Consider the following 903273-nt stretch of genomic DNA (forward strand, 5'->3'; position numbering starts at 1 on the left):
CGTTGCCGCGGCGGCGATTGCCTGGAGCACGGCGCCGTTCTTCACGCGACTGCTGCCGTTTGATCCCTGGACCATCCTGTTCTGGCGCGGCCTGTTCGGCGGCAGCCTGATCTCCGTGCTTCTCGTCCTGATGCAGGGGCCGGGCGCGTTGCGGCAATTGGTGGTGCCGGGACGCGGCGGCTTGCTGGTGGCGTCATTGTCCGCGCTCGGCATGATCTCGTTCATTCCCGCGCTTCAGATGACCAATGTCATGAATGTCGCGGTGCTGATCGCGACCCAGCCGTTTGTGGCGGCGGCGCTGGCATGGCTGTGGCTTGGCGAAGCCGCGGCATGGCGCACCCTGATCGCGAGCCTCGTCGCCTTGACCGGTGTCGTCATCACTGTCGGCGGCATCAGGGCCGGGGCTGATATCGGCGGCGTCGCCCTGAGCTGCCTGATGGTGCTTGCGATCTCGGCCATGACAGTCGTCGTTCGGCGCCACAGGGAGACCTCGATGGTCGCGGCGGCAGCGCTGTCGAACTTCATCGGCAGCCTCGTCAGCCTGCCGTTCGCCCAAGACATCGCCCATGTCGGCGGCAACAGCCTTGCGATCCTCGCAATGTTCGGCTGCCTCCAGGTCGCGCTCGGCCTGACCTTCTACATGCTCGGCTCGCGCCTGCTGCCGTCAGGGCAGGCCTCCCTGATCGCGACGCTGGAGACGCCGCTGATGGCGTTCTGGATCTGGGTGGGATTTGGCGAGGTGCCCGCCGTGCATGCGCTGATTGGCGGGGCGCTGGTGATTGGGGCGGTGATCGCCGATATCGCGTGGGATGCGCGATCGCGTGAACCGTCTTGAACCACGCTTTTCTCGGAAATCGGGTGGCAATCTTCATCGCCCCATTCTAGGCGGTGGGGCCGATCGCCTATGTGAGACGCCATGCCCCCGAACGATAACCGGATCGACGCGCGAGACTGGTCCCTACTTGCCGTCCTCTCGATCCTCTGGGGCGGCTCGTTCTTCTTCAATGGTGCGGCGTTGCGGGAATTGCCGCCGCTGACTCTCGTATTCCTGCGCGTAGTTCTCGGCGCGGCCATTCTGCTGCCGCTGCTGCGCATGCAAGGGATCCGCTTTCCCAAGGGCGTCGCCGGCTGGAAGCCGTTCTTCGCGATTGGGCTGCTCAACAACGTCATTCCGTTCTCACTGATCGTGATCGGCCAGACATTTATTCCGAGCGGACTCGCTTCCATCCTGAACGCCACCACGCCATTGTTCACCGTCCTGGTGATGGCGGCGGCCAAGGAGGAGGCGTTGCAGGCGCGGCGGGTGGCCGGCGTGGCGCTGGGCCTCGCCGGTGTGATCATCCTGCGCGGGTGGGGCATCGAGACGCGGACCGGGCAGGGGCTCGGCATTCTGCTCTGCCTCGGTGGCGCCCTCAGCTATGGTTTCGCGGCGCTGGCGGCGCGGCGGCTGCTGAAGGACTCGCCGCCGCTTGGGACGGCGGCGTTTCAGCTGATGGCCTCCACAGTGATGATGGCGATCGTTGCTGGCGCGATGGAGCAGCCGTGGCGTCTGCCGATGCCGGGCTTTGCGACCTGGCTGGCTGTGCTTGGTTTGGCCAGCCTTTCGACCGCGCTCGCCTATATCGTCTTCTTTCAGATCATACGCCGCTCTGGCGCCACCAATGTCATGCTGGTGACGCTGCTCATTCCCGTCACGGCGATCCTGCTGGGATGGCTCGTGCTGGGCGAGCCGATCTCCATGCGCGAGATCGCAGGTGCGACCGTCATCGGCAGTGCATTGCTCGTGATCGATGGACGGGCGGTGAGGATGCTGCAGCGCATCGCATAAGTTCCTGTCTTTCGCGTTTCACCTTGCGGAAAATGCTGCCGCTTGCCAGCGGCAGGCCTGCTTGCGACACTCCCTTACAATAAGAACGACAAAACATAGGGGAGAAAACGATGCCGGGTCGTCGCGCAAACCTTGCTGCCCTCGCCATGCTTGCTGCCGGCGTGCTCGTCACGACACCGGTCTTGGCACAGACCTTGGCACAAAAGAAATACGATCCCGGCGCCAGCGACACCGAAATCAAGATCGGCAACATCATGCCCTATAGCGGACCGGCGTCGTCCTATGGCGTGATCGGCAAGACCGAGGCCGCGTTCTTCAGGATGATCAACGATCAGGGTGGCATCAACGGCCGCAAGATCAACTTCATCAGCTATGACGATGCCTACTCGCCGCCGAAGGCGATCGAGCAGGCGCGCAAGCTGGTCGAGAGCGACGAGGTGCTGTTGATCTTCCAGGCGCTCGGCACGCCCTCGAACTCCGCGATCATGAAATACATGAACGCCAAGAGGGTGCCGCAGCTGTTCGTCGCCTCCGGCGGCACCAAGTTCGGGGACCCGAAGAACTTTCCCTGGACCATGGGCTTTCAGCCCAACTACCAGAGCGAGGGGCGGATCTACGCGAAGTACATTCGCGACAATTTCCCGAACGGCAAGATCGCGGTGTTCTGGCAGAACGACGACGCCGGCAAGGACCAGTTCAAGGGCCTGAAGGATGGGCTCGGCGACAAAGCCAACATGATCATCGCTGACAAATCCTACGAGGTCAGCGATCCCTCGATCGACTCGCAGATCGTCGCCTTGCATGATTCTGGCGCCGACATCTTCTTCTCATGGGCCGCGCCGAAGGGCTCGGCGCAGGCGATCCGGAAGGTCGGTGAGCTCGGCTGGAAGCCGAAGTTTTTCCTTGCCAACACCGCGACGTCGGTGGCCTCGGTGCTGAAACCCGCCGGGCTCGATTATTCCAAGGACATCATTTCGACCGTCTATCTGAAGGACCCCACCGATCCGACCTGGGACAAGGATCCTGCAGTGGTGAAATGGCGCGAATTCATGGACAAATATTATCCCGACGGCGACAAGGCCAACGCCAACAATGTCTATGGCTACGTGCAGGCTGAGGCGATGGTGCAGGTCCTGAAGCAGTGCGGCGACAACCTCACGCGCGACAACGTCATGAAGCAGGCGGCGAATTTGAAGAACTTCCACACCGACCTGATGCTGCCCGGTATCATGGTCAACACCTCACCGGACGATTATTTCCCGATTGAGCAGATGCAGCTGATGCGCTTCAACGGACAGGCCTGGGAGCTGTTCGGCGACGTCATCACCGGCGAGGTCGGCCACGAGCGCGGCCAGTAACTAGTCAGGGGTGGCGTTTCGGCGGTCATGCTTATCGCGCCGCGACCAGGCGTTCCGGGGCCACATATTGCCCAAGGAAATCGCGGGCCTGGGTCTGGTAGCCGAAGCGCTCGGCAAGCTCGGAGCGGCGCGCCCGGATTCGGCCGCGACATTCCTCCTGCCGCGCCAGCACGCGGGTGACGGAGGCCACAATCGAGTCGGTCGCGAACGGATCGAAATAATCCGCGAGCTCGCCGGCGACCTCGCGGAACACGGCGATGTCGGAGCACAGCACAGGCGTGTTCGCAGCCAGCGCCTCGATGATCGGCACGCCAAAACCTTCGGCGAAACTCGGCATGATCAGGCCATGCGCGTCCGCGATCAAAGCGGCCTTCTCGTGCTCGTCGACATAGCCGGCGAAACGAATGTTTGATGGAAGATTGCGCATCTTGCTGATCTGGCCGGCTAGGCCGATCACCACCAGATCGGCTTGGGGGATGTTGCGGAACGCGCGAATGACTGTGGCGACATTCTTGCGCGGCTCGTTCGACACGATGACGACAAAGCTCGGCCGCCCCGGACGCCCCGACGGGGCTGGGAGGTGCAGGACATCCGGGGCGTCGAACCGGGTGCGGGGATACACGACCCGCGCCGGCAGGTGCGCAAATTGCGGTAACAGGTCCCTGAACCGCATCATGCTATAGTTTGAGACGAAGGCGAGCTCGTCGGCCTGACGCAGGCTGGTGAGCAGCCGCGACAGGAACAGCCGCGTTGCGACGTCGCTGAGCTTGAGATCGGTGAGCGGCAAGAGATCGTGCACGACGCAGATCACCTTGGCATCCGGCCTGCGCCTCACCGACACCCGTGTCGGCGTGTCGATGACGATGACGTCATAGTCGCGCGCGTCGATCCGCGGCGGCGGCAGCAACAAGAAGGCCGAGGAGTCCTGATAGCTGTAGAATCCGGGCTCGAGCTGGAAGTCGCGGAACAGTTCGAGGTGGCGCAGGTCCGGCGGGATGTATTCGAGAGCTGCGGTCTTGTTCTCGATCAGCCGCGCGTGCAGGCGGCGCAGGCCGATCGCACGCAGGAAGCAGACGATATAGTCCCACGACACCGACATGGTGGCCTTGTGGCGCAGCCAGTCGAGCGTACGCCGCAGGCCGTTGCGCGCCAGCGGCTCGGCCATGTTGATCTCGTCGAGGAAACGATAGAGGGCGAGCAGCTCGATATTGCGCGACTGCGTCGGGAACAGTTTTGTGCGCCGCTCGCGCTGGCGCAGCTTGCGGTAACGCCGCGTGGTCTCGACCAGCAGGGTGAGCTCATGGCCCTCGGCGGCGAGCGAGCGCATCAATTCGCGGGTGAAATGGAAGATGCCGCGCTTGTGGTTGGGCTCGCCGAGCGCCTCGGAGACGACAAGGATGTTCTGCTTCATGCGCGTTTCTCGCGGAGCTCGAAAGACAGGGACGACGGCGGCTCGACCGCGACGGTCGAGGCGATGCGGCCGTGGTCGAGATTGATGATACTGGTGCAGGTGCGGCGCAGCAGCGGCTGGTCGTGCGAGGCGATGATGACGATCGCGGCCTGCGAGACCAGGTTCTGCAATCGCCGCTCGGCCTTCTCGGCAAAATGCTCGTCGACCACGCTCAGCCATTCGTCGAGCAGGAGGATGTCGGCCGGAAAGGCGGTCGCGGTCGCGAACAGCACGCGCATCAGCATGCCCGAAGAGAACATCCGCAACGGCAGCCGCTGCATGCGCTCTTCGAGCTCGGTGAACGCCCAGATCTCGTCGATCACGGCGCGGGTCGGCTTGCGGCCGCCGATCCGCAGCAACAGGGCGATGTTGTCCTCGGCGATGAAGTCGAGGTTCACGCCGGCATTGAGGCCGAGCAGGGGCACGACATTGCCCTTGATCGCGACACGGCCGCTGCTCGGCGGGTAGACCCCGGCGATCAGCCGCAGCAGCGTCGACTTGCCGGAGCCGTTGGGACCGGCAAGCCCGATGCGCGCGCCGGCCTCGGCTTCGATGCTGACATTGTCGACCGCGCGGATGATCCGCATCTCGCCCTTCTCGCGGATGAGGTGGCCGAGCAGACGCCGCTTCAGCGAGAAGTCGTAGGCGCCGTAGAGGGGATAATCGAGACAGACATGACGCAGGTTGATCGAGGCCATCGGTCAGATCCAGAACGCGGCTTTGCGCAACTGGACCAGCGTCAGCACGCTCGCACAGAGCAGCAGCGCTAGCGCCACCAGGACATAGATGACGCTGGTCGCATCGACATGGCCGCCTACAAGCGGCTCGCGCCACACCGCGAACAGATGGGTCAGCGGGTTGAGCCGCATCACGGTCGAGCGGTGATTGACGATGTCCGAAGACCAGATCACGGGCGAGGCGAGGAAGGCGAGCATCAGCGTCGATTCGATGATCGGCTTGAGGTCGCGATACCGCGTCGCCAGCGCACCGAGGACGAGGCTCAGGCCGAAGGTGCAGATCACGAACAGCGACAGGCCCGGGAGCGCTGCGAGCGCGCCGGAGAGATCGTGCGGCGTGAGCAGCAGCCAGAGCAGGAGAGGGACGCAGGCATTGTGCAGGGCGAACAGCCCCTGGCGGAACGTGCATTGCAGGAGGAAGATCACCGGCGGCAGCGCCCGGTCGCGGATCAGGCTCGCGGAGTTCTGCAGCGCCGTGGTCGCATCCAGCACCACACTGTTGAGGAAGGTCCAGGCCGTCATCGACAGCGCCAGCATCGGCAGCCGCGCCAGCATACCGGCGTTCGACATCTGGCCGATCACCGAGCCGAGCACCGCGACCACGATCGCCATCTGCAGCGACATCCAGAACGGACCGAGCAGCGAGCGCACATAACGGTGGCGCATGTCGGACCAGGCCAGCGCTGCGGCAATTCGCAAGCTGTCGAACCAGCCCGTTGGCTGCGGCGCCTCGGCGACGGGCGCGGCCTCATTGGAGGGCGCGGTGACGGCCGCGCGGTAGACGGATTCCATGCCTTCCCTGAAGGCGCTGGCGGAATAGCGGCTCACGGCGCGGGTCCGGGCCGAAAGCCCCATGCGGCGGCGGCGCTCGGGATCGCTGATCAGGGCGTCGATGGCTTCGCCGAGCTTCTCAGCGTCGCCCGGCGGCACGGTGATCGCCTCCACGCCGTGGCGGGCGACACGCGGCACCGCCGTGTCGAGCGCGGTGTTCACCACGGGGCGGCCGGCGGCCATGGCCTCGAGCTGGGAGAGGCCGAAGGTCTCGGCATTGGTGATGGATGGCATCACGAAGACGTCGGCGAGGCACATCAGCTTGATGCGCTCGCAATCGCTGACGGAGCCGATCAGGCGAACGCGGTCGCCGAGGCCAAGCTCGGCGATCAGCTGCTCGAGCCGGGGCCGCTCGGCGCCTTCGCCGATGATCCAGACCTCGAATGTGCGGTTGACGGCGGCGCGGATCAGCACGTCGTACCCCTTGTAGGGCACGAGCCGGCCGCAGGCGAGCACGAGGCGGCCGCGATCGTTGACGTGGTGTGGCTCGATCTTCGGCCAGTCATAAACACTGGTGTCGATGCCGAACGGCACAACATGGCATTTGTCTTCGAATTCCCGCAGCAGCGGGGCCTCGTCGACCAGGACGCGGTCGGAGACGATGATCGCCTTGGCACGGCGCAGCGTCCGCCGCATCAGAGGCTCGATGAACCAGCGCAGGCCCGCATGGGTGACGATGTCGGCGTGCCAGTGCACCACCAGCGGCCGGTTGCGGCCAAAGCCGAGGGCGAAGACGAGGTCGGCGAGCGGGAAGGGCGCATGCAGCGCCAGCAGATCGTGCTCGGCGATCTTCTGCCACAGCCGCCAGGGATAGGCGGGCGCGGCCGGAAGCGACATCACATTGCCGAACGAGCGGACGCGCTCGACCGGCACGTCGTTGACGATGATCTCGCGCCGGTCGGCTGATTGCGAGCAGGTCAGCACGGCGGAGGCGAAGACGTCCTTCAGGCTGGCGCAGATGTCACGGATCACCGTGAGCGTGCCGCCGAACAGGTCGGGATAGTAGATCTTGAAGATGTGCAGCACCGACGGGCGGCGCGGGGGAGAGCTGGTGTGATGCATGATGGTATCAGCTCGCGAGCAGCGCTGCGACGAACGGTGCGGCCAGCACCGAGATGAAGATCACGCCGCGCAACAGCGCCGGCAGCATCGGCGCGATGGTGTCGTGACGGCCGTGGTCGAGCATTGGAACGGCACGCGGTGCACTGGAAATACGGGCCAAGCGGTCGGCCATGGTCGATGTCCCTTCAAATCGCGCCCTCAGTGCCGTCTCGTATATGTGGGAAAATTTACCACGTCAATCGTGAAGGAGAAAAAAGTGGGATTGTGTCCCACGCCGCAGATGGCTACAATTTAGACATGAATGCCAAGTCCGGGCCCAAAGCGGCGGCGCCAGAGCCGAATGCCGCAGCAAAGCTGCACGCGCCGTTGGCGCGGCTGCTGCGCCCGCTCGTGCGGCTCTGTATCCGCAGCGGCATGACCTTTCCGGCCCTGGCGCAGCTGCTTCGCGAGCTCTTCGTCAACGTCGCCGAGTATGATTTCGCGCTCGATGGCAAAGAGCAGACCGACAGCCGCGTCAGCCTGCTCACCGGCATCCACCGCAAGGAGGTGGCGCGGCTGCGTGGCGCAGGCGCACCCGTGCACGAGACGCCGGCGGCGCTGTCGCTGACGAGCGCGGTGATCGCGCGCTGGCTCGCCGCGCCTGAATTCACCGACGCGAGAGGCGAGCCGCTGGCATTGCCGCGCACCGCCGAGGGCGATGCGCCGTCATTCGAGCAACTCGTCGCCTCCGTCACCAAGGACGTGCGCCCGCGCGCGGTGCTCGACGAATGGGTCGACCGCCAGCTCGTCACCATCAACGCGGCCGACGAGATCGAGCTGGTGGAGGCGGCGTTCGTCCCGAGTGGCGCGGACGACAGCAAATGGCACTATCTCGGCCGCAATCTGCACGACCATATCGCGGCCGCCGCCGAGAACGTGTCGGGGCCGGCGCCGCGCTTCCTCGAACGCGCGGTGCATTACAACAACATCTCGCCGAAACTTGCGAGGCGCCTCGAGGCGCGCTCGCGCGAGCTCGCGATGGATGCGCTGAAGACCGCCAACCGCGAGGCCAATCGGGCGCTCGCCAAGGACAAGGGCGGCGACGCGCGCTGGAATTTCGGCATCTACATCTACAGCGAAGACACCGATGAAGAGGGCGAGGCCAAGGACGTCAACAAGGACGTCAGCAAGGAGAGCGGCAAGGACACCGGCAAGGAGGGCAGCTCCTGATGAGCCGGCCGCCGCTGATCTCCCGCCGACTGCTGCTGACCGGATTCTGGCTCGCCGGAACAGCGATGGCGCGCGCGCAGGTCAAGCGCGGCACCGACCAGGGCATCGGTGGAACCGGCATCACGCGCGGTGACGATCATGGCATCGGCGGCACCGGCATCGTCGGCGTGATCCAGCGTTTCGGCAGCATCTACGTCAATGGCGAGCGCGTCACCTATGCGAGCGACGTGCCGGTGCGTATCGATGGCGAGGCGGCGAGCCCGAAGGCGCTGCGCATCGGCCAGCTCGCCCGCGTGGTCGCGACGCGGCAGGCTGACGGCACACTCGTCACCCGCAACATCGCGATCGCGAGCGAGGTCTCCGGGCCGATCGAGCAGGTGAAGGGCAATGAGCTGACGGTGTTGGGTCAGAAGATCGTAGCTGGCAGCAAGGAGAGCAAGCTCCGTGCCGGCATGCAGGTCGCCGTCTATGGCCTGCGCCGGACCGACGGTGTGATCGTTGCAAGCCTGGTCGAGCCCAGGAAGGGCGCAACTGAGCGCGTCACCGGTCTGGTCGAGCGCGGACCCGACGGGCTGCATATTGGCGGGTTGAAGCTGAGCGGCGTCGATCCCTTGCTGGTCGGCCAGCGCGTCCAGATCGAGGGCAGCGCGAGCCAGGGCGCGATGCAGGCCGCGCGCACGCGCATCGACGATTTCTCGGATCTCGTCGGCGCGAGCCGGCTCTCGATCGAGGCCTATGTGCAGCGTGCGGGCTCGAGCCTGCAGCTCGGCTCCGGCTTGGTGGCCCGTGACAGCTCGCGCTTCGGGCCGGCCGCGGGCGAAGCGCGCATGGTGGTCAATGGCGTGTTCGATCGCTCGCGTGGCTTGCAGATCGAGTCGACGCAAGCGATTGGCCAGGGACCGGGGACGCCTCAGCCTGGCGGCGGCAATCCCGGCCGGTCGCCTGGCGGTTCGATCATGCATCCGGATCGCGGTACCCCGAGCCCGGGCAACAGTCCGCCGGGCGGACCTGCCGCGCCTGGATCGAATCCCGGTGGCAATCCCGGCTCCGCGCCAACAGGACCGAGCGGCCCGTCAGGCCCCGGCGGTATGGGCTCGCCCGGTGGGCCGATGGGCCCCGGTGGCGGAATGGGTGGGGGCGGCTTTGGTGGTCCCGGAGGCGGGATGGGCGGCGGCCGGCGCTAGGAAGTCAGAACAAGAGGGCGCTAACGCGCTCTTGAGAGAAAGGAGCGCAGCCTGTCGTGACGGGGATCATCAAGGACCTCGGCCGGTGGACCGCGTTCGACGATCTGGCCCTTGTTCAGAAACCAGACGGTGTCCGCGACTTCGCGCGCAAAACCGATCTCGTGCGTGACGACAACCATCGTCATGCCATTCTGCGCCAGCGTCCTCATCACCCGCAGCACCTCGTTGACCATTTCCGGATCGAGCGCGCTGGTCGGCTCGTCGAACAGCATGACATCCGGATCCATCGCGAGTGCGCGCGCGATCGCGACGCGTTGCCGCTGCCCGCCGGAGAGGCGCGACGGCAAGGCGTCGGCCTTGTCGGCCAGCCCGACACGGTCGAGCTCGGTCATGGCGCGGTCTCTGGCCGCAGCCTTGCGCATCTTTCGGAGACGCTCCAGCCCCAGCGTGATGTTGCCGACGGCGGTAAGATGCGGAAACAGGTTGAACGCCTGGAACACGAAGCCGACGCGCTGGCGCAAACGGTTGATATCGACGCCACGCCCGGCGACGTCCACTCCCTCGAACAGCACTTGTCCGCCTTGAATGGCTTCCAGGCGTGTCACCGTACGAATGAGTGTCGATTTGCCGGAGCCCGATGAGCCGAGCAGCGTGACGACCTCGCCACGTTTCACTTCGCCCGTCACGCCGGCCAGCACCTGGTGCTGGCCAAACCATTTCTCCACAGCCTCGAAGCGGATCATGGCTGCCCTCACGCCGGCTGAACGCCGAGCCCACCGCGCTCGGCCGCCAGCCGGCGTTCCAGCCAGCGCGCCGCCGATGTCAGGGTGAAGCAAAGCGTGAAATAGGTCAGCGCCAGCAAGCCATACACCTCGAACGGTTGCGTCATGAGCTGGTTGTTCACCTGGCTCGCCGCAAAGGTTACCTCGTTGGCGCTGATGACGTAGCCGAGCGAGGTCTCCTTGATCGTGGAGACGAACTGGCTGACCAGGCTTGGCATCATGTTGTGCAGGACTTGCGGCAGGATGACCTTGAAGGTTGTCGGAAAGTAGCCGAGGCCAAGGGCCTTTGCCGCCTCGGCCTGGCCTTTCGGCAGGCCTTCAATCCCGGCCCGGATGATCTCCGACAGATAGCTCGCCTCGTAGACGACAAGTGCGAAGAGCAGCGTCTCGACGCCTCCGACCGTATGTCCGATCAACAGCGGCAGCGCGAAATAGGTCCAGAAGATGAACATGATCAGCGGCAGGCCGCGCACGACGTAAACCACGGCGGTGGCCGGTGCGCGAAGCCAGCGACGCGCACTGAGACGCGCCAGCGCCAGCGCAATCGCGACAGGAAAGCTGAGAGATAAACCAGCCAGGGCGAGGAACAGCGTCATGGCGAGGCCACCGACGGGGCCATGCGGATATTGCCCGATCAGGAACAGAAGCCAGTTGTCCTCGAGGATCTCCAGCATCAGCGGATCTCGAGTTTCAGGCGCCGGTCGGCGAAGCTGCCGAGCGCCATGATGGCGAAGGAGATCGCAAGATAAAGGATGGTTGCGACGGCAAACGCCTCGAACGTCTTGAACGTGTAGCTGTCGACCTCACGCGTGCGATAGGTCAGCTCGCCGACGCCGATCGCCATGGCGAGGCTGGTGTTCTTGAACAGAAGCAGGGTCTGGTTGATCAGCGGCGGGATCACGATGCGCAGGGCCTGCGGCAGGATCACGTAGCTCATCGCCTGGAGGTAGTTGAACCCGATCGAGCGCGCCGCCTCGTATTGCGTCTTCGGGATCGAGCGAATTCCGCTGCGCAAATCCTCAGTGATATAGGCCGCGCTGGCGAGGCCCAGCGCCACCATCGCGAGAAGAAACTCGCTGTGGTGGCTATTGACCCACATGCGGATGGCGCGAGGCAACAGTTGCGGGACGCCGAAATACCAGACCAGGATCTGAACCAGCAGCGGAACGTTGCGATGATATTCGACGTAACCCGCGACCAGCCATTCGAGCGGCCTGAACGGAAGCATGCGGACCAGCGTCAGGATGATCCCGATCGTCATCCCGAGCAGCCACGCCGCCACAGTCAGCGCGATCGTCGTCGCCAGTCCCCAGATGAACCAGTCCAGATATTGGCCGGTCAGGACTGCGGCCGGGTCGAAGACATAGCCCATCGTAAGATCATGCACTCCGGATGTTCAGTTTCGCGCTCGATGCGAGGGGATCAGCCCTTGATCTCCTCGATCTTGAAATCCCGCTTCATGTCATAGACCGTTCCCGGCCCGAACCACTTGGCAAAAATCTTGCCGGCTTCTCCTGATGCATCCAGATCGGCCAGCACTTTGTTGACCTGATCCTTGAAAGCCGCTTCGCCCTTGCGGACGCCGAGGCCCCACGGTTCGACGAAGACCGATTTCTCGATGATCGACATCGGCGCGGAGGCCTGCGCCTGTTTGCGGAGCTTCACCAGGATCAGCTCAGAGGCGCAAAATCCGTCGACTTTTCCCTGAACGACCGCAAGGAAGGCCGAGGACGAATCCTGAAAAGTCACCGTTTCTGCCGTCGGTATGACGCGCCTGACGCCTTGTTCCGAAGACGATCCCTTGAGGGCGCTGACCCGCTTGCCGGACAGCTGCTCGAGCGTCGCGATGCCGGAATCGGCAGACACCAGCACCTTCTGCTCGCTGACAAAATACGAGTAGCTGTAGTCGATCTGTAGTGCGCGTTCCTTCGACCAGCCGAGATTGGCAGCGAGGATGTCGACCCGGCCCTGTATCAACTCGGGGATACGGGCCTCGACGGCCATCGGCTTGATCTCGAGCACAACACCGAGCGACTCCGCGACCTTGCGGCAGATGTCGATGTCGTATCCGACGATTTCACGTGTCTTCGGATCCTGGAAGCTGAACGGCTCGGCCGTGCCGAGCGTTCCGCAGACCAGCTTGCCGCGGGCCTTCACATCGGCAAGCTCGTCGGCCCTTGCCACGCTGGCGACCCCGGTAAGGAACAGGAGTCCGGCGGCGGCGACCTGGAACAATCTCATGGCTCTTCCCTTCATCCGTCTGCGGTTAGCGCAAGGCCGCACAGGCTCGTGCCAGCCGCGTGCAGGCTTCTTCGATCTTCGGCAATGATGTCGCGATGGACATGCGCAGATAAGATGACATGCCGTATGCCGTTCCATCGATCACTGCGACGCCTGCGGCGTCGAGAAAGTGCATGACGACGTCCAGATCCGTCTTCAGGACCTTGCCCTCGGGCGTGGTCTTCCCGATCAGGCCGGCGCAAGACGGAAACACATAGAAGGCGCCATCGGGCGGAAGGCAAGAGAGGCCGGGGATATCGTTCAGCATGGCGACCGCACGATCGCGGCGAAGGCGATACATCTCGCGGGCCTCGGTGACGAAACCCTGATCGCCTTCGAGTGCTGCCGTCGCCGCCGCTTGGCTGATCGCGGACGTGCAGGATGTCGACTGCGACTGGATCGTGTTCATGGCGGCGATGAGCTCGGCGGGCCCCGCGCCGTAGCCAAGCCGGAAGCCAGTCATGGCATAGGTCTTGGAGACGCCGTTGACCAGCAGAGTACGCACCCTCAGCCGAGGTTCGGCGGCAACGATGCATGGCGTTGCCCCGCCATCGAAGCGGATGTGCTCGTAGATGTCGTCGGTCATGACCGCGACATGAGGGTGCCGCAGCAGCACATCGGCGAGCGCCCTGATCTCGGCCGCGGAATAGAACGCGCCGGTGGGATTGCACGGGGAGTTCAGAATGAGCCAGCGCGTCCTTGGCGTGATCGCTTTCTCCAGAGCTTCGGCCGACAGCTTGAATCGCGCGTTCTCGCCGCAGCTCACGATCACTGGCGTGCCGTCGCAGGCTTCGACCATGTCGGGATATGAGACCCAATAGGGCGCGGGGATGATCACCTCATCGCCGGCTCCGAGGGTGGCGGCAAGTGCATTGTAGATGACCTGCTTGGCGCCGCCGCCGACCGAGATCTCGTTCATGGCATAGCGAACGCCGTTCTCGCGGGCGAGCTTCGCGATGATCGCCTTGCGCAGTGCCGGCGTTCCGTTCACCGGTGTGTAGCGCGTCTCTCCCGCTTCGAGCGCGGCCGCAGCCGCTTCGCGGATATGCTTCGGCGTATCGAGATCAGGCTCGCCGGCGGTGAGATCGATGACGTCGCGTCCCTCGGCCTGGAGCTGGCGGACCCGTTCCCGCGCGACCATGCTCGGCGACGGCTTGATCCGTTGAACCCTCGGGGCGAGGGCGATGGCACCAGCGCTGCTCATGACGCTGCTCCTTGGGCCGGAGCGCTTCCGGTACCCATGTAGGAATTGTCGAGGCGGCCCTCTCTGATGGCTGCGAGTGCGCCGGCTTCGCGCGCCTCCTGTTGCCTGACCCGGTCGAGCAGCTCCGCGGCAACGGATCGGTCGAAGGCCACGACACCATCCTCATCGCCGAGAATGACGTCGCCCGGCATCACCACCATGCCGTCGATCGAGACCGGCACGTTGATCTCTCCGGGACCTGATTTGTAGGGACCGCGATGCGTGACGCCACGCGCGAAGCAGGGAAAGCCAGCCTCGGCGAACGCGGCGACGTCGCGGACGGCGCCGTCGATGACGAAGCCGGCGACACCCATTGCCTTGGCGCGCGTCATGATGATCTCGCCGACCAGGGCCTGGTTGAGATCGCCGCCGCCATCGACGACGAGCACGTCGCCTGGCCGGAGCAGTTCATAGGCCTTGTGCAGCATGAAATTGTCGCCGGCACGAGTCTTGACGGTGATCGCGGTGCCGATCAGGCGGGCATTGCCATGGAACGGGCGGAGCATGCGCGTGCCGTGCAGCCGGTTCATGTTGTCAGATACGATCGCGACCTGCGCCGCGGCAAAGTCAGTGATGATTGCAGGCGGGACAGGGGGCGGTGAGGGAAGCAGTCGATGGCCGGGCAGGAGCATGGGCAAAACCGATGGGGCTGTGCGCTGGAGCGCGGATTTCGCTTGAAGCCTGCCCTCTGAACGACTTGAAGAAAAGTGAATATTTTTCTATGTAACGGATCGCTTTTTTCGATTTATGGGATCGAAGCCATGGTGAGCCTGACGCTGAAGCAGGTCGAAGCCTTCTACTGGATTGCCGAATTGGGCGGCGTGGTTGACGCCGCGGAGCGGCTGAACCTGGCGCAATCGACTATCTCCAAGCGCATCGCCGAATTGGAGGCAACGGTCGGGAGCACGCTGTTCGATCGCAACAGTCGAACGATCAGCCTGACGCGTAGCGGTGAAAATTTGATCGAGCTCGCCGCGGAGCTGTTGGAGCTCGAGGCGCGAATGCGCCAGGTCGCCGCAGGGCCGCTGGCTTTCAGTGGTGCGTTCCGGTTTGGCGTCACGGAGCTCGTGGCGCTGACCTGGCTTCCGAAACTGATTGTGGCCATGAAGGAGGCCTATCCGGCGGTCATTCCGGAGCCTGAAGTGGAGTCGAGTGTCGTGCTGCTGGACAAGCTCGCCGATCGTCGCCTGGATCTCGTGATTGGTCTTGATCCGCCAGCGAGTGCCGACTTCAACGCACTGCCGCTCGACAGCGTTACACTGCAATGGATGTCGGCGCCCGGCGTCGGTCCCAAAGCCGACGAGGCGGCGCTGGAGGAGATCGCCCGCTTCCCGATCCTCACCCAAGGGGAAGGATCAGGCTTGCAGAAGCTCGTTCTGGATTGGCTGGGCGCGAGCGGCATCAAGCTCAATCGCGTTGTCAAGTGCAACAGCCTGAGTGTCCTCTCGGCGCTGGCCGTGGCCGGGCTCGGCATCACCTTTCTCACCGAGCAGTATTTCCGGCATGAGATCGAGATCGGCTTGCTGCGCACGATCAGGACGTCGCCGGCCATCCCGCAGATCAGGTATTTTGCCGTGACGCGCGCGGACGCCGTCGATCCGCTGGCCGGGCAGATCGCGCGGATTGCGCGTGAGTGCTGTGATTTCTCGCTTCGTGGCTTGTCGGCGCGGCGCGTCCGAGAGGATTAGCCCGCGCTGAGGCGCACGCCGGCGCGCAGGAATTTCTGCGGGTCGACGGCTTCGCCATCGATGCGGGTTTCGTAGTGCAGATGCGGGCCGGTCGAACGGCCGGTCGAGCCGACGAGGCCGATGACCTGGCCGATCTTCACGATCTCGCCGACCTTGACGTTGATCTCGGAAAGATGGCCGTAGCGGGTCGACAGCCCGTTGCCGTGATCGACCTCGACCATGCGGCCGTAACCGCCGGACCAGCCGGCCGAGACCACCTTGCCGTTGGCGGTGACGCGCGCGGGATCGCCGGTCGCGGCACGGAAATCGAGGCCGGTATGCATCGCGGGCCGGCCGAGGAAGGGATCGCTGCGCACGCCGAAACCGGACGTGAATTCGACCTCGCCGACGACAGGCTTGCGATAGGGCACCTGCGCAAGCGTGCGGTTAAGCCGGTCCATGTCGGCGCGGGTGACGTTGATACGATAGAGCTGCTTCTCGAACGGGCCTGCGTTCGCGGTCAGCTTCACCGGCACGAACGGGCCGCCCATCGCGGCGCGCGGCACGGCGGCCTCGAGACTGGCGATGTTCAGACCGAGGTCGCTGACCACGCCGCGCATCCGTCGCATCCGCGAATCCATGCCTTCCTCGACGGCGCTGAGCGCCGCAACCTGGCGGCGCTCGACCTGATCGAGCGAGTTCGTCAGCCGGACCAGGACATTGTCAAAGCCCTGGTTCTTGGCGAATTGATTGACCGGCGGGGCGATCACGGCCGGCGCACGCGATTCGAGCCTTGCTTCGCGGTCAGGCGGCGCCACGAAGATCACGGTGTCGCTGATCGGCGACGGTTTGGGCGTCGTCGTCTGGTTCGCGTCACCACGCTGCGGCGTCGAGCGGGGAATCGATCCGGTGACATCAGGCATGGCGCCCAGCGCCGTCGCCCGGGACTCCAGCGCCGTCTGGCGCTTCATGATCTGATCGAGCTTCTGGTCGAACTGTTCCTGGTCGAGCAATTGCCGGCTGGTGGTGCGGTCGACCTTGGCGCGCAGCTCGGCGATGCGGTCCTCATAGGCGTATTGCATCTCGGCCTGACGGGCGATCAGCCGGGTCAGGACGTCGTCGCGGAAGGCGAAATAGGTGGCGGTCGCCGCCGACCACAGGCCCAGCAGAACGACGGTGCCGACCACGATCCAGAACACGACGGGCCCCAGGCGAACCTGCTTGCCGTGATGCACGATCGTGTAAGCGTCGTCGGCGTCGGGCAGGGGAATCGCAACGGCCGTTGCAGCAGCGGCAGGACGGCGATGGAAGGCGCGTCCGTGGTCGTGGGAATGATGATGGGGGTGCTGCGAATATTGGGCAGAACTTTTCGACATCGGCACTCCCGCGCCGGTCGGAACGGTTCCTTGCGGCCTAATTGCCGCAGCAATCTGGGCCGGTCATGGTTAATTTTCCGGAAACGGGAACGCTCGAATTTAACGGGCTGGTTAAAGACTTCTTGCCGCTGCCAGCACCTCGTCGGCATGGCCGTCGACCCGGACGTTGCGCCAGATCTTCGTCACCTTGCCATCGGCCCCGATCAGCACCGTAGTGCGAAGAATCCCGAGGAAGCTCCTGCCATACATGGATTTTTCGCCCCACGCGCCATACGCCTCCAGCATCTCGTGCGCTTCATCCGAGATCAGGGGGATGCCGAGGCTGTGCTTGTCGCGGAACTTCTCCTGGGCCTTGAGCGGATCGGCCGAGATGCCGAGCACGGCGGTGCCTGCCGCGGCAAAGGCGTCCTTGAGCCGGGTGAAGTCGATCGCCTCGCGGGTACAGCCCGGCGTGTCGGCGCGGGGGTAGAAGAACAGGACGAGCTTCTGGCCGGCATAGTCCGACAGGGTGACGACGTTGCCGCCGTCGCGGGGCAGGCGGAAGGCCGGCGCCTTCTGGCCCTCGGTCAGGGACTTTGCCGAAACGGCGGACGCCGACGCGGCGGGCTTAGAGGCCTTTTCAGAAGATTTTAACCGTTTCGATGCGGCCTTATGCGATGCTGCCTTCGCGCCTGCTTTGCTTGATTTGCTTGCCGATGCCGGCTGTGTTTTCGCGCCACGTGTTTGAGTCGATGCCGGTGTTTTCTGGGGCTTCTTTTTAGCGGTCGGACTGCCGGAGGGCGTTTTGGACGATTTCTTTCGGGATTTCTTGGACATACGCCTTCCTTTCGTCGCTTTCGGCGGGTCAACCAAAGCGGTATTGCAGCTCTCGTCCGGCGTGCCGGATTCGCGCCCTCGGCTGGGCAATTTTGGCGGCGACGGAGTATGGTTACAAGGAATTCCACGCACCACCCCACTGCTCGTTGAACGCGCTCCCGGGGCGAAATGACGAACAGCAGGAACATTCGAGGTATGGCGGCAATGCCGGGGCGGGGAGCGTCGATTCCCGTCGACGGCTGCAGTCCCGGCGGCGCTCAATCGTACGACGGGCGCCTGTATCGAGAGGCAATGGCTAGGAATACGTCGCCCCAGGATCACAATCGGGACTTCGATCGGCACGGCGGCCATCACGAGCAGCCGGAATGGGACGAGGCCGACTGGGATCAAGATCAGGAAGAGGAGGCGGGTCATCGCGCACGCCGCCTGTTGTCGCGTTCCAGCGCGCGCATCCCGGTCGGTGACGGTTTCTCATTGTTTCGGCGGGTGCTGCCGAGTGGCCGGTGGCTCCGCCGGATGGGCGTCGTCCTCGGCGCATTGATCGTCATCTTCGTCGGCTGTTTTGGCGCGTTGTGGTGGCGGCTTGGCGCCGGACCCATCAATCTCGACATGGCGACGCCCTGGCTCGCCGCAGCGATCGAGGACAATATCGGCCACGGCAATACCGTGGAGGTCGGCGGCACCCAGATCGAGCGCGCCGGGCGGGTCCGGATTGCCGTGCGCATCCGCGACATCATCGTCCGCGATCACGACCATGCCATCGTCGCCAGCGCGCCGAAGGCCGAGGTGCGGCTGTCGGGGGCGGCACTTCTCACCGGGCATCTGCGCGCCGAAAGCCTCAACCTCGTCGACGCCGAGCTCGCGATCCGGATCGCGCCCGACGGGACCGTCACGGTGTCCGCCGGCGACACGGCGAAGCCGCTCGCAACCGGCGTCGCGTCCAAGAAGGAAGCGGGCCTGCCGCCGACATTCCCACGTGACGGCGTTCCGCCGCCGCCGTTCGGGACGGCGCCTGCAACCCCCGATGCGTCCCAGGCCGCACCTCTGCCCGCCGCGCAGAGTGGAATTCTTCAGGGCCTCGACTGGCTCGACAGCCTGAGCTTGACCGGCCTCGACGGCCAGAACCTCAACGAGATCGGTCTCAAGAACGGCAATCTGATCGTCGACGATCAGCAGCGCGGCAGCAAATGGACGTTTGAGAACATCACGCTCAGCCTGCGCCGGCCGACCCAGGGCGGCGTCGCTCTGAGCTTTGGCGAAGAGGGCGCGCGCCCGTGGTCGCTGCGCGCCACGATCGGGCCGAGCGAGAATGGTGTGCGCTCGATCGATATCCGCGCCGACAAGGTGTCGACCGCCAACATTCTGCTGGCGCTGCGCGTCAAGGACCTCACCTATACGGCCGACCTGCCTCTGACCGGCGAGCTCAAGGGTGAGCTCGGCCGCGACGGTGTGCCGACGTTCTTCCGCGGCAAGGTCACGATCGGTGCGGGCAACATCATCGACACCGACACGCCCGATTATCCGATGGCGATCGACTCGGCCGAGATCAATGTCGAGTGGGATGCGGGACGGCGGGTGCTGGTCGCACCGTTCAAGATCCTCTCCGGCGCCAATCGCCTGACGCTGCTCGCCCATCTCGAGCCGCCCAATGGCACCACCAACGACTGGCAGCTCGGCTTCAGCGGCGGTTCGATCCTGCTCGGTGGCATCGACAACGAGCCGCCGCTCGTCTTCAACCGCATCGCGATCGGCTTCCGCTTCGACACTGATCACAAGCGCATGCTGCTGACGCAGGCCGACATCTCCAACGGCGAGATCGGCGTCGCCGGCACCGGCGCGATCGACTATTCCGGCGAGCCACGCCTGACGCTGGGCTTTGCGGGAACGCCGATGTCGGCCTCAGCGATGAAGCGGATGTGGCCGACGCTGGTGGTGCCCGAGTTGCGCCAATGGGTGATTGAGCGGATCGAGCGTGGCTCGCTCCAGCGCATCGAGGTCGGCATCAACTCGCCGACGCGGAACCTTCCGCGCAAGGGACCGCCCATTCCGGATGACGGCCTGTCGGTCAACATCGTGGCGAGTGGCGTCGCGGTTCGTCCCGTTGACGGCATGCCGGTTGTGCACGACGCCGACCTCAAGGCGCACGTGACCGGACGCACCGCCACAGTGAATATCGCCCAGGGCATTGCCGACACGCCCGCGGGCCGCAAGATCACCATCTCCGACTTTACCTTCGAGGTGCCGGACATGGCGCCGAAACCCTCGCCCTCGCGGACTCGCTTCCGTGTCGAAGGTCCGGTGCCGGCGGCGGCCGAAATGTTGTCCAATGATCGCCTGAGCGACCTGTCGTCGACCGTGGTCGATCCCAACACCAGCAAGGGCACCTTCACGGCCAACATCCAGCTCGGCTTGCCGGTCAAGGGCGAGCTGACCAAGGCGGACACCGTCTACGCCGTCACTGCCGATCTCAATGGCTTTGCGGCCGACAAGCTGGTGATGAACCAGAAGCTCGAGGCCAACAATCTCAAGATCGTCGCCAACAACCAGGGCTACCAGGTCAAGGGCGACGTCAAGATCAACGGGCAGGCGGCCTCGCTCGACTACCGCAAGGCGACCGATGGCGATGCGGACGTCAAGCTGCAGACGACGCTCGACGACGCCGGCCGTGCGCGCCTTGGTTTCGACCTCAGTCCTGCCGTCAGCGGGTCGGTGCCGGTCAAGGTGTCCGGCAAGATTGCCGGTGGACCCGAGCAGACAACGAAGCTCGGCATCGAGGCCGACCTGACCTCGGTCAAGCTCGACAACATCCTTCCCGGCTGGGTCAAGCTGCCGGGCAAGTCGAGCAAGGCGACGTTCAAGGTGGTGCCGACGGCACAATCGACGCGGCTCGAGGACATCGTCATCGAAGGCGGCGGCGCCTCAATCAAGGGCTCGCTGGAAGTCGACCCGAACGGCGACCTCATGAATGCGAATTTCCCGACCTACGCGCCGTCCGACGGTGACAAGACGTCGTTGAAGGTCGAGCGCGGCCAGGACGGCGTTGTCCGCGGCACGATGCGTGGCGACGTGTTCGACGGCCGCGGCTTCCTGAAGTCGGCGATCTCAGGCAATTCCAAGGACGATGGCAAGAGCAAGCTGAAGAACGTCGATTTCGATATCGACGTGAAACTGGGTACGGTCGCGGGCTTCAACGGCGAGGCGATGCGCAGCGTCGACGCCAAGATGTCGAAGCGCAGCGGGGCGATCAAGGCGTTCTCGCTGAGCGGCAGGATCGGTCAGAACACGCCGGTGGCGGCGGACTTGCGCGGTGGGCGTGCGCAGGGCAGCCGCGAGGTGATCTATCTCCAGACCAACGATGCAGGGTCGCTACTGAAGTTCACCGACACCTACACCAAGGCGGTTGGCGGCCAGATGGTGGTGGCAATGGAGCCGCCGACATCCGAGCCGAATACGGCGCGCGAGGGCCTCATCAACGTGCGCGACTTCACGGTGAAGGGCGAGGCGCAGCTCGAGCGGGTCGCCGCGGGCGCGCCGAACGGCACTCCGGGGGGCAGCGGCGTTGCCTTCAGCGCCTTGCGTGCGGAGTTTACCCGGCAGAATGGCGCGCTCACTGTCCGCGATGGCCTGGTGAAGGGGCCGATGATCGGCGCGACCATCGAGGGCTCGATCGATTATCCCGGCAACCAGGTCTGCATGAGCGGGACGTTCGTGCCGATGTATGGTGTGAACAACATCTTCGGCCAGATCCCGTTGTTCGGCCTCTTCCTCGGCGGCGGCGACAAGGAGGGGCTGATCGGCGTCACCTACGAGGTCGTCGGCACGCCTGCGGCTCCCGTGATGCGCGTCAATCCGATCTCCGCGATGGTGCCCGGCGTGTTCCGCAAGATCTTCGAGTTCAACACCGGCAAACAGAACACGCCGATCGACGAGCTGCCGTCGGCGCAGTCCGGCGACAGCCCGACGGGAACGGCAAGGCCGCTGTCGAGCGGTTGCAGCCTGGCGCGGCGATAGAAGCGGCGTTCTTACGCTAAGCTTTTGCGCCGCTTACGCCGCGCGTACGCCCGCCAGGAACGTCCCGACTTCGCCGGAGAGCTGCTCGGCCTGCTTGGAGAGGTTCGACGCCGCAGTGAGGACCATGCCCGCGGCGTTGCCGGTTTCGTTGGCTGCCGTGCTGACGACGCCGATATTGGTGGTGACTTCCCGGGTGGCCTCGGCGGTTTGCGAGACGCTGCGGGCGATCTCTGCGGTGGCCGCGCCTTGCTCCTCGATCGCGGCGCCGATCGAGGTGGCGATGCGGCTGACCTCCTCGATGGTGGCGGTGATGCCGCCGATGGCGTCGACGGCTTCCTTGGTCGCGCCCTGGATCTGGGCGATCTTGTCGCCGATCTCGCGGGTGGCTTCGGCGGTCTGGCTCGCCAGCGATTTCACTTCGGAGGCGACGACCGCGAAGCCGCGGCCGGCTTCACCGGCGCGCGCGGCCTCGATGGTGGCATTGAGCGCGAGCAGATTGGTCTGTGCGGCGATGCTGGAGATCAGCTCGGCGACGTGCTCGATTTGCTGGGCGCCGTCCGACAGCGCGCGCACGATGGTGTCGGTGCGGCGTGCGCTTTCCACGGCACGGCCGGTGACCTCGGCCGATTGCGCGACCTGACGGCTGATTTCGGTGATGGAGGAAGAGAGCTCTTCGGCGGCGGCCGCCACCGTCTGGACGCGCTGGCTGGCTTCGGTCGCAGCCGAACCGACCACGGCGGCGCGGCGGTTGGTGCCCTCGGCGGTCGACGACATCGACTTGGCCGTGGCTTCCAGCTCGCCGGAGCCCGAGGCCATCATGCCCACGAGCTGGCCGACCGACGCATCGAAGCGGTCGGCGAGGGAGATAAGGGCGTCGCGCTTTTCCTGCTCGCCACGCGCCTTGGCCGCGACCTGTTCGGCTTCCAGCGTGCGCGCCGTCAAGGCGGTCTGCCGCAACACTTCGAGCGTTTCCGCCATGCGACCGATCTCGTCGCCGCGATCGGTCTCCTCGACCGGCTTGTCGATAGCGCCGTCGGCGATGTCCTGCATGCGGGTCTTCTGACGGTCGAGTGCGCTGAGCACATCGCGGGCGATCAGCCAGGACAATGCCGCCATCAGCAGCATCAGGCCGGTGCCAATTGCGGCGAGCTCGAGCGTGAGTGCGCGCACGTCGGCGTCGATATCGTCGACATAGAGGCCGTAGCTGATCGTGGCGTTCCAGGGCGTGAACTGGCGGACGAACACGGTCTTGCGGACGGACTCGGTCTGGCCTGGGCGCGGGTAGAGATAGGATGTGACGCCGCCCTGCGGCGCCTGCCTCGCGGCGTTGAGCTGGGCATCGGCAATCAGGACGCCATTGGAATCCGTCGCGCCTGTGATCTTGCCTTCGAGCTGCGGATTGGCGCCGTTGACCAGGATCGACGTGTCGGAATTGTAGACGACGGGATAGCCCTGGCCGCCGCCGAACTTCATATTGCGGGCACGCTGGCGAAACTGCAGCTTGGCGTCGTCCACCGTCATCTTGCCGGCGGCGGCGTCATCCTGGAACGTCTGCGCGAGGCCGTGGAGCAGATCGACCGCGGCCCTCATCTCCTGGACCCGGTCGTCCATCATGCGGCTCTTGCTGAGGACGGTCGATACCGCGATGATGGCTGTGACGGTGAGAGCTGCGAGGCAGACCATGCTGGCAAGCTTGGTGCGGATTTTCAGATGGCTCAGCAGCTTCATCACAGCCCTACGATATGCTTGTTATTGCTCCCATCGCTAACATGAAGTTCTTACCAATCATGAAGATAGGCGTGCGCGCGCCTGCCGCGCGGGTGATCCTTCGCAGCTCTATGCGCTATCGTGCAGGCAAATCGCGATGCGATGCCGTGCGCCCGTATTTTTGCGGGACGAAAACGATCTCAGACTTTGGTGGTGATCGAGTCTGGCTGGACGGGCAATGAACCGATTCGTTCATCGCATCATCATGTCCGTGCTGCTCGTGGCGGCCCTCGTCCTCATCTGGAACGTGCTGGGCTCGCGCTGACCCGGCACTGGCGAAACGCCAGTGCCGGGTCTGCGGATCGGTTGCGCGCGCGTCAGCGCCGCGCGAAGGCGCCGCCCGGCGCGTCGCTCTCCTTGCCCATCAGCGCATCGAGGCTGACCGAGCCGCCGCCAGCTGCCGAGATGTAGAGGCAGGCGAAGCAGAACAGGATCGCGGCGGTGCCGCCGTTGATCAGCGGCAGGAGCACCGGCGTGCCGGTCTTCATCACGTGGCCCATGAAGTAGGCGAAGGCCATTTCGCCCGCCAGGATGAATGCTGTGAGGCGGGTGAACAGGCCGAGCATCAGCGTTGCGCCGAGCACCAGCTCGAGCGTTCCGGCCACGTAGATCAGCGGCGGGATATCGGCGAAGTAGGGAAGCACCGGGAACTTGAACAGCTTGGCGACACCATACTGGAACAGCAGCAGTCCAGTGATGAAGCGAAACAGGCTCAAGAGAACCGGCTGAAAGCGAGTGAGATAGGGAAAGTTCATTGGTTTGTGCCCTCCATCCAATGCTGCGACTAGGACCGCATTCGGTCCCGCCCTGCAAGCTGCGCCAGGTCAATTTGCGCTGACATTTTTGTCATGTCGGACAAAACACCGCAGGCTGTGGTTTCAGCCGCGCGCTGTCCGCATTTTCTAAGCGTCTACGCGTCGTGCCCGCCCGTAGTTCCCCGGTGGCTCGAATGAATGCAGGTTACCTCCGGGAGACCTAGCGCCGCAAGGCGGGCACAATCAGAAATGGAATCATCCCGAGCACCACGCTCGCAAGTGCGAAGACGAGCAGCGCGTTGTAGCCATGGGTGGCGTCGTGGATCAGGCCGCCGCTCCAGGAGCCGAAGGCCGAGCCGAGCCCGCTGCCGATCGAGATCGTGCCGAAGATGGTGCCGACCCGCTTGCCCCGGAAGATCTTCATCGCCGTTGCCGTGATCAGAGGCCCGCGCGAGCCCATCATGCTGCCGAAGCAGACGACGAAGCCGGTGAGCAGGATGATATTCGGATAATACTGAAGCAGCCAGAGCAGGAAGATGCCGAGGATCGAGATCGCGTAGCTCAGCAGCACCGATGGCCGGCGCCCGATCAGCCCGTCGAGCGCGGAGACGCCGATCATGCCGAACACCAGCACGACACCAGAAAAGCCCCAGGCGGTCGCGGCCTGGAGCGGCGGGAAGCCGGCGTCGATCAGATAGGCCACGATCTGCGCGGCGATGCAGTACATGCCGACCGCAGTGAAGAAGAAGGTCGAGAACAGCGCCCAGAAGGCGTGGTGACGCATCGCGCTCACGAGCGTCCAGCCGTGGTCGACGAAATCAGGATCGGTCTTCTTGGCGACATGCGGCGAGCCCGTAGCGAACAGCCGCCACGGCAGCAGCATGAGCGGCACCAGCAGAGCCAGCGCGGCGAAGCCGAACAGCTGGTAGGTCTCGCGCCAACCGAGATGATCAATTAAGAGCTGCGAGGCCGGCAGCAGCGCCAGCACGCCGCCGCCCATCGCTGAATAAACCACCGCCATCGCGGTCGGCAGCTTTGGCCCGAACCAGCGGCCGAGCAGGATCGAGTTCGGCACGTTGCCGATGAAGGCAACGCCAATGCCGACGCACAATCCGATCGAGATCTGGAATTGCCAGAGCGCCTGCGCATGGCCTGCGATCAGGAAGGCCGAGCCAAGCAGCAACAGGCCGAGCGCATAGACGATGCGCGGTCCGGAATGATCGAACAAGCGGCCAACCAGCGGCGCAGTCAGTCCGCTGATGAGCCAGGTCAGCGAATAGATCGAGACCACCTGCGCGCGGTCCCAACCAAAACTTTCGGAGATCGGCTTGAGGAAGACGGTGAAGCTTTCGCTGAGGCCCCGCCCGAGCACGGCGAGCGTGAAGCATAGCGCGAGCACAACGAGCGCAGTGCGCACTGCGCCTTGCTGCGTTGCAGCCGTTTCCCTGGGCGTTTTCTGATCCATTGCCCGTCAGGGAGCGCGCTTCGACGCGCCCTGACAAGCATCAAAAGCTCATACGCCTATGCGGGCTTGAGCAGGACGTGCTTCTTCTTGCCGAAGGACAGCTTGATCACGCCTTCCGGCGTCAGACTGGCCGCTGACAGCGCCATCTTCTCGTCGGTGACGGACTCGTCGTTGACGCGCAGGCCGCCACCCTTGATCTGGCGCCGTGCCTCGCCATTCGAGGCGACGAGGCCCGCCTTGACGAAGGCGTTGAGCACGCCGATGCCGCCCTCCAGTTCGCCGCGCGGAATTTCCACTGTCGGCAGGCTCTCGGCGAGTGCGCCTTCCTCGAAGGTGCGGCGTGCGGTTTCGGCCGCTTCGTTTGCTGCGTCGCGACCATGCAGCAGCGCGGTCGCTTCCGTCGCGAGCACCTTCTTGGCCTCGTTGATCTCCGAGCCGCCGAGCGCTTCGAGCTTCTTGATCTCGCTCATCGGCAGCGTCGTGAACAGTTTCAGGAATTTGGCGACGTCGGCGTCCTCGGTGTTGCGCCAGTACTGCCAGAAATCATAGGGCGAGAACTGGTCGGCGTTGAGCCACACCGCGCCTTGCGCGGTCTTGCCCATCTTGGCGCCCGATGCGGTTGTCAGCAGCGGCGTGGTCAGCGCGAACAGCTGATGCGTGCCCATGCGGCGGCCGAGATCGACGCCCATGATGATGTTGCCCCACTGGTCGGAGCCGCCCATCTGCAAATGGCAGCCGGTCCGCTTGGCCAATTCGACGAAATCGTAGGCCTGGCAGATCATGTAGTTGAACTCGATGAAGCTCATCTCCTGCTCGCGCTCGAGGCGCAGGCGCACGGAGTCCATCGACAGCATGCGGTTGACCGAGAAATGCCGGCCGACATCGCGCAGCATCTCGATCCAGTTCAGCTTGGTCAGCCACTCCGCGTTGTCGAGCATGATGGCGTCGCTCTTGCCGTCGCCATAGCGCAGCACCTTGGCGAACACGCCGCGGATCGAGGCCTTGTTGGCCTCGATCTCGGCGACGGTGCGGATCGCGCGCGTCTCGTCCTTGCCGGAGGGGTCGCCCACCATGGTGGTGCCGCCGCCCATCAGCGTGATCGGCTTGTTGCCGGACTGCTGAAACCAGTACAGCAGCATCATGGTCAAATAGTTGCCGATGTGCAGCGAGGGAGCGGTGCAATCGTAGCCGACATAGGCGATCGCCTCGCCCTTGGCGGCGAGCGCGTCCAGCCCCTCGAAATCGGAGCACTGGTGGATGAAACCACGTTCCTGCAGGGTGTTGAGGAAATCCGATTTAAATGCAGTCATCTGTCGGCATGCCTGACAATTCTTGGTTTACTGTTTTGGGCGCAATTTAAGGGTCTTCCCTGGGAACTCGATTGCTGCCCGCCACTTGGCGCTGTGGCATTATAAGATGTGTCCCTCTGGCACAAGATCGGCATGCCGGAGGGGGTGTTTTGAGGACGCTGATCCATGATGTTGACGGCACTCGGTTTGATGAGCGGCACCTCGCTGGACGGGGTGGACGTCGCGCTGATCGAAACCGACGGAAAGCAGGTGAAGGCGTTCGGGCCGTCGGGCTACCGGCCCTATAGCCCGGCGGAGCGCAATTTGCTGCGCCAGGCGCTGTCCGAGGCCGTGCACCTGCCGCAGCGCGATGCCCGGCCGGGCATTCTGGCGGAGGCCGAGCGCGTGGTGACGCTGGCGCACGCCGAGGCCGTCGCCGCCTTCGTCGCCCAGAACCGGATGAAACCCGAAGACATCGACATCGTCGGCTTCCACGGCCAGACCGTGCTGCATCGCCCCGAGCGGCGGCTGACGGTGCAGATCGGCGATGCGCCGGCGCTCGCCAAAGCGATCCATATTCCCGTGATGCACGACTTCCGCGCCGCCGACGTCGAGGCCGGCGGGCAGGGCGCGCCGTTGGTGCCGGTCTACCACCGGGCGCTGGCGCTATCGCTGGCGCGCGAAGGGCCGATCGTCGTGGTCAATATCGGCGGCGTCTCCAACATCACCTATATCGACGGCAACGAGACGCTGATCGCCTGCGACACCGGGCCCGGCAACGCGCTGCTCGACGATTTCATGTACCGCACCATGAACCAGGCGTTCGACACGGAAGGCAAGTTCGCCGCGCTCGGCAAGGCCGACGAGGCCTGGATCGCGCGGGCGCTGGAGCTGCCGTTCTTCGCAAGCCCGCCGCCGAAGTCACTCGACCGCAACGATTTTGTCGCGCTCAAGCTCGGTGACGTGCTGCCGGCTGATGGTGCTGCAACGCTGACCGCCTTCACGGCCGCCGCAATCTCCCGCGTCATTCCCCTGCTGCCCCGGCGACCGCGGAGCTGGATCGTCTGCGGCGGCGGCGCCCGTAACCTCACCATGTTGCGCATGCTACGCGAGCGGGTGGGATCGGCCTCCGTGGAAGCGGCCGAGACGCTGGGCTGGGCCTCCGACGCCATCGAGGCGCAGGCCTTCGGCTTCCTCGCCGCGCGCGGACTGAAGGGCCTCCCGCTGTCCTACCCCACCACCACGGGCGTGCCGATGCCGATGACCGGCGGGGTGATCGCCAGACCCTAAAGAGGACTGCCTGAGGTCACGGTGGGTTGATGCAGGTGCATTGATCTTGACGGGTGCATGCAGTTGCATCTATCTTTGATGGAGTTGCATCGCACCTCCCGGGGATCATGGCCATGACCGCCTCACTGAAACTGATCAGCCACAAGCTTTGTCCCTATGTGCAGCGCGCCGTGATCGCGTTGAGAGAGAAGGGCGTGCCGTTCGAGCGAGTCGACATCGATCTCGCCAACAAGCCCGACTGGTTTCTGAAACTGTCGCCGCTCGGCAAGGTGCCGGTGCTGGTGGTGACGACCGACAAGGGCGAGGTCGCGCTGTTCGAGAGCAACGTGATCTGCGAGTACATCGAGGAGACGCAAGCCGGCGCAAAGCTGCATCCGGCCGATGCGCTCAAGCGTGCCGAGCACCGCGCCTGGATGGAGTTCGGTTCGGCGATCCTCGGTGATCTCTGGGGACTGGAGACCACGACCGATCCCGCGACGTTCGAAAGCAAGCGCCGGGCGCTTGCGGCAAAGTTCGCGCGTGTCGAGGCCGCGTTAAGCACAGGCCCATTCTTCGCCGGCGATGCGTTCAGCCTGGTCGACGCCGTGTTCGCGCCCGTCTTCCGTTATTTCGATCTGTTCGACGAACTGACCGAGCTCGGCATCTTCACGGATCTGCCGAAGGTGCGTGCGTGGCGGGTAGCGCTCGCGCAGCGTCCGAGCGTGCGCACCGCGGTTAGCGCCGACTATCCGCAATTGCTGCGCGCCTTCCTCGTGCGCCACGAAGCGCATCTGCTCAAGCTCGCGGCCTGAGCTATGCCGTCATCTGTGGCCTGGCTGATGCTGGTGATCGCCGGCGCGCTCGATGTCGGCTGGGCGATCTCGATGAAATATGCCGAAGGTTACACGCGCGCAGGTTGGAGCATCGTTTCGCTGGTACTGCTCGCCGCCTTCGTTTTCCTGCTGGGACGCGCCTTGAAAGTGCTCGAGGTCGGCGTCGCTTATTCGGTGTGGACCGGCATCGGCGCCGCCGGCACCTTCGTCATGGGCGTCGTGTTGTTCGGCGAGACCTTGAGCGCGATGAAACTTGTCGGCATCGCGCTGGTGCTGACAGGGATCGCTGCGCTGAAGCTGGCCTAGAGCTCCGCGGCCATCTTCGCCAGCGTCGCGATCGTGTTCATGTTGCGCGCGGTGCCGCTTTTCGCGGCGGGGATGACGAGCTTCGATGTCCCCATGCCGTCGCCATAGTGGACGTAGATCTCGCGGCGGCCGAGGCGCAGCTCCTCGTTCTTCTGGCCGCGAATCCCAGACAGCGCATCAGCGGGCGGGGCCTTGTCGAGGAAGATCGCAACCGTGCGGTTGGGTGCGGCTTTGGGAAAGGGATTGTCGGTCGCGACTTGCGCCATTTCGGCTGCGCTGCGCACGAGCACGCCAAGCGGCGCACCGGCGTAGGCGTGGAGGCGCTGCTCGAGTGCGCCCTTGATCGCAGCTTCTGATTTGCGGCTGGTAAAGACCACATTGCCGCTGGCGATGTAGGTGCGCACAGCACCGAAACCGAGCTCTTCGCACATCGCCTTGAGCTCGGTCATCGGCAGCTTGCCGGTGCCTCCGACATTGACCGCGCGCAGCAGGGCTACGAACGCGGCCATGTCAATCTCAGCGCACGTTGGCCAGGCGCATGTCGAGATAGGCCGTGATGGTTTCCATCAGCGGCTCGAGCTTGGCGTCGAAGAAGTGGTTGGCGCCGGGGATGACCTGCTGGTCGATCACGATGCCCTTCTGCGTCTTCAGCTTCTCGACCAGCGTGTTGACGTCCTTCGGCGGCACCACGGCGTCCTTCTCGCCATGCACGATCAGGCCCGAGGACGGGCAGGGCGCAAGGAAGGAGAAGTCGTAGAGATTAGCCGGCGGCGCGATCGAGATGAAGCCTTCGACCTCGGGGCGGCGCATCAGAAGCTGCATGCCGATCCAGGCGCCGAAGGAGAAGCCGGCGACCCAGCAGGCGCGCGCCTCGGGATTGATGGTCTGCGCCCAGTCGAGTGCCGCTGCGGCATCCGACAATTCGCCGGTGCCGTGGTCGAACGAGCCCTGGCTGCGGCCGACGCCGCGGAAGTTGAAGCGCAGCACCGAGAAGCCGCGATGCGCGAAGGCGTAGTAGCACTGGTACACGATCTGATGGTTCATCGTGCCGTGAAACTGCGGATGTGGATGCAGGATCATCGCGATCGGCGCGTTCTTCTGCTTGGCCGGGTGATAGCGGCCTTCGAGACGGCCGGCGGGGCCAGTGAAAATAACTTCGGGCATGGATGATCTCTTGATTGATGTCCTGGAGAGACGGTTCTCCGCAATCAACCGATTGTGGCCTCATCGGCAGCGACGCCGGCGAGAGCGCGAATGGAAGGGCGAGAAGGCGTGCGCCTCGCGGTGATGCGCAAATGGCGCGCGGTGACTTGACGGCCGCGTTCTAACATAGGCTGCGGGGCTAAAAGCAAGCATCTTCGACATCTGCCAATGTGCTCAAGAACTTAGCCGGTCATCGCGGTGTCATGCCAATGGTGGCCGGGATGGCGCGGGGTCATCGCCAGGCTCGCATCCGTGGCAGCAACTAATTGGAATCACGATCGTTTATCGACCGTCGGGCGTCCGGCGAGCGATTCACACAGGCGCGGTGCGCCCTCCGAGCGATGCGACCGCGGGCCGGTAGCGGCGGCTGCCCCCAAGCGTCTGCCCGTTGTCGAATGTGAGCTCGAAATCTCCTGACGGCTTGAAGTCCACGCCGCTCACCCGGTCGAGATTGGCGAGCCTGGTCCGGTGCACGCGCACGATGGCGAAGCGGGCGAGCTCGCTTTCGGTCGCGGCCAACGTGCCGCGGATCAGGTGCTGGGTGCCGTTAGCGAGGATGTATTCGATATAGTTGCCGGCGGAGGCGACCCACAGGATATCCCGCGGTGCGACCCGGATGCGGCTGTTGCCGTCCCGGAGCCAGATCAGATCGTGGGATGGTTGCTCCTGCGGAGCGGCCCGCATGGACGCGGGCTGGCGCGCGACCTTCCTCAGCTCGCGCCGGCTATCGATCAGCCAGAGCGTTGCTCCGAGCAGCAGCGCGGTGACGGCATCCTTGCGGAACTCGTACAGGACCGTCGCCAGCGAGAAGTGGAAGTCATAGGCGCCTCCCGCGAGCCAAAGCAGGAGTTTCCGCAGGCCCACCATGCCGGTGATGTGGAGGGCCGAGAAGCCGAGCAGGGCGGCCGCAGCGATTCCGATCCGCGCCGCCAGGACCGTCGTCCCGCGAATGCGCCGGACGGCAAGCGCCAGGATCGGCACCAGCAGAAGGATGACGATGATGCTCGACAGCTCCCGGAACAGTCGCCGGCCAATGTCATAGCTGTCGCCACGCCAGGCCGCGTCCTGTGCGCCGGACAGCGCATTGACGATGCCGATGGCGAGCGCGACGGCTGCGATCGCAGCGAACATCGTCCAGTAGCCATTGATCCCGCCGGGCCAACCGCTCGTCCCAGACGGCGACGCCTCGTCCCCTCGCGCCCGGTCCTGATCCCAAACCGTCTCGACGCGCTCCGTTTCGGGGGCATTTTGGCCGTCAGCCATGGCCCGAAAACCGTGTTTGCCGTCCCGGCAAGGAGCAGAGAACCATGTTAACACCGCGGCAAGTTTCGACTTCGGATCGACGCATCGATCTGGATTGGGTGCGGATTTTAGCCTTCGGGCTGTTGATCTTCTACCACGTCGGCATGCTCTACGTGTCCTGGGGGTTTCACATCAAGAGCGAGCACCGGCTGACCTGGCTCGAGCCGGTGATGCTGGTGCTCAATCCCTGGCGGTTGTCGCTGCTGTTCCTGGTCTCGGGGGTCGCCAGCCGATTTATGCTGGGAAAGTATCGGCTCGCCGCCTTCGCCCGCGCGCGGTCGGTGCGGCTGCTGATTCCGCTGATCTTCGGCATGCTCGTGATCGTGCCGCCGCAGTCCTATCTGCAGATCGTCGAGAGCCTCGGCTATCCCGCAGGTTTTGCTGATTTCTACGTCCATCACTATCTGGCGTTCGGCGCGCAGTTCTGTCCGAACCCCTGCATCGTGCAGCCGACCTGGAACCATCTCTGGTTCGTGGTCTATCTCTGGGTCTACACCATGGCCCTGGTTGGCGTGTTGTGCGTGTGGCCGGCGGCTGCCGACTGGATCGGTGAGAGGCTGGCGGCTGTGCTCGCCGGGCCATGGCTGCTGGTGCTGCCATGCCTGCTGTACGCAGTCTGGAGGCTGTCGCTCGCGCCGATCTTCCCGTCGACGCATGCGCTGTTCGGGGACTGGTACAATCACGCGGACTACGCGAGTGCGTTCCTGATCGGCTTCCTGCTCGCCCGCCAGGACGGCATCTGGCGCGCCATCGAGCGGCAACGATGGGTAGCGCTCGCCGTGGCGGCTGGCTGCTTCACCATCTTCGTCCTTGTCTATGCCGGCTTGCTCGCGCCGTCGTCCGTGCCGAGATGGTTCGCCGGCTCGGTCTACGGCTGCTACCAATGGCTGGCGATGGCGGCAGTGCTCGGCTTTGCGCGACGTCATTTGACGGCCGATGGCCCCGTGCGCCGCTATCTGACCGATGCGATCTTTCCCTATTACATCGTGCATCAGACCGCGATCATCGTGATCGCGCACGCGCTGCGGGGCAGTGGGCTGTCAGCGGGAAGCGAAGCCGCCATCGTGATATCAGGCACCGCGCTCACGTGTTTCGTCACCTACGAGATCGCCCGCCGGATCGCCTGGCTGCGGCCGCTGTTCGGATTGCGGATGGAGCCCCGTTCCGTTGGCGGAATTGCGCAGCAACAGCCGGCCTGATGTGCGGCAGCTGCCGATTGGCGCGAGGGCAAAAGGTGCTAAGAGGGCGCCATGCCAAGCCGCGTCTATCTCGACTGGAATGCGACCACGCCGCTGCGCGCCGAGGCGCGCGCGGCGATGCTGGCCGCTTACGAGCTGATCGGCAATCCGTCCTCGGTCCATGCCGAGGGACGGGAGGCGCGGCGGCTGGTCGAGGACGCACGTAGCTCGCTTGCGGCGGCCGTCGGCGCGCTGCCGCGGAACGTGGTTTTCACCTCCGCCGGAACCGAGGCCAACGCGCTGGCGCTGTCGCCCAGCTTGCGCAGCCGATCGGGCGAGCCGGCGCGGCGGCTCCTGGTCTCCGCGGTCGAGCATGCGTCGGTGCTCGCGGGCGGCCGCTTCCCGGCCGGCGACATCGGCCAGATCCGGGTCACACGCTCCGGCGTCGTCGACCTCGATCATCTCCGGGCGCTGCTCGCCGAAGGCCCGCCGGCGCTGGTCTCGATCATGGCGGCCAATAATGAAACCGGCGCGCTTCAGCCGGTGGCAGAAGCGGCCGGGCTCGTTCACGAGGCCGGCGGCCTCCTGCACATCGACGCGATCCAGGCGCTCGGCAAAATTGCGTTCAATATTAACGCGGTAGGCGCGGACCTTGCGACCTTTTCTGCGCACAAGATCGGCGGTCCCAAGGGCATCGGCGCGCTGGTCGTGGCCGAGGGGCTTGCCGGGTTGGAGCCGGTGCTGAGGGGCGGCGGACAGGAGCTGGGCCGGCGGGCCGGAACCGAGAATGTCGCCGGCATCGCCGGCTTCGGTGCGGCGGTCAAAGCCGCTGTTCAGGCTCTGCCGGAAGATGCGGAGCAGATGGTAAGCCTCAGGGATCGCTTGGGAAATGGACTTCGGGGCATTGCCGGGGCGATCATCTTCGCGGACGACGTCGAGAGGTTGCCAAATACCGTCCTTTTCACCGCGCCCGGGCTCAAAGCCGAGACTGCCGTGATCGGCTTCGATCTCGAAGGCATCGCCGTATCCTCGGGCTCGGCCTGTTCCTCGGGCAAGGTCCAGCCGTCTCACGTGCTGTCGGCGATGGGGTACGATGCCACCGTGGCCCAGGGAGCGGTGCGCCTCAGTCTGGGCTGGTCCACGGAACCGGATGACATCAACAGGGCGTTAGAGGCTTGGCGAAAGCTCGGTAATACCCTACTTAGAGGCTAAGCGACGAAACACGGCTTGAACGGTTCTAAGCCCGTGCTTTCCGCCAAAAAACATCGTAATAAACATCGTAATACTCGTTCGAGTTTGATCCACCGCGGTCCTTGAAACCGCGAGCGGAGGATAGAATGCCAGCCGTCCAAGAGACGGTCGAGCGCGTCAAGCGCATCGACGTCGACCAGTATCGTTATGGGTTTGAGACCCAGATCGAGTCCGACAAGGCCCCGAAGGGGCTGTCCGAAGACACCGTCAGGTTCATCTCCGAGAAGAAGAACGAGCCCGCCTGGATGCTCCAGTGGCGCTTGGAAGCCTATCGGCGCTGGCTGACCATGACCGAGCCGACCTGGGCCCGCGTCGAATATCCCAAGATCGACTTCCAGGACCTCTATTACTACGCGGCGCCGAAGCCGAAAAAGACGGTCACCTCGCTCGACGAGATCGACCCCGAGATTCTGAAGACCTACGAGAAGCTCGGCATTCCCTTGCGGGAAGTCGCCATGCTCGAAGGCGTCGAGCCTAAGCCCGGCGAGCAAGATCCGGCCCGCCGCAAGATCGCGGTCGACGCTGTCTTCGATTCGGTCTCGGTGGCGACCACCTTCAAGGCAGAGCTGAAGAAGGCCGGCGTGATCTTCATGCCGATCTCGGAAGCCATCCGCGAGCACCCCGAATTGGTGCAGAAATATCTGGGCTCGGTGGTTCCGACCTCGGACAATTTCTACGCGACGCTGAATTCGGCGGTGTTCTCCGACGGCTCGTTCGTCTACGTGCCGCCGGGCGTGCGCTGCCCGATGGAGCTGTCGACCTATTTCCGTATCAACGAGCGCAACACCGGCCAGTTCGAGCGCACGCTGATCATCGCCGACAAGGGCTCCTACGTTTCCTATCTCGAAGGCTGCACCGCGCCGCAGCGCGACGAGAATCAGCTGCATGCCGCCGTGGTCGAGCTCGTCGCGCACGACGACGCCGAGATCAAATATTCGACGGTGCAGAACTGGTACCCGGGCAACTCGGAAGGCAAGGGCGGCATCTACAATTTCGTCACCAAGCGTGGCGACTGCCGCGGCGACCGCTCCAAGATTTCCTGGACCCAGGTCGAGACCGGCTCCGCCATCACCTGGAAGTATCCGAGCTGCATCCTGCGCGGCGACAATTCCAGCGGCGAGTTCTACTCGATCGCGATCTCGAACGGCTTCCAGCAGGTCGATTCGGGCACCAAGATGATCCATCTCGGCAAGAACACGTCGAGCCGGATCATCTCGAAGGGCATCGCCGCCGGCAAGTCGCAGAACACCTATCGCGGCCTTGTCACCGCGCATCGGAAAGCGACCGGCGCGCGCAACTTCACGGCGTGCGATTCCCTGCTGATCGGCGACAAATGCGGCGCGCACACCGTGCCGTACATCGAAGCCAAGAACTCGTCGGCAACCTTCGAGCACGAGGCGACGACCTCGAAGATCTCCGAGGACGTGCTGTTCTACTGCGTCCAGCGCGGTCTTTCGCAGGAAGAGGCTGTCGGCCTCGTCGTCAATGGCTTCGTCAAAGACGTGCTTCAGCAACTGCCGATGGAATTCGCGGTGGAAGCGCAGAAGCTGATCTCGATCTCGCTTGAAGGGTCGGTCGGCTAATTGCCGACCCTCGCGGTGCGCAGCTCGCGCTCCAACATCAATTGAATAAACTGGATACCAAGATGGCTTTGCTTGAAGTGAAAGATCTGAAGGTTCGTGTCGAGGAGCGTGAGATCCTCCACGGGCTGACGCTGACCGTGAACGAGGGCGAGATCCACGCGATCATGGGGCCGAACGGCTCCGGCAAGTCGACGCTCTCCCATGTCATCGCCGGCAAGCCTGGCTACGAGGTCACTGACGGCCAGATCCTGTTCAAAGGCGAGGACCTGCTGGAGATGGCACCCGAGGAGCGAGCAGCCAAGGGCGTGTTCCTAGCGTTTCAGTATCCGGTCGAAATTCCCGGCGTCGCCACCATGACCTTCCTGCGCACCGCGCTGAACGCGCAGCGCAAGGCGCGCGGCGAGAGCGAGTATTCGACGCCGGACTTTTTGAAGAAAGTCCGCGAAGTCTCGAAGTCGCTGAACATCCCGCAGGACATGCTCAAGCGCGGCGTCAATGTCGGCTTCTCCGGCGGCGAGAAGAAACGCAACGAGGTGCTGCAGATGGCGCTGTTCGAGCCGAGCCTGTGCATCCTCGACGAGATGGATTCGGGCCTCGACATCGACGCGCTGCGCATTGCGGCCGACGGCGTCAACGCGCTGCATTCGCCCAAGCGTGCGATGGTCGTCATCACCCACTATCAGCGGCTGCTGAACTACATCGTGCCCGACGTGGTGCACGTGATGTCGAAGGGCCGCGTCGTGAAGAGCGGCGGCAAGGAACTGGCGCTGGAGCTGGAAGCGTCCGGCTACACCCAGTTCGAGGACGCCGCGTAAGGAATTTTGCGATGAACGTTGCTGTGGCAAAGACCGGGAGCGGCCGCGCGGTGAGCGATCTCTTCGCCAGCGGCGAAGGCCGGCTGCCGGGTTCGCCTTCCGTGATCGCGGCGCGCCGCGAGGCGTTCGAGACCTATGAGCGTCTCGGCCTGCCGCACCGCCGGATCGAGGAGTGGAAATACACTGATCTCCGCGCGCTGGTCGGCGAGATGCTGCCGTTGGCAGCCGCGCCGGATGCGGCGGCGCTGAAGCGCGCCGCGGATGCGGTGAAGACGCATGCGATTGCCGGCGCCCGCAAGCTGGTGCTGGTCGATGGCGTGTTCGTGGCTGAGCTCTCCGACGTCAAGGCGTTCGCCACCGATGCGGGCTTCAAGACGTCGCGTGAGACGCTGGAGAAGGATGCTGGTCTGCTGAAGACCGCTTCTATCGACGCCGTGATCGCGCTCAACGCAGCGATGGCGACCGATGGCGTGGTGCTGTCGATTGCCGACGGCGCCCAGCTGTCCGCACCGATCCAGATCATCCACATCGCGACCGCAGCTTCCGCATCTAGCTTCACCCGTTCGCAGGTTGCGGTCGGGAAGGGCGCTCGCGCCACGATCGTTGAGAGTTTCGTTGCGGCTGGCGCCAAGGCCTACCAGATCAACGACGCCGTGCTCATCACGATCGGCGACGATGCCGATGTCGCGCATATCCGCTTGATGGACGATGCGCCCGATGCGCTGAACGTGACCTCGCATTTCGTGACGGTCGGCGCCAACGTCAAACTCAATTTCTTCAACATGACCACCGGCGCGGCTGTCAGCCGCCTGCAAGGCTTCATCACGCTGGCGGGCGAGGGCAGCGAGCTCTCGGCCAATGGCGTGAACCTGTTGCAGAAGACCGAGCATGGCGACACCACGCTGGTGGTCGACCATGCCGTGCCCAACTGCGTCAGCCGCGAGGTTTTTCGCGCGGTGATCGACGATCGTGCGCACTCGGTGTTCCAGGGCCGCATCATCGTCCGTCCCGACGCGCAGAAGACCGACGGCAAGATGATGACCCGCGCGCTGCTGCTCTCGGACGAAGCCGAGGCTGACAACAAGCCCGAGCTCGAGATCTTTGCCGACGACGTCTCCTGCGGCCACGGCGCCACCGCCGGCGCGCTGGACGACAGTCTGCTGTTCTATCTGAAGGCGCGTGGCCTGCCCGAGAAGCAGGCTCAGGCGCTGTTGATCCAGGCTTTCGTCGGCGAGGCGATCGAGCAGATCGCTGACGACGGCTTGCGCGAGCACGTGATCGGCATCGCCGAGCGCTGGCTGGAGCGCCGCCAATGAGCACGCATCCCGCAGTTAGGAACGGCTCCTATGACGTCGCGCGCGTGCGCCAGGACTTTCCGGCGCTCGCCATGCAGATCTACGGCAAGCCGCTGGTCTATCTCGACAACGCCGCCTCTGCGCAAAAGCCGAGCGCTGTGCTCGAGCGCATGACGCAGGCTTATCAGTCCGAATACGCCAACGTGCATCGCGGCCTGCACTACCTCGCCAACGCTGCGACCGAAGCCTATGAGGGCGGCCGCACCAAGGTCGCGCAGTTCATCAACGCTGCGCGACCTGAGGAAGTGATCTTCACCCGCAACGCCACCGAAGCGATCAATCTGGTCGCCTCGTCCTGGGGCGGGCCGAACATCAAAGACAGCGACGAGATCGTTATCTCGATCATGGAGCACCACTCCAACATCGTACCTTGGCATTTCCTCAGGGAACGCCAGGGTGCCGTAATCAAGTGGGCGCCGGTCGACGACGAGGGCAATTTCCTCATCGACGAATTCGAGAAGCTGTTGACGTCGAAGACCAAGCTGGTCGCGATCACGCAGATGTCGAATGCGCTCGGCACCATCGTGCCGGTCAAGGACGTCGTGAAGATCGCCCATGCCCGCGGCATTCCCGTGCTGGTCGACGGCAGCCAGGGCGCCGTGCATCTGCCCGTCGACGTTCAGGACATCGGCTGCGACTTCTACGTCTTCACTGGGCACAAGGTGTACGGTCCCACCGGCATCGGCGTGCTCTGGGCCAAGTACGACCACCTCGTCGCGATGCGCCCCTATAACGGCGGCGGCGAGATGATCCGCGAGGTCTCGCGCGACATCGTCACCTATGGCGATCCCCCGCACAAATTCGAGGCGGGTACGCCCGCGATCGTCGAGGCCGTCGGCCTTGGCGCAGCCATCGACTACGTCAATTCGATCGGCAAGGAGCGCATCGCCGCGCACGAAGCCGATCTCACCGCCTACGCCCAGGAGAAGCTGCGCGAGATCAACTCGCTGCGGCTGATCGGCACCGCGCGGGGCAAGGGCCCGGTGATCTCCTTCGAGCTCAAGGGCGCGCACGCCCATGACGTCGCCACCGTGATCGACCGCCAGGGCATCGCGGTCCGCGCCGGCACCCATTGCGTGATGCCGCTTTTAGAGCGGTTCAACGTGACGGCCACCTGCCGCGCCTCGTTCGGCATGTATAATACGCGGGAAGAAGTCGATCATCTGGCACAGGCGCTGTTGAAGGCGCGGGATTTGTTCGCATGAGTGACACGGCCGAAATCAAAGCCAATCCGATGGAGACCCGTTCGGCGCTGCCGCCGGAGGAGACCGAACGCCTGACCACCGAGATCATCGCGGGGCTCAAGACCGTGTTCGATCCGGAAATCCCGGCCGACATCTACGAGCTTGGCCTGATCTACAAGGTCGAGATCAAGGACGATCGTTCCGTCGACGTGCAGATGACGCTGACGACGCCGAACTGTCCGGCCGCCGGCGAGCTGCCGACCATGGTCGAGAACGCGGTCGCCAGCGTTCCCGGCGTCGGCGTGGTCGACGTCAAGGTCGTCTGGGAGCCGGCCTGGACGCCGGAACGCATGAGCGACGAGGCCCGCCTCGTCCTCAACATGTGGTGACGCGTAACCTTGGTATTGAATTCGCTCCGCAACGGACCACATCACTGACATGACACAGATTTCGTCCGGCTCGACACCAGCGTCCACTCCGAAGCCGCGTCGGCCCCGCCCGCAGGTCATGCGGCTGACGGACGCCGCCGCCCAGCGCATCAGTGAGCTGACCCAGCGCGCCGATTCGGAGATCGTGGGCTTACGCGTTGGCGTGAAGAATGGCGGCTGCGCCGGCCAATCCTACACGGTCGAATACGCCCATGATGTCCGACCGACCGACGAAGTCGTCGAGGACAAGGGCGTCAAGATCCTGGTCGACCCCAAGGCCGTGCTCTTCCTGCTCGGCACCGAGATGGACTACAAGGCCGACAAGATGCAGGCCCAGTTCGTCTTCAACAACCCCAACCAGATCTCCGCCTGCGGCTGTGGCGAGTCGGTCGAGTTGCGGCCCGCGAAGATCGACGGGTAAGCCCGACTCTTTCGTCTCACTCCGCCGTCGTCCCGGCGAAAGCCAGGGCCGATACCGCGTGATGTCTCGATGGAACGAGATGTCAGTACCGACAGTCTTCGCTAAACTCCTCCCTGTGGTAATGGGTCGTGGCTCCAGTGCGCAATTGCGCACAAGGCCAGGACGACGCTGGGGAGAGATGTGGGCCATGGACCGCGAATTCCTGATCGACCTGTTCGCCGATTTCGGCCCCGTCGCCATCCGAAAGATGTTCTCCGGCTACGGCATCTCCGCCGACGGCATCAACTTCGCGCTCGCCTTGCGCGCCGGCCTGTTCTTCCGGGCCGATGAGGTGACGATCCCGGACTTTGAAGCCGAAGGCTCGAAACCGTTCCAATATTCGACCCGCGCCAAGACCGTTCTGGTGAATTCTTATTGGGAGCTGCCGGCGCGCCTGTTCGACGATTCCGAGGAGCTGGCGCAATGGGCGAGGGCGGCGCTAGCCGCCGCACAGCGCGCCAAGGTGAAGAAGCGGCCGAAGGGGAAAGCCGCGAGCAAGCCTGCGAAAAAGGCCGCGGCAAAGAAGCCCGCCGCCAAGAAGCGGTCGGCCAAGAAAGTAACCAAGAAGACGGTTCGTAGAGTGGGCAAAGCGACTCGTCCGCCGTAGCTCGCAGAGCGAAGGCGGAAGCGTGCCCACCGTTCAGGGTAGAGATGCCGGAGAAATGGTGGGCACGGCACGTCGCGCCATTGCCCGCCCTACAGGACCTGACGATCAATCCACGGCTTTGGTCAGGCCAACCCGCATATCCTTCGCCACACATACGCAAGTGCCGTCGGCCAGCACGCGGCCATCGGCTATTCCGAGCACCAGCTTGCCGCGGCGGACCATGCGCATGGCGACCTCGTAGCGCACCGACCGCGTCTCCGGCGTGATGGCGCCCGTGACCTCGATCTCGCCGACGCCGATGGCGCGGCCCTTGCCCGGTGAGCCCGACCAGCCGAGCCAGTAGCCGACCATCTGCCACATCGCATCCAGGCCGAGACTTCCCGGCATCATGGCGTCACCGCGATAGTGACAATCGAAGAACCAGTGATCCGGCACGATGTCGAGCTCGCCGACGATATGGCCCTTGCCGAACTCGCCGCCGTCGAGGCTGATCTCGGTGATGCGGTCCATCATCAGCATCGGCGGGGCCGGCAATTGCGCATTGCCCGGGCCGAAATAGCCACCGTCGCTCGATCTCAGCAGCTCATCCTTGGTGTAGGACGGTTGTGGCCTGTGAAAATCATGCGGGTTTGGCAAGACGACAGAACCTCTGTGGGCGCACGGTCGGGTGCACGGGGCCGACGACACAGCCTCAGATGTCGTCCGTCCGGGAATAATGTCAAGCGCGCGGCGGACAGACCCTGCCGCGGCGATGTCAGGCTGCGGACGTAGTCAGACCGACGCGCAGATCCCGTACAACATAGACGCAGGTGTCATCGGCGAGCACGCGTCCATCCGCGACACCGAGGGCCAGCCTGCCTCGCTTCACCTGGCGCATCGCAACCTCGTAGCGCACGCGTTTGATGTCCGGTGTGATCTGCCCCCTGAACTTGACGGCGCCGACGCCCAGCGCCCGGATCGTCCCCGGCGAGCCTGACCAGGCGAGCCAATAGCCGACCATCTGCCACAGCGCGTCGAGGCTGAGGCTTCCCGGCATCACGGGGTCGTCGGGGAGGTGACATTCGAAGAACCAGAGGCTGGCCGTCACGTCCAGCTCGGACACGATGTGACCCTTGCCGAACTCGCCGCGGTCCAGACTGATCTCGGGGATGCGATCCATCAGCAGCAAGGGGGGCGCGGGCAATTGCGCGTTGCCCGGGCCGAAGAAGCCACCGTCGCTGGCCCGAAGCAGGTCGATCCCGCTGTATGAGGATTGCGGCGCGTGAAAGTCGTGCGGATTGGGCAAGACGCTGGGCCTTTCGATCGCGATCGGTCGAACGTCGATTGCGCGTCACGTGCTCGACGTGTCGCTCAGGCCTATTACGGCTGCATGAAGGAGAGATGTCGCGGGCGCGACTGGCGGCTCAGGCCACCACCCGGTTGTGCGTCTCGATCGCGTATTCGGGATCGACTTCGCAGATCACGCGGTTGCGGCCGTTGCGCTTGGCCGCGTAGAGGCAGGCGTCCGCACGATCGATCAGCGTGTCAGTGTCGTCACCCTGCTTCAGCATGGATACGCCGACGGAGATGGTGACGCGGCCGAGGATCTCGCCGGTCGACTTCTTCTTCAATTCTTTCGCCATCACGGCGCGGCGGATATGGTCGGCGACGGTGAGAGCCTGGCGCAGCGCGGTATTGGGCAGCACCACTGCGAATTCCTCGCCGCCATAGCGCGCGGTAATATCCTGGCCTTTGATTGTCTGCTTTAGGGACAGGCCGACCAGCCGGAGCACCTGGTCGCCGGTGAGATGGCCGTAGGAATCGTTGAACGATTTGAAATGGTCGATGTCGAACAGCAGGAGCGACAGCGGCTCGCCGCTCGCGAGCGCGCTCTGCACGGCCATGCCGATCATGCGGTCGAAATATTTGCGGTTGCCAAGACCGGTCAGCGGGTCGGTCAGGCTCTCGGCGCGGATCGCCTCCAGGCTCTGCTGGAGATTGCTGATCTCGCTCTTTGCAAGGATGAGCCGATCTTCAAGCGTCTTGTTGCTCTCGCGCATTTCGCGTGTCGAGCTGAGCAGAGATTCGACGATCGATTGGATCTGGTCGGCCTTTTTGGCCAATGACAGCTCCTTGGCCGCGCCCGACAGGCTCGCGTCGTAAGAGCTGGTCATCCCGAGAGCTTCGCTCAATACATCTACGACGTCGTCGATCTCACCGATGACGCGCGCGCCGACCTTGTCGATGCGGTCGGTGGTTTTGATGTGGGAGAGATAGGTGTCGTAGATCTGCTCGAGATCGGCTTCGGTCAGCTTGCCGTTGCGTGCCAGCGTCTCGTTGATGATCTTGTTGAGCGGGGCATTGTAGCCGGTCGCGTAGACGTACCAGATCTCGTAATTGCGGGGAATTGCGGTCTGCTTCAGCGACCGGATCTGGCCGAGCGCCACCTCGGCGAACGCCATCGTGCGTTCGTGTTCATCGAGAACCTTGACCACAGAACATACCCCACAGCGATCGGTGCGCCAGCGACCGCAGCAATGCTTAAATTATGTTCGTAGGCTAACGGACGATGATGAACGGTCGGTAAACGGCCGGCCGTTCAACTTACGCGTGCATCGTGGGCTCAGGCTCCGGCGGGGGAGCGAACCGGTCGGAGCAGGAAGGCCGGGAGATGCGAGTGATCGCCGGGCTCGGTATCGGCCTCGCGCTGGCGGCGCGGCTCGGGACGGCCGATTGACGGCACATGATGCGAATTGTTGGCCTGCTGGCGCGCGCCATGACGCGGCTCGGAGGATTGCCTGGCTTCGCGCGGAGGCCTTGCCTCACGTGCCGGCCGCGCTTCGCGTGCGGGCCGTGCTTCGGCAGCAGGTCTTGCATCCGACGAAGGCGTTGCCTCGGAGGGGTGTCGCGCCTCGCGCGGCTCGTGGCTGCGCTCGCGGTCCCGACCGCGCTGCGGCTTGCCGCGTCCGCCGCGGGAACGTTCACGATCGCGGCCGCGCGATTCGCGCGGGCGGTCGCCCTGCTCACCGCTGTCGGCGTGGACTTCGTAATCGCCTTCGGCGCGGGGAATGCTCTGGCCGATCAGCTTCTCGATCGCCACCATCGACTTCTGGTCGAGCGGTGTCACGATCGAGATCGCGGTGCCGGTGCGGCCTGCACGGCCGGTGCGGCCGACGCGATGGACGTAGTCGTCGGGATGATGGGGGACGTCGAAATTGAAGACGTGGCTGACCTCGGGAATGTCGAGGCCGCGGGCCGCGACGTCAGAGGCGACCAGCAGCGGCAGCTCACCCTTGCGGAACTGTTCGAGTGCCGCCATGCGGGCCGGCTGGTCCATGTCGCCATGGAGCGCGCCGACGCTGAACCCGTGCTTCTGAAGCGACTTGTGAACGACCGCGACCTCGCGCTTGCGATTGCAGAAGATGATCGCGTTCTTGAGATCCTTGGCCTCGCGCAGCAGGCGACGTAGCAGCTCGCGCTTCTCATGCGCCTCGCGCCCGGCAGGCACTTGCGATTGCGTGACGGTGACCGCGGTGGTGGCGGGCTTGGAGACTTCGACCTTCTGCGGATTGTGCAGGAAGGCTTCGGTGATGCGCCGGATTTCCGGCGGCATGGTCGCGGTGAAGAACAGGGTCTGCCGCGTGAAGGGGACGAGCTTGCAGATGCGCTCGATGTCGGGGATGAAGCCCATGTCCAGCATGCGGTCGGCTTCGTCGATGACAAGCAGCTCGACGCCGGTGAGCAGCAGGCCGCCGCGCTCGGTATGGTCGAGCAGCCGGCCCGGGGTTGCGATCAGCACGTCGACGCCGCGGGTCAGCTTGGCATCCTGGTCGCCGAAGGAGACGCCGCCGATCAGCAGGGCGACGTTGAGTTTCTGGCCGGCACCGTAGCGGTCGAAGTTTTCCTTCACCTGCGCTGCGAGCTCGCGGGTCGGCTCCAGGATCAGCGTGCGCGGCATTCGTGCGCGGGCGCGTCCCTTTTCGAGGATGGTGAGCATCGGCAGCACGAAGGCCGCGGTCTTGCCGGTGCCGGTCTGGGCGATGCCGAGCACGTCCTTGCGTGCGAGGACGTGGGGGATCGCCTGTTCCTGAATGGGGGTAGGGGTGGTGTAACCGGTGGCCGCCACTGCGGCGAGGACTTTTTCGGATAGTCCGAGATTGGAAAAGGACATTGAGCCTCTGGTCGAAACCGCCGTTCGGAATCGAGGGTAATTAAGGCTGTCGCGTTCCACCCCGAAACGGCGCGCTCTCAAAGAAGCTGGGGGTGCTGACTCACGCGAACAAAGCGCCAAGCTCAGGAATCGCTCTTCGATACCGAGCCGCGTTGCCCCGGAACATAGGGCGGAATCGGCCAAAGTCAATGGAGCAGGCGCGGGAAGGTCCTAAAAACCCTGAGGTTTTTGCCCAAATACCGGGCGTGGCTCGGCTTTTCGCCGCGGCGGCCAGCCCGGTGGTTAACGCCCCCCTGCGGCCTGGGCCCGGAAATCGCCAGGCGCCATGCCATAGGCGGCGTTGAAGACCCGGTAATAGGTCGCCAGGCTCTCGAAACCGCAGGCGCTGGCGATGTCGGCGATCAGCCGCTCCGGCGCTTCGCGCATCAAGCGGCGGCTTCTCTTCAGCCGCTCTTCCGTCACGGTCTGGGAGAAGCTGCGGTCGGCGACCTCGAACAGCATGTGCAAATGGCGCACGGAGACGCCGAGCAAATCGGCCACCTGCGTCGGCGCCAGATCGGGGTCTTGCAGATGGCGCGCGATCAGCCGCCGCGCCAGCGAGAGGCGGGCGGTCCGGAGCGCGGCCTGTCCGCGCCGGCTGCCCGGCCTGACGATGCCGCGCTCCATTAGCGCCAGATGCCCCAAGGCCTGCACAAGCGGGACGGCGGCGGACGAACCATCAGTCGCCGCGGCCGCCTCGCCGAGGTCGGCAAAGCAGGCATCGAGCAGAGGTGCGAGAGCGGGATCGTTGAAAACCTTGGGCGCAAGCTCGCGCGTGCGCTTGTCCTCTGTCGCGAGTCCGCTGACGGGGATCTTCAGGATCCGCAGGTGGAAACCGGAAGCGCCCAGCGGCCTCGTGCGGTAGGTCAGGTCGGTATGGCTGGTGGCAAAGGTGCCATTGGCGATCGCAAAATCGTTTGTGCGCATGCCGCCGAACCAGCCGCCGCCACCGAGCTGCTGGTAGACGCAGACGCTGTCACCCGGCGCGTAGCCGATGTCGGCCTGGCTGCGCTCGACTGCATAGGACGAGGCCTTCAGCTCCACAAGGGCACCATTGCCGACCTGGCTCAGCGAGAATTTGCCGTAAAACTGAGCGCGGCGTTCGCGCTCGAGTTCCGCCGTGACCCCGAACAGCCCCTTGGCGCGCACCTCGCGCCAAAAGTCGAAGCGGTCGTGTGGCTCGACCTCGTCGGTGCACCAGCTATACACGGCAGCCCCTCGTCCCCAACGGAATTCCGCCCAAGAAGAAAAAGCAGATTCCACGGGAATCTGCCATAGGCCAGATAATGGAACCGCAGGACTGACCGGTTGAACCACCGTTATGGCTGGACCGACTATCACATCAACGGCGTAAGGGTCCGCATGGAGCCATCGGGGAGCCGTTCTGTGACAGGAATATTACGATGACGCGTCGTGCTTTCAGAGTTTTGGCGGCGCTTGGCTTGGCGGCGAGCCTCTGCGGTTTCGTGAGTGCCGCACATGCCGAAAAGCGCGTCGCGCTCGTCGTCGGCAACAACGACTACAAGAACGTCCCCAAGCTCCTGAAGGCCGTCAACGACGCCCGCACCATGGGCGATACGTTGAAGCAGCTCGGCTTCACCGTGATGGTCGCCGAAAACCAGAACCGTCAGCAATTCTCCGAGACGCTGCTCGCCTTCGACCGGGCGATCGAGCCCGGCGACACCGCGTTCTTCTTCTACGCCGGCCACGGTTTCGAGATCGCGGGCCAGAACTATCTGTTGCCGACCGACGTGCCGGCGGCGACGGAAGGCCAGGAAGAGCTGGTGCGCGACGCTTCCATTCTCGCCGACCGTGTCGTCGAGCGGCTCCAGAACAAGAAGGCGCGCACCTCGATCCTGGTGTTCGACGCCTGCCGCAACAATCCGTTCGAGCGTAGCGGCACGCGCGCAGTCGCCGGCGGTGGCGGGCTTGCGCCGATGACGCAGCTGCCCGAAGGCGTGTTCTCGGTGTTCTCGGCAGGCCCGCGGCAGACCGCGCTCGATCGCCTCTCCAACGACGATGCCAATCCCAATTCGGTGTTCACGCGCACCTTCGCCAAGGAACTGCTGCAGCCCGGCGAGAACCTCGTGCAGGTCGCACAGCACACGCGCCGCCTCGTCAGCGAGATGGCCGATACCGTCAAGCACAAGCAGGTGCCGGTCTATTTCGACCAGATGGTCGACGACGTTTTCCTCAGCGGTGCCGCGAAGGACACTGCGGCCGCGGCCGCGCGTCCGGCCGACCCGCCGCCGCAGAAGGTCGCGGCGCTGCCGCCGGTCTCGGTGCCGCGCGTGCCAAAGGAGGAGACCACCAACGCGCCGATCGCGAGCTTCTCGCGCCACAATGGCGGCTGGAGCGTGACGTTCTCCTTCGCCGATCCCACGCTCGGGGTGTCCTGGCGCATGGCCGGCAGCGGTGATTTCCGCGAGACCGGCTTCATGGACACGCTCGATCCGCGCACGCGCAAGCGGATGCCGAATCCGTCGATCGAGCTGCCCCCGGACGCGCCGGCCGGCACCATCGAGGTCCGCTACGTCGATGCTTCCGGCGACATGCAGGGTCCGTTCCCGATCAAGTTCGATCCCGAAGCGGCGTTGGTCCGCGATCAGCGCAAGATCCTCGACATGACCGCCACGAGCTGGTTGTCGTTCCGAGAGTTCAACGGGCTGCTGGTCTATTACACGCATCTCGTGTCGTACCGCTGCGCGATCCGCGAGGTGCGCATCGGCATCGATACGGCGGTGCCGGACAAGGTGCTGAAGCTGCCGCCATGCGATCTCCGCGATCCCTCAGCGATCACGGCCGGCATGTTGCTGTACCAGAAGCTTCCGCCGACGACGCAGTTCATGTCCGTCGAATTGACCTACCGCGACGGCAGCGTGTCCGAGGTCAAGAGTTTTCGTACGGTCAACCGCAGCAACAATTGAGCGCTTTTTCAGATTGAACATGCTCCCGACGCTCGCCGGCGCTACAATCTAGCTAGCCGATGCAGCATGAGAGTCGGGTCATGGACACAGTCACGCCGGATCAACCCGCATCGCGCGTTCGAAAAGTCCGTTGCTGCATCGTCGGCGGTGGGCCGGCCGGCATGATGCTCGGCTATCTGCTGGGGCGTGCCGGCATCGATGTCGTGGTGCTGGAGAAGCATGCCGATTTCTTCCGCGATTTTCGCGGCGACACCGTGCATCCCTCGACGCTCCAGGTGATGGACGAACTCGGCCTGATCGACGGCTTCCTCAAGCTGCCGCATCAGCGGTTGCAGAAGATGGACGGTCTGTTCGGCGGCACCAAGGTGCGGATCGCCGATCTCAGCCGGTTGAATACGAAGTACCCCTTCATCGCCTTCATGCCGCAGTGGGATTTTCTCAATTTCCTGCGCGAGGCGGGCCGACGCTTCGCCTCGCTCGAGGTGCTGATGAGCACCGAGGCCGTCGACCTGATCCGCCGCGGCGATGCCATCGCCGGCGTGCGCGCCATGACGACCGACGGCATCGTCGACATCGAGGCCGATCTCACCATCGCCTGCGACGGCCGGCATTCGACGGTGCGCGAACGCGCGGGTCTCAGCGTCGAGGAGATCGGCGCGCCGATGGACGTGCTCTGGTTTCGCGCCGGCCGCAAGCCGGACGAGACCGAAAACCTGTTTGCGCGGATCGAGCCCGGCAAGATGATGGTCACGTTCGATCGCGGCGAATACTGGCAGTGCGCCTATGTCATCGCCAAGGGACAATACGATGCGGTGAAGACGAGGGGATTGCAGGCGCTGCTCGACGACGTCGTGCGCATGGCGCCGGTCCTGCGATCCGGAATTGCCGAGGTGAGGAGTTTTGACGACGTCAAGCTTCTCACGGTCGCGATCAATCGCCTGAGCCGCTGGGCGCGGCCTGGCTTGCTCTGCATCGGCGACGCCGCGCATGCGATGTCGCCGATCGGCGGCGTCGGCGTCAATCTTGCCGTGCAGGATGCGGTCGCGACCGCAAACCTGCTCGCGGACGGGCTGACTCGCGGCTGTCCATCGGAGGATGAGCTCGATGCCGTGCGGCGCCGCCGTGAATTCCCGGTGAAGATGACGCAGGCGATGCAAGTGATCGTGCAGAACCACATCATCAGCGGAGCGCTGCAGGGCGGCGATCGTCCGCTCAAGGTGCCGCTGCTGCTGCGTTTGATCTCCGCATGGCCATGGCTTCAGGGGATTCCGGCACGCTTCCTTGCGCTCGGTGTGCGGCCCGAGCATGTGCATTCGAAGGCCGCGCCGGCGTCGTAGCGCAGGGATTTGGTAGGGATAATGTCGCGTTAAATCGCGCGCTTGGCGTTGCGTTCGTGCAACAGCACATCCGGATTCAAAGGCCGCGATGCGCCAATCCGGGGCCTTAACTTTCTTGATTCAAATTTGAGTAAGAACTGCGTGTGAGCGTGCGCCCATCAAAGGACACGGGGTGTACCATGCGTAACAAATTGATTGCTGCCTTCGCCTGCACGACCGCTCTGGTTTCGACAGGCGCGGCTTCCGCCGCCGATCTCGCCGCGCGTCCCTACACCAAGGCGCCCGCTTATATCGAGCCGCTGTTCAACTGGACCGGCTTCTATGTCGGTGGCCACATCGGTGGCGCCTGGACCAATGAGCAGTTCATCAACAATGGCGTCGGCGCGCCGTTCGGCGATCTGACGCCGGGCCAGGGCTATCGTCAGCGTGGTGCCGGCATTATGGGCGGCGCCCAGATCGGCTACAACTGGCAAGCCAACAACTACGTGTTCGGCATGGAAGGCACGATCTCCGGCCTCGACAACAAGGGCACCGTCGCGAACAACGCGTTCGGCGCGCGCGACGACGTGTTCACCTGGCGTGCGAACGTCCTTGCGACCGTCGTCGGCCGCGCCGGCTTCGCGGTCCAGAACAACCTGTTCTACATCAAGGGCGGCTATGCCGGCGTGAACAACCGTCTGTCGGTGACCGACACGGTCGGCCCGGCGACGGGCAACGGCGGTCAGACCCACTGGGCCAACGGCTGGACCGTGGGCGCCGGCTGGGAATACGGCATCACCCGCAACTGGATCGTCGGCCTCGAGTACAATTACGCGGCCTTCGGCAGCCAGACCTATCAGCTCGGCGGCACCTCGGGGAACTACAGCTTCGATGCCAAGCCGCGTGACATCCAGTGGGCCGTCGTCCGCGCGAGCTACAAGTTCGACGCGCCGGTCATCGCCCGCTACTGAGACTTCAACGAAGGCGTCATAAGAAACGAAGGCCCCGGGGTCACTCCCCGGGGCTTTTCGTTCGACGATTCGGGATGTTGATCGCCCGTCGCCGAACGAACGTGGGTGTAGATGGGCGATCAGAAATATGACCGTCTAAGTGCATATAAATGCAGTCATCTGATCACAAGTGCACACTTATGTGGCGCGTCGGCAACGCTCGGGAAGAAACGGAAAGGGAACCGGGCTCGGTGCGGCATTTCCGCTAGTCCTGCGCGAATGGCTGTCCATAAATGCGAGCTGGTCGGTTCTAACGTTGGGGATTGGCAATGAAAAAGCATTTTGGGTGGGCGCTCGCGTCGATCGTCTCGCTGGCTGCCATGGGGCAGGCGATGGCGGCAGATCTTGCGGCGCGGCCTTACGTGAAGGCGCCGCCTCCGGTTGTCGCGGTCTATAATTGGACCGGCTTCTATATCGGTGTGAACGGCGGCGGCGGCTGGGGCCGGTCGCGTTATGACTTCGTCAATGTCGGCACCTCAACCGGAAATTACGATGTGTCGGGCGGCCTTGCGGGCGGCACCGTTGGCTACAACTATCAGGCTGGGCAGTGGGTCGTTGGTGCCGAAGGCGATATCGACTGGTCCGACGTGCGTGGCACCAACGGCAATCGCAGTGCCACCGCTGTTTGTAACGGTCCTGTCGCGGCCGGTGGTACCGGATTCGCCTGCGCCACCGAGAACAGCTGGATCGGTACGGTTCGCGGCCGCGTCGGCTTCGCCGTCAATAACGTGCTGTTCTTCGGCACGGGCGGCGTCGCCTTCGGTGACGTGAAGGCGCGCATCACCAGCGATCCCGGCTTTGCCACCTTCGGCGGCGCGACCTCCACCCGGGTTGGCTGGACGGCTGGCGCGGGCATCGAGTGGGGCTTCCTGCCGAACTGGAGCCTCAAGGGTGAGTATCGCTACGTCGATCTCGGCAGCTTCACTTGTGCCCCGCAGACGGTTGCCGGCGGTGCGGGTTGCAGCGGCGTGACCCCGACCTCGGTCAACTTCCGTGAGAACATCGGCCTGGTCGGCATCAATTATCGCTTCGGCGGCCCGGTGGTCGCGCGGTACTGATTTCTCCCGGCGAAAGCCACTCAAAAGCCCCGGCGCGAGCCGGGGCTTTTTTCATGCGACGAGCGTTGGCTTACGCCATCACCGAGAAGCCGCCGTCGACGGGGATCGCAGTGCCCGTGACGAAATTCGAGGCTGGCGAGGCGAGGAATACGGCGATGCCGGCGAAGTCGTCGATGTCGCCCCAGCGCCCTGCGGGAGTGCGCGCCAGCACGCGCTCGTGCAGGCCCGACACCTGCTTCCGCGCGCCGCGGGTGAGATCGGTATCGATCCAGCCCGGCAGGATGGCGTTGACCTGGATGTTGTCGGGCGCCCAGGCATTGGCGCAGGCGCGCGTGTACTGCACGATGCCGCCCTTGCTCGCCGCGTAAGCGGTCGCGAAGCTCGCGCCGAAGATCGACATCATCGAGCCGATATTGATCACCTTGCCGTTGCCGGACGCCTTCAGCGCCGGATAGGCCAGCTTCGAGCACAGAAAGGCGCTGGTGAGGTTGGTATTGATCACCGTATTCCACTCGTCGAGCTCGAGTTCGTGCGGCGGCTTGCGGATGCTCATTCCGGCATTGTTGATGAGGATGTCGATGCGGCCGAGTTCCTTGACGACACGCTCGACCATCGCGGCGATCGCCGCCTTGTCGGTGACGTCGGTGGTGACGGCAATCGCCTTCACGCCGCGCGCTTTGAGATCGGCAACAGCAGCGGCCGACTTGGTTTCGTTGCGTCCGACCACGGCGATATCGGCGCCGGCGTCCGCAAGCCCGTGCGCGAGGCCGAGACCGATGCCGCCATTGCCTCCTGTGACGATCGCGACCTTGCCGCGGAGATCGAACCGGTTGGATGTCATGCTTTCACTTCCTGGTTTCTTTTATTGGTTGCTTTGCCAGATCAGTACCAGCCCGAAGCCTGCCATGGCGGCGCCATAGCCGGCCCATTGCAGCTGGTTGATCATGAAGCTCGATCGGGGCCAGGCGACGGTGCCCGTGCCTTGTCCGATCCAGAGCAGCCCGATGGCGAGGGCAAACAGGCCTGCGATCAGCAGAAATCTGCGCATGCATTCCTCCCCATTGGGCCGCTTCCGTCGTAGCCTGCGGCATCAACCATCGCCGCGGGTCACGAAAACTTCCCACGAGAGTAGCCGTAGCTTCGGTTCAGATACAATGGCTGCGGACGCAAGGCCGCGGGGAGGACGCATGTCCGCGCTCGCCGGCGCTTACCGGTCGCTGAAGGCGAGTGTCGCGCGTTAGCAAGGGGTCCCAGAACGAAAAAGCCCCGGCGATGCCGGGGCTTTGACGTCTGAAGTTCAGATAAGATCAGTACTTGGCGACGACCGGGCCGGTCCAGTTGAAGCGGTAGACCAGCGAGGTCGAGATCGTCTGGTTCCAGCTGTTGGCGCGGATGCTGTTGATGCCGGTCGGCAGGTTGGTGACGTTCGAAATCTCGTCCCGGGTCTTGGCGTCGTAGAAGGCCGAACGGTATTCGGTCTTCATGAACCAGCCGGGCGAGGAGATGCCGAAAATGTTCAGGCTGTTCTCGACACCGCCGCCGACGAACCAGCCGTTGCGGTTGTAGCCGTTCAGGTGAACGCCGCTCGGGCCGCCAGCCAGAGTCGTGAAGTTGGTGCTGCCGAAGTGGGCGCCAGAGTAACCGCCGTTGACGTAGGAGAGAACGTTCGGAGCGACCAGCCAGCCGAGGCGCACGCCGGCGGCCCAGGAGTCTTCCAGCTTCTGGTTGCCGGTGAGGCCGAGGATCGGATCCTGCACGGTGGAGCGGATGCTGCCGAACTGACCATCGGCGAACACACCGGCGACCCAGGTGCTGTTGAACTGCCAGTCGTAGCCGAGACCGACGGTGCCGAACCAGCCCGAACCACCCTGACGCTGGGTGATGGTCAGCGGAACCGCGCCGACGGTCGACTGAACGGACTGGTCGGAGTTCGAGAGGCCGCCACCGCCACCGCCGAACACGTAGAAGCCGGTCCAGTTGGCGACGGGCGCCACAACCGGTGCCTTGACGTAGGGACGGGCCGCAAGGTCAGCCGCCGAAGCCGAACCGGTCATCGCCGCAACCGCGGTCAGTGCGAGCACAATCTTCTTCATGATAAAATCCCCAACCTTGGTCCGTAGCAGGCGCGAGCGCTCTGAAGTCCGTGTGATCTGATGCCCGAACTATAGACGGTTCTTGCCGAAATGCTGTTGCAGGGCAGGCACAGTCGCCGGAAAACGCCCGCCAGCCTGGGTTTGAGGCGCCGTCGCCGAATTATCGAAAAGTGACGTAATTTCAATGTATTACGCTGGTCCCGGCATCATCTGTCCGGGTAGGGTTTTGTTAGGAATTCGCCTTTGTCCGAAACGGAGGCAATCTTGCAGCCCTTGGTTTGCCGACCGGCCGGTGTGAGTCGTTGGCCGAGTCGCGCGTTCGAGAGGTGAAATGCTGCGGATGAAGCGGTCGTCAGAGGCTCGATCGTCCATCCCAAAACGAAAAAGCCCCGGCCTCGGGCCGGGGCTTTTCAAGGGAATCGCCGAATTAGACGTCGAGCAGCTCGTCGCTGGCGAACTCGGCCTTGTCGGAGATGAAGGCAAAGCGTGCCTCGGCCTTTGTGCCCATCAGGCGCTCAACCGAATCCGCCGTGGTGTCACGGTCATCGGGCAGCAGCACCACCTTGAGCAGCGTCCGCTTGCTCGGATCCATGGTGGTTTCCTTGAGCTGTGCCGGCATCATCTCACCGAGGCCTTTGAAGCGGTTCACCTCGACCTTGGCGTTGGCGTTGAACGCGCTCTTGATCAGCTCTTCCTTGTGCTTGTCGTCGCGCGCGTAGACCGATTTCTGGCCGTGGGTCAGCTTGTAGAGCGGCGGCACCGCGAGGAAGAGATGCCCTTCGTCGATCAGCTTCGGCATTTGGCGGTAGAAGAACGTGATCAGCAGCGAAGCGATATGCGCGCCGTCGACGTCGGCGTCGGTCATGATGATGATGCGTTGATAGCGCAGATCCTCTTCCCGATATTGCAGGAGCTGGCCGCAGCCGATCGCCTGCACGAGGTCGGAGAGCTGCGCGTTCGCGGTCAGCTTGTCCTTGCCGGCGGAGGCGACGTTGAGAATCTTGCCGCGCAACGGCAGCACCGCTTGCGTCTTGCGGTCGCGCGCCTGCTTGGCGCTGCCGCCGGCCGAGTCACCTTCGACGATGAACAGCTCGGAGCCGTCGGTGCCGGCGTCGGTGCAGTCGGCGAGCTTGCCCGGAAGGCGGAGCTTCTTACCGGCCGTCTTGCGCGCGGTTTCCTTTTCCTGGCGGCGGCGCAGCCGTTCCTCGGCGCGGTCGATGACGAAATCGAGCAGCCGGTTGGCCATGTTCGGATTGCCCGACAGCCAATGGTCGAACGGATCCTTCATTGCCTGCTCGACGATGCGCTGCGCTTCGGCTGTGGCGAGACGATCCTTGGTCTGGCCCTGGAATTCAGGCTCGCGCACGAACACCGACAGCATCACGGCGGCGCCCACCATCACGTCTTCCGAGGTGATGGACGAAGCGCGCTTGCCCTGGCCGACGCGCTCGGCGTGATCCTTCAGGCCGCGCAACAGCGCGCTGCGCAGGCCGGATTCGTGCGTGCCGCCATCGGGCGTCGGCACGGTGTTGGTGTAGGAGGAGAGGAAGCCGTCGGCATCCGCGGTCCAGGCCACGGCCCATTCGCAGGCGCCATGCGCGCCGTTGCGGCCCGACTTGCCGGAGAAGATGTCGGGATGCACCAGCGTGTCGGCGTGGATCGCGGCCGCCAGATAGTCCTTCAAGCCGCCGGGGAAGTGGAAGGTTGCTTCCGGCGGAACATCCTCGACGCCCTTGAGCAGCTCGGGCGCGCAGTTCCAGCGAATCTCGACGCCGCCGAACAGATAGGCCTTGGAGCGCGTCATCTTGAACAGGCGCTGCGGCTTGAACGCGGCCTTGGCGCCAAAGATGTCGGTGTCGGGCTTGAACCGCACGCGCGTGCCGCGGCGGTTGTTGACCTTGCCGAGATCCTCGAGCTTGCCCTTGGGATGGCCGCGCTCGAACGTCATGCGATGCAGCTTCTGGCCGCGCGCGACCTCGACCTCGAGCCGCGAGGAGAGCGCGTTCACCACGGAGATGCCGACGCCGTGCAGACCGCCCGAGGTCTCGTAGACCTTGCTGTCGAACTTGCCGCCCGAATGCAGCGTGCACATGATGACTTCAAGCGCCGACTTCTTCGGAAACTTCGGATGCGGATCGATCGGGATGCCGCGACCGTTATCGGTGACCGTCAGGAAGCCGTCGGCGCTGAGCTCGACGCCGATGAAGGTCGCGTGCCCGGCCAGCGCCTCATCCATCGAGTTGTCGATGACCTCGGCGAAGAGGTGATGCAGCGCCTTCTCGTCAGTGCCGCCGATATACATGCCCGGTCGGCGCCGGACCGGTTCCAGGCCTTCGAGCACCTCGATGTCGGCTGCGGTGTAGTCGGCTTCCCCGCCGGTTCCGCGCGGTGCTGCCTTCGCGGCGGCTGTGCGCCCCCTCGGCTCAGTGTCGTCGAATAAACCGTCTTTGCTTTTTGTTTTCAACTGCTTGGACATATATCTTGATGAGCTTTGAGGGCCGCGCAAGCGGCGAATCGGTTGGCCTGACTATGCCACTTCTGGCCTCGAAAGGTTACCGCAGGGCAGGCCGGGCGCTGTGGGGTGGGAGCTAATCCCGGCGAATTTACGCCGCAAGCTAACCAAGTGCCGGCAATTTGACGCGCCGATCCGTACAAGCCGGGTTTTGTGACTTGATGTCACACAAGCCATTGGCTTACCAGTCTTTTCCATCTGACAGGACCTCGAGACGGGGCGGGAAGGCTATTCTGGAATGGAGCAGTATGCGCACGCACTGGCCGATTTCGTGCGCCTTCACCAGGCCTGGGCTGCTCCGATCGTGCTCCTGCTGGCGTTCGGGGAATCGCTGGCTTTCATCTCGCTGTTGATTCCGGCCTGGGGCGCGCTGGTCGCCATCGGCGCGCTGATCGGGGCGAGCGGCATCAGCTTCTATCCGATCTGGATTGCCGGCGCGATCGGTGCTGCCCTCGGCGACTGGGTCTCCTACTGGTTCGGCTACCGTTACAAGGAGAAGGTCGCGCAGATGTGGCCGCTCTCGCGCTATCCGGAAATCCTGCCCAAGGGCGAGGCCTTCGTGCGGAGCTGGGGCATGCCCAGCATCTTCATCGGCCGCTTCTTCGGCCCCTTGCGCGCCTCCGTGCCGCTTGCGGCCGGCATTTTCGAGATGCCTTACTGGAGCTTTCAGGCTGCCAATTTCGTCTCCGCATTGGTCTGGTCGGCGGCGCTCCTGTTGTTCGGCGATGTGATCGCGACGATCATGGAATGGCTCTGGCGGGTGATCTGACGCCGCGAACCTTGACGGGAACCGCATCTCGCCTTATAGCCGCGCGCCATGATCAACGCCGCGACCATCCTGTTCGCCCGTCGCCGCCGCCGCTCTTTAGCGGTTTGGGCGGTCGATCGCGTTTGAGATCATCGTCTTTGCCGCTGGATCCGATCCGCGGCATTCTCTCTCCTGTCAGCGCGATCTGATCCGGCGGCCCCCAAGGAGGCCCAGCAGGAGACCACGATGTACACACCACCCTTTTTCAAGCCGGACCGCGCCGCGAGCCTGAAATTCGCAGGCGACCGCGGTTTCGGCACCATGTGCGTCTTCGATGGCCACAAGCCGGTCGCGTCGCCGCTGCCGTTCTATTTGACCTACGCCGCCGACGGCACGCCGCAGGCCGCCTTTCATGTCGCCCGTCACAATCCGCTGGTAAAGCTTGCGAACGGCGCGACGTCCTGGCTGCTCGCGATCAACGGCCCCGATGCGTATGTATCGCCCGACTGGTACGTCTCACCGGATCAGGTGCCGACCTGGCTCTATCAGGCGGTGCATCTGAGCGGCCCGGTGCGGCCGTTGTCGGACGACGAGCTGGCGGTGCAGATCGACACGCTCAGCGACAAGTTCGAGAGCTGGCTGTTGCCGAAGACGCCGTGGACTTCGGGCAAGATGACGGCGGGCCGGTTCGAGACGTTGAAGAAGGCGATCGTGGGTCTGGTCATGACGGTTGAAGAGGTCGAAGGCAGCTTCAAGCTCAACCAGCACAAATCCGACGCCGATTACACGGCGATCGCCAATACGCTCGGCGCGCAAGCCCACGCCGACGCAAGAGAGATTTCGCAACTGATGCAGGACGCGAGGCCGGAAGCCTTCGCGAACGAAACCAACATGCTCGAAAGGAGCGCGTCATGAGCCTCGCTGAGACCACGAAAGCCCCGACCTCCGGCGCGGCCAGCAAGCCCGCCACCGTCTTCGTCGACGGCGGCTCCGGCACCACCGGGCTCGGCATCAACGAGCGGCTCAAGCTCCAGAACGACGTCGTGGTGAAGACAATCGCCGACGACAAGCGCAAGGATCCCGCGGCCAAGAAGGCGCTGATGGAGGAGGTGGATCTGGTCATCCTCTGCCTGCCTGATGATGCCGCCAAGGAGACGGTGGCGCTGATCGATAGCATGGGCGCTGCGGGGCCGAAGGTGCTGGACGCCTCGACCGCCTACCGGGTCGCGCCGGACTGGGCCTACGGTTTTCCGGAGCTGGCACCGGACCAGGCCGGCAGGATCAAGGCCGCGAAGAAGGTCTCCAATCCCGGTTGCTATCCGACCGGCGGCATCGCGCTGCTGCGGCCGATCGTCGATGCCGGCCTGTTGCCGCCTGACTATCCCATCAGCGTCAACGCGGTGAGCGGCTATTCCGGCGGCGGCAAGTCGATGATCGCGAGTTTTGAAGACGGCAGCGCACCGTCGTTCGAGCTCTATGGCCTCGGCTTCGAACACAAACATCTGCCGGAGCTGCAGCTTTATTCGAACCTGACTCGGCGGCCGATCTTCATTCCCTCGGTCGGCAACTACCGGCAGGGCATGCTGGTCTCGATCCCGCTTCAGCTTGACACGCTGCCGGGCAAGCCCAGCGGCGCGGATTTGCAGGCGGCGCTCGCCAAGCGTTACGTGGGTTCAAAATACGTCTCGGCGATGCCGCTGCAGAATGAAGCGTCAAAGGGCGGCCGGATCGAGCCGGAAGCGCTCAACGAGACCAACATGATCGAGCTCTACGTCTTCGCCAGCGACAAGTACCATCAGGCAGTTCTGGTCGCGCGGCTGGACAATCTCGGCAAGGGCGCCTCGGGCGCAGCCGTGCAGAACATGCGGCTGATGCTGGGCCTTGCCGACAATAGCTGATCGAACGTTGCTCGCGAGGCCAACCCGGTGGACGAAGCGACGCTGCGACTTTCTACCCCGGCAAGACGATCAAATGACGCCTGAAAGGTACGCGTGATGAGCTCGAAGAAGATCGGCATTCTCGACGCCTCCGGTTACACCGGGGCCGATGCGGTGCGCCTGTTGGCCCGGCATCCGAATGCCGAGATCATCGCGCTCACCGCCAACACCCACGCCGGCAAGTCGATGGGCGACGTGTTTCCGCATTTCTTCATGCTGGACCTGCCGAAACTCGTCGAATGGGAAAAGGTCGACTGGAGCAAGCTCGATGCGGTGTTCTGCGGACTACCGCACGGCACCACGCAGGAAATCATCGCCGCGGTCCTCAAGGCAAATCCCAAAATCAAGGTCCTCGACATGTCCGCCGATTTCAGGCTGCGGGACAAGAACACCTATGCGCAATGGTACGGCCATGAGCACCGGGCGCTCGAACTGCAGGGCGAAGCGGTCTATGGTCTCACCGAATTCTATCGCGAGAAGATCACGTCGGCGCGGCTGGTCGCCTGTCCCGGCTGCTATCCCACGGCAGCGCTGCTCGCGCTGGTACCGCTTGCGAAAGCCAAACTGATCGACGTCGACGACATCGTCATCGACGCGAAATCGGGTGTCACCGGCGCCGGCCGCGGGCTGAAACAGAACACGTTGTTCAGCGAGGCGGGCGAGGGGCTGTCACCCTATTCGGTCGGCACCCACCGGCACGCGCCCGAGATCGAGCAGGAGATCGGCGTCGCCGCCGGTTCCGCAGTGACGATCAACTTCACGCCGCATCTTATTCCGATGGCGCGCGGCGAACTCTGCACCTCCTACGTCAAGCTCAACGGCGCGACGCCGGACGATCTGCGAACTGTGCTGGAGCAGGCTTATGCCAACGAGCCCTTCGTGCATGTCGCCAGGAAGGGCGTGCTGCCGCAGACCCAGAATGTGCGCGGCTCCAACTATGTGCAGATCGGCGTCGTCGCCGACCGCATCAAGAACCGGGCGATCGTGATTTCCACGCTCGACAATCTGGTGAAGGGGTCGGCCGGGCAGGCGATCCAGAACATGAACCTGATGTTCGGGCTGCCCGAGACGGCGGGGCTGGAGCAGATCGCGCTGTTTCCATGACACGAGGTACTGCGGTGGACGAAGCGACCTTGCAATTCTACCGCGGCCATGCCGAGGCCTATGCCGGCTGGGCGAAGGCACCTTCGGCGCGGCTGCTTGGCTTCCTGGCCCTGCTGCCGCCGGGCGGCGCGATCCTCGAGCTCGGCTGCGGCGCCGGCAATCATTCGGCGGTGATGCTGGCCGAAGGGTTTTCGGTGCGTGCGACCGACGGCTCGCCTGAAATGGCCGAGATCGCGTCGCGGCGGCTCGATCATCCCGTCGAGGCGATGCGGTTCGATGAACTCGATGCACAACAGGCCTATGACGGCGTCTGGGCGAGCGCCTGCCTGCTGCACGTGCCGCGCGACGAACTCGCCGGAATCCTCGGACGGATTCATCGCGCGCTCAAGCCGTCAGGCGTGTTCTTCGCCAGCTACAAGATGGGTGACGGCGACGGCCGGGATAGCTTGGGGCGCTATTACAACTACGTGTCGCCCGAGTGGTTAGAGGCGACTTACGCCAGTGCGGGTCCGTGGACCACGTTGTCGTCGGAGACCTCTGTGATCCAGAGCTTTGATCAGACGCCTGCCAACATGCTCAATCTCGTCGTTCGCAAGGCCGTGGCCTGATCTTCAGGACACCGTGAAAGTCACCGGCGCTATGCGGCGATCCATTCCAGCAGCGCGTTCTGGGCGTGGAGCAGGTAGGCTTTCGCCGCCGGGCTCTGGCAGGCCCGATGCGACATCGCGTCAGTGCTGACCTCCTGGCCTCGGGTCACCGGCGGGCAGGGCAGGAAAATGACGTCGGGACGGCATCTGTCGAGCAGCGATGCCGATAGCTGATAGTCGCGCAGTTGATCCGCGCGTGCGCCTTCAAGCCAGCAGTCCGTGATGATCACATCCGCATCGTACAATGCGTCGATGTCTGTGCTGGCCTTGAACCTCGGACTTGCGATGTCCCGGACATGCCAGTCCGTCGGGTACACCTGGGTCACCTCGATCGGCAGGGCGATGGACGCTTCAACCCAGGAACGCAGGATGTTGGCATCGGGGGCAACAGCTGCGACCTTGAAGTCGCCGAGATGTCCTCGCTTGCGCCAGACATAGGCGAGGTCGCCAAGCGTCTCGCAAGGATGATTTGACCGCGTTCTTGCATTCACGACCGGCGCGGCGGCGTGCGATGCGAGCGCGTGCAAGGTCGCCAATTCCCGGGTGCGCACGACTAAAATGTCGAACCAATTGTCGAGATAGTGCGCCAGATCAGCCGTCGCCTCACTGACGTTGAACCGGATCGGCGGCTGCACGCTGATGCCGCCCATGGCCTTCACGCCGAGATCGAACGCCGTCGTATTCCGCCATCCACCATCGTCGGCAATGACCGCCACGCGCTTGCCGGCCAGGCCTTGAGGCATGGCGCGGTCGTGCCACGCCGCTGCCAGCACTTGCGCGCGGGCGATGATCGACAGGAGCGTGTCCGCGCCCAGATCGTGGAATTGGAGAAAATCCCGGCTGGAGTCGCTAGGCATCGCCGCGCATCCCGAGGACGCGCGGTCAGAAGATCTTGAAGATCGCCAGCGCCAGCACGGCCTGTGCGAGGAATCCGACCGTGAAGGCCAGCGTGCGGAATACCGGGATGCCGAGCGCATAGACGATCAGATGCGCGACGCGCGACCAGAAATAGACGACGCAGGCGAGCACCGTCCATTTCGAGGAATAGTCGATCGCGTTCAGGATCAGCACCAGCGGGGCGAACAGCACGAGGTTCTCGACCGCATTGTCGTGCGCGAACATCAGGCGGTTCGCCCACTCGGACTGCGGCTTGTCACCGCGCGAGGGATTGGCCATCGCGCCACTGAGCCCTCGAATCTGGCAGCGGTTGATAGTGTAGGGAATCCAGAGGATCCCGGTCAGGATCACCGTGCACGTCAGCCAGAACAATTCACGCGTCATAACCCGGTCCCCTCCAAATCGATGTCGTGAGCTTATACGAAAGCGCGCGCCATTGCGCTATGCGCGAACCCTGACATAGCTGCCTGGAGCGTCCTCGATCGGCGGCAACGCCTCGGTACCGACGCTGCGCGCCGGCACTTCCTCCGGATCGAGCCCGCCCAGCCATTCGCGCCAGTCCGGCCACCACGAGCCCTTGTGCTCCACCGCGCCCTTCATCCACTGGGCGACGTTGACGTCCTTGATGTTGTCGTTGGTCCAATACTGATACTTGTTCGAGGCCGGCGGATTGACCACGCCGGCGATGTGGCCGGAGCCGGACAGTACGTATTTCACGGGCCCGCCGAAAAACTGCGAGCCGTACAGCACCGATTCCGCCGGCGCGATGTGGTCCTCGCGCGTGGCGAGGTTGTAGACGGGCACCTTGACCGTGGAGAGGTCGAGCAGCGTGTTGTCGAGCACCATCGTGCCGGTCGACAACCGGTTCTCCAGATAGCAGTTGCGCAAATAATAGGAATGGTTCGCCTGGGTCATCCGCGTCGCGTCGGAATTCCAGTGCAACAGGTCGAACGCGCTCGGCTGCTGGCCCTTGAGGTAGTTGCTGACCACGTAGGACCAGATCAGGTCGTTAGAGCGCAGCATGTTGAACGCCATCGCCATCTTGGAGCCTTCGAGCACGCCGGACGCCTTCATGTCCTGCTCGAGCGCTGCGATCTGGTCCTCGTCGACGAACACGAGGAGATCGCCGGCATGGGTGAAGTCGACCTGAGCGGCAAAGAACGTCGCTGAGGTCACGCGCTGGCGCCGCTTCTCGGCGAGCCAGGCCAGCGTGGTCGCGAGCATGGTGCCGCCGACGCAATAGCCGGCGGTGTGCACCTTCATCTCGCCGGTGATCCGCTCGATCACGTCCATCGCCGCAAGCGGGCCTTCCTTCATGTAGTCTTCCCAGCCCTTGGCACCGAGCCGCTTGTCCGGATTGACCCATGAGATCACGAACACGGTGATGCCCTGGTCGACGCACCACTTGATGTAGGATTTCTCCGGCTTGAGATCGAGAATGTAGAATTTGTTGATCCAGGGCGGCACGATCAGCAGCGGCGTGCGCAGCACCTTCTCCGTGGTCGGAGAATACTGGATCAGCTGCATCATCTCGTTCTGGTAGATCACCTTGCCCGGCGTCGTCGCCATGTTGACGCCGACGACGAGGTTGTCGGGATTGGACTGACGGATCTTCAGCATGCCCTTGCCGGCAGCGATGTCCTCCGCCAGCATCGTCAGGCCGCGCGCGAGATTCTCGCCGCTGCTTGCCACCGTTTCGCGCAGCACCTCCGGATTGGTCAGCACGAAGTTCGACGGCGAGATCGCGTTGGTGACCTGCTGCATGTAGAACTCGGCCTTGCGCCGGGTCTGCGGATCGAGCCCCTCGGCATCGTGCACCAGCCCCTGCGCCCATTTGGTCGTGAGCAGATAGAGCTGCATCATGAAATCGAAGAACTGGTTCGACTTCCATTCCGGATCGGCAAAGCGCTTGTCGCGCGGCGAGGGCGCGATCGCGGGCTGAACCTCCTGGCCGGCCATTCGCCGAGCCGCCGAGCCCCACAGATCGAGGTAGTCCTTGGCGAGCTTGGTCTGGAGGTCGGACGAACGCGACTGGTCCGACAGCCAATATTCGGCGACCGACGTGAAGGTCTTGACGACTTCGGCGAGCTCGGCCGGCGGACGGTCCTGCACCTCGCCGGTCTCGCGCGGCTTCAGATACGCGGCGAGCGCCTTGCCGCCGCTCTCCATGGCCCGCGCGACATTCATCGCGAAGGCTTCCGCATCGAACTTCGTTTCAGACTTTGTCCCGGATTTGGGCGTGTCGGTCGTGGCGTTACTCATGAAGGCAACAGTAACGATTCATTCCGTATTCGTCACCGCGAAGCTCACTGGTTTCGCGCTAAACACGCACGAAGATGTGCTGCACTGCGACAAGGCTTCTTGCTTTTGTCACAATCGCGGTGCACCTCTTCAGGTGTGGGCCTTGGATGATTTCTCGCTCGTACCATTTGTGGGCAGCAATGGTTTGAGCTTGGGCAGGTTGTCGGGTTAAGCTCCCGAGAGCCTCGCATGGGACGAGTAGGGGAATTCCCAGGTGTTTGCGTTGTGGGACCTGCAAAAGTCGCGGCTTGCTGGCTGCGCGCTGCTGATGGCGGCGCTCGCGCTGGGCGGCTGTTCGAGTCAGCTCGCGGACATGTCGGCCGCCGACACGCCGGCTCATCCCAGGGAGCCCGGCGCCTATCTGCCGGTGCACGATCTGCCGCCGGATCGTGACCAGGCGATCATCCCGCCCGACCAGCGCGCCAAGATCGAGGCCGAGCTTGCGGCCGCCCGCGACCGCCAGGCCGTCGCCGCCAAAGACGCCAAATAAGGACCGCCAATTGGGCGCGGGCGGCCATCGCCGGGCGCAAGGTAATCGCTGGCGCCCCCGCCACGCCGTGCTAAAAAGACTTCAATTCAACCGAGAGTCAGGGCGAAGGAGTTCAGTCCTCGTCACCGAAATTCGCTTCAAGTATTTGTTTTTGAGCGATTTTCGTGTGCAGGGCGAGATCTCCTCGAAGGGCCGTGATCGCCCCCCGATTCTGTCCTGACCGGTTGCCCGGAGCCCAGAGAGCCATGGACGAGTTTTACCGCATCCGACGCCTTCCGCCTTACGTGTTCGAACAGGTCAACAGGGCCAAGGCGGCCGCACGGAATGCCGGCGCCGACATCATCGATCTCGGCATGGGCAATCCGGACCTGCCGGCGCCGCCGCATGTGCTGGAGAAGCTCAAGGAGACCTTGGGCAAGCCGCGCACCGATCGCTACTCGGCCTCCCGCGGCATCCCCGGCTTGCGCCGCGCCCAGGCGGCCTATTACGAGCGCCGCTTCGGCGTGAAGCTTAACCCCGACACCCAGGTCGTGGCGACCCTCGGCTCGAAGGAGGGCTTTGCCAATGTGGCGCAGGCGATCACCGCGCCCGGCGACGTCATCCTCTGTCCGAACCCGAGCTACCCGATTCATGCCTTCGGCTTTTTGATGGCAGGCGGCGTGATCCGCTCGGTGCCATCGGAGCCGACGCCGGAGTTCTTCGAGGCGGTGGAGCGGGCGATCGTGCATTCGATCCCGAAGCCCTTGGCGCTCGTCGTCTGCTATCCGTCGAACCCGACCGCCTATGTCGCGAGCCTCGACTTCTACAAGGACCTCGTCGCCTTCGCGAAGAAGCACGAGATCCTGATCCTGTCCGATCTCGCCTATGCCGAGGTCTATTTCGACGAGAGCAACCCGCCGCCCTCGGTGCTCCAGGTGCCCGGAGCCATCGACGTCACCGTCGAGTTCACCTCGATGTCGAAGACCTATTCTATGGCCGGCTGGCGCATGGGTTTTGCGGTCGGCAATGACCGCGTGATCGCGGCGCTCGCCCGTGTCAAATCCTATCTCGACTACGGTGCCTTCACGCCGGTGCAGGTGGCTGCGACCGCGGCGTTGAACGGTCCCGACGACTGCATCAAGGAGATGCGCGACACCTATCGCAAGCGCCGCGACGCGCTGGTGGAATCGTTCGGCCGCGCCGGCTGGGACATTCCGCCGCCGGAGGCCTCGATGTTCGCCTGGGTGCCGCTGCCGGAGGCGTTCCGCAGCGTCGGCAGCATGCAGTTCGCGACCCTGATGGTGGAGAAATCCGGAGTCGCGGTCTCGCCCGGCGTCGGCTTCGGCGAGCATGGCGAAGGATATGTCCGCATCGCCATGGTGGAAAACGAGCAACGGATCAGGCAGGCCGCGCGCGGCGTGCGCCGCTTCCTTGAAAGCGGCATCGAAACGTTGCACAACGTCGTTCCGCTCGCCAATCGGCGCTAATTCTCTTCTGCAGGTTCACTAAAGCATCATGGTTGCACCCCTGAAAGTGGGCATAGCGGGGCTCGGCACCGTGGGCGCCGAAGTTGTCCGTTTGATTGAAACGCAGGCGCGCGTGCTCGCGGGCCGCAGCGGCCGCGGCATCCGCGTCGTCGCCGTCACCGCGCGCTCGAAGGCCAAGAAGCGCAGCATCGATCTGCGCGGCGTTGAATGGACGAAGGATCCGATGGCGCTCGCCACGCATCCCGGCATCGACTGCTTCGTCGAGCTGATGGGCGGTGCCGGTGATCCCGCGCTCTCTGCGGTCGAGGCCGCCCTCAGTGCCGGCAAGTCGGTCGTCACCGCGAACAAGGCACTCCTCGCCAAGCACGGCCTGAAGCTGGCAAAAGCCGCCGAAAAGCATGGCGGCGCGCTGAATTTCGAGGCAGCCGTCGGTGCCGCGATCCCCGTCATTAAGACGTTGCGCGAAGGTCTAGCGGGAACCGGCATCAACCGCGTCTACGGCATCCTCAACGGCACCTGCAATTACATCCTGACCCGGATGGAGCAGGAGGGTCTGTCGTTTGCCGAGTGCCTCAAGGATGCGCAGCGGCTCGGCTATGCCGAAGCCAACCCGTCCTTCGACGTCGACGGCCACGACACCGCGCAAAAGCTTGCCATTCTCGCTAGCCTGGCTTTCGGCACGAAAGTTGCTCAGAGCGCTGTGTATGTCGAAGGCATCTCCTCCATCGCGCCGGAAGATCTGCGCGCCGCTGACGATCTCGGTTACCGGCTCAAGCTGCTCGGCGTTGCGGTTCGCACCGCCAAGGGCATCGAGCAGCGCGTGCACCCGACCATGGTTCCAAAAACCTCTTCGATCGCGCAGGTGATGGGTGTCACCAATGCGGTCACGATCGATGGCGAGGGCATTCCGCCGATCACGCTGGTCGGCCCCGGTGCCGGCGGTGCCGCGACCGCATCCGCCGTCGTCGCCGACATCGCCGACGTTGCGCGCGGGATCCGCGCCAATCCGTTCGGCCGGCCGATCGCGCAGCTGCGCGACACCAAGAAAGCGCCGATGGAGCGGCATGAGGGCGGCTACTACATCCGCCTTTTGGCGCGCGATTTCCCAGGCACCGCGGCTGCGATCGCGACCCGTCTCGCAGAGCAGAAGATTTCGATCGAGTCGATCGTGCAGCGCCATCCCAATGGCGGCGCTGCGCCGGCAAATGGCAAGGCGGTGCCCGTGCCTGTCATTCTGATCACCTATGCCACGCATGAGGACGCGGTACGCCGCGCGCTCGCCGCCGTGCAGCACGACAAGGTGATCAGCGGACGGCCGCAGGTCATCCGGATCGAGAAAAACTAGGGCATCAACACCACGGTTCGAACGAACCGCGATGTTGCGAATTGATGCGGCGAACGTCCGCAGAGAGCTGTTGAAGGAGTTAGCCAGATGTCGACCCATATTTCAGTGCCGCCGCATGCGTTGCTCGAGCGTATTCTCACGCTGGAGATCGTGCGTGTGACGGAGCGGGCGGCGGTGTCCTCGGCGCGGTTGCGCGGGCACGGGCAGGAGAAGGCCGCTGACCAGGCGGCCGTCGACGCGATGCGCCGCGAGCTCAACAAGCTGCCGATCCAGGGCACCATCGTGATCGGCGAAGGCGAGCGCGACGAGGCGCCGATGCTCTTCATCGGCGAGAAGGTTGGCGTGAACGCGGGTCCGGAAGTCGATATCGCGGTCGACCCGCTCGAAGGCACCACGCTGTGCGCCAAGAACATGCCGGGCTCGATCGCCACCATGGCGATGGCCGATGGCGGTACGCTGCTGCACGCCCCCGACGTCTACATGCAGAAGCTCGCGATCGGTCCAGGCTACGACAAGGGTGTCGTCGAGCTCGACGCGACGCCGGCTGAAAACGTCCGCCGTCTCGCCAAGGCCAAGGGTGTCCAGCCTGACGGCATCACCGTGCTCGTGCTCGACCGTCCGCGCCATGCCAGCATCATCGAGAGCGTGCGCTCGACGGGAGCTGCCGTGCGCCTGATCACCGACGGCGACGTCGCCGGCGTGATCCATTGCGCCGACCCCGACAACACAGGCGTCGACATGTATCTCGGCACCGGTGGCGCGCCGGAAGGCGTGCTTGCGGCCGTGGCGCTGCGTTGCATCGGCGGCCAGATGCAGTGCCGCCTGATCCTCGATTCCGACGAGAAGCGCGAGCGCGCAGCCAAGATGGGCGTCAACGATCCCAAGATGATCTACGGCATCGAGGACATGGCGCGCGGCGACTGCCTGTTCGCGGCGACCGGCGTCACCACGGGCTCGCTGCTCTCGGGCGTCAAGTTCCGCAAGGATGGCGTGATCGAGACCGAGACGGTGGTGATGCGCTCCGTCACCGGCACCGTGCGCTACATCAAGGCCGAGCACCGCGAGCTCGCCAAGTTCCATTTGGACTGACACGCTCCGTCATTCCGGGGCGACGGGACCGCGCGAAGTGCGCGGCCCGGAGAGCCCGGAATCCATCGGGCGGCAGAGTCTGAGGTGAAATGGATTCCGGGTGCGATGCTGCGCATCGCCCCGGAATGACAACAAGAAGAATACGGGGAAGCGCAAATGTCCGAACTGTCCTCCGTGAAGGCTCTGGTGTTCGACGTGTTCGGCACCGTCGTCGACTGGCGCACCAGCCTGATCACCGATTTCATGTGGTGGGGCAGGCAGCGCGGCATCAGCGCCGACTGGACCGCGCTCGTCGACGGCTGGCGCGCCGTGTACTCGGCCTCGATGGACGACGTGCGCAAGCATCCCGAGCGCGGCTATGTCATGCTCGACGATCTGCATCGCCGCTCGCTGGAGAAGCTGGTCGAGCAGTTCGCGATCAAGGGCCTCACCGAATCCGATCTCGATCACCTCACCAAGGGCTGGCACCGCCTGCATCCGTGGCCCGACAGCGTCGCCGGCCTGACGCGGCTGAAGACGAAATTCGTGATCTCGCCGCTGTCGAACGGCAATGTCGCGCTGCTGACCAACATGGCGAAGTTTGCTGGGCTCCCCTGGGACCTCATCATGTCGGCCGAGCTGTTCGAGCACTACAAGCCTGATCCCGAAACCTATCTCGGCGCGGCGCGATTGCTATGCCTCAAGCCGGAAGAGGTGATGATGGTCGCCGCCCACAACTACGACCTCAAGGCGGCGCAGAGCTACGGCTTGAAGACCGCCTTCGTCGCGCGGCCGACCGAGTACGGTCCATTTCAAAAGATCGATTTCGAAGCCACCGGCCAGTGGGACATCGTGGCGAAGGATTTCGGCGGCGTCGCCGATCGGCTGGGGTGCTAGGGGCGCGAGAGTTCACAGCTCGGCGGCAAGCTGCACCACCTGTTCGCGCAGCCACGCGTGGGCCGGATCGTGATCGTAGGACGCATGCCACAGCAATGAGACCGTGACATCACGCAGCTCCACGGGGAGGGGGCTGAGGCTGAGCCCGAGCTCGGCGGCGAAGCGGCGCGCCAGACGCGATTGAATGGTGACGATGACAGGTGCGCGCGCCACCAAGGACGGGACCGTCAGGAAGCGTGGCGTGGTGAGGGCAATCGAGCGCGTCAGCCCAAGCTTGTCCAATGCTTCATCGACGATGCCGCGGACGCTGCGCCCAGGCCTGAGGCTGGTCAGCACGTGCGGGATTCGAACATAGTCCTCAAGCGAGATCGGGGCTGTGATCCCCGTCTTCTCGGCATTGAACATGCAGAGATAGCTCTCGGTGAACAGCTTGCGCCGCTTGTGGTGGACTTGTCCCTGCTGGAAGGCATCGTAGCCGATGGCGATATCCATCTCGTCGGAATCGAGATCCTCGAGCAGTCGCGACGCGTCGAAATTGTAGAGCCGGAGGTGAATGCCGGGTGCGACCTCGCGCATGCGCGCGAGCAGCGACGGCATGAACAGGATCTCCATGCTATCAGGCAATCCGAACCTGAACGTTCGCACCGCCGTTGCCGGATCGAACGCCCGCTCGCGTGACACCAGTGCCTCGGCCTGCGCCAGCATGGCCTGCACCGGCTCGAACAATATCGCCGCGCGCGGCGTGAGGCGCATGCCGGCAGGCCCCTTGGTCAACAACTCGTCGGAGAACAGTTCCCGCAGGCGCGCGAGGTTATGGCTCATCGCCGATTGGCCGATGCCGACGCGGGCTGCCGCTCGTGTCACGCTTCGTTCGGTCAGAAGCGCGCCGAGATGTACGAGCAAATTCAGGTCGATACGGCTGAGATTGACAGCATCGATACCCATTATCGACCCCATCTGTTTGATCGATGATCCTAGCCGACCCATGTCCTGCGGCAAGGGAGCAGACGGGCGTCCCGCCCGCCGCCCAAGCCAACGGAGGGTCTGATGTCGATCCGCAAAACACTTCTCGCAGCCGCTTTCACCGTCGCGTCACTGGGTGCTGCCCACGCCAGCGATCTGAAGCCGATCGAAGGACGAAGCGTCCGGCTCGGCGAGTTGTCCGGCGTCACCTATTACACGGTCCAGCCTGATGGATTCCGCGTCGTCACGACGCTCGCGCAGGGCGAGACCGGAACGCCGGTCCGCGTCGTGTCGGTCTTGGCGCCCGGTCAGCGCGTCGTGCTCTCGACGCCGACCCAGGCAGGCGCACTGGAAGTCAGCCGAACCGGGGACAGCCTGCTCATCCGCAATGCGAATGCGGCCACGAACTGAACCCTGGAGCCCCCAGATGTCCACGATCCGCCTTCATCGAACCACCACCCTGACGCCCTCGCAGTACATTGCCGGGCTGATCGACTTCGGTCCGGGCCGTCAGAAAGTGTTCGGCAACAGCGCCGATGAGGATCTCGAACTGCATCATCTCGGTCTCACCGACGCCGACGTGACGGAGGGCTCGCGCGGCATTTGGGAGCGGCTGCGTTACGACTGGTCCAACCCCAACCGCGTCGTCCTGACCACGACTGATTCCAACGTTTGGGGCGGCGCTTCGGGCCACACCTACACCTTCCGTCGCCGGATCGATGGCATGACCGATATCGAATTGATCGTCGTGCGCGAGGGCAAGAACCTCAAGGGATGGCTCCTCGGCCTCGTGCTCGGGACGATCGGTCGAAGCGTCCTCAAGACGGCATTCGAAAACTCCGTCAAGGCGATCGAGCTCCGGCACGGTGTCGCAAACCGTCCCGGTCGGGCCGCCGCATAGTCCGGGTATTGCGGTATGCGAGGCAATCTAAATTGTATCGAGTACAATATTTGGATTGTACCGATCAATAGATCGGATCATTGTTGAGTTAAAGAGCAAATTGCACCGGATGTGCTCGGTGGCACTCGGTGGCAGCGGAGCAACGACAATGCACCTCAGTTATCTCGATCTGTTTCTGGCGTTCATTGGATTGACCTTTGGAGTGCCCTCTGCGCTGCCCGGCGCTTTCTTTGATAGCAAGGACAGTTCGCATCCAGGGTCGCGGGCGGACTGAGCGCGCTAATCGGAAGAGGGCGCCGGACTCACGCATGACGGAGACGCGCAAGTGGAGTTGACGGTCTCGACTATCATCGTCGCCTTTGCGGGCGTGTTTCTGATCTGCTTCATGAAGGGCGCGTTCGGCGGCGGATTCTCCATCGTCGGGATTCCGCTGCTGTCGTTCGTGATGGACCCGGTGACGGCCGGCGGACTGCTCGCGCCACTGTTCATCGCGATGGACCTGTTCGCGCTGCGCTACTGGAAGCCCTCGACCTGGTCGAAGCCCGACCTCGTGCTGCTGTTGCCCGGGCTCGTGGTCGGCATCGGCCTCGGCTATCTCCTGTTCCGCGTGCTCGACCATCGTGCGGTTGCGATCGTGATGGCGGTGGTCACGCTGATCTTCGTCGGCCTGTGGTTCGTGAGCGATCCGAAGGTCGCCATTCGCCCGCGTTCGACGCCGAAGGCGGTTGCGGCGGGTCTCGCCTCTGGCGTGACCACCATGGTCGCGCATTCCGGCGGACCGCCGCTGGCGATGTATCTGCTGCCGCTTGGCCTCAGCAAGGAAGTCTATGCAGGGACGACAAGTCTGTTCTTCACCGTCGGCAATGCGACCAAGGCGGTGCCGTGGCTGCTGCTGGTGCGGCCGGCCGGCAACGTCTGGATCGTGATGGCGGTGTGCCTGCTCGCCATTCCCTCCGGCGTGTGGCTCGGTTGGCGACTGCACGGAAGGCTCGACCAGCAGCAGATCTATCGGGCCTGCTACGGCTTGCTGGTCGTGACGGCGTTGAAGCTGCTGTGGGACGGTGTATCCGGCTATCTCGCCTGAGATGGAGGAGGCGGCCTCCGGCCCTCAAATCCTCCCGAATGCGACCGTCGCCTTGTCGTAGGCGCCGTCGCCCATCGTGCCGGCTTCGAAGATGCCGTGTTTCTCGATCCAGTCAAACGACTGCTCGTAGATCTCACGCGAATAGGGTTCGAACACGATCCGCTCGCCGGGCCCCCAGCGCCTTGTGTCCATTGCGGCGTGGAAACGATCCGGAAATTCATTCTTGTAGTAGCGCGTGAAAAGCTCCGGACGCAGGTCGATGTCGCGCTGGGCTTTCTTCAGCGCGCGGAAGTAGCGCTTGATGTCCTCGGGCGCCGGATCGCCATTGATCATGGACGCGATCATGAACGTGGTGTCGATGATCTTGCGGTAGCCGAGCTGCTCGGCGAAATAATAGGGGCCGTTGAACAGCGAAGCCGCCTCGCTCTTGCCTTCGAACAGCAGCTCCATCCGGCGGAACAGCATGCCGTCCTCGAAGGTCAGGTTGATCTGGCCCGGCGCCAGATACGGCTCGAGCGCCTGGATCGTCGAATAATGGCTGCCTGACTGGAAGCCGACCGAGATCGGCACGCCGGCAAGATCGGCCGGCGTGCGGATCTTCGAGTCCGCCGCAACGAAGATGCCTGAAGGCGCGACCGAATGGACGTCGGCGTAGAGCTTGGCGTGGCCGTTCGAGGCGGCGACGTTGACGGTCCAGTGGCAGGCGCAGCTGACGTCGGCCTTGCGGCCCTTCTCGATGCTCTGGAAGGCACCTTCATTGACCTTGTTGTGGTGCTGGCCCTCGGTCGAACGGATCAGCTCGCGGAACTCGTAGTCGAGCCCTTCGTCGCGGAAGTAACCCTTCTCCTCGGCCACCCATTCCTGAAGACGGAAATGAGACTCGATCACGAATTTGGTCATGGCGTCCTCCGTGTCTGCGTGGCCGTTCGGCTCCGCGATTGACCAAAGGATAGCAAAGGGCGAAGCTCAATCCATGGCCACGAAGGAATGTTTCACATGTCAAAAATGGCATCATCCGGAATCGACTTTCGTGACTTGCGCGTGCTCGATGCGCTGATCCGCGAGGGCAGCATCACGCGCGCGGCCGTGAGCCTCGAGACCACGCAGCCGGCGATCAGCAAGCTGCTGGCGCGGTTGCGGCTGCGCTTCGACGATCCCCTGTTCGTGCGGCGCGGCAGCGGCGTGCAGCCGACGGCGCGCGCCGTTGAGATGGCAGCGCAGATCCGCGCCTTGCTCGAGATGGCCGACCGGTTGTGGCAGGAGCGGCTGCCGTTCGATCCCCGGAAATCCGAGAAGACCTTCAGCCTGCTGTTGACCGATGTCGGCATGGTGCGATTCCTGCCGCCTTTGATTGCGCGCCTTTCCGAACTCGCACCGCGCGTTCAGGTGCGCGCAATCCCGCTCGACTCCCGGTACTTCGCCCTCAAGCTCGAGTCGGGCGAGGCGGACCTTGCGCTCGGCGCCTTGCCGCGCGCGGCGGGGCATCTTCGCTCCCAGCGGCTCTATTCGGACGGCTACGCGAGCGTCGTGAGGCGAGGCCATCCAAGGCCGGCAGCGGCGCGCACGCGCCGGGGATTTCTCGACGAGAAGCATATCCTGATCACGGCGTCCGAGACCGGGCATGCGGCTCATCTCGAGACGCAGCGCGTGCTGACGGGGACGATCGCCCGCGCCAACATCCTGTTGCAGGTGCCGAGCTTCATCGCAGGCGCGATCGTGGCCTCGCAGACCGATGGGGTCGCGACCTTGCCCGCCAATCTGGCCGCCATCGTCGCCGAGCCGCTCGGGATGACCGTGTTCAAGACGCCGGTGCCATTGCCACGGATCGAGATCGCCCAATATTGGCACGAGCGCTACCATCGCGATCCCGCTCACCGCTGGCTACGGTCGATCACGCTCGATCTGTTCGGCAATCGCGCCTAGCAGGGCAGCCTGCTCACGCAATCTTCAGCGTGGGCTCATTCGCCTCCGTCTCCGCAAATCCCGCTTGCAACACCTCTTCGCGCTTGTGGCGCAGATGCGCGCGCAGGATGTGGGAGAGGCCGGCGCCGTCGCGGCGCTGGAGCGCGTTCAGGATGGCTTCGTGCTCGCTGACGGCGAGCGCCCAGCGTTGCGGCGTCATCGGCGTGACGTAGCGCGCACGCCGGATCCGCGCGGTCACTGACGCATAGAGTCCCGTGAGCACGGGATTGCCGGCTGCGTTGACGATTCCCTCGTGGATGGCGCGGTTGCCGCGATAGTACTGGATCAGATCGCCCTCGCGATAATGCTGCACCATCGCTGCGTGCGCAGCCGCGATCTCCGCGATCTCGTGATCGGCAATGCGCTCGCAGGCGAGCTCGCCGGCCAGGGCCTCGAGACCCTGACAGACCTCGAAGAGGTCGCGCATGTCCTTGTCGGTCAGTTTTGCTGCGCGCGAGCCGCGATGGGGCAGGAGCTGCACGAGGCCCTCGGCAGCAAGCACCTTGAGCGCTTCGCGCAACGGCGTGCGCGAGATATCGAGCCGCTCGCACAGCTCGCGCTCGGGGATCCGTGCGCCCGGCGGGATCTCGCCGTCGAGCAGAATGTCGCGGATGCGGCCGACAACCTCCTCATGCAGCATGGGATATCTCTATTTTTGAATGCAAAATTGTTCTAATGGACGATGTAGCAGCAATTATATCTTGTAAATTCCAAATTTTGCATTCAAAAATACAAAAAACAGGAAGGACCGAGGAAATGGACCAGGCCGTAGCGGCGGACGACCTCGTATTTGAATGCAAGGACGGCATCGGGCGGATCACCTTCAACCGCCCGCAGGCGCGCAACGCCTTTACTTTCGCCATGTACGAGCGGCTCGCCGCCGTTTGCGAGCAGGCCAATGACGATCGCTCCATCAAGGTGCTGGTGCTGCGCGGGGCCGGCGACAAGGCCTTCGCCTCCGGCACCGACATCAACCAGTTTCGCGAATTCAAAGCGCCGCAGGACTCCATCGACTACGAGAACCGCATCGACCGGGTGCTGACCACGCTCGAGCAATGCCGGGTGCCGACGATCGCGGCGATCAACGGCTTCTGCACCGGCGGCGGGGCGGGCATTGCCGCGGCGTGCGATCTGCGCATCGGCACGCGCAGCACAAAAATCGGCTTTCCCATCGCTCGCACGCTCGGCAATTGCCTGTCGATGTCCAATGTCAGCCGTCTCACGGCACTGATCGGGGCTGCGCGGGTCAAGGATTTGATCTTCACCGCACGCCTCGTCGATGCGGCGGAGGCAGCCAGCGTCGGGCTGCTGGGTGAGGTCGTCGACGATCTCCCGGCGCTTGACAAGCGTGCCGACGAGGTCGCGCGCCTTGTGGCCAGCCATGCACCGCTGACGCTCAACGCGACCAAGCAGGCAGTGGCCCGCCTGCAGCGGCGGCTGACGCGGGACGAGGGCGAAGACCTCATCCTGATGTGCTACACGAGCCAGGATTTTCGCGAAGGGCTCGATGCTTTCCTCAACAAGCGCGCCCCGCAGTGGCGCGGTCAATAGGACGCCCGATGCAAAGCGATCGATCGCAATCCACTTCACACCGCTCCGGGCCGCTCGCCGGCCTCAAGGTCATCGATCTCACCCACGTCATGGCGGGGCCGACCTGCACCCTGATGCTCGCGGACATGGGCGCCGATGTTATCAAGATCGAGAAATCGCCGAACGGCGATGACACCCGCCATTCGGTCCCGCCCAAGATCGGCGACGAGGCGGCCTCGTTCCTGATGATGAACCGCAACAAGCGCGGCATCGTGCTGGATCTGAAGACCGACGGGGGCAAGGAGGTACTGCGGCGGCTGATCGCAGACGCCGACATTCTGGTCGAGAACTTTGCGCCGGGCGCGATGGAGCGCCTTGGGTTCGGCTATGAGGAGCTGCACGAAAAATTCCCGGCGCTGATCTATTGCTCGCTGTCGGGATTTGGCCGCACCGGTCCCTACAAGCACCGTCGCGGCTTCGACCTGGTCGCGCAGGCCATGAGCGGCATCATGAGCTTTACCGGCGAACGCCCCGATGGCCCGCCGGTGAAATGCGGCCCGCCGCTGTCGGACATCACCGCCGGCCTGCTCGCGAGCATGGGGATTCTCGCCGCCTACACCCATCGTCTGAAGACCGGGGAAGGGCAGTGGGTCGAGACCTCGCTCTACGAGGCGGCGCTGGTGCAAACCTATTGGCAATCGACCATCGCACTCGCCGCCGGCACCGCGCCGCGCGCGATGGGTTCGGCGCATCCGCTCAACGCGCCGTATCAGGCATTTGAGGCCTCGGACGGCTGGCTCGTGGTCGGCGGGGCCAACAAGAAGCACTGGCTGTTGATGCTGGAAGCGCTCGGGGCGAGCGACTTGGCCGCCGATCCACGCTTCGTCACCGGCGCCGATCGCATGGCGAATTTGAAGGAGCTTGAAGCTGTCCTCAGCGAACGCTTCCGCACGCAGACGCGCGCGCATTGGCTCGCTGCGCTGGACGAGAAGGGCGTGCCGTGCGGCCCCGTGCACGACATGCTGGAGGCGCTCAGCGATCCGCAGACGCTGGCGCGCCAGATGGTCGTCGAGGTCGAGCATTCCACGCTCGGTCCGGTCAAGACGATCGGGCTGCCGGTCAAGTTCTCCGAGACCCCGGGCAAGGTCGTGTCCGGCGCGCCCGTCTATGGCGAACATACGCGCGAGGTGCTGGCTGAGCATGGGTTCGACGAAAAGCAAATCGAAGCGCTCGAGAAAGACGGCGCGATCGTCTCGGCATCCAGGGAGCGCATGGAACGCGTCGCCTGAACGGACGTCGAGACGACTGATCAAACAAAACAGAAAAAATCAGTTGGAGGAAATCATGCGTGGGACGTCTCTATTCCTGTTGTCGGTCAGTGCAGCCGTGCTCGGTAGCGCCATGCCGGCGTGTGCGGCCTGGCAGCCGCAGAAGCCGATCGAGTTCGTGGCGACCGCCGGTCCTGGCGGCGGCACCGACAACATCGCCCGCGCGGTGCAGAACATCATCACCAAGTACAAGCTGACTGACCAGCCGATCGTCGTCGTCAACAAGGCCGGCGGCAGCGGCGCCGAAGGCTATGTCTACGGCAAGGCCTCTGCCGGTGATCCCTACAAGGTGATCTTCGGCACCTCGAACGCCTGGCAGCAGCCGCTCGTCTCCAAGGTTGCCTTCAACTACACCGATCTCACCCCGATCGCGGCCATGGCGCAGGATGAATTCCTGCTCTGGGTCAAGCAGGACTCGCCCTACAAGACCGCCGGCGACTATCTGAAGGCGGCCGCAACGGGCGACTTCAAGATGGGCGGCGCGCAGTCCAAGGACACCGACGAGGTGCTGACCCGCATGATCGAGAAGGCCGGTCATGTGAAGCTGACCTACATCCCCTTCAAGAGCGGCGCCGAGGCGGCCGTGCAGCTCGCGGGCGGGCACATCGATTCCCATGTCAACAATCCGAGCGAGAGCCTCGGGCAATGGCGCGGCGGCACCCAGCGCCCGCTCTGTGCCTTCAGCCCGAAGCGGCTGCCGCAGGGCGCCAAGATCACAGCGACCGAAGGCTGGAGCGATGTGCCGACCTGCGTTGAGCAGGGCCTCGACATCGCCCAATACGAGCAGCCGCGCACGGTGTGGCTGCCCGGCAAGGTCACGCCGGAGCAGGCCGCGTTCTATGTTGACCTCATGAAGAAGGTGCAGGCGACGCCGGAGTGGAAGGACTACATCGAGAAGTCCTCGCAGATCGACACCTTCCTCACCGGCGCCGAGCTCGACAAGTTCATCAAGGAGGACCTTGAGCACCTCAGGCAGGTTGCGAGCGAGCAGGGCTGGCTGGTCAAGTGAGGAGGGGCCGTTGCATCGGCGGTGATCGCGTGGGTCGGACCTCCGCCGTCGTCCCGGCGAAGGCCGGGACCCATACCGCGTGATCTCTCGATGAACGGCAGTCGCCGTACCGGCGTGGATTCAACGTCTAGTCTTCGCCAAACTTTTCCCTGGGGTTATGGGTCCCGGCCTTCGCCGGGACGACACCGAACGTGGGGAAAGTGTGTGTGTCGAAACTGGCCACTGGACTTGGCCCGCGACTGGAGCCTTCGATGATCTCGCGACGCGCCCTCGAATTTGCGACCGCCATCCTCACCGGCAGTTTTGGTGTTGCGGTGGTGGTCCAGAGCCTGGACAACGGCATCGGCTGGTCGAGTGCGGGCGTGGATTCCGGCACATTCCCGTTTCTGACCGGCATCATCATCGTCGCTGGCAGCCTCTACAATCTGGTGCGCGGCGTGATGCCCGCCGCTTCGCTGGCCAGTGTGCCCATCGCGATCACGTCCATTGAGCTGCGGCGGCTGGCGGGCCTGTTCGTGCCGGCCGCGATCTTCGTTGCCGCCATCCCGTTGCTCGGAATGTATCTGACGTCGGCAGGTTACGTCTTCGCGGTGCTCGCGATCCCAAGGCATCAATCCGTGGCTCGCGCGGCGATGACGGCGGCGGCAACGGCGCTCGCGCTCTATGTCGTGTTCGAGCGCATGTTCCAGGTCAGTCTGCCGCACGGCGCGCTCGCCGCTGCGCTCGGGTTCTAGGGGGAGCGGGCGATGGATAATCTCCAGGAACTCCTTCACGGCTTCACTATCGCGGTCACGGTGCCGCATCTGGCCTTGATGGCCGTCGGCGTTCTGCTCGGCATTCTCGTCGGCGTGCTGCCGGGGTTGGGTGCGCCGAACGGGGTGTCGCTGCTGTTGCCGCTGACCTTCGGCATGCAGCCGGTCTCGGCGATCATCCTGCTCTCCAGCATGTATTGGGGTGCGCTGTTCGGGGGATCCGTGACCTCGATCCTGTTCAACATTCCGGGCGAGCCGTCTTCGGTCGCGACCACCTTCGACGGCTATCCCATGGCGCGCGACGGACGGCCGACCACGGCGCTCGCCACCGCTTTCGGCTCGGCCGCGTTCGGCGCGCTGGTCGGCGTCATCCTGATCACCTTCCTGGCGTCATGGGTGGCGCAGGTCGCGCTCGCCTTCGGGCCAGCGGAATATTTCGCGGTCTATTTCCTGGCTTTCGCGAGCTTCGTCGGCATGGGCGGCGCGGCGCCGATCAAGACCGTGGTGGCGCTCGCGATCGGCTTTGCGATCGCCGCGATCGGCATCGACACGGTATCCGGCAGCGTCCGTCTCACCATGGGCGTCGACGAGCTGGTCAAGGGCGTGAATTTCGTCGTCGCGGTGATGGGCCTGTTCGGCATCGGCGAGCTCCTGGTTGCGGTCGAAGAAGAATTTCATGCCCGCGCCGTCTCCTCCAAGATCGACTGGCGCGAGGTGTTTCGCGCCGTCGGCCGGCTGCCGCGCCATAGCGTTGCGTTGTTACGGAGTGCTGCGATCGGCTGCTGGATGGGGATCACACCAGGCGGCCCGACCGCGGCGTCCTTCATGAGCTACGGCATCGCCCGTCGATTCTCGCGTCGCGGCCGCTATTTCGGCACAGGCGAGGTCGAAGGCATCATCTCGCCGGAGACCGCCGACCATGCCGCCGGCACCAGTGCGCTGTTGCCGATGCTCTCGCTCGGTATTCCCGGCTCGGCCACCGCGGCGGTGATGATGGGCGGGCTGATGATCTGGGGCCTCAATCCCGGGCCGATGCTGTTCGTCGACCAGAAGGACTTTGTCTGGGGCCTGATCGCCTCGATGTATGTCGGCAACATCGTCGCGGTTGTGCTCGTGCTGCTCACCGTGCCGGTCTTTGCCGCCCTGATGCGAATTCCCTTCGTGATCATCGCGCCGCTGATCGTGATCATCTGCGTCGTCGGCGCCTATTCGGTGTCGAACTCCTATCTCGACGTGGTGATGATGCTCGGTTTCGGTATCGTGGGCTATCTCTTCAAGAAGCTGTTCTATCCGTTGGCCCCGCTGGTGCTCGCGATCGTGATCGGCGACAAGGCCGAGGATGCGTTCCGCCAGTCGATGCTGATGTCCAAGGGATCCCTGGGCATCTTCTTTGCCAACAAGCTGGTGACGTGCCTGGTGGTGGCCGGCATCGCGCTGTTGCTGCTTCCGCTCGTGTTGCAGCTCGCGCGGCCCTTTCGCAAGAGCGAGTCCCCGGCCACTGAGACGCCGGCCCAGGAAAAGGTGATCATATGACCGCAAAGCCGCTCATTGCTCTCGCGATGGGAGACCCCGCCGGCATCAGCCCGGAGCTGACCGCCAAGCTCGTGGCACTCGATGAGATTCGTGCGCGTTGCCGCCTGGTTGTGATCGGCGATCGCCGCATTTTTGATGAAGGGGCACGTGTTGCCGGCGTTACGCCGGAACTGGCGAAGGTGGAGAAGGGCACCGACTTTCGCGCAGCGAAGGGCGATGCGCGGTTCCTCGATCTCGGCCATCTCGATCCTGGGGATGTCGAGCCGAAGACCGCGACCCTGGCCGGCGGACAATTCGCCCTGACGAATTACCGCCACGCGCTAGAGCTTGCCCGCGACGGCCGCGTCGACGCCGTCTGCTTCACGCCGTTCAACAAGCAGGCGATGCGGTATGCCCGCGCCGACTATGACGACGAGATCGCGTTCTCCGCGGAAATCGCCGGCCTCAAGACGCCCGCCAGCGAATTCAACGTGCTCGGCGAGCTCTGGAATGCGCGGGTCACCTCGCATATTCCGCTCAAGGACGTCGCTTCAAAGCTCTCCGGCGAACGCATCCAGCGCGCGCTGAAACTCACCGATGCCTGCATGCGCAATGCCGGCTTTGCGCGGCCGCGGATCGCAGTCGCAGGCCTCAATCCGCACGCCGGCGACGGCGGTAATTTCGGCCGTGAGGAGATCGATGTCATCGCGCCGGTCGTCGCGGCCGGTCAACGCGAGGGCATCGCCGTGGAGGGCCCGTTTCCCGCTGACACCGTATTCCTGCGCGCCAAGGCCGGCGCCTTCGATGCGGTGCTGACGATGTATCACGATCAGGGGCAGATCGCGATGAAGCTGATGGGGTTCGATCGCGGCGTGACCTTGCTTGGCGGCTTCCCGTTCCCGATCTGCACGCCGGCGCACGGCACGGCCTACGACATCGCGGGGCAGGGCGTCGCATCGACCGGCGCCAGTCGCGCCGCGGTGCTGCTGGCGGCGGAGATGGCGGCGCGGCGTGGCGCGTGATTGGCACAAAACCTCAGGCTTTTGCGAGCCATGTCGCGAGCGGCGTTTTTCCGAGCCGCGCTTCGCCGAGCGGCACTAGCGAGGTGTCGTCAATCGCGACGCCGTAATACTGTGCCTTTGGATTGCCCACCACCGGACGGCCGTCACCAGACGCCTTCAGCCGCCGCGCGACGAACTCATTGAAGGGAGCCTTCTCGGGGCCTGCGATGTCGATCGTTCCGTTCAACGGTCGTCCCGTTGCAATCTCGGCGAGGCAATCGACCACGTCGTCGGCCGCGATCGGCTGAAACAGCGCCGATGGAACGACGATCTGGCCCCCGGTTGCACCGGCGTCGGCAATGGCGCCGAGGAATTCAAGGAACTGGGTCGCGCGGACGATCGAGTAGGGGATCGAAGACGCCTTGATGATGGTCTCCTGCGCCAGCTTGGCCCGAAAATAGGCAATGTCGGGCGAGCGGTCTGTCCCCACGATCGACAGCGCCACATGATGCTTGACCGCGGTTGCGGCCTCGGTCGCGACGAGATTCTGGCTTGAACGCTCGAAGAACTCGAGCACGGCGGCCGGCTCCCACGACGGCGCGTTGGCGACGTCGACCACGACATCCGCGCCGGTCAGCGCCGCCGCGAGTCCTTCCCCGGTCACGGCGTTCACACCCGATCTTGGCGAGGCTGCGATGGCCTCGTGGCCCTGCTGCTTGAGTTTTGCTACGAGCTTGGATCCAATCAGTCCGGTTCCGCCGATCACGACGATCTTCATGGCATCTCTCCTCAACATTCCCGGAACGTGAGTTGATCAAGGCCAGCGGATGCTCACGCTCTCACGTTGGTGACCGTGATGCGAGGTGCATCTTAACAAAGTTGTCGGGCGCGCTCTTGCCTGTAACGGACCAAACCTGCCGGAATGCGCTTCAGAAACGTGCGTTCCGAGAAAAGTCGGTAAGGGACCATTCCCTTTGGCTCGAACAGCCATCGGATGCTGCGCGGAACGATCGCTATTGGCGGGCCATTATCCGGCCGCAGCCAGGTAAAGCTGCGTATCAAAATAATCCGACGCATGCAGCGCGTTGGTGACGCCTGCATCGGTCATGAAGAAGTCGCTGACCTGCTGCAACCATTTCACCACGGTGCCGTCAGCATAGAGCCGCCGCCATTCGCGCGCGGAGTAGAGTTTTTGCGCCTTGAAGGCTTCCGTGATGTCGGCAGGGCGCGACGGCTTGTAGTGAGCCTGGAGCGCCTCTGCGGCAGAGGCGGGGTTGCGGACCATGTGGTCGTTCGCATCGATCCAGCCGCGGATGATCCGGCTCAGCACGTCCTTGTTCCCTGCATAATAGTCCATCCGTGCCGCCCAGCCGCTGAGCACGGCGGATTGCGGATAAAAGGCGGAGGCATCGACCAGCTTCACGGCGTCGGGCAGCGCCTCGCGTACGGCAACATTGAACGGCACCCACAGCGCGACGGCCGGCACCTCGCCGGCGATGAACGACTTGACGGCGTCGGGCATGCTGGCGTTGACGATCTCCACCTCGGACGTGGCGATGTTGTTGGCCCGCAGCGCCCGGTCGAGAAAGATGTGCGCGGTCGTCTTCTTGGTCGTCGCGATCCGTTTGCCCCTGAGATCGGCGAGCTTGTTGACCCCGAGCGACGGCCGGACCCAGAGCTGCGCGGTCGCGACCTCGATGCCGTTGATGAGAAAGCCCCGGCCTTGGCCGAGCGCCAGATAGTTGGAGATGACGCCGCCGCTCGAGGCGACGTCGAGCTCGCCGCGTATCATCGCCTCGAACACTTCGGGGCCGGTGTTGAATTCGTGCAGCTCGAAATCGATGCCCTCGCGGTCGAACGAGCCGCGATCCAGCCCGGTCCAGATGTGCCCATCCACGGCGACGACATGGAGATAGCCGAGCCGGATTTTTCTCCGTGCCTGCGCGATGGCGGGCCTGCCGAGCACCGAGGCGGCCGCCAGCGCCGTGCCATGGCGCAGCAATTGCCGGCGGCTGACAGGGCGGGCGCTCATGCCGCAGCTCCCGTATTCCGGCCCGCGGCGCGAAAACGCTCGGCGTGAAACTGCGCGATGCCGTCCCTGGGATAGTCGAGCAGGAAGCCGGAGAGCCGGACCAGCGTGGTGTCGGCCCCGCCATCCTGCGCGATCGATGCAAATACCTCGTCCCAGCGTTGGCACATGGTGATCTCGGCCTCGCTGGCCTGTGCAAGCTCGCCGCGCAGCTCGCTGACCTCGATCGGTTCGGCAAATCCCTTCGGCGTGATGCTGTCGACGCTGCGGAACAGGAACGCATGGCCCACGCGCGCGCGGACCGCTGCGCTGACCAGCACGCGGGTGCCGTAGTTCTTGTTGAGGCCTTCCAGCCGCGAGGCCAGGTTCACGGTGGCGCCGAGCGCGGTGTAGTTCATCCGGTCGCTCGAACCGACATTGCCGACCACGGCGTCGCCGACATGCAGGCCGTAACGCGTCTCGTAAGGCGGCCAGCCCTCGCGCCGAAACTCCTTGTTGAGGGCCTCGTTCGCCGCAAGGCAGGCGAGAACGGCGCGGCAGGCGTTGGCCGTATGATCGGGATCGTCCGCCGGCGCATTCCAGAGCGCCATCACGGCGTCACCGATATATTTGTCGACAGTACCCTGGTGCCGCATGATCTCGTCCGAGAGCGCCGCGAAATAGCGCGAGGTGTAGATCATCACCTGCGACGGATCGGCCCGCTCCGTCTTGGCGGTGAAGTCGGCAACGTCGGTAAACAGCACCGTGACCTCGCGCCTGCTGCCGCCGAGACGCAGCGACGAGCCAGTCTCGATCAGCTGCCGCACGATCGGCCGCGGAATGAAGCTGGCAAAGCTGCTGACCACGCTGCGCATGGTAAAGACCGAGCGGCCGAGCTCCTCGATCTCGGCGATCGCGGAATGAATGCGCGGCCGTTCTGCGATGTCGAAGCGCTGGATCGCGTCGGTCTCCTCGACGAGCTTGCTCAGCGGCTCTGCCATTCGCGACCCCAGCCAGAACGCGAACGGCAGCGTGGCGCCGACGAAGGCCAGCGCCAGCGCGAACAGCGTGCGGCGCTCGTTGATGATCCGGGCGTAGAACTCGTCGAGCGGCGCGACCAGTGCGAGCCGGACATTGGCCGAGCCCGTCGTATCGAGCCGGTGGACCGCCGCGACATAGGTCCGGCCCGCGGCATCGTCGAAGAATTGCTGCGCCGGCCCGTTGTCGCGCCAGGAGCGGATGATCGGGACCAGCGCGGGCAGCTTGAGCGCGCCGATTTGCGGCAGGTCGTCCTGCCGCTCCGGGAAATCAGCCATCAGGCGGGTCATCTCCGGATGGCCGACGATGCGCTCGGCATCGTTGAACAGGAAGGCGAGCCCCGATTGGCCGAGCCTCTGCTCCGACAGCATGTTCTCGAAGCGGTTCAGGAGCACGTCGCCGGCAACAACGCCGCGGCGGCCTTCCTTCAGGGGCGTTCGCAGCGTGTAGCCGGGCTCGCCCGTAGCGTAGAACACGTAAGGCCCGGTCAGCAGCGTCTTGTCGTTCTTGAACGCCTCGACATACCAGGGCCGCTGCCGCGGGTCGTAGCCGGTGGGGCCGGGGACCTCCGCGACCTCAATCAGGTTCTCCGACAGATATTGCGTGACCGGCGCGGCTCCAGCCATGCGCGAGATCAGGACGAGCCGGAACGCCGCATCCTGGTCGACCTTCAGACCCGCGCGGAACGCCGGCTTGGCGCGGTCGATCACGTCCATCTCGATGAACGAGCCGTCCTCATAGCCGACATAGAGATTGAAGAGCTGCGGATTGTTGCGCAGCATCGCCGCCATCAGACTGTACAGCCGGGTATTGTCCGCGATATCGGCTTCTTGGATCGACGGGATGCCGGACAGAATGTCGAGATTGTCGCGCACATTCTTGAACTGCTCGTCGACATGGTCGGCGCCCAACTGCGCGACCTTCTCGATGAAGCTAGAGGCCGCCGTTCGCGTGATCGCGGTCACGCGCTCAAAACTGAGATAGACCAGGGTCAGGCCCACGAGCAGCACGACGCCCACGAACACCGTGATGATCGATGTCTGGAAGCCGATGCGAAATTGCTTGCTGGTCTTCTCTCCCGTCATCGGAGCTGCGCTGTGCCTCCGTCAGAATTTTCGAACGATGGGTTTTGTTGCGGCCGGCTCGGGCGCGGCCGGCGAGACCGAGAAAGTGACCCAGGTCGACCAGCTGTTCGGCCGGTTCTCCGTCTCGAGGTCCTTGTAGCCGCGGATGTTGAGATAGCCCTGGTAGCCGTCGGACATCGGGATCATGAAGCCGATCTGCGGACCGATGCCGACCGCCTGGCCGCGGAAGCCGCCGAGCTTGGCGCCGGGACCGGTATCGTCAGTGATCTGCTGGAGGAAGTAGCCGGCGATGCCGACATGGACATTCTTGCTCACGAATTGCGAGGCGGCCCAGTCGACATGGAAATCCATGCCGTTCTGGTACTGCAGCGCGCCGTTCATGAAACTGTAGGTGAGGCCGCCGACGATGGAGAATTCGTGGCCGCTCTTCGGGTCGAGATAGGTGTAGCCGGCACCCGCATCGATCGCGGGGAAGCCAAAGCTCAGATTCGCGAGCCGGCTGGAATCATAGGTGCCGCTCGGGATGTTGCCGGTGACGTAGACCATCTCGTTGTGGACGCCCTGGTTCCATTTCAGCGTGCCCTGGTAGAACACGTCGGTCAGCGTGGTCCGGTTGTCGTTGACGCCGCCTGAAATGGCGTTGCCGCGTGGGCCGGTCAGCGTTGCGTCGATGCCGACGCCGATATTGCCGGGGGCGGTGAGCACCGTGAAGGCGGCCTGGCCGCCAAGCACCGGCATCGCCGAAGTGTAGGTGATGCCCATCACGAAGGCATCGGCATGCGCGTTGAGGCCGGCGGTCACCGAGCCGGGGATGCCGCCGCTGGTGACGAAGTTCTGGCCGCCACCGGCCTTGTCGTTGAGGTGAATGTAGATCGTCGAATAGGCCCATCCCGGCGTCACCGGCACGGCGGCGAGGCTGCCGAAAATGCCCGGAAGCCAGAAGCTGACGCCGCCGGCGGCGGCGAGGGCAGGTTGGCTGGCGAAGCCGGCCATAGCCAATGCAGTCGCCAGCCCGACCTTGTGAATGTGTCCCATTATGTCGTGTCTCCCCATTTCTCGTCACGTCATCCACCCAAACGCATCACGCCCGTCCAACTGCACTACTTCGTGGCGCCCCCGATCGTCGTCGCGACACGCTCGACATCCGGCAGTTTCCAGCTGTGGTCGAACAGCGGCTGCTCGGGTCCGTAGAGGCGGAACATCAGTTCGAACTTCCGCACCGGATCGGTCGGCACCCAATTGGATTCCTTGCCCTCCGGCGCCTTCGGGCCGAAATAGACATCGACCGACCCGTCGGCGTTCTTCTGGATGCCTGGGCTGATCGAGGCGCGGCTGGCGCTCGGCATGTTGCGTACCAGCGCGTGCGTCTCGCGGTCGTAGACCGTCGCGGACCAGTATTGCTTGACCGGTGCGTTGGCCGGCACGGTCAGGCGGTAGGTGGCGGCGCCGTCGAACGGCTGACCGTTCTTGTCCTTGTTGGCCATCAGGTAGAACTGTGCGGTTCCGAGCCGCTTGATGCCGGTGAATCCGAGCGTGTAGGTGACGCCGCGCATGTCGACCGGATAGACGTTCGGATCGGCGTACCCAGTGCTCGTCGCCTTGACCATCTCTGCCACCGCAGCCGGAAACCAGCGGATGCCGGGATTGATCACGGGAAAGCCCGCGTCGTAGGTCTGTTCAAGTATCGTGTGGGCTTCGCGGGCGGCCTGATCGAGCAGCGCAACGGTTTTCTGATCCGGATTGAAGGCCTTGCCCTTCACAATGCCGATGCTCGCGAGCTGATCGATCATGGCGCGATCTCGATCGAGCCACGGCTCGTTCTGCACCACGCGGTCGAGGTTGCGATAGAAGCTCGCATCATAGCGGATCGTGGAATCGAACGGCACGTCGTAGGCGTCGGTGAAAGTGGTTTGCGGCGGATCCTTGGCCTGCGCGAGCGGATAGACCTTGATCTGCTTGCCATAGGCGACCGACTTCGCTACGTCGGCATCGCTGTGGCTGGCGAGATTGGCGCGCAGCAGTGCGAAGCCGCTGAATGTATCGGACTGCAGCGCGATGTAGCCGGCCGGCACGTCGCCCTTGTAACCCGGCGGCAGGATCAGGTACTTGCCGCCTTGCCCCTTGTCGGCGCCGTCGGGCCCCGCATCCTCCAGCGGCATCTGCCACGCCGTGACGATGTTGCCGGCGATCGAGCCGCCTTGCGCCGGCGGAATCTCGACTACGATCGGGCCGTCCTTCACGTTCCAGAACGACATCAGGTAGATCGAATCCGGATTGGGCGTCAGCGTCTGATTTTTCCAGTTGACCGGCTTCGACCAGTAGATGATCTCGTTCGGCTTTGCCTGGGTCGTCCTGAGCATGGTCTGGAGCATGAGATCGGCATTCACGGCCGGCATCGCCCAGATCATCGCCTCGACCGCGCGACGCTGGATGCTGCGCGCGGCAATGTCCTCCGGCGACAGGCTCTGCGCATGAGCGCTCGCGGTCAGCAGGAGAGCGGATATAGCCCCAATGATTGCTCGTCTCACGACATTCTCCATCTCTTCGATTTAGCCTACCGGCTTCGGTTCGGGGAATTTCCACTTGCCGTTCAGGATATCAGGACGCGGCCGGTAGAGCCGCACCGTGTAATTCCAGCCCTTCATGACCGGCAGGCAGTTCGGGACCTTGCCGTCGCAGCCTCCGAACTGGACTACCGTGGAGCCGTCCGCCGATTTCGCTGCGGTCAGATTGTTGAGCGAGTAGGCGTCGTACGGGTTCTTCTCGAAATATCCATCGGCGTTGTAGAGGCTGATCGACCAGAAGCCGTCGACCGGCACGTTGCCGGGAACGGTCAGCTTGTAGACCGTGTTGCCGTCGTTCTTCTCGGGGGTGACGCTGAGATAGGTCGCGTCTTTGTCGGGATTGCCGCCCCAACCCGCGGCGGTTGCGATCAGATGCCGGACCGGATCGACCTGTCCTTTGGCGCCAAACGCATTCTTGAAGCCGGCAGTTGTCGAAGACAGGACGAGAAGGGCGTCCCGCACTTTCTTCTGACTGACCGGATCCCAGTTCGGTATCTCGAACTTGCCGGGGGCCTTCTGGCTGATCGTGATGGCGTCCTGGAGCGCGTGGACCTTCTCGACGTCGTTCGGATCGTTCGGATCGACCAGAGTCCGCAGCGCAACTAGCATGTAGCGCGTTCCGGCCTTGGCTCTGTCAATCGTGTAGCGGCCCGCGCCGTATTCGACCTTGCCGACGACATAGTGATCCTCATTGATCAACTGCATTGAGCGGAACCGCTTGCCGGCATCCGGCAGTGTGATCGTTGCCGGTCCGGCATCGAGGTCGAACACGACCGACGAGTACAGTGTGTCGCGGTTGGTTCGGATGACGGGTTGTTTGTCGATCTGCATCGGCTCGCGACGATGATTGAGCTTGCCTACCCCGCTGGCTTCCTTGACACCGTTGCCGAAGTACAGATCGGACTCCGCGCGGGCGAAATTGTCGACCGTGACCGGAACCGGCGACTGCGCATGCGCGGCACCGGTGAGAAGGAACAACGAAGCCGCCAGAAGTTCTCTTTTCATTGTCTGCTCTCTGCTCAGAACGGATTGACGTAGTTCAAGATCGCGACCTGCCGCAGGATGACGCGGCGGACGATATGGGTCGGCTTGACGCGGTCGGTGTAGATCGCCGCCGTGCCGGCACTGCCGGCAGGCAGGCGCTTGACGAAATCGGCATCGTCGAGCCTGACGCGGACGACGAAGGGCGCAGCCTCGATTGCTCCCGGCATCACGGCCGTGCCCGACGTTTGCGTCTGTCCTGGCGCGATTGCCTGCAGCACACTCTCGACCTTGCCGGAAAAGATCTGCCCCGGTGCGAATTTGAAAGTCGCCTCGACCTCCTGGCCGGGCGCGACGTAGCGCGCGTCGATCTGGTTGATCTCGACGCCGATGATGGTGCTGGACGTGTCGATGAAGGCCATCACCGGCGATAGCGGTAGATTGGCGACGCGGGCGCCCTTGCGCAGCGCGAGGTTGGTGACGTAGCCGTCGGCCGGCGCGCGCACCACTGTCTTGTCGAGATTCCACTGTGCCGCTTCGAGCTGGCCGGAGAGCTGGTCGGCTTCGGATTGCCGCTGCTCGACATCGAAGCCGCGGCCGGCGTCGCGCTCATAGAGCTGTGTCATCTGGCCGAGCCGCGTCTTGGCGAGCTTGAACTGCGCGTCGATCGCCTTGACCTGCGCCGCGTAGGGTGTCGGATCGATCTTGAACAGCACGTCGCCGGACTTCAACGGCACGTTGGCGACAACAGGGACGTCCGTTACCTCGCCGGCGACATTGGGCACGATCGCTACGGCATTGCGCACCACCAGCGCGTTGCCTTGCGGCGCGCCCCATCCCATCGGGATCAAGAGCCCGAACAGCAGCAGCACCAGTACGATCGCCGGCGACGCCTTCCAGAACAGGTTGAAGCGCACGATCCCGAAATGCACCAGCAGGAAGAGCAGCACGAGGTAGATGTTGATGATCGCGACGCCCATCACGCATCTCCGGCTTTGCGCGAGGGGACGTCGACATAGGCCCAGATGAAGGCGAGGGGCCACAGCGCGAAGCCGAAGAACAGCGTGATCCAGCCGGCCACCGTCACCGCCTGCGCGTAGGGATGGCCGCGCGATTTCGCGATATGGCCGGGCAACCAGCCGGCGATGCAGATCACGCCGACCGCGCTGGCGAGCAGGATCACCAGCACGATCCAGGCGAAGATGTCGTAACCGCTCATGACGGTTGCCTCATCGCATCACGGATGCACCATCATCGGCAGTAGTCCCAGAAACCCTGCGTACGGGACGGATCGGTGTAGTACCAGCACATGCCGGGCGCGGGAGCTGCACCGGCCCATGCGGCGGCAGTTGCAGCCGTCACGAAGCCGATCGCCGCGCCCGCGGCGATTGCGCCGCCGCGCGGCCAGCCATACCAGCCGGGCCGCGCCCAGCCGCCGCGTCCGCCTACGACCGTGGTGCTGCGAACAGCCACGTTGCCCCGGGGCCCGACGACGGCTGTTCGACCTCGGTAGGCTCCGCCGCGAGGTCCGACCACGGCGCCGCCGCGATGCACAACCGCGCCGCCGCGCGGACCCACATACGCGCCACCACGCCGACCGGCCGCGCGAACCTCAATGAGATCGGATGACCGGGTGGCATCCTGCTGGATCGCACCCGGCTGAAGGGGCGCCGCTGACGCTGTCCCGACCGGGAACGAAGCGCCCATTGCCAACGCCAGCAAGCAGCTCATCACCCGGCCTTTGCGCATATGCCCAAACATTTTCATTGCCTCCATCTCTTTTTTCTTCGTTGACGTATCCGTGGTGAGCGGGCCTGCGTTCTCGATGGTCTGCTTGCCAACCTTGCCAGCGCGGATGTTCGGTCGGATCGTCGCGATCCGACGCCTTGGAGCGGAGCACGCCCCGCGAGCCGATCGCTTGCCGGACGGCCGGATCGGTTGGGTAAAAGTGATTTTCCACCTGACGCTACGGCGAAGGCTCCGGCCGAGGTCGACGACGGCACATTGCCCGGTACATTGGACGCATTGTCTGGTCCCCTCTTTTTTGGCGCTTGGAGCAGAGGACGACGCTTCATTGCGTCAACATCTCTTTCCCATCGCGCGCACGCTTGAGCACGCGGCGAATCCTACCGCGTGCGCTCTGCCATCCGCAGAGCACTTTCGATCGATACCGCCAAGGTTGCAAACGGTATCGGAAGATTGGCCTGCTGTGATGTGCAGTTTGTGCCAGCACGCGAGAGCGATGGGTGAGACCTGATGACCCATGTCACAAATTGCTGAAAATGCTCGGCAATGCAGCAAAATTTGCTGCCGGATTTCGATAGTTTTTGTCTCGAAACATGAGGACGGATTGTCGCACCCACTTCGCGTTGTGGTGGTATTTGGTTGCCAGCTGCCGCAGAATTGTCGCTCTTCAGGAACAGGGTGCGGCCATGGGGCAATTCCTTCTGGTTGATTCGAACAAGCTGGACGGTTTCGAAGGACTTCACCAGGCCGTTCACGGCTCGCATGTCGATGTGATGCAGCTCGGCCGCGGGCGGTTACGCGGGACGCTGTCTCACGTTGGCATCGGAGACTTCTCTCTCAGCATCGGCACCTTCAACGTCGGCATGCGCACGCAGCGTGTCGCGAGCGATGACAAGCTGATCATCGGGATGCTGCTCGCGGCTGAGGATCGTGTCGCCCATTGGTCGTTCGACATGCAGCTCAATGACGTGCTCGTGATCCCGCCGTTGCTCGAGCATGACGGCGTTTTCCACGGCGCGTCCGCTTACGCCGCCATACGCTTCGATCTCAACGAGGTCGCTTCGTTATTTGGCGGCGAGGCGAGGCTGAGCGATCCCGATACCTGGCGCAGCCGCGGCCATTTCAGGGCTGATACAGAGACAGGCGCGATCGCCACGCGCCGTCTGGTCCGGATCATGTCGCATCTGCGCACCCGACATGGCAGCCTGACGCCATCGACCGCCGATTTCTGGAAACGATCGATCGTCGAATGCATGGTGGCCAACGTCATGTCGTCGCTGCCGCCCGACGACGGCGGCTCGCTGCCTTCGGCAAGGCGGCTGATCCGCAGGGTCGAGGACTATCTCGACGAGGCCGGCACGCGCCCGGTGCATGTGTCGGAGATCTGCGCGGCGCTCGGCGTAGCGCGGCGTACCCTGCATCGCGCTTTCCAGGAGGTGTTTGGCCTTGGCCCGGTCAGCTTCCTCCGGCACAAGCGGCTCTGCGCCGTTCATACCATCCTGCAGCAGAGCGCGCCCGGCTCGACCACCGTGGCGGCCGTTGCCATGGAGCAGGGCTTTTACGAGCTCGGCCGGTTCGCACAGTACTACCTTGCGATGTTCGGGGAGCGCCCGTCGCAGACGCTCGGACTGGCCACATTGCCGACAGCCGGCGAGGGCGTCGCCACAGCCTAGGCCATGTACCCTTAAAACCCGGCGGCGTCATGTGACTGGTGACTACGCCCGCTTTGCTCCAATAGCGACCAAGTTCGTGCGGCAGCGCGATATGTCGCGATGGGCCAGAAGCGGACTTTAAGGCCTATCGATAACGATAGAGTAAGAGGATGACGGTCCGCGTTCTCCCTTGAAATATAAAGCCTTTTCGACCTTCCAGAACCAAAACCCACTGTTCGAGCGACGGCCGGAAAATGGGATTCCGGCGGGCATCGGACGTGCCTTGAGCTATTTCGGCGTTCGAAATCCAGCCATCAGCTTGATTCAGATCAACCACAATCCCGAATCCCGGTGTGTGCTTTCCTCGACTGATGGTTCGCGTTTCTAGTTCAGCAGCGCAGGGGAGTGCAGCGATGATCCGGAAGCCGGGGCACATGAACCACTCGACTTGGCACCTCGCAGCCGCGCTGACGCTGGCGCTCGGCCTCCTCGGTGGATGCAACGAGGCGCAGAACAAGCTGGTTCTTCCGGCACCGGCCAATGTCGGCGTCGCTGCGCCCATGCAAAGGGCCGTAACGCCCTATCTTGAGCACACAGGAACGATGACGGCCTTTGCTTCCGTCGATCTGGTGGCGCGCGTCAGTGGCTATTTGAAGTCCATCAACTATGTCGATGGCGCTACCGCGAAAGCCGGCGAGCTCCTGTTCGAGATAGAGCCTGCGCCCTATCAAGCGCAACTGAGCCAAGCCAAAGCAGCCCTCGACGGCGCCAAGGCTGGGCTCGTCCAGACACAGGCGGAGTTTGAACGCCAGGACACTTTGCAAAAAGAGGGCGTCAACACGGAGGCAAATCTGGACAAGGCCCGCGCGAACAGGGACACCGACAAAGCAAATGTCGAATCGGCGGATGCCAACCTGCAAACAGCTCAAATCAATCTTTCGTATACCCGCGTCGCGGCACCATTCGATGGAACCGTCACACGTCACCTGGCGTCGCTTGGTGAGCTCGTAGGCACCGGGGGGCACGTCAATCTGGCCAGTATCGTGCAGCTTGATCCGATCTACGTGACCTTCAATGTCAGCGATCAGAATCTGTTGAAGTTTCGTACGAACGAAGGTCGTCGCGTCTCACTCGCCGAGCTTCAGCAAGTCCCGATCGAAGTTGGCCTGATGGACGAAGAAGGTTTTCCCCATCGGGGCAAGATCAACTACGTAGCCCCGGATATAGACCCGCAGACGGCGACCATTCTCGTGCGTGGCGTGTTTGAGAACAAGAACCACACGCTGCTTCCCGGCATGTTCGTTCGGCTCCGCGTGCCAATGGGCCCGCCTAAGGCAGACGCGTTGCTGGTCCCCGACAGACTCCTGCAACAGAACCAGGAAGGCCGCTACCTGCTCGTCGTCGGTGCCAACGACGAGGTGGAGGAGCGCGCTGTGCAGCTTGGCGAACTCGATGGTCAACTGCGTGTCATCACCGCGGGACTGAAGCCGGACGACAAGGTCGTGATCACTGGATTGGACCGCGCGATCCCGGGCCGGAAGGTCAATACCCGGCCGATTTCGATCGCGAGCGCAGCAGGCGGCGCTGATACGTCCAAGTAGACTCACGGCACCCGAAGGGGGCAGCCATGTTTTCGAAGTATTTCATCGAGCATCCGGTCCTCGCAAACGTCGTCGCGATCGTGCTGGTTTTGATCGGCGCGGTTTCGGTTTTCAAGCTTCCAGTCGCGCAATATCCGGACATCGTGCCGCCGACGGTACAGGTCACCACCCGCTATCCGGGCGCGAGCGCCCAGACTGTCATCGATAGCGTTGCGCTGCCGATCGAAAACCAGGTCAACGGCGTTGAAGGCGCGCTCTATATGCAGTCCACCAGCGCCAGCGACGGCACCTATACCTTGATTGTCACTTTCGCAATCGGCACCGATCTGAACTTCGCGCAGGTGTTGGTGCAAAATCGCGTCTCAGCCGCGTTGGCCTCGCTTCCGACTCCGGTGCAGGCGCAAGGCGTAACGGTGCAGAAGAAGTCTACCGCGATTCTCGAAATCGTCACGTTGACCTCGCCCGACGGTCGTTTCGACAGCCTCTTCATGAGCAACTACGCCACGATCAATCTGGTGAACGAATTGGCGCGGCTGCCCGGCGTCGGCAACGTCAACGTTTTCGGTGCGGGCGAATACGCGATGCGGATCTGGATGGACCCGCAGAAGATGTACGCGCTCGGCCTTGTCCCACAGGACATCATCAGCGTCGTCGGCCAACAAAGCCAGCAGGCAACAGCGGGGCAAATCGGGATACCGCCAACGCCTTCCAACCAGAACTTTCAGTACACCGTCAACATCCAGGGCCGGCTTTCCGATCCCGCGCAGTTTGAAAACGTGGTCGTGCGCGCCGCTACCGCGGACGGCGGACGCCTCGTGCGCCTCAAGGACGTGGCTCGCGTCGAGCTTGGGGCACAGACTTATTCCCAGAGCTTCCGTCTGAACGGAAAGCCCGGCGCCGGCATTGCCATCTATCTTACGCCGTCGGCGAATGCGCTGGAGGTCGCAAAGCTCGTCAAGAACAAGATGGAGGCCCTGTCGCACGACTTCCCGACCGGTCTGTCCCATGCGATCCCCTTCGACACAACGACGTTTGTCGAGACGTCAATCAACGAGGTCTACAAGACGTTGTTTGAAGCCGGCATCCTGGTGCTGATCGTCATCCTGGTGTTCCTGCAGAACTGGCGTGCTGCGCTTGTGCCCGCCACGACGATCCCGGTCACCATCATCGGAGCCTTTGCGGCGATGGCCGCATTGGGCTTCTCGATCAACCTCTCGACCTTGTTCGGCATCGTTCTTGCGATTGGCATCGTGGTCGATGATGCGATCGTCGTCGTCGAGAGCGTATCGCGCGAAATCGAGGCGGGCTTGCCCGGACGCGAGGCCGCCGCCAAGGCGATGTCCGAGTTGTTTGGGCCAATTGTCGGCATCACCCTCGTTCTGATGGCCGTGTTCATTCCGGCCTCGCTGCTGCCGGGACTCACGGGACGCATGTTCGCCCAATTCGCGCTGGTGATTGCGGCCACCGCCCTGTTGAGCGCGATCCTGGCGACAACGCTGAGCCCGACACAATGTGCGCTGCTGCTCCGAGAACCAGTGCCCCTGGATCAACGAAATTTCTTCTTCCGTGGCTTCAACTCTGTCTATGGCCGGCTGGAAGGGGGCTACACGTGGCTGGTCGGTAGAATGGTGCATTTGAGTGGCCTTATGGTGGTGATCGCACTTGGACTGATAGCCGGGGGAGTTTTCGGCCTCACGCAATTGCCGACCGCGTTTATTCCGAACGAAGACCAGGGCTACGGGTTGGTCGCGGTTCAGCTTCCCGATGGCGCGTCATCGGAACGCACGCAGGCAACCCTGGCGCAGGCCGCGGAGATCGCCAGGCAGCAGCCAGGCGTCGCGGACGCACTCGCCATCTCCGGCCTTTCAGTTCTCGACAATAACGCGACGTTGGCGAACGCGGGCATCGCCTATGTGATCTTCAAGCCTTGGAGCGAGCGCGGCCAGGCCAAAGACCAGGATCTCAGATCGATCATGCGCGGCATCCAGGGCCGGCTTTCTGAACTCACGGATGGTAAAGGTTTTGTGCTGGTGCCACCGCCGATTCAGGGCGTAGGCAACGCCGGCGGCTTTTCGATGCAGTTGCTGCAGCGCGACGGCACATTCGACTACAAGAAGATGCTCTCCTCCGCACATGCCGTGATGGACGCCGCCGACTCGCAATCGACGATCGAACGAACCGTGACATCGTTCCGAGCAGACTCGCCACAGCTCCAAGTCATCATCGATCGCACCAAGGCGGAGACGCTTGGGGTATCCGTCGGCAGCGTCTTTGCCGCGTTGTCATCATACCTCGGCTCGACCTACGTCAACCAATTCAACAAGTTTGGTCTCACGCTTCAAGTCTACGTCCAGGCAGACTCGCCTTATCGTCTGCATCCTGATGATCTTCTCAAGCTCAATGTCAAGACCGCCGATGGCAGCACCATACCAATAGGATCATTGGCGCAGATCCGTCCGGCTGTCGGCCCCTCGCTGATCAGCCTGTTCAATCTTTATCTGACTGCGACCATTTCGGGGGCTGAGGCACCGGGCTTCAGCTCAGGCCAGGCAATGGACGTGATGGAGGAGGTCGCAAGACGCACACTGCCGCCCCGTACCGATTTCGCGTGGAGCGGCATGTCCTATCAGGAGCATGCGGTCGGCAATCAGCTTTACATGGCCTTCGCGCTCTCACTGCTGCTGGTTTATCTCTGTCTCGCTGGGCAGTACGAAAGCTGGTTGTCGCCACTGGCCGTTTTGCTGGCGGTACCACTCTCGCTGCTCGGACCTGTGGGCGCGCTCACGGCGCTTGGTATTGCAAACAATCTTTATGTCCAGATCGGTCTCATGCTGCTGATCGCGCTGTCGGCCAAGAACGCAATCCTGATCGTCGAGGTCGCGCGCGAGCGGCGAGCCGCGGGACAGGAACTTCTTGAAGCCGCCGTCGAAGCTGCACGGACCCGTTTCCGCCCAATCCTCATGACGTCGTTTGCATTCCTGCTTGGCGTCTTGCCGCTGGTGACAGCGACGGGCGCCGGCGCCAATGCCCGTCGATCCCTCGGCATATCGACCTTCAGCGGCATGGTCGCTTCGACCTGCCTTGCCGTGCTATTCGTTCCCTCATTCTTCGTTGTCATGCAGCGCCTTGAGGAACGCCGGCGAGGCAAAAAACCTCAGGTTTCCGCTGTCACGGCGTCGCCAGCAGAATAGCTCGTTGCAAGGCATGAAACAGATTGCAGGCAGGCGACGATGGTGGCTCATTCTGGTCGGCGTGGTCGTCGCGTACCTGATGCTCGCCTATTTGTTGCTACCTTCTCTGTGGAGCCATCACGAACACGAGCCGGGCCTTGCGTCATTGCCCATGGTGACGCGCACCGCGAGTGATATCCCGGGCGATGCGCTCAACGCCGGCCTCGTCGGCAGCAAGGAAGACGTCCTTCTTGCCATGCATTCCGCGGGTTGGTATCCGGCTGACCCGATTACCTTGCGCACCAGCATCGAAATCGTCGGCAGCGTCGTGCTCGATCGACCGTACCACGATGCGCCGGTTAGCCCGCTCTATTACATGGGCAAGAAAGAAGAGCTCGCATTTGAAAAGCCGGACGGTAGAAGCGCTGACAAGCGACATCACGTCCGCTTCTGGATGGTCCTTGAAAAAGGCAGCGACGGGCGCCCAGTCTGGCTCGGCTCTGTCACGTTCGATCGCGGCGTGGGCTTGAGCCGTGATACTGGGCAGGTCACGCATCACATCGCGCCCGACATTGATGCCGAGCGCGATCTTTTGATGCGCGATCTCGGTAACGCGGGCATGGTTCAGAACTTCTTCCAGATTTCCGGAACGGGCCCGACGCTGTTTGGAAGGAATGGCGAAGGCGATCCCTACTACACGGACGGCGAAATCGACGTTGCCACTCTGGTGATCGGTGGCGTCAGACGAACAGCGCCGCCGGTGACCTTGCCACCGCCAACGCTCATCGCGCTGAAGGATCAGATCTGGCACGGCGTGAGCAACGCGATCGACCAATAGCCATCGTGATGTCGGATATCCGTTCCCGGTTCTTCTGGAGGTTCAGCCGCAAATTGAGCAGGTCTCGATCAAACGCCGATATTGGCCTACGCAAATCCGGCAACGTGAAGAGCATTGAGGGGGCCGGTGGCCGAAAAATTGTCGATTGCGTATAGTCGAAGGCGGTGATCCGATAACAATAATCGTGCAATATGTGACGCGCAAAAGTACGCGCGTAGGGGTGCCGCCATGGACCTCACAACTCTGCTACGGAGCCTCGGCCTCGAACGCTTTGAGCCTACGTTTCGCGAAAATGCGATCGATGGGGATGTCCTGCGCGATCTGAACGAAGATCACCTGCGCGAACTCGGCCTTCCTATGGGCGCGCGGATCAAGCTTCTCAAGGCCATCGCCGCGCTTCTAAAGGAAGAAGCGGTGATCGCTCCTTCGACCGCTTCGCACGGCGACGCCGCGGAACGGCGGCAGATCACAGTGATGTTCAGCGATCTCGTCGGCTCGACAGCGCTGTCGACCCGTATGGACCCCGAAGATCTGCGTACCCTCATCTCCGCCTACCAGAAATGCGTTACGGAAACAGTGCAGCGCTACGGAGGGTTTGTCGCAAAATATATGGGCGATGGGGTGCTGATCTATTTCGGTTATCCGCAGGCCCATGAGGACGATGCTGAAAGAGCCGTGAGGTCGGCCTTGGACCTCGTCGCAGCGGTGGCAAAACTGAAGACAGACACCCGGTTGCAAACCCGCGTCGGCATTGCCACCGGTCTGGTGGTGGTGGGAGATCTCGTCGGATCCGGTGAGGCCCAGGAGCGCGGCATCGTCGGCGAGACGCCCAACCTGGCGGCTCGGTTGCAAGGACTCGCCGAGCCGGACATGGTCGTGATCGCGGACGCCACGCGACATCTTCTCGGCAATCTCTTTGAACTAAGAGATCTCGGCCTTCAGGAGCTGAAGGGCATTGCTGGTGCGGTGCAAGTCTGGGCGGCAGGTCGACCAACGTCCGTGGAAGGTCGGTTTGAGGCATTTCACCGCAGGGACCTCACGTCGCTCGTTGGGAGGGATGAGGAATCCCAATTGCTGCTGCGGCGCTGGTCGAGATCAAAGGATGGAGAAGGTCAGGTTGTGCTGGTCTGCGGTGAGCCCGGCATCGGCAAATCCCGCCTGACCGCGGCGTTGTTGGAAGAAGTCAGCAAGGAATCGCATGCACGGCTACGCTGCTTCTGTTCGCCGCAGCGGACCAATAGTGCGCTTTCACCGGTCATCGGTCACTTTGAGCGCGCGGCCGGATTGAAGCACGACGACACGATGAAGACGAAGCTAGATAGGCTCGATACGTTGCTTTTGCAGAGCGCGACTTCGCCAATCGATTCAGCATTGCTGGCCGAAATGCTGTCCCTTTCGAACGATGGCCGCTATCCGGCGCTGGCCTTTGACCCGCAGCAACGTCGACAACGGACCCTTGAGGCACTTCTCAATCAAATCGAGGCGCTCTCGCGGTCCACGCCTGTATTGATGATCTTCGAAGATGCTCACTGGACCGATCCGACCAGTCTAGAGCTGTTTGGCCGCATCGTGAATCGGATCGAGGCGCTTCGCGTTCTGCTCGTCATTACCTTCCGGCCAGAATTCCAGCCGCCGTGGATCGGCCTTCCACACATGACCACCGTCACTATCAATCGGCTCGGTCGACGCGACATTGACGCCATCATTGACCGAATTGTCGGCAACAAATTTCTCTCACCTGATATCCGCGAAGACCTGATCGATCGGACCGATGGCATTCCATTGTTTATCGAGGAGATGACCAAGGCAATACTGGAGGCAGAGAGCGAGGAAGACGCGCGACGAACAACGGCTACGATCCCGTCAGCGAAACTGGAAATTCCCGCAACGCTTCACGCCTCGTTGATGGCGCGTCTCGACCGGCTTGGTCCAGCCAAGGAGCTTGCGCAAATTGGATCGGCCATCGGCCGCGAATTCTCGCATATGCTGGTCGAGGCGGTGGCCCGCAAACCCCAGGCTGACCTCGACAATGCGTTGCAGCGGCTCATCGGTGCCGGCTTGTTGTTCCGTCAGGGTACCCCGCCGCACGCGCACTACCTCTTCAAGCACGCCTTGGTTCAGGACGCTGCTTACAGCACGCTGCTGCGCGAACATCGCCGTGCGTTGCACAAAAGGATCGTCGAGGCTCTCGAGGGCCGATTTGCCGATATCGTAGAGCGGCAGCCGGAGCTATTGGCACGCCATTGTTCCGATGCCGGACTCATTGAAAAGGCGGCGGGGCTCTGGGCGAAGGCCGGTCAACGATCGTTGGAACGGGCAGCTTTGCCCGAAGCCGCCGAGCAGCTCAACCGAGCTCTGGCATTGATCGCCTCATTGCCCTCCACGCCGGCTCTCAGACAAGAAGAAATCAAACTGCAGGTCGCGCTGATAACCCCGCTCATGCACTTCCGGGGCTATGGCGCACCGGAAACCAAGGCAGCCGCACTTCGCGCGCGTACGCTCATCGAAGGGGCACAGGCGCGCGGCGAGGCTCCAGAGGACTCGTTTCTGCTGTTTTCGGTGCTTTATAGTTTCTGGGTTGCGAACTTCAACAGTTTTCATGCGAGCACCGTGACTGAGCTCGCTGCGCAATTTCTGAAGCGCGCCGAAGAGCAGAAGGAACCAACGCTGCAGATGCTTGGGCAACGGCTCGTTGGCGTTTCTCAGGCAACGATTGGAAATCTTCCGGAAGCGCTCATACAATTCGATCGCGCGATCGCGTCTTATAATCCCGCTGAACATCGCCAACTTTCGGCGCGATTTGGCCAGGATATCCGGGTCGCCGCGCTCTGTTATCGTTCGTGGATCCGCTGGATGCTCGGATATCCCGAAGCCGCCCTCGCTGATGCGAAAGGTGCAGTCGCAGAAGCGCGCGAGGTAGGTCAGGGCGTGCCCTTGATGTATTCGCTCTATTTCACGTCATACGCATTTATCCATTGCGGGGATTACCAAGCCGCCGACGCACAGCTCGACGAACTCATACCGATGGCGACGGAGAAGAACGCAGCACAATGGAGGGGAGGAGGCATGATGCACCGTGGCGCCATGCAGGCGCTGGCCGGTAAAGCCTCGGATGCGATCACCATGATCCCGTCAGGCATCGCGGCCTGGCAATCGAGCGGCTCCGTTGTTTTCGTTCCCTGGTATGTAGCGCATATGGCAAAGTCGATGGCGGATCTCGGCCGGTTCGACGAGGCACGGCGACATATGGCCGAAGCTTTGGCGACGATTGAAAAGACCGGAGAAAGGTGGTGCGAATCCGATATTCGTCGTATCGCCGGGGAAATCGCATGGCTTGCGCCCGAGCGGGACATGAGCGAAGCGCAAGCACAGTTCGAGCGCGCGCTCGCGGTTGCGCGCGAACAGCAGGCTAAATCCTGGGAGCTTCGGGCAGCCATGAGCCTGGCGCGCCTTTGGCGCGATCGAGGCGAGCGCGGCAAGGCCCTTGAATTGCTGGCGGGCGTGTATGATTGGTTTGGTGAGGGATTCCAGACGTTTGATCTCCAGCAGGCGAGGATGTTGCTCGATGAGCTCGGTTGATTCATTAGTCTATGCGGGGATTCCCCACGTGTCGCGCGGCGACGGACATGATGTAAGTATGGAAAATCTGACACATTATATCCTGTGCTGGTACTCGCGGTAGCGTTTGTATCGCCGTCGCTCGCTTCAGCGGCGGGCATCTGGTTACGCAGACGCACGAACATAAGGACGATCTAAGCCAGATCCTTGCGGCTTCTTTGACGCTGCTTGCCTTGATTATTGGTTTCAGGTTTTCGATGGCCACCAATCGCTACGATCGGCGCAAGAACTTCGAGGAAGCAGAAGCCAACGCGATCGGGACTGAATACTTGCGTGCCGATCTTCTGCCATCGGCTGACGCCGTAAGGGTGCGCAAGCGCCTGCCAACTTGATCCGCACGCCATTGCCGAACTAGAGTGGCGGCATACCAGAAAGCCGGTCATTTCAGAACCGGATTATAAGGGAGGTGCGGTAATGAGCGGATCCGTCACGCGTCGCACAGTCTTGGCCGGTGGTGCAGCCAGTCTATTGGCTGCTCCCTGGGTGGCGAGGGCACAGGCTAATACCCTGCGCATCGGCATGCAAAGCATCCTGTCCGGCCCCATTGCTCTGCTCGGCACGTCTTCGCGCAACTCGCTGATGATCGAGCAGGATCGCATCAACGCCACCGGCGGGTTCCTCGGCCGGCAGATCGAATTCGTGTTCCGCGATTCCAAGGGCCAGCCGCAGGAAGCTGCGCGCATCGCGCGTGAGCTCGTGAACACCGCAGGCTGCGAACTCCTGGTCGACGCCGAGGCGTCGTCCGCCTCGTTCGCCGTCCAGGAAGTCGTGCGCGACCTGGGTGTCGCGTGCCTCCACACCAACAGCGAGACCTCGTCTCTGACAGCCGACCCCAAGATCCGTGTGCCGACCGCCTTCCGCGTCGCGCGGCAGGGCGTTCATGACGCCGTCGCCGGCAGCATCTATCTTTCCGAATACGCCAACGCCAAGAAGCTCAACAAGTGGGCGACCTGCTCGCCGGATTACGCCTACGGCCGCGACACCACGGCGCAGTACCTGCAGTTCTTCAAGAAGTTCAAACCGGATGTCGAGGTCATCACCGAGGCCTGGCCCAAGCTCGGCCAACCCGATTTCACCGAAGTCATCACCAAACTGATCCAGGCCAAGCCGCAAGCGCTGTTTACCCTTCTCTACGCCGGCGACCTTTCGGCCTTCGTAAATCAGGGGAATGTCTATGCGCTGTTCGGACATATGACCGTGGCGACACCCAACGTCGACTATCCCGTGCTCGCGGCCATCAAGAACCTCCCTGCCGGCATTCAATCGGCAACCCGCTACCTCGACACCTTTCCGGAAACGCCGGCCAACAAGGAATGGGGCCAGGCGTATCTCAAGAAGTGGAACGAGCGGCCGACGAACTGGTCCTGGCAAAATTCGGTGGCAATGCACTTCTATGAGGAAGCCATCAAGAAGGCCAATTCGCTCGACGGCAAGACGTTGGCCGCTGTCCTCACGGGCATGAAGATCAACTCTCCGTTTGGCACAGACGGCACCATCACCATGCGCGATGATCACACCACGATCGGCTACGCCATCGGCTGGGGCCAGACCACACCCAAGGAGCCGTTCATCGTCGACATCAAAGCGGCCGACTGGGGCAAGATCGTCGAGCTCGAGACGGAGTGGAAGAAGCAGCAGAACTACATTTGAATCCAGATGGACCTCGATGCGCTTGGCAACTGCCTCACGACGTCGGCCTGCGTGGTCACCCAGGCCACCAGCGGGCTGATCATCGGCATGCTGCTCTTCCTGGTGGCCGCGGGCGTGACGCTGATTTTCGGCGTGCTGAAGATCGTTAACTTCGCCCACGGCACCTTCTACATGCTGGGCGGCTACGTCGCCTACAGCGCCTACGGCGTCACCGACAGCTACACCCTGGCGGTGTTGTCGGGTGCGCTAGCGATGGCGTTGTTCGGCGTGCTGTTCGAGCGCGCCTTGATGAGCCGCGTCTATGGCTCCAACGTGCTGATGCAGCTTCTGATCTGTTACGCCGTGGTGCTGATCTTCGACGATGTCGTCAAGATCGTCTGGGGGCCTGAATTTCACGCCATGGGCATGCCGTCGGCCTTCCAGGTGCCGCCGCTGTTCATTGCGGGCGGCGTGGTGCCGCCGTTTTACGCAGTGCTTATAGGCATCGCCGCGCTCATTGCGATCGTGCTTGGTCTCGGCCTGTCGATGACGAGGATCGGCAAGACCGTACGAGCAGCTGCAATCAATCCGCAGATGGTCTCGGCGCTGGGGGTGAATACGACGCTGCTGTTTGCGATCGTGTTTGCTGTCGGCGGCGGGCTCGCCGGGTTGGCGGGGGCACTCGCCGCTCCCGTACGCTCGCTGTCGCCCGGCATGGGGTTCTCGATCCTGATCGAAAGTTTTATCGTCACCGTCATCGGCGGCATGGGCTCGATCGCGGGAGCGCTGGTTTCGGCGCTGCTGATCGGCCTCGTGCGCGGCTTCGGCACGATCGGTTTCCCGAGTTTTACCGATGGGCTGATCTATATCGTGATGATTGGCATTCTGCTCCTGCGCCCGCAGGGCCTGTTCGGTCGCCGGCTATGAAGGGCCATCCTACCCTACGCGATGCAGCGATCGCCGCGATTGCCCTGATTGTGGTGCTGGCGATCCCGTTGTTTCATCGCAGCCCCGCCTTCGAGGACTTCATCATCCGCTTGAGTGCCATGGCGCTGTTTGCGACCTCTCTCAATTTGCTGGTCGGCAACACCGGCATGGTGTCGTTCGGCCACGGCATGTTCTACGGCTTCGCCGCCTATACTTTCGGATTGACGATGCAGTTGACGCAGTTGTCGATGCCCGTCGCCGCGCTGTTCGCGGTGGCGCTGACGACATTCGCCGCGCTTGTGGTCGGCGCGATCTGCGTACGCCTGAGTACGGATTACTTCGCCTTCATTACGCTTGCGGTGCAGATGCTGTTCTTCAGCGTCATCATCTCTTGGCAAAGCCTGACCGGCGGGGACCAAGGTCTGCGCGGCGGCATCCCGCGCCGCGAAATTTTCGGCTTCGAGCTCGGCTCTCAGCTTCATCTCTATCGGCTGTGCGCTGTTGTGGCTGTGCTCGGGCTGCTCGTACTGCGCCACATCACGATGAGTCCATTCGGACTGACGCTGCGCATGATCCGCGACAACGAGGATCGCGCAAGCTTTCTGGGGATTGTTCCGTGGCGTGCACGGCTCTGGGCGTTCACGATTGCCGGTGGCTTCGCCGGCATTGGTGGCGTGCTGGCGGCGCTATTCGTCTCGGGCGCCTATCCCGAACTCGCGGATTGGCCGAATTCCGGCCAAGCGATCTTCGCGGTCATGCTGGGCGGCATCAATACGTTCCTTGGGCCCGTGCTGGGTGCGATGATCCTGCTTGCGCTGAATGACGTGGTGCAGCGTTTCACGGAATATCATGGCCTCGTCTTGGGGATCGTAATCCTCGCCTTTGCGCTCGGCCTACGCCGCGGCGTGCTCGATTTCATCCGGCTGGCCTGGAGCAAGCGCGCACCATGAAGCTCGAGATCAAAAACCTCACCAAGGCATTTGGAGGCGTACGGGCGATCGACGACGTGTCGCTCGCGTTCCCATCAGGATCCCTTTCGGCGGTCATCGGACCGAACGGAGCCGGCAAGACCACCTTCTTCAACTTGATCAGCGGTGCCTTCACGGCCAGCTCCGGCGAGGTGTTGCTCGACGGTCAAGACATCCTTCAGCTGTCCAAGGCCGAGCGGATGCATCGTGGCATCGGCCGCGCCTTCCAGGTGGCGAGCTGTTTTCCGACCATGACGGTGCGCGAGAATCTGATGGCCGCAGCCACCGCCTATGCCGGCCACTGGGGCAATCTCTCCCATCGCTTTCCGTCGCCTGGCATACGCGAGCGCGCTGAAGAGGTGATGGAACTGGTCGGGCTCACGCATGTAACTGGCGTCGAGGCGGCGATCCTCTCCCACGGCGATCAGAAGCTGCTCGATATCGCCATCGCACTCGCGCTTGAACCGAAGGTGCTGCTGCTCGATGAGCCCACAGCCGGCATGGGCCCCGACGAGCGCTGGCGGATGATCGAACGCGTCCGCGGCCTTTGGGAGCGGCGCAATCTCACGCTGGTCTTTATCGAGCATGACATGGACATCGTCTTCAAGGTCGCGAGCAGCATTCGCGTGCTGTGCTACGGCAAGGTGCTGGCGGAAGGCACGCCGGACGAGATCCGCAACAATCATGCGGTCATCGACGCCTATCTCGGCACGGAGGAGCACGCGGCATGACCGACCTCCTGCGCGCCGAGGGCGTGAGCGCCTTTTACGGCGCGAGCCAAATCCTGTTCGGTCTCGATGTTACGCTTCAGGAGAAGCGGACACTGGCGCTGCTCGGTCGCAATGGTGCCGGCAAGAGCACCACGATGAAGATGCTTGCGGGCATCGTCCCGGCGCGTAGCGGCCGAATTGTCTTCGACGGCCGCGACATCACGCATGCGCCGCCGCATGTGCGCGCGCAGCTTGGTCTCGCCTATGTGCCGGAAGACCGGCAGGTTTTTCCCGGGCACAGCGTGGAGGACAATCTCTTGATCGCGGCAAAAGCCGGTCCCGACGGCCGGCGGGACTGGACGCTGCGGCGCATCTGGGAAACGTTTCCACTCCTGACCGGGCTCCGATCGCGCCAGGCGGGGCGCCTGTCCGGCGGCGAGCAGCAACTGCTGGTGATAGCCCGTGCCCTGATGGGCAATCCTCTGGTCCTGTTGCTCGACGAACCCAGCGAGGGACTGGCGCCGATCATCGTTGCCGCCATCGGACAGGTGTTGCTGGAACTAGGCGCCGGCGGCGCGACGATCCTGCTGGCCGAGCAGAACATGCATTTCTGCTTGCGGATTGCCGAGGAGGCGGTTGTCATCGACAAGGGAAAGGTAGTGCATCGCGAGGATACGGCCGGTCTTTCCCGCAACGCGGACATCCGCCGGCGCTATCTTGCAATGTAGGCCGTGGATCGCGTGATCGATCTCTCCAGCTTCATAGGTTTCCATGCTAGGCGCACGTCGCGTTGAAATGCGGTGGTGCGGATATTTCCCAGGGCGATTTCGGCCATCGCATTCGGCGTGTCGCCGGCTGGCTCGCCGCCCGCGGCATCGGTCCACGATCCCGTCGGGCATTGCGGCCTGGCAATCGGGCGGCTCTGTCGCTTTCGTTCCCTGGCATTTAGCCCAAAGGGCAAAATCACTGGCGTAACCGGGCCGGTTCGACGAGGAACAACGACACATGGCCGAAGCTTTAACGGCGATTGAAAAGACCGGCGAAACGCGGTGCGAATCCGATGTCCGTCGCAGATCGGCAAACCCGCCCTGCGGCGCGTTGCCGGTGCTGTCGGAGCTGGCGCGGGCTTGAGGATCCGACAATGGAGGCTTGGTCATCAGAGGCGAACAGCCAGTGAAAATCATCGCCAAACCGTTCGCCAGGAGTGGCCGATCCTGATCCATACCACGTCGGCGGCGCGGCTCTCGCTTTGCGCGGTCCATCCGTCGATCATCAAAACGATCGGGCCTGCGGGCGCTTCAGGGGGTAGCAATCGCCCTGGCAGCAGATCAAGCGCCGGCGCAACTGCGATCGACGTCGCGCCTGCGACAAACGCCCTGCGATCGATTGTCATGCCGCTTCCCCTTCCAGATTTTTCAATCGACATCTTTTACAGGCCGATGACGAAAATGTGGAAGCCTGACCTTATCGCCTGGCGGCCACGGACGGAAGTTCGAGGGCGGCTCCCGCATCGTCGATAGAAACTGCAATGTTGCGGGCTTGTTCAAGCGCGCGCCGCGTGGGCCGATTGTCGGCATTGATCCGCGCCAACTGAAGAGCCCTGCGACAATCGTTTCCGCTCCCGGCGTAGAACTCGGCGCCGTGGTCCGCGAAGGCTAGCAGATGACGCTCGAGAAGCGAGTCGAACCCGGAGCGGGCCATGCTCATGCGCGCTTCAGATTCTTCAAACTTGCCTTGAGCGGCCAGGACGTCGGCAAGACGCCAATCGACCTCCGGATCGCCAACCGTAACAATGGGTCGAAGTAGTGCTTCTGCGTCGTCCAAACTGCCGTCTGAGGAATAAATCTCTGCCAAATGCACACGGGCTTTTGTGTACATCGGCAGGACCGCGATCGCACGCTGATACCACTGGGCAGCTACGCAAAGATCAGGCTCCCGCGCCAGTTCGCCCCAAAGCACGCCGAGTTGAAAACAAACCCCGGCAACAGGAAATGGCGACACGTCCTGGTAGGCCCGCAGTGCCTCTTTGTAAGTCCGGTCAGCGACGGTGAAGTCTTGAAGATCGGCTAACAGAGACCCAAGGGCAACAAAATCCTCCAGCGCGTGGTTCTCGCTTGCAATCCTGCGACGCGCATCGAGCACGTTGTCGAGATTCGACCCGCACGCCTGATCGATGCTCAATCGCAGGCGATCAACGTCCGCTGTCGGCGCGCCGCCAATCTCGGCCTGCACAAGATATTGTCGGGCCTCGGAAAAGCGATGCCCCATTGATGCTACCTGGGCCTGGATCAACATCGCTCGCGCTGAGGCTGCGTCGGCTTGAACGAGCTGGGCAGCCAACAGATCGACCCGATCAAGGGCAAGGACGTCGCCGACGAACTGCAACGTAAGTTGCTCGTGTTCGACAACTGTCCCGGCAACGTTATCCCGGGTCGGATTCTCGAAGAACTTGCTCCAGGATCGCCTACGCGCACTCTCCAGATTGATGACTGCGATCTCGCCGTCGGTCATTGGCGGAATGGCGCAATCGAGTTCCGCAATGGGCGTCACTTTACGGCTCCAAATCGCTGCTTCAGGCTATCAAGCCCCGTCTTGAGCAGCGCTGAGACGATCGCCTTCACGACGATATCCGGCTGGTTATCCGGCAGAAATTGCGAACGCCATTCGACAACGCTGCCGTCGCCTTTAGGCTTGACCCCGAGCGTCCCGGTATAGTTCGAAGCCGGAATGCCGCTGAGGCTGGTATAGCGATAAAACCGGCCGGATTGATCAATCTCATTCAGACGCTCGATGATCTGCTTGCCATCGATCGTTTCGATCGTGCGCAACTGTCCGACGCCCGATCCCGTCATCTCCACCTTCGCGACCAGCGGATGCCAGCTCGGATCGAACCCTCCAATCAGTGCCCAGACCGCATCCGGCGTTGCGGTAAGATCGACGCTGTCGGCGACCATCTGCAACTCGGTATTTGGTACCGCCAAATACGGAAAGGCGTTTGTGCCCGGTTTCGTCGCCGCGGTCGCCCCACCTTGGATGAACTCCCGGTCTCGGTTGATCAGCCACGTCATCAGAATGTCGATGACGTTTGCATTGACTGTGCGTCCGCCTCCGGTCTGATGAGCTCGTCCGCTAATGGCGCTCTTTTCGATCTCGAGATGACTGGTATCGGTCATCGGCTTGGCAACATCGAACAAAAGGAAATCGTCGAGAAAAACATTCACGTTGGCGGCCAGAGCGGCGGGGGTCCAGTCCGCCACGCCGTCGCGCATGTCCCAATTCGCTAAACTCGCTTTCAGGCGCTCTCGGAACACAGGCTTGAGGTCGGCAGCAATTGCAAACGGTGTCTGTTGATTCCAGAGGTCGCGCAGATCGACCGGACCGGCCTCGCTGTTGCCGAGACGGATGTTGGTCTGTTCCGGCCTGCCGACCCAATCGATCCGTGGTGGCTTCTGCCCGATAACATCTGGTCTTAGGGGTACCGTTTCGGCAATCACGCCGAACAGCGAGCCTCTGCCCGGATCAAGCACGCGGGCGGCATCGAACTCGATGACGATGCCAAGCACGTTGTCGTGCAAGAGCAGATTGGGTCCCTTCTTTACGCCCGGAATAAGCCACGCCAGGTAAAATGGGTCTGAACGCAATCCCGCGAATACGCGGAAGGCACCGTCCGGCGTTGACGTCCCTCTTTCGTCATTGACGACGATGGGGAGGGTTCGACCGTCGGGAAGAACGCACGTTCCGCCCTGGACCGGGTTGGCGGCGGCAGTGCCGCGTTTGAGATTGTCGAAACGGCAGCTGAACCGAACTTCCTCTTCATCAGGCTCAAACTTCGCGGCGTCTCCAAGGCCGGCCACGGTCACCCGACGTATCGCGAACGCGTAGTCGACAGCGTTCGAGAACATCGCAGTTGTGCCGGCGGACGGGAAAACACACGCCGCTATCACCATGCGCGCAGGATTTTCCGGGGTGGCGAAAGCGAACAGATCGGTGAGGTCGGCAGACGGGTCGCCGATCTGTCTTGGCCCATCAATGTGGTCGGACATGACACGGTCCCTTGTCGCCGCGCTCAAGTCTTAGATCGAGGGCATTGCCCTCGACCATAACGTAAGATCAAGGCTTTTCCGGCGGACCGCCGAACGGCGTGACGCGACCAGGCTCCTCCGGAATGGACTTCAAATATTCGACGAGCGCCCATCGCTGCTCGTCGGTCAGAAGCGGACCAATGACCCCGTTGCCGCGCGGCCCTTCCTGAAACGAGTGACCAGCATTCGAGTTACCTAGCAGGCTCGTATCCAGAACGAATGCTGCGGGCCCACAGGTCGTGTCTAATCCTACTTTGATCGGATCGAACTCACGGCCGACGCAGAATTGTTTCGAACGGTCGCTTGCCGGAACCAGCATCTCGTACAAGTTGGGTACTGATCCGTTGTGCAGGAATGGCGGAGTGGCCCACACGCCGTCGCGGGGGGCCGCCTTATAGACCCGATCGGGTGCTGGCGGCGGTGGCAGCTCCCGATATCCCTCCAGATCCAGCAGTTCGGCCGGCGTCAATTTCAGTTTTGCGACGGCCCTCTCGATTATCGCTTGCTGGATACTTTGAGCGAACGCTGTCATGGGAACAGCGTCCTTCCCGCGAAGCTCAGGTCGCAAATAGTTGCTGAGTTGACCTGTGACCGCGAATGGCCGGATTGCATCGGCTTGCGTGTGATCCGTACCCACATATGACAGCGGCCCAAGGCCGACGAGGACGAAGCGCTTGCCGTATTTGTTCGGCTCAGTCCACCGGTAAGGCCATGCGTTATGGCAACTTGCGCAGTGCTCCACAAACAGTGCCTTGCCCGACTTGGCTTTTTCACGGTCAATCTTCCCGAACACGTCTTCGGGCCAGCTAGGCGGCGCAAGTCGAGCCAACTGCTCTTCAACCCGGTGAAGCTCTGGAATGGCCGCATTCGACTCAAACAGCCCATCTGCTGGAGTTTTGGCGCGCAGGTTTATGGGCATGTAGACGCCCATTGTCTCGCCCAGATTGCGAGCCAGGGGATTTTGAACAATTGCCGACCACTGCGTCCACAGTCCTTGTGGAGCGTTCCACAAAAACGGAGGCTTGGCAGGCGCGACCGGCGATGATGTGTTCTCTGGGATACCAGGCAGAGTGGCGGTCACTCTAGTGTTGATCAGGGTGATGGCATCCATTCGCGCCGGCCCCCAAGGCCAGAGAGTCGCGGCGGTTCGCGTGGCATATTCGTGCGTCAACGCGGCCTGGCGTTCGAAGCGCTCGCGCAACTTGGCCTTGGCCTCGGGGTTTGCCGCTTCAAGCCGTGCCGCGAGCCGATCAAATTTGGCCGCGTCCGCCAAAGTCGCACGCATCGCTGCATTGAGAGCTTGAACATAGGCCTGGAAATCGAACGCATTCGCAACCCCGCCATCGATGCGAATGCGTTTGCCCTTGTAGTTAAGTTGCGTTTCGTGGCAGGCCGCGCAGGTCAAGCCCGTGTATTCGCCGGCCGGCCAGCTATCTATCGGAGTCGCCACGATGGTCTTGCTGATACCAATTGGCAAACCGTCGGGATTATATGGTCCCGGAGGTTGAGTGATCAGTCCGTAGCGTTCGCTATTTGCGTTCGACAGGAATAGCTCTTGGCCGTCGGCAACCTCGAGGTTCAAGGAAATGTCGTAGGAGAGGACGGCCGAACCTTGCGAGAAATGATAGTACCAATCCCGATCTTCCTGCGACCATGCCTGGTTGAGGTAGATCACCGGCTGATCCGAGGGCGTTTGGGCCGCAGTTGGTGCAGGCAGTAAAACGCAAGCACATGACAACAAGATCGCTGATGCAAGCGAAACAAATACTGCCGGATCGCGATTGCTTCGGGACATACTCGGTTCTCCTGGGGCTCGATGGCAGGGCGCACAGAATATTGAGATGCACTGAATTTCGCTTCGCCATGTTACGGCGTCGGCTTGCCGGGATGACCGGCGTGCCGGTGGTTTGCTGTGCGAGGCTGGTCGTCCCCATCGTGCAGCACAGCAAACAAGCGGCGGTCAGCGTGGTGCCGCAAGCTGTAGCGGTTGTGGCTTTCTAGCTTTGAACTATCGTCATCCGGGTGGGTACGAGTCATCGGAAGATCCCCCCTTCGGCGCTTATTCGGGACACAATGTCGCAAAGCTTCTGTTGATGTAGATCAAACGGTGCCCAAAGGTCCGAAACGCCGCCTCAGGGTTATTTTCGACGGTTTCAGCGGAGATCGTCGGCTGGCTGATGTCCGCTTCTACCCCATAAGCGTCCAACCGGGGCCAGCCCGGGAGGGCGCCAAGGCTGCCCGATAAGCTGCATAGCTAGGGTCCATGCGAAGGCGTGACCGGCAAGGCACTTGGCCGTTTGCCGAATTTGCATTGCACGACATCAGACGCCCCCTTAACCTGCGTGAAATCCTGAACGGCGCCGCGTTGCCGCACTGGAGTGAATCAATGAGCGCGCTTCGCAATTTTGCGATTTTCCTATTTTTGCTCCTTGCTACCATGTCGTCGGGGCGTTCCGGGCTGATCGCGTCGGTGGCTGCCGAAACAGTCAAGGACATGCTTGCGGCCCAGCTTCGCACTCAAGGAGTCGCCTGTGACAACCCGCAACGCGCCGTGCGGAACGCAAAACGGTCGCGGCCGGATCACGATGTCTGGGTGCTGACATGCGAAAACGCGACGTACAGGATCAGCCGCTATCCCGATCTTGCAGCGAAGATCGTGCGACTTCGATAGAACTTCGGCGCCCGGAAAACACCCGTCCGTAGCGCGCTGTCAGGGATTTGTGGGTACCAAGGTTGGCAGCGACAAGACTAGCGATGATCCGGAGCTAAAGGCGTCCGAACACACCGCTGCGCTGCGCGATAGAACAAGGGAAGCCCCAAATTTATTTCGAGCGAGGTGAATTCGATCACCTGCGGCCTCTACGCGGCGGGCGAAGCCGCCGGGCTCGGCGGCGGCGGCGTGCACGGCTATCGCTCGCTGGAAGGCACCTTCCTCGGCGGCTGCCTGTTCTGGGGACGGGCGGCGGCGAAGGCAGTGGGCTAGGCCGTGTACCTATAAACCCGGCGGCGTCACGTGACTGGTGACTACGTCCGCTTTGCTCCTATGGCGACCAAGTTCGTGCGGCAGCGCGATATGTCGCGATGGGGCAGAAGCCGACATTGCAAGGCACCTAAGAATAATTCGCTTTCGCAGTGCCGGCCTCAGGACTCTTTCCGAGCAGTGCCATCGTAAAATACGCTTCGACCATTCGGTCGTTGCGGGTTGAAGCTCCCAGCATGAAGGATGGTGTGCTCATCCCGGTCAAAATCCCTGAAGGAACGCTGCACGAAGGAGAGGAACGACGCAACGCGCGGGGCCTTCGTCGATTTGTCGCGATAGAGCGCGTAGATGTTGAAGCTCGGCTTGCAGCTCCAGTCAGGAAACAGTCGGATGAGTTGCTTCGATGCGATCAGGCCGGGATCGAAGCAGGCCATGAAGATGACGCCTGCGGATGACGCTGCACCAACGAGCAAGGCTTCCCGGTCCGACGTGACGATTGCAGGATTAATTTTGATCGTCTTGGTCCTGGCGCCCTTGGTAAAGGTCCATCTGACAAAGGGCTGCGCCAGCCAGTCCGGCTTGAACGCCAGGCACCGATGCGCACGCAACTCGTCAGGGTCCTTCAACTCGCCATGTCGTGCGATGTAGGCGGGAGACGCATAGGCTGCGGGCCGGCCCTGTCCCAGCTTACGGGCGATCAATCGCGAAGGCGGCGGCTCGCCGACGTGCAACAGCACGTCAATATTTTCGGACTGAATTGCCCGGGTATCTTGCGTTGCGTGAAACTCGATCCGCAAATTTGGATAGGCATCCAGAAATCCGGCCAATTGCGGCATGACGACGTGGCGGCTGAGCGGCGGCATGATCCCGACATGGATCGTGCCCCTGACCTGCTTGTCGACGGCATTGGCCGTCACTTCGATTGCCGCCAGCCGCTCCAGGACGTCCAGGGCACTGTGGTAGAGTTCGCGGCCTTCTTCTGTGAGCTGGATATGCCGCGTGCTTCGCTTGAAGATCGAAATCCGCAACGTCCGCTCCAGCTCGGCGATGCCGCGACTGACGGCCGATGGCGTTATGTTCATGTGCTTGGCCGCCGCCGCGAAACCGCCAAAGTCCGCCGCGCGAACGACCATCTCCAACCGCCGAACCTTGTCCATGGCAAACTCCCGCAATCGTCAGGATTGCATACATGAGTAGTACGCATGATTGAAGTGAGGCGAAAGCATCAATCCGTGGAGCGTGCGGGGGTAAGCTTGCAACCGCCATCTAGGCGAAGTTAGGAAAAGCGATGCGCATTCTTCTGGCCGGTCTCGTTGCTCTCGTGTCGTCTCATTCCATTGCGGGTGAATTGCCGCAGGAGATCAGGGACGCAGTCCAGAAGATCGGGCCTGTCATCAATGCGCTCGAGACCGCCAAATTATTCGCGCCGCTGCAGCGGAAGGAGCCCTATGCCGGCGTGGCCGTCACGCGCGACGAAAAGTACGGCAGCGGCGAGCGTCATCGCCTTGACGTGTTCGGGCCGAACGATGCGGCCTCGGCACTGCCGGTGCTGCTGTTCGTTCATGGCGGGGGCTATGAGAGAGGCGACAAACGCGCCGCCGGAAGCCCGTTTTACGACAACGTCATGCTTTGGGCCGTCGAGCACAAGATGGTGGGCGTTAACATGACGTACCGCCTGGCGCCGGCCAATCCGTGGCCGGCTGCCGTCGAAGACGTCGCGGCGGCTGTCGCTTGGACTCACGCCAACATTGCGCGACTCGGAGGAGATCCCGACCGGATCGTCGTGATGGGACATTCTGCGGGCGCCACGCACGTGTCGTCCTATCTAGCCCATCCCGAGATTGGCGGCAGAAGTCCGGTTCGCGCCGCGGGAGCCATTCTCGTTTCCGGCACCTATGACCTCAAACCGGAGATCGACGTTCCCGGCCAGCGATCCTATTTCGGTTCGGACACCGAGTTATGGGCAGATCGTTCGTCAATTGCCGGACTGACAAAAACGAACGTCCCGCTGCTGATAGCTCACGGCGAACTAGATGTTCCCTATTACGTCAACCAGGCCGAGGCGTTGAAGGCCAGGCTCTGCCGCGAAAGCAAGTGCCCGACCTTCGTGTCGCTGAGCGGCCAAAGCCATATGTCCGAAATCTACGGGCTGAACACGACGGACACGTCCCTGTCCGAACCAATGCGATCCTTTATCGAGTCGGTGACGACGCGGGCGACTGCGCGCTAGCTAAGCTAGGTCTACCAAAGCCCTTGGCGAGCGAAGGAAACTACCTTGCCCTCGTCCAACTCGCATCTATCCGGCCATGGCGGGCCGCGGGTTATGAGTCCACGCCCTGGCGCTCCGGGGGTGGTGGTGGGCGTGCCCCCAGGCGCTCGACGAAGCGCACGAGATAACCGTCGGGATCCTGGACAAGAAACTCACGCTGCCCGACCTCGAGGTCACCGACCCGATACCAGGCTTCGTTCGGCGGCTCGTAGAGCGGCCATTTCGATTTGTCGAGCGCAGTCAGCATTGGCTCGATGCGATCGACGACCATCTGGAAATTGACACCGCGCCCGAATGGCTGATGCATCTCGGCCGTCTCCCAGCGTCCGTTCAATTCACACAGCATCACTTGCAAGCGTCCCCTGACGAGATAGGCAAATCGCGCAGCGGGACGGTCATAGGCGATGTCGAAACCGAGCAGGTCTCGCCAGAACGACAGGCTGGCTTGAAGGTTCGAGACGCTGAGTTCGGGCACCAGATCGGCAAACCCGCCCTGCGGCGCGTTGCCGGTGCTGTCGGAGCTGGCGCGGGCTTGAGGATCTGACAGGGGAGGCTTGGTCATCAACAGCCTCGGCTGCGAATTGCGCCATGATCGCAGCATGCCGGTGTTTTGCCCGACGTGTCAAATGGCATCCCGCGAAAACGCGAGTCGAGCGGTTGCTCCCAGCGAGATCAAGACTGAATGCCGGAGACGTTTTCGCCCTGCCAGATCGATGACGAAATGCATCATGAAAACAACCACCCGGCTACTGTGCATGGGGTTGTTTTCAGGTTTGCAGGTCAGATCAGCTCCAGGCTCACGCGGCGCAAACGATCACGCCGTACCAGCCGAGGCCGCGATAGGTCTCGTAGCCCGGCGTCGCATGGAACGCGATCATCGTACCGGAGCGGTCCTGGTAGAAGCCCGAGCGCTGGCCGTTGAGCGACAGCGAGATGCGCTCGCTCAAAATGCCCTGGCCGTCGGAGGCGGCGATGACGCGGAAATGCGAGTCGACCAGCAGCACGCGCGCCTTGTCGTTGTCGCCGACGCGCACGCCTTGCACGATGGCACGCGCCTGGGGCTCCCAATCGAAATGGATGGCGAGCACGCCGATCGGCGCTCCGTTGGCCTGGCCGCCGGCGCGGACGCTGGCGCAATAGGTCGCGACCTGGGCGTTGCCGAGCAGAGGCTGGTTCTCGATGTCGCCGGCGACATAGTCGTCGCCGGAGCGCAGGGTCTTCGCCTCGCGAAACCATTTGGTGTGGGCGACGTTCTGGCCGGCGACGCGAAAGCGGTCGGCGCGGCCGTTGGCGATGACGTTGCCGTCGAGGTCGCAGAGCCAGAGGTCGAGATAGACGGTGTAGGCGCCGAGGATGACGCCGAGTCGCTGCAAGGCATAGGTCACCGCGGCAGGAGTAGGCGAGGCCGCGCAATCGACCACGGCGGAATCGGTCGCCCACCAGCGCACGTCGCAGGTGCGCTCATAGAGGTTGCGGTCGATCAGCTCGACCGCGTTGAGCGACAGATCCATCATGCGCTCGCCGCGCGACCGCTGGCTCATGCGGTCGATCGAGGCGACGAGATCACCGGTGCGTTTCGTCAGCTGCGTCTCGAGCTCGCGCGCGATGGTCTCGACCTGCTGGCCGACGCCGCGCACCTCCTGCGCCACCACGGCGAAGCCCGCGCCTTGCGCGCCGGCCCGCGAGCTCTCGATCAGCGCGTTCAGCGCCAGCATCTTCATCTGGTTGGTGATCTGCTGGATCGACTTGGTCTTGTCGACAGCGATCTGGTTGACCTCCGCGGTCAGGCGGTTGATCAGCGCGGAGATGTCGGAATCGTCATCAGTGGGTTCGGTGGCGATCGGTTTGGCTTTCAGACCCAGCGCAGCAGACATTGGGCATTCCTTGGCAATGAGGCCTGATCTGCAATGAACTGGGAACTACGACTTACAGATCGAATAAGATTCGTTTTCGAAGATTCCGCCTAACGCCCGCTTAATTTGCTGTTTTACGGAATGCCCAAATGGTAGTCAGTCGGTGCAGCAAAGCGGCAATCCACCGATTTGTGCGGTCCGGCCGTTGCAAATCCCGAAGGATTGCCGGCCAATCCCTTTCAGCCCAGTGACCGGACATTCGCGCTTGTCCGGGTCCCAAGTTCCCAACAGCAGACTTCCCCTTATGACGCCGCCCGCCACCGCCTTGCCCGTCGAAATGCCTCAGGCCTTCCTGGGCGTGGCGCGCTCGCTGACCGACAAGCTCTGGCGCGACCGGCTGGACGCGCGGGGCGCCGCCACGGCGCTGGCCATCGTGCAGCGTCACCAGCTGCCGGAACTGCTGGCGCGGGTGCTGGCCGGCCGCGGTGTCGACATCGACGCGGTGCCCGACTTCCTCGATCCGACCATCCGAAAGTTGTTGCCAGATCCGTTCACCGTGACGGAGATGGAAGCCGCCTCGAAGCGGATCGCCGATGCGGCAGTGAAGGGCGAGACGGTCGCGATCTTCGGCGACTACGACGTCGACGGTGCAACCTCGGCGGCGCTGCTCGCCTGGCATCTGCGCCATTGCGGGCTCGATCCGCTGATCCACATTCCGGACCGCATCTTTGAAGGCTATGGCCCCAACGTCGAAGCGGTTCGCGCCCTGGGGGCCAAGGGCGCGACGCTGCTCGTCACCGTCGATTGCGGCACCACCAGCATCGAGCCGCTGGCTGAAGCCAAGCGCCTCGGCATGTCCGTCGTCGTGATCGATCACCACCAGGCCGGCACGGAGCTGCCGGAGGTCGACGCCCTGGTCAATCCGAACCGGCTCGACGATCTCTCCGGCCTCGGCCATCTCGCCGCCGTCGGCCTCGTGCTGGTCACGCTGGTCGCGGTCAACCGCGAACTGCGCCAGCGCGGCTTCTGGAACGCGGAGATGCCCGAGCCCGATCTGCTCGGCATGCTGCATCATGTCGCGCTCGGCACGGTCGCGGATGTCGCGCCGTTGATCGGCCTGAACCGCGCCTTCGTCGCCAAAGGGCTGATCGCGATGCGGCGGCGCGACCATGTCGGCCACACCGCGCTGATGGACGTGGCGCGGCTCAATGGCCCACCGGAGGCCTGGCATCTCGGCTTCATGCTGGGACCGCGCGTCAATGCAGGCGGCCGTATCGGTCGTGCCGATCTCGGCGTTCGGCTTCTGCTCGAAGGCGACAGCGTCGAGGCCGCGCGGATCGCCGCCGAACTCGACCGTCTCAACAGCGAGCGCCGAATCATCGAGCAGGCGGCAGAAGCGCAGGCCGAAGCCGAGGCGCTTGCTTCGATCGGGCTGGAAGACAAGCTCGGCGTCATCGTCACCGCGTCAGAAGGCTGGCATCCCGGCGTGGTCGGCCTCGTCGCCTCGCGCCTGAAAGAGAAGTTCTCGCGGCCCGCGTTTGCGATTGCGCTCGAGCCCGGCGGTATCGGCACCGGCTCGGGCCGCTCGATCGCCGGCGTCGATCTCGGCAAGGCCGTGCGGCAGGCGGTCACGGACGGCATCCTGCTCAAGGGCGGCGGCCACGCGATGGCCGCGGGCGTCACGCTACGCAAGGAAAAGCTCGCCGAATTCCGTGCCTACCTCGAAAACGCGCTGGCGCAGGACGTCGCCGAGGCGCGTCACGTCAACGAGCTCTACATCGACGGCGCGATCTCGGCGCGGGCGGTGACGACTGAGCTTGCGACCACGCTCAATCGCGCGGGTCCCTTCGGTAGCGGCAATCCGGAAGCCGTGCTGGCGCTGCCGGCGCATCAGCTCGTCTTTGCCGATGAGGTGGGACAGGCGCATCTGCGCCTTCGTTTCAAGTCGGGGGACGGTGCCATCGTCAACGGCATCGCGTTCCGCTCGGTCGGACAAAAGCTCGGCAACGCGCTGCTCGCCAATCGCGGCCAGCAGCTGCATGTTGCCGGCTCTTTGTCGGTCGATCGCTATCAGGGCGCCGAGCGTGTGCAGTTTCGCGTCATCGACGTCGCACTACCGGACCAGGGGCCATCCGTAATCAGGTAGCGGCTTCAAACAACAAACTTCAAACAACAAGAAAAGGGAGTGAACATGGCAGGGCAGGTTGAAGGCAAGGTCGCACTGGTGACGGGCGGCGCATCCGGCATTGGCGAAGCAATCGTCGAGCTGTTCGCGCGCGAGGGCGCGACCGTCATTGCGACCGACATCGACGAGCTGCGCGGCCCCGAGCTCGCCAGGCGCATCACAAAAGCCGGCGGCAAAGCGATCTTTCTCGAGCAGGACGTCACCAGCGAGGAGCGCTGGATCGAGATCACAGCCGAGATCGCGAAGCGCTACGGCCGGCTCGACATCATGGTGTCCAATGCCGGCATCGGCATCGCCGTGCCCTCGATCACCGACATGACGCTCTCTGACTGGCGCAAACAGAATGCGATCAATCTCGACGGCGTGTTTCTCTCGGTCAAGCATTGCCTGCCGTTGATGCGGAAGACTGGCGGCGGCTCGATCGTCATGATGTCCTCGCTCGCGGGTTTGCGCGGCGCGCCGGGGCTGTCGGCCTATTCGGCGACCAAGGGCGGCGTGCGGCTGTTCGCCAAATCGATCGCGATGGAGTGCGCGGCGGCCGGCGACGGCATCCGTGTCAACTCCGTGCATCCAGGCATCATCGATACGCCGATCTGGGGCAAGATCCCGACCGGAGCGACTGGCGCTGGCCAGAACGCGCCGATCAATCCGGAGGAGCGCGCCAAGGTCGCAACCCCGCTGGGCCGCGCAGGCGAGGCTGCGGAGATCGCCTCCGGCGTGCTGTATCTGGCCTCGGATGCCTCGCGTTACGTCACCGGCAGCGAGCTTGTCATCGACGGCGGCATGAATGCCGGCGGCGTGCCGCGGCGGGCGTGAGACGCGCAGGGCAGGGTGGCGGTCGCAGGGGCTGACGCGCAGGCGTCGGCCCTGTAAAACGCTGCCGTCTCCTGCCCGAAAGAGGTCTCCTTCGCCATGGCGCACAGCCTTCACGCTTCCTCACCCGCAGCCGTTCGCTCGAACCGGCCGGACCTCGCGACCGATGCGATCCGCACTGCGCGCGAGGATCTTGCTGCCTGCTTCCGGATGGCCGCGCGCAATGGTTTTGAGGAGGGTATCTGTAACCACTTTTCGGCCGTGGTGCCGGGCCATGACGATCTCTTCCTGGTCAACCCTTATGGCTACGCTTTCCGCGAGCTAACGGCTTCAAAGCTCCTGATCTGCGACTTCCATGGCCATGTGCTCGATGGCGAAGGCGAGCCCGAGGCGACTGCATTCTACATCCACGCCGAGATGCACAAGCGCCTGCCGCGCGCGAAGGTCGCCTTCCACACCCACATGCCCTATGCCACCGCGCTATCGATGACCGAGGGCGATCCGTTGATCTGGGCCGGGCAAACCGCGCTGAAATTCTACGGCCGCACCGCGGTCGACCGCGATTACAACGGCCTCGCGCTCGACAATCGCGAAGGCGCGCGCATTGCGTCAGCCGTGGGTGATGCCGACATCGTCTTCATGAAACATCACGGCGTGATGGTGCTGGCCCCGACCATCGCAGAGGCCTGGGACGATCTCTATTACCTCGAGCGCGCGGCCGAAGTGCAGGTGCTGGCGATGTCGACGGGGCGCAAGGTTTTGCCGGTTGATCCCGCAATTGCGGCAGAAACCTATAAGCAGATGCGCGAAGGCGATTCCGAATCCGCGCGATTGCATCTCGCGGCGATCCGCCGCCAGCTCGATGCGGAGGAGCCGCAGTACCGGCACTGAGGCCGTCTACGACCCCTGCCGCAGCTTGGCCAGCACCTTGAGCCCGCCATACCCATCGGCGGGCGTGATCCCGGCGCGCTGCTGAAAATCCTTGATCGCCTTCATGGTGTCATTGCCGACGCGGCCGTCGGTGCCGCCAGTGTCGAAACCGGCCTTGGTCAGCCGCGTCTGCATCTCCTGCACCTCGGCGAGCGTCAGCACGCGCTCGGAGCCCGGGAAGGGCTGAATGAACGGCGGCGCGCCCAGGCAGCGGTCGCCGAGATGGCAGATCGCCAGCGCGTAGTTCATCGAGGGATTATAGCTCTTCACCGAATAGAAGTTCGGTCCGAGTAGAAATGTCGGTCCGCCCGCGACCGGCGTCCACATCTGTGCGGTCGCATTCGGTTGCGGAAACGGCTGGCCGTCGGCGCGGGTGACACCAGCGGCTTGCCACGCCGCATAGGTGCGGCTGCCGCTCATGTCGCCGGATGCGCGCACCTCGTAGCCCCAATGCTCGCCGCGGCGCCATTTGCCGCGATTGACGAGATACTTTGCCGTTGATCCCAGCGCATCGTCGGGCTTGCCGAACGGCGAGACCTTGCCGTCGCCATCATAGTCGATGCCGACATTGAGCCAGACTTCCGGCATCCATTGCGAATGTCCCATCGCGCCGGCCCAGGAGCCCTGCATCTCCTCCGGCGTGCTCCAGCCCTTGTCGACGATGCGCAGCGCATTGATCAGCTCGGTCTCCCAATAGGCCTTGCGGCGCGGCTCGTTCCAGGCGAGCGCGGCGAGCGAGGGAAACACCGGCGTCATGTGGTTCTGCTGCACCAGCGGATCGCCGTAGGCGGACTCCACGCCCCAAAGCGCCAGCAGCGTGCCGCGCTCGACGCCGAAATCGCGCTCGATGCGCGCAAGCAATGCCTCGTTGTTCTTCAGTGCGATCTTGCCGTTGATGATGCGCCAATCAGAGACGCGGCGATTAATGTACTGCCAGACCTGCTCGTGGAATTCCGGCTGGTTGCGCATTTGCTTGAACACGCTCATGTCCGGCTCGACCCGCGCCATCGCACGCTGCCAGGTCGCCGCCGAAATGCCTTTTGCCATTGCGCGTGCGCGAAAACCTTCGCGCCATTCATCGAAGCCGGGCGGCGACGCGAGAACACGCGCTGGGAGTGCGAGCACGGCGGCCGCGCCCAGCGTGGATTGGAGCAGGGCGCGGCGGCTGTGATGGACCGAGGAATCAGCTTGTTTCATGGGTGCATTGTAGCGGGAAACATGGCTGGTGTGAGCCGGTTCCTGGAACAGGAGGAACAGGCTTTGGACGTTGCGTTCCCCCGGAACAAAGTGTCGCACTCCCGCATTCCCTCCGCACATTGGAGGAGGATGAGATGAGGAAGTATCTGTTTGCCGCTGCCATGGTCACGGCCATTGCGGCCCCTGCGTTCGCAGATGAGGTCGGTGTTCACGTCGGACCGGTCGGTGCCGGCGTGACGGTCGGTGAATCCCATGAATACCGCGATCGTGATCGCGACCGCGATCGCACCACCGTCATCAAGGAGCGAGCGCCCGCCGACCGCACCACGGTGATCAAGAAGGAGGATGAATTCGGCAACCGCAGCAAGACCGTGATTCATCACGACAACGATTGACGGAGCAGGGCCCCGGCGAACGAGCCGGGGCCCGCCTTCCTCAGTAGGACTTCGGGGTATAATGAAGATACGCGCGCATGCGGAAAGCCATGTCGTCGAGCTCGACGACGGATCGTGCTGGCAGATTTTTCCCGGCGATCTCGCGGCGACGCTGAGCTGGAAGCCTGAAACGGATTTGCATCTGGAGCCGAGTGGCGACCGGATCAGTTCGCATGTATTGGTCAATGCTGCGGACCGAAGCCGCGTCCGGGTCATTGCGGCGGGCGAGGCCTGGCCCGATGGCGAGGTTAAGAAAGCGTTGAAGGGCGGATAGGCCAGCCGCTAAAACCCCAAACTTTACGCCTGTCCTTTTACGGTCGATTCGCTTCCATCTGCGCATCATGCGCATATGCGAGAGCTGTTCGACATCATCCGTGCCAATCCCTGGCCCTTCGGCGCGGGGCTGTTGGTCGTGGTCATGATGATCATCGCAGAGAACTTCGGCCGCGGCATTCAGGGCGACGGCGACTTCGGCTTCGGCGATTTCGGCGATGGTGACGGCGGCGACGGAGGAGGCGACTAGGCCTCGTCCTGCAGATCGGCTGCGATGCCCGCAAGCCAACGGCGGACAGTGACTTCAGCCTTGCCGTCGAGCCCTGTCACCAGGCGCTTCTCCAGTTCGAGCACGCGATCCCGGCATGCCCTGAGCAGCGTCGCGCCACGCGGCGTCAGCGTCCATTGCTGGATGCGGCCGTGGACGGGATGCGGCGTCATCAGGATCGCGCCGTCGCGCTCGAGGTTGCGGATAATGACGCCTACGGTCTGCGGTGTCAGGAAGGTGAGGCGGGCGACATCGGCTCCCGACAGGCCCGGATAAGCGTTCAGCATCGTCAGCACGGCGAATTGCGGCGAGGTGACGCCGAGATCAGCCAGCGTGCGTTCCATCTTCAGCCGCACCGCGGCGTGGGCCTGACGCAAGAGATAGCCGAGATAGCCTTGCTCGCCGCGCTTGCCTTCGCCGGGGGCGGGGACGTGCACTGCAGCCTCCTGCCTGGATCCCCTCTGCTCCGGTTTCGATTTCTTGATGGCCGCCGACTTGCGCATGATGTAAGAGCTCTTATAAGATATAAGCAGTCTTACAATAGCACGAGGTGAACGGCAATGTCACACGCCCGCAGCGAATACGATGATTTCAAACGGATCGCGCCCGACGCGTATGATCTGGTGCTAGCGCTGGGCCAGGTCGCGGCCAAGGCCGGCCTCGACAAGCAGCTGCTCGAGTTGGTCAAACTGCGCGCCTCGCAGATCAACGGCTGCGCCTTCTGTGTGCAGCATCATATCCTTCTCTCGGAGCGGCTCGGCGTGCCGGCGGACAAGCTCCATCTGGTCGCGGTCTGGCGCGAGGCACCGATCTACTCGGCGCGCGAGCGTGCGGCGTTGGCCTGGGCCGAGGCATTGACCCTGCTGCCAGACGGCTTCGGCGACGAGGTCTACGCAGAGGTACAGCGTGAATTCTCGGAGACCGAGCTGATGTATCTGACGTCGGCAATTGCCTCGATCAACGTCTGGAACCGGTTTGGCGCGGCCTTTCGCTGGACGCCGGCGAAGCGGCCCGTCGCGGCGAACGCCGCGTCATCCTGATTGTAACGAGGGGAGGTTGTCATGACTGCAATGAATTTGGTCACCATGCCGCGACCCGTGCCACTGCGCTCGACGGCGCTGGCCGTCATCGGTGGGCTCGTCTGCGCGCTTGCGATCGGCAAGGTGCTGCCGGTGACAATGGACACCGTATCAGGCGCACTCGCGCCGCTCTGCGCTACAGCTGCGGAGAGCTCGCCGCTCGACAAGGTCGAGCCGATCGGCTCGTACGCATTGCCCAACGTACCGGGCAAGCGCGTCACCATCGTGCGCGTGTTCTACGGCCCGGGCGGGTTTTCGCGGCCGCACCGGCACGCCGGCTCGGTGACGGCCTACATTACGAAGGGCGAGATCCGCTCCCAGCTCGGGGGCGGCCCCGTCGAGACGTTCGGTGTCGGCCAGTCCTTCTTCGAGCCGCCGGGCGCGACGCATCTGGTCTCCGCCAACGCCAGCACCACGGAGCCGGCCGAACTGATCGCTGTGTTCGTGGCGGACGAGGGCGCGCAATTGACGACGTTTCTGGAGTGACTTGTAGCCCGGATCGAGCGAAGCGTAATCCGGGCCACGCCTCAAACCGTCCTCATCCTCCGTAGGACGCAGGATCGGGATTGTCCGACGGGTTCTCGAATGACTTCTTCAGCGAGGCCGGCATCGGGACGTGGAAGTTGAGGCCGCGCGGCGGCACCGGCTCCATGAACCATCTGTTGTAGATCTTCTCGATCTCGGGGCTCTTGTAGAGCTTTGCGGTTGCCCGATCGACCACCGCTTTGAAGGGCGTGTCGTCCTTGCGCAGCATGATGCCATAGGGCTCCGGATCGGAGAATGCGCCGCTGCTGATGGCGTAGAGCGACGGATCCTTTGACGAGGCGATCATGGCTGCAAGCTGGATGTCGTCCATGACGAAGGCCTGCGCGCGGTCGGTTTCGACCATCAGGAACGCCTCGGGGACGTCCTTGGCATTCATCACGGTGATGCCGAGCGAGCGGGCCGCGTTTGCCTTGTTGAGCTGGGTGATGTTGGTCGTGCCCGCGACCGAGACGACGGCCTTGCCCTTGAGGTCATCGACCTGGTCGAGCTTCAGCGCCTTCTTGGATACGAACCGGCTCGCCGTGAGGAAATGCGTGTTGGTGAACCACACCTGCTTTTGACGGTCGGCGTTGTTGGTCGTCGAGCCGCATTCGAGGTCGATAGTCCCGTTCGCCATGAGCGGAATGCGATTGGACGACGTGACGATGTTTTCACTGACCTCGAGCTTGTCCAGCTTGAGCTCGGCCTTGATCTCGTCGACGATCTTCATGCAGATGTCGACCGCGTAACCGACGATCTTCTGCTTGTCGTCGATGTAGCTGAACGGCACGGCGCTGTCGCGGATCCCGAGGGTGATCCCGCCGGTGTCCTTGATCTTCTTCAGAGTGCCGCTCAACTCCTGCGCATGAGCCGGCACGGCGAGCGTTGCGGCCAGAACGGCTGCAATGGTGAGACAACGCATGTGCTTTCCTTCATCCTGTTTGCTCAGGGGAAGCAAAGCAATTCTGGGGCCAGTGAAGGGCGGCGCGGGCTGCGCGTCAATTCTCTTCGCCGCTCGACCCCTCGCGCTGATCGGGCTTGATCACATCCTCGGGCAGCGCGTGTGCAACGGGCTGCGGGCTGCCCGCGATCTCCGGGCCGACCTCGCGGCCGCGGGCGCGGATCAGGCGTTCATACGCCGACACCAGCGTGACGTAGGGGCTGACCCAGATCCAGCCGTCGCGGGTGAATACCTGGACGTCGAAATGCAGGTGCATCGATGTGCCCGCGGGATGGTCGAGATAGTTCGAGATGACGCCGATCTTCGCGCCTTCGGTGACGATGCGGCCATTGAGCACCCCGTCGGCGTTCAACGCCTGCGGATTCATGTGCATGTAGCGGAAGCGAATGTGCTCGGTGCGGCTGTTGACCTCAAGCGTCGCGGCCTGGTCCTTGGAGGCGCGAATCACCATGGCGTCGCGCACGGCAACGACGCCGCGCTGCTTGGCATCGCAGGGTTCGCGGCCGTCACCGGGCGAGGGGCAGTCGGCGGCGCGAATGTCCTCGCCCTGGTGGCCATAGCCGCCGCCGCACTGCCAGACCTCGAAGCTGCGTGACTCGCAGAAATTGTCGCGCCAGGGATAAGCGGTCGGGCCATCGTCCCTGTCGCGCTTGGCGTAGGATTGCGAATGCACGAAGGCGGGCGCTTTCTCGAGCGGAAAGCGGATCTGCGCATAGGCCATCGGATCGGGATGGCCGCCCTGCTTGCGATAGCCGGTGTTCGGGATGATGTCGCCGCTCGGCCGGTAGCTGAAATCCGCCGAACGTGCGGCCGGGCGATCGATCAGATCAGAGGCAACGTCCATCAGCGGCCGCATGCGCTGGCCGCCGGCAACGTGCAGCGCCTTCAGGAAGCGCTCGGCAACGGGGTAGGCCTCCTTGCAGGCGAGCCGCCGCGGTTTTGCGGCGCTGTCCAGGCACTGGATCGACACGACATAGGCAGCGCCGAAGCGCGTGAAGGCGTAGCGCACATAGCCTTCGCGGATGAATTTGCGCAGGTCCGGGTAGATTGTCGCCAGCGGCTTCACCGGCTCGCCCTTGCCACCGGCGGGATCGGCGATGTCGTAGACGAGCGCCGATCCCGTGATCTGCACCTCGACCGGCTTTGCGAAGGTGCGCGACGGCATGCCGTCGCCGGCACCCGGCTCGAGCGAGAACGTCGCGCTGTAGCCGGCGGGACCGGCGTCGAACATGTCGGCGGGATTGAAATCGGCCTGGTAACGCGGCAGCGCCAGCGGGGCCTGTGCGCCGCTGCGTTGCGCCTCGAGATAGGCGGCGGCATCGAAAGGCAGCAGCACTGGTACCGAGCTGCGGGCAATGCCGGTGAAGAATTGCGAGGAGACCGCGTTGAGCTGCACCAGCGCCGGCATGGCGCGCGGATCGAAGCGCGGTACTGAACGGCGCGGCACGAAGATGAAATCGCCGGCGACCTGTGGGCGGTTATTGATCTCGGTGCGGAGCTGGTCGAGCGCTGCGCGCCAGTCGACGCGCAGGGCTGTGAGTGACGGGCTGCGGAATTCGTCCGCGGCGAGCGGCGTTGCGAGGGGGAACGAAAGCGACGCCAGAAAAAGCGAGACGAAGCAGAAACCCTTCCTACCCACTGTCTCGCCCCTCCGGCGGCACCTGTTCCGATCCTCGATCCCTTGCCTAGTCCTTGGCGCGCTCGGAGTAGGAGCCGTCTTCGGTCATCACGACGATGCGGGTGCCGACGGCGATGTGCGGCGGCACGGTAGTGCGGATGCCGTTGGAGAGCACTGCCGGCTTGTAGGAGGAGGAGGCGGTCTGGCCCTTGGTCACCGGCTCGGTCTCGACCACTTCAAGCGTCACGCGCTGCGGCAACGCGAGCGAGACCACGTTGACGTCGTGGGTCGACAGCTTGACGAGCATCTCCGGTTGAAGATAGGAGGCCGCGTCGCCGACCACGTCCTTGGAGACCTGGACCTGATCGTAGGTCTCGGGGTTCATGAAGTGGAAGCCGTCGCCATCTTCGTACAGGAACGTGAAGTTGCGCTCTTCGATGGTGGCCTTTTCGACCTGGTCGGTGGTCTTGTAACGCTCGGAGATCTTTACCCCGTCCGAGATTCGGCGCATTTCGATCTGGCTGACCGGCGTGCCCTTGCCGGGGTGGATGTTCTCGGCGCTCACGACGACATAGAGCTTGCCGTCTTGCTCGATCACGTTGCCCTTGCGAATAGAACTGGCGATGACTCTCAAAGCTATATTTCCTGCTTGCTTGGCCCGGCTCAGGCCAGGACGTGGTCAAATCGATGGGGGACTTGGGGCCTCAAATCAGACCTCGGCGCCCGTTTCGGGCCGCAACATACGCATTTTGTCGTTGAATGCCAGCGTTTTGCTGGCTTGCGGGGCGGTTGGCTGATGACTGGGGACAAGCCGATTTCGCCGTTCTGGACGCCCGGCCGGCATCTCGACCGGCGGCCGTTCCTCCAGGCGAGGGGGGCCATTACCGGGGCTCTACGGGGCTTCTTCGCCGAGCAGGGCTTTGTCGAGGTCGAAACCTCGATTCTCCAGGTCTCCCCGGGCAATGAGACCCATCTGCATGCCCCACGGACTGAGATCATCCGGCCCGAGGGCGGCCGAGCCAGCCGTTACCTGCGAACCTCGCCCGAATTCGCCTGCAAGAAGCTGCTGGCGGCCGGCGAGGAGCGGATTTTCGAGTTCGCCCGGGTGTTCCGCGACCGCGAGCGTGGCGACCTGCATCTGCCCGAATTCACCATGCTGGAATGGTACCGGGCGGGCGCCCCCTATGACGCCATCATGGCCGACACGGTGGTGGTCATCGCCCGCGCCGCGCAGGCGACCGGAATCGGCACCTTCGCGTTCCGGGGCCGGACCGCCGATCCCTTCGCCGAGCCGGAGCTGCTGACGGTCGCCGGCGCCTTCGAGCGCTTCGCCGACATCGACCTGCTGTCGACAATCTCGGGCAACGAGGGTAACCGTGCCGCGCTCGCCCGGGCGGCGGCCGGCAAGGTCCGCGTCGCCGAAGACGACACCTGGTCGGACATCTTCAGCAAGGTTTTGGTCGAGCATGTCGAGCGGCATCTGGGGCAGGGGCGTTTGACCATTCTGTTCGAATACCCATCTCCAGAGGCGGCATTGGCGCGGGTCAAGGCGGACGATCCCAGGGTCGCGGAACGGTTCGAGGTCTATGCCTGCGGCGTCGAGCTCGCCAACGGCTTTGGCGAACTGACCGATGCCGAGGAGCAGCGCAAGCGCTTCACGGAGTCCATGGCGGAGAAGCAGCGCCGCTACGGCGAGGCCTATCCGCTGGACGAGGATTTTCTGGCCGCGGTCGCCCAAATGCCGGAGGCGAGCGGTGTCGCGCTCGGCTTCGACCGGCTGGTGATGCTGGCAAGCGGCGCAACACGGATTGATCAGGTGGTGTGGACACCGCCTGCAAATGAAACGTTAAGTGAAAAATGACGAAGACCAATCTTGCACGGACATTGCGCGAGCCGGCCGAACTCGTGGCCGCCGACCTCGCGCCTGCCACGGCGCTGCCGGCGCTCGAACGCGTTGCCGCGCGCTATGCGGTCGCGATCACGCCGGCGCTGGTCGAGCTGATCGACAAATCCGATCCCGATGACCCGATCGCGCGGCAGTTCGTCCCGACCGCCGCCGAGCTGGAGATGCAACCGGGCGAGAGCGCCGATCCGATCGGCGACCACCCGCATTCGCCGGTATCAGGCATCGTGCATCGTTATCCCGATCGCGTGCTGTTCAAGCTCGTTCACGTCTGCGCGGTCTATTGCCGCTTCTGCTTCCGCCGGGAGATGGTCGGACCCGGCAAGGAGAACGTGCTCTCGGATAGCGCCTATCGCACCGCGATCGATTATATCCGCGCGCACAGCGAGATCTGGGAGGTGATCCTGACCGGCGGCGACCCGCTGATGCTGTCGCCGCGCCGGCTGAGCGAGATCATGGCCGATCTCGCCGGTATCGATCACGTCAAGATCATCCGCCTTCATACCCGCGTGCCCGTGGCCGACCCCGCGCGGATCAGCGACGACATGGTCGCGGCGCTGAAGGTCGCGGGCGCGACCACCTGGGTGGCACTGCATGCCAACCATGCGCGCGAGCTGGCGGGACCGGCACGCGCCGCCTGCGCGCGGCTGGTCGATGCCGGGATTCCCATGGTGAGCCAGTCCGTGCTGTTGCGCGGCGTCAATGACAACGTCACGACCCTGTCGGATTTGATGCGGGCTTTCGTCGAGTGCCGGATCAAGCCCTATTACCTGCATCACGGCGATCTCGCGCCAGGCACGGCACATCTGCGCACGACGCTGGCGCAGGGGCAGGAGTTGATGCGGCAATTGCGTGGGCGGGTGTCAGGGCTGTGTCAGCCCGACTACGTCATCGACATACCAGGCGGCGCCGGCAAGTCGCCGGTCGGGCCGAATTATGTGTTGGCGGAGCAAAATACCGCAGTCGATGCACGTGATGCCGCCCCGGAAACGCGCTATCGTATCGTCGATTATTGCGGCGACGTTCATCTCTACCCGCCCGAGACTTGAGCGGCCAGAGAACGCCGGTTTGAGGAATGGAGGAACGGATATGAAGAAGATCATGGTGGCAGCATCGCTCGTGGTCTTGCTCGGCGGCGCGGCGGTCGCGCAGACCGGCACCAAGGGGTCATCGACCTCAGGCGGCGCCACGTCGGGAACGCTGCCGCAGGCGCCGATCGGTCATCGCCAGCCGCGCGCCGGCGACGTGCCGAACGAGAAGAATCTGAGCGATCCGAACAATCCCGTGAACAAGGAAGACGCTCAGCTCGACAAGAAGATCAAGAGCATCTGCCGCGGCTGCTGATCGTGGTGGCGGGCAGGGCGCGAACAGCATCGCCCCGCCCACCTGTTGCCCCGCTTAAGCAGAGCGCTCGTGCAGTCCGGCGCGCGCGGTGTTGCGCCGGATTTCGACCGCATCGGCGAGCTGCTCGAGCACGGTTGCCGTCGTCGCCCAATCAATACATCCGTCGGTGATGCTCTGGCCGTACGTCAGCGGTTTGCCCGGGACCACGTCCTGGCGGCCGGCGACGAGATTGCTCTCGATCATCACACCCATGATGCGGTTCTCGCCGCCCGAGATCTGGCCGGCGATATCGGCCGTGACCAGCGGCTGGTTTTCCGGCTTCTTGCTCGAATTGGCGTGGCTCGCATCCACCATCACCAGCGGGGCAACACCGGATTTCGCCAGATCGTTGCAGGCTGCCGCGACGCTCGCCGCATCGTAGTTCGGCTTGGCGCCGCCGCGCAGGATGATGTGGCAGTCCTCGTTGCCCGCGGTCGAGGCGATTGCCGAACGGCCGAGCTTCGTCACCGCCATGAAATGATGCGGATGCGAGGCCGACTTCACCGCGTCGGCTGCGATGCGCACATTGCCGTCGGTGCCGTTCTTGAACCCGACCGGGCAGGACAGCCCCGAGGCCAGCTCGCGATGGATCTGGCTCTCGGTCGTGCGCGCGCCGATGGCAGCCCAGGACACCAGATCGGCGATGTATTGCGGCGTCGTCATGTCCAAGAATTCAGTGCCGGCGGGCAGGCCCAGATTGTTGATGGCCGAGAGCACATTGCGCGCGAGCCGCAGGCCCTTGTTGATGTCGAAGCTGCCGTCCAGATCCGGGTCGTTGATCAAGCCCTTCCAGCCGACCGTGGTGCGCGGCTTCTCGAAATAGACCCGCATCACGATCTCGAGCTGGTCGGCCAGATCCTCGCGCAGGGCGGCGAGGCGCTCGGCATACTCGAGCGCGGCTTTGGGATCATGCACCGAGCAGGGGCCGACGACGACCAGAAGCCGGTCGTCCTGGCCGTTGAGGATGGCATGGATGGCGTTGCGCGCCGCCATCACCACACGGGTGGCCGTGAGGGTGCGCGGGACCTCCCGCATCACGTCCTCAGGCGTGCTCAGCTCTTTCAGTTCGCGGATACGAAGATCGTCGGTCGTGCTCAGCACGGCGGGCTCCTGTCATTTTGAGAACCTGCCGGCCAATAAAAAAGCCGCCAGGTCTGGCGGCTGTTCGGACGTTTGCTTCAATATTTCAGATTGAGCGCGATCCTCCTGCCGCCAGCGAGCTGTCGTAGCTAAAGTACCAAAAATAGCTGGTGGCGACGGTGATCATGGCCGGTCATATAGCGCGCCGTTGGCGCCTTGTCACCCCCCCAATCGACGTCAGGGGCTTTGAGGCGCCTCAACTGTTGCTATTGCGTGCCGCCAGGGCCATGCCGATCAGGGTGGCACCGCCGAACAACAGGTTGATGCCGACCAGCACGCCGATGGCCCATTCGGCAGAACTCGGCAGTCCCGTGATCACCATGAAGGCGATCGCGATGTCGACGAGACCCGAAATCAGCAGCCACGACCAGCGGCCGCTCAGCTCGCGGCGGTGCTCCAGCGCGTACATGATGGTGGTGACCCCCTCGGCGAGGAAGTAGGCGCCGAGCACGATGGTCAGCGTCAGCACGGCCTGCATCGGGCGGGCCAGCAGCAGCAGGCCCGCGAGCACGGCCAGCGCCGCCGAGATCAGCGACCACCAGAAGCCCGGCGTGGCGCGCGCCCAATAGGTCACGATCAATCCGCCGATGCCGCTGACCAGGAACATCCAGCCGAGAAAGATCGTGATGGCAAGGCTGGCGAGCGGCGGCAGGATCAGCGCGGCGATGCCGAGCACGGCAAGCAAAATGCCTTCGAACAGAAAGGCCTTCCAATGCGCCTTCACAGCCTGGCTCATCGCGGATTGCAGCCGTGAAAATTCCTCAGGCGACGTCATCGGCAGGCTCCGGATCGAAAGATGTGCGCTCAATGTAGTATGCACATGCCACGCTTGCCATCCCGCGGATCAACCGCCGCCGTGCGCTGACGAAAAACCCTCGCCACTGGTGCGGATGCGGTTGCGGCCGAGCACGTAGATCGCGGTCGTGACGACCAGCAGCGCAAGGCCGAGCAGGATCGAGACGAATCCGATCGGGATCAGGGCGAGCGTCAGATTGCGCTCGGGGTTGATGAGCCAGTGGTGGATCGAGGTCAGCACGAAGGCGAGGCCGAGGAAGCCGACGCCGCCGCCGGCAAGCCACAGCGCCCACATCCGGCGCAACTGGCTGAGCCGCTCCCGCGCGATATCGGTGCGGGGCGCGTGGTGGCGCGCGACGCGCCGCACTAGGCGCATGGCAAAGGCGATCGAGCTGAAGCCGATCAACAGGCTCGCGGCGCCCAGCCACATCCGCAAGGTGGGATCGAGATCCGGCATGCGCTGCAGCGTGAGCAGCGGGAAGTCGAAGGCCGAATGCAGGGCGAGCGGGCCTGCGAAAATCAGCAGCCGGCTGGAGAGACGGGACCAGTCGCGATGATGGCGATTTGCGCCCAGCGCCGTGCCGGCACGTGCGATCGTGAGATAGGCGCCTGCGATGATGCCGAGCGCGCCGTGGAACGGCACGGTGAGAACGCTGCGCAGCGCCGCCAGCGACCGCCACATCTCGGCATGCTGCACCAGATAGGCAAGGTTTTCATAAGCCGCGAAGCCGAGGCCGACGGCGGCGCCATAGACCACGGTGTCCATGGGGTTGGCGAAGGTCCGCCGCTTGGTCGAGGAGACCAGCACGATGGCGATCACCTTCACCGCCTCCTCGGGCAGCGCGACGCCGAACACCGAATGCATGGCGAGCGCCGCCCAGGGATTGTCCGGCGCAGCGACCATCTTGGCGAAGGGGGCCCGGGCGAGACCCAGCAGGGAGATGCTGGCCGCGCCAAGCAGGAACGCGGTCCAGACCTGGGCTGGCGGTCCTGGGCGTTCCTCGGCGGCAATGACGAGCCACAGCATCAGCAGCGCCGGGGCGATGGCTGCCGTTCCGATGACGGTGGGTAACGCTTCAATCAGATACATCGGCGCCGAAAATAGGTTCCCTTGGTCCGCTTATCTACGTGTCCCGATGCGACCATCTGTCATGCGCTTGCTGTCCCGTTGCTTAACAAGCGCGACAGCTGGCGTTCATCAGGGCCGCAAAGTGTAAAATACGAGCGCAATCAATTGCATGACAGAACCACCTCGTCGTTGAGTGTAACGGCTGCGCGCCTGTCAGGGAATCGCGATTGATAAATCAGATCAAGGCAATGTGCAGGTTTCTTCGATTCACGATGCACGTGCGCAGGTGGCGAGTCCAGAGGCGGGATGAGCCTCGTTCGGACAACGCGCGGGCCAGCTGGATCGCCTAATCACGCTTCGCTGTGCGTCCGCGTGGCGGTGATGCCATCCGGCGGGCTCGCACCTGCTCGAGCTGCCCGATGGCGCGTATGAGGCACGTGCCAAGGCAGGAGACGATGAGCAGCAGCAGGAAAGCCTGGTCGGCGGGAGGGATGTGGATCATGGCGTTGATCAAGCAACCCGCATGCCATGCGCTTCCGAGACAGCCTGCGCCCTGCGCAACGGCATCTCACACCGAGCTCTGCCGGCTCCGGTTCGAATCGCCGGCTCCTGAAAGGCGGCCGTGGCCTGCGCTTTCCGCCCTCAATGGGTGGTGAACGGCGCTGGAGCGTCGGGCTTGATGTCGAAGGCCCCAAGGTGGAATTCCTCGCCGACGGCCTCGTCTGGCTCGGAATGGTGGGCAAGCAGCGTGAAGGCGGCTTGTGGATACCGCTTCCAGATATCGAGATCGCCGGCCGTAATCGTGAGCCAGCCGAACGTGTACATGTAGCGCCCGGGCTCGGTGACCCGGCCAACCCTGTCCCAGGTGATCTTATCAACCGTGATCTTGTCGACTGCCATCCGGTCCCCCGATCGCAAGTCTGCAAATGAAAGGTCTGCAAATGTAGCCCGGCACGCGGCACGGACCCTCAAAAACTGATCCTGCATTGGGGCCGCGATAGGGCAGCAATACGGAATGGTTTGGCCGGCTTCAGGCCGGCTGCGGCACGGCCTGGCGCACGACCAGGCGGACGAGATCGTCCCGCTGCTGCTTCTCGGTGAACTTCACCGCAAAGCCATTGTCGAACTTGCGGATGACGCGTCCAACGCAGGCGCCGACCGCAAGCGGGGTCCCGATCGGCGGGTCGTATTCGCAGGAGATCGCGACCCCGGCCGTGCAGACGTCTATGATGAAGCAGGGATGGGTGCTGCCGTCGGCAACCGTCAGGAATGTGTGCGAGGCCTGCGGAACGAAACGCGCATCATGGCGCAGCTCCTGGATGCTCTCGTCCTTCTGCTTCTTTTCGAGCCAGGTCAGCTTTTCCGACATCCAGGCGCGTCGTGCCCGGGTCATATCGAGCTCCATCAGGAAGCCCGATTTCAGCGTCGCGCTGATGGTGCACTGGAATTCGCCGAAATCCTGGAAGTAGGACGTCACGCGCTCGCCGATCTTGCCGATGACAGGCACGTCCACGATCATGCGGAAGGGCGAGACGCGCTTGGTGCGGCAGGCGAAGTTTCGCAGCTTGCCCTCGCAATCGTACCAGCGATGCAGCGAATAGCTGCCGCTCACGCTCACTTCCACTGCACGCTGCCTGAGGAACTCTGCGACGGACATGGGCCCCAGATCGTGTTTCTGATTGTTTCCGTAATTCCACGGTAGCGATCAAATTCTAAGCAAATGATACCGGCACTCAGGAGCAGGGGTAAATTTCCGGTAAATGAGTGGGTCGATGGTGTGTCGGGATAAGCGGCAAAACGTCCCGGTTGTGGGGCGGGCACGTTCACAACCACGTCATTGCGGCCACCTTGTCCGCCATAGCTCGAAGAGCGACGGCGGAAGCAGAGCAATCGAGGCTCTCGCCGCTTCAGCCGTTCCTGTCAGCCGTTCCTGCACTTGGCGATGATGCCGTCAGCAAGGCGGATGTCATCGAGGGTCCAGTTGCCGAGCAATGTGATGATCGCCTCGCGCCGGTACTGGCGCCGCTCGTGCCGGGAGGTTTGTCGATAGTCGATGCCGTCCTGTCGTGCCAGCGCGCGCGACACGATCGCGATCTGTCGCAGCTTCGCCTGCTCCAAGGAGCGCATGTCTCACCGCGTGGCAACGCCACCCGCCGTTGGAAGGCGGGGTCTGTGAATCGGGCGCCTTGAAACTAGCCCGACCGGCTTACGGAGACCTGACGCGGGTTTCTTCGCCCGAGCCGAACAGCGGCTTCAGACACGAGTTTGATCACCTTCCAGGTCAGGCTGTGCCACCTGAGAGAACAGGGCCGGCCGCCGGACGGACTCGTTTCAATAGATTGCCATGACGCGCCGTGTTGTGGCTAAGTGCGAACGCGGACGCGGCAAGATCAAGGGGCCGTCCGAAATCCAGACCTCGGATGTCAGGACGATCGTGGTTCAAAAACTCGAATTCCTGCCTAGACTTGAGTCGTTGCGCGGCTTGGCCGCGGTCTCTGTCGTCGGCTACCATGCATTCGGACGATACACCGACACCTATGTCACAGGCATGGCGCCGGTGGTGCTGTTCTTCGTGCTGAGCGGCTTCGTGCTGTCGCGCTCGCTGGCTCGGAACGACGACATCGCGGTGTTCCTGCGGCACAGGATTCTCCGGCTGTTTCCGGCGGCGATTGCGGTCGTATTGCTGCTGGCCGCGCTGCACGAGGCATTCGGGTTCTATCTGGGCTTCGGGCCCGATTTTTCGCCCTTCAACGTGATGTTGAACGCCCTGATGATCCGGCACGACATCAATGGGCCGATGTGGTCGATGACGGTGGAGTGCTTCGCAACGCCGGTCATCATTCTGGCTTTCCTGGGCGGCCGGCGATTTGGCTCGCCCGTCCTGATCGCAGCGATCGCGGTGCTGTTCGGACTGTCGTTCATCGGTCCATATGCGCATCTGCTCGGCGGTTATACGAACCTCGCGCCCTTGTACGCTTTTGTGCTTGGCGTGGCGCTGCACTTCTCGGGACGCCGCCTCGTGGAAGGTATCGGCGGTCGGCAGATGGTGGTGGCTGTCGTGGCCGGTGTCCTGTTCCTCTATTGCGGTCTGCAAAAGCAAACCGCGCCGATCATCCTGCTCGAAGCCTGTTCATCCGGGCTGCTGGTCGCGCTGATCGCGTTTGGAAGGCTGCAGCGTAGCTTTCGTTGGCTCGATCAGCCGGTGATCGGCTTCTACGGCCGGATATCCTACAGCTTCTACCTCTTCCACATGATCGGCTTGAGCGTTGCGGTCCGCATCAGCGGCATCGACGGCTGGCCCATGCTGTCGATCCTGTTGGGCATTGTCATCGGCGTGCTCCTGACTACGCCGATGGCGTGGCTATCCCGGCGGTTCATCGAAGAGCCGTTCATCGCGATAAGCCGAAAATGGCGCGACCGGCGACGTGAGGTTTTCACGACGACCTGAGGCCGAATTTTTAGTCCGCCGGATGACGTTCCTGTTGAAGTCCCACTGCAGTTGCGCTTCAGTAGCAGCGGGTTCGGGGGAACTGTTTTTATGTGTATTTTTGTGTCTGCGGCGCAACGCGCCGTGGTATCTGATGTCGCGATAGATTGTCGTTCGAGCAGGCCTGACAAAGCCTGTGTCCTGTCATGGACATGACCGTCATGTCTGGCTGCCTGTCTCCGCGAAAGGCAGGCATCCTCGATCACGCCGACCGTGTCGCCACGGATCGCATAGCGTGGCGCGAGAAGAACAGCTTCTTTCACGACGAGGATGAACGCTACCTCCGGTTCTTGATCCCGGCGGGAAGCCGCGTCCTCGATATCGGATGCGGCATTGGCGACACGCTCGCGAGCCTCGCGCCCTCGCACGGCGTCGGAATAGATTTCTGCCGCAAGCAAATCGGGATCGCGCGGCAACGCCACCCCGATCTCACGTTTGTCGAAGGCGATGCCGAAGATCCCGCGACGCTGGAAGCGCTGCAAGGTCCGTTCGACTATATCCTCGTCCTCGATACGATCGGTTCGCTGGAGGATTGCCAGAAGTTCATCGCCCAGCTGCATCCGCTCTGCAAGCGGGATACGCGGCTGGTGATCGGTTACTTCTCGCATCTCTGGTACCCCGTGCTGAAATTCGCCGAGCTCGTCGGCCTGCGGATGCCGCAGCCGGATCAGAACGTGCTGTCGCCGTCCGACTTGCGCAGCCTGGCGAGGCTTGCGGATTTCGATCCGGTGAAGTCCGAGCAACGCGTGCTCTCGCCGGTCCGGATGTTCGGGCTCGGGCGCCTCCTCAATCGCTTCATCAGCGTGCTGCCGGGGATCCGCCAGGTGGCGCTGCGGCACTATATGGTCGCGCGCTCGAGCCGCAGGGCGAGGGAGGAGTTTTGCTCGGCCACCGTTGTCGTGCCGGCACGTAACGAGCGCGGCAATATCGAGCCGGCTGTCCGGCGAATGCCCGATTTCTGCAGCGACATCGAGATCATCTTCATCGAAGGCCACAGCCAGGACGGCACCTTCGAGGAGATGGAGCGGGTCAGGCAGGCGTATCCTTCCAGGGACATCAAGGTGATGCGCCAGCCGGGCAAGGGCAAGGCCGACGCCGTCTTCACCGCGTTCGACGCGGCGCGCGGCGACGTGCTGATCATTCTGGACGCCGACCTGACCATGCCGCCGGAGCAAATTCCGAAATTCGTCGAGGCGCTGCTGTCGGGCAAGGGCGAGTTCGTCAACGGATCGCGCCTGGTCTATCCCATGGACGAAGGCGCGATGCGCTTCCTCAACCTGATCGCCAACAAGATCTTTTCCTATCTGTTCTCCTGGCTGCTCAATCAGCGCTATACGGATACGCTCTGCGGTACCAAGGTTCTGCGCCGCAGCGACTATCAGCGCCTGAAAGCCGGCAAGGCCTATTTCGGCGATTTCGATCCGTTCGGCGATTTCGACCTGATCTTCGGTGCCTCGAAGCTCAATCTGAAATCGGTGGACCTTCCGATCCGCTACGCCGCGCGCACCTATGGCGAGACCCAGATCTCCAGGTTTCGCCATGGCTGGATGCTGCTGAAGATGGTGGCTTTCGCCTTTCTCAAGATCAAGGCGATCTAGGCCGTGGAAGCCACGGTTCGATGCCGATGATGTCAGCCGATTGCTGTTTTCCTGACGCGCGCATGAGCGTGAGGGTCAGAACATCGCTGATCCTCATCGTGCCGTCATTGTATCTGGCGGCGACGTTGCTCTATTCGGCCTGGCAGGCGGTCTGGGGCGTCCAGGTCGATCCGGAATCGGCCTACACCATGAACGGGCTGGTGGCGGCGGCCGGATATGGCTCGCTGAAGTTCGATCATCCGGGAACGACGACGACATTGCTCGTCGAGATGGTCATCAGGGGCTGGGCCCTGGTCGCCCGGCCCGATGATATCGTCGCGTTCGGGCTCAAGCACTACGATGCGATCACATACGCGGCGCGGACTTGCGAGGCGCTGGTCCTCTCGGGTGCGTTGCTGACTGGCGGGCTCATCGTCGGCCGGACGACGCGCAGTGCCATTGCCGCGATGCTGTTTCAGGCCGGCGCGTTCGTTCATCCGGATGCGTTTCACTTTCAGATGGTGCTCGCTCCGGAAAGCCTCATGGTCGCGATCGCCCTATTCGGCATGGCCATCGTGCTCAAGGCTGCGCTCGACGAGCGACCGCCGGCGACCAGCCTTGGCGTCGTGTCCGGATTGATTTTCGCGCTCGGCTTCTCGACCAAATATCTCTATCTGCCGCAGGCTCTGTTCGCCGTGTGCCTGCTCAGAAACCGGCGGGCGTTCGTCGCTTCCTTGATCACCGGGGCGATCGGCTTCGTTGGCTTCAGTCTGACCTTCAATCCGGGAACGATCACGCGCGGGTTCGGATGGCTGGTGCAAATCGCAACCCACAAGGGCCATTACGGCGAGGGCGAGACCGGATTCATCGATTTCGCGACGTTCTGGTCCAACATGCGCGAGATCATCGCAGCCGTGCCGCTCGCGGCGGGCACCTACATTGCAGCCGCGGCCGCGGTGCTGGCCTGGTGCAGCAGGACGCGCGACTGGCGCGATCCGGTCAGCCTCACGCTCAGTGCGGCCGTCCTGATCTTTGCGGCGTACCTCGTGGCGACGTCGAAGCATTTCGCGCTGCATTACATGATGGCATCGTGGGCCCTGACAGGCGGGGTCCTCGTCCTGGTCGTGGTGCAGATCAGGCGTCTGGTCCCGGCGATCCCGTCGGCTGCGCTGAGCCTGCTGGCAGGCGGTTTATGTGCCGTGACGGCCGCGGTGACGCTAGTCGACGCCCGCGCTGTCGCGCTGCAAACCTTGCGCGCGAATGCGATCGGGGCCAGGCTCTCGAAGGCCGTGGTCGCGGCCGGTCCCGCCTGCGCCAACGTCTCCGGCATGTTCGTAGGCGCGCCGGAGAACGACATGAATCACGGCTGGGACATGACCCTGCAGCTCTGGGGCGACCAGGCGATGCGGGAGAGGTTCTCTGTTGCCTATGAGCGCGCCTTCAAAGTCGCGCTGCTGGACCACAACACCTACACGCGCGTCCTGAAGAACAATTTTCGCATCACAAGCTACGCCAAGCTCGCCGCGAACTACCCCTGCATTGTCGTCCGCTCTCCGTGGGAGCTGAACGAGAAAACGTCGATCGGATTGCTGGCGCTCGATCCGGACCATTGCGTGATCGAGGGGGTCCACCTCTATACCGTCGGGCTCGCCTGCGCGAAGGTCCAGAGCAGCTTCCAGGGCGAGCGGTGAGGGGATGGGGGGCTGCTTGGCGCTCCCTAGCGGAATCGAACCGCTCTCTCCACCGTGAAAGGGTGGCGTCCTAACCGATAGACGAAGGGAGCAAACGCAAGGCCAGGCCGCATTTGGCGACAGGCCCACTGGCCACGCGAGTCGTGCCCGGCGGCTGCAGCGGGCGAACGTATAGTGGCCTTTGGGCCCGTGGGCAAGCCGTTCCGGAACGCTCTTTTGGGCCCGGTGGATAGCCTGCCCCGGGACTGTTCGGGCGGCGATTTCAACGGTTTCTTAGGGTTCCCTGAGCTAGCGCTGGAGCAGGAGATTTTTCGCCGATGCCACCGCCCAAGAAGCGCGCAGACCGCAAATTGCTGTCGCGGCACGCCTGGATCACGCTCGACGGCGGATTCGCGGCGCGGCATTGCCTGGTCCAGGACATCTCGGCCTCGGGCGCCAAGATCACGATGGACGAGGATGCGAGCCAGCTCCCGGGCGTGATCCGCATGGCGTTTGCGCGCGATGCCCGGACCGGGCGGAGCTGCCAGGTGGTCTGGCGCCGCGGCAAGTCGGCCGGCATCAAGTTCCTCTGACGGCCACCGGATAGCGCCTGGCGCAGGTCCGGGCTACAAGGCGCGGATGCGCCTCACCGTCCTTGTCCTGATCTTTCTCGCTACGACCTCCGCAGCCGGGGCCGAGACCTTGCGCCTGCCGCCGAGCGAGCAGCCGCAGTCGGGCAAGAGCCTGCCGCTGAAGAGTGCCGCCGGGTCTGCCAAGGCCAATGGCTGCGCCGCCTACGGCCGGGGTTTTACGATGGTCGAGGGCACCTGCGTGAAGATCGGCGGCTCGGTCAGGGTCGACACCGTGACCGGGCGCTGAGGGGCGGATGTCGCCGGACCTGTTGCGGCTCGATCTCCTCGTCCCCGCGCTGATGTATTGCGCGCTGCTGTGGTGGGTCGGGCGCGGGCTGTCCTGGACCGCAAAGCTCGCCACTGCGGTCGTCACGCTGGTGCTGATTGCCGTCGTCGTGATGGTCGAGCGCGGCGGGCACTAGGCGCTCAAACAAAAACGCGAAAACAACCCCATGCACAGTAGACGTCAAGAGAGACGTCAAGCGCGGGCGTTTTGCGCGCTCGCAACGATTTCGCGCGCGCTCACCGCAACTTAAGCCACATCAGCGGTCACGACATCGGCGGGGCCACGTGCTGCGCAAATCCGGGCCGCTTGGCGAGCTCGGCGAGCCACCTGGTGAGGTTCGGCTGCACCGGGCGGGTGATCCCCTCGACGCCGAGCCAGCGCCGCGCATAGGCGCCAACAGCGATATCGGCGAGCGTGAACTGGTCGCCCTCCATGAAAGGCCGCGAGGCCAGATGGTGGTCGGCGATGGCCCAGACCTCGGCGGCCGCATCGGCATCCCTCTGGATCTTGATCATGTCGCGCTCGCTAGGTGCCGTGCGCACAATGCCCCAGAACACCGGGCGGTCGACCGGCTGCACCATCGACAACGTCCAGTCGAGCCAACGGTCGACGCCGGCGCGCTTCTTCGGCGGCTCCGGATAGATCGGCGTGCCGCGCCCGTGCGCCATGCAGAGATAGCGCATGATCGAATTGGATTCCCACAGCGCATAATCGCCCTCGACCAGCGTGGGGATCCGCGCATTGGGGTTCATCGCGAGATAGTCGGCCTCGCGGGTCTTGCCGTATTGCATGCCGGCGTCGATGCGCTCGTAGGGTACAGCGAGCTCGGTCAGGCACCACAGCACCTTCTGCACGTTGACCGAATTGGCGCGGCCCCAGATCGTCAGTGTTTGGTCCGGCATGAAGTCCTCCCGCGGGCGTTTCTTGATATCGTAGCCCGGATGGAGCGCAGCGCAATCCGGGTTGCTTCGGCTGCGGCGGCCGGTCCCGGATTACGCTTCGCTTCTTCCGGGCTACAAGCCACCGTGCGCGGGTGATAGCAGGAATCCTGCACGAACGGCGATGCGCATTGCCGTGAGCCCCTCATGCAAAAAGCTCCGCCCGAGGCGGAGCTTTCATTGCAGGGTCGATCAGATGATCAGTGGCCCAAGAACAGCCACAGCAGAATGATCACCGGAATAGGCACGCCCAGTAGCCACAGCAATATTCCTCGTCCCATTGCGTCCTCCTCCAATCGCTTTGTTGAAGAGAGAACGCGCCGGGCGGGTGCAGGTTCCTGCTGTAAGGGCCTTACCAGTGGCCGATGTTCGGCATCGACGCCCACGGCTCGGCCGGCGCCTTCGGCTCGCCCTTCTGCAGGATCTCGATCGAGTGCAGATCGGGCGAGCGGACGAAGGCCATGTTGCCGTCGCGCGGCGGCCGGTTGATGGTGACGCCGGCCTTTTGCAGCTTCTCGCAGGTGGCGTAGATGTCGTCGACCTCATAGGCGAGATGGCCGAAGAAGCGGTCCTCGCCATACTTCTCCTCGTCCCAATTCCAGGTGAGCTCGACCAGCGGCGCGCCGCGCGTCTGCGGCTGCTTCTTCAGCGCCTCGAGATCGTCCGCCGAGCACAGGAAGACGAGCGTGAAGCGCCCCTTGTCGTTCTCGATCCGCCGCACCTCCTTCAGCCCCAGCGCATCCTGGTAAAACTTCAGCGCGACATCGAGATTGCGCACGCGCAGCATGGTGTGGAGATAACGCATGGTTGTTGCTCCCTTGGACAATCGGAGGGTTTTGCTCTGGGCCGTAACGGCGGGGGAGAGATAGCAGGAAAGTGGGAGGAGGGGCAGGGGGCGGGGGACAGATGTGCGTGATGGACGAAACGGTGGTTAAGTAAACTGGCCAAGTGTGAACTGAAGCCCCGGCGTCAGCGGGTTGGCGCCGCCGAATGAGTTTAGTGCACTGTCACCGCAATTCTGTAATTCCGACATAGCGCCGGAGCTTGCGCCTCGGGAGCTGCCTTCAGAGAGTGGACAATATCGTCGCCGATGCGCGAAGATCGCAACCTTTGTCAGAATTTAAGCAAACAGAGGGAACGAAAATGGGTTCGGAGCCGAAGAATAGAGTGGTGGTCGGTTATGAAGGGATTGATCGCGCGCTTTTTTCCGTCCGTCAGAACCGCAATAGCGGAGACCTGACCGTGTTGATGCAAAACTCTAGGAACTTCGAAGATGAAGCAGCCGGATCAAAGAACATTCAGATCCTCCGGCACAAATTGTCGATTCACGGGAGCCCGAATAGCTCAGGCACGACGATCACAAGGGAATTCTGCTTGGCCGATGGGCGCAGGATTACCAGCGCTCAGTTCATCAGAGAGTCAAAGGTTTCCCTATTCTGCCTAGTCTACAGCATGCTTTTGCCTGATCTTGGTGAGACCCACTATTTGTCTAAACCGCGAGCCCGCGATCCCATCGCGCGGATCGGCCAGTTCAGTCGGGCCGACATGGCAACTTTGATCTATCACATGGTCGTCGCCAATCACGACGTGCTCATGCCCTTTGTGCCTGGTTACTCGATCAAGGTGCTCGATTTCATCAAGTGGAAGATCGGCATCTACTCGACCTACGTCAATTTTCCGGCCGACATGTTCGGACACTTTAACGTGCCGCTGACACGCCCATCAGAAACAAACGGTGTGCCCAATCCGGGCTTCCCGGAAGAATTTGCAGATTCACAGGGCGCAGAATCGTTGCCAGCTGACAAACTGGGCGAAACCCTGCTGGCGATAAATAATAGGCTCTCAGCAAAGACGATGATTAAGCGCTGCTCGCTCCTGCCTGCAAGTCAGCGCGGCCCGTTAATGCAACACCAGTTCATGTTTCATCCCAATGTGAACAGCTTGCTCGGCGAGCGGCTCGGGCTCAAGCAAGGGGAGCGCGCGACCTACGAGCATTTGCCTGTTCTTAATGTCCTCGTCAGAAAGGCGTAAGCGTAGCATTGCGAAAGCGGTGACTACGTTACATGTGCATCGGGAGTCCTAAGGACAGAGCGCCGCCTTGAGCATGCGCGAACTACGGTGACTGTGCTGGACTGCACCCCTTAAGTGAGACACGGTAATTGCAGTGACAGGCATTTCGAGGATGACCTGTGGCAGCACGAGGAAAGAACCGTCAGTTTCCGACGGCGTTTAAGTTGAAGGCGATCAAGCGTGTCGAATGAGGCGACGGCGTTCTGCCCGTGGCTCGCGAGCTTCGGATATCGCGCAAGATACTGCACGACTGGATCAAGGCGTGGAAGGCGCATGGGCCGGAGGGGCTGAATCGCAAGCCTGGACCCAAGCCCGGTCCCCGCAAGCTCGAGCCCTTGGCTACGTACGACGACAAGCGCTCCGCGCTCGCACAAGCGAAGACCCGCATCGCCGAACTCGAACGCCTGGTGGGCCGCCAACAGATGGACATCGAGTTTTTTCGGCAAGCCTTGCGCGCGTTGGAGCGGCCGGCAGCGCAAGGCAAGCCAGCATCGGCATCATCGAAGTCATTCAAGCCATGACATCGAAGGCAACCGATGCTCATGCCGACGCGCAACGGCTCTGCCATCTAGCGAGCTTGCCGCGCGCGACCTATTATCGGCATCTCAACAGGCGCAGACGTGAGCACCGTGATTGCCGCCGGGAACAGGTTCGTCGTCAGCGCGTATCGACGCGCTGATGGCGCGTACCGCTGCCGGCAACTACGCTGCGATCCGTTGTGCGACCGGCGCTGCCGTCGTCAGCAGCTTCAGCACTTCGGCATGCTCGAGATCGGGAACCGCAATGGCCGTGTGGCTGTAGCTCGTGTGCGACCGTGATTTCGATATCTTGTCGAGGATCTCTTTGCCCTTGATGACGTGGAGGCCCATGCCGTCTCCGGACGGGAAGATCGCCAGCACCACGTCATAGGCGCCGATCACGGCCCTGAGCGCTTCGGCCTTGTCTTCGGCGACATCGACAAACACACGAACATCGGCTGCGAGTTCACGCAGCTCGTCAAAATCCAGCACTGTGGGGTACTCCAACGCAACGATACTGAATGGAGAGTGGATGCGTTGGGTTACCAGAGTCTGAACAATGTCTATCAAGTCACAAGTTTCACGATGAGGTGACGACGCGACCTCAAATGTTCACTGGGCTAAATCACTTGGCCAATTCACTTGGCGTAGCCCTGGGAACGGAGCCAGGCGATCTTGCGGTCGCCGTTGATCCAGTCGTCGGCATCTGCCTTGCTGGTGAAGCCAGTAATCTGGCGCTGCTCGTGGTCGGGGTAATCAGCCAGGATTTTCCACTCGTTGTCTGCAATCCGGGCGGTTCTGAAGGTCACTTTTGTTTTTGCCATGCAGCATTATGCAGGAGTTGCTCCGAAAAGAGAACCATTATTGCGGTTATCGCGCTAACCCACCTCCCGCCAGCGCGTGGGAAGCACGCCGTCCTCCCTGAAACTGCCAATGAAGCCGAAGCGATCAGCGTACGGATTGCGGCGGGCTTCGATCGTGTTGCCGAGGATCTGCACGACATCGTTCGCATCAAAAGCCGGCCAGGAGGGCAGGCCGGACCCATTGGGATCGCCGCGCGTCGCAAAATTCACCCAATAGCTCATCATCGTTTCTGAGAGGGCGCGGTCGGCTTCAGCCGGTGGCGTGGTGCTGCCGATCACCCGCTGCGGCGTCAGCGCGCCGAAGACGAAGGGGATCTCGGTGACGTGCGAGGCGATCGGCGTGTAGGGCGATGTGTAATTGAAGTGGTAGCCGTAGACGGGCGCGCCTGTGCGGCTCCGATGCAGCCGCAGCCACTGCCAGCATTGTTCGCCAACGACCATGTCGCCGGTGAGCGCGGCGGCAGACGCTTTGGCCTGCGCTTCGGTGTCGGCTGGGTAGAGTCTGAGAAACTCCGCCAGCCGGTCCTTGCCGAACATCGCTTCGGCCGCCGCGCGAAACGCTTGCGCCGAGTGATGGGGGAGGGATTGCGACATGAAGGGGAATTGCTCCGCGCTGTTCCAGCCGGCCAGCAGCGGGATGTGCATCTGCTCGCTGCGCAAGAAACGTCGCGCGGGTACATCAGGCACCACATGATGATCGATGCTCGGCGAGAACGCCTGGGTGACGTGGTCGCGCTCAAAACTCCAGGGCGCTGCCGCATTCAACTGCTCGGCCGGCATCGCGCGCAAATCTGCGATTGACGCATCGCCTTGCCGGCGCGCGAAGGCGAGGCCGCGCACGCGAGCTTCCTCGAAGCTTTGTAGCGGCCCGTGCCGGCCATCCCAGAAGGCGCCGCTCTCGCCGATGGCCTTGTGGAACAGCCCGCGCGCAAGCGGCGCCGCTATCAGAATGCCGACGGCCATGGCGCCGGCGGATTCACCGAACAGGGTGACATTGTCGGGGTCGCCGCCGAAGGCGGCGATATTGGATTGGACCCAGCGTAGCGCCGCGAGCTGATCCTGCAGGCCGTAATTGCCGGACGGCGCTTCGGCATCGAGATCAGGATGGGCGAGAAAGCCGAGGACGCCGAGGCGATAGTTGAAGCTGACGACGACGACACCCTTGGCCGCCAGCAGGCGGCCGTCGGTGGCCGGATTGGCCGACGAGCCGAACTGAAAGCCGCCGCCGTGGATCCACACCATCACGGGCCGCTTCTCGTCAGCCTCTTTCGCGGCGGTCCAGACGTTGAGGGTGAGGCAATCCTCACTGCGCGGTCCCGGCCTCGGATCCTTCTCGAGCGACGACAGCGACCCCGCGCCAAAGGCCAGCGCATCGCGCACGCCAATCCACGGCGTCGGCGGCTGTGGCGCGCGCCAGCGTAGTGATCCGACCGGAGGTGCTGCGTAGGGGATGCCCTTGAACGCAAGCACGCCGCCGGCGTCGCATGGCTCGCCGCGCACCAGGCCGGCCTGCGTGCGAATGGTTCGGCCCAGTTGGGCTGCTGTTGGGATGATCGAGCCATGCACGGTCGCAACTCCTTATTTGAGGGCGAGGCGAGATCTATCGACTTTCCCGATGGACGAATTTATGCATAAGTCCAATCGATCGCTAAAAACCGTCAATGATCAGACAGAAGCTCCAATACCCCTGGGTCGACCTCGACGTGGACGACCGCTCCGCGCCGGTGATTGCCGTGCGCGTCGATGCCGACGGGACCAAAGGCGAGGTGCCCGACCACAGACATCGCAAGGGACAGCTCGTGGTGTCGCTCGGCGGCGGCGTGACCTGTCGCGTTCCTGATGGCCTGTGGATGGTGCCGCCGCATTGCGCGGTCTGGATTCCAAGCGACATGCCGCACAGCAATCGCGCGATTGCGAATGCAAATCTGTTCTTCGTCTACATCGAGGCGGAGCTGGTCGATCTGCCGGATCGCTGCTGCACCATCTCGATCTCGCCATTGCTGCGCGAATTGATCGTCGAGCTGTCCGACGGCGCGCAGCATGACGAGGCGAGGCGGGAGCGCCTGATCGGCGTGCTGCTCGGCGAGTTGCCGCGCATGCCTGTGCAGCAATTGCATCTGCCGCTCTCGCGCGAGCCGCGGTTGAAGCGCATTGCTGGAGCCTTGGCGGACAATCCCGCGGACCGCCGCACGCTGGCGGAATGGGCCGATCACGTCGCGCTCAGCGAGAGCAGCCTTGCGCGTCTCGTCGCGAAGGAGACGGGGCTGACGTTTGGACGCTGGCGTCAGCAGTTGCATCTGATCGTCGCGATCCGCGAGCTCGCTGCGGGTGCGAGCGTGCAGCAGGTCTCCGCCGATCTCGGCTATGAATCAGTCACGGCCTTCATCACGATGTTCAGGAAGGCGCTCGGAAAGTCGCCAGCCAAATATCTGGGCAGTGTGGCTCAAAAGACCTAGTCGCATGCGGACGCCGATAAGCCGCTGCTCGGCAGAACTCCATGGGGATATTGTTGAATTCGATTTGCCGTAGCGCGGCAGACGCGACCGACGGAAAGATGCGGAACTTGCACCGAACTGCTGCTTGCCTTTTTGGCCTCAATAGGCTCTAAGCCCGGTCGCTTCATGGCCGTAAGCATGAACCAAGCGCGCTGCGTAGTTTTACCGCTTCCCAGGCAGAGCTGCATCGTAGCTCGCGCGCACCGAATTCACAAAACTCCAGACTTTCCAAAAGGACTCCAGACATGGCGAAGATGACCAAGACCCAATTGATCGACGCAATTGCGGAAGGCACGCAGCTTGCGAAGAACGACGTGAAGTCGGTCATCGAATACATGGCGACCGTCGGCTACAAGGAGCTCAACGAGTCCGGTGAGTTCGTTATTCCCGGTTTCGTGAAGATGTCGGTCGTCAACAAGCCCGCGACCGAAGCCCGCATGGGCGTCAATCCCTTCACCAAGGAGCCGATGCAGTTTGCTGCGAAGCCGGCGAGCAAGTCGGTCAAGGCCTCGCCTCTGAAGGTTGCCAAGGACTCGGTCTGATCCCGGCGCTCGCGCGCCGTCTGCGTGCCCTGATCGGCACGCGGACCGGCGGCGTGATGTCGACAAAAAGGGGAAAACCCCGCCTTGGGGGAAGCGGGGTTTTCTGATGGGGGTGAAGCCTGGGGGAGGCTTCATCTATTAGACGCGCCAGCACTGAAAAAGTTCATCGCGCAATGTAGCGATCGTGCTCGGCGATCCCCGCAAGTCATCGCGCGATTTCCAAAAAGAAAAACCCCGCGCTTGCGCACGGGGCTCTCTTGCTGACGGCGTTGGGATTTCAGCGCCTGGCCGTCAGCCGTCTCAACTCAAGTTGCCTCTAACTTAAGGTTGAAAATCTAAAAAGCAACAGCGCCGCGGTGACGGAATATGTTCGTCAAGCGGCGCTGGCACGTGACTGGGCGCTGAAATCCCCAGCCTCCATGGGTCCCTGGCGCGCCGAAAAGGTTCAACGCGACATGCACACAAAATTTCGCGCGGGGACTGGACTTTTTGTTCTCATTTTGTTCTAGTGAGTCACCCGCTTTGGAGGTGCCTCATGACCGTCGAGAAACAGCGCGAAGTGATCCGGCTCTGGAACCAGCTCAGGAAGGTCGAAGGCCCGGCCGCAGAAGAACTCCGCATCCAGATCCTGGAATGCTTTTCGGAGAAGGGCAGCGCGAAGCGCGTCGCGGCCTGAGCATTCCCGGCTCGAGGCGATGACGACCTGATACGACGGCGCTTCGCTTCATCGATCGTTAGGAAACGTGTCGCGTTGATTTGCTCGACTCCGATTCGTTCTTTGAGAACGAAATGGAGTCGGATGGAGAACAGGTTGCGTGTGTTCGAACGTCGGCTCGGGGCTGTGTCAAAACGAGTCAGTGCGATGCCTTGCAAAGATGCCTTGCGAAATCGTGTCGTCGTTGCAGCCACCTCTCGCGATGTCCGACGACACGGCGTGATCGTTCGCGTGCAGCGTTTTTTTGTTCGTTTGCGTACAAACGATTTGTTAAGAATTGCCATGCGCTGATTTCGTCGATTCCGATTCGTTCCCGGGGAACGAAATGGTGGCGAAGCCTGAACAAAGCCGGCACCGGACGGCGACAAAACGCTCGCCACCGTCTCGACGCTCTCCGCGCGCCGCGCTATCGTCGCTGGCCACGGCGGGCACCTCCATGAGGAACGGGCTCTACTCCATCCACATCCACATGCTTGACGGCGTGAAGGGCCGCGACAGCGGCGTGCTGATCTTGCGTGATGGCGTGCTGCTCGGCGGCGGACCTTACTTCTGGTCGCGCGGCTCCTACACATTCGGCAACGGCACCTGGAAGGGCGAGCTTGCCACCAACCAGCATTCGCCGTTCGCCGATCCGCTCGTCAGGCCGCTCTTCGCCGGAGCTGAGGCGACCAGCGGCTTCTCCGGCACGTTCAGCGAGGAGGGGGCCGAGGTGTACGGCACCGTGCTGGTCGCGGGCCATCGCAGCCTCGGCTTTCGCGCGTCGCTGAAGTGGCTCGCCGAGGTGTGAGGCGCCCGCAATTTCCTAACGGAAGCTTGCCGCCATCGCGATAACGCTATTCGGTTAGGTTAAAAGCCCAATCGCGTTGCGCTTGCCGCGCGTTGGGATAGGTGTCCGGCAAAGACAACAAGAAAACCGATCTTGCCAATGACCCCGTTTTTAGAACCATCATTTTATCAGGGCGACCGCCAGACCTATCGCCGCGTCGCTGTCGTCGGCACGCTGTTCTGTCTCGCCTTCGTGGTGATCAGCTTTTCGCTGCGGCCGCAGGACGAGGACACGCGCGTCGCGGTCAAAGCCGACCGGCTGGTGCGCACGGCAGGACAAGTGCCGCAGGCGAACTAGGACTCGTCGCGATAGATTTGATCGTCGGCGCCTGCGTGCCGGCACGAGGTTCCACGCGTTGCGAGGGCGACGAAGCCGGCATAGCCGGAGATATTGAGCAGGATATCGAGCCACACCGGCATGTCGAGCCTCCTGGTATCCAAAGGCGAGATCAACACGCAGTTCGCGCGTCCGTTCCCCGCACGCTTATGATGTGCCGCTCAGAGCGGCGAGGTGGGATCGAGCCGCCGCCCCGGCGCTGCAACCGACCCCGCGGAGGGCGATGCCTTGAGGAACTCGGGCATGGCGCAGGCGAGCCAACCGTTGCTCCTCGGCGCCGGCGGCGGACGTAGCGTGCCAAACTGAAAACCCCGCCAGCACCGCGGAGATGCTGACGGGGTCTTCGTGCTGTCGCCTCGACCCGGATGGCGGAGGCTCCCGCACTTGCAGGTCCAATTCGCGCGTCCTGATATCGTTCCCTTCGCGGCGAGATTTTTTTCGCGGCGCGCGGTTCCACGAAGGGCGAACCATCGCCTGCCGGCGACGTTGTCTCCCCAGATGCGAAGGAGGAGATCATGAAGAAGACACTCGCAGTCCTTGCTACCGTCGCAGCCGTCGGCGCGACCGCGGTCGCAGCACCTGCGCAGGCGCGCGGCATCGGCCCGGGCCTCGCGTTCGGTCTGGCGGCCGGTGCGATCACCGCGGGCGCCATCGCTGCGTCCCATCCGTACGGCTACTACGGCCCCGGCTACGGCTATTATGGCGGCCCGGCCTATTACAGCCCCGGCCCGTATGCCTATTACGGTGATGGGCCGTACTATCGCCATCGCCACTACTACCGTCACTGGTAACGGCTGAGGAATCGAAAAGCCCGGAGCGATGCTCCGGGCTTTTTTCGTGTGCGCAGGTTGCGTGACGTCTTATGGCCAGAGCGAGGGCCGTTCCACCTTGCGGGCGTTCTCGAGCGTCGACACGAAATATTCCTCGCGCTCGCGCTTGAATTTTTCCTGCGTGGCACGGAAGGCGGCGACACGGGCGGCGATTTCTTCGCGTTCGCGGATCTTGCGTTGTTCGTCTTCGGTCATGTCAAAATCCCCACTACTTGAATATGTGTGCACTTCTGAACTCAAGCACTGCCGCCGCAATCACGTTGAGTCGCGTCAACACATGCATTGGCGCTTCTGATTGGGGCGTCAATGGGGAGGAGGCATTGCAGGATTGTGATAAGCGAAGGTCGGAAAGAATTGCCGCCCCGTCGCCGCTCACGACTTGCGCGGCGGTGGATAACAGCGTCAACAATCTTGTCGCTTGCGGATGTTGCAGCTAGCGCGACGGCAAATCAGGAGGCCGCAAAATGATTGCATCGGACCTTCAGAGCGGTGTCGAACGGCTCGGCGACATGATCGCGAGCGCCAAGATCATCGTGCCGTTCACCGGCGCCGGAATCTCGACCGAATGCGGCATCCCTGACTTCCGCTCGCCGGGCGGACTTTGGACCCGCAATCGTCCGATCCAGTTCGACGAGTTCGTTGCCAGCCAGGCAGCGCGCGATGAAGCCTGGCGCCGGCGCTTTGCGATGGAGGAGGTGTTCGCCGCAGCGAAACCCGGCTGCGGCCATCGCGCGCTCGCGGCGCTGCATCGCGCCGGCAAGATTCCCGCGGTCATCACCCAGAACATCGACAATCTGCACCAGGCCTCGGGCTTCGCCGCCGATCGCGTGATTGAACTTCACGGAAATACCACTTACGCGCGCTGCATCGGATGTGGGCAGGACTATCCGCTTGCCTGGGTGAAGCAGCGGTTCGACCGGGACGGCGCCGCGCCCAACTGCACCGCATGCGACGAGCCGGTAAAAACCGCAACGATCTCGTTCGGTCAGGCGATGCCCGAGGATGAAATGCAACGCGCGACCGAGCTGTCGCAGGCTTGCGATCTCTTCATCGCGATCGGTTCCTCGCTCGTGGTGTGGCCGGCGGCGGGCTTTCCGATGATGGCGAAGAACGCCGGTGCACGTTTGGTGATCATCAATCGCGAGCCGACCGAGCAGGACGACATCGCCGACCTCGTCATCCGTCACGACATCGGCGAAGCACTCGGGCCCTTTGTCGGTAATTGAGGCATCAATTTGATTCGCGCCTGTGCAAGCTGTTCATAGGTTCCGGCGAATCTCTTTTTTGTCTATGCCTCGCAACCGGGAGTGTTATCTTTTGATTCGAGAGATTCGCGTCGCGTCGATTGAGAAGATTCTCTGAAGGTTCTCTAAAGACGCGTGATTCGACGCCGCCATTGAGGCGGGTTGCATGGCATGTGTGGGGTCCGGGGTTATGGGGTCGTCGGACGGATTTGAGTCCAAGAAGCTGGGAGTTCCCGCGACGGGCGAGCACGGCGCCGGTCGCGACAATGCGCTCAGTGCCTTCACCGGGTTAGGTGAGGGCAGCGCCAACCTCGTCGAAGTCCATGGCGTCATCAAATGGTTCGACGCCTCAAAGGGCTACGGCTTCATCGTTCCCGACAATGGATGGCCCGACGTGCTCCTGCACGTTACCGTGCTCAGGCGCGACGGCTTCCAGACCGCGTACGAGGGCGCCCGGATCGTTGTCGAGTGCATCCAGCGCGCCAAGGGCTACCAGGCCTTCCGCGTCGTCTCGATGGACGAGTCGACCGCAATCCATCCCGCGCAGATGTTGCCGCCGCGCACCCACGTCACGGTGACCGCGACCAGCGGGCTCGAGCGGGCCCAGGTCAAATGGTTCAACCGGCTGCGCGGCTTCGGCTTCCTGACCTGCGGCGAGGGCACCCCCGACATCTTCGTGCACATGGAGACGCTGCGCCGCTTCGGCATGACCGAGCTGCGGCCGGGCCAGTACGTGCTGGTCCGCTTCGGGCCGGGCTCCAAGGGCATGATGGCCGCCGAGATCCATCCCGAGACCGGCTCGCCGGGTCTCCAGTCGCACTAGCGGCTTCCCATTTTCGTATTCGTGAGCAGAAGCGCGCGGCCCCGGGGTCGCGCGCTTCTGGCTTTTGTCATGATCGCCGCGTAAGGATGTCGCAGTCCCACGCCTTAGCGCCGTCCCGAGTGCCATCCCATGAAGCTTGATCGAAACATCGTCTGGTCCCTTGCCAGGGGCTGGCTTGCCGCCGTTCTCGTCGTTGTCGGCTTTGCCGTCGCAAGCGCGCCCGCCGGCGCCGCCAGCTTCCAGCCGCTCGAGATCGTCACCAAGAACGGCGTGCAGGTGTTCTCGGTGGAGATGGCAACCACCGACGAGGAGAAGCAGACCGGGCTGATGTACCGCAAGGAGTTGGCCGACGGCAAAGGCATGTTGTTCGACTTCAATCCCGAGCAGGAAGTCTCGATGTGGATGAAGAACACCTATGTCTCGCTCGACATGATCTTCATTCGTGCCGACGGACGCATCCTTCGCATCGCCGAGAATACCGAGCCGCTCTCGACCAAGATCATTTCGTCGGGAGGTCCCGCCCGGGCCGTCCTCGAGGTGGTGGCGGGAACAGCGCAGAAATACGGCATCCGTCCCGGCGACCGCGTCGGCCACCCCCTGTTCGGCAGCAAATAGGGGCGCACGGCGGGACCTTTTGCCGGCCTTGCCGGGGGCTTGAGAAGCTTGCTGGCGCTTTGGGAAGCGTGTATCGACAGGGCTCGCCGGACATTCGGGGTATAGCGCAGCCTGGTAGCGCGGCAGTTTTGGGTACTGCAGGTCGTTGGTTCGAATCCAGCTGCCCCGACCAGTCCCGGGCTTGGACTCTCTTCATCCCCCAGAGAACTGATGTGAGCGGGAGCGCCCGGCACGTCAGAGCTGGCCAGCTCAGGCGTCAGGACAACAGCCAGTCGGCTAGGCGCCAGGCCAGCCAGCCCAGCGCGCAGATCCAGCCCACCATCGCGATCGCAGCGATCCCGAGCCAGCACAGTGCAAACAGCGATGTTCCGGGCTTGTCTGCCTCGGGCAGTTTCTCATCAACCTGGCTCACGGCATCCCCTTGGCCAACGGCCTGCTGTTCATTGGTCTCCGTTCGCTCGCGAAAATTCACCGGCTGCGCTCCAACTCACACGGACGTGAGACGGGATAGCTGTCCGTTCATGGCGAGCGGGAGCCGATAGCGGGCTGGTCGCCTTCCGGACAGGAGGGAAGCACCTGCAACGCGTCGCGCCGCGATTGGTTGCTGCGTGGGGAGCCTAGATGCGGAAGCGTCGGTGCTTTTTTCAGGCGTGTTGCGCCTGCTTCGCGCATTCCCCGCGTTGAAGGGGAGAACAGGGCGCGCAATCGATGCTGTGCCCCGCAGGTCCCTTCAGGCGAGGTTTTCATGTCGATCAGTGCAATCGCTTCTTCCGCCGCGGCAGTGACGGCCACCCCGACGAGCGCCGCGACGTCGTCCTCGGCGAAATCGTCGACGTCGTCGACCTCGGCAACATCATCCACGTCGTCGACGTCAGCGACCTCGTCGACATCTGCGACTTCGGCAACCTCGTCCTCGCAATCGGCCGGCGGCAGCTCCGGATCGGGCGGCAGCGGCAGCTCGTCCAAGACGGTCGTCAGCGAGGTCTCGACCACCGTGAACGGGATGACGACGACGACGATCACCTATTCCGACGGCACAACCTCGGTGGAGACAACCCCCGCCAGCTCGCAGGCCAGCCAGGGTAACCAGCCGGGACAGACCTATAATTCGCAAGGTGCCCTGAGCTCCAGCGCCAACAGCGCCGCGGCTGCGGGCCGCGGGGTCTGAGCCGCGATCGACCGCGGGTCACAGGCACGGTCAAGCGCGACGCTGAACGCTTGGCGTTTGTTGTTCGCAGTTCGCCATCTCTGCGCGATTTTTGCTGGAATTAAAACAGATTAGCCGGCACAGAATTGCCCAGCTTCATCGAACCTTTGGCCGTCGCCGCAGACATAACAGTGTTGGGGATTTCAGCGCCCAATGACTAAACGGACGCCGCCAAGCGATGATATTCCGCTTGCGCGGCGTTGCGCTTTTGGGGGCTCAGCCCGAGGCGTACCAGCCCGCCGGAAACGGGATCAGCGGCCAGACCGGATAATTGTCGTTGGCAGCCCTCGTCGACCTGTCGTGAGGCGGCCTGGCAACCGGTGTCGCGGGCGATGAAACCATCGCCAGACGCAAATGTGCAAATTGCAAATTCATGATCATCGACCTGCAGTCAGTCGTTTGAAAAATTCAGTCTGAGCTTGAAATCGACCACACGCGCGCTTCGGAAACGCCGCACTTATTCTCAAATCGCGCATGCATCCTAGGAAAGATAGGCAGGCGTTTCAACCGGCAAGGCGGCGGTCTGTCCGCAAGTAAGGTTGATCGGTTAGGTTAAGCACGGGCCGCCGTTGCGCCGCTTTGACGACTGGTATCAAACCGGTCCAGGCACGCGACGACGCCCAATCGGCGGCTCACACGAGATCACATACGTCGCGGCGTTTCGTTTCACGCGAGTTGTCCGCCATGACTTTCGATCTCACCTCAAAACCATCCCGCCAACGGTCGAACTGGACCGAGATCTGGCACCTCTGGACCGTGATCGTGCCGCGCCGCTCGATCAACGGGCAGCTCGTCTACGGCAAGGTCTGGCGTCGTCACGACGGGCGCGACTGGATCTATAAGAAGTTCACCGAATACGACGGCGAGGCGGCGGCTTAAGTTACGCCGCCACGCGTCTCAGGCGGCCTTTGGCGCCGGGGTAGCCGCAGGCTTCGCCGGCGGCGGCTTCAACGGCTTGTCCTGCCGCTTCGACCACGAGATGTAATAGGCGACCGTCGTCATGATCGCGATGCCGGCGATGGAGACGAAGAGCTGCGCGAACAGCGAGCCCGAGCTCATCGACAGCTCGAAATGGCCGACGAAGGACAGGAACACGCCGACGCAGAACACGGCGAGCGATTGCTGGCCGCAGACGATCACCGGATCGAAGATCTTCCACTCCAGGCCAGGCCAGTCCTTCGGCACGAAGCGGATCACCAGGATCACGATCACGGCGAAGTGGATGAAGCGGTAGGGCGCGAGGTTGGTCTTGTCGTTCGGATTGAACGTCGAGAACAGCCATTGCGGAAACATGCCGCCGAGGGTGGGGAAGCGGCCGGCCATGGTCATGACCAGCGCGAAGGCGAGATAGGCGAGGCAGAGCCACAGCGTGATCTGGGAATTGATCAGCCAGCCCGAACGGCGCGCGCCGCCCATCGCGCACCAGGCGCCGAACACGAACAGCACCTGCCAGCAATAGGGGTTGAAGTACCACTGTCCGGCCGGATAGGCGCTCAGGTTCAGGCTGAAGTGACGCGCGGTGAGCCACAGGATGATGGAGAGCACCATCGTCAGGTCGGGCTTGCGCAGCATGAACCACAGCACCGGCGGAAACAGGCCCATCAGCACGATGTAGAGCGGCAGCACGTCGAGATTGAGCGGCTTGAAGCGCAGGAACAGGCCCTGGCGCAGCGTCTCGGTGGCATTGTCGACGAGGCCTGCGACGTTGAACTCGTTGATCATCTCAGAATCGCCAAAGCGCAGCGCCAGATAGCTGATCGAGGCGATGTAGATCACGAACAGGATGATGTGGGCGACGTAGAGCTGCCAGACCCGCTTGGTGAGGCGGGTGGCGCCGACCAGGAAGCCGCGCTCCAGCATCATCCGCGCATAGACGAAGGAGGCGGTGTAGCCGGAGATGAAGACGAACAGGTCGGCGGCGTCGGAAAAGCCGTAATTCCGCGTCGTGATCCAGTTCACGATGTTGTCGGGGATGTGGTCGAGGAAGATCGCCCAGTTGGCGATGCCGCGAAACAGGTCGAGCCGCAGATCGCGGCCCTTCTCGGGGAGCGTGGCGTTGACGTTCAGGAAGGCCATGCGACGGGAGCTTTCGAAGGGGACGGATGCGCTGATGTCGGCGAGGCAGATCTTGGCAACGTTTGGCCGCCGGGCGGGATTCCCGGGCGGACGGCGGGTACGCAATTGTCACAGTGCAGCATAATGACTATACCCGTCGGTGAGGGACCCGGGGGCCCGGAATCACCGATCAGTTCCCGAAAGGTGTCTCTATACTATGCCCGCGGTTTCGACCAATCGCTACCGTGACGCACTAAATTCGAACGAAAAGACGAAGAGGCCGGACCGCCAATGACCGCACGCATTTTCAAGCCCGCCAAGAACGCGATGCAATCCGGCCGGTCCAAGACCAAGGAATGGCAGCTCGATTACGAGCCGGAGCAGCCGCGATCGGTCGAGCCGCTGATGGGCTGGACCTCGTCCGGCGACATGAAGCAGCAGATCACGCTGCACTTTCACACCAAGGACGAGGCGGTCGCCTATTGCGAGCGCAAGGGCATCGCCTACCAGGTGATCGAGCCCAAGGAGTCGCTGCATCGCCAGGTCGCGTATGCCGACAACTTCTCCTTCCGCCGCGGCGAGCCCTGGACGCATTGAGATCCGCGCCCGCCTGAGCCTTGTGATGGTCCGGCAAGTTGTGTCTTCGCCGAACGTTACGATCTCACGGCTTCCACGCTCGTTTGCTTGCCCGCGCCGGCGCGATCGTTCTGGATCGCCGTCTGCACGCGCTTGGCATCGCGTTTCGGAGGCGCGCCAAACATGCGGGCATATTCGCGGCTGAACTGCGATGGGCTCTCGTAGCCGACCTCAAAGCAGGCCATCTCCACGTTGTAGCCGGCCGAGACCATCAGCCGGCGCGCTTCGAGCAGGCGAAGTTGCTTCTGATATTGCAGTGGCGCCAAGGACGTTAGCGCCTTGAATTGCCGGCGAAAGGCTGAGGGGCTTATCTGAGCAACCGCGGCAAGCTCCTCGACCCGCATTGTTTCGCGGAAGCGCATGCGCACGCTTTGCATGGCGCGGATCACGCGCTGCGGCGGGCTGTTCGTCAGGGTCAATCTTGCGACCTCGCCGCCGTGCGGGCCGGTCAGCAGCCAATAGCAAATCTCGCGCATGATGAGCGGATAGAGCGTCGGGACCGCTTTGGGCGTATCGAGCAGGCGAACCAGCCGCAGCGCGCAGTCCGCCAGCGGGCCCTGAAAATCCGTCACGAAGACGCCGCGGCAGGGCTCGCCGCTGGCCACCGGTGGCTCATCTATGTCCGCGGCGACGGCTCTCACAATCGCGAGGTCCAACTCGAACGCGAGCACGAGGCAGGGTTCATCAGGGCTTGCCTGCACCACCCGTCCGATCGACGGCGTCTCGACACCGACGACGAGCGCCTGTCCCGCCCTGTACTCGAGCTTGTTGTGGCCGAAGGTTGCCCATTTGGCACCCTGGGCCACGATGCACATGGCGGGCCTGGAGAGCATGTGGTTCGGGGGCTTGGGGCAGTCGGATCGAAGGATGGCCAATCCATCGATCGGCGTCGTGCACATGCCTTGCCCGGGGTGGCTGTCCGTGTAGCGCAGCAGCGCGTCCGTCAACTGATCCAGCACGTCCGGCGGGTCCTTTCTGACCGCGGAGGGTTAGACGGCCGAGCAGGAATAGGCAAGAAAACAGAGGGTTTCGGCATTCAACTCATCGGCATCCTGCATTCACGTTGAAGCAGCTCTTCGACAGAGGTTTTGCATGTCGGTCCCATCTTCAATGACCCCGTCCGATGGCGGTGCCTACATCATCACTGGGCCAACATCGGGTATCGGCCGCATCACGGCGCTCGAGATGGCGCGGTATGGCGCTGTCATCCTGGTCGGCCGCGATTCCCGAAAGCTCGCCGGGGTCCAGACCACCATCGCGCAACGCGGCGGGCGCGCGACGTCAGTCGTGTGCGACTTATCGGACCTTGCGAGCGTCCGGCGCGCCGTGGCTGAAATCATCGCGCTGCGCGTTCCGATCGTCGGCCTGCTGAACAACGCCGGCGTGATGCTCTCGCGAAACGATGCCAAGACCGCGCAGAACCTCGACATGACATTCGCGACAAATCACCTCGGCCCGTTTGCGCTGACGGAAGCGCTCGTGCCGCATCTGCCCGATCGAGCAAATGTCGTCTTCATCGCTTCCGCGATCGAAGACCCCGAGCGCAGACCGGCCAAGGTGATGGGCATGCGCGGCGGCCGTTACATCTCGGCGGAAGCAAGCGCGCGGGGCAGTTGGGAGCCAGGTGGCTGCAAACTGCCAGGCATCGATGCCTATGCGACATCAAAGCAATGCAACCTTGCCACTGTCCTGGCCTTTGCGAGAGACGTTCCGAGACTGAAGTTCAACGCTGTCGAACCCGGAATTAATCCGACCACCGGGCTTGGGGGAGGCAACGCATTCTCCCGCTTCGTTTTCGGTCGGCTCATCACACGTCTGCCGCCGTTCGGCAGATACAGAAGCACGCCGGAGCAGGCGGCGCGGGTGATTGTCAAAGTCTTGCTCAATGGCGCAGGTGACAGCGGCGTCTATTACGACGAGAAAGGTCATCCTATGCAGGGGTCCAAGCTGGCGCACGATCCGGCCTTTCAGGAACGTGTGGTTCGTGAGACACGCGCTTTCTTGTCCTCGCTGCGAAAATGAAAACTGCTGGGTGGGGTAACCACTCGGTACCGCTGGAAGGCCCTTGGCACCCATTCCGCCGCGTGCTTCGCTGCCTCGCATGACACGACCATGACGGGGCAAGGGTATGGCCGGGCGTGACCAGCTCGACGGCGTCGATCTGAAGATCTTATCCGAGCTGCAGCAGGACGGGCGGGTTCGCAACAATGAGCTGGCGCTGCGCGTCGGCGTGTCCGCGCCGAACTGCCTGCGGCGGCTCAAATCGCTGTTCGGCCGCGGCGTGATCCGCGCGGTGCGCGCGGTCATCGACGAGCGATTGCTCGGCTATGAAGTGGTGTCGTTCGTCTCGATCCAGCTCGGCAGCCAGGCCCAGCCGGTGCTGGAGGCGTTCGAGGGATCGATCGCTGCAATACCGCGCATCCAGCAGTGCTGGCGCATTTCGGGCGACACCGACTATCTGCTGAAATGCGTCGCGCCGAGCGTCGAGAGCATGCGCCAGCAGCTCCTGCATTTTGCCGCCATGCCGAACGTGAAGAACGTGCGCAGCTTTCCGGTGCTGGGCGTCGCGAAGGACGTGCCGCTGCCGGTGCAGGAGATCGCGGCTGCGGCACCGGCAGGATAGGCGTCGCGTGAGATCTGCGGCCGTGGCTACCAGGCGTACCGCACCGCGCCCTTGCCGGCGTAGCTTGCGGTGACGTGGGAGAATTCGCCCTCGAAGGTTGCAAGCGCCGACCAGCCGTTGCGCCATGTCATCTCGGCGGACGCCGTCGTCAGCGCGGACTCGCTCGCCTGCGCCGCGCCATTGACCACGAAGGAAGCGCCCGGCAGCGCCTGGAAGGTGGCCGCGATGTTGCGGTCGGGGTTAAAATCGTGCGCCCAGGCCAGCCGTCCGCGCAACGTCAGCAGGCCGGTCGACACCGCGAAAGAGCGATCGGCGCGAACGCCCAGTTCGGTCCGGGTGTCGGTTGCGGTCTGCGCGCCATAGGCCAGCGCGAATGCGTTGCTGCCGAAGACCGCAGACTCCGCGTAGGCCGGTAGCCAGAAGCTTGTGAACTGTCCGGCTGCGTAGGGCGTGAGGCCCACCCATTTGGTCGCGACGCGATAGCCGCCCTCGATCCGCCCCGACAACGCGTTGGCATTGAACTCGGCGTGCAGCTTGTCGGCCATCGCCAGCCGGTCTGTGGTGACATCCTGCCAGCCATAGGCGAGCGCCCCGGCGATATAGGCGGCGCCGACGCTATGCCTGACGTAGGCGCCGGCCTGGAACAGATCGGAGCGGCCGGTGCCGGAATTGGCGACAGAGAAGTTGGTGCCGCCGCCGGACAGCGCGAATCCCGCAATGGTGCCCGGCGACAGCAGATAGTCGGCGCCCGCGGCCATGCCGAAGATGCGGCTGGTGGCGGCATTCGATCCAGCCGCGGCGTTTCCGTCCGTGGTCTGTGAACCTCCGAAGCCGGAGGCCCAGACGCTCCAGTGCGGATCATGGGCCTGGCGCAGCGATGCCTTGGTGAACATGGCGGCGTAGGCTGCACGCTCGCGCTCGGCGCGCGTTGCGCTCGACGACGCGTAGGCGTTGGCGCTGCTCTCCTCGGCATAACCCGTCGTCGGGCTTGGCGCCGGCGTGGTCTCGCGCCCACCGATGAACGGGTCGAGCAGGGTCGTAATGAACTGGCTCATCGCCTGGAACGTCGTCTGCTGCGATCCAGTGGCCGCTTCGCCTGCGATCTGCGACAGCGCCGCGGGCGACAACCCGACATAGCTCACCGGAATGGTGCCATTGCTGTTGAAGTACTGGCTCAGCGCGTTGCCGACATTCTGCTGGTTGACGTTGAGATTGCCGAGCGCGTTGTAGTTCAGGGACAGCGACAGGACCGCGTTGTTTGCGCCATAGGTCACCGACGCCTGCAAGCCTGCCGGCAGGTTGTTGACGCCGGCAAACGTGCCGGTGATAGCACCGGTGGTATTGAGGATCAGATAGGGTTGCTTGACGAGAGTGGTGCCCAGCAGCGCCACGATCAGATTGCCGCTCAGCGTGGCCGAGCCATTGACGTTGACGCGATCCGCCACGCCCGAATTGATCTCGACGAGATAAGCGCCCGCGGTTGCAATGACGAGACTTCCCTGCACCGTCAGCGCACTTCCCGGATGGGCCGGTGCCAGCAGACCGCCGGCATTGATGTTGACACTGCCGACCGTACCGGTTCCGGAGAGAGCCGCACCGGAATTGACCACGACGTTCGATGTGATCAAGCCCGTCACGCTCAGCGTGCCGGCGTCAACGATGGTTGGCCCGCTGTAATTGCTGGTACCGGACAGGATGGTTGCACCCGTGCCTGCCTGGACCACCTGACCGGGGCCGCTGATGCTGCCTGCATAGGTGAAAATATCCGAGCGATTGAATGCCAGCGTCTTGCTGGTCGATACGTCGCAATTCGGGTCGCCGGCGTTGGAGCAGAAGGTGATGTTGCCGAGCACGCTGCCGCTCGCGCCACCATTGCCGAGCATCAGCGTGCCGCCATTGATGGCGGTGCCGCCGGTGTAGCTCGCATTGCCCGCAATCGTCAGCGTGCCCGAGCCATACTTGATCAGCGGACGCGTTCCGACAGTGCCGTCGGTGAGATAGGAGGCATCGGGCGCGGAGTCGTTGTCGGCGAGGCCGAACTGGAGCACGCTCGCCTGCGGGAAATAGCTCGTGACGTCGTAGAGCACATAGGCGCCGCGGCCGATCGAGGACACCGCCAACACGTCGACGGCCGGATTGTAGGCCATCTGATAGACCAGCGTGTTGGGCAGGCCCTGGCCGAATGCGCGCCAGTTCGACAACAGGCCCGAAGCATCGCTGTCGGCGACCGTGATCGGGCTTTGCGTGCTCGAGACGATGCAGCCGTTCGGGGCCGAGGTGCAGGACAAGGGCGTGTTCATGCCGCCGACGAGAAGCGCGTTGACGCCGTTGTTGGCGATGAACTCCACCGAGGTCGGCCTGATGAATCCTTGCGGCAGATTGCTGGTCAGATCCGTGAAGGTCGCAGCGCCGCCCGCATTACGCGTGTAGTAGAGATTACTGGCGTCGGCCACGAAGATCCGCGACTGGATGCGGGTGTCGAACACGATGCTGGTCGGCGTGTTGCCGCTGTAATTGGAGAGCTGCGTCAGCGATCCCGCGGCATTGGTGGTGCTGAACCAGACCTCGCCGTTGCCGGCGCCAACGGCGATAGCCCGCGTGTCGTTGAGCGTGCCGTATGTCACGATCGACGCGGTCGCGCTCATGGTTCCGAGGTCGGTCAGGGTCAGATCGACCGAGGTCGCATTGACGCCGTTGGCGCCCGAGAGCGTGTCCTGCGTGGTGAAGACATCGGTGCCACCGACGACGGCGATCAGCCGCGGATCGATCCGGTTGACCACGAACCTGGCAAGGAACGAGTTGTTGGCGCCGGCGACATCGCCGCAAGACTGGCCGCCATTGCAGGTGACCGGGACGCCACCCGGATTGCCATAGGGATCGGGCAGGGGGCTGACCATCTGCCCCTGCTTGTTGATGATCATCCGGCTCAGGAATGCAAGATTGTAGAGCGAGGAGTAGACCGCGGTCTGCCCGCTCAAGGTCCGGTCATTGAAGGCGATGTTGACGCCGTCGCCCAGATTGATGGCGTTGAACACGGGGCTGTTCGGCGCCGATTGCAGCGAGACGCCGTTGTCCTGCGCGGCGATGCCGAGGCGCTTGCTGTTGGCGTCATAGGCGACCCGATAGCCTTCGAACGCGCTGAGATTGCCGTTGAGGCCTTGCCACGTGCCGCTGCCCTGCGGGTTGGAGAGCTTGTAGATGCCGCCGTCGCTGGTGAGGATCAGATTGCCGGACTGGTCGAACGTGATCGAGCGTGAGTCGGCATGCACGGTGTTGGCATCGAGGAAATGGTTGGCGTTGGTGCCCTCATAGGTGAGGCTGGTCGCGGTCGAGGTGTTGCTACCGGGATTGTAGTTGAGACGGTACACTTCGATCGAGCAGAACGATCCAGGATGCGCGCCTCCGCAATCTTGATGGGCGTCGCCTGAGAGGTAGACGATGTTCGGGTTGGTCGGGTCGATCGCCAGATGCAGATTGACGGGCGTCTGGCCGCCAGGAACCACATTCGGCGCGGCGGTCAATTGGTTCCAGCTTCCGCCCTGGTTCGACGACAGGAAGACACCGGTGAGCGATCCGGTGCTGAGGTTGCTGAGGGCGATCGCGAGCGAGCCGCCCGGCCCCGTGGCGAGCGAGATCACGGTCGCATTGCTGCTGTTGATCAGCCCGTTTGCGTTGCTGGTGGTGAAGACCGGCGTCCAGCTCGCGCCGGTGTTGTGGCTGACATAGACCGCGGTTGCGTCCTTGTTGGCACCGTTCTTGACCGCCGCGTAGAACGTCGTGGGATCGTTGGGATCGGCCACGAGCGAGGTGACGGCGCCGTTTGGCAACCCGGTCCCGGCTGCGCCGGACACCGGGTTGAACGTCGTGCCGCCATCGGTGCTGCGGAACAGTCCGTAGCCGGCCGTGGGCCCGAATGGCGATTGGGTCTCGAAGGTTGCGGCGAGGATGGTGCCGCCGCGTGCCATCGCACTCACCACGCTCTCGCCGGCAAAGGCGCTGTTCTGCCCGAGCGAGCGCCAGCTCGTGCCGCCGTCGCTCGAATAGAGCAGGCCGGTCGCCGGACCGCCACGGCCACCAGGAAGGTTGAACAGGCTGTATTCGCCGTTATCGACGATGCCGACGCCGGCGATGATGGTTTTGCCGCTCGTATCGGTCGGGTCGAGATTGAGCGAGCCGATCGACAACGAGGCCTGGTTGTCGGTCAACGGCTTCCAGTTGGTACCGCCGTTCGTCGTGATCCAGATGCCGCCGTTCGGCGTGCCCGCGAAATAGGTGTTGGCGCCGAGCGCGAAGTCCGGCAGGACGGTCTGCACGGCGCCCGCTTCCGATCCGTTCGGCGAGGCGTCGGCCGACTGAACCGCGTAGCTCGGGCCGACCCGCGGGCTGGGTCCCTGTGAGTTGAAAGTCTGATTGATCTGGGTTTGCGCGGCCGCCGGATCGACGGAGGCGGCGATACCGATTGCCAGCGCGAGGCCGAACAGCCGGGCACGGCGACGCCGAGCGCAGGCATGTATCCGATCCGCCTGCCCAAGGCGGTACGCACTGCACTTCATGATACGCCCCCGACCCCCAAACGCGGTCGGTCCGACATTCCCGTCCTGGAAATGCGGCCCATCACGACGCTAGTTCCACCGTGTGGGACGAACAATGACGCCTGCGGCGGGATGACGCAATTTCGCCCCGACTGTGTCTCGTCAGACACAATTCTGGCGATCGGACATACAACTTCAGCGATATTTGTCGCGAAACTCGCGCGGGCTTGCGCCGGTCCAGGTGCGGAAAGCCCGGGAAAAGCTCTTTTCGTTGCGGAAGCCGGCGATCTCCGCGATTCGCTTGATCGGCGTGCGGCCGCGCATCAGCTCCTGCTTGGCAAGCTCGAGCTTTGCTTCCTCCTTGAGGTCGCGCAGCGAGGTGGCTTCCTCGCGCAGGCGACGATGCATGGTGCGGGTGGAGAGCGCGAGCTCGCTGGCGACATCCTCCGCGCCGAGAATGCGTCCGCGCGCCTCGCGGAGCACGCGCCTCACACGCTCGACCAGCAAACGATCGCGGCGATAGGGCAGCACGGTCAACCGCAGCGCGCCCTTGAGCATGTTGTCGAGGTCGGCGGCGCTGCGGGTCAGCGGCAGCGACAGATAATGCTTGTCGAAAACGATGCGGGCGCCGTCTGCGTCGAAGCGGACGTGCTTGCAGAAGATGGTCGGATAGACCGAGACGTGGGTGGGCTCGGAAAAGGGGAATTCCGCCGCACGCAGTGCGATCGCGGAATCCACCGCCCAGCAGGAGAAGCCGAGCACGTAACGGAGCAGGGTGACGAGGCAGAATTCGCGGAGCGCCCCGAGATCGCGCTGCTCGCGAATGGAAATGGTCGCGGTCTCGCCGCTGACCGCAAGCTCGAGCAGCACGTCTTCCGTCAGCAGGCGATGATGCCGGCACCAGCGCTTCAGCGCGACCTCGAGGGTGGGCGCGGTGATCGAGGCACGGCACAGCATGCCGTAGGTGCCGAAGGGAAGCCTGCGCGAGAACCAGCCGAGCGCCTCGTCGTCGAGCTCGCGCATGGCGTGGCCCGCCAGCGCCTCGAACTGCGCCGCCGTGACCCGGCCGTCGGCCGATCCGACGAGATCGGACAGGACCTGCCCCTTGCTCAAGGCCTCGGCCGGATCCCGCCCATAGCGGGCATAGGCCGCGACCACGCCGCGGACGAAAGCGGCGGGGGTCATGGCACGGCGGGGCGTGGCGGTTGCGGCCTGAAAGGGCATCAGAAGTCCTTTGGAAAACCCTCGCCAAACTTGGCGGAAAATGCAACCTTTTCGACCGCCACGGCGCCCGGGCGGGGGTAGGTTCGGGGCCGATAAGAAATCTGGAGGAATCGCCTTGAACATCCCGAGCATCGACTTCGATCTGGGCGAAGACATCAGCATGCTGCGTGACACCGTGCGCGCCTTTGTCGAGGCGGAGGTGGCGCCGCGCGCGGCGGAGGTCGAGAAGGCCAATCTGTTCCCCGCCGATCTCTGGAAGCGTTTTGGCGATCTCGGCCTGCTCGGGATGACCGCGCCGGAGCAATATGGCGGCTCCAACATGGGTTATCTCGCCCATGTCGTCGCCATGGAGGAGATTTCGCGCGGTTCGGCCGCGATCGGGCTGTCCTACGGCGCCCATTCCAACCTCTGCGTCAACCAGATCCGCCGCAACGGCAATGACGCACAACGGAAGCGCTATCTGCCGAAGCTGATCTCCGGCGAATATGTTGGCGCGCTCGCGATGTCCGAGCCGGGCGCAGGCTCCGACGTCGTCTCGATGAAGCTGCGCGCCGACAAGCGCGGCGACCGCTATGTGCTCAACGGCTCAAAGATGTGGATCACCAATGGCGGCGATGCCGACGTGCTGGTCGTCTACGCCAAGACCGATCCGGAGGCCGGCCCGCGTGGCATGACCGCTTTCCTGATCGAGAAAGGCTTCAAGGGTTTCACCCACGGCCAGCATCTGGACAAGCTCGGCATGCGCGGCTCCAACACTTATCCGCTGTTCTTCGACGATTGCGAGGTACCGGAGGAGAACGTGCTCGCCGGCGTGGGCGAGGGCGTCAAGGTGCTGATGTCCGGCCTCGACTATGAGCGCGCGGTGCTCTCCGGCGGCCCGCTCGGGATCATGGCGGCCTGCATGGACGCGGTGGTGCCGTACATGCATGAACGAAAACAGTTCGGCCAGCCGATCGGCGATTTCCAGCTGATGCAGGGCAAGCTCGCCGACATGTATTCGACCTGGCAGGCGACGCGTGCCTATGTCTACGCCGTAGGAAAGGCCTGCGACCGCGCCAACCACGCGCGCACGCTGCGCAAGGATGCCGCAGCTGCGATCCTCTATTCCGCGGAGAAGGCGACCTGGATGGCCGGCGAGGCGATCCAAGCGCTGGGCGGCGTCGGCTACACATCCGAGTTTCCGGTCGGCCGGCTCTGGCGCGACGCCAAGCTCTACGAGATCGGCGCGGGCACGTCCGAAGTGCGCCGCATGCTGATCGGCCGCGAGCTGATGGCGGAAACCGCTTAAACCCTCCACGCAACCACGTCACCAGAAACGCGGGCCCCCATGCCGCTCCATTCCAGCATCGATCCATCGTCATCCGATTTTGCGCGCAACTCCGACGCCATGCGCGCTCTCGTCGCCGATTTGCGCGAAAAACTCAGCCAGGTTGCCGGCGGCGGCGGCGAGGCCTCGCGCAACCGCCACACGTCGCGCGGCAAGATGCTGGCGCGCGAGCGCGTCGATCTGCTGGTCGATCCCGGGACGTCTTTCCTGGAGCTGTCGCCGCTAGCGGCCCACGGCCTCTATGGCGGCGACGTGCATTCGGCGAGCATCGTCACCGGTGTGGGGCGCATCTCGGGCCGCGAATGCGTGATCGTCGCCAACGATGCCACCATCAAGGGCGGCACCTATTACCCGATGACCGTGAAGAAGCATCTGCGGGCGCAGGACATCGCGCGGCAGAACAATTTGCCCTGTGTCTACATGGTCGATTCCGGCGGCGCGTTCCTGCCGCTCCAGGACGAGATCTTTCCGGACGAGCGGCACTTCGGGCGCATCTTCTACAACCAGGCGCAGATGTCGTCCCAAGGCATTCCGCAGATCGCGATCGTGATGGGGTCCTGCACCGCCGGCGGCGCCTATGTGCCGGCGATGTCGGACGAGAGCATCATCGTGCGCAACCAGGGCACCATCTTCCTCGGCGGCCCGCCGCTGGTGAAGGCCGCGACCGGCGAGGTCGTCAGCGCCGAGGAGCTCGGCGGCGCCGACGTGCATTCGCGGCAGTCCGGCGTGACCGATCACTACGCCCAGAACGATGCCCACGCGATCGGCATCGCCCGGCGCATTGTCGGCACGCTGAAGCCGTCTGCACGGCCGAACCTCAACATGCATCCACCGCGCGATCCGCTGTTCGCGGCGGAGGAGATCTACGGCGTGGTGCCCGTTGACGGCCGCAAGCCGTTCGACGTTCGCGACATCATCGCGCGCGTGGTGGATGGCTCCGAATTCGATGAGTTCAAGAAGCTGTACGGAACGACGCTGGTGTGCGGCTTCGCTCACATCTGGGGCTATCCGGTTGGCATCATCGCCAACAACGGCATCCTGTTCAGCGAAAGCTCGCTGAAAGGCGCCCATTTCATCGAGCTGTGCTGCCAGCGCGGCATTCCCTTGGTGTTCCTGCAGAACATCACCGGCTTCATGGTCGGCAAGAAATACGAAGCCGGCGGCATCGCACGCGACGGCGCCAAGCTGGTGACGGCCGTTGCGACCGCGTCGGTGCCGAAATTCACCGTCGTGATCGGCGGCTCCTACGGCGCCGGCAATTACGGCATGTGCGGCCGCGCCTACTCGCCGCGCTTTCTCTGGATGTGGCCGAACGCGCGCATCTCGGTGATGGGTGGCGAGCAGGCCTCGATGGTTTTGAGCCAGGTCCGCCGCGACAATATCGAGGCAAAGGGCGATAGCTGGTCCAAGGAAGACGAAGACAAGTTCCGCGAGCCGATCCGCGCGCAATATGAGAGCCAGGGGCATCCTTATTACGCGACCGCGCGGCTGTGGGACGACGGAGTGATCGACCCGGCCGATACCCGGCTCGTGCTCGGCCTCGGCCTCTCGGCGGCGTCGAATGCGCCAATTGAGCCGACGAAATTCGGCCTGTTCAGGATGTGATGCGATGGACCGTTCAAAGCTCTACCGCCGTTTTCGCACGCTCCTGATCGCCAACCGCGGCGAGATCGCCTGCCGCGTCATCCGCACCGCCCGCGCCATGGGCCTGCGCACGGTCGCCGTCTACTCGGAAGCCGACCGCGACGCGATGCATGTCGCGCTCGCCGACGAGGCCGTGCTGCTCGGGCCCGCACGTGCCCGCGACAGCTATCTCAATGTCGAGCGGCTGATCGAGGCCGCGCGCAAGACCGGCGCCGAGGCCGTCCATCCCGGTTACGGCTTCCTGTCGGAGAATGCTGAATTCGCGCATGCCTGTTTCGATGCCGGCCTGGTGTTTGTCGGCCCGACCAGCGGGATGATGACGGCGATGGGCTCGAAATCCGGCTCGAAAGCGCTGATGGAGAAGGCCGGCGTGCCGCTGGTGCCCGGCTATCACGGCGAAGCCCAGGACGACACGACGTTGTCGAAGGCTGCCGACAAGATCGGCTTCCCGATCCTGGTGAAGGCCTCGGCCGGCGGCGGCGGCCGCGGCATGCGCATCGTGCGCTCGGCCGCCGAGCTTGCGCCCGCGATCGTCAGCGCCAAGCGCGAGGCCAAGGCCGCGTTCGGCGACGACCGCATGCTGATCGAAAAATATGTCGACAATCCCCGCCATATCGAGGTGCAGATCATCGGTGACAGCCACGGCAATCTTCTGTCGCTGTTCGAGCGCGAATGCACCTTGCAACGCCGGCACCAGAAGGTGATCGAGGAGGCGCCGTCGCCGACGCTTAATCCTGCCCAGCGCGAGACCGTTTGCGCGGCTGCCCGCAAGGCGGCCGGCGCGGTGAACTATGTCGGCGCCGGCACGATCGAATTCGTCTCCGACGGCAAGGACGTGTTCTTCATCGAAATGAACACGCGTCTCCAGGTCGAGCACCCCGTGACCGAGCTGATCACCGGCATCGATCTTGTCGAATGGCAGCTACGGGTCGCCTTCGGCGAGGCGCTGCCGCTGAAGCAGGACGAGATCAAGCTCAACGGCCACGCTGTTGAAGCGCGTGTCTATGCCGAGAACCCGACAAAGAACTTCATGCCTTCGGTCGGCAGGATCTCTACCTGGCGGTTGCCCGCGGAGACCGGCGGCCTACGTATCGACGCCGGCTATCGCGAGGGCGATACGGTCTCGCCGTACTATGACGCCATGCTCGCGAAGATGATCGCGTGGGCGCCGACGCGCGACGTGGCGATCGACCGGCTCAACCGTGGGCTGGAAGACTCGGACGTCCGCGGCATCGTCACCAACATCCCGTTCCTGTCGGCGCTGATCACGCACCCAAAAGTGCGGGCGAATGCGATCGACACCGGCTTCATCGAGCGCGAACTGACGGCCCTGACCTCGACGTCGCCGGCTCCCAGCGAACTAGAGCTGTGTGCCGCAGTCGCCGCGATCGTCAACGACGAGCGGCAGGCCGCGCAGATGGATGCGAATTCGCCGTGGCAGAGCTTTGGCTGGATGCCGGTCGGCCGCCGTCAGCGCAGCTTTGCCTTCCGCGTCGGCCACGGGCCGGAGCAGAAGATCAGCCTGAACTACGGCAGCGGGCCATCGACGCTGCTGATCGGCGAACGTGAGCTGGCGTTCACGATTGCGCCGAAGGATGGCGGTTTCGATCTGACGTTGGATGGCGTCAAATCCTCCATAGCCGCCGTGATCGACGGCCATGAGCTTTACTTGCGTACGCGCAACGGCCGCTTCGACCTGCACTGGGTCGATCCGTTCGGCGGCGAGAGCGAGGAGCATGTCGGCGAAGACAAGATCGCGGCACCGCTGCCGGGCACGGTCGTCGCGGTGCTGGCCGAGGAGGGCGCAACGCTGGAGAAGGGCGCGCCGATCCTCACGCTGGAAGTGATGAAGATGGAGCAGACGCTGCGCGCGCCTTACGACGGCGTGCTGAAATCCATCAAATGCAAGGTCGGCGACATCGTCCAGGAAGGCGTCGAGCTCGCCGTGGTCGAGGCTTCCGAGGTGTGACATGAGCGATCCCGTCCGCATCATCGAGATGGGGCCGCGCGACGGCCTCCAGAACGAGAAGACGCCCCTCAGCGTTGAGGCCCGCATCGCCTTCATTGAGGCACTGGTTGCCTCCGGTCTCGATACGGTCGAGGTCGGCGCCTTCGTCTCGCCCAAGGCGATCCCGCAGATGGCGAGCTCGGATGCCGTGCTGCGCGGCGTTGCCCACGTGACCGGCGCCGAATTCCACGTTCTCGTGCCGAACGAGAAGGGCTATGAGGCCGCGCGCGCCGCCGGCGCAAAGGTGGTCTCCGTGTTCGCCGCGGTCTCCGAAGGTTTTTCGCGCGCCAACATCAACTGCACGGTCGCGGAGTCGATCGAGCGGTTCAAGCCGGTGCTGGCACGCGCCAAGGCTGATGGCATCAGGGTGCGCGGCTATATCTCCTGCGTGCTGGGCTGTCCGTTCGACGGCGAGATCAAGCCGAAAGCCGTCGCCGATCTCGCCAAGACGCTGTGGGATCTCGGCTGCTACGAAATCTCGCTCGGTGACACCATCGGCGTCGGCACGCCTGTCAAAGCCAAGGAGATGCTGCGCGCGGCGGCCGCCAACATTCCCGCTGCCAATCTCGCGATGCATTTCCACGACACCTACGGCCAGGCGCTGGCCAATCTCTATGCCGGCCTGGAGGAGGGCGTCCGCGTTATCGACGCCGCCGCTGGCGGGCTCGGCGGCTGCCCCTACGCGCCCGGCGCGACCGGCAATGTCGCGACCGAGGACGTGGTCTACATGCTCGAAGGCATGGGCGTGAAGACTGGCATTGATATGGAGAAGCTGCTCGCGGCGACGAACGCGATGAGCGGCGTGCTGGGCAAGCCGCCCGTGAGCCGTGTCGCGACAGCGCTGAACGCGAAGAAGAAGCGGGCTGCTTCCTAGTCCTCCGTCATTGCGAGCAAGAGACCCTCACCTGCTCCCGTCCGGCCCCATCACCAGGTCCGGCAGCCAGGTCGAGATCTCCGGCACCAAGCAGAGCAGCAGCACGGCGCCCATCATCAGCAGCACGAAGGGCAGCGTGCCCCAGATCACTTCGCTCAGCGAAATGTCCGGCGCGACGTTGCGTATGACGAAGATGTTGAGGCCGACGGGTGGATGGATCAGACCCATCTCCATCACGATGGTCATGACCACGCCGAACCAGATGATGTCGAAATTGGCGGCGCGGAGTGGCGGCAGGATGATCGGCGCGGTCATGAGGATGATCGAGACCGGCGGCAGGAAGAAGCCGAGCACGACCACCATGACAAGGATCGCAAACAGCAGCCCCCAGCGCGGCAGATGCATGGCGACGACGGATTCTGCCGCCGATTGCGAGATGTGGAGATAGCTCATCACGTAGGAATAGAGCAGCGACATGCCGATGATCATCATCAGCATGGTCGACTCCCGGATCGTCGACTTCATGATCGGTCCGAGATCTTCGGGCCGCCATACGCCATAGATCGCCGCGATCAGCGCCAGCGCCAGCAGGCCGCCGAGGCCGGCAGTCTCCGACGGCGTGGCATAGCCGCCATAGAGCGCGGCCATGACGCCGGTCAGCAGCAGGACGAAGGGGAGCACGCGCGGCAGCACGTTGAAGCGCTCGGCCAGCGTGTATTCGTCGCGGGCGAGGATCGCAGCTTCCGGGCCACCATTCTTGTAGGCAGCCTCGGCCGCGGCATATTCCTGGCGGAAGCGGATCACGGCGTAGCCGCCGAACAGCGAGACCAGCAGCAGGCCGGGTCCGATACCGGCGAGGAACAGGCGTCCCAGCGATTTCTCGGCCGCAACGGCGAACAGGATCATGGTGATCGACGGCGGCAGCAGGATGCCGAGCGTGCCGCCGGCGGCGATGATGCCGGCAGCAAAACCGCCGGAATAGCCGCGCTTGCGCATCTCGGGGATGCCGGCCGAGCCGATCGCCGAACAGGTCGCGGGCGAGGAGCCCGCCATCGCCGCGAACAGTGCGCAGGCGAAGACGTTGGCTACGCCGAGGCCGCCGGGCACGCGGTGCAGCCAGGCGTGCAGCGCCGAATAGAGATCCTGGCCGGCGCGCGATTTGCCGATCGCTGCGCCCTTCAGGATGAAGAGCGGGATCGACAGCAGCGTGATCGAGGCCATCTCCTCGTAGACATTCTGCGTCACCGTATCCAGCGATGCCGCGGGCATGTAGATGCCCATGAACACGACCGCGACCGCGCCGAGCGCGAACGCGATCGGCATGCCTGAAAACATCGCAACCAGGGTCGCGACCCCGTAAGCGATACCGATACTGAAAACGCTCATGAACGCTTGGCTCCCGCGAACGGCAGCGCCAGCTGCACGAGGATCTGGACGCACAGCAGGCTCATGCCAAGCGCCATCAGCGAATAGGGAATGGCGAGCGGCGGCGACCACATCGAATTCGAGACCTGGCCGTCGACATAGGCTTCATGGGTCAGCGTCCACGACTTCCAGGTGAAGAAGACGCAGAACAGGAACGTCACGGCGTCGACGATCCAGAGCCGGATCCTGTTCGCGAGCGGTGACAGCAGGCCAACGAACGCCTCGATGCCGATATGGCCGCGATTCTGCTGCACATAGGCCGCCGTCATGAAGGTGGCGCCGACCAGCAGGAACACGGCGGCCTCGTCCTGCCAGTAATTGGCGGCCTTGAACAAAGTGCGGCTCAGCACGCTGTAGCTCAGGATGGCGCAGGCGGCGACCAGCGCCAGCGCTGCGAACACGACAATGAGGCGGTTGAGGATGGTGAGGCCGCGATCGAGCGCCGCCGCAAGGCCGGTCCTTGCGGCAGCATTCGCCGTGTCGTCACGATCCGGAAGCGGACCGTGGCTCATGCAGCGACGTCGGAGGCGAGCTTGAGCAGGTTGGCGGCGGTCGCGGTCTTGGCGCCGTAATCCTTCCACGCGGTGTCGCGGGCGATGTCGCGCCATTTGCCGACGGTTGCGGCATCGAGCGCCGAGACCTTCGCGCCGGCCTTCTCGTAGACCTTGGCGACCTCGACGTCGTCATCCTGCGCACCCTTGCGGCCGAAGGCTTCGAGCTCTTCGCCGACGGCGACCAGAATGTCCTGCTGGTTCTTGGGCAGCTTGTCGAAGATCGCCTTCGACATCATCAGCGGCTCGAGCATGAACCAGTAGGACGCGCCCGCGCCCGAAGTCAGCGACTTCGCGACCTCCTCGAGACGGAACGAGATCAGGCTGGTGGAGGAGGTGATGCCGGCGTCGCAGGCGCCGGTCTGCATCGCCGCGTAGATTTCGTTCGAGGGCACCGACAGCACCGAGGCGCCGGCGGTCTGCAGCACCATGTCCATCTCGCGCGACCCGCCGCGCACCTTCATGCCCTTGGCGTCTTCAGGCGACACGATCGGCTTGGAGCGGCTGGCGACGCCGCCGGCCTGCCATACCCAGCTCAGGAGAATGATGCCCTTGTCGGCGAGGAAATCGCTCAGCGCCTTGCCGACCGGCTCCTTCTTCCAGCGCATGCCCTGGTCGTAGGTGGTGACGAGGCCCGGCATCAGGCCGATATTGGTCTCGGGCAATTCGCCGCCGGCATAGGGCATCGGATACAGCGAGATGTCGAGCGCACCCTTGCGCATCGCGGAGAACTGCGCGTTGGTCTTGATCAGCGAGGAGTTCGGATAGATCTCGGCCGCGATGTCGCCGTTGCTGCGCTTACTGACTTCGGCAGCGAACATGCGGCAGAGCCGATCGCGGAAATCGCCCTTGTCGATGGTGCCGCCGGGGAATTGGTGGGAAATCTTCAGCGTGGTCGCGGCATGTGCGGTGCCAATGCCGAAGCGGAGAATGGCGGGTGCGGCGACAGCGGTCGCGAGCAGGTGACGACGCGTGAACATGGAGGATCCCCTTGGCGGTTCTTTGGTTCTTGTTTGACGTGATCTGGGCGGGTCATGAGACCGGCGGAGGCCCATCCTAGCCGGTCTTCGACCCGAACTTCTCTCATCTGATAGTTCGAGACTGAATGCCGCGGCAAGTGTTGGCGTTGCTGCGCTGCACACGCCAGGCCTTGCGGTTCCCATCACTAACACTGTGCCTCAAGCGATGGTCGCGCGGGGCCGCCCGACGACATAAGAAAAAATCGCAACGTCGCGTAACAAGCATGCGCGTCGATCCGTCGAGATTGTGTAGCGGCACAAGTCGCTGACAAACACCATCTCGAAGGGAATATTTCACATGACCATTCGCACCCGCATCGTGCTCGGCGTCTCGGCCGCCGCTCTCTCGCTTGGCCTCGCGCTGTCTCCGGCCGCTTTCGCCCAGGACAAGATGGGCAAGGACGACGGCATGATGAAAAAGGACACGATGTCCAAGGACGGCATGAAGAAAGACACCATGTCCAAGGACGACGGCATGAAGAAGGACACGATGTCGAAGGATGGCATGAAGAAAGACGACGGCATGAAGAAGAACTGATCTCATGCGATCGTGTGCCGGGCGCCTCGTCGGGGCGAACCCGGCACGCGCTCATCCGGTTTCGGTCGAAGGCCTGTCATCGTTCGCGCGGACACAGCTGGTCCGTACCGTCCGGATTTGACCTGAAGCACGTGCGCTTCAGGTCAAATTTTGTTGAAGGTCACTTTCGCTTGGCCTTGCGGGCAGCGTAACGGGCGTCGCGCTTGGCCTTCTGCTCGGCCTCGAGTTCGGCTGCCTTTGCTGCCGCTTCTTCCGCTTCGCGGGCGATCCGGGCAGCTTCCAGCGCCGCGGCCTCTTCCTCACGACGCTTCTGCTCGGCTTTTTCAGCCTCGCGCGTGGCCTTTGCCTCCGCGCGCTTGGCTGCGAGTGCCTCGCGCTCGGCACGCTTCGCCAAGACAGCGGGATCATCAGGCCCGGGCTGCGACTTGAATTTGTTCAAAAGATTTTTGCGCGCTTCCTGCGCCGCCTTTTGCCGGTCTGAAAACCCGGGTTCCCTAAATCCACTCACGGGCCTTGCCTTCCTCGCTTTCAATCCTACATCGGTGACTGTTGGTACGTCGGCTGGGCATAGCAGGCACCACGCGACGCAGATGCGTGTACATGCACGCGCGCCGCAACGCCACCCATAATCGCGGCCGATCAGGTCAACGAAAATCACTTACCCAGTCGATCCTTCGTAGTCCGGAAAAACTGCCGAATTGTGATGCCCTTCATAAAGGGCACCCAGCGGCGGCGCCTAGCGTCCGCCCCAATACGAGACGGAGCATGGGCATGATCTATTTCCGGCTGAGCCTGAAAGCCCTTGCAGTGACGATCGCAGCAGTGGCGGTCGCGGGCGCGGTGTTGCTGGCCGCCCGCCCACAGCCCATCGAGAGCACTGTTCTGGGGGCAGCATGGGAGTGCACCCAGACCGCGTTCATCCTGACAAGCTGCGCGCCGCGCGCGCAGCAGGCGGTCCCGGCGGTCGAGACCTCGCGCAAGGAGGCGCTGAGGCCTACCAGGGGCTGAGCGGCGAGGCGCCAAGCGGGATGTGACGGGACGTCGCAGAGGTGATAAAGGGCCTCACCAAGCGACAAGGTCTCCATGTCCAAGCCTGAGTCCAAGTTTGAGTCCAAGCCCGACCCCGCCGAGAAGCCCAACTCCTCGCCAAGGTCCCAATCCGGCGACAGCCGCCGCGGCGCGATCGCCGGGCTGATCATTGCCGCCGTGATCCTCGGTGTCGGGCTGTGGCTCGCCCGTGACCTCACGGCCGCCAGCAAGATGCAGGACTGCCTGATGTCGGGGCGGAGCAATTGCAACGTGATCGAGCCGGCCCGCTAGGCGGGTCTGGCCGGACGCGTCCGGGCGAAAAATTGCCGTGATCTTAATCATTTGTAACGGGACATGGCCGACTGGTCGGGTCAGTTTGACAGGTCAGTCATGTCCGCCGGCATCACCCAAACGCGATCCGAATCGTCTATCGCGCGTGGACTACGGCAATTGCGAACGTTGAGGGGTAAGTACGCATGAGTGCGTCCAGCCGCATGAAGATCATCATTCCCATGGTTTCGGCCATGGCATTGCTGGCGGTGTCCGCGCAAGCGCAGGACGCGGCGCTGCCAAAGGGCGCCGGCCAGCCGCCAGGGCAGGGCGCAGGTAGCCCACCTCCGGCCAATCAGAACATGCGCAAAGGTCCTCCGCCGCAGCAGGCCGTACGCCCCGGTTCTCAGCCCGGCGGCCCCGTTCATGCCGGCCCCGGTCCCGGTGCTGGTCCGCGCGGTCCTGGTGGTCCGCCTCCCGGTCGCTACATGGCACGCGGTCCCGCGCCAGCGCGCGACTGGGGCGGACACGCCTATCGCGGCAACCTTGCCTGGGACGGCGGACGCTGGCGCCACGAGGTCCACGACGGCCGCTCCGGCTGGTGGTGGGATGTCGGCGGCGTCTGGTACTATTATCCGCAGCGGATGGACGGCCCGCCCGCCTACATTTCCGAAGACTATATCGACGACGTGCCGGTGGCCTATGCACCGCCTGGTCCGCCAGTCGCCTATGAACCGCCGCCGCCTCCACCGCCGCCCGCAGATCCCGGCGCAAGCGCGCTCGGCGGGGCCATCGTCGGCGGCGTGCTTGGCGGCCTGATTTCCGGCAACGCCACGGGTGCGGCCGCAGGCGCCGTGATCGGCGGCGCGACTGGCGCGATCGCCGGTGCCACCGCCGCTTCGCGCCCCGGCTACTATTTCGCTCAGGGCAATTGCTATTACCGCTATCCGAGCGGCCAGTATGTGCAGGCTGATCCGCGCGCCTGTTACTGAACTGCTCAAAGCGCAATCCAACATGAATGAGGCGGGCCCGGGTGCCCGCCTTAATTTGCATTTGCTCCTGTGTGGAGACGTGGTCAGCCTGGCGCAATGGGCCATGACTGCTTGCGGAAGGATCAGCGCGAGCGATCGCGTTGCGCTCAGGAGACGAGCCAGGTCAGGAACGCCATCGCGGCCCAGATCAGGCCGCCGATCCAGGCTGTCATCACCAGGACGATGGTGGCGAGAAGGGAGAGACCGAACAGGTCGGTCTTGCGCGGTGATGCGTGAGCCCGTGCTGCAGCTTCGGCCTTTTGTGTCATGAGGGGACTAGCCATCCTTCCTGTGTCGCGTTCTTGCGGGGCGCGTAAGGCACTGTTTAGCGAACGCGCCGGCATTCGGCTGTGATGCAATTCACAGATCCCCGAGAAAGAGGCCTGAAACACGACGATCGATCCCTGCGGCAACACGCTGTTGCAGAGCGGACAAAGTGCATCGCAACCAGCCCCGGGCGTGAACCCTTCGACGGGCCGCCTCAGTTGGCCTTCGCAAAATTAGGAAAAGGCGGAGACTGGTGCGATCAGATTTCGCGCCGGTCTTCGCGCTTCTGACGTGACGTCGTCGGCGAAAATCGAGCTCGTGCAGTGCCCGGTCGTACGTCAAATTCGTCGCGGTAATATCGTGCGGAAGCGCGCATGCCGGTGCGACTTTCGTCCACCGCAATCATACGGACGAAATTGCCACGCGCTTGTCCATATCTGCCGGCTAAAGTTGGCCGCATGTGTACCACGTACGACCCACAGCATGAGGCCGAGGCGGCGATGAAGCGCGCCGTGGCGTCCGAAGGCCCCGACCGGCAGCGACTGATCGAACTGGCCCTGGCCTGGCATCAGCTCGCTCGCGATCGGCGCGACGACGACCGCGATCGATGCGTGTCGGGTTGTGTGTGCGAAACGTGCCGTTAAGACATGCGCTGTGCTGCATTTTGCGGTCGCGATTCGTGCTTTGGGAACGGAGCGGAGTCGGATCGTGAACAAACAGAATGCTGGACCGTTCAAGGCCTAAGTCAGAATCACTCGATCGCCGGCGGCTGCTTCTGGTGGCCTCGACGCGCCCAGGCCTGAACGGCGTAGGCGATCCGATGCTGGCTCAAGGCGGCATCCGCAATGGACGCCTGCGCCATCTCGATCCGCTTTGCGATCGCGCTGGAGTTGACGTCCACGATCGCGTCAAGCGCCAGAAACGATATCGCGACGATCGCCACCGCACAGGCGATCCCCATTCTCGTTAATTCGCCTCGCGGCATCGACAGTCCCTGATCGGGCGCGCGTCGCCCGCCGCGCATAGATAGGACGCACCCGCACGGTTCAAAGACCGTGGCGAGGGCTCCCACGCGTTCGTGAAAAATGACAGATTTGCGATGGGATGCCGGGTGGTGCGCTGATGATGAACGCCGGCGCACGTCGACAAGACTGAGGCTGGCGATCCCGGCAGGAATCGAACCTGCAACCCTCAGAGTAGAAATCTGATGCTCTATCCAGTTGAGCTACGGGACCGTCCTCGGCCACCCCGGTTCGGGGGCTGGCTATCATATATCATGCCAATATGAAAAATCCGGCGTTTCGCCAAGCCTGAACCGAACCGTTTTCCTCGATGCCGCGACAAAGCGGAACGGTAGAGTGTCAGGGTGCCGGGTTGAGCGGCAGTGGACTGGACGATGGATCACATCGCCGGGGCCGCTGAGAAGCTTCCGGGACACGGCTGCCGGACGACTGGTCCGATATTGCTGCGCCACAGGACGGCGTGCGCGGCGATAGCGCGATCGGTCTCCTCTGGGCGTGCCTTGCCATGGCGAATGCGACGTTTTGCACCTTTGGTTCCATCGCCATCAGTCCGTCACCTTTCCGCGCACTTTATCGCCGCCGCGGCGCTCGTCCGCGATTTCCGGGAGTCCCTTCATGATTGGTCTGGTTCGCGCCGTCACTTTCTGCGCCATGCTGGCGCTTGGCTTGAGCGCGGCGCACGCCGCGGACAAGACGTTCAAGCGCGACGATCTCGCCGATTCCGCCATCAAGCTGGAGGCGCAGATCAAGAGCGAGGCGGGGCCGGTCGCCAAGACCGGGGCGACCTTGCGCACCGATGCGGATGCCGCCTTCAAGCGCAACGATTACCGCACCGGGCTCTCGGTGCTCGGCCAGATCGCCGCCGTCACGCCTGATGACGCCGGCAACTGGCTGCGGCTCGCAAAAGTCATCTTCCAGATTACGCCGAAGAGCTCGAGCGAGCAGACCTTCCTGCTGGAGCGCGCCTCGACCGCCGCCTACATCGCCTACATGCGCGCCGGCAATCCGGGCGAGGAGGCGGATGCGCTCGCCGTGCTCGGCAAGTCGCTCTCCGAACGAAAACTGTGGCGGCCGGCGCTGGATGCGCTGCGGCTGTCGCTCGATATGCGCGAGGTCGCCGACGTCCGCGGCAGCTACGAGAAGCTGCGCGACGAGCACGGCTTCCGGCTGCTCGACTATACCGTGGACTCGGATTCGGCGAGCCCGCGTGCCTGCTTCCAGTTCTCGGAAGAGCTCGCCAAGCGCACCGACTTCGCGCCGTTCCTTGCCCTTGCCGGCCAGGACAAGCCGGCACTGTCGGCCGAGGGCAAGCAGCTCTGCGTCGACGGGCTGAAGCACGGCGAGCGCTACAACATCAATCTGCGTGCCGGCCTGCCGTCGACCGTGAAGGAAGGCCTGCCGAAATCGGCCGAGTTCAACATCTATGTGCGCGACCGCAAGCCGTTCGTGCGCTTCACCAGCCGTGCCTATGTGCTGCCGCGGACCGGCCAGCGCGGTATTCCCGTGGTCAGCGTCAACACGCCGGCAGTTACCGTCGACGTGTTCCGGATCGGCGATCGCAATCTGATCAACACGGTGGTCGACAGCGACTTCCAGAAGACGCTGTCGAAATACCAGCTCAGCGATCTCGGCGACCAGCGCGGTGTGAAGGTCTGGTCCGGCGAGCTCGCCACCGCCATGACGCTGAACCAGGATGTCATCACCGCATTTCCGGTCGACCAGGCGCTGGGCGAGCTCCAGCCCGGCGTCTATGTGATGACGGCCGCCGCCAAGGGCCCGGGCAGCGACGACGACTCCCAGCTAGCAACCCAGTGGTTCATCGTCTCCGATCTCGGCGTCACCGCCTATTCCGGCAATGACGGCATCCATGTCTTCGTCAACTCGCTGGCCTCGACCGACCCGGTCGGCAAAGCCGAGGTGCGGCTGGTCGCGCGCAACAACGAGATATTGGCGACCCGCAAGACCGACGAGGCCGGCCACGTGCTGTTCGAGGCCGGGCTCGCGCGCGGCGAGGGCGGCCTGTCGCCGGCGATGCTGACCGTCACCGGCGAGAAGGCCGACTACGCTTTCCTCAGCCTGAAGACGTCGGCCTTTGATTTGTCCGACCGCGGCGTCGCGGGTCGCGCGGTGCCATCAGGCGCCGACGCCTTTGTCTATGCCGAGCGCGGCGTCTATCGCTCCAGCGAGACGGTCTATCTGACCGCGCTGCTGCGCGATGGGCAGGGCAATGCTGTCAATGGCGGACCGTTGACCCTGGTCGTCGAGCGCCCCGATGGTGTCGAATACCGCCGCGCCGTGCTGTCCGACCAGGGCGCCGGCGGCCGCGCACTATCCGTGCCGCTGAACTCGGCCGTTCCAACCGGCACCTGGCGGGTGCGCGCCTTCACCGATCCGAAGGGATCGTCGGTCGGCGAGACCACCTTCATGGTCGAGGATTACGTCCCCGACCGGATCGAATTCGACTTGTCCGCCAAGGACAAGCTGATCAAAGCTAACGCTCCAGTGGAGCTTAAGGCGGACGGTCATTTCCTCTATGGCGCGCCGGCGTCGGGCCTTCAGCTCGAAGGCGACATGCTCATTGCGCCGGCTTCAGAGCGCCCGGGCTTTGCCGGCTACCAGTTCGGCGTCGATGACGAGCAGACCACCTCGAACGAGCGCGTGCCGCTGGAGAACTTGCCGGAGGCCGACGCCAACGGCGTTGCGACCTTCCCGGTGACGCTGGAGAAGCAACCGGCCTCGACCCGTCCGCAAGAAGCGCAGATCTTCGTCCGCATGGTCGAGACCGGCGGCCGCGCCGTCGAGCGCAAGCTCGTGCTGCCGGTCGCGCCGGCGACCGCGCTGATCGGCATCAAGCCGCTATTCGGCGACAAGAACGTCGCGGAAGGCGACAAGGCCGAGTTCGACATCGTGTTCGTCTCGCCCGAGGGCAAGACGCTTCCCCGCGACGGCCTGCGCTACGAGCTGTTGAAGATGGAGTCGCGCTACCAATGGTATCGCCAGAACAACTACTGGGAGTACGAGCCGGTCAAGTCGACCTCGCGCGTTTCTGACGGTGACGTCACCATTGCCGCCGACAAGCCAACGCGTATCTCGTTGGCGCCACAGCCCGGCCGCTACCGGCTCGACGTGAAGTCGAACGACGCCGACGGCCCGGTGACCTCGGTGCGGTTCGATGTCGGCTGGTATTCCGATGGCAGCGCAGATACGCCGGACCTGCTGGAGACCTCTATCGACAAGCCGCAATACACCTCCGGCGATACCATGACCGTCTCGGTCAATGTCCGCTCCACCGGCAAGCTCACCGTCAACGTGCTCGGTGACCGCCTGCTGACGACGCAGACCATCGACGTCAAGGAAGGCACCGCGCAGGTGAAGCTTCCGGTCGGAAAGGACTGGGGCACCGGCGCCTATGTGGTGGCGACGCTGCGCCGTCCGCTCGATGCGGCCGCCCAGCGCATGCCGGGCCGGGCAATTGGCCTGAAATGGTTCGGCATCGACAAGCAGGCCCGCACGCTTGCCGTGAAGCTTTCTCCGCCGGATCTGATCCGGCCGAATGCAGTGCTGAAGGTCCCGGTCAAGCTCGAGGGGCTCAATCCGGGCGAGGACGCCAAAATCGTCATCGCTGCGGTCGATGTCGGCATCCTCAACCTCACCAATTACAAGCCGCCGGCGCCGGATGATTATTATCTCGGCCAGCGCCGCCTGAGCGCGGAGATCCGCGATCTCTATGGGCAGCTGATCGACGGCATGTCTGGTACGCGCGGCCAAATCAAATCCGGCGGCGACGCCGGCGCGGCCGAGCTGCAGGGCTCGCCGCCCGCGCAGAAGCCGCTCGCGCTCTATTCGGGAATCGTCACCGTCGGCGCCGACGGCAGCGCGGAGGTGAGCTTCGATATTCCGGAGTTTGCCGGCACTGCGCGCGTGATGGCGGTGGCGTGGACTGCGACGAAGCTTGGACGGGCCAACACCGACGTCGTTATCCGCGATCCCGTAGTACTGACCACGACCTTGCCGCGCTTCCTGCTCAATGGTGACCACGGCACCGTCAATCTCGAGATCGACAATGTCGAGGGCCAGGCCGGCGACTACGGCATCAACGTGAAGACGGGCGGTCCGGTCAAGATGACCGGCAATCCCGCCACCACCGTCAACCTCGCCGCCAAGCAGCGCAATTCGTTCTCGCTTGCGCTCGACGCGACGGCCGCGGGGCAGGCAACGCTCGATGTCGACATCAAGGGGCCGAACGGCCTAGCGCTCGCGCGCCACTATGCGCTCGACGTCAAGGCGGCAACCCAGGTGCTGGCGCGGCGTTCGATCCGGACGCTGGCGAAGGGCGAGAGCCTGACGCTGACCTCGGACATGTTCTCCGACCTCGTGCCGGGCACCGGCAGCGTCTCGGTCTCGGCGAGCCTGTCGACGGCGCTTGATGCGGCAACGATCCTCAAGGCGCTCGACCGCTATCCCTATGGCTGCTCGGAGCAGATCACGAGCCGCGCCATGCCGCTGCTCTACGTCAACGATCTCGCGGCCGGCGCGCATCTTGCGATGGACACCGAGGTCGACCAGCGCATCCGCGACGCCATCGAGCGGCTCTTGGCTCGTCAAGGATCCAACGGCTCGTTCGGCTTGTGGTCGGCGGGCGGCGACGATGCCTGGCTCGATGCCTATGTGACAGACTTCCTTACCCGCGCCCGCGAAAAGGGCTTTGTGGTGCCGGACGTGCTGTTCAAGAACGCGCTGGATCGTATCCGCAACTCGGTCGTCAACGGCAATGAGCCGGAGAAGGATGGCGGGCGAGATCTCGCTTACGGCCTCTACGTGCTCGCCCGCAATGGCGCGGCGCCGATCGGCGATCTCCGTTATCTCGCCGACACCAAGCTGAACAACCTTGCAACCCCGATTGCGAAGTCTCAGCTTGCGGCGGCGTTGGCTCTGGTCGGCGATCGCAACCGTGCAGAGCGGGTCTATGGCGCCGCCCTCGACAGCTTTGCGCCAAAGCCGGTGCTGGAATTCGGCCGCACCGACTATGGCTCGCAGCTCCGCGATGCTGCTGCACTCGTCTCGCTCGCCAGCGAAGGCAACGCGCCGAAGGCGACGCTGACGCAAGCCGTGATGCGGGTCGAGACCGCGCGCGGGCTCACGCCCTACACCTCCACGCAGGAGAATGCGTGGCTGGTGCTGGCGGCCCGGGCACTGGCCAAGGAAAACCTCTCGATCGAGGTCGACAGCCAGCCGGTCAAGACCGCGCTCTACCGCAGTTACAAGGCGGACACGCTGAGCGGCAAGCCGCTGAAGATCACCAACACCGGCGATGCGCCGGTGCAGGCGGTGATCTCGGTGTCAGGCTCGCCGGTCACGCCGGAGCCGGCGGCGTCCAACGGCTTCAAGATCGAGCGCAATTACTTCACGCTCGACGGCAAGCCCGCCGATATCAGCAAGGTCAAGCAGAACGATCGCTTCGCCGTGGTGTTGAAGATCACCGAGGCGAAGCCCGAGTACGGCCACATCATGGTGTCCGACTATCTGCCGGCGGGCCTGGAGATCGACAATCCAAAGCTGGTGTCGTCGGGCGACAGCGGCACGCTCGATTGGATCGAGGACGGCCAGGAGCCTGAAGACACCGAGTTCCGTGACGACCGCTTCACAGCGGCCGTGGATCGTGCCTCGGACTCCAAGGCGGTCTTCACCGTCGCCTATGTCGTGCGCGTGGTCTCGCCCGGCAAATACGTGCTGCCGCAGGCCTATGTCGAGGACATGTACAACCCCTCGCGCTACGGCCGCACCGGCACGGGCACGGTCGAGGTGCGGGCGGCGAAGTGAGTGATGGGATGAGCAACGCGGCGCCTCCGCAAACTCCGTCGTCATGCCCGGGCTTGTCCCGGGCATCCACGAACTTTGGCGCCGGGGCGAAGAACGTGGATGGCCGGGACAAGCCGGGCCATGACGGAGTATGGGGCAGGGGGCGTCATGCCTTTTCAGCGGTCGCCTTCGCATTCATCCTCGCGATCTGTGCATCCGTCGGCTGGGTCTACTCCCTCGGTCCTCTCCCGCTCGACGAAGCGCGGCGTGTCTCCACCACCGTCGTCGACCGCAACGGAAAACTGCTGCGCGCTTATGCGATGACGGACGGACGTTGGCGTTTGCCGGTCGAAACAAGAGCGAACGTCGATCCGACCTACCTGAAGCTGCTGTTCGCCTATGAGGACCAGCGCTTCTATGCCCATGACGGCATCGATCCGCTGGCGCTGGGCCGCGCCGCGTTGCAGCTCTCGACGCGTGGCCACATCGTGTCCGGCGGCTCAACCATCTCGATGCAGCTCGCCCGCCTGATGGAGCCGCGGCGGCAGCGCTCGCTCTACGCAAAGCTGCACCAGATCGTGCGCGCGATCGAGCTGGAGCGGAGGCTGAGCAAGGACGAGATCCTCAACCTCTACCTCGCGCTCGCGCCCTATGGTGGCAATCTCGAAGGCATCCGTGCCGCCTCGATCGCCTATCTCGGCAAGGAGCCGAAGCGGCTGTCGCTGGCGGAAGCAGCGCTTTTGGTCGCGCTGCCGCAATCGCCGGAGACGCGGAGGCTCGACCGCTATCCCGACGCGGCACGTATCGCCCGCGACCGCGTGCTCGACCGCATGGTCGAGGAGCATGTGGTCAGCACCGACGACGCCAGGCAGGCCAAGGCCGTGCCGGTGCCAAAGCTGCGCAAGCCGATGCCGATGCTGGCGCCGCACGCCTCCGACAGCGCGCTTGCGACGGTCAAGGACGGACCGGTCATCAAGCTGACGCTGGATTCCAATCTCCAAAAGGTGCTGGAGCCCTTGGCGCGTGACCGCGCGATTGCGCTGGGGCCGAACATCTCGGTCGGCATCATCGTGGTCGACAATGACAGCGGCGATGTGCTCGCGCGTGTCGGCTCGGCCGATTATTTCGACGATAGCCGGGCAGGGCAGGTCGACATGACCCGCGCCATTCGCTCGCCGGGCTCGACGCTGAAGCCGTTCATCTACGGCCTCGCCTTTGAGGACGGTTTTGTTCATCCCGACAGTCTGATCGACGACCGCCCGGTCCGCTTCGGCTCCTACGCGCCGGAAAATTTCGACATGACGTTCCAGGGCACGGTGCCGGTGAAGAAGGCGCTCCAGCTCTCGCTGAACGTGCCAGCGATCGTATTGCTCGATCGCGTCGGCTCGAGCCGGCTGGCCTCGCGGTTGCGCCAGGCCGGCGGCAACCTCGTTCTGCCCAAGGACGAAGCACCCGGGCTTGCGATGGGCCTCGGCGGCGTCGGCATAACGCTGCAGGATCTCGTGCAACTCTATGCAGGCTTCGCCCGGCTCGGCACCACCAAGCCGCTGCGCGAGGTCATGGCGGTCACGGATAACCGCGAGCCGCTGCGGCTGCTGGATCAGGTCGCGGCCTGGCAAGTCGGCAACGTGCTCCTGGGAACCCCACCGCCGGAGAACGCCGCCCACAACCGTATCGCCTTCAAGACCGGCACGTCCTACGGCTATCGCGACGCCTGGTCGGTCGGGTTCGACGGCCGGATGACCATCGGCGTCTGGGTCGGCCGACCCGATGGCGCGCCGGTTCCCGGCCTGATCGGCCGCGTCGCGGCCGCGCCCATCCTGTTCGATGCCTTCGCGCGGACCGGCAAGACGTTGGTTCCGCTGCCGAAGCCGCCCAGGGGAACCCTGGTCGCCAGCAACGCGAAGTTGCCGTTGCCGCTGAAGCGGTTCCGCCCGGTCGGGGAACTGGTCCGGACCGGGGGCGAGCAGGCGCTCCACATCCAGTTCCCGCTCAACGGCTCCCGGATCGACGTGGATCGCTCGGGCGGGGCAGAGGCCGCCGCCATGCCCGTGAAGGTCGCCGGCGGGGTGTTGCCGATGACTGTCATGGTCAACGGTACCGCGCTCGGCGAGATCGACGGGCGGCGCCAGCGCCTGATCGATCCGCCCGGCCCGGGCTTTGCACGGCTGACCGTGATCGACGCCACTGGCGCCGCGGACACAGTTGTCATTCGAATTCAATGACCTTGCCTTAAGCGGTTGTGGCGATGGCGGTTTCAGCGTAAGCGGAACCAATGGCCGAGACCTATCCGACTCCCCGTTTTGGAGCGCCCCGAGAGCCGAAAACGCCCGTGAATCCGGGCAGTCGGCTCGTGCTGATGCTCGACTTTGTCACCGCCAGCCACGCCCGCGCTGTGGCCTTCCTCGCGCTGTGCGCGCTGCTGCTGTTCCTGCCCGGCTTCTTCACCATTCCGCCGATCGATCGCGACGAGGCGCGCTTTGCGCAGGCCACCAAGCAGATGGTCGAGAGCGGCGACTATGTCGACATCCGCTTCCAGGAGGACGTGCGCTACAAGAAACCTGTCGGCATCTACTGGTTGCAATCCGCAGCTGTCGAAGTCGCCACTGCGCTGAAGCTGCCAAAGGCCGAACTCCGGATCTGGGTCTACCGGCTGCCGTCGCTGCTGGGGGCGATCGGCGCCGTGCTGATGACCTATTGGGCGGCGCTTGGCTTCGTCACGCGGCGCGCCGCGGTGCTTGCCGGGCTTCTGATGTGCTCCTCCGTGCTGCTCGGCGTCGAGGCGCGGCTCGCCAAGACCGACGCGATGCTGCTGTTTTGCGTGGTCGCCGCGATGGGGGCGATGGCGCGCGCCTATCTGTCCTGGCAGCGTGCCGAGGACGAAACCCATCCGCCCTGGAGCTGGCCGGCGATCTTCTGGACTGCACTTGCCGTCGGCATCCTGATCAAGGGCCCGTTGATCCTGATGTTCGCAGGCCTGACGATCGTTGCGCTCGCGATCCAGGACCGCGATTCCTCGTGGCTGTGGAAGCTGCGCCCGGTCTGGGGCCTGATGTGGATGCTGGTGCTGGTGCTGCCCTGGTTCGTCGCGATCTTCTGGCGCGCGGGCGATGCCTTCTTCGCAGACTCTGTCGGCGGCGACATGCTGAGCAAGATCGGCGCGCAGGAGTCCCATGGCGCGCCGCCCGGCCTTTACCTGGCGCTGTTCTGGATCACCTTCTGGCCGGGCGCGCCGCTCGCGGCGATGGCAGCCCCCGCGGTGTGGCGGGCACGGCGCGAGCCCGGCGCGCAGTTCCTGCTGGCCTGGCTGATTCCATCCTGGATCGTGTTCGAGGCGGTGCTGACCAAGCTGCCGCATTACGTGCTGCCGCTCTATCCCGCGATTGCGATCCTTACCGCCGGCGCACTGGAGCGGAACGTACTGTCGCGCTCCTGGCTGGCGCGCGGCTCGGCCTGGTGGTTCGCGATCCCCGCGGGCGGCTCGATCATTGCGGTGGTCGGCGCCGTCATGCTGACGCGGCAGCCGGCCTTCGTGGCCTGGCCGTTCATCGCGGCCTCGCTGATCTTCGGCCTGTTCGCCTGGTGGCTCTATGACAACAACCGCGCCGAGCGCTCGGTGCTCAACGCGCTGGTCGCGGCGCTGATGCTGGCGGTCGTGGTCTACGGCATCGTGCTGCCGTCGCTGACGCCGCTGTTTCCGAGCATCGAGGTCGCGCGTGCGCTGCGCAACGTGACCTGCGTCGGGCCGAAGGCAGCGTCGGCCGGCTATCACGAGCCGAGCCTCGTCTTCCTGACGGGCACCCAGACGCTGCTGACCGACGGATCGGGAGCCGCCGATTTCCTCAGGCAGGGAAGCTGCCGGTTTGCGCTGATCGAGCAGCGCTCGGAGCGCAGCTTCGTGCTGCGTGCCGAAGCAATCGGGCTGCGCTACAAGGTTGGGGCGCGCATCGACGGCTATAATTTCTCGCAAGGGCGCGCGATCTCGATCTCGATCTTCCGCTCCGAGGGCACCGAATAGGATGTCGGGCTCAATCACCATCGCACCGCGCGCAAGCTACCCCGTGCAACTGCTCGGAGTCGCGGGACGCGCGCTGGCGCAGCTCACGCGCGCGCCCTCGCATTCGCGCCGCGACGCGGCTGCGCGAAAACTGGCGCGGCATTCGCTGTGGCTCAGTGCGGTGGGTGCCGCTTTGGTTATCGTGCTGATGGTCGCGTTCGATCGGACCGAGATCCAGCTGATGCCGGCGCGCGGTACGCCGGCGCTCTGGCCGATCCGCATCCTCACCGATTTCGGCAAGGACGAGAATGTGCTCTCGTTGCTGGGTGTCGCGCTCATTGTCGTAGCGCTTGTTGCGGCCGCGATGCACGGCACACGCCGCGCGCTGCTGCTCGGCTTCGGCACAAGGCTGCAATATCTGTTTCTGTCCGTTGCCCTGTCGATGTTCGCCACCGATATCCTGAAATATCTCATCGGCCGCGGGCGTCCATTCGTCGGCGGCAAGGCCGATCCGTTCAACTTCATTCCGTTCGAGGGCACGGGGGCATATGCCAGCCTGCCGTCGGGGCATGCGGTGACGGTGTTTGCATTGGCGTTTGCGGTTTCGGCGCTCTGGCCGCGCCTGCGCTTGTTCATGTTCACATACGCAATCGTGATCGTGCTGACGCGCCTGGTGCTGCTGGCGCATCACCCGAGTGACGTCACGGCCGGTGCGCTGGTCGGCGTGGTCGGCGCTATGGCCGTCCGCTACTGGTTTGCGGCGCGCCGGCTCGCTTTTGCCATCCGGGCCGACGGCACCATCGTGCCGCTTCCGGGACCGCTTCCAGGGCGCCTCAAAAGGGTTGCCCGCGGGGCATCTGCCCCATAAAAGCGGCTGCTTCCCGGGGCTGCCGGTTCCCGAGGTCGCAGGCCAATTCCAACCACGAGCTTCGATTTGTCGTCGTCCCAGCCTTCGGTTTCCATCGTCGTCCCCGTGCGCAACGAAGCCGACAACATTGCGCCTTTGATCGAGGAGATCACGGCCGCGCTCGATGGCCGCTGGGCCTATGAGATCATCTATGTCAATGACGGCTCGACCGATGCGACCGGCGAGCGGCTCGCCGCGATCATGGCGCAGCGGGACAATCTGCGGCAGCTGCGTCATACCAAATCGGGCGGCCAGTCGGCGGCGGTGCGCAGCGGCGTGCGTGCGGCCCGCGGCCCGATCGTGGCGACGCTCGATGGCGACGGCCAGAACAATCCGGCCTTTCTGCCGGACCTAATCGGGGCGGTCGAGAAGGGCGCCAATGTCGGGCTTGCCGCGGGACAGCGCGTCGGACGCAAGGACACCGGCTTCAAGAAATTCCAGTCGCGGGTGGCCAACAAGATCCGCAACGCGATCCTGCAGGACGGCACGCGCGACACCGGCTGTGGGCTGAAGGCATTCCGGCGCGAGGTCTTCCTGACCATGCCCTATTTCGACGGGCTGCATCGTTTCCTGCCGGCGCTGGTTCGCCGCGAAGGTTTTGACATCGCCTATGTCGACGTGATCGACCGGCCGCGCCATTCCGGCGTGTCCAATTACGGCTTCTTCGACCGGCTATGGATCGGGATCATGGATCTCGCCGGCGTGTGGTGGCTGATCCGCCGCAAGAAGCCGACGCCAGAAGTGACTGAGGTGACGGCATGATCATCCAATACGGCCAGGCACTGAGCAACTATCTCTACGACGTCTTCGTCGCCAAGTTCGATTTCTGGCTTGCCTTCGGCCTGGTTGCGCAACTGTTCTTCACTGCGCGCTTCCTGGTGCAGTGGATCGCGAGCGAACGCGCCGGCAACAGCGTGGTGCCGATGGCGTTCTGGTTCTGCTCGATGGGCGGCGGGTTGATGACGCTGGTCTACGGCGTGGTGAAGCGCGAACCCGTGATCATTCTGGGACAGGCGCTGGCGACGATCATCTATGTCCGCAACATCATGCTAATCATCAAGAACCGCGGCCGGACGTCGAAGACGCTGGGCCGCTGATCCGGGAACCTCCCAAAAGCTGTTCGAAACCGACCCAAATCGGCGCTTGCTATTTCAAGACCGATTGGTTCATATATCGGTATGCGCCACCAATCTCCCGTGCAGTTGCCGCGTGGGCGGCCCCGCGGTTTCGACGTCGAAGCTGCGGTCGAGCGCGCCATGGATGTGTTCTGGTCGCGTGGCTATCACGGCACGGCGTTGCCGGACTTGCTGCGGGCAACGAAGCTTTCGCGCGGCAGCTTGTACGCCGCCTTTGGCGACAAGCATTCGCTCTTCCTGAGGGCGCTCGATCGCTACATCGCGGATGCCCTGGCGCGGATGGAGGTCGAATTCGATCCGCGCAAGGATCCGATTGACGGTCTCAAGACCTACCTTGCAGGCTATGTCGAGCGCACCAGCGGCAGTAATGGCCGGCGCGGCTGCCTGCTGGTGGCCACGGCCATGGAACTGGCGGGCCAGGATGCCGAGGTTGGCCGTCGCGTCGCGGGCTTCTTTAAGGCGATGGAGGGTAGGGTGGCGGACGCACTCTCCCGCGCCAAGGCGGCGGGCCAACTGGCCGATGGCGTCGAGCCCGTGAGTGCCGCGCGAATTCTGGTCTGTTTCGTCGAGGGGCTGCGCGTGACCGGCAAGGCGGCGCCGGCACGGGCTACGTCGCAAGCCACCGCGGACGCGCTGCTCGATCGTTTCATCAGGTAAGCAATCCCATGGACGCTTCCGCTCATTGGCACGCCCATATCTGGACCGATTGGTCCTGAAAGGCTTTACCCCATGTCTGCTATTCAGATCATCTGCGCGGTCGCCGTCCCGTTGCTCTGGGGCTATCAGTTCGTCGCGATCAAGGTGGGCGTGAGCGAGTTTCCGCCACTGTTCTTCCTCGCATTGCGCTTCCTGGTTATCGCGCTGCTGCTGGTTCCATTCGTCGCTAGGCCTGCGCGTCGGCAGCTCGGCCCGATCGCGGCGATTTCGCTGTTCCTGGGCGGACTGAACTTCGGGCTGTTCTATGTCGGCCTTGGGCTCGGCTCGGGCAGCATCTCGGCGGTCGCGTATCAGCTCGCCACGCCATTCACCGTGCTGCTGGCCTGGCCGCTGCTTGCGGAGAAGCCATCTCTGATCACCTCCGCCGGCGTGGTGCTGGCCTTCGCCGGCGTGGTCGTACTGGCGGCGGGATCCGGCCTTTCGGGAAACATGCTTCCGCTGCTGCTCGTGGTCGGCGCCGCCTTCGCGTTCGCCGTGTCCAACGTCCTGACAAAGCGCTACGGCCCGTTCGATCCCCTGATGCTGATGGGCTGGTCGTCACTGCTCACGGTGCCGCAGGTCATGTTGATGTCGCTGCTGCTTGAATATGGACAGATGGCGAGCCTTGTCACGGCGGATGGACGCGGCTGGCTGGCGCTCGCCTACACGATCTTCATCGGCGGCATTGTCGGGTTCAGCCTGTGGTTCTGGCTGATCGGGCGCTGCTCGATGGGGCGCGTCGCGCCCTTCGGCCTGCTGCTACCGGTGTTCGCGCTGATGTCGAGCGTGTTGTTCCTGGGCGAGCGCATCACGCCAAAGCTGATCGTCGGCGGGCTGCTCGCGATCTCCGGCGTCGCCATCACGCAAGTCAAGCCGCGCGCGCGACCAACCTGATCTTGGCGCTAGCGCGGTAGCGCCGTCGCACCTGACGCGGGCAGGGCGGCCGTCTCCGCCTCGGCCCGGCGATAGGGTTGGCCTGCCGCATCCAGCACGGGATAGGCGACCGAGCAGATATGCGAGTGGATGCGGCGCAGATCGCGCAGCACGTCCAGATGCAACGACGTGGTCTCGATGGTCTCGGGGCGGCCCTCGCGCAGGCGGTCGAGATGGCGCTCGACGGCGGCGAGCTCGGTGTTCTTCAGCGCGGTCTTTTCCACGAGTAGCTTGCGGGCCTCATTGGCATCGCCCGACATGAACACGCCGAATGCGATCCGCAGCGAATCCATCGTGCGCTTGTGGAACGCGGCGAGCTCCTCGGCCCCTTCAGCCGAGAACTGGAAGCGCCGCTTGATCTTCTTGGTCGCAAGCTCGCTCAAATTCTTGTCGATGATGTCGCCGATATGTTCGAGGTTGATGGCGAAGGAGATGATCTCCATCGCACGCCGCCCCTCGCTCTCGTCGAGACTGCCGCGGGTCAGCTTCGTGACGTAGAGCTTGATGGCCTCGTCGAGACTGTCGACGACATTGTCCGTCTTCGAGACCTGGTCGACCAGCGAGCGGTCGCCGGTCATCATCGCGGCCATCACCTTGCGCAGCATGGTTTCGACGAGATCGCCCATGCGCAGCGTCTCGCGGGCGGCGTCCGCGAGCGCGAGCGAGGGGCTCTCCAGCGCGGTCTCGTCGAGATAGCGCGGCCGCGCCGGATCGGTTTCCTGCGCGCGATCCGGCAGGAGCTTCGTCAACAGCCGCGACATCGTGTCGAGCAGGCCGATGAAGAGGACCGCCGTGCCGACGTTGAAGGCAATGTGGAACGCCGCAATCATCTTGGCGAGATCGGGCTGCCAGGCATGCAGGTGGCCCGCGATCGTGCCCAGGAATGGCAGCGCCAGTGCAATGCCGACGACGCGGTTGACGAGATTGCCGACCGGCAGGCGATAGCTCGCGGGATCGTCGCGCTTTGCGCCTTCGAACACAGGATTGATGGCGCTGCCGAGATTGGCCCCGAGCACCAGCGCCAGTCCTGCGTCGGGCGTAATGAATTGCGAATAGGCCAGCGACATGATCAGCAGCACGCTGGCGACGCTCGAATGCACGGCCCATGTCAGGAGTGCAGCGACGATGATGCACAGGACAGGGTCGCCTGTTATCGCCGACATCACGACGCGCACGCCAGGCGCGTTCTCCGCCGGCGCCAGCGTGTCGAGCAGGATGTGCAGCGACAGCAGCATCAAGCCGAGGCCGATGAAAAGCCGGCCCACATCCTTGATCCGCGAACGCGGGCCGGAGCGGAAGGCGACGAGGCCGAGCACGAACAGGACGGGGGCTACGGCTGCGATATTGAACGACAGCGCCTGCACGATGAGTGTGGTGCCGACATTGGCCCCCAGCATGATGGCGAGCGCGGCGACGAGGTTGAGCAGACCCTCGGCGGCAAAGGAGCTGGTCAGCAGTGCGGTCGCCGTGCTGCTCTGAAGCAGCGCGGTGAGGCCCAGGCCGGCTCCAAACGCGCTGAAGCGGTTGCCGAGGGCCTTGCCGAGCAGGCGTCGCAGGTCGAGGCCAAAGGCGCGCAGGATGCCGCTTTGGACCATATGCAGGCCCCACAGCAAAAGCGCGACGCCGCCCATCAGATCGAGCAGTACCAACGTTCCCATGCTCCGTGTCCAGATTGGAGTCGAGGGGTCAGGCTAACGCCAAACCAACACGGATCAAACCCCTTGTTGGCGCGTCGGCGTTAGCGTTTGCGTCGGCTGCACGTTCCCGCGGAGTGCCTTGGCGCGTCCGCAGGCGAGATGCCTTGTGATGAGGCTCACATTGCCGCTTTGAGGGCAGCGAAGCCGCGATCGAGATCGGCCTTGAGGTCGTCGACGCTCTCCAGCCCAATGTGAAGTCGCAGCGTCGGGCCGCCCGGCGCCCACTTCGTGGCCGTGCGATAGTCGTTGCAATCAAAGGGAATCGCGAGGCTCTCGAAGCCGCCCCAGGAAAAGCCCATGCCGAACAGCTGGAGTGTATTCAGCATGGTGTCGACGGCCTTCTGCGGCGCCGGCTTCAACACGATGCTGAACAGGCCGGAGGCGCCGGTGAAGTCGCGCTTCCAGATGGCGTGGCCCGGATCGGTCTCGAGGCCCGGATGCAGGACGCGTGCGACCTCGGGTCGGCTGGCGAGCCAGCGCGCCATGTCGAGGCCGGAGCGATGATGCTGCGCAAGCCGCACTGACAACGTGCGCAGGCCACGCAGTGCGAGGAAGACGTCATCAGGACCGGCGCAGACGCCGAGCAGGCGAATGCCTTCTGAAATCTGCGGCCAGGTCTTGGCGTTGGCCGAGATGGTGCCGAACATGATGTCGGAATGGCCGCCGATATATTTGGTGGCCGCCTGCATGCTGATGTCGACACCCTGCTCGAGCGAGCGGTGATAGAGCGGCGTCGCCCAGGTGTTGTCGTCGATGACGAGCGCGTCGCGCGCATGGGCTACGTGCGCGATGGCGCGGATGTCGGGCATCTCGAACGATTGCGAGCCCGGCGCCTCGACCAGCACGGCGCGGGTGTTGGGCTTGAACAGCTTCTCGATGCCGGCGCCGATCAGCGGATCGAAATAGGTGGTCTCGATGCCAAGGCGGGCGAGCATGCCGTTGCAGAAATTGCGCGTGGGACGATAGACGTTGTCGCAGACCAGGATGTGGTCGCCGGTCTTCAGGACCGAGAGCAGGGTGGTCGAGATCGCCGACAGGCCGGACGGGACGATGCCGACGCCGGCGCATTGCGGCCCCTCCAGCGCCATCAGCGTGTCCTGGAACGCCCGCGTCGTCGGGCTGCCGTGGCGGCCATAGGTGAACTCGCCGCGATGGGCGTGCAGGTCCTCGGCGGTCGGATAGAGCACGGTCGAGCCGTGGAACACCGGCGGATTGACGAACCCTCTCTGCGCCTTGGTGTCGCGGCCTGAGGTGACAAGCCGGGTCTCGGCGTGCTGCTGTGCGGGGTGCGAGGATTCCATGCGTCTGCTTTCAAAAAGCGCTTCCGCCGGGCGCGGATCGCGCGGTCGGGGCGGCCTGGGGGCCACTGACGTTAATAACAGAACACAGAAGAGTCCCGTCAACCCCTTGACCCGGCACGCCAGTCGTTCTGTGATGCGCAGGTGCTATTCAGTCGCCGCATGTTGAGGGGCCTGCCGCGACCTTCGATCCATCGTCTGACCGGACCTAGCGTCACAGCCATAACGGCGGGCGCCTGCGGCGAGGATTAAGGTATGGCCTCCCAGGATGGGCGAGTGTTCGGCAAGGTAATCCAGCATGACTCTTGCAAGGCGACCCTTGTGTAGGGAAGTCTTGGCCGAGACACCGTTCCTGATCTTGAGATGACTTTGAAAGGCTTGAAGCCCATGAAACGCGTAACCCTGGCTCTCTCTCTTGCTCTCGCCGCCGGCCTCTCTGCCCAGGCCGCCGATGCGCAAACGCTCAAGACCGTCAAGGACCGGGGCATGCTGTCCTGCGGCGTCAGCCAGGGCCTGCCGGGCTTCTCCTCGCCCGACGACAAGGGCAACTGGACCGGCCTCGACGTCGACGTCTGCCGCGCCATTGCGGCCGCCATCTTCGACGATCCGACGAAAGTCAAATTCGTGCCGACCTCGGCCAAGGACCGCTTTACCGCGCTGCAATCCGGCGAGATCGACGTGCTCTCGCGCAACACCACCTGGACCATCTCGCGCGACACCTCGCTCGGCGCCAACTTCACCGGCGTGACCTATTATGATGGGCAGGGCTTCATGGTGAAGAAGTCGCTCAAGGTGAGTTCGGCGCTGGAACTGAACAGCGCCTCGGTCTGCGTGCAGACCGGCACCACCACCGAGCAGAACCTCGCCGACTACTTCAAGGCCAATAACATGAAGTACGAGGTGATCGCGTTCGGAACCAACGACGAAACCGTCAAGGCCTATGAGGCCGGGCGCTGCGACGTCTTCACCACCGACCAGTCGGGCCTCTACGCCAACCGCCTGAAGCTCGCCAATCCCAACGACCACATGGTTCTTCCCGAGATCATCTCGAAGGAGCCGCTCGGACCGATGGTGCGCCACGGCGACGACCAGTGGTTCGACCTCGTGAAATGGACGCTGTTCGCCATGATCACGGCCGAAGAGCTCGGCATCACCTCGAAGAACGTCGACGAGAAGGCCAAGATGGAGAATCCGGAGCTGAAACGCGTCCTCGGCACTGACGGCAATTTCGGCGAGCAGCTCGGCGTGACCAAGGACTGGGTGATCCGCATCGTCAAGGCCGTGGGCAATTACGGCGAGGTGTTCGACCGCAATGTCGGCGCGGGCTCGCCGCTCGCGATCAACCGCGGTTTGAACAATCTCTGGAACAAGGGTGGTCTCCAGTACGCGCCGCCGATCCGCTGATCCCGTCCGATCGGCCGGCATAAGGCAATGAGCACCGAGGCTCGTAAACCGCCGCTCCAGATCGCGCTGAAGATCAGGCGCCTTCTGGGTGGCAAGGCAGGCTGGAACGGCGTCGCCGTCCAGTTTGCCTTCGCGGCGGTGCTCGGCTGGATCGCTTACGAGATCATCTCGAATGCCCGCGCCAACCTCGAAAACCAGCACATTGCCGCCGGCTTCGGCTTTCTCAGCAACAATGCCGGCTTCGACGTCAACCAGACCCTGATCTCCTATACCGGCTCCGACACGTTCCTGCGGGTGTTCGTGGTCGGGCTGTTGAACACGCTCGTGGTCTCCGTGGTGGGCATCGTGTTCGCCACTGTGATCGGCTTCATCGTCGCGTTGTGCCGGCTGTCGCCGAACTGGCTGGTGTCGCGTGTCGGCGAGATCTATGTCGAGCTCATCCGCAACCTGCCGCTGCTGTTCCAGATCCTGTTCTGGTACCTGGCAGTGCTCGCGGCGCTTCCCAATCCGCGGCAGAGCATCTCGTTTCTTGGCATCGCCTTCATCAGCAATCGCGGCCTGGTCATTCCGCAGCCGATTGGGCAGGCTGGTCTGGAGCCGTTCCTGGCGGCACTGGGATTCGGCATCGTCGCTGCTCTGGCGTTGCGCATCTATGCGCGGCGGGCGTTGTTCTTGCGCGGACAGATGATCCGCATCTGGCCTTACGTGCTGGGCCTCGTCATCGGGCTGCCGCTTGTCACCATGCTGGTGTTCGGTCTGCCCTTTACCGTCGAGCTGCCGCAGCTCAAGGGTTTCAATTTCGCCGGCGGCGCGCGCATCATTCCGGAATTCGTGGCGCTGACGCTGGCGCTGTCGACCTACACCGCGGCCTTCATCGCGGAGATCGTGCGCGCCGGCATCCAGTCTGTTCACAAGGGACAGATGGAAGCGGGGTCCTCGCTGGGCCTGAGCCGCGGCACCACGCTGCGGCTGATCGTGGTGCCGCAGGCGATGCGCGTGATCGTGCCGCCGCTGACCAACCAGTATCTCAACCTCACCAAGAATTCCTCGCTCGCGGTCGCGATCGGCTATCCCGACCTCGTGTCGGTATGGGCCGGCACGTCGCTGAGCCAGACCGGGCAGGCGATCGAGATCATCACGATGACGATGGGCGTCTACCTCCTGATCTCGCTGATCACCAGCGGGGTGATGAGCATCTACGGCTGGCGCCTGAACCGGAGTCTCGGCGCATGACCGACATCACCGCGTCATCCTTCGTCCGCCAGGACCTGGTCGCCGAGCGTCCCGCGCCGGTCAAGACATCAGGTTTTGTCGGCCTGCTGCGGACCCGTCTGTTCAACTCGCCGACCAACATCCTGCTCACGATCGTCGGCGCCTTGCTGCTCTGGTTCACGATCATTCCGTCCGTCAGGTTCCTGATCGTCGATGCGGTCTGGAACGGCAAGGACCGCGGCGCCTGCCTCGCCGAGAACGCCGGATTTACTGTCGGCGCCTGCTGGCCCTACATCCAGGCCAAGCTGCCGCAGCTGATCTACGGCTTCTATCCGGAAGCCGAGCGCTGGCGGGTCAATCTTGCGCTGATCCTGGCGGCAGCGCTGCTGCTGCCACTGTTGATCCCACGCCTGCCGGCCAAGGGGCTCAATGCCAGCCTGTTCTTCTTCGCCTTTCCGGTCGTCGCGTTCTTCTTGCTGCATGGCGGCGGCATCAGCGGCTTCGGCCTGAGCTGGACCGCCGGCTTGCTGGAACTGTTCGACGACAGCATCGTCAGCGCCGGGCGGGTGCTGCTCAGCCTGAGCAAGACGTCGGTGATCGCGCCGCTGCTGTGGGTTGTCGGCAATCTCATCGTGCTGGTCGGCACAGCGATCCATTGGCTGATCTTCCCGTTGACCTGGCTGCGCGACCAGGTCCAGGCGTCAGGGCAATCGGTCTGGGTCGATTTTGCCATCACGACGGCGTTCGTCTCGCTGATCGCCTTCGTGCTCGGCGGCGGCATGCGCACGGGGTGGCGCGCGCTCGCGTCGAGCATCGCCACCTTCGTCGCCATCGCGATTGTTATCAAGTTGATGGGGCTCGACCATGGCGGCTTGCCGATCGTCGCGACCAATCTCTGGGGCGGGCTGCTGGTGACATTGGTGGTCTCCGTGACCGGCATCGTCACCTCGCTGCCGATCGGCATCGCGCTGGCACTCGGCCGACGCGCCTCGATCCCGCTGATCCGGATCTTCTCGATCGCGTTCATCGAGTTCTGGCGCGGCGTGCCGCTGATCACCGTGCTGTTCTTCGCCACCTACATGCTGCCGCTGTTCTTGCCCGGCAATTTCACCGTCGACGGCCTGGTGCGCGCGCTGATCGGCATTGCGCTGTTCACGGGCGCCTATCAGGCCGAGAACGTCCGCGGCGGTCTCGCCGCGATCCCGCGCGGGCAAAACGAAGCGGCGGCGGCGCTGGGCCTGTCCTGGTGGAAGACGACGTCGCTGATCGTGTTGCCGCAGGCGCTCCGCCATGTCATCCCGAACCTCGTCAACAGCTTCATCTCGCTGTTCAAGGACACCTCGCTGGTCTCGATCGTGGCGCTGTTCGACTTGCTGGGCTCGCTCCGGGCGTCGTTCTCGGACCCGAAATGGTCGACGCCGTCGACCGCGTTTACCGGCTTTGCCTTCGCCGGCATCATCTACTTCATCTTCTGCTTTGGAATGTCGCGCTACTCGCTCTTCGTCGAGCGCCGCCTCAACGCCCACCGCCGCAACTGATCGAGGCCACCATGTCCGCTGATCCCATCGTCAACATTTCCGGCCTCAACAAGTGGTACGGCGAATTTCACGTGCTGCGTGACATCGACCTCGAGGTCAACAAGGGCGAGCGCATCGTGATCTGCGGGCCCTCGGGGTCCGGCAAATCGACGCTGATCCGCTGCATCAATGCGCTCGAGGAATTCCAGGAGGGCGAGATCGTTGTCGACAGCATCGAGCTCGGGCCCAACCTCAAGCATGTCGACGCGGTGCGCCGCGAAGTCGGCATGGTGTTCCAGAGCTTCAATCTGTTCCCGCACCTGACCGTGCTGGACAATTGCACGCTGGCGCCGATCTGGGTGCGCAACATCCCCAAAAAGGACGCCGAGGAGACCGCGATGAAATTCCTGGAGCGGGTCAAGATCCCGCACCAGGCCAACAAGTTCCCCGGCCAGATGTCCGGTGGCCAGCAGCAGCGCGTTGCGATCGCGCGCGCCCTGACCATGAACCCGAAAGTGATGCTGTTCGACGAGCCCACCTCGGCGCTCGACCCCGAGATGGTCAAGGAGGTCCTCGACACCATGGTCGACCTCGCCAAGGAGGGAATGACCATGCTGGTCGTGACCCACGAAATGGGCTTTGCCCGCGAGGTCGCCAATCGCGTGGTGTTCATGGACGCCGGCCAGATCATCGAGGCCAACACGCCGAACGAATTCTTCGCCACCCCGCAGCATGCCCGCACAAAGCTGTTCCTGAGCCAGATCCTGCGCTGATTCCCGGGACATCCCGAAGGCAGCACCGATCGGCCGGCGAGGGGGACGAATCAGTTAGACTCTTCGTTGGCTATCCTTCGGAGAGCGACCTTGCAGAGCAGCGCCGCTGCAATGGCCCCGTAGCCGGCGCCGAAACGTAGAATTTTACGCAATTCCGACGCCGGCCAAAAACCATGCTGATGACGACGCCCCGTCGCTTCACGCGTCCGAAAGCTCTCTCTGCGCATCTGGCGTCGAATGAGGGTGTGTCAAATGCTCGGCTTCGTATTCGGCCTCAATGCCCGTCTTGGGCGCCTGCATTTCTTTCTGGCCACGGTCGCGCTGGCGATCGCGATGACCGCGATCTGCTTTGCGATCGCGATGGCCGCGCTGCGCACCACGTCGCCGAGCACGATCCGTCCCGAAGATCTCACCCGAAACTGGGCCATCATCGCTGCGATGGTGTTCTTCGGCGTTGCCACCTTCACGCTGCAATCGATGCGCATCCGCGACATCGGCTGGGATCCGGTCTGCGTGATCCCGGCCTGGATCGCGCTCATGATCGTCGACCACGTGGCGGCGGGCCGCTTTCCGGCCTGGGCCATCGGCCAGGAGCATCAAGGAACGATGGTCGGCGGGCTGGTCAATCTCGCTCTGCTGCTGGCGCTCACGTTCTGGCCGAGCGCCAACAACGAAGGCGCCTACACCAACCCCTACGAACCGCCCGCGCGCGCGGCCAGCAAGCCGTCGACATCGGACGCACGCATTGCGCGCGTGTCGCAAGGGACAGCGCGTCCGACTTGGAGCTGAACGAGCTGGAGCTGAGAGCCCGGAGCTAGACGAACGGCAGCTTGATGTTGCTGCGCTTCTCTAGCCATTCCGGCACCGGCAGGTTCTTGGCGCGCATGAAGTCGGCGTTGAACAGCTTCGACTGATAGCGGCTGCCGGAATCGCAGAGAATGGTGACGATGGTCTTGCCCGGTCCGAGCTGCTTGGCGAGCCGCATCGCGCCAACAATGTTGATGCCGGTGGATCCGCCGAGGCAAAGGCCTTCGTGCTGGAGCAGCTCGTAGATCACCGTGACGGCTTCCGCATCGGGAATGAGATAGGCGTCGTCGACCTTGGCGCTCTCGACGATCGCGGTTTTGCGGCCGAGCCCGATTCCTTCCGTGATGGAGTCGCCCGGCGTTGCCTTGGCTTCGCCGGTCCTGAAGTATTCAAACATGCCGGCGCCGTGCGGATCGGCGCAGGCAATCCGGATATCCTTGTTCTTCTCTTTCAGGTAACGGCTGACGCCGGCGAGCGTGCCGCCGCTGCCGACCGAGCAGACGAAGCCGTCGACCTTGCCGCCGGTCTGCTCCCAGATCTCGGGGCCGGTCGAGTTCGTAATGCGCCTTGGCATTGTCGAGGTTATTCCACTGGTCCGCGAACAGGACGCCGTTCGGCTCGGTCTTGCGCAGCTCGTCGGCAAGGCGGCGGCCGACATGCTGGTAGTTGTTCGGATTGGAATAGGGCAGCGCCGGCGATTCCAGGAGCTCGGCGCCGCACAGCTTCAGAAAATCCTTCTTCTCCTGGCTCTGCGTCTCCGGGATCACGATCAGCGTGCGATAGCCGCGCGCGCTCGCCACCACCGCGAGCCCGATGCCGGTGTTGCCGGCGGTCGCTTCCACCACGAGGCCGCCCGGCTTCAGCTCGCCGCGTTTCTCGGCTTCCAAGATCATCCATTTGCCGGCGCGGTCCTTGACCGACTGGCCGGGATTCATGAACTCGGCTTTGCCGAGAATGGTGCAGCCGGTCAGTTCGGAGGCGCGCTTGAGCTTGATGAGCGGGGTGTTGCCGATGGCTTCGACAACGTCGTTTTTGATGGTCATGTCAGGCAATTACCGGCTGGATGCGTGAAGTCATCGAGACCCTAAAGTAGGGTCGCCGGCCTTACAAGCGACCCCTTGCAAGGCGAGCCGACAAACTCTTATTGCTGCTTTGCGAAGATGACCTGCCGGACATCGATATTGCCGGACAGGAATCCGGCCTCGCAATAGGCGAGGTAGTACTCCCACAGCCGCCTGAACCGGTCGTCAAAGCCGAGCGGGACCAAGCCCGGCCACGCCGCGCGAAAATTATTTCGCCAGGTGGCAAGCGTCTTGGCATAATCTTGCCCGAAGATGCGCTCGCGGATGACCGGGACGCCGAACTTGTCCCCGAGCGACTTCAGCACCGCGGGCGAGGGCAGCATGCCGCCGGGAAACACGTAGTGCTGGATGAAGTCGACCTCGCGCCGGTAGCCCTGGAAAAGCCGGTCCTGGATCGTGATGGCCTGGATGCCGGCAAGTCCGCCCGGCAGCAGCCGGTCACGGAGCTGGGCGAAATAGCGCGGCCAGAACTGCTCGCCGACCGCCTCGATCATCTCGATCGAAGCGATCCGGTCGTAGCGATCCCGCTCGTCGCGATAATCCTGCAGCCGGATCTCGACCTTCTCGGCAAGGCCCGCCTCGTGGATGCGCTTGCGCGCGAAGTCGCGCTGCTCGGTCGAGATCGTGAGGCCAATGACGCGTGCGCCAAAAGTCTTGGCGGCAAATTCGGCGAAGCCGCCCCAGCCGCAGCCGATCTCGAGCAGCTTTTGGCCCGGCTTCAGGTCGAGCGCCTCGGCGAGGCGGCGATATTTGTTGGTCTGCGCCGCCGTGAGATCTGTCGTCGATCCCTCGAACAGCGCCGACGAATAGGTCATGCTGGGATCGAGCCAGGCCGAGTAGAACGCATTGCCGATGTCGTAGTGGGCGTGGATGTTGCGCCGGGCCTGGCGGCGGGTGTTGCGGTTGAACCAGTGCTGCACCATCTGGACGAATCGCATTAGCGGCTTGTCGCGCAACATGGCCTGGATCAGATCGTGGTTGACGCAGAACAGGTAGAGAAACTGGGTCAGGTCCGGCGTATCCCAATCGCCGGCCAGATAGGCTTCCGCGATGCCGATATCGCCGCCATTGATCAGGCGCGCGGCGAAGCTGTAATTGTGCAGGCGCATCGCCGCCTTCGGCCCCGGCTCCTGTCCGCCCAGACGGATCAAACGCCCGTCGGGCAGGGTGACGTCAAGCGTTCCGCGCCTGAGCCGGGAGCCGAAGGCAACCGCGAGGCGGACGATGCGCGGCAGATCGGCGAGCGTTGTCTCCACGGTCTCGGGCGTCACCGAGATGGCATTCGACATCGGCAAATCCATCAATTGAACGGATACTGTCCGACCGCGAGCTGGCCGCGCCCAACTCTCCATTTCGCCAGACCCGAGCGCGCCCTGCATGCGGTCAGCGACTGGTAATATAAGTGTGCGATCTGCCGGCCGCCAAGGTGGTTTCTGACCCAAGCTGCTGTGCGGCATTCGGTCGTGGCGCCAGCCGAGCCCCCTTCAGCCAAAGCCGGAGCGCTTCCCAATGGATCGCCGCCATCACCTTGAGGCTCACGAGCGGCAGGGCAAAGAACGAGCGCAGCAGGGCGCGGGAGGTCAGGGCGCGGCGGCGGCCGCTGAAGGTTGCCGCGAGCAGCGGGCCGTCGCGGTCGGTCTCCAGAATGCGCAGCTTGACCGTGTCAGACGGTGGCAACACCCGAAAATGGTAGCGCATCGCCATCGGCATGAACGGCGAGACGTAGAATAGCTTTTCCTGTTGCTGCCGCAGACCCGCATCGCTCCATTCGCCCGGCTGAACCGGCAGGACGTACGGATGAATCTCGCCAAAGGTGTTGCGTACCTCGTAGATCACCAGCGCGAGTTCGCCTTTGGCGCGATAGCAGAAATAGACCGAGAGCGGGCTGAAGCCGTAGCCGAGCAGGCGGGGATAGCAGAGCAGTTCGACCCGGCCGCCGCCGAGGTCGATGCCGTGCGCGGCGGCGCAGCGCTCCGCATAGGCGCGCAGCGAGGAGCCGTCGCGCGGGCCGTGGTCTTTCTCGTGGAAACTGTAGAGCGCTGCGCGGTTGATGCCGAACAGCGCTGTCTGCCGGTCGGCCTCACCAAGCCGGTCGAGATCGATCAGGAGGCTCATGACGCGGTAGCTGAAGCGATGGCCCATGGGCTTCAGCCGCGCATGCATGACGTCCCCGAAATAGAGCGAGGCGGCATCGGTCGCGGGAGGGGCTGTCGTCTCCATCGCGCTACTCCGCGGCCTCCGCGAGCTCGACCGGCGCTGCGCGCCAAGGCGCGGTCGCTCCGAGCGCCTCGGCCACGCTAAGGCCCGAGCGCAGGCCGTCCTCGTGAAAGCCGTAACCGGTCCAGGCGCCGCAGAACCAGATGTGCCGCTGCCCCTGGATCTCGCCGAGCCGCTTCTGCGCGGCAAAGGCCACCGCATTGTACTGCGGATGTTCGCAGAGGTAATGGCCGAAGGTGAGCTCCGGCGCAGGCTCGAACGGCGGATTGAGGCTGACGAATAGCGGCTTGTCGGGGGCGATGCCCTGGAGCCGGTTCATCCAATAGGTCACCGCGACGTCGTTCGCCGCATCTCCCTCGCGCTGCCAACTCAGGAAATTCCACGACGCCCAGGCGTGCCGCCGCTTCGGCATCAGCCTGACGTCGCGATGCAGATAGACCTTGTTCGGGGAATAGCTGATGGCGCCAAGGATGTCGCGCTCGCGCGGGTCTGCGTCGGGCAGCATGGCGAGCGCCTGGTCGCTGTGGGCGGCGATCACGACGTGATCGAATGCCTCGCGCTCGCCGTGGCTGTCATGGACGACGACGCCATGAGTGCTCCGCTCGACCGACGTGACGGCGCAGCCGAGCCGGATGCTGTCCTTGAACCCGGCCTGGAGTCGCTCGACGTAGCGCCGGCTGCCGCCCTTGACTGTGCGCCAGACCGGCCGGTCGTAGCGCAGCAGGCGATGATTGTCGAAAAAGGTCACGAAATTCTCGGCCGGAAAGTCGAGCATTTCGTTTGCGGGAGCCGACCAGATCGCAGCGCCCATCGGCGCGAGATAGTCGGTCAGGAGGCGTCTGGAGAACCTTCGTTGATGGAAATAGTCGCCGAGGGTCAGCCCGCTCAGGCGGCCGTTGCGCAGGTCGGCGACGCTCTCCCGGCCGAAGCGGGGAATCTCCGTGAGCATCCGCAGGTAGGACGGGGAGAGCAAGTTACGAGGCTGAGCGAACAGGCCTGCTCCAGTCTCCCGCCAGTCATTGCCGCCACCGCGCCATTCGAAACGGCCGCGATCGGCGGACACGGCAAAGCTCATGCAGCTTGCAACCGTCTCGACGCCGAGATAGGCGAACATCGCCGTCAGGTCGGGATAGTTGACCTCGTTGTAGACGATGAAGCCGATATCGACCGCAACCGGTGTGCCCTGATAGTCGATGGTGACGGTGTGGCTGTGGCCGCCGGGGCGCAGCTCGCGATCATAGACTGTCACCGGGTAGCGCTGCGAAAGCGTCCAGGCCGCCGCGTTGCCGGCGATGCCCGTTCCGATGACCGCGATGCGCATGTACGAAAGTGTCCCTGCCTCGTGTGAAACAAGCTACGGTGCGTTGCGGGGCAGGTTTCAGTGGAGCAAGGGCGGCGTTCGCTGGTCTCGCGGCCAGTGTGGCCGCAATGTCACATGAAATCTTGGTAAGCTTGAACGCGCTTCGGAATGGCGCGCCAAATCAAAAGACCCTTGCGAGACAATGGCTTTTTGTATTTTCGTCGTCCGGAGCCGGGTGCGATCGAGCGCGCTTTTCGCAAGTGCGGGACTGTCCCGCAGTTCCGCGCCCGGCTAGGATGAAATTCAGGTTCCGCAGAAAGCATCGCGCTGTGAGCGAGTTACAGAAAGGCCTCCGGCCGTCCGCCCGCGAATCGGCTAATCCGGTCGCGCGGTGGCGGCGTGATCTGCCCGGCAGGGGGTGGATGTGACACAGCGGGTTCCGGCCGTCGCCAATCGGCAATTCCTGGGGTTTGCGTCCCGGACGCTGCGTGCGGTCGTCGTGGTGTGCCTGGCATCGAGCTCGGGCGCCTGCATGCTGACCCAGGACCTTCCCGATCCCGCGCTCGATGTCCCCACGCAATACAAATACGCAGGGAAGGCGGACGCGCCGCCAACGCTGGATTGGTGGCGCGGCTTCCGCTCGTCGGAGCTGACGCAGCTGATGGAAGAGGCGCAGACCGTCAATCTCGACATCGCCGCCGCGGTCTCGCGGATCGTCGAGGCCGACGCGCAGGCGCGCCAGGCGGGCGCTGCGCTGTTGCCGAGCCTGTCGGGAAGCGGATCGGAGACCTATTCGCGTACATCAGGCTCGAGCGCGTCGGGCCTGACCAATGGTGGCCGCGAAGTCGTCAATTATTCCTCGTCGCTGAGTGCCAGCTACCAGCTCGATTTCTGGGGCCAGAACCGCGACGCGCTGCAGACGGCGGAGGAGACCGCCAAAGCCAACCGTTTCGATCGCGACACCGTCGCGCTGACGACGCTCGCAGCCGTTGCCAATGCCTATTTCCAGGTGCTGTCCTCGCAGGACCGCCTGCGCACCGCCCAGCGCAATATCGCGAGCGCCCAGCGCATCCTCGATGCCATCCGCGAGCGCCGCAAGGCCGGCACCGGGACCGATCTCGACGTCGCCCAGCAGGAGAGCGTGCTGGCCAACCAGAAGGCGCTCGTGCCGCCGCTGCGCCAGACGCTCGACCAGAACGCCAATGCGCTGGCGGTGCTGGTGTCGCGGCCACCGGAGAGCGTGCGCCTCGCGGGCGGCTCGCTGGACCGCATCGCGATCCCGCGCGTCACGCCCGGCCTGCCGTCGGAGCTCCTGACGCAGCGGCCCGACATTCGCCGGCAGGAGGCGCAGCTCGCCTCGGCCACTGCCAATATCGGCAATGCCCGCGCGCAGTTTTTCCCGACCATCCAGCTCACCGGCAATGGCGGCTATCAGAGCTCGGCGCTGGTCTCGCTGTTCCAGCCCCACGCGGCGTTCTTCCAGCTGGTCGGCAGCGCGACCCAGCCGATCTTCGACGGCGGCAAGATTCTCGGTAATTTCGAATACGCCAAGGCGCGGCAGGAGGAGTTGCTCCAGACCTACCGCAAGACCATCGTGCAGGCCTTCACCGACGTCGACAATGCGCTGTTTTCGATCAAGCAGACCACGATCAAGCTGCAATTGCAGCGCGATGTCGTCAACGCTTCGCGGCGCGCCTTCGACCTCGCCGAGCAGCAGCTGCGGGCCGGCACGGCCGACATCGTCACCGTGCTCAACACCCAGCTGACGCTGTTCCAGGCCGAAGACACGCTGTCACAGGCACAACTCGCTCGCCTTCTTGCCATCGTCAGCCTGTATCAGGCGCTTGGCGGCGGCTGGGAGCCGCGAATGGAGAAACCGGTCAATGCTCTTTAAGCCGGATACGAAGCAGGACGCGAAAGCGGGGACGGCGAAAAAGTCGCGCGGCCGCGGCTTCGTCATGACCCTGATCACGCTCGCGATCCTCGGCGGCCTCGGCTATCTCGGCTGGACCGTGATGCACCAGCAGCCGCAACAGCAGGCTAACGGCCCCAACCAGCGGCTGGATTTGCCAGTGCCGGTGCTGGCGGCGACGCCCAAGGTCCAGGACGTCCCTGTCTATCTCGACGGCGTCGGCGCGATCCGTGCGCTCAACACTGTCACCGTGCGCTCGCAGGTCGACGGCAAGCTGATCGCGGTGAAATTCACCGAAGGCCAGGACGTCAAGAAGGGCGATGTGCTCGGCGAGATCGACCCGGCGCTCTACCAGGCGACCTATGACCAGGCCGTCGCCAAGAAGGCCCAGGACGAAGCCCAGCTCGCCAACCAGCGCATCGACTTGACGCGCTACGAGCAGCTCGCCGCGTCCAATGCGGGCTCCAAGCAGCAGGCAGATACCCAGCGCGCGCTGGTCGCGCAGACCGAGGCGCTGGTCAAGGCCGACCAGGCCTCGATCGACAACGCGGCGGCGACACTGAGCTACACCAAGATCGTGGCGCCGCTGTCGGGCCGCGTGGGCTTGCGCCAGGTCGATCAGGGCAACATCATCCACGCCTCCGACACCACCGGGCTCGTCGTCATCACGCAATTGCAGCCGATCGCGGTCTGGTTCAGCCTGCCGCAGCAGCAGATCATGCGCGTCAACGCGGCCGCAGCCAAAGGTTCGTTAGCGGTGGACGTGTTCGGCAATGACGGCGTCACCGTGATCGACACCGGCAAGCTCACCGGCATCGACAACCAGGTCGACCAGACCACCGGCACGCTCAAGCTCAAGGCGGAATTCCCCAACGCCAATTACCAGCTCTGGCCGGGCCAGTTCGTCAACGTCCGCCTCAAGGTCGAGACCTTGTCGCAGGCGCTGGTGGTGCCGACATCGGCAGTGCAGCGCGGACCGATCGGCACGTTCAGCTATGTCATCGGTGAGGGCGACATCGTCTCGGCGAAGTCCGTGACGGTGACGCAGCAGAACGAGCATGATGCAGTGATCGCCAGCGGACTATCGCCGAACGACCGGGTCGTCACGACCGGCTTTGCCAATCTGTCCGACGGCTCCAAGGTGGTCATCGGCCGCAACGAGCAAACGCCGTCGGCCGATCTCGCCCCGCGCAAGCGCACGCGCGCGCCGGATGGCCAGAAAAAGGACGGTCAGGCCAAGGACGGTCAGAAGGACGGCCAGAAGGACGGCCAGAAGGACGGGCAAGGCAAGGACGGCGAGCAACGCGCCAAGCGGAGCAGCAGTGAGGGCGACCAGAAGGGCCAGACCGGCCCGGCGCCGGGGCCGGGGGCTCAACCATCGGGACCTGGAGCCAAGCAGCCATGATCCCGACAACAGCCGCCTGAGCGGCAGGCACATCCCATGGGTGTCTCCGAACCCTTCATCCGCCGGCCGATCGCAACCTCGTTGCTCGGCATTGCGCTGCTGATTGGCGGCGCGCTCGGCTATTTCGCGCTGCCGGTCTCCGCACTGCCGCAGGTCGACTTCCCGACCGTTCAGGTGTCGACACAGTTGCCGGGCGCCAGCCCCGACGTGATCGCCTCGCTGATTACCGCGCCCCTGGAGCGGCAGCTCGGGCAGATCCCGTCGCTGACCGCGATGAACTCGACGAGCTCGTTCGGCGTCAGCCAGATATCGCTCCAGTTCGACCTCAACCGCGACATCGACGGCGCGACCCAGGACGTGCAGGCCGCGATCAACGCCGCCGCCGGCGTCTTGCCCAAGACGCTGCCGTACCCGCCGACCTACGCCAAGGTGAACCCGGCGGATGCGCCGGTCATGACGCTGGCGCTGCGCTCGGACACGATCTCGCTGCGCGCGATGAGCGACATCGCTGACACGCTGCTGGCGCAGCGGCTCAGCCAGATCTCCGGCGTCGGCCGCGTCTCGGTGCTTGGCGGGCTGAAGCCAGCGGTGCGCATCCAGGCCGATCTGGCGCGGCTGGCTGCCTATGGCATCGCGATGGAAGATCTGCGCGCTGCCATCGCCAACGCCAACGTCTCCGGGCCGAAGGGCTCGCTCGACGGCGCCCAGCAATCCTACATCATCGCGGCCAACGACCAGATCGCGGCCGCCGATGCCTACCGTCCCATCATCATCGCCTATCGCAACGGCTCGCCGGTCACGATCGGCGACGTTGCGCAGATCGTCGACGGGCTCGAGAATGACCGCACCGGCGGCTGGTACCAGGGCACGCCCGCAGTCATCATCGACATCCAGCGCCAGCCCGGCGCCAATGTCATCGACGTCGTCAGCCAGATCCGGGCCGAGATCCCGAAGGTCCAGCGCGCTATACCGGCCGGCGTGCACCTGACCATCGTCTCCGACCGCACAGTCACCATCCGCGCCTCGGTCCACGACGTGCAGTTCACGCTGATCCTCAGCGTCGTGCTGGTGACGCTGGTGGTGCTGTTGTTCCTGCGCTCGCTGCGCGCCACGCTGATCGCGGGCGTGGCGCTGCCGTTGTCGCTGATCACGAGCTTCGGCATCATGTATTTTGCCGGCTTCAGCCTCGACAATCTGTCGCTGATGGCGCTCACGATCGGCACCGGCTTCGTCGTCGACGACGCCATCGTCATGATCGAGAACATCGTCCGCCATATGGAAAATGGCGACAGCGCGATGACCGCTTCGCTGAAGGGCGCCAGCGAAATCGGCTTCACGGTGATCTCGCTGACGGTGTCGCTGATCGCGGTGTTCATCCCACTGCTGTTCATGTCGGGCCTGGTCGGCCGCATGTTCCGCGAATTCGCGCTGACACTGACGATTGCGGTCGTGACCTCGGCGGTGGTCTCGCTGACGCTCACGCCGATGATGTGCTCGCGGCTGCTCAAGCACGCCCATGAGGAGCTGGCGGTGCCGGGCCTCGCCGCCATCAGCCGCTTCATCGACCGCACCGTCGAATTCTACCACCGCACGCTGCTCGTGGTGCTGCGCCACCAGCGCACCACGCTGGTCGTGACGTTTGCCACACTGATCGCGACCCTCGTGCTCTACGTCGTCGCGCCCAAGGGGTTTCTGCCGCTGCAGGACACCGCATCGATCACGGCGGTGACGGAAGCAGGTCCCGACGTGTCTTTCGGCGAGATGCAGAAGCGGCAGGCCGAGATCGCCGACGCCATCAAGGCTGATCCTGATGTAACCGGCGTGGTCTCGGTGATCGGCGCGGGCTCGGTCAACCCGACCACCAATGTCGGCCGCCTTGTCATGAGCTTGACGCCTCGCGGCGAGCGGCGCGACGATGTCAGCGTGGTCATTGCCCGGCTGAAGGAGAAGGTCGCCGGCATCCCCGGCATGACCGTCTACTTCCAGCCGGTACAGGACGTACAGATCTCGACCCAGTCGAGCCGCTCGCAATACCAGTACACGCTGACCGGTACGGACGCGACGCTGGTGTCGGAATGGGCAAAGAAGCTCGTCGATGAGATGCGGCGCGATCCCCTGTTCCGCGACGTCTCCTCGGAGGCGCAGGAAGGCGGCCTGCGCGCGCAGCTCGATGTCGACCGCACCCGCGCCGGCCAGCTCGGCGTCAGCTTGCAGGCCATCACCGACACGCTCAACGACGCGTTTGCGCAGCGGCAGATCTCGACCATCTACGGCCAGGCCAACCAGTACCGCGTGGTGCTGGAGGCGCTGCCGATGTATCAGCGCGATCCCTCGATCCTGTCAAAGCTCTATCTGCCGGGCGGCGCGAGCGCGACCGCCGGGGCGCCCAACGCGCAGGTGCCACTCGACGCGGTGGCGACGCTCAAGCGCACCACGGCGCCGCTCGCGATCTCGCACCAGGCGCAATTCCCCGCAATCTCGCTCAGCTTCAACCTCGCGCCCGGCGCAGCGCTTGGCGACGCCGTCGCGGCGGTCAAGGCGATCGAGACCCGCATCGAAATGCCCAACAGCATTGTCGGCGTCTATGCCGGCGACGCCGCCGAATTCGCCAAGGCGCTCGCCGGCCAACCCTGGCTGCTGCTCGCCGCCGTGATCACGATCTACATCGTGCTGGGCGTGCTCTACGAGAGCTACATCCACCCGATCACGATCCTGTCGACGCTGCCCTCGGCCGGCGTCGGCGCCATCCTGGCGCTGATGCTGTGCGGGCAGGATCTCTCGGTCATCGGCCTGATCGGCATCATCCTGTTGATGGGTATCGTCAAGAAAAACGCGATCATGATGATCGACTTCGCGCTGGAGGCCGAGCGCGGGCAGGGCATGCCGGCGCATGAGGCCATCGTGCAGGCCTGCCTGCTACGCTTCCGCCCGATCATGATGACGACGCTGGCGGCGCTGTTCGGCGCGCTGCCGCTGGCGATCGAGAGCGGCACCGGCGCCGAGCTGCGCTTTCCGCTCGGCATCTCCATCATCGGCGGCTTGCTGCTGAGCCAGCTGCTGACGCTCTACACCACCCCGGTGATCTACCTCGCGCTTGACCGCATCAACCGCCGGCTCGAGCAGGCGCTGCCGCCGCCGGAGCCCGACGCGCCGCCGACGGCCGGTGCGACCGAGGGGATGCAGTGATGGCATCGATCTCGGAGCCCTTCATCCGCCGCCCCGTAGCGACTACGCTGCTGTCGATCGGGCTGTTTTTGCTGGGGGGCGTCGCCTACGAGTTCCTGCCCGTCGCGTCCGTTCCGAATGTCGACTTCCCCGCCATCTTCGTCTCGGCGAGCCGCCCGGGTGCCGATCCTTCGGTGATGGCGGCGACCGTGGCCGCGCCGCTGGAACGGCGGCTCGGCGAGATCGCAGGAATCAACCAGATCACCTCGACGAGTTCGCTCGGCACGGCCAACATCCAGCTCCAGTTCGACATCGGCCGCAACATCGACAAGGCGGCGCGTGACGTGCAGGCCGCCATCAACGCCGCTTTGGTCGATCTGCCGAGCGATTTGCCGGCTCTGCCGCGTTTCCGCAAGGCGAATACGGCCGGCGCTCCTGTGTTCGTGCTGGCACTGACCTCCAAGACGCTGTCTGCCAGCGCCATCTACGATGTCGCCGATACCGTGCTGGCGCAGCGTATCTCGCAGGTGCCGGGCGTGGGCGACGTCACGGTGTCGGGCGCGGACCAGCCGGCGGTGCGGATCCAGCTCAACCCGGTCGCGCTGTCGAATGCGGGGATCGCGACCGACGATGTGCGCACTGCCATCATCAACGCCAATCCGCTCGGTCCCGTCGGCATATTTAACGGCGAGCGCCAGAGCGAGACGCTGTCGCTGAACAAGCAGATGCGCACAGCCAAAGAGTTCCGCGATATCGTCATCAAGAGCTCGAACGGCAATTTCGTCCGGCTCTCCGACGTCGCCGACATCGAAGACAGCGTCCGCAATGCGCGCTCGATCGCCTGGTTCAACAAGCAGCCGGCGGTGCTGATTCAGATCACCAAGCAGGGCGACGCCAACGTCATCGACACTGTCGACCGGGTCAAAGCGCTGATCCCCGAGCTGAAGCAATGGATCCCGGCCGGCGTCGACGTCTCCACCCTGGTCGACCGCACCTCAACAATCCGCGCCAGCGTGATGGACATGCAGTGGACGTTGCTCGCGACCGCCGTGCTGGTCATGGTCGTGGTGTTCGTGTTCCTGCGCCGGTTGACGCCGACGATCGCGGCCGGCATCTCGGTGCCGCTGGCGCTGGCCGGAACCTGCGCCGGCATGTGGGTCGCGGGCTTTTCGATCGACAATCTGTCGCTGATGGCGCTGGCGATCTCGGTCGGCTTCGTGGTCGACGACGCCATTGTCATGATCGAGAACATGTTCCGCAATCTCGAGCATGGCATGCGGCCGATGCAGGCGGCACTGGTGGGCGCCAAGCAGATCGGCTTCACCGTGGTCTCGATCAGCCTGTCGCTGATCGCCGCGTTCACGCCGCTGATCTTCATGGACGGTATTGTCGGCCGCCTCCTGCGCGAATTTTCGCTGACGCTGACCTTCGCGATCGTGGTCTCGACCCTGGTGTCGCTGACGGTCACGCCGATGATCTGCGCCCATTACATCCGGCAGACCACGTCAGGCTCCGCCACGCTGTTCGATCGCCTGATCGAAGGCTCGCTGTCGCGCGTCGTCGCGTTCTACACCCGCACCTTGCGCGCGGTGCTGGAGTTCCCGTTTCTGACGCTGCTGGTGTTCTTCGCCACCATCGGCCTGACGGTGATGCTCTACGTCAAGATACCCAAGGGCTATTTCCCGACCGACGATTCCGGCTTCGTCATCGGCGCGACGCGCGCCTCGGCCGACATCTCGTTCCAGTCGATGTTGAGCCTCCAGCAGCGGCTCGCCGACATCGTGATGCAGGATCCGGCCGTGGCCGGCATCGGCTCGGTCGTCGGCGGTGGAGGCGGGCCGGGAGGCGCGACCTCGAACCGCGGCACCATGTTCATCAGCCTGAAGCCGCCGGAGGAGCGCGACCACGTCTCGACCCAAGTCGTGATCGACCGTCTCAGGAAGGCACTGTTCCCCGTGCCCGGCATCCGCCTCTTCATGTTCGCCGCCCAGGACGTCCGCGCCGGCGGGCGGCAGAGCGATTCTAACTATCAGTATACACTCTCCAGCACCGACCTCGACCTGCTCCAGAAATGGGCGCCGATCGTGGCCAAGCGAATGGAGACGGTCCAAGGCATCACCGACGTTTCGAGTGACCGCGATCCCGGCGGGCTCCAACTGACGCTGAACATCGACCGCCAGAAGGCAGCAGCGCTCGGCGTCAAGGTCCAGGACATCGACAACGCCTTGAACAACGCGTTCTCGCAGCGTCAGATCGCGATCATCTACACCCAGCGCAACCAGTACATGACCGTGCTGGAGATCGATCCGAAATTCCAGGTCGATCCCTCCAACCTCGATCGCATTTATGTCGCCGGCGCGGGCGACGTGCAGGTGCCGCTTTCTGCCGTGGTGCACGCAACGCGCGGGTTGGCTGCGCTCGCGGTCTATCATTCACAGTCTGTGCCCTCGACGACCGTGTCGTTCAACACCTTGCCGGACGTGGAGCTTCAGGCCGCTACGCAGAACATCCAGCGTGCGGTCGACGAATTGCACATGCCCGAGGGCATCCGCGGCAGTTTTGACGGCAATGCCGGCGATTTCGCCAAGACCAGCGGGCGTCAACCGCTCTTGATCCTCGGCGCGCTGGTGGCGATGTATATCGTGCTCGGCGTGCTCTATGAGAGCCTTGCCCACCCGCTCACGATCATCTCAACGCTGCCGTCGGCCGGCCTCGGCGCGCTGCTTGCGCTCCAGATCACCAACACGCCGCTGACAGTGATCGCCTTTGTCGGCATCATCCTGCTGATCGGCATCGTCAAGAAGAACGGCATCATGATGGTCGACTTCGCGCTCGATGCCGAGCGCCAGCGCGGCCTGTCATCAGCGGAAGCCATCTTTGAGGCCTGCCAGGCACGCTTCCGCCCGATCCTGATGACGACCATGGCGGCGCTGTTTGCCGGCATTCCGCTGGTGGTTGCGACCGGTCCCGGCACGGAGCTGCGGCGCCCGCTCGGCATCACCATCATCGGCGGCCTGTTCGTCTCGCAAATCCTGACGCTCTACACGACGCCCGTAATTTACCTCTTGATCGACCGCCTGCGCCGGCGGTCCGAGCCGCAGCCACTCGCGGCGCCGGCGGAATAAGTTGTTGCAGCGCCGCTTCAAGCGTATAGCGGCGGCATGTCGAACCCAGCTGAAACCACGGCCGCAGCGCCGGAGCCCATTCCCGAATGTCCGCACTGTCAGAAGCCGATGCCGCTCTGCATCTGCGACAGCGTCACGCCGATCGAGAATGGCCTCGAGCTCCTGATCCTCCAGCATCCGCAGGAGCAGGACAGGGCGCTCGGCACGGCGCGGCTGTTGGCCAGGCATTTTGCCGATGCGACGGTCCGCGTCGGCCTGTCCTGGCCGAGCCTGTCCAAGGCGCTCGGGCACCCGATCGAGAACGCCTCGCACTGGGCCGTGCTCTATCTCGGCTCCGCCCGCGCCGCCGACCTCGACGTAGAGGGTGAGATCGTCGCGCTCAACCGCAAGGGCGAGGTCGCGGAGAACCAGCGCGCCATCCTCGGCAAGCTCGAAGGTGTGGTGCTGCTCGACGGCACCTGGAGCCAGGCCAAGGCGCTGTGGTGGCGCAATCCCTGGATGCTGAAATGCCAGCGCGTGATCCTCAATCCGGCGCGCCCGTCGCGCTACGGGAGCCTGCGCCGCGAGCCGCGCAAGGACGGGCTCTCGACCATCGAAGCGGCGGCGACGCTGCTGGCCGGCTTGGAAAAGCGGCCCGACATCGCCGAGATGCTGAACGCGAGCTTTGAACGGCTGTTGACGCGCTACCGCGAGGTTCAGGCCGAGATGCCGGAACTGGCACCAAAGCCGGCGCCGAAAGGCCGGCGCCGCGATTTCCGCCGCAGCAAACGGTCCTGACGCAAGCCGATCTCGTCCGTACGGTTGATTGCCCCGCCGGGAGCGGGCAGAAACAGACCGACAGATCCGGGAGCAGAAGGGGCGGCCGAATTCAGAGCGCGGCGAAGGAGATACTGGCCCAGGCGGCGCAGTTCGATCGTTGGGCACACTCGCCCTGATGGACATTTCGCTGCGCTACCGGCTAACCGTGATCGGACCACTCTGGATCACACTGACGCTGGCGGCGACGATCGTCAGCGTCGGCACGGTCTACGCCGCGTTATTCAAGCAGGACATCGCAGGCTTCCTGCCGCCTTTCGCGGTCGGCCTGACGCTCCAGGAGGGCTCTAACATCTTCGTGGCCTCCGGCCATCTGATCAAGGCGGTGCCGGCGCCGTTGATCGTGCACGTGCTGCAGATGATTGCGCGCAACGGCCTCATCTTCGCCCATCATCTCCTGATCGTCGCCATGCTCTATGTCGTGATGCCCTGGCCGCTGCACTGGACCATGCTGCTGGTGGTGCCCGGCCTTGCCATCCTGCTCGTCGTGCTGCTCGGCGGTTCGGTCGCGCTCGGTATGCTCTGCGCGCGCTTTCGCGACATTGGATCTGCGATCGTGAGCGGCCTGCAGTTCGTCTTCTTCCTCACGCCCGTGATCTGGACCGAGGACAGCGTGCGCAGCACCGCGTTCGCATGGCTGACGCGGGTCAATCCATTCGCGACGCTGCTCGATCTCGTGCGCAGGCCGCTGTTGTCGCAGCCAATGGATGTGGAGCAATGGCTGCTCGGCCTCACTTACGCGATCGTCGTCGCCGCTATTGGGCTGGGGTGCTACGCAAAATACCGCCGCCGTGTCGCGTATTGGCTGTGAGGGGCGGGATGAGCACCACGGCCCATATCGCGCTGCGCAACGTCTCGGTGACGTTTCCGCTGATGTCGTTCCGCGACCGTTCGCTGCGCAGCCGTTTCGTTCGCGCCGTGACGCTGCGCCGCGAGGCAGCCCGTCCGCACATCGTCACCGCACTTGATAGCATCGACCTCGACATCCGTGCCGGCGATCGCGTCGCCATCGTCGGCGCCAATGGCGCCGGCAAGACCACGCTGCTGCGGGTCCTGGCGGGCATCTACCATCCCACCGCAGGCAGCATCGACGTGCTTGGCCGCAGCCTCTCTTTGTTCGACCTGTCGGCCGGCTTCGACGAGGAGGGGACCGGCTACGAGAATATCATGCGCCGCGGCCTGGTGATCGGTGCGCGGCGCACCGAGATCGACGCGCGGCGCGCGGAGATCGCGGACTTCACCGAGCTCGGGGACCGGCTCGACCTGCCGCTGCGGACCTATTCCAGCGGCATGATGCTGCGGCTGATCTTTGCGATCGCCACCGCCGTCGAGGGCGAGATCGTGCTGCTCGACGAATGGATCGGCGTGGGCGACCAGCAGTTCCGGATGAAAGCGAGGCAGCGGCTTGACCAGATTGTTGCGCGTGCCGGCATTTTGGTGCTGGCCTCGCACGACGTCGACCTGATCAAGAGCACCTGCAACCGCGCCATCCTGCTCCAAGAGGGGCGCATCATCGCAGCCGGCACGACGGAGGTGATTCTTGCCAGATACCTCGGGGCCGCGAAGGTGTAACTGCCCGGTCGGGGTTGCCTAAGCCGTTGATCCCCTATATTGCTCCGCCCTTACGGGGCCACGTGGCGGAGTGGTTACGCAACGGTCTGCAAAACCGTGTACACCAGTTCAATTCTGGTCGTGGCCTCCATCACAAGCTTCTGATATTTCAGCTAAAATGTGAATTCCGCCCGAGTTCCGCCAATCGTACGGAGGGAGCCGGCTGACCCGTGCCCACCGGGTTTGCCCGGGGCTTGTTGGAAACCCTCGATTCAGGCCCGATGGCATAGACTTCGCATCTGCGAAGGCATGCAGTCCCAACCATTGAGCGCTGGAGCACACGTGGGCGAGATCGTCCGATTTATCTCAAAGTCCGAGCTGGAGCGGGCTCGCCTCATTGCCGAGGCGCGCGCGATCTATGACAGCATCTTCCCGCCGGATGCACCCGAAAGGGCGCAGCAGGACGACGAGGACAAGGTCAAGAATTGATCGCTGACCCGTGGCCCGCCGTTAGGTCGGGCCAGGAGGTCTCAGCAGGCGGCGTACCAGCCGTCCGGAAACGGCACGAGGGGCCAGGCCCCCTCATTGTCATTCGCGGCCTTGGGCGTCGCGAAGAAGCTCCACGAGCGGGGCACGAATTCCTCCTCCGGCGCGGTCGCGAAATCTTCATTGATCATAGCGTCGCGGACGGCTTCCAGCATCAAGTTGAATTCGGCTTCGCTCATCACACCCTCCGGAACGCGGATGGCGCACTGTCGCAAAGCCGGTTTGTTTCCCGATTGACCCGATCGTTCGCATTTTAACGATCGGCCGATCGAGATCCGTTTGGTTAGCGATTCCTGAAGAATCCCTAGAGATCCCCGATGGAACTCTAGGCATCCCCAGGCAGCGGCTAGTGTGAACAAGATCACATCCGGCGCGATTTATTCCTCCTACCTCTTCACACGCCGGCCTACGCAGGCCGGGCGAGCACGGCGGACAGGAGACTGGTCATGAAGGCGAGGTTCTTGCGGTTTGCGGGTGTGAGAAGCCGGGCGCGTCGCGCCTCGACGGTCGGGCTGTTCCTGACGCTGTTTGCCACTGCCGCCCAGGCGCAGCAGGGCACGCCGGAGCAGCGCCGGGCCTGCTCCCCCGACGTCTACCGGCTCTGCGCCGGCGAAATCCCGAACGTTCGCGCCATCACGGCCTGCCTGCGCCGTAACCGCTCAAGCTTGAGCGAGGCTTGCCGCACCGTGTTCGACCAGGCCGGCGGCTGACATAGCTGGCCTGTGAGTTTGTGCGCAGCAAGTGGCTCGTGCGACCTCGCGAATCCGGCATAGTCGCCCTGTGGATATGCTGCGGACAGGCTGTGGAAAACGGTGACATACCGCGGACGCCGAAAGCAGATATGTCTTCACCCTGTCATATCTCCGTCAAATCGATTTACTGACTAGTTCGTCGATCGATCAGATCATTGCTCGTGGCGAGATCATGAGGTTATCCAGAATTCGGAATACGAAAACGGGATAACCTGCGTCGGCCGATCTAGTGCTTGCCGAACCATTCCTCGTAGATCCGCTGATACGTGTCGCTCTCGCGGAGGCCCAGAAGAGCCTCGTTCACTTGCTTGCGCAGTGGGCTGTCCGTCGGAAAGACGATGCCGTAGTCCTCTTTGTGGAAGACGTCGCCAACCGTCCGCGCCAATCCTCGGCCGTCGTGGGTGGTGTAGTAGAGCAGGGCAGGTGAATCGAACACGACTGCGTCAATCTTCTGGTTCAACAGGGCGCTGTAGAGGTCGTCGACTTTCTCAAACTCGAGAGTCTCGGCCTTGACCTCATTCAGGTAGACCGTCGCCGTGCTCCCCCGGGTCGTACCGACGACCTTGCCAACGAGATCATGCGGACCGTTAATCGGTCCCTTGATTTGCTGCACTGTCAGGGAAGCCGTCAGTTGCGCCGTATAAAACGCGACGAACACGACGCCGGTGAACATCCATAGTACGGCCACGATACGCGCCATCCAGTGCCGGGGCATCTGGTCGGCCTGGGTCGCCAACGTGCCCGCAGCCCAAAACATCGCATGGAAAATTCCCGGAAAGTACCTCTTGGTTGGAATGATTCCGCTGTGATGCGTTCGCTCGACCAGGAACATCAGATGCGCCGGGACGAGGATCAAGAGCAGCGCAATGCCGAGCCAGATCAGAAGCGTGCGGGAGAAGAACAGCTGCATCAGATCACGCAACGGGTTCGGCTCGACATTGGCGGAAGTGCCACGCACCAGAATTTGAAGCCCGGAGTTCATGATCGGTTGAGAGAAGTCGAACCTGTTCTCCCGCTCGGACGTGATCGAGATGGCTGCGATGGCGAGATCGGCTCGTCCGCTTCCGACAGCGTCAAGCAATTCGCTGACATCGGAGAAGACGACGTATTCAGTCTCGCGATTCAGGCGCTCGCCGATACCGTTCCACAGTTCGATGCTGAAGCCGCTCAGGACGCCGTTCTTCTCGATGACCATGGGTGGCACGATTCGGGTCGCCACCCGGAGCTTGGCGGTCTCGGCGTGAGCCGTAGACCAGGCGACGCAGATGAGTAGCGCCAAGGCCAGCCCACCGACCTCCGCGATCGCCCGGAGCAGACGGGTACCTCTGCCGCGAGCACAGGTCGCCGGTTCAGGATGATCCATCAGCAGTTTTCCTTGAACCGTGCTGTCAGCGGACCCTGGGGTGGCTGGTTACGAATTGATGGCTGAGTCTAGCACGAGACGGTCTCGTGCCCCGGACGCTGCGCAGCACGAAGTGATGCGCTGCAGAGCCGGGGCCCATGCTGCATCACACCGTGCAGCCTCTTAGGTCCCGGCATTTCGTCTCAAATTGCAACCCGCGCGTGCAAGAAGTCTTGATCGGCGGTGATCTAGAGGTGATGGCCCGCCTTGAACGCGGCCCCAGGCGGCAGCGACTAATCCATAGAGTGCATCAGGATCAGTGGAACGTGATCGAGCTTCCCCCTTGTAAAGCACCAAAATGGTGCTTTAGTGCTTTCCATGAGCCCGTCGCCCCGACATGCGCCATCGGCGCTGCGTTACAGGCTAGCCCCTGATCCTGCCGCCAAGGCTGCGATGGAGGCGACGTTTAGGGCCTATGACCGCATGATGGAGATCCTCGACGAGGTCGCGCGGACCCACAATGTGGGCTCCAACGTCGTCCTGCTGCATGCCCATGCCTATGAGCCGATCCGCAAGGAGACCGCGCTGCCGTCGCGGCTGGTGACACTGGGGTTGCGTGACCGCGCCGACTATCGCGCGGCGCAAGGCCGCCGCCTGCCGCTCGACGACAAGCTCGCCAAGATCAAGGGCCCGGCGACCATTTCGATTTCAACGGTGCAGGGGCGCTTCAACGTGCCCTTCGACTACGCCGGTTACGCGGAGGGCTGGGGCCAGAGCGTGCCCGCGCACCTGATCCGCACCGACGACGGTTTCGAGGTTCACTACGGCGTCACGCCGAACAATCTGCTAGAGGAGGAGAACGCTATGGATACCATCGCTGCCGCTCCCGAAAATTTCCTGTCCCGGGTCGGACGTCTGATCGCCGGCATCGCCTATGACGCGATCGAGCAGGCGGAAGGCAACAACAAGCTGAAAGTGGTTGGCCAGGCCATCCGCGAGATCGAGCGCGCGGAGAACGAGGCGCGTGAGGCGCTCGCGGCCGCGCGCGCAGAGGAATACCGCCTCAACGCCCGCCGCACCGAGATCGAGCGCGAGATGACCGATCTCGCCGCCAAGATCGAGGGCGCGATCGCGGATAGCCGCGACGATCTCGCCCGCGCCGGCATCGCGCGGCAGATGGACCTGGAGGCGCAGTTCGAGGTGCTCTCCCGCGCCATCGACGAGAACAACGAGAAGATCGAGCAGTGCGTGACGTCGCTGCGGGCGGTGCTCTCGGCGCTCCAGGATGCCGAGCAGCGTCGCGTCGATCTCGAAAAGAGCGAGGCCGCTGCCAGCCACCAGGCCTCGACCTCGCCCCGCAAGCGTGGCGGCACGTCGGCGGCGGGGAAGGCGCTGCGCGCGGGCAGGGCAGTGGCACGTGTCACCGGCGTTCCGCCGGGCATCCCGTATTCCAGCGACATCGACGAGCTCAGCACGTTGCATCGCGACAAGGAGATTGCAGCGAGGCTGGCGCGGTTGAAGTCGCGCTCCTGAGTAATGTGTCATGAGCGCATTGCTCGAACACGTCATGTCGCCGGAGGTCAGGCCGTTCGCGATCGCAGCGACCATGATCCTCATCGTCGGCACGCTCGAAGTGGTCACGATGCTGGTCGGAGCCTCGCTCAGCGAGATGCTCGGCACCAGCATCGATTTCAGCCATCCCAGCGACAATGGCGTCATCAACGCCATCTCCTGGATCAATGTCGGCGGCGTGCCGCTGCTGATCTTCCTGCTGCTGGCGCTTGGGGCCTTCTCCATCACCGGCTTCCTGATCCAGGACGTCGCGCGGATGGTGGCCGGTCCACTGCCGGCTTCGATCGCTTCGATCGCGGCCGTCGTCGTCTCGGTCCCGCTGGTCCGCGCCGCCAGCAGCGGGATCGCGCGGGTCATTCCCAAGGACGAGAGCTACGCGGTCAGCCTCAGCGATCTCGTCGGCCGCGTCGGTGAGGTCGTCGTCGGCCCGCTCGACCAGGGGCCGCCCGGCCGCGTCAGCGTCGCCGATGTCCACGGCAACAGGCATTTTGTCTCTGCGGTTGCTGCTCCCACGTCATCGCCGCTGCCGCAGGGAACCCTGGTCCTCCTGGTCGACCGCGTCGACACCCGCTTCGTGGCCGTCAAGGCCGACGATGAACTCAAGCCGTCCAAGCCCACTCTAAGCAGCTAGCAAAGTCATTATTGGAGAAAGTCATGTTCGACATCGCAGTCCCGGCCATGATCGGCGTCGCGCTGATCGTCGTCCTCGGGATCATCTTCACGATCCTCTACAAGCGCGCCACGCGCGACGAGGCCTTTGTGCGGACCGGCCTCGGCGGCAAGAAGGTCGTGCTCGACGGCGGCGCCATGATCCTGCCGATCTTCCACTCCTACGCCAGCGTCAATCTGAAGACGCTACGGCTCACGGTCGAGCGCAAGGAGCGCGAATCCCTGATCACCAAGGATCGCCTGCGCGTCGATATCGTCGCCGAGTTCTACGTACGTGTCCGTCCCGACGATGAGAGCATTGCGCTCGCGAGCCAGACCCTGGGCGCGCTGACCAATGACGCCGAAGCCCTGCGTAACCAGGTCGAGGCCAAATTCGTCGACGGCCTGCGGTCGGTTGCAGCGACCATGTCCATTCTGGAGCTACAGGAAAAGCGCAGCGATTTCGTCAAGCACGTGCAGGCAACCGTCGAGTCCGACGTGAAATCGAACGGCCTCGAGCTGGAATCGGTGTCGCTCACCAAGCTCGACCAGACCGACGTAAAGTTCTTCAATCCTGAGAATTTCTTCGACGCCGAAGGCCTGACCCAGCTGAAAACCGTCACCGAGACGCGCCGGCGCGACCGCAACTCGATCGTGCGCGACAACGAAGTGGCGATCGCCCAGAAGGACCTCGAGGCGCGCCAGCAGACCCTGACGATCGAGCGGACCAAGAAGGAAGCCGAGCTGTCGCAGGAGCGCGACATCGCCAACAAGACGGCTAGCACCCGCGCCGAAGTCGCAACCGCGACGCAGACCGCGCGCTTGACCGAGGAGAACGCCCGCATCGACACCGATCGGGCGGTCGCGGAGAAGGAGGCCGGCGCCAAGCAGGTCAAGGAAACCGCGGTCATCGAGTCGGACCTCGCCATCAACAAGCGCAAGACCGACGCGCAGCGCGAGATCCAAATCGCGACGCAGGAGAACGAGATCCAGATCGCATCCAAGAGCAAGCAGACCTCGGAAGCCGTCGCCGAGGCCAAGACCGCCGAAGCGCTCGCCGTCTCCGCGGAGGAAAAGGTCGTGACTGCACGGGCCGTTGAGGTCGCCGATCGTTCCCGTCTGACCCAGGTGCTCGCCGCGCGCACCGAGGCCGAGCGCAAATCGACCGAGCTGATCGTCGCCGCCGAAGCCGAGAAGAAGGCGTCGCTCGACCGCGCCGAGGCCGTCAAGACGCTGGCCACGGCGGAAGCCGAGTCCAACAAGATCAAGGCGGTCGGCGTCCGCAACATCGGCGAGGCCGAAGCCGCAATCATTACGCTCAAGAACGAGGCGCAGAACAAGCTCGGCGCCAACGTCATCGATTTCGAGCTCGCCAAGAAACGGATCGAGACCATGCCGTCGGCATTGGCCGAGATGGTCAGGCCGATCGGAAACCTGAAGGACGTTCGCATCCTGCACACCGGTGGCGCGTTCGGCGGCAATGGCGTCGGTGGTGGCAATGTCGGCTTCGGTGAGGGGCTCGCGGGCGAACTCCTCAAGGTCCACGCGCTGCGTCCGATGATCGACGAGATCCTGCGCCAGAGCGGTTTTGCGCCGGGCGACGATCCCGTGAAGGCGCTGGTCGGCGCTGTTACCGGCAAGGCCAATGGTGCCGCGGTAACGCCGCCGGCCGTACCTGCGCCGGAGAAGGCAAACACCGCCGATCTATGAATGCCGGTTCATTGCTGCGGAGAATTCGAATCGATATGAACTGGTTCGTTGCGCGTCTCGCGTCGCGCAACGAGCCGGAGCGTGGATCGAGGGTGTGTCGAACCTCTCGATCTCGCTCCGGACGGACCCTTCGAGGCAACGCCATCGGTTGCCGCGGCGCCTGCGCCGATCGACGTCAGGCGCCGGAGCCTGTTTCGATCCGGAGCATTTCACATGAAGTTTTTTCTGTCTGGACTGATCGCGATCGGACTTGCGATCGTAGCTACTCCGTCGTCGTTCGCGGCCGATGCCCGCAACGTTACCGTCGTCAACGAGACCGGCTATGCCATCAAATTCCTGGGCTTCAACGCGCCCGATGATGGCCTGGACGAATGGGACAACGAGCTGGACAAGGTTTTGCAGAACCAGGCCTCGACCTATGTCGAGTTCGACGAGGACGACGAGGGCTGCGTCTGGAACATCCGCGTCGACTGGCAGAACTATGACGAGTCCGTGCTCTGGAAGAACGTCAACCTCTGCAAGATGACCGCGCTCCGGCTGCGCTACGACCCCGGCACCAAGACCACGTCCTTCATCGCCGAGTAATCTTGACCTGTGCCCGAGGAGGGGCCCCGCAGGCCCTTCCTCGATGCTTTGCGAAGGATGACGAATTCGTCCTTTGCAAGCGCAACCGGCTTTGTTATACGCAGCCGCGCGCGAACGACTGGTTCGCCTTTTCCTCGGTAGCTCAGCGGTAGAGCATCCGACTGTTAATCGGATGGTCGCTGGTTCGAATCCAGCCCGGGGAGCCATCAGGCTGTTTCCAAGCCTCTCGAAACACACCAAAATTCGACAATAGAAGTAGATAACCCCTCGAAAATGCAGGGGTTTTGCTGTTCTACTTTGTTCTATGGTTTCCATAACTGCCCGCCCGTGTCCGGAACGGTTGGGGTAGCGGAGGGGGTAGGGGCCTTGTCCCCCTCAAAATACCCCCAAATTCCAGCCACGGGGGTCTGAATGAAGTTCCGGAAAGCGCTCTCCGATCGGGGGGCCTAAACGCCAAGGCCGAATCAAAGGACGTGAAGCTCTCAGACGGGGGCGGCCTGTATCTCCTGGTCACGACCAAGGGGGCCAAGCTCTGGCGGTACAAATTCCGGTTGAACGGGTCGGAGCGGCTGATGTCCCTCGGCAGCTATCCAGCCATCAGCCTCCAGACGGCGCGGGAACTCCATATTGCGGCCTGCGACCCGGCCGACAAGACCGCCGACCGCCGCGAGACAGGAGAATCGGCCTGCGATCGTTGATCCAGCCGCCTTCGGGACGTTGCTCCGGAAGATCGACTTCTATGAGGGCCGTAGCGGCAACATCGTCGGCTATGCCCTGCGATTGCTCGCGCTGCGCTTCCCGCGTCCCGGCGAACTGGCAGGCGGGCAATGGGCTCACTTTGACCTCGACGACGCCAAGTGGAGCGTCCCTTTCGCCGAACTGAAGCAGCGCACCGAGCGCAAGAAGAACGACAAGCGCGTTGGTGAGCCGTTCGCGCGAGGCTTGCAGCCACGAGTGCGCAGTTGGCCCACCTCGGCGACATGTCTGAAGCGAGAGGTAGAGCAGAGGTCGTCCCGGTCAGGAGAGCCAAAAGTCGTGGTCCGCTGCAGGTCGGCGGTTTTGCCATCCGCAATATGCACGTTGGCGGGTGTTCGGTTCCATGTAAGTGACTAAAACCTTTGACGAATTCTCGTTGAATATCTGCGCCAAGTGTTGCGGCTTGGCTACATCAACCTGCAGGCGAGCGAGATAGCATTGGCTCCTTGGGTGGGGGCTTGCCATTTTAAACTTCTTTCAGGGGAGAGCCGTCGCAATGAAAAAGCTTCTAATCACCTCAGTCTCGATGATGGCCGTGGGTCTATCCGCCCCCGCATCGGCGGCTGACTTGGCGGCCCGTCCGTACACTAAGGCGCCGCCTCCAATTGTCGCTCCGATCTATGACTGGACCGGTTTCTACATCGGCGCCAACGGCGGGTGGGGCCAGAGCCGCGGTTGCGTGGATTTCGTCACGCCGGCAGGGACAGTCGCGGGTGGTTGCGCCTCTCGCTCCGGAGGTCTCGTTGGTGGACAGATCGGATATCGCTGGCAAACAAATCAGTTTGTGCTCGGACTGGAAGCGCAGGGCGATTGGGCCGACATCAAGAACACGCGCGTCACCCTGATCGATCCGCTGCTATCGACCACAGGGAAAACCGACGGCATTGGTCTCTTCACGGCGCAACTTGGCTGGGCGTGGAACGCGTCATTGCTCTACGTGAAGGGTGGCGCGGCCGTGACCCACAATCGTCTTGATGCCTTCAACAACCTTACCGGGGTCGGTCTGGACTCGGCAAGCCACACGCGCTGGGGCGGTGCCTTGGGCGTTGGCTGGGAGTATGGCTTCGCGCCGAACTGGTCGGCCGGTGTTGAATACGATCACCTCTGGATGGGAAATGACAACCGCACCTTCGCAGGCGCAGGTGTGCTCTCACCCGGTCGCGTCACCCTCCTCGGCGACAGGGTTAGCCAGGATGTGGACATGGTCACCGTTCGGGTGAACTATCGCTTCGGTGGCTTCGGTGGCTTTGGTGCCCCGATCGCGGCGAGATACTGATCGCACTAGACTGCGCGAAGGCCCCGGCCAGCCGGGGCCTTCGGTCGCGGCGCCCTTTCCGGGGCGCCGACTGTGTGTGACTGAGTGAGACTCGGCTGTGAATTTTCAGGTCACGGTGTTGAAGATCTTGGTGTCCTATCCGGGCGGGTTCGCTGTGATGGACGACATCAAGCGCGACATGGCGATCTTGGCGACCAGCGGCCGAGACTGGGCCGACCGGACCAAGCGGCTGGCTGCGCGCGTACCTGAACTCGACATCTTTTCGCAGGGTCTGGTCGATCGCGAAAGGGGCGGGTGGAAGATCACCGACAAAGGTCGTTCCGCACTCGAATTTATAGAGGCGCGCACCAGCGTCGACCAGACGATCGAGACGACGCCGTCTGTGATGGTCAATGCACCCGTGCCACCGTTGCCGCCGCTCGCGGAGCGGGCGAAGCGAAGGCGGGAACGGCGTGAGCGTCGTAGCGAAGGACGCGAGCGAGTTCGAGCGACCGCGTCCTGAAGGCGCAAGCGCCTCAAAAGGCCGTGACATCAGGGCTGTAGAGCATGGCCGCAACTAGCGAGAGCAGCAATCCGAGGCCGCAGAAAATCGCGATGGTCTTGAATTCCTCCGCGCCATCGGCCTGGCCGGTATTAGATTTATCGAGTGAGTAATTGATTGTATTGAAATTTAATCGTTGTTCCGACCTCTCTACCAACGCGAATACGCATCTGTCTTGGCCATCGGGTAACTCCTAAGCAACGTGATTCGGCTCTCATGGGTCTTGCTAACGTTTGCGTGCGAGATATTCGGATCTTCGGTCGACGAACGTTTCGGATCGCCAGGAACCTACGGCATGCCGCCGATACGGAACTACTTGTACTAATGGACAGGGGCGCGCGACGCGCTCGGCCTTTCTCTCAAATTGTTCGTGCTCACGTGCCGGCAGCGTATTGGGTGAGCTTCAATGCCATGTCGACACCGGCTTCGCTGGAATGTACCGACTCAAATCCAAACTTGCCGAGAACGCGCAGCATTGCCGCGTTCTCCGATAGGACCTCCGCGGTCAACTCCGTCAATCGCGCTTCGCGGGCGATCGCGATCAGATGGCGCGTCAGAAGCCCGCCGATGCCGCGTCCCTGCCAAGCATCGATCACGACGAAAGCCGTCTCGGCCCGTCCAGGCTCGAACATGACATAGCGGCCGCCGCCAATGATCATGTTGCGGCCTTGGCCTTCCGTACAGGCGACGAGTGCGACATGGTTCCTGAAATCGGGTTCCATGAAGAACGCGCGCTCCCGTTCGGAAAAGTGGCGCTTTGTGACAAAGAAGCGACGTTGGAGCGATTGTGCACTTGTTTCTTCGAGCGCGGCGAGCATGTCGAGCTCATCGCCGGGTCGAAGTGCCCGGATCTTGATCATTTCTCCGTCGCGTAGTTTTTCGTGGCGGATGAATTTTTCAACATCCGACATTGCGGCTGTCTCGCGGGGACCGAGTGCGGGGATGACTCCTTGGGGTAGTGGTTGACTCGAGCCCTGTCGACGACCGTTGACCTATATCAACGTCAGCCACTCCCGAACTTCTTGAATGGCCTCGTGCGACGACGAGGTCGAACATGGCGATGGAAGATCTAAAGCTGCCTGATGGTCCGATGTCGGGGCTGGTCGCCTCAGCGGTGGAATACATGGTCGATGCGGGACAGCGCAGCGTCCTGTTCCTCGACATCATGCGCCAGCGCGGCGACCAGTATCGTGAGCATGTCGCGCAGACTGCGCCGCATGTGCTGCAATATGCTGCCGAATTGATCACGGATGGCCGCTCCCTGGAGGAGCCGGTCAACTACGCGCTGGTACGCATCATTCCGCCGAAGGATGTCGAGATCGACATGAGCCGGCGCCCGTTCGTCGTCGTCGACCCGCGCGCCGGTCACGGCCCGGGCATCGGCGGCTTCAAGGCGGACAGCGAGATCGGTGTTGCGATGAAGGCGGGGCATCCCTGCTATTTCATCGGGTTCCTGCCCGAGCCGATGCCGGGGCAGACCATCGAGCGCATCGCGCGCGCGGAGGCGAAATTCATCGAGACGGTCATCAGCCGCCATCCCGACGCCGACGGAAAGCCCTGCGTAATCGGCAACTGCCAGGCCGGATGGGCCGTCATGATCCTGGCATCGCTGCGGCCGGAACTGTTCGGGCCGCTGATCATCGCCGGCGCACCGCTTGCCTATTGGGCGGGCGTGCACGGCAAATATCCGATGCGCTATTCCGGCGGACTGTTAGGCGGGAGCTGGTTCACGGCGATGACGAGCGATCTCGGCGGCGGCAAGTTCGACGGCGCCTGGCTGGTGCAGAACTTCGAGAACCAGAACCCGTCGAACACGCTCTGGACCAAGCAATACAACGTCTATTCCAAGGTCGACACCGAGGCCGAGCGCTATCTCGACTTCGAGCGCTGGTGGGGCGGACACGTCAATCTCAATGCCGAGGAAATCCAGTTCATCGTCGACGAGCTGTTCATCGGCAACAATCTTGCAGCCGGCCGGATCGAGATGTCCGACGGACAAAAGGTCGACCTGCGCAACATCCGCTCGCCGATCGTGGTGTTCTGCTCCAAGGGCGACAACGTCACCCCGCCGCAGCAGGCGCTGGACTGGATCCTGGACTGCTACGCCGACGTCGACGAGATCAGGGCCTATGGCCAGACCATCGTCTACACCGTTCACGAGAGCATCGGTCACCTCGGTATCTTCGTCTCCGGCGGCGTGGCGAAGAAGGAACACGCCGAGTTTTCCAGCAATATCGACCTGATCGACGTGCTGCCGCCCGGGCTGTACGAAGCCACGTTCGAGGCCAGGGGCAGCGAGACGCTCAATGCCGATCTCGCGGCGGGCCAATGGGTGATGCGTTGCGAGGCGCGGACGCTGGATGACATCCGCGCCATGGGCGGCAATTCGCCCGAAGACGAGCGGCGGTTTGCGGCGGCGAAGCGCGTCTCCGAGCTCAATCTGGCGGCCTATCAGAAGTTCGTGCAGCCCTGGCTCAAGAAGATGGTCACGCCGCAGATGGCGGACTGGGCGCGCAACATGCATCCGCTGCGGATGCAATACGAAGCGTTCAGCAGCAAGAATCCCTGGATGGCTTCGATCAAATCGGCCGCCGATCGTGTCGAGGACAATCGCAGGCCGGTCTCGAAGGACAATCCGTTCATGGCGTTCCAGGAGCAGATGTCGAAACAGATCGTCCATGCGCTGGATAGCTGGCGTGATGCGCAGGAGGCGCTGAGCGAAACGATCTTCCTCAACGTCTACGGCTCGCCGGCGCTCCAGGCTGCGGTCGGCATCGATCCGAATTCCGCGCCGTCGCGCCGCCGCGAGATGTCGGCGGAGCACCGCACCATGCTCGACAAGCGGATCGCCGAGCTGAAGTCCCGGATGGGAGAGGGCGGCCTTCGCGAAGCGGCCATCCGCGCACTGCTGTATGTCGGCTCGGCACGCGGCATGGTGGATGAGCGGAGCATCGAGGCGCTGCGCCAGATCCGGCGCGATCACCCCGGGGAGCGGCTGACGCTGCACGCGTTCAAGATGCTGGTGCGCGAGCAATTCTTCATGCTGCTGCTGGATCGGGACGCGGCGCTTGGCGCTATTCCCAACATGCTGCCGAACGATCTCAATCAGAGGCGCGCGGCATTCGCGGCGATGCGCGAGGTTCTGTCCGCGAGTGAGGACATTAGCGGCGAGCGCGCGAACCGTCTGCGGCGCATCGCCGGGCTCTTTGGACTGGACGGGGAAGGAGAGTGGACGTCGAACGTCGCCCCTTTCGATCCAAAGGCACGGGCGTCGTAACACGCATTGGCGCAATCGGGAGTGACAGGATGTCAGCCGACACGACGCAAGCCCAGTCCGGCAGCAAGTATGACCGCCTGATCGCGGCGGCCCGGGCTGCGCCGCCGACGCCGACCATCGTCGTGCATCCCTGCGACGAGACCTCGCTGCGTGGCGCCGTCGACAGCGCGAGCGCGGGCATCATCCGGCCGATCTTGGTCGGCCCCGAAAGGAAAATCAGGGATACGGCCGCGAAGTTCGACCTGGATGTATCCGGTTTCGAGATCATCAATGCCGCTCACAGTGACGATGCGGCCGCCAAGGGCGTCGAGCTGATCCATTCGGCCAGGGGCGAGCTCCTGATGAAGGGCAGCCTCCATACCGACGAGCTGATGCGCGCCGTCACGGCCAAGACCGGCGGCCTGCGCACCGACCGCCGCATCAGCCACGTCTTCGTCATGGACGTGCCCGCCTATGCCGAGACCATTTTCGTGACGGATGCCGCGATCAACATCTTCCCCGATCTCGACGCCAAGCGCGACATCATCCAGAACGCGATCGATCTCTACAACCAGGCTGGCTTTGGCAGCGCGCCGCGGGTGGCTATCCTGTCGGCGGTCGAAACGGTCACGTCGAAGATTCCCTCCACGATCGAAGCGGCCGCTCTCTGCAAGATGGCCGACCGCGGCCAGATCACCGGCGGTGTGCTTGATGGTCCGCTGGCCTTCGATAACGCCATCGATCCGGAGGCCGCGCGGATCAAGGGCATCACGTCCGAGGTCGCTGGCCGCGCCCAGATCCTGATGGTTCCGGACCTCGAGTCCGGCAACATGCTGGCCAAGAATCTCGCCTATTTCGCCAAGGCCGACGGCGCCGGCATTGTGCTCGGCGCCCGGGTGCCCGTCGTCCTGACTTCGCGTGCGGATTCGCCGCGGGCGCGGATGGCCTCTTGCGCGGTCGCTGCACTCTATGCTCACGCCCGGCGCCAGCAGGCGCCGACAGTTGCTGCGTGACCGACATGGATACGATCCTCGTCGTCAACGCCGGATCCTCAAGCGTCAAGTTCCAAGTCTATTCGGCCGAAGGTGACGGTGCACTTCGTCGGCAGATCAAGGGACAGATGGACGGCATTGGCAGCCGGCCGCGCCTGCGGGCGAGCGGTCCGAGCGGTGATCCGCTAGCCGATCGGGCCTATCCGATCGAGACAGTGCCTGATGTCCCGGCCGCAATGACTGTTGCCGGCAACTGGCTGCGGGACGAACTCCAGGTCACGCCAATCGCGGTCGGTCACCGCGTCGTCCATGGCGGCCCGGACTATTCGCGGCCGGTTCTGATCGACCACGGGGTCGTATCCCGCCTCGAACGCTTTGTGACCCTGGCGCCCTTGCATCAGCCGCACAATCTCGCGCCGATACGCTCGCTGCTGGCGAACTTCCCGACGCTCCCGCAGGTGGCATGCTTCGATACCGCCTTTCACCGCACGCATGATGTGGTCGCCGATCACTATGCCATCCCGTATCAGCTTCATGCCGAAGGGGTGCGGCGCTACGGCTTCCACGGGCTGTCGTACGAATATATCGCCAGGACCCTGCCGAGCATCGCGCCCGATATGGCGAAGAAGCGCGTGATCGTCGCCCATCTCGGCAGCGGCGCCTCGATGTGCGCGATCAAGGATGGGCGCAGCGTCGAGAGCACGATGGGTTTTACCGCGCTCGACGGTCTGCCGATGGGAACGCGTCCCGGACAGATCGATCCGGGCGTGGTGCTCTATCTCACCTCAGAGAAGGGGATGACGCCTGCCAAGGCCCAGGACTTCCTCTATCGCGAATGCGGTTTGAAGGGGCTTTCCGGCGTCAGCAACGACATGCGGGAACTGGAGGCCAGCACAAACCCGCAGGCAAGGCTGGCGATCGACTATTTCGTCTACCGGATCGGGCTCAACGCCGGCATGCTAGCTGCGGCCTTGCAGGGGCTCGACGCCTTCGTCTTCACCGCCGGGATCGGTGAGAACTCGGCATCGATCCGCGCGCGGATCGCGGAGCAGCTTGGATGGCTCGGCGTCGCGCTCGATGAGGGCGAGAACGCACGCCATTCACGGCTGATTTCGCGCGCCAGCAGCCAGATCCCCGTCTATGTCGTTCCGACCGACGAGGAATTGATGATCGCGCAGCATACGTTGTCGCTGCTGATGAACGGTCAAACCCACAACACGAGACCTGAGAGGGTGTCATGATTCCCGTATTCCCGGACAGCAAGGTGGCACTCAAGGGCAAGAAGGGCCTGGTTGTCGGCATCGCCAACGACCAGTCGATCGCCTGGGGCTGTGCGCGAGCCTTTCGCGCACTCGGCGCCGATCTCGCCGTCACCTACCTCAACGATCGCGCCAAGAAGCATGTCGAGCCGTTGGCGCAGGCGCTGGAGGCGCCGATCTTCATGCCGCTGGACGTGATGGTCGAAGGCCAGACCGAGGCGGTGTTCGAGCGCATCGCGAGCGAATGGGGACACTTTGACTTCCTGCTGCACTCGATCGCGTTCTCGCCCAAGGAGGCGCTGCACGGCCGTGTCGTGGACGTCGGCCGCGACGGCTTCCTCAAGACCATGGACGTCTCGTGCTGGTCGTTCCTGCGGATGGCTCATCTGGCCGAGCCTTTGATGAAGAACGGCGGCACGATGTTCACGATGACCTATTACGGCAGCCAGATGGTGGTGGATAATTACAACATCATGGGCGTCGCAAAGGCGGCGCTCGAGGCCGCCGTCCGCTATGCCGCCGCCGAGCTCGGACCGAAGGGGATCCGCGTGCACGCAATTTCGCCGGGGCCGCTGGCGACACGCGCGGCGTCAGGCATTCCCGAGTTCGACGACCTCATGGACAAGGCACAGTCGAAGGCGCCTGCACGCAGCCTCGTCAGTATCGACGATGTCGGCAATGCCACCGCGTTCCTGGCGCTCGATGGCGCCAAGCTGATCACCGGCAGCGTGCTCTATATCGACGGCGGATATCACATCATCGACTGAGCGGCCGCGCGGTCCTCAGCGATAGTGCAGGGCGATCAGCTCGGCGACGCAGGCGGGCTTCTTACCGCCTTCGATCTCGATGACGAGATGGTAGTTCACGCGCAAGCCGTCCGGCGGCACGTCCTCGGCTTCGGCGACAGTGACGCGCCCGCGCAGCCTGGAGCCCGACGGCACAGGTGCGAGATACCTGATCCGGTCGGCGCCGTAGTTCAGCGTGTTGCGCAGCCCTTTCAGGCCGATCACCGAGCGGATGAACAGCGGTGCCAGCGCCAGCGAGAGCAGTCCGTGCGCGATGGTCTTGCCGCCGGGCATCTCCTTGTTCGCACGCTCCTGGTCGACATGGATCCACTGCTCGTCGCAGGTCGCCTCCGCAAACTGGTTGATGCGATCCTGTGACACCTCGACCCAGTCGCTGACGCCGATCTCGGTGCCGACGGCGGATTTGATCTCGTTGAAGTCGCCGAATATCCGCATGGGCCGTCCCGTCAGAGTTTCATTTCCGGTACGGAATCAGGGATTGCGAGCTCGGCTTCGGTCACGGCCAAGACTTCTCCGACCTTGATGCCGGGTGCGGTCTCCAGCAGCGTTGCCTTGCCGTCGGGAAAGCCGATCACGGCCATGTCGGTGACGACCAGGTTGACCGGCCGCGCCGAGGTCAGCGGCAGCGTGCATTTGGCGACGATCTTGGACTTGCCCTTGGCAGCGTGCTGCATGGCGACGATGACGCGCTTGGCGCCGCTGACGAGGTCCATCGCGCCGCCCATGCCCGGCACCATCTTGCCCGGGATCATCCAGTTGGCGAGCAAACCGTGCGCGTCGACCTGGAGACCGCCAAGCACGGTGACGTCGACATGACCGCCGCGGATCAGCCCGAACGACATCGCGCTGTCGAAGGTCGCCGCACCTGGCAGTGCGCTGATCGGCCGGCCGCCGGCGTCGGTGAGCAGGGGATGGGCCATGCCTTGCTCCGGAATGGGGCCGGTGCCGATCAGGCCGTTCTCCGACTGGAAGAACACCTTGAGGTCGGCCGGGACGTAGTTGGCGACCAGGGTCGGAATACCGATGCCGAGATTGACGAGATTGCCGCTCTTCAGCTCCTGGGCGACGCGCCGGGCGATGATGATCTGCGGATCCATGATCTCACCCGTTCGTAATGAGGTAGTCGACGAGCGGCGCCGGCGTGACGACGTGATCAGGCGCGATGACGCCGACCGGCACGATATGCTCGGCGGTCACGATCACCGTATCCGCCGCCATGGCCATGATCGGATTGAAATTGCGCGCGGTGAGGGCGTAGGTGAGGTTTCCGAGATAGTCGGCGAGGAAGGCGTGGACCAGCGCAAACTGCGCGCGAATGGCGGTTTCCAGCAGGAACGACTTGCCGTCGACCTCGATCAGGCGCTTGCCCTCGGCAACCAATGTGCCGACGCCTGTCGGCGTCAGCACGCCGCCGAGCCCGCAGCCGCCGGCGCGGATGCGCTCGACGAAGGTCCCTTGCGGTACCAGATCGACACTGATCTGGTTCGCCAGCATCTGCTGCTGCGCTTTCGGATTGAGCCCGATATGGGTCGCGGTCAGTTGGGACACCAGCGTCGCGTCGAACAGCTTGCCGACGCCTTTCCCGACGAAGGCGGCATCGTTCGAGATGAGCGACAGGCCGGTCTTCTGCTGCCTCACCACTTCGTCGAGCAACCGCTCTGGCGTTCCCACGCCCATGAACCCGCCCACCATGACGCTGGCGCCTGCCGGGATCATCGCAACAGCTTCTTCGACGGAAACGGCCCGCATGATTTGGAACTCCGGTCGGCGTGCGCAGGCAATGACGGCGGATCGATGTTGGCGGACGTTCGCGTGATACCGTTGATCTGCGTCAAGGCTCCCCATCATTCGCGCGCGTCGACGCCGATGCCCGCTAGCATCTCGCGCCAGTGCCTGCGCACCTCGGCATGACGCTTTTCCAGCGCCGCGCTGACGGCGTCACGGAAGGGCAGGAGATCGGGCCCTTTGAGGAACAGGATCTGCGCCTGCAACAGCCGGCCGCTTTCGAACTCGATGCGGCGTAGCGCCATCACAAAGGGGTCCGCAGCGTTGGCCTCAAGCGGCAGAAGAGCCGCGGGACGAATGCCGGCATGAACGGCATGGGCAAGCGTTGCGAGATTGACCGCCGGCGCGAGCGCGCGGTCGACCGTCTCCATCGGCGCGGGAAACCAGCTGGTCTCCCAGGAGGCGGCCATGTAGCCGAGGGCGATGTCAGGTACCCAGGACGTCGTGCGTTGCAGTAGCGAGACGATCTCCGACTCCCGGTAGAACTGCGCGTTCAACTCGGTCTGCCATGCGGCCTCGATCCGCAACGGCAGTGCCAATGCGAACTGGCGCGCCAGTGCGCCGTGGGCCGAGATCAGGAAGGCAGCGATGCGCGTCTGCTGACGCGGTGGCACGCGCCCCTCTGCGTCGAGTGGCCCGAGAAAGCCGCTCATGATGTGGGCCTCTGCACCGGGATGGCGCGCAGATGGTCGTAGCCGGCCGGAAACGGCGTGATCTCGCCGCCGGGCTCGTTCGGAGCTATCAGGACGGCCTTGTTGCCTTCCCATCGTCCGGCCAGAACGTCCTCGGCAAAGCGGGCGAGCAAATCGGCTGTGAGCGCACCTTTCTCCAGGGTGAAGGCGTGATACGCCTCCGGAATGATGACGAGCGCGCTGTTGGGAATCTCGACGCGCAAGGTCTCGTGCAGGGCGCGGGGTGTCAGGAAATCGAACTCACCGTTCAAGATCATGGTCGGGACCGTGATCGACGACAGTTGCGAGGTAATTGGCTGGAAGTCGAGGAACGACTCCATCAGGTTTTGAAGGGCGTAGACGTCGTTGACGAGCCAGCCCTGTCGTTTGACGCCGTCGAGCTTGTCCAGAAGCGGCTTCAGCCATTGATCGGACAGGTTCATCGGCAGCAGCAGATCCTGGAGATAACTGGTGCCGCCGAGGATCAGGCCGGTGCGCAGGGCGTTTCCGATCAGGAGCAGTTGCGGCGACAACTCGGCAAAGCAGCTCATCGGCACGAGGCCCGACAGCCGCTGGCCGTGCGCGATGGCGTAACGCAGCGCGATCAGGCCGCCAAAACTGATGCCGCTAAGGAAGACGGGACCATCGCCGAGCTCACTGATCAGGCCATGAAGGGCGGCAACCTGGTCGTCCTGATTGATGAACAAGGCAGGCTTGTCGGAGCCGCCCTGGCCGAGCATGTCAAAGGTCGCGACGCGAAAGTGCCGTGCGAGCAGGGCGTCACGGTAGGCCGTCCATAGTTCGGCATACTGCGTAAGCCCGTTCACCAGCACATAGGCGGGAGCGTCCGCCGGCCCGTCCAGCTCATAGCGTATTCGGTATGAGCCGTGACTGAGAAACGGCATTGTACCAACCGGCGGTTTTCGATGGCGCGATCCTCGCCCCGCAGAAGCGCATTCCATTGAGTTAGATCAAGGCTCGTCCGGTCGCGCTGCCTAGCGTCTCGGCAAAATCTCAGGGAGGACGCCGTCATGATCGGGAGAGATCTCGTGAAGCGTTGTTTCGTCAGCCTGATCCTGCTGCTGGTCGGCACTGCGCTTGCGGTCGCACAACCTTTCACGCGCCGCTCGTCGCAGATGCAGCATGACGGTTTGAAGAAGACCTACGAGATCGCCAACTTCAAGATCGGCGGCAAGTACGATCTGACCGATCCGTCGAAATTCGAGTTTGGCGGCGAGGGTGGCGTAACCCTGGAATCGCTCGGGGCGGGCAAGCTGCGCACCGGCTACATCGCGATCGGCACCGCGCGGCGCAATGCCGCCGGCGAGATCACCAATGCGGTCGTGATCAACTCTTACTATTCCGGCGACTCCACCGACATGTACGAGCAGTGGGTCAAGGGCGCGCCACTGTCGGGCGGCGTGCCGATCATTGGCTCTGGCCGACCGATCGATACCGACCGCTATTACGTCATCATGGTGGACCCACTCGGCACCTGGGGCGCGAGCAAGCCGTCCGACGGTCTCGGCATTAAGTTTCCGCAGTACAGCTACTACGACATGGTGCAGGCCAATTATCGCCTGCTGCGCGACGAGCTGAAGGTCGCACGCGTTGCGCTGGTGACGGGCGTCTCCATGGGCGGCACGCAGACCTACGTCTGGGGCGTGATGCATCCGGAATACATCAACGCGCTGATGCCGATCGGCGGCACCACGCAGTCCGATGGCGAGGACCCCGTCGGCAACTGGACCTTCCAGATGATGACGGCTGCGATCGAGGGGGATCCGGTCTGGCAGGCGACCAAGGGCGACTATTACAAGCTGCCCAAGGAGAAGCATCCGATGCCCGGCGTGGCGTTCGGCTGGTCGATCCTGGGCATGACCGGCTACGATTTCGGCTATCGCACGACCCAGAACTGGACCGCGGTGCAGCCTGAGATCTTCTACTGGGATCCGCCGAACGAAAAGGCGGGGCTGAACGTCATCAACCGCGCCAAGCTCTATGACGCCGTCGATCTCGTCTGGCGCAACCGTGTCGGCGAGACCCACAACATCAATCCGTATCTCGGCCGCATCCGGGCGCGCACGCTGGTGATGCACATCACCAACGATCTCTGGCTGAACTTCAAGCTGGCCCAGCAGGCCGTCGATCGCGTGCCGGGTGCCGACCTGATCGCACAGGAGAGCCCGGTCGCCCATTACGGCGTGTTCCCGATCATCAACCAGCGCAAGAACGATCCGAAGTTCGTCGCCTTCATGGACGACGTGGCTGCGCTGGATCGCGCGAACAAATTTGTCGACAAGAACTTCCGCGTGCCGGGCGTTGCCGAGAACATCGATCCGAGCAAGTCGTTCTGGAAGGATTTTGTAACCTATCCCTATCCGGTCAAGTACGCCAACACCAAGGACAAGATCGGCAACACCTGGCAGATCGGTTACATGGATGAGTATGCCGGCACCGACAAGGATCCCAAGGTCCTCGTCATCATCCACGGCAAAGGCGCATTCGGCGGGCACTACGGCAACATCATGCAATATGCGTTGCGGAGTGGCTTGCGCGTGATCGTGCCGGACTTGCCTGGCTACGGCATGTCCGGGCCCGGCAATCTCGACAAGAGCCCGGCTCGCACCATGCAGGACATGCGCGAAGTCATCTACGACCTCGTCGTCAACCAGCTTGGCGTCAAGAATGCGTACTATCTCGGCCACTCGCTCGGTGGGCAGTTCGTCGTGGGCTATGCCTTGACCTGGCCGGAGGCCGTGCAGGGGCTCGCGCTCGAAGCACCGTCCGGTCTCGAGGAATATCCGCGCGACATCACCATCGCCAAGGGCAAGAAGGCGCCTCTGTTCCAACCGGGTCTCGGCCGCGACTTCGACAAATGGAAGCAGATCTGGGATCAGACGGGAATCCTGGCGGCGGAGAAGGCCCGCGACGAGCAGAGCATTCGCGACTTCTTCTACTTTAGGAAGCGCGACCCCGACACCGGCGTGGTGTCGGCGGCCAAGAGCGGCTATTTCTTCAGCGACAGCGAATATGCCCGCTTCCACACCGAGCAGCGCGTCGGGCTCACCAAGGGCAATCCGAAGGAGCTCGAGCAATGGTGCAACGTCTTCATCTTCGACATCTACACGATCGGGGCCGAGCTCCAGCAGGATGATCCGAAGAACCTTTACGAGCGGATCACGGAGATCAAGGCGCCGATCTTCCTGGCGTTCGGCGACAAGGAGCCGTTCATCCCGACGCCCGCCTTCAACGGGCTGACCGATCTCGGACGCGACGTCATCACGCCGTTCATGACGCGGATGACCAATGCCGGCAACCGGCCGATGCTGAAGATCTATCCGGAGACCGGGCACTTCATCCACACCGACAATCCGGTCGAATACTCCGCGGATGTCGTGGACTTCGTGACCAAGGGACGGGTCGATACCTCGTCGCCGCTCGGCACCGATCGCATGATCAAGGGCGCGGTGGCATCGGCGATCCCGGTGGCGCCGACGCCGCCTGGTGCAGCGCCCACGGCCGGGTTGAACAAATAGGATGGTCTGATGCCGCGGGTGCAGACGGGTGACATCCAGCTCGGCTGGCGAGAGTGGGGGCAAGGCGACGTCACCGTCGTCTTCATCCACGGCAATCTTGCCAGCAAGGACTGGATCGAGCTCGCCGCACCCTTGTTTCCATCCGGTCTCCGCGTTGTCGGGATCGACTGGCGCGGCTGTGGCGACAGCGATCGGCCGAAGCCCGCGGCAGATTATTCCAACTACGCCATGCAGCAGCATGCCGAGGACATGCTGGCTGCGCTCGACACGCTCGATATTGGCTATTGCCATCTCGCGACGCATTCGACAGGTGGCATCATCGCTGCCCGCATGCTGTTGATGCAGCCGCAGCGCTTCGGGCGCGTGTTTGCGCTCGACCCGGTGACGCCACTCGGCATGACGTTCAACGCCGATCAGATCGGCGTATTTCGGGCGATGATGGAGAGCAAGGAGCTGACGCGGAAGATCATGGCGACGGCGGCGTCCTCGTTGTTCGTGCCGGAGAGTATGGCATCGAATGCTGTCCCGCAATTTCGCGAGGGACTAAAGGATATCCAGGCTCTGTTCGATCGCATCATCGAGCAAACCTTCGGTGTCTCCGAGGGTATATGGATCGGAACCCCGATTAACCTCACGCGGGAACGAGAGAGCCGGGAGCTCGAGCGTCGCATGCCGGAGCTGCGGCATCCGCACCTGGTGCTGTGGGGTGAGTGGGATGGCTGGATTCCCCCGGCGGATCTTCGCGCCATGGCGGAGGCGATGCCGGATTGTCGTCTCGTGATCGTGCCCCGGGTCGGGCACTCGATGAATCTCGAAGTGCCGGCGCTCTACGCCGGCTATTTCGGCGCCTGGTTCGGAGGACTTACTGCGTAACCCCAACGAAGAGAGGAAAGTCGTCATGGCAGAGATCAATTCGTCCGTTGAGGGCGTCCGTGCGGCACTCGCCGATGCGCTCGGCCGCCTGCGCAAGGCCAATGCGGAATATTTCGAGATGCTGGAGAAAGGTCTCGCCTCTTCACCGCTGCCGATCGCCAGCCAGGCGAAGGAGTTTTCCAGCTTCATGCAGCGCAATGTCTCCGCGACCTTCGACCTCAGCGACAAGCTCATCCATGCCAAGGATGTGCAGGACGCGCTCAAGCTTCAGTCCGAGTTCTTCCAGGACCAGATGCGGGCGCTGACCGACCAGGCCAAGACGATGGGCGAGTCGGCGATGAAGGCCGCCGGCGGTCTGTTCAGTCCGAAAAGCTGAAGCGGCGGGTACGCCGATGCTGGAACGCAGGAGCGCAGAGAGGTCCGCCATGGCCGGAACGAATAAGCTTTCCGTCGAGAAAGCGCTCGAAAAGTTACGCCAGAATGATCAGCTCGAATCAAAGAAGGAGCAGCGCGACGAAAAGAGCGAAGCCTTGAGTCGCGAGATCAAGCGCATGAGGGCTCAACGAATGCGGCTCGATCAAAAGCCAGCCAAATAAGGTCGGCAACCAGTGGCTGCTCAGGGCGCAAGTACGAGCGAGATCGCAATGCTCGATCGACAACGCTTGACCAGCCTTGGGCTTCTAAGCAAGGCCCGATGATTGGGGGCGGCAACAAGTTGGAGAAGTCGATGTGGGTGTTGATGTATGTCTTTTCCTACTCCGTCAGTCCTGCGGCGACGAACGACAAGGCGGAATGGCGGCTGCTCCCCTACAGTCGTCTTCCAGGAGTTCTCTAGTGAGCAACGATGCAGGAACGCCAAGGCCGCGCTTGAAGGAAGCTTGAGCGAGGCGGGAGCCAAACTGAGGAGCGGCTTGGAAGATCTGAAGAGCTTGGGTAAGGCTGACCCGGCTCAGGTCATCATCGCGTACAATGTGGAATGTCTGCCGAAGTAGATCCGACGGCGGCGGAGCGATGCGAGAGGCTAACCAGTGAATCGAGGGCTGGCAGTCGGCTTCCATCAAGGACTCTGCATCGCAACAGACGGGCCTGACGCCAGATGCCCAATTTCGCGACATCCCGATGGGTTGCCGATTTCTTGTTCGGCTTTGGTGCACTATTTGCGATCATCAACCCTTACGGCTTGGCTTTCATCTTCCTGGACAGGACCAGAGGCCTGTCTGAAGACGAGCGCGCGGATCTTGCACTGCGGGTTGCCGGATACGCCTTCGCCGTTCTTCTGGTATCACAGTTTCTCGGCAGCCAGATCCTGAATTTCTTCGGTGTGACCATTCCCGCGCTTCGGATTGCTGGAGGTCTTGTGGTCGCGGCAACAGGCTGGTCGATGCTTCACGCTGCGCCCGGTGCGGGCGGCCCCCACGGGGAATCATCCGCAGATCTCGCCACTATGAAGCGGATGGCATTCTTCCCACTGACGATCCCGCTCACGACCGGGCCGGGAACGATCGCGACCGCCATTGCTATCGGAATAAGCCGGACAGACAGCCTCGACGCGATGTTCGGATCGTCGATTGTTTCTCTTCTGGTGGCGGTCGCCGTGACCGCGACGATCTACCATGCTTACCGGAAATCAGGCGCGATGGCGCGCTTGTTCGGCGAAGAAGGCACCAGCGTAGTCACAAAGTTGTCGGCATTTTTGCTGCTATGCATCGGCGTACAAATCATCATCACTGGGGCGTCTGAGGTTGCGCGTTCAATCTTGGAAGGTGCTTCGCGCAATATCCAGTAAAGCCTCGATTTAGATCTGATCAGGGCTGCAGGTCGAGGCGTGCGAGTTGCTACCGGCGCAGCAATGCGAGGCTTCACGTCTTCCATTGCTCCGTATCGTGGGCAGCCTGCGCGTATTTCATGTCGGGCCTTGTGCGGCCGGCGGGACTACGTACAGCGTTATGGCGAAAATCGCGTAAACGAAAATGAGCAGGACGCCGATGAACCAGGCAGAACGTCCGCTATTTGTAATGAAGGTCGCCATCACAGCCGAGGTCATCACCATGGTCACCGCACCTGGCCAGAATTGGAGGTTCATTGGGGCGGGTCCCACGACGTAGCTAAGCAGAACGAGAGCGGGGGCCACGAACAGCGCAATCTGGGAGGCGCTGCCGAGCGCTATCGAAACGCTCATGTCAAGTCGATCCTTGCGCGCTGCGGAAAAGGACACGGCCATTTCAGCCGCGGCGCCCACGATCGAGACGATGATGAAGCCGACGAAAGCCGGGCTCATTCCGAAGGTTTCCGCTGCCTTCTGCACGGATTCAACAAATATCTCGCTAACAAGCGCGACGAGCGCTGTGACTACGAGAAGCGTGCCGACCGCGACGCCAATGGGCCAATGCAAATCCGCCTCGGCCTGCCGCTCGCTAGCAAAGAACTCCTTGTGGGTGTGGAGCGAAAACACAAGGCCAAGGCCGTAGGCGACGATGAGCACAATGGCGAGACAGATGCTTAGCTTCTGAGTCACGGCTTCGCCATGCGCCAGATCGGCAACCGCGGAGGGAGCCAGAAGTGCGACCGTCGCCATCAACAGCAGGGCCGAATAGAGCCGGCCCGTGGCCCGGTTATATTCCTGAACGTGATAGCGCAGGCCACCGAGCAGAAAGGAGGCACCGAGCATGAACAATGCGTTCGTTACGATTGCTCCTGCAATCGATGCCTTCACAAGCATGTACTGGCCTGCACGAAGCGCGGTCACCGCGATGATCAATTCGGTAAGGTTGCCGAGCGTCGCGTTTAGGAGACCGCCGACCGCATCGCCCGTCTTGGCAGCGACAGCTTCCGTCGCATGGCTGAGAAGTGCGGCCAACGGCACGATGGCCAGGACCGCGAGCACGAATAGAGTCGTATGCGCCTCGGGCGCCGCCTTTTCGGCGACGAGCACGATGGGCACAACAACCAGCAGCCATAGCAACGGATTCTGCCGGACTTCCCTGAGCAGAGATCGCATGGGTGGCGCCCTCTCAAAGGGGGGAGTGTTGGGACCTTGGATGGGCCGAGTATTGATCTGGCTCAACAGCGAGTGCAGGTAACCAGCACTGAAAGAGCAGAAGAGCAGTTAGTTCGCCACCCGTCGCCGAATGATGTCGGCGAATTGCCCACAGCGGCCCATCGAGCCATTTGGGTCGTTCGGTGAGAGCAAAATGTCGTTTAGGCCGTCTGCGGACCCGTAAGACCATAGGCATCTAGTGGCGACCGTGACTGGCCGGCTGGCGATGTCGACCAAAAGATCGACGTCGGATCAGCTGCGTTCATGAGAAAGTTTGCTCTCGATGGCACGGTCGTGCGCAGGTGAATGAATTAGTCGGATAGGAATCCGGCCCACAGCAGCCAACCATGCACCGTTTGCCACTTGTCACCTCGGTCCCGGAATTCGAGGACATCAGGCCTATAGCGTTGGAGATCGGCGAGAAACGTTAGTCCGTCCATACCATTCGGTATCGGCTTGGGGGTGGCGGTAGCCGACCGTTGCCATTCGATGAGAATTTGGCGGCGCGCTTCGTCGCGGGTAATCATCTTCGTCTCCGTGCTAGGTTTCGCGAGACGAGCAGGGGCGCACACGTATCTGCGCGCAACAACGCACCAAGTGTGGAAGAGAGACCTTTTGGGGGTAGCCGAAACCCTCCAAGCTCCCGCAGGCTGCTTTTTAAAGCAGCAAGCGTAACAATATTTGATCTGGCCCGGGAAGCCAAATTCCGCTTCATTTTCAATTATTTGCCGGCGTTCGCTGATGCGGCGCACGATGTTGCTTGATCAGTCTCTCAGCGCCGTTACGCTCGAGACCAGCAGAATCGCGTTCAAGCGGATGTGTTGGGCGGCGGCACCGCCGCCACGCAGACGGCACCAAATCGACTTAATTCAAATCGAGCTTGTTGAGGCCGGACTCTTACGGAGCTGATTCCCATGCCCGACATCCAGATCGACCGCGCCCACCTGGCCCCCTCGATTCTGCCGGCTGATGTTCCCGAGCTGAGCGACGATGAGTGCCTCGCCTGTCTCGCCCGCGCGGTCGAGACCCCCGATTCGGCGCGGCTGGACGAAGTGGCGGCCCTGATCGGCCGCCTTGCCGTCGCGATCGAATAGGCCATCTCGCCTCCGATGCCTGCGTTGCGTCGCCGTTGGTTCACAGGCCAACGGACGTGTTGCGTTTTCGAGGAGCCTGCTCCAAATATGCCGCCAAGTTTCGTCCGCGGCATCGTCCGCCTCGCAGGGTCCGCAAATGTCCGGTTTTTCGACCGCGCGCCTAAAAATGGTCGATGGCCAGGTGCGCACCAATGACGTCACCGATCGCCGCATTCTCGATGCCATGCTCACGGTTCCCCGCGAGGCCTTCGTGCCGGCGAGCCGGCAGGCGCTGGCCTATCTCGACCTCGATCTCGATGTGAGCGAGGGCGGCGCCAAGCGCTTCCTGATCAAGCCGCAGCTGACCGGCAAGCTGCTCCAGGCCGCCGAGATCGGCGAAGGCGACAACGTGCTGGTCGTCGGTTGCGCCACCGGCTACCTCGCCGCGCTGACCGCGAAGCTTGCGCGCCAGGTCACGGCAACGGAGAGCGATTCGGCTCTGGCTGCGAAAGCCAGGGACGCCTTCGCCGCAATTGGGCTTACCAACGTCACCTGCAAGGCCGCCGCCTGCGCCGAAGGCGATCCGGCTGCCGCGCCCTATGACGTGATCGTCCTCAATGGCGCCACCGAAGTGACGCCGGACCGGCTGTTCGGCCAGCTCAGGGAAGGGGGACGCCTGGTGGGGGTCTCGGCCGAATCCCGGCCGTCGCGGGCCATGATTGTGACCCGTACCCACGGCGAATTCGGCCATCGGCCGCTGTTCGACGCCGCCGCCCCGGTGCTTCCCGGGCTGGAACGGGCCGCCGCCTTCGTCTTCTGACGGCCAAAACCCCGTTAAAATCCCGTTCTGAATCAGAAGTGTGGCCGGGATGCTGCACGTGAAGAGTTTCCACTGAGAACGACCCCGAGGTAGTTCCGTCGCGCTCGGCCGCGTCCTATGTTGCTGCGGGGTAACGACTCCACTTGGATACGGTAACCAGGCTCGCGGGCACGAGCCTGACGTGAGAATGAACGGATTTTCAAGGATGCATGGGGTGAAGTTCTTCACCGGAGCAGCGGTTTCGGTCCTCCTGACGGCGCTTGCCGGGCCGACGCCTGCGTTGGCGGATACGATCGAGGCCGCGCTGGTGCGCGCCTATCAGAACAATCCGCAGCTCAACGCGCAGCGCGCCCAGGTGCGCTCGACTGACGAGAACGTGCCGCAGGCGCTGTCGGGATATCGTCCCAAGGTCAATGTGAGCCTCGGCACCGGGGCTCAATATCAGGATATCCAGGCGGTGCAGAAGGGCGGATCGATCCATGGCAACACCGTCGCCCCCACGACGCAGCCCCTTCAGCCCAACAGCGCCAGCCTGACCGTCAGCCAGACGCTCTACAACGGCAATCAAACCGCCAACAAGACGCGCGCGGCGGAAAGCCAGGTCTCCGGGGCTCGCGAAGCGTTGCGTGTGCTCGAACAAACCGTGCTGCTTCAGGCCGCCACCGTCTACATGGACTATCTCCGCGATGCAGCGACGCTGGAAGTCCAGCGAAGCAACGTGCGTGTGCTGGAGCAGACGCTCAAGCAGACGCGCGACCGCTTCAATGTGGGTGAGGTGACTCGCACCGACGTCGCGCAATCTGAGGCTCAGCTGGCGGCCGGCAATACGCAGGCGCTGACCGCCGAATCGAATCTGACCACGACCCGCTCCAACTTCCGCCGCATCATCGGCAATGAGCCGGCAAACCTCGCGCCGGGTTCGCCGGTTGATCGCTTCCTGCCGGGAACGCTTCCCTCCGCGGTCAATCTCAGCCTGGTCGAGAACCCCAATGTTACGGCGTCGATGTACGGCATCGACGTCAATTATCTCCAGGTCAAGATCAACGAGGGCGCGCTGCTGCCGACAGTCACGGTCCAGGCTGGCGTCAGTACTGCTTATCAGCAGAGCCTGCAGGTTTTCCGAACGAATACCGCGTCCGCTATCGCGACTGCTTCCATACCGATCTTTCAAGGCGGCGCAGAATACTCGCTGATCCGCCAATCGAAAGAGAACCTGGCCCAGCAGCGCCTGAACCTCGAAACGACGCGCGACCAGACTCGCGCGAGCGTCGTGACGGCGTGGGGGCAGCTGGTCGCCGGCAAGGCGCAGGTGTCCTCCGCGCAGGCGCAGGTCACGGCATCCGAGATCGCGCTGAACGGCGTGCGCGAGGAAGCCAAGGCCGGTCAGCGCACGACACTCGACGTGCTCAACGCGCAGCAGGCGCTGGTCAACGCTCGCGTCGCGCTGGTTACCGCGCAGCACGATCGCGTGGTGGCGTCCTATTCTGTGCTCAACGCGGTTGGCCGCCTTGCGCCGCAGGTGCTCGGCCTCAACACAACGGTCTACGATCCGAGTGTGCACTACCAGCAGGTCCGCGACAGTTGGGTCGGCGTGCGCACGCCTGACGGACGCTAACTCCCGTAGTCCACCGGTCGGCCTCGCAAACAGACGAGTCCGACCGGTGCTTTGCTTGCAATCATCAAAATCCCTGACATAGCCTTGCCAAGAAGCTGCGGGTCGATTCGCCCCGCATCCAATGTTGCATGCGTAATGCGTGAGTGACGGGGCAGGGGCGCGCCGCCTCACCTTGAGCCGTGATCTGGGGACAAGTCTGGCTGCCGCGACGAAAATGTCGGGGCACACATCCGGAACCGGCCAATCCTGTCGTGCTTGGTGTAAAACAACGCATGCGAGGGCGTTGATGATGTGGAGTCGGAGATGACGCAGCCTGCAAAGGTCACAGAACCCTCGATGGAGGAGATTCTGGCCTCGATCCGGCGCATCATTGCCGACGATGAGGCTAAGCCGCCGCCGGCAGAGGCTGCCAAGCCTGCGCCGGCGCCCGCCACGCCCGCACCAAAGCCGCAGGCGATGGCTGACATTCCACCATCCAAGGTCGCGCCTGCAAAACCAGCCGCCGAGAAGCCTGCGCCACCTCCGGCCGCGAAGCCCGCGCCCCCGCCACCACCCGCGCCTGCGGCGGATGCCGGCCCCAACAACCAGGACGACATCGACGCGCTGCTGGCGGGCCTCGACGCGGCTACGCCTGCGCCTGAGGTGCGCGTCCCGGAGCCTGAGCCTGAGCCCGACGTGCTCGAATTGACCGACGATATGGCGATGGACCCGGAGCCGACGCCCGCACCGCCGCAGCCGAGCTTCCGCAGGGTCGAGCCGCGCGACGATCTCGAATTCGCCGAAGCGCCGCCGCCTCGTCCGACACCCGCGCCGTCCTATGCGCCGATGGACTTTGACGCGCCCCCGCTGCCGCCGCAGCAACCGATCCTGGCCCAGTCGACCGTCTCGGCGGTCGAATCCGCCTTCAACTCGCTGGCCCACACCGTGCTCAGCAGCAACGCGCGGACGCTGGAGGATCTGGTCAAGGAGATGCTGCGGCCGATGCTGAAATCCTGGCTCGACGACAATCTGCCGGGCCTCGTCGAACGCATCGTGAAGGCCGAAATCGAGCGTGTCTCGCGCGGCGGTCGCTGAAGGAGGCCGCTCGGCCCCGATAAAGCCCTGCTCCTGTGTCATAATCGACCTGCCGGTCGGGCCGGAAAGCCCTTTTGCCGCTGAGCTTTCCGTTGACTTGAACCCCGCACGCGGCTTTCTAGCGCCTCATGATCGAGAAAAACTACCAGCCCGCCGATATCGAAGCCCGCATGTCCGTGGTGTGGGAGGACAGCCTCGCCTTCAAGGCCGGCCGTCCCGACCGCCGCGACGCGGTGCCCTTTACCATCGTGATCCCGCCGCCGAACGTGACGGGCTCGCTGCACATGGGCCACGCGCTCAACAACACGCTCCAGGACATCCTGTGCCGGTTCGAGCGCATGCGGGGCCGCGACGTGCTGTGGCAGCCCGGTACCGACCATGCCGGCATCGCCACCCAGATGGTGGTCGAGCGGCAGCTGATGGAGCGCCAGCAGCCCGGCCGTCGCGAGCTGGGCCGCGAGAAGTTTCTGGAGCGCGTCTGGCAGTGGAAGGCTGAGAGCGGCGACACCATCATCAACCAGCTCAAGCGCCTCGGCGCTTCCTGCGACTGGTCGCGCGAGCGCTTCACCATGGACGAGGGCCTGTCCAAGGCCGTGGTCAAGGTGTTCGTCGAATTGCACCGCGACGGCCTGATCTACAAGGACAAGCGGCTGGTGAACTGGGACACCAAGCTGCTCACCGCGATCTCCGATCTCGAAGTCCAGCAGACCGAGGTGAAGGGACACCTCTGGTATCTGCGCTATCCGATCGAGGGCAAGACGTTCAATCCCGAGGATCCCACGACCTTCATCGTGGTCGCCACGACGCGGCCGGAGACCATGCTCGGCGATACCGGCGTGGCCGTGCATCCCGAGGATGAGCGCTATCAGAAGCTTGTCGGCAAGAACGTGATCCTGCCGCTGGTCGGCCGCAAGATCAAGATCGTCGCCGACGACTACTCCGATCCGGAAAAGGGCTCCGGCGCGGTGAAGGTGACGCCCGCGCACGATTTCAACGACTTCGAGGTCGGCAATCGCCACGGCCTGCGCCGCATCAGCGTGCTCGACAAGGAAGGCTGCCTCGATCTCCTCGATAACGAGGACTATCTGAAGGGCCTGCCGGAAGGCGCCTCGCAATTCGCCGAGGAGTTCAACAAGGTCGACCGTTTTGCTGCGCGCAAGCGCATCGTCGAGCGGCTGGAATCGTTCGGCTTCGTCGAGCGGATCGAGCCGCACACCCACATGGTGCCGCATGGCGACCGCTCCAATAGCGTGATCGAGCCGTACCTGACCGATCAGTGGTATGTCGACGCCAAGACACTGGCCAAGCCGGCGATCGCGGCGGTTCGTTCGGGCGAGACGTCGTTCGTGCCGAAGAACTGGGAAAAGACCTATTACGAGTGGATGGAGAACATCCAGCCCTGGTGCATCTCGCGCCAGCTCTGGTGGGGCCATCAGATCCCGGCCTGGTACGGTCCCGATGGCAAGGTGTTCGTCGCGGAGACCGAGGAAGAGGCCGTCAGCCACGCGCTCGGCTATTACGTCGAGCAGGAAGTGATCACTGCCGAGCAGGGTCGCGAGATGGCGCTCGACCGCAACAAGCGCGAAGGCTTCATCACCCGCGACGAGGACGTGCTCGACACGTGGTTCTCCTCGGCGCTGTGGCCGTTCTCGACGCTCGGCTGGCCGGAAGACGCGCCCGAGGTGAAGCGCTATTATCCGACCAACGCGCTGGTCACCGGCTTCGACATCATCTTCTTCTGGGTCGCCCGGATGATGATGATGGGCCTTCACTTCATGAAGGAAATTCCCTTCTCGACCATCTACATCCACGCCCTCGTCCGCGACGAGAAGGGCGCCAAGATGTCGAAGTCGAAGGGCAACGTCATCGATCCGCTCAACCTGATCGACGAGTACGGTGCGGATGCGCTGCGCTTCACGCTTGCCGCGATGGCAGCGCAAGGGCGCGATATCAAGCTCGCGACCAACCGCGTCGAGGGCTACCGCAATTTCGCAACCAAGCTCTGGAACGCGTCCCGCTTCGCCGAGATGAACCGCTGCGCCGTGCCCGAGGGTTTCGAGCCGGCGAAAGCCAAGGAGACGCTGAACCGCTGGATCGCGCATGAAAGCGCGCACACTGCGCGCGAGGTGACCGAGGCGATTGAAGCCTATCGCTTCAACGACGCCGCCAGCGCGATCTACCGTTTCGTCTGGAATGTCTATTGCGACTGGTATGTCGAGCTCGCCAAGCCGGTGCTGCTCGGCCCGGACAGCCCTGCCAAGGACGAAACCCGCGCCATGGTCGCCTGGGCGCGCGACGAGATCCTCAAGCTGCTGCATCCCTTCATGCCCTTCATCACCGAAGAGCTGTGGGAGGTGACGGCGAAGCGCGACGGCCTGCTCGCGCTGGCGCCATGGCCGCTGAAGCCGTCCGGCCCGACGCCGGAGCAGCTTGCGATGCTTGCGGCTGCGGCCGGCCCGACTGATCCGCTGATCTCGCCGGCGTTCGTCATGCCGATCTTCGATCATGCCGACTTCAGCGATCCCAAGGCGGAAGCCGAGATCGGCTGGGTGATCGACCTCATCACGCAGATCCGCTCGGTGCGCGCCGAGATGAACATTGCTCCAGCGACCTTGACGGCGCTTGTGCTCGCCGGTGCCTCGGCCGAGACCAAGGAGCGCGCGCCGCGCTGGACCGACGTCATCAAGCGCATGGCGCGGCTGTCGGACATCTCCTTTGCCGATCGTGCCCCTGACGGTGCCGTGCAGCTCCTCGTCCGCGGCGAGGTGGCCGCGCTGCCGCTGAAAGGCGTGGTCGATTTCGCTGCCGAGCGCACGCGTCTCGACAAGGAGATCGGAAAGGCCGACGCCGACATCAAGCGCGCCGAGTCCAAGCTCGCGAATGAGAAGTTCGTCGCCAACGCGGCCGAAGAGGTCGTCGAGGAGGAGCGCGAAAAGCGCGAAGCGGCGCTGGCCCGCAAGGCCAAGCTGCTCGAGGCGCTGGAGCGGCTGAAGCAGGCCTCCTAGGCTTACTTCGGGAACGGTTTGCTGAGGAATTTGGAGCCCTTGACGCCATAGCGCCAGGGCAGCTCGACGGCCTTGGTGATACCGATCCGGATGCCGGCAGCGACCTCCACGTCCGCCGTCCGCGCATGCAGTGCAATCGGCGGGCGGTCCAGCGGCAGGGTGTTGTGCGCAACGGTGATCGCGAGCGCCTCCGTCAGCTTGCCCGGGCCCGAGCACAGCGCGTGCACATCGACCGCGTGGCGGCGGCGCCGCATCGTGGCGATACCGTGGGTCGGCTCCAGCGCGCGGATCAGCACGGCGGCGGCCGAGCCTTCCGCCTCGCAGACGAAGTTGACGCACCAGTGGATGCCGTAGGAGCGGTAGACATAGGCAAAGCCGGGCGGGCCGAACATGATCTGGTTCCGCGGCGTCGGGCCGTTGTAGGAGTGCGCCGCCGGCTCGGTATGATGATAGGCCTCGACCTCGACGATGATCCCGCCGACGTCGTTGACCAGCATGGTTGCCCCGATCAAATCGGGTGCGACCTCGTGGACGCTGCGCGCGAAAAAGGCACGCTTCAGCGCTTTGCCCAGCCGCGGTGTGGAAGTCTTCGAGGTTGGAGCCATTCGAGGTGAGAATCGCCAGAGAACAGAGCAGGATATTGCCCATATCTGCCATGTTCCCTGAACCGGCGCGAGCCGGGTTGCGGCAGGCAACCAGACCGACTAGGTAGGACCTGAACAGACCGGACAGATCATGGTCGTTATTGTCGATACCATCACGAACCCGTTGCGCCCGCGCCACCCCGAAAAGGTGAATCGCCCCGATTCCGCTTCGCCGCCGAAGCCGGACTGGATCCGCGTGCGCGCCCCTAATACCCGCGGCTATGCCGACACCCGCAACATCGTGCGCGCCAACGGCCTGCATACGGTGTGCGAGGAGGCGGGCTGCCCGAATATCGGCGAGTGCTGGGACAAGAAGCACGCGACCTTCATGATCATGGGTGACACCTGCACCCGGGCCTGCGCCTTCTGCAACGTCAAGACCGGCCTGCCCAACGCGCTGGACGCGGCCGAGCCGCAGAACGTCGCCGAGGCCGTCGCCAAGCTGGGCTTGGCCCATGTCGTCATCACCTCGGTCGACCGCGACGATCTTGCCGATGGTGGCGCCGAGCACTTCGCCCAGACCATCCGCGCGATCCGTGCTGCGTGCCCGTCGACCACGATCGAGATCCTGACGCCCGACTTCCTGCGCAAGGAAGGCGCGCTCGAAGTCGTCGTCGCGGCGCGGCCCGACGTGTTCAACCACAATCTCGAGACCGTGCCGTCGCGTTATCTGACGGTGCGGCCCGGGGCGCGCTACTTCCACTCGATCCGGCTGCTGCAGCGGGTCAAGGAGCTCGATCCCGCCATCTTCACCAAGTCCGGCATCATGGTCGGCCTCGGCGAGGAGCGCCACGAGGTGCAGCAGGTAATGGACGATCTGCGCTCGGCGGACGTCGACTTCCTGACCATCGGGCAGTATCTGCAGCCGACCCGCAAGCATCACGCCGTGATGCGGTATGTGCCGCCGGACGAGTTCTCGTCTTACGAAAAGGTCGCCTACACCAAGGGCTTCCTGATGGTGTCGGCGAGCCCGCTCACCCGTTCGTCGCATCACGCCGGCGAGGATTTTGCGAGACTGAAGGCCGCACGGGCCGCGACCGCGCGCTGAACCGCTATGCCCAAATTTTCGAGCAAGCGCCGCGTCCATCACAGTGCGGCCAAGATGTATGATCTGGTCGCCGACGTCGAGCGCTACCCGGAATTCGTGCCGCTGTGCAGCGCGCTGAAAATCCGCCAGCGCATGGAGAAACCCGACGGCACCGAGGTGCTTGTCGCCGACATGACGGTGTCGTTCAAGCTGGTCAGGGAATCCTTTACCAGCCGCGTGACGCTCGATCGCGCCAATCTGAAAATCCAGGTCGAATATCTGCAAGGTCCGTTCAGCAATCTCGAAAACCGCTGGACGTTCGAGCCCAAAGGCGATGACGTTTGCGATGTCGGTTTCTTCCTCGCCTATGAATTCAAGAGTCGCATGCTGGCGATGCTGATGGGCTCAATGTTCGACGCCGCGTTTGCGCGCTTCTCCACCGCGTTCGAGAAACGCGCCGACGCGGTCTACGGCCGGCCGAAGCTGGCGTCGTCCTGATCAATCCACTGCCTTCACGACATCCGGCGGCTGCGAGGCGTAATACGCCGCGGCGGCCTCGATCTCCTGCGGCGTCATGGCGCGGGCGATGTTGCGCATCTGCTGGCTGATGTCATTGCGCCGCTCGCCTGAGGCAAACGCCTGGAGCTGCGCTTTCATATAGGCTTCGGATTGACCCTCCAGCCAGGGGCTGCCGGTCTTGTTGTCGAGGCTGCCATGACAAGCGCCGCAGGGCGCGATGCCGCGCAGCGGTGCGCCGTAGATGACGATGTTGGGCTTGGGCAATTGCGGCGTCGGGTGATAGGCCGGAAGGCGCGGCAGATAGGCGTAATAGTTCGAGAGATCGGCGATTTCATCGTCCGTCAGGTTGACGGCGAACGGCGACATCACGGCATTGCTGCGCGCGCCGGCGCGGAAATCGTGCAGCTCCTTGTAGATCACGGCGGCATACTGACCGGCGAGGTTGGGCGAGTCGGCGCGACTGACGCCGGTCGGACCGTGGCAGATGGCGCAGCGCTGCGCCAGCGTCGCGCCGCGGCCGATCGCCTCCTGGCTCGGACGCGACAGCGTGTGCGAGGTCAGCACGACCTCCGAGAGACGTTTGTTTTGCTCCGGCGCCGGCACGCTTGCGGCCCGCTTCGGCACGCCGGCGGCGCTGCAGATCGCGTCCCAGACATTTGCAAACTGAACCCAGGGCTGCGCGAAGGGCAGCACGACGAATCCGGCAATCGCCGTCACGACCAGGATCGCGGCCGTGATACCGACGCCCCGCGTGAAATGAGGGTTGTTGAAGGTGAAGAGGTCGCGGGTGCTCATCACTGCGCTCCCACATAGACGGCCGGCACCGACGTACCCGCCGTGGTCGCGAGATTGAGGATCGGATAGCCGTAGTTGGTGATGGTGAGCGCGATCATCAGCGCTACCCACAGCGCGTGCGTGTTGAGCGCTACCGGCACGGTTGTCGACTGGTGTACGGCGAGCGCGAAGCGATAGGCGCCGGCGTTGGCCCGAGGCGCCCGCATGCCGCGGGCGAGGATGACCAGGAACAAAATGCCTGATGTCAGCACGATGAAGCCGCCGATCGCGGAGAAGGTCACCGACAGCGCCTGCGGCGCGATGGCGGGATCGCCGAAGTCGAAATAGGCCATGCGGCGCGGCATGCCCAAAATGCCGACCCAGTGCCACGGGAAGGTCGTGACGATCATCCCGACGAACCACAGCCAGAGCTGGGTGCGGATCAGGCGGACGTCGATCAGCTCGCGCCCTGTGAGATGCGGCCACAGATCATAGGCGATCGCAAAATACATGATCACGATGGCGCCGCCGAAGATCAGGTGGAAATGGCCGGTGATCCACTGCGTGTTGTGGATCGACGCATCGAGCTGATAGCTCATGTTGATGAGCCCGCCGGCGCCGCCGAAGCCGAGCATGACGAACGAGAACGCGAGCGCCAGCATCATCGGATTGTCCCAGGGCAGCGCCCTGATCCAGCCGAACAGGCCGCGGCCGCCGCGCAGCCGCGCCGCGATCTCGACAGAGGCGCAAATTGTGAACACGGTCAGAAACGTCGGCAGCGTGACCAGTGCGGTGAACGCCGAATGGATGAACTTGAAGCCGGCGCCGACCTGCGGATCGGCAAACGTGTGGTGCATGCCTATCGGCATCGCCACCACCAGGAACAGGATGAACGAGATCCGCGCCATCGTGTCGGAATAGACCCGGCCGCCGATCGCGCGTGGCACGATGGTGTAATAGGCGATGTAGGTCGGCATCAGCCAGAAATAGACGATGGCGTGCAGCGTCCAGGAGAAGAAGATGCGGGCGAGGCCGGCGTCGATCGTGTTCTTCAGCCCGGCCGCGACGGGAATGATCTGCAGCAGCAGCTCGAGCGCGGCGCCGACCGCGGTCCAGGCCCAGAGATACGAGCCCGCGACATTGGCGTACATCGCCAGCGGCACCGGCGCGCCGGGATGAGCCTTGCGCCAGACGCGCAGATTGATCGCCATCAGCGCGACCCAGATCCAGGAGCCGACCACGACCAGCACAACGCCGAGGTAGTAGAAGAGATTGCCGATCAACGGCGGATAGAACGTGTAGAGCACCGAGGCGCGCCCGAGCGCGATCGGGATCACCGCCATGATGCTGCCGATGACGATCAGCCAGAAGCCGGTCCAGGCCCAGCGCACGCCGACTAGGCGCTGCTCCAGCGCGGACTCGCTGATGGCATAGCCAAACCCCATCGCGACCAGGGTCGGGAAGACATAGCCCATCACCGTGCCATGCGCGGTCAATGAGCGGTAATAGAGCTCGGGATTGGAGAGCCAGGTGCCGATCGGGCTGCGGATGAACATCTGCCAGGCACCGAGCGTCAGCGCGACGCCGAATACCGCAAAGGCAAACCAGAAATGGGCGAGGATGAGCTTCCTATTGAACAACACAGCTCAGCCTCCCGCCAGATTTCGCGCGATTGGCGAAGTCGGCCTTGTCGATCACCTTGACCTTGCCCCACATGCCCTCATGGCCGAAGGAGCAAAACTCCTGGCACGGCATCAGATAGTCGCCGTTCCTGGTAAAGCGCATGAGCTGCTCGGAGATATAACCCGGCACCAGCATGGTGTTGACGTTGGTGCCCTGGATCAGGATACCGTGCACGACGTCGGCGCTGGTGGCGCGCAGTGTGATCGGCGTGTCGACGGGCACCACGATGCAGGCCGGAGTGAAGGAATATTGCTGGCCGATCGCGCGCACAGTGACATTGCCATTGGCCTCCAGCACGCTGCCGAGATTGCTCTCGACGAATTCGCCGAACAGATGAATCCGCGACGGATCGGTGGTTTCGACGCGCGGCTGCGGCATGGTCGCCTGGTGGATGCCGGCGAAGGCCGCGAGCAGCGCCATGCCCACGATGATGATGACGGCAACGGTGGCCCAGCGTCGCTCGACACGTGCCGCGACCTCGACGCTGCGATGAGTTTCCTCTGCGGTCATTGCAGCGGTCCGCGCGGCAGGAAGACGAAAAGATAGAACGCGAGCCACATCGCGACCACGCAGGCCGTAGCCATGCCGGCCAGCACAATCGCGCCTGACGGGCCCTGGGCAACGACCTCCTCAATGGCCTGATCGGCGGCGGCTGGGCTGGTCGGCGGATCGGAATTGAACATGATGGATCTCTGGCGCCTCTCAGTTCAGCGGTGCGGAGCGCAGCTCGTTGGCCTCGCGCGCCGAGACCGGCGTGCCGCGATTGCCCCAGGCGGTGCGGATGTAGGAGACGACGGCGGCGACCTCGTTGTCGGAGAGGAGGCCGGCAAAGGGCGGCATGCCGTAGGGCATCGGATTGCCCTTGGTGCCTGGCGGATAGCCGCCATTGAGCACCATGCGGATCGGATTGACCGCCGACTGCATCTCGATCGACTGGTTGTTGGCGAGCGGCGGCCAGTGCGGCGGCTTGCCTTCGCCCTGCGTGCCGTGGCAGCTCGCGCAATTCTTGTCGTAGACGGTCCTGCCGAGGCTGATCAGCAGGCTGCTCTCGGTGGTCGGCAGCACCGAGCTTGCCGGCGGCGGCGACGAGCCTTCCGAGATGCCCTTGAGGTATACCGCCATGGCGCGCGTGTCCTCGTCGTTGAGATATTGCAGGCTGTTGTGCACGACCTCGGCCATCGGGCCGTAGACCACGCCGCGCATGGAGACGCCAGTCTGGAGCAGGTCGGTGATGTCCTTGATGCTCCAGTCGCCGAGACCTGCCTCGCGGTTGGAGGTGAGCGAGGGCGCGTACCAGTTCTGCATCGGGATCAGGCCGCCCTTGAAGGCGTCCGATTGCGACGTGCCGCCGAGCGCGTTGATCGGCGAATGGCACATGCCGCAATGGCCGAGGCCCTCAACTAGATAGGCGCCGCGATTCCATTCGGCCGATTTTGTCGGATCGGGCTTGAACTCGCCCTCGCTGAAGAACAGCGTGCGCCAGCCGAGGATGAGCTGGCGGTTGTCATAGGGGAAGCGCAACTCGTGCGGCTTGTTCTTCTGGTTCACGGGCTCGATCGAGCGCAGATAAGCGAAGATCGCGTCGCTGTCGGCGCGCGTGACCTTGGTGTAGGAGGCAAACGGCATCGCCGGATAGATCAGTCCGCCATCCGGGAAACGGCCGCTATGCATGGTCCGGTAGAAATCGTCCGCGCTCCATTTGCCGATCCCGGCCTCCGGATCGGGCGTGATGTTGGAGGTGTAGATCGTGCCGAATGGGGTCGGCATGGCGCGACCGCCCGCGAAAAGGCGGCCTTCGGGGGCCGTGTGGCAGGCGGTGCAGTCACCGGCGCGGGCGAGATATTCGCCGCGCGCGATGATGTCGCTGGTCTTGTCCTGTGCCTGCGCGCCTGTGATCAACGCGGCGAGAGCGAGCAGTGCGATCGACAGTTTCAAGCCCATCATCCGCCTCGTCAGTTGGGCTGGCTGCCGCAGCCGAAGGGCAACGCGTAGGTGCCTTTCGGGACGGGAGCGGGGTTAGTGGGGGCAGGGCGCGTCGCAAGCCAGGCCGCGACCGCAGTGACGTCGGCCTCGGTCAGATGGCTGGCGACGAGCTGCATGCAGTCGGGCGATTTCGCCGTGCGGGTGCCGTAGCGCCAGGCCCCGAGCTGGGCACTGATGTAAGGGGCCCGCAAGCCGAGCAGGCCGGGAATGCCGGGCTGCATGCCCGTGAGCCCCGGACCATGGCAGCTCACGCAGGCCGGAATATTGCGGTTGGCATCGCCGCTGGTGGCGAGCAACTCACCTTGCGCCAACACATCCTTGCTGACTTCGCTCGGCGCAGGCTGCGGCAGTGGCGGATGCTCGCTGGCAAAATATTCCGCCATCGCCTCCAGATACGGATCGGGCAGAAACTCCAGCAGGTAGTTCATCGGCGGATATTTGCGCCGGCCGCTGCGAAAGGCGAGGAGCTGGTTGTAGAGATAGCCCGCCGGCTTGCCGGCGAGGCGCGGGAAATAGACGTCGCTGGTGCCTTCGCCTTTGTTGCCATGACAGGGCGTGCAGGCTTCCACCCGCGCCGCCATGGTATCCGGCGGTTGGTTGGCCGTTTGCGCGGCCGCGCCATCAAAGGCGGCCAAAGTAACGATCAGTGCGGCCGAGGCCGCGGCGCGAGCGAGCACTGAGCCGCCCTCCACAATGCTGGATCAGTTGATTCCGGATCGCAACGTAGAGCGGCATTATTGCGCTAATATTTTTCCGCGCAAGCTCGCATGGGCGTGATGACGTTTGGCCGCGCCGCTGCATCGCACATGATGATCGATCTGGACAAGTTTGCGTACAATTTGAGAAGCAACCATGACGCTACAGTCTCGCGGCTCATTTCGCCCGAGTTTTGCATCCTCGTGTCGCCCTCCATTGTCAGAGGGCGCAGGGAAGACCGGGTGCCGGCTGGCACCCGCGGTCCACTGTGCGATGATTGCGCTACGAAGAGCTGCACAGCGGCATACAGGTGAAGCCAAACATCCGGCCTTCCCTGCGCAGTGGGTTTACGGCTTATGCCGAGCTCTCCCCGGGGAGCGATGCACTATTGCCCCCGTCGCCTTGCAGTTGCCTGATGTGCAGGCCCGGTCGGGCATACCCATCTCCGCAAGACTTGACGCACAGACCCCGGGCGTCAGGACGACACGGTTTTGCCGTACGCGAGCAGCACCGGTCGTGCGCGCGACGTATCCGCTCACGGTTACCCGCCCTGCGAAAACCAATCGCGCCGGTGTGGCCTGCGTCCACCACGGCTCATCCCACGTTCGTGACGATCGCGATACGCCCCTCTGACCGGGATGAGGTGGGGGACATCTACTGCAAATCAGAAATTCGGTAAAGAAGAATATTTCCGCCGGCGCGTGTTGACCCTGCGGCTGGGTGTTTTGCCGACGGGCAACACAAGGGATTGTGGATTCCGAGGACACCTCCGGATCGACACATAAACCGTAATTCAAACTCCGCACATTTGGAGTGACAAGTGCAGTTTGTGCCAAAACGCCTTGGGCTGACGGAACGCCCCTTGCCGTAAGCGGCATACCTGCAACGGCTGCGTTTCATAACGTGCCCAACTACAATCCGAGTCGGGCGCGGGGCGCGTGTAGCGAGACCAGAGGACATGGCGCGCTGGAAGCAATCGTGGAGCGAGGAAGACCTCAACCGGCTCAGGAAGCTCGCCGGCACAAAGCCGATCACGATGATCGCGAAGGAACTCGGCCGGACCACGGGGACGGTGCTCGCGAAGGCGATCGAGCAAAAACTCCCGGTCATGCACCGGATCGAACGGGCGACGCAGCGATCTTGCTGCGACTAATGCGCTTCACCCCCGCGGCGTGCGCGGCGGCCTGCGCTTTGCCGCGTGCCGGCGTGGCGTTCGCGTCACGCGGGGACGCAGCCTTGTTGCGGCGGCGGCGCGGCGCGGCTTGGCCGTGACCTGCGGGCCGCGGGCGAGCTCCATCAGCATGCGCAGCGCCTCGACCACCGAGCGCTGGCGCACGGCGGTGCGGCCGATCGCGCCAAACCGCTGCTCGCGATGGATGATGCGGCCGTCGCGCGCAGCGGCCGCAAAATGGACCAGACCAACCGGCTTGCCCGGGGTGGCGCCGCCGGGGCCCGCGATGCCGGTGATGGCAACCGCGAGGTCAACGTCGGCGCGCTCCAGAGCACCGACCGCCATCGCCGTCGCGGTCTCCTTACTGACGGCGCCGAAATTGGTGAGCGTGCTGGCCTCGACCCCCAGCATCGCGCGCTTGGCGTCGTTGGAATAGGTGACGAAGCCGCGGTCGATGACGTCAGACGAGCCGGGGATGTCGGTCAGGGCGCCTGCGACGAGACCGCCGGTGCAGGACTCGGCGGTCGCGATCGTCAGCTTGCGCATCCGGCACAGATCGAGCAGCGAGCGGGAGAGGGCGCGTGCGTCGCTGCCGGCCATGGCCTAGACGCTCCAAGTCTTCTCGTTAAACGGGAGGCGGATGGTGGCGCTCGCGGTGGCCGCGATGCCTTCCTCGCGGCCGGTGAAGCCGAGCCGCTCGCTGGTTGTCGCTTTCACGGCGACGCGGGAGATGTCGACGCCGGAAATCTCGGCGATGCGCGCGCGCATGGCGTCGCGCAACGGGCCGATCTTCGGCCGCTCGCAGATCATCGTGACTTCGAGATTGGCGATGCGGCCGCCGCGCGCCGTGACGCGCTCGATGGCGTATTTCAAGAACTGGTCGGAGGAGGCGCCCTTCCACTTCGCATCGCTCGGCGGGAAGTGTGAGCCGATGTCGCCGTCGGCGAGCGCGCCGAGGATCGCATCCACCAGCGCATGCAGGCCGACGTCACCGTCGGAATGGGCCAGGAAGCCCTTCGTGTGCGGCACGCGCACGCCGCAGAGCATGAGGTGGTCGCCTTCGCCGAAGGCGTGCACGTCGTAGCCCGTGCCGGTCCTGATATCGCCGAGCAGGCTGGCCAGGCGCGCTTCCTCGCGCACGAAATCTTCAGGGGTGGTGAGCTTCATATTGGCAACATCGCCTTCAAAGGTCGCAACCGTCAATCCCGCCCATTCGGCGATCGCTGCATCATCGGTGAAATCGCTTCGTCCGTCCTTTGCCGCGCGACGATGCGCTTCGAGGATGACATCGAAACGAAAGGATTGCGGCGTCTGCGCGACTCGCAAACGGGCCCGGTCCGGCGTGTCCTCGACATTGCCGTCCGCGCTCGTCACCTTGATGGTGTCGGTGACGGGGACGACGGGGATCGCCGCGCCGGTGCGGCTTGCCGCTTCGATCGCACGCGAGATCACGCCGGCCGAGACAAAGGGACGGGCCGCATCGTGGATCAGCACGATGTCGGGCTTGTGCCTGGCGAGCGCTTCGAGACCGGCGAGCACCGAGGCCTGACGCGTCGCGCCGCCGTTGGTCGGCGCCTCGTGCTTCAGGCCTGCGACCGCTGCCGTGAAGATAGCGCTGTCGTCGGGGTTCACCACCGGCTGCACGGCGAACACGTCGGCGTGGGTGCTGAAGGCTTCCATGGCGCGGTAGATCACGGGCACGCCGCCGATCTCACGATATTGCTTCGGCCCGCCCGCGCCCGCGCGCAGGCCGCGACCGGCAGCGACAAGAACGACCGCAGTGCGTTGTGATTTCGCCATAGGATTCAAATATTCAACTGCTAGGGGATGCGTCGGGCGTGGGGGGTGGATTGCCGGCATGCCTGTAGCACGGCAGGTCCGCAAAAAAAGGGGGTTTCCCTGCATTGTGGGGTTCAGCATTTTGCTGCACTGCACTTGAAAGATCTGCAGAACTGTCTAAACTGTAGGCATGACGCTTGACTGCACAAGAATTGTGCGCAAGATAAGCCATGGCAGGTGCGATGAGGCCCTGTCCACTCAACGAGACCCCTGTGACCGGCTCGGCAAGATCAGGCTCTAAGCCGTTGAAAATAGGCGATATTGAAATCGCTACCCCGGTCTTCCTGGCACCGATGTCGGGAGTGACGGACTCACCCGTCCGGCGGCTGGCCGCCGAGCTGGGGGCGGGTCTGGTCGTCTCCGAAATGACAGCCAGCGATGAGCTTGCCAACGGTCACCGGATGTCGCGGTTGCGCTGCGAGGCGACCGGAGTCGGGCCGCATGTCGTCCAGCTCGCCGGCTGCGAGGCGCATTGGATGGCCGAAGGCGCCCGGATCGCCGAAGCCGAGGGCGCCGACATCATCGATATCAACATGGGCTGTCCGGCCCGCCATGTCACCGGCGGCCAGTCGGGCTCGGCCCTGATGCGCGATCTCGATCATGCCGTCGGCCTGATCGAGGCGACCATTGCCGCGGTGAAGGTGCCGGTGACGCTGAAAATGCGGCTCGGTTGGGACGACCGCACCCGTAACGCGCCCGAGCTGGCGCGTCGCGCGGAGGTCGCCGGCATCGAGCTCGTCACCGTGCATGGCCGCACCCGCTGCCAGTTCTACAAGGGCGAGGCCGATTGGGACGCGATTCGCGCGGTGCGCGAGGCCATCTCCATTCCGCTCGTCGTCAACGGTGACATCACCACTTACGAGAAGGCGCTCGCGGCGCTTCAGGCCTCCGGCGCCGATGCCGTGATGATCGGCCGCGGCGCGCAGGGCCAGCCCTGGCTGCCCGGTGAGATCGGCCGGCGCCTGAACGGCGGGGCGGCGGAAGCCGCACCAACGCTTGCAACGCAGTTGCATTATGTCCGCACGCTCTATGAGGGCGTCTGCGCGCTCTACGGCCTGCGCGTGGGCCTCAAGCATGCGCGAAAACATCTCGGTTGGGCGCTCGATGTCGCGGCGGACGCAAGCGGCGCGCCGGTCGAGACGCTGAAGGCCTGGCGCCAGAAGATCCTCACGTGCGAGGACCCGGGCCTCGTCCACCAGTCGCTGCAGGATGCCTTCGACGATTTCGCATGGAGCGCCGCTGCATGACCACAGCCGCTGACCATCGCCGGCCGCTTCTGTCCGAGAGCGATGCGATCCTGGATGCCTTGCCCAATCCCGTGCTGATGATCGGGCCGGACGGCAAGATCGTCGCCGCCAATATCGCGACCGAAGCCTTCTTCGATATCTCGACGCAATTCCTGAAGCGGCAGTCGCTGAAGGAGCTGGTGCCGTTCGGCAGCCCCTTGCTGGCGCTGATCGACCAGGTGCGCTCGTCGAACTCGCCGGTCAACGAATACAAGGTCGATCTCGGCACGCCGCGCATGGGCGGAGACCGCCAGGTCGACCTGCATGTCGCGCCGCTCACCGAGCGGCCTGGCCACATCGTGGTGATGCTCCAGGAGCGCTCCATCGCCGACAAGATGGACCGGCAGCTCACTCATCGCAGCGCTGCGCGCTCAGTGATAGCGCTAGCAGCAATGCTCGCGCACGAGATCAAGAATCCGCTGTCGGGCATCCGCGGTGCGGCGCAGCTCTTAGAGCAGCAGGCGTCCTCCGAAGACCGGATGCTGACGCGGCTGATCTGCGACGAGGCCGACCGCATCGTGACGCTGGTCGACCGCATGGAGGTGTTCGGCGATGAGCGGCCGGTGGTGCGTGGCCCCGTCAACATCCATTCGGTGCTCGACCACGTGAAGCGGCTGGCGCAGTCGGGCTTTGCCCGCAACATCCGCTTCATCGAGGATTACGATCCGTCGCTGCCGCCGGTGCTCGCGAACCAGGACCAGCTGATCCAGGTGTTCCTCAATCTGGTGAAGAATGCCGCCGAAGCCCTGATCGACGTCCCCGACGGCGAGATTCAGCTCACCACCGCGTTCCGCCCCGGCGTGCGCCTGTCAGTCCCCGGTCAAAAATCCCGGGTATCCCTGCCGCTCGAATTCTGCGTGAGGGACAATGGACCAGGCGTGCCGGACGATCTTCTGCCCAATCTGTTCGACCCCTTCGTGACCACCAAGCAGACCGGCTCGGGCCTCGGTCTCGCGCTGGTCGCGAAGATCGTCGGCGATCACGGGGGCATCATCGAATGCGAGTCTCAGCCGCGCAAGACCACCTTCCGCGTGCTGATGCCGATGTATTCCACATCGGTGAAACATGCCGATCACAGCAGTCGCGATGGCTCTGCCGGGAAGTCGTCGTCTGCATCACAGGGGGCAAAATGAGGATTAACAATGCCCGCAGGTAGCATTCTCGTAGCTGATGACGACACCGCCATCCGCACGGTTCTCAACCAGGCACTTTCCCGGGCCGGGTATGAAGTCAGGCTGACCGGCAATGCCGCGACGCTGTGGCGCTGGGTCAGCCAGGGGGAGGGCGATCTCGTCATCACCGACGTGGTGATGCCGGACGAAAACGCCTTCGACCTCTTGCCGCGGATCAAGAAGATGCGGCCGAATTTGCCTGTTATCGTCATGAGCGCGCAAAACACCTTCATGACGGCGATCCGGGCCTCCGAGCGCGGCGCCTATGAATATCTGCCGAAGCCCTTCGACCTGAAGGAGCTGATCGCGATCGTCGGCCGCGCGCTCGCCGAGCCGAAAGAGCGGATCTCGACGCCGGACGACGACGCCGAGATGGAGGCGATTCCGCTGGTCGGCCGCTCGCCGGCGATGCAGGAAATCTACCGTGTGCTCGCGCGGCTCATGCAAACCGATCTCACCGTGATGATCACGGGCGAGTCCGGCACCGGCAAGGAGCTCGTGGCGCGCGCGCTGCACGATTACGGCAAGCGCCGCAACGGCCCGTTCGTCGCGGTCAACATGGCGGCGATTCCGCGCGACCTCATCGAGTCCGAATTGTTCGGCCACGAGCGCGGCGCCTTCACCGGTGCCAATACGCGCGCGTCCGGCCGGTTCGAGCAGGCCGAGGGCGGCACGCTGTTCCTCGACGAAATCGGCGACATGCCGATGGAGGCGCAGACCCGCCTGCTGCGCGTGCTGCAGCAGGGCGAATACACCACGGTCGGCGGCCGTACGCCGATCAAGACGGACGTGCGCATCGTCGCGGCTTCCAACAAGGATCTGCGCGTGCTGATCCAGCAGGGGCTGTTCCGCGAGGATCTGTTCTTCCGCCTCAATGTCGTGCCGCTGCGGCTGCCCCCCTTGCGCGAACGCATCGAGGACCTGCCGGATCTCATCCGCCACTTCTTCGCGCTGGCCGAGAAGGACGGCCTGCCGCCGAAGAAGCTCGATTCGCTGGCGCTGGAGCGGCTGAAGCAGCATCGCTGGCCCGGCAACGTGCGCGAGCTCGAAAACCTCGCCCGGCGCCTCGCCGCGCTCTATCCGCAGGATGTGATCACGGCCTCCGTCATCGACGGCGAGCTGGCGCCGCCCTCGGTCAGCCCGGGCGCTGCGGTCCAGCAGGGCGTCGACAATCTCGGTGGCGCGGTCGAGGCCTATCTCTCATCGCACTTCCAGGGCTTCCCGAACGGCGTGCCGCCGCCGGGCCTCTATCACCGCATCCTCAAGGAGATCGAGGTGCCGCTGTTGACGGCCGCGCTTGCCGCCACCCGCGGCAACCAGATCCGCGCAGCCGACCTGCTCGGCCTCAACCGCAACACGCTGCGGAAGAAGATCCGGGACCTCGATATCCAGGTGTATCGGAGCGGGGGCTAGGCCTTCAGAACGGACGGGTGGCTCAGCTCCCCCTACCAAAGGTGAGCTGAGCCTGTCCGGATCGCGCTGGCCTGTGTGGCTGACGCGATGAGTAGAAGTCCGAACCGGGCTGAAATATTCCTCTGAACGTTCGAATTCGTCATTCGGCCGCAGCGTCGCACCTAACTGATCAGGCGCGATACGCAACGAGACATGCGCCAGACATCTTCTGGAACTCATGATCCGGGCGTGGTAGGGAACTACCGAAATGAGACCTTTTGACGCAGGGCGCAAGCGTGTGCGCCCTGCGGAAGGTGGCCAATGAGTTGCGTCCGTATCGTCGCGTTTGCCGTAGTCGGCTTGAGTCTCAGTCTGGTGCCGGGATCCGGCTTGGCGCAATCGGTCGACATCCCGCTCGGCTACGCCATCAACACCGGCGCCAATTATGGCTTCAGCAACCCCAATCCGGCTCTCGTCCTGACGATCAATGTCGGCGTCAACGGCGGCACGGCGCAAACCTACGCCTTCGACACCGGATCTTCCGTGTTCCTGGCGCCGAGCAGCGTCTACGCCGGCGGCGCCTCGACGGTGCTGGCGACCGGCGTCAATGTCGAGACCTATGGCAGTTCGAGCACCAGCGCGTTCACGGGCGATCTCTACCAAATCTCCGCATCGTCGCTGAAATTCTATGCCGCGGCGGGGGCAACGTCCGGCGGGATCTCGCTCGGCACCACCGGCAACTACAACGTCGCGTCGTACACGTCATATTCCCTGTCGAGCGGCGGCGCCACGAGCTCGCAACCGTTCGGCGCGTCGGTCGGAGTGTTCGGCGCCTCGGCGCTGGCCTTCACCAAGACCGTGGCGGGATCGGCGATTGGCCTCGGCGGCGTGATCGGCCAGACCAACGTCGCGAACACCACGGCCGGCTATATGGTGGCCGCCAACGGTCAGAGCCTCGCCGCGCTCAATGCCCAGCTCAACACCAGCATTCCCGGCGGCCCGTTCACGGGCGCGCAGCAAACGATCCAGACCGTTTCGCCGTCGATCACGAGCTGCAACCCCTGCGTGACGGTCGGCCTGACGCCGGCGCTGATTGCGCAGTTCCAGCCGGTCAACACCGTCGATGCCGGCACCAACGGAATAAGCTTTCCGAACTCCAATGTGCTCAGCATGAGCAAGTTCGTGCCCTTGAATTTCGCCATCGGCGTCGGCGCGACATTTTCGAGCAACGTGTCGTTGGATACCGGCTGGACAGATTTCTCCGTGGGCCACGTCGCTAACGGGTCGACGCTGACGATCTCGGCGAGCAACAACGGAACGCAAGAGGTGTTCAAGATCGCCTCTCATGCCGGCGTGCCAGCGCCTTACGCGGCGAATTCGAACGACGATATCCTGGGCGTCGGGTTCTTCGTGCAGAACTCCGTGCTCTACAATCTGGCCGGACAGCAGGTCGGCTATTCCTCGAATTTCGTGACCGACGCCAACATCGCCACGACCCAACCGCTCGTCATCGACGCGAACTCGGTGCCGCTGGGACTGGCCGGCATCATCTCGGGGCCCGGCGGGCTGTCGATCGCGGCCGGCGGCTCAGCGACGCTGAGCGGCACCAACTCCTATACCGGAGCGACAAATGTGTCGGGGAACAGCGCCTATCTGGCGCTGGTCGGCCCAGGCAGCATCGCGGCATCGAGCGGCGTCAACGTATCGGCCGGCGGCTGGTTCGATGTATCGGGCGCGAGTGCGGTGGCGACGATCAAATCGCTGTCCGGTGACGTCGACGGCCTGGTCTGGCTCGGCGCCAATTCGCTGGCGCTGTCCGCCGCAAACGGCGCGTTTGCTGGAACGATCGTCGGCACCGGCGGCCTTGAGCTGATGTCCGGACACCAGACGCTCTCCGGCATCAACGGCTACACCGGGATGACATATGTCAGCGGCGGAACGCTGACCGTCAACGGGACGATTGCCAGCTCGTTTCTGACCGTCGTCGGCTCCGGCGCTGCGTTGACCGGTACGGGAGAGGTGGGGCTGCTGAGCGTTCTCGATGGCGGCACCTTTGCGCCGGCATGGGGAATGCCCGGGCGCACGATGAGCGTCGCGGGCGATCTCATCCTGTCGTCGGGCGCGACCTACGGTGTCCAGCTCGGCGCGAGCAGCGCGGCCTTCGCCAATGTCAGCGGTAATGCCACGCTCGCGGGAACACTGGCCATCAGTGCGGCGCCCGGCAGCGCGCTCGTCAGGCAGTACGATCTCCTGCACAGTGGCAGCCTCGGCGGAACGGCGTTCAACGCGCTCGCGACGTCGCTGCCAGGCTTCTCCACGATCCTGACCTATTCCGCGACGGACGCTTATCTCACGCTCAATTCCGCACTGACGTCGCAGACCTCAGGCTTGGGAGCCAACGCACAGCGCATCGCAAAACTGCTCGACGCGAGCTTCAACACCACTGGCACGATATCGGCAGGTTTCTCGCCGCTCTACACGCTGACCGGCGGCAACCTCGGCAATGCCTTGACGCAGGCATCAGGCGAGGCCGGGACCGGCGTCCAGCAGACCAGCTTCAACGCGATGGATCAGTTCCTAGGCCTGCTCATGGATCCCGGCGTCGGCGAGCCGGGCGGAACGCGCTGGTCCGCGACCTCGACATCGAATTTTGCCGGCGCGGACGACGAGCTCGCCTACGCCGCGACGTCACGTGCGCGCCGTGCCAGCGAGCGGGACGCCTATGGGCTGATGGCCAAGGCGCCGCTGCGCACGAACTATGATCCGCGCTGGAGCGTGTGGGCGTCGGGCTTTGGCGGCTCGCAATCGAGCGATGGCAATACTGCGGTCGGCTCGAACGCTGCGACGAGCCAGGTGTTCGGCACGGCGGTGGGCGCTGATTACCTGCTCTCGCCACGGACCGTCATGGGCTTTGCGCTTGCGGGAGGCGGGACCAACGCCAACGTCGCCAATTCAGGAACGGCGCGCTCCGATCTGTTCCAGGCCGGCGCGTTCGTTCGGCACAAATCGGGGGCGGCCTATGTTGTCGCCGGCCTCGGCTATGGCTGGCAGGACATCACCACCGACCGCACGGTGACGGTTTCCGGCGTCGACCGCCTGCGCGCGGAGTTTCATGCCAATGCCTGGTCGGGCCGTGTCGAAGGCGGCTATCGCCTCGCCGTTCCCTCATCGAGGGGGCTTGGCATCACACCCTATGCGGCCGCGCAATTCACCACTGTCGCGCTGCCGGCTTATGCCGAGTCCGCGGTATCGGGAGCGGGGACGTTTGCGCTGTCCTATTCGGGGCGCAACGTTACCGACAGCCGCAGCGAGATCGGTGTCCGCACCGATCAAACTTTCGCAATCCGGAACGGCCTGCTGACCGTCAATGGCCGGATGGCTTGGGCGCATGATTTCGATCCGGACCGCTGGGCGGCGGCGTCCTTTCTGGCGCTGCCCGCATCGGGCTTCACCGTCAGCGGCGCGGCGCAAGGGCGTGATGCGGTGCTGACCTCGCTCGGGGCGGACATCAACTGGCTGAACGGCTGGTCTGCCCGCGCCGGGTTCGAGGGCGCCTTCTCCGACGTCAGCCGTTCCTATGCCGGCAAGGGCCTGCTCCGGTACACCTGGTAGGCCGGCATCCCTGTGGATGCGCCGGTGCGTCGCGGCGGGGACGCCGCGGAATTGTCGCAATTCGGCAACAATGTGGTACGAATACATCAGTACCCGCCCATCGCGGACCCGTTTTCAGCACCCCATTGCCGGAATGACCAGCGCAGACACCTCGGCCGCATCCTTTGACACGGCCCCAGCGGAAGAGCCCCGGCGCTGGTCGGTGTGGCGCTGGCTGGGTCCGTTTGCCGTTGCTCTGGCGTTGCTGTCGGCGCTTCTGACCTTCCTGGTCCTGACCGGCCTGACCAGCATCGAGCCGACCCGGGAGGTCGTCAGTTCCTTCCTGGCGATCAATGCAGGCACCATCCTGCTCCTGATCGGGATCATCGTCCGCGAGGTCTGGCAGATGATCCAGGCCCGCCGGCGGGGGCGGGCAGCGGCGCGGCTTCACGTCCAGATCGTCGGTCTGTTCTCGATCGTTGCAGTGCTGCCGGCGGTGCTGGTGGCCGTCGTCGCCAATGTCACGATCGAGCGCGGCCTCGACCGGCTGTTCTCGGGACCGACCAAGGAGGTCATCCAGAATTCGCTGATCATCGCGCGCGCCTATGTGCAGGAGCACGCGCAAGTCATTCGCGGCGACATTCTCGGCATGGCCAACGACGTCTCGCGCGTTCCGCAGCTGTTTGACCAGGATCGGCAGTCGTTCCTGCAGCTTTTGACCTCGAGCGCAGCGGCACGCAACCTCCCGGGCGCGATGCTCATGGGCAAGGACGCCAATCCGATCCTGTCGGCAGAGACCGGGGGCGTCCCGCTCGCCTTCGCGCCGCCTGCACCGGAATTTCTTCAGAACGTCAACGAGAATGAGCCTGAGATCGCGGTCTTGCCCGATCAAAATCTTGTGGCCGCCGTGATCAGGCTGAGGGGCTTTACCAATACCTTCCTCTACGTCGCTCGCCCACTTGATCCTAGAGTCGTCGCCCAGCTCAGGCAGACCGAGCTGAGCGTCGCCGAATACGCGCAGATCGAGTCGCGCAAGCTCGGCATCCAGGTCGCGTTCGCACTGATGTTCGCGGTGATTGCGCTGACCATTTTGATGGCCTCGGTGCTGATCGGGCTCAACTTCGCAAACTCGCTGGTGGCGCCGATCAGGCGGTTGATGAACGCGGCCAACACCGTCTCGACAGGCGATCTGCACGTCCAGGTGCCGGTGCACAAATCGGAAGGTGATCTCGCCCAGCTCGGCGAGACCTTCAACAAGATGACGCAGGAATTGCGCAGCCAGCGCGACGAGCTGGTCAACGCCAGCGACCTCATCGACAGCCGCCGCCGCTTCATCGAGGCCGTGCTGTCCTCGGCGAGCGCCGGCATCATCGGCGTCGACACCTCGGGCGGCGTCGGCATCCTCAACCGCTCCGCCGAGAAGCTGATCGGGCATTCCGAGGCCGAGACCCTCGGCCACCCGCTCTCCGACGTGCTGCCCGAGCTCGACGAGATGATGAAGACGTCGCGGGAAGGGACCCAACGCCTGGTGCAGGGCCAGATCACGATCACACGCGACGGCGCCGAGCGAAATCTGTCAGTGCGCGTCAGCGCCGAGAAGAACCAGCCGCACGACAGCTACATCATCACGCTCGACGACATCACCGAGCTGGTGTCGGCGCAGCGCACCTCGGCCTGGGGCGATGTCGCGCGCCGCATCGCCCACGAGATCAAGAACCCGCTGACGCCGATCCAGCTCTCCGCCGAACGCATCCGCCGCAAGTTCGGCAAGGACATCACCGAGGCCAAGGACAAGCAGATCTTCGAGCAGTGCACCGACACCATCGTGCGCCAGGTCGACGATATCAGGCGCATGGTCGACGAGTTCTCGCGCTTTGCGCGGATGCCGAAGCCCGTGATGGAAGGCGAGGACGTCGCCGACACCGTGCGGCAGGCGGTGTTCCTGATGAAGGTCGCCCATCCCGAGATCGATATCGAGGCCGAGTTCAGGGACGATCCGCTGCGCGCCCAGTTCGACCGGCGGCTGATCTCGCAGGCGGTCACCAACATCGTCAAGAACGCCACCGAGGCGATCGAGCAGGTCCCGCGGGAGGAGCTCGGCCAGGAAAACGGCAAAGGCCGCATCGACGTTGTGGTGTCGCGCGAGGGCGAGGACGTGCTGATCGACGTCATCGACAACGGCATTGGCCTGCCCAAGGTCGCGCGCTCGCGGCTGCTCGAGCCCTATGTGACGACGCGCGCCAAGGGCACCGGCCTTGGCCTTGCCATCGTCGGCCGGGTGCTGGAAGACCATGGCGGCCGCATCGAATTGAAGGACGCCTCCGACTTCCGGGAAGGCCAGCGCGGCGCGTGGATGCGGATGCGCTTTGCGATCTCCGGCGAGGCCAAGAAGGCCGAGGGAGCCGAGCTGGCGCCGGCCGTCAAAGAGCCGGTGAAGGACGCAACCGCGGCGGATATCAAGGAAACTGCTGCGGATTCCGTCATGGCGCAGGAAACAAAAGAGCCGGCGGACGAAACCAAAGAGCCGGCTGAAAAGACCAATGATTCAACGAAAATCGAAGCCTCAACAGGCATCTGACAAGACAGGCGCGACCCATGGCAAGTGAAATTCTGATTGTCGATGATGAGGCCGATATTCGGGATCTCGTTGCAGGCATCCTCGAGGACGAGGGTTTTGTCACGCGAACGGCGCGCGACAGCGACTCGGCGCTGGCCGAAATCGCCAATCGCCGGCCGCACCTCGTATTCCTCGACATCTGGCTGCAGGGCTCCAAGCTCGACGGCTTGCAACTGCTTGAGCAGGTCAAGAAGGACAATGCCGATCTGCCTGTGGTGATGATCTCCGGCCACGGCAACATCGAGACCGCGGTCGCCGCGATCAAGCGCGGGGCCTATGATTTCATCGAGAAGCCGTTCAAGGCAGACCGGCTCATCCTGGTCGCCAACCGCGCGCTGGAAAACTCGCGGCTCAAGCGCGAGGTGAAAGAGCTGAAACAGCTCGCGCCGAGCGCAAGCTCGCTGGTCGGCCGCTCGCCGAGCATGAACCAGCTGCGCCAGACCATCGAGCGCGCAGCGAAGGCCAACAGCCGCATCCTGATCGTCGGCCCCGCCGGCGCCGGCAAGGAGTTGACCGCGCGCACGCTGCATACGGCCTCTGGCCGTGCCGATGGCCCCTTCGTCGTCATCAATGCCGCCGCGATCACGCCCGAGCGCATGGAGCACGAGCTGTTCGGCGTCGAACAGTCCAACGGCGAGCAGCCGCGCAAGCCCGGCGCGCTCGAAGAGGCTCACGGCGGCACGCTGTTCATCGACGAGATCGCGGACATGCCGCGCGAGACCCAGAACAAGATCCTGCGCGTGCTGGTCGAGCAGTCGTTCCAGCGCGTTGGCGGCACCGCCAAGGTGCAGGTCGATGTCCGCATCATCTCCTCGACCGCGCGCAACCTCGAAGAAGAGATCGCGGCCGGCCATTTCCGCGAGGACCTCTATCATCGACTCTCGGTGGTGCCGATCCGCGTGCCCGCGCTGTCGGAGCGTCGCGAGGACATTCCCGAGCTGATCGACTATTTCATGGAGCAGATCTCGGCCGGCAGCGGCCTTCCCAAGCGGCAGATCGGGCAGGACGCGATGGCGGTGCTGCAATCGCATGTCTGGCCAGGCAATGTACGTCAGCTCCGCAACAACGTTGAGAGAGTCATGATTCTGGCCGCTGGCGGACCGGAGGTGATCATCACCGCAGATATGCTCCCACAGGATGTCGGCTCGATGGTGCCGGCGATGCCCACCAGCAACAATGGCGAGCACATCATGGGCCTGCCGCTGCGCGAAGCTCGCGAAGTGTTCGAGCGCGACTATTTGATTGCCCAGATCAGCCGTTTTTCAGGAAATATTTCTCGCACGGCCGAGTTTGTTGGCATGGAACGTTCGGCTCTGCACCGGAAACTGAAGGCGCTCGGCGTCGGCTAACGCCCCGACGCCTTGGCCAGACCGCGGGGATAAGCGAGAGAAATCATCGATTTCCGTAGTTTTTCGGGGCAATCGAGCAGGCCCTGCCGCGTCAAGCGGCTTGCCTAATAACCCGTCCTGTCCTCTAATCGACCTGCCGTTCCTCCGAGGGGGATCTCATGAGGGACGGCAACCGGAAGAAGGCCTCAATTTCGAAAACAGGGTCACGACCGGCGCAATAAAAAGAAACTCAAAGCGAGAAAAAAACAATGGCGGCAGACCGCGCACAAAACCTACAGGACACCTTCCTCAATCACGTTCGCAAAACCAAAACGCCACTGACGATCTTTCTGGTCAACGGGGTGAAGCTCCAGGGCATCGTGACCTGGTTCGACAATTTCTGTTTGCTGCTTCGGCGCGACGGTCACTCGCAGCTCGTCTACAAGCATGCGATCTCGACCATTATGCCGGGCGCTCCGATCCAGCTGTTCGAAGGCGGCGAGGATCAGCCGGCTTGAGAGTGATCTGATTGGAACCCCGGAATTTCGACGGGGAGGCCGACCGCCCGCGGTCGGCTGGGGCTAAGCAGACGGGGCGGGTGCTTGTCATCGGCCCCTATTTGCGAGTGCGCGCAGGCGGTGCCGACGCGCAATCGGAGAGCTACGTCCAGCGCGACGCGGAGGCCCGGCTCGACGAAGCCGCCGGCCTCGCGCGTGCGATTGATCTCGTCGTTGCCGATGCCATCATCGCGCCGATCAGCCAGATCCGGCCCGCGACCTACATCGGCAAGGGCAAGGTCGAGGAGATCGCTGCGCTGGCCAAGAGCCTCGATGCCGAACTCGTGGTGATGGATTGCGCGCTGGCGCCAATCCAGCAGCGCAATCTCGAGAAGGAATTGCATGCCAAGGTGCTTGACCGCACCGGGCTCATTCTCGAAATCTTCGGCCGCCGTGCCAAGACCAAGGAAGGCTCGCTCCAGGTCGAGCTTGCGCATCTCAACTACCAGCGCTCGCGCCTGGTGCGCTCGTGGACCCATCTCGAGCGCCAGCGCGGCGGCTTTGGATTCATGGGCGGTCCCGGCGAGACACAGATCGAGGCCGACCGCCGCCTGATCCAGGAGCGCATCGCCAAGCTCGAGGGCGAGCTGAAGAAGGTGCAGGCGACGCGGCGGCTGCATCGCGCCGGCCGCCAGCGCGTGCCGTATCGCGTGGTCGCGCTGGTCGGCTACACCAATGCCGGCAAGTCGACGCTGTTCAACCGCCTGACCCGCGCCGACGTGCAGGCCGCCGACATGCTGTTCGCCACGCTCGATCCCACCTTGCGCGCGCTGACGCTGCCGCATGGCGGCAAGGCGATGTTGTCGGACACCGTCGGCTTCATCTCCAATCTGCCGACGCAGCTCGTCGCCGCCTTCCGCGCCACACTGGAAGAGGTGCTGGAGGCCGACGTCATCCTGCATGTGCGCGACATCTCGCATGAGGATGCCGAAGCGCAGCAGAGCGACGTCGACGCAGTGCTGCGCCAGCTCGGTATCAATCCGGATGATTCCGGCCGCATCATCGAGGTCTGGAACAAGATCGACCGTTACGATGCCGAACAGCGCGAAGAGCTTTTGAACATCGCAGCCCGCAGGCCGGAAGATCATCCGGCCATGCTGGTCTCCGCCGTGTCAGGTGAGGGGATCGACGCGCTGCTCAGCGCGATCGAGGAGCGGCTCGCCGCCAAACGCACCACGCTCGACCTCTCCATCGACGCCGCCGACGGCGCCGGCATCTCCTGGCTGCACCGCAATTCCGAGGTGCTGGCCAAAGAGCTGCACGACGGCCGTTTTGATATGACCGTGCGGGTGGACGAGACCAAGCGGGATATCGTGGTGAACAGGTTTGATGCCGTGCCGCGCCTGTCGGCGTAAGCCTTCGTAGCCCGGATGGAGCGCAGCGAAATCCGGGATATCACGACGCGACGTGCCCCGGATTGCGCTGCGCTCCATCGGGGCTACGGACCCAAGAGGCTCAATTTGACAGATCGAGGCTCATGAACTGGTTGTGCGGGCTGGCCTGATAGTCGGCGAACGGCTCGCAGGAGACAAAGCCTGCGCTGCGGTAGAGCGCGATGGCAGGTTCGTGCAGCGGCGCCGTGCCGGTCTCCAGGCTGAGGCGCGCATATCCGCGCCTGCGGCCCTCGGCAATGATGTGGTTCAGAATCGTGCGCCCGGCTCCGGTTCGCCGCGCGGTCGGCGCTGCGCGCATCGACTTCACTTCGCCATGTGTCGCATCAAGCTGCTTCAGCGCACCGAAGCCAGCCAGTACGTCGCCTTGCCAGGCGGTCCAGAACGTCACGGACGGGGCTGATAGGCCGCTCGCGTCGAGTGCCTGCGCGTGCTCGCCCATGACGCTGCGCAGTTCTTCCAGATGATGCGCCAGCAAGTCGGCGACGTGTGCCGCCTTCGGATCGTCCTTCCTGATGTCCACCGCGTATCCTCGTATCACGTAGCTGTCTTTGCCTCGTTCCACAGCGCATCCATCTCCGCCAGCGACGCCTGTTCCAGCGTGCGCCCCTGCGCCTCCAGCGCCCGCTCGATATAGGCAAAGCGCCGCTCGAATTTTGCATTGGTCGCGCGTAGCGCAGCTTCCGGATCGGCGTCGACATGGCGGGCGAGGTTCACGAGCGCGAACATGAGGTCACCGGTTTCCTCCGCGATCTCCTGCTTGTCGTTGCGATCGAGCGCGGCCTCGATCTCGTCCGCTTCCTCGCGGATCTTCTGCAGCACTGCGCGCGGGTCGTTCCAGTCAAAGCCGACGGTGGAGGCCTTGCGTTGCAGCTCCATGGCGCGGGTCAGCGCGGGCTGGCCGACCTTGACGCCCGACAGCAGCGATTTGTGTGCTGGCGTTGCGTCCGGCGGCCGGCGCGCGGCGCGCTCGGCTTTCTCCTCGGCCTTGATACGGTCCCAGACTTCCTTGACGTGGGAGGAGGCGAGATTGCCGTCCTTGTCGGCGAAGACATGGGGATGGCGCCGGATCATTTTTCGCGTGATGGCCTCGACGACGTCGCCGAAGGCAAAGGCGTTCTGCTCCTCAGCCATCTGGGCGTGGAACACCACCTGCAACAGGAGGTCGCCGAGCTCCTCGCGGAGATCGTCGAGATCGCCGCGGTCGATCGCGTCGACCACTTCATGGGCTTCCTCGATCGTGTAGGGCGCGATGGTCGCAAAATTCTGCTCGAGGTCCCAGGGGCAGCCGGTCACTGGCGTGCGCAGCGCCGCCATGATCTCGATCAGGCGGGAAATGTCGCGGGAAGGGGTCATTGCGGGGCAGTCTCCTGGGTCCCAAACCTTATGCCAAAAGCGGGCCGCCGATCCCAGCGCCGACAACCGGAACACGCCGATTTCCACCGATTGGCGGGCGATGCGCGTGGTGCTAAAGCGCGATCATGAGTGACGCATTTTCATCACAAACCGCGCTGGTGCTGTTTTCCGGCGGCCAGGATTCCACCACCTGCCTCGCCTGGGCGCTGAGCCGCTTCGCGCGCGTTGAAACGCTGGGGTTCGCGTACGGACAACGCCACGCCGTCGAGCTCGATTGCCGCGACCGGCTGTTCGACGGCATCAAAGGCTTGCGCGCCGATTGGGCCGCAAGGCTGGGCGAGAGCCATACGCTGTCGATCCCGACGCTGGCGGCCGTGTCCGACACCGCGCTGACCCGCGACGTCGCGATCGCGATGGGCGCCGATGGCTTGCCGAACACCTTTGTGCCCGGCCGCAATCTGGTGTTCCTGACTTTTGCCGCGGCGCTGGCCTACCGGCGCGGCATCACCCACATCGTCGGCGGCATGTGCGAGACCGACTATTCCGGCTATCCCGATTGCCGCGACGACACGATCCGCGCCATGCAGGCCGCGCTCTCGCTCGGCATGGCGAGAGCCTTCGAGCTGCACACACCGCTGATGTGGATCGACAAGGCGGCGACGTGGAAACTCGCGCATGATCTCGGCGGCGAGGGGCTCGTCGATCTCATCCGGGAGCAGTCGCACACCTGCTATCTCGGCGAACGCGGCGCGCAGCATGATTGGGGATACGGGTGCGGGGAGTGTCCGGCGTGCAATTTGCGGGCGAAGGGGTGGCGGGAGTTTGTGGCGGGAAGGTAGTGCCGTCATTGCGAGGAGCGAAGCGACGAAGCAATCCAGACTCTTTCCGCGGAAAGAGTCTGGATTGCTTCGCTGCGCTCGCAATGACGGAGGTCTACCGAAAATCCTCGTCCAGCAGCTCGATCGGCTTGCCGTGCGGCGTGCGATCCGCTGCGTGGTCCCAGGCGTCGCGATAGCGATGCAACGTGTCCATCGACGCGACGCCCTTGCGTGCGACAAACCCTTCCAGCGTGGCGAGCCAGTGCAGATAGTAGGTCTCGCCCGTATCGGGGTCGCCGGCCGCCTGCGCGCGCTTGATCTCGGAGGCCAGGGCTGCGGCCCATTCCGGCCAGGTAAATACGCCGCGGTCATGCAAAGTCAGCGCCATCGCGAAGGCATGCGCTTCCCAGGGTGCGCGGAATACCGGACCATCGTCATCGCGCGGTATGCTCGAAATGGCCGCCGTCGCGGCCGCGGCACTGCTGCTCATCAGGCCGGGTCCAGATAGGGCTCGAACGCGTCTACCGAGACCTTCAGGGTCGGATCGCCATCCGCGCCCCAGAGATCACGACCTTCGAACACGACCGTATAGAGCCATTGCGGGTTCTCGCCGAGCTCCATCGCCGCCGAGTCCGGAAACACGTGGCAGCCGTGGTTCAGCTCGACCACACCGGCACGGCCGCGCACATAGCGCGGCAGCCGCGTGTGCGTGGTGGGATGGATATTCTTGGCGCGGACGCGGTCGCCGATGTTGAACTTGGTGGGCGCGGGCGCTGGGCGAGCGAATTTGCCGCGCACCATCACGCGCTCGACGTTGGCGAGGTCGAACTTGCCGTGCTTAAGCGCCTTTCCGGGCTTCGCCGCACGGCCAGCGGCGACTTCCTCTCGGGTGAGGTAGCCCTTCTCGATCAGCATCTCCTCGAGCCCGAGGAACCATTTCTTGTAGTAGGAGCTCGAGAGATAGACATGCGGCGGCAGCGTCTCGCGATAGAAGCGCGAGGTGTCGATGTTGAAGGCCCCGGTCGCGCCCATTGCGCGCACCATGGCCAGCACGCGGCCCTCCCACTTCGCGTGGAACACCGGCTCGTTGGGCTCGGGCTTGACCTTGCCGAACCCGTCCATGCCGCCCATGTCATGGACGCCGTTCACAACGGCGCTCCCGGCGTTTTGGGAAAACCGGTACCGATCATCGAGTCTCGCGTGACGAGGTCGGCGAGCTGCCCCTCGCTCCAGCCGTCCGTGCCTGCGGGGCGCATCGGCAGCACCAGGAAGCGCGTCTCTGCCGTGGAATCCCAGACCCGGATTTCCATGTCCTTCGGCAGCGTCACGTCGAAATCAGCGAGCACGCCACGCGGGTCTTTCACCGCGCGCGAGCGGTAGGGCGAGGCCTTGTACCAGACCGGCGGCAGCCCGAGCATTTCCCAAGGGTAGCAGGAGCACAGCGTGCACACGACCATGTTGTGACGCTCAGGGGTATTCTCGACCACGACGAGATGGTCGCCGACGCGGCTGACATGGCCGAGCGTGCCGATGGCCTTGCTGCCGTCCTCCAGCAGCGCCTTCTTGAACGCGGGATCGGTCCAGGCCTTGGCCACGACGCGCGCGCCGCTATGCGGGCCGATCTTGGTCTCATAGGCCTGGATGATGGCGTCGAGCGCTGCCGCCTCGACATAGCCTTTTTCGGTCAGAATCGTCTCGAGTGCGCGCACGCGCAGCTCGGTCTCCGACAATTCCGAATGATCGTGGTCGTGGTGATGATGGTGGTGGTCGTGATCATGATCGTGGCTCATGACGCGGAAGATAGGCGAAGTTTTCCCTGCGTGTCGAGCCTTCGTTGCAGCGCTATCCAGCCACGTATTCGTGACGCCGTTTGTGCGCTACGATCAGGCGAAAATCAGCTTCGGAGACGCCCCGTGAAAGACTTCGTCAAGATCGAGAAGGGACTCGGGGCCGAGGGGCGGATTGCCATCGTGCGGTTCGACCGTCATGACGGCATCAACGCCTTGTCGCCGGAGGCGATGCGCCAGCTCACCGCGGCCGCGCGCAGCTTCGAGGATGATGCGACGACGTCCGTCGTGGTGCTGACCGGCAATGCCGGTGCATTCAGCGCCGGCTTTGATTTGAAGGACGCCGAAGGGCGTTCGCGCAAGGAGATGGACCTCGGCACGCTGCGGCGGCATCTCAAGCTCGGGCCGCGGCTCACGCATGCCTGGCAGGAGATGGAGCAGATCACGATCGCGGCGATCGAAGGCTTTTGCGTCGGCGGCGGCGTGGCGCTTGCGGTCGCGCTCGACTTTCGAATCATGGGCAGTGACGCGCATTTGCGCGTGCCAGAGATCGGGCTCGGCATGAACATGAGCTGGCAGAGCATCCCGCGCATGCTGCATCTGATTGGACCTGCCCGCACCAAGCAGGCGGTGATCCTGGCCGACGAGCGCATCAGCGCCGATGAGGCCTATCAATGGGGCCTAGTCGAGCAGGTCGTCGACCCCGGCCGCTCCTTCGATGCTGCCATGGAGCTCGCCCGCAAGGTGGCCGCGCAGCCGCCGCTCTCGGTCGCCATGACCAAGCTGACCGTCAACCGGCTCGCGCATGCGCTCGATGACCTTGCCAGCCACATGGATGTCGACCAGTTCGCGCTGGCGAGCCTCAGCGAAGATCATAAGGAGGGCGTCGAGGCGTTCCTCAGCCGCCGCAAGCCCCGGTTCAAGGGACGATAGAACGCACCCGAGGCCATTGATCGCGCCTCGGACAGTCCGTATACGCCGCGGCTGGGACAGGAACGGCTCGGACAACGGGCCGGCCAGATGCGATGACAATCGAGGGGGAGGGCTCATGACCGCCAACACGCAGGCGCCCGAAGCGAAGGGGTTTCGCTGGAAGCTGATCGCGCCGCTGGTGGTATGGCTGGCGATCTATCTGTGGCCGGCGCCGGCGGGTCTCAACGTCAATCAGTGGCACTATTTTGCCGTGTTCGCGGCCGTCATCACCGGGCTGATCCTGGAATCGATGCCGGTCGGTGCGGTCGGCCTGATCGGGCTGACGGTCGCGGGCGTCGGCGGCTATATCGATGCCGATCCCAACAAATCGCTGCGTTGGATGCTGGCGGGCTTTGCCGAGAGCACGGTGTGGCTGATCGTCGGCGCCTTCGTGTTCTCGATCGGCTATCGCAAGAGCCAGCTTGGCCGGCGCATTGCGCTGGTGCTGGTGCGGCGCCTGGGGCGCAACACGCTCGGCCTCGGCTATGCGGTCGCGATGTCGGACTTCCTGCTCGCACCCGCGACGCCGTCCAACACCGCGCGCAGCGGCGGCATCGTCTATCCCATCATCAGCAACATTCCGCGCATCTACGGCTCCGAGCCGGGGCCGACCGCCGGCAAGATCGGCACCTATGTGATGTGGACCGCATTCGCGGCGACCGCGATCACAAGCTCGCTGTTCTTTACAGCGCTCGCGCCGAACGCGGCGGCGCTCGCGATCGCCAAGAAGACGGTCGGCGTCGATGTGAGCTGGGGCCAGTGGTTCATCGGCTTCGCACCGCTCGGCCTGCTGCTAATGATCATTGTTCCGCTGCTCAGTTACGCGATCTGCCGACCGGAGGTGAAGCACAGCCCGGAAATCTCCGATTGGGCCGCGAAGGAGCTCGCGGAGATGGGCCCGATGTCGCGCAACGAGTGGATCATGCTGGCGCTGATCATCCTCGCGATGTTCCTGTGGATCGCGGGCTCGAGCCCGGACATTCACGTGCCCTTGCTCGGCTCGAACTTCGTCAACGCCACCACCGTCGTCTTCATCGTGATCTCGCTGATGCTGGTCACCGGCGTGATCGAGTTCGCCGACATCGTCAGCGAGAGGGGCGCCTGGGAGGTGTTCTTCTATTTCACCTCGCTGTTGACCTTGGCCTCGGGATTGAACGAGATCGGCTTCATCAAATGGTTCGCCAACGAATTCGCTAAACCGCTCTCAGGACTCTCGCCGTCGACCGCGATGATCCTTCTGGTCGCGCTGTTCTTCTGGATCCACTATTTCTTCTCGAGCATCACCTCGCATGCGGCGGCCGTGTTGCCGGTCGTGCTCGCGGTCGGTTCCGGCATACCCGATCTGCCGGTCCCGACGCTCGCTGCGCTCTGCATGTATTCGCTCGGCCTGATGGGCGTGATCTCGCCTTACGCCACAGGGCCGGCGCCGATGTATTACGGCAGTGGCTATATCGGGAAGGGGCAGTTCTGGGGTTTTGGCCTGATCTTCGGGGTGCTGTATTTCGCCGGGCTGCTGCTGATCGTGCTGCCCTGGCTAGCAATGGTCCGGTAAGCCCGGCCGCAGGCAGACACCCCGGCAGATGAATTTTCTTCCAAGGCGAGGGATCGGGAAAACTTCGCCCAACTCCTCGCAAATATCTGAAATTGCAAGAAAGACCTGAAAAGGCGATGGTGTGCTGCAGTGCAGCGTCGCCGTTCGGCGCCCTGCCATTGTTCCACCCTCCGTCGCTTGGAAAGCGGCTTGGTTCTCGTGCGCCTTTCCGGCGGGCGAACTAGATATCGTGCATGAAAGCCGCTTCCATGAATGCGCACGCATCGCTGGTGATCGGAGAGCCCGTCAAAATCGGAGACGCCGCGGCTGAGCCAGAGGCCATGGTTCGGTTCGAGAACATCTCGAAGACCTATCCGGCCTATCGCGGCAAGCCCGGCGTCAACGCGCTGCAGGGCATCGACTTCGCGATCGCGCGCGGTTCCATCACCGGCGTGATCGGCCGCTCCGGCGCCGGCAAGTCGAGCCTGGTTCGGTTGATCAACGGGCTGGAGAAGCCCAACACGGGCCGCGTGGTTGTCGATAACAAGGATATCTCGGCGCTCACCGGCCGTGAGTTGCGGCTCGCGCAGCGCTCGATCGGCATGATCTTCCAGCATTTCAACCTGCTGTCGTCGCGCACCGCCGCCAACAACATTGCGCTGCCGCTGGAAATCGCAGGCTGGTCCAAGGCCGACATCAAGGCGCGCGTGGCCGAGCTGCTCGACCTCGTCGGCATCGCCGACAAGCACGACCGTTACCCCTCAGAGCTCTCCGGCGGCCAGAAGCAGCGCGTCGGCATTGCTCGCGCTTTGGCAACGCGGCCGAGCGTGCTGCTGTCGGACGAGGCGACCTCCGCGCTCGATCCGCAGACCACGCGCGCCATCCTCGATCTGCTCGCCAACATCAACCGCGAGCTCGGGGTGACTATCGTGCTTATCACCCATGAAATGTCCGTGGTGCGCCAGCTGGCCAAGGAAGTCGTCGTGCTGGATGCCGGCCATGTCGTCGAGAGCGGCCACGTCGCTGATATCTTCACCCACCCGAAGCATCCGATCACGCAATCCTTCCTGGCCGAGGTGACCGGCGATAGCCTGCCGGTTTCGCTGGCCAGCCGGATCGTGCAGCAGCCGGGCAGCCACGCCGTGATCCGCGTCCAGGTGCGCGGGGCAGGGGCCGGCGACACGCTGATCGCGCGGCTTGCCCGCGAGCTCGGCCTCGACGTCTCGCTGCTGTCGGCGCGCATTGACGAGATCGGCGGCCAGCATGTGGGATCGCTGGTGCTCGGTATCCCCGGCGACGAGGGCGCGGCAACGCGCACGCTGGCCTGGCTGTCTCAATATCAAGTCTCGGCGGAGCGTCTCGGCTATGTCGCCTGAACTCATCAACCTGATCGTCCAGGCGACCTTCGAGAGCCTGTACATGGTCGGCGTCGCGGCGCTGCTCGGCACCGCGTTCGGCCTGCCGCTCGGCGTCTTCCTTGCCACCAGCCGGAAGGGCGAGCTGTTCGCGGCTCCCGCCGTCAATCGCGTGCTCGGCATCGTCGTCAATGCGACGCGCTCGACGCCCTTCATCATCCTGGTCGTCGCCATCATCCCGTTTACGCGGCTGATTGCCGGCACCTCGATCGGCTCGACCGCGGCGATCGTGCCGCTGACCATCGCGTCGGCGCCGTTCATTGCGCGCCTCGTCGAGGCCGCAATCCGCGAGGTTGACGGCGGCCTGATCGAGACTGCGTCGTCGTTCGGTGCCTCGCCGATCCAGATCGTGTTCAAGGTGCTGATCCCCGAAGCGCTGCCCGGCCTGCTGCTGGCGCTGACGCTCGCAGTCGTCAGCCTGCTCGGCTACTCAGCAATGGTCGGCGCCGTCGGCGGCGGCGGGCTTGGTGATCTCGGCATCCGCTACGGCTACCAACGCTTCATGCCGGAGATGATGCTGGCCGTCGTGGTCGTGCTGATCGCGCTGGTGCAGCTGGTCCAGAGCGCGGGCGATTATCTGGCGCGCCGGGTCAACCGTCGGCTGCGGCACCGCTGATCCCGGTCAAGCCGCCAGTCTGGCGCGCCGCAAGGTCTCCGAGGGAAGCTCGGAGAAGTGGCGCTTGTAGTCGAGTGAGAACTGGCTGAAGTGCCAGAGACCGTGTTGCACGGCGATGTCATAGACTGACGTCCCGACGCCGCGCTTGAGGTCACGCCGCACGCGGTTGAGCCGCATCGCGCGCCAATAATGCATCGGGCTCGTGCCGAGAACTTCCTGGAAGCAATAGCCGAGCTTGCGCGGGCTGGCGCCGACTTCCTTACAGACCTCCAGCAGCGAGAGCGAACGGTCGCCGCTGCCATGCATCAGCGCGCGGGCGCGATCCACAGTGCGCTTGCGCGCCACGGCGCTGCGGCCGGGATCGGCAGGGCGCGCCGTCGGCAGCATGTCCATGATTTCGACGAGGAGGGCATCCTCCAGCGTCTGCCGGACGGCCGGATCGCCGAAGCGTTCGGGGGCGGTCGTGATGGTCTCCTGGATCCCTGCCAGATGCGCGCGCAGCCGCGCGACCGGCGCCTCCGCCGTCTCCATCACCCGCAACTGGTGCCAGACCGCGCGCGGCAGCTCGATGTTGAGGCGAGCGGCAAGCTGCTCGATCAGCGCCGCGCTGGTGACGACGCCGCGGAGCTCGAACGCCTTCGGCGTGCACATGTCGACTTCGGCGTCGATGCAGGCAATGACCTTGGCTCCGGTCGCGCTGGCGCCGTTGCAATTGACCTCGCCGTCGCCGTGCCAGGGCAGGCCGATGCCAAAACTATCGGCGCCGAGCTGGCCGTATTGGCGGACCTGCTGGCTGGTGATCTCGCGGAACACTTCGACGCGGGGCAGCGAGAGCTGGGTAAAGCTGCCCGTGAATGCGCCGGCACTGATCTGGTCGTAGCTCAGCCGCCAGCGCCCGAGCGCGGCGCAGTGCTGATCGACATCGGTGCTGCTCGCCTGGAGCAGGCTGGCAGCCGAGTCTTGAATCGGAAGAGTTACGCTTAAGGCCATGGCAACACGTCGAAATTCGTCGGTCCTGATCTAGGGCGTGTGTTCATTAAGGGGACTGGCCGACCTCCGGTCAATCCCCAACCGCGGAAGAGCGGATATCGGGCGAAGTCGCCGAAGGGTGAACGTTAGACCTCCGTCTTTCAAGTCCCCACCTCACCCTCGTAAACGAACCAGCCGGCCCTCTACGTGCGCAGCAGGAACTGCGCCGAGGTGAGATAATAGTTCCGGGCCGTAGCGTTGACCTGTCGCTCCCCAAGCTCAGTCAGCGCGGTTGCCTTGATCCTCCTAGCGGCGGCATTCGCCGCATCGACGGTCAGGACGTAGTCGGTCAACTCGGCCGCCCATTGGAATTCGCCGCCTTCGACAGCGTGGCGAGCGCGGGCAAGCATGGCGTCAACGCCCCCGGCCATATCGATCACCTTTGCCGCCTGCTCGACGGGCGCAAGCGGGAAAATGTTGGTCGGGTTGCCGTCGAACCAGCCAACATAATCGGCGTAGATGCCGCGAACCGTCCAAGCGACGCTGCCATAGTATTCTTGCAGATAGGGGCTCGTCATCAGTTCAGGTGGCAGCTTCACCTGCTGTACCAATTCGTCCGGTGTCTTGCCCTGTCTGATACCCTCCAGGGTTTGGTCGAGGACGATCTTGATGCCATCCCGATAAGCCGTCAGAGCGTGGCGAACCTCGTCCCTGCCGAGGACTGGGCGCATATGTCCCTGGACGAGATAGTCGGCGTTCAGTCCGATCATCTTGTCGAGGCTGGAGATCCACGTTTCTGGGGGCCTCAGGCGAAGGCCGCGCAGCGGAGAGAGGTTCGGGTACGACTTGTAGAAGTCGTCGCCCGGAAGGAGAACGCTCTTGCTGGCGATCCAGACGGCGACGTTCTCCGGGGACTCTCCCGGAGTGTGGATGAGGCGCATGCGGATGCCGGCCAGTTCAATCGTTTCTTCCTCGCCGCTGAAGGTGCGGGTTGGAGGGAGGAAGCCCTCCCGGGTATGCGGCGTCTTCCGGCCGTACTCCAGTTGGGTGCCAGCATTGATGAACAGTTCGTCTGGCAGGCTCACGCCGAAGGCGTCTCCGCCGCCCCGCGGTCCGCGCCCGAACTCTGGCTTTGCGTCGACCAGCGTCTGGTGGCTGTATATCGCGGGAGCGTCGTCGCCAGCGAACACCTTGGCACCGCCGGAATGGTCTGGGTGGTTGTGGGTGTAGATGATGGCGCGCACCGGACGCTCCATCCGGTCACCGAAAGCTTCAATTATGGCGCGCGCGTCGACCGGATTGGCCGAGGTGTCCACAATGATCGAGCCACCCGTTCCCTTGACGAGCGTCACGTTGCTCGCGGAGTATCCGACCGCTACGAAAATCCCATCGGTGATCTCGATCACTTCCTTTCGGAACTCGGCCGAACTGGCTCGGAGCCGTTCCCTACCATCTAAGTCGTTCTGCGAAGGGAGAGGCATCGGCGCTCCTGGTGAAAGGGTATCGGGGATAGCTATCCTTAGACGGGGCCTCCATCCTGATGGTCGCCGCCGTCCCCGGCAAATATTGCCGGATCTCGATAACGCTGGAAGCGGTTCGAGCGCAATCTCCCATCCTTGCCGCCCCCGACATCGGGGCCGGGATGGCCTTGCGGAGGATCGAGATGCGACCGACCGAGATCATGCGCGGCAGCCCGCCCGCGCCCGAGGCCCAGGTCACTCGCGCCAACTGGCGCAGCTTTCCAGCCATCCGCTGGGGCTTCACGCACGTTCGCGAAGTGCTGCCGACCGCCGATATCCGCCGCTCGGCGCGTCCGACGCCGATTTCGAGCGCGCCGCGTGAGCTCGCAAAGCTCGGCTTCACCGCGGCCGACGGCAAGCCGACCACGATTGAGGCGACGCTGCGCGAGACCTTTGCGGACGCGCTGCTCGTCATGCACCGGGGCACGCTGATCCACGAATGGTACGGCGAGGGCATGAGCGTGACCACGCCGCATCTGATCTGTTCGATCAGCAAGGCGATCGCCGGCACGCTCGGCGGCGTGCTGGTCGCACACGGGCTGGTCGATCCGGAGGCGAGGGTGGTGCGCTACGTGCCGGAGCTCGAGACCTCGGTCTATGGTACCTGCACGGTCCGCAATCTCCTCGACATGGCGGTCGCCATCCAATTCGAGGAAGATTACGAGGACCCCGCCGGGGACGTGGCGCGGTATCGGTTCTCCTCGGGCTGGGACGTGCCGCCGCCCGGCGTCGAGCCTGGCCATCAGCGGGCCTATCTCGCCACGCTCCGCGGCACCGGCAAGCCGCATGGCAAGGTGTTCCATTACGTCTCGACCAACACCGAGGTACTCGGCTGGGTCTATGAGCGTGCCTGCGGCATGCCCTACCATCGCATCCTCTCCGAATATCTCTGGCAGCCCTTGGGCGCCGAGGAGGATGGCTCCCTCACACTCGACAGCCACGGCATGGGCCGCCTCGCCGGCGGTATCTCGGTCACCGCGCGTGACCTGCTGCGCTTCGGCGAGATGATGCGCAATCGCGGCGTGGTGGAGGGACGGCAGGTGGTGCCGGGCTGGTGGATCGACGACATCCGCGAGAACGGCGACCCCAAGGCCTGGGCTGACGGCGACCTCGCCGAGTTCTTCCCGGGTGCGCGCTATCGCAGCAAATGGTTCACGATCGATCCGGCGCGCAACGCGCTCACCGCGATCGGCATCCACGGCCAGCACCTCTATGTCGATCTCGACTCGGACACTGTCATCGTCAAGCTCGCGACGCAGCCCAAGGCGATGGACGTCCCGGTCGATCAACGCTGGTTCGCGGCCTTCGGCGCCATCACCGCGCATCTGGCTGAGGCGTGATGCCGGTTACCCGCTGCGCACTCGATGCGCTCCCTCTCCCGCAAGCGGGCGAGGTGCACCGAGCCTGCCGCCGCTTCAAGCTAAACCCATTTTGCGGCTGATTACTTTCGGAGACACCTATGCTCGACGCTGTCAAAGTCCAATCGCAGGCGCAGACCGCGACGCCGCATCCGCTCGATCCGCTGACGGCCGACGAGATTAGCGCGGCCTGCGCCCTGGTCCGTGCCGCAGCGCCCTCGCCGGAGAACTGCCGGTTCCCGACCGTGCGGCTGGAAGAGCCGACCAAGCAGGAACTGGCCGCGGGTGGAATAGGGCGCCGCGCCTTCGCACTGACGCTCGACGTGATGACGGGCGAGGCGCTCGAGCACATCGTCGATCTTGCCCGCAATGAGATCGTCGCCCGCAAGATCGTTCCAAACCGCGAAGCGCCCTACGGCCAGCCGTCAGTGATGCTGGAGGAATTCTTCAAATGCGAGGCCGTGGTCAAGGCCGATCCCGGCTGGCTCAAGGCGATGTACCGGCGCGGCCTCACCGACAGGGATATCGAGCTGATCCAGGTCGATCCATTCTCGTCGGGCTTCTTCGATTTCGCGTATGAACGCGGCGCGCGCATCGTCCGCGCCGTCAGCTTCTTCCGCGAGCATCTTCAGGACAACGGCTACGCGCATCCGATCGAGGGCGTCGTTGCCGTCGTCGATCTTATTGGTGGCAAGGTCATCGACCTCACCGACGCAGACCCGATCGTGCCGATCCCGCGCAAGAAGCGGAATTACGGCGCACATGAGGTCACCAATCCACGCACCGATATCAAGCCGCTGCATATCGAGCAGCCGGAGGGCGCGAGCTTCAAGGTCGATGGCTGGAAGGTCGACTGGCAGAAATGGAGTTTTCGCGTCGGCTTCACGCCGCGCGAGGGGCTGGTGCTGCACCAGCTCGGCTATCAGGACGGCGAGCGCAAGCGGTCGCTGATCTATCGCGCCAGTGTCACCGAGATGGTGGTGCCTTACGCCGATCCGACCGCGAACCATTTCTGGAAGTCCGCGTTCGATGCCGGCGAATACGGGCTCGGCATGCTCGCCAATGCGCTCGAGCTCGGCTGCGACTGCCTGGGCAACATCCATTATTTCGACGTGCCGGCCGCCGACAACAATGGAAAACCCTTCGTCATGCAGAACGCCATCTGCATGCATGAAGAAGACTACGGAATTGCTTGGAAACACTACGAGTTCCGCAACGGCCTGTTCGAGGTGCGCAGATCGCGGCGGCTCGTGATCTCGTTCTTCGCCACCGTCGGCAATTACGATTACGGCTTCTACTGGTACCTCTACCAGGACGGCACGATCCAACTGGAAACAAAACTCACCGGCATCATCCAGACCGCCGCTGTGCAGCCGGGCGAAAAGTACAAATGGGGTGGAATGGTCGACGACAATCTCGGCGGCCCGACGCACCAGCATTTCTTCAATGTGCGCCTGCACATGGATCTCGACGGGGGCGGCAACACCGTCAGCGAGCACGATTTCGTGCCGCGGCCCTGGGGGCACGACAATCCGCACGGCAACGCGTTCGACACCACGACGCGCGTTCTCTCACGCGAACGCGATGCTGCCGCCATCGCCAATGGTGAGACCGGCCGGTTCTGGAAGATCAGCAATCCCAACGAGACCAATTCGGTCGGCAATGCACCCGCCTACAAGCTCGTCGTCAATCCGAGCCCGCTGATGCTGGCGCAGGAGGGGAGCTATGTGCGCAAGCGCGGCGGCTTTGCCACCAAGCATGTCTGGGTCACGGCATTCGATCGGGACGAAAAGTACGCCAGCGGCGATTATCCCAACAACCATGCCGGCGGCGACGGTTTGCCGCGCTACGCTGCCCAGAACCGCAACATCGAGAACACAGACATCGTGGTGTGGCACTCCTTCGGCCACACCCATATCTGCAAGCCCGAGGATTTCCCGATCATGCCGGTCGAATATGCCGGTTTCACGCTGAAGCCGACCGGCTTCTTCGCGGCCAATGCCGCCGGCGATATCCCGCCGGAGCGCAACAGCCGCAGCGTGCTCTCAGGCCAACAGACGGACGCCGGCAGCGGGTCGTGCTGCCACAAGAGCTAGGCAACCGGCGGATAGTAGAGAAACTCGATCATCAGGCAGCCATCGCGGGTGAAGAACGGTCCATGCTCGACATGGGCCGGCCTCACGGCATAGGTGCCGGCCTCCAGCACGCGCGCCTCCTGTGACGTGGTGCCGATCGACAACGTACCCGAAACCAGAAAGACCTCCTCGCACCAATCATGCGAAACCGGCTGCTCCACAGAGGCGCCGGCGGCCCAGCGCGACAGCCGCGTGACCGCGCCCATCCGGCTGGGGTGGTCGAAGCGGCCGGACAGGATTTTCTCCTCGACCCCGATATAGCCAGGGACCGAGCGCCATCCCTCATCGGCCAATGCGTTGAAAAACTCCCGGTGGTCCTTCATGAACCGACCGAAGCCGGGCTCCGCCATGCAATCATCTCCCTCGCCGACACTGATACGGGTGCAAGCTTACAGCAGGTGAAAGGCGTTTCCCACATGGACCAGCAGAGCAGGGCAGTCCTGCAACGGCAGTGCGTTCAGTCCGCCATCAGTTCGACGTCGCTGGACGCCGGGCCTGCCACGAGACTGTCGAGATCGACCAGCAGCAGATCGGCCATGTGGGTGAGCTGGTGGAGAGGAATGCTGATTTCACCGCTTTCGGCGCGTGAGACGAATTCGGGCGAGACGCCGACGAGGTTCGCAATCTGGGCCTCGGTATAGCCACGCGCCTCGCGCGCGCCTTTGACCTGGGCGCCAATATGCCGCCGGTGCAGGGCCTGTTCTTCCTCGGTCATCATGAGGGCCTGCTCGTCTGCGCTCGCGACACCATCGGCGAACGCAACGCCGAGCAGCCGCCGCTTCTGCCAGGCCACGCGGCAGGTCTTTCGCAAGCCGTCGGCAAAGACCAGCGTGGCCTCCTTGGGAAACGCCAGCGACCAGTCGAGCTTCAGCCGTGCGCCCGTGCCGGAGACATCAGCGATGGTGCAGGGGATGCTCACGTTGCCCCTGGCGCCTTCGAATTCGATGATCCCGGTCCTCGCCGTGGATTGCCTGGCCGCAGCGCGCAATTCGCTCATGGACGTCGCCCCCGGATGTCCCAGCCCTTGCTGAAATCTGAAGCCGATTTTACCTCTCGGGTTCCCTGCTCTCAATCGAACCCGCAAGCCATGGTGAAGGATTGGTTCTCGGCGGAGCAGGGCGAGCACATGATGACGTCGTCGAAGATTCGCGCCACCCGCCAATGCGCGCTGACGCAGGTCCTCGGACATACCGTTTTGTTCTCAAATCATTCCGATACGGCATTAGTGCTCGGGGCCGCGCTCGTCCAATGTAGTCCGCAAATCAACAAGAGAGCCAACGGCCACGACCGATGGCCGCGCGGAGGAAACCATGAAGCTCAGCAGGATGCTTTCCGTTGTCGCGTTGGCAGGGCTGACCGTTTCGGCCGCCACGGCCCAGGCGCCAGATGCCGCCATCGCAGTGGAGGGCGGCCAGATCCGCGGTGTTGCGTCCGACGTTGCCGGAGTGTCCGTCTACAAGGCGGTGCCGTTCGCAGCGCCGCCGTTGGGCGCCAACCGCTGGAGGGCACCTCAGCCCGTGGTGCCTTGGTCGGGCGTCAAGGACAGCAGCGCATGGCCGAACCGGTGCTATCAGCTCGCCAGCGCCAATCCGCCGGGGACGTTCTACTTCAATGAATATTATTGGGACCCGGCGAAGGATCCCAAAGACAGCGAAGACTGCCTTTACCTGAACATCTGGGCTCCCGCGAAGCCCGCCAACGGCTCGCTCCCGGTGATGGTGTACTACCACGGCGGCGGCAACCGCCACGGCAACAATTCCGAGGTCGAGTTCAACGCGGCCAAGCTCGCCGCCAAGGGCATCATCGTCGTCTCGGCGGCCTATCGCCTGAACATCATGGGCTTCCTCGCCTTGCCCGGAATGAAGGAGGAGGGCGCCGGAAACTTTGCGATCCTCGACGCCGTGGAAGCGCTGAAATGGGTGCGGAAGAACATCGGCGCGTTCGGCGGTGACCCGGGCAACGTGACCATTGCGGGGCAATCGGCGGGATCGCGCAATGTCAGAAGCGTTCTGTCGACGCCGCTCGCCAAGGGCCTGTTCCAGCGAGCGATCATGCACTCCAGCCCGACCGTGATGGCGCAGCCGGGCAAGCCGAACTACGTGACGCTTGCGGACAAGGTGGCTGCGGCGGGCCCGGTCTTCGAGAAGACATTTCCCGGCAAAAGCCTCGACGATCTCAGAAAGCTGCCGGCCGAAGAGTTCTACAAGGATCCGGCAAAGATCGATGCCATGTACGGCGTGACCAGCAACATGTACGCGGTCATCGACGGTCACGTCCTGACCACGGACTCGGTGGACCTTACGAAGGAGGGCGCCCTCAACGGCGTTGACGTCATCGTCGGCACAGTCGCCGACGAGCGAACCGCGCTGGACGGCGCGCCGGACAAGGTCATGGAGATCCCGGCCTTCCATGCCTATTGGAAAAAGCTGCTCGGCGAGCAGCTCTACGCCAAATATTCATTCGAGAAGCTATATCCTGCATCGACCGAACGCGACGCCTACCGTCAGCACCTCAAGGCCCAGGCCGACCTGCTGCTCGAGCAAAACCGGATCGCGGGCTCCGTTCTCGCGGCAAGAAACCCCGCCAGCAAGGTCTACGTCTTTTACTTCGATCATCCGACGCCCGGACGCGATCGCGAGTTCTATGGCGCGTGGCATTCGTCCGACCTCTGGTACACCTTCAACTCGCTTCGCAACGAGCCCGGTCAACGCCAATGGGCCCCCTATGACTTCGAGCTGGCCGACCAAGCCTCCTCGATGTGGGCCAATTTCGTCAAGACGGGCGACCCGAACGGCGAGGGCTTGCCGGCCTGGCCACAGACCAGCCGTTCCAACAACGGCACCTACATGTCATTCGGCGAGACATCGACCAGCGCGACCAGCGCCTCGCCGTATCTCGGCACGACCGCCGAACGCCGCAACGCGCTGTTCCACGATTACCAGATGACGTTCTACGGCGTGAGCGAGTGACCTGGAGCCCGCGGCAACAATCCGATCCAACTGCCGTCACGCGAGCAAGCTTCGATCGCACGAATCCGCGCTGCGATGTTTCGTAGCGCGGCTCATGAGAGTGGTATCTGAGCCGGGAGCGGGGCTGTCCAAGGTGCCCCAGATTTGGCTGGTGTGATCCGCATGTCCATATCCGTAATTCGCATAAGCCGTCGGCAAAGACCAGCGTGGCCTCCTTGGGAAACGCCAGCGACCAGTCGAGCTTCAGCCGTGCGCCCGTGCCGGAGACATCAGCGATGGTGCAGGGGATGCTCACGTTGCCCCTGGCGCCTTCGAATTCGATGATCCCGGTCCTCGCCGTGGATTGCCTGGCCGCAGCGCGCAATTCGCTCATGGACGTCGCCCCCGGATGTCCCAGCCCTTGCTGAAATCTGAAGCCGATTTTACCTCTCGGGTTCCCTGCTCTCAATCGAACCCGCAAGCCATGGTGAAGGATTGGTTCTCGGCGGAGCAGGGCGAGCACATGATGACGTCGTCGAAGATTCGCGCCACCCGCCAATGCGCGCTGACGCAGGTCCTCGGACATACCGTTTTGTTCTCAAATCATTCCGATACGGCATTAGTGCTCGGGGCCGCGCTCGTCCAATGTAGTCCGCAAATCAACAAGAGAGCCAACGGCCACGACCGATGGCCGCGCGGAGGAAACCATGAAGCTCAGCAGGATGCTTTCCGTTGTCGCGTTGGCAGGGCTGACCGTTTCGGCCGCCACGGCCCAGGCGCCAGATGCCGCCATCGCAGTGGAGGGCGGCCAGATCCGCGGTGTTGCGTCCGACGTTGCCGGAGTGTCCGTCTACAAGGCGGTGCCGTTCGCAGCGCCGCCGTTGGGCGCCAACCGCTGGAGGGCACCTCAGCCCGTGGTGCCTTGGTCGGGCGTCAAGGACAGCAGCGCATGGCCGAACCGGTGCTATCAGCTCGCCAGCGCCAATCCGCCGGGGACGTTCTACTTCAATGAATATTATTGGGACCCGGCGAAGGATCCCAAAGACAGCGAAGACTGCCTTTACCTGAACATCTGGGCTCCCGCGAAGCCCGCCAACGGCTCGCTCCCGGTGATGGTGTACTACCACGGCGGCGGCAACCGCCACGGCAACAATTCCGAGGTCGAGTTCAACGCGGCCAAGCTCGCCGCCAAGGGCATCATCGTCGTCTCGGCGGCCTATCGCCTGAACATCATGGGCTTCCTCGCCTTGCCCGGAATGAAGGAGGAGGGCGCCGGAAACTTTGCGATCCTCGACGCCGTGGAAGCGCTGAAATGGGTGCGGAAGAACATCGGCGCGTTCGGCGGTGACCCGGGCAACGTGACCATTGCGGGGCAATCGGCGGGATCGCGCAATGTCAGAAGCGTTCTGTCGACGCCGCTCGCCAAGGGCCTGTTCCAGCGAGCGATCATGCACTCCAGCCCGACCGTGATGGCGCAGCCGGGCAAGCCGAACTACGTGACGCTTGCGGACAAGGTGGCTGCGGCGGGCCCGGTCTTCGAGAAGACATTTCCCGGCAAAAGCCTCGACGATCTCAGAAAGCTGCCGGCCGAAGAGTTCTACAAGGATCCGGCAAAGATCGATGCCATGTACGGCGTGACCAGCAACATGTACGCGGTCATCGACGGTCACGTCCTGACCACGGACTCGGTGGACCTTACGAAGGAGGGCGCCCTCAACGGCGTTGACGTCATCGTCGGCACAGTCGCCGACGAGCGAACCGCGCTGGACGGCGCGCCGGACAAGGTCATGGAGATCCCGGCCTTCCATGCCTATTGGAAAAAGCTGCTCGGCGAGCAGCTCTACGCCAAATATTCATTCGAGAAGCTATATCCTGCATCGACCGAACGCGACGCCTACCGTCAGCACCTCAAGGCCCAGGCCGACCTGCTGCTCGAGCAAAACCGGATCGCGGGCTCCGTTCTCGCGGCAAGAAACCCCGCCAGCAAGGTCTACGTCTTTTACTTCGATCATCCGACGCCCGGACGCGATCGCGAGTTCTATGGCGCGTGGCATTCGTCCGACCTCTGGTACACCTTCAACTCGCTTCGCAACGAGCCCGGTCAACGCCAATGGGCCCCCTATGACTTCGAGCTGGCCGACCAAGCCTCCTCGATGTGGGCCAATTTCGTCAAGACGGGCGACCCGAACGGCGAGGGCTTGCCGGCCTGGCCACAGACCAGCCGTTCCAACAACGGCACCTACATGTCATTCGGCGAGACATCGACCAGCGCGACCAGCGCCTCGCCGTATCTCGGCACGACCGCCGAACGCCGCAACGCGCTGTTCCACGATTACCAGATGACGTTCTACGGCGTGAGCGAGTGACCTGGAGCCCGCGGCAACAATCCGATCCAACTGCCGTCACGCGAGCAAGCTTCGATCGCACGAATCCGCGCTGCGATGTTTCGTAGCGCGGCTCATGAGAGTGGTATCTGAGCCGGGAGCGGGGCTGTCCAAGGTGCCCCAGATTTGGCTGGTGTGATCCGCATGTCCATATCCGTAATTCGCATAAGGTATATTATGGAATATATTTATATTCAATTAGATCAGACATTTGGCCCTAATTCCTGCCATTGCAGCTTCACTGATGCGGCTTTCTCGTCGCTATGGCCTGAGCATCGATCCACCCATCGGACGCATCAGCGACCTCGTCTGAAAGCCGATATTGCCGCGACCTTGTCCGGCTGCAATAAGCGAGCTTCGCGAGATCGCAGATGACTGCTGACCAGACGTCCGTATAGGTTTGCGTCTCACAACAAGAACAAACTTCCGAGGAAGCAGACCCATGAGTTTTTCCCGCCGCACGCTTCTCAAGGCCTCCGCCGCGACCGCCGTCTTTGGCGGCGTCAGCGCGCCTTACGTCGCCCGTGCCCAGGCCGCCGAGTTCTCCTACAAGTTTGCCAACAACCTGCCGGAGTCGCATCCGTTCGTCGCACGCGCCCGTGAGATGGCCGCAGCCATCAAGACCGAGACCAACGGCCGGTTCGACCTGCAGATCTTCCCGAACAGCCAGCTCGGCTCCGACACCGACATGCTGAGCCAGGTGCGCTCCGGCGGCGTCGAGTTCTTCACGTTGTCCGGCCTGATCCTGGCGACCCTGGTGCCGGCGGCCTCGATCAACGGCATCGGCTTTGCGTTCCCGGATTATCCCACGGTCTGGAAGGCCATGGACGGCGATCTCGGCGCCTATGTGCGCGGCGAGATCAACAAGGCCGGCCTCGAGGTCATGGACAAGATCTGGGACAACGGCTTCCGCCAGACCACGTCCTCGACCAAGCCGATCAACGGCCCGGACGACTTCAAAGGCTTCAAGATCCGCGTGCCGGTGTCGCCGCTGTGGACCTCGATGTTCAAGGCGTTCGATGCATCGCCCGCCTCGATCAATTTCGCCGAGGTCTATTCGGCGCTGCAGACCAAGATCGTCGAGGGCCAGGAGAACCCGCTGGCGCTGATCTCGACGGCGAAGCTCTACGAGGTCCAGAAGTACTGCTCGCTGACCAATCACATGTGGGACGGCTTCTGGTTCCTGATGAACCGTCGCGCCTGGGCGGCGCTGCCGGACGACATCAAGACCATCGTTGCCAAGAACGTCAACGCGGCCGCCGTGAAGGAGCGCGAGGACACCGAGAAGCTCAATATCAGCGTCAGGCAGGAGCTGGCGGGCAAAGGCCTCACGTTCAACCAACCCGAGGTCGGGCCGTTCCGCGACAAGCTGCGCGCCGCCGGCTTCTACAATGAGTGGAAGGGCAAGTACGGCGACAAGGCCTGGGATCTGCTCGAAAAGTCCGTCGGCAAGCTGTCGTAACGCGTAAGAAGCAACAGGGGCCTTGCCATGGCTCATGTCGACATGACGCCAGCCGTGGCCGGCGAGGTGGCAACACCCCCTCGCCGCCGGCCTGTGCTCGGCTCCATCGAGCATGCCTTGAAATGGCTGGTCGAGATCCCGGCGGCGATCCTGGTCGTCGCCGAGGTCGTGATCCTGTTTGCCGGCGTGGTCTCGCGCTACGTGCTGCATGCACCGCTGGTGTGGTCGGACGAGCTGGCCTCGATGCTGTTCCTGTGGCTGGCGATGCTGGGCTCGGCGGTCGCATTCCGCCGCAGCGAGCACATGCGGATGACGGCATTGGTTGCGAGCGCCGGGCCGGGGCTCTGGGCCTATCTCGACGTGGTTGCGACCTGCGCGGCGCTGGCGTTCCTGCTGCTGATCGTGCATCCGGCCTATGAATACGCCTACGAAGAGAGTTTCATCACCACGCCGGCGCTTCAGATTTCAAATACCTGGCGCGCAGCGGCATTGCCCGTCGGCATCTGCCTGATGGTGCTGTTTGCGCTGCTGCGGCTCGTCCGCGTCGGCGATCTCAAGACGCTGTTGGCGGCGGCTGCGACGGTCGTCATCCTGATCGCGCTGTTCTGGTTCGCGCAGCCGCTGCTCAAGCCGCTCGGCAACATCAATCTCATCATCTTCTTCGTCGGCGTGGTCGGCTTCTGCGTGTTCGCGGGCGTGCCGATCGCGTTCGCCTTTGGGCTGGCGATCTTCGGTTATCTGGCGCTGACCACGCGGACGCCGATGATAGTGCTGGTCGGGCGGATGGACGAGGGCATGAGCCATCTCATCCTGCTCTCGGTGCCGCTGTTCGTGTTTCTGGGCCTGTTGATCGAAATGACCGGCATGGCGCGGGCCATGGTGGCGTTCCTGGCGAGCCTGCTCGGCCATGTCCGCGGCGGTCTGCACTACGTGCTGGTCGGCGCGATGTATCTCGTTTCCGGCATCTCGGGGGCCAAGGCGGCCGACATGGCCGCCGTTGCGCCCGTGCTGTTTCCGGAAATGAAGCAGCGCGGCGCCAAGCCGGGCGATCTCGTCGCCCTGCTCGCGGCCACCGGCGCCCAGACTGAAACCATCCCGCCGAGCCTGGTGCTGATCACCATCGGCTCGGTCACGGGCGTGTCGATCTCGGCCCTGTTCACCGGCGGCCTGCTGCCCGGCGTCGTGCTGGCGCTGACGCTGTCGGGGCTGGTGTGGTGGCGCTATCGCGGCGAGGATCTCAGCCACGTCACCCGTGCAACGTCGGGCGAGATTGCACGCGCGTTCGTGGTCTCCATCCCTGCCCTGGCCCTGCCCTTTGTGATCCGCTACGCCGTGGTCGAAGGCATCGCGACTGCGACCGAAGTCTCGACCATCGGCATCGTCTATGCGCTGGTGATCGGGCTTCTGATCTACCGCCAGTTCAACTGGCGGAGGCTGTTGCCGATGCTGATCGAGACCGCGTGCCTGTCCGGCGCCATCCTGCTGATCATCGGGACTGCGACCGGCATGGCCTGGGGCCTGACCCAATCCGGCTTCTCGCGCGCGCTGGCGGCGTCCATGACCGGCCTGCCGGGCGGCTCCGCCACCTTCATCGCCGTCTCGATCCTGGCCTTCGTGGTCCTCGGCAGCGTGCTGGAGGGCATTCCCGCCATTGTGCTGTTCGGACCGCTGATGTTTCCGATCGCGCGGCTCGTCGGCGTGCACGAGGTGCACTACGCCATGATCATCATCCTGGCGATGGGTATCGGGCTATTCGCCCCGCCGTTCGGCGTCGGCTATTATGCCGCCTGCGCCATCGGACGCGTCGATCCGGCCGAGGGCATCAGGCCGATCTGGGGCTATCTGCTGGCGCTGCTGGTGGGATTGATCATCGTCGCGGTCTTCCCCTGGATCTCGATCGGATTCCTGTAAACCGCGCGGCGTCAAGGAGGGTGTCGATGAGCGATCGGCAGAACCAGTACAATATCGGCCTCGACAAGACCCCCGCCAATTACGTGCCGCTGTCGCCGTTGAGCTTCCTTGCACGCAGCGCCGCGGTGTATCCGGTTCACGTCAGCACGGTCTATGAGGGCCGCAGCTTCACGTGGGCTCAGACGCATGAGCGCTGCAAGCGCTTTGCGTCCTGGCTCGCCGGCAAGGGCATCGGCGTTGGCGACACCGTTGCCGCGATGCTGCCGAACATTCCGGCGATGAACGAGGCGCACTTCGCGGTGCCCATGACGGGTGCCGTGCTCAATGCGCTCAACATCCGCCTCGATGCGCCCTCGATCGCGTTCCAGCTCGACCATGGCGGCGCAAAAATCGTTCTGGTCGATCCCGAATTTTCCGGCGTGATCACCGATGCGCTGGCGCAGATGAGCGGGCCAAAGCCGTTCGTGGTCGACGTCGACGATGCCGCTTTCAAAGGCGGCAAGCGCATCGGCGAGATCGAATATGAGACCGCCGTCGCACAAGGTGATCCAAACTTCGCGATGATCCCGCCGAAGGATGAGTGGGACGCGATCGCGCTGAGCTACACCTCGGGCACCACTGGCAATCCCAAGGGCGTCGTCACCCATCATCGCGGCGCCTATCTGAACGCCGTCAGCAACATCCTCGCGGGCCAACTCGGCCAGCATCCGGTCTATCTCTGGACGCTGCCGATGTTCCACTGCAACGGCTGGTGCTTTCCCTGGACCCTTGCGGCGGCCGCCGGCATCAATGTCTGCCTGCGCAAGGTCGAGCCGACCAAAATCTTCGAGCTGATCAGGCAGCACGGCGTCACCCACATGTGCGGCGCGCCGATCGTCTACAACACGCTGATCAATGCGCCCGATGCGCCCAAGGAAACTTCAACCGGCAGTGCCGCCCGCCGGGTCGTCGGCCTGATCGCCGGCGCTGCGCCGCCGGTCGCCGTGCTCGAAGGCGCCGAAAGCATCGGTATCAAGCTCACGCATGTCTATGGCCTGACCGAAGTCTACGGCCCCGCCTCCGTCTGCGCCGAGCAGCCCGGCTGGGACGAGCTTCCAGCACCCGAGCGGGCGCGGATGAAGCGGCGGCAGGGCGTGCCCTACCCGCTCGAGGAAGGGGTCACGGTCATCAATCCGCAGACCATGCAGGAGGTGCCGCGCGACGGCGAGACCATCGGCGAGGTCATGTTCCGCGGCAACATCGTGATGAAGGGCTACCTCAAGAACGAGAAGGCGACGAAGGAAGCCTTCGAGGGCGGCTGGTTTCACACCGGCGATCTCGGCGTGCTCGACGAGCACGGCTACGTCACCATCAAGGATCGCTCCAAGGACATCATCATCTCCGGCGGCGAGAACATTTCGTCCGTGGAGGTCGAGGACATCCTCTACAAGCACCCGGCCGTGCTGTTCGCTGCCGTGGTGGCAAAGCCCGATCCGAAATGGGGCGAAGTGCCCTGCGCCTTCGTCGAGTTGAAGGACGGCGCGAGCGCGAGCGAGGCCGACATCATCGCCTTCTGTCGCACGCATATGAGCGGCTTCAAGACTCCGAAGGCCGTCGTGTTCGGGCCGATCCCGAAGACGTCCACGGGCAAGATCCAGAAATTCCTGCTGCGCAACGAGGTCGGCTCGGCCAAGGCGATTACAGCCTGAGTGCGTTCCGGTCTCAGACACATTTGGAAACACGGATCGTAACGATCGCGCGTCGTCCCGAAACGATTGTGAATGTTCGACGACATCAGGACATCACAGGAAAAGATTGGAAAACGTTAGAGACGCATTTACGTTTCGCTCCCGTCGGATTCGCTGTTTCCATCTGATTCGCCGCGCGGGCGGCGCGGCCGGCGACCGGTGCGGTTGGGGCGCTTCATGCGGTTGGTGTCGTGAGCACAGACGTGCGTGCGCGTCTGGCGCTGCTGCTGTTGACGGCCGGATTGCTGCTGCCGCGCGCGGCGGATGCGCAGGTCATGCGTGAGTACGGCGCTTTCGCAGGCTCCGAGAATCTTGGCTATCCCGGTTCGAACGCGCCGGGCGGCGGCTTCGGCGGCGGCAATAATGTTGGTGGCAATAATTTCGGCGGCATGGGTGGCCCGATGTTCGGTCCCCCGCCGCAGGGATCGGGTTTTGGCGGCGTGCCCTACGGCAACGCCAGTGGAAACGGTGGCGGCCCGGGGATGCAGCCGAACTATGGCTGGAACGCCGAGCCTCCCGGTCTCGCTGGCGAAGGCAGGTTCGGCATGCGGCAGGCGTTTGGCGGCGGCTCCGCCACTTCGTCGCAGACCGAGACGGCGCAGGCCACATTCCTGGCGATGACGCAATTCACGCAGACCCTGCTCGATCCAGCCATCGACGGGCGCGGCATCAGGCGGCCCGAGTTCGACTCGGAGCTCTCGGCCTATGCCGATCTCGGCAACGACCGTACGCATGGCGGCATCGGGCGCGAAGCCTATGAGGCCATCTACGGCAAACCATCGCTCGCGGCTCCGCACTGGAGCATCTGGGCTGCGGGCTTCGGCGGCTCGCAGACCGCGACCGATGGCAACGGCTCGTCGGCTCGCAGCTTCGCCACCGCTGTCGGCGCCGACTATTCGCTCTCACCGCAGACGCGGATGGGCATTGCGCTTGCCGGCGGCGGCACCGGTTTTGCCAATAATTTTTCCAGCGGCCGCTCCGACCTGTTCCAGGCCGGCACCTTCGTCAGGCACTCCATCGGCGCGGCCTATGTCGCGACCGCGATTGCCTATGGCTGGCAGGCCATCACCAGCGATCATCAGGTCACGCCGGCCGGCAGCAACCTGCTCTCCCCGGCCGTCAACGCCAACGCCTATTCGGGCCGTATCGAGAGCGGCTACCGGATTGCAACGCCATGGCTCGGCATCACGCCTTATGCCGCTGGGCAGGTCACCATGTTCCGGCTCGCCACCAGCGCCGGCCAGCCGGCTTACGCAGCCGATCCGTCCGCGGCGCCCTCCGGCAACAGCAACAGCTTCACCGACGGCCGCAGCGAGCTCGGCCTGCGCACGAGCACGTCGCTCGTGCTCGCTGGCGGCCTGTTCGATCTGCGAGGACGTCTGGCCTGGGCGCATGATTTCAGCGCGACACAGTCGATGCCTGCGGTGTTTCAGGCGATCTCCGGCCAGGGGTCCGGACAAGGATCCGGACAAGGCTTTATGATCGGAACCACGGCGCTTGCGCCAAACTCGGCGCTGACTGGCGTAGCCCTCGAGCTGCGTGGCATGAACGGCTGGTCGGCGAGCGCGAACTTCGACAGCGAGGTTTCGAGCCTGGTGCGCGCCTATACCGGCAAGGCCGTCGTCCGCTACGCCTGGTAAAGGTCAGTGCGTCTCCAGCCGCAAGCCGTCGTAGGCCGGCACCACGCCCGCAGGCAGCTTCTGCCGGATCACCTCGTAATCGACGTCGGCCGTCATGTTGGTGATGACGGCACGCTTCGGCTTGAAGCGCTCGATCCAGGACAGCGCGTCGTTGATGCTGAAATGGCTCACATGCGGGGTGTAGCGCAGTCCATCGACGATCCAGAGATCGAGGTTTTCCAGGGCGCCAAAACTCTCGGGCGGGATGTCGTTGAGGTCGGGCGTGTAGGCAGCATTGCCGATGCGATAGCCAAGCGCGGGAATGTTGCCATGCTGGACCAGGAAGGCGGTCATGGTCACGTCCCCGCCTTTGCCGCTGATGGTCTGGCTCCCGCCTGCCTCGATCGAATGCCGGTTGAGGATCGGCGGATAGTCGCTGCCCTCCGGCGAGATGAAGCAATAGGAGAACCGCGCCATGATGTCCTTGGCGGTCGACTGGTTGAAATAGACCGGAATGCGCTTGCGCATGTGGATCACGACAGAGCGCAGATCGTCCATGCCGTGGGTCTGGTCGGCATGCTCGTGCGTCAGGAACACCGCGTCGATGTGGTCGACATCAGTCGAGATCAACTGCTCGCGCAGGTCCGGCGAGGTGTCGATCACGATACGCGTAGTGCCGTGGTTGGAGGTCTGTTCGACCAGCAGCGAGCAGCGGCGGCGGCGGTTCTTGGGATTGTTGGGGTCGCAGGCGCCCCAGCCGAGGGCCGGGCGCGGCACGCCGGCGGAGGAGCCGGAGCCCAGGATCGTCAGCGTCAGCGTCATACGGTTCGGAACCTCAAGCTTTCACCTTGGAGAACAGGCGGAAGAAGTTTTCGCTGGTCTGGCGTGAGATCTCATCGAGCGACACGCCGCGCGTCTCGGCCAGCACCTTGGCGACCTCGACCACATAGGCCGGCTCGTTGCGTTTGCCCCGGAACTTGCCCGGCGCAAGATAAGGCGAATCTGTTTCAACCAGAATACGGTCAGACGGCAGTTCGGCCGCGAGCGCGCGCAAGGCATCCGACTTCTTGAAGGTCAGGATGCCCGTGAAGCCGATATAGAGCCCGAGCGACACCGCCTTCAGCGCCAGCTCGCGCCCGCCGGTGTAACAGTGCAGCACGGCACGAAACGATCCGCGGGCCGCCTCCTCTTCCAGGATGCGTGCGCAATCCTCGTCCGCCTCGCGGGTGTGGATCACCAGCGGCAGGCCGGTGGCGCGGGCCGCGGCAATGTGAGCACGAAAGCCCCTCGCCTGCGCCTCCGGCGAGCCGTCGTCGTAGAAATAGTCGAGCCCGGCTTCGCCGAGCGCAACCACCTTCGGATGCTGCGTCAGCGCGATCAACTCATCCGGCGAAATGCCGTCTTCCTCATCCGCATTGTGCGGATGAGTGCCGACCGAGCAATAGACGTCGTCGTAACGCCCGGCGATGGCGAGAAGCTGATCGAGCTTTCGCACCCGCGTCGAGATCGTGACCATGCGGCCAATCCCGGCCGCGCGGGCACGCGACACGATCCCGTCGAGATCCTCCGCAAAGTCCGGAAAATCCAGGTGGCAGTGACTGTCGACCAGCATCGTTCGAACGCCTCAGGCCGCCGGCTCGATGTAGCGCGGGAACGCCGGCGTCGGCGCTGGCAACGTCGAACCAGCAGCGATCCGCTTGTCGCCACCGAGCATCGCAAAATTGCGCTCGCCCGCGGGGATGCCGAGGCTGTCGAGCAGCAAGCCTGATGCGGTCGGCATCGCCGGCTGGGCCAGGATCGCGATCTGGCGCACGACTTCGGCGGTGACATAGAGCACCGTCTTCTGGCGTGCCGGGTCGGTCTTGGCCAGCGCCCACGGCGCCTCGCCCGCGAAATAGCGGTTGGCCTCGGCAACCACGGCCCACACGGCATTGAGCCAGTGATGGATCTGCTGCGTCGCCATGGCCTCACGCGATGCGGCGATCATGCCGTCGGCCATCGCCAAAATCGCCTTGTCGCTGTCGCTGAACGCGCCGGGCTCGGGCAGCACGCCGCCGAGCTGTTTTGCAATCATCGACAGCGAGCGCTGCGCGAGGTTGCCGAGATCGTTGGCGAGATCGGCGTTGATGCGCGCGACGATGGCCTCGTGATTGTAGTTGCCGTCCTGGCCGTAAGAGACCTCGCGCAGGAAGAAATAGCGCATCTGGTCGACGCCATACTGGTCGGCGAGGTTGAAGGGATCGACGACATTGCCGACCGACTTCGACATCTTCTCGCCCCTGTTGAACAGGAAGCCATGGGCATAGACCCGCTTCGGCAGCGAGATGCCCGCCGACATCAGGAATGCCGGCCAGTACACCGCGTGGAAGCGGATGATGTCCTTGCCGATGATATGCACGTCCGCCGGCCAATAGCGCCAGTTCGTGTCGCTCTCGTCGGGGAAGCCGACACCGGTGATGTAGTTGGTCAGCGCGTCGACCCACACATACATCACATGATCTTCAGCGCCGGGCACTTTCACGCCCCAGTCGAAGGTGGTGCGCGAGATCGAGAGGTCGCGCAGGCCGCCCTTGACGAAGCTGACGACCTCGTTCCGGCGCGCGTCCGGACCGATGAACTCCGGGTGCTCCCCGTAGAGCTTCAGAAGCTTGTCCTGATAGGTCGACAGGCGGAAGAAATAGCTCTTCTCCTCCACCCATTCGACCGGCGTGCCCTGCGGACCCAGGCGGACGCCGTCGTCGTTCAGGCGTGTCTCGTCCTCGGCGTAGTAGGCCTCGTCTCGCACCGAGTACCAGCCGGAATAGCTGTCGAGATAGATGTCGCCGTTCGCTTCCATGCGCCGCCAGATCTCCTGGCTCGAGCGGTGGTGCTGTTCCTCAGTCGTGCGGATGAAACGGTCGAACGACACGTTCAGGCGCTGGTCCATCTCCCTGAAACGGTCGGCGTTACGAGTTGCGAGCGCAGACGGGGTCAGTCCCTCGTTCTGCGCGGTCTGAACCATCTTCTGGCCGTGCTCGTCCGTGCCGGTCAGGAAGAACACGTCCTTGCCGTCGAGCCGCGCGAAACGTGCCAGCACGTCGGCCGAGATCGCCTCATAGGCGTGACCGATATGCGGGTTGCCGTTCGGATAGGCGATCGCTGTCGAGATGTAGAAGACGTTGTCGCGCGCGGGCGCCGCTACGGGCGCAGCCGGCTTCGGGGCAGCGACCGGTTTCGGCGCAGGCGGCGCCTTGGGTTTCGAGACCTTGGGCTTCACGGCCTTTGGCGGCGTAGCGACAGGAGCCGACGCGGCGATCACGGCGGGCGCGGTCACCCTCGCCTTCTTGGCCGCCTTCTTCGCCGGAGCCTTCTTCGTGGAAACTTTGGCAGCCTTCTTTGTCGCGGCTTTCTTGGCGACGACCTGCTTCTTCGAAGCTTTCTTGCCGCCCTTCTTCGCTGTCTTGGCCGCGCTCTTCTTCACGCCTCTCTTGGCGGCCGCCTTCTTGGTCTTCTTGACCTTCTTGGCAGCTTTGCGCGCGAGCGCCTTCACAGCCTTCTTCGCAGCCTTCTTGCCGCTCTTGCCCTTGACGGTTTTCTTAGCTCGCGCTGCCACCACGAATTCCTTTGCCGACTTCTCGAAATTTGGAAACCAATTGCGCCTAGCGCGTTGCGTCCGCCAGCCAGCCGAACACCGAGAAAACCAAGGGCTTTCGCTCCAGATTGTAGGTTTCGGTGTCGCGCGCGGCGCGGACGATCTTTTCCCATACCTCAGCTAGGCGCGCAAGGCGCGGCAGGTTCTGGTTGGCATTGGCCTCGTCGGAATGGAGGCGCTCCGCGATCCAACGATCGATACCGTCGATGAAGGCCGCAAGCGCGACGCGGTCGCTCGTACCAAGGGATTCGCCGAGCGTGTGCAATTCGCGCGGATCGACTTGCGGCAGACGTGCCAGCAGTGCCGCCGTGCGCTGCTGCAGTTTGAGCGCATCGCCGCCGAGCAGGGTCAGTGCCCGCGCAACGCTGCCTTCGGAGGCCTCCGCCGCCTCGCGCAGCGCCAGATCGGTCGGCGCGAGGTCGGCGGCCGTGGCGGCTGCGGCGATCACCTCGTCGGTCGTGAGCGAACGCAAGCGCAGCTTGCGGCAACGCGACTGGATCGTGGCGAGCACGCGCGCGGGCGCGTGGCTGACCAACAGGAAAAGCGATTGCTGCGGCGGTTCCTCGAGGATCTTCAGCAGCGCATTCGCCGCGTTGGGATTGAGCTCATCGACGGTATCGACGATGCAGACGCGCCAGCCTTCGGCCGCTGCCGTGGAGCCGAAGAACGAGATCGTCTCGCGTGTCTCGTCCACCGTGATCACGGTACGCATCACGCCGCGGTCGTTGGCGGTACGCTCCAGCGTCAGCAACCCGCCATGCGAGCTTGCCGCCACCTGCCGCGCCACAGTGTCATCAGGATCGATCGCGAGGTCCTCGGCACCCTGCACGGCGGGCGCCAGCGGCTGGCCGTGAGCGAGCACGAAGCGCGCCATGCGATAGGCCAGCGTCGCCTTGCCGATGCCCTGCGGCCCGCCGATCAGCCAGGCGTGCGGAATGCGCCCGCTGCGGTAGGCGGTGAGCAGCGCGGTCTCGGCCTCGCGATGGCCGAACAGAAGGCTTGTCTCCCGTGGATGCGGAATAGCGGATTCACGCTCGACCTGACGCGGGCTCATGCTGAGATCACCGATGCGGGCGTCGGCAGGAGACGGTCGCGCAGCGCGGTCCAGACGCGTCCGGCAACCGTATCAGGATCGGAATTGGCGTCGATCAGCACGCAGCGTCCGGGATCATCCGCGGCAATCTTGCGATAGGCCTCGCGCAGGCCCTGATGGAACGCGAGCTTCTCGCCCTCGAACCTGTCGGGCGTGCCGCTGCCACGCCGCTCCGCCGCGCGTGCCAAGCCGATCTCGACCGGCAGGTCGAGAATGATGGTGAGGTCCGGCTTGAGATCGCCGATCGTGACCCGCTCCATGGCGTTGATCAAACCGGCGGGCACGTGGCCGAGGCTGCCTTGATAGGCCCGCGTCGAGTCGGCGAAGCGGTCGCACAGCACCCAGACGCCCTGCTTGAGCGCAGGCTCGATCACGGTGCGGACGTGATCGTCGCGCGCGGCGGCAAACAGCAGTGTCTCGGCCTCGGGACCGAGCAGCTTGCCCATGCCCGACAGCACCAGATGGCGCATGATCTCGGCGCCCGGCGAGCCACCGGGCTCGCGCGTGACGAGGGTGCGGAGCCTCGCCGCACCGAGGCGGTCGGCGAGCTTCTTGATCTGGGTCGACTTACCCGTCCCCTCGCCACCTTCAAAGGTGATGAAACGTCCGCGTCCGGACGGCCGCTGTCCCGTGCTCTCACTCATGATCAGAGCTTCTCGGCGCCTGCGCGGAACATGCCGATCACGAGCTCGCTCGCGCCGTCGATCGCACGCCGCATGGTCGAGCCGGTGCCGATCGCCTCGGCCGCATAGACCGGCGTCTCCACCGCGATATTGCCGCTGCGCCAGACCCGCACCACGCCGACCCGCTGGCCGGCCTCGACGGGCGCGCGCACCGGGCCGCTATAGACGACGCGCGCGATCAGCTTGTCGCCGCCGCTCTTGTGCACCATCACCTTCACCGGCTCTTTTGCAACGAGCTTCACCGAGCGGCTCTCGCCGCCAAACACCTTGGCATAGCCGACGGGCTGGTCGGCCGCGATCAGCGTTCGGGTCTCGAAATTGCGAAAGCCCCATTCCAGCATCTTCTTGGCTTCGGTGGCGCGATCCTCGATGTCCTCAAGCCCGTTGACGACGACGATCAGCCGCGTGCCGTTCTGCACGGCCGAGCCGACCATGCCGTAGCCGCCTTCCTTGGTGTAGCCGGTCTTCAGTCCGTCGGCGCCTTCCATCGAATTGAGCAGCGGATTGCGGTTGGGCTGACGGATCTTGTTCCAGGTGAACTCCTTCTCACCGAACAGTTTGTAGAATTCGGGGAAGTCCAGAATGATGTGCCGGGCGAGCATGCCGAGCTCGCGCACCGTCATCTTGTTGCCGGGGTCGGGCAAGCCGTTGGAGTTGGCGAAGGTCGATTTGGTCATGCCGAGCTCGCGGGCACGCTTGGTCATGAAATCGGATGCAAAGATCCGCTCATTGCCGGCGATGCCTTCGGCGAGCGCGATGCAGGCATCGTTGCCGCTCTGGATGATCGCGCCATGCAGGAGGTCGTCGACCGAGACCTTGCTGTTGATGGCCGCAAACATGGTCGAGCCGCCGGAGGGCGCGCCGCCCTTGCGCCAGGCGTTCTCGCTGATCCGGTATTCATCGGTCAGCTTGACGTCGCCCTTCTTGATCGCGTTGAACACGACTTCCGCGGTCACGAGCTTCATCATGCTGGAGGGCGCGCGCAGCTCATCGGCGTTCTTCTCGAACAGCACGCTGCCGCTGGAGGCCTCGATCAGGATCGCGGTGGGGGCGTCGCCATCGAAGCCCGCATCTTCGGTTTTCTTGGCGCCCTGGACGCTCTGGTTGGCGGCGTAGAGCACCCCGCCCCAGCTGAGGCTCACCGCAATAGCCGCAGCGACCACCCCGCGCGCCAGTGCTCCGGCCGTGAATCCGGTATGACGGAGCAAGATGAGACGAAGTGCCATGGCGAAGCCCTGAGAGCGGCGTTCTAACAGTTGGAACCGGTGCGAACAACATGAGGATCGCTGCTGCCCCGAGATTGCACGATTCTCGTCGCGCCCCTATCGTGGCACCTCATGTTTCGCGACCAAACCCCTGAAACAAGGCGGAAAAGCGATGTCCACCACCCGCGTGATCAAGGCCAACGGGATCGACCTCTTCATCCGCGAGGCCGGCCAGGGGCCGCTGGTGGTGCTGTGCCATGGCTGGCCGGAACTATCCTATTCCTGGCGGCACCAGATCCCCGCGCTCGCGGCTGCCGGCTTTCACGTCGTAGCCCCCGACATGCGCGGCTACGGCCAGAGTGCGGCGCCGCCTGACGTGACCGCCTATTCGATCTTCGATCTCGTTGGCGACGTCGTCGGCCTGGTGAAGGCGCTCGGCGAGACCAAGGCGATGGTGGTCGGCCACGACTGGGGTGCGCCGGTCGCCTGGCATGCGGCGCTATTTCGTCCGGACATCTTCACGGCTGTTTCGGGCCTGAGCGTGCCGCCGCCGTTCCGCGGACGTGGCAAGCCGCTCGAGCTGCTGCGCCAGGGCGGCATCACCAATTTCTACTGGCAGTACTTTCAGGCGCCCGGCGTCGCGGAGGCCGAGTTCGAGCATGACGTCGCCCGTACCATGCGCATCGTGCTCGGCGGTCGCGGGCTTGCTGATCCGAGCGCTGCGATGTTCGTGCAGGAGGGCAAGGGCTTTCTCGGCCATGCCAGCGCCGAGGAGCCGCTGCCGGCGTGGCTGAGCGAGGCCGATCTCGCCCATTTCACCGAATCCTTCCGCAAGTCGGGATTCGGCGGCGGGCTGAACTGGTATCGCAATCTCGACCGCAATTGGGAGCTGACCGCGCCCTGGCAGGACGCGCAGATCCACCAGCCCTCCCTCTTCATCGCCGGCGCGCAGGATGCCGTCATCACCGGCCTGATCGGCGCCAAGCGCGTCAACGAGCTGGAGCGCGTGCTGCCTAATCTGACGCGAAAACTGATCATCGATGGCGCCGGCCACTGGGTGCAGCAGGAGCGGCCCGACGAGGTCAACGCCGCGCTGGTCAGATTCCTGCGCGAAGCGGATTCGCGCTAATGTGCGGCAGTCAATACAGGCCGCGGCCGGTCAGGATGCTGCGGGCTTCGGCTGCGCCATCATTGGAAGCCGCAGGATCGCCATCGGTGGCATAGCGGCCGTCCTGATCATAGGACACTTGCCGAGCATTCTGGAGCGCCCGGCCCCGGCTGCGGCTCGAGGCCGACATCTCCGAGGTCGCGTTGAGCGAGGCGACGTCGGCCGACGTATTGCCCAGGCTATAGGGCCGCCCCTCCGGCATCGGGACATCGCCGCGGATGGCACCGCGGCTCGACGACAGCTCAGGTACGAACGGCCGCGCCGAGGCGACCCGGACCATCGAGGGCGACGGCGCCGGAACGCCGGTGCGCAAGGTCGCCATCAGCTGGCGGTCGTCGGAGCCTTCGAGCGGCGCGCGGCCGACATATTCGACGCGAACCCTGGCGACGCCATTGCCTTTGAATTCAAGCAGTTCAGCGGCCTTGTTCGAGACGTCGATGAGGCGGTTGCCGTGATACGGCCCGCGGTCATTGACGCGGACGACCAGCGACTTGCCGTTCGACAGGTTGGTGACCCGCGCATAGGACGGCATCGGCAGCGTCGGATGCGCCGCCGTCAGCGAGCCCATGTCGAACACTTCGCCGTTGGCGGTCTGGCGGCCGTGGAAATCATCGCCATACCAGGACGCCATGCCCTCGGCGCGGTAGTTGACGTCCTCCTCCGGCACGTAGGTCCGGCCCCCCACCACATAGGGCTTGCCGACGCGATAAGTGCCGCCGCCCTTGGGAACGGGATCGCCCCAGGCCACGACTCGCGGGCTCGAGGACACGCCGTATTTGGGATCGACCCGGCTGGCGAACTTGTTGGACGAGGCGCAATTGGCGAGCGCCAGGCAGGTAGCGACCGCCGCAGCGCACCGCGCGGCCCGCACCACCGAATCTGACCGTCGGATCCCCATTCGCCCCAAATACCATTTCGCCGGTGGCTGACCTAACCCGCTTGCTTACGGGGAGTGCCTTCCGGACCTCAAGCTCCGAGGCGGCCCACCACCGTCTCAGAGGCGGTAACGATAACGCAACCCGAACACGGCGGAAATGGGGAGCCCGCAGCGTTCGCGCTGGGATGGTAAACAGGACCTTTGGCATTCTCCGTTGATCTACTGAGCGCGAGCGCCTCGGCGCCGCATCCTTTGTGCCAGTCCTGCACAAGCTGTTGCGCCAAAAGCTCACTCCACCCCCATTGTCGCCGGCTTCACCGGAATTCTTTTGACTGTGCAAGGCCGCCCGCGTTTTCTCAATTGCAGGGGCGGAATTGGAATTTAACGATGATCGAGACGGTTTCGGCACTGATGGGTCTGGTAAGCGCGGGGATCTTCCTGGCCCATGCGTTTGAAGGCTACCGCACGAGGGCCTGACGGCACTCGCGCGGGCGACATTGCATCACCTCTTCATGGCGGCGCGTTCGGATAATTTTAATCAATCCGATCGAGCATCGAAGCGAGAGCAGCAGGTGTCACATGCGCAAACATGACCTTGTATCCGACGGCTTTCTGGCACTGACCGCAGGCGGTCTGGTCCTGCTCTGCTCGAGCCTCGTCGCCCTGGCCTTCGGCTAATCCTTAACCAGCATTTTCGAATTTTCCGACCGCTGCGCCACTGCGACGCAGCACGCGTGTTGATCCGGGATTGCTACGCTCCCGTTTAGTTGATTGAATTTTCGCGTCGGCGCCTCGACTCATTTTTACGAGGCCATCACCAACGAGGGTGACGCACATGCTAGCCGAGAAATTCTTCCTGGTCCTGGAATCGCTGATCCGCGGCGGCCGGACCTATCCCGACGGAAGCCCCCGGGTCATCAGCACCTCCCCGCACGTCCCGGTGAAGCTGCCGAACCAGAACTAGCCCGCGCCGCTCAGCGCAAGCCCAGCGGCGATCTGCGATACAGGCTGTCGCGCGCTTCAGTCAGGCACACGAAGCTGCCATCAACCCCTTGGCCATAGAGCTTCTGGCCCTTGCGATAGTAGACGCCCTTCCTGAAATCCAGCCACACCACCTTGTCAGCGGGGCAATGGCGCTGGGCCTGCGCCTCGTAGCGGAACGGCGTCAGCGGTGTCGCCGACACCCGGGCCGTGCCGGCATCCAGAATCACCGCGGCCGCGATCACAAGCGTCCAGAGCGCCCAGCCAAAGCTGCGAGACATTCACCCGCCTCCCGATCCAGGCCGCACCATAGCACGGCCACGTCTTCCGCCGGCCATCTGGCCGGGTTACAGGATAGCGAGACAATCTCGATGCGTGGACGCGATCTGCATGTCAATTGAGCCAGAAACCACGACCGGCCCCCGCCCGCCCTCGCCGCGGCTCGGCCTGTTGCCGATGATCATCTTCGGTTCGCGCTGGCTGCAGCTGCCGCTCTATCTCGGGCTGATCGTGGCGCAATGCGTCTACATCGTGCTGTTCCTGAAGGAGCTCTGGCATCTCACCTCGCACGCGCTCGACTTCACAGAGCAGGAGATCATGATGAGCGTGCTGGCGCTGATCGACGTCGTGATGATCTCCAACCTGCTGGTGATGGTGATCGTCGGCGGCTACGAGACCTTCGTGTCGCGGCTCGATCTCCAGGGCCATCCCGACGAGCCGGAATGGCTCGGCCACGTCAACGCCAGCGTGCTCAAGATCAAGCTCGCGATGGCGATCATCGGCATCTCCTCGATCGCGCTGCTGCGCACCTTCATCGAGGCCGGCAATCTCGGCTCGAGCCGCGCCAGCTTCACCGAGAGCGGCGTGATGTGGCAGGTGCTGATCCACATCACCTTCGTGGTCTCGGCGATCGGGATCGTCTTCGTCGACAAGTTCAGCGACGCCACCGCCCGCAGGCAAGCGGAGTGAGATGATCAATCGCCAGCTTTGCTCGCTGCGGTTGCAAGTTGCTCCAGCGCCTGGTGCAGGCACTCCTGGACCTTCCGCGCAACCTGCTCCCGCGAAATCCCCTTCGCCGCGAGATCGCTCGACACCTTCCTCACGGTCTCGTTGATCGTCTGGTTGGCCAGATTGTCCGTGACCAGCGCCGTCGCGTAAGCGGCCGCGGCATCGCCGCTCAGTCCGAGCTGGCCTGCGGCCCAGAGCCCGAGCAGCTTGTTGGACCGGGCCGCGGCCTTGAACGCGAGCTCCTCGTCATGGGCGAATTTGGCCTCGAAGCCCTGCTCGCGCTTGTCGAACGTGGTCATGGTCAGCTCCATTTGCGTTGCACCGATGGCATCTGGACTGGGAGCGAACGTCTCCGTCGTTCTCGCCAATTGAGAATGATTTGAATCATCCGACCGCAGGCGAAGGCCGTCAAGCCGCCGGTCGGCCCCCTGGCGCAAGCGACCGCGCGCCCCCGATGCTGGACCGGAGGCGCACGGCGACACAGTTTTGAGATGCCTGACCGATCGGTCCTCTTGGACGTCAGGCTTTGGCTGCGGCCGCCTCACGGGCCAGCCGCTCTGCCCTCAGCCGCTCCCGATTCTGATAGAACGCCTTCTGCGCGGCCTCATGGTCGCGCATGGCCTTCTCCGCCTCGATGCGGCGCGCCGCATCGCGCGCCTGGCGCTGTTCGGGGGTCAGGGGCTTGCGTCGGAAGGAAAGATCTTCTGTCATGGCGAGATAACGCCGCGGTGAGGAAAAGGTTCCGCGAGTGGTTCCGGCCCCCGGGCTGCGTATCGCCCGCCAAAACATCGAAAACAACCCCATGCACAGTAGCCCGCGCATGTCGAATCAACGACTTACGCGCCTGTCTTGCGCATCCCCGCAAAAAGCTGTTTGACCCGTCGGGCAAAACAGTGGCACAATGCTATTATTCCGAAATCTAGCGGCCATGACACGTTCACCATTTAACGACAATGGGTAGAACAGCGGATTTCGGTAGTTATACGGAGTCCATTTTCGGAACGGGGTGTTCTACTGTAAGAACACCGGCAAGATTTGAGTACCGACCAATTTCAAGTTGTCCGGGATGGCCGCAGTGGGGGCTGGAACCACCCTGCGGCCTTTCCCGTTTGCCGCTTTCTGCGCGGCCTTGGTCCGTTCCAGACAAACCGTCCCCCGCGCCGAACTGTCGAAGTGCCGTTGCAGATCACTCCGACAGTCATGTTACGCCGCTCGTGTCGTGGCCCGCCCGATTAGAGCACGTGGTAGTCGTGTCCTGGCAAAAGTTTGGCGTCAGCAAAAGCGGTATCGAGGATCTGACCTGAAGGCGGAGCCAACGCATCGACATGCATGTTGAGAACCTGGCTCAGGGACGCGCCGGTGTTGTCGTGCGTATCTCCGATCCAGGCACTCGACACAACGCTGGAGGCGACGAATTTGAAGCCACCACCCTCGGCGACCGGACCGGTGTTGGTCGATCCAGGTGTCGTGCTGCCCGCGACAGGCGGATCGTAAACGATCGTCCCGTTGTGGCCGTCGCTGACAAAGCTGAAGTTGGCTTGATTGTACGTCCCGATGAAGTGAATCGCACCCGAATTCGTGCCATCGGAGATATTGAGCACGTTGTTGACGGCATCGTAGCTTTCCGAAAGCGAGTTGTAGTTGATGTCTTTCAGATCGATCTGATCGGATCCACCAAGCGTACCATCGCCGGTGAACCCTGAGATGAAGGCCTGTAGACTCGCCGCGTGATCGACAACCAGTGAAGCGGTAGAGCCGCTTGTCGCCGTGAACAGGATGGTCTGCGAGGACGCCGCACCGTTCGACAGGTCGAGGGCGGCACCGGCGTTGATGTGTGCGGATCCAGAACCGGTCAGTTGCTGATCGATCTGGAGCGCACCGCCAGCCGCCGTGACGGTCCCGTCGTTGACGAGGGCCGATGTGATCTCGCCGGTGCCGACCAGAGATCCATCGCCACCGATATGGATGGTATTCGCGATGGTCGCCGCACTTGATCCGACGTCGACGGCACCGCCATTGCTCAGCGTTAGCACGGCCGACGGCCCGCCGATCGAGATGTAGGAGGCGGTGACCACGGAGCCCGCGCCATCAACGGTGAGACTGCCCGTGCTTCCTGACAGCTCCGCCAGGATCAGCGAACCGGCGGTCAGACTGCCTCCATTCTCCACGAGGGCGGTGGCTGCGCCGCTGTTGCCGATCGTCAAGGTCCCACCGACATGCAGGCTGGCATCGTCCACGGTCAGCGCGTCGGTCACGCCCGCGTCATGGTTGACGGCGAGCGTCATGTTGGTGGTCGTGACGATCGCGTGGTCAGAGATCGTCATGGTGGCGGTGCCATCGCTACCGACCTGAATGTTCTGATAGGTGCCCGAGGTGGTATCGAGGCTGGTGCCGGCGCCCGATATGGTCAAGCTACCCGAGCTTCCCGCAAGCGAGGCAATGTTGACGAAATCTGCCGTGATCGTGGCGCCGCCCGACAGCGTCAGATGACCGGCGCCGCCGTAGCCCACGTTGACGCCGTCCGTGTCCCCCTGGATCGCCAGATGCGAGCCCGCACCATCGATGGTGAGGCTGCCGTCCCCGCCGGCCTGTTGGCCGAGACCGACATAACCGGCGCTGATGCTGCCGCCGTTTTCCACTGTAGCATGTGCCGTTCCGGCATCGCCGATCGTGAGACCCTGAATAAGCGTCAGGGTGGCGTTGTTGATGTCGAGCGTGTCGACGATACCCGCGACTTGGTTGACGCCAACGTCCACGTACGTGGTCGCCACAGTGGCGTGATCAGCGATGCTCAGCGCGGCCTGCCCAGAGAAACCGATCAGGATATTTGGGGTCTGGCCTGACGTGGCATTTAGGTTCGTTCCCAGGCCGGTCACGGTGACCGTTCCGTGACTGCCCAGCTGATTTCCGATGGTGAGATAATTAGTCGTGAGTGCCGCCCCGGCCGAAAGATTCAAGCTGCCGGAGCCCGAAAAGCCGACATTCATTCCATTGGCCGTTCCCATCGTGATGGTCGAACCCGCACCCGCCGCATTGATCGTGCCCTCGTCATCGATGTAGCCAGTCTGCCAGACGCCGCCGGCGTTGTTGTTGAACGTGGTAGTGGCGCCAATGCCCCCGCCCCCGGTGTTGACGCCACCAAGGATGGTGCCGCTGTTGTTGATGGTCATCTGGCTGCCGCCAGTCTCAAATATCGCGCCCGCTGAAGCCGAAGAGCCGATGGTTCCGGAATTGCCGAGCGTCACGGTCCCGACTGCATTTTCGCCAATGCTGATTGCGGAGCCCGTGCCTTGGGTCGTCACGGTGCCGGTGTTGGTAATTGTCGTCGATCCCGTCGATCCGCTGGCTGTCTGGTTCACGTTGATGCCGGCAAAGCTTGTGCCGGTTACCGTGCTGTTGTTGGTGATCGAGATGTTGCCGACGTGATTGCCGCCGGCGAAGATGCCGGTGGCGGAATTGATCACGCCGTTGTTGGTGATGGTAACCGTGCCGCCGGTCGTGCCAATGCCGAGATTCGCATTTGCGGAGATGCCGGATCCTCCGGCGTTGATCGAACCGTCATTGGTGACGCTGACATTGCCCCCGTTGAGCGCGTTGGCCTGGATACCATTGCCGGGTGCCGTGATCGCGGACGCTGTGCCGGTCGATACCGTCACATTGCCCTTGCCCCAGTTGTAGGCATTGATACCAACGCCCTTGGCCGCCGTGATCTGGGCGTTGCTCTGCACGGTGACGTTGCCAAGCACAGCGTTCGTTGCCGTTCCGGTGCCGCTGGGCGCATAGCCGGCCGACACGGCACCGGGGGTTGCTGAGCCGCTCGCGGTATTGTTGGTTCCGGAATGAATGATGTCATTGCCGAGCACCACCATGACGTTCCCGGTGGCAGGCTCCGACGTCGCCTGGCTCTGGGCGTTAACGCCAATGGCACCGCCGTAGATCGTGTCGCCGTCGCCGGTCTGGATGTTGATGTCGCCAACGCCGGTGGTCGAGGCCTGAATGCCGATGTACGTGTTCGCATGGACAGCGACGTTCGCGCCGACATTGATCGCGACGCTACCGCTGCCCTTGCTGTTGGCAAAAGCCCCCAGCCCATATTGATCGGCGGTCACCGAGGTATTGCCCGCCTCATTCAGCGTCACATTGCCGTTGCCGTAATTGTAACCATTGACGCCATAACCAGCCGCGGCCGTGATGTTGGCGTTGTTGTTGATGACGACAGTGCCGTTGATGTTGGTGTTGGCCGTGCCGTTGACGCCGTAGTAGCCAGCGGCGATGCCTTGCGGCTGTGAACCGCTGGGATTGAGCGTCGTACCGGAGTTGATGACGGCGTTGTTGGTGACCGTCACCGAGCTGTTGGCGCTCGCAGCAAGGACGGTGTCGAAATTGACGGCGCTGATGCCAGCGCCGCCCGAGTTGATGGTGCTGCCGGCATCAGTGAGGACGGAGACGTTGCCGGTGCCGTAAGTCGCGGCTCGAACGCCGAACTGCACGGTCGAATTGATCGGTCCCCCAGCTTCGACCGACACGTTGCCGTTGCCGTCATTGATCGCAACGATCGCGTGCTGGTTGCCGGTGACGCCGCCTGTCGCTGTCACCGAGACGTTGCCGCCATTGGACGCATCAAGGTTCTGTGCTTCGAGACCGATCGATCCGCTGCCCGTGCCGGTCACGTTCCCCGTCGAGATCACCTGGATATTGCCGATACCACTTGCACTGTGCTGGGCGAGGATGCCCGTGCCGGCCTGGCCGACGATCGGACCCGACGTGGAGACGGAGATGTCCCCGGTGCCGTTCTGGGTCACCACGATGCCATTGGCCGCGCCGGTGATGGCACCACCGGGCGCCACCGAGATCTCGGCCATGTTGGCCGCAATTCCGCCCGTCGCCGTGAAGTCGATGCCGTCACCAACGGCAGCGGTGACAGCTCCCCAGCCGTTGATCGTGAAGTTGCCGCCGGTTGAAGAGGCCGCCGCGATGGTCCCGCTGATGGCGGTACCGCCTGTCCCAGAATTGAGGCCGAGCGTGCCGCCGTTGCCAGTGAAGGTCACCGTCTGCGCGGTCGCCCCGTCCAGAACCAGGGTCGCGCCGGAATCGACCAGGACGGATCCTGCCCCGCTGAGGCCGCCGCCGATCTCGAGGGAGCCGGAAGCAACCTCGAGCGTGCCCGTGTTGGTCACGGACCCATTGATCATGTTGGTCCCGGAGAGATTGTCGATGTGCCCGCTGTTGTTCACGACGAGGCCGTTGGCGCCGTTGATGTTGGCGCCGGTCGACAGGTTGATGGTGCCCGCGTTGTTGATAGTGTTGCTCTCAACGACGCCGGTGGTCGAAGCCGTGCCGAAGCCGCTCCAGGTCCCGACCGCCCAGACGCCGCCGGCCTGGTTGTTGAACGTGCCATTGCCGACATTGATGTTGCCGGTAATCGTGCCGGTGTTGGTCAGCGTGATGTCGCCGCCCCCCTCGTACAGAGCCTGACCGGTGGCATTGGAGCCGATGATGCCGGTGTTGTTGATCGTGACGGTGCCGGTCTTGTTCTCGCTGATGCCAATCGCAGGGCTGGTGCTGACGAGGCTCGTGACGGTGCCCGAGTTGGTGATGCTGACGGAGCCGGTTGCACCGGCAGCTGTCAGGTTGGCGCCAATGCCTGAGAAGGTCGTGCCGGTCGCAGTCCCCTGGTTGGTGATCGAGACGTTCGCGGAGCCGCTGGTCGAGGCGAAAATGCCGTTGGTTCCGGTCGTCGCTCCGGCGTTAGTGATCGTGATATCGCCGCTGGAGGCGTTGCCACCGATTCCGGCAAACTGAGTGGCTGTGACCGTCCCGTTGTTGGTGATTGAGATGGCACCGACATGATTGCCACCTGTGGCGATACCCGTGGTTCCGGCGCTGATCGTGCCGTTGTTGACGACGGTCACCGTGCCGCCAATGGTGCCGAGGCCCATGCTCGAATTGGCGGAGATGCCGGCTCCTCCGGCATTGATCGAACCGCCATTGGTGACGCTGACATTGCCGCCATTCAAGGCATTTGTCTGGATGCCGTTGCCCGCCGCATGGATCGTGGAATCGGGGCCAGTCGACACCGTGACGTTGCCCTTGCCCCAGTTATAAGCGTTGATGCCGACGCCCTTGTCAGCGGTGACCTGGGCATCGCTCTGCACGGTGACATTGCCAAGCACGGCGTTCGTTGCCGTTTGCGCTCCGTTCGGCGCGTAGCCGACCGACACGGCACCGGGGGTTGCTGAGCCGCTCGGCGTATTGAGTGTACCGGAATGGATGGTGTCTTTGCCCAGCACCACATTGATGTTGCTTGTGGCAGGCTCTGAAGTCGCCTGGCTCTGGGCGTTGACGCCAATGCTGCCGCCGTAGATCGTATCGCCGTCGCCGGTTTGGACGCTGATATTGCCGACGCCGCTGACATAGGCCTGGACGCCGAAGAAAGTGGTTGCGCTGACCGCGACATTTGCTCCGACATTGATCGCAACATTGCCCGAGCCCTTGCTCAGGGCATAGGCGGCAAGACCGTACTGGGCGCCCGACACGGCGGTGTTCGCTGCTTCGTTCAGGGTCACGTCGCCGTTGCCCCAATTGTAAGCGTCGACGCCGTAACCAGCAGCAGCCGTGATGTTGGCGTTGTTGTTGACGAGAACCGTGCCGTTGATGGCGGTGTTCGACGTGCCGTTGGCGCCGTAGTAGCCGGCGGCGATGCCCTGCGGCACCGAGCCGCTCGGATTGAGCGTCGTGCCGGAGTTGATGACCGCATTGTTGGTGACCGTCACCGAGCTGTTGGCGGATGCGGCAAGCACGGTGTCGAAATTGACGGCGCTGATGCCCGCGCCGCCTGAATTGATGGTGCTGCCGGCATCGGTGAGGACGGAAACGTTGCCGGTCCCATAAGCCGCGGCTCGAACGCCGAACTGCACGGTCGAGGCAATCGCGCCGCCGGCTTCGACCGATACATTGCCGCTACCCGCCGTCGAAGCAACAATGGCGTGCTGGTTGCCGGTCACGCCGCCGGTCGCCGCGACCGACACGTTGCCGCCGTTGGACGCATCAAGGTTCTGTGCTTCGAGACCGACCGATCCGCTGCCCGTGCCGGTGACGCTGCCTGTCGTGTTGACGACGATGTTGCCCACGCCGCCTGAAGTTTCCTGGGCCAGCAGCCCTATACCCGACTGATTGGTGACGGCGACCGCCGAGACGACGCCGATGTCACCGGTGGCATTCTGAACAACGCTGATGCCGCTCGCCGGCGGCGAGCTGAAGCCGGTCAGCGTCACCGCGCTGGAACCGGCGACCGGCGTGAAGGCGTGGCCTGCGGCATTGGTGTTGACGGCAAGCTGGGATGAGATCGGCCCATCGCTCAACGCACTGAGGCTCGCAGTATAGGTGCTCTGCCCGCCGTTCACGTTGACGGAGACCGAGTTCTGACCGTCGGTGAAGGTAACAACGCCCGTATCGGTCGGCTGAAGTCCGCTGATCGTGAAATTCAGCAGCGCCGAACCTGCAGCATTGACTTGCGTGTTGGTGACGGCCAACGCCAGTGCGGCTTGCTCACCAGCGGAATGATCGATCGCATAACTTGTAGCGGTATGTGTGCTCTGATCCTGCAGCGCTGCGCCGCTCAGATCTTTGACGGTGGTGCCGGCGAAATTGAGCGACAGCGTGCCGTTGCCAGAACCCGGATTGATCTCGACCAGATATTGCGCGCCGGCGCTCCCCGCGACGGCCGTGACGCTCGTGATGCTCGCGCCGGTGAGCCCGTTGATGGCGAGCGAAAAGTCGCTTGCGGTCACACCCTGGACCGAGTTGGAGAAGGTCAGCAGGTAATGGACCGCGTTCAAGGCGGTGGGCGACGCGTCCGTTGGCGTCAGGCTGACGAAGTTGGGCGCCGCCGGAGCAAGACTAGCGGTCGACACCTGGCTGACGGCGCCCTGGACGGCGGTTGAGAGGGCTGTGCTCGTGTTGTTGGCGACAGCGGTCGAGAGATCGCCACTATGCGTACCCGCTTCTAGATCGGTGGACGCGCTGCCCTGCGCCACGATCGAGGTCGCGCTGACATTGGCCAGGAGATTCGCAGTCGTGCCACCCGCGGACGCCTGAACGGCCTGATCGGTCGCCGTGTTCACAGAAGTGACGACATTCGCGATGTCACTCGTCTGAGTGCCGGTCAGCGTGGCACCTGCGCTGGCCAGCGTGCTCGTGACTACGGCATTGACGACGCTGGAATTGCTGAGGTCCAGACCACCCGTCGACACGATCTGGGCGGCGAGTGCCGAAAAAGCGCCTGTTGCCGCCGATGTAAAATTCGACGCACCGGTGCCCGCGACGGCCGATGCCACCATCGAAACGGTATTGAGCACCTTGGCGGCCGCCACAAAGGGCTGGGCGTCGCCGGTGTAGGCGTTCGTCAAGATGTCAGTCTTGGTCAGATCGATGGTCGGGTCGATGCCAAGCGCCGCGGCAACGGCCTGGGAGGCGGCCGTGACGTCACCACCATTGGCGACCGCGACCGATTGCACGAGGGTCGTGAGCGCGGTGACCTGGGTCGATCCCGTGGGTGCGGTCAGCACGCCCGTGAACTGCTGCCCGGTCGCGGTGTCGGTGCCACCTGTCAAGACCAGAGGCCCCGACGTCGTACCCGGCCCCAGGACGAAATGACCGCTCGCGTCCGTGATACCGGACGCCTCTCCGGCATCGAGCTTGCCGTTACCGTTGGTGTCGGCAAAAACCGTCGCACCCGAGATGTAACCGTCGGTAGCGAGGCCAGCGACCTGGGTGATGGTCACGACGCTATGGCTGGCGATATCCGTGCTGTTGCCGGCGGTATCGGTCGCCGTCGCGTGCAGCTGGTCGTACGACCCCACGCTCAGGACCGTATGGAGAGTCCACGTGCCGTTCGCAACGTTCGCCGTACCGAGCAGCGTCGAGCCGTTGAACACCTGAACCTGGGCAACCGCGATGTTGTCCGAGACCGTGCCCGACAGCGTCGCGCCGCCGTCGTTTGACATCGTCCCCGTCGAATCCGGGCTATCCAGCTTGACCTGACCGAAGCTGATGACGGGAGGCGTATTATCGACCGTTACCGTGGCGAGGTCGGTGGTCGTGGTGTGGTTGCCGGCGTTGTCAGTGACGATCGCATAGAATGTGTGCGCACCGCCCGAGAGATTAGAGGCCGTGACGGCCCAGGCGCCGTCGCTGCCGAGCGCTGCGTCACCGACCTTCTGGCCTGTCGCATGGTCGTAGACGGCTACCGACGCAACGCCATTCAGATCGGTCGCATTGACCTTGATGATATCGGTCGTGAGCTGCGTCGGGCCCGAGACGGATTCCGACTCCGAGATGACCGTTGGAGCGGTGGTGTCGACCGTCACGGTGGTGAGATCAGCGGTCTTGGTCTGATTGCCGGCGTTATCGGTGACGACCGCGTAGTATTTGTAGGTGCCGTCGGCAAGACCCGTGGCGGTGTAAGTCCAGACGCCGCCGCCGAGCATTGCGTCGCCGACCTTCTGGTGCGTTACGTCGTTGTAAATCGCAACAGACTGGACGCCGTTGGCGTCGCTGGCATTGACGGTGATGACCTCCGCCGTGGACTGAGTCAGTCCGGGATTCGACTCTGACTGCGAGTTCACCGTCGGGGCCGTCGTGTCGATCAGCACATATTGGCTGGTGGTGGCGCTCGCCCTGGTGCCCGCAATATCTGTCGCCGTGACGGAAAGCTGGTTGTAATTGCCATCCGCAAGTGCGGTGGTCAGCGTCCAGGTATGGTCGGGATTGATCGTTGCCGACCCGATCAGCCCACCAGCATTGTAGACATTAACCTTCGACACGGCGAGCGTGTCGGTCAGCGTTCCCGACAGCGTCACGGTGCTGTTGTCGGTCAGATGATCGCCTTGAACGCCGGTATCGATGAAGGTCACCTTGTCGAAGGTGACGGAAAGCGGTGATGCAATCGTCAGCTGGATGTGTGCCGCGGGTGAGGACGCAGTCTGGCCCAGCGTATTGGTTGCCGTCACGGTGAGGCTGGCTGTGGTTGCAGCGCCGGCCGTCAGTGTCAGGTTCGTCAATTGCGCCGGCGTGAGCGTCCAGCTGCCGTTTGCATTCTTCGTGCCGGCCGAAAGGCTGGCGTCCGTTGGCACGCCGCTGATGGTGATGGACACGGTGTCCCGTAGGTCGAACGGCGTCTCGGTGATGCCAAGCGCGATGGTCCCGCCGGTCGCAACGTTCAGCGTTGCCGGCGTGTGGAGCGTCGGCGCAACCGGAGTGACGGACAGCGCAACGACCTTGCTCACCGAATGGCCCGTCGTTGGATCGGTTGCGGTCACGACGAGATTTGCCGCGGTCACCTCGCCCGCCTTCAGCGTCAAGCCGGCAAGCTGGGCCTGGGTCAGCGTCGCCGTGCCGTTGACGACCTGGATGGCCCCGGCCGTGTCCGTCAGCGTGGCGTCCGCGGGAATCCCGGAGATCGTGTAAACGAGTGCCGGAGCGGCCGTGAAGGCAAAGTCCTTGGCAGTGAGACTCGACAGTTTGACGTTGTTCAGAACGATGCTGTCGCTGGCATCAGCGGTGATGACGGTGTTGCTGCCGACCTGCTTGGCGGCGGCCATCACGGCCGCGAAATTGGCAAACTGCGCGCTGTTGAGCTGAATCTTGTCATTCGACACGTTGAAGTCGAAGATATTCTCCTGGCCCCATCCAAAGCCTGACGTCACAGCCGCGATTGCCAGCGCAATCGTGCCGTCCTCACTCACCGAAAGGCTTTGCGGGGCTGTGAGCGTCACCTGCCCGTCGCCGGGCAACACGAACGTATCCTTGCCGGTGCCGACCGTAACCGTGTCGCTCGCGCCGAGATTGATCGTATCGTTGCCATTGCCGGCGATGATAATGCTGTTCGCGCCGGCGCTCAGCGTATCATTGCCGTTTCCGACGGCGATCGCGCTATTGGCGCCGACCGCGACCGTGTCGCTGCCGTTCCCCGCAATGACGATGCTGCTGGACCCTGCGGTCAGCGTGTCGTTGCCGTTGCCGGCGGTGATGGCGCTGCCCGCGCCGACCGTGATCGTGTCGTTGCCGTTGCCCGCCACAACGATGCTGGTGGATCCGGCGGCCAGGGTGTCATTGCCATTGCCTGCGACAATGAGGCTGTTGTTGCCATCCACGACCGTGGTATTGGTGTTACCAATAAATGAAATCATGCCGTCGTTAGACATATTGGCCTCCCCCTGAAATAATTTAGTGGCCGCGAGCGGCCGCCGGGCGGCGGCATCGCGGCCCGTTATTGAGCCGAACGGCGTGGGTCAAAACAGACTCGCGAAAAAGCTATCGCCGAAATGAGCTGCAACACTCCACCCAAACGGGTCAGTTTTGCAAAAATTTCCGGTTAATTCTAATCCTTAAGGTTTCCAACGATCGCCGCGCGCAGCATTTCACGCGCTGCGGGGCAACAAATCCCGATTTTTTTGAAGGCCCTCCTCTAGAGGGGCTTGCCTCGTCCCCGCGGTCCTGCTCAATTTTCCCGATTGATAATGCATTTGCTTATCTGGGAGGGGGCTGGAAGTGAGCGCGGTACGTCCCGCGGAATTCGCCTCGATCGTCGACCGGTTCCTCGAAGCGGCGCTTCTGCCCGATCTATTGCCGAAAGCCCTTCATGGGCTGTCGCAGGCGTGCGGCGCGCATGGCGCTGCGATTCACCTCTCAGAAGGCCTTCTGACCCTGGGCACAGTCGGCTCGGAAGGCATCGATGAGTTGCACGATGGCTTCAGACGGAAATGGCAGGCACCGGAGCTCAACTCGCACCGTGCCCGCGGACTAGACCTGATCTTCAGAGGATGGAAGGGCGTACTGACTGAACAGGACTGCTTTACCCCGGAAGAACTCCGGCACGATTTTTTTCATCAGGATTTTTTCATGCGCACAGGATTTTCATCGTTCGCAGGCGTCATCCTAGCAAAGGAAGGCGTGTCCAAGCTATCGACCTCCATCATCCGCCGCGCCGACCAGGACCCCTATAGCCGCGAGGAGATCGAGGACATCAACTCGCTCGCAGGCCAGCTGCAAAATATCGGCCACCTCATGGTCCAATTGGGGCTGGTCGCATCGCAAAGGTTGGCGGATGCACTCGCCCTCAACGGGCAGCCAATAGCTCTGCTTGGGTATGACGGCACGGTCATGCATGCGAGCCCCAGTTTCGAGCAAACTGTCCGGGGCGTGCTCGCCATCAAGGATCGTCGCATGACCTCCTGGCATCCGGACTCCAACCGAATGCTCGGACGAGCGGTCGGATCTGCGACCAGGCGGGATACGGATCTCGCGGAGCCCTGCCAGCCGATTGTCCTGCCAAAACGGAATTCGGCGCGCCCCCTGATCGCGACCATCGTCCCGGTCGTCGGCAACGCGCGCGACCTGTTTCACATGGTCGCTGCCGTGATCTCGGTCGTGGATCTCGACGCCGAAGCACCCCGCCCGAACATCGTCGCCTTGCAACAGGCCTTCGGTTTCAGCCCCGCCGAAGCCAAGCTCGCTGCCGACATTGCGCTCGGCAAAACACTGGTCGAGTGCGCTGCCAAGAGTGGCGTCTCGAAAGAAACACTGCGAAGCCGGCTCAAGTCCATCTTCGGCAAGACCGCGACATCACGACAGTCTGAACTCGCGTTGCTCCTGTCGCGAATACCGATAGGGAAGTCCGGGTAGAATCACCAGCTCACCTCAGCGAAATCGTGACCTGACTGATATTGGCTGCAAGCTCGAGCCCAGCTTTCGGGCCCTGAAGCACGATGGTGACGCCCTTCTCATTGCGGAGATGAGCGCCGTTGACGCCGCCGACCAGCGCAAAGCCGCCGCCGACGGAGCTGTAGGTGCCGGCGAAGTCCCCGACCTCGCGGATATCAGAGGCCCAGCCCTCGAGACCGCCCACCGTGGCGCCAACCGTGATGCCGAAGCTCAGGCCGGTGATTTTGAAGGGATAGGTCTTGCCGCGATAGACCAGCGTACCGCTGCCGCCGCCGCCGCCCACCAGGAGGCCGGCCTTGACGATCTTGACCCGGACATGACCGGCCGCCTGCGCGAAAGACGGTGTCGCGGGTGCGCCGAGCCCGAGTGCCAGCAGGAGGACCGCAATCAGACGAAACACGCGCGCCTGCCGTTCAGGGTTTTGCGGCATCGACCTTCTTCCAGGTCTCATCAGGATCGAACAGCGTGGTGCGCTCGGCGATGACCGCGGTGCGCTTGCCGAGATCCTTCTGGTAGACCGTACCGGCGTGATTGACGAGGAAGGTCATCACCCCGGAATTGCCGTATTCGGCGGGCCAGGCGATCAGGCCAAAGCCGCCGATCATCTTGCCCTTGACGACATAGTTGAGCGCGCCGCCCGGCGCATCGCGGCCCTGTCCTTTGAGGATGTGGAAATAGTAACCGTGATAGGGCGCAGGCCCGACATCACCCGCGCGATAGCCTTCTTGGGAGGCCTCGGCCGCCAGCGCGCCGAGCGGGCTCGGATCGCTGTCGTCGCGCCAGAACAGGCCGTCCTTCTTGCCTGGCGACGACACGATGCGCTGGGCGTAGACACCTGCGCCCTCGCCGCGGTCCTTGTCGGCATATTCGTTCTGCGCGTCGACATAGGCCAATGCGGTCTGGATCGCGTCGAGCTCGTTGCGACCGATGCGGCGGCGAAGCACCTCGATCCGTCCCTCGTCGGTGTCGAACGCCCAGCCGGCTTTGGTGTTGACCAGCGGAATCGGGAACGGAAAATCATCCGGCCCCAGTATCAGGGTCGCGGTCTTGTTGCCCTCCGCCTTGATGCCATGCTTGACGTCGTACATCGACGAGAAGCGCGCGCGGATGTCGTTGTCGGCGACCTCGTCTCCGGAGGAGACGATGTCCTCGGCGGCCCTGCCGAGCACTTTCAGGATGTCTTTCGGGCCGCTTTTGACCGCGGCGGCGAGTGCGGAGGCTGCGTCCTCCGGCGACTTGTAGGATTCCTGCGCGAGCGACGGCGAGCCCAACAATGCGAGCGCCACCATGCCGGGCAGGATCGTACGGTGGAACGATATCAGACCGGTCATGGCGTTACCTCCGCCGGGATCTTTGCGCCGCTGGCGACCCAGTTGCGGTAGGTGCGGAATGTCAGTCCGAGCTTGTCGTAGTAGACGCGCAGATATCCGTCGCTGCCGCGGGTCACCGCGTCGGGCATCACCTGCTCGACCTCCTGTGCCATCACGCCGACATAGGCCTTGTCGCTGCCGATGTAGCTGAAGCGGTAATAGCCGAGGCCGTTGGCGAGATGACCCAGCAGTACGATGTCGTGCTTCAGCGCGATGTCGGAGCGCCGGCCACCGCCGCCGCCTCCACGACCCCCGCCACCTCCGAAGCCGCCGCCTCCCCCTCGCGCCGCCATTGCGCCACCGCCACCACGACCGGCCATGCTCGGACCACCACCGCTGCCGCGCGGCATGCTCGCCATGCTGGCGCGTCCGCGCGCCGACGCTGCAGCCGCGGACCGGCCGGAGGAGACGTTCATCGCGCCGCCGCGATTGCCGCCACCGCCACGGTTAGCGGCAGCGCCACCGCCACGGTTCGCAGCCTTTGCGCGGTCGCCGCCACCTTTGGCGCGATCACCACCGCCCTTGGCGCGGTCACCGGCGCCAGCACGATCACCGCCACCGGGCCGATCCCGCGTCCCTGCGCTGGGACGATCGCCTGCGCCGGCACGATCTCCACGATTGCCAGCACGATCACCCGCTCCGCCGCGATCACCCGCGCGATCGCCTGCACGGTCTCCTGCACGGTCTCCTGGCCCGCCCTGATTGGGACGCAGCACCTGGTTGCCGTCGCGGCCGCGGAAATCCATTCGGTCCGAGGCGCCCGTTCTCACGTTGTTGTTGCCGAAGCGCTGCTGAACGTTGGTGTTATTGTAACGCACGCCCTGCCGATGCGCCGGATTGTGTTGCCAGCCGCCACCATTGATGTTGGTCGTACGATGATTGACGTAGACGTTGCGGTTGCCCCAGTTGCACCCGCCGCCCCAGTAATTGCCCCAACGCCCGATCGCCCAGGCCGTGCCGAAGGCGATCCCGGCAGCAACCACGCCCGCGCCGATATAGGACGGGTAGCCCCAATAATACGGCGGATATTCTGCATAGGGCCAGGTGCCGTAGACGGTGGCCGGATCGTAATAGGGCACGTACATCGTTGAAGGATCGGCCTGCTGGATCACGATCGCCTGCTTGCCTTCCTGAGTCTGGACGCTGACCTTCTGCTGCTTGGTGGTGACGAGCTTCTTGTTGTCATAGGCCTTGTTGCGCAGGCGCTGGATCGCATCCATCACGTCGGGCTGCTGGGCGAGAAAGGCATCGCCGAGCTTCTGGGTCCATTCGAGCTTGTCGCTCATCATGGTCAGGACATCGGCTGTGCTGGCAAGCGCCTTGATACTGTCGTCCCAGCCCTGCTTGTCGACCTCGGTCTTCAGTGCATCGCCCTTCAGGCTCTTGCGCTCTTTCAAGAAGCGGTCGGCCTGCACCACCTCGAGCGGATAGGTCGAGGCAGCCAGCACATTGGCGAGGAGTTCGTCGGGATAAAGCGCGATCGGCGCAACCAGCGCCTCGAGCTGCTCGGGCTTCAGGAGCTCTGCGGCTGGTGCCGGCGGAGCCGCAGGCTGCGCCTGCGTGCTCGGAGCGGCCGGCGTCGTCGGGGCCGCCGGCGTGGTGGCCTGGGCCATCGCAGCGGCTGGCACGGCCACCACCAACGCAAGCGCCATCAGGATCTTGCCGCAGCGAAACATTGCAACCTCCACAAAGCTTTCCGTCCGCGAAGATCGGGCCGATAGGCAGGCGTTTGTTGATCGAGATCAACGAAAGACAGCTCTGCCGGATTGTTGCGGCGCGAGAGCGGCGTGATATGCCCCGGCCGCTACCCGATAATCGGAAGCCTGACCGTGAACAGCGCCCCGCCCGCTGGCAGAGTCTCTGCGGTCATGGTGCCGTGATGTGCCTCGACGATGGTCTTTGCGATCGCAAGCCCCATCCCCATGCCCTGCGGCTTGGTCGTAAAGAAAGGATTGAAGACGTTCGCGAGATCGCCAGCAGCAATGCCAGGACCGGTGTCGGTGATCCTGATTTCGGCCTGGTTGCCGGCGCGAACCGTCGCCACACTCACCTCGCGCTTCTTCATGTCCGCATCGGAGATCGCGTCCATCGCATTGATGATGAGGTTGAGGATGACCTGCTGGATCTGGACGGGATCGCCTTTGATCGGCAAAGCGGTGACGGCAGGCACATAGCTCAGCGCAATACGGCGTCCATGGGCAACGGCTGCCGCCAGCCCGATCGCCTCCCACATCATGTTGTTGAGCTCGAGGTTCCTTATCTCGAATGGCGTCTTCCTCAACACGCTGCGCAGGCGACGGATCACCTCGCTCGCGCGATGATTGTCCCGCCTGATGTCGGCGAGGATCGACCGGATCTCGTTGATGTCGGGCGATGTACTCTTGAGCATGAGCTCGGCCGTCTCGGTGTTGGTCAGGATCGAGCCCAGCGGCTGATTGAGCTCATGCGCGATCGACGTCGTCAGCTCGCCGACGGCCGAATAGCGATTGGCGTGTGCAAGCTCGGCAAGGCGCTGGCGCGATTCGACCTCGGCGACCCGCCTGCGATTGCGCTCATGGAGCAATCCGCTGATCAGGCCGGTCTGCACCAGGATGATGGCGGCGATCAGCATCATCTGCCAGCGATAGCGCTCCCAGACACTTGGCTCGCGAAACAGGATTTCGCTGTTTGGAGGCAGCTTGCTTTCGCTGATGCCCCAGCGCTGCAATTCGCGCCAATCGTATTTCGGTGCCCCGAATTCGATTGGGTCGTATTTGATAGCAGTCGGCTTCTCGCCCCCGAGGATACGCATTACCGCATCGACGGTCTTGCGGCTCGTCTCCGCCGTCAGCTGCATTGGGCCACCGACGGTGTTGCCGCCGAAGAAGGGGTCCTGGTAGGAAAAAATCGGGGCGTTGGCGACGGCGTGAAGGCTGCGCAAGGCGATGTCGCCTTCATAGATGATACCGGCGGCGTCAACCGTCATCAGGCCCCAGAACAACACCGTATGCGGCGGAAGTTTCGCTGCTCGCTTGAGGATCTCCTCGAAAGGCAGGTCAGCATACCAAACGAGGTCGACGCGATCCCCCAGCGGCTTCAGCTCCTGCTTCACCTCCTCGATCCAGAACTTCTCCAGCGGCGATGCACCGATCACCATGACGACGTTTTTGGTGTCCGGCAGGACGCGGAGGATGTTGTCGAACACAGTCATGAAATCGAGACGAGCCGACACAACGACGTCGCTGTCGGTAAGGTCCAAGCGATTCACCAGCCGCTCCTCGACCACGGTCAGCACGGTCGGTGTAGCGGGGAAAAGTCTTCCCCGGTATCGCTGCACGAAGCGCGCTGCCGGCGCGCCGATGCTCAGCACGATATCGGGCGGTGCCCCCTGGTAAAGTGACTCCAGATATTCGACGAACGGCGCTTCCGGGCCAGGATTGTTGAAGCGCGCTGTCAGCAGCGTGTGCTCCTGGATATCGAGTGGCCAGAGCGACCGCCGCTCGAGCTCGGCCTTGATGCTCCGCGCATATTCGCTCCACGGCCGAAACTCGCGGCCGAAGGAATGCAGGATCAGCACGCGCTTGAGCTCGCCGCGCGCGTTGCGCTCGACCGCACCCGCTGGGCCGGAGAAAATGCAGGCGATCAGCAACAGGCCGAGGCCCAACCACGCGGCCAAAACTGGCCGCGAACAGCCCGACGCCATGGATCTCCGCCAGCTCATCCGCCTCCTCTGACGGCATTCTCCGGCCGCCCCGGCCCCAATCCTAGCGGGAACGGCGTCATTTCGACAGACCCGGGAGGCCGCGGCGGTGCGCGACTATTTCGGGGAACAGCGGTGATAGCGGATTTCCATGTCGTCCATGCCCGGGAACAGCCGCACAAGGCTATCGGCATCGAGTTCCTTGAGGCTGAACTGGACATTGGACAGCATGATGTCGGTCGCGCAGGCCGCGACCAGATTGACGTACGGTCCGCTGTCCTTCCTGGCCTTGATCCGGCAGTGCGCGAACTTGCCGACGATCTCGTCGCCGTTGATGATGAAGCCGCCGCCATAGACGTCCGACATGTCGGTGAAGCCGAGCTGACTGCCTTGGCGCACGAACACTTTTGGACAATTGTCGGCATCGCTGACCCAGGCGCCGTTGAGATCGAGCGCATTGGCGCTGCCGAACGATGCGAGCAGTGAAGTGAGCAACATCGCACCGAGTGGGGCTCGTTTCCGTGATGTCATGTCGACATTCCCCTCCGCGCGCCTCAATGACCGCTCAGCACCAGTGTCTGGATCGGCAGCAGCAGCGCCTGGATGCGCAGCAGCAGCGCATGGACCAGGCCGACGCCGTCGACGACGTGCAGCGCGATCTTCCGGCTGGTCGGCGTGTCCTTGGCCGAAATCTCCTCGTGATTGCTGGTATAGGCGTTGACGATGCAGCTCGAGCCCGGCGTCACGCCATCGAGGCCACCTTTGTAGAGCGGCTCCAGGAACACCAGGATCGTTCCGGGCCGCACGGCGTTCTGCGCCTCGATCAACTGCTCGCCGGCTCGGAACTGTCCGGCCGCGATGTAATCCTGCACCGTCGTGATCACCATCGGGATGATCACCCATGGCTTCGAGATGCAGGTCGCCTCCGCCACCATGCCGGTCTGCATCACCTGGGCCTCGATCTGACCGAAACCGGCCTGAAGGACCGATCGGCCGGCCTCCTCCGGAATCAGGACTCCAGCCGGCCGCATGATCTGGGCGACGAGGTCGCCTGGGCGAACCAGGAATTGCTCCACCCGGCCATCGACGCCGGCGCGGACAAAGGTCTTGTCGAGTTCAACCTGGGCCTGGTCGCGCTCGGCCTCCGCGCTGGCCTTTTGCGCCGGCAGCGAGGTCGAGACCTGCAAAGCCGCCGACTGACGTGCCGCCGTTGCCGCGTCGATGCCGGACTGGCGTTGATCGACCAGCACCTGGAGCTTGTCGATGTCGCGCTGCGCGACGATGCCGGGGTTGCGGCGCTGCAGCTCGGCCTTGACGTCGAGCTCGTCCTTGGCCTGTTGATAATTCGCCTTCGCTTCGCCGATCTGGGCATCGGCCTTCACGACCTCGGCCTGGGCCGTCTGCAAATTGGCATCGACCTCGGCGACCTTGCGTTTGGCGGTCTCGAGTGCTGCCCGCTGCTTCGATGAGTCGAGCGTGAACAGAACGTCGCCCTTCTTTACCGCCTCGCTGAAGCCGACCTTGACCTCGGCCACGCGCCCCGAGCCTTCGGGAAGGATCGGAATAGTGCGGAAATAGAGCGTCGCGTTCGATGTCGACGGGTGGAAATAGAAGATCATGGTGATCAGCGACACCGTCAGCATCAGGCAGCCGGTGATGCCCCAGCGCAGCTCGTACCAGACGGAGAAGAAGGTGATCTCCTTGCCGAAGCGCTTGCCCTGGACGTAGCGGCGGTAGAGATAGTCGGGCAGAATCGTCAGCAGCGAGCAGAACATCAGCTCAAACATGGCTGTGCTCCTTCTCCTTGGCGGGTCCCGGTTTGTCCGTTGGAGGCGGCGTGTCGCCGCCTCCGGGCAGCGGACTGGTCTCCATGGCCGCGTCGCCGCCTTCGGGCGTCGCATCCGCGATTTTCTCCACGGAATCGGCGATGCTGCGCAGCGGTCCGCCGAAATCGGGAATGTCGATCAAGGCCAGCAGCAGGCCTGCAATCCAGAAGATGTGCATGTGCGTGAACAGCGAGATCAGGCCGAGCACCGCGACGAACTCGAATTGCAGTTTCTGCGATTTGTGCGCCATCCGCTCCGGCAGGCTGTGCAGTTTCCAATAGAGCGTGCCGACCCAGAGCACGACGCCGATGAGGAAGATTCCCATCACCACCATCAGCGGATCGATCCCGCTTCCGGGGGCGAGATAGAACGGCAGATGATGCGGCGCCATCGGATGTAGCTGATCGTTCAATGGTCTCTCCCGGTCAGGATCGCTGTGTCAGCGCAGGACATCTCCGGCACAGTGGGCAGGCGGGTCTTGCCGTTGCTTGATTTGAATCAAGAAAATGCCCCCTGCCGGACATAGCCTTTCGCCAAACAGAGAACTGCAATCAGCCATTGAGGAGCCGCAGCCATGCCCGGGCTTGACGAACTCATTCCCAAGGCCTCGCAGATCCGCAAAGAGGCCGCCCTCAAGGAAGCCGAGAAGGCCGAAGAATACGTTCGGCTCGCCACAGCCGCCGAAGCGGAAAAGCGCGCGCTGATCGAGCGCCTGAGCAAACCTTCCGGCAAGAGCGAGGAAGAGAAGATCAAGCTCGCCGCGACGATTATCCAGCGTGCCGTGCGAAACGGCCTGACCGAGGTGCTGGTCTATCGCTTCCCCAATTCGCTCTGCACCGACAAGGGCCGCGCCATCAACCAGATGGAAAAGGGCTGGGAGACTACGCTGACCGGGATTCCCAAGGAGATCTTCCAGCTCTGGACCGACTATTTGAAGCCACGCGGCTATCGCATCGCCTACCAGGTCATCGATTTCCCTGGCGGCATTCCCGGCGATATCGGCGTGACCATTTCATGGGACCACGACTAACGACAGTCGCAGCGAAAGGACAGGCATGGCCAAGGACGAGCCCGCGGAGAAAATGAAGCGCAAGGCCTATGAGACGGAGCTTGAAAAGCTCCAGGTCGAGCTGTGCCACCTCCAGGAATGGGTCAGGGCCCAGAAACTAAAGGTGATCATCATCTTCGAGGGCCGCGACGCCGCCGGCAAGGGCGGGACCATCAAGGCCTTGACTGAAAAGGTCAGCCCGCGCGTGTTCCGGGTCTGCGCCCTGCCCGCGCCCTCCGATCGGCAAAAATCCCAGCTGTTCCTGCAGCGCTATATCGAGCAGTTCCCCGCCGGCGGCGAAATCGTGATCTTCGATCGCAGCTGGTACAACCGCGCCGGTGTCGAGTACGTCATGGGCTTCTGCTCACCAGTCGAGCACAAGCGTTTCCTGGAACTGTGTCCGCTCGTCGAGAAATTCGCTGTCGAAGCCGGCATCGTCCTGATCAAGCTGTGGCTCGAAGTCGGGATGGAGGAGCAGGAGCTTCGCTTCAAGGCGCGGATCGAGGATCCGCTGCGGCAATGGAAGCTGAGCCCGATGGACACCGAGTCGTTCGGCCGTTGGTACGATTACTCCCGCGCACGCGACATGATGTTCGAGGCGACCGACACCAAGCATGCGCCGTGGCGGCTGATCCGCTCCGACGACAAGCGGCGCGCACGGCTCAACGTCATCTCGCATATCCTGCAGACGATCCCCTACAAGAAGATCAAGCGCGAGAAGGTCAAGCTGCCGCCACGCTCCCACAAGGGGCGCTACAACGACCAGGCCAGCCTGCGCGGGCTGAAGTTCGTTGAGGAGCGATATTGAGAGGCGTGATGTTGAAACGCAAAACGGGCTGCGGTGACGCAGCCCGTTTGCTGTGAGCCCTATTCCCGGGCCTATTTCAGGCGGATCGTGACGCCGCCAACCGCAGCCGACACTTCCGCGCCGACTTTCGGTCCGCTGAGCTGAAGGATCACGCCATTGCCGTTCTGCAACTGCACGGCGCCGGCACCTGCGGCAACCGCACCACCCGCTCCGCCTGCCGCGTAGGATCCTTCGATCGACTGCGGGCCCCTCAGGTTGAGCGCGCGGCCAACCAGCTTGGTGGTCGAGGCGCCAATCGTGAATCCGACGCTCATGCCGGAGACGGTGAAGGGATATTTCTTGCCATGAAGAAGCAGAACCCCCTCCCCGCCGCCGACGCCAACAATGAAGCCGCCCTTGGTGAAGACGACGGCAACCTGGCCGGTGTCGGCACGCGAGGGCGTGCTGAAACCGGCGACAGTTACGAGCGAGGCGATCAGGGCAGCGTAGATGGCGGTCTGTTTCATCGTTCTATTCCCCCTTTGATAATGATGGTGAAGCGCTCCAGATTGACCGACTCTCCGCTACTTCGTGCCGCCCTTGGACGCCTCGTAAGCGTCCCGATAACCTCGCGCGATGGCGCGCACGCCTCGCCCGATGTCGTCGTAAACATCGTCGGGGAGGTTTGCCAGCGACACCCGAAGCGACCATTCGGGCGCGTCGAAACCGCCGCCATTCAGCAACACGATGCCATGGGCCTCGGCCAGCCGAAACGCGAGATCGAGCGGATGAATATTCTTCTTCAGGTAGTCGACAGCCTGGTCGCCAATGTTCTTCCGCGCCCAGAACTCGAAATCGATCAGGCCATAATACGCATCGTAATTGGGATTGGGCGTAAGCTTGTCGGCAAGACCGAGGCCGTCAAGCAGCGACCACAGCCGCTTGTTGACGATTTCCATGCAGGCGGCCTGATAGGCCTTCTTTTTATCGAGCATCTCCGAAAGGGAGAACAGGCTCATCATGACCTGCTGCGGCAGTGACAGGCCTGCCGTGTGATTGAGCGCGACGTCCCGGCTATCGGCGACAATGCGGTCGATCATCTTGAGCTTGCGTGGCTCCAGCGTCAGCGGCCCGTAGCGCTTGTCGAGGGCCTTCACGGCGGCATCGGGCAGTTTGGCGATCATCTTGTCGAAGATGTTGTCCTCGTGAATGGCGATCGCGCCGAGCCGCCAGCCGGTGCAGCCGAAATACTTCGAATAGGAATACACGCCGATCGTATTGTGCGGCAGCTCGCCGAGCAGCGATCGGAAACCGTGCACGAAGGTGCCATAGACGTCGTCGGTCAGGAGCATCAGGTCGGGACGTTTGGTCTTGACCAGGTTGGTAAGCTTGGCGATCGTCTCCGGGCTCACCCCCATGCCCGACGGGTTGGCGGGATTGACGATGAAGAACGCCTTGATCTTCGGGTCTTCCAGCTTCTTGATTTCGTCGTCAGTGAACTGGAATTGGTTTTCCTGGGGCGCCTTGATCTGGACGACCTTGAGGTCATAGTCCTCCAGATGCGTCATCTCGATGTATGGCGTGAAGATCGGCGTTCCCAGCGCAATGGTGTCGCCCGGTAGCAGCAGGCGGTTGGCCTTCAGAGACTTGAAGATGTAGCACATCGCGGCAGTCCCACCCTCGACCGCGTAGATGTCGAACTTTCCCGACGGTCGCGGCGCACCGCAGACCGCCCACATCAGATATTCGTGCACGATCCTTTCATTGTGCACCAGCATGCGGTCCGGCACGGGATAATTGTCACCGATGATCGAATCGACGAGCTCGTGGACGAAGGCGTCGGGTTCGAAGCCGAACGTCTTGACCGCATAGGGCAGCATCTCCGTCAGGAAGCTCGCACCGGGCATATCAGCGTGTTTCGCAAGCCAACCCTCAAATCGTCCGGCGATACCTTTTGCCTGGGGCATGCCCCCGATCCCAGCCGGATGCTCCATCACCCGCTTGCTCTCGGTGATGGCGAACTGTCCCAGCAGGAAGAAGCCTTCACGCGGCGTGGTCGCGATCCAGTTCGGGTTGCCCCGGCCGGCGTTCAGGAACGCGCTCTGGGTCCGCTTCGAGTTGGCCTTCGCCAGGTTGATCAGTTCGTCCTTGATCTCGAACGGGCTCAATGCCTCGAATTTCTTCAGAGTTGAGAGGTCGGCCATGTGAAACTCCCGAGCTGTGCAACCTGCTAAGGCGGGGCGGACAGGCTTCATCACCTGCGCGATCACCGCAGCATGGTCGGTGGCCGACGACGACCCTTGATCTATCTCAACGGTTCGACCGCGACGAACGACGCCGAAGCGCTGCAACGCAGCGAATGATGCGACCGCGACGATGTCGGGCCGCAAGGCGGCGCGTACGGTTGACATAGATCAACATCAGCAGATGAGCCGTCGCCTGTTGTTGGCTGACTCGACTTGAGCCCTTCGCCGGCTCTTCAGCGCTTTCGCACAGCATGAACGGGGGACGTGATGATCAATTGGTTCTTCCAGACACTCAAGAGCTATCCGGAAATCGCGATCTTCCTCTCGCTCGCTTTCGGCTACTATTTCGGCTCCTTCACCTACAAGGGCCTTGGTCTCGGCGCGGTGACGGCAACGCTGATCGCAGCCGTCATTATCGGTCAGATCGGGATTACCATCACGGGTCCGCTCAAGCCGACCTTCTTCCTGATGTTCCTCTTCGCGATCGGGTACGGGGTCGGACCGCAATTCGTACGCGGCATCGCGCATGATGGCGTCCCGCAAGCGATCTTTGCCGCGGTCGTCTGCGTGTTCTGCCTCGCGGCCGCCTATCTCGGCGCCAAGATCGCCGGCTACGACGTTGGATCTGCCGTAGGGCTCTATGCCGGCTCGCAGACCATCTCGGCGTCCATGGGTCTTGCGACCGACGCGATCAACCGTCTCGGCCTGCCTGCGGAGGAAGCGAAGAAGCTGCTCGACGGGATGCCGGTCGCTTACGCGGTCACCTACATCTTTGGCACGGTCGGGTCTGCGATTGTCCTGGCTCTGCTGGGGCCGGCCCTGCTCGGCATCGACCTGGAGGCGGCCTGCAAGAACTATGAAGAGCAGCACGGGGGCAAGAAGCAGTCGGGCGGGCCGGGAACGGCCTGGCACCAGTTCGATGTGCGCGCTTTCCGCGTTAACGAGCGGGGTCCGGTGGTTGGGAAGACCGTGCAGCAGGCAGAGGCACTGATACCCGAGCATCGCGTGTTCATCCTGCGGATCAGGCAGGACGGTCAGATCATCGATGCCACCGCTGACGCCGTCATTCACGCAGGCGCTGTCGTCGCCGTGGCAGGCCGGCGCGAAGTTCTCGTCAGTCTGATCGGCGAGCAGGCGCAGGAAGTCGATGATCGCGAATTGCTGTCGATGCCGATCGAAGGCGTCGATGTCTACGTCACCAGCAAGGATGCCGACGGGAAAACGCTGGAGGAACTGTCGCACATGGCAGGCGCGCGCGGCGTGTTCCTGCGCAAGATCACCCGGGGCGCGATCGCGGTCGATATCCCGATCATGCCCAACACGAAGCTCAATCGCGGCGACATCGTCACCATCGTGGGACGCACGCCGGACGTAAGCGCCGCGACAAAGATGCTCGGCCGCCCGGACCGCGCGACCGATGTCGCGGACGTCGCCTTCATCGGTGCAGCCATCGCGATCGGCGCGTTGATCGGCGCGGTCGTCTACAAGGTTGGCAGCGTGCCGTTGACGCTGTCTACCTCCGGCGGAGCCTTGATCTCGGGCCTGTTTTTCGGCTGGTTGCGATCGGTCCGCCCTACCTTCGGACGCATTCCGTCGCCAACCGTATGGTTCATGAACTCGGTCGGTCTGAACATTTTCATTGCCGTCGTCGGGATATCATCGGGACCGGGCTTCGTCGCAGGACTTCAGCAGCTTGGTTTCAGCCTGTTCCTTTGGGGCGTCGCGGTCACGACCGTACCGCTGATCCTCGCGATGTATGTCGGCAAGTATGTATTTCGTTTTCACGACGCTATCCTGCTCGGATGCTGTTCAGGGGCGAGAACCACGACAGCTTCCCTGGGCATGATCAATGACCGTGCCAAGAGTCAGATTCCGGGGCTGGGATACACCGTGACATACGCGGTCGGAAACACGCTGCTGACAATCTGGGGAATGGTTCTTGTCATGCTGATGACATAGCAAGGCCGCCCGCGATGTTGGCTTGGCTGGAGCAGTTTCTTGTTCGCTATCCCGAGCTCGCGCTGTTCCTCGTGATCGCCGCGGGCTACTGGATCGGAAGCTTCAGGATCGGAACGTTCAGTCTGGGCCCGGTCACCGGTGCTCTGTTCGCCGGATTGGCGGTCGGAGATTTCGCGCACGTCCCCGTCTCCAGCATGACCAAGTCCTTCCTCTTCCTGCTGTTCCTGTTTGGCGTGGGCTATCTGGTCGGCCCGCAATTCGTGCAAACGATGAAGCGCGACGGGCTGAAGCCGATGCTGCTCGCGGTCGTCGTCTGCTTGACGGGTCTTGCAACAGCCATCGCCGTTGCGAAGGTGTTGCGGCTTGATCCTGGCTTCGCCGCCGGCCTGATGTCGGGCGCACTGAGCCAAAGCGCAGCAATGGGGACTGCGACCGACGCGATCAATGGGTTGGCCATCCCCGATGCGCAGCGTGCGCTTTTCGTCTCGCACGTCGCGGTGGCGGACGCGGTCTGCTATATCTTCGGCTATGCGGGCGTCATCCTGTTCGTCACTCAGATTGCACCTGCCCTCCTGAAGATCGATCTGCGGGCGGAGGCGCTCAAGCTCGAGCAGGCATTGGGCGTCACGCGCTCCAAGCCGGGCCTGGCATCTGCCTGGCGCAAATTCGAGCTGCGCGCGTACCGGCTGGAGGAGCACTCTGCCCTCGTCGGGGTGACGGTCGCCGCCGCCGAAGCCCGCATTCCGGATCATCGGCTGTTCATCCATCGAATCCGTCGAGGCGAACGCCTTCTCGAAGCGGACCCCGGAACCGTTCTGGCTGCCGGCGACCTCGTCGCGCTGTCCGCTCCGCGGCAAGTCATCGTCGAATGGATCGGCCCGCGCGCCGAGGAAGTCGAGGACAGGGAGCTGCTCGACATTCCCCTGATCTCCGTTGATGTCATGTTGATCAATCCGAAACTCGCGGGCATGACGCTGGAAGCCGCCTCGCGGGAGAGCTGGGCTCGCGCCGTCTATCTGCGTTCGCTAAGCCGGGGCGGTCAGGAGATTCCCGTGGGAGCCGGCGTTGTCTTGCAACGCGGCGACCTGCTGCGGATCGTCGGGCCTGAGCCGATCGTGCAGACCGCCGCCAAGAGCATCGGCGCCATCGTTGCGCCGAGCACCAACATCGATTTCATCGTGTTGGGCCTTGCGATCTTCTTCGGCGGCCTCTTTGGCGTTCTCCTGAGCTTCTCTGTCGGCGGCGTCAATATCTCGCTCAGCACGAGCGTCGGCACATTGCTGGCCGGACTCCTGGTTGGGTCTCTCCGCACGCGTTACCCGCTGTTCGGACAGATTCCCGACGGCGCCATCAGCCTGATGACCTCGCTCGGGCTCGCAGCTTTCGTCGGGCTAACCGGCATCCATGCGGGGCCGATCTTCCTGACGGCCCTGCGGGAAGCCGGCATCGGCCTGCTGCTGGGAGGCATGGCCGTGACGCTGCTGCCGCAGATCGTCGGATTTTGCTTTGGCCATTTCGTATTGCGCATGAACCCGATCCTCCTGCTCGGCGGACTGACCGGATCGCAGACGGTCACGGCCGCGATGGCCGCGCTCCAGGAACGCGCCGGCAGCCCTGTCCCGGTTCTGGGCTACACGCCGGCCTACCCGGTCGCCAACATCCTGTTGACGACCTGGGGCACCCTCATAGTGGTCATCATCGCCTGAGCTAGGACGCAGCCTTCAGCTTCGGCTGCGCGCCGGGCTTCGGCCGGCCGAGCTTCGCCAGGGCTTCGGTGCGCACGAGCTTCAGCCCCTCCTTGGCGTCGTAGCCATGGATCTCCTTCACATCGAGCTTGCGCATGAAGTCGATGGTTTCCTGGGTGATGACCTGGCCCGGCACCATGATCGGGAATCCCGGCGGATACGGGATCACGAAATTGGCCGAGACGAGCTCGGGCCCGGCCTTCAGCCGCCGATCGATCTCGGGATCGTTCAGCCGGAGGTGCTCGCATCCCGCGGCGTCATAGGCCGCATAGAATCCGCTGCGGATGTCGCCTTCATTGGTCTTGGTGCCGGCATCGCCGCGGAAACTCGGATGGAAATGCGAGAAGTTCGGCAGATCAGGCACGTCCTTCATCAGGCTCTTGACCCGCGCCTCAAACGTCTGGCGCGCATTGGCGCCGCCTTGCGCCAGCCCACGGTCCACCTCGCCCGCGATCTCGGCGAGGACGCGGATGAGATGCGCGACGTCGCTGCGGGTGTTGTTGATGTTGGACTGAACCAGGACCGAATTGCGCGACGTCTTGTTGACCTGGATGTTGTACTCGTTGGCCAGAATGCCCTTGAACTGGGTGCCGTCAAAGCCGGCCGTGCCGCACACCAAGGTCATGCGGGTCGGGTCGAGACAGAACTCGTCGTCGTCCAGGCTCTTGAGCGTATTGGCCCAGTTCACGCCAGCCGCAAGATAATCGGTGAAGCCGCTCTGGCGGTATTGAGCCGGCACCATGGCGTCGGCACCGAGGACACGGAAGTATTTTGAGAGCAGCGGATTGTTGTTGACGGCCTGGCGGATCGCGAACGCGATTTCGATCGCATTGGCGACGAGGCCATAGCCCTCCAGCTCCATCTGCCGCCGCGAGATATCGAGGCTGGCGATGAGCTGCTGGTTCGGGCTGGTGGAGGCGTGCGTGAACACGGCCTCCTTGAACTGCTGCTCGACCGTGTGGAATTCGACGTCCTTGACCGACAGCATGGAGCCCTGCCGGATCGCCGACATCGACTTGTGGGTCGAGTTGGTCTGGTAGACGCGCAGGCGGATCTGGCGCGGATCGGGAATCAGCCTGGTCTTGAGCAGCACCTCGTCCGTCGGATTCTTGCCGAGCTCGGCCTGCTGCTTCTCGTAGGCCGCGATCGACTTCGGGTCGTGCATCCACGCCTCGATCTCGTTGGCGGCGCCGAGGCCAGTGCGGCGGCGCAGGAACGGGGAGAAGCGCGCGAAGCCGAACCAGGCCTCGTCCCACAGGAAGATCAGGTCGGGCTTGATGGCGAGGCATTCCTCCATCACCCGGCGGGTGTTGTAGATGTGGCCGTCGAAGGTGCAGTTGGTCAGGTCGAGCAACTTGACGCGGTCGAGCCGGCCGTCGGCCTTGGCACTAAGCAGCGCCTGCTTGATCGTCTTCAGCGGCACCGCGCCGTACATCGAATATTCCGTCATCGGGAAGGCTTCGACATAGAGCGGCTGGGCGCCGGCCAGGACCATTCCGTAATGATGCGACTTGTGGCAGTTACGATCGACGATCGCGATATCGCCCGGCGCGAGCAGCGCCTGCACCGCCATCTTGTTCGAGGTCGAGGTGCCGTTGGTGACGAAGAAGACCCGATCGGCGCCGAGCGCCCTCGCTGCCTTCTCCTGCGCCTTCTTGATGTTGCCGGTCGGCTCCAGCATGCTGTCGAGGCCGCCGGTGGTGGCGCTGCTCTCGGCCAGGAACAGGTTCGGGCCGTAGAACTCGCCCATGTCGCGGATCCAGTCGGACTTGAAGATCGACTTGCCGCGAGCAATCGGCAGCGCGTGGAACGTCCCGATCGGGCGCTGCGCGTACTTCTTGAGATTGTCGAAGAACGGCGTGTCGTAGCGATCCTGGATGCCTTCGAGGATCGACAGATGCAGCTCCAGAAGCTCTTCCACCGAATAAAAGATGCGGCGGACGACGTTGGCCTCGGGATTGCCGGCCAATTCTTCGACATCGCGGTTCGAGATCATGTAGAGATCGAGCTCGGGCCTGACCTGCTTAATGATCTGCGCGAGCCGCAGCGCGGAGACGTCGGATTCGTCCTTGAGGCCGGCCGTGGCCGTGATCGAACGGAGGACCGGCGCATCGTGCCGCGAGCGCAGGCCAAAGCCCTCGTTGATGACGACGGCCCCGAGGTTGGGATTGAGCATGGTTGCGCAGAAGGCGTCTTCGAGATTGCCGACGATGACAGGCTCATAGATGAAGCCGTCTTCCGGACGGCGCAGCTTGCGCCATTCGGCCGCGAGCGCCGGCCATTGGCCGGGCGACACGCCGGTGACGATCAAGGTTTCAAAATAGGGCCGCCGCGCCTTATGCGCACCGAAGGTAGGCGACACCAGTTCGGGTGCGTCGCCATCGCCATCGTCCTTTGTACTCCAGTCGCCGGCATGCTGGCGGAACGATCGCGTTGCCAGGGCCTGGGTGATCCGGGTCGCAAGCGACAGCGAAGCGGCCGCATCGCCTGACGAGGCTGCTTCGCGCAGGGCCGCCATCAATTGCAGGCCGGGATAGCCGTGGAATTCTTCTGTTATCGATAGATTGGCGAGCGCCTCGTCGTAAGCCCCGCGATCGCCACCGCGCGCCCACACCTTTGCAGCCTCGACGAGGTCACGCCAGTCGTCCGCCCGCGCGCCGGGACCCGAAAAGAACTGGTCGATGCGCTTCTGCGCGGGCTTTGTATCCTTGGCCATGCGTCTCTCCCGATCGTTTGGGGCGAAGGTGATGCGGGATCGTGCTTTCGGCGCCGATCGCTCCATTGATCCAAGTCAACGGTCGGGTGCATTCCGGTCACCGAGAACGCTGTCGAGCGAGCGAAGCCACTGACCGCTGTCGGTCTTCTCCCCCAGCCCCTCGGCGCGCAGGAGGTCCCGGAGTTGTGCATGCGCGCCGACAATGCAGAGGGTCACCCGGCGTGACGCGAGCTCGTCGTGGAGATCATGCAGCATGCGCGCGCCAGCAAGATCGATATAAGGCGACGCCGACAGGTCGCAGGCGACCAGATGAATGCCCGGCGAACGCCCGAGCGCAGTCAGGACCGTTTCCAAAATCGTCTCGGCATTGATGTAGAGCAGCGATGCCTCCGGGCGGAACGCGATGATTCCGGCCAGCGGCTCGACGTCCGCGTGCCGCGCGCTGTCCGAATAGCGCCCGCTGCCCGGCAAACGGCCGAGGAACGCAACATTCGGCCGCGACGCCCGCGCCAGCAGCAGGACAATCGACGCAATCGACGCCAGCAGGACACCCTGGAGGATGCCGAGCAGCAGCACGGAGATCAGGGCGATCGACGCCGCGTAGAAATCGATCCGGCTGACCTGCCACATCCGCAACAACGCACGGACATCGACCAGCTTGTAGACGGCAGCAAACACGATCGCCGCGAGCACCGCCTTCGGCAGATTGGTGAGCAACCCCGTGAAGAACAGCAGACACAGCCCGAGCGTCACGGAGCAGATGACGAGAGCTAATGGTGTTCGCGCACCGGCGCTGTCGTTGACCGCCGATTGCGACAGGCCGCCCGCAACGGGATAGCCATGGCCGAATGCGATCGCGAGGTTCGCGGCGCCCAGCCCCAGAAACTCCTGCCGGACATCGAGCGGATAGCCGTGCTTGGCGGCAAAGCTGCGGGCCGCCGAGACGCCCTCGATGTAAGCCAGCAGCACGCAACCGGCCGCGAGCGGAAACAGATCGTCGAACTCCAGCAGGCCGAAGGTCGGCATCCCCAGCGCCGGCAGCCCTTCCGGTATCTTCCCGGTAACGGGCACACCGAGGCCCGGAAAGCCGAACACTGTTGCCACCACAATCGCAAGCGCCACGATGGTGATGCCAACCGGCTTGCCCGGCAAAAGCCGGTCGCCGAGCAGCAGCAACAGCAGCGCGACCGCGCCGATCGACAGCACGAGCGGATCGAGATGGCCGAGCTGCCCGATCAGTTTGATGGCGCGGTCGAAGAAATTGTGGCCGCCGCCGGCGACGCCGAACAGGCTCGGCAACTGGCTCATGATGATGGTGAGCCCCGCGCCGGCCTTGAAGCCGACCAAAATGCTGTCGCTGACGAGGCGAACGAGCACGCTGAGCTTGAACAGCCAGGCGACGAAGCACAGCACGGCTACGCCGAACGCCGCAAGACTTGCGATCTGCGCATATTTCACCGCATCGCCCCCGGCGAGCGCGCCGACGGTCGCGGCAATCATCAACGAGATCGCCGAGGTCGGGCCGATCGCCAACTGTCGCGATGCCCCGAGCAAGGCATAGCCAATGCCGCCGAGCATGTAGCCGTAGACGCCGATCTGCGGCTGCAGTCCGGCGAGCGCTGCGTAGGCGAGCGAGACGGGAATGGCGTAGGCGGCCAGCGTGACGCCGGCAACGGCATCGGACGGCAACCATTCGCGACGATAGGCCGCGAGCCAGCCGGCGGGCGGAAAGAAGCGCGTCCAGTTCGATTCGGACGGTGAATTCATTTGACCACCTCGCGTGGCGTCGCTTCGCAGCGCGACGGGAAGACCGGCAGCGCAATCGCGTCCAGAAGATTCATGTCAGCAATATTAGCTATCGTACGCTCTTCATCAGTTGATGGGCGTCGTCGCGTCCCCGCCGGGGCTTGATCTGGATCAAGCAATCTCCCCTCGCCGCCAATCAAATCGCGGGAAAGCTATCGGCGGAGCCGCGACCACGTTCACGCGCTGGCCGATCATCGTGGCGACGGCGTTCAGGATCTGAGGGAGATCGCCGTGGGGATGCCTCTCAACACAATCGTCCGGCTTTTGACAGGCGCCCTGCTTCTAATCGCCGCCTGCACCGCGCCGGCACGCGCCGAAGATGAGGTCCGCATCCAGGAGGAGATCTGGGTCCTTCCGCTGCCGCTGCCGATGTTCGCCTATCTGGTCCGGCCGGTCGGCGACGGCCCCTTCCCGCTGGTGATCATGAACCACGGCGTTTCGCTCAATCCGACCGACCGCAGCTTCTTTCCGCTGGTCGAATTCCGCGACGCCGCCCAATGGTTCGCGAAACGCGGCTATCTGGTGGTGGCCCCGGTCGGAAGCGGCTATGGCGCCGCCGCCATTGATATCCCCGAACGGGCGATCTACGGCCCGTTCTTCTCCAAAATCGGCAAATGCATCAAGCCCAACTTCCACGATGCCGGGCTCGCGATCGCGCAAGTCGATCTCTGGATCATCGACTACATGGCCGCCGAAAAGCGCATCATTCCGAATGATGTGATCGTGGTCGGCCAGTCCGCCGGAGGCTGGGCGGCCATCGCCCTGTCGAGCGTGAACCCGCCGCCAGTGAAGGCCATCATCACTTTCGCCGCCGGCCGTGGCGGCCGCGTCGGGGGCAAGCCCAACAACAATTGCGCGCCTGATAAACTGGTCGAGGCGACCGCGGATTTCGGCCGCACCTCGCGCGTGCCGATGCTCTGGATCTACATCGAGAACGACACCTTCTTCGGCCCCGATCTATCGAAGCGCATGCGTGCCGCCTTTACGGCCGCCGGCGGCAAGGCCGAGTACCATTTGATGCCGCCATTCGGCAACGAGGGTCACTTTTTCATTGGCTCACCGGACGCGATCCCGCTCTGGTCGCCACTCGTATGCAAATTTCTCGATGCACAAAAATAGAGACCGGCCCCGGAGATACGACCATGCCCAGCGCCCGTGACTATCTCGCAGTCCTTGCCGGCGCCGCCATCGCCGCGGCCGCGGCATTGCCCGCTATCGCCGCACAGGCCGATAAGCCCGCCGAAGTCGCAACGCGCGGTCAGCGCGAGACCAAGGACATCACCTATGGCGATTGGCAAAAGCTCTGCTTCAAGCCAGGTGGCGCGCCGATGCTGTGCCGGACCTCGATCACGGGCAAATTCCCGACCGGTCAAATGGCGGTGCGCGTCGACCTGATCGAGCGCGAAGGCGCTCCGACGGCGCGGCTGCAGCTTTTCGTACCGGTCGGCATGTATCTGCAACAGCCGGCCAAGCTGAGCGTCGACCAGGGCAGCCCCGTCCGCTTTCCCTATAGCTGGTGCCTGACAAACGGGTGCATCGCCGCCGACGTCGCACCCGCGGCAATGGTCAAGCAGATGGAGTCAGGAAAGACGCTGACACTCGAGACCGTCGACTCCAACCTGCTCGCGCTGACGACATCGATACCCTTGGCCCAGTTTGCGTCGGCTCACAAGGGCGCACCAGCCAAGACGCTGGAGCAATATGTCGATGAATGAGCCGACCGTGGGTCCCTTGGGGTCCCTTGGCCACGGCGCCATATCGCGCGGCAGTTAAAGGCTGTTCGGATCGAGCATGCCAAGCCGTTCCGCGATCGAAACGAGCTCCGCGAGCGAATTTACCTGCATCTTCTCCATGACCTGGTGCCGATGCGCTTTTATCGTGCGCTCGGTCGTCCCGAGTTGATGGGCGATCTGCTTGTTGATTTTGCCGCGCACGATGAGATCGAACACCTGGCGTTCGCGCAGGGTCAGCGCTGCCAGGCAAGCGCGGAACGTATCAAGCCTGCCGCGCTGGCCGCGCGCGGCGTCCTGCCGCGCCATCGCGCGCGCAATCGCATCGAGCACCAGCTCCGAAGCGACCGGCTTGATCAGGAAATCCTCCGCTCCTGCCTTGATGGCCTGCACCGTGGTCGGCGTATCGGCGTGGCCGGTCAGGAATATGATCGGCAGCGTAGAGCCGGACGCGATCAGATGACTTTGCAAATCCGGACCGCTCAGCCCCGGCATCTGAACGTCAAGGAGGATGCATCCCGGCTGCGCGTCGTCCGGCGCCGCATCCAGCAGCTCCTGCGACGAAGCGTAGGTCGCGACCTCGTAGCCGGCGAGCTTCAGCCGGCGTTCGATCGCGGCACGAAACGAAGCGTCGTCGTCGACCACATGGACGAGGCCAGGCATGTTCCACCTTTCGCCAAGAGTGGCGAGGCAGCGCTACTGCCCCATCATTCGATAAGAAAATGATGCGCTTCGCAACGGGAAGCATGTCCCGCTCGAATCGAGCGCTTCTCAATTCGTGCAGCAAACGCATGCTCTGTCCCTAGGTACAATGAACCTTGGGACAATGGATTGAAAGACGACCTTGGTTCTAAATCAACCCCAGCGGGAGCGGGATAGCGCGGCGCTTTCCCCGCGATGAGTCATCTGACGGACCAATTCGGCGATGAGCTGAGGAGTTGGCCATGTTTGTTCGTGTCACGACAGTTTCCGCACCTCGCCCCAATTCCCTCCGTGATCTCGGCATGACCAGCGATTCAAATCCGCTCGTCAATTTAAGCGAATTTTCCTATAAAAAAGGAAGCGAAATCTACGGCGAGAAAGAGCCCGCCGAATATGTCTATCAGGTCAAGTCTGGTGCAGTGCGAAGCTACAAGCTGCTGTCGGACGGCCGCAGGCAGATCGGTGCATTTCATCTTACCGGCGACATCTTCGGCCTCGAGAACGGTGGAGAGCACCGCTTCACCGCTGAAGCAATCGTCGATACCAATGTGCGCCTCGTCAAGCGGCAAAGCCTCGAAATCGTGGCCGAGAACGATGCCATGGTCGCGAAGAACCTGCTCAGCATGACCACGAACAATCTCCAGCATGCGGAAGACCACATGCTGCTGCTCGGCCGCAAGACCTCGCTGGAACGGGTCGCGGCCTTCCTGCTCGAGATGGACAAGCGGTTGACGGCGGCCGGCGTGATCGCCCTGCCGATGTCCCGGCGCGATATCGCCGATTATCTTGGACTGACGCTGGAGACCGTCTCCCGCGCACTGTCGCGGCTGCATGAGCTCGGCATTCTCGGCTTCATCGGCAATACCCAGCGCCAGATCGTGCTCCTGGATCGGCAGCAGCTCGCGAGCCTCGACCTGACGTCTTGAGCTGGCCGGCCATCGTCGGCGTGGCACAAACTGCACATCACACCGGCCCCGTCCGGTGTTACCGTCAACTCATGTCGAATGAGGTTGCATTCAAGGTCGCGGTCATTGCGTTCGGGGCGCTGCCGGTGGCGCTCACGGCCATGTTCCTTTTCTTGGGCTAAACCAGTCTTTCTTGGGCTAAACCAGTCTTCGTCGAACGCCGTTCGTCCGCTCAGGATCATTTGTCACCTCGGTCATTCCGAGGTGATCGAGTGTCTTGCGCAGAACCTCAAACAGGATCGCGGCCGACCAGCCGAACAACAGGACGCCGTTCATCGCAGTCAGCGGGCCGATGAGCCGCCATTCCCGCACCGGCGTGATATCGCCGTAGCCGAGCGTGGTGTAGTTGACGAAGGCGAAATAGAGCAGACCGCTGTCCGATGCCGCGGCCTGAACAACGCCATACGCCCCTGCCCACACCAGGACCTCCAGCGTATGCGCGATCTGCAGCACCGCTGCCGTTGCGATCATCACGCCCATCAGGTGCAGCCGCGGCCGCTTGGTTGGCCGCAGACCAGCCGTGCGAGCAATCGAGACGGCGACGATGGTCACCAGCGCGTGGATACCGATAGTGATCGCGCTGACCAGTGTGCCAACGAGAAACTGCAGCAGCATGAGAACCGGCCAGCTTTCTTTGCTATTTCGGGCGACTGCCTCGCGCATCCTGGTCGACACGGATCCAGGCGGCCGCCAATTCCCAGGCGACCGATAGAATGATCGGCCCGATGAAGAGGCCGATGATCCCATGCGCAAGCGTGCCGCCGATCACCCCGATCAGGATCACCAGCGTCGGCGTGGTCAGGCCACGTCCCATCACCAGTGGTTTCAGGATATTGTCGAGAATACCGACGACGCCGAGGAAGATCGTCAGGAGCAGTGCCGTGAGCACGTCCTTGTCCATCCAGATCCAGATGAGCACGGGAATGAAGACGATGGCCGCGCCGATCTGCACGATCGACAGCAACAGGACGATAATTGCAAGCAAGCCTGCGCTCGGAATGCCGGCGAGCTTCAGCCCGATGCCGGCCAACAGCGCCTGGATGATCGCGACGCCGATCACGCCCTGCGACACCGCCCGAATGGTCGCACCCGCCAGTCCGACAAAATGCTCGCTCTGTTCCGGCACGATGCGAAACAGGAAGCCACGAACCGCAGCAACGAGCTGCGGCCCGTACGGAAACAGGAAGCCGGCGACGACGACGGACAGCAGGAACTGGAGGGTGCCGACGCCAGCGCTGCCGGCGAAGGACAGCATTACGCCTGCAAACGGCTTCAGATAGGGCGCCACCTCGCGCAGCAGGGCGCGAATATTCGTGTAGGCCAGATTCCAGAGATCGTAGAGCTGGGGACCGATCAGCGGCCAGCTCTTGATCTGCTCGGGGGCCGCCTGGAGCGCGAGATCACCGCTGCTGATCTGGCTCGCGAGGTCCCTGATACCTTCCACGGCGCTCAATCCGAGCCATGTCGCCGGACCGATGACAATGCCGAGCGTGACCAGGGTGAGAATGGCCGCGGCGGTCCGCGGGCGTCCCCCGAGACGCTTGGCGAGCCAACTAAAGGCCGGATAGAACGCGACCGCAAGCACCGCGCTCCAGGTCAGGATCGGCACGAAAGGCTGAATGATCAGGAAGGCCCACACGATCAACAGCCCGAGCAATCCGAGCCGTATCAGGAGCTGGACCACCCCCTCGGTGGAGAGAAGCTGGCGAAGAGTCTTCAAGGCCGCGCCTTGGTTTGCGTGAACGATGTCCTCTCGAAGAGAGGCCGGCGTCACGCAGCAGACTTGACCCAGATCAAGCCGGACGCCGGGGAATTCCGTGCCCGACGAACCGGCGCGGAGGAAATCCAAGCCTGACCGCCCGGCACGAATGGAGCTGATCCAGCTGTATGGTATTGTATTTGTTTAATAATTTGGCGGAAGGGGTGGGATTCGAACCCACGGTACCCTTGCGGGCACGCCGGTTTTCAAGACCGGTGCCTTAAACCACTCGGCCACCCTTCCTAGTCCGGAATGGCTGTCGCTTAACGTAGTCGGCCGCGCAAGGCAACGCGAAGTTGGACGTCGCCCACCCTTCCCCTTCGCGGGAACGGTATCTGTCAGGCGCGCGTCAGTTTGATCCTCTAGCCTCGGTCAGGACTGGCGACTCCACCCAGGGCGTTGCCGGTCGCGAGGCCCGGTTGGATTCGCCTCCATTTCCGGGCCTCGCAAGGCTTCGCCCGCAAAAGAAAACGCGGCGCCCTTTTGGGGGCGCCGCGCGAAGTCTATTTGTTGCGTTCGTCTTTTGTTGCGTTGGCTCAGTAGCCGCAATTCCCGCAGCTCGGCGCCACCGGCGCATAGTAGGAATAGCCCGGCGAAACCATCTCGACGCGTTGGCGCGTGGCGTATTGCGGCGGGATGCGCTCGTACTGGACACTAGGCGGCGCCACCATCACGGTCTGCGGCACCATCACGGTGCGGTACTGCGCTGGCGTGCGATGCGCGACGGTCGCACCTGGCGACACCATCACGTTCTCCTCGACGGTGCGGTATTGCGGCGCGACGTATTGCTGCTGATAGCAGGTCGTGCACGGCTGCGGCGGCGCGTAGCAATTATAGCAGCCGGCAGAGGCTGCGGTCGTCATGGCAAGTGCAGTGACGGCCGTGGAGAAAACGACAGCAAGAGTACGAGACATTATGGTGGTGCCCCAGTTGCCCGAAATGGATTTGCGAAGGTCGATGCCAGTATACGCCGCAAAGTTCATTTCTGCCGAAGTTCGTCGGGGCATCCTTAATGCGAACGGCCGGCTTTCGCCGGCCATTCAGAACTTGTTGACCATGCGCGTTGCGTAACCGCGAGGTTCGCGATCACGCCTGCGCAAAGTCAATCTACTTCGAGCGCCGCTTCACTTCGCGCACGGCACCGCGCGCAGCACTGGTGGTGAGCGCAGCGTAGGCCTGGAGCGCAGTCGAGACGTTGCGCTTGCGCGCTGCAGGCTGCCAGGCGGCATCGCCCTTTGCCTCCTCCGCGGCACGGCGGCTAGCGAGCTCCTCGTCGGAGACCTCGAGGTTGATGCTGCGGTTCGGAATGTCGATCGCGATGCGGTCGCCGGTGCGGACGAGACCGATGTTGCCGCCTTCGGCCGCTTCCGGCGAGAGATGGCCGATCGACAGGCCCGAAGAGCCGCCGGAGAAGCGTCCATCGGTGACGAGCGCGCAAGCCTTGCCGAGGCCCATCGATTTCAGATAGCTCGTCGGATACAGCATCTCCTGCATGCCGGGGCCGCCGCGCGGGCCTTCGTAGATGATGACCACGATCTCGCCGGCCGTGACCTTGCCGCCCAGAATGCCTTCGACCGCCGCGTCCTGGCTTTCGAACACGCGCGCGGGGCCTTCGAATTTCAGGATCGAGGCATCGACGCCCGCGGTCTTCACGATGCAGCCGTCCTGCGCGAGATTGCCGTAGAGCACGGCGAGGCCTCCGTCCTTGCTGAAGGCGTGCTCGAGGTTGCGCACGACGCCCTTCTCGCGATCGGTATCGAGCTCGTCGTAGCGGCGCTCCTGGCTGAAGGCGACCTGGGTCGGGATGCCGCCGGGCGAGGCGCGGAAAAAGGTGCGGACCGCTTCGCTCTTGGAGCGCTTGACGTCCCAGCGCTCCAGCGCGTCGTTCATGGTCGGCGCATGCACGGTCGGGACCGAGGTGTCGATCAGGCCGGCGCGGTCGAGCTCGCCAAGAATGCCCATGATGCCGCCGGCGCGGTGCACGTCCTCGACATGCACGTCGGCGACTGACGGCGCGACCTTGCACAGCACGGGCACGCGGCGCGACAGGCGGTCGATGTCTTGCATCGTGAATTCGACCTGCCCCTCATGGGCGGCGGCCAGCAGATGCAGCACGGTGTTGGTCGAGCCGCCCATCGCGATGTCGAGCGTCATCGCGTTCTCGAACGCCTTGAAGTTCGCGACGTTACGCGGCAGCACGCTGGCGTCGTCCTGCTCATAATAGCGGCGAACGAGATCGACGATGGTGTGGCCAGCCTCGACGAACAGGCGCTTGCGGTCGGCGTGGGTTGCCACCACCGTGCCGTTGCCGGGCAGCGCGAGACCCAGTGCCTCGGTCAGGCAGTTCATCGAGTTGGCGGTGAACATGCCCGAGCAGGAGCCGCAGGTCGGGCACGCCGAGCGCTCGATCACCTTGACGTCCTCGTCGCTGACCTTGGAGTCGGCCGCCGCCACCATGGCGTCGATGAGGTCAACGGCCTTGGTCTTGCCCTGCAGCTTGACCTTGCCGGCCTCCATCGGCCCGCCCGAGACGAACACGGCGGGGATGTTGAGCCGCAGCGCGGCCATCAGCATGCCGGGCGTGATCTTGTCGCAGTTGGAGATGCAGACGAGGCCATCGGCGCAGTGGGCGTTGGCCATGTACTCGACGCTGTCGGCGATCAGCTCGCGCGACGGCAGGCTGTAGAGCATGCCGTCATGGCCCATGGCGATGCCGTCATCGACCGCGATGGTGTTGAACTCCTTGGCGACGCCGCCGGCCTGCTCGATCTCGCGGGCGACGAGCTGGCCGAGGTCCTTGAGGTGGACATGGCCGGGCACGAACTGGGTGAAGGAGTTGACGACCGCGATGATCGGCTTGCCGAAATCGCCGTCCTTCATGCCCGTCGCGCGCCAGAGGCCGCGGGCGCCCGCCATGTTGCGGCCGTGGGTGGTGGTGCGGGAGCGATAGGCTGGCATGGCGGTTTCCGTCCTCGGGTTTGACTGCCTGAGCGGGAAAATATGGAGCCGCCTCAGGCCTTTCCGGCCGGATAGCGCACGGGGTCGGCTGGCGCAACGGGAACTTGGCCCGGACCGGGCCGGATTGGCCTATCGCAGGCCTCCCCTGCTCCCGGCGCGGGCTCTTCGTAGCCCGGATGGAGCGAAGCGCAATCCGGGACCGGTCTCACCCCGATGCACCTGCCCCGGATTTCGCTTCGCTCCATCCGGGCTACAAGGGCCCTTACTGCAGCGTCGGATCGAGCCGGTCGCGCAGCCAGTCGCCGATCACGGAGACGGCCAGCATGGTGCCGCCGACAGCCGAGATCGCGGTCGCGCCGAAGGCGATCAGCAGCGAGATGCGGATCGAGACGAGCAGCCGCGACAGCACGTCACGGCCGAGCTCGTCGGTGCCGAGCCAGTGCGCGACGTTGCCGGGCGCGGAGAGCCGGTTGCGCAGATCGAGCTGGGTGAAGCCGTAGGGCGCGATCTTCTCGGCGAAGGCCGCGATCACCAGCATCGAGACGATCCAGATGATTGCGAGCGCGACCGAAACCGAGATCGCGGGAAGGCTGATACGGCGGCGAACAGCGGTCCTTCAGCGTCGCATCGGTCATGCGTGGGCCCCTTTGGCGCGCAGCCGCGGATCGAGGAAGCCATAGAGGAAATCGACGACGAGATTGGACGTGAGCTTGGTCAGCGTGACCAGCAGCAGGATGTATTGCACGACGGTGAGGTCGCGGTCGGCGACCGCAACGACGAGCAGGCGCCGCGCGTCTGATCCGAATGGCGAAATAGCGCCCCATCACGCCGCGTCCCGCGTCTCGGCCCGAAGCCCGGTCACGAGATGGTCGCGCACTTGCATCGATTTCGGGCAGAAGCGAACGCAACGTGTGCAGGCGCATGCATGCGCGCGCGAAATCAAGCGCGCTCGAGTCCGTAGTGATCCGGAATGGAATCCTATTCAGATGTCGCGTACATCGCGGGACATCGATCGGCGGCCTTCCAAGGGCATCACCTTCTGATCGCGCACCACGGGGTTGGGGGATCACATGGGGCGGGGGGATCAAAGGCTGGGGCAAGGTTACGAGGTCCGGACTCCTAGGCACTCCGGGCCTCGTACTTTCTAAATCGAACGCAACGTCGCGCCGCCGGCTGTAAGAGCCGTGCGGCGCGAAGTCGTTTTGGACGGCCCTCTTCGCTTACTTCGGCACGTTCCGCTCGAGATCCTCAAGCCACGCCGCCGCGCTCGAATCCGAGGGTGCACGCCAGTCGCCGCGCGGCGACAGCGAGCCGCCGGCCGAGACCTTCGGCCCGTTCGGCATCGCCGAGCGCTTGAACTGGCTGAAGGCGAAGAAGCGGCGCAGGAACACTTCAAGCCAGCGCCGAATTTCCGGGAGATCATACGCCCTGCGCTTGTCCGCCGGAAACGCCGGCGGCCATTCGCCGTTGGCGACATCCTTCCAGGCCTGAAACGCCATGAAGGCGATCTTGGACGGCCGCATCCCGAAGCGCAGCGTGTAGAACAGGTTGAAATCCTGGAGCTCGTAGGGCCCGACGGAGGCTTCCGTGCTCTGCGGCTTCTCGCCCGGCTTGACCGGAACCAGCTCCGGCGAGATTTCGGCCGACAGGATCGAGGCGAGCGTCCCGTTCACATCGCCGCTGAATTGTTTCGAGGCGATCACCCAGCGGATCAGATGCTGGATCAGCGTCTTCGGTACGCCGGCGTTGACATTGTAATGCGCCATCTGGTCGCCGACGCCGTAGGTGCACCAGCCGAGCGCGAGCTCCGAGAGGTCACCGGTGCCGATGACGATGCCGCCATGGTGGTTGGCGAGCCGGAACAGGTAGTCCGTACGCAGGCCGGCCTGCACGTTCTCGAAGGTGACGTCGTAGACCTTCTCGCCCTTGCCGAAGGGATGGCCGATGTCTTTGAGCATCTGCGTGGCCGTGGTGCGGATGTCGAGTTCCTGCCAAGTCGTCTGCAATGCCTTCATCAGCGCCAGCGCATTGGTCTTGCTCTCGCTGCCGGTGGCAAAGCCCGGCATGGTGTAGGCCAAAATATTGTCGCGCGGCAGGCCGAGCAGGTCGACGGCCTTGGCGGCGACAATCAGCGCATGGGTGGAATCGAGACCGCCGGACACGCCGATCACGACATGTTTGGTGCCGGTCGCGCGCATGCGCTGCACGAGGCCTGCGACCTGGATGTTGTAGGCCTCGTAGCAATCCTGCTCGAGCAGGCTTTCATCGCTCGGCACGAACGGGAAGCGCTCGACCTTGCGCAGGAAGCCGACGTCGGTCGCCGGCGGCTTCAGGGTAAAGCTGACCTTGCGGAAACGACCCTCGCGCTGCCGGCGGTTGTCGTCGAACGTGCCCATCAGCGCGCGCTCCTGCCTGAGCAGGTCGAGGTCGACGTCGGCGAGCGTGATCTGGCCGTCCTGACGGAACCGCTCGCCCTCGGCCAGCAGAACGCCGTTCTCGTAGATCGAGGTTTGGCCATCCCAGGCGAGATCGGTCGTGGATTCCCCTGCCCCCGCGGCGGAATAGACATAGGCCGCAAGGCAGCGCGCCGAGGTCGATTGGCACAACAACGCGCGGGAGCGCGCCCGGCCGATCGTGATCGGACTGCCCGACAAATTGATCAGCACGCTCGCACCGGCGAGCGCCAGCTCGGAGGCCGGCGTCACCGGGATCCACATGTCCTCGCAGATCTCAACGCCGATGGTGAGGCCGGGGACGTCCTCGGCCGCAAACAGCAGGTCGGTCCCGAATGGCGCATGGAGCTTGCCGATCGCGATGGCCTCGCCGGCGATACCGGCGCCGGAGGCGAAATGGCGGCCCTCGTAGAATTCGCGATAGGTCGGCAGATAGCTCTTGGGCACGACGCCCAAAATGCTGCCGCGGTGAATGACGACGGCACAATTGTAGATGCGATTGCCGAACCGTAACGGCGCGCCGACGATCAGCACGGTCATCAGCGCCGCGGAGGCCTCGACGATCGACACAAGCCCGCGCTCGACCGCGTCGAGCAGCGGATCCTGCTTGACGAGATCCTCGATCGCATAGCCGGACAGGCACAGCTCGGGAAACACGGCCACCGCGACCGATTGCGCGTCGCAATCTTTCGCCGCCGCCATGACCGCCTTCGCATTGGCCGCGGGATCAGCCACATGGGAGGTGGTGACGCAGGCTGCAACGCGCGCAAACCCGTGGGCGTAGATCGAGTGGAAGCTCATCGCGCAAAGAACCCTTAAATCTTGTCGCACCGGCCGTCGCCGGCTCTGGACTCTATTTAGCCCATCGCCATGGCCCCGTGCAGGCCATCCGGCATCATGCATAACGGATTTGCAGCTTCGCCTGATGTCAGGCGCTGCGCGCGAGCACGCCAGAGAGGTCGTTGCGCAGCCATTCTGCGATCCGGGGCCAGGCATGGGCGTGAGTCCGCGCGCCCATGAACAGACCGAGATGGTTGCTGGGCTCGGAGCTTGCTGCAACGAAAGCCGGGGGCGTACCGATGAGGCTGACGGTGGCGAGCGCCTGCGTGACCGGCACGACATCGTCGTCGAGCCCGGCCAGCAGGAAGACGGGCGACTTGACGTCCTTCAGGTCGATCGCGCGGCCGAGTGCCGTGAAATGGCCCGACGCGATGCGGTTCTCTCGAAAAATCCAGTTGACGATCTGGAGATAATAGGTGCCCGGCAGGTCGAGCGTCTCGGTGTTCCAGCGGTCGAAGCGCGCGAGCAGGGCCGCGCCCTCCTCGTCCGAGAGGTCTTTCTGCAACGCCGCCGCGATGTCGTCACGGTCAGGCCGCTTCGACCAGACCTGCAGCATCTCCTCGCCGCTGACATTGCCGCCGCCGCGCGCGACGAGCTGCTCGTAGACGATCTCGGGCGCGTTGCGGGCGAGTTGCGACAGCCTGGACTCGATCGAGAGGTCGACCGGCGCACCTGCTAGCACCAGCCGCCGCACCTTGGCCGGAAACCGCGCCGCAAAGAGCAGCGACAGCCAGCCGCCCTGGCATAGCCCGACCAGATCGACCGGCGAGCCGATCTCGTCGATGGCGACGTTGAGATCGCCGAGATAGCTGTCGATCGAGAGATAGCGCATGTCCGGCGAGGCCGAGCGCCAGTCGGTGAGATAGACCCGGTCGACGCCACCCTGTTGCAGCGACTGCACCACGCTGTGGCCGGGTGCGAAATCGGCAATCAGGGCCCGATGTAGAGCATAGGGCGCGCAGACCAGGGCCGGCTGGCCGGTTCGCGTCCGCGAACAATCGCGCAGCCGCATGGTGGCGAGCTCCAGCGCCACGGTGCCGGGCGTGGTCCAGGGAAGGTCGCCCTCGCCCTGCTCCGCCGGGCCGCGCTCCAACCACCAGAAGCAGGCGTCCATGGCGAGCCGAGCCGCCGCAAACGGCCACAGCATGGGGTCGTCGGGACCACGCCCCGCTTCGCCGGGCTGTTGACCGCTCTTCCGCGCCACCATTACCGCATGATCCTCACAAAAACGCCTCCAGGCTGACGACGGAGATGCCGCGCTCCCTGAAGCTAAGATGGGTCGCTGCGACCGAGCCGTCGAGGTCGATGCCGCGGCAGGCGTCCTCGATCACGGCGACCTCAAACCCCGCCTTGCGCGCATCCTCCGCGGAAAAGCGGACGCAAAAATCGAGCGCCAGGCCGGCGACGAAAACCGTCTTCAGCTTGCGCTCCCGCAGATAGCCGAGCAAACCGGTCGGCGTCTTGTGGTCGTTCTCGAACAGCGCCGAATAGGAATCGATCCCGCGGCGGAAACCCTTGCGCACCACAAGGTTCGCGCGGGTCACCTCGAGCTCCCGATGGAATTCGGCGCCGGCCGTGCCCTGGACGCAATGCGTCGGCCAGAGCACCTGGGTGCCGTAGTCGAGCTCGATGGTCTGGAACGGCTGGCGGCCCGGATGGTTCGGCGCAAAGGAGACGTGATTGCCCGGATGCCAGTCCTGCGTCAGCACCATATTGGCGAATTTTTGGGCGATCCGGTTGATGGCGGGGACGACCTTCTCTCCGCCGGGAACGGCGAGCGCCCCGCCCGTGCAGAAATCGTTCTGCACGTCGATCACCAGCAGCACGTCGCGGTCGGTTATCTTCATCGCAGGCCCCATTTCGTCCGTCCGGCGCAATCGGCGCCGGAGCTGTCATCAATGTCGATCTTCCGACGCTGCTTCGCAACCTCCGACACCCTGCAACGATGTCGCGCGAACGGAGGCCGATCCCCTCCTGGATGCAACGCTTTGGCCTCGTCCGTGTTGACTAGCTGTACCCGAGGGCGGAATCTCTGATATCCGCGGCATGCGGATCGCGAAGGAGTGGAGGAAAAGGTTCCCAAAGCCTGCAAGGCTACGGCAACCAAATGGTCATGAGTATCGGCAAGACAGGTAATATTCTTCTCGCCGATATCGGCGGCACCAATGCGCGCTTCGCGCTGAGCAATGGCGAGCAGATCGGCACGATCGACTTTGTGAAAGTCGCCGACCATCCGACGGTCCGCGAAGCCATCACCGACGTGCTGCGGCGGGCCGACGGTAAGAAGCCGGTCAGGGCCGTCCTCGCCGTCGCCGGTCCCGTCACCAACAATCGCTGCGTGATGACCAACAGCCCCTGGGTGATCGACGGCAACGAGCTCCAGCCGGCGCTCGGCTTCGACAGCGTCCACGTGCTCAATGATTTCGAGGTGGTGGCCTGGTCCTTGCCCGCCTTGCAGCCGGCCGACCTGTTTCCGCTCGGCGGACAGGACGGTATGCCCGGGGAGCCGCTGCTGGTGGTCGGCCCGGGAACGGGTTTCGGCGTCTCCTGCCTGGTCGAGCGCCACGGCTCCCGGCTGGCCGTCGTCACGGAGGCCGGCCACGCTACGCTGCCGGCGGAGAACGAGCGCGAGGAGCGCGTGATCGCCGCCATGCGCCGGCGCTTCGGCCATGTCTCCATCGAGCGCGGCGCCCTTTCCGGCTCCGGGCTGCAATCCCTCTACGAGGCATTGGCCGAGGTCGATGAAGCCCAGGTGCCGCAACGCGATGCGGCAGCGATCACCAAGGCGGCGCTGGACGGGACTTGCGAGCTCAGCCGCGCGACGCTGGAGATGTTTTGCGCCATCCTCGGCTCGGTTGCCGGCAACCTCGCGGTCACCTTCGGCGCCAGAGGCGGCGTCTACATTGCCGGCGGAATCGTGCCGCGCTTTCCGGAATTCCTTTCGGCTTCAGCATTTCGCGCGCGTTTCGAAGCCAAGGGGCGCTTCCAGGACTATTTGCGCAACATCCCAACCCGCCTCGTCATGAAGCCCGATGCAAGCTTCGTCGGCCTGAAGACGTTCGCCGACCACAACCTGGATTGAGGCGCGCCCGCTCTCGCACCTTCCGGCAAGTAATTCACAGCTGATTGCAGCGCACGCGCGGTTCCACGTAGGATCGCACTTGCCCCTCTGTTTCGAATGGGAAACAATTCGCGCCTGTGTGTGGCGTGGGTGCGGGGGCGTGACATGCGTAAGCAGGATGTGAGCTTCGACTATCATCGCTATCACCGGCTGCTGACCGAGGCAGACGATGACGACAAGCGCATGGCGTTGATCGATCTGCTGATCGAGGAGAAGGCCCGGGACCGATTGGCCGCCCAGCGCGCCTCGGACCGCGCGGCCATGACAGCCCATACCATCGCCACAGTGCTGAAGGCCGGCCGCAACTAAGGCTTGCGGGACCACCTGTCGTTCGGTCGTGAGTCCGCGATTGATTGCGATTCCGTTAAGGATCTCTCGCAAGCCTATGTCAAACTCTTTGCTCTAAGAGTTCCCTCACCTGATGCAATTCAGGATCAACACAGGGGGGAATGAACATGAGCATGATTTCGCTCGCCGAAATGCCGGCTGCCATCCAGACCCGGTCGACCGACTATTCTTTTAAAGCCATTATCATCTTCTGCGGCCTGGGGCTCATCGCCTCGTTCAGCCTGATGGCACACGGCGTCGACCTCAGCTCCGGCCTGATGTGAGACACGACGACTCTTCCGTCCCAAATGGCCGCCCCTGTCGGGCGGCCATTTTCGTCGACGATGTCTCGATAGTTGACAATGTCAGTGTGGCGCCTTGGATCAGTGCGATGCTTTGGCCGGCGCATCCGGAAACAGCGAGTCGATCATGATCTTGAGCTGGTCGAGCGCAATCGGCTTGCGAAGAATCGGCCGACGCCGGAGCAAGGACGGCAGCAATTCCGGCCCATAGCCCGTCGCGAACAAAAACGGCTTGCCGCGGCGCTCGATCAGATCGGCGACCGGATCGACGTAAACGCCCATCAGGTTGATGTCGAGGATCGCGAAATCGTACTGCGCGGTCATCGCAAAGGCGCTCGCATCGCGCACATTGTCCGCTTCCGCGACGACATGGTGGCCAAGCTCCTCCACCATGTCAGCCATCATCAGCCGGATCAACGCCTCGTCTTCGACCAGGAAAACGGAGAGCCCGTCCGCCATATCAACCTCGCAGCCACCTTGCGAAGCTAAGCATACCCCATTTGCGAGAAGGATTCACGAATTCGTGGCCTTTAAATTCCACGAATGCATGCAATCCAACTCAAGCTTGATCAATCCAGGCCACGCTCATGGCTGAGGCGAACCATCTCCTGGATGAACACCTGCTTCTGCTTGTCATCGAGGCTCGAGAACAACGGTTCGGCGGCGTCGGCGACGTTGCGCTGGTCGGCGGCCCGGTCGATCAGGAATTGCGACTCGTTACGCATCTGCTCGATGATGTCGTCCGGCGGATCCCGCTTGGCGCGTTCGATCCGCAGATTGAGCCGCTCTGCGCCATTATGCCCGAGATAGTGCATCGCGCTGGAGAAACCGAACCAGTGCTTCTCCTGATCGGGCGTAAGGTTCAGCTCGGTCTTGATCCGCTCGATATAGGAATCGCTGTTGGAGACAATCTGATCGGCGGTCAGCTGCGGCGTGCCGGGCTGGGTCAGGACCGTAACGTCCTTATTCTCCGTGCTGTCCGCGGGCGCGTTCTTGGCTTCCTTGGTCGCCTTGGCCCCCTTGGCGCCTTTGGCGGTCTTGGCATCCTTGTCCTTGGCGCCGCCCGGCTGCTTGGAGTCCTTGCCGGCATCCTTGGATGCATCCTTGTTCGCATCCTTGGCAGCCGGCGCCTGGCCATTATTGTTGTTGACGCCGAGCACACCGGTAAAGACGCCGACCACGCCGCCGATGGCGCCGCCGAGAACGCCACCGACGGGCCCCGCCGCCTTGTTACCGGCCGCAGCGCCGTCCTGAACGCCCTTGACCAAACCTTGTGCATTCGCAACCGCGGCCGCGCCGATCAGTACTGTCACAACGGACCCGAGCGCGAGCCATCGTCGCAGGCGAAGCCGCACAGGCGGCGCCGGGGTGATCATCTGGGTCTTCATCTCGATCTGCTTGCCCTCTAGGAAGCGGCAGGCCTCCTGCCGGTTGCAACTCTATCGTTTTCGCGACGCCGAGGTCTAGGCGCGGACCATCGCTGTCCCCGTTTGACAGGCCTTGGCGCAAGCGGTCATGCAGGCTTATTCGGAACTGCGGCGTAATTGCGCACGGATCGTCTCCAGCCGTCGCACGAAGTGTGCGTCGCAATAAGAGCAGCCGCAGCTCATGCTCGCGGCGCACGCCTCGGTCTCCCCCTACACAACGTTAGTTCTAGACGGCGAGGCATTCGGATTTCTCGACAGACGCAATCAATCATGATCTGATCGCGCTACCAATTTGCCGTATCCCACGCGTGATTTGCCGCCGGAGATGACGGCGCCAAAAAGAAACGTCCAACAACAAAATCAAAAACAAACTCGGAAAAGTCAGAGGAAACGACAGAACAATAAAACACACCAAGGCGAGGAAACGAGATGTCACGCAAGACACTGACGCGACGTCAATTTGTGGCTGCCACTGCGATGTCCTCCACGGCGCTGATCGCGGCGCCCTATGTCCGAGGCGCTTACGCCGCCGGCCAACTCTCGATCGGCTTCTGGGACCACTGGGTGCCCAACGCCAACGATGCCTCCACCGCGCTCGTCAAGGAATGGGCCGAGAAGGAGAAGGTCGAGGTTTCGATCGACTACATCACCAGCAACAACAAGAAGATTGAGCTGACCGCGGCAGCCGAAGCGCAGGCCAAGTCCGGTCATGACATTCTTCAGATGCCGAGCTGGTGGCCACACGCTTATTCCGAGGACCTCGAGCCGCTCAACGACGTTATGGAGCCGCTCATCAAGCAGAACGGCGAGGTGAACGGCACCGTCAAATATCTGGGACAGTTGGACGGCAAATGGCTTGCAGTACCGGCAACGCCGGGAAGCCAGATCAAGGGCCCCTGCTCTCGCATCGATCTCATGAAGAAATACGCAGGCATCGACGTCCAGGAGATGTATCCGGCCGGCAGCCCGCCGAAAGATGACAACTGGACGTTGGAGACATTCCTGAAAGCGGCGGAAGCCTGTCAGAAGGCGGGCTTCCCCTTCGGCATCGGTCTTGGCGAGACCACAGACAGCGTCGACACGGCGGGTGCAATCTTCCAGTCGTTCGGTGCCGAACTCGTCAACGCCAAGGGCGACGTCACCGTCAAGACCGACGCGGTCCGGCAGGCACTCGAATTCTACAAGAAGCTGATCGCCGTGTTGCCGGCCGATGCGCCGTCCTGGGATGACGCCTCCAACAACAAATGGCTGATCTCGGGCCGCGGCGCGATGATCATGAACCCGCCGAGCGCCTGGGCCGTCGCCAAGCGCGATGCGCCGCAGGTTGCCGAGCAATGCTGGACTCATGGCTTCCCGGCCGGGCCGAAGGGCCGCTTCGCGCCGTTCCTGCCCTATTTCTGGGGCGTGTGGAGCTTTGGGAAGAACAAGGAGGCGGCCAAGAGCCTGCTGATCCATCTGTCCTCGCCCGCGGCGATTGAAAAGTTCGTCGTGGCGAGCGGCGGATATGATCTCCCGGCCTACGCGAACATGACGAAGTTCAAGACCTGGGCCGAGGAAGGGCCGCCGAAGGGCACGCTGTTCCACTATCCGGACCCCTACCATCGTCAGACCCTGTCGATCGCCGCGTCGCCGGCGCCGCCGAAGATCGCCCAGCAGATCTACTTCCAGGCGACGCTGACCAAGATGGCGCTGCGCTTTGCGCAGGGCGAGAAGATGGACACGGCGCTCGCCTGGGCCGAGGGCGAGTGCGAGGGCTTCATGCGGACCTGAGCCGGGTGTGTGCCATGGCGGTTCGCGCCTTCGGGCGCGAGCCGCCAAGGCGCGCTCCCATTCCGTCCGCATGTCCACGAAGCCGACCGGTCGCCGGCTTCACAACTAAACCTTTCGTCAGAACGTTTGACCAGAAAGTCTGACCCAGAAAGCTCAAATCATGGCCGATGTCGTCGTTGAGCAAGGTCGCCTCGCTCGTGCTGCGAGCCCGCGCAAAAAAGGCGCGAGCCTGCGCAACGTCCTGGGTCGGAAATCGACCGCGGCGTTCTTCCTGACGCTGCCGCTGATCCTCCTGATCGCGCTGCTCGTGCTCTATCCCGCCTTCTACTCGCTCTACCTAGCGACACTGAACAAGGCGATGACGAAATTCGTTGGGCTGGGCAATTTCACCTTCCTGTTCAAGCGCGAGACGTTCTGGATGGTGGTGAAGCAATCCTGCATCTTTGCGATCACCGCCGTGATCTTCAAGGCGCTGATCGGCTTCATCGTCGCACATTTCGTCCACAACATTCCGGGCAAGAAGCAGCGCAAATGGCGCGGCATGCTGCTGGTGCCCTGGGTGATACCGCCGGCGATGAGCACGCTGGCCTGGCTGTGGCTGTTCGATCCCTCCTACAGCGCCTTCAACTACACGCTTTCCTTCTTCGGCGTCGGTCCCATTCCGTGGCTCGGCAACGCCTTCTGGGCGCGATTCTCCGTCATCCTCGTCAACGTCTGGTATGGCGCACCGTTCTTCCTGATCATGTACCTCGCCGCGCTGAAATCGGTCCCCGACCAGCTCTATGAGGCCGCCGCCATCGACGGCGCGAATTGGTGGCAGCGGATCTGGTTCATCACCCTGCCGATGATGCGCAACATCATCGCCATCACCACGCTGTTCTCTCTGATCGTGACCTTCGCCAATTTCGACATCGTGCGCATCCTCACCTCCGGCGGCCCGCTCGACCAGACTCATCTATTTGCCACTTGGGCCTTCCAGGTCGGCATCCAGAGCAGCGACATTCCGCTCGGCGCCTGCGTCTCGCTGTTCATGGTGCCGATCCTTGCCGTCGCGGCGATCTTCATCCTGCGCGATGTCAATAAACGTGGGAACGAAGCCTGATGAGCACGCTGGTAATCGACAAGGCCGGACCAACCCGCAAACTCGGCAGCATGAGCCGCGACCGTGCCTGGGCGCTGCGCTGGTCCTATTTCTTCCTGGTGCTGTTTGCGATCTTCTTCCTCACGCCGCCGGTCTACATGCTGATCACCTCGCTCAAGAGCAGCGCGGAGATTTCGGCGGCGACCAATCCGTGGTGGGTGTTTCACCCAACGCTATCCAACTACGTCGAGCTCCTGACCTCGAACCAGTTCCTGCGCTTCTTCTGGAACTCGGCGATCATCTCGATCGTGGTCGTGATCGTCACCATGCTGATCAGCATCCCCGCGGCGTTCGCGCTGGCGCGGATGAAGTTCTGGGGCTCGGCGACGCTCGCGACCGGTGTCTTCCTCACCTATTTGATCCCGGACAGCCTGCTGTTCATTCCGCTGTTCAAGATGCTGGCGGTGATCCAGGAGTTCACCGGCATCACGCTGCTGAATCGCTGGTATGTGCTGGTGTTCATCTATCCGACGCTGACCGTGCCGTTCTGCACCTGGATCATGATCGGCTATTTCGCCTCGATCCCGAAGGAGCTCGACGAGGCCGCGATCATCGACGGTGCCTCGTGGCTGCAGACCCTGCTGCGGATCTTCATTCCGGTGGCGCTGCCCGGGCTGATCGCCGCGACCATCTTCGCCTTTACGGTCTCCTGGGCCCAATTCCTCTATCCGCTGGTGTTCACGACGTCGGTGGACCAGCTGGTGCTGCCGGTCGGCATCACCACGACACTGATCAAGGGTGACGTCTTCAACTGGGGGCAGATCATGACCGGCGCGCTGCTTGGCGCAGCACCACCGCTGATCATCTACGCCTTCCTAATGGACTATTACATTGCCGGCCTGACCGCCGGCGCGACAAAGGGTTGAATGCTCATGGCTGACGTTGCATTGCGGAAGGTGGTCAAGCGTTACGACGATGTCGAAGCCGTGCGCGGTATCGACCTTGATATCGCCGACCATGAGTTCATCGTCCTCGTCGGCCCCTCCGGCTGCGGCAAGTCGACGACGTTGCGCATGATCGCGGGGCTCGAGGACATCAGCGACGGCGACGTCATGATCGGGGGCGACGTCGTCAACGACGTGCCGCCGAAAGACCGCGACATCGCCATGGTATTCCAGAACTACGCGCTCTACCCGCACATGACGGTCGCCGAAAACATGTCGTTCGGGCTGCGGCTGAAGCACTACCCAAAGGCCGAGATCAAGGCGCGGGTGACGGAAGCCGCACGTCTCCTGGACATCACCGATCTGATCGACCGCAAACCGAAGCAGCTCTCCGGCGGCCAACGCCAGCGCGTCGCGATGGGGCGCGCCATCGTGCGCAATCCAAAGGTCTTCCTGTTCGACGAGCCGCTGTCCAATCTCGACGCCAAGCTGCGGGTGCAGATGCGGATCGAGATCAAGAAGGTGCACCAGAAGGTGCGCACCACCACCGTCTACGTCACCCACGACCAAGTCGAAGCGATGACGCTGGCCGACCGCGTGGTGGTGATGAACAAGGGACGGATCGAGCAGATCGGCACGCCGAACGAGCTCTACCACAAGCCGGCGACACGCTTTGTCGCAGGCTTCATCGGCTCACCTGCAATGAATTTTATTCCGTGCCGGCTGGAGGATTCAGGTGGCAAGCTCAACATCCGCTTGACCGACCGCATCTCCTTTGCGCTGCCACCCGCCAGGGCCGACCGCTACAACGCGTTGCCGCGCACCGACAAGCTCGTGCTCGGCATCCGTCCTGAACACCTCACGGAATCGAATGCGTATCTGGAGCCCGGCATCGAAACCTTCGACACCGTGCTCGACGTCACCGAGCCGATGGGAATGGAGACCCTGGTCTATTTCGGGCTCGACGGCACGCCGGTCTGCGGCCGTGTCAATCCCAATGCCGGTGCCAAGGACGGGGCTCCCATGCGTTTGGCGATGGACCTCAACAATATGCACCTGCTAAACGAGGAGACCGGCGTCGTGCTGTGACGCTGGCCTTAAGAAACGCTAGCAGGCAGGGAGCAATGGCGACCAACAAGAAGAAGATTTTCGTTACACAAACTTTGTCGCAAGGGGCACGCGCTCTCCTCGCCCAGCGGGACGATATCGAGCTCGTCGAGTTTCCGAACCTGATCTCCGCCAAAGACTTTGAGGCCCTGCTGAAGAGCCATGCGCCGGTCCACGGCGTGGCGCTCGGTGCCACCGCCTTCGGCGAGACGGAGCTCGAGGCCTCCAAGGACATGAAGGTGGTAACCCGCATCGGCGTCGGCTACGACGCCGTCGACGTGCCCGCTCTCTCCCGCCGCAAGGTGCCACTGATGGTCGCAGGCAGCGCGAACTCGCCGTCCGTCGCCGAGCAGGCCCTTTTCATGATGCTGACTTTGGCAAAACGCGCGAATGAAATGCACGCCTGCGTCAAGGACGGCCAATGGGCCAACCGACTCGGCATGCTGCCGTTCGACCTCTACGGCAAGACCGTCCTGATCATCGGCTTCGGCCGCATCGGCACCCGCACCGCCAAGCGCTGCCAGGCGATGGAAATGAAGGTGCAGGTCTATGATCCCTACAAGCCTGCCGCCGACATCAAGGCCGCCGGTTGCGAGCCGGTTGCGGATCTCGATGCGGCGCTGCCCAATGCCGACTTCGTCACCATCCACTGCCCGAAGACGCCGGAAACCGTTGGCCTGTTCGATGCGGCGCGGATCGGCCGAATGAAACCAAAATCCTATCTCATCAACACCGCCCGCGGTGGCATCGTGAAGGAGGCCGCGCTGTACGACGCGCTCGTCTCCGGCAAGCTCGCAGGTGCCGGTATCGACGTGTTCGAAGTCGAGCCGCCGCCGGTCAGCAATGCGCTGTTCGCGCTGCCTAACGTCATCATGGCCCCGCACGTGGCCGGCGTCACCGTCGAGGCGGTGAGCCGCATGAGCGAGCAGACCGCGCGCAACATCCTGAGTGTGCTGGACGGCGATCCGATCCGGCAGAACATCATCAACCAGGACGTGCTGGGCTGAGGACAATCCGAAGGCGGCCAATCGGGGCCGCCTTCGGAAGGCCAGATTGCGTCCCATTTTGGCGCAGATCGGGCCCCAACTCAGCCTTAATCAAACCCGCGTAATGTATCCGGCCGCGGCGGCAGTGGGACAGACTTTGCCGGCCGCGTCGAGCTGGAGGATGGACCCTTGTCAGAGATCGACCCGACCGACCAAGCGCTGGCGACCATCGCCAGCATTTTCGAGCACCCTGAGTCCGTTCTCGTCATCCGCGACACCGAGACGGAAACTGTGGCTGCCGATGAATATGCGGTCGCAGACGAGCATCACGCCTCCGACGAACATCATGGCTCCGATGAGCATCATGGCTCCGATGAGCATCTGATGGTCGAGGAGCAGCCGCTGGTGCCCGACCACACCGACGCCGACGGCTACAGCAAGGTCGGCCCCGGGCCGATGGTGGCGATCCGCCTGAAATGGACCGTCCATCGCGGTGACGACGGCCAGTACTACGTGCACGAAACCATCGGCGAGCAGTCCGCCCCCGTGGTCAGCGGCCCCATGACCAGCGAGGCCGCCGTGCATTTCGTCGACGAACACGAGGACGAGGCGCATCGGCGCTTCGAGCTGCTGCGCAGCGAGATCGCCGGCCGCAGCTCGCTCGCCGACTACGAGCGCAAGGGCGAAGCGTAATTACTTGCGGCCGAGGAAGTCCTTCTTCACGAGCTCGACGCCCGCGTGCCGCAACAAATCGTACGCGGTCGTGACGTGGAAGAAGAATTGCGGGACGCTGTTTGTGAGCAGCAGCGTCCGCCCGGTGAAGGGCAGCTCGGTCCCGTTCTTCAGCTTGAAGAAGACCTTCAGCTCCGCGGCCGCATCGATCTCGGCGCGCGGCAGGCTTTCAATGAACTCGATTGAGGTGGCAATCCGCGCCTGAAGCCCGGCCATGTCGTGCTCCAGCGGCGGCAGCGCGATCGGCTCGCACTGCGCCAGCAAGGCCGGAGCGACGGTGGCGTGGCGGCAGGCCTCGCCGATCTGCTGCGCCAGATCGTACATGTTCGGCGCCATGCGCATGCCGAGCAGGACCGCCGGATTGAACTTGCGGGTCTCGGCATAGGCAACGCCCTTGTCGAGCAGCACGGACAGGTTGCGTAGGTAAGGCACGAACAGGCCGACCGAGGCCTCGTACATCGAGATCGTCACTTCAAGATTCCCTTCAATTCCGTCTCGCCAGAAACTGGCATCTGGTCTAAATCCACGTTCAAGAGCTGCACAATGACAGCTTGGGCATGGGTGGAAAAGAGATGACTGTTCGAATAACCGTTCGAATCTTGGCGGCTTTGGCCGTGATGTCGCTGGCAAACCTCTCGGCGCAGGCGCAGCAGCCAGCGCCCTCGCGCCTCGACGAGATCATCAAGCGCGGAACTTTGCGCGTCGGCATGACCGGCGACTACAAGCCTTTCACCTATCTGGACAAGGCCACGCAGCAGTTCTCTGGATTTGACGTCGACATGGCGGAGGCGCTGGGCAAGGCGCTCGGCGTCAAGGTCGAATACGTAGCCACGGCCTGGCCGAAGCTGATGAAGGATTTCGAAGCCGACCAGTTCGACATCGCGATGGGCGGCGTTTCGGTCACGCTCGACCGCCAGAAGAAGGGCTACTTCACGGTGCCGATCATGCGCGAGGGCAAGACGCCGATCGCGCGCTGTGCCGATGTCGGCAAGTACCAGAGCATTTCCGACATCGACAAGAAGGGCACCCGCGTCATCGTCAATCCCGGCGGGACCAATGAGCGTTTCGCGCGCGCCAACGTCAAGGATGCCGACATCACCGTCTTCCCCGACAATACCGCGATCTTCGACGAGATCGCCAAGGGCAACGCCGACCTGATGATGACGGACGCCTCCGAGACCCGCTATCAGCAGAAGCAGCACTCCGGCGTGCTCTGCGCGGTGCATCCCGAAAAACCGTTCGACTTCTCGGAGAAGGCCTACTGGCTCCAACGCGACATGGCGCTGAAGGCTTTCGTCGACCAGTGGCTGCACATCTCGATGGAGGACGGCAGCTACAAGAAGATCTACGCCGCCTGGTTCGATTAGAGCGTTTTCCAGCGAAGTGGGTACCGGTTCGCGTCAAGAAGGCGCGTCAAAACCAGATTCCCGCGTCCGTCTGTCGCTTGCCCCGCCAAACTTTGGACCGGCTCCCGGTCTATTGAACCGGGACCCATCAGAAGGCGACTCATACGGTGACAGTGATCTAGATCACTTTTCGCGATCGGGCCGGGGCGTAAGCGTCGGTGCGGGGACGACCTGTTCGGGAGATTGAAATGAGGAAGCTGTTGGCCACGGCCGCGTTCCTTCTTTTGGCGAGCACCGCTGCGCAGGCGCAGTACACTTTCGAATATGGCGGGCGCACCATCCGCATCGATCCGGACCGCGGCACGGTGCAGATTCCCGGCGTCTACGACAACACCGGTCAGGGCAAGGCGAAGAAGGCCAAGAAGAACGACACGCCCTCGGGCCAGCAGAGCCCGCAACAGGCCACGGTCGATCCACAAACGCCGGCTGCACCGGCGCATGCCCCCGCTCCGGTCGCAGCGCCACCCGCGGCAGGGCAAGCGCCGGCAGCACCTTCCCCTACAGCCGCGGCACCGCCTCCGGCCCCGCCGGCCTCACCCGCTCCGCCTCCGGCAGCGACGGCCAGCACCGCTCCTTCTGAAGATCTGATGGTGCCTCCGCCTCAACCGGCGCCGAGCGCTGCCCCGACGGTGGCGACGGCACCCCCGGCACCACTTCCGCCATCCGCACCGCCTCCGCCGCCGGCTCCGACCGTGGCTGCCGCGCCGCCGGCGCCGCCGCCACCACCCGCTCCGGCACCTGCCGCTGCCCCCGTTCAGTCCGCAGCCGTCGCCCCGGCCGCTCCCGCAGTCGCGCCCGCGCGCGATCCCAATTCGCCGCTCGGCATCTGGCTGACCGAGGAGAAGGAAGGCAAGGTCCGCATCGAGCAGTGCGGCAATAACCTCTGCGGCTATTCGGTCGACAGCAAATCGAACCAGAACGGCGAGCAGGTTTTGATCAACATGAAGCCCGGCAAGGACCAGAAATGGTCCGGCCGCATCCTCGATCCCAACACCGGCTCGACCTACGACTCGACGATCTCGCTAAAGAGCGGCGACCGCCTGCGCGTGCAAGGCTGCGCCTTCGGCGGCATGTTCTGCGGCGGCCAGACCTGGACGCGCGTGAACTAGGTTCGCCCCCGATATTTTCTGGAGAGACAAGGGGTCCGTGATCCGGGCCCCTTTGCTTTGGTGCGTCACCTCACAGAGAATCTGGCGCGCGTGACAGTCCTCACATCGGCGGTTCCGCGCCCGTGACACGTTCCCCGCACGATCAACCACAGGGGCGTGTCATGAAGGGCTTTGGCAAGGGTCTTTTCGCCACGATTATCACTATCGCTTTCCCGCTCGCGCATGCGGATGCTGCGGGCTCGACGTTCGACGGCGCATGGAATGTCCGCATCTCGTCATCGAGCGAAACCTGCGGCAACGGCGCGACCGTCGCGATCGGAATCAGCAACGGTCAGATCGCTTCGAGCGATGCTGCGGTGACTGCGTCGGGCCGCGTCGCGGATGCCGGCGCCATCAACGTCAGCCTGAGCACGGGCATCAAGCGCGCCGTCGGCTTTGGCCGGCTCAGCGGCACCTCAGGCTCCGGCACCTGGCGCGGTACCCTGTGCTCGGGCACGTGGACGGCAGAGCGGATCTAGGTCCAAGCCGAGGATGAGAGCGCATCGCCCGGAGGCGATGCGCTTTGTCAGAGGACGGAAGCTAGCCGAGCGGCGCGCCGTATTCGGCGTCCGTGACCGGCTCGAGCCAGGTCGAGAACACGCCGTCGAGCGCTTCCTGCATGGCGATGTGGCACATGCTGTTGCCCGGCGAGGCGCCGTGCCAGTGCACTTCACCCGGCGGGATCCAGACGGTATCGCCGGGACGGATTTCCTTGACCGCGCCGCCCTTGGTCTGGACGCGGCCGACGCCTGAAATCACGTAGAGCGTCTGCCCGAGCGGATGATGGTGCCAGTTGGTGCGGGCGCCCGGCTCGAACGAGACGCGCGAGACGTTCAGCCGCGCCGGCGCGGGCGCCATGTTGATGGGGTCTTGCAGCACGGTGCCGGTGAAGTGTTCCTTGGGCGCGCGACGGGTCGGCCGCGTGCCTGCGAGCGTGATGTCCATGGGGTCCTCGTTTCCTGTTACTTCTTGCTGGCGGCGTAGCGCGCCTTGGTCTCGGCGTTCATGGGATAGAGGCCCGGCAGCACCGCGCCGTTGTTCACTTCGTTGACGATCCAGGCTTCCATCCGCTCCTGCTCGACGCCTTCATTGAGCACGTGCTCGAGCATCGCCTGCGGGATCAGCACGCAGCCGTCCTGGTCGGCGACCACGATGTCGTTCGGGAACACGGCGACGCCGCCGCAACCGATCGGCTCGCCCCAGCCGACGAAGGTGAGGCCCGCGACCGACGGCGGCGCGGCATAGCCGTCGCACCACACAGGAAGGTTGGTTCCAAGCACGCCCTCGACGTCACGCACTACGCCGTCGGTGACGAGCGCGGTGACACCGCGCTTCATCATGCGGGCGCAGAGGATGTCGCCGAAGATACCGGCGTCGGTGATGCCCATGGCATCGACCACGGCAATGCAGCCTTCCGGCATCGCCTCGATCGCGGTGCGGGTCGAGATCGGCGATGACCAGGATTCCGGCGTCGCCAGATCCTCGCGCGCCGGCACGAAGCGCAGCGTGAAGGCAGGGCCCACCAGGCGCGGCAGGCCCGGACGCAGCGGGCGCGCGCCGCGCATCCACACATTGCGCAGGCCCTTCTTCAGCAGGACCGTGGTGATGGTGGCAGTGGTGATGCCGGCGAGGGTCTTGCGGGCTTCGGGGGACAGCGACATGGAAACAGACGAGCTCCGGATGGGCGGGAAAGAACGCGCGCATCTTGCGAGCCGCGCGCTTGCCGTCAAGGCCCAAAGCCCTAACAAGAACGCGGCCCTGCCGGGCTGTTATGCGACGCGATAACAAGGCTTTATCACCACCCCTTGTATTAATTTATTGGACTTGCGGGCGCATTTACGCGAAGCAGGGTGACGCGGAACTCAAGGCCGAGCCCGCGCTTCTCCAAAGGCCCGATCCCGACATCTCATGGCCGCGACGCTCCCTCCGCCCCGCCTTCTGCCCAGTGGCGACAGCGCCGTCACGGTCGAGTTCAGCCGCACCATCGATGATGCCGCCAACGAGCGCGTGCTCGCGCTCGACAAGGCGCTGCTAGCCACGCCCATCGCGGGTATCTCCGAGACCATCCCGACCTATCGCTCGTTGCTGGTGCATTATGATCCCGGCAAGATCGGCTTTGACGCGCTCTGCGAAAAGCTGCTCCCGATCGCCTGCCAGCCACTGCCGCCGTCGACCGAGGCACGGCGCTGGCGCATTCCCGTCGCCTATGGTGGCGAGCACGGCATCGACCTCGAGGATGTCGCGAAAGCGCTGAACACCACGCCCGACGACATCGTCGCCCGTCACGTTGGCGGCGACTACCGCGTCGCCATGATCGGCTTCACGCCGGGCTGGTCGTATCTCAGCGGCCTCGACAAATCCCTGCACATGTCCCGGCGGCAGAGCCCGCGGCTGTTCACGCCGGCCGGCACGATTTCGATCGGCGGCATCCAGGCGGGCATCCAGTGCCTGGCCGCGCCGAGTGGCTGGCACCTGCTTGGCCGCACGCCAGTGCGGACCTATCAGCTCCACCGGAATCCGACGTTCCTCACCGAACCCGGTGATCGCGTGACGTTTTTTGCCATCGACCACAAGACGTTCGAAGAGCAGGACCGCGCGGCAGAAGCCGGCGAGATCATCGCCGAACGGGTAGACGCATGAGCCGCCTCGTCGTCGCCAGCATCGGACCAGCAAGCTCTGTCCAGGACGGCGGGCGCTACGGCGCGCAGCGCTATGGCCTGACGGTCAGCGGTGCGATGGACCGGCTGGCGCTCGCGGCGGCGAACACGCTTGTTGGCAACGACCCGTTCGCGGCCGTGGTCGAGATCGGCCCGTTCGGCGCGACCTTCACTGCCAAGGACGGCGCGGTGCGCGTCGCCATTGCCGGTGCGCCGCGCAATGCCGACATCGCCGGGCGGCCTGTGGCCATGGACACGTCCGTCACGCTGAAGGACGGCGAGACGCTGACGTTGGGCTTTGCCCGCGGCGGCGCGTTCACTTATCTTGCGATCGAAGGCGCCATCAAGGGCGAGCTGGTGTTCGGCAGCCTCGCGGTGAACGCCCGCGCCGGCCTCGGCAGCCCCTACCCGCGCCCGCTTCAGGCCGGCGACGAGTTCACGGTCGATGCCGCGAGCGGCGCACCCGAGTTGCGCATCGAATTGCCGAAGCCTGCGAGCGGTCCGATCCGCGTCGTGCTGGGGCCGCAGGACGACGAGTTCGACGATGCCAACAAGGCGCTGTTCCTCGACAGCGAGTGGAAGATCTCGGCGACCTCCGACCGCATGGGTTACCGGCTCGAGGGCCCCGCAATCAAGCATCTGCATGGCCACAACATCGTTTCCGACGGCACCGTCAACGGCAGCATCCAGGTGCCGGGCAACGGTTCGCCGATCGCGCTGATGATGGATCGCGGCACCTCCGGCGGGTACCCCAAGATCGCAACCGTGATCACGGCCGATGTCGGCCGCCTCGCCCAGACTTCGGCCGGCACGGCGTTCCGCTTCAAGGCCGTCACCATGGCCGAGGCGCAGGACGAGGCGCGCAAGTTTCAACAGCTGATCCGTACCCTGCCCGATCGCCTGCGTTCCTCCGACACCGTGGAGCTCAACATCGAGGCGCTGAGCGATGCCAACGTCGCGGGTTATGCAGTGAGCGCGATGGACGCCGGGACCTGGCAGGTGACGGCCGAGCCGTAAACGACAAGACCAAAGGCGGAGAGCAGCCATGAAGACAATCGATCTCAATTGCGACCTCGGCGAAGGTTTTGGCGCGTGGGAGATGGGCAACGACGCCGCCATGATTGACCTCGCAAGCTCGGTCAACGTCGCCTGCGGCTTCCATGCCGGCGACCCCGACATCATGCGGCGGACGGTGGAGCTGGCGAAAGCGCGCGGCGTCTCGGTCGGCGCGCATCCCGGCTATCGCGACCTGCACGGTTTTGGCCGGCACCCGATCGCGGGCCTGAAATCATCCGAGATCGAGAATCTCGTCGCCTACCAAATCGGCGCATTGCAGGCGATCGCCACCGCGGCCGGCCACAAGGTCACCCATGTGAAGGCGCACGGCGCGCTCTCCAACGTCGCCTGCGAGGACGACATGACGGCGAAGGCCATCGCCGCCGGTATTAGGGCGGTCGACCCCAGCCTGATCTTCGTCGTGCTTGCCAACTCGAAGTTAGTAAAGGCCGGCGAAGAGGCGAACCTGCCGATCGTGCACGAAGTGTTCGCCGACCGCGCCTATGAGGACGACGGCAATCTCGTCTCGCGCAAGAAGCCCGGCGCGGTGCTGCACGATGCCAAGGCGATCGCCGATCGCGTGGTACGCATGGTGCAGGATGGTGCGGTGGTGTCGGTAACGGGCAAGGTCATCAAGATGCGCACGGACACGGTGTGCATCCATGGCGACACGCATGGCGCGGTCGAGATCGCGCGCACTTTGCGTCAGTCTCTGAAGGATGCCGGAATCGAGGTCGCGCCGTTCAAGCGTGGGGCGTGATCAGAACGGGTGCACCGAGAGCGTGCCGAACACGATCGCGGCAATGACGGCGAAGGCGCTGTAGAGGCCGATGTGATGGGCGTTCGCCGCGGTCCGGCGCGAGAGCGAGCGCGCGTAGAAGTGCAGCCTCGCTTCCGCCGATAGTTCGCGCATCGTCGATCTCCAACGCCCCATTTGCGCGATTATGAGGGGTCGACCGGGGTGGCGGGCAAGACGGCAGCGCAAATAGCGATGTTGGTCCTCTGAAGACCGCGCATCGGAGGTACAAATTCTCTTCACCCGCGGGTTCCGAGAATCTTATTCGTTAAATTCCGAGCCAGATGGAACCGGCTCGGATGACACTGGAATGACAGCCGGAGAAGGGTTCTTAGTAGACGTCAGCCTGGAAGCGGCCCTTCTTCTTGAGATCGGCGACAAAACTGACGGCCTCGTCGGTGGAGCGGGCGCCGAACTGGGCGACGATGTCGACCAGCGCGCGCTCGACGTCCTTGGCCATGCGCTTGGCATCGCCGCAGATGTAGAGATGCGCGCCCTCGGCAAGCCACGTCCAGACCTCGCGGCCGAGCTCACGCATGCGGTCTTGCACGTAAAACTTCTTCTCACCGTCGCGCGACCAGGCGAGCGACAGGCGCGTCAGAAGCCCTGAGGTCTTCATCGCGTTGAGCTCGTCGCGATAGAAGAAATCGCAATCACTGCGCTGATGACCGAAGAACAGCCAGTTTTTGCCTTGCGCGCCGGTCGCCTTGCGGTCGAGCAGGAAGGCGCGGAACGGCGCAATGCCGGTGCCGGGGCCGATCATGATGACCGGAATCTTCGGATCCTCTGGCAGACCGAAACCGTGCGCCTTCTGCACATAGACCTTGAGCTTGTCACCCTCGTTGATGCGCTCGCCGAGGAAGGTCGAGGCGACGCCGAGGCGCTTGCGCTTGCCGATGACGTAGCGCACGGAATCGACCGTCAGCGACAGCTTTCCGGGCGTCGCATTGTGCGACGACGAGATCGAGTAGAGCCGCGGCTGCAGCGGCTCCAGCGCCTCGACGAAGGCTTCCGGATGCGGCCGCGTGCCCGAGAATTTCTGCAGGGCCGCCATGACGTCGAGGGTTGCGGCATCGCCATCGGGATCTTCGCCCTGCGCAAGCGCCCTGGCCTTCTCGCGCTGCGCACCGCCGGTGATGAAGGAGAGCAGCTCGAACAGCTTATCGGGCGCAGGCGAAAGAGAAACGTCCTCGACCAGCGCCTCGCGCAGCGTCTTGTTGTTGACCTTGGTGGTGTGGGACGCCCCGAGCAGCGCGATGATCTGGTCGACGAGGCCGAGATCATTGCGCGCGAACACGCCAAAGCTGTCGCCCACGACGTAGTCGAGCTTGCTCTCGGAGAGATCGAACTCGACGTGATAGGTCTCCTTCTCCGAGCCGCCCCTGTTGAGCAGGCGCCGCGACAGGAAGGTGGCATCCGCCGGATTTTCGCGGGCGCGGCCGAGCTCGGCCTTCACCTCCGGCGCAGCCGGTGCAGCCGCAGCCGCTCCTGCCGCGGGCTTCGCGGCCGGCGCCTTGTCGATCTCCTCGAAAAGCTGCTTGAGCATCCGCGCCGTCTCCTTGCCGCCGGGGGCGCAGAGGTTGAGGCGCGCTTCGCTCTTGTTGGCGATCGAGTCCGAATAGTCGGCGCAATTGTAGCCGCACTGGCCGCAATCCTGCTGCGCCATCGCCGCCATCATCCGGCGGCGGAGCGGTCGTCCCTCGGCGAGCTTCATGCGGTCGGCCATCACCATCGCCGGATCGTGCCAGGGGGCCTCACCGTCATCGCCGTCGCCTTGCGGGGCGAGCATGGCACCGTTCTCGATCGGCGACAGCGCCGTCGAGCCGTCGAGGCCGAGCATGCCGACGAGAAACCCGTTAAGCCACAGCCGCTGGCCTTCGCTGAACGGGGCATTGGCCGGAATAATCTCGATCTTGGGAGGCACGGACATCTGGGTCATGCTGCTACTTCCGCTTCGGCGAGCTTGCGCAAGGCTTCGCCGTCATGGCGACGGGAGAAAGTCAGGAACGTCTCTTCGGGCGAGGCGCGGTTGGCGAGATAGGCCTTCAAAAGCCCCTCGACGGTCTTCGGCACATCTTCGGCCCTCACATCGTGAAACACCTCCTGCCCGATATCGGCATCGGGACCAAAGCCGCCGCCGGTGAAGAGGTGATAGCCCTCGACCTGGTCGTCCTCCGTCGCACCCGGCACCTTGGCCGCGATCAGGCCGATGTCGGAGATGTAGTGCTGCGCGCAGGAGTGATGGCAGCCGGTCAGATGGATGTTGAGCGGCGTGTCAATATTGACGCGCTCGTCGCACCAGTCGCCGATCGCAGTCGCGTGACGCTTGGTGTCGGAGGCCGCGAACTTGCAGCCGGCATTGCCGGTGCAGGCGATCAGGCCGGCGCGGACGTTCGAGACCTGCGTAGCGAGCCCGAGCTTTTCGACGGCGGCCGTGACCAGCGCAACGTTCTCGTCGCGGACGCCCGATATCAGAAAGTTCTGCCAGACCGTGAGGCGGATATCGCCGTCGCCGAGATCCTGCGCGATCTTTGCGATACCGCGCATCTGCTCGCACGTGAGCTTGCCGACCGGCAGCGCCACGCCGACCCAGTTGAGCCCGGCCTGCTTCTGCTTGTGCACGCCGATATGGGCCATGCGGTCGGACAAGGGACGCGGCAGCAGCGCCTCGGCCGGCACACGCGCGAACGGCTTCTTGAGGCGCTCCTCGACCAGCTTGAGGAAGCCGTCGTGCCCCATATTGTCCAGCACGTATTTCAGCCGCGCCTTGTTGCGGTTGGTGCGGTCGCCGTGTTCGATGAAGACGCGCACGATGGCATCGGCAACAGCGGTCGCGTCTTCAGGGCGGACGACGATGCCGGAATATTTCGCAAAGTCCTTGTGGCCGGTGATGCCACCAAGGCCGAGCTTGAACCAGACACCGGGCTCGACGCCATGGCCGTCCTTCACCTCGACCGCAGTGAAGGCGATGTCGTTGGTCTCCTCCAGCGCAGCGATCTTGCCGGCGCCGTCGAAGGCAACGTTGAACTTGCGCGGCAGCCCGAACAGCGAGCGGTCGTTGAGGATGTGGTAGTGCCATTCGCGCGCATAGGGACGCGTATCGAGCAGCTCCTGCGGATCGATGCCGGCCGTCGGCGTGCCCGTGACGTTGCGGATGTTGTCGGCGCCGGCGCCGCGCGAGCACAGGCCGATGTCCTGGACGCCCTCGATCAGCGCGACCGCGTTCTTCGGCTCGATCTCGCGGATCTGGAAGTTGGCGCGGGTGGTGACATGGGTGTAGCCGCCGCCACAGCTTTCGGCGATGTCGGCGAGGCCCGACATCTGCCAGTGCTTCAAAATGCCGTTGGGAATACGCAGGCGCGCCATGTAGGAGGTCTGCGCCGGCGCAACCCAGAAGATGCCGTAATAGCGCCAGCGGAAATTGTCCGCCGGCGTCGGATTGGCGTTGTTACGCGCCTGGTCCTTCAAGCGATCATAGGCATCGAACGGATGCATCTCGCGCTTGAACTTCTCCTGGTCGGCGAGCTTCTTGCCCGCCGCCGTGAGCTTGTCCTGCGCCTTGATATGTGCCGCGTCAGGCCCGATCGGCTCGGGATTGCCAGCAGGCGCGCCGCCGGCTGCGAAAGCGCGCCCGACACGTCCGACCTGCATGCCGGACATGAAACCTTCGAGATAGCGCTTCTGCTCGTCGGAGAAATCGGCCGGGGGTGCTGTATCGAGTTTCATGGGCTGAATGGACCTACTCTGCTGCCTGGACCGCGACCTGCGCGACATCGGCCGTGGGCTTGGCGGGCTTGTACGTCGCGTAGAGCGCGAGGCCGGTGAAGACGAAACCGCCGACGAGATTGCCGAGCGTCACCGGGATCTGATTCCACAGCCACCAATCGGAAAGGCTGACCTTGGCGCCCAGCAGCATGCCGGTCGGGATGACGAACATGTTGACGACCGCGTGCTCGAAGCCGAGCGCGAAGAACAGAAAGATCGGCAACCAGGTCGCCGCGATCTTGCCGACCGTGGAGGTCGAGGTCATCGCCATCACGACGCCGAGGCAGACCAGCCAGTTGCAGAGGATCGCCTTGACGAAGACCGAGACCATGCCGGCGGTGCCGATCGCCGCGTTGCCGATGGTCTTGGCTTCGGCCACCGCAACGATGCGGGCGGCGACGCCGGCGACCTCGACCTTGCCCATGTTGGTGAGCGCGATCGCGATCAGCGCGCCGAAGGCGAGGCTGCCGAGCAGGTTGGCGACGAAGACCCAGGACCAGTTGGCGATCACCGCATTCCAGCTCGCCTTGCCCTCGAGGCGCGCCAGCGGAACGATAGCGAAGCTGCCGGTGACGAGCTCGAGGCCGAGCAGCACGATCATCACGAGGCTGACGGGGAAGATCAGCGCGCCGACGAGAGGCTGGCCGGTCGTGAGAGCGCCGCTGAAGGCGAGCGTGGTGGCGGCGCCGAGCAGCGCGCCGGAGATCGCGCCGCGGATCATGATGTCGCGCGGGGCGAGCGCCAGCTTCTTCAGGCTGGCATCGACCATCGAGGCTACAACGTCAGAGGGTTTCGCGTAATCCATATCGAAGCTCCAGCTTGCCGCGCGAGAGGCGGCGTCAACGGGTTGAACGGACGTTGATCGCTGGGAGCCGGTTGGAGGCGCATAGGCGCCCAGCCGGAACCCGGAACGATCCGATCAGCTTCGTTGCTGCGGAAATCCACCATGGACTTGGAGCCGCCAGCGCCCACGCTGGGCGGCTTGGTTCCTCTATTCAAGGAGTGTGCCAACGCAGCATGCGTTATAAAATCACGCGGAATCAGTGGCTTAGTTTTGTGTGCAGCGCATGAAATGGATCAAGGTTCATGCTGCTTCGGGCAGCAATGGCCCAAAGATTGAGCTTCGAATCAATGTGATTAAGCTTTGAGCAGGCCTATGAGGCCGGCCATCCGACCGCAAATGACGCGAGATAACCGGCGATATCCCGGGGATCGAATTCGGGGCCAGCGAAGGCGCTGAACGGGGGGCTGGCGTGGCCGTCTTCGGCCCGACCCAGCGCGGTGTCGTAAAGGTCCGGCCGGAATACAGCCATGGCGGTCTTGAGCGCCTCACCGTTGAGCGCCGTCTGTCCCCAGCGCACCATCTGCGCATAGAGCCAGGCGGCCTGGACAGGATCCGGACGCCCTGCCCCTTCGCGTCCCACCAAAAGATAGCGGCCGCTTTCGCGCACCGCGCCCTCAGGCGAGATCTTCAAGCGCCCGGTGAGCGAGCGCTGGATCACCTCGGCGTCGACACCGATCCGCTCGGGCCGTGCGAGGAGCTGCGCTGCCTCTGCGAGATTTGCGGGCTGCTCGATGAACTCGGCCGCCTTCACCGCCGCGCGGACCAGGCTAGCGACCACGTCCGGATTCTTGTCGGCCCAGACCTGGCGCACCGCCAGCACCTTCTCCGCCGCGCGCTCCAGAATGTCGGAGACGAAATGCAGGATGTGGCCGATGCCGAGATCGACCGCGACCGAATTCCAGGGCGCGCCGACACAGAACGCATCGACATGGCCGCTCTTGAGGCTGTCGACCATATAGGGCGGAGGCAGCACGACGAGGCGCACGTCCTCGTCCGGATCGACCCCGGCCGCCGCCATCCAGAACCGCAATTGGTAGTTATGGGTTGAGAACGGAAAGGTCATGCCGAAGGTCAGCGGATCGGCGCCCGCCTTGCGCCGCTTGGCCACCACTTTCGCCAGCGCCTTTGCGGTCGCGAGCGGATCGAAACGGTCGCCGTCGATCTCCTCCATCAGCGCGGCGTGCAGCGCCGGCGACACCGTGATCGCATTGCCGTTGATGCCGAGATTGAAGGGTGCTGCGATCGGCACCTTGACGTGACCGAGCCCGAGCGAGGACGCGATCGCCACGGGCGCGAGCAGATGCGCGGCGTCGAACAGGCCGATGTTCAGCTTGTCGCGCACGTTGGACCAGGACACCTCGCGCACCAGCTCGACCTCGAGCCCTTCGGCCGCGGTAAAGCCCTTGTCGACGGCGACGATCAGGGCGGCGGCATCGACCAGCGGGATGAACCCGATGCGGAGGGGCGTGGTCATTTCAGCATCTCCGACGCGGTGATGATCGACTGCGCGATCTCGCCGATTTTCTTCTTCTCGCGCATGGCGGTGGAGCGCAGCAACACATAGGCCTCATCCTCGGTGAGGCCCTTGACCTTCATCAGGATGCCCTTGGCCTTCTCGATGATCTTGCGGTCCTCCAGCTGCGACTTGGTTCGCTCCAGCTCCTCCTGGAGTTTCGCGAAGGCGTTGAAGCGCGACACGCAGAGATCGAGGATCGGCTTGACGCGCTCCTTCTTCAACCCGTCGACGATATAGGCCGACACCCCTGCCTCCACGGAGGCCTGGATCGAGGATGAATCGCTCTGGTCGACGAACATGGCGATCGGCCGCTTCACGGCGCGGCTGACCTGGAACATGGCTTCCAGCACGTCGCGGCTGGGGTTTTCCAGATCGATCAGGATGATGTCGGGGTCCACCGCATAAATACGGGCGAGCAGGCTTTGCATCTCGCGGATATGGACGATCTGGGTGAATCCGGCCTCCCGCAAGCCCTCCTCGAGGATCGCGGCCCGGATCGGGCTCTCGTCGACAATCACGATTTTGGGCGACTGTTCGGCGCTCATAGCTCACTCGCAACCCGGCGATTCATCCATAGCATGCCGGACGGCCATGCAAAGGGTTGTAATTATGGGCAATTGGGACTAGCTCAAGCCCGTCAATCAGGCAGATTTGGATATGGATCAGACGGCTGCGCCCAAGGTCAGCTTCGTGTCGCTCGGGTGTCCCAAGGCGTTGGTGGATTCCGAGCGCATCATCACGCGGCTGCGCGCCGAGGGCTATGAGCTCGCCCGCAAGCATGACGGCGCCGACATCGTCATCGTTAACACCTGTGGCTTCCTCGACAGCGCCAAGCAGGAATCGCTCTCGGCGATCGGCGAGGCCATGGCCGAGAACGGCAAGGTGATCGTGACCGGCTGCATGGGCGCCGAGCCCGAGCGGATCGAAGAGGCCTATCCCGGCGTTCTCTCCATCACCGGCCCGCAGCAATATGAGAGCGTGCTGGATGCCGTGCACCGCGCACTGCCGCCGGCGCATAATCCGCATCTCGACCTGGTGCCGCCGCAGGGCATCAAGCTGACGCCGCGGCACTATGCTTATTTGAAGATCTCCGAAGGCTGCAACAATCGCTGCACCTTCTGCATCATCCCGAAACTGCGCGGCGACCTCGTCTCGCGTCCGGCCAATGACGTGCTGCGCGAGGCCGAGCGTCTCGTCGGCGCCGGCGTGAAAGAGCTGCTCGTTATCTCGCAGGACACTTCGGCCTACGGCGTCGATCTCAAATATGCCGAGAGCCCGTGGAAAGACCGCCAGGTCCGCGCCAAATTCCTCGACCTCGCGCGCGAGCTCGGCGAACTCGGTGCCTGGGTCCGGCTGCAATATGTCTACCCCTACCCGCATGTCGACGACGTCATCGCGCTGATGAACGAGGGCAAGGTGCTGCCCTATCTCGACATCCCGTTCCAGCATGCGAGCCCCGACGTGCTGAAGGCGATGAAGCGCCCGGCCGCGCAGGACAAGACGCTGGCGCGCATCAAGCGCTGGCGCGAGGAATGCCCCGATCTCGCGCTGCGCTCGACCTTCATCGTCGGTTTCCCCGGCGAGACCGATGCCGACTTCGCCTATCTGCTCGACTGGCTCGATGAAGCCGAGATCGATCGCCTCGGCTGCTTCAAATACGAGCCGGTTGCGGGTGCGACGTCGAATGCGCTCGAAAGTGCCGTGCCAGCTGAGATCAAGCAGGAGCGCTACAACGCGCTGATGGCGCGCCAGCAGAAGATCTCCGCGCGCCGGCTGAAGCGCAAGGTCGGCACGCGCCAGCAGATCATCATCGACGAGGTCGGGCCAACGGTGGCCAAGGGCCGCTCCAAGGCCGATGCGCCGGAGATCGACGGTGCGGTCTATCTCACCAGCCGCCGTCCGCTGCGCGTCGGCGAGATCGTCACCGCCAAGATCGAGCGCGCGGATCAGTACGACCTGCATGGCAGCGTCGCGGGGTTCTGACATACTCCGTCATTGCCGTGACGACAGCGGCTTCGCTTCATCACCGTCATCCTGAGGTGCTCGCTCTGCGGCGCAACCGCGCCGTAGGGCGAGCCTTGAAGGACGACGGCCCGGCTGCATCCCGGCCGCTCATCTTTCGAGGCTCCCCATGGGACGCCCTGCGTCCCATGCCTCGCACCTCAGGATGACGGGACCACCCGCGTTAGCTACGCTCGCAATGACGATGCGGATGCAGTCAGGCAAGCCATTTCGGCACCCAGCGCTCCGGGCGCGGAGCGCGGGCGAGATCGGCCTTGGCTTCTGAGAGCTGCGCCGGCTCGCCGTCGATGGTCGGACGCACGTCGTATTCGAAGTTCGGCATGACGCGGCCGTCGGCATAGAGGCCGAATTTCATCGCGTACCAGAGCCCGAGCTCGGGCTGCGCGCGGCGCATCTCGTCACGCAGGTCGCGCAGCAGGGATTCGATCGAGGCGGCTTCCTCGAACGGCTGCGGTCCGCGCGACAGGACGCGCGCCTGATATTGCTTGCCGACGATCGCGACCTCGAAATGGGTTTTGTCCCAGGCGTTCTTGCCCTTGGGCAGATGCGCGGCGAGCCGCCAGCCGAGCTCGGCCATCAGGCGGTGATTGGCCCAGTATTCCTCGCGGTCCCGGCTCCACTTTTCAACGAAGCCACGGAAGTCGGGCAGCTCGAATGCGCCGTCCTCGCACGGCACCGGCTCGCCGGTCGGCCGTCGGGCGAGCCATTGCGCAAGCTCGACCGTCTGAGGCTCGACCTCGTCATGCGGCCGCAGATCGTGCCAGGCCTTGTCGAATTGCTGCGACGTCAGTTTTGCAAGCAGCGCGTCGAGGGATGGAGCGAGCAACTCATAGTCGCCTTCCGAGCCCAATCCGACGATCGGGGGATCGTCGCGGTCGAGGCCGGCGCCGTACCAGCCGCCGACGGCCGAGCCGTCCGGCAGGCGCATGAACAGCGCGAAGCGATCGCGTAAGGGGCTGCCGTCAAAGATCGGCGCCTGATCGGAGAACTGGCCTTGCAGCGAGAAACAGCCGACGCTGCCCCAGGCGCGTCCGTTCAGCCAGCCGGCAAAATCCAGCAGCAAAGGCGGCGCCTCGATGCCCGGCGGAAACGCGCCGCGAATGCTGTCGAGGTCAATCGGATAAGGGGTTTCGGACAAGGCTGAAAACTGTCTGGTTGGTCCCGTACCTCTTGGTCTGTCCCGATTTGCGTCAGGTTCGAACCAATTCGCGTTCCGAGATCACAAACGCGCTAGAGGCTTGTTGGTTTCTGCGCAGCAATCAAATGACATGCAATCACAAGATCGATATCCGGACCTGCCTGTGCGAGATCGCCGCAGCATTGACTTTGCTCACGTTCCCGGCCGCGGCGCAATCCCTGCGCGCCGAACGCGACATCGCGGCGACGAAGGCGATCAATGCCGGCGTCGATACGTTCGCGCCTTACGGCGTTCGGTAGGTCTCGCTTGACAAGCCCTGCCCTTCGGCTGTACGGACCCGCCCCATGATCAATTCTCGGACCCATCTGCGCCAAGCCATGCGTCGTCGCTCCCGCGACGATGATGGGTTGCGCCATGTCCGACGACGCCGCTGAACCAGTAAATTCAGCTTAAGTTTTCGAGAAGGCCGCACCCGCAAAGTGCGGCCTTCTTGCTTTTCGCGTCCCTTTTTCACCCGGCCCCAGATCTTCCCCACCCAAAGTCTTCGCGACCTCAAGAGGAGTTCGACATGACCACCGCCACCCATCCGTATGACGCGCTGATGGACATCACCGCACGGCCCAAGGCCGTGTTCGTCCGTGGCGCCGGCTCATACCTCTGGGACGACAGCCGCAAGCGCTATCTCGATTTCGTGCAGGGCTGGGCCGTGAACTGTCTCGGCCACTCCCCGCCGGCAGTTGCGGATGCGCTGGCTTCGCAGGCCAAGCGATTGCTCACGCCGAGCCCGGCCTTCTACAACGAGCCGAGCCTCAAGCTCGCGCAAGCGCTGGTCGAGAGCAGCGCGTTTGACCAAGTGTTCTTCGCCAATTCCGGCGCGGAAGCTAATGAGGGCGCGATCAAGCTCGCGCGCAAATATGGCAGCCTGCACAAAGGCGGCGCGTTCGAGATCATCACGTTCGAGGGCGGCTTCCACGGAAGGACACTGGCGACGATGTCGGCCTCCGGCAAGAAGGCGTTCGAGCCGCTATTCGAGCCGAAGGTCGCCGGTTTCAAGAAGGCGAAGCTCAACGACATTGCCTCGGTCGAGAAGCTGATCAGCAGCAACACCGTTGCTGTGATGCTCGAGCCGATCCAGGGTGAGTCCGGTGTGTGGCCGGCGACCGATCAGTTCTTGCGGGAGCTGCGCGCGCTCACAGAGACACATGGCCTGCTGCTGATTTTCGACGAGATCCAGACCGGCATGGGCCGGACCGGAAAGCTCTTTCACTATGAGCACACCGGCATCGCGCCCGACATCATGACGCTTGGCAAGGGCATTGGCGGAGGCGTGCCGCTCGCAGCTTTGCTTGCGACCGAACGCGCCTCCTGCTTCGAGCACGGCGACCAGGGCGGCACGTTCAACGGCAACCCGGTGATGTGCGCGGCCGGCCTTGTGGTGCTTGATGAGATCAGCAAGCCGGCGTTCCAGAAGTCGGTCAACGAGACCGGCCTGCTGCTCGAAAGCGAGTTGCAGAAGGTCTCGGCACGGCATGGCCTCGGCGGCGTGCGGGGACGCGGGCTGCTGCTCGCGCTCGACCTCAAGCTGCCGATCGCGCCCGGCATCGTCGCGCAGGCGTTCGAGGCCGGCGTGCTCCTCAACGCGCCGCAGCTCGACACGCTGCGCTTCATGCCGGCGCTCAACGTCACGAAGGCGGAGATCGCCGAGATGATCGATTGTCTCGACGGTATCTTGACCAAGGCGGGGGCGGCGAGACGCGTGGCGTAGGCATGTCTCGTGCCCCGGACGCAGCGCAGCGCCCCTTGAGCGATGCGCTGCAGAGCCGGGGCCCATCTCTCCGCACCGGGTGTGCCGCATCTGGGTCCCGGCTCTGCGCAACAGCGCAAAAGCGCTGCAGCGCGTCCGGGACAGGAGACCTACGGCTTTAAGATCGATGCGCCGGTGGTGTTGCGGCTTTCGAGGTCGATATGCGCCTTGGCGGCGTCCTTCAGGGCGTAGGCGTGGTTGATCGGCACGTGCAGCTTGCCGTTGATGACGGCGGAAAACAACGTGTCGGCGCCTTCCAGCAGTTCCTTGCGCGTGCCGACGTAGTCGTTGAGCTTCGGCCGCGTCGCAAACAGCGAGCCGTGATTGTTCAGCTCGGCGATCGAGAACGGCGGCACGGGACCTGAGGCATTACCGAACGAGACGAACATGCCGCGCGGCTTCAGGCAGGACAGCGAGCCCGGGAACGTCGCCTTGCCGACGCCGTCATAGACGACGTCACAGCCCTCGTTGCGGCTGATCTGCTTCACCCGTGCGACGAAGTCTTCCTCGTTGTAGAGGATGACGTGGTCGCAGCCATTGGCCTCGGCAAGTTCGGCCTTCTCGCGCGAGCCGACGGTGCCGATGACGTGGGCCCCCAGCGCCCTCGCCCATTGGCAGGCCAAGAGACCGATGCCGCCTGCAGCAGCGTGAATCAGCACGCGATGATGCGGCTCGACCTTGAAAGTCTTGTGCAAGAGGTACCAGACCGTCAGCCCCTTGAGCATCAGCACGGCGCCCTGCTCATGGGTGATGTGGTCGGGCAGCTTGACCAGCTTCTCCCAGGGGATGTTGCGTTCGCTCGTATACGCGCCGAGGTTGTGGTAATAGGCCACGCGGTCGCCGGGATGAAAATTCGTCACGCCCGGCCCGACGGCCAAGACCTCGCCTGAGGCCTCGTTGCCGGCAATGAAGGGCAGCCCCGGTGCCTTGTAGAGGCCGGTGCGGTAATAGACGTCGATGAAGTTCAGGCCGACCGCATGCTGGCGGATGCGCACCTCGCCAGGTCCCGGCGCCGGGACCTCGACGCTCTCATAGACCAGCGCTTCGGGGCCACCGACCTTGTGCACACGGACGGCTTTGGTCATCACCTGACCTCCTCTTCTCCCGGCTAAGCGAAAGACATAGCGCCCGCCTTGTCAACTCGCCCCAAATTGGAACGGTTAGACGGACGGCTTGCTGGCCTTCTTGCGGTTGCGCTTCGCCAGCACGTTGAAGAACTCGACGGCCGCCGAGAACGCAATCGCGAAGTAGATATAGCCGCGCGGAATGTGGAATTTGAATCCGTCCGCGACCAGGGCGACGCCGATCAGCACCAGGAACGCCAGCGCCAGCATCTTGGTGGTCGGATGTTCTGCGACGAATCGCGCCACCGGTCCCGACGAAATGTACATGATCAGGCACGCGATCACGACCGCGGCGATCATGATTTCGAGGTCCTGCGCCATGCCGATCGCGGTGATGATCGAGTCCAGCGAGAACACGATGTCGATGATGATGATCTGGACGATCACCCAGAAGAAGGCGCTGCCGCCGGATTGCTTCTTCCCCTCGCCGTCATCGGCCTCGACCTCGGCGTGAATCTCGTGCGTCGCCTTCGCGATCAGGAACAGGCCGCCGCCGATCAGGATCAGGTCGCGCCATGAGAAGTCGTAGCCCGCAAACGAGAACACCGGCGCGGTCAGGCCGATCAGCCAGACCAGCACGCTGAGCAGGATGATGCGGAAGACCAGCGCCAGCGCCAACCCGATCTGGCGCGCGCGATGGGCCTGCGGCTCGGGGATGCGCGAAACGATCACCGACAGGAAGATGACGTTGTCGATGCCGAGCACGATCTCGAGTGACGTCAAGGTGAGCAGCGCGGCCCAGGCCTCGGGGCTGGTCAACAAATGCATCATGCGAAGGACTTGGCGAGGCGGATTAACGCGTCGCTGAACACAATCCAGAGCGCGATCGCGCAGAGCGCAACCGTCACGCCGGCGCCAACGCGAAAATCCATCTCCAGCGCGTAGAGCCCGAGCAGCGACCAGATCGCAATCAGCGACATCGTCAGCCAGCGCAGCCGCACGACGCGAACCGGATGCAGGACGTGGAACGGCACGAAGGTCAGCACCACCAGCGCCGCGACCAGCAGCGTCGACGACAGCGGCGGCCAGTGCAGCAGGAACAAATAGAACGCCGCCGCATTCCACAGCGCCGGAAAGCCGCGGAAATGATTGTCATCCGCCTTCATGCGCAGATCGGCGAAGTATAATGCGCTGGTGACGATGATGGCGATACCGAGCAAGGGCGCCGCCACCGGCAGCAACAGGCCGCTCGCCACGATCGCATAGGCCGGCACGAAGACATAGGTGACGAAGTCGACCACGAGATCGAGCACGTCGCCCGACCAGTTCGGCTGCACGTTCTTGACGTCGAGCCTGCGCGCGATCGGCCCGTCGACCGCGTCGATTATCAGGGCGACGCCCAGCCAGCCGAACATCGCAGCCCAGTGCTCGCGCACCGCCTCCAGCATCGCCAATAGCGCGATCGCCGCGCCGAAGGCGGTGAAGATGTGCACCGAAAACGCCGCGGCTCGGATCGCGGGCCTCGGCTTGAGGGAATCCTCTTGGCTGTCGATCTGAGTTTCCATGACTTCTGCTACCAGAACGGGACCGGTTTGCACATCCGCCGTCGCGGCATTGCGCCGCGCAATTCGTCATAAAATCAGGCAAAATAGGTGGGCTTGTATTTGCCGCAGGCCGTGTCAAATGTCATTCCATGACAGACGCATCCACACTCTTTGACGTCGGCGTTGTCGGCGGCGGACCGGCAGGCCTTGCGGCGGCAATTGCATTGGCGCAGGCCGGTGCGCGGACCGCGCTGGCGGCGCGGCGCCTGCCCTACGCCGACAACCGCACCACCGCGCTGTTAGGTGCCTCCGTCGACCTCCTGGAAAACCTCGATGTCTGGCCGCGCTGCAGGGACAAGGCGGCGGCGCTCGAGGTGATGCGCCTCGTCGACGACACCGGGCGGCTGTTCCGCGCGCCTGAGGTCCGGTTCTCCTGTCATGAGATCGCCCTCGACGCGTTCGGTTACAACATCGACAACCGCTCGCTGATGCTTGCGCTCGAGGCGCGCGCGGCCGAGCTTCCCAACCTCGTCCGTTTCGACGACGAGGCCGAGAACGTCGTCATCGAAGCCGATGATGTCGCAATCCGCACGGCGTCAGGACAATTCCTGACCGCGCGACTCGTGGTCGGCGCCGACGGCCGGCACTCGCTGTGCCGGGAGGCCGCCGGCATTGCGGTGACGCGGCGCAACCTGACGCAGACGGCGTTGACCTTCAACGTCAGCCATGCCCGCCCGCATCGGAACGTTTCGACCGAGTTCCACACGCCGCACGGCCCGTGCGTGTTCGTGCCCCTGCCCGGCAACCGCTCCAGCATCGTCTGGGTCTCGGCGCCCGCGGAGGCCGAGCGACTTCGCGGCTTGAGCGACGAAGACCTGTCCGCCGCGATCGAGAAGCAGTCGCATTCCATCCTCGGCCGCATGACAGTCGAGCCCGGCCGCAACCTGTTCCCGCTGGCGATCGAACGCCCGCAATCCTTCGCGCGCGACCGCATCGCGCTGGTCGGCGAAGCCGCCCATGTGGTTCCCCCGATCGGTGCCCAGGGCCTCAATCTCGGTCTGCGTGACGCGGCCGATATTGCGAGGCTGGCTGGCGAGGCTGTTACCGCCGGACAGGACCCCGGCACAGCCGACGTGCTCAAGCGCTACGACCGGGCGCGGCGTCCGGACATTTTGAGCAGAACCTTTGCGATCGACATCGCCAACCGCTCGCTGCTCAACGACTTCCTGCCGCTGCAGCCAGTTCGTGCCGTGGGCATGCACCTGCTCGGCGCCATCGGCCCGCTCCGGCGTTTTGCCATGCGCGAGGGGCTGACGCCGACCTGGCGGAAATAGCCGCGAATTAACGGTCAGCCGGAGCGCTCGAACGCCTCTCCCGTCGGGGAGCGGTGAACATCCAGTCGCGCGAGTCGCGTTCAGGGAAACGCCAACCGTCCGGTCTGGAGCAACCACATCACGCTGGTCAGCGTGACCACGGATGCGAACGTCCCGAGCAGCACGGCGACGGAGGCGGATTCGATCCAGGCGTCGTTCTGGCGGGCAATCACGAACACATTCAGCGCCGGCGGCAGCGAGGCCATCAGGATCGCGGTCGCGGCCCAGGGCTGCGCGAACGGACCGAACGCCAGCATCAGGCCGAACGCCGCGAGCGGATGGATCAGGAGCTTGACTGCGATCACGCCCGGCACTTCCCAGGGCACGCGGTCGAACGGCCGCAGCGCCACGGTCACGCCGAGCACGAACAAAGCGGTCGGAGCGGCCGCGTTCTGCAGGAAGGTGATGGTGCGGTCGAGCGCCACCGGCAGCTCGATATGGAGCGCCGCCACCGCTGCGCCAAAACAGGCCGACATGATCAGCGGGTTGAGCACGATCTGCTTCAGCACGACGCCGAAGGCATGCACGATCGAGGGATGGTCGCGATCGGAGAGCTCGATCAGGAGCGGCACGATCGTGAACAGGAAGATGCTGTCGCAGCAGAAGATCAGCGCGGTCGGCGCCGACGCCTTCGGCCCGAACACGGCCAGCGCCAGCCCCGGCCCCATGTAGCCGATATTACCGTAGCCGCCGGAGAGGCCCGCGAGTGTTGCCTCACGCAGCGTCAGGCCGCCGAGCACCTTGCCAACGACCAGTGCGAGCGTGAACGCGGCAACGGTCGACAGCGTGGTCGCAACCAGGAACGGCGGGTTGTTCAATTCGGAAAACGGCGTCTTCGACATGATCGCAAACAGCAGCGCCGGCAGCGACACGTAGAGCAGAAAGAAGTTCATCCAGGCGAGGCCCGATTCTGGTAGCGACTTGGCCTTGCCACACGCGAATCCGACGAAAATTAAACCGAAATAAGGTAGTGCCAGATTGAGGATATCGACCATTGATGAAGTGTTTTCTGAAGACCTGGGGGCTATCCACCCCTTAAGCAGACGTTAATTGCAACTGAGGGCACTAGCATCGGCCACAATCCTGGTCTATCGACGGGGAATGATTAAAGCGCGGACCGCCAAATTTCAGATCGGTCAGGTCGTTCGCCACCGGATCTTCTCGTTCCGGGGGGTGATTTTCGACATCGATCCGGAGTTCAACAACACCGAGGAGTGGTGGCTGTCGATCCCCGAGGAGGTGCGGCCTCACAAGGATCAGCCGTTCTATCATCTGCTCGCGGAGAACGCGGAGTCCGAGTACGTCGCCTACGTGTCCGAGCAGAACCTGCTGCCCGACGAGTCCGGCGAGCCGATCCGGCATTCCCAGGTCGCCGAGATCTTCATCAAGAACAAGGACGGCGGCTACCGCCCGCGCAATCCCTCGCTGAACTGAAGTTTTTGCCGATCAAGCGGCCAGCAAAAAAGGCGCTCGAACCGAGCGCCTTTTTCATGTCCGGGATTTGAGCCCCGATTACTTCTGGCCTGCCGGAGCTGCAGCGGGTGCGCCGGGTGCACCACCGTTCTGCTCAAGCTTCTTGCGCTGCTCGTCGGCCTTCTTCTGAAGCTCTTCCTGGAGCTTCTTTTGGGTTTCCTCGAACACCTTCGGATCGGTCGGCGGACCGTCATAAGCCTTCTGGAATTCGCCCGTGAGCGGCAGCGGCAGCGTCAGCGGCGCACCGTTGGCGTTGATTGCCTGCACCACGAGGTTCGCGCCCTTCTTCATGTTGGCGAGAAGCTCGGGCGTCGCCTCGTAGTCCGACATACAGCCGTTCTGGAAGCAGATCACATACGGGCTCTGCAGCGGCGGGTTGTTGTCGACGATGATGCGGGTGCCGTGCACGAGCTGCATGCCGAGCGGCAGCGTCACGCGCAGGATCTTCTTGGGCTCGCCTTCCGGCTCGATGATCACGGCCGCGATGACAGGCTGGCCCGATTCGATGCGGCCGTCCTTGCCGGTGAAGCACACCTGCTTGGCGTTGGCGTCCTGGCCCTTGAGGCAGAACTTGGTCCAGGGCGCGTAGATCAGCTGGATCTGCTGATCCGCGGGCTGGCCGCCCTGTGCCGCCGGAGCACCCTGCTGGGCCGGAGCCTGCTGGGCCTGGGGAGCCGGCGCGGGAGCCGCAGCTGGCGCCTTGGGGGCAGCCTTGGGAGCGGCTTTCGGGGCTGCCTTCGGCGCGGGTGCGCCCGGAGCCGGCGCCTGGGCCTCAGCGGCAAACGGGACGACCAATGCCGTCGCCGTCAACAGGGCGAGAACTCGCCCGCGCGGCCGGACGGACGCGGCCAAATAACGGAAATTCATTGCAGAAAACCCTTTCTGAACGGGAAGTGCCCGAACCGCTCCGAAGCGCCGAACCAAGCCGCCTTGGGCGCGGCTCTCTCCCCGTCAAATGAGGCAGATCAGTGACGGGCTCGGCGCTCGTGCGCGATTGCGTGCCTTCTTAACGCGGTCGACGGAAAGATCAATGCCGACAAGCGTCTTTGGCCACTTCCAGGCAGGCGCTCAGTGAAATCCCTGTGATAGGATTCAAGCCAGCCGGCCCTCGAATCAACGTGTCCGAATGTTCATGTTCCAGCGCCTGCTCGAGGGCCCCAGTGTCCGACTCAGTAGCCTCGCTTTGGCCCTCACCGTCGGGTTGTCGGCGTTTGGCTGTGCGCGGGCCGAGGAGGCCCATGCGATCGCCATGCACGGCAAGCCGGCGCTGCCGGCCGATTTCACCCACATGCCCTATGCCAACCCCGATGCCCCCAAAGGTGGCCGGCTGACCTGGGGCATCCTCGGCACCTTCGACAGCCTCAATCCGTTCATTGTGAAGGGACTGGCCGTGCAGCCGATCCGCGCCTACGTGGTCGAGAGCCTGCTGGCGCGCGGCCAGGACGAGCCGTTCACGCTCTATGGCCTGCTCGCCAAATCCGTCGAGACCGACGACGCGCGGAGCTACGTGACGTTCCGTCTCGATCCCCGCGCACGCTTCTCCGACGGCAAGCAGGTTGCCGCCGAAGACGTGCTGTTCTCCTGGCAGCTCCTGCGCGATCATGGCCGTCCCAACCTCCGGCAATATTACGCCAAGGTCGCCAAGGCCTGGGCGACCGATCCCCTCACCGTTCGCTTCGACCTCACCGGCGCCGACGACCGCGAGCTGCCGCTGATCCTCGGCCTGATGCCGATCCTTCCGAAGCACGCCGTCGACGTCGCGACCTTCGAGGAGACGACGCTGACAGGGCCCATTGCCTCGGGCCCGTATCGCGTCACGGCGGTCAAGCCCGGCGCCAGCGTGACGCTCTCGCGCAATCCTGATTATTGGGGCCGCGATCTCCCGATCAATCGCGGGCTGTTCAATTTCGACGAGATCCGGCTCGACTATTTTCGCGAGGCCAACGGCCTGTTCGAAGCTTTCAAGCGCGGCCTCTATGATTTCCGCGTCGAGAACGAGCCGCTGCGCTGGCACGACGGCTACGATTTTCCGGCGGCCAGGAGCGGCGACGTGATCCGCGACACCATCAAGCCCGGCGTGCCGCAACCCTCGGAATTCCTGGTGTTCAACACCCGCCGCCCGATCTTCGCCGATATCCGCGTGCGCCAGGCGCTGACGCTGCTGTTCGATTTCGAGCTGGTCAATCGCAACTATTTCTTCTCGCTCTATTCGCGCGTCGCCGGCTACTTTGCCGGCTCCGACCTGTCGGCCTATGCCCGACCAGCGGATGCGCGCGAGCGCGAGCTCCTAAAGCCCTTTGCCGTGCAGATCCCGCCGGACATCATGGATGGCAGCTACCGGCTTCCCGTCACCGACGGCTCGGGGCGCGACCGCACGACGCTGCGCGCAGCGCTCAAACTCCTGTCCGACGCCGGTTACGACCTCGACGGCACCGTGCTGCGCAACCGCGCGACCAAGGCGCCCTTCACCTTCGAGATGCTGGTGACGACCCGCGACCAGGAGCGCATCGCGCTCGCCTTCCAGCGCGACCTCAAGCGCGCCGGCATCGCGCCGAGCGTACGTTCGGTCGATCCCGTGCAGTTTGACCAGCGCCGGCTGGCCTACGAGTTCGACATGATCCAGAACCGCTGGGACCAGTCGCTGTCGCCCGGCAACGAGCAGTATTTCTATTGGGGAAGTGCTGCCGCCGATAATCCGGGCACCCGCAACTACATGGGCGCCAGGGATCCCGCCGTCGATGCCATGATCAAGGCCCTGCTTGAGGCCCGTGATCATACGGATTTTGTCGCGGCGGTGCGGGCACTCGACCGCGCTTTGATCGCAGGCTTCTACACAATCCCCCTGTTTAACGTATCCGAGCAATGGATCGCGCGCTGGAATCGGATAGAACGACCATCGACCACTGCGTTGTCCGGCTACCTGCCGGAGACCTGGTGGTCGAAGGGTGAGCCTCAAGCCAGTCCAGCGAAGTGACGCCGTGAACCAGCCAGCCGTATCGCCGACGCTCGACACGCTGTTCCAGCGGACGCTGATGCGGCAGCCGCACGCGCCTGCTCTGCTCGATCCTCTCAACAAATCCCGCATCACCGGACACCAGCCGCGGCGGCTGACCTACGCCGAAGCCGACAAGGCCATCGAGGCGCTGTCGGCGCATTTCGTCGAATCGGGCCTGCCGGCCAATTCGGTGATCGCGATCCAGTTGCCTTCCACGGTCGAGTTCGTGCTGACGGTGCTCGCTGCCCATCGCGCCGGCCTCGTGGTTGCCGTGTTGCCGCTGCTGTGGCGGCAGGCAGAGCTGGCAGCCGCGCTCAACCGCACCGCGGCGCGCGCCATCGTCACCATGAGCAAGGTCGACGGTGTCAGCTATTCCGACCTTGCGATGCATGCCGCCGCGGAAGCCTTCTCGATCCGCCATGTCTTCGGCTTCGGTGCTGATTTACCCGAGGGCATGGCCTCGCTCGACGAGGTGCTGGCGCGCCCGCCCGGCACCACGCGCGCGGTGATCCAGGACGGCCGCAAGGCGGCGATGATCTCCTTCGATGTCACCGCCGAGGGCTTTCGCCCGGTGCCGCGGCCGCATTTCAGCCTGATCGCGGGCGGGCTTGCGATGTCGCTGGAAGCCGACATCCAGCAGGGCGCGACCGTGATGGCGGCGTTCGCGCCGATGTCGTTCGCGGGCCTCGCCTCCTCGCTCGCGGTGTGGCTGCTCTGCGGCGGCACGCTGGCGCTGCATCATCCGTTCGAAAGCGAGGTGCTGGAGCAGCAGATCAACGAGCACGGATGCGACGTGCTGATCGCGCCGGCCCAGCTCGCTTTGCGCCTCGGCGATTCCGGCCTCGCGGCGCGGATGCCGACCTTGCGCAACGTCATCGGGCTGTGGCGCGCGCCGGAGCAGGTCGCCGCCAGCGAAGCCTGGATCGCGCCGCATGCGCCGCTCACGGACGTCTATCTGTTCGGCGAGGCCGGCCTGTTCGGTGCCCGGCGCGGCGAGAACGGCATGCCGGTGGCGGTGATGCCAGGACCGCATGGCGCGCCGCGCGAACAATCCGGCTCCTCGATCGCGGGCGATATTCTGCTGACCCCGAAGGGCACGCTCGGCCTGCGCGGCCCGATGGTGCCGATCGCGGCCTACGCGCCGCCGCAGCCGGTCGGCGAGACGCTGACGGCGCAGCCGCCGCGCGACTATGTCGACACCGGCTATGCCGCGCGGATCGACCGCGCCAGCGGCGCGATCTGCATCACCGCGCCACCCTCGGGCATCATGGCGGTCGGCGGCTATCGCTTCCTCTCCAACGACCTCCAGGAATGGGCGCGCCGGCTCGGCCAGGGCGCGCTGCTGACGGCCCTGCCCGACCGCCTGTCGGGCCATCGGCTGGCCGGCCGGGCCCAGGACAATACCCGCGCTCGCGAGGCGCTGAGCGAGCTCGGCCTTAACCCCCTGATGGTCGAGGCTTTTCGCGACCGCTCGGGGCCGGTTTGAGCGCAGTTTCGCCCGGAACATTGACGCTGCATTAAGGCGGCGGGACTAGATTGCGCAGCATCGATTGCGTGATCAGAGTATCCCATGTCCCAGGCGGGCCCGATCCTGTTTGTGTCCAACGCCGAGCGCCCCGCCTTCATTGCGGCGCTGGACGAGGCCCGTCTCTTTCCCGTTGTCGACAGCGATTGGGCAAGCGCGGCGCGCGCCGTCGAGCAGGTTCAGCCGGCCGCGGTCCTCGCCGCGATGTCCGGCGGGCACGAGCCGCATATGGCTTTGCTCGCCAGGAAGATCGCCGATCAGCCGCTTTATCTCCCGCTGGTCGCGCTAGATGCGCAAGCTTCGCTGCCCCATAACGCCCTGCCCTTCGCCACGCGCGGCAACGCTGCCGAACGCCTGATCGCGCGCCTGCGCGCCGCGATCCGCGTCCGCACGCTGCACGCCACCGTGCTGCGCCGGCTGCCGGAGGCGAAAGTCGCAGTGCCGGAGACCGATCCGGTGCGCGACGCCATCGTGCTCTTGATCGGCCGCGGCGCGGCTTATCCGGCCCTCTCCGTCGCGCTCGGCGAGCGCACGGGTGTGGTCGGCGCGCTCTCGATCGAGGCCGCGGCAAAACACCTCAACACCCGCGACATCGACGGTGTCGTGCTCTCCGACGGTTTCACCCCGCGCGTCACCGATGCTTTCCTCACGGTGCTCGCGGAGGATACGCGCTTTCGCAACCTGCCCGTGGTCGTCACCGCGCACCAACTCACCCAGAGTTACGACCTGCCCAATCTCGAGCTGATCGCGGGCGAGCCCGCGAAGGTCGCTGCCAACGCGCTGCCGCTGATCCGGCAGCACGCGATGGAAGCGCAATTGAGCCGCACGCTGCGCTCGATCGATGCCGGCGGCTGGCTCGATCCGCGCAGCGGCCTGTTGACGGTCGAAGCCTTCGCCCGCGATTTTGCCAAGGCGGTCGAGCAGACGCTCGCCCGCGGCGGCGGCCTGTCGGTGGCGCGCTTTGCCTTCGATCCCGGCAATCCCCGCGCGCAGCTCGATGCCGCACGCATCCTCAGCCGCCTGATGCGGCAGATGGACTTTGGCACTGCGCAGAAGGACGGCTCGGTGATCGTGGTGTTCGCGGAGACTGATTTCCGCACGGCACATATGATCGCCCGCCGCCTCTCCGCGGTGATGAAGCACACGTCCAATGGCAAGCACGAGATGCGCAGCGATCCCGTCGTCAGCGTGGATTCGCTGTCGCCGTCGGATACGGCAAGGTCGCTGCTCGGGCGGCTGTCGGCGGACGCGTCAAGGGCGGCGTCGTAGCCACGATCTCGCCTACGCCGCCTTCTTTTTCTGCGCGAGCTGCGCCAGCTGCCGCATGATCTCCGTGGTGCCGGCGAGACGCTCTTCCGGCGTCTCCCAATCCTGCAAGAACACGACCTTCATGTCGGGCCGCACCTTGGCGGCCTGGCCGTAGCTGCGAATGAACGTCACCAGGCGGTCGGGATAGGCGAAGGAATTGTCGCGGAAGGTGATGACGGCGCCCTTCGGACCGGCATCGATCTTCCCGACATTGGCCTGGCGGCAGAACGCCTTGATCGCGGCGACCTTGAACAGATAGCGCACCTCGTCCGGCAGCACGCCGAAGCGGTCGCGCATCTCGGCGCCAAAGTTCTCGATCTCCTCCTCGCTGTCGAGATCGGCAAGGCGCCGATAGAGCGACAGTCGTACCGAGAGATCGCCGACGTAATCTTCCGGAATGAGCACGGGCATGCCGATGGTGATGGTCGGCGACCAGCGGTCGGCGGCGGGCTCGGACACGCCGGCCTTGAGGTTGACGATCGCCTCCTCCAGCATCGACTGGTAGAGCTCGAAGCCGACCTCCTTGATGTGGCCGGACTGCTCCTCGCCCAAGAGGTTGCCGGCGCCGCGGATGTCGAGGTCGTGCGAGGCGAGCTGGAAGCCGGCGCCCAGCGTCTCCAGCGATTGCAGCACGGTGAGCCGGCGCTCGGCCTGTGCCGTGATCTTCTGCTGTGCCGGCAGCGTGAACAGCGCGTAGGCCCGCAGCTTGGAACGGCCGACGCGGCCGCGAAGCTGGTAGAGCTGGGCGAGGCCGAACATGTCGGCGCGGTGCACGATCAGCGTGTTGGCGTTGGGAATGTCGAGGCCGGATTCCACGATGGTGGTCGACAGCAGGATGTCGAACTTGCCGTCGTAGAACGCGGTCATGATGTCCTCGATCACCGCGGGCGGCATCTGCCCGTGCGCAACCGCGACCTTCATCTCCGGCACGTTCTTGTCGAGGAAGTCCTTGACCTCGGCGAGGTCGTCGATGCGCGGCACCACGTAGAACGCCTGGCCGCCGCGATAGCGCTCGCGCAGCAGCGCCTCGCGGATCATCAGCGGATCGTGCGGGGCGACGAAGGTGCGCACCGCGAGACGGTCGACCGGGGGCGAGGCAATGATCGAGAGCTCGCGGACGCCGGTCAGCGCCAGTTGCAACGTGCGCGGGATCGGCGTCGCCGACAGCGTCAGCACATGCACCTCGGAACGCAGCGCTTTCAGCCGCTCCTTGTGGGTGACGCCGAAGTGCTGTTCCTCGTCGACGATGACGAGGCCCAAATCGCGGAACTTGATGGCCTTGCCGAGCAACGCGTGAGTGCCGACGACAATATCGACCGAGCCGTCGGCGATTCCCTTCTTGACCAGGTTGAGCTCCTTGGTCGGGACCAGGCGCGAGGCCTGCGCCACGTTGACCGGAAAGCCCTTGAAGCGCTCGGTGAAGGTCCTGTGATGTTGGCGCGCGAGCAGCGTGGTCGGCACCACGACGGCAACCTGCTTGCCTTCGAGCGCAACGGCAAAGGCCGCACGCAGCGCCACCTCGGTCTTGCCGAAACCGACGTCGCCGCAGATCAGCCGGTCCATCGGACGGCCGAGCTCGAGGTCCTTCAGGGTGGATTCGATGGCCCCTAGCTGGTCCTCGGTCTCGTCATAGGGGAAGCGCGCGCAGAACTCGTCATAGAGGCCCTGCTGCACCGGCAGCTTGGGTGCCTCGTGCAGGTGGCGCGCGGCAGCGATCTTGATCAGCTCGCCCGCGATCTCGCGGATGCGGTTCTTGAGTTTGGCCTTGCGGGTCTGCCAGCCGGAACCGCCGAGACGATCGAGCTCAACCGTGGTCTGGTCGGAGCCGTAGCGCGACAGCAGCTCGATGTTCTCGACCGGGAGAAACAGCTTTGTCTCGGCGGCATAATGCAGCTCGAGACAGTCATGCGGCGCGCCGGCGACGTCTAGCGTCTGCAGGCCGATGAAGCGGCCGATGCCGTGATCGACGTGGACGACGATGTCGCCCGCGGTGAGGCTCGTCACCTCCGAGATGAAATTGTCGAGCTTGCGGCTCACCTTGCGCGGGCGGACCAGGCGGTCGCCCAGAATATCCTGCTCGCTGATCAGCGCGATCTCGTCGGTCTCGAAACCGCTCTCGAGGCCGAGCACGGCGAGCATGGTTTCGTTGCGCGGGGTTGCCTGCACCGTCCGCCAGGCGTTGACGCTCGTGGTGTGGGTCAGCTTGTGGTCGCGCAGCATCGACGTCATGCGGTCGCGCGAGCCTTCGCTCCACAGCGCGATCACGACCTTCTTGCGGCTCGCCTGCAGGCCCATGACATGCGCGACGACAGACTCGAACACGTTGACCGTGCTGTCGTTACGCTCGGGCGCGAAGTCGCGGCCCTTGCGGGCGCCGGCATCGACGACCGACGTGCCGTCGGTCGGCACCGAGAATGCCGTCAGCCGCGCCAGCGGGATGTCGCCGATCCGCTTGCCCCATTCGCCCTCGGTCAGATAGAGCCTGTCCGGCGGCAGCGGCTTGTAGATGGCGCCGCCGCCAGGATGCTCCATCGCATCGCGGCGGGCCTCGTAATAGTCCTGGATCTGCTTGAAGCGCTCGCGGACGGCATCCTCGGCCTGCGGCTCGATCGCGACGGCTGCCCCTTGCAGATAGTCGAACAGCGTGTCCATCCGGTCCTGGAACAGCGGCAGCCAGTGCTCCATGCCGGGATGGCGGCGACCTTCGCTGACGGCCTCGTACAGCGCATCGTCGCGCTCGGGTGCGCCGAACTCGGCGACATAGCCCATGCGGAAGCGGCGGATGGTGTCGGTGACGAGCTGGAATTCCGAGATCGGCACCAGGTCGAGCGCGCGCATGTCGAGCAGCGTGCGCTGGGTCTCGGCGTCGAAGGTGCGGATCGATTCGAGGCTGTCGCCGAAGAAGTCGAAGCGCACAGGCTGCTCGAGGCCGGCTGGAAACAGATCCAGGATGCCGCCGCGCACGGCATATTCGCCGGGCTCGCGCACGGTCGAGGAGCGGTTGTAGCCGTTGTGCTCGAGCCAGGCGACGATGGTGTCCATCGGCACGACATTGCCCGGCGCAACCGACAGCGCCTGCGCCGCGACCAGCTCGCGCGCGGGCACGCGCTGCACGATTGCGTTCACCGTGGTCAGCACGATCAGCGGCTTGTCGCTGCCGGTCAGCGGGGCCAGCCGCGCCAGCGTGGTCAGGCGTTGCGCCAGAACGCCGCCATGTGGCGAGACGCGGTCATAAGGCTGGCAATCCCAGGCCGGAAAGGTCAGCACGGGCAGGTCGGGCGCGAAGAATTGCAGCGCGCGTTCGAGTTGCTGCATCCGGGCACCGTCACGGCAGACCACCGCAAGGCTGACAGCCGGTTTCTTCGGCCGCGCCGCGATGGCGCGCGCGAGATCGGAGATGACGAGGCCTTCGGCGCCCTCGGCGACATTGGCAAGCGTCAGTGCGCGGCCGGGCGTGAGCAGCTCGGCCGGAGATTTCATTCCCGGTTTCATACGTCGCGGTCCGCGATCGGATAGGCTTTGATCCGGGCATACAACGCGCCAGGGACATCAGCTGGCAGCACCTTGTCACCGGTGATGGCGGCGTAGAGGTCGGGATCGTTGACCTCGAGCAGGGTCTCGAGCTCAGTCAGCTCGGCGTCGGAGAGATTGGCGATCTCGGCATCCGCGAAGCGGCCGAGGATCAGGTCCATCTCGCGCGTGCCGCGGTGCCAGCAGCGGAACAGCAACCGCTTGCGGCGGTCGTCCAGCCCGTTGCTCGATCGTGTCGTTCCCGTCATGTCTCAAATCCAGTCAAACGCCGAAAGCCCGGACGTGCCGGGCCGGGGTGATATAGCTACTCGAACCTGCCGTGTCAGCCCTCGATTTGGCATGGCTTGATGCCCGCGAAGGATTGCAAAAAAGACGTGGATGCCCGGCATAAAGCCGGGCATGACAAGCCGAAACGATCCTAGACTCTCCTGATGCGCCCCAGCCTGCTCAATCCGCTGTTTGCTCCCGTGACCAGCCTGCCCGGCGTCGGTCCGAAGCAGGACAAGCTGCTGCAATATCTGCTCAGCCGCAACGAGACGCCGCGGCTGGTCGATTTGCTGCTGCATCTGCCGAGCCAGGTCATCGACCGCCGGGCGCGGCCAAAGATCCGCGACGCGGTCCAGGGAACCATGGTGACGCTGGAGGTCACCGTCGACCGCCACCGCCCGCCCCCGCCGCGCAATGCCCGCGCGCCGTATCTGGTCTATGCCAGCGACGACACCGGCGACGTCGTGCTGACCTTCTTCCGCGCCAAGCCCGGCTATGTCGAGAAGTTGCTGCCGATGGGCGAGAAGCGCTTCGTCTCCGGCACGCTGCAGATGTATGACGGCATCCCGCAGATCGTTCATCCCGACCGCGTGCTCGACGAGGAGGCGATCTCGAAGCTCTCGGGCATCGACCCGGTCTATCCGCTCACCGAGGGCCTCGCGCTCGGCTCGCTGCGTCGCGCGGTCGCGCAGGCGCTGCAGAAGCTGCCGCACTTGCCCGAATGGATCAGCCAGGACGTACTGCGCCGCTGCAATTTCCCGCCGATCGCGGAAGCGCTCAACCGCGTGCATCAGCCGGTCGAGCTGACGGACATTCTGCCGGATCAGCGCTACTGGTCGCGCCTCGCCTTTGACGAGCTGCTCGCCGGCCAGCTTGCACTCGCTCTGATCCGCGCGCAGCTGCGCCGCCCGGCCGGGGTGCGCAATGCCGGCGACGGGCACCTGCGCCACAAGATCATCGATGCGCTGCCCTATGCTTTGACGTCCTCGCAGCGCGACGCAGCCGCGGCGATCGCGAACGATCTGCAACAGCCGGTGCGCATGCTGCGCCTGCTCCAGGGCGACGTCGGCTCCGGCAAGACCGTGGTGGCGCTGCTGGCAGCCGCGGCCGTGGCCGAAGTCGGCAAGCAGGCCGCGCTGATGGCCCCGACCGAAATTTTGGCACGCCAGCACATCAAGACCATCGCCCCGCTCGCCGAGCGCGCCGGCATGCGGGTTGCGATCCTCACCGGCCGCGAAAAGGGCAAGGAGCGGCGCGAGATCATCACGCAGCTTGCCGAAGGCGAGATCGATCTCCTCGTCGGCACCCATGCGCTGATCCAGGACGACGTGATCTTCCATGATCTGGCGCTGGCCATCGTCGACGAGCAGCACCGTTTTGGCGTGCGCGAGCGCCTGGCCCTGACCTCGAAGGGCGAAGCGGTCGACGTGCTGGTGCTGAGCGCCACGCCAATCCCGCGCACGCTGGTGCTGACCTATTTCGGCGACATGGACATCAGCGAACTCCGCGAAAAGCCCGCCGGCCGCCAGCCGATCGACACCCGCGCCGTCGCCATGAGCCGGCTCGGTGAGGTCATGGACGGCGTCGGCCGTGCGCTCGAGTCCGGCAAGCTGGTGTACTGGATCTGCCCGCTGGTCGAGGAGTCCGAGGCCGAAGGCACCGAGCATCTCACCAACGCGACCAAGCGCTTCGAGAGCCTGCAGAAGCGCTTTGGCAATCGCGTCGGCCTCGTCCATGGACAGATGAAGGGCGCCGAGAAGGATCGCGTCATGGGCCAGTTCGCCGCCCACGAGATCGGGCTTCTGGTCGCAACCACCGTGGTCGAGGTCGGTGTCGACGTGCCGGCCGCCACCATCATGGTGATCGAGAATGCCGAACGCTTCGGCCTCGCCCAGCTGCACCAGCTTCGCGGCCGCATCGGACGCGGCTCGGAGGCTTCGACCTGCATTCTGCTCTACAGCGAGCCGCTCGGCGAAATGTCGAAGGCGCGGCTGAAAGTGATCCGCGAGACCACCGACGGTTTCCGTATCGCCGAGGAAGATTTGAAGCTGCGCGGTGAAGGCGATGTGCTCGGCGTCCGCCAGAGCGGCCTGCCCGGCTACCGCATCGCGCGCTCGGAGGTCCACGGCCAGCTTATCACGCAGGCTCGCGACGAGGCGCTGCGCATCATGAAGGACGATCCGAAGCTGAAAGGCGAGCGCGGCGAGGCGCTACGCTGCCTGCTGTATCTCTACGAACGGGACGAGGCGATCCCGCTGATCGGGGCGGGTTAGCTGGCCGCTCTTTGCCGCCCGACCTCGTAGGCGGCGACATGCGCGCGGGCGAGATCGAGCGTCGGCGTGGCGATGCCGAGGGCGCGGCCTCGATTGGCCATGTCGCCAAGGATGTGTTCAGCCTCGGTGACCGAACCGCGTTCGATATCGCGCAGCATCGACGCTTTCAGCAGCGAATTCTGGGTCGTGAACAGTTTTCGGTCGAACTCGATGAATGGCGCGCGCGGTTCGAAACCTGACGCCGTCGCAACGGCGCAGTGTTCCGCGAACAGGCGGAAGATCAGTTCCTCCCCCTTCGGCACCGTCAGGATGTCGCCAATGCTGGCGCGCATCAGGCAGGTGATGCCGGCAAGCGTCGAGAGCTGAACGAATTTTTCCCACATGTCCTGCATGATCGCTTCGCTGGCGCGCACATCAATACCGGGAACATTGAGCAGTTTCTGCAGTGCCAGCACACGCTCGCTCAGCGTCCCCTCGATCTCGCCGAAGACCACCGTTTGGTTGGCCATGAACTGAACCACTCGGCCATCCGCATCGAGCCCGGCACTGACGTTCGCCAGTCCGCCGAGGACGCGAGCTGTGCCGAACTGCGCGGTCAGGGCGTCGATATGTTTCAGCCCGTTGAGGATTGGCAAAACCATGGTGTTTGGTCCGACGGCCGGTGCAAACTGGCTCATCGCGTCTTCAAGCGAGTAGGCTTTCACGCCGACGAATACAACGTCGTACGGCTCCTTGAGATCATTTGCCTCGACGATCTTCGGCTGCACGGCAAAGTCGCCATGCGGGCTCACGACCTGCAATCCATCACGCCGCAATTGCTCCGCCCGCTTCGCGCGAACCAGGAAAGCCACGTCGCCACCTGCCCGCACGACACAGGCGCCGTAGTACCCTCCAAGCGCGCCCGCGCCGATCACCAACACTCTCATGCGAACTCCCATTGCCTGCGTCGCGTATTGAGACACCGCATGTTTGGAACGGCAAGCAGAAAGCGCAATCTTTCGCCGCGGCCGATTTCATGAAAACCTCCGGCCATGCGCCGGATCATCGTCGTTGGCAGCCAGGGAAGCGGAAAGACCAGCCTCGCGCTGAAGCTCGGGCGAAAGCTGGGACTGCCGGTCGTGCATCTCGACGTGCTTTACTGGCGGCCAGGATGGACACCATCCGACACGGCCGGTTTTCGCGTGCGCGTCGCTGAAGCCATCGCGGGCGACGAATGGGTCGTCGACGGCAGCTTCTCGGGGCTGGCCTTCGATCTCACGCTCGCCCGCGCCGAGCTTCTGGTCGTCATCGAACGACCGCGCTGGCTTTGCCAGTGGCGCATTCTCTGGCGCTCGGCCTTCGATCGCGACACGACGCGGCCTGATCTGCCGGAGGGCTGTCCGGAGCAGTTCGACTGGAAATTGATGCGGGAGGCCTGGCGCTACAACACCGAGCGCATGCCAGTCATCGAGGCCGAGCGCATGCAGTATGGCGCGGATGTCCCGGTCGTGCGCCTGAGCAACGACCGGGACATCGTGAATTTCCTGGATTCGATCTCAGTGGATTGAGGCCAGATAGCCTAGGCTTTCTTCTTCGCGATGCTTGCGGCGAACGCCTTCAATAGCGACGCATCGACCGCCTCGCCCTTGGCGTCATCGGCCAGGTGCTCGAACCATTTGGCAAAGCCCTCGTAGATCTGGCTTGCCGGATGATCCGGCCCGAGGAAGCCGGAAATTTCCCGCATCTCCGCGACCCAGCGATAGGCCTTCGGGATCATGTCGGGCAGCGCGACCTCGAGCCGCGCCAGGATCGCCGGCTGGCTGAGCGCGAGCTCGTCGCGCAACGCATCCGCGGCACCCGCCTTGGTTGCCGCAACCACCATGGCCGAGCCGATCCCGGCGAGACCCTTGACGATACCGGCGTAAGACATCTTGAGCGCCGAGGCCGCACCGACCGGACCTTCGACGACGCGCAAATCGAGCCCGAACTCTCTGAGCACCGCGACATCCTTGGCATGTTCGCCTGACATGTAGAACGCCGGGCTCTTGCCGCCCGGCTGCGGCGGGAAGCCGATGATGCCGCCATCGACGAACGGCGCCTGCGCCGAGCCGATGATCTCCTCGATCCGCTTGACCGTGTCGACATTGACGGCGTTGCAGTCGACCACGACCGGCTTTTTTTCTCGCTTTACGATCAACGCGGCCAGACGCTCGGCCAGCGCCACCGCCTCGCCCGGCGGCACGATCGAGAGGATGATGTCGGCGTCCGCGATCGCCTCGTCCTCGGCGCCGACCATGCCGGCATCCGCCGCCCGTTTCAGCGTCGCCTCGCTTCGCCCTTTCAAGGACGTCAGCACGCGCGCGCCGTTCTCGCTCAGGCGGCGGGCCACCGCGCTGCCCATGGCACCGGGCGCGAGGATCGCAATGGTCTTGGACGTCGGCTTGGACATCGGGGCACTCCAGTTCGAATTCCGAGCGTTGGCGCTCGGTTCGACCGGAACATTAGCAGAGGAAGCGAACGCCCGCGTGATCCGCGGCCATCCCGCCGCGGAATGCCCCTACTCCGCCTTCGCAGGCTCGGGCTGGAGCATCGAAGCGTTGGCAATGCGCGCGGCGTTCGCCATGCCGGCGAGCGCGGCTGCCTTCTTCGGATCCGGCGCTGCGCCCGGCTGCACCACGCCGGCGGACATGATCAGCGTCGCGGCATCCTCGGCGCTGAGGTCGACCTCGATGATCTTGCTCCTGGGCACATAGAAGAAGAAGCCGGTGGTCGGGTTCGGCGAGCATGGCAGAAACACCGAGACATGATCTTCCTGCCCCGGCAGGCTGCGCGCGATGTCCTCGTTCGGTGATTGCGAGATCAGCACGATCGACCACATGCCGGGCGATGGAAACTCGACGAGGCCGACTTTGCGGAAGCTCGAGCCCTTGCCGGAGAACAGCGTCTCGAACACCTGCTTGAGGCCGCGATAGATCGCGCGCACCGCCGGGATCCGGCCGAGGAAGGTCTCGCCGACATCGACCAGCGTGCGGCCGATCAGGTTCGCTGCGAGGAAGCCGACCAGCGTCAGCGTGAAGAATGCGACGATCAGTCCCCAGCCGGGAATGACGTACGGCATGTAGGTTTCGGGCCGATAGGCCAGCGGGATGAACGGCCGCACCACGCCATCGACCCAGGTGACAAACCACCAGACCAGATAGAACGTGATCGCGATCGGCCCCGTGACAATGAGGCCGGTCAGGAAATAATTGCGAAAACGGCCCATCAGGCCGGTATGCGGCTCCGGGGCGGGATCAAGAGGGGCAGGCGCGTCGTCGCGGGTGGTCATTCTGGTTCCAGGTCGGTCGCTTCGTTCAAGCTAGGGGCTTCTAGCAGGTTTTGGAAGAGCGCGGCCTGGTCCGTTCTGCCTATTCCACCGTCACGGATTTCGCGAGATTGCGCGGCTGGTCGACGTCGGTGCCCATCACCACCGCCGTGTGGTAGGCGAGCAGCTGCACGGGGACGGCATAGACCATCGGTGTGAAGGCCGCGGCCATATCAGGCATGACGATAGTCACGAGCGATTCCACCGTCGCCTCCGCCGCGCCCTTGGCGTCGGTCATCAGGATGATGTTGCCGCCGCGGGCGGCGACCTCCTGCATGTTGGAGACGGTCTTCTCGAACACGCGGTCGTAGGGCGCGATCACGACGACCGGCATGGTCTCGTCGATCAACGCGATCGGCCCGTGCTTGAGTTCGCCGGCGGCATAGCCCTCGGCGTGGATGTAGGAGATTTCCTTCAGCTTCAGTGCGCCTTCGAGCGCCAGCGGATAGCTGGTGCCGCGGCCGAGATAGAGCACGTCGCGGGATTTTGCGATCCGGTGCGCGAGCTTCTCGATCTGAAGCTCCGTGGTGAGCGCATCCGACATCAGGCGCGGAATTTCGACCAGACCGTGCACAAGCTTGGTCTCGTCCTCGGCGGACAATTCGCCGCGGGCCGTGCCGGCGGCAATCGCCAGGTTCGCCAGCACCATGAGCTGGCAGGTGAAGGCCTTGGTCGAGGCGACCCCGATTTCGGGGCCGGCCAGCGTCTGCAGCACGGTCTCGCTTTCGCGCGCGATGGTCGAGGTCGGGACGTTGACGACGGCAATCGTGTGCGCGCCTTCGGCCTTGGCGTAGCGCAGCGCAGCCAGGGTATCGGCGGTTTCGCCGGATTGCGAGATGAAGATCGCGAGATCGCCCTTGCGCAACGGCGCTTCGCGGTAGCGGAATTCGGAGGCGACGTCGACCTCGACCGGCACGCGCGCAAAACGCTCGAACCAGTATTTTGCGACGATGCCGGCATAGCTTGCGGTGCCGCAGGCCGTGATGTTGATGCGCTGGATGTCCTTGAAGTCGAACGGCAGCTTGACCGGCAGCGAGACGCGCTCGGTCGCCATGTCGACATAGCGCGCCAGCGTGTGGCCGACCACTTCCGGCTGCTCGTGGATCTCCTTCGCCATGAAGTGGCGGTAGTTCGCCTTGTCGACCAGCGAGGTCGAGGCGGCGTGCTTGATCTTGTCGCGCTCGACCGCGTGGCCGTCCTTGTCGAAGATCGTTGCGCTCTTGCGGGTCAGGACCACCCAGTCGCCGTCTTCGAGATAGCTGATCGTGTCGGTGAACGGGCCGAGCGCGATCGCGTCCGAGCCGAGATACATCTCGCCGTCGCCGTAGCCGATCGCCAGCGGCGGGCCGTTGCGGGCACCGATCATGAGGTCGTCATCGCCGGCGAAGATGAAGCCGAGCGCGAAGGCGCCGCGCAAGCGCGTCAGCGTCAGCTTCACGGCTTCCACCGGCTTGTTGCCGCGCGTCAAGAGATCGTCGACGAGATGCAGCACGATCTCGGTGTCGGTCTCGGTGTGGAACACCGTGCCCTTCTCTTCGAGCTCCTCGCGCAGCTCGCGGAAATTCTCGATGATGCCGTTGTGGACGAGCGCGACGCGCTCGGTCGCATGCGGATGGGCATTGTTGACGGTCGGCTTGCCGTGTGTGGCCCAGCGGGTGTGACCGATGCCGGTCGTGCCCTTCAAGGGCTCGGCCTCCAGCCTCTTCTCCAGATTCTTCAGCTTGCCCTCGGCGCGGCGGCGCTCGAGATGCTTGCCTTCAAGCGTGGCGACACCCGCGGAATCGTAGCCGCGATATTCAAGACGTTTGAGCGAATCCACCAATTGCTCTGCAACCGGCTCGCGCCCGAGAATGCCGACAATCCCGCACATGCGGATCAATATCCCCCAAATCGTCGAAAAATCGCCTAAACGACGCGCTCGGTTTTTAGCGAAGTTCCTAAGGAACCAGATACTCAATAATTATGACGGATTGCGACAGCATCGGGTGACGGCGTGCCTTCGCCTGCGTCGACGTGACCGGCTTAAACCGCGCGAATTAACTTGTTGTCAACAAGTTTGGCCAACGATTCCCGCACGGGAGATCAAGGCCATGAAAGTCACGTCCGACCGCAAAGGACTGCCGCCGACCTATCTGCTCGCCAGCGAGACGACCGGCACGCACCTCGCGCATTGGCCGCCGCCTCAACGCGCCATGGAGCGAGGCAAGGAGAGCAAGCCTGTCCTCGTCACGCAGGCTGCCGGCGAACCGGCAAAGCGCGCCAGGCCGCGCGGCTGGCGCTTGAAGCGAGCGTTGTTCTCGGAAGTCGCCGACGACGACTAAGGTCCGCAGCGTTGCCGCTTCACATTTGAATGATAAAGGCCAGCACGACAACGAGCCCCCAGACCACCAATCCCATTGCAAGGGACTCGCCGTAGTGCGGCTCGCCCTCGCCGAACAGCTTCAGCACCCACCGTCCCGTCGCCACGAAGAAAAGCTCACCGAGCAGATTGATCACACCGGCAAGGAAGTAGATCATGGGTGTGCGACCCTCACCACATCCGGCAGAACCTGGCTCTCGTCCGCTCACTTCTCCGGCTTCTTCTCGACCTTCTTGCCACTGGTCTTCATCTCGCGGTAGCGCGCTGCGCCCCCTTCGCGGATGGTCTGCGGGCTACGCTCAAGCGCCATCGCATCGTCGGGCACGTCGCGCGTGATCACCGAGCCCGAGCCGATATAGGCGCCGTTGCCGATCTTCACGGGTGCCACCAGCGAGGAGTTGGTGCCGACGAAGGCGCCCTGCCCGATCACCGTCTTGTGCTTCTGGAAGCCATCGTAGTTACAGGTGATGGTGCCCGCGCCGATGTTGGAATTGGCGCCGATGGTAGCGTCGCCGATGTAGGAGAGATGATTGACCTTGACGCCGGCCTCCAGCGTCGCGGCCTTGGTCTCCACGAAATTGCCGATCCGCGCGCCGTCGCCGAGCGACGTGCCGGGGCGCAAGCGCGCATAGGGCCCGATCGAGACGTTCTTGCCCAGCGTCGTCTGCACGATGTGCGAGAACGAATGGATCACCGTGCCGTCGGCGATCGACACGCCCGGTCCGATCACCACGAACGGCTCGATGGTGACGTCCTTGCCGAACAAAGTGTCGGCGGCAAGATAGACGGTTTCGGGCGCGATCAGCGTGACGCCGGCCTCCATCGCAGCCTTGCGCAGCCGCGCCTGCATCACGCTTTCGGCTTCCGCAAGCTGGGCCTTGGTGTTGATGCCGCGCACTTCGTCCTCGCTGGTTTCGATCACCACGGACTCCCATCCATTGTCGCGGACGATGCCGACCGCATCGGTCAAATAGTACTCACCCTTGGAATTCGCATTGCCTATTTTGTCCAGGATCGCGAGCGCGCGGCGGCCGTCGATCGCCATCACGCCGGCATTGCACAGATCGATCTTGCGCTCGTCCGCGCTGGCGTCGGCATGCTCGCGGATCGCGACCAGGCGGTTGCCCTCGACGATGAAGCGGCCGTAGCCGGTCGGATCCGCCGCGCGAAAACCGAGCGCGGCAATCGCAGCACCTTTCGCGAGCGGCGCACGGAGCCGCGCAAACGTCTCGGCCGAGATCAGCGGCGTATCGCCGAATGCGATCAGGACGTCGTCCACGCCGCGCGCAATCGCCTCCCGCGCCGCCAGCACCGCGTGCGCGGTGCCGAGCCGCTCGGCCTGCACGAAGATGAGCGCGTCCGAGCGGATCCGCTTCGCCTCGTCCGCAACCGCCTGGTGATCGGGGCCGATCACGACCGCAAGCGCAGTGCCGGTTCCGCGCGGTGCGGCACCGAGCACATGGGCAAGCAGCGTCTGGGAAGCTACCGGATGCAGCACTTTCGGCAGGCTGGATCGCATGCGCGTGCCTTCGCCGGCGGCGAGCACGATCGTGAGGCTTGAGCGGGCGGTCATCGCAATCCTGTCAAATACGGCCGAATCGATCATCCCATCGACGGGCGACAAGCCGATGTCGCCTGAGCTAGCCGCCTTGCTACCCCCGCAAACGCCCGGAATTCAAGTGCGAGTGGGTTTTCCTGTTAATGTTCCCTGATTGATTCGGGGAAGCTGGGCAGGGCTGGGCACTATACGTTCATGGCAAAGGATTCCGACCCACTGGCGGACGCCTTCGGCGACAAGGAGACCGGCGGGCTGTTCTCCGGACTTTTGGCCGAGGAGAGCACGTTCGATCGCCGCATGATGTGGCGGCTGGGCTCGTGGGGCGCGACCGCGGTCGGCGCCGTCGTGATCGCCGTGATGGCCAACCAGGCCCAGCTCGGCTGGCAGCGCGACCAGGTCGCCTCCGCCGATCTCGCCCGCCAGTCCGACCGTCTCCAGGTGCTGACCAAGGAAAGCCAGCTCGAAGCGCGTCGCCTCGCCTCCGCCATCGACACGCTGAACACCGATCGCGACCGCCTCTATTCGCGCGTCACGGTGCTCGAGCAGGGGCTTGATTCCGTCACCGGCGCCATCGCCAAGCAGAGCGCGACATCGCCGCAGGCCCCGGCGCCGAAGCCGCAGGACACGCCCGTCGCCGCCGCGCAGCCCCCGGCCCCGGATGTCGCACCGGTCGCTTCGACCGCAGCCTCGCTGGTCGACAAGCCGCGCGCAGGTGCCGGCAAGGAGGCCAAAGAAACGTCGAAGGAAATATCAAAGGAAGCTTCGAAGGACAGTTCGAAAGACGCCGCGAAGGATCAGCCAGGCCCGCCGCCGCAGACTGCGGCCGCCGCTTCGCTCGTTCCGCAGTCGCCGATGACGACGTCGGCGGTGCCGATCCTTCCGCTGGTGCCGTCGAAGTCGATCATGGCGCCGCCTGATCCGGCGGCCTCCAAACTGATTCAGCCCGATGCCTCAGAGAAGAAGCCCGAGGCGGCGCCCGCTCCCACCGAGGTCGCAGCTGCCCCAGCCAAGCCGCCCGAGGCGACCGAAGCCGAATCTCCCGCAATCGCAGTCCAGCAGACGCGCTTTGCCATCGATCTCGGCGGTGCCAACTCGGTCGACGGTCTGCGCGCGCTCTGGCGCGGCCTGAGCAAGTCCAATCCGGAGGTCGCAGCACTTCGGCCGATCATCATGATCAAGGAAGGCAATAACGGGCTCGGGATGCAGCTGCGTCTGGGTGCCGGCCCCCTGATCAATGCTGCCGCCGCCGCAAAGCTCTGCGCCGGCCTTGCCGAGAACAACCGCCACTGCGAGACGACCGTGTTCGACGGCCAGCGCCTGTCGATGCGCGGCGGCGCGGACAAGGGCCAGGATAAGGCTCAAGACAAGGCTTCAGACAAGAACCAGGACAAGAGCGCGGAGAAGAGCCAAGAGCAGGGTCAAGAGAAGGGTCAGGACTCGGTGCCGCAAGCTGAAGCTGCCCCTGCGCCTGTCGCCAAGCCGGACAAGCACCGCCGCAGCTACTCCTCAAAGCGCTCGTCAAAGCGCGAGGAGCCCGCGCCGGCGCCCGCACCGCAGCCAGCAGCGACCGCTGCCAAGCCGGAGACAGCATCGGCGAGTTCGACGATATCGTCGTTCTTCAGACGGTAGGACTTATCAGGGCTTCCGATTGAATCGGCAGAGCGTCTCTGCTGAGACTGCGCCACTCAAAGAATGGCCACCAACTGGCTGATCTTGATGGCCGCGCAAATGATCATGCCCCAAAGCGCAAAATTGACCTGCAGCGCCTCAACCATTGCCAACCTCGCTCGCATCCTCGCAGTCGCGTTCTTGAACGGCGTGATCCGTTCCTGGTGGGATCGATCACGCCCACGCTTTAGGCCGAATGTTAGGTGACGTTGGAACCCTCGCAAATCCGTATGGCTACGGTTTTGATGCGTTCGGAGTGCCGCAAATGCATGCAGCGGCCCCCGCGATCGCCCCCAAGTGCAAAAATCCGCGCGCCCCTGTTGCTCCCTCCCGCCATCCCGACCATATTGCCCGCATGACAAAAAAGCCGTTTCGCCTCACGCCGTATCAGGTGCAGTTTCTCATCGTCGTCGGTTTCGTCACCGTCGGCTGGGCGCTCTATGTGCGCTATCTCGCCGTCGAGTTCTCTCAAGTGGCGCTCGCATGCGATGCCGGCTTGCAGACCATGATCTGCAAGGCGCGCTCGGTGACGACGTCGCTGTTCAAGAATTCGGTGTTCGGCATCGTCGCGCTGGTGATCGCGACGCTGAACCTGATGCGGCCGTCGATCGTGCTGCTCACGCTGGGCGTGGTCGCAGCCGGCCTCGGCATCGTGCTCTACAACATCGTGCTGTCGGGCCTGGCGATCGGCCTGCTCATCCTTGGCTTTGCTCGGCCCGCGCCCGCCACAGCGTGAGCGCGAACAAGAGATAGATCGCGCAGGTCCACATCGCCTGCCAGTTGTCGCGGCCTTCGTTCAGGATGACGTAGACCGCCGACAGCGCCAGCAGCCCTGCGAACACCGCTTCCGCGATCGGGCGCGCGCCGATCTGCGGGCGGTTCAGCATCAACAACGCGAACGGCACCACCGCCATCGTCAGCGAGGCATAGGGGAAGTCGCGATAGCGCGGGTCGAACACGAAGCCGAGCGCGGTCTCGGCTGCGATCACCGCCGTCACCGCCAGGGTCAGGCCCAGCACGGCGGAGAGCTTTGACCATTTCCGTCCCTCGCGCGGACCGAGCAGGTCGAGGAAGCTCGGCAAATTGCGGCCGATGACGAGCGCCTGCGCGCAGAAGATCGGCGACAGGATGCCGGCAAGCAGCAGCATGCCCCATTGCAGCCAGCCGCCCCAGCCGTAGCTCTCGTAATACATCTTGTCGGCGGCGATCCCGAGCAGGATGCCCGCCGATGTCGCGGAGATGCCGACGCCGAGCCAGGCCGAGAAGCGCGGCGTCCAGGGCCGGCGCCGCAACGTGAGGCCGGCCACCGCGAACACCAGCACGCTGAGAACCATGCCGGCGCCCATGTACCATTTCCAGAACGGGAAATTGCTGATCGGCTCGCCCGGCGGATATTTCAGCTGCCGCCGCACGGAATCGAACAGGCCCCAATAGCCGCCGACGGTGCCTTCGAGCCGCCGCTTCCACGGCTGGTCATAGGCCTCGATCAGGTTGACGCGAAACTTCAGGGCCTTCGCGAGCCCCAGGATTTCCGAGACGACGCGCGCCTGGTTGGTGCGTGACGGCAGCGCGCCCTCGCGCATGCGGCCTTCGCTCGGCCAGCCGGTCTCGCCGATCAGGATCTCCTTCTCCGGAAACGCCACCGCCATGCGCTCGCGGATCGCCTCGACATGGCTCGCCGCGAACTTCGCCTTCACCGGCATATCCTCCCAATAAGGCAGGATGTGAATCGTGACGAAGTCGACGGCGTCATAGACCTCGCGGTTCTTCAGCCAGTATTCCCAGACATCGGCATACGTGACGGGCACGCTGACCTGCGCCTTCACCGAGCGGATGATCGCGGTGAGGTCGGACGTCGTCATCTCCCCGCGCAGCAGCACCTCATTGCCGACGACGAGCGAAGAAATGGTGTTGGGGAAGTCCTTGGTGAGGCGGACGGCGGTCGCCACTTGCGCAAAGTTCTTGGCGCGGTTGCTGCCGAGCCAGATGCCCTGGATGACCTTCAGACCGACCTTGTCTGCGATTCCCGGCACCAGAACGAGACCGTTCTCGACCGAATAGGTACGCACGCAGTCGGTGATCTCCTTGAGCTGCCTCAGATCACGCTCGATCTGCTCGGCCTCGATCTGGGTGCTCTCGATCAGCGGCGTCTGGTCTCCCTGGAACGGCGCATAGGAGACGCATTGCACCTTGTCGCTGGGATCGATCGGCGCGCGCGCGAGCGTGATCGGCGTGGCAAGCCACCACCACACGGCAGCGATCGCACAGAGGGAGACGAGCAGGAGCGCCAGTGGCGTACGAAGTGAAATCGGTTCGGTCCTCCGCGAGGGTCCGTCGATTACCTGCTCGCACGCCGTCTGCCAAGGGGGTGACGCGGGCAGGCCACGCGCTCTCCCCGGCGAATTGGGCTGCGGCCGTTCGACCGGGCCTTAGGATCGTGACTTTGCTGGACAAAAATCCAATTACAGGTCATTGGATTTTGCGGGACTTTTCCGCCGCATTGGAGACCCATTTGGACGCCATCACGTCGGCGTCCGCGAGGTCCTCCCGCGGGCGGACGGCTGAGATATTGGGGAATTCATGCGGCGACGGGTGTTCGAGTTACGAAATGCGGTCCTGCGGCAGTTCGCCGCCACCTTGGCCGTGACCTCCCTTGTCCTCTTGGCCGGCCTTGGTGCCGCCTCCGCCCAGAGCGGAACGCCGACCCCGGATCAAGGCAAGCAGCCGGCGGCGCAGGCCACCGACGCCGCCAAGGATGCCAACCAGAAGCGGACTGACGAGTTCGCCGAAGCTGCCCGCACCATTAATGGCCCGGCCGGCAATCCAGAATGCGTCTGGCTCGGCCGTCGCGCGGTTCAGTTGATGTACCGGGACGACCTCGATACCGCCTTCCGCCACATCGATCTTTACGACCGCTTCGGCTGCCCCGGCGGTCACATCCAGGCCGCGTTCCGCTGCCTGACCCGCTTCCTCACCCAGATCGACGACAAGGTCCCGAACAGCCTGAATAACCTGACCCAGGCCTGCTGGATCAACCCGGCTGCACAGCCGCAGCAGGCAGCCGCGGCCGCCTCGCCATCGCCCGCACCGACCAACGGCAATGCGCAGCCCCCCCAGCCGGCCGCGAGCCCCGCACCTGCGGCAAGCCCGACACCCGCGCCCCAGAAATAGCCGCGATCGTTTCACCCTCCGTTCAGGAACGATCGGCGATAGCAACTGACGGCACTGCCGCGCGTTGACCGGACCGGACAAGGCCATGCCCTGATAAGGACATGAGGCCATGACAGTTGAGAAACCGCGCGGCAGAGGTATGCTCCCTTTGCCGCGGACTTGGTCGGATCTCGGGGTCGGGTCCGCTTCCCTGCCCCCTCAGCCCCTTTTGGTTTAGCCGCGATGCGCGTTGTCGCCGCCGTTCTGTTGCTCGTGTCCGTGCTCCACGCTGGCCTGTGGGGAGTCCTGCGCGACAGGGAACCCGCGCCTGATTTCAAGGGCCTGCTGCCGAGCCTCTCCTACACGCCGTTCGAGCCGGGACATGTCGTCGACAACAACGTCGACCCCGAAAAGATTCGCGCAGACATGAAGAAGCTCTCGACCCTCACGCGGGCCATCCGGTCCTACTCCGCGACGGAGGGCAACGAGCTGGTGCCGCCGATTGCCGCCGAGTTCGGTCTCAAGGTCACGGTCGGCGCGTGGATCGACAAGGACGAGGATCGCAACGAGCGGGAGATCAAGGCCGCCATCGAGCTTGCCCGCAAGAACAGCAACGTGATCGGCATCGTGGTCGGCAACGAGGTGATCTTCCGCGGCGAGCAGAAGGTCGAGGACCTCATCAACAAGATCAAGAGGGTCAAGAGCGCGGTCCGTGTCCCCGTCACGACGGGCGAGATCTGGAACATCTGGCGCGACAATCCCGACCTCGCCTCCAACGTCGACTTCATCGCGGCGCACGTCCTGCCTTATTGGGAGAATTTCCACTCGGACGAGGCAGTCGACCAGGCCGTCGACCGATACAATCTGCTGCGCAACCTGTTTCCCGGCAAGCGCATCGTGATCGCCGAGTTCGGCTGGCCGAGCGCGGGCTATAATCTGCGCAAGGCCGATCCGGGTCCGTTCCAGCAAGCGTTGACCTTGCGCAACTTCGTCAGCCGTGCCGAAGCGCTTGGAATGGACTACAACATCGTTGAGGCGATCGATCAGCCCTGGAAATTTTTCGAGGGCGGCGTCGGTCCTTATTGGGGCATTCTCAACGCCAGCCGCGAGCCGAAATTCGCCTGGACCGGCCCGGTCGAGAATCCCGATTACTGGAAGCTGATGACGATCGCGCTGCTGGTCGGCATCCTCTTGTCGCTGCCAATCCTGCGGCTGGAGCAGCCGACCGCCAGGCAGGCGTTTCTGCTCTCGGCCACCGCCAACGGCGTCGGCGCCTGGGCCGCGACCGTGTTCGCGTTCTGGAATACGCACTATTTCGTCTTCGGCTCGGCCTTCGCACTTACCCTCGGCATAATCCTGCTTGTGCCGCTGGTGCTGATCGCGATGGCCCGCATCGACGAGATCGCGGCCGTCGCCTTCGGCCGGCCGCCGCAGCGGCTGCTTGCCAAGGGCAAGCCGATCGAGAACGTGCCCGAGAATTACTACCCCAAGGTCTCGATCCACATCCCCGCCTATTTCGAGCCGGTCGAGATGCTGAAGCAGACCCTCGATGCGCTGTCGCGGCTCGACTATCCGAACTACGAATGCGTGGTCATCATCAACAACACGCCCGATCCCGCATTCTGGCAGCCGATCCAGGATCACTGCCGCGCGCTCGGTGAACGCTTCAAGTTCATCAACGCCGAGAAGGTGCAAGGCTTCAAGGCCGGCGCGCTGCGCATCGCCATGGACCGCACCGCCGTCGATGCCGAGATCATCGGCATTCTCGATGCCGACTATGTCGTCGAGCCCGACTGGCTGAAGGACCTCGTGCCGGCCTTCGCCGACCCGCGCGTCGGCCTGGTGCAGGCGCCGCAGGAGCACCGCGACGGCGACCTGTCGATCATGCACTACATCATGAACGGCGAATATGCCGGCTTCTTCGACATCGGCATGGTCCAGCGCAACGAGCTCAACGCGGTTATCGTACACGGCACGATGTGCCTGATCCGCCGCGCCGCGATGGACATGGCCGGAGGCTGGTCATCCGACACGATCTGCGAAGATTCGGATCTCGGGCTCGCGATCCAGGAACTCGGCTGGACCACCCATTACACCCGCTACCGCTACGGCCAGGGCCTGCTGCCCGACACCTACGAGGCCTTCAAGAAGCAGCGTCACCGCTGGGCCTATGGCGGCCTCCAGATCGTCAAGAAGCACTGGCGGCACTTCCTGCCCGGACGGAGCCGGCTGACGCCCGACCAGAAGCGCGAATACGGTCTGGGCTGGCTCAACTGGCTAGGTGCCGAAAGTCTCGGCGTGGTCGTGGCACTGCTTAACCTCGTCTGGGTGCCGATCGTCGCCTTCGCCGACATCGCCATCCCCGACAAGATCCTGACGCTGCCGATCATCGGCGCCTTCGTCGTCTCGCTCGCGCACTTCCTGTCGATGTACCGGCTGCGCGTCGCGATCAAACCCGGCCAGATGCTGGGCGCAATGATCGCGGCGATGAGCGTGCAATGGACGGTGTCGCGCGCGGTCGCGCAAGGACTGATCACCGAGCACATCGCCTTCGCGCGCACCTCCAAGGGCGGCCTGTCGAGGATGTCGATCGAGTTCCAGGCGTTCTGGGAGGCCGTGATCGGCGCCCTGCTCCTGATCGGCTCTGGCGTGCTGATCGCCTCCAACAGTTTCAGGCAGATCACCGAGATCTACATCTTCGCCGGCGTCCTGGTGCTGCAGAGCCTGCCGTTCCTGGCCGCGGTCGCGATTGCGATCCTCGAGCTCAGCCGCATCAACTCGTTCCAGTTCTGGCGAGACAGCGCGATCCGCACCGCCGAGCTGATCGGCTTGCGCCCCGTCGCCCTGCCGACGCCCGGCAACGCGCAGCCGGTGCCGAGCGAGGTGCGGCAGGAGGCGAACTGACTTCAACGTGGATGACGGCCGCCAATCAGGTTGAAAATCCCGGGCTAAGCGGCGGAAACGTAGGACGAATCCCCGCCTCTGGCGCGATCTTCGGCCGCCGCGCGCGCTATTGACCTCGGCGCCTCATCCCCCTACACAGCGCGGGCCGAAAGCATGATCCGGAAACAGCCGGTTTTCCCCGCAGCCATCAGTCAAACGCGGCGGCAAGACATGCTTTTCCAAATGACCGAAGTCGATGGCGATGATCGTTAAAGCCATCAGCGGCCATGGGAGCGCGTAGCTCAGCCGGTAGAGCACGTGACTTTTAATCACGGGGTCCTGGGTTCGAGCCCCAGCGCGCTCACCAATAAAATCAATTACTTAACCCAACAATCTCGCGACCTTCGGCGCCGCGATCGCTCGATTCAGCGGGATCGCTGTGATGCCTGACCGTCCGACCAAGATCCTTCGGCGAGATGAACTGCGGTGAGGTGAGATGAAGTGCGGTGACAGTGCACTAATCTCCGCATCTTACAAGGAGCGCATATCGCCTCGCCCAAGAACGCGCGCACCTGACAATATCAATTTAGTGCACTGTCACCGTATCCCACCGCTTATTTGTAGGCTTCGGCTGGTGCGGCGTCAGCAGCCTTGTTGCCGAGTATGTCCGGCCTGCCTTGCTTAATCCAAGCCATTGTTGCGCCTACGGGCCTCGAACCAACCTGTAGATACACCCCGTCAAGCCTCGGAAAGAAATTGCGAAATGGGTTGTGTGCCTCGCCTTCGGATTCTGGAGGAAAGTCAACGACCATACTCAAACCGCGTACGCCGCTCACGGGATATGAGCCGACGCCAAGCCCGGCATTCGTCAGAGCCCTTGCGAGCGCTGTTGCAGCGGTCCCTAGTGCCGCGAATGTTTGCTGTGCTTCATCCTTGGGGTCCCACGCCTTATATGAGGACGGCGAAATAACGCTAAGCCCCTCGCTTAAGTTGAGCGACACGCCGGAGCGCTTTTCGTCAATAAACGCAGGTGCCCAGCCGAATTTCCCAAGCACAATCGCAATTTCGTTCGCAAGGTTCTGCGCCTCAGAGTCGCCGGGAGCGACTTGGATCAATACTTTTGTGCCCGCCCATCGTTCAAACCCGGCAAACCATGTTTGCGCTTTCGGTTGCTCATCAATCCCAATGAGCCCGACATGGCGCGGCAACAGCACCGTTTGTAGCGCAAGATTATCGGCCTGTAACCGGGCAGCCTCTCTGTTCACCTCAGCCACGCGCAATTGCGCATCCGCCCCGCGAGCATTTGCAACAGCAGTGTCTTTCTTAAGCTGTTCTGCCTCTGCTTTTGATCGCTCAATATCGACCTGCGCCTTACTAAGCGCTGCATTTGCCTCGGCGGCTTGTTTTTCCAATTCCGCCGCTCGCAGTAACGCGTCCCCGGCAGCCTTACCGGCTTCGATGCCTTTGTTTCTTGCCTCCTCCACCTCAAGTGCAACGTCGGCCTTGTATTTCGTCATCTCCTTGGCAGATTCTGCAATCTCAGCCCTTTGCAATTTGACTACAAACCACGTTGAGAATCCCGCAATCAATCCGAAGACGCCGACCGCGAAGATCGATCCTCGCATTAAGTCTTCCCATACACGAAGTGAGAGCCCCCAGATCATTTTCACGCCCTTTGATCGAGTGGTAGCCGCCGTCAACCGAAGAGCCTTCGGCTCACGTTGATGATGAAGCCAGCCGGCACGCAATGATGGCGCCGACGAGCCCATAACCGATGGCTGGCCACGTGCCCCCGGTAACGGCGCCGTAGAAAAAGCCGATCCCGCAGCAGAGCACTAGCATGCCGAAGAGCGTCTGATCATTGCGCGCCTCGATCCGGTGGAGGCGCGCTTCGCGCTGGCTATGGACGTAGGGACCAGCCTGCTCCGTAGACCCGCAATGAGGACAGCCCAGTGCCGAGAACGACACTTGCCCGCCGCAGTCATGGCAAGCCATTAGCTCTTTTGGTTTGGTTACCCCGCCCATGCTCGTGATGGTAGCAACTGAGCGGCCTATCGGGAAGCCTCAGGGGTACCAAACCGGCGTTGCATAAACCGCCAGAAGCCTCCTAATCCTCAAGTTACGATGACAGTGCACTTTATTGGGCCGGAATTCAGCTGGCATCGATGCCGCAGGACGAAGGTCTTTAGCTCGGCGCGGAGTGCGTTCCACCGCGCGACTGGAGGCTCGCACCACAAGATTACCAAGCCCGGAAAGGTTGGGATTCTGACCGTGCCTTTCAAACGGCGCCTTCCTGCTAGATTGAGTCCATATGGGCGAACGTCCTCACTACAAAATCGTCATCGAGCCGCTTTCCGAGGAAGACGGCGGCGGATCTGTAGCGACGGTACCTGATCTCCCCGGCTGCATGTCCGACGGTGCTACCGAGTTCGAGGCGGTGCAGAACGTGCAAGATGCAATTGTGTGTTGGATTGAGGCTGCCGAGGAAGAGCATCGTCCCATCCCCATTCCGCCCCACCTGCGACGAGCGGTGGCCAGCTAAGTTCTATCGGCGACGACAGTACGCCAAAGTAGGCGTGGATATGGACGACTCCCCCAATTCCAAATCGGGGTAAAAGCGCCATCAAGTTATGGTGCACTAATCTCCGCATCTTACGAGGAGCTATGAGGAGCGCATATGGCCTCGCCCAAGAACGCGCGCACCTGGCAATATCAATGTAGTGCACCGTATTCCCCATGCGGCGGATCAGACTCCGGCGCCCACCCCTACCGTCAAGAGGCTGCAACGTGGCGGGCTATCCGCCACAGCGTGAGCAGGCGGTGTTGCTGTCCATCCATCGCCGGGTAGCCTCGTCGCTCCAACCCGGGACGGCGAAACCGGGGGTCGCCACGCCTTGACCGGGAGCAATGAGTTGAGTGGGGGGAACGAATACCTGCTCGCGCGTGCGCAATGGTGGTGTTGAGCGATGCACCGTGGCGGCATTCCCCGCAGCACTCAGAACAAGCAATAAGCCCAAAGCCAAAACGCACCGCACCATCGCTGTTTCCAATCGAAGCGTTGCCAGCCAGACATGTGGTTCGGCCGTCAATCATCCCCAAGTGCTGACGGCTTCACGATCGCTCAATTCAGCGGGGTGATGCTGTGATGCCTGACCGTCCGACCAGGATCACCTTCGGCGAGATGGAATTGCGGTGACGGTGCACTAATCTCCGCATCTTACGAGGAGCGCATATCGCATCGCCCAAGAACGCGCGCACCTGACAATATCAATTTAGTGCACTGTCAACGTATTCCAGCACTGTCACAACCCGGTGGCATGAGCATTGCTATGTCAAAAGCACTGGGATTTCAGAGCCCAGTTTGAGACAGACCGCTGCCGGGGGAACAGAGAATTTCGAGCCCGGCAGCGTCCTGTTTCGAGACTAACGGGACAGTCGCCGGCGGTGCGTCATCAGCGCTGCCGGTCGCGCTTCATTGGCAGCCCTCCGGCAGCATTCCCTCGACCGTGTTGAGCACGAGCTCGCGCTCGCTTTCTGACAAGCGCGCCAGCTTGTCCCTGAGGCTTGATGGGGACGAATTACGGTGCACTAAACTTAGCGAGGATATGGACGACCTTCCCTAACCCCACGTTGGGATAGAGAGCGCCGTCAGGCGACGTTGGCGCGCACACAGCCCCAAGCGTTTTGCTTGCGCGCCGTCAGCTCTCCGGCGCTGCAACCGTAGCCGGCGCAGTCAACGGAGCTCCTCCAACCGAAACGGGCCCGATCGTTTTCGACTGCCGATCCATCCGTTTGCGCATCGCTGGGGTCAGTCCATAACGGGCATGCGCCCTTCGAATGGAGGACGTGACGTCCGATGTCATTGTATTTTGCAGCGTATCGATCTTCGCGATCAGCGTCGAAAGCTGCGGCGAGATCTTCCTCACGTCGCCCCGTTCGTCGGTGATGCTCTGTCGGAGAGACAGGAGGGTCGTTGAATCCTGCTGCCGCAGAGCCACACTTTGCTGCAATGAAGAATTGATTTCCTGCAGCGAGGCAGCCTGTTGCTGCTGGGCCGACTGGATGTCCTTCAGGGCAGCGACAATCGGATCCGGCTGTGGCGCGGTCGCTTCCCGGCTCGGAAGCAGCGCAGCCAGGCTGCTGATGTTCGGCGACGGAAGATCAAGCGGCGGAAGATCAAACGGCAATGTGTAGATCGCCGCCGCGCCATTGATCGCCAGGGCGCACACCGCCAGTGCCAGGACCGATTTCCGGCTGGACCGTTTGCCTGGGGCCGGAGCTTCCGGGGCTTCGTGTTCGGCTTCAAGTTCGGCTTCGGGTTCGAATGCCGCGGCTGCAAGGGCTGCGGCGTCGAGATGTTCGGCAAAGCCCGGCGTTTCGGATGTCGTGGTCATGCGCATTGACCTCATGAGCGAGCAAAAGGAGGCCGTCGCCGGAACGTCCTCGCGACGCCTCCTTTACGCAACACCCACCTACAACTGTCTAGAATTGTGAGCTTTTCGGATTAATTCCACGTTAGCGACGTGGCGATCCGGTACGTCCAGCCACCCCGGCCGACTACGGGGCTATGCGATGGCGTGCATGCAGGCGCGCAGCATTGGCCGCTACGGCTCTGGCCAAGTCATCATCCGGACACGACGTCGGGCAGATCGAATGCCCTGCCACCACGACATCCTCATTCATCGCCGCCGCGATTTCCGGGGAGACGCGTTGTGGGGTTGAGATATCGATACATGGCCATGCCACCCGCGACAATCTGAACAGCGATGCCGCTCGCCCAGATAATCGAAACAAGTTGCGTGGACGTGTTCAAAAACCTCGCAGAGATCGCGGCCAGAACGACAAGCGCGGTGCCGACAACACCGGTCCACGCGACTGGCGACAACTTCTGCGGTGTCTGCGGTCCTTGCGCGGATATCGACATGGTTCAGCCCAGGCAAACGGCAATGCCAGCAAGCAATCCCCCGAATACGCCCAATAGCAGGCAGATCGGTTCATTTATCTGGAAATGGGCCTGTGCGGCGTCAAGGGCGCCTGTCGCCGCCAAGAAACCCAATGCGAGATTACCTGCCAGAGAAAGGAAGCATTGCATCGCTGCACCAATCGCTCGCTGTGCAGGAACTCTACTCGTTTTGGGGACGGTTGTATATCAATCCGTCCACAATCTGTGCAGCAGGTCGGCTGCGGCGTCGCATGGATGAGTATTCACGCCTCTGGTGCGCGCCCTGAGGCGTAATGGAAGAAAATCTTGTCCCTGTTCCACCGGCCCTGCCGAAAAAAGCCAGAAGACAACCGGCTGGAAAGGTGTAGGATTCGACCAAACGGGAGGAGCGGCATGTTTGAAATCACCGGTTTCGACACGGCAGGCGTCGTCAACCTAAAGCGGGAGTCACTCGCCGCCGCCCTCAAGAAGGCCAGGGAGCTGATCCAGGACGGGTGCCGCGACGTTCAGATCGTCGATCCCCACGGCCGGGTTTATACCTCGTTTGAGGAGCAGGCCGCCTAGCCACCTCCCTCCAGCACCTCTCCGAAAGTACTTGGCGTGCGATCACGTTATTGGCTCGCCATGTTGATCGGATCGACGATCGGCGGCTTCGTTCCCGCGTTGTGGGGTGGCGAAATGTTGTCTTACTCAGGAGTCCTGTTCAGCTGCGTTGGCGCAGTCGCCGGGTTGTGGATCGCCGACAGGACCAGGTAGATCCCGAAACGCTGGAGCCGGCCGCCCTTCAACTCCCGCGCGCCACTCCGTTGCCAATCAACTCGATTGGGCGCACGCTTCATCCAGGCGCGCAGACGCCACACAGGGAGAGACACATGAAGGAACCGGGCCTGGATGGTCGCCATCGGGACAAGGATGGCGCGATCAGCAAGAAGCACGGCAACACGCTGGTTGGTACATTGCGCAAGATCTACGGCAAAGGTTTTGCGGCCGGCTATCCGGATGCGACAACGCTCAGCGAGGTCTTGCATCAGTTGAACGAGACGTCGCTGAGCCAGTTGCGTCGCGATCACGAGACCGGGCATCTGGGGCACAAGATCGACCACGCTCCGAAGTGACCGACGCGATTCGGCCGAATTGAGGTCGTCGGGACGAACTGCGCCGCTAGCCTCTGGCAGCGAGGATGGATCGGCAGCGCAATCGATCGTACGCGCCATTGAGCCACCCGTTCCCCGGCGCTAGAATGAGCCTTTTCAGGAGGCTCATTTGAAACAGGTCATTATTGCTGTCGCAGCCGTCGCGCTGCTCGCCAATTCGTCTGCCCGGTCCCAGGCCCTCGTCGATCCCAGCAAGGTTGCACCCGAATACCGCGAGGCGGCTGAAAAGCGCCGCGCCGAGCAGATGCGCCAGCGCGAATGCGCCCTGAAGGCGGATCTGGCGAAGGTGCTGCTGCGAGACCGGGCCGACTATGTCAACCACTGCCTGGACGCGATCGCCGCCAAACAATAGTGGCTTGCTCAACGCGTGCGATCCGGACGCCATCGGCCTTCAGGCTTTCTTCAGATATTCGGCTCACCGTGGCAGTCGATTTCCAATAGTCATTGTTGTCGGCGCATGAGTTTCGTCCAGGTCCAGTGCACGCGCTGCAAGACGATGTTTCGCGATCGCGCGGGACGGTTGCAGGACGGCTATTCCAGGCAATGTCCCGGCTGCGAAGTCGTGTTGTTCTTCGGCGAGGACTCGCAGCACCCCTTCATCAAGCGCGCCATGCGAAACGCGCAGAAGGCCCGCAAGCAACAGCACGAGGCCGAGGCAGCCAGGCGTTCTGCCGCGTCGGAACTGCGTGCGGCTCCCCGGTCGTCCACCGGTCGGGCGCGAGTGCAGGAGCGGTCGGAATAGCGACGGTTCGGCCGGGCGAAGCTTAGGTCGCCTCGATCCAGATCCCGGCGTCGGAATGCGCGCGGATGTGACCGACCAGAAAGTCCGAAAACACCCTGATCTTGGCCGGCAGCCGGACGCGGTTCTGGTAGGCCACGTTCATCGTCAGCAGCGGCAATTCCCAGTCGGTCAGCACCGGCACGAGCTTGCCGGCTGCGATATCGCTCTGCACGATGTAAAGCGGCTGGATCAGGATACCGAGCCCTGCGCGCGCGGCGCCGCAGATGATCTGGCCATCATTGCTGTCGAGCGTCGGCGCGATGCGAATGGTCTGCGTCGTGCTGCCCTGGCTCAGTCGCAGCGAATAGGGATCGTTGGCGAGGTTGTAGACCAGCATGTCGTGGCGCGCGAGATCGGCGGGATGCTCGGGGATACCGTGCGCCGCGAGATAGGACGGTGCAGCCGCCAGCACGCGGCGCATCTGTCCGATGCGGCGGATGATGATGTTGGAATCCGGCTCCTGCTCCCGCGTGCGGATCGCGACGTCGATGCCGGCCTCGATGAAATCAGGATAGCGGTTGGCGGCAATGATCTGGACGTCGAGCTTCGGATAGAGCTTGCGAAACGCCGGCAGCATGGGCGCCATGTAGATCATCGCAAAGGACAGCGAACTCGTGACGCGCAGCATGCCCTTGGGCGACAGCGCGCGATCGCTGACGGCGTCTTCGGCTTCGGCGAGTTCGTTCAAGAGCGTGCTGCAACGCTGCAGCAGCTCCTGCCCGGCTTCGGTCAGCCACTGCCGGCGCGTGTTGCGCTCGATCAGCCGGACCGCGAGCCGCTCCTCCAGTGCGCTGAGATGCCGGCTCGCCGCGGCGTTCGACATCCGCAGGGTGTCGGCGGCCTTGGAGAGGCTGCCGAGCTCGGCCGTCTTTGAAAACACCTCGAGCTGGAGAAGTCGGTCCATTCTTCCTCATAGTGGAAAAGAGACTTACGAATTTTGGTCTTTATTTCCGATTTCTGCAAGGCAAAATGGCCCCAACAAACAAGATCGCAGGTGAGGAATTCTGGGAAATGTCGGGTCCGATCAAGCACATCGTGATGTGGCGGTTGCGTGGGGAGACCCAGGCGGAGCGCTTGGCCGCCCGGACTAAGGTCAAAACCCTGTTCGAAGGCCTCAAGGGCCGGATCGACGGCCTTATCCATATCGAGGTAGGCGCCGACATCAGCGATGTCGACTACGCCTGCGACGTAGTCCTCGTCTCCGAATTCACGAACAGTGCGGCCCTGAAGGCCTACGCCACCCACCCGGAACACCTGCGGGTGCGGGAGGAGCTAGGCGACTTGCGGATCGGTCGCTTCCAGGTCGATTATCCGATGAAAGAGACCGGCGCATGATCGGTTCGTTCACCTTTGAAAACCTGCCCTGCCGCGTCGTGTTCGGCAGCGGAACGTTGGCGGCGGCCAAGGCAGAGATCGAGCGTCTCGGCGGCAAGCGCGCCCTGGTGCTGACGACGCCGCAGCAGGAAGCGCAAGGCGCCAAGCTCGGTGCCGCACTGGGCCCGCTCTATGCCGGCATCTTCGCCGGCGCCACCATGCACACGCCCGTCGATGTGACCGAACGCGCAATCGCGGCGATGAAGGCATGCGATGCCGATTGCGTGGTCGCGCTTGGCGGCGGCTCCACGACGGGACTAGGCAAGGCGCTCGCCTTGCGCACCGGCGTGAACCAGCTCTGCATTCCCACCACCTATGCCGGCTCGGAGATGACGCCGATCCTCGGTCAGACCGAGAACGGCCTGAAGACCACGGTGCGCGACACCGCCGTGCTGCCGGAGACCGTGATCTACGACGTCGACCTGACAATGACGCTGCCGGTCGGCCTTACCGCCACCTCCGGCATCAACGCCATCGCGCATGCGGTCGAGGCGCTCTATGCGCGCGACACCAACCCCGTGACATCGCTGATGGCGGAGGAAGGCATCCGCGCGCTGGCGCGTGCACTGCCCGCGATTGCGGCGAAGCCCGACGATCGCGCGGCCCGCAGCGATGCGCTCTACGGCGCCTGGCTATGCGGCGTGTGCCTCGGCACCGTCGGCATGGCGCTGCATCACAAGCTCTGCCACACGCTCGGCGGCACCTTTGACCTCCCGCATGCCGAAACGCACACGATCGTGCTGCCGCATGCGCTGGCCTACAACGCGCCCGCGGTGCCCGAGGCGATGACGCGGATCGCGCGCGCGATCGGTGCGGCGGATGCAGCGCAGGGTCTCTACGATCTCGCCAAGCAACTGGGCTCCAAGCTCGCGCTGCGCGACATCGGCATGCCCGAGAGCGGCATCGACAAGGCGGCCGACCTCGCCGTGACCAATGCCTACTGGAATCCACGTCCGCTCGAACGGGGCGCTATCCGTGACCTGATCGCGCGCGCCTGGGCCGGCGAGCCGCCGGTCGCAACCAAAGCGGCGGCGTGACCGGCATGCGGCGCACCCTCATCCGGTCAGCAACGATCATCAGCATGGACGCTTCGATCGGCGATCTCCGCGCCGGCGACGTGCTGGTGGAGAACGGGCGGATCGCCGAGGTGCGTCCAGGCATCGATGCCGCTGATGCCGAGATCGTCGACGGCCGCGGGCGCATCGTCATTCCCGGGCTGATCAACGCGCATATGCACACCTGGCAGACGGCGCTGCGTGGCTTTGCGGCGAACTGGACGCTGCTCGAATATTTCCGCCGCATGCATGCCGGGCTCGCAACCCTGTTCGCCCCCGACGACATCTACATCGCCACGCTCGTCGGCGCGCTGAACCAGATCAATTGCGGCGCCACCACGCTGGTCGACTGGTGCCACAACAACCCGACGCCGGCCCACACGGATGCCGCCGTGCGCGGCCTGATCGAGAGCGGCATCCGCGCCGCCTTCTTCCACGGCTCGCCGAAGCCCGAGCCGAAGCCGGGCGAACCGCACTTCTCGGAAGTGCCGCATCCCCGCCGCGAAGTCGAGCGGCTGCTGGCAGGTCCCCTCGCCGACCGCGACGGCCTGGTCACACTCGGGCTTGCCATTCTTGGTCCGCATTATTCGACGCTCGACGTCTCCTTGCATGATTTTCGCCTGGCGCAAGAGCTTGGCCTGATCGCCTCGATGCATCAGGGCGGTGGTCCCGCGAAGACACAAGGCGGCTGGGAGAAGCTGATCGAGGCCGGCCTCGTCGGCCCCCACGTCAACATCGTCCACGGCAACGATCTGCCCGACGATCTCCTGCAAAGGCTGATCGATCTCGGCGTCACCTTCTCGGTGACGCCCGAGAACGAGATGATCCAGGGCCACGGCTTTCCAATCACAGGACGCCTGCTCAAGCGCGGCGTTCGGCCCACCATCGGCATCGACCTGGAGTCCGTGCTGGCCGGCGATCTCTTCTCCGCCGCCCGCGTTGCACTGTCGATGCAGCGCGCGCTCGACAACGCGGAGTCGCGCAAGAGCGAGGGCACGATCCCGGCGACGACGACCATTCCAGCGCGCGAGGCGCTGGCCTGGATCACCACCGAAGGCGCCCGCATGCTCGGCCGCGAAAGCCAGATCGGCTCGCTGACGCCGGGGAAACTTGCCGATCTCGTGATCATCAACGCCGACGATCTCAATCTCTTCCCGGTCCACGACCCCGTCGCCACCGTGGTGATGCAGACGAGCCTTGCCAATATCGAGGCGGTCATGATCGGGGGCCGCTGGAAGAAGCGGAACGGAAAACTACAGGTCGACGGTCTCGCGCAAAAGAAAGAGCTACTCGAACGCTCTGGCCAACGGCTGGTGCGGGACATCGAACGACAAGGGCACGCCGCAACATAGCGGCCAACGGACAATAACAATGACTGACACAAGCAAACAAATCGCCTTCATCGGCATCGGCAAGATGGGTCTGCCGATGTCGCTTCTCGTCGCCAAGGCCGGCTACGCCGTCATCACCTTCGACCAGAGCGCAGCACGGCTCAACGAAGCGCGCGAGCACGGCATCGCTGTCGCAATCTCGCCCACTGAGGCCGTCAACGGCCGGCCTGTGGTCATCACATCGCTCCCCGACGACGCCGCCTTGCGCGCGGTGATGCTCGGCCCGACCGGACTGATCGGTGCGATGGCGCCGAAGGCGGTGCTGATCGAGACCAGCACGGTCAGCGCTGAAGCCTCCGCCGAGGTCGATGCTGCCGCGCAAGCTCGCGGGATTTCCTATCTTCGGGCGCCGGTCTCCGGCAATGCCAGCATCGTGCACACCGGCGCACTGAGCTGTTTCGTCTCGGGGCCCAAAGACGCCTTCGAAAACGCAAAGCCGCTGTTTGCGAGCTTTACCCGCGCGCAGACCTATCTCGGCCCGAGCGAGGAAGCGCGCTACGCCAAGCTCGCCGTCAATCTCATGATCGCTGTCTCGGCCGCGATGATGGCCGAGAGCCTGGCGCTGGCGCGCAAGGGCGGCATCGGCTGGCAGGACATTCTGAAGGTGCTGGATGAGAGCGCGGTGGCCTCGCCGATGGTGAAGTACAAGACCGCGCCGCTGCGCAGCCGCGATTTCGTCTCGAGCTTCTCCTGCAAGCAGATGGCGAAGGATCTCGACCTCATCCTCGGCGCCGGCCACGCCGTCGGCGTGCCGCTGCAGCTCGCAGCCCAGGTGCGCGAAACCTACGGCTCGCTGGTCGCGCAAGGCGATGGCGAGACCGACTTCATCGCGACCGTGAAGCATCTCGAACGTCTCTCAGGCCTTGGCGAGCCCAAACTCTGATCGATGGAGGCAGAACTTGCGTAATTTCAGCGAGACCAACATCACCGACGCCGTGCTCGAGCGCATCGCAGGCGCAAGCGATCCCCGCATCAAGCAGGTCAGCGAAGCCCTGGTGCGCCACCTCCACGCCTTCGTGCGCGAGATCCGGCCGACCCAGAAGGAATGGGAATACGGCATCGACTTCCTGACCCGCACGGGCCACATGTGCGACGACAAGCGCCAGGAGTTCATCTTGCTGTCGGATACGCTCGGCGTCTCCATGCTGGTCGACGCGATCAACCATCCGGTGCCGGAAGGTGCGACCGAGACCACCGTGCTCGGCCCGTTCTTCGTTCAGGCCGCACCCGAGAAAGAGAACGGCGACGACATCTCCGGCACCATGGAAGGCGATCCCATGATCGTCACCGGTTCGGTCTCGACCGTCGATGGCAAGCCGCTCGCGGGCGCCGTGGTCGACGTCTGGCATTCCGACAATGACGGCTACTACGACGTGCAGCAGCTCGACGAGATCGGCAATCTCGCGATGCGCGCCCGCTTCCACACCGACGCCAACGGCCGTTTCCATTTCTGGTCGATCAAGCCCGCGGCCTATCCGATCCCGCATGACGGCCCGGTCGGCGAGATGCTCGAAGCACAGGGCCGCCATCCCTGGCGTCCGGCGCATGTGCATTTCATGATCTCGGCGCCGGGCTTCGAGCAGCTCGTGACGCATGTGTTCGTCGCCGGCGACAAATATCTCGACAGCGACGTGGTGTTCGGCGTCAAGGACAGCCTGATCCACGACTTCGAGCGCTGCCCGGCCGGCCGTGCGCCGGATGGTCGCATAGTGGACAGTGCTTACTTCCATCTCAACTATGATTTCGGCCTGAAGCAGGCCGCAAGCAACGCGCAGGCGGCGTAGGCCGAACGTCGAATCGACGGACTGACAACAGTCCGCAACAAGGACTGATAACAGGGAGAGACGATGGGACCGCGGGTCAACAGTGCCGCTTTGGCTGAACGCCTAACAGGCGTGATCGGTCCGCGTGCGACGGTCGCGCGCGGCGTGCTCGACCAGCATGGCCAGAGCGAGTCCTACTATCGCGCCCTGCCCCCGGACATCGTCGTCTATCCCGAGACGACCGCGGAGGTCGCCGAGATCGTCAAGCTCTGCGCCGGCGCTGATATGCCGATCGTGCCGTTCGGCGCCGGCACCTCGCTCGAGGGCAATGCGTCCTCGGTCGAAGGCGGCGTCTGCATCGACTTCGCGCGCATGAACAAGGTGCTGACGGTGCACGACAGCGACATGAACGTCGTGGTCCAGCCCGGCATCACCCGCAAGCAGCTCAACGCGGAGCTGCGCGGCACCGGATTGTTCTTCCCGATCGATCCCGGCGCCGATGCCTCGATCGGCGGCATGACGTCCACACGCGCATCCGGCACCATGGCCGTGCGCTACGGCACCATGAAGGACAACGTCATGGCGCTGGAGGTCGTGCTGGCGGACGGTCGCGTGATCCGCACGGCCCGCCGTGCCCGCAAATCGGCCGCCGGTTACGATCTGACACGGCTGTTCGTCGGCGCCGAAGGCACGCTCGGGGTCATCACCGAGATCACGCTGAAGCTGCATCCGCTGCCGCAGGCGATTTCGGCGGCGGTGTGCAGCTTCGACACGCTGCACAACGCGGTCGATACCGCGATCGGCATCATCCAGGCCGCCATTCCGGTGGCCCGCGTCGAGCTGCTCGACGACGTCATGATGCGCGGCATCAATGCCTACGCAAAACTCGGCTATCGCGAGGCGCCGACGCTGTTCTTCGAATTCCACGGCTCGGAGAGCGCCGTTGCCGAGCAGGCCGAGCTGGCGCAGGCGATCGCCGCCGAGCACGGCGGCCGCGGTTTTGAATGGGCCAAGGCGCCGGAGGACCGCAGCCGGCTCTGGCACGCCCGCGACAACACGCTCTATGCCGGCCTGGGCCTCCGGCCCGGCGCCCGCGCCGTCATCACCGATGTCTGCGTGCCGATCTCGCGGCTCGCGGAATGCCTGACCGAGACGCGCCGCGATGCCGATGAGCACGGCTTCACCGCCCCCATCGTCGGCCATGTCGGCGACGGCAATTTCCACATGCTGATCCTGGTCGATCCCGCAAAGCCCGAGGAGATCGACGGCGCCAAATCGCTGCAGGCCCGCATGGTCGCCCGCGCCATCGATATGGACGGCACCTGCACCGGCGAGCACGGCATCGGGCTCGGCAAGATCGGCTACCTCACCGACGAGCTCGGCGACGCCGTCGACGTGATGCGGTCGATCAAGACCGCGCTCGATCCGAACGGATTGATGAACCCCGGCAAGATCTTTGCGGGAGCGCTGCCATGAATGCGCCGGACCAGACTGCAGCAACGCCACTGCTCGAGCTGCGCGGCATCAGCAAAACGTTTCCCGGCGTCAAGGCGCTGGACGACGTGTCCTTTGCGCTTTACGCCGGCGAAGTGCACATGCTGCTCGGCGAGAACGGCGCCGGCAAGTCGAGCCTGATGAAGGTCCTTTGCGGCGCCTACCAGGCCGATGCCGGCGAATTCTTCTTTGAGGGCAAGAAGGTCACGATCGCCTCGACGGCCGACGCGCAAAAGCTCGGCATTGCCGTGATCTTCCAGGAATTCTCGCTCGTCCCCTATCTCGACATCGCCCAGAACATCTTCCTCGGCCGCGAGCCGAAGGGCCGCATTCCCGGCACCATCGACCGCCGCAAGATCCTGGCCGATGCCAAGCGCCTGCTGGACTCGATCGGCTTCGACATCGATCCGTCCATCATCGTCAACACGCTCGGCGTCGCCCAGCAGCAGATGGTCGAGATCGCCAAGGCCATCAGCCAGAACGCCCGCATCCTGGTGATGGACGAGCCGACCGCCGCGCTCTCCGACCGCGAGACCGAGCTGCTGTTCGCGCTGATCGCGCGGCTGAAGGCCGACGGCGTCTCTATCGTTTACATCTCACACCGCATGGCCGAGGTGTTTTCGCTTGGCGACCGCATCACGGTTCTGCGCGACGGCCGCCGTATCGACGGCGTCAAACCGGCCGACGTCACGCCCGACCATCTCGTCCGTATGATGGTCGGCCGCACCGTCGACATGACCTATCCGCGCAATTTCGCCGACAAGCCCGGCGATGTGCTGCTTGCGGTCAAGGGCCTGACCGCACCGAGCGGAATCTCGGACATCAACATCGAGGTGCGCCGCGGCGAGATCGTCGGCCTCTGCGGCCTGGTCGGATCTGGCCGCAGCGAAGTCGCGCGCGCGATCTTCGGCGCCGATCAGGTCACCTCCGGTGAGATCGTGTTCGACGGCAAGCCGATCTCCGGCGAGCCTAATGTGGCCGCCCGCCGCGGCATCGCGCTGATCCCGGAGAGCCGAAAGAGCGAGGGATTAGCCCTGCTCCGTTCGGTCGGCGACAATCTCGTGGTCTCGGCGCTGCGAAGGCTGTTCCCGAGCGGGCTGTTCGATCCGCGCAGCGGCCAGCGCACCGCCGACGGCCTGATCCGGCAGCTTCGCATCGCAACCCCGAGCGCGCGCCAGACCGTCGGCCTGCTGTCCGGCGGCAACCAGCAGAAGGTCGTGATCGGCAAATGGCTGGCGGCCGGCGCAAAACTCTTCATCTTCGACGAGCCGACGCGCGGCATCGATGTCGGAGCCAAGTCCGAGATCTTTGCGCTGATCGACCGGCTGGTTGCGGAAGGCGCAGCCGCGCTAATGATCTCGTCCGAGCAGGTCGAGATCTGCCATGTCTGCGACCGCGCCTATGTGATGCGCGAGGGCCGCGTCGCCGGACATCTGGCGCGCAACGAACTGACCGAGGAGAACATCGTGCGATTGGGGATGCATCATGCGTGAGGCCGCGGTCGTATCTCAACCCAATCCGCTCCAGCGCATTCCCGGCGTTGCTATCGTGCTCGGCGCCCTGATCGTGCTGTTCGGCGCGATCGCACCCGGATTCCTCACCCCAGCCAACCTCTCCAACGTGCTGGTGCAGTCGACCATCCTGACCATGCTGGCGCTACCGATGACGCTGATCATCATGACCGAGGGGCTCGATCTCTCGATGGGCGCGGTGCTGACGCTGACCTCGCTCTGCGTCGCCATCGTCTCGCTCGCGACCAAGTCGATGCTGCTTGGGCTCGGCGCAGGCGTGCTGGTCGGCGCGGCCTTCGGCACCGTCAATGGCTGGCTGGTTGCGATCTTGGGCATCCCGCCTTTCGTGGCCACGCTCGGCACGCTGGGCATGGCGCAGGGCCTGTCGCTGATCGTCAGCGACGGCCAGAGCGTGGTCGGCATTCCCCACAGCGTCCGCGACATCTACTCGGCGACGCTGCTCGGCGTTCCCCTGCCGATCGTGATCGCGCTCGTGACTTACGCGGCCTTTCACGGCCTGCTCTATCACACCCGCTTCGGCAGCTATGTGTTCGCGCTCGGCGGCAATCGCGAGGCGCTCCGTTATGCCGGCCTCTCGCCCAACAAGCTCCTGATCGCGGTCTACGCGATCGGCGGCACCATGGCCGGCATCGCGGGCCTGCTGATGACCGCCCGGATGAATTCGGGGCATCCGACCGCGGGCCTCGGTCTCGAATTCGATGCCATCGCGGCGGTCGCGGTTGGTGGCACCTCGTTCGAGCGCGGCAATGGCTGGCTGCTCGGCACGCTCCTTGGCGTCATCGCCGTCGGCGTGCTGCGCAATGGCCTGAACCTGATCTCGCTGCCCTCTTCGGTGCAGGTCGCAAGCGTCGGCGTCCTCGTCATCGTCGCGCTGTTCCTCGATGGCCTGCGGAGCCGCACATGACCGACATCACCAAGGAGGCCCTGTCGCCGCCGCGTTCGTTCCTGTCCCAGGATGCAATCCAGCTGTTCTATCGGCTGCTCGCCGTTTTCCTGATCTGCGCCGTGCTGGCGGTGCTGAACGATTCCTTCCTCAGCCTCGGCAACATTCTCAACGTCCTGCGCCAGGCGAGCCTCACCTTCTTCATCGCCTCCGGCCTGACGCTGGTGGTGCTCACCGCCGGCCTCGATCTCTCGGTCGGCGCCAATGTCGCGCTGTCCGCGTGCGTCGCCGGGACGGTGATCCACACCACGGGATCGCCTGTTCTCGGCGTCCTGACCGGGCTTGCCTGCGGCGGCATCGTCGGCCTCCTCAACGGCATCATGGTGACGGCGCTGCGCATCCCTTCCTTCATCGCCACCTACGGCATGCTCTGGGTGCTGAACGGGCTCACCTACTGGTACATGGCGGGCGAGACCCTTCACGGCTTCCCGGCCGGCTTCCGCCAGATCGGCAGCGGCTATCTGTTCGGCCTGCCGATCCCGGTCTATCTGCTGCTGGTGTTCCTCGGCATCGGAACGCTGTTTGCCCAGCGCACGATCTGGGGCCAGGAGATCTATGCGATCGGCGCCAATCCGGTTGCCGCCCGGCTCTCCGGCATTCCCGTCACGCGGCGCCTGCTGCTGGTCTACGCCGTCTCCGGCACCATGGCGGGGCTCGCCTCGATCATTTTCCTGTCCCGGCTCAACTCCGCCGAGGCCGACATCGGTGAGAGCCTGACCTTGCCGGCGATCGCGGCCGTGCTGATCGGCGGCACGTCGCTGTTCGGCGGCGTCGGCACCGTGTTCGGCACCTTCATCGGCGCACTGATCCTGACCTTGGTGCTGAACGGCATGAATCTGCTCTCGGTCAGCGCCAATTGGCAGCCGCTGGTGACCGGCATCATCGTCATTCTCGCGGTCTGGCTCGACATGAAGACCCGCCGCCGCGCGCAATGAGACTTCAAGCAATCCAACAAACCAATATGGGGATGGAGACGACATGAAACAGAGACTGGGCTATCTCGCACTGCCGCTCGTGATGGCGGCCGCGTTCACGACGCAGGCGCGCGCCGACGGCGAGACCATTGCCGTGTTCACCAAGAACCAGACCAACCCGTTCTTCCAGACGGTGCGGGTCGGCGCCGACAACATGGCCAAGGCCCTGAACGCCAAGACTCTGCAGTACATTCCGACCAAGCCGGACTCGATCCCCGAGCAGCTCAGCCAGATCGAGGACGTCGTGGTGAAGAAGCCGAGCGCGATCGTCTTCACGCCGGTCGACTACAAGGCGATGGTGCCCGGCGTCGAGAAAATCAACGACGCCAAGATTCCCGTCGTCAACATCACCGACCGCTCCGCCGGCGGCAAGTTCCTCTCCTTCGTCGGCGCCGACGATTACAGCCTCGGGCTCGAGACCGCGCGCTTCCTGCTCAAGACCTTGGGCGGCAAGGGCAACATCGTCATCATCGAGGGCGTCAAGGGCTCGCTGACCAATGTCGACCGTGTCCGCGGCTTCAACGACGCGCTGAAGGAGAACCCCGGCACCAAGCTGCTGGCCTCGCAGCCCGGCAACTATCAGCGGCTCCAGGCGCTCCAGGTCATGGAAAACCTGATGCAGTCGAATGCGCAGATCGACGGCGTGCTCGCCGCCAACGACGCCATGGCGGTCGGCGCGATCGAGGCGCTCGACGGCGCCAACCGCAAGGCGCAGGTGATCGGCATCAACGGCACCAAGGAGGCGATCGACGCCATCAAGTCCGGCAAGCTGCTCGCAAGCGGCGACTACAACGGCTTTTTCCAAGGCTGTCTCGGCACCATGATGGCGATCCGCTCGTTGCGCGGCGAGCCTGTGATCGCCGAGATCGTGCTGAAGCCGACGGTCATCACCAAGGACAATTATCAGCCGTTCGACCAGCCGCTCGAGCAGCGCACCTGCCCGACCTTCGAAGAGGCCGGCAAGCTCGGCGCGAAGTAACCGCAGCCTGCTCTGATCAAACACCGGGACGGCTGAGATGACAGCCGTCCCCAAGAAATCCCGGAGACATCATGCTGTTTGCCATCCATGCCATCGACCGCACCGGCGCGCTGCCGACGCGGCTTGCCAATTACGATGCCCACAAGGCGTTCCTCGGCGACACCTCGCGCTTCGGCGTCAAGATCGTGATGTCGGGACCACTCGTCGCCGACGACGGCGCCACGATGATCGGCAGCCTGTTCCTGATCGAGGCCCCCGGCCGCGCCGAGGTCGAGGCCTTCAATCGCGCCGATCCGTTCGCGGCAGCCGGCATCTGGGAGAAGGTCACAATCACGGGATTTTTGCGGCGGCAAGGCTGAGCAGCGCCGCGTCCTTCGGTGTGCACTTGTTGGATGGCCGGCCGACTGATGTCCGGTCATCGGCAGCGGCCGAAATGCGGACATTTGCTGAGGTCGCAGATGGGCCACAACCAGACCTAGGCTGTTCAAACACAGTCTCGCGAGGCAAGCCGCGGCGTCGCGGGCAGCGCTATATGTCAGAGCCGATTGATCCGCAAGGCTGGAAGGTTTGGAGCGAGCGTCCGCGCAAGCACCCTTCATGTTTCTGGGCATAAGCAAGCACGCCCATGATAATCAAAGCCACTACGACAAATCCGGATACGAGATTCTGCACCATGGCTGCGACTCCACGGAGTTAGCGCGCTACGAAGTAAGCGACCGCGCGGCCAAAGATAAAGCCAGTCCTGAATTAAGAGCACGACAGGTTGGCTCCGGCTAGAGCAAACTTCCGCTAAGGTCACAACCGGGCCTCCCTGTGCGGTATGTCCGTGGTCCACTTCCCACCAGAACGCTGACATTCCCTTGCCTGCGGCCGAAGACAGTTATGGGCCAGGAGCCGATGCATTTGGGAGCCGATGCATTTGGCCGTTCCGCAAAAGGAGCCGATACGGCGACTGCAACTGGGTTGCCGCCCGACACGAAAAACCCCAGTGTGCGGAGACACTGGGGTGTTTCAAGGAAAATGGATTGGTAAGGCAATGACGCCTCTATAGCAGTCCTCGCCGCGGCAGCTTGTGAACTGGTTCACACATTCGCGGGGAATAATCGGACGATTTGTCACACCCTGCGCGGCTAAAGCGGAATGGCTTAGGTTGAATCGAGTTTGCCCCACGGCAGCGCTCTCTCCGTTCCCTCCCCCCTTGTGGGGGAGGGACAGGGAGGGGGGTGCCACACGGGGATTCTTTCCGTCGCGTTCGCACCCGCTGCATCATCAACAACTGGCACCTTTTCCTGGGCTACCCCTCTCCCTAACCCTCCCCCACAAGGGGGGAGGGAACGCACCTCCGTCGGCGCGCTAGTCGAGGCTCATCCCATCGCGCTCTAGCTCCGCCGCCGCGGCTTCCTCGGAAACAGGCGATCGCGGATGTAGCGCGAGGTCGCGGTCAGGCGGATGCCGCGGGGCTTCTGCCAGGCGGCGCGGTCGAGCTCCTTCTTGTCGCCGATCGCAAGCCGGCCCTTGGCGCTCTTCGCAATGAAGATGGCGTCGCTCATCTTGCGTCCGGAACGCTTGTTCTTGGCCGTCACTTCCTTCCAGAGGCTGATCCTGCCGAGCTTCAGCTTGGGCAATTCCTCCTTGATCTCGCGGCGCAGGCAGTCCTTATCGGACTCGCGCGCGCGCTTGCGGCCGCCGGGGAACATCCACAGCCCGTCCGACCGTCGCCTGACCAATAGAACCTTGCCACGCCTTGCGGCTACCAGCTTGGAAGACTTCGCCATTGCAGTCGTAAACCGAAAATAGAATCGGGCCATGGTAACTTGTCTATTTCATTAGACAAGTTCGACGGCCGCTCCGGTTGCCGTCGGCTCCCATCGTTATCCACACGCATGCGAGGTGCGGCAAACGTCCCGGCAACCCGCTGGGCTGTCCGGCTAACCAAACTCGTCGGCTGGCGGCATCGCATTCGGCTTCGCCGCCGCGGTGCGGTCCTCAGTCCGGATCCACGCCGCCGCCATTTCCCACGCCACCGACAGGATGATCGGCCCGATGAACAGGCCAACGATGCCGTGCGCGAGCGTGCCGCCGATCACGCCGACAAAGATCACGATGGTCGGCGTGTTGAGACCGCGCCCCATCACGAGCGGCTTCAGCATGGTGTCGAGGAAGCCGACAAGGACGAAGAACACGGTGAACACCAGCGCCGTGGTGACGTCCTTGGCGGTCCAGATCCAGATGATCACCGGCAGCAACACGAGGAAGGCGCCGATCTGCACGATCGACAGCAGCAGCACGATGAAGGCGAGCAGGCCGGCGCTCGGCACGGCTGCGAGCTTGAAGCCGACGCCGGCCAGCAGCGCCTGAACGATGGCGACGCCGATCACGCCTTGCGCCACGGCGCGGATGGTGGCGCCGCCCAGTTCGAGAAAATGCTCGCCCTGTTCGGGCACGATGCGCGACAGGAATCCACGGCCGGCCGCAACCAGACGCGGACCGTGCGGAAACAGGAAGCCGGCCACGAACACCGAGACCAGGAACTGGAGCGTGCCGAGGCTGGCATCGCCTGCGAGCGACAACAGCGGTCCCGCCAGCGGCTGCAGATAGGGCGCGACCTCGCGCAGCACGGCGCGGATGTTGTTGTAGGCCTGGTCCCACAGCTCGAACAGCGTCGGGCCAATCACCGGCCATGACTTGATCGCCTCCGGCGCAGACTGAAGCGCGAGGTCACCGGTGCTCAGCTGGTGCGCCAGCTCCCTGCCCCCGTCCACGGCACTCACGCCGAGCCATGTGGCCGGGCCGAGCACGATGCCGAGCGTGATCAAGGTGAGGATCGCAGCCGCGGTCTTGGGCCTGCCGCCGAGGACCTTGGAGACCCAGCTGAAGGCCGGATAGAACGCGACCGCGAGCACGCCGCTCCAGGCCAGGATCGGAATAAACGGCCTAATGATCAAGAATGTCCAGATGATCAGCAGCGCCAACAGGCCGAGCCGGATCACGAGCTGAATAACGTCCTCGCCCGTCAGGAGCTGACGCAGACTTTTCACAGGCACGGCTTTCCTTGCGGCATCGACGCGGGTTCCGGCACTTGCGCGGGCTAGGGTTATTGCCAGCCGGGAGCCGGGCGTCAAGACGACCGGGCGCGCGCCCGGCCCCTCGGGGACCGGCCTTTGCCCTTCCTGACCAAGGCACGATTTGGACTGACGGGCGCTAGGGAGATCGGGAAAAACCTGCAAACTCCGACAGGGAAGCCCCCGGTTTGGCTAACGACGATTAACCGGATTTCATCCGCCCGGTTTACGCCGATGCAAAGGCTCGCACCTAGGCTTTGCGTCGAGGTCCCAAAACGAATTGCGGTGCAATGGCCAACAGTCTCTGGACGATCGAAGAATTCACCTGCCCCGGTTGCAGCATGAACTACACCGCAACAAGGGAAGAGCACGCCGAGCCGCATTCAGGCCACTTCAAATGCCGCATCTGCAGCGGCGTGGTGCACTCCTGGTCGGGGAAGCATCACTTCTTCGGCTGGCAGGCGGTGAAGACGAAGCCGCCGGTGTTCGGGAGACGATGGGCGGGAGTTGGGTGGTAGGCGCCACTCTCGCCGTCATTGCGAGGAGCCCGCGACAAAATTGCGTAGCAATTTTGCGCTGGTGCGACGAAGCAATCCAGAGTGCCTCCGCGGAGGGATTCTGGATTGCTTCGCTGCGCTCGCAATGACGCTCTTGAAGCAACGACGCACAATCCATCGACGGAGTTCGCAGCGACACTGCTCCGACATGAAAAAACCCGCGGCGGATTTCTCCGCGCGGGTGTTACGTCTTTTGATGATGCCACTCTGCCAGTGTTTTGCCCGACGTGTCAAATCCAGATAACGCGACGCGCTACGCAGTCGAGATCAGGTGGACTGCTCGCGTTGAACGAGGTCCAAGAAGGGCCTGCCTGGCACCAATCGAAAATGGCGAATGCTTTCAAGCCCCCCGCTACTGTGCATGGGGTTGTTTTTGGCTTTTGCTTGCCGTTGCGCAGGGATGAGGAACTGACGCTTCTGCTCAGCCGCGACACCGGATAAAGTCCCCTTCCCCGCAACTGAAGCCGATACCCAATGACCGCTCCCTTCATTCCGCAGATCGCCCTCTATCGCAACTGGCTCGCCGAGCACCGCGGCCTCACCTTCGCGAATTACGAGGAGATGCGGCAATGGTCGGTGCGCGATCTCGACGGCTTCTGGCGCAGTATCTGGGACTATTACGATCTGCAATCGCCGACGCCGTTTGCAGCCGTCATCACCGAGCGCAAGATGCCGGGCGCGGTGTGGTTTCCCGGCGCGCAGGTGAACTATGCGCGGCAGGTGTTCCGGCATGTCGACGCCGCGCATGCCGCCGGCATGCCCGCGATCGTCAGCGGCGGCGAGGACGGCAAGCTCCACGAGACCAGCTGGCCGGAGCTCAAGCGCAAGGCGGCTGCGCTCGCGCTGCATCTGAAGGACAAAGGGATCAAGCCCGGAGACCGCATCGCGGCCTACCTGCCCAATATCGCCGAGACAATCATCGCATTTCTCGCGAGCGCCAGCATCGGCGCAGTCTGGAGCGTCTGCGCGCCCGACATGGCCGCGCCCGCCGTGATCGACCGCTTCAAGCAGATCGAGCCAAAGGTGCTGATCGCCTGCGATGCCGTCACCTACGCGGGACGCAGGCATGACCGCAAGGACGTCGTCGCCGAGCTGCGGCGATCACTGCCGAGCGTCGCGCACGTCATTCTGCACAGCGAGGCGGCCGCGCCTGCCGCACCGGACGCCCTGCTCTCCGACATCACCGCAAGGGCGGACGTCGCGATCGACGCGTTCGAGCCGATGTGGCTGCCGTTCGATCATCCGCTCTGGATCGTCTATTCCAGCGGCACCACCGGCCTGCCGAAGCCGATCGTGCACGGCCATGGCGGCATCGTCATCGTGGTGCTGGCGCTGCTCGGCTTGCACAACGATCTCGGCTGCTCCTACCACGAGAACTCGTTCGGCGAGCGGTATCACTGGTACTCTTCGACCGGCTGGATCATGTGGAATTCGCAGGTCGGCGGCCTGCTCAGCGGCACCACCTGCTGCATCTTCGACGGCAGCCCTGGTGGCACCAAGGACAAGCCCGATTGGGGCACGCTGTGGCGCTTCGTCGCCCAATCGAAATCGACGTTCTTCGGGGCAGGTGCGGCCTACTTCGCCAACTGCGCCAAGGCCGAAACCGATCTGACCACCGCCGGCGATCTCTCGCGACTGCGCTGCCTCGGCTCGACCGGCTCGCCGCTCAGCGCCGATACGCAGGCCCATTTCAACGCACGCTTCGCAGACCTGTCGAAGATCAACGGCAGCAAGGCGCAGGCCGACATCTGGTGGGCGAACATCTCCGGCGGCACCGATTTCGCCGGCGCCTTCATCGGCGGTAATCGCGAATTGCCGCAGACGCCGGGCGCGATGCAGTGCCGACTGCTGGGCGCAGCGGTGGAAGCCTTCAGCGAACAGGGCCGCGCCGTGATCGACGAGGTCGGCGAGCTCGTCTGCACCGAGCCGATGCCGTCGATGCCGCTCTATTTCTGGAACGACAAGGGCAACGCGCGCTATCTTGCGAGCTATTTCGAAACCTACCCGGACAATTTCGACGGCAGCGGCCGCGGACCGGTGTGGCGCCACGGCGACTGGCTCAAGGTCAATCCGGACGGCTCCTGCGTGATCTATGGCCGCAGCGATGCGACGATCAACCGCCACGGCCTGCGCATGGGCACCAGCGAGCTCTATTCCGCGATCGAGGCGCTGCCGGAGGTGCTCGATAGCCTCGTCGTCGACCTCGAATATCTCGGCCGCGACAGCTACATGCCGCTGTTCGTGGTGCTGCGTGAAGGTGTTACCTTCGACGGCGCGATGCAGGCGAAGATCAACAAGGCGATCGAGGCCGGCCTCTCCCGCAGATTCCTGCCGAACGAAATCTTTGCCGTCGCCGAGATCCCGCGCACGCTGTCCGGCAAGAAGCAGGAGCTGCCGATCAAGAAGCTCTTGCTCGGCCAGCCCGTCGAGAAGGTCATCAACAAGGAAGCGATGGCCAATCCCGCCTGCCTCGACTGGTATCTCGCCTTCGCCCGCGACTATCTGGCGCGAACGGCGGCGTGATGGAAGATGCCCCAATTGTGCCTGTTACGTTTGGACTCCGTTCACTGATCGCCGCTAGATCAGGCAGGATCTTCCGCAACGAACGTACGCCATGGCCGACCTCAACGCCGTCATCACCAGGCTCAACGACCGCCTGCTCCGCCTGGAAGGCGAGCTGTTCGTGCTGCGCTCGCTGGCGCGTGCGACGCTGACGGCAGGCGACGACCACGCAGCGCGCATGCGCAAGCTGGTCGAAGCCGCAAAGATCGCGCTCGACGACGAGGCGAAACGCGAGCTCGACAAGCCGACGCGCAGATATGTCGACGCTGCAACGGCGCTGGTGGAGGAATTGCTGGAGGAACCGACCCCGGCGCGGCCGCTGTTCACCGTGATCGATGGCGGCCGGCGCGACTGAGCACTCTCAGCGGAACCGCGTCGCACCAAGCTCGGGCGCATCCGCCGCCAGCCTGGCCAGTCCGGCCTCGATGATCGCGATCTCCTCGTCGATCTTGCCGATCGGCAGGCTGAAATCGTAGCGGCCCGACCTGCTCTTCAGATCGACCGCGAGCCGCTGCCTGTGCATCATCAGCTCGTCGAGGCCACGGCGGTTCTTCAGCCGCACATAGGCGTCCACGATCTGCTCAATGGCATTCGGCATGAAATCGTTCCCGGCAAAAATGCCCGCGCGGCGCACCCACGCCGGCGGGACATTTTTGGTGTCGCGGTACGCAATACAAATCCGCGACGGATTCGTCGATACGACAGGCAGGTTGAGAACGCGTTACCGTTTGATGATTTCGTGATGGCAGCGATGAAAAAGCCGGGTTCGGTTGCCGCCGACCGTGGCCGCGCGGCAACGCTTAGTCCGTGACGCAGAAATATTTGCGCGGCCATTTTCGATAGGCGCTGTAGCGGTAGTACGGCCTGTAGGCATAGCCGCGATAGAGCGCTGGCGGCTCCTCGCCGTAGTAGGCGCCGTGGTAGAAATTGTAGATCGTTCCTTCAGCGCAGCGATAGGCATCCCAGGTTGGGCCGATGAAAGGCGCCACCCCGTTCTCGGGCGGAACGGCCGGGTAAGGTCCGCCGGCATGGGCCGGAGCGGCTGCAATCAAGACAGCGAGAAGGACAAACCACGCGCACCGCATGTGCTCGCTCCGGGCAGGTCGCAATACCCCATGGAAGCACCGGAACAGCCGACGGCGCAATCGCCGAGTTCATCCTCCCCGCTCCCTTCGCATTGTTGATAACCGGCGCAAACGCCGCGCGGGTGGTGACAGGGCGGGCTGACGTGTTATCGGGGGATGACGCAACTGCGAGACGGATCAGACACCCATGCGCATCACCCTCGTCGGCTCCCGCCATTTCGGCGTGACCACTCTGAACATGCTCCGCGAGCACGGCGTCGGGGTCGTGCGGGTCGTGGTGGCCGACGCGGATGACCGCTTGGCCGCGACCGCCAAGGCCGCGGGCATCGAGGTGGTGGTGCAGGCCAATCCCAAGCTGGTGGTGGCCTCCGAGATCGCCCCCGACACCGACCTGATCATCACGGCCCACAGCCACGCCCGGATCGGCAGGGACGCGCTGGCCACGGCGAAGTTCGGCGGGATCGGCTATCACCCCTCGCTGCTACCGCGTCATCGCGGCAAGGCTGCGGTGGAATGGACCATCAAGGAAGGCGATCCGATCGCCGGCGGCACGATCTATCACCTCGCCGACCGTATGGACGCCGGCGCCATCGCCGCCCAGGACTGGTGCTTCGTCAAGAAGGGCGAGACCGCCCGCGAACTCTGGGAGCGTGCGCTGGCCCCGCTCGGCCTCAAGCTGCTGGCCGACGTGATCGATTACGCCAAGGTCCACAAGGCCCTGCCGTCGAAAGTTCAGGACGAACAGTTCGCAACTTCGGCACCGAGTCTCTCGTGAGTCTCCCCTCGCGTTAACGATTAACGCGAGGCCGCGTTGATTCTGCTTCGAAAATTGGAGCCGGAAACGCAAATAAACCATTGTTTCCACAGGAACAATTTTCGACTTTGCATTGCACCAAATTTCCGTCACATTTCGTCCGAATAAGTGTCAGCATATCAGACAAATTCAAGGACGGAATTTATGCGTTTTGGTCGCATCGCGGCGTTCTGTGCCGCTTCAGTTATTACCGCCACCCTCGCCGCCCCGGCGGTCGCCCAGACCCCGTTTGACGGCAATTGGCAGGTCACCATCGTGACCAAGACCGGCTCCTGCGAGCCGACCGCAAGCTCCATGCTGACGGTTGCCGACGGCAAGATCACCGCGCCCGGCGCTAACGTTTCCGGCACCATCGGCAGCGGGGGACTTGTGAAAGTTTCGATCAATGGTGCATATGCCAACGGTCAACTCAGCGGCAACGCCGGATCGGGGAAGTGGAATGGAGCATCTGCAGGCATACCGTGCAGCGGGCGGTGGGAAGCATCGCGCCAATAAGCTATTCGGGACTAACGTCCTAAACCGGCGGCTGCTCATCGTGGCCGCTGTTTTGTTTGTGACAGCTGGTGCCAGCTCGGAGAGCAAGGCTCAGTCCGGCCCCTTCGCGTCACTGGCGGGAAGCTGGAGCGGCGCCGGCACCGTCACCCTTGACGACGGCTCGACCGAGCGGATCCGCTGCCGCGCCAAATATGCCCCGGTCGGTCCGACCATGGAGATGTCACTGACCTGCGCCAGCGACGCCTACAAGTTCAACCTCGGCGCCAACGTCAAGGCCGAGGGCGGCACCATCGCCGGCAACTGGAGTGAGACCAGCCGCAACATCAGCGGCTCGCTGCAGGGCAAGGGTAGCGGCGGAAGCTACGAGCTGGTCGCCTCGACCGCCGGCTTCAACGCCAACATCTCGCTGCGGACGTCCGGCAACAAGCAGAGCGTCAGGATGCGCGCCGACAGCCAGTTCCGCGGCGCCGATATCTCGCTGTCGAAGTAAGCCACAGCAGTGACACGACAATCGATCCGGCGACCGCGCCGGATCGATTTTTTTATGCGCCCGGCACGAACGCCGTAACCTCGATCTCGACCTTGGCACGATCGTCGACGAGGCCGCCGATGTAAAGCAGCGTCGAAGGCGGGAAATTGCGCCCGAGCGTCTCCTTCCAGGCCGCACCAATGCCGGCGCCTGCGGCCTCATATTCGCTGCGGCTGGTCAGATACCAGGTCAGGCGCACGATGTGCTCAGGGCCGGCGCCGGCCTCCGCGAGAAGCTTGATGATCCGCTTCAGCGCGGTCGCGACCTGGGCGGCCATATCAGGCTCGTAATTGCCGGCCTCGTCACCGCCGGTTTGCCCGGCCAGCACGACCCAGCGGCCCGGCCCCTCCGCCACGACGCCATGTGAGAAGCCGCGCGGTTTCTTCCATTCGGCTGGCTGCAGGATACGCATGAGCGGAGATCTCCCGATTTTCTTGTTGATCTGTGCTTGGCTTAGCACGTCGCCGTGCATCGCTGCACCGGCAGATTTGGCCGTTGCAAACGGCGAGGATGTCGCCGATACCGGCCTCCCCCTCCAGTTCGGTCTCCTGCCCCCACACCGATGAGCCCAACACCGTCAAAAACGATGGCCGCACTGTGGATGGCCGGCTGGCTGTCCCTGATGCTGGTCATGGCAGTGGCTGGACGCGAAACCACGCGCGAGCTGAACGTCTTCCAGATCATGGAGGTACGCTCGCTGATCGGCTTCACGCTGCTGCTGCCGATCATCTACCGGGCCGGCGGCTTCAAGGCGGTCGCGACCAAACGTTTGCCCCAGCACCTCGCCCGTAATGGGGTCCATTATTTCGCGCAGCTCGGCTGGTTCTACGCACTGACGCTGATCGGGATTGGCCAGGTCGTCGCGATCGAATTCACGATGCCGATCTGGACCGCGCTGTTGGCCGCGACGTTCCTGTCCGAGCGCATGACCATTTGGAAGATCGCCGCCATCATGCTCGGCATCGTCGGCGTCGTCATGATCGTGCGGCCCGCGACGGGCGAGATCAATCCGGGCCAGTTGATCGCGCTCGGGGCTGCGATCGGCTTCAGCATCTCCATGGCTTTGGCGAAATCGCTGACCCGGACCGAGAGCGCCTTGTCGATCCTGTTCTGGATGATCGTAGTCCAAATGGTCGTAGGCTTGCTGCCGACGCTCTACGTCTGGACCTGGCCGTCAGCCACCGTCTGGGGTTGGCTCTTCGTCATCGGGGTCTGCGGCACTTTCTCGCACTACTGCCTCGCCAGCGCGCTGCGCTATGCGGACGCGACCATCGTCGTCCCCATGGACTTCCTGCGGGTCCCCCTCACCGCGACCGCCGGCTGGCTGCTCTATTCCGAGCGGCTGGACACGTGGACCGTGTTCGGCGCTGCCCTGATCCTGTTTGGCAATCTCTTGAATTTAAAGCCGGCCGCGCCGGTTCCTGCGCGCGCACAGTGAACCGGCGCACGGCCTGAGGCGACAAATCAGAGTGGTCGAGCGTGATTTGGATCACGCTGGAGAGCGCTTCCATCGTGCACACTCGGTCACAGAGCAACGGGTTGGGTGAGTTGGGTGCCTGTCGTTTTTGCCAGCGCGAAGCCGGGCGCTTTCGTGTAAATTCGACGCCAATTTGTTGCTGCCTGTCATTCGATTCTGTTGGGGATTTCAGATGCGCACTCTCACCATCATCGTTTCGCTGATGTGCATGGCGCTGTCGGTCAGCGCCGCCAAGGCCGACCGCCGCGTCGCCTTCGTCGTCGGCAACGGCGCCTACAAGAACGTCGCACAATTGCCGAACCCGCCGATCGACGCCAAGGCGATGGCATCGACGCTGCGCAATGTCGGTTTCGAGGTGATCGAAGGATCCAACCTCACGCGCGACCAGATGACGGAGAAGCTGCTCGACTTCGGCCGCAAGGCGCAGGGCTCCGACGTCGCGGTGTTCTACTACGCCGGTCACGGCATCGCCGTCGGCGGCACCAATTATCTCCTGCCCGTCGATGCCGACATCAAGTCGGAGATGGACGTCAAATTAGGCGCCGCCATCAATATCGACCTGACGCTCGACCAGACCATGGGCGATGCCAAGGTCAAGCTGGTGTTCCTCGACGCCTGCCGTGACAACCCGTTCGCCGCGAAGATCAAGTCGAACTCCGCCACCCGCAGCGTCAATGTCGGCAGCGGGCTCGCCGAGATGAAGTCGGGCGAAGGCACGCTGATCGCGTTCGCCACCGGCCCGGGCCAGACCGCACTCGACGGCCAGGAGGGCACCAACAGCCCCTTCACCCGCGCCCTGATCGACAACATCACCAAGCCCGGCGTCGAGATCCAGCAGGCGATGACCTCGGTCCGCGCTCAGGTCAATGAAGAGACCCACAAGGGCCAGCTGCCCTGGGGCCACACCAATTTGATCGGCGCCGTCTATCTCAACCCGGCGCAGCAGACCCAGCAGGTCGCCAACGCGGCTCCGTCCGCCTCGAGCGTTGCGCCGACGGCTGCGGCCAGCAGCAGCTCCGACGGCGTCGAGCTCGAATACTGGCGCTCGGTGAAGGAAACCAACAAGCCGGAAGAACTCAACGCGTACCTCTCGGCCTATCCGAACGGCCAGTTCAAGGCACTGGCGCTAGCGCGGCTCGCTGCGATCCAGAACGGTCCGTCGACCACAACCCGCAACCTCAATGCCGGCGTCGATCCCGCAACCTTCACTGATGAGGCCAGTCAGCTCACCGAGGATCAGATCGGCCTCGACAAGGGGCAGCGCCGCGATGTGCAGCGCCGCCTCAATGGGCTCGGCTTCGACACCAAGGTGACCGGCGCGTTCAACGACGACACCCGTACGGTGCTCAAGCGCTGGCAGGCGGCCCGCGGCTATCCGTCGACGGGCTTTCTCAACAAGCTCCAGCACAAGGCCCTGCTCGCGGAGATCGTGGCGTCGACGCCGACCGCAAGCGATGACAGCCCGAAGCCGGCCAGACGTGCCCCTGCCCAGGCCCAGAGCGCACCCGCTCCCCGCCACGGCGGCGGCGGTGGCGACGCCGGCGCGGCCTTCATGGGCGGCATCGTCGGCGGCATGATGGGGGGCATGTTCCGCCGCTGAGGCGAGACCAGATCGCAAACTCAAAAGCCCGGCTCGCGCCGGGCTTTTTCGTTGCTAGGCCGTGTACTCATAAACCGTCGGCGATGTCCGCTTTGCTCCGATACCCACCGCCTTTCTGCGACCGCGGCAAATGTCGCGATGGGCCAGCAGCGGTCCTCCGCGGACGGAGGAAGGGACAAAAGCGAACATCAAAAAAGATGTTCGGCGCAATATTTCCATCAAAGGTTTCTTAATCATACGCCCATTACTGAGGGGTGAACGGCCTGCCCACAGAAGCCTCCGATGCGTGGCTGACCACCAATTTCCGGCAAACAAGCGGTAATGAGCGCCATACCCGGGCCAAAACAACCTGAACGGTGGCGGCACAAACTCATCCGCAATCTGCTCTACGGGCGCAATGTCGATCGCGCCGCCAAGGCGCGCGCACGTGTCGGCCTCGCAATGCTGGCCTTTGCTGCGGTCTACGCCATGATCGGCGGGCGGCTCGTGATGTTCGCGATCGGCGCCGACGCCCACAGTGCGCGTCGTGCCGCCTCGCAGGAAGTGGTTGCGACCGCGCGGCCCGACATCGTCGACCGCAACGGTGATATCCTCGCCACCGACGTCAAGGCCGGCAGCATGTTCGGTGAGCCACGCCGCATCATCGACAAGGACGAGGCGATCGAGCTTCTGACCGCGACCGTGCCGGACCTCGACGAAACCGAGGTGCGCGAACGCCTGAAGTCGCGTAAGGGCTTTATCTGGCTCAAGCGCGAGATCACGGCAAAGCAGCAGCAGGAAATCCACAAGCTCGGCATTCCCGGCATCGGCTTCCTGCGCGAGAACAAGCGCGTCTACCCGACCGGCAACGAGGTCGCCCACCTCATCGGTCTGGTCAACATCGACAACCAGGGCATCGCCGGCATGGAGAAGTGGCTCGACAATCAAGGGCTCGCCGATCTCCACCGTGCAGGCTTTGCCACCGACCGCCTGCAGAGGCCGATCGAGCTCTCGGTCGATTTGCGTGTCGAGCACGCGCTGCGCGACGAGCTCTTGAAGGCCAAGGAGAAGTTCCACACCAAGGCGGCCTCCGGACTTGTCACCAACGTCAACACCGGCGAGATCATCGCGATGGTCTCGGTGCCGGATTTCGATCCGAACAATCCGAAGGAAGCGCACGACCCCGACCGCATCAACCGCCTGACCACCGGCGTTTACGAGATGGGCTCGACCTTCAAGGCCTTCACCCTCGCAATGGCGCTCGACACCGGCAAGTATGGTCTCGACTCGCTGTGGGATGCGCGCGGGCCGCTGCACTACGGCAAGTTCGCGATCCATGACGACGAGCCGAAAGGCCGCTTCCTGACCATGAAAGAAGTGTTCACCTTCTCCTCCAACGTCGGTGCGGCGCGGATCGCGCTGTCGCAGGGCGTTGAAGGGCACAAGGCGTTCCTGCGCAAGATGGGGCAGCTCGAGCGGCTGCGCACCGAGCTGCCTGAGAGCGCCTCGCCGATCCTACCGCGGCGCTGGAGCGAGCTGAACACCATCACCATTGCGTTCGGCCACGGCATGGCGGTCGCGCCGCTGCAGGCCGTGATGGGCGTCAGCGCGCTCGCGAATGGCGGCCTGCTGATTCCCCCGACCTTCCTCAAGCGCTCCGAGGAGGAGGCGCGGGCGATCGCCAAGCGCGTGATCAAGCCCGAGACCTCGGACAAGATGCGGTTCCTGATGCGGCTGAACGCAGAGATCGGCACCGCCAAGAGGGCGAATGTTCCCGGTTACTACATTGGCGGCAAGACCGGCACTGCGGAAAAGGTGGTCAACGGCCGCTATGCCAAGAAGCGGGTGCTGACCGCGTTCACTGCCATCCTGCCGGCGGACAAGCCGAAATATCAGCTGCTGATCATGCTCGACGAGCCGCAGCCGCTGAAGGAGACCTACGGTCAGATCGCGTCGGGCTGGAACGCCGTTCCCACCGCGGGCAACGTCATTACTCGTATCGGACCGCTCCTCGACATCGAGCCCCGCTACGACCTGCCGCCTGCGGACCGCCTTATTCTTGCAGCGTCAACAGCGCGTCAGTAGGAAAAGAGCGCGGCAGCGGCGCCTTGATCCGATCTGCTTCAGCCCGTACCTTTGTCGCGCTAGTAGTCTTGCTAATAGTCTTGGGTGAACCAGGGCACCAGCGTCCGGATGCGCGGCATCGCCTGCATTGTAATGGTTGTCCGAGCCATCTCCGCGATGCGCGGCGCCAGCGACGAGATATCTCCGCGGCGGGTCACCAGCAGCAACTCGCGAAAAAATCCAGGACCCGGCAGCGGGAGAGCACTGACTTGGGCGGCGTGAGCCAGTCCCTGCAACAGACACAGCGGTGTGGTGATCGCCACGCCCATACCGGTCGCAACCATCGCGACCAGGCTGTCCGACGTGTCGAACTCGAAGGCCCGTGGCGGACGAACTCCCAAGCGGCTCAGATGGCGCTCGACCTGAGCACCGACATAGGAGCGCTCGCTATACCGGACCAGACGATGCCGGGCGAGGATTTCGCGCAAATCAAGATCGGCAAATTCGGCTTCCAGTCCGCGTGGCACGACGAGCAGGTACGGCTCGCGGTAGAACGGGAAGCGCTCGACGTCATACAGATCGTCCATGGCATCGCAGGTGATCGCCGCATCGATCATGCGTCGCACCAGCGCCTCCGCATGAGAGTGGGCAAGACCCGACCATGCCGACAGGCTTAGCGCAATCGACCCCGTCATGAGCTCCTTGACGAGGTGCGCGCCGACCGTGCCGGCGTAGGAATCGACGAGGCCGAGCCTCAGATCAACACGTTCAGACTGCTCGGCCGCAGCGCGGAGCGTGCTGAGCAGCGTCTCAAAGTCCCGGTTCAGATCAAGAACACGGTCTGCGAGGACGCGTCCTGCCCGGGTCGGCGTGAGCGGTCGGCGGCTACGATTGAAGAACGCGACACCGACCGCGGCTTCGGCACGCCGCACAGCCTGCGACACCGCCGATTGCGTCATCCCAAATTGGCGAGACGCTTCCAGCATGCTGCCGGAGTCCGCGACAGCGGCAACAATCTGGAGGCTTCGCAAATCCGGAGGGTCTGTCGTCATTCCACAACTTAAGCAAAAGTCATTCGAACATGCAAATTTGCTTCATCATATGAAATATACTTGTCGGATAGCCAATCTGGTGGGCAATCTCTGTGCAGTTCCAATAATTGAGCAGCCTCAAGCATGAGCGAGCGAGCGGACATTCTGGTGATTGGCCTCGGCGCGATGGGCAGCGCGACGCTCTATCAGCTGGCCAAGCGAGGGGTGAAGGCGGTCGGCCTCGATCGTTTTGCCCCTCCCCACATGATGGGATCCAGCCACGGCGAAACCCGCATCACCCGGCAGGCCGTCGGTGAAGGCCGCGATTACGTACCTCTGGTGCTGGATTCACACCGGATCTGGCGCGAGCTCGAAGCCGAGACATCCGACCAGCTCCTGAACCCGTGTGGCCTCGTCGTTATGGCACCCGGTATTGGCGAGACGTCGCACCACGGCAAGCCGGATTTCGTCGCACGTTCGATCGCGGCTGCCCGTGACTTCGGCATCGCGCACGAGGTGATTGACGGGCAAGAGGTGGCTCGTCGCTTCCCGCAGTTCTTGAACCTCGAGGGTAATGAGAAGGCCTATTACGAGCCCGGCGGGGGATACGTTTTTCCGGAGCGCTGCATCAAGGCGCAATTGACGCGCGCGGAGCAGCTCGGAGCGGTGATCCGCACAGGGGTCGAAGTTCTCTCGCTCGCGCAGACCGGTTCCGTGGTTCGGGTGGAAACATCCTCAGGCACATTCGAGGCGGCCCAGGTGGTCGTGACGGCCGGCGCCTGGAATGCCCACCTGCTCGGCGCCCCCTTCGATCGTCTCCTCACGGTGAAGCGTCAGGTGCTCCATTGGTACGAACTTGAGGATACCAGCGCCTATCGCGCCAACGCCCCAGTGTTCATCTGGATGCATGGCGCGACGGATGTCGACTATCTCTACGGCTTCCCGCCCCTGCCCGGTGATCGACGTCTCAAGGTCGCGACCGAGCAGTATGAGACCAGTACGACAGCCGATACCATCGATCGCATCGTCGATCCGACCGAGTCGGCCCAGATGTACAGCAAGCACGTCAAGGGGCGGCTCGCCGGCGCTACGCCCCGTGTCGCGCACGCGGCCGCCTGTCTCTACACGGTGACACCCGATCGGGGCTTCATCATCGACCGGCATCCTGAGCAAGACAGGGTCCATGTTGTCTCCGCGTGCTCGGGGCATGGCTTCAAGCACTCAGCGGGGATTGGAAACCTCGTGGCCGGGATGGTGACCGGCGACCGAAGCTCGATCGACCCTACCCCCTTCTCCGTGTCCCGATTTTCGTGACGCATGGCACGAACTTTGTAACGCGAAAGGGTGCGTGCGACGCGTATTGTGATTGCAATCCTGGAGGTGTCATCCGATGAGAAATTTGGTCCGTTCCATGGTGACAGGCGCGGCGGCGCTGCTGATGCTTGGCAGTGCGCAGGCCGCTGATGGCGTCGATGCCATCAAGCAGCGCGGCACGTTGAACGTCGGCGTCAAGGCTGACTACAAGCCGTTCGGATACCGCGATCCCGCGGGGACTATCGTCGGCATCGAACCTGATCTTGCCGCAGACATTGCCAAGCGCCTCGGTGTCAAACTCGAGCTCGTCCCTGTCGCGGCCTCGAACAGAATCGAGTTTCTTCAGCAGGGAAAGATCGATCTGCTGATTGCGACCATGTCGGACAGGCCGGAACGCCGCCGCGTCGTTCAAGCCATCGAACCGCTTTATTACTCCGACTACGTGAACATCCTTCTCAACAAAAAGGCTGGTATCAAGGACTGGGCCGACCTCAAAGGGAAACCCGTGTGTGCAACGTCGGGGGCCTGGTACAACAAGGATATTGCCAAATCCTATGGTCCCGAAATTGTTGCGTTCGACGGCTCGGAGAAGCCTCTGTTCGCCATGAAGCAGGGCAACTGCATCGGCTATGTCTACGACCAGACCTTCCTGCAAGGAAAACTGCTCGAGGACGAGTGGAAGGCGGATTACGATCTGCCCCTGAAGGGTGTCCTGCCTTCACCGTGGATGATCGCCGTCGCGCTCGAGAACACCAGTCTTCAGAAGCTGCTCGAAGACACGACAAAGGATTGGATGAAGACCGGCTTCATCGTGAACGCGGAAAAGAAATGGGGCATTACGCCGACCGAGTATTCGGTTTCCATGCATGAGCAATACAAGGACAAGTAGACGGATGAAGCGGAGCGCCGGACCAGTCTGGCGCTCCGAACGGGTCGAGCCAATGCACTACGAGGCATCGCCTCAACAGCTCGGTGTCGCGCAACATGCAAGCAATCGGCAACTGGTTTCAGCGGCTCTATGAGACGACAGGGCTGAATTTTTCGGTCTTCTACGACGCTTACGACTGGGACCGCTATTTCGCCGGGCTCAAGATGACGCTGCTTTTGAGCGTCACGACCATTCTGCTGAGCCTCATCATCGGCGCTCTCGGCGCCTTGATGCAGGGCAGTCCGTCCCGATTGTTGCGGCTCTGCGTCAATGCATTCGTCGTGGTGTTCCGCAACACCCCGCCCCTGGTCCAGCTTTTCTTCTTCTATTTCGGCCTCGGCACCATGCTTCCGGCCGTCGAGACGGCGGGCATGCGCGTTCCACTGCTGAACAACGTCCAGTGGGCGATCATCTCGCTGTCACTGTTTGCGGCCGCTTTCAATGTCGAAATCTTCCGCTCCGGCATTGAAGCGGTGCCGAGAACGACATTGGAAGCCGCGGAGGCGCTCGGATACACGCGCTTCAAAGCGTACGTTCATATTGTCCTCCCGCTGGCCATTCGCGTCTGCCTGCCAGCGCTGAACAACAACCTCGTCAACCTGCTCAAGACGACCACACTGGCCTACGCGATCGCCGTTCCCGAAACACTGTACGCGGTCAAGCAGATCTGGTCGGAATCGCAGAACGTCTTCGAGATGATGATGGTCTTGCTTGCGACCTACGGCATCCTTGTCGGCATCCTCGTCTGGTTGATGCATCGCTGGGAGCGGGCGATGCGCATTCCCGGATATGCGCGATGAGCAACGCCGAGCCCGAGCACAGGCTTGCCGTCCTTCTGCCGTACCGTCTCGCGCCGACCCGGATCTCCATTCGGATCAGCCCGCTGTCCGCTGCGATCCTCTGTTTCTGCGCCATCATGGCTGCATCCACCGCGTGGGCGCAGAGCGGACCGACGACGCTGTCGCCGCTGCAGATCATCTTGAAATGGTCGCCGCTGCTGTTGCGGGGATTTGCCTTCAACATCCTGATCTCGCTGCTGGCCATGCTGCTGGGAACCGTCGCCGGGCTCGGCCTGGGCCTGGCCTTGTTGTCGGAGTTCCGGCCCCTCGCCGCCGTCAGCTGGCTCATCACGCAATTCTTCCGCAACGCGCCCTGGCTGGTGCTGCTGTTCTTCGTGATGTTTCTGGTTCCTTTCCAGGTCATCATGTTCAAGACGACCATCCCCTTGCCGGACTGGATCAAGGCGACAGTCGGATTCGCCCTGCCCGTCATGGCCAACGTCGCCGAGGTCGTGCGTGGCGCCGTTCGCTCCATTCCATCGACGCAATGGGAGGCTGCGGAATCGCTCTCGTTCACGCGACGCCAGACGATGTGGCTGATCATGCTGCCGCAATGTATCAAGCGAATGCTGCCGCCCTGGATGAATGTCTATGCGCTCGTCGCGATGTCGACGGTCCTCGCATCGATCGTCGGTGTTTCGGAGATGCTGACGCTGACCGCGCAGGTGCACGCTGCCGAGGGCGGCAGACCGGAACTGTTCGCGCCGCTCTACGGTTTCGCACTGCTGTGTTTCTTTCTCTACTGTTATCCGATCAACCTCTGGACCGCTCGTCTAGAGCATCGGTTCCGCGTGCGCTGAGGGAGAAGAGCATGACCACGAGCTGGACTCCGGATCAGCCCATCGTTGAATGCATCGACGTCAGAAAATCCTTCGGCGCGCTCGAAGTCCTGAAAGGCATCAGCCTCTCGGTTAGGAAGGGCGAGGTCATCTGTATCATCGGCCCGTCCGGATCGGGGAAATCCACGCTGATCCGGTGCATCAATGCACTTCAGCCGATCTCGTCCGGCAGCATTCAAATCGAAGGCATTGAGGTGACCGATCCCAGGCTCGACAAGCTGGCGCTTCGCCGCAAGGTCGGGATGGTATTTCAGCAGTACAATCTCTTCCCGCACAAGACCGCGCTGCAGAACGTGATGATGGCGCCGATCCATGTTCTCCGCCAGGATCGAGCCGAGGTCGAAGCGCGCGCCCGGGCGCTGCTCGCCAAGGTGCGGCTCGCAGGGAAGGAGGACAGCTATCCCGGCGAACTCTCCGGCGGACAACAGCAGCGCGTGGCGATTGCCCGCTCGCTGGCGATGCGACCGGACATCATGCTGTTCGACGAAGTGACCGCCGCTCTTGATCCGGAAACGGTCAAGGAGGTGCTGGTCACGATCCGAGAGCTGGCCGAGGACGGGATGACCTGCATCCTCGTCACCCACGAAATGAACTTCGCTCGCGAAGTCGCCGACCACGTCTACTTCACCGATCGCGGCGTGATCGTCGAGCACGGACCTCCGGACACATTGTTCACGGCGGCCAAGGACGAGCGAACCCAGCGGTTCCTGTCGCAGGTCCTCTGAATTCGCAGGCGACGGTTTTCGGGCGCCCCGGCCCGGCGCTGGCGCTACTTGCCCGCGGCCTTGCGCAGCGCCTCGTTGATGCGGTCCTGCCAGCCGGGGCCGCCCTCCTGGAAGAACTCCAGCACGTCCTGATCAATGCGCAGGGTGACCTGCTCCTTGATCCCCGGCGCCACGTTCGGCTTCGGCGGAGCCACGGCGACCTTGGCGGTCACCTTCTTGAATGCTGCCTCGGCCTCCGACCGCACATCGCCCAGCGTGCGCGGCCGTCTCGGTTGATCCGCCATCTCTCAGATTCCTTCAAACAGAGCCGTCGAAAGATAGCGCTCGGAGAAGGACGGCACGATAGCCAGGATGGTTTTTCCAACAGCTTCCGGCCGCTTGCCTATCTCAAGCGCAGCCGCAATCGCAGCACCTGAGGAGATGCCGCCCGGAATACCCTCATGCCGCGCCAATGCGCGCGAGGCCTCGATCGCGGTCGTCGAGTTGATCTTCAAGATCTCGTCGATCACGGAGCGGTCGAGAATGTCGGGCACGAAGCCCGCGCCGATGCCCTGGATCTTGTGCGGCGTGTGCTGGCCGCCTGACAGAACCGGGCTCTCCTCGGGCTCGACCGCCACCACGCGCAACGACGCCTTGCGCGGCTTCAGGACCTGACCGACACCGGTGATGGTGCCGCCGGTGCCGACGCCGGCGACGAAGAAGTCGATATTGCCTGATGTGTCGTTCCAGATCTCCTCCGCGGTGGTGCGGCGATGCACCTCGGGATTGGCGAGGTTCTTGAACTGCTGCGGCATCACCGAATTCGGCGTCGTCTTCAAAAGTTCTTCGGCTGCGGCGATCGCGCCTTTCATGCCTTGGGCTGCCGGCGTCAGCACCAGCTCGGCGCCGAGGAACGCGAGCATCTTGCGCCGCTCGATCGACATGGATTCCGGCATCACCAGCTTCAGGCGGTAACCGCGCGAGGCCGCGACGAAGGCGAGCGCGATGCCGGTATTGCCGGAGGTCGGCTCGATCAGCACGGTGTCGGGCTTGATGATGCCGGCCTTCTCCATGGCGATGATCATGGCCGCGCCGATGCGGTCCTTCACGCTTGCGGCCGGATTGAAGTATTCAAGCTTTGCCAAAATGGTCGCGTTGACGCCGTGCATGCCGGGCAGCCGGCGCAGGCGCACGATCGGCGTGTCGCCAAAAGCCTCGACGATCGAGTCATAGATCCGGCCGCGGCCGGGTTGGTGTCCTGCACCCGTCTTGGACGATGCGTCCATGATCAACTCCCTGTTACGACGATTCGTGGCGTCCCCGTGCGTCTGGATCGCATGACCGTCAACGTCCGTGCAATCACAATAGCAACACGCGCGATCGACTTCCATCAGCGATGTCAATTTCACATTCGCACGGATACTCAATCGGTTGCAGACATTTTCAGGTGTCTCTCCGCGACCGCGGAGGCAGTATGCGCGACACCTGCTGACCGCTTCCGCGTTGAGACAACCTGCGATGAATGCCCGATCTGAAATGACTGCATCAGCTCAGCTTGGCTGTGAAGTAAACATCTGAGGAGGGTCCCATGTGGAAAACCCTGGCGGTCGCCCTGCCGCTGGCCGTCGTCGCATACGCAGGCGGCGCCAGGTTTGGCGGCCAACCCGCGCACGAGGCATCTGAAATGATGATGCCCGAGCTATGCGGCGACGAAGCGCCTTTCATGGCTGAAAACCAAACCGCGATGCATCGGATGATGAGCGACATGGATATCGCTCCATCAGGCGATGTCGATCGCGATTTCTCCGCCATGATGATCCCGCACCATCGCGGTGCGATCGCGATGGCGCAGGCCGAATTGCGCTACGGCCGAAACGAATCCCTGCGGCGCATCGCCCAGGAGATCATTGTCGATCAGCAGCAAGAGATCGCCGTCATGCGCCTTGCGTTTGATCCGGCGCCGCCGCCGTCGACGGCAACGGCAGCTTTGGTTCGCAGGTAAGAGGAGGACACGCCATGAAGCGAATTCTCGCGCTCACAACATCGCTTTGCCTGTTGGGTTATTTGGCGACACCGGGCTGGAGCGGTCAGGCGCCGGGGCCCTCAGCCGCGGCCGACATTCCGGTCAGCCATCATGACCGGGTCTATGCCGCCGAGCAATTCTCCAACACCGTCTCGGTCACCGATCCCGCCGACAACAAGCTGCTCGGCATCATCAGGCTCGGCGCGCCCTCACCGCAGAACTTCAGTCCGCTCTACCGGGGACAGCTGCTGGTGCATGGCATGGGATTCTCACCCGACCATCGTACGCTGGCCGTGGTCTCGATCGGATCCAACTCCGTCACGTTCATCGACACCGCGACCAACATGGTCAAGCACACGACCTATGTCGGCCGCTCCCCGCACGAAGCCTTCTTCACGCCCGACGGAAAGGAAGTCTGGGTGACCGTGCGTGGCGAGAACTACGTCGCCGTACTCGACGCCGTCAGCTACGAGGAGAAGACGCGGATCGTGGTGGCGAACGGACCGGGGATGCAGATCTTCTCTCCCGACGGCAAATACGGCTATGTCTGCTCGTCGTTCAATCCGGAGATCGCGGTCATCTCTGTGGCCGATCATGCCATCGTCGGCAAGGTCGCTCAGGCAAGCCCGTTCTGTCCTGATCTCGCAGCGACGCCTGATGGAGCGCAGGTCTGGTTCACGCTGAAGGATACCGGCAAGGCGCAAGTCTTCGACGCCCGGCCTCCCTTCAACCTGCTGAAGACGTTGGACACCGGCCCAATCACCAACCACGTCAACATCGTCCGTAACGCGAATGGGCAGTTCGCCTACATCACCGTCGGCGGCTTGAACGAGATCCAAGTCTACCGCACCGACGACTTCACCAAGGTTGCGACCGTTCCGGTCGGCAGGCTGCCTCACGGCATCTGGCCGTCCGGCGATGGTTCGCGGGTCTATGTCGGGTTGGAGAATGACGACCAGCTCACCGCTATCGACACGCTCACGAACCGTGTCATTGCAAATATCCCGATCGGCCAGGCGCCCCAGGCCGTCGCCTATGTGCCCGATGCAGTGCCGACGGCGCGCGAGTCCGGCAACGCTGCCATGAGCGTCATGGACGATACGGCCAGTCCCGAAGCCACGAATTTGCAGCAGCTCGGCATTGCCGGCCAGGTTGCGCAATTCGCCATGGCCCAAGTCGGTCAAGCGCCAGAACGTGCAAAGGCGCTGACCAGTGTCAGCTTGTTCGACCAGGGCCTGTCCCAGGTGTTGCAGGCTGCAGCCACAGGTCTCGAACCGAAGCACGCCTACGTGCTGGCGCTCGCCACGCATCCCGACGGCAGCGGTGAGCTCGAACCCTTGGCCGCCTTCATGACCAACCCGGCCGGATCGGCGATCGTGAACGCGCTGGGTCCGATCCGTCAAATTGTGCAGAGCGACACACAGGACGCGCGTCGCTATCTCGTCATCGCGCCGGGCTCCATGACCGAGATTGGAAAACCGGTGCAGGTCCAGGCGCCCTGAGCGGCCTGACACGACATCCCATCAACGGAATGTCATCTGGCCCATCGCAATGCACACTGTTGTTTGCGTTGCGATAGAGACGGAACCAAAGCAAAGAAGGTGTCGAAGCAGAAGCAATTACGAAAAATCAACGCATTTGTGTTGCGACCTCGTCAACTGATTCTGCTTATGTTAGACTTAGGTCTCAAAGCAGGGGTCTAAGCAGGGAGGTCACCACGATGTCAGCAGTCGCTGAAGTGTTGTCGACCGTAGTGCAGAAGCGCGATCCGCGTTGCAGCGAGTTGCCCACCTGTCCCGTTTGCGCCGACTCCATGGTCGCCGCCGAAGCTTCCGCCTATGTCTCGGACCACATGATCAGCTATCTCTGGACCTGCGACACATGTGGCTATGGCTTCGTGACCAAGCACGCCGTCAAGCAGCGGATCGTTTGCAACTGATCTAGCGTGGGGCGATGTCGCCCCTCGCCCAGTCCTCACGCGTACGCCGGTAGAACTCCTCGAACTTTCCGTGTGCGATCGCGTCCCTGATGCCCTGCATCAGGAACTGGTAGTAAGCGATATTGATTTCGGACAGCAGCATCGCCCCCAGCGTCTCGCCCGCTTTGACGAGATGGTGCAGGTAAGCGCGCGCGTAGTTGCGCGCCGATGGCCATGAGCTCTCCTCGTCGAGCGGGCGCGTATCGTCGGCGTGGCGCGCGTTGCGCAAATTGACCTGGCCGAAGCGCGTGAAGGCCACGCCGTGGCGGCCATTGCGGGTCGGCATCACGCAATCGAACATGTCGACGCCGCGCTTCACCGCCTCGAGAATGTCGTCCGGCGTGCCGACGCCCATGAGGTAGCGCGGCCGGTCGGTCGGCAGTGCCGGCGCGGTCTCGTCGATCATCGCCAGCATCACCGCCTGCGGCTCGCCGACGGCAAGGCCGCCGATCGCATAGCCGTGGAAGCCGATCTCGACGAGGCCCTGCGCGCTGGCATGGCGCAGCTGAGGAATGTCGCCGCCCTGCACGATGCCGAACAGCATGTAGCCGTCGGGCGCGCTCTCGAAGGCCCGCTTGCTTCGCTCGGCCCAGCGCAGCGACAGAAGCATCGCGCGCTCGATGTCGTCGCGCTCCGCCGGCAGCCGCACGCATTCGTCCATCTGCATCGCGATGTCGGAGCCGAGCAGGCGCTGCACCTCGATCGAGCGCTCCGGCGACAGCTCGATCTTGGCGCCGTCGATATGCGAGCGGAAGGTGACGGCGTGCTCGCTGATCTTGCGCAGGTCCGACAGCGACATCACCTGGAAGCCGCCGGAATCCGTCAGCATCGGGCCGTTCCAGCCGGTAAATCGCTGCAGGCCGCCAAGGGCATTGATGCGTTCCGCGCCGGGACGCAGCATCAGATGATAGGTGTTGCCGAGCACGATGTCGGCGCCGGCATCGCGCACCTCACGCCAGTGCATGCCCTTCATGGCGCCGGCGGTGCCGACCGGCATGAAGGCCGGGGTCCGCACCACGCCATGGGGCGTGGTCAGGCGGCCGGTGCGCGCCGAGCCATCGGTGGCGAGCAGTTCGAAATGATTGGGTAGACCGGTATCAGGAAGACTCATGGCGGTGCTTATTGCGTGTCGGGACAAGTCGATCAACCCGCCCGGACCGCGATGCCCCAGACTGGGACACCGCTGACGCGGACGTGATATTGGCCACGCTTGATGAATAAAACGATACAGTATAGTTTAGTAACGGGGACTGGACGAGACGCCGCGGCAAATTGCCGGCGGCCGTAAATGCGTGATCGTCAGCCACCGACAGATGCCCCTCCCCAATTGCTCGACTGACATATCCAGCCCCCAAGATGGCCGGACAAAGCGCACAGGCGCCCGCCTGACCAGGTCGCTGGCCCTTGCGTGCAGCCTGGTGCTCGCCGCCTGCACCTCGCTCCCCCGCACGCCCTATACGGCGGCCGATGCGAGTGCTTCGCGCGTGCTCGATATCGACGGCCTGCGGCGCTACGCCGACGAGCCCATCACGAAATTCAGCTTCGAGCAGGACAAGACCACTGGAAGCAGGAACTATCTGGCGCTGTCCGGCGGCGGCGCCGATGGCGCCTACGGTGTCGGCGTGCTGAACGGCTGGACTGCGGCTCGCAACCGCCCGGCATTCTCCGTCGTCTCGGGCGTGAGCACCGGCGGCCTGATCGCGCCCTTTGCCTTCCTCGGATCGCAATACGACGACACGCTTCGAGAGCTCTACACTAGCGGCATCGCCGAAAGCCTGTTGAACGATCCCAGCATCATACGCGTGTTGTTTGGCTCCGGCCTGTTCGGCAATACGCGGTTGCGCGAGCTGGTGGCGCGCTATGTCGGGCCGGAGATCATGGCGCAAGTCGCCCGCGAGAACGCCAAGGGCCGACGGTTGCTGGTGGTCACCACCGATCTCGACACCCAGCGCACCGCGATCTGGGACATGGGCAAGATCGCCGCGGTCGGCACGCCCGAGGCGCTAAAACTGTTTCGCGACGTGATGGCGGCGTCCGCCAGCATTCCCCTGGTGTTTCCGCCGATCCTGATCGAGGCCGAAGGCCAGGGCCGCCGGTTTCAGGAGATGCATGTCGATGGCGGCGTGACGGCGCCCGTGCTGACCTTGCCGGAGGCCCTGCTGTTCCAGGGGCGCCTGCCGGGCAACGCGAAGATGGACATCTACATCCTCGTCAACAAGAAGATCGAACGCAACTTCGAGCTCGTCGCCAACAGCACGATCGATGTCGCTTCACGCAGCCTGTCCTCGATCACGCAATCGCAGACGCGCTCGATCATCTTCTCGACCTATGATTTCGCCCAGCGCAACCACCTCGGCTTCCATCTCTCCTACATCGAGCGCGATTATCCGGCGCCGCCGTCCGAAGGGTTCGACACCGGCTATATGCGGGCGCTCTATCAATACGGATACGAGAAGGCGGCCGGCGGCCAGGCCTGGACCTCGCGGATGCCGTGATATCCGCGCGGCGGAACGACGTTGGTTGGAGACCGTTGACGATATGGCCAATTCGGCCAGAATCGCGATGACGCCCCGGTTGCTGCGCGTTATACAGCAATGCACACTGGCACGACCGCGCAGGAATCATTGGGCATATCATTGGGCATGGGATTGGTTGCGACCAAGACAAGATCGGCTGCACCACGCCGCGGGGCCTCGAAATCGCGCGGCGGCAGGCCGACCAAGAGTGCTGCGATCGAACGCGATCAGCGGCTGATCGAGGTCGCCACCCGCCTGTTCCTCGATCGCGGTTTTGATGCGACCTCGCTCGACGCGGTGGCGGAAGCGGCTCGCGTCAGCAAGCCGACCGTCTATTCCCGTTACGGCGACAAGCGCGGGCTGTTCACGGCGGTGCTGAGGCGCGAGATTGCGCGCTGGCTTGCGCCGCTGTCGGCTGCAGCCGAGACGCAGCTGGGCAGTTCGTCCGACATTTCGGTCGAGCAGCGGCTGGTGGAGATCGGGCGCGAAATGCTCAATTTCACCTGCGGGCCCGACGCCATGGCGTTCAGCCGCATGATGACGTCGCAAGCCATCAACTTCCCCGACATCGCCAAGCTCGGCAAGGAAGAAGGCTGGCTCAAGGCCGTCGCCACCACCGCGCGCTTCTTCGACCATCTGGTGGCGCAAGGCGCGCTCGATGTCGACGACACCACGATCGCGGCTGAAGTGTTCCTCGACGTCGTCGTCGGCCACACGCACCGCATGGCGACGTTCGGCACGCCGATGGAGCTCAAGGCCGCTGAGAAGCGGATGCGCGCGGCGATCAAGCTGTTCCTGGCCGGCGCGATTGGACCTGCCGACCGCGTACAAGACTCCAAAGCCTCCCAACGGCGCCGCCCTTCCCGCTGACATTTCCGTGAGACTGGCCATCCGTCCCCAGCAAGTGACGGTCTTTCCGTTGACCCAAATAAAACGATACGGTATGGTTTTGTTATTGGCTGATCCGGACCCGCTTTTCTTAACCAGCCCCAAAAGCGGCCCGGACTACGATCGCTTCGACGGGTACAGCCCGTCGCAGCAATCGGCGGCCGACCGCTGCCCGTGGTCGGCCGCGCAATTCTGTCCAAGACGATCCAGGCCAACGGCCGATAAGACACGGCTCTCAGCATGGAGATGAACGAGATGCGCGCTCTCAAAGGCTGCACACAGATTTTGGCGATCGCCCTGTCGGGGCTGCTCATCGCAGCGCCGGCCCGTGCAACCGTCTCCGCGGGCAGCACACCCACCGCCCTCCACAACGAAACAGATGGGGACGCCGAGGCCGACCGCCAGGCGGTCAGCCGCGAAATCGAGCGCTTCCGCAGTTCGTCGATCTCGATCAGCCAAGCCATGGCGATTGCGGAGGCCCGGCACGCCGGTGCCATGACCGCGGATGTCAGCTTCGACGGCGGCTCGGGCGTGCCGGTGTACCGGGTCAAGACGCTGCACAACGACCGGATCTGGCGGCACACGATCAATGCCGCGACCGGCGAATTCATTGGCGGTGAGGCCGCCCTGCCCCTGACCGAGCTTGATCTCGAGGATCGGAACAACCTTGCAGCACTCGGCAGTGTCCGGCACCACCTGACGGATGCGGTGCGGGTCGCCGAGCAGGCGGCGTCCGGCAAGGCCATCAGCGGAGGGTTGGTGCGCGAGCGCGGGCGGCTCAATTTCGCGATCGTCGTCGTCAGCGGCGACGACCTCAAGGAGGTCATCCTCGAGCCGCCGGGCGCACGGGGCAAGTAACGCAGGCCACAATCCCGCCCAAAAGCCATTGACGGGCGCAAGACTCTCCCGCATAAGTCGCCACCATGTTCACGGCTACCAAACGCACCACCAAAACCACCACGGCCTTCGGGGCCCGGGGAGGCGTGCGCGCGTAGTCGTCGACTAGAACGCAATCAGCTCTACCGAAGCCCCGCCCAAGATGGTCCGGGGCTTTTTTGTTGTCTAAATCGATCTCAATGGAGGACACAGTGAGTAACGATCCCGTCGTCGCGATTGTCGGCGTCACCGGTGCGGTTGGCGCCGAATTCATCGCCACCATGGACAAGCGCGGCTTTCGCATCAGTAAGCTCAAGGCGCTGGCCAGCGCCCGCTCGGCCGGCAAGACGGTGTCATTCCGTGGCGAGAACGTCGTCATCGAGGAACTGACCGAGCGCGCCTTCGAAGGCGTCGACATCGCGCTGTTCTCTGCGGGCAGCGGCATCTCCAAGAAGTTCGCGCCTGTTGCGGTCAAGGCCGGCGCCGTCGTCGTCGACAACTCCTCCGCCTTCCGGATGGACCCGAACGTGCCGCTGGTGATTCCCGAGGTCAACGGCAACCGCATCCGCGACCACAAGGGCATCATTGCCAACCCGAACTGCGCCGCGATCACCGCACTGGTGCCGCTCTGGCCGATCCACCAGAAGAACTGCATCAAGCGCGTCATCATCTCGACCTATCAGGCAGCTTCCGGCGCCGGCGCCGCCGCAATGGACGAGCTGGTCGAATCCACCCGCGCCAATCTCAACGGGCAGGTCTATACGCCCAAGGTGATGCCGCACCCCTACGCCTTCAATCTCTTCAACCACAACACCGCGGTCGATCCCGAGACCGGCTACAACGACGAAGAAACCAAGGTCATCAAGGAAACCCGCAAGATTTTTGAGGACGAGAAGATCGCCATTGGCGTGACGTGCGTCCGCGTGCCGGTGCTGCGCGCCCATTGCGAGGCCATCACCTTCGAATGCGAAAAGCCCATCACCGAGGACCAGGTTCGCGCCATCATGGCGCAGGCCCCCGGCGTGAAGGTGGTCGACGATCGCGTGAAGAATTACTTCCCGATGCCGATCGACGCTTCGGGCCAGGACGACGTCCTGGTCGGTCGCATCCGCAAGGATCTCAGCGACCCCTCAGGGCATTCGATCTCGATGTTCGTGGCGGCGGATCAGCTGCTCAAGGGTGCGGCGCTGAACGCGGTGCAGATCGCAGAGCTGTTGCCGCAGCGGGTGATGGCGTAACGCGCCCTCGACCCGTCATCCTGAGGTGCGAACTCTACGGCGCAATTGCGCCGTAGAGCGAGCCTCGAAGGATGAACGGCCGAGATGCAGCAGCGGGGCCGTCGCCCTTCGAGGCTCGCCGAAGAGGCGAGCACCTCAGGGTGACGGTGATAGGGCGGCGCTTGTTGCTTATGCCCGCGCCCGAAACAGCAAACACGCATCCCCGTACGAATAGAACCGATAGCCGTTCGCGATCGCGTGCGCATAGGCCTGCTTCATCGTGCCCAAGCCGGCGAACGCCGACACCAGCATGAACAATGTCGACTTCGGCAAATGGAAGTTCGTCATCAAAATATCAACCGCGCGGAAGCGATAGCCGGGCGTAATGAAGATCGAGGTCTCGGCAGTGAACGGCTGGATCTTGCCGTCTTCGCTCGCAGCGCTCTCCAGCAGCCGCAATGACGTGGTGCCGACAGCGATGATGCGGCCGCCGTTTTTTCGCGCAGCGTTGAGCCGGTCCGCGGTCTCGGCCGAGACCGTGCCCCACTCGGCATGCATCTTGTGACCGTCAGTATCGTCGACCTTGACCGGCAGGAAGGTCCCTGCCCCGACATGCAGCGTGATGCGGTTGATGCCGACGCCGCGTGCGCTGAGCGCCTGCTCCAGCGCCGGCGTGAAATGCAGGCCCGCGGTGGGCGCGGCGACCGCGCCTTCATTGGCCGCGAACATGGTCTGGTAGTCGGCGAGATCCTGATCGTCAGGCGTACGCTTGGAGGCGATGTAGGGCGGCAGCGGCGGGCTGCCGAGATCGGCGATGGCCTGGTCGAGCGCCGGACCGTGGAACGAGAATGACAGCGTCACCTCGCCCTCGGCGCCCTTGGCCTCGACCTCGGCGTCGAGATGGCCGAGCAGGCAGACCTTGCCTTCGTTGCCGAAGCGGATGCGGTCGCCGGCCGTGAGCTTCTTCGCCGGCTTCACCAGTGCCTGCCAGCGCGAGCCGTCGAGACGCTTGATCAGCGTCGCCTCGATCTTCGGCTCGGTCTCGCGGCCGATGCGGCGGCCCTTCAACTGCGCCGAAATCACCTTGGTGTCGTTGACGACAATCTGATCGCCAGGCTTCAGCCATTGCGGCAGGCTGGCGATGGTCTGGTCGCGCAGCCCACCGTCCTCCACCACCAGCATCCTGGCGGAGTCGCGCGGGCTCGCCGGGCGCAACGCGATGCGCTCGGGCGGCAGGTCGAAATCGAAGAGGTCGGTGCGCATGTCCAGGACTTGTCATCGCCCGCGCAGGCGGGCGATCCAGTACTCACGATCGTAGTCTTAACCACCGCTGGCGATTACTGGATGCCCCGCCTGCGCGGGGCATGACACCGGTAAAGCCGCTTACTCCTTGTCAGCCGCCATCCGCGCCTTGACGATCTTGTCCGGGTTCTGCACCGGCTCGCCGCGCTTGATCTTGTCGACGTTCTCCATGCCCTCGGTGACCTTGCCCCACACCGTGTACTGGTTGTCGAGGAAGCGGGCGTCGTCGAAGACGATGAAGAACTGGCTGTCGGCGGAATCGGGGCTCGCCGCACGCGCCATCGAGGTCACGCCGCGCACATGCGGCTCCTTGTTGAATTCGGCCTTCAGCTTCTTGCCGGAACCGCCGGTGCCGGTGCCGTGCGGGCAGCCGGTCTGCGCCATGAAGCCGTCGATAACGCGATGGAACACGATGCCGTCGTAGAATCCTTCGCGGACCAGCTCCTTGATGCGCGCGACATGGCCGGGCGCCAGGTCGGGCCGCATCTCGATGGTAACGGGGCCCTGTGTGGTCTCGAGGATCAATGTGTTTTCGGTGACGCTCATGCTCGTCTCTCTTGCGTTGGGGGTGAAGTCTTTCTGTTGCGGAACTGGATCGCGAATGGACGTCCCGCGGCGGCGCCGGCCATTGCATCGGTAAATGGCATCGGCGTGCAGCGTTGCAACGCCTCCATCACCGCGATCCGGTATTGCAGCCGATCGCTGTCGGAGGCCTCCGCGGATTCATAGGTAATCCTCGGATGGCCCAGAATGTTTCCGGACCGGTTAAAGCTCACGACGACGGTGATGTCGAGTGGGCGAGCCTTACTGGGCGCCGGCGGCTTCCAGCAGGTCCGCAGGTGCTGGAAGACGTCCTGGATGGTGTTGACCGGCGCATCCTCTGCGGCCGCATTGGTGATGCCGACCAGCAGCGCCGCGGCAGCGAGCAGGAGCCTGTCGCCACGGCGCGCCATAAGCCTCTCCTACTTGATGTCGGAGGCGACCTGCACCTTCACCATCTTGTCGGGATCGGTGACGGTGCCGCTCGGCGAGCCGGCCGGCGCCTTCTTCAACTTGTCGACCACGTCCATGCCCTGCACGACCTCGCCGACCACGGTGTACTGGTTATCGAGGCTGCCGCCATCGGCGAACATGATGAAGAACTGCGAATTGGCGGTATCGACGCTGTCGCCGCGCCGGGCCATGCCGACGATGCCGCGGGCGAAGTGAACCTTGGAGAATTCCTGCTTCAGGTTCGGATATTTCGAGCCACCGGTGCCGTTGAAGTTCTGGCCGTCGCCTGTCTGAGCCATGAAGCCGTCCATCACGCGGTGGAACGGAACGTTGTTGTAATAGCCCTCGCGCGCGAGCTGCTTGAGGCGCTCGGCGTGCTGCGGCGCAAGATCGGTCCTGAGCTTGATGACGATGCGGCCCTTGGTGGTGTCGATGACGAGCGCATTGGCCTTGTCCAGGTTGGCCGGCAGCTGCTGCGCCGTTGCCGGGACTGCGCCAATGAGCGCGACGAACATCGTGGCAAGAATTGCGAGACGACGGATCATGGAAACTCCGGATCAGGTGAGATGAAAAAGCGCGCCGTTATGCGGCGAATTTTGCCTTGAGCTGGGATGCAACGAGCGGCGGGACGAAGGCCGAGATGTCTCCGCCCATGGCGGCGATCTGGCGCACCAATGTGCCGGTAATCGGGCGGGCCACTGGGGAGGCCGGCAGGAAGACGGTTTGCACGTCGGGCGCCATGGCGCCGTTCATGCCGGCGAGCCGCATCTCGTAGTCGAGGTCGGTGCCGTCGCGCAGGCCCCGAATCATGATGGTCGCGCCGTACCTGCGCGCCGCGGTGACTGCGAGATCGTCGTAGGTCACGGCCTCCAGCGTGCAGCCGGCCTGGGCCGCCACCGGCTCGCAGACGTCGTGGAGCATCTTGAGCCGCTCCTCGGTCGAGAACAGCGGCTTCTTGCCGGGATGGACCCCGATCGCGATCACCAGCCGGTCGCATAGCGGGACGCTGTTCCGGACCACGTCCAGATGGCCGTTGGTGATGGGGTCGAAGGAACCTGGATAGAAGGCAATGCGCGGCATGGCCACGTCCTACCGCGCCCGGCCCGGCCCGGCAAGCCGGACAGGTTCCTTGTCCGTTTCCTGCCGGTTTTTCCGCCAATCCCGGTCGGAAGGCCGCGGATTGTTTCGTCCTCGGGGTGTCCACGAAACAAAACCGCACGCGAACGAAACCATTTCCGGCGTCGGCGAAGACGTCCGGAAACTGGTCATGGTTACTAATCCGGCCAACGAATGACGGGCCGCACACTGGGCGTAGCGGCCGCATCACAGGGGACCGTCAAATGATCAAGGCTCTTTCAGCGATCGCTATAGCTGCGTGTGTTGCTACCGCCCTCACCCTCCTGCCCGGTTTTGCTCCCACCGTTGAAGCCAGCGTGCCGCAGCCGCTTGCCAAGAGCGACCGGCTCGACATCAAGACCATCGGCAGGGATTGCTCGCAGCAGGCCTGGCCCAATTTCGAGGCGTCGTGCCTGCGCCGCGCCGGCACCAAGGCTGACGTGCATGTCGCTCGCCTGGTGACGGCAGACCGCACCCCGTAGGCGGCCTGTCAGCTCGGCGTCATAAACCTCGCGATAAACCCCATGGATATTTGCGGCGTCTCGTCGCAGACTGTGTGAAACTCGCGCCCCTCGGAATGGCCCGACGGGCGCGATCCCATTGAGGGGTCGCATTTGTCCAGTACGCCCGCAGTCGCTTCCGGCCATCACCCCGACCCTCTGCCGCTTGCCATGACCATGGGCGCCCTCGGGGTAGTCTATGGCGATATCGGCACCAGCCCCCTCTACGCCCTGAAGGAAGCCGCCAAGGCGGCCGCGCATGGCGGCACTGTGACACCCGAGGCTGTCCTGGGCGTTGCCTCGCTGATCCTGTGGGCGCTGCTGCTGATCATCTCGCTGAAATATGCGCTGCTGATCCTGCGCGCCGACAACCGCGGCGAAGGCGGCATCGTCGCGCTGCTGGCGCTGCTGCATGCCCGTCACGCCCAACCCGGCACCTGGCGCGCGCATCTGCTGGTCGTCGGCCTGATCGGCGCGGCGCTGCTCTATGGCGACGGCGCGATCACACCGGCGATCTCGGTGCTCTCAGCCATCGAGGGCCTCAAGGTCGACGCCCCCTCGCTCGCGCCGGCGGTGGTGCCCATCACCATCGTCATCCTGGTCGGCCTGTTCATGATGCAGAGGCAGGGCACCGGCTTCATCGGCCGTATCTTCGGACCGGTGATGCTGGCCTGGTTCTTCGTGCTGGCCGCGCTCGGCATCCACGGCATCATCAAGGCGCCGGCCGTACTGGCGGCGCTGAGCCCGCTCTACGCCTTCGATTTCCTGATCCATCAGGACTTCCATGTCTCCTTCGCGATCCTCGGCGCGGCCTTCCTCGCCGTAACCGGCGGTGAAGCCATGTATGCCGACATGGGGCATTTCGGGCGCCTGCCGATCCGGCTCGCGTGGTTTGCGATCTGCCTCCCGGCGCTGGTGCTGAATTATTTCGGCCAGGCCGCGCTCCTGATCACCGATCCCGGCATGATCGAGAATCCGTTCTTCCAGCTCTGCCCGGACTTCCTGCATTACGGACTGGTCGCGTTCTCGGCCGTTGCGACCGTGATCGCCTCGCAGGCGATCATCTCCGGCGTGTTCTCGCTGACCCAGCAGTCGATCCAGCTCGGCTTCCTGCCGCGCATGCAGATCCGCCACACCACAAGCGCCGCGATCGGCCAGATCTACGTGCCTCTGGTGAACTGGCTGCTCGCCGCCGCAACCCTCGGCGCCGTGGTCAGCTTCGGCACATCGGATGCGTTGGCCGGCGCTTACGGTATCGCGGTCTCGCTGCTGATGGCCATCACCACGCTGCTCGCAGCGCTGGTTGCGATCCAGTGGGGCTATTCACCCTGGATCGTTATCGCCGTGAACGGCTTCTTCTTCGTGATCGACGTGATCTTTTTCTCTGCCAATTCGATCAAGCTGTTCGAGGGCGGCTGGTTTCCGCTGCTGCTCGCGGCCTTCGTCGCCTTCCTGATGCTGACCTGGCGCAGCGGTGTGAAGTTGGTCGAGGCCGCGCGCGCAAAGCTGCGCCAGCCCGAGGAGGATTTGATCGAGACCGCGGTCAACAAGTGCAGCGCGCGCCTGCCCGGCACCGCCGTGTTTCTGGCCTCGGCGCCGAAAGGCGTGCCGCTGGCGCTGACGCAATTCGTCAAGCACAACCACGTGCTGCACGAGCGCATCGTCCTCGTCACCGTGCTGATCGAGGAGCTGCCTCACATCGCCGACCAGGACCGCACTGAGATCATCGAGATCATCCCCGGCATCACCCGCGTGATCCTGCATTACGGCTTCATGCAGAACCCGACGATCTATGAGGGCCTGACGCTCGCGTGCCGCCAGGGCAAGCTGCCCGGCGTCGACCTCTCCGACATCACCTATTATGTCGGCCGCGAGACCATCATCCCGAGCGAGGACATCCCGGGCATGTGGGTCTGGCGCGAAGGCCTCTTCGCCTTCCTCCAGCGCAATGCCGAACGCTCGGCCGCGTTCTTCGGCGTGCCGACCAAGCAGGTCGTGGAGTTCGGCACGGAGCTGGAGATCTAGCGAGGTTCGTAGCCCGGATGGAGCGAAGCGCAATCCGGGGTTCTTGCCGAACGCGAGGAGTCCCGGATTTCGCTTCGCTCCATCCGGGCTACAGGGGGTGAAGCATCACTCCCCGCTCGATTCTCCGTTCGCGCCATTGCCGCTCTCGGCCTCTTCCGTGATGTGCTCGACCGAGACGACGTGCTCGTCCTCGGCGGTGTCGAACACGATCACGCCTTGCGTCGAGCGGCCGGCGATGCGGATGCCCTCGACCGGGCAGCGGATCAGCTGGCCCTTGTCGGTAACCAGCATGATTTGATCAGCATCCTCCACGGGGAAGGACGCGACGAGGTTGCCGTTGCGGTTGTTGACGCTCATTGCGACGATGCCTTTGCCGCCGCGGCCGGTGGTGCGGTACTCGTAGGACGAGGTCCGCTTGCCGAAGCCGTTGACGGAGACGGTGAGCACGACCTGCTCGGCCGCCGACATCTCGGCATAGCGCTCCTGCGCGAGCTGGAAGCTGCCGGAGGTCTCCTCGACCTCGGCGTCCACCGCCACCTCTTCCGTCGCGGCTTCGCCGGCAACCGCGCGGCGCATCTTCAGATAGGCCGAACGCTCGTCCGAAGTGGTCTCGACGTGGCGCAGGATCGCCAGCGAAATCACCTTGTCGCCGTCGCCAAGCGCGATGCCGCGCACGCCCATCGAGGTGCGCCCGGTGAACACGCGCACATCGGTGACAGGGAAGCGGATGCACTGGCCGCCGGCGCCGGTGAGCAGCACGTCGTCGTGCTCGGTGCAGATCTGCACGTCGACGATCGCCTCGTTGTCGTCGAGCTTCATCGCGATGATGCCGGAGCGGCGGACATCGACGAAGTCGGACAGCTTGTTGCGCCGGACGTTGCCGCCGGTGGTCGCGAACATCACGTCGAGATTGCCCCAGGTCGATTCATCCTCGGGCAGCGGCATGATGGTGGTGATGCGCTCGCCCTGCTCCAGCGGCAGGATGTTGATCATCGCCTTGCCGCGCGCGTTCGGCGCGGCCATCGGCAGCCGCCAGACCTTCTCCTTGTAGACCTGGCCACGTGACGAGAAGAACAGTACCGGCGTATGGGTCGACGCCACGAACAGGCGGCTGACAAAATCCTCATCGCGGGTCTGCATGCCGGCGCGACCCTTGCCGCCGCGACGCTGCGCCCGATAGGCCGACAGCGGCACGCGCTTGACGTAGCCGGCGTGGGACACGGTCACGACCATGTCCTCGCGCTGGATCAGGTCCTCGTCCTCGACCTCGCCTTCCTGCTCCATGATCACGGTGCGGCGCGGCGTGGCGAACTCGGCTTTCACCTCGGCGAGCTCGGTCTTGATGATCCCCAGCACGCGCTCGCGCGAGCGCAGGATGTCGAGATAGTCGGCGATCTCGCCGGCGAGCTTGTCGAGCTCGTCGCGGATTTCGTCACGGCCAAGCGCGGTGAGGCGTTGCAGGCGCAGGTCGAGAATGGCTCTCGCCTGTTCCATCGACAGCCGGATCGTGCCGTCCTCGCTGATGCGGTGGCGCGGATCGTCGATCAGCGTCAGCATGTCCTCTACGTCCCGGGCCGGCCAGTCGCGCGACATCAGGGTGTCGCGCGCGGTAGTCGGGTCAGGCGAGGTCCGGATGACGCGGATCATCTCGTCGATATTGGCGACCGCGATCGCCAGACCGACCAGGATATGGGCGCGATCGCGCGCCTTCGCGAGCAGGTACTTGGTGCGGCGCGTGACGACCCGCTCACGGAAGTCGACGAAGATGGCCAGCAGGTCCTTCAGATGCATGATCCGCGGACGGCCGCTGTCGAGCGCCACCATGTTGACGCCGAAGCTCGTCTGCAGCGGCGTGAATCTGTAAAGCTGGTTCAGGACCACATCAGGCACGGCGTCGCGCTTCAATTCGATGACGACGCGATAGCCGTCGCGGTCCGATTCATCGCGCAGGTCGCCGATGCCCTCGATCTTCTTTTCCTTGACCAGCTCGGCGATGCGCTCAACCATCGTCGCCTTGTTCACCTGGTACGGAATCTCGGTGATGATGAGCGCCTCGCGCTCCTTGCGGATGGTCTCGATCGCGACCTTGCCGCGCATCACGATCGAGCCGCGGCCGAGGTGATAGGCGGCGCGGATGCCCTGCCGTCCGAGAATGACGCCGCCGGTCGGAAAATCCGGTCCCGGCACGATGTTGATGAGCTCGTCGATGGTGAGCGCGGGGTTGTCGATCAACGCGACGCAGGCATCGATCACCTCGCCGAGATTATGCGGCGGGATGTTGGTCGCCATGCCGACGGCGATGCCGCCCGCGCCGTTGACGAGAAGGTTCGGGAACTTGGCCGGAAGAACCGACGGCTCGGTCTCGTTGTTGTCGTAGTTCGGCTGGAAGTCGACCGTGTCCTTGTCGATATCGGCCAGCAGAGCCAGCGCCGCCTTGGTCAGGCGTGCCTCGGTATAACGATAGGCGGCCGGGGGATCGCCGTCGACCGAGCCGAAATTGCCCTGGCCGTCGATCAGCGGCACGCGCATCGAGAAGTCCTGCGCCATGCGGACCATGGCGTCATAGATCGACTGGTCGCCGTGCGGGTGATACTTACCGATGACGTCGCCGACCACGCGGGCGGATTTGACGTACTTCTTGTCGGGCGTGTGCCCCTGCTCGTTCATCGAGTACAGGATGCGGCGATGCACCGGCTTCAGACCGTCGCGGGCATCGGGCAACGCGCGCGCCACGATCACGCTCATGGCGTAGTCGAGATACGACTTCTTCATCTCCTCGAAGATGGAGACGGGGCGAATATCGGAGCGCTCCGGCTCGTCGCCGGGCTTCTTGTTGTCGTCGTCAGCCAATGGGGAATCCGGTGAAATTCTATCTGGGAATCATATAGCGCATCGAGGCCCTGATAACCACCCTTGCGAGCCCTTGGGAAGCGGTTTTTCCGTTTGTTTTTCCAGAGACTTACGCGCTTCTCGCCACCGTTGTCGGCGGCGCCGGAACGAGCCGCCCGGAACCGCCAATTATGCCCCGAAAAACACCTGATGCATGATGCGCCCCGGCACCAGCGTGAACAGCCCCGCCACGACCAGCGCGCCGGTGAACAAGAAGATCATGGTCCATCGATGAGCGACGACGCGATGCGTGCGGGCCCGCCACACTGCGAGCGGCAGCATCGCCAGCGTGAAGATCGACAGCAGGTGGATCGGGCTGAACGGCCCGACCAGGCGGATCTGGTGGATCCAGAACGACGACGCGGCCACCACGGCCATCAGCGCCACCCAGATCCAGCCAACCGTCCGATGGGGCAGCGTGCCCTTGGGCGCTGCGAACTGGACGATGCCAAGCACGAAGGCCGCCATCGCCGCGAAGGCGTGCAGCGGGATCGCTGGGGCGGCATCAAGCAGAGGCGCAAGGCTCATCTGACATGGCTCATGTGACCCGTCCTCTGGTCGGGACCGGCCATGTGAATGGCATTAACATAAAGTTAATACCATTCACATCACAGCCCGTCAAAGGCTTGAGGCAGCACATGAGGCCAGCCCGGAAAACCCGAGCTTAGCCCGTCAATTGGTAAGGAATCCTGCCGCTTTACACGAGCGCGGCACAAGCCCGGAACAAAGTCCTGCCGCGCCTCAGAACGGGATATCGTCGTCCATGTCGTTGTTGCGGCCACCACCAGCGCCGCCGGCGGCCACGGCACGGCGCGGTGCGCTGCTGACGGGACCGGAGGAGCCGAAATCGCCGCCCGGCTCATCGCCGAAGCTGCCGCCTGCCCCGCCACCACCGCGGCCGTCGAGCATCGTCAGGGTCGAGTTGAAGCCCTGCAGCACGACCTCGGTGGAGTACTTCTCCACACCGCTCTGGTCGGTCCATTTACGAGTCTGGAGCGCGCCCTCGATGTAAACCTTGGCGCCCTTCTTCAAGTACTGCTCGGCGACCTTGCAGAGCCCTTCATTGAAGATCACGACGCGATGCCACTCGGTCTTTTCCTTGCGCTCGCCGCTGTTCTTGTCGCGCCAGGTCTCAGAGGTAGCGATGCTCAGATTCGCGATCGGCCGCCCGTCCTGGGTGCGGCGGATTTCCGGATCCTTGCCGAGATTTCCGACCAGAATGACTTTGTTGACGCTTCCCGCCATCGCCGCTCTCCACTCCAAATGCCACTGAATTTCGAAAGGCGCGCCCGCGCTGCCGCCTGTTGGGCCGACCCTATACGCTTACGAGCACCGATCGGCCCGACGCGCCCTCGGTTATCCCCACATATAGCACTGCCCGATCATTTGTTCCAGATTTGTTCCCGCATCGCGCCGAACCCTTCGGGGATCTTTGAAGCGGCCAACATTGGGGGATCGAAGGCCGGCATCGCGCCGGCTTTTTTTGTCGAGTTTCCGATGGGAATTATAGGTCAGCGATCATTACATTTTGCGTCTGTTGTGACTTTTTGGAGACACAACTTGCGGCTTCACTGGTGTAAGCCGACGCCAGTTGGACCAAGGCGTCCGATGTCCTTCCGACCCACGGAAGGCAACAACAGAAACTGGGACTGGGATTAGTTGAATATGAAGAAGATCTTGTTGGCTTCGGCCTGTCTGCTCGCCCTCACTGGCGCCGCTTCGGCTGCCGATCTGGCGGCTCGCCCCTACACCAAGGCTCCGGTGGCCGTGGCTTCCGTCTACAACTGGACCGGCTTCTACCTCGGTATCGTCGGTGGCGGCGCCTGGGAAGACGCTTCGACCGCCCCGAAGATGAAGGGTGGCTTCGTCGGTGGCACCGCCGGCTACAACTGGCAGACCGGCAACGTCGTGTACGGCCTCGAAGCTGACGCCGCCTGGGCTGACGTCAGCGCTTCCGTGACCGGCGCGACCGTGGTCCCCGGCTTTGGCGTCGTCAGCACCACGCTGAGCGGCAAGACCGATGCGATGGGCACCGTGCGCGGCCGTCTCGGTTATGCCGTCAACAACGTCCTGTTCTACGGCACCGCCGGCTACGCCTGGATCGACAACAAGCTCACCGTCAGCGCGCTCGGCGCGAGCGTCTCCGACAGCAAGTTCCACTCCGGCTGGACCGTCGGCGCGGGCGTCGAGGCGTTCTTCGCTCCGCAGTGGTCGGTCAAGGGCGAGTACCTCTATCGCAGCCTCGGCGGCGAGACCTACTTCACGGGCGCTCTTCCCACCGGCACGCTCAACTTCCACACCGTGCAGGTCGGCGTGAACTATCACTTCAACGGCCCGATCGTCGCCAAGTACTGATCTGACGTAGTGAGCCTCGGCTCCAACGCCATCACGTTACGTAAGGCCGGCCTTGTGCCGGCCTTTTTGTTTTCGCGGCCCGGTGCGCCGAACCGTCATGTCGATGGACGCACTTTCCCGCGTGTTGTGGCTCCTCGGACACACAACCTCTGGATTAATTGAGGTAGAGATAAGCGAACGGACCTTTGGGTCCGAAGCCCTTCCCGCACACCGAAGGGCCAAGCAGAAACTGGGGATTAGTTTGAAAATGAAGAAGATTTTGTTCGCTTCTGCCAGCTTGCTCGCACTGAGCGCATTCGCCCCCGCGATGGCTGCCGATCTGGCGGCTCGCCCCTACACCAAGGCTCCGGTGGCTATCGCTTCGATCTACAACTGGAGCGGCTTCTACATCGGCGCCAACGCCGGTGGCGGCTCGAGCCACAATTGCTGGGATACGACCGCTGTGGGGGGTGGAGCAGTCCCCGTCACCGCTGAAGGTTGCCACAATGCGACCGGCGCGATCGCCGGCGGTCAGATCGGTTATCGCTGGCAGTCCACCAACTGGGTGTTCGGCGTCGAAGCCCAGGGTGATTGGGCTGATCTGAAGGGCTCGAACACGAGCTCTCTGGCCGCTTTCTTCCCGCTGGTGAACAACACCAAGATTGACGCGCTGGGTCTCTTCACCGGTCAGGTGGGCTACGCCTGGAACAACGTGCTCTGGTACGTGAAGGGCGGCGCGGCCGTCACCCACAACAAGTTCAGCGGCACTCTGGCCGGCATCACGTTCGGCTCAGCAAGCGAAACGCGTTGGGGTGGCGCCGTCGGCACCGGCATCGAATTCGGCTTCGCGCCGAACTGGTCGGTTGGCGTCGAGTACAACCACCTATTCATGGGCAAGCACACCGACAGCTTCACTGCGTTCGCCCTGCCCTTCCGCAGCGACAGCATCAAGCAGGACGTGGATATGGCCACCGTCCGCCTGAACTACACCTTCGGCGGCCCGATCGTCGCGAAGTACTGAGCTTCGCTTCGCCTCACGACCGACGTCACATCGTTACGAAAGGCCGGCCTCGCGCCGGCCTTTTTGTTTTCGCGGCCCGGTGAGCCGAACCGTCAAGGAATCGTGGGACGCGCATGGCGCCCGCGCATTGGTTCGGCGAGTTGGGGACGCGATATGAAGACTTGGGCCGTGGCTGCGATCAGCCTGTTCGCACTCGGTGCACTTGCACCGGCCGTTGCCGCGGATCTCCCGCTCTATTCCAAGGCGCAGGTGGCGCCTGTCCCCGCCCTCGAATGGACCGGCGTCTATGGCGGCATCAATGGCGGCGGCGGCCTCGGCCATGCCTGCTGGAGCGTAGTTGGCGTCAGCGGTGTTGCGATCGATCCGGCCGTCGGCGAAGGCTGCCACAATGCCAGCGGGGGCACGGTCGGTGCCCAGCTCGGCTATCGCTGGCAGAAGGCACACTGGGTTCTCGGCGTGGAAGGCCAGGGCAACTGGGCCGACTTCAAGGGCAACAATGTCAGCCTGGTGCTGGCGCCGCTGAACAACCGCACGAAGATCGACAGCTTTGGTCTGTTCACCGGCCAGCTCGGCTACACCGTGAACGGCCTGCTGTTCTACGGCAAGGCGGGTGCTGCCGTCGCGCACGACAAATACGACGAGTTCATTCCGGGTGTCGGCGTCGTGTCCAATACGCTCAGCCAGACCCGCTGGGGCTACAGCGCGGGCTTCGGCGTGGAATACGCCTTTGCAGAAAACTGGTCGGTCGGCGGTGAGTACGACCATCTGTTCCTCGGTCATCACGGCGGCGATCTCGCCAGCGCCATTCTCGTTCCGCCGGGACGCACCGAGCGGATCGGCCAGGACGTCGATATCGGGCTGATCCGCGTCAACTATCGCTGGGGCGGCCCGGTCGTCGCCAAATACTGAGCGAGCTCGCGAATTCAGCGCCATCAAAGGCCGGCCTCACGCCGGCCTTTTTGCTGTTCCGCTTGTCCCAATGCCGAGCCCTGCTGCCAAGTCCCGCCAGCGCGCCAACAATCCGTTGACGATTCGCAAGTCCCTCTGGAAATCCGTCTCCGTTCTTCCTACGTTCGCCAACAACCCCATCGGCGCCGATCCCGGTTCCGGGCGAAGCGCGCCTTTTCGTCGGCGCGATCGCGTACCTTTGGGATTCCTTGAGGGCAACTCGGATGGATGAAGTGATCAAGGCGAAGCGCCAACAGCAGAACGCGGGCTCGAGCCTGCGCGCAATTACGATCCGTGGCGCGCGCGAGCACAACCTCAAGAACATCGACGTCGAGATTCCCCGCGACAAGCTTGTGGTGTTCACCGGCCTCTCAGGCTCCGGCAAATCCTCGCTCGCCTTCGACACCATCTACGCGGAAGGCCAGCGCCGCTACGTCGAGTCGCTCTCGGCCTATGCCCGCCAGTTCCTGGAGATGATGCAGAAGCCTGACGTCGACCAGATCGACGGCCTGTCGCCGGCAATCTCGATCGAGCAGAAGACGACCTCGAAGAACCCGCGCTCGACCGTCGGCACGGTGACCGAGATCTACGACTATATGCGCCTCTTGTGGGCGCGCGTCGGCGTGCCCTATTCACCCGCCACCGGACTTCCGATCGAAAGCCAGACCGTCTCGCAGATGGTCGACCGCGTGCTGGCGCTGCCCGAAGGCACCCGCCTCTATCTGCTCGCGCCCGTCGTGCGCGGCCGCAAGGGCGAGTACCGCAAAGAGCTCGCCGAATGGCTCAAGAAGGGCTTTCAACGCGTCAAGATCGACGGCACCTTCTATGAGCTTGCGGAAGCGCCGACGCTCGACAAGAAATTCCCGCACGACATCGACGTCGTGGTCGACCGCATCGTGGTGCGCGCCGACATCGGCCAGCGCCTCGCCGAAAGTTTTGAGACCGCGCTGAAGCTCGCCGAGGGCCTCGCCGTGGTCGAGTATGCCGACGCACCGGCTGCTGCTGCGCCTGCCGAAGAGAAAAAGAAGACCGCAAAAATCCACGACAAGAGCGGACCCGAGCGGATTCTGTTCTCGGAAAAGTTCGCCTGCCCCGTCTCCGGTTTCACCATTCCCGAGATCGAGCCGCGCCTGTTCTCGTTCAACAACCCCTACGGCGCGTGCCCGGCCTGCGGCGGCCTCGGCGTCGAGCAGCATGTCGACGAGGACCTCGTCATTCCCGACAAGGAGCTCGCGATCGGTAAGGGCGCGATCGCGCCCTGGGCCAAATCGTCGTCGCCCTACTACACGCAGACGCTGACTGCGCTCGGCAAGCACTACAAGTTCACGCTGACCACCAAGTGGAAGGATCTGCCGAAGAAGACGCAGAACGCGATCCTCCATGGCTCCGGCGAGGACGAGATCAAGTTCTCCTACGAGGACGGCGTCCGCTCCTACGACACCAAGAAGCCGTTCGAAGGCGTCATCACCAACATCAACCGACGCTACCGCGAAACGGAAAGCGAGTGGGCGCGCGAGGAGCTCGCAAAATATTTCCACGACGTGCCCTGCGGCGCCTGCAACGGTTTCCGGCTCAAGCCCGAGGCGCTCTGCGTCAAGATCGGCAGCAAGCACATCGGCGAGATCTCGGAGCTGTCGGTCAAGAATGCCGGCGCGTGGTTCGAGACCGTGCCGGAGGCGCTGAACGCGCAGCAGAACGAGATCGCCGGGCGCATCCTCAAGGAGATCCGCGAGCGCCTCACCTTCCTGCTCGACGTCGGCCTCAACTATCTCACCCTCTCCCGCTCCTCCGGCACGCTGTCCGGCGGCGAGAGCCAGCGCATCCGCCTGGCCTCGCAGATCGGCTCGGGCCTGACGGGCGTGCTCTACGTGCTGGACGAGCCGTCGATCGGCCTGCACCAGCGCGACAACGCCCGCCTGCTCGACACCCTCAAGCGGCTGCGCGACCTCGGCAACACCGTGATCGTGGTCGAGCATGACGAGGACGCCATTCTGCTCGCCGACCACGTGCTCGACATCGGTCCGGGCGCCGGCATGCATGGCGGCAACATCATCGCCGAAGGCACGCCTGCCGAGATCATGCGCAACCCGAAATCGCTGACCGGCAAATATCTCACCGGCGAGCTCGAGGTCGAGGTGCCGGAACGGCGTCCGCCGAACCATCGCCGCACCATCAAGGTGGTGAACGCGCGCGGTAATAACCTCAAGAACGTCACGGCCGAGATTCCGCTCGGCCTGTTCACCGCCGTCACCGGCGTCTCCGGCGGCGGCAAGTCGACGCTTCTCATCGATACACTCTACAAGTCGATCGCGCGCAAGCTCAATGGCGCCAGCGAGGGCGCCGCGCCGCATGACCGCATCGAGGGCCTCGAGCATATCGACAAGATCATCGACATCGACCAGTCGCCGATCGGCCGCACGCCGCGCTCGAACCCCGCGACCTATACCGGCGCCTTCACGCCGATCCGCGAATGGTTTGCCGGCCTGCCCGAAGCGAAAGCGCGCGGCTACGAGCCCGGCCGCTTCTCCTTCAACGTCAAGGGCGGCCGCTGCGAGGCGTGCCAGGGCGACGGCGTCATCAAGATCGAGATGCACTTCCTGCCGGACGTCTACGTCACCTGCGACGTCTGCAAGGGCAAGCGCTACAACCGCGAGACGCTAGAGGTCTTGTTCAAGGGCAAGAGCATCGCCGACGTGCTCGACATGACCGTCGAGGAAGCCGCCGAGTTCTTCAAGGCGGTCCCGCGCGTGCGCGAGACTTTTCAGACGTTGCACCGTGTTGGACTGGATTACATTCACGTCGGCCAGCAAGCCACGACGCTCTCGGGCGGCGAAGCCCAGCGCGTCAAGCTCGCGAAGGAATTGTCAAAACGCGCCACCGGCCGAACGCTCTACATCCTGGACGAGCCGACCACCGGCCTTCACTTCCACGACGTCAAGAAGCTCTTGGAGGTGCTGCACGAGCTGGTCGCGCAGGGCAACACGGTCGTCGTGATCGAGCACAATCTCGAAGTCATCAAGACCGCCGACTGGGTCATCGACCTCGGCCCCGAAGGCGGCGACGGCGGCGGCGAGATCGTCGCCTGGGGTCCGCCCGAGGACATCGTGAAGGCGGCGCGGAGCTATACGGGCAAGTTTTTGGAGCCGGTGCTGAAAAAGGCAAGGAAGCCGAAGCGGCGGAGCACGAGCGAGGCGGCGGAGTAATTTTCGTCGGCTTGAGCGATCAGGCATCCGGCCAGCTTGGAGTGATCTCTATGCCGAGCCGGAGCTATGCGCTCTTTCGGAACGCCATCCTCGCCGAGCAGCAGGTGACCTGCGTCTACGAGGGTCGCTACCGAGAGCTGTGCCCGCATATCATCGGTACTGATAAGAACGGGGACGAGGCTGTGCTGGCTTGGCAGTTTGCCGGCGAGAGCAGCGGACCACTGCCGCAGTGGCGATGTCTGAAGCTGGCCAACGTTAGCGCCGCACGCCCGCGCGACGGCCGCTGGCATGAGGGTGGGTCGCACCGAACCACTCAAACTTGCGTCAAGAACATCGATATCGACATCAATGTTCACGTCCGCAGGTTGCGGTAACTCACAAGGGACGGGATCGTAAGCGGACCTCGTCAACCACTACATAGCGGCCGAAGAGGCCCTGACCGAACTGATCGACGGCATCCAGAAGCCGCGTCGACACCAGCGGCCCGTTCTCCGGATCGATACGCAGCAAGACCAGGCCAGGTACGGCTTGGCCACGACGAAAGACAAGCTCGCCGAAATCCTTGTCAGCCGTAAGGAGGAGACGCCCCTCCCGGAGTGCCAGCGCGATGACCTCCACGTCGCTGAGGCTAGCGGCGAATTCAGCGATGTAGAGCACGTCGTGCCCAGCGCCACGTAGATCTCGAACCAGAGATACTGTGACGCACTCGTCCGCTAGCCAGCGCACTATTCAGCGATAAATGATGTCTTCGTCAGCCAAATAGTCGGCTGCGAAAGCCTGGGCTGCCCGAATATCATCAGGTGTAAGCCGCGGGTGCTCCGAGATGATGGACTCAGTGGTCATACCCGCCCCCAACTCCCTGAGCACCAATTCGACCGGCACCCGCGTCCCGCGGATCACGGGTTTGCCGTCCATAATCGCCGGGTTGATTTCAATCCGCTCGTGCCGCATGGCTATCCTCGAATTCTCTGAACAATAGCACGCCACATATCGCTTGTCAGCGAACTCCAAAACCGCCCCAATGCCCTTCTCCCTCGCCATCTTCGACCTCGACGGCACCCTCGTCGACAGCTTCCCCTGGTTCCTGCGCACCATCAACGACGTCGCCGACCGCTTCGGCTTTCGGCGCGTCAGGGATGAGGATGTCGAGGGGCTGCGGCATGCGTCGACGCGCGAGATCCTCAGCCGGCTCGAGGTGCCCCTGTGGAAATTGCCGGCGATCGCGCGACATGCTCGGCGGCTGAAGGGCGAAGCGGCAGCGGAGATTTCGATGTTTGCGGGCGCCGAGGCGATGCTGCGGACGCTGGCCGAGAACGGCGTGCAGCTCGCGCTGGTGACGTCGGACAGCGAGGTCAATGCGCGGGCCAAGCTCGGCGAGGCCGCCGAGCTGTTCTCGCACTTCGACTGCGCGGCTTCGGTGTTTGGCAAGCCCGCAAAATTCCGCCACGTGATCCGGCGCGCCGGCGTGGCGCCGGGCAAGGTCATTTCCATCGGCGATGAGGTCCGCGACATCGAGGCGGCGCGGGCCGTCGGCATTGCCTGCGGCGCGGTCAGCTGGGGCTATGCTGCGCCGGCCGCGCTGCAGGCGCTTGCGCCCGATCACATGTTCGAAAACATGCGCGACATTACGGATATCTTATGCGGAAACGTAGGGTGGATTAGCGAAGCGTAATCCACCACTGTTTGCATCCGCAGAGGCAAAGGCGGTGGGTTACGCCGCGCGGACTGCGCTTCGCGCAGCCGCGGGGCTAACCCACCCTACGAACTGTTCGAGGAGACGGTGAATGACACTCACAGATGCAGCCCGCCTCAAGCTCCTCACCCCGCCGGCGGGCAAAGTCCGCGTCGTGCTCGACACCGACACTTACAACGAGATCGACGATCAGTTCGCGCTGGTGCAGATGCTGCTGTCGCCGGAGCGCTTTTACGTCGAGGCGATCTACGCCGCGCCGTTCTTCAATGCGCGCGCGAAAAATCCCGGCCACGGCATGGAGCTGAGCTATCAGGAAATCCTGCGCCTGCTGGAGCGCCTGGACGTTGCGCCGGATGGCCTGGTTCATCGCGGCGTCACCGACTATGTCGGCCCAAGCAAGATGGCGCAGCCAGCCCCCGCCGTCGACGACCTCATAGCCCGGGCGCGTGCGGGCTCACCCGACAATCCGCTCTACGTCATTGCCATCGGCGCCATCAGCAACGTCGCCTCGGCGCTGCTCAGGGCCCCCGACATCATCGACCGGATCGTGGTGGTCTGGCTTGGCGGCCATGCGCTGGAATGGCCTGACACCATCGAGTTCAACCTCAAGCAGGACGTCGGCGGCGCGCAGGTGCTGCTCGACAGCGGCGTGCCGCTTGTCCTGGTGCCGTGCAAGGGCGTCACCTCGCGCCTTCACTCGACGGTGCCGGAGATCGAGCGCTACGTTGAACCGCACGGCAGCATCGGCGCGTTCCTCGCTCAGAGGTTCAAGGAGTATTCGCCGGACCACATGGGCTGGGCCAAGGAGATCTGGGACATGGCGCCGATCGGCTGGCTGCTCAATCCCGTGTGGGCCCCGAGCGTGATCATCCCGGCTCCGGTTCTCAACGAGCAGATGACCTGGAGCGTCGACCGAAGGCGGCATCCGATCCGCTACGTGACCTATGTCGATCGCAATCCGATCCTGAGGGATTTCTTCGTGAAGCTGAAGGCGTTCGCGGAATCGAAATAGCGGAGCCGGCGGTCCTCACCAACACAATCTCTTGCGCTGCCCGACGGGCAAAACACGCCAAACCGAGGTCAATACGCTCCACCTGAAATAATTCGCTTTACGAGAATTCGGAATTATCGCATATGTATCTCACCCTACCCGGTCCGAGGGGCGTATCGCGATCGTCACGACATGCGGGTGGGATGTGGTGGACGCAAGCGGCGTCGGCGCGAAGGCGGTTGCAGGGCGGGTAACCGTGAGCAAACGTCTCGCGCACACGACCGGCGCAGCATGCGTACGGCAAAATCGTGTGGTCCTGGCGCCCGGGGTCTGTGCGCCAAGTCTTGCGGTGATGCGTTTGGCCCGACCGGGTCTCGGCATCAGCCATCGTGGGGCGACGGGGGCAATAGTGCATCGCTCCCCGGGGAGAGCGCGACATAAGCCGTAAACCCACTGCGCAGGGAAGGCCGGATGTTTGGCTTCACCTGTATGCCGCTGTGCAGCTCTTTCGTAGCGCAATCATCGCACAGTGGACCGCGGGTACCAGCTGGCACCCGGCCTTCCCTGCGCCCTCGGCACTTTCGAGGGCGGCAACTGCAGCAAAGCTCGGGCACGACGTGCCGCGAGAAAGCGAAGACATGCCCGCGATCGCAAATGCCAATGGAAGATGAAGCTTACTCACGTCTTGCTTGCGGGAGGCTTGCCGGAGATATCCATCCGATGCGGCACTTGGACGCGAAATCATACCTGAAGTTGTCGCCCAGAATCGCAGTAATGAATTGTAACAATATTTCTGTGTGCCGGCATGATGCCAGCCCCCGCCTTGCGACCCGGCAATGATTGACGGACGTCCAGGCCCCGCCGAGCCGTCAGGAATTCCCCATGGTGTCCACCTATTTTGGCTATAGCTACGTCACACGCAATCTCGCACAGACCCTGACGCGGGTGGCGCAGCAATCGGACGTATCGCGCGATGCCGCCTATTACAAAGCCAACATCGGCAAGGTGCACACCGTTGACGACCTGATGAATGACTATCGTCTGTATCATTACGTCACGAAAGCCTATGGCCTGGAGGACATGGCCTACGCCAAGGCCTTCATGAAGAAAGTGCTGCAGAGCGACCTCTCGAACTCAAAGAGCTTTGCCAACACGCTGATCGACAAGCGTTACAGGGATTTTGCCGCGGCATTTTCCTTCGGTGGCGGTGAAACGAAGGTTGCGCAATCGAACAACCAGACCGACGACATGATCGGGCTGTACACGGCAGCCATGAAGAGCAAAGTCGATGCAGTTGCCGCCGACACGAAGTACTACAATGCCACGATCGGCAACGTGATCAGTGCCGACCAGCTTCTCAACGACGACCGTCTTCGCAACTATGTCACTTCGGCATTCGGGATTGATCAAAGCAAGTGGCCGCGTGACACCATCAAGCAGGTCCTGTCCAGCGATCCATCTGATCCGAACAGCTACGTCAACACCACCTTCTCGTCCCAGCTGGATGGCCTGAACGCCCGGCTCGCCCAAGCCAAATCGGATGCAACCGACGCCAGCTCGAAGATCGCCGACTATACCGCGCAACTGTCGCAGCCCGGCGCTGACGTCAATCAGTTGAATGTGCAGATATTGGTCGAGAGATATCGCCTGCAGACAGCTGTCAGCAGCATATCCAGCACCAACGACGCCATAGCGACGACCGGCCGCTTCATGGACCTGGCCGGCGCGTTCGAGTTTTCCGCCGACGGGTCGCTTCCACCGGGTACACCGGCGCAGACCGCTGCAAACATCGCCAGCACCAACAAGAGCTTCGACGACAGCAAGTCGGCGGTCTATTCGGCGGCAAGCCCGTTGCAGGAAGCCTTGGTCATCGGGCAATTCAGAAAAGCCATCCCCAAGGTGACTTCACTCCAGGCGCTCGTGTCCACACCAGGCGCGTATAATTTTGCACTGGCAGCCGTCGGACTCGATCCCACACAAGTGTCACAATCCACTGTGAAGGCGGTTCTCGAAAGCGACCTCAACGACCCCAAGAGCTACGTCTACACGCTCAAGGACGATCGATACGTCAAGCTCGCGCGCGCGTTCAACTTTGACGCCAAAGGCAATCTGTCGACACCCCTGGCGGCGCAGGATTCGGCTGAAATCCTCGATATCGCCAAGAACTACGTCATTGCGAAATTGAAATCTGCGAGCAAGCAGGACCAGGCGAAAGTCAAGGCTCAAGCCCAGAAAGACGCGACCGACTATCAACAGTCGATCGGCAACATCGACAGCGTTTCCGATCTGCTCGCGAACAGGAAGATGGTCGACTTCATTCTTGTCGCCAAGGGTCTGGACCCTGCAAAAGTGAGCACCGCCTATCTCAAGAAGATCTTCGCCTCCGATCTGAATGACCCCAAGAGCTTCGCAAACACGGAGAGCGACCGGCGTTTTGCCGAGATCGCGGCGTCATTCAATTTTGACAGCAAGGGCAATGTCGCGCGTCTTCCGATGGTGGGTCCGCAAAAGCGCGATCAATTCTTGGCAACGCAAAAGAACTATCTCGAGCAAAGCCTGGAGCAGCAGCAGGGCGATACCAATCCCGGCGTACGTCTGGCGCTGTATTTCCAGCGCATGGCGGGACACATCACGTCCGCCTACGACATTCTTGCCGACAAGGCTCTTTCGGAGGTGTTTCGAACCACCTTCAATTTACCTGATCAGATGGCTTCGATGCAGATCGATCAGCAAGCCAAGATCGTGGAGAAATACCTCAATCTTAAGGATCTCGGCGATCCCACCAAAGTTGCAAAGCTGCTCGGCCGCTTCTCGGCCATGTATGACGCGAAGAACGCCAGCCAGACCTACTCGCCCGTGCTCGACCTCTTTCAAGGATCGAGCTCGGGGACATCAGGCTTCAGTGAATCGACATATCTGGCCATGGCGAAAATGCGCGCCAGCCCGTGGTGATGAAGCCCTCACCCGAAGCCCCATCAAGCCGCGTCGCCGGGCCTCACTCGTCGAGCGATTTCCGCGCCCTTCTCCCGTTCGACGACACCAATGTCGTACTGCCCCTGCAAGTCCAGCCAAAATTGAGGGCTATTGCCGAAATAGCGACCAAGCCGCACCGCAGTGTCCGCGGAGATACCTCGGCGTCCATTCAGAATATCGGTGATCCGCCCCGAGGGAACGCCGATGTCGAGCGAAAGCCTGTTTGCACTGAGCCCGCGCGCGATCAACTCGCGTTTGAGCAACCGTCCAGGATGAACGAGTGGAGCCATGGATGTCAGCCCTTGTGATAGTCGACGATCTCTACCTCGTAGGCATCGCCCTTGCCGAATTCGAAACAGATGCGCCAACGCTCGTTGACCGTCATTGCCCATTGCCCTTTGCGATCGCCCTTCAGCTTGTGCAATCCGACGCTCTTTAGCGGGCTCAGGTCTCCGAGCGATTTCGCGACGTTCAGCGCGAGCAACAACTCTGCCGCTGCCTCGAAATCGAGTCCGCGAAACTGGTTCGGACGCTCGCCATCCCAGATCTTGCGGCTCGCCGAATTCCGCCAGGACCTGATCATGGCAAGAACATACTACGGATGTCGGTGAACGACAATCGATGATGCATTCATTCCGCCAGCGTCGCCTCGACGAATCCGCGCGGGTCGGCGCAGAATTCCCGCATCACCCGGTAATGATCGGTCTGCTCCACTGTTGTCGGCTCGAGGCCGTATTTGCCGAGCCGCAGCAGTTGCGCATTGGGATAGGCCATCAGCAGCGGCGCATGGGTCGCCATGATCACCTGGCAATTGCCGGAGAGATCCATGCGATGCAGCAGCTTGAGGAAGTCCATTTGGCGCGCCGGCGACAGCGCCGATTCCGACTCGTCGAAAATGTAGATGCCCTGCTTCTGGCAGCGCTCCTCGAAGAACACCAGAAAGCCCTCGCCATGGGAGAAGGAGAGATAGTCCGGCGCCTCCTGAACGCTGGCACCAAAGACACCTTCCATCGCCACAGCGGCACTCACGGCCGATCGGTCGAGATAGCGCGCAACGGAAAAAAACGTCTCGGCGCGAAAGAACCAGCCGTCTGTCACCTTCGGCACCCACGCAGCCCGCAAGGCGGAGGACAGCTCCTCACCGGTGATTTCGATGCCTCCGCCGTCGATCTCGTGAAATCCCTTGCGGCCGCCGGTGCTGGCGAAGCCGGCCATCCCGGCAATGCCTTCAAGGATAGTCGACTTGCCTGTGCCGTTCTCGCCGACGATGATCGTCACCGCGGCATCAAAGCTGTGATCGAATTCATCCCTGAACACGGGAAGGCAGAACGGATACGCCTCCCAATCGTCGACCCGCGCGCGGTCGAGCCAAACGCGTCGAAGATAGGGCGCACGGAGAGTCGTCTGACGGCGGCGTGTCCGGCTCATATTCCTGCCCACTCTACCCCAGTTAGCATCTCAAAGAACATATCAGGAACACATTCCTCGCGAAAGTGGTATCTGCGGGATACGGCAAGCCCCGGTCGAGCCCTAGTCCAAGACCTCCAGCACCAGCTCCATCGTCATCAGCACGGGATTGTCGCCGCGGACCAGACGGCCCTCGGCGATGCCGCCGGTGTAGTCGACCAGGGCGACGTCGAGCGCAGCTTTCAGCGCGCCGGACGCGCCCGCCGCAATCGTCCCGGCGGTTATCGCGAGCTCCGTGGCAAACGGCTCGGTTACGCCGCCATGGGTGAAGCGCGCGCCGATGGTCGAGCCGACGCCGCCGTGGATTTTTGCGCGCGCGATGCCGTGCGAGCGGCAGAAGGCTTCGAGGCAGAGAGCAAAATCCTGGTTGGGCCGCAGCCGCAGCGCGAAGGCGCGGTTGGTCGCGCGCGCACCGGCGCGCGCGGCGGCGACCGGTCCGAACAGCTTGAAATTGGTCTCGGGGTCGGGCTCGGCGGTGAACATCGCACCATCGACGCCAAAGGCCTGGACCTCGAACGGCTCGGCGACAACAGTCTCGTCCGGCAGCATGTGGCCGCCGCTTGCTTTGCCGTCCGCCTCGGTCCACAGCCCGTGGCAATGATAGAACGGCGCACCGTCGCGCAATCCCAGCGTCATGCTGCCGAGCCTGGTGCGCGTCACGCCTGTGGGCCGATACGTGTCGCTGTAGAACGCCGCATTCTCGCCGGTCTTCGACAGCGCCGGCATCACATAGCCGAACGGCCCGAGCGCGCCGTGGCCGAAATTGAGCACGCCGCCGGCAAATCCTTCCGCAGCAAAACCGCGGCGCGCGGCTTCGAGCAGCGGCAAGCCGGCTGGAAGCGTGAACGAAAAGGCACGCCCCCTCGCCTCCACCCATTGGATACGCTCAGTGACCAGCGCGCCCGGCTGCTTGATGCTCCGCATGCCCCGCGCGCAGCCCACCTTGGTCTTGTCGAGATCGAGCAGCCCGCGCGCCTCGAGCTCGTCGCGCACCATGCGTTTCGGCACCTTGCCATAGCCGGATTTCGGCAGCGCTTCCCAGAAGAAGAACCGCTTCGGCATCTTGTAGCGCGGCACTTTGGGCGACAGGAACGCCGCCATCTCCGCTTCGCTCACGGCCTTCTCGCCGTCGCGCGCAACGCAGACGGCGATCCCGACCTCGCCCCATGTCGCATCGGGCACGCCGAGCACAGCGACTTCGCCGACCGAAGGATGCGTCAAGATCTTCTCCTCGATCTCGCGCGGATAGATGTTGGAGCCGCCGGAGATGTACATGTCCGACGCACGGCCGGTGATGTAGACGAACCCCTCCTCGTCCATGTGGCCGAGATCGCCGGTGCGAAACCAGCCGTTGCGGAACGCCTTCGCATTGGCCTCGGGGTTATCATAGTAGCCGGCGAGCACGGCAGGCCCGATCACGCAGATCTCGCCGCTCTGGTTCGCTTTAAGCTCGCGGCCCTCGTCGTCCTGGATCGAGACCTGCATGCCGGTCCGCTCGAAGCCGCAAGTGCCGATCTTCGCGTGCGGCCCGTCCTCGGGATCGTGCAGCGCCGCCGGCAGCACGGTGATGTTGCCGGTGACCTCGCCGAGGCCAAAATACTGCACGATGACCTTGCCGAGCTTCTTCAGCGCCGCCTTCTGATCCTCGCGATACATCGGCGCGCCCGCATAGATCACGTGACGCAGCGAGGAATGATCGTACTTGTCGGCAGCGGGGTGCTCGACCATCATCTTCAAAATCGTCGGCACCGTGAAGAGATTGCCGACCCGGTGCGCCGCGATCAGGCGGAACGCCTCGTCGATGTCGAATTTCTCGGTCGGCAGCAACACGGTGCAGACGCCGCGAGCGGTCTGCACCAGCTGATGCACGCCGGCGCCGTGCGACAGCGGCGCCACCACCAGCGACGCATCGGCTTCCGTAACCCCCGGCGTCAGATCGGCGAGATGGTTGGTGACGACAAAACCCATCTGGCCATGCGTCAGCACCGCGGCCTTGGAGCGGCCGGTGGTGCCGGAGGTGAAGAAGAACCAGCAGGGATCGTCGTGCTCGACGGCAACGTTCTCGACCATTTGGCCTGCCTGCGAAACGATGGCGTCGGCCACCGAGCGTTCGCCGAACGATGCCTTGCCGTCGATGCTCCAGGTGAATTCCAGCGCGCCGCCGTTCACGGCCGCCGCGTGCTCGGGAAAATCGACATGGCACAAAAACGCCTTCGCACGAGAGGCCTGTGCAAGATAGGCCACCTCATCCGGCATCAGGCGGAAATTGGTGGGCACCCAGACCGCGCCGAGCCGGAACGCCGCGAACATCGAGAAGAACATCTCGTCGCCATTCTTGGAATGAACGAGGATGCGGTCGCCCTTGGCGATCCCGCGCGCAGCAAGCGCCGCGGCCAGTGCGGAGACCTGGGCATCGATCTCGCGCCAGGTCCAGGATTTGTCACCCCAGACGAAACCGGGACGCGATCCATGCCGCCGCGCATTCTGGGTCAGCATGTAAGCGAGATTCATGACGCGGCGGGACATGCGGAGCGGCGGCATCGGGCTTCCTCTTCGACGGCAGACGGCACGCAAGCCGCCCGTTCATTGGAACCCATTTATCGCCATCGAGAGTGGCCTAGCAAGACCACGGGCCGCCATGTCATCCATGCGCTCTTCAAGGAATTTTAAACATGATGGGAGCAACCTCGCTCAGTCTTCGCGTACAGAGTGCCGCATCATGGTCAAAGCGCCCGTTGTTCTCCTTCTCACCTTCGCGCTTGCCGGCTGTGCTGTCGCTCCACAAGCTCATCTCACCTCGGATCCCGACTTCAAGCCCGCCCGCTATGCCTGGGATGGCGCGGGCCAGGACCCCAATCAACCGCGTTCCACTCCCGGGCCCTCACGCGCAACGCGTACTGCTGCCTGGCCCGAGAGCGACGGCATCGAGGCCGAGCAGGACGCCAAGGTCAATCGCTCGCTCGTCATCTGTCAGGGCTGCCTCCCCGCCAAACCTCAGCCGGAAGATTCGCGCCTCGCCAAGGCGGCCGATTGAACCGAATCGCCCGTACGTCGGTCTACTGAGATACCGCGTTGACATGACCATTCCGGCCTATGGTCGCGTGCCATCATCTCAGGGACGATCCATGCTCACCCGCCGCAGCCTCATTGCCGCCTCTCTCTTCGCCGCCACCACGCCCGCCTTCGCTCAGGCGCCCGCCCCCAACGATCCCGCAACCATTCTGACTGCGATCTACACCCGCGCCGCCAAGGGCAAGGGCGATGGCGGCGCCGCCTTCGTCACGGAGAACAAGGCCGCGAAAGCAAGATATCTCTCCAAGGCTCTGGTTGCGCTGTGGGCCAAGGCGGATGCGCATACGCCGAAGGGCGATGTCGGGCCGATCGATTTCGATCCCGTCACCAATTCGCAGGAACCCGACGTGAAGTCGTTCAAGGTTGACGCGGAGAAGACGGAGGCCGACAAAGCGACGCTCGCGGTGACCATCACCGGCCACCGCAATGACCGCAAACCCGCCGACCAGATCGTGCGTTATGACTTCGTGCGCGAGGCCAACAGCTGGAAGATCGACGACATCAAGGGCTCCTCTGACGGCGAGGCCTGGTCGATCCGCAAGATGCTGACGGACGCGCTGAAGAGCTGACCGGAGAGACCATGAGCGACGTGATCAACAACAGGGACCATCACCGTTACGAGCTCGAGGTGGAGGGCCACCTCGCGACCGAGCATTACAAGCTCGACGGCAATGTCATCACCTTCGTGCATACCGACGTGCCGAAGGAGCTCGCCGGCAAGGGCGTCGGCTCAAGGCTGGTGCAAGGCGCGCTCGACCAGGTCCGCGCGGCCGGCCTGAAGCTGATCCCGGAATGCCCGTTCGTGAAGGCATGGATCGAAAAGCATCCAGACTATGCGGATCTGGTGATGAGATGAACAAGCGCTGGCCCGCCGATCGCGCGACGGGCCTGCCGAAATCCGCTTATTGCCCATGCTTCAGCATATCCTGATCACTCAAATCCCAGTCCTGCCACAACTGAAGCACGCCGAGGATCACCGCCACTGCACCGAGACTCGTGTGGTAGATCCGGAGAAACCCTTCGCCGGAATAGCCGAGCACCAAGGGCGAGACAATGAGCCACAGTCCGACCAGGATCGTCGCCACCTCCTGCCAGCGCTGCAAGGCAACATATTCGAGCTGGCCGAGGCCAAATACGACGAGGCCGATTGCGACCGTGTTCAGGACCATCGTCTCGTGTCCGACGATCCCCGAGCGATCCTGGATGGGAAACCACGGCGACGCGACAATCAGCGCGCCGAGCAGCATCCCACACCAGTCTTCCCATGTTCGGTGAGTATTCAAGAAACCAAAGTCCGACATCGTACCCTCCTACAAAAGAGGCATACGTCAGCGGCTGGCGATCATGACACTTCGAATATCTGGCGACCCTGCCGGCCGCATTCGAGCGTATGTCCTGTAACAAGACGTGGGGAACCGGTGCACAATTGCAAGACGGACCAACACTTTTTGCAGATATCTCCCCTGCGGCGACCTCCCTTGGTCACGACTTGGCAAGGGTGGGGTCAGGCGCCTAGATCAGGGGATAAGCATCGCTTCGGAAGGGTCAGGCATGGCGGCATCGGTACGCGACAACAAGGACAGGAGCCGCTTCGAGCTCGATGTCGGCAGCGAGCTGGCCTTCGCCAGTTACCGCCTGACGCCGTCGGCTGTCATCATCACCCACACCGAGACGCCGCGTGCGCTGCGGGGGCGCGGCATTGCCTCCGAGCTGATCAAGGGCGCGCTCGACTTGATCCGCCACGACGGCAAGAAGGTGATCGCGGGCTGCGGCTTCGTCGTCGATTATCTCGACAAGCATCCGGAGGATGCGGATCTCGTTGCCTGAACGCAAAAGGGCCCGCGAGATCGCGGACCCTTTTTCAGTTACTTGTTCAGTTGCTTGGCGTCGACCGATGCGCGTCGGTCAGTGCTTGATTTCAGGCGGCAGCTTGCCGCCATTGGCGGCGAGCTTGGACATCACCTGCTTGTGCAGCCAGACGTTCATGCTGGCGGAGTCGTTCATGTCGCCGGTGTAGCCGAGCTCCTTGGCGAGATCCTTGCGCGCAGCAAGGCTCGAATCGACGTCGAGCGCCTTCATGAGGTCGACGATCGAGGTGCGCCATTCCAGCTTTTCGCCCTTGTGCGCAGCGACGGCCGCGTCGACGATCGCGGCGACATCGACCGTTGCCGCAGGCGCGGCAGCCGGCGCAGACGCTGGCGCCGATCCGCCCGGCGCGGCCCCTGCCGGAGCGCTGCCCGCGGGTGCGCCGCCGGCGGGCGCAGCGGAAGCTGGTTGGCCGCCGAAGATTGCGCCCATGATTTTCCCGAAAATGCTCATGTCTGCTCCCCGAAAAGGATCCCGTTGGAAGGCCCTGAGTGGGCCCTTATAGACGAAGTTACGTCGTTGCGCCCGCGAAGTCCCGCGAACCACAAACAGCATGAGCTTATCTACGGCGAAATGACGACCGGATGACGTCATCGAGGTTGCACTGCGGCAACGAATCTCACCCATCCGTGAGGGACAGGCCTCGGAAATAGGCGTACGTTTCTCGCTCAGCTCGCGATGCCATCCGGAATTCGCGTCTGGTTGGACTCGCGAAACTCAGAAAAGGCGGCCGCTTGCGCCGTTGTCGGCGCCGAATTCGGCTGCATGGCAAGGGAGCAAGCCAACCATGGCCACACTCTATCCGGGCAATGTCCCAACAATGGGCCAGACCGCAGACGCGGCTGGACCGGTGATCCGAACCATCCAACTTTCCGACCTACACGACGCGCTCAAGCTCGGTTGGGAAGACTTCAAGGCGGTTCCGAGCCACGCCATCATCCTCTGCGTGATCTATCCTGTGCTCGGCCTCGTGATCGCGCGCGTCGCAATGGGCTATTCAGTGATACCGCTGCTGTTTCCGCTGGCCGCGGGCTTCGCCCTGATCGGACCGTTCGCAGCACTCGGCCTCTACGAACTCTCGAGCCGTCGCGAGCGCCATGAGGAAGCGAGCGCCTGGGATGCCATGGATGTGCTGCGCTCGCCCTCCTTCGGCGCGATGCTCGGCCTTGGCACGCTGCTGCTCGCCCTGTTCGTGACCTGGGTCGCGACCGCACAGGCAATCTATGTGGCTGCGTTCGGCTATGAGGGCGTGACCGGAATCTCGGATTTCGTGACGCGCGTGCTGACGACATCTCAGGGCTGGTGGCTGATCGTGATCGGCTGCGGCACGGGCTTCCTGTTTGCGCTCGCCGCACTCTGCATCAGCGCTGTCTCATTCCCGCTGATGCTCGACCGCCATGCCGGCGCTCTGGACGCGATGGTTACCTCGCTGCGCGTCGTCGCCAAAAACCCGGTGCCGATGGCGGCCTGGGGCCTGATCGTGGCGATGCTGCTGGCTCTCGGCACGATCCCGGCATTCCTCGGGCTCGCCGTTGTCATCCCCCTGCTCGGCCACGCCACCTGGCATCTCTACCGCAAAGTCATCGTCTCCGAGCCCGGTGCCCGGCCGGTGCCACCTCCACCGCAGCGTCCGCGCAAGCCGGCAGCCGATTTCCCCGCCAATCTCTTCCCGTGGCGGAATAGGGAATAGGAACGACGTCTAACGATCTTGTACCTGACGATCTTGTTACAACCGATCCCGCCCGGGCCCCGGGCGGGATCGGTGACTGTCATACGCCTTGCTTTGGCCGCGGTTACAATCGAGATTGCCGCCGCCGGTCATGCCACTTCACGGAATCAATTTACTCGAATGACCCTGACGATTTCTCGTCTGGCTCTCGCAGCCCTCGCCCTCTCCGTGTCAATCCTGTCCGCCGAACCCGCCGTCTCCGCGGTCGCCTGCGGCTCGGGCAATTTCGACGCCTGGCTCGCCGACTTCAAAACCGAGGCCGCCGCCAAGGGCATCTCGCAACAGGCGATCGCCGCCGGGCTTGCCGGCGTCACGCTCGACCAGAGCGTGCTGAACCGTGACAAATCGCAAAAGGTCTTCACCCAGACCTTCGAAGAGTTTTCCGGTCGCATGGTGCCACCGCGGATGACGCGCGGCTCCAACATGATGAAGCAATACGGCTCGGTGCTGTCGCGCATCGAGCAGACCTATGGCGTGCCGGGCGAGGTGCTGGTCGCGATCTGGGGTCTGGAGACCGATTTCGGCGTCAACACCGGCAAGTTCGCGACGATCCGCTCGCTGGCGACGCTGGCCTATGATTGCCGGCGCGCCGAGCAATTTCGCGGCGAGCTGATAGATGCGCTGCGTATCGTCCAGCGCGGCGATCTCGCGCCTGCCGACATGAAGGGCGCCTGGGCCGGCGAGCTCGGCCAGACCCAGTTCATGCCGTCGTCCTGGATGAAATACGCCGTCGATTTCGACGGCAACGGCAAGCGCGACCTCTTGCACAACGCGCCCGACGTGCTGGCCTCGACGGCGAACTATCTTGCGGGCTATGGCTGGCAGAAGGGTAAGGATTGGCAGCCGGGCAGCCCGAACTTCGCGGTGCTCCAGCAGTGGAACAAGAGCGAGGTCTATTCCAAGACGGTGGCCTATTTTGCCACGCAGCTCGCCCACGCCCCTTAAAGCACACGCCCAGACACAAAAGGCGTAGGGCCGATCGCCTCGCGACCGGCCCTCTCTTGGGATTGCGTTTACCTGCCCGTTACTTGCCCATGGTGGCTTGCATTGCCTTGTTCAGGTGCGCGCCGCATGCACCCATTTTGCCATTGAGCAGCGCGTCCTGCGCAGCCGTGATCTCCTTCTCCGCAACGAACTTGCCGTCGCCGTCGGGCATGTTCTCGATCGCGGTCTCCGTCTTTTCCAGATTGGCCCCGCTGCAGCCGCCCATGCTGTGCTTGGCGGCCTGGGCAGGCGCGATGGCGAATGCGACGGCGGCAACTGCGATAACCCCGAGTAACTTCGTCATGATGTTACTTTCCTTCTCTTGTTCTTGGGACAGACCCAGCGACATTGCCGGAATCTGCAACGTGACTTTGCTGCCGACGCGGCAACTTGCCGCAATAAATTCCCCGCGAGAATTGCGTGATGTTGCGCGCGGCGCAGAGCCTCATGCGAAATTTCTGATTTTCATTACAACTTTGTAATCCGGGTCTGCACGCACCGCGTGTGTGCACTGCATCAACGAGGGAGGGGGCAACCTCAGCCGATCGGCGAGGCGCGTCAGACGGATCCCGCTTTGCTGAAGGCCAGAGAACCGTCGCGGCGCCCGCTTCCACAAATCGACAAGGCTCTCGACGTTACTTTGAATAATAATTCATTACTACAGATCAGGATTCATGCGATTCGCGCATGCGAGACTTGGGCTTACAAGCTGGCGGATCGCCTTGCAGGTCACGGAAACGCGACTTATTTCCATCAGCATCGGAACCGCAGAATTTGCTATAAACCCGTGATTTCACGGACGTTTATTGCACTACGCAGGGATTTCCGCCTAGCTATTGGGCGGGACTGCCGACAGGTTAATCGCCCCTTACCGATGCCATGCGTTCTTCGCTTAGCTGCATCGCAACATCGGAACTTTCGCAGTGCACCACTCTCACCTATATTCATTTCAACGATGACGCCCGGGCAAGGGCTGAATCGAACTACAGGAGACTACCAATGCTGCTCTCGCTCATCCGCATGATCCAGGCTTTCCGGGACTATCAGCGCAATGTTGCCGAGCTGTCCCAGCTCAGCGATCGCGAACTGGCCGACATCGGCCTCGATCGCTCGGACATCCCGCGCGTTGCCGCCGGTCAGTATCAGGGCTGATATCGTTCAGCCCTTCACCGGACGAACCGATAGCGCCCGCCTCGTGCGGGCGTTGTCGCATCCGGTGGCAGAAAACTCGATCTCGGCGATTCCACTGGCCACCGAAAAGCGCTACCTGTCCGCTCCATGACAGGACCCCAATCCAATATCGTGCACGTCATCGGCGCCGGCCTTGCCGGTTCCGAAGCCGCCTGGCAGGTGGCAAAATCAGGCGTGCCCGTGGTGCTGCACGAGATGCGGCCCGACCGCATGACCGAGGCGCACCGCACCGACGGGCTTGCCGAGCTCGTCTGCTCAAACTCATTCCGCTCGGACGACGCCGCCAACAACGCCGTCGGCCTGCTCCATGCCGAGATGCGACGACTCGACTCGCTCATCATGCGTGCGGCAGACGCCCACCAGGTGCCCGCGGGCGGCGCGCTCGCCGTCGACCGCGACGGCTTCTCGGCCGCCGTGACCAAGGCGCTGAACGACCATCCGCTGATCGAGATCGCCCGCGGCGAGATCAAAGGCCTGCCGCCGGCCGAGTGGAGCAACGTCATCGTCGCCACCGGCCCCCTCACCTCCGCGCCGCTGGCGGATGCCATCCGCGAGCTGACCGACGAGAACGCGCTCGCCTTCTTCGATGCGATCGCGCCGATCGTGCACCGCGAGTCCATCGACATGTCGGTGGCCTGGTTCCAGTCTCGCTACGACAAGGTCGGCCCCGGCGGCACCGGCGCGGACTACATCAACTGCCCCATGACCAAGGAGCAGTATGACGGCTTCGTCGCCGCGCTGATCGCTGGCGAGAAGACCGAGTTCAAGGAATGGGAGACCAACACGCCCTATTTCGACGGCTGCTTGCCGATCGAGGTGATGGCGGAACGCGGCCCCGAGACCTTGCGCCACGGCCCCATGAAGCCGGTGGGCCTCACCAATCCGCACGATCCTACGACGAAGTCCTACGCGATCGTGCAGCTGCGCCAGGACAACAAGCTCGGCACGCTCTACAACATCGTCGGCTTCCAGACGAAGCTGAAATACGGCGAGCAGCAGCGCATCTTCCGCACTATTCCGGGGCTTGAGAAAGCCGAATTCGCCCGCCTCGGCGGCCTGCATCGCAACACCTTCCTCAACTCGCCAAAACTGCTCGACGGTCAGCTGCGCCTGCGCGCGCAGCCGCGGCTGCGCTTTGCCGGCCAGATGACGGGTTGCGAGGGCTATGTTGAGTCCGCAAGCGTCGGCCTAATCGCGGGTCTCTACGCGGCGGCCGATGCGCGCGGCGAGACGCTTGCGAGCCCGCCGGGCACGACTGCGCTGGGATCCCTGCTCGGCCACATCACCGGCGGCCATATCGAGACCATCGAACCGGGCACGCGCTCGTTCCAGCCGATGAACATCAATTTCGGCCTGTTCCCGCCGCTCTCCAGCGCTCCGACGAAGAAGCCCGACGGCACACGCCTGCGCGGCAACGAGAAGACGGTCGCCAAGAAGCAGGCGATGAGCGCATTGGCGCTCGCCGATCTCGATCGCTGGATCGCCGATCATCTGCGTATTGCCGCCGCGGCGTGAGTTTTCAATGAACCTTCCCAAAGACGACGCCGCGACATTGTCGGCGCGCTGGACCGAGGGCGTGCTGCTCAAGCGCGACGTGTTCTCGACCGTCGAGCGCGGCCGCTTCCGCGCCAACGGTGGCGAGGTCGACGCGGTGTTGCGACGACTCGATGAAGTGCCGTGGTGGTCGTTCCTGCTGGCGCGACACCTTTTCGCGCGCGAGAAGCACGCGCTGGCGCTCGCCAAAGGCCTCAACGTCGGCCCTGAACTGCTCTGGGCCGGCCGCCGCGCTCTTGTGCGCGGCTTCGTCGACGGCGTCGCGCTGCACCTGGCAAAACCCCATGGCGATCTTGCCTATTTCCGCTCGGCCAAGGCGGCGCTGCGAAGGCTGCGCCGCGCCGGCATCTGCCACAACGATCTCGCCAAGGAACAGAACTGGCTGGTCGGCCGCGATGGGCGTGCCTATGTCACCGACTTCCAGCTCGCAGCCTGCTTCAACCGGCGCGGCCGGCTCTATCGCGTCCTCGCCTACGAAGACCTCCGCCATCTGCTCAAGCACAAGCGCTCCTACGCGCCCGAGGCGCTGACGCCGCGCGAGCGAAAGATCCTGGCGAAAAAATCCTTCGCCGCGAGCCTGTGGCTTGCCACCGGCAAGAAGGTCTATCGCGCGATCACCCGTGGCCTCTTCAATTTCACCGACCGCGAGGGCGGCGGCCGCCGTCTCGTCAATGACGCGCCGGTGCTGGCCGAGTTGATCCGCCAAAACCCCGCCGTGCGCGATACCGCCATCGTCGCCTTTGCCGACCGTCGTTCGGGCGTCGGGCTCTATGCCTTCGTCGAAGCGGATCAAGCCGCGCTTGAAGGACAGCTGCGCAACGAGCTCACTGTCGCCAAGGGGCCAAAACCGCCGGAACACATCCAGGTCGTGCACGCGCTGCCGCGCGACAGCAGCGGCAAGCCGCGCACCGAGATCCTGCAACTGGTCGCCATGAACCAGCTCGACCTGATCGAGCCGATGATGAAGAACGACCAGGACCGCGCCTTCCTCAAGGACATCCTGGAGCAGCGCAAGAACCTGCGCGATCGCTTCAATTTCGAGGCGGACCTGCCCACCAGCTAGACTAAGGGGTCCGCGGCGCCTTGAAGCCTCCACAATGCCGGTGGAGAAGCCGGGATCACGCTGACTTGGGGAACGATGACTAGCTGGGGGACCATGAGGCGCCGCGCGACCCTGCTGATCGCAGGTCTCGTGCTGCTGGCAGCCGCGCCTGTGATGGCCGCGGAGTCCCCTGCCGAACAGATCTCCGGCTTCCGGCTGAAACATGGTGAGGGCCGCGTCGTACGCGACACAACCCTCGACCGCATTGCGATGGACCAGGCCCGGGCGATGGCGGCGAAGGACGATCTCAGCCACGACGCTCTCGGCCCGTTCAACAAGCGCGTCGCGCCATCAGGCGCCGGCCGTGCCGCCGAGAACATCGCCTACGGCTACGACAATTTCGAGAAGACCCTGGGCCAGTGGATCGACTCGTCCGGGCATCGCAAGAACCTGTTGTTGCACAACGCTTCCCGCGTCGGCATCGCGAGCGCCAAAAATGCCAGCGGCAAGCGCACCTATTGGGCCATGGTAATCGCCGGCGACTACGAGCCGAAGGGCAAGAAGAACAAGGACAAGGAGCCTCTGGTTGCTGTCAAGCGCGAGACCGCGCCCGCAAGCAAGCCCAAATCCAGCAACTGCCATGTCAAGCTGCTCGGCCTCTGCATCTGAGGCGAAGCCCCTCGCGACCCGCCATCTTGCTCGCATTCTTGAGCGCGTCTAATTCATGCGCAGAGGTCGCAAGACGCGGAGGTGCAGATGATCGACATCGAGCAAATACGAGCCGACACACCGGCCGCCTCCCGGCTCGCTTATCTCCACAATGCCGGCGCGGCGCTCATGCCGACGGCCGTTGTCACGGCGATGAAGCAGCATATCGATCTCGAGAGCGAGATCGGAGGCTATGCCGCCGCGGACCGCGAGTCCGAGCGGCTTGATGCGGTCTACAGCTCGGTGGCGCGCCTGCTGAATGCCGCGCCCGACGAGATCGCGCTCATGGAGAACGCGACCGTTGCCTGGCAGATGGCGTTCTATGCGCTGCCGTTTCGCGCCGGCGACCGGATCCTGACCGCCGAGGCGGAATACGCCGCCAACTATGTCGCATTCCTGCAGGTCGCCAGGCGCACAGGCGCGGTCATCGATGTCGTGCCGAGCGACACTACCGGCGAACTCGACATCGAGGCGCTCGAACGCATGATCGACGACCGCGTGAAGCTGATCGCCATCACGTGGGTTCCGACCAATGGCGGGCTGGTCAATCCTGCAGCAGCCGTCGGCAGAATCGCGCGCGCACGCGGCATTCCCTATCTGCTCGATGCCTGCCAGGCCGTCGGCCAGATGCAGGTCAACGTCGAAGCCATCGGCTGTGACATGCTGTCCGCCACAGGGCGCAAATTCCTGCGCGGCCCGCGCGGCACCGGCTTCCTCTATGTCCGCAGGCCGCTGCTGCAACAGCTTGAACCGCCGATGATCGACCACTTTGCGGCACCCTGGGTCTCGCGGGACCACTATCGGCTCCGCGACGATGCCCGCCGTTTCGAGACATGGGAGAACAATTACGCAGCCCGGCTCGGGCTCGGCGCCGCCATAGACTACGCGCTGGCGATCGGCCTCGGCCCGATCGAGCAGCGCTGCCGCCTGCTGGCGGACCGTCTCCGCAATGGCCTCGGCGCGATCAGCGGCATCACCATTCGCGATCTCGGCCGTGCGCCCGGCGCGATCGTCAGCTTCACGATGGAGGGGCGTGAGGCGGATGCGATCGTCCGCAGCGCCGCCGCGGCCGGCATCACGATCGGCGCCTCGGATCCGTCGAGCACCCGCATCGACGCCGAACTCCGCGCGCTGCCGGTGGTCGTGCGGGCGTCCCCGCATTACTACAATACGGAAGCCGAGATCGACCGACTGATCGCCCACCTCGCCAGTCTGGCGCCGCAATAGCGCCGCTCAGGTGCAGCGCGCGCTCAGTCCGGATGCGCTGAGCTTGGCCATGACCTCATCGAGATGCGCGCTGTCGCGAGTCTCGATGACCAATTGCAGCAGCGTCGCCTTGGCCGGCAGGTCGGAGAAGGTCCGCTGGTGCGAGACCTCGATGATATTGGCGCCGGCTTCTGCCAGCAGCGCCGCGACCGCGGCCAACTGGCCCGGCCTGTCAGGAATATCGAGCGAGAGCTGGGTCAGCCGTCCCTCACGCGCGAGTTCGCGCGTCAGCACCGAGGCAATCAGCCTTGTGTCGATATTGCCGCCGCTCAGGACCAGACCAACCTTCTCGCCGGCGAAGCGCGTGGGATCGGACATGATCGCCGCAAGGCCCGCAGCGCCTGCACCCTCAACGACCGTCTTCTCGATCGAGATCAGGGTTGCGACTGCGCGCTCGAGCTCGGCTTCGTTGACGAGCGCGATGTCGTCGACCAGCCTGCGGACGATTTCCGTGGTGATCTTGCCCGGCGATTTGACCGCGATGCCTTCGGCGAGCGTATCGCCGCGCGCCGGCAGATTGCCGCCATGGACGGCATTGTACATCGAGGGATAGAGCCAGGCCTCGACGCCCAATATCCGCAGCGACGGCTTGATCGATTTCGCCGCAATGGCGATGCCGCTGATCAGGCCACCTCCGCCGATCGGGACGACCAGCGTGTCGAGCTCCGGCACCGCCTTGAGCATCTCCAGCCCGACCGTGCCCTGCCCCGCGATGACCAGCGGATCGTCGTAGGGGTGGACGAAGATCATGCCGCGGGCTTCGCCGTGACTTCGCGCAAACGCGGCCGCCTCCTCCAGCGTCGCGCCGGTGACGACCACCTCGGCACCATGATGCCTGGTGTTCTCGACCTTCACCATCGGCGTGCCCACCGGCATGACGATCGTGGCGGGAATGCCGAGCCGCTTGGCATGATAGGCCACGCCCTGCGCGTGGTTGCCCGCCGACATCGCGACGACGCCGCGCGCACGCTCCTCCGGCGTCAGCGCCGTGAGCCGGTTCAGCGCACCACGCTCCTTGAACGACGAGGTGAACTGGAGGTTCTCGAATTTGAGCCAGAGCTCGCAGCCGCAAATGTTGCTCAGCGTCCGGCTGTAGCTGCAGGGCGTCTCGACGACGGCACCGCGGATGGTCTCGGCAGCAGCGTGAATATCGCCCGGTGCGACCGGAAGGCCGCTCAGATCGGGGGATGCGATTTGGGACAATTCAGCCATGGGACAGCATAGAGCATTTGGCCACCTCGGGCGATAAGCCAACCGCTATTTGGTAAATTCCCGGGATCGTGAAGCCCGCCACAGCGTCCACAGCGTGCGCAACCGCGATACCGGCTGCGGCGTGAAGGGATTGCGCCCAGGCCGCGACAGGCGATCGAGATCGGCCCGCGCCTGGCTGAGCGGCAGGAATGCCGCCCGCGCCGGCGGCGCCACCTGTGCCAGCAGCGATAAGGCCGTCGCGAGATGCTGCCGGGCCTCGCCCATGAGCTGATCCAGCACGGCATTCAGATGGGGCGTCTGTTTACCTGCGAACACATCCTCGATGCCGCAGCCATGGCTGGTGAGGAATTGCTGCGGCAGGAACAATTGTCGATGGGCCGAGTCCCGCGGCAGGTTCGCGATCACCTGCGCGATGCCCTGCGCCAGGCCCGCATGTCGTGCGAGATGCTCGCTCGCATCCGAAGCCTCGCCCATGATCCGCGCGGCAAGCGCGAACAAGGCCGAAGAAGTCGCCGCCAGATAGCCTTCAAGCGCCGTCATGGTCGGCATCGGATCGTTGTAGAGATCGAACTGATGCTCGTCGACGAGCAGCGACAAGGGCTCGACCGGCAGGCCAAAATCGCGGATCGCGCGCAACAGCTCGGCCGCCACCGGATTGCCCTCAGCGCTGCCGTGAACGAGGCCCGAGAACAGATCCGTCCACCATTGAAAGCGGATTTCCCCGGGCAAAGGCTGGCTCACCTGGTCGCGGACCCGGACGATCTCGACATTGAAGGCGTAGAGCGCCAGCAGCGCCCGACGTTCGGCGGCAGGCGCGAACAGGGTCGCGGCATAACGCGGAAAGTCGTGGGTGCGCACAAGGTCGGCGCAGAATGTCACGGTGTCGGGCGGCGTCGCAGCGCGGCTCATGGCACGGCAATCAGCGCAGCCGCGACGCGGCGCCGTTCGCCGATCATGATGTTGTAGGTACGTACGGCGGGGCCGGTCTGCATGGTGTCCAGCACCACCCTAACCGCCTTCAGCGCCTGGCGCAGCTCCGGCGGCGGCAGCCAGACTCCGGTTCCGGTCCCGACCAACAGCGTATCGATGCTGTTGGCGGCCGCAAAAACCCGATCCAGCGAATGGCGGTCGATCTTGGTGGGATCGGTCACGTCCCAGGCCCAGATCGCATCAGGCAGGCACAGCAGCGAGCCCCGGTGCGACATGCCGGCGAAGGCGAAGCCGCCCTTGCCATAGGCCTCGATCGGCGCCGAGCGCGGGAAATGGGGAGCGTTGGGATCGCCGGCCATGAGCTTCGTCCGAATGAGCTGACTGCCCTCGCAAACTCATGCGAGGGCCTGCGGTTCGGATCACGCCTTGCTTTTCTTCGCCGGCGGAGCCTCTTCTCTCGCATCTTCGCGATGCTCGCCGACGCCGAGATAAATCAGGATCGGCGCCGCGATGAAGATCGAGGTGTAGGTGCCGACCAGCACCACGCCGAACATCATGACCGCCGTGAAGCTGTGGATGGCATGGCCGCCGAACAGCAGCAGCGCGAGCAAAGCCAGCGTCACGGTGAAGTGGGTGATGATCGAGCGCGACAGCGTCGAGTTGATGGACTCGTTCAGCAACTGCGGCATCGGCATCTTCTTGTAGCGCCGCAACATTTCACGGATGCGGTCATAGATGACGACGGTGTCGTTGAGCGAATAGCCGAGAATGGTCAGAAGCGCCGCGATGCTGGTCAGGTCGAAGTCGACCTGGCTGATCGACATGAAGCCGATGGTCAGCACGATATCGTGCACGTTGGCGATCATGGCGCCGAGCGCGAACTGCCATTCGAACCGGAACCAGAGATAGATCAGGATCGCGCCGATCGCGAGCATCAGGCCGGCCATGCCCCAACCCAGCAATTCGCCGGAGACGCGCGGGCCCACCACCTCGACGCGGCGATACTCCACGGACTCGCCGAGGGCACCGCGAACCTTGTCCACAGCTGCCTGCTGCGCCTTGTCGCCGCCCGGCTGCTCGGCAACGCGAAGCAGCACATCGGCGGGGCCGCCAAATTGCTGCAGCTGGACGTCGCCAAGGCCGAGGCTGCCGAGAGTTGTGCGCATCTGCGCAAGATCGGCGGAGCCCGACTTGGCCCGCACCTCCATCAAGGTACCGCCCTTGAAGTCGATGCCGAAATTCAGGCCATGAGTGAAGAACAGCGTGATGGCGAGGATCGACAGCGCCGCCGAGATCGGGAAGCTGATGCGGCGGAAGCGCGTGAAGTCGAAATGCGTATTGTCTGGCACGATGCGCAACGACGGCAGGACGCCGAGCACGCTGACCACGGTCAGCACGGCAATCAGGACGCCGAGAGAGATGAGAACGATTTGAGTGGTGGTCACAGCCGGCCTCGAATTGTCAAATCGGCACAGTCTTCGGCCGCTTCCACTGCACCCACCACGCCACAATCAGGCGGGTCATGGTGAAGGCGGTAAACACTGTGGTGATGATGCCGATACCGAGCGTCACTGCGAAGCCGCGCACCGGACCGGTGCCGATCATGAACAGCACTGCAGCGGCGATGAAGGTGGTGATATTGGAATCGAGAATGGTCGCAAGCGCCCGCTTGAAGCCTGCGTCGATCGCCGAGATCGGGGTTCTCCCGCCGCGCAATTCCTCGCGGATGCGCTCATAGATCAGCACGTTGGAGTCAACCGCGATGCCAACGGTGAGCACGATGCCGGCGATGCCGGGCAGCGTCAGCGTGGCGCTGAGTAGCGACAACAGGCCGAAGATCATTGCGACGTTGATACAGACGGCAATATTGGCGAACACGCCGAACAGCCGGTACGTCAACAGCATGAACACGACGACCAGGATCGACCCGACATAGGCCGCAAGCTCGCCCTTCTCGATCGAGTCCTGGCCGAGGCCCGGACCGACGGTGCGTTCCTCGACCACCGTGAGCGGTGCCGGCAGCGCGCCTGCGCGCAAGAGGATCGCGAGGTCATTGGCCGACTGCACGGTGAAATTGCCGGAGATCTGGCCCTGGCCGCCGGTGATCGGCTCGCGAATGACCGGCGCCGAGATCACCTTGTTGTCGAGAATGATCGCGAAGGGTACCCCGACATTCTCCTGCGTGGCCTGCGCGAACTTGCGCGCGCCCGAGGTATTGAACTTGAAGCTGACGACCGGCTCATTGGTACGCTGGTCGAAGGTCGCCTGGGCGTCGGTCAGATCACCGCCCGCAACCAGCACCTGCTTCTTGACCACGTAGCCGGGCGACGGCGGCGTGGCGCTCGGCAGAAACTCGGTGTCCGGCGGCAATCCGCCCTGCTGTGCTTGGTCCGGCGGCACCGAGGGATCGACCATGCGGAATTCCATCTTCGCGGTCTTGCCCAGCAATTCCTTCAAATGGGTGGGATCCTGCAAACCCGGCACCTGCACCAGGATGCGGTCGTTACCCTGACGCTGGATGATAGGCTCGACTGTGCCGAGCTCGTTGACGCGCTTCTCGACGATCTGGATCGACTGCTCGATGGTCTTGCGCAAACGATCGATCATCGCGGCCTCCGGAATACTGAGGCGGATCAATCCGCCACCAGCGTCCGCGACTTCAAGGTCGCGCTGGCCGCTGGACCCCACAAGGCCACCAATCGGCTGCGCAAGCTCACGCAACTTGGCGAGCACCGTCTGGACATCCGCGTCCTTGACGCGCACCTCGACGGCATCGCCCTTCGTTACGAGACCGGTGTAAACGAGCTTGGCCTCACGCAGCACGCGACGGACGTCGTCGCGAATCTGGTCGAGCCTTTCCTTCTTCACGTAATTGGAGTCGACCTCGAGTTGCAGAGAGGAGCCGCCCTGCAAGTCGAGACCCAACACCAGGCGCCGCTGCGCCCAGGCGGGCCAGGTCTTGACCTGCGCCTCAGGGAAGAAGTTCGGGACCGCGCAGAGGCACACGATCAGCGCCGTCAGGATAATCCCGAGCGCCTTCCACCGCGTGAAATACAACATCGACTGGACCTGTCAGATCAGGAGATTTGAGATGCTCGCGGGAAAGCGCTCACTTCGCCGCGGCGTCGTCCTTGGCGCTTTCCTTCGCGCTGTCCTTGGCCGGCTCGCCCTTGGCGCGCACGCCCGAGATCATCGAACGCATCTGGCGCACGCGCACGCCGTCGGAAATCTCGAACTCGATCTGGTCGTCATCGACCACCTTGGTGACCTTGCCGACCAGGCCGCCCGAGGTCACGACGGTATCGCCGCGGCGGATGTTCTTCACGAGCTCGGCGTGGTCCTTCACCTTCTTCTGCTGCGGACGCAGAATCAAGAAGTACATGATCACGAAGATCAGGGCGAACGGCAGCAGCGACATCAACATGCTGTTGGTGTCGCCGGCGCCCGCGGCCTGGGCATACGCAGGGGTAATGAACATTCGGACGATCCTCGTGGAAACAGGGGAAGCCGGTCAGGCCCTTACGGCGACCGGCTCGGTCAAATTCGCGCGGACTATAGCGGCCATTGCCCCAATTGCAACGCTGCCAGACCGTCGATTTGGCCACCTTGCGGCGGGTCGTCAGGCCCGATAAAGGCTGCATTCTCAGGAACTTCGGACATGCCCAAAAAACCAAGCAAAAGCCCGGCCGGCAAAGGCCCCCGTACCCCTGCCACGAAGCCCGCCCAGATCGCGGCAAAACGCCCCAAGGCGGTCTCGAAGGCGGCCTCCAAGGGAGCCTCCCAGGATCTTTCCCAGGAGCGCATCGTCAGCGCACTGGAGACCATTGCGGCGCACCTCGCCGCCCAGGGCAAGCCCGCCGTCGAGCGCGAGTCGTTCAAACTGGCGGACGCCTATGTCTGGCACCCCGACGGCCGCCTTGCTGCGGTGCCGCGGGTCAGCCGCGTCGAGCTGTTCCTGCTCAAGGGCGTCGACCGGATGCGCGATATCCTGATGGAGAACACCGAGCGCTTCGCCAACGGCCTGCCCGCCAACAACGCCCTGCTCTGGGGCGCGCGCGGCATGGGCAAGTCCTCGCTCGTGAAAGCGGCCCACGCCAGCATCAACGCGGACCGCAAACCCGCCGACAAGCTCAAGCTGATCGAGATCCACCGCGAGGATATCGAGAGCCTGCCGGCGCTGATGGAGCAGCTGCGCGCCTCGTCCTTCCGCTTCATCGTGTTCTGCGACGACCTCTCCTTCGACGGCAATGATGCGTCCTACAAGTCGCTCAAGGCCGTGCTCGAAGGCGGCATCGAGGGCCGGCCCGAGAACGTCATCCTCTATGCCACTTCCAACCGCCGCCATCTGCTCGCGCGCGAGATGATCGAGAACGAACGCTCGACCGCGATCAATCCCGGCGAAGCGGTCGAGGAAAAGGTCTCGCTGTCGGATCGCTTCGGCCTGTGGCTCGGCTTCCACCGCTGCAGCCAGGACGAATATCTCGCCATGGTGCGTGGCTATTGCAGCCATTTCGGCATCAAGCTCGACGATGAGGCGCTGGAGCGCGAATCACTGGAATGGTCGACGACGCGCGGCTCGCGCTCGGGCCGTGTCGCCTGGCAGTTCGTGCAGGAGCTGGCAGGACGGCTCGGCGTGAAGCTGACGGCGCAGTAACGGACAGTCTTGCCTCGACCACAACTGTCATTCCCCGCGAAAGCGGGGAATCCAGTACGCCGCGGCTTCTCCGTATTCGATTACTGTCTCTGGAATACTGGATCGCCCGCTTTCGCGGGCGATGACACTGTTCGTAGGGAGACAGCTAGAACCTGACGGGGCCTCACGCGCCGTTCAGGAATTGAAGCGGGTCAACCGGGCTCGATCCCTTACGGATCTCGAAGTGGAGCTGCGGCGACGCCACCTCCCCGGATTGACCCGACTTGGCAATGACCTGACCGCGCTTGATGGGATCGCCGCGCTTCACCAACAGCTCACTCGCATGGGCATATGCGGTGACGTAGCCGTTGGAGTGCCGAACCAGGACCAGATTGCCGTAACCTTTCAGCTCGTTGCCAGAATACGCCACGACGCCGTCCTCAGCCGCCTTGACCGGCGTCCCCTCGGGCACCGCGACATTGATGCCGTCATTGGACTTGCCGTTGGTCTTGGCGCCGTAGCTCGTGATCACCTTGCCGCGCACCGGCCAGCGGAAGGTCGGCAGCGAGCTGGTGGTCTCAGCCGCTTTCGCCGGCGTCGTCTCTGCGGGCTTCTCTTCGATATTGGTGGTGGCCTGGGCCAGGCGCGCACTTTGCGCAGGCGCAACCGCAGCCATCTTGGTGGCAGCAACCGGACCGGCCGCAACCGGCTGCAGCGCAGCCGCGACGGGAGCCGCCGCGACAGGTGCCGGAGCAAGCGGTGCGGCAACCGCCGCGGTCTTGGCGCCCGGCACGGTCAGCTTGGTGCCGAGCTTGAGCTTGGCCGACGGTTCGAGACCATTGGCGCGAGCGAGCTCGGCTGCAGAGATATGGTTCTTGCGCGCAATGCTGGCGAGCGTGTCGCCGTGATTGACGAAGTGCAAGCTGGACGGCGCGGCAACAGCTGCCACCGGCTTCGGCGCCATCGCCGGAGCAGCGGCAACCGGAGCCATCGCCGGCGCAGCGGCCGTTGCGCCCGGGTGCGGGATGACCAGCTGCTGGCCAGGCGAGAGCGCGCGCGGACCCTTGTAGCCGTTGGCGGCCATGATCGCCTGCGGGCTCACATGGTAGCGCTTGGCGAGCACGTCGAGCGTGTCGCTGGTGCCGACGATGATCTTGGTCCCGCCGACCGGCTGGGCGGCAGCGACCGAGCGCGGCGGCACGGTGCCGGTCGCTTCAAGACGCGGCTGAGCCGGCGGCGTGTAGGAGCCGAGCCCGCGACCACCTCCGGAGACGCCCCCACCCGCAGCAACCGGGTAGGATTGCGGTGCGGCGACCGCCGGCGGCGGCAAGGCCTGGGACTGATAATAGCCGGGCTGGGTCTGCGGCCGCGCATATTGTGGCAGCTCACGCTGCGGCGGCGGGGCCTGCTGGACCGAACCGGTCGATTCGGAGAAGGGATTGGAGAAGCTCGACTGGGACAGCCGCGACGACATATCGGCGCTGCACCCTGCGAAGCTGAAGGAAATCAGCGCCAGCACCGCGACCTGCGGTACGCGGCGCGAGTAAAGCAACTCGGCGACTACAGACATGGTTACTCACTCGTACGCAACAGAACTGGTCTTTTAAGTAAACACGCGTCGAGTAAATAACGGCTTAACCCTCCCAATAAGACGTTGGCAGCGCAGCTAATCCGGAGTTCTACAGCTCCCGCGCCACGCCGGGCAGCGCCGGCACGAAGCGGACCTCGACGAGTTCCCTGCGTTCAATCCCGGCCTCGGTCCGGCTCAGGCGGGTCAGCGTCTGCACACCCTGATGCGGGCCGACCGGCGCAATCAGGATGCCGCCGACCTCGAGCCGCTGGATCAGGTTCTCGGGAATCTGCTCCACTGCAGCCGTGACGATAATGCGGTCGAACGGGCCGATGTTAGGGGGCAGATTGAGCCCGTCACCTAGCATCACCTCGACATTGTGACAGTCGAGCTTTTCAAGCCTGGCGCGCGCGGCGTCCGCAAGCTTGCGATAGCGCTCGACCGTAAGCACCTGGCGCGAAAGCCGCGACAGCACGGCGGCCTGATAGCCGGAGCCGGCGCCGATCTCGAGCACGCGGTGGCTCTTCTGGAGCTGAAGCTGCTCGGTCATGTAGGCGACGACAAAAGGCTGGCTGATGGTCTGTCCGCAAGCGATCGGCAACGCGCTATCACGATAGGCGGCGTCGCGATCGGAGGCCTCCACAAACAGATCGCGCGGCACCTCTTCCATGGTCCGCAGCACGGCCTGATCGCTGATGCCACGACGCCTCAGCGTGAGCTGAAACATCATCTTTTCCGGCGGGTGCTGATTGGAGGTCATTGCTGCCTATATCGTCTCGTCAGAGGGCGGGATCGTCGCACACGTCGCTCAGGCCCGGACAAATTCTGTTCCTGCTCCGGAACCTATGATAGCGTTTTGCTGCGGTATTTGACCACAGATCGGCTTGCAGCGGGCCAGCCGCAAACGACATTTCCCAGCGTCCGCTGGCCGAAACGCGCATTGCGTCGATTCACGTTATCTGCGAACGTTTTTCGAAGATGGGCAAGGACTCAACGACAATGATCGCGACCGGGCTTTCGAGCCGCTCTGTATTCCTCGTCGAAGACGAGGTCATGATCAGAATGATGGTCGCGGATATGCTGGAGGAGCTCGGCTACAAGGTCGCGGCTGAAGCGGGCGATATCAACGAGGCCCTGCGGCTGGCCCAGGCCACCGAGTTCGACATCGCCATCCTCGACGTCAACGTCAACGGCAAGGTCATCTCGCCTGTTGCCGATCTCATCAGGGAAAAGGGCTGCCCGTTCATCTTTGCCACCGGCTACGGCTCGTCGGGCCTGCCCGAGCAATATCGCGACCGGCCCGCGCTTCAGAAGCCGTTTCAGATCGACGCGCTCGGCAAGACCATCGAAGCCGCGCTTCGCGGCGGCTAGCCGCTACTTCCAAATCGTCCTTACTTTAACGTCGCGCTCAGCTCCTCGGAAAACGCTTCATTGGTGCGGTCGAGCCGCAGTGGCGTAACCGAGACATAGCGCTCGCGCAGCGCCGCGAGATCGGTACCTTCGGCCGGCGTATCCATCATTGCTGCACGTTCGAAGCCGATCCAGAAGTAGGGATTGTTGCGGCCGTCCCTGCGCTCGTCGATCCGGAGGAAGCCGAGATTGCGCTTGCCCTGCCGCGTGACACGAATGCCGAGCACCTCTTCCGGAGCGCAGGACGGGAAGTTGACGTTGATCACCGTGTCCTTCGGGATGCCGGCCTTGATCACCTTGCGCAGGATGTCGGGACCGAATTTGCGCGCAGTGTCCCACGGCGGCCGTTCGCGCGTCTCGACGCTGAACTCCTGCGACAGGGCGAATGAGGGGATGCCCAGGATGGTGCCTTCGAGCGCACCGGCGATGGTGCCGGAATAGACCACGTCCTCGGCAACGTTGCGGCCCTTGTTGACACCGGAGAGCACGACATCAGGCAGCTTGGCGCCAAGGATATGGCGCGCGCCCATGATGACGCAGTCGGTCGGCGTGCCACGCACTGCGAAGTGCCGCGGCCCGACTTCGCGCAGGCGCAGCGGATCGTTCAACGACAGCGAATGCGACACGCCGGACTGGTCGAGCTCGGGCGCCACCACCCAGACGTCGTCGGACAGCGCGCGTGCGATCTCCTCGACGACCTTGAGGCCGGGAGCGTGGATGCCGTCGTCGTTGGTGCAGAGAATGCGCATGCCGGTGGTCGATTCCTGAGCTGGGGTCAGGCCGTCTTATCCGGCTATGGCGGATCAGGCAAACCGGCCGAAGGCGGGAATTCGACCGATACAATACAGGTCTCCTCTGTGATCTAGCTCATTGCGGCGCCGCAACGTCGCATCTTAATTTTCTCTCGCATTTTCAGGCGACTGGGCACGGAATGACCCGCTTTTCAGCCGCAATCGTCCTCGGTCTAGGCCTCTGCGTGGCAGGCGCCGGATGGGCAGAGGATTCGGGACCTGCAAACCGCTGCTTTCCCTGGCAGGAGTTCCTCAACGGTGTCTGCGCCGCCAAGTCGGCCCCCGTTGCGGCCGCACCGCTCCCGGCAGCCCCGGAGCCGAGCCCGCCTCCCGATCCGGCCGAAATCAACGCCGCGCCCCCACCGCTCGTGTGCCCGCCCAACTCGCATATCGAGGGCGGCGCCTGCATCACCGACGTCGCGCCGCCCGCCGTGCCGCCGCGTGCACTGATCACCATCACTTGCATCGGCGGCACGGCGAGCGATGGGCAATGCACCTGCCCGGCCGGATTCCAGTTGATGGCGGCGGGCACGGATCCGGGCGGCACCTGCGTGCGCGCCAACGCGGACAATTGCCTTGGCGGTCAGATGACCGTCGCCGGAGTGTGCCTGTGCAACGGCCAGGTCACGATGTCCGGACAGGTTTATGATCTCGAATTCGCGCGCGGCAAATGCGTGCCAAAACGCTGTCCGCGCGATGGCCCCTGCGTCACGGCCGCGGCGAAGCCGGATGTCGATGTAACACCAAAATTGTCGTCAGAGGAGCTGCAGACCGACTGCGGCCATGGCCTGGTCGCAACGCGCAATGGCTGCATGCCGACGCGGCACCGTTCACACGCGACGGACACGAGCACCTATTTCCGGATCACGCCGACCTATCCAGGCCCGATGCGTTATTAACGGCGGACGCGCCATTGCGGCAGGAAGCGCGCAAGCTTGCCCTCCGCGCGCAGCTGCATCACCGGTACGACTGGACTGACGGCGGGTGTCTCAATCACACCGGGCGCCTTCGGTTGCGCAACGAACGGGGTCGATGCGGGCGTCTCTGGAAAGCGCTCACGCGCGACCGTCACCGCTTTGTCAAAATCCTCGACATTGACGCCCGGCTTGGCACGCCGGCTTTGCACATGCGTGTCGTCCCAGAGCCGCGCGATGTCGATGTCCAGCACGCCACGCAAGCGCTGGTCGACAGCCTGGATGCCGGCTCCAGTCACCGCCCATTGTCGGCCGACCCAGAAGACGTCGCGGTGCAAGGCCATGGATGATCGGTCCGCGTTGACGGATGGCCGGCAGGATAACCGGCCGCCCGATCTTCGCAACCGAACGTTTCTACCGCAACATCAAGCAACGCGTTTTACTCGCGCGCGACCACCTTCAGCCCGCCCATGTAGGGCTGAAGCACGCTGGGGACGGCAATCGAGCCGTCCTCCTGCTGATAAGTCTCCATGACGGCGATCAGGGCGCGGCCGACTGCGGTACCCGAGCCGTTCAGCGTGTGCACGAAGCGCGGCTTGCCGTCCGGCCCGCGCGAGCGCGCATCCATGCGCCGCGCCTGGAAATCGCCGCAGACCGAGCAGCTCGAGATCTCGCGGAACATGCCGCCCTCGCCCTGCCCGGGCATCCAAACCTCGATATCATAGGTTTTCTGCGACGAAAAACCCATATCCCCTGCGCAGAGCGTCATGACGCGATAATGCAGGTCGAGCTTCTGCAGCACCTGCTCGGCGCAGGACAGCATCCGCTCCAGCTCGTCCTTGCTGGTTTCAGGCGTCGTGATCGAGACCAGCTCGACCTTGGTGAACTGGTGCTGGCGGATCATGCCGCGGGTGTCGCGCCCCGCAGCGCCCGCCTCGGCGCGGAAGCACGGCGTCAGCGCGGTGAGCCGCATCGGCAGCTGCTTCTCGTCGAGAATGGATTCGCGCGCGAGGTTGGTGAGCGAGACTTCCGCCGTCGGGATCAGGCCGAGGCGCTCGGTCTTCAGCCGCTCGTGATCGGGCGACGCGAGCAGCTCGCCCTTGATCGCCCAGAACTGGTCGTCCTCGAATTTCGGCAATTGTCCGGTGCCGAACATCACCTCGTTGCGCACCAGGAGCGGCGGATTGATCTCGGTGTAGCCGTGCTCGTTGGTGTGCAGGTCGAGCATGAACTGCCCAATCGCGCGCTCGAGGCGCGCCAGCCCCTTCTTCAGTACGACGAAGCGCGCGCCGGAGAGTTTTGCCGCCGCCTCGAAATCCATGTAGCCGAGCGCGGTGCCGAGATCGTCGTGCAGCTTCGGCGCAAAACCGTAGTTGCGCCTGGCACCAAACACGTGGTGCTGGACGTTGCCGTGCTCATCGACGCCGTCGGGCACTTCATCGAACGGAATGTTCGGGATCGCGGACAGCTCTTTGGTCAGCTCATCGTCAGCCGCTTTCGCGGCGGCCTCGAGCTCCGGCATCGTGGTCTTGAGCTCGGCAACCTCAGCCATCAGTGTGGCCGCACGCGCCTCGTCCTTGGCCTTCTTGGCGTCGCCGATTTCCTTGGACGCCGCATTGCGCCGCGCCTGCGCCTGCTCGGAAGCCAGGATCGACGCCCGCCGACGCTCATCGATCGCGAGCAGCGACGCCGACAGCGGCTTCAGGCCCCGCCGGGCGAGACCGGCGTCGAAGGCTTGCGGATTGTCGCGGATCGATTTGATGTCGTGCATGGCTGTGGTCCTGAATCAGCGTGCAATGGCCAACGCGCGTGTTGGCGGGGTGCACAGCGCTTCCCACTACCACAGGCGTCATCGCCCGCGAAAGCGGGCGATCCAGTATTCCAGAGACAGGGGTGATTCTCCGAGGGGCCGCGGCGTACTGGATTCCCCGCTTTCGCGGGGAATGACACCGAGGGTGAGGCGCCCTACTCCGCCGGATTGGCCGGCGTCGACACATCCGTACCGGTGGACGCCTGCGAGGCGGCTGCCTTCTTCTCCACCATCGAGACTGCGATGATCGAGCCCTCATAGAGCGCAAGCAGCGGAATCGCGAGCGAGCACTGGCTGAGGATATCCGGCGGCGTCAGGACCGCCGCGATAATGAAAGCCAGAACGATGAAATAGCGGCGCTTCTCGCGCAGCATCTTTGACGTGATGATGCCGATCCGCCCGAGCAACGTCAGGATCACCGGGAGCTGGAAAGCGATGCCGAAGGCGAAGATCAGCGACATCATCAGCGACAGATATTCGCCGACCTTGGGCAGCAGCTGGATCTGCGCGGTCTCGTCGCTGCCGGCCTGCTGCATGCCGAGCGAGAAACGCACCAGCATCGGCAGCACGACGAAATAGACCAGAGCCGCGCCGAGCACGAAGAAGAACGGGGTCGCGACCAGATATGGCAGGAAGGCCTTCTTCTCGTGCTTGTAGAGGCCAGGCGCGACGAACTTGTAGATCTGCGTTGCGACGATCGGGAACGAGATGAAACCGGCGCCGAACAGCGCGAGCTTGAGCTGGGTGATGAAATATTCCAGCAGCGCCGTGTAGATGAATTTCGAGTTCTCGGCGCCCGCGACCCACACGAACGGCCAGACCAGCACGTTGTAGATCTGCTTGGCGAAGAAGAAGCAGAAGATGAAAGCAACGCCGAATCCGAGCAGCGCCTTGATCAGCCGCGACCGCAGCTCGATCAAATGGTCCATCAGCGGGGCTTTGCTGGCCTCGATATCGGCGTCGCTCATGACGCTTTGGCGTCCTTGATCGCTTCGGGCGCAGTGTCCTGCGCAACCGGTGTCTGCTCGACCTCGCGGGTGATGGCGAGCGGCTCGTTCACCGTCGCATGCGCCTCGGCTTCCACGAAGGTCTCCGGCGTCGGCGCTTCGGGCGTAGTCGGGCTTGCCGGCGTTTCACTCGAAATCGCCGGCGCTTCAATTGAAGTCGCCGGCGGTTCGACGGCAGCAGTCGCGGCGGTCTCGGCCGGCTTGTCGAGCGCATCGACGCGCAGCGCGTCGCTCACGTCCTTTTGCAGCGAGGTCATCAGACCGCCGCTGGTGAAGCCGGAGGCGGCTTCCTTGACCTCGTCAAAGCTCTTCTTGAGGTCGGCCATCTCGGCCTCGCGCATCGCTTCCTGGAACTGGCCCTGGAATTCGGCGGCCATCTTGCGGGCCTTGCCCATCCACTGGCCGACCATGCGCAGCACGCCCGGCAGCTCTTTCGGGCCAATGGCGACCAGGGCCACGACCCCGATCAGAACCAGCTCACTCCACCCGATGTCGAACATGACGTCTTCCGTTTCACGCGAAGCCACGACCGGCCCAATCCCTCACGCGCAGGATCGGGTCCGTTTCCCGCGTCTCGCGTGCTCCTGGTTCAGACGGCCTTGCTGCCGACGTCGGATCGCGCCGCGGTCGGCGCCGCAGTGTGCTCGATAGACTTGGACGGCTCGGCGGGCTTGTCAGCGACCTTGTCGTCGTCCTGCATGCCCTTCTTGAAGGCCTTGATGCCCTGCGCCACGTCGCCCATCAGATCCGAAATCTTGCCGCGGCCGAACAGCAGCAGGACCACTGCGATCACCAAGATCCAGTGCCAAATGCTAAGAGAACCCATCCTGCAACCCTCCAAACGCGCATCGCCGGGACCCCGGCCGATCTTCACCGAAACGTAGGCTTCGCAGGCTTCAAAAACAAGGACCAAGGCAACGCCAATTCGCTGTTGGCGCTACGTAATCTTGCCTAGTGTTAACTGGTCGCAGGCGGCCCGTAGAGGGATCGGAGGATCACTCCTCGTTCCCGCCTTCGCCACCCTCATTGCCGCCTTCCGGTGGCGTCTCGGGCTCGACCGCGGGCGCCAAGGCCAGATCGAGGTCCTCGCCCGGTTCCAGGGGGTCTTCGTCCTCGCGCAGCTGAGGATCATCCGACGGCGTCGGCACGCTGAAGCCGGTCGGCAACCGCGAATCCAGCAGCCCCGTACCCTTCAGTTCCTCCAGACCCGGCAGATCGCCGAGCTGTTCCAGGGTGAACTGCGACAGGAAGTCCTCGGTGGTTCCGAAGGTCAGCGGGCGACCGGGCGTCTTGCGACGGCCGCGCGGCTTGATCCAGCCGGTCTCCAGCAGCACGTCGAGAGTGCCCTTGGAGGTGACGACGCCGCGAATCTCTTCGATTTCGGCGCGCGTCACCGGCTGGTGGTAGGCGATGATCGCCAGCACCTCGATGGCGGCACGCGACAGGCGCCGGGTCTCGGTGCTCTCACGCGTCATCAGCCAGGCGAGATCGCCGGCGGTGCGGAACGTCCATTTGTTGGCGACCCGCACAAGGTTCACGCCGCGCAAGGCGTAGTCGGCCTGGAGCTGCTCGAGCGCAGCCTTGACGTCGACGCCCTCGGGCATGCGCTTGGCCAGCGTTGCCGTATCCAGCGGTTCATTCGAAGCAAACAGCAGCGCTTCCAGCAGCCGCAGTTCTTCCGGACGTGCCTGGGGCTCGTTCTCCATCGGCTCGACCTCGTCTACGCGAACTTCCGCCAAAGCCATGGCAGCTTCTCCTTCTTGCACTTAAGCGACCGGTGCATCGGGCGCGGGAGCTGCGTCCGAAACCGGTTTGGGACGCCCCTTCCGGAAATAGATGGGCGCAAACGCTTCTTTCTGATTCAGCTCGAGCTGACCTTCACGCACCAGCTCGAGCGCGGCGGCGAAGCTCGAGGCGAACACCGTCGCGCGCTGCGTCGGATCAGCGACGTGACGGACCAGGAAATCGTCGAGCACGCCCCAGTCGTCTTGTTCGCTGATGCTGCCGACCAGCCGCTCCAGCGTGGCGCGCGCCTCGGCGAGCGACCACACCGTGCGCTTGGCCAGATGCACGCTCGCCAGCACGCGCGACTGGCGCTGTGAGGCATAGGCCGTGAGCAGGTCGTACAGCGTCGCGGTGTATTTCGGATGCTTGATCTCGGCAATCTGCTCGGGTTCGCCGCGCGGAAAAATGTCGCGCAGCAATTGCTGCCGGTTCATCAGCCGGTTGGCGGCTTCGCGAATGGCTTCGAGGCGGCGCAGACGGTTGGCGAGCGCAGTTGCCATTTCCTCAGCGCTCGGACCTTCCGCACTCGGCGGCTCCGGCAGCAGCAGGCGCGACTTCAGGAAGGCAAGCCAGGCGGCCATCACGAGATAGTCGGCGGCAAGCTCGAGCCGGATCTTTCGCGCAGCTTCGATGAAGTGAAGGTATTGGTCGGCGAGCGCCAGGATCGAGATCTTGGCGAGATCGACTTTCTGCTGTCGCGCCAGCGCGAGCAGCAGATCGAGCGGGCCTTCATAGCCCTCGACGTCGACCACCAACGCCGGCTCGCCCTCGGCCAGCTCTGCGGGCCGCCCGGTTTCAAACGATAGGATTTCTGCGGTCATGCGGATGCCGTGGTTGCGGTCAATGCGTCCAGTTCCGCATTGTCATTGCTGTGAAGCGTCGTGTCGCAGCCGGCCGCGAGCATGGCGCGAATTCGCTCGGCGATGCCTCCCGCCAGCGCGTTCATCGGCACGTCATCACTCATTAACAAACCCTGGAACCCGATTGCGCTGCGAATCACCTGAGCAATCATTGTCGCAGAAGTCGTCACCGGATGGGCGGGCTCGGGAGCGCCATCCACGGGAATGCTGAGACCGCCGAGATTGGCCGCGGTCAACCCCGTGACCGTCAATTCCTTAAGCAGCACCGTGACTTGCATCGAAATTTCGATGCTGCGCCTGAAGGGAATGAAGTCCAATGGGCGTCCGGCACGGCTAAACGCCCGCGCCGCGGCGGTCAGTTCCGTTCCGGATACGCCGGTATTGAAGGCCCGCGTGCTCATAGGGCCGATTAACCCTGCCCCGGGAGGGGGTCAAGGAAACGGCCGCTAATTCCTCTGGACGAAGCAGGACGGCAGGCCAGCCGACTTCAGATTGTTGCAGGCCTGCACCGCCTCGTCGGCCGAACCATACGGTCCGGCGAAGGCGCGATAGACGATCCCTTTGCCCTTATCGGTCAGATCGACACGCTTGATAACTGGCGAGCGGCCGCCAAGGACGCTGCCATATTTGCTCTGCAGCACCCGGTAGGACGCGGCGGCGCTATCCTCGCTCTGCTGCGAGGAAACCTGAACGACGAATCCGCCACCAGCGCTGGGCGCGGGTGCAATCTGGGTCGGATTGGTCGCGGCCATACGCTGCGGCGGTTCGGCCTGCGGCGCCAGCGAGAGCGGCTGGTTGGCGCTGGCATTGGCCGAGGTCGGCGGGTTGCGCGGCGCGGCCGGTGCAGCGACCGGCTTCGGCGGCGCAGCCGGCTTGGCCGCTGACGGTGCGGCGGCCTGCGGCACGGTGCTATCGGTCTGGTCACCCTTCACAACGACGACCTTGACCGAGCGTGGCGCACTGTTCGGCATCGTCCCGTTGCTCGGGACCGGACCGGCATTCGGTGGCGGAACGTTGGACGGCGAGACGCTCGCAACCGGCGGCGGGTTCGCATTCTGGTTCAGCGGCGGAAACACCACACGCGGACCGGCCGCCTTGCTGTTGACGTCGACCGGCGCCTCCTCGCGCGGCACGATCTTCTCGCTGCCGTCGCCGCTCGCCATGCGATCGGGCACCTTGGCCGAGGAGTCCGACGGCGCCGGCACGATCTTGGTCGGCGTGTTGTCGGCCTTGATGATCGGCGGTTCGCCGCTGCGGGGCGCGCCGATATAGGTCTTGTAGGCGAAGGCCGCGCCAGTTCCGACCACGGCCAGCGCGAGGATCGCAGCGACCGTCATCATGCCGCCGCGCGATTTCCTGGGCTCGTCGAGATCGGCCTCGGGATAGTCGCTCTGGAACGCGTAAGGGTCGTCCGGATAGGCCGGCTCACGCTGAAAATCCTGCTCGCCCGACTCGAGCCGCCCGTAGAGCGCATCGTCATAGCGCGCCGGATCGGGCTGCTCGTACGGCGCCTCGTAGGCTTGCTCCTGGGCCTGCTCCTGATGATAGGCTTGCTCCTGGTAAGCCTGATCCTGATAGGCGCGCTCCTGATAGGCCTGCGGCTGATGAAACTGAGGCTCGGGCGCGGCCGGCTGGGCCGAATAGCGGTGCAGCGGATGAACGGGATTCACGGCGACGGGATAGTCAGGCTCGGGCGCCGGCTGCGGTTGCACGTTGGCGCGACGCATCCATGATGGCGGACCAGGCTGAGGCGATGCGGCCTGCTCGGCATAGTCCTGCTGATAGCCGTCCTGCGAATAATCGTCGTCCTGATAAGTCTGCGCTGGCGCTGCTGCCGCCCGGTCACCTGGGCGGCTCTGTGCCGCGAACGGATCGGTCTGCCCGATCAGGCGGGCAAGCTCGGCCAAGGGATCGTTTTCCGCCTTCCCAGGCTGGCCTGCGCCGCGGCCATAGTCGTCGGAAGGAAACGTTCTGTCGTGATATCGATCGGCCATCGTGATGATGCGTCCCTTCGGGAAAGCCGCGCGCCCCTCGACCAAGGCGCGGCTTTCGACCCACAAGGCTTTCAACCAAGTCTAAGCGATCGGCTTCTGCCGGTACCCCCAATATTCCCCTTAAGTAGTTCGCCCCAAACTACCGCATCTCGTCCGGAGCATGGACGCCGAGGATGGCGAGGCCCGATGCCAGGACAGAGACGACGCCCTGGACCATGGCCAGTCGCGCCTTTGTTAGATCTGCATCATTATTGATAATGAAGCGTAAATAGGGCAAATCGCGCCCCTTCGTCCAAAGTGCGTGAAATTCACTCGCTAAGTCATAGAGATAGAACGCAATTCGGTGCGGCTCGTGTGCCGCCGCGGCGGCTTCCAGCATCCTCGGATAAATTGCGAGGCGCTTGAGAAGGTCGAGTTCAACAGGATCCGACAGCCGCTCCACGGCCGACTCACTGAGCCAGGCAATCCGCTTGTTGGCATCCACAGGGAGTTCCGGAAACACCTCCGCCCGCGCGTTGCGGAAGATCGAGTGGCCGCGGGCGTGGCCGTACTGGACGTAGAACACCGGGTTGTCGCGCGACTGTTCCATGACCTTGGCGAGGTCGAAGTCGAGCACCGCGTCGTTCTTGCGATAGAGCATCATGAAGCGGACGGCGTCCTGGCCGACTTCATCCACCACCTCACGCAAGGTGACGAAGTCCCCGCTTCGCTTGGACATTTTCACCGGCTCGCCGTTCCGCAACAACTTCACGAGCTGCACGATCTTGACGTCGAGCGCGCCTTTGCCGGAGGTCGTCGCCTTCACCGCTGCCTGCATGCGCTTGATGTAGCCGCCATGGTCGGCGCCCCAGACGTCGATCATCTCCGCGAAACCACGGTCGAACTTGTTCTTGTGGTAGGCGATGTCGGAGGCGAAGTAGGTGTAGGAATTGTCCGACTTGATCAGCGGACGATCGACGTCGTCGCCGTAGGCGGTCGCCTTGAACAGCAGCTGCTCGCGGTCTTCCCAGTCCTCGACTGGCGCGCCCTTCGGCGGCGGCAGGCGACCTTCATAGATGTCGCCCTTGGCCTGCAGGAACGCGATGGTCTCGGCAACCTTGTTGTTGCCGCTCTCGATCAGCGAGCGCTCCGAGAAGAACACGTCGTGGCGGATGTTGAGCGCGGCGAGATCGTCCTTGATCTCCTCCATCATCATCGCGATCGCCTTGGCCCGCACCGTCGGCAGCCATTGCGCCTCGCTCATCGCGAGCAGCTTGTCGCCGTGCTCCTTGGCCAGCGCCACGCCGACCGGCTTCAGATAGTCGCCCGGATAGAGCCCTTCCGGAATGGCGCCGATGTTCTCGCCCAGCGCTTCGCGATACCGCAGAAACGCAGAGCGCGCGAGCACGTCGACCTGGGCGCCGGCATCGTTGATGTAATATTCGCGGGTGACGTCGTGGCCGCCGAACTGGAGCAGGCTCGCCAGCGCGTCGCCGAACACGGCGCCGCGGCAATGGCCGACATGCATCGGTCCGGTCGGATTGGCCGAGACGTATTCGACATTGACCTTGGAGCCGCCGCGGACGCGACCGTAATCGGCGCCCTCGCGCAGCACGGTCCGCAGCGCCTCCGCCCAGGCAGCGGGTATCAGCGTCAGGTTGATGAAGCCGGGACCGGCAACATCCACCTTGGCGATCAGAGCGTCGGCGCGAAGCCGCTCGGCGATCTGCTCGGCGAGGTCACGGGGTTTTGCCTTTGCCTCTTTCGCAAGCACCATGGCGGCGTTGGTCGCCATGTCACCATGGGTCGCATCGCGCGGCGGCTCGACCACCACGCGCGAAAAATCGATGCCCTCGGGCCAGCTGGCTTCCGCCGCGAGCGCGCGGCAGGCGGCGTGCACACGTGCGAGCACGTCGGCGAACAAATGCGGTGCAGAGGATGTGTCGGGCATGGGCGCCGCCTAACGCAAATCCGGGGTCGAGTCAAAGAGCCGCTGGTGCTCGGTCAGGGCGAAACGGTCGGTCATTCCGGCAATAAAATTGCCGATCCGGCGGGCCCGGTCCCCCTCGTCGTCCGCCTCCGCCCCGACCAGCCATTCCGGCGGCAGGTCGGCCGGCGATGTCAGGTACTTTGCGAACAGGTCGAACAGGATCTGTTCCGCCTCCGCCATCACCCGCATCACCCGCTTGTGACGGTACATGTGTCCGTAGAGAAATCGCTTGATGGCGGCCTCTTCCTCGGCGACCTCGGCGGGGAACGCGATCAGCGCCCGGCTGTGCTGGCGCACGTCCTGGGCGGACTGCGGCCGGACGGCGGCAATGTTCTTCTGCGCCTCCGTGAACACCGCGCCGATCAGATGCGAGATCAGCTCGCGAACCAGCTCAGCCCCGCGCCTGACGTCTTCGAGATCGGGATAATGCGCCGAGGTCTCGGCGATGATCTCGGCCGTGAGCGGCATGACCTTGAGATCATCGAGATGAAACAGGCCGGCACGCAGGCCATCGTCGATATCGTGGGCGTCGTAGGCGATGTCGTCGGCGATCGCCGCGACCTGCGCTTCCAGCGAGGCGAAGCTCCAGAGTTCGAGATCGTAGGTCTTGATATAGTCGGCGATGCCGACGGGAATGCCGTGCTCGCGATAGCGCCCGACCGGCGCACCGCTGCGATCGGTCAGCGGGCCGTTGTGCTTGACGATGCCCTCGAGCGATTCCCAGGTCAGGTTGAGCCCGTCGAATTCGGGATAGCGGTGCTCCAGCGATCCGACGACCCGGAGCGCCTGGGCGTTGTGGTCGAAGCCGCCAAAATCCTTCAGGCAGGCATCCAGCGCCCGCTCGCCGGCATGGCCGAACGGCGGATGGCCGAGATCATGGGCGAGCGCCAGGGTTTCGGTGAGATCCTCGTCGAGCCCAAGCTGGCGCGCCAACGCGCGGGCGATCTGCGCGACCTCCAGCGAATGGGTCAGCCGGGTGCGATAATGGTCCCCCTCATGGAACACGAACACCTGAGTCTTGTACTTGAGGCGGCGAAACGCGGTGGAATGGATGACCCGGTCGCAATCGCGCCGGAACGGGCTTCGGGTCCGGCTCGGGGGCTCGGCGACCAGCCGGCCGCGGCTGCGATCGGGGTCGCAGGCATAGGGCGCACGGGGGGCAGCCATTCCGACGGACACGGCGAATTTAGTCCCTATCCATTTGATTCTGCGTATGGTGGCACTTAACTATGCCGGACGCGGGATACCAAATGAATTGGGCAAGTAACCCTAGTATGACGCGGACGACGACCGGAGACGAGCTATGACGACTGCTGTGACCATCAGTGACCGTGCCGCACGCCGCATCGGGGAGATCCTCAAGGGCGAAGGCACAGGCGCGATGCTGCGCATCTCCGTCGAAGGTGGCGGGTGCTCCGGTTTCCAGTACAAGTTCGACATCGACCGCGATCGCACCGACGACGATCTCGTCATCGAGCAGGCGAACGCGGTGGTGCTGGTCGATTCCGCTTCCCAGCCGTTTCTGGCGGGCTCGCAGGTGGATTTCGTCGACGATCTGATCGGCGCCTCGTTCCGCGTCAACAATCCCAACGCGACGGCGTCCTGCGGCTGCGGGACCAGCTTCTCGATCTAGCCCGACTTAAAAATCTGCAAAACAACCCCATGCACAGTAGCCGCGACGCCGGCACGATTGATTTCGGCTTTTACGAAAATCATTTGACGCGTCGGGCAAAACAGGGGTAAGGTGTGATCATCGCGAAGTCCCCAAGGGGGAACTCGACGTGACACACATGAGGCGGGGTCGACACAGCCCAACGCCGAAGCGACCCCAGCCGCAGTCAGGTGTCAGTCGTGACATCATCCCACGCTTGGTCCTGGTATCCGATAAGCCAATTCAAAGCGTGGTGCCTTTCTTCAGTCACGCCAGGATCTAGAGCTGCCGGTACCTCCTGCCCTCTCGTAAGGGCGTTCCTGACAGCCCAGTGGTACCTGTAGATTAGATCGGCCTGATCAAGAATGTCGGCGATCGGACGAAGTTCAGAGTCCTCGATAAACTGAGAGGTTGTCCTCTCGGCCATTGTGCTTGCGGCGAATCCCACATCGCAAAACTGCGCTGGCTTGCCGAATTGGTCCACAAAGCCCAATGCCCAAAGCAGAGTCCAAGCGGCTTCGTGCCTCCACGTGAATTGAATCCGGTCGTGCTGCGAGGGAGACTTGTCGAGCACGAAGGCGAGTTCGACGGGAGTCAGATGTGGCCGCAGCTCGTACGATTCCAGAAGTTGTTCAACTAGATCTTCCCCAAGTCCCTCGCCCTTTGCAGCAACGAAAAGGACACAAAGAGTGCGCAGCGCGACTTCTTCTTTTGACCGCTTCAGCGCCTCGCCCGTGCTCTCAATAGCGGGCAATGTGGCAAGGACAGGCACGCCTTCGGCTCGAAGGATCCCTTCTGACCTGAGCTTTCTATCAATAATTTCCGCTGACATTCCCCCATTCTCCACTGACGGCCTCCCCGTTGATCGCGCCAATCCCCCAGCGCTTGTTAAAGCGACAATATCACGATGCATCTTCGGCAGCGACAAGATCGCAGCCTTGCCGCTTGGAGAGCATGCCAGACTGCGGCATCATCGCGCCACGGCGAAGCAATAGCGCCCATCTTCATCGGCCGTGGCGCGCTAATGGCGGCAGTCAATATCAAATGCGCATCATCGATCGTCTGTTCTGTTGCCTCGTACTTTTCCTTGTCGTTGCAGCCGTCCCGGTCCCTGCCGCGCTCGCTGCCGAAATCTGCCCCTTCATCACCTCCAAGGAGCTGGCCGGCGCGATGCCGGCGCTCAAATGGTCGCTGATTTCAAATCAGGACGGCCGCGGTTGCATCTATCAGGGCGGTCGCGGCGACACGATGATGTTGACCGTGTTCCGGAATCCCGACAAGGACCGCGCCAAGGAATTGTACGCGACCTTCGTCAAGACGCTCAGTGAGCGCATGCCGCTGAGCGCGGTGTCCGGGATCGGCGATGAAGGTCAGCACGGGACGACCGCCGCCGACGCACAGCGTCAGGAGGCCTCGGTCGTCGCCTTGTCCGGCGATTACATTCTGCAGATCGGCGTCTATCCGATCGGCCGGCATGCCGACGACGCACTGCTCGGACCGCTCACCCAAGTCGCACGTGTTGCTATTGGAAATATGAGCAAGACCAGCGAGCGGTTCGGCGATTGCGAGTGGCTCACGGCCGCGGATGCCGACGGCTTTCTCGACAAGAGCACGCTGACGGTCCAGCGGACCGGCGCGGGCAGCTGCATGATGTTCGATCGCGAGGCCAACACCATGACAGTCGCGGTGATTGCGATTTCGCGCGACACGGTCATCAGCATGATGAAACGCCGGGGCCCGTGCAAGCACCTGGCGATCCCCGAGCTCGGCAGTGAAGCGTTCGGCGAGCATTCCTGCACCAAGGGCAACGGCAACGCCGTCAACATCTTTGTCTGGAAGAACGGCAGGCAGGCTTCGATCCTGTTCGCGCCGGTCAAGCCGCACCCGGAGTCCGGCTCGGTCGAGCGCCTGAAGGCGGTCGCCGCGCGAGTCTATGGAAAACTGTAACGGCGCCGTCTGACCTTGCCGACGCTTCTGCGCTGTCGTCCGCTTTCCAGCCGACGTGCCAACATCGGGCAACAGGAGCGATTGTCCGGCTTCACCGGATCGGCGCCCTTGGGAAAGGTCCAGTCCGGATCACTTGGCCAAAAACAGATTGATCTCCTCGAAAAACCGAGCAGCAGCGGGTTCATGCTTCAGAAAGAGGTGGTTCCGCCCCGGAAGCGCTATGAACCGAGCACCCGGAATCCCTGCTGCCATTTCACGGCCCGCGTCGATTGGAGTCACGAGATCGCCACGCACATGCATGACGAGCGTTGGCACCTGCACTTGCGGGAGCAATTCGCGCACATCGAGATTTCCGACGACTTCCAAGTAGCGGGCAGCGCATTCAGGTGATGTGGTCTTCCGCTGAAGATCGTTGAACCAATCAGCCTGTTCCTTTGTACTCTCCGGAATGAACAGCGAGGTGAACATTTGTCGAAATGCCGGGCTGTCCATGCCCCACCCAAGGCGCATCAAAGTTCCCATCGCGTTTGCTTGCTCATGCTCCCTTGGTGATCGCTTACCGCGGCCCAGCGCAAAACCACCATAGAGGATCAGGTGAGAAAGACGCTCCGGATGCCGCACGGCATAAGCAATTGAGATGGCGCAGCCTTGTGAGACGCCAAAAAGTGGAAAGCGCTCTATTCCAGCGGCATTGACCACGGTTTCAAGATCGCCGACCCATGCCTCAAGAGAGAGCTCATCGACATCCCAATCCGACAGCCCGTTGCCTCGTGCGTCGTATCGAACCAGCGTGTGGTTTCTCGCCAATCCGTCGAGCAAATGATGCCAGATCGGGCTCTCCCAATCGTATTCAAGGTGGTTCATCCAGTTCGCAGTCTTGACCAAAGGTGGTCCCTGCCCAACCGTTGCATAAGCGAGGCGCACCCCATCGGATGCTCGGCAATATTTGATGTCCTGCGTCATGCTGACCGAATCGAAGTTCACCGAATAGACCTCGACGGGCTTGGCGATGTTCTTGAGATTCCGCAGCCCCAGCTTCTCGCAAGTAAAGGAGAGCTTTTCGAGCAAGTGATCATGTGCTTGACGCGAAACGCAAATCCCACCCGGTTCGGCTATGCCCTCAAGCCGCGCGGCGATGTTCACGCCATCGCCGTAAATGTCGTCATCATCGATGATGATGTCGCCGAGATTTATGCCAACCCGAAACTCGATCCGCTTATCAACGCTTACCCTGGTGTTCCGCTCGCTCATGCCGCGTTGCACTTCAACGGCGCACCGCACCGCGTCAACCACGGACGCAAACTCGACCAACATGCCGTCCCCGGTCGTCTTGACGATCCGGCCCCGGTGTTCTGCGATTTTCGGATCGACGAGTGCCTGCCGATGCCGCTTCAGCTGGGCGAGAGTGTCTTCCTCGTCCGTGCCCATGAGACGGCTGTAACCGGCCACATCAGCAGCCAGGATTGCTGCCAGCCTGCGTTCCACGATGCATCCTCCAACATTCCTCGGAAGACTAGGAAACCGCGCCCATAAGTAGAGCACCAAAGACTGGTAGCGGCAACACACCCTTTCTGGCGCCCAAATGGCTCACTGCCGCGGATGGCGACGGCTTTCTCGACAATAGCAGCGGACCAGCGCGGGCAGCTGCATGATGTTCGATCGCGAGGCCAACACCGTGACAGTCGCGGTGATCGCGATTTCGCGCGACACGGTCATCAGCATGATGAAACGCCCGGGCCCGTGCAAGCACGTGGCGATCCCCGAGCTCGGCAGTGAAGCGTCCTGTTCGCACCGGTCAAGCCGCATCCGGAGTCCGGCTCAGTCGAGCACCTGAAGGCGGTCGCCGGGCGAGTCTACGGAAAGCTTTAGGCCCCGGTCATCTGCCTTTCCTCGTCCGTCCACTCGATCTCGACCGGCATCAATTCCGGCTGGAGCGGCGCGTCCTCTGCCATCACGTGACCGTCCAGCCCGCGCAGCAGGGCCGCGGCCAGCGCGGGCTTCCGTAGCGGCTTGGCCAGGAAGTCCGACATGCCGGCCTCGCGGCAGATCTTGACGTCTTCGGGGAAGGCGTTGGCCGTCAGTGCGATGATCGGCAGCGCCTCGAAGCGCCCGCCTTCCGCGCGGATCGCCCGGGTCGCGGCAAGGCCATCCATCTCGGGCATGCGCACGTCCATCAGCACGATGTCGTAGTCGCCTTCGGAGACGGCCGCGACAGCCTCGACGCCGTCGGCAACGACCCGCAGCTCGACCTCGAAGGCACCGAGCATCTTGCTCACGACCATGCGGTTGACGGCGTCGTCCTCGGCGACCAGCACCTTCAGCGGCCGGTCGAGGCTTGCGATGCGAGCCTTCAGATCGTCGGCTTCATCGCGGCCCGCGTCCTGACTGGACGTCTGCGCCTGGCTCCACGGCAGCACCAGCGTGAAGCGGAAGGCCGACCCCTCGCCCGGCGTCGAGGTGACGCCAATGGTGCCGCCCATCTGCTCGATGATACGGCGGGAGATCGCGAGGCCGAGGCCAGTGCCGCCGAAGCGACGGCTGATCGAGGCGTCGGCCTGGGCGAAGTCCGAGAACAGCTGCCCGAGCTTCTCGGGCGCGATGCCGATGCCACTGTCGGTCACGGTCCATTCGACGGTCGCCAGCAGATCGCGGCGCGCCTGGCAGATGGCCTTGATCGTCACCTCGCCCTGGTCGGTGAACTTCACCGCGTTGGAGGCGAGATTGAGCAGCACCTGGCGGATGCGCGCGACGTCACCGCGCAGCGTCGGTGGCAGGTTCGGATCGAGCTCGACCTTGACGGCGAGCCCCTTGCTCTTGGCGCCTGCGCGCATGACGGTCGCGACCGTCTCCACCAGCGTCTGTGGCGCAAAGTCGATCGCCTCGAAGGCGAAGCGCCCGGCCTCGAGCTTGGAGAGATCGAGGATGTCATTGAGGATGCGCTGGAGATTGTCGCCGGATTCGCGGATCGTGGTGACGGCCTCGTGCTGCTCCGGATCGAGTTTTGTTTCGAGCAGCATGCTGGCCAGCCCGAGCACGCCGTTCATGGGCGTACGGATCTCGTGGCTCATCACCGCCAGGAAGTCGGACTTGGCGCGGCTCTCGGCCTCGGCCTTCTCCGCGCGCCAACGCTCGGTGACGTCGCGGCCGAAGCCGCGATAGCCCAAAAACTGCCCATCGCGGTCATAGCCTGGCTTCGCGGTCAGCGACCACAAACGCGCCTCGCCGCCGGCCACGACCTTCAAATTCATCTCGTGCAGCGGCTCGGCGTTCTCCATCAGGCCGACGACGTTGTAGGCGGCCGCCTTGTCTTCGGGGCACAGCATGTCGAGCACGTCTGCGAAGTGCGATCCCTTCAGCAGCGGAAGTGGCAATTGCGCGACGTCGGCGAAGCGTTCCGGCACATCGGTAAGATGCCCTTCGGCATCGGTCTGCCATAGCCAGTCGCTGGCGTTCTCCTGAAAATCCTTCAGCAACAGCGAGATGATCTCGGTCTGGCGTTCGAGCTCAAGCTGGGCCTTGAGATTGCCGAGGAACAGATTGCCCTGCGAGACGATGTTGCGCGCCATGAAGAACGCGAACAGCAGCAGGAACACCGCGGTCAGGGCATACGGACCAGCACCGCACAGCAGCATCGCGCCGGCGCAGGCGATTGTCATGGTCGCGAGATAGACGAGGCCCGCACGCGGGAAGGTCGACAGCGTGAAGGCGCCGCCGGACATCATGCCGACCATCAGGCAGGCCAGGATCAGCTGGCTGGTCGGCCCGACCCGGCTGAACAGAGCGAGCGGCAGCGTGCCCCAGATCGCAGCGAGGAAAAATGCCTGCCGCAGCATCTGCCGCGTCGCGCGGCGTGACGCTTCCTGCGGCGGATTCTGCTGCGCGCGCCGCCACGCCCTCACCGCGAGCGATGCCGTGGCGGCAAGCGTCATGCCCCAGATCGCGAGGAAGTCGTTCCAGCCCCGGCCCCAGAACAGGATCAGCACGATGGCGACGTTGAGCATGGTGACGGACATCGTCACCGGGATTGTCCGCATCACCGCGTCGATCTGCTTGGCGCGGATACGGCGCAGCTCGCGCTCGCTGAGACCGGCGGTCAGGCCGTCCTCGATCTCGAAGCCGCCGAGCCAGTACAGGAACGCACCGATCAGGCCGTCGCGCGGCTCAGTCTCTGTAGCGGATTTGTCCGGCCATCCCATCCGTGGAACCTTTTCAGCATCAATGGCCTGCCGCCTGCTTAAGCCGGGTTAATTTTGTGGGAGATTTTGCGGCCTCCTTGACGGGCAGGTTTGCATTTTGTTCTAACCATCCCCCTGCCCGGAGCCCGCACCGATGCCCATCAGAGTTGCAACATGGAACGCGATTACGAATCTCTACGGATAACGTAGATTCACGCTGAATGTCTTGCGATCACGTCCAACTACTTCATGGGCATTCGGTTTTGCCCTTACTGCTGTATAAGCGATTGCCCCTCAATGCTTTTTCCACCGACCCGATTTGGGGGTATTCTAAGGGGTATTTTAGCATTTCTGATTTTCAAAAATGAATATCGAAAAGCCGCCCTGCGATTTAGTCGGGACCGCTTTAATCGGCATACGGCTCCCACATTCCGGCGTGCCGTCGATAGAGTACGGATGAGATGGGATGGTTCCCTTGCTGTGTCCGCTCGATAATCTGACGCAGTTCCTGCAGCCCTGAAGCATTCCCCGCATCGCAGAACGCCAGAATGTCGCGACATGGTATTGCCGCGACGAATCCATTGGGCGCCAAATGTGCAAGCGCGTTGTTCCAAAGGCCATCGACCAGCACGGCAGAGGCTTCGAAATCTCCGCCACAGAGGACCGCGAAGACGTTTCCGTAAGGTTGAACCCTAATGTCCTTCTGTATGAGAAGGGCGCGCAGGTTTGCGACGCCTCGCTGATGTAGTTCGTCCTGAGTGAGTCCGGCGTCAGACAAGTGTCTTTGCTGAACGTATTGGAAGTGGTCTACCTGGTCCACCAAGTAGGCAACCAACAGGCCGTTGTTGAGGTTGGTCAGAACGGGCGAGTCCTGACGAGACGGCACGTATTCGGCCTCTTCCGCCCCCGCAACGGGAAATCCTCGCTTCAAGCAAGCGAGCGATCGGGCACAAAACTCTCGCTCATTTTCACGGATTTCGGGAGCCATCAAGGTGGAGCTTAATGCGTCGTCGACCAACTTCACAACAACGGGTCATGAGGTGTGCCACGATTGTGGCCCCCTAAAACTCACTTTCTGCACGGTGGCAGGCGATCCACATGGATGCGTCGATTGATTGTTCCTATCGGAGACGGCTGCACGGTAGCACCACTAATGGGTGTGCCTGTGGATATCCGCCTACCAGACGACATTCGGGGTATTTTAGGGGGTATATTTTTGGGGTTTCCAGAGTAATATCAATGAATCACAATGACTTACAGTGACTTGCGATGACCCTGCGTGTTGCCACCTGGAACGTGAATTCGGTCCGGCAGCGGATCGATCTCCTGCTGACGTGGCTGAAGGAGTGCCAGCCGGACATCGTCTGCCTGCAGGAGATCAAATGCGTCGACGAGGCCTTCCCCCGCCTGGAGATCGAGGCGCTCGGCTACAACGTGGTCACGCACGGGCAGAAGACGTTCAACGGCGTCGCCCTGCTGTCGAAATTGCCGTTCGATGAGACTCAATCGGGGCTCGCCGGCGACGACGAGGACGCCCATGCCCGCTTCATCGAGGGCGTGGTGACGCTCAAGCGCGGCGTGCTGCGCATCGCCTGCCTCTATCTGCCCAACGGCAATCCGGTCGGGACCGAGAAATATCCCTATAAACTCAAATGGATGTCACGGCTTCTTGAGTACTCGAAGGAGCGTCTTAAGACCGAGGAGCCGCTGATCCTCGCAGGCGACTTCAACGTCATCCCGCATGCCCGCGACGTCCACAATCCCGCAGCCTGGATCGAGGACGCCCTGTTCAAGCCCGAGACGCGGGAGAGCTTCCAGTCCCTGCTCGGCCTCGGCCTGACCGATGCCTTGCGAGCGGTCACCGACGAACCCGGGCTCTATACCTTCTGGGATTACCAGGCCGGGGCCTGGCAGAAGAACCACGGCCTGCGCATCGACCATCTTCTGCTGTCGCCGCAGGCCAGCGACCGGCTCGCCAATGTCGGCATCGACAGTTATGTGCGGGCCTGGGAGAAGCCGTCGGACCACGTGCCGGTCTGGGCGGATCTGGATCTCGAGGCGGCGTGACGCCACCTCGGCAGACTCACTCCCGGCGGCCCTGCACCCACTGTTCCAGCATTTGCAGGCACATGGCGCGGTCGTCATCCGATGCCTTGGCGAAGGCGCGGTTGTAGTTTTCCTTGATCCAGGTCTCGTCGGTGCCGGCGCTGTCACGCGCGAGCGTCAGCCACATCAGGCCGCGCGCGGCCTGCCGCGGCAGGCGGTCGCCGTTGAACAGCATCTGCCCGAGCAGCGCCTGGGCCTCGTGCTGGCCCTTCTGGGCGGCGAGGCCTAGCCAGCGCGCGCCGTAGCGGAAATCCTCGCGCGAGGCGTCCGGCGTCTTCAGATAGAGCCGGGCGAGATCGTACTGCGCGTCCGCATTGCCGAAATAGGAGGCGGCGTAGGAGAACATCTCCCGCGCCCGGTCCGGATCAGCCTTGATCTTCGAGTTCGGGATGCCGTTCAGATAGTAGCGGCCGAGCGCGACGAAAGCGTTGGCCACGACCTGCGCCTGCGGCGCAGACGGGCTGTCCTCGGCATGCGCATTGGCGATGCGGGTGAAATAGTCGAACGCGCGCACATCGTCCTGCGCGACGCCGTCGCCATTGGCGTACATGCGGCCGAGCTTCCACTGCGCGATCGGGTGACCGCCCTCGGCGGCATATTGCAGGGCGCTGAGCGAGGTTTCCTGGGTCGCGACCGGCGGCGCCGACTTGCGCACCGCGCCCGCAGCACCGGGCAAGGTGGTCACGATCGGGATGGTCGCATCCTTCTGGTTGACCGGCGCGCCGTCAAAGGCGAGCGCCGGCGCGGCCAGCGCGGTAGCCCCCAACACAAACGCAACTATGGCACGCCTAGATGTCCGCATAGCACTGTTTCTCGTGCGCGCCGCCCGGATGGGTTACTGCCCCATCGACTGCTGGCCCAACCTGCTGAGCATATTTCCAGAGCGCACCCGACGTATGGTTAGTCGCGCGAGGGCTCCATTTGGTCTTGCGTTGAGCGAGCTCGGCGTCGGTCAACTTTACGTCAAGGACGCCAGCGACGGCGTCGATCTCGATGATGTCGCCATCCTGCAACAGTGCGATTGGGCCACCGATGGCAGCTTCGGGGCCGACATGGCCGATGCAGAAGCCGCGGGTGGCGCCGGAGAAGCGGCCGTCGGTGATGAGCGCGATTTTCCCGCCCATGCCCTGGCCGGTCAGCGCCGCGGTGGTCTGGAGCATTTCCCGCATGCCGGGGCCGCCCTTGGGGCCCTCATAGCGGATCACGATGACTTCACCTTCGCGGTATGTGCGGTTCTGGACGGCCTCGAAGGCATCCTCTTCCCGGTCGAAGCAGCGCGCCGGACCGGTGAACCTCAGACTGGACATTCCCGCGACTTTCACGATCGCACCTTCTGGCGCCAAATTGCCCTTCAGACCAACCACACCGCCGGTGACGGTGATGGGCTTGTCTGCCGGGTGCACCACGTCCTGGTGCGGATTCCATTTCACGCTTTTGAGATTTTCGGCGATCGTTCGACCGGTGACCGTCATGCAGTCGCCGTGGAGAAATCCGTTGTCGAGCAGCGTCTTCATCAGAAGCGGTATGCCGCCAACTTCAAACATGTCTTTGGCGACATAACGGCCACCCGGCTTCAAATCCGCGACATAAGGTGTCTTTTTGAAGATTTCGGCGACGTCGAAAAGGTCGAACTTGATGCCCGCCTCATGCGCGATCGCCGGCAGGTGCAGTGCAGCATTGGTCGAGCCGCCGGAGGCCGCGACCACGGCGGCTGCATTCTCGAGCGCCTTGCGGGTGACGATGTCGCGCGGCCGGAGATTGGATGCGATGAGATCCATCACCTTCTCGCCGGCGGTCATGCAGAAGGCGTCGCGGATTTCATACGGTGCCGGGGCACCGGCCGAGTAAGGCAGCGCCAGGCCAATGGCCTCTGAGACCGTCGCCATGGTGTTGGCAGTGAACTGTGCGCCGCAGGCGCCCGCCGAGGGACACGCCACGCGCTCGATCTCGTCGAGGTCCTCGTCCGACATGGCGCCGACCGAGTGCTTGCCGACGGCCTCGAACATGTCCTGCACAGTAACCTGCTGGCCCCGGAAATTGCCCGGCAGGATCGAGCCGCCGTAGATGAAGATCGAGGGCACGTTGAGGCGGACCATCGCCATCATCATGCCCGGCAGCGACTTGTCGCAGCCGGCAAGGCCAACGAGGGCGTCATAGGCGTGGCCGCGGACGGTCAACTCGACGGAGTCGGCGATGCATTCGCGCGACGGCAGCGAGGAGCGCATGCCGTCATGCCCCATGGCAATGCCGTCGGTAACGGTGATGGTGCAGAATTCGCGCGGCGTGCCGCCCGCGGATGCCACGCCCTTCTTCACCGCCTGCGCCTGGCGCATCAGGGAGATGTTGCAGGGAGCGGCCTCGTTCCAGCACGAGGCGACGCCGACGAAGGGCTGGTGGATCTGCTCGGTGGTCAGACCCATGGCGTAGAAGTAGGACCGGTGGGGGGCGCGCGCAGGGCCTTCCGTCACGTGACGGCTCGGCAGCCTTTGCTTGATGTTGGTCTTGGCGTCCATCGCGACCAGTTTCCTCGGTCCAGTTTCCTTGGCTAACCCTTGTCAGACCCGGAACATCAGACCCAAGATTTGAATCGACCTTGGGATTTTCCGCCGCCTGCAAGGGACCAGCCCAGTCCCTGAAACATTAGAGCGATTTTATTCATGTTCGGGTGTGGCCAAAAAGCGGCGCCGATGCGAACGGACTGCGATAACGGCTAAATCGCACGTGAATGTTGCTTACAAAGCACAATCGTGGCTCGGAGGACACGGAAATGCCTACAGTGTTACCCTCGCGGGACGCGTCATCCACAACTGGAGATTTTGAGACGCAGGGAGCGCGCCCGAATTTGGGGCTAAGTGGCGTACCGCGAGTGAGTCGCTCCTACTCCCTCCCCGTCATTGCGAGCGCAGCGAAGCAATCCAGAAATCTTTCCGCGGTGACAGTCTGGATTGCTTCGCTGCGCTCGCAATGACGGAGTATGAGGCAGCAGCTTCGCTCTTCCGGTACGCATTTTGAATCGTAGACACAGCTTCGCGCCCTCGCGGCGTAGTTCGCCCGAGCTTTGCCTGGTCTCTCCACCCTCTTGTCCAAGAGGGCGCAGGGAAGGCCGGGTGCCGGCGGCAATTCCGAATTTCGGTAAAGCGGAATATTTTTGATGCTGCGGATTGACAGCGTCCGCGGTGTTTTGCCCGACGGCGCAAGTAAACTTATGCTTTTCAGAAACCGCAATCGCGATATTGCCTGCTCGCCAGCCGAAAATGCGAGCCGACCTCGACGAAATCCACGTCGACGCATTAATGTCCGCGTCGAAATTTGGCGAGCCCCTCGCAGCGGAGATATTTGATGTTGATGCGCCAGCGCTTCTCAGACGGAGAATAGGTTGCGAAGTCGTGCTGGGCGCTGGCGGGTCCCTTGCACATGCCTGCGATGTAGTTGCGGATTTCAGGAGGCAGGGTGCCGATATGCTCTGGATTCCAGGGATCGTCCTTGGATGGCGAGCTTCCCCTCCTTCGTCGGCCTCTACACCGGCTGGGCGGGCCTGCACGAACTGATGTTGTGAGCGCAGCGGGTCTTGCCGTTTCCGGACGACCCCGCATAGAATGCCTGGGTGGGGACGAAGCAGACTCCCCGTGAGACTTCGGTCCAAGTCTGCGCAGCACGCATTTCGTGGAGCTTGCGCATGGACACCCAATCCCCTCACCGATATTCCGTAGCCATTGTTTCGCGGGGCGACGCAGCCGTGCGCCGCGACGCCACCGCTCAAAACAGCCGCTTCGTTCGCGTCTTCGAAGCCCTCGCCGCCGTCGGCATTGCGGCGCAACCGGCCATCTATGACGAAAGCTTCGCCGATGCTGTCCGCGATCAGTTGCTTGCGGTCGACGGTGTGCTTGTCTGGGTCGATCCGATCCATCAGGGCAAGATACGCGCAGAGCTGGATGCCTTGCTGCGCGATGTCGCCGCGCGCGGTCCTTGGGTGAGCGCGCATCCAGACGTCATCCTGAAGATGGGCGTCAAGGAGGTGCTCTACCGGACGCGCGATCTCGGTTGGGGCGCCGACACCCATCGCTATGACAGCGCTGCCGCCTTCGCAGCAGAATTTCCACAGCGCCTGCGGGCTGACGGCCCGCGCGTTATCAAGCAGAATCGCGGCAACGGCGGCCAGGGCGTCTGGAAGGTCGAGGCGCTCTCGAACGCGATCCCCGCGGTCCGCGTGCTCCATGCGCTGCGCGGCAGCCTTCCGGAAGACATGCCGCTCGATGCCTTCATCGCGCGATGCGAACCGTATTTCGGCTGCGGCGGCTGCATCATCGATCAGCCGTTTCAACCTCGCCTGCCCGATGGAATGATCCGCTGCTACATGAGCGGCGCCAGGGTCGCGGGCTTCGGCCATCAACTGATCAAGGCCTTGATCCCGCCACCGCCACAGGGTCCGGAGTCACCCGAGGCGCAACCGGGCCCTCGGATCATGCACGGACCCGACGCGCCGCAATTCCAGGCGCTGCGACGGCGGGTCGAGGACGAATGGACGCCGCAGATGATGAAGCTGCTGGCCATCGACGAAGCGTCGCTGCCGGTGATCTGGGACGCCGACTTCCTCTTCGGGCCACGCGACGCGGCCGGCGCCGATACTTACGTTCTCTGCGAGATCAATGCGAGCTCGTGCTTCGCGATCCCCGATGAGGCGCCGGCGACGATCGCACGGACGGTTCGCGAGCGATTGGTGAGCACGAGGCCGTAGTTGCGGCGGTGGCGCGCGGTGACGCGTGCGCAAGCTTCAGGCGCGCTGGTCCGCGCCGCGATCGAAATGCGCGAACACCGCGCTCGTCAGACCACCGAGCAAGGTCCAGAACACCAGGCTCGTCACCGTCACCGCCGTGACGAACTGATGCGTCAGCGACGACGGCACGTTGGTCTCGATGTTGGCAAGCTCCGGTGCGCCGATCAGATGCGGCAGGGTCAGAAGGATCACGCCTGATATCGCCGCCGGCACCGAGCGGCGGAAGGCGATCAGAGCGAGCCCTCCGGCGGTGGCCAGCACGGCGGCGAGCCACCAGATCTGGCGCGACAAGAGCGGTGCGGTAGGCACGCCGGGCAGCTCGGGCGGCAGGCCGAGGCCGGGCGCCAGGGTGAAGACGGCAAAGCCCGCCAGGCCCCACATCAGGCCTTCGTGCCAAGAGACGCTCGCGCCAGTGGCGCCGCTGCGCACGGCGAAGAAGCCGGCCAGCAGCAGCGCGAAGCCGGTCGCGGTCAGGATGTTGGCGGCGGCGGTATAGGCGTTGCGCTCAAAACCATCGCGCGGCTCCCAGGCCCCTGCGCCATGGTCGCCGGCGCCATGATCATGGGCGGCGTGATCGTGGGCGGCATGGTCATGGTCTGCGTGGTCATGCCCGGCTGCTGCCGGCTGCGCAGTGACCGGAGCGTCATTCTGGTGCACCTCCGCCGCCTTCTCGAAGACTTCCGCCTTCAGGATCAGGGGGACGGTGCCAAACTGCTGGACGACGGTGACGATGAGACCGACGATGAAACCGGTAATGACCGACGCGAAGACGATCCAGCGAAATGTGCTCATGCCGTCCCGGTTAGTGGCAGGGGAACGCGTTCGAGTGGCGTACGTCGTGGGCCGCGTTGTGGACGACGTCGATGTGGGAGAAGCCGACCATGCCGACGACAAACACGCCGAGCACCATGGCCATCAGAGCCTGCGACAGCCGTCCCACCTGCCCGGCGGCGACCGGAAGCGTGACCTGGGCCGTGGTCTGGGCGTTGGCGAGCTGGGACTGGCTCATAGTCTATTCTCCGTTGGCGATTTGCGCGTCTTCTAGCAGCTTCCGGGCGATGTCGCGACTGGTAAGATGCAGGCTTGTCCCCGGCAAAATGCCCTTGCGGGCGATCTTGGCGCCTGCGGCGGCCCGAAAGACGGCCTCAAACTGCCGGAAATAGACGAGGCAGGCGTCCGGCGTCGGCTCGGTGCCGAGCAAGGTCCGGAAGGCGCCCCAGTGCACGGCGCAGATCGCGCCATGGCCCGTGACGGGAAACACCAGCGAGGCGATGTCGTCGCGCCAATGGACTTCGTTGCTCAAGCTGTCGCGTGCCCCGTGAGCACCATGGGTAATCTCCTGGCGACAACCCTACCACAGCCATCAACGAATTCCGCCGGCTCACAATCAGGCCGGCTCCCGCTCCGCGCGCCCTGATCGTGGTGCGATGATTGTCGTCGTTCAACCCGATGCAGCGGGTCTTGTCGGGGTACGGGATCACCTGGCGCGGTTGCGATCCTTGCAAGCCTTAGTGCGCGCCCTTGAGCGTGCAGGAGGTGGTGCAGGTCACCGTATTGCCGTGATCGCACGACTTGCAGGCGGCAACGCACTGGTTCATGTCGCGGGGATTGTAGCTGTAGTTCCGCAGCGCGCAGAGCGGGGTCGAGCCGGTGACGTCCTGCTCCTGGTTGCAGGCTGCCGTCAGAAGCGCAAACAAGACGACCGCAAACAGACGCATGGGATGTCAACCATCGGACGATCAACGTTCACGGGCAATTTCGCACGGCAACCTTGCCCCAGGCATTCCCATCGCCGAGAAACGCAATGCGCGGCTTCCCCGGTTCGCATCGAGGATGCATCTCAATCGTTAAGAACGGCTTGCGATCATGCGCGATCCGGCAAACGCAGGGATGCCGCGTCGTGCCTGGTTCCAATTGGAACCCTTAGGCCATGTCAGGCCGCGGCCTTGGTCGCAATCGCCTGGCGCATGTCCACGGCAAGCTGACGATACTGCTCCCCGAGCCTCAGGTAGAACTCGCGCTTTTTGCTGTCGGTGGCGAGCTTGGCAATCAACTCGCATTCGGCGGTGAGCGTCTCAAACCGCTCCAGCCTGTCCTCAAGTTCTGTCATCGGCGTATCCCCAATCAAACGCCTCAAGGACAGCTAACCTAAGCCCGCACATTAGGTCACGGCGAACATCGTTATGGGGTAGAATGAATTATTCGCGCGGACGGCTATTTGCTGTCCATCCGCCAGGCGCCGTCCCAATCGGCTGCCGGCGGAGTGATCTCGAACTGCGCGATGCGGGCGAGCATGGTGCGCGACGGGCCGTCGCCGGGAGCACGCTCCAGCGCCGCGTTAAACGCGATGCGTGCGTCGTCGAAGCGGCACGCGCGATAGGCGGCAAGGCCCTCCGCGTAGTGCGTGCGCAGGCTCTCCTGCGGCTCGGCGAGCGCGCCCGCCCGGCCCATCACCTCGAACACCGGCTGCGGCGCGCTTTGGCCGACCACCGCAAGACGGTCGATCTCGCGCAGCTCGAGCCGCGCTCCGATCGCCTCGGCGGTCGCCTGCGAGATCAGGATGCGGGTGCCATAGACCTTGTTGACGGCCTCCAGCCGCGAGGCAAGGTTCACGGCGTCGCCCATCACCGTAAAACTCATCATCAGCTCGGAGCCAATGCTGCCGGTCAGGACCTCGCCGGTGGCAATGCCGATGCGCAGATCGCACGGCACCGGCATGGCGCGGATGCCGAGCAGATCCGGCAATTGCTTCTGCAGCGCGGGCACCTGGTCGGCCATGTCGATGGCGGACAGGCCTGCGAGCAGCGCCTGCTCGTCCTCCTCGACGAAGGGCGGGCCCCAATAGGACATGATGGCGTCGCCGATATATTTGTCGATCACGCCGCGGTTGTTCCGGATCGGAGCGGACATCACCGTGAAATAATGATTCATCACCTTGACGAGGCCGCGCGGGGTCATGCCCTCGCTCATCGAGGTGAAGCCGCTCATGTCAGAGAACATGATCGTCATCACCCGGCGCTGGCCGTCGATGGCGATTTCCGGCCGGTCGATCAGCCCCTGCACCACCTTAGGATCGATGTATCGGCCGAAGGTCTCGCGGACGCGCTCGTTGTGGCGCAATTGCTCGATCATGCGGTTGAAGGCGGCCGCGAGCTCGCCGATCTCGTCCTGGGTCGAGACGGTGATGGTCTTGTCGAAGCGCCCCGCCTCGACCTCACGGGTGCCGGCAAGCAGCAGCCGCACCGGGCGGGTGATGCCGCCACTGACGAGCAGCGCAAAGGCAAATCCGACGATGGCCGCAAGCAGCGTCACGACGCCGGAGATGATGATCGCCTGCCGCTGGTGGCCGATCACCGTCGATGTGCTCGCGAAGACCTGCTTGAGCATGTCGGCGCGGATCGTATCGATCCTCTGGTTGAACTGATCGCGCAGGGCGTCGAGATGCTCCAGCGTGCCGCGCGCCTCCGGCATCTGCTTGGCATCGATCTGCTTGAGGAGCTTTGCGTGATCCTCGTTCGTGCCGAGGCGCAGCTCGGAGACGGCGGTCTCGATGCGGGTGTCGATCCGCGCCAGCGTGGCATTGTCCGACGGCGTCCTGGTATCTTCGATGATCGCATTGATGAGCTTGCGCGCGGCCGAGGTCTCCTCCTCGATCTTCCGGTCGGCCTCCTCGAACTCGTGAAGGCGCGCCGCATAGGCCTCCTCGTCCGGGGTGTCCTGCATCTTCATCATGACCATCCGCCGGAGCGCCACCGATCGCTCCAGCGAGCGGATATTGGCCCGCGCGAGATCGCCATAGGCCGGGATGTAGCGATTGGTCAGCTCGTCCAGGAGAACGCCGACCTGGCTCGACATCACCATCGACAGGATCGAGGTGACCAGCATCAGGACGATCAATCCGAGGGCGATGCCGACGATCTTGCGCCTGATCGACTGGTTGAAAAGCGGCATGAGGTGCGGGCAAAGCCTGAAAAGGAGGGTCTGCGGAACTCAATACACCGGATTTTGGCCCGGGAACACGCGCAATCGGGCTGTTCGCGGCGCCGGGAGCCTCAGGCAGCCGTCGCGCGAGGCTCATTCGTTAACAAAGGATAAAAGCCTTGCTCGATCCCCCGTTGCACGGGTTCCCGCTTTCCATCCGTATTTTGCCGCATTGTTGCGAGAGCGTGAGGAATGCGAAACGATGTCGTGCCATCGTTTTGGTGTCGTCATTGATTCTCGAGCCGCATGTCGTCGCGGACCTTGGTTTGTAGTGGTTTCGCAGGGGGACCATCGAATGAACCAGTGCCTACGCTCGCTCGCGTGTGTCGTTGCCGTGGCCGCATTGGCCCTCCTTCCCGCCGAGCTGGCAGCGAAGAGCAGTCATAAGTCATCTGCGTCGAAGAAGACGCATGAGGCCAAATCCGTCAGCAAGGCGAGCAGCAAGTCCGGCAAGCAGCGGCATGCTGCGGCCAAGCGCAAATCGAAGAAGCAGAACGACGAGCCCGCGGACAAACCCGCACCGCCGCCGCTGACCGGCGACCTCGCCGCGCTCAAAGACGCCATCGACCTCGCGCGCAAGGGCAAGTCCGATGACGCGACCGCGGCGCGCGACCGCATTGCCGATCCCGCCGGACAAAAGCTCGCCGACTGGTTCATGCTGCGCCATTCCGAGAGCACGGCGAATTTCAAACGCTACGCCGCCTTCCTCGCCGCCAATCCGGATTGGCCGAGCGCCGCGCTGCTGCGCCGGCGCGCCGAAGCGCAGCTGTGGCAGGAGAAGAGCGACGCGGTCACCGTGCACGCCTTCACGATGGACCGGCCGACCAGCGCCAAGGGCAATTTCGCGCTCGCCCGCGTGCTCATCGCCGAAGGCGACAGCGACAGGGCCGCACGTCTGGTGCGCGAGGCCTGGCGTTCGGAGGAGTTGTCCGAACGTAGCGAGGAAGATTCCTATGCAGCGTTCCGCGATCTCCTCACCGCGGATGATCATCGCGCCCGCATGGACAAGCGCCTCGGCGCCAAGGACTATGCCGGAGCAAGGCGCGCGGCCAAGCGGCTCGGCGAGGACTCGCTCGCGATCGTCAAGGCCTGCGCCGCGGTCAATGGCAAGGAGAACAAGGCCAAGGACTATCTCGACGACGTGCCGGCGGATGCACGCCGCGACCTCGGCTACGTCCTGTGCCGCGCGCAGTGGCACTTGCAGAAGGACCGCATCGACGATGCGGCCGAGGTGATCCTCGCTGCCGCGCCCGACACCATGGCGGCGCAGGATACCGATGCCTGGTGGCGCGAGCGCCGCCTGCTGGCGCGAAAACTGCTCGACCAGGGCAAATCCAGGACGGCGTATGACGTCGTGCGCGCGGCCGCGGTGCCGGCAATGGAAGTCTATCGCGTCGACTATCACTTCATGTGCGGCTGGATCGCGCTGCGCTACCTCGACGATCCCAGGACCGCGATGACGCACTTTGCGGCGATCGACGAGGGCTCGCCCAATCCGCTCGCGCTGTCGCGCGCTCATTACTGGCGCGGCCGTGCGGCCGAGGCGATGGGCGCCGTCGCCGATGCGCAGCAGAGCTACAAGGCGGCCGCGCGCTATCCGACCGCCTATTACGGCCAGCTTGCCCGTGCACGGCTTGGCCTCGAGGGAGTCGAGCTGCGCGCGCCCTCGCCCGTGCTGGCTTCCGCCGGCACGCCGCCCACAGACGAGCGCGTGCGCGCCGCCGACATGCTGTACGGCATCGGCGAGCGCGACACGGTGTATTACTACGCCGAGGATTTCGCCAAGGAGAGCACCGACGTCGCGGCGCTCGAAGCGCTCGCCGAGCTCGCCGGCCGACGCAACGATGCGCGCGTCATGTTGGAGGTCGGCAAGTCGGCGCTGGCGCGCGGGCTTGCGCTCGACCATTACGCCTTCCCGACCATCGGCATCCCCGAGCACAAGCAGGTTGCGCCCGCGATCGAGACCAGCGTGATCTATTCGGTGGCGCGCACCGAGAGCTCGTTCAACCAGCGCGACAAGTCGGCTGCGAACGCCGTCGGCCTGATGCAAGTCACGCCGGAAGCCGGCCGCGACACCGCAAAACGCTTCGGCCTGACCTATGACTGGGACAGGATGGTCTCCGATCCCGTCTACAACACGCAGATGGGCGCAGCCGAGCTCAGTGCACTGCTGTCGGAATATCGCGGCAGCCAGATCATGACCTTCGCCGGCTACAATGCCGGCCGCGGCCGCGTGCGCGAATGGGTGCAGGCACACGGCGATCCCAGAGATCCCAAGATCGATCCGGTCGACTGGGTCGAGCGCATCCCGCTGTCGGAGACGCGCAACTACGTGCAGCGGGTGATGGAGAACGTGCTGGTGTACCGCGCCCGATTCGAGGGCCGCGGCGTGATGGCGGGAAAGGACGACCGGCGTGTCACGGCACAAGACCTGAGCGCGGCACCGACGGCATCGGCCGCAGCCCCCTCGCCCTAGGCCCGCACCGCCGGGGCTGGAACGCGGCGCGAGGCTGGACGGGGTGACTGCGGCCGACGGCTCTGCGCGGCCGGCATCGTGGGGTTAGCCGTCACCTCCTTCCGTGGTCAGAAGGTCGTGCGCGCGCAGATAGGCCTCGGTCAGCGAGCGCGAGAGTGCGCCCATCTGCATCATCAAGCTCCAGGCCGAAATGGCCGAGAGCACCGTGATCGTCTCGAGCGAACTGCGGTAGGGCCAGAATACCCCCATGGCCGTCTGCTGCCGGTAGCAGTCATAGTCGCAGTACCGCGCTTGCATGGACGCATGCCGGAGGTAACTCGCGCCCAGCGGCCGGGCGCAGGCGCTACAGGTGGCGCCGAGGCGAGGTGATTCCTGATTGACCAGCATGAATCTCAATGTCGTGTCCTCTCCTGCCGCCTCGACCGGCTCTCTCCTCAAGACGCTACTCGCGCGCGCCCTCCGATCCACGCCACCGCTTCGTGATGACGCGCGTAGCATTCGTGGTTGCAGTAGGGCAGCAGCGTTCGGACGTCGCGCAAATAGGCGTCGCTGATCTCCTCGCAGCACCACAGACAGAACGTCTTGCGGAAAGGGGTCCGCCCGTTCACCAATATGAACCTCACGTGGCACCTCCCAGCGCGAAGCAATAGACCGTATCGACCAGGGAAGCGGATGGCGGCGGCGCGCAAAGATGGTTGCGGCCGTCGGGATTGTCCCTGTTTCGCTCGACTTTCTGGACCGGGATCAGGATGTATTTGCCGTCTTCCCGGCGCCGCGCGTAGATCTTGCCATCGACGTAGCGGATTTCGGTCGGGTAGCAATCCGCGCTGTTGCAGCAGCTCAGCACCGGATTGTCGGGCATGTGCCAGCTCGAATAAAACTTCTCGTGCAGAAGCTCGTCCTGAGGCGGATGGTGACGGTGTGCAGCATCCTGCCCAGCCTCGTCGGCCTTCACGCCCGTCATCAGGGGAAGCGGCAGCGCGATCGCCAGGAGGAGCTTGCCAACACGGTTCAACACACAGCCTCCTAATTCGGAAGTTTCCTGGTGGAGCGATTCCTGCGGCTGGTGCTCACGCTGCCTGAAATCGGAACAGCCAGCGGCGGTCGCGCTCACGGCGCGCCCTGAAACGATCGAGACATTTCCTCGAGCAGAGCGGCGTTCGCCAGGAATAGTATCGGATCAGGCCAAACTTCCCGGCACAGACAGCACAGCCCTTTGCGTCGGGACGGCGCTCGGAGTGTTCAGGCCTATCGCACATCATCCTCTCCTCTTGGCCTCTCATGGGTCCTCGTGCACTGAGGCACGGTCCCACGTTCGTCACGGAAAATGCGGCTTCTCAATCGCGACCTGCCAATTCATCCGGCAGGTCAGAGTGGCGGAGGCAGGGCCCGTCTCTTTCGGTGCAGCACACCTAGCGTCCCGGCAATTTGTGCTCCGCAATCGACTCCTCTCGATTGGACTTATCCTAGGCCGCGTGCAGCGGATCGCTCAATTGTACGGAGGTAAATGCGCGCTAGAACTAGGGATGCGCGAGCTATACGTAGGTTTGTCCCGTAGTTTTCCGGAACTGCGCAACGAGACGGCGCAAGGCGCGCAAGCTGCACGGCGCCCGCGAGTTTCGCGCAGAGTCCGGCTTTGGCCGGAGGGAATTGCCCCTGTTGTGGCAAAGTGCTCTACTCGCTTGGCCCCCAGCGCGCCGGGACGGCTGCGATGATGCCTGGCCAGATCGCGAAATTTGGAAATTCGGCCGCACAATTCCTGCTCGGCGGCCTTGCGGCGCTTCGATCATTCGGCAACGGCGAGAAGGACAAGCCCGCGCTCGCAGAAGGCTCGCTGCAAGACATCGATCTGCGCGACGCCGTGAAGCAATGGCGCGAGGTGTTCGAGCACAATCCGGTCATGTACTTCATGGTCGACCCGGCCGGAACGGTGCTCAACGTGAATACGTTTGGCGCTGCACAGCTGGGCTACAAGGCGGCCGACCTGATCGGCCAATCCGTGCTCAACGTCTTCTTCGAGGAAGACCACGACTCCGTCCGCCGGTGCATCGCGTTGTGCCTGGAGACAGTGGACCAGCCGCACACCTGGGAGATTCGCAAGATCCGGAAGGATGGCTCGATCCTCTGGGTCCGTGAAAACGCCAAGGCCATGCTGCGCCCCGACGGCACGCCCATGGTGCTGGTCGCCTGCGAGAACATCACCCAGCGCAAGGAGGCGGAGGATGCGCTGCGGCAAAGCGAGGCCTACCTCGCCCATGCGCAGGAACTGAGCCACACCGGCAGCTTCGGCCTCAGCCTCGCGACGGGCGATGCCGTCTGGTCGAGGGAGACCTTTCGCATCTTCCAATGTGACCCGGCGACGAAGCCGACCCTTAACTTCGTCTTTCAGCGCATCCATCCGGAAGATCGCGACAGGGTCAGAAGAACCCTTGATCGGGCTTCCGTCGAAGCGGAGAATCTCGACCACGAATATCGCCTGCTGATGCCGGATGGATCGGTCAAATATCTCCATTCGGTGGCACGCGCGGTGCGACACGCATCCGGGCGCATCGAATTTGTCGGGGCCATCACTGATGTCACGGTTGCAAAGGAGGCGGAAGAGAGGCTGCGTCGCAGCGAGGCCTATTTGGCCGAAGCCCAGCGCCTCAGCCATACGAGCAGCTGGGCCTGGGACGTGCGTCGTCAGGAATTCGCTTACAGATCGGCCGAGCTTTTCCGCCTGTTCGGATTTGAACCGGACCAGATCGACGTACCGGCACGGGATTTCCAGCAGCGTATCCTGCCTGAAGATTTTCGACGGATTGCCGAGGTGGAGCGTCAGGCCGTCCGGCAAAAGGAGCCCTTCCAGATCGACTTTCGGATTGCGCGTCCGGACGGCTCGATCAGGCGCGTCCACACGGAGGGTCATCCCGTCATCGGCAGCGACGGCGAGGTGATGGAAATCATCGGCACGCATGTCGACGTCACCGAACAGTTCGCGGCCAAGGAGGCGCTGCAAAGGGCATTCGACGAGCTCAAGACATCCGAGCAGCGATTCCGCGACTATGCCGAAACCGCGTCGGACTGGTTCTGGGAGACCGGGCCGGATCACCGCATCACGCACATATCGGAACATGCCGACACGTCCACGGCTGCGCCGACCGGTCTGATCGGCCTGACACGTTGGGACGTTCCGCCCGATGCCGAGCTCGAGCCCGAGAAGTGGGAGCAGCATCGCCTGGCGCTCGATGCCCATCTTCCGTTCCGCGATTTGGTCTACCGCAGCAGAGATCGCAACGGACATCCAATCTATGTGCGCACCAGCGGCAAGCCGTTCCATGATGCAAGCGGCAGCTTTCTCGGCTATCGCGGCGTCAGCAGCGACGTGACGTCGGCGATCCGAACCGAGCAGGCCGAAGAAGCGCTGCGCAAGGCGCAAGCCGAGCTCACCCATGTCACGCGCGTGACGATGCTCGGCGAACTCACCGCCTCGATTGCCCATGAAATCACCCAGCCTCTTGCCGCCGTGATCTCCAATGCGGACGCCTGCATCAGCTGGCTCGGCCGCGAGCCCGCCGATCTGACGGCTGCACGCCGTTCGGCGGAATGGATCGTCGAGGACGCCAATCGGGCCAGCGAGGTGATCCGCCGGATCAGGGCGCTGGCGAAGAAGACCGAGATCGAGGTGATTCCGCTCGACATCAACCAGGTCGTCAGGGAGGCCGTGGCACTCGTTCGGCGCGAGCTCGCCACCAATGCCGTATCGGTGCGGATGGAGCTGGCGTCCGACCTGCCCAGGATTTGCGGCGACCGGATCCAGCTCCAGCAGGTCCTGATCAACCTGGTGATAAACGGGATCGAGGCCATGCAGGCCAATGTCGACCGCCCGCGCGAGCTGGCGATCCGCTCCAGCCATGCGGACGAAGACGGCGATCGCCGCCTGCTCCTCACCGTGACGGATCGCGGCGTCGGCCTCGGCAAGGACGTGACGGACCGCATCTTCACGCCCTTCTTCACCACGAAATCGGGCGGCCTGGGCATGGGCCTCTCGATCTGCCGATCAATCATCGAGGCTCACGCAGGACGGCTTTCGGCCTTCCCCAATGAAGGGAGTGGAGCAACATTCCAGATCGCCCTGCCCTTGCAGCACAAGGACATGTCGTGACTGATCATGCCAAGCAGGCGCAGGCGAATGCCGATGAACCGATCGTTTTGATCGTCGATGACGATCCGTCGATGCGCCGCGCGCTCACCAATCTCTTTCAATCGGTTGGTCTCAAGGTCGAAGCCTTCGGCTCAGCGGCGGAGGTCATGGACGCCAAGCCGCTGGCGGTCCCCAGTTGCCTCGTGCTCGACATTCGCCTGCCGGGCTTGAGCGGCCTCGACCTTCAGGCCGACCTCGCCAAGGCCAACATTTACACGCCTATCATCTTCATCACCGGTCATGGCGATATTCCCATGACCGTCAGGGCCATGAAGAGCGGCGCTGTCGATTTCCTGACCAAGCCGGTACGCGACCAGGACATACTGGATGCGGTGCAGGCCGCGCTCGAACGGGACCGCAAGCGGCGCGATGCCGAGAAGTCGGTCTCGGGCGTGCGATCCCGCTTCGAGACCCTGAGCGCGCGCCAGCGCGACGTCCTCAGCCTGGTCGCGTCCGGCCTGATGAACAAGCAGGTCGCCGCCGAGCTGGGATTGGCCGAGATCACCGTCAAGATCTATCGCGGGCAGATCATGCGGAAAATGGGCGCCAAGTCATTGGCCGATCTCGTCAGAATGACCGACGCGCTCGGGATCCCGCGCACGAGGGGAAACCTGCAAACCTAAGTATGCTTCCCAATCTCGCTCCGGGGGCCCACCTTCCGGTGGGCGGCCGTGTCGCGGCCGGTGGCTCCCCTATCAGGAGCGATCATATTGTCAGTGCCTCCGATTATTTCCGTCATTGATGATGATCCATCCGTTCGCCTTGCGACGAACAACCTCCTGACGTCGCGGGGATACACGGTCTACACCTTTGGCTCCGCTCACGAATTTCTCCAATCCGGCGAATTCGATAAGATCTCCTGCGTGATCGCGGATGTGCAGATGTCGGTCATGAGCGGCGTCGATCTGTTGATGCATATGCGCGACCTCGGGCACCTCACACCATTCATCTTCATGACGGCTTTTCCCGACGACGCCGTGCGCGCCCGCGCGCTGAAGGCCGGCGCGATCTGCTTTCTCGCCAAGCCGTTTTCCACGCCGACCCTGCTTCAATGCCTGGAGACAGCTCTGTCGGGTCCCGGAAAAGCTACGACGTGACGTGTCCGCGCCCTGGAGGCCCACCCATAGCCGGAAGCACGTTGCGTCAATCCACCGTAATGTTCGCCGCCTTGATGATCGGCCACCACTTCGCGATCTCGGCTTTCTGCCGCGCGCCGAGCGCCTCCGGCGTGAGCTGATCCTTGGGCGTCATCTCGAGGCCCTGGCTTTCGAGCTGCTTCTTCACGGCGGGATCGTTCAGCGCTTCGACGGCGGCTGCATTGAGCCTGGTGACGATTTCCTTCGGCGTGCCCTTCGGCACCCACAGGCCTGACCACAGCGTCATGTTGAAGCCCTTCAGGCCGGCTTCATCCGCGGTCGGGATGTCGGGCGCCGAGGCGAGACGCTTGTCGTCGGTGATGGCGTAGGCGCGGATGGTGCCGGCGCGGACCTGGTTGATGGAGTTGGAGGTCTGGTCGACGATGACGTCGATCTGGCCGGCGATCAAATCGTTCAGCGCGGGGGCGGTGCCGCGATACGGTACGTATTGCAGCTTGATGCCGGAGACGCTCTCGAAATAGACGCCGGCGATGTGGCTGCCGGAGCCTGCGCCCGCAGTGCCGGCGGTCGGCGGCGACGGCCGCGATTTCAGCCATTCCAGCAGTTCCTTCAGCGAAGTCGCGGGCACCGCGTTCTTGCTGACCACGATCATCGGATTGCTCGGAAGCAGCACCACCGGCTCGAGATCGGCGACGAGATCGTAATTGAGCTTGTAGACCGCGCCATTGGCAACATGCGTGCCGAGATGGCCGAACGAGATGGTGTAGCCGTCCGGCGCCGAATGCACGGCGCGGCCGACACCGATCGAGCCGCCGGCTCCGGTGACGTTCTCGATCACCAGAGCCTGTCCGAGCGATTGGCGCATCCGCTCGGCGAGCACACGCGCCATCGCATCGGAGGGACCGCCGGCCGCGAAGGGAACGATGATGGTGATTGGGCGCGAGGGATAGTCGTCGGCGCGCGCGATGCCTGCAAAAGCGAGAATGCCGATCAGCCCGGCCCAGACGGCCTTGTTCATTGTACTCTCCCCAACGATATCGTTCTTGTTCTTGTCTCTTCCCGCGTACGGGAAGAGGGTTCGTTCGTGAAGAGACGAAATGACGCGCTAGAATTGCGAATAGTCGATCGGCTTATGGCGATCGAGCGTGCGGGTCACCGGCGGCAGCGGGTATTTGAGGCCGGTGGCGCAGTTGAACAGCATCACGCGGTCGGTCTTGCTGACGCGGCCGTCGGCGAGGCTATCCTTGTAGGCAGCATAGGTCGCGGCGCCCTCGGGGCACAGCAACAGCCCCTCCTCGCGCGCCACTTCGTTCAGCGCTGCCGAAATCTTGTCGTCGTCGACGGCGATGGCAAATCCCTTGCTCTCGCGAACGGCGCGCAAAATCAGGAAGTCGCCGATCGCCTGCGGCACGCGAATGCCGGATGCGATGGTGTGAGCGTCCTCCCAGCGCGTGGCGTGCTCGGTGCCGGCCTCATAGGCGCGCACCATCGGCGCGCAGCCCGACGCCTGCACCGCGACCATGCGCGGACGCTTCGAGCCGATGAAGCCGATCTTTTCCAGCTCGTCAAAGGCCTTCCACATGCCGATCAGGCCGGTGCCGCCGCCGGTCGGATAGAAGATCACGTCGGGCACGTCCCAGTTGAGCTGCTCGGCAAGCTCGAGGCCCATCGTCTTCTTGCCTTCGATCCGGTACGGCTCCTTCAATGTCGAGGTGTCGAACCAGCCGACCTTCGCCTTGCCCTCGCCGACGATCTTGCCGCAATCGTCGATATAGCCGTTGACGCGGTAGACGGTCGCGCCCTGCAGCTCGATCTCGCTGACGTTCACCTCCGGCGTATCGGCCGGGCAGAAGATCGTGGTCTTGATGCCGCAGGACGTCGCGTAGGCCGCAAGCGCCGCGCCGGCATTGCCGTTGGTCGGCATCGCCATGTGCTTGATGCCGAGCGCCTTGCCCATCGACACCGCCATCACGAGGCCGCGCGCCTTGAACGAGCCGGTCGGCAGCCGTCCCTCGTCCTTCACGATGATCTCGCCGCCGCCGAGCTTCTTGCCGAGCTTGGGCAGCCGGATCAGCGGCGTGGTGACTTCGCCGAGCGAGACGATGTCCTTGCATTTGCGCACCGGCAGCAGCTCGCGGTAGCGCCACATGTCTGCGGGGCGCTGTGCGAGCGCGTCCTTGGTCAGCGCCTTCTTCACGCCGGCAAGGTCGTAACGCACCAAGAGCGGCTTGCCGGCCTTGGAGAGGTTGTGGACCTGATCGGCCGCGTAATGATCGCCCTCCATCGCGCATTCGAGATGGGTGACGAAGGTCGGGCGTTCGATGGTCAGGTTGTCGTTGTCGTGCATGGGTTCATTCCCTTTTGTTATTCTGCATTCCGTATTTGATCCGTCACCCTGAGGTGCGAGCCATGCGGCGCAACGCGCCGTATGGAGAGCCTCGAAGGGCGACGAGCCCGGCTGCCGCATCTCGGCCGTGCATCCTTCGAGGCTCGCTTTGCTCGCACCTCAGGATGACGGATCGGGCACGGCGCCGCCGTTCGATCGTCAAATATTCAACACCCGCCCGTAGGCATCCAGCACGGCTTCCTTCATCATCTCCGACAGGGTCGGATGCGGGAACACCGTGTGCATCAGCTCTTCTTCCGTGGTCTCCAGATTCATGGCGACGACGTAGCCCTGGATCAGCTCGGTCACTTCAGCGCCGACCATGTGGGCGCCGAGCAGCTGGCCGGTCTTCTTGTCGAAGATCACCTTGACCAGGCCCTGATCCTCGCCCAGCGCAATCGCCTTGCCGTTGCCGACGAAGGGGAAGCGGCCGACGCGGATCTCGCGGCCGTTCTCCTTGGCCTTGGCTTCGGTGAGGCCGACGGAGGCGACCTGCGGCTGGCAATAGGTGCAGCCGGGGATCAGGTTCTTGTCCATGGGATGCGGATGCAGGCCCTTGATCGCCTCGACGCAGATCACGCCTTCATGCTCGGCCTTGTGGGCCAACATGGGCGGACCGGCGACGTCGCCGATGGCGTAGATGCCGGGGACGTTGGTCTTGCCGTAGCCGTCGATCACGATGCAGCCGCGGTCAGTCTTGACGCCGAGCTTTTCCAGCCCGAGATTCTCGATGTTGCCGACGACGCCGACCGCGGAGATCACGCGCTCGAACTCGGTGGTGACGGGCTTGCCCTTGCCGTCGTCGATGGTGGCGACGACGCTGTCGGCTTTCTTCTCCAGTTTTGTCACCTTGGTCGAAGACATGATCTTGATGCCCTGCTTCTCCAGGCGTTTTCGCGCGAGACCGGCAATCTCCGCGTCCTCGGCAGGGAGGATTTGCGGCAGCACCTCGACGACGGTGACATCCGAGCCCATGGTGTGGAAGAACGAGGCGAACTCGATGCCGATCGCGCCCGAGCCGACCACCAGCAGCGATTTCGGCATCCGCTCCGGCACCATCGCCTCGAAATAGGTCCAGATCAGCTTCTTGTCGGGCTCGAGCCCCGGCAGCACGCGCGGCCGCGCGCCGGTCGCAACGATGATATGTTTTGCCTGATAAGTCCCCTCGCCCAGCGAGCCCTTGGGACCCTCGACGTCGGACTTCTTCACCGTGACCTTGCCGGGCGCGTCGATCGAGGCGGCGCCCCAGATCACGCTCACTTTGTTCTTCTTCATCAGGAAGCCGACGCCGTCGTTCAGCCGCTTCGAGACGCCGCGCGATCGTTGCACCACCGCCTTCGGGTCGAACGAGACGTTATCGGCCGACAGGCCGTAATCCTTGGCGTGCTGCATGTAGTGGTAGATCTCGGCCGAGCGCAGCAGCGCCTTGGTCGGGATGCAGCCCCAGTTCAGGCAGATGCCGCCGAGATAGGATTTCTCGACGATCGCGACCTTGAAGCCGAGCTGCGCAGCGCGGATCGCGGTAACATAGCCGCCGGGGCCGGAGCCGATGATGATGACGTCGAAGGATGTGTCGGCCATGTACGCTCGTTCTCGCTCCAACCGGCCTTAACGTTCGAGACCGTCATTGCGAGGAGCTCTTGCGACGAAGCAATCCAGTCTGCCGGTCACGTCCTGGATTGCTTCGCTTCGCTCGCAATGACGACGCGATTTTCTCGTCACACCATCATCATGACGGGGTTTTCGATCAGCTGCTTGAACGCACCAATCAGCTCGGCGCCGAGCGCGCCGTCGATGGCACGGTGATCGCAGGACAAGGTCACGCTCATCATGTTCGCGATCTCGATCTTGCCGCCGCGCACGACGGGCCGCTCCTCGCTGGTGCCGACCGCGAGGATCGTGGCGTGCGGCGGATTGATCACCGCCGTGAAGTGGCTGATGCCGAACATGCCGAGGTTGGAGACGGCCGTGGTGCCGCCCTGATACTCTTCCGGCTTCAGCTTGCGCGAGCGGGCGCGGGCAGCAAAGTCCTTCATCTCGTTGGAGATGGTCGAGAGCGTCTTGGTCTCGGCCTTGCGGATGATCGGCGTGATCAGGCCGCCCGGCATCGCAACCGCAACGCCGACGTCCGAATGGTGGTGCTTGACCATGCCGCTTTCGGTCCAGCTGACGTTGCAGTTCGGGATCTTCTGCAGCGCGACCGCCATCGCCTTGATGACGAAGTCGTTGACGGAAATCTTGTAGAGCGGCTTCTTCTCCTTGTCCTTCGGAGCGGCCGCATTGATCTCTTCGCGTGCGGCGAGGAGCTTGCCGATGTCGCAGTCGATGGTCAGGTAGAAGTGCGGGACGTTCTGGATCGACGCGGTCAGGCGCTGCGCGATGGTGCGGCGCATGCCGTCATGCGGGACGATGTCGTAGGAGCCCGGCTCGAACAGCGACAGGATCTGCTTGTCCGACATGGTCGGCGCGATCGAGGGCGCACCGCCGGACGGCGCCGCGGCGGGCGCTTTGAGGCCCTTGCCGGACTTGGCCTGCTCGACGTCGCGCGCAACGACACGGCCGTGCGGGCCGGTGCCGGTGACCATGCCGACATCAATGCCGGCTTCCTTGGCGATGCGGCGCGCCAGCGGTGATGAGAACACACGGCCAGCATGGCCGTTGCTCTGCGCGGCTGGAACTGCTGCCTGCGGTGCCGGTGCGGCGGCGGGCGGCGGTGCAGCCTTGGGCGCGGCTGGCGCGGGAGCGGCAGCAGCGGGAGCTTCAGCGGCCTTGGGCGGCGCTGCCGAGGCGCTGGGCTTGGCGGCGCCAGCGGCCTTCACGTCCTCGCCCTCGCCGGCGAGCACCGCGATCACGTCGTTGACCGGGACGTCCTGCGTGCCCTCGGGCACCAGGATCCTGGCGATCGTGCCCTCGTCGATGGCCTCGACCTCCATGGTGGCCTTGTCGGTCTCGATCTCGGCGATGACATCGCCGGATTTGACCTTGTCGCCTTCCTTCTTCAGCCACTTGGCGAGGTTGCCCTTCTCCATCGTTGGCGAAAGAGCGGGCATCAGGATGTTGATGGGCATGCTGACCTCACGAAGAACTTCTCAAAATGTCGTCCCCGGGAGCGAGGACGAACAGACCAGGTTTAGTTGCCGATGTCGCCCTGCCACAGGCGCTCATTGGCGGGGATGGAACGCCAATTCTTCATCATGGTGATGGAGCGGTCGTCGGCAAGGTCGATCCAGGGAATCCCGAACTTGTCGAGAATATCCTTGGAGCCCGGGAAGGTGACGGATTCCCCGATCACCACCAGTTGGACCTTGAACAAAGCGAGCGCGCCGGCACACATCGAGCATGGCGACAGCGTGGTGTACATGACGGTGTCATGGAACGGGATCGCACCGGCTTCGCGCAGGCAGCTCATCTCGCCATGAAGGATCGGATTGTTCTCCTGCACGCGGTTGTTGTGGCCGCGGGCGATGATCTTGTTGTCGCGCGTCAGCACGGCGCCGATCGGCAGGCCGCCTTGCGCGATCGAGGCCTCCGCTTCGCGGATCGCCTCCAGCATGAAATCGTAATGGTGGGATTCGACGGCCACGGTCAGTGTCCCTTTCCGCGCGGCGTCGTGGTGCCGGTGTCGGTGGGACGTTCGATCTCGGCCTGGAACATCTCGAGGATCCGGTTCATCGCGTCCTCCTCGCTATATTCGCTCTCGCGCGCATAGGCGCGCGCGGCGTGGCGGGCGAGATCGACGAGCAGCAGGCCCCACATGTCGGGCTCCTCGAAGGCGCGCTGGAACGCCATCGACAGCCCGCCATCCAGCACGAACACGCGCAGGATCTCGACCGCATCGTCGCGGGCGAGGACGTCGGGCGGCAGTGGCTGCTCCTTCGGGCCTGCCATGGCCTACCTGTAGCAGACGGCTTTGGCGGCCTCGACGACTTCCGCCGCCGAAGGCAGTGCGAGCTTCTCCAGGTTCGCGGCATAGGGCATCGGCACGTCCTTGCCGGAGACGCGCGCAACCGGCGCATCGAGATAGTCGAAGGCGTGCTCCATGATGCGCGCCGCGATCTCGGCGCCGACGCCGCTCTGGGCCCACCCCTCTTCCACCGTGACGGCACGGCCGGTCTTCTTGACCGAGTTGATGATGGTCTCGGTGTCCATCGGACGTAGCGTGCGAAGGTCGATGACCTCGGCCTCGATGCCGTCCTTGGCAAGCTCGTCAGCCGCCTTCAGCGCATAGGTCATGCCGTTCGACCAGGAGATGATCGTGACGTGGCTGCCGGAGCGGACGATCCGCGCCTTGCCGATCGGGATCACGAAGTCGTCGAGCTTCGGCACCTCGCCGGTGTGGCCGTAGAGCATCTCGTTCTCGAGGAAGATCACCGGATTGGGATCGCGGATCGCGGCCTTGAGCAGGCCCTTGTAGTCGGCGGCCGAGAACGGCGCGACGACCTTCAGGCCCGGGACGTTGGAGTACCAGGCCGAGTAATCCTGGCTGTGCTGGGCGGCGACGCGCGCAGCCGCGCCGTTCGGTCCGCGGAACACGATCGAGCAGCCCATCTGTCCGCCGGACATATAGAGCGTCTTGGCCGCGGAGTTGATGATCTGGTCGATCGCCTGCATGGCGAAGTTGAAGGTCATGAACTCGACGATCGGCTTCAGGCCCGTCATCGCTGCGCCGACGCCGACGCCGGCAAAGCCATGCTCGGTGATCGGCGTGTCGATGACGCGCTTGGCGCCGAATTCCTGCAGCAGGCCCTGCGTCACCTTGTAGGCGCCCTGATATTCGGCGACCTCCTCGCCCATCACGAAGACGTCGGCGTCGCGGCGCATCTCTTCGGCCATGGCGTCGCGCAGCGCTTCGCGGATGGTCTGGGTGATCATCTCGGTGCCGGCGGGCACCTCCGGATCGGGCTCGGCAACAGCCTGCGGCGCAGGCGCGGCCCTCGGCGCGGGGGCTTCGGCCTTGGCGGCGGCGGGCGGAGCAGCCTCCGCGGCCGGCTTTGCCGGCGCAGGTGCTTTCGCGAGATCGGCAGCGCTCTCGCCGTCGGCGAGAATCGTGGCGATCGGCGTGTTGACGGCAACGTCGGCGGTGCCCTCGGGGATCAGGATCTTGCCGAGCGTGCCCTCATCGGTCGCTTCGACCTCCATCGTGGCCTTGTCGGTCTCGATCTCGGCGATCACGTCGCCGGACTTGATCGTCTCCCCCTCTTTTTTCAGCCATTTGGCGAGGTTGCCTTTTTCCATCGTGGGCGACAACGCGGGCATCAGCACTTGAATTGGCATATCGACTCCAAAAGAAAGCTTGCGCGCGTTCAGCGGTAAATGTCGGTCCAGAGCTCGGCGGCATCCGGCTCGGGATCATGCTGGGCAAAGTCGGCAGACGCGTTGACGATGTCGCGCACCTCGGCGTCGATCGCCTTGAGGTCGGCCTCGCTCACCTTGGCCGCGAGCAGGCGGTTGCGCACCTGCTCGATCGGGTCCTGGTCGTGACGGACCTTCTCGACCTCCTCGCGCGTACGGTATTTCGCCGGGTCGGACATCGAGTGGCCGCGATAGCGGTAGGTCTGCATTTCAAGGATAAACGGGCCCTTGCCGGCGCGGCACCAGGCCGCCGCCTCCTCGCCAGCCGCCTTGACGGCGCGGACGTCCATGCCGTCGACCTGCTTGCCGGGGATGTTGAAGGACACGCCGCGCTTGGAGAAATCCTGCTGCGCCGAGGCGCGCGAGACCGCGGTGCCCATGGCGTAGCGGTTGTTCTCGATGACGTAGATCACCGGCAGCTTCCAGAGCTCCGCCATGTTGAAGCTCTCATAAACCTGGCCCTGGTTGGCCGCGCCATCGCCGAAATAGGTGACGCTGACATTGCCATTGCCGCGATAATTGTTGGCGAAGGCGAGACCGGTGCCGAGCGAGACCTGCGCACCGACGATGCCGTGGCCGCCGTAGAAGTGCTTCTCCTTGCTGAACATGTGCATGGAGCCGCCCTTGCCCTTGGAATAGCCGCCACGGCGCCCCGTGAGCTCGGCCATCACGCCGTTGGCCTCCATGCCGGTGGCAAGCATATGTCCGTGATCGCGATAGCCGGTGATGACCTGATCGCCCTCTTTCAGGGCCATCTGCATGCCGACCACCACGGCCTCCTGGCCAATATAGAGATGACAGAAGCCGCCGATCGCACCCATGCCGTACAGCTGGCCGGCCTTTTCCTCGAACCGCCGGATCAGGAGCATGTCGCGGAGCGCCTTCAGCTCCTGCTCCTTCGTGAACTCCGGGGGCGAACCGCCGTTGGTTTTGTCCTGTTCAGCGCTTGCGGCGGCTTTCTTGGGTGCGGCCATGGGAATTCCGGGTCAGAGAAATCTAGGTCCTCTCTAACCTAACTCAATCGCGTGTGAAAGCACCGCAGCGGCATGGCGCGACTTTCATTATGCCGCACTGCAACGTGGCCGAAATTTTGCAAAACCTTTCGGCTGGATCAGGCAACATTAGCTCCGCGCCTGCGAGAGCTCTGCATGCAGACGAGGCAACGACATCGGACACGCATATCTCGGGCGCTCAGCCCTGATGCGTGTCCGATTCGAACCTTCGGGCTTACCAGCCCAGCTCGCGCAAATACGCCGCGCGGGCGGCAACGCCGGTGTGCGTGAAGTCGGTGAAGACCCCGTCGACGCCCAGACGGAAGAACTTGAGATATTCCTGGGCCGGATCGGCGTGATAGTCGGCGGCGAGATATTTCTTCTCGTTCCGGAACGTGAAGGCGTGCACGAACAGGCCGAGCTTGTGCGCATCGGCGATCAGGCTGGTTGCCTCCTGCGTCGAAGCCTCTGGCATCGATCCCTTGTAGGATGTGCCATCGGCATTGCTGTCCTTCCACGGCGAGATCTTCGCCGGTACGATGTAGAGCTTCCACGGACCGATGCCATCGGCATAAGTCTTGATCTCGGCAAGGCCCACCGGGGTCAGCATCGCATCGTAGAGGCGCGCGTCACCCGCAACGGTCCAGTCGTAAGGACGGGAATTGGTGATGTTGTTGAGCAGAACCTTGCCGGCCTTGAAGTCGATGCCGTTGCCGTCGATGAGCTGGACCTGCCGCGTCTGAAGGCCATGGCTGCGCATATATTTCAGGCTGCCGGGCTCAAAGCTCTGAACGAAGATGGGCGCGTCCTTGGTGTTGAGGCCGTTGTCCTTGATGATCTTGATCAGGGCATCCTCGAGCGGACGGCTGCCCGGCGCGCCGCAGCCGTTGGCTATGGCCTGGGCATTGTTCCAGGTCGGGTTCTTGGTTTCCGGATAGACCAGGATGGGACGTCCCGTCTCCTTGCTCTTGGCCTTGGCGATGTCGAGGATGTCCTGGAAGCTGATGACCGGGAATTTGCCGTTGAAGACCTTCGGCCGTTCGTTGGCCGCGTCATAGGTCGTGCCGCCGATCCACTCTTTCAGCTCAGCCATGGTGAAATCGGTGATCGACCAGTCGTTGGTGTGATCCTCGCCGTCGACGATCAATGACTTCAGCACCGATTTGGGATCGGAGGGATCAGTGAGATCTGTGAGGTAGTCTGCTGGCACGCCGGTAGCAGCCGGCGCCTTGACGCGCACGCCGGGCACTGTGCGCTTGCGGGCTGCGACCGCGGCATTGGTCTTCGCCACCTCAGCCACGTTGGTGTTGTCGGCGAGCCAGGGATTGTGGCGCGCGACCAGGACGCAATCCTTGGTGAGATGCAGGTCCTCCTCGAGCGCATCGGTTCCGAGCGCGGCAGCGAGATCGTAGGAGGCCTCGGTCTCTTCGGGCACCAGCCCCGGCACGCCGCGATGTCCGAGGATCAGCGGCGCCTTTCCGTCGACGGTTAGGAAGGGCTTTGCGCCTGACGGCGCCGGGGCGGTCTGTGCGCACGCCATCGACAGCGGCAGAAGCGCCGCGCCGAACAGCATCGCTCCAACACGCAGCGTCCGTCGGGAACGATTGTACATCATCGCAAGCCTCCATCCTCGCAGCATCGCATCAATGCTGGACGTGCCGTCTTGTCTCAAGACTCTGACAGGCGGATGACGGCGGAAGGCGGAGGGACTTAGTTCTGCGGGATCATCCGAACGAGATCGTGCGGATTGACATAGTCGAGCTGGAACCGCGCTCGTTCATCCAGCATGTCGGGGTCGATCTTCTCGGTGCGCAGCAGCGAGACGCGCTGCTCGCTCCGGGCGCGCTCGCGCTTGAGCTGGGCGAGCTCGCTCGTCAGCGCGATGATCTCCTGGTCGAGCTCCTGGCGGGCATTGAGGCCATACTTGCCGGTATAGGCATTGACCCCGAAATAGCCGACGATGCCGGCCGCCATCGCATAGAGGGCAAGACCGGTCAGGATCGATTTGAGGCGCGCGCGGGAGACCATTTTGGCAAGATGGGCCAGCTTGGTTAAGGGAGTGCTAATCGCTCTCCCTGCCCGCACTACGGATCGTCATGCCCGGGCTTATCCCGGGCATGACGGAGGCTCGAACCGTATCAGCCGTGATGCTTGGCCACGTGGGCTGCGAAAGCATCGATATAGGCCTGGAGCACAGGCTTGAGCGACTCCTTGGCCAGATTGCCTTCGGCATCAAAAGCGTCGCCGACCGCGTTCAGGTAGATCTCGGGCTGCTGCAGGATCGGGCCGGCAATGCCCGGCAGAATGTTCTGCAGCGTCTTGGCGGCGCTGACGCCACCGAGCGGGCCCGGCGAATTGGAGATGATGCCGACCGGCTTGCCATTGAACGAGCTCTTGCCATAGGGCCGCGAGGCGACGTCGATGGCGTTCTTGAGCACGCCCGGGATGGCGCGATTGTATTCTGGCGTGACGAAGATGACGCCGTCGGACTTCTGCAGCTTCTCGCGGAAGGCCAGCCAGTCAGCGGGCGGCGCGCCCTCGAGGTCCTGGTTGAAGAACGAGATCCCTGCCGGGGTGACGACCTCGAGCTTGAGAGATGCCGGCGCGAGCTTTGCGAGCGCGTTGGCGATCTTCAGCGAAAAGCTGTCCTTGCGCAGGCTGCCGGCGATCACGACGATATTGTAGGCCATGGATTGTCCTTGAAACCTTGAGAGGAAAGTGCCGGGCGGCACTTAAGCGATCCGGGCCAATGGATGCAAGTGCATGAACTGGTCCGATTTGGAAATCCTGAGTTTCTCGAAAGCAGATGGTCGCCCAAAACAATCGGGCCGCCAAGCGGCGGCCCGATCTTTCGTGCAGATCTGCAAACGGATCAGATCGTCGGATTCCACGCCGACGGGATCAGGCGGTATTTGGCGCCGTCCTTCTCGACATGGCCGACCGAGGGGAAGGCGAAGTGGAAGCCGACCACGGTCGCCTTCTCGGCTGCAGCCATGTCGTAGAACTTGTGGCGCGTCTCTTGCGCCAGCGCGCCGTCGGTGTCGAAGACCACATGCCAGTCCGGATTGCGCAGGAAGAGCTCGGGAATGTTGGTGACGTCGGACTGGATCAGCACCTTCTTGTCGCCCGAGGCGACCGCGAACGAGGTGTGACCGGGCGTGTGGCCGGGCGTCGCGATCGAAGTGATGCCTGATACGACCTCCTTGCCCCATTCGTACTTCGTCAGCTTGGACTCGATGCCGGCGAAGGTCTTTTTCACGTTGGCGAAGTAGCTCTTCATCATGTCGCCGGAGGCCTTGCCCGCGTTCTCCTCGCTGGCCCAGAACTCCCAGTCCTTCACCGGCACCATGATCTCGGCATTCGGGAAGGCCATCGAGCCGTCCGCCAAGCGGATGCCGTTGGTGTGGTCCGGATGCAGATGCGACAGCAGCACGATGTCGATGCTCTTCGGGTCGACGCCGGCGGCCTGCAGATTTTGCAGGGTGCGGCCGACCGCGCCCTTGCTGGGCTCCAGATTGGCGACGCCGTTGCCGGTATCGATCAGCACGAGCTTGGAGCCGGTGTTGATCAGCTGCGGATTGAACGGGACAGTGACCATGCCCTTCGGCATGTAGGCTGCGTCGGCGGCGGCGAGCGCCTCCTCCTTCGGAATGTTGACGACGAATTTGTCAGGCATCGGGAAGCTGCGCGCACCGTCATTGATCGAGGTGCACTCGAAGCTGCCGACCTTGTAGCGGTAGAAGCCCGGCGCCTGCGCGCCGGCTTGCGGCACCGCGGCATTGGTTGCGATTGGTCGCAGTCCGGTGACGGCGGCCACGCCGACTGCAGCGGCGCCTGCAAACAGGTGACGACGATTGAGATCGGTCATGAAGATGTCCCCTTCTGAGCGCGTTGCGGTTTTTCCGCTTTCAACGCGGCGGAATAATCTCCCGCTTCGCTCAGAAGGCAAGACCTCTTTTTGATGACCTGCGGTCGCAGATCACGAAGATTTATTTGGGTTGATGAGGAATTTTTCGCCGGTGGCACGTTTGGCGTACACCGCGATATTGGCGGGATCGAGCGCCTCCTGCAGCGACACCACCTTGGTGTAGTGGCTGGCAAAGGTGGTCTTCAATTCACTCACGACGCGCTGACGCAGCCGTCCGATGTCGGCAGGTCCGATCTTCTGCAGGAACGGAGTCAAGAGCCAGCCGCCGACGCCCCAGGCCATGCCGAAGCCGCGCGGCAGTTCGATCGGACGGATATCGAGCGCGCCGTAGACGTAGACCTGCTTGTGCACGCTGGAGCCGTAACGGCTGTACTCCTTGGCGGTCTTGTTGATCGCGATTTCCATGCAGTTGAGGATGTCGCCGGCAAGCTTGCCGCCGCCGATGGCATCGAAGGCGATGGTGGCGCCGGTCTCGACCAGCGCATTGGTGAGATCGTCGAGGAAGCTTGGCGCGCTGGAATCGACGACGTGCTTGGCGCCGATCTTCTTCAGGATCTCCGCCTGCTCCTTGCTGCGCACGATGTTGACGAGCCCGATGCCGTCCTTGATGCAGATCTTGTTCAGCATCTGGCCGAGATTGGAGGCGGCCGCGGTGTGCACCAGGGCCTTATGGCCTTCGCGCCGCATCGTCTCGGTCATGCCGAGCGCAGTGAGCGGATTGACGAACCAGGACGCGCCCTCGGCCGCCGTCGTGCCCTCGGGCAGCGGCTGGCAGTCCCTCGCCTTCAGCGTCCGGTACTGCGCGTACATGGCGCCGCCGATGATCGCGACAGTCTTGCCCATCAGCGCCTTCGCAGCATCGGACGAGCCGGTCTCGATGACGACGCCGGCACCTTCATTGCCGACCGGCAGGGATTGGTCGAGCCGTGCGCCCATCGCGCGCATCGCACCGTCAGGCACCTTCGCGGTGATGACGGGCGCCTCTTTCGTACCGGACGCCTTGGCCGTGCTCATGTCGGCAGCGCCGACGAGCAGGCCGAGGTCGGACGGGTTGATCGGCGCCGCCTCGATGCGGACGACGACCTCGTCGTCCGCGGGCTCAGGGGTCGGCACGTCCAGAAGCAGGATCTCGAGCTCTCCGCTCTTCTTGATCAGCGAACGCAGTTGCAGTCCGGTCTTGCCGTCGCTCATGTCGATCCTCCCCTGTCCGTTGTTCAAGCGCTGGCTTATGCCAGCGCCTTCAGTGCCGCCTTGCCGCCGTAGAGCGCCTGCTTGCCGAGCTGCTGCTCGATGCGGAGAAGCTGGTTGTATTTGGCGGTGCGATCGGAACGTGCAAGGGAGCCGGTCTTGATCTGACCGCAATTGGTGGCGACCGCGAGGTCGGCGATGGTCGAATCCTCGGTCTCGCCCGAGCGGTGCGACATCACCGAGGTGTAACCGGCCTTGTGCGCCATCTCGACGGCGGCGAGCGTCTCGGTCAGCGTGCCGATCTGGTTGACCTTGATCAGGATCGAGTTGGCGCGGCCGGCCTTGATGCCTTCGGCGAGACGCTTGACGTTGGTGACGAACAGGTCGTCGCCGACGAGCTGGCACTTCTTGCCGACGAGATCGGTCAGCTCCTTCCAGCCGTCCATGTCGTCTTCCGACATGCCGTCCTCGATGGTGACGATCGGATAGCGGCCGACCAGGTCTGCAAGGTACTTGGCCTGCTCGGAGACCGAACGGGTCTTGCCCTCGCCTTCATAGACGTACTTGCCGTCCTTGAAAAACTCGGTCGAAGCGCAGTCGAGGCCGATCACGATGTCAGTGCCCGCCTTGTAGCCGGCCTTGCCGATCGCGTTCATGACGAGCTCCAGCGCGGCGTCCGCCGACGGTAGGTTCGGGGCGAAGCCGCCCTCGTCGCCGACATTGGTGTTGTGGCCGGCCTTCTTCAGCTCAGACTTCAGCGTGTGGAACACTTCCGCGCCGTAGCGCAGGCCCTCGGCGAAGGAGGACGCGCCGACAGGGAGGATCATGAATTCCTGGAAGTCGATCGGGTTGTCAGCATGCACGCCGCCGTTGATGATGTTCATCATCGGCACCGGCAAGAGCCGCGCCGAGGTGCCGCCGACGTAGCGATAGAGCGGCATGTCGAGCGAATTCGCGGCCGCCTTGGCGCAGGCGAGCGACACGCCGAGAATGGCGTTGGCGCCGAGCCGGCTCTTGTTCGGCGTGCCGTCGAGGTCGATCATGATCTGGTCGATCTGCGCCTGCTGCTCGACGTCGAGGCCGCTCAGGGCCTCAAAGATCTCACCATTGACGGCGCCGACTGCCTTGGTGACGCCCTTGCCGAGATAGCGGGCTTTGTCGCCGTCGCGCAGCTCGACCGCCTCATGGGCGCCGGTGGAGGCGCCGGACGGCACCGCGGCGCGGCCGAGCGCGCCATCTTCCAGCACGACGTCGACCTCGACGGTGGGATTGCCGCGGCTATCGAGGATTTCGCGTCCGATGATGTCGATGATGGCGGTCATGATGTGCACTTCCGTTCGTTAGGGCTGATCGGTGCCGCGGGTCTTACACGGAGCGCAAGCAAATGTGAACGCTTGGGCGAGCCGGTTCGACTGACGCGTGAAGAGCCTCAGATTATGCTCGACGGCACGTGGTCCGCGCGTCCAACCTCAATCTGAAACAGTCGGGGTAACGCCATGAATCGCCGCCAGTTTCTCGCGTCGAGCGCCGCCTTGTTCGCGTCCCGCCCAAGTTTTGCGCAGGAAGGCCCGTTCCGGAGAAAATTTTTCCCGATCAGCCCCGGCATCGGCCTGCACGACTTGGCGCCCGGCCCTGACGGCACGGTCTGGTTCACCGCGCAGGGCAAGGGCATGCTCGGCAGGCTCGATCCGAAGGATGGCACCTTCAAGACCGTCGGCCTTGGATCGGGCGCGGCGCCCCACGGCGTCACGATCGGCCCCGACGGTGCGCCCTGGATCACCGAGGGCGGCCAGAACGCGATCGCGCGGGTCGATCCCGCCGACCTCAAGGTCACCCTGTTTCGCCTGCCTGAAAAATTCGCCTACGCCAATCTCAACACCGGCGTGTTCGACAAGACCGGCACCTACTGGTTCACCGGCCAATCCGGCTATTACGGCCGGCTCGCACCGAAGTCCGGCGAGATGAGCGTGTACAAGGCGCCCAAGGGTGTCGGCCCTTACGGCATCGCGGTGACACCCAAGGGCGACATCTGGTACGCCTCCCTCGCCGGCAGCTATATCGCCAAGATCGATCCTGTGACCGGCAATGCGGCCGTCGTGGAGCCGCCGACGCCGGGCCAGGGTTCGCGGCGCGTCTGGTCGGATTCGAAGAGTCGGATCTGGGTCAGCGAGTGGAACAGCGGGCATGTGTCGGTGCACGATCCCGCTGACGGCACCTGGAAAAGCTGGAAGCTGCCGGGCGATAGCCCCCGCACCTATGCGGTCTATGTCGACGACAAGGACAAGGTCTGGCTGACCGACTTCTCCGCCAACGCCATCGTCCGGTTTGATCCCGTGACCGAGCAGTTCAACGTGTTCGCCAGCGACAAGGCCAATGCCAATGTCCGCCAGCTTGATGGCAGGCCAGGCGAGCTATGGGGCTGCGAGTCGGGCAACGACCGCATCGTGCAGATCCTGACAATCGCCGCCGGTTGACGGCCGCGGCATTTGCGTCCATCCCGGCATCCGAAACAGGATGTGACGACAATGGCGAAAAAATCCCTCCAGCTCGGCCGCGCGGTCGAATGGCCGCACACACCGGAAGAAGCCCAGCTCGACCGCGTGCCGAATCCGCAGGCGGGCACCGATTACCTGGTCCGCTTCACAGTGCCGGAATTCACCTCGCTCTGCCCGGTCACGGGACAACCGGATTTCGCCCATCTGATGATCGACTACGCGCCCGGCCCATGGCTGCTGGAGTCGAAATCGCTGAAACTCTACATCGCGAGCTTCCGCAACCACGGCGCCTTTCACGAGGACTGCACCGTGATGATCGGCAAGCGCATTGCTTCCGAGATCAAACCGAAATGGCTTCGCATCGGCGGCTATTGGTACCCGCGCGGCGGCATCCCGATCGACGTGTTCTGGCAGACCGGCCGCGTGCCGAAGGGCCTGTGGGTGCCGGAGCAAGGCGTCGCGCCCTATCGCGGGCGAGGCTAAGCGAGGCCTCCGGAAATCGCCGACGGACGAACGATTTCCATTCGCAGCGCCGACGGACTCAAAGCCGATCGCATCTGCTGAACCGCCTCGGCATTTTGGCTTTTTCGCGACAACGTTTCGCGATCTGTTTGAGCGGCAAGCCAGAATTCGCAACGCGAGAAATGTTCCGCAATCAATAGAAAATTTCAGCGGCGAATTGTCACACACCCGTCGTCGGTCAAGTGTTGTCTCCCGGCCCTCACCAGTACCCAGGGAGGGTCGATATGGTTGTGATCAGCGGAATACATACGTTTGCATCGGGCACGCCGATTGGCGCGACGAAACCCGACTCCCTCACGATCGAGAACGGGACAATCTTCGTCGAGTACGGCAACGGCGCGGACTCGCACGGTGCAAACGGCTCCAGCACGATCGTGCAATATGACAAGCAGGGGATCGTCGAACATACCTACTCTATCGCAGGCTCAGTCGATGGATTGAAATACAATCCCTACACCGGTCAGATCTGGGCACTGCAGAACCAGGACGGAAATTCCACCCTGACGCTGATCGATCCGATCACTCACAAGACGACCGGGCCTCTGAGCTTTGCCAATCCGTCCGCGACGCGCGGCTATGACGACGTCGTGTTCAGCGGCGACAAGGTCTTCCTGAGCTACACCAATCCGAACGGTGTCGGCGATCCAACGCTGGTCGAACTGCTCAACGGCGACCATCCGAGTGGCACACTGCTGACGACGACGGTTTTGGCCGACGGCGCGACCGGCATCAACACGGTGACCGGCGCGACGGAAGTCGTTCCCCAGTCTGATCCGGACTCGCTGAAGCTCGCATCCAACGGTGACCTGATCTTCACCGACAATGCCGACGGCACCATCATCGACGTGCAGCACCCGGGGACCGGCAGCCAGGCGATCTCGTTCACGACGATCAAAGGGATTCCCGCGGGCGACATTGGCAATGCCGGCCTCGACGACGTGATCAGGCCGGCCGCGACCGCCGGCACGTTCTACATGACCGATACGAATTCCGGGAAGGTTTATTCATTCCACGCCAGCGGCCTCAACACCAATGACTACTATGCCTCCGTTGCCAGCCTGGGCGGCTTTGGCCAAGTCGATCCGACCACCGGCGTCTTCACGCCGCTCGTAACCGGAGCGCAATTCGCCTCGGCACATGGACTGATTTTCGTTCCCGACAAGCATGCACCGGCCGTGGCGCATGTCGATTCGATCGGCACGTTTGCCTCGCCCCCCAACGGGGTCACCGGACTGGATTCGATCACGATCGCCGGAAAGTATGTGTTCGTGGAATACGGCAACGGCGTCGACTCTACCGGCGTGGTGCCGGGCAACAGCACGATCATCCAGTACGACAAGGCCGGGCATTTCGTTCATGCCTATTCGATTGAGGGATCGGTCGACGGGTTGAAGTTCAACCCCGAGACAGGAATGGTGTGGGCGCTCCAGAACCAGGATGCGCGCTCCTCGCTGACTCTGATCGACCCCAATGCGCAGACGATCGCGGCGCATTTCGACTACGCCACCCCCTCGACCTCGCGCGGTTATGACGACGTGGTGTTCAAGGGCCAGGACGTATTCTTGAGCTACACGAATCCGACCGGTAATGGCGATCCGACCATCGTCAAGCTCCTGAACGGACCGAACCCGAAGCCGGGCGAGTTGCTGACCACGGCTCCCGTGCTGCTCGACGGCACGATGGGATACGACACGGTGACCGGCAAAATGGAGCTGGTCCCGCAGACCGATCCGGATTCGCTGAAGCTTGCCGCCAATGGCGATTTGATCTTCTCCAGCAACGCCGACGGTGTGATCATCGACATCCAGAATCCCGGCACCTCCAAACAGGCGGTGGCCTTCACGCCCATCAAGGGAATTCCGGCGGCCTCCGTGGGCAACGCCGGATTGGACGATGTCATCAAGCCAACTGCGACCTCCGGTACGTTCTATATCTCGGATGCAAAGGACGGCCACGTTATTACGGTGCATGTCAGCGGCCTCGACCCCAACGCCTATTATGCCTCGGTTGGCGCGCTCGGTGCGTTCGGCCAGGTCGACGAGAACACCGGTGTGTTCACTGCGCTGGTCTCGGCGGAAAACGCGCCGGGCTTCACCTTCGGTTCGCCGCACGGCGTTGTCTTCGTTCCCGACAAGAATGCGGCGCCCTTTCCGCAGATCGGAGTGGTCAAGACCTTCGAGGCGCCGCTCGACGGTTCGAGCCAGCCCGATTCTGTGACGACCGCACATGGCTCGACATTCGTCGAGTATGGAAACGGCGCGGATTCAACGGGCGCTGGCGGCTCGAGCACCATCATCCAGTACGACCAGGCCGGCAAGATCGAATATTCCTACTCGATACCCGGCTCGGTCGACGGGCTGAAATACAACCCTGTGACCGGCGAGATCTGGGCGCTGCAAAACCAGGACGGCAACAGCACGCTCACGCTGATCGACCCGATCACGCATGCGGTGTCCGCCCCGCTCAGCTTTGCCAATCCGTCAGCGACGCGCGGCTACGACGATGTAGTGTTCAAGGGAAGCCAGGTGTTCCTGAGCTACACCAACCCGAACGGCACGGGCGATCCCGTCCTGGTGGAGCTGGTCAACGGCGACCACCCGACCGGAACGCTGACGACTAAAGCGGTACTGACTGACGGGGTAACCGGCCTCAATACCGTGACTGGCAAGATCGAAGCAGTGCCGCTGAACGATCCGGACTCGCTGAAGCTCGCGCCGAATGGCGATCTGCTGCTGACCAGTGGTGACGACGGCACGATCGTCGATATCAAGAACGCCGGCACGGCCCACCAATCCGTGTCGTTCACCGACGTCGCCGGCGTTTCGAAAGGACACGCCGGTCTCGACGACGTTATTCGGCCGAATGCAACATCCGGCACCTTCACCTTGACGGATACCGCAACCAACAAGGTCTATTCGTTTCACGTCACGGGCCTCAACCCCAACGACTATTATGCTTCGGTCGGAAGCCTGCATGCGTTCGGACAGATTGACCCGGCCACCGGCCTCTTCACGGCGCTGCTCTCGGCGGACAATGCGCCCGGCTTCAGCTTCAGCTCGCCACATGGCATCACCTTCACCGCCGATCCGCCCCCGATCGTTGGCAAGGTCGATCATATCTCAACCCTGGCCAACGCACCGTCCGGCAGCAAATCGCCTGACTCGATCACGGTGGCGCATGACGACATCTGGGTCGCCTACACCAACGGTGCGGACTCCACCGGCAAGTCGGGGCACAGCACGATCGTCGAATATGATCGCTCGGGCCATATCGACCAGAGCTTCCAGATCACCGGATATGTCGATGGCCTGAAGGTCGATCCCACGACCGGCGATATCTGGGCGCTCCAGAACCAGGACGGCAACTCCACCCTGACGATTATCGATCCGGAGGATCACAGCCTTAGCAAGCCCCTCTCCTATGCCGTTCCGTCGGCAACGCGTGGCTACGATGATGTGGTGTTCACGCATGGCAAGGAGTTCCTGAGCTATACCAATCCGGCCAATCCCGGCGATCCGACCTTGGTGCAGCTCACCAATGGCAGCGACCCGGATGGTCCCCTCAAGACCAAGCCGATCCTGGATTTCGGTGACAAGGGCCTCAATTTCGAGACCGGCAAGACCGAGGTCATTCCACAAAACGATCCGGACTCGCTCAAGCTCGCGCCAAATGGTGACCTGTTGCTGGCCAGTGGCAGCGATCAGGTCATCATTGACGTGCACGATGCCGGGACCTCACATCAGTCGGTGACCTTCACCAAGGTGCAGGGGGTGCCGGCGAGCGCCGGGCTCGACGACGTTCTCAAAGTCGATGCACACGCAGGAACGTTTTATATTTCCGATACCGCGGACAACCGCGTCCTCACGGTTCACGCCACGGACCTCAACACCAACGACTACTTCGCCTCCATCGGCAATGCGTTCGGTGCGGTCGATCCCACGACCGGCAAGTTCACCGCACTCGTCTCTGCCAGCGACGCACCCGGCTTCAAATTCGGGAGCGCTCACGGCGCCGCGTTCGTCGCCGATCAAAGTTCCGGGCCGGCCGCGGTCGCGGCTAGCCGCGATGGCTTTGTTTTTTCCGGCAGCAGCCACTTCAACGACAGCCTCGTCAACAACGACTCGCACGTCATCACAGCACCCACCCAGCCCGGAGGCGCGCTCTCGCAGGCCGCGTTGGCGGCAGAACAAGCCGATTGGCTGGCCTCCACGCACGACCCTTCGCAAACTCATTCGTCGCATGATTTGCACGGCTTCCACCTGGTGTGATGGATATCGCAGAAGTAACCTTGGTGCGCGCGGGAGGACAACTCCCCTTCCCGCGCGCACCTTGCCGCAAGATCTGAGCCGACCTCGCCGGCCGCCGACGGGAGGCCCGCGACTACGGCACGACCAGGACCGGCACGCTTCCGTTGACGAGAACTTCGGATGTCTGACTTCCCAGAAACAGTTTTCTGAGCCCACGCCGCCCATGAGAGGCCATGACGATCAAGTCGCAGCCTCTGGACTTTGCCGTTTCGACAATCGCGGTGGCTGGGTGCGCATTCGGGACGTGTAGGAGTTCTACCGACAGCCCGATCCGCTCTGCCATGGACCGAGCTTGATCGAGCACCTTGCCTGCGTGTTGCTTGCAGGCTGCGTCAAAATGATCAATCTCTTCCTGCGAAGGAAACCATCCTGAATCGTGTCCGCCACCATAATCGATTGGCTGCGGTTCAGTTACGGTGACGATTGTCGCTTTGGCATTCAAGGCTTTTGCCAGAGCAATTCCATGCTCAACGCCTTTTCTTGCGACGTCCGAACCATCGGTGCTCAAAAGGATATTGGCGTACATTCGGCGGCTCCCTTGCTGCTCGCCCCCGCAAGCGACGCCTCCGAATATGGTCCGATCCCGGCCTTCGGTCTATTCGCTTTTATTTCAATCTCAATGTCTCGGCCCGTGGCGCAGCAACGCGTTCACTGCCAGGAAAATACGGAGATCGGTAGCGAAATGCTGACCTCAGGCACGCGCGTCGGACGGTGCTCGCGGCTTAAGCAACGCGGCGCAGGCAAGGCCCAGCAGCACCATCAGCACGGCACTCGCGACCAGCGTCGGCGCTTTGCCGGTATGGGCAAGCCCGAACCCGTAGGCGAGCGGTCCGACCGTCTGGCCCATGAAGAAAAAGAACGAGTGCAGCGACATCGCCGTCGCCCGCGCCTCGACCGACAGCTCGCTGGCAAACACCTGCAGGCAGCCATGGATCATGTAGAAGCCCCAGCCCATCAGCAGCATGATGGCGAATTGGACCTTCCAGCCGGGCCCAAGGGCGAGTGCCGCGAGCTGGAGCGCGACGAGGCTCGCGCCTGCGATCATCATGCCCTTGACGCCCAGTCGCGGCAGGAAGCGCGAGACCGTGAACGTGTAGAACAGCCCGCCGACCGCGAAACCCGCGATCACGATGCCCGCGATCGACAGCGAGGTTTCGCCGAGATCGAACAGCAAGGCGGCGATGAAGGGAAACAGGCCGAACACGCAGCAGCCCTCGACGAACACGGCCGAATAGCAATAGCGCGCGTTGGGATTGGCGAGGATGGTGCGATAACCCTGCCGCAGGGTCTTCAGATCGCTCTTCGGTGTCGCTGTCAGGGCGGCACCGCGAAAGCCCGCGGCAACCGCGACGGCCGCGATCAGCCCGAGCGCACCGATGATCACCAGCACGCCGCGCCAGCCGACGAGATCGCCGATGATGCCCGAGGCAGTCGCGCCAAGCAGATTGCCTGTCATCGAGCCCGCCAGCGTGCGCCCGATCGCTACCTGCCGCTTCGCCGGCGCGACGAGGTCGGCGGTGAGGCCGAGCGCAACCGGAAACACCCCGCCCGAGGCGATGCCGGCGAGCATGCGGCTCGCGAACAGGCCCGAGAAGGAGGTCGAGAGCGCGCCCAGAATGCAGGCGACGCCGAGCAGCGCCAGGCACAACGTCATCAGCCGCGCCTTGCCGAACAAATCGGCCGCAGCGCCGACGATCGGCTGGATCAGCGCGTAGATCAGCGCATAGCCGGCTGCGATGCTCGCCGCCGTCGTGATGCTGATCGAAAATTCCTCGGCGACGTGCGGCAGGACGGGATCGAGCGCGCGCGTCGACAATGCCGCCGAGAAGCTCGCAAGCGCAATGATGTTGATTGCAGGCGGAAACTTCTGGTCGGACGACGGCCTGGCCACGGGCTCGTGCATCAGTGGGCTTGGCCCTTGGCGATCGTATCGAATGCCATCAGCGTGCGGATGAGCCCTTCGAACTGATGCAGCGGCACCATGTTGGGGCCGTCGGACGGCGCATGATCAGGATCGGGATGGGTCTCGATGAAGACGCCGGCGACACCGACGGCCACGGCCGCGCGCGCCAGCACCGGCACGAATTCGCGTTCGCCGCCGGAGGACGCGCCCTTCCCGCCCGGCTGCTGCACCGAATGAGTGGCATCGAAGATCACGGGTGCGCCTGTCGTGCGCGCCATGATCGGCAGCGAACGCATGTCCGACACCAGCGTGTTGTAGCCGAAGGAGGCACCGCGCTCGGTGACGAGCACGTTGGGATTGTTGGCGCCGGTGATCTTGGCGACGACATTCGTCATGTCCCAGGGCGCCAGGAATTGCCCCTTCTTGACGTTGACGACCTTGCCGGTTGCGGCCGCAGCCAGCAGCAGATCGGTCTGCCGGCACAGGAAGGCCGGGATCTGCAGGACGTCGACGGCCTGCGCAACGTCGGCGCATTGCGCGGCATCGTGCACGTCGGTGAGCACGGGCAGACCGAGCGAGGACCGGATCTCGGCAAAGATCGGGAGTGACTGCACCAAGCCAAGGCCGCGCTCCGCCGAGGCGCTGGTGCGGTTGGCCTTGTCGAAGGAGGTCTTGTAGACGAGGCCGATCTTCAGCCGCGCGGCGATCTCCTTCAGCGCGGAGGCGACCTCCAGCGCATGCTGACGGCTTTCGAGCTGGCACGGGCCGGCAATGATCGAGATCGGCAGATCATTGCCGAATTTGACCGTGCCAACGCTGACGACCGGGGCCGCGGATGATGAAGAGCTCAAGGCCAGTTCCCTCGTTTCGCCGCGACCATAGCGGTGATGAGGGGCCGATCAACCCCATTCGGCCCGGGCTATCCGAATATCAGGGTTGCGCGGGAGGTTCCCGCCGCAACCCATGCTCGACAGCCGCTATTTGACCGACGAGAAGGCGGTCGGCGTCAGCAGCTGACTGACGATGTTGCCGACGATCTGGCCGTCCGCTTCGCTCTCGGCGCGTGCTTTCATCCAGTCCGGGTCGGTCATGAACTTGCCCCACTTCGCCTCGCGATCGGCAAGCGACTCCCAGGCCAGAAAATAGGTCAGCTCCTGGTTGGATTCACCGATCAGCGTCGTGAAGAAGCCGGCCTGACGGATGCCGTGCTTCTCCCACAGCTTCAGAGTCACCGTCTCGAACCGCTTCAACAGCACCGGCAGGCGGCCCGGCACGCAGCGATAGACGCGCATTTCGTAGATCATTGCTGTTTTCCTCCCTAAACACGGGCGGAGGTTATAACGATCGGCCGTGATGCTGTCTTGAGCCCTCCCCGGCCGCCCCCCGCGGCGTTTCGCGCATGGCTGGATCATTTCCCGCAATGCTGCCGCAATGATCGGGCCGCTAGAAGGGATCAATGCGGTTGAGGTGCCGGACCATGCGGATTTTGCTCGTTGAGGATGAGGCGGAGATGGCCACGGCGCTTTCGTCCGCGCTCAGGCGCTACGACATGGTGGTGGATCACGCCCCCACGCTTGCGGACGCGGAGGAAGCGATTTCCGCCGACGTCCATGCCGCCGTCCTGCTCGACCGCCAGCTTCCCGACGGCGACGGCCTCACCCTGATCCCCAAGCTTCGCGCGCGCGCGGACGGCGTACCGATCATCGTCCTGACCGCGCGCGGCGAGCTCGCCGACCGTATCGCCGGGCTCGACAGCGGTGCCGACGATTATCTGGCCAAGCCGTTCGCGGTCGAGGAGCTATTGGCACGACTGCGTGCCGTGCTGCGGCGGCCCGCGGGCCTGTCTCCGGAAATCATCCGCGCCGGCCGCCTCGCCTTCGACGTCGGCCATCGCGAGGCCAGCATCGACGGCCAGCCGTTCGAGCTGCCACGCCGCGAATTGCTGGTGCTCGAAGCCCTGATCCGCCGGATCGGCCGCACGGTGCTGCGCTCGGCACTCGAAGAGGCCGTCTACAATTTCGACGACGAGATCCAGTCGAATGCGCTGGATACCCATATCTCGCGGCTGCGCCGCAAGCTCACCGATGCCCATGCCGGCGTGGAGATCCACGGCATTCGCGGCGTCGGCTATCTCCTGAAGAAGCTGCCATGAGCAGGCACGACGATCCCTATTGCCTGCGCTCGAGATTGAGCTGGCGCTTGCTTGCGCTCCAGGCCGCGCTGTTGCTGGCGCTGGTTGCCCTTGTCGTCGGTGCGCTCTGCGCCGCAGGCTTGGTGCTTGCGGAGCGCGACGAGGATCGCGTGATCGATGTCGTGCAGCACGCGCTCGCGCGTAACGCGGACGGCGAGCTGACCCTGCGGTCGACGCCCGACCTGAAACAATTGCGTGCCGAGACACCGGACCTCTGGTTTCTGGTCCGCGACCGGCAAGGACATTCGCTCACCGAAGGTGCCGTGCCGGCGGAATTCGCGGCGATCGGCGGCGGCCTCGACCAGATCAGCCAGGCGCGGCTCGGCTGGCAGATGTTCGAGGACGACCCGCGCAAGCCGGCGGCACGGCTGAAGCGCGTCGACACCGATGCCGGCAACGTGCAGATCATCACCGCGACGCAAGGCCGGCTGACCGGCGCCAAGGCGCTGTTGATGACATCGCTGGCATTTCTCGGCATCGCCCTGCCCGGCCTGCTCGTGATGGGCACCGCGACCTTCATCGCGACGCCGATGATCGTGCGACGTGCCTTCAAGGGGTTGGATGCGACCGCGGATCAGGCGCGGCGCATCGACATCCATCAGCGCGGCGCGCGGCTGTCGGTGGAGAAGGTTCCGCTGGAGGTCGTGCCGCTGGTCACCGCGGTCAACGACGCGCTGGCGCGGCTCGACCAGGGTTATGCCCGTCACAAGCGCTTTGTTGCGGATGCCGCGCACGAGCTGCGCACGCCGATCGCGATCCTGAACACGCGGCTGGAATCGCTCCCCTCCGGTCCGGACAGGACCCGGCTGCTGGAGGATGCCGCGCGGCTGGCGACGCTCGCCGAGCAATTGCTCGACATCCAGCGGCTCGACCGCTGCGGTCATCCCTTCACGCGCGTCGACCTCGTCGCGATCGCGCAAACCGCGGCCGCTGACCTTGCGCCGCTCGCGATCGCCGCGGGCTACGAGCTGGCGCTCGATGCGCCCTCAACGCCGATCGAGACGATCGGTGATACAGCCGCGCTGGAGCGCGCGCTGACCAATCTCGTGCAGAATGCGATCCAGCACGGCCCTCGCCGCGGCACGATCGGCATTCGCGTGAGCAAGCCTGCCTGCATCGAGGTCACCGACGAAGGCGCCGGCATTCCCGCTGATCAACGCGAGCAGATCTTCGAGCCGTTCTACCGGCTCACGCCGCTCGATCGCGGCGCCGGCCTCGGTCTCAACATGGTGCGCGAGATCGTGCTCCTGCATGGCGGGCAGGTCTCGGTCACCGATGGCGCCGACGCCGGCACCTGCTTCAGAATGACGCTGCCGCCATACCGGCAGAGTTGAATCAATCTGCATCCGCGGCTCACAGCGCAATGCTGTCGCAATCCAACGCCGCGACAGTGCATCCGCTTCACCTTTGATCTTCCGAGGTGCCATCGAGATGCCGGAGTGCGCATGCCCAACGATTTCCTCTCCTTCTTCCTGTCCTGGATGTCTTCACCACGCAGGGTCGGCGCCATTGCGCCATCGGGCGCGGCGCTCGCCGATCTCATCACGCGCGAGATCACCGAGAAGACCGGCCCGATCCTCGAGCTCGGTCCCGGCACCGGCGCCTTCACCTACACGCTCCTGAAGCGCGGCGTCAGGCCACAGGATCTCACGCTGATCGAATACGGCTCGGACTTCATGAAGCTCTTGCAAATGCGCTTCCCCGGCGCGCGCGTGCTGTGGATGGATGCGGCGCGGCTGGCGACGGAGCGGCTCTATGACGGTGCGCCCGTCGGCGCCGTCGTCAGCGGCCTGCCGCTGCTCAACATGTCGACGCGCAAGGTCATCTCGATCCTCGGCGGCGCATTCAGCTATGTCCGTCCCGGCGGCGCCTTCTACCAATTCACCTATGGCATGAGCTGCCCGATCCCGCGGCCGGTGCTCGACCGTCTCGGCCTGCGCGCAACGCTGGTGGATCGCGCCTTCCTGAACGTGCCGCCGGCCGCCGTCTACAAGCTGACGCGGCGGCCGCAGATGACGCTCATTGCGGGATCGCTGGCGCCGCACGCTTCAACGCCAGTCGCGCAAAAGGCGATGCATCGCGAGCACGACTTCACCGTGTCGCCCTGAGGGGTCAGACCAACCGGCTCTGCACCATCGCCGCCTGGATGAACGAGGCGAACAGCGGGTGCGGTTCGAACGGCCGCGACTTCAGCTCGGGGTGGAACTGGACGCCGATGAACCAGGGATGATCCTCGTACTCGACGATCTCCGGCAGCACGCCGTCGGGCGAGAGGCCGGAGAATTTCAGGCCGTGCTGCTCGAGGCGGTCCTTGTAGGCGGTGTTGACCTCGTAGCGATGGCGGTGGCGTTCCGAAATTTCGGTCGCGCCGCCATAGACCTGCGAGACGCGGCTGCCGCGGTTGAGCGCGGCGGGATAAGCGCCAAGCCGCATCGTGCCGCCGAGATCGCCGGCCTGCGAGCGCTTCTCGAGCTCATTGCCGCGCAGCCATTCCGTCATCAGGCCGACGAGCGGCTCCTTGGTCGGACCGAACTCGGTGGAGTTGGCCTCTTCGATGCCGACGAGGTTTCGCGCGGCCTCGATGACAGCCATCTGCATGCCGAAGCAGATGCCGAAATACGGCACGTCGCGCTCGCGCGCGAACTGCGCCGCGCGGATCTTGCCTTCCGCGCCGCGCTGGCCGAAGCCGCCCGGCACCAGGATGCCGTTGACGTGCTCGAGGAACGGCGCCGGATCCTCCTTCTCGAAGATCTCGCTCTCGATCCAGTCGAGATTGACCTTCACCTTGTTGGCGATGCCGCCGTGCGACAGCGCCTCGATCAGCGACTTATACGCATCCTTCATCCCGGTGTATTTGCCGACGATCGCGATGGTGACATCGCCCTCGGGATTACGGATGCGCTCGTTGATCTGGTGCCAACTCTTGAGCACCGGTGGGATGCGCGATTCGATGCCGAAGGCGGCGAGCACTTCGTCGTCAAGGCCCGCCGCGTGATAGGCTTCAGGCACGGCATAGATGCTGTCGGCGTCGCGCGCCTCGATCACGGCGCTCTCGCGCACATTGCAGAACAGGCCGAGCTTGCGCCGCTCTTCCTTCGGGATCTCGCGATCGGTGCGGCAGAGCAGGATGTCCGGCTGGATGCCGATCGAACGCAGCTCCTTCACCGAGTGCTGCGTCGGCTTCGTCTTCAGTTCGCCGGCGCTCGGGATGTACGGCAGCAGCGTGAGGTGAATGTAGATGGCGTGATCGCGCGGCAACTCATTCTTGAGCTGGCGGATCGCCTCGAAGAACGGCAGGCCTTCGATGTCGCCGACGGTGCCGCCGATCTCGACCAGCACGAAGTCGTAATCGTCATTGCCGGAGAGGACGAATTCCTTGATCGCGTTGGTGACGTGCGGCACCACCTGGATGGTCGCGCCGAGATAATCACCGCGACGTTCCTTCGAGATGATGTCCTGGTAGATGCGCCCCGTCGTGATGTTGTCCTGCTTCGTCGCAGGCCGCCCGGTGAAGCGCTCGTAATGACCGAGATCGAGATCGGTCTCCGCGCCGTCATCGGTCACGAACACTTCGCCGTGCTGATACGGCGACATCGTTCCGGGATCGAGGTTGAGATAGGGGTCGAGCTTGCGGAGGCGGACCTTGTAGCCCCGGGCCTGCAGCAGGGCACCGAGTGCCGCTGAAGCCAAACCCTTGCCGAGCGAAGAAACCACGCCGCCGGTGATGAATATGTACCGCGCCATGGGACCTAACCTCTAATCCCTCGAATCCGATTCGCCAAAGCGATTCGTATTCCGCCCGAAAGAATCTACGGGCCTGTGGGTGAGCCAAAACAAAGAGTGGTGACAGAGCCTTGATGGGGATTGTTGATGCAGGACGGTAGCCACCGCCCTGCATGGCCCCCCTGCTTTATTGCGAGCGAGGCACCTGCGGGCCGCTCGGCGCTGCCGGGGCCTGCTGCTGCTCGTCCGCCTTCTTCAGCGTATCCAGAATGCCGCCCGAGGTCGGCGGGGTGATCGGCCCGCCGCCGGCCGGCTGGGTCTGCGACGCCGGCTGGCCGATGATCGAGGACGGCGCACGGTTGTAGCCGGCGTACCAGGACAGGAACAGACTGGTCAGGAAGAAGCCGGCAGCGAGGATCGCGGTGGTGCGCGACAACAGATTCGCGGTGCCGCGGCTCGACATGAAGCCCGCGCCTCCGCCCATGCCGAGGCCGCCGCCTTCCGACTTCTGGAGCAGGACGGCACCGATCATGACAGCAACGATCATGAGGTGGATGACGATGACAACAGTCTGCATAGTATCCTTCCGTCACAAGCCGACAGCGCCGAGACGGCGGCCGATCGCGCTTCGCGGGTTTTCCTGAAGTTGCGCGGTGTTACACGATCAGAAAGGGCTTTGCCACCCCCGATCGTGGTCCTCGGTTAGCTAGGGGCAGCCCTTGGCGATCGCAAGGAAATCGGCCGCTTTCAGGCTGGCGCCGCCGACCAGCGCACCGTTGACGTTTTTCACCGACATCAGCTCGGCCGCGTTCGACGGCTTGACCGAGCCGCCATAGAGGATCCGCACCGCCGCCCCATCCGGCTTGAACCGGGAGGTCAGGAGTTCCCGGATAAAGCTATGAATCTGTTCGACATCCTTGGCGGTGGGAGTGAGGCCCGTGCCGATCGCCCAGACCGGCTCATAGGCCACGACCAGATTGGCGGCCGTGGAGCCGTCCGGGAGCGAGCCGTTGAGCTGGCCACGGAGGATGTCCAGGGTCTGTCCGGCATCGCGCTGGGCTTGCGTCTCGCCGATGCAGACGATCGCGACCGCTCCAGCCCGCCAGGCGGCTTCCGCCTTCTGCCGGATCAGCGCATCGCCCTCGCCGTGGTCGGCGCGGCGCTCCGAATGGCCGACAATGATGGCGGCCGCCCCCGCGTCTGCCAGCATTTCGGCCGCGATATCGCCGGTATGGGCGCCGGAGGCCTTGGGATGGCAATCCTGGGCCCCGACGGCGACCTTTTTGCCGCGGGCCTTGTCTGCGAAGGCCGCGATCAGGGTCGCCGGCGGGCAGACCAGCAGATCGGCCTTGCCGGCCACCTCTGCTGCGCCATTGAGCATGGCGTCGAATTCGGCGGCCGCGGCCTTCAGGCCGTTCATTTTCCAGTTGCCGGCGATCAGCGGTCGGATGGCATCGGTCATGTCATTTTCCAGCAAAATGAGGTTTGTGCATGCGCTAGCAGAGGTGCCGCGGCAGTTCCAGAGACCAGGGGCTTTTAACCGCAGATTCGAAGGGCGGCCTGACCCGAGGTTGCGGGGGGAAAGGCGCCACTTTATGATGGCATATCAATTTGGTGACGCGCTTCTGCGGAATCTGCATTAAGACGCGCTCCCGTCCCCCTCCTTTCAGACAAGTTGGACCAAATGCTTCGAGGAATGCGCAAGGCCTCATCAAACTGGGTCGGCAAGACCATTATGGCCGTCGTGATGGGCGTGTTGATCATCAGCTTCGGCATTTGGGGCATCGCCGACATTTTCCGGGGCTTCGGCCAGTCCACCGTGGCCAAGGTCGGCCACACCGAGATTTCGCTGAACGAGTTCCGCCAGATCTACACCGACCGCCTCCAGCAGATCGGCCGCCAGTTCGGCCGCCCGCTGACGCCGGAACAGGCGCGCGCGTTCGGCCTTGACCGCCAGGTGCTCCAGCAGACGATTGCGGAAGCCGCCCTCGACGAAAACGCACGCCGGCTCGGGCTCGGCCAGTCCGATGAGCAGATCCGCGAGCTCATCATGAACGATCCGAACTTCAAGGGCGTCGACGGCAAATTCGACGCGAACCGCTTCCAGGGCCTGATCCGCAATTTCGGCTACACCGAGCAGCGCTACGTCGCCGATCAGCGCAAGGTGGCGCTGCGCCGGCAGATCACCGGCACGATCGGTGCCGGCCTCGAGCCGCCGAACGCCATGCTCGACGTCGCGACGCGCTTTCAGAATGAACAGCGCGCCATCGAGTTCGTCAGGCTCGACACCGCGCAGGCAGGCACCATCGAGGCGCCCTCGCCCGAGGCGCTCGCCGCCTTTTTCGAGGATCACAAGGTCCAGTTCCGCGCGCCCGAATATCGCAAGATCGTCTTCGCCGTGATCTCCCCGGAGGAGATCGCTAAGTGGAGCGACGTCTCCGATGACGATGCCAAGAAACTGTTCGATCAGCGCAAGGACCAGCTCTCCACGCCGGAGAAACGCCAGATCCACCAGATCGTGTTCCCGAACGCTGCCGATGCGCAGGCCGCGCGCGAGCGCCTCGCCGGCGGTCTCTCCTTCGAGGACCTCGGCAAGGAGCGCGGACTGAGCGCCACCGACGTCGATCTCGGGCTCGTGGCCAAATCCGCACTCGAACCCGTCGTCGGCGATGCCGCCTTCGCGCTTCCCGCAGGCGAGATCAGCCAGCCGATCCAGGGCCGTCTCGGCGTCTCGATCGTCAAGGTCGACAAGATCGAGCCGGGCGCCGAGGCCGACTACGCCAAATTTGCCGGCGACGTGAAGCGCCAGATCGCAACCGAGCGTGCGCGCGTCAAGGTCGGCGAGCTCCGCGACAAGATGGAAGACGAGCGGGGCGCCGGCACCAGCGTCGCCGATGCGGCGCAGAAGCTCGGGCTCACCGCCGTGACCATCGATGCCGTCGACCGCTCGGGCCGCGCGCCGAACGGGCAGACCGTTGCCAACATTCCGCAGGGCCTCGATGTGGTGTCGCAGGCCTTCAACAGCGACGTCGGCGTCGACAACGACCCGATCTCGTTCAAGGGCGGCTATGTCTGGTACGACGTGCTCGCCATCACGCCGTCGCGCGACCGCAACCTCGACGAGGTGCGCGACCAGGTCGAAGCCCGCTGGCGCCAGGACCAGATCGCCACCAAGCTGAAGGCGAAGGCGACCGAGATGGTGCAGAAGCTCGAACAGGGCGGCAAGCTCGCCGACGAGGCGGCTGCGATCAACGCCAAGGTCGAGACCGCCAGCGGCTTCAAGCGCGATGATCAGCCGGCCGGCGTGCCTGCGAACATCGTCGCAGCCGCCTTCCGCACCGCCAAGGACGGCATCGGACAGGCGCCCGTGACCGGCGGCAGCGAAGTCATCGTCTACCGCGTCACCGACATCGTCGATCCCGCCATCGATACCGCCTCCGACGCCGTCAAGAAGCTGAAGGACAGCATCGACCGGTCACTGACCGACGAGCAGGTTGCCTCCTACGTCAACAAGCTCCAGACCGACATCGGGACCACCATTAATCAGGCCGCCTTCGCGCAGGTGACGGGCGCGAACCAGTGAGTTGAAAGCACGCGATGGACGACCTGAAATCGATCATTGGAAAAGTGGCGACCGGCGCCAGCCTGTCGCGTGAGGAAGCCGCCTCCGCCTTCGATGCCGTGATGTCCGGCGAGGCCACGCCCTCGCAGATGGGCGGCCTGTTGATGGCGCTACGCGTGCGCGGCGAGACCGTTGAGGAGATCACCGGCGCGGTCTCGGCAATGCGTTCGAAGATGCTCACGGTCGATGCGCCGGCGGACGCCGTCGACATCGTCGGCACCGGCGGCGACGGCTCCGGCTCGGTCAACGTCTCGACCTGCGCGTCGTTCATCGTCTCGGGCACCGGCCTGCCGGTCGCCAAGCACGGCAACCGCGCGCTGTCCTCGCGCTCGGGCGCCGCCGACGTGCTGGCCTCGCTCGGCGTGAAGATCGACCTCAAGCCCGAGCAGGTCGGGCGCTGCGTGCGCGAATGCGGCATCGGCTTCATGTTCGCGCCGGCTCATCATCCCGCGATGAAGAACGTCGGTCCGACCCGGGTCGAGCTCGCCACCCGCACGATCTTCAATCTGCTCGGACCGCTGTCCAACCCCGCCGGCGTAAAGCGGCAGATGGTCGGCGTGTTCTCGCGGCAATGGGTGCAGCCGCTGGCGCAGGTGCTGAAGAATCTCGGCTCCGAATCCGCCTGGGTGGTGCACGGCTCCGACGGGCTGGACGAGATCACCCTTACCGGCCCGACCTTCGTCTCCGCGCTCCACAACGGCGAGATCCGGAATTTCGAGGTGACGCCCGAGGACGCCGGCTTGGCGCGCTGCGAGCCCGGTGCACTCAAGGGCGGTGATGCAGACGCAAACGCGATCGCGCTGCAAAGCGTGCTCGACGGCAAGCCGAGCCCCTATCGCGACGTCGCGCTGATGAACGCCGCCGCCGCGCTCATCGTCGCCGGCCGCGCCAAGGACCTCAAGGAGGGCGTCGCGATCGGTGCGAAATCGCTCGACAGCGGCGCGGCAAGCGCGCGGCTGAAACATCTGATCGCGGTCTCGAACAGCTGAGCCTGTCATGTCTGATATCCTGACCAAGATCGAAGCCTACAAGCGCGAAGAGATTGCCGCGGCCAAGCGCGCGCGGCCGCTCGCGGCAGTAGAGGCAAAGGCCAAGGCGCAGGGCGCACCCCGCGGCTTCGTGCGCGCGATCAGGGCCAAGCACGCCAATGGCGACTATGCGCTGATCGCCGAGGTGAAGAAGGCCTCGCCGTCCAAGGGGCTGATCCGCGCGGATTTCGATCCGCCTGATCTCGCCAAGGCTTATGAAGCGGGCGGCGCAGCCTGTCTGTCGGTGCTGACCGACACGCCCTCGTTTCAGGGTCATCTCGACTTCATGGTCGCAGCGCGCGCGGCGACCTCGCTGCCGGTGCTGCGCAAGGATTTTCTGTTCGACACCTATCAAGTCGTCGAAGCCCGTGCCCACGGCGCCGATTGCATCCTCATCATCATGGCCGCACTCGACGATGCCACGGCCAAGGACCTCGAAGACGCAGCAATCGCCTATGGCATGGACGTGCTGATCGAGATCCACGATCGCGCCGAGCTCGACCGGGCGCTGAAGCTCCGCTCGCCGATGATCGGCGTCAACAACCGGAACTTACGCACCTTCGAGACCACGCTTGCGACCAGCGAGACGCTGGCGCCGCTGATTCCCGACGAGCGGCTGATGGTCGGCGAGAGCGGCATCTTCACGCCTGCCGATCTCGCCCGGCTCGCGCGCGTGGGCATGTCGACTTTCCTGGTCGGCGAGAGCCTGATGCGGCAGGCCGACGTCACCGCGGCGACGCGCACGCTGCTTGCGCGCGAGACCACGGCCCGCGCCACAGGCACGCGCTGATATGGCGCGCAAGCCGTCCAGGACCAAGCCGAAGACCAAGTCGTTGAACAAGGCGAGCCCTGCCCTCACCCATATCAGCGCCTCCGGCGAGGCGCGGATGGTCGATGTCTCGGACAAGGCCGCAACCGAGCGGCTCGCCGTTGCCGAAGGGCGCGTCGTCATGGAAAAGGCGACGCTCGAGCTGATCGTTTCCGGCAATGCCAAGAAGGGCGACGTGCTCGGCACCGCGCGCATCGCCGGAATCATGGCGGCGAAACGCACCTCGGAGCTGATCCCGCTCTGTCATCCGCTCGCGCTGTCGAAGGTGACGGTCGACATCGAGCCCGACGCGAAACTGCCGGGCTGCGTGGTGCGTGCCAGCGTCAAGGTGACCGGTCCGACCGGCGTCGAGATGGAAGCGCTGACGGCTGTTACAGTCGCCTGCCTCACCATCTACGACATGATCAAGGCGGTGGAACGCGGCGTCCGCATCGAGGGCATCCGGCTCATCGAAAAGCTTGGCGGCAAGTCGGGCCACTATCGCGCCTGACCACGCTCCTACTTCAGCGACGAGTTGATCGAGCCGAATTTTGCGCTGAGCTTGCTGCCCATGCCGTTGACGACGGTGATGATGGCGAGCGCGATGCCCGCGGCGATCAGGCCGTATTCGATCGCGGTCGCACCGGATTCGTCGGCGCAAAAATTCTTCAAAGTCTTTTTCATGATCGTATGCGTGTACTCTCGGCGTCGTTGCCCGTCCGGCCTGCAAATCGCGCACCAGTGCGGCACTGAAGACTGTCAACAGGTTAGATGGTTAAGCGCTGGTTGATGTCGCTGCGACCGGCAAGAACTGACCGGCATCACGGCCATTGCAGGCAAAACCTGCACACCTCTCGCGATGCGCATCGATCGCATTTGTATGTTGCGGTTTATTTCGCGTTAACCGCGCTTCCTAACGTCGCCTCCACATCGATCCCGTAAACTAACGGATGTTACGGGGGTCGTGAATTGACCCTGACGTGTGTACGGCAGCGACGACATGATGACGAGATACGGCAGTCGTCTCCTTGACCAGGCCTTCGTGCGCAGCGGGCCGATCCGCTGGCTGGTGATGGGCGGCACACTCCTGATCGCTGCGATCGCCGTCGGCGCGGTTCTGATGGCGCAGAATTTCCGCGAGCGCGCGCTGCGCAACTCCGGCCGTGAGCTGGAGAACACCGTGCTGCTGCTCGCCCATCATTTCGATCAGCAATTGCAGGATTTCGCAGTCATCCAGAAGGACTTCGTCGGCCATGTGCGCGCAAGCGGAATCACGACCGCGGAGGACTATCGCAGGCGCCTTGCCGGCCAGGACGTGCACCAGCTGCTACGTTCGAAGATCGAGGCGCTACCTTACATGGGCGGCGTCAACATCATCGATGCCGACGGCAATGTCATCAATTCCTCGACGACATGGCCGGCCCCGAAGGTCAACGTTGCCGACCGCTCCTATTATCGGACCTTCCGATACGATCCGCAGGCGCCCGACGTACTGATCGAACCGGTGCACAGCCGCATCTCCGGCGCCTGGACCATCCTGATCGTGCGCAAGATCGTGGGACCGCACGGCGAGTTCATGGGCATCGTCGGACGGGGCATCGAGCCGGCCAATTTCGAGAAATTCTTCGAGACCGTCATGCTCGGCGAAGGCGCGACGATCTCGATGCTGCATCGGGACGGCACTTTGCTTGCCCGTTTCCCGCAGTCCAGCGAGATGATGGGACACAATTTCAGGAACGGTTCGTTCGAGCAGCAAAAGATCTTCGCGCTGGATCACTTCGCCGGCCGCGTCGTGAGCCCGGTCGACGGCGAGGACCGGCTGGTCTCGGCGCGTGCCCTGCCCCACTTCCCGATCCTGATGATGGCGACGACCACGCGCGCGGCGGCGCTTGCCGACTGGCGCGAGCAGATCGGTATCCTGATTTCGGTCGCCGGCGCCTCTGCGCTCGCGATCGCCGGCGTGCTGATCGCGATCGTGCGCAAGCTCCTGGAGCAGCATCGCATGTCCCGGGAACGGCTGACGCTGGAGAAGCAGCGCCTCGACCGCGCCATCAACAACATGACCCAGGGCCTGCTGCTGTTCGACTCCTCGCAAAAGCTCGTGGTCTGCAACCAGCGCTACATCGAGATGTACGGGTTGTCGCCCGAGATCGTGAAACCCGGCCACAGCTTTCTCGACATCATCGCGCATCGCAAGGCCACGGGATCGTTCCCCGGCGATGTGGACCAGTATGTCGCACGCGTGCTGCGCGAAATCCACGTGCGCAACTCCATGGTCGTCGACACCGGCGATGGCCGCTCGATCCAGATCGTCAACGAGCCGCTCGGCGACGGCGGCTGGGTCGCGACCCATGAGGACATCACCGAACGTCGCCGCATCGAGGAGCGCATCACCCATCTGGCGCACTACGACGCGCTGACCGACCTGCCGAACCGCGCCATGTTCCACGAACATCTGCGCGGAGAGCTCCTCGGCATCGTCGACGGCGAAGAGTTCGCGGTTCACTACATCGACATCGACGAATTCAAGGGCGTCAACGACGCGCTCGGCCATCTCGTCGGCGACGAGCTTTTAAAGTCCGTGGCGGAGAGCCTCCGCGGCTGTGCCGGCCCCTCCGACTTCGTGGCCCGGCTCGGGGGCGACGAGTTCGCGATCGTGCAGAGCGCGGTGACCTCGCAGGACCAGGTCAACGAGCTCGTCGCACGGGTCTTCGCGGCGATCCGCAAGCCGTTCGACTGCATGGGCCATCATCTCACCACCGACGCCAGTATCGGCATTGCGCTGGCACCGGGACACGGCACCGCGCTGGACCAGATCCTGAAGAACGCGGACATGGCGATGTACGCCGCCAAATCCGCCGGGCGCCGCACCTACCGATTCTTCGAGCCGGAAATGGACGCCAAGGTGCGCGAGCGGCGCCAGCTGGAAATCGATCTGCGCCACGCCATCGCCCATGGCGGCCTCGAGGTCTATTACCAGCCCTGCCTCAGCCTCAAGGACGACCGCATCACCGGCTGCGAGGCGCTGGTGCGCTGGCGCCACCCCGAGCGCGGCATGGTCTCACCGGCCGAGTTCATCCCGATCGCCGAGGATACCGGGCTGATCAACGAGATCGGCGAATGGGTGCTGGCGACTGCCTGCGGCGACGCTGCCGGCTGGCCGGACGACATCCGCCTCGCCGTCAACGTCTCGCCGGTGCAGTTCAAGAGCGGCACGCTGGCGCTGAAGATCATGGCGGCGCTGGCCGCCTCCAATCTGCCGGCGAGCCGGCTTGAGCTCGAGATCACCGAGGCCGTGCTGATCCGCGACGACGAGACCGCGCTTGCGATCCTGCACCAGCTCCGCGCCATCGGCGTCCGCATCGCGCTCGACGATTTCGGCACCGGCTACTCCTCGCTGAGCTATTTGCACCGCTTCCCGTTCGACAAGATCAAGATCGACCGCTGCTTCGTCAACGACATCGCAGGCCCCGACGGCTCTGCCAGCATCGTGCAGGCCGTGGTCAATCTCGCCAGCGCCCGCCGCATGGCGACCACGGCCGAAGGCGTCGAGACCGAGGAACAGCAGCGGCTGCTACGCACGCTCGGCTGCACCGAGATGCAAGGCTACCTGTTCAGCGCCGCAAAGCCGGCCGACAAGGTCATGGAGCTGTTTGCACTCCATCGCAGCCGCCTCGCCCAGCGCGACGGCAAAGAAGCTCGCCGCCGTGAGGCAGGTTAAATCCAGCCTTCACCCGCTTGCCGTGACGTGGGAATTCGTGGGGTGAGCAAAGCGAAGCTCTTGTCTCACCGCGCATGCAGAAGCGGTGGGCACGTCGCTTACGCTCCTTCGCCCACCCTACGGCATCTCGACACTCGATCAGCTAGTTCGGCACCGTGGTCTTCGGCGCCGGCTTCGCGGCTGCCGCGTTCACGGTGACGCCGTGCAGGAAATCGTAGGCCGCGTGCAGCGCCTTGTCGTCCTTCTCTTCCGGCGGCACATAGGACTGCGATCCTGTCTGCTCGGTGCCGTCGGCGGCCTGCAGATGGCCGCGCATCTGCGACTCCGCCATGGTGTCGATGCGGCCCTTCAACTCGGCCGGCACATCCTGGAGGATCTCGATGTCAGGCGCGATGCCCTGAGCCTGGATCGAGCGGCCCGACGGCGTGTAGTAGCGCGCCGTGGTCAGCGCCAGCGCGCCGTTGCCGGCGCCGAGTGGAATGATGGTCTGCACCGAGCCCTTGCCGAACGAGCGCGTGCCGATGATCGTGGCACGCTTGTGGTCATGCAGTGCGCCGGCCACGATCTCCGAGGCCGAAGCCGAGCCGCCGTTGACCAGAACCACCAGCGGCTTGCCCTTGGTCAGGTCGCCGCCATGCGCGGTGAAGCGCTGGGTCTCTTCCGGATTGCGGCCGCGGGTCGAGACCACCTCGCCGCGCTGCAGGAACGCGCTGGACACCGACACGGCCTGGTCGAGCAATCCGCCCGGATTGTTGCGCAGGTCCATCACGTAGCCGACCAGCTTTTCCTGCGGGACGTCCTTGGAGATCGAGGCGATCGCCTTCTTCAGGCCGTCGGTGGTCTGCTCGTTGAACGAGGTGACTCGGATATAGCCGATGTCGCCGTTCTCGACGTGGAAGCGGACGGGGCGGACATGGATGATCTCGCGTGTGATCGCGACATCCATCGGCGCATCGGCGCCCTTGCGCATGATGGTGAGCTTGGTCTTGGTGTCGACCGGCCCCTTCATCTTGTTGACGGCCTGCTCGAGCGTCATGCCCTGCACGTTTTCGCCGTCGATCTTGCTAATGAGGTCGCCGGACATGAGGCCGGCCTTGGACGCCGGCGTGTCGTCGATGGGCGAGACGACCTTGACCAGGCCCTCCTCCATCGTGACCTCGATGCCGAGCCCGCCGAACTCGCCGGAGGTGGTCTCCTGCATTTCGGTCCAGGCCTTGTCGTTCATGTAGCGGGAATGCGGATCGAGCGAGGTCACCATGCCCGTGATCGCGCCCTCGATCAGCTTGGAATTATCGGGCTTCTCGACGTAGCTCGCCTTCACCCGTTCGAAAACTTCTCCGAACAGGTTGAGCTGGGAATAGGCATCATCCGCGCCCGCTGCCGCCCGTGCCGCCCAAAGTCCGCCCTGCGGACCGGATACGAGGAGGGTCAGGCACACTCCGGTGAGCGCGCCGAGGGGGAACAGCAGGGTTTTCCGCATGGAATGGCTGGCCTTTATCTCTTGGGACGGGACGCCAGGCAAATGGCGATCCAGCCCGGTTCTCACAATACCATTCAGGTTTCTTCAAGGCCGGGCTGCCACGCCCGCGGGTATATCGCAAAAATCCCTTCGCCCTGGCCTAAACTTTTGGCAACGTTCCGAAACCATCGCCCGCCCATCGGGAATCGATCGGCCGAGCCACGCTTCGCAGCTATGCGATTTTAGGATGGTTTTGGAGGGCCGGACGAGATACCCGATGACATAAGGCTTCAAATTCTCGGGAGGATAACAATGAACGAAGCACTCCGGCCGGAACGGAACGTCGAACTCGGTGCCAGCAACGAGCCGTTCCAGAACCTGCACGAATTCATCCGGAAGGCGCGTTCCAACCTCAACCAGAACGCCTGGGACTACATCGTCGGCGCCGCCGAGACTGAAACCACGATGCGCCGCAACCGCATGGCCCTGGACGAGATCGCTTTCCGCCCGCGTGTGCTGCGCGACGTGCGCAAGGTCTCCGGCTCGGTCGAGCATTTCGGCCGCAAGATGCGCCTGCCGGTGGTGCTCGCCCCCGTCGGTGCGCTCGAAATCTTCGATCCGCACGGCGCCGCCAGCGTCGCACGCGCGGCCGGCACCTTCGGCGCGTCGCACATGTTGAGCTCGGTCTCCGAGCCCGGCCTGGAGAAGACCGCCGAAGCCGCTCCCGACGCGCTGCGCATGTACCAGCTCTATGTCCGCGGCGATGACGCGTTCGTCGCCGACGTCGTCAGCCGCGCCGAGAAGGCCAAATATGCCGCATTCTGCCTGACCGTCGACACCGCCCATTACAGCCGTCGTGAGCGTGACATCGCCAAGCGCTACGTTCGCGAAAGCCGCCTGCGCGCCACTGGCGGCGATTTCCAGAAGGGGCTGGAGTGGCGGACCGTGAAGATGGTCAAGGACAAGTTCAAGATACCGCTGATCCTCAAGGGCATCGCCACCGCCGAGGACGCGCAGATCGCGATCGATCACGGCGTCGAGTGGATTTATGTCTCCAACCACGGCGGTCGCCAGCTCGATCACGGCCGCGGCGCCATGCATGTGCTGCCCGAGGTCGTCGACGCGGTGAAGGGTCGCGCCAAGATCATGGTGGATGGCGGGATCTGCCGCGGCACCGACATCGTCAAGGCGATCGCTGCGGGCGCCGACCTCGTCGGCATCGGCCGGCTGCAATGCTGGGCCCTGGCGGCAGCCGGCGAAACCGGCGTGGCGCGAATGCTCGAGCTGCTCGAGGACGAGGTGCTGCGTTGCCTCGGCCTGCTGGGCGCCACCTCGTTCGCCGAGGTCAACAAATCCTGCCTGCACCAGGCCACCGCAACCAATGCGCCGAGCGTGTTCAGCGCATTCCCGCTGTTCGACCATGAACCCTACCGATACTGAAGGATAGAATGACATCGCTCTCTCCCGGCAGCGCCGATGCGCTTCTGTTCGATCTCGGGCGCGTCGTGCTCGACATCGATTTCTCCAAGGCGATCGCCTGCTGGGCGGGACATGCGGGCCTCGAGCCCGAAGCCATCGTCACGCGCTATCAGCGTGACAGCGAGGCCTACCGGCTGCACGAGGTCGGCAAGATCAGCGACGAGGCCTATTTCCAGTCGCTGCGCTCATCACTCGGCATCGGCATTTCGGATGCGCAATTCCTGGAAGGATGGAACGCGATCTTCGCCGGCGAGATGCCCGACATCGCGGAATTGCTGCCGCGGGCGGCGAAGCAGATGCCGCTGTTTGCCTTCTCCAACACCAACCGCCCGCACGTCGACCATTTCTCGAGGCAGTATGCCGATCTGCTCGGCCATTTCCGCGAGCTCTATCTGTCCTCCAGCATCGGCCTGCGCAAACCGGACGCGGAAGCCTTCGACCATGTCGTCACCGCGATCGGTGTGCCGGCCAACCGGATCGTGTTCTTCGATGACCTCGCCCAGAATGTCGAAGGCGCCCGCGCCCGCGGGCTGAAGGCGGTGCATGTCACCTCGCCCCGCGACGTCGGCAATGCACTCAAGGCGCTGGGAATCTAACGGCCGATTCCGGAACAATTTCGCCCGGACACGAGGAACCGAAACACTTTGTGCATTTTTGTACAGAGTTCCGGGAACGGAATGCCCGCTTCCGGACTCTAGAGTCCGTTGGGACTTCTACGAACGGACGTATCATCGTGTTGGGCAAAACCTACCTCACCAAGCAGGCCTCACTGCTGGTCAAATTCGCCAGGACCACCTCAGACTCAGAGCTTTCAGCCAAGCTGATGAGCAAGGCGGCTGATCTGAAGGCCCAGGCCGATCCGATGCCCGACAGGGATCAGGGCCCTCGAGCGCCCGATGTCAGTTCAGACAGGTAGCCGGGGACCTGACCGACACTGGCCGTGACTCTCGTCATCCTCGTGCTGGTCTATCTCGCCTTCCGGATCATCCCCGGCGGACTTGATGCTCCCACTCCATCGCTGCGCGGATGACGCAGGTTAAAGCAACCTGTGCGACCACCGTTTTTGCCTCTGCGCCTGCACTCGGCTAGAACTCTCGCCGCTGATTTGCCCGAACGGGCGTAGCTGGAGTTTTCACCGTGGCCCTGATGCCGGTTTCCGATGCGCTTGCTGCCGTGCTCGCCGGTGCGGAGCCGCTGCCCGAGGAATCGGTCGCGCTCGACTCGGCTTTTCACCGTGTGCTCGCACGCGACGTCGCGGCGCGGCGGACGCAGCCGCCGCAGGCGATGTCGGCGATGGATGGCTATGCCGTCCGCGCGGCCGATGCGGCCAAGATTGACGCGCAGCTCAACGTCATTGGCGAAGTCGCTGCCGGCCGGCCGTTCGCAGGAACTGTTGGCGCCGGCGAAGCCGTACGGATCTTCACCGGTGGCGTCGTTCCTGATGGCGCGGATGCGGTCGTGATCCAGGAGGACACCGTCGCCGATGGCAAGCGCATCACGATCACGGAGGCCGCCGTCACCGGGCGGCACATCCGCCCGGCCGGCATCGACTTCTCTGAAGGGGACGTGCTCCTGCGCAAGGGCGCCCGGCTCACCGAGCGCGATCTCGCGCTCGCCGCCGGCATGAACCATCCGCAGTTGGCCGTCCGCCGCCGTCCAAAGGTCGCGATTCTCGCGACCGGCGACGAGCTTGTGATGCCGGGCACCACGCCCGGCCATGGCCAGATCGTCTATTCCAACGGCTACGCCCTGCATGCGCTCGCCCGCAGCGAGGGTGCTGACACCATCGACCTCGGCGTTGCCGCCGACACGCTTGCCGCCACCACCGCCGGCATCCGCCGCGCGCGCGAATCCGGCGCCGACATCCTGGTCACGACCGGCGGTGCCTCGGTCGGCGACCACGATCTGGTGCAGCAGGCGCTGAAGGACGAAGGCACCTCGATGGCGTTCTGGAAGATCGCGATGCGACCGGGCAAGCCGATGATGAACGGGCAGCTCGGAGCGATGCGCGTGATCGGCCTGCCCGGCAATCCCGTGTCATCCTACGTTTGCGGCTTCCTGTTCATGGTGCCGCTGATTCGCGCGTTGTCGGGCCGTTCGATGGTTCATCACCGCCGCGAACGCGCCGTGCTCGGCCGCGACGTCGGCGCCAATGACCAGCGCGAGGATTATCTGCGTGCGCGCCTCGATGTGCGTGATGACGGCACGCTGATCGCCCTTCCCGTCAATCACCAGGACTCCTCGCTGCTTGCAAATCTCGCTGCGGCACAGGCACTTCTCGTGCGCGCACCATTCGCTCCGAAGGCCGACGCCGGCGCTGCTTGCGAGGTGCTGCGACTGCCCGCTTGAGCGCATCGTTCGCAACCGTTCTGCGAACTTTGTCGCGTTCACGCTAAATTAAGCAGTTGCGGAACATGTATCGAACATATAGTGTCCGTTCATGATTTGTTTCGAGCGTGCAGCGGCTTATTGCTGAATTCAGCGTCTCGGAATCGAACGACGTCAACCGGGGGATTTTGGTCGAGATGTTAACGCGCAAACAATACGAGCTCCTGCGGTTCATCAGCGAGCGCCTGAAGGAAAGCGGCGTGCCGCCCTCCTTCGACGAGATGAAGGACGCGCTCGATCTGCGCTCGAAATCAGGCATCCACCGCCTGATCACCGCGCTCGAGGAGCGCGGCTTCATCCGCCGCCTGCCCAACCGCGCCCGCGCCATCGAGGTGATCAAGCTGCCTGAGCTCCAGGCCGCCGCCGGCAGCCGCCGCGGCTTTACGCCGAGCGTCATCGAAGGCAATCTCGGCAAGGTCCGCACGACGTCGAGCCTGCCCGCCGACGAGGGCGAGCGTCCCGTCGCGGTGCCCGTGATGGGCCGGATCGCGGCCGGTACGCCGATAGAGGCTCTGCAGACCCGTAGCCACACCATCAGCGTCCCGCCCGACATGCTCGGCTCAGGCGAGCATTACGCGCTCGAAGTGCGAGGCGACTCCATGGTCGAAGCCGGCATTCTCGACGGCGACATGGCGCTGATCCAGCGCAACGAGAGCGCCGATACCGGCGACATCGTGGTCGCCCTGATCGACGACGAGGAAGCGACACTCAAGCGCTTCCGCCGTCGCGGCGCCTCGATTGCGCTCGAGCCGGCGAACGCGGCCTATGAAGTCCGCATCCTGCCGCCCAACCGGGTCAAAATCCAGGGCAAGCTGATCGGGCTGTACCGGAAGTACTGAGCGCGTCGCGGTCGACGACCGCCATCAACGATTGGAGCGGACGATTGTCCGCTCCGGCTGGATAGTCTTTCTGGTTTTGCACAGATTATCCGGCCACCTCTCCAGCGCTACATCCTCGGCACGCCGCAACGAAGCGCGCATCGCTTCGCAGGCCTTTGACAGACCGAGGAGACAACCATGCGCAAGATCGTTCTGAGCACAGTTGCGATGGCGTTGATCGTAGCATCCGCGTCGCAAGCTTTCGCCGCACAGCCGCAGCACCATGCCCGCAAGGCACCGCAGGCAACCGGCGAGCAATTCCGCAATGCCCGCAACGCCGTCGAGCAGCCGTCGCAACCGGCCTGGCCATATTCGGGCTGGTCGGCACCTGCCGGCCGCTGAGCCAAAGCGTTCACCGAATGCACGGGGGCAGCCTTTGTTCCTTGCGCATCTGAAAAAGATAATGTGATCGCGCTCTGCGGAGGCGAGCCGCAGATTTGCCCACAAAAAAGCATATGATCACAGGCTTCCACTCTGATAGAGGCCTGCGCCTCAGAAGAGGCGCGGGTGCTCTATCCTGAATGAGGAGCACCCAATGTGTGACTACAGCCTGCACGCTGTCGCGACGCGCCCCGCAGAAGTCGGCGAGACAATCGTCACGACAACATTCCGCGGCACCTCGACGCGCGGCTTCGCCTCCGAAGCCGATATGTCCGTCGCCGTCTGCCTGCTGCCGGGAACGGAGCTCGCCTTCGCCGACAACGTCCGCTACGACAATCGCTGGATCTGGACACGCACCGTCAACTCGCGCGTCGGCAAGTTCGGCAAGGTCGATCCGCACGTTCCCGACCGCCATCACGACGCGATCGAATTCCCCGACGGCAAATACGTGCTGGTGACGCAGCTCGTCGAAGGCCAGCGCGCAACCGTGCTGCAACTGCCCGTGACCCAGCCGCTCGGCGAGCGCGAGCAAAAGCCGCAGATCATTGCCGACAGCCGCTCGACGCCTGCGCGTCTGCCGATCGGCTAAGCTGTCGATCTTAGTCCTCCGCCTGAAGATCGGCCTCCGACGGTGTTGCGTCACGGACGCGCGGAGCTGCCGACCGCGGTATGAGGGTCTGTTCGAAATCTCCATCGCCGGCCGCCGCCGGCGACCAGGGGCGGTTTGCGCCCCTCGCCTTCACCGCCTGAATCGCAAAGCCGTCGCCACGCCGCGTCAGTGCCAGCGCGCCCTGGCGCGCGAGACGTAGCCGATCGACCACCATCGCACCACAATCCGGCGGCGCGGGCCTTGCCGTCACCACCAGTGACGCGCGGCCGCAATCGTCACTCAACGCATCGATGCGCAGCGCCAGCGCAACCATGCGGCCGTCGGCAAGCGGCGTCACGCAGCCGGCATCGTCGCATGACACGCTGTCACCGAGCGAGGCGCTGGCCGCATCGCGCGGATCAGCGTCCGCCGCAAGCCACTCCTTCAGCAGGAAATTGTCCTTCTTCGTCCTGATCAGATGCAGCTGCCCGTCCCGGCCTCGCACCGCGACGTTCTGGCCGTCACCGGCAATCAGGATATCGGGTTGCCGGACCGACAGCCCCCAGACGGTCGCAGCCACGAGCACGCAAGCACCTGACCAGCGCAGCGGCGTGCGCAACAGGCCCATCAGGATGAGCCCGAGGCTCGCGGCGATCAGCGGCGCGGTGCCGAAGGCGCCGACGTGACCGATCGCACCGGGCAATGCCGCCACCCAGCGCGTGACCAAGATCATCCAGTCGATGCCGATCCCCATCAGCCACCAGAACACGCCGTCGAGCCCGAACGGGGCCGCGAGCAATCCCAGCAGTCCAGCCGGCATCACCAGCGCCGACACCACCGGCATCGCGCCGAGATTGGCGAGCACGCCGTAGGGCGTCACGCGGTGGAAATGGAAGGCGGCATAGGGCGTGGTCGCAAGCCCCGCGATCATCGAGGCCATGAACAGCATCGCGATCTCGCGACCGCCCCACAGCGCGATGCGCGCGGTCGTCGAATGATCGGGCGAAGCAAACAGGTTCGGCATGCCGATCTGCACCAGCGCGACGAGCCCGAGCGTTGCTGCAAAGGACATCTGGAAGCTCGGATGCACCAGCGCCTCCGGCGCGACCGCGAGCACGATGAGCGCCGCAACTGCCAGCGTGCGGAACGTGATGGCGCGGCGATCGACCATGACGGCGATCAGCACCACCGCGGTCATGAAGAACGATCTCTGCGTTGCGACCTCAGCGCCCGAAAGCAGCAAATAGAAAGCGGAAGCAAACAGCGCCGCGGCGGCAGACCACTTCTTGATGGGAAAGCCCACTGCCAGTCCCGGGATCAGCGCGAGCAGCGCGCGGACCGTGAAGAAGACGACACCCGCGACAACAGCCATGTGATAGCCAGAAATCGAGAGGACGTGACCGAGCCCCGAGATGAACATCGCGTCGTTGACGGGCGTGGTGATCGCATCGCGCCGGCCGGTGAGGAGCGCGGTCGCGATGGCGCGGTTGTCGCCGTCGAGTATTGCCCGGATGCGCGCATCTATCGTGTCGCGCAGGCCTTGCATGATCGCGGCATAGCGTAGCTGCAATCCGCCGGTCTCGGGCGGCGTCACAGTCGTGATCGCCCCCATCGCAAAACCAGAGGCACCGATGCCCTGGAAGAACATGTCGCGCGAGAAATCATAGCTGCCCGGCCGCAGCGGCGACAGCGGCGGCATCAGGCGCGCTTTCAACTGGACGAAGCTGCCGACATCGGGCGCCGTCCCCTTGCGCACGGAGAGGCGGACGCGCTCGAGCTTCACGTCGCTGCGTTGGGCCTCCATCGCAGTGACGCGGAGGACAAAACGGTCAGTGCGCTCGCGAATGTCACGGGTCTCGACGAAGCCCGACAGCGACACAGAATAAAGTGGCTTTGCGAGCACCGTGTGCGCGATGCGCGCGGTCTTCCAGGTCGCCATGGCAAAGCCGGCCGCGACCGCCGCGATCATGATCGCGGGCGCAAACCACCGGCTTCGCCGCAACAGGATGGCACCGAGCGCCAGCGCCAACGCCGTCGAGGCAACCACCCACAGCACCGGCTCATGATCGGCGGCGAAGTAGAGCGCGATGCCGCAGCTGAAGGCGATGGGCACCCAGGGAAATAGTCGCCCGGCGCCGGCTTCGGCCTTTGCCCATTCGCGAAGCGTCCCGACGATCGTGGGCCAGACGCCAAAGCCTGCCGGCAGAAAGCCGCCGGCCGAAGCAGTTCGGCCGACGGGCCAAGTCCCCGCGACACCCTGGGACCGCATTGGCCGACCCGGCTCCGCCATTCCTTAGCAACCCTGCGATACGCGACGGAGGCGGACGCTACCGGAACGTGCAGCGGTGCGAATAGCGGTACGGATCAGGAACAGGCGGTGGAAAAGTCCTACTTTTCCTCTTCCATCGTCACGGCGACATCCGCCTTGGCCGACAGCCGGACCCTGTTGCCCTCGACGCCGGCAACCAGGCCCTTGTCGATGAAGTGGTGATGGCCTTTGTGGCTGCCCTCGCCGCTGTCCTTTTTGGTCAGCTTGATGCGATGGCCCTCGACCTTGTCGACCGTGCCGATATGGACGCCGTCGGCGCCGATGACTTCCATATGCTCTGCGATGTTCTGCATGGTGGGATCCTCGTTGGGGACCCACACAACGCGCGGGGAGCGCGTTCGTTGCCTCGCCGGAATGACGATGCCGTGTGCCCCGTCAGATCAACGGCGCGCGTGACGAGGCATGATGGTTGACGATCTTCCAGTCGCCGTCCTCGCGCAGGATGACCCAGCTCATCTTGACCGAGAACTCCGGCCGCTCACCGGCAAGGTCGAACGACACGATTGCGGCCATGTTGACCAGATCAGAGCTGGCCTGCGCCGCATTCACTTCGGAAAATACCGCGCTTGGCTTGCGCCAGCGCGGCAGGCCGTTGAAGTAATCGGCAACGCCGTCCCTGCCCCGATAGAGCTTTGGGTTGGAGCCGAAGAAGAACGCATTCTTCGAATACAGCGATGACAGCGCCGCCGCATCGAGCGTCGCGAAGTCGGCGCACCACTTCGCGATGATGGCGGAAACGATGGCGTCGGCCTCGTTGCTCATTGTCGTTCCTCAGCCCTTGTCGTCTCAGCCCTTGTCGCGTCAGCCCTTGGCGACTTCCTTCGCAAACGTATCGCGCAGGCCGATGGTGCGTGAAAACACTGGCTTTCCGGGCGTCGAGTCCTTGTCGCGCACGAAATAGCCCTGACGCTCGAACTGCATCGGCTCGATGGAATTGCTCTCGGCAACCGATGCCTCGATCCGCGCGTCGGCCAAAATCTCCAGCGACTGCGGATTGAGATCTGCCGCAAAGTTCGAGGCGTCCGGGCTCGGATTGGCGAACAGCTGGTTGTAGATGCGGATCTCCGCGGGCACGGACGTCGCCGCTGGCAGCCAGTGCATGGTCGCCTTGACCTTGCGGCCGTCGGGCGCGTTGCCGCCCTTGGTCGCGGGGTCGTAGGTGCAGCGCAGCTCCACCACCTCGCCCGCGTCGTTCTTGATCACGCCGGTGCACTTGACGAAATAGGCGTAGCGCAGCCGCACCTCGTTGCCCGGCGACAGGCGGAAGAATTTTTTGGGCGGGTTCTCCATAAAATCGTCCTGCTCGATATAGAGCTCGCGGCCGAAGGTGATCTTGCGCGTGCCCGCGCTGGGATCGTCCGGATGGTTGATCGCCTCGAGCTCCTCGGTCTGCCCTTCCGGATAGTTCTCGATCACGACTTTCAGCGGCCGCAGCACGCCCATGCGCCGCTGCGATGTGCGGTTCAGCTCCTCACGGATGCAGAATTCGAGCATGCCGACATCGACCACGCTGTTGGCCTTGGCCACGCCGATCCGCTTGACGAATTCGCGCAAGGCCGCCGGCGGCACGCCGCGACGACGCATGCCCGCTATGGTCGGCATGCGCGGATCGTCCCAGCCGGCGACGTGGCCGTCGCGGACGAGCTGGGTCAGCACGCGCTTGGACAAGAGCGTGTAGGTCAGGTTCAGCCGCGCGAACTCGTACTGGTGAGGCTTGGACGGCACCGGCAGTTTTTCGATGAACCAGTCATAGAGCGGCCGGTGATCCTCGAACTCCAGCGTGCAGATCGAGTGCGTGATGCCTTCGATCGCGTCCGACTGGCCGTGGGCGTAGTCGTAGCTCGGATAGATGCTCCATTTGGTGCCGGTGCGCGGATGGTGCGCATGCAGGATGCGATAGAGCACGGGGTCGCGCAGATTGATGTTGCCGGCACCCATGTCGATCTTGGCCCGCAGCACGCGCGCGCCGTTCGGGAATTCGCCGGCCTTCATGCGCCGGAACAGGTCGAGATTCTCATCTACGCTGCGGTCGCGGAACGGCGAGTTCTTGCCGGGCTCGGTCAGCGTGCCGCGCGAGACGCGGATCTCCTCCTGGGTCTGGTCGTCGACATAGGCAAGCCCGTCGCGGATCAGCTGCTCCGCCCATTCGTACAGGCGGTCGAAATAGTCCGAGGCGAAGAACAGGTTCTTGCCCCAGTCGAAGCCGAGCCAGCGCACGTCGGCCTGGATGGAATCGATATATTCCTGCTCTTCCTTGACCGGATTGGTGTCGTCGAAGCGCAGATTGCAGCGGCCCGGAAACTCCTGGGCGATGCCGAAATTGAGGGCGATCGACTTGGCGTGGCCGATATGGAGATAGCCGTTCGGCTCCGGCGGGAACCGGGTCACGATCTCCTGGTACTTGGCCTGATCGAGGTCGGCCTGGATGATGTCACGAATGAAATCGCGCCCAACGTCAGTCGCCACCGGTTCTGTCATTACGAAAATCCTGTAGGGAAATCAGCGGCCCTTCTGCCAAATTCGGGAGGCTGAGCCAAGCCCGGTTTCGCAGCCGTTATAAGCTGTTCGGAAACTATTATAAGTGGTTCCTCTCGAATTACGCACTCTTTGGATGGCATACTTGCTCCACTTCAAGACGCCCCAAGGATTCCCGAAATGACCATCGTCGGCCGCTCGTTCGTCCCGTTGTTGATGGCGGTGATGGTGGCAGGTAGCAGCGCTGGTCTCGCTCTCGCAGGAGAAGCCAAGGCGGCGACCAGTGGCGTGGCTGTCGAGAGTCCTGGTCAAGGCGAACTCAAAGGTTTCGTAGCGACGCCGCAAACCGAGGCCGGCGGCAACCGCGCCTTCCTGCTCGCACCTAACAGTTCGTGGTTCCTCTCGACCTCCCCCGGCGCTTCCGGCGCGCGGCTGATCGACATCAACAGCGGCATAACGCTCCGATTTCTTACCAGCCCAGGCTTGCGTATTGCCGCCCTGTCGATCTCGCCCGACAGCAAGACCGTCTTCGCTCGGGACGACGACGGACACGTCGTTGCCTGGAATGCCGCCACGGGACGGCCAGCCGCAAGCGAACTCCAGCCGGATCTGCACGAGATCGCGAGGCTTTCCTTGTCATACGAGAGCAACGACCCCGAGAACCGGGCGCCGCCCGAGTTGCTATCGCGCTACCACCTTCAATCGCACTTTCCTGAGTTGAAGCAATCCAACGAGATTATGCTCAACCCAACGCAGGAATACGCGATCGTCGGATATGTCGGCGACGCCGACTGGAAGACTTTTCAGGTCTGGGATTTAAAAAAGGAAAGGACCGCGGTTTTCTTCCGGCTGGCGAATGATGCCTGCGGCGGCGCTCCTTCGGCTTTCGACTATGATGGCAAGCATCTCGTTTTCGGCAATAGCGGCGGCGGGTGCGATCCCAACCATATCGATTTCACGGTTTTCGAGATCTCCTATTCTCGTCCCGACACAGAGCCCAGAACGGCCAAGGCAACTCAAAGCCTGGGCATCAAATGCAGTTTTCCCCCAGATTCCGGCGAGGTAGCTAGCCAGGATTTCGCGATCTCACCGAGTGGCAACTTGATGATGAGGGGTGGAGGAATGCCGGGCAGCCCCGAGTGGGCTGCGTGGGATCTTCGCAACGGCAAGCAGTTCGCCTCCATTCGCCCGGACGGCTATGGCATCGTTTCAGATGACGACAGCACGATCGTCGTGCTGCACGATCTGCAGCCCGACGATCCGTCGCCAAGCCAGCTGATGACGGTCAGGCGGCGCGGCAAAAAGGCGACCTTCGAAATTCCCCGGAGCATGCAGGCCCAGAACTGGCGGCCCGTCATCCTCTCTCCAAACGGTCAGTGGATCGCATCGATGGTCGGCGGGAAAGTCGCGGTCTGGTCCTCCGATGACGGCAAGATCCTGAAGGAATACGACGTCGGCGATCGCGGCAGGATCACCGACATTCTGCGGCTCTCGAATACGGGCGATCCATTGCTGATCAATGAAGATGAGGGCACCGCGTTCGTTAAGGGCACTTGGCAACCCGTGCGCTCCGTCGAGAACGGACTGATTGTACCTCTTACACCGTATTTTCATGCGGAGTGCGGCGTCATCTTCTGCGATCGGGTTGTTGCAGATCTCGGCGTCGTTGAGCGCAAGAGCCTCCAGGGTCCCCTGCATGCGGATGTCCGGCAAAATTTGTCCGCGGACGGCCGGTTCATGATTGTCCGTCTGGATTATACCGCCAGCGGAGCTTCACGCGGAACCAACATCACAGATATCGTCGACGGGCACGTCGTCATGCATCTCGATGAGTTTCCCATCCAGTTTTTATCGGATGGGGCGCACATCATAGCGCGGGATGCTGACTTTGGCAGCTTCGTCAAATACGAGATCGCCACCGGGAAACGCGTATGGACGGCCATCCCAAATTGGAGGCGAAACGGTTTCCACATGATCTTACCGGACGGCCACGTCCGCTACACTCCACCACGAGCGGACGATTTGCGGTTGGTGCGCGGATTTGATATCCGGCCGTTCGATGCCGCGGCAGCGAAACAGTTCGTCGCACCGTCTGATCGCTAGCCCGCTTTGGCGGCTTGGATAGCACAGAACCGAGTGGCTGTACCCGTCGGTTGCCAAGTTCGGGACCGCACGCCTGGTTCCGTGCCCGGTCCAGCTAAACCTTGGCCATCCTGGCACGCACGCGCTCGACAAAGGCAGCCCGGGAGGCTGGTGTCGACCGATCCATATCGTAATGCGCCAAATAGAATGAGCCAGCGCGAGGTCCGCACATTGGCTTCAGCGCCCGAAATAGCACTTTGCGGCCGGGGTCTTGCATGACAATCCGGGTCAGCCACCACGGCGAGCCGTAGCTCGTCACGACGCCGAACAAGCGGATGTTGGTCAGCAGCGGCCTGATGCGCCCGCCCTCCAGATCGTGGGCAAATGCCGTTCCCGGCGCCCAGACCCGGTCGAAATAGCCCTTGAGCATGGCAGGCATCGAAAACCACCAATGCGGAAAGCAGAAGATGATGCCGTCGGCGCGCCGCACATCGGTGATGAGGCTGGCCACCGCCTCCTCGGCATAAGCACCCTGATAATAGCTGCGCCGCTCCGCCTCGGTCATCGCCGGCGAAAATCCCTCGCGGTAAAGATCGGTGGCGATCACCTCGTGCCGGAGCTTCAGCGTCTCGACAATGGTTTGGAACAGCGCGTGATTGTAGCTGTCCGCGAGCGGATGGCTATGAACGACCTGGATTAGCATTGGTAAAATCTCCCATGCCTATGATACACGGTCGCCCCACCCCTCCACTGTCCTTGCTCGCTATCGAATGACCGCATCCCAGATCATCACCCGCTTCGCTCCCTCCCCGACCGGCTTCCTCCACATCGGGGGCGCCCGCACGGCGCTGTTCAACTGGCTCTATGCGAAGAAGCACGGCGGCAAGATGCTGCTCCGGATCGAGGACACCGACCGGGAGCGCTCCACCGAGGCTGCGATCGGCGCCATCCTCGATGGCCTCAAATGGCTCGAGCTCGGCTGGGATGGCGACGTCATCTACCAGTTCAGCCGCGCCGCCCGCCACCGCGAGGTCGCCGAGCAGCTGCTCGCCGACGGCAAGGCCTATCGCTGCTACGCCACCGCCGAGGAGCTCGCCGCCATGCGCGAGAAGGCGCGCGCCGAGGGGCGCACCCGCCTCTATGACGGCATGTGGCGCGACCGCGATCCGGCCACGGCGCCAGGAAGCAACGTGAAGCCGACGATCCGGCTGCGCGCGCCGCAGACCGGCGAGACCGTGATCGAGGACCAGGTTCAAGGCCGCGTGGTCTGGCAGAACGAGAATCTCGACGATCTCGTCCTGCTGCGCGGCGATGGCAACCCGACCTACATGCTCGCGGTGGTCGTGGACGACCACGACATGGGCGTCACCCATGTCATCCGCGGCGACGACCATCTGATCAACGCCGCCCGCCAGAAGCAGATCTACGATGCGATGGGCTGGACGCTGCCGAGCATGTCCCACATTCCTCTCATCCATGGTCCGGACGGCTCAAAACTGTCCAAGCGGCACGGCGCGCTCGGCGTCGACGCCTACCGCGCCATGGGCTACCTCCCGGCCGCACTCCGCAACTACCTCGTCCGCCTCGGCTGGAGCCATGGCGACCAGGAGATATTCTCGACCGAGGAGATGATCGCGGCCTTCGACCTCGCCAATGTCGGCCGCGCCGCCGCCCGCTTCGACTTCGCCAAGCTGGAGAACCTCAACGGCCACTACATCCGCCACGCCGACGATCAATCACTCGTGAAGATGTTCGAGGACGTGCTGGATCACGTCGTGCCCGCCCGCGACGAGATTAAGGCCAAGTTAAACGACACCACGCGTGCCCAGCTGCTCAAGGCCATGCCGGCCCTGAAGGAGCGCGCCAAGACGCTGATCGAGCTGATCGACAGCGCCTATTTCATCTTCGCCGACCGCCCGCTGCAGCTAGATCCCAAGGCGGCGGCCCTGCTGACGCCAGAGAACCGCAAGCTGATCGGCCAGCTTCATTCCGCGCTGGAGAATGTCGAGACCTGGAGCGGCGCCACCACCGAAGCTGCGTTGCGCACTTTTGCCGAGGAAAATAGTCTCAAGCTCGGCGCGGTCGCCCAACCCTTACGGGTGGCGCTGACCGGCCGCACGACGTCGCCTGGCATATTTGAGGTTTTGGACGTGCTGGGACGCCAGGAAAGCCTTGCCCGGCTGAAGGATCAGGCCAAGGACGAGGCTACGACGTAAGTCGACCATGGCTGCCATGATCTTGCAGCGCACACAGCAATAATATACCCATCTGAGCCGTAGCTTCTGGAATATCCGGCCTGCCCCACCATGTCATCGGGGCCTTCCGGGTCCGGCCCGTTTCACCTTACATCGGGGACCTCTGATGGACGCAAAACCAAGCAATAAGACCGCCACGCTGACGGTCGGAAACAAGAACTACGATCTCCCGATCCACAGCGGCAGCGTCGGGCCTGATGTCGTCGATATCGGCAAGCTCTACAGCCAGTCCGGCCTATTCACCTACGATCCCGGCTTCACCTCGACCGCGAGCTGCGAGTCCAAGATCACCTATATCGACGGCGACGCGGGCGTGCTGGAATACCGCGGCTACCCGATCGAGCAGCTCGCCGAGAACGGCGACTTCCTCGAGACCTGCTACCTGCTGCTCTACGGGAACCTGCCGACCGCCGCGCAGAAGAAGGATTTCGACGACCGCGTGATCCATCACACGATGGTGCACGAGCAGATGGCCCGCTTCTTCCAGGGCTTCCGCCGCGACGCCCATCCGATGGCCGTGATGGTCGCCTCCGTCGGCGCGCTCGCCGCATTCTACCACGACAGCACCGACATCAACGATCCGAAGCAGCGCATGATCGCTTCCATGCGCATGATCGCGAAGATCCCGACGCTGGCGGCGATGGCCTACAAGTACACCGTCGGCCAGCCCTTCGTGTATCCGAAGAACTCGCTCTCCTTCGCCGAGAACTTCCTCAACATGTGCTTCGCCGTGCCGTGCGAGGACTACAAGATCAACCCGGTGCTCGCCGACGCGCTGGACAAGATCTTCATCCTGCACGCCGACCACGAACAGAACGCCTCGACCTCGACGGTGCGTATCGCCGGCTCCTCCGGCGCCAACCCGTTCGCCTGCATCGCGGCCGGCATCGCCTGCCTCTGGGGCCCGGCGCATGGCGGCGCCAACGAAGCGGCGCTGGCGATGCTTGCCGAGATCGGCTCGGTCGACAAGATTCCGGAATTCATCGCCAAGGTGAAGGACAAGAACTCTGAAGTCCGCCTGATGGGCTTCGGTCACCGCGTCTACAAGAACTACGATCCGCGCGCCAAGATCATGCAGAAGATGTGTCACGCCGTTCTCAAGGAGACCGGCCATGGCGACGATCCAATGCTGAAGGTGGCGCTCGAGCTCGAGAAGATCGCACTCAGCGACCAGTACTTCATCGACCGCAAGCTGTACCCGAATGTCGACTTCTATTCGGGCATCACGCTGAAGGCGATGGGCTTCCCGGTCTCGATGTTCACCGTGCTGTTCGCGGTCGCCCGCACCGTTGGCTGGATCAGCCAGTGGAGCGAGATGATCGAGGACCCGCAGCAGAAGATCGGCCGTCCGCGCCAGCTCTACACCGGCGTCACCCGCCGCGACTACGTCGCGATCAAGGATCGCAAGTAAGATCGGACCTTAGGTTCAGCGGAACGGCGCCATCGCAAGATGGCGCCGTTTTTGTTTGTGTAGATGCCGTAAGGACCGGGCCCTCTTGTTGCCCCGCACAACAACAAGTCGGCCCATCACACCGACGAGCGCTTGACAGTCGAAACACTCCGCGCGCAAATTCTTACACTAAGTAAGAATGACGACAGGGATGGAAATGCCGGAGCAGCCGAGAAGTCGGCGGCAGACGCGCGCTGCCATTTTGACCCATTTGCTGCAGTCCGGCGGCTCGTTCCGGCCGCCGCTGGCGCGCGCCGTGCGCCTGTCCGAAGCGAGCCTGTCGCGCATCCTGTTCGACCTGAAGGCTGAAGGCCTGATCGAGGAGGTGCGGCGCCCTGCCCCTTATGTCGGCGGCCCGACGGGCCTGGTGTCGCTCGACCGCACGGTCGCACTTGCGGGCCTCGAGCTGACCGGCCAGTGGCTCGGCCTCGGCGTTGGCGGATTGTCGGGCGAGCTGCATTACACCGAGCGTGTACCGCTGCCCAAGAAGCCCACCATCGAATCCGTCGGCCGGGTGTTTCACGAAGCGCTGGCGTTGCTGCGCGACTGGACGCTCAGGCGCCGCATCAGGCTCGCACAGGTCGGCGTGACCGTTCCGGGCCTCGGCCGGCTCAGCGAGTTCGGCAATCCGATCATTCCCTGTGACGTCGGACGTATCGGCGACATGTTCGCCGAATTATTCGCGGGCGTGCCGGTCACCTTCACCAATTCGGTGGTGGCGCACGCCACCTTTCACCGTTGCCGCTCCGAAAACTATCCGTTCAGCGATGCGCATCTGTTCGTCTTCGTCGGCCAGGGCGTCGCGGGCGCCTGGATGGATGATCCGATCGAGGACGACGCGCTCGACCCGGTCGAGCTCGGCCACATGGTCTTCGGCGCTGACGGCCCGCGTTGCCGCTGCGGACATCACGGCTGCGTCGAAGCCTATACGTCGCTGCCTGCGCTGGCCGACCTTCTCCGCGTCACCGAAACAGAATTGGTCCAGCTCGGCAGTGAATGGGTGACCACGATCCCCCTCACATCGCGCGTACGCCAGGAACTGCGCCAGCGCCTGTTTAGGCTTGGCCTCGCCATCGGCAACACATTGAACGTCAAGCCATGTCGCGGCGTTGTCGTCAGCGGCTGGCCATCGCTGCTCACTGACGACGATCGAAAGGCCGTCATCGACGGGATCGACTCCTGCCTGCTGGGCGGCCGGAAACTGGCGCAGGTGTCGCTCGCCTTCGTGCCGCCCTCGATGGGCAACGATCCGCAGGCCGCGCTCGCCTTCGCCGCACTCTGCCTGACCAGAAGCGGCGGCATGCCGGCCGCATCGACGGAGGCCGCCTGACATGACTTAAGCCGCGTGCGGCTCGCGCACGCCAAGAACAGCGCAAAACAGCGCAAAGAACTTCAAACCGGGAGGAACTTGCCATGCCGATCACAACAACAAGGCGCCGTCTGCTCGCTGGATCTGCTGCCGCGCTCGCGCTGCCGGCCTTTGCCCGTGCACAAGGCGCGGTCAAACCGCGCCTCACCGCGATCTCGCAATGGTCCGCAGGAAGCGACGGGGCGGCGATCACCGCGCTCGGCAAGAAGTTCGAGGAGAAGGGCGGCGTCTGGCAACACTCGCCCGTCCCCGGCTTCACCACCGAGATGATGAACAAGCTGCGCGCCCAGATCATCGCCGGAGACCCGCCGGCCTGCTCCCAGCTCAAGGGCCCCGAGATTGCCGCCTGGTCGAAGATTGCGCCGACCGTCGATCTTGACGCCGTGGTCGCGGCTGCCGGCTACGAGAAGGTCGTCGCGCCAGACCTTGCGAAACTGCACAAGCCGGGAGGCAAGTGGATCGCACTGCCACTCCAGATCTACAGCACCAACATGCTGTTTCTCTCCAAACGCGCAATGGACAAGGCCAAGGCCGACAAGCCGCCGGTTACGTGGGCGGATTTCAATGCGCTCGCCGAGAAGATGAAAGCCGCCGGGGTCACCTTCCCCGTCGCCAACGGTGGCACCCGCGCAGACGATGGGCAAAAATTCGAGGCCTCGCTCGCCGGCATCAGCCCGACGGCATACCGCGCCGCCTGCATGAATCTCGACAAGAAGGCCCTGGAGGGTCCCGAGATGAAGGCAGCCTTCGTGCAGATGCGCAAGCTCACCGAATGGATGGACCCCAATGTCGGCGCCCAACCCTATGCAACTAATCTGAAGCGCTTTATCGACGGCGATTCGGGCATGTTGATCATGGGCGGCTGGGCGCAGGGCGTGTTGAAGAACGCCGGCTACAAGCTCGATGACTTCATCATCGCGCCAGGCCCCAGCGACAATGGCAAGCCGGTATTCCTGTTGAACGCCGATGCCTTCATCTTCTGGCAGCGCAAGGAGGCCGATCTGCAGGCCGGCCAGATGTTGATGGCTCAGCTCGTGATGGATCCGGCGATCCAGACCATGTACTCGCAGATCACGGGGTCGATCCCCGTGCGCACCGACGTCGATCTGACCGGTGAGGGCTGGTCGGATGGTCAACGCACAACCGCGGCCGCATTGAAGAATGCCGTCGCGAACAATCAGGCCGTGCTGAGCCTCGCGCACAATATGGCGCAGGAAAACGGCCTGACGGCTGCGATGATCGACGTGTTCACGGAGTATGCGAAGAACAAGACGATCAAGCCGGAGGAGGCCGTTACCCGCCTCGCCGAGGCCGTCGAGGGCGCACGTTGACCGACGCCGTCGCGACAGCAGCGCGGCCGGCGACATCCGAGATGGTGCGCCGGCTGCCCGAATATCTGATGATCTGGGTGCCGCTGCTGTTGTCCGCAGCGCATCTCATTTCGTTCTCGATCTGGACGATCTGGATTTCGTTCACACCATCCACTCTTGTTCCGGTCACGGGCTGGGTGGGCTTGCGCAACTACAGTTCGGTCTTGGCGTCGCGGAACTGGCAAATCGCCTTCGACAATCTGCTGCTGTTCGGCATCGCTTTCGTGCTACTGAGCTTGATCACCGGTCTCGCACTCGCGATCCTGCTCGATCAACGCATTCGCGGCGAGAACGTGCTGCGGACCATCTTCCTGTACCCCCTCGCGGTGTCGTTCGTCGTCACCGGCACGGTGTGGAGCTGGCTGCTCAATCCCGGTATCGGGATCGAGAAGCTCGCCCACGACCTCGGCTGGAGCGCCTTCCACTTCGACTGGCTGGTCAACCGCGACATGGCGATCTGGACCATCGTCATCGCTGCGATATGGCAATCTTCCGGATTTGCCATGGCCCTGTTCCTGGCCGGCCTTCGCTCCGTCGACGCCGACATTATCAGGGCCGCGCAGATCGACGGCGCGGGACCGATCCGAACCTATTTGCGCGTCATTCTGCCAACGCTTTGGCCGATCACCATCACCGTCGTCGTCGTCCAACTGCAATTCGCGATTTCGGCCTTCGACCTCGTCCGCGCGCTCACCAATGGCGGGCCCGGCATCGCGACCCAGCTGCCGGCCCTTGTCGTCTACGATCTGATGTTCCAGCGCAGCCAGCTCGGCCGCGGAGCGGCTGCGGCAGTGCTGATGTTGCTCATCCTACTCGCGGTGCTGCTGCCCTATGCAGCGTGGCGTTATGTCCAGCGACGGCAGGCCACCCATGCGTGACCGAAGCTTCGCCCCGAGCCGGATTCTGATCTATCTGGTCGTGACATTGTTCGCGGCCGCCTATCTCGCGCCGCTGGTCGTTGTCGTGCTGAACTCGCTCCGGACCAATGAGGAGATCGCGCAGGGTTCCATGATCGGCTGGCCGCAACATTTGGCCTGGGGCAACTACGCCTTGGCCTGGAGCGGTTTCTGCATCGCCGAGACCTGCGCCGGCATCCGGCCGTACATGCTGAACTCCGCGCTCGTCACGATCCCCGCGACGATCTTCTCGACCCTGCTCGGTGCTGTCGCCGGTTACGCCGTGTCGCTTTGGCGTTTTCGCGGCGACAACTGGATCTACGGGATCGTCACGCTCGGCCTCTTCCTGCCCCAGCAGATGCGCCTGCTGCCCTGGACCATCGTGTTGCGGGACATCGGGCTCATCAACACGCTGTCGGGTCTCGTGCTGATCCACACGATCCAGGGTCTCTCCTTCACCGTGCTGTTCTGCCGGAATTATTATATCGCCATTCCGCATGAACTGATCAGGGCGGCACGCATCGATGGCGCCGGGTTCTTTCGTATTTTCTGGCGCATCATCCTGCCGCTCTCGGCCCCTATCCTGATCGTCACGGTGATCTGGCAGTTCACGCACATCTGGAACGAGTTCCTCTATGGCGTGACATTCACGACCGGCCAGCAGCAGCCCGTGACGGCCGCGCTCATCGCGCTGTCTGCCGCGGTCGCGGATATCCCGCAGCATGGCGTGCAGAGCGCTGCGGTGATCATCGCGGCGCTACCCACTTTGCTGATCTATCTCTTCGGCGGCAGGTATTTCGTACGCGGTCTCACTGCCGGGGCCGTAAAATGATGGATGTGTCATGGCAGCTCTGAGCATTCGCGCCCTGTCGAAGCGCTACGCCAATCTGGAGGTGCTGAAGGGCATCGACCTCGACATCGAGAGCGGCGAATTCACCGTGCTGGTCGGGCCGTCCGGCTGCGGCAAGTCCACGCTGCTCAACATCGTCGCCGGGCTCGACCGGGCAAGCGACGGCACCATCGAGATCGGCGGACGCGTCGTCAACGACGTCCCGCCCAAGGACCGCGACATCGCCATGGTGTTCCAGTCCTACGCGCTCTATCCGTCGATGACGGTGCGCCAGAACATCACCTTCGGCATGGAATGCCGACATGTCACCAAGGCGGAGCAGGAGAAGGCGCTGGCGAACGTGGCCAAGCTGCTCCAGATCGAGCCGCTGCTCGGCCGCAAGCCGTCGCAGCTGTCCGGCGGCCAGCGCCAGCGCGTGGCGATGGGGCGCGCGCTGGTGCGCGATCCCCTGCTCTTCCTGTTCGACGAGCCGCTCTCCAATCTCGACGCCAAGCTGCGGGTCGAGATGCGCATGGAGATCAAGCGGCTGCACCAGCGCATCGGCGCCACCATCATCTATGTCACCCACGACCAGATCGAGGCGATGACGATGGCAACCCGCATCGCCGTGATGCATCGGGGTGTGGTGCAGCAATTCGCCGACCCCGACACGGTGTATCGCTATCCTGCCAATCTGTTCGTCGCCCGCTTCATGGGCTCGCCGCCGATGAACACGATGGCTGCACGGCTCGAGGCCGACGCCGGCGGGCCTGTGGCGGTGATCGGTGCAGGCCGGCCGGACGAGGTTCGTCTCCGCCTGCAGGGGTATGACGCAGCTGCGTCCTATGTCGGCCGCGAGGTGGTGATTGGAATCCGGCCGGAATGCATCGCAGAGGGCGATCGCGTGTTTTCCGGCGCCACGGGCGCGCCGGTCATCGTCACCGCGCCTGTCGAGCTGGTCGAGCCCACCGGCGCTGAAACCATTGTCCTGCTGCGGCTGGGCGGCGAGCCCGCGCAGGCGCGCATCTCGCCGGACATCCGCCCGACGCCGGGCGGGACCGCCTCCTTCGCCCTCGATACCCGCCGCATTTGCCTGTTCGACCCTGAGACGGAGCGACTGATCGCATGACCAAGACGAGCTATGCCAGCCTCGCGGACCGCGTGGTGCTGATCACCGGGGGCGCCAGCGGCATCGGCGCCGCCTTCGTGCGCGCTTTCGCCGCCCAGGGCGCTCGCGTCGCCTTCCTCGACATTGATACGCAGGCGGGCGAAGCGCTGGCGCACGAGGTGGCGAAAACGTCCAGCACCGCGCCGCTATTCGCGCCCTGTGACCTCCTCGACATCGACGCCCTGCGCGCGGCGCTGGCGAAGGTGCGGGGATCGCTGGGCGATGCCGCGGTCCTCGTCAACAACGCCGCCAATGACCAGCGCCAGGTGCTGGCAGAGGTGACGCCGGCCGAGTTCGACTGGATGATCGGCGTCAATCTCAAGCACGTCTTCTTTGCCGCGCAAGCCGTGGTGCCGCAGATGCAGGCCCGCGGCGGCGGCTCGATCATCAACATGTCGTCCATCGCGTGGATGCGCGGCGCACCGGCACTGCCGGCCTACGCCGCGGCAAAGGCGGCGATCGTCGGCTTCACCAACTCGCTGGCCCGGCTGGTCGGCCCCGACCGCATCCGCGTCAACGCGATTGCGCCGGGGATGGTGATCACCGAGCGGCAGCGCCGGCTGTGGTATCCGAACGAGCAGACCATCGCCGAGCTGCGCACACGCCAGGCCATTCCCGATGCGGTGACACCCGACGACATCGCGAATATGGCGCTGTTTCTCGCCTCAGACGAAAGCCAACGGATCACGCGCCAATGCTTTCAGGTCGACGGGGGCCTCGGCTAGCTCATCGCATCGACGCTCATTTTTTGATGTCGGCGGCGACGAGCACCCGATGGTCAGTCAGCAGCTCCTGCAAGGCTTGCAGCGCGGCCACGCCGCATAGCGTATCCTGCTCGCCGTTGCCGCCGCTCAGTCCCACGCCGCCGACCACTTCGTCGTCGACCACGATCGGGAAGCCGCCGACGAATACGGCGAACCTCCCCTCAAAACTCCACTGGATTCCGAACGCCTCGTTGCCGGGAAGCGCCGGTCCGTTCGGCATCTGGTTGAACAGATGCGTCGAGCGCTTGTGGCCGGCGGCCGTGAAGGCCTTGTTCCAGGCGATCTGCGGGCCGGTGACGCGTGCGCCATCCATCCGTTCGAGGACGAGCGGGTAGCCGCCGTCGTCCACGATACAGACCGTCTCGGGCACGCCTATCTCGGCGGCCTTTTTCAGCGCTGCGGCCGCCATCTGCCTGGCTTCCGATAGTTCGAGCTTGATCGATTTCCTCATCTCTTACCTCTTCCGTCGGCCGCGACGCCGCGCGCGCGGCATCGCCAGGAATTATCCTTCAGCATCCGCGATACACGGTCTTGATCTGGGTGTAGAATTCGAGTCCGGCCCGGCCGGACTCCCGGAACGTCGATGTACTCGACCGCTTCACACCTCCGAACGGCGCATTGATCAGGTTGCCGGTCGTGGTGCGATTGATCTTGACGGTTCCCGACTGAATGTCATTGGCGAAATCATGCATGATGCGCGGGTTGCGCGTCACGATCGCGGCCGACAATCCGTATTCGGTGTCGTTGGCCTTGGCGATGGCGTCCGCGTAGGACTCGACCTCGATGATCGCGATGACGGGGCCGAAGATCTCCTCGCGGGCGATGGTCATCTGCTGCGTGACGTCGGTGAAGATCGCCGGTGCAACGTAGTAGCCGCCGTCATAGCCGGCGCCGGAGAGCCGTTCGCCGCCGTAGAGGTGCGTCGCCTCCTGCTTTCCGATCGCGATATAGCGCAGCACCGTCTCGAGTTGCCTGGCGGTGGCGAGCGGCCCGAGGTCCATTCCGGCGATGAGGCCGTTGCCGATCTTCAAGGCCCTGACCCGGGCAACCAGCCGCTCCGTGAACTCGGCGCGCACCTGCTTCATGACCAGGACACGGCTGGTGCCGGTGCAAGCCTGGCCGGCAAGCGACAGGCCGCCCTTCACAGTCAGGTCGACCGCCTTGTCGAGGTCGGCATCGTCCATCACGATCAGCGGATTCTTGCCTCCGAGCTCCATCTGCGTGCGCGTCGTGAAGCTGACCGCGCGGCAAATCTGTGCGCCGGCGGCTGTCGATCCGGTAAACGAAATGGCGCGGATCTCGGGCGCTTCGGTGATGGCGGGACCGACCTCGCCGGCGCTGCCGGTGATGAAGTTCAGCACGCCCTTGGGCAGGCCGGCCGCCACGAGCGCCTCGGCGAGACGGTAGCCGCTCAGCGGCGCATCCGACGACGGCTTGAAGACCACCGTGTTGCCGGTAATGAGAGCGGGCACGATCTTGCGTGCCGGGATCGAGATAGGAAAATTCCAGGGCGTGATGACCGACACGACGCCGAGCGGCTCGCGCAGCGTGTAAACCGTCATGTCGGGATCGTCGTTGGGGAAGACTTCACCCACCAGCGACTGGCCTTCGACAGCATAGAATCGCAACGTTTGTGCCGAGCGCAGGATCTCATCCATGGCGAGATTGAGCGCCTTGCCCATTTCGCGGGTCATCTCTCGCGCGATCTGGTCCGCATGCGCGTCGAGACGATCCGCCGCCCGATTGAGAATGGCTGCGCGAGTCGAGATTGGCGTTTTCTTCCAGCGCTCGAACGCGGCCTCCGCCGCGTTGACCGCGAGCTTCGCCTCGGCCGCCGTCGAGGCCTGGAAGCGACCGACAATGTCGGACGTGTCGGCGGGATTGGTGTTGTCGAATGGCTTCGCAACGCCCCGCAACAGCTCACCATTGACGAGATTCGGGAATTCCTCGACCTGCAGTTTTGCATTGGAACCGCGGGCACCCGTTGTCGCAGCGTCACTCATCAGAATGGACCCTCTTCAATGCCAGATCAGGACCGCGCAGATGGTCGACGTCACCAGCCCCGCCAGCACCGGCACCATCACTGTCTGCACGATCTGGAATACCGGCACGCGCGCGAACCCGGCCACCGCGATCAGGGACGACCACGCCACCAGGGTGCCGCCCCCTGTCCACACAGCGCCCATCTGGCCGATCGCTGCGAGCGTCGCGGGATCCAGCCCGACGGTCGGCGCCAGCGCGCCCGACAGCGACCCGGTGAGCGGCAGGCCGGCAAAACCCGACCCGTCGATCCCCGTAATCATGCCTGCGATTAGAACGCCGAACGAGACGAAGACCTGGTTACCCGGAATCCACTGCTGCGCAGCCTGGACCAGTTCGAACAGGAGATTGGGCGCCTGAGCCGCGGGGACGCCGAGAATCGGGGCGGACAATCCCTGCTCGGCGCCGAGGAAAAAGAAACCGGCGATCGGCAGCACCGAGCCCATGGCCTTGAACGCGAAGACAAAGCCCTCGGTGACATGGTCGGCGCTGGCATCGAGGAATTTGCGCAACTCGTCGGTGACGAACGAGGCGCAGATCATCAGCACGGCGGCGACGCCGCCGACCAGCGCCGCGGCGTCGCCGCCCTTGAGGTCATGGCCGATGCCGAGCTTCGAGAGCACCATCACGACAATGACGGCGAGGAAGGCGAGCGGCGTCACCACCGCGAAGATCTTCGACCATTTTTCGCGAGGGCCGGGAATCGCCGCAAGCGCCCTGTCGATCTGCGCCTGGCTCGCGAGCGGCCTCTGATCGCCGGCAGTGCCACGGGCGATCTCGGCCTTGTCGAAGGTGCCCTCCTCCGCGATGCGCGCGAGTTCGCCGTTGCTCGACTGCGCCTGCCAGCGCTCGAGCAGTCTGTCATCAGGCTTGGTGATGAGCTTGCGGATGGCGAAGTAGCCCAGCACGAGCGCGATGCTGCCCGTGATCAGCGACAGCACCAGTGCTCTGTCCGCGACTGTGGCGGCGCTGACCGCAACACCTGCGGCCTTGGCGCTGATGCCCGGAGCGACGCCGATGACGTAGTCCGACGACAGTGCCATGCCCTGGCCTGCGATCGCGATCGCCAGCGCACCACCGAGCGGCGGCAGTCCCGCCGCGATCGCCGCCGGCAGCAGCACCGCCGAGACCAGCGGCACTGCGGGTGTCGGCCAGAAGAAGAGCGAGATGACGTAGGTGATGCCGGCCAGAACGAAATAGGCCGTGTGCCCGTCTTTCATCACGGCGCGGAACGGCTCCACCATGCGGATGTCGGAGCGCAGCACCTTCAGCGCGTTGAGCAGCGCGGTCATCAGCGCGATCACCAGGAAGATGTTGAACAGCTCCTTTGCCGCGGTGAAACTTGCGTTGAAGATGCTTCCGAGTGCGGCAATCGGACTGTGCGTCCAGGCCAGCGCGACCAGGAACGTCGCAAGGACCGACGGCACGACCACGTTGGCGCGCCAGATCATTGTCAGGACGATGAGGGCCACTCCCAACAGGTAGACCCAGTGCGCGGCGACGATCGGAACATGCGGCATTGTCATGCGATGCGCTCCCCCCCAAGCAGCCCACATTTTGTATACTGTATTCTAAAAACGCAACAGCAAACTGCGGCTACCTTGCAGAGGACGTTTGAAGATCGAAATTGTCGCCGACATATCCAATTGATATAACTTACAAAAATACACGATGACGCACCTGAAGCTGACTTTCCCACAGCGCGATACGTTGACGATCGACAAAAATTGTATACTGTATACTATAATTGCTAAGGCCCAACGGCCGCGACGAACCCGGCCCCACCCTTTCGGCGACAGAGGAGCGCGACGATGCAAAAGCTGATGAACCATGTGGAATTCCGCACGGCCCTCGAGAATGCAATCAAGGGCAAGAGCGCCAACAAGGCTCCCTTCAGCATCGCCTGGGCGAGCGGCAAGCTGAGCCGCGCGCATCTCGCGTGCTGGGCAGAGAACCACTACCATTATGTCGGCCCGTTCGCGGACTACCTCGGCTACATCTACGCGCGCATGCCGGAGCAGTATCAGGAAGCCAAAGACTTCCTGCTTGCCAACATGTACGAGGAGGAGATCGGTGGCGACCGCCATACCGACCTGCTGATCCGCTTCGCCGAGGCCTGTGGCACGACCGCGGAACGCGTCAAGAATCCCGACAACATGACCGCGACGACGCGCGGGCTGCAAAGCTGGTGCTATGCAGTCGCGATGCGCGAGGATCCGATCGTGGCCGTGGCGGGTCTCGTGGTCGGCCTGGAATCTCAGGTGCCGTCGATCTACCGCAAGCAGACCCCGACCTTGCGCGAGAAGTACAAGTTCACCGACGAGGAAGTCGAGTTCTTCGACCTTCACATCGTCTCGGACGAGATTCACGGCGAGCGCGGCTACCAGATCGTGCTCGAGCACGCCAACACAGTCGAGCTGCAGCAGCGCTGCCTGAAGATCTGCGAAATCGGCGCGCAGATGCGGCTGCTCTACACCACCGCCCTGTACCACGACTATGTCGCCAACGACATTCCGCTGGCCGAGCTCGATATGACCGAGAACAAGGTCCCCGCCGACGAGCGTTCCTTGCTGCAAGCCTGAGCCACGCGGCATGCCCAACGTCGTCTTTCACAGGAACGGCCAGACCTTTCACGGCGAGATCAAGGAAAACACCAATCTCGTCGTGAGAGCGGGCATCCGGCAGTTTCCCCATCCGAACTTCCTCTACGGCTGCGGCATGGGCAAATGCGGCAAGTGCGCGGCCCTGATCATCAAGGGAGCCGAGCACCTGCCCGAACCGAATTGGAAGGAAAAGAAACGGCTCGGCGCGAGAATCGAGGCCGGCTATCGGCTGGCCTGTCAGCTCTGGCTCACCCACGACGTGGAGCTGTCGCAGGAGGCAACGCCGCTCGCCGACGTGGTCGCAGCCGGCAAGGTCGGCTGATTTCTTGAGTGCCCAGTCCTTGAGTGCCCAGTCCTTGAGTGCCCAATCCTTGAGTGCCCAGGCCCGCACCGGCCTTGCGGCAATTCTCGCCAAACCAGGGAGACGTGAGCCATGTATGTGATCCTGACCAGCAAGGACGGACTGTTCCGGACCGAGATCATCGACGGGCTGCGGCCCCTCGTCTCCTACGACTATCTGTTCTACGGCACCAAGAAGGCAACTTTCGTGATCGCGGAGTTGCTCAAGGAAACCAAGATCAAGGTCATCGACGAAGCCTGGTCGCCGCCCGTCGTGAACCAGGTGCCCTCCAAATTCCTCGAAAAATTCGCGACGCCCGAGCTGGCCTATCGCGAGCTCGAGCACCTCACCACCTTCGGCCACATGGACACAAAGCTGCGCAAGTCGTGACGTCCGAAAGCACAAATCCGCCCGTCGCCAAGACCGGCATGATCGAAGTCACGTTCGTGACCAATAACGGGAAGTCCGTCACGGCCCCCGTCGACAGCAACCTGTTGCGGATCTCCTTGCGTGAACAGGGTGGCATCCCCTTCAAATGCGGCGGAGGAATTTGCGGAACGTGCAAATGCCTCATCGAGAAGGGACTGGAGAACACCGACGCGATCAAGCCGAAGGAACGCAAGCACCTCACCGACGAGCAATTCGCCGCCGGCTACCGGATGGCGTGCCAGACGTTTCTCACCGGCGATGTCAGCGTGTCCTGGACGCCGAGACCGGCCGCCGCGGGGACCCGCCCGGTATCGACGAGCCCTGCGTCCGATTCGCTCGATTGACGAGGTGGGCGATGCCGGCGCTCCCGGCGACAACGGCTTGCCGCTGCGCGGTGGGCAGTCTAAGTACGTTCGTGCCGTCCCAGCTGGGAATTCCGTTCGGTCGGTGACGGATCGGATCTCGCCGCGCGGTTCGAAAATCAAACCGGGGCGGTTGAGCAGGTCATCTCATGGCTAGCACTGGCAGGCTGGGAAACTCGAAACGACGTCTGGGTGACGACTACCTTTCCCTCCACGACAGGGTCATCGAGGAGCTGCGCCAGGCCATCTTGAGCCGACGGCTCAAGCCTGGCGAGCGACTGGTCGAAGGGCGCCTCGCCGAGGAGTTCGGCGTCTCCCGCAATCCGGTGCGAGAAGCGATCCGCGTGCTCACGAGTGAGGGCCTGGTCGAGGTGACCGCACGGCGCGGCGCATCGGTCCTTGCCATGACCGACGAGGAGGCGCGCGAAACGATCGAGGTTCGCGCGCTACTGGAGGGACAGAACGCACGGCTGGCCGCGCGCCGTCGCGATCAGGATATTCTGGGGCGGATCGCAGCAGTCCTGAACAAGGGCACCGCTGCCGTTGCCGCCAAGCGCTTCGACCTGTTGTCCGGCCTCAACCAGCAATTCCACAACGAGCTTGCGGCGGCCGGTCGCAATCGCGTCCTCTCCGATCTGCTCAAACGGCTGCGCGAGAGAACCGCGATGTTGTTCGCGCCGACCGATCCGGAACGTCAGGCGCGGACCTGGGACGAGCATGCCGGTATCCTGCGCGCCATCATCGCGGGCGACGAACGCGCCGCCGCCACGCTTGCCGCAGAGCATGTGATGCGGGCCGGCGCCGATTTTCTGTCGACCCTCCATATTCCCGAGGAAGGCCCGTCGCTTGAAGCGATGCCCGCGCGACCGGGCGCAGCGGCCGCAAAGCCGCGCCCCCGCCGCGCCGCCGGCGGTCGCACGAAGAAAGTAGCGAAGGGCGCCTAGCGTCGCCCCTTCCGCATCGTCGCGAGCACGATGTCGGCGGCGAGCACGCTCGGTGATTTGTTGCCGGTGGACATGATGGTGTCGAGCTGGGCAAAAGCCTCGACCTGCTGCTTGCGCATCGGCGTCTCCGTCAACACCTCGGACAGCGCGGCGGCGAGCTTCTCCGGCGTGCAGTCCTCCTGCAGAAACTCGGGGATCACGTCCTTGCCGATCACGAGATTGGCGAGGATCACCGAAGAGACCTGGATCGCGCGGCGCAGGATGAAGGCCTCCATCGCGCCGACGCGATAGGCGGTCACCATCGGAATGCCTGAGAGCGCCAGCTCCAGCGTCACCGTGCCGGATTTCGCCAGCGCCGCGCGCGCGATCCGGAATGCGGCGCGCCTCTCGGTTTCGCCGACCACGATCTGCGGCTTGACCGGCCAGGTCACGACGCCCGCGCGGACCGTGGCTTCGAGATGCGGCATCGTCGGCAGCATCAATTCGAACGCGCGGCCCTCGGCCTGCAATCGCCCGAGCGCGGCGCCGAACAGGCCGAGATGATGCCGGATCTCGCTGCGGCGGCTGCCCGGCAGCACCAGCAGCACCGGCGGCTCGCTGTCGCGGCGCTTTTGCTCGTCAGGGGTCGGGCGCAGCGACGGTAATTGCTCGATCAGGGGATGGCCGACATAGCTGCATGGCGGCCCTTTCAGCTTGCGGTACTCCTCCGGCTCGAACGGCAGCAAGCCAAGCACGTGATCGACATAACCAAGCATCGCGCGCGCACGGCCCGGCCGCCAGGCCCAGACCGAGGGCGAGACGTAGTCGACGACGGGGATCGCGGGATTCTTCGCGCGGACCCGGCGAGCGACGCGATGGGTGAAGTCAGGACTGTCGATGATGACCAGCGCGTCGGGCGCGGACTCGGTCACGGCATCCGCGGTCTCGCGGATCAGCCGCAGGATCTTCGGCAGTTGCTGCATCACCGCGGCAAAGCCGACGATCGACAGCTCCTCGATCGGAAACAGCGTCTCGAGCCCCTCGCGCGCCATGGTGCGGCCGCCGACGCCCTCGAACTGCACGCCGTCGCCGAGGCGCTGGCGCAGCACCTTCATCAGCGCCGAGCCGAGCCGGTCGCCGGATTCCTCCGTCGCGATCAGAAAGATCTTCCGTTTGGGATCGCGGTTCTGAATCACGCGGGCAGACCGACGACGAAGAGATATTTGGCGTCGGCGAGTCCGATCATCGCCTGCGGCTCGGCGGCGATGGTGTTGCCGGCGATGACAGCGACACCGGCAAGGCCGGCCTTGGCGACACCCTCGATCGTGCGCGCGCCGATCGTCGGCAGGTCGAAGCGGAGATCCTGGCCGCTCTTCGGCGCCTTCACCAGCACGCCACGCCCAGTCGCGGCACGGATACGGCCCTCCTCGCGCAACCGCGCCACGCGCGCCAGCAACGCATCGGTGCCCTCGATGTCCTCGACCGCCACCACATGGCCGTCGATCACCACGGCGGCCTGCCCGATGTCGAACGGCCCGAGCGCGGTCAGAACCGCGCGCCCGCGTTCGATGTCGCCCTTGGCATTGTCGGCCGGCCAGGCGCGGGTGATGCAACCCTCGGGCATCAGCAGGTCGGGCGCGACGTCCTTGATGCCGACCATGCGAAAGCCGCCTTGCTCGAGAATGCGCCCGACGCCCGACAGCAGATGATCGTCGCCGCCGCGGAAGGCGCGGATGACGTTGCCGAGCAGCCGCAACGTCGTGACGTCGAAGCGGATCTCCGTGAGCGAAGGCCGCACCAAGGTGCCGATGAAGATCAGGTCGCGGCAGCCTTCCTCGCGGAACAGCCGCATGGCGCGGCCAAGCTGACCGACCGAGATCCAGCGGTGGCGGAATTTCTCCACCTGCACCGGATCGCAGGCGCCTCGCAACGGAAACAGCACCGGCGTGATGCCGCGCAAGGCGAGCGAGTCGGCAACCGCGAACGGCATCGCGCCACCGCCCGCGACCACGCCGACCGGTGATGAAATCCCTGGAGCCGCCGATGTCATGTCCGCGGCCATCTCGGCGTCACTTCTCGATGGTGGGAAGACAGAGCGGACGCTTGCCCTTGCCGATGAAGCCGAGGATTTCGGCGATCGCAGGATCTTCGCTCTCAAGGGGCCGCACCGCCTCCAACCGCTCGGCGAAGGTGCCGGGGCCATGGAAGAGTTTCTGGTAGAACGCACGCACGGTTGCGAGGCGCTGCCTAGTGAACTTGCGCCGCTTCATGCCGATGAGATTGAGGCTCTCCAGCACTGCATATTGGCCGTTGGCGAGCCCGTACGGGATGATGTCGTCGCGCACGCCCGAGAGGCCGCCGACCATCACATAGGAGCCGATGCGGGTGAACTGGTGCACCGCGGACAGCCCGCCGATATAGACGGCATCGCCGATCTCGCAATGGCCGCCGAGCGTCGCCGAGGTCGCGAAGATCGCGTTGTTGCCGACCATGCAGTCATGGCCGACATGGCTGTTGTTCATGAAGTAGCCGTCGTTGCCGACGCGCGTCTTCCCGCCGCCCTTGACGGTGCCGACGTTCATCGTCGCGCCTTCGCGGATGGTGTTGCCGGAACCGATGTCGAGCGTGGTCGGCTCGCCCTTGTAGCTGAGGTCCTGCGGCGCGCCGCCGAGCACCGCGAACGGCGAGATCACGCAATTGTCCCCGACCGAGGTATGGCCGATGACGGTGACCTGTCCAATCAGCTTGCAATTGGCCCCGATCCGGGCGCTGCGACCAATGATGCAGAAGGGCCCGATCTCGGTGCCCTCGCCGATCACGGCGCCGTCTTCCACCCGTGCGGTGGGATCGATCTTACTCATCAAGAAGGTCTGACTATGTGTTGAACTTGCTCGGCTTTCCGGTGGTTAGCGCGACTGCGCCCGATCTGTCCAGTGACGTATGATCTCGGCGTGTTTCAGAGACCGGCTGAGGACGCCGCGCCGCTGCATCAACGACCTCGTCCAACACTTGAACGGGCGGCGCGCCTCAATCAGTCGGTCAGCATCGCCCCGACATCGGCTTCGGCGACGACCGTGCCATTGACCTTGGCGTCACCGTGAAACCACCACATGGTCTTGCGTCGGCCGAGCGAGCGCATGTGATACTCGATGGTATCGCCGGGCAGCACGGGCTTGCGGAATTTGCACTTGTCGATGGTGAGGAAATAGACCGCGCGCGGCTTCTCGGTGCCCTCGACCGACTTGATGCCGATCACGCCGGCGGTCTGCGCCATTGCCTCGATCATCATCACGCCCGGATAGACCGGACGTTCGGGGAAATGGCCCTGGAAGGCCGGCTCGTTGAAGGTGACGTTCTTGATGCCGATGCCGCTGTAATCCGCCCGGATGTTGATCACCCGGTCGATCAGGAGCATCGGAAAGCGGTGCGGCAGCGTCTGGAGGATCGCATTGATATCCACCAGCTCGAATTTCACAGGTGATTCCGCCGTCATTCCCGTCCCTCGTCCTTCGGATCGGCCTTGCTGTCGCGTACCAGGCGCTCCACCGCGATAATTTCCTTGAACCATTGTTTGGTCGGCTTGGCAAAGAAACCGCCCCAGCGACCGTTCGGCGGGATGTCGTCCTTGACCCCGCTCATCGCGGTGACCTGGGCCCCATCACCGATCTTGAGGTGATTGTTGATGCCAACCTTTGCTCCCAGCGCCACGTTGTCGCCGATCGTCAGGCTGCCCGCGAGCCCGATCTGGGCCGCCAGCAGGCAGTTCCGGCCGATCGTCACATTGTGGCCGATCTGGACCTGATTGTCGATTTTGGTGCCCTCCCCGATCACAGTGTCCCGCAAGGAGCCGCGATCGATGGTGGTGCCGGCACCGACTTCCACATTGTTCTGGATCAGCACACGGCCGGTCTGGGGCACCTTCAGATGGCCCTCGGGGCCGAAGAAGATGAAGCCGTAGCCGTCCTGGCCGATCGAGCAGCCGGGGTGGATCAGCACGTTGTTGCCGATCAATGCGCACTGGATAGCCGTGCGGGCGCCGACATTGCAGTCCCGCCCGATCTTGACGCCCGGACCAAGGACCACACCTGCGCCGATCACGGTGCCGCTGCCGATCTCGACATCCGGGCCGATGACAGTCAGCGGCTCGACGATGACGTCGTCCTCCAGCCGCGCCGACGGGTCGATGATGGCCGATGGCGCAATGCCGTCATTGCCAAACCAGGACTGCGGGCGCAGCGCATCGCCATGCCATTCCCGGGCGATCCCGACAAAGGCGCGGAACGGCTGCGCCACCCGCAGCACGGCCACATGCGCGGGCACCTGGGCCTCGAAGCGCGGGCTCACCAGACAGGCGCCAGCCTTGGTCGCCTTGAGCTCATCGGCGTATTTGAGGTTGTCGAAGAACGCCAGATGCATCGGGCCGGCTTCGTCCAGCGAAGCAAGACCCGTGATGACATGATCGCCCCTGACAGGGTCGACCAGTTGCGCCTTGGTCAGCGCAGCGATGTCGGCCAGCGTCGAGGCCGGCGGTTTTTTGAAGAAGGTCGGCTGCGCCATTCCACCCCGTTGCGGTCCGGCTTCGGCATGAAGCGATCAGGCCGCATCATGCCTTATCTCACGGATTGAGCACGATCTTTTTGGCGACCGGCCCCAGGGAACTCCCCAAGGAATTCCCAGGCGGCCGGATCATGCCGAGCTGTTCGAATTAGAACGAGGTGCCGCCGCCGAACCGGAATTCCTGCACGCGGTCATTCTTGCCCTTGGTGAGCGGCACTGCGTAGTCGAAGCGCAGCGGACCGAACGGCGAGGCCCAGATCAGACCGACACCGACCGACGACCGGACCACATTGCCATTGTCATACACCAGGCCGGTACAAGTTCCAGCGGTGGCCGGGTTGACGGTCGATGGCGTACAGTTCGAATTCTTGGTCGTGGTCATTTCGTTGGTCACCGACCACGTCGTCGGGCCCTGATAGTCGAAGAGACCACCGGCGTCGGCGTAGACAGCACCCTTCAGACCCACTTCCTTCGGAAGGAACCAGAACGGCATCTGCAATTCCAGCGAAGCGCCCCAATATTTGGTGCCGCCAATCGCGTCCTGCGTACCGAAGGGATTCAAATCGCGCGGACCGATGCCGTTCGGCGCAAAGCCGCGGACGAGATTCGGGCCCATCTGGAAATGATCCAGCATGCGCAGATCGTTGTTGCCGATCTTGTTCAGGATACCGCCCTGGAGATGGACGAGACCGACGAGGTCCGACACCAGCGACTGGTAGTACTTCGCATCGGCCACGGTCTTCAGGTAGGAGACGTCGCCGCCGACGCCGGCGAAGTCCTGCCTGAAGTCGATGAGCAGGCCATCGGTCGGGTTCTTATTGTTGTCCAGCGTGTTGTAGGTCAGCGTGTAGCCAAGCGCCGAGGTCAGCGTCTTGCCGTTCGCAAGTTCCTTGCGCACCGGGAGCGACGCTTCACCGTCACTGTAGCAGCCAAGGCCATTGGTGGACGCAGCCAGAGGGATACCGGTTGCATTGGAGAAGGCCGGGCTCGGGTTGAAGGCTGGATTCGGCGTCACGCCGTCCGCGAGGAACTGATTGTTGTTACAGTTCGCCAGATAGGACGGCAGCGTGATTTCCTGCTGATAGATCGAGTAGCGCAGCTGGAGCGTCAGGTCCTCACGCAGGGAGAAGCCGAGGCGCGGGCTGAAGCCCAGCGTCTTGGTACCGTAGGAGATGTAGTTGTTGGACAGCTGGGTGCGCTGATAGAGGTCGAGGCCCAGCGCGACGCGGTAATCGAGTAGATACGGCTCGACGAACGACAGCGAATAACCGCGGGCGTACTGGCCGTAGGTGACCGACGCCTTGGCGAACAGACCGCGGCCGAGCAGGTTACGCTCGGAGACCGAGACTTCGGCCAACGCACCGTCGGTCGTGGAGTAACCACCAGAGACCGAGAAGTCGCCGGTCGACTTTTCTTCGAGATCCACGATCAGGACCACGCGGTCGCTGGAAGAGCCCGGCTCCGTCGTGATCTTCACGCTCTTGAAGTAGTCGAGGTTCTTCAGGCGGCGCTCGGCGCGATCGACCAGCGCACGGTTGTAGGCATCACCCTCGGAGAGGTCGAACTCGCGACGGATCACGTAGTCACGGGTACGGGTGTTTCCGCGGATATTGATGCGCTCGATATAGGTGCGCGGACCTTCGTCGACATTGAACACGACCGCGACGGTATGCGCATCGAAATTGCGATCGCCGCCCGGACGCACCACCGCAAAGGCGTAGCCGCGGCGCGAGGCCTCGATCTGCATGTCCTCAACCGACTTCTCGACTGATTCGACGTTGTAGAGCGAGCCGACATTGACGCGTGAGAAGCTGCGCAGCGAGCTCGGATCGAAATTCGGGATGCTGGAGCGGAAATCGACGGTACCGACGCGGTACTGCTGGCCTTCCTCGATCTTGAAGGTGACGTTGAAGCCCTTCTTCTCCGGATCATATTCGGTGAGCGCGGCCACGACCTGAACGTCGGCGAAGCCGTTCTTCAGGTAGAAGCGGCGAATCAGGTCGCGGTCGGCCTCGACGCGGTCCGGATCGTAGACGTCACCGCTCGAGAGGAAGCTCAGCAGATTCGATTCGTGCGTCTTGATGACGTCCCTGAGGCGGTAGGATGAGAACGCGTTGTTACCGATGAACTCGATCGACTTGACCGAGGTCTTGGCGCCTTCGTTGACCGTGAAGACGAGATCGACCCGGTTGTTCGGCTGCTCGATGATCTCCGGGACGACGGTCACGTCATAGCGGCCGGAGCGGCGATAGATTTCGGCGATTCGCAGCGTGTCCGACTGCACCATGGCGCGGGAGAACGTGCCGCGGGCCTTGGACTGGACTTCGGCGGTGAGCTGCTCGTCCTTGATCTTCTTGTTGCCCTCGAACGCGATGCGCCCGATCACCGGGTTTTCCACCACGGAGACGACGAGCTGGCCGCCTGCGCCGCGGTTGATCTTCACGTCCTGGAACAGGCCGGTTTCGATCAGCGCCTTGAGGCCGTCATCGATGGCGCCCTGATCAAGGTGACCACCGGGGCCGGGCTTGAAATAGGAGCGGATCGTCTCCACCTCGACGCGGCGATTTCCTTCGACGGAAATCGACTGCACGGTCTGCGCGAGCGCAGACGAAGACACAAAAACAGCCCCAACCGGGGCAAACACCGGCGCGCCGAACATGATCAGGGTTGCGAGCAAGCCCCCCCGGAGTCGCAGTCCAAACTTCATTGCGCAACGCGCCCTTATCAGTACCAGACCCAACCCCAAAGCCGGTCTGGGAGATTCCCCAAGTTCAAGCCGCTTGTAGCCAATTTCGCCGACGCCGCAAACGGCCGAACGCGCCGCAATTTCAATTTCATTCCAAGACGTTGCCCAACAGCAACGCCACAAAAAAGCCCCTATCAGGAACCCGGCAATCGTAGAATGTCGTTGTAAGTTGCGAACACCATCAGCATCAGGACCAAGCCAAGCCCGATTCGGAACCCAATCTCCTGGGTCCGCTCGGAAAGCGGACGTCCGCGGGCCACTTCCGCCGCGTAGAACATAAGGTGACCGCCATCGAGTAGCGGGATCGGGAACAAGTTCAACAAGCCGATCGACACCGACAGTACGGCGCAGAGGTTGATCAAGAACTGCAATCCGGCGCTTGCCGCCTGCCCCGACATTTTTGCAATGCCGATGACGCCGCTGACCTCGCTCGGATTACCAGCCCCCGTGAACAGCGAGCCCAGGAACTTGAACGTGCTGGAGATGATGAACCAGACCTGCTCGACCCCGATCTTGAGCGCCTCGCCGACGCCGACCGGCGTAGTCGAGACCTCACCGGCCTGCGACTTGTGCTCGACACCGAGCACGCCGACGCGGTGGCTGTTGCCGAACGGATCCTTGCGCTCGAGCAGCGCCGGCGTCGCCGTCAGCGACACGATCGCGCCATCCCGCTTCACCTGGAAAGCCAGCGCTGAACCGGCGCTCGTCGCGACGATCCGCTGCATATCGGCAAAGCTCTCGATCGGCTTGCCGTCGATCTGCACGACGACGTCGCCGATCTTGAAGCCGGCGGCAGCCGCAACGCCGTCGGCGACGACGCCGTCCACGCGCGCGATGGTGCTCGGCTTGCCGTAATACAGGGCCATGCCTGCGAAAATCAGGGCACCGAGAATGAAATTGGCAATCGGACCGGCCGCGACGATGGCGGCGCGCGGGCCGACCTTCTTGTGGTGGAAGCTGCCGGCGCGCTCTTCGGCCGTCATGGCCGCGAGCGCTTCAGCTGACGGGGTCGAAGCCTCGCTCTCGTCGCCGAAGAACTTGACGTAGCCGCCGAGCGGGATCGCCGAGATCTTCCAGCGGGTGCCGTGACGGTCGTTGAAACCAACCAGCTCAGGTCCGAAACCGAGCGAAAAGGTCAAGACACGAACGCCGGCCCAGCGCGCGACCAGGAAATGGCCGAGCTCGTGGAAGAACACGACGATGGTCAGGACGAACAGGAAGGGAACGATGTAGCCGAGGAGCCCATGGCTCAACGCATTGAAACTATGGGTAAAAAAGTCGATCATCGAATTCCCTCATCCAGCGCCGCAAGGCCCTGGCCCCGAACTACCTAGGATGCCTTTAAGGCAATTTGAGGCAATAGGGCGGCAGCTTTATTTCGCGAAACATGGTCAACGGAGATTGCATCGTCCGCCGAGGTCATCGGGCCCTGGTTCCCGCCCCGGATCCAGTCCTCCAGCGTCGCCTCGACCAGCCGGGCAATGGCGCCGAATCGGATCTTGCCGGCGATGAAGGCCGCGACCGCGACCTCGTTGGCGGCGTTGTAGACGGTGGTCGCCCCCTTGCCGTGCCGGAGCGCATCGAAGGCCAGGCGAAGCCCGGGGAATCGCTCGAAATCCGGAGCCTCGAAAGTCAGCTGGCCGATCTTGGCCAGATCGAGCTTGGCTGCCGGTCCCTTGATGCGGTCGGGCCAGCCGAGGCAATGGGCGATCGGCGTACGCATGTCCGGCGAACCCAGCTGGGCCATCACCGAGCGGTCGGAGAACTCGACCATGCCGTGAATGATCGACTGGGGATGCACCAGGACGTCGATCTCGTCCGGGCTCAAGGCGAACAGATAGGACGCCTCGATCACCTCGAGCCCCTTGTTCATCATCGAGGCGGAATCGATCGTGATCTTCTGGCCCATGCTCCAGTTCGGATGCTTCAGGGCCTGCTCGAGGGTCGCCTGCTCGATGTCGGCCGGCTTCCAGGTGCGGAACGGGCCGCCCGAGGCGGTGATGATGACGCGAACCAGCTCGTCGCGATTGCCCGATGCCAGCGCCTGGAACAGCGCGTTGTGCTCGGAGTCGGCCGGCAAGATACAGGCGCCCGCTTTCGCCGCGCGCTGCATGAAGAAATCGCCGGCGCAGACCAGGCATTCCTTGTTGGCGAGCGCAACATGCGCGCCGCGATCGACCGCAGCCAGGGCCGGCTTCAGCCCGGCGGCACCGCTCACCGCTGCCATGACCCAATCGGCTGGCCGCGCGCCGGCCTCGATCACTGCGCTTTCGCCGGCGCCGCATTCGGTGCTCGTGCCTGCAAGTGCGGACTTGAGCTCGGCGAGCTTGGAGGCGTCTGCGATCGCGACGAAACGCGCGGAAAATTCCTTGGCAAGCTTCGCCAGCGCCTCGACATTGCTGTTCGCGGTCAGGGCCTCGACGCGATAGCGCTCGGGCGAAGCGCGCAGCAAATCCATCGTGCTGTCGCCGATCGAGCCGGTGGCGCCGAGCACCGTGACACTGCGGATATCGGCCGCAGCAGGCTTGTTGTTACGCAAAGGGACAGCGCTCATATCCTCACCAAACCATAAGACCGCTTCCGGCGCTATGCACACCATGGCGGAGAAAGCCGATAATCCATGCCACCAGGATGGCGGCGACAAAGCCGTCCAGGCGGTCCAGAAGTCCGCCATGGCCGGGAATTAAGTGACTGGAATCCTTGACGCCGAAGCGTCTTTTCACCGCGGATTCGAACAGATCGCCCGCTTGCGAGACCACCGAGAGGATGGCGCTGACGAGCAGTAGCGGAACCGCCTTGCCGATGCCGAATGTGGCAAACCCGGTCGCGACCGCAAGGCTCGCGGCAAAACCACCGAACGCGCCGGCCCAGGTCTTTTTCGGGCTGACGCGCGGCCACAGTTTCGGTCCGCCGATGGCGCGGCCGGCGAAATAACCGCCGATATCGGTCGCCCACACCACGAGCAGCACGAACATCAGTGCGGAGAAGCCGTGCACGAGATCCTTCCGCACCAGGATCGAGGCAAGCAGCGCCGCCGCTGCATAGGCGAAGCCGGTCGCGGCCCAGACGAACTTGCCCCGCGCGATCAGCGTCACGATCGCACCGCCGACACAGCCGGCGATGACGGCGGTCTTGAGCGCGCCGAAGGCGACGGAAGCGCCCATCATGGCGATGACGATCGTCCCTGCCCCGGTCAGCGCAGCGGACCCCGCCCCCACCACCATCAGCCATTCCGCGAACAGTCCGATCGACACCAGGGTGACGAGCAGCGCCCACAGCCAGCCACCGGCGTAAGCGACCGCAATGGTCAGCGGCGCCAAGACCAGCGCCGCGAGAACTCGCATCAGGAGATTGCTTGGAGCCGGCGCGGAGCCGGCCGGTGCGGCGTCGGGTTCGCTCACGAGGCGGTTTTCGCGACCAGGCCGCCGAAACGGCGCTCGCGCCGGGCGAATTCGGCGATAGCGCTTTCGAGCGCCGCCTTGTCGAAATCGGGCCAGTGGACCGGCACGAACACGAGCTCGCTATAGGCGGCCTGCCACATCAGGAAATTGGACAGGCGCTGCTCGCCGCTGGTGCGGATGATGAGATCGGGATCGGGAATGTCGGGCGCGTCGAGATGGGCGCCGAGAGTATCGGCATCGATCGAGGCAGGATCGCGCTTGCCGTCTGCGACTTCGCGCGCAAGCCTTTGCGCCGCTTTCGCGATTTCCTGCCGCGAGCCGTAGTTGAAGGCGACGACGAGCGTGAGGCGCGTGTTGTCGCGCGTCAATTCCTCGGCCTCGTTCAGCAGCGCGCAGATGTCGCCCTCGAGCCCGTCGCGCTCGCCGATGATACGAACCTTGACGCCGTCGCGATGCAGGCTCGCCAGATCGTTGCGGATGAAGCGCTTGAGCAAACCGAAGAGATCGCCGATCTCGCTCGCCGGCCGCGACCAGTTCTCCGAGGAGAACGAGAAGATGGTGAGATAGCGGATGCCGAGTTCGTGCGAGGCACGCACCACGCGGCGCAGCGCCTCGACGCCGCGGCGATGCCCCTCCGCCCGCGGCAGACCGCGCGCGGCCGCCCAGCGCCCGTTGCCATCCATGATGATGGCGACATGCGCAGGCGCGTCGGACCGGTCTGGTCCTTCCGTTGCGGGCGCGGCGGCGTTGGACATGGAGGCGGCCTTAAAGCATGATCCGGACGAGTGCGATGCGGTGTTCCCTCGCGACAAACGCGGAACGCGTTTGCGCGGAGATCATGCGCGAACAATACTCCAAAGCGTGATGATGATGCTCATCGCGCTTTAGACGGTGAGGATTTCTTTTTCCTTGGCGGCCAGCAGCTGGTCGATCTCGGTGATGGTGCCGTCGGTCACCTTCTGCACCTCGTCGGCGTGACGCTTCTGATCGTCCTCCGACATCTCGTGATTCTTCTCGAGCTTCTTCAGAACATCGAGACCGTCGCGACGGACATGACGCGCAGCCACCTTGGCGGCTTCGGCGTATTTGTGCGCGACCTTGACCAGTTCCTTGCGGCGCTCCTCGTTGAGCTCGGGAATGCGCAGGCGCAGAACCTGGCCTTCGGTCGCAGGCGACAGGCCGAGATTGGAATCGACGATCGCCTTCTCAACCGGCTTCACCATCGACTTGTCCCAGACCTGCACCGAGATCAGGCGCGGCTCGGGCACGCTGACGGTGGCGAGCTGATTGAGCGGCATGTGACTGCCATAAGCCTCGACCTGCACGGGATCGAGCATCGAGGCCGACGCGCGGCCCGTACGCAGGCCGCCAAGCTCGTGCTTGAGCGACTGGACCGCGCCCTGCATGCGGCGCTTCACTTCGTTGAGGTCGAAATTACCCGTGGCCATCACGTTTCTCCTTCAATATCCCGGCGACCTCACCACGCCCTCCCTCGGGGCGCGCCAGATGAGCCATCAGCCGGCGACGATTGTCCCGTGGCCCGCGCCGCGTAGAATCGCGCCGATCGAACCGGGTTCCGCGATCGAAAATACGATGATAGGCAGCGATGTCTCGCGGGCAAGTGCGAAGGCGGTCGCATCCATCACCTTGTAGCCGCCCTCGATGGCCTGCGAATGCGTCAGCCGGTCGAATCGCGTGGCGGACGGGTCCTTCTTCGGATCGGCCGAGTAGACGCCGTCGACATTGGTCGCCTTCAGCACCGCCTGGGCGCCGATCTCGGCGGCGCGCAGCACCGCGGTCGTGTCCGTGGTGAAGAACGGATTGCCGGTTCCGCCGCCAAGCAACAGGATCCGCCCCTCGGCGAGATATTTGTGCGCCGCCGCGCGGGTGAACAGCTCGGAAACCTCGGGCATGACGAACGCCGAGAGAGCCCTCGCCGGCGCGCCCTTGCGCTCGATCGTCGCTTCGAGCGCGAGGCAGTTCATCATGGTGGCAAGCATGCCCATGGTGTCGCCGGTCGGGCGCGACACACCGCGGGAGGACACCTCGACGCCGCGAAAGATATTGCCGCCGCCGATCACGACCGCAACCTCGGTACCAAGCTGACGGGCGGCGATCAGATCGTCGGCAACCCGGTCCATTGTCGCTTGATCGATGCCAAAGCCTTGCTGTCCCGCGAGATATTCGCCGGACAGCTTGATCACGACGCGACGATAGACCGGATCAGTCATGAGCACTTTCCTTGTCCGGGCGCCGCTTCCGGCGGCCCGCCGGAAGGAGGTGTTCCGGCGCTTACTTCTTGCCGCTGGCCGCCGCGACCTCAGCCGCGAAGTCCGATTCCTGCTTCTCGATTCCCTCACCGAGAGCATAGCGCACGAAGCCCGCGACCTTCACGGTGCCGCCGACCTTGCCTTCGGCTTCCTTCACCGCCTGCGCCACCGACTTGCCGGTGTCGTGGATGAAGGCCTGCTCGAGCAGGCAGACTTCCTTGTAGTAGGTCTTCAGACCGGACTCGACGATCTTCTCGATCACGTTCTCCGGCTTGCCCTGCTGGCGATATTTGTCGGCAAGCACGTCCTTCTCGCGCTTGACGACGGCCGGATCGAGACCGGACGGATCGAGCGCGAGCGGGTTGGCGGCGGCGACATGCATCGCGATCTGGCGGCCGAGCGCTGCGAGCTCGTCGGCCTTGCCGGGCGATTCCAGCGCCACGATCACGCCCATCTTGCCGGCGCCGTCGACGACCGCACCGTGGACGTAGCTCGACACCACGCCCTGGCTCACTTCGAGCGAAGCCGCCCGACGCAGCGTCATGTTCTCGCCGATGGTGGCGATCGCGTCGTTGATCGCGGCTTCCACCGTAACGTCACCAACCTTGGCGGCCTTGATCTTCTCGACGTCAGCGCCGGCATCGAAAGCGACCTGAGCGACCATCTTGACCAGGCCCTGGAACTGGCCGTTACGCGCGACGAAGTCGGTCTCGGAGTTGACCTCGACCACGACGCCCTTGGTGCCCCTGGTGAGCGCGCCGATGAGGCCCTCGGCCGCGACGCGGCCCGACTTCTTGGCGGCCTTCGACAGGCCCTTCTTGCGCAGCCAGTCCTGCGCCGCTTCCATGTTGCCGTCGTTCTCGGTCAGCGCGGCCTTGCAGTCCATCATGCCTGCGCCGGTGGACTCGCGCAGATCCTTGACCATCGCAGCAGTGATCGTTGCCATCGTTGAAAATCCTTCTTGCCTGCCGGTTTGCCGCGGCGTGGCATCCAATTGCCCCGCCGCGGTCCATCTCAGGAATTCGCGTCAACTGAATGAAATGGTGGCCGGATCCTGTCCGGCCAACCGATCGCTCTTTTTGACTATTCCGCTTCCGCGGTCAGCGCCTTGGCCTTGGCCACCCAGGCATCCGCCCGGCTCGGCAGACCGACTTCTTCGCCGATCTTGTGCGCGGTGTCGTGATCGAGCTCGGCGAGCTGCCAGAAGTGGAAGATGCCGAGGTCGTTGAACTTCTTCTCGATCGCGCCCGACACGCCCGGGAGCTTCTTGAGGTCGTCAGCGGTGCCGCGCGGACCGGCAAGGCCCTGGAAGCCGGCGGTCGTGGGCAGCTCTTCGGCGATCGGACGGGTCGAGGCGCCGATATCGATGCCCGAATCGCCCTGGGCGCGCGAGATGCCGTCGATCGCGGCGCGCGCAATAAGATCGCAGTACAACGAAATGGCGCGACCGGCGTCGTCATTGCCAGGCACCACGTAGGTGATGCCCTTCGGATCGGAGTTGGTATCGACGATCGCAGCGACCGGAATGTTGAGCCGCTGGGCCTCCTGGATCGCGATGTCTTCCTTGTTGGTGTCGATCACGAAGATCAGGTCGGGCAGACCGCCCATGTCCTTGATGCCGCCAAGCGAGCGATCGAGCTTGTCGCGCTCGCGCTGAAGCGTCAGGCGCTCCTTCTTGGTGTAGGAATTGGCTTCGCCGCCGGCCAGCACCTCATCGAGGTGACGCAGGCGCTTGATCGAGGCCGAGATCGTCTTCCAGTTGGTCAGCGTGCCACCGAGCCAGCGCGAATTGACGAAATACTGCGCGCAGCGCTTGGCCGCGTCCGCGACGCCGTCCTGCGCCTGGCGCTTGGTGCCGACGAACAGGATGCGGCCGCCCTTGGCAACCGTATCGCTGACGGCCTGGAGGGCCGTGTGCAGCATCGGCACGGTCTGGGCGAGGTCGACGATGTGGATGTTGTTGCGGGCGCCGAAAATGAACGGAGCCATTTTCGGATTCCAGCGGTGAGACTGGTGACCAAAGTGCACACCAGCTTCGAGCAGCTGACGCATAGTGAAATCGGGTAGTGCCATCGTTCTAATTCTCCGGTTGGTTCCTCCGGAAGCGTGTGAGCAAAACGGAGCGATGTCGCCCCGGCTGCCACCGGACGGCCTTGTGAGCCATGCTTCCGTGTGAGATGGGGCGCTATATAGCGCCATTTCGGCCAGACGCAAGGAAATAAGGGCCTTTCGGGGCTTTTACCGCCCGCGAAAGGCCCTTTTCGGGATTTCCGCCCAGCCCACTAGCACTTGGGCTGATTGGGCGGGCACTTTTTCGGGGCCGCAGGGCGCGGTGGTGGTGGCGGCGCGGGCCGCGGCGGCGGGGCTGCGGCCACCCGGGGCGGCGGTGGTGGCGCCGGACGGGCCACCGGCGGCGGCGCGGGCCGAGGAGCCGCGGCGACAGGCGGGCGTGGTGGTGGCGGCGCAGCCCGCGGCGGAGCCGGCGCGGCGACCCGCGGCGGAGGCGGAGGCGTCGGCCTTGCGAGCGCCTGCGGGTGCGGCGCTGGCGGCGGCGGCGGCCTTGTGACCTGCGCGGGCGATGGTGTTGCGGGCCGCTGCCCTTGCGGCTTGATCTGCTCCCGTGCGGTGACCGGCGGCGAAGGCTGCGTCGGTTTCCCATTGGTCACATTGGTCGTGGTCACGCCCGGCTTGCCCGCCGGGGTCAGCTTGGTCTCGCCGGGCTTTACCGGCGCAATGGCCGTATTGGCGGGATTGGCCGTATTGGCATGCTCCTGGACGTTCGGACGCGCTCCTCCGGTAGGCGGCGCATTTGACGGCGTCGTTTGCGGTGTAAGCTTGGCGTTGGCAGGCTGCGAACTGCTACCGGGTTTGGTGATTGCACCAGAACCGCCGACGGGGTTAGTCGAGGACGTCGACGAAGACGTGCCCGTGGCCGCCGTTCCTGTCTGCGGCGCGCCCTTGATCGCGGGCGCGGTCTGGCCGGGCACGGGCAAAGAGTGGCCGGCCGGCGGACCGGCCTTCGTATCCGCCGTGCTCGGCGCGGTAGCCGTCGCCGGATTGGCCTTGCCTCCGGCCGTAGGTCCGGCTGCGTTGCCGGTGACCGGCGCGCCGGGGGCTCCCGTCTTCGTCGTGACATTGCCGGTTCCGGGCGCTCCCGCCGGACTTCCCGCAGCAGCGTTGCCGGTCGGCGTCGTGACTTGGCTCCTTGTCTTCAAGGCTGCCGCGCCGGCCTTCGTTGTCGGATCGACCGAAACCGTCTTGGGGACCGGAGCCTTGTTGTCCCGAATCAAGGCCGCCTTTTGAACCACGGTCGGCGGCACAGCCGTCGTTGCCCCGACAGGCTTTCCGGATGCTGCCACGGTCGCGGTGATGGCTGGATCACCCGCTGCCGTTGCCGGTGCTTGCTGGTTGATCACGGTGTTGATGACCGTGGTGTTATGAATGTTATTGAAAATGATGTTGTTCGGCGGCGGCGCCACATAGACCGGCGGGCTGAAGAACACCGGAATCGGCACGAACACCGGCTGCGGCAGCACGAACAGGCCGACGACGGCGAGCGGCGGCGCCAGCACCACGAAATCCGGCGGCGGCGGCGGACAGAAATAGACCGGCGGCGGCGGTGGCGGCGCGAAGCCGAAATCGGGGTCGCCGAAATACAGCACGGGACGGTCGACATAGACCACTTCGGCCGGCGGCGGCGGCGGCACGTCATAGTCCATCATCGCAAAGCTAGGCGGCGGCTCGAGCGGCGCTGTCAGGATCGCCAGGCGCCGACGCGCATCGCCCGCATGCGGCCCGCCCGGATAGCGGCGCAGATACGACCAATAGGCGTCCGGCGTATCGGCGCGATAGGACCGCCGCCAGGTGATTGCCTCGCGGCGCGCCGCAACGATCGCCATCACGCGCTTGGCAAGCGGATCGCCGGGATAGGCGGCGAGAAAATCCTCATAGGCCGGCAGCGTGTCGCGCTCGAGCGCGGCCGCGTAGGCATCCTGCACGCCGAGATCGCGGATCGGCTTGTTGCGGATCGCGGCGACCTGGTCGGGCGCAGCCTGCGGCGGCGGTGCGTCGGGAGCCCGATCGAAGAAGGCGAATGGCGCGGTGACCTTCTGGTCGTCCCACGGTACCTGCGCGCCCTTGGAGGCTTCGTTGACGCGCAAGCGAACGCGGTCGAACACCTCCGGCAACGACAGGCCGCCGGTGCGAATCATCTCGGCGAGCGATTGCGCATAGACGCCGTACGGCCCCGGCTCTTCCGGCGCCACCGTGCCGGGCGCGGCGTTGAAGGCGATCAGCATGTTCGGATCCGGCTCGACCAGCGCCAGGCCGCTCGCGATCGGCTGCTGGCCGCCCTCGATGAAGGGCTGCGCACGCGCCGCGTCGAGCACGACGATGTTCGCCTTGAGCGGGATAGCGGAGAGCTGGCGGGCATAGTCGCTGACGCGCAATGCTTCGGTTGGAATGTCGGTGTCGCGCGCGATGTTGGAATCGACCGGGATGAAATAGTTCTCGCCGGCGAGCTGCACGCCGTAGCCAGACAGATAGATCATCGCGACGGTGCCGGGGCCCGAGGCCTGCGCCTTTTGGATGAAATCGCGCAAGCTCTTGCGCAGCGTGTCGCCGTCGAGATCGCGCGCGCCGACCACGTCGAAGCCCGCCGCCTGCAGCGTCTGCGCGATCAGGCCGGCATCGTTCGCGGTGGTTGCCAGCGGCGACTTCGAATAGGCGCCGTTGCCGACCACGAGCGCGATGCGTTTTTCCTGCTGCTGCGCGCTAACTGGCGTGAGCGCGCCCGCAACCAAGAGGATCGGCAGAAGGAAGCAGATGAAGACCTTGTGTGTCCCGCGCATGGCTTGCTTGCCCGTTATTGTTGTTGAGTGACCAGCACGCATCAGACATGCGGCCGGCTGAACGGCAGTTGAACGAAAGGCTTGGATTGAGGCGGCGGCGTGGCGCGCGGCCAATCTCAGCCTCTTGCGTCAGCTCCTCGTAAGCTTCGGCCTCCTTGGGTATTCAGCCTTGTGCGATCATATCCACCGTCCCCGTCGCGAGCCGGTAGATGCCGCCGACGATCTTCAGCTTGCCTTGCTCGACGGCCGCATTGAGGATCGGCGCGGCCGACTTCAGCTTGCCGACATTGTCGACCACGTTCTGCCGGATCGCCTTGTCGAGCACCTCCCCGCCCTGCTGCATCGCAGCTTTCGCCGCGGGCGCGATCGCATCGACCAGGGAGGGAATGTGTCCCGGCGGCGATGTGTTGTCCTTGAGCGCCTTCAGCGTGGCATCAACCGCGCCGCAGGCATCATGGCCGAGCACGAGGATCAGCGGCGTGTTGAGCACGGCCACAGCGTATTCCAGGCTGGCGATGGTTTCAGTGCCGGCAAAATTGCCGGCGACACGGCAGACGAAGAGATCGCCGCGGCCGGTGTCGAAGGCGTATTCCGGCGCGATTCGCGAATCGGCACAGCTCAGCACCGCCGCGAACGGATTCTGCCCGCCGGCCAGCGCCTCGCGCTCATGCTTGAAGTCGTGGCGCCGCGTAACGCCCTCGACGTAGCGCGCGTTGCCGTCCATCAGCCGCTTCAGCGCCGCATCCGGCGACAGCACGTTCTGCGGTTTGGGCGGCGGCTTGGATTCCTTGGCGAAGGCTCGGTCGCTGAAGGCGGTAGCAAGTGCGGCCGCAGTCAGCAGCATCGCGAACCGCCGCGATGGTCCCATTCGGTTTAAACGGTCTTGAGAGCATTGGTCGCACATTGTCGGTTCCTCGACCGTTGCAGCGGGAGCAGCGCAGACGCGTCGTTTTACATCCGGGCCGCGATGGCGTCACAAATCTTCAACGCCCCGCTCCGCGCCTATTGCGCCAGCTTCAGCTCGGCGATCGTGGTACGCGCCGCCGTTTCATCCAGCGCCATGAAATCCATCGGGCCCTGGTTCTTGTAGCCCGCGGTCATCGCGAGCGTGAGGCCATAACCCAACAACCCTGTGCTCGCATTTGCGATCACCGCATTCTTGCGGTCGCTCATGCGCGCAACAAAAAACAGGGTCTCGCCCGAACGAGCCGCGAAATCGATACGCGTAACGCCCGGAAAGCCCGCCTCCTCTGCCACGAATTGATGCTGACCGGCCGGACGATCGGCATAGACATAGGTCCCGGTCTTCAGACCGGTGAGCGGCGTGCCGTCGAGGCTGAAGCCCCATCCTGCATCGGCAAGTCCGCCATAGCCTTTTTCACGAAGCACCACGATGCGCGCCTGCCCTGCCTTTGGCGGCCCGACCTTCCGCAACGTTTCCGAATAATCCAGCCCGCTCCTCGCGGTCGTCTCACAGCCGCATAGCAACACCGCGGCCACGAGCAGCACCAGCCCACGTACTAGCATCACGCCCCAGAACCTCATTCCCCGGAGGCATGCTAACCGGAAACATCGTTTGGTTGCAACGGCGGGATCGCATCTATCACACCGATCATGCCTTCGCGGCAGTAGGCTAGATCTGCTGCACGTCCACCACGCCGGCCACCGCCTTGATCGCGCCGGCGATCTGCGGCGAGACCTTGAAACGGCCGGGCAGCTTCATCTCCACCTCGGTCTCGAGGTCGAGCATCATCACCAGCGAGACTTCGCCGTCGCCGTTCGAACGAGGCGCGATACCGGGGCTGCCGATCTTTGGCGCGGCGCCGTTCGTGCCCGCGGCCTCCGGTCCGGCCAGGCGCTTGGCGATCGAGTCCAGCGGCTTGGTGTCGCGCACGAAGATGCGCAGACCCTTCTGCGTCTTGGCGGCAGCGTCATCCAGCGGCTCGGCATGCAGCACGCGGGCGCGAACGTCCTCGCCCTGCAATTCGGCGCCGAGCTGGAGCAGCACCGCGGCGCCCGGCTCCAGCACGTCGCGATATTGGGCAAGGCCTTCGGAGAACAGCACGGCCTCGAAATGGCCCGTGGGATCAGACAGGCCCATGATGCCCATCTTGTTGCCGGTCTTGGTGCGCCGCTCCATGCGCGACACCACGGTGGCCGCCACCTTGCCGGCGGTGGCACCTGTCTTCACGGCACGCGAAAATTCCGCCCAGCTCTGCACCCGCAGCCGCTTCAGCACGGTGGCGTAATCGTCGAGCGGATGGCCCGACAGGAAGAAGCCGATCGCGTCATATTCGCGGCGCAGCCGTTCGGCCGGCAGCCACGGCTCGATCTGCGGCAGCATGATGGTGGGCGCATCCGCCGACATGCCGAACATATCGTTCTGGCCGATGGTCTCGGCCTGATGCGCGCGCTGGCAGGCGGCCAGGATCGAGTCCGCGCCGGCGAAGACCCGCGCCCTGTTCGGCTCCAGCGTGTCGAAGGCGCCGGCGGCGGCGAGACTTTCGATGATGCGCTTGTTGATCGCGCGCGGATTGACCCGCGCCGCAAAGTCGGCGAGCGAGGTGAACAGGCCCCGCTTGGTCCGCTCCTCGATGATCTGGTCGATCGCCTGGATGCCGACGCCCTTGAGCGCTGCGAGCGCGTAGTAGATGACCTTGTCGCCTACCTCGAAGGTCGCGCCGGAGCGGTTGATGTTCGGCGGCTCGACCTTGATGCCGAGGCGCTGCGCCTCGGAGCGGAATTCGGAGAGCTTGTCCGTGTTGTTGAGATCGAGCGTCATCGACGCTGCGATGAACTCCACCGGATAATGCGCCTTCATGTAGGCGGTGTGGTAGGACACCAGCGCATAGGCCGCCGCGTGGCTCTTGTTGAAGCCGTAGTCAGCGAATTTCGCCAGCAGCTCGAAGATGGTCTCGGCCTGCCCCTTCGGCACGCCGTTCTTCACCGCACCCGCGACGAAGATGTCGCGCTGCTTGTCCATCTCGGCGCGGATCTTCTTGCCCATGGCGCGGCGCAACAGGTCGGCGTCGCCGAGCGAATAGCCCGACATCACCTGCGCGATCTGCATCACCTGTTCCTGGTAGATGATGACGCCGAAGGTCTCCTTCAGGATCGGCTCGAGCACGGGATGCAGATATTCCGGCTCCTCGTCGCCGTGCTTGCGCGAGCAATAGGTCGGGATGTTCGCCATCGGGCCCGGCCGATAGAGCGCGACCAGCGCGATGATGTCCTCGAAACGGTCAGGGCGCATGTCGACCAGCGCGCGCCGCATGCCCTGGCTTTCAACCTGGAACACGCCGACCACCTCGCCGCGCGCCAGCATCTGATAGCTTTCGGCATCGTCGATCGGCAACGTCGCGAGATCGACATGGATGTCGCGCGGCTTCAGCAGCTTCACCGCGACGTCGAGCACGGTCAGCGTCTTCAGGCCGAGGAAGTCGAACTTGACGAGGCCGGCGGGCTCGACCCACTTCATGTTGAACTGGGTCACCGGCATGTCCGACTTCGGATCGCGGTACATCGGCACGAGTTCGCTCAAGGGGCGATCGCCGATCACGATGCCGGCGGCGTGCGTCGAGGCGTGCCGCGTCAGGCCTTCGAGGCGCTGGGCGATGTCGAAGGCGCGCGCCACCACCGGGTCTTCGTCGCGAAACGCCTGGAGTTTCGGCTCGCTCTCGATCGCAGCCGCCAGCGTCACCGGCGCGGCCGGATTCTGCGGCACCAGTTTTGTCAGCTTGTCGACCTGGCCGTACGGCATCTGCAGCACGCGGCCGACGTCGCGCAGCACACCGCGCGCCTGCAACGTACCGAAGGTGATGATCTGCGCAACCTGGTCGCGGCCGTAGCGCTCCTGCACGTACTTGATCACCTCGCCGCGGCGGTCCTGGCAGAAGTCGATGTCGAAGTCCGGCATCGAGACGCGCTCGGGATTGAGGAAGCGCTCGAACAGCAGGCCGAACTTGATCGGGTCGAGGTCGGTGATGGTCAGAGCCCACGCGACCAGCGAGCCTGCGCCGGAGCCGCGGCCCGGTCCGACCGGAATGCCCTGGCTCTTTGCCCATTTGATGAAGTCCGACACGATCAGGAAGTAGCCCGCGTACTTCATGCGCATGATGACGTCGAGCTCAAACGCCAGGCGCTTGTTGTAGTCCTCTTCCGTCATGCCCTGCGACAGGCCGTGCACGCGCAACCGATTGGCGAGCCCCTCCTCCGCCTGCCGTTTCAGCTCGGCCGACTCGACCGCGGCGGCATCGGAGCTTGCCGCGGCACCGACCGTGAAGAACGGCAGGATCGGCTTGCGCGTCATCGGGCGGAACGAGCAGCGTTCGGCGATCTCCACTGTCGACGCCAGCGCTTCCGGAATGTCGGCAAACAGCACCGCCATCTCGGCGCGGGTCTTGAAGCGGTGATCGGGCGTGAGCTGCTCACGCTCGGTCTCCGCGATCAGCCGGCCGCCGGCGATGCAGAGCAGCGCATCATGCGCCTCGTAATCGTCGGTCGACGCGAAATATGGCTCGTTGGTCGCGACCAGCGGCAGGCCCTTGGCATAGGCGATGTCGATCAGTCCGCTCTCGAGGCGCCGTTCCTTGTCAATGTTGTGGCGCTGCAATTCGACATAGAGACGGTCGCCGAACAGGCCGGCGAGACGCTCGCAGCGCGCGGCCGCAATCTCGGCCTGCCCCGCCGCGAGCGCGAGCGAGATCGGCCCGTCCGGGCCGCCGGTCAGCGCGATCAGCCCTTCGGTCTCGCCGTCGAACCAGTCGAACTTGATGAACGGCGCGTGGCTGTCGGGCGATTCGAGGAATGCGCGCGAATTCAGCCGCATCAGGCTGCGATAGCCGCGCTCCTGGGCGGCCAGCAGCACCACGCGCGACGGCGGCAGCGCGTTGCGCGCGTTGGGATCCTGGTCGCCGAAATCGATCGCGAGCTCCAGGCCGACGATCGGCTGGATGCCGGAACCCGCCATCTTGTCGGAGAATTCCAGCGCACCGAACAGATTGTCGGTGTCGGTCAGCGCCAACGCAGGCTGGTGGTCCTTCTTCGCCAGCTCGGCGAGCTTGGCGATCTTGATCGAGCCCTTGAGCAGCGAATAGGCCGAGTGAACGTGAAGGTGGACAAATCCGGCGCTCGGCATGGTCGCGTGACGGCCTCTTGTGGGATGCGTTGGAGCGATCGCCGGCAGTGGAGGCATCCCCTGCACTCGCCCAGCCGACTCGCCTCACAATGGTGGGGCGTCGTCGCGCCAGAGTCCACGCCGCAGCGGCTGATCGGCCACCTCATCCCGCTTTTCCTCAAGGAGCCCGACAAGGGTCGGCCCGCAGGGGCCGCCGTCAGGCTCCCGACCCTCGGTTTACAAAACCGCAAGTCTAGAGCTGCGGAATCACCTGGGCCCAGATCGCGATCATCCCGACGAACAGCGCGATCGACGTCAGTGCAGCGGCTTCTTCCACGAAAATCCTGAACATGGCTTGCTCCATCACCAGAACGTATGAAGAACATTGTTCTCATTTCGTTCTATGGAGTCAAGCAAACTCAGCCGCTTCGAAATGAAATGGTTAACTCGCTGAATTCACGAAACAAAAAAGCCCCGGCGCAAGGCCGGGGCTTTCGACAATTGCTCGAAAGGAGCGATTGGTCTCAGTAGCTCAGTACTTCGCGATGATCGGACCGCCGAACTTGTAGTTCAGGCGGACGAGACCCATGTCGACGTCCTGCTTGATGTGGTCGGTCTGGAAGCCGGCGAAGGTAACATCCTTGCCCGACAGGAAGATGTGGTTGTACTCGACGCCAACCGACCAGTTCGGAGCGAAGCCGAACTCGAGGCCCGCACCGACAGTGCCGCCCCAACGGGTGTCGTTGACCGAAGCAAAGGTCGCGCCGGCAGCACGCAGCTCGTTCTTGGTGCCAACCACAGCCGCACCGCCCTTCACGTAGAGCAGGACGTTGTTCCAGGCGTAGCCGACCTGACCGGTGAGCAGACCGAACGAATCGATCTTCGAACGATCGGTGAAGCCGGTCAGCGCGCTCAGGTTATCGCCGGAGAAGTCAGCCCAGTTGCCCTGGCCTTCCAGGCCGAACACCCACTGTGCCGACTGCCAGCGATAGCCAACCTGACCACCGACCGTGCCGCCCGTGGCGTTGTGGGAACCTTCGCCGCCAACCAGCGGAGCGGTCTGATTCCAGGTCGTGTGAGCGGAAGCGCCGCCGCCGTTGATACCGATGTAGAAGCCGCTCCAGTCGTAGACGGTGGCGATCATCGCGGGCGCCTTGGTGTAAGGCCGCGCGGCGAGGTCAGCAGCCAGCGCCGGTGCAGTCGCGCTGATCGCGACGAGGCTCACAGCAGCAAGCAACAAATTCTTGTTCATTTGAATCCCGTTCCAGTTTCGTCGTTAGGCCCCCGGGCCATGGCGACGTCATAACAGCCATCGACGGAATTGCTGTAACCTCGACGCCACAGTTCACGCCAAAGGGCTGCGCTGCATTAATAAAAATTTAGCGGCGCGCACGCGGAAACCCTTTGAAACAAGAGTCTTCAGCAGTTCCAACATCATCGACAGGACATGCAGCGCGAGTGCGCGTAACGACGTCGCGCGCACAATCATGTGATTGGAGAATCGAACAATGCGCGAATCGTTTTCTCTCCCCATTGTCGCCACATTCTCGCGCGCGATCGCCACAATCGCGTTCATGTCGGGCGCGCGCGCAAACCTATGACCCCGACTATCCGGTCTGCATGCAGATCTACGGCCGCGTCAGCTATTTCGATTGCCGTTACGCCTCGCTGGAGCAATGCAGATTTTCTGCTGCCGGCCGCTCCGCAAGCTGCGTCGTAAATCCGTATTTCGCGCGGAAGAAGCCGGCCCCCCTCGCCGCTCGCGGCGGGTCGATTGAGGGATCGATGCCCCTTGCCGCGGCCACAGCCTCCGGCACGCGGGATTGCCACTAAAAGTTGTGACCACTCCGATCATCCTGTAGCGTCGACGCGTGTCCTTCAATGCGCTCGGTCCCGTCAATTCATGCTTGCCCGTATCCTGCTCCTCGTGCTCTCGCTCTCGATCCCCGGGGCACTGCAAGCGGAACAGACGCCGGCCGAAATAGCCGGGTTTGCCCCAAGGCTGACGATCTATCTCGCCAAAGGGCCCCCAGACGCTTGCGGGCCGGGCTGCGATCGCTGGATCGCCATCGAGGGGCAGATCGATAATGACGCAGCGTCGCGCGTCCGCCGCTTCCTCGCCGGCGTCAAGGACACGCAGCGTCCGATCTATCTTCATTCGCCCGGCGGCAATGTGGAGCAGTCCTACGTCATCGGGCGGCTGTTGCGCAGCCGCAAGGCGGTCGCGCGGGTCGGCCAGACGATTGTCACCGCATGTGCCGCGGGCACGCAGCTGGACGCCGCATGCCTGAAGATGAAGAACGCAGGCGGCGAGGTCGAGGCCGATCTCACCACCTACCATGCGATGTGCAACTCGGCCTGCGGTTACCTGTTTCTCGGCGCGACGTCGCGCGAGGTGGCACCCGACGCCGCGCTGGCGGTCCATAACTCCAGGCTCGTCCTCGCCATTCACGGCCATCCGCCTCCGGGATTGCTCGCCGAGCTCCGGCAGCGTCGCACGGCAGCCGCCGACCGCGACCGCACCGCGTATATCTCGGCGATGGGGATCAGCCGCGAGCTTGACGATCTGATCCACACCGTGAAGTTCGAAAACCTGCATTTGCTGACGCGCACCGAGCTCGACAGGTTCGGGATCGACACGCGACCGCTTGCCGAGACGATGTGGCGGCTGGAGAAAGGAGCCCGGCCATACATCAGCAAGTTCGCAACGCTGAAGAACGAGAACGGCCCGTCGTTCCGAACGATGGAATGGCGCCTGTATTGCGACAGCAAAAATCGCGTGCCGCTGATGTTCGCGGCCGAGATCGACGGGGCTGCGATCGGCAAACGCACAATCATGATGACGGCGGACGCTGCCCCCAACGAGGAAGTCGGAGGATTTTCGATGCTGGCCGGCAAATACGAAATGTGGAGCGGCTCTCTCGATTTCGGCACATTCAGGGCGATCATGGCGTCCCGCTCCGTGCATGTCCGGGAGATCACGCGGAAGCCGGACGAAACGGCAGACACGACAAAGTTCGACATCGACGCCACGGGCCTGCCGTCGGCGTGGAGGCAGCTCGAGGCATCATGCCCTCCGGCGACGGCCGCCCCGAAGAGCCCCTGGCCAGCACTTCCTGTACCAGGTCGTGGCAGCTAAGCCCTGGGCTCGTCGACATCATCGACTGCCTGGAACGAGGGGAAATCCCAAGATCGAAATGAGCTTGGTTGCGCGTAGGACGACCTATCGCGTCGTTTCGTCCCTACGACAGTGCCGTTCGTCACGGCCCGCTTATCCTCATCACCGTACAGACCCCATTCATCCCTCCTGGCTCGCTTTTCGACGCAGGATTGCCGACAGATCCGTCAAGCAATGCCTGGAGAACCGGAATGGACCGTCGCCACTTTCTAGCTACTGCTGTCTCACTGGCCGCAGGTTCGGCACTCGGCAAGGCGCAAGCGGGCATCGCCCCTACCAGCCGCCCGCGGCCAGGCCAGGCTGGCTGGCCTTCCGACGCGGACTGGTCGGCGCTGAATCAGGCAACGTCGGGACGCCTCACCCGGGTTCCGTCCCCCAACCTCGGGACGGCTGACGCAAAACAGCTCCTGGCCAATCCGTTCTACATCGGCGATCAACCAGGCCTGACCGAAAGTTCGGGCTGGTTCGAGGCCTGGCGCTCAGAGCCAAGCACCTACATGGTCGTAGCCGAGAGTTCGGCAGATGTTGTAGCGGCCGTGCGCTTTGCCAAGGCGCACAACCTGCGCCTCGTCGTGAAAGGCCGCGGCCACAGCTATTTCGGCGCCTCCTGTGCACCGGATTCGCTTTTGCTGTGGACCCGCAAGATGGACGCAATCACCGTTCATGACCGTTTCATTCCCACAGGCTCAAACTCAGAACCGGTTCCGGCTATCACGGCGGGCGCGGGCTGCATGTGGCTCCACGCCTATCAAGCTGCCGCCAGCGCCGAGCGATACGTTCAGGGTGGCGGCTGCACCACCGTTGGTGTCGCGGGTCTCGTGCAGGGCGGCGGGTTCGGCCACTTTTCCAAGGCGTTTGGAACGGCGGCCGCGAGCCTGCTCGAGGCCGAGATCGTGACTGCCGACGGCGAGATTCGTGTCGTAAATGAAACGCGCGAGCCGGAGCTGTTTTGGGCGCTCAAGGGCGGAGGCGGCGGCACTTTCGGCGTCATCACGCGGCTGACGCTCGCAACCCATCCACTGCCCGAATCCGTCGGTGCGGTAAGCGCCACGTTGCGCGCCCGCTCCGACGATGCCTACCGTAAGCTGCTGACCCGCTTCGTCGCGTTTTGCGCGACAAGCCTCTGCAATCCGCATTGGGGCGAACAGGTTCGGGCGCATCCAGACAACCGCCTCGAAGTGCGCATGGTCTTCCAGGGCCTGACGACGAACGAAGCGCGCGCAGCTTTCAAGCCCCTGCTTGATTTTGTTGCAGCCCATCCGGACGATTACGCTGGCATGGACTCGCTTGAAGTGGCGGGCGTGCCTGCCCGCTACTTCTGGAACGGTTGGCTTTATCGCCTGTTCGCCCGCTCCGCCGTCATCTTCGATGAACGCTCTGATGCGCCATGGACAGACTATTGGTGGAAGGGCGATGGCGGGCAGGTCGGCGCTTTCTGGCACGCGTACACGTCAGCCTGGTTGCCGAGCTCGCTACTTGACCCGGAGAACCGGACTCTCCTTGTCGATGCGTTATTCACCGCAAGCCGCCACTGGGCAGTCGGCCTGCATTTCAACAAGGGTTTGTTCGGCGCACCGCGGGAGGTGATCGCAAGAGCAAGGAACACGGCAACGCATCCGGACACATTTGATGCCTTCGCTCTTGCGATCATCGCAGCCTCCGGGCCAACCACCTTCGGTGGTCTTGCTACGCCCGATCCTGCTCTCGCCAACGCGCATCGGGACCGCGTGAACGCCGCGATGGAAGCGTTGCGTACCGCGGCACCGAACACCGGTGCGTACGTCAACGAGTGCGACTATTTCCAGTCAGACTGGCAGAATGCGTTGTGGGGTCCGAACTATCAACGGCTCCTCGACGTCAAGCGGCACTACGATCCAGACGGACTGTTTTTTGTGCATCACGGCGTTGGCACTGAAGGCTGGAGCGCGGACGGATTTACCCGCCTGCCATCGTAGGGAACAAGTTCCTGGCGCATGATCCGGTAGAGTGTGTGGTCGCTGGCCGCGCCCCTACACCGGCGTGTAGATCACGAGCTTCAGCGCGAGACTACTTTTTGAATTTTGCCTGGCCCGACTTTCCTTCGGCAGTCTTGATCGTGAGAGTGACCGTCGCGCCGGGAGGAATCGGATTCTTTGCCTCGCCCTTGAGCGCGTTTTCGCCTTGGGGCGCAAGGGTGACCGTTTCGCGGGCCGACCCACCGGCAATCAGCACGGCGCCGACATAGCCCTTGGTCGAGACCGGCTTCGCCTTGAAGGCCTCGAAGACGTTGATGGTGACCGTGTTGCCCGACGTCAGAAGTTCCGCATCGATCCCGGCGACGTCGAGCATCAGCCCGCCATTCGGTCCTTTTTCATAGTCCTCGGCGGAAACCGGCGCCGCGAACAAGATGGTGGCGATCAGCAACAGCACATACTTCATGACGGCACTCCTTGGCGGGGGGATAAGTTCGATCGTGCACTGGACGGCTCTTCCCGTCTGAACAGGACGTAGAGCGCCGGCAGCACCAACAGGGTGAGGATGGTCGACGAGATGATCCCGCCAATGACGACGGTCGCGAGCGGCCGCTGCACCTCGGCGCCGGCACCGGTGGCGATCGCCATCGGGACGAAGCCGAGCGAGGCAACGAGCGCGGTCATCAGGACCGGCCGGAGCCGCGTTAGCGCGCCTTCCCGGACCGCGTCCACCAACGCATGGCCTTCCCGTCGAAGCTTTTCGATGAACGTGATGATGACGAGACCGTTGAGCACGGCGACCCCTGAGAGCGCGATGAAGCCGATCCCGGCGCTGATCGAGAGCGGGATTCCGCGCAGCAAGAGCGCCACGACGCCCCCGGTCAGGGCGAGCGGCACGCCGCTGAACACAAGCACCGCGTCGGGCATCGAACCTAGGCTGATAAAGAGCAATAGGAAGATCAGGAAGAGCGCGAGGGGCACGACGACCGTCAGACGCTGCGTCGCCGAGACAAGTTGCTCGAACTGACCGCCCCAGCCGATCCAGTAGCCGGGTGGAAGCTTCACCTTCTGCGTCACCTGCTCCTGGGCGTCCGCGATGAACGACCTGAGATCGCGTCCCCTCACGTTCGCCGTCACCGCAATCCGCCGTTTCCCGTCTTCGCGGCCGATCAGATTGGGGCCGGGCTTGAGATCGACCTGAGCAAGCTCGGACAGCGGCACGTAGCGGATTTGAGCGAGCGGCGAATTGCTCCAGAGAGCAGTGGTCGCCTTGGGGTTCTCGATCGGAGGTAGCGGCACCGGCAAGGACCTGATCGCGTCGATATCCGAGCGCAGATCGTCCGGCAGTCGAACAACGATGTCGAAACGCCGATCCCCTTCGAACAGGCGGCCGGCGTTCTTGCCGCCCACGGCCATCTCCACGAGAGTCTGCACGTCTGCAACGTTGATTCCATAGCGCGATAGGGTTTGGCGGTTCAGCTGGACGGTGAGCACTGGCAATCCTGTCGCTTGCTCGGCCTTCACGTCGGCGGCTCCCTCCACCTTCTGCAGGACGCCTTGGACCCGGCTCGCTGCCTGGGTCAGTTCGTCCAGGTTGTCGCCGAATATCTTGACGGCGACATCGCTCCGGACGCCCGAGATGAGTTCATTCATACGCTGCTGGATCGGCTGCGAGAACCCGTAGGCATTGCCGGGGACGTCTTCCGCCGCCTCCTGGATTTCCGCGACGACGGCCGCCTTCGGCTTCTCGGGATCCGGCCATTCCTTTCGCGGCTTCAGCATGATGTAGCTGTCCGAGTTGGATTGCGGCATCGGGTCGGTTGCGACCTCCGCCGTGCCGGTGCGGGCGAACGCCTCCTTCACTTCGGGAAGCTTGAGCAATCGCCTTTCCAGCATCGCTTCCATCGCCACCGATTGGGGCAGGCTGACGCTGGGGATGCGGACCACCTCGGCCGAAGCATCCCCTTCGTCGAGACCGGGAATGAACTCACCACCCATGCGGGAGGCCGCGATCCCGCAGACGACGACCAGAAGGGCCGCAATGACCGCGACGCCTAACCTGTTATTGATCGAGGCGGCCAGCAGCGGCGCATAGATGCGGCGGGCGCCGCGCATGAACCAATTCTCATGTTCGGAGACCTTGCCGGTGACCACGAGTGCCACGGCTGCCGGCACGAATGTCATCGATAGAACACTGGCCCCGGTCAACGCCATCAGCACGGTCAGAGCCATCGGCGTGAACATCTTGCCTTCGACGCCGGTGAGCGTGAGTATCGGTAAATAGACGACTGCGATAATGAACGTGCCGAACAGGCTGGGGCGGATGACCTCGCGCGAGCCGGCTAGAATAGTCTCAAACCGTTCCTCGCGGGTGAGAACGCGACCGAGCCGGCGCTGCTCCACCGCCAGCAGGCGCAGGCAGTTCTCGACGATGATCACGGCGCCGTCGATGATGATGCCGAAGTCGATGGCGCCGAGGCTCATGAGGTTGGCGCTGACCTTGTCCTCCACCATGCCGGTGATCGCGAACAGCATGGACAGCGGAATGACGCACGCGGTCGCGACTGCGGCCCTGAAGTTTCCGAGCGTCAGGAACAGCACGACGATCACCAGCAGCGCGCCCTCGAAGAGGTTCCTCGCCACGGTTGCGATCGTCGCTTCGACCAGGCGGGTGCGATCGTAGACCGTGTGCGTGACCACCCCCTCAGGCAACGAGCGTCCGATTTCCTTGAGCCGTGAAGCGACGCGCTGCGCGACGGTGCGGCTGTTCTCACCGATCAGCAGCATGGCGGTGCCGAGCACCACCTCGTTCCCGTTCAGCGTTGCCGCGCCGGTCCGCAAATCCGTTCCTTCCCTCACTTCGGCCACGTCGGACACCCGCACCGGGATGCCATTCCGCGAGCCGACCACGATATCCTTGATCTCGTCGATGTTTGCGACCTGTCCCGGCGTACGGACGAGATACTGCTCGCCGTTGCGCTCGATGTAGCCGGCGCCGACATTCGCATTGTTCGAGGCGAGCGCCGCCATGATGTCGCGGAAGCTGAGCTTGTAGGCCATGAGTTGGGCGGGATCGGGCAGCACCTGAAACTGCTGTTCGAATCCACCGACCGAATTGACTTCGCTGACACCCGCAACGGTCCGGAGCTGCGGCCTGACGATCCAGTCCTGGATCGTGCGCAAGTCGGTGGGACTGTACGCTTCTCCGCCCGCCTTGCGGGCCTCCGGCTTGGCTTCGATCGTGTACATGTAGATCTCGCCGAGCCCGGTCGAGATCGGTCCCATCGCGGTCTCGATGGCGGTGGGTAGCTGGTCCCTCACCTGCTGGATCCGCTCGTTGATCATCTGCCTGGCAAAGTAGATGTCGGTGCCATCCTTGAAGATCACCGTGACCTGGCTGAGCCCATAGCGCGATAGCGACCGGGTGCTCTCCAGGCTCGGTAGGCCGCCCATGGCGGTCTCGATCGGAAACGTGATGCGCTGCTCGACTTCCAGCGGCGAGTAGCCGGGTGCCCTGCTGTTGATTTGTACCTGAACATTGGTGATGTCAGGGACCGCATCGATCGGCAGACGGGTGAAATTCCATGCTCCGAAGCCGGCCATCGCCAGCACGGCGATCATCACCAGCCATCGCTGACGGATCGCGAAGGAGAGGATGCCGTCAATCATTGTCCGCTCCTCCCTTAGCCAGTTCCGCCTTGACGATGAAGCTGTTCTGGGCCGCGTACAGGTCGTCTTCGAGTACGCCGAACGTAACTTCCGCGAAATCCGGGTCGCGATCGCCGATCTCGACGTCGCGGGCTTCGAACTTGTCGCCACTCCTGACGAACACGACGGTGCGGTTCTCGAGGGTCTGCAAGGCCGAGGACTTCACTGCGACCGCCACCTTCTTCGCCGACAAGGTCAATCGGCCGGTAGCGAACAGGCCGGGCCGCAGTCGCTGTTCGGCATTCGCTACGACGGCTCTCGCGAGCGCGGTCTGGGTATCGCTGCTGCCGACCGGTGATACGTATGAAATCTTCGCCTCGATCTTGGTGCCGCCGTCCGCGGGATCGATCAGGATTTGATCGCCGACCTTCACGCGGGCCAGGTTGCGCCGGTAGACGGAGAAATCGACCCACACCGTCGAAAGGTCGGCGATCACGAATGCCGGCTTCTGCTCGGAAACGAATTCGCCGAGCGTGGTTTGACGGTCGATGATCGTACCGGCAAGAGCGGCCTTCAATTCGTAAGGCGTCAGGCTTTGATTGCTCTCGACGATGGCAAGGATGTCGCCTTTTTCGACGTGTTCGCCGATCCGCTTGCGGACCTCCCGAACGACGCCCGGAAAGCGGGGCGTGATCTGAACCAGCGATTCCTGGTTGGCCTGCACCATTCCGTTCAGCGTCAGGCTGTTGTGCAGCACGGCCGGCCCCGCCTTCGCAAGCTCTATCTCGGCCGCCGCGACCTTTGCATCGCTCATCGCGACGCCGTCCGAATGCTCTTCGTTTTCGGACTTCTCCGTCGCGACCGCCTTGGTCGTCGCCGGTGTCAACATCCGATAGCCGGCGTAGACGAGCGCCCCGGCCACCAGAAGAAAGACCAAATATCGGAACAATGCTCGGATCATCTTGAACTCTCTCGCGCGAGCGAAAACGGATTGCCGACGAGCCCCTCGATGGTCGCGACGGCAACGTGGAAGTTCTGCAAGGCCTCCTGCTCTCGCAGGCGCGCTTGTGTGAGGCTCGCCTGGGCATCCAGCACCTCGAGCAGCGTGAACCGGCCTTGGCCGTAACCATCGGAAATGGCCTGTGCCGCCTGCTCCGCCTTGGGGATCGCGGCTTCGCGGAGGATAGCGAGCTCGCGCAGCGAGCCCTGCAGCGAGTCGTAGGCGCGCCCTGCGATCACGATCAGCGTGTTCCGGTTCGCCTCCCGCTCCGACCTGGTCTTCGCCAGGCTCTCCTGCGCCGAGAGGATGTTGCCCTGGTTCTGATCGAACACCGGGATCGGCACCGAGAGCGTCAGCCGGACGGCATCATCGTTGGTCTCGTTGAAGTGACGCCATCCGGCGGCGATGCGGACGTCCGGATAGGGCTTCAGCCGCGCCAGCAAAAGCTCCGCGTTGCGCTGCGCGTAGATCGCGGTCCAACGCACCAGTTGCGGATTCGCGTCGATCGCCGCCACGACCGACTGAAACGAGGGCGGCCGCCCGGCGGCATCGAACCGCCCGGAGACGGAGGCGAACTTCGGTGCGGCGTCTCCCATTAGCACGGCCAACTCGCGGCGCGCGCTGGCGAGCGTCGATCTCAGCCGTTCGCGATCTGCCTTGACCAGAGCGGACGCAACTTCGGCCCGCCCCGTCTCTGCCGGCGACGATGCACCGGCTTCGACGCGCCGCTGCAGCAGCGGGGTCAGCCTGTCGATGGCGCCGACCTGCTCATCGAGGACCTGGATCCGACGCTGCGTGCCCAGCACGTTGAGGAAGGCGATCGCGGTCTCGGACAGGACTTCCAATCTAACGGCCTGACGTTGGATCGCCGCCACCTCGACCCCAGCCGCACCAGCCGCTATGCGGGCCTCCCGCTTACCGAACCATTCGAAGGCCTGGCTGATCTGCAGCGTGGTCTCTGCCGACTTCGTCCCCCGAAATTTGCCCGTGCCGAAGGAATTGTCCTGCTCATAGGACAGCTCCGGATTGAGCAACGCTCCGGCCTGGATGCGCTGCCCCGCCGCAATGCCGACGTCGCGTTCGGCCGCGGTGAGATGGGGGCTTGCAGCAAGCGCCCGACCGAGCGCATCCCTCATGGTGAGGGTCTGCGAATGCGCGTGACCGGTCAGCCACGGACTGACGAGAAACGCCATTACGCACGCAAAATGCGTGACCGTTCTGCGAAACATGAAAATACCTGACAGGCGATCGATCGAGCGCTCGCGCGCTCCGAGAAGATGCTTAGGTCCGGTATTTGGGCGGCGGGGTATCGAGCCCCGGCTGATCCTCGAGAAGGAACGTCGGCGTGGCGTAGGCCGGGCTGGCGGCCTTTGCTGCCGGCTCGGCAACGAGGACCGGCGCCGGAATCAGCAGGGGAACACAGGTGTAGCAATGATCGACGACAGTAACCGGTTTCTTCGATCCTTGGTCCGCGTTGCCCTGGTCTGTATTGGCTGACGCGTCAGCAACTTCGATCCGATCCTCGCTCGCGAGCGTCTCGCCGGCGCACGCGATTTCCCCCGCAAACCCGACCACGACATAGGCGAGTGTCAGAAACACGGTCAGCAGCCCGCGAAAGCTGGGGGCAAAGGAGGGAGACCTATGGCCAATCTGCCGTTTCATCGAAGCCACGGATAGCAAGGACCGTGAGCCAACACTACCACAAATTCGGTACCGGAAAGCCAGCTTCACAACCCAACGGACAGGCGGAAGACGCCCCTACACCGGCGCGTAAATCATGAGCTTCAGCGCGGGATCGTCATTGGCTGTCGACACATTCGCCGCACGGGCGACAGCTTCGAGCTTGATCCGGCCGCTCCCCTCGCGCGTTCGTTTCGTGCCGGTCACAGTGTAAGCCCACCCCGATGACGCCGTCGATAACGAACCTACTCCGAAACTTTGTCGTTTCGCAAAGCGGTTCGCTGGCTCCATGGGTCGACGCTATTTCCCACGGTGCCTGAGAGCCTCGACCAGCAGCGAAAATGCCTGCGAAGGCTGGCGCCGGCTGGGATAGTAGAGGTGGTAGCCGGAAAACGGCGGACACCAGTCGGACAAGACCCTGACCAGCCGTCCTTCCGAAACGTGGGGCTGCACGTGTCCCTCCGTCAGGTAGGCGAGACCCAATCCCTTGAGTGCTCCATCCAGGAGAAGGCTCGCGCTGTTGAACACCAACTGTCCCTCGACGCGCACATTGAGCTCTCGCCCGTTCTTCTCGAACTCCCACGCATAGAGACTGCCGCCGTGGGTCGGTAAGCGAAGGTTGAGGCAGTTGTGATGCGTGAGATCCTGAGGCGTTTTGGGTCGCTTGCGCGCGGCAAAGTAGGACGGCGCCCCCACCACGGCCATCCGCAGATCGGGACTGACGCGGACTGAGATCATATCCTTGGCAACGAGCTCGCCGGGACGAACACCCGCATCCACCTGCTGCGCCACGATGTTGGTCAGGCCATAGTCGATGATGATCTCGACGTGAATGTCGGGGTACTTCGGCAGGACTTTTCCGAGCGCGGGCAACAGGATTTCAGCGGCGGCATACTCTGTCGCCGTCAGCCGGACCAATCCCGCCGGCTTCTCACGAAATTCGCTGAGTGCGGCAAGATCGGCATCCATCTCGGTAAACTTGGGTCCGACGCTCAGGAACAACCGTTCTCCAGCCTGGGTTGGTGTGACGCTCCGCGTCGTGCGGTTCAGCAGCCGGACGCCAAGCCGTTCCTCCAGGTTCCGGATGATCTGGCTGAGTGCGGACTGCGTCATGCCGAGCTTCGAAGCGGCGCGCGTGAAGTTGCGTTCCCTCGCAACCGCGAGGAAGGCCAGGAGATCACTCGCGTCGTCCCGATGCATTGATTAACCAGCCTAATAACTCCATTCGGAATCTATCATCTAATCGCGGGGCGACGGAAGGCCTAGGTTCGGACCAGCCATCGGACGACGGCGCCGTCTCCGACCACGACGTGATCCAAGACCGCCTACCCCAGCAGGAACCTCGAGGCCGACATGTCAGTAACCGCTCTGCAAGAGCCGGCCGCGAGCCCACGTGTCGCGGCGACCCTGCTGCCGATCATGGCGGTGGTGTTCGTCGCTTTCCTCGTCATCGGTGTCGCGATGCCCGTGCTTCCGCTCCACGTGCACGACGGTCTCGGGCTGGGTACGTTCGTGGTGGGTCTTGTCGCCGGCAGTCAGTTCGCGGCCTCGCTGATCTCGCGCCCGTGGGCGGGCCACTTTTCGGACAGTCGCGGAGCGAAGCGCGGCGTGGTCGTTGGTCTCATTGCGGCGGCGGCTTCCGGGCTACTTTATTTGCTCTCGCTGTGTTTCAGCACCCTGCCGCTGGCTTCGGTCGCGATTCTCCTGCTGGGGCGAGGACTGCTCGGCGCGGCGGAGAGCTTCATCATCACGTCCTCGGTCAGTTGGGGACTGGCGCTCGCCGACGCCCGGAGCACGGGCAAGGTCATCGCCTGGGTTGGCTCGGCGATGTTCGCGGCCTTCGCGATCGGCGCACCGGCCGGCGCGGCGCTCTATGCCGCCTACGGCTTCACGGCGATCGCGATCGTCACGGCCGCCACTCCGCTGATGACGCTGCTGCTCGTTGCGCCACTTCCTGCGTTCGCCCCCGTCCCGCACGTGCGCCCTTCGTTCGCCGCGGTGGTCGGTGCCGTCTGGGTGCCGGGCCTTGGCTCGGCCCTCGGCAGCGTCGGTTTCGGTGCGGTGACGACGTTCGTTGCATTGCTGTTCGCCAACCGGGGCTGGGACAACGGATGGCTCGCCTACACGGCCTATGCGGTGGCCTTCATTCTGGCCCGGATCTGCTTCAGCCATTTGGCCGATGCGATCGGTGGCGCGAAGGTCGCGCTGGTCTGCGCGGTGATTGAAGCCATCGGCCAGGCGCTGATCTGGCTGGCGGTCCGACCCGAGATGGCGCTGGCAGGAGCCGCGCTCACCGGGTTCGGCTTTTCGCTGGTCTATCCGGGCTTCGGCGTCGAAGCGGTTCGCCGCGTTCCGGCGCAGAGCCGCGGCATGGCGATGGGCGCCTACACGGCCTTTCTCGACCTGGCCCAGGGGCTCGCCAGCCCTGCGCTTGGTCTGATCGCGACCGGAGCGAGGCTGAACGTGCTGTTTCTCGCCAGCGCGCTCACGGTGCTGTGCGCCGCGCTGGTTGCGTGGTGGCTGATGGCAAACCCGTTCACGGTCGAAGGAAGCCAGCCATGAGAACGATTGCAGCCACGCTGTTGTCTCTCGGTCTGATCGTTGGCGGCGCGACTGCCGCCGAACAGGCCGCCGTCAAAGGAGCTGATCCCATGTCGACATTGGAAGACGTCCGCGCCGTCGCGCCCGCGCTTGAGATGTACGGGCAGAAATTTCTGGTTGACGACCTCTGGAAGCGCGCCGGCCTCTCTCCTCGCGATCGCAGCGTCGTCACGGTCGCGGCTCTGATCGCGCGCAACCAGACCGTCGAACTTCCGCATTATTTCGCACTCGCGCTCGACAACGGCGTGAAGCCTGCCGAGATCTCCGAAATCATCACGCATCTGGCGTTCTATACCGGATGGGCCAACGCGATGAATGCGATCCCCGCAGCGAGAGACGTTTTCAAGAGCCGCAATATCGGGGCCGATCAGCTTCCGCCGGCGTCAGGACCGCAGCTCCCTCTCGACGAGGCGGCGGAGAAGCAGCGGGCAACGCGGGTCGGCGAACAATTCGGCCAGATCACACCGAGCCTCGTCCAGTACACGACCGACGTGCTTTTCCGGGATCTCTGGCTGAGGCCGGGTCTTGCACCCCGGGACCGGAGCCTTGTCACCGTCAGCGCTCTCATCGCGACGGGGCAAGTCGCCCAGATCACCTACCATTTGAACCGGGCGATGGATAACGGGTTGACGCGGGAGGAAGCCGGCGAAGTGCTCGGTCACCTCGCCTTCTACGCCGGCTGGCCCAATGCGTTCTCCGCGGCGCCGGTCGTCAAGGACGTGATCGAAAAGCGTCCGCGCTGAAGGAAGAAAGCGATGCCCCACATCATCGTCAAGCTCTATTCGGGCAAATCCGAGCGGCAGAAGCAGGCGCTTGCGCAAGCCGTCACTGAAGCGGTGATGGGCGCCCTCAACTACGGAGAAGAGTCCGTTTCCGTGGGCATCGAAGACGTCGAGCCGCGAGACTGGACTGAACAGGTCTACAAACCGGACATCATCGGCAAGCCGCACACCATCTACAAGAAACCGGGATACGACCCACGATGAACGGAGGACTGCGATGATCACACGCAGAGGTGTGCTCATCTGCGGCGGCGCCGCCGCCACGATCGGAGTCGGACGGACGCGGGCGCTCGGGTCCGAAACACTGAAGGAGCTTCCCATGGATATCGACATCAAGAGAAACGGGTCCAGGCCGTCCCAGAAGGGCTCTCAGGACTGGTTCACCGGCACGGTGCGCGTGGACCCACTCTTCCAGGCTCCTGATCCTGGCCGCGTCGGCGCAGGCCAGGTCACGTTCGAACCCGGCGCACGTACCGCCTGGCACACGCACCCGCTTGGACAGACGCTGATCGTCACGGCAGGGCTCGGCTGGGTGCAGCGCGAGGGCGGCCCGGTCGAGGAAATCCGCCCCGGCGACGTCGTATCGTTTCCGCCGGGATTGAAGCATTGGCACGGCGCGTCGCCGACGACGGCGATGACGCACATCGCCATCCAGGAATCCCTCGGCGGCAAGAACGTCGACTGGATGGAGAAGGTCAGCGACGAGCAGTATCGGAAGTGATCGAGAGAGCCGGCCAAATGAGCACAGGCGGGAGGACGACATGGACGCCAGACAATTTCTCGTTCTTGGAGCGTCGATGCTGACAGTGGCCCTGGCCGGTCCCGCGGGCACCCAAGAGAAGGTGCAAAAGAAGGTCCAAGGGAAGGTCGAAGAGATGCATCAGCCCCATGTGCGAGTGGCGGAGATCGAGATCGATCCGTCGCAGGTCGAGCCCTACGGGGCGGCAGTGAAGGAGCAGATCGAGGCTGCCGTCCGGCTCGAACCGGGAGTGCTCGCGTTGTATGCCGTGGCGGACGAACGAAATCCGGCGCATGTCTTCGTGTTCGAGATCTATGCCAATGTCGATGCTTACAAAGCTCACATCGAGACGGCTCATTTCAAGACCTACAAGGCGATCACGCAGGACATGGTGAAGTCGCTCAAGCTCCGGGATACCGTTCCTATCTTGCTGGGCGCAAAACGAACATGAGCACTGGGCTGTCGAGCCCGCGTCCTCACACCGGCGTGTAGATCACGAGCTTCAGCGCGGGATCGTCATTGGCCTGAAAGCTGGTGTGCTCGAAATGCAGCTCACCCTTGGTCGGATGGGTCATGGTCTTGCGGCCGGACAAGGTGCCGTGCACTTCGTGCGCGCCCCACCATTTGACGAATTCGGGACTGCCTTCGCGCAGCCGCGTCAGCAATTCCGCAAAGGCGGGATCGCCGGCCCAGACGTCGTGGGTGGCGCGAAACATCGCAACCATGCGCTTGGCCACGTCAGCCCAGGCCGCGCCGTAGGATTTTCGCGTGCGCTTGTTGGTCATCATCAAGAGCAGCGTGTTGCGATCCTCCTCTGGCAGCCGGCCGAACGCGAAGATCTCCTCGGCGGCTTCGTTCCAGGCCAGCACATCCCAGCGCCGCCCGGTGATGTAGGCCGGATGCGGCAGGCTCTCGACCAGCCGCAGAATGGGCGGCGGCACCACTTCGCGGGTGAACGCACCTCGCGCGCCGTCGCGCGCGAGGTCCTTGAGATGCGCATGCTCGGTCTTGCTGAGGCGCAGCGCACGCGCCAGCGCATCGACGGTCGTGACCGACGGGCTGACGGTGCGGCCCTGCTCGAGGCGGATGTACCAGTCGACGCCGATGCCAGCGAGCTGGGCGACCTCCTCGCGGCGAAGCCCCGCGGTGCGCCGCCGCTGACCTGCAGGAAGGCCGACCGTCTTCGGCGACAGCTTTTCGCGGCGGGAGCGGAGAAAATCGCCGAATTCGACGCGGCGCGGATCGGCCATGGCGTGTTCCCGCGATGGAGGGTTTGGGAATACTAGGATAATACCAGGCCTTCTCGTCCCGGCAAGATGGACGCCCACTATCTCCTACGTCCGCTCCTCAGGGAGATCATCCGCCGAGCGCAAGAAGGCAGGGCCAAATCCGTGTGAGAAGCCACGTCAGCACGCCTAACACGGCCAATGCTGCCGCAGGCTTCAATGCGGATGCTTCTTGAGATGCACTGGTGTTCGCCATGCTCGACCGCCCTTCGATTTGTCCTGCGTAAGACAGCAAAGGGTGGAGCGGCTATATGAATGTCATAAAGGTTCGGGCGAATTTTCTGACGCCAAGCTGACGTCCTGCAAAGAGCCAGGGCGTCCATTATACAGGGCCGATGCAATACTAGGATAATACCAGGCCTTCATGCCTGCTCCGAGGCGGAGCATATGGGTGTCACCCGTCTCTGAGGTGAACATCATGAAAGCTGCTATACTTAAATCCCTGGGATCGCCGCTGGTGATCGAGAACGCCCCGGATCCGGTGCTCGGCACCGGCGAGGTCATTGTCGACGTCGTCGCCACGCGCGTCCTGTCCTACATGAACGAGGTTTTCAGCGGCGAGCGCAACTACGCGCTCGACCTGCCGATCATCCCCGGCCCCGGCGGCATTGGCCGGGTCCGCGCGATCGGCCCTGATGCAACCAAGCTCAGCCTCGGCGACTGGGTGTTCTGCGACCCGACGGTGCGCTCGCGTGACGATGCCGTGGCGCCCGATATCGCCCTGCAGGGGCTCACGGCCGCCGGCCCGGGCGGCATGCGCCTGCAGCAGCATTTTCGCCACGGCTCGTTTGCCGAGCAGATGCGCGTGCCGACCGAGAACGTGAAGCGCCTCGGCGCGATCACGTCCGAAGAAGCCTCGCAATGGTGCGCGCTGGGAACGGCGCTGGTGCCCTATGGCGGCTTTCTCGCCGCAAATTTGCAAGCAGGCGAGACCGTGCTGGTGAGCGGGGCCACCGGCAATTTCGGCAGCGCCGCCGTCTCCGTCGCGCTGGCGATGGGCGCGGCCTGCGTGGTGACGCCCGGCCGCAACGAGAAAATCCTGGCCGACCTCGTCCGCCGCTTCGGCGCGCGGGTGAAACCGGTCAGGCTCACCGGCAACGAGAACGACGATTGCGAGGCGATGAAGCGCGCCGCGCCCGGTCCGATCGACTGCGTGTTCGACATCATGCCGCCCTCGGTCAGCACCAGCGTGGTGCGCGCGGCGATCATGACCGTCCGCGCCTATGGCCGCGTCGTGCTGATGGGCGGCGTCGGCATGGCGGGCGGTCCGGGCCTCGAACTGCCCTACCCTTGGCTCATGCGCAACTGCATCTCCATCCACGGCGTCTGGATGTATCCGCCGGATGCGGCAACGCGTCTGATCGGGTTGGTGCGCGCAGGGCTGCTGCGGCTCGACGAATATGTGACGACGGATTTCGACCTCGACCACGTCAATGAGGCCGTGGCCCACGCCGCCGCCAATGGCGGACCGTTCAAATTGACGGTAATCCGGCCGTAATCGGCCCACCCGCTGCAGCGATGCGCCGCTGCGGCGGGTTTGCCTGATTGATCAAGTCACTGGGAGGCGTCACCCCGATCGTGGACGGCCGTGGCCGTCTACTGTGTATGGGGTTGTTTTAGCGTTTTTTAGTCGAGCTCGATGACCTGGCCGTTGGCCAGCGACACGCGCCGGTCCATCCGGCCGGCGAGCTCCATGTTGTGGGTCGCGATCAGCATCGAGACCTTGGTCGCCTTGACCAGCTGCATCAGGGCCTGAAACACGTGGTCGGCGGTGTGCGGATCGAGATTGCCGGTCGGCTCGTCCGCGAACAGCACCCGCGGCGCATTGGCGACCGCGCGCGCGATCGCGACGCGCTGCTGCTCGCCGCCCGACAGCTCCGCCGGACGGTGGGTGATGCGGTCGCCGAGGCCGAGATAGCCGAGAATCTCCTTGGCGCGCTTGACGCTCTCGGACTTCTTCAGGCCGCGGATCATCTGCGGCATCATCACGTTCTCCAGCGCCGAGAATTCCGGCAGCAGCCGGTGCGACTGGTAGACGAAGCCGATATCGGTGCGGCGCAGCTGGGTGCGCTCGATGTCGGGCAGTTGCGAGGTCGGCGCGCCGTTGACGTAGACCTCGCCGGAATCGGGCGCTTCGAGCAGGCCTGCAATGTGCAGCAGTGTCGACTTGCCCGAGCCCGATGGCGCGACCAGCGCCACCGATTGTCCCGCCCACAGCGCGAGCTTGGCGTTGTCCAGGATCGTCAGCGCCGCCTCGCCCTGCAGGTACTGCCGTTTTATCTCGTGGAGATAGATGACCGGTACATCTTCCGCCCCCTGCTGCTGCTCCATCAGCCCCTCACTCGTACCGCAGCGCTTCGACCGGATCGAGGCGCGCGGCGCGCCACGACGGGTAGAGCGTCGCCAGGAACGACAGTGTCAGCGCCATGATGACGACGGCCGTGGTCTCGCCGACATCGATCTCGGCGGGCAGTTTCGACAGGAAGTAGAGCTCCGGTGAGAACAATTCGGTGCTGGTCAGCCAGGACAGGAATTGCCGGATGGACTCGATGTTGAGGCAGATCACGAGCCCCACGAAGAAGCCGACCAGCGTGCCGACCACGCCGATGGACGCGCCCGTGATCAGGAATATCCGCATGATCGAGCCTTGCGAGGCGCCCATCGTGCGCAGGATCGCAATGTCACTGCCCTTGTCCTTCACCAGCATGATCAGGCCGGAGACGATGTTGAGCGCGGCGACCAGCACGATCATGGTCAAGATCAGGAACATCACATTGCGCTCGACCTGAAGCGCGTTGAAGAAGGTCGAGTTGCGCTGCCGCCAGTCGACCAGGAACACCGGCCGGCCCGCGGCCTCCGTCACCGATTTGCGGAAGGCGTCGATCTTGTCGGGATTGGTTGTGAACACCTCGATCGAGGTGACGTCGCTGCTGCGGTTGAAATAGGCCTGCGCTTCGGCGAGCGGCATGAACACGAAGCCGAGATCGTATTCGGACATGCCGATCTCGAACACGGCCACGATCTTGTACGGCTTGATCCGCGGCGTCGTGCCCATCGGGGTCACCGCGCCTTTCGGCGCCACCAGCGTCACGCTATCGCCGGCATGCAGCGACAGCTGGTCGGCGAGCCGCCGGCCGATCGCGACGCCCTGCCCGTCGTCAAAGCCCTCGAGCGAGCCCTGCTTGATGTTCTTGGCGATCGAGGTGAGGTTGTTGAGGTCGTCGGAGCGGATGCCGCGCACCAGCACGCCCGAGGCGTTCCACGGCGAGGACGCCAGCGCCTGGCCGTCGACCACGGGGGCGGCCAGCCGGATGCCCTGGACCTGGCTGATGCGTTCGGCGACGTCCTTCCAGTCGGTCAGCGGCGATTCCAGCGGCTGGACCAGGATATGGCCGTTCAGCCCCAGGATCTTGTCGAGCAGCTCTTTCCGGAAACCGTTCATTACGGCCATCACGATGATCAGCGTCGCCACGCCGAGCATGATGCCGAGGAAGGAGAACCCGGCGATAACCGAGATGAATCCCTCCTTGCGGCGCGCCCGCAAATAGCGCGCCGACAGCATCCACTCGAAGGGCGCGAAAGGCGCGGTTTTAACGGTTTCAGTCATGGTTTCATCCATCGCTCGATAATCCCATGATTCGGGGTCAATTGTGGCCGGATTGGCGGCCGCGATATCGGGCGATGAACAATATTCAGCCGACCAGCCGCGCGACGACGTCCGCAGGCGACAGATTCTCGCGCGAACCGTCAGAGCGCCGCTTCAACTCGACCTTGCCGTCGGCAAGCCCCTTCGGCCCGATCATGATCTGCCAGGGGATACCGATCAGGTCGGCGGCGGCGAATTTGGCACCGGCCCGCTGGTCGGTGTCGTCATAGAGCACGTCGACGCCCTTGGCCATCAGTTCGGCATAGAGCTTCTCGCAGGCCGCATCGACCGCGGCATCGCCCTGTTTCAGATTGAGGATCGAGACGCGGAACGGCGCCACCGCTTCCGGCCATTTGATGCCGGCATCGTCATGACAAGCCTCGATGATGGCACCGAGCAGGCGCGAGACGCCGACGCCGTAGGAGCCGCCGTGGATCGGCACGTCCGCGCCGTCCGGGCCCGCCACCATCGCTTTCATCGGTTCGGAGTATTTCGTGCCGAAATAGAAGATCTGGCCGACCTCGATGCCGCGGGTGTTCACGCGCTTGTCCGCAGGCACTTCCTGCTCGAACCGCGCGGGATCATGAACGTCCTCCGTCGCGGCATAGACCGAGGTCCACTGCTTGATGATCGGGGTCAGATCGCTGCTGTAATCGACGTCCTCGCCCGGCACCGGCAGGTCCAGCACGTCGCGATTGATGAACACGCCGGATTCACCGGTTTCGGCGAGCACGATGAACTCATGGCTGAGATCGCCGCCGATCGGGCCGGTTTCGGCGCGCATCGGGATCGCCTTCAACCCCATCCGCGCGAAGGTGCGCAAATAGGCGACGAACATCTTGTTGTAGGCGACGCGCGCGGCGGCCTCGTTGAGGTCGAAGGAATAGGCATCCTTCATCAGGAACTCGCGGCCGCGCATCACGCCGAAGCGCGGACGCTGCTCGTCGCGGAATTTCCATTGGATATGATAGAGATTCAGCGGCAGGTTCTTGTAGGACTTCACGTAAGCGCGAAAGATCTCGGTGATCATTTCCTCGTTGGTCGGTCCGTACAGCAGCTCGCGCTTATGGCGGTCGGCGATGCGCAGCATCTCCGGGCCATAGGCGTCGTAGCGGCCGCTCTCGCGCCAGAGGTCGGCGAGCTGGAGCGTCGGCATCAACAGTTCCAGCGCGCCGGAACGGTCCTGCTCCTCACGCACGATCTGCTCGATCTTCTTCAGGACCCGGAAGCCCAACGGCAGCCAGGCATAGATGCCGGCCGCCTCCTGCCGGATCATTCCGGCGCGCAGCATCAGCCGATGCGAGACGATCTCCGCCTCTTTCGGATTTTCCTTCAAAATGGGCAGAAAGAACCGCGACAACCGCATGGGAATACTCTGGGAATCAGTGATGGCCCGCAGTGAAACCGGATTGGGAGCGAAAACACAAGGCCGGGAATGAGGAAAAGCCGCTAACACGGCGGAATTCCTGTCATTTTTCCGTTGCCTTCAGATTCGACTTGAACCGTTTCGCCCTAAGGCGGCGAGACCTCGAGCTCGTCCTCGAGGGTGATCTTCTCGAAATCGGTCACCAGCGCATCGATCCGCACATGCCAGCGGCCGGCGAACGGCAACTCGACCTTGCGCACGTGCCAATAGCCGTCCGGCCCGAGCTCGGCGTCGCGCTCCATCGGTTCGATGCCTCGCTCGGGCAGACTCAGTGTCAGCGTCGCCTCCTTGGCCTTCAGCGGCGTCGCCTCGCCGGTCATGAGCTGAAGCACAAAATCGTCCACACCGGCCTTGCCGGGGGACACCAGCACCTGGAACATTGCCTTGTCGCTGTGGATGTGGATCGCCAGCGGCGTCTCCGGCACCATCGTCCGCGGCGGCGGCGTGAAACGCCAGCCGGCGACGACGGCGAAGATGCCGAGCGCGGCCCCGCATTCGAGCAGGATCGAGCGCCTGAGCGCGGACGCGCCCCTCTGATCCTTCGCCAGTGCCGGCGTCAGCCGATAACGATTGAGCGCAGCGAGCGCCAGCAGGAGCAGGACCAGCGCCAGCTTGACCGAGAGAATGAGGCCGTAGCTGGTCTCGACCAGCGCGGATGGCTTTTCGAGCTGAATGATGGCAAGCGTGAGGCCGGTCAGCGCCAGCGCCGCGACCACCGGCATGGCGATGCGCGAGAAGCGGTTCAAAAGCGGAAGCACAGCCGGCGTCGGCTTCGACAGCAACGCTGCCAGCGGCGCTAGCGCCCCGATCCAGAAAGCAACGGCGAGGCCATGGACGAAGACCGCCGGTCGCGTCAGCACCTCGGGCGATGCCGTCGCAGCGTGCCCGGTCATGGCGAGCGAGAGCCCGACGCCGGCGAACGCGACCGCCGCAAGAGCGCGCGCATACCACGCGCGGCCCAACGCCATCAGCGCGAGCAGCATCGCCGCAATGGCGACGAGCAGAGCGGGGCCGGCGCTGGTCGCGAATGCGATGGTCCAGGGAGCCGCGGTCACGAGTGCTGCCGGCGGCAGGCCGAGGAGATCGAGACCCAACGCGCCCAGCGACACAACGGCACTCGGGAGGCCGACAAGCAGCGCCGCGCGTGGCACGCTCATGCCCGTCATCGACCATGCGATCCAGCGGGCAAAGAACACGCCGCCGACACCGACAAACAGCCCGAGATAGAGACCGATCCGCGACAGCCAGATCAGCGCGTTCAAGCGGCCGTCCGCATTGGCCGGAGGCTGCGTGGCCGTCGGCGCGCCGACCGAAAAGATCACCGATCCCGCGACAGGATGGCCGTCCTGCGAGATCACCCGGTAGCTCACGACCGCCGTGCCCTGCGGCAGGTCCGGCGGCATCGCAACGGAAATGCCCTCGCCGGATGTCGTGACGCGCGCATCGTCGCGCGCCCTGCCCGCGCCGTCGATCAGCTGGATCGCGCCAGGGGTCACCGCCTCGTTGAAGCGCAATTCCACCGCCCTCGGCGCGCTCGCCAGGATGCTGCCGCTCGCCGGCTCGACCGAAATCAGCGCCGCATGCGCCGACGCGCCGGTCGAAGTGCCGGCGACGACGATCAGCATCGCGAGCGCAGCGAGAAGACGCATTACGGCTTGGGTAGCAGCTTCACACCGGGCGCAGGCGACTTGTCCTCATGCGTCTGCGCTGCCCCTTCCGCCGGAATTTCGATCCAGCGGCTGACACCCTTCTCGCATTCCTGCACCACCGGGAAATACAGTGTGGTGTTGGGCTTCAGGCTGTCGGTGAGGAAGCTGCTGACGACGAACTCGTCGTAATTGTGGTCCGGCAGCTTCCCGCCGGACCAGACCACTTCCTTCACGCCCGAAGTCAGCTTGTTGCCGTGAAAGTCGTACGCGCTGGCATATTGCCCCTCGACGACATCGACGTTCCAGCCGGCCTTCGGCATCGGTTTCACCGCGATGACGCCTTCGGGGATCTGCACGCGGATCTTGACCGTCGGCGAGCCGGAACAGCCGTGCGGCACGGCGAAGACGGCCTTGTAGGACGCACCGACCGTGGCCTGCTTGCCTTCCAGATAGACGTGCGCCGCCGCAGGCGATGCGGCAAGCGCAGCCATCAGGATCAGCCAGGGTATCTTCGACATGTTTGCTCTCCTCCGCATGATCATTTGATCAGGATCGGCGATTCCACGCTGACGTGATCGGTCTCGGAGATCGAAATTCCGAGGCCAAGCATCCAGCGGCCGGGCGTCAATTGCGCCACTTTCACGCGCCAGCCATCATCGCCGTCGCGCGAGGCATCAACCGGCGCCAGCGTCTTGCCGGTCTGCACGTCCGCCAGCGTCACCGACACGGCTTTCGCCGTGAGCGGCATCTCATCCGTCGTCTCTAACTGGATGGTGATCTCAACCGGACCCGCGCGGCCCGGCGAGACCGTCACATTGGCCATCGCCTTCTCGGTATGCAGATGCGTGAAGAAGCTGTCGTCGTCGGTCGCCGCCGCAAGCGGCGTTGCTGCGACTGACAGCAACGCTACCGCTCCGATCGCAAGGCTCCTGATCGTTCGACGCGAGATCATGGGAGATTTGATCGGTCTCATCACATCTTCATTCCCGAATGATCCGGCATCTTCTTCATCTCCATGTGGCCGGAATGTCCGGCATCACCCGGCGCCTGCGCGCCGACGGCCTGCACGTCGAGGGTAATCGCGACCCTGCCGGCCTTCTCGAACTCCAGCGTGACCGGGACCTTGTCACCCTGCTTGAGCGCACCCTTGAGCTGCTCCAGCATCAGATGGTAGCCGCCAGGCGCGAACTTGACAGTCTTGCCGGGCTCGATGGTCAGGCCCATGTCGAGGGGGCGCATCTTCATGACGCCGTTGTCCATTGCCATCTCGTGAATCTCGATCTTGCCTGCGATGTCGGCGCTTCCGCCGAGCAATCGATCTGGCGCCGCGCCCTTGTTCTCGATCGTGACATAGCCACCGGCGATCTTTGCACCGCCCGGCGTAGCCCGGCTCCAGGCCTGGGAGATAACGAGATCGCCCGCCTTGATATCCTCGGCCAGTGCGACGGAGGTCGCGCTTAGAAACAGTGAAATTGCGAGAAGAGTTTGCTTGGCCTTTTTCATGTTGATTACCTCGTTGATGATCATTTCGACCGAGGATGACCCTCGGCATTTCCGTGACGACCTTCAGTCCCTATCGAGATGGTGCCTTCAAACAAGGACCCAAGTGTTGTTCGCGCATCACCATCGATACCTCATTCCGGCGTACACCGCCCGGCCCGAGCCCGGCTCGAACAATGGTGACGTCGCCGCGGCCCGATCGATAATACTCGCGCTGGCAATATAGGTCTTGTTGGTAAGATTGCGCCCCTCGACGTAGCCTGAGAACGGGCCGCCATTGTCAAAGCCGGCTTTCAATCCCAACAACGCGTAGGGCTCTGTCGTCAGCGTGTTCATGCTGTCGACAAAATAGGCCTGCGGCACCCATTCGACATTGGGTCCAAAATAGAGGCCGGTTGGGTGCTTGTAGAGGAGTTCCGCACGCAGATAGTGGCGCGGCGCGCCCGGCAACTGATTGTTTCCGAAGGCTGGATCGTTGTCGAAACGGAAGTCATTGAAGGTGTAGGCGAGATTGAGCCAGATTTTATCCGGGGCGGGGCCGGCAAAGAAGATGTCGCGCAAGATTGCCGCGCCCGCACCGGCCTCGATTCCTTGGTGGATAGTGCGGTCGGCATTGGTCACGTTGCAATTGCCGAAGGCGCTATAGAGACAGAGCAGCTCGTCGCGGATGTTGGCCCGATAGACTGTGAGCTCCCACGCGTAATCCGGCCGCTTCATGCGCGTTCCGATTTCGTAGGTGGTCGCGGTCTGGGGGCGGATGCTGGTGAACGGAATGAACGGAATGCCGGGACCATTCGAGCTTTCACCGAAGCTCGGCACCTCCGCACTCCGCGAGACGTTGGCAAAGGCCTGCCAGGTCGGATCAATCTGCCACAGGAGACCGCCTTTGGGGGACCATAGGTTAAAGCGCGTTGCGCCCGATTGATCGCCGTCGCTGAGGAATCGGTCCTGCCGATTGCGGGTCGCGTACAGAAATTGCGTGCCGCCGATCACCGCAACATTCGGGAGGAAGAAGAAGCTATCCTCGACATAGGCTGAGGTATTTTCGGACCGATCGATCGAGGAAGAGAGCAGTGCGCCCTTCTGTCCGCCAAGATTGGCGAATTGCTGATTATCGATACTACCGTTCAGGACATACACGCCAGCGACCAGCCTGTTGCGGAAGCCGCCAATGACCCGGTCGTCGGTCACCTTCGCGAATCCTCCGTAGTCCTTGTAGCGATAATCCAGCCACTGAAAGATCGGATGCATCAGGTGGCGATCGACGCCAAAGGCGCCGAACTCGACTTTGGTGTCATCAAACCGGACTGTCGTCTTGTTCGCCAGCCTCACCGTGTCGATATTGCGCTGCTGATCCATCGCAACGTTCGCAGGAGCGGCGGCTTCCGGGTCCGTCAAGGCCGAAGTCTTTGTGACTGTGCCGGGTATGCGCTGCCGAACTTCGTTGGCATTGAGGTAGAACCGGGTCTCGAGATCTGGCGAGAATTGATAGCCGACGTTACCGCTCAGACGGTTGCTCGAGCCGAAGCTATGATCGCGAAATCCGTCGACGGCTTGCGTGGAAGCGGTGACAAAGCCGTCCCAGGGTCCGTTCGCTCCGCCTGCATTCGCCTGCAGCCGCTTGAAGCCGAAACCGCCAAGGTCGAACGAAACGCCATTTGGAAACGGGTCACGTCCGGTCGGCGTCACGAAATTGATCGCGCCGCCAAGGGAATTAGCGCCGAACTGTAGCGCGTTGCCACCCTTGTAAACTTCGACATACTTATAAGCGGTCGGATCGATCTCCTGGAAATCTCCGTATCCGTCGGACGTGTTGATCGGAATGCCGTCCATATAGAGCTGAACACCACGCAGATGGAAATTGCGCGACAGGCCGGACCCTCGGATGGAAAGGCGGGTGTCATCGCCCCACTTGGGCTGCGCGAACACGCCAGGCACGTAATCCAGAATGTCCTTGATCGTGTTGGACGGCGTCGAGTTTCTGTAGGCTTCGGCCGGCACCAATGCCACGGCACCGGGAGTCTGGTTGATTTCCGCCAGCGCTTGCTGCGCGGTCAGAACCGTCAGCGCACCTGGACCGCCGCGCCCCTGCTCGTTCGCTGTCTGCGGAGGAGCCGTGGTCGTGCGCGCACTTCGCGCGATTCGGGGTGATCGCTCAGCATTGCGCGGTTGACGGACCGTGCGCCTGTCCTTCGGCGCATCGACAGTAACGGGTGGAAGATCCGGCCGACCAGTCTGGGCGACGGCGGCGATGGGGACAGCGCAGACCGATACGGACACGAGCAGCATCCCGCGCGCAGGCGCGTTCCGCAAAGAAAGAAGACGAAACATGAGACATTCCTGAAGCCGGCTGCTTCGCCGACCAATTGACAACATCAATCGCCGGCGGACGGGCCGCGGCGACACCGAAGGTCGTCAGGAAATCTGGGGAGGTCCGCGTGCCTGGGCGCTTGAGCCCTTATGGGCGGCGACGGAGGACGCATCCGCGTCGCGCCACACCACACGTTCGGCGTGGCGGACGGGAATGGAGAGCGTGGCCTGCGGCGGCGAATCGAACGATGCGGCGGCCTGCGCCAGGCAGCACAGGGCGCACGCCCCGGCATGCGCTGATGGCGCGCCACGGTCGTTCGAACCACCCTGCTCGCTTGCGCTGTGACAGATGACGGCGGCCTGGAGCGGATCGGCCACAGCCTGCCCCGCCGCCCAGCAGGCGGCGATCGGCGCCAGCACCTGCATCGCTAGCGCGAGCAGGACGATCGGTAGGAATTTTTTTTGCAGCCGCGCGTGCATCCGCCAAACCATTGGTTCGTCTGCTAACTAAGCACCAAGTGGCGGCAGTGTCGAGATCGCATCCTGGTCCTGCTTGCCCCAGGACAAACTTCTCTCGAAAGACTGTCCCTCAGCCTTGCGAGCCAAGCCCCCCGCGAGCGGGTGCTGCACCGATAGGCTTCTTCTCTCATTGCTTCACATCACGAGGTGAATGGCGGGATGCAGCGTGCCGAGCAGCCCAACAATGGCGATGATGGCAACGCCAAGGGCCAGCTCAATAGCGCTGTTGCGTGTCAGCCAGCGCAGCCCACCCGCGCCGGACTGGGCAAGCCGTGGTGTCAACAACAGGCGGTTGACCGTTGCGAGCGCCAGCATGACCGCAAACAGGGCGAGCTTCAGCAGCAGCAATTGTCCGTAGCTGGTGGCGAAGAGCGCGCGAAAGGAGCCAACCAGGATGGCGGCATTGATCAAGCCCGAGAGCATGAGCGCCATCACGCTGATGATGCCCAGCGTCGAAAAACGATCGACCGCATCGCGGGCGAGCGGTTTGGCGCTGTCGCCGCGGGTGACGGCCAGCAACAGGATCAGCGGCAACAGGCCGCCCAACCATGCTGCGGTGGCGATCAGATGGAGCGCATCCGCCGCAAGATGCAGATTGCCCATTGCGCCGACGGTGGCCGCGGCGTGGCCTGTCCAGGCAAGGCTTGCCGCGAACGCGAGTGAGGCTATCAGTCCAAGCCGCTGTGCAATCGGCACGCGGTCGGAGGCCAAGCAAGCGGCTATCAAGATTGCCAATCCGACCCGGACGATCATTACCTGGCCGAACTGTGTTTCGTTGACGACCGTCGATAGCACATCCGCGGTCAACGCATCTTTGAGCGGCAACCCACTCATTGCGGAGCACTGAAGCAACAGCCAGATCCCGCCGGAGATCACGGCAGTGACGAGGCCGATGCACGACACCCGTTGCGCCTGGCTCCGGAACACGGCAGCCACGGTCGTTTCCGGATGCAAGACGGGCTCGGCGATCACGGCACGAAAGAGGATGTTTCCGGCCATGATCGCCGTTGCCGCAAAATGCACAGCGCGCGTCGCAACCAAAGGTGCCCCACCTGCGGACCAATCCATCGGCAGCAACGCCCTTAAGGACCAACCTCGAAGGTGAAGTTCCCATCGGTCGTATGGGTATCCACCGACAACACGCGCCAGTTCACGTGATAGGTGCCCGCACCACCGCCCTTCACCGAGACCGACATCTGGTTGCCGCTGACGCGCGCCTTGCCGGCTTCGATGCGTTGTCCAGAGGGACCAGTCACCGTGACAGAACTGAACGCTGGCTCTAGTTTCTGCGTGAACCAGAGTGTGACCTCTTTCGGAGGGCTTCCGACCTTGTTGCCGACACGTGGCTCGGCATGATCAAGAAAAGCGTGGGCGCTTGCTTGGCCGGTCGTCAGAGAAGCCAGCAGCAGCAGAGCCAGAGATGAGCGTCGCATAAGTCAATTCCTTGCAAACGGGCTTGCAGGCTGAACGGCTCCGCCGAAGATCGGCTTGCCGATCCCGCGCGGATCGATGTCGTCCAGATACAAATGCAATTGAGCGATAAAGCCGACATTGGTCCCGCTTTGCCGATTGATCGGGATCAGCGCCTCGACCGCGAACTGGAAGGTGTTGCCGACCCAGATCACGCCGGGTTGGATCGTTCCGGTAGTCAACGTTCCCGAGGTCAGGGTGTTCGCCACCGGCGTTTGCAAATTGGCCTCGACCAATGGGATCAGGTGGTTGATGAAATCCGGCAGGCCCAGATCGACCACGGCCGATTTCAGGTAGGGCATGCTGTATTGAATGGTCCCACCCCAGTTCAGCACGCGCGCGTGGAACTCGGTGTCGGCGGTCTGTGCGCCGGTGTCAGGATCAACCCCGAAGGTTGTCGTGAAATTCCGCCCCGGGATTGCATAGCCGACTTGACCGGTGATCGCGACCGGCCTGAGCCAGGACACTGTGTCTGGCAGGTCTCCCAACCCTTTGCCGAAAAAGACCGTCGGCGTGTAGTGGTTGAAGGCTTCGGCGCCCACAGTGGAGGAGCCGGTGCCGCCCCATTCCACACCCAGGCCTACCGACATAACGAACTCATGCTCGGGGTTCTTGTACACCCGATACTTGAACATGGTGTCCAGGTTCTGGAATCCGTTGGCTCCGGGCACCGTCGGGTCGATCGGACCGAGAAAGGTGTAGGTCGTACCAAACGAGATCGCGAAATCCTCGGTGATCCGCTTGGAAAACTCTCCCGACACGTCGCGCTGCCGAACGGGCGGAACATCGCCGGTCTTGAAGCTGTCCACCGTGGGAAGCGACAGTTCATCGTTCACGCCGGGATCATCGATGCCGAGCGTTGCCGGGAAGAAGCGGTTGCCGACGATTTCGTGGGCTGCGCCGCCGGATAGTGGAATAAGCGCGATCGCGGCGCCCCAAAGGCCCGCACGCGTGTGAGAGATCGACATCGAAGGTCTCCGCAGATTGACGTGTCAGTTCGAGCAGCCAAGGTCTGGCCGCGAAGCTCTCACGTCGCCTGCGGTGGTGCGCGCGCCTGGGCGTTGGATCCGCCGCGGAAAATGAAGATAGAGGTATCCGCCGCGTGCCAGACCACGCGTTCGGCGTGGCGGAAGGGGATGGAGAGCGTGGCCTGCGGCGGCGAATCGAGCGACGCGCCCGCCTGCGCCAGGCAACATGATGCGCAGGCACCTGAATGCGCTATCGGCGTGCCCTGGTCGTCCGGACCGCCCTGCTCGCTAACGCTGTGGCAGATGACACCGGTGCCAAGCGGATCGGCCATGGCCTGGCCTGCCGCCCAGCAGGCGGCAATCGGCGCCAGCACCTGCATCACTAAAGCGAGCAGGACGATGGGTAGGAATTTTTGCAGCCGAGCGCGCATCCGCCGAACCATTCGTTCGTCTGCTAACTAAACACCAGCCCCGCCCCGAGTCGAGGTCACGTCGGCCGCCTTGTTGGGATGGCGCAAATTTCTGGAAAAATGTGATCAACAGGCCTCACTGAACGCGGAGCTCCAGCTTTTGAGGCAGTCCAGCCACCTTTGCCCATCCACAGATTTCTTATATTTGTCATATGCTTATAGGGTTAAAAGCCCGATCATTTCGTCAGCTGCTCGAATTTTGAACAATCGTTGCCGAAAATGATGACAAGTGAGAAAAGTTGATCTAGCATCCCTCTTGCTCAGGCTAGCCGCGAGGTCAAAGTCTGGTGGTCCAAGTCTCGGGAGGAGCCCCTGGCGCGCAAAACGCAGCGTCGCCCCGCCAATCAAGATCAAATCTTAGAATCGGGGATAATAGGGTCGGCACAATTTTTGAGCGGGGCTAGGGCCCCGCTCTTTTTTTGTCTTTAGCGGCTGATGTGCCGATGAGTGCTTCTCCCAATCCGATCGAGCAAAGCTTCGAGCTTGCGGCCTCGCGCTGCGCCGATCTCACGCCCCTCGTCTATCAACGGCTGTTCAACGAGCACCCCGAAACGCGGGCGATGTTCCGTTCGCAAGGCAGCGAGCTCGTGATGGGATCGATGCTTGCGCTGACCATCGAGGCGATTCTCGACTTCGCCGGCGAACGCAATGGCCATTTCCGGCTGATCGCCTGCGAAGTCGCCTCGCACGATGCCTATGGCACGCCGCGCGAGCTGTTCATCGCCTTCTTCGCCACCCTCAGGGATACGCTGCGCGAACTGCTCGGCGCCGATTGGTCGCCGGGCATGGCGCGGGCGTGGGACGCGCTGCTCATCGAGATCGAGGCGTTCGCTGGCATCGCAGCGTAGCGCTTTGCGCTGCACCAACTCCCGCGTTGCAGATTGGGTGGCGTGAACTCTTCGATTGTGAGACACTTTCCGGGATCGGTAGCGCAACCAATGACGCGCCGACGAAAAACGATATGGGAGCGAGCGATGTCCGGGACGAAAGATTTCTCGACGACGAGGCGCGATCTTCTTCAGGCGGCAGCGACCGCCGGCGCCGCAACTGCCATCCTCGGCAGCATGGGCATAAATCCAGCATTGGCGGCCGAAGTCGGACGAAGCGAGAAGCCGCTGAAGGCGGCATTCTCCAATGCCGGCCTGCAGGCGACCTGGTGCGCACAGGGCAAGCAGGCCGCGGAATTCTGGGGCAAGCTGTTCAACGTCGAGGTCACCTGGTTCGATGGCCAGCTTGACGCCGTGAAGCAGCGCGCGGCGATCGACAACATGGCCTCGCAGAAATGGGACTTTGTTGCGATCCAGGCCTTCGGCATCGGCACCCTCACTCAGCCCGTGCAGAAGATGATCGACGCCGGCACGCCCGTAATCGACATGGACACGCTGATTGCGCCGCTCGACCAGATCAACGTCCATTCCTTCCTCGCCCCCGACAACGAGTTCATGGGCGCCTCGGTGACGCAGGCGCTGTGCAACGCGATGGGCGGCAAGGGCAAGATCATCATGACCCAGGGCGCGCTCGGCCACACCGGCGCACAGGGCCGCGCCAAGGGGTTCAACAACGTCGTGAAGCAATTCCCTGGGATCGAGGTGCTCGACACCCAGCCGGCCGACTGGGACGTCTCCAAGACCGCGCGGCTCTGGGAAACCTATCTGACCAAATACCCGCAGATCGACGCGGCGTTCTTCCACAATGACGACATGGCGCTCGCGGCCGCCAACATCATGAAGGCGCACAACCGCACCAACATCCTGATTGGTGGTGTGGACGCGATGCCGCCGGCGATCCAGGCGGTGAGCGAGGGCCGCATGTTCGCAACCGTCCGCAATCCGTCCTGCCGGATCCATGGCGGCGCGGTCATCGCGGGCGTCGCTGCGGTCGCGGGCGGCGAGAAGAGCGGCCAGGGCATTCCCAAGAACGTCGTCACCGACGGCCCGGTCGTGACCAAGGCCAATGCCGCCGGCATGCAGTGGATGCAGGATCACTTCCTGATCTGAAATCCTCCATATGCCTGAGGGTCAACAGCCCATCCTGGAACTCCAGGGCATCACGAAGAGCTTCGGCGGCGTCGAAGCGCTTCGTGGTGTCGACTTCGCGCTTCTTCCCGGCGAGATCCACGGTCTCGTCGGCGAGAACGGCGCTGGAAAAAGCACGCTGATGAAAATCATCGCCGGCGTGCACACCGAATTCTCCGGCCGCTTCCTGATCGACGGGGCGCAGACCCACTTCCGCTCGGCGCGCGATGCGCATGCGGCCGGCATCGCTATGGTGCATCAGGAGCTCTCCGTCGCGCCCGATCTCACCGTCGCGGAGAACGTCTTTCTCGGCAACCAGCCGACCAATCGCCTTGGCCTCGTGCAATGGCGGCGCATGGCGCGCGAGGCGGGCGAGCAGCTGTCTCGATTCGGCATCGACGTCGATCCGATGTCGCGGCTCGGCGACTTGCCGATCGGGCTGCAGCAGCTGATCGAAATCGCCCGCGTGCTGTTCTCGGGCGCCCGCATCGTCATCCTGGACGAACCGACCTCCGCCCTCTCGCCGCCCGAAGTCGAGCGGCTGTTTACGACCCTGCGGCGGCTGCGGGAGCAAGGCACGGCCATCGTCTTCATCTCGCATTTCATCGAGGACATTCTTCGCGTGTCCGATACGGTCACCGTCTTCCGCAACGGCCGGAAGGTCGCCGAGACCGCGAGCGCCGCGACGAGCAAGGGCGCGCTGATCGAGGCCATGATCGGCCGCGGCGGCGAAGCGCTCGAGCACAGCTATAGCGACGATCTGATGCTGCCCAGGCCGAGCGACAGCTCGGTCGTGCTGAAGGTAGACCAGCTGTCGCTGGCGCGGAGCCTTCAGGACGTTTCCTTCGAGGCCCGCGCCGGCGAAGTGCTCGGCATCTACGGCTTTATGGGCTGCGGCCAGCAGGAATTGTCGCGCATCCTCTTCGGCAAGCTGAAGCCGGACGCCGGCACCCTCGCCGTCGATGGCAAGCCAAAGACATTTGCCAGCACGGCGGCGGCGCGGCGCGCCGGCGTGGCGCTGGTGCCGGAGAGCCGGCGCGCGATGCTGTTTCACCAGGAGCCGGTCTACAAGAACATCTCGATCAGCATCCTGGACCGCATCTCCTCGCTGCTGCTCAAGCCGGCGCAGGAGCGCGATATCGCCAAGCGCCAGGTCGAGCAGCTCCAGATCAGGCCGCCGGTGGTCGGCCTCGACCTCGGCATGCTCTCCGGCGGCAACCAGCAAAAGGTCGCGCTGGCGAAATGGCTGACCTATCCGCCAAAACTGCTGGTGCTGTGCGAGCCGACCCGCGGCATGGATGTCGGCGCCAAGAACGACGTGATCAACATCGTCCGCGACCTCCGCGCCAAGGGGCTCGCGATTATCGTGCTGTCGACCGAGCCGGAAACGGTGCTGTCGCTGGCCGACCGCATCCTCGTGCTCAAGCGCGGCGCGGTGGTGCGGGAATTCAAGAACGAGCCGGTCAGCAAGGACCGCCTGCTGGAAGCGGCGTGACGGAGAAGCACCATGGCGAGCAGTGAGACGGCACCAGTGGCGGGCCAGCGCGCAAGGGGCCTTGCGCCCTTCCTGCGCTCGCAGATGCGCAACATCGCGCCGTTCCTGACGCTGATCTTCCTCTCCGCGTTCTTCGCTCTTGCCAGCCCCTCCTTTGCGACGATCGACAATCTCGGCAACATCCTGACGCAGGTGTCGGTGACCGGCATCATCGCGGTCGGCCTCACCTTCGTGATCCTGTGCGCCGAGATCGACCTGTCGATCGCCAGCATCGCAAACGTCACCGGCATCGCGGTCGCCTACTTCACGCTCCAGGAATCCTACGTCAACATTCCGAACATCCCGCTGCCCGGCGCGATCGCGATCATCCTGTCGATCCTGCTCTGCGCGGCTCTCGGCCTCGTCAACGCGCTGGGGCTGACCGTGATCGGCATCCCCTCCTTCATCATGACGCTCGCCATGATGCAGATCGCAGCCGGCATCTCGGCGCTGCTGGTGCGCGGCCAGATCGCCTACAAGGTACCGGACCTGATCACGACTCTCGGCTCCGGCTCGATCGGCGGAATCCCGTGGATCGTCATCGTCGCAGCCATCATGCTGCTCGGCGGGCACCTGGTGCTGACCTACACGCGCTTCGGCCGCTACGTCTACATGGTCGGTGGCAACCGCGAGGCGGCCGAATATTCCGGCCTCAACGTCAAGCTCATCCTCGGCGCGGTCATGGTGATCTCCGCGGTGTGCTCCGGCATCGGCGGCATGCTGGGCGTCGCCCATTTCGGCAGCGCGCAGCAGAACGAGTTCGACACCTACCTGCTCGACTCCATCGCCGCCGTGGTGGTCGGCGGCACCAGCCTGTTCGGCGGCCGCGGCGGCATCGGCAACACCATCGTCGGCCTGTTCGTGCTCGGCGTCCTCAACAACGGCCTCGACCACGTCAACATCGACAGCTTCCTGAAAATCCTGATCCGCGGTGTGATCCTGCTGGCGGCGCTGATCATCAACGTCTATGCGCAGCGTTTACGAGAAAAAGCAGCGGAGTAGTCGGCCCGCAAAACAAAACCGCGAATACAACCCCATGCACAGTACAAATCATTGGGGAATTTGGCGCGGAGCGATTTGAGCCGGCGCTTCAGGGAAGTTTGACACGTCGGGCAAAACAGGAGCACGATGTCATCATGGCACCGATCGCGGGTCTGAGCAGCGCCAAGCTCCAACCCGTGACGCTCAGCCCCGTTGTTACCGCTTGATCCGGCCACCACCCCGCGCCAGATTGCACCGGGGTCGAGGATTGAATGCAGCAAATCGAAGAGTGGCTCGAGCAGCTGGGCATGTCCGCCTATGCCCAGCGGTTTCTGGAAAATCGCATCGATATCTCCGTGCTGGGAGATCTCAACGACCAGGACCTGCGGGAACTGGGAATCGTCCTCGGCGATCGCAAGAAGATCCTGCGCGCAATCCGCGAATTGAACGCCACCGACACCACCGCATCTTCCACCGCGTCGGCGGACACGGCGAGTGATGTCGCCGAACGGCGCCAGTTGACGGTCATGTTCTGCGATCTCGTCGGCTCGACGGCGCTGTCGACGCAGCTCGATCCGGAGGATCTGCGGAAGATCATCGGTGCATACCACCGGACCTGCGCAACGATCGTCGAGCAGAACGGCGGCTTCGTCGCGAAATATATGGGCGACGGCGTGCTGGTGTATTTCGGCTATCCGCGGGCCCATGAGCACGATGCCGAGCACGCCGTGCAGGCAGCACTTGGGCTCGTTGCTGCGGTCGGAAAGCTCGATACGGCGGCCCCCGGCAGACTTGAGGTGCGTGTCGGGATCGCAACGGGACTGGTCGTTGTCGGAGACATCGTCGGCTCCGGAGAGGCGCAGGAACGCGGTGTCGTCGGCGAAACGCCGAATCTGGCGGCCCGTTTGCAAGCCGTTGCCGGGCCTGGAATGGTCGTGATCGCGGACGCAACGCGACGGCTGGTCGGCGATCTGTTTCTGATGACGAGTCTGGGAGCCCAACAACTCAAGGGTCTCGCGGGACCGGTTGAGGCCTGGGCGGTCGAAGGCACAAACTCTATCGACGGCCGCTTCGAAGCCTTGCATCGTCGCGGATTGAGCGCCCTGGTCGGACGCGAGCGCGAATGCGCGGTGCTGGCGCAGAGCTGGTCCAGCGCTCGAACGAACGACGGGCAAGTCGTCCTCATTGCCGGCGAGGCCGGCATCGGCAAATCGCGCCTGGTGGCTGCAATTCTGGAGCAGGTCGCCGCGAATGCGCCGACGCAGCTGCGCTACTATTGCTCCCCGCAGCATACCAATTCGGCGCTTCATCCGATCGTCAAGCAGTTCGAGCGGCGCGCGAATTTTACACGCGAAGATGATCAGAAGGCACGCCTGGACAAACTTGACGCGGTGCTCGGCCGTTCATCGGCGCCTGTCTCGCACAGGGCAGCCCTTGCCGACCTGCTCCAGCTCACCAATGACGACCGCTATCCAGCCGATGGCCTGACGCCGGCGCAGCGCCGCCAACGAATGCTCGAAGCGATCGTGCTGGATATCCAGACCCAGGCGCGCTCCAATCCTGTTCTCATGATCTTCGAGGACCTGCATTGGATCGATCCGACCAGCCTCGAACTGCTTGGCCAGCTCATCGATGCGATTGCCGCCCTTCCCGTGCTACTGGTCGCGACGTTCCGGGCCGAATTTGCACCACCCTGGGCCGTACGGCCTCACATCGCAGCGATGACGCTCACCCGGCTTGGTGCGCGGGAGACCGAAGCTCTCCTCGATGAGGTGCTCGGAGAGCAGCCCCTTCCGGCCCACATCCGCAAGGAGATTATCGATCGTGCCGACGGCATACCCTTGTTTGTCCAGGAGATGACCAAGGCCGTTCTGGAGGCAGGCACCGAAATGCGACTCGTCGGAGCGATCCCCGCGGCTGCAAGCTCGGTGCCGGCCACCCTTCACGCATCCCTGATGGCGCGGTTGGACCGGCTTGGTCCTGCTAAGGAGGTTGCGCAGATCGCGGCTACGATCGGTCGCGAATTCAGCCATGCGCTGCTCGCCGCCATCGTGCCACTGATGGAGCCTGAGCTGAGACGTGCGCTCGACCGTCTCGTCGGTGCGGGGTTGGTATTTCGCCAGGGCGAGCCACAGGGCGAGCCAGTGGATGCGAACTACGTCTTCAATCACGCGCTGGTCCAGGAAGCGGCTTATGGCACGCTCCTGCGTGAGAAGCGTCGCGCGCTCCACTCTGCGCTCGCCGAGACCATTGAAATCGATTTCGTCGATATCGCCGAGAGCCAGCCGGAAGTGCTGGCCCGACATTACACCGAAGCCGGCCTGCTTGAGAAGGCGGCAGGCCTGTGGAGCAGGGCCGGAAGGCGCTCGTTGTCCCGATCGGCGTTGGTCGAAGCGGCCGAACAGCTCGCTCGCGCCCTTAACCTGATCGCCATGTCCCCCGAGACCGCGTTGTCGCGGCGTGAGCGGATCACGTTGCAAATCGAGCTCGCCAACGCCCTCATCCACACCAAAGGCCATGCGGCCCCCGAGACAGGGGCGGCCTTCGATCAGGCGCGCGCGTTGATCGAGCATGCGGAGAAGCTCGGGGATACGACGGACGATCCTCTTCTGCTCTTTTCGGTGCTCTACGGCTTCTGGGTCGCAAGCCGCATGTCGTTCCAGGCCGATGTGACGCGGGAGCTGGCCGCCCAATTCCAGGCCCTCGCCGAGCAACGGCAGGCGAGCACACCGATCATGATCGGGTACCTCCTGATGGGAATTTCCCTCGTGCTCGCCGGGGATTTGACCGTCGGCTCCGCCGAGCTCGACCGCGTAGTGGCGTTGTATCATCACGCCGAGCATCGCCCGCTGGCGATTCGGTTTGGCCACGATGTGCTCGTGTCTGCATTGGCGTGGCGCGCCTTTTCGCAGTGGGCGCTGGGTCGGATCGACGCCGCGACCGCTGATGCGGAGCGTGCAATCCGCGAGGCCCGCGAATTCGGTCACGCCGCCACGTTGATGTACGCACTCGCCCACGTGTCACTCACGCTGATCTACATGGGCAAGCTCGATGCCGCCGCCGAGTTCGCCCGCGAGCTCATGCAGCTCGCGGACGACAAGGGATCACGCTTCTGGAACGCCTATGGGACGCTGTTGCGCGGCCGCGTCCTCGCGCTCGAGGGGCAGGACCGCGTTGCCGTCGACATGATCGAGGCTGGGATTGCGGCGATGCGATCCACCGGCGCGACGGCCTATGCGCCGTGGTATCTCAGCACGTTGAGCGCGACCTACGCTCGGATCGGACGGCTTGACGACGCGCAGCGGCGGTGTGACGAGGCGTTGCTGAGGATTAGCGAAAGTGGCGAACGCTGGCAGGAAGCGGAAGCCTGCCGCATCGCCGGAGAAGTGACGCTGGCGTTCGAACCGCCTGATGTCCAACAGGCGCAGGCGCATTTCGAGCGGTCGCTCGTTGTTGCGAAACAGCAGATGGCCCGATCGTTCGAACTGAGGGTGGCCGAAAGCCTGGCTGCACTTTCGGCTTCGCGGACGTCCGCTCCATCTTAGGGATGGCCACCCTCGGCCGAAGCCAATGCCGTTTGACACGTCGGGCAAAACTGGAGCACGATGTCATCATGGCGATGGGCCGGATCGGACCCTCGCGAAGCGGAGCAAGGTCATAGTATCGTTAGGCATTTGTTTAATCTGGAGGGGAATATGGCTTCGAAGAAAGATGATGAAGGCGCCCCGTTGGCCAAAGATTTCGTTGCAGTTCGTGTCAATCTGACCGCGGCTCAATTGGACCAAGTTCTGACCGCGCTCGGTGTTGCGAAGAAGCACAGGGCTAATTTTACTCCTGGCCAAGCGTTCATTGTCCAAAAGAGGAAGCCCGCTGCGAAGAAGAAATCACAGCGACGGCCAGCAAAGAAGTAGGCGCACCAGACATTGACGAATGACTGGAAGCTTACTTCAGTTCTTAGACGCTCGGGATCACTCAAGCGGTCTCGATGGATAAGGTCTCCCGCGTTTGAGGGAGATCTTGGCGCGTTCAAGCTCCTGTCGAGTGAAGCGCCTGTCTCATTGGAACATCCATCCGGCAGGTCCATGTCAGTCCTTCCGGGTGACGTTTTTCTCGCGACGCCCGGTCATCGTGAATCGACTCGATGGGTCGTCGGTGGCGTTCCCAAAGAGGGACTACTTCCAGACAAGGAGTATTCGATACTATCGAGCTGCGGAATTGTCGGCGAACTGGTCGGCTCCTCTTCGCAGCGAAAGAATCCCCTCGGCAAAGTCGAATTTCTGGGAACGTTAGGGGCGAACAAAGCAAATCTTCGAGATTTTTCGGCAATCGGCGATGAGGGAAGCGCGGACAACGGCGCAGAACTGTACCTGATCGTGGGCACGTCCGCAGAAGTTGGAAAAACGACGGCCGGGCTCACGATCTTGCGGTCGCTTCTTCATCAGGGCTATTCGAAGGTCGCGGTCCTCAAGGCCACCGGAACCTCGTCGATCGTCGAGCTCATGACCTATCGGGATTTCGGCGCTTTCACCACGCTGGACTGCGTCGACTTCGGCCTTCCTACCACCTACCCTTCCGAGAGAAATGATATCGCGCCGATCTTTGATCGCGCCATTCAGTACATTCTCGGATTACCCGCTGAAGCCGTATTGATCGAGTGCGGCGGAGACATCCTGGGCGCAAACGTTCCAATCTTCCTCGAACGTCTCAAGCAAACGCGGCCGGTCGACAAGCTCGTGCTCGTCGCACCGGACTCACTGGCGGCGTTTGGCGGCCTCCGCATCCTGGAGAAGATGGGCTTGGCGGCGGATCTGCTGACTGGCCCCTGCACCGACACGCCGACCCTGCTGGAGAGGACCCAGAAACTGTGCGGGGTTAAAGCGATGAACATGTTGGGACCACGCCCCTGACGCTGGTGGCTGATGTCGGCTCAAGCCCTCGCGCCAGCTAGCGCATCTTGACGCGTGCGCTGATCGCCCAAAAATGAGTTAGTCGTGTGATGCGCACTCGATCACAATATTCCGAAAGCGAGCGCCTCAGTGCATCATCGGCAGGATAATTCTTGACGATTTCATAGAGCACATTGTCCTTACCCACTCTTATTTCGTGCCTGTCTCCGAAGCGATCATGCCTCGAGATCGGGTTCTTCGCCGTATTCCTGCGGTAAACTTCATCGACGAGCAGGAGCTTCGCGCCTGGCGCAAGCCGCGACAGGAATTGCGCGATGAATTTTCCTTGCTCCCGTTTCCTCAGATGGGACCACCAAAGCACGGCGATTCCAACTTCGAATGTGGTGTCGAAAGCAGGCAGGCGGAATGCGTCGGCGGTGACGAGCGAAACATTCGAGCCAAGGCGGCGCCCGGCTGCAATGGCCAATGTCTCGGCGTTGAAGTCGGTTGCGACCACCAGCCTGGCCGACCGAGAACACACCTGTGTCCAATAGCCCGTGCCTGCAGCGATCTCCAACACGCTCTTTCCCTTGACGTGTCGCGTTACCCATCTCCGCAGCCCGGCGAGATCTGCCTGACGCCGGCGCAGCTTGTAAATATCATCGTATTCAGACGCCCGTTGCTTGTAGTACGTCTTGAGTGCGTCCGAGCCGCTGCGGATCATGACTCCACTGGATTTCAGCATAGGAATGGCTCAATCCTCTGCAGGATTTCCGGACAAGCGCTATGTGCCGATGACGGCCGTTATGCGGGCTAGAAGATTCGAGGCCATCTTGAACTCCAGCGTCGATTGACCTTCGGTCAAGCCAGACAGGGCTGGCAAAAGGACCTTGTACGCGGCGTCGACCTTACCTTCGGCATGCCAGCATGTTGCCTGGGCGAGCGCGGCTCTCAGCTCCCAAAGCATTGCTCCCTGCCTTCTGGCTATCGCTACGGCGTCGGCAAGCCACAGGTCTCTTTCAGTGACACTTGCCGCGCAAACCAGGGCCCGCATCCGCATGATTTCCGACTTGCACCAGATCTCACCAGTTAGCTCCACCAGCTGGAATGCCCTCTCCAACAGCGTGGACGCCTCGGCGCCCTGCCCCTGCTCGTGGTGCACTTCCGCAGCCGCTGCCATGAAGAACGGCAGAATGACCGAGTGACCAGCCTCGTCCAGTTCGGCAATATGGCGCCTCATCGCTTCCAGGTGACTTACAGAGGCTTCCATCCGCGACAATGCCCATGAGTGGAAAAAGCCGCCTTCACGCTTCCCCAGAAAGGTTTCGTGGACTCTGTTCACTTCCAGAAGTCGTGCGGAAAGCGCTGCACAGCCCTCCACGTCGCGCCACATGATACGCTGTACGCAAGCCCTCCTCAGGGCAAGCACCAAGGTGATGACATGATTGAGCGATTCCGCATGCCTCACGCCTTTCATTGCCGTTTCGCAGCCGGATTCGGGATAGCCCATCGCGGTCTGCGACATGCCAATGATCGTATACATGGACGCCTTCATGTCCCGACTGGCCAAATTGGCCTCAGGGCCATCCCGATCGACTTCGTAGTCGGTCAGCAACCTGGAGAGGACGTCGCAGGTATCGCCAAACTGTCCACGAATGAAATGCGCCAATCCTGCAGCCCGCAACGACATCACTTTCGACCGGGAGCCGGCTAGTTTTGTATCCTGGTGGAGCTCTCGAATATCGGCGGCGCATCGAGACAGGCTCTCCGCATCCGAATGCGTAAAATGGTAGTTGATCAGACCATCATAGACTCTCAGAAGAGATACGGCATCACCGGTACGCAGGCTTAATGTACGAGCTCGCTCATAGCAAGTCAGAACCTCTTCGCTGCCCGACCCGCGAAGATCGATGAGTGCTCGCCCGAGCTGCAATTGCAATATCAGTTCTCGTTCAGCGCTCTGTGCCTCCGATGGAAGCAGGTCTTGCTGACGAAGAGCATTCTTCAAATGGCTGGCTTTCTCGGCTAGCGCCGAGCGACCCGATGCTTTTTCTGCGGCAAGCAAGTAGTACTTTATGGATCGGGCCGGCTCACCGGCCTCTTCAAAATGAAGCGCCAACACCTCGGTGTTAGTTATCGGACTATGTTCGGCGGTTCCTTCCAAGAGCAAAGCAAGGCGGAGATGCAGATGGCGCCTGCGATTACGCAAAATGGAGTCATAAGCAGCATTCTGAACCAGAGCGTGCTTGAATGAATAGACGCTCGCGGGCGCGCGCCCGAAACCATTCACAAGCCCCGCCGCAGTCAGCTCGTCGAGCGCGGCAATCAAACTGCTCTCGTCCAGGTCACTAATGCTCTTGAGAGCGTCGTATGAAAACTCTCGTCCGATCACCGATGCCGTCTGAGCTACTTCTTTCGCATTGGGGTGGCGATCCAATCGCGCCGTTAAAGATGCGTGGAGTGAGGGTGGAACCAACGAACGTCCCGCACCAATCTTGAGTTGGTCGAGTTGGATTTCCAAAACTGATTTGGTTAGCTCCTCAATATGCAGCGGCACGCCGTCAGAGCGGGATACTATTTCATCGATTACTTCTGCTGACAGGGCATGCTCGCCGGCTACGGCACGAACAAGCAAAGCTGCGTGCCGCCGATCGAACCCGGTCAGGATCAAGTGAGTCACCTGCGGACGGGTGATCCAGGGCGGCCGGAACTCCAAGCGACCGCTGGCGATCAACATGAGAGGAAATTGATCTATTTCATCGACCAGCCTTTCTATTAGATCCAACGTGACTTGATCCGCCCAATGCAAATCTTCAAAGACAGCCAGCCTGGCGGATTGGGACGTCTGCATTCTCAGCAATCGAATGATCGAAGCCAGGGTCATGTCTCTTTTCCTGCGCGCCGACAAGTCGAGCGGCAGACTTGGCGTCGGCATCGCAATCGAAAGAAGGTCACCGATCAGGAAACCATCGATTTCCGTAGCACCGTATTCCGCAAGCAGAAGCGCCAACTTCTCGGACCTCACGGGCATGGAATCTCCGCCTTCGATCTTCGCCGCGAGCTCGATGTGGCGGATGATCGGGTAGAGCGGAGCGTCCTGCTGGTGTGCTGAACATGAAAATTGTAGCGGCGGAAGTCGATCTCCTCCCTGACTTGCATCCTCAAGGACCGAGATGAGCCTGGATTTCCCGATCCCTGCTTCACCGATCAACAGACACATCACCCCCTGACCTGCGAGGACCTGGTCCCATCGGCGCAGAAGCAGGCTCGTCTCCTCCGTTCGGCCGATCAGCGGCGTCTCGATTGAACGAAGAGCCTTGAAACGACTTCCGATGATATTTTCCTTGGTGACCTCCCAAGCGGTGACCGGCTCCTTCAGGCCTTTCAGGTTCAAAGGGCCCAAGCGTCGGTACTGAAACATCTCACCGGTCAGTCGACGTGTCGCCTCATCGATCACCACCGCACCTGTCTCTGCGATTGCTTGCAATCTGGCTGCGAAATTCGGAGTTTCGCCGACCGCAGTTTGAGAATCCCTGTCCCCATCTACGATAGCGCCGATAACGGCTATGCCGGTCGCGATGCCAACACGACACCTGAGCGAACCGGGAGGCCCCGCTGGGCTGCTCAGATGATGAACGGCCTCGGCCGCAAGCAAGCCACTCCGCACCGCGCACTCGGCGTCGTCCTCATGTGCGCTCGGATAGCCAAAATATGCGAGTATGCCATCGCCTATGTAGCGAGCGACATATCCCCCATTGTCCGTGACCAGGTTCGTCACACAATTGTGGTGAGCGGAGATCGCCTCGCGCAAATCTTCCGGGTCCAGCCTCGTTCCAAGCGCTGTCGACCCAACGAGGTCGACGAACATGACCGTGAGCCGACGACGCTCAACCTGCGGCTTGGCGCCCGCCTTGGGAGCATCGGCTGCTTCGCGTTCTTCGGGAAATTCCCTGGCGCTGGTCTGGCCGCAGACAGAGCAAAATCGCGCGCCTGCGGCGTTCTGGTGTCCGCACGAACCGCATTGCCATGAAAGGGGCATACCGCAGTCACGGCAAAACTTTGAACCGGCAGCAACGTGCAACCCACAGCGGGAGCAGAGCATATCCACCTGCTAATCCGGACCGCGCTGCGACCAATTTGATCCCAACAAAAGCTTAGAGTCCAGCTGACCTGCTGTCACGTGCCAGCAGGGGTGCTGCCTGAATAATCAATTGCGCCTCGCCACAGTTGAATATTCGTTATTTTGCGGTCACAGGTTGTCGATCCTCGCCCACAAGCCCGGATGTCGCCGGCCACGGAGTACCTATCGAGCGAGCCGTTTAGTGGTCTGGCGCATGCCGGACGTGCGCTCCGTGCGACCCACTTTCGCTCGAAGCTGCCACCGCCTGCCCGGCAATCTCCCCGCTGCGCCAGCACCTCACCGCATGCCCATCGGGCCGCGTCTCCAGCATCGGCCCCGGCTCGCGACGGCACCTGTCCTCCGCATAACGGCAGCGCGGGCTGAAGGCGCATCCATTCGGCGGATTGAGCGGATTGGGAAGATCGCCCCCCGTCGTGGCGAGCGGTGCATGGTGCAAGGGATCGGGAATGGCGGCGATCAGGGCCTGCGTATAGGGGTGCGCCGGGCGCTCAAAAATTTCGCGCCAGTCGCCGTTCTCGACGATGCGGCCGAGATACATCACGGCGACCCGGTCGCTCATGTGCTCGACGACGCCGAGATCATGGCTGATCATGATGTAGGAGAGACCGAGCGTGTCCTTCAATTCCAGCAACAGATTGATGATCTGGGCGCGGATCGAGACGTCGAGCGCCGAGACGGGCTCGTCGCAGATGACGATTTTGGGATTGAGGATCAGCGCACGCGCAATGCCGATGCGCTGGCGCTGGCCGCCGGAGAATTCATGCGGGTAGCGGTCGGCCTGCTCGGGCCGCAGGCCCACGTGGCGCAACATGGTCGCGACACGGTCCTCGATCTCGCTCTTCGCGGTCACGCCATGTACACGCAGGGGATCTTCCAGCGTGCGGCGAACGGTCTGGCGCGGATTGAGCGAGGCGTAGGGATCCTGAAAGACGATCTGGACAATGCGGGCCAATGACTTCCGGTCGCCGGATGGCCGACCGGTCACGACCAGCCCGTCCAGCACGATGCGGCCGCGCGTCGGCGTCAGCAGGCCCAGGATCGACAGGGCGACGGTCGACTTGCCCGAGCCGGACTCGCCGACGAGGCCGAGGCATTCGCCGCGCTTCAGCTTGAGATCAACGCCATCGACGGCACGAAGCATCCGCTGGCCGCGGCCGAACAGGCCGCCGCCGAGCGGAAAATGCACCGCGAGATCCTCGACGCTGAGAATGAGATCGTCGTCCGGCCTCCCCTCGCCCGATCTGGTTTTGGGCTCATGCATGGTGATGGCACCTCACCAGACCGCCGGCCTCCAGAAAATCCGCGGTCGGCGCGACGGTCCTGCAAATGTCAGTCGCCTGCGTGCAGCGCGGGTTGAACCGGCAGCCGTCCGGGAAATTGGTGATGGCCGGCACGACGCCAGCGATCTCCCTCAGCCTGTTACGGCCGAGCGCAGCCCGGCTGCCGAGTCGCGGCAGCGAGGCGACGAGGCCTTGGGTATAGGGATGCGAGGGGGCACGAAAAATATCGGCGGAGCCACGCTCCTCGACGATGCGGCCGGCATACATCACGGCGACCCGGCGGCAGACATTGGCGACCAGGCCGAGATCGTGGCTGATCATCAGGATCGCCGTGCCTCGCTCGGCGCACAGGTTGCGCATCAGCTCGATGATTTCGGCCTGCACGGTCACGTCGAGCGCGGTGGTGGGCTCGTCCGCGATCAGGAGGTCCGGACCGCAGGCCAGCGCAATCGCGATCATCACGCGCTGGCGCATGCCGCCGGAAAGCTGGTGCGGGTAATCGTTCACGCGCCGCTCCGGCGCTGGAACGCGGACGTTCGCGAGCGCCTCGACTGCGAGCTGATTGGCCTCCCGCCAGCTCTTGCCCTTGTGCAGCACGAACATCTCGGCGATCTGCCGTCCGACGGGCGAGACCGGGTTGAGCGCCGTCATCGGCTCCTGGAAGATCATGGCGATGCGATTGCCGCGCAGGTCCCGTTGCGCGGCCGCCGACAGGTGCTGAATCTCCCGCCCGTCAAACCGGATGACGCCGCCACCGATCGACAGCGGCTGCCGCAACAGGCCGATCAATGCGAGCGCCGTGATGCTCTTGCCGCAGCCGGATTCGCCGACAAGGCCGAAGGTCTCGCCGCGATCGATGCGGAATGAAATGCCCTCGGCCGCCGCAACGCGCCGCGATCCATCGTCAAGATCGATGCGCAAATCCTCGACTTCGATCAGCGGCGCGCCCGTCATGTCCGCCGGCTCCGCGATTGAGGATCGAGGATGTCGCGCAGGCCGTCGCCAAGCAGGTTGAGGCCGAGCACCGTCAGGAAGATGGCGAGGCCCGGAAACACCGACAGCCATGGCGCTGTCGTGATCTGGTCGCGGGCGTCCGACAACATGCTGCCCCAGCTCGGAAACGGCGGTCGGACGCCGAGGCCGAGGAACGACAGAGCGGCTTCGGAGAGGACCGCGCTGCCCATGCCGAGCGTGCCGATGACGACGATCGGCCCAAGCATGTTCGGCAGCAGCTGCGTCATCATGATGCGCAGATCGCCATAGCCGAGCACGGTGGCGGCCTGCACATAGCCCTGGCTCCGCAGCGACAGCGCCGAGGCCCGCGCGATCCGGCAGGTGAAGGACCAGTTGGTCAGCCCCAGCGCGATCAGCAGGCTGGTCAGGCCCGGTCCAAGCACCGCCATGATAGCCAGCGCGAAGATCAGCGAGGGGATCGCGAGCATGACATTGGTCAGGGCGTTGACAAAATCGTCCCACCAGCCGCCCCAATAACCAGCGCTCAGGCCCAGCGCCACGCCGATGACGCTGTTGATGAGCTGCGAGACGATGCCGACCGTCAGCGAGACGCGCGCGCCGTAGACGACGCGGGAATAGATGTCGCGGCCCTGGTCGTCGGTGCCGAACCACCAGGTCCAGCTCGGGGGCTCCTCCGCGTTCAGCAAATTGGCGTCCATGACAGGATCGGTGTGTGCCAGCCAGGGCGCGAGCAGGCCGACCACGATCGCGAGCGCGAACAGCGCGCCGCCGATGATGAGATTGGCGCGAAGCTTCATGCGTATCTGATCCTCGGATCGATCACGCCGTAGAGCACGTCGATCAGCAAGTTGATCGCGAGAAAGGCCAGCACCACCACGAGAATGGAGCCCTGGACGGCCGGAATATCGCGCTGCAGGACGCTGTCCACGAGCAGCGAGCCGATGCCCGGCCAGGAAAACAGCTTTTCGACGACGACCGCCTGCCCCATCAGGCCGCCGAACTGCAGGCCGACGGTGGTGAGAATGATGACGAGCGCGTTGCGCATCACATGCCACTTCACCACGCGGGTCTCGCTCATGCCCTTGGAGCGCGCGGTGCGGACGAAATCAGCCGTCATGATCTCGAGCACAGCTGCGCGCGTCGTCCGGGCAAACAGCGCCATCGGCGAGACGCCGAGCGTCACGGCCGGCAAGAGCAGATATTTCAGGCCGCCATCGCCATAACCGAAACTCGGCAGCCAGCCGAGCTTCAGCGCAAACAGATACATCAGCACCAGCCCGAGCCAGAATTTGGCAATGGACAGGCCCGATACCGCCACGACCATCGCGGCACTATCGACCAGACCACCCGGCCGCAATGCGGCAATGAAGCCGAGCGGCACGCCGAGCAGAACCGCAAACGCCATGGCGGTGAAGATCAGCTGCAGCGTCGGCCAGGCCCGCTTGGCGATCATGGAGGTGACGGGTTCGCGGGTCCGGAACGACGTGCCGAAATCACCGGTGGCGAGCTTGGCGATATAGGCGCCGAAACGCACATAGACGGGATCGTCGAGACCGAGCTGCTTCTTCAGGCGCAGCTCGACCTGGGGGTCGGCGTCGTCGCTCAGGCTCGAGACGATGCTGCCGGGAACGACGCTGAACAGCACGAACACCAGAGCCACGACGGCGAGCACGGTCGGAATGGTCTGCAGGAGGCGGCGGATCAGGAAGGAGAGCATCGGCACTTTCTTCCCTCCCTCCATCGTTCATTGCGATGGAGGGAGCACGAGAACGCGGGTCACTTCGCGGGCGAGGTCTCGTCGACCCAGATATCCTCGACGTTCTGGTGGGTCAGCTCGGTCGCGTTCAGCTGAACTCCGTGAAGCCACGGCTGCACCGCCATGACCGCCTTGTTGTAGTTGAAGAACCAGACCGGCGCCTCGTCATAGAGCAGCGCATTGGCCTTCTGCATCAGCTGGGTGCGCTTTGCGGAATCGTCGGCCTGCCCGGCCTCGTCGAGGATCTTGTCGAACTCGGCGTTCTTGAAATTCATGTAGTTGCAGGCCGATTGCGGCGTCGACGAATGGAAGCATTTCAGCGCGGCCTGGGGGTCCGGGCCGGTCTGCTGGGAATAGATGAAGGCCTGGTAGTCACCCGAGCGAACCACCTCCGACAGCACCGCGGCCTCGACCTGCTTGACCTTCACCTTGATGCCGACCTTGTCCAGCATCGGGATGACGGCCGAGACGATCGGCAGGCCCCAGCTTTCATTCTGGCTGGTGGTCCATTCGAATTCGAAGCCCGAGGGATAGCCTGCGTCCGCGAGCAGCTGCTTGGCCTTGGCGGGATCGTAGGGGTACGGCTTCATGGCCTTGTCGTAGGCCGGCGAGGTCAGCGGCAGCCAGCTGGTGGCGCGATAGGCCTTGCCCTTGACCAGCTTGTTGATAATCAGGTCGGTGTCGATCGCGTAGTTGATCGCCTGCCGGACGCGCTTGTCGGCGAACGGCTTGAATGCGGGATTCATCCCCATGTAACGCGTGAAGACCTCGGCGACCTCGGCGATGGTGCCCTTGAGGTTGGGATCGGCCTGATAGGCGACATACTGCGCCGGCCCCAGCACCGAGGTGTCGATCTCCTTATTGCGGAACGCGACATCGCGCGCCGCAGCCTCGGCCATGATCGACACGATGACCTTGTCGGCGTAGGGCTTGCCGGGCTTGTAGAACCGGTCCCACCGCTCCATCACGATGCGCGATCCGGGCACGTGCTCCACGAACTTGAACGGTCCGAGGCCGATCGGATGCTGGATGAAGCTGTCCTTGACGGCTTCATCGGCAGGATAGATCGAGGTCAGCGCGGTGAAGAGATAGAAGCCCGGATCGACCTTCTCGGTCAGCTTCATTTCGACGGTGAAGTCGTCGATCTTCTTCAGGCCGGAAATTTCCTTGGCCTGGCCTTTCTCCACCGCGGCCGCGCCCTCGATGATGCGCACATAGCGCGCACCGGGATAGGCCTTGGTGCCGTCCATGATGCGGTTATAGGACCAGATGAGGTCGTCGGCCGTCATCTTGCGGCCGTTGTGGAAATAGGCGTCGGCGCGGAGCTTGAAGGTGTAAACGAGACCGCCGCCGGAGACGACGACCTCCTTGGCCAATTCCGGGACCGGCTTTCCTTCCGCGGAATCCCAGATGTAGAGCGAGCGATGCAGCGCCTTGGCGTAGATCTCGTCCTGGGCACGCTGGGTCGTGTGGATGTCCAGGCTGGTGAAGCTCGAGCCATAGGGCGCGGTCATGCGGATGGTTCCGCCCTTGCGCGGTGTCTGGGCCTCTGCCGGGGCGGCGAGCGCCAGTCCCAGGCCCGCTACGATCGCAATCATCCTGAACATCATGTGTCCCCCAACGCAGGTATTCCGATCAGGGATTTGATCATTCGGAGCCCGTCGAACGCAAGCTTCGTTTTGATGGCGATCAGCCGGTTCCGCGCCTCGGGGGCCGGGTTGCATCCCCCAGCGATGCAAGCCGCCGATTGACGCGGTGCGTCATAGAGCGACCAGGACCAGGTGGACCGTGCGCGACGTCTTCAGCTGGACAATTCCGGCTGCCAATCGCGCAGTTTTCGCGCAGCGCCGCTAACGTCGGCGATCGTCCGAAACGCCACCGCCTCCACCATCATTCCCCGCGCCAGCCGCACGGCGCGGGCTTCGCTGATGGCGCGCTTCCTGGGGTCCTCGATCAGCTCGAAATCGATGTTGTGGGCGAGGCCGAAGATGCGGCGGATCGTTTTGGCGGCGGCAAAGCCGACCGTGTCGGTGAACAGACGCTGCATGTAGGCCTGCCGTTCGAGCTCCAGCCGCGCAGCCCCCTTCTCGCCGGCGAAGAGCGAGACCGGATAGGCGTCGCCGCGGGCCTCCGATCGCCAGAGGTCGAGGAATTTGGCGGCGAACCCGTTCCAAACCTGGTCGACCGTCTCCAGCACCCAGCCCTCGAATTCGCGCCGCTCGCCCGGTGCGCGCTCGTGGCCGGCGGAGGCAAAATAGGCCATCAGGAGGTTCGCCAGCACTGCGCCGACGTCAAACCCCATCGGGCCGTAGAAGGCGAATTCCGGGTCGATGACGCGTGTCTCGCTCTCGGTCACCATGATCGAGCCGGTATGGAGATCGCCATGAAGCAGCGCTTCGGGGCTCGCCATGAATTTCAGCTTCAGCCGGGAGATCGCGACATGCAGCTCCATGTCGTCGCGCAAGGACGCGGCCAGGCCGTCGAGATACGGCGCGGTCCAGCGGTTCTGCTCGGCAATGCGGTAGGGATCGGTGAAGATCAGATCCTCGGTGATCTTGCACAGCGCATGGTTGCCGGCGAAGGCCGCGATGGCCTCCTTCTTTTCCGCGGCGGAGCACGCGAGGTCGGAGCTCAAGAACAGCGTCCGCGCCATGAACGTCGTGATGTCGTCGACGAAGCGCGGATAGCGCGTCGCAGCCACCAGCCCCTTGCGCATGATGATGTGGGGCTCGAGCAGCTCCATCACGGTGAGTGCCAGCGTCTCGTTGTGGTGCAGCAAGGCCGGCACGAGGCCGGGCGCGAGCTCGGCTTGCCGGGTCAGCGCGAGATATTCGTAATGGGCCCGCGACAGCGGCAAGGGCCAGCTCTCGCCGACGAGGCGGACGTAAGGCAGCGCCTGCTTCACGGCGATGCCGCCGCTTGCGCCTTTGACGATGAAAACGAGGTTGAGATTGCCGTCGCCGACCTCGGTGATCCCCCAGGCAGCCGGCGCGCCGCCGAGCAGCGCCGCGATGTCAGGCAGGCCCGCGAGATAGTCCCGCAAGGCTGCTTCCTTCAGAATCCGATAATCCCCCGTCCGGCTCCCGGTCATGACGATCCCATCCCATGCTTGATGGCCGGATCGTTACTCCCGCTCCAGGAAGCTCGAGCCGATCTCGGCCTTTCTTTTGATGGGATCGTAATCGCAATAGACGCTGTCCGCCACCAGCGTGTAGCTGGCGCTGACGGTGTATTTGTCCAGCTTGACCGAGTTCAGGCCGATCACCGAGGTGCTTTTGCCGCCGTTCCATTTGAACGGCGTCGAGCTCTTGACCTGCTCGCAGGCCTGCACGGCCTCGTTGAAGACGTAGCCCTCGACGAACGCCTTCAGCGTTCGCACCTGCACGGCCATCCTCCACTCAAAATAGCCGATCGCCCCGAGACCGGCGACGATCAGCACCAGAAGCGCGACGACGATCCTCTGAAAAGTCATTTGCTCCCCCAAACCAGACGCAACGCGGAAAAATCTGGCAAAAATCGCTAAAACGGCATTCCCATCAATTTCGACAGGCGTTCGATCGAGAGATAGCCGGCCTGATAGGCCACCATGCCGAGGCCATAGATGATCGCCGAGATGATCGTGGTCCAGATCAGCTTGCGCTTCATGCCGGTCATAACAGGTGCGCCTGGGTCCGTGCCGGGCGCGCCGACGCCGTCCTCGTGCTGGCTGCGCACGCCGAACGGCAAGGTCAAAAACAGCGCGATCCACCAGATGACGAAGTAGATCGCGAGCGCGGTTGAGATTTGGACGGCCATGGGTGCGGCCCTACGCCTGCTCGATTTCGACCAGCGCGCCGGAAAAGTCCTTTGGGTGCAGGAACAGCACCGGCTTGCCGTGGGCGCCGATCTTCGGCACGCCGTCGCCGAGCACGCGGGCGCCCTCCTTCACCAGGATGTCGCGCGAGGCGATGATGTCGACGACCTCGTAGCAGACGTGGTGGATGCCGCCGTCGGCATTGCGCTCGAGAAACTTTGCGATCGGCGAGGTCTCGCCGAGCGGCTCGATGAACTCGATTTTGGTGTTGGGGAGCGTCGCGAACACGGTGGTGACGCCATGCTCGGGCAGCGCGACGGCCTCGGAAATCTGCGCGCCGAACGCGGCGCCGTAGATCTTGGCAGCCTTGATGGCGTCCTTTGTGGCGATCGCCACGTGGTTGAGCCGGCCGAGCATGTTCGTCTCCCTTACACCGTCAGGACGTGTACCAGACAGGGGGGCTTTTTGCCCCAATGTTCGTTGATGACCGCCCGGACAGCGCGTCGCACCGATTCAGCCAGCGCATCCGGATCCCGGCGGCGCGCCTTCGGCAGGCCCTCGACCGTGGACATCACGGCATCGAAGACGATGTCGTCGAAGGGCTCGCCGGCACGGTTCTTTTCGGGAATGCCAACCAGATCGACCTCGGGCTCATCGACAAGCTCGCCCTGCGCGGTCATGGCGATGGCGACGAAGGCGCAGCCGGAGAACGCCATGCGGCGGCGCTCGACCACCGCGCGAGATTTGGAATCTTCAAGAATCGTGCCGTCCTTGTAGAGCCGGCCCGACGGCACCTCGCCGACGATGCCGGGATCGCCGGGACCGAGCTTGACGAGGTCGCCGTTGCGGACGACCAGGACGCGCGGCACGCCGGCGGCGCGCGCAAGCTTGGCGTGCTCGTTCAGGTGCAGGGCTTCGCCATGGACGGGGAGCAGGAGCTGCGGCTTCACCCAGGAGATCATGTCGCGCAGCTCGTCGCGGCGGGGATGGCCGGAGACGTGGACCAGATGGTCGCGGTCGGTGAGGACCTCGACGCCCTGCAGCACCAGATTGTTGATGATCGAGCCGACCGCCTTCTCGTTGCCTGGAATCGTGCGCGAGGAGAAGATCACGCTGTCGCCGCGGTTGAGCGTGATCTCCGGGTGGTCGTCATTGGCGATGCGCGCCAGCGCGGCGCGGGACTCGCCCTGGCTGCCGGTGCAGAGCGCCAGCACCTTGTCCTGCGGCAGATGGCCGTAGACCTCGGGCGAGCGGAAATTCTGCACGCCGTCGAGATAGCCGGTCTCGCGCGCGACCTGCACCACGCGCTCCATGGCGCGGCCGACCACGACGACCTCACGGTCGGCGGCCTTCGCGGCATCGGCGACGGCCTTGATGCGGGCGACGTTGGAGGCGAAGGTCGTCACCGCGACGCGGCCCTTGGCGGCCTTCACGAGGTCGATAATGGTGCGGGCGACCTCGGCTTCGGAAGGCGACCGACCGTCGCGCACCGCATTGGTGGAATCGCCGATCAGGGCGAGCACGCCCTCCTCGCCGAGCTCGCGCAGCCGCTTCTCGTCGGTGGGGCGGCCCAGCGTCGGAGTCGGATCGATCTTCCAGTCGCCGGTGTGCAGCACCGTGCCGGCCTCGGTGTGGATCGCCAGCGCATGCGCTTCGGGAATGGAATGCGCGACCGGGATGAACTCAACGTTGAACGGGCCGATGTCGATGCGCCCGCCCGATGGGACCACGGTGACGGGAATCTTCGGCGCGTTGCGCTCGGCGGCGCATTTGGCCTCGAACAGGGCCGCACTGAACTGCGTCGCGTAGATCGGGCATTTCAGCTGCGGCCAGAGATCGATGATCGCGCCGAAATGATCCTCATGGGCGTGCGTCAGCACCAGACCCATCAGGTTCTTGCGCTCCTTCTCCAGGAAGCTGATGTCCGGCATGATCAGGTCGATGCCGGGCAGATGCTCCTCGTCGCCGAAGGAGACGCCGAGATCGACCGCCAGCCAGGAGCGCTGGTGGCGGTTGCCAAGGCCGTAGATCGACAGGTTCATGCCGATCTCGCCGACGCCGCCGAGCGGCGCAAATACCAGTTCGTCGGGTCTCGCCATCACGCAGCTCCCACCGAACGGACCGGGCCGAAGAACACCTCGCCCGCGGCAATCGGCACGCGACGCCCCTCCGCGGTGCGGACGATCAGGCAGCCGGTGTCGTCGATCGTGTCAAAAATGCCTTCCAGCACCGTGGTTCCCGTGTGGATCGCGATCGGCTCGCCAAGACGGGCGGCGCGCTCGAGCCAGAGTTTTCGGATCTCGGCAAAGCCGCGGCCATTGTCCCAGATGCCGCGAAACTCGACCCACGCATCCGTCAGCGCCGAAAACAGTTCTTCCGCGCTGATCTGGACGCCGAGGGCCGCGAGCGACACGGCCGGCGTCGGCGTGCCCTCGGGCGCTGCCACGATATTGGTACCGATGCCGACGACGATGGCGAGGCGATCGCCGACGGCTTCGGCCTCCAGGCCAATGCCGACCAGCTTCTTTCCGTTGGCGAGGACGTCATTCGGCCATTTCAGGGTGTATCGCGGCCGGTCGGGGCCGAGCCGCAGCGCAGCCTCGATACTGACTTTCTCGAGGGCGGCTTCCTCCGCCAGCCCCGCGGCAAAACCGATTGTGGCGGCGACCGCTGGTGCGACGTCCAGCACTTCAAGGAGGCTGGCCGCAAGATTGCCACGGGGCGAGACCCAGGCACGCTGGCGGCGGCCGCGGCCCGCCGTCTGCTCGGCTGTCACGAACCACATCGGGCCCCGCTCGCCTGCGCGGGCGCTTTCGATCGCATCCGTATTGGTCGAGCCGGTCCGCTCAGAAGCTGCGAGCTTGTAGCCCGCTGCGATTGCACGAGGACCGAGCGCGAACCCCATCCTAGAACAGCGACTTGGCGGCGGCGGAGGCGACGCTCACCACCGGACCCGCGAACAACGCAAACAGGATGTTGAACAGGCCAAAGACGGCCAGCACCGTCTTGACCTCGACACGCACCGGATCGACCTGGCCTGCCGGCTCGTCGAAATACATCGTCTTGACGATGGTGAGATAGTAGTAGGCGCCTACGACGCTGGAGAGCACGCCGATCACGGCGAGCGTGAACAAATTCGCCTTGATGGCGGCCACGAACACATACCATTTGGCGAAGAAGCCAGCGAGCGGCGGGATACCGGCGAGCGAGAACAGCAGCATCGCGAACATGAAGGCCAGCAGCGGATTGGTGCGCGACAGACCGGCGAAATCCTTGATCTGCTCGACGGCCTGGCCGTTGCGCTTCATCGCGAGGATGATCGAGAACGAGCCGAGTGTCATCGCCACATAGATCACGATGTACATCAGCACGCCTTGCGCGCCCTCGACGGTGCCGGAGGCAAGGCCGACCAGGGCGAAGCCCATATGGCCGATCGAGGAGTACGCCATCAGGCGCTTGATGTTGCTCTGGCCGATCGCGGCGAACGAGCCCAGCGCCATCGAGGCGATCGCGACGAACACCAGGATCTGCTGCCACTGCGAGACGATGCCCGGGAATGCGGTCAGCGTGACACGGGTGAAGACGGCAAGTGCAGCGACCTTCGGGGCGGACGCGAAGAAGGCCGTAACCGGCGTCGGGGCGCCTTCGTACACGTCCGGCGTCCACATATGGAACGGCACGGCCGAAACCTTGAAGCAGAGGCCGGCGAGCAGGAACACCAGGCCGAACACCAGGCCGACATTCGCGGCCGTCGCAGCTGTTGCGATGCCAGCAAAGCTGACGGTGCCGGTGAAGCCGTAGATCAGCGAGGCGCCGTAAAGCAACATGCCCGAGGACAGCGCGCCCAGCACAAAATACTTCAGGCCGGCTTCGGTCGACTTGGCGTTGTCGCGGTTCGAGGTCGCCACGACGTACAGCGCGAGCGACATCAGTTCGAGGCCGAGATAGAGCGAGATCAGGTCACCAGCCGAGATCAGCACCATCATGCCGAGCGTCGAGAGCAGCACCAGGATTGCGTATTCGAAGATGCGACGCGACGGGTCGGACAGGAACTCGGTCGACAGCACCAGCGTCACCGCCGAGCCGATCAAAGCGAGGATCTTCATGAAGCGGGCGAAATCGTCGACGATGAAGCTGCCGCCGAAGGTCACCTGCTTGCCAGCCGGCAGCATGTATTCGAGCACGCCGACCACGATCAGCAGCAGCACCGCGAGCGTGGTGACCGCGCTGGTGGTCCCCTGCCCGCGATAGGCGCCGAACATCAGAAGCGCCATGGCGCCGATCGCGAGCACGAGCTCGGGCAGCACCGGCGCCAGTTGATAACCTGCAGTCGTAAAGCTCATGGCGATATCCTGACCTGCCCGATCACTGGAGCAGTGCGGCGGCCTTAACGGCCGTCACAGCGGTGTTGTAATTGTTGACGAGTTGCTGGACCGAGGCGGCCGACATGTCGAGCACCGGCTTCGGATAGACGCCGAACAGGATCGTCAGCGCGATCAGCGGGAACAGCGTCACGCACTCACGCAGAGTGAGGTCCTTGATGCTCGCCAGCGACGGCTTGATCAGCGCCCCGAACACGACCTTGCGGTAGAGCCACAGCGCGTAGCACGCCGAGAGGATTACGCCGGTCGTGGCGAAGAACGCGGTCGGGATCGAGACCTTGAAGGTGCCGAGCAGCGTCATGAACTCGCCGACGAAGCCGGACGTTCCGGGCAGACCGACATTGGCCATGGTGAAGACCATGAAGGTCAACGCGTAGAGCGGCATCCGGTTGACGAGGCCGCCATAGGCCGAGATCTCGCGGGTGTGCATGCGGTCGTAGACCACGCCGACGCAGAGGAACAGCGCGCCCGAGACGATGCCGTGCGAGATCATCTGGAACACGCCGCCGGCGACGCCCTGCATGGTGCCGGCGAAGATGCCCATGGTGACGAAGCCCATATGCGCCACCGACGAGTACGCGATCAGCTTCTTCATGTCCTCCTGCATCAAAGCCACCAGCGAGGTGTAGATGATGGCGATGACCGAGAGCGTGAAGATCAGCGGCGCGAAGTCATGCGAGGCCAGCGGGAACATCGGCAGCGAGAAGCGGAGGAAACCGTAGCCGCCCATCTTCAGCAGGATCGCGGCCAGGATCACCGAGCCTGCCGTGGGCGCCTCGACGTGTGCGTCGGGGAGCCAGGTGTGCACCGGCCACATCGGCATCTTCACCGCGAAGGATGCGAAGAATGCGAGCCACGCCCAGGTCTGCAAGCTGCGCGGCACGGCCGTATGCATCAGGGCCGGGATGTCGGTGGTACCGGCGTTCCAGTACAGCGCCATGATGGCGAGCAGCATCAAGACCGAGCCAAGCAGCGTGTAGAGGAAGAACTTGAAGGACGCATAGACCCGGCGCGGGCCACCCCAGACGCCGATGATCAGGAACATCGGGATCAGGCCGCCCTCGAAGAACAGATAGAACAGCACGAGGTCGAGCGCCGAGAAGGTGCCGATCATCAGCGTTTCCAGGATCAGGAACGCCATCATGTATTCACGCACCCGGCTCGTGACCGACTTCCAGCTCGCGATGATGCAGAACGGCATCAAGGCGGTGGTCAGGATCACGAAGGGCAGCGAAATGCCGTCGACACCCATGTGGTAGGTGATGCCGGTAGCGAGCCACGACGCCTTCTCGACGAACTGGAAGTCGGCCACCGACGGATCGAAGCGCAGGACCAGGAGCACCGACACCGCAAAGGTGATCAGCGTGGTCCAGAGCGCGATCCAGCGCGAGTTGCGCCGGGCGGCCTCGTCATCGCCGCGGCTGAGATAAACGATCAGCGCGCCGACCAGCGGCAGGAAGGTGGTGACGGATAGGATGGGCCAGGTTGTCATTTACTGGCCTCCAAAGCCGAACATGAACCAGGTGATCAGGCCGGCGGCGCCGATCAGCATGGCGAAGGCGTAGTGATAGAGATAGCCGGTCTGGATCTTCACGACGTTGCGGGTGATATCCAAGACGCGCGCCGAGACGCCGTCGGGGCCGAGGCCATCGATGATGAAGCCGTCGCCCTTCTTCCAGAGCTGGTAGCCGATCCACTTCGCCGGACGGACGAAGATGACCTCGTAGAGCTCATCGAAGTACCATTTGTTGAGCAGGAACTGGTACAGCCCCGGCTGCTCTTGAGCGAGCCGAACGGGAATGTAGGGACGGCGGATGTAGAACAGGTACGAGATCAGGAAGCCCAGCACCATCATCACCGTCGGCAACAAGGCGATGGTTTCGGGGATGTGGTGCATCTCCTCGATGATGTGCGGGTTCATCTTGACGGATTCGCGGAAGAACTCCTCAACGCCGTGACCGGCGAACAGCTCCTTGAACGGGAAGCCCGCGACGATCGAGCCGACCGCGAGCACGCCGATCGGGATCAGAATCCAGAGCGGCGCCTCATGCGCGGCTTCATAGTGCTGCTCGTCATGCGGCTCGCCATGGAAGGTCTTGAAGATCAGGCGCCAGGAATAGAACGAGGTCAGGCCGGCTGCGACGACCGTCATCAGGAAGCCGTAGATCGCCAACGGATTATGCGAGGCGTAGGAGGACTCGATGATGGCGTCCTTGGAGAAGTAGCCGGCCGTAAGCGGGAAGCCGGTCAGCGCAAGCGTGCCGACCACCATCACCGCATAGGTGTAGGGGATCTTCCTCCACAGGCCGCCCATCTTGCGGATGTCCTGCTCGTGATGCATCGCGTAGATCACCGAGCCGGAGCCCAAGAACAGCAGCGCCTTGAAGAAGGCGTGCGTGAACAGGTGGAACATGCCAACCGAATAGGCCCCTGCTCCCATCGCCACGAACATGTAGCCGAGCTGCGAACAGGTCGAGTACGCGACGATGCGCTTGATGTCGTTCTGGACGAGGCCGATGGTCGCCGCGAAGAACGCCGTGGTGGCGCCGAAGAACATCACGACGGCCTGCGCGTTCGGCGCAAGCTCGAACAGCGGCGACAGGCGCGCCACCATGAACACGCCGGCGGTGACCATGGTCGCGGCGTGGATCAGCGCCGACACCGGCGTCGGGCCTTCCATCGCGTCCGGCAACCAGGTGTGCAGCAGGAACTGCGCGGACTTGCCCATCGCGCCCATGAACAGCAGCAAGCAGGTCAGTGTCAGCGCATCCACCTGCCAGCCGAGGAAGTCGATGGTCTTGCCTGTGAGGCCGGGGGCGGCGTGGAAGATCGTCTCGAAATCGGTCGAGCCGACCAGCGCGAAGATCGCGAAGATGCCGAGCGCGAAGCCGAAATCGCCGACGCGGTTGACCACGAAGGCCTTGATCGCCGCCGCGTTCGCCGACGGCTTCTGGTACCAGAAACCGATCAGCAAATAGCTGGCCAGACCCACGCCTTCCCAGCCGAAGAACAGCTGCACGAGGTTATCGGCCGTCACCAGCATCAGCATGGCGAAGGTGAACAGCGAGAGATAGCCGAAGAAACGCGGCCGGTACGGATCCTCATCCATGTAGCCAATGGAATAGAGGTGCACGAGCGAGGACACGGTCGTGACCACCACCAGCATCACGGCTGTGAGCGTGTCGACGCGCAGCGCCCAGTAGACTTGCAAGTCGCCGGAGAAGATCCAAGGCAGCAGCTGGATTCTGGCGTCATGGCCATTGAAGCCGACATCGACCAGCGTCATCCAGGACAGCGCCGCCGCCACGAACAGCAATGCGGTCGTGATCAGCTCCGCCCCGCGCGAACCCGCAGCCGCCGGCTCGACCGGACCGTGGTCGTCGTGCGCGTGATCGTCGTGGCCATGATCGTCGTGCGCGGCCGCCGCATGGGCGTCGCCGTGACCGTGGTCATCGTGATGCTCGACCGTGTCGCCGGAGGGGTTGCGGGCATGCGCGCCGAACAGCGCGATCAGGCCAGCAAGAATGGCGCCCAGCAGAGGCAGAAAGACAATTGCCTGGACCATGACTTATTTCTCTCTCCGCATGATCTGGTCGGAAAACCGGTGTCCACTTTTCCGGATCATGCGTTAGCCCTTCATCAGATTGACGTCCTCAACCGCGATCGAGCCGCGGTTGCGGAAATAGACCACCAGGATGGCGAGACCGATCGCGGCTTCGGCAGCCGCAACGGTCAAGACCAGCAGCGCGAAGACCTGGCCGACGATGTCGCCGAGGAAGGTCGAGAATGCCACCAGATTGATGTTGACCGAGAGCAGGATCAGCTCGATCGACATCAGGATAATGATGATGTTCTTGCGGTTCAGGAAGATGCCGAGGATGCCGAGCGTGAACAGGATCGCGCCGACCGCCAGATAGTGTCCGAGCCCGACCGTCATTTCACCCACTCCGCAGCATCAGCGTCCTGGAGCCCCTGCCCCGACGCCACCTTGCGCATCGCCATCGCCATCTCCGGCGTGCGCGCGTTCTGAACGTTGATGTCCTGCCGCTTGATGTTCGCCTTGTGGCGGAGCGTCAGCACGATGGCGCCGATCATGGCGACCAGCAGCACCATGCCCGAGAGCTGGAAGTAGTGGACATACTTCGTATAGAGCACGAGACCCAGCGCCTCGGTGTTCGATACGTTGGTCGGGATCGGCGCCGTGATGGTCTTGCTCACGGTCGGGTTGATGACCCAGGCGCCGACGGTGAGCAGCAGCTCGAACAGGAAGATGCCGCCGATCACGACACCCACCGGCAGGTACTGGATGAAGCCTTCGCGCAGCTCGGTGAAGTCGACATCGAGCATCATGATGACGAACAGGAACAGCACCGCGACCGCGCCGACATAGACGACGATCAGGATCATCGCGAGGAATTCGGCGCCCATCAGCACGAACAGGCCGGAGGCGTTGACGAAGGCCAGGATCAGGTACAGCACGGAGTGCACGGGATTGCGCGAGACAATCACCATCACCGCCGAGGCGACGCAGACGCCGGCGAAGAGATAGAAGAACAGCGCGGGAAGGATCATGCTCTCATCTCACCGGTACGGCGCGTCGAGCTCGATCGCTTTTGCGATCTCGCGTTCCCAGCGGTCGCCATTGGCGAGCAGCTTGGCCTTGTCATAGAACAGTTCCTCGCGGGTCTCGGCCGCGAACTCGAAGTTCGGACCTTCGACGATGGCGTCGACCGGGCAGGCCTCCTGGCAGAGGCCGCAATAGATGCACTTCACCATGTCGATGTCGTAGCGCACGGTGCGGCGGGTGCCGTCGTTGCGGCGCGGGCCGGCCTCGATGGTGATGGCCTGCGCCGGGCAGATCGCTTCGCACAGCTTGCAGGCGATGCAGCGCTCTTCACCATTCGGATAGCGGCGCAGCGCATGCTCGCCGCGGAAGCGTGGCGAGATCGGGCCCTTCTCGAAGGGATAGTTCAGCGTCGGCTTCGGCTGGAAGAAATAGCGCATGGCGAGGAAGAACGCCGAGACGAACTCCGACAGCAGAAGCGAGCGTGCAGTGGCGTTGATGTTGATACCCATGACGGCCCTCACTTCGGCGCGATGTCGGCGAATTGCAGCACGCCCGCCACCACGACCACCATCGCCAGCGACAGCGGCAGGAACACCTTCCAGCCGAGGCGCATCAATTGGTCGTAGCGGTAGCGCGGCACGATCGCCTTTGCCATCGCGAACAGGAAGAACATGAAGAACACTTTGAGCGAGAACCAGATGATCCCCGGCACCCAGTTGAACGGCGGCAGGTCCACCGGCGGCAGCCAGCCTCCGAGGAACAGGATGGTCGCCATCGCGCACATCGTGACGATCGCGACATACTCGCCGAGCATGAACAGGAGGTACGGCGTCGAGCCGTATTCGACCATGAAGCCGGCGACAAGCTCGGATTCGGCCTCGACGAGGTCGAAGGGCGGACGGTTGGTTTCCGCCAGCGCCGAGACGTAGAACACCACGAACATCGGGAACAGCGGCCAGACGTACCAGTTCAGGATGGTCAGCTGCGGCAACCCGATCAGGCTGGCGAGCCCGCGGATATGCTGGGCTTCGACCACGGCCGAGAGGTTCAGCGTGCCGGCGCAGAGCAGCACCGTGATGATGACGAAGCCGATCGAGACCTCGTAGGACACCATCTGCGCCGCCGAGCGCAGCGCGGCCAGGAACGGATATTTCGAGTTCGACGACCAGCCGGCCATGATGATGCCGTAGATCGACAGCGACGAGATCGCGAAGATGAAGAGGACGCCGACATTGATGTCGGAGATCACCCAGCCGAGATTGGTCGGGATCACCGCCCAGGCCGCGAGCGCGAGAACGCACGAGACCAAGGGAGCAAGGAGGAACACGCCCTTGTTGGCGCCGGCCGGAATGATCGGCTCCTTCAGCACGAACTTCAACAGGTCGGCAAAGGACTGGAACAGGCCCCAGGGCCCGACCACGTTCGGGCCGCGGCGGATCTGCACCGCCGCCCAGATCTTGCGGTCGGCGAGCAGGATGTAGGCGATCGCGACCAGCAGGACCACGAGCACCAGCACGCTCTCCGCGATCATGATGATCAGCGGCCAGAGGAAGCCCGTCCAGAATGCGCTTGCGAAAAATTCCATCGGCTCACTCCGCTGCGGTCAGCATCTGCCCGGAGGCAAGCCGCGAGCATTCCGCCATCACGGCGGACGCACGCGCGATTGGGTTGGTCAAATAGAAGTCCTCGATCGCCGCCTTGAACGGCGCCTTCTCGGTCGTACCGCCCTTCCCCGCCAGCTTCTTGATCTGGTCGGCGGAGCCGGCCTCGATCTGGTCGAGACGGATCAGATGCGGCACCGCCTTGAAGAGCGCCTGGCGCAGCGCGGCAAGCGAGTCGTAGCCGAGCTTCTTGCCGAGCGCCTCCGAGAGCGCGCGGACGATCGCCCAATCCTCGCGGGCTTCGCCCGGCGGGAACGCGGCACGGCCGGTCATCTGCACGCGGCCTTCGGTGTTGACATAGATCGCGGATTTCTCGGTGTAGGCAGCCGCCGGCAGGATGACGTCGGCGCGATGCGCGCCGCGGTCGCCATGGGTGCCGATGTAAACGACGAAGGTGCCATCCGGCGCCTTGATCTCGTCAGCGCCGAGCAGGAACAGCAGGTCGAGCGTACCGAAGGTCGTCATCTGCGCGGCGTTCAGCCCGCCCCCACCCGCGACAAAGCCGATGTCGAGCGCACCGACGCGCGAAGCGGTCTCATGCAGCACGCCAAAGCCGTTCCAGCCGTCCTTCACCGCGCCGACGTCGAGCGCGAGCTTGGCGGCGGCGGCCAGAATGGCGGCGCCATCGTGGCGGGAGGCTGCGCCCGCGCCGACCAGAATGATCGGGTTCTTGGCGTTCTTCAGCACGTCCATGAAGGAGTGCTTGCCGGCCGCGAGCTCACCGAGCGTCTCGGTGCCCGCGCCGAGATGGTCGTAATCATAGGTCAGATCGGCCTTGGCGCCGATCACGCCGACCTTGAAGCCGCCGGCGCGCCAGCGCTTGCGGATGCGGGCGTTGAACACGGCCGCTTCCTTACGCGGATTGGCGCCGACGATGAGCAGCGCATCCGCCCGCTCGACGCCTGCGAGCGTCGGGTTGAAGATGTAGGAGCCGCGGCCGAGCGCCGGATCGAAGGCGTCGCCGCCCTGCACCGCCAGATTGGCCGAGCCGAATTTTGCCAAGAGATCCTTCACCGCGAACATCTCCTCGACGCCGGAGAGGTCGCCAGCGATCGCGCCGATGCGCTTGCCGTCGGTGCGGGCTGCCTTGGCAGCGATCGCGGCAAAAGCCTCGGACCAGCTCGCCGCACGCAGCTTGCCGGCCTCGCGGATATAGGGCCGGTCGAGGCGCTGGGTACGCAGGCCGTCGACGATGTGGCGGGTCTTGTCGGAGATCCACTCCTCGTTCACGGCCTCGTTGATGCGGGGCAGCACGCGCATCACCTCGCGGCCGCGGGTGTCGACGCGGATCGCAGAACCCACGCCGTCCATGACGTCGATCGACTGGGTCTTGCCGAGCTCCCAGGGGCGCGCGGCAAAGGCATAGGGCTTCGAGGTCAGCGCGCCGACCGGGCAGATGTCGACGAGATTGCCTTGCAGTTCCGACGTTAGCGCGTGCTCGAGATAGGTCGTGATCTCCATGTCCTCGCCGCGCCCCGTAGCGCCCATCTCGGGGGCGCCGGCGACTTCCGCCGAGAAGCGGACGCATCGCGTGCACTGGATGCAGCGGTTCATCGAGGTCTTGACCAGCGCGCCGAGATATTTGTCCTCGACCGCGCGCTTGTTCTCGGCGAAACGGCTGGTGTCGACACCATAGCCCATCGCCTGGTCCTGCAGATCGCACTCGCCGCCCTGATCGCAGATCGGGCAGTCCAGCGGATGGTTGATGAGAAGGAATTCCATCACGCCTTCGCGTGCCTTCTTCACCATCGGCGAACGGGTGGAAATCTCCGGCGGCTCGCCCTTCGGGCCTGGACGGCAGTCGCGCACGCCCCAGGCGCAGCTCGCGACCGGCTTCGGGCCACCCTTCACCTCGACGAGGCACATCCGGCAATTGCCGGCGATCGACAGCCGCTCGTGATAACAGAAGCGCGGAATCTCGGCGCCGGCCGCCTCGCACGCCTGAAGCAGCGTGTACTCGGCGGGGACATCGATCTCTTTGCCGTCGATGATGAGCTTGGTCATTCTCTCTACTCCGCCGCGACCATGTTCACGGGATCGCGGACGCCGATATCGTCGATGTCGGCCTTGTGCGAATACTGGTCGATGCGCGCTTCGATCTCGTGACGGAAATGCGCGATCAGGCCCTGGATCGGCCAGGCGGCTGCGTCGCCGAGCGCGCAGATGGTGTGGCCTTCGACCTGTTTTGTCACTTCCAGCAGCATGTCGATTTCGCGCTTGTGGGCGCGGCCATCGGCCATGCGGGTGAGCACGCGCCACATCCAGCCGGTGCCCTCGCGGCACGGCGTGCACTGGCCGCAGCTCTCATGCTTGTAGAAATACGAGATGCGGGCGATCGAACGGATCAGGTCGGTCGACTTGTCCATCACGATCACGGCCGCGGTGCCGAGGCCAGAGCGCAGCTTGCTCAGACTGTCGAAATCCATCGGCGTGTCGATGATCTGCTCGGCCGGCACCATGCGCACCGACGAGCCGCCGGGGATCACGGCCTTGAGGTTGTCCCAGCCGCCGCGGATACCGCCGCAATGCTTCTCGATCAGCTCACGGAACGGAATGCCCATGGCCTCTTCGACGTTGCAGGGCCGCTCGACATGGCCGGAGATGCAGAACAGCTTGGTGCCGACATTGTTCGGACGGCCGATGCCGGCAAACCAGGCGGCGCCACGGCGCAGGATGTCCGGAGCAACAGCAATGGACTCGACGTTGTTGACGGTGGTCGGGCAGCCGAACAGGCCGACATTCGCCGGGAACGGCGGCTTCAGGCGCGGCTGGCCCTTCTTGCCTTCGAGGCTTTCGAGCAGCGCAGTCTCTTCACCGCAGATATAGGCGCCGGCGCCGTGCGCGACGTAAATGTCGAACGGCCAGCCGTTGACGTTGTCCTTGCCGACCAGCTTGGCGTCATAGGCCTGATCGATCGCGGCCTGAAGGTGCTCGCGCTCGCGGATGAACTCGCCGCGGACATAGATGTAGCAGGTGTGCGCGTTCATCGCGCAGCTCGCGATCAGGCAGCCCTCGATCAGGAGATGCGGATCGTGCCGCATGATCTCGCGATCCTTGCAGGTGCCGGGCTCGGACTCGTCGGCGTTGACGACGAGGTAGCTCGGCCGACCGTCGGTGGATTCCTTCGGCATGAAGGACCACTTCAGACCAGTCGGGAAGCCGGCGCCGCCGCGGCCGCGCAGGCCCGAGGCCTTCATCTCGTTGATGATCCAGTCGCGGCCCTTGTCGATGATGTTCTTCGTACCATCCCAGGCGCCGCGGCGCCGCGCGCCCTCGAGCCCCCAATCGTGGAGGCCGTAGAGGTTCTTGAAGATGCGGTCCTTGTCCTCGAGCATGTCAGTGCTTTCCGATCAACGATTGGCTTGCTTGTAGGCAAGCCCGGCGGCGCAGACGGCGAAGGTCAGCGCCCAGAGCAGACTGGTTTCCTGCGTCGCGTTCATCACGAAGCGCTGCAGCAGGAACATGAAGGCGGCCGCGCCCGCGGCGTGCATGGCAACGAAGCCCCATTTGTTCACGGCTTCGTTCCCTTCGATGGCTTGAGACTGAAGACCCATCAAGAGGTCTCCTTCAGAGTGGTCGGCCCGCCCGCCGGCGCGGAGAACTGGCGGCCGTTCTGCGGACCGGGCTTCGGCGGATTGCCCGAGGCAAAACCGTCGAGCACCTTGCCGAAAGTCTCCTTGGTCAGGTCCTCATAGGTGTCTTTGCCGATCAGCACCATCGGCGCGTTCACGCAGGCGCCCAGGCACTCCACCTCTTCCCAGCTGAAATTGCCGTCCTTGGAGAGATGGAAGGGATCGTGATGGATCCGGCTCTCGCAGACATGGATCAGATCTTCGGCGCCGCGCAAGCGGCACGGCGTGGTGCCGCAGACCTGGACATGGGCCTTCTTGCCGACCGGAGCGAGCTGGAACATCGTGTAGAAGGTCGCGACTTCGAGCACGCGGATATAGGGCATGTCGAGCAAATCGGCGACGGCGCGGATCGCGGCCTCCGAGACCCAGCCCTCGTGCTGCTCCTGGACGCGCCAGAGGATGGCGATAACGGCGGAAGCTTGCCGGCCAGCCGGATATTTCGCGATCTGCTGCTTGGCGAAGGCAAGGTTCTCGTCCGTGAACGCAAAGCTCGCGGGCTGGACTTCCTTCGGTGCTAATCGGCGAACGGACATGTCTTATCTCTCACTGCATGCGGCGCGCGGTTTTCGCATTCAGGGCATTGATCCTGTCCTGCCAGAATGCGCTTGCGGTGCCGAAAACGTTGTAGCCGACGTGGGTCGAGACCTTGATGCGGTCGAGGATCGACAGCTCGGTCACGGTCTCCAGCCGGTTGGTGCGCGGATCGAGCACGATCAGATTCATCGGCGTCTGTTCGAGGATGTAGCGCGACACCGCATGGGAGCGGTCGCTGCCGTGCTCCTCGCACATGATGACGCTGTCAGTCTCGAGCAGCCGGGCGCCGCCCTTGATCGCCTCGATCTCGACGCCCTCGACGTCGAGCTTGATCAAATATTTGCCGGCGGCTGCGACCTTGCCGTCGTCGATGAGGTTATCCAGCGCCAGAACGGGCACGTCCTCACCGCCCGCCGATGCATCGCCGGCGATGCTGAAGGCCTCGTGCTTGGTGCCTGACAGCCGCGCGGAGCCGCGCGAAGCGCCGATCGCGCACTTCATTGTCTCGAAGCGGTTGCCGTTGACGCGAGCGTTATTCGCAAGCTTCGGATAGTTCTGGCCCGACGGCTCGATCGCGATCGCCTTGTGCGAGCCGAACGGCCTGCTCGAGACCAGCACCGACCAATAGCCGTAATTGGCGCCGCAATCGAGCAGCGTGTAGTCGACGTCGATGGAGTCGGCGAACAACAGCTCCAGCTCGTCCTCGTAGCAATACGAGCGGTTGAGCAGCTTGCTCCAGTAGCCGTCGCCATACGGGAATTCGAACACGGCGTCCGGGTTGAGCTTGATCGCGATGTTGCGCTCGGGCAGCGTTTTCCGCAGCAAGTTCGCGCAGGCGATGTAGCCCATATGCGAGAAGTGCGACGAGATCTTCGATCCCGTCACCAGCGCCAAGGCAGCCGTCCGCTCCCACAGGTTGGCCCCTTCAAGGGCCCCCGAGGCACGGTCAAACTGGATTGGCGCCTGCGCCATCACCGATCGACCTCTCCGAACACGATGTCGAGCGAGCCGAGGATCGCCGAGACGTCGGCAAGCAGATGGCCGCGGCAGATGTGGTCCATCGCCTGCAGATGGGCAAAGCCCGGCGCGCGGATCTTGCACTTGTAGGGCTTGTTGGTGCCGTCGGAGATCAGATAGACGCCGAACTCGCCCTTGGGCGCCTCGACCGCGGCATAGACTTCGCCTTCCGGCACGCGAACGCCTTCGGTGTAGAGCTTGAAGTGGTGGATGAGGGCTTCCATCGAGCGCTTCATCTCGCCACGGCGCGGCGGCGCCACCTTGTTGTCTTCGACGACGACGGGGCCCTTCCCCTCCGGCGCATTCAGCTTCTGGATGCACTGCTTCATGATGCGCACCGACTGCCGCATCTCTTCCATGCGGATCAGATACCGGTCGTAGCAGTCGCCGTTCTTGCCGATCGGAATGTCGAAATCCATCTCGGCGTAGCACTCGTAGGGCTGCGACTTGCGCAAATCCCAGGCCGCGCCTGAGCCGCGCACCATCACGCCGGAGAAGCCCCACTCCCAGGCCTCCTTCAGCGGCACCACGCCGATGTCGACGTTGCGCTGCTTGAAAATGCGGTTGGCCGTCAGCAGGCGGTCGAGGTCCTCGACCACTTTCAGGAACGGATCGCACCAGGCCTCGATATCGTCGACCAGCTTCTGCGGCAGGTCCTGATGCACACCGCCGACGCGGAAGAAGGCTGCGTGCATACGGCTGCCCGAGGCGCGCTCGTAGAACACCATCAGCTTCTCGCGCTCTTCAAAGCCCCACAGCGGCGGGGTCAGCGCGCCGACGTCCATCGCCTGCGTGGTGACATTGAGAAGGTGAGAGAGGATGCGGCCGATCTCGCAATAGAGCACGCGGATCAATTGGCCACGGCGCGGCACCTCGATGCCGAGCAGCTTTTCAGCGGCCAGACAGAAGGCGTGCTCCTGGTTCATCGGCGCGACGTAGTCGAGCCGGTCGAAATACGGGATGGCCTGGAGATAGGTCTTCTGCTCGATCAGCTTCTCGGTGCCGCGGTGAAGCAGGCCGATATGGGGATCGACGCGCGCGACGACTTCGCCGTCAAGCTCCAGCACCAGACGCAGCACGCCGTGCGCGGCCGGGTGCTGCGGCCCGAAGTTGATGGTGAAATTGCGAAGCTGTTCAGGTTGCTCGTTCATGATCAGACCTTCGGCCCTGCTTTTTCATCGCCAGGAAGGACCGGATAGTCCGCCCCCTCCCACGGAGACAAAAAGTCGAACTTGCGGAATTCCTGGTTGAGCCTAACCGGCTCGTACACCACGCGCTTCTCCTGGTCGTCGTAGCGGACCTCGAGGAAGCCGGTGGTCGGAAAATCCTTGCGCAGCGGATGCCCCTCGAACCCGTAATCGGTGAGGATGCGGCGCATATCGGGATGGCCGACAAAGAACACGCCGTAGAGGTCGTAGGCCTCGCGCTCGAACCAGTCGGCGCCGGGGAACACCTCGATCAGCGACGGAACCTGCGTGGTCTCGTCGGCCTGGGCCTTGAGGCGGATGCGGGTGTTCAGGGTCGGGGACAGGAAGTGATAGATCACGTCGAAGCGCTTTTCGCGCGACGGATAGTCCGCAGCCGTGATGTCGGTGAAGTTGATGAAACGGCAGCTCGGATCGTCGCGGAGGTACTTGACCACCTCGACGATCTTGCTGGCCTCGACATCAACCGTGAGCTGGTTGAAGGCCACCGAATGACCGATGGCAGCGCCCGGAAGCGCGCTCACGATCGTCTGCCCCAGGGCGTCGAGCTTGGCGTCGTCCATGACGTAAAACCTTAGCGTTCGATGGTGCCGGTGCGGCGGATCTTCTTCTGTAGCAGCAGCACGCCATAGAGCAGCGCTTCCGCGGTGGGCGGGCAGCCCGGCACGTAGATGTCGATCGGCACGATGCGGTCGCAACCGCGGACAACCGAGTAGGAATAGTGATAGTAGCCGCCGCCATTGGCGCAGGAGCCCATCGAGATGACGTAGCGCGGCTCGGGCATCTGGTCGTAGACCTTGCGCAGCGCGGGCGCCATCTTGTTGGTCAGCGTGCCCGCAACGATCATCACGTCGGACTGGCGCGGCGAGGCACGCGGCGCGAAGCCGAAACGCTCGACGTCGTAGCGCGGCATCGACACCTGCATCATCTCGACCGCGCAGCAGGCGAGGCCGAAGGTCATCCACATCAGCGAGCCGGTACGGGCCCAGGTGATGAGATCGTCGGTCGCGGCCACGAAGAAGCCCTTGTCGGACAGCTCGTGGTTGACCTCGAGGAAGAACGGATCATTGGCCCCGACCGGCTTGCCGGTCGACGGATCCAGAATGCCCTTGGGAGCCGGCGCGATCGCCGGGCCAGCGGACGACACAGGGTTCAATCCCATTCGAGTGCGCCTTTCTTCCATTCATAGGCGAAGCCCACCGTCAGCACGGCGAGGAACACCAGCATGGACCAGAAGCCGGTCGCGCCAAGCTTGCCGAACGCCACCGCCCAGGGAAACAGGAATGCCACTTCGAGGTCGAAGATGATGAAGAGGATGGCGACCAGATAGAAGCGGACGTCGAACTTCATGCGGGCGTCGTCGAAGGCGTTGAAGCCGCACTCATACGCCGAGAGCTTTTCCGGATCCGGCTGCTGGAACGCCACGATGAAGGGCGCGATCAGCAGCACCAGGCCGATGAGGGCTGCTACCCCTATAAAGACGACGAGTGGAAGATAGTTCTGTAGAATGCCGCTCATTGACGAGCCCTTTTTCCCGCAGCCTCGGGACAGCCACGGATTCGTCCGATTTGGAATTATTCTGAGCCTTAGCGCAGTGCACCAATGGGCGCAAGACACGCTCTTTTTAGGCCCTTTGCCGCCCCCAGCACGGTAGAAATCCCGGAATCACCCCGCGCTGGTATGGAGCAGATCGGCAAACCCAGCAAGGGCGACCCGTCAGCCTCCCCACCCTGGCGCAGATGCTCCTCGGGAGCATTCTCCCGCAGGCGGCCACATGTCTAGGACGATTCTGCTTTCTTGCTGCGACGCAGCCAAACTCCGAGAACGACAAGCACGGGACAGCCGACTGTCACCCAAGCGACATATCTGCCGACGTCGCCCCACAGCAGCGCCGCCAGCAGGCCGGCGATGGTCGCAGCCGCGAGCAGGATAGGTGCAGCAAAGACACGTATCCACAGCCGCGAAGGTCCGGACGAGCCATGCATCACGACAGGACCGGGGCCCGTTTCGCGAATGCGTCGGTTTTGGCAGGGGCACGCTTGCGCCGCCGCGCCACCCAGAGATAGAGGCCGCTGCAGATCACAACGATGGTGAGCCCGTCGAGCGCGGCCCAGATCACCTTCAGCGGCATCCCGCCATAATCGCCGAAATGCAGCGGCTGCGAGATCAGCAGCGCCTGCAGATAGAGCGGCAGCGCGCGGGCATCGGCGACCTCCCCGGTTTCGCCATCGAGCAGCACGGGCTTCAGCAGCCGCGATGTCAGGACCGTATCGCCGCGCATAAAAGCGGCGAAATGGTGCGAGGACGTGAACGGCGTGCCCGGAAAGGCGATGAAGGCGACCTCCATGCCGGGAGCAGCCTGCCTGGCGCGCGCGACGACATCGTCGAGCGAGGCGAGATGCACGGGCGGCGGCTTGCCGGCATAGGGCGCGACCATGCTGGCGAGCTCGGCCGCCTTCCACTGGTTGAGCATCAGCTCGGCCCAAGTGTTGACCACGCCGGTCAAGCCCACCACCAGCGCCCAGGCCACCGTCACCACGCCGATCAGATTGTGCCAGTCGAGCCAGCGGACGCGGCGCGCGGCACTGTCACGGATGGTGGCAAAGCGCAGGCGGCGGGTGAACGGCCAGTACAGCACCACGCCGGAGACGATGGCGACCGCGAACAACAGCCCCATCGCGCCGAGGAACAGCTTTCCGGCTTGTCCCGCGAACATGTCGGTGTGCAGCTTGAGCACGATCAGCATCGGCCCGACGCCGACCGGCCCGAGCAGCTTGGCCGAAACCGCATCGAACGCACGGACGGTCGCGTTGTCGGGCACCCCGTCTGGGGCGCTGTTGGTGAAAGCCATGACCAGCCCGGGCTCGTCCTTGTCCCAGGACACATATTGCAGGACGCGGCCGGGATCAGCGGCGAGCGCGGCGTCGGCGACGACTTGGGGCGTCGCGCGCGCCGCGCTCGCATGAGCTTCGGGCTGGGGGGCGTAGCCCAGGAGCTCATCGATCTCATGATGGAAGATCAGCGGCAGGCCGGTCAGGCAGAGCAACAACAGGAACAAGGTCGAGATCAGGCTGGTCCAGGTGTGGACCACGGACCAGATCCTGACCGTGCGCGCCTTCACAAGACCCTCCCCTCGCCGAGCCTTACCTTTTGCCTCACCATTTGTAGGAGACGCTGGCGGTGACGCGGCGGCGGTCGCCGTAGAAGCAGGACGAGGCCGAGGCACAGCTCGCGACATAGATCTTGTCGGTCAGGTTGATCACGTTGATGGCCGTGCGCCAGTTCTGCCATTCGTAGTGGACCGCGAGATCGCCGAGCACCACCGCGGGAACTTCCAGCGTGTTGGCGGCGTCGGCCCAGGACGAGCCGACATAGCGGACGCCCCCGCCGAACCCAAATCCCTCCAGCGGTCCGTCCTTGAAGGTGTAGTCCGCCCAGCCCGAGATCAGCATCTCGGGCGTATTCGTCGGGGTCTTGCCGACGAGGGACTGATCGAGATCCTTGCTGGTGAAAAGATGATAGGCGGTGAAGGCGCCAATCAACTTCAGCTCCTTGGTGGCGTTGGCCACCGCCTCGAGCTCGATGCCGCGTGAGGTCACCTCGCCGGTCTGGTTCTGCAGCAGCACATTCGACGGATCGGTGGTCGCCACATTCTGGCGCTTCAGGTCGAACACCGAAGCGGTGAAATAGCCGTCAAATCCCGTGGGCGCGACCTTGACGCCAATCTCGGCCTGCTTGCCGGTCTCCGGCAGGAACAGCTGGTTCTGCGCGTTGAGGCCGATGATCGGATTGTAGCTCGTGGCATAGGAAATATAGGGCGCGATGCCGTTGTCGAAATTGTAGATCAGCCCGGCGCGCCCGCTGAACCTGCTGTCGTCGCGTTGGGCGATATTTGCGCCGGTGTCGCGGGCGACCTGTGACGTCTCGACCCAATCATTGCGGCCGCTCAAAACCAGCGTGAAGTTGCCGAGCTTCATCTGGTCCTGGACGTAGGTGCCGGCCTGCTTCTGCGTGATCTGGAAGTTGCGGAACGGCGCGCCCGTCAGCGGAATGTCGAGACCATAGGCGGGATTGAAGACGTTGATGGACGGCACCGTGCCGAAGTTGAATGCCTGGTAATCGTCGATCTGATAGCCCTTCAGATCGACTCCGAACAGCATCGTGTGCTGCACGGGCCCCGTGCCGAAGCGGTACTCCAGCTGGTTGTCGAGATTGGCCTGGTTGGCGGTGTTCTTCGCGTACCAATTGTAGCGGCCCATCGTGGCCGTGTTGATATTGTCCCAGCCATTACCGACGAAACCGCGATAGGTCAGGTCTATATGCGCGAACCGCGCGTTCTGGCGGAACGTGAGGTCGTCGGTGAGATTGCGCTCGAACTGGTAGCCGAGCATCTCCTGCTCGCGCGTGAACTTGTCGACGTTGGGATCGCCGGCGAAGAAGCTGGTCGGGATCTTGCCGAACGGCGCGTTGGTCACCGTGCCCTGATAGGGCAGGAAGTTGATGCCGCGGGTGTCCTGCTTCGAGGCCGAGGCCAGCACCGTGAAGGTGGTGTCGGCATCCGGTTTCCACGTGAACGACGGAGCGATGAAGTAATTGTTGTCGGGCGTGAAGTTGACCTGCGTGCCGCCGTTCTGGACCTGGCCGACGATGCGGTAGAACAGCTTGCCGTCCTGTCTGCCATCCTGGGGCTGCGTCGCGACGGGACCGCCGACATCGAAGCCGACATAGGCGTTGCCGAAATTGTTGACACCGGTCTCGATGTAGCGGACCGGCTCGGACGGCGGCATCTTGCTGACGACGTTGACGATGCCGCTCGGGCTCGATCCGCCATAGAGCACGGCCGACGGACCGCGCAGCACCTCGACGCGCTCCATGTTCGGCGGCTGCAGCTTCCAGCTTGCATAGGACGTGTAGAACAGCTGCAGGCCGTCGAGGAACAGCCCGACGTCGTCGGACTTGAAGCCGCGGATCAGCCACCAGTCGTTGCGGGTGTCGGCGCCAAAGGTGCCGGCGCGCACGCCGGCGGTGTAGCGTAGCACTTCGTCGAGCTTGTTCGGCTTCTGGTCGCTTATCTGATCCGCACCGATCACCGACACCGCCTGCGGCGTCTCCATGATCGGCGTGTTGGTCTTGGTACCGGACGAGCTGCGCCTGGCTACGTAGCCCTGCACCGGGCCGCGCGGCGTCTCGACAATTCCGACGTTACGCTGCGGCTGAGGTCTCCGGCTGTTGGCCGTCTGCACCGGGCCCTGCGTCCGGCGGGGTGCCCGGACGGCCGCGCGGCGGCGCTGCTCCGGTGCTGCCACGCTCACCGGCGGCAGGCTCTGCGCGCCATTTTGTGCCGACGATTGTGCGAGCGATGCCTGCGGCATCAAAACCAAAGCGGACGCGGTCGCCAACACGGCCGACCGCAGCATTCCAAGACTGTTCAACGCGCCACCCCAATGTGCATCAGATGCGTCACGCCGTTGTTCCCCCAACGGCATGCATTTCAGGCGACGCTTATGTGAGAGAGCGCGGTTCCCCTAATTGAAAGGCTCTTAGAGCGACTCTTAGAGAGGCTCTTAGAAGCACTCGAATATTTCCAGAGATTGCTGCGCGATCAGCGCGAAACCTTCTCGGCTTCGAGCATCGCTTCCGCCGTCGCGGTGAGACGATCAATCTGGACAAGCAACGTCTTTAACTCATCATTGCTCAGTTGCTCGAGCAGCATCCGGTTGCGCTCCTGCGCGCCTTCGACGATCGCATCATGCGCAGCGAACCCGGCAGGCGTCAGCGATACCAGCACCTCGCGGCTGTCTTTCGGATTCGCCGACTTCGCGATCAGCTTGCGCGAGACCAGCTCGGCCAGCGCACGGCTGATCTGGCCCTTGTCCTGACCGACGGCTTCGGCGAGCCGCGCCACGCTCATCGGCGGTCGCCGGCCGAGCGAGGCGACCAGACCGAACTCGACCGAGGACAATCCGGCGAGGCGCTTGTAGCGCAGGATGGCACCGCGCTTGAGCAGGTTGGCGAGCACCATCAACCGTGATGACAGCATCACGGTGATCGGCGCCGGCGAGTGATTGTCGTCCGTTTCGGACGATTCGCGCCCGTCGCTGCTCGGTGTCTGGCTCATGGTCCACCTCTGCCAAGAAAGCCAGGAGGTGCCAAGCCTTGGTAGCGCAACCTCCCCAACCTGATCCAAATGCGATTAAGAGGCATTCAGGAAGATCGTTGACATTGTCATCGAATTATTTTTCACTGGGTCAACACAAGGCGACCCGGCCATCAAGGCCTGCGGCGGGAGGAACAAGCATGACGATCACCCAGCAGGATCGCGACCTCGGCACGGGCTATGCGATGAAGCCCGCGCACACCCGCACCGAGCTCACCTCGGTCGTGCGCGGCACGCCGATGGGCGAATTGCTCCGCCGCTACTGGCATCCGGTCGGGCTCACCAGCGACGCCACCGACACGCCGAAGAAGGTGCGCGCGCTCGGCGAGGATCTCATCCTTTTTCGCGACAGGAACGGTCGCGTCGGCCTCCTTCACGCCCGCTGCTGCCACCGCGGCACCACGCTCTACTACGGCAAGGTCGAAGAGGATGGCATCCGCTGCTGCTATCACGGCTGGAAATTCGACACCGAGGGCCATTGCCTGGAGCAGCCCTGCGAGCCCGACGGCGGCCAGTTCAAGGACAAGGTGCGCCAGCCCTGGTACCCGGTCGAGGAGCGCTACGGGTTGATCTTTGCCTATATGGGCCCGGCCGAGAAACGCCCGGTGCTGCCGCGCTACGAGTGCCTCGAAAACATGGACGACGGTGAGTTCGTCGAGGCCGACGATTCCTCGATCGGCGGCGGCGGGCCGGCGGTCATCCCCTGCAACTGGCTGCAGCATTTCGAGAACGTGGTCGATCCCTACCACGTGCCGGTGCTGCACGGCTCGTTCTCAGGGCCACAATTCACCAACATGATGGCTTCGATGCCGGAGGTGAAGTTCGACAAGACACCGCGCGGCATCGCCGTGCGCTCGATCCGCAAGCAGGACGACGGCAAGGTGTTTTACCGCGTCACCGAAGCCGCCCTCCCCACTCTGCGCGTCGTTCCGAACCCGCGCGTGGCACAGTTCGCTCGCGTTGAATCGATCGGCTGGACGCTGCCGATCGACGACGCATCGTTCCGCATCTACGTCGCCGGCCGCGTCAAGACTTCCGGCGACATCGGTCGCATGCGCTCGAAGTTCAACGGAAAATTCTGGTGGGACATGACGGAGCAAGAGCACCAGCAATTTCCGGGCGATTACGAAGCCCAGGTCGGCCAGGGCCCGGTGACGGTGCATTCCGAGGAGCATTTCGGCCAGAGCGACCGCGGCATCCTCTTGATCCGGCGTATGCTCAGCGACCAGCTCGAAGCTATGGAAGCGGGCCGCGACCCCGTCGGTGTCTCATTCGACGCAAGCGCACCGCTGGTCGAGTTCGAAGCAGGGAACTACATTCGCGAAGGGTAGAGCCTCGTCCGATACGATCGGACGAGGCTCCGGCTTTTGTTTAACGCGTTTTCTTCACGCGAACCGATAGCCACTTCGCTCGAAAACGCTTTCAGGCAACCAGCTCCAGTAAGGGCTGGACCCATAAAGATAACAAAGACAAATTGGGGGAAGCGATGGTCGAGGTGACATCACAGGTGCCGGTGCAAACGGCCGCCGCGGCCAAGCCCACGGCGCGGCGCTATTACGTGCTGGGCCTGCTCACCCTCATCTACGCGCTGAACTTCCTCGACCGCACGATCTTCAACGTCCTGATCGAGCCGATCAAGAAGGAGTTTTCGCTCAGCGACACCATGATGGGCCTGCTCGCGGGCTTCGGCTTCGCGCTGTTCTATTCCCTGCTCGGCATTCCCATCGCGCGCGTCGCCGACCGGCTCAACCGCCGCAACATCGTGGCGCTCGCCTTCGCGTTCTGGAGCGCGATGACGGCGCTGTGCGGCATGGCCTCGAGCGTCACCGCGCTGGCCTTTGCCAGGATCGGCGTCGGCATCGGCGAATCCGCCGGCTCTCCCGCCTCGCAATCGATCGTCGCCGATCTCTTCGCCAAGAACGAGCGCCCGCGCGCGCTCGGCATCTACGCCATCGGCACCTATCTCGGCGTCTTCCTCGGCTATTTCGTCGGCGGCTACGTCAACCAGCACTATGGTTGGCGGATGGCTTTCTATATCGCGGGCGTGCCCGGCATCCTGCTGGCGCTGATCCTGTGGCTGACGATCTCGGAGCCGAAGCGCGGCGCGATGCAGGAAAACTTCGTGCCCGAACCGCTCGGGCCGACGCTGCGCTTCCTGGCCTCCCAGCAAAGCTTCATCATCGTGCTGATCGGCTTCTGCCTCACCACTTACACCAATTACGCAACGGCGGCCTGGATCCCGCCATTCCTGGCGCGTGTGCATCATCTGTCGAGCGCCGAGATCGGCACCTATGCCGGCACGTTCAAGGGGCTCGCCGGCATGGCAGGCACCCTGCTCGGCGGCTTTGTCGTGGCGCAAGTGAGCCGCCGCGACGACCGCTGGAAGCTGTGGGCGCCGGCGATCACCTCAGGCCTCGCCGGCCCCGTCTTTGCGCTCTGCATGCTGACGCAGGATTTTTCGATGATGGTCGCCATGCTGGCGCTGACCTCGTTCCTGGTCGGCTTCCATCTCGGGCCGATCTTTGCGATCGCGCAGACGGTGGCGAAGCCCAGCATGCGCGCGCTCGCCTCCGCGCTGATCGCGCTCACAGCAACCTGCTTCGGCCAGGGCGTCGGCCCGCTCGCGGTCGGCGTTGTCAACGACGCGCTGAAGGGCAGCTACGGCGCCGACGCCGTACGCTATTCCCTGCTCTCGGCAGCGGTCACGACCACGCTCGGCGCCCTGCTGTTCGTCTGGGCGGCGCGGACCATCCGCGCCGACATCAAGCGGGCGAGCTAGCGCGGTTAGGCGCTCATGAAGGCGAGCATGTCCGCCATCAGGCGCTCGCTGTGCGTCAGCGGCAGCGGATGCGGCGCGCCCTCGTAGACGATCAGCTTGCTGTCCTTGATCAACTTTGCGGTCTTGGCGCCCGTCAATGGCAGCGGCGCGCTGGCATCCTTGTCGCCATGGAGGATCAGCGTCGGCCGATCGATCCTGGCGGCAGCCGCGCGCAGATCGGCGAACGCGATGGTCTTGCGGCACGCCAGCGCCACCGGCAGCGGCACGCTCAACATCATCTCGCGGATCCAGGCCCGCGTGATCTCGGGCGTGTCCGGGGTGAAGAACGGCGCTTCGTTCGCCGCGATCCATTTTGCGAAGTCGCGTGCGACGGCCGCATTGTCAGCCTCGATCATCGCCTTCGGAACCGCATCCGGATTGTCCTCGGTCTTGACCAGGAACGGCGTCGTCGGCGCGACCAGCACCAGCCTTGCAATCCGGTCCGATCCGTATCGGCCGAGATAGTTCACGGCCTCAGCCGATCCCATCGAGAACCCGACCAGCGTGACGTCGCGCAGGTCGCGCGCCTCGATCACGGCGGCGACGTCGTCAGTCAGCGTCTCCAAATCGTAGCCCGAGGACGGCATCTCAGACCGGCCATGCCCGCGCCGGTCGGGCGCAATACAGCGGAAGCCTTTTGCGTCGAGGGCTGCAATCTGACTGCCCCAGGCGCTGGCGTTGAAGGTCCAGGCCGACAGCAGCAGCACCGGCCGTCCGCTGCCCCAATCCTGCACGAACAGTTTTGTGCCGTCCTTCGCGGTCACATAGGGGGATCGCGCAGTTTGCTGGGCTGCGGCCACTGGCGCGCTCCCACCCGATGCCGCCGCAAGGGCGGTTCCAAGCAACGCGGCTTCGAGGGCTGTTCGACGATTCATGGTGCTTCTCCCTTGCCGGATCGTTCGCGGCCGATGAAAACCATCATGACGAAGGGATTTGGCCGCCGCGATTACGCGGCAGGTAAGAGCCCACCCGGCGTCCGCACCCGGCCCTTCAGCCGTCCCACGGCGAAACCAGCCAAATGGCCAGATGAAACCATTTTGCGAAACCCGCGAAACGATCCGGAAACAGATGGTCCTTAAGACACCAGCCTACAGACGGCGCCAAAGCCCGTCGGGAGGCTCGGATGAACCACTCAATTCACTCTGCAGATCGGGGTACCCACCTGAAGATCGTGGTGGTGGCGCTGGTGGCCGGCATCGCAGTGGCCGCCTTCGGGATCGCAGCCCGCACCAACGTCGATTACAGCCAGACCGCCCAGTCAACCCACGTGATCAAGGCCGGTAAGCCGGTGGCGATCACCAGCTCGGGCACCTCGACGGTCCGTTGACCGACCCTATTCCGGGCACACCAGTGGCCGCCTCCGGGCGGCCTTTTCGTTTTCCAGAGCAATGCTTAGCCGAGATGCCGCGACCAAGCGCAACGTCCTTGACTTCACAATGTCCCCCCTTTAAGTCCCCCCTCGTTCCGCGCGGACATATACGCGTCACGCGGGAGTAGCTCAGTTGGTTAGAGCGCCGGCCTGTCACGCCGGAGGTCGCGGGTTCGAGCCCCGTCTCTCGCGCCATTTTTGGCAACATCTTCAAAAACTTAGCAAGATATCCTCAGCCTGATTGACCCGTATCGGGCCGCAACTGGCTCTGTGCCGTGGCCGGGATCGGCGGGAACGCGCGGATTCGCCTGACACATCTCCGAGAATCCCGCTTCCGTGATGGCCGGCATAGTCAGTCCCATCTCGAATCGTCTAGGCCTGCGGAACTTGGCAGTTTGGGAGCCCTGCAAGCTTCCGCACGACACCCGAGGAGGCCAGACATGGCGAAGAAGGCAGCTGCTCCAGCCACGATCACGCTCAAGCACCTCGCGGCCGACATCGCGGAGAGCCAGGACCTCTCCAAGAAGCACGCCGAGGCCGTCCTCACAAACATGGTCGAGTTGATCACCAGGCACCTGAAGAAGGGCGACCGCGTCCGCATCGTCGGGCTCGGCATCCTCCAGGTCCGCAAGCGCGCGGCCCGCACCGGCCGCAATCCGGCCACCGGCGAGGCGATCCACATCAAGGCCAGCAAGAAAGTCGCGTTCCGCCCGGTCAAGGAACTGAAAGAGGCGATCTGACGCTACCCTTCGTTAAGCCTGATCCGCCTTCGTCCGGCCGCAACGCAGCCCGCTTTTCTGGTATACTGGTTGCTTCCCAAGACCTGCTTCTAAAAACCCTGCTTCCAAAAGCCCCGGCGGTTTGACCAGACATGTCCCTGACCTTCGCGCATACCGTGACCGAGCGCTTCCTGCGCTACGTCACCATCGACACCCAGTCCGATCCGAATTCCCCGGCCTCGCCATCGACCGAGAAGCAGAAGGATCTCGGCCGCGTCCTCGTCACCGAGTTGAAGACCATGGGCGTCGCGGACGCCCATCTCGACGATTACGGCTATGTCTACGCAACGATCCCGGCCAATACCGACAAAAAGGTGCCGGTGATTTGCTTCTGCTCGCACATGGACACCTCGCCCGACGTCACCGGCAAGGATGTGAAGCCGCAAGTCGTGAAGAACTATCGCGGCGGCGACCTCACCCTGCCGGGCGATACGACCCAGGTGATCCGCTTCGCCGAGCACCCCGCGCTGAAGAACCAGATCGGCAACGACATCATCACCACTGACGGCACCACGCTGCTCGGGGCTGACAACAAGGCCGGTGTCGCCGAGATCATGGATGCCGCGCATTTCTTCATCAACAATCCGGACGTGAAGCACGGCACCATCAAGATCCTGTTCACGCCGGATGAAGAGATCGGCCGCGGCGTCGACAATGTCGACATCAAGAAGCTGGGGGCCGATTTCGGCTACACCATGGACGGCGAGAGCGCGGGCTCTGTCGAGGACGAAACGTTCTCGGCCGACGGCGCCACCATCACGATCACCGGCGTCAGTGCCCATCCCGGCTATGCCAAGGGCAAGATGGAGCATGCGATCAAGATCGCCGCCGCCATCGTCGAGCGGCTGCCCAAGGAAGGCTGCTCGCCCGAGACGACGTCGGGCAAGCAGGGTTTTCTGCATCCGGTCGGCATCGAAGGTGCGCTGGAACAGGCGACCCTCTCCTTCATCGTGCGCGACTTCACCGAGGAAGGATTGAAGGAGAAGGAGGTCCTGCTCGAGGGCATCGTCAAGGACGTGATGAAGGATTTTCCGCGCTCGACCTACAAGTTCGAGGTACGCGAGCAGTACCGCAACATGAAGCAGGTGATCGACCGTCACCCGCACATCCTCGAATACGCCATCGAGGCGATCCGCCGCGCCGGCCTGCGTCCGATGCGCACCGCGATCCGCGGCGGCACCGACGGCTCGCGCCTCTCCTTCATGGGCCTGCCCTGCCCCAACATTTTTGCCGGCGAGCACGCCTTTCATTCGCGGCTGGAATGGGTCAGCCGGCAGGACATGGAAAAGGCGGTGCAGACCATCGTGCACCTGGCCATGATCTGGGAGGAAAAGGCGTAGGGGCGCCGCCAATCCCGGCGACGGGAGTAACTAAATCGGAGCCATCCACGGAACGATCTGGCGCGACCGCCAGGCGACGCCAGCAGCGCTTATCCGGCTCTGAGAAACGTGCTGAACTGAAAGTTCTGCACCGAGTCCCACGGCGTCTTGTGCTGGTGTCGGCGGGTGTCCCTCAGTGCGAATTCGGAGCCAAGCAGCGCGCCGATCGTGTCGGCGCTATGCCGCGTCACCGGCAGGCCGCTGCACTTCTCGGGTCCATCGAGCGCGAACGTCCCGATGATGGCGTATCCACCGACATTCAGCCCTTGCCGAAGCCGCTCGATGTAAGCGGTCTGCTCCTCGGGCGCGTTGAGAAAGTGGAAAGCCGCCCGGTCGTGCCAGACATCATACCTTGCCTCCGGACGCCACGCGGTGACGTCTGCGACAATCCATTTCACCCGATCGGCATCGCGACCAAGTCGCTCTCGCGCCGCCGCGAGCGCCGCGGCCGACAGATCGAGCACCGTGACATCCTGATGTCCTTCGGCCAGCAGGGCGTCGACCAGCCGCGATGCGCCTCCTCCAATATCCACGATCGCGGACGACGTCGTGGCACCCGTGAGAGCAATGAGGTCGAGCGAGGGAGCCGGGCTGTCCTGAAACCAGCTGACCTCGCGCTCGCCCTTGGTCTCATATACGTTTTCCCAATGCGCTCGACGGCTCGAATTGGTCACAGCTTATCCCCCGGGGCTCCCACGAGAACGAAGGGCCAATTGCAGTCCGGTAACTAGCATTTTTTTCGACGAGCTGTAACCAAAACGGCTGTGTGGGCGAACTTGCTGATAGATGGCGGGCATGACGACCACGGAAACCGAACTCAAGGCGCTCATGCTCGCCAGCCAGGATGGCGACGCGGCGGCACATCGCGTGCTGCTTGAGCGGCTGAGCCGCCATTTGCGCGCCTACTACAAGGGTAGGCTTGCGAAACTAGGCCGGGGCGCAACGGAAGCCGAGGATCTGGTTCAGGAGGCGGTGTTGGCGATCCATCTCCAGCGTCACACCTACGATCCGGAAGAACCGTTGACACCCTGGGTGCACGCGATCGCGCGCTACAAGCTGATCGATTTCCTCCGCCGAAACCGGGCATCGGTTGCCGACGTGCCGATCGATGAAGCCAATGAAGTCACGGCGAATGACGATCACCTCAGCGCCGAGAGCAGCTTTGATCTCAGGCGGTTGCTGAAGCTTCTTCCGGAGAAGATGCAATGCGCGATCGAGGCCGTGAAGCTCGATGGATTGAGCGTAGCTGAAGCGGCACGGCGATGCCGGACTTCGGAATCCGGCGTGAAGGTCAATATTCATCGCGGATTGAAGGCCTTGGCGGCTTTGATCACACAGAGGGCTCAAACATGAAGACGGACGAGCTGATTGCAGCACTCAGTGTGAACGTCGAGCCGGTCAATCGGCGGCTGGTCAACCGCAGCTTGGGCATTGCGCTCGCGACGGGAACAGCTCTTGCGATCGGTATGACGCTTGTTGCACTTGGCCTCCGCGTGGACCTGACCACGCCGCGCGCCGTCATTTTTCTCGTCCTGAAGCTCGTGTTCGCGATCGGCACGGTGGGTGCGGCAGCGGTCTATTTGGCGCGGCTGGCGCGTCCTGGAGGGGAGCGGCGCGTATCCCCAGGTCTCGCCGCGCTGCCATTTGTGGCGATCCTGCTGCTTGCCGGCGTCAGCCTTGGGCAGGCGCCGAGCTCACACTGGGACATGATGGTGATGGGCGATCAATGGCTCGAATGCCTTATTTCCATTCCGATCATCGCGATCGTCCCGTTTGCTGTCGTTATCTGGGCCGTGCGACAGGCGGCTCCGACCAATCTGGTCCGTGCTGGCGCCTTTAGCGGACTCGTTGCCGGTGGGATGAGCGCGATTGGCTATGCGCTTCACTGCACCGACGACTCGCTGCCCTTTGTCGCGCTCTGGTATGGCGGCACGATCGTGCTCTGCACCCTCGCAGGCGCGATGTTGGGACCGCGGCTGTTGCGATGGTGACGCCCGCTCACGTCAGCGTGAAGCTGTAACCGCCGAGAGGCCGGCTCCGAACTCCTCATTAGAAGCGCAATGGATGCGCTTCGGAAAAATGATGGAGCCGGGACTATGTTGACGAAAAGCCTTCTCGCAATCACGATACTGGCAGCCCTTTCCGCCACCGCCCAGGCGGGCTCGACCATCTCCGACCGGAGCTACTGGCCGAACGAGGCGAGGCAAGCCACACAATCCACAGCAGCTAGCTCGGAACACGGCCTGACCTCCGCATTCGCCTATGATCGCGAATCCCTGCCCTCGACGGCACCGACCGCCGGCGCAGCCGGATGGCGCTATCAGGGAGGCCCCAAATCCCGCTAGGATTGCCGAACAACCTGGTACTCCGCCATCGTTTGAGACGGTTAACCACCGGAGTGCCCTGCTCGCATACTTGTGAACCGGGGGGCTTTCCAGCGTTGCCCCCCTATGAGACTGTCACACCATGATTGCTCGTCGCATGCTCCGGCTCATACTCGCGGTCCTCGTGACCGTGGGGCTGACGATTGCGCCGCTGGTAACGCCAGCAGCGGCGGGAGCTCTGATGACGAGCGACATGCAGATGACCGACACGCAAGATATGTCGGCCGACATGCCTTGCTGTCCTGATCAAAAGAACAGCAAACAATGCCAGGACTGCCCTCTCATCGCGATCTGCATGTTGAAGGTGTTGCAGGCTGGACCGGCATTCGTGACGGCAAGTCTCAGTACGCCTGAACTTGAGCTGCTCCGGCCGCTCGATGATATCATTGCGGACGGGCTCACCCGTCCTCCGCCCGACTATCCCCCTCGAACCCTGGTCTGACCGGCGTTCACGCGCCTGACGAAGGTGCGCGTCGGAACCGGCGTGCATCGCTGCCCGCCGTCTTGCTGCGCGTCTCCCTGTTGCGCGCGGTCCTGACGGCGCCATCAGACCCATCGAGGAATTGAAATCATGAAGACGTCCAACGTCGCGCGCGCCGCCATGGCCGCGCTGATCGCCGCTGCCCTCACCGGCACAGCTCATGCCGAAATCAAGAACTACGAATTCCAGCTCGTTCAGCCGACCGTCAAGGCCGGCGCGGACCGCGTCGTGACGGTGCGGCTGGTCGACAAGACCACCGGCAAGGCGGTGCCGGATGCGGTGATCTTTGCCAGCCGGCTCGACATGGCGCCCGACGGCATGCAGGAGATGGCCACCAAGGTTACGCCGATGCCGGGTACCGAGCCCGGCACCTACCGTTTCAAGGCCACCTTCGGCATGGCCGGGCGCTGGCAACTCTCGCTCGGCGCCAAGGTGCAGGGCGAGACTGGGACGCTCGAAAACAAGCTTGTTGTCACGGCCGAGCAATGAACCGCAACCGCCTCATTGGCACTGCCGCTGCGATCGTTGCAGCGGCAGGTACCGCGCTGTTCGTCGGGCATCGGCACCCGACGGACCGCACCATCGTGTCCGCGGCGAGCGCAGCGGAGACCCCTGCCCCGCTTTATTATCAGGACCCGAACGGCAAGCCACTTTATTCGCTGACCCCTAAGAAGACCGAGGACGGCCGCGACTATCGTGCGATCCCTGCGGGCGCGGACGTAAGCTTCGACGAGCCCGAGCAGCCCGCGGAGATGACGGGGGCCGAGCCCAAGGACGAACGCAAGATCAAATATTACCGCAACCCGATGGGGCTGCCCGACACCTCGCCGAGGCCAAAGAAGGACTCGATGGGGATGGACTACATCCCCGTCTACGAGGGCGACGACAGCGACGACGGCTCGGTGAAGCTGTCGCCCGGCAAGATCCAGCGCAGCGGGGTCAAGTCCGAGCCTGCCGAGTTGCGCCGTATCCAAACATCGGTCCGCGCGCCTGGCACGATCCAGCTCGACGAACGCCGCGTCTCGGTTGTCACGATGCGTGCCGAAAGTTTTGTGCAGAAGGTCGCGGACGTCACCACTGGCAGCCGCGTGACCAAGGGCCAGCCGCTGATGGAGATCTACAGCTCCGCGGTGACGTCTGCGGCAGCCGAGTATCTCGCGACCATCACCTCGAAGGCGACGGCCAGCATCGAACCCTATGGCCGCGGTTCGCGGCAGCGCCTGGTCAATCTCGACGTTCCCGAGCCCGTCATTGCCGAGATGGAGAAAAGCCATTCGGCGCCGGTTACCATCCAATGGTCGTCCCCGCGCGACGGCATCGTGCTCCAGCGCAACGCGATCGAAGGCATGCGCGCCCAGTCCGGCGACGTGCTGTTTCGTATCGCCGACATCGCGCTGGTGTGGGCCACCGTCGACGTTGCCGAGCGCGACCTTGGCGCCGTAGCCGTCGGCCAGCCGGTGAAAGTGCGCGCGCGCAGCTATCCCGGCCGGGCGTTTGAAGGCCGGATCAGCGTCATCTATCCGCAGGTGAACAAGGAGACGCGCACCGCCCGCGTGCGGATCGAGCTCGCCAACGCCGATTCTGCGCTGCTTCCCGATATGTATGTCGATGCCGAGATCGATACCGGCAATCCGGCATCAGTCGTCGCGGTTGCCGAGAGCGCGGTGCTCGACACCGGCAGCCGGCAGGCCATCCTCGTCGACAAGGGCCAGGGCCGGTTCGAGCCGCGCGAGGTCAAGCTCGGCCGGCGCGGCGGCGGTTATGTCGAGATACGAGAAGGTCTGGCCGAGGGCGAAGCGGTCGTCACCTCCGCCAACTTCCTGATTGACGCTGAAAGCAATCTGAAAGCCGCCCTGAAGGGCTTTGCTGAATCGGCCACCACACAGGATAGCGACAAGGCGATGGGAGCCAAGCCATGATCGCACGCGTCATTGCATGGTCAGCGCGCAATCTGCTGCTGGTGCTGTTCGGCACCGGCTTTGCTGCCGCAGCCGGGCTCTATGCTCTGCTACATTTACCGCTCGACGCCATCCCGGATCTCTCCGACACCCAGGTCATCGTCTACACCGAATATCAGGGACAGGCGCCCCAGGTGATCGAAGACCAGGTCACCTATCCCCTCACCACCGCGATGCTGACGGTACCGAAGTCGAAAGTGGTGCGCGGCTTCTCCTTTTTCGGCGTTTCCTTCGTCTACGTCATCTTCGAGGACGGCACCGACATCTACTGGGCCCGCTCCCGCGTGCTCGAATTCCTCAACGGCGCCGCCGCGCGACTGCCCGCGGGCGTCACGCCCACGATCGGCCCTGATGCCACCGGCGTCGGTTGGGTCTACCAATATGCGGTGATGTCCAGGGAATTGAATCTTGCGGAGACGCGGACGATCCAGGACTGGAACCTGAAATTCGCGCTGGCGAAGGCGGAAGGCGTGGCCGAGGTCGCCGGCGTCGGCGGCTTCATCAGGCAGTACAATGTGATCCTCGATCCGCAGCGCATGCGCGATCTCGGCATCACCATGGCGAAGATGCGCGACGCCATCCGCGCCAGCAATGCCGATGTCGGCGGCCGCACCGTCGAGCTCTCCGAGTTCGAATACGTCATCCGCGGCAAGGGCTATCTCAGGAACATCGACGACCTCGGCAATATCGTGCTGAAGGCCGACAACGGCACCCCGGTCAAGCTGCGCGACGTCGCCCGCGTCGAGCTCGGGCCGGACGAGCGGCGCGGCATTACCGAACTCAATGGCGAAGGCGAAGTGGCTGGTGGAATCGTACTGCAGCGCTTCGGCCTGAACGCGCTCGATGTGATCGGGAACGTCAAGAAGCGATTCAAGGAGATCGCGACCAGCCTGCCGAAATCGGTCGAGATCGTTCCGGTCTACGACCGCTCGAACCTGATTTACGCGGCGATCGACACGCTCCGGCACACGCTGCTCGAGGAGAGCATCGTGGTGGCGCTGGTCTGCATCGTGTTCCTGCTGCATGTCCGCAGCGCGCTGGTCGCGATCCTGATGCTTCCGGTCGGCGTGCTGATGGCCTTCGGGGCGATGAAGCTGCTCGGGATCGGCTCCAACATCATGAGCCTCGGCGGCATCGCGATTGCGATCGGCGCCATGATCGATGCCGCGATCGTCATGATCGAGAACGCGCACAAGCATCTCGAGCGCGCCGAGCCGGGCCACTCGCGGGTGGCGATCCTGATCGAGGCCGCAGCCGAAGTTGGCCCGGCGTTGTTCTTCAGCCTGCTGATCATCACCGTGTCGTTCATGCCGATCTTCACGCTGGAATCGCAGGAGGGCCGGCTGTTCAGCCCGCTCGCCTTCACCAAGACGTTCGCCATGGCAGCAGCGGCGCTGCTGTCGGTCACGCTGGTGCCGGCGCTGATGGTGATCTTCGTTCGCGGCAGGATCATCCCGGAGCACAAGAATCCGATCAACCGATTCCTGATCTGGATCTACCGGCCGGTGATAACAGGCGTGCTGCGGGCCAGGGTCGTGGTGATCCTGCTCGCGCTCGGCGTGCTTGCCGTCTCGATCTGGCCCGCTCATCAGCTCGGCTCGGAGTTCATGCCCAACCTCAACGAAGGCACCCTGCTCTACATGCCAACGACGCTGCCTGGCATTTCAGTGACCAAGGCGGCCGAGCTGATGCAGACCCAGGACCGCATCATCCGCTCGTTTCCGGAGGTGGCCTCGGTCTATGGCAAGGCCGGCCGCGCGGCGACCGCGACCGACCCGGCGCCGTCGGAGATGTTCGAGACCATCGTCAATCTCAAGCCAAAGGAAGAGTGGCGCGCGGGCGTAACGATCGACAGCCTGATCGCCGAGATGGACAAGGCGCTCCAATTTCCCGGCGTCTCCAATGCCTGGACCATGCCGATCAAGGCGCGCATCGACATGCTCTCGACCGGCATTCGCACGCCCGTTGGCGTCAAGGTCATGGGCACCGATCTCGCCGGGATCGACAAGCTCGCAAAACAGGTCGAGCAGGTGATAAAGGCCGTGCCGGGCACCTCCTCGGCCTATGCCGAGCGCGGCCTCGGCGGTTACTACCTCGAGATCACGCCGGACCGCGAGGCGCTGTCACGCTACGGCATCATGATCCAGGACGTGCAGGACACGATCGCGACCGCGCTGGGCGGCCAGACCGTGACCACGACCGTGGAAGGCCGGCAGCGCTTCACCGTCAACATGCGATATCCCCGCGACCTCCGCGACAATCCCAAGGCGATCGCCAGCGACATCCTGGTGCCGATGCCGGGTGGCGGCGCCGTCCCGCTCGGCGAGGTCGCGAGCGTGACGCCGGCGCGCGGGCCAACTACGATCCGGACCGAGAACGGGCAGCTCGCCACTTACATCTATGTCGATATCCGCGACCGCGATCTCGGCGGTTATGTCGCCGACGCGCAACGCGCTGTTCAGGCAAGCATCCAGTTTCCGCCCGGCTATTATGTGGTCTGGAGCGGACAATACGAATATCTGGAGCGCGCGACCGCACGGCTGAAGATCGTGGTGCCGGTGACGCTTCTGATCATTTTCCTGCTGCTCTACCTCAACTTCCGCTCGATCACGGAGACGATGATCGTGATGCTGTCCCTGCCCTTCGCTCTCGTCGGCGGGCTGTGGCTGATGTGGTGGCTCGGCTTCAACCTGTCGGTCGCGGTGGCCGTCGGCTTCATCGCGCTCGCTGGTGTCGCGGCAGAGACCGGCGTGGTGATGCTGATCTATCTCAATCAGGCGCTCGCTGAAGCCAACGCGCGCTGCGCCCGCGCCGGGCGCGCTCTCAGCCGCGACGGCCTCAACGCCGCCATCATGGAAGGTGCCGTCGAACGCGTCCGTCCGAAGATGATGACGGTGGTTGCGATCATGGCTGGCCTGCTGCCGATCATGTGGAGCAGCGGAACCGGATCGGAGATCATGCAGCGTATCGCCGTACCCATGATCGGCGGCATGATCTCCTCGACGCTGCTGACGCTGATCGTGATCCCCGCGATCTTCGGGCTGGTGAAGGGCTTTGGGCTGCGTTCGGGCGATGCGGTCGTTGCGCCGGAGCAGGTTTCGGAGGCTGCCGAATGATAGCAGATGGCATCATCCGCGGAGCCGGCTTCTCCCGCGACGCAGCGAAAGATCACACAACCGTGCGAGAGCGGCCTCAAACAGGACGTCGACCGGGGATTGTGATAGCCTCCATCTCCAAGGCGTCGCGAGCCATCCGGGATGATGGAGGCTGGCATGTTGACCTTTCGCACTCCGTTCCCAGCAATTACAGCCGGAGCTTTACTGTTGCTCATCGGCGCACCGGGCGCACTCGGTCGCGGCAGTCAGGTCGGGCACGACGACCCCTGGAATCCCGAACACATCGATCATCTGCCGCCCGAAGTCCGCAGCGCCGTTGCCCATATGTGTGGAAATTCGGCACGCGCCGCACACTATTTCGCGACCTATCTGGACAATTCGCGCATCATCAGGCTGCATTTCGAACATCTTCATTGTGGCGAGACCGGAAGGTTCTGCAAGGTAGACGGTTGCCTGCATCAAGAGTATTTCTCAGGAGGCGGCCAGTACCGGCTTCTCAAGAGCTACTACGGTCTCAATGATGATTGAGGTTATGAATCGCAATGATGCAGCTTGAATCGACCCTCACCTGTCCTGAGTGCGGGCATCAAGCGGTCGAAACCATGCCGACGGACGCATGTCAGTTCTTCTATGATTGCGCGGGATGCGGCAAGCGGCTGAAGCCGAAGCAAGGCGACTGCTGCGTGTTTTGCTCGTTTGGCTCGGCCCCCTGTCCGCCGATCCAGGCGGGTGGTTGCTGTTCGCAAACTTAGGCTCACGGGCCGAACAATCGCTTCCACGACAATCGCGACAACAAGTTCCCCACACGTAACAATGTTGCGGGTCGACATCGTTGCGGCCGCCATGCTACCGCAACCGAACCGGGGAACCTGAGTGATACCGTGACTGCGATCCGCCGAGCCCATCGATCCAGCCGCCTGCGCAACTGGCGCGGGCTTCTGGCTGTGCTCGTTGCGGTGATGTACCTGCTGTCGGGCGCGCTGCATGGCGCGCACGATATCGATGTGACCAGCCCGGCCGGCGGTTCGGAAATCGCCTCGATCCTCGATGACGGCGCCGCCGGTCATGGCGACCACAAGGCCATCGGTGGTCATCACTGCCACGGCTGCTTCTCTGTGGCCGTCGCGCAGCCGCTGCAGTCCGAAACCGCGGCCAACATCGTTGCCGCACCGGTCGCGCAGCGCGCGCCTGCGCTCATCGGCATCGCGCCCGATACCGACTCCCCGCCCCCCAAACATCTGACCTGAACTGATCAGCCGGGCGCCGCGTGCGCCCACGATGCTTTTGTTCACAGGTCATCTTCATGTCTTGCAGACGGACTGCCGCGCGCCTTTCGTGCGCGCTGACGATTTTCGTCAGCCCCTGGCTGACGCAGCACGCCCAGGCCCAGACGCTGACAATGCGCGCGGCGCTCTCGCGCGCGCTGGCCGCAAGCCCGCGCCTGACAGCGGCCGAGCGCGATGTCGGCATCGCGACGGGGCAGCGCATCCAGGCCGGCGCGCTGCTCAATCCGGAACTGTCCTATGAGCAGGACAATTCGTTCGGCTCCGGCAGCTATCGCGGCACCAGATCGGCCGAGACCACGCTCCAGATCAGCCAGGCCTTTGAGCTGTTCGGCAAGCGCGATGCCCGGATAGCCGCGGGCGCCGCCGGCATCGAGGTCGCCGCGATCCAGCGCAAGGCGACCAGGCTGGAGGTGCTGTCGGAGACGGCGATCGCCTTCCTCAGCGTTCTCGGCGCGCAGCGGCGCATCCAGATCCTGGACGAGCAGATTGCAGCGATCGACAAACTGACGCCGCTGTTGCGCCGCCGCGTCGAGGCCGGCGCCTCTTCGCCAGCCGAGACCGGCCGCGCCGAAGTCGCCTCCGCCCTGGTGAAGGCCGACCGCGAGCGCTTCAAGGCGACGCTGGCAAGCGCCCGGCGCGAGCTTGCGGTGCTGATGGGCGATCCCGCCGCGAAATTCGGCGAGGTCTCCGGCCGGCTCGACACCATGGGCAAGCCGCCGACCTTCCAATCCGTCGTCGCCGCCATCGATGCCAATCCGCAGCTGGTGCGCTGGACCGCGGTGTATGCGCAGCGAAACGCCGAGTTGTTGATGGCGCGCCTGAGGCCTTATCCCGATGTGCGGATCGCCGCAGGCTGGCGCCATTTCAACGAGACCAATGACGATGCGGTCCGCCTCTCCGTCTCGGTGCCGATCCCCGTGTTCGATCAGAACCAGGGCAACATCCTCTCGGCGCAGGAAAGCCTCGCCAAGACCCGCGCCGAGCGCGAGGCCAACCGCAACACGCTGATCGTGGTCGCCGGCCGCGCTTACGACTCGGTGCAGGGCTCGCTGCGCGAACTCGCGGTGCTGCGCGAGACCGCGATCCCCAAGGCCACGGAAGCAGCAGACGCGATCGCGCAGGGCTACGGCCAGGGCCGCTTCACCCTGCTCGAAGTGCTCGATGCCCAGGCCAGCGTCGCCCAGGCGCGCCTGCGCGAGCAGGAGGCGCTGCAGAACTTCCATGCCGGCGTTGCGACCATCGAAGGCCTTGTCGGCAATCCGTTTGCGCTGGCCCGGGAGAGTGCGCGATGAAGACATCTTCCACCATCCTCATAGCCATCATTGCCGCCGCGCTCGGCGCCTGCGGCTATTCCCTGCTCGTCCCGACCAAGGTCGCGCCCGCCGCGCATACCGAAGAGAAGAAGCCGGAGAAGCCGAACGACCATGTCGAGCAGGACGAGCATGGCGCCGACCGCATCCGCATCTCCGACGTCAAGCTCGCCGCTGCCGGCGTGACGCTCGCAGAAGCCGCAAGCGCCACGCTGACCGATACGCTGTCCTTCAACGGCATTTTGCGCGCCAACCAGGAGGCCGTCGTGCAAGTGACGCCGCGCTTTCCGGGCCTCGCCAAATCGATCCAGAAGCGCATCGGCGACAAGGTCGGCAAGGACGATCTGCTCGCCACCATCGAGAGCAATCAGAGCCTCACCGTCTACGAGCTGAAGGCGCCGATCGCCGGCACCATCGTCGAACGCCAGATCTCGCTCGGCGAGTACGCCTCCGAGCAGAAACCGGCCTTCGTCGTCGCCGACCTCTCGACCATCTGGGTCGATCTCTCGATCTACCGGCAGGACCTCAAGCGCGTGCGGTTCAACGACGAGGTCCTGATCGATCCCGACGACGGCCGCGGCGAGATCAAGGGCACGATCTCCTACATCGCGCCCGTGGGCTCGAGCGAGACCCAGACCGCGCTCGCCCGCGTGGTGCTGGCCAATCCCGACGGGCGCTTGCGGCCTGGCCTGTTCGTCACCGCGCGGCTGATCCTCGCTGCCCGCAACGTCGCGGTCGCCGTGCGCCGCAGCGCGATCCAGACGCTGGAGAACAGGACCATCGTGTTCGTCCGCGAGGACAGCGACAAGATCGAAGCGCGCCCGGTGGAGCTTGGGGATTCCGATCCGCAATTCATCGAGATCAAGGCGGGCCTTTCAGCCGGCGAACATTACGTCGCCGAAAACAGTTTTGTCGTGAAGGCCGAGATGGGCAAGGGCGAGGCCGAGCATGATTGAGCGCCTCATCGCCGCCTCGCTGCAACAGCGCTGGCTGGTCCTCCTGCTCGCCCTCGGCGCCACAGCCTTCGGAGCCTGGAATTTCCAGCGGCTTCCGATCGACGCCGTGCCTGATATCACCAACATCCAGGTCCAGATCAACACCCGCGCACCCGGCTACTCGCCGCTTGAAACCGAGCAGCGCATCACCTTCCCCGTCGAGACCGCGATGGGTGGCCTGCCCAGGCTCGACTATACGCGCTCGCTGTCGCGCTATGGCCTGAGCCAGGTGACGGTCGTCTTCAAGGACGGCACCGACATCTATTTTGCCCGCCAGCTCGTGGGCGAGCGCATCCAGCAGGTGAAGGACCAGCTTCCGGCCGGTGTCGAGGTCGCGATGGGCCCGATCTCGACCGGGCTCGGCGAAATCTTCATGTACACCGTCGAGGCGAAGGCCGGCGCAAAGACGCAAGCCGGCCACGATTATTCGCTGACGGATCTCCGTACAGTGCAGGACTGGATCATCCGCCCGCAGCTACGCAACGTGCCGGGAGTGATCGAGGTCAACACCATCGGCGGCTTCGAGCGGCAGTTCCATGTGCTGCCGGACCCCGGCAAGCTGATGGCCTACCGCCTCGGCTTCCGCGACGTCATGACGGCGCTTGCGGCCAACAACGCCAATGTCGGCGCGGGCTATATCGAGCGCAATGGCGAGCAATATCTGGTCCGCTCGCCGGGCCAGGTCGGCAATATCAGTGAAATCCGCGACATCGTCATCGGCTCGCGCGGCGGCAATCCGGTCAGGATCAGGGATGTCGCTGACGTCACGGAGGGGCGCGACCTGCGCACGGGCGCGGCGACGCGCAATGGCGAGGAAACCGTGCTCGGCACCGCCATGCTGCTGATCGGCGAGAACAGCCGCATGGTGGCGACCGGCGTCGCGGCCCGTCTCGCGGACATCGCCAAATCGCTGCCGGAGGGCGTCGTCACCCGAACCGTCTACGACCGCACCCATCTGGTCGAGGCCACGATCCGCACCGTTGAGAACAACCTTCTCGAAGGCGCGGCACTGGTGGTGGCCGTGCTGTTCCTGATCCTCGGCAACATCCGCGCCGCGCTCGTGGTGGCCTGCGTCATTCCGCTCTCCATGGCCATGACGGTCACCGGCATGGTCGAGACCCGGGTCAGTGCCAATTTGATGAGCCTGGGCGCGATCGACTTCGGCATCATCGTCGACGGCGCCGTGATCATCGTCGAGAATTGCCTGCGCATGCTCGCCGAAGCCCAGCGCGAAAAAGGCAGGCTGCTCACGACGTCCGAACGGCTGGGCACCATCCTGCGCGGGTCGAGTGAGGTCATCAAGCCGAGCCTGTTTGGAACGCTGATCATCGCCGTGGTCTATTTGCCCGTGCTGACGCTGACCGGCGTCGAAGGCAAGATGTTCACGCCGATGGCGCTGACCGTGCTGATGGCGCTCGGCGCGGCCGCGCTGTTCTCCATCACCTTCGTGCCGGCCGCCGTCGCCCTCTTCGTCACCGGCAAGGTATCCGAGCACGAAAACCTGTTCATGCGGATGGCAAAGCGCGCCTATCTCCCCCTGCTCCGCCTTGCCATCGACAATCGCGTCGCGGTCGCAATCATGGCCGCCGCGATCGTCATCGCAAGTGGCGTCGCCGCCTCGCGCATGGGCGGCGAGTTTATCCCAAGCCTGGACGAGGGCGATGTCGCACTGGCCTCGATCCGGATTCCAGGCACCAGCCTGACGCAGTCGCTGGACCTGCAGAAGGCGCTGGAAAAGCGCATCACTGAGATTCCGGAGGTGAAGGAGTTCTTCACCCGCATCGGCACCGCGGAGGTCGCGACCGATCCGATGTCGCCGGCGCAGACCGACGGCTACATCATGCTCAAGCCGCGCGCCGAATGGCCCGATCCAGCCAAGCCAAAGTCGGAGGTGATCGAGGCCATCGACAAGGCTGCCGACGACATTCCCGGCAGCGCCTATGAAATCTCCCAGCCGGTCCAGCTCCGTGTCAACGAGTTGATCTCCGGCGTCCGCAGCGACGTCGGCATCAAGGTGTTTGGCGACGACCTCGACATCCTGCAGGGCGCCGCAAAACAGGTCGAGGCCGCGATCCGCGGCATCCGGGGCGCCAGCGACGTCAAGATCGAGCAGGTCTCGGGCCTGCCGATCCTCACTGTCCGGCTCGACCGCCAGGCGCTGGCCCGTTACGGCCTCAGCATCAGCGAGGTGCAGGGCATCGTCGAGATCGCGGTGGGCGGCAAATCGGCAGGAAAGCTGTTCGAGGGTGACCGGCGTTTTGAGATCGTCGTGCGCCTGCCGGAACACCTTCGCGGCAATCTCGATGCGATCAGGGCGATTCCGATCCCGCTGCCACCGAGCGAAGACGCGAGCGCGCCGATCCGGACGGCGTTGCCGGCCTCCCCCCTCGCCCAGATGCGCTACGTGCCGCTGTCGTCGGTTGCCACCGTCGATGCGACGCCCGGCCCTAACCAGATCAGCCGCGAGAACGGCAAGCGGCGCATCGTCGTCACCGCCAACGTCCGCGCCCGCGACCTCGGCTCCTTCGTCACGGAGGCCGAGGCCGCCGTCGCCGAGAAAGTCAAACTGCCGCCGGGCTACTGGATCGGCTGGGGTGGCCAGTTCGAGCAACTGGTCTCCGCCAGCAAGCGGCTCACGATCGTCGTGCCGGTCGCGCTTGCGCTGGTGTTCCTGCTGCTGTTCATGAGCATGGGATCGGCGGCCGACGCGGCGCTGGTGTTCTCCGGCGTGCCGCTGGCCCTGACCGGCGGTATCGCGGCGCTGCTGTTGCGCGGCATTCCGCTGTCGATCAGCGCAGGCGTCGGCTTCATCGCGCTGTCGGGCGTCGCGGTGCTGAACGGTCTCGTCATCATTGCCTTCATCGAGCGTCTGCGCAGTGAGGGGCGGCCCATCGCGGAGGCCGTGCGCGAAGGTGCGCTGACGCGGCTGCGCCCGGTGCTGATGACCGCGCTGGTCGCCTCCCTCGGCTTCGTGCCGATGGCGCTCGCGACCGGTGCCGGCGCTGAGGTGCAGCGGCCGCTCGCGACCGTCGTGATCGGCGGCATCATCTCCTCGACGGTGCTGACATTGCTGGTGCTGCCGGCGCTCTATGTGCTGTTCCGGCGTGACGGCGCCGGCGAAACGCCTACAATGGCGCCTGATTTGGCGGTTTCCGAGGAGCGCTAGGTTTGGGCAACCACGACCATCACGGTCATCACCACCACGACCATGGCCACGCGCATGATCATGGTCACGACCACGAACATGGTCATGGCCACGCGCATGTCCATGCGCCCGCCAATTTCGGCAAGGCGTTCGCGATCGGCATTACGCTCAACACCGCGCTGGTCATAGCCGAGGCGGTTTACGGCTATATCGGCAACTCCACCGCACTGCTCGCCGATGCCGGCCATAATCTGTCCGACGTGCTCGGCCTGGTCGTGGCCTGGGGCGCCTCGATCGCGGCGCGGCGCGCGCCGAGCGGCCGCTTCACCTATGGCTTTCGCGCCTCCACGATCCTGGCTGCACTCGCGAATGCGGTGTTCCTGCTGGTCGCGACCGGTGCGATCGGCTGGGAGGCGATCCTGCGGCTGCGCGAGCCGGAGCCGATCGCGGGCGTCACGGTGACGGTGGTCGCCGGCATCGGCATCCTCATCAATGGCTTTACAGCCATGCTGTTCGCAAGCGGCCGCAAGGACGACATCAACATCGAAGGCGCTTATCTGCACATGGCGGCCGACGCCGCAGTCTCGCTCGGCGTCGTCGTCTCGGCGGCGCTGATCATCTGGACCGGCTGGCTCTGGCTCGATCCCGTCACCAGCCTCGTCATCTGCGCGAGCATCCTCTGGGGCACGACCAGCCTGCTTCGCGGCTCCATCGACATGTCGATGGCGGCAGCGCCCAGGGGCACCGACCTCGTCGCGATAAAGGCCCTCCTGCTGGCGCGGCCTGGCGTGGCCGCGATCCACGATCTCCACGTCTGGCCGATCTCGACCACCGAGACGGCGCTGACCTGCCACCTCGTGATGCCCGCGGGCACCGCCGACGCGTTCCTGATGGAGACCGCGCAGCTGCTAAAGACGTCGTTCCGGATCGGCCACACGACGCTTCAGGTCGAAACGCATCCGGACAATGGCTGCGCGCTGGCGCCGGACGATGTGGTGTAAGAGGCTGCATGGCCGCTCCAATCACCGTTGTCGTCCCGGACAAGCGAAGCGGAGCGCTGATCCGGGACGACACTGAGTGTGAGGCAGCGACGTACGCAACAACAGCGTTTGAGCTACGCCGCCTTCGCCGTCACAATCCAGATCGCGCCCTGCAGCGCCACGCTCTGGCCTTTCAGGAACGGCGCAAGCGTCTCGCGGATCGAGGCTTTGGCCGCAGCGACCGTCTCCGGCGGATGGCCCTGCAGCGCGCGGCTGGCGGGGCCGATCTGGAGTGAGCCGTCGACAGCGGCGTCGAGTCCACCGCCGATGGCGATGTCCATGGGAAGATTATGCGGCTCCATCGCCACGTCGACGAAGCCGGCACCTTTCAGGATGCGCGTCACGCGCTCCTCCGAGGCGAAGGCGAACGGCCCCGGCTCCTCCGGCCCGACCGGCGGCATTTTTGGAACGTGTTTGTAGACCGCCGTCAGCGGCGCCATCATCCAAGGATTTTCCTTCGGCTCGCGCCAGCAGGCGAAAGCCAGCCGTCCGGACGGCTGCAGCGCACGGCGGAGATTGGTGAAGGACGCAACCGGATCGGCAAAGAACATCACGCCGAAGCGCGAGGCGAGCAGATCAAAGCTCGCCGGCTCGAACGGATGCACCGTCGCGTCCGCCAGCACGAAATCGAGCGGCAGTCCCTTTGGTGCAAACGCACGTGCCTGCGACAGCATCGGGTCGGACACATCGAGGCCGAGCGCGAAGCCATCAGGCGCCACAGCTTTCGCGAATGCAAAGGTCGTCGCACCCGAGCCGCAGCCGACATCAAGAACGCGCTCGCCCGGCTTCGGCCTGGCGCGATCGATCAGCACGTCGGCAATGGGGCCGAGCAGGCTCTCCTGCGCCGCGTGGCGGTCGGCCCAGCGCTGTCCGCTCGGACCGTTCCAATAGGCGATCTGGTCGGCGTTCTGCTCATGTGCGCTGGGCTGTTCCATGGGGGCCTCTGTTATTTTTCTGGTGGGTTGATACCACGCCGGACGCCGATCAAGAGGTCAAATGAGCGCGGTTTGCCATGCGGCCGCCTCTTGCTCCAACACCCGCCGGAGCGCTAAAGAGGCGCCGTGGGGCGGTTAGCTCAGCTGGTTAGAGCATCTCGTTTACACCGAGAGGGTCCGCGGTTCGAATCCGTGACCGCCCACCAGTCTTCGCTCGCTATGCGAGCTTCGGCTTGGCAAGCCACCTAATCCCCGGGCCTGCCCGGCAGCAACGGCACCGCGTCAATCCACACCGCTGCCGACTGGCACCAGATCTGGCGGCTGGGCCTCAGCACGTCGCGCTGGCGGATCGAGCCCCAGCGAATGCCCCAATCATCGGCATGGTCGCCCTCGCCGCTGGTGAACAGCGGGGAACCGCAATCGGCGCAGAAGTGCTGGAAGCGCATCCGGCCGTTGTCGCCGCGCTTGCCGTAGACCTTTGGCGTGCCGCCGGTGAGCTTGACGTCGGCAGCGGTGCAGATCGCGGTCACCCGGAACGGCGATCCCGTCAGGGTCTGACAGTCGCGGCAATGGCAGACCGAGACCGCCTCTGGGTCAACCTCGGCCTCGAAGGTGATCTGCCCGCAATGGCATTGTCCGTCGACCTGCATTGCATCTCCTTCCCACAACAAAAACGGCGCCCGAAGGCGCCGTTTTATCATCCTTTTGGATTGCGATCTCAGTGAGCGGTCAGGCCGCCGGCGGCTTCGTCGCCATCGGGCTTCACCGTCACCTTGGTGTCCTCTTCCCAGACGATCGGCACGGGCTTCCTAACCAGCGCTTTCGCAACGACGTCGTCGAGACGGGAGACCGGGATAATCTCCATGCCGCCCTTGATCGCATCGGAAATCTCCGTGAGATCCTTGGCGTTGTCCTCGGGGATCAGCACCGTCTTGATGCCGCCGCGGGCAGCAGCCAAGAGCTTCTCCTTCAGACCGCCGATCGGCAGCACGCGGCCGCGCAGCGTGATCTCGCCGGTCATCGCGACATCGTGGCGGACCGGAATGCCGGTCATGACCGAGATGATCGCGGTGGCCATCGCCACGCCAGCCGAGGGACCGTCCTTCGGCGTCGCGCCTTCCGGCACGTGCACGTGGATGTCGCGGCGGTCGAACAGCGGCGGCTCGATGCCGTAGACGATCGCGCGCGAGCGGACATAGGACGCCGCCGCCGAGATCGACTCCTTCATCACGTCGCGCAGATTGCCCGTGACCGTCATCTTGCCCTTGCCGGGCATCATGACGCCTTCGATCGTCAGCAGCTCGCCGCCGACATCGGTCCAGGCCAGGCCCGTGACGATACCGACCTGCGGCTCGCTCTCGATCTCGCCGAAGCGGTACTTCGGCACGCCGAGCAGCTCTTCCAGAGTCTTCTCGGTGACCTTGACCGACTTCTTCTTGGAGATCATCAGCTCCTTCACCGCCTTGCGGGCGAGTGTCGAAAGCTCACGCTCCAGGTTACGCACGCCCGCTTCGCGGGTGTAGCGGCGGATCAGAAGCAGCAGAGCCTCGTCGTCGATCGAGAACTCCTTGGAGTCCAGGCCGTGCTTGGACACCGCGTTCGGGATCAGGTGCTTGCGCGCGATCTCGACCTTCTCGTTCTCGGTGTAGCCGGCGATCCGGATGATCTCCATGCGGTCCATCAGCGGACCCGGAATATTGAGCGTATTCGCGGTCGTGATGAACATCACGTTCGACAGATCGTAGTCGACTTCCAGATAGTGGTCGGCAAACGTCCCGTTCTGCTCGGGGTCGAGGACCTCGAGCAAGGCCGAGGACGGATCGCCACGGAAATCGGCGCCCATCTTGTCGATCTCGTCCAGCAGGAACAGCGGATTGGACGACTTCGCCTTCCGCATCGACTGGATGATCTTGCCGGGCATCGAGCCGATATAGGTGCGGCGGTGACCGCGGATCTCAGCCTCGTCACGCACGCCGCCGAGCGACACGCGCACGAATTCGCGCCCCGTGGCCTTCGCGATCGACTTGCCGAGCGAGGTCTTGCCGACGCCGGGAGGTCCGACGAGGCACAGGATCGGGCCCGTCAGCTTGTTGGCGCGCGACTGCACCGCAAGATACTCGACGATGCGGTCCTTGACCTTCTCCAGCCCGTAGTGATCCGCATCCAGAACCGCCTGCGCGGCTTCCAGATCCTTCTTCACCTTGGACTTCTTGTTCCACGGGATCGACAGCAGCCAATCCAGATAGTTGCGCACGACGGTCGCTTCCGCGGACATCGGCGACATCTGGCGCAGCTTCTTCAATTCATGCTGCGCCTTCTCGCGCGCTTCCTTGGAGAGCTTGGTCTTGGAGATCTTCTCTTCGAGATCGGCGAGCTCGTCGCGACCGTCGTCGTCGCCGAGTTCCTTCTGGATCGCCTTCATCTGCTCGTTGAGATAATACTCGCGCTGGGTCTTCTCCATCTGGCGCTTGACGCGCGAGCGGATGCGCTTCTCGACCTGCAGCACCGAGATCTCGCTCTCCATCAGGCCCAGCACCTTCTCCAGGCGCGTGGTGACGGACAGCGTCTCCAGGATGCCCTGGCGATCCGCGATCTTGACGGCGAGATGCGAGGCAACGGTGTCGGCGAGCTTGGCGAAATCAGTGATCGCCTGCACGACGCCGACGACCTCGGCCGAGATCTTCTTGTTGAGCTTCACATAGCTCTCGAAGTCGGACACGACCGAGCGCGAGAGAGCTTCGGCCTCGACCGACTTCGCGTCGGTGTCGGCGAGCGCAATTGCGGTGGCCTCGTAATAGTCGGCGCGATCGGTGTATTTCTGCACGCGCGCACGCTCGAGCCCTTCGACCAGCACCTTCACGGTGCCGTCGGGAAGCTTCAAGAGCTGCAGCACGCTTGCAAGCGTACCGGTCTCGTAAATGGCATCGGGCGCCGGATCATCGTCGGACGCGTTCTTCTGCGTCGCGAGCATGATCAGCGCGTCGTTCTTCATCACCTCTTCGAGCGCGCGGATCGACTTCTCGCGACCGACGAAGAGCGGAACGATCATGTGCGGGAAGACGACGATATCGCGCAGCGGCAACACGGGATAAGCGTGCGTCTCGCCATGGACGATGGTTGGCCGGGGTTTTGGATTAGTCATGGCCTTTTCCTTTTGCTTTGCCCCCTCGCACGCAGCCCGCTTCTCTCATGCGCAACCGCCACAAGGTGCCGACGTGATCCACAAAACCGGCCTACCATTTGAAGGTTGGACCGGGCTTGCCGGATCGGAACTGAGGCGAATCTTGAACAGAATTCTCGCTCGCCGCCGACATTAGGTGGCTATCGACCCGGGGGGTGTCAAGTCATTGAAAAACACGCGCCATCAGGCGCTTACGCACGTGGGTAAGCGACGCAATTCCGGCTGCGGAATACATGTCCGCAGCCGCTACTATGAATGACGTTTGGAGCGTTCCAGCGCCGCAAAATCAGGCGCTGGCGTTCTCGACGGCACGATCGGACCGATCGGCGTAGATGTAGAGCGGACGCGCCGTTCCTTCCACGACTTCGCGGGAAATCACGACTTCTTCCACACCTTCCAGGCCCGGCAAGTCGAACATGGTCTCGAGCAGGATCGCTTCGAGGATCGAACGCAGACCACGCGCGCCGGTCTTGCGCTCGATCGCCTTGCGGGCAACCGCGCCAAGCGCCTCGTCGGCGAAGGTCAGCTCGATGTTCTCCATCTCGAACAGCCGCTGGTACTGTTTCACCAGCGCGTTCTTCGGCTCGGTCAGGATCTTCTTCAGCGACGTCTCGTCCAGATCCTCGAGCGTCGCCACGACCGGCAGACGGCCGACGAACTCGGGAATGAGGCCGTACTTCAGGAGATCCTCAGGCTCGACGTGACGGAAGATCTCGCCGGTCCGACGGTCTTCCGGCGCCATCACCTGCGCGGCGAAACCGATCGAGGTCGACCGGCCGCGCGCCGAGATGATCTTCTCGAGGCCGGCGAACGCGCCGCCGCAGATGAACAGGATGTTTGTGGTATCCACCTGCAGGAATTCCTGCTGGGGATGCTTGCGGCCGCCCTGCGGCGGGACCGAAGCCACCGTGCCTTCCATGATCTTCAACAGGGCCTGCTGCACGCCCTCACCCGACACGTCGCGCGTGATCGAGGGATTGTCGGACTTGCGGCTGATCTTGTCGATTTCATCGATGTAGACGATGCCGCGCTGGGCGCGCTCGACATTGTAGTCGGCGGCCTGGAGCAGCTTCAGGATGATGTTCTCGACGTCCTCACCGACATAGCCGGCTTCGGTCAGCGTGGTCGCGTCCGCCATCGTGAACGGCACGTCCAGGATGCGGGCGAGCGTCTGCGCGAGCAGCGTCTTGCCCGAACCGGTCGGACCGATCAGCAGGATGTTCGACTTCGCAAGCTCGACGTCGTTGTGCTTGGTCTGGTGGTTGAGGCGCTTGTAGTGATTGTGCACCGCGACCGACAGGACCTTCTTCGCATGGCTCTGGCCGATGACGTAATCGTCGAGAACCTTGCAGATTTCCTTCGGCGTCGGAATCCCGTCGCGCGACTTGACCAGCGAGGACTTGTTCTCCTCGCGGATGATGTCCATGCAGAGCTCAACGCACTCGTCGCAGATGAAGACCGTGGGACCCGCGATCAGTTTGCGGACTTCGTGCTGGCTCTTGCCGCAGAACGAGCAATATAGCGTGTTCTTGGAGTCGCTCGTGCCGACCTTACTCATTCATGTCTCCGTCCGCGGTTCGATCCCGTCCGCTCGATCGTCCCATCCCGAAACGTTGGCGGGTAAGGGACTCAAATAGAGCAAATTCCGTACCAAAAAAGACCCTACGCGTTACACACCGTGCGAATCACGGTCACTCGATTCCCCGCGATCATAGCCGATCAGTCGTAGCCAACCATGCTGTCACCCGACTATCAAGAATTCGCTAATCGGGGGGGCGCTGGCTACCCGTGACAATACCGTGATTTCACGTCTTGGCACGGGCGAAGTGACCGAAATCACCCCAGCGTTGCTGGATTACCACGAAAAACAAGCACGAAAGCGGAACTTTCTGCCTGTCGCAGGGCGCAAAACCGCGTCTTTTGCGCCCTCGCGAAGTGCGTCGTTAACGTGAACGCCGCCCTCGCGATCCCGGGGAATCCCCAAGAGGAATTCCAGGGATCAATGTTGCCGCCCCAGCGCGTTACTGAGGCTTGGCCGCGGGTTCCTCGGCGCGCTTTTCGATGACCTTGTCGACGAGGCCGAAGTCCCTGGCATCGTTGGCGGTCAGGAACTTGTCGCGTTCCAGCGCGTCCTCGATCGTCTTGTAGGTCTGACCGGTGTGCTTCACGTAAATCTCGTTGAGCCGCTTCTTCAGGTTCAGGATTTCCTGCGCGTGCAGCATGATGTCGGTGGCCTGGCCTTGGAAACCACCCGAGGGCTGGTGCACCATGATGCGTGAATTCGGCAGCGAGAAGCGCATGTCCTTCTCGCCGGCGCAGAGCAGCAGCGAGCCCATCGAAGCCGCCTGGCCCGTGCACAACGTCGAGACCGGCGGGCGGATGAACTGCATGGTGTCGTAGATCGCGAGGCCCGACGTCACCACGCCACCCGGCGAGTTGATGTACATCGAGATTTCCTTCTTCGGATTTTCCGCCTCAAGGAACAAGAGCTGCGCGACGATCAGCGTCGACATGCCGTCCTCGACCGGTCCGGTCACGAAGATGATGCGCTCTTTCAGGAGGCGCGAGAAAATGTCGTAGGCGCGCTCGCCACGGTTTGTCTGCTCGACCACCATGGGCACGAGGTTCATGTAGGTTTCAACCGGATCGCGCATGAGTCACCTAGGTTTTCGGAGGACGCCGCCACTTTTGCCGGAAGGCCGATGGACGTCCCGTGATGCAGGAAGTTGGTAGAAAAAGACCGCTTGCAAGTAGAACGCTTGGGTACAGGGTGGACCGACAGATATAGCCCAATTTGCGCCAGACAAGTGCGGAACGAATTAAGGCTTAATCCACTGGGCACTTGAAGCTGATTCTCGCAAAAAGGCCCAGCCGGCCATCTGGCTAGCTGGGCCCCTTCGCTGATCATCCTTAATAGAAGACTGTCTCAAAGCCTTCAGGCTGCAGTCTTTTCCTCGTCGTCCTTGTACAGATCCTCGCGCGAGACCTTCTTCTCGGTCACGTTGGCGAGCTCGAGGATGAAGTCGACGACCTTGTCTTCGTAAATCGGTGCGCGAAGCTGGGCCAGCGCCTGCGCATTGCTGCGATAGTAGTCCCAGACCTCCTTCTCGCGGCCCGGCATCGAGCGAGCGCGCTCGATCACGGCGCGGCCGACCTCGTCTTCGGTCACGGTGATCTTGTTCTTCTCGCCGATCTCGGAGAGCACGAGACCGAGACGCACGCGGCGGTCGGCGATCTTGTGGTACTCTTCCTTCGCCTTGTCCTCAGTGGTGTCTTCGTCGGCAAAGGTCTTGCCCGCGGAGTCCATCTCGGCCTTCACCGAGTTCCACATCAGATTGAACTCCTCGTCGACGAGCGAGGGCGGCGCCTCGAAGCGATGCGCCTCGTCGAGACGGTCGAGCAGCGCGCGCTTGACGCGCTGGCGCGTTGCACCGGCGTATTCGGCAACCAGCCGCTCGCGCGCGGCTTCCTTGAGCTTGTCCAGCGATTCGAGGCCAAGCGTCTTGGCGAACTCATCGTCGATGGTGATATCCTGCGGCGCCTCGATCAGCGTCGCGGTGGTCTCGAACTCGGCCGGCTGGCCGGCGAGCTTCTCGCTCATGTAGTTCTTGGGGAACGACACCTTCAGCGTGCGCGTCTCGTTCGCGCCGATGCCGATGAGCTGTTCCTCGAAGCCCGGGATGAAGGTGTTGGAGCCGATCGCGACCTGGATGCCCTCACCGGTGCCGCCCTCGAAGGCTTCGCCGTTGATGGTGCCCTTGAAATTGATGGTGACGCGGTCGCCGGATTCAGCCTTCGCGCCGTCGGCCTTGGCGGCATAGCCGCGGTTGCTGTCGGCGATGCGCTTGATCGCTTCGTCAACGTCCGAATCGGACACGTCCGCGACGGGCTTCTCGACCTGGAAGGTCTTGAAGTCGGCGAGCGCGATGGACGGCACCACTTCGATCGCGACCGTGTAGGTCAGGTCGGATTTGCCGTTGAGCAGTTCCTCGACCTCGGCCTGCTCGGTCGGCATGGTGATCTTCGGCTCGGTCGCGAGCTTGAAGCCGCGCTCGGAGAACAGCTGGGTGTTGGTGTCGCGGATGGTCTGGTCGATGGTCTCGGCCATCACCGAGCGGCCATAGACCTTCTTCAGGTGGCCGACCGGGACCTTGCCGGGACGGAAGCCGTTGAGGCGCACCTTGTCCTTGAGGTCGACGAGCTTGGCGCCAGCCTTGGCGTCGAGATCAGACGCGGGAACGCTGATCTTGAACTCGTGCTTCAAGCCTTCCGAGAGGGTTTCTGTGACCTGCATGGCGTCCAATCTTCTTCTCGTTCGGTCCCGGCACGCTCGCGCGTCGGGACGCTGTCATTAATCGATCCGGCGCGAGGCAAACGCCTCAACGCCGGTGGTTCATCGAGCCCGGCTCCAGGCGGAAAAACGTCCGCGCGGAGCGAGGCCCCTCAGTAATCCGTGCAAACGCTGAAAGCGCTTGGTGCGGGCGGAGGGACTCGAACCCCCACAACTTTCGTCACTGGAACCTAAATCCAGCGCGTCTACCAGTTCCGCCACGCCCGCGTAAATTTGCATCAAGACCGGCCGCGATGCCGCGGGCGGCGGGCTTATAGCATGTGCCCGCCTGTTCGCAGCAAAAAAATGGCCCGATCGAGGCACTCTCCAAGTAGGCACGATGACTGGACTTATCCAGCGTGGCGTGGTCCGGATCGCGCCCATGAAACCGCGGATTTTTGACCCGAACCGGCGCGAGGTTTTGGCCGGGGTTGGCGCCTCCCTGGGAGCCTCCCTTGGGGCCTCCCTTGGGGCCTCGGCCGCCGGGCCGATAGCCGGCGGCGCGGGCCCGCTTCCGACCGCCCAGGTCCTCCTTCAGGCGAGGCCAGCCATGCTGGCTCTGAGGCCGGGTCAGCCGGCTACACCGATCTGGGAGCTGGCCGCCCCAAGCCAAATCGGGAATGTGCGTTTCAAGCGCGGGGACCGCTGCGAAGTGGTCTTTCGGAACGACCTGCCTGTGCCGCTTGCGCCAGCCTGGTACGGCCTCGATGGCATAGCCGTTCCGGACCCGCTGGCGGGACGGGCACCAACCGCGCCGAGTTCGACCGAAACATCAATTATTTCAATACCAAACGCGGGAACCTTGCTTGCCAACTTCCGCCTCTTTGAGGACCGCCTGAACCAGCCGGCCCGCCCGCTCCCGATCATCGCCGCGGAGACGAGCCCCGTCAGCAACGACCGTGACGAGGTTCTGCTAATTGAGGAATGGCGCGTGCGGCCGGACGGCACCGCACTTCCGCCGGGCCGCGACGCCAAGGACACGATCCCGCTCTACACGCTCAACGGGCGGACTTCATTCGAGCTCTCAGCCTCGGTCGGCGAGCGGCTGCGGCTGCGCTTCATCAACGGCTCGCAACGCTCTGTTCTGGCGATCAAATTGGAAAGCCACGAGGTCCAGGTGATGGCGCTGGACGGACAGCCGGCGGAGCCTTTTCCGGCCCGCAACGGCGCCCTGGTGCTGGCCCCCGGCGCCCGCGCCGACGCCTTTGTCGATGCGGCCATATCGGCCGCGTTGGTGCTGCATGACGGCAAAGAGGCGCGTCCGATCGGGCGCCTCGCCGTCTCCGGCAGGCTGGAGCGGCGCGCGCCGCTGCCGACGCTACAGCCGCTGCCCTCGAACGACCTTCCCGAAAAACTCGACCTGAAAGGCGCCCTGCGGTTCGATGTCGCGCTCGGCGCCCCCGACGCCGGCTGGACCCGGACGGCCACTTTCTCCACCGCCTCGGCGCCCGCCTTCCGCGCCAAGGCTGGCCGGACCGTCGTGCTGGCGGTGAAGAACCCCGCCCCCATCACCACCGTCTTCCATCTGCACGGCCACCATTTCCGCCTGCTCGACCGGCTCGACGACGGCTGGAAGCCTTACTGGCTCGACACGCTCGCCATCGAGCCCGGCCAGACCCAGCGCCTCGCCTTCGCCGCGACTTCACCGGGACGATGGCTGATCGAATCCGTCGTCACCGACTGGGCCGCGCCGCGGCTGGTGCGGTGGTACGGGGTGGAGTGAGCTATGCGCACGTCCAAGCGTAGCGAGCGTCGGGCTCTTTCTCCTTGTTTCGCGTTCCGTCGGTTTCCTCGACCAACATGAACCCGCGCGCCTCGTAGAAGCGCCGCGCGGGCGCGTTGCGCTGGAAGGTCCAGAGCTCGAGCCGCTCGCTGGCGCCTTTGGCGATGTCGAGCAGTTCCGTGCCGATGCCGCGCCCGTGGAAAGCGGGACGAACGTAGAGCTGTTCGATCCAGCCGTCACGGAAGGCGATGATCCCGCTCAGCTCATCGGAGTCGAAGCGTCCCCACACGCGGCAAGTCGGAAAGATACGCTCGCGATAGAACCAGTGATCCTCGTCCGGCGTGTGCAGCCCGGTGAGCCACGGCATCGCCTGGTCGAACGCGACCCGATGGACCTGCGCCGCCGCGCCCATGTCGGTGAGCGCGAGCGGCCGGAGCATCAGTACTCAATCCCGAGCGCATTATAGATCCGCCGGTGCACGGCCGGCAGCGTCTCGGTGAGATCTTCGGCGATCAGCCCGGGCCCGGCTTCGCTTGCGGCCTCGCCATGCATCCAGACGCCGATGCTGGCGGCCTCGAACGCCGGCACGCCCTGCGCCAGCAACCCTGCGATGATGCCGGCGAGCACGTCGCCGGCGCCGGCGGTGGCGAGCCAGGGCGGCGCGTTGGCGGCGATGGTGGCGCGGCCGTCGGGCGCGGCGATTGTGGTGTCAGGGCCCTTCAAGAGCACGACGGCGCCGGAGCGTTCCGCGGCGGCGCGTACCCGCTCGAGCTTCGAGCGGCCCGGAGTCTTGTTGCTGAGGTCGGAGAACAACCGCGGAAACTCGCCCTCGTGCGGCGTCAGCACCACCTGGGCCTCAACCGCGGACTTGATCGATTCAAACAGCCGCTCGGGATTGGCGGCAAAGCTCGTCAGCGCATCTGCGTCGAGCACGACATGGCGCTGCGCCGAGATCGCGGAGTGTACGATATCGCGGGTGCGTTCACCGACGCCGGCACCGGGACCGATCATGCAGGTGTTGTAGCGCTTGTCACCGAGCAGCTCGCCGAACTCGACCACGGTGTCGACGGGACGAACCATCACAGCGGTCAGCGCACCTGCATTGATCGCGAGCGCGTCGCGCGGAGTCGCGAGCGTCACGAGGCCGGCGCCCGCTCGCAAGGCGCCGCGGGCGGCGAGCCGCGCAGCCCCGGTCGCGGCCGCATCGCCCGAGATGGCCAGCACGTGACCGCGTGCGTATTTGTGGCCGTCGATGCGCGGCACCGGAAAGGCTGCGCCCCAGAAATCCGGATCGTTCTCAAAGATCCGCGGCGCGATCTCGTCGAGCACCTGCGCGTCGATTCCGATATCGGCAACGCGCACGCGGCCACAATGCATGCGACCCGGCAACAGCAAATGCGCGGGCTTCTTGCGAAAGAACGTGACGGTCTCGGTGGCGTTCGCCGCGACGCCCAGCACCGCCGCGCTGGTGCCGTTGATGCCGCTCGGCAAATCGACCGCCAGCACCGGAGCACCATTGGCGTTGATGGCCTCGATCATCGCCCGCGCCTCGCCGTCGACGGGACGGCTCAAGCCAGCACCAAACAGCGCGTCGATGATCAGCGCCGGCTTTCCGATCGCCTGCGGATTGAACGGCAGCACCGGCTGCTTCCAGCCGCGCGAGGCGGAGGCTGCGTCGCCCTGAAGCTGATCGCGCTCGCACATCAGGATGACCGAGACCTCGCGCCCTTGCGCGGCGAGCTCGGCGGCTGCGACAAAACCGTCACCGCCATTGTTGCCGGGGCCGGCCACGATCAGGATCGGCCCCTCCTCCACCAATGCGTTGGCCGCGTCCGCGACCGCCTGGCCGGCGCTCAGCATCAGCTTGAAGCCAGGCGTGCCGGCGGTGATGCTGAGTTGATCAGCCCGCTGCATTTCGGCGGTGGTTAGAACTTCCATGCCACTTCCCTGGTCCAAACGCCTTTTCAACAGGCACGTTTCATGCCGATCCAGACAACAGAATAACGATCTGCACAGATATTGAACCGTTTGCCTATTTCGTAGTCTGCGGTATTTTGAGCCGGTCGGCTCCACCTATCAGAGATGCTCGTTAAAAGGCTGATAACGCTCCAATAATCAGGGCATTTGCAACTTGGCATAGACCCTGCTTTCGAGGAAGCCGCTTCGGTTCGTCGTGCTCACTGGCATTATCTGGGTGTGGTCGGCCGTTGTTGCCGGGCTGGTCAGGTCCCGGCATAGCGAAGACAAGATCGTGCGTTAAGAAAAGCGCATCCTGACGAAGACGTTGCTATTTGTTCGATAAGGCCGGGAGGCGCGCAGTGAAGAAAATCGAAGCCATCATCAAGCCGTTCAAGCTCGACGAGGTGAAGGAAGCGCTTCAGGAAGTCGGCCTCCAGGGCATTACCGTGACCGAAGCCAAGGGCTTTGGCCGCCAGAAGGGCCACGCCGAGCTCTACCGGGGCGCAGAATACATCGTCGACTTCCTGCCCAAGGTGAAGATCGAGATCGTGATCGGCGACGACCTGGTCGAGCGCGCGATCGACGCGATCCGCCGCGCCGCGCAGACCGGGCGCATCGGCGACGGCAAGATTTTCGTCTCCAACATCGAAGAGGCGATCCGCATCCGAACCGGCGAATCCGGGCTGGACGCTATCTGAGCCGGGTGCTATCCCGAATCTTGCGACACTCTGAAAGAAAAAAGGCTGCTTCGGCGGCCTGATTTCGTTTGTGCGGTTGCGCTAACTCGCCGAAAGCGAGAACGAATCTGCTCACCTGGAAACCGACCCGCAGAGCCAAAAGGGGTATGCATGAAGACCGCCAAAGACGTCCTGAAATCGATCAAGGACAACGACGTCAAATACGTCGACCTGCGCTTCACCGATCCGCGCGGCAAGTGGCAGCACGTGACGTTCGACGTCAGCATGATCGATGAGGACATTTTCGCCGAAGGAACGATGTTCGACGGCTCCTCGATCGCCGGCTGGAAGGCGATCAACGAGTCCGACATGTGCCTGATGCCGGATCCGGTGACCGCGACGATCGATCCGTTCTTCGCCGAGACCACCATGGTCATCACCTGCGACGTGCTCGAGCCGACCACCGGCGAGCCCTACAACCGCGACCCCCGCGGCATCGCCAAGAAGGCCGAGGCCATGGTGAAGTCGATGGGCGTGGGCGACAGCGTGTTCGTCGGCCCCGAAGCCGAGTTCTTCGTGTTCGACGACGTGCGCTTCTCGTCGGGACCCTACAACACCGGCTTCCGCGTCGATTCCTCGGAGCTGCCCACCAACTCCGATACCGAATATGAAGGCGGCAATCTCGGCCACCGCATCCGCACCAAGGGCGGTTACTTCCCCGTTCCCCCGCAGGACTCGGTGCAGGACATGCGCTCCGAGATGCTCGGCGCCATGGCCAAGATGGGCGTGAAGGTCGAGAAGCACCATCACGAAGTCGCTTCCGCCCAGCACGAGCTCGGCATGAAGTTCGACACGCTGACGCTGATGGCCGACCACATGCAGATCTACAAATACTGCATCCACCAGGTCGCCCACATCTACGGCAAGACCGCCACCTTCATGCCGAAGCCGGTCTATGGCGACAACGGCTCGGGCATGCACGTGCACCAGTCGATCTGGAAGGACGGCAAGCCGGTGTTCGCCGGCAACAAATATGCCGACCTGTCGGAGACCTGCCTCCACTACATCGGCGGCATCATCAAACACGCCAAGGCCATCAACGCCTTCACCAACCCGTCGACCAACTCCTACAAGCGTCTGGTCCCGGGCTATGAGGCCCCCGTGCTGCTCGCCTATTCCGCGCGCAACCGCTCGGCCTCCTGCCGCATCCCCTACACCGCTTCGCCGAAGGCCAAGCGTGTCGAGGTGCGCTTCCCCGATCCGCTCGCCAATCCCTATCTCGGCTTCGCCGCGATGCTGATGGCCGGCCTCGACGGCATCAAGAACAAGATCGATCCGGGTCCGGCGATGGACAAGGACCTCTACGACCTGCCGAAGGAAGAGCTGAAGCAGATCCCGACGGTGTGCGGTTCGCTCCGCGAAGCCCTCGAAAACCTCGACAAGGACCGCGGCTTCCTCAAGGCCGGCGGCGTATTCGACGACGACTTCATCGACGCTTACATCGAGCTGAAGATGACCGAAGTCGCCCGCTTCGAAATGACCCCGCACCCGGTCGAGTTCGACATGTACTATTCGGGCTGATCGGCTCGAACGGTATCCGACAAACAGAAGGCGCTCCGCGAGGGGCGCCTTTTCGTTTTTCAGCGCAGGACCTTCTGACTAAGGGTTCTCACGCCGCGGCATCAAATGATCGAGCAGGCCGGTTGGCAGCGGAAACACGACGGTCGACGACCGCTCGCCCGCGATGTCGTGCAGAGCCGCGAAATAGCGCAGCTGCATCGCCTGCGGCTCCTGCGCGAGAATCCGGCCGGCTTCGACCAGCTTTTCCGCGGCCTGCTGTTCTCCCATCGCGTTGATCACCTTGGCGCGCCGCAACCGTTCCGCCTCGGCCTGCTTGGCGATCGCGCGCACCATGGTCTCGTTGAGATCGACGTCCTTGATCTCGATTCCGGTGACCTTGATGCCCCAGACGTCGGTCTGCTTGTCGAGGATCTCCTGGATGTCGGCGTTCAACCGGTCGCGTTCGGCGAGCATCTCGTCGAGTTCGTGCTTGCCGAGCACCGAGCGCAGCGTGGTCTGGGCGAGCTGGCTGGTCGCGGCCATGTAGTCGCCGACCTTGATGATGGCGCGCTCGGGATCGACGATGCGGAAGTAGAGAACCGCATTGACCTTGACCGAGACGTTGTCGCGCGAAATCACGTCCTGGGGCGGCACGACCTGCACCATCACCCTGAGATCGACCTTGACGAGCTGCTGCACGACCGGAATGAGGATGATGAGGCCCGGCCCCCTCACGCCGGTGAAGCGGCCGAGCGTGAAGATTACGCCGCGCTCGTATTCCCTGAGGATGCGAACGGCCTGAGTGAGAAACATGACGACGATCAGCGCAAGTACTGCGTAAACCGAATATTCAATCATCAGAGTTGACCTCCTTCGCCGCTCGCGGGGCTCGGACGCCGGACCACCAGCGTCAAGTCGACGATATTGGCGACTTCGACCCTCTCGCCGGGCTTGAAGATGTCGGCGCCGCGCGCTTGCCAGCGTTCGCCATGCGTAAAGACGTGCCCCTCGTTCTCGTTCCAGTCGAGCACCTCGGCGGTCAGGCCTCGCATGGCTTGCGCGCCGACGCGTGGCGAACCGCGGCGAGCGCGGCGAAGCGCGCCGAGCACGACCAGAACGAAACCTGTGAACATCGCGGCAACGATGGCGATGACCGTCCACGACAGCCGGTAGCCCGGCGCTTCGACCCTGACCAGCATGAGGGCGCCCAGCACAAAGGCGACGACGCCTCCAAGGCCGATCACCACGGTCGGATTGAACGCCTCAATGGCAAGGAGCGCGATTCCGACCAGCATCAAGCCGAGGCCGGCATAATTGATCGGCAGCAAATTGAGGGCGTAGAGGCCGAGCAGCAGGCAGATCGTCCCGACCACACCCGGAGCGACGGCACCGGGGGACATGAACTCGAAGATCAGGCCATAGACACCGACCATCAGGAGAATGAACGCGACGTTGGGATCGGTGATGACCGCCAGGAATCTGGAGATCCACCCGGGGTCGACGGCTTCGATGACGGCGTTCTGCGTTGCCAGGCGTTGCGTCGTGCCGCCCGCCACCTCGACCACGCGACCATCGATTTGCCTGAGCAAGTCGGCCGCATCGCGCGCGACGAGGTCGATGGCGTGCGCCTGCAACGCGCCGTTGGCGGACAGGGTGGCGGCCTCCCGGACCGCCTTCTCGGCCCAGTCGGCGTTGCGGCCGCGCAGTTCGGCGAGGCTGCGGATGAAGGCGACGGCATCGTTCGTCACCTTGGCCGTCATCGCGTCCTTCGGCTCATCCTTCTTGTCCTTGCTGTCCTTGTCGGGTGTGCCGCTCGGCAGGCCGGGAAGCGGTCCGCCAATCTGCACCGGCGTCGCAGCACCAATATTGGTGCCTGGCGCCATCGCCGCGATATGGGTCGCATAGAGGATATACGTACCGGCGCTTGCCGCATGGGCGCCTGCCGGCGCGACGTAGCCGATAACGGGAACGGACGAGCCGAGCACATCCGCGATGATCTCGCGCGTGCTGGAGTTGAGACCGCCGGGCGTATTCATTCTCAGAATCACGATCTCGGCGCGCCGTTCGCCTGCCGTGACCAGGGCCTCCTTCACGTAGCTCGCCGACGCCGGGCCAATGGCTCCATCGATCGTGACGGTGAGTGCAAGACGGCGATTCTCCTCCGCCGAACCGGGACGGAGACAGGACAGAAAAGCGACGATGCCGATCGCCGCAACGAGGGCCGCCTTCATGGTCTGCACGGCAAGGGCTCCCTTGCCGAAGATATGGTGTTCGTCTTCCAAACCTCAATGCGGAGGCTTGTCGTCCGCGCTTGCGATTGTGCGATGCAATGGATGGGGTCGAACTGCGGACGAGCAATCGGCGTCAACGAGGCGCCGTTCATCCCAGTCCCGCTTGTTCGGAAAATTCACTCCGATCTCCGTCACGACCGGCGCCCACTTGACCAGCGCCGCGTTGTCGGAGGCCGCCTTCACGCCGTCACCCAGTAGCGATTTGGGCGCAGCGGCGTTCTTGTCGAAGCGCACCGTCACGGTGCAGCCGCCTTGCAGCGGACGGCCGAGCGCACCACTCTTCCAGTCCGTTACGAAGCCGCCGGAGACGCGCTTCGACTTGCCTTCCGTGAAGGCGACCTCGAGCCGCTGGTCGTTCGCGTTCGGAAACAACAAGACCCGCGCCTACGCCGCCGCCTTCTGCTTCGCCACCATCGCTTCGCCAAAGGCCTCGAACAGCTTGCGATTGATCGGGTTGCGCTGCGGGTCGTATTCGGCGTGCCATTGCACGCCGAGTGCGAAGGTCGGCGCTTCCGCGATGCGGATCGCCTCGATGGTGCCGTCCTCGGCGATACCCTCGATCAGCACGCGCTTGCCGGGATCGAGGATGCCCTGCCCGTGCAGCGAGTTGACCCGGATCTTCTCGCAGCCGAGAAGCTTTGCGAAAGCGCCGCCGGGCGTGAGGTCGACGTCGTGACGGTCGGCGAACACGACGGTCGGATCGGGATGGATTTCGCCATTCTCGAGCCTGGGCATCCGGTGGTTCATGCGGCCCGGAATTTCGCGAATCTCGGGGTGCAGCGAGCCGCCGAAGGCGACATTCATCTCCTGCAGGCCCCGGCAGATACCGAACAGCGGAATGCCGCGGGCAACGCAGGCGACCGAGAGCGCCAGCGCGACCTCGTCGCGGTGGATGTCGTAGGGCTCGTGCTTCTCGCAAGGATCGACATTGAAGCGGGTCGGATGCACATTGGCACGGGCACCGGTGAGCACGATGCCGTCGACGGCATCGAGCAGTGCGGCGATATCGGTGATGTCAGGCGAGCCCGCGAACATCACCGGCAAGCCGCCGGAGACCTCGGCCACGGCGCGCAAATTGCGCTCGCCGACCATCTGGACCTGAAATCGATTTTCGACGCGATGAGCGTTCCCTATCACGCCGACGACCGGCTTTCTCATTTCCCGTTCCGACCTCCCGCCGAAAAAGATTCTCCAAACATGCCCCTCGGATGGAACAAATTCAACAGAAGGGATCGCGGGACGGCAATGCTATTTTTGCGCAAATGCGCCCCTCGGGGCACCCCTGTGCGTCCGCGGCGTTGGCCCTGGAGGCCTGCGGGCGCTTCAATCCGGCGCACGGCCCCGGCTTGATCCCCAGTCAGATTTCACGAAACAGTGCTTCCCCCGCTCCGAAAAGGACAAGATGTGACCGTCTCCAGAGATGAACAGCCCAAAGCCCGCTCCGATCTGGCCTGGGCCATTACTGTCGGCGGCATTGGGGTCGTGCTGTTCACGGCAATGCTGGTCTTCACCTGGTACTTTGCCGCCACCCTGCTCCTGATCTTCACCGGCATGCTGCTCGGCGTCGGCCTCAACGCGCTGACCAATGCGCTCGGCCGCCGTGTGCACCTGCCGCACGCGGTGCGGCTTGCGATCGTCTGTAGCGTGCTTGCGGCGCTGCTCGCAGGCGTCGCCTATCTCGGCGGCGCGACCATCGCCGAGCAGGCATCACTGCTCAGCAACACCATCAAATCGCAGATTGCACACCTCAAATCCTTCCTCGACAACCGCGGCATCGACACCAGCTTCTTCGATCTGGGCAGCGCCGCGCCCGCCTCTTCCACCAGCGACACGGCCTCGACACCTGCCCCGCACGCCGCATTGCCGAACGCAGGCGCGCTTGCTTCCAGCGGCGGGGCGATCGTGAGCCAGACCTTCAAGCTGCTGTTCGGCGCGATCAGCGCCGTCGGCAACATCTTCATCGTGCTGTTCCTGGGGCTGGCCTTCGCGGCGCAACCTAGCGCCTATCACGACGGTCTGCTGTTCCTCACACCAGCCAAGCACCGCATCCGCGCGACCCTCATCATCGACCGCATCGGCGAGACGCTGGAGCGCTGGCTGATCGCGCAGATCATCGTGATGATTGCGGTTGGAATCGTGACCTGGATCGGACTTGCAATCATCGGCATCCCCGGCTCATTCATCCTGGGGATTCAGGCCGGCCTGCTCGCCTTCATCCCGACCGTCGGCGCCATCATCGCCGGCGTTGTCGTGGTGCTGGCCAGCCTCGCCTCGGGCTGGATCCCGGCGCTATCGGCGCTGATCCTGTTCCTCGGCGTGCATGCGATGGAGAGCTATGTGCTGACGCCGATTCTCCAGCGCCAGGCGCTGGACATCCCGCCGGCCACGCTGTTCGCGTTCCAGATCCTGCTCGGCGTCGTCTTCGGAATCTGGGGCCTGGCGCTGGCGCTGCCACTCGTCGCCATCGCCAAGGTCATGATCGATCACTTCAAGACGTATGACACGCCGCCTCTCGCTGAGGCGGCCTGACCTCGCTCAGGTCGTCAGCACGGTCTCGGTGTGCTCGACTTCCGGAGGCGAGGCAAAATACTGGCCGACGAGGCCGCGCCATTCCGTGAAATTCTCGGAGCCGCGGAAATCCACGGTGTGATTCTCCAGCGTCGCCCACTTCACCATCAGCCGGTAGCGCTGCGGCTTCTCGATCGACTTGTGCAACTCAAACCCGTGAAAGCCCTTGGAGCGGCCGAAGGCGGCCTTGGCCTTGGCAACGGCGGCCTCAAAGTCCTTCTCGCTGCCCGGCTTGACGTCGATTTGCGCGATCTCGGTGATCATCGGTTTCCACCCTTTGTTTGATGGCCGTGTCTACCGCAGCCGGGAGCAAAGAAAAAGGCGCCGAAACGGCGCCCTGCCCGGCCGAAAATGCGGCGCTCTCAGGCGAACAGCAGCGCGGTGCCTGCAACGACGAGCCCACAACCGAGGAACAGCGCGACCGGCCAATAGCTGCGGCTCTGCGTGTAACGCCCCTGGGCGCGGCGCTCGGCAATCAGCGCGGTCTCGTATTCGTCCGCGGTCGAGAACAGACAGGCGAAGCCGCCGCGTGCCGAGGCCGCAGCGGCTTCGAGCGACATCAGGGCAGCCTGCGGATTCTGTCGACGGATCGATTCCATGACCGCAATGGTAGGAACCGAATGGTAAACAGAGGATTACTGCGCGACCCTTTCGTTTCAGGTCGTGGCCGGCAGTGTCTTGGGTGTACCGATCCGCGCTGCGCTCTGGCGGCGCCAGTTCTCCAGCGACAATGGCAGCTCCGCCGCGGCCTCGACACGGTTACGGCCGCCGCGCTTGGCCTGGTAGAGCGCGGTGTCGGCCGAGGCCAGCAGCACCTCGAGCTCGGTGCCGGCGGGGCCGCCGGCTACACCGATGCTGACGGTGGTGTCGACCGGACCTTCATCGACCACGACGCCGGAGGTCTCGAACGCCTCGCGCACGCGCTCGGCGACGAGCACACCCTCCTCCAGCGCGCAGGGCAGCAGAGCGGCGAACTCCTCGCCGCCGATGCGGCCCGACAGGTCCGAGAGGCGTAGATTGTTGACGACCACCGTCGAGAACAGCTTCAGCATCTCGTCGCCGGCGGGATGGCCGAAGCGATCGTTGATCGACTTGAAATGGTCGATGTCGAAGATCATCACGGTGACGGGCCGGCCGCCCTTGGCCTCGCGCTCGATCATGCGCGCGCAGGCTTCCGAGAAGCCACGGCGGTTGAGCATGCCGGTCAGCGGATCGGTCGACGCGGCGGTGCGGTGCGCAGTCACCGTGCGCTCGGACACCAGCATGAAGATCACGAACACGGTGCCGACGGCATAGAGCACGAGCTCGACCGCGAACACGGTGACCCAGACGCTGTGGGAGAAGCCGGCATCGTTCGGGCGCAGGAAGCTGCCGAGCAAAATCGGCAGCATCAGCACGCAGCCGTGCATCACCGGCACGACAAAGGCCGGCCATCGCCGTTGCAGGCTCTTGCGCCGCTCGACCCAGAGCTCGCTCGCGGTCAGCGCCGCATAGACCGAGACGATGCCGGCGCCGATGATCATGCGCAGCATGGACGCTGCCGGATCGAGCAGCGTCACCGTCGCGACCCAGGCGAGCGCGCCGAGCACGAGGCCGGGCCAGTTCGGCTTACGGCCGTGGAAGACGCGCGCTGCATTCCACACCATGCCGCAGGCGACGAAGCCGACCGCGTTGAGCGCGAGAGAGAGGTACGGGCCGAGCTTGTCGCCGGTCGCGGTCCACAGCGCGACGGAGGCCGCGCCGAGGAGGTACGCCGTGCCCCACCATTTCAGCGCGGGGCTGTTCTCCTGTCTGCCAAAAAATACCATCATGGCGCCGAGCAGTGCGGCGACCATCGTGGCGACCAAATAGAGCGTGATGCTATCGAGCGACATCATGTCGGCCCCCTCTTGAACATAGCAGTTACGCGATCGGCACATCCGATTTGCGCGCCCTTCCAGATGCGACGCTATGTCCCGCGAGTTCCATTCAGGTTTTCACGCGAGCCCAAGTTTTCGGGAAACTCGTCTTCAATTTGCGTACAAACGAACAACAAAAAGGGCGCTGAAATCAGCGCCCTTTTGCATTTCATTGAAGCCGCTTTCGCGGCGAATGTGACCGAAGCGATTAACGCTTCGAGAACTGGAAGGACCGGCGGGCCTTGGCCTTGCCGTACTTCTTACGCTCGACCACGCGGGAGTCGCGGGTGAGGAAGCCGCCCTTCTTGAGGACAGTGCGCAGCTCGGGCTCGAAATAGGTGAGCGCCTTGGAGATGCCGTGACGCACAGCACCGGCCTGACCGGACAGACCGCCGCCGGCGACGGTGCAGATCACGTCGTACTGGCCGGAACGCGCGGCCACGGAGAACGGCTGCTCGATCATCATGCGCAGCACGGGACGGGCGAAATAGACCTCGACCTCGCGCGAGTTGACCGTGACCTTGCCGGCACCCGGCTTGATCCAGACGCGGGCGACCGCGTCCTTGCGCTTGCCGGTGGCGTAAGCGCGGTTGAACTTGTCGACCTTCTTCTCGTGCTTGGGCGCATCGGGCGCCGCCGCGGTCTTGAGCTGCGAGAGCTGGTCGAGCGACTGAATGGATTCGGCCATGATTATGCGGCCCTCGTGTTCTTGCGGTTCAACTTGGCGATGTCGATCTTCTCGGGCGTCTGGGCCTCGTGCGGATGATCAGCGCCGCCATAGACGCGGAGGTTGCCCATCTGGACGCGACCGAGCGGACCACGCGGGATCATGCGCTCGACGGCCTTCTCAAGCACGCGCTCGGGATGCTTGCCTTCAAGGATCTGGCGCGCGGTGCGCTCCTTGACGTGGCCGACATAGCCGGTGTGCTTGTAGTAGGTCTTCTGCTCGCGCTTGCGACCGGTGAGGACCGCATGCTGGGCGTTGATGATGATGACGTTGTCGCCGCAATCAACGTGCGGGGTGTAGGTCGGGAGGTGCTTGCCGCGCAGGCGCATGGCGACGATGGTGGCGAGACGGCCGACGACCAGACCCTTGGCGTCGATCAGCACCCACTTCTTCGTCACCTCGGCCGGCTTTGCCGAAAAGGTTTTCATGTCAGAGTTTCCGTGGACGGGGAATAGCGGCGCGAACACCGCACCGGACTGCGCGGGTTTCTAGAGAAGAGACGCGCAACGGTCAATGCCCGGCGGCGCAAATTATATAAACAAAATCAGTATCTTAAAAATATGGTTCTATATTACCTGCGAAAAGGTCAAACATTTGGAATGGAATAGGTCGAGGTGACATGGGCGATGGGATCGGGCGAAGTCCCGGACAGCAGGTTCACCTCCCCGACCGCCAGACGCTTGCCGAGCTTAAGCAAGCGCGCCTCCGCCAGCACGTCCTGCCCCGGCTGGCCCTTGCGCAGGAAATTGATGTTGAGATTGGTGGTCACCGCAAGTCCGATGGGTCCGATGGCCGAGAGGAGCACGACGTACATGGCGAAATCGGCCAGCGCCATCAGCGTCGGGCCGGACACGGTTCCACCCGGCCGCAGCATCCGTTCGCTGAAGCGCTGGCGCAAAAGGCAGGTCTGGCCGTCCGCGCTCTCGATCGTGATGTCGTCGCCGCCGAACGCCTGGGGAAACTCGTCACGGAGAAACTGCTCGACCTCCGCCACGTTCATTTTCGCTAACGCCATGCTGTTCCACACCCTCGCTTCACGTGACCTGTTACATTAAGTTATCTGCATCATCCAATTGCAATAATCCAACCGGAAACGCCTTGATGTCCACCCAGGCCGCACGAGCCTCCTCCCCGCAACCGCCAATTCTGCTGCGCGAAATGGTCGGCCCGATCGCGGTGCTGACCCTGAACCGGCCGGCCGCACGCAACAGCCTGTCGGTGGCGGTGATCGCAAGCCTGCATGCCGCGCTCGAAGAAATCAGCAGCGACAAGTCCGTTCGCGGTGTCGTGCTTGCGGCCAACGGTCCCGCCTTCTCGGCAGGGCACGACATGAAAGAGCTGACCGCGCGCCGCGCCGATCCCGATCGCGGCCGCGCCTTCTTCGCCGAGACGATGAATGCCTGCAGCGCGATGATGCAGGCGATCGTGCACCTGCCGAAGCCGGTGGTCGCTTCGGTCCAGGGCATCGCGACCGCGGCCGGCTGCCAACTCGTGGCGAGCTGCGACCTTGCGATCGCCTCGGACGCGGCGAGCTTCGCTACACCCGGCGTCGACATCGGCCTGTTCTGCTCGACGCCGATGGTGGCGCTGTCGCGCAATGTGCCGCGCAAGCAGGCGATGGAGATGCTGCTCACCGGCGAGCCGGTCCCGGCTGTGCGCGCCCGCGAGATCGGCCTCGTCAATCGCGTGGTCGCCGCCGGCACTGAGCGCGACGCCGCGATCGCGCTTGCACAACAGGTCGCGCTGAAATCCGCCTACACCGTCAAGCTCGGCAAGGAGGCGTTCTATCGCCAGGCCGAGATGAGCCTTGCCGACGCCTATCGCTATGCGGCAGAGGTGATGACCGAGAACATGATGGCCCGCGACGCCGAGGAAGGCATCGGCGCCTTCATCGAGAAGCGCACGCCGACATGGCGGGATGAGTGACAACAAGAAAAGACGCCAGATGAACCACGACGCCTATCCCGACAATTACATCCGCAGCATCCTCAACAGCGTGAAGTCGATCGCGATGGTCGGCGCATCGCCGGTCAACGTGCGGCCGAGCTATTTCGCGTTCAAATATCTGGCGCAGCGCGGCTACGACATGATCCCGGTCAATCCCGGCCATGTCGGCAAGGACCTGCTCGGAAAGCCCTTCGTCGCCTCGCTCCGCGACATCGGCCGGCCCGTTGACATGATCGACATCTTTCGCAACTCCAGCCACATCATGCCCGTCGTTGAGGAAGCCCTCGCACTCGATCCGCTGCCGAAGGTGATCTGGATGCAGCTTGGCGCGCGTGACGATGCGGCGGCGGAAAAGGCCGAGGCCGCGGGCATTAAGGTCGTGATGAACCGCTGCCCCAAGATCGAATATGGCCGGTTGTCGTCGGAGATCTCCTGGATGGGCGTCAATTCGCGCACGCTCAGTTCGAAGCGCCCGCCGGCACCGACGCAAGGCATGCGTCTGTCCCTCAATCGGATGAGTGTCGGCGGCGGCGACACGGCTGCTTCCGATCGCGCTGCCAAAAACAAGACCGAGCAAAGCTGACGCATTTGCGAGGGATTCGTTTCGCGAACGCGACAATGCGTAGCACGATCGTTGCGATGTGAAGCGGCGGCTTGACGGCAGCCGCGACGCCGATCAGCATGCCGCGCGATTTCAGGCCACAAGAACAGGACGCCCTCAATGAGCGATCGCCTTCCGGGATTTTCGACCCTCGCCGTGCATGCCGGTGCACAGCCCGATCCCACCACCGGTGCGCGCGCGACTCCGATTTACCAGACGACGTCGTTTGTCTTCAACGATGCCGACCACGCCGCCTCGCTGTTCGGCCTGCAGGCGTTCGGCAACATTTACACCCGCATCGGCAACCCCACCAATGCGGTGCTGGAAGAGCGCGTCGCCGCGCTCGAGGGCGGCACCGCCGCGCTCGCAGTCGCCTCCGGCCATGCCGCACAGGTCGTGGTGCTGCAACAGCTGATGCAACCCGGCGACGAGTTCATCGCCGCGCGAAAGCTCTATGGCGGCTCGATCAACCAGTTCGCGCACGCGTTCAAGAGTTTTGGCTGGAACGTGGTGTGGGCCGATCCCGATGACGTCGCAAGCTTCGAGCGCGCGGTGACGCCGCGCACGAAGGCGATCTTCATCGAGTCCATCGCCAATCCCGCCGGCAGCATCACCGATATCGAGGCGATCTCGACGGTGGCGCGCAAGGCCGGCGTGCCCTTGATCGTCGATAACACGCTGGCCTCGCCCTATCTGATCCGCCCGATCGACCACGGCGCCGACATCGTGGTGCATTCGCTGACGAAGTTCCTTGGCGGCCACGGCAATTCACTGGGCGGCATCATCGTCGATGCCGGCACCTTCGATTGGTCGACTGGCGGAAAATATCCGATGCTCTCGGAGCCGCGGCCGGAATATCACGGCATCCGTCTCCAGGAGACGTTTGGCAATTTCGCCTTCGCCATCGCCTGCCGCGTTCTGGGCTTGCGCGACCTCGGGCCTGCCCTGTCGCCGTTCAATGCCTTCATGATCCTCACCGGCATCGAGACGCTGCCGCTGCGCATGCAGAAACACTGCGACAACGCCAAGGCCGTCGCCGAATTCCTGACAGGCCATCCCGCGGTGTCCTCGGTGAGCTATGCGGGCCTGGCAAGCGACAAGTACAACCAGCTCGCGCGCAAATACGCGCCGAAGGGCGCGGGCGCCGTGTTCACCTTCAGCCTCAAGGGCGGCTATGATGCCGGCGTCAATTTGGTGTCGAAATTGCAGCTGTTCTCGCATCTGGCCAATGTCGGCGACACTCGATCGCTCGTCATCCATCCGGCCTCGACCACGCACAGCCAGCTCGACGACGCCGCCAAGATCAAGTCCGGCGCAGGCCCCGACGTGGTTCGGCTCTCGATCGGCATCGAGGACAAGGAAGATTTGATCGCCGACCTGGAGCAAGCGCTGAGCGCGTAGTTTTTTCAAGCCGTCCCGGAGCGCGTGAAAAGCGCGCCCGGAACGGCTTCGGTTAACAGTCACTAACTATATCTGCTGCATATATCGTCCTTGGATCGCCCCTTTGATTCGGAGCCGACGATGCTGCGCTGGATGGTGCCTGCCCTGGCATTGATGCTGACGCTCTCAAGTGCGCTGGCCGCCGATCTGCCGGCCTCGCCGAAGCGGCGGGAACCGCCAAAGGTCTATGTCGAGACCGATCCGGATGCGCTGATCTCGCCCGCCTATGGCATCGGCAGCTACATCCGCAATCTGCCGGGCACCCCGCTGCTGCCTGGCTCGCATACGCTGCCGGGCTACTACGGTCGACCCTGGGACTACGACTATCAGGGCGCGTATTACGGCGGGAAGCAGGTCGATTATTTCTGGCGCCTGCCCTACTCCTGCGGCATCTACGGCTATTGCTGATCAGCCGGGCTGACCAGCCGCCACCGCGCGCGGCTGCATCTCAGTCGATTGCCGCGACGCCAGCCGTTCCGCCTGCATCACCGCAAGCGTGAGCACCACGATCGCAACCGCCTGGTGCGAGAGTGCGAGATCGATCGGCACCTGGTTGAGCAGCGTGAGGATGCCGAGGACGGCTTGCAGACTCACGGCCGCGAGCAGCCAGAGCGCGCCGCTCGCCGCCGATCCTGCGCGTGAACGCACCGCGTCGAACGCATGCAGCGCCGCCAGCGTGAACAGCAGATAGGCCGTCATGCGGTGCTCGAACTGCACCGTCAGCACATTGTCAAACATGTTGCGCCACCAGGGCGTCTCGAACCACAGCCGTTCCGCAGACGGAATGAAGGCGCCATCGATCTGCGGCCAGGTGTTGTAGGCGCGTCCGGCGCGCAGGCCCGCGACCAGCGCACCGAAATAGATCTGGATGAAGGTCACGATCACCAGCACCGCGGTCGTGAACCGCAGCCGCGCGGGAACGGCAAGCTGCGGCCGATCGGCGAGCCGCCGCACCGTCCAGACGATGCCGGCGAAGATCAGCAGCGCCAGCACCAGATGCGTCGCCAGCCGATATTGCGACACCTCGACACGCTCGGACAGTCCCGATGCCACCATCCACCAGCCGACCGCACCCTGGAGGCCGCCGAGCCCGAACAGCAGCCACAGCCGCCGCTTCAACTCAGCGGACAGACCGCCGCGCCACAGGAAGAACAGGAACGGCAACAGATAGGCGCCCCCGATGAAGCGGCCGAGCAGCCTATGGCTCCATTCCCACCAGAAAATCTGCTTGAACTCGGACAGCGACATCCCCGCGTTGAGCTCGCGATATTGCGGGATCTTCTTGTAGGCCTCGAAAGCGTCGGTCCATTGCGCCTCCGACAGCGGCGGAACGCTGCCGGTGACGGGCTTCCACTCGACGATCGAGAGACCGGATTCCGTCAGCCGTGTCGCACCGCCGACCAGCACCATCAGTGCGATCAGGGCGGCCACGGAGATCAGCCACCAGCGCACGGCGCGATGCGGGTTGGTCGTGGCGGAAATCGTCGTCATTTCAGGGGCTAAAACCAAAGCTTGAACCGGACTGCGTGCCCCTTATAGTCCCCCGCTCCCGCAGTTCAAGTTACGCGAAAGCCGCAATATTCCGCCATGACGATCCGCACCCGCAAGTTCCTCGGCGCCATCCTGCTTCTCGTGCTGGCTACGGTCTGGGCCTTGCTCGGCATGGCGGCGGCGCAGATGCCGTGGATCGCCGAGTCCGGCTGGCGGCAGGCGATCTACTATGTGGTGGTCGGCATGGGCTGGGTGCTGCCGGCGATGCCGATCGTGAGCTGGATGCAGCGGCCGGACCGCGCCAAATCTAGCTCGTAAACGTGCCCGTCGGTTTCACCGGCGCAAAGGCAACGCCGGACACCAGCACGCGCATCATGCGCAGCGAGCGTACCCGTCCGTCCCAGGAAATCCGCGGCAGCGCACGCAGATTGGTGCGCCCTTCTGCGTCCACAATGCCCGGGATTGTCGATACCGCGCTGGCGAAGCCAGCCTCCTCCGCCATCACGACATGGCTGCGCCGAAACGAGGCGCGGTCGCCGAACGGAAACGCCAGATGCCGGATCTCGCGGCGGAAGGACGCTTCGGCCACCGCCTTGCCCATGGTCATCTCGCGCAGTGCGGCTGCGTCCTTCATGTTGGCGAGGACGGGATAGTTCACGGCCGCGCTGCCGATCGTGACTCTCGGATCGGCAGCTAACCTGGCCAGATCCTCCCAATCCATCGACGCCTGACGCGAGAGTGCGGCGAGATCGATCCGGTAGCGCGTGCAGAGATCGGCGATCGCCGCCGATACATCTGCTGGCGCCAGCGAGCGTAGCCAATTCTCGAGATGCGAAAACAGCGCCTGCTTCTCGGCATTGCCTGTCACGGTGAAGCGCTGCTCCTTGTCGCCCATCATCAGGCTGACGCGGCTCTCGCGCGCGATCACCTGCTCGAGCCCGAGCCACCACGCCTCGCCGACGCCATCGGGAAAGGCGGTGGGAACGTAGAGCGTGAACGGCACGGCGTGGCGCACCAGCACCGGATAGGCGAAGCTGATAAGGTCCTTGGCCGCACCGTCGAAGGTGAGCGCCACGAAGCGCCGCTTCTCCGGCAGCGTCACCGCGCGCCGGCAGACCTCGTCCATGCCGAGAAAATCATAATTCCAGCGCTTCAGCGCGCGAATGGCGCGATCGAGAAATTGCGGCGTGATCTCGTTTTGACGCAGCGGCTGGAACGCGCCGCTCCGCCGCGGTCGCACGCGCTCGAAGCGCAGAATTGCGCCTGCGCCACGGCTGCGCAACGAGGGCTGGCCGGTGAACCAGGCCAGTTCGAGCCGCAACCGCTCCAGCCATCTGTCGTCGGATGCCAATATCCCACCTTCGCGTTCGCCGGCGGCCTGTTCCCTCAGCCATAGTCATTACCCTTTGTTGACATTTATTTGCAAAGGTCGGCCACAGGCCGAAATACATATTTTTCGTTTTCTCGACAGGTTTCGCGGATGACCATGGCTGCGGCGATGCAAAGCCGGACGGCAGAATCGCCAGCGCGGTCGAAAGCGAGCCGTATCGCGCATGTCGACCTCATCAGCGATATTGCAGAAGCTGAGGCGGTCTGGCGCGCCCTCGAGGAGCCCGGTCATCTCTTCACGCCCTATCAGCGGTTCGATCTCCTGGGCTCATGGGCGCGATCGGCCGGGGAACGCGAAGGCGCCCGTCCCTTCGTCGTGATCGCCCGCGATGCCGAACAGACCCCGCTCGCGCTGCTTCCGCTCGCGCTGCGCCAAGGCCACGGTGTGCGCACGGCCTGCTTCATGGGCGGCAAGCACACGACGTTCAACATGGGGCTGTGGAACGCCGAGTTCGCAGCACAGGCTGTTACCGCCGATCTCGACGTGCTGTTCGCGCCCTTACATGACCAGGTCGACGTTCTCTCGCTGACGCAGCAGCCGAAGCGCTGGCATGATCAGCAGAATCCGTTCGCGCTGCTGCCGCGGCAGAGCGCGATCAATGGCTGCCCACTGCTGGCGATGGAGCCCGGTGGCCCGCCTGCATCCCGGATCAGCAACTCCTTCCGCCGCCGGCTGAAGAGCAAGGAGAAGAAACTCCAGGCGCTCGCCGGCTATCGCTACCACCTTGCCACGACGGACGCGGACGTCACCCGCCTGCTCGACTGGTTCTTCCGCGTCAAGCCGGTACGGATGGCGGAGCAGAAGCTCCCGAACGTCTTCGCCGAACCGGGTGTCGAACAATTCATCCGCAGCGCCTGCCTCGCGCCGCGCGGCGAAGGCCGTGTCATCGACATCCATGCGCTCGAATGCGACGACGAGGTGATTGCGATCTTCGCCGGCGTCGCCGACGGCCAGCGCTTCTCGACGATGTTCAACACCTACACGATGTCGGAGCACGCCCGCTACAGCCCGGGCCTGATCCTGATGCGCTACATCATCGACCGCTATGCCGAACGCGGCTATCGCTCTCTCGACCTCGGCATCGGCACGGACGAGTACAAGCGCATGTTCTGCAAGGACGACGAGGACATTTTTGACAGCTTCGTGCCCCTAACCTCGCGCGGCAAGCTCGCGGCGATGGCGATGTCCTCACTCAACCACGGCAAGCGCCTGGTGAAACAGAACCAGATGCTGTTCGACCTGGCGCGACGGCTACGGCAAGCGTTCGGCTAGGCGCCGGAGCGCTCCCTCGCCTTACGCCGCCACCACGCGCGGCGACGTCTCACCGGCATCCGACGGCTGCACTGGCCGGCTCAGCATTGTCACTTCGCTGAAGCCGACGGCCTTGAGCTGCTCGCACATCAGCGCGCGTGCATCCGGCTCCATCGACGCATCAGGCACCACGACGGCGCGGGCATTCGCCGTCAACAGATCTGCAGGCAAGTCTTCGGCACTGCCGGCGTCGACGAGCACGTAATCGTAAGCGCGCAGCAAGGCATCGATCGCGAGCGTCACCCGCGGCGATTGGAGCAGGCCGCGGTCGAAGCCGGGACGACCGGCCATGACCAGGTGCAACCGCGAGAGCTTATCGCGCGTGATGACCTGCGCAAACGAGGCCTGCCCCTGCATCAGTTCGGCCAGACCGGACGCCGCCGGATCGACGGACACCGCGGCAATCGTCGGTGACGACGCGGCGAGATCGACCACGACGACGCGCGCGTCGCGCGCGAGATGGCGGGCGAGCGTCAACGTCGACAGCGTGATGGCATCGCCCGATGCGGTGCCGAGCACAGTGACCTTCTTCGCGGCCGAGCCCGCAGAGCGCAAGCTTTCGGCCAGTTCCCCGATCTCGACGAATTCGTTGACGTCAGCGTCGGACGTCATCGTTGGCTGCAGTGGTGCAGCCTCCTCTTCAACCACAGGATCGACGACCGGCTCATGGCGCGCCGCCACCGCCGCTGGCACGAGCGAGGCAATGGCGCGCGGCGCTGTCTGGCGCAGAAGCTCGCCGGTGACGACGAGGCCGGACGAGAGCAGCAACGTCGCCAGCGTCGCGATCAGCACGATCGGCAGCTTCTTCGGATAGGCCGGCGTGTTGGAAACGATGGCGCGCGAGATGATGCGGCCTTCCGCCGGCGCGGAATCGATGCTCTCGCGGGTGCTGGCCTCGCGATATTTGCCAAGGTAGGTCTCGAGCAAGTCGCGTTGCGCCTTGGCCTCGCGCTCGAGCGCACGCAACTGGACATCCTGACCGTTGGTCGAGGTCGCCTGCTTCTTGAGCTGCTCGAGGCTGGTGGTCAGGCCGTCGACCCGGCCGCCGGCGATCCGCGCATCGCTCTCGAGCGAGCGCGAGATCTTGGCCGCCTCGTCGCGGATCTGATTGTCGAGGTCGCCGAGCTGCGCCTTCAATTCTTTGATGCGCGGGTGATTGCCGAGCAGCGTCGATGACTGTTCGGCGAGTTGCGCCCGCAGCGTCACGCGCTGCTCGGACAGGCGCCGCATCAACTCTGAGTTCACGACTTCGGATGCCTCGATGGGCTTGCCGCTCTGCAGCATCTCCTTGATCAACCTAGCCCGAGATTCTGCGTCAGCCCTCATGGCGCGCGCATTGTTGAGCTGGGTGTTGACCTCGCCCATCTGCTGGTTCGACAGCGTGGTGTTGTTGGTGCCAACGAACAGCGACGATTTGGAACGGAAGTCCTCGACCTTGGCTTCGGCGTCGGAGACCTTCTTGCGCAAATTTTCGATCTCGCCCGAGAGCCACTGGCTGGCGTTGCGGGCCTGATCCTGACGCGCATTCTGCTGCAGCACGAGATAGCCGTCGGCGATCGAATTGGCGACGCGCACCGCCAGCTCGGGATCCTGCGACTGGAATTCGACCACGATCACGCGCGACTTGTCGACGGCGTAGGCCTGGAGGCGATCGTAATAGGCATCGAGCACGCGCTCTTCCGGCGTCATCGAGAACGGATCGCGGCCGATACCGACCATCGCCGCCAGCGATTTCAGCGGCGACACGCCTTGCAGCACCGGATCGAATTCGGGGCGCTCCGCCAGCTTGTTCTTCTTGATGATCTCACGCGCGAGGTCGCGCGACAGCACGAGCTGCACCTGGCTGGTGACGGCCTCGGGGTCGAGTGCCTGCCGCTCCTCGGTGCTGCGGTCGCTGCTCGGCCGCAGGAAGACGTTCTCGCGACCGTCGATCAGGATGCGCGATTCGGATTTGTAGCGTGGCGTGATGAGATTGACGACGGCGGCGGACGCAACGAGTGCCAGCACCGTCGGCACGATGATCCAGCCGCGCTTGCGCACGAGCGCGCCGCCAAGCGCGTGCAGATCGACGTCACCGGATTCGGCTGGTGCTGGCTGCGCAACAACCGGCGCGGGCCTGGCTTCAACTCTGGGCTTGGCCTCAGGCTTAGTCTCAGACTTGGCTTCGTGCTTGGCCTTCGAAACGGCCCGCTCGATGACGGCCTTGTCCTTGCCGGCACGCCAGAACGCTAAACGCATCGAACACTCCCGCAGGGCAACGCCACTCGCGTACCTCAATGGGCCGATTACACTCCATTAAGGTTGCCGCTGGGTTAATCGCGATGTTGCGCGGGCAGCACAGGCGCGCTCGTCACCGTTTGTTAACCACGAGGGCCCCTTAATCCATCTCGATATTTCGAGAACTTTGTTCGGCATTCGCCGTCGAGCGCTGGTTTTGATCATGCCCCCCTCTCCCGACCAGCCGCTTCGTATCCTGCACGCCGTGCGCGCGCCCGTCGGCGGCATTTTCCGGCACATCCTCGATCTCGCCAACGGCCAGATCGATCGCGGCCATTACGTCGGGATTCTCGCCGACAGCCTCACGGGCGGCGAACGTGCGGACAAGGCGCTGGCAGAGCTTGCGCCGCGGCTGAAGCTTGGCGTGCATCGGCTGGCGATCCGCCGCGAGCCCTCGCCGGAGGATTTTCTGGTGTGGCTGCGCATGCGTCGCCTGATCGCCACGCTCAAGCCCGACGTCATGCATGGCCACGGAGCCAAGGCCGGCGCCTTCTTGCGCATGCGGCGCCGCGCGGACGACACCATCCGCATCTACACCCCGCATGGCGGCTCGCTGCACTATCCCCTCAACACCCTGAAGGGTGAGTTTTACGCGCGGCTTGAACGTACGTTGATGGATGCGACAGATCTGTTCCTGTTCGAGAGTGCCTTTGCCCGCCACACCTATCAGCGCATTGTCGGCACGCCCAAAGGCGTGGTGCATTGCGTCTTCAACGGCGTGACGCCGGCGGAGTTCGAGCCCGTCGTTATCGCCGACGATGCCACCGACCTCGCTTATGTCGGCGAGTTCCGGCGCATCAAGGGCGCGGACCTCCTGGTCGATGCAGTGGCCCGGCTGCACGAGCGCGGCAAGAAAGTCACGCTGACGCTCGGCGGTGACGGAGAGGAGACGGCGGCGTTGAAGGCGCAGGTGGAGCGGCTCGGCCTGACGGATGCGATCCGCTTCATCGGCCACGTCAAGGCGCGCTACGGCTTTTCCAAGGGACGGCTGCTGGTCGTTCCCTCACGCGGCGATTCCATGCCCTATGTCGTGATCGAAGCCGGCGCGGCCGGCATTCCCATGATCGCGGCGCGCGTCGGCGGTATTCCCGAGATCTTTGGACCCGAGAGCCCGGCCCTGTTCGCGGCGAGCAACGCCGAGGCCATGGCCGAGGCGATCGCGGCCGCGCTCGACAATCCGGAGGGAACCGCGCAACGCGCGACCTCCCTGCGCGAACGGATCTCGGCGCAATTCTCCCAGCAGGCGATGGTCGATGGCGTGCTCGCGGGGTACCGCGATGCATTTGCAAATCATTAACCATCCTTAAGGCCGCTTTAGAGAATCTTCCGATTTGTCCGATAATCGAAGTGCCAGGGGATGCCTGCCCGGAGGCGCAAAGCCGCGCCCGCGGGTTTTTGGAATGGACGTGGACGCCCGTGGAACCGCTCAACGCACGCTCGATGCTCGATGCCGCGACCAGCGCCGCGGCCAAGCCCGCTGACCAACCCTTTGTCGAGCGACGCCGCCGCCTGACGCCGGCCGCACTCGACGTCGTGAACCAGAAGGTCGCCCGCGCCTATTCGCCGATCGTGATCACCGGCTTTGCGCGCGCCATCGATCTCGTGCTGCTGAGCGTGGTCGGCATCGCCGTGTACGTCGGCTACGTCATGCCGCTCGTCGGCTTCAGCTGGGTCTACCCCGCGGAAATCATCGCCGTCGCGGTCGCCGCCGTGGTCTGCTTCCAGGCTGCCGACATCTACCAGGTGCAACTGTTCCGCGGGCAGCTTCGGCAGATGACGCGGATGATCTCATCCTGGTCGTTCGTCTTCCTGATGTTCATCGGCATCTCTTTCTTCGCCAAGTTCGGCAGCGATATCTCGCGGCTGTGGCTGGCCGCCTTCTACTTCCTCGGCCTTGCCGCGCTGGTCGCCGAGCGCCTCGTGCTGCGCTCGCTGGTGCGCAGCTGGGCGCGCCAGGGCCGGCTCGATCGCCGCACCATCATCGTCGGCTCCGACCGCAACGGCGAGGAGCTGGTCGAGGCGCTGAAGGCGCAGGAGGATTCCGACATCCACGTGCTCGGCGTGTTCGACGACCGCAACGACAGCCGCGCGCTCGACACCTGCGCCGGCGCGCCCAAGCTCGGCAAGGTCGACGACATCGTCGAATTCGCCCGCCGCACCCGCGTCGATCTCGTGCTGTTCGCGTTGCCGATCTCCGCGGAGACGCGCATCCTGGAGATGCTGAAGAAACTCTGGGTGCTGCCGGTCGACATTCGCCTGTCCGCGCACACCAACAAGCTGCGCTTCCGTCCCCGCTCCTATTCCTACCTAGGCGAGGTGCCGACGCTCGACGTGTTCGAAGCGCCGATCACCGACTGGGATCTGGTGATGAAATGGCTGTTCGACCGCGTCGTCGGCAGCCTTGCACTGCTTGCCGCGCTCCCGGTGATGGCGTTGGTGGCATTAGCCGTAAAACTCGACAGCCCCGGCCCCGTCCTGTTCCGCCAGAAGCGGTTCGGCTTCAACAATGAGCGCATCGACGTCTACAAGTTTCGCTCGATGTATCACCATCAGGCCGACCCGACAGCATCCAAGGTCGTGACCAAGAACGATCCGCGCGTCACCCGCGTCGGCCGCTTCATCCGCAAGACCAGCCTCGACGAGCTGCCGCAGCTCTTCAACGTGGTCTTCTCCGGCAATCTCTCCCTGGTCGGCCCGCGCCCACATGCGGTGCAGGGCAAGCTGCAAACCCGGCTGTTCGACGAGGCCGTCGACGGATATTTCGCCCGCCATCGCGTCAAGCCCGGCATCACCGGCTGGGCCCAGGTCAATGGCTGGCGCGGCGAGATCGACAATGAAGAGAAGATCCAGAAGCGCGTCGAGTTCGACCTCTATTACATCGAGAACTGGTCGGTGCTGTTCGACCTCGCCATTCTCCTGAAGACACCGATCTCGCTGCTGACCCGGAACGAGAACGCGTATTGAGTTGGGTTTTTCCGTCATGCCCCGGCTTGACCGGGGCATCCAGTACGCCGCGGCGCCGGTTGTTTTCTCCAATGCGCGCCGCGGAATACTGGACCGCCCGGTCAAGCCGGGCGATGACAGCGGTGCTTGTAATGTACGAGTAGAGTAAAGCGTGTGAGCGCGTAATGGCGTATGCGGCGACAGCCGGTGGAATGAAAATAGCCGCACCGGCTGCGCCCGGCGTGCTGGCCCTCCAGCGCGCGCTGGTGTGGCTGGTCGGCGCGTCCGGCGCGATCGTCTTCATCGAGCCGAGCCCCTACGAGATCGCGACGCTGCTCGCCACCGTCGCTTTCTTCGCCACCGGCCTGCGGCTCAAGCTCGTGCTGATGCCGCTGGTGCTGGCGCTGGTCCTGCTCAATGTCGGCTACACCATCAGCGCGATCCCGCTGCTCGACCAGTCCGAGGTCGCGAGCTGGATCGCGACCTCCTGGTACATGGCGGTGACAGTGGTGTTCTTTGCCATGGTCACGTCAGAGGATACCGCGGCACGGCTCGACATGCTGCGCCGCGGCCTCGTGGTCGGCGCGATGATCGCATCGCTTTCGGCGATCGCGGGCTATTTCAACCTTGTTCCCGGCGGCCACGATCTCCTGACACTCTACGAGCGCGCACGCGGCACGTTCAAGGATCCGAACGTGCTCGGCGCCTTCCTGATCCTGCCGGCGCTGTTTGCGCTCCAGAGCGTGGTCTCCGACAAATTCGCCAAGGCGTTCCGCAACGTCATCGCCTTCGGCATCATGTCGCTGGCAATCCTGCTCGCCTTCTCCCGCGCCGCCTGGGGCGGGCTGGTCCTGACCTCGGCCTTCATGCTGGCGCTGATGGTGCTGACCAGCCGCACCAATGCGCAGCGCTCGCGCATCATCATCATGGCTATCGTCGCGGTGGTGCTGGGCCTCGCGCTAATCGCGGTGCTGCTGTCGTTCGACTCCATCGCCGAGATGTTCAAGCAGCGCGCGAGCTTCGACCAGAGCTACGACGAAGGCCGCTTCGGCCGCTTCGGCCGCCACATCCTCGGCGCGGAGATGGCGCTCGACCTGCCGTTCGGCATCGGTCCCCTACAATTCCACCGCTTCTTCCCCGAGGACACCCACAATTCCTATCTGAACGCCTTCATGTCCGGCGGCTGGCTCTCCGGTGTCTGCTATCCCGCGCTGGTCTTCACCACCGTCATCACAGGCTTCCGCCACATCTTCGTCCGCGTGCCCTGGCAGCGCGCCTATCTCGCGGTGTTCTCGGCCTTCGTCGGCACCGTCGGCGAAAGTTTCGTGATCGACACCGACCACTGGCGGCACTTCTGGATGATGCTGGGCGCGATGTGGGGCATGATCGCGGCCGCACAGGCCTACAAGATCAAGTCTGGCGAGGATGCTTCTTCAGCTTGACCGCGGGCCGCTTCTCCGGCGGCGTGTCGAGCAAGCCCTTCAGCGCGGCGGTCGCCGCGAGCACGCCCTTGTAGCCCTCGGTCGCGAAGCGCAGCAGCAGCCGAAGCTCCTCATCGGAATAGGCGCTCCACACCTTCTCCATCGCCTGCTGCATCGGCACATAGAGCTGGCCGATCTTCATGGCGCTCTCCGGCACGACGGCGATGAAGACCTTGCGACGGTCGGTCTCATCGCGCTCGCGGCGCACGAGGCCGGCCTTCTCAAGCCGGTCGACCACGCCGGTGATGGCACCGGTCGTCAGTCCCGTCACCTCGGCGAGCCGGCCCGCGGTCACGCGCCCCTCGAGATAGAGGATGTCCATGCATTCGAGGTCGGAGTTGGCAATTCCAGCTACGTTCGCAACGGCTTGCCCATAGAGCACGCCTTGCGCCGATGACCGCCGCATGGCCTCTTCCAATTCTCCCAGCAGCGCCGCGCGCGCCTTTGCCCTTGACAAGGCCCACCTCATATCTTAGTCGATATATATCTTAGTCGCTAAGAGATTTAGCGGCCGTAATTTCTCCTAGCACCACGGAAACGTCCGGAGCAAGCCAATGCCTCATCGTCCCCGCAAGGCCCTGATCATCGGCGCCGGCATCGCCGGGCCCGTTGCCGCGATCCTGTTGCGCCGCGCCGGCATCGAATCCGCGATCTACGAAGCCTGGCCCTACTCCAAAGGCATCGGCGGCGGCCTCCAGATCGCGCCGAACGGCATGCATGTGATGGACGAGATCGGACTTGCGAACGAGCTGATCAGCCGCGGCTCGATCGCGGAGTCCTTCGACTTCTATTCGCAGGAAGGCCGAAGGCTCGGCTCGATCAACCGCGACATGGCACGGCGCTTCGGGCAGCCCGCGGTCAATGTCTGCCGCGCCACGCTGAACGAGATGCTGATCGACAAGGCCTGGTGCGCCTGCGTCTCGCTCTATTTCGACAAGCGCCTGATCAAGATCGAGGATCGCGGCGACCAGCCGATCATCGCCTATTTCGCCGACGGCACCACCGCCGAAGGCGACTTCCTGATCGGCGCCGACGGCGTGCATTCGATCGCGCGCCGCCAGGTGGTGCCCGACGGGCCAAAGCCCTTCAACACCGGCCTTATCGGCTTCGGCGGCTTCGTGCCGCATGCCGTGCTTGATGGCCGCGCAATCGGCCGGCATGTCGAGACCACGTTCGGGAAGAGCGGCTTCTTCGGCTATGGCTGTTGCAGCCCGGACCCGAAGGACGGCGTGATGTGGTGGAGCACGCAGCCGGCGCGCGGCATGGATGCCGCGATGTTCCGCGCGCTCGATGCGGCGACGCTGAAGCAGCATCTGCGCGGCTTCCATCACGGCTGGCACGATCCTATCCCTGCCATGATCGAGGCGGCCGAGAACATCGTCGTCACCGACACGCTCGACGTCGCGACCTTGCCGACCTGGTCGCGCAAGCGCTCGCTGCTGATTGGGGACGCCGCGCATGCGACCAGCCCGCATGCCGGCCAGGGCGCCTCGCTCGCGCTGGAAGATGCGATGCGGCTCGCCCGTCTGATGCAGGAGGGCCAGGAGCTGACCGCCACCTTCCAGGCTTTCGAGGCTGAGCGCCGCCCGCGTGCCGAGAAGATCGTCGCGATGGCGCGCCGCAACGGCAATAGCAAGCGCGAATTCAGCGCCACCGGTGCCTTCATCCGTAATCAGATGATGAAATGGTTGTTGCCGCTGGGATCGAAGAGCATGGACTTCATGTACGCGTATGACGCGCGGGCGGTGTAGCGGCACGAAGGGTGCCGTAGGATTGGCAAAGCGGAGCGTGCCCACCACTCGCAAAGATAAATCGCGGAGAGATGGTGGACACGGCGCGGTGCGCCTTTGCGCGCCCTACGAGACCTGAGCTAGCCTTCCACTGCGAACGTCAGCCCCGCATGCTCCCGCAAGCGCTTGATCAACTTGTGCTGCATCGCTGCGCCCGGCGTCCAGAGACCGGCCGGAACATCCGGTGCGTCACGCAGCAGACAGATCGCACATTCGGAGATCATCTTTGCCGTTGACGCATAGCCGGGATCGAGATCGCCCTTGACCGCCGCGCGCACCTGACGGCCATCGGGCGCAATCGCGACATAGAGCAAATCGTAGTGGCCGTTATCGCGTTCTTCCTTCGACGGTCCCTCACCGGGCTTGAGCGCCTCGGGGCCGGTCTTTTCGCTGTTGGCCGCCATCACAAGCTTCGCATTGGCCTGCCCTTCGTCCCCAGCCCCCGTCAGCACCATCTCGTCGTAGACGAAATCCCTGCCATAGGGGAATCCCATCAGCATGTTGGAGCGATGGACATTGCGCGTGTTCAGGATCGCCATCGCGAACGGGGCGGACCAGGATTGCAAATCCTCCTCGAACACCGGCCTGTTGCCGCGCGGCTGCTTGGGCCCCTCGAAGCCGGGCGTGAAGGCAAATGGGTTCTTGAGGATCGACACCAGGCTGAGATCCTGCGCAACCGCTTCGAACGTGACCCTTGCGCTGGCCGAGGTGCCACCGGAGAACTTCCAGCTGAGGTCGCGGACGCGCCCTTTTACGCGCGGCGCCGGTGCGCCGAACACGCGCCTGGCTTCCTCCTGCACGAAGAACGCTCCGAGTTCGAACGGGAGGGAATCGAAGCCGCAGGAGAACATGATGCGCGCGCCGCTCGCCTTGGCCGCCGCCTCATACCTGTCGATCATCTGCTTCAGCCAGATCGGCTCGCCGCAGAGATCCATATAGTCGGTGCCAGATGCGACGCAGGCGGCAAGCAGATCGGACCCGTAAAGCTGGTACGGACCGACGGTGGTGACGACCAGCTTCGCCTGATCGACCATCGCGCGCAGCGATGCTGGATCGGCAGCGTCCGCAACAATGAGCGGCGTGTCCTTAGGTGCGCCGATCGCGTCGCGAACGGATTCGAGCTTGTCTCTGCTGCGTCCCGCCATCGCCCATGTCGGCGCCCCGTCACCGACGTAGTGCGCGGCGAGGTACTCGGCGACGAGCTGGCCGGTGTATCCCGTTGCGCCATAGACGACGATATCGAACTTCGCGGACACGGATCACGCTTTCTCAGGCGTCGCAGACCTCATGCTTCCACGGCGAATGTCAGCCCCGCATTGTCCCGCAGCCGCTTGATCAGCTTGTGCTGCATCGCTGCGCCCGGTGTCCAGAAGCCGGCTGCGACATCGGTGACGTCGCGCAGCATGCAGATCGCGCATTCGGAGATCATCTTCGAGGTCGAACCGTAGCCGGGATCGCGGTCGCCGGTGACACCGGCGCGGACCGCACGGCCGTCGGGCGCAATCGCGACATAGAGCAAATTGAAGAGCCCGTTCTCGCGCTCTTCCTTCGATGGTCCTTCACCTGGCTTCGGCGCGCTCGGGCCGGTCTTCTCGGCGTTGGCCGCCATCACGCGCTTGGCGTTGGCCTCGCCCTTCTCGCCGGGACCAGTCAAAACCATCTCGTCGTAGACGAAGTCCTGGCTATAGGGAAAGCCCATCAGCATGTTGGACCGGTGGACGTTGCGGGTGTTGATCAGCGCCATCATGAACGGCGCGGCCCAGGATTGCAGATCCTCCTCGAGCAGCGGCCTGTTGCCCTTCGGCTGCTTCGGTCCAGTGAAGCCCGGCGTCAGCGCAAACGGATCGTTCAGGATCGCGATGAGGCTGATGTCTTTGGCAACGGCATCGAAGGTCGCCTTCGCGCTCGCCGCGGTGCCGCCCGACAGCGTGCCGCGCATGTCGCGCACACGGCCCTTCACGCGCGCGGCAGGTGCGCCGAACACGCGCTTGGCCTCTTCCTGCACGAAGAACGCACCGAGCTCGAACGGCACGGAGTCGAAGCCGCAGGAGAATACGATGCGCGCACCGCTTTCTTTCGCAGCCGCCTCGTACTTGTCGATCATCTGCCGCATCCAGATCGGCTCGCCGCAAAGATCGAAATAATCCGTGCCGGTGGCGACGCAGGCAGCCAACAGCTCCTCGCCGTAGAGCTGATACGGACCGACCGTCGTGATCACCGACATCGTCTGCTCTGCCATCGCTCTCAGCGAGGCGGCATCCGACGCATCTGCGACAATCAGCGGAATATTCCCGGGCGCGCCGATCGCATCGCGCACCGATTTCAGCTTGCCAAGGCTACGCCCCGCCATCGCCCATTTGAGCGTCTTGTCGCTCTTATAATGCTGAGTCAGATATTCAGCGACGAGCTGACCGGTGAAACCGGTCGCGCCGTAGACGACGATGTCGAATTTCGCAGAGCTCATGACTGACCTTTACTTCTTGGCGTAACTCACGCCCATGCCGGCGCGGACGTCGCTTTGAATCCCGTAGGGCGGAATCGGATAGCGCAGGCCGTTCCTGGCCAGCGCCTTCATGCCCTCGATCGCCTTGGCGAGATGCGCAGGCTTCAAGGCCATCAGCATCTCCTCGTCCGGCACGCCGCCATAGCGCCGTTCGGCATAGCATGGCAAGGACAGGCTGGGCTCGCCGCTTTTGAGCGCCCGCCCCCAGGAATCCGCGCACGCGGTCTCGCCGACCACGCCCCATTCGAACTTCTTGTAGCCGGTATATTGCAGCCCGTTGATCAGGATGATCATCTGCCCGGGCGTTGCGTAGACGAGGCAGATGTCCGGCGGATCGAGCCGCCCGCTCGCAAGCGGACTGACCGCGAGCGCCTGATATTGCCCGAACGGAACCACGTCCAGCGCCTCCTGGCGCTTGCGCGCATCCTCCGCGGTGCCGTGCCAGACGCCGACATAATTTTCGCCGGCGAGCCATTTCTCGTCCTGCGGGCTGAGCCCAATCACAGCGCGGCACTGCGCGCCGACGAGATCGTCGCCGGTGATGCCGACGGTCCACCCCAGGCGCGAGGCCATGCTGACGATCTGGTCGGTGGTGTGGACCGCATTAGGCCGCCGGATTTTCGGGATCGCCTCCATGTCCGCGGCATGCGCGAACAGCTTCATGCCGATCACCGTGGTCTTCAGCCTCAACAGGCTGTTGAGATCGGCCACGAGGCCGGCAAGATCGATCGTGTCAGCGGCTGGCTGCTGCATGGCATCCTCCCGGCGCGCAATTTCCGACGCCTATTGTTGGGCTTCTGAGGCCTGTTCTAGTCCTTGGCCGGCCCGGGAAGCAACTCGCTGGTCCTGCCCATGAGGCGGTAGGCCACGAGGCCGATCCATTCGCGCACAGCCGTGTCGGTTCGGCCGAGACCGTCCGCGCCGAAATTGGTGAAAGAGAACAGATCGTCACGTCCGCCCATCCGCCAGTCCACGGGATAGGCTTCGACCTCAAATCCAGCCTTGCGGAAAATTCCGATCGAACGCGGCATGTGATAGGCAGAGGTCACCAGCAGCCATCGCTCGCCCGGCTTCGGCGCCACCAAACGCTTCGTGAAGATCGCATTCTCGTACGTGTTGCGCGACTCCCGCTCAAGGATCAGGCGTTCCCTGGGTATCCCGATATTTTCCAGGATGGGAGCAGAATAGTCGGCTTCCCTGGCGCCCGGTGCGAGCAGGTTCGCAGAGCCCCCCGTGAAGACGATGCGCGCATTCGGATAACGGCGCGCAAGCTCGGCGGGCGCAAGCAAGCGATCGGCCGCGTGCGAGACCACCGGCGTGTGATGCGCTGCCGACAGATCGGTATCGACGGAGCCGCCCAGCACGATGATCCCGTCGGGCACACCTTGCGACGGATCCCACGCGGGAAAGCGCGACTCCAGAGGATAGAGCAGAAGATTGCCGAGCGGCGAAAAGGCAGCGAGCGCGAGCAGAACCAGCGTGGTCGCGGCCAGTTTCCGGCCGAGCCCGGCAAAGCGCGTTGCCATCAGCACGACCGAGATGATCCCGAGCTCGACCAGAAGATTGATCGGCACCACTGCGGCACCAAACGTCTTGGAGAAAAAGAAAAACAGGAGAAACCTCGCTGAAATGATCGTGATGCGCGGGCTTGACCCGCCCACCCCTCTTCAGAAATCTTCTTGGGAGAGGATCGATTGCCCGGTCAAGCCCGGGCATAACAGGATCTCATGACAAGTACTGATGAAACCGATTGGACGCGGCAAATGACCCATCATCACCTCCATTCAAGTCCCGAAACCTGCCATTGGGGCTTCTTTGAAGCCGCGCTCAAGCCCGTCCTCACCATCGCCAGTGGCGATGAGGTGACCGTCGATACCATCAGCGGCGGCCCGGACATGCTGCCCGACCGCAGCAAGTTTCACATTCCGCCGGAGATGTACGAAGTTCATGCCAGGAACGAGCGCATGCTCCCCGGCCACATCCTGACCGGCCCGATCGCGGTCGAAGGCGCCGAGCCCGGCGATGTGCTCGCAGTCGAGATCCTCGACGTCCAGCTCCGCCAGGACTGGGGCTGGAACATGATCAGGCCGCTGTCCGGCACCCTGCCCGACGATTTCCACGAGACGCGGATGCTCAACATCCCGCTGGACCGGTCACGGATGGTCGGCCGGATGCCATGGGGCCTCGATCTGCCGCTAAAACCGTTCTTCGGCGTGATGGGCGTTTCGCCGCCGCCGGCCTGGGGCCGCATCTCCTCGCTCGTTCCGCGCGCCATGGGCGGCAATCTCGACAACAAGGAGCTCGGCGCCGGCGCGACATTGTATCTGCCGGTATTCGTCCCGGGCGCGATGTTCTCATGCGGCGACGGTCATGGCGTGCAGGGTGACGGCGAGGTCTGCGTCACCGCGATCGAGACGGCGTTGCAGGGCCGCTTCCGGCTGGTGCTGCGCAAGGATTTGCGATTCGACTATCCGCGCGCGGAGACGCCGACCCACTACATGACCATGGCCATGGACCCCGACCTCGACCAATGCGCGGTGCGGGCACTGCGCGACATGATCGTGCTGCTTGGCGAGACGCGAAACCTGTCGCGCGAGGACGCCTATACACTGTGCAGTCTCGCGGCCGATCTGCGGGTGACCCAGACCGTCAACGGCTCCAAGGGCATCCATTGCATGATCGAAAAGGCGATCGTGCACGGCTGACCGCGCCGGCACCTCCTGAGCGCTCCACGCTTCCTCACCGCCCGGACACTCCAGGCGGTGCGCCGAGTCACGCCTGATTTTCTCTACGATTCCAAAGAGCTAAGCGATCGGTTCAGCCTGCATTTGACTTCTGCCCCCAAACCTAAATAGAGTCTTAATCGTTACTTTTATGTACCCGAGTAAGAGGCTAGCGTTCGGCCATGGCCACCGAAAAAGCCGAGACTGACCGCATTCCCGTAACCTTGGCGCTCTCGACCATCACCTACCTGGAGAAGTTGGTGAGACAGGGCACCCACGGCACCAGCGTTCCCGGCGTCGCACGTACATTGATCGAGGAAGGCATCCGTCTCGCCATCAAGGACGGGCTTTTGTCGATTCGCGACAATGGCAGGACGTGAGCGCACGCCGAACGTGAAGCGGACGGATCTCGAGCTGCGATTGGTCGATTGTCGCAACCTGGGACCGTTACAATGCCTGTTCTCTCACCAACCTGGACCAACGAACGAATTGAACTTCTGAAGCAACATTTCGAGGCCGGTCTGTCCTGCCGCGAGATCGCCGCCGACATTGGCGTCAGCCGCAACGCCGTGATCGGCAAGCTGTCGCGCCTGAATCTCACGCGCGGCCGCTCGGTCGACGAGCGCAGGCTCCAGGACGGGAATCAGGGCAGGAGTTCCGCCCCACGCGCGCAAAAAGCGGTGCCCCGGCTGCAATTCGAAATGCTCGCGACAATCTACGGCGAACCGGACGCGCCTGTCGTGACCGGGCCGATCGACGAGGCCAATCGCTGCTCGCTGATGGAGCTCGGCGAAAACCGCTGCCGCTGGCCGATCTCGACGCCCGGTGCCGAGGATTTCTGCTTCTGCGGCAACACCGCGCACGACGGACAGCCCTATTGCGCCGGCCACAGCCGCCTCGCCTACCGGCCGAACTCGCGTGCGCGCGTCATACGCGGCTGAAGCGCACCGTCCCTGCGCTCCGCAACGAAAAACCTCCGGCAGGGCACTACCGGAGGTTTCTGGAGGCTTAGCGTGAAGCTAAGAGCCGTGACTTTTCGAAATCGGCTGAGTGCCTATATAGCTGACCAACTCAGGTAAGTAAATAAAATTGGCAGCCGTCGAATCGCATAGCTCGTCTTCGCCACCCGCGCAGAGGACTTCTTATTTTCAGAATCAACGATCCCTCAAGAAAAAGCCCCGGCGGTTGCCCGCCGGGGCTCTCTGATCGATTTGCGGGATCGATAATTAGAAGTTGCGCTGAGCGCGCAGCATCATGGTCACCGAGTTCTGGTCCTTCAGCTCGTACACGGCGCCCGGCTTGGCGGCAGTCGAAACGGCCGGGGCAGTGATGGCGCCAGAGTACTTCTGGTCCAGACGCGACCAGCTCAGGTCGGCCGTGAACGCCAGGTTCTTGACCGGAGTCCAGACGGTGTTGACACCGACGACACCGAAGTTGAAGTCCGGATTACACGTCGAACCGGCCACTGCGATCGAAGCGAAGTTGGCGCAGATCAGCGCTTTGCCCGTGGTACCGTACTTCAGCTGGGCATAACCGCCGTAGACGGCGCTCGCCCAGTTCGGGGTCCAGTTGTGGGTATAGCCACCACGGATACCCCAGGTCTTGACGGTATCGATGCTGCCGCCAGCGCCGAAGACGCCATCAGCAAGACCGGCAAAGCCGATGCTCTGGTACGCCGTGCTGCTACCGCTGAACATGAAGAAGCTCTGCGGGAACAGGCTCTGGAAGTTGTAACGAGTTGCACCGTCCGTGTAGACGGCCTGCAGGTTGATGACGTCGCCCGCACCAGTCGGGATGTTCTTGATCGACAACGAGCCCTGCACAGCCCAGCCCCACTTGTCCGACGGATGACCGCTGGGTTCCGTCGTGCCGTAGTAGCCAGGATGCAGATCCTTTGCGGCAACCGAGAGCTGGGCGAGACCCCAAGCCTGGTCAACACGGACCTGACCAATGATATCGGGGACGCGCGTACCACCCCAGGCCTGGACGCCGTAGTTGCCCTGGATGAGGGCAGCGGCAGCGTTTGCAGCAGCAGAGTTCGTCACGATGGCGCCGGCACCGTTAACAGAGCTGGAGGCCGTGAAACCGGTGACGTTCCACAGATTCGACTGGCCGTTCGACGCCGTCGTCTCTTCTTCCAACGCCAGCGAACCGGTGATGCCCTGGCCGAAGTCAGCGGTGTAGGCGAACTGGTTCACGCCGTTGACGTGGTTGGAGCCGCCCGGAATGGTATCGGGACCGCCAGCCGGATAGCTCTGCCACGGTGCGTCGAAGATCGAGACCGTGCGGCCCATGGTGAAGCCGGCGAACTGGATGAACGCGTGGTAGAGGCCGAGCGCGGGCGCACTGGGCGAGATCGCCGACGGGCTGCTGCCGGTGACGTTGGACGTGTCATAGGTGAAAACCATGTCGGCGTAGGTGCGAACGACGCCATACTCGGTCGCCGTGCGGGTGTCGACGTTGAGGTCGAAACGGGCGCGGCTGTAGTAGTAGTTGGTGACACGGTTGTTCGACCCACCGTTCACAGAGCTCGTGCTGTTATTGAAACCGTAGTCGCCGGCGCCGCCGAGAATGGCGTCAGCACGCAGGTAACCACCCAGCTTGACGCAGGTGTCGGTGCCCGGGATGTAGTAGAAGCCCGCGCCGTACAGCGAGCAGATCTTCACGTATTCGACCGCCTTGGCCTTGACCGGAAGATCAGCCGCCTGAGCTCCACCGACGGCGATCAGACCCGCCGCAGTGCCGAGCAAAAGGCTCTTCACTACTTTCATATAAAACCTCCAAGTTGTTCATTTTGCGGAGACCGGACCGTGAGGCCCCCCAGATCCCCGTCTCTTCAAATCCGCTCGGCCGCTTCGCGCTTTCGGACACACCCGCATTCGACGCGAGGGACGTGAGCGGACCACCTGCAACGGGACGATCGAGAACCCCCCACCGTCGCGGATCAATATGCCTGCGCCGTTCCCTTAATCAAAATAGTTTATTAGATCAGCTATATGGTTTCGCTAACCCTGTGTCTGTGGTGCAACACCGGATCTGAGCTAAAAGGCTGACCGGATCATATTTGTAATTTCCGTGACATAATTACCCTGCTCTGCACTTGCGTCAGGGCAGGCTTGCGTGGACTATCGCCGCCGCGAACACCGGCCAGAAAGAAATCAGCTTGCGGGAGTGACGCTGTGTCAGCGACGAGGAAAGAAGGAGCGCGCCTCCGCTCCGTCGGCAATCTGGATATCATCAGGCGATTCACCTGGGAGATATCGTCGATCAACATGTATCTCGAGGAGCTGCGTCAGTTCTGGGCGAGAACGCTGGGCATCAGCGGACCGCAATGGCTGATCTTGATGGCGATTTCCGACCTCGACAAGGACGACGGCGTCCCCGTCAACGTGGTCTCCAAGCTGCTTCACGTCGACCCCTCCTTCGTCACCACACAGTCGAAGCTGCTGGAGAAGAAGGGCCTGCTGCGCCGCCGCCCCTCACCGACCGACGCCCGCGTGGTGCGGCTGTCGCTGGTCGAAAAGACTCAGAAGCACATCGCGAGCCTCAACGAGCAGTACAAGACGATTCGCGAATTCGTCTTCCAGGAGTTCGATGAGAACGAGCTGACCGAATTCACCGCCAAGCTCGCGACCCTGAAGACCCGGCTGGAAAAGGCGTGCGTCAGGATCTCCCTCGACTTCTGAGGCGCATCCGTTTTTGAGCCAAGAGGGCCGCGCTCAGATCCGTTTGCCGACCGCACCGAGTCGCGATTCGAGCCAGTCGAAGATGTATTCGTTGGCAAGGCTCGGGTTGTCGGCATGCGCCTGTGCCGCGCCGGTCTCTCTCGCTGTGAACACTTTCAGCACGATATCAGAGCTGCCGAGCTGGGATTTTTGCAGGATCTGACGCGCCCGGTCAGCCTTGAGCCAACCGTCCTCGCCGAGCGTGATCAACACCGGACATTCTGCGCCGGAGGCCATCAGCGGCGCATGCGGCACCGGGACGAGGCTGAGGTCGCTCATCGCAAACCGGCTGGCAAAGAACGACCGCTCGTGCAGGTCCCACAGGCCACCGTCGCAGACGGCCGCGGCAAGACGCGGCTCCTGCAACACCGCACGCGCTACGAACGACGAGCCCCACCCGTCCGCCACGATCGCAACGCGATCGAAATCGACGTCCCCGCGCTGCTCCAGGTAATCCATCGCGCAGCCAACCGAGCTCTCGAGATCCCGGCGCTGCATGAGCATGTCGGCGTAATCGTCACGCTGGTCGCCGAGCAGGTCCAGCGCGAGCATCGACAACCCACGCTCGCGCGCATGCGGCGCGAGCTTGAACAGGAACTCTTCCTTGCGGTGGCCGGGCTCGCCGATGCAGATCACCGTCGGGGCGCGACCGTTCGCCGCAGGCGCAGGCAAGAAATAGCCCTGCAACGAATGTCCTTCGACCCACGGAATTGTCACGACTTCGCCGGCCGGCCCGCGCGCCGTGAGGAAACGCCGGGCGCATTCCTGCATCGCGAGCACCGCAACCCAGCGACGCTCGTCGGCGGGATCGAGTGGCATCGCGGCCGCACCGTAATAGTTCATCGCGCGCAGCCAATTGCGCCGCGCCGTCGCCATATGGCCTTCCGCGAACGCTGCCTCGGCACGATGCCGGTTGGCCTGTGCCAGCTTCTTCCACTCACGATGCCAGGACTGCTCGTCGTCGCGCTTCAGCTGCCGCGCGATCATCAGGCATTCGGCGATAGTGGCGCCGCCCTCCTGTGCCGCGGTAAGCAGCCGCGTGAATTCAGCGGAGATATCCTCTCTCTCCGGGCAGAGGATGAAGTCGTCGGAGAGGCATGCGGGTATCATCGGAGCTACGCTTTGTCGTGGCGCTACCTTGATTCACTAAACTATTTCAGTCTACCAACCAAGCTGCCGTGCGCCGAATGAGACCCGTTCGAGATCACCATCACTTGAACGCATGTCACATGTCGCATGCGTGACATTCCGTATCGTCATAAGAGCACGAGCGCGCGCGTGAGGCAGATAAATGACCTCAGTAAAATGACCTGAATAAAGCATCTGCGCACCTCTTGCGATGATGCTTATCATGCCTACATGCGCGCGCTCGTTGACGCTCTCAGCCAAACAGAGTCAACCAAGCCGCCAGCCGACTTCCTGGGTGAAACTTTCGTAGAAGGTGCGGTCATAGGCCTGCTCGGGCGCCGCGCGCACGCGCTCGTCGAGCAGCTTGGCATCCTCGCCGACCAGGATGCGCCACCGCTCCGCCTTGACGCCGTCGAGGATGATGCTGGCGGCCTGCGCCGCCGTGGTCGGCGCATCCTCGAGGAAGGTGCGGGCGCGTTCGGCGAACGCCGCCTGGATCTCCTCGTCCGACTTTTTGTCAGCATCTGGCACACCAGCCGCAACCATGCGCTTGCGGGTCAGCACGACCTCCTCGGCGTTGAGGCGCTCCGATCCGTCGTCGCTCTGCACCTTGCGTGAGTTGGAGACGATCGAGGTGCCGATATGGCCGGGCATCACCACCGAACATTTGACGTGCGGCGCGTGCAAGCGCAGGTCGTTGATCAGCGCTTCGCTAAATCCCTTCACGGCAAACTTCGCCGAGCTGTAAGCGGTGTGCGCCTGGCCCATGCCGATCGATGCCCAGAAGCCGTTGACGCTGGCGGTGTTGACGATGTGGGCTTCGTCGGCCTTGACCAGCATCGGCAGGAAGGTGCGGACGCCGAGATATACGCCGCCCCAGCAGATGTTGAAGGTGCGCTCCCACTGCTCGCGCGTGTTGGTGAACAGGCTGCCGCCACCGCCGATACCGGCGTTGTTGAACAGCAGATGGATCTTGTCCGTCTTCTGGTGCTCGGCGAGCTCATCGCGAAAACGCTTGAGATGATCCTCGATCGACACGTCGGCGACATGGGTCGTGACGCGCAGGCCCTGCGGCAGCTTCTCGACCTCGCAGAGCCGTTTGGTCTCCGCCATCGCGGCTTCCGAGACGTCGCACATCGCGACGTTGCAGCCCTCGGCAACAAGCTGCCGGGCGAGTTCGCGCCCCATGCCTGTGCCGCCACCGGTGATGACGGCGATCTTTCCAGCAAATTCCTTCATGGGACTTCGGCCCCTCCCTTATCGGCATGTTTCTTCGTCGTTGATGCACCGCGCATGCGACGCGCGTAAAATGTAGCAGCGCCGCATCCGCAGGTAAAAGCGGATCGGCGCTGCCGCTCGACATCAGATATTTCGGCATGCGGACTATACAGCCGCCTCGACTTGCGGTCCCCTAAACGCGCCGAGGGCCTCCGGCATCCGAGCGCGCGAGCCATGCAGCGTAGAGCGCCGGCCTTGTGAAAGGCGGATCGCGCGGCGCGGCCCCCACAATCGCTCATTCCTGCGCCCATTTGTTGTGGGTTCCCCGTATTTATCCGGCTTCGGTTTAAGGGCAATTTTTTTACAATCCGAATCGTCAAATGGGGAACGCTGGGGCGAGTCGGCCTGGCTGGAGTGTCGTTTCCGACACAGGCTGTGGCACTCGGCTTGCATCCTCCTCGTGGTCGAAACTACCGATGAGGTGATTGGAATGTTCATAACCGTCGTTGCCGTGCTCTGCCGGCTTGGCGCTGCGGCTTCAGGCAGCTGCGTCGAGGAAATCGTGACCGACAGCAACATGACGCCCGATATGTCGATGATGGCGTGTGCGGTCGGTGCACAGGCACCGCTTGCAAAGTGGATGGGCGAGCATCCGATCTATCACGCCAATTGGCGCCTCGAGCGCTACAAATGCGTGCCAGGTCACTACGAGATCAAGGGCCACGCCTAAGGCCCCGCAAAACTACGGATATCGAGGAAACGCCCGGGGCCGCTCTTCCCCGCGCGAGCTTGTAGCGCCAGCCCCATTGCGGCGGAGCGCCGCGTGACAACGATCACGCTTTCCCCTCAAGCCACCGCACGCAGAATATTCGCACGCGCCCGCCGCCCTTCCGGCGTCGGCATCAGCGCATAATTATGCGGCTGGTCACGGAGCAGATGCAGCTCGACCGGAACGCCGGCCCCCCTCGCCCGCGCGGCAAGATCGACGCTATCAGGGTAGAGCAGATCGCGCGTGCCCGAAAAGATCGTCATCGGCGCGAGTGAACGAAAGGCACCGTTCAACGGACTGACGAAGGGATGGCCGACATCGAGCCCGCCGGCATAGAGCCGCCCCACTTCGATGATTCCCGGAATGTCCTGAATTGGATCGCGCGCCGCGATCTCGACCTGCTCCGGACGGCTCACCGAGGCATCGGCAGCCGGCGAGATCAGGATCAGCCGGCTCGGTTGCCGATGCCCGTGATCGCGCAGCCACTGGCATGCGGCAAGCGCCAGGCCCGCGCCGGCTGAATTACCGACCACCGTGACCTTTGCGGACCCTGCATCCTCCAGCAGCATCCGCAACAGCTCGGCCGTCTTTGGCACCACATCCTTCGCGGTCGCGCGCGGCGCCAGCGGATAGATCGGCACGACGCAGACGACGCCCGCCTTGCGCGTCATCTGGCCGACAAAGCGCCAATGCGCGGGCACGATCTCGTTGATGTAGCCGCCGCCATGCAGGAACATCACGTGGTTGCAGTCCTCAAAGCCCGACGATGGCGCCGTGTAGTAGACCGGCCACCCGCCCATCTTCGTCAGCGTCACCTCGACGCCACGGCCCAGATTCGGCGGCTCAAACGAGACCGGCTCCAACGCGAGCTTCTGCACATGCGCTTGCACCGCTTCGGCCGAAGCGAGCTGCTGCTTGTAGGGAAGCTGCCGCAGCAGCAAGTTGAAGACGCGGCTCTGCAAGCTCGGCGCGGGATCGTTTGAAGGCTTGGCCCACGCAAAAGGGCATTCGCACAGCCGCCCGACCGACAGCATCTTCGCAACGCTCATGCTCCTGCCCTCATTTGCTGCGCCCGGCCGCACACCAACTTGCTTCTATCCATCGGCGACCGACCCTGCCTATAATGCGAGCATTCACTCGCTTTTCCTACTCGCATTCAGATCACAAGGCCGTGGCCCGCAAATCGCCCACAACACCCCGGAAAAATGCCCTGCAGGAGCGATCCCGCGCCACCGTCGACGCTCTGATCGAGGCAACTGCTCGCATTCTGGTCCGGGAAGGTTTCGAGAAGACGAGCACCAACCGGATCGCCGAAATCGCGGGCGTCAGCGTCGGTTCGCTCTATCAGTATTTTCCGAGCAAGGAGGCGCTGGTCGCCGCCGTGATCGAGCGTCATAACGAGGAGATCATGGGCATCGTCCGCACGACGCTGACTGAAGTCATGGACATGCCGGTCGAGAAAGCCGTGCGCCGCCTCGTCACCGTCGCGATCGAAGCGCACCGCATCAACCCCGAACTGCATCGCGTCCTCGCCGAACAGATCCCGCGCGCCGGAAAGCTCGACGTCGAAGCCTCCAGCCGCGAGGTCCACAGCCTCGTCCGCGCCTATCTCGACAGCCGCCGCAAGGAAATGCGCAAGATCGACCTCGACGTCGCAACCTTCATCTGCGTCAGCGCAATCGAAGCGATCGCGCACAACACGGTGCTGAACCAGGCGGAGATGCTGTCGGACAAGATGGTGCGGATGCTGGTGGACGAGACGACGCGGATGATGGTGGGGTTTTTGCGTCCGTCCGCTTAGCGTTCGTTGTTCAACGCAGGCTCGACGCCTCCAAGCCGAGCTCCGGCAAGCGACGATCAGTCTGCAACCGTAACGATCGCGCGCCCTGTTACAGAACCGTCGCACTTCAAGAACGCGTGCGTGAACCTTTCGAAGGGTTGAACCGCCCACAGACGTCCTAGCTATCAGGGCGCAGATCGAAATACCTGAGAAAGTCAGCTGATGCAGTCACCAGAATGGAAGCGAATGGCCGTCGCGTCCGCGATTGCGTTCGTGTCAGTATCCGTTTTGGCCGCCGACGCGCTCCTGGACCTGAACGCCAGCACGTTGGTCAAACGCCTGGAGAGTACACAAGCTTCCTTCGTGGACACGATGGCGGCACCATCAACTGGCCTTCGCCGTCAGATCATGGGTCCGCGACAGCAGTGCGCCAGAGCCGCAGTGTCAGTGCAGCGCGTGCTGACGGCCCACCACTGGCACGGAGTCGTTGCGAAAACAGGAGATCGCTTGCCGATCAGCGATCGCGCAAGCTTTTGGCCCATCTCTGAAGAAATGGTCGGAGCGAGAGGATTTGAACCTCCGACCCCTAGTCTCCCAGACTAGTGCGCTAACCGGGCTGCGCCACGCTCCGAACGTCGTTCCATTAGCTAGGATCGCCGCTTTGCGCAAGGCGAGCCACACCATTTTGGTGTCTTCGCCCAAAGCCGCCGGAACTGACCGCAAAGAGGACGAAAAGCCCCGTCAGCCGTCCTTCAGCGCCTGATCGAGCATCTCCCGGCAGGCGACGAGGTCGGCGAGGACCCGTCCGAGCCGCTCCCGGTCCAGCGCACTGGGGCCGGCGGGCGCGGCGGGGGTGCCGCCCTTGCGGAAGGTGGTCAGGATGTCCTCGTCGTCGACCTCCGTGAAGCGGAAGTCGATGCCTTCCTCTTCGTCGCCCTGGTAGTCGTCCTCGTCGGCATCGGTGACGCCCTTGATGGGCGCCTCGTCATCCGGCTCCATCAGGCTCGCGCCGATGGCATCCTCAATGGCCCCGAACGAGACCGCGGCCGAGCCGTCGGCCAGTCCCTGCACCGATTTGACGCCGTGCTCTTTCAGGATCCGCTGCACCCCGCGGATGGTGTAGCCCTCCCCGTAGAGCAGACGGCGGATGCCCTTGAGCAGATCGACGTCGTCGGGGCGGTAATAGCGGCGGCCGCCGCTGCGCTTCATCGGCTTGATCTGGGAGAATCGTGTCTCCCAGAACCGCAGCACGTGCTGCGGAATGTCGAGTTCCTGCGCTACTTCGCTGATGGTTCGGAACGCATCCGGCGCCTTGTCCAAATGCCAAATCCTTATCCGAAAGGCGATTAGGCCTCGGGTTGAGCCTTGCTGGCATCGCCATTGGTGCGGTGCTGGGAATTGATCCGCTGCTTCAGGATCGCCGACGGCTTGAACACCATCACCCGGCGCGGCGAGATCGGCACCTCGGTGCCGGTCTTCGGATTGCGACCGATGCGCTGACCCTTCTTGCGGACCATGAAGGAGCCGAACGAGGACAATTTCACCGTCTCGCCTTTCTCAAGGCAGTCGGTGATCTCCTTCAGCACGAGTTCCACGAAGGCGGACGATTCCGTGCGCGACAGCCCCACCTTCTGGTAGACGGCCTCACAGAGATCAACACGCGTTACGGTTTTACTTGTATCGGTCATCGCCCTGCCCCACATCACGGCGAACAATTGTTGTCTGAAATTATGAGCTTACGTTACGGCGGTCAACACTGCTCATCAATGCAGACGCATCGATAATCGCGGCCAATTCCGGCAAAATTTTATCGAATGTGGCTTTACCAGCGCACCAGGGCGGAGCCCCAGGTGAAGCCGCCGCCCATTGCCTCCAGCAGAACCATGTCGCCGCGTTTGATGCGGCCGTCCTTGCGCGCCACCGACAGCGCCAGCGGGATCGAGGCGGCGGAGGTGTTGCCGTGACGGTCCACCGTCAGCACCACCTTCTCCGGCGCGATATGGAGCTTGTGGGCGGATGCGTCGATGATTCGCTTGTTGGCCTGGTGCGGCACGAACCAGTCGATGCTGTCGGCATTGAGCCCGGTCGCCTCGAAGGCGTCGACGATGACGTCGGTGATCATGCCGACCGCGTGCTTGAAGACCTCGCGGCCTTCCATCCGCAGATGGCCCACCGTCTGGGTCGAGGACGGTCCGCCGTCGACAAACAGCTTTGCCTTGTGACGGCCGTCGGAGCGCAGATGCGTGGTCACCACGCCGCGGTCGGTTGCGGCTTTGCCCGGCTGCTCCTGCGCCTCCAGCACGACCGCGCCGGCGCCGTCGCCGAACAGCACGCAGGTGCCGCGATCGTTCCAGTCGAGGATGCGTGAGAAGGTCTCCGCGCCGATCACCAGAGCGCGCTTGAAGGCGCCGGAGCGCAGGAAATTATCGGCGGTCGCAAGCGCGAACACGAAGCCCGAGCAGACCGCCTGGAGATCGAAGGCCGCGCCGTGATTGATGCCGAGCCCGTGCTGCACGGCGACCGCGGTCGCAGGGAACGTATTGTCCGGCGTCGAGGTCGCGAGCACGATCAGGTCGATCGACTGCGCGTCCAGGCCGGCATCCGTGAGCGCGGCCTGCGCGGCCTTGATCGCGAGATGCGAGGTGAACTCGCCCTCGGCCGCGATGTGCCGTTCGCGAATGCCGGTCCGCTGCACGATCCACTCGTCGGAGGTGTCGATGCGCGCCGCCAATTGAGCATTGGTCACCACCTGCACCGGCAGATAGGAGCCGCAGCCCAGCACGACCGAACGAATCTTGGTCACGAAACATCCTCCGGCGCGGTTGGCGCGGAACTAAGCGCCCCCCCATCGCGGTTGAGCATCTGATTGATCTTGTTCAGAAGATCGAATTTGGTCATCTCATAGCCAACATCGATCGCATAGGCAAAGCCTTCGGCGTTGATTCCGCCATGGCTCTTGACCACGACCCCGTTCAATCCAAGGAACATCCCACCATTGGACTTGTTGGGATCCATCTTGTTACGCAAGGCCTGGAAGGCGCCGCGGGCGAGGAGATAGCCGAGCTTGGACATCCAGCTCCGCTGCATCTCGTTGCGGAGCAGTTCCGCCATCTGGCGCGCAGTTCCCTCAGCCGCCTTGAGGGCAATGTTGCCGCTGAACCCCTCGGTCACGATCACGTCGGCCAGCCCCTTGCCGATGCCGTCCCCCTCGACGAAGCCGATATAATCGAGTCCCGGCAGGTTCATCGCCCGCAGGATTTCGCCCGCCTCGCGGATTTCCTCGTGACCCTTGATCTCTTCGGTCCCGATGTTGAGCAGGCCGACTGTAGGGCGCGGCTTGCTGAACAAGACGCTGGCCATCGCCGCGCCCATGACCGCGAGCGAGACCACATGATGCGCATCGCCCCCGATGGTGGCGCCGAGATCGAGCACCACGGATTCGCCGCGCATCGTCGGCCATACGCCCGCAATCGCCGGCCGGTCGATGCCCGGCAGCGTGCGCAGATGGAAACGCGACATCGCCATCAGCGCGCCGGTATTGCCGGCGGAGATCGCGACATCCGCCTCGCCCTTCTTCACCGCGTCGATCGCAAGCCACATCGAGGAGGTCTTGCGGCCGCGCCGCAACGCCTGGCTCGGCTTGTCCTCCATGCTGACGGCAACGTCGGTATGGATGATGCGGGAGGCCGCCTTGAGCTTCGGATGGCGGTCGAGCTCGGGCTCGATTCGGGCGCGATCCCCGACCAGCAGGAACTCGGTCTCAGGATGCCTGCCGAGCGAGATGGCCGCGCCTGGAATGACGACAGGGGCGCCGACGTCGCCCCCCATGGCGTCAAGCGCGATACGAACCTTGCTTGGCATCAAAATCCCGGAAACCTGGTCTGGCGCGGTCGTCCGCTAGCGGGACCGCGAAATGGGTTCGCCATGGACATGGCGACCGGCCAAGCGCCACGCCGCGCCCGAACCGGGCGGACAATAGCGTTTTGTTATCCCGAAACAACCTCTTGCCCCCAGCCTTTTGGATTAAGGGCGATCTGCCGGCGAACGCTCGAATTCACAATAATGACTGAGAAATCAAAGAGATATGACAACCTTTCAAACCAGTCCCGCAAACACCTCAGGCCCCGTAGCACAGCGGTGTTACGGGGAATGCCCAGCTATTTGCCTTTCTTCTTGCCCCGCTTGTTGTCCTGGAGCGCCTTCAGCGCCGCGAATGGGTGGTCCTCGGGATCGAGTGCGGTGACCTCCGCCTCGAACACGACCCCCGGCTTGCGGGGGTAAGGGTCGATCGCCAGGAACAGCGCGTCGGTCGCGATACGGCCGAGGTCGATGATCCCGTTGACGATGGCCTCCGGCGGATCCGCGACCTCCGGGGAGGCCTCGTTATCCTCGCCTTCCTCGATCAGGTCGGCAAGCCGCCGCGCCTCGGCCTCGGGGGCAAAGGTCAGATCGACCTCCTCGTCGATCTCGCTCTCGATCGGATCGAGCGTAACCACGCAGGTCTGCCCGATCCGGGCACGGACATGGCCCGTGACCTGGAGCCGGCCGCCACTCTTCGGCACGATGTCGAGGTCGGCGTGGGCCGACAGGACCTCACGCACGCCCGCGAGATCGGCCATCGCGTGTCGCTCCACAGCCGAGGCTTCGAGCTCACGATGCAAGCCAGTATCGGGAATATGCGCCACCATCACGGGCACGCGCCAAGGGTCGGGTCCGGTCGTCGGTCGGTTCATGATGTCTCATCCTCCGCAAGCGGTGCGGGAAACCTAAAGGATCCGAGCAACAGCGCGGAATCGTCGATCTGGCCGAGCCCCGCATTCGCGGCCAGCGCGTAAGCGGCCAGCCGCCGCGCGTGGTCCATCCCGGCGCCATTCAAGATATTCTTGCAGATCGCCTGCGCCAGCGCCTCGGCGCCCGTTTCCATCCCCTGGTCATAGGCCTGGACGCGGCCATAAAAGGCCTCGCCGAAGGCCCGCATCCGCTTTGGGACGGTCTGATCGCCTGTGCCCATCTCGCGCAGATTGTCGTCCATGTCCTCGCAGAAGCGGTCGAAGAGGGCCTGTGACAGCTCCACCCCGCCCTGGGCGACGGTCCGCAGCCGCCGCAGCAACAGCCAGAGATGCAGCAACAACAGGTCGAAACGGCCATTAACCGTATCCGGCACGCCCAAGTCCCGGTAAAATATGGGTTCTCGCGCCTGCGTCACGATCATGCCATAGATGGCTTCAATGGTGCCGGCCGGGGCTAGCCGGGGTTTCCTGAAGTGATTGAACGGCCAAAGCATTGTGGTTTCCGCAAGCGGGCGCGCGCGAGTTGCATTCAGAGCCTCCGCCCGGTACTTCAGCGCCTCGCGCGACGCAAGGGGACGGAATCAGTTCCGCTATGACGATAAAGAACCAGACCAGCCTGCGCGCAAGTCAGCGGCGCGGCCTTTCTGCACGCTGGCGCGGCTTGCGCATGCTTGCAGCCGTGGCTCTGGTCGGTGGCGCCCTTGCGGGATGCACCGGCGAGCAATTCCAGAAGGGCTACATCCTGCCACCCGGAGCGCTCGAGCAGATTCCGATCGGCGCGAGCCAGGACCAGGTGCTGATCGTGATGGGCACGCCCTCCACGGTCGCGACGCTGGACGGTGAAGTGTTTTATTACATCTCGCAGCGCTCGGAGCGCATGGTCGCCTTCATGAACCAGAAGGTGGTCGACCAGCGCGTGATCGCCATCTATTTCGACAAGAACCGCCGCGTGCGCCGCCTTGCGAATTACGGCCTCCAGGACGGCAAGATCTTCGACTCCATCAGCCGGACCACGCCGACGTCGGGTCAGGAGATGAGCTACCTCGCGCCGCTGTTCAAGCTGCTCGCCTTTTAGCTGAGGCTTCAGAGCGTTTTCGAGCGAAGTGGACGCCGGTTCGCGTCAAGAAAACGCGTCGAAATAGGCGCGCGACTTGCCGTTGTACGCCGGGTTCCATACGCTCTCTGCAAAACAAGAAGCAGGGAGTGGATTCGTGCCCAACAAAGTTCTGTCCCGTCGTCGCGTGCTCGCCGGGGCCGCCGGACTGTCGGCAGCAGCCGTCCTGCCGCGATCGAGCCTTGCGGACTGGAAGCCGACAGAGAACATCCGCGTCATCGTGCCGGCAGCGGCCGGCGGCTCGACCGACGTCATGGGGCGGTTGCTCGCAGCCCATCTCCAGTCCGCCTGGGGCCAGACTGCAGTCGTGGAGAATCGCTCGGGCGGTGGCGGCACGATCGGGACGGCCGAAGTCGTTCGGTCCAAGGCCGACGGCCACACCATCCTGATCGGCAACCCCGGGCCGAACGCGATCGCGTACAGCATCTTCAAGAACCTCACCTACAAGCCGGACCAGCTCCAGCCAGTGTCCAACATGATCCGGATCCCGAACATCGTGTCGGCGCATCCGAAGACCGGCATCAAGTCGGTCGCCGAGCTGATTGCCTTTCTCAAGGCCAATCCCGACAAGCTCAGCTACGCCTCCTCCGGCGTCGGCCAGAGCCCTCACCTCACCGGCGCCTGGTTCCTCCAGCTCACCGGGCTGAAGATGACGCACATCCCGTTCCGTGGCGCGGGGCCTGCGCTTCAGGCCGCGCTCGCCGGCGACATTCAGATCCTGTTCGACAATCTCTATCCGAGCCTGCCGCAGGTGCAAAATCGCACGCTCAACGGCCTCTGCGTCACCACGACCGAGCGGAGTGATCTCGCACCGAACCTGCCGACCATGCGCGAGAGCGCGCCGGAGCTTGCGAACTTCGACGTGTCATCCTGGTTCTCGGTATTTCTGCCGAAGGGCGTCCCTGCCCCCGTGCTCGAAGCACTCAATCTCCAGGTCAAGGCGTTGCTCGAGCGCGACGACATGAAGAAGCAGATCGTCGCCATGGGCGCCCGCGCCGACTACGGCACGCCGCAGCAATTTTCCGACTTCGTGGACGCCGAGACGAAGAAATTCGCCGGCATCATCCAGAAGGAAGGCCTGCAGATGGATGTGCAGTAACCGCCTCATCCGTCATTGCGAGCGCAGCGAAGCAATCCAGACTGCCTCTGCGGAACGATCCAGGATTACTTCACTGCGCTCGAAAATGACGTGGTGAGAGCCAAATAAAAACCCCGCGGCTCGCGCCGCGGGGTTTTATCTTGTGTCATTTCCGCCGCTCAGTGCGCCAGGATCGCCAGCAGCAAGAGCGCCACGATGTTGGTGATCTTGATCATCGGGTTCACCGCCGGGCCCGCCGTGTCCTTGTAGGGATCGCCGACGGTGTCGCCGGTCACGGCGGCCTTGTGGGCATCACTGCCCTTGCCGCCGAAATGACCGTCCTCGATGTACTTCTTGGCGTTGTCCCAGGCGCCGCCGCCCGAGGTCATCGAGATCGCGACGAACAGGCCCGTCACGATCACGCCGAGCAGCATGGCGCCGACCGCCGAGAACGCCGCCGACTTGCCGGCCATGCCACCGCCCGCGATGGCGTAGATCAGGAAGTAGACGACGATCGGCGACAGCACCGGAAGCAGCGAGGGGATGATCATCTCCTTGATCGCCGCCCGGGTGAGCAGATCGACCGCCTTGCCGTAGTCCGGCTTGTCGGTGCCCTGCATGATGCCCGGCTTCTCGCGGAACTGGCGACGCACCTCCTCGACGATCGCGCCCGCCGCACGGCCGACAGCCGTCATGCCCATCGCGCCGAACAAATACGGCAGCAGGCCGCCGAACAGCAGGCCCACCACGACGTAGGGATTGTTCAGCGAGAAGTCCGGATTGACGCCGGCGAAGTAGGTGTGGTGCGCGGAGTCCGCAACGAAGAACTTGAGGTCCTGGTTGTAGGCCGCGAACAGCACCAGCGCGCCGAGACCGGCGGAGCCGATCGCGTAGCCCTTGGTCACCGCCTTGGTGGTGTTGCCGACCGCGTCGAGCGCGTCGGTCGACTTGCGCACTTCCTTCGGCAGGCCCGCCATTTCGGCGATGCCGCCGGCGTTGTCCGTCACCGGGCCGAAGGCATCGAGCGCGACGACCATGCCGGCCAGCGCCAGCATGGTAGCGGTCGCAATCGCGATGCCGAACAGGCCGGCCAGGCTGTAGGTGATCAGGATGCCGGCGATGATAACGATCGCGGGCAGCGCGGTCGCTTCCATCGAGACGGCGAGGCCCTGGATCACGTTGGTGCCGTGACCGGTCACCGACGCCTGGGCGATCGACTTCACCGGACGATAGTCCGTGCCGGTGTAGTACTCGGTGATCCAGATGATCAGCGCGGTGACGACGAGGCCGACAACGCCGCACTCGAACAGCGCCATGCCGGTGTAATCGACGCCGTCGAGCTTGCCGAAGCCGATCAGATAGTAGATCACGCCGGCGATGCCGATCAGCGACAGGACGCCGGTTGCGATCAGGCCCTTGTAGAGCGCGCCCATGATCGACTGGCTCGGCCCGAGCTTCACGAAGAAGGTGCCGATGATCGAGGTGATGATGCAGATGCCGCCGATGGCGAGCGGCAGCGTCATCATGTCGGAGAGGATCGGCGTCTTGGCGAAGAAGATCGCCGCGAGCACCATGGTGGCAACCGCGGTCACCGCATAGGTCTCGAACAGGTCAGCGGCCATGCCGGCGCAGTCGCCGACGTTGTCACCGACGTTGTCGGCGATCGTGGCCGGGTTGCGCGGATCGTCCTCCGGAATGCCCGCTTCGACCTTGCCGACCAGATCGCCACCGACATCCGCACCCTTGGTGAAGATGCCGCCGCCGAGACGGGCGAAGATCGAGATCAGCGAGGCGCCGAAGCCGAGCGCCACCAGGGCGTCGACCACGGTGCGGCTGTCGGGCGCGAGCTTCAGCGAGTGGACCAGGAAGCCGAAATAGAGGGTCACGCCGAGCAGCGCGAGACCCGCCACCAGCATGCCGGTGATCGCGCCCGCCTTGAAGGCGAGCTCGAGGCCGCCGGCGAGCGACGTCGTCGCGGCCTGGGCGGTGCGCACATTGGCGCGGACCGAGACGTTCATGCCGATGAAGCCGGCCGCCCCCGACAGGATGGCGCCGATCAAGAAGCCGATCGCGACATAAAGTCCAAGGAAATAGGCAAGCAGCAGGAAGATGACGATGCCGACGATGCCGATCGTGGTGTACTGGCGCCGGAGATACGCTTGTGCGCCTTCACGCACAGCTCCCGCGATCTCCTGCATCCGCGGTGACCCCGCATCTGCACTCAACACCGAAGACGTCGCCCAAATCGCGTAGACGACGGAAAGCACTCCGCAGAGCACTATCAACCATAATGCTGTCATGTGATTTTTGCCTCAGATCCTTGATGTACGTACCCCCGGCGCCTTTTGTTTTTCCGTCAAGCGGTGGGCGCCCTTATGTTGAACAGGGCCGCCCCTTGCACGAAGGTGTGGCCCTGGTCGGTCACAAGCTTGCCAAAATCAAATTGAGGGTGCAACGCCGGATGGGGCCGAAAAAGCCGATCTCGGCAAGTATTTAGACCTAATCCCGAGCGGCAGGGTGCCGGCTCGGCGCAATTGCTAGAAGTGGCTGTAGGACAGGCGCTTCAAGGCCAACTCCTGGCCCTGCCCGTCAAGGAAGCGCGGCCGCTCATGGCCCGCGACGATGGAGCCGATCGCCGTGACGGCCAGGCCCACCGCCCGCCCCGCTTCCATCAGCGCATCGCTCTGTGCCGGCGCGACCGTGCACAGCACCTCGTAATCGTCGCCCCCGGCAAGCAGCGTCTCAACGCAAATGGCGTTGCGGGCAACCAGGCCGGCCGCAGCGGGAGACAGCGGCACGCTCGCCACGTTGACCGTGCCCGAGACGCCGGACGCCGCGCAGAGTTTCGTCAGATCGCCGGCGAGCCCGTCGGACACGTCCATCGCCGCCGTCGCGTGGTCGCGAACGGCCTGCGCCAGCACGTTGCGCGGCTGAGGAATCCGATAGCGCGAGATCAGCGCTTCTCTTGCAGCTGTGTCGGACATAAGCGCCGTGGCCGCCGCGCCTCCGGTGAGCACGTCGAGGCCGAGCGCGGCATCGCCGATCGTCCCCGTCACCAGGATAACGTCGCCCGCCCTTGCGCCGGTGCGGCCGACCATCCGCCCCTTCGGCACGCGGCCGAAGGCCGTGATCGAGATCATCTGCGGTCCCGGCGTCGACACCGTATCGCCGCCGAGCAGCGGGCAGGTGAAGATCTTGGCGTCCTCGCCGAGCGCATCCGCAAACGGCCTGAGCCAGACATCCTCCTTGCTGCGCAGCGCCAGCGTCAGCACGAAGCCGGCGGGCGCAGCCCCCTTGGCGGCGAGATCGGACAGGTTCACCCGCAGCGCCTTGCGCGCGATGGTGTCGGGGGGATCCGTGGCAAGATAATGCACGCCCTCGACCACGGCATCAGTGGTGACGACGATGTCATCTCCGGACGAGGACAGGATCGCGGCGTCATCGACCAGCCCGAACGCACCCGGATCGGTCGCCAGCGGCTTGAAATAGCGCGCGATGAGGGAGTCTTCGGCGGAGGCCTGGTTTTTGTCCTGCGTCACGATAGCAGACCCGTCATCCTGAGGTGCGAGCCCTTGCGAGCCTCGAAGGATGCACGGCCGAGGTGCGACCCAGCGGCACCCCGCCGCCCTTCGAGGCCTCCGCTTCGCTCCGGCACCTCAGGGTGACGGCTACGGCGGAAGTCGTCGTCTCAACTACCCCCGCCCGAACTCGTCACCGCGAAACTGGCGGCCGATCTGGTCGAGCACCGCGTTGACCATGCCGGTCTCCTCGCGGTCCACGAAGGCATTCGCGACATCAACATATTCGGAGATCACGACACGGCCCGGCACGTCCTTGCGGTGCTCCAATTCATAGGCCCCTGCCCGCAACACCGCGCGCAGGATCGCCTCGATCCGCTTCAAGGGCCAACCCTTCGACAACGCCTCGTCGATCAGAGGATCGAGCTTCTTCTGGTCGCGCACGACGCCGGAGACGACATCGCGAAAGAATGCAGCTTCCGCCGGCAGGTAAGTATCGCCCTCGACCTCGTTGCCGAGCCAGTGGCTCTCGAACTCCGCAAAGATGTCGTTGATGCCGGCACCAGCGATATCCATCTGGTAGAGCGCCTGGACGGCTGCCAGCCGCGCCGCACCGCGCCGGTTCGCTTTCTTCTCCGCAGGCCCCGCCGGTTTCTTGGTGTCAGCCATCGCTCAGGCCCGCGCCATGCGGCGTTTGATGCGCAGCATCGCGAGTGCTGCGCGCGCGGCATCGCCGCCCTTGTTGAGCTCGCTGGCGCGCGCCCGCGCCCAGGCCTGGTCCTCATTGTTCACGGTGAGGATGCCGTTGCCGAGCGGCAGCTTTCGCGCCACCGCAAGATCCATCAGCGCGCGCGAGGATTCCTGCGAGACGATCTCGAAATGGATGGTATCGCCGCGGATGACGCAGCCGAGCGCGATCACCGCGTCATAAGGCTTGCCGTTCGCGGCAGCCGCGTCGACCGCGATGGCGACCGCAGCCGGAATCTCCAGCGCGCCGGGAACCGTGATGACGTCATGGGTCAGGCCGGCCGCCTTCAGCTCGGTGACCGCGCCGTCCAGAAGCGCGTCCTGGAGATCGTCATAGAACCGCGCCTCGACAATCAGCGCACGCGCGCCGGAAATGTCGGTCTGGTCCTTCAGGGGTGCACGCCGTGCGTCAGCCATCGTCTCAATCCGTTTCGTGAAGTCGTCGCTTGAAGTCGTCTCTTGGGTCGGCGCGTTATGTAGTCGCCGCAGGCGGGTAAGCCAAGTTTTTAAACCGTCATTTCCGTCAGCCGCGCCGCATAGCGGGCCATCAGATCGACCTCGATATTGACCTCAGTCCCCGCCTTCCAGCCGCCGATCGTGGTGACATCAAGCGTATGCGGGATGATCAGCACCGAAAAGGTCACATCCTTCACTGTATTGACCGTCAGCGAGACGCCGTCGAGCGTGATCGAGCCCTTTGTGGCGATGAAGCGCGCCAGCTCCCGCGTCGTGGAGAGCTCGAACCGTGCCATGTCGGGCAGGTCCTCGCGGCTGACGATGGTCGCGATGCCGTCGGCATGGCCGGCGACGATGTGGCCGCCGAGCTCGTCGCCGATCTTGAGCGCACGCTCGAGATTGAGCCGCGTGCCCAGCTTCCAGTGCTTCGCGGTCGTCAGTGCCAGCGTCTCGGCGGCGGCATCAACGTCATACCAGGTCTTGCCGCCCGCGACGCCAGAAGCAACCACAGTCAGGCACACGCCGTTGCTGGCGATCGAGGCGCCGTCGGCGATGGTGGTCTGATCGTAGCTGCAGGCGATACGCAGCCGGTGCAATTGCCCCTGCGCCACGGGCTTGAAGCTGACGATCTCGCCGATATCGGTGACAATGCCTGTGAACATGTTAGGCGCGCTCGTAGATGGTGAGAGTATCGTGGTCGAATGTCTCGCTAGCATGAACCTTGTAGGCCTGCGACTGCGTGATTTTCGACAGGGGCAATGCATCGAGCGCATCGACCCCGCCGGCGCCCACCGCTTCTGCTCCGCGGAACAGCCAGATCTCGTCGACGAGGTCGGCGGCCACGAACGAAGCCGCAACGCGGCTGCCGCCCTCGACCATCAGCCGTGTGATACCCTTCTCGGCAAGCGCATGCAGCACGGCCGGAAGATCGAGCCCCGACGCATTGCCCGGCGGCATGCGCATGATCTGCGTACCGGCTGCGCCAAGGCGTGTCGCAGCGGCAGCTTCGGCGAGCTCGGAGCTGATGACCCAGAGCGGCGTCTCGCGCGCAGAATGAACAAGCTGGCTCGCGGCCGGAATGCGTAAATTCCGGTCGAGCACGACCCGCACGGGAGAACGCGCTTCCATGCCCGGCAGGCGGCAATTGAGCTGCGGATCGTCCGCCAGCACCGTGCCGATGCCGACCAGGATGGCGTCGCTCGAGGCGCGCAGCAGATGTACGCGATTGCGCACGGCTTCGCCGGTGATCGCGAGCGGCTTGCCGCCGGCAGCGCCGATCTTGCCGTCGGGTGAAACCGCGAGCTTCAGGATGACGTGCGGGCGGTGATCGCGAATGCGGCGGAAATGACCAGCGTGGTCGAACGCGGCCTCCGCCGCGCACAGGCCCACATCCACCGTGATGCCGGCCGCACGCAGGCGCGCATGGCCCTGACCTGCGACTTCCGGATTGGGATCCTCGATCGCCGCCACCACCCGCTTGATGCCGGCGGCGATCACCGCGTCGGCGCAAGGCGGTGACTTGCCGAAATGCGAGCATGGCTCGAGTGTGACATAGAGCGTCGCGCCACGCGCCGCCTCGCCTGCCCGGCGCAACGCCTCGGGCTCCGCATGCGGGCGACCACCGGGCTGCGTCCATCCACGGCCGACGATCACTCCGTCTTTCACGACGACGGCGCCCACGGCCGGATTGGGCCAGGTGCGCCCCTGCCCGCGCCGGCCCAGCGCCAGCGCAAGCTGCATGAAGCGGCGATCGGAATCCTTTGTCTCGCGGATCTTCTGGGCGAACTGATCCTCCAGGATGCGGAAGATCATTTGCGGATCGCGGCGAGCCGCGCTTCCTCCTCACCGGAGAGCTCGCCGAGCACGTCGGCGAAATCCTTGGCCTCGCGGAAATTGCGGTAGACGGAAGCGAAGCGCACATAGGCGACGTCGTCGAGCGTGCGCAGATGCTCCATCACGGTCTCGCCGATCACCTCGGACGAGATTTCGGCCTCGCCGCCGGTCTCGAGCTCGCGCACGATGGTGGAGACCATCTTCTCCACCCGCTCCGGCTCGACCTGCCGCTTGCGCAGACTGATCGACACCGAACGCATCAGCTTGTCGCGGTCGAACGGCACGCGGCGGCCGTTGCGCTTGATCACCGTGAGCTCGCGCAGCTGCACGCGCTCGAAGGTGGTGAAGCGGAATTCGCAGGCGACACACACGCGCCGCCTGCGGATGACGGAGGAATCCTCGGTCGGACGCGAGTCCTTCACCTGCGTATCGAGACTGTTGCAGTTCGGGCAGCGCATCCGTTGAACCCAGCCTTACTGATAGATCGGGAACCGGTCGGTGAGCGCCTTGACCCGTTCCTTGATCGCGGCCTCGACCAGCGGCGCCTTGCCGTCGTCGGACTGCGCGATCGCGTTGAGGACCTCGGCGATCATGCCGCCGACCTGCTGGAATTCAGCGACGCCGAAGCCGCGGGTCGTCGCCGCGGGTGTGCCGAGACGCAGGCCCGAGGTGACGAACGGCTTTTCCGGGTCGAACGGAATGCCGTTCTTGTTGCAGGTGATGGCGGCGCGGACCAGCGCCTTCTCCGAGACGTTGCCCTTCAGGCCCTTCGGCCTGAGGTCAACCAGCATCAGATGGTTATCGGTGCCGCCGGAGACAATATCGAAGCCATAGTTCTTCAGCGTCTCGGCCAGCGCCTTGGCGTTCTCGACGACGTTCTTCGCGTAGACCTTGAAGTCCGGACGCAGCGCCTCGCCGAAGGCCACAGCCTTCGCCGCGATCACATGCATCAGCGGGCCGCCCTGCAGGCCGGGGAAGATCGCCGAGTTGAGCTTCTTGGCGAGCACCTCGTCATTGCTGAGGATCAGGCCGCCGCGCGGACCGCGCAGCGATTTGTGCGTGGTGGTCGTGGTGACGTGGGCATGCGGCACGGGCGAAGCATGCACGCCGCCGGCAACGAGGCCCGCGAAGTGCGCCATGTCGACCAGCAGATAGGCGCCGACCGAGTCCGCGATCTCGCGGAAACGCTTGAAGTCCCACGCGCGCGAATAGGCCGAGCCGCCGGCGACGATCAGCTTCGGCTTGATCTCTTCGGCCTGCTTGGCAACGGCGTCCATGTCGATGATCTGGTCCTCGCGGCGCACGGTGTAGTGCGCAGCCTTGAACCACTTGCCGCTCATGTTGACGGGCGAGCCGTGGGTGAGATGGCCGCCGGCCGCAAGGTCGAGACCCATGAAGGTGTCGCCGGGCTGGAGCAGCGCCAGAAACACCGCCTGGTTCATCTGGCTGCCGGAGTTCGGCTGCACGTTGGCGAAATTGGCGCCGAACAGCCTCTTGGCGCGATCGATCGCAAGGTTCTCGGCGACGTCGACCCACTCACAACCGCCGTAGTAGCGCGCGCCCGGATAACCTTCCGCATATTTGTTGGTCATCACCGAACCCTGCGCTTCCAGCACGGCCCGGCTGACGATGTTCTCGGAGGCGATCAGCTCGACTTCATGGCGCTGCCGGCCGAGCTCGCCCTTGATGGCGGCGGCAATTTCCGGGTCGGCCTGCTCGAGCGAGGCGGTGAAAAACGAATCGGGCGCGGAGGCGGTTTTGGCGAAGGTCATCTTGCGAATATCTCCACCGCCGCAGCCTTTTGGCGGGCTACGGGCGGGTCTGGTGTGGTGATCGGAAGCGGCGAGCGCGATCTACCACATCGCCCGCCCCCGGCCAAGTAGTTGCGGGTCGGGCCTGATATTTATGCAAGATATGGTGGGGATCGAAGGATTGGCGCGATGACAGCTCTCGGGAGCCGCCCCGACCCGCTCATCCCAGAAGGGCCCGCTTCGGACCCAAATGACGCACGGGCGCCGGCCGAAATCCCCCTACAGCCCGGTATACCCCGCCTTCACAGGGTCCACGCTGCCGTCGAGCTGGCGCAGATAGGTCAGGCCGCATACCGTCAACCTGTGGGTGTCCTTCTCGCCGGCTTCCATCAAGGTGTTGAGATAGTTCGTCACCTTGGCCCGCGCCTCTGCGCTCGCCGCGGATGTGCGATTGGCGAGCAGGTCATAGGTCTGCATGATGCGGTCGATGGCGGCTTCCATGGCACCCTCTGGTTCTCTGCGATTTTGGGAGTCTTGATCAGGCGGCCCGGGCACCGGACTGCGCCTCGAACCTGACAATGGCCTTGTTGGCCAGCCTGATCTTGTTGAATTCGCCGTGCTGGAGCAGCTTGATGATGATCTCGAGCAGGCGCTCATTGGTGACGAGCGTGTCGGGGATCGCGCCGGAGCGGCGGAGATAATTCGCGGCGATCGCGTAGGAATCGCTCACGAGCTCGACGTTCATAGCCTGCAACCCGCGTTCGACCAGCATCGCATCCTCCGATCCGGAAAGATAACCGCGAGATCGGGAACTGGTTCCACCGGGCTGTCGATTTTTTCGCAACCGCGAGACGACAAAACGCACCGGTCCGGGCAGAAGCCGGGCCGGCGCGCTGGGGGAAGTCTAGGCACGTTCGGCAGACGTTTTCGGGAAGGCTTGCCGGTCTTGTTATGGGCCGGCTTGGCCAAATCCCTTCGAAAACTCAGAGCCGATACAGGATCTGGTCGGTCCAGAACCGCTCGAGGCGATGCAGCGACTTGTTGAGGGTCGAGAACTCCTCGCCCGAGATGCCGCCGACCTGTTCAACGGTCTTGACGTGCTTCTGGTAGAGCGAGTCGACGATGCGGCGGACTTCCTGGCCCTGCGGCGTCAGGCGGATGCGCACCGAGCGGCGATCAACGCGCGAGCGCTGATGATCGAGGAAGCCGAGCTCGACGAGCTTCTTCAGATTGTAGGAGACGTTGGAGCCAAGATAGTAACCGCGCGTGCGCAGTTCGCCCGCGGTCAGCTCCTTGTCGCCGATGTTATAGAGCAGGAGCGCCTGCACGGAATTGATGTCGGCGCGGCCACGACGATCGAACTCGTCCTTGATCACGTCGAGGAGACGGCGATGCAGCCGTTCCACCAGAGTCAATGCTTCCAGATAGAGCGACTGCACCGAACCCTGCGGGCCCGAAACGCGCTCTGCGGTATCTGCCGCAGTTGCGACGGCTTTCATCATGACACTTCCCCTGTTGTCGTTTTTATCGACACTTATTCGACGCAACTTGTGTTCCGTCTGATAGGTCCAACTTAAGGGGGGCGTTTGAAGATCGGCTTAAATAAGAGAATAAAGAGATCATGAATTTAAGACAGTGAATTGCGGATTAAGCCTGTGCCACAAGGGCTTTTCGCAACCGTCTGTTGACCGTCGCAAGGTCCTGTTCACCCTCCGTCCGCCCATTCTGTCGCATTCCAGAACAGCCCCGCTCCGTTTCGAAACGCTCGCGTAAGAGCTGTGGCGGATATCGCTAGGTCAATGAAAAGTTACCTTGAATTTGAGGCAACGAGTGGTCAACCAAGTCACCACAACTTCGCTCTCGTGTCCCGGACAAGCGAAGCGCAGATCTGGGACCCAGAAGCCCCAAAACGGGATCGTGGAGAGATGGCCCCGGCTCTGCAACGCATCACGCCGCAAGTGCGGCGCGCTGCATTGCGTCCGGGGCACGAGAGTTCGCTATGGCGGTCGTTCGCGCGCGGCCATCCAGGCGAGCGCGAGATAGGCGGCGAGCATGAAGGCCTCGACACCGACAACGATCAGGCTGCCGCCATAGATGCCCGGGAACATCAGCTCGATCACCGCCATCGAGACCACGGTCGTGAGCCACACCACCGCGCCCCAGGGCGTGGCGAGCCAGAGGCCGACGGCGGCGACGAGCTCGATCACGGCAAAGTAGATGGTCGAGGCCTGCCAGGCCATCGACTGGTTCTCGAACGCCTCGTCCTCGCCGCCGACGAAGCCCGTCACCTGCGCCCAGTGATAGAGGCCCTTGAGGATCGACAGCAGGGCCATCACCCGCAGGAACAGCACCAGCCGGCGCGTCCAGACATTGTCGTCGGACTCCTGGCGCTCCGACGAGATCGCCGCCACCGACATTGCATTGTCGCGGGCGCTGTCTCTGACGGCGTCCCTGGCATTGGCGCTGTCGCGGGCCGCATCGCGGGTGGAGATCTCGGACATGGCCCCCTTCTGGCTGGTTCGCCCCGCAAAATCAATCGGCAGCCCATCCCTTGGAGGCCAAGCCGCGGTGGCGGGAACCATGCGAGCTGGTATAAGAATAATTCCAGCCGGGAGAACAGTAATGGCGATCAAATACGGACGTCCGATCGAACTGCGCGAGGTTTCGCGCCGGGATGGCACCTCTGCCTCCCCTGCCCTCGATCTGACCATCCGTCCGCGCCGCAACCGCAAGGCCGAATGGGCCCGGCGGATGGTGCGCGAGAACGTGCTGACCACCGACGATCTGATCTGGCCGCTGTTTCTGATCGACGGCAACAACAAGCGCGAGCAGATCGCCTCGATGCCCGGCGTCGATCGCCTCAGCGTCGACCAGGCCGTGCGCGAGGCCGAGCGCGCCATGAAGCTGACGATCCCTTGCCTTGCACTGTTTCCCTACACTGATCCGTCGCTGCGCGACGAGGAAGGAACGGAAGCGACCAACCCCAACAATCTTGTTTGCCAGGCGGTGCGTGCGATCAAGAAGGAGTTCCCCGATCTCGGCATTCTCTGCGATGTCGCGCTCGATCCCTTCACCAGCCACGGCCATGACGGCCTGATCGTCGACGGCAAGATCTTGAACGACGAGACAGTCGCGGTGCTGGTGCGCCAGGCGCTGGTGCAGGCCGAGGCCGGCTGCGACATCATAGCACCCTCCGACATGATGGACGGCCGAGTCGCCGCGATCCGCGAGGGGCTCGATCGCTCCGGCCTGCTCGACGTGCAGATCATGGCCTACGCCGCAAAGTACGCCTCCGCCTTCTACGGCCCGTTCCGCGACGCCATCGGCTCGGCCAAGACGCTGACCGGCGACAAGCGCACCTACCAGATGGACAGCGCCAACACCGATGAAGCGTTGCGCGAAGTCGAGCTCGACATCTCCGAAGGCGCCGACATGGTGATGGTGAAGCCCGGCATGCCCTATCTCGACGTGGTCCGCCGCGTGAAAGACACGTTTGCGATGCCGACCTTCGCCTACCAGGTCTCCGGCGAATACGCGATGATCGCAGCCGCCGCCAACAACGGCTGGCTCGACGGCGATCGCGCGATGATGGAGAGCCTCCTGGCATTCAAGCGCGCCGGCGCCGACGGCGTGCTCAGCTATTTTGCGCCGAAGGCGGCCGAGAAGCTGCGGAGCCAAGGGTAGGCTCGCGCAACATCTATGCTGTCGTCCCGGCGAACGCCGGGACCCATACCGCGTGATCTATCGATGATGCTCGGTAATCGTACCGACGAAGGGATCAACTCCTAGTCCTCGCCAAATTCCTCCTGTGGCTATGGGTCCCGGCGTTCGCCGGAACGACGGCGGGGATGTAGCGGCAGCATCGTTCCCTCCCCTCCCCGCCCCCGAATCGCCGGAATATTTCGGCTTGTTAACCCCTGCGCACCCTTGGCAGGGGAATAGCCTGTTCCCATGTCCTGCCACGGGAGTTTTCCCTGGGAGGACGGACGATGTCGTATGACTCGGGTGGTTCAGGCGCCTGGCGCAGTGATGGCGCGGCTCACGCCTACGATCCCTATCTGCATCCGGAACTGTTCCGCGGTGTCGCGACGCGGCGGGTGTTCGCGTTCCTGATCGACATGATCGTGATCTCCGTTCCCGTCATCCTCGGCTACATCTTCATCGCATTGTTCGGCGTGGTGACGCTCGGCATCGGCTGGGCGCTGTTCTGGCTGGCCTGGCCGGCCTCCGTGGTCTGGGCCATCGTCTATTACGGCGCCTGCATCGGCGGTCCCTCGTCGGCGACGATCGGGATGCGGATCATGGATCTGGAGTTACGCACCTGGTACGGCGCGCCCGGCTACTTTGTCCTTGGCGCCACCCATGCCGTGCTGTTCTGGGTGACGGTCTCGTTCCTGTCGCCGTTCGTCGTGCTGGTCGGCCTGTTCAACGGCCGCCGGCGGCTGCTGCACGATTTCGTGCTGGGGACGGTCGTGATCAACAATTCCGTTCGGGCGCCTGTGCCCCAGACGGCAAGGACCTACTAACCAGGCTCCGCTAAGCTGACTGATCTGACCTGCCAAGCGGACCGATTGACCGGGAGCTTTCGTAGCGCGATGCTGATACTCACTTCGGAGGCCCACGACGTCCCTTGACCCAGCACTCGCGCGACACCCCACAATTTTACCTCACGGCGCCGTCCCCCTGCCCGTATCTGCCGGGCCGGCATGAGCGCAAGGTGTTCACGCACCTCGTGGGTGAGCGCGCCGGCGACCTCAACGACCTCCTGACCCATGGCGGGTTCCGCCGCAGTCAATCGATCGCCTATCGGCCGGCCTGTGACCAGTGCCGGGCCTGTGTCTCGGTCCGGGTCGTCGCCAACGAGTTCCGCCCGTCCCGCAACTTCCGCAAGGTCATGGCGCGCAACGCCGACATCATCGGCGAGCAGCGCAGCGCGGTGCCGACCTCCGAGCAATATTCGGTGTTCCGCGCCTATCTCGACGCCCGTCATCGCCATGGCGGCATGGCCGACATGACGGTGCTCGACTACGCCATGATGGTCGAGGACAGCCATGTCGAGACCCGCATCATCGAATACCGCAAGCGCGGTCCCGACAGCGGCATCACCGGCCGCGGCGAGGAGCTGATCGCGGTCGCGCTGACCGACGTGCTCAGCGACGGGCTGTCGATGGTCTATTCGTTCTTCGAGCCGAGCCAGGTCAGCCGCTCGATGGGCACCTTCATGATCCTCGACCACATCGCGCGCGCGCGTCGTCAGGGCCTGCCCTACGTCTATCTCGGCTACTGGATCGAAGGCTCCAAGAAGATGGACTACAAGGCCCGCTTCCTGCCGCAGCAGCGCCTCGCGCCATCAGGCTGGCTGCGCATCGACGCGCAGGGTGATGCGGCGTCCGAGCCGCAGGATTAGTCTAGCCGTCCTTGCCCGATTGCGGTGCCGATGCTCGATCTGGTGAGAGCGTGGCGACCGCAGCAGGCTGGCTTTTGACGCAATTTTTTCCATCATGCCGTTGAGACCTGGCGCTCCTCAACCCCAAGAGCGACAAGAGAGCCCCGAAGACGAGCAGGCTCGCAGCCACGGCGAACGACAGGCGCATCCCGTGCGCAAATGCCGAGGGCGCGTTTTCTTGCAGCAGATTGCCGAAGACAGCAACGCCCAGCATGCCGCCAACCTGCCGGGCCGTGTTGAGAACACCTGATGCGATGCCGCCACGCGATGTCTCAACCGCAGCCAGCGTCACGTTCGTTACGGTCGGCACCATCACAGCCATACCGGTGGCAGCCATCAACATTGGCAAGACCAGAGCCACATAGGACCCGATCATCGAGGCCGGGATCAACAGCAGGTAGCCAGCCGCCGAGAGGCACTGCCCGAATACCATCAGCCGCCGTGGACTCGCTCCGGCCATGATGCGGCTCATGACGAGGTTGACGATCAGGATCACGATGGTCATCGGCAGGAAGGCGAAACCGGTCTCGCCGGCGGTGAGCTTCATCTGCCATTGGAAATGCAGGCTGAAGACGAAGACCATCCCGTAATAGGCGAAGTTGATCAGCAGGCCATTGAGGGAGGCGATCGCAAACGCTGGCGCTCGGAACAGCGGAAGTGGCAGCATCGGCGCCTTGCTTCTGGCCTCGATCGCAACGAAGGCGGCAATGCCGATCAGCGCGAGCAGGCCCGCGAAGACGATGCGCGGGTGCGACCAGCCGAGACGACCGGCATCGATCAGGGCGGTCGCCAAGGCGCCGAGTGCCACCACGGTCGCGATTTGGCCGGGCAAGTCGAGCGACCGGCCCGGATTTTTCGGACTTTCGTGGGCGTTCCGCAGGATAATCGCGAGTCCGATCACGCCGACCGGCAGGTTGACGAAAAAGATGCTGCGCCAGCCGAAATGCGTGACGAGCAGACCTCCGACCACCGGCCCGGCTGCGAGCGACGATCCGGCGATCGCGCCCCACCAGCCGATAGCCCGGCTTCGCGCCTCGTGCGCCGGAAAGGCTTGCTGGATGAGCGCAAGCGAGTTGGGCACGAGCAACGCGGCGCCAATGCCCTGAACAATACGGGCCGCAATCAGCGTCCCGAGCGTGGGAGCCCAGCCACAGCCGACAGATGCCAACGTGAAGAGGACGAAGCCCTGGAGAAAGACGGTGCGGGCGCCGAAGCGGTCACCCAAGGCGCCGGCCATCAGCAGTAGGGCGGCGAAGACCAGTGTGTAGGCGTTCACCACCCATTCCAGTCCAACGACATTGGTGCCGAAGCTGGTGCCGAGCGCGTCGAGCGCGACATTGACCACGCTGACGTCGAGGAGGACGAGAACGAAACCGAATGCTGAGCCGACGAGCGTCAGCAACGGCCGTGACGGAGGGTGGAGAGACATCGAGGCAATCCCAAAATGATGATCTGCCCTGTTGCTACCCCCGTTCAATCCGTGCGAAAATTCGGTATATTCGCGAGTGATACTTGAGAATTTGCACAGATGATCGATTGGGAAGACGTGCGCCATTTTCTGGCCGTGGCGGAGAGCGGCACGCTCTCGGGAGCCGCGCGCAGGCTGAAGGTGGACCACGCAACGGTGAGCCGCCGGCTCGCCGCTCTGGAAGCGACGCTCGACGTTCGTCTGGTCGACCGGCTGCCGCGCGCCTGCCGTCTGACGGTGATCGGTGAAGCCGTGCGCGAACGCGCGCTGGCGATGGAGGGCGGTGCGAACGGAATTGCCAGGCTGGCGACGGCCGCGCACGCTCCTCTCGTCGGTCGGGTCGCGCTCAGTGCGCCACCGGTATTGGTGGCGCCGCTCATCGCCCGCCATCTTGCCCGCTTCAATGAAGACTATCCGAACATCCGCCTGTCACTCGCTGCCCAAGGAGAGCAGGTGTCGTTGAGCCGCCGCGAAGCCGATATCGCCGTGCGGCTGGTACGCCCGCAGGAAAAGGGCAGCGTGAAGCGGAAGATCGGCACGATGGCCTTTGGCCTTTACGCCCATCGCTCCTACGCCGATCTGACACACCCGGAGCGATGGCAATTCATCGCCTTTGGCCAGAGCTACGCCGAGATGCCGCAGCAGCAATGGCTGCTCGGTATCGCCGGCGATCGACCGGTGGTCTGTGAGTTGAACTACATCAGCGAGCACCTGATCGCAACACGCGCTGGCGTCGGTGTTGCTGGCCTGCCGCTCTTTCTCGGCGAAGCGGATTCCGATCTCGTGCGAGTCACCCAGGACGCGCCACCTTTTTCACGGGACATCTGGCTCGTCGTTCATCGTGACCTGCGCCACTCCAAGCCGGTCCGTGCGGCGATGGATTTTGCTGCCCGTGTCATTGGCGAACAGCCGTTCTTGAAGGCATGATCTCCCGGACAACGACCGCGAATGCGGAGCGCCGCTCACCCGAACAGCGTATCCACCAGCAGCTTCACGTTCAAAACCACGATCACGCCCGCAACGATCCACGCGGTCGCAGCGACGTACGGTGCAATCGCAAACTGCCCCATCTTGCGGCGGTCGGAGACGAAGCGCACCAGCGGGATGACGGCGAAGGGAAGCTGCATCGACAGCACGACCTGGCTGAACACGAGCAGATCCGCGGTGCCGCGCTCGCCATAGATCGCGGTGACGATGATCACCGGAACGATGGCGATGCCGCGCGTGAGCAGCCGGCGCCCCCAGCTCGGCAGGCGCAGATCGAGAAAGCCCTCCATCACGATCTGGCCGGCCAGCGTCGCCGTGACAGTGGAATTGAGGCCCGAGGCGAGCAGCGCAATCGCAAACAGCGTCGAGGCGATGCCGAGGCCGAGCAGCGGCGACAGCAGCTCGAAGGCCTGGCCGATCTCGGCGACGTCGGAGTGACCGCTTTTGTGGAAGGTCGCGGCCGCCACCACGAGGATCGCGGCATTGATGAACAGCGCCAGCATCAGTGCGATGGTGGAATCCGTCGTCGCCCATTTGATCGCTTCGCGACGCCCTTCGTCGTTACGCGCATAGGCGCGCGTCTGCACGATCGAGGAATGCAGATAGAGATTATGCGGCATCACGGTCGCGCCGATGATGCCGATCGCGATGTAGAGCATCTCGGCATTGGTGAAGATCTCGGTCTTCGGCGCAAAGCCGCGCAGCACGTCCGCGACCGGCGGCGCCGCGGCCACGATCTGGACCGCGAAGCAGACCGCAATCACCGCAAGCAGCGCCATGACGAAGGCTTCGAGGAAGCGGAAGCCGCGGTTCATCAGCACGAGCAGCAGGAAGGCATCGAGCGCGGCAATCAGCGCGCCGCCGACCAGGGGAATGCCGAACAGCAGCTTCAGCGCGATCGCGGTGCCGATGACCTCGGCGAGATCGCAGGCAATGATCGCCGCTTCGCAGGCCAACCAGAGCAGGAAGTTCACCGCGGGCGAATAGGTCGCGCGGCAGGCCTGCGCGAGATCGCGATCGGTGACGATGCCGAGCCGCGCCGCCAAGGACTGCAGCAGGATCGCCATCAGGTTCGAGAGCAGGATGACCGAGAGCAGCGTGTAGCCGAACTTGGATCCACCGGCGAGGTCGGTCGCCCAGTTGCCGGGGTCCATGTAGCCGACCGAGACCATGTAGCCGGGGCCGACGAAGGCCAGCAGCCGCCGCCACCACGCCCCCGCTGCGGGAATGGCGACCGTGGCGTTCACCTCGGCCAGGCTCTTCGTCGTCGGCGCGTCGGCGCGCCAGCCGGCGGTGTCTCGGGTCAGTTCCCGAGTCAATTCGGGCGATCGGGCATCCATGCTGGCACAATACCGATATCGGGCCTTATTGCAACTCATTTGCAACTGCATCTAGCCGCACCGGTCCCCCTCTTTGCCCAGTCCTGTCGGGAAGCGGGTGGGCTTGGTCGTCCCCGGAGGCCGATACTGGCGCCAACCCGACTTTGCAGGAAATGCGCCATGTCAAATGCCCCTCGCCTTCCCGACACCTTCAACCGCCTCGCCTGGTCCAACCTCGCGGCACAGTCGGCCGAGCAGATCGCGCTGGCGGCGGCCCCGATCGTCGCGGTGCTGACCTTGGGCGTGGCCGAAGGCCAGACCGGCCTGCTCCAGACCGCCCTCACCCTACCTTTCGTCCTGTTCGCGATTCCCGCCGGCCTGCTCGCTGATCGCATCTCCCGCCGCTCGTTGATGGCGGGTGCGGAGGCACTGCGCGCGGTGGCGCTGGCAAGCATCGTGCTACTGCTTGCACTCGGCGCGCTCAATCTGTCGCTGCTGGCGCTGCTCGGCTTTGCCGCCGTCTGCGGCACTGTCGTCTACAGCGTGGCCGCACCGGCGCTGGTGCCCTCGCTGGTGAACGCGGAGCTGTTGCCCGCTGCGAATGCCCGCATCGAGCTCGCGCGTACCATCGCCTTTGCAAGCGGCCCTGCTCTCGGCGGCGCGCTGGTCGGCTGGTGGGGCGCGAGCCCGGCGTTCGGCTTTGCCGCCGCACTCTCGACGATCGCCGTCGTGCTGCTCTCCGGCATCTACGAGCCCGCGCGTACGCCGGCGCCGCGGCGCCATCCGTTCCAGGACATCCGCGAAGGCGCGGCCTTCGTGTTTCACCATCCGTTGCTGCGGCCGGTGTTCATCACACAGTTCATTTTCAACACCGGCTGGTTCCTGCAGATCGCGGTGTTCGTGCCTTACGCCGTGCGCCATCTCGGGCTGACCGCCGCCGGTGTCGGTGTCGTGCTGACGATGTACGGCGTCGGCATGGTGATCGGCGCGCTGTTCGCGACGCGCGTGATGAAGCGGATCGCGTTCGGCACCGTGGTCGGCCTCGGCCCGGTGACCGGCTTCGTCGCCGCTGTCGTGATGGCACTGACGGTACTGGTGCCCTCGCCCTGGCTTGCGGGCCTCAGCTTTTTCCTGCTCGGCGTCGGGCCGATCCTGTGGGTGATCTCGACCACGACCTTGCGCCAGTCGGTGACGCCGCCGCGGCTGCTCGGGCGCGTCTCCGCAATCAACATCATGAGCTACGGCGCCCGCCCGCTCGGATCGGCACTCGGCGCGATCGTCGGCGGCTTTTACAGCGCGGAGGCGTGCCTCTATCTCGCGGCAGCCGTGTTCGGCGTGCAGGCGCTGGTGATCTGGCTGTCGCCGGCCGTGGCGCTGGATCGGCAGCCGGCCATGGTGGGAGACGAAGCGCCGGCACGGTGCTAGCCACATCGTCATTGCGAGGAGCGTAGCGACGAAGCAATCCAGGATCTCACCGTTGAGGGATTCTGGATTGCTTCGCTACGCTCGCAATGACGGGGGATGGTGAGACAGCCGGGCTAATTCGCCAGATACCGCTCGTAGCTGCCGGTCACCGGCTCGCTTGCATCGACCTCGGGATCGAGCGTGTAGAGGTCCTGCGCCCGGCCGATGCCGCGCAGCGCATAGCGGCCGGTGGAGACGAGGTAGCGGCGGCCGGCGGCATCGAGGCCCTTGTAGAACTCGGCTGACGCCAGCAGCTCGCGATCGACCGAGCGGCTCATCGAGGCGATGCGGCTGACCTCGTTGACGGTCGGCCCCACCACGGTGAAATCGAGCCGGTCCTCGCTGCCGATATTGCCGTAAAAGACCTCGCCGACATGCAGGCCGATATAGGCCGACGTCGTCGGCCGGCCGTCGGCCTCGCGCCGCAGATTCAGCGACGCGACGTTCTTGCGGAACAGGTGCTCGGCGCGCAGCGCGGCGCGGCGGGCATGGGCCATGTCCTCGCCGGTGAACATCGCGAGCACGCCGTCTCCGATCAGCTTCAGCACGTCGCCGCCGGCCTCGTGGATCGCGTCGATCACGGCCTGGGCATAGTCGTTGAGGAACGGGATGATCTCGTCGGGGCCGATGCTCTCGCTGATCCCGGTCGAGCCGCGCAAATCCGAATACCAGAGCACGGCGTTGATGCGCTCGGTGACGCCGCGCGAGATGCGCCCGCGCAGCACCTGCTCGGAGGCATCGCGTCCGAGATAGACGCGCCCGAGCGTGCGCGCGATGTCCATCTGCTGCGCCGATTTGATCGCGAGCCCAAGCACCGGCACGAGATCGCGCAGGGCCTCCAGCTCGGCTTCGTCAAAACCTTCATCGCGCCGCGTGGTCCAGCAGGAATAGAGGCAATCCATAAGGCCGAGCGCGCCGTTCTCGCCGAAGCGATGCACGAAGGCGAGATAATGCTTGTGGCCCTTCTCGGCGAGATCGCCGATCTGCGAGAAATCCATCGAGGGCGCGTCGGCGAGATCGATCACCATCTCGTCGTGACCGTGCTCGAGCATGTGGAAGAACACCGAGCGGCGCCAGTTCTTGTTGGCGTCGCCCTCGGCGGTCGAGCCGTATTCGAATATTTCGCGCTCGTTGCTCGCCCGGTCGCTCCAGAGGAAGCCGCGGCCCTCATAGATCGGATGCAGCGTATCGATGACGACGAGCCCGCGCGAGAGTTCCAGCCCTTCGGCGCGGCAACGCTCGCAAAAGCCGCGCAGCAGCTCGTTTTCGGGAAGGCCGGTGAGGCCCTGACCGGTCAGCCAGTTCATCAGCGCAAGGCGGGAGGTGAGTTGCATACGCCATTATGGCGTGCATTCGTGACGAGCGAAAGGCCGGGCACAACCAAGGCTCCCACCCGCAGCAGGTCGAATATGTCGCGGACGCTGTTGACGCGATCTCGCCTCGCGCCGCAAATGCAACTGATGACACCGACGACCAGACATACGGCGACATGAGCCGGCGCCAGCTTCCCATCATCCTGGCGCTCGGCACGACGCAAACCCTGGCCTGGGCCTCGAGCTACTATTTGCCGGCCCTGCTCGCCGATCCGATGGCGCACGACCTCGGCATTTCCACCAACTGGATCTTTGGCGCGTTCTCGGCCTCTCTCGTGATCTCCGCGATGCTGGGGCCGCGCATCGGCCGGCAGATCGATCTCGTCGGCGGCCGACAGGTGCTGTCGGCCTCGAACCTGACCATCGCAGCAGGTCTCGTCCTGCTCGGCTTCTCGCAATCGGTCGCAGTGATGGCGTTCGCCTGGCTCGTGCTCGGCATCGGCATGGCGATGGGGCTCTATGACGCCGCCTTCGCCGCGCTCGGCCGCATCTACGGCACGGAGGCGCGCAGGCCCATCACCGGCATCACGCTGATGGCGGGCTTCGCCTCGACCGTCGGCTGGCCCCTCACCGCCTGGGGGCTGTCCCATATCGGCTGGCGCGAGACGTGCTTCGCCTGGGCCGCCGCCAACATCCTGATCGGCCTGCCGCTCAATTTCTTCATGATGCCGGCGATCAAGGGCGCCAAGCAGGCCGCGGCAACGGCGGCGAAGCCGCACGTCCCGCTCGACCGGACCATGATCCTGCTCGCCTTCGTCTTCGCCGCGGTCTGGACCGTCACCGGCGCCATGGCCGTGCATTTTCCGCGTATCCTGGAGGCAACGGGCGCGACGCATGTCGAGGCCATCGCGGCCGGCGCGCTGATCGGCCCGGCACAGGTGATCGCGCGCATCCTCGAAGCAAGCGTTCTCTCCCGTTTCCATCCGCTATGGTCGACCCGACTCGCCTGCCTCACCCACCCGATCGGAGCCGCCGTCGTTGCCATCTTTGGCGCGCCCGCTGCGAGCGCCTTTGCGCTGTTGCACGGCTCCGGCAACGGCATTTTGACGATCGCCCGCGGAACGCTGCCGCTCTCGATTTTCGGACCGAAGGATTTTGGTTATCGCCTCGGCATCATCGGCGCGCCCGCGCGGATGGCGCAGGCGGTCGCGCCGCTGGCCTTCGGCCTGCTGATCGACGTCATGGGCGCCAAGGTGCTGATGGTCTCGTCCGCGCTCAGCCTGTCGGCGCTGGCTGCGTTGTTCCTGATCCGCGCCGAGAAGCGGCCGGATTGACGGGCTTGCGGCTTTCGCGCACAAGCGGGTCATGACCGACGACAAAAGCCCGCCCCGTACGTTCAAAGGCCTGCTGCGCTGGGCGATGACGCCGCCGCAGGCCTGGGGCGTCTATCTCCTCGCGATCATGCTGGTGTGGCTGCTGTCGTTCTATGCCGGGACGCTGAAGCCGAAGAAGACGCCGGACACGAGCCCGCCGACGGTCACGGCGCCGAAAAGCTAAGCTGCCTTCGGCTGGCGCGATCCAGATCTACCCTGCTGGCAACAGGGCGGCCAGCGAAGCTACTCATAAAACTCCGGCGACATCTTCTGGCTGTCGCGCTGGGCCTTGTCGTGGTTGATCCAGAGCTGCCCCTTCTCCTTGTCGAGCGTGTCGGCGATCTTCTGCATCGAGGCGACCGACTGGTCCTTGCTGACATTGGTGACGGGAACGCGCCGGTTCTCCCAATTGCTCTTGAAGTGGACGGCGTCGCCGGACAGCACGACCGCCCCGGTCTTCGGCAATTTCACCAGCAGCGACTGGTGCCCCGGCGTGTGGCCGGGCGTCGAGAGGATGGTGATGCTGCCATCGCCGAACACGTCCTTGTCGCCCGCAAGCAGCTCAACCGGATGCGAGGGCTTGAAGCGCGGCTCGTTGTTCGCACCGGGCCAGTCATATTCGGCCTTCTGCACGTAGAGCGTCGCTTGCGGGAACATCTCGACATTGCCGATGTGATCTGGGTGCGTATGCGAGACGGCCATTGCCTTGATGTCGGCGGGCTTGACGCCGATCTGCTCGAGCTGGGCAGCGAGCGTCTTCGGCCGCTTCCAGGTCACGGCCTTCGGATCGGCGGGCGCAAGCCCGTTCGGCATCGCGGCGACCGCGTCGGGGATGCCGGTGTCCCACAGGAACCAGCCCTTCGCGTGCTTGATGAGATAGCAGGTGTCGACGAAATCCATCGGCTGGCCTTCATTCACCCCGGGCGACCAGCGTCCGATGTCGCCGGCAACACCCTCCCCGCAATTCATGATGTAGAGTCTCTCGACACCCGGCTTCGGCGCGAACGCAGCCTGGGCCGACAGCGCGAATGCCGCGACGGCGAGCGCGAGCGTGATCCTGGGCATGATCTTGCGTGTCATCCTTGGTCCTTCCTTGCAGCGCCTTCTTGCTGCGACCGAGGATCAACCCCGCTCCCGCCGCTGAATTCCGCTTCCGCCCGGCCACTATAGGCAGCCTCAGCATATCTTTCTAACGGGCGATGCACGAAACCGGCGATTGACAGTCCTGCTGAGTTTCGCTGTAATCGACGCCATGGGGATTGAGCGATCTCCCCACGAGGCGACATGCCCAAGTATCGCGTCCCGTTTGCTCTATGCGAGGACGCATCATGTCAAGTTTCACGACCATATCATCCGACAAATTGGCGCGCCTGATCGGCACCGCCAATGCTCCTGTCCTTATCGACGTCCGTACCGAGGAGGATTTCGCCGCCGACCGGCGACTGATCCCCGGCTCGATCAAGCTCAGCCATGAGACGGTTGCGGAATGGGGCGGCGAATTTGCCGGCCGCCGGGCCATCGTCTCCTGCTTCCGCGGTGAAAAGCTCGCGCAGGGCACGGCCGCCTGGCTCCGCCAGCTCGGCGCGGAAGCCGAAACGCTCGAGGGCGGCTTCGAGGGGTGGATAGCAGCAAAGCTGCCGCTGCTCGACACAAGCAAGCTGCCGCTGCGCGATGCGAAGGGACGCACCGTCTGGGTGACGCGCGCGCGGCCCAAGGTCGACCGCATCGCCTGTCCCTGGCTGATCCGCCGCTTCGTCGATCCCAATGCGGTGTTTTTGTTTGTCGCGCCGTCCGAGGTGGTCGCCGTCGGCGAGCGCTTCAACGCGGCCCCCTTCGACATCGAGAACGTGTTCTGGAGCCACCGCGGCGAGCTCTGCACCTTCGACGTGATGATCGAGGAGTTCGGGATTGGCGCGCCGCCGCTGCTGCGGCTGGCCACGCTGGTGCGCGGCGCCGACACCGCGCGGCCGGATCTCGCACCGGAAGCGCCCGGCCTGCTCGCGGCATCCCTCGGTCTGTCGCGGATGTACGATGACGACCTCGAACAGCTCGAGGCCGGCATGCTGCTCTACGACGCCTTCTATCGCTGGTGCCGCGACGCCACCGGCGAGACCCACAATTGGCCGACCAACAAGGTAAAGGCGTGATGGATATCCGTAACGCCCAAGCAGGAGCTGATGCCGGTCACGGCATCAGCTTCGGTGAAGCATTTCGCGTCTGGCTGCGGGTCGCGTGCCTGAGCTTTGGCGGGCCCGCGGGCCAGATCGCGGTGATGCACCGCATCCTGGTCGAGGAGAAGAACTGGATCTCCGAAGGCCGCTTTTTGCATGCGCTGAACTACTGCATGCTCTTGCCGGGACCGGAGGCGCAGCAGCTCGCGACCTATGTCGGCTGGCTGATGCATCGCACCGCCGGCGGCCTGATGGCGGGCGGGCTGTTCATCCTGCCCGGCATCATCGCCATCATGGGCCTCAGCTATGTCTATGCGGCTTTCGGCAATGTCAGCTTCGTCGAGGCGCTGTTCTTCGGCCTGAAGGCCGCCGTGCTCGCCATCGTCATCGAGGCCGTCTTCCGTGTCGGCAAGCGGGCGCTGAAGAACCGCATCATGATCACGCTCGCGGCCATCGCCTTCGTTGCGATCTTCTTCTTCGCCGTCCCGTTCCCGATCATCATCATCGCCGCTGGCGTGATCGGCTATGCCGGCGCGCGCGCCGGCCGTCCGGAATTCGCACCGGCCGGTCATGGCCATGGCGGCAACGGTGCGGTGATCGACAGCATGCTCGGCGAAGCCGTGCCCGAGCATGTCCGTCCCGACACCGCCCGCGCGATCCGGACCGCAGCGCTGTGGCTGGCGCTCTGGCTCGTGCCGGTGATCGCGCTGCTGCTGGTCCTCGGACAGGCCAGCGTGTTCAGCCAGATCGCGCTGTTCTTCTCGAAGATGGCGCTGGTGACCTTCGGCGGCGCCTACGCGGTGCTGGCTTACGTCGCCCAGCAGGCGGTCGAGCATTATCACTGGCTGAAGCCGCACGAGATGCTCGACGGCCTCGGCATGGCCGAGACCACGCCGGGCCCTCTGATCATGGTGCTTCAGTTCGTGGGCTTCATGGCGGCCTACCGCGACGCGAGCGGGCTGTCGCCGATGCTCGCGGCAACACTCGGCGGCCTGCTCGCCACCTGGGTCACGTTCACGCCCTGCTTCCTCTGGATCTTCGTCGGAGGCCCCTATATCGAGCGCCTGCGCGGCAACACGGGCCTCGCCGGCGCGCTCAGTGCGATCACCGCCGCCGTGGTCGGCGTGATCCTCAACCTCTCGATCTGGTTCGCGCTCCATACACTGTTTCGCGAGACCGTACCGGTGCACGCCTTCCCGCTCGATTTTGACAGGCCGGTGCTGAGCAGCGTCGATATTCCCGCGCTCGTGCTGTCGCTCGCGGCGGCGACGGCGATCTTCCGCTTCAAGCTCGGGATGCTGACGGTGCTCGCGGGGAGTTGTGCGGCGGGCGTGGCGTTGCGGATGGCGGGGGTGATCTAACGCGTGTTCGTCGCGTCCGGTTTAGTCGCTAGAGCCGAGCACGGCCGGGCCGTCGCCCGTCGCGTTACATGTAACGCCTCACACTCTCGAGAAAACGCTCTTTTTCGCCGGGCGCGTAACCTTGGCAAGCCCCGTAATAGGCTTCAACGCCATGATTGCACGATCCGGTCCGGTTGTAGGTCGGCGGCTCACGTAGCGCGTGCGATCTGGCCTCAGCAGGCGAGCGGGAGTTTGATCGCGGATCATTCCGTCCCACCCGAGCCTTCGTGCCAGCATAATATGGGTTACGGCTGCACGACTGGCCGTTAGCTGCCGCCCGGCATTGACCCATCGTATGGTAGGCGCATTTATAGTAAGAGCCGCCTCCCCAAGGAACGACGCGCAAGCAAACGGGAAAAGCCGGATCATAGGTCTGAGCCCGAGCGTGCCCCGCTGCAAAAACGACACTCATTGTCAAAATCGTCAAAACCAACGTGCGCATTGAAGCTTCCTCGAAGTGGCATAAGGCTCGGGCACCTTGACCGCAGACAGCCTTGATCCAAATCAATGTTCTCGGAATAGGCTCCGGACGCGACGGCGTCGGGCGTGATCGGAATTGCAGGGCGGCTTTGGCCGTGAGCGATGGCCTCGCGCGTACGACACGACGCTGACAGCGTCTTCGCATGGCTTCGGACGTGAGCACACGCCAGCTCCCGAAGAGCGAGCGAAGACGTGCGCGGACGAACAAGTCGTGTGGTCCTGACGCCCGGGGTCTGTGCGTCAAGTCCTGCGGTGGTGTGCTTGGCCCGACCGGGCGCGCGCATCAGTCATCCGCAAGGCGACGGGGGCAATAGTGCATCGCTCCCCGGGGAGAGCACGAAGGACACGTTAAAACCATCACGCAGGGAAGGCCGGGCGATCCGGCGAACCTGCGGTCCACCCCGTGTGCATTTCTATAGCGCACGGACCTGCGGGTGCCAGCCGGCGCCCGGCCTTCCCTGCGCCCTCGTCTCCACGATGGCGCCTGCGAGAGACACAACTCGGGCGAAAGGCGCCGCGAGAGCGCAAAGATGTGTCTGCTGTTTGAGATGTGAATTGAAGAGCGCCGCCCTCGCCGCTTTGCTCCGTCATTGCGAGCGCAGCGAAGCAATCCAGACTGTCCCTGCGAAGAGATTCTGGATTGCTTCGCTCCGCTCGCAATGACGAGATGAGAGGGTACCCCTAGTCGCGCTACCGCATCATCATCCGCGCGATCGCTTCCCCGATCACCACCGTCGTGAAGTGCGTATTGGCCCGGCAGTCCGACGGCATGATCGAGGCGTCGGCGACGCGCAGGCCCGAGATGCCCTTCACGGTGCCATCAGGATTGACCACACCATCGGCATCGTTGACGCCGGTCATGCGGCAGCTGCCGGCAGCGTGCTGGATGTCGCCGGTTTCACGGCGCAACAGCGCGTCGAGCTCGTGATCCGGCAGGCTGGCGGCCTGCGGCAACGTCAGATCGGTGTCGGTGAGCCGGATCCAGTCGGCGATGCCGGCGAGTGCCGGCTGCGAGGTGATCACGGCCAGCCGCTTCACCGCATCCATCATGCGCAGCATGTCGCGGGGATCGGCGAGCATGTTCTCCTCGACGATCGGATCGACGGATGGATCGGTCGAAGCCAGCTTGAGCGTGCCACGCGAATAGGCGTTGAACAGGCCGGCTCCGATCGCCCCGGGCAGGCCGATGCCGCGATGGTTGAAGGCGATCAGGATCATGTCGCGCTTGCCACCATTGGCGAGGCCCGAGGAATAGGTCACGCAGCAATTGGTGTGGCGGGTGTCCGGGTCGGTGGGCCGCAGGTTTTCGTGGAGCTGGATCGTGGCGCGAAACAGCGGATGGTCGAAGAAGTGCCGGCCGACCGGCAGATCGCGCGCGACCGCGATCCCCATCGCTTTCAGCTCTTCCGCGGGTCCGATGCCGGAGCGCAGCAGGATCGCCGGGCTGTGGATCGCGCCAGCACACAGCACGATCTGGCGTGCGCTGATTTCGCTGGTGCCCTGACCCTCGGTATGAACGCGCAGACCCGTCGCGCGGCCGTCACTGATCAGCACGCGATCGACGAGCGTCTTGCCCCGGATCTCCAGATTGGCACGGCCACGCGCGGGCTCCAGATAACCCTCGTTGGTGGTGATGCGGCGGCTGTCGCGGCTGTTGATGGGATAGCAGGCGACGCCTTCACCATCAGGGCCATTGAGGTCGGCGCACCAGGGATATCCGCTCGCCAGCGCCGCATCGCGCAAGCCGCGATCGATCGGGCCCCATTGTTCCGGTGGCGCGCGATAGACCGGCAGCGGTCCGCCGCGGCCATGACCAGCGGCATCGCCGAATTCCAGATCGTCCTCGATCACCGAGAACAACGGCATCACCTCTTTCGCCGACCAGCCGGTGCAACCATTGGCCGCCCATTCGTCGAAGGCATCAGCGACGCCGCGAATGGCGATCTGGCCGTTCATCATCGATGAGCCGCCGAGCCCCTTGCCGCGCCAATAGAACCGCGGCTCCTGCCCTGCCACGCGGCGCGTCAGCAGATCAGGCCATTGCCATTTCTCCTGATACTCGCGTTTGTGGATGATCGGAATGGGATTGGGCGTCCTCACCTCCCAGGGCGCTTCATCAGCGCGCCAGTCGAGGCCCGCTTCGAGCAGCAGCACGCGCCGTGACGGATCCTCGGAGAGCCGTGCCGCAACAGCGGCGCCGGCCGAGCCGCCGCCGACAACAATGACATCGTACATCGCGTTACTTCTCAACGTTCCAGAACACCGGGATGGCGGACGGTATCAGACCGCGCAGTGTGGCGCGATAGGCGGCCGGCTGCGCAAACTGGCCCCACGGAATCGCCGGCGCCTGATCGTACATGACGCTCTGGATCTCCCCGGCGATTGTCTTGCGATCCGCCTCGGCGGGCGCTTTCGCAAAGGCTTCCATCAGCGGCGTGATGCGCGGATCGCACTGCCAGCCGGTGAAGTCGGCGCAGTTGAAGGCGACCATGACGTTGGTCAGCGGCGAGCCGAGGTCGAAGCCGCCGGCGTGAACGCCATAGACGCTCCAGCCCTCCTTCTTGGCCCGGCGCGCCAGCACACTCGCCCAATCCATCACCTGGAGATCGACGTTGAAGCCGGCCGCCTTCAGCCGCTCGGCCAGCACCTGCGCGGAGACGCGCGGCGCTTCGAGGTCGTTGGCCTCCATCACGACGACGGGCTCGCCGGCATATTTCGTCGCCTTCAGCGCGGCCTTCGCCGCTTCGATCGACGGATTTGCTGCGGCTTCAATGCCGGCTTTGCTGTCATAGGTCGTGCCGCAGGTGAAGAACGTCGCGCAAGGCGTGGCGTATTTGGCATCGAGCCCGAGCGCATCCAGCACTTCGCGCTGATCAACCAGCTTCCACAGCACGCGCCGGATCGCGGGATCGTCGAACGGTTTCGACGCCGCGTTGAGACGATAAGCGCCGGCGAACATGTTGCCGCCACTGAAGTTCACGAGCTTCACGCGAGAATTCTTCTCGAGCTGCGGCAGCAGATCGAACGGCGCATATTGCATGAAGTCGATTTCGCCGGCCTGCAACGCGGACGCCGTCGTCGAACCATCGGGAATGACGCGGATCTCGAGCGTATCGATGTTGACGCGCTTGCCGCCGGCGAGGAAGTCTGCGGGCTCGGAACGCGGCACGTAGTCGGCGAACTTCTTCAGGATCATGCGGTCGCCGGTGCGGTGATCGGCCTTGCTGTAGACGAACGGACCGGAGCCGATGATCTCGGTGATGCGCTGGTCGCCGGGCGTTTTCGCGATGCGCTCGGGCATCATGAAAGCGACGGGGCTGACGGGATTGCCGAGGGCGTCGATGACGAGGCCGGATGGCTCCTTCAGCGTCAGCACGAACGTCTTGGTGTCGGTCGGCTCAAGCGCCGTGGTGATCGCAAAGATGCGACGCCCGAGCGCGCTGCGGGTGCCCCAGCGGCGCAGCGAGGCCACGCAATCGGCCGCCGTGACCGGCTGGCCGTCGTGCCACTTCAGGCCGTCACGCAGCGTGAATGTGTAGGTCAACCCGTCGGCCGAGACCTTCCAGTCCTGCACCATCTGCGGCTTGACGTCACCCTTGGAGTCCTTCGCGAACAACGTGTCGAACACCATGTAGCCGAAGGTGCGCGAAATGTAGGCCGTGGAGAAATGCGGATCGAGCGTGACGATCTCCGCTTCAAGCACCGCGACGAGATTGCCTGCGGCGTGCACGGGCGTAGATACCAGCGCGAGCGCGAACAGCGCCGGAATGAAGGACTTCAGTTTGAACATTGGTTTCTTTTTGCCTTTTGACGAAGCGTTTGCAGTCGCCAGGAAAAAGCAATGTTCGTGCCCACAAGGCAGGATCACGTATGCGCTCATGGCTATCTGCCACGCGTTTGCGGGGTGCTCAATGCCAGTTGGAGACCGGCGCTATCGCAACTCGTCATTGCGAGCGCAGCGAAGCAATCCAGACTACCGCCGCGGAGAGACTCTGGATTGCTTCGCTACGCTGGCAATGACGGTGTGGCGAACGACTGCGCCCTACCCGATCACCTTGCCGAACTTGTTCGACTTCGGGAAACCCTTCGGCGGCAGGCGGCCGGCATCGGCGCGGGTGCCTTGCCACTCGGCCAGCTCCTTCATGGTCGCGGAGAATTCGCGGCCAGCGGAGTCCTTCCAGGTCAGGCCTGCCTTCGCCTCGAAGACCGCGATGTCGGAGAGACCGCCGTCCTTGTACTTCTGCAACCGCACGCCGCGGCCACGCGCCATCTCAGGCACCTGGTCGAGCGGGAAGATCAGCATCTTGCGGTTCTCGCCGATCACCGCGACGGTGTCGCCGATCACCTCGGTGACCGTGCGCGCCTCGTTCGGCATGTCGACGTTGAGGACCTGCTTGCCCTTCTTGGTGGTGCCGACGCAATCGTCCTCGTTGACGACAAAGCCCTGGCCCTCGTGGCTCGCGACCAGGAATTTGCGACCGCCCTTGCTGACGAACAGCGCGACGGGCGCGGCCTCCTGCTCGAGGTCGATGAACAGGCGGATCGGCTCGCCGTGACCGCGACCGCCCGGCAGCTTGGCAACATCGAGCGAGTAGAACTTGCCGTTGGTGGCGAACAGCAGCAGCTTCGAGGTGGTCTCTGCGAAGAAGGCGAATCCGAGCTTGTCGTCCTGCTTGAAGGCGAGCCCCGAGAGATCCTCGACATGGCCCTTCATGGTGCGGATCCAGCCCTTGTCGGAGACGACGACGGTCACCGGCTCGCGCTCGACGAGGGCTTCCTCCATCGCGGCGAGATCGTGCTCGGGCGCGTCGGCAAAGGTGGTGCGGCGCTTGCCGAGCGGCGTCTTCGGTCCGAACATGTCGCGGACCTTGCCGACCTGCTCGCCGACCTTCTTCCACTGCTCGGGCTCGGACGCGAGCACCGCGTTGATGCCCTTGAGCTCAGCACGGAGGTTCTTGTCCTCGGTGCGGATCTCCATCTCTTCGAGCTTGCGCAAGGAGCGCAGGCGCATGTTGAGGATGGCTTCGGCCTGCACCTCGGTGAGCTTGAACGCCTTCATCAGCGCTGGCTTCGGCTCATCCTCGTTGCGGATGATCCTGATCACCTCGTCGATGTTCAGATAGGCGATCAGGAAACCGCCGAGAACTTCCAGCCGGTGCTCGATCTGCGCCTTGCGAAAATTGCTGCGGCGGATCAGGACGTCGCGCAGATGGTCGAGCCATTCGCGCAGGCACTCCGCGAGCCCCACGACCTTGGGGATGCGGCCCTTGATCAGCACGTTCAGGTTCAGCGGAATCTTGTTTTCGAGCTCGGTCAGCCGGAACAGCGATTCCATCATCAGGGCGGGATCGACGTTCTTCGACTTCGGCTCGATCACGATGCGGACGTCTTCGGCCGACTCGTCCCTGATGTCGCCGACCAGCGGCAGCTTCTTCTGGTCCAGCAGCTCGGCGACCCTCTCGATCAGGCGCGACTTCTGCACCAGGAAGGGAATCTCGGTGACGACGACGACCCAGGTGCCGCGCGTCCCCTCTTCCTGCTCCCATCGGGCGCGAACACGGAACGAGCCGCGGCCGGTCGTATAGGCTTCAGCGATGGCCTGCTTGGAATCGACGCAGATGCCGCCGGTCGGGAAATCCGGACCCTTCACCCACTTCAGAAGCGCCTTGGACTTCGCGTCGGGCTTCTCGATCAGATGCAGCGCAGCATCGCAGAGCTCGGCGGCGTTGTGCGGCGGGATCGAGGTCGCCATGCCCACCGCGATGCCCTGCGCGCCGTTGGCGAGCAGGTTCGGGAAGCCGCCCGGCAGCACGATCGGCTCCTTCGACTGGCCGTCGTAGTTGGGACGGAATTCGACGCCGTCCTCGTCGATGCCATCGAGCAGAAGCCGCGCGACGTCGGTCATGCGCGCTTCGGTGTAGCGGTAGGCGGCGGGGTTATCGCCGTCGATATTGCCAAAATTGCCCTGGCCGTCGACCAGCGGGTAGCGCGAGGAGAAATCCTGCGCGAGGCGCACCATGGCGTCGTAGATCGCCTGGTCGCCGTGCGGATGGAACGAGCCCATCACGTCGCCGACGATCTTGGCGGATTTCTTGAAGGCCGTGCCGGGGTCCAGCCTGAGCAGGCGCATGCCATAGAGGATGCGCCGGTGCACCGGCTTCAGGCCGTCGCGCGCGTCGGGCAGCGCGCGATGCATGATGGTGGAGAGCGCATACGCGAGATAGCGCTCTTCCAGCGCCTCACGCAGCGGTACATCATGAATTTCGGCCGGTTCTTCCGGCGGAACGATTCGCTTTCCCATGCCGCCCGGTTAAACCGTGGAAGCGAATCGGGCAAGGATGGATTGGCTCCCTGTGGGCTTCTACTGCCCTGCCCAGCCGGCCGTTACTGTGGGCTGGACCTTCGCCTGAGCGGTAACAGGCGCATTGGCCAGGCAACGACGGGCGACCTCGATCTCGGCCTCCGTCGCGCCCTTGGACCGCGCCCAGGCCTCTGCGGCCGCAGCGGAATATTTGGCCACATAGAACCTGACGACCGTGCAGGAGGCGCGACGAAACACGCCTGGTTGCTCGCCTGCGAGAGCGTCCGGCGCCAGCGCAACGAGCGCTGCCGATACGATAAGTCCCTTGATCAGCATCAGGTTTATCCCCGGGTTGGAACCCGAAGGGCCAATCCGGGAAACCCGGTTTGGTTCCGGGAAAAGCCGCCAGATTGAGCAATACAGAGGCGCGCTGCCGTCATGGCGCCGGAATTGCCACCTTTCAGGGCGCAGGAAGCGCCGCTTTGGCCTGCTGCCGCGTCAGGGCGTTGATGAAGCCGGCGCGCGCATCGGAATGGACCTGCCCGCGCGGCTCCAGCACATGGCGCAGCAGGAACAGGCCGGTCAGTCGAAAGCCGTCCTGGAGATCCTCGTCGGTGAGGTCGCTCGCGGCTTCGCCGCGGCGCAGGAATGGCGGCAGCCGCAACAACCGGTCGCGCCACGGCTCACCCGCGCCGCGCGACACCGCGCCGCCGGATTTGGGCGAGACATAGATCAGGTCCGTGGTCTCCCCGGTCACCGCGCAGTTTTCGAGCGCAAGCCCGAAGCCGAGTTCACCAAGCATCGCCAGCTCGAAATGGATGACGTGCACGGCCGCGCTGCCGATGTCGTCGAAATCGTCGAGCGAATGTTCGAGCAGCGCAAAGATGTCCTCATGCGGATCGCGCTCGGGCAGCAGCCGCGCAATCGAAGCCAGATGGGTGACGCCATAGACGCCATGGGACGATCCCAGCAGCGTCGCCGCGCGCAGCTTCAATCCCTCGAGCGCGTAGGTGCCGAGATGCTCGTCGAGCCGCGCCCGCCACACCGCGCTGACACTGTTGCCGGGTTGCAGCAGAGGCCGCAGCCGCGAGCCGGCGCCGCCGCGCACGAGACCGAGATGCCGGCCATGCTGGCGCGTCAGCAGTTCGACGATGGCGCTACTCTCGCCATGCCGCCGCACGCCCAGCACGATGCCTTCGTCGGTCCATTCCATGGGGTGAAGTGTAGCGCAATTCGAGCGCTCGTAGGGTGGGCAAAGCGAAGCGTGCCCACCATTTGATCGTCACGCGTTGAACCAGCCCTGCGCGTCGCCGGTGAAGGAGAAATACAGTCCGAACGCCGTCAGCACGCAGGAGACGATCTCGATGACGCTGTCGAGCTCAAGGCCCCGCTCGCCGAGGATCTGACCGAGCGAGATCACGGACAGCACCAGCGCCGCCGCCAGCACCCAGCGCGGCCAGTTCTTGCGCCAACGGGCTGCCAACCACACGAAATAGACCAACAGCAAAATCATCCCACCGGCCAGCAGCGTCGCCGTCATAATCATCTGCTCGGTCATCTCGATGGTCGGCGTGCGGTCCTGCACCGCCACTGACACTGCATCCAGCATCAGCGATGCATAGAGCAACGCTTCGAAGCGCTGGACGTTACGGGGCACGCTCATCAAATACCGATCTGTTCTTGCTTATTCTTTGGGAAATTCCAGGCCCATCTCGCGGTAGCGATCGGGATCGTCACCCCAGTTCTCGCGCACCTTGACGAACAGGAACAGATGCACCGGCACGCCCAGAATCTCGGCGAGTTCCTTGCGCGAGTCTGCGCCGATCGACTTGATGCTGGCGCCGCCCTTGCCGAGCACGATCTTGCGCTGGCTTTCGCGCTCCACGAAGATCGTCTGCTCGATGCGCACGGACTTGTCCTTGCGCTCCTCCCATTTGTCGGTCTCGACCGTGGACTGGTAGGGCAACTCCTGGTGCAGCTTGCGATAGATCTTCTCGCGGGTGATCTCGGCCGCCAGATGTCGCATCGGCGCGTCCGACATCTGGTCCTCGGGATAGAGGAACGGACCCGGCGCCACCATCTCGGCAAGCGTGCTGCGAATATCGTCGACACCATCGCCCGAGATCGCCGAGACCATGAAGGTCTTGGCGAAGGGCATGCGCTCGTTGGCGGCCTGCGCCAGCGCCAGCAGCTTCTCGCGCTGGACCAGATCGACCTTGTTGATCACCAAAATCTTGTCGTGATTGACGCTCGCGACCTTCGTGAGGATCGCCTCGGCCTCCTCGTCGATGCCGCTTTTGGCATCGAGCAGCACGCAGACGAGGTCGGCGTCATGCGCCCCGCTCCAGGCGGTCGAGACCATGGCACGGTCGAGCCGGCGCTTGGGCAGGAAGATGCCGGGCGTGTCGACCAGGATGATCTGCGCGTTGTTCTCGATCACGATGCCGCGGATCAGCGCGCGCGTGGTCTGCACCTTGCGCGAGACGATCGTGACCTTGGCCCCGACCAGCGCATTGACCAGCGTCGACTTGCCGACATTCGGCGCGCCGATCAGCGCAACGAAGCCGCAGCGCGTCGCGGCAGGCGTCTCGCTGCTTGCTTCAGCCGTCATTGCCGCCACCAACACCTTCGCGCTCGATCATGACGGAGGCCGCAACCTTCTCGGCTGCGCGCTTGCTACCGCCGATGCCTTCGGCCGGCGCGAGCCCCGGAAGATCGACGGCAACGCGGAACTGTGGATCGTGATGCGGGCCGGTGCGCTCGACCTCGCGATAAACCGGCGTCGGCAGCCCCTTCCCCTGCGCCCATTCCTGCAGCACGGTCTTGGGATCGCGCAGCGGCCGCCGCGGCTTGTGCATGCGCTCGGTCCAGTTGCGCTTGACGAACTCGTCCGCCGCCGCATGGCCTCCGTCGAGGAAGATCGCGCCGATCACCGCTTCGCAGATGTCGCCGAGGATCGACTTGCGCAGGCGCGCATCGGCGCTGGAGCCGACCGAACCGAGCTTGATGTCGTCGAGCAGACCGAGCGACTTGGCGACGTCGGCGCAGCTTTCCTTGCGCACGAGCTCGGCAAGCCGCTTGGACAGCTCACCCTCATCGGCATTCGGGAAGGCATGATAGAGCATGTCGGACACGACGAGCCCGAGCACGTGGTCGCCGAGGAACTCCAGCCGCTGATAGCTGTCGCCGCGCTTGCGTCCGGACTTCAGCGCCGAGACGTGCGTGATCGCCTGCATCAGCAGGTTCGGATCGGCAAAGTTGTGGCCGATGCGCGCCTCGAGCGCCGCGTTCGCGTCAGCCGCCGCCTTTGCCTTGTCCTTGGCCTTGCTGCTCCGCGTCCTCTTCTTCGCAGGCGCCTTGGTTTCACCAGTCTTGGTATCGGCAGCCTTGGTCGCATGCGTCTTGGTTGCAGCTTCGCTCTCAGGAGCGGCTTGCGCCTCGATCGGTTGGGTCGCGATGTCCTTGGCTTCGTCTTTCATCGGACGATTTTGAAGAAACGATTCCAGCGCACCGCCCACGGCCAGCGCCAGAACATCCAGGCATGCTCGCCTTCGGCGATCGAGAAGAAGATCAACTGGGCGCGGCCGATCAAATTCTCCTGCGGCACATAGCCGACCTGGCCGAGGAAGCGGCTGTCGGTGGAGTTGTCGCGGTTGTCACCCATCATGAAGAAATGGCCGGGCGGCACGGTGTAGACATTGGTGTTGTCCATGTAGCCGTTGTCGGCGCAATCGAGCGTCTCGTAGGAGACACCGTTCGGCAGCGTCTCCTTCCAACGCTTCACGCGCGAGATGCCGCCGCCTTCGGAGCCGCAGGGATCCTCGCCGACATACTCGCTCATGCGCTGGCGCTCGACCGGGGTGTCGTTGATATAGAGCAGACCGTCCTTCATCTGGATGTGATCGCCAGGCAAGCCGATCACGCGCTTGATGTAATCGGTGGTGTCGTCCTTCGGCAGCCGGAACACGACGATGTCGCCGCGGTTCGGATCCGAGCCCCAGATCCGTCCCGAGAACAGCGGCGGCGAGAACGGGATCGAGTAGTGGCTGTAGCCGTAGGAATATTTCGAGACGAACAGATAATCGCCGACCAGCAGCGTCGCCTTCATCGAGCCGGACGGGATGTTGAACGGCTGGAACAGGAAGGTGCGGATCACCAGCGCGATCAGGAGAGCATGGATCACGACTCGGATCGTTTCGCCGACGCCGCTTTCAGTTTTCGTTCCCGAAGTCACGCTCATTGCTCTCTCAATTCCGGCCGGCGATCACAGAACACCCTCCTCCCGCGAACGGCCCACCGGTTCGCGGCCCAAGGAGATTGTCCTGATTCTGATAGTGAGGGCCAATTCCGGCGTAAAGCCGAATTCGCCCAGCCTGATTTGCGTCCGCGGACTTTTAGACGGTTGCCGCAGGCCACGCAATCAAGGATCGCATCAAAAACCCGTAAGACGTTGAATTTTAATACGAATTATAAAATTTCCACCCCAACCATCAAGAATCGGTCAGGGCTTCGCCCGCGGCACGGCGGAAATGATCACGAAGGCCTGCGCTAGCGGCCAGTCGTCGGTGATCGACAGGTCGATCTGGGCCTCGAATCCCTCCGGCGTCAGGGCCTGGAGCCGGGCCAGCGCCCCCCCGGTCAGCCGCATCGATGGCCGGCCCCCGGGCAGGTTGACCACCCCCATGTCGCGCCACCACACGCCCTGCCTGATGCCGGTGCCGAGTGCCTTGGAGCAGGCCTCCTTGGCGGCAAAGCGCTTGGCGTAGGTCGCCACCACCATCTTCTCGTTCTTGGCCCGCCGCTCCGCCTTGGCCCGCTCGGCCGCGGTGAAGATGCGGTCGAGGAAGCGCTCGCCATGGCGTTCCATCACCTTGCCGACGCGGGTGATGTCGATGAGGTCGGAGCCGATGCCGATGATCATGCCCGGCTCCGTCCGATATCCATCGCCGCGCGCATCCTGCGCACCGTCTCGGCAAGACCAACAAAGAGCGCCTCGCCGATCATGTAGTAGCCGATGTTGAGCTCCATGATTTCAGGCAGCGCGGCAATCCTCTCGGCCGTCGCGTAGTCCAATCCATGGCCGGCATGGACCTCGAGCCCGGCATCCTTCGCGAGCTTCACGCCCGCCACGATCCGCCGCCATTCGGCCTCGGCCTTGTCAGCGTGGCCGTCGACCACGGCGTCGCACCAGGCGCCGGTGTGGATCTCGATCACGGGCGCGCGCAGCCGCGCCGCCATCTCGATTTGCGCAGGGTCCGCGGCAATGAACAGCGAGACGCGGATGCCGGCATCATTCAGCCGCGCGATATAGGGCGCCAGCGCATTGTGCTGGCCGACCACATCTAACCCACCCTCGGTCGTCACCTCCTGGCGGCGCTCCGGCACCAGGCACACCGCATGCGGCTTGGTGGCGAGCGAGATGCGCATCATGTCGTCAGTCGCCGCCATCTCGAAATTGAGCGGCTTGGAGATCTCCGCCTTCAGCCGCGCCATGTCCTCGTCGCGGATGTGGCGGCGGTCTTCACGCAGATGCGCAGTGATGCCGTCGGCGCCGGCCTCGATCGCAAGCAGCGCCGCGCGGACCGGATCGGGATGGCGGCCGCCGCGTGCGTTACGGACGGTCGCGACATGGTCGATATTGACGCCGAGGCGGAGCGGAGGTGCGGGCATTTCAGGACTCACGAGATCGGAGGAACAGGCGACTGCGACAGACGCCTATCCATTAACACGTTCGACACGGGCGACGACCGCCTTGGCGCGCAGCTGGGCCAGGATCGCGCTCAAATGCTTGAGATCGTAGACTTCGAGATCGATCGTCGTCTCCGTGAAATCGGGCGAGCGGCGCTGCATGCTGATATTGTCGATGTTGCCGTCGTGCTCGGCGATCACGGTCGCGATCTGCGCCAGCGCGCCGGGCTCGTTGACGTTCTCGACCTTGATGCGCGCCGGGAAGCGTTGCGGCGCGGAATCCTCGATATCCCAGCGGACGTCGAGCCAGCGCTCCGGCTCCTCCTCGAAATCCTTCAGCGCCGGCGACTGGATCGGATAGATCGTGATCCCCTCGCCCGGCGTGACGATGCCGACGATGCGATCGCCCGGCACCGCGCCGCCGTTCGGCGCGAACTTCACCGGCAGGTCGGAATTGTTGCCGCCGATGGGAATCGCAACCGGGCTGCGCGACGGCTCCAGCGCCTTCTCCTTGAGCTTGGCGGCGAGCCCCTTCTTGACGCCGTAGCGCGCGACGCGCTCCTCCTTGTAGTCCGGATACATCGCGCGCGCGACGTGGGAGGCCTTGATCTCGCCGCGGCCGACCGCCGCCATGACGTCCTCGATCGAGGTGCGCGCCAGCCGCGGCAGCGCGCCCTTGAGCTTGTCGTCGGCGTATTCGATCTTGGCGCGCTCGAACAGGCGCTCGACGATGCGCCGGCCGAGGCCGACATATTGATCGCGCACGGCGGTACGGGTGGCACGCCGGATCGCAGCGCGCGCCTTGCCGGTGACCGCGAGCGTCTCCCAGGCCGACGGCGGGGCCGACTGCGCTTCCGAGGTCAGCACCTCGACTTCGTCGCCGTTCTGAAGCTCCGACGACAGCGGCGCGAACTGGCCGTTGATCTTGCAGCCGACCGCGCTGTTGCCGACGTCGGTGTGCACGGCATAGGCGAAGTCGATCACATTGGCATGGCGCGGCAGCGCGATCAGCTTGCCCTTCGGAGTGAAGCAGAACACCTGGTCGTGGAACAGCTCGAGCTTGGTATGCTCGAGGAATTCCTCGGGGTTGGCGCTCTCCGAGAGGATGCCGATGGTGTGGCGCAGCCAGGCGAACGCGGTGGACTCGCGCTTGAGGAATTCGGTCGGCGAGCCCTCGCCTTCCTTGTAGAAGACGTGCGCGGCGATGCCGCGCTCGGCGATCTGGTCCATCGCCTCGGTGCGGATCTGGAGCTCGACGCGCTGGTTGCCGGGGCCGATCACGGTGGTGTGGATCGAGCGGTAGTCGTTCTGCTTCGGCGTCGAGATGTAGTCCTTGAAACGCCCCGGCACGACCGGCCAGGTGGTGTGGACGATGCCGAGCGCGCGATAGCAGGCCTCGATGTCGTTGACGACGACGCGGAAGCCAAAGATGTCCGACAGCTGCTCAAAGCCGACCGACTTGCGCTCCATCTTGGTCCAGATCGAAAACGGCTTCTTGCGGCGGCCATAGACCCGCGCGCCGAGACCCCTATGGCGCAGATTGTTGGAGAGCTGGTCCTCGATCTCGCCGATCAGATTACGGTTGCGCTCGGCGAGCGCATCGAGCCGCTGCATCACCACCGAATAGGCTTCGGGATCGAGGGTGCGGAAGGACAGGTCCTCCAGCTCCTCGCGCATTTCCTGCATGCCCATGCGCCCGGCCAGCGGCGCGTAGATGTCGAGCGTCTCCTCGGCAATGCGCCGCCGCGATTCCGTCGGCACGAAGTCGAGCGTGCGCATGTTGTGCAGGCGGTCTGCGAGCTTGACCAGGAGCACGCGGACATCGTCGGCAATGGCCAGCAACAATTTGCGCAGGTTCTCGGCCTGCTTGGCCTCGCGCGACACCAGCTCGAGCCGCTTCAGCTTGGTCAGGCCCTCGACCAGCGCGCCGATTTCGGGGCCGAACAGCTGGTCGATCTCCGCCCGCGTCGCCTCGGTGTCCTCGATCGTGTCGTGCAGCAGCGCGGCGACGATGGTCGCGTCGTCGAGCTTCAGGTCGGTGAGAATCGCCGCGACTTCGAGCGGGTGCGAGAAATATGGATCGCCGGAGGCGCGGGTCTGCGAGCCGTGCGCCTTCATGGCGTAGACATAGGCGCGGTTCAGCAGGTCTTCGTTGGTGTTCGGATTGTAGGACCGGACGCGTTCGACGAGGTCATATTGACGCATCATCCGCGCGCGCGGCTTTGCTGGCCGTGCCACCGGCGCAGTCGGGGCCACGGCAACCGATTCGGTTGCGCCCTGCATCTGCGTGGATCTGCGGCGTCGATACACCATGCCGTCCTGCCTTCAAACGAACCATGAAGCGGCCCGTTGTATACATCCTAAGCTCCGATCGCGGACACGGCCGATCAATTCGGTGACAGCCACGCGGCGCAAACCGGCAATGCTATGGTAACCACGAAAACGCCAACAAAAGCAAAGGCCCGAACGCGGGTTCGGGCCTTTGATAAGATCACAAGAAGTCGACGATCGCGATAGGACGATTACTCGTCCTCCTCGGGCTGCTCTTCCGGCGGCGCGAGGCCTTCGAGGCCCTTCAGGAGCTCCTCTTCGGTCATGCGTTCAACAGCCACTTCGGTATCGTCGGCATCGACGCTGGCGCCGGCGGAACCGATCAGCGGCACCGTATCCGGCTCGGGCTCGTCCACCTCGACGAACTTCTGGAGCGAGTGCACCAGCTCCTCGCGAAGATCCTCCGGCGAGATGGTCTCGTCGGCAATTTCGCGCAAAGATACAACAGGGTTCTTGTCGTTATCGCGGTCAACCGTTAGTTGTGAACCGGACGAAATCATGCGGGCACGGTGGGCGGCCAGCAGGACCAGGTCAAACCGGTTGTCGACCTTGTCGATACAATCTTCTACGGTGACGCGAGCCATAGACTGTCGCTCCGTTGTGTGTGGGACGAAATATGTGGATGATTGGGGCTAGTTATAGGGGCCGGGGCGATTTCGCAAGGCAAATTTGTGATTTGGCCTCGCCAAACGCCTCTGCTACCTCCACATTAGGGCTGGGATGGGTGGTTTCCCGGGCTGCCATTGAGGGCGGCGCCGGGTGTATGAAAGTCCGCCATAACTATACCTTGATTGCCCCGACTTCTCCGGATGTGTGGTTTCGACGGGTTTCGGCAGGACTTTGAACTGCGCGGCTTGGTGCCGCTGCGCCAACAATAAACGAATTATCACGAACACTACGCGAGCAAACTGAATGTCACCTTCCCCTACCAACAAGATCGCGCTCTTCATCGACGGGGCCAATCTTTACGCAACGGCGAAAACTCTAGGCTTCGACATCGACTACAAGCGCCTTCTGAAGGAATTTCAGAGCCGCGGGACGCTATTGCGGGCGTTCTACTACACAGCGATCATCGAGGATCAGGAATATTCCTCGATCCGTCCCCTGATCGACTGGCTCGACTACAACGGCTACACGGTCGTCACCAAGGCAACCAAAGAGTTCATCGACGCCTCCGGCCGCCGCAAGGTCAAGGGCAACATGGACATCGAGCTTGCCGTCGATGCCATGGAGCTCGCCGAGCACATCGACCAGATGGTGCTGTTCTCGGGTGACGGCGACTTCCGCTCGCTGGTCGAGGCCGTGCAGCGCCGCGGCGTCCGGGTGACGGTGATCTCCACCATCGCCAGCCAGCCGCCGATGATCGCCGACGAGCTGCGCCGCCAGGCCGACGTCTTCACCGATCTCGTCGAGTTGCAGTCCAAGCTTGGCCGCGACCCATCCGAGCGCCCTGCCCCGCGTGATCGTGGCGAGCGCGAGGCGCGTCACCACGCCCCGCAATTCCTCCAGCGCGCGACCACGATGGCGCCGAGGGGCGATGACGACTTCGAGGAGTGAGGCGGCCCGGCTAAGCCACCAGGCCTCTTCCACCCTCGTCCCCGACCGTGACTGTCCGTTCTGCCCGCGCCTTGTCGCCTTTCGCGAGGCGAACCGCGCGCGCGAGCCGCTGTGGCACAATGCGCCGGTGCCACCGTTCGGCGATATCACGGCTCGCCTTCTGATCGTCGGTCTCGCGCCGGGGATGCAGGGCGCCAACCGCACGGGCCGCCCCTTCACCGGCGACTATGCCGGCGACCTGCTCTACGCCACGCTGCTCGAATACGGTTTTGCCAAGGGTACCTATCAGGCACGTCCCGACGACGGCATGAAGCTGGTCGACTGCCGGATCGCCAATGCAGTGCATTGCGTTCCGCCGCAGAACAAGCCGCTGCCGGTCGAGATCAATACCTGCCGGCAGTTCCTCATCGCGAATCTCGAGACGATGCCGAAGCTGCGCGCGATCATCGCGCTCGGGCGGATCGCACACGATAGCGTGCTCAAGCCACTAAAGCTGAAGGCCTCGCAAGCCCCCTTCGGCCACGGCGCCGTGCACCAGGCCGGCCGGTTCAAGCTCTACGACAGCTATCATTGCTCGCGCTACAACACGAACACGGGCGTGCTGACGACGGACATGTTCCGCAGCGTGTTCGCGAAGATCAGGGCCGAGCTGGACTAGGTCTTTGCCCTGGACTAGGTCTTTGCTGCAGTCTTTGCAGGATTGGCCTTCAGCCAGTCCAACACATCGCCCGCGTTCCGGTCGGGCGGAAACACCGGATAGAACACGTGCGTGATCCTGGCGTCGTCGACGATCAGCGCGAGGCGCTTGATCAGCGTGAGGCCCGCGACCTCCATGGTCGGCAGGTTGAGCGCACGCGTGAGCGCAAGCTTCTCGTCCGAGAGCACCGGGAACGGCAGATGCAGCCGCGACGCCATCTCGGTCTGGTATTCGTTGCTCTGGGTCGAGAGGCCAAACACCTGCGCAGCGCCGGCGGCTTTCAGCTCGGCAAACAGGTCGCGAAACGCACATGTCTGCGGCGTGCAGCCTCGCGCGCCCGGGATCATGTCCCAATCGTCGACCAGCGCGATCTTGCCGGGCTCGCCAGTGCGCGGATAGGCGAACACCACGGTGCGGCCGGGGAGCGCCGACAGATCGACCGAATTGTCATCGGTCGCACGCAGGCTGATCGCAGGCAGTGTCAGGCCTTTCAGATGCGCTGCACCGCCATCGTCGGCGGGTGCCGGAATCTGGCTCCAATCGACCTCGAGCAGGCTCTTCTGGTTCATCTCGCTATCCCCTCGCCCGCATCAGCCGGCCCTTCTCCCGGCTCCAGTCGCGCTTCTTCTCGGTCTCGCGCTTGTCGTGCAGCTTCTTGCCCTTCGCAACTGCGAGCTGCAATTTGGCCCGCCCGCGCTCGTTGAAGTAGAGCTTGAGCGGGATCAGCGTCATGCCTTCGCGGTCGACCGCGCCCATCAGCTTGTTGATCTGCCGGCGGTGCAGCAGCAGCTTTCGCGGCCGCTTGGGCTCGTGGTTGAAGCGGTTGCCCTGGAGGTATTCGGGAATGGTGGCGTTGATCAGCCAGATCTCGCCGTCCTTGGAGTCGGCGTAGGACTCCGCAATCGTGCTCTTGCCGTTGCGGATCGACTTCACCTCGGTTCCGGTCAGCGCAATGCCCGCCTCGATCGTATCCTCGATCGCATAGTTGAAGCGGGCCTTGCGATTTTCCGCCATGACCTTGATAGGACGTTCGTTCTTATCGGCCATGGTGAAGAAACCTGATCGAGATGCGCGCGTAAGCTAACAGTTTGGATGGAGCGCGCGCGTCACTTCTTGAGGAGATCGCGGATCTCGGTCAGCAGCACGGCCTCGGCCGACGGCTTCGGCGGCTCCGCGGGCTTGGCTTCTTCCTTGCGCTTCAATGTGTTCATGGCGCGGATCACAAGGAACAACACAAAGGCGACGATGATGAAATTGATCGTCAGCGTAAGGAAGCTGCCGTAAGCGAGCACCGCGCCTTGCTTTTTCGCATCCGCTAAGTTGGTGGCAGTGACCGCCTTCGACAAGGGGACGTAGTAGTTCGAGAAGTCGAGACCGCCAGTGACCGCGCCAATCAACGGCATGATGATGTCGCCGACCAGCGAAGTGACAATGGCGCCGAAGGCCGCGCCGATGATGACGCCGACCGCGAGGTCGACGACATTGCCCTTCATGGCGAACTCGCGAAACTCCCTAAGCATCCGCGTGCCTTTTTCCTCGACGCTCATGAACGGCTTCCCCCCGATTGCCTATTTCATCAGTTGATCAGGCCGGCGTGCACCATGGCGCTGCGCACGGCAGCGCGGGTCGGCTCGGACACCGGCACCATCGGCAGCCGCAGCGTCTCGTTCATCTTGCCGAGCAGCGTCATCGCATACTTGATCGGCGCCGGATTGCTCTCGATGAAAAGGTTGTTGTGCAGCGGCATCAGCTTGTCGTGGATCGCGAGCGCCGCCTTGGTGTCGCCCTTCTGCCAGGCCGCGTGGAACTCGGCGCACAGGCGCGGCGCGACGTTTGAGGTCACCGAGATGCAGCCATGGCCACCATGAGCCATGTAGCCGAGGATGGTCGCGTCCTCGCCGGAGAGCTGGTTGAAATCCTCGCCCATCGCCGCGCGCTGCTGCGACACGCGCACCATGCTGGCGGTGGCGTCCTTGACGCCGGCAATGTTCTTCAGCTCCCACAGCCGCTTCATGGTGTCGACCGACATGTCGATCACCGAGCGCGGCGGGATGTTGTAGATGATGATCGGAATCCCGATCGCATCGTTGATCGCCTTGAAGTGCTGATACATGCCTTCCTGGGTCGGCTTGTTGTAGTAAGGCGTCACCACCAGCACGGCGTTGGCGCCCGCCTTCTCGGCGTGCTGGGCCAGCTCGACCGCCTCCTTGGTCGAATTGGAGCCGGCGCCGGCGATCACGGGCACGCGGCCCTTGGCCTCCTCGATGCACCATTCGACGACCTTCTTGTGCTCGTCATGGCTGAGCGTCGGACTCTCGCCGGTGGTGCCGACCGGGACCAGGCCATTGGTGCCCTCGGAGATCTGCCAGTTGACCAGGGAGCGAAACGCCGCCTCGTCGAGCGAGCCGTTCTTGAACGGCGTGACCAAGGCGGTGAACGACCCCCGGAATTTCGTCTTGGCTGCCATGGACTTCCTCCGTACGCGGCGAGAATTTAGAGCAAGCCCCATTCTTATCGGGTCTGTCCGGTCGGTAAAAGACCTGCTGCCGACTGACGCACCGTTTAAGCCGCGATTTTGCCGCGGTGGTGGTGCAAACCCGGCGAAGGTAAGCGGCTGTTGGTATTTTGTCCGCATATTCAATCAAATACAGCCAGATCTTGTACAGATAGGTCTTGAGCCAATTGACTGATTCGGGGCGACAAACCTCCGTGACCTCCTTATCCCGTAACGCATGGCGATCTGCCGGTCTGGCCATTTGCGTGATGGCCGGCCTGTCGATCGGTTGTGTCGCCCTGGCCAAGTCCAATGAGACGACCGAGGACACCGCGAAGGAACCCGCCAAGGAAGCTGCAAAGGGAACCGCCAAGCCTGCCGCCAAGCAATCCCCGAAGGACACCGCGAAGGGATCGGCCAAAGGATCGGCCAAGGAAACAGCCAAGGAAACATCCAAGGGCGCGAGCAAGGGAGCGGCGCCCGCCCCCGCCAAGGATGCTGCGAAGAAACCTGCCAAGGATGCCGGCAAGAACGCTGGCAAGAGCACTGGCAAGGATGCCGCCAAGGACAAGCCGAAGCCCGCTGCCGCCGCCCCCGCTCCAAAATCGCGACCGGCCAATGCGTCGGCCCCGCAAGCCGCGCCGGCAGTGACAGCGACCGTCAGACCTTCCGCTTCCGGCCCGGCCTCCGCCAAACCGGTCGCAACGCCGGTGCTGGCGCCGGCGACCCGCCAGCACGCCGCGCCGCGCAAGCCGGTCACGCCAGCCGCGGTTGCTGCGACCTCGTCGACGTCGCAAGCCGACAAGGACACGCTGGAGACCGTCATCGAGCTCGTGCGCAAGCGCAAAGCAGGCGACGCCACCAACTACGCGGATTCGATCTCGGATCCGGTCGCGCGAAAGCTCGCCGAATGGATCATCCTGCGCAGCGAGGACAATGGCGCGAGCGTTGAGCGCTACCGCGCCTTCCTGTCCGCCAATCCGAGTTGGCCGTCGCAGACCTTCCTGCGCCGGCGCCTAGAGGCTGCGATGTGGGACGACAGGCGCGACGATTCCGTTGGCTGGTCGTGGTTCGAGAACGAATCCCCTGTTTCGGCCAAGGGCCGCTTCGTGCTCGCCAAGGCGATGCTGGCGCGCGGCGACCGCGCCAATGCCGAGCGGCTGGTGCGCGAAGCCTGGCGCAGCGATCCGATGTCGGAGGACACCGAGAACAACGCGCTCGACCAGTTCGGTGCCCTGCTCACGCCGGGCGACCAGAAAGCGCGGATGGACACGCTGCTCTACGGCAGCGAGACTGAAGCGGCGCTGCGCGCTGCAAGGCGGCTCGGCGCCGGCTATGTCGCGCTCGCCAAGGCCCGCATCGCCTCCTTCAAGAAGGCGCCGAACACGCGCGCACTGCTCGAAGAGGTGCCGCGCGAGCTGCACAGCGATCCCGGCTTCATCTTCAGCAAGATCCAGCTGCTGCGCCGCGAGGAGAAGTTTGCCGAAGCTGCCCAGCTCATGCTGTCGGCGCCGAAGGATCCGAATCGACTCTACAATCTGGACGAATGGTGGATCGAGCGGCGCCTCTTGGCGCGCAAGATGATCGACACCGAGGAATTCCGCAGCGCCTATCTGATCGCACGCGACGCGGCACTGCCCTCACGCGACATCTACAAGACCGAGCAGGAATTCACGGCGGGCTGGATCGCCCTGCGCTTCCTCAACGATCCCGCGGCAGCCGCCCAGCACTTTGCCCGCATCGGCGTCGGCAGCGTCAATCCGACCACGCTGGCGCGTGCCGGTTACTGGCAGGGCCGCGCGGCCGAGGCCGCCGGTCGTCAGCAGGAGGCGCGCAACGCCTATGCCCGTGCCGCCGAGCAATCCACCAGCTATTACGGCCAGCTCGCGCGTGCAAAGCTCGGCCTGCCGCAGATCGAGCTGAACAGCCAGCCACGCGGCCGCGGCGCCGAACGGCTGGAGATCGTCCGTGCGGCGCAATTGCTCTACGAGCTCGACGAGCGCGAGATGGCGGTGCCGATGCTTGCCGACATGGGCGAGAACGGCGATCCCGAGGCGCTGACTGGCCTCGGCGAGCTGACCCAGCGTTACAGCGACGCCCGCGGCATGCTGCTGCTCGGCAAGGCCGCGCTCAATCGTGGCCTGCCGTTCGATTTCTACGCTTATCCGGTCAACGGCATTCCGCAGTTCACGCAGATCGGCCCCGAGGTCGAGCGCAGCATCGTCTACGCGATCGCGCGACAGGAAAGCGCGTTCAATCCGGCCGTGGTCTCGCCGGCGCAGGCCTATGGCCTGATGCAGGTGACGCCGGACGCCGCGCGTTACGTCTGCAAGCGGCACGGCGCGACCTATGACCTCTCGCGGCTGAAGAACGATTCGTCCTACAACGCGACGCTCGGCGCGGCGGAGCTCGGCGGCCTGCTCGAGGATTATCGCGGCTCCTACATCATGACCTTCGCCGCCTACAACGCCGGCCGCGGCAGCGTGAAGAAGTGGATCGACCGATACGGTGACCCGCGCGACGCCAAGGTCGATGCCGTCGACTGGGTCGAGCTGATCCCGTTCTCCGAGACGCGCAACTATGTGCAGCGGATCATGGAGAATCTTCAGGTCTACCGCGCCCGCTTCGGCGGCGGCACACGGCTCCAGATCGAGGCCGATTTGCGCCGCGGCGCCGGCAGCGTGGAATAGCGATCTTCGCTCTCGCGCCTGTAAGCTTTCCACGACAATCCTAAGCTTCTCGTCCTCAGACCAGCGCTGCCGCCGGCCCGTGTCCACCACCGCAAGCCGTTCGACTTGGGCACGGCACCTCTCACGGTCCACCACCGCTGCGAGACGTCAGATCCAGGGTCCTGGCTCGAGTGCTGGTCCAAGTCCTGGTCCAAGTGCCCTGGACATCTCCGATCAACACATCCAGGGATCTGAGCACTTTGGTCAGTTGATCGACCACAACCGGCCGTCGATGATCATCCGTCGATTTGTGCGTCACAGGCCATCGCCGCTTCGCTAAACAGCAAAAAGCCCCCGGCGGTTTCCCGCCGGGGGCTCTCTATCAATCGAGAGATCGATATTAGAAGGTGCGCTGAGCGCGGAGGAGCAGCGTGAGCGAGTTCTGATCCTTCAGCTCATACACGGCGCCCGGCTTGGCAGCAGTCGAAACGGCCGGGGCAGTGATCGTGCCGGAGTACTTCTGGTCCAGACGCGACCAGCTCAGGTCGGCCGTGAATGCCAGGTTCTTGACCGGGGTCCACACGGTGTTGACACCGACGACACCGAAGTTGAAGTCCGGGTTACAAGTCGCACCGGGGTTCGCAATGGTGGCGAAGTTGGTGCAGATCAGCGTCTTGGCAGTGCTGCTGTAGCTCAGCCCAGCATAGCCACCGTAGATGGCGCTGACCCAGTATGGGTTCCAGTTGTGGGTATAGCCACCGCGGAAGCCCCAGGTCTTGACGGTCTCGATGCTGCCGCCAGCGCCGAAGACGCCGTCAGCAATACCAGCGAAGCCGATGCTCTGGTAAGCGCCAGCCACGCCCGTGCCGCTGTACATGAAGAAGTTCTGCGGGAACAGGGTCTGGAAGTTATACTTGCTTGCACCATCGGTGTAGACGGCCTGCAAGTTGATCGAGTCACCCGCACCAGTCGGGATGTTCTTGATCGACAAGGCGCCCTGGACAGCCCAACCCCACTTGTCCGACGGATGACCGGTGGGTTCCGTCGTGCCGTAGTAGGCGGGATGCAGATCCTTCGCGGCGACCGACACCTGGGCAAGACCCCAAGCCTGGTCAACACGGATCGCACCGACGAGGTCCGGAGAGCGCGTACCACCCCAAGCCTGGACGCCGTAGTTGCCCTGGATGAGGGCGGCGGCAGCGTTTGCAGCAGCAGAGGTCGTCACGATGGCGCCGGCGCCGCTAACAGCGCTGGAGGCCGTGAAGCCGGTGACGTTCCAGAGGTTCGACTGGCCGGAGGTCAGCGTCGTGTCTTCTTCCGCCGCCAGCGAACCGGTGATGCCCTGGCCGAAGTCGGCGGTGTAGGCGAACTGGTTCACACCGGTGACGTGGTTGGAGCCGCCCGGAATGGAGTCGGGACCGCCAGCCGGATAGCTCTGCCACGGTGCGTCGAAGATCGAGACCGTACGACCCATGGTGAAGCCAGCGAACTGGATGAACGCATGGTAGAGGCCGAGCGACGGGTTGCCGGTCGAGAGCGTCGACGGGCTGCTGCCGGTGACGTTATTCGTATCATAGCTGAAGATCATGTCAGCATAGGTACGGACAACGCCGTATTCGGTCGCCGTGCGGGTATCGACGTTGAAGTCCATACGAGCGCGGGTGTAGAAGTAGTTGGTCAAACGATTGTTCGAACCGCCGTTGACCGTGGCCGAGCTCTGGTTGAAACCATAGTCGCCAGCGCCGCCGGAAATCACGTCAGCACGCAGATAGCCGCTGAGCTTGATGCAGGTGTCGGTGCCCGGGATGTAGTAGAAACCCGCACCGTACAGGGAGCAGATCTTCACGTATTCGACCGCTTTGGCCTTCACGGGGAGATCGGCTGCCTGCGCTCCGCCCACGGCGATGAGACCCGCCGCTGAGCCGAGCAAAAGGCTCTTAACCAACTTCATGTTAAACCTCCAAGTTGCTCTTCAGGGAAGGTCACTGACCCGAACGGCCAATTCCCCAACCCCCTTTAAATCCCCGCCTTGGTCACCTTCGCGTCTTCGGACACACCCGCATGAACGCGAGGGACTTAAGCGAAAGACCTAAACGGGACGACCTTGGGATGCCCCCCTCCGTCGCCCGATCACAATTACCGAACGTCCTTGCACACACAACAAGAGAACGCTCCGACGCGGGCCTATGAAGCGTGTTTTCCGACGGGTGTTGCACAAATAACACGCAGATGTGATCGCGAGGCGCCTGTAACACATTGTCTTTACTATATTTTTTTGATCGGTTCCATTTGCCGTCGAAATCCCCGATCCGGGTGGGGCGCGGGTCGGCTTACACACAGAGGCGGCTCTGACGCGCTCGAATCGCGGAAGCGGCACTTAGACTCAGGGGACGTGTAACGCGCCGTAACTCTGGGTGATCTCCGGCAGGACACGTGCAAACGGCCGACACGGCGTCCGAGGCGCGACTCTTTATGTAGCTAAAGTCGCGCGGGCGATTGGGGAATCAGGGCCGGCATTCCGGCTGGCGAAGATGAGCCCGTCGATGCCTTCACAACTTCGAACGGCACAGCAAGCCCGCATCTTGCCTCGCAGAGCCGACCACAGCAGAAAACTTCCAGTAAATTCAATTGCTTGATAGAGCAGCCATGACGTCGCCAGCGGAAATTGTCTCTGTCACCTCTGCCAAACGCACTGGTTCTGCGTCCGCTCTTTCGGCGTGATGTTTCTCGACTGGAAGCGAACCGTCATGATTGGCGCGAAGCCCTGCGGAAATCGTTGGGAATATTCGAGCGAAAACACACGCTTCCAAATTGACCGGCCCAAGCAATTAGATGCATAAGGCTCGCACCGGAGAGGTGGCCGAGTGGCTGAAGGCAACGCTTTGCTAAAGCGTCATACGGTCTCAAGCTGTATCGAGGGTTCGAATCCCTCCCTCTCCGCCACCCAGCGGCAGAATCCAGGTCTGTTCATCTGAAAGCGATCGTCGCACGGCTCTCGAATGCCTGGCGCAAGGATCCGCGCGGCTGAGCTCGGCCCGATTCGCGCTCTCCTTATATATGTGTGCGCGCGCCTCGCGCCGGAATGGAAAGCCAAGCGGCAGAATGCCGATCTTGTGCCGCCGTCCGAGTTCCAGATCGCAATCGTCGGGCGCACCCCGAATCGGCAGCCATCGCGACGTCCTGGACTCAGTCCAGGGTCATTCTTCTCGGAATCGCTCATGCCACGCAGTTCTTAAGTGGCGGCAGGACGCGGGAACTTGATTCAGCGCAACCAAATTGCCCCGTGAAACCACGGAGCCGGATGCGCTTCTCAATTCAATGCGCGGACACCCACGCCCTCGCGTCACGCTGCGCAGCCGAGATCTCGGCCTCGGACATCTGACCGGCCACTTCCTGGCGCAGCGCGACGGCGTCCTTGCGGCCCTTCAGCGCCGCGAGATTGAACCATTTGTGCGCGGCGACGAGGTCGACCAGGCCCGAGCGGCCGCTCGCCCAATAGATCCCACGCTCGAACAGAACGTCCGACAGCGCGCTCGCATCGATCGGCGTTGCCGCATCGAGATCGAAAGTACCCTGAAACATAACGCATCCCCTTTTTTCTTATGCCGCCTCGTTCCCCCGAGCGCGGCTCCCGTCCAACTCTGATTTGCGTGATCCTTTGGATCATGCGCTGTTCAACTCATCCCAGGTCTTGTTGCTCAAGTCTTCTTGCCCAATGCCGTTTGCCGGCTTGTTGGAGGCGATGATGGCGGGCAAATTTGAATGGCAGTTTAAGTATCGCGATGAAGCAGACGTAAACGCCGGCGCGCGCCACGCGCGCGAGAGATTCAAGAAGTCCCTGATTTGCAGGCACTTCTGCGATTCGTCAGATTTGGTTTACCGTGGGATTTTCGGACATCGATAACCATCGCGCGCGGTGGCGCGTATCCTGGGATGTCTCGCTCCCGCTGTCGTCACCCGCCTTGTGCGTACTCGCGGTCGGAGCCGGGCGACGACACCGCGCGTGGAGGACCAGCGCGCGGTCTTCGTGCAATCAGCCGCCCCTCGCCTGCCTCAAGGCGGCACGGGCCAAGGCAGGACGGATCAAGGCAGCACGGGTCAAGGCAGCACGACAGCGCCGTGCGACTGCGTCGTGGTCAGATCAACAATGTCGGGATTGGGAATGCCGGCAATACCCCGGCCTCAGGGAACGAGGGCGTCGGCGAACACGTCAGGATCAGATTCCAAATTGGCCCGAGGGCCGTCTGTGGAATTGCGGAGCCCTTATTCAAGGAGCCGCACCGAACGAAGAAAACTTGTTTCTTCTGCCGGACCGAACTTTGACGAGCGAGCCCGTGAAAGCTGACGATCCGACCGTTGACCTGATGTCTCGCCGACACCCTCTATCGTCGACCAGAACCTCTAGGAGGCGCTGATGACGTGCCGGCGCTCAAGAGCCGGCAACTTCAGAAGCGAAGTTACTTCTTCTTGGCGACCTTGCGGGTCTTCTTCGCAGTCTTCTTCACTGCGCTCTTCGCCTTCTTCGCCTTCTTCGCCTTCTTTGCTTTCTTGGCCATGTTGCCCTCCGATGTGTGAGATGGCTTTAATCGCTGCGTACATTCGGGGATCGAATGCACTCACCCCGAATACACCAACACGACGAAAAAAACATCTTCTCACTTAAGGAAGTGTTGACGACGCAGCGCGCGTGCGCCAGCCGCGCTTGATTTGCCGACACGCAGAGACACGCGTCTGCGATTGCAAATGCTTCTCGCAACGTCGCCGTCGGCAAGCGCAGCGATTGCAAGAAAACACTATGCAGCAAGTAGTATTCTGCGCGCGCACGTCACGCATGATCGGTGCGATGACCCGCACGGCAAAGCGCGCGATAGCGTCGTGGAGGCGAGTCGCGGACTCTGAGTCGCGAATTTTGGCAACGAAATTATTTTCATGCTTAACGGCGGAAGCGCTCGTCAGAGCGTGTGCAGGTCGCCGCTTTGTGCGAATCGCGCCACCGCGATTCGCATCTGCACCGTGACCTCAACCGGATGATGTTTGTTGCCGTTGACGCGTGAGTGCGTCGCATCGCGAGCGCTGATCGAGGTGACGAAGCGTGTCGTCACCTCGTCCGAACGCGTGACGTCAGATGCCGAGCTTGGACTTGAGCAGCTCGTTGACCGCCTGCGGGTTCGCCTTGCCGCCGGATGACTTCATCACCTGGCCGACGAACCAGCCGAGCGACTGCGGCTTGTCCTTCACCTGCGCGGCCTTGTCGGGATTGGCCGCGATGATGTCGTCGACAACCTTTTCGATCGCGGAAAGATCCGTGACCTGCTTCATGCCGCGGCTTTCGACCAACGCACGGGGATCGCCGCCCTCCTGCCAGACGATCTCGAACAGATCCTTGGCGATCTTGCCGCTGATCGTACCCTCGCCGATCAGGTCGACGATCGCGGCCAACTGCTCGGCGTTGACCGGAGAGCCCGTAATATCCCGGCCTTCCTTGTTGAGACGGCCGAACAGCTCGTTGATCACCCAGTTCGCCGCCATCTTGCCGTCGCGGGCGCGGTTGGCGAGCCTGTCGAGCACGGTCTCGTAGAACACGGCGCTCTCGCGCTCGGCCACCAGCACGCTCGCATCGTAGGCCGACAGGCCGAAGTCGGCGACGAAGCGCGCCTTCTTCTGGTCCGGCAGCTCAGGCAGTTCAGCCTTCAGCTCGTCGACGAAGCCTTGCGAGAACTCTAGCGGCAGCAAATCCGGATCGGGGAAGTAGCGGTAGTCGTGCGCCTCTTCCTTCGAGCGCATCGAGCGCGTCTCGCCCTTGTTGGGGTCGTAGAGCCGCGTCTCCTGGTCGATCTGGCCGCCATCCTCGAGGATTTCGATCTGGCGGCGCGCTTCGTACTCGATCGCCTGGCCGATGAAGTTGATCGAGTTCATGTTCTTGATCTCGCAGCGGGTGCCGAGCGGCGCGCCCGGCTTGCGCACGGAGACGTTGACGTCGGCGCGCAAGCTTCCCTTCTCCATGTCACCGTCGCAGGTGCCGAGATAGCGCAGGATCGAGCGCAGCTTGGTCACATAGGCCTTGGCCTGCTCGGCGTCGCGGATGTCGGGCTTGGAGACGATCTCCATCAGCGCCACGCCGGAGCGGTTGAGGTCGACATTGGTCATGGTCGGCGACCGGTCGTGCAGCAACTTGCCGGCGTCCTGCTCAAGATGGAGGCGCTCGATGCCGATGGAGACGCTGCGGCCGCCGTCGAGCTCGACCACCACTTCGCCCTCGCCCACCACCGGCGATTTGTACTGGCTGATCTGGTAGCCCTGCGGCAGGTCCGGATAGAAATAGTTTTTCCGGTCGAACACCGAACGCAGATTGATCTTTGCGTTGAGACCGAGCCCGGTCCGGACAGCCTGCCTGACGCATTCCTCGTTGATAACGGGCAGCATGCCGGGCATCGCGGCGTCGACGAGCGACACGTGGCTGTTCGGCTCGCCGCCGAACGCGGTCGACGCGCCCGAGAACAGTTTTGAGTTCGACGTCACCTGGGCATGGATCTCCATGCCGATGACCATCTCCCAGTCGCCGGTTGAACCCTTCAGAAGCTTGTGCGTGGCCGTACTCATGTCTTGCTCCCGAGCAGCGTGGCAGCGATCCGCTCCCACTCTACTTCCAATGAATCCTTTGCCGCGGGCTGTGCGGCCTGGCGATACCAGTAGCCGGCATTGCCGAGATCGCCTTCGACGCGGTGCAAGTAAGCGTGCACCCAGGCGGCGTCGCGGCCATTGTCGTCCTGGACGATCTTGTGCGCCTGGTCCCAGTCGCCCTTTGCGGCCCACCAGAGACCTGCGAGCGGCGCGCTCAAGCCCTGCGCGGGCGCCGCGCCGTCGAGGCTTGCGATGAAATCAGCGACATTCACCACCACCTCGCGGGTGTGAAGCGGCCGGCGGCCTGCTCGATCACCTCGCCGAGCGAGAACAGCGTCTCCTCGTCGAACGGACGGCCGATCAGTTGCAGTCCGAGCGGCAGGCCCTGCGCGTCCTTGCCGGCGGGCACGGCGATGCCCGGCAGGCCCGCCATGTTCACGGTGACCGTAAAGATGTCGTTGAGATACATCTCGACGGGGTCGGCGCCGCCCTTCTCGCCGATGCCGAAGGCGGCCGACGGCGTCGCCGGCGTCAGGATCGCGTTGACGCCCTTAGCGAAGCAATCCTCAAAATCCTTCTTGATCAGCGTGCGCACCTTCTGGGCGCGCAGGTAGTAGGCGTCGTAATAGCCGGCCGAGAGCACGTAGGTACCGATCATGACGCGGCGGCGCACCTCCGCGCCAAAACCCTCGGCGCGGGTGTTCTCGTACTGCTCGATGATGTTCTTGCCCTGCTCGCGCAGGCCATAGCGAACGCCGTCATAGCGCGCGAGGTTGGACGAGGCCTCAGCCGGCGCCACGATGTAATAGGCCGGCAGCGCGTATTTGGTGTGGGGCAGCGACACCTCGACGAGCTCGGCGCCGGCCGCCTTCAGCCAGGCCGCGCCTTCGCTCCACAGCTTTTCGATCTCGGCCGGCATGCCGTCGAGACGATACTCCTTGGGGATGCCGATCCTGAGGCCCTTCACGGACTTGCCGATCGCAGCCTCGTAATCCGGCACGGCAACATCGACCGAGGTCGTGTCCTTCGGATCATACCCGGCCATCGAGCGCAGCAGCATGGCCGCATCGCGCGTGCTGCGCGCGATCGGCCCGGCCTGGTCGAGCGAGGAGGCAAAGGCGACGATGCCCCAGCGCGAGCAACGGCCATAGGTCGGCTTGATGCCGACGGTCGCGGTGAACGCGGCCGGCTGGCGGATCGAGCCGCCGGTGTCGGTCGCAGTCGCGCCCATGCAGAGCAGCGCGGCCACCGCGGAGGCCGAGCCGCCGGACGAGCCGCCCGGCACCAGCGTGGTGTTGGAGCCATCGCGCCGCCAGGGATTGCCGACAGGGCCGAAGCACGAGGTCTCGTTCGCCGAGCCCATCGCGAACTCGTCATTGTTGAGCTTGCCGAGCATCACGGCGCCGTCGCGCCAGAGCTGCGAGGTGATGGTCGACTCATAAGTCGGCACGAAATTGCCGAGGATCTTCGAGCACGCCGTCGTGCGCACGCCTTTGGTCGCGAACAGGTCCTTGATGCCGAGCGGAATGCCCGCGAGCGGACCGGCGTCCCCCTTGGCGATCTTCTCGTCCACGGCCTTCGCCATGTCGCGCGCGCGATCGGGCGTCTCCATCACGAAGGCGTTGAGCACGCGCGCGGCTTCGATCGCGTTCAGATGCGCGTCGGTCAGCTCGAGGGACGTGAAAGTCTTGGCCGCGAGACCCTTGCGGGCCTCGGCGAGCGTCAGCGATGTCAAATCGGTCATTTATTGATCGGGCTGCAGAAGAACGGAGACAGGGTCTTGTCGGTGGCCGGGTCGTCTTTTTTCTTGGCGGCGGCATTCGCAGCCGCCTCGAGCTCGTCGAGCACGGCATTGACGGCGACATTGGGATCGGCAGCCTTGCCCTGCCGCTCCATCTTGTCGAGATAGTTCATATAGGCCTGATAGGCCTTCTCATCGTCGCAAAGCATGCACATCGGGCGGCGTCCTAAAAACTACTCGACGACTTTCGGCACCAGAAAGAAGTGACCTTCGGTCGCAGGCGCATTGGCAACGATATCGTCGGCGATCTCGCCGTCATTGACCACGTCTTGCCGCTTCTTCATCTGCATCGGGGTGACCGAGGTCATGGGCTCCACGCCCTCGACATTCACCTCCGAGAGCTGCTCGACAAAGGCGAGCATGGCGTTGAGCTCGCCCTGCAGATGCGGAACCTCGTCCTCGGAAACCGCGATGCGCGCCAGATGCGCGATGCGGCGGACGGTAGCGGCGTCGACGGACATTATATAAGGCCTCTCACGGCAAAACCTATGTGCCGTATAGCAGAGGCCGGTTTTGCGCCGCAACCGGCGTGGATGGCCTAGCCGGCCAGCGCTTTCATGCGGGCCAGCGCCGATTTGGCGAGATCCCGGGTCAATTCGGCCGCGGGGACCTCACGGCCGAGCGCGATGGCCTGGCCGGCCCAGAGATTGGTGAAATCCACCCTGCCCTGCTTTTCGGCAGCCGTCTTCAGCGGCCCCAGCGCCGTCGCGGCATGCGGAAACGGCGGCGCGTCCGGCGAGATCGGGCCGGCCTCGCGCATCAGGCGGTTCTGAACACCACGCGCCGGGCGGCCGGTCATCACATTGGTGATGACCGTGGAATCGTCCCGCGCTTCGGCAAGCGCCTTGCGGCCGCCCGCGCTGACCTTGGACTCCGGACAGCGCAGATAAGCGCTACCGATCTGCACACCCGAGGCGCCGAGCGCGAAGGCGGCAGCAATGCCGCGCCCGTCGGCGATGCCACCGGCCGCGATCACCGGCACCTTCACGGCATCGGCAACCTGCGGCACCAGCGCAAACGTACCCGGCTGCTCGGCGATCTTTTCAGTGAGGAACATGCCGCGATGACCACCGGCTTCGGCGCCTTGCGCGATGACGGCATCGACGCCGCGCTGTTCGAGCCAGACCGCTTCCTTCACCGTCGTGGCGGACGAGATAACGAGGCAGCCTGCCGCCTTGACGCGCTTGAGCAGCCCCGCCTCGGGCAGGCCGAAATGGAAGCTGACGACCTCCGGCTTCAGCTCCTCGACGACCTCGCAGAAGGAGGCATCGAACGGTGCGCGGTTCGCCGCATTGATCGGTGCCGACGGATCGAGGCCATGCTCGGTATAGTAGCCCGTGAGCCGCTGCTTCCAGCGCGCTTCGGCTTCGGCCGTGAGCTCGATCGGCGTGTGGCAGAAGAAGTTCATGTTCACCGGCGCCTTCACGCGCTGGCGAATGATGTTGACCTGCTCGCGCGCCTTCTCCGGCGACAGCATCGCGCTCGGCAACGAGCCAAGCCCGCCGCCCTGAGCCACAGCAATCACCAGCTCGGCATCCATGACACCGGCCATCGGCGCCAGCACGATCGGGAATTCGGTCTTGAAGAGATCAATCAGTCGACGGTCAGGCCACATGGTGTGTCTCTCTTGGTTCAGGCGAGCGATGCGATGGAGTTGCGCCGGCCAGCGAGCAGCTGCTCGGCCTCAGACGCAATCCGCTCGACGATCTCGGCCGCCGGTGGAATATCATGGATCAGGCCGACCGCTTCTCCCGCAAAGACGGCCGCGATTTCGAAATCGCCCGCCATTTTTGCCGCGGCATACTCCCTGGCAATTTCGTCTGCGCGCTGCATCAGCTCGACCTCGCGGCCCGTCCAGCTCTTGATATGACTATTGACTAGCGTGCGTGCCGTGAACGGAGCCGGCCAGAACAGTTTTCGCGACCAGTCGGGAACAACGCCGCGCACGGTGCCATTGCCGTCGGCCGTGCGAATGCGCTCTTTCGCTTCCGCGGCGCCATTGGCCTCGACGCTTGCATAGAAGCGCGTGCCGACCAGCACGCCGGATGCACCGAGCATCATCATCGCTGCGAGGCCCCGGCCATCGGCGATCCCACCGGCGGCGACGACAGGCACGCGTCCCGCCGCGAGATCGACGATCGCGGGCACGATATCGACGGTGGTGCGCGATGCGCCATGGCCGCCAGCCTCTGTCCCCTGCGCAATCAATATCTCAGCGCCGGCATCGAGCGCCTGCTTCGCCATGTCCTCGCTCTGGACCTGGCAGATCAATCGCGCACCGCTCGCCTTGATCCGCGGCGCGAATGGCGCGGGATCGCCGAACGACAGCATGACCGCCTGCGGGCGCGCTTCGAGCGCGACGTCGAGAAGCTCGGGCTGCTTTGCCAAGCTCCAGGTGATGAAACCGATCCCGAACGGCGCAAAGCCCTTCAGCTCCGCGGCCTCAGCCTGAAGCCGTGTGCGGTCGCCGTAGCCACCGCCGAGGATCCCGAAACCGCCGGCCTCGCTGACGGCGCGGGTCAACCGGCTGCCCGCGATCGTATCCATGGGCGCCGACAGGATCGGATGCCTGATCCCGAGAAGCTCCGTCAGCGGCGTGGTGATCGGCATAGGGTCTCCCACTCTGGACAGAAACATTAGGCGCAACTAGCATTCTCGAAAAATGAATTGTTGCGAACGCTGCCATCACAAAAGCGAAACGACGCCATGGAACTAAGTGATATCCAGACCTTCGCCGCGGTCGCCCGCACCGGCGGCATCACCCGCGCCGCCGAAGAGCTGAACACGGTGCAATCGAACGTCACCCAGCGCATCAAGGCCCTGGAGGCCGAGATCGGCACGCCGCTGTTCGAGCGCCACAGCCGTGGTATGGCGCTGACCGGCGCCGGCAAGCGCCTCCTCCCCTACGCACAACGAATGGCCGCGCTGTCGCGCGAGGCCGTGCTCGCCGCGCGCGATGACGGCGAGCCAAAGGGACCGCTCGCGATCGGCTCGATGGAGACGACGGCCGCGGTGCGGCTGCCGCCGCTGCTGGCCAATTTCCACCGCCGCTTCCCCGCCGTGCGGCTGAGCCTGCGCACGTCGCCGACCGCTGATCTCGTCGCCGGCGTCCTCGAAGGCACGCTCGATGGCGCCTTCGTCGCAGGTCCGATCACGCATCCCGATCTCATCGCGACAAGCGCGTTCCGCGAAGAGCTGGTGCTGGTCAGCGCGCGGCGCTGGGCCTCGCTCGCCGAACTGCGCGCCGGCACGCCCGAGTCAGGCCCGACGGCGCTGGTGTTCCGCACCGGTTGCACCTATCGGCAGCGGCTCGAGCAAATCTTCGTCGAATTCGGCTGGCCTTCGGCAGCGCGCTTCGAGCTCGGCACGCTCGACGGCATGATCGGCTGCGTCGCCGCCGACATGGGCGTGACGCTGTTGCCGCGCGCGGTGGCCGAGCGCAGCGCGATGAACGGCAGCGTGACGATGCACGCGCTGAGCCCGTCGCATGGGCGCGTCGAGACGCTGTTCATCCAGCGCCGGGCCGGCCATCAAACCAGCGCGCTGAGTGGCTTCCTGTCATGCCTGACCAAGGACGACGCAATCATCGCGGCCTGATCCACCACCGCCGCAGAGCAACGAAGGCCCAGATCGCCTCGACGAGACCGAATGGCCAAGCCCCCTGCAGGAAGCCGTAGGCCGAGCCGAGCGCACAGGAGGCGGCAAACAGCAGCACGAACCAATGGCTGCGGTCTTCGAGGGCGTAAGTGACCAGCATCGCCGTCACGGCGAACAGGCCGAATAGTGTCAGTGCATCCATGTTCCGGGTTCACTCCGCGGCGCGACGCGTGATATGCGCTACACCATGCCGGCTCTTATCCTGCCCCTCGTCGATGCTGCAACCCACTGGCCCGAACGCGGCGGGTTGATTGGCCTTGATCTCGGCACCAAGACCATCGGCGTTGCCGTGTCCAATCCGGACCGCCGGCTCGCCACAGGCGTGGAGACCATCCAGCGCAAGGCGTTCAAGCAGGACGCGGCGCGGCTGCTCTCCATCGCAACCGAACGCAAGGTCGTCGGCTTCGTGCTCGGCCTGCCCATCAACATGGATGGCAGCGAGGGCCCGCGCGCGCAGTCGACCCGCGCCTTTGCGCGCAATCTGGCCAATCTCACCATGCTTCCGATCGGCCTGTGGGACGAGCGCCTCTCGACCGCGGCGGTCGAGCGCGAGCTGATCGGCATGGACGTCAGCCGCGCCAAGCGCGCCGAGGTGATCGACGAGCACGCCGCCATCTTCATCCTGCAGGGCGCGCTCGACCGGCTCGCCAATTTGCGCACGGCATCGGGGAATAGCTGATCCATGGCGGTCGTGATCGCGGCGCTGCTGCCGGTCTTCATCCTCATCGTGCTCGGCGTCGTGCTCAGGCACAGCCTGATGCGGCTGGACACGCAATGGCACGGGCTGGAGCGGCTGACCTATTTCGTGCTGTTTCCGATGCTCTTGATCCAGACGCTGGTGAAGGCCGATCTCACAAAAGTGCCGGTCGCCGGCGTCGGCGGCGCGCTGCTGCTGTCGGCGCTCGCGATGTCGCTGCTCTGCCTCACGCTCCGCCCTGCCCTGTCGCGGCTGGACATCGACGGCCCCGCTTTCACCTCGATCTTCCAGGGCGCGACGCGCTGGCAGACTTATGTCGCGCTGTCCGTCTCCGCCAACATGTTTGGCGAGGTCGGGCTGGCGCTGGCCTCGGTCGCCATGGTCGCGATCATTCCGCTGGTCAACGTGTTCAGCGTCGCCGTGCTCGCGCACTACGCTTCGCCGAAAAAGCAATCCGCGCGTACGATCGCCATGACGGTGATCCGCAATCCCCTGATCTGGGCCTGCGTTATCGGCCTCGTCATCAATGTCGTCCATTTGCCGCTGCCAAAGATCTGGCACGAGGTTGCGGACGCGCTCGGCCGCTCCTCGCTCGCCATCGGCCTGCTCGTCACCGGCGCCGGCCTCCAGCTCAAGGGCCTGCTCCGCCTGAGCCTGGGCGCAACGCTCGGCGTGGCGTTCAAGCTGGTGCTGATGCCGATGCTCGCCCTGGCGCTCGCCGTCTGGTTCGGGCTGTCGGGCACCAACCTCGCGATCGTCGCGATCTGCGCGGCGGTGCCGACCTCGCCGAGCGCTTATGTGCTAGCCCGCCAGATGGGCGGCGATGCGCCGCTGCTGGCGCAGATCATCACGCTGCAGACGATTTTGGCGGCGATCACGATGCCGATCGCGATCGCGCTGGTGGCCACCAGGCCCTAAACGTAAGGCCCAACCGAGAAGTAGATAAACGTGTTCACCGCGGAATGGGCAATGACCGCAAGCCACGTTGAATTGCCACTGGCGCGAAGATGGCCGAAGGCGAGCCCCATCAGGAAGACATTGAAGCGCCCGAACCAGTCGTATTGCACGTGGCCGAGCGCCCACAACGCGGACGCCAGCACGATCGCGCCGTTCGGCCCCAGGAACGACTGCGACCAGCCGCGAAACATAAAGCCCCGAACGACGAACTCCTCGACCATCGGCGCGACGATGCAGCTTCCGATCAACAACGCGAGCAGCCCCGCCGTCCCGCCAACGATGAGATCCGGGCCGGGCTTGTATCCGCCCGAACCAATGTTGGACGCCAGGACCATCTCGACCGACAGGACGATGGTCATCAGGGACAAGGCACGTACGACCTCGCCTCCGCTCGGCCAATTCAAGGCAAGGTATTCCGAGAACCCTCTGCGGGCCATGCGGATCGCGATCCACAGCACGAAGATAGCTGCCGGCGCTCCCAGGATGGTGCCGGTGCCCTGCCATCGGCCCTGTAGCCATACGGCCTGAAGCTCCGTCGCCGATAGCGTCCCGCCCCCAACATAGTTGACGATCACATACCTCAGCGCGATCCCGCTCGTGAGCATGAATGCGAGGTCAGCGAGCAAGGCGACGAGCAACGTCTCGGCGAAATCCCAGGTGCGAGGCTGCGGCGTCGCGCCCGTCGCCGATCGGCCTGCCTTTTCGAGTTCGGACATCTGGGCTTTCCCCGACAACGTCGGAGCGAAGGTTGGTGTAGGTACTACCTCAACATACTAGGCAACCGTCAGACGGGCAATTGCCACTGCTCGGGATCAGAGCGATCGAAACCGCAGGCTCCCGCCTCAGCTCCCCAGCCACATCGTCAGCACCACCGCTGTCATGTTGTTCAGCGCATGCAGCACGATGGTGAGCCAAAGCGAGTTGGCGCGATAGCGCATGTAGCCGAACCAGAGGCCGATGGAGAATACCTCGGCGAGGAAGTAGAGATCGTACTGGATGTGTACCGCCGTCCACACCAGCGACGACAGGATGATCGCGCCGGGCACGCGCAGAAAGCTCGCCGACCAGCCGCGGAACAGGAAGCCGCGCGCGAGCACCTCCTCCGACATCGGCGCCGCCACGCTGAAGGCGAACAGCAGCAAAAGCGCCGCGCCCTTGTCGCGGCCTGATTTCAACAGGTCGGTCATGAAGCCCGGCGTCGCTTCGCGGCCGAGGGATCGCGACGCCACCTCCCAAGCCATCACGGTCAGGAGGAGCCCGGCGGCGCCGAGCAGGAATTGCCTCCAGGTCGGCCAGTGCAGTGCCAGATAATCGACGAAGGATGCTTTCTTGATGCGAATGGCGAGCCACGCGACCGCTAGCGTCGCGGGCAGACCCATGATGACCGACAGCGCCAGCGCCTGAGGCTCGGCACCGATGAGTTGCATCGATGCGAGGTTGAGCGGCAGACCGCGGTGCATCACCAGCAGGACGATCGCGCCGATCTGTCCGACGAACATCGCGACGAAGAGCAGGATCCCCCATAGCGCGGTGCCCCAGAACTTCCAGACACGCGGCGGCGCAGGTGTCTCGGTCGGCGGCGGATGGTCGGGATTAAGGGAATCCATCGAAAGGCTTTCGTTTGGCAGGCTCAAGACAGCGCGCGCTCCAGCAACGCACGCACGTCGCTGCTCTCGAGCTCCACCGCGCCATACATGCTGCCATGATTGGCGGCGAGACGCGTGGCCGCGAAAAGTTCAGCATTGTGAGGCGCGACGCCATTGAGTGCCGCTGCCGCGGCAAGCAGTGCCAACTTCTCGACCGCAAGCCGCGCGACACGCTCGCCGTCCGCGCGACGGAAAGTCGTGCCGATAAAAGCGGCGGCCTCGCCCGCCCCGGACAGCCCTTTGGTCTCAGCCGCAAGCCCTTGCAGCACCGCGATTGCCGCCTCCGGCTCGCGCGCGAGCGCGCGCAGCACGTCGAGGCACATCACATTGCCCGAGCCTTCCCAGATCGCGTTGACCGGCGACTCCCGATAGTGACGCGCCAAAATGCCGTCCTCGACATAACCATTGCCGCCAAGGCACTCCATCGCTTCATAGAGGAATGGCGGCGCGCTCTTGCAGGTCCAGTATTTGATCGCGGGCGTCAGAAGCCGCATGTAAGCGGCCTCGGCAGCATCATGCGGCATGCGATCGAAGGCGCGGCAGAGCCGCATCACCAACGCCGTGCTCGCCTCCACGTGCAGCGCCATGTCCGACAGCACGGCCTGCATCAGCGGCTGATCGGCCAGATGCTTCTGGAACACGCTGCGGTGCCGGGCGTGATGCAGCGCATGCGCGAGCCCCGAGCGCATCAGGCCGACCGAGGCGATTGCGCAATCCTGCCGCGTCAGCTGCACCATCTGGATGATGGTGCGGATGCCCATGCCCTCCTCGCCGACGCGTTCGGCATAGGCGCCGACGAACTCGACCTCCGAGGACGCATTGGAGCGATTGCCGAGCTTGTCCTTCAACCGCTGGAACTGGATCGCGTTGACGGATCCGTCAGGCGCGAAGCGCGGCATGAAGAAACAGGTCAGCCCCTGCTCGGCCTGCGCCAGGACGAGGAACGCGTCGCACATCGGCGCCGACATGAACCATTTATGGCCGGTGATGCGATAGGCGTCGCCGTCGCGCACCGCGCGCGTCATGTTGGCGCGCACGTCGGTGCCGCCTTGCTTCTCGGTCATGCCCATGCCGAGCGTCATGCCGCGCTTGTCCCACCACGGCGCGAAGCTTGGATCATAGCTCCTGGTCGACAACACAGGCATCACCCTGCCCAGCAGATCCGGCTGCATCGCCAGCGCGGCGACGGAGGCGCGTGTCATCGTGATCGGACAGAGATGGCCGGTCTCGACCTGCGAGGCCATGTAGAATTTTGCGGCACGAATGACTTCGGCCGCATCACCCGCGGGTTTCCCCACCGCGGTCCAGGTCGAATTGTGTACGCCGGCATGCGCGCTGTGCGCCATCAGCTCGTGATAGGCCGGATGAAACTCGACCTGGTCGCGACGATTGCCCTTGGCATCGAATGTGCGGAGTTTTGGCGTGTTCTCGTTTGCGGCGCGGCCGCGATCGGCCATCGCGGCCGAGCCCCAGTGCCGGCCGAACTCCGACAGCTCCCGCTCCGCCGCCGCGCCGCCATTGACCTTCACGGCCTCGACCAGCGGACGGTCCACGGCAAACAGGTCGACGTCCTCGAACGGCGGCGACTGGTTGAAGACCTCGTGGGTCGCAAAGCTCGGCTGGGTCATCTGCTTCCTCGGCGCGGACTCAGTTCCGCCGCGGCTGGATCGGGAAATCATAGGCCGCCCCGCCCGCCCCCGGCAGCGAAAAATGCCACCACTCCTTCGAATAGTTCACAAAGCCTTGCTTCGCCATCGCAGTCACCAGCCGCTTACGCCAGGCGCGCTGATCCCGTGTGATCGACGGTGCTGCGGTATGCCCCATCGCATCCGTGCAATCATAGCCGGTGCCCATGTCGACGCTGCCCTCCGGCAGCCGCGCCGCGACCGGCGCCGTGCAGTCGGCGTAGGATCTCGACGGATCGATCCTGGCGGAATTGTCGGCCTTGAGATCGACCAGCGTGAGGTCGAGCGCGGCACCTGTCGAGTGCTGCGAACGGCTCGCGATATAGCCGAGGCGAAACAGCTCGGTCTTGGGGATCCGCGGATTGTAGCGCCGATCGGCTGATGTCTCGTGGCCGTTCTGCGACCATTTCACCATATCGAGCGAGGCGCGCGCCGGCCGGTAGCAGTCGAACATCTTGAGCGACAGATTCTGTGCGGCCAGATCCTGCTGGACCGCTTTCAGCCGCAACCCCACCTCCCGCTTCACCACGCACTCGCCGGCGCCGTAGCCGGCGAGCGGACGGCCAATGAAATTGTTGGAGCTGGCGTAGCGGATGTCCTGGATGATGGTGGGATCGACGTCGCGCAAATAGACGAAGCCGCCCGGGAGTGATTGGGCGTGAGCTTCGCCGACAAGCGTCACGACCAAGAGCGCGGTCAAAATTGTTTTCAACTGAAGCCCCCACACCGTCTTGGCCGGGCTTTGTCCCGGCCATCCACGGCCTTTTTACGTCAAATGCGAATGAAGTACGTGGATGCCCGGGACATAGGCGAGCGGAAGCGACGCCGTCCTTCGGACGGCTATGCCCGGGCATGACGGAGAACTCGGAGACGGGTCACGCCACGGCGACATTAAGACAGATCAGGGGATAACTCCCCGCCCCGGCATTGGCCCTTGCTCCCCCCGCCATCCGCGCCTATAGCTCTCGCTTTAATGACATCGAAATCGACCTTCGTCCTCGGCCACCGGCATTTGCTGGGCATCGAGGGCCTTTCCGCGGCCGACATCAGCGGCCTCCTCGACCTGTCCGAAGAATATGTCGAGCTCAACCGCCAGGTTGACAAGAAGCGCACCGTCCTGCGTGGACGGACGCAGGTAAACCTCTTCTTCGAGGCCTCGACGCGGACCCAGTCCTCGTTCGAACTCGCGGGAAAGCGTCTCGGCGCCGACGTCATGAACATGTCCGTGTCCTCCTCGTCCATCAAGAAGGGCGAGACGCTGGTCGACACCGCGATGACGCTCAACGCCATGCATCCGGATATCCTGGTGGTGCGCCATCACGCCTCCGGCGCGGTGGAACTGCTGGCCCGCAAGGTTGACGGTTCCGTGATCAATGCCGGCGACGGCGCGCATGAGCATCCGACACAGGCGCTGCTCGACGCGCTCACCATCCGCCGCAACAAGGGCCGGATCGAGGGCCTCGTGGTCGCGATCTGCGGCGACGTGCTGCATTCGCGCGTCGCCCGCTCCAACATCATCCTGCTCAACACCATGGGCGCCCGGGTCCGCGTCGTCGGCCCCTCCACGCTGCTGCCGCCCGGCATCGAGCGGATGGGTGTCGAGGTCGCGCGCGACATGCGCGAAGGGCTCAACGGCGCGGATATCGTGATGATGCTGCGGCTGCAGCGCGAGCGCATGAACGGCTCCTTCGTGCCGTCGACCTCCGAATATTTCCACTATTTCGGGCTGGACCAGAAGAAGCTTGCTTACGCCAAGCCCGACGCACTCGTGATGCATCCGGGCCCGATGAACCGCGGCGTCGAGATCGACACTGCGGTCGCCGACGGTGCGCAGTCCCTGATCCGCGAACAGGTGGAGATGGGCGTGGCCGTGCGCATGGCCGTGCTGGAAGCGCTCGCCCGTAACCTGCCGAACGCGTGATGCTCATGCTGATTGACCGCCGCCCGATCCTGCTCGCCAACGCCCGCGTCGTCGATCCCAGCAGGGATTTCGACGGCCCCGGCGACGTCCTGATTGCCGACGGCATCATCCGCGAGGCCCGTCGCGGCATCGGTGCGGCCGGCGTCCCCGAGGGCACCGACGTCGTCAACTGCTCCGGCAAGATCGTGGCCCCCGGCCTGATCGACATGCGCGCCTTCGTCGGCGAGCCCGGCTACAGCCATCGCGAGACCTTTGCCTCCGCGAGCCAGGCGGCCGCGACCGGCGGCATCACCACCATCATCTGCCAGCCCGATACGTCTCCGGTGATCGACAATTCGGCGACCGTCGATTTCGTGATGCGGCGCGCGCGCGACACCGCGATCGTCAACATCCAGCCGATGGCTGCTCTCACCAAGGGCATGCGCGGCGAGGAGATGACCGAGTTCGGCCTGCTGAAGGCCGCCGGCGCGGTGGCCTTCAGCGACGGCGACCGTAGCGTGACCAATGCGCAGGTGATGCGCCGCGCGCTGACCTACGCCCGCGATTTCGACGCGCTGATCGTGCATCACACCGAGGACCCCGATCTCGTCGGCGAAGGCGTGATGAACGAGGGCGAGTTCGCCTCGCGCCTGGGCCTGATGGGCATCCCGAAGGCTGCCGAGGCGGTGATCCTCGAACGCGACATGCGCCTGGTCGCACTGACCGGCGGCCGCTATCACGCCGCTTCGCTGTCCTGCATCGAGTCGCTCGAGATCCTGAAGCGCGCCCGCGATGCCGGCCTTGCCGTCAGCGCCTCGGTCTCGATCAACCATCTTGCGCTGAACGAGAACGACATCGGGCCCTACCGCTCGTTCCTGAAACTGTCGCCGCCGTTGCGCACCGAGGATGATCGCCGCGCGCTGGTGGAGGCGGTGGCCTCCGGCCTCGTCGACGTCATCATGTCCGATCACAATCCGCACGACGTCGAGATGAAGCGCCTACCCTTCGCGGAAGCGGCTCCCGGCGCCATCGGCCTCGAGACCATGCTGCCGGCGGGCCTGCGGCTGGTTCACAATGAGGAGCTCGACCTCAAGACGCTGATCCGGGCGATGTCGACCCGGCCGGCGGAGATTTTGGGCCTGCCCGGCGGAACCCTGCGCACCGGCGCGCCGGCCGACGTCATCGTGATCGACCCCGACGTGCCCTGGGTGGTCGATCCCGCCGACCTCAAATCGCCCTGCAAGAACACCCCGTTCGACGAAGCCCGCTTTACAGGCCGCGCTATCAGGACCATCGTCGGCGGGCGAACGGTGTACGAGCATGTCTAATGGACGCTGGTTATGTCAGCCATGGAGACACCGCCATGGGGCTTGATGCATTCCTGCCGGTGGCCTTCGTCATCGGCTATTTGCTCGGCTCGATTCCATTCGGGCTGGTGCTGACCAGGCTTGCCGGCACGCAGGATATCCGCTCGATCGGTTCCGGCAGCATCGGCGCCACCAACGTGCTGCGCACCGGCCGCAAGGGCCTCGCCGCGGGCACCCTGCTGCTCGACGCGCTCAAGGGCACCGCGGCCGTGGTGATCGCCGGCTATGTCGCCGGTCCCAACGCTGCGATGGTGGCTGGCCTCGGCGCCTTCCTCGGCCATCTCTTCCCGGTCTGGCTCAAGTTTAGGGGCGGCAAGGGCGTCGCGGTCTATATCGGCATCCTGCTCGGACTGTTCTGGCCGGCCGCGCTGGTGTTCTGCGTGCTCTGGTTAGCTACTGCCTTCACCACCCGCTACTCCTCGCTCTCGGCGCTGGTGGCGTCCTTCATCACGCCGCTGTTCCTGTGGTGGTTCGGCCACCTCGCATTGTCCGCGCTGGCCGTGGTGCTGACGCTGCTGCTGTTCTACGCGCATCGCGAGAACATCAAGCGGCTGCAATCCGGCAAGGAAGGCCGGATCGGCGAGAAGGCTTGAGTAGCGTTTTCGAGCGAAGTGGATACCGGTTCGCGTCAAGAAAACGCGTCAAAGCAAAATCCAAAGCCGGAAAAAGTACCGATACCGCCGCGGCGTCTCCGTATTTTATGCCAATTCCTGTTCGCAACTCGGCAGCCCTTCGCGGCCGGTGGTGGCGAACGGGTTCCATGCCTGTCATCCTGATAACGGAAATGGCGTTACGCGGTTGCTCAGAATGAGCGAGAAGATTGACGGCACGCATGACGACGGTGGCTCGCAGGGCACTGCGGCAAGCCGGCTGCTCTTATCGACCAACATCTGGTCCGACGTGCCCTCGCCGCCGCCCGCGCCGAAGCCTGTCCCCGCTCCCCCACCTGCTCCAGTATCGCAAGCTCCTGTAACGATCGAGGTCGCAACCATTGTTGCGCCCGTGCAGGAGCGCGCCAACCAATGGCCGCCCAAAAGACTGTCGCTGGCGCTCCAGGGCGGCGGGACTTTTGCCGCCTTCACCTGGGGCGTGCTGGAGCGGCTGCTGGAGGAGCCTTCCATTGAATTCGACACGATCAGCGGCGCCAGCGCCGGCGCCATCAACGCGCTACTCCTGGCCTGCGGCCTTGCCGAAGGCGGACGCGAAGGCGCGCGCAGCCGGCTGAACCGGTTCTGGGTCCGGCTGATGCACGAGGCCTCGTTCCGCTCGCTGATGCTGATCGGCGGCTTCTCGCCGGCGGGAAGCTCGGTCGCCTTCGGTCCGACGCTGCGCTCCGGCCAGTTCGATCCGTTCGATCTCGATCCGCTGCGCCTGGCGCTGTCGCGCGACATCAATTTTGCGCTCTTACGCGATGCCAAATGCCCAAAGCTTTTGATCGCGGCGACGCGGATCCGCGACGGGCAACAGCAGATTTTTGGCAATGACGCTGTAACCGCCGACGTCGCGCTGGCCTCGACCTGCCCGCCCCTGGTTCACTGCGCCGTCGAGATCGACGGTGAGGCCTATTGGGATGGCGGCCTTGGCGGCAATCCGCCGCTGATAAAACTGGCGCAGCAATCGGCAACCGCCGACCTGCTGCTCGTCCAGGTCACGCCCACGCGCGACAGCTACGTGCCGATCACGCTCGCCGCGATCGATCGCCGCCTCGACCAGATCGCGGCCAACGCCGCCCTCAAGGCCGAGATCGCAGCGATCGCATGGGCGCAGTCCCGCACAGCCCCCGCGCTGCGGCTCTCTAAAATAGCCGCAGAAGATTCGATCGACGGCCTCGCTCAACGCTCGTCGACCGATCTCGGCCGCGGCTTCATCCGCACGCTGCACCGAAGCGGCCGCGAAGCCGCCGAGCGCTGGCTCGGGCAAAGCACGGCGGGCGCCGAGGCCCAACGCGCCCTGCCCGTGGCCGAGCCTGCGCTAACCTGATTTCGCCAGCGCATTCTCCAGGAACCACGCCGCGGCAAGCGCCACGGGATCGTTGCCGAAGCGTGCGATCACCTGCACGCCGATCGGCAGGCCACCGACCTTCATCACCGGCACGTTGACGCACGGGTTGCCCATCAGCGTCCACAGCCGGTTGTAGCGGGGCGAGCCGGTCGAGGCGAGCTCCTTGGCCGGCGCGGTACCCGGCGCCGAATAGGTGAGCAGCACGTCGACCCCCTCGAACAATTCGCCAAGCTCGCGACGGCCGCGGCGGGCGATCCGGCGGGCGTCGTCGTATTCCTTCGGCGTCAGTCCGACGGTGGCGTCGAGACTTTCGCGAAGCATCGGCGCGATCTCGTCGTGATGCTGGTCAAACTCCCAGGCCAGCGCACGATGTGCCTCAAAATCCTGGATGATCGGATGGATGCGCCAGGCCTCCTGCACCGCCTCGGGCAGATCAATGGTCTGCACGCTGGCGCCGGCGCGCTCCGCCGCCTTGATCGCCGCCAGCAACCCCTCTTCCGCGGCCGGCTCGACGGCCTCGGCAAACTCCTGCCTGACCACGCCGATGCGCGGCGCCTTCGCCGCGACAATGCCGTCGAATTCAGTGCGCCCGGTGATCGCCAGCAATCCGCGCGCGAGATCCTCCGCGCGCGATCCGAACAGGCCGACCGTGTCGAGCGCCCACGAATAGCATTTGACGCCGATGGTCGGCAGCATCCGGAACGACGGCTTGATCGCAGCAGCGCCGCAATAGGCCGCGGGCCGGATCACCGAGCCGCCGGTCTGCGTGCCCAGCGCCAGCGGGATCATGCCGGCACCGACGGCCGCCGCCGAGCCGGAGGACGAGCCGCCCGGCGTATGGCCCAGATTGTGCGGATTGAGCGTCGGGGTCGGATCGCGCGAGGCGAACGCCGTCGTCGTGGTCTTGCCGATGATGGTGGCGCCCGCCCGCTTCAGCATCATCACGACCGGCGCGTCGCTGCGCGGCTGCCAGCCGCGATAAATCTCCGAGCCCATCTCGGTCGGCATATTGGCGGTGTCGATGATGTCCTTGATGCCGACCGCGATGCCGCGCAGCGGGCCGGAGGCCTGCGCCTTCGCGGATTTGTCGTGACGGACGAAGGCGCGGACGTCCTTCTCCTTGGCCTCGATCGCCGCGTGCGACTGGGCGATGGCGTCATCGGGCGAAAGCTCGCCGCTGGCGATGCGGCGCTGGAGATCGGCGAGTGAGATCATGGCAAAATCCTTCTTATTGGCATCGCTTTTAGCATCGCGACGAGGCCGTGCAAGCGCACGCCGCTGTTGCCCACGCCCTCAGGTTGCTCCATGCTGCTCTCACAAGGAGACGCCGTGGACGCCATCAATCCAAGCGTGGAGCTAAGTGAAGCCGAGCGGGTCGACCGCTTGCGGCTGATCCGCTCCGACAATGTCGGGCCGCGCACCTTCCGTTCGCTGGTCGATCACTTCGGCACGGCGCGTGCCGCACTGGAGCGGCTGCCGGATTTGGCGCGCCGCGGCGGCGCGTCGCGATCGGGGCGCATCTGCAGCGCGGACGAGGCGAAGGCCGAGCTTGCCGCGAGCCGCAAGTTCGGCATCGCCTGGCTCGCGCCCGGCGAGGACGGCTATCCGTCCCGGCTGGCGACACTCGACGATGCGCCGCCGCTGCTCGCGGTGCGCGGTGACAACGTGACGCTGATGCGGCCGATGATCGCGATCGTCGGCTCGCGCAATGCCTCCGGCGCGGGCTTGAAGTTTGCCGGCCAGCTCGCGCGCGAGCTTGGAGAGGCCGGCTTCATCGTCATCTCGGGGCTCGCGCGCGGCGTCGATCAGGCCGCGCATCGCGCCAGTGTCGAGAGCGGCACGGTCGCGGTGCTCGCCGGCGGACATGATTGCATCTATCCGCCCGAACATGGCGATCTGCTCACCTCGATCCTCGATCACCAGGGCGCGGCGATCTCCGAAATGCCGCTCGGCCACGAGCCACGCGCCCGCGACTTTCCCCGCCGCAACCGGCTGATCTCGGGCGCCGCGCTCGGCGTGGTCGTCGTGGAAGCAGCCCACCGCTCGGGCTCGCTGATCACCGCGCGCATGGCGGCCGAACAGGGCCGCGAAGTGTTCGCCGTCCCCGGCTCGCCGCTCGATCCGCGCGCCGCCGGCACCAACGACCTGCTCAAGCAGGGCGCCACGCTGGTCACCGAAGCCGCCGACATCATCAACGCTGTCGCACCGATCATGGAGCGGCCGCTGATGATTCCTGCGAGCGAGCCCGACAGCGAGCCGTTCGAGAACGATCCGCAAGGACATGACCGCGAGCAGATCACGGGCCTGCTCGGCCCGGCTCCAATCTCGATCGACGATCTCGTGCGGATGTCCGGCGCCTCGCCCGCGATCGTGCGCACGGTGCTGCTTGAGCTGGAGCTTGCCGGCCGGTTAGAGCGTCACGGCGGCGGTCTCGTTTCGCTTCTCTAGGTGCTGCCGTTGCGCTTGTCGAACTGCGTCCGTGCCGACGCGATCTGCTCCTGGTGCTCCTTCGCCCATTGGCCAAGCGCCATCACCGGCTCCTGAAGCCCGCGGCCGAGCTCAGTCAGCTCGTAATCGACGCGCGGCGGAATGGTCGGGAAGATCGTGCGCGTGACGAGGCCATCGCGCTCGAGGCCACGCAGCGTCAGGGTCAGCATCCGCTGCGAGATACCGTTGATCATGCGCTTCAGCTCGTTGAAGCGCTTTGGCCCATCGCTCAGCATCATGATGACGAACACGCTCCATTTGTCGCCGACGCGCGACAGGATCGAGGCCACGCCGCGGCAGTCGGTATGGTCGGGGTCCGGCATCCGTGGTGCAGGCAAATCGGTGTGTGCAGGTCTCAAAGATGTGCCCATGGCTCAAAAAAGTGCGTTCTTGCGGGGAATTTGACAGTCACTCATGTAGTGCGGGTTACAAATCTATACCATGGGTGACCCTAATGAAACTCCTCCATATCGACTCCAGCGTGCTCGGCCCCCACTCCGTCTCCAGACAGGTTTCCGCCGCCATCGTCGGCCGTCTCACGCAGGCGACGCCTTCGCTCGACCTTGTCTATCGCGACCTGACCCAGACCCCGCTCGCCCACCTCTCCGGATCGCACCTTGCGGCCGCCCAGGGCGCACCCGCGCCTGCGGAACTCGGGCCCGACCTTGCCGCGAGCGCGGCGGTGCTGAACGAGTTCCTCGATGCCGATATCGTCGTGCTCGGTGCGCCCATGTACAATTTTACGCTTCCGAGCCAGCTCAAGGCCTGGATCGATCGCGTGCTGGTGGCGGGAAAGACGTTTAAATATGACGCGAACGGACCGCAGGGCCTTGCCGGCAACAAGCGCGTGATCGTGGCGATCTCGCGCGGCGGCTATTACGGCCCGGGCACGCCGGCCGCCTCGCTCGAGCATCTCGAAACTTACTTGCGCGGCGTGTTCGCCTTCATGGGCATCACGAGTCCCGAATTCATCGTCGCCGACGGCATCCAGGTTGGCCCTGAGCATCGCGAGAAGGCGCTGGCCGGCGCGCTCCAGGCGGCCACCAGCTTGCGCGCCGCGTAAGGCTATGCCGACGACAGCCGCTGCCGGACTCCGGTGGCGGCTGACAGATCGCGTGAGCTAAAACCAGGCGCCCTGCACGCCCAGAATAACGGCGACGAGCGATATCAAAAGGCCGATGCCGGAGAATATCGCCACCCCAATGAACTCTGACATGTCGGAGCGCTTTGACGTGTCGGAGCGCTTCGCAGGAACGGCGGATCGTTCAGTGTAAATACGCGGTGCTGAAATCGGAGAAAAAATACGTGCTGCTGCCTTTGGCATAACGGGTTCCCTTGAATGGGTGGTCTTATGACCCCTACCCGTAGAAAAGTCTTGGCAGCACGCGCGAAGGTTCAACGCATCACGCAAGCTTCAGAAAACACGTCTCGTCGGATGTGGGAACCGGCCGGCGCAACCGCCTCTCGCGCGCCGACCGATTCAATTTGCACTCGAATCGATCAACCGCGATAGATCGGCGCGCCGCTCGGAGAGGCAACTGCGCCGCCGTCGACAAAAATCTCCTGGCCCTGGATGTGCGCGGCATCATCGGAAGCGAGGAACAGCACCGTCTTCGAGATGTGATCTGGTTCACCAATGCGCCCGAGCGGCGTCGTCAGCGCGATGCGCTTCTCGAACGCCTTCTCGGCTTCGGGCGTTGCAATCGCTGCGCCCCAGATCGGGGTGCGGATCGCACCGGGCGCGACCACGTTGACGCGGATGCCGCGCGGCGACAGTTCCGAGGCCATGATCCGCGCCATCGCCCGCACGCCGGCCTTCGCCGCGCCGTAAGCCGAGTAACCGGGAATGCCGAGCACGGAGATCACCGAGCCGTTGAGGATGATCGAGGCGTTGTCGTTGAGATAAGGCAGCGCCGACTGAACCGTGAAGAACACGCCGGTCAGGTTGGTGCTGATCACCTTCTCGAAAACCTCCCGCGTCGCCGAACCAAGCGGCGTGCCGCCGGGGATGCCGGCATTGGCAAACACGATGTCGAACTTGCCGAATTTCTCAGCACCCTTCTTGATCGCGGCTTCGGTCGCGGCGATGTCGGTCGCATCGGCCACGAGCGCGAGCGCCTTCGGCCCGAGCTCCTTCGCGGCGGCCTCCAGCGTCCCCCTGTTGCGCCCGGTGATCACCACCTTCGCGCCTTCGGCCACGAACAGCTTTGCCGTCGCCAGACCAATGCCGCTGTTGCCGCCGGTGATCAGTGCCGTCTTGTTTTGAAGTCTCATGCTCGCCTCCAGTGGTTGCATAATGAAACTTGATTGCCATCTAGGCCAAATGGTTTTATGATGCAACCACACAAGCGCGTGATCGGCGCCGAGATCGGGCGAATGCGACAGGATCAGGACGATGGTGAAACGAACGAGTTTTGAGGGTGACGGTTGCCCGGTCGCCCGATCGCTGGAGGCGATTGGCGACTGGTGGACGCTCCTGATCATCCGCGAGGCGATGCTCGGCCTGCGCCGCTTCGGTGAGTTTCAGAGCAAGCTCGGCATGGCCAAGAACATCTTGTCGGCGCGACTGCGATCAATGCTCGACCATGGCATTCTGGCGATGGTCCCCGCCTCCGACGGCAGCGCCTACCAGGAATATGTGCTGACGCCGAAGGGACGTGGCCTCTTCCCGATCCTGGTCGCGCTCCGGCAATGGAGCGAGGAGTTCGACGATCACCCCGAAGAGATCGAGACGATCATGGTCGATCGCGCCAAAGCCCGGCCGGTGAAGAAGCTCGAGCTGCACGCCGAGGATGGACGGTTGCTCAGCCTGGCCGATATCACCCTGAAGCCGCGGCCGGCGCCACGGCGGCGATCGGCGTAATGACGGCGCACTGCGCCACCACACTCGCAATGACGTGGTTCGAGCGGCGCGCTAAACTCTCTCACCGTCACTGAGGTGTTCGCCTCTTCGGCGAGCCTCGAAGGGCGACGGCCCGGCTGCATCAGCGGGGCCGCTCATCCTTCGAGGCTCCCGGCACGATGCTCCGCATCGCGCCACTCGCGCCTCCAGCGACAAAGGCTTCGCCATTGCGCGGGGATGACGGGGCAGATACCGACCGAGAGCTCACGACAGCTTGCGCTTGCTCCGCAGCCGCAAATGCTCGTCCGCCTCAAGCTTGGTCATCCCTAAGAGATAATGCAGCACGTCGAGCTTGTGCTGTTCGGCGAGCTTGCGCAATGCGCCCACCTGCTCGGCGATGAAGGCGACGGCTTCATCGACCCCGCCTTCCCCCGGCTCCTCGTTGCGCGAGCCTCCCCGCGCGCCGGTTGCGGCGCGCGCCCGTTTCTTTCCTGGCTTTGCCACCAGCCCCACCCGAATCCATGCCCCAAGGAAACATTACGCCGACACCGGCCACAACTCCAAGGTGGTATTTCGCAACTTTCTCGATATGAAACTTTTCCCATTCGGCGGGCTTTCAACACCCTTCGATTTGACAGGACCCGCCTCACCACCCATGTTCGGGTCGAAACGGCCGACCCGAATCTTTTCGATTTCGGCCCAATATTTCCCCGTAAGTTACTGGAACTACATGAATATCGTCATTGTGGAGTCGCCGGCGAAAGCCAAGACGATCAACAAGTATTTGGGCTCGTCCTACGAGGTTCTGGCCTCGTTCGGCCATGTCCGCGACCTTCCCGCAAAGAACGGTTCCGTCGACCCTGACGCCAATTTCAAGATGATCTGGGAGGTCGACCCCAAGGCGGCCGGCCGGCTCAACGATATCGCCAAGTCCCTGAAGAACGCCGATCGCCTGATTCTCGCGACCGACCCTGATCGCGAGGGCGAGGCCATCTCCTGGCACGTGCTGGAGGTGCTGAAGGAAAAGCGCGCGCTGAAAGATCAGAAGATCGAGCGTGTGGTGTTCAACGCCATCACCAAGCAGGCGGTCACGGATGCGATGAAGCATCCGCGCCAGATCGACGGGGCGCTGGTCGACGCCTATATGGCGCGCCGTGCGCTCGACTATCTGGTCGGCTTCACCCTCTCCCCCGTGCTGTGGCGCAAGCTGCCGGGCGCCCGCTCCGCTGGCCGCGTGCAGTCGGTGGCGCTGCGGCTGGTCTGCGACCGCGAGCTCGAGATCGAAAAATTCGTCGCCCGCGAATACTGGTCGCTGATCGCGACCCTGCTGACGCCGCGCGGCGATGCGTTCGAGGCCCGTCTCGTCGGCGCCGACGGCAAGAAGATCCAGCGCCTCGACATCGGCACCGGCGCGGAAGCCGAGGACTTCAAGAAGGCGCTGGAAACCGCCGCGTACGCCGTGACCGCGGTCGATGCAAAGCCGGCCCGGCGCAATCCGCAGGCGCCCTTCACCACCTCGACGCTCCAGCAGGAAGCCAGCCGCAAATACGGCTTTGCGCCGGCGCACACCATGCGCATCGCGCAGCGCCTTTATGAAGGCATCGACATCGGCGGCGAGACCACCGGACTCATTACTTATATGCGTACCGACGGCGTTCAGATCGATCCGTCCGCGATCACCCAGGCGCGCAAGGTGATCGGCGAGGATTACGGCAACGCCTATGTGCCGGACGCCCCGCGCCAGTACCAGGCCAAGGCCAAGAACGCCCAGGAAGCGCACGAAGCGATCCGCCCGACCGACATGTCGCGCCGCCCCGACAGCATGAGCCGCAAGCTCGATGCCGACCAGGCGCGGCTCTATGAGCTGATCTGGAAGCGCACCATCGCAAGCCAGATGGAATCGGCCGAGCTCGAGCGCACCACCGTCGACATCACGGCGAAGGCAGGCGCCCGCACGCTGGAGCTGCGCGCCACCGGCCAGGTCGTCAAGTTCGATGGTTTTCTGGCGCTCTACCAGGAAGGCCGCGACGACGAGGAGGACGAGGATTCCCGCCGCCTGCCCGCGATGAGCCCGAACGACGCGCTCAAGCGGCAGTCGCTCTCCGTCACCCAGCACTTCACCGAGCCGCCGCCGCGCTTCTCCGAGGCGTCGCTGGTCAAGCGCATGGAAGAGCTCGGCATCGGCCGGCCCTCGACCTATGCCTCGATCCTTCAGGTGCTGAAGGACCGCGGCTACGTCAAGCTCGAGAAAAAGCGCCTGCACGGCGAGGACAAGGGCCGCGTCGTGGTCGCGTTCCTGGAGAGCTTCTTCAACCGTTACGTCGAATACGACTTCACGGCCAATCTGGAGGAGCAGCTCGACCGCATCTCCAACAACGAGATCTCCTGGCAGCAGGTTCTGAAGGACTTTTGGACCGGCTTCATCGGCGCCGTCGACGAGATCAAGGACCTGCGCGTCGCCCAGGTGCTCGACGTGCTCGACGAGATGCTGGGTCAGCACATCTATCCGCCCCGCACCGATGGCGGCGACATCAGGCAGTGCCCGAGCTGCGGCAATGGCCGGCTCAACCTCAAGGCCGGCAAGTTCGGCGCCTTCGTCGGCTGCTCGAACTATCCGGAATGCCGCTACACCCGTCAGCTCGCCGCCGACAGCGAGACCACCGCCGACCGTTCGCTCGGTCAGGACCCTGATACGGGTCGCGATGTCTGGGTCAAGGCTGGCCGCTTTGGCCCCTACATCCAGCTCGGCGAGCAGAAGGATTATGAGGAAGGCGAGAAGCCGAAGCGCGCAGGCATCCCGAAGGGCACTTCGCCTGGTGATGTCGAGCTCGAGCTTGCGCTGAAACTGCTGTCGCTGCCGCGCGAGATCGGCAAGCATCCGGAGACCGGTGAGCCGATCACCGCGGGTCTCGGCCGCTTCGGGCCGTTCGTGAAGCATGAGAAGACCTATGCCAGTCTCGAGGCCGGCGACGAGGTGTTCGACATCGGCCTCAACCGCGCGGTCACGCTGATCGCCGAGAAGGTTGCGAAGGGCCCGAGCCGGCGCTTTGGCGCCGATCCCGGCAAGGCGATCGGCGACCATCCGACACTCGGCACCGTCACCGTGAAGAGCGGCCGTTATGGTGCCTATGTCACCGCGGGCGGCGTCAACGCGACGATCCCTGCCGAGTTCGAAAAGGACACGGTGACGCTGCCGCAGGCGATCGCGCTGATCGACGAGCGCGCGGCCAAGGGCGGCGGCAAGAAGCCCAAGAAGGCGGCGAAGCCGGCCAAGGGCAAGAAAACCGCAGCGAAAACTGCAGCGAAGGCTGCGGATGGCGACGACGCCGCGCCGAAGAAGAAACCGGCCGCGAAGAAAGCCGCGGCCAAGACCAAATCCGAATCCACCAGCAAGGCGCGCGCAGCCGTGTCGTCGACCGCCAAGACTTCAGCAGTCAAGACGTCGCCGACCAAGGCGTCCGCCGCCAAAGCTCCGGCCAAGAAGAGTGCCGGCACGACTTAAGAGGTTAAGTGAAACGCAAGCATGACCATGGCTTTCCCGAGCGGAGCGCCATCGTCGCCTTCATCAAGGCACATCCAGGAAAGGTCGGGACCCGCGAGATTGCGCGCGAGTTCGGCCTGAAGAACGCCGATCGCATCGAGCTCAAGCGCCTGCTGCGCGAGCTCGCCGACGACGGCACCATCAAGAAAAAACGCCACACGGTCTCAGAGCCTGACAGCCTGCCGACGACACTGGTCGCCGACGTCACCGGCCGCGATTCTGACGGCGAGCTGATCGCCTCCCCCAGCGAATGGGACGAGGTCGAGAGCGGCGAGCCGCCAAAGATCCTCATCGTAATGCCGCGCCGACCAAAGCCTGGCACCGCGGCTGGCGTCGGCGATCGCGCGCTGCTGCGGGTCGAGCCGACCAACGAGAGCGAAGGCCCGGCCTATCGCGGCCATATCATCAAGGTTTTCGACAAGACCAAGAGCCGCATCCTGGGCGTGTTCCGCGAGCTTCCCGAAGGCGGCGGACGGCTGGTCCCGGTCGACAAGAAGTCCGCCGACCGCGAGCTGAACATCGCAGCCGCTGATACGCGCGGCGCCCAGGACGGCGACCTCGTCAGCGTCGACATCGTCCGCACCCGCAGCTTTGGGCTGGCCTCAGGCCGGGTCAAGGAGAAGCTCGGCTCGGTCAAGTCGGAGAAGGCGATCAGCCTGATCGCGATCTACGCCCACGACATCCCCCTGCAATTCTCCTCCGCCGCCGAGCGCGAGGCCGAAGCCGCAGAGCCGGCGAACCTGAAGGGGCGCGAGGATTGGCGCGACGTTCCGCTCGTCACGATTGATCCGCCTGACGCCAAGGATCACGACGACGCGGTGCATGCGCAAGCCGACCCCGATCCGAACAACAAGGGCGGCTTCATCGTCGACGTCGCCATCGCCGACGTGAGCTTCTATGTCCGGCCAGGCACCGCGCTCGACCGCGCCGCGCTCGACCGCGGCAACTCGGTCTACTTCCCTGACCGCGTCGTGCCGATGTTGCCCGAGCGGATCTCCAACAATCTCTGCTCGCTGGTCCCGGGCGAGCCGCGCGGCGCGCTCGCGGTGCGGATGATCATTGCGCCCGATGGGCGCAAGCGTTCGCACTCATTTCACCGCATCCTGATGCGCTCGGCCGCCAAGCTGAGCTACGCGCAGGCACAGGCCGCGATCGACGGACGGCCGGATGACACCACCGGCCCCCTGCTCGATCCGATCCTGAGGCCGCTCTATGCGGCTTATGCCTGCGTCAAGCGCGCGCGCGACGAGCGCGATCCACTCAATCTCGATCTGCCCGAGCGCAAGATCCTCCTGAAGAGCGATGGCACCGTCGATCGTGTCGTCATTCCCGAGAGGCTCGATGCGCACAAGCTGATCGAAGAGTTCATGATCCTCGCCAACGTCGCGGCGGCGGAAATGCTGGAGAAGAAGTCGCTCCCGCTGATTTACCGCGTGCATGACGAGCCGACGCTGGAGAAGGTCCACGGGCTTCAGGAATTCTTGAAAACGCTCGACGTACCGTTTGCCAAGGGCGGCGCCCTGCGCCCCGCTCTGTTCAACCGCGTGCTGGCGCAGCTCGAAGGCCACGACCATTTCCCGCTGGTCAGCGAAGTCGTGCTGCGCGCGCAGGCGCAGGCGGAATACTCTTCGGAGAATTACGGCCATTTCGGCCTCAACCTGCGCCGCTACGCGCATTTCACCTCGCCGATCCGCCGCTACGCCGACCTCGTCGTGCACCGCGCGCTGGTCCGCGCGCTTGGCCTCGGCGAAGGCGCCCTGCCCGACAGCGAGACGCCGGAAACCCTCGGCGAAGTCGCCGCGCATATCTCGCTGACCGAGCGACGCGCGATGAAAGCGGAGCGCGAGACCGTCGACCGCCTGATCGCCCATCATCTCGCCGACCGCATCGGCGCCAGTTTCCAGGGCCGCGTCTCCGGCGTCACGCGCGCCGGCCTGTTCGTGAAGCTCACTGATACCGGCGCCGACGGATTGATCCCGATCCGATCCCTTGGCACGGAATATTTCAACTATGACGAAGGCCGCCACGCCCTCGTCGGCACGCGCAGCCGCACCATGTACCAGCTTGGCGACGTCGTTGACGTCCGCCTGATCGAGGCGGCTCCCGTCGCAGGCGCTCTTCGCTTTGAGCTGCTGTCGTCATCCAGCGAGACGAGCCCGCGCGACCGCAGGCAGGCTGGTCCGCAGCGCCGTCCTTCGCTCAAGGCGCATCCCGGACGCAGCCCGGACAGAAAACGCAAGCCGCCCAAGCCAAAGACCGGCAAGAAGGGCAAGGGAAAGAACAAGGGGAAAGGCGGGGGACAGAAGGGCAAGGCATGGTGACCATGAGCACAGCCCCAAAAATCTGGACGCGCGAGACCGGCCTCGTCGAGAAGCGGGACGTCTGGGCGGCGATGAGACGCGGCCTTCGCGGCCGCTGCCCGCGCTGCGGCCAGGGAAAACTGTTCCGCGCCTTCCTGAAGACCGCGGACAATTGCGCGACATGCGGCCTCCACTTCACGCCCCATCGCGCCGACGATTTGCCCGCTTATCTCGTGATCGTCATCGTCGGCCACATCACCGTGCCGGCGATTCTGTGGATCGAGACCAATTACACGACGCCGGTCTGGCTCACCTTCGCGGCCTATTTGCCCTTTACCTTCTTCGCCTCGCTCGGGCTGTTGCAGCCGGTCAAGGGAGCTGTGGTCGGCTTGCAATGGGCTCTGCGCATGCACGGGTTTGACGACAACCCGCCGGATGGTATTCCGCCTGTGTAAGCAATAAGCAAAAAAGCAGTTGGGTGAGGATATGACGGATACGTCGCAGGCAGCCGAGAAGGCAAAGATCCACGAGGGCAAGGAAGCCGATCACCATCCCTATTTCCGTCCCCGGGATGCGGCGACACTGATCCTGGTCGATCGCAGCGGCGCCGTTCCAAAGGTGCTGGTTGGCAAGCGCCACGACAAGGTGGTGTTCATGCCCGGCAAGTTCGTCTTCCCCGGCGGCCGCGTCGACAAGGACGATTATCGCGTGCCGGTCGCGGCCTCCATCACCACTGAGTTAGAGGCCAATCTCGCCAAGGGCAGCCCGAAGACGCCGGCCTCGCGCGCAAAATCGCTGGCAATCGCCGCGATCCGCGAGGCCTGCGAGGAGACCGGCCTCTGCTTGGGGCGCAAGAGTGAAGGCAAAGCCAGGCTCGAAGGTCCCTGGAAGCCGTTCGCAGATGCGGGCCTGCTGCCCGACCCGTCCAGCCTGTTCCTGATCGCACGCGCGATCACCCCGCCCGGCCGCGTCAAACGGTTCGACACGCGCTTCTTCACGGCGGATGCGTCTGCGATCACCCACCGCGTCGAGGGCGTGATCCATGCGGATGCGGAGCTGGTCGAGCTGGTCTGGGTCGAGCTCGGCTCAAAACCGCTCGCCGATTTGCATCCGATGACACGGAATGTGCTCAACGAGCTCGACAGCCGCCTTGCCACCGGCCCGCTGCGCCACGACGCGCCGGTGCCGTTCTTCCATTTCTACGGCGGCAAGATGCAGAAGGACATTTTGAGCTAGGGGTCATTCCGGGCTCGCCGCTGTTGCGGCGCCCTGGAATGGCGTGCTGGGAGACCTGCGAAAAACAAAAAATTCTTCCCGCCTCCGCCGATGGCGGAGTTCCCAGGCGTGCCTATGTCTTCCCGCAACGACACCAGAACGGGATTTTGGGCGCGATGGCACAACGGCAACTCAAGCTTGGCGCGTTCATGCGCCCGATCAGCATCCACACCGGCGCCTGGCGCTATCCCGGGGCCTGGCCCGACGCCAATTTCAATTTCGGCCACATCAAGACGCTGATCCAGAAGCTCGAGGCCGGCAAGTTTGACGCCTTCTTCATGGCCGATCACCTCGCCGTGCTGAACATGCCGGTCAACGCGCTCAAGCGCAGCCACACCGTGACCTCGTTCGAGCCGTTCACGCTGTTGTCAGCGCTCTCCGCGGTCACCGAGCGGATCGGCCTGATCGCGACGGGCTCGACCACGTTCGATGAGCCCTACCACGTCGCGCGGCGCTTCGCCTCGCTCGACCATCTCAGCGGCGGGCGCGCGGGCTGGAACATCGTCACCACCTCGAACCCGGACGCCGCGCTGAATTTCGGCCTCGACGACCACATGGAGCACGCCGAGCGCTACAAGCGCGCCCGCGAGTTCTACGACGTCGTCACGGGCTTGTGGGACTCCTTCGCGGACGACGCCTTCGTGCGCGACGTCGACAGCGGCCTGTTCTTCGACCCATCGAAGATGCATGTGCTCGACCACAACGGCAAATATCTGAAGGTCCGCGGCCCCCTCAACATCGCCCGCCCCGTGCAGGGCTGGCCGGTCATCGTGCAGGCCGGCGCGTCCGAAGACGGCAGGCAGCTTGCGGCGGAGACGGCCGAAGCCGTGTTCACCGGCGGCGGCAGCCTCGCCGACGGGCAAAAGCTCTATGCCGACATCAAGGGCCGCATGGAGAAGGTCGGCCGCGATCCCGAGCATCTGAAAATCCTGCCCGGCGCCTTCGTCGTGGTCGGCGACAGCGTCGACGAGGCCAAGGAGAAGCGCGCTTTGCTCGACAGCCGCGTGCACTACGACAGTGCCATCGCCTCGCTCTCGGTCATCCTCGGCACCGACGCCTCCGGCTTCGATCCGGATGGGCAATTGCCTGACATCCCCGAGACCAATGCCAGCAAGAGCGGCCGGCAGCGCATGGTCGACCTCGCCAAACGCGACAAGCTCACCGTGCGCCAGCTCGCCCAGCGCGTCGGCGGCTATGGCGGGCTCGCCTTCGTCGGCACCGCGAAAACCATCGCCGACCAGATGGAGGAATGGCTGGTCGGCCGCGGCTCCGACGGCTTCAACATCATGTTCCCGTTCCTCCCTGCAGGCCTCGACGATTTCGTCGACAAGGTCGTCCCGGAGCTGCAGCGGCGCGGGATTTTCCGGAAAGAGTATGAAGGGGCCACTTTGAGGGAGAATCTCGGCCTTCCCCGGCCGAAAAACCGGTTCTTCGAGGCGTAATGGGCCCGATTTGAGTGGTTTTCGGGGTGTAAAACCTTGACATCAGGCGGTTTCTGGCTAGGTTGCCGGCCAACGCGGGCCGTTTGGCCGGCTCCAGATTCCCCAATATCCTGAGGTTCAGAACATGGCCAAAGCGGTCACCATCAAGGTCAAGCTCGTGTCCTCGGCCGACACCGGCTTCTATTACGTTGCCAAGAAGAATTCGCGCACCATGACCGACAAGCTGGTCAAGAAGAAGTATGACCCGGTCGCGCGCAAGCACGTTGAATTCAAGGAAGCCAAGATCAAGTAAGATCGGCGAAGCGTTGAAGAGTTTGCGGGGCCCTTGCGGGCCCCGTTTTCGTTTGGGCTTCCCCGTGTCCCGGACGCGGTGCAGCGCGTAGCGGTGCGCCGCAGCGCCGGGACCCATCAGCCTCGCGAAATCCTGACATGTTTAGGATGGTCGGGCTCGCTGCCTGCGAGCGAGGCTGATACGACTTCCATTGCCCTAACCATCCATGAATCGCAGAGAGCGCCGGGCCGCGGCCAAACATTCCGGAAACGCAACGCCGGCGGCGCTTTGCCAGGCTGGCTTCGTGCATCTTCAATCGGGACGACTTGCCGAGGCCGAGCTGTGTTGCCAGCAGGCGCTGACGCTGGACGAGCAACACCCTGATGCCCTGCATTTGCTGGGCGTGCTTTGTTTTCACGCGCAGCAGCCCGACGCCGCCGCACAATGGATCGGCCGCGCCGTCCAGCAGGCGCCGAAGGCGGAGTATCTCCTGACTCTCGCCACGGTGCAGGAGCGGCAGGGTCGGTTCGAGGACGCACGGCGGCACTACAGCCACGCCTTGAGCCTCAAACCTGATGATGCGGTCCTCCAAAATCACCTCGGCAATCTGCTCTGGCAACTCGCCCAGAGCGACGAGGCAGTGTTGCACTATCAGCAGGCCCTGAAGCTCAATCCGCAATACTGGGAGCCAGCGCAAAACTGCGGCATGCTGCAGCTTAAGCTCGGCCGGCATGCGGATGCCATAAAATGCTTCGACGTCGCCGAGAAGCTAAATCCATCCGCAGCCCTGTACCAAATGCGCGCCGTCTGCCTCTCGGCTGTGAACCGCTTCGAGGACGCGCAAGCCGACTACGAGAAATCCATTGCGCTCGACCCGAGCCTCGCGGAGACGCACAACAATCTCGGCCTGCTGCATTGGCGCTTTGGCCGTCTGGAACAGGCCTTTGCCTGCTTCGACCGGGCGCTGGCCCTTCGCCCCGATTTTCATGCCGTGCTCAACAACAAGGCCGTGGTCTTGTTGCATCTGCAATTGCTGGATGAAGCTTTCGCGACTCTGCGCAGATCGCTGGCGGCCGCCCCGAACGATGCGCAGACGCTGTTCTATCTGGCGACTCTTCAACTGCTGACTGGCGACTTCGAGCACGGCTGGCCCGCGCGCGAAGCGCGCTGGAGGCTTCCCTCGGTCGGTCTGGTCGATCGCGGCTTTTCCCAGCCCCTTTGGCTTGGCAACCAGCCGATCGCAGGCAAGACCATCTTGCTGCACTCCGACGAGGGACTGGGTGACGCGATTCAGTTCGCGCGCTATGTGCCGATGGTGGCCGCGCTCGGAGCCAAGGTCATCCTGGAGGTCGAGCCTCCGATCCAGCAGTGTCTCGGGGGCATCGCCGGGGTCGTAGAGTGTGTCAGCCGATCGTCCTCACCGGCGTTCGACCTGCACTGCCCTCTCGGAACGCTACCATTGGCGTTCAAGACGCGGCTCGATACGATCCCGCTCGCGCAAGCCTACGTTCCTGCGCCTCCGGCGGCGCGCGTGAAGGCGTGGGGCAGCCGGCTGGGTCCCCGCACTCGCATCCGCGTCGGACTGGTCTGGGCGGGCAATCCGGATCACAAGAACGATCACAATCGATCGATGACGCTGCGGACGCTTGTTCCGCTGCTGGATTGCGACGTCCAGTTCGTCAGCTTGCAAAAAGGCATCCGCGATCAGGACCGGGCCTTCCTTGCTGAACGTTCTGATATCATCGACCTCACGCAACATCTGACGGATTTCAGCGAAACAGCGGCACTGATCTCCTGTCTCGATCTGGTGATCTCGGTCGACACCAGCGTCGCTCACCTCGCCGGCGCGCTGGGCGCCCCTGTCTGGACGATGGTGCCGTTCAACCCGGACTGGCGCTGGTTGCTCAACCGCGACGACAGCCCCTGGTATCAGTCGATGAAGCTGTTCAGGCAGCCCACGCGAGGCGACTGGGCCAGCGTGGTGGACGACGTTCGCCGCGAATTGGAGAGCCTCGCGTCCGCCTATTGCCGCTGCCGGTCTCTGAGCGATTGGCCGATGGCTCGTTCAACAGCGCTGACAGCCTCCGCTCGACTATAGGCAACACCAGTTCTGGGCGTACGGCCGGTTCGCTCAAACGACCATTTCCAGCCGAAGGGATTGATGGTCTGAACGACGGAATACTCGACGCCTTGATGTTCCATGGGGCAGCATAGCACACATCAGGCTATGGCCGCTAACGCAAGTCGAAGGCGCCAACCGGAGCGATTAATCGTCCCAGATCAGCTCGCTGCATTTCTCGCAACGGTAGATGTAGGCGACCGTGCCTTTGCGCATGTTGGGGAGCCGCAGGTAAAGACGCGGAACGCCGTCGCATTTGGGGCAATGGCTCGGCGGTTCGGGTCGCGACTCTTGTTGGCCAACCATCGTGCGCTCCTTGCCAGGCAGGAGGGAGCGCGCGTCTCTCTCAGTCACCGACTCCTTTGGCAGCCCAGCCGGTGATTTGGTTAAACGACCTCAGAGCACTTTGGTTCACGCCGATAAAGTGTGCGGCCGTCTTGACCAGTCGCAGCACGCGACGTCCCGACAATAGCGCTGGCTATTGCCGCGCAACGGGCGCATGGTCGTATCGCCAGCGTCGGTTGAGCCCCTCTTGTCGAAAAGGCAGGCCCGCATGACCATCCGCTCGCGGCGAGAAACCGTCACGTTCAGACATCCGTTTCGGATCCGCGGCATCGAGCGGCTGCTGCCTGCCGGCACATATGATGTCGTCACCGACGAGGAGGCGATCGAGGGTCTCAGCTTCCCGGCTTATCGCCGCGTTGCGACGATGATCACGGTGCCCTCGGAGAACGTCCGCGGCTCCATGGAGATGGTCTCGATCGGTTCGATCGATCTCGCCAACGCGCAGGCTGCAGACGCAAGCGCTGTCAACGATTGACAGATAAGCGCCAAAAAATCGTTGGAAACGAAATCACTGGAAACGAAATCGCCGAAAAACGTCATCTGCAGGCACTTCGACTTCAAGCTATCAAGATTTGATCTGATCGCGGTCTGGTTCAAATGCCACCAAGCACCATATAGGGATCAGCACCGCCCGGCCCATGGCATCTACCGGTGATGAGAGCGCTTCTTGCGCTCCCGCCCTCACCGAGCAAGGGAGCGTGCATCATGTCGCATCTGCGAATTCTCGATCAACCTTCGACTTTGGAATACCGCTTGACGCAAGAGGCCTTCAGCTTGCGGAAGCAGGCTGAACACTTGCCTGTTGGCATTCGTCGTGCCGAGCTACTGCGAAAGGCTGATCAGATGGATAACGCCATTGAGATCCATCAGTGGGTGAGTTCGCCCGGGCTCCGCGCCCCGACATGATCTCCAGCAGCGTTGGCCGTTAAGGCGACCTCTAGCAGCCGCGGCAAATGTTCTTCAGCTTTGCCGCGGTTCGCGCTTCTTCGTCAGCGAACGGTGCGGTGACGTGAAGAGTGTAACAGGCCCCCTCCCGATAGCGAGGTCAATCTCGATCGCTTCGGTTGGAGGCGGCGCCGGACGTCTCCACGACCTCGTCCGTCCACACCCTGAAGCTGACGAGCGTGTTGGGTCCGAACGTCTGGGTGATCGGAACATCGGCGGCATCGCGGCCCTGTGCGATCAGGACGCGACCAATTCGCGGCGTGTTGTTGCGCGCATCGAAGGTGTACCAGCGACCGCCGAGATAGGCCTCGAACCAGCCGGCGAAATCGCCGGGCGCATACGGCGGCGGCATGCCGATATCGCCGAGATAGCCGGTGCAATAGCGTGCGGGAATATTCATGCAGCGGCAGAACGAGATGGCCAGATGCGCGTAGTCGCGGCAAACACCCTTGCGCTCGTTGAAGGCCTCCCACGCCGTCTTGGTTGCGCGGGCGTGCTCGTAGCCGAACGCGATATGACCGTGAACGAAATCGCAAATCGCCTGAACCCGGGCCCAGCCTGGCTTGGTCTTCTCGAACAGCTTCCATGCAACGTCGGACAGCCGGTCGGTCTCGCAATACCGGCTACCGAGGAGGTAAACGATGGTGTCCGCTGGCAGATCCTCGACCGCGTGTTGCGTAGCTGAAGGCACGGTCACATCGGGCAAGCCGCTGTCGCGCACCATCCCGTCGGCGAAAAGCCGCACACGACCCGCGGGCGCGACAATCCGGCTGCACCAGTTGCCGAAGGCGTCGCGGTAGGGCGTGATCGGCACGGAGGGCTGGCTTGTGAGGTAGTCGGGCACGATGACGTCGGAGGCCCGCGTGAAGTGCACGCCAACCACCGCGATCAAAGGCGTTGCTTGCGGAAAGTCGTAGATCATCTCGAAGCCGACACGAATTTTCATGCGAAGGGCCTTGCTCCAGCTGGTTTTCTGAGAAAGGCACGTCTTCTGAGAAAGGCACGTCGGCACCACGCGTCCGCCTGGCGAACTTTCATTGGACAATACCCGCATCGAGCGGACCGATGTGATCTATTTTGAGAGGCATTTGCCGAGACCGCGCATTAAGGCCGCTCGAGTATCGGCGGATTATTCTGGCAGCCCCGATGCGCACAGGGCTTTACGCAGTTTCGATGCCAATTCAGGCGCGCAATCCACGCCGGCCAGCTGTCCGCTGACGCGGAAGCCAGGCTGCAGCTCCAGCACGCAAGCTGCGGCGGCCCGGGCCTCTTCCATCCGTCCGAGCGCGACGAGCGATGCGGCGAGTTGTACCCAAGTGATGCTATGAGCGGGATTTGCAAGGTTGGACTTGTAAGCAGCGCTAGCGGCTTCGGCGTAGCGATCGCGATTGAAATGACCGAGCGCCTGTGCGTCGTAAGCCGCAAAAGCCCAAGGATCGAACGGACTCAAGCGAATGCCGCGCTCACTCCAATCGATCGCACGCTCCGCCTCGCCCGCCCATCCGGCGACGACGCTGCCCAGGATCCAGGCAAGAGCGGTCGACGGACTTAAGGCAAGCGCTGCTTCGAAGGCTGCGAAAGCCGCATGGCGGTCGTGCGCGTCCATACCGAGCGAGAACCCGGCAAAGGTAAGCGCCAGCGCGTCGTCGCGGCCGTGCTCGATTGCAAGGCGCGCGTGCCGTACTGACGCCAGACGGTCCTCTTCCTTGAGCCCCGCGCGCAGAAACCGGTTATGATGGCTCATCGCGGCCAGTCCGTGGGCGAGGCCGTAGGTGGGTTCGAGACTGAGGGCGCGCCACAATTGGCTCAGAGCGACCGCGGCGCGATCAGGCATGCCGGAGTCAACATCCGGCTGCGCACGCAGTACGAGCTCGTAGGCATCAAGGCTATCGGGTCGTTTGCGGCGGATGCGTTCAACCTCGGCACGCCGCAGGCTCGGCTCGATGGCGCCGACCACGGCGAGAGCGATCTCGTCCTGCAGGGCGAACACGTCGCCTGCGGTGCGGTCGTAGCGTTCGGCCCAGATCTGCGCACCGCTTGCGGCGTCGGCGAGTTGCGCGTTGATGCGGACGCGATCGTCGACGCGGCGTACGCTGCCCTGCAGGACATAACGCACGCCGAGATCGCGGCCGACTTGTTTGACATCGGCGATACGATCCCGCCAAACGAAGCTTGAGTTGCGAGCGATAACGAACAGCCACCTGATGCGCGACAGACCGGTGATGATGTCGTCGACCATGCCGTCGGCGAACCAGGCGGCCTCGCCCGATCGTTCGAACGGTAGCACCGCGATCGAAGGTTTTTCCGGCACAGGAAGCGCGGCCGGCTGGGGGGCGTCGGCCGCATTCGCATCGACGCGCGTCACCGGCGGCCCGATATAGCGATAGCCGCGACGCGGCAGCGTCTCGATCCAGCGTCCGCCGTCGCCCAGTTCAAGCGCGCGGCGAAGCGCCGCAACCTGCACCGTGAGATTGCTGTCCTCAACGATGAGCCCGGGCCATGCGGCATCGATCAGCGCATCCTTGCTGACGGGAGTTGCTGCGCGCTCCAGCAGAAGGCGCAGCAGCGCGGCGCCGCGCTGGCCGAGCAAGCTCGTGACACCCCCGCAAAGCAGCGCGCCGGTGTCGGCATAGAGGGCAAAGGAGCCAAATCTGTAGGTTGCTGGCGCGGGTTGCTCGGTCATTTCGGCGACATTTTGCAATAATTTCGGGGGCGTTTCACGACCTTTGGATGGCTGACCGGCAAATTCAGGCTCCCTGAGCAGCAACCTGGAGGAGCTATTATGAACCGACAGCCGATCATCCGACGCCCCGGGGAAGGCAAATCCGTCAAACTGGCCGGCCAACCGATGGGATTCCTGGTCACCGGCAGCGATACCCGGCACACCTCGATGTTCGAGTGGACAATCCCGCCCGGCTTCTCCACCGGGCTGCATGTTCATCGCGTGCAGGAAGAAACGTTCTACGTACTGGAGGGCGAGTGCAACTGGCAGGTCGGCGACGAACGCGTGCGCGCGACCCCCGGCACATATCTGTTCTTGCCTCCGGGCGTACCGCACAACATCGCCAACGAGTCCGGCACGATCGCGCGCGTGCTCATGACAGTGTCTCCCCCCGGGCACGAGCGCTATTTCGAGGAGCTGTCCGAGACAGTCGCACGAGGCGGTGCGGCAGATCCAACGGCAATCGCAGAATTGCGGGCGCGCTACGACACGGATCAGCTGTCGACACTCAAAAGCTAGGCGACCTCCCCGACTACCCCAGGGCGATCGCAGATGATATTTTGCGCGACCTGAGCGCGCGCCTCGTTCTTCGAGACGACCGCGGAGCCTGTCATCGGGCCGCGCTTTGCGCGGACCCGGTGGCGATCTCCTCAGGATGAGGCTAAGCGGCATCGGTGCTCGTCAAAACGACGATCGACGTCGGTGGGCTATTTGTCACGCATTCGGATCCTGCCGATGACATCAAAATCTGTCGCATTGGGCTGGAGAACAAAGAAATCGCCCATGGCAATTGACGGTTCGAGAACGACGTTGGAAATGTTGAGATCGTGGGTAATCATCACCAGGTTCGCGGAAGAGCGGTGGCTCCGGATGTCTTGCACGACCCGCTGCTGGTTCAACGTCGCCTGACTGTCGGATAAGACGCCGGGAGGCATCAGGTAGTTGACAGGCGTCGCGCGCCCGAACGCAAGCCTGCCGGTGTCGATACAACGGCAATACGGGCTGGTCAGGACCTCTCCGACCGCAATGCCGTGATCGCGGAACGCTTCTCCGATGCGCTTGGCCTGCTCAATGCCTCGGGGAGAAAGGTTGACTTCCTCGGCGCAGTTGCCGGGCGCGAGATGCCCTACTCCGTCTCGCATGTCGACGTGAGTGTGGCGCAGCAGGACAATCTTGCTGCCTTGCCTTAGCGCGGCCCAGACCTGTTCATCGTCGGCAAAGGCCGGTCCGGCCGAGATCGCCAGCAAACTCACCAAACGAAGGAGGCTCGTAGCTAACCGACTGTTGAAGACTGTAAGCATGAGCAGGGAAGCTCGGGTTCAACAAGGAGGTCCAAAACGATACCATGGTTTCGGTCGTCGGAATGAATCCAGTCTGCGGACGCGATCGAGGTAGGGAATGTCGCGTGTTGGCGATCACCTCATTTCGCTATGATGCGGAATCAGCCGGCTCGCCCGCGGCACTCAAATCCCCATAGCCCCCGCCGCACCGCCGTACGTTCCCTTAAGCGCGGTTTCCTTCCTTAGGCTTTCGGAACCCCAGCCGCTAAACTCGCGGCGCCGTCCCTCAAGCGGCCGGCATCCGAAACCCTTCACACAAGTGGACCCATGCACCGCTGCAACACTGACGCGCTTTGCGATCATTCGAGCACTTTGTCCGCGATTGCGAGCAACTTGTCCGGGATGATGATAGCGATCGCCTTCGCGGTCTTGAGATTGATGATCAAAGCGACGTCCCATTCGGGTCACTTGCAGACTTCGTGCGCAATTGCGCCACGTCAGCTAAGGGGCCAGCAACCGACATCGACGATGCAAACCAGATAGACGATGCCCAAAAGACCGCGCCATTGAATCTGGCTATCCAATCGCCACTGGGTAGGTAAATCTGAAGCCATGATCAATCCGAGCACCCGACGCCGCCGGGTCGCGGTCGTAGATTGTACCACGGTCAGGCCCTACACCGAGACTTCACAATCCTTCGAGCATAATCATCACGTCGGTCGCGGCGCTTCGGCGCAATGCGATGAGCGGTTGGTATTCCGGTGCCCGGTACCAATTTTTAATCGATGCAATATCGGGAAATTCGATGATAACCACCCGATTGGGTCTCCAATCCCCCTCCAGTATTTCGTGTGAACCCGCCTTTGTGAGATAGCGGCCGCCGAAGCGCTCGACCATCGGCACTACCTTTGCAAGGTAGTCGTCAAACAACGCAACATTAGAGATTAGGTGTTCACCAATGTAATAAGCGGGCATGTGCGTTCCATCTACTACAAGCAGACTTCAAACAGCTCGACGTTAAGTTCAGCCCCTCATCATTCCGGCAAGCCCGCCTTACGCAGGCCATCCTCTAGCCTTGCGAGGTCGTCAGGTCGACGAAACGGTTGCCATTCTTTGACAGTGGAAACTCGCATTGCGGGGGCGATTTCGCGCAGGCGCGCCATTGCTGCTTGCGCTTCGCTATCTCGACCCGCGAGCGCTCTCGACGCCGCTAGATCGCGTATTGCGGGGAGAAAATTCGTCCGCTCCCGCAGTGCCTTTTCAGCCCACAACGACGCCTCGTCATAACGACCAGCAACGAAATGAGCGAGCGCGACCGCGCCCAGGGTTCGGAAACTCATTGGATCGAGCGGGCTCAAGCGCATGGCATCGGTCACATGCTTGATGGCCATATCCGGTTCGCCGAGAAAGGCTTTTGTCCATCCGCTGTTGATCAAAGCTCCAGCGTGATTGGGATTGAGCGCGAGCGCTCGATCGAGAATGGCTGACCCGTTATCGAGATCGTGCGCAACAAAGACGAGCGCATAACCTGCACATGATAGTGCCGTGGCGTCATCCGCCCCTAAATCCACCGCCCGACGGGCGAGCCGTGCCGCTTCGGCGATCTCTTGAGCAGGGTTGGCCATCCACCTATTCGCCTTCCGCAAGACGAAACACCAAGCAGCCGTGCCGTATGCCGACGCAAACCCAGGGTCCAACTCGAAAGCCCTGTAAAATAGCCGCAGTGCCTCATCGCTGGATTCCCTGGTCCATTGATGAAGGCTAGCCATGCCGCGCAGATAATGGTCGTATGCATCGAGACTCTCGGTCGGCTTGCGCTTGGCGCGTTCAATCTCGACCTGTTCCAGCTTCGGCGCGATTGCACCCACCACGCGCGTTGTGACTCGGTCTTGTAGATCGAAAATGTCGTTTAACTCACCGTCATAGTGTTCCGCCCAAATATGATTGCCGGTTGCCGCGTCGATTAGCTGGGCGGTGATCCGCACGCGGTTGCCACTCTTGCGAACACTACCCTCGAGCACATAGCGAACGCCGAGTTCGCGTGCGACGCGCTTTACGTCGACTGCTTTACCTTTGTAGATGAACGACGAATTCCGGGCGATGACGAAGAACCAGCGCAGCTTCGACAGAGCTGTGATGATGTCTTCGGTGATGCCGTCGGCGAAATACTCCTGCTCGGCATCGCCGCTCATATTGGCGAACGGAAGCACGGCGAGGGACGGCCGATCGGAGACCGTCCGCTCCATCTTGCCGGCGGCGGTCGCCGATTTGCCTGGCGCAACTTGCTCGGCCAATTGAACGCGGTGAACGCCGACCGGACGTGCGATGTTTTTGACCGCCTGTTCTCCCAAGTCCTCAAAAGCAAAGCTGAGCTTATCGCGTACTTGATCATGCACGACGCCCGAAACCATGATCCCGCCGGGATCGGCCAGCGCCTCCAGACGCGCCGCCACATTGACGCCATCTCCGAAAATGTCATCGCCATCGAAAATGATGTCGCCGACGTTGATGCCGATGCGGAATTCGATGCGCTCGTCCGACGGAACCACGGCGTTACGCTCGGCCATGCCACGCTGGATATCGACCGCACAACGGACGGCGTCGACCACGCTCACGAACTCCACGAGCATTCCATCGCCCGTCGTTTTGACGATTCGGCCGCGATGTTCGGTGATCTTGGGATCGACAAGTTCCTTACGGTGGGCCTTGAGCTGGCGTAGCGTGCCTTCCTCATCGGCGCCCATCAGCCGGCTATAGCCGGCAATGTCGCCGGCGAAAATCGCGGCCAGCCTGCGGTCCACTTGATCTTTGGGCATATGATGGCTCCGGCGAGCCTGCAATTGCTCGGAAAGATAGCATAGAGAGACCTCGAACGTCAGTATCGATATCGCCAATCGGTGCCTTTCGCGAAGAGATAAGCGGCCTGTGGAGAGTGAGTTCAGGGGCGAACCGCGGCATTTCCGCATGGGGCCAACAGCGCCGCTTGATCCCTGATCCGAACCGATTCTACGTCCCGAACAATCTGAAAGCCGACGTGCCTTCAGGAGCTTACCGGCTGCCAAATGGCCCGCCTCACGAACCGAGGAAGCCATCATGGCTGACATCTCAAGCATTGCTGAAGTCGTATCCACGCGCGTCGCCTGGAATAAGGGCAAGATCGTTGGAGCGGGCCATCAGCAGACGTTTGACGCATTGACTACAACACCTCAAAAACATCTAGCGTTCGTGCGTTCGGCGAAAGCGAACCGCTGGCGATCGAGCAGATGCGGTTCAGCCAGTCGTATTTTTCCGAACTCGTCTCGAAGTAGGGCGTGGTGCGGAAATAGTAGGCTCCCGGGTCGACGATTTCGCCTCGATAAAGGCGATCCATGACTTCTTTCGGACCATGGCGAAGGCCCTTCCAGGCTGTGTAGATTTGATGGTTGTCGTCGGTCTCGAGAGTCAACCGCACGTCTACCTCCATCACGTCGTCGCGGCGGATCAAAGACCATCCGCCGCCACCCGGCAACACCTTGCCCTTGAGCTTCGGCCCGTCGAAGCTACCGCCGTCAAAATGAAAAATCCGGCGGCGGCCATAGGGGGTGTCGCCAAGAACGGATACTTGAATCTCTAGGGTGATCGTGAACAGAAACCTGGTGTTGATCTCTGGCATGCAGGACCTCCTGATGACTCGCATCTGCCATGTGCCGCGAAATCTATTGTAGGACCTTTGGTCTTAACTCGCACGGGGCCAGCGCGAGCGAGCGCAGGATGTAGATGCCGCCCAACAGCGCCAGCTTGTTCCAGCGCTGGCCGGCCCAGCTGAAGAACAGCGAGCCCAGCACGTTGAAGCCGCCGATCATGCCGAGCGTCTGCGCGCTGAGCATCGGGTCGAGGCTGCAGATCGCCAGATAAGACGGCAGATGCGTGTTTCCGCGTGGCGGTCGAGGCAGGATCAGTCTTCGCTCCTGCCTGCCTGATTGGCGCGCAAGCGGCCAAGTCGCCGAGATCAAGTAAGATCGGCCAATGCTGCTGAGTTTTACGGGGCGCTCGCGACCCCGTTTTTATTTGCGGCCAATGGTCGTAGCCTCCACGTCCATGATCGCGGCCTTGGACGAGGGACATGTCGGTGGCTATTCGGTCGCTTATGGCCGCGACGATACTTATTTCCCGGTCTACGTCACGGCGGCGCTGGCCGCGATCTTCTGCACGGCCGCGCTTCTCACCGGCGCGCTCTACTGGCTTGCGCTCGCGGCACTCGCGGCCGGGTTTACCTACTACAACATTCCGCTGCTCGAGACCGGCCGTCCCACGATCGGCGCGAACCAATACGGTATCTTCATTCAGGCCTTCGGCCTGATCCGGTGGCGCGCCGTCGAGCGCATCGATCTTGTCGAGATCGCCGAGCGCGCCATGACGGTGCATGAACTCCAGATCGTGCTGAACGCGCCGCTCACCAGCGCGCTGGTGGCCGACTGGCGCAAGCAGCCGGTCTGGCGCTGGCTGATGCGCCTGCCCTGGCGGATGAGCCACACCAACATGGTGCGGATCAATGTCGAGCCGTTCGATCAGCCGCCGGACATGATCCATCGCACCTTCCTGCGGATGTGGCGCTACTACCGCAGCTAGCGACCAAGCATGCATCACGTCCTCAGCACGAGGTGTGCGTAGGCCTCTGCCCTCATGCCGTAGGTCCATGCGACCGCTTCGCGCGCCGTGCGCAGATTGGCCGGCACCTGGAGGAAGAAATGCCTGCGCGTGCCGTCCGGCTCAGGCGTCGCGTTGACGACCTCCACGGCCGCCCAGGCATCCGCGGCGAGCCAGTTGCGGCGCCACAGGATTCCGGTCTCGTCCTCGGCCACACGGGTGGCGCCGCCGAGCGCGACGTAACGTTCCGGCGTCATGATCTCGATCATGCAGCGGCGGACCTGGACGTCGACTTGCTCGTCGATCGCAGCGAGCGTGATCCGGTCCCGATGTTCGATGATCCAGCGGGGCACCTCCGCCCCGCGCCAGGCCCAGATCGACCAGCCGTCGGGATAACGCAGCGCCGGACCGCCTGCGTGATGCAGCCGGTCGCGCGCGTCACCGCACATGAGGTTCGGTCGATCCGCGAGCCAGCAGGTGCGCTCGTGCGGCAGCAGCCAGCCCACACTCGTTGCGAGCCGCATCAGGCCGCGTAGCGGCTCCGTCTCAGCGCGCAGACCAAGGACCTCGCGGAGATAATCGTAAGCGCCAAGCCAGGACAGATCGTGCGGCCCCGCTGCGCAACGCGAAAAGCCCCGCGGGGCGGTGAGGGCCTGCAGCACGTCGGGGAACGACAGACCGGTTCGGCGCAGCTGGCCCAGCATGGACAGATTCTGCCCCGGCACGTTCCGTATCACCGCCTCAGCCGCAGCGGCGACCAGCAGGTCGGCGGGATTGACTGCGCTGTCGACCGCGGCAAGCACCTTCCGGTGCACCCGCGCTTCGACTCGCGAAGCTATGCGCCGGCGCAGGCGATCGACGAGACGAAAGCGCACATTGCGGCCGTCATCGCGCGACATCCGGACGGCAAGCCCGGCCAGCGCCAGCGGGCTGTCGCACCATACGATGCGGGCCGGCGGCTCCAGTCCTGCGGCCTGATAAGCAAGCCGCACGCCCTGTTCCGCGGCGCCGCGATCGGCAGGTGCAGTCGAACGCCATATGGCTCTCCACCGCGCACGGTAGTCGCCAAACGCCGCCGTCTGCTCCGCGGACAGCGCCCGCTCAGTCGGCGAGGACACGCGCATCCCGAGGCCCGAGCTCGCGCTGGCGACGCACCCGATAGGTCCCTCGCCGCAGCGTCAACGGCGCATGTTCCTGATGCGTCACGCGCGCATAGGCCGAGGCGATCAGGAGATGCCCGACATAGAGCCCGGCCGGAATGTCGCGCGCCAGATCGTCGTCGCGAAACAGCGTCACGCGCTCGCGGATCGCGTGACAGTGTCCCGTGGCCTCGCCCTCCAGGAGGACCAGCGGCACACCTTCGGCGGCTTCGGCGAGCGTTCCCGATGGCGCCACATCGGGTACCCGCTCAATCAGCAGATCACCTTGCGCAAAGATCTCGGTCATCGTGCCTTCTCCCGTGCCGGCGCATCCGCTGGGCACGCGGATGGCCGGATTGGTTCAACATCGTCATCGGCGATCTACCCTAGTGCACGACCTCGCCATGCAGTGCGAGGTCGAGACCGTCGCGCTCCATATCCTCCGACACCCGCAAACCGATAAACAGCTTGATCACGTACAGGATGATCAGGCTGACGACGGCGTCGTAGACAAAGACCGTGGCGACGCCGATGCACTGGTTGATGAACTGGCCCGGATTTCCCTCCAGAGCCCCCGCGGTGCCGCCATATTGCTCGACGGCGAAGATGCCGGTAAGCAGCGCGCCGACAATGCCTCCGACGGCGTGGACGCCGAAACAATCGAGCGCGTCGTCATAACTGAACATGCTCTTGAGTCCGGTGCATCCCCAGTAGCAGAGGACACCGGCCGCGATGCCGATCACGAAAGCGCCGATCGGGCTGACGAAGCCGGACGCGGGCGTGATGGCGACGAGGCCCGCAACCGCGCCCGAGCAGATGCCGACGACCGTCGGCTTGCCCTTGAGCGACCACTCGACCAGCATCCAGGTAAAGCCGGCAACGGCGGTCGCGATCTGCGTCACCAGCATCGCCATGCCGGCCTGCATGCCTGCCGTCACCGCGGAGCCCGCGTTGAAGCCGAACCAGCCGACCCACAGCAGCGAGGCGCCGATGAAGGTCAGCACCATGTTGTGGGCCGGTCCCGCCTCCTTGCGCTTGCCGAGCATGATGGCGCACATCAGGCCCGCCACGCCGGCATTGATATGCACGACGGTCCCGCCGGCGAAGTCGAGCACCTTGACCCAAGCAGCGTCGTTGCCGGAGGAGAAGATGCCGTCAGGGCCCCACACCCAATGCGCGATCGGCGCATAGACGAAGATCGCCCACAGGCCGATGAACCAGAGCATCGCGGAGAATTTCATCCGCTCGGCGAAGGCCCCTGCGATCAGCGCGGGCGTGATGATCGCGAACGTCATCTGGAAGCAGATGTAGACGCTTTCGGGAATCGTCGCCGCGAGCGGATTGGGGTTGCCGATCCCGCCCTTGCCGATGTCGCTGAGGATGTCCCTCAGGAACATGCGGTCGAACCCGCCGATGAACGGCGTGCCGGCGCGGAAGGCCAGGCTGTAGGTCAGGATCGCGAACAGGATGGTGACGAGGCAGGTCACCGCAAAGCTGGTCATCACGGTGTCGCCCACGTTCTTCTTGCGCACCATGCCGCCATAGAACAGCCCAAGCCCCGGGACCGTCATCATCAGCACCAGCGCAACGGAGGTGAGCATCCAGGCGGTGTCGCCGGGATTGGGCGTACACTTCTCGAGGATCTTGCCGCCGCAGGCAGGCGGGGCCGCATCCTCCGCGAACGCAACGTCGCCGATGGCGAGGTAGAGAAGCGCAATTCCCAGCTGCGCGACCACCAATGTCACGAGCCTTTGGCGCGTGGATGTTCTTGAGTCCATCATCGTCCTCCCAAGTCGCAAGAGATGTCTTCTGGGCATTGTTTGAATGGAACCGCAGAGATGATCATTCGCGCCGGCGCGACGACGCCAGCGTGATCAGCTCGGATTTTCGGGACACAATGATCGCGGCTCGGCGCGATGAGGTCGTCGAGCGTCGATGGCTGGAGACTGGCATCGACCAGCCTCATGGCTTATCGGCCTTTCCCTTGTCGCCAGATCGGAAAGCGTCAGCGACGGTTCCAATTCTTGGTCAAAGGACAAGCAAGATTCGCACCGTCGACGCGATTCATTCAAGCTGCTGAATGCGCAGCGATTCCAGTTTGCTGCTTTGCGGCAATCTCGCCGCGCGCTGCTTCACTCAGCAGCGCATCGCCCAACTAATGAGCAGCGGCTGCCGATGCCTATGCGGTTCGCAGCACGGGTGGCGCGGCCACGGAGTGACGCGGGCAACTCGAGGTAGGAGCCGAATGCATTGCCTGCTAACGGCAATCGCGATTGGTCCCTGAAGTCGATTAAGCTTTGGCAGCCTACCTCACCATCGCATCGAAAATCGGCGGCGCCAACTCCGTCTCGATCCGCCCGCGTTGCGATGGTGACTGCATCATGCAGAGCGCAAACAAATCGTCATTCGGGTCAACGAAGAAAAAGGCGCCGGCCACGCCATCCCATCCATATATGCCCGGCGGCCACGGCCTCTTCGGCTGCGGCGATGTGAGCACGGCAACGCCCAATCCGAATCCGGCGTGGACTGCCAGAAAATAGATATTGGCGGGTGCGATTCCGCTCCCGGGACCGATTTGGTCCGACGTCATCAGGGCCACCGTCTCCGGCTTCAGATAGCGTCGTCCGTCAAGCGTGCCGCCATTCAAGAGCATCTGCACAAAGCGCGCGTAGTCGCCGGTTGTCCCTACCATTCCGGCACCACCGGATTCCCAGCGCCTATGCACCATCGGGTCCCTGATTCCGGCAATGGGTGGGTCTATCAGATCATCCGGCAGGAACTGGGCAACCAGCGGGCGCTTCGCCTCGTCCGCGACAAAAAACGCGGTATGGCTCATGCCAAGGGGATCCAGCAGCCGCTCCTTCTCGAACTGAAACAGCGATTGTCCCGAAACTACCTCGATCACCCTCCCGAGCACATCGACGGAATGGCTATAGGTCCACGTCGTGCCCGGCTGCTCGGCGAGCGGCAGCTTCGCCAGGCGCGCAGCGAACTCCGCGTTGTCAAAATCGCCGTCGTAAAGGTCGGCCTGCCGATAGAGTTTTTGCACGGGGCCGTCGCCGTAAAACCCGTAGGTGATACCGGAAGTCTGTCGCATCAGATCGAGTATGGTGATCGGGCGCTTGAGCGGTTCCAGCGTAAACACTGGCTTTCCAGTCGCGTCGGGCTTTTCCACGCCGACCTTTACGTCGGCAAAGGCCGGAATGTATTTGGAGAGGGGGTCATCGAGCGACAGCTTGCCGTCGTCGACCAGCATGAGCGCGGCAACCGATGTGATCGGCTTCGACATCGAATAGAACCGAAAGATGGTGTCATCCGTCATCGGCACCTTGGTTGCGACGTCGCGCAGGCCGAATTTTTCGTAATAGACTGGCTTTCCGTGCTGCTGGATCAACAGGATCGCGCCGGGAATTTTACCGATCGCGATCTCATGTCGCAGATAATCACCGATCCGCTGAAGGCCCGGTTGCGAAAAGCTTCGCGCGGCCGGCGTATCTCCAAACGTGGCGTTCAAACTTGCAGCAACGAGCGCGGCGACGAGCGCGAACGCCACCCACCTTGCCACCGCCTTGATTTGTTGGCCCGCTCGCGTCAGACTTTCAAAATAGGCCGAGGTACCGCGTGACGAGGATGTGCTAAACATGTGAACCTCGCCACAATGGCCCCTGTGTCGAGCCGCCCTTGTTGCGGTTGCGAACGAGCCTGCTGCTGCTTTTCTCGCTCAGCAACTGAGATCGCTCTGGAAAGACTATCCTGCAGTGCATTCCGAGCTGGCGGTATGAGCTTGACACAGATCAACAAAGACCAGCCGCTATCCTTGCTCCTGATGCTGGCGCTTTGCTCTTGCGTCTCTAGTTAGTTTAGAATGATTTCCTCCGGCGTGGAAGCCATCGCGTGGCGGCTATGGGTGGCGTCCGCTGTAGGCTCCCAAGCTGGCGGCAGCAACCCGCGCGCCCGCCTACGCCGTCCGCAATACCGGCGATGGCGGCTGCGACGGACGGATCAGCGCGAATGCGACCTGGATGATGCCGCCGGCGAGACCCAGCGCGACGCCGATGCGCCAGGCCATGTTGTAGGAGCCGAGTGCGTCGTAGATCACCCCTCCTCCGTAGGCGCCGAGGAAGCTGCCGATCTGGTGGCTCATGAAGGCGAGGCCCTGGATCATGGCCTGCCAGCGCAGACCGAACATCTCGGCAACCGCACCTGCAACCAGCGGGCCGACGCCCATCCAGAGGAAGCCCATGATGGCGCCGAACAGCAGCGTCGAGAATGGTGTCGCGGGCAGCATGAAATACCAAGCCAGTGCGAGCGAGCGCAGGATGTAGATGCCGCCGAGCAGCGCCAGCTTGTTCCAGCGCTGGCCGGCCCAGCCGAAGAACAACGAGCCCAGCACGTTGAAGCCGCCGATCATGCCGAGCGTCTGCGCGCTCAGCATCGGGTCGAGGCCGCAGATTGCGAGATAAGACGGCAGATGCGTGGTGAGGAACACGAGCTGCATGCCGCAGACCAGATAGGCGCAGGTCATCACCACGAAGGAGGCATTGCCGAACGCTGCCTTCGCGACGGACGCAGCCGTGGCGTCGCCGATGTCATCGGCCGCCGGCTTCGGCAGCGGGATGGCGTCGACGCGGCCGGCGTACCAGGCGGCAGGGATCATCAGCACCGACATCACGACGAAGCCGGCAAGCCCGATGCGCCAGCCAAAGCCCTCGTTGAGCATCTGCCCGATCGGCGCCGACAGCAGCGCCCCGAGCGAGCCCGCGCCGGAAACGATGCCGAGCACGGTCGAGCGCACCGTCGCAGGGACCGCGCGCGCTGCCACCGACATCGCGATCGCAGCCGCGGTGCAGGCAAGCGAGGTGCCGATCAGCACGCCGGCACCGATCATGATGCCGACGAGGCCGTTCGCGGTCGTCATCAGGATGAGGCCCGCGATGTACATCACCGCGCCCACGATCATGATGGGACGGAAGCCGTAGCGCACCGTCATCGCGCCGGCCAGCGGCTGGAGAAAGCCCCAGGCGAGATTTTGCACGGCCAGCGCCAGCGTGAAGTCCGACACCGAGAGATGAATGTCGTGCGTCAGCGGCTGCATGAAGATGCCGAGCGACTGCCGCAGCCCCATGCTCAGCGTCAGCATGATCGAAGCGCCGATCAGGATCGGCAATGTCGGGCGCAGGACCTGCAACAGGGGCATTGTTGTTCTCCCTCATGGGCACGGCACGCGTGCCGGGGTCTGCCATTCGCGTTGATTTTGATTACACAGACCTGTGTAATTAGTCTATAGAAGGGTCGGACTGTCAAGCCACGACAAGCTCAACAGGATATTCGTCGCCGCATGGCTCCCCCGCCCGCCCCACAGACGATGAAAGAGCGGATCCTCGAGACCGCCGACAAGCTGTTCTATCTGCAAGGCATTCGCGCCATCGGCGTCGACACCATCGCGGCCGAGATCGGCATCTCCAAGCGCACGCTCTACAACCACTTCCCCTCCAAGGACGCGCTGATCGCTGCCTATCTGGAGCGCCGTTTCGTGCATGCGCGCCCCTCCGACAAGCCGCCGGCCGAGCAAATTCTCGGCACCTTCGATTCGCTGGAGCGCCGGTTTGCGGCCAAGGATTTTCGCGGCTGTCCGTTCGTGAATGCGGTGGCCGAGCTCGGCCCCTCCGACCGCGCCGTGAAGAAGATCGCCATCGCCTTCAAGGAAAGCCGCCGCGTCTGGTTTCGCGAGCGGTTGGCCGAGCTCGGCGTTGCGGAGGCAGACGCGCTCGCGACACAGCTCGTGCTGCTGGTCGACGGCTCCATCGCGCAGGATCTCGTCCGCGACGATCCCGCAATGGCGCGCGCGGCGAAGGAAGCGGCGAAGGTGTTGCTGCGGAATGCGGGGGTGGATGTGGGTGGTGGTGCGAAGCGCGCGCCGCAATAACAGCGCTTGGATACTTCTGAGAGAGCCGGACAGAGAGTTGCCAAACAGCTCAGCCACTGCGAAATTGAGAGGAAGCACCACCAACGAGTCAGACGCTCTCCATGCTCATTTGGATCATTTTGCTTTCGCCGTGGGTTGCACTACTGGGCATTGTCCTTTGGGATAGCGACCGCGACGCTCTCACAACGAAACTACCTGCGAAAGCATGGGCCGCGATTATCATGCTGATCGCCGCACTCATTTTTCAACCACAGATCGCGGATCTCATCTCGCGAACTAAGGCGATCAAAATAGATGTATCGAAAAGGACCGCAGAAGCAGAGTTCGGCGAAACCGTCCAGAAGCAAATTGCTGAAATCGGCGAGCTGGAGAAAGACACAAAAGCGATTGTCGATGCTGCATCTGTCTCGTTAGACAGATCAATAATCGTCGCTTGGAAACTGCTTGAAGGGAAGATCAGAAGGCTGCTAGCAGCGACGCATTGGAATGAAGGGGTTTACGTTGACGTGCGACATGGCTTCGAGACTCTCGTTAGCTTAGGCGTCCTCGCGAAAAACGATCTCAATAACCTCAAAGTCTTGGAAGATGAGTACGTTCGGGTGACATCGCACAAGGCCCAAGGCGACAAATCCGCAAGCACATCGGCAGTTATAACCGCCATTCAGCTACTCAAGGGGCTTCATTCTATCGCACTTCAAGACAACATAGTTGAAGCGACCAGCATCAAGCTTTACAGCGACCCGTCGTGCAAGTCTGAGATCGTTGGCGCGACAGGGCTGCTCATCAAACAGGTGATGGTTGAGGGGCTTGAAACTCGATATGGCGTTTTTCCGACAACGAGGACCGACTACAAGGTCGGAGAGCACCTGACGTGGGATTGGAATCTTTCTCGCATCTGGCGCGAATTCTGTTTCAAGAATCCAAGAACCGGTGCAGTCGAAAGAGGGGCGGCTGCAGAATTCGTCGGCTCGGACATAGACAGTTTGCGATAGCTCAAAGTCCTGAGAACATCTGGCATGCTCCCTTGAACAGTGGGCGGTCAACGCTGTTTTGTGCTCAGCCGCCGTGGCGCCATTGGCGCCGGTAAGACCGTTGCAGATACGAACGCATTCGCAACGCAACTCGTGCTGCAAGTCATCAGCTCCGTCGCGCAAGACCTTGTGCGTGATGCCCCGGCGATGGCACACGCCGCGAAGGTGTTGTTGCGGAATGCGGGGGTGGATGTCGGTGGCGATGTTGCTAAGCCGGTGAAGGCCAATCGGCCGTAGCGATCACCGTCCCAACACCCAGCGCCCGATGATGACATCGTGCCCCTGTTTTGCCCGACGTGTCAAATGCCGGTGCGACCGGCACAGGCCGCCGCGCGACTCGCGCAAGTCATTGATCCCGCTACGGCCGGCTACTGTGCATGGGGTTGTTTTCGCGTGTTTGTGTCGCCGCCGGCCGTCAAGCCGCCTGCGACACCACGCGATTGCGCCCGTCGTGCTTGGCGCGGTAGAGCGCGGTGTCGGCGCGCTTGAGGACGTCGGCCACCGCCTCTCCCTTCTGCTCCAGCGTGGTGAGCCCGATCGAGATCGTGACCTCGATGCGCTTGGTGCCCTTGTGGACGGCGAACGGCTCGCCCGCGATCGAGCGGCGCAGGCGCTCGGCGACCATGCCGGCGACGTGGAGATCGGTCTCCGGCATCACGATGACGAACTCCTCGCCGCCGTAGCGGCAGGCGAGATCGATGCCGCGGATCGACTTGCGCACGCGCACCGCAAATTCGCGCAGCACGTCGTCGCCAGCGTCGTGGCCGTAATTGTCGTTGATCGACTTGAAATAGTCGATGTCCAAGATCATCAGCGCCAGCGGCTTGCCGCGGGTCGAGGCCTGCTCGGCCAGCGTCGCCAGATGGCTCTCCATGTAGCGGCGATTGTGCAGGCCGGTGAG

General features: G+C 63.8%; 836 protein-coding genes, 12 tRNA genes and 7 pseudogenes (2 of these 855 only partly in view). 404 read left to right on the top strand and 451 right to left on the bottom strand.

Annotation, left to right across the window (positions count from 1 at the left end):
• The 3 genes from ACLFLU_RS20905 to ACLFLU_RS20915 all read left to right on the top strand — a co-directional run.
• On the top strand, window positions 1-835 hold the 3' portion of the coding sequence (locus ACLFLU_RS20905; RefSeq protein ID WP_426406772.1) for a DMT family transporter. The gene continues 41 nt to the left of window position 1, outside the view; 835 of the gene's 876 nt are visible here — the last part of the coding sequence; its start codon lies off the left edge, out of view; the stop codon is at window positions 833-835.
• An 81-nt stretch (window positions 836-916) separates the two neighbouring features.
• Window positions 917-1828: a DMT family transporter gene (locus ACLFLU_RS20910; protein ID WP_426406773.1), complete on the top strand. Its 912-nt coding sequence runs from the start codon at window positions 917-919 to the stop codon at window positions 1826-1828.
• Between the two features lie 110 nt (window positions 1829-1938).
• Complete coding sequence (locus ACLFLU_RS20915; RefSeq protein ID WP_426406774.1) at window positions 1939-3186, top strand: ABC transporter substrate-binding protein; 1248 nt, start codon at window positions 1939-1941, stop codon at window positions 3184-3186.
• A gap of 31 nt (window positions 3187-3217) precedes the next feature.
• Here the strand turns inward: ACLFLU_RS20915 and ACLFLU_RS20920 are convergent, their stop codons facing one another.
• Genes ACLFLU_RS20920 through ACLFLU_RS20935 form a run of 4 tightly spaced genes read right to left on the bottom strand, consistent with a single transcriptional unit; the run spans window position 3218 to window position 7438 of the window.
• Window positions 3218-4597: a glycosyltransferase family 4 protein gene (locus ACLFLU_RS20920; RefSeq protein ID WP_426406775.1), complete on the bottom strand. Its 1380-nt coding sequence runs from the start codon at window positions 4595-4597 to the stop codon at window positions 3218-3220.
• Window positions 4594-5334, bottom strand: a complete 741-nt coding sequence (locus ACLFLU_RS20925; RefSeq protein WP_426406776.1) for an ABC transporter ATP-binding protein — start codon at window positions 5332-5334, stop codon at window positions 4594-4596. Before ACLFLU_RS20925 ends, ACLFLU_RS20920 begins: the two co-directional genes overlap by 4 nt.
• 3 nt (window positions 5335-5337) lie before the next feature.
• Complete coding sequence (locus ACLFLU_RS20930) at window positions 5338-7266, bottom strand: glycosyltransferase (RefSeq protein ID WP_426406777.1); 1929 nt, start codon at window positions 7264-7266, stop codon at window positions 5338-5340.
• Window positions 7267-7273: 7 nt separating this feature from the next.
• Window positions 7274-7438: a hypothetical protein gene (locus tag ACLFLU_RS20935; RefSeq protein ID WP_426406778.1), complete on the bottom strand. Its 165-nt coding sequence runs from the start codon at window positions 7436-7438 to the stop codon at window positions 7274-7276.
• A 125-nt stretch (window positions 7439-7563) separates the two neighbouring features.
• Between ACLFLU_RS20935 and ACLFLU_RS20940 the strand changes: the two genes are divergently transcribed.
• Window positions 7564-8475: a DUF6502 family protein gene (locus tag ACLFLU_RS20940; RefSeq protein WP_426406779.1), complete on the top strand. Its 912-nt coding sequence runs from the start codon at window positions 7564-7566 to the stop codon at window positions 8473-8475.
• Window positions 8475-9659: a DUF5666 domain-containing protein gene (locus ACLFLU_RS20945; RefSeq protein ID WP_426406780.1), complete on the top strand. Its 1185-nt coding sequence runs from the start codon at window positions 8475-8477 to the stop codon at window positions 9657-9659. The genes ACLFLU_RS20940 and ACLFLU_RS20945 overlap by 1 nt, the downstream gene beginning before the upstream one ends.
• 20 nt (window positions 9660-9679) lie before the next feature.
• On the opposite strand, the gene ACLFLU_RS20950 is transcribed toward ACLFLU_RS20945, so the two are convergent.
• Genes ACLFLU_RS20950 through ACLFLU_RS20975 form a run of 6 tightly spaced genes read right to left on the bottom strand, consistent with a single transcriptional unit; the run spans window position 9680 to window position 14596 of the window.
• On the bottom strand, window positions 9680-10402 hold the full coding sequence (locus ACLFLU_RS20950; RefSeq protein ID WP_426406781.1) for an amino acid ABC transporter ATP-binding protein: 723 nt from the start codon (window positions 10400-10402) through the stop codon (window positions 9680-9682).
• Between the two features lie 8 nt (window positions 10403-10410).
• Window positions 10411-11115 carry an amino acid ABC transporter permease gene (locus tag ACLFLU_RS20955; protein ID WP_426406782.1) on the bottom strand — a complete coding sequence of 235 codons (705 nt, stop codon included), beginning with the start codon at window positions 11113-11115 and terminating at the stop codon, window positions 10411-10413.
• On the bottom strand, window positions 11115-11828 hold the full coding sequence (locus tag ACLFLU_RS20960) for an amino acid ABC transporter permease (protein WP_246229562.1): 714 nt from the start codon (window positions 11826-11828) through the stop codon (window positions 11115-11117). The genes ACLFLU_RS20955 and ACLFLU_RS20960 overlap by 1 nt, the downstream gene beginning before the upstream one ends.
• A gap of 35 nt (window positions 11829-11863) precedes the next feature.
• Window positions 11864-12682, bottom strand: coding sequence for an ABC transporter substrate-binding protein (locus ACLFLU_RS20965; protein ID WP_426406783.1), 819 nt, complete (start codon window positions 12680-12682; stop codon window positions 11864-11866).
• 25 nt (window positions 12683-12707) lie between these two features.
• Window positions 12708-13925: an aspartate transaminase gene (locus ACLFLU_RS20970; RefSeq protein ID WP_426406784.1), complete on the bottom strand. Its 1218-nt coding sequence runs from the start codon at window positions 13923-13925 to the stop codon at window positions 12708-12710.
• Complete coding sequence (locus tag ACLFLU_RS20975; protein ID WP_426406785.1) at window positions 13922-14596, bottom strand: RraA family protein; 675 nt, start codon at window positions 14594-14596, stop codon at window positions 13922-13924. The genes ACLFLU_RS20970 and ACLFLU_RS20975 overlap by 4 nt, the downstream gene beginning before the upstream one ends.
• Window positions 14597-14725: 129 nt before the next feature.
• Here ACLFLU_RS20975 and ACLFLU_RS20980 point away from each other — a divergent pair, with 129 nt between their 5' ends.
• Window positions 14726-15652, top strand: a complete 927-nt coding sequence (locus ACLFLU_RS20980) for a LysR family transcriptional regulator (RefSeq protein WP_426406786.1) — start codon at window positions 14726-14728, stop codon at window positions 15650-15652.
• Here the strand turns inward: ACLFLU_RS20980 and ACLFLU_RS20985 are convergent.
• Window positions 15649-17007 carry a peptidoglycan DD-metalloendopeptidase family protein gene (locus tag ACLFLU_RS20985; RefSeq protein WP_426406787.1) on the bottom strand — a complete coding sequence of 453 codons (1359 nt, stop codon included), beginning with the start codon at window positions 17005-17007 and terminating at the stop codon, window positions 15649-15651. The two genes, ACLFLU_RS20980 and ACLFLU_RS20985, sit on opposite strands and share 4 nt — an antisense overlap.
• A gap of 111 nt (window positions 17008-17118) precedes the next feature.
• The gene (locus tag ACLFLU_RS20990) at window positions 17119-17823 is read right to left on the bottom strand and encodes a peroxiredoxin (protein WP_426406788.1); all 705 of its coding nucleotides are present in this window, start codon (window positions 17821-17823) and stop codon (window positions 17119-17121) included.
• 204 nt (window positions 17824-18027) lie between these two features.
• Between ACLFLU_RS20990 and ACLFLU_RS20995 the strand changes: the two genes are divergently transcribed.
• A complete protein-coding gene (locus ACLFLU_RS20995; protein ID WP_426414038.1) occupies window positions 18028-21834 on the top strand; it encodes a DUF3971 domain-containing protein in 3807 nt (1268 codons plus the stop codon).
• A 33-nt stretch (window positions 21835-21867) separates the two neighbouring features.
• Here ACLFLU_RS20995 and ACLFLU_RS21000 read toward each other — a convergent pair whose 3' ends face one another.
• The 4 genes from ACLFLU_RS21000 to tyrS all read right to left on the bottom strand — a co-directional run bounded on the left by ACLFLU_RS21000 (window position 21868) and on the right by tyrS (window position 27131).
• Window positions 21868-23562, bottom strand: a complete 1695-nt coding sequence (locus tag ACLFLU_RS21000) for a methyl-accepting chemotaxis protein (RefSeq protein ID WP_426406789.1) — start codon at window positions 23560-23562, stop codon at window positions 21868-21870.
• 356 nt (window positions 23563-23918) lie between these two features.
• The gene (locus tag ACLFLU_RS21005) at window positions 23919-24356 is read right to left on the bottom strand and encodes a DoxX family protein (RefSeq protein ID WP_426406790.1); all 438 of its coding nucleotides are present in this window, start codon (window positions 24354-24356) and stop codon (window positions 23919-23921) included.
• 220 nt (window positions 24357-24576) lie between these two features.
• Window positions 24577-25821: an MFS transporter gene (locus tag ACLFLU_RS21010; protein WP_426406791.1), complete on the bottom strand. Its 1245-nt coding sequence runs from the start codon at window positions 25819-25821 to the stop codon at window positions 24577-24579.
• A 56-nt stretch (window positions 25822-25877) separates the two neighbouring features.
• Window positions 25878-27131, bottom strand: a complete 1254-nt coding sequence (gene tyrS / locus ACLFLU_RS21015) for a tyrosine--tRNA ligase (protein WP_426406792.1) — start codon at window positions 27129-27131, stop codon at window positions 25878-25880.
• Between the two features lie 165 nt (window positions 27132-27296).
• On the opposite strand from tyrS, the gene ACLFLU_RS21020 reads away from it, so the two are divergent.
• The 3 genes from ACLFLU_RS21020 (at window position 27297) to ACLFLU_RS21030 (ending at window position 29518) form a co-directional block, all read left to right on the top strand.
• Complete coding sequence (locus ACLFLU_RS21020) at window positions 27297-28400, top strand: anhydro-N-acetylmuramic acid kinase (RefSeq protein ID WP_426406793.1); 1104 nt, start codon at window positions 27297-27299, stop codon at window positions 28398-28400.
• Window positions 28401-28513: 113 nt separating this feature from the next.
• Window positions 28514-29191: a glutathione S-transferase family protein gene (locus ACLFLU_RS21025; protein WP_426406794.1), complete on the top strand. Its 678-nt coding sequence runs from the start codon at window positions 28514-28516 to the stop codon at window positions 29189-29191.
• Between the two features lie 3 nt (window positions 29192-29194).
• Window positions 29195-29518: a DMT family transporter gene (locus ACLFLU_RS21030; protein ID WP_426406795.1), complete on the top strand. Its 324-nt coding sequence runs from the start codon at window positions 29195-29197 to the stop codon at window positions 29516-29518.
• Here the strand turns inward: ACLFLU_RS21030 and ACLFLU_RS21035 are convergent.
• From ACLFLU_RS21035 to ACLFLU_RS21045, 3 genes are all read right to left on the bottom strand, one after another.
• Complete coding sequence (locus tag ACLFLU_RS21035; RefSeq protein ID WP_426406796.1) at window positions 29515-30027, bottom strand: DUF1697 domain-containing protein; 513 nt, start codon at window positions 30025-30027, stop codon at window positions 29515-29517. The genes ACLFLU_RS21030 and ACLFLU_RS21035 overlap by 4 nt on opposite strands.
• Before the next feature lie 7 nt (window positions 30028-30034).
• Window positions 30035-30682 (bottom strand): alpha/beta hydrolase, encoded by a 648-nt coding sequence (locus ACLFLU_RS21040; protein ID WP_014495555.1) that lies wholly within the window; start codon window positions 30680-30682, stop codon window positions 30035-30037.
• A gap of 351 nt (window positions 30683-31033) precedes the next feature.
• Window positions 31034-31984, bottom strand: coding sequence for a LytTR family DNA-binding domain-containing protein (locus ACLFLU_RS21045; RefSeq protein WP_426406797.1), 951 nt, complete (start codon window positions 31982-31984; stop codon window positions 31034-31036).
• A gap of 44 nt (window positions 31985-32028) precedes the next feature.
• Here ACLFLU_RS21045 and ACLFLU_RS21050 point away from each other — a divergent pair, with 44 nt between their 5' ends.
• The 9 genes from ACLFLU_RS21050 (at window position 32029) to ACLFLU_RS21090 (ending at window position 40884) form a co-directional block, all read left to right on the top strand.
• Window positions 32029-33222 carry an acyltransferase family protein gene (locus tag ACLFLU_RS21050; protein WP_426406798.1) on the top strand — a complete coding sequence of 398 codons (1194 nt, stop codon included), beginning with the start codon at window positions 32029-32031 and terminating at the stop codon, window positions 33220-33222.
• 51 nt (window positions 33223-33273) lie between these two features.
• Window positions 33274-34413: a cysteine desulfurase family protein gene (locus tag ACLFLU_RS21055; RefSeq protein WP_426406799.1), complete on the top strand. Its 1140-nt coding sequence runs from the start codon at window positions 33274-33276 to the stop codon at window positions 34411-34413.
• Window positions 34414-34538: 125 nt separating this feature from the next.
• Window positions 34539-36035 (top strand): Fe-S cluster assembly protein SufB, encoded by a 1497-nt coding sequence (gene sufB, locus ACLFLU_RS21060; RefSeq protein ID WP_426406800.1) that lies wholly within the window; start codon window positions 34539-34541, stop codon window positions 36033-36035.
• A gap of 62 nt (window positions 36036-36097) precedes the next feature.
• Complete coding sequence (gene sufC, locus ACLFLU_RS21065) at window positions 36098-36850, top strand: Fe-S cluster assembly ATPase SufC (protein ID WP_426406801.1); 753 nt, start codon at window positions 36098-36100, stop codon at window positions 36848-36850.
• A gap of 11 nt (window positions 36851-36861) precedes the next feature.
• The gene (sufD, locus tag ACLFLU_RS21070; RefSeq protein ID WP_426406802.1) at window positions 36862-38166 is read left to right on the top strand and encodes a Fe-S cluster assembly protein SufD; all 1305 of its coding nucleotides are present in this window, start codon (window positions 36862-36864) and stop codon (window positions 38164-38166) included.
• The gene (locus ACLFLU_RS21075) at window positions 38163-39410 is read left to right on the top strand and encodes a cysteine desulfurase (RefSeq protein WP_426406803.1); all 1248 of its coding nucleotides are present in this window, start codon (window positions 38163-38165) and stop codon (window positions 39408-39410) included. The genes sufD and ACLFLU_RS21075 overlap by 4 nt, the downstream gene beginning before the upstream one ends.
• The gene (locus ACLFLU_RS21080; RefSeq protein WP_007609827.1) at window positions 39407-39778 is read left to right on the top strand and encodes an SUF system Fe-S cluster assembly protein; all 372 of its coding nucleotides are present in this window, start codon (window positions 39407-39409) and stop codon (window positions 39776-39778) included. Before ACLFLU_RS21075 ends, ACLFLU_RS21080 begins: the two co-directional genes overlap by 4 nt.
• 118 nt (window positions 39779-39896) lie before the next feature.
• Window positions 39897-40238 (top strand): HesB/IscA family protein, encoded by a 342-nt coding sequence (locus ACLFLU_RS21085; RefSeq protein WP_063203306.1) that lies wholly within the window; start codon window positions 39897-39899, stop codon window positions 40236-40238.
• Between the two features lie 187 nt (window positions 40239-40425).
• Entirely contained in the window at window positions 40426-40884 is a 459-nt protein-coding gene (locus ACLFLU_RS21090) for a TfoX/Sxy family protein (RefSeq protein WP_426406804.1), read from the top strand.
• Between the two features lie 105 nt (window positions 40885-40989).
• On the opposite strand, the gene fabA (ACLFLU_RS21095) is transcribed toward ACLFLU_RS21090, so the two are convergent.
• From fabA (ACLFLU_RS21095) to ACLFLU_RS21115, 5 genes are all read right to left on the bottom strand, one after another.
• Window positions 40990-41520, bottom strand: coding sequence for a bifunctional 3-hydroxydecanoyl-ACP dehydratase/trans-2-decenoyl-ACP isomerase (gene fabA / locus ACLFLU_RS21095; protein WP_426406805.1), 531 nt, complete (start codon window positions 41518-41520; stop codon window positions 40990-40992).
• Between the two features lie 118 nt (window positions 41521-41638).
• Window positions 41639-42169 (bottom strand): bifunctional 3-hydroxydecanoyl-ACP dehydratase/trans-2-decenoyl-ACP isomerase, encoded by a 531-nt coding sequence (fabA, locus tag ACLFLU_RS21100; protein WP_426406806.1) that lies wholly within the window; start codon window positions 42167-42169, stop codon window positions 41639-41641.
• A 118-nt stretch (window positions 42170-42287) separates the two neighbouring features.
• A complete protein-coding gene (locus ACLFLU_RS21105; protein WP_426406807.1) occupies window positions 42288-43358 on the bottom strand; it encodes a GGDEF domain-containing protein in 1071 nt (356 codons plus the stop codon).
• A 128-nt stretch (window positions 43359-43486) separates the two neighbouring features.
• A complete protein-coding gene (locus ACLFLU_RS21110) occupies window positions 43487-45034 on the bottom strand; it encodes a DEAD/DEAH box helicase (protein WP_426406808.1) in 1548 nt (515 codons plus the stop codon).
• A gap of 282 nt (window positions 45035-45316) precedes the next feature.
• Window positions 45317-46282: a helix-turn-helix transcriptional regulator gene (locus tag ACLFLU_RS21115; protein ID WP_426406809.1), complete on the bottom strand. Its 966-nt coding sequence runs from the start codon at window positions 46280-46282 to the stop codon at window positions 45317-45319.
• A gap of 194 nt (window positions 46283-46476) precedes the next feature.
• On the opposite strand from ACLFLU_RS21115, the gene ACLFLU_RS21120 reads away from it, so the two are divergent.
• The 4 genes from ACLFLU_RS21120 to ACLFLU_RS21135 all read left to right on the top strand — a co-directional run bounded on the left by ACLFLU_RS21120 (window position 46477) and on the right by ACLFLU_RS21135 (window position 51384).
• Window positions 46477-48000 carry a caspase family protein gene (locus ACLFLU_RS21120; protein WP_426406810.1) on the top strand — a complete coding sequence of 508 codons (1524 nt, stop codon included), beginning with the start codon at window positions 46477-46479 and terminating at the stop codon, window positions 47998-48000.
• 80 nt (window positions 48001-48080) lie between these two features.
• Window positions 48081-49337 carry an FAD-dependent oxidoreductase gene (locus ACLFLU_RS21125; protein WP_426406811.1) on the top strand — a complete coding sequence of 419 codons (1257 nt, stop codon included), beginning with the start codon at window positions 48081-48083 and terminating at the stop codon, window positions 49335-49337.
• Between the two features lie 179 nt (window positions 49338-49516).
• On the top strand, window positions 49517-50287 hold the full coding sequence (locus ACLFLU_RS21130) for an outer membrane protein (RefSeq protein ID WP_426406812.1): 771 nt from the start codon (window positions 49517-49519) through the stop codon (window positions 50285-50287).
• 308 nt (window positions 50288-50595) lie between these two features.
• Window positions 50596-51384, top strand: a complete 789-nt coding sequence (locus ACLFLU_RS21135; protein ID WP_426406813.1) for an outer membrane protein — start codon at window positions 50596-50598, stop codon at window positions 51382-51384.
• Window positions 51385-51454: 70 nt separating this feature from the next.
• Here ACLFLU_RS21135 and ACLFLU_RS21140 read toward each other — a convergent pair whose 3' ends face one another.
• The 4 genes from ACLFLU_RS21140 to parE form a co-directional block, all read right to left on the bottom strand.
• Complete coding sequence (locus tag ACLFLU_RS21140; RefSeq protein WP_426406814.1) at window positions 51455-52225, bottom strand: SDR family NAD(P)-dependent oxidoreductase; 771 nt, start codon at window positions 52223-52225, stop codon at window positions 51455-51457.
• Window positions 52226-52246: 21 nt separating this feature from the next.
• Window positions 52247-52432 carry a hypothetical protein gene (locus ACLFLU_RS21145; protein WP_426406815.1) on the bottom strand — a complete coding sequence of 62 codons (186 nt, stop codon included), beginning with the start codon at window positions 52430-52432 and terminating at the stop codon, window positions 52247-52249.
• A gap of 259 nt (window positions 52433-52691) precedes the next feature.
• Window positions 52692-53477 carry an outer membrane protein gene (locus ACLFLU_RS21150; protein WP_426406816.1) on the bottom strand — a complete coding sequence of 262 codons (786 nt, stop codon included), beginning with the start codon at window positions 53475-53477 and terminating at the stop codon, window positions 52692-52694.
• Window positions 53478-53904: 427 nt separating this feature from the next.
• Entirely contained in the window at window positions 53905-55953 is a 2049-nt protein-coding gene (gene parE / locus ACLFLU_RS21155) for a DNA topoisomerase IV subunit B (RefSeq protein WP_426406817.1), read from the bottom strand.
• A gap of 274 nt (window positions 55954-56227) precedes the next feature.
• On the opposite strand from parE, the gene ACLFLU_RS21160 reads away from it, so the two are divergent.
• The 5 genes from ACLFLU_RS21160 to ACLFLU_RS21180 all read left to right on the top strand — a co-directional run bounded on the left by ACLFLU_RS21160 (window position 56228) and on the right by ACLFLU_RS21180 (window position 60386).
• Window positions 56228-56758, top strand: a complete 531-nt coding sequence (locus ACLFLU_RS21160; RefSeq protein ID WP_426406818.1) for a DedA family protein — start codon at window positions 56228-56230, stop codon at window positions 56756-56758.
• Between the two features lie 225 nt (window positions 56759-56983).
• The gene (locus tag ACLFLU_RS21165) at window positions 56984-57652 is read left to right on the top strand and encodes an FMN-binding negative transcriptional regulator (protein WP_426406819.1); all 669 of its coding nucleotides are present in this window, start codon (window positions 56984-56986) and stop codon (window positions 57650-57652) included.
• Window positions 57649-58635, top strand: a complete 987-nt coding sequence (argC, locus tag ACLFLU_RS21170) for an N-acetyl-gamma-glutamyl-phosphate reductase (RefSeq protein ID WP_426406820.1) — start codon at window positions 57649-57651, stop codon at window positions 58633-58635. Before ACLFLU_RS21165 ends, argC (ACLFLU_RS21170) begins: the two co-directional genes overlap by 4 nt.
• Window positions 58636-58731: 96 nt before the next feature.
• Window positions 58732-59778, top strand: a complete 1047-nt coding sequence (gene argC / locus ACLFLU_RS21175) for an N-acetyl-gamma-glutamyl-phosphate reductase (RefSeq protein ID WP_426406821.1) — start codon at window positions 58732-58734, stop codon at window positions 59776-59778.
• Between the two features lie 14 nt (window positions 59779-59792).
• Entirely contained in the window at window positions 59793-60386 is a 594-nt protein-coding gene (locus ACLFLU_RS21180) for a class I SAM-dependent methyltransferase (protein WP_426406822.1), read from the top strand.
• A gap of 29 nt (window positions 60387-60415) precedes the next feature.
• Here ACLFLU_RS21180 and ACLFLU_RS21185 read toward each other — a convergent pair whose 3' ends face one another.
• Genes ACLFLU_RS21185 through ACLFLU_RS21195 form a run of 3 tightly spaced genes read right to left on the bottom strand, consistent with a single transcriptional unit; the run spans window position 60416 to window position 63584 of the window.
• The gene (locus tag ACLFLU_RS21185) at window positions 60416-61282 is read right to left on the bottom strand and encodes an ornithine carbamoyltransferase (protein ID WP_426406823.1); all 867 of its coding nucleotides are present in this window, start codon (window positions 61280-61282) and stop codon (window positions 60416-60418) included.
• 25 nt (window positions 61283-61307) lie between these two features.
• A complete protein-coding gene (locus ACLFLU_RS21190) occupies window positions 61308-61706 on the bottom strand; it encodes an MAPEG family protein (protein ID WP_426406824.1) in 399 nt (132 codons plus the stop codon).
• 57 nt (window positions 61707-61763) lie between these two features.
• Window positions 61764-63584, bottom strand: a complete 1821-nt coding sequence (locus ACLFLU_RS21195; protein ID WP_426406825.1) for a PHA/PHB synthase family protein — start codon at window positions 63582-63584, stop codon at window positions 61764-61766.
• Window positions 63585-63837: 253 nt separating this feature from the next.
• On the opposite strand from ACLFLU_RS21195, the gene ACLFLU_RS21200 reads away from it, so the two are divergent.
• The 5 genes from ACLFLU_RS21200 (at window position 63838) to ACLFLU_RS21220 (ending at window position 68889) form a co-directional block, all read left to right on the top strand.
• The gene (locus ACLFLU_RS21200; RefSeq protein WP_426406826.1) at window positions 63838-64113 is read left to right on the top strand and encodes a hypothetical protein; all 276 of its coding nucleotides are present in this window, start codon (window positions 63838-63840) and stop codon (window positions 64111-64113) included.
• 245 nt (window positions 64114-64358) lie between these two features.
• A complete protein-coding gene (locus ACLFLU_RS21205) occupies window positions 64359-65579 on the top strand; it encodes an LL-diaminopimelate aminotransferase (protein ID WP_426406827.1) in 1221 nt (406 codons plus the stop codon).
• Window positions 65580-65607: 28 nt separating this feature from the next.
• On the top strand, window positions 65608-66924 hold the full coding sequence (locus tag ACLFLU_RS21210; protein WP_426406828.1) for a homoserine dehydrogenase: 1317 nt from the start codon (window positions 65608-65610) through the stop codon (window positions 66922-66924).
• Window positions 66925-67011: 87 nt separating this feature from the next.
• Complete coding sequence (glpX, locus tag ACLFLU_RS21215; RefSeq protein ID WP_426406829.1) at window positions 67012-68013, top strand: class II fructose-bisphosphatase; 1002 nt, start codon at window positions 67012-67014, stop codon at window positions 68011-68013.
• 156 nt (window positions 68014-68169) lie between these two features.
• Complete coding sequence (locus ACLFLU_RS21220; RefSeq protein ID WP_426406830.1) at window positions 68170-68889, top strand: haloacid dehalogenase type II; 720 nt, start codon at window positions 68170-68172, stop codon at window positions 68887-68889.
• Window positions 68890-68901: 12 nt separating this feature from the next.
• On the opposite strand, the gene ACLFLU_RS21225 is transcribed toward ACLFLU_RS21220, so the two are convergent.
• On the bottom strand, window positions 68902-69834 hold the full coding sequence (locus ACLFLU_RS21225; RefSeq protein ID WP_426406831.1) for a LysR family transcriptional regulator: 933 nt from the start codon (window positions 69832-69834) through the stop codon (window positions 68902-68904).
• 102 nt (window positions 69835-69936) lie between these two features.
• Between ACLFLU_RS21225 and ACLFLU_RS21230 the strand changes: the two genes are divergently transcribed.
• From ACLFLU_RS21230 to ACLFLU_RS21240, 3 genes are all read left to right on the top strand, one after another.
• Window positions 69937-70263 carry a hypothetical protein gene (locus ACLFLU_RS21230; RefSeq protein WP_426406832.1) on the top strand — a complete coding sequence of 109 codons (327 nt, stop codon included), beginning with the start codon at window positions 69937-69939 and terminating at the stop codon, window positions 70261-70263.
• 16 nt (window positions 70264-70279) lie between these two features.
• The gene (locus ACLFLU_RS21235; RefSeq protein ID WP_426406833.1) at window positions 70280-70753 is read left to right on the top strand and encodes a hypothetical protein; all 474 of its coding nucleotides are present in this window, start codon (window positions 70280-70282) and stop codon (window positions 70751-70753) included.
• 325 nt (window positions 70754-71078) lie between these two features.
• Window positions 71079-71837, top strand: a complete 759-nt coding sequence (locus tag ACLFLU_RS21240) for a sulfite exporter TauE/SafE family protein (RefSeq protein WP_426406834.1) — start codon at window positions 71079-71081, stop codon at window positions 71835-71837.
• A gap of 24 nt (window positions 71838-71861) precedes the next feature.
• Here ACLFLU_RS21240 and ACLFLU_RS21245 read toward each other — a convergent pair whose 3' ends face one another.
• Complete coding sequence (locus ACLFLU_RS21245) at window positions 71862-72737, bottom strand: ABC transporter substrate-binding protein (protein WP_426406835.1); 876 nt, start codon at window positions 72735-72737, stop codon at window positions 71862-71864.
• A 96-nt stretch (window positions 72738-72833) separates the two neighbouring features.
• Between ACLFLU_RS21245 and ACLFLU_RS21250 the strand changes: the two genes are divergently transcribed.
• The gene (locus ACLFLU_RS21250; protein WP_426406836.1) at window positions 72834-73760 is read left to right on the top strand and encodes a LysR family transcriptional regulator; all 927 of its coding nucleotides are present in this window, start codon (window positions 72834-72836) and stop codon (window positions 73758-73760) included.
• A gap of 13 nt (window positions 73761-73773) precedes the next feature.
• Here ACLFLU_RS21250 and ACLFLU_RS21255 read toward each other — a convergent pair whose 3' ends face one another.
• Window positions 73774-74439 carry a GntR family transcriptional regulator gene (locus tag ACLFLU_RS21255; RefSeq protein ID WP_426406837.1) on the bottom strand — a complete coding sequence of 222 codons (666 nt, stop codon included), beginning with the start codon at window positions 74437-74439 and terminating at the stop codon, window positions 73774-73776.
• Window positions 74440-74555: 116 nt separating this feature from the next.
• Between ACLFLU_RS21255 and ACLFLU_RS21260 the strand changes: the two genes are divergently transcribed.
• The 6 genes from ACLFLU_RS21260 (at window position 74556) to ACLFLU_RS21285 (ending at window position 80952) form a co-directional block, all read left to right on the top strand.
• Window positions 74556-75350 carry an enoyl-CoA hydratase/isomerase family protein gene (locus ACLFLU_RS21260; protein WP_426406838.1) on the top strand — a complete coding sequence of 265 codons (795 nt, stop codon included), beginning with the start codon at window positions 74556-74558 and terminating at the stop codon, window positions 75348-75350.
• 8 nt (window positions 75351-75358) lie between these two features.
• The gene (locus ACLFLU_RS21265) at window positions 75359-76618 is read left to right on the top strand and encodes a CaiB/BaiF CoA transferase family protein (protein WP_426406839.1); all 1260 of its coding nucleotides are present in this window, start codon (window positions 75359-75361) and stop codon (window positions 76616-76618) included.
• Between the two features lie 55 nt (window positions 76619-76673).
• Window positions 76674-77666 carry a Bug family tripartite tricarboxylate transporter substrate binding protein gene (locus tag ACLFLU_RS21270; RefSeq protein WP_426406840.1) on the top strand — a complete coding sequence of 331 codons (993 nt, stop codon included), beginning with the start codon at window positions 76674-76676 and terminating at the stop codon, window positions 77664-77666.
• A gap of 251 nt (window positions 77667-77917) precedes the next feature.
• Window positions 77918-78400 carry a tripartite tricarboxylate transporter TctB family protein gene (locus ACLFLU_RS21275; protein WP_426406841.1) on the top strand — a complete coding sequence of 161 codons (483 nt, stop codon included), beginning with the start codon at window positions 77918-77920 and terminating at the stop codon, window positions 78398-78400.
• 12 nt (window positions 78401-78412) lie between these two features.
• A complete protein-coding gene (locus tag ACLFLU_RS21280) occupies window positions 78413-79951 on the top strand; it encodes a tripartite tricarboxylate transporter permease (protein ID WP_426406842.1) in 1539 nt (512 codons plus the stop codon).
• On the top strand, window positions 79948-80952 hold the full coding sequence (locus ACLFLU_RS21285) for a 4-hydroxythreonine-4-phosphate dehydrogenase PdxA (protein ID WP_426406843.1): 1005 nt from the start codon (window positions 79948-79950) through the stop codon (window positions 80950-80952). The genes ACLFLU_RS21280 and ACLFLU_RS21285 overlap by 4 nt, the downstream gene beginning before the upstream one ends.
• 13 nt (window positions 80953-80965) lie before the next feature.
• Here the strand turns inward: ACLFLU_RS21285 and ACLFLU_RS21290 are convergent, their stop codons facing one another.
• The 9 genes from ACLFLU_RS21290 to ACLFLU_RS21330 all read right to left on the bottom strand — a co-directional run bounded on the left by ACLFLU_RS21290 (window position 80966) and on the right by ACLFLU_RS21330 (window position 90080).
• Window positions 80966-81709, bottom strand: coding sequence for an SDR family oxidoreductase (locus ACLFLU_RS21290; protein WP_426406844.1), 744 nt, complete (start codon window positions 81707-81709; stop codon window positions 80966-80968).
• A 249-nt stretch (window positions 81710-81958) separates the two neighbouring features.
• The gene (locus tag ACLFLU_RS21295) at window positions 81959-82963 is read right to left on the bottom strand and encodes an ABC transporter substrate-binding protein (protein ID WP_426406845.1); all 1005 of its coding nucleotides are present in this window, start codon (window positions 82961-82963) and stop codon (window positions 81959-81961) included.
• Window positions 82960-85062, bottom strand: coding sequence for an adenylate/guanylate cyclase domain-containing protein (locus ACLFLU_RS21300; RefSeq protein WP_426406846.1), 2103 nt, complete (start codon window positions 85060-85062; stop codon window positions 82960-82962). The genes ACLFLU_RS21295 and ACLFLU_RS21300 overlap by 4 nt, the downstream gene beginning before the upstream one ends.
• 21 nt (window positions 85063-85083) lie before the next feature.
• Entirely contained in the window at window positions 85084-86097 is a 1014-nt protein-coding gene (locus tag ACLFLU_RS21305; protein ID WP_426406847.1) for a SphA family protein, read from the bottom strand.
• Window positions 86098-86162: 65 nt separating this feature from the next.
• Window positions 86163-87590: a DUF1254 domain-containing protein gene (locus tag ACLFLU_RS21310; protein WP_426406848.1), complete on the bottom strand. Its 1428-nt coding sequence runs from the start codon at window positions 87588-87590 to the stop codon at window positions 86163-86165.
• A gap of 21 nt (window positions 87591-87611) precedes the next feature.
• On the bottom strand, window positions 87612-88631 hold the full coding sequence (locus ACLFLU_RS21315; protein ID WP_426406849.1) for a DUF1214 domain-containing protein: 1020 nt from the start codon (window positions 88629-88631) through the stop codon (window positions 87612-87614).
• 14 nt (window positions 88632-88645) lie between these two features.
• Window positions 88646-89587 (bottom strand): HlyD family secretion protein, encoded by a 942-nt coding sequence (locus ACLFLU_RS21320; RefSeq protein ID WP_426406850.1) that lies wholly within the window; start codon window positions 89585-89587, stop codon window positions 88646-88648.
• The gene (locus tag ACLFLU_RS21325; RefSeq protein ID WP_426406851.1) at window positions 89587-89826 is read right to left on the bottom strand and encodes a DUF3302 domain-containing protein; all 240 of its coding nucleotides are present in this window, start codon (window positions 89824-89826) and stop codon (window positions 89587-89589) included. The genes ACLFLU_RS21320 and ACLFLU_RS21325 overlap by 1 nt, the downstream gene beginning before the upstream one ends.
• Window positions 89827-89858: 32 nt before the next feature.
• Window positions 89859-90080: a hypothetical protein gene (locus tag ACLFLU_RS21330; protein WP_426406852.1), complete on the bottom strand. Its 222-nt coding sequence runs from the start codon at window positions 90078-90080 to the stop codon at window positions 89859-89861.
• Between the two features lie 959 nt (window positions 90081-91039).
• On the opposite strand from ACLFLU_RS21330, the gene ACLFLU_RS21335 reads away from it, so the two are divergent.
• From ACLFLU_RS21335 to ACLFLU_RS21355, 5 genes are all read left to right on the top strand, one after another.
• Window positions 91040-92026, top strand: a complete 987-nt coding sequence (locus ACLFLU_RS21335; protein WP_426406853.1) for a helix-turn-helix domain-containing protein — start codon at window positions 91040-91042, stop codon at window positions 92024-92026.
• A 392-nt stretch (window positions 92027-92418) separates the two neighbouring features.
• Entirely contained in the window at window positions 92419-93606 is a 1188-nt protein-coding gene (locus ACLFLU_RS21340; protein WP_426406854.1) for an efflux RND transporter periplasmic adaptor subunit, read from the top strand.
• Between the two features lie 26 nt (window positions 93607-93632).
• Window positions 93633-96797, top strand: a complete 3165-nt coding sequence (locus ACLFLU_RS21345; protein ID WP_426406855.1) for an efflux RND transporter permease subunit — start codon at window positions 93633-93635, stop codon at window positions 96795-96797.
• 13 nt (window positions 96798-96810) lie between these two features.
• Complete coding sequence (locus ACLFLU_RS21350; protein ID WP_426406856.1) at window positions 96811-97614, top strand: LssY C-terminal domain-containing protein; 804 nt, start codon at window positions 96811-96813, stop codon at window positions 97612-97614.
• A gap of 228 nt (window positions 97615-97842) precedes the next feature.
• Window positions 97843-101193, top strand: coding sequence for an AAA family ATPase (locus ACLFLU_RS21355; protein WP_426406857.1), 3351 nt, complete (start codon window positions 97843-97845; stop codon window positions 101191-101193).
• Between the two features lie 173 nt (window positions 101194-101366).
• Here ACLFLU_RS21355 and ACLFLU_RS21360 read toward each other — a convergent pair whose 3' ends face one another.
• Complete coding sequence (locus tag ACLFLU_RS21360; protein ID WP_426406858.1) at window positions 101367-101615, bottom strand: hypothetical protein; 249 nt, start codon at window positions 101613-101615, stop codon at window positions 101367-101369.
• Window positions 101616-101646: 31 nt separating this feature from the next.
• Here ACLFLU_RS21360 and ACLFLU_RS21365 point away from each other — a divergent pair, with 31 nt between their 5' ends.
• From ACLFLU_RS21365 to ACLFLU_RS21385, 5 genes are read left to right on the top strand one after another with little or no spacing between them, the layout of a single operon-like run.
• Entirely contained in the window at window positions 101647-102882 is a 1236-nt protein-coding gene (locus tag ACLFLU_RS21365; RefSeq protein ID WP_426406859.1) for an ABC transporter substrate-binding protein, read from the top strand.
• A 6-nt stretch (window positions 102883-102888) separates the two neighbouring features.
• Window positions 102889-103788 (top strand): branched-chain amino acid ABC transporter permease, encoded by a 900-nt coding sequence (locus ACLFLU_RS21370; protein WP_426406860.1) that lies wholly within the window; start codon window positions 102889-102891, stop codon window positions 103786-103788.
• Complete coding sequence (locus ACLFLU_RS21375) at window positions 103785-104738, top strand: branched-chain amino acid ABC transporter permease (RefSeq protein WP_426406861.1); 954 nt, start codon at window positions 103785-103787, stop codon at window positions 104736-104738. Before ACLFLU_RS21370 ends, ACLFLU_RS21375 begins: the two co-directional genes overlap by 4 nt.
• Window positions 104735-105487 carry an ABC transporter ATP-binding protein gene (locus ACLFLU_RS21380; RefSeq protein WP_426406862.1) on the top strand — a complete coding sequence of 251 codons (753 nt, stop codon included), beginning with the start codon at window positions 104735-104737 and terminating at the stop codon, window positions 105485-105487. Before ACLFLU_RS21375 ends, ACLFLU_RS21380 begins: the two co-directional genes overlap by 4 nt.
• Window positions 105484-106194: an ABC transporter ATP-binding protein gene (locus ACLFLU_RS21385; RefSeq protein ID WP_426406863.1), complete on the top strand. Its 711-nt coding sequence runs from the start codon at window positions 105484-105486 to the stop codon at window positions 106192-106194. Before ACLFLU_RS21380 ends, ACLFLU_RS21385 begins: the two co-directional genes overlap by 4 nt.
• A 736-nt stretch (window positions 106195-106930) precedes the next feature.
• On the opposite strand, the gene ACLFLU_RS21390 is transcribed toward ACLFLU_RS21385, so the two are convergent.
• The 3 genes from ACLFLU_RS21390 to ACLFLU_RS21400 all read right to left on the bottom strand — a co-directional run bounded on the left by ACLFLU_RS21390 (window position 106931) and on the right by ACLFLU_RS21400 (window position 111343).
• The gene (locus ACLFLU_RS21390; RefSeq protein ID WP_426406864.1) at window positions 106931-108016 is read right to left on the bottom strand and encodes a hypothetical protein; all 1086 of its coding nucleotides are present in this window, start codon (window positions 108014-108016) and stop codon (window positions 106931-106933) included.
• Complete coding sequence (locus tag ACLFLU_RS21395) at window positions 108013-109509, bottom strand: DUF4331 family protein (protein WP_426406865.1); 1497 nt, start codon at window positions 109507-109509, stop codon at window positions 108013-108015. Before ACLFLU_RS21395 ends, ACLFLU_RS21390 begins: the two co-directional genes overlap by 4 nt.
• Before the next feature lie 67 nt (window positions 109510-109576).
• A complete protein-coding gene (locus ACLFLU_RS21400) occupies window positions 109577-111343 on the bottom strand; it encodes a di-heme-cytochrome C peroxidase (protein ID WP_426406866.1) in 1767 nt (588 codons plus the stop codon).
• A 591-nt stretch (window positions 111344-111934) separates the two neighbouring features.
• On the opposite strand from ACLFLU_RS21400, the gene ACLFLU_RS21405 reads away from it, so the two are divergent.
• The gene (locus ACLFLU_RS21405) at window positions 111935-112219 is read left to right on the top strand and encodes a hypothetical protein (protein WP_426406867.1); all 285 of its coding nucleotides are present in this window, start codon (window positions 111935-111937) and stop codon (window positions 112217-112219) included.
• 165 nt (window positions 112220-112384) lie between these two features.
• On the top strand, window positions 112385-112531 hold the full coding sequence (locus ACLFLU_RS21410; protein WP_426414227.1) for a hypothetical protein: 147 nt from the start codon (window positions 112385-112387) through the stop codon (window positions 112529-112531).
• 158 nt (window positions 112532-112689) lie between these two features.
• Here the strand turns inward: ACLFLU_RS21410 and ACLFLU_RS21415 are convergent, their stop codons facing one another.
• Window positions 112690-113685 (bottom strand): LysR family transcriptional regulator, encoded by a 996-nt coding sequence (locus ACLFLU_RS21415; RefSeq protein WP_426406868.1) that lies wholly within the window; start codon window positions 113683-113685, stop codon window positions 112690-112692.
• Between the two features lie 191 nt (window positions 113686-113876).
• Here ACLFLU_RS21415 and ACLFLU_RS21420 point away from each other — a divergent pair, with 191 nt between their 5' ends.
• Window positions 113877-114758, top strand: coding sequence for an alpha/beta hydrolase (locus ACLFLU_RS21420; protein ID WP_426406869.1), 882 nt, complete (start codon window positions 113877-113879; stop codon window positions 114756-114758).
• Window positions 114759-114849: 91 nt separating this feature from the next.
• Here ACLFLU_RS21420 and ACLFLU_RS21425 read toward each other — a convergent pair whose 3' ends face one another.
• Complete coding sequence (locus tag ACLFLU_RS21425; protein ID WP_426406870.1) at window positions 114850-115359, bottom strand: bleomycin resistance protein; 510 nt, start codon at window positions 115357-115359, stop codon at window positions 114850-114852.
• A gap of 235 nt (window positions 115360-115594) precedes the next feature.
• Window positions 115595-116671, bottom strand: coding sequence for a methyl-accepting chemotaxis protein (locus ACLFLU_RS21430; protein ID WP_426406871.1), 1077 nt, complete (start codon window positions 116669-116671; stop codon window positions 115595-115597).
• Window positions 116672-116954: 283 nt separating this feature from the next.
• Between ACLFLU_RS21430 and recJ the strand changes: the two genes are divergently transcribed.
• The 3 genes from recJ (at window position 116955) to ACLFLU_RS21445 (ending at window position 120539) form a co-directional block, all read left to right on the top strand.
• Window positions 116955-118796 carry a single-stranded-DNA-specific exonuclease RecJ gene (gene recJ, locus ACLFLU_RS21435; protein ID WP_426406872.1) on the top strand — a complete coding sequence of 614 codons (1842 nt, stop codon included), beginning with the start codon at window positions 116955-116957 and terminating at the stop codon, window positions 118794-118796.
• Between the two features lie 45 nt (window positions 118797-118841).
• Complete coding sequence (locus ACLFLU_RS21440) at window positions 118842-119651, top strand: SDR family NAD(P)-dependent oxidoreductase (protein ID WP_426406873.1); 810 nt, start codon at window positions 118842-118844, stop codon at window positions 119649-119651.
• Window positions 119652-119747: 96 nt separating this feature from the next.
• Window positions 119748-120539, top strand: coding sequence for an aldolase (locus ACLFLU_RS21445; protein WP_148778586.1), 792 nt, complete (start codon window positions 119748-119750; stop codon window positions 120537-120539).
• Window positions 120540-120545: 6 nt separating this feature from the next.
• Here the strand turns inward: ACLFLU_RS21445 and ACLFLU_RS21450 are convergent, their stop codons facing one another.
• Window positions 120546-121775: a lytic murein transglycosylase gene (locus ACLFLU_RS21450; RefSeq protein ID WP_426406874.1), complete on the bottom strand. Its 1230-nt coding sequence runs from the start codon at window positions 121773-121775 to the stop codon at window positions 120546-120548.
• A gap of 134 nt (window positions 121776-121909) precedes the next feature.
• On the opposite strand from ACLFLU_RS21450, the gene ACLFLU_RS21455 reads away from it, so the two are divergent.
• From ACLFLU_RS21455 to ACLFLU_RS21465, 3 genes are all read left to right on the top strand, one after another.
• Entirely contained in the window at window positions 121910-122170 is a 261-nt protein-coding gene (locus ACLFLU_RS21455; protein ID WP_426406875.1) for a hypothetical protein, read from the top strand.
• 61 nt (window positions 122171-122231) lie between these two features.
• Window positions 122232-122483 (top strand): hypothetical protein, encoded by a 252-nt coding sequence (locus ACLFLU_RS21460; RefSeq protein WP_426406876.1) that lies wholly within the window; start codon window positions 122232-122234, stop codon window positions 122481-122483.
• Between the two features lie 75 nt (window positions 122484-122558).
• Complete coding sequence (locus tag ACLFLU_RS21465; protein ID WP_334519945.1) at window positions 122559-122732, top strand: hypothetical protein; 174 nt, start codon at window positions 122559-122561, stop codon at window positions 122730-122732.
• Here ACLFLU_RS21465 and ACLFLU_RS21470 read toward each other — a convergent pair.
• Window positions 122729-123253 carry a MarR family winged helix-turn-helix transcriptional regulator gene (locus ACLFLU_RS21470; RefSeq protein ID WP_426406877.1) on the bottom strand — a complete coding sequence of 175 codons (525 nt, stop codon included), beginning with the start codon at window positions 123251-123253 and terminating at the stop codon, window positions 122729-122731. The two genes, ACLFLU_RS21465 and ACLFLU_RS21470, sit on opposite strands and share 4 nt — an antisense overlap.
• A gap of 57 nt (window positions 123254-123310) precedes the next feature.
• On the opposite strand from ACLFLU_RS21470, the gene ACLFLU_RS21475 reads away from it, so the two are divergent.
• Window positions 123311-123790, top strand: a complete 480-nt coding sequence (locus tag ACLFLU_RS21475) for a carboxymuconolactone decarboxylase family protein (protein WP_426406878.1) — start codon at window positions 123311-123313, stop codon at window positions 123788-123790.
• Window positions 123791-123811: 21 nt separating this feature from the next.
• Complete coding sequence (locus ACLFLU_RS21480; RefSeq protein ID WP_426406879.1) at window positions 123812-124315, top strand: cupin domain-containing protein; 504 nt, start codon at window positions 123812-123814, stop codon at window positions 124313-124315.
• 52 nt (window positions 124316-124367) lie between these two features.
• On the opposite strand, the gene ACLFLU_RS21485 is transcribed toward ACLFLU_RS21480, so the two are convergent.
• From ACLFLU_RS21485 to efp, 3 genes are all read right to left on the bottom strand, one after another.
• Window positions 124368-125276, bottom strand: coding sequence for an amino acid ABC transporter substrate-binding protein (locus ACLFLU_RS21485; RefSeq protein WP_426406880.1), 909 nt, complete (start codon window positions 125274-125276; stop codon window positions 124368-124370).
• A 76-nt stretch (window positions 125277-125352) separates the two neighbouring features.
• Window positions 125353-126954, bottom strand: a complete 1602-nt coding sequence (locus ACLFLU_RS21490; protein ID WP_426406881.1) for a M23 family peptidase — start codon at window positions 126952-126954, stop codon at window positions 125353-125355.
• 46 nt (window positions 126955-127000) lie between these two features.
• Entirely contained in the window at window positions 127001-127567 is a 567-nt protein-coding gene (gene efp / locus ACLFLU_RS21495; protein ID WP_426406882.1) for an elongation factor P, read from the bottom strand.
• A gap of 162 nt (window positions 127568-127729) precedes the next feature.
• Here efp and epmA point away from each other — a divergent pair, with 162 nt between their 5' ends.
• Genes epmA through ACLFLU_RS21510 form a run of 3 tightly spaced genes read left to right on the top strand, consistent with a single transcriptional unit; the run spans window position 127730 to window position 130180 of the window.
• Window positions 127730-128794, top strand: coding sequence for an EF-P lysine aminoacylase EpmA (gene epmA, locus ACLFLU_RS21500; protein WP_426414039.1), 1065 nt, complete (start codon window positions 127730-127732; stop codon window positions 128792-128794).
• A complete protein-coding gene (locus ACLFLU_RS21505) occupies window positions 128791-129885 on the top strand; it encodes a lysine-2,3-aminomutase-like protein (protein ID WP_426406883.1) in 1095 nt (364 codons plus the stop codon). The genes epmA and ACLFLU_RS21505 overlap by 4 nt, the downstream gene beginning before the upstream one ends.
• Window positions 129886-129925: 40 nt before the next feature.
• The gene (locus ACLFLU_RS21510; RefSeq protein WP_426406884.1) at window positions 129926-130180 is read left to right on the top strand and encodes a hypothetical protein; all 255 of its coding nucleotides are present in this window, start codon (window positions 129926-129928) and stop codon (window positions 130178-130180) included.
• A 54-nt stretch (window positions 130181-130234) separates the two neighbouring features.
• On the opposite strand, the gene ACLFLU_RS21515 is transcribed toward ACLFLU_RS21510, so the two are convergent.
• The 6 genes from ACLFLU_RS21515 to ACLFLU_RS21540 all read right to left on the bottom strand — a co-directional run bounded on the left by ACLFLU_RS21515 (window position 130235) and on the right by ACLFLU_RS21540 (window position 135341).
• Complete coding sequence (locus tag ACLFLU_RS21515) at window positions 130235-131320, bottom strand: 3-deoxy-7-phosphoheptulonate synthase (RefSeq protein ID WP_426406885.1); 1086 nt, start codon at window positions 131318-131320, stop codon at window positions 130235-130237.
• A gap of 235 nt (window positions 131321-131555) precedes the next feature.
• Entirely contained in the window at window positions 131556-132134 is a 579-nt protein-coding gene (locus ACLFLU_RS21520; protein WP_426406886.1) for an HdeD family acid-resistance protein, read from the bottom strand.
• Window positions 132135-132203: 69 nt separating this feature from the next.
• Window positions 132204-133244 (bottom strand): PrsW family glutamic-type intramembrane protease, encoded by a 1041-nt coding sequence (locus ACLFLU_RS21525; protein ID WP_426406887.1) that lies wholly within the window; start codon window positions 133242-133244, stop codon window positions 132204-132206.
• Between the two features lie 621 nt (window positions 133245-133865).
• Window positions 133866-134123, bottom strand: a complete 258-nt coding sequence (locus ACLFLU_RS21530; protein ID WP_426406888.1) for a hypothetical protein — start codon at window positions 134121-134123, stop codon at window positions 133866-133868.
• A gap of 130 nt (window positions 134124-134253) precedes the next feature.
• A complete protein-coding gene (locus ACLFLU_RS21535; RefSeq protein ID WP_426406889.1) occupies window positions 134254-134880 on the bottom strand; it encodes a PilZ domain-containing protein in 627 nt (208 codons plus the stop codon).
• A 263-nt stretch (window positions 134881-135143) separates the two neighbouring features.
• Window positions 135144-135341, bottom strand: a complete 198-nt coding sequence (locus ACLFLU_RS21540) for a hypothetical protein (RefSeq protein ID WP_426406890.1) — start codon at window positions 135339-135341, stop codon at window positions 135144-135146.
• 226 nt (window positions 135342-135567) lie between these two features.
• Between ACLFLU_RS21540 and ACLFLU_RS21545 the strand changes: the two genes are divergently transcribed.
• The 3 genes from ACLFLU_RS21545 (at window position 135568) to ACLFLU_RS21555 (ending at window position 139978) form a co-directional block, all read left to right on the top strand.
• A complete protein-coding gene (locus ACLFLU_RS21545) occupies window positions 135568-136671 on the top strand; it encodes an acyltransferase family protein (RefSeq protein ID WP_426406891.1) in 1104 nt (367 codons plus the stop codon).
• Window positions 136672-136862: 191 nt separating this feature from the next.
• On the top strand, window positions 136863-138308 hold the full coding sequence (locus ACLFLU_RS21550) for a glycosyltransferase (RefSeq protein WP_426414040.1): 1446 nt from the start codon (window positions 136863-136865) through the stop codon (window positions 138306-138308).
• Window positions 138309-138370: 62 nt separating this feature from the next.
• Complete coding sequence (locus tag ACLFLU_RS21555) at window positions 138371-139978, top strand: hypothetical protein (protein ID WP_426406892.1); 1608 nt, start codon at window positions 138371-138373, stop codon at window positions 139976-139978.
• 17 nt (window positions 139979-139995) lie between these two features.
• On the opposite strand, the gene ACLFLU_RS21560 is transcribed toward ACLFLU_RS21555, so the two are convergent.
• Window positions 139996-140070 (bottom strand) — tRNA-Glu (locus ACLFLU_RS21560).
• A gap of 225 nt (window positions 140071-140295) precedes the next feature.
• Between ACLFLU_RS21560 and ACLFLU_RS21565 the strand changes: the two genes are divergently transcribed.
• The 3 genes from ACLFLU_RS21565 to ACLFLU_RS21575 are packed head-to-tail and all read left to right on the top strand — an operon-like array spanning window position 140296 to window position 141011.
• A complete protein-coding gene (locus tag ACLFLU_RS21565) occupies window positions 140296-140550 on the top strand; it encodes a PilZ domain-containing protein (protein ID WP_426406893.1) in 255 nt (84 codons plus the stop codon).
• Between the two features lie 46 nt (window positions 140551-140596).
• Complete coding sequence (locus ACLFLU_RS21570; protein WP_426406894.1) at window positions 140597-140836, top strand: hypothetical protein; 240 nt, start codon at window positions 140597-140599, stop codon at window positions 140834-140836.
• Between the two features lie 7 nt (window positions 140837-140843).
• Window positions 140844-141011, top strand: coding sequence for a hypothetical protein (locus ACLFLU_RS21575; RefSeq protein ID WP_426406895.1), 168 nt, complete (start codon window positions 140844-140846; stop codon window positions 141009-141011).
• A gap of 127 nt (window positions 141012-141138) precedes the next feature.
• Here ACLFLU_RS21575 and ACLFLU_RS21580 read toward each other — a convergent pair whose 3' ends face one another.
• Window positions 141139-141777: a glutathione S-transferase family protein gene (locus tag ACLFLU_RS21580; RefSeq protein ID WP_426406896.1), complete on the bottom strand. Its 639-nt coding sequence runs from the start codon at window positions 141775-141777 to the stop codon at window positions 141139-141141.
• Between the two features lie 388 nt (window positions 141778-142165).
• A complete protein-coding gene (locus tag ACLFLU_RS21585; RefSeq protein WP_426406897.1) occupies window positions 142166-142618 on the bottom strand; it encodes a VOC family protein in 453 nt (150 codons plus the stop codon).
• A 266-nt stretch (window positions 142619-142884) separates the two neighbouring features.
• Between ACLFLU_RS21585 and ACLFLU_RS21590 the strand changes: the two genes are divergently transcribed.
• Both ACLFLU_RS21590 and ACLFLU_RS21595 read left to right on the top strand, forming a co-directional pair.
• A complete protein-coding gene (locus tag ACLFLU_RS21590; protein WP_426406898.1) occupies window positions 142885-143844 on the top strand; it encodes a hypothetical protein in 960 nt (319 codons plus the stop codon).
• Between the two features lie 248 nt (window positions 143845-144092).
• A complete protein-coding gene (locus tag ACLFLU_RS21595; protein ID WP_426406899.1) occupies window positions 144093-144404 on the top strand; it encodes a helix-turn-helix domain-containing protein in 312 nt (103 codons plus the stop codon).
• A 180-nt stretch (window positions 144405-144584) separates the two neighbouring features.
• Here ACLFLU_RS21595 and ACLFLU_RS21600 read toward each other — a convergent pair whose 3' ends face one another.
• The 3 genes from ACLFLU_RS21600 to ACLFLU_RS21610 all read right to left on the bottom strand — a co-directional run bounded on the left by ACLFLU_RS21600 (window position 144585) and on the right by ACLFLU_RS21610 (window position 146830).
• Entirely contained in the window at window positions 144585-144893 is a 309-nt protein-coding gene (locus tag ACLFLU_RS21600; RefSeq protein ID WP_426406900.1) for a hypothetical protein, read from the bottom strand.
• Between the two features lie 146 nt (window positions 144894-145039).
• Window positions 145040-145225 (bottom strand): hypothetical protein, encoded by a 186-nt coding sequence (locus tag ACLFLU_RS21605; RefSeq protein ID WP_426406901.1) that lies wholly within the window; start codon window positions 145223-145225, stop codon window positions 145040-145042.
• A gap of 54 nt (window positions 145226-145279) precedes the next feature.
• A complete protein-coding gene (locus ACLFLU_RS21610; protein WP_426406902.1) occupies window positions 145280-146830 on the bottom strand; it encodes a carboxylesterase/lipase family protein in 1551 nt (516 codons plus the stop codon).
• 98 nt (window positions 146831-146928) lie between these two features.
• On the opposite strand from ACLFLU_RS21610, the gene ACLFLU_RS21615 reads away from it, so the two are divergent.
• The 5 genes from ACLFLU_RS21615 (at window position 146929) to ACLFLU_RS21635 (ending at window position 150139) form a co-directional block, all read left to right on the top strand.
• Window positions 146929-147720, top strand: coding sequence for an AraC family transcriptional regulator (locus ACLFLU_RS21615; RefSeq protein WP_426414041.1), 792 nt, complete (start codon window positions 146929-146931; stop codon window positions 147718-147720).
• Between the two features lie 284 nt (window positions 147721-148004).
• Window positions 148005-148301 (top strand): HU family DNA-binding protein, encoded by a 297-nt coding sequence (locus ACLFLU_RS21620; protein ID WP_027531020.1) that lies wholly within the window; start codon window positions 148005-148007, stop codon window positions 148299-148301.
• Window positions 148302-148836: 535 nt separating this feature from the next.
• Window positions 148837-148977, top strand: a complete 141-nt coding sequence (locus tag ACLFLU_RS21625) for a hypothetical protein (protein ID WP_426406903.1) — start codon at window positions 148837-148839, stop codon at window positions 148975-148977.
• Between the two features lie 475 nt (window positions 148978-149452).
• Entirely contained in the window at window positions 149453-149803 is a 351-nt protein-coding gene (locus ACLFLU_RS21630; protein WP_426406904.1) for a GrlR family regulatory protein, read from the top strand.
• Window positions 149804-149941: 138 nt separating this feature from the next.
• On the top strand, window positions 149942-150139 hold the full coding sequence (locus ACLFLU_RS21635) for a hypothetical protein (RefSeq protein ID WP_426406905.1): 198 nt from the start codon (window positions 149942-149944) through the stop codon (window positions 150137-150139).
• Here ACLFLU_RS21635 and ACLFLU_RS21640 read toward each other — a convergent pair.
• Window positions 150136-150261 (bottom strand): hypothetical protein, encoded by a 126-nt coding sequence (locus tag ACLFLU_RS21640; protein WP_426406906.1) that lies wholly within the window; start codon window positions 150259-150261, stop codon window positions 150136-150138. The two genes, ACLFLU_RS21635 and ACLFLU_RS21640, sit on opposite strands and share 4 nt — an antisense overlap.
• A gap of 432 nt (window positions 150262-150693) precedes the next feature.
• Between ACLFLU_RS21640 and ACLFLU_RS21645 the strand changes: the two genes are divergently transcribed.
• Entirely contained in the window at window positions 150694-150969 is a 276-nt protein-coding gene (locus tag ACLFLU_RS21645; RefSeq protein WP_426406907.1) for a hypothetical protein, read from the top strand.
• Between the two features lie 69 nt (window positions 150970-151038).
• On the opposite strand, the gene ACLFLU_RS21650 is transcribed toward ACLFLU_RS21645, so the two are convergent.
• Window positions 151039-151203, bottom strand: coding sequence for a hypothetical protein (locus ACLFLU_RS21650; RefSeq protein WP_164933808.1), 165 nt, complete (start codon window positions 151201-151203; stop codon window positions 151039-151041).
• Between the two features lie 269 nt (window positions 151204-151472).
• On the opposite strand from ACLFLU_RS21650, the gene ACLFLU_RS21655 reads away from it, so the two are divergent.
• From ACLFLU_RS21655 to ACLFLU_RS21670, 4 genes are all read left to right on the top strand, one after another.
• Window positions 151473-152234 carry a Sir2 family NAD-dependent protein deacetylase gene (locus tag ACLFLU_RS21655; RefSeq protein ID WP_426406908.1) on the top strand — a complete coding sequence of 254 codons (762 nt, stop codon included), beginning with the start codon at window positions 151473-151475 and terminating at the stop codon, window positions 152232-152234.
• A 208-nt stretch (window positions 152235-152442) separates the two neighbouring features.
• The gene (locus ACLFLU_RS21660; protein ID WP_426406909.1) at window positions 152443-153075 is read left to right on the top strand and encodes a cold-shock protein; all 633 of its coding nucleotides are present in this window, start codon (window positions 152443-152445) and stop codon (window positions 153073-153075) included.
• A 129-nt stretch (window positions 153076-153204) separates the two neighbouring features.
• The gene (locus ACLFLU_RS21665) at window positions 153205-153690 is read left to right on the top strand and encodes a DUF192 domain-containing protein (RefSeq protein WP_426406910.1); all 486 of its coding nucleotides are present in this window, start codon (window positions 153205-153207) and stop codon (window positions 153688-153690) included.
• Between the two features lie 95 nt (window positions 153691-153785).
• Window positions 153786-153862, top strand: a tRNA-Pro gene (locus tag ACLFLU_RS21670).
• Between the two features lie 84 nt (window positions 153863-153946).
• Here the strand turns inward: ACLFLU_RS21670 and ACLFLU_RS21675 are convergent.
• Both ACLFLU_RS21675 and ACLFLU_RS21680 read right to left on the bottom strand, forming a co-directional pair.
• Window positions 153947-154162 (bottom strand): RNA-binding protein, encoded by a 216-nt coding sequence (locus ACLFLU_RS21675; RefSeq protein ID WP_426406911.1) that lies wholly within the window; start codon window positions 154160-154162, stop codon window positions 153947-153949.
• 47 nt (window positions 154163-154209) lie between these two features.
• A complete protein-coding gene (locus tag ACLFLU_RS21680) occupies window positions 154210-154713 on the bottom strand; it encodes a hypothetical protein (RefSeq protein ID WP_426406912.1) in 504 nt (167 codons plus the stop codon).
• On the opposite strand from ACLFLU_RS21680, the gene ACLFLU_RS21685 reads away from it, so the two are divergent.
• Entirely contained in the window at window positions 154694-154858 is a 165-nt protein-coding gene (locus tag ACLFLU_RS21685) for a hypothetical protein (protein WP_426406913.1), read from the top strand. The genes ACLFLU_RS21680 and ACLFLU_RS21685 overlap by 20 nt on opposite strands.
• Window positions 154859-155581: 723 nt before the next feature.
• Window positions 155582-155776, top strand: coding sequence for a hypothetical protein (locus ACLFLU_RS21690; protein WP_426406914.1), 195 nt, complete (start codon window positions 155582-155584; stop codon window positions 155774-155776).
• Between the two features lie 18 nt (window positions 155777-155794).
• Here ACLFLU_RS21690 and ACLFLU_RS21695 read toward each other — a convergent pair whose 3' ends face one another.
• Complete coding sequence (locus tag ACLFLU_RS21695; RefSeq protein WP_426406915.1) at window positions 155795-156973, bottom strand: OpgC domain-containing protein; 1179 nt, start codon at window positions 156971-156973, stop codon at window positions 155795-155797.
• Between the two features lie 270 nt (window positions 156974-157243).
• Between ACLFLU_RS21695 and ACLFLU_RS21700 the strand changes: the two genes are divergently transcribed.
• Entirely contained in the window at window positions 157244-157549 is a 306-nt protein-coding gene (locus ACLFLU_RS21700; RefSeq protein ID WP_426406916.1) for an ETC complex I subunit, read from the top strand.
• Window positions 157550-157605: 56 nt separating this feature from the next.
• Here the strand turns inward: ACLFLU_RS21700 and ACLFLU_RS21705 are convergent, their stop codons facing one another.
• On the bottom strand, window positions 157606-158547 hold the full coding sequence (locus ACLFLU_RS21705; protein WP_426406917.1) for an AraC family transcriptional regulator: 942 nt from the start codon (window positions 158545-158547) through the stop codon (window positions 157606-157608).
• A gap of 133 nt (window positions 158548-158680) precedes the next feature.
• Between ACLFLU_RS21705 and ACLFLU_RS21710 the strand changes: the two genes are divergently transcribed.
• Window positions 158681-159610 (top strand): SDR family NAD(P)-dependent oxidoreductase, encoded by a 930-nt coding sequence (locus ACLFLU_RS21710; RefSeq protein ID WP_426406918.1) that lies wholly within the window; start codon window positions 158681-158683, stop codon window positions 159608-159610.
• Between the two features lie 106 nt (window positions 159611-159716).
• Window positions 159717-160211: an Lrp/AsnC family transcriptional regulator gene (locus ACLFLU_RS21715; protein WP_426406919.1), complete on the top strand. Its 495-nt coding sequence runs from the start codon at window positions 159717-159719 to the stop codon at window positions 160209-160211.
• 26 nt (window positions 160212-160237) lie between these two features.
• On the opposite strand, the gene ACLFLU_RS21720 is transcribed toward ACLFLU_RS21715, so the two are convergent.
• Complete coding sequence (locus ACLFLU_RS21720) at window positions 160238-164764, bottom strand: autotransporter domain-containing protein (protein ID WP_426406920.1); 4527 nt, start codon at window positions 164762-164764, stop codon at window positions 160238-160240.
• A 174-nt stretch (window positions 164765-164938) separates the two neighbouring features.
• Window positions 164939-165967, bottom strand: coding sequence for an AraC family transcriptional regulator (locus ACLFLU_RS21725; RefSeq protein WP_426406921.1), 1029 nt, complete (start codon window positions 165965-165967; stop codon window positions 164939-164941).
• A 160-nt stretch (window positions 165968-166127) separates the two neighbouring features.
• Here ACLFLU_RS21725 and ACLFLU_RS21730 point away from each other — a divergent pair, with 160 nt between their 5' ends.
• From ACLFLU_RS21730 to ACLFLU_RS21745, 4 genes are read left to right on the top strand one after another with little or no spacing between them, the layout of a single operon-like run.
• Entirely contained in the window at window positions 166128-167255 is a 1128-nt protein-coding gene (locus ACLFLU_RS21730) for an isovaleryl-CoA dehydrogenase (RefSeq protein ID WP_426414042.1), read from the top strand.
• A 39-nt stretch (window positions 167256-167294) separates the two neighbouring features.
• Window positions 167295-168899, top strand: a complete 1605-nt coding sequence (locus ACLFLU_RS21735; RefSeq protein WP_426406922.1) for a carboxyl transferase domain-containing protein — start codon at window positions 167295-167297, stop codon at window positions 168897-168899.
• 4 nt (window positions 168900-168903) lie between these two features.
• Entirely contained in the window at window positions 168904-170907 is a 2004-nt protein-coding gene (locus ACLFLU_RS21740; protein WP_426406923.1) for an acetyl/propionyl/methylcrotonyl-CoA carboxylase subunit alpha, read from the top strand.
• Window position 170908: 1 nt separating this feature from the next.
• The gene (locus ACLFLU_RS21745) at window positions 170909-171820 is read left to right on the top strand and encodes a hydroxymethylglutaryl-CoA lyase (protein ID WP_426406924.1); all 912 of its coding nucleotides are present in this window, start codon (window positions 170909-170911) and stop codon (window positions 171818-171820) included.
• Between the two features lie 27 nt (window positions 171821-171847).
• Here ACLFLU_RS21745 and ACLFLU_RS21750 read toward each other — a convergent pair whose 3' ends face one another.
• The 3 genes from ACLFLU_RS21750 to dctP are packed head-to-tail and all read right to left on the bottom strand — an operon-like array spanning window position 171848 to window position 174776.
• The gene (locus ACLFLU_RS21750; RefSeq protein ID WP_426406925.1) at window positions 171848-173206 is read right to left on the bottom strand and encodes a TRAP transporter large permease; all 1359 of its coding nucleotides are present in this window, start codon (window positions 173204-173206) and stop codon (window positions 171848-171850) included.
• Complete coding sequence (locus tag ACLFLU_RS21755; RefSeq protein WP_426406926.1) at window positions 173203-173757, bottom strand: TRAP transporter small permease; 555 nt, start codon at window positions 173755-173757, stop codon at window positions 173203-173205. Before ACLFLU_RS21755 ends, ACLFLU_RS21750 begins: the two co-directional genes overlap by 4 nt.
• Window positions 173754-174776 (bottom strand): TRAP transporter substrate-binding protein DctP, encoded by a 1023-nt coding sequence (gene dctP, locus ACLFLU_RS21760; RefSeq protein WP_426406927.1) that lies wholly within the window; start codon window positions 174774-174776, stop codon window positions 173754-173756. The genes ACLFLU_RS21755 and dctP overlap by 4 nt, the downstream gene beginning before the upstream one ends.
• A gap of 337 nt (window positions 174777-175113) precedes the next feature.
• On the opposite strand from dctP, the gene ACLFLU_RS21765 reads away from it, so the two are divergent.
• A complete protein-coding gene (locus ACLFLU_RS21765) occupies window positions 175114-175353 on the top strand; it encodes a pentapeptide MXKDX repeat protein (protein WP_148753916.1) in 240 nt (79 codons plus the stop codon).
• A gap of 160 nt (window positions 175354-175513) precedes the next feature.
• On the opposite strand, the gene ACLFLU_RS21770 is transcribed toward ACLFLU_RS21765, so the two are convergent.
• Window positions 175514-175861, bottom strand: coding sequence for a DUF6481 family protein (locus ACLFLU_RS21770; RefSeq protein ID WP_426414043.1), 348 nt, complete (start codon window positions 175859-175861; stop codon window positions 175514-175516).
• A gap of 257 nt (window positions 175862-176118) precedes the next feature.
• On the opposite strand from ACLFLU_RS21770, the gene ACLFLU_RS21775 reads away from it, so the two are divergent.
• The 3 genes from ACLFLU_RS21775 to ACLFLU_RS21785 all read left to right on the top strand — a co-directional run bounded on the left by ACLFLU_RS21775 (window position 176119) and on the right by ACLFLU_RS21785 (window position 177644).
• Window positions 176119-176361, top strand: a complete 243-nt coding sequence (locus ACLFLU_RS21775; protein ID WP_426406928.1) for a hypothetical protein — start codon at window positions 176119-176121, stop codon at window positions 176359-176361.
• A 75-nt stretch (window positions 176362-176436) separates the two neighbouring features.
• Entirely contained in the window at window positions 176437-176673 is a 237-nt protein-coding gene (locus ACLFLU_RS21780) for a hypothetical protein (RefSeq protein ID WP_426406929.1), read from the top strand.
• 185 nt (window positions 176674-176858) lie between these two features.
• Window positions 176859-177644 (top strand): hypothetical protein, encoded by a 786-nt coding sequence (locus tag ACLFLU_RS21785; protein WP_426406930.1) that lies wholly within the window; start codon window positions 176859-176861, stop codon window positions 177642-177644.
• A 146-nt stretch (window positions 177645-177790) separates the two neighbouring features.
• On the opposite strand, the gene ACLFLU_RS21790 is transcribed toward ACLFLU_RS21785, so the two are convergent.
• On the bottom strand, window positions 177791-177952 hold the full coding sequence (locus ACLFLU_RS21790) for a hypothetical protein (protein ID WP_426406931.1): 162 nt from the start codon (window positions 177950-177952) through the stop codon (window positions 177791-177793).
• Window positions 177953-178450: 498 nt separating this feature from the next.
• Here ACLFLU_RS21790 and ACLFLU_RS21795 point away from each other — a divergent pair, with 498 nt between their 5' ends.
• Window positions 178451-178594: a hypothetical protein gene (locus ACLFLU_RS21795; protein ID WP_426406932.1), complete on the top strand. Its 144-nt coding sequence runs from the start codon at window positions 178451-178453 to the stop codon at window positions 178592-178594.
• Between the two features lie 107 nt (window positions 178595-178701).
• Here ACLFLU_RS21795 and ACLFLU_RS21800 read toward each other — a convergent pair whose 3' ends face one another.
• Window positions 178702-178911: a hypothetical protein gene (locus tag ACLFLU_RS21800; RefSeq protein WP_426406933.1), complete on the bottom strand. Its 210-nt coding sequence runs from the start codon at window positions 178909-178911 to the stop codon at window positions 178702-178704.
• Window positions 178912-179108: 197 nt separating this feature from the next.
• Window positions 179109-179185, bottom strand: a tRNA-Arg gene (locus ACLFLU_RS21805).
• A 402-nt stretch (window positions 179186-179587) separates the two neighbouring features.
• Between ACLFLU_RS21805 and ACLFLU_RS21810 the strand changes: the two genes are divergently transcribed.
• The 8 genes from ACLFLU_RS21810 to ACLFLU_RS21845 all read left to right on the top strand — a co-directional run bounded on the left by ACLFLU_RS21810 (window position 179588) and on the right by ACLFLU_RS21845 (window position 192401).
• On the top strand, window positions 179588-184792 hold the full coding sequence (locus tag ACLFLU_RS21810) for an alpha-2-macroglobulin family protein (RefSeq protein WP_426406934.1): 5205 nt from the start codon (window positions 179588-179590) through the stop codon (window positions 184790-184792).
• Between the two features lie 95 nt (window positions 184793-184887).
• A complete protein-coding gene (gene pbpC, locus ACLFLU_RS21815) occupies window positions 184888-186996 on the top strand; it encodes a penicillin-binding protein 1C (protein ID WP_426406935.1) in 2109 nt (702 codons plus the stop codon).
• A 50-nt stretch (window positions 186997-187046) separates the two neighbouring features.
• A complete protein-coding gene (locus ACLFLU_RS21820) occupies window positions 187047-188789 on the top strand; it encodes an ArnT family glycosyltransferase (RefSeq protein WP_426406936.1) in 1743 nt (580 codons plus the stop codon).
• 1 nt (window position 188790) lies between these two features.
• Entirely contained in the window at window positions 188791-189636 is an 846-nt protein-coding gene (locus ACLFLU_RS21825; RefSeq protein ID WP_426406937.1) for a phosphatase PAP2 family protein, read from the top strand.
• Between the two features lie 66 nt (window positions 189637-189702).
• Window positions 189703-190437 carry a glycosyltransferase family 2 protein gene (locus tag ACLFLU_RS21830; RefSeq protein WP_426406938.1) on the top strand — a complete coding sequence of 245 codons (735 nt, stop codon included), beginning with the start codon at window positions 189703-189705 and terminating at the stop codon, window positions 190435-190437.
• On the top strand, window positions 190434-190772 hold the full coding sequence (locus tag ACLFLU_RS21835) for a lipid-A-disaccharide synthase N-terminal domain-containing protein (protein ID WP_426406939.1): 339 nt from the start codon (window positions 190434-190436) through the stop codon (window positions 190770-190772). Before ACLFLU_RS21830 ends, ACLFLU_RS21835 begins: the two co-directional genes overlap by 4 nt.
• 159 nt (window positions 190773-190931) lie before the next feature.
• The gene (locus ACLFLU_RS21840; protein ID WP_426406940.1) at window positions 190932-191468 is read left to right on the top strand and encodes a TetR/AcrR family transcriptional regulator; all 537 of its coding nucleotides are present in this window, start codon (window positions 190932-190934) and stop codon (window positions 191466-191468) included.
• A gap of 72 nt (window positions 191469-191540) precedes the next feature.
• Window positions 191541-192401: a DMT family transporter gene (locus ACLFLU_RS21845; RefSeq protein WP_426406941.1), complete on the top strand. Its 861-nt coding sequence runs from the start codon at window positions 191541-191543 to the stop codon at window positions 192399-192401.
• A gap of 8 nt (window positions 192402-192409) precedes the next feature.
• On the opposite strand, the gene ACLFLU_RS21850 is transcribed toward ACLFLU_RS21845, so the two are convergent.
• Complete coding sequence (locus ACLFLU_RS21850) at window positions 192410-194098, bottom strand: Na/Pi cotransporter family protein (protein WP_426406942.1); 1689 nt, start codon at window positions 194096-194098, stop codon at window positions 192410-192412.
• A 155-nt stretch (window positions 194099-194253) separates the two neighbouring features.
• Window positions 194254-195438, bottom strand: a complete 1185-nt coding sequence (gene metC, locus ACLFLU_RS21855) for a cystathionine beta-lyase (protein WP_426406943.1) — start codon at window positions 195436-195438, stop codon at window positions 194254-194256.
• A 384-nt stretch (window positions 195439-195822) separates the two neighbouring features.
• Between metC and ACLFLU_RS21860 the strand changes: the two genes are divergently transcribed.
• The 5 genes from ACLFLU_RS21860 (at window position 195823) to ACLFLU_RS21880 (ending at window position 201130) form a co-directional block, all read left to right on the top strand.
• Window positions 195823-196839, top strand: a complete 1017-nt coding sequence (locus ACLFLU_RS21860; RefSeq protein WP_426406944.1) for an amino acid ABC transporter substrate-binding protein — start codon at window positions 195823-195825, stop codon at window positions 196837-196839.
• A gap of 27 nt (window positions 196840-196866) precedes the next feature.
• Window positions 196867-198072, top strand: a complete 1206-nt coding sequence (locus ACLFLU_RS21865; RefSeq protein WP_426406945.1) for an amino acid ABC transporter permease — start codon at window positions 196867-196869, stop codon at window positions 198070-198072.
• A complete protein-coding gene (locus tag ACLFLU_RS21870; RefSeq protein WP_426406946.1) occupies window positions 198069-199589 on the top strand; it encodes an amino acid ABC transporter permease in 1521 nt (506 codons plus the stop codon). Before ACLFLU_RS21865 ends, ACLFLU_RS21870 begins: the two co-directional genes overlap by 4 nt.
• Window positions 199590-199600: 11 nt before the next feature.
• Complete coding sequence (locus tag ACLFLU_RS21875; RefSeq protein WP_426406947.1) at window positions 199601-200341, top strand: amino acid ABC transporter ATP-binding protein; 741 nt, start codon at window positions 199601-199603, stop codon at window positions 200339-200341.
• A 252-nt stretch (window positions 200342-200593) separates the two neighbouring features.
• A complete protein-coding gene (locus ACLFLU_RS21880; protein WP_426406948.1) occupies window positions 200594-201130 on the top strand; it encodes a DUF805 domain-containing protein in 537 nt (178 codons plus the stop codon).
• A 25-nt stretch (window positions 201131-201155) separates the two neighbouring features.
• On the opposite strand, the pseudogene ACLFLU_RS21885 reads toward ACLFLU_RS21880, so the two are convergent.
• The 4 genes and pseudogenes from ACLFLU_RS21885 to ACLFLU_RS21900 all read right to left on the bottom strand — a co-directional run bounded on the left by ACLFLU_RS21885 (window position 201156) and on the right by ACLFLU_RS21900 (window position 205768).
• Window positions 201156-202191 (bottom strand): annotated as a pseudogene (locus tag ACLFLU_RS21885) (cysteine synthase A).
• Between the two features lie 98 nt (window positions 202192-202289).
• Window positions 202290-203519 (bottom strand): class I SAM-dependent methyltransferase, encoded by a 1230-nt coding sequence (locus ACLFLU_RS21890; RefSeq protein WP_426406949.1) that lies wholly within the window; start codon window positions 203517-203519, stop codon window positions 202290-202292.
• A gap of 94 nt (window positions 203520-203613) precedes the next feature.
• The gene (locus ACLFLU_RS21895; RefSeq protein ID WP_426406950.1) at window positions 203614-204450 is read right to left on the bottom strand and encodes a DUF1365 domain-containing protein; all 837 of its coding nucleotides are present in this window, start codon (window positions 204448-204450) and stop codon (window positions 203614-203616) included.
• A gap of 4 nt (window positions 204451-204454) precedes the next feature.
• Window positions 204455-205768: an NAD(P)/FAD-dependent oxidoreductase gene (locus ACLFLU_RS21900; protein ID WP_426406951.1), complete on the bottom strand. Its 1314-nt coding sequence runs from the start codon at window positions 205766-205768 to the stop codon at window positions 204455-204457.
• A gap of 397 nt (window positions 205769-206165) precedes the next feature.
• Between ACLFLU_RS21900 and ACLFLU_RS21905 the strand changes: the two genes are divergently transcribed.
• The 9 genes from ACLFLU_RS21905 to ACLFLU_RS21945 all read left to right on the top strand — a co-directional run bounded on the left by ACLFLU_RS21905 (window position 206166) and on the right by ACLFLU_RS21945 (window position 218210).
• Window positions 206166-207641, top strand: coding sequence for an efflux transporter outer membrane subunit (locus ACLFLU_RS21905; RefSeq protein WP_426406952.1), 1476 nt, complete (start codon window positions 206166-206168; stop codon window positions 207639-207641).
• Window positions 207631-209064: an efflux RND transporter periplasmic adaptor subunit gene (locus tag ACLFLU_RS21910; RefSeq protein WP_426406953.1), complete on the top strand. Its 1434-nt coding sequence runs from the start codon at window positions 207631-207633 to the stop codon at window positions 209062-209064. The genes ACLFLU_RS21905 and ACLFLU_RS21910 overlap by 11 nt, the downstream gene beginning before the upstream one ends.
• Before the next feature lie 36 nt (window positions 209065-209100).
• The gene (locus ACLFLU_RS21915) at window positions 209101-212250 is read left to right on the top strand and encodes an efflux RND transporter permease subunit (RefSeq protein ID WP_426406954.1); all 3150 of its coding nucleotides are present in this window, start codon (window positions 209101-209103) and stop codon (window positions 212248-212250) included.
• Window positions 212250-215354 (top strand): efflux RND transporter permease subunit, encoded by a 3105-nt coding sequence (locus ACLFLU_RS21920; protein WP_426406955.1) that lies wholly within the window; start codon window positions 212250-212252, stop codon window positions 215352-215354. Before ACLFLU_RS21915 ends, ACLFLU_RS21920 begins: the two co-directional genes overlap by 1 nt.
• A 36-nt stretch (window positions 215355-215390) precedes the next feature.
• Window positions 215391-216131, top strand: a complete 741-nt coding sequence (locus tag ACLFLU_RS21925; protein WP_426406956.1) for a tRNA-uridine aminocarboxypropyltransferase — start codon at window positions 215391-215393, stop codon at window positions 216129-216131.
• Between the two features lie 139 nt (window positions 216132-216270).
• Window positions 216271-216981: an ABC transporter permease gene (locus tag ACLFLU_RS21930; RefSeq protein WP_426406957.1), complete on the top strand. Its 711-nt coding sequence runs from the start codon at window positions 216271-216273 to the stop codon at window positions 216979-216981.
• A gap of 8 nt (window positions 216982-216989) precedes the next feature.
• The gene (locus ACLFLU_RS21935) at window positions 216990-217742 is read left to right on the top strand and encodes an ABC transporter ATP-binding protein (RefSeq protein WP_426406958.1); all 753 of its coding nucleotides are present in this window, start codon (window positions 216990-216992) and stop codon (window positions 217740-217742) included.
• 56 nt (window positions 217743-217798) lie between these two features.
• Window positions 217799-217872: transfer RNA gene (locus ACLFLU_RS21940), tRNA-Cys, on the top strand.
• Between the two features lie 191 nt (window positions 217873-218063).
• Window positions 218064-218210 carry a hypothetical protein gene (locus ACLFLU_RS21945; protein WP_426406959.1) on the top strand — a complete coding sequence of 49 codons (147 nt, stop codon included), beginning with the start codon at window positions 218064-218066 and terminating at the stop codon, window positions 218208-218210.
• A 41-nt stretch (window positions 218211-218251) separates the two neighbouring features.
• On the opposite strand, the gene ACLFLU_RS21950 is transcribed toward ACLFLU_RS21945, so the two are convergent.
• The gene (locus ACLFLU_RS21950; RefSeq protein WP_426406960.1) at window positions 218252-218446 is read right to left on the bottom strand and encodes a hypothetical protein; all 195 of its coding nucleotides are present in this window, start codon (window positions 218444-218446) and stop codon (window positions 218252-218254) included.
• Between the two features lie 267 nt (window positions 218447-218713).
• Here ACLFLU_RS21950 and ACLFLU_RS21955 point away from each other — a divergent pair, with 267 nt between their 5' ends.
• Complete coding sequence (locus ACLFLU_RS21955; protein WP_426406961.1) at window positions 218714-218977, top strand: hypothetical protein; 264 nt, start codon at window positions 218714-218716, stop codon at window positions 218975-218977.
• A 268-nt stretch (window positions 218978-219245) separates the two neighbouring features.
• Here ACLFLU_RS21955 and ACLFLU_RS21960 read toward each other — a convergent pair whose 3' ends face one another.
• Window positions 219246-220382, bottom strand: a complete 1137-nt coding sequence (locus ACLFLU_RS21960) for a transporter substrate-binding domain-containing protein (RefSeq protein WP_426406962.1) — start codon at window positions 220380-220382, stop codon at window positions 219246-219248.
• 348 nt (window positions 220383-220730) lie between these two features.
• Between ACLFLU_RS21960 and ACLFLU_RS21965 the strand changes: the two genes are divergently transcribed.
• From ACLFLU_RS21965 to ACLFLU_RS22000, 8 genes are all read left to right on the top strand, one after another.
• Complete coding sequence (locus ACLFLU_RS21965) at window positions 220731-221894, top strand: PspA/IM30 family protein (RefSeq protein WP_426406963.1); 1164 nt, start codon at window positions 220731-220733, stop codon at window positions 221892-221894.
• A gap of 10 nt (window positions 221895-221904) precedes the next feature.
• Window positions 221905-222564 (top strand): OB-fold-containig protein, encoded by a 660-nt coding sequence (locus ACLFLU_RS21970; RefSeq protein WP_426406964.1) that lies wholly within the window; start codon window positions 221905-221907, stop codon window positions 222562-222564.
• A 23-nt stretch (window positions 222565-222587) separates the two neighbouring features.
• The gene (locus ACLFLU_RS21975) at window positions 222588-224291 is read left to right on the top strand and encodes a flotillin family protein (protein ID WP_426406965.1); all 1704 of its coding nucleotides are present in this window, start codon (window positions 222588-222590) and stop codon (window positions 224289-224291) included.
• Between the two features lie 213 nt (window positions 224292-224504).
• Entirely contained in the window at window positions 224505-224876 is a 372-nt protein-coding gene (locus tag ACLFLU_RS21980) for a hypothetical protein (protein WP_426406966.1), read from the top strand.
• Between the two features lie 131 nt (window positions 224877-225007).
• Window positions 225008-225082 (top strand) — tRNA-Asn (locus tag ACLFLU_RS21985).
• Between the two features lie 267 nt (window positions 225083-225349).
• On the top strand, window positions 225350-225574 hold the full coding sequence (locus ACLFLU_RS21990; protein WP_426406967.1) for an Arm DNA-binding domain-containing protein: 225 nt from the start codon (window positions 225350-225352) through the stop codon (window positions 225572-225574).
• A 554-nt stretch (window positions 225575-226128) separates the two neighbouring features.
• Window positions 226129-226908 carry an outer membrane protein gene (locus tag ACLFLU_RS21995; RefSeq protein WP_426406968.1) on the top strand — a complete coding sequence of 260 codons (780 nt, stop codon included), beginning with the start codon at window positions 226129-226131 and terminating at the stop codon, window positions 226906-226908.
• A gap of 97 nt (window positions 226909-227005) precedes the next feature.
• Window positions 227006-227410, top strand: coding sequence for a hypothetical protein (locus tag ACLFLU_RS22000; RefSeq protein ID WP_426406969.1), 405 nt, complete (start codon window positions 227006-227008; stop codon window positions 227408-227410).
• Window positions 227411-227823: 413 nt separating this feature from the next.
• Here the strand turns inward: ACLFLU_RS22000 and ACLFLU_RS22005 are convergent, their stop codons facing one another.
• Window positions 227824-228360: an N-acetyltransferase family protein gene (locus ACLFLU_RS22005; RefSeq protein ID WP_426406970.1), complete on the bottom strand. Its 537-nt coding sequence runs from the start codon at window positions 228358-228360 to the stop codon at window positions 227824-227826.
• A 143-nt stretch (window positions 228361-228503) separates the two neighbouring features.
• On the opposite strand from ACLFLU_RS22005, the gene ACLFLU_RS22010 reads away from it, so the two are divergent.
• Genes ACLFLU_RS22010 through fabI form a run of 4 tightly spaced genes read left to right on the top strand, consistent with a single transcriptional unit; the run spans window position 228504 to window position 233723 of the window.
• Window positions 228504-230726 (top strand): DUF3141 domain-containing protein, encoded by a 2223-nt coding sequence (locus ACLFLU_RS22010; protein WP_426406971.1) that lies wholly within the window; start codon window positions 228504-228506, stop codon window positions 230724-230726.
• A gap of 29 nt (window positions 230727-230755) precedes the next feature.
• On the top strand, window positions 230756-231718 hold the full coding sequence (locus ACLFLU_RS22015) for a phosphate acetyltransferase (RefSeq protein ID WP_426406972.1): 963 nt from the start codon (window positions 230756-230758) through the stop codon (window positions 231716-231718).
• A 5-nt stretch (window positions 231719-231723) separates the two neighbouring features.
• Complete coding sequence (locus tag ACLFLU_RS22020; RefSeq protein WP_426406973.1) at window positions 231724-232938, top strand: acetate/propionate family kinase; 1215 nt, start codon at window positions 231724-231726, stop codon at window positions 232936-232938.
• Window positions 232935-233723: an enoyl-ACP reductase FabI gene (fabI, locus tag ACLFLU_RS22025; RefSeq protein ID WP_426406974.1), complete on the top strand. Its 789-nt coding sequence runs from the start codon at window positions 232935-232937 to the stop codon at window positions 233721-233723. Before ACLFLU_RS22020 ends, fabI begins: the two co-directional genes overlap by 4 nt.
• A gap of 15 nt (window positions 233724-233738) precedes the next feature.
• Here fabI and ACLFLU_RS22030 read toward each other — a convergent pair whose 3' ends face one another.
• The 5 genes from ACLFLU_RS22030 to ACLFLU_RS22050 all read right to left on the bottom strand — a co-directional run bounded on the left by ACLFLU_RS22030 (window position 233739) and on the right by ACLFLU_RS22050 (window position 237123).
• Window positions 233739-234197 carry a MaoC family dehydratase gene (locus ACLFLU_RS22030; RefSeq protein ID WP_426406975.1) on the bottom strand — a complete coding sequence of 153 codons (459 nt, stop codon included), beginning with the start codon at window positions 234195-234197 and terminating at the stop codon, window positions 233739-233741.
• An 11-nt stretch (window positions 234198-234208) separates the two neighbouring features.
• Complete coding sequence (locus tag ACLFLU_RS22035; protein WP_426406976.1) at window positions 234209-234859, bottom strand: 3-oxoacid CoA-transferase subunit B; 651 nt, start codon at window positions 234857-234859, stop codon at window positions 234209-234211.
• 4 nt (window positions 234860-234863) lie between these two features.
• On the bottom strand, window positions 234864-235511 hold the full coding sequence (locus ACLFLU_RS22040; protein ID WP_426406977.1) for a CoA transferase subunit A: 648 nt from the start codon (window positions 235509-235511) through the stop codon (window positions 234864-234866).
• A gap of 95 nt (window positions 235512-235606) precedes the next feature.
• A complete protein-coding gene (locus ACLFLU_RS22045) occupies window positions 235607-236200 on the bottom strand; it encodes a hypothetical protein (protein ID WP_426406978.1) in 594 nt (197 codons plus the stop codon).
• Complete coding sequence (locus tag ACLFLU_RS22050) at window positions 236197-237123, bottom strand: alpha/beta fold hydrolase (protein WP_426406979.1); 927 nt, start codon at window positions 237121-237123, stop codon at window positions 236197-236199. Before ACLFLU_RS22050 ends, ACLFLU_RS22045 begins: the two co-directional genes overlap by 4 nt.
• Window positions 237124-237249: 126 nt before the next feature.
• Here ACLFLU_RS22050 and ACLFLU_RS22055 point away from each other — a divergent pair, with 126 nt between their 5' ends.
• The 5 genes from ACLFLU_RS22055 (at window position 237250) to ACLFLU_RS22075 (ending at window position 242416) form a co-directional block, all read left to right on the top strand.
• Window positions 237250-239757 carry an alpha/beta hydrolase gene (locus ACLFLU_RS22055; RefSeq protein ID WP_426406980.1) on the top strand — a complete coding sequence of 836 codons (2508 nt, stop codon included), beginning with the start codon at window positions 237250-237252 and terminating at the stop codon, window positions 239755-239757.
• A 9-nt stretch (window positions 239758-239766) separates the two neighbouring features.
• Window positions 239767-240630 carry an alpha/beta fold hydrolase gene (locus tag ACLFLU_RS22060; protein ID WP_426406981.1) on the top strand — a complete coding sequence of 288 codons (864 nt, stop codon included), beginning with the start codon at window positions 239767-239769 and terminating at the stop codon, window positions 240628-240630.
• 25 nt (window positions 240631-240655) lie between these two features.
• Window positions 240656-241006, top strand: coding sequence for a phasin (locus ACLFLU_RS22065; protein ID WP_426406982.1), 351 nt, complete (start codon window positions 240656-240658; stop codon window positions 241004-241006).
• 49 nt (window positions 241007-241055) lie between these two features.
• On the top strand, window positions 241056-241226 hold the full coding sequence (locus ACLFLU_RS22070; RefSeq protein WP_426406983.1) for a hypothetical protein: 171 nt from the start codon (window positions 241056-241058) through the stop codon (window positions 241224-241226).
• A gap of 500 nt (window positions 241227-241726) precedes the next feature.
• The gene (locus ACLFLU_RS22075) at window positions 241727-242416 is read left to right on the top strand and encodes a MarC family protein (RefSeq protein ID WP_426406984.1); all 690 of its coding nucleotides are present in this window, start codon (window positions 241727-241729) and stop codon (window positions 242414-242416) included.
• 117 nt (window positions 242417-242533) lie between these two features.
• Here the strand turns inward: ACLFLU_RS22075 and cax are convergent, their stop codons facing one another.
• Together cax and ACLFLU_RS22085 are read right to left on the bottom strand one after the other, a co-directional pair.
• A complete protein-coding gene (cax, locus tag ACLFLU_RS22080) occupies window positions 242534-243628 on the bottom strand; it encodes a calcium/proton exchanger (protein ID WP_426406985.1) in 1095 nt (364 codons plus the stop codon).
• Between the two features lie 350 nt (window positions 243629-243978).
• Window positions 243979-244194: a hypothetical protein gene (locus ACLFLU_RS22085; protein WP_426406986.1), complete on the bottom strand. Its 216-nt coding sequence runs from the start codon at window positions 244192-244194 to the stop codon at window positions 243979-243981.
• Window positions 244195-244581: 387 nt separating this feature from the next.
• Between ACLFLU_RS22085 and ACLFLU_RS22090 the strand changes: the two genes are divergently transcribed.
• The 5 genes from ACLFLU_RS22090 to ACLFLU_RS22110 all read left to right on the top strand — a co-directional run bounded on the left by ACLFLU_RS22090 (window position 244582) and on the right by ACLFLU_RS22110 (window position 251254).
• On the top strand, window positions 244582-244761 hold the full coding sequence (locus tag ACLFLU_RS22090; RefSeq protein ID WP_194462210.1) for a hypothetical protein: 180 nt from the start codon (window positions 244582-244584) through the stop codon (window positions 244759-244761).
• A gap of 136 nt (window positions 244762-244897) precedes the next feature.
• Window positions 244898-245560, top strand: coding sequence for a protein-L-isoaspartate O-methyltransferase family protein (locus tag ACLFLU_RS22095; RefSeq protein ID WP_426406987.1), 663 nt, complete (start codon window positions 244898-244900; stop codon window positions 245558-245560).
• 205 nt (window positions 245561-245765) lie between these two features.
• Window positions 245766-247175 carry a TolC family outer membrane protein gene (locus tag ACLFLU_RS22100; RefSeq protein ID WP_426406988.1) on the top strand — a complete coding sequence of 470 codons (1410 nt, stop codon included), beginning with the start codon at window positions 245766-245768 and terminating at the stop codon, window positions 247173-247175.
• Window positions 247176-247478: 303 nt separating this feature from the next.
• A complete protein-coding gene (locus ACLFLU_RS22105) occupies window positions 247479-248249 on the top strand; it encodes a PopZ family protein (protein ID WP_426406989.1) in 771 nt (256 codons plus the stop codon).
• Between the two features lie 128 nt (window positions 248250-248377).
• Entirely contained in the window at window positions 248378-251254 is a 2877-nt protein-coding gene (locus ACLFLU_RS22110) for a valine--tRNA ligase (protein WP_426406990.1), read from the top strand.
• A gap of 2 nt (window positions 251255-251256) precedes the next feature.
• On the opposite strand, the gene ACLFLU_RS22115 is transcribed toward ACLFLU_RS22110, so the two are convergent.
• Window positions 251257-251859 carry a DNA-3-methyladenine glycosylase gene (locus tag ACLFLU_RS22115; protein ID WP_426406991.1) on the bottom strand — a complete coding sequence of 201 codons (603 nt, stop codon included), beginning with the start codon at window positions 251857-251859 and terminating at the stop codon, window positions 251257-251259.
• Between the two features lie 130 nt (window positions 251860-251989).
• On the opposite strand from ACLFLU_RS22115, the gene lipA reads away from it, so the two are divergent.
• Window positions 251990-252946 (top strand): lipoyl synthase, encoded by a 957-nt coding sequence (lipA, locus tag ACLFLU_RS22120; protein ID WP_220006839.1) that lies wholly within the window; start codon window positions 251990-251992, stop codon window positions 252944-252946.
• Between the two features lie 6 nt (window positions 252947-252952).
• Window positions 252953-253423 carry a type II toxin-antitoxin system RatA family toxin gene (locus tag ACLFLU_RS22125; RefSeq protein ID WP_426406992.1) on the top strand — a complete coding sequence of 157 codons (471 nt, stop codon included), beginning with the start codon at window positions 252953-252955 and terminating at the stop codon, window positions 253421-253423.
• On the opposite strand, the gene ACLFLU_RS22130 is transcribed toward ACLFLU_RS22125, so the two are convergent.
• Genes ACLFLU_RS22130 through ACLFLU_RS22155 form a run of 6 tightly spaced genes read right to left on the bottom strand, consistent with a single transcriptional unit; the run spans window position 253424 to window position 258561 of the window.
• Window positions 253424-254239 carry a c-type cytochrome gene (locus ACLFLU_RS22130; RefSeq protein ID WP_426406993.1) on the bottom strand — a complete coding sequence of 272 codons (816 nt, stop codon included), beginning with the start codon at window positions 254237-254239 and terminating at the stop codon, window positions 253424-253426. It abuts the gene before it with no gap.
• Window positions 254239-255861: a b(o/a)3-type cytochrome-c oxidase subunit 1 gene (locus tag ACLFLU_RS22135; protein ID WP_426406994.1), complete on the bottom strand. Its 1623-nt coding sequence runs from the start codon at window positions 255859-255861 to the stop codon at window positions 254239-254241. Before ACLFLU_RS22135 ends, ACLFLU_RS22130 begins: the two co-directional genes overlap by 1 nt.
• The gene (locus ACLFLU_RS22140; protein WP_426406995.1) at window positions 255848-256411 is read right to left on the bottom strand and encodes a cytochrome C oxidase subunit II; all 564 of its coding nucleotides are present in this window, start codon (window positions 256409-256411) and stop codon (window positions 255848-255850) included. The genes ACLFLU_RS22135 and ACLFLU_RS22140 overlap by 14 nt, the downstream gene beginning before the upstream one ends.
• Entirely contained in the window at window positions 256408-256584 is a 177-nt protein-coding gene (locus tag ACLFLU_RS22145) for a hypothetical protein (protein WP_426406996.1), read from the bottom strand. The genes ACLFLU_RS22140 and ACLFLU_RS22145 overlap by 4 nt, the downstream gene beginning before the upstream one ends.
• A gap of 19 nt (window positions 256585-256603) precedes the next feature.
• Complete coding sequence (locus ACLFLU_RS22150; RefSeq protein WP_426406997.1) at window positions 256604-257845, bottom strand: cytochrome c; 1242 nt, start codon at window positions 257843-257845, stop codon at window positions 256604-256606.
• An 8-nt stretch (window positions 257846-257853) separates the two neighbouring features.
• Window positions 257854-258561, bottom strand: a complete 708-nt coding sequence (locus ACLFLU_RS22155) for a c-type cytochrome (RefSeq protein WP_426406998.1) — start codon at window positions 258559-258561, stop codon at window positions 257854-257856.
• Between the two features lie 977 nt (window positions 258562-259538).
• Between ACLFLU_RS22155 and ACLFLU_RS22160 the strand changes: the two genes are divergently transcribed.
• Window positions 259539-259733: a hypothetical protein gene (locus ACLFLU_RS22160; protein WP_426406999.1), complete on the top strand. Its 195-nt coding sequence runs from the start codon at window positions 259539-259541 to the stop codon at window positions 259731-259733.
• A gap of 6 nt (window positions 259734-259739) precedes the next feature.
• Here ACLFLU_RS22160 and ACLFLU_RS22165 read toward each other — a convergent pair whose 3' ends face one another.
• Window positions 259740-260351 (bottom strand): CinA family protein, encoded by a 612-nt coding sequence (locus ACLFLU_RS22165; protein WP_426407000.1) that lies wholly within the window; start codon window positions 260349-260351, stop codon window positions 259740-259742.
• Between the two features lie 3 nt (window positions 260352-260354).
• Window positions 260355-261551, bottom strand: coding sequence for a bifunctional 2-C-methyl-D-erythritol 4-phosphate cytidylyltransferase/2-C-methyl-D-erythritol 2,4-cyclodiphosphate synthase (locus ACLFLU_RS22170; protein ID WP_426407001.1), 1197 nt, complete (start codon window positions 261549-261551; stop codon window positions 260355-260357).
• A gap of 284 nt (window positions 261552-261835) precedes the next feature.
• On the opposite strand from ACLFLU_RS22170, the gene dusB reads away from it, so the two are divergent.
• The 8 genes from dusB (at window position 261836) to hflX (ending at window position 274888) form a co-directional block, all read left to right on the top strand.
• Window positions 261836-262837 (top strand): tRNA dihydrouridine synthase DusB, encoded by a 1002-nt coding sequence (gene dusB / locus ACLFLU_RS22175; protein WP_426407002.1) that lies wholly within the window; start codon window positions 261836-261838, stop codon window positions 262835-262837.
• Window positions 262834-264009, top strand: coding sequence for a two-component system sensor histidine kinase NtrB (locus tag ACLFLU_RS22180; RefSeq protein WP_426407003.1), 1176 nt, complete (start codon window positions 262834-262836; stop codon window positions 264007-264009). The genes dusB and ACLFLU_RS22180 overlap by 4 nt, the downstream gene beginning before the upstream one ends.
• Window positions 264010-264018: 9 nt before the next feature.
• Window positions 264019-265461, top strand: coding sequence for a nitrogen regulation protein NR(I) (gene ntrC / locus ACLFLU_RS22185; RefSeq protein ID WP_426407004.1), 1443 nt, complete (start codon window positions 264019-264021; stop codon window positions 265459-265461).
• Between the two features lie 300 nt (window positions 265462-265761).
• Window positions 265762-269052: an autotransporter outer membrane beta-barrel domain-containing protein gene (locus ACLFLU_RS22190; protein ID WP_426407005.1), complete on the top strand. Its 3291-nt coding sequence runs from the start codon at window positions 265762-265764 to the stop codon at window positions 269050-269052.
• Window positions 269053-269185: 133 nt separating this feature from the next.
• The gene (locus tag ACLFLU_RS22195; RefSeq protein WP_426407006.1) at window positions 269186-271609 is read left to right on the top strand and encodes an ATP-binding protein; all 2424 of its coding nucleotides are present in this window, start codon (window positions 269186-269188) and stop codon (window positions 271607-271609) included.
• Window positions 271610-271626: 17 nt separating this feature from the next.
• The gene (locus ACLFLU_RS22200) at window positions 271627-272997 is read left to right on the top strand and encodes a sigma-54-dependent transcriptional regulator (protein ID WP_426407007.1); all 1371 of its coding nucleotides are present in this window, start codon (window positions 271627-271629) and stop codon (window positions 272995-272997) included.
• A gap of 248 nt (window positions 272998-273245) precedes the next feature.
• Window positions 273246-273494: an RNA chaperone Hfq gene (hfq, locus tag ACLFLU_RS22205; protein ID WP_007591126.1), complete on the top strand. Its 249-nt coding sequence runs from the start codon at window positions 273246-273248 to the stop codon at window positions 273492-273494.
• A gap of 11 nt (window positions 273495-273505) precedes the next feature.
• Window positions 273506-274888, top strand: a complete 1383-nt coding sequence (gene hflX / locus ACLFLU_RS22210; RefSeq protein ID WP_426407008.1) for a GTPase HflX — start codon at window positions 273506-273508, stop codon at window positions 274886-274888.
• A 100-nt stretch (window positions 274889-274988) separates the two neighbouring features.
• On the opposite strand, the gene ACLFLU_RS22215 is transcribed toward hflX, so the two are convergent.
• Together ACLFLU_RS22215 and mazG are read right to left on the bottom strand one after the other, a co-directional pair.
• Entirely contained in the window at window positions 274989-275447 is a 459-nt protein-coding gene (locus ACLFLU_RS22215; RefSeq protein WP_426407009.1) for a GNAT family N-acetyltransferase, read from the bottom strand.
• A gap of 14 nt (window positions 275448-275461) precedes the next feature.
• Window positions 275462-276280, bottom strand: a complete 819-nt coding sequence (mazG, locus tag ACLFLU_RS22220; protein WP_426407010.1) for a nucleoside triphosphate pyrophosphohydrolase — start codon at window positions 276278-276280, stop codon at window positions 275462-275464.
• Between the two features lie 125 nt (window positions 276281-276405).
• Between mazG and queC the strand changes: the two genes are divergently transcribed.
• Window positions 276406-277119: a 7-cyano-7-deazaguanine synthase QueC gene (gene queC, locus ACLFLU_RS22225; protein ID WP_426407011.1), complete on the top strand. Its 714-nt coding sequence runs from the start codon at window positions 276406-276408 to the stop codon at window positions 277117-277119.
• Window positions 277120-277213: 94 nt separating this feature from the next.
• Here the strand turns inward: queC and ACLFLU_RS22230 are convergent, their stop codons facing one another.
• Genes ACLFLU_RS22230 through nthA form a run of 3 tightly spaced genes read right to left on the bottom strand, consistent with a single transcriptional unit; the run spans window position 277214 to window position 278888 of the window.
• Window positions 277214-277588 (bottom strand): nitrile hydratase accessory protein, encoded by a 375-nt coding sequence (locus tag ACLFLU_RS22230; RefSeq protein ID WP_426407012.1) that lies wholly within the window; start codon window positions 277586-277588, stop codon window positions 277214-277216.
• Entirely contained in the window at window positions 277588-278247 is a 660-nt protein-coding gene (gene nthB / locus ACLFLU_RS22235; protein WP_426407013.1) for a nitrile hydratase subunit beta, read from the bottom strand. Before nthB ends, ACLFLU_RS22230 begins: the two co-directional genes overlap by 1 nt.
• Window positions 278244-278888, bottom strand: coding sequence for a nitrile hydratase subunit alpha (gene nthA, locus ACLFLU_RS22240; RefSeq protein ID WP_426407014.1), 645 nt, complete (start codon window positions 278886-278888; stop codon window positions 278244-278246). The genes nthB and nthA overlap by 4 nt, the downstream gene beginning before the upstream one ends.
• A gap of 123 nt (window positions 278889-279011) precedes the next feature.
• Between nthA and ACLFLU_RS22245 the strand changes: the two genes are divergently transcribed.
• The 4 genes from ACLFLU_RS22245 to ACLFLU_RS22260 all read left to right on the top strand — a co-directional run bounded on the left by ACLFLU_RS22245 (window position 279012) and on the right by ACLFLU_RS22260 (window position 283419).
• Window positions 279012-279818: an enoyl-CoA hydratase/isomerase family protein gene (locus ACLFLU_RS22245; RefSeq protein ID WP_426407015.1), complete on the top strand. Its 807-nt coding sequence runs from the start codon at window positions 279012-279014 to the stop codon at window positions 279816-279818.
• A 115-nt stretch (window positions 279819-279933) separates the two neighbouring features.
• On the top strand, window positions 279934-281409 hold the full coding sequence (locus ACLFLU_RS22250; RefSeq protein ID WP_426407016.1) for a DASS family sodium-coupled anion symporter: 1476 nt from the start codon (window positions 279934-279936) through the stop codon (window positions 281407-281409).
• Between the two features lie 233 nt (window positions 281410-281642).
• On the top strand, window positions 281643-282764 hold the full coding sequence (locus tag ACLFLU_RS22255; RefSeq protein ID WP_426407017.1) for a methionine ABC transporter ATP-binding protein: 1122 nt from the start codon (window positions 281643-281645) through the stop codon (window positions 282762-282764).
• Complete coding sequence (locus tag ACLFLU_RS22260; RefSeq protein ID WP_426407018.1) at window positions 282754-283419, top strand: methionine ABC transporter permease; 666 nt, start codon at window positions 282754-282756, stop codon at window positions 283417-283419. The genes ACLFLU_RS22255 and ACLFLU_RS22260 overlap by 11 nt, the downstream gene beginning before the upstream one ends.
• A gap of 6 nt (window positions 283420-283425) precedes the next feature.
• Here the strand turns inward: ACLFLU_RS22260 and ACLFLU_RS22265 are convergent, their stop codons facing one another.
• Window positions 283426-284409 carry a helix-turn-helix domain-containing protein gene (locus ACLFLU_RS22265; protein ID WP_426407019.1) on the bottom strand — a complete coding sequence of 328 codons (984 nt, stop codon included), beginning with the start codon at window positions 284407-284409 and terminating at the stop codon, window positions 283426-283428.
• Window positions 284410-284591: 182 nt separating this feature from the next.
• Window positions 284592-285794, bottom strand: coding sequence for an alkyl sulfatase dimerization domain-containing protein (locus ACLFLU_RS22270; protein WP_426407020.1), 1203 nt, complete (start codon window positions 285792-285794; stop codon window positions 284592-284594).
• A gap of 257 nt (window positions 285795-286051) precedes the next feature.
• Between ACLFLU_RS22270 and ACLFLU_RS22275 the strand changes: the two genes are divergently transcribed.
• Both ACLFLU_RS22275 and ACLFLU_RS22280 read left to right on the top strand, forming a co-directional pair.
• Window positions 286052-287248, top strand: coding sequence for a serine hydrolase domain-containing protein (locus ACLFLU_RS22275; RefSeq protein WP_426407021.1), 1197 nt, complete (start codon window positions 286052-286054; stop codon window positions 287246-287248).
• 119 nt (window positions 287249-287367) lie between these two features.
• The gene (locus ACLFLU_RS22280; RefSeq protein ID WP_426407022.1) at window positions 287368-289362 is read left to right on the top strand and encodes a primary-amine oxidase; all 1995 of its coding nucleotides are present in this window, start codon (window positions 287368-287370) and stop codon (window positions 289360-289362) included.
• On the opposite strand, the gene ACLFLU_RS22285 is transcribed toward ACLFLU_RS22280, so the two are convergent.
• Complete coding sequence (locus ACLFLU_RS22285; protein ID WP_426407023.1) at window positions 289359-289751, bottom strand: cupin domain-containing protein; 393 nt, start codon at window positions 289749-289751, stop codon at window positions 289359-289361. The genes ACLFLU_RS22280 and ACLFLU_RS22285 overlap by 4 nt on opposite strands.
• 107 nt (window positions 289752-289858) lie before the next feature.
• Window positions 289859-290398, bottom strand: coding sequence for a helix-turn-helix domain-containing protein (locus tag ACLFLU_RS22290; RefSeq protein WP_426407024.1), 540 nt, complete (start codon window positions 290396-290398; stop codon window positions 289859-289861).
• A 313-nt stretch (window positions 290399-290711) separates the two neighbouring features.
• Here ACLFLU_RS22290 and ACLFLU_RS22295 point away from each other — a divergent pair, with 313 nt between their 5' ends.
• The 6 genes from ACLFLU_RS22295 (at window position 290712) to ACLFLU_RS22320 (ending at window position 301473) form a co-directional block, all read left to right on the top strand.
• A complete protein-coding gene (locus tag ACLFLU_RS22295) occupies window positions 290712-292370 on the top strand; it encodes a carboxylesterase/lipase family protein (RefSeq protein WP_426407025.1) in 1659 nt (552 codons plus the stop codon).
• Window positions 292371-293056: 686 nt separating this feature from the next.
• Window positions 293057-294715, top strand: coding sequence for a carboxylesterase/lipase family protein (locus ACLFLU_RS22300; RefSeq protein ID WP_426407025.1), 1659 nt, complete (start codon window positions 293057-293059; stop codon window positions 294713-294715).
• Window positions 294716-295175: 460 nt separating this feature from the next.
• Window positions 295176-296195, top strand: a complete 1020-nt coding sequence (locus ACLFLU_RS22305) for a TRAP transporter substrate-binding protein (protein WP_426407026.1) — start codon at window positions 295176-295178, stop codon at window positions 296193-296195.
• 27 nt (window positions 296196-296222) lie between these two features.
• A complete protein-coding gene (locus ACLFLU_RS22310) occupies window positions 296223-298106 on the top strand; it encodes a TRAP transporter large permease subunit (RefSeq protein WP_426407027.1) in 1884 nt (627 codons plus the stop codon).
• A 26-nt stretch (window positions 298107-298132) separates the two neighbouring features.
• On the top strand, window positions 298133-299794 hold the full coding sequence (locus ACLFLU_RS22315; protein ID WP_426407028.1) for an acyl-CoA synthetase: 1662 nt from the start codon (window positions 298133-298135) through the stop codon (window positions 299792-299794).
• Window positions 299795-300024: 230 nt separating this feature from the next.
• Window positions 300025-301473, top strand: a complete 1449-nt coding sequence (locus ACLFLU_RS22320; protein ID WP_426407029.1) for an autotransporter outer membrane beta-barrel domain-containing protein — start codon at window positions 300025-300027, stop codon at window positions 301471-301473.
• 3 nt (window positions 301474-301476) lie between these two features.
• Here the strand turns inward: ACLFLU_RS22320 and ACLFLU_RS22325 are convergent, their stop codons facing one another.
• The 6 genes from ACLFLU_RS22325 to ACLFLU_RS22350 are packed head-to-tail and all read right to left on the bottom strand — an operon-like array spanning window position 301477 to window position 308085.
• Window positions 301477-302274 carry an MBL fold metallo-hydrolase gene (locus ACLFLU_RS22325; RefSeq protein WP_426407030.1) on the bottom strand — a complete coding sequence of 266 codons (798 nt, stop codon included), beginning with the start codon at window positions 302272-302274 and terminating at the stop codon, window positions 301477-301479.
• 13 nt (window positions 302275-302287) lie between these two features.
• Window positions 302288-303064, bottom strand: coding sequence for a TatD family hydrolase (locus ACLFLU_RS22330; RefSeq protein ID WP_426407031.1), 777 nt, complete (start codon window positions 303062-303064; stop codon window positions 302288-302290).
• Between the two features lie 12 nt (window positions 303065-303076).
• Complete coding sequence (gene metG, locus ACLFLU_RS22335; protein WP_426407032.1) at window positions 303077-305044, bottom strand: methionine--tRNA ligase; 1968 nt, start codon at window positions 305042-305044, stop codon at window positions 303077-303079.
• A gap of 46 nt (window positions 305045-305090) precedes the next feature.
• A complete protein-coding gene (locus tag ACLFLU_RS22340; RefSeq protein ID WP_426407033.1) occupies window positions 305091-306137 on the bottom strand; it encodes a DNA polymerase III subunit delta' in 1047 nt (348 codons plus the stop codon).
• Window positions 306134-306820 (bottom strand): dTMP kinase, encoded by a 687-nt coding sequence (tmk, locus tag ACLFLU_RS22345; protein WP_426407034.1) that lies wholly within the window; start codon window positions 306818-306820, stop codon window positions 306134-306136. Before tmk ends, ACLFLU_RS22340 begins: the two co-directional genes overlap by 4 nt.
• 2 nt (window positions 306821-306822) lie before the next feature.
• Window positions 306823-308085, bottom strand: coding sequence for a D-alanyl-D-alanine carboxypeptidase family protein (locus tag ACLFLU_RS22350; RefSeq protein ID WP_426407035.1), 1263 nt, complete (start codon window positions 308083-308085; stop codon window positions 306823-306825).
• A 151-nt stretch (window positions 308086-308236) separates the two neighbouring features.
• Here ACLFLU_RS22350 and ACLFLU_RS22355 point away from each other — a divergent pair, with 151 nt between their 5' ends.
• Window positions 308237-309193: an alpha/beta fold hydrolase gene (locus ACLFLU_RS22355; RefSeq protein WP_426407036.1), complete on the top strand. Its 957-nt coding sequence runs from the start codon at window positions 308237-308239 to the stop codon at window positions 309191-309193.
• 10 nt (window positions 309194-309203) lie between these two features.
• On the opposite strand, the gene ACLFLU_RS22360 is transcribed toward ACLFLU_RS22355, so the two are convergent.
• On the bottom strand, window positions 309204-310130 hold the full coding sequence (locus ACLFLU_RS22360; RefSeq protein ID WP_426407037.1) for a septal ring lytic transglycosylase RlpA family protein: 927 nt from the start codon (window positions 310128-310130) through the stop codon (window positions 309204-309206).
• Window positions 310131-310944: 814 nt separating this feature from the next.
• On the opposite strand from ACLFLU_RS22360, the gene ACLFLU_RS22365 reads away from it, so the two are divergent.
• Window positions 310945-311073 (top strand): hypothetical protein, encoded by a 129-nt coding sequence (locus ACLFLU_RS22365; RefSeq protein WP_426407038.1) that lies wholly within the window; start codon window positions 310945-310947, stop codon window positions 311071-311073.
• A 10-nt stretch (window positions 311074-311083) separates the two neighbouring features.
• Here the strand turns inward: ACLFLU_RS22365 and ACLFLU_RS22370 are convergent, their stop codons facing one another.
• Window positions 311084-311371 (bottom strand): hypothetical protein, encoded by a 288-nt coding sequence (locus tag ACLFLU_RS22370; protein WP_426407039.1) that lies wholly within the window; start codon window positions 311369-311371, stop codon window positions 311084-311086.
• A gap of 109 nt (window positions 311372-311480) precedes the next feature.
• Between ACLFLU_RS22370 and ACLFLU_RS22375 the strand changes: the two genes are divergently transcribed.
• Window positions 311481-312059, top strand: coding sequence for a TIGR00645 family protein (locus ACLFLU_RS22375; RefSeq protein WP_426407040.1), 579 nt, complete (start codon window positions 311481-311483; stop codon window positions 312057-312059).
• Between the two features lie 5 nt (window positions 312060-312064).
• Here ACLFLU_RS22375 and ACLFLU_RS22380 read toward each other — a convergent pair whose 3' ends face one another.
• The 3 genes from ACLFLU_RS22380 to ACLFLU_RS22390 form a co-directional block, all read right to left on the bottom strand.
• Entirely contained in the window at window positions 312065-312397 is a 333-nt protein-coding gene (locus ACLFLU_RS22380) for a DUF1476 domain-containing protein (protein ID WP_426407041.1), read from the bottom strand.
• A 220-nt stretch (window positions 312398-312617) separates the two neighbouring features.
• Complete coding sequence (locus tag ACLFLU_RS22385; RefSeq protein ID WP_426407042.1) at window positions 312618-312809, bottom strand: hypothetical protein; 192 nt, start codon at window positions 312807-312809, stop codon at window positions 312618-312620.
• A 521-nt stretch (window positions 312810-313330) separates the two neighbouring features.
• Window positions 313331-323302 (bottom strand): Ig-like domain-containing protein, encoded by a 9972-nt coding sequence (locus tag ACLFLU_RS22390; protein ID WP_426407043.1) that lies wholly within the window; start codon window positions 323300-323302, stop codon window positions 313331-313333.
• A gap of 346 nt (window positions 323303-323648) precedes the next feature.
• Here ACLFLU_RS22390 and ACLFLU_RS22395 point away from each other — a divergent pair, with 346 nt between their 5' ends.
• Window positions 323649-324782: a helix-turn-helix transcriptional regulator gene (locus ACLFLU_RS22395; RefSeq protein ID WP_426407044.1), complete on the top strand. Its 1134-nt coding sequence runs from the start codon at window positions 323649-323651 to the stop codon at window positions 324780-324782.
• 10 nt (window positions 324783-324792) lie between these two features.
• Here the strand turns inward: ACLFLU_RS22395 and ACLFLU_RS22400 are convergent, their stop codons facing one another.
• The 7 genes from ACLFLU_RS22400 to ACLFLU_RS22430 form a co-directional block, all read right to left on the bottom strand.
• Window positions 324793-325251: a hypothetical protein gene (locus ACLFLU_RS22400; protein ID WP_426407045.1), complete on the bottom strand. Its 459-nt coding sequence runs from the start codon at window positions 325249-325251 to the stop codon at window positions 324793-324795.
• The gene (locus tag ACLFLU_RS22405; RefSeq protein ID WP_426407046.1) at window positions 325235-326152 is read right to left on the bottom strand and encodes a DUF2950 domain-containing protein; all 918 of its coding nucleotides are present in this window, start codon (window positions 326150-326152) and stop codon (window positions 325235-325237) included. Before ACLFLU_RS22405 ends, ACLFLU_RS22400 begins: the two co-directional genes overlap by 17 nt.
• Window positions 326149-327867, bottom strand: coding sequence for a DUF3300 domain-containing protein (locus tag ACLFLU_RS22410; protein ID WP_426407047.1), 1719 nt, complete (start codon window positions 327865-327867; stop codon window positions 326149-326151). The genes ACLFLU_RS22405 and ACLFLU_RS22410 overlap by 4 nt, the downstream gene beginning before the upstream one ends.
• A gap of 128 nt (window positions 327868-327995) precedes the next feature.
• On the bottom strand, window positions 327996-329891 hold the full coding sequence (locus ACLFLU_RS22415; RefSeq protein WP_426407048.1) for a sensor histidine kinase: 1896 nt from the start codon (window positions 329889-329891) through the stop codon (window positions 327996-327998).
• 96 nt (window positions 329892-329987) lie between these two features.
• Window positions 329988-330401, bottom strand: a complete 414-nt coding sequence (locus tag ACLFLU_RS22420; protein ID WP_426407049.1) for a hypothetical protein — start codon at window positions 330399-330401, stop codon at window positions 329988-329990.
• A gap of 23 nt (window positions 330402-330424) precedes the next feature.
• The gene (locus ACLFLU_RS22425; RefSeq protein WP_426407050.1) at window positions 330425-331657 is read right to left on the bottom strand and encodes an HlyD family secretion protein; all 1233 of its coding nucleotides are present in this window, start codon (window positions 331655-331657) and stop codon (window positions 330425-330427) included.
• Window positions 331650-332087 carry a hypothetical protein gene (locus tag ACLFLU_RS22430; protein ID WP_426414044.1) on the bottom strand — a complete coding sequence of 146 codons (438 nt, stop codon included), beginning with the start codon at window positions 332085-332087 and terminating at the stop codon, window positions 331650-331652. The genes ACLFLU_RS22425 and ACLFLU_RS22430 overlap by 8 nt, the downstream gene beginning before the upstream one ends.
• Window positions 332088-332270: 183 nt before the next feature.
• Here ACLFLU_RS22430 and ACLFLU_RS22435 point away from each other — a divergent pair, with 183 nt between their 5' ends.
• Window positions 332271-332726, top strand: coding sequence for a hypothetical protein (locus ACLFLU_RS22435; RefSeq protein ID WP_426407051.1), 456 nt, complete (start codon window positions 332271-332273; stop codon window positions 332724-332726).
• Between the two features lie 25 nt (window positions 332727-332751).
• Window positions 332752-333552, top strand: a complete 801-nt coding sequence (gene ppk2, locus ACLFLU_RS22440; protein WP_426407052.1) for a polyphosphate kinase 2 — start codon at window positions 332752-332754, stop codon at window positions 333550-333552.
• 71 nt (window positions 333553-333623) lie between these two features.
• Here the strand turns inward: ppk2 and ACLFLU_RS22445 are convergent, their stop codons facing one another.
• Together ACLFLU_RS22445 and aspD are read right to left on the bottom strand one after the other, a co-directional pair.
• The gene (locus ACLFLU_RS22445; protein WP_426407053.1) at window positions 333624-334058 is read right to left on the bottom strand and encodes a hypothetical protein; all 435 of its coding nucleotides are present in this window, start codon (window positions 334056-334058) and stop codon (window positions 333624-333626) included.
• A 57-nt stretch (window positions 334059-334115) separates the two neighbouring features.
• Window positions 334116-335735, bottom strand: a complete 1620-nt coding sequence (aspD, locus tag ACLFLU_RS22450) for an aspartate 4-decarboxylase (RefSeq protein ID WP_426407054.1) — start codon at window positions 335733-335735, stop codon at window positions 334116-334118.
• 309 nt (window positions 335736-336044) lie between these two features.
• Between aspD and aspT (ACLFLU_RS22455) the strand changes: the two genes are divergently transcribed.
• Complete coding sequence (gene aspT, locus ACLFLU_RS22455; RefSeq protein ID WP_426407055.1) at window positions 336045-337736, top strand: aspartate-alanine antiporter; 1692 nt, start codon at window positions 336045-336047, stop codon at window positions 337734-337736.
• Between the two features lie 14 nt (window positions 337737-337750).
• Window positions 337751-339442, top strand: coding sequence for an aspartate-alanine antiporter (gene aspT, locus ACLFLU_RS22460; protein ID WP_426407056.1), 1692 nt, complete (start codon window positions 337751-337753; stop codon window positions 339440-339442).
• Between the two features lies 1 nt (window position 339443).
• Here the strand turns inward: aspT (ACLFLU_RS22460) and ACLFLU_RS22465 are convergent, their stop codons facing one another.
• On the bottom strand, window positions 339444-342197 hold the full coding sequence (locus tag ACLFLU_RS22465; protein ID WP_426407057.1) for a decarboxylase: 2754 nt from the start codon (window positions 342195-342197) through the stop codon (window positions 339444-339446).
• Window positions 342198-342272: 75 nt separating this feature from the next.
• Window positions 342273-343964: a SulP family inorganic anion transporter gene (locus ACLFLU_RS22470; protein WP_426407058.1), complete on the bottom strand. Its 1692-nt coding sequence runs from the start codon at window positions 343962-343964 to the stop codon at window positions 342273-342275.
• A gap of 276 nt (window positions 343965-344240) precedes the next feature.
• Here ACLFLU_RS22470 and ACLFLU_RS22475 point away from each other — a divergent pair, with 276 nt between their 5' ends.
• A complete protein-coding gene (locus tag ACLFLU_RS22475) occupies window positions 344241-345122 on the top strand; it encodes an alpha/beta hydrolase family protein (RefSeq protein ID WP_426407059.1) in 882 nt (293 codons plus the stop codon).
• 23 nt (window positions 345123-345145) lie between these two features.
• Window positions 345146-345718: an invasion associated locus B family protein gene (locus ACLFLU_RS22480; RefSeq protein ID WP_426407060.1), complete on the top strand. Its 573-nt coding sequence runs from the start codon at window positions 345146-345148 to the stop codon at window positions 345716-345718.
• A 54-nt stretch (window positions 345719-345772) separates the two neighbouring features.
• On the opposite strand, the gene ACLFLU_RS22485 is transcribed toward ACLFLU_RS22480, so the two are convergent.
• A complete protein-coding gene (locus tag ACLFLU_RS22485) occupies window positions 345773-346396 on the bottom strand; it encodes a response regulator transcription factor (protein ID WP_426407061.1) in 624 nt (207 codons plus the stop codon).
• Between the two features lie 281 nt (window positions 346397-346677).
• Between ACLFLU_RS22485 and ACLFLU_RS22490 the strand changes: the two genes are divergently transcribed.
• Window positions 346678-347361, top strand: a complete 684-nt coding sequence (locus ACLFLU_RS22490; protein ID WP_426407062.1) for a helix-turn-helix domain-containing protein — start codon at window positions 346678-346680, stop codon at window positions 347359-347361.
• Between the two features lie 177 nt (window positions 347362-347538).
• On the opposite strand, the gene ACLFLU_RS22495 is transcribed toward ACLFLU_RS22490, so the two are convergent.
• From ACLFLU_RS22495 to pncA, 10 genes and pseudogenes are all read right to left on the bottom strand, one after another.
• Window positions 347539-348015, bottom strand: a complete 477-nt coding sequence (locus ACLFLU_RS22495; RefSeq protein WP_426407063.1) for a potassium channel family protein — start codon at window positions 348013-348015, stop codon at window positions 347539-347541.
• A 22-nt stretch (window positions 348016-348037) separates the two neighbouring features.
• Window positions 348038-349120 (bottom strand): AI-2E family transporter, encoded by a 1083-nt coding sequence (locus ACLFLU_RS22500; protein WP_426407064.1) that lies wholly within the window; start codon window positions 349118-349120, stop codon window positions 348038-348040.
• Between the two features lie 192 nt (window positions 349121-349312).
• Window positions 349313-349402, bottom strand: a tRNA-Ser gene (locus ACLFLU_RS22505).
• 293 nt (window positions 349403-349695) lie between these two features.
• The gene (locus ACLFLU_RS22510) at window positions 349696-350022 is read right to left on the bottom strand and encodes a hypothetical protein (protein WP_426414045.1); all 327 of its coding nucleotides are present in this window, start codon (window positions 350020-350022) and stop codon (window positions 349696-349698) included.
• A 244-nt stretch (window positions 350023-350266) separates the two neighbouring features.
• Window positions 350267-352117, bottom strand: coding sequence for a dihydroxy-acid dehydratase (ilvD, locus tag ACLFLU_RS22515; protein ID WP_426407065.1), 1851 nt, complete (start codon window positions 352115-352117; stop codon window positions 350267-350269).
• 319 nt (window positions 352118-352436) lie between these two features.
• Window positions 352437-352752, bottom strand: a pseudogene (locus ACLFLU_RS22520) (ABC transporter permease); the annotation flags it as partial.
• Window positions 352749-352904: pseudogene (locus tag ACLFLU_RS22525) on the bottom strand (ABC transporter permease); the annotation flags it as partial. The pseudogenes ACLFLU_RS22525 and ACLFLU_RS22520, both read right to left, overlap by 4 nt.
• A gap of 433 nt (window positions 352905-353337) precedes the next feature.
• Complete coding sequence (locus tag ACLFLU_RS22530; protein ID WP_426407066.1) at window positions 353338-355371, bottom strand: NAD(+) synthase; 2034 nt, start codon at window positions 355369-355371, stop codon at window positions 353338-353340.
• Window positions 355372-355498: 127 nt separating this feature from the next.
• Window positions 355499-356614 (bottom strand): alpha/beta fold hydrolase, encoded by a 1116-nt coding sequence (locus ACLFLU_RS22535; RefSeq protein WP_426414046.1) that lies wholly within the window; start codon window positions 356612-356614, stop codon window positions 355499-355501.
• Between the two features lie 16 nt (window positions 356615-356630).
• Entirely contained in the window at window positions 356631-357269 is a 639-nt protein-coding gene (gene pncA, locus ACLFLU_RS22540) for a bifunctional nicotinamidase/pyrazinamidase (RefSeq protein ID WP_426407067.1), read from the bottom strand.
• A gap of 254 nt (window positions 357270-357523) precedes the next feature.
• Here pncA and glk point away from each other — a divergent pair, with 254 nt between their 5' ends.
• The 3 genes from glk to ACLFLU_RS22555 all read left to right on the top strand — a co-directional run bounded on the left by glk (window position 357524) and on the right by ACLFLU_RS22555 (window position 359142).
• Window positions 357524-358492, top strand: coding sequence for a glucokinase (gene glk, locus ACLFLU_RS22545; protein ID WP_426407068.1), 969 nt, complete (start codon window positions 357524-357526; stop codon window positions 358490-358492).
• Window positions 358493-358636: 144 nt separating this feature from the next.
• On the top strand, window positions 358637-358840 hold the full coding sequence (locus ACLFLU_RS22550; protein WP_426407069.1) for a hypothetical protein: 204 nt from the start codon (window positions 358637-358639) through the stop codon (window positions 358838-358840).
• Window positions 358841-358986: 146 nt separating this feature from the next.
• Entirely contained in the window at window positions 358987-359142 is a 156-nt protein-coding gene (locus tag ACLFLU_RS22555; protein WP_426407070.1) for a hypothetical protein, read from the top strand.
• 99 nt (window positions 359143-359241) lie between these two features.
• Here the strand turns inward: ACLFLU_RS22555 and ACLFLU_RS22560 are convergent, their stop codons facing one another.
• Together ACLFLU_RS22560 and ACLFLU_RS22565 are read right to left on the bottom strand one after the other, a co-directional pair.
• Window positions 359242-359619, bottom strand: coding sequence for a response regulator (locus ACLFLU_RS22560; RefSeq protein WP_426407071.1), 378 nt, complete (start codon window positions 359617-359619; stop codon window positions 359242-359244).
• A gap of 110 nt (window positions 359620-359729) precedes the next feature.
• Window positions 359730-360536, bottom strand: coding sequence for a Spy/CpxP family protein refolding chaperone (locus ACLFLU_RS22565; RefSeq protein WP_426414047.1), 807 nt, complete (start codon window positions 360534-360536; stop codon window positions 359730-359732).
• Between the two features lie 480 nt (window positions 360537-361016).
• Between ACLFLU_RS22565 and ACLFLU_RS22570 the strand changes: the two genes are divergently transcribed.
• The 6 genes from ACLFLU_RS22570 to ACLFLU_RS22595 all read left to right on the top strand — a co-directional run bounded on the left by ACLFLU_RS22570 (window position 361017) and on the right by ACLFLU_RS22595 (window position 367168).
• Window positions 361017-362357: an ABC transporter substrate-binding protein gene (locus ACLFLU_RS22570; protein WP_426407072.1), complete on the top strand. Its 1341-nt coding sequence runs from the start codon at window positions 361017-361019 to the stop codon at window positions 362355-362357.
• A gap of 160 nt (window positions 362358-362517) precedes the next feature.
• Entirely contained in the window at window positions 362518-363459 is a 942-nt protein-coding gene (locus ACLFLU_RS22575) for a carbohydrate ABC transporter permease (RefSeq protein ID WP_426407073.1), read from the top strand.
• A complete protein-coding gene (locus ACLFLU_RS22580) occupies window positions 363459-364364 on the top strand; it encodes a carbohydrate ABC transporter permease (RefSeq protein ID WP_426407074.1) in 906 nt (301 codons plus the stop codon). The genes ACLFLU_RS22575 and ACLFLU_RS22580 overlap by 1 nt, the downstream gene beginning before the upstream one ends.
• A gap of 6 nt (window positions 364365-364370) precedes the next feature.
• Window positions 364371-365471 (top strand): ABC transporter ATP-binding protein, encoded by a 1101-nt coding sequence (locus ACLFLU_RS22585; protein WP_426407075.1) that lies wholly within the window; start codon window positions 364371-364373, stop codon window positions 365469-365471.
• A 35-nt stretch (window positions 365472-365506) separates the two neighbouring features.
• On the top strand, window positions 365507-366496 hold the full coding sequence (locus ACLFLU_RS22590; protein ID WP_426407076.1) for a hydroxyacid dehydrogenase: 990 nt from the start codon (window positions 365507-365509) through the stop codon (window positions 366494-366496).
• A 168-nt stretch (window positions 366497-366664) separates the two neighbouring features.
• Complete coding sequence (locus ACLFLU_RS22595) at window positions 366665-367168, top strand: hypothetical protein (RefSeq protein WP_426407077.1); 504 nt, start codon at window positions 366665-366667, stop codon at window positions 367166-367168.
• Here the strand turns inward: ACLFLU_RS22595 and ACLFLU_RS22600 are convergent, their stop codons facing one another.
• Window positions 367169-367666 (bottom strand): DUF1993 domain-containing protein, encoded by a 498-nt coding sequence (locus ACLFLU_RS22600; RefSeq protein WP_426414048.1) that lies wholly within the window; start codon window positions 367664-367666, stop codon window positions 367169-367171.
• A 113-nt stretch (window positions 367667-367779) separates the two neighbouring features.
• Here ACLFLU_RS22600 and ACLFLU_RS22605 point away from each other — a divergent pair, with 113 nt between their 5' ends.
• The 3 genes from ACLFLU_RS22605 (at window position 367780) to ACLFLU_RS22615 (ending at window position 370240) form a co-directional block, all read left to right on the top strand.
• Window positions 367780-368574 (top strand): transporter substrate-binding domain-containing protein, encoded by a 795-nt coding sequence (locus ACLFLU_RS22605; RefSeq protein ID WP_426407078.1) that lies wholly within the window; start codon window positions 367780-367782, stop codon window positions 368572-368574.
• A 227-nt stretch (window positions 368575-368801) separates the two neighbouring features.
• Window positions 368802-369722 (top strand): DUF2147 domain-containing protein, encoded by a 921-nt coding sequence (locus ACLFLU_RS22610; protein ID WP_426407079.1) that lies wholly within the window; start codon window positions 368802-368804, stop codon window positions 369720-369722.
• A gap of 161 nt (window positions 369723-369883) precedes the next feature.
• Window positions 369884-370240 carry a hypothetical protein gene (locus ACLFLU_RS22615; protein WP_426407080.1) on the top strand — a complete coding sequence of 119 codons (357 nt, stop codon included), beginning with the start codon at window positions 369884-369886 and terminating at the stop codon, window positions 370238-370240.
• A gap of 61 nt (window positions 370241-370301) precedes the next feature.
• Here ACLFLU_RS22615 and ACLFLU_RS22620 read toward each other — a convergent pair whose 3' ends face one another.
• Window positions 370302-370706, bottom strand: a complete 405-nt coding sequence (locus tag ACLFLU_RS22620) for a (R)-mandelonitrile lyase (protein WP_334520544.1) — start codon at window positions 370704-370706, stop codon at window positions 370302-370304.
• A 17-nt stretch (window positions 370707-370723) separates the two neighbouring features.
• On the bottom strand, window positions 370724-371422 hold the full coding sequence (locus tag ACLFLU_RS22625) for a ribonuclease activity regulator RraA (protein ID WP_027536148.1): 699 nt from the start codon (window positions 371420-371422) through the stop codon (window positions 370724-370726).
• Window positions 371423-371669: 247 nt separating this feature from the next.
• Here ACLFLU_RS22625 and pxpB point away from each other — a divergent pair, with 247 nt between their 5' ends.
• The 3 genes from pxpB to ACLFLU_RS22640 are packed head-to-tail and all read left to right on the top strand — an operon-like array spanning window position 371670 to window position 374234.
• Complete coding sequence (gene pxpB / locus ACLFLU_RS22630; RefSeq protein ID WP_426407081.1) at window positions 371670-372401, top strand: 5-oxoprolinase subunit PxpB; 732 nt, start codon at window positions 371670-371672, stop codon at window positions 372399-372401.
• Window positions 372398-373435 (top strand): biotin-dependent carboxyltransferase family protein, encoded by a 1038-nt coding sequence (locus ACLFLU_RS22635; RefSeq protein WP_426407082.1) that lies wholly within the window; start codon window positions 372398-372400, stop codon window positions 373433-373435. The genes pxpB and ACLFLU_RS22635 overlap by 4 nt, the downstream gene beginning before the upstream one ends.
• A 28-nt stretch (window positions 373436-373463) precedes the next feature.
• Window positions 373464-374234, top strand: a complete 771-nt coding sequence (locus ACLFLU_RS22640) for a LamB/YcsF family protein (RefSeq protein ID WP_426407083.1) — start codon at window positions 373464-373466, stop codon at window positions 374232-374234.
• Here the strand turns inward: ACLFLU_RS22640 and ACLFLU_RS22645 are convergent, their stop codons facing one another.
• The 6 genes from ACLFLU_RS22645 to ACLFLU_RS22670 form a co-directional block, all read right to left on the bottom strand.
• Window positions 374235-374387, bottom strand: a complete 153-nt coding sequence (locus ACLFLU_RS22645; RefSeq protein ID WP_187434626.1) for a hypothetical protein — start codon at window positions 374385-374387, stop codon at window positions 374235-374237.
• 214 nt (window positions 374388-374601) lie between these two features.
• Window positions 374602-376209 carry a sulfite reductase subunit alpha gene (locus tag ACLFLU_RS22650; RefSeq protein WP_426407084.1) on the bottom strand — a complete coding sequence of 536 codons (1608 nt, stop codon included), beginning with the start codon at window positions 376207-376209 and terminating at the stop codon, window positions 374602-374604.
• Window positions 376206-377996, bottom strand: a complete 1791-nt coding sequence (locus ACLFLU_RS22655) for a NirA family protein (protein WP_426407085.1) — start codon at window positions 377994-377996, stop codon at window positions 376206-376208. Before ACLFLU_RS22655 ends, ACLFLU_RS22650 begins: the two co-directional genes overlap by 4 nt.
• A gap of 13 nt (window positions 377997-378009) precedes the next feature.
• A complete protein-coding gene (locus ACLFLU_RS22660) occupies window positions 378010-378840 on the bottom strand; it encodes a formate/nitrite transporter family protein (RefSeq protein WP_254131531.1) in 831 nt (276 codons plus the stop codon).
• A gap of 349 nt (window positions 378841-379189) precedes the next feature.
• On the bottom strand, window positions 379190-380353 hold the full coding sequence (locus tag ACLFLU_RS22665) for a CmpA/NrtA family ABC transporter substrate-binding protein (protein ID WP_426407086.1): 1164 nt from the start codon (window positions 380351-380353) through the stop codon (window positions 379190-379192).
• Entirely contained in the window at window positions 380350-380940 is a 591-nt protein-coding gene (locus ACLFLU_RS22670) for an ANTAR domain-containing response regulator (RefSeq protein ID WP_426407087.1), read from the bottom strand. The genes ACLFLU_RS22665 and ACLFLU_RS22670 overlap by 4 nt, the downstream gene beginning before the upstream one ends.
• A 112-nt stretch (window positions 380941-381052) precedes the next feature.
• Here ACLFLU_RS22670 and rimO point away from each other — a divergent pair, with 112 nt between their 5' ends.
• Complete coding sequence (rimO, locus tag ACLFLU_RS22675) at window positions 381053-382378, top strand: 30S ribosomal protein S12 methylthiotransferase RimO (RefSeq protein ID WP_426407088.1); 1326 nt, start codon at window positions 381053-381055, stop codon at window positions 382376-382378.
• 235 nt (window positions 382379-382613) lie between these two features.
• Here rimO and ACLFLU_RS22680 read toward each other — a convergent pair whose 3' ends face one another.
• A complete protein-coding gene (locus tag ACLFLU_RS22680) occupies window positions 382614-383555 on the bottom strand; it encodes a hypothetical protein (protein WP_426407089.1) in 942 nt (313 codons plus the stop codon).
• 125 nt (window positions 383556-383680) lie between these two features.
• Between ACLFLU_RS22680 and ACLFLU_RS22685 the strand changes: the two genes are divergently transcribed.
• Window positions 383681-383854, top strand: a complete 174-nt coding sequence (locus ACLFLU_RS22685; RefSeq protein WP_426407090.1) for a hypothetical protein — start codon at window positions 383681-383683, stop codon at window positions 383852-383854.
• Window positions 383855-384123: 269 nt separating this feature from the next.
• Window positions 384124-385320 carry an acetylornithine transaminase gene (locus ACLFLU_RS22690; protein ID WP_426407091.1) on the top strand — a complete coding sequence of 399 codons (1197 nt, stop codon included), beginning with the start codon at window positions 384124-384126 and terminating at the stop codon, window positions 385318-385320.
• Window positions 385321-385469: 149 nt separating this feature from the next.
• Here the strand turns inward: ACLFLU_RS22690 and ACLFLU_RS22695 are convergent, their stop codons facing one another.
• From ACLFLU_RS22695 to pcsA, 3 genes are all read right to left on the bottom strand, one after another.
• The gene (locus ACLFLU_RS22695; protein ID WP_234685649.1) at window positions 385470-386444 is read right to left on the bottom strand and encodes a quinone oxidoreductase family protein; all 975 of its coding nucleotides are present in this window, start codon (window positions 386442-386444) and stop codon (window positions 385470-385472) included.
• A gap of 75 nt (window positions 386445-386519) precedes the next feature.
• Window positions 386520-387254 (bottom strand): TerC family protein, encoded by a 735-nt coding sequence (locus tag ACLFLU_RS22700; protein WP_426407092.1) that lies wholly within the window; start codon window positions 387252-387254, stop codon window positions 386520-386522.
• Window positions 387251-387988 carry a phosphatidylcholine synthase gene (gene pcsA, locus ACLFLU_RS22705; RefSeq protein ID WP_426407093.1) on the bottom strand — a complete coding sequence of 246 codons (738 nt, stop codon included), beginning with the start codon at window positions 387986-387988 and terminating at the stop codon, window positions 387251-387253. The genes ACLFLU_RS22700 and pcsA overlap by 4 nt, the downstream gene beginning before the upstream one ends.
• A 128-nt stretch (window positions 387989-388116) precedes the next feature.
• Here pcsA and ACLFLU_RS22710 point away from each other — a divergent pair, with 128 nt between their 5' ends.
• Window positions 388117-389301: a UbiH/UbiF family hydroxylase gene (locus tag ACLFLU_RS22710; RefSeq protein ID WP_426407094.1), complete on the top strand. Its 1185-nt coding sequence runs from the start codon at window positions 388117-388119 to the stop codon at window positions 389299-389301.
• Between the two features lie 80 nt (window positions 389302-389381).
• On the opposite strand, the gene ACLFLU_RS22715 is transcribed toward ACLFLU_RS22710, so the two are convergent.
• Window positions 389382-390335, bottom strand: a complete 954-nt coding sequence (locus ACLFLU_RS22715) for an AEC family transporter (protein WP_426407095.1) — start codon at window positions 390333-390335, stop codon at window positions 389382-389384.
• Window positions 390336-390441: 106 nt separating this feature from the next.
• Here ACLFLU_RS22715 and hspQ point away from each other — a divergent pair, with 106 nt between their 5' ends.
• Window positions 390442-390774 carry a heat shock protein HspQ gene (gene hspQ, locus ACLFLU_RS22720; protein ID WP_018317973.1) on the top strand — a complete coding sequence of 111 codons (333 nt, stop codon included), beginning with the start codon at window positions 390442-390444 and terminating at the stop codon, window positions 390772-390774.
• 78 nt (window positions 390775-390852) lie between these two features.
• On the opposite strand, the gene ACLFLU_RS22725 is transcribed toward hspQ, so the two are convergent.
• Window positions 390853-391680 (bottom strand): invasion associated locus B family protein, encoded by an 828-nt coding sequence (locus ACLFLU_RS22725; protein WP_426407096.1) that lies wholly within the window; start codon window positions 391678-391680, stop codon window positions 390853-390855.
• A gap of 259 nt (window positions 391681-391939) precedes the next feature.
• On the opposite strand from ACLFLU_RS22725, the gene ACLFLU_RS22730 reads away from it, so the two are divergent.
• From ACLFLU_RS22730 to ACLFLU_RS22740, 3 genes are all read left to right on the top strand, one after another.
• Window positions 391940-393787 carry an extracellular solute-binding protein gene (locus tag ACLFLU_RS22730; protein ID WP_426407097.1) on the top strand — a complete coding sequence of 616 codons (1848 nt, stop codon included), beginning with the start codon at window positions 391940-391942 and terminating at the stop codon, window positions 393785-393787.
• A 4-nt stretch (window positions 393788-393791) separates the two neighbouring features.
• Entirely contained in the window at window positions 393792-395294 is a 1503-nt protein-coding gene (locus ACLFLU_RS22735) for an AMP-binding protein (protein WP_426407098.1), read from the top strand.
• A gap of 84 nt (window positions 395295-395378) precedes the next feature.
• On the top strand, window positions 395379-396602 hold the full coding sequence (locus tag ACLFLU_RS22740) for a GGDEF domain-containing protein (RefSeq protein WP_426407099.1): 1224 nt from the start codon (window positions 395379-395381) through the stop codon (window positions 396600-396602).
• A 12-nt stretch (window positions 396603-396614) separates the two neighbouring features.
• Here the strand turns inward: ACLFLU_RS22740 and mfd are convergent, their stop codons facing one another.
• On the bottom strand, window positions 396615-400133 hold the full coding sequence (mfd, locus tag ACLFLU_RS22745) for a transcription-repair coupling factor (protein WP_426407100.1): 3519 nt from the start codon (window positions 400131-400133) through the stop codon (window positions 396615-396617).
• Window positions 400130-400420 carry a succinate dehydrogenase assembly factor 2 gene (locus tag ACLFLU_RS22750; RefSeq protein WP_426407101.1) on the bottom strand — a complete coding sequence of 97 codons (291 nt, stop codon included), beginning with the start codon at window positions 400418-400420 and terminating at the stop codon, window positions 400130-400132. Before ACLFLU_RS22750 ends, mfd begins: the two co-directional genes overlap by 4 nt.
• A gap of 183 nt (window positions 400421-400603) precedes the next feature.
• Here ACLFLU_RS22750 and recG point away from each other — a divergent pair, with 183 nt between their 5' ends.
• Window positions 400604-402712 (top strand): ATP-dependent DNA helicase RecG, encoded by a 2109-nt coding sequence (gene recG / locus ACLFLU_RS22755; protein WP_426407102.1) that lies wholly within the window; start codon window positions 400604-400606, stop codon window positions 402710-402712.
• Here the strand turns inward: recG and panE are convergent.
• The gene (gene panE / locus ACLFLU_RS22760) at window positions 402709-403638 is read right to left on the bottom strand and encodes a 2-dehydropantoate 2-reductase (RefSeq protein WP_426414049.1); all 930 of its coding nucleotides are present in this window, start codon (window positions 403636-403638) and stop codon (window positions 402709-402711) included. The genes recG and panE overlap by 4 nt on opposite strands.
• A 105-nt stretch (window positions 403639-403743) precedes the next feature.
• On the opposite strand from panE, the gene ACLFLU_RS22765 reads away from it, so the two are divergent.
• Window positions 403744-404259: an AAA family ATPase gene (locus ACLFLU_RS22765; protein WP_426407103.1), complete on the top strand. Its 516-nt coding sequence runs from the start codon at window positions 403744-403746 to the stop codon at window positions 404257-404259.
• 11 nt (window positions 404260-404270) lie between these two features.
• Here the strand turns inward: ACLFLU_RS22765 and ACLFLU_RS22770 are convergent, their stop codons facing one another.
• From ACLFLU_RS22770 to glmS, 3 genes are all read right to left on the bottom strand, one after another.
• Entirely contained in the window at window positions 404271-405140 is an 870-nt protein-coding gene (locus tag ACLFLU_RS22770; RefSeq protein WP_426407104.1) for a DUF1932 domain-containing protein, read from the bottom strand.
• A gap of 108 nt (window positions 405141-405248) precedes the next feature.
• Window positions 405249-406019, bottom strand: coding sequence for a DUF502 domain-containing protein (locus ACLFLU_RS22775; RefSeq protein ID WP_426407105.1), 771 nt, complete (start codon window positions 406017-406019; stop codon window positions 405249-405251).
• 79 nt (window positions 406020-406098) lie between these two features.
• Window positions 406099-407925: a glutamine--fructose-6-phosphate transaminase (isomerizing) gene (gene glmS, locus ACLFLU_RS22780; protein WP_426407106.1), complete on the bottom strand. Its 1827-nt coding sequence runs from the start codon at window positions 407923-407925 to the stop codon at window positions 406099-406101.
• Between the two features lie 220 nt (window positions 407926-408145).
• On the opposite strand from glmS, the gene ACLFLU_RS22785 reads away from it, so the two are divergent.
• Entirely contained in the window at window positions 408146-408376 is a 231-nt protein-coding gene (locus ACLFLU_RS22785) for a hypothetical protein (protein WP_426407107.1), read from the top strand.
• A gap of 19 nt (window positions 408377-408395) precedes the next feature.
• On the opposite strand, the gene ACLFLU_RS22790 is transcribed toward ACLFLU_RS22785, so the two are convergent.
• Both ACLFLU_RS22790 and glmU read right to left on the bottom strand, forming a co-directional pair.
• On the bottom strand, window positions 408396-408572 hold the full coding sequence (locus ACLFLU_RS22790; protein WP_426407108.1) for a hypothetical protein: 177 nt from the start codon (window positions 408570-408572) through the stop codon (window positions 408396-408398).
• Window positions 408573-408619: 47 nt separating this feature from the next.
• The gene (glmU, locus tag ACLFLU_RS22795; protein ID WP_426407109.1) at window positions 408620-409987 is read right to left on the bottom strand and encodes a bifunctional UDP-N-acetylglucosamine diphosphorylase/glucosamine-1-phosphate N-acetyltransferase GlmU; all 1368 of its coding nucleotides are present in this window, start codon (window positions 409985-409987) and stop codon (window positions 408620-408622) included.
• A gap of 180 nt (window positions 409988-410167) precedes the next feature.
• Between glmU and ACLFLU_RS22800 the strand changes: the two genes are divergently transcribed.
• Complete coding sequence (locus ACLFLU_RS22800) at window positions 410168-411601, top strand: hypothetical protein (RefSeq protein WP_426407110.1); 1434 nt, start codon at window positions 410168-410170, stop codon at window positions 411599-411601.
• Between the two features lie 394 nt (window positions 411602-411995).
• On the top strand, window positions 411996-412376 hold the full coding sequence (locus ACLFLU_RS22805; RefSeq protein ID WP_426407111.1) for a hypothetical protein: 381 nt from the start codon (window positions 411996-411998) through the stop codon (window positions 412374-412376).
• Here the strand turns inward: ACLFLU_RS22805 and ACLFLU_RS22810 are convergent.
• Window positions 412336-413892, bottom strand: coding sequence for a beta-(1-6) glucans synthase (locus tag ACLFLU_RS22810; protein ID WP_426407112.1), 1557 nt, complete (start codon window positions 413890-413892; stop codon window positions 412336-412338). The genes ACLFLU_RS22805 and ACLFLU_RS22810 overlap by 41 nt on opposite strands.
• Window positions 413893-414220: 328 nt before the next feature.
• On the opposite strand from ACLFLU_RS22810, the gene ACLFLU_RS22815 reads away from it, so the two are divergent.
• The 3 genes from ACLFLU_RS22815 to ACLFLU_RS22825 all read left to right on the top strand — a co-directional run bounded on the left by ACLFLU_RS22815 (window position 414221) and on the right by ACLFLU_RS22825 (window position 418040).
• Window positions 414221-414811, top strand: a complete 591-nt coding sequence (locus ACLFLU_RS22815) for a beta-1-3, beta-1-6-glucan biosynthesis protein (protein WP_426407113.1) — start codon at window positions 414221-414223, stop codon at window positions 414809-414811.
• A 222-nt stretch (window positions 414812-415033) separates the two neighbouring features.
• Window positions 415034-417694, top strand: a complete 2661-nt coding sequence (locus ACLFLU_RS22820; protein ID WP_426407114.1) for a glycosyltransferase — start codon at window positions 415034-415036, stop codon at window positions 417692-417694.
• Window positions 417695-417964: 270 nt separating this feature from the next.
• Window positions 417965-418040, top strand: a tRNA-Lys gene (locus ACLFLU_RS22825).
• Between the two features lie 247 nt (window positions 418041-418287).
• Here ACLFLU_RS22825 and ACLFLU_RS22830 read toward each other — a convergent pair.
• Complete coding sequence (locus tag ACLFLU_RS22830; RefSeq protein ID WP_426407115.1) at window positions 418288-419343, bottom strand: hypothetical protein; 1056 nt, start codon at window positions 419341-419343, stop codon at window positions 418288-418290.
• A 641-nt stretch (window positions 419344-419984) separates the two neighbouring features.
• On the opposite strand from ACLFLU_RS22830, the gene ACLFLU_RS22835 reads away from it, so the two are divergent.
• Window positions 419985-420215, top strand: a complete 231-nt coding sequence (locus tag ACLFLU_RS22835; protein WP_426407116.1) for a type II toxin-antitoxin system HicB family antitoxin — start codon at window positions 419985-419987, stop codon at window positions 420213-420215.
• Window positions 420216-421371: 1156 nt separating this feature from the next.
• On the opposite strand, the gene ACLFLU_RS22840 is transcribed toward ACLFLU_RS22835, so the two are convergent.
• Together ACLFLU_RS22840 and ACLFLU_RS22845 are read right to left on the bottom strand one after the other, a co-directional pair.
• The gene (locus tag ACLFLU_RS22840) at window positions 421372-422073 is read right to left on the bottom strand and encodes a hypothetical protein (RefSeq protein ID WP_426407117.1); all 702 of its coding nucleotides are present in this window, start codon (window positions 422071-422073) and stop codon (window positions 421372-421374) included.
• A gap of 275 nt (window positions 422074-422348) precedes the next feature.
• Window positions 422349-422597 (bottom strand): hypothetical protein, encoded by a 249-nt coding sequence (locus tag ACLFLU_RS22845; protein ID WP_426407118.1) that lies wholly within the window; start codon window positions 422595-422597, stop codon window positions 422349-422351.
• Window positions 422598-423008: 411 nt separating this feature from the next.
• Between ACLFLU_RS22845 and ACLFLU_RS22850 the strand changes: the two genes are divergently transcribed.
• The 4 genes from ACLFLU_RS22850 (at window position 423009) to ACLFLU_RS22865 (ending at window position 424511) form a co-directional block, all read left to right on the top strand.
• Window positions 423009-423179, top strand: coding sequence for a hypothetical protein (locus ACLFLU_RS22850; protein WP_254131583.1), 171 nt, complete (start codon window positions 423009-423011; stop codon window positions 423177-423179).
• 308 nt (window positions 423180-423487) lie between these two features.
• Window positions 423488-423730: a hypothetical protein gene (locus tag ACLFLU_RS22855; protein ID WP_426407119.1), complete on the top strand. Its 243-nt coding sequence runs from the start codon at window positions 423488-423490 to the stop codon at window positions 423728-423730.
• A gap of 148 nt (window positions 423731-423878) precedes the next feature.
• Complete coding sequence (locus ACLFLU_RS22860) at window positions 423879-424121, top strand: hypothetical protein (RefSeq protein WP_426407120.1); 243 nt, start codon at window positions 423879-423881, stop codon at window positions 424119-424121.
• Window positions 424122-424226: 105 nt separating this feature from the next.
• Window positions 424227-424511: a hypothetical protein gene (locus ACLFLU_RS22865; protein WP_426407121.1), complete on the top strand. Its 285-nt coding sequence runs from the start codon at window positions 424227-424229 to the stop codon at window positions 424509-424511.
• Between the two features lie 22 nt (window positions 424512-424533).
• On the opposite strand, the gene ACLFLU_RS22870 is transcribed toward ACLFLU_RS22865, so the two are convergent.
• Window positions 424534-425454, bottom strand: coding sequence for a LysR substrate-binding domain-containing protein (locus ACLFLU_RS22870; protein WP_426407122.1), 921 nt, complete (start codon window positions 425452-425454; stop codon window positions 424534-424536).
• 107 nt (window positions 425455-425561) lie between these two features.
• Between ACLFLU_RS22870 and ACLFLU_RS22875 the strand changes: the two genes are divergently transcribed.
• The 11 genes from ACLFLU_RS22875 to ACLFLU_RS22925 all read left to right on the top strand — a co-directional run bounded on the left by ACLFLU_RS22875 (window position 425562) and on the right by ACLFLU_RS22925 (window position 436414).
• Window positions 425562-425885 carry a Dabb family protein gene (locus ACLFLU_RS22875; RefSeq protein ID WP_426407123.1) on the top strand — a complete coding sequence of 108 codons (324 nt, stop codon included), beginning with the start codon at window positions 425562-425564 and terminating at the stop codon, window positions 425883-425885.
• A complete protein-coding gene (locus ACLFLU_RS22880) occupies window positions 425882-426961 on the top strand; it encodes a maleylacetate reductase (RefSeq protein ID WP_426407124.1) in 1080 nt (359 codons plus the stop codon). Before ACLFLU_RS22875 ends, ACLFLU_RS22880 begins: the two co-directional genes overlap by 4 nt.
• A gap of 5 nt (window positions 426962-426966) precedes the next feature.
• On the top strand, window positions 426967-428331 hold the full coding sequence (locus ACLFLU_RS22885; protein WP_426407125.1) for an amidohydrolase family protein: 1365 nt from the start codon (window positions 426967-426969) through the stop codon (window positions 428329-428331).
• A 19-nt stretch (window positions 428332-428350) separates the two neighbouring features.
• Window positions 428351-429253 carry an NAD(P)-dependent oxidoreductase gene (locus tag ACLFLU_RS22890; protein WP_426407126.1) on the top strand — a complete coding sequence of 301 codons (903 nt, stop codon included), beginning with the start codon at window positions 428351-428353 and terminating at the stop codon, window positions 429251-429253.
• A gap of 16 nt (window positions 429254-429269) precedes the next feature.
• Window positions 429270-430154, top strand: coding sequence for an intradiol ring-cleavage dioxygenase (locus tag ACLFLU_RS22895; protein WP_426407127.1), 885 nt, complete (start codon window positions 429270-429272; stop codon window positions 430152-430154).
• 63 nt (window positions 430155-430217) lie between these two features.
• Complete coding sequence (locus ACLFLU_RS22900; RefSeq protein WP_426407128.1) at window positions 430218-431609, top strand: FAD-linked oxidase C-terminal domain-containing protein; 1392 nt, start codon at window positions 430218-430220, stop codon at window positions 431607-431609.
• Window positions 431606-433120, top strand: coding sequence for a sugar ABC transporter ATP-binding protein (locus ACLFLU_RS22905; RefSeq protein ID WP_426407129.1), 1515 nt, complete (start codon window positions 431606-431608; stop codon window positions 433118-433120). The genes ACLFLU_RS22900 and ACLFLU_RS22905 overlap by 4 nt, the downstream gene beginning before the upstream one ends.
• Window positions 433113-434063, top strand: a complete 951-nt coding sequence (locus tag ACLFLU_RS22910; protein ID WP_426407130.1) for an ABC transporter permease — start codon at window positions 433113-433115, stop codon at window positions 434061-434063. The genes ACLFLU_RS22905 and ACLFLU_RS22910 overlap by 8 nt, the downstream gene beginning before the upstream one ends.
• Window positions 434060-435037 (top strand): ABC transporter permease, encoded by a 978-nt coding sequence (locus tag ACLFLU_RS22915; protein ID WP_426407131.1) that lies wholly within the window; start codon window positions 434060-434062, stop codon window positions 435035-435037. The genes ACLFLU_RS22910 and ACLFLU_RS22915 overlap by 4 nt, the downstream gene beginning before the upstream one ends.
• 43 nt (window positions 435038-435080) lie before the next feature.
• Window positions 435081-436055 carry a sugar ABC transporter substrate-binding protein gene (locus ACLFLU_RS22920; protein ID WP_426407132.1) on the top strand — a complete coding sequence of 325 codons (975 nt, stop codon included), beginning with the start codon at window positions 435081-435083 and terminating at the stop codon, window positions 436053-436055.
• Between the two features lie 71 nt (window positions 436056-436126).
• The gene (locus ACLFLU_RS22925) at window positions 436127-436414 is read left to right on the top strand and encodes a YciI family protein (RefSeq protein ID WP_148749340.1); all 288 of its coding nucleotides are present in this window, start codon (window positions 436127-436129) and stop codon (window positions 436412-436414) included.
• 1020 nt (window positions 436415-437434) lie between these two features.
• Here ACLFLU_RS22925 and ACLFLU_RS22930 read toward each other — a convergent pair.
• Both ACLFLU_RS22930 and ACLFLU_RS22935 read right to left on the bottom strand, forming a co-directional pair.
• Entirely contained in the window at window positions 437435-437830 is a 396-nt protein-coding gene (locus ACLFLU_RS22930; RefSeq protein ID WP_426407133.1) for an NUDIX hydrolase, read from the bottom strand.
• 153 nt (window positions 437831-437983) lie between these two features.
• Window positions 437984-439099: an AI-2E family transporter gene (locus ACLFLU_RS22935; protein WP_426407134.1), complete on the bottom strand. Its 1116-nt coding sequence runs from the start codon at window positions 439097-439099 to the stop codon at window positions 437984-437986.
• A 308-nt stretch (window positions 439100-439407) separates the two neighbouring features.
• On the opposite strand from ACLFLU_RS22935, the gene ACLFLU_RS22940 reads away from it, so the two are divergent.
• From ACLFLU_RS22940 to ACLFLU_RS22950, 3 genes are all read left to right on the top strand, one after another.
• Window positions 439408-439635, top strand: coding sequence for a hypothetical protein (locus tag ACLFLU_RS22940; RefSeq protein WP_426407135.1), 228 nt, complete (start codon window positions 439408-439410; stop codon window positions 439633-439635).
• 513 nt (window positions 439636-440148) lie between these two features.
• Complete coding sequence (locus ACLFLU_RS22945) at window positions 440149-442197, top strand: acetoacetate--CoA ligase (protein ID WP_426407136.1); 2049 nt, start codon at window positions 440149-440151, stop codon at window positions 442195-442197.
• A 91-nt stretch (window positions 442198-442288) separates the two neighbouring features.
• Window positions 442289-442591 (top strand): hypothetical protein, encoded by a 303-nt coding sequence (locus ACLFLU_RS22950; protein WP_426407137.1) that lies wholly within the window; start codon window positions 442289-442291, stop codon window positions 442589-442591.
• Between the two features lie 6 nt (window positions 442592-442597).
• Here ACLFLU_RS22950 and ACLFLU_RS22955 read toward each other — a convergent pair whose 3' ends face one another.
• Together ACLFLU_RS22955 and ACLFLU_RS22960 are read right to left on the bottom strand one after the other, a co-directional pair.
• Window positions 442598-442834, bottom strand: a complete 237-nt coding sequence (locus tag ACLFLU_RS22955; RefSeq protein ID WP_426407138.1) for a hypothetical protein — start codon at window positions 442832-442834, stop codon at window positions 442598-442600.
• A 202-nt stretch (window positions 442835-443036) separates the two neighbouring features.
• A complete protein-coding gene (locus ACLFLU_RS22960) occupies window positions 443037-443225 on the bottom strand; it encodes a hypothetical protein (protein ID WP_246230141.1) in 189 nt (62 codons plus the stop codon).
• Between the two features lie 283 nt (window positions 443226-443508).
• On the opposite strand from ACLFLU_RS22960, the gene ACLFLU_RS22965 reads away from it, so the two are divergent.
• The 3 genes from ACLFLU_RS22965 to ACLFLU_RS22975 all read left to right on the top strand — a co-directional run bounded on the left by ACLFLU_RS22965 (window position 443509) and on the right by ACLFLU_RS22975 (window position 445120).
• Window positions 443509-444096, top strand: coding sequence for a formyltransferase family protein (locus ACLFLU_RS22965; RefSeq protein WP_426407139.1), 588 nt, complete (start codon window positions 443509-443511; stop codon window positions 444094-444096).
• Between the two features lie 183 nt (window positions 444097-444279).
• Window positions 444280-444630 (top strand): hypothetical protein, encoded by a 351-nt coding sequence (locus tag ACLFLU_RS22970; protein WP_254131607.1) that lies wholly within the window; start codon window positions 444280-444282, stop codon window positions 444628-444630.
• Window positions 444575-445120 (top strand): hypothetical protein, encoded by a 546-nt coding sequence (locus ACLFLU_RS22975; RefSeq protein ID WP_426407140.1) that lies wholly within the window; start codon window positions 444575-444577, stop codon window positions 445118-445120. The genes ACLFLU_RS22970 and ACLFLU_RS22975 overlap by 56 nt, the downstream gene beginning before the upstream one ends.
• A gap of 52 nt (window positions 445121-445172) precedes the next feature.
• Here the strand turns inward: ACLFLU_RS22975 and ACLFLU_RS22980 are convergent, their stop codons facing one another.
• A complete protein-coding gene (locus ACLFLU_RS22980; protein ID WP_426407141.1) occupies window positions 445173-445571 on the bottom strand; it encodes a RidA family protein in 399 nt (132 codons plus the stop codon).
• A 150-nt stretch (window positions 445572-445721) separates the two neighbouring features.
• Between ACLFLU_RS22980 and ACLFLU_RS22985 the strand changes: the two genes are divergently transcribed.
• The 3 genes from ACLFLU_RS22985 to ACLFLU_RS22995 all read left to right on the top strand — a co-directional run bounded on the left by ACLFLU_RS22985 (window position 445722) and on the right by ACLFLU_RS22995 (window position 450300).
• Complete coding sequence (locus ACLFLU_RS22985) at window positions 445722-446597, top strand: DMT family transporter (RefSeq protein WP_426407142.1); 876 nt, start codon at window positions 445722-445724, stop codon at window positions 446595-446597.
• A 211-nt stretch (window positions 446598-446808) separates the two neighbouring features.
• Entirely contained in the window at window positions 446809-448236 is a 1428-nt protein-coding gene (locus ACLFLU_RS22990) for a caspase family protein (protein ID WP_426407143.1), read from the top strand.
• Between the two features lie 321 nt (window positions 448237-448557).
• Entirely contained in the window at window positions 448558-450300 is a 1743-nt protein-coding gene (locus tag ACLFLU_RS22995) for a peptidoglycan D,D-transpeptidase FtsI family protein (protein WP_426407144.1), read from the top strand.
• Window positions 450301-450371: 71 nt separating this feature from the next.
• On the opposite strand, the gene ACLFLU_RS23000 is transcribed toward ACLFLU_RS22995, so the two are convergent.
• A complete protein-coding gene (locus ACLFLU_RS23000; RefSeq protein WP_426407145.1) occupies window positions 450372-451265 on the bottom strand; it encodes a LysR family transcriptional regulator in 894 nt (297 codons plus the stop codon).
• A gap of 189 nt (window positions 451266-451454) precedes the next feature.
• Here ACLFLU_RS23000 and solA point away from each other — a divergent pair, with 189 nt between their 5' ends.
• The 5 genes from solA to ACLFLU_RS23025 all read left to right on the top strand — a co-directional run bounded on the left by solA (window position 451455) and on the right by ACLFLU_RS23025 (window position 455955).
• Window positions 451455-452624: an N-methyl-L-tryptophan oxidase gene (gene solA, locus ACLFLU_RS23005; RefSeq protein WP_426407146.1), complete on the top strand. Its 1170-nt coding sequence runs from the start codon at window positions 451455-451457 to the stop codon at window positions 452622-452624.
• A 76-nt stretch (window positions 452625-452700) separates the two neighbouring features.
• Window positions 452701-453513, top strand: a complete 813-nt coding sequence (locus ACLFLU_RS23010) for a transporter substrate-binding domain-containing protein (RefSeq protein WP_426407147.1) — start codon at window positions 452701-452703, stop codon at window positions 453511-453513.
• A 95-nt stretch (window positions 453514-453608) separates the two neighbouring features.
• Window positions 453609-454352 (top strand): amino acid ABC transporter permease, encoded by a 744-nt coding sequence (locus tag ACLFLU_RS23015; RefSeq protein WP_426407148.1) that lies wholly within the window; start codon window positions 453609-453611, stop codon window positions 454350-454352.
• A complete protein-coding gene (locus ACLFLU_RS23020) occupies window positions 454349-455191 on the top strand; it encodes an amino acid ABC transporter permease (RefSeq protein ID WP_426407149.1) in 843 nt (280 codons plus the stop codon). The genes ACLFLU_RS23015 and ACLFLU_RS23020 overlap by 4 nt, the downstream gene beginning before the upstream one ends.
• Before the next feature lie 11 nt (window positions 455192-455202).
• On the top strand, window positions 455203-455955 hold the full coding sequence (locus ACLFLU_RS23025; RefSeq protein ID WP_426407150.1) for an amino acid ABC transporter ATP-binding protein: 753 nt from the start codon (window positions 455203-455205) through the stop codon (window positions 455953-455955).
• Between the two features lie 44 nt (window positions 455956-455999).
• On the opposite strand, the gene ACLFLU_RS23030 is transcribed toward ACLFLU_RS23025, so the two are convergent.
• Both ACLFLU_RS23030 and cysK read right to left on the bottom strand, forming a co-directional pair.
• The gene (locus tag ACLFLU_RS23030; RefSeq protein WP_426407151.1) at window positions 456000-456239 is read right to left on the bottom strand and encodes a BrnA antitoxin family protein; all 240 of its coding nucleotides are present in this window, start codon (window positions 456237-456239) and stop codon (window positions 456000-456002) included.
• Between the two features lie 3 nt (window positions 456240-456242).
• A complete protein-coding gene (cysK, locus tag ACLFLU_RS23035; protein ID WP_426407152.1) occupies window positions 456243-457220 on the bottom strand; it encodes a cysteine synthase A in 978 nt (325 codons plus the stop codon).
• A gap of 302 nt (window positions 457221-457522) precedes the next feature.
• Here cysK and ACLFLU_RS23040 point away from each other — a divergent pair, with 302 nt between their 5' ends.
• From ACLFLU_RS23040 to ACLFLU_RS23050, 3 genes are all read left to right on the top strand, one after another.
• Window positions 457523-457936, top strand: coding sequence for a DUF305 domain-containing protein (locus ACLFLU_RS23040; RefSeq protein WP_426407153.1), 414 nt, complete (start codon window positions 457523-457525; stop codon window positions 457934-457936).
• A gap of 14 nt (window positions 457937-457950) precedes the next feature.
• Window positions 457951-459459 carry a YncE family protein gene (locus tag ACLFLU_RS23045; RefSeq protein ID WP_426407154.1) on the top strand — a complete coding sequence of 503 codons (1509 nt, stop codon included), beginning with the start codon at window positions 457951-457953 and terminating at the stop codon, window positions 459457-459459.
• 218 nt (window positions 459460-459677) lie between these two features.
• Window positions 459678-459896, top strand: a complete 219-nt coding sequence (locus tag ACLFLU_RS23050) for a hypothetical protein (RefSeq protein ID WP_426407155.1) — start codon at window positions 459678-459680, stop codon at window positions 459894-459896.
• A gap of 1 nt (window position 459897) precedes the next feature.
• Here the strand turns inward: ACLFLU_RS23050 and tgt are convergent, their stop codons facing one another.
• Window positions 459898-461046, bottom strand: a complete 1149-nt coding sequence (gene tgt / locus ACLFLU_RS23055; protein WP_426407156.1) for a tRNA guanosine(34) transglycosylase Tgt — start codon at window positions 461044-461046, stop codon at window positions 459898-459900.
• 304 nt (window positions 461047-461350) lie between these two features.
• Here tgt and ACLFLU_RS23060 point away from each other — a divergent pair, with 304 nt between their 5' ends.
• The 4 genes from ACLFLU_RS23060 (at window position 461351) to ACLFLU_RS23075 (ending at window position 465453) form a co-directional block, all read left to right on the top strand.
• Entirely contained in the window at window positions 461351-462430 is a 1080-nt protein-coding gene (locus ACLFLU_RS23060; RefSeq protein ID WP_426414050.1) for a patatin-like phospholipase family protein, read from the top strand.
• A gap of 147 nt (window positions 462431-462577) precedes the next feature.
• Complete coding sequence (locus tag ACLFLU_RS23065; RefSeq protein ID WP_426414051.1) at window positions 462578-463321, top strand: TetR/AcrR family transcriptional regulator; 744 nt, start codon at window positions 462578-462580, stop codon at window positions 463319-463321.
• A gap of 273 nt (window positions 463322-463594) precedes the next feature.
• On the top strand, window positions 463595-464197 hold the full coding sequence (locus ACLFLU_RS23070; protein WP_426407157.1) for a PepSY domain-containing protein: 603 nt from the start codon (window positions 463595-463597) through the stop codon (window positions 464195-464197).
• Window positions 464198-464415: 218 nt separating this feature from the next.
• The gene (locus ACLFLU_RS23075) at window positions 464416-465453 is read left to right on the top strand and encodes an aspartate-semialdehyde dehydrogenase (RefSeq protein ID WP_426407158.1); all 1038 of its coding nucleotides are present in this window, start codon (window positions 464416-464418) and stop codon (window positions 465451-465453) included.
• A gap of 168 nt (window positions 465454-465621) precedes the next feature.
• On the opposite strand, the gene queA is transcribed toward ACLFLU_RS23075, so the two are convergent.
• The 5 genes from queA to coaD all read right to left on the bottom strand — a co-directional run bounded on the left by queA (window position 465622) and on the right by coaD (window position 468807).
• The gene (gene queA, locus ACLFLU_RS23080; RefSeq protein ID WP_426407159.1) at window positions 465622-466695 is read right to left on the bottom strand and encodes a tRNA preQ1(34) S-adenosylmethionine ribosyltransferase-isomerase QueA; all 1074 of its coding nucleotides are present in this window, start codon (window positions 466693-466695) and stop codon (window positions 465622-465624) included.
• A gap of 120 nt (window positions 466696-466815) precedes the next feature.
• A complete protein-coding gene (locus ACLFLU_RS23085; protein ID WP_426407160.1) occupies window positions 466816-467280 on the bottom strand; it encodes a peptidylprolyl isomerase in 465 nt (154 codons plus the stop codon).
• Entirely contained in the window at window positions 467277-467687 is a 411-nt protein-coding gene (locus tag ACLFLU_RS23090) for a hypothetical protein (protein ID WP_426407161.1), read from the bottom strand. The genes ACLFLU_RS23085 and ACLFLU_RS23090 overlap by 4 nt, the downstream gene beginning before the upstream one ends.
• Before the next feature lie 9 nt (window positions 467688-467696).
• Entirely contained in the window at window positions 467697-468272 is a 576-nt protein-coding gene (locus ACLFLU_RS23095) for a peptidylprolyl isomerase (protein ID WP_426407162.1), read from the bottom strand.
• Window positions 468273-468309: 37 nt separating this feature from the next.
• Entirely contained in the window at window positions 468310-468807 is a 498-nt protein-coding gene (gene coaD / locus ACLFLU_RS23100; protein WP_426407163.1) for a pantetheine-phosphate adenylyltransferase, read from the bottom strand.
• 260 nt (window positions 468808-469067) lie between these two features.
• On the opposite strand from coaD, the gene ACLFLU_RS23105 reads away from it, so the two are divergent.
• Both ACLFLU_RS23105 and ACLFLU_RS23110 read left to right on the top strand, forming a co-directional pair.
• Window positions 469068-469325 (top strand): hypothetical protein, encoded by a 258-nt coding sequence (locus ACLFLU_RS23105; protein ID WP_426407164.1) that lies wholly within the window; start codon window positions 469068-469070, stop codon window positions 469323-469325.
• 189 nt (window positions 469326-469514) lie between these two features.
• A complete protein-coding gene (locus tag ACLFLU_RS23110) occupies window positions 469515-471368 on the top strand; it encodes a potassium transporter Kup (protein ID WP_426414052.1) in 1854 nt (617 codons plus the stop codon).
• Window positions 471369-471473: 105 nt separating this feature from the next.
• On the opposite strand, the gene gyrA is transcribed toward ACLFLU_RS23110, so the two are convergent.
• The 3 genes from gyrA to ACLFLU_RS23125 form a co-directional block, all read right to left on the bottom strand.
• The gene (gyrA, locus tag ACLFLU_RS23115) at window positions 471474-474218 is read right to left on the bottom strand and encodes a DNA gyrase subunit A (RefSeq protein WP_426407165.1); all 2745 of its coding nucleotides are present in this window, start codon (window positions 474216-474218) and stop codon (window positions 471474-471476) included.
• 168 nt (window positions 474219-474386) lie between these two features.
• Window positions 474387-474785 (bottom strand): DUF2306 domain-containing protein, encoded by a 399-nt coding sequence (locus ACLFLU_RS23120; RefSeq protein ID WP_426407166.1) that lies wholly within the window; start codon window positions 474783-474785, stop codon window positions 474387-474389.
• A 213-nt stretch (window positions 474786-474998) separates the two neighbouring features.
• Window positions 474999-475502 (bottom strand): single-stranded DNA-binding protein, encoded by a 504-nt coding sequence (locus tag ACLFLU_RS23125; protein WP_426407167.1) that lies wholly within the window; start codon window positions 475500-475502, stop codon window positions 474999-475001.
• Window positions 475503-475922: 420 nt separating this feature from the next.
• Here ACLFLU_RS23125 and ACLFLU_RS23130 point away from each other — a divergent pair, with 420 nt between their 5' ends.
• From ACLFLU_RS23130 to ACLFLU_RS23150, 5 genes are all read left to right on the top strand, one after another.
• Window positions 475923-476612 carry an outer membrane protein gene (locus ACLFLU_RS23130; RefSeq protein ID WP_426407168.1) on the top strand — a complete coding sequence of 230 codons (690 nt, stop codon included), beginning with the start codon at window positions 475923-475925 and terminating at the stop codon, window positions 476610-476612.
• A gap of 247 nt (window positions 476613-476859) precedes the next feature.
• A complete protein-coding gene (locus ACLFLU_RS23135; protein ID WP_426407169.1) occupies window positions 476860-477612 on the top strand; it encodes an outer membrane protein in 753 nt (250 codons plus the stop codon).
• Window positions 477613-477765: 153 nt separating this feature from the next.
• Window positions 477766-478521 carry an outer membrane protein gene (locus ACLFLU_RS23140; protein ID WP_426407170.1) on the top strand — a complete coding sequence of 252 codons (756 nt, stop codon included), beginning with the start codon at window positions 477766-477768 and terminating at the stop codon, window positions 478519-478521.
• 263 nt (window positions 478522-478784) lie between these two features.
• Window positions 478785-481763 carry an excinuclease ABC subunit UvrA gene (uvrA, locus tag ACLFLU_RS23145; protein WP_426407171.1) on the top strand — a complete coding sequence of 993 codons (2979 nt, stop codon included), beginning with the start codon at window positions 478785-478787 and terminating at the stop codon, window positions 481761-481763.
• 50 nt (window positions 481764-481813) lie between these two features.
• A complete protein-coding gene (locus tag ACLFLU_RS23150) occupies window positions 481814-482137 on the top strand; it encodes a hypothetical protein (RefSeq protein ID WP_426407172.1) in 324 nt (107 codons plus the stop codon).
• Window position 482138: 1 nt separating this feature from the next.
• Here the strand turns inward: ACLFLU_RS23150 and ACLFLU_RS23155 are convergent, their stop codons facing one another.
• Together ACLFLU_RS23155 and ACLFLU_RS23160 are read right to left on the bottom strand one after the other, a co-directional pair.
• Window positions 482139-482489 carry a DUF5615 family PIN-like protein gene (locus tag ACLFLU_RS23155; protein ID WP_426407173.1) on the bottom strand — a complete coding sequence of 117 codons (351 nt, stop codon included), beginning with the start codon at window positions 482487-482489 and terminating at the stop codon, window positions 482139-482141.
• Between the two features lie 3 nt (window positions 482490-482492).
• Complete coding sequence (locus ACLFLU_RS23160) at window positions 482493-482714, bottom strand: DUF433 domain-containing protein (protein ID WP_426407174.1); 222 nt, start codon at window positions 482712-482714, stop codon at window positions 482493-482495.
• Between the two features lie 70 nt (window positions 482715-482784).
• On the opposite strand from ACLFLU_RS23160, the gene ACLFLU_RS23165 reads away from it, so the two are divergent.
• The 3 genes from ACLFLU_RS23165 to ACLFLU_RS23175 all read left to right on the top strand — a co-directional run bounded on the left by ACLFLU_RS23165 (window position 482785) and on the right by ACLFLU_RS23175 (window position 487399).
• Window positions 482785-483435: an HAD-IA family hydrolase gene (locus ACLFLU_RS23165; protein ID WP_426407175.1), complete on the top strand. Its 651-nt coding sequence runs from the start codon at window positions 482785-482787 to the stop codon at window positions 483433-483435.
• A 112-nt stretch (window positions 483436-483547) separates the two neighbouring features.
• The gene (locus ACLFLU_RS23170; RefSeq protein WP_426407176.1) at window positions 483548-484468 is read left to right on the top strand and encodes a nucleoside hydrolase; all 921 of its coding nucleotides are present in this window, start codon (window positions 483548-483550) and stop codon (window positions 484466-484468) included.
• An 861-nt stretch (window positions 484469-485329) separates the two neighbouring features.
• Window positions 485330-487399, top strand: coding sequence for a DUF1217 domain-containing protein (locus tag ACLFLU_RS23175; RefSeq protein ID WP_426407177.1), 2070 nt, complete (start codon window positions 485330-485332; stop codon window positions 487397-487399).
• Between the two features lie 23 nt (window positions 487400-487422).
• On the opposite strand, the gene ACLFLU_RS23180 is transcribed toward ACLFLU_RS23175, so the two are convergent.
• The 5 genes and pseudogenes from ACLFLU_RS23180 to ACLFLU_RS23200 all read right to left on the bottom strand — a co-directional run.
• Complete coding sequence (locus tag ACLFLU_RS23180; RefSeq protein ID WP_426407178.1) at window positions 487423-487710, bottom strand: HigA family addiction module antitoxin; 288 nt, start codon at window positions 487708-487710, stop codon at window positions 487423-487425.
• Window positions 487711-487715: 5 nt separating this feature from the next.
• On the bottom strand, window positions 487716-488003 hold the full coding sequence (locus ACLFLU_RS23185; RefSeq protein ID WP_426407179.1) for a type II toxin-antitoxin system RelE/ParE family toxin: 288 nt from the start codon (window positions 488001-488003) through the stop codon (window positions 487716-487718).
• A gap of 47 nt (window positions 488004-488050) precedes the next feature.
• Window positions 488051-488848, bottom strand: a complete 798-nt coding sequence (locus tag ACLFLU_RS23190) for an AAA family ATPase (RefSeq protein WP_426407180.1) — start codon at window positions 488846-488848, stop codon at window positions 488051-488053.
• 102 nt (window positions 488849-488950) lie between these two features.
• Window positions 488951-489811 (bottom strand): PCC domain-containing protein, encoded by an 861-nt coding sequence (locus tag ACLFLU_RS23195; RefSeq protein WP_426414053.1) that lies wholly within the window; start codon window positions 489809-489811, stop codon window positions 488951-488953.
• Between the two features lie 12 nt (window positions 489812-489823).
• Window positions 489824-491428: pseudogene (locus tag ACLFLU_RS23200) on the bottom strand (acyl-CoA synthetase); the annotation flags it as partial.
• Window positions 491429-491606: 178 nt separating this feature from the next.
• Here ACLFLU_RS23200 and ACLFLU_RS23205 point away from each other — a divergent pair.
• The 3 genes from ACLFLU_RS23205 (at window position 491607) to ACLFLU_RS23215 (ending at window position 492815) form a co-directional block, all read left to right on the top strand.
• Window positions 491607-491921 carry a hypothetical protein gene (locus ACLFLU_RS23205; protein ID WP_426407181.1) on the top strand — a complete coding sequence of 105 codons (315 nt, stop codon included), beginning with the start codon at window positions 491607-491609 and terminating at the stop codon, window positions 491919-491921.
• 91 nt (window positions 491922-492012) lie between these two features.
• Window positions 492013-492528, top strand: coding sequence for a DUF3828 domain-containing protein (locus tag ACLFLU_RS23210; protein ID WP_426407182.1), 516 nt, complete (start codon window positions 492013-492015; stop codon window positions 492526-492528).
• An 11-nt stretch (window positions 492529-492539) separates the two neighbouring features.
• On the top strand, window positions 492540-492815 hold the full coding sequence (locus tag ACLFLU_RS23215; RefSeq protein WP_426407183.1) for a GNAT family N-acetyltransferase: 276 nt from the start codon (window positions 492540-492542) through the stop codon (window positions 492813-492815).
• Between the two features lie 46 nt (window positions 492816-492861).
• On the opposite strand, the gene ACLFLU_RS23220 is transcribed toward ACLFLU_RS23215, so the two are convergent.
• A complete protein-coding gene (locus ACLFLU_RS23220; protein ID WP_426407184.1) occupies window positions 492862-493260 on the bottom strand; it encodes an SPW repeat protein in 399 nt (132 codons plus the stop codon).
• Between the two features lie 250 nt (window positions 493261-493510).
• Here ACLFLU_RS23220 and ACLFLU_RS23225 point away from each other — a divergent pair, with 250 nt between their 5' ends.
• Window positions 493511-493786, top strand: coding sequence for a GNAT family N-acetyltransferase (locus tag ACLFLU_RS23225; RefSeq protein WP_426407185.1), 276 nt, complete (start codon window positions 493511-493513; stop codon window positions 493784-493786).
• Window positions 493787-493864: 78 nt separating this feature from the next.
• Here ACLFLU_RS23225 and ACLFLU_RS23230 read toward each other — a convergent pair whose 3' ends face one another.
• A complete protein-coding gene (locus ACLFLU_RS23230; protein WP_426407186.1) occupies window positions 493865-494278 on the bottom strand; it encodes a DUF3597 domain-containing protein in 414 nt (137 codons plus the stop codon).
• Window positions 494279-494612: 334 nt separating this feature from the next.
• Here ACLFLU_RS23230 and ACLFLU_RS23235 point away from each other — a divergent pair, with 334 nt between their 5' ends.
• Window positions 494613-495515, top strand: coding sequence for a DUF2189 domain-containing protein (locus tag ACLFLU_RS23235; protein WP_426407187.1), 903 nt, complete (start codon window positions 494613-494615; stop codon window positions 495513-495515).
• Window positions 495516-495674: 159 nt separating this feature from the next.
• Window positions 495675-496499 carry a lytic murein transglycosylase gene (locus ACLFLU_RS23240; RefSeq protein WP_426407188.1) on the top strand — a complete coding sequence of 275 codons (825 nt, stop codon included), beginning with the start codon at window positions 495675-495677 and terminating at the stop codon, window positions 496497-496499.
• A 79-nt stretch (window positions 496500-496578) separates the two neighbouring features.
• Here ACLFLU_RS23240 and ACLFLU_RS23245 read toward each other — a convergent pair whose 3' ends face one another.
• On the bottom strand, window positions 496579-496887 hold the full coding sequence (locus ACLFLU_RS23245; protein ID WP_426407189.1) for a hypothetical protein: 309 nt from the start codon (window positions 496885-496887) through the stop codon (window positions 496579-496581).
• Between the two features lie 650 nt (window positions 496888-497537).
• Here ACLFLU_RS23245 and ACLFLU_RS23250 point away from each other — a divergent pair.
• The 5 genes from ACLFLU_RS23250 to ACLFLU_RS23270 all read left to right on the top strand — a co-directional run bounded on the left by ACLFLU_RS23250 (window position 497538) and on the right by ACLFLU_RS23270 (window position 502260).
• Complete coding sequence (locus ACLFLU_RS23250) at window positions 497538-497690, top strand: DUF1127 domain-containing protein (RefSeq protein WP_007590701.1); 153 nt, start codon at window positions 497538-497540, stop codon at window positions 497688-497690.
• Window positions 497691-497816: 126 nt separating this feature from the next.
• Complete coding sequence (gene trmFO / locus ACLFLU_RS23255) at window positions 497817-499244, top strand: methylenetetrahydrofolate--tRNA-(uracil(54)-C(5))-methyltransferase (FADH(2)-oxidizing) TrmFO (RefSeq protein WP_426407190.1); 1428 nt, start codon at window positions 497817-497819, stop codon at window positions 499242-499244.
• Window positions 499245-499251: 7 nt separating this feature from the next.
• Window positions 499252-500346 carry a serine/threonine protein kinase gene (locus ACLFLU_RS23260; RefSeq protein WP_426407191.1) on the top strand — a complete coding sequence of 365 codons (1095 nt, stop codon included), beginning with the start codon at window positions 499252-499254 and terminating at the stop codon, window positions 500344-500346.
• A 93-nt stretch (window positions 500347-500439) separates the two neighbouring features.
• The gene (locus tag ACLFLU_RS23265) at window positions 500440-500994 is read left to right on the top strand and encodes a CAP domain-containing protein (protein ID WP_426407192.1); all 555 of its coding nucleotides are present in this window, start codon (window positions 500440-500442) and stop codon (window positions 500992-500994) included.
• An 87-nt stretch (window positions 500995-501081) separates the two neighbouring features.
• Window positions 501082-502260, top strand: coding sequence for an aminotransferase class V-fold PLP-dependent enzyme (locus tag ACLFLU_RS23270; RefSeq protein WP_426407193.1), 1179 nt, complete (start codon window positions 501082-501084; stop codon window positions 502258-502260).
• A 6-nt stretch (window positions 502261-502266) separates the two neighbouring features.
• Here the strand turns inward: ACLFLU_RS23270 and ACLFLU_RS23275 are convergent, their stop codons facing one another.
• The 6 genes from ACLFLU_RS23275 to yajC are packed head-to-tail and all read right to left on the bottom strand — an operon-like array spanning window position 502267 to window position 507919.
• On the bottom strand, window positions 502267-503511 hold the full coding sequence (locus ACLFLU_RS23275) for a threonine ammonia-lyase (protein WP_426407194.1): 1245 nt from the start codon (window positions 503509-503511) through the stop codon (window positions 502267-502269).
• 45 nt (window positions 503512-503556) lie between these two features.
• Complete coding sequence (locus tag ACLFLU_RS23280) at window positions 503557-504420, bottom strand: phytoene/squalene synthase family protein (protein WP_426407195.1); 864 nt, start codon at window positions 504418-504420, stop codon at window positions 503557-503559.
• Complete coding sequence (locus tag ACLFLU_RS23285; protein ID WP_426407196.1) at window positions 504417-504800, bottom strand: Mth938-like domain-containing protein; 384 nt, start codon at window positions 504798-504800, stop codon at window positions 504417-504419. Before ACLFLU_RS23285 ends, ACLFLU_RS23280 begins: the two co-directional genes overlap by 4 nt.
• 60 nt (window positions 504801-504860) lie before the next feature.
• Complete coding sequence (gene secF, locus ACLFLU_RS23290; RefSeq protein ID WP_426407197.1) at window positions 504861-505886, bottom strand: protein translocase subunit SecF; 1026 nt, start codon at window positions 505884-505886, stop codon at window positions 504861-504863.
• A 16-nt stretch (window positions 505887-505902) separates the two neighbouring features.
• Window positions 505903-507501, bottom strand: coding sequence for a protein translocase subunit SecD (secD, locus tag ACLFLU_RS23295; RefSeq protein WP_426407198.1), 1599 nt, complete (start codon window positions 507499-507501; stop codon window positions 505903-505905).
• Window positions 507502-507550: 49 nt separating this feature from the next.
• Window positions 507551-507919: a preprotein translocase subunit YajC gene (yajC, locus tag ACLFLU_RS23300; RefSeq protein ID WP_148753779.1), complete on the bottom strand. Its 369-nt coding sequence runs from the start codon at window positions 507917-507919 to the stop codon at window positions 507551-507553.
• Between the two features lie 180 nt (window positions 507920-508099).
• On the opposite strand from yajC, the gene ACLFLU_RS23305 reads away from it, so the two are divergent.
• A complete protein-coding gene (locus tag ACLFLU_RS23305; RefSeq protein ID WP_426407199.1) occupies window positions 508100-509095 on the top strand; it encodes an ATP-binding protein in 996 nt (331 codons plus the stop codon).
• Window positions 509096-509258: 163 nt separating this feature from the next.
• Here ACLFLU_RS23305 and ACLFLU_RS23310 read toward each other — a convergent pair whose 3' ends face one another.
• On the bottom strand, window positions 509259-510644 hold the full coding sequence (locus tag ACLFLU_RS23310) for a peptidoglycan DD-metalloendopeptidase family protein (RefSeq protein WP_426407200.1): 1386 nt from the start codon (window positions 510642-510644) through the stop codon (window positions 509259-509261).
• A 109-nt stretch (window positions 510645-510753) separates the two neighbouring features.
• A complete protein-coding gene (locus tag ACLFLU_RS23315) occupies window positions 510754-511404 on the bottom strand; it encodes a protein-L-isoaspartate(D-aspartate) O-methyltransferase (protein WP_426407201.1) in 651 nt (216 codons plus the stop codon).
• A gap of 239 nt (window positions 511405-511643) precedes the next feature.
• Between ACLFLU_RS23315 and ACLFLU_RS23320 the strand changes: the two genes are divergently transcribed.
• Window positions 511644-512015, top strand: coding sequence for a response regulator (locus ACLFLU_RS23320; RefSeq protein WP_426407202.1), 372 nt, complete (start codon window positions 511644-511646; stop codon window positions 512013-512015).
• A 20-nt stretch (window positions 512016-512035) separates the two neighbouring features.
• Here the strand turns inward: ACLFLU_RS23320 and surE are convergent, their stop codons facing one another.
• On the bottom strand, window positions 512036-512803 hold the full coding sequence (gene surE, locus ACLFLU_RS23325) for a 5'/3'-nucleotidase SurE (protein ID WP_426407203.1): 768 nt from the start codon (window positions 512801-512803) through the stop codon (window positions 512036-512038).
• A gap of 182 nt (window positions 512804-512985) precedes the next feature.
• On the opposite strand from surE, the gene ACLFLU_RS23330 reads away from it, so the two are divergent.
• Window positions 512986-513744: a hypothetical protein gene (locus ACLFLU_RS23330; RefSeq protein WP_426407204.1), complete on the top strand. Its 759-nt coding sequence runs from the start codon at window positions 512986-512988 to the stop codon at window positions 513742-513744.
• Here the strand turns inward: ACLFLU_RS23330 and ACLFLU_RS23335 are convergent.
• From ACLFLU_RS23335 to ACLFLU_RS23385, 11 genes and pseudogenes are all read right to left on the bottom strand, one after another.
• Complete coding sequence (locus ACLFLU_RS23335; protein WP_426407205.1) at window positions 513741-514103, bottom strand: hypothetical protein; 363 nt, start codon at window positions 514101-514103, stop codon at window positions 513741-513743. The two genes, ACLFLU_RS23330 and ACLFLU_RS23335, sit on opposite strands and share 4 nt — an antisense overlap.
• Before the next feature lie 95 nt (window positions 514104-514198).
• Entirely contained in the window at window positions 514199-515530 is a 1332-nt protein-coding gene (gene serS / locus ACLFLU_RS23340) for a serine--tRNA ligase (RefSeq protein WP_426407206.1), read from the bottom strand.
• A 194-nt stretch (window positions 515531-515724) separates the two neighbouring features.
• A complete protein-coding gene (gene tatC / locus ACLFLU_RS23345) occupies window positions 515725-516537 on the bottom strand; it encodes a twin-arginine translocase subunit TatC (protein ID WP_426407207.1) in 813 nt (270 codons plus the stop codon).
• A complete protein-coding gene (gene tatB / locus ACLFLU_RS23350; RefSeq protein ID WP_426407208.1) occupies window positions 516534-517076 on the bottom strand; it encodes a Sec-independent protein translocase protein TatB in 543 nt (180 codons plus the stop codon). The genes tatC and tatB overlap by 4 nt, the downstream gene beginning before the upstream one ends.
• 89 nt (window positions 517077-517165) lie before the next feature.
• Window positions 517166-517402, bottom strand: a complete 237-nt coding sequence (locus tag ACLFLU_RS23355; protein ID WP_426407209.1) for a twin-arginine translocase TatA/TatE family subunit — start codon at window positions 517400-517402, stop codon at window positions 517166-517168.
• 169 nt (window positions 517403-517571) lie between these two features.
• Window positions 517572-518321 carry an SMC-Scp complex subunit ScpB gene (gene scpB, locus ACLFLU_RS23360; protein ID WP_426407210.1) on the bottom strand — a complete coding sequence of 250 codons (750 nt, stop codon included), beginning with the start codon at window positions 518319-518321 and terminating at the stop codon, window positions 517572-517574.
• Window positions 518322-518342: 21 nt separating this feature from the next.
• A complete protein-coding gene (locus ACLFLU_RS23365; protein WP_426407211.1) occupies window positions 518343-519182 on the bottom strand; it encodes a segregation and condensation protein A in 840 nt (279 codons plus the stop codon).
• Between the two features lie 8 nt (window positions 519183-519190).
• Window positions 519191-519622 (bottom strand): annotated as a pseudogene (locus tag ACLFLU_RS23370) (glycoside hydrolase family 3 N-terminal domain-containing protein); the annotation flags it as partial.
• A 45-nt stretch (window positions 519623-519667) separates the two neighbouring features.
• On the bottom strand, window positions 519668-521215 hold the full coding sequence (locus tag ACLFLU_RS23375; RefSeq protein WP_426407212.1) for an SPOR domain-containing protein: 1548 nt from the start codon (window positions 521213-521215) through the stop codon (window positions 519668-519670).
• 139 nt (window positions 521216-521354) lie between these two features.
• Window positions 521355-523145, bottom strand: a complete 1791-nt coding sequence (gene argS, locus ACLFLU_RS23380; RefSeq protein WP_426407213.1) for an arginine--tRNA ligase — start codon at window positions 523143-523145, stop codon at window positions 521355-521357.
• A gap of 9 nt (window positions 523146-523154) precedes the next feature.
• A complete protein-coding gene (locus ACLFLU_RS23385; RefSeq protein WP_426407214.1) occupies window positions 523155-524363 on the bottom strand; it encodes a deoxyguanosinetriphosphate triphosphohydrolase in 1209 nt (402 codons plus the stop codon).
• Window positions 524364-524487: 124 nt separating this feature from the next.
• On the opposite strand from ACLFLU_RS23385, the gene erpA reads away from it, so the two are divergent.
• On the top strand, window positions 524488-524817 hold the full coding sequence (gene erpA, locus ACLFLU_RS23390) for an iron-sulfur cluster insertion protein ErpA (RefSeq protein WP_148753764.1): 330 nt from the start codon (window positions 524488-524490) through the stop codon (window positions 524815-524817).
• Window positions 524818-525022: 205 nt separating this feature from the next.
• Here the strand turns inward: erpA and ACLFLU_RS23395 are convergent, their stop codons facing one another.
• Window positions 525023-525667, bottom strand: a complete 645-nt coding sequence (locus tag ACLFLU_RS23395; protein ID WP_426407215.1) for a DUF4272 domain-containing protein — start codon at window positions 525665-525667, stop codon at window positions 525023-525025.
• Window positions 525668-525879: 212 nt separating this feature from the next.
• On the opposite strand from ACLFLU_RS23395, the gene ACLFLU_RS23400 reads away from it, so the two are divergent.
• Window positions 525880-526782 (top strand): hypothetical protein, encoded by a 903-nt coding sequence (locus ACLFLU_RS23400; protein WP_426407216.1) that lies wholly within the window; start codon window positions 525880-525882, stop codon window positions 526780-526782.
• Between the two features lie 129 nt (window positions 526783-526911).
• Here the strand turns inward: ACLFLU_RS23400 and ACLFLU_RS23405 are convergent, their stop codons facing one another.
• The 4 genes from ACLFLU_RS23405 to ACLFLU_RS23420 form a co-directional block, all read right to left on the bottom strand.
• Entirely contained in the window at window positions 526912-528267 is a 1356-nt protein-coding gene (locus tag ACLFLU_RS23405; RefSeq protein ID WP_426407217.1) for an alpha/beta fold hydrolase, read from the bottom strand.
• A gap of 102 nt (window positions 528268-528369) precedes the next feature.
• Window positions 528370-528504: a hypothetical protein gene (locus tag ACLFLU_RS23410; RefSeq protein WP_426407218.1), complete on the bottom strand. Its 135-nt coding sequence runs from the start codon at window positions 528502-528504 to the stop codon at window positions 528370-528372.
• 143 nt (window positions 528505-528647) lie between these two features.
• Window positions 528648-530978: an ATP-binding protein gene (locus ACLFLU_RS23415; protein WP_426407219.1), complete on the bottom strand. Its 2331-nt coding sequence runs from the start codon at window positions 530976-530978 to the stop codon at window positions 528648-528650.
• 385 nt (window positions 530979-531363) lie between these two features.
• Window positions 531364-531981: a DUF1444 family protein gene (locus tag ACLFLU_RS23420; RefSeq protein WP_426407220.1), complete on the bottom strand. Its 618-nt coding sequence runs from the start codon at window positions 531979-531981 to the stop codon at window positions 531364-531366.
• Between the two features lie 245 nt (window positions 531982-532226).
• On the opposite strand from ACLFLU_RS23420, the gene xth reads away from it, so the two are divergent.
• The gene (gene xth / locus ACLFLU_RS23425) at window positions 532227-533024 is read left to right on the top strand and encodes an exodeoxyribonuclease III (protein WP_426407221.1); all 798 of its coding nucleotides are present in this window, start codon (window positions 532227-532229) and stop codon (window positions 533022-533024) included.
• 16 nt (window positions 533025-533040) lie between these two features.
• On the opposite strand, the gene ACLFLU_RS23430 is transcribed toward xth, so the two are convergent.
• Window positions 533041-533865 carry a tetratricopeptide repeat protein gene (locus tag ACLFLU_RS23430; RefSeq protein WP_426407222.1) on the bottom strand — a complete coding sequence of 275 codons (825 nt, stop codon included), beginning with the start codon at window positions 533863-533865 and terminating at the stop codon, window positions 533041-533043.
• Window positions 533852-535576, bottom strand: coding sequence for a dihydroxy-acid dehydratase (gene ilvD, locus ACLFLU_RS23435; protein WP_426407223.1), 1725 nt, complete (start codon window positions 535574-535576; stop codon window positions 533852-533854). Before ilvD (ACLFLU_RS23435) ends, ACLFLU_RS23430 begins: the two co-directional genes overlap by 14 nt.
• Before the next feature lie 1163 nt (window positions 535577-536739).
• On the opposite strand from ilvD (ACLFLU_RS23435), the gene ACLFLU_RS23440 reads away from it, so the two are divergent.
• A complete protein-coding gene (locus ACLFLU_RS23440; RefSeq protein ID WP_426407224.1) occupies window positions 536740-537798 on the top strand; it encodes a Cj0069 family protein in 1059 nt (352 codons plus the stop codon).
• Between the two features lie 36 nt (window positions 537799-537834).
• Here ACLFLU_RS23440 and ACLFLU_RS23445 read toward each other — a convergent pair whose 3' ends face one another.
• From ACLFLU_RS23445 to ACLFLU_RS23470, 6 genes are all read right to left on the bottom strand, one after another.
• On the bottom strand, window positions 537835-538629 hold the full coding sequence (locus ACLFLU_RS23445) for a CbtA family protein (protein ID WP_426407225.1): 795 nt from the start codon (window positions 538627-538629) through the stop codon (window positions 537835-537837).
• A 10-nt stretch (window positions 538630-538639) separates the two neighbouring features.
• Window positions 538640-538846, bottom strand: coding sequence for a CbtB domain-containing protein (locus tag ACLFLU_RS23450; RefSeq protein WP_426407226.1), 207 nt, complete (start codon window positions 538844-538846; stop codon window positions 538640-538642).
• Between the two features lie 3 nt (window positions 538847-538849).
• On the bottom strand, window positions 538850-539140 hold the full coding sequence (locus ACLFLU_RS23455; RefSeq protein ID WP_426407227.1) for a hypothetical protein: 291 nt from the start codon (window positions 539138-539140) through the stop codon (window positions 538850-538852).
• 205 nt (window positions 539141-539345) lie between these two features.
• A complete protein-coding gene (locus tag ACLFLU_RS23460; RefSeq protein WP_426407228.1) occupies window positions 539346-539555 on the bottom strand; it encodes a hypothetical protein in 210 nt (69 codons plus the stop codon).
• A gap of 215 nt (window positions 539556-539770) precedes the next feature.
• Window positions 539771-539947 carry a hypothetical protein gene (locus ACLFLU_RS23465; RefSeq protein ID WP_187437514.1) on the bottom strand — a complete coding sequence of 59 codons (177 nt, stop codon included), beginning with the start codon at window positions 539945-539947 and terminating at the stop codon, window positions 539771-539773.
• A 104-nt stretch (window positions 539948-540051) separates the two neighbouring features.
• Window positions 540052-541788 (bottom strand): adenylate/guanylate cyclase domain-containing protein, encoded by a 1737-nt coding sequence (locus ACLFLU_RS23470; protein ID WP_426407229.1) that lies wholly within the window; start codon window positions 541786-541788, stop codon window positions 540052-540054.
• A 325-nt stretch (window positions 541789-542113) separates the two neighbouring features.
• On the opposite strand from ACLFLU_RS23470, the gene ACLFLU_RS23475 reads away from it, so the two are divergent.
• Entirely contained in the window at window positions 542114-544294 is a 2181-nt protein-coding gene (locus tag ACLFLU_RS23475; protein WP_426407230.1) for a transglycosylase SLT domain-containing protein, read from the top strand.
• An 84-nt stretch (window positions 544295-544378) separates the two neighbouring features.
• On the opposite strand, the gene ACLFLU_RS23480 is transcribed toward ACLFLU_RS23475, so the two are convergent.
• Together ACLFLU_RS23480 and ACLFLU_RS23485 are read right to left on the bottom strand one after the other, a co-directional pair.
• Window positions 544379-544591 (bottom strand): hypothetical protein, encoded by a 213-nt coding sequence (locus ACLFLU_RS23480; RefSeq protein ID WP_426407231.1) that lies wholly within the window; start codon window positions 544589-544591, stop codon window positions 544379-544381.
• A gap of 322 nt (window positions 544592-544913) precedes the next feature.
• Complete coding sequence (locus ACLFLU_RS23485) at window positions 544914-545408, bottom strand: hypothetical protein (RefSeq protein ID WP_426407232.1); 495 nt, start codon at window positions 545406-545408, stop codon at window positions 544914-544916.
• 597 nt (window positions 545409-546005) lie between these two features.
• Here ACLFLU_RS23485 and ACLFLU_RS23490 point away from each other — a divergent pair.
• From ACLFLU_RS23490 to ACLFLU_RS23500, 3 genes are all read left to right on the top strand, one after another.
• Window positions 546006-548438, top strand: a complete 2433-nt coding sequence (locus tag ACLFLU_RS23490) for a PAS domain-containing sensor histidine kinase (protein WP_426407233.1) — start codon at window positions 546006-546008, stop codon at window positions 548436-548438.
• Window positions 548435-549100 (top strand): response regulator transcription factor, encoded by a 666-nt coding sequence (locus tag ACLFLU_RS23495; RefSeq protein WP_426407234.1) that lies wholly within the window; start codon window positions 548435-548437, stop codon window positions 549098-549100. The genes ACLFLU_RS23490 and ACLFLU_RS23495 overlap by 4 nt, the downstream gene beginning before the upstream one ends.
• 87 nt (window positions 549101-549187) lie before the next feature.
• A complete protein-coding gene (locus ACLFLU_RS23500) occupies window positions 549188-549574 on the top strand; it encodes a response regulator transcription factor (RefSeq protein WP_426414054.1) in 387 nt (128 codons plus the stop codon).
• Window positions 549575-549620: 46 nt separating this feature from the next.
• Here ACLFLU_RS23500 and ACLFLU_RS23505 read toward each other — a convergent pair whose 3' ends face one another.
• The 14 genes from ACLFLU_RS23505 to eno all read right to left on the bottom strand — a co-directional run bounded on the left by ACLFLU_RS23505 (window position 549621) and on the right by eno (window position 564742).
• On the bottom strand, window positions 549621-550592 hold the full coding sequence (locus ACLFLU_RS23505) for a tripartite tricarboxylate transporter substrate binding protein BugD (RefSeq protein WP_426407235.1): 972 nt from the start codon (window positions 550590-550592) through the stop codon (window positions 549621-549623).
• Between the two features lie 87 nt (window positions 550593-550679).
• A complete protein-coding gene (locus tag ACLFLU_RS23510) occupies window positions 550680-551921 on the bottom strand; it encodes a threonine synthase (RefSeq protein ID WP_426407236.1) in 1242 nt (413 codons plus the stop codon).
• A gap of 198 nt (window positions 551922-552119) precedes the next feature.
• Window positions 552120-553541, bottom strand: coding sequence for a dihydrolipoyl dehydrogenase (gene lpdA / locus ACLFLU_RS23515; protein WP_426407237.1), 1422 nt, complete (start codon window positions 553539-553541; stop codon window positions 552120-552122).
• A 137-nt stretch (window positions 553542-553678) separates the two neighbouring features.
• Window positions 553679-555028 (bottom strand): pyruvate dehydrogenase complex dihydrolipoamide acetyltransferase, encoded by a 1350-nt coding sequence (locus ACLFLU_RS23520; RefSeq protein ID WP_426407238.1) that lies wholly within the window; start codon window positions 555026-555028, stop codon window positions 553679-553681.
• Window positions 555029-555090: 62 nt separating this feature from the next.
• Window positions 555091-555543: a nucleoside deaminase gene (locus tag ACLFLU_RS23525; RefSeq protein WP_426407239.1), complete on the bottom strand. Its 453-nt coding sequence runs from the start codon at window positions 555541-555543 to the stop codon at window positions 555091-555093.
• A gap of 2 nt (window positions 555544-555545) precedes the next feature.
• On the bottom strand, window positions 555546-555848 hold the full coding sequence (locus ACLFLU_RS23530) for a DUF5076 domain-containing protein (protein WP_426407240.1): 303 nt from the start codon (window positions 555846-555848) through the stop codon (window positions 555546-555548).
• 3 nt (window positions 555849-555851) lie between these two features.
• On the bottom strand, window positions 555852-557234 hold the full coding sequence (locus ACLFLU_RS23535) for a pyruvate dehydrogenase complex E1 component subunit beta (RefSeq protein WP_426407241.1): 1383 nt from the start codon (window positions 557232-557234) through the stop codon (window positions 555852-555854).
• 29 nt (window positions 557235-557263) lie between these two features.
• Window positions 557264-558286: a pyruvate dehydrogenase (acetyl-transferring) E1 component subunit alpha gene (pdhA, locus tag ACLFLU_RS23540; protein WP_426407242.1), complete on the bottom strand. Its 1023-nt coding sequence runs from the start codon at window positions 558284-558286 to the stop codon at window positions 557264-557266.
• 253 nt (window positions 558287-558539) lie between these two features.
• Entirely contained in the window at window positions 558540-559919 is a 1380-nt protein-coding gene (locus tag ACLFLU_RS23545; protein ID WP_426407243.1) for a glycerophosphodiester phosphodiesterase family protein, read from the bottom strand.
• Between the two features lie 95 nt (window positions 559920-560014).
• Window positions 560015-560332, bottom strand: coding sequence for an FtsB family cell division protein (locus tag ACLFLU_RS23550; RefSeq protein WP_426407244.1), 318 nt, complete (start codon window positions 560330-560332; stop codon window positions 560015-560017).
• 110 nt (window positions 560333-560442) lie between these two features.
• Complete coding sequence (locus ACLFLU_RS23555; RefSeq protein ID WP_426407245.1) at window positions 560443-560994, bottom strand: NADPH-dependent FMN reductase; 552 nt, start codon at window positions 560992-560994, stop codon at window positions 560443-560445.
• Between the two features lie 182 nt (window positions 560995-561176).
• Window positions 561177-562172, bottom strand: a complete 996-nt coding sequence (locus ACLFLU_RS23560) for an MBL fold metallo-hydrolase (RefSeq protein ID WP_426407246.1) — start codon at window positions 562170-562172, stop codon at window positions 561177-561179.
• A 111-nt stretch (window positions 562173-562283) separates the two neighbouring features.
• On the bottom strand, window positions 562284-563423 hold the full coding sequence (locus ACLFLU_RS23565) for a zinc-binding dehydrogenase (RefSeq protein ID WP_426407247.1): 1140 nt from the start codon (window positions 563421-563423) through the stop codon (window positions 562284-562286).
• 35 nt (window positions 563424-563458) lie between these two features.
• Complete coding sequence (gene eno, locus ACLFLU_RS23570; RefSeq protein ID WP_426407248.1) at window positions 563459-564742, bottom strand: phosphopyruvate hydratase; 1284 nt, start codon at window positions 564740-564742, stop codon at window positions 563459-563461.
• A 174-nt stretch (window positions 564743-564916) separates the two neighbouring features.
• Here eno and ACLFLU_RS23575 point away from each other — a divergent pair, with 174 nt between their 5' ends.
• The 3 genes from ACLFLU_RS23575 to ACLFLU_RS23585 all read left to right on the top strand — a co-directional run bounded on the left by ACLFLU_RS23575 (window position 564917) and on the right by ACLFLU_RS23585 (window position 570705).
• The gene (locus tag ACLFLU_RS23575) at window positions 564917-565894 is read left to right on the top strand and encodes a virginiamycin B lyase family protein (protein ID WP_426407249.1); all 978 of its coding nucleotides are present in this window, start codon (window positions 564917-564919) and stop codon (window positions 565892-565894) included.
• Window positions 565895-565945: 51 nt separating this feature from the next.
• A complete protein-coding gene (gene queF / locus ACLFLU_RS23580) occupies window positions 565946-566398 on the top strand; it encodes a preQ(1) synthase (protein ID WP_426407250.1) in 453 nt (150 codons plus the stop codon).
• 263 nt (window positions 566399-566661) lie between these two features.
• Window positions 566662-570705 carry a hypothetical protein gene (locus ACLFLU_RS23585; protein WP_426407251.1) on the top strand — a complete coding sequence of 1348 codons (4044 nt, stop codon included), beginning with the start codon at window positions 566662-566664 and terminating at the stop codon, window positions 570703-570705.
• Between the two features lie 112 nt (window positions 570706-570817).
• Here the strand turns inward: ACLFLU_RS23585 and ACLFLU_RS23590 are convergent, their stop codons facing one another.
• From ACLFLU_RS23590 to ACLFLU_RS23605, 4 genes are all read right to left on the bottom strand, one after another.
• Entirely contained in the window at window positions 570818-571270 is a 453-nt protein-coding gene (locus ACLFLU_RS23590) for a universal stress protein (protein WP_426407252.1), read from the bottom strand.
• 165 nt (window positions 571271-571435) lie between these two features.
• Entirely contained in the window at window positions 571436-572647 is a 1212-nt protein-coding gene (locus tag ACLFLU_RS23595) for an MFS transporter (protein WP_426407253.1), read from the bottom strand.
• Entirely contained in the window at window positions 572647-573498 is an 852-nt protein-coding gene (kdsA, locus tag ACLFLU_RS23600) for a 3-deoxy-8-phosphooctulonate synthase (protein ID WP_426407254.1), read from the bottom strand. Before kdsA ends, ACLFLU_RS23595 begins: the two co-directional genes overlap by 1 nt.
• Before the next feature lie 126 nt (window positions 573499-573624).
• Window positions 573625-573951, bottom strand: coding sequence for an NIPSNAP family protein (locus ACLFLU_RS23605; protein ID WP_426407255.1), 327 nt, complete (start codon window positions 573949-573951; stop codon window positions 573625-573627).
• Window positions 573952-574124: 173 nt separating this feature from the next.
• Here ACLFLU_RS23605 and ACLFLU_RS23610 point away from each other — a divergent pair, with 173 nt between their 5' ends.
• The 3 genes from ACLFLU_RS23610 (at window position 574125) to ACLFLU_RS23620 (ending at window position 576946) form a co-directional block, all read left to right on the top strand.
• Entirely contained in the window at window positions 574125-574799 is a 675-nt protein-coding gene (locus ACLFLU_RS23610) for a response regulator (RefSeq protein WP_426407256.1), read from the top strand.
• Complete coding sequence (locus ACLFLU_RS23615) at window positions 574796-576172, top strand: sensor histidine kinase (RefSeq protein ID WP_426407257.1); 1377 nt, start codon at window positions 574796-574798, stop codon at window positions 576170-576172. The genes ACLFLU_RS23610 and ACLFLU_RS23615 overlap by 4 nt, the downstream gene beginning before the upstream one ends.
• A gap of 111 nt (window positions 576173-576283) precedes the next feature.
• Window positions 576284-576946 carry a class I SAM-dependent methyltransferase gene (locus ACLFLU_RS23620; protein ID WP_426407258.1) on the top strand — a complete coding sequence of 221 codons (663 nt, stop codon included), beginning with the start codon at window positions 576284-576286 and terminating at the stop codon, window positions 576944-576946.
• 4 nt (window positions 576947-576950) lie between these two features.
• Here the strand turns inward: ACLFLU_RS23620 and ACLFLU_RS23625 are convergent, their stop codons facing one another.
• The 3 genes from ACLFLU_RS23625 to tpiA form a co-directional block, all read right to left on the bottom strand.
• Entirely contained in the window at window positions 576951-578582 is a 1632-nt protein-coding gene (locus tag ACLFLU_RS23625) for a CTP synthase (protein WP_426407259.1), read from the bottom strand.
• 166 nt (window positions 578583-578748) lie between these two features.
• Complete coding sequence (secG, locus tag ACLFLU_RS23630) at window positions 578749-579138, bottom strand: preprotein translocase subunit SecG (RefSeq protein WP_426407260.1); 390 nt, start codon at window positions 579136-579138, stop codon at window positions 578749-578751.
• Between the two features lie 129 nt (window positions 579139-579267).
• Complete coding sequence (gene tpiA, locus ACLFLU_RS23635; RefSeq protein WP_426407261.1) at window positions 579268-580023, bottom strand: triose-phosphate isomerase; 756 nt, start codon at window positions 580021-580023, stop codon at window positions 579268-579270.
• Between the two features lie 222 nt (window positions 580024-580245).
• Here tpiA and ACLFLU_RS23640 point away from each other — a divergent pair, with 222 nt between their 5' ends.
• From ACLFLU_RS23640 to moaC, 4 genes are read left to right on the top strand one after another with little or no spacing between them, the layout of a single operon-like run.
• Complete coding sequence (locus tag ACLFLU_RS23640; protein WP_426407262.1) at window positions 580246-582144, top strand: SurA N-terminal domain-containing protein; 1899 nt, start codon at window positions 580246-580248, stop codon at window positions 582142-582144.
• A gap of 14 nt (window positions 582145-582158) precedes the next feature.
• Window positions 582159-583172, top strand: a complete 1014-nt coding sequence (trpD, locus tag ACLFLU_RS23645) for an anthranilate phosphoribosyltransferase (RefSeq protein ID WP_426407263.1) — start codon at window positions 582159-582161, stop codon at window positions 583170-583172.
• Window positions 583173-583179: 7 nt separating this feature from the next.
• Window positions 583180-584001 (top strand): indole-3-glycerol phosphate synthase TrpC, encoded by an 822-nt coding sequence (gene trpC / locus ACLFLU_RS23650; protein ID WP_426407264.1) that lies wholly within the window; start codon window positions 583180-583182, stop codon window positions 583999-584001.
• Between the two features lies 1 nt (window position 584002).
• The gene (gene moaC / locus ACLFLU_RS23655) at window positions 584003-584530 is read left to right on the top strand and encodes a cyclic pyranopterin monophosphate synthase MoaC (RefSeq protein ID WP_426407265.1); all 528 of its coding nucleotides are present in this window, start codon (window positions 584003-584005) and stop codon (window positions 584528-584530) included.
• An 8-nt stretch (window positions 584531-584538) separates the two neighbouring features.
• On the opposite strand, the gene ACLFLU_RS23660 is transcribed toward moaC, so the two are convergent.
• Window positions 584539-584703 carry a Flp family type IVb pilin gene (locus ACLFLU_RS23660; protein ID WP_426407266.1) on the bottom strand — a complete coding sequence of 55 codons (165 nt, stop codon included), beginning with the start codon at window positions 584701-584703 and terminating at the stop codon, window positions 584539-584541.
• Window positions 584704-585019: 316 nt separating this feature from the next.
• Between ACLFLU_RS23660 and ACLFLU_RS23665 the strand changes: the two genes are divergently transcribed.
• Window positions 585020-587740: a bifunctional diguanylate cyclase/phosphodiesterase gene (locus ACLFLU_RS23665; RefSeq protein WP_426407267.1), complete on the top strand. Its 2721-nt coding sequence runs from the start codon at window positions 585020-585022 to the stop codon at window positions 587738-587740.
• A 142-nt stretch (window positions 587741-587882) separates the two neighbouring features.
• Here the strand turns inward: ACLFLU_RS23665 and ACLFLU_RS23670 are convergent, their stop codons facing one another.
• Complete coding sequence (locus tag ACLFLU_RS23670; protein WP_426407268.1) at window positions 587883-589220, bottom strand: S41 family peptidase; 1338 nt, start codon at window positions 589218-589220, stop codon at window positions 587883-587885.
• Window positions 589221-589511: 291 nt separating this feature from the next.
• On the opposite strand from ACLFLU_RS23670, the gene ACLFLU_RS23675 reads away from it, so the two are divergent.
• The 6 genes from ACLFLU_RS23675 to ACLFLU_RS23700 all read left to right on the top strand — a co-directional run bounded on the left by ACLFLU_RS23675 (window position 589512) and on the right by ACLFLU_RS23700 (window position 594914).
• On the top strand, window positions 589512-590639 hold the full coding sequence (locus ACLFLU_RS23675; protein ID WP_426407269.1) for an alpha-hydroxy acid oxidase: 1128 nt from the start codon (window positions 589512-589514) through the stop codon (window positions 590637-590639).
• Between the two features lie 8 nt (window positions 590640-590647).
• Window positions 590648-591274, top strand: coding sequence for an HAD family hydrolase (locus ACLFLU_RS23680; RefSeq protein WP_426407270.1), 627 nt, complete (start codon window positions 590648-590650; stop codon window positions 591272-591274).
• A gap of 541 nt (window positions 591275-591815) precedes the next feature.
• On the top strand, window positions 591816-593027 hold the full coding sequence (gene glp / locus ACLFLU_RS23685) for a gephyrin-like molybdotransferase Glp (protein ID WP_426407271.1): 1212 nt from the start codon (window positions 591816-591818) through the stop codon (window positions 593025-593027).
• Window positions 593028-593203: 176 nt separating this feature from the next.
• Window positions 593204-593905, top strand: a complete 702-nt coding sequence (gene lexA / locus ACLFLU_RS23690) for a transcriptional repressor LexA (protein WP_426407272.1) — start codon at window positions 593204-593206, stop codon at window positions 593903-593905.
• A 177-nt stretch (window positions 593906-594082) separates the two neighbouring features.
• The gene (locus ACLFLU_RS23695) at window positions 594083-594286 is read left to right on the top strand and encodes a hypothetical protein (protein WP_426407273.1); all 204 of its coding nucleotides are present in this window, start codon (window positions 594083-594085) and stop codon (window positions 594284-594286) included.
• Between the two features lie 193 nt (window positions 594287-594479).
• Window positions 594480-594914: a hypothetical protein gene (locus ACLFLU_RS23700; RefSeq protein ID WP_426407274.1), complete on the top strand. Its 435-nt coding sequence runs from the start codon at window positions 594480-594482 to the stop codon at window positions 594912-594914.
• A gap of 10 nt (window positions 594915-594924) precedes the next feature.
• Here the strand turns inward: ACLFLU_RS23700 and ACLFLU_RS23705 are convergent, their stop codons facing one another.
• The 4 genes from ACLFLU_RS23705 to ACLFLU_RS23720 all read right to left on the bottom strand — a co-directional run bounded on the left by ACLFLU_RS23705 (window position 594925) and on the right by ACLFLU_RS23720 (window position 599721).
• Entirely contained in the window at window positions 594925-597204 is a 2280-nt protein-coding gene (locus tag ACLFLU_RS23705; RefSeq protein WP_426407275.1) for a ComEC/Rec2 family competence protein, read from the bottom strand.
• 98 nt (window positions 597205-597302) lie between these two features.
• Entirely contained in the window at window positions 597303-597536 is a 234-nt protein-coding gene (locus tag ACLFLU_RS23710; RefSeq protein WP_426407276.1) for a DUF2171 domain-containing protein, read from the bottom strand.
• 82 nt (window positions 597537-597618) lie between these two features.
• Window positions 597619-598005 carry a nuclear transport factor 2 family protein gene (locus tag ACLFLU_RS23715; protein WP_426407277.1) on the bottom strand — a complete coding sequence of 129 codons (387 nt, stop codon included), beginning with the start codon at window positions 598003-598005 and terminating at the stop codon, window positions 597619-597621.
• Between the two features lie 39 nt (window positions 598006-598044).
• Complete coding sequence (locus ACLFLU_RS23720; protein ID WP_426407278.1) at window positions 598045-599721, bottom strand: glutamine--tRNA ligase/YqeY domain fusion protein; 1677 nt, start codon at window positions 599719-599721, stop codon at window positions 598045-598047.
• A gap of 177 nt (window positions 599722-599898) precedes the next feature.
• Between ACLFLU_RS23720 and ACLFLU_RS23725 the strand changes: the two genes are divergently transcribed.
• Window positions 599899-601821, top strand: a complete 1923-nt coding sequence (locus ACLFLU_RS23725; RefSeq protein ID WP_426407279.1) for a WD40 repeat domain-containing protein — start codon at window positions 599899-599901, stop codon at window positions 601819-601821.
• 94 nt (window positions 601822-601915) lie between these two features.
• Here ACLFLU_RS23725 and ACLFLU_RS23730 read toward each other — a convergent pair whose 3' ends face one another.
• Entirely contained in the window at window positions 601916-602503 is a 588-nt protein-coding gene (locus ACLFLU_RS23730) for an NAD(P)H-dependent oxidoreductase (RefSeq protein ID WP_426407280.1), read from the bottom strand.
• A 67-nt stretch (window positions 602504-602570) separates the two neighbouring features.
• Here ACLFLU_RS23730 and gltX point away from each other — a divergent pair, with 67 nt between their 5' ends.
• The 8 genes from gltX to ACLFLU_RS23770 all read left to right on the top strand — a co-directional run bounded on the left by gltX (window position 602571) and on the right by ACLFLU_RS23770 (window position 611862).
• Complete coding sequence (gene gltX, locus ACLFLU_RS23735; protein WP_426407281.1) at window positions 602571-604016, top strand: glutamate--tRNA ligase; 1446 nt, start codon at window positions 602571-602573, stop codon at window positions 604014-604016.
• Window positions 604017-604161: 145 nt separating this feature from the next.
• Window positions 604162-605466 (top strand): citrate synthase, encoded by a 1305-nt coding sequence (gene gltA / locus ACLFLU_RS23740; RefSeq protein WP_426407282.1) that lies wholly within the window; start codon window positions 604162-604164, stop codon window positions 605464-605466.
• A 190-nt stretch (window positions 605467-605656) separates the two neighbouring features.
• Window positions 605657-606835, top strand: coding sequence for an ROK family transcriptional regulator (locus ACLFLU_RS23745; RefSeq protein ID WP_426407283.1), 1179 nt, complete (start codon window positions 605657-605659; stop codon window positions 606833-606835).
• An 83-nt stretch (window positions 606836-606918) separates the two neighbouring features.
• Entirely contained in the window at window positions 606919-608205 is a 1287-nt protein-coding gene (locus ACLFLU_RS23750; RefSeq protein WP_426407284.1) for an ABC transporter substrate-binding protein, read from the top strand.
• Complete coding sequence (locus ACLFLU_RS23755) at window positions 608202-609122, top strand: carbohydrate ABC transporter permease (RefSeq protein ID WP_426407285.1); 921 nt, start codon at window positions 608202-608204, stop codon at window positions 609120-609122. Before ACLFLU_RS23750 ends, ACLFLU_RS23755 begins: the two co-directional genes overlap by 4 nt.
• Window positions 609115-609972 carry a carbohydrate ABC transporter permease gene (locus tag ACLFLU_RS23760; RefSeq protein WP_426407286.1) on the top strand — a complete coding sequence of 286 codons (858 nt, stop codon included), beginning with the start codon at window positions 609115-609117 and terminating at the stop codon, window positions 609970-609972. Before ACLFLU_RS23755 ends, ACLFLU_RS23760 begins: the two co-directional genes overlap by 8 nt.
• 10 nt (window positions 609973-609982) lie before the next feature.
• Window positions 609983-611098, top strand: coding sequence for an ABC transporter ATP-binding protein (locus ACLFLU_RS23765; RefSeq protein WP_426407287.1), 1116 nt, complete (start codon window positions 609983-609985; stop codon window positions 611096-611098).
• Window positions 611095-611862, top strand: coding sequence for an SDR family NAD(P)-dependent oxidoreductase (locus ACLFLU_RS23770; protein WP_426407288.1), 768 nt, complete (start codon window positions 611095-611097; stop codon window positions 611860-611862). The genes ACLFLU_RS23765 and ACLFLU_RS23770 overlap by 4 nt, the downstream gene beginning before the upstream one ends.
• Before the next feature lie 16 nt (window positions 611863-611878).
• Here ACLFLU_RS23770 and ACLFLU_RS23775 read toward each other — a convergent pair whose 3' ends face one another.
• The 3 genes from ACLFLU_RS23775 to ACLFLU_RS23785 form a co-directional block, all read right to left on the bottom strand.
• Window positions 611879-612310, bottom strand: a complete 432-nt coding sequence (locus tag ACLFLU_RS23775; RefSeq protein WP_426407289.1) for a GlcG/HbpS family heme-binding protein — start codon at window positions 612308-612310, stop codon at window positions 611879-611881.
• 100 nt (window positions 612311-612410) lie between these two features.
• On the bottom strand, window positions 612411-613904 hold the full coding sequence (locus ACLFLU_RS23780; RefSeq protein ID WP_426407290.1) for an aldehyde dehydrogenase family protein: 1494 nt from the start codon (window positions 613902-613904) through the stop codon (window positions 612411-612413).
• Window positions 613905-613919: 15 nt separating this feature from the next.
• Window positions 613920-615467 carry a hypothetical protein gene (locus ACLFLU_RS23785; protein ID WP_426407291.1) on the bottom strand — a complete coding sequence of 516 codons (1548 nt, stop codon included), beginning with the start codon at window positions 615465-615467 and terminating at the stop codon, window positions 613920-613922.
• A 285-nt stretch (window positions 615468-615752) separates the two neighbouring features.
• Here ACLFLU_RS23785 and ACLFLU_RS23790 point away from each other — a divergent pair, with 285 nt between their 5' ends.
• The 5 genes from ACLFLU_RS23790 (at window position 615753) to ACLFLU_RS23810 (ending at window position 618619) form a co-directional block, all read left to right on the top strand.
• Complete coding sequence (locus ACLFLU_RS23790; protein ID WP_426407292.1) at window positions 615753-616523, top strand: TenA family transcriptional regulator; 771 nt, start codon at window positions 615753-615755, stop codon at window positions 616521-616523.
• A gap of 10 nt (window positions 616524-616533) precedes the next feature.
• Window positions 616534-616866, top strand: coding sequence for a 2Fe-2S iron-sulfur cluster-binding protein (locus ACLFLU_RS23795; protein ID WP_234683957.1), 333 nt, complete (start codon window positions 616534-616536; stop codon window positions 616864-616866).
• A 111-nt stretch (window positions 616867-616977) separates the two neighbouring features.
• Window positions 616978-617274: a ferredoxin gene (locus ACLFLU_RS23800; protein WP_426407293.1), complete on the top strand. Its 297-nt coding sequence runs from the start codon at window positions 616978-616980 to the stop codon at window positions 617272-617274.
• Window positions 617275-617312: 38 nt separating this feature from the next.
• Complete coding sequence (locus ACLFLU_RS23805; RefSeq protein WP_426407294.1) at window positions 617313-617657, top strand: 2Fe-2S iron-sulfur cluster-binding protein; 345 nt, start codon at window positions 617313-617315, stop codon at window positions 617655-617657.
• A 167-nt stretch (window positions 617658-617824) separates the two neighbouring features.
• The gene (locus ACLFLU_RS23810) at window positions 617825-618619 is read left to right on the top strand and encodes a GntR family transcriptional regulator (protein WP_426407295.1); all 795 of its coding nucleotides are present in this window, start codon (window positions 617825-617827) and stop codon (window positions 618617-618619) included.
• Here the strand turns inward: ACLFLU_RS23810 and lpxB are convergent.
• From lpxB to ACLFLU_RS23910, 20 genes are all read right to left on the bottom strand, one after another.
• The gene (gene lpxB, locus ACLFLU_RS23815; protein ID WP_426407296.1) at window positions 618616-619794 is read right to left on the bottom strand and encodes a lipid-A-disaccharide synthase; all 1179 of its coding nucleotides are present in this window, start codon (window positions 619792-619794) and stop codon (window positions 618616-618618) included. The two genes, ACLFLU_RS23810 and lpxB, sit on opposite strands and share 4 nt — an antisense overlap.
• Window positions 619791-620648 carry an LpxI family protein gene (locus tag ACLFLU_RS23820; RefSeq protein ID WP_426414055.1) on the bottom strand — a complete coding sequence of 286 codons (858 nt, stop codon included), beginning with the start codon at window positions 620646-620648 and terminating at the stop codon, window positions 619791-619793. The genes lpxB and ACLFLU_RS23820 overlap by 4 nt, the downstream gene beginning before the upstream one ends.
• Window positions 620649-620667: 19 nt before the next feature.
• Window positions 620668-621459 carry an acyl-ACP--UDP-N-acetylglucosamine O-acyltransferase gene (gene lpxA, locus ACLFLU_RS23825; protein ID WP_426407297.1) on the bottom strand — a complete coding sequence of 264 codons (792 nt, stop codon included), beginning with the start codon at window positions 621457-621459 and terminating at the stop codon, window positions 620668-620670.
• 170 nt (window positions 621460-621629) lie between these two features.
• Window positions 621630-622091, bottom strand: a complete 462-nt coding sequence (gene fabZ, locus ACLFLU_RS23830) for a 3-hydroxyacyl-ACP dehydratase FabZ (RefSeq protein ID WP_128966488.1) — start codon at window positions 622089-622091, stop codon at window positions 621630-621632.
• Window positions 622088-623155 (bottom strand): UDP-3-O-(3-hydroxymyristoyl)glucosamine N-acyltransferase, encoded by a 1068-nt coding sequence (gene lpxD, locus ACLFLU_RS23835; RefSeq protein ID WP_426407298.1) that lies wholly within the window; start codon window positions 623153-623155, stop codon window positions 622088-622090. Before lpxD ends, fabZ begins: the two co-directional genes overlap by 4 nt.
• A 148-nt stretch (window positions 623156-623303) precedes the next feature.
• Complete coding sequence (gene bamA, locus ACLFLU_RS23840) at window positions 623304-625862, bottom strand: outer membrane protein assembly factor BamA (protein WP_426407299.1); 2559 nt, start codon at window positions 625860-625862, stop codon at window positions 623304-623306.
• Window positions 625863-626035: 173 nt separating this feature from the next.
• Window positions 626036-627187, bottom strand: coding sequence for an RIP metalloprotease RseP (gene rseP / locus ACLFLU_RS23845; protein WP_426407300.1), 1152 nt, complete (start codon window positions 627185-627187; stop codon window positions 626036-626038).
• 44 nt (window positions 627188-627231) lie between these two features.
• Entirely contained in the window at window positions 627232-628455 is a 1224-nt protein-coding gene (gene dxr, locus ACLFLU_RS23850) for a 1-deoxy-D-xylulose-5-phosphate reductoisomerase (RefSeq protein ID WP_426407301.1), read from the bottom strand.
• A gap of 4 nt (window positions 628456-628459) precedes the next feature.
• Complete coding sequence (locus ACLFLU_RS23855; protein WP_426407302.1) at window positions 628460-629302, bottom strand: phosphatidate cytidylyltransferase; 843 nt, start codon at window positions 629300-629302, stop codon at window positions 628460-628462.
• Window positions 629299-630057 (bottom strand): isoprenyl transferase, encoded by a 759-nt coding sequence (locus ACLFLU_RS23860; protein ID WP_426407303.1) that lies wholly within the window; start codon window positions 630055-630057, stop codon window positions 629299-629301. The genes ACLFLU_RS23855 and ACLFLU_RS23860 overlap by 4 nt, the downstream gene beginning before the upstream one ends.
• A gap of 129 nt (window positions 630058-630186) precedes the next feature.
• A complete protein-coding gene (gene frr, locus ACLFLU_RS23865; RefSeq protein ID WP_426407304.1) occupies window positions 630187-630750 on the bottom strand; it encodes a ribosome recycling factor in 564 nt (187 codons plus the stop codon).
• Window positions 630751-630816: 66 nt separating this feature from the next.
• Complete coding sequence (gene pyrH, locus ACLFLU_RS23870; protein ID WP_426407305.1) at window positions 630817-631533, bottom strand: UMP kinase; 717 nt, start codon at window positions 631531-631533, stop codon at window positions 630817-630819.
• 61 nt (window positions 631534-631594) lie between these two features.
• Window positions 631595-632518 carry a translation elongation factor Ts gene (tsf, locus tag ACLFLU_RS23875; RefSeq protein ID WP_426407306.1) on the bottom strand — a complete coding sequence of 308 codons (924 nt, stop codon included), beginning with the start codon at window positions 632516-632518 and terminating at the stop codon, window positions 631595-631597.
• A 137-nt stretch (window positions 632519-632655) separates the two neighbouring features.
• A complete protein-coding gene (locus tag ACLFLU_RS23880; RefSeq protein WP_426407307.1) occupies window positions 632656-633645 on the bottom strand; it encodes a 30S ribosomal protein S2 in 990 nt (329 codons plus the stop codon).
• 209 nt (window positions 633646-633854) lie between these two features.
• Complete coding sequence (locus ACLFLU_RS23885) at window positions 633855-636422, bottom strand: caspase family protein (protein WP_426407308.1); 2568 nt, start codon at window positions 636420-636422, stop codon at window positions 633855-633857.
• Between the two features lie 163 nt (window positions 636423-636585).
• Window positions 636586-637326, bottom strand: coding sequence for a carbonic anhydrase (locus ACLFLU_RS23890; protein WP_426407309.1), 741 nt, complete (start codon window positions 637324-637326; stop codon window positions 636586-636588).
• A gap of 98 nt (window positions 637327-637424) precedes the next feature.
• Window positions 637425-637949, bottom strand: coding sequence for a hypothetical protein (locus ACLFLU_RS23895; protein WP_426414056.1), 525 nt, complete (start codon window positions 637947-637949; stop codon window positions 637425-637427).
• A gap of 106 nt (window positions 637950-638055) precedes the next feature.
• Window positions 638056-641559, bottom strand: a complete 3504-nt coding sequence (dnaE, locus tag ACLFLU_RS23900) for a DNA polymerase III subunit alpha (protein ID WP_426414057.1) — start codon at window positions 641557-641559, stop codon at window positions 638056-638058.
• Between the two features lie 511 nt (window positions 641560-642070).
• Complete coding sequence (locus tag ACLFLU_RS23905; protein WP_426407310.1) at window positions 642071-642790, bottom strand: outer membrane protein; 720 nt, start codon at window positions 642788-642790, stop codon at window positions 642071-642073.
• 93 nt (window positions 642791-642883) lie between these two features.
• Entirely contained in the window at window positions 642884-643114 is a 231-nt protein-coding gene (locus tag ACLFLU_RS23910; RefSeq protein WP_426414228.1) for a hypothetical protein, read from the bottom strand.
• Here ACLFLU_RS23910 and ACLFLU_RS23915 point away from each other — a divergent pair.
• The 3 genes from ACLFLU_RS23915 to ACLFLU_RS23925 all read left to right on the top strand — a co-directional run bounded on the left by ACLFLU_RS23915 (window position 643072) and on the right by ACLFLU_RS23925 (window position 646671).
• Window positions 643072-643371 (top strand): DUF3551 domain-containing protein, encoded by a 300-nt coding sequence (locus ACLFLU_RS23915; protein ID WP_426407311.1) that lies wholly within the window; start codon window positions 643072-643074, stop codon window positions 643369-643371. The two genes, ACLFLU_RS23910 and ACLFLU_RS23915, sit on opposite strands and share 43 nt — an antisense overlap.
• A 70-nt stretch (window positions 643372-643441) precedes the next feature.
• On the top strand, window positions 643442-644677 hold the full coding sequence (locus ACLFLU_RS23920) for a hypothetical protein (protein ID WP_426407312.1): 1236 nt from the start codon (window positions 643442-643444) through the stop codon (window positions 644675-644677).
• Between the two features lie 230 nt (window positions 644678-644907).
• Entirely contained in the window at window positions 644908-646671 is a 1764-nt protein-coding gene (locus tag ACLFLU_RS23925; RefSeq protein WP_426407313.1) for an FAD-binding oxidoreductase, read from the top strand.
• A 91-nt stretch (window positions 646672-646762) separates the two neighbouring features.
• On the opposite strand, the gene ACLFLU_RS23930 is transcribed toward ACLFLU_RS23925, so the two are convergent.
• The 6 genes from ACLFLU_RS23930 to ACLFLU_RS23955 form a co-directional block, all read right to left on the bottom strand.
• Window positions 646763-647134, bottom strand: a complete 372-nt coding sequence (locus tag ACLFLU_RS23930; protein WP_426407314.1) for a hypothetical protein — start codon at window positions 647132-647134, stop codon at window positions 646763-646765.
• A complete protein-coding gene (locus ACLFLU_RS23935) occupies window positions 647131-650337 on the bottom strand; it encodes an efflux RND transporter permease subunit (protein WP_426407315.1) in 3207 nt (1068 codons plus the stop codon). Before ACLFLU_RS23935 ends, ACLFLU_RS23930 begins: the two co-directional genes overlap by 4 nt.
• Window positions 650330-651277, bottom strand: a complete 948-nt coding sequence (gene ihpB, locus ACLFLU_RS23940) for a divalent metal ion exporter adaptor subunit IhpB (protein ID WP_426407316.1) — start codon at window positions 651275-651277, stop codon at window positions 650330-650332. Before ihpB (ACLFLU_RS23940) ends, ACLFLU_RS23935 begins: the two co-directional genes overlap by 8 nt.
• Complete coding sequence (gene ihpA / locus ACLFLU_RS23945; protein WP_426407317.1) at window positions 651274-652545, bottom strand: divalent metal ion exporter subunit IhpA; 1272 nt, start codon at window positions 652543-652545, stop codon at window positions 651274-651276. Before ihpA (ACLFLU_RS23945) ends, ihpB (ACLFLU_RS23940) begins: the two co-directional genes overlap by 4 nt.
• 52 nt (window positions 652546-652597) lie before the next feature.
• Window positions 652598-652978 (bottom strand): hypothetical protein, encoded by a 381-nt coding sequence (locus ACLFLU_RS23950; protein ID WP_426407318.1) that lies wholly within the window; start codon window positions 652976-652978, stop codon window positions 652598-652600.
• 318 nt (window positions 652979-653296) lie between these two features.
• On the bottom strand, window positions 653297-654196 hold the full coding sequence (locus tag ACLFLU_RS23955) for a LysR family transcriptional regulator (protein ID WP_426407319.1): 900 nt from the start codon (window positions 654194-654196) through the stop codon (window positions 653297-653299).
• A 153-nt stretch (window positions 654197-654349) separates the two neighbouring features.
• Between ACLFLU_RS23955 and ACLFLU_RS23960 the strand changes: the two genes are divergently transcribed.
• The 5 genes from ACLFLU_RS23960 to ACLFLU_RS23980 all read left to right on the top strand — a co-directional run bounded on the left by ACLFLU_RS23960 (window position 654350) and on the right by ACLFLU_RS23980 (window position 657569).
• Window positions 654350-655558, top strand: coding sequence for an arabinose transporter (locus ACLFLU_RS23960; protein WP_426407320.1), 1209 nt, complete (start codon window positions 654350-654352; stop codon window positions 655556-655558).
• On the top strand, window positions 655555-656340 hold the full coding sequence (locus tag ACLFLU_RS23965; protein WP_426407321.1) for a carboxymuconolactone decarboxylase family protein: 786 nt from the start codon (window positions 655555-655557) through the stop codon (window positions 656338-656340). Before ACLFLU_RS23960 ends, ACLFLU_RS23965 begins: the two co-directional genes overlap by 4 nt.
• 12 nt (window positions 656341-656352) lie before the next feature.
• Window positions 656353-656583 (top strand): tautomerase family protein, encoded by a 231-nt coding sequence (locus ACLFLU_RS23970; protein WP_426407322.1) that lies wholly within the window; start codon window positions 656353-656355, stop codon window positions 656581-656583.
• Window positions 656584-656704: 121 nt separating this feature from the next.
• Entirely contained in the window at window positions 656705-657100 is a 396-nt protein-coding gene (locus tag ACLFLU_RS23975; RefSeq protein WP_426414058.1) for a (R)-mandelonitrile lyase, read from the top strand.
• A gap of 40 nt (window positions 657101-657140) precedes the next feature.
• Window positions 657141-657569 carry a putative quinol monooxygenase gene (locus ACLFLU_RS23980; RefSeq protein WP_426407323.1) on the top strand — a complete coding sequence of 143 codons (429 nt, stop codon included), beginning with the start codon at window positions 657141-657143 and terminating at the stop codon, window positions 657567-657569.
• 25 nt (window positions 657570-657594) lie between these two features.
• Here the strand turns inward: ACLFLU_RS23980 and ACLFLU_RS23985 are convergent, their stop codons facing one another.
• Window positions 657595-658368 carry a helix-turn-helix transcriptional regulator gene (locus ACLFLU_RS23985; protein WP_426407324.1) on the bottom strand — a complete coding sequence of 258 codons (774 nt, stop codon included), beginning with the start codon at window positions 658366-658368 and terminating at the stop codon, window positions 657595-657597.
• Between the two features lie 454 nt (window positions 658369-658822).
• Here ACLFLU_RS23985 and ACLFLU_RS23990 point away from each other — a divergent pair, with 454 nt between their 5' ends.
• Complete coding sequence (locus tag ACLFLU_RS23990; RefSeq protein WP_426407325.1) at window positions 658823-659902, top strand: zinc-binding dehydrogenase; 1080 nt, start codon at window positions 658823-658825, stop codon at window positions 659900-659902.
• A gap of 128 nt (window positions 659903-660030) precedes the next feature.
• On the opposite strand, the gene ACLFLU_RS23995 is transcribed toward ACLFLU_RS23990, so the two are convergent.
• The 13 genes from ACLFLU_RS23995 to ACLFLU_RS24055 form a co-directional block, all read right to left on the bottom strand.
• On the bottom strand, window positions 660031-660735 hold the full coding sequence (locus ACLFLU_RS23995) for an ABC transporter ATP-binding protein (RefSeq protein ID WP_426407326.1): 705 nt from the start codon (window positions 660733-660735) through the stop codon (window positions 660031-660033).
• Window positions 660736-660742: 7 nt separating this feature from the next.
• A complete protein-coding gene (locus ACLFLU_RS24000) occupies window positions 660743-662023 on the bottom strand; it encodes a lipoprotein-releasing ABC transporter permease subunit (protein ID WP_426407327.1) in 1281 nt (426 codons plus the stop codon).
• A 73-nt stretch (window positions 662024-662096) separates the two neighbouring features.
• Complete coding sequence (gene proS / locus ACLFLU_RS24005; protein ID WP_426407328.1) at window positions 662097-663416, bottom strand: proline--tRNA ligase; 1320 nt, start codon at window positions 663414-663416, stop codon at window positions 662097-662099.
• 146 nt (window positions 663417-663562) lie between these two features.
• A complete protein-coding gene (locus ACLFLU_RS24010) occupies window positions 663563-665125 on the bottom strand; it encodes a copper resistance CopC/CopD family protein (RefSeq protein ID WP_426407329.1) in 1563 nt (520 codons plus the stop codon).
• On the bottom strand, window positions 665125-665643 hold the full coding sequence (locus tag ACLFLU_RS24015) for a YcnI family protein (protein ID WP_426407330.1): 519 nt from the start codon (window positions 665641-665643) through the stop codon (window positions 665125-665127). The genes ACLFLU_RS24010 and ACLFLU_RS24015 overlap by 1 nt, the downstream gene beginning before the upstream one ends.
• A gap of 20 nt (window positions 665644-665663) precedes the next feature.
• Window positions 665664-666098, bottom strand: coding sequence for a hypothetical protein (locus ACLFLU_RS24020; protein WP_426407331.1), 435 nt, complete (start codon window positions 666096-666098; stop codon window positions 665664-665666).
• Window positions 666098-666628: a copper chaperone PCu(A)C gene (locus ACLFLU_RS24025; RefSeq protein WP_426407332.1), complete on the bottom strand. Its 531-nt coding sequence runs from the start codon at window positions 666626-666628 to the stop codon at window positions 666098-666100. The genes ACLFLU_RS24020 and ACLFLU_RS24025 overlap by 1 nt, the downstream gene beginning before the upstream one ends.
• Window positions 666629-666745: 117 nt before the next feature.
• A complete protein-coding gene (locus ACLFLU_RS24030) occupies window positions 666746-668956 on the bottom strand; it encodes a TonB-dependent receptor family protein (RefSeq protein WP_426407333.1) in 2211 nt (736 codons plus the stop codon).
• Window positions 668957-669040: 84 nt separating this feature from the next.
• Window positions 669041-669415, bottom strand: a complete 375-nt coding sequence (locus ACLFLU_RS24035) for a DUF2946 family protein (RefSeq protein ID WP_426407334.1) — start codon at window positions 669413-669415, stop codon at window positions 669041-669043.
• Window positions 669416-669589: 174 nt separating this feature from the next.
• The gene (gene copD, locus ACLFLU_RS24040; protein WP_426407335.1) at window positions 669590-670453 is read right to left on the bottom strand and encodes a copper homeostasis membrane protein CopD; all 864 of its coding nucleotides are present in this window, start codon (window positions 670451-670453) and stop codon (window positions 669590-669592) included.
• A gap of 83 nt (window positions 670454-670536) precedes the next feature.
• Window positions 670537-670887, bottom strand: coding sequence for a copper resistance CopC family protein (locus ACLFLU_RS24045; protein WP_426407336.1), 351 nt, complete (start codon window positions 670885-670887; stop codon window positions 670537-670539).
• A gap of 3 nt (window positions 670888-670890) precedes the next feature.
• The gene (locus tag ACLFLU_RS24050; RefSeq protein ID WP_426407337.1) at window positions 670891-671892 is read right to left on the bottom strand and encodes a hypothetical protein; all 1002 of its coding nucleotides are present in this window, start codon (window positions 671890-671892) and stop codon (window positions 670891-670893) included.
• A 59-nt stretch (window positions 671893-671951) separates the two neighbouring features.
• A complete protein-coding gene (locus tag ACLFLU_RS24055; RefSeq protein WP_426407338.1) occupies window positions 671952-672335 on the bottom strand; it encodes a DUF2946 domain-containing protein in 384 nt (127 codons plus the stop codon).
• Window positions 672336-672805: 470 nt separating this feature from the next.
• Between ACLFLU_RS24055 and ACLFLU_RS24060 the strand changes: the two genes are divergently transcribed.
• The 7 genes from ACLFLU_RS24060 (at window position 672806) to ACLFLU_RS24090 (ending at window position 681799) form a co-directional block, all read left to right on the top strand.
• Window positions 672806-673210 (top strand): globin, encoded by a 405-nt coding sequence (locus ACLFLU_RS24060; RefSeq protein ID WP_426407339.1) that lies wholly within the window; start codon window positions 672806-672808, stop codon window positions 673208-673210.
• A 126-nt stretch (window positions 673211-673336) separates the two neighbouring features.
• Window positions 673337-674359 carry a sugar ABC transporter substrate-binding protein gene (locus tag ACLFLU_RS24065; RefSeq protein ID WP_426407340.1) on the top strand — a complete coding sequence of 341 codons (1023 nt, stop codon included), beginning with the start codon at window positions 673337-673339 and terminating at the stop codon, window positions 674357-674359.
• 10 nt (window positions 674360-674369) lie between these two features.
• On the top strand, window positions 674370-675872 hold the full coding sequence (locus ACLFLU_RS24070) for a sugar ABC transporter ATP-binding protein (protein WP_426407341.1): 1503 nt from the start codon (window positions 674370-674372) through the stop codon (window positions 675870-675872).
• A gap of 12 nt (window positions 675873-675884) precedes the next feature.
• Entirely contained in the window at window positions 675885-676913 is a 1029-nt protein-coding gene (locus tag ACLFLU_RS24075; RefSeq protein ID WP_426407342.1) for an ABC transporter permease, read from the top strand.
• 287 nt (window positions 676914-677200) lie between these two features.
• On the top strand, window positions 677201-680437 hold the full coding sequence (locus ACLFLU_RS24080; RefSeq protein WP_426414059.1) for an adenylate/guanylate cyclase domain-containing protein: 3237 nt from the start codon (window positions 677201-677203) through the stop codon (window positions 680435-680437).
• Between the two features lie 150 nt (window positions 680438-680587).
• Window positions 680588-680803, top strand: a complete 216-nt coding sequence (locus ACLFLU_RS24085; protein ID WP_426407343.1) for a hypothetical protein — start codon at window positions 680588-680590, stop codon at window positions 680801-680803.
• A 171-nt stretch (window positions 680804-680974) separates the two neighbouring features.
• The gene (locus ACLFLU_RS24090; protein ID WP_426407344.1) at window positions 680975-681799 is read left to right on the top strand and encodes a hypothetical protein; all 825 of its coding nucleotides are present in this window, start codon (window positions 680975-680977) and stop codon (window positions 681797-681799) included.
• 37 nt (window positions 681800-681836) lie between these two features.
• Here the strand turns inward: ACLFLU_RS24090 and ACLFLU_RS24095 are convergent, their stop codons facing one another.
• The 33 genes and pseudogenes from ACLFLU_RS24095 to ACLFLU_RS24255 all read right to left on the bottom strand — a co-directional run bounded on the left by ACLFLU_RS24095 (window position 681837) and on the right by ACLFLU_RS24255 (window position 716839).
• The gene (locus ACLFLU_RS24095) at window positions 681837-682523 is read right to left on the bottom strand and encodes a class I SAM-dependent methyltransferase (RefSeq protein ID WP_426407345.1); all 687 of its coding nucleotides are present in this window, start codon (window positions 682521-682523) and stop codon (window positions 681837-681839) included.
• Between the two features lie 39 nt (window positions 682524-682562).
• A complete protein-coding gene (locus ACLFLU_RS24100) occupies window positions 682563-685646 on the bottom strand; it encodes an AAA family ATPase (protein ID WP_426414060.1) in 3084 nt (1027 codons plus the stop codon).
• 156 nt (window positions 685647-685802) lie between these two features.
• Window positions 685803-685880, bottom strand: a pseudogene (locus tag ACLFLU_RS24105) (zinc-ribbon domain-containing protein); the annotation flags it as partial.
• Between the two features lie 217 nt (window positions 685881-686097).
• On the bottom strand, window positions 686098-687180 hold the full coding sequence (locus ACLFLU_RS24110) for an ABC transporter ATP-binding protein (RefSeq protein ID WP_426407346.1): 1083 nt from the start codon (window positions 687178-687180) through the stop codon (window positions 686098-686100).
• Window positions 687173-688153 (bottom strand): ABC transporter ATP-binding protein, encoded by a 981-nt coding sequence (locus ACLFLU_RS24115; protein WP_426407347.1) that lies wholly within the window; start codon window positions 688151-688153, stop codon window positions 687173-687175. The genes ACLFLU_RS24110 and ACLFLU_RS24115 overlap by 8 nt, the downstream gene beginning before the upstream one ends.
• Window positions 688150-688971: an ABC transporter permease gene (locus ACLFLU_RS24120; RefSeq protein ID WP_426407348.1), complete on the bottom strand. Its 822-nt coding sequence runs from the start codon at window positions 688969-688971 to the stop codon at window positions 688150-688152. The genes ACLFLU_RS24115 and ACLFLU_RS24120 overlap by 4 nt, the downstream gene beginning before the upstream one ends.
• Window positions 688968-689891 carry an ABC transporter permease gene (locus ACLFLU_RS24125; protein ID WP_426414061.1) on the bottom strand — a complete coding sequence of 308 codons (924 nt, stop codon included), beginning with the start codon at window positions 689889-689891 and terminating at the stop codon, window positions 688968-688970. The genes ACLFLU_RS24120 and ACLFLU_RS24125 overlap by 4 nt, the downstream gene beginning before the upstream one ends.
• 59 nt (window positions 689892-689950) lie before the next feature.
• Window positions 689951-691540 carry an ABC transporter substrate-binding protein gene (locus ACLFLU_RS24130; RefSeq protein WP_426407349.1) on the bottom strand — a complete coding sequence of 530 codons (1590 nt, stop codon included), beginning with the start codon at window positions 691538-691540 and terminating at the stop codon, window positions 689951-689953.
• A 191-nt stretch (window positions 691541-691731) separates the two neighbouring features.
• Entirely contained in the window at window positions 691732-693021 is a 1290-nt protein-coding gene (mtnK, locus tag ACLFLU_RS24135; RefSeq protein WP_426407350.1) for an S-methyl-5-thioribose kinase, read from the bottom strand.
• Between the two features lie 33 nt (window positions 693022-693054).
• Complete coding sequence (locus ACLFLU_RS24140) at window positions 693055-693402, bottom strand: hypothetical protein (protein ID WP_426407351.1); 348 nt, start codon at window positions 693400-693402, stop codon at window positions 693055-693057.
• A gap of 47 nt (window positions 693403-693449) precedes the next feature.
• On the bottom strand, window positions 693450-693725 hold the full coding sequence (locus ACLFLU_RS24145) for a DUF1467 family protein (protein ID WP_426407352.1): 276 nt from the start codon (window positions 693723-693725) through the stop codon (window positions 693450-693452).
• Between the two features lie 10 nt (window positions 693726-693735).
• Window positions 693736-694140 carry a methylmalonyl-CoA epimerase gene (mce, locus tag ACLFLU_RS24150; protein WP_426407353.1) on the bottom strand — a complete coding sequence of 135 codons (405 nt, stop codon included), beginning with the start codon at window positions 694138-694140 and terminating at the stop codon, window positions 693736-693738.
• An 11-nt stretch (window positions 694141-694151) separates the two neighbouring features.
• Window positions 694152-695822 carry a ribonuclease J gene (locus ACLFLU_RS24155; protein ID WP_426407354.1) on the bottom strand — a complete coding sequence of 557 codons (1671 nt, stop codon included), beginning with the start codon at window positions 695820-695822 and terminating at the stop codon, window positions 694152-694154.
• Window positions 695822-696628: a biotin--[acetyl-CoA-carboxylase] ligase gene (locus ACLFLU_RS24160; RefSeq protein WP_426407355.1), complete on the bottom strand. Its 807-nt coding sequence runs from the start codon at window positions 696626-696628 to the stop codon at window positions 695822-695824. Before ACLFLU_RS24160 ends, ACLFLU_RS24155 begins: the two co-directional genes overlap by 1 nt.
• A 1-nt stretch (window position 696629) precedes the next feature.
• Complete coding sequence (gene nuoN, locus ACLFLU_RS24165; RefSeq protein WP_426407356.1) at window positions 696630-698066, bottom strand: NADH-quinone oxidoreductase subunit NuoN; 1437 nt, start codon at window positions 698064-698066, stop codon at window positions 696630-696632.
• 22 nt (window positions 698067-698088) lie between these two features.
• Window positions 698089-699597, bottom strand: a complete 1509-nt coding sequence (locus tag ACLFLU_RS24170; RefSeq protein WP_426407357.1) for an NADH-quinone oxidoreductase subunit M — start codon at window positions 699595-699597, stop codon at window positions 698089-698091.
• Window positions 699598-701670 carry an NADH-quinone oxidoreductase subunit L gene (nuoL, locus tag ACLFLU_RS24175; RefSeq protein WP_426407358.1) on the bottom strand — a complete coding sequence of 691 codons (2073 nt, stop codon included), beginning with the start codon at window positions 701668-701670 and terminating at the stop codon, window positions 699598-699600. It abuts the gene before it with no gap.
• A 63-nt stretch (window positions 701671-701733) separates the two neighbouring features.
• Entirely contained in the window at window positions 701734-702042 is a 309-nt protein-coding gene (gene nuoK, locus ACLFLU_RS24180) for an NADH-quinone oxidoreductase subunit NuoK (RefSeq protein WP_126257332.1), read from the bottom strand.
• On the bottom strand, window positions 702039-702677 hold the full coding sequence (locus ACLFLU_RS24185) for an NADH-quinone oxidoreductase subunit J (protein ID WP_426407359.1): 639 nt from the start codon (window positions 702675-702677) through the stop codon (window positions 702039-702041). Before ACLFLU_RS24185 ends, nuoK begins: the two co-directional genes overlap by 4 nt.
• A gap of 9 nt (window positions 702678-702686) precedes the next feature.
• Window positions 702687-703175 (bottom strand): NADH-quinone oxidoreductase subunit NuoI, encoded by a 489-nt coding sequence (nuoI, locus tag ACLFLU_RS24190; protein ID WP_426414062.1) that lies wholly within the window; start codon window positions 703173-703175, stop codon window positions 702687-702689.
• Window positions 703176-703189: 14 nt separating this feature from the next.
• The gene (gene nuoH, locus ACLFLU_RS24195) at window positions 703190-704257 is read right to left on the bottom strand and encodes an NADH-quinone oxidoreductase subunit NuoH (RefSeq protein ID WP_426407360.1); all 1068 of its coding nucleotides are present in this window, start codon (window positions 704255-704257) and stop codon (window positions 703190-703192) included.
• Between the two features lie 4 nt (window positions 704258-704261).
• Window positions 704262-706337: an NADH-quinone oxidoreductase subunit NuoG gene (nuoG, locus tag ACLFLU_RS24200; protein ID WP_426407361.1), complete on the bottom strand. Its 2076-nt coding sequence runs from the start codon at window positions 706335-706337 to the stop codon at window positions 704262-704264.
• 5 nt (window positions 706338-706342) lie between these two features.
• On the bottom strand, window positions 706343-707668 hold the full coding sequence (nuoF, locus tag ACLFLU_RS24205; protein ID WP_426407362.1) for an NADH-quinone oxidoreductase subunit NuoF: 1326 nt from the start codon (window positions 707666-707668) through the stop codon (window positions 706343-706345).
• A gap of 15 nt (window positions 707669-707683) precedes the next feature.
• Complete coding sequence (locus ACLFLU_RS24210; RefSeq protein WP_426407363.1) at window positions 707684-707887, bottom strand: hypothetical protein; 204 nt, start codon at window positions 707885-707887, stop codon at window positions 707684-707686.
• Complete coding sequence (gene nuoE, locus ACLFLU_RS24215; protein WP_027529885.1) at window positions 707887-708498, bottom strand: NADH-quinone oxidoreductase subunit NuoE; 612 nt, start codon at window positions 708496-708498, stop codon at window positions 707887-707889. The genes ACLFLU_RS24210 and nuoE overlap by 1 nt, the downstream gene beginning before the upstream one ends.
• Window positions 708499-708508: 10 nt before the next feature.
• Entirely contained in the window at window positions 708509-709471 is a 963-nt protein-coding gene (locus ACLFLU_RS24220) for an FkbM family methyltransferase (protein ID WP_426407364.1), read from the bottom strand.
• The gene (locus ACLFLU_RS24225; protein ID WP_426407365.1) at window positions 709471-710667 is read right to left on the bottom strand and encodes an NADH-quinone oxidoreductase subunit D; all 1197 of its coding nucleotides are present in this window, start codon (window positions 710665-710667) and stop codon (window positions 709471-709473) included. The genes ACLFLU_RS24220 and ACLFLU_RS24225 overlap by 1 nt, the downstream gene beginning before the upstream one ends.
• Before the next feature lie 2 nt (window positions 710668-710669).
• Window positions 710670-711284, bottom strand: a complete 615-nt coding sequence (locus ACLFLU_RS24230) for an NADH-quinone oxidoreductase subunit C (protein WP_426407366.1) — start codon at window positions 711282-711284, stop codon at window positions 710670-710672.
• A gap of 11 nt (window positions 711285-711295) precedes the next feature.
• Complete coding sequence (locus ACLFLU_RS24235; protein ID WP_426407367.1) at window positions 711296-711883, bottom strand: NuoB/complex I 20 kDa subunit family protein; 588 nt, start codon at window positions 711881-711883, stop codon at window positions 711296-711298.
• Entirely contained in the window at window positions 711874-712239 is a 366-nt protein-coding gene (locus ACLFLU_RS24240) for an NADH-quinone oxidoreductase subunit A (protein WP_027529890.1), read from the bottom strand. Before ACLFLU_RS24240 ends, ACLFLU_RS24235 begins: the two co-directional genes overlap by 10 nt.
• Window positions 712240-712705: 466 nt before the next feature.
• Window positions 712706-713842, bottom strand: coding sequence for a PepSY-associated TM helix domain-containing protein (locus ACLFLU_RS24245; protein ID WP_426407368.1), 1137 nt, complete (start codon window positions 713840-713842; stop codon window positions 712706-712708).
• 34 nt (window positions 713843-713876) lie between these two features.
• Window positions 713877-716138: a TonB-dependent siderophore receptor gene (locus tag ACLFLU_RS24250; RefSeq protein ID WP_426407369.1), complete on the bottom strand. Its 2262-nt coding sequence runs from the start codon at window positions 716136-716138 to the stop codon at window positions 713877-713879.
• A 185-nt stretch (window positions 716139-716323) separates the two neighbouring features.
• A complete protein-coding gene (locus ACLFLU_RS24255) occupies window positions 716324-716839 on the bottom strand; it encodes a MarR family winged helix-turn-helix transcriptional regulator (protein ID WP_426407370.1) in 516 nt (171 codons plus the stop codon).
• Window positions 716840-717018: 179 nt separating this feature from the next.
• Here ACLFLU_RS24255 and ACLFLU_RS24260 point away from each other — a divergent pair, with 179 nt between their 5' ends.
• The gene (locus tag ACLFLU_RS24260; protein WP_426407371.1) at window positions 717019-718209 is read left to right on the top strand and encodes a Rieske 2Fe-2S domain-containing protein; all 1191 of its coding nucleotides are present in this window, start codon (window positions 717019-717021) and stop codon (window positions 718207-718209) included.
• Between the two features lie 155 nt (window positions 718210-718364).
• Window positions 718365-719657, top strand: coding sequence for a spinster family MFS transporter (locus ACLFLU_RS24265; RefSeq protein ID WP_426407372.1), 1293 nt, complete (start codon window positions 718365-718367; stop codon window positions 719655-719657).
• Between the two features lie 5 nt (window positions 719658-719662).
• On the opposite strand, the gene ACLFLU_RS24270 is transcribed toward ACLFLU_RS24265, so the two are convergent.
• Window positions 719663-720571, bottom strand: coding sequence for an alpha/beta fold hydrolase (locus ACLFLU_RS24270; protein ID WP_426407373.1), 909 nt, complete (start codon window positions 720569-720571; stop codon window positions 719663-719665).
• Window positions 720572-720819: 248 nt separating this feature from the next.
• On the opposite strand from ACLFLU_RS24270, the gene ACLFLU_RS24275 reads away from it, so the two are divergent.
• The 4 genes from ACLFLU_RS24275 to pepT all read left to right on the top strand — a co-directional run bounded on the left by ACLFLU_RS24275 (window position 720820) and on the right by pepT (window position 723184).
• Entirely contained in the window at window positions 720820-721023 is a 204-nt protein-coding gene (locus tag ACLFLU_RS24275; protein ID WP_426407374.1) for a hypothetical protein, read from the top strand.
• A gap of 160 nt (window positions 721024-721183) precedes the next feature.
• Window positions 721184-721260: transfer RNA gene (locus ACLFLU_RS24280), tRNA-Asp, on the top strand.
• Window positions 721261-721505: 245 nt separating this feature from the next.
• Window positions 721506-721805: an HU family DNA-binding protein gene (locus ACLFLU_RS24285; RefSeq protein ID WP_426407375.1), complete on the top strand. Its 300-nt coding sequence runs from the start codon at window positions 721506-721508 to the stop codon at window positions 721803-721805.
• Between the two features lie 131 nt (window positions 721806-721936).
• The gene (pepT, locus tag ACLFLU_RS24290) at window positions 721937-723184 is read left to right on the top strand and encodes a peptidase T (RefSeq protein ID WP_426407376.1); all 1248 of its coding nucleotides are present in this window, start codon (window positions 721937-721939) and stop codon (window positions 723182-723184) included.
• Window positions 723185-723273: 89 nt separating this feature from the next.
• Here the strand turns inward: pepT and ACLFLU_RS24295 are convergent, their stop codons facing one another.
• The gene (locus tag ACLFLU_RS24295) at window positions 723274-723897 is read right to left on the bottom strand and encodes a class I SAM-dependent methyltransferase (RefSeq protein ID WP_426407377.1); all 624 of its coding nucleotides are present in this window, start codon (window positions 723895-723897) and stop codon (window positions 723274-723276) included.
• A gap of 121 nt (window positions 723898-724018) precedes the next feature.
• On the opposite strand from ACLFLU_RS24295, the gene ACLFLU_RS24300 reads away from it, so the two are divergent.
• The 13 genes from ACLFLU_RS24300 to ACLFLU_RS24360 all read left to right on the top strand — a co-directional run bounded on the left by ACLFLU_RS24300 (window position 724019) and on the right by ACLFLU_RS24360 (window position 738899).
• Window positions 724019-724576 carry a sigma-70 family RNA polymerase sigma factor gene (locus ACLFLU_RS24300; protein ID WP_426407378.1) on the top strand — a complete coding sequence of 186 codons (558 nt, stop codon included), beginning with the start codon at window positions 724019-724021 and terminating at the stop codon, window positions 724574-724576.
• On the top strand, window positions 724573-725214 hold the full coding sequence (locus ACLFLU_RS24305) for an NrsF family protein (protein ID WP_426407379.1): 642 nt from the start codon (window positions 724573-724575) through the stop codon (window positions 725212-725214). Before ACLFLU_RS24300 ends, ACLFLU_RS24305 begins: the two co-directional genes overlap by 4 nt.
• Before the next feature lie 475 nt (window positions 725215-725689).
• Complete coding sequence (locus ACLFLU_RS24310; protein ID WP_426407380.1) at window positions 725690-726049, top strand: hypothetical protein; 360 nt, start codon at window positions 725690-725692, stop codon at window positions 726047-726049.
• A 129-nt stretch (window positions 726050-726178) separates the two neighbouring features.
• Complete coding sequence (locus tag ACLFLU_RS24315) at window positions 726179-726577, top strand: FixH family protein (RefSeq protein ID WP_426407381.1); 399 nt, start codon at window positions 726179-726181, stop codon at window positions 726575-726577.
• Window positions 726574-728007, top strand: coding sequence for an efflux RND transporter periplasmic adaptor subunit (locus ACLFLU_RS24320; RefSeq protein WP_426407382.1), 1434 nt, complete (start codon window positions 726574-726576; stop codon window positions 728005-728007). Before ACLFLU_RS24315 ends, ACLFLU_RS24320 begins: the two co-directional genes overlap by 4 nt.
• Window positions 728004-731162: an efflux RND transporter permease subunit gene (locus ACLFLU_RS24325; RefSeq protein ID WP_426407383.1), complete on the top strand. Its 3159-nt coding sequence runs from the start codon at window positions 728004-728006 to the stop codon at window positions 731160-731162. The genes ACLFLU_RS24320 and ACLFLU_RS24325 overlap by 4 nt, the downstream gene beginning before the upstream one ends.
• Before the next feature lie 156 nt (window positions 731163-731318).
• A complete protein-coding gene (locus ACLFLU_RS24330) occupies window positions 731319-731690 on the top strand; it encodes a hypothetical protein (RefSeq protein ID WP_426407384.1) in 372 nt (123 codons plus the stop codon).
• Between the two features lie 17 nt (window positions 731691-731707).
• Window positions 731708-731914 carry a GDCCVxC domain-containing (seleno)protein gene (locus ACLFLU_RS24335; protein ID WP_426414063.1) on the top strand — a complete coding sequence of 69 codons (207 nt, stop codon included), beginning with the start codon at window positions 731708-731710 and terminating at the stop codon, window positions 731912-731914.
• Window positions 731915-732043: 129 nt separating this feature from the next.
• Entirely contained in the window at window positions 732044-732409 is a 366-nt protein-coding gene (locus ACLFLU_RS24340) for a hypothetical protein (RefSeq protein ID WP_426407385.1), read from the top strand.
• A gap of 56 nt (window positions 732410-732465) precedes the next feature.
• Window positions 732466-733740 (top strand): divalent metal ion exporter subunit IhpA, encoded by a 1275-nt coding sequence (gene ihpA / locus ACLFLU_RS24345; RefSeq protein WP_426407386.1) that lies wholly within the window; start codon window positions 732466-732468, stop codon window positions 733738-733740.
• Window positions 733737-734714: a divalent metal ion exporter adaptor subunit IhpB gene (ihpB, locus tag ACLFLU_RS24350; protein WP_426407387.1), complete on the top strand. Its 978-nt coding sequence runs from the start codon at window positions 733737-733739 to the stop codon at window positions 734712-734714. Before ihpA (ACLFLU_RS24345) ends, ihpB (ACLFLU_RS24350) begins: the two co-directional genes overlap by 4 nt.
• Window positions 734707-737919 (top strand): efflux RND transporter permease subunit, encoded by a 3213-nt coding sequence (locus ACLFLU_RS24355; protein ID WP_426407388.1) that lies wholly within the window; start codon window positions 734707-734709, stop codon window positions 737917-737919. Before ihpB (ACLFLU_RS24350) ends, ACLFLU_RS24355 begins: the two co-directional genes overlap by 8 nt.
• Before the next feature lie 2 nt (window positions 737920-737921).
• On the top strand, window positions 737922-738899 hold the full coding sequence (locus ACLFLU_RS24360) for a cation diffusion facilitator family transporter (protein WP_426407389.1): 978 nt from the start codon (window positions 737922-737924) through the stop codon (window positions 738897-738899).
• A gap of 113 nt (window positions 738900-739012) precedes the next feature.
• Here the strand turns inward: ACLFLU_RS24360 and ACLFLU_RS24365 are convergent, their stop codons facing one another.
• A complete protein-coding gene (locus ACLFLU_RS24365; protein ID WP_426407390.1) occupies window positions 739013-739873 on the bottom strand; it encodes a methyltransferase domain-containing protein in 861 nt (286 codons plus the stop codon).
• Between the two features lie 129 nt (window positions 739874-740002).
• Here ACLFLU_RS24365 and ACLFLU_RS24370 point away from each other — a divergent pair.
• Window positions 740003-740079, top strand: a tRNA-Val gene (locus ACLFLU_RS24370).
• Window positions 740080-740118: 39 nt separating this feature from the next.
• Here the strand turns inward: ACLFLU_RS24370 and ACLFLU_RS24375 are convergent.
• The 6 genes from ACLFLU_RS24375 to ACLFLU_RS24400 form a co-directional block, all read right to left on the bottom strand.
• A complete protein-coding gene (locus ACLFLU_RS24375; protein ID WP_426407391.1) occupies window positions 740119-740523 on the bottom strand; it encodes a GFA family protein in 405 nt (134 codons plus the stop codon).
• A 68-nt stretch (window positions 740524-740591) separates the two neighbouring features.
• Window positions 740592-743015 (bottom strand): endopeptidase La, encoded by a 2424-nt coding sequence (lon, locus tag ACLFLU_RS24380; protein ID WP_426407392.1) that lies wholly within the window; start codon window positions 743013-743015, stop codon window positions 740592-740594.
• A 325-nt stretch (window positions 743016-743340) separates the two neighbouring features.
• Window positions 743341-744612 (bottom strand): ATP-dependent Clp protease ATP-binding subunit ClpX, encoded by a 1272-nt coding sequence (gene clpX, locus ACLFLU_RS24385; protein ID WP_018320118.1) that lies wholly within the window; start codon window positions 744610-744612, stop codon window positions 743341-743343.
• A gap of 463 nt (window positions 744613-745075) precedes the next feature.
• Window positions 745076-745708 (bottom strand): ATP-dependent Clp protease proteolytic subunit, encoded by a 633-nt coding sequence (locus ACLFLU_RS24390; protein ID WP_426407393.1) that lies wholly within the window; start codon window positions 745706-745708, stop codon window positions 745076-745078.
• A 281-nt stretch (window positions 745709-745989) separates the two neighbouring features.
• On the bottom strand, window positions 745990-747348 hold the full coding sequence (gene tig, locus ACLFLU_RS24395; RefSeq protein WP_426407394.1) for a trigger factor: 1359 nt from the start codon (window positions 747346-747348) through the stop codon (window positions 745990-745992).
• A 179-nt stretch (window positions 747349-747527) separates the two neighbouring features.
• A tRNA-Leu gene (locus ACLFLU_RS24400) sits at window positions 747528-747612 on the bottom strand.
• A 154-nt stretch (window positions 747613-747766) separates the two neighbouring features.
• Between ACLFLU_RS24400 and ACLFLU_RS24405 the strand changes: the two genes are divergently transcribed.
• Window positions 747767-749107, top strand: a complete 1341-nt coding sequence (locus tag ACLFLU_RS24405; RefSeq protein WP_426407395.1) for a multicopper oxidase family protein — start codon at window positions 747767-747769, stop codon at window positions 749105-749107.
• A 1-nt stretch (window position 749108) separates the two neighbouring features.
• Here ACLFLU_RS24405 and ACLFLU_RS24410 read toward each other — a convergent pair whose 3' ends face one another.
• Entirely contained in the window at window positions 749109-749546 is a 438-nt protein-coding gene (locus ACLFLU_RS24410; protein WP_426407396.1) for a GNAT family N-acetyltransferase, read from the bottom strand.
• Window positions 749546-751045 carry an NAD(P)H-hydrate dehydratase gene (locus ACLFLU_RS24415; RefSeq protein ID WP_426407397.1) on the bottom strand — a complete coding sequence of 500 codons (1500 nt, stop codon included), beginning with the start codon at window positions 751043-751045 and terminating at the stop codon, window positions 749546-749548. Before ACLFLU_RS24415 ends, ACLFLU_RS24410 begins: the two co-directional genes overlap by 1 nt.
• A gap of 380 nt (window positions 751046-751425) precedes the next feature.
• On the opposite strand from ACLFLU_RS24415, the gene ACLFLU_RS24420 reads away from it, so the two are divergent.
• Both ACLFLU_RS24420 and glnA read left to right on the top strand, forming a co-directional pair.
• Window positions 751426-751764, top strand: coding sequence for a P-II family nitrogen regulator (locus ACLFLU_RS24420; protein ID WP_007603495.1), 339 nt, complete (start codon window positions 751426-751428; stop codon window positions 751762-751764).
• A gap of 150 nt (window positions 751765-751914) precedes the next feature.
• A complete protein-coding gene (gene glnA, locus ACLFLU_RS24425) occupies window positions 751915-753324 on the top strand; it encodes a type I glutamate--ammonia ligase (RefSeq protein ID WP_092228756.1) in 1410 nt (469 codons plus the stop codon).
• Between the two features lie 78 nt (window positions 753325-753402).
• Here the strand turns inward: glnA and ACLFLU_RS24430 are convergent, their stop codons facing one another.
• From ACLFLU_RS24430 to ACLFLU_RS24445, 4 genes are read right to left on the bottom strand one after another with little or no spacing between them, the layout of a single operon-like run.
• Window positions 753403-754164, bottom strand: a complete 762-nt coding sequence (locus ACLFLU_RS24430; RefSeq protein WP_426414064.1) for a slipin family protein — start codon at window positions 754162-754164, stop codon at window positions 753403-753405.
• Window positions 754161-755543: an NfeD family protein gene (locus ACLFLU_RS24435; protein ID WP_426407398.1), complete on the bottom strand. Its 1383-nt coding sequence runs from the start codon at window positions 755541-755543 to the stop codon at window positions 754161-754163. The genes ACLFLU_RS24430 and ACLFLU_RS24435 overlap by 4 nt, the downstream gene beginning before the upstream one ends.
• Window positions 755544-755588: 45 nt before the next feature.
• Entirely contained in the window at window positions 755589-755969 is a 381-nt protein-coding gene (locus ACLFLU_RS24440; protein WP_426407399.1) for a hypothetical protein, read from the bottom strand.
• Window positions 755970-755978: 9 nt separating this feature from the next.
• Window positions 755979-756752 (bottom strand): gamma-glutamyl-gamma-aminobutyrate hydrolase family protein, encoded by a 774-nt coding sequence (locus ACLFLU_RS24445; RefSeq protein ID WP_426407400.1) that lies wholly within the window; start codon window positions 756750-756752, stop codon window positions 755979-755981.
• A gap of 246 nt (window positions 756753-756998) precedes the next feature.
• On the opposite strand from ACLFLU_RS24445, the gene ACLFLU_RS24450 reads away from it, so the two are divergent.
• Window positions 756999-758123 carry an AI-2E family transporter gene (locus tag ACLFLU_RS24450; RefSeq protein WP_426407401.1) on the top strand — a complete coding sequence of 375 codons (1125 nt, stop codon included), beginning with the start codon at window positions 756999-757001 and terminating at the stop codon, window positions 758121-758123.
• A 6-nt stretch (window positions 758124-758129) separates the two neighbouring features.
• On the opposite strand, the gene ACLFLU_RS24455 is transcribed toward ACLFLU_RS24450, so the two are convergent.
• From ACLFLU_RS24455 to ACLFLU_RS24480, 6 genes are all read right to left on the bottom strand, one after another.
• Complete coding sequence (locus ACLFLU_RS24455) at window positions 758130-758426, bottom strand: antibiotic biosynthesis monooxygenase family protein (RefSeq protein WP_035673823.1); 297 nt, start codon at window positions 758424-758426, stop codon at window positions 758130-758132.
• Window positions 758427-758524: 98 nt separating this feature from the next.
• A complete protein-coding gene (locus tag ACLFLU_RS24460; protein WP_426407402.1) occupies window positions 758525-758761 on the bottom strand; it encodes a hypothetical protein in 237 nt (78 codons plus the stop codon).
• A 57-nt stretch (window positions 758762-758818) separates the two neighbouring features.
• Window positions 758819-760039, bottom strand: coding sequence for a diguanylate cyclase (locus tag ACLFLU_RS24465; RefSeq protein WP_426407403.1), 1221 nt, complete (start codon window positions 760037-760039; stop codon window positions 758819-758821).
• 229 nt (window positions 760040-760268) lie between these two features.
• Window positions 760269-760748: a 30S ribosomal protein S9 gene (gene rpsI, locus ACLFLU_RS24470; protein WP_007611021.1), complete on the bottom strand. Its 480-nt coding sequence runs from the start codon at window positions 760746-760748 to the stop codon at window positions 760269-760271.
• A gap of 2 nt (window positions 760749-760750) precedes the next feature.
• Window positions 760751-761215 carry a 50S ribosomal protein L13 gene (gene rplM, locus ACLFLU_RS24475; protein WP_008137961.1) on the bottom strand — a complete coding sequence of 155 codons (465 nt, stop codon included), beginning with the start codon at window positions 761213-761215 and terminating at the stop codon, window positions 760751-760753.
• Between the two features lie 158 nt (window positions 761216-761373).
• The gene (locus ACLFLU_RS24480) at window positions 761374-761802 is read right to left on the bottom strand and encodes a PaaI family thioesterase (RefSeq protein ID WP_426407404.1); all 429 of its coding nucleotides are present in this window, start codon (window positions 761800-761802) and stop codon (window positions 761374-761376) included.
• Between the two features lie 86 nt (window positions 761803-761888).
• Here ACLFLU_RS24480 and ACLFLU_RS24485 point away from each other — a divergent pair, with 86 nt between their 5' ends.
• The 4 genes from ACLFLU_RS24485 (at window position 761889) to ACLFLU_RS24500 (ending at window position 765183) form a co-directional block, all read left to right on the top strand.
• A complete protein-coding gene (locus ACLFLU_RS24485) occupies window positions 761889-762713 on the top strand; it encodes an enoyl-CoA hydratase (RefSeq protein ID WP_426407405.1) in 825 nt (274 codons plus the stop codon).
• 19 nt (window positions 762714-762732) lie between these two features.
• On the top strand, window positions 762733-763317 hold the full coding sequence (locus ACLFLU_RS24490) for a CoA-binding protein (protein WP_426407406.1): 585 nt from the start codon (window positions 762733-762735) through the stop codon (window positions 763315-763317).
• A 138-nt stretch (window positions 763318-763455) separates the two neighbouring features.
• On the top strand, window positions 763456-764736 hold the full coding sequence (locus ACLFLU_RS24495) for an O-acetylhomoserine aminocarboxypropyltransferase (protein WP_426407407.1): 1281 nt from the start codon (window positions 763456-763458) through the stop codon (window positions 764734-764736).
• Window positions 764737-764856: 120 nt separating this feature from the next.
• Window positions 764857-765183 (top strand): hypothetical protein, encoded by a 327-nt coding sequence (locus ACLFLU_RS24500; protein ID WP_426407408.1) that lies wholly within the window; start codon window positions 764857-764859, stop codon window positions 765181-765183.
• Here ACLFLU_RS24500 and ACLFLU_RS24505 read toward each other — a convergent pair whose 3' ends face one another.
• Window positions 765184-766266 (bottom strand): COX15/CtaA family protein, encoded by a 1083-nt coding sequence (locus ACLFLU_RS24505; protein WP_426407409.1) that lies wholly within the window; start codon window positions 766264-766266, stop codon window positions 765184-765186.
• Window positions 766267-766362: 96 nt separating this feature from the next.
• Between ACLFLU_RS24505 and ACLFLU_RS24510 the strand changes: the two genes are divergently transcribed.
• Window positions 766363-766584, top strand: a complete 222-nt coding sequence (locus ACLFLU_RS24510; protein WP_045003154.1) for a DUF2842 domain-containing protein — start codon at window positions 766363-766365, stop codon at window positions 766582-766584.
• On the opposite strand, the gene ACLFLU_RS24515 is transcribed toward ACLFLU_RS24510, so the two are convergent.
• A complete protein-coding gene (locus tag ACLFLU_RS24515) occupies window positions 766574-767617 on the bottom strand; it encodes a polysaccharide deacetylase family protein (RefSeq protein ID WP_426407410.1) in 1044 nt (347 codons plus the stop codon). The genes ACLFLU_RS24510 and ACLFLU_RS24515 overlap by 11 nt on opposite strands.
• 129 nt (window positions 767618-767746) lie before the next feature.
• Between ACLFLU_RS24515 and ACLFLU_RS24520 the strand changes: the two genes are divergently transcribed.
• Entirely contained in the window at window positions 767747-768928 is a 1182-nt protein-coding gene (locus ACLFLU_RS24520) for a GNAT family N-acetyltransferase (RefSeq protein ID WP_426407411.1), read from the top strand.
• A 21-nt stretch (window positions 768929-768949) separates the two neighbouring features.
• On the opposite strand, the gene ACLFLU_RS24525 is transcribed toward ACLFLU_RS24520, so the two are convergent.
• Window positions 768950-771205 (bottom strand): GumC family protein, encoded by a 2256-nt coding sequence (locus tag ACLFLU_RS24525; protein WP_426407412.1) that lies wholly within the window; start codon window positions 771203-771205, stop codon window positions 768950-768952.
• Window positions 771206-771407: 202 nt separating this feature from the next.
• On the opposite strand from ACLFLU_RS24525, the gene ACLFLU_RS24530 reads away from it, so the two are divergent.
• The 3 genes from ACLFLU_RS24530 to ACLFLU_RS24540 all read left to right on the top strand — a co-directional run bounded on the left by ACLFLU_RS24530 (window position 771408) and on the right by ACLFLU_RS24540 (window position 775629).
• Window positions 771408-772541, top strand: a complete 1134-nt coding sequence (locus ACLFLU_RS24530; RefSeq protein ID WP_426407413.1) for a glycosyltransferase family 4 protein — start codon at window positions 771408-771410, stop codon at window positions 772539-772541.
• 119 nt (window positions 772542-772660) lie between these two features.
• Window positions 772661-774208: an undecaprenyl-phosphate glucose phosphotransferase gene (locus tag ACLFLU_RS24535; RefSeq protein WP_426407414.1), complete on the top strand. Its 1548-nt coding sequence runs from the start codon at window positions 772661-772663 to the stop codon at window positions 774206-774208.
• Between the two features lie 164 nt (window positions 774209-774372).
• Window positions 774373-775629 (top strand): O-antigen ligase family protein, encoded by a 1257-nt coding sequence (locus ACLFLU_RS24540; RefSeq protein WP_426407415.1) that lies wholly within the window; start codon window positions 774373-774375, stop codon window positions 775627-775629.
• On the opposite strand, the gene ACLFLU_RS24545 is transcribed toward ACLFLU_RS24540, so the two are convergent.
• Window positions 775598-776074, bottom strand: coding sequence for a MarR family transcriptional regulator (locus tag ACLFLU_RS24545; RefSeq protein WP_426414065.1), 477 nt, complete (start codon window positions 776072-776074; stop codon window positions 775598-775600). The genes ACLFLU_RS24540 and ACLFLU_RS24545 overlap by 32 nt on opposite strands.
• A gap of 148 nt (window positions 776075-776222) precedes the next feature.
• Here ACLFLU_RS24545 and ACLFLU_RS24550 point away from each other — a divergent pair, with 148 nt between their 5' ends.
• Entirely contained in the window at window positions 776223-777419 is a 1197-nt protein-coding gene (locus ACLFLU_RS24550; protein ID WP_426407416.1) for an FAD-dependent monooxygenase, read from the top strand.
• 119 nt (window positions 777420-777538) lie between these two features.
• On the opposite strand, the gene ACLFLU_RS24555 is transcribed toward ACLFLU_RS24550, so the two are convergent.
• Genes ACLFLU_RS24555 through ACLFLU_RS24570 form a run of 4 tightly spaced genes read right to left on the bottom strand, consistent with a single transcriptional unit; the run spans window position 777539 to window position 781538 of the window.
• Window positions 777539-778714 (bottom strand): saccharopine dehydrogenase family protein, encoded by a 1176-nt coding sequence (locus ACLFLU_RS24555; RefSeq protein WP_426407417.1) that lies wholly within the window; start codon window positions 778712-778714, stop codon window positions 777539-777541.
• Between the two features lie 29 nt (window positions 778715-778743).
• A complete protein-coding gene (locus ACLFLU_RS24560) occupies window positions 778744-779922 on the bottom strand; it encodes a saccharopine dehydrogenase family protein (protein ID WP_426407418.1) in 1179 nt (392 codons plus the stop codon).
• A 9-nt stretch (window positions 779923-779931) separates the two neighbouring features.
• Window positions 779932-780714, bottom strand: coding sequence for a DUF169 domain-containing protein (locus tag ACLFLU_RS24565; RefSeq protein ID WP_426407419.1), 783 nt, complete (start codon window positions 780712-780714; stop codon window positions 779932-779934).
• A 56-nt stretch (window positions 780715-780770) separates the two neighbouring features.
• Window positions 780771-781538, bottom strand: coding sequence for a YdcF family protein (locus ACLFLU_RS24570; protein WP_426407420.1), 768 nt, complete (start codon window positions 781536-781538; stop codon window positions 780771-780773).
• Between the two features lie 186 nt (window positions 781539-781724).
• Between ACLFLU_RS24570 and ACLFLU_RS24575 the strand changes: the two genes are divergently transcribed.
• From ACLFLU_RS24575 to ACLFLU_RS24585, 3 genes are all read left to right on the top strand, one after another.
• A complete protein-coding gene (locus ACLFLU_RS24575) occupies window positions 781725-782666 on the top strand; it encodes an acetamidase/formamidase family protein (protein ID WP_426407421.1) in 942 nt (313 codons plus the stop codon).
• Between the two features lie 200 nt (window positions 782667-782866).
• Window positions 782867-783064 carry a hypothetical protein gene (locus tag ACLFLU_RS24580; RefSeq protein WP_007603456.1) on the top strand — a complete coding sequence of 66 codons (198 nt, stop codon included), beginning with the start codon at window positions 782867-782869 and terminating at the stop codon, window positions 783062-783064.
• 72 nt (window positions 783065-783136) lie between these two features.
• A complete protein-coding gene (locus ACLFLU_RS24585) occupies window positions 783137-783625 on the top strand; it encodes a GcrA family cell cycle regulator (protein WP_426407422.1) in 489 nt (162 codons plus the stop codon).
• A 285-nt stretch (window positions 783626-783910) separates the two neighbouring features.
• Here ACLFLU_RS24585 and ACLFLU_RS24590 read toward each other — a convergent pair whose 3' ends face one another.
• Window positions 783911-785455, bottom strand: coding sequence for a porin (locus ACLFLU_RS24590; protein ID WP_426407423.1), 1545 nt, complete (start codon window positions 785453-785455; stop codon window positions 783911-783913).
• Window positions 785456-785863: 408 nt separating this feature from the next.
• Between ACLFLU_RS24590 and ACLFLU_RS24595 the strand changes: the two genes are divergently transcribed.
• Window positions 785864-786370, top strand: a complete 507-nt coding sequence (locus tag ACLFLU_RS24595; RefSeq protein WP_177248183.1) for a MarR family winged helix-turn-helix transcriptional regulator — start codon at window positions 785864-785866, stop codon at window positions 786368-786370.
• A gap of 33 nt (window positions 786371-786403) precedes the next feature.
• Here ACLFLU_RS24595 and ACLFLU_RS24600 read toward each other — a convergent pair whose 3' ends face one another.
• Both ACLFLU_RS24600 and ACLFLU_RS24605 read right to left on the bottom strand, forming a co-directional pair.
• Window positions 786404-787519, bottom strand: a complete 1116-nt coding sequence (locus ACLFLU_RS24600; RefSeq protein ID WP_426407424.1) for an alpha/beta hydrolase — start codon at window positions 787517-787519, stop codon at window positions 786404-786406.
• Between the two features lie 285 nt (window positions 787520-787804).
• Window positions 787805-788776 (bottom strand): SDR family NAD(P)-dependent oxidoreductase, encoded by a 972-nt coding sequence (locus ACLFLU_RS24605; protein ID WP_426407425.1) that lies wholly within the window; start codon window positions 788774-788776, stop codon window positions 787805-787807.
• 469 nt (window positions 788777-789245) lie between these two features.
• On the opposite strand from ACLFLU_RS24605, the gene ACLFLU_RS24610 reads away from it, so the two are divergent.
• Complete coding sequence (locus ACLFLU_RS24610; protein ID WP_200473864.1) at window positions 789246-789485, top strand: hypothetical protein; 240 nt, start codon at window positions 789246-789248, stop codon at window positions 789483-789485.
• 116 nt (window positions 789486-789601) lie between these two features.
• Here the strand turns inward: ACLFLU_RS24610 and ACLFLU_RS24615 are convergent, their stop codons facing one another.
• Window positions 789602-790573, bottom strand: a complete 972-nt coding sequence (locus ACLFLU_RS24615; protein ID WP_426407426.1) for an alpha/beta hydrolase fold domain-containing protein — start codon at window positions 790571-790573, stop codon at window positions 789602-789604.
• A gap of 14 nt (window positions 790574-790587) precedes the next feature.
• Here ACLFLU_RS24615 and ACLFLU_RS24620 point away from each other — a divergent pair, with 14 nt between their 5' ends.
• On the top strand, window positions 790588-791325 hold the full coding sequence (locus tag ACLFLU_RS24620) for a TetR/AcrR family transcriptional regulator (RefSeq protein ID WP_426407427.1): 738 nt from the start codon (window positions 790588-790590) through the stop codon (window positions 791323-791325).
• A gap of 532 nt (window positions 791326-791857) precedes the next feature.
• Here the strand turns inward: ACLFLU_RS24620 and ACLFLU_RS24625 are convergent.
• The 7 genes from ACLFLU_RS24625 to ACLFLU_RS24655 all read right to left on the bottom strand — a co-directional run bounded on the left by ACLFLU_RS24625 (window position 791858) and on the right by ACLFLU_RS24655 (window position 796588).
• A tRNA-Pro gene (locus ACLFLU_RS24625) sits at window positions 791858-791935 on the bottom strand.
• A 110-nt stretch (window positions 791936-792045) separates the two neighbouring features.
• Window positions 792046-792624, bottom strand: coding sequence for a MerR family transcriptional regulator (locus ACLFLU_RS24630; RefSeq protein WP_426407428.1), 579 nt, complete (start codon window positions 792622-792624; stop codon window positions 792046-792048).
• 26 nt (window positions 792625-792650) lie between these two features.
• The gene (locus tag ACLFLU_RS24635; protein WP_187436991.1) at window positions 792651-792992 is read right to left on the bottom strand and encodes an integration host factor subunit alpha; all 342 of its coding nucleotides are present in this window, start codon (window positions 792990-792992) and stop codon (window positions 792651-792653) included.
• A 134-nt stretch (window positions 792993-793126) separates the two neighbouring features.
• Window positions 793127-794107: a beta-ketoacyl-ACP synthase III gene (locus ACLFLU_RS24640; protein ID WP_426407429.1), complete on the bottom strand. Its 981-nt coding sequence runs from the start codon at window positions 794105-794107 to the stop codon at window positions 793127-793129.
• Window positions 794104-795165: a phosphate acyltransferase PlsX gene (plsX, locus tag ACLFLU_RS24645; protein WP_426407430.1), complete on the bottom strand. Its 1062-nt coding sequence runs from the start codon at window positions 795163-795165 to the stop codon at window positions 794104-794106. The genes ACLFLU_RS24640 and plsX overlap by 4 nt, the downstream gene beginning before the upstream one ends.
• A gap of 296 nt (window positions 795166-795461) precedes the next feature.
• Entirely contained in the window at window positions 795462-796037 is a 576-nt protein-coding gene (locus ACLFLU_RS24650; RefSeq protein ID WP_426407431.1) for a YceD family protein, read from the bottom strand.
• Window positions 796034-796588, bottom strand: coding sequence for a ubiquinol-cytochrome C chaperone family protein (locus ACLFLU_RS24655; protein WP_426407432.1), 555 nt, complete (start codon window positions 796586-796588; stop codon window positions 796034-796036). The genes ACLFLU_RS24650 and ACLFLU_RS24655 overlap by 4 nt, the downstream gene beginning before the upstream one ends.
• 98 nt (window positions 796589-796686) lie before the next feature.
• Between ACLFLU_RS24655 and ACLFLU_RS24660 the strand changes: the two genes are divergently transcribed.
• Together ACLFLU_RS24660 and ACLFLU_RS24665 are read left to right on the top strand one after the other, a co-directional pair.
• Window positions 796687-797169: an outer membrane protein assembly factor BamE gene (locus tag ACLFLU_RS24660; protein WP_426407433.1), complete on the top strand. Its 483-nt coding sequence runs from the start codon at window positions 796687-796689 to the stop codon at window positions 797167-797169.
• 136 nt (window positions 797170-797305) lie between these two features.
• Window positions 797306-798307, top strand: coding sequence for a Bug family tripartite tricarboxylate transporter substrate binding protein (locus ACLFLU_RS24665; protein ID WP_426407434.1), 1002 nt, complete (start codon window positions 797306-797308; stop codon window positions 798305-798307).
• Window positions 798308-798465: 158 nt separating this feature from the next.
• Here the strand turns inward: ACLFLU_RS24665 and ACLFLU_RS24670 are convergent, their stop codons facing one another.
• From ACLFLU_RS24670 to ACLFLU_RS24725, 12 genes are all read right to left on the bottom strand, one after another.
• The gene (locus tag ACLFLU_RS24670; protein WP_426407435.1) at window positions 798466-800586 is read right to left on the bottom strand and encodes a sodium-translocating pyrophosphatase; all 2121 of its coding nucleotides are present in this window, start codon (window positions 800584-800586) and stop codon (window positions 798466-798468) included.
• Between the two features lie 237 nt (window positions 800587-800823).
• Window positions 800824-801825 (bottom strand): thiamine-phosphate kinase, encoded by a 1002-nt coding sequence (gene thiL / locus ACLFLU_RS24675; protein ID WP_426407436.1) that lies wholly within the window; start codon window positions 801823-801825, stop codon window positions 800824-800826.
• 153 nt (window positions 801826-801978) lie between these two features.
• Window positions 801979-802473, bottom strand: coding sequence for a transcription antitermination factor NusB (nusB, locus tag ACLFLU_RS24680; RefSeq protein WP_426407437.1), 495 nt, complete (start codon window positions 802471-802473; stop codon window positions 801979-801981).
• A gap of 3 nt (window positions 802474-802476) precedes the next feature.
• Entirely contained in the window at window positions 802477-802968 is a 492-nt protein-coding gene (gene ribH, locus ACLFLU_RS24685; RefSeq protein WP_426407438.1) for a 6,7-dimethyl-8-ribityllumazine synthase, read from the bottom strand.
• 89 nt (window positions 802969-803057) lie between these two features.
• Entirely contained in the window at window positions 803058-803669 is a 612-nt protein-coding gene (locus tag ACLFLU_RS24690; RefSeq protein WP_426407439.1) for a riboflavin synthase, read from the bottom strand.
• A gap of 1 nt (window position 803670) precedes the next feature.
• Window positions 803671-804819, bottom strand: coding sequence for a bifunctional diaminohydroxyphosphoribosylaminopyrimidine deaminase/5-amino-6-(5-phosphoribosylamino)uracil reductase RibD (gene ribD / locus ACLFLU_RS24695; RefSeq protein WP_426407440.1), 1149 nt, complete (start codon window positions 804817-804819; stop codon window positions 803671-803673).
• On the bottom strand, window positions 804816-805298 hold the full coding sequence (nrdR, locus tag ACLFLU_RS24700; RefSeq protein WP_254143279.1) for a transcriptional regulator NrdR: 483 nt from the start codon (window positions 805296-805298) through the stop codon (window positions 804816-804818). Before nrdR ends, ribD begins: the two co-directional genes overlap by 4 nt.
• A 15-nt stretch (window positions 805299-805313) precedes the next feature.
• Window positions 805314-806612: a serine hydroxymethyltransferase gene (glyA, locus tag ACLFLU_RS24705; protein ID WP_426407441.1), complete on the bottom strand. Its 1299-nt coding sequence runs from the start codon at window positions 806610-806612 to the stop codon at window positions 805314-805316.
• A gap of 258 nt (window positions 806613-806870) precedes the next feature.
• Window positions 806871-807092, bottom strand: a complete 222-nt coding sequence (locus ACLFLU_RS24710; RefSeq protein WP_008131709.1) for a hypothetical protein — start codon at window positions 807090-807092, stop codon at window positions 806871-806873.
• A gap of 37 nt (window positions 807093-807129) precedes the next feature.
• Window positions 807130-807363: a hypothetical protein gene (locus ACLFLU_RS24715; RefSeq protein ID WP_426407442.1), complete on the bottom strand. Its 234-nt coding sequence runs from the start codon at window positions 807361-807363 to the stop codon at window positions 807130-807132.
• A gap of 211 nt (window positions 807364-807574) precedes the next feature.
• Window positions 807575-808093, bottom strand: coding sequence for a transcriptional regulator LdtR (ldtR, locus tag ACLFLU_RS24720; protein WP_027529973.1), 519 nt, complete (start codon window positions 808091-808093; stop codon window positions 807575-807577).
• A gap of 495 nt (window positions 808094-808588) precedes the next feature.
• A complete protein-coding gene (locus ACLFLU_RS24725; RefSeq protein WP_426407443.1) occupies window positions 808589-809092 on the bottom strand; it encodes a DUF6163 family protein in 504 nt (167 codons plus the stop codon).
• Between the two features lie 121 nt (window positions 809093-809213).
• Here ACLFLU_RS24725 and hemB point away from each other — a divergent pair, with 121 nt between their 5' ends.
• From hemB to ACLFLU_RS24740, 3 genes are all read left to right on the top strand, one after another.
• The gene (gene hemB, locus ACLFLU_RS24730; protein WP_426407444.1) at window positions 809214-810275 is read left to right on the top strand and encodes a porphobilinogen synthase; all 1062 of its coding nucleotides are present in this window, start codon (window positions 809214-809216) and stop codon (window positions 810273-810275) included.
• A 305-nt stretch (window positions 810276-810580) separates the two neighbouring features.
• Complete coding sequence (locus ACLFLU_RS24735) at window positions 810581-811117, top strand: RDD family protein (protein WP_426407445.1); 537 nt, start codon at window positions 810581-810583, stop codon at window positions 811115-811117.
• A 104-nt stretch (window positions 811118-811221) separates the two neighbouring features.
• Window positions 811222-811998, top strand: a complete 777-nt coding sequence (locus tag ACLFLU_RS24740) for an arginyltransferase (RefSeq protein ID WP_326900605.1) — start codon at window positions 811222-811224, stop codon at window positions 811996-811998.
• 1 nt (window position 811999) lies between these two features.
• On the opposite strand, the gene ACLFLU_RS24745 is transcribed toward ACLFLU_RS24740, so the two are convergent.
• On the bottom strand, window positions 812000-813466 hold the full coding sequence (locus tag ACLFLU_RS24745) for an MFS transporter (protein ID WP_426407446.1): 1467 nt from the start codon (window positions 813464-813466) through the stop codon (window positions 812000-812002).
• Between the two features lie 99 nt (window positions 813467-813565).
• On the opposite strand from ACLFLU_RS24745, the gene ACLFLU_RS24750 reads away from it, so the two are divergent.
• Window positions 813566-814432 (top strand): LysR family transcriptional regulator, encoded by an 867-nt coding sequence (locus tag ACLFLU_RS24750; RefSeq protein WP_426407447.1) that lies wholly within the window; start codon window positions 813566-813568, stop codon window positions 814430-814432.
• A gap of 35 nt (window positions 814433-814467) precedes the next feature.
• On the opposite strand, the gene ACLFLU_RS24755 is transcribed toward ACLFLU_RS24750, so the two are convergent.
• The gene (locus tag ACLFLU_RS24755) at window positions 814468-815832 is read right to left on the bottom strand and encodes an Nramp family divalent metal transporter (protein WP_426407448.1); all 1365 of its coding nucleotides are present in this window, start codon (window positions 815830-815832) and stop codon (window positions 814468-814470) included.
• A gap of 159 nt (window positions 815833-815991) precedes the next feature.
• Between ACLFLU_RS24755 and ACLFLU_RS24760 the strand changes: the two genes are divergently transcribed.
• Entirely contained in the window at window positions 815992-817236 is a 1245-nt protein-coding gene (locus ACLFLU_RS24760; RefSeq protein ID WP_426407449.1) for an MFS transporter, read from the top strand.
• A gap of 113 nt (window positions 817237-817349) precedes the next feature.
• Here the strand turns inward: ACLFLU_RS24760 and ACLFLU_RS24765 are convergent, their stop codons facing one another.
• A complete protein-coding gene (locus ACLFLU_RS24765) occupies window positions 817350-818609 on the bottom strand; it encodes an adenylate/guanylate cyclase domain-containing protein (protein ID WP_426407450.1) in 1260 nt (419 codons plus the stop codon).
• Between the two features lie 155 nt (window positions 818610-818764).
• On the opposite strand from ACLFLU_RS24765, the gene ACLFLU_RS24770 reads away from it, so the two are divergent.
• Together ACLFLU_RS24770 and ACLFLU_RS24775 are read left to right on the top strand one after the other, a co-directional pair.
• Window positions 818765-819922: an MFS transporter gene (locus ACLFLU_RS24770; protein WP_426414066.1), complete on the top strand. Its 1158-nt coding sequence runs from the start codon at window positions 818765-818767 to the stop codon at window positions 819920-819922.
• A gap of 31 nt (window positions 819923-819953) precedes the next feature.
• Window positions 819954-820145: a hypothetical protein gene (locus ACLFLU_RS24775; RefSeq protein WP_426407451.1), complete on the top strand. Its 192-nt coding sequence runs from the start codon at window positions 819954-819956 to the stop codon at window positions 820143-820145.
• 59 nt (window positions 820146-820204) lie between these two features.
• Here ACLFLU_RS24775 and ACLFLU_RS24780 read toward each other — a convergent pair whose 3' ends face one another.
• Window positions 820205-821029, bottom strand: coding sequence for an N-acyl homoserine lactonase family protein (locus tag ACLFLU_RS24780; RefSeq protein ID WP_426414067.1), 825 nt, complete (start codon window positions 821027-821029; stop codon window positions 820205-820207).
• Window positions 821030-821289: 260 nt separating this feature from the next.
• On the opposite strand from ACLFLU_RS24780, the gene ACLFLU_RS24785 reads away from it, so the two are divergent.
• Together ACLFLU_RS24785 and chrA are read left to right on the top strand one after the other, a co-directional pair.
• Window positions 821290-822108 (top strand): chromate resistance protein ChrB domain-containing protein, encoded by an 819-nt coding sequence (locus tag ACLFLU_RS24785; RefSeq protein WP_426407452.1) that lies wholly within the window; start codon window positions 821290-821292, stop codon window positions 822106-822108.
• Window positions 822108-823493 (top strand): chromate efflux transporter, encoded by a 1386-nt coding sequence (chrA, locus tag ACLFLU_RS24790; protein WP_426407453.1) that lies wholly within the window; start codon window positions 822108-822110, stop codon window positions 823491-823493. The genes ACLFLU_RS24785 and chrA overlap by 1 nt, the downstream gene beginning before the upstream one ends.
• A gap of 64 nt (window positions 823494-823557) precedes the next feature.
• Here chrA and ACLFLU_RS24795 read toward each other — a convergent pair whose 3' ends face one another.
• From ACLFLU_RS24795 to rpoZ, 14 genes are all read right to left on the bottom strand, one after another.
• A complete protein-coding gene (locus ACLFLU_RS24795) occupies window positions 823558-824157 on the bottom strand; it encodes a DUF3551 domain-containing protein (protein ID WP_426414068.1) in 600 nt (199 codons plus the stop codon).
• 545 nt (window positions 824158-824702) lie between these two features.
• Window positions 824703-826247, bottom strand: coding sequence for a GMC family oxidoreductase (locus ACLFLU_RS24800; protein ID WP_426407454.1), 1545 nt, complete (start codon window positions 826245-826247; stop codon window positions 824703-824705).
• A 4-nt stretch (window positions 826248-826251) separates the two neighbouring features.
• Window positions 826252-827802 carry an ABC transporter substrate-binding protein gene (locus tag ACLFLU_RS24805; RefSeq protein ID WP_426407455.1) on the bottom strand — a complete coding sequence of 517 codons (1551 nt, stop codon included), beginning with the start codon at window positions 827800-827802 and terminating at the stop codon, window positions 826252-826254.
• A gap of 252 nt (window positions 827803-828054) precedes the next feature.
• Window positions 828055-830313 (bottom strand): DNA topoisomerase IV subunit A, encoded by a 2259-nt coding sequence (gene parC / locus ACLFLU_RS24810; RefSeq protein WP_426407456.1) that lies wholly within the window; start codon window positions 830311-830313, stop codon window positions 828055-828057.
• A 60-nt stretch (window positions 830314-830373) separates the two neighbouring features.
• Window positions 830374-830649 carry a hypothetical protein gene (locus tag ACLFLU_RS24815; RefSeq protein WP_426407457.1) on the bottom strand — a complete coding sequence of 92 codons (276 nt, stop codon included), beginning with the start codon at window positions 830647-830649 and terminating at the stop codon, window positions 830374-830376.
• A gap of 124 nt (window positions 830650-830773) precedes the next feature.
• Window positions 830774-831526 carry a DNA repair protein RecO gene (recO, locus tag ACLFLU_RS24820; RefSeq protein ID WP_426407458.1) on the bottom strand — a complete coding sequence of 251 codons (753 nt, stop codon included), beginning with the start codon at window positions 831524-831526 and terminating at the stop codon, window positions 830774-830776.
• Window positions 831527-831595: 69 nt separating this feature from the next.
• On the bottom strand, window positions 831596-831976 hold the full coding sequence (locus ACLFLU_RS24825) for a hypothetical protein (protein ID WP_426407459.1): 381 nt from the start codon (window positions 831974-831976) through the stop codon (window positions 831596-831598).
• A gap of 21 nt (window positions 831977-831997) precedes the next feature.
• Complete coding sequence (gene era, locus ACLFLU_RS24830) at window positions 831998-832924, bottom strand: GTPase Era (RefSeq protein WP_426407460.1); 927 nt, start codon at window positions 832922-832924, stop codon at window positions 831998-832000.
• Entirely contained in the window at window positions 832914-833792 is an 879-nt protein-coding gene (gene rnc / locus ACLFLU_RS24835; RefSeq protein WP_426407461.1) for a ribonuclease III, read from the bottom strand. The genes era and rnc overlap by 11 nt, the downstream gene beginning before the upstream one ends.
• Entirely contained in the window at window positions 833789-834553 is a 765-nt protein-coding gene (lepB, locus tag ACLFLU_RS24840; protein WP_426407462.1) for a signal peptidase I, read from the bottom strand. The genes rnc and lepB overlap by 4 nt, the downstream gene beginning before the upstream one ends.
• Window positions 834554-834814: 261 nt before the next feature.
• The gene (acpS, locus tag ACLFLU_RS24845; protein WP_334521996.1) at window positions 834815-835234 is read right to left on the bottom strand and encodes a holo-ACP synthase; all 420 of its coding nucleotides are present in this window, start codon (window positions 835232-835234) and stop codon (window positions 834815-834817) included.
• Window positions 835231-835983 carry a pyridoxine 5'-phosphate synthase gene (locus ACLFLU_RS24850; RefSeq protein ID WP_426407463.1) on the bottom strand — a complete coding sequence of 251 codons (753 nt, stop codon included), beginning with the start codon at window positions 835981-835983 and terminating at the stop codon, window positions 835231-835233. The genes acpS and ACLFLU_RS24850 overlap by 4 nt, the downstream gene beginning before the upstream one ends.
• Before the next feature lie 45 nt (window positions 835984-836028).
• On the bottom strand, window positions 836029-838314 hold the full coding sequence (locus ACLFLU_RS24855; RefSeq protein WP_426407464.1) for a RelA/SpoT family protein: 2286 nt from the start codon (window positions 838312-838314) through the stop codon (window positions 836029-836031).
• Window positions 838315-838523: 209 nt separating this feature from the next.
• Window positions 838524-838916: a DNA-directed RNA polymerase subunit omega gene (gene rpoZ / locus ACLFLU_RS24860; protein WP_014494742.1), complete on the bottom strand. Its 393-nt coding sequence runs from the start codon at window positions 838914-838916 to the stop codon at window positions 838524-838526.
• Window positions 838917-839244: 328 nt separating this feature from the next.
• On the opposite strand from rpoZ, the gene ACLFLU_RS24865 reads away from it, so the two are divergent.
• Window positions 839245-839889, top strand: coding sequence for an NYN domain-containing protein (locus tag ACLFLU_RS24865; RefSeq protein ID WP_148773836.1), 645 nt, complete (start codon window positions 839245-839247; stop codon window positions 839887-839889).
• On the top strand, window positions 839870-840547 hold the full coding sequence (locus tag ACLFLU_RS24870; RefSeq protein ID WP_426407465.1) for a uracil-DNA glycosylase: 678 nt from the start codon (window positions 839870-839872) through the stop codon (window positions 840545-840547). The genes ACLFLU_RS24865 and ACLFLU_RS24870 overlap by 20 nt, the downstream gene beginning before the upstream one ends.
• Before the next feature lie 14 nt (window positions 840548-840561).
• Here the strand turns inward: ACLFLU_RS24870 and ACLFLU_RS24875 are convergent, their stop codons facing one another.
• The 4 genes from ACLFLU_RS24875 to dapA are packed head-to-tail and all read right to left on the bottom strand — an operon-like array spanning window position 840562 to window position 843053.
• The gene (locus ACLFLU_RS24875) at window positions 840562-841155 is read right to left on the bottom strand and encodes a peroxiredoxin (protein WP_426407466.1); all 594 of its coding nucleotides are present in this window, start codon (window positions 841153-841155) and stop codon (window positions 840562-840564) included.
• 4 nt (window positions 841156-841159) lie between these two features.
• Window positions 841160-841633, bottom strand: coding sequence for an SsrA-binding protein SmpB (gene smpB / locus ACLFLU_RS24880; protein WP_027530006.1), 474 nt, complete (start codon window positions 841631-841633; stop codon window positions 841160-841162).
• A 59-nt stretch (window positions 841634-841692) separates the two neighbouring features.
• Window positions 841693-842133: a large conductance mechanosensitive channel protein MscL gene (gene mscL / locus ACLFLU_RS24885; protein WP_426407467.1), complete on the bottom strand. Its 441-nt coding sequence runs from the start codon at window positions 842131-842133 to the stop codon at window positions 841693-841695.
• 29 nt (window positions 842134-842162) lie between these two features.
• Window positions 842163-843053: a 4-hydroxy-tetrahydrodipicolinate synthase gene (dapA, locus tag ACLFLU_RS24890; protein WP_426407468.1), complete on the bottom strand. Its 891-nt coding sequence runs from the start codon at window positions 843051-843053 to the stop codon at window positions 842163-842165.
• Window positions 843054-843349: 296 nt separating this feature from the next.
• Between dapA and ACLFLU_RS24895 the strand changes: the two genes are divergently transcribed.
• Window positions 843350-845770 carry a transglycosylase SLT domain-containing protein gene (locus ACLFLU_RS24895; RefSeq protein WP_426414069.1) on the top strand — a complete coding sequence of 807 codons (2421 nt, stop codon included), beginning with the start codon at window positions 843350-843352 and terminating at the stop codon, window positions 845768-845770.
• Window positions 845771-846149: 379 nt separating this feature from the next.
• Here ACLFLU_RS24895 and ACLFLU_RS24900 read toward each other — a convergent pair whose 3' ends face one another.
• Window positions 846150-847700 (bottom strand): porin, encoded by a 1551-nt coding sequence (locus tag ACLFLU_RS24900; protein WP_426407469.1) that lies wholly within the window; start codon window positions 847698-847700, stop codon window positions 846150-846152.
• An 899-nt stretch (window positions 847701-848599) separates the two neighbouring features.
• On the opposite strand from ACLFLU_RS24900, the gene ACLFLU_RS24905 reads away from it, so the two are divergent.
• A tRNA-Ser gene (locus ACLFLU_RS24905) sits at window positions 848600-848692 on the top strand.
• 372 nt (window positions 848693-849064) lie between these two features.
• On the opposite strand, the gene ACLFLU_RS24910 is transcribed toward ACLFLU_RS24905, so the two are convergent.
• From ACLFLU_RS24910 to ACLFLU_RS24945, 8 genes are all read right to left on the bottom strand, one after another.
• Window positions 849065-849331, bottom strand: a complete 267-nt coding sequence (locus ACLFLU_RS24910; RefSeq protein ID WP_200473803.1) for a hypothetical protein — start codon at window positions 849329-849331, stop codon at window positions 849065-849067.
• 1539 nt (window positions 849332-850870) lie between these two features.
• Window positions 850871-852349 (bottom strand): Asp-tRNA(Asn)/Glu-tRNA(Gln) amidotransferase subunit GatB, encoded by a 1479-nt coding sequence (gene gatB, locus ACLFLU_RS24915; protein WP_426407470.1) that lies wholly within the window; start codon window positions 852347-852349, stop codon window positions 850871-850873.
• On the bottom strand, window positions 852346-852648 hold the full coding sequence (locus ACLFLU_RS24920; RefSeq protein WP_426407471.1) for a hypothetical protein: 303 nt from the start codon (window positions 852646-852648) through the stop codon (window positions 852346-852348). Before ACLFLU_RS24920 ends, gatB begins: the two co-directional genes overlap by 4 nt.
• Window positions 852639-854114: an Asp-tRNA(Asn)/Glu-tRNA(Gln) amidotransferase subunit GatA gene (gatA, locus tag ACLFLU_RS24925; protein ID WP_426407472.1), complete on the bottom strand. Its 1476-nt coding sequence runs from the start codon at window positions 854112-854114 to the stop codon at window positions 852639-852641. Before gatA ends, ACLFLU_RS24920 begins: the two co-directional genes overlap by 10 nt.
• Window positions 854111-854326: a hypothetical protein gene (locus ACLFLU_RS24930; RefSeq protein ID WP_426407473.1), complete on the bottom strand. Its 216-nt coding sequence runs from the start codon at window positions 854324-854326 to the stop codon at window positions 854111-854113. Before ACLFLU_RS24930 ends, gatA begins: the two co-directional genes overlap by 4 nt.
• Window positions 854327-854344: 18 nt before the next feature.
• Window positions 854345-854632: an Asp-tRNA(Asn)/Glu-tRNA(Gln) amidotransferase subunit GatC gene (gene gatC / locus ACLFLU_RS24935; RefSeq protein WP_008548395.1), complete on the bottom strand. Its 288-nt coding sequence runs from the start codon at window positions 854630-854632 to the stop codon at window positions 854345-854347.
• A 77-nt stretch (window positions 854633-854709) separates the two neighbouring features.
• On the bottom strand, window positions 854710-855786 hold the full coding sequence (locus tag ACLFLU_RS24940) for an NAD(P)H-dependent flavin oxidoreductase (RefSeq protein ID WP_426407474.1): 1077 nt from the start codon (window positions 855784-855786) through the stop codon (window positions 854710-854712).
• 17 nt (window positions 855787-855803) lie between these two features.
• The gene (locus ACLFLU_RS24945; protein WP_426407475.1) at window positions 855804-856781 is read right to left on the bottom strand and encodes an NAD(P)H-dependent flavin oxidoreductase; all 978 of its coding nucleotides are present in this window, start codon (window positions 856779-856781) and stop codon (window positions 855804-855806) included.
• 96 nt (window positions 856782-856877) lie between these two features.
• Between ACLFLU_RS24945 and ACLFLU_RS24950 the strand changes: the two genes are divergently transcribed.
• Complete coding sequence (locus ACLFLU_RS24950) at window positions 856878-857768, top strand: LysR substrate-binding domain-containing protein (protein ID WP_426407476.1); 891 nt, start codon at window positions 856878-856880, stop codon at window positions 857766-857768.
• Here the strand turns inward: ACLFLU_RS24950 and ACLFLU_RS24955 are convergent.
• Window positions 857755-857970 (bottom strand): hypothetical protein, encoded by a 216-nt coding sequence (locus ACLFLU_RS24955; RefSeq protein WP_426407477.1) that lies wholly within the window; start codon window positions 857968-857970, stop codon window positions 857755-857757. The genes ACLFLU_RS24950 and ACLFLU_RS24955 overlap by 14 nt on opposite strands.
• Window positions 857971-858015: 45 nt before the next feature.
• Between ACLFLU_RS24955 and ruvX the strand changes: the two genes are divergently transcribed.
• Entirely contained in the window at window positions 858016-858507 is a 492-nt protein-coding gene (gene ruvX, locus ACLFLU_RS24960; protein WP_426407478.1) for a Holliday junction resolvase RuvX, read from the top strand.
• A gap of 3 nt (window positions 858508-858510) precedes the next feature.
• Window positions 858511-859443 carry an AEC family transporter gene (locus ACLFLU_RS24965; RefSeq protein ID WP_426407479.1) on the top strand — a complete coding sequence of 311 codons (933 nt, stop codon included), beginning with the start codon at window positions 858511-858513 and terminating at the stop codon, window positions 859441-859443.
• Here the strand turns inward: ACLFLU_RS24965 and ACLFLU_RS24970 are convergent.
• From ACLFLU_RS24970 to ACLFLU_RS24985, 4 genes are all read right to left on the bottom strand, one after another.
• The gene (locus tag ACLFLU_RS24970; RefSeq protein ID WP_426407480.1) at window positions 859440-860198 is read right to left on the bottom strand and encodes a CPBP family intramembrane glutamic endopeptidase; all 759 of its coding nucleotides are present in this window, start codon (window positions 860196-860198) and stop codon (window positions 859440-859442) included. The genes ACLFLU_RS24965 and ACLFLU_RS24970 overlap by 4 nt on opposite strands.
• A gap of 126 nt (window positions 860199-860324) precedes the next feature.
• Window positions 860325-861089 (bottom strand): CPBP family intramembrane glutamic endopeptidase, encoded by a 765-nt coding sequence (locus ACLFLU_RS24975; protein ID WP_426407481.1) that lies wholly within the window; start codon window positions 861087-861089, stop codon window positions 860325-860327.
• Between the two features lie 23 nt (window positions 861090-861112).
• Entirely contained in the window at window positions 861113-862756 is a 1644-nt protein-coding gene (locus ACLFLU_RS24980; RefSeq protein ID WP_426407482.1) for an acyl-CoA dehydrogenase family protein, read from the bottom strand.
• A gap of 19 nt (window positions 862757-862775) precedes the next feature.
• Entirely contained in the window at window positions 862776-863525 is a 750-nt protein-coding gene (locus ACLFLU_RS24985; RefSeq protein WP_426407483.1) for a M15 family metallopeptidase, read from the bottom strand.
• 261 nt (window positions 863526-863786) lie between these two features.
• Between ACLFLU_RS24985 and ACLFLU_RS24990 the strand changes: the two genes are divergently transcribed.
• The 4 genes from ACLFLU_RS24990 to ACLFLU_RS25005 all read left to right on the top strand — a co-directional run bounded on the left by ACLFLU_RS24990 (window position 863787) and on the right by ACLFLU_RS25005 (window position 868060).
• Window positions 863787-864734, top strand: a complete 948-nt coding sequence (locus ACLFLU_RS24990; RefSeq protein ID WP_027530024.1) for an aspartate carbamoyltransferase catalytic subunit — start codon at window positions 863787-863789, stop codon at window positions 864732-864734.
• 5 nt (window positions 864735-864739) lie between these two features.
• Window positions 864740-866041, top strand: a complete 1302-nt coding sequence (locus ACLFLU_RS24995; RefSeq protein ID WP_426414070.1) for a dihydroorotase — start codon at window positions 864740-864742, stop codon at window positions 866039-866041.
• A gap of 35 nt (window positions 866042-866076) precedes the next feature.
• Window positions 866077-866673 carry a glycerol-3-phosphate 1-O-acyltransferase PlsY gene (gene plsY / locus ACLFLU_RS25000; protein WP_426407484.1) on the top strand — a complete coding sequence of 199 codons (597 nt, stop codon included), beginning with the start codon at window positions 866077-866079 and terminating at the stop codon, window positions 866671-866673.
• 214 nt (window positions 866674-866887) lie between these two features.
• A complete protein-coding gene (locus tag ACLFLU_RS25005) occupies window positions 866888-868060 on the top strand; it encodes a patatin-like phospholipase family protein (protein WP_426407485.1) in 1173 nt (390 codons plus the stop codon).
• Here the strand turns inward: ACLFLU_RS25005 and ACLFLU_RS25010 are convergent.
• Window positions 868052-869296 (bottom strand): amidase, encoded by a 1245-nt coding sequence (locus ACLFLU_RS25010; protein WP_426407486.1) that lies wholly within the window; start codon window positions 869294-869296, stop codon window positions 868052-868054. The genes ACLFLU_RS25005 and ACLFLU_RS25010 overlap by 9 nt on opposite strands.
• Window positions 869297-869386: 90 nt before the next feature.
• On the opposite strand from ACLFLU_RS25010, the gene dprA reads away from it, so the two are divergent.
• The gene (gene dprA / locus ACLFLU_RS25015) at window positions 869387-870529 is read left to right on the top strand and encodes a DNA-processing protein DprA (protein ID WP_426407487.1); all 1143 of its coding nucleotides are present in this window, start codon (window positions 869387-869389) and stop codon (window positions 870527-870529) included.
• On the opposite strand, the gene ACLFLU_RS25020 is transcribed toward dprA, so the two are convergent.
• Window positions 870526-870939 carry a winged helix-turn-helix transcriptional regulator gene (locus ACLFLU_RS25020; RefSeq protein WP_426407488.1) on the bottom strand — a complete coding sequence of 138 codons (414 nt, stop codon included), beginning with the start codon at window positions 870937-870939 and terminating at the stop codon, window positions 870526-870528. The genes dprA and ACLFLU_RS25020 overlap by 4 nt on opposite strands.
• Before the next feature lie 83 nt (window positions 870940-871022).
• Here ACLFLU_RS25020 and ACLFLU_RS25025 point away from each other — a divergent pair, with 83 nt between their 5' ends.
• On the top strand, window positions 871023-871631 hold the full coding sequence (locus ACLFLU_RS25025) for an FMN-dependent NADH-azoreductase (RefSeq protein WP_426407489.1): 609 nt from the start codon (window positions 871023-871025) through the stop codon (window positions 871629-871631).
• A gap of 57 nt (window positions 871632-871688) precedes the next feature.
• Here the strand turns inward: ACLFLU_RS25025 and ACLFLU_RS25030 are convergent, their stop codons facing one another.
• Both ACLFLU_RS25030 and ACLFLU_RS25035 read right to left on the bottom strand, forming a co-directional pair.
• Window positions 871689-871892 carry a hypothetical protein gene (locus ACLFLU_RS25030; RefSeq protein ID WP_426407490.1) on the bottom strand — a complete coding sequence of 68 codons (204 nt, stop codon included), beginning with the start codon at window positions 871890-871892 and terminating at the stop codon, window positions 871689-871691.
• 176 nt (window positions 871893-872068) lie between these two features.
• Complete coding sequence (locus tag ACLFLU_RS25035) at window positions 872069-872842, bottom strand: SDR family oxidoreductase (protein WP_426407491.1); 774 nt, start codon at window positions 872840-872842, stop codon at window positions 872069-872071.
• 121 nt (window positions 872843-872963) lie between these two features.
• Between ACLFLU_RS25035 and ACLFLU_RS25040 the strand changes: the two genes are divergently transcribed.
• A complete protein-coding gene (locus tag ACLFLU_RS25040; RefSeq protein ID WP_426407492.1) occupies window positions 872964-873431 on the top strand; it encodes a winged helix-turn-helix transcriptional regulator in 468 nt (155 codons plus the stop codon).
• A 243-nt stretch (window positions 873432-873674) separates the two neighbouring features.
• On the opposite strand, the gene ACLFLU_RS25045 is transcribed toward ACLFLU_RS25040, so the two are convergent.
• On the bottom strand, window positions 873675-873914 hold the full coding sequence (locus tag ACLFLU_RS25045; protein ID WP_426407493.1) for a hypothetical protein: 240 nt from the start codon (window positions 873912-873914) through the stop codon (window positions 873675-873677).
• A 226-nt stretch (window positions 873915-874140) separates the two neighbouring features.
• Between ACLFLU_RS25045 and topA the strand changes: the two genes are divergently transcribed.
• The 9 genes from topA to ACLFLU_RS25090 all read left to right on the top strand — a co-directional run bounded on the left by topA (window position 874141) and on the right by ACLFLU_RS25090 (window position 885609).
• A complete protein-coding gene (gene topA, locus ACLFLU_RS25050; RefSeq protein ID WP_426407494.1) occupies window positions 874141-876912 on the top strand; it encodes a type I DNA topoisomerase in 2772 nt (923 codons plus the stop codon).
• Window positions 876913-876920: 8 nt separating this feature from the next.
• Window positions 876921-879272 (top strand): ribonuclease R, encoded by a 2352-nt coding sequence (gene rnr, locus ACLFLU_RS25055; protein ID WP_426407495.1) that lies wholly within the window; start codon window positions 876921-876923, stop codon window positions 879270-879272.
• Entirely contained in the window at window positions 879266-879706 is a 441-nt protein-coding gene (locus tag ACLFLU_RS25060) for a DUF983 domain-containing protein (RefSeq protein WP_426407496.1), read from the top strand. The genes rnr and ACLFLU_RS25060 overlap by 7 nt, the downstream gene beginning before the upstream one ends.
• A gap of 31 nt (window positions 879707-879737) precedes the next feature.
• Window positions 879738-880487 carry an NUDIX hydrolase gene (locus tag ACLFLU_RS25065; protein ID WP_426407497.1) on the top strand — a complete coding sequence of 250 codons (750 nt, stop codon included), beginning with the start codon at window positions 879738-879740 and terminating at the stop codon, window positions 880485-880487.
• A 155-nt stretch (window positions 880488-880642) separates the two neighbouring features.
• Entirely contained in the window at window positions 880643-881968 is a 1326-nt protein-coding gene (locus ACLFLU_RS25070; protein ID WP_426407498.1) for an LLM class flavin-dependent oxidoreductase, read from the top strand.
• 124 nt (window positions 881969-882092) lie between these two features.
• Window positions 882093-882260: a 50S ribosomal protein L33 gene (rpmG, locus tag ACLFLU_RS25075; RefSeq protein ID WP_057756569.1), complete on the top strand. Its 168-nt coding sequence runs from the start codon at window positions 882093-882095 to the stop codon at window positions 882258-882260.
• Window positions 882261-882465: 205 nt separating this feature from the next.
• Entirely contained in the window at window positions 882466-884337 is a 1872-nt protein-coding gene (locus tag ACLFLU_RS25080) for a tetratricopeptide repeat protein (RefSeq protein ID WP_426407499.1), read from the top strand.
• Between the two features lie 574 nt (window positions 884338-884911).
• On the top strand, window positions 884912-885178 hold the full coding sequence (locus ACLFLU_RS25085) for a hypothetical protein (protein WP_426407500.1): 267 nt from the start codon (window positions 884912-884914) through the stop codon (window positions 885176-885178).
• 230 nt (window positions 885179-885408) lie between these two features.
• On the top strand, window positions 885409-885609 hold the full coding sequence (locus tag ACLFLU_RS25090; protein ID WP_426407501.1) for a hypothetical protein: 201 nt from the start codon (window positions 885409-885411) through the stop codon (window positions 885607-885609).
• 139 nt (window positions 885610-885748) lie between these two features.
• Here the strand turns inward: ACLFLU_RS25090 and ACLFLU_RS25095 are convergent, their stop codons facing one another.
• Together ACLFLU_RS25095 and ACLFLU_RS25100 are read right to left on the bottom strand one after the other, a co-directional pair.
• Window positions 885749-886594 carry a transglutaminase-like domain-containing protein gene (locus ACLFLU_RS25095; RefSeq protein ID WP_426407502.1) on the bottom strand — a complete coding sequence of 282 codons (846 nt, stop codon included), beginning with the start codon at window positions 886592-886594 and terminating at the stop codon, window positions 885749-885751.
• Window positions 886595-886777: 183 nt separating this feature from the next.
• Window positions 886778-888331 (bottom strand): winged helix-turn-helix domain-containing protein, encoded by a 1554-nt coding sequence (locus ACLFLU_RS25100; protein WP_426407503.1) that lies wholly within the window; start codon window positions 888329-888331, stop codon window positions 886778-886780.
• A 99-nt stretch (window positions 888332-888430) separates the two neighbouring features.
• On the opposite strand from ACLFLU_RS25100, the gene ACLFLU_RS25105 reads away from it, so the two are divergent.
• Entirely contained in the window at window positions 888431-888889 is a 459-nt protein-coding gene (locus ACLFLU_RS25105) for a cupin domain-containing protein (RefSeq protein WP_426407504.1), read from the top strand.
• Between the two features lie 188 nt (window positions 888890-889077).
• On the opposite strand, the gene ACLFLU_RS25110 is transcribed toward ACLFLU_RS25105, so the two are convergent.
• The 5 genes and pseudogenes from ACLFLU_RS25110 to ACLFLU_RS25130 form a co-directional block, all read right to left on the bottom strand.
• Window positions 889078-889623 carry a histidine phosphatase family protein gene (locus ACLFLU_RS25110; protein WP_426414071.1) on the bottom strand — a complete coding sequence of 182 codons (546 nt, stop codon included), beginning with the start codon at window positions 889621-889623 and terminating at the stop codon, window positions 889078-889080.
• A gap of 714 nt (window positions 889624-890337) precedes the next feature.
• Window positions 890338-890625, bottom strand: a complete 288-nt coding sequence (locus tag ACLFLU_RS25115; protein WP_426407505.1) for a DUF1330 domain-containing protein — start codon at window positions 890623-890625, stop codon at window positions 890338-890340.
• Between the two features lie 59 nt (window positions 890626-890684).
• Window positions 890685-892466: an adenylate/guanylate cyclase domain-containing protein gene (locus ACLFLU_RS25120; RefSeq protein WP_426407506.1), complete on the bottom strand. Its 1782-nt coding sequence runs from the start codon at window positions 892464-892466 to the stop codon at window positions 890685-890687.
• Between the two features lie 380 nt (window positions 892467-892846).
• Window positions 892847-893302, bottom strand: a complete 456-nt coding sequence (locus ACLFLU_RS25125; RefSeq protein WP_426407507.1) for a DUF3237 domain-containing protein — start codon at window positions 893300-893302, stop codon at window positions 892847-892849.
• A 76-nt stretch (window positions 893303-893378) separates the two neighbouring features.
• Window positions 893379-893558, bottom strand: a pseudogene (locus tag ACLFLU_RS25130) (MFS transporter); the annotation flags it as partial.
• A gap of 169 nt (window positions 893559-893727) precedes the next feature.
• On the opposite strand from ACLFLU_RS25130, the gene ACLFLU_RS25135 reads away from it, so the two are divergent.
• Window positions 893728-894258, top strand: a complete 531-nt coding sequence (locus tag ACLFLU_RS25135; protein ID WP_148773877.1) for a hypothetical protein — start codon at window positions 893728-893730, stop codon at window positions 894256-894258.
• Between the two features lie 14 nt (window positions 894259-894272).
• Here ACLFLU_RS25135 and ACLFLU_RS25140 read toward each other — a convergent pair whose 3' ends face one another.
• The 5 genes from ACLFLU_RS25140 to ACLFLU_RS25160 all read right to left on the bottom strand — a co-directional run bounded on the left by ACLFLU_RS25140 (window position 894273) and on the right by ACLFLU_RS25160 (window position 900612).
• Window positions 894273-895394, bottom strand: coding sequence for a DUF6745 domain-containing protein (locus ACLFLU_RS25140; RefSeq protein ID WP_426407508.1), 1122 nt, complete (start codon window positions 895392-895394; stop codon window positions 894273-894275).
• The gene (locus ACLFLU_RS25145) at window positions 895378-895722 is read right to left on the bottom strand and encodes a hypothetical protein (protein ID WP_426407509.1); all 345 of its coding nucleotides are present in this window, start codon (window positions 895720-895722) and stop codon (window positions 895378-895380) included. The genes ACLFLU_RS25140 and ACLFLU_RS25145 overlap by 17 nt, the downstream gene beginning before the upstream one ends.
• Window positions 895723-895801: 79 nt before the next feature.
• Complete coding sequence (locus tag ACLFLU_RS25150) at window positions 895802-897196, bottom strand: ammonium transporter (protein ID WP_426407510.1); 1395 nt, start codon at window positions 897194-897196, stop codon at window positions 895802-895804.
• A gap of 524 nt (window positions 897197-897720) precedes the next feature.
• Entirely contained in the window at window positions 897721-899058 is a 1338-nt protein-coding gene (locus tag ACLFLU_RS25155; protein WP_426407511.1) for a serine hydrolase domain-containing protein, read from the bottom strand.
• 315 nt (window positions 899059-899373) lie between these two features.
• Window positions 899374-900612, bottom strand: a complete 1239-nt coding sequence (locus ACLFLU_RS25160; protein WP_426407512.1) for an MFS transporter — start codon at window positions 900610-900612, stop codon at window positions 899374-899376.
• Between the two features lie 141 nt (window positions 900613-900753).
• Here ACLFLU_RS25160 and ACLFLU_RS25165 point away from each other — a divergent pair, with 141 nt between their 5' ends.
• Together ACLFLU_RS25165 and ACLFLU_RS25170 are read left to right on the top strand one after the other, a co-directional pair.
• Complete coding sequence (locus tag ACLFLU_RS25165; protein ID WP_426407513.1) at window positions 900754-901341, top strand: TetR/AcrR family transcriptional regulator; 588 nt, start codon at window positions 900754-900756, stop codon at window positions 901339-901341.
• 101 nt (window positions 901342-901442) lie between these two features.
• A complete protein-coding gene (locus ACLFLU_RS25170) occupies window positions 901443-902333 on the top strand; it encodes a hypothetical protein (RefSeq protein WP_426407514.1) in 891 nt (296 codons plus the stop codon).
• 454 nt (window positions 902334-902787) lie between these two features.
• Here the strand turns inward: ACLFLU_RS25170 and ACLFLU_RS25175 are convergent, their stop codons facing one another.
• Window positions 902788-903273 carry the 3' portion of a PleD family two-component system response regulator gene (locus ACLFLU_RS25175; protein ID WP_426407515.1) on the bottom strand. Its footprint extends 888 nt past the window's final position, so only the last 486 of its 1374 coding nucleotides appear in the window; the start codon falls outside the window, past its right edge; the stop codon is at window positions 902788-902790.

The organism is Bradyrhizobium ganzhouense, assembly GCF_049949285.1.
GTDB lineage: Bacteria > Pseudomonadota > Alphaproteobacteria > Rhizobiales > Xanthobacteraceae > Bradyrhizobium > Bradyrhizobium ganzhouense.

Coding starts and splice junctions, on each gene's coding strand:
- ACLFLU_RS24745 (WP_426407446.1), bottom strand. CDS start 813,466: ATGTCTCTCCACCCTCCGTCACGGCCGTTGCTGACGCTCGTCGGCTCA.
- ACLFLU_RS21935 (WP_426406958.1), top strand. CDS start 216,990: ATGAGCACCACGGCCCATATCGCGCTGCGCAACGTCTCGGTGACGTTT.
- ACLFLU_RS21465 (WP_334519945.1), top strand. CDS start 122,559: ATGCGAGAGCTGTTCGACATCATCCGTGCCAATCCCTGGCCCTTCGGC.
- ACLFLU_RS21505 (WP_426406883.1), top strand. CDS start 128,791: ATGACGAAGACCAATCTTGCACGGACATTGCGCGAGCCGGCCGAACTC.
- ACLFLU_RS24575 (WP_426407421.1), top strand. CDS start 781,725: ATGACCCATCATCACCTCCATTCAAGTCCCGAAACCTGCCATTGGGGC.
- ACLFLU_RS22655 (WP_426407085.1), bottom strand. CDS start 377,996: ATGAAACTCGATACAGCACCCCCGGCCGATTTCTCCGACGAGCAGAAG.
- nuoF (WP_426407362.1), bottom strand. CDS start 707,668: ATGCTCGAGGACAAGGACCGCATCTTCAAGAACCTCTACGGCCTCCAC.
- ACLFLU_RS21700 (WP_426406916.1), top strand. CDS start 157,244: ATGACCGCACGCATTTTCAAGCCCGCCAAGAACGCGATGCAATCCGGC.
- ACLFLU_RS22195 (WP_426407006.1), top strand. CDS start 269,186: ATGACCAGCGCAGACACCTCGGCCGCATCCTTTGACACGGCCCCAGCG.
- ACLFLU_RS21995 (WP_426406968.1), top strand. CDS start 226,129: ATGAAAAAGCTTCTAATCACCTCAGTCTCGATGATGGCCGTGGGTCTA.
- ACLFLU_RS21210 (WP_426406828.1), top strand. CDS start 65,608: ATGGTTGCACCCCTGAAAGTGGGCATAGCGGGGCTCGGCACCGTGGGC.
- ACLFLU_RS21120 (WP_426406810.1), top strand. CDS start 46,477: ATGACGCGTCGTGCTTTCAGAGTTTTGGCGGCGCTTGGCTTGGCGGCG.
- ACLFLU_RS21260 (WP_426406838.1), top strand. CDS start 74,556: ATGGACCAGGCCGTAGCGGCGGACGACCTCGTATTTGAATGCAAGGAC.
- cax (WP_426406985.1), bottom strand. CDS start 243,628: ATGCGATCTCTGCTCAGGGAAGTCCGGCAGAATCCGTTGCTATGGCTG.
- ACLFLU_RS23590 (WP_426407252.1), bottom strand. CDS start 571,270: ATGTACGCCAATATCCTTTTGAGCACCGATGGTTCGGACGTCGCAAGA.
- ACLFLU_RS23065 (WP_426414051.1), top strand. CDS start 462,578: ATGGGATTGGTTGCGACCAAGACAAGATCGGCTGCACCACGCCGCGGG.
- ACLFLU_RS23905 (WP_426407310.1), bottom strand. CDS start 642,790: ATGAACAAGAATTTGTTGCTTGCTGCTGTGAGCCTCGTCGCGATCAGC.
- ACLFLU_RS21230 (WP_426406832.1), top strand. CDS start 69,937: ATGTCGATCCGCAAAACACTTCTCGCAGCCGCTTTCACCGTCGCGTCA.
- ACLFLU_RS21765 (WP_148753916.1), top strand. CDS start 175,114: ATGACCATTCGCACCCGCATCGTGCTCGGCGTCTCGGCCGCCGCTCTC.
- ACLFLU_RS21475 (WP_426406878.1), top strand. CDS start 123,311: ATGTCACACGCCCGCAGCGAATACGATGATTTCAAACGGATCGCGCCC.
- ACLFLU_RS23775 (WP_426407289.1), bottom strand. CDS start 612,310: ATGGCGGCCGCAGCGCTGAAAAAGGCCGCCGAGATAGGCGTGCCCGAG.
- ACLFLU_RS21535 (WP_426406889.1), bottom strand. CDS start 134,880: ATGTCCGTCGCAGAGTTCCTCAGGCAGCGTGCAGTGGAAGTGAGCGTG.
- ACLFLU_RS23615 (WP_426407257.1), top strand. CDS start 574,796: ATGAGCAGGCACGACGATCCCTATTGCCTGCGCTCGAGATTGAGCTGG.
- ACLFLU_RS22425 (WP_426407050.1), bottom strand. CDS start 331,657: ATGTTTGAGCTGATGTTCTGCTCGCTGCTGACGATTCTGCCCGACTAT.
- ACLFLU_RS22400 (WP_426407045.1), bottom strand. CDS start 325,251: ATGCCGCAAAACCCTGAACGGCAGGCGCGCGTGTTTCGTCTGATTGCG.
- ACLFLU_RS24755 (WP_426407448.1), bottom strand. CDS start 815,832: ATGGATGCCCGATCGCCCGAATTGACTCGGGAACTGACCCGAGACACC.
- gltX (WP_426407281.1), top strand. CDS start 602,571: ATGACCGCATCCCAGATCATCACCCGCTTCGCTCCCTCCCCGACCGGC.
- ACLFLU_RS23520 (WP_426407238.1), bottom strand. CDS start 555,028: ATGCCCATCAACATCCTGATGCCCGCTCTTTCGCCAACGATGGAGAAG.
- bamA (WP_426407299.1), bottom strand. CDS start 625,862: ATGAAGTTTGGACTGCGACTCCGGGGGGGCTTGCTCGCAACCCTGATC.
- ACLFLU_RS23225 (WP_426407185.1), top strand. CDS start 493,511: ATGGCGGCATCGGTACGCGACAACAAGGACAGGAGCCGCTTCGAGCTC.
- mscL (WP_426407467.1), bottom strand. CDS start 842,133: ATGAGCGTCGAGGAAAAAGGCACGCGGATGCTTAGGGAGTTTCGCGAG.
- ACLFLU_RS23920 (WP_426407312.1), top strand. CDS start 643,442: ATGCTTGCCCGTATCCTGCTCCTCGTGCTCTCGCTCTCGATCCCCGGG.
- ACLFLU_RS22885 (WP_426407125.1), top strand. CDS start 426,967: ATGCGGCGCACCCTCATCCGGTCAGCAACGATCATCAGCATGGACGCT.
- scpB (WP_426407210.1), bottom strand. CDS start 518,321: ATGGCTTTGGCGGAAGTTCGCGTAGACGAGGTCGAGCCGATGGAGAAC.
- ACLFLU_RS21165 (WP_426406819.1), top strand. CDS start 56,984: ATGTACACACCACCCTTTTTCAAGCCGGACCGCGCCGCGAGCCTGAAA.
- mfd (WP_426407100.1), bottom strand. CDS start 400,133: ATGAAACCGGGAATGAAATCTCCGGCCGAGCTGCTCACGCCCGGCCGC.
- ACLFLU_RS24785 (WP_426407452.1), top strand. CDS start 821,290: ATGTCAAGTTTCACGACCATATCATCCGACAAATTGGCGCGCCTGATC.
- ACLFLU_RS22645 (WP_187434626.1), bottom strand. CDS start 374,387: ATGCGCGAACTATCGGCGGAAGCGAGGCTGCACTTCTACGCGCGCTCG.
- ACLFLU_RS21280 (WP_426406842.1), top strand. CDS start 78,413: ATGGATAATCTCCAGGAACTCCTTCACGGCTTCACTATCGCGGTCACG.
- ACLFLU_RS24590 (WP_426407423.1), bottom strand. CDS start 785,455: ATGAAAGTAGTGAAGAGCCTTTTGCTCGGCACTGCGGCGGGTCTGATC.
- ACLFLU_RS24085 (WP_426407343.1), top strand. CDS start 680,588: ATGGCTTCGAAGAAAGATGATGAAGGCGCCCCGTTGGCCAAAGATTTC.
- ACLFLU_RS23275 (WP_426407194.1), bottom strand. CDS start 503,511: ATGGCTGAATTGTCCCAAATCGCATCCCCCGATCTGAGCGGCCTTCCG.
- ACLFLU_RS22280 (WP_426407022.1), top strand. CDS start 287,368: ATGCTCGACGCTGTCAAAGTCCAATCGCAGGCGCAGACCGCGACGCCG.
- ACLFLU_RS22850 (WP_254131583.1), top strand. CDS start 423,009: ATGTTTGAAATCACCGGTTTCGACACGGCAGGCGTCGTCAACCTAAAG.
- ACLFLU_RS24495 (WP_426407407.1), top strand. CDS start 763,456: ATGAGCGATCGCCTTCCGGGATTTTCGACCCTCGCCGTGCATGCCGGT.
- ACLFLU_RS21365 (WP_426406859.1), top strand. CDS start 101,647: ATGAGCGGATCCGTCACGCGTCGCACAGTCTTGGCCGGTGGTGCAGCC.
- ACLFLU_RS23965 (WP_426407321.1), top strand. CDS start 655,555: ATGAGAACGATTGCAGCCACGCTGTTGTCTCTCGGTCTGATCGTTGGC.
- ACLFLU_RS22140 (WP_426406995.1), bottom strand. CDS start 256,411: ATGACCGCAGAGGAAACTCATCGCAGCGTCGAGGTCGCGGCACGTGTC.
- ACLFLU_RS24035 (WP_426407334.1), bottom strand. CDS start 669,415: ATGCACGCGCGGCTGCAAAAAAAATTCCTACCGATCGTCCTGCTCGCG.
- ACLFLU_RS25100 (WP_426407503.1), bottom strand. CDS start 888,331: ATGACCGAGCAACCCGCGCCAGCAACCTACAGATTTGGCTCCTTTGCC.
- argC (WP_426406821.1), top strand. CDS start 58,732: ATGAGCTCGAAGAAGATCGGCATTCTCGACGCCTCCGGTTACACCGGG.
- ACLFLU_RS21860 (WP_426406944.1), top strand. CDS start 195,823: ATGAAACGCGTAACCCTGGCTCTCTCTCTTGCTCTCGCCGCCGGCCTC.
- ACLFLU_RS21150 (WP_426406816.1), bottom strand. CDS start 53,477: ATGAAGAAGATTGTGCTCGCACTGACCGCGGTTGCGGCGATGACCGGT.
- mazG (WP_426407010.1), bottom strand. CDS start 276,280: ATGACCCCTTCCCGCGACATTTCCCGCCTGATCGAGATCATGGCGGCG.
- ACLFLU_RS22060 (WP_426406981.1), top strand. CDS start 239,767: ATGCCGCGGGTGCAGACGGGTGACATCCAGCTCGGCTGGCGAGAGTGG.
- ACLFLU_RS23565 (WP_426407247.1), bottom strand. CDS start 563,423: ATGAGCGACGGCAAGACCGGACTGCAACTGCGTTCGCTGATCAAGAAG.
- ACLFLU_RS21655 (WP_426406908.1), top strand. CDS start 151,473: ATGATTGCATCGGACCTTCAGAGCGGTGTCGAACGGCTCGGCGACATG.
- ACLFLU_RS23715 (WP_426407277.1), bottom strand. CDS start 598,005: ATGAGCAACGAGGCCGACGCCATCGTTTCCGCCATCATCGCGAAGTGG.
- ACLFLU_RS23430 (WP_426407222.1), bottom strand. CDS start 533,865: ATGCGGACATCTAGGCGTGCCATAGTTGCGTTTGTGTTGGGGGCTACC.
- ACLFLU_RS22750 (WP_426407101.1), bottom strand. CDS start 400,420: ATGACGGGAACGACACGATCGAGCAACGGGCTGGACGACCGCCGCAAG.
- ACLFLU_RS22290 (WP_426407024.1), bottom strand. CDS start 290,398: ATGAGCGAATTGCGCGCTGCGGCCAGGCAATCCACGGCGAGGACCGGG.
- ACLFLU_RS23395 (WP_426407215.1), bottom strand. CDS start 525,667: ATGTCAGCGGAAATTATTGATAGAAAGCTCAGGTCAGAAGGGATCCTT.
- ACLFLU_RS24530 (WP_426407413.1), top strand. CDS start 771,408: ATGCCCCCCTCTCCCGACCAGCCGCTTCGTATCCTGCACGCCGTGCGC.
- ACLFLU_RS24270 (WP_426407373.1), bottom strand. CDS start 720,571: ATGAATCGTCGAACAGCCCTCGAAGCCGCGTTGCTTGGAACCGCCCTT.
- coaD (WP_426407163.1), bottom strand. CDS start 468,807: ATGCCGCGCATTGCCTTCTATCCAGGTTCCTTCGACCCCATCACCAAC.
- ACLFLU_RS24030 (WP_426407333.1), bottom strand. CDS start 668,956: ATGTTTCGTCTTCTTTCTTTGCGGAACGCGCCTGCGCGCGGGATGCTG.
- ACLFLU_RS21525 (WP_426406887.1), bottom strand. CDS start 133,244: ATGTATCTGATTGAAGCGTTACCCACCGTCATCGGAACGGCAGCCATC.
- queA (WP_426407159.1), bottom strand. CDS start 466,695: ATGCGCACCGACCTCTTCGATTTCGACCTGCCGCCCGAGCGCATCGCG.
- ACLFLU_RS21775 (WP_426406928.1), top strand. CDS start 176,119: ATGGGCATGATCTATTTCCGGCTGAGCCTGAAAGCCCTTGCAGTGACG.
- ACLFLU_RS23560 (WP_426407246.1), bottom strand. CDS start 562,172: ATGACCGATCTCAATCGTCGTCACCTGTTTGCAGGCGCCGCTGCAGTC.
- chrA (WP_426407453.1), top strand. CDS start 822,108: ATGGATATCCGTAACGCCCAAGCAGGAGCTGATGCCGGTCACGGCATC.
- ACLFLU_RS21400 (WP_426406866.1), bottom strand. CDS start 111,343: ATGTCCCGAAGCAATCGCGATCCGGCAGTATTTGTTTCGCTTGCATCA.
- ACLFLU_RS23230 (WP_426407186.1), bottom strand. CDS start 494,278: ATGAGCATTTTCGGGAAAATCATGGGCGCAATCTTCGGCGGCCAACCA.
- ACLFLU_RS22255 (WP_426407017.1), top strand. CDS start 281,643: ATGAAAGCCGCTTCCATGAATGCGCACGCATCGCTGGTGATCGGAGAG.
- ACLFLU_RS22605 (WP_426407078.1), top strand. CDS start 367,780: ATGACTGTTCGAATAACCGTTCGAATCTTGGCGGCTTTGGCCGTGATG.
- gatA (WP_426407472.1), bottom strand. CDS start 854,114: ATGACCGATTTGACATCGCTGACGCTCGCCGAGGCCCGCAAGGGTCTC.
- ACLFLU_RS21545 (WP_426406891.1), top strand. CDS start 135,568: ATGACGCGCCGTGTTGTGGCTAAGTGCGAACGCGGACGCGGCAAGATC.
- ACLFLU_RS23860 (WP_426407303.1), bottom strand. CDS start 630,057: ATGTCCAACGCCGCCGCGCCCGCAACGGAAGGACCAGACCGGTCCGAC.
- uvrA (WP_426407171.1), top strand. CDS start 478,785: ATGGATGAAGTGATCAAGGCGAAGCGCCAACAGCAGAACGCGGGCTCG.
- lpxD (WP_426407298.1), bottom strand. CDS start 623,155: ATGGCGCAGCCGACCTTCTTCAAAAAACCGCCGGCCTCGACGCTGGCC.
- ACLFLU_RS22730 (WP_426407097.1), top strand. CDS start 391,940: ATGTTCATGTTCCAGCGCCTGCTCGAGGGCCCCAGTGTCCGACTCAGT.
- ACLFLU_RS21370 (WP_426406860.1), top strand. CDS start 102,889: ATGGACCTCGATGCGCTTGGCAACTGCCTCACGACGTCGGCCTGCGTG.
- ACLFLU_RS24320 (WP_426407382.1), top strand. CDS start 726,574: ATGAACCGCAACCGCCTCATTGGCACTGCCGCTGCGATCGTTGCAGCG.
- ACLFLU_RS22880 (WP_426407124.1), top strand. CDS start 425,882: ATGATCGGTTCGTTCACCTTTGAAAACCTGCCCTGCCGCGTCGTGTTC.
- ACLFLU_RS25165 (WP_426407513.1), top strand. CDS start 900,754: ATGGCTCCCCCGCCCGCCCCACAGACGATGAAAGAGCGGATCCTCGAG.
- ACLFLU_RS23475 (WP_426407230.1), top strand. CDS start 542,114: ATGAACCAGTGCCTACGCTCGCTCGCGTGTGTCGTTGCCGTGGCCGCA.
- ACLFLU_RS21265 (WP_426406839.1), top strand. CDS start 75,359: ATGCAAAGCGATCGATCGCAATCCACTTCACACCGCTCCGGGCCGCTC.
- ACLFLU_RS23665 (WP_426407267.1), top strand. CDS start 585,020: ATGATGACGAGATACGGCAGTCGTCTCCTTGACCAGGCCTTCGTGCGC.
- ACLFLU_RS24800 (WP_426407454.1), bottom strand. CDS start 826,247: ATGTACGATGTCATTGTTGTCGGCGGCGGCTCGGCCGGCGCCGCTGTT.
- ACLFLU_RS21650 (WP_164933808.1), bottom strand. CDS start 151,203: ATGACCGAAGACGAACAACGCAAGATCCGCGAACGCGAAGAAATCGCC.
- ACLFLU_RS23675 (WP_426407269.1), top strand. CDS start 589,512: ATGAACGAAGCACTCCGGCCGGAACGGAACGTCGAACTCGGTGCCAGC.
- ACLFLU_RS23070 (WP_426407157.1), top strand. CDS start 463,595: ATGCGCGCTCTCAAAGGCTGCACACAGATTTTGGCGATCGCCCTGTCG.
- ACLFLU_RS24560 (WP_426407418.1), bottom strand. CDS start 779,922: ATGAGCTCTGCGAAATTCGACATCGTCGTCTACGGCGCGACCGGTTTC.
- ACLFLU_RS22615 (WP_426407080.1), top strand. CDS start 369,884: ATGAAGGGCTTTGGCAAGGGTCTTTTCGCCACGATTATCACTATCGCT.
- tatB (WP_426407208.1), bottom strand. CDS start 517,076: ATGTTCGACATCGGGTGGAGTGAGCTGGTTCTGATCGGGGTCGTGGCC.
- ACLFLU_RS21360 (WP_426406858.1), bottom strand. CDS start 101,615: ATGACCGGCTTTCTGGTATGCCGCCACTCTAGTTCGGCAATGGCGTGC.
- pdhA (WP_426407242.1), bottom strand. CDS start 558,286: ATGGCCGCACCCAAGAAAGCCGCCGCAAGCGCTGAACAGGACAAAACC.
- ACLFLU_RS22050 (WP_426406979.1), bottom strand. CDS start 237,123: ATGCCGTTTCTCAGTCACGGCTCATACCGAATACGCTATGAGCTGGAC.
- ACLFLU_RS22785 (WP_426407107.1), top strand. CDS start 408,146: ATGAAAGTCACGTCCGACCGCAAAGGACTGCCGCCGACCTATCTGCTC.
- ACLFLU_RS24250 (WP_426407369.1), bottom strand. CDS start 716,138: ATGCTGCGGTCGGCCGTGTTGGCGACCGCGTCCGCTTTGGTTTTGATG.
- ACLFLU_RS21710 (WP_426406918.1), top strand. CDS start 158,681: ATGTCGGTCCCATCTTCAATGACCCCGTCCGATGGCGGTGCCTACATC.
- ACLFLU_RS21440 (WP_426406873.1), top strand. CDS start 118,842: ATGGCAGGGCAGGTTGAAGGCAAGGTCGCACTGGTGACGGGCGGCGCA.
- rnc (WP_426407461.1), bottom strand. CDS start 833,792: ATGAAAGACGAAGCCAAGGACATCGCGACCCAACCGATCGAGGCGCAA.
- proS (WP_426407328.1), bottom strand. CDS start 663,416: ATGCGGTTGTCGCGGTTCTTTCTGCCCATTTTGAAGGAAAATCCGAAA.
- ACLFLU_RS22920 (WP_426407132.1), top strand. CDS start 435,081: ATGAAACAGAGACTGGGCTATCTCGCACTGCCGCTCGTGATGGCGGCC.
- ACLFLU_RS21160 (WP_426406818.1), top strand. CDS start 56,228: ATGGAGCAGTATGCGCACGCACTGGCCGATTTCGTGCGCCTTCACCAG.
- ACLFLU_RS21460 (WP_426406876.1), top strand. CDS start 122,232: ATGAAGATACGCGCGCATGCGGAAAGCCATGTCGTCGAGCTCGACGAC.
- ACLFLU_RS21325 (WP_426406851.1), bottom strand. CDS start 89,826: ATGAGCGGTTACGACATCTTCGCCTGGATCGTGCTGGTGATCCTGCTC.
- pcsA (WP_426407093.1), bottom strand. CDS start 387,988: ATGGAAACTCAGATCGACAGCCAAGAGGATTCCCTCAAGCCGAGGCCC.
- nthA (WP_426407014.1), bottom strand. CDS start 278,888: ATGAGCCACGATCATGATCACGACCACCACCATCATCACCACGACCAC.
- dapA (WP_426407468.1), bottom strand. CDS start 843,053: ATGGCAGCCAAGACGAAATTCCGGGGGTCGTTCACCGCCTTGGTCACG.
- ACLFLU_RS22100 (WP_426406988.1), top strand. CDS start 245,766: ATGCATGGGGTGAAGTTCTTCACCGGAGCAGCGGTTTCGGTCCTCCTG.
- ACLFLU_RS24285 (WP_426407375.1), top strand. CDS start 721,506: ATGGCGAAGAAGGCAGCTGCTCCAGCCACGATCACGCTCAAGCACCTC.
- era (WP_426407460.1), bottom strand. CDS start 832,924: ATGACGGCTGAAGCAAGCAGCGAGACGCCTGCCGCGACGCGCTGCGGC.
- ACLFLU_RS21090 (WP_426406804.1), top strand. CDS start 40,426: ATGGACCGCGAATTCCTGATCGACCTGTTCGCCGATTTCGGCCCCGTC.
- ACLFLU_RS21405 (WP_426406867.1), top strand. CDS start 111,935: ATGAGCGCGCTTCGCAATTTTGCGATTTTCCTATTTTTGCTCCTTGCT.
- hfq (WP_007591126.1), top strand. CDS start 273,246: ATGGCGGCAGACCGCGCACAAAACCTACAGGACACCTTCCTCAATCAC.
- eno (WP_426407248.1), bottom strand. CDS start 564,742: ATGACCGCCATCATCGACATCATCGGACGCGAAATCCTCGATAGCCGC.
- ACLFLU_RS24655 (WP_426407432.1), bottom strand. CDS start 796,588: ATGCTTTGGCCGTTCAATCACTTCAGGAAACCCCGGCTAGCCCCGGCC.
- ACLFLU_RS21630 (WP_426406904.1), top strand. CDS start 149,453: ATGAGGAACGGGCTCTACTCCATCCACATCCACATGCTTGACGGCGTG.
- ACLFLU_RS21425 (WP_426406870.1), bottom strand. CDS start 115,359: ATGACCAAGCCTCCCCTGTCAGATCCTCAAGCCCGCGCCAGCTCCGAC.
- rimO (WP_426407088.1), top strand. CDS start 381,053: ATGGATCAGACGGCTGCGCCCAAGGTCAGCTTCGTGTCGCTCGGGTGT.
- ACLFLU_RS21340 (WP_426406854.1), top strand. CDS start 92,419: ATGATCCGGAAGCCGGGGCACATGAACCACTCGACTTGGCACCTCGCA.
- ACLFLU_RS21735 (WP_426406922.1), top strand. CDS start 167,295: ATGCCGCTCCATTCCAGCATCGATCCATCGTCATCCGATTTTGCGCGC.
- ACLFLU_RS22815 (WP_426407113.1), top strand. CDS start 414,221: ATGCGGCGACGGGTGTTCGAGTTACGAAATGCGGTCCTGCGGCAGTTC.
- ACLFLU_RS23280 (WP_426407195.1), bottom strand. CDS start 504,420: ATGAGCCGCGCTGCGACGCCGCCCGACACCGTGACATTCTGCGCCGAC.
- ACLFLU_RS24765 (WP_426407450.1), bottom strand. CDS start 818,609: ATGCAACTCACCTCCCGCCTTGCGCTGATGAACTGGCTGACCGGTCAG.
- ACLFLU_RS22610 (WP_426407079.1), top strand. CDS start 368,802: ATGAGGAAGCTGTTGGCCACGGCCGCGTTCCTTCTTTTGGCGAGCACC.
- aspD (WP_426407054.1), bottom strand. CDS start 335,735: ATGGCCGACCTCTCAACTCTGAAGAAATTCGAGGCATTGAGCCCGTTC.
- ACLFLU_RS22840 (WP_426407117.1), bottom strand. CDS start 422,073: ATGCGCATGACCACGACATCCGAAACGCCGGGCTTTGCCGAACATCTC.
- recG (WP_426407102.1), top strand. CDS start 400,604: ATGCGCCCCAGCCTGCTCAATCCGCTGTTTGCTCCCGTGACCAGCCTG.
- ACLFLU_RS23320 (WP_426407202.1), top strand. CDS start 511,644: ATGATCGCGACCGGGCTTTCGAGCCGCTCTGTATTCCTCGTCGAAGAC.
- ACLFLU_RS22420 (WP_426407049.1), bottom strand. CDS start 330,401: ATGACATCACGGAAACGAGCCCCACTCGGTGCGATGTTGCTCACTTCA.
- ACLFLU_RS23090 (WP_426407161.1), bottom strand. CDS start 467,687: ATGGCGCGCCGTGGCGACAGGCTCCTGCTCGCTGCCGCGGCGCTGCTG.
- argS (WP_426407213.1), bottom strand. CDS start 523,145: ATGCCCGACACATCCTCTGCACCGCATTTGTTCGCCGACGTGCTCGCA.
- ACLFLU_RS23885 (WP_426407308.1), bottom strand. CDS start 636,422: ATGCGCGGGACACACAAGGTCTTCATCTGCTTCCTTCTGCCGATCCTC.
- ACLFLU_RS21205 (WP_426406827.1), top strand. CDS start 64,359: ATGGACGAGTTTTACCGCATCCGACGCCTTCCGCCTTACGTGTTCGAA.
- ACLFLU_RS23625 (WP_426407259.1), bottom strand. CDS start 578,582: ATGGCGCGGTACATATTCATCACCGGCGGCGTGGTTTCTTCGCTCGGC.
- ACLFLU_RS23245 (WP_426407189.1), bottom strand. CDS start 496,887: ATGTCGCTGGGTCTGTCCCAAGAACAAGAGAAGGAAAGTAACATCATG.
- ACLFLU_RS22265 (WP_426407019.1), bottom strand. CDS start 284,409: ATGGCCTTAAGCGTAACTCTTCCGATTCAAGACTCGGCTGCCAGCCTG.
- gatB (WP_426407470.1), bottom strand. CDS start 852,349: ATGAGTACGGCCACGCACAAGCTTCTGAAGGGTTCAACCGGCGACTGG.
- ACLFLU_RS20985 (WP_426406787.1), bottom strand. CDS start 17,007: ATGTCGAAAAGTTCTGCCCAATATTCGCAGCACCCCCATCATCATTCC.
- ACLFLU_RS24140 (WP_426407351.1), bottom strand. CDS start 693,402: ATGACTTTTCAGAGGATCGTCGTCGCGCTTCTGGTGCTGATCGTCGCC.
- ACLFLU_RS24815 (WP_426407457.1), bottom strand. CDS start 830,649: ATGCTGATCAAGGGACTTATCGTATCGGCAGCGCTCGTTGCGCTGGCG.
- ACLFLU_RS24170 (WP_426407357.1), bottom strand. CDS start 699,597: ATGACAACCTGGCCCATCCTATCCGTCACCACCTTCCTGCCGCTGGTC.
- ACLFLU_RS21130 (WP_426406812.1), top strand. CDS start 49,517: ATGCGTAACAAATTGATTGCTGCCTTCGCCTGCACGACCGCTCTGGTT.
- ACLFLU_RS22260 (WP_426407018.1), top strand. CDS start 282,754: ATGTCGCCTGAACTCATCAACCTGATCGTCCAGGCGACCTTCGAGAGC.
- ACLFLU_RS21695 (WP_426406915.1), bottom strand. CDS start 156,973: ATGGCCTTCCTGAACGTCAACGCCACGCTCCCCGAGAAGGGCCGCGAT.
- ACLFLU_RS23400 (WP_426407216.1), top strand. CDS start 525,880: ATGCGCATCATCGATCGTCTGTTCTGTTGCCTCGTACTTTTCCTTGTC.
- dprA (WP_426407487.1), top strand. CDS start 869,387: ATGCTGCTCTCACAAGGAGACGCCGTGGACGCCATCAATCCAAGCGTG.
- lpxA (WP_426407297.1), bottom strand. CDS start 621,459: ATGAGTAAGATCGATCCCACCGCACGGGTGGAAGACGGCGCCGTGATC.
- ACLFLU_RS23970 (WP_426407322.1), top strand. CDS start 656,353: ATGCCCCACATCATCGTCAAGCTCTATTCGGGCAAATCCGAGCGGCAG.
- queC (WP_426407011.1), top strand. CDS start 276,406: ATGAGTGACGCATTTTCATCACAAACCGCGCTGGTGCTGTTTTCCGGC.
- ACLFLU_RS22635 (WP_426407082.1), top strand. CDS start 372,398: ATGAGCCGCCTCGTCGTCGCCAGCATCGGACCAGCAAGCTCTGTCCAG.
- fabZ (WP_128966488.1), bottom strand. CDS start 622,091: ATGACGGCGGAATCACCTGTGAAATTCGAGCTGGTGGATATCAATGCG.
- ACLFLU_RS21195 (WP_426406825.1), bottom strand. CDS start 63,584: ATGAGTAACGCCACGACCGACACGCCCAAATCCGGGACAAAGTCTGAA.
- ACLFLU_RS22055 (WP_426406980.1), top strand. CDS start 237,250: ATGATCGGGAGAGATCTCGTGAAGCGTTGTTTCGTCAGCCTGATCCTG.
- ACLFLU_RS23660 (WP_426407266.1), bottom strand. CDS start 584,703: ATGAAAAAGACTTTGAAGAATTTTTGCGCCGACGAATCCGGTGCGACC.
- ACLFLU_RS23800 (WP_426407293.1), top strand. CDS start 616,978: ATGTATGTGATCCTGACCAGCAAGGACGGACTGTTCCGGACCGAGATC.
- ACLFLU_RS23725 (WP_426407279.1), top strand. CDS start 599,899: ATGACCATCGTCGGCCGCTCGTTCGTCCCGTTGTTGATGGCGGTGATG.
- ACLFLU_RS21050 (WP_426406798.1), top strand. CDS start 32,029: ATGTTAACACCGCGGCAAGTTTCGACTTCGGATCGACGCATCGATCTG.
- ACLFLU_RS24825 (WP_426407459.1), bottom strand. CDS start 831,976: ATGAGCGTGCCCCGTAACGTCCAGCGCTTCGAAGCGTTGCTCTATGCA.
- recJ (WP_426406872.1), top strand. CDS start 116,955: ATGACGCCGCCCGCCACCGCCTTGCCCGTCGAAATGCCTCAGGCCTTC.
- ACLFLU_RS24710 (WP_008131709.1), bottom strand. CDS start 807,092: ATGGAAGCCGCCATCGACCGCATCATGCAGACCTATGACCTGCTCGCC.
- ACLFLU_RS23250 (WP_007590701.1), top strand. CDS start 497,538: ATGCTGCTCTCGCTCATCCGCATGATCCAGGCTTTCCGGGACTATCAG.
- ACLFLU_RS20945 (WP_426406780.1), top strand. CDS start 8,475: ATGAGCCGGCCGCCGCTGATCTCCCGCCGACTGCTGCTGACCGGATTC.
- ACLFLU_RS22375 (WP_426407040.1), top strand. CDS start 311,481: ATGTCAATTGAGCCAGAAACCACGACCGGCCCCCGCCCGCCCTCGCCG.
- ACLFLU_RS23720 (WP_426407278.1), bottom strand. CDS start 599,721: ATGACAGAACCGGTGGCGACTGACGTTGGGCGCGATTTCATTCGTGAC.
- ACLFLU_RS22310 (WP_426407027.1), top strand. CDS start 296,223: ATGGCTCATGTCGACATGACGCCAGCCGTGGCCGGCGAGGTGGCAACA.
- ACLFLU_RS22805 (WP_426407111.1), top strand. CDS start 411,996: ATGACAAAAAAGCCGTTTCGCCTCACGCCGTATCAGGTGCAGTTTCTC.
- ACLFLU_RS24460 (WP_426407402.1), bottom strand. CDS start 758,761: ATGGAATCGATCCGTCGACAGAATCCGCAGGCTGCCCTGATGTCGCTC.
- ACLFLU_RS22955 (WP_426407138.1), bottom strand. CDS start 442,834: ATGCCGAATGCCATTGAGCAGATCGTGGACGCCTATGTGCGGCTGAAG.
- ACLFLU_RS23640 (WP_426407262.1), top strand. CDS start 580,246: ATGCTTCGAGGAATGCGCAAGGCCTCATCAAACTGGGTCGGCAAGACC.
- tpiA (WP_426407261.1), bottom strand. CDS start 580,023: ATGACCGATGCCATCCGACCGCTGATCGCCGGCAACTGGAAAATGAAC.
- ACLFLU_RS21145 (WP_426406815.1), bottom strand. CDS start 52,432: ATGCGCAGATTTCTGCTGATCGCAGGCCTGTTTGCCCTCGCCATCGGG.
- ACLFLU_RS22465 (WP_426407057.1), bottom strand. CDS start 342,197: ATGGCCAAGGATACAAAGCCCGCGCAGAAGCGCATCGACCAGTTCTTT.
- ACLFLU_RS21030 (WP_426406795.1), top strand. CDS start 29,195: ATGCCGTCATCTGTGGCCTGGCTGATGCTGGTGATCGCCGGCGCGCTC.
- ACLFLU_RS24725 (WP_426407443.1), bottom strand. CDS start 809,092: ATGTCCGAGATCTCCACCCGCGATGCGGCCCGCGACAGCGCCAATGCC.
- ACLFLU_RS21445 (WP_148778586.1), top strand. CDS start 119,748: ATGGCGCACAGCCTTCACGCTTCCTCACCCGCAGCCGTTCGCTCGAAC.
- ACLFLU_RS23205 (WP_426407181.1), top strand. CDS start 491,607: ATGGTCAAAGCGCCCGTTGTTCTCCTTCTCACCTTCGCGCTTGCCGGC.
- ACLFLU_RS23105 (WP_426407164.1), top strand. CDS start 469,068: ATGATCAAGGCTCTTTCAGCGATCGCTATAGCTGCGTGTGTTGCTACC.
- ACLFLU_RS20965 (WP_426406783.1), bottom strand. CDS start 12,682: ATGAGATTGTTCCAGGTCGCCGCCGCCGGACTCCTGTTCCTTACCGGG.
- ACLFLU_RS25060 (WP_426407496.1), top strand. CDS start 879,266: ATGGTGACCATGAGCACAGCCCCAAAAATCTGGACGCGCGAGACCGGC.
- ACLFLU_RS21950 (WP_426406960.1), bottom strand. CDS start 218,446: ATGAGCGAAGCCGAATTCAACTTGATGCTGGAAGCCGTCCGCGACGCT.
- nuoL (WP_426407358.1), bottom strand. CDS start 701,670: ATGGTCCAGGCAATTGTCTTTCTGCCTCTGCTGGGCGCCATTCTTGCT.
- ACLFLU_RS23955 (WP_426407319.1), bottom strand. CDS start 654,196: ATGCATCGGGACGACGCGAGTGATCTCCTGGCCTTCCTCGCGGTTGCG.
- ACLFLU_RS21740 (WP_426406923.1), top strand. CDS start 168,904: ATGGACCGTTCAAAGCTCTACCGCCGTTTTCGCACGCTCCTGATCGCC.
- ACLFLU_RS24145 (WP_426407352.1), bottom strand. CDS start 693,725: ATGGCCGTCCAAATCTCAACCGCGCTCGCGATCTACTTCGTCATCTGG.
- ACLFLU_RS24805 (WP_426407455.1), bottom strand. CDS start 827,802: ATGTTCAAACTGAAGTCCTTCATTCCGGCGCTGTTCGCGCTCGCGCTG.
- pepT (WP_426407376.1), top strand. CDS start 721,937: ATGTCCCTGACCTTCGCGCATACCGTGACCGAGCGCTTCCTGCGCTAC.
- ACLFLU_RS22085 (WP_426406986.1), bottom strand. CDS start 244,194: ATGATTACCCGCGACGAAGCGCGCCGCCAAATTCTCATCGAATGGCAA.
- ACLFLU_RS21645 (WP_426406907.1), top strand. CDS start 150,694: ATGAAGAAGACACTCGCAGTCCTTGCTACCGTCGCAGCCGTCGGCGCG.
- ACLFLU_RS24490 (WP_426407406.1), top strand. CDS start 762,733: ATGAACCACGACGCCTATCCCGACAATTACATCCGCAGCATCCTCAAC.
- ACLFLU_RS25120 (WP_426407506.1), bottom strand. CDS start 892,466: ATGCCCAAAGATCAAGTGGACCGCAGGCTGGCCGCGATTTTCGCCGGC.
- ACLFLU_RS24980 (WP_426407482.1), bottom strand. CDS start 862,756: ATGACCCAGCCGAGCTTTGCGACCCACGAGGTCTTCAACCAGTCGCCG.
- ACLFLU_RS22480 (WP_426407060.1), top strand. CDS start 345,146: ATGCCCAGCGCCCGTGACTATCTCGCAGTCCTTGCCGGCGCCGCCATC.
- ACLFLU_RS24615 (WP_426407426.1), bottom strand. CDS start 790,573: ATGAGCGTTGCGAAGATGCTGTCGGTCGGGCGGCTGTGCGAATGCCCT.
- ACLFLU_RS22995 (WP_426407144.1), top strand. CDS start 448,558: ATGAGCGCCATACCCGGGCCAAAACAACCTGAACGGTGGCGGCACAAA.
- ACLFLU_RS24995 (WP_426414070.1), top strand. CDS start 864,740: ATGCTGATTGACCGCCGCCCGATCCTGCTCGCCAACGCCCGCGTCGTC.
- ACLFLU_RS22430 (WP_426414044.1), bottom strand. CDS start 332,087: ATGGCGCCGCATCATCTGCCGTTCTATCTCGCCCCCGGAAGCGGGATC.
- ACLFLU_RS24225 (WP_426407365.1), bottom strand. CDS start 710,667: ATGAACGAGCAACCTGAACAGCTTCGCAATTTCACCATCAACTTCGGG.
- ACLFLU_RS23000 (WP_426407145.1), bottom strand. CDS start 451,265: ATGCTGGAAGCGTCTCGCCAATTTGGGATGACGCAATCGGCGGTGTCG.
- ribD (WP_426407440.1), bottom strand. CDS start 804,819: ATGATCTTCCGCATCCTGGAGGATCAGTTCGCCCAGAAGATCCGCGAG.
- ihpB (WP_426407316.1), bottom strand. CDS start 651,277: ATGATCCGAGCATTGTTCCGATATTTGGTCTTTCTTCTGGTGGCCGGG.
- ACLFLU_RS21910 (WP_426406953.1), top strand. CDS start 207,631: ATGCTCTTTAAGCCGGATACGAAGCAGGACGCGAAAGCGGGGACGGCG.
- glpX (WP_426406829.1), top strand. CDS start 67,012: ATGTCGACCCATATTTCAGTGCCGCCGCATGCGTTGCTCGAGCGTATT.
- plsX (WP_426407430.1), bottom strand. CDS start 795,165: ATGCCAAGCAAGGTTCGTATCGCGCTTGACGCCATGGGGGGCGACGTC.
- ACLFLU_RS23575 (WP_426407249.1), top strand. CDS start 564,917: ATGAATCGCCGCCAGTTTCTCGCGTCGAGCGCCGCCTTGTTCGCGTCC.
- ACLFLU_RS24365 (WP_426407390.1), bottom strand. CDS start 739,873: ATGGAACAGCCCAGCGCACATGAGCAGAACGCCGACCAGATCGCCTAT.
- sufB (WP_426406800.1), top strand. CDS start 34,539: ATGCCAGCCGTCCAAGAGACGGTCGAGCGCGTCAAGCGCATCGACGTC.
- ACLFLU_RS23135 (WP_426407169.1), top strand. CDS start 476,860: ATGAAGAAGATTTTGTTCGCTTCTGCCAGCTTGCTCGCACTGAGCGCA.
- ACLFLU_RS22570 (WP_426407072.1), top strand. CDS start 361,017: ATGTCACGCAAGACACTGACGCGACGTCAATTTGTGGCTGCCACTGCG.
- clpX (WP_018320118.1), bottom strand. CDS start 744,612: ATGAGTAAGGTCGGCACGAGCGACTCCAAGAACACGCTATATTGCTCG.
- lpdA (WP_426407237.1), bottom strand. CDS start 553,541: ATGGCCGACACATCCTTCGACGTCATCATCATCGGCTCCGGCCCCGGC.
- ACLFLU_RS24300 (WP_426407378.1), top strand. CDS start 724,019: ATGACGACCACGGAAACCGAACTCAAGGCGCTCATGCTCGCCAGCCAG.
- ACLFLU_RS22590 (WP_426407076.1), top strand. CDS start 365,507: ATGGCGACCAACAAGAAGAAGATTTTCGTTACACAAACTTTGTCGCAA.
- epmA (WP_426414039.1), top strand. CDS start 127,730: ATGACTGGGGACAAGCCGATTTCGCCGTTCTGGACGCCCGGCCGGCAT.
- ACLFLU_RS21255 (WP_426406837.1), bottom strand. CDS start 74,439: ATGCTGCATGAGGAGGTTGTCGGCCGCATCCGCGACATTCTGCTCGAC.
- ribH (WP_426407438.1), bottom strand. CDS start 802,968: ATGGCTGACGCACGGCGTGCACCCCTGAAGGACCAGACCGACATTTCC.
- ACLFLU_RS25115 (WP_426407505.1), bottom strand. CDS start 890,625: ATGCCCGCTTATTACATTGGTGAACACCTAATCTCTAATGTTGCGTTG.
- rpoZ (WP_014494742.1), bottom strand. CDS start 838,916: ATGGCTCGCGTCACCGTAGAAGATTGTATCGACAAGGTCGACAACCGG.
- ACLFLU_RS21575 (WP_426406895.1), top strand. CDS start 140,844: ATGTCGCCGGACCTGTTGCGGCTCGATCTCCTCGTCCCCGCGCTGATG.
- ACLFLU_RS21835 (WP_426406939.1), top strand. CDS start 190,434: ATGATCATCCAATACGGCCAGGCACTGAGCAACTATCTCTACGACGTC.
- ACLFLU_RS21900 (WP_426406951.1), bottom strand. CDS start 205,768: ATGCGCATCGCGGTCATCGGAACGGGCATCGCCGGCAACGCGGCGGCC.
- ACLFLU_RS23670 (WP_426407268.1), bottom strand. CDS start 589,220: ATGCGGAAAACCCTGCTGTTCCCCCTCGGCGCGCTCACCGGAGTGTGC.
- pncA (WP_426407067.1), bottom strand. CDS start 357,269: ATGGGGCCTGCGATGAAGATAACCGACCGCGACGTGCTGCTGGTGATC.
- ACLFLU_RS22030 (WP_426406975.1), bottom strand. CDS start 234,197: ATGCGGATATTCGGCGACTTCAACGAGATCAAATCCGCCGTCGGCACC.
- pxpB (WP_426407081.1), top strand. CDS start 371,670: ATGGCCGCGACGCTCCCTCCGCCCCGCCTTCTGCCCAGTGGCGACAGC.
- ACLFLU_RS21875 (WP_426406947.1), top strand. CDS start 199,601: ATGTCCGCTGATCCCATCGTCAACATTTCCGGCCTCAACAAGTGGTAC.
- ACLFLU_RS21580 (WP_426406896.1), bottom strand. CDS start 141,777: ATGCCGGACCAAACACTGACGATCTGGGGCCGCGCCAATTCGGTCAAC.
- ACLFLU_RS23930 (WP_426407314.1), bottom strand. CDS start 647,134: ATGAAGTATGTGCTGTTGCTGATCGCCACCATCTTGTTCGCGGCGCCG.
- ACLFLU_RS21080 (WP_007609827.1), top strand. CDS start 39,407: ATGAGTGACACGGCCGAAATCAAAGCCAATCCGATGGAGACCCGTTCG.
- ACLFLU_RS24950 (WP_426407476.1), top strand. CDS start 856,878: ATGGAACTAAGTGATATCCAGACCTTCGCCGCGGTCGCCCGCACCGGC.
- ACLFLU_RS22020 (WP_426406973.1), top strand. CDS start 231,724: ATGGATACGATCCTCGTCGTCAACGCCGGATCCTCAAGCGTCAAGTTC.
- ACLFLU_RS24635 (WP_187436991.1), bottom strand. CDS start 792,992: ATGACCGATACAAGTAAAACCGTAACGCGTGTTGATCTCTGTGAGGCC.
- ACLFLU_RS23330 (WP_426407204.1), top strand. CDS start 512,986: ATGACCCGCTTTTCAGCCGCAATCGTCCTCGGTCTAGGCCTCTGCGTG.
- ACLFLU_RS21295 (WP_426406845.1), bottom strand. CDS start 82,963: ATGAGCGCCCGCCCTGTCAGCCGCCGGCAATTGCTGCGCCATGGCACG.
- ACLFLU_RS22075 (WP_426406984.1), top strand. CDS start 241,727: ATGCCCAATTTCGCGACATCCCGATGGGTTGCCGATTTCTTGTTCGGC.
- ACLFLU_RS22700 (WP_426407092.1), bottom strand. CDS start 387,254: ATGATGCATTTGTTGACCAGCCCCGAGGCCTGGGCCGCGCTGCTCACC.
- ACLFLU_RS24520 (WP_426407411.1), top strand. CDS start 767,747: ATGACCATGGCTGCGGCGATGCAAAGCCGGACGGCAGAATCGCCAGCG.
- ACLFLU_RS23415 (WP_426407219.1), bottom strand. CDS start 530,978: ATGGGATGGCCGGACAAATCCGCTACAGAGACTGAGCCGCGCGACGGC.
- ACLFLU_RS21750 (WP_426406925.1), bottom strand. CDS start 173,206: ATGAGCGTTTTCAGTATCGGTATCGCTTACGGGGTCGCGACCCTGGTT.
- ACLFLU_RS23480 (WP_426407231.1), bottom strand. CDS start 544,591: ATGCAAGCGCGGTACTGCGACTATGACTGCTACCGGCAGCAGACGGCC.
- ACLFLU_RS22925 (WP_148749340.1), top strand. CDS start 436,127: ATGCTGTTTGCCATCCATGCCATCGACCGCACCGGCGCGCTGCCGACG.
- tsf (WP_426407306.1), bottom strand. CDS start 632,518: ATGGCAACGATCACTGCTGCGATGGTCAAGGATCTGCGCGAGTCCACC.
- ACLFLU_RS21005 (WP_426406790.1), bottom strand. CDS start 24,356: ATGAACTTTCCCTATCTCACTCGCTTTCAGCCGGTTCTCTTGAGCCTG.
- ACLFLU_RS23505 (WP_426407235.1), bottom strand. CDS start 550,592: ATGAACAAGGCCGTCTGGGCCGGGCTGATCGGCATTCTCGCTTTTGCA.
- ACLFLU_RS24770 (WP_426414066.1), top strand. CDS start 818,765: ATGAGCCGGCGCCAGCTTCCCATCATCCTGGCGCTCGGCACGACGCAA.
- ACLFLU_RS23315 (WP_426407201.1), bottom strand. CDS start 511,404: ATGACCTCCAATCAGCACCCGCCGGAAAAGATGATGTTTCAGCTCACG.
- ACLFLU_RS21470 (WP_426406877.1), bottom strand. CDS start 123,253: ATGCGCAAGTCGGCGGCCATCAAGAAATCGAAACCGGAGCAGAGGGGA.
- ACLFLU_RS23050 (WP_426407155.1), top strand. CDS start 459,678: ATGTCAGCAGTCGCTGAAGTGTTGTCGACCGTAGTGCAGAAGCGCGAT.
- ACLFLU_RS22285 (WP_426407023.1), bottom strand. CDS start 289,751: ATGGCGGAGCCCGGCTTCGGTCGGTTCATGAAGGACCACCGGGAGTTT.
- ACLFLU_RS22230 (WP_426407012.1), bottom strand. CDS start 277,588: ATGAGCAGCAGTGCCGCGGCCGCGACGGCGGCCATTTCGAGCATACCG.
- ACLFLU_RS20925 (WP_426406776.1), bottom strand. CDS start 5,334: ATGGCCTCGATCAACCTGCGTCATGTCTGTCTCGATTATCCCCTCTAC.
- ACLFLU_RS24335 (WP_426414063.1), top strand. CDS start 731,708: ATGCAGCTTGAATCGACCCTCACCTGTCCTGAGTGCGGGCATCAAGCG.
- ACLFLU_RS22690 (WP_426407091.1), top strand. CDS start 384,124: ATGACCACCGCCACCCATCCGTATGACGCGCTGATGGACATCACCGCA.
- ACLFLU_RS21190 (WP_426406824.1), bottom strand. CDS start 61,706: ATGACGCGTGAATTGTTCTGGCTGACGTGCACGGTGATCCTGACCGGG.
- ACLFLU_RS23465 (WP_187437514.1), bottom strand. CDS start 539,947: ATGACAGAACTTGAGGACAGGCTGGAGCGGTTTGAGACGCTCACCGCC.
- ACLFLU_RS24055 (WP_426407338.1), bottom strand. CDS start 672,335: ATGGTTCGGCGGATGCGCGCTCGGCTGCAAAAATTCCTACCCATCGTC.
- ACLFLU_RS21745 (WP_426406924.1), top strand. CDS start 170,909: ATGAGCGATCCCGTCCGCATCATCGAGATGGGGCCGCGCGACGGCCTC.
- ACLFLU_RS22650 (WP_426407084.1), bottom strand. CDS start 376,209: ATGACCCAGATGTCCGTGCCTCCCAAGATCGAGATTATTCCGGCCAAT.
- ACLFLU_RS22490 (WP_426407062.1), top strand. CDS start 346,678: ATGTTTGTTCGTGTCACGACAGTTTCCGCACCTCGCCCCAATTCCCTC.
- ACLFLU_RS22250 (WP_426407016.1), top strand. CDS start 279,934: ATGACCGCCAACACGCAGGCGCCCGAAGCGAAGGGGTTTCGCTGGAAG.
- aspT (WP_426407055.1), top strand. CDS start 336,045: ATGATCAATTGGTTCTTCCAGACACTCAAGAGCTATCCGGAAATCGCG.
- ACLFLU_RS23605 (WP_426407255.1), bottom strand. CDS start 573,951: ATGATCTACGAAATGCGCGTCTATCGCTGCGTGCCGGGCCGCCTGCCG.
- ACLFLU_RS21020 (WP_426406793.1), top strand. CDS start 27,297: ATGATGTTGACGGCACTCGGTTTGATGAGCGGCACCTCGCTGGACGGG.
- ACLFLU_RS22725 (WP_426407096.1), bottom strand. CDS start 391,680: ATGAATTTCCGTTATTTGGCCGCGTCCGTCCGGCCGCGCGGGCGAGTT.
- ACLFLU_RS21825 (WP_426406937.1), top strand. CDS start 188,791: ATGTCGGGCTCAATCACCATCGCACCGCGCGCAAGCTACCCCGTGCAA.
- queF (WP_426407250.1), top strand. CDS start 565,946: ATGGCGAAAAAATCCCTCCAGCTCGGCCGCGCGGTCGAATGGCCGCAC.
- ACLFLU_RS24010 (WP_426407329.1), bottom strand. CDS start 665,125: ATGCGTCTTCTCGCTGCGCTCGCGATGCTGATCGTCGTCGCCGGCACT.
- ACLFLU_RS25035 (WP_426407491.1), bottom strand. CDS start 872,842: ATGAGACTTCAAAACAAGACGGCACTGATCACCGGCGGCAACAGCGGC.
- ACLFLU_RS22130 (WP_426406993.1), bottom strand. CDS start 254,239: ATGAGCACCCGCGACCTCTTCACCTTCAACAACCCTCATTTCACGCGG.
- lon (WP_426407392.1), bottom strand. CDS start 743,015: ATGACTAATCCAAAACCCCGGCCAACCATCGTCCATGGCGAGACGCAC.
- ACLFLU_RS24580 (WP_007603456.1), top strand. CDS start 782,867: ATGGCCACCGAAAAAGCCGAGACTGACCGCATTCCCGTAACCTTGGCG.
- ACLFLU_RS24060 (WP_426407339.1), top strand. CDS start 672,806: ATGAGTGCTTCTCCCAATCCGATCGAGCAAAGCTTCGAGCTTGCGGCC.
- ACLFLU_RS22495 (WP_426407063.1), bottom strand. CDS start 348,015: ATGCTGCTGCAGTTTCTCGTTGGCACACTGGTCAGCGCGATCACTATC.
- ACLFLU_RS22390 (WP_426407043.1), bottom strand. CDS start 323,302: ATGTCTAACGACGGCATGATTTCATTTATTGGTAACACCAATACCACG.
- ACLFLU_RS22015 (WP_426406972.1), top strand. CDS start 230,756: ATGTCAGCCGACACGACGCAAGCCCAGTCCGGCAGCAAGTATGACCGC.
- ACLFLU_RS20970 (WP_426406784.1), bottom strand. CDS start 13,925: ATGAGCAGCGCTGGTGCCATCGCCCTCGCCCCGAGGGTTCAACGGATC.
- ACLFLU_RS22170 (WP_426407001.1), bottom strand. CDS start 261,551: ATGGCGAAATCACAACGCACTGCGGTCGTTCTTGTCGCTGCCGGTCGC.
- ACLFLU_RS21820 (WP_426406936.1), top strand. CDS start 187,047: ATGGCCGAGACCTATCCGACTCCCCGTTTTGGAGCGCCCCGAGAGCCG.
- ACLFLU_RS23780 (WP_426407290.1), bottom strand. CDS start 613,904: ATGAGTGACGCTGCGACAACGGGTGCCCGCGGTTCCAATGCAAAACTG.
- ihpA (WP_426407386.1), top strand. CDS start 732,466: ATGTCTTGCAGACGGACTGCCGCGCGCCTTTCGTGCGCGCTGACGATT.
- ACLFLU_RS21225 (WP_426406831.1), bottom strand. CDS start 69,834: ATGGGTATCGATGCTGTCAATCTCAGCCGTATCGACCTGAATTTGCTC.
- ruvX (WP_426407478.1), top strand. CDS start 858,016: ATGCCGGCTCTTATCCTGCCCCTCGTCGATGCTGCAACCCACTGGCCC.
- ACLFLU_RS23110 (WP_426414052.1), top strand. CDS start 469,515: ATGACCATGGGCGCCCTCGGGGTAGTCTATGGCGATATCGGCACCAGC.
- surE (WP_426407203.1), bottom strand. CDS start 512,803: ATGCGCATTCTCTGCACCAACGACGACGGCATCCACGCTCCCGGCCTC.
- lepB (WP_426407462.1), bottom strand. CDS start 834,553: ATGAGCGTGACTTCGGGAACGAAAACTGAAAGCGGCGTCGGCGAAACG.
- tmk (WP_426407034.1), bottom strand. CDS start 306,820: ATGAGTGAGAGCACGGGACAGCGGCCGTCCGGACGCGGACGTTTCATC.
- ACLFLU_RS21380 (WP_426406862.1), top strand. CDS start 104,735: ATGAAGCTCGAGATCAAAAACCTCACCAAGGCATTTGGAGGCGTACGG.
- ACLFLU_RS20930 (WP_426406777.1), bottom strand. CDS start 7,266: ATGCATCACACCAGCTCTCCCCCGCGCCGCCCGTCGGTGCTGCACATC.
- ACLFLU_RS24220 (WP_426407364.1), bottom strand. CDS start 709,471: ATGGCGCAGGCGCCAATCCAGTTTGACCGTGCCTCGGGGGCCCTTGAA.
- ACLFLU_RS21385 (WP_426406863.1), top strand. CDS start 105,484: ATGACCGACCTCCTGCGCGCCGAGGGCGTGAGCGCCTTTTACGGCGCG.
- ilvD (WP_426407223.1), bottom strand. CDS start 535,576: ATGGACGCCAAGACCAACATCAAGCAAAGGCTGCCGAGCCGTCACGTG.
- ACLFLU_RS23765 (WP_426407287.1), top strand. CDS start 609,983: ATGGCAGCTCTGAGCATTCGCGCCCTGTCGAAGCGCTACGCCAATCTG.
- ACLFLU_RS21790 (WP_426406931.1), bottom strand. CDS start 177,952: ATGACACAAAAGGCCGAAGCTGCAGCACGGGCTCACGCATCACCGCGC.
- ACLFLU_RS22165 (WP_426407000.1), bottom strand. CDS start 260,351: ATGGCCGGCAGCGACGCACGCGCCCTCTCCCGCTCGCTGCTCGATCTG.
- ACLFLU_RS21345 (WP_426406855.1), top strand. CDS start 93,633: ATGTTTTCGAAGTATTTCATCGAGCATCCGGTCCTCGCAAACGTCGTC.
- ACLFLU_RS22620 (WP_334520544.1), bottom strand. CDS start 370,706: ATGGACATCACGCTCGCAGGCACGCGGCCGACCCGTCGCGCGCCCAAG.
- rpmG (WP_057756569.1), top strand. CDS start 882,093: ATGGCCAAAGCGGTCACCATCAAGGTCAAGCTCGTGTCCTCGGCCGAC.
- ACLFLU_RS22365 (WP_426407038.1), top strand. CDS start 310,945: ATGCTAGCCGAGAAATTCTTCCTGGTCCTGGAATCGCTGATCCGCGGC.
- ACLFLU_RS22200 (WP_426407007.1), top strand. CDS start 271,627: ATGGCAAGTGAAATTCTGATTGTCGATGATGAGGCCGATATTCGGGAT.
- ACLFLU_RS21125 (WP_426406811.1), top strand. CDS start 48,081: ATGGACACAGTCACGCCGGATCAACCCGCATCGCGCGTTCGAAAAGTC.
- ACLFLU_RS25070 (WP_426407498.1), top strand. CDS start 880,643: ATGGCACAACGGCAACTCAAGCTTGGCGCGTTCATGCGCCCGATCAGC.
- ACLFLU_RS24545 (WP_426414065.1), bottom strand. CDS start 776,074: ATGCGGCGGTCATCGGCGCAAGGCGTGCTCTATGGGCAAGCCGTTGCG.
- ACLFLU_RS21085 (WP_063203306.1), top strand. CDS start 39,897: ATGCGGCTGACGGACGCCGCCGCCCAGCGCATCAGTGAGCTGACCCAG.
- ACLFLU_RS22105 (WP_426406989.1), top strand. CDS start 247,479: ATGACGCAGCCTGCAAAGGTCACAGAACCCTCGATGGAGGAGATTCTG.
- ACLFLU_RS21660 (WP_426406909.1), top strand. CDS start 152,443: ATGGGGTCGTCGGACGGATTTGAGTCCAAGAAGCTGGGAGTTCCCGCG.
- ACLFLU_RS24605 (WP_426407425.1), bottom strand. CDS start 788,776: ATGAAGGAATTTGCTGGAAAGATCGCCGTCATCACCGGTGGCGGCACA.
- ACLFLU_RS21025 (WP_426406794.1), top strand. CDS start 28,514: ATGACCGCCTCACTGAAACTGATCAGCCACAAGCTTTGTCCCTATGTG.
- glyA (WP_426407441.1), bottom strand. CDS start 806,612: ATGACCTTCGCCAAAACCGCCTCCGCGCCCGATTCGTTTTTCACCGCC.
- ACLFLU_RS21890 (WP_426406949.1), bottom strand. CDS start 203,519: ATGTCGAATGCCATCTCGGTGACGCCCGAGACCGTGGAGACAACGCTC.
- ACLFLU_RS21220 (WP_426406830.1), top strand. CDS start 68,170: ATGTCCGAACTGTCCTCCGTGAAGGCTCTGGTGTTCGACGTGTTCGGC.
- ACLFLU_RS23695 (WP_426407273.1), top strand. CDS start 594,083: ATGCGCAAGATCGTTCTGAGCACAGTTGCGATGGCGTTGATCGTAGCA.
- ACLFLU_RS23085 (WP_426407160.1), bottom strand. CDS start 467,280: ATGAGCGTCACCGAAAACACATTGATCCTCGAGACCACACAGGGCCCC.
- ACLFLU_RS21010 (WP_426406791.1), bottom strand. CDS start 25,821: ATGGATCAGAAAACGCCCAGGGAAACGGCTGCAACGCAGCAAGGCGCA.
- ACLFLU_RS25005 (WP_426407485.1), top strand. CDS start 866,888: ATGAGCGAGAAGATTGACGGCACGCATGACGACGGTGGCTCGCAGGGC.
- ACLFLU_RS24855 (WP_426407464.1), bottom strand. CDS start 838,314: ATGGTGTATCGACGCCGCAGATCCACGCAGATGCAGGGCGCAACCGAA.
- ACLFLU_RS24970 (WP_426407480.1), bottom strand. CDS start 860,198: ATGTCCGAACTCGAAAAGGCAGGCCGATCGGCGACGGGCGCGACGCCG.
- ACLFLU_RS22625 (WP_027536148.1), bottom strand. CDS start 371,422: ATGTCGCTGTCCCCCGAAGCCCGCAAGACCCTCGCCGGCATCACCACT.
- ACLFLU_RS25020 (WP_426407488.1), bottom strand. CDS start 870,939: ATGGGCACATCTTTGAGACCTGCACACACCGATTTGCCTGCACCACGG.
- dxr (WP_426407301.1), bottom strand. CDS start 628,455: ATGAGCGCTGTCCCTTTGCGTAACAACAAGCCTGCTGCGGCCGATATC.
- ACLFLU_RS24650 (WP_426407431.1), bottom strand. CDS start 796,037: ATGAACCGACCGACGACCGGACCCGACCCTTGGCGCGTGCCCGTGATG.
- ACLFLU_RS23265 (WP_426407192.1), top strand. CDS start 500,440: ATGAGGCGCCGCGCGACCCTGCTGATCGCAGGTCTCGTGCTGCTGGCA.
- frr (WP_426407304.1), bottom strand. CDS start 630,750: ATGGCCACGGGTAATTTCGACCTCAACGAAGTGAAGCGCCGCATGCAG.
- ACLFLU_RS24390 (WP_426407393.1), bottom strand. CDS start 745,708: ATGCGCGATCCGGTTGAAACCTACATGAACCTCGTGCCCATGGTGGTC.
- ACLFLU_RS21960 (WP_426406962.1), bottom strand. CDS start 220,382: ATGGATCATCCTGAACCGGCGACCTGTGCTCGCGGCAGAGGTACCCGT.
- ACLFLU_RS21685 (WP_426406913.1), top strand. CDS start 154,694: ATGACGACGACGACGATCACCTATTCCGACGGCACAACCTCGGTGGAG.
- ACLFLU_RS20990 (WP_426406788.1), bottom strand. CDS start 17,823: ATGTCCAAGAAATCCCGAAAGAAATCGTCCAAAACGCCCTCCGGCAGT.
- ACLFLU_RS22985 (WP_426407142.1), top strand. CDS start 445,722: ATGAGCCCAACACCGTCAAAAACGATGGCCGCACTGTGGATGGCCGGC.
- ACLFLU_RS24260 (WP_426407371.1), top strand. CDS start 717,019: ATGACGATCACCCAGCAGGATCGCGACCTCGGCACGGGCTATGCGATG.
- ACLFLU_RS23585 (WP_426407251.1), top strand. CDS start 566,662: ATGGTTGTGATCAGCGGAATACATACGTTTGCATCGGGCACGCCGATT.
- ACLFLU_RS22300 (WP_426407025.1), top strand. CDS start 293,057: ATGAAGCTCAGCAGGATGCTTTCCGTTGTCGCGTTGGCAGGGCTGACC.
- ACLFLU_RS24405 (WP_426407395.1), top strand. CDS start 747,767: ATGAAACCGCGGATTTTTGACCCGAACCGGCGCGAGGTTTTGGCCGGG.
- ACLFLU_RS23215 (WP_426407183.1), top strand. CDS start 492,540: ATGAGCGACGTGATCAACAACAGGGACCATCACCGTTACGAGCTCGAG.
- ACLFLU_RS22065 (WP_426406982.1), top strand. CDS start 240,656: ATGGCAGAGATCAATTCGTCCGTTGAGGGCGTCCGTGCGGCACTCGCC.
- ACLFLU_RS25170 (WP_426407514.1), top strand. CDS start 901,443: ATGCTCATTTGGATCATTTTGCTTTCGCCGTGGGTTGCACTACTGGGC.
- ACLFLU_RS24895 (WP_426414069.1), top strand. CDS start 843,350: ATGGCCGGCCTGTCGATCGGTTGTGTCGCCCTGGCCAAGTCCAATGAG.
- ACLFLU_RS23995 (WP_426407326.1), bottom strand. CDS start 660,735: ATGGAGCAGCAGCAGGGGGCGGAAGATGTACCGGTCATCTATCTCCAC.
- glmS (WP_426407106.1), bottom strand. CDS start 407,925: ATGTGCGGGATTGTCGGCATTCTCGGGCGCGAGCCGGTTGCAGAGCAA.
- nuoK (WP_126257332.1), bottom strand. CDS start 702,042: ATGACGGTCGGGCTCGGACACTATCTGGCGGTCGGCGCGATCCTGTTC.
- ACLFLU_RS24070 (WP_426407341.1), top strand. CDS start 674,370: ATGCCTGAGGGTCAACAGCCCATCCTGGAACTCCAGGGCATCACGAAG.
- nrdR (WP_254143279.1), bottom strand. CDS start 805,298: ATGCGCTGCCCGAACTGCAACAGTCTCGATACGCAGGTGAAGGACTCG.
- ACLFLU_RS24410 (WP_426407396.1), bottom strand. CDS start 749,546: ATGCTCCGGCCGCTCGCGCTCACCGACATGGGCGCGGCGGCGCAGGTC.
- ACLFLU_RS22945 (WP_426407136.1), top strand. CDS start 440,149: ATGACCGCTCCCTTCATTCCGCAGATCGCCCTCTATCGCAACTGGCTC.
- ACLFLU_RS23960 (WP_426407320.1), top strand. CDS start 654,350: ATGTCAGTAACCGCTCTGCAAGAGCCGGCCGCGAGCCCACGTGTCGCG.
- ACLFLU_RS23895 (WP_426414056.1), bottom strand. CDS start 637,949: ATGCTAGTACGTGGGCTGGTGCTGCTCGTGGCCGCGGTGTTGCTATGC.
- ACLFLU_RS24160 (WP_426407355.1), bottom strand. CDS start 696,628: ATGGGGTTCGCGCTCGGTCCTCGTGCAATCGCAGCGGGCTACAAGCTC.
- pyrH (WP_426407305.1), bottom strand. CDS start 631,533: ATGACTGATCCGGTCTATCGTCGCGTCGTGATCAAGCTGTCCGGCGAA.
- trpD (WP_426407263.1), top strand. CDS start 582,159: ATGGACGACCTGAAATCGATCATTGGAAAAGTGGCGACCGGCGCCAGC.
- ACLFLU_RS23890 (WP_426407309.1), bottom strand. CDS start 637,326: ATGTGCGACCAATGCTCTCAAGACCGTTTAAACCGAATGGGACCATCG.
- ACLFLU_RS22930 (WP_426407133.1), bottom strand. CDS start 437,830: ATGGCGAAGTCTTCCAAGCTGGTAGCCGCAAGGCGTGGCAAGGTTCTA.
- ACLFLU_RS24230 (WP_426407366.1), bottom strand. CDS start 711,284: ATGGACGACGCCAAGCTCGACGCCCTGGGGCAGACGATCGTGAGCGCG.
- ACLFLU_RS22900 (WP_426407128.1), top strand. CDS start 430,218: ATGGGACCGCGGGTCAACAGTGCCGCTTTGGCTGAACGCCTAACAGGC.
- ACLFLU_RS21480 (WP_426406879.1), top strand. CDS start 123,812: ATGACTGCAATGAATTTGGTCACCATGCCGCGACCCGTGCCACTGCGC.
- yajC (WP_148753779.1), bottom strand. CDS start 507,919: ATGTTCATTACCCCTGCGTATGCCCAGGCCGCGGGCGCCGGCGACACC.
- ACLFLU_RS21290 (WP_426406844.1), bottom strand. CDS start 81,709: ATGAAGATCGTCGTGATCGGCGGAACCGGACTGATTGGATCCAAGCTC.
- ACLFLU_RS20955 (WP_426406782.1), bottom strand. CDS start 11,115: ATGCTGGAGATCCTCGAGGACAACTGGCTTCTGTTCCTGATCGGGCAA.
- ACLFLU_RS22835 (WP_426407116.1), top strand. CDS start 419,985: ATGGGCGAACGTCCTCACTACAAAATCGTCATCGAGCCGCTTTCCGAG.
- metC (WP_426406943.1), bottom strand. CDS start 195,438: ATGGAATCCTCGCACCCCGCACAGCAGCACGCCGAGACCCGGCTTGTC.
- ACLFLU_RS22275 (WP_426407021.1), top strand. CDS start 286,052: ATGCGACCGACCGAGATCATGCGCGGCAGCCCGCCCGCGCCCGAGGCC.
- ACLFLU_RS24660 (WP_426407433.1), top strand. CDS start 796,687: ATGACGATAAAGAACCAGACCAGCCTGCGCGCAAGTCAGCGGCGCGGC.
- moaC (WP_426407265.1), top strand. CDS start 584,003: ATGGCGCGCAAGCCGTCCAGGACCAAGCCGAAGACCAAGTCGTTGAAC.
- tig (WP_426407394.1), bottom strand. CDS start 747,348: ATGCAGGTCACAGAAACCCTCTCGGAAGGCTTGAAGCACGAGTTCAAG.
- ACLFLU_RS23120 (WP_426407166.1), bottom strand. CDS start 474,785: ATGAGCCTTGCGCCTCTGCTTGATGCCGCCCCAGCGATCCCGCTGCAC.
- ACLFLU_RS24525 (WP_426407412.1), bottom strand. CDS start 771,205: ATGCGTTTAGCGTTCTGGCGTGCCGGCAAGGACAAGGCCGTCATCGAG.
- ACLFLU_RS22125 (WP_426406992.1), top strand. CDS start 252,953: ATGCCCAAATTTTCGAGCAAGCGCCGCGTCCATCACAGTGCGGCCAAG.
- ACLFLU_RS23160 (WP_426407174.1), bottom strand. CDS start 482,714: ATGCGGCACGAGCGGATTGAAATCAACCCGGCGATTATGGACGGCAAA.
- ACLFLU_RS21335 (WP_426406853.1), top strand. CDS start 91,040: ATGGGGCAATTCCTTCTGGTTGATTCGAACAAGCTGGACGGTTTCGAA.
- ACLFLU_RS21305 (WP_426406847.1), bottom strand. CDS start 86,097: ATGGGACACATTCACAAGGTCGGGCTGGCGACTGCATTGGCTATGGCC.
- ACLFLU_RS23180 (WP_426407178.1), bottom strand. CDS start 487,710: ATGGCTCCACTCGTTCATCCTGGACGGTTGCTCAAACGCGAGTTGATC.
- ACLFLU_RS21285 (WP_426406843.1), top strand. CDS start 79,948: ATGACCGCAAAGCCGCTCATTGCTCTCGCGATGGGAGACCCCGCCGGC.
- ACLFLU_RS22910 (WP_426407130.1), top strand. CDS start 433,113: ATGCGTGAGGCCGCGGTCGTATCTCAACCCAATCCGCTCCAGCGCATT.
- ACLFLU_RS23880 (WP_426407307.1), bottom strand. CDS start 633,645: ATGGCACTACCCGATTTCACTATGCGTCAGCTGCTCGAAGCTGGTGTG.
- ACLFLU_RS22045 (WP_426406978.1), bottom strand. CDS start 236,200: ATGAGCGGCTTTCTCGGGCCACTCGACGCAGAGGGGCGCGTGCCACCG.
- ACLFLU_RS22865 (WP_426407121.1), top strand. CDS start 424,227: ATGAGTTTCGTCCAGGTCCAGTGCACGCGCTGCAAGACGATGTTTCGC.
- ACLFLU_RS22575 (WP_426407073.1), top strand. CDS start 362,518: ATGGCCGATGTCGTCGTTGAGCAAGGTCGCCTCGCTCGTGCTGCGAGC.
- ACLFLU_RS23550 (WP_426407244.1), bottom strand. CDS start 560,332: ATGGTCTCCCGCGCGCGCCTCAAATCGATCCTGACCGGTCTTGCCCTC.
- tatC (WP_426407207.1), bottom strand. CDS start 516,537: ATGAGCGACGCCGATATCGAGGCCAGCAAAGCCCCGCTGATGGACCAT.
- plsY (WP_426407484.1), top strand. CDS start 866,077: ATGGGGCTTGATGCATTCCTGCCGGTGGCCTTCGTCATCGGCTATTTG.
- ACLFLU_RS24455 (WP_035673823.1), bottom strand. CDS start 758,426: ATGATCACCGAGATCGCGCAAATCGACGTCAAGCCGGGCAGCGAGAAG.
- ACLFLU_RS23555 (WP_426407245.1), bottom strand. CDS start 560,994: ATGGCCTACAATATCGTCGTGATCGCCGGCAGCCTGCGCAAGGACAGC.
- ACLFLU_RS25090 (WP_426407501.1), top strand. CDS start 885,409: ATGTCGCATCTGCGAATTCTCGATCAACCTTCGACTTTGGAATACCGC.
- trmFO (WP_426407190.1), top strand. CDS start 497,817: ATGACAGGACCCCAATCCAATATCGTGCACGTCATCGGCGCCGGCCTT.
- ACLFLU_RS21800 (WP_426406933.1), bottom strand. CDS start 178,911: ATGGGGATCGCCTGTGCGGTGGCGATCGTCGCGATATCGTTTCTGGCG.
- gatC (WP_008548395.1), bottom strand. CDS start 854,632: ATGTCCGTCGACGCCGCTACCGTCCGCCGCATCGCGCATCTGGCGCGC.
- ACLFLU_RS22040 (WP_426406977.1), bottom strand. CDS start 235,511: ATGCGGGCCGTTTCCGTCGAAGAAGCTGTTGCGATGATCCCGGCAGGC.
- ACLFLU_RS24125 (WP_426414061.1), bottom strand. CDS start 689,891: ATGCTCTCCTTCCTGATCCGCCGCCTCCTGCAGACCATTCCGACCGTG.
- sufD (WP_426406802.1), top strand. CDS start 36,862: ATGAACGTTGCTGTGGCAAAGACCGGGAGCGGCCGCGCGGTGAGCGAT.
- ACLFLU_RS21075 (WP_426406803.1), top strand. CDS start 38,163: ATGAGCACGCATCCCGCAGTTAGGAACGGCTCCTATGACGTCGCGCGC.
- ACLFLU_RS22110 (WP_426406990.1), top strand. CDS start 248,378: ATGATCGAGAAAAACTACCAGCCCGCCGATATCGAAGCCCGCATGTCC.
- ACLFLU_RS21275 (WP_426406841.1), top strand. CDS start 77,918: ATGATCTCGCGACGCGCCCTCGAATTTGCGACCGCCATCCTCACCGGC.
- ACLFLU_RS23795 (WP_234683957.1), top strand. CDS start 616,534: ATGCCCAACGTCGTCTTTCACAGGAACGGCCAGACCTTTCACGGCGAG.
- ihpB (WP_426407387.1), top strand. CDS start 733,737: ATGAAGACATCTTCCACCATCCTCATAGCCATCATTGCCGCCGCGCTC.
- ACLFLU_RS22870 (WP_426407122.1), bottom strand. CDS start 425,454: ATGGACCGACTTCTCCAGCTCGAGGTGTTTTCAAAGACGGCCGAGCTC.
- ACLFLU_RS25095 (WP_426407502.1), bottom strand. CDS start 886,594: ATGAAAATTCGTGTCGGCTTCGAGATGATCTACGACTTTCCGCAAGCA.
- parC (WP_426407456.1), bottom strand. CDS start 830,313: ATGGGAAAGCGAATCGTTCCGCCGGAAGAACCGGCCGAAATTCATGAT.
- ACLFLU_RS23510 (WP_426407236.1), bottom strand. CDS start 551,921: ATGCACGACAACGACAACCTGACCATCGAACGCCCGACCTTCGTCACC.
- ACLFLU_RS24465 (WP_426407403.1), bottom strand. CDS start 760,039: ATGATGTCGCTCGATAGCATCACGCTCTATTTGGTCGCCACGATGGTC.
- ACLFLU_RS21970 (WP_426406964.1), top strand. CDS start 221,905: ATGAGCGCATTGCTCGAACACGTCATGTCGCCGGAGGTCAGGCCGTTC.
- ACLFLU_RS25010 (WP_426407486.1), bottom strand. CDS start 869,296: ATGATCTCACTCGCCGATCTCCAGCGCCGCATCGCCAGCGGCGAGCTT.
- ACLFLU_RS21135 (WP_426406813.1), top strand. CDS start 50,596: ATGAAAAAGCATTTTGGGTGGGCGCTCGCGTCGATCGTCTCGCTGGCT.
- ACLFLU_RS21430 (WP_426406871.1), bottom strand. CDS start 116,671: ATGTCTGCTGCGCTGGGTCTGAAAGCCAAACCGATCGCCACCGAACCC.
- ACLFLU_RS21270 (WP_426406840.1), top strand. CDS start 76,674: ATGCGTGGGACGTCTCTATTCCTGTTGTCGGTCAGTGCAGCCGTGCTC.
- ACLFLU_RS21730 (WP_426414042.1), top strand. CDS start 166,128: ATGCTGCGTGACACCGTGCGCGCCTTTGTCGAGGCGGAGGTGGCGCCG.
- acpS (WP_334521996.1), bottom strand. CDS start 835,234: ATGATCATCGGCATCGGCTCCGACCTCATCGACATCACCCGCGTCGGC.
- ACLFLU_RS21665 (WP_426406910.1), top strand. CDS start 153,205: ATGAAGCTTGATCGAAACATCGTCTGGTCCCTTGCCAGGGGCTGGCTT.
- ACLFLU_RS21795 (WP_426406932.1), top strand. CDS start 178,451: ATGAAGCGCGCCGTGGCGTCCGAAGGCCCCGACCGGCAGCGACTGATC.
- ACLFLU_RS20975 (WP_426406785.1), bottom strand. CDS start 14,596: ATGCTCCTGCCCGGCCATCGACTGCTTCCCTCACCGCCCCCTGTCCCG.
- ACLFLU_RS23410 (WP_426407218.1), bottom strand. CDS start 528,504: ATGCTGATGACCGTGTCGCGCGAAATCGCGATCACCGCGACTGTCACG.
- cysK (WP_426407152.1), bottom strand. CDS start 457,220: ATGGACGCATCGTCCAAGACGGGTGCAGGACACCAACCCGGCCGCGGC.
- ppk2 (WP_426407052.1), top strand. CDS start 332,752: ATGGCCAAGGACGAGCCCGCGGAGAAAATGAAGCGCAAGGCCTATGAG.
- ACLFLU_RS22160 (WP_426406999.1), top strand. CDS start 259,539: ATGGCGCGCTGGAAGCAATCGTGGAGCGAGGAAGACCTCAACCGGCTC.
- secG (WP_426407260.1), bottom strand. CDS start 579,138: ATGCAGACTGTTGTCATCGTCATCCACCTCATGATCGTTGCTGTCATG.
- ACLFLU_RS21000 (WP_426406789.1), bottom strand. CDS start 23,562: ATGAAGCTGCTGAGCCATCTGAAAATCCGCACCAAGCTTGCCAGCATG.
- glmU (WP_426407109.1), bottom strand. CDS start 409,987: ATGACCGCCCGCTCAAGCCTCACGATCGTGCTCGCCGCCGGCGAAGGC.
- ACLFLU_RS24130 (WP_426407349.1), bottom strand. CDS start 691,540: ATGATGTTCAGGATGATTGCGATCGTAGCGGGCCTGGGACTGGCGCTC.
- glnA (WP_092228756.1), top strand. CDS start 751,915: ATGAAGACCGCCAAAGACGTCCTGAAATCGATCAAGGACAACGACGTC.
- ACLFLU_RS23075 (WP_426407158.1), top strand. CDS start 464,416: ATGGAGGACACAGTGAGTAACGATCCCGTCGTCGCGATTGTCGGCGTC.
- ACLFLU_RS23030 (WP_426407151.1), bottom strand. CDS start 456,239: ATGGCGGATCAACCGAGACGGCCGCGCACGCTGGGCGATGTGCGGTCG.
- ACLFLU_RS22190 (WP_426407005.1), top strand. CDS start 265,762: ATGAGTTGCGTCCGTATCGTCGCGTTTGCCGTAGTCGGCTTGAGTCTC.
- ACLFLU_RS22550 (WP_426407069.1), top strand. CDS start 358,637: ATGCGTAAGCAGGATGTGAGCTTCGACTATCATCGCTATCACCGGCTG.
- ACLFLU_RS21785 (WP_426406930.1), top strand. CDS start 176,859: ATGAGTGCGTCCAGCCGCATGAAGATCATCATTCCCATGGTTTCGGCC.
- ACLFLU_RS21840 (WP_426406940.1), top strand. CDS start 190,932: ATGGATGTGTTCTGGTCGCGTGGCTATCACGGCACGGCGTTGCCGGAC.
- ACLFLU_RS21880 (WP_426406948.1), top strand. CDS start 200,594: ATGCTCGGCTTCGTATTCGGCCTCAATGCCCGTCTTGGGCGCCTGCAT.
- ACLFLU_RS24325 (WP_426407383.1), top strand. CDS start 728,004: ATGATCGCACGCGTCATTGCATGGTCAGCGCGCAATCTGCTGCTGGTG.
- ACLFLU_RS25125 (WP_426407507.1), bottom strand. CDS start 893,302: ATGCCAGAGATCAACACCAGGTTTCTGTTCACGATCACCCTAGAGATT.
- ACLFLU_RS25065 (WP_426407497.1), top strand. CDS start 879,738: ATGACGGATACGTCGCAGGCAGCCGAGAAGGCAAAGATCCACGAGGGC.
- ACLFLU_RS22980 (WP_426407141.1), bottom strand. CDS start 445,571: ATGCGTATCCTGCAGCCAGCCGAATGGAAGAAACCGCGCGGCTTCTCA.
- ACLFLU_RS24095 (WP_426407345.1), bottom strand. CDS start 682,523: ATGCTGAAATCCAGTGGAGTCATGATCCGCAGCGGCTCGGACGCACTC.
- smpB (WP_027530006.1), bottom strand. CDS start 841,633: ATGGCCGATAAGAACGAACGTCCTATCAAGGTCATGGCGGAAAATCGC.
- ACLFLU_RS22485 (WP_426407061.1), bottom strand. CDS start 346,396: ATGCCTGGCCTCGTCCATGTGGTCGACGACGACGCTTCGTTTCGTGCC.
- ACLFLU_RS22090 (WP_194462210.1), top strand. CDS start 244,582: ATGCCCGACATCCAGATCGACCGCGCCCACCTGGCCCCCTCGATTCTG.
- ACLFLU_RS20950 (WP_426406781.1), bottom strand. CDS start 10,402: ATGATCCGCTTCGAGGCTGTGGAGAAATGGTTTGGCCAGCACCAGGTG.
- ACLFLU_RS24000 (WP_426407327.1), bottom strand. CDS start 662,023: ATGGATGAAACCATGACTGAAACCGTTAAAACCGCGCCTTTCGCGCCC.
- ACLFLU_RS23530 (WP_426407240.1), bottom strand. CDS start 555,848: ATGGCAGGCCCGAAGGAGCAGCCACTGCCGCCCGACGTCCTCGCCCGC.
- mce (WP_426407353.1), bottom strand. CDS start 694,140: ATGCTCGGCCGGCTCAACCACGTGGCGATCGCCACAAAGGACGCCATC.
- hspQ (WP_018317973.1), top strand. CDS start 390,442: ATGATTAAAGCGCGGACCGCCAAATTTCAGATCGGTCAGGTCGTTCGC.
- gltA (WP_426407282.1), top strand. CDS start 604,162: ATGGACGCAAAACCAAGCAATAAGACCGCCACGCTGACGGTCGGAAAC.
- ACLFLU_RS21395 (WP_426406865.1), bottom strand. CDS start 109,509: ATGTCCGACCACATTGATGGGCCAAGACAGATCGGCGACCCGTCTGCC.
- ACLFLU_RS23445 (WP_426407225.1), bottom strand. CDS start 538,629: ATGAGCACATTTCGCTGGATCGTCTTCGCGTCGGTCATTACCGGTTTC.
- dctP (WP_426406927.1), bottom strand. CDS start 174,776: ATGTTCACGCGTCGTCACCTGCTCGCGACCGCTGTCGCCGCACCCGCC.
- ACLFLU_RS23730 (WP_426407280.1), bottom strand. CDS start 602,503: ATGCTAATCCAGGTCGTTCATAGCCATCCGCTCGCGGACAGCTACAAT.
- ACLFLU_RS24015 (WP_426407330.1), bottom strand. CDS start 665,643: ATGTCGAAGATACCCTGGCTGATCCTGATGGCTGCGCTTGCCGCATCG.
- ACLFLU_RS22385 (WP_426407042.1), bottom strand. CDS start 312,809: ATGACAGAAGATCTTTCCTTCCGACGCAAGCCCCTGACCCCCGAACAG.
- ACLFLU_RS21690 (WP_426406914.1), top strand. CDS start 155,582: ATGACTTTCGATCTCACCTCAAAACCATCCCGCCAACGGTCGAACTGG.
- ihpA (WP_426407317.1), bottom strand. CDS start 652,545: ATGTTTCGCAGAACGGTCACGCATTTTGCGTGCGTAATGGCGTTTCTC.
- ACLFLU_RS21625 (WP_426406903.1), top strand. CDS start 148,837: ATGACCGTCGAGAAACAGCGCGAAGTGATCCGGCTCTGGAACCAGCTC.
- rpsI (WP_007611021.1), bottom strand. CDS start 760,748: ATGGCCGAATCCATTCAGTCGCTCGACCAGCTCTCGCAGCTCAAGACC.
- ACLFLU_RS25145 (WP_426407509.1), bottom strand. CDS start 895,722: ATGACCGAGATCTTTGCGCAAGGTGATCTGCTGATTGAGCGGGTACCC.
- ACLFLU_RS23535 (WP_426407241.1), bottom strand. CDS start 557,234: ATGCCAATTCAAGTGCTGATGCCCGCGTTGTCGCCCACGATGGAAAAA.
- ACLFLU_RS23700 (WP_426407274.1), top strand. CDS start 594,480: ATGTGTGACTACAGCCTGCACGCTGTCGCGACGCGCCCCGCAGAAGTC.
- ACLFLU_RS21040 (WP_014495555.1), bottom strand. CDS start 30,682: ATGCCCGAAGTTATTTTCACTGGCCCCGCCGGCCGTCTCGAAGGCCGC.
- ACLFLU_RS24600 (WP_426407424.1), bottom strand. CDS start 787,519: ATGATACCCGCATGCCTCTCCGACGACTTCATCCTCTGCCCGGAGAGA.
- ACLFLU_RS24965 (WP_426407479.1), top strand. CDS start 858,511: ATGGCGGTCGTGATCGCGGCGCTGCTGCCGGTCTTCATCCTCATCGTG.
- ACLFLU_RS24330 (WP_426407384.1), top strand. CDS start 731,319: ATGTTGACCTTTCGCACTCCGTTCCCAGCAATTACAGCCGGAGCTTTA.
- ACLFLU_RS21605 (WP_426406901.1), bottom strand. CDS start 145,225: ATGGCAAAAACAAAAGTGACCTTCAGAACCGCCCGGATTGCAGACAAC.
- ACLFLU_RS23910 (WP_426414228.1), bottom strand. CDS start 643,114: ATGAACGCGATTGTGGCGATCGCGCGCGAGAATGTGGCGACAATGGGG.
- nuoN (WP_426407356.1), bottom strand. CDS start 698,066: ATGAGCTTTACGACTGCAGGTTATCAACTGGCGCCGGTGCTGCCCGAG.
- ACLFLU_RS21550 (WP_426414040.1), top strand. CDS start 136,863: ATGACCGTCATGTCTGGCTGCCTGTCTCCGCGAAAGGCAGGCATCCTC.
- ACLFLU_RS23990 (WP_426407325.1), top strand. CDS start 658,823: ATGAAAGCTGCTATACTTAAATCCCTGGGATCGCCGCTGGTGATCGAG.
- ACLFLU_RS20940 (WP_426406779.1), top strand. CDS start 7,564: ATGAATGCCAAGTCCGGGCCCAAAGCGGCGGCGCCAGAGCCGAATGCC.
- ACLFLU_RS23785 (WP_426407291.1), bottom strand. CDS start 615,467: ATGACAATGCCGCATGTTCCGATCGTCGCCGCGCACTGGGTCTACCTG.
- ACLFLU_RS24690 (WP_426407439.1), bottom strand. CDS start 803,669: ATGTTCACAGGCATTGTCACCGATATCGGCGAGATCGTCAGCTTCAAG.
- ACLFLU_RS22070 (WP_426406983.1), top strand. CDS start 241,056: ATGGCCGGAACGAATAAGCTTTCCGTCGAGAAAGCGCTCGAAAAGTTA.
- ACLFLU_RS21920 (WP_426406955.1), top strand. CDS start 212,250: ATGGCATCGATCTCGGAGCCCTTCATCCGCCGCCCCGTAGCGACTACG.
- ACLFLU_RS22905 (WP_426407129.1), top strand. CDS start 431,606: ATGAATGCGCCGGACCAGACTGCAGCAACGCCACTGCTCGAGCTGCGC.
- hemB (WP_426407444.1), top strand. CDS start 809,214: ATGGCGATCAAATACGGACGTCCGATCGAACTGCGCGAGGTTTCGCGC.
- ACLFLU_RS24050 (WP_426407337.1), bottom strand. CDS start 671,892: ATGTCGATCTCTCACACGCGTGCGGGCCTTTGGGGCGCCGCGATCGCG.
- ACLFLU_RS23170 (WP_426407176.1), top strand. CDS start 483,548: ATGACACTCACAGATGCAGCCCGCCTCAAGCTCCTCACCCCGCCGGCG.
- rplM (WP_008137961.1), bottom strand. CDS start 761,215: ATGAAAACCTTTTCGGCAAAGCCGGCCGAGGTGACGAAGAAGTGGGTG.
- ACLFLU_RS21035 (WP_426406796.1), bottom strand. CDS start 30,027: ATGGCCGCGTTCGTAGCCCTGCTGCGCGCGGTCAATGTCGGAGGCACC.
- ACLFLU_RS25030 (WP_426407490.1), bottom strand. CDS start 871,892: ATGCCAAAGGCAGCAGCACGTATTTTTTCTCCGATTTCAGCACCGCGT.
- ACLFLU_RS25135 (WP_148773877.1), top strand. CDS start 893,728: ATGATCGCGGCCTTGGACGAGGGACATGTCGGTGGCTATTCGGTCGCT.
- ACLFLU_RS22685 (WP_426407090.1), top strand. CDS start 383,681: ATGACATGCAATCACAAGATCGATATCCGGACCTGCCTGTGCGAGATC.
- ACLFLU_RS23760 (WP_426407286.1), top strand. CDS start 609,115: ATGCGTGACCGAAGCTTCGCCCCGAGCCGGATTCTGATCTATCTGGTC.
- ACLFLU_RS22820 (WP_426407114.1), top strand. CDS start 415,034: ATGCGCGTTGTCGCCGCCGTTCTGTTGCTCGTGTCCGTGCTCCACGCT.
- ACLFLU_RS23305 (WP_426407199.1), top strand. CDS start 508,100: ATGCCCAAAAAACCAAGCAAAAGCCCGGCCGGCAAAGGCCCCCGTACC.
- argC (WP_426406820.1), top strand. CDS start 57,649: ATGAGCCTCGCTGAGACCACGAAAGCCCCGACCTCCGGCGCGGCCAGC.
- ACLFLU_RS24850 (WP_426407463.1), bottom strand. CDS start 835,983: ATGCCCGCACCTCCGCTCCGCCTCGGCGTCAATATCGACCATGTCGCG.
- ACLFLU_RS24735 (WP_426407445.1), top strand. CDS start 810,581: ATGTCGTATGACTCGGGTGGTTCAGGCGCCTGGCGCAGTGATGGCGCG.
- ACLFLU_RS22580 (WP_426407074.1), top strand. CDS start 363,459: ATGAGCACGCTGGTAATCGACAAGGCCGGACCAACCCGCAAACTCGGC.
- ACLFLU_RS22035 (WP_426406976.1), bottom strand. CDS start 234,859: ATGGATCCGCAGATCATCATCGCCCGGCGCGTCGCCCAGGAGCTGAAG.
- ACLFLU_RS22775 (WP_426407105.1), bottom strand. CDS start 406,019: ATGACCACCCGCGACGACGCGCCTGCCCCTCTTGATCCCGCCCCGGAG.
- ACLFLU_RS22670 (WP_426407087.1), bottom strand. CDS start 380,940: ATGAGCGCCGAACAGTCGCCCAAAATCGTGATTGTCGACGAGAGCCCG.
- ACLFLU_RS23750 (WP_426407284.1), top strand. CDS start 606,919: ATGCCGATCACAACAACAAGGCGCCGTCTGCTCGCTGGATCTGCTGCC.
- ACLFLU_RS21485 (WP_426406880.1), bottom strand. CDS start 125,276: ATGCGTTGTCTCACCATTGCAGCCGTTCTGGCCGCAACGCTCGCCGTG.
- ACLFLU_RS23790 (WP_426407292.1), top strand. CDS start 615,753: ATGCAAAAGCTGATGAACCATGTGGAATTCCGCACGGCCCTCGAGAAT.
- ACLFLU_RS24870 (WP_426407465.1), top strand. CDS start 839,870: ATGACGACTTCGAGGAGTGAGGCGGCCCGGCTAAGCCACCAGGCCTCT.
- ACLFLU_RS22295 (WP_426407025.1), top strand. CDS start 290,712: ATGAAGCTCAGCAGGATGCTTTCCGTTGTCGCGTTGGCAGGGCTGACC.
- ACLFLU_RS22565 (WP_426414047.1), bottom strand. CDS start 360,536: ATGATCACCCCGGCGCCGCCTGTGCGGCTTCGCCTGCGACGATGGCTC.
- ACLFLU_RS23820 (WP_426414055.1), bottom strand. CDS start 620,648: ATGACATCGGCGGCTCCAGGGATTTCATCACCGGTCGGCGTGGTCGCG.
- ACLFLU_RS24310 (WP_426407380.1), top strand. CDS start 725,690: ATGATTGCTCGTCGCATGCTCCGGCTCATACTCGCGGTCCTCGTGACC.
- ACLFLU_RS21355 (WP_426406857.1), top strand. CDS start 97,843: ATGGACCTCACAACTCTGCTACGGAGCCTCGGCCTCGAACGCTTTGAG.
- ACLFLU_RS22940 (WP_426407135.1), top strand. CDS start 439,408: ATGGCCAACAGTCTCTGGACGATCGAAGAATTCACCTGCCCCGGTTGC.
- ACLFLU_RS23365 (WP_426407211.1), bottom strand. CDS start 519,182: ATGACCGCAGAAATCCTATCGTTTGAAACCGGGCGGCCCGCAGAGCTG.
- ACLFLU_RS22530 (WP_426407066.1), bottom strand. CDS start 355,371: ATGAGCTTCCACTCGATCTACGCCCACGGGTTTGCGCGCGTTGCAGCC.
- ACLFLU_RS23095 (WP_426407162.1), bottom strand. CDS start 468,272: ATGATCCGTCGTCTCGCAATTCTTGCCACGATGTTCGTCGCGCTCATT.
- ACLFLU_RS24480 (WP_426407404.1), bottom strand. CDS start 761,802: ATGGCGTTAGCGAAAATGAACGTGGCGGAGGTCGAGCAGTTTCTCCGT.
- ACLFLU_RS23040 (WP_426407153.1), top strand. CDS start 457,523: ATGTGGAAAACCCTGGCGGTCGCCCTGCCGCTGGCCGTCGTCGCATAC.
- ACLFLU_RS21055 (WP_426406799.1), top strand. CDS start 33,274: ATGCCAAGCCGCGTCTATCTCGACTGGAATGCGACCACGCCGCTGCGC.
- ACLFLU_RS22180 (WP_426407003.1), top strand. CDS start 262,834: ATGACCACAGCCGCTGACCATCGCCGGCCGCTTCTGTCCGAGAGCGAT.
- ACLFLU_RS22150 (WP_426406997.1), bottom strand. CDS start 257,845: ATGATGGGCTTGAAACTGTCGATCGCACTGCTCGCTCTCGCCGCGTTG.
- ACLFLU_RS24975 (WP_426407481.1), bottom strand. CDS start 861,089: ATGGATTCCCTTAATCCCGACCATCCGCCGCCGACCGAGACACCTGCG.
- ACLFLU_RS22145 (WP_426406996.1), bottom strand. CDS start 256,584: ATGTTCAATTCCGATCCGCCGACCAGCCCAGCCGCCGCCGATCAGGCC.
- ACLFLU_RS21915 (WP_426406954.1), top strand. CDS start 209,101: ATGGGTGTCTCCGAACCCTTCATCCGCCGGCCGATCGCAACCTCGTTG.
- ACLFLU_RS21810 (WP_426406934.1), top strand. CDS start 179,588: ATGATTGGTCTGGTTCGCGCCGTCACTTTCTGCGCCATGCTGGCGCTT.
- ACLFLU_RS22115 (WP_426406991.1), bottom strand. CDS start 251,859: ATGGCTCCAACCTCGAAGACTTCCACACCGCGGCTGGGCAAAGCGCTG.
- ACLFLU_RS21510 (WP_426406884.1), top strand. CDS start 129,926: ATGAAGAAGATCATGGTGGCAGCATCGCTCGTGGTCTTGCTCGGCGGC.
- ntrC (WP_426407004.1), top strand. CDS start 264,019: ATGCCCGCAGGTAGCATTCTCGTAGCTGATGACGACACCGCCATCCGC.
- ACLFLU_RS23470 (WP_426407229.1), bottom strand. CDS start 541,788: ATGCCGCTTTTCAACCAGTCGATCAGGCGCAAGATCGTCGGCATCGCC.
- ACLFLU_RS22415 (WP_426407048.1), bottom strand. CDS start 329,891: ATGAGCTGGCGGAGATCCATGGCGTCGGGCTGTTCGCGGCCAGTTTTG.
- ACLFLU_RS24235 (WP_426407367.1), bottom strand. CDS start 711,883: ATGGGATTGAACCCTGTGTCGTCCGCTGGCCCGGCGATCGCGCCGGCT.
- ACLFLU_RS22585 (WP_426407075.1), top strand. CDS start 364,371: ATGGCTGACGTTGCATTGCGGAAGGTGGTCAAGCGTTACGACGATGTC.
- ACLFLU_RS24500 (WP_426407408.1), top strand. CDS start 764,857: ATGCTGCGCTGGATGGTGCCTGCCCTGGCATTGATGCTGACGCTCTCA.
- lexA (WP_426407272.1), top strand. CDS start 593,204: ATGTTAACGCGCAAACAATACGAGCTCCTGCGGTTCATCAGCGAGCGC.
- ACLFLU_RS21865 (WP_426406945.1), top strand. CDS start 196,867: ATGAGCACCGAGGCTCGTAAACCGCCGCTCCAGATCGCGCTGAAGATC.
- ACLFLU_RS23270 (WP_426407193.1), top strand. CDS start 501,082: ATGATCGACATCGAGCAAATACGAGCCGACACACCGGCCGCCTCCCGG.
- ACLFLU_RS24115 (WP_426407347.1), bottom strand. CDS start 688,153: ATGACGGGCGCGCCGCTGATCGAAGTCGAGGATTTGCGCATCGATCTT.
- ACLFLU_RS22710 (WP_426407094.1), top strand. CDS start 388,117: ATGACAGACGCATCCACACTCTTTGACGTCGGCGTTGTCGGCGGCGGA.
- ACLFLU_RS21720 (WP_426406920.1), bottom strand. CDS start 164,764: ATGAAGTGCAGTGCGTACCGCCTTGGGCAGGCGGATCGGATACATGCC.
- ACLFLU_RS21725 (WP_426406921.1), bottom strand. CDS start 165,967: ATGCCCTTTCAGGCCGCAACCGCCACGCCCCGCCGTGCCATGACCCCC.
- ACLFLU_RS24305 (WP_426407379.1), top strand. CDS start 724,573: ATGAAGACGGACGAGCTGATTGCAGCACTCAGTGTGAACGTCGAGCCG.
- ACLFLU_RS22665 (WP_426407086.1), bottom strand. CDS start 380,353: ATGACCACGCCCCTCCGCATCGGGTTCATCCCGCTGGTCGATGCCGCC.
- ACLFLU_RS23015 (WP_426407148.1), top strand. CDS start 453,609: ATGCAAGCAATCGGCAACTGGTTTCAGCGGCTCTATGAGACGACAGGG.
- ACLFLU_RS21975 (WP_426406965.1), top strand. CDS start 222,588: ATGTTCGACATCGCAGTCCCGGCCATGATCGGCGTCGCGCTGATCGTC.
- ACLFLU_RS24910 (WP_200473803.1), bottom strand. CDS start 849,331: ATGTTTCAGGGTACTTTCGATCTCGATGCGGCAACGCCGATCGATGCG.
- ACLFLU_RS24510 (WP_045003154.1), top strand. CDS start 766,363: ATGACGATCCGCACCCGCAAGTTCCTCGGCGCCATCCTGCTTCTCGTG.
- solA (WP_426407146.1), top strand. CDS start 451,455: ATGAGCGAGCGAGCGGACATTCTGGTGATTGGCCTCGGCGCGATGGGC.
- ACLFLU_RS21245 (WP_426406835.1), bottom strand. CDS start 72,737: ATGACCAAATTCGTGATCGAGTCTCATTTCCGTCTTCAGGAATGGGTG.
- ACLFLU_RS22560 (WP_426407071.1), bottom strand. CDS start 359,619: ATGGCGGACGGGCTCTCCGTTTTCCTGGTCGAAGACGAGGCGTTGATC.
- ACLFLU_RS23710 (WP_426407276.1), bottom strand. CDS start 597,536: ATGCAGAACATCGCAGAGCATATGGAAGTCATCGGCGCCGACGGCGTC.
- ACLFLU_RS23770 (WP_426407288.1), top strand. CDS start 611,095: ATGACCAAGACGAGCTATGCCAGCCTCGCGGACCGCGTGGTGCTGATC.
- ACLFLU_RS25160 (WP_426407512.1), bottom strand. CDS start 900,612: ATGCCCCTGTTGCAGGTCCTGCGCCCGACATTGCCGATCCTGATCGGC.
- ACLFLU_RS24445 (WP_426407400.1), bottom strand. CDS start 756,752: ATGAGAAAGCCGGTCGTCGGCGTGATAGGGAACGCTCATCGCGTCGAA.
- ACLFLU_RS23985 (WP_426407324.1), bottom strand. CDS start 658,368: ATGGCCGATCCGCGCCGCGTCGAATTCGGCGATTTTCTCCGCTCCCGC.
- trpC (WP_426407264.1), top strand. CDS start 583,180: ATGTCTGATATCCTGACCAAGATCGAAGCCTACAAGCGCGAAGAGATT.
- ACLFLU_RS22975 (WP_426407140.1), top strand. CDS start 444,575: ATGGAGCATCTGCAGGCATACCGTGCAGCGGGCGGTGGGAAGCATCGC.
- ACLFLU_RS22405 (WP_426407046.1), bottom strand. CDS start 326,152: ATGACCGGTCTGATATCGTTCCACCGTACGATCCTGCCCGGCATGGTG.
- ACLFLU_RS21315 (WP_426406849.1), bottom strand. CDS start 88,631: ATGAAAAGAGAACTTCTGGCGGCTTCGTTGTTCCTTCTCACCGGTGCC.
- ACLFLU_RS21320 (WP_426406850.1), bottom strand. CDS start 89,587: ATGGGCGTCGCGATCATCAACATCTACCTCGTGCTGCTCTTCCTGCTG.
- ACLFLU_RS21520 (WP_426406886.1), bottom strand. CDS start 132,134: ATGACGTCGCCTGAGGAATTTTCACGGCTGCAATCCGCGATGAGCCAG.
- ACLFLU_RS24610 (WP_200473864.1), top strand. CDS start 789,246: ATGTTCATAACCGTCGTTGCCGTGCTCTGCCGGCTTGGCGCTGCGGCT.
- ACLFLU_RS24355 (WP_426407388.1), top strand. CDS start 734,707: ATGATTGAGCGCCTCATCGCCGCCTCGCTGCAACAGCGCTGGCTGGTC.
- ACLFLU_RS22970 (WP_254131607.1), top strand. CDS start 444,280: ATGCGTTTTGGTCGCATCGCGGCGTTCTGTGCCGCTTCAGTTATTACC.
- ACLFLU_RS22740 (WP_426407099.1), top strand. CDS start 395,379: ATGTCCCAGGCGGGCCCGATCCTGTTTGTGTCCAACGCCGAGCGCCCC.
- ACLFLU_RS23150 (WP_426407172.1), top strand. CDS start 481,814: ATGCCGAGCCGGAGCTATGCGCTCTTTCGGAACGCCATCCTCGCCGAG.
- ACLFLU_RS21780 (WP_426406929.1), top strand. CDS start 176,437: ATGTCCAAGCCTGAGTCCAAGTTTGAGTCCAAGCCCGACCCCGCCGAG.
- tgt (WP_426407156.1), bottom strand. CDS start 461,046: ATGAGTCTTCCTGATACCGGTCTACCCAATCATTTCGAACTGCTCGCC.
- ACLFLU_RS22380 (WP_426407041.1), bottom strand. CDS start 312,397: ATGACCACGTTCGACAAGCGCGAGCAGGGCTTCGAGGCCAAATTCGCC.
- ACLFLU_RS22360 (WP_426407037.1), bottom strand. CDS start 310,130: ATGGGGATCCGACGGTCAGATTCGGTGGTGCGGGCCGCGCGGTGCGCT.
- ACLFLU_RS24955 (WP_426407477.1), bottom strand. CDS start 857,970: ATGGATGCACTGACACTATTCGGCCTGTTCGCCGTGACGGCGATGCTG.
- ACLFLU_RS21235 (WP_426406833.1), top strand. CDS start 70,280: ATGTCCACGATCCGCCTTCATCGAACCACCACCCTGACGCCCTCGCAG.
- ACLFLU_RS24155 (WP_426407354.1), bottom strand. CDS start 695,822: ATGGCGAGACCCGACGAACTGGTATTTGCGCCGCTCGGCGGCGTCGGC.
- ACLFLU_RS22510 (WP_426414045.1), bottom strand. CDS start 350,022: ATGACGACCGCAGCCTCTGCCGGCTGCTATAATTGCTACGCGCCGCCG.
- ACLFLU_RS24900 (WP_426407469.1), bottom strand. CDS start 847,700: ATGAAGTTGGTTAAGAGCCTTTTGCTCGGCTCAGCGGCGGGTCTCATC.
- ACLFLU_RS24080 (WP_426414059.1), top strand. CDS start 677,201: ATGTCCGCCTATGCCCAGCGGTTTCTGGAAAATCGCATCGATATCTCC.
- ACLFLU_RS21845 (WP_426406941.1), top strand. CDS start 191,541: ATGTCTGCTATTCAGATCATCTGCGCGGTCGCCGTCCCGTTGCTCTGG.
- ACLFLU_RS21140 (WP_426406814.1), bottom strand. CDS start 52,225: ATGACATCCAACCGGTTCGATCTCCGCGGCAAGGTCGCGATCGTCACA.
- ACLFLU_RS22315 (WP_426407028.1), top strand. CDS start 298,133: ATGAGCGATCGGCAGAACCAGTACAATATCGGCCTCGACAAGACCCCC.
- ACLFLU_RS21585 (WP_426406897.1), bottom strand. CDS start 142,618: ATGCGTTATCTCCACACCATGCTGCGCGTGCGCAATCTCGATGTCGCG.
- ACLFLU_RS22370 (WP_426407039.1), bottom strand. CDS start 311,371: ATGTCTCGCAGCTTTGGCTGGGCGCTCTGGACGCTTGTGATCGCGGCC.
- ACLFLU_RS25155 (WP_426407511.1), bottom strand. CDS start 899,058: ATGTTTAGCACATCCTCGTCACGCGGTACCTCGGCCTATTTTGAAAGT.
- sufC (WP_426406801.1), top strand. CDS start 36,098: ATGGCTTTGCTTGAAGTGAAAGATCTGAAGGTTCGTGTCGAGGAGCGT.
- ACLFLU_RS24315 (WP_426407381.1), top strand. CDS start 726,179: ATGAAGACGTCCAACGTCGCGCGCGCCGCCATGGCCGCGCTGATCGCC.
- ACLFLU_RS24795 (WP_426414068.1), bottom strand. CDS start 824,157: ATGCGAAGACGCTGTCAGCGTCGTGTCGTACGCGCGAGGCCATCGCTC.
- ACLFLU_RS24940 (WP_426407474.1), bottom strand. CDS start 855,786: ATGTGGCCTGACCGTCGACTGATTGATCTCTTCAAGACCGAATTCCCG.
- ACLFLU_RS23490 (WP_426407233.1), top strand. CDS start 546,006: ATGATGCCTGGCCAGATCGCGAAATTTGGAAATTCGGCCGCACAATTC.
- ACLFLU_RS23045 (WP_426407154.1), top strand. CDS start 457,951: ATGAAGCGAATTCTCGCGCTCACAACATCGCTTTGCCTGTTGGGTTAT.
- ACLFLU_RS23595 (WP_426407253.1), bottom strand. CDS start 572,647: ATGCACGAGCCCGTGGCCAGGCCGTCGTCCGACCAGAAGTTTCCGCCT.
- ACLFLU_RS23805 (WP_426407294.1), top strand. CDS start 617,313: ATGATCGAAGTCACGTTCGTGACCAATAACGGGAAGTCCGTCACGGCC.
- topA (WP_426407494.1), top strand. CDS start 874,141: ATGAATATCGTCATTGTGGAGTCGCCGGCGAAAGCCAAGACGATCAAC.
- ACLFLU_RS21635 (WP_426406905.1), top strand. CDS start 149,942: ATGACCCCGTTTTTAGAACCATCATTTTATCAGGGCGACCGCCAGACC.
- ACLFLU_RS24865 (WP_148773836.1), top strand. CDS start 839,245: ATGTCACCTTCCCCTACCAACAAGATCGCGCTCTTCATCGACGGGGCC.
- ACLFLU_RS24025 (WP_426407332.1), bottom strand. CDS start 666,628: ATGAAAAAGGCCAAGCAAACTCTTCTCGCAATTTCACTGTTTCTAAGC.
- ACLFLU_RS22640 (WP_426407083.1), top strand. CDS start 373,464: ATGAAGACAATCGATCTCAATTGCGACCTCGGCGAAGGTTTTGGCGCG.
- ACLFLU_RS25085 (WP_426407500.1), top strand. CDS start 884,912: ATGACCATCCGCTCGCGGCGAGAAACCGTCACGTTCAGACATCCGTTT.
- ACLFLU_RS23195 (WP_426414053.1), bottom strand. CDS start 489,811: ATGCGGAGCATCAAGCAGCCGGGCGCGCTGGTCACTGAGCGTATCCAA.
- ACLFLU_RS23285 (WP_426407196.1), bottom strand. CDS start 504,800: ATGGCCGGCGATCCCAACGCTCCCCATTTCCCGCGCTCGGCGCCGATC.
- ACLFLU_RS21415 (WP_426406868.1), bottom strand. CDS start 113,685: ATGGACAAGGTTCGGCGGTTGGAGATGGTCGTTCGCGCGGCGGACTTT.
- ACLFLU_RS23220 (WP_426407184.1), bottom strand. CDS start 493,260: ATGTCGGACTTTGGTTTCTTGAATACTCACCGAACATGGGAAGACTGG.
- ACLFLU_RS22330 (WP_426407031.1), bottom strand. CDS start 303,064: ATGCTGGTCGACAGTCACTGCCACCTGGATTTTCCGGACTTTGCGGAG.
- ACLFLU_RS22600 (WP_426414048.1), bottom strand. CDS start 367,666: ATGTACGAGGCCTCGGTCGGCCTGTTCGTGCCTTACCTACGCAACCTG.
- ACLFLU_RS22890 (WP_426407126.1), top strand. CDS start 428,351: ATGACTGACACAAGCAAACAAATCGCCTTCATCGGCATCGGCAAGATG.
- ACLFLU_RS22770 (WP_426407104.1), bottom strand. CDS start 405,140: ATGTCCAAGCCGACGTCCAAGACCATTGCGATCCTCGCGCCCGGTGCC.
- ACLFLU_RS25105 (WP_426407504.1), top strand. CDS start 888,431: ATGAACCGACAGCCGATCATCCGACGCCCCGGGGAAGGCAAATCCGTC.
- secD (WP_426407198.1), bottom strand. CDS start 507,501: ATGTTGTATTTCACGCGGTGGAAGGCGCTCGGGATTATCCTGACGGCG.
- ACLFLU_RS23950 (WP_426407318.1), bottom strand. CDS start 652,978: ATGAAACGGCAGATTGGCCATAGGTCTCCCTCCTTTGCCCCCAGCTTT.
- ACLFLU_RS24930 (WP_426407473.1), bottom strand. CDS start 854,326: ATGTGCATGCTTTGCGACGATGAGAAGGCCTATCAGGCCTATATGAAC.
- ACLFLU_RS21530 (WP_426406888.1), bottom strand. CDS start 134,123: ATGGCAGTCGACAAGATCACGGTTGATAAGATCACCTGGGACAGGGTT.
- ACLFLU_RS23140 (WP_426407170.1), top strand. CDS start 477,766: ATGAAGACTTGGGCCGTGGCTGCGATCAGCCTGTTCGCACTCGGTGCA.
- ACLFLU_RS23980 (WP_426407323.1), top strand. CDS start 657,141: ATGGACGCCAGACAATTTCTCGTTCTTGGAGCGTCGATGCTGACAGTG.
- ACLFLU_RS23165 (WP_426407175.1), top strand. CDS start 482,785: ATGCCCTTCTCCCTCGCCATCTTCGACCTCGACGGCACCCTCGTCGAC.
- ACLFLU_RS22475 (WP_426407059.1), top strand. CDS start 344,241: ATGCCTCTCAACACAATCGTCCGGCTTTTGACAGGCGCCCTGCTTCTA.
- ACLFLU_RS22950 (WP_426407137.1), top strand. CDS start 442,289: ATGGCCGACCTCAACGCCGTCATCACCAGGCTCAACGACCGCCTGCTC.
- ACLFLU_RS22010 (WP_426406971.1), top strand. CDS start 228,504: ATGGCGATGGAAGATCTAAAGCTGCCTGATGGTCCGATGTCGGGGCTG.
- ilvD (WP_426407065.1), bottom strand. CDS start 352,117: ATGCCAGCCTATCGCTCCCGCACCACCACCCACGGCCGCAACATGGCG.
- ACLFLU_RS22965 (WP_426407139.1), top strand. CDS start 443,509: ATGCGCATCACCCTCGTCGGCTCCCGCCATTTCGGCGTGACCACTCTG.
- ACLFLU_RS23620 (WP_426407258.1), top strand. CDS start 576,284: ATGCCCAACGATTTCCTCTCCTTCTTCCTGTCCTGGATGTCTTCACCA.
- ACLFLU_RS24760 (WP_426407449.1), top strand. CDS start 815,992: ATGTCAAATGCCCCTCGCCTTCCCGACACCTTCAACCGCCTCGCCTGG.
- ACLFLU_RS24485 (WP_426407405.1), top strand. CDS start 761,889: ATGTCCACCCAGGCCGCACGAGCCTCCTCCCCGCAACCGCCAATTCTG.
- ACLFLU_RS20935 (WP_426406778.1), bottom strand. CDS start 7,438: ATGGCCGACCGCTTGGCCCGTATTTCCAGTGCACCGCGTGCCGTTCCA.
- ACLFLU_RS23705 (WP_426407275.1), bottom strand. CDS start 597,204: ATGGCGGAGCCGGGTCGGCCAATGCGGTCCCAGGGTGTCGCGGGGACT.
- ACLFLU_RS23130 (WP_426407168.1), top strand. CDS start 475,923: ATGAAGAAGATCTTGTTGGCTTCGGCCTGTCTGCTCGCCCTCACTGGC.
- ACLFLU_RS23440 (WP_426407224.1), top strand. CDS start 536,740: ATGGACACCCAATCCCCTCACCGATATTCCGTAGCCATTGTTTCGCGG.
- ACLFLU_RS23025 (WP_426407150.1), top strand. CDS start 455,203: ATGACCACGAGCTGGACTCCGGATCAGCCCATCGTTGAATGCATCGAC.
- ACLFLU_RS21250 (WP_426406836.1), top strand. CDS start 72,834: ATGTCAAAAATGGCATCATCCGGAATCGACTTTCGTGACTTGCGCGTG.
- ACLFLU_RS23125 (WP_426407167.1), bottom strand. CDS start 475,502: ATGGCGGGAAGCGTCAACAAAGTCATTCTGGTCGGAAATCTCGGCAAG.
- ACLFLU_RS23240 (WP_426407188.1), top strand. CDS start 495,675: ATGACCCTGACGATTTCTCGTCTGGCTCTCGCAGCCCTCGCCCTCTCC.
- ACLFLU_RS23355 (WP_426407209.1), bottom strand. CDS start 517,402: ATGGGTTCTCTTAGCATTTGGCACTGGATCTTGGTGATCGCAGTGGTC.
- ACLFLU_RS22410 (WP_426407047.1), bottom strand. CDS start 327,867: ATGTTTCGCTGCGGCAAGATCCTGATGGCGCTTGCGTTGGTGGTGGCC.
- ACLFLU_RS22715 (WP_426407095.1), bottom strand. CDS start 390,335: ATGGTCGATATCCTCAATCTGGCACTACCTTATTTCGGTTTAATTTTC.
- ACLFLU_RS23020 (WP_426407149.1), top strand. CDS start 454,349: ATGAGCAACGCCGAGCCCGAGCACAGGCTTGCCGTCCTTCTGCCGTAC.
- ACLFLU_RS22855 (WP_426407119.1), top strand. CDS start 423,488: ATGAAGGAACCGGGCCTGGATGGTCGCCATCGGGACAAGGATGGCGCG.
- ACLFLU_RS24415 (WP_426407397.1), bottom strand. CDS start 751,045: ATGGAAGTTCTAACCACCGCCGAAATGCAGCGGGCTGATCAACTCAGC.
- ACLFLU_RS24375 (WP_426407391.1), bottom strand. CDS start 740,523: ATGCAGGTCGACGGACAATGCCATTGCGGGCAGATCACCTTCGAGGCC.
- ACLFLU_RS21185 (WP_426406823.1), bottom strand. CDS start 61,282: ATGCCTAGCGACTCCAGCCGGGATTTTCTCCAATTCCACGATCTGGGC.
- ACLFLU_RS24585 (WP_426407422.1), top strand. CDS start 783,137: ATGCCTGTTCTCTCACCAACCTGGACCAACGAACGAATTGAACTTCTG.
- lipA (WP_220006839.1), top strand. CDS start 251,990: ATGGTCGTTATTGTCGATACCATCACGAACCCGTTGCGCCCGCGCCAC.
- ACLFLU_RS23310 (WP_426407200.1), bottom strand. CDS start 510,644: ATGTCTGTAGTCGCCGAGTTGCTTTACTCGCGCCGCGTACCGCAGGTC.
- ACLFLU_RS21895 (WP_426406950.1), bottom strand. CDS start 204,450: ATGGAGACGACAGCCCCTCCCGCGACCGATGCCGCCTCGCTCTATTTC.
- ACLFLU_RS22095 (WP_426406987.1), top strand. CDS start 244,898: ATGTCCGGTTTTTCGACCGCGCGCCTAAAAATGGTCGATGGCCAGGTG.
- ACLFLU_RS21980 (WP_426406966.1), top strand. CDS start 224,505: ATGAAGTTTTTTCTGTCTGGACTGATCGCGATCGGACTTGCGATCGTA.
- ACLFLU_RS22765 (WP_426407103.1), top strand. CDS start 403,744: ATGCGCCGGATCATCGTCGTTGGCAGCCAGGGAAGCGGAAAGACCAGC.
- ACLFLU_RS22800 (WP_426407110.1), top strand. CDS start 410,168: ATGGCAAAGGATTCCGACCCACTGGCGGACGCCTTCGGCGACAAGGAG.
- ACLFLU_RS23010 (WP_426407147.1), top strand. CDS start 452,701: ATGAGAAATTTGGTCCGTTCCATGGTGACAGGCGCGGCGGCGCTGCTG.
- ACLFLU_RS23210 (WP_426407182.1), top strand. CDS start 492,013: ATGCTCACCCGCCGCAGCCTCATTGCCGCCTCTCTCTTCGCCGCCACC.
- ACLFLU_RS22660 (WP_254131531.1), bottom strand. CDS start 378,840: ATGGATTACGCGAAACCCTCTGACGTTGTAGCCTCGATGGTCGATGCC.
- nusB (WP_426407437.1), bottom strand. CDS start 802,473: ATGGCTGACACCAAGAAACCGGCGGGGCCTGCGGAGAAGAAAGCGAAC.
- panE (WP_426414049.1), bottom strand. CDS start 403,638: ATGAGAGTGTTGGTGATCGGCGCGGGCGCGCTTGGAGGGTACTACGGC.
- ACLFLU_RS22790 (WP_426407108.1), bottom strand. CDS start 408,572: ATGATCTACTTCCTTGCCGGTGTGATCAATCTGCTCGGTGAGCTTTTC.
- ACLFLU_RS21870 (WP_426406946.1), top strand. CDS start 198,069: ATGACCGACATCACCGCGTCATCCTTCGTCCGCCAGGACCTGGTCGCC.
- ACLFLU_RS25080 (WP_426407499.1), top strand. CDS start 882,466: ATGAATCGCAGAGAGCGCCGGGCCGCGGCCAAACATTCCGGAAACGCA.
- ACLFLU_RS24185 (WP_426407359.1), bottom strand. CDS start 702,677: ATGATCCTTCCCGCGCTGTTCTTCTATCTCTTCGCCGGCGTCTGCGTC.
- ACLFLU_RS23925 (WP_426407313.1), top strand. CDS start 644,908: ATGGACCGTCGCCACTTTCTAGCTACTGCTGTCTCACTGGCCGCAGGT.
- ACLFLU_RS24540 (WP_426407415.1), top strand. CDS start 774,373: ATGGCGTATGCGGCGACAGCCGGTGGAATGAAAATAGCCGCACCGGCT.
- ACLFLU_RS24875 (WP_426407466.1), bottom strand. CDS start 841,155: ATGAACCAGAAGAGCCTGCTCGAGGTCGATTGGAGCCAGATTCCGGCA.
- ACLFLU_RS22355 (WP_426407036.1), top strand. CDS start 308,237: ATGTCCACCACCCGCGTGATCAAGGCCAACGGGATCGACCTCTTCATC.
- ACLFLU_RS24090 (WP_426407344.1), top strand. CDS start 680,975: ATGTCAGTCCTTCCGGGTGACGTTTTTCTCGCGACGCCCGGTCATCGT.
- ACLFLU_RS24240 (WP_027529890.1), bottom strand. CDS start 712,239: ATGAGCGGCATTCTACAGAACTATCTTCCACTCGTCGTCTTTATAGGG.
- ACLFLU_RS21045 (WP_426406797.1), bottom strand. CDS start 31,984: ATGGCTGACGGCCAAAATGCCCCCGAAACGGAGCGCGTCGAGACGGTT.
- ACLFLU_RS25150 (WP_426407510.1), bottom strand. CDS start 897,196: ATGATGGACTCAAGAACATCCACGCGCCAAAGGCTCGTGACATTGGTG.
- ldtR (WP_027529973.1), bottom strand. CDS start 808,093: ATGATGAAAGCCGTCGCAACTGCGGCAGATACCGCAGAGCGCGTTTCG.
- xth (WP_426407221.1), top strand. CDS start 532,227: ATGACCCTGCGTGTTGCCACCTGGAACGTGAATTCGGTCCGGCAGCGG.
- ACLFLU_RS24775 (WP_426407451.1), top strand. CDS start 819,954: ATGACCGACGACAAAAGCCCGCCCCGTACGTTCAAAGGCCTGCTGCGC.
- ACLFLU_RS21620 (WP_027531020.1), top strand. CDS start 148,005: ATGGCGAAGATGACCAAGACCCAATTGATCGACGCAATTGCGGAAGGC.
- ACLFLU_RS23375 (WP_426407212.1), bottom strand. CDS start 521,215: ATGGCCGATCGATATCACGACAGAACGTTTCCTTCCGACGACTATGGC.
- ACLFLU_RS25040 (WP_426407492.1), top strand. CDS start 872,964: ATGGTGAAACGAACGAGTTTTGAGGGTGACGGTTGCCCGGTCGCCCGA.
- ACLFLU_RS22445 (WP_426407053.1), bottom strand. CDS start 334,058: ATGAAACAGACCGCCATCTACGCTGCCCTGATCGCCTCGCTCGTAACT.
- ACLFLU_RS24255 (WP_426407370.1), bottom strand. CDS start 716,839: ATGAGCCAGACACCGAGCAGCGACGGGCGCGAATCGTCCGAAACGGAC.
- ACLFLU_RS23745 (WP_426407283.1), top strand. CDS start 605,657: ATGGAAATGCCGGAGCAGCCGAGAAGTCGGCGGCAGACGCGCGCTGCC.
- rseP (WP_426407300.1), bottom strand. CDS start 627,187: ATGATCGACTTTTTTACCCATAGTTTCAATGCGTTGAGCCATGGGCTC.
- ACLFLU_RS24945 (WP_426407475.1), bottom strand. CDS start 856,781: ATGCCGATCACCACGCCGCTGACGGAGCTTCTCGGGATCAGGCATCCG.
- ACLFLU_RS23810 (WP_426407295.1), top strand. CDS start 617,825: ATGGCTAGCACTGGCAGGCTGGGAAACTCGAAACGACGTCTGGGTGAC.
- aspT (WP_426407056.1), top strand. CDS start 337,751: ATGTTGGCTTGGCTGGAGCAGTTTCTTGTTCGCTATCCCGAGCTCGCG.
- ACLFLU_RS23235 (WP_426407187.1), top strand. CDS start 494,613: ATGGCCACACTCTATCCGGGCAATGTCCCAACAATGGGCCAGACCGCA.
- serS (WP_426407206.1), bottom strand. CDS start 515,530: ATGCACGACATCAAATCGATCCGCGACAATCCGCAAGCCTTCGACGCC.
- ACLFLU_RS23175 (WP_426407177.1), top strand. CDS start 485,330: ATGGTGTCCACCTATTTTGGCTATAGCTACGTCACACGCAATCTCGCA.
- ACLFLU_RS20980 (WP_426406786.1), top strand. CDS start 14,726: ATGGTGAGCCTGACGCTGAAGCAGGTCGAAGCCTTCTACTGGATTGCC.
- ACLFLU_RS21570 (WP_426406894.1), top strand. CDS start 140,597: ATGCGCCTCACCGTCCTTGTCCTGATCTTTCTCGCTACGACCTCCGCA.
- ACLFLU_RS24265 (WP_426407372.1), top strand. CDS start 718,365: ATGGTCGAGGTGACATCACAGGTGCCGGTGCAAACGGCCGCCGCGGCC.
- ACLFLU_RS22915 (WP_426407131.1), top strand. CDS start 434,060: ATGACCGACATCACCAAGGAGGCCCTGTCGCCGCCGCGTTCGTTCCTG.
- ACLFLU_RS21715 (WP_426406919.1), top strand. CDS start 159,717: ATGGCCGGGCGTGACCAGCTCGACGGCGTCGATCTGAAGATCTTATCC.
- ACLFLU_RS24075 (WP_426407342.1), top strand. CDS start 675,885: ATGGCGAGCAGTGAGACGGCACCAGTGGCGGGCCAGCGCGCAAGGGGC.
- nuoG (WP_426407361.1), bottom strand. CDS start 706,337: ATGACCAAGCTCATCATCGACGGCAAAGAGATCGATGTCCCCGCCGAG.
- ACLFLU_RS22555 (WP_426407070.1), top strand. CDS start 358,987: ATGAGCATGATTTCGCTCGCCGAAATGCCGGCTGCCATCCAGACCCGG.
- ACLFLU_RS22340 (WP_426407033.1), bottom strand. CDS start 306,137: ATGAGCCCGCGTCAGGTCGAGCGTGAATCCGCTATTCCGCATCCACGG.
- ACLFLU_RS23335 (WP_426407205.1), bottom strand. CDS start 514,103: ATGGCCTTGCACCGCGACGTCTTCTGGGTCGGCCGACAATGGGCGGTG.
- recO (WP_426407458.1), bottom strand. CDS start 831,526: ATGGAATGGACCGACGAAGGCATCGTGCTGGGCGTGCGGCGGCATGGC.
- ACLFLU_RS24110 (WP_426407346.1), bottom strand. CDS start 687,180: ATGCATGAGCCCAAAACCAGATCGGGCGAGGGGAGGCCGGACGACGAT.
- copD (WP_426407335.1), bottom strand. CDS start 670,453: ATGGCCGGAAACATCCTCTTTCGTGCCGTGATCGCCGAGCCCGTCTTG.
- ACLFLU_RS24120 (WP_426407348.1), bottom strand. CDS start 688,971: ATGAAGCTTCGCGCCAATCTCATCATCGGCGGCGCGCTGTTCGCGCTC.
- ACLFLU_RS24275 (WP_426407374.1), top strand. CDS start 720,820: ATGAACCACTCAATTCACTCTGCAGATCGGGGTACCCACCTGAAGATC.
- ACLFLU_RS22325 (WP_426407030.1), bottom strand. CDS start 302,274: ATGACGCTGACGCTGACGATCCTGGGCTCCGGCTCCTCCGCCGGCGTG.
- ACLFLU_RS22990 (WP_426407143.1), top strand. CDS start 446,809: ATGCGCACTCTCACCATCATCGTTTCGCTGATGTGCATGGCGCTGTCG.
- ACLFLU_RS23610 (WP_426407256.1), top strand. CDS start 574,125: ATGCGGATTTTGCTCGTTGAGGATGAGGCGGAGATGGCCACGGCGCTT.
- ACLFLU_RS25025 (WP_426407489.1), top strand. CDS start 871,023: ATGAAACTCCTCCATATCGACTCCAGCGTGCTCGGCCCCCACTCCGTC.
- ACLFLU_RS24670 (WP_426407435.1), bottom strand. CDS start 800,586: ATGACAGCATTATGGTTGATAGTGCTCTGCGGAGTGCTTTCCGTCGTC.
- ACLFLU_RS24045 (WP_426407336.1), bottom strand. CDS start 670,887: ATGCGACGCTCATCTCTGGCTCTGCTGCTGCTGGCTTCTCTGACGACC.
- ACLFLU_RS22845 (WP_426407118.1), bottom strand. CDS start 422,597: ATGTCGATATCCGCGCAAGGACCGCAGACACCGCAGAAGTTGTCGCCA.
- ACLFLU_RS24210 (WP_426407363.1), bottom strand. CDS start 707,887: ATGGGTCTTCAGTCTCAAGCCATCGAAGGGAACGAAGCCGTGAACAAA.
- ACLFLU_RS24065 (WP_426407340.1), top strand. CDS start 673,337: ATGTCCGGGACGAAAGATTTCTCGACGACGAGGCGCGATCTTCTTCAG.
- ACLFLU_RS21375 (WP_426406861.1), top strand. CDS start 103,785: ATGAAGGGCCATCCTACCCTACGCGATGCAGCGATCGCCGCGATTGCC.
- ACLFLU_RS21955 (WP_426406961.1), top strand. CDS start 218,714: ATGAAGGCGAGGTTCTTGCGGTTTGCGGGTGTGAGAAGCCGGGCGCGT.
- ACLFLU_RS21565 (WP_426406893.1), top strand. CDS start 140,296: ATGCCACCGCCCAAGAAGCGCGCAGACCGCAAATTGCTGTCGCGGCAC.
- ACLFLU_RS20915 (WP_426406774.1), top strand. CDS start 1,939: ATGCCGGGTCGTCGCGCAAACCTTGCTGCCCTCGCCATGCTTGCTGCC.
- ACLFLU_RS22875 (WP_426407123.1), top strand. CDS start 425,562: ATGTCGGGTCCGATCAAGCACATCGTGATGTGGCGGTTGCGTGGGGAG.
- ACLFLU_RS24990 (WP_027530024.1), top strand. CDS start 863,787: ATGACATCGAAATCGACCTTCGTCCTCGGCCACCGGCATTTGCTGGGC.
- ACLFLU_RS24100 (WP_426414060.1), bottom strand. CDS start 685,646: ATGTTCGTCGACCTCGTTGGGTCGACAGCGCTTGGAACGAGGCTGGAC.
- ACLFLU_RS23260 (WP_426407191.1), top strand. CDS start 499,252: ATGAACCTTCCCAAAGACGACGCCGCGACATTGTCGGCGCGCTGGACC.
- ACLFLU_RS24550 (WP_426407416.1), top strand. CDS start 776,223: ATGCCTCATCGTCCCCGCAAGGCCCTGATCATCGGCGCCGGCATCGCC.
- ACLFLU_RS23460 (WP_426407228.1), bottom strand. CDS start 539,555: ATGCGTCTGTTTGCGGTCGTCTTGTTTGCGCTTCTGACGGCAGCCTGC.
- ACLFLU_RS24750 (WP_426407447.1), top strand. CDS start 813,566: ATGATCGATTGGGAAGACGTGCGCCATTTTCTGGCCGTGGCGGAGAGC.
- ACLFLU_RS23190 (WP_426407180.1), bottom strand. CDS start 488,848: ATGAGCCGGACACGCCGCCGTCAGACGACTCTCCGTGCGCCCTATCTT.
- ACLFLU_RS22305 (WP_426407026.1), top strand. CDS start 295,176: ATGAGTTTTTCCCGCCGCACGCTTCTCAAGGCCTCCGCCGCGACCGCC.
- nuoE (WP_027529885.1), bottom strand. CDS start 708,498: ATGTCCGTTCGCCGATTAGCACCGAAGGAAGTCCAGCCCGCGAGCTTT.
- ACLFLU_RS22470 (WP_426407058.1), bottom strand. CDS start 343,964: ATGAATTCACCGTCCGAATCGAACTGGACGCGCTTCTTTCCGCCCGCC.
- ACLFLU_RS23935 (WP_426407315.1), bottom strand. CDS start 650,337: ATGATTGACGGCATCCTCTCCTTCGCGATCCGTCAGCGATGGCTGGTG.
- nuoH (WP_426407360.1), bottom strand. CDS start 704,257: ATGGAATTTTTCGCAAGCGCATTCTGGACGGGCTTCCTCTGGCCGCTG.
- ACLFLU_RS24715 (WP_426407442.1), bottom strand. CDS start 807,363: ATGCTGGTCGAACGCGGGTTGCAGGCTATGAACGTCGAGCTCGTGAGC.
- glk (WP_426407068.1), top strand. CDS start 357,524: ATGAGTATCGGCAAGACAGGTAATATTCTTCTCGCCGATATCGGCGGC.
- mtnK (WP_426407350.1), bottom strand. CDS start 693,021: ATGACCGGGAGCCGGACGGGGGATTATCGGATTCTGAAGGAAGCAGCC.
- ACLFLU_RS21450 (WP_426406874.1), bottom strand. CDS start 121,775: ATGAAACAAGCTGATTCCTCGGTCCATCACAGCCGCCGCGCCCTGCTC.
- ACLFLU_RS21925 (WP_426406956.1), top strand. CDS start 215,391: ATGTCGAACCCAGCTGAAACCACGGCCGCAGCGCCGGAGCCCATTCCC.
- ACLFLU_RS21755 (WP_426406926.1), bottom strand. CDS start 173,757: ATGAGCCACGGTCCGCTTCCGGATCGTGACGACACGGCGAATGCTGCC.
- erpA (WP_148753764.1), top strand. CDS start 524,488: ATGACGACTGCTGTGACCATCAGTGACCGTGCCGCACGCCGCATCGGG.
- ACLFLU_RS24020 (WP_426407331.1), bottom strand. CDS start 666,098: ATGAGACCGATCAAATCTCCCATGATCTCGCGTCGAACGATCAGGAGC.
- ACLFLU_RS22695 (WP_234685649.1), bottom strand. CDS start 386,444: ATGACCAAAGCCGTCCGTGTGCACAAGGTCGGTGGCCCCGAAGCGCTG.
- dnaE (WP_426414057.1), bottom strand. CDS start 641,559: ATGCCGAGCGCCGGATTTGTCCACCTTCACGTTCACTCGGCCTATTCG.
- ACLFLU_RS21555 (WP_426406892.1), top strand. CDS start 138,371: ATGAGCGTGAGGGTCAGAACATCGCTGATCCTCATCGTGCCGTCATTG.
- ACLFLU_RS21350 (WP_426406856.1), top strand. CDS start 96,811: ATGAAACAGATTGCAGGCAGGCGACGATGGTGGCTCATTCTGGTCGGC.
- ACLFLU_RS22350 (WP_426407035.1), bottom strand. CDS start 308,085: ATGGCACTTCGTCTCATCTTGCTCCGTCATACCGGATTCACGGCCGGA.
- ACLFLU_RS23185 (WP_426407179.1), bottom strand. CDS start 488,003: ATGATCAGGTCCTGGCGGAATTCGGCGAGCCGCAAGATCTGGGATGGC.
- ACLFLU_RS20910 (WP_426406773.1), top strand. CDS start 917: ATGCCCCCGAACGATAACCGGATCGACGCGCGAGACTGGTCCCTACTT.
- ACLFLU_RS20920 (WP_426406775.1), bottom strand. CDS start 4,597: ATGAAGCAGAACATCCTTGTCGTCTCCGAGGCGCTCGGCGAGCCCAAC.
- ACLFLU_RS21850 (WP_426406942.1), bottom strand. CDS start 194,098: ATGGGAACGTTGGTACTGCTCGATCTGATGGGCGGCGTCGCGCTTTTG.
- ACLFLU_RS23680 (WP_426407270.1), top strand. CDS start 590,648: ATGACATCGCTCTCTCCCGGCAGCGCCGATGCGCTTCTGTTCGATCTC.
- ACLFLU_RS22435 (WP_426407051.1), top strand. CDS start 332,271: ATGCCCGGGCTTGACGAACTCATTCCCAAGGCCTCGCAGATCCGCAAA.
- ACLFLU_RS23545 (WP_426407243.1), bottom strand. CDS start 559,919: ATGATGTACAATCGTTCCCGACGGACGCTGCGTGTTGGAGCGATGCTG.
- ACLFLU_RS21110 (WP_426406808.1), bottom strand. CDS start 45,034: ATGTCCTTTTCCAATCTCGGACTATCCGAAAAAGTCCTCGCCGCAGTG.
- tyrS (WP_426406792.1), bottom strand. CDS start 27,131: ATGACTGCATTTAAATCGGATTTCCTCAACACCCTGCAGGAACGTGGT.
- ACLFLU_RS24505 (WP_426407409.1), bottom strand. CDS start 766,266: ATGACGACGATTTCCGCCACGACCAACCCGCATCGCGCCGTGCGCTGG.
- ACLFLU_RS21640 (WP_426406906.1), bottom strand. CDS start 150,261: ATGCCGGTGTGGCTCGATATCCTGCTCAATATCTCCGGCTATGCCGGC.
- ACLFLU_RS23450 (WP_426407226.1), bottom strand. CDS start 538,846: ATGAGCCAGTCCCAGCTCGCCAACGCCCAGACCACGGCCCAGGTCACG.
- ACLFLU_RS24565 (WP_426407419.1), bottom strand. CDS start 780,714: ATGCAGCAGCCAGCCGCTGACACGATCGATCTTGCCGGCCTCGTGGCC.
- ACLFLU_RS22005 (WP_426406970.1), bottom strand. CDS start 228,360: ATGTCGGATGTTGAAAAATTCATCCGCCACGAAAAACTACGCGACGGA.
- ACLFLU_RS21455 (WP_426406875.1), top strand. CDS start 121,910: ATGAGGAAGTATCTGTTTGCCGCTGCCATGGTCACGGCCATTGCGGCC.
- ACLFLU_RS20995 (WP_426414038.1), top strand. CDS start 18,028: ATGCCGGGGCGGGGAGCGTCGATTCCCGTCGACGGCTGCAGTCCCGGC.
- ACLFLU_RS21300 (WP_426406846.1), bottom strand. CDS start 85,062: ATGACGGGAGAGAAGACCAGCAAGCAATTTCGCATCGGCTTCCAGACA.
- parE (WP_426406817.1), bottom strand. CDS start 55,953: ATGTCCAAGCAGTTGAAAACAAAAAGCAAAGACGGTTTATTCGACGAC.
- fabI (WP_426406974.1), top strand. CDS start 232,935: ATGATTCCCGTATTCCCGGACAGCAAGGTGGCACTCAAGGGCAAGAAG.